Genomic DNA, 919934 nt, shown 5'->3' with positions numbered 1-919934 from the left:
CCCCCTGGGTTCTGCATTCACGGCGGTGAAAGATCAGAACATGGGGACGCCAAGTGTTGTGCTCCTTGCCCCCGTTGGCTGATTTTCATCGTCGACGAATTATCTGCCTGATTCGATGCTACACCACTCTCACAAAGGCTCTTCGGGTGAATAGTCAATGGTGAGGTCGACGTCACGCGGCGGTCTGTCGGAGTCACAGATTCCTTTCGCGCATTGATCGGAATTCGATTGGAATGATTGAAATCCATAGGGAGGCGCGGTGCGGTGCGGGGATGGCGAGGCGGTGGGGCGGCATGACGGGCAGTCATCGGAGCGATGTCACGAGATCATGCCAACATCCGTCCGATCGGGGTCAGTTGGGCGCATTGACATCCGATGTATTCAACCCTACGTTCCCGAGCGACCCGTCAACTTCAGGGAGCCGCCCCCATGCGCACACAGCTCAGCCGTACCCGGCGAAGAGTCGCCGGGATCGCCCTGCTCCTCGCCTCGGCCCTCGCCGCGACCGCCGTCCCCGCGGCCGTCGCGGCGCCTACGGAACCCCCGGCCGCCGCGGCCCCGAAGGCCGAGCGGCCCGCGCCCACCGGCCCGGGAACCGACCACGCCACCGACGACCCCTTCACCGCCGACCGCACCAACTGGTTCCGGCAGGACCGCTTCGGCATGTTCATCCACTTCGGCGCCTACTCCAACCTGGAGGGCGAGTACAAGAAGGCCGACGGCTCGCTCTGCCGTGACGCCGAGTGGATCCAGCGCCAGTGCGACATCCCGAAGGCCGAGTACGAGAAGCAGGCCGCGACGTTCAACCCGGCCGACTTCGACGCCAAGGCCGTGGTCAAGGCGGCCAAGGACGCCGGAATGCGTTACATCGTCATCACCTCGAAGCACCACGACGGATACGCGATGTGGCCCACGAAGGTCAACGACTGGAACCTGCGCGACCACTCCTCCTTCGACAAGAAGCGCGACATCCTCGCCGAGTTGAAGAAGGCATCCGACGACGCGGGCATCAAGCTCGGCTTCTACTACTCGATCTGGGACTGGCACGACCCGGACTTCCCGGACCCGGCGACCTTCCCCCAGTACGAGAAGCGGATGCGCGCCCAGCTCAAGGAGCTGGTCGACAACTACGACCCGGCGCTGCTCTGGTTCGACGGCGAGTGGGACACCGACAAGCCCAACAACCCCTGGACGGCGAAGGACGGCGAGAAGCTGGAGGCCTACCTCCGCGACCTCGACCCGGACCTGATCATCAACAACCGCGTCGGCAAGCGCCGCGTGGTCGACGGCGACTACGGCACCCCCGAGCAGGAGATCCCCGGCGCACCGGTCGACGGCCAGCTCTGGGAGTCCTGCATGACCCTCAACGGACACTGGGGCTTCGCGCGCTACGACACCGACTGGAAGTCGTCGTCCACCCTGGTCAAGAACCTCCTCTCCACGACGTCCCGCAGCGGCAACTACCTCCTGAACGTCGGCCCCGACGCCCGTGGCCGCGTCCCGCAGCCGTCCGTCGACCGTCTGAAGCAGATGGGCGACTGGCTGCGTACGTCGGGCCAGGGCGACGCGGTGTTCGGCGCCCGCTACGGCGGACTCGTCGATGAGCCGTCCTGGGGCTCGGTCAGCCGCAAGGGCGACAAGCTGTACGCGGCGGTCACCCAGTGGCCGGCGTCCGGCGCCGCCCTGCACCTGAAGGCGCGTACGGACTTCAAGGTCACCTCGGCACGCGTGCTCGGCAGCGACCAGAAGGTGACGGTCACCAAGTCGGGCGACGGATTCGACGTGAAGCCGTCCGGCGCGGCGACCAACGACACGGCCACGGTCGTCGAGCTGAAGGTGGACCCGGGCCCGACGGCCCGCCCCGGCAAGGGCAAGGGCCTGAAGCAGGAGATCTTCGACAACGCTGACCTGAGCGGCACGCCGAAGATCACCCGTACCGACGCCACCCTCAACCACGCCTGGAAGTACGAGGGTTCACCGGCGGCGAGCATCCCCTCCGACAAGTTCAGCGTCCGCTGGACCGGCACGCTTGAGCCGCGCCGCTCGGAGACGTACACGCTGACGACCGTCTCCGACGACATGGCGCGGGTGTGGATCGACGGCAAGCTGGTCATCGACTCCTGGACGCCGCACGAGCCGAAGATCGACAAGAGCCAGGTCGCCCTCACCGCGGGCAAGCGGCACTCGATCAAGGTCGAGTACGCGGAACAGACGGGCGAGGCCCACATGAAGCTGCTCTGGTCCAGCCCGGGACAGGAACAGCAGATCGTGCCTGCCGCCCAGCTGTACGCGCGCTGAGCGGTCCGCGGGTCTCCCGCTGACCGAATCGGGCCCCAAGTCCCTCGGAGTCAGGACTTGGGGCCCTCGCCGTGAGGACCAATGGCGGGCACTTTCCGTTCTCCGGAATTGGCAGTGTTGATCGACGCCCAGCAGGGCAGACGACCGAATGTCGATCTCCGGCCACCCAGGTCAGGGCATCGACGCACGCCCATCGCCGACCGAGAGAGTGACTGCCCCGTGAGCGCCCCCGAAGCACCCGAAGCCCCAGCACCCGCTCCGGAGGCGATAGCCAGGCACCGTGCGCTCTTCCGCGCGATCCACCGCCGGAAGAACCCGCGCCTGCGCCAGTCGGACATCACCGTCACCGAAGAGGCCCAGGTCAAGCGCGCGGTGAAGGCGACCGCCCTCGGCAATGCCATGGAGTGGTACGACTTCGGTGTCTACGCCTATCTCGCGGTGATCATCGGCAAGGAGTTCTTCCCCTCCGGCAACGACACCGCGCAGACGCTCTCCTCGCTCGCCACCTTCGCCGCCGCCTTCCTGGTCCGCCCCATCGGCGGCATGTTCTTCGGGCCGCTTGGTGACCGGGTCGGCCGCAAGAAGATCCTCGCGCTGACCATGATCATGATGTCGACGGCGACCCTGGCGATCGGCCTGATCCCCAGCTACGCCACCATCGGCTTCTGGGCCCCCGTCCTCCTCGTCCTCTGCCGCATGGTGCAGGGCTTCTCGACGGGCGGCGAGTACGGCGGGGCGGCGACCTTCATCGCCGAGTACGCGCCGGACAAGCGCCGCGGATTCTGGGGCTCCTTCCTGGAGTTCGGCACCCTGATCGGCTACACCGTCGCCGCGGTCCTCGTCACCTCCCTCACCCTGTGGCTCAGCGACGACGCCATGCAGTCCTGGGGCTGGCGCATCCCGTTCCTGGTGGCGGCGCCGCTCGGCCTCATCGGCCTCTACCTGCGGATGAAGCTCGACGAGTCGCCCGCCTTCCAGAAGATGGCGGAGGCGGAGAGCGGCCCGGCCGCCGAACGCCAGAAGAAGTCCTTCAAGGACTCCTTCTTCGGCCAGTGGCGCGCGATGCTGCTCTGCATCGCCCTGGTGGCCGCGTTCAACATCACCGACTACATGCTGCTGTCCTACATGCCGACGTACCTGACCCAGCTCGGCTTCGGCGAGACCGGCGGCCTGATGTCCATCGTGCTCGTCATGCTGATCCTGATGGCGCTCATCAACTCGGTCGGCCGCCTCTCCGACCGCATCGGCCGCAAGCCGGTCCTGATGGCGGGCTCGGTCGGCTTCTTCGTGCTCGCACTGCCGGCCTTCCTCCTCATCAAGCAGGGCGGCACGGTGGCGGTCTTCACCGGTCTGCTCATCCTCGGCCTCGCGCTCGTCTGCTACCTGGGCGCGATGTCCTCGTCGCTGCCGGCCCTCTTCCCCACGGACGTCCGCTACGGCTCGCTGTCCATCGGCTTCAACGTCTCGGTCTCGCTCTTCGGCGGTACGACGCCGCTGGTGGTCGCGGGTCTGATCGGCGTGACCGGCAACGACCTGATGCCCGCGTTCTACACGATGCTCGCGGGCCTGATCGGCATCATCGCGGTGGCCGCGATGAAGGAGACGGCCCGCAAGCCCCTCGAAGGCTCCCCGCCGTCGGTCGCGACGGACGAGGAGGCGCGCGAACTGGTGGCGGCGCAGCGGCTCTGACCCCTCAGTCGCGCCCGGCCTCCAGGACGCCGATGGCCTCGGTCAGCCACTTCTTCTCCTCCGTGCCGGTGGCGCGGGCGATCCGGAGCATGCCCTGCCGGAAGAGGTCGGGCGCCTCCTCCGCGCTCACCGGCTTCCCGTCGCGGTAGAAGAAGCTGGCCGGGGTGTCCAGGAAGGCCTTGCGGCGGCGCAGGACCGCGGCCTGCTCGGCCGGGTCGGGGAGGTGGCGCAGGAACGCGAGCAGGGTGAAGAAGCGCTGCCCGTCGGTGATTTCGGCATCCTTGGGCTCCCGCAGGCGGGCGAGCAGGTCGTCGCGTCCCGCCTCGGTGAGGGAGAGGATCCGGCGGGGCGCGGCGCTCTTGCCGGGCTCGGTGCGCTGCTCGACGAGGCCCGCTTTCACCAGGCGGGTGATCGCCGGGTACAGCGCGCCGTCGCTCACCGGGCGGATGTGGCCGCTGAGGCCCTGGATGCGGGTCTTGAGGTCGTAGCCGTGCAGGGGCTCCTCGCGGAGGAAGCCCAGAATCGACAGCTCCAGCATGTGAGTTGAACTCCCTCTCCGCTTCTCAGCTTCTCCGCTTCCGGGCCTTTTCCGCGCGCCCGTCATGGGCGGCGCACCCTTGTCCACCGCGTGCGGTTGATGCTATCTCTTTCCGCTGTACCTCGAATCGAGGTACAGCGGAAAGAGGGGGGCGGATGGAGAGTCCGCAGGAACACCGGCGCCGACTCGTGTCGCTCGCGTACCCGGTCTACTTCGAGCTGCTCGCCGGGGTCACGGCCGGGATCATCAACATGGTCTGGGTGGCCCGGCTCGGCGGGGACGCGGTCGCCGCGGTGGCCGTCGCCACGAATGTGGAGAACCTGCTGCTCGGCGTCATCCTCATGGCCGGGTCCGGTACGACGGTCTTGGTCGCGCGGGCCAGGGGAGCGCGGGACCGGGCGGCACTGCGATCGGCGGTGCGCGGCGGCTGGGCACTGTGGGCGCTGATCACGCCCGTCGTGGCCGTCGGCGGCTACCTGTGCCGGGAGCCGCTGGCCCGGCTGGTCCTCGGCGGCGGGGAGGGCGACGCGCTCGCGCTCACGACCGGCTACTTCGCCATCGCGCTGCCGGGAACGGCGGTCTACTTCGCCACGAACGTCGTCGACGGAATCCTCAAGGGCGCGGGCGACACCCGCACCCCGATGCGGCTCGCGCTCCTGGCCAACGGCCTGATCCTCGTCCTGGATCCGCTCTTCATCCTGGGCCTCGACCTCGGTGTACGCGGGGCGGCGATCGCCACCGTCATCGGCCGGACGGTCGCGCTGCTCTGGGGCCTCCTCGCGCTGCGCCGCAACGCGTTGCTGCGGGCCGCGCCCCGCGAGGGGAGCGGGAAGAGTCTGTGCGCCGACGCCCGCAGGACAGCGGCCACGGGGCTGCCGATGTCGGCCGACTTCGTCGTACGGATGGCGGGCGCGCTCGCGTTGGTCGCGGTCGTCGCCAGGATCGGCGTCGGCGAGGTCGCCGCGTACGGCATCGCGACCAAGGCGATGTATCTGGCGACCATGGCCTTCTACTCCGTGCGCCAGGCCGCCGCCATCCACACCGCCCATCTTCTGGGCACCGGACGCGACGAGCGGCCGGCCGTCGGGCGCCAGGCGCTGCTCATCGCCGGGGCGCTGGGTCTGGCGGCGGCGCTGCTGCTGCTCGCCGCCGGGCCGTGGATCATGCGGGGCTTCGGCGCCGAGGGCGAGGTAGCCGCGGCGGGGGCGCTCTATCTGCGGTGCCTGGGGCCCTACTTGGTACTGCTGGCCTGCTTCATCGCGCTGGGCGGGGTGTTCGAGGGCAGCGGCGGGAGCCCGGCTCTCGCCCGCATCACGGCGTGCGGGGTGGTGGTCCAACTGGGTCTCGACTACGCCCTGTTGGGGCTCGGTCTGCCGGGCATCTGCCTGGCCATGGCGGGGTCCATGGCCCTGCAGTGCGCGGCGGTCGCCCGCCTCTACCGGCGGGCGGGGCGTGTAGGGCGTGTGGGGTGCACCGGGCGTGTGGGGCGCACCGGGGTCAGTCGCAGAGATGGCGCGTGCTGAGGGAGCCGCCCGCGTTCTCGTCATCCGTACCGAGGGCCGCGAGGCCGGATCCGGGGACGCAGTGCACGGCCTCGATCTTGTGGCCCTCGAACTTCTCCAGGACCTCGGGCGACCTGTCGACGGACAGCCGGACCTTCCCCGAGGGGGCGACGGACAGCCTGCCCGCGTCGCTCACGGCGGAGTCGAACGGCCCGTCGTCCCCGGCGTCGGAGGCCGAACTGACCAGCAGGCGGCCCGACTTGGTCACCTCGATGTCCGAGGCATGGCGGACGTCCCCCCGCGGGTACGGCGCTCGCAACGTCGCCTTCTTCACCGCGCCGAACTTCGACTCACCGTAGGAGTTGATCGAGAACGGCGCCGCGTACAGCGTCGCCGGGCGGTCCGCGCCCGCGCCCCGGTCCGCCCAGACCGCGGCCGTCTTCCCGTGCCGCGAGGTGAGGGTGAAGCTCTCGAAGTCGTCGCCCGCGCCGATCTCGGGCAGCGGTGCGACGTCAAGGACCCGCACGGCCTCACCGGCGTCGATCAGCTTGAGGTGGTAGGCGAGCCCGCGGCTTGCCACGGCCACGTACTCGTCGGACGTGCCAGGCACCGCGTCGAGCGCCTCCAGGTCGATGGGTTCGGCGCCGCCCTGCCAGGTGATCGGCGTGACGGTGGCCGCCTGGCCGGGGCGGTAGACGACGTCGGCGATGCGGTTGTCGCCGGGCCGCTTGTTGTCGCGTACGACGAGGGCGTGGAGAGTGTCACCCGAACGCGAGGCGACGGCGAGACCGCTGATGCCGGACTTCACGTCGGCCCCGACCTGCTGCCATGAGCCGGCTTCCGGCTGCGCCGAGGACAGGCCGGTGCTGAGCACCACGGCAACTCCCGCGCCCAGGGCGGCAATTGCGGTCAGGACGGTCTTACGCATGGTCAGGGGCCTCTCGCTCGGTGCGTGACGCGCGTAGATTCGCGGCTGGCCGGACCGTAGTGGTCCGGCCGCCGGGAGGCAAGGGGGGTACCTGGACTGGCCTAAGGGGCGATTCGCGCCGGCTCCTGTTTCTTCTCCGGCTCCTGTTCCTGGGTGGGGGTGGCGGTGCCGGTCGTCCCGCGCTCCGGCCGGAGCAGCGTCGCCGCCAAGGCGATGCCCGCCGCCGCGACGCCCGCGGCCACCCAGAAGGCGAGGCGGTAGCCGTCGGCCGTCGCCGCCAGGGTCTCTTCGCCGTCCGCGAGCAGACCCTCCGTACGGCTCGCCGCCAGCGTGGTCAGGACAGCCAGACCCAGTGAACCGCCCACTACCTGCGTGGTGTTGAAGAGTCCGGAGGCGAGGCCCGCGTCCTCCTCGCGCGCCCCGGCCATCGCGAGCCCCGTCACGGCGGGCATCGCCGCGGCGAACCCGGCGCCGAGCAGCAGCATCGCGGGGAGCACGTCGACGGCGTACGAACCGTCGGCGGGCAGGCGGCCGAGGAGCGCGAGGCCCGCCGTGATGAGGACGAGGCCCCCGAGCACCGAACGGTACGGTCCGAAGCGCCCGATCACCCGGGCGGACAGGCCGAGCATCAGGACGCCGATGGCGACGGGGGCGGGCAGGAACGCGAACCCGGTCTTCAATTCGCCGTAGCCCAGGACCCGTTGGAAGTAGAGGGCGCCGATGTACTGGAAGCCGAACATGCCCGCGATCATCAGGATCTGCACGGCGTTGGCGCCGGTCAGCGTGCGGGAGCGGAAGACGCGCAGGCGCAGCAGGGGCCGGTCCGTGCGGGTCTGGCGGACGGCGAAGGCGGCGTACAGGGCGAGGGAGAGGGCGGCGAGCGCGAGCGTGGCGGGCGTCCCGCGCTCGCCGGAGCCGACGATCGTGTAGACGGTGAGCATCAGGGCGCCGGTGATGAGTACGGCGCCCGGGTAGTCGGCGCCCCCGGCGAGGCCCGTGCCGCGGTCGTTCGCCAGGACGCGTACCGCGGCGACGAGCGCGACGGCCCCGATCGGCAGGTTGATCAGGAAGATCCAGTGCCAGTTGAGGGTCTCGGTGAGCGCGCCGCCCAGGAACGTGCCGAGCGCACCGCCCGCTGCGCCGACCGCGCTGAACACCGCGATGGCCTTGGCCTGTTCGCGCGGTTCGGGGAAGAGGGCCACCAGCATGCCGAGTACGACCGCCGATGTCATCGCCCCGCCGACGCCCTGCACGGCGCGTGCCGCGATCAGCAGGCCCTGGTCGGTGGCGACTCCGCACAGCACGGACGCCGCGGTGAACACGGCGAGGCCCGAGACGAACATCCGCTTGCGGCCGATGAGATCGCCGAGGCGTCCGGCGAGGAGCAGCAGTCCGCCGAAGGCGATGAGGTAGGCGTTCACGACCCAGGCGAGGCCCGGCGCCGAGAAGCCGAGGTCGTTCTGGATGGCGGGCATCGCGACGGTCACGATGTTGCCGTCGATGATCGTCATCAGGAGACCCGACGACAGCACGGCGAGCGACGCCCGGCGGGAACGTGGTGAAGCGGACGGGGCCTGAGCCTTGGCATCGGACACGACGAAAACCTCCATGAACTGCATAGGTGCACGACTTGTAACGGGGCTCATCGTGCGTGACCATGGAGGCCGCGAGAAGGAGGAACTTCGATGTCCCAAGGGAACACCGGTGTTACGGCGCAGGTGGTGAACGCGCAGGCGTGCCCGCTGCGCGAAGTTCTTGACAGGGTGGTGGGGAAATGGAGCATCCCGATCCTGGTCGCGGCGGCCCACGGGCCCATCCGCTTCACCGAACTGGAGCGCAGCATCGAGGGCATCAGCCGCCGCATGCTGACCCTGACCCTGCGGAACCTGGAGCGCGACGGCCTGCTCACGCGCACGGTGTTTCCGACGGTGCCGCCGAAGGTCGAGTATGAACTGACGCCGGTCGCACAGGAACTGCACGGCACGCTGCTGACCCTGACGGGGTGGGCGGAGCGGCACCGGGTGACGATCGCGCAGTCGCGGGCGGACTACGACGAGCAGCGGGGGCTTGTGGACGCGTGAGCGCCCCGTAAGGGGCGCGGGGAGCTGCGCGACAAGCCCCCACCGGCCCGCGGATCGATCACCGGGTCTCCAGCGGAAGCCCAGCGGAAGCCCAGCGGAAGCTAGGGCTTGCGGGCCACCGCTCCGTACGCGTCGACGGGCGTCGCGTCCTCGGAATCGGGGCGCCAGCGGGTGACTTGGGCGACGCCGGGATCGACAAGATCCAGGCCGTCGAAGAAGCCGGTGATCTCCTCGACGCTGCGCACGTGGTAGGGGATCGCGCCGCTCTTGTTGTACGCGTTCGACGCCGCGATCATGCCGTCGCTGGTGGCGGTGCTGTCGCTGATCACCAGATAGCTGCCGGACGGCAGACCCGCCATGAGCCGGGACACGAGGTCGCGCCCCTGCGCGTAATCACCCACGTGGCCAAGGGTGTTGAGGATCATCAGGGCGACCGGCCGGGAGAGGTCCAGGGTCGCGCTCGCGGCCCGCAGGATCGCCTCGGGGTCGTAGAGATCGGCGTCGATGTACGCGGTCTCGCCCTCGGGCGTGCTGGTGAGCAGCGCGCGGGCGTGGGCCAGGACGAGCGGGTCGTTGTCGACGTACACGATCCGGGAGTCAGGGGCCGCGCGCTGGGCGACCTCGTGCGTGTTGTCGGCGGTCGGCAGGCCCGTGCCGATGTCCAGGAACTGGCGGATGCCCTGCTCCGTCACCAGGTGCCGGACCGCGCGGCCGAGGAAGTTGCGGCTCAGGCGCGCCACGTCGACCAGGCCGGGGTGGATCTCCTTGATGTGGTCGCCGAGTTCGCGGTCCTTCTCGTAATTGTCCTTGCCGCCCACGAAGTAGTTCCAGAAGCGCGCGGAGTGCGGCGTCGTGGTGTCGATGCGCGCGCGTATGTCCTCGGCGGCGTCGGCTTGGGGGTCACGGTCCGACACGGGGGCCTCCTGTGGGTGAGCGGTCCTGCTCCTGCTGGGTACTTGAAAGAACGATCACCCGCCAATCTAGTTCCCGATCCCCGGAAACGGGGCCCAACGGTGAGAGGTGGCTCAGAGACCGATCACCGCCGGGTCGTCGGCCAGCGCCCTGAAGTACTCGCGCGGATCCGCCACCATCTGCCGTTCGCCCAGGTCCAGAAGGCCGCCGACGGAGCGCAGCTCGGCGGCCTTGGTGCCGTCCGTCTTGGTGATCGACTGCTCGATGCGGAACGTCTTGCGCTCGCCCCACACGAAGACGCAGGTCACCTCCACCTCGTCACCGGCGCGCAGCTCGCTGAAGTAGCGGATGGTGTTCTCCAGGGCGACCGGGCCCACCCCCTTGGCGAGCAGGTCGGCCTGCTCGATGCCTGCCGCGCGCAGCACCGACCAGCGGGCGTGCTCGGCGTACTGCAGATAGACGGCCTGGTTGAGATGGCCCTGCGAGTCCGTCTCGTACCCACGGACGCTGATGCTCACGGAAAACGGGTCTGTCACGGCATTCCCTTCAACGGTTCAACTCGGTCACTTCTGCGGCGCTCAGTGTCTCTGGCCCCTCCGGGGCGAGGCGAGGAGATAGCGCGCGCCGGGGGGCCGCTCGGCGTGTTCGCTGACCTGCCAGCCCGCGGCCTCCAGCGCGCTCGCGCACGCCCGCAGCCCCTCCGGTGCCGCCACGCGCACGGCGACGGCCTCGGGCTGCGGGGTCTCGCCCACCCGATAGCCGTCGGGCCCCGGCGGGCAGCCCGCCGCCTCCAGGGCAAGCGCGGCGGCCTGCACCAGATGCGTCCGCTCCCAGGCACAGGGGCGGTCGCGCGCGCCGTCCGGATTGGTCATGCGGCGCATCTCCAGGAGCCCTTCCCAGGCGCTGCGTACGTCGCGGGCGCGGGCCGGGCCTTCGGCTCCCGACAGTGGTATCGGTTCGGTGCCGGTGCGGGCGGCGAAGAGGCCGGAGGGAGCGGGGGCCGCGGCCGGGGGAGGGCCGGGGGCCTCGGCAGCGGGTCCGCTCTCCGTGCCCTCCCGCACGCGATGGCCCGTGGGCGTCAGGAAATAGGCGTGCGGCGGACGGGGGTGCCGGAAGGCGAGGCGGTGGCGCACGAGCCCCGCCAGCTGTGCCTCGCTCCCGGTGAGACGGCCCGTCGCCGGGTCCGCGGCCTCGATGATCCGCCGCTGAGCGGCCGTCGGAGGCTTCGTCATGAGCCCACCTCTTCCCCAGGTCCTCTTCCGCCTGGTTCCGATAGTGCCTCGTGCCACTGACAACGGCCGCGGGACCTCAGCTGTCCGCCGTCTGCCGGCTCAGCGAACTGTTCCCGTGGCGAGGTCGACGACCTTCTCGGCCACGAGGTCGAGCGTGCGCCGGTCGTCGTCGGCGGAGCCGCGCTCGTCGGGCGTACCGGGGTAGGTGTCGAGCAGGACGTCCGTGGCCCCCAGCTCGGCCAGCGCCTCCAGGTCGGCGCGGAGCTGGTCGACGCTGCCGTGCCCGAGGGGACGCTCCGCGGTGTCCGGCTGCGGGGTGAGCCGGAGCTGGAGGCGGGGCACGAGGTCCGGCACGGGGCGCCCGGCGGCCTCGGCCTCGGCGGCGATCCGGGGCAGCGCCGTCCGCACGGCTTCGAGCGTCGGCATGAACGGGTGCCAGCCCTCGCCGAGGCGGGCCGCGCGGCGCTGGGCGGCGGGGGAGTTGCCGCCGACCCAGACGGGCAGGGGGGTCGCCGGGGCGGGGGCGTTGCGGATGTCTTCGTAGGAGACGTACCGGCCCTGGAAGGAGGTCGTCTCCTCGGCCCATGCGGCGCGGATCGCGGTGAGGTACTCGTCCGTGATGGCGCCGCGCTCCTCGAAGGGGACGCCGAGCGCCTCGTACTCGGCACGGGACCAGCCGACACCGGCGCCGAGGATGAAGCCGGCTTCGTTGAGCTGGTCGATGTTGGCGGCAAGCCGGGCGGTCTGGAGCGGGTGGCGGTAGGGGATCACGGTGATCGTCGTGCCGAGCCGCAGCCCCGGTACGCGGCCCGCGAGATGCGCGGCGAGCACGAACTGGTCGTAGAACGGGGCCGGATAGACCGCGTGCACGTCGGGGGTGACCGTTATGTGGTCGGAGATCATCGCAAAGCCGAACCCGATGTCGCGGGCGTCGGTCGCCTGGCGGACGAGGGAGTCGGGGGTGGTGCCGGAGCCGAAGTTGAGGAGATTCACGCCGTATCGCATGGCCGCAAGTCTTGATGATCTTCGGGGTGCGTGTCGAACCGGGCCCTGACGTCGACCGCGCAGACCCTGACATCGACCGCGCAGACCCTGACATCGACCGGGCCGGCCGGGGAGACCGGCCGGCCCGGACGTCCGCTACTTGCTCATGGCGAAGCGCATCAGGGCCTGCTCGTCGCCCTGCTTGATCTTCCCGGTCTCGTTGATGACCTCGAGCTTCCAGGTCGCACCGTCCCGGATCGCCTTGGCCACGGCGCAGCCGTTGTCGTTGGTGAGCAGGCTCGGCCAGATGTCGGCGACCTGCTGGGTGCTGCCGCCCGTGGCGTCGTACACCTTGAAGCTGATGTTGCGCGCGTTCTGGAAGGCGCTGCGCTTCTTGTACGCGGCGGCGACGAACACGATCGACGTGATGTTGTCCGGCACGCGCTCGAACTCGACGGTCACCGTCTCGTCGTCGCCGTCACCCTTGCCGGTCTGGTTGTCGCCGCTGTGCACCAGCGAGCCGTTGCCCAGCGGGTCGAGCGAGTCGAGACCGGCGAGGCGCACCGGGTCGGCCCCGGACATCGCGATGGCGATCAGGTCGAGGTCGGTGCCGGCCTTCTGGCGGAGCTTCCCCATGAGTCCACCGCTGCTGCCGACGGTGGGGTCCCAGGACACACCTATGGACAGACGGGTCACTCCGCCGAGATCAGCCGGTCCGTCTTCCTTCTTGAGCGTGATCATTCGTGATCCTTCTTGGTGGTGAGAGAGCTATATGGGACAGAGTGTGCCTGGTTTTACGGGCGAATGTTCCAGCTCGCCACCACCGGGCGCCCATGCTCCGTGCTGAGGCGGCAGACCGTCCCCGTCGCCAACTGGAACAACGCCCCGCCCGAGACCGGCAGTCCGAGGCGCCGGGCCGTGAGCACCCGCAGGAAATGGGAGTGGGCGAAGAGGACCACGCTGGCCTCGTAGTTGGCCAGAGCCGCGTCGACCTTGGCGAGCATCCGGTCGGCCCGCTCGCCGATCTGCTCCGGGGTCTCACCCGGGTGCTCGGCGGGGCCGGGAGCCACTCCGTCCGTGAACAGAAACCAGTCGGGGCGGGTGCGGTGGATCTCCACCGTCGTGACCCCTTCGTACGCCCCGTAGTCCCACTCGCTCAGATCGGGATCCACCCGGGCGTCCGGGAACCCCGCCAACGCCGCGGTGTCCCGTGCCCGCTCCCGGGGGCTCACGAACGCAGCGCCGATCCGGAACCTCCCGACCAGCGGCGCGAGCCCCCGCGCCTGCTCCCTGCCGTTGTCGGTGAGCGGGATGTCCGTCCAGCTGGTGTGCTGCCCGGACATGGACCACTCGGTCTCGCCGTGCCGGACGAGGAGCAGGTCACCCATGGTGCGCAACTTCCTGTTCTGTCTCGGTGGTGGCCGGACCGGAAGGCCCGGTCCGGCCACCACCGAGACTAGATCCCCGCTACATCCCCGCAGGTACGCGCGCCGGGCGGCCCGAGCCGCGCGTCAGGCAGTAGCCTCCGATGCCCGCGAGGGCGCCGAGTACGCCACCGGCCGCCGTCCACAGCCAGCGGGACGACCACCAGCCGGAGGCCCAGCCGTCCTCCGGCTCGCTGGACGCCGCCTCCATCTTCGTGCCGACGCCCGGCACCAAGGGCTTCGCCAGCGCGCCGTCCACCGCCTGGGCGCCGCCCGCGTCGGTCGTCGTGACCTTGGTCGAGGCCTGCATGGGCAGGCCGAGGTCGTCCGCCTTGAGGTCGGTGACCGTCAGGCGTGCGTAGTACGTGCCGGGCAGTGGGTCGTTGGACCAGGGCTCGGCCCAGCCGCGCACCGTGCGCAGCGTGCAGGACAGTTCGACCGTGGCGGCGTCCTGCGCCGCCGTCCTGGTCTGCGCGCCGAACCGGCACGCCTGGTGGCGCCGCAGTCCGTCGTACACATCGACCTGCCAGGTGGAGTCGCCGTGCCGGGCGGCGCTCTCCGGCAGCTTCACCGTCGCGTGCACCGTGGCGCGCTGTCCGACGTCCGCCGGGAACGACCAGTACAGGTAGTCGCCGGTGGATGCCTCCGCCGTCGCCTCCTGGTCCGGCTGGATCGCCGTCGCCGTGCGGAAGGACGTACCTGCCTCCGTCGGCTTGTTGTCATCGGCAGAGCTGTCGGAGCTGTCGGCGAAGGCCGCGCCCGCCGTCCCGGCCAGGGTCAGCAGTGCCGCGCCGGTCAGCACAGCGGCTCTGCTCAACACACGTGTCCTACGCATCAGTTGGTCCTCCAGACCGCGAAGCGCCAGCGCGAGACCCAGCCCCAGACCAGACCGGCCAGGAAGCCGGTGAGGATCAGCGCGCCGAGCAGCCACCAGCCGTTGCCCAGGCCGAAGGACGCCACGTCCGACGCCTCGTCGGGCGCGTCCACCAGGTCGACGGCCAGCTCGACGGGCAGGCCCGGGGTCGTCTTGACGGAGGCGGGCGCCGAGAAGGAGTTGCTGACCTGGAGACACACGGTCTCGGGGGCGGGCTCGCCCTCGTCCGTCCCCTCGTCGTCGTCACCCTCCGGCTTCGGATAGCGCAGGCCGGTCGAGATCACGTCCGTACGTCCGTCACCCGCCTCTGAGCCGCGCACGATCTCGCGGCCGTGCGTGGTCGAGGCCCGCAGAAGCACGCCGTAGTCCTGGTTCACCGCGCGGTCGGCGCCGACGCTGACGGAGGCGCGCAGCTCCTGGCCGGGCTTGACGTCGACGCGGTACCAGCGGTGCTCGCCGAACTTCTCCCGGTCGGTGTAGACGCCCGCGTTCAACTTCGGGGCGTCGGAGCACTGGGCGGCGCCCTCGGCGGCCACCGGAGTGGCGACGGGGTCCGCGGCGCGGTCGACCAACTGCTTGACGCGGCCGGAGAGTTCATCGGTGTGCCGCACCGACGTGTACGTCCCGCCGGTGGCCTCCGCGATGCAGCTCAGCTGGTCGCGGGTCTTGGCGTCCGGCACCAGGCCGAGTGTGTCGACCGTGAGGTGGATGCCCTCGGCGGCGATCTTGCGGGCCACCTCGCAGGGGTCGAGCGGCTGGCAGGTGTCCTCGCCGTCGGAGATGAGGACGATGCGGCGGCTGCGCTCGGCGTTGTCGTCCTTGAGGTCGTCGGCGGCCTTGAGGAGAGTCGGGCCGATCGGCGTCCAGCCGGTGGGCGCGAGCGTTGCCACCGCGGTCTTCGCCTCGGTGCGGCCTGCGCGGTCGAGCTCCGCGACCGGGTAGAGGAGCTCGGTGTCCTTGCAGCCCGTCTTGCGGTCGTCGCCCCGGTAGTTGGCGCCCAACGTGCGTATGCCGAGCTGGACTTCGTCCGGTGTGGCGTCGAGGACCTCGTTGAACGCCTGCTTCGCCGCCGCCATCCGGGACTTGCCGTCGATGTCGCGGGCCCGCATCGAACCGCTGACGTCGAGGACGAGCTCGACCTTGGGGGAGGGCTGTGCCGGTTCATCCGCGTCGGCGGCGGCGGAACCCGCCGTGCCGAGTCCGGCGGTCAAGGCGGCGAGCAGGGTGAAGGCCCCGGCCGCCAGCCGTTGTCTTGTGATCATCGCCGGATCTTATTGATCTTGCCGTGCATACCCAAACCGGTAGGTGGGTATCAGCCTTCACCCGCCGAGGCCGCCACTGGTCACCACTGGTCACCACTGGTCACCGATGGCCGCCGCTGGTCACCACTGGTCACCGCCTCAGCGCACGTCCCCCGAACGTCCCGCCCCCGTCAGCCTGCTTCCACCACGTCTCCAGCGCCGTCTGGTCCATCGACCGCCACGGCGGCGTCTCCTCGACGAGCGAGTGACCGAGGCGCCGCCCGAGGTCGACCATCGCGGCACCGGCGACCGTGCGGTCGGTGTCGTACGTGTCGAGGGCGTCCGGCCAGGTCGTGGCCGTGGCGAAGGCGGACTCCAGGACCGTCGCGTCCTGCAGCGCCTTGACCGCGCCCGCCCCGGTGTGCGGCCGGGCGACGGTGGCGGCGTCGCCCATCAGGAGCACCCGGCCCGTGGTGTAGCGGGGGGCCGTGTAGTCGTACATCGGCTGGAGGAAGAGTTCGTCGGGGGTGGTCGTACGGACCAGGTCGCCCCAGTAGGGCGGCAGCAACTCGTCGCACACATACGTGAGATGAGAGGAGAGGGCCTCCGTGAGACCGCCGGGCGGCAGGCTGGTGGGGGCGGTGAGCCGCAGGTCCAGGCCGAGCCCCAGGTCGAGGTCCGGCGGCGGTGCCGTGTACAGGACCCAGTTGACGCGGTGGCCGCCGACGCCGTCCGGGATGCGGTAGACGATGGCGTGGCCGCCCGGGAAGACGACGTACACGCAGTCCTCCTCCGCCCACAGCTCCGGGTCCGTGAGCCGGTCCGCGGGGAAGGCGCCGCGCCAGGCGAGATATCCGGCGTACGCGGGACGCACGCCGGCGAAGGCCGCCGCGCGGACCACCGAGCGGTAGCCGTCGGCGCCGATCACGAGGTCGACGCGCTCGGTGCCTTCGGCGGTGTCCACCTCGGCCTCCTCGCCGGCCGTGCGCACCTGCTCCACCGCCACGCCCGACCGGAAGACCACGGAATCGGGCACGCGACCGCGCAACTCACGCCACAGAGGGCCCCAGTTGTACGTACGGAAAGGGAACGCCATCGCCCCGATCTCGTGACCGAGGGGCCCGGCCGCCGACCCGTCCCGCACATACCAGCGGCGCCGCTCCAGCTGTACCCACGGCATGTCCGCGTCCAGATACCCGGCGGAGTCCAGCTCCGCGTAACGGGAGTTGTGCACCGCGAGCCCGACACCGCGGTCGGCGAGGTGGCCCGCGGCCCGTTCGTACACCGTGATCTCATCGGCGCCACCGCGGTACGCGGCGAGTGCGGCGGCGCATCCGGCGATGCTCCCACCCACGATGGCGACCCTGCCTCCACGCATCATCGCGCCATCCTGGCAGGAAGGATGACCCTCTGTCAGCGCAGGGACACTCCGCGTCCGGCGAAGAACGGTTCGAAGTCCGAAAGCGACATGTCCGCCATCCGCGTCCCCGCGTCGATCCCTGACGGGTTGTGCAGGTGCAGACCCCCGTCCGCGGAACGCCCGGTGACCAGCACCAGGTGGCCGCCCCGGCCGGGAGAGGGCCGGTTCGGACGGCGGATCTCGTAGTGCACCGAGACCATCACCGAGCGGCCCTCGTCGAGCAGCGCGGTGATCTCCGCCACCGTCAGGTGCCGGTGCACCGTGGCGTTGACGCCGTGCACGTCGCGCACGTACTCGGCGAACGGGGCGTAGACGAGTCCGTGGATCGTGCCGTCGGCGTCCTCCGTGTACGCGCCGTACTTCAGCGCGCCGTCCCGCAGCTCGAAGAGCGAGGGCGCGGACGGGCCGAGCGCCATCCGCAGGCACGTCAGGCCGCACAGGTGGCCGCACCAGCGCGCGTAGTCGTCGAGGGTGACGGCGCCCGACTCGGCCCAGGCCGGGTCGGCCGCGCGGTCGAGCTCCCCGTACACGATGCGCTCGACGAGGTCGGGCGAGGCGAACTGGGTGTGGGAGGGGACCTGGCAGGCGGAACAGAGCGACACACGGCCCCCGGCATCTCGTGCCATCACTGGCGGTATCCGCTGAGGAAGCGGCCGATGCGGCTGATCGCCGCGTCGAGGTCGTCAGCGTAAGGGAGGGTCAGGATGCGGAAGTGGTCGGGGCGCGGCCAGTTGAAGCCGGTGCCCTGGACGACCTGGATCTTCTCCTGGAGGAGCAGGTCGAGGACGAACTTCTCGTCGTCGTGGATGGGGTGGACCTTGGGGTCCAGGCGGGCGAAGGCGTAGAGGGCGCCCTTCGGCTTCACGCACGAGACGCCGGGGATCTCGTTCAGCTTCCGCCACGCCATGTCGCGCTGCTCGTGCAGCCTGCCGCCCGGAGCGGTCAGCTCACGGATGGACTGCCGGCCGCCGAGCGCGGCCTGGATGGCGTACTGGGCGGGGGCGTTCGGGCACAGGCGCATGGAGGCGAGCATGGTCAGCCCCTCCAGATAGCTCTTCGCGTGCTGCTGCGGGCCCGTGACGACCAGCCAGCCGGAGCGGAATCCCGCGACGCGGTACGTCTTCGACAGGCCGCAGAAGGTCAGGACGACGAGGTCGGGGGCGAGGGCGGCGACGCTGTGGTGCACGGCGTCGTCGTACAGGATCTGGTCGTAGATCTCGTCGGCGAAGACCATCAGGCCGTGGCGGCGCGCGAGGTCGAGGATGCCTTCGATGACCTCCTTCGGATACACGGCGCCCGTGGGGTTGTTCGGGTTGATGATCACGACGGCCTTGGTCCGGTCGGTGATCTTCGACGCCATGTCGTCCAGGTCCGGGTACCAGTCCGCGGACTCGTCGCACACGTAGTGGACGGCCTTGCCCCCGGAGAGGGTCGTCACGGCGGTCCACAGCGGGAAGTCCGGCGCGGGGATGAGGACTTCGTCGCCGTCCTCCAGGAGGGCCTGGACGGCCATGGTGACCAGCTCGGAGACGCCGTTGCCGAGGAAGACGTCGTCCACGGAGACCTCGTCGAGGCCGAGTGCCTGGTAGCGCTGGGCGACGGCGCGGCGGGCCGAGAGGATGCCGCGCGAGTCCGTGTAGCCGTGCGCCTGGGGGAGCATCCGGATCATGTCCTGGACGATCTCCTCGGGCGCCTCGAAGCCGAAGAGCGCGGGGTTGCCGGTGTTCAGGCGCAGGACGCTGTGGCCCGCCTCCTCCAGGGCGTTGGCGTGCTCGATGACCGGACCCCGGATCTCGTAACAGACCTCGCTGAGCTTGCTGGACTGCCGGAACTCCATGCGCTGTGCCTCCCGTGACGTGAGTTACTTGGTTTTACCAAGCTGGAGCTTGGAAAGTCCAACAACTTGCATAGACTGAGTCGCATGCCACCTGCACCCAGGTCCCGCCGAAGCTATGACCAGTACTGCGCCGCCGCCCGCGCCCTCGACGCCGTGGGTGACCGCTGGACCCTGCTGATCGTCCGGGAACTCCTGGTCGGCCCGCGCCGCTACACCGACCTGCACGCCGATCTGCCGGGCGTGAGCACGGACGTCCTGGCGTCCCGGCTCAAGGACATGGAGCGCGATGGCCTGACGACGCGCCGCCGGCTGCCCCCGCCGTCGGCGGTGTACGTCTATGAACTGACCGAGCGGGGACGCGAGTTGCTCCCGGTCCTCCAGGCGCTGGCCACCTGGGGCGCGCCCGCCCTCCAGGAGCGCGCGCCGACGGACGCGGTCCGCGCCCACTGGTTCGCGCTGCCGCTGCTGCGCGGCCTGGCGGGGCTCGGGGCCGAGGGTGTGCTTGAAGTGCGCCTGGACGAGGGGGAGTTCCATGTACGGGTCGGGGGCGCGGGCGAGTCCTGCGGCGACGGCCCGGCGCCCGCGGAGCCGGACGCCCGCATCGTCATGGACGCCGAGACGTGCGTGGCGGTGAGCGGGGGAGTCCTCACGGTGGGGGAAGGGGTGCGGGCGGGCCGCATCGAGCTGACGGGCGACGGAGTCCTCGCGAAGGCGCTGCGCGCGTCCTGAGCCCGCCGTGACCGGGATCACCCCCGTAACCGGGTTCCGGCCAAACGGGGTTGGCCCCGTGCGTCTCCTCCGAACGTCCTAACGCGTGTGCCGCAGTGTTCATGATCGGCCAGTCGAACATCCCGGGCGCGCAGCACTAGGGTCGTAAGGGTCCATGTCGTCTTTTGGCGTGGGCGGTGGCGTCAGCCAGGGCGCCCCAACAGGGGAACGGGGAACATGGCCAAGAACGGTAGTCAAGGAAGCAATCACGCCGTCCGGGTCTTCCGGGTCCAGAGTGCCTTCACCGAGCTCGAAGGGCAGGTGCACGGCCCCGGGGAATTGGCCGAGGCGACCGGCCTCGACGACTCGACGGTTCATCGCATTCTGCAGTCCGGTATTCGCGACGGCATCTTCGTCCGTGAGGGGCGCGGCCTGTACCGGCTCGGCCCCGGTGCCGCGCGGCTGGGTCTGAAAGCACTCACGCACGCACCCAACACCGATGTGACGCACGAGGTACTGGAGAGCCTGCGCAAGGCCACCGACGGTGGCCTCGTGTTCCTCTTCGGCCTCGCCCCGTTCGGCGGGGCCAGGAAACAGTGCCTGGACATGGCCGTCGGCGACTCCGACCTGGCGGAGCTCGGCATCAGCCGGCGTGCCCTCCTGACGGTCTTTCAGTCGTTGCGTACGGGCGCCTGCGGGCGGGCGATCCTCGCCCACCTGCCGGAGGTCATCCAGGAGGGCGTCCTTGCCGAGCCGCCTCCCGTGGAGGCGGGCCCGGGGGTGTTCCGGGACGAGGGCGCCCTGCTCGCCTCCCTCAAGGCCGTGCGAGAGCAGGGCGTGGCCACCGACTCGGAGGAGTGCGCCGCCGGCTGGAACGGACTTGCCGCGCCGGTCCGCTGGGACGGGCTCATCATGGGCTCCGTTTCGGTGCTCAAGCCCAAGGACGCCATGCCGCAGTGGCCGGTCGGCGTTCTGATGGCCATGAAGGAGGCCGCCGACGTGTTCACCGAGACAGGGGGCGGCGCCTGGTCGGCGCAGACTCCCAGCTCCTTCTGATTGCGGCGCTCCTTCTGATATCCGAAACTCCCGCGTCATCCCGCCGAAACAAATAGCCGGGCGGTTATCCCGCGGGTGGCGCGGCGTTCACGAAATATTCGTATCTCGGCACGTGAGAAACGGCCGCCGTTTCTCACGTGCCGGGATTCACCTCGCTCGCATTCTCACCCTGCGGGAGAGGGACGGCCTTTCTTGACAAACCGAGGTGCCGGTGGCCAATACTCGGGAAGTGGAAAGCCGGAGTACTCGTGTTCCGGATTCGCCGTCAGGGGGGTTGCCTTGGTCCGCGCAGTCGCTGTCCGTCCGCACGCGTCGCAAGACGGGGCGGGAGGTGCTGGTCCCGTCCGCGAGGACCGTGGTGAACAGTCATCGGGTGAACAGGCCAGGGGTGAACAGAACGTGTGGCAAGCCGAGTTGAGGCGAGTCCCGCTGCTCTCCGCGCGTGAGGCAGAAGTGTTCCAGCTGCTTGGCGAGGGCTATTCCAACCGCAGCATCGCGCGGCGACTCGACATCGCCGAGCGCACGGTCAAGTTTCATGTGGCGCAGGTGCTGAGTAAATTGGACGTTGAATCCAGATTACAAGCAGGGCTTGTAGCCTTCTCCGGTCGGCGCCTGTACCAAAGTGCAGTTCCCCGCCGAAAGAAAGCCGGATAGTTTTTCTCTGGAAGGAAAAGCGCGAGGCCATGGGCCCGGCTTTTCTCCAGACTCTCCGGAGACGCGCCCCGCGTAAACCCCGGTTTTTCGTGGAATCGCTGCTCTCCCCCCTTCGTGGTGACGGAGAAAGGACACGCCCATGCCGACCAAGACCGCCACCCTGCGCGCCATCCGCCTCGCCGCCGAAGAGGGGCCCGGCGCACACGCCACCGAGCAGCAGCACGCCCGGGGCAAACTGACCGTCCGTGAACGTCTGGAACTCCTCTTCGACGAGGGGTCGTTCACCGAGGTCGAGCAGTTGCGCCGACACCGAGCCACCGGCTTCGGTCTGGAGAACCGCAGGCCCCACACCGACGGAGTCGTCACCGGCTGGGGAACGGTCCACGGACGCACCGTCTTCGCCTACGCCCACGACTTCCGCATCTTCGGCGGCTCCCTCGGTGAGGCGCACGCCACGAAGATCCACAAGATCATGGACATGGCCGTCAAGGCGGGTGCCCCGCTGGTGTCGCTCAACGACGGCGCGGGGGCCCGTATCCAGGAGGGCGTCTCCGCGCTCGCCGGGTACGGCGGCATCTTCCGGCGCAACACCAGGGCCTCCGGTGTCATCCCGCAGATCTCGGTGATGCTCGGCCCCTGCGCGGGCGGCGCCGCCTACTCGCCGGCCCTGACCGACTTCGTCTTCATGGTCCGCGAGACCTCCCAGATGTTCATCACAGGACCCGACGTGGTCCAGGCGGTGACGGGGGAGGAGATCACACAGAACGGCCTGGGCGGCGCCGACGTCCACGGCACGGTCTCCGGCGTCGCCGCGTTCGTCTACGACGACGAGGCCGAATGCCTGGAGGAAGTGCGCTACCTGCTGTCGCTGTTGCCCTCCAACAACCGGGAGATGCCGCCTTCGCACCCGACGGACGACCCCGCCGACCGCCGGACCGAAGCGCTCGCCGACCTGGTCCCCGCCGAGGGGAACCGGCCCTACGACATGCGCGCGGTGATCCAGGAGATCGTCGACGACGGTGAACTCCTGGAGGCGCACGCGGGCTGGGCGGGCAACATCGTCTGCGCCCTCGCCCGGATGGACGGGCGGCCCGTCGGCGTGATCGCCAACCAGCCGTCGCAACTGGCGGGCGCCCTGGACATCCACGCCTCGGAGAAGGCCGCCCGGTTCATCACCACCTGCGACGCGTTCAACATTCCGCTGGTCACCCTCGTCGACGTGCCGGGGTTCCTGCCCGGCGTGGACCAGGAGCACAACGGCATCATCCGGCACGGCGCGAAGCTCCTCTACGCGTACTGCAACGCCACCGTGCCGCGCGTCTCCCTCGTGCTGCGCAAGGCCTACGGCGGGGCGTACATCGTCATGGACTCCCAGTCCATCGGCGCCGACCTGACGTACGCCTGGCCGACGAACGAGATCGCGGTGATGGGCGCCGAGGGCGCCGCGAACGTCGTCTTCCGCCGGGAGATCGCCGCCTCCGAGGACCCGGAGGCGACCCGGACCCAGCTGGTCAAGGAGTACAGGACAGAGCTGATGCACCCTTACTACGCCGCCGAACGCGGACTCGTCGACGACGTCATAGACCCCGCGCTGACCCGCTCGTCCCTCATCGGGGCGCTGCGTGTCCTGGGCGCCAAGGACGTCGACCTGCCGTCGCGCAAGCACGGCAACCCGCCCGCATGACGGGCACACGGAACACCGCACTCACGGTGGTACGAGGACGCCCCGACGACCTCGAACTCGCCGCCGTCACCGCCGTCCTGAGGGCTGTGGCCCGACAGACAGCCCACCAGGCGTACGTCCCCGCGCCGCCCGCGCCGGACCCCGCGCACGCCCGCTGGGAGGGCAGCAGCCGTACGCGTCCCGCCGGCTCCTGGCGCTCCGCCGGCAGACACCGGCCGGGCCCCGCAGGCCGCGCCCGCGCCACGGCATGAGCTTCCGAGTCACGGCGTGAGCCGCCGTACCGACGCCGATTTCCCCCACACACTCGACTGGGAGCGGATAGTGAAACATCCACTCAACCCGATCGACGAGGTCTTCCTGGACATGGACCAGGACATCGGCCTGGTCCAAGGGCAGTTCCTGCGGTTCCGTGGACAGGCCCCCTCGCTTGAGCAGCTCCACGGCCATCTGGCGGAGCGGCTGCCCGGCCTGCCCCGGCTCACCCACCGGGCGGTGACGGGCGGCCGTGGCGGGTTCCGTGCCCCCAGCTCCCGCTTCGACCTGCGTGACCACGTACAGCAGATGAGGCTCCCGGCCGGCACCCCACTGGACGAGGTGCTCACGGCCATGGTGCGTCGGCCGCTCTGCGAGAGCGGCCCCCTGTGGACGATCCACCTCGTGCACGGCTACTCCGACGACGAGTACGCCGTCTGCTACCGGGTCCACCACGGCCTCGAGGACGGGATGGGGGCGGCCCACGTCGCCGCCGTCCTGTTCGGCACCCCGCACCCGGACCGCACCCCGGGGAACGGGGAGGGGGACGGGCGCACCGGACCGCTGTTCACCGCCGGACCCCGTGAGCTGCTGCAGGGTGCGCTCAGCGTGGGCGCCGGAATGACGCGCGGTCTCGTGCCCGGCAGGCTCTGGCCCCGGGCCCAGTCACCCGCCCCGGAGCACCTGGCCATGTGCAGCACGAGCGCGACCCGGCGTGAACTGAGCGAGCTGGGCAGGGGGTTCGGCGGCACGGTCAACGACGCCTTCCTCATGGCGCTGTGGGGTGCGCTGTCCGCCTGGAGCGCGACGGGCGACGGGCACCACGACCTGCGCTCGGTGTTCCGCACGTCGCCCGTACCGGTCCGCATGCCGCTGAGCACCCGGCACGAGGGCGAGGAGGACGCCGTCGGCAACCACCTCACGACGACCGTGGTCACTCTGCCCTGCCAGAGCGTGCCGCCCGCCGAGGCGTTCGCGCAGCTCGTCGGCAGCACCCAGCGGATGCGGTCCAACGGTCTGCGTCCCGCCAGCAGGGCCCTGGTCGCCCTGCTGCCCAAGGCCCTGATCCGCTGGACGGTCAGGCGTCTGCTCAGCCCTCGCTCGTCACCGCTGTACGCCTCCAACTACGCGCTGCCCGCCTGTCTTTCCTTCCGCGACGACCCGGTCGTGGACGCCGTGCCGCTCGGTGTGCTCCTGCCGGGCAACGCCCTGTCGGTGACGCTGCTGTCCTGCGGATCCCGGGTGCAGGTGAGTTTCCTCTACGACCGCAGGCTGCCGGGCGCCCAGCGGCTGGCGGCGCTCTGGCGCGAGGCACTCGACGCGCTCGACTCGATGGACGCAGTTCCGGCCGCCTGAACGGCCGTTCCCCCACCAGCCACCCACTCTTCGGAGGGATTTGTATGTCGAGTCGGTCCAGTTCACGCGGTCATGCCGTGTGGACCCTGATCGTGACCGGCCTCGCCGTCTTCATGGCGGCGCTGGACAACCTGGTCGTCATCACCGCCCTGCCCGCCATCCAGGAGTCCCTCGACACGAGCCTCCAGGACCTGGAATGGACGGTGAACGCCTACACCCTGTCCTTCGCGGTCTTCCTGATGGCCGGTGCGGCGGCCGGTGACCGATTCGGCCGCCGCCGGATGTTCGTGGTGGGGCTCGTCATCTTCACCGCGGCGTCGGCGGGATGCGCCCTCGCCGACAGCTCCCAGCAGCTGATCATCGCCCGAGCCGTGCAGGGCCTCGGCGCCGCCATCGTCATGCCGCTGACGCTGACCCTGCTCACCGTCGCCGTGCCGCCGAAGCGGCGAGCCATCGCGCTGGGCATCTGGGGCGCCCTGAGCGGCCTCGCCGTCGCGCTCGGACCGCTCATCGGCGGCGCCGTCGTCGAGAAGATCTCCTGGGAGTGGATCTTCTGGGTCAATGTGCCGATCGGCGTGGTGGTCCTCGCCCTCAGCCTGTGGAAGCTCGCCGAGAGCAAGCACCCGCAGAGCACGCTCGACCCGGTGGGCACCGTCCTGGTGAGCCTCGGCATGTTCGGCGTGGTGTTCGCCCTCGTACGGACCACCGAGTACGGCTGGGGCGGCAGCGAGGTGCTGCCCTACCTGATCGGCGGAGTGGTGATCCTCGCGGCCTTCGTCACCTGGGAGCTGCGCACCCGCCATCCGATGCTGCCGATGCGGCTCTTCCGCAACCGTTCGTTCAGCGCCGTCAACTCCGCCAGCCTGCTGATGTTCGCCGCCATGTTCGGCCTGGTGTTCCTGCTGACCCAGTTCATGCAGAACATCCAGGGCTTCTCGCCGCTCGAAGCGGGCGTACGGATGCTGCCCTGGACCGCGATGCCGGTCCTTGTCGCCCCGCTCACCGCCCTGCTGTCCGGGCGTCTGGGCAACCGGCTCGTGGTCGCCGCGGGTCTGCTGTTCGAAGCCGTCGGTCTCGGCTGGCTCGCCATGGTGACCGAGGTGCACACCGAATACGCCGACCAGGTCCCCGGCCTCGTGCTCGGCGGCATCGGGCTCGGTCTCTTCTTCGCGCCCGTCGCCGAGATGGCCATGAACATCGTCGCCCCGCGCGACCAGGGCATCGCCTCCGGAGCCAACAACACCTTCCGGGAGCTCGGCGGTGTGCTCGGCGTGGCCGTACTGACGTCGGTGTTCACCGCGCAGGGCGGATACGCCTCGCCGCAGAACTTCGTGGACGGACTCGTCCCCGCGACCTGGATCGGCGCCGGCATCGCCGCCCTCGGCTGCGTCGCCATCCTCACCGCACCGCGCCGGTCCAAGGAGAACAACTCCGCGTGGCAGGAAGAGGAGCGCCCGGACACCGGCAGGACGGACCCGGCGGACCTCCTTGAGCCCTCGCGGCGCTGACGGCCCCGGACCCCGGCACGCAATCGCCCGCAGTCGACCAGCCAGTGGCAGGGAGTCGAGATGTACGACGCAATAGTTGTCGGCGCACGGATCAGTGGCGCCTCCACGGCCATGCTGCTCTCCCGGGCGGGCCACAAGGTCCTGCTGCTCGACCGGGCCGTGTTCCCGGGCGGCAAGGCAGCCGCGACCAACCTCGTCCACCCACCGGGCATCCTGCGCCTCAAACGCTGGGGCCTGCTCGACGAGTTGACGGCCACCGGCTGCCCGCCCATCACCGAGTACGGGCTGCGCAGCGGACCGGTGGAGCTGATGGCCCGGCTGCCCGCCGTGGACGGAGTGGGCGAGGCGTACTCGCCCGAGCGCAGCAGGCTCGACCAGATCCTCCTCGACGCCGCGGTCAAGGCCGGTGCGGAACTGCGGTCCGGCGTCTCGGTCCGGGAGCTGATCACCGACGACGCCGGAACAGTCACCGGTGTGCGGGGTGAGACGTCGGACCGTACCCCCGTCGTCGAACACGCCCGCGTCGTGGTCGGCGCCGACGGCTCCAACTCGACCGTGGCCCGACTCCTCGACGCACCGAAGTACGAGGCCCACCCGGTGCTCAACAAGAGCCACTGGTCGTACTGGGAGGGCCTGCCGCACGACGGGCGGGTCCGCACCTATCGCCACGCCGGCAAGCACGCGTTCACCTGGCCCACCCACGACGGGCTCACCATCGTCGGCGTGGCCCTGCCGGTGGCCGACTTCAAGGCCACCAGCGACGAGGACCGCGACCGTACGGTCATCTCCGCGTTCGACGAGGTGGACCCCGAGCGGGCCGAGCTGCTGCGCGCGACCAAGCGGGTCGACCGCTGGATGACCGGGTCCGTGCCCAACTTCCTGCGCCGCTCGCACGGCCCCGGCTGGGCCCTGGCCGGGGACGCCGGCTACACCCGGGACCCGATCACCGCCGCCGGGATCACCGACGGGCTCCGCGGCGCCGAACTCCTCGCCGCCGCCGTCGAGTCGGGCCTGTCCGGCCGCGAACCGCTGGAGGCCGCACTCGCCGGGTACGCCCGCGACCGCGACGCCCTGGTCACCGGCCACTACCGCTACACCCGCGACCACGCGACGATCGCGGACCACTCCCGGGAGGAACTGGCGTTCATCCAGGCCATGAACCGCAGCCCCACGCACGGCCGCGACATGGTCGGCATGTTCGCCACGATGGTTCACCCGGCGGAGTTCTACTCACCGGCCAGCATCCACGCCCTGCTCGACCACCTGGAGCCCGGCGCCGGTCCCGGCTGGAAGCTGCGCATGGTGCGCTGGCTGGCGCGCGGGGTGCCCCGGCACCTGCCCGGCGCGACCCGCACGGCCGACCGCCTCGTGGCGAAGAACCTCGGGCCCATGGGGCAGTACCTCGCCTGAGCCGGCCCCTCCCCGTATCGCGATCCCGCGCGTACCCGACCCTCTCCACCTCACCACCAGCATGGAGGCACGATCATGACCGTCCACACCTCTACGGACCTGCGCACCACCTTCCTCTTCCCCGGGCAGGGCGGCTTCGACGGCGCGGCCCTGCGTCTGGCCAAGGAGAAGTACCCGCAGGTCAGGCAGGTCTTCGAGCGTATCGATGCGGAGACCATGAACCTGTTCTCGCGCCGAATAACCGACGTGCTCTTCGGGGACCACGACACCGATCTGCGAGAACTCCTCAACGACGACGCATGGGCCTCCCAGGTGGCCATCTACGCCGCCGGCCTGGCCTCGTACGAGATCCTGGAAGCGCAGGGGGTGCGTCCGGACGTCCTCGCGGGTCACAGCCTCGGCGAGATCACCGCGCTTGTCGCCGCCGGGGCCTTCTCCGTCGAGGACGGTGTGCGGATCGTCGCCCAGCGGGTGGCGGTCATCCAGCGGCAGAACGGCATCGAGGGCCGCATGGTGGCCCTTTCGGCGGGCGCAGAGCGGGCCGGCCGCCTCCTTGACCTCCTCGACGACCCGATGCTGGCCGTCGCCACCGAGAACCACGACGAGCAGACCGTGGTGAGCGGTCCCGGCGAAGCGCTCGACCGAGTGATCGCGATCGCCGGACAGCTGGGCATCGGCGCCATCGAGATCGACACCCCCTTCCCCTTCCACACCCCGGCGCTCGCCCCTGCCGTACCCGAATTCGCCACCTACGTCGGCAAGTTGGACCAGCACCCCCTTCGGCACCTGGTGTACTCGCCGATCCTCCAGCGGTACTACGAGCCCGACGACGCGCTGGCCGACCGCCTCGCCGAGCACTTCGTCACCCCGGTGCGGTTCGCGGCGGCCGTGCGCCATCTCCAGGCCGCGGGTGTCACGACGTTCGTGGAAGCGGGCGGACGGGCCGCCCTGTCCAAGCTCGTCGTCCGGCTGACCAAGGGATCGGACGTACGCGCCCTGCCCTCGTTCTCGATCGACGCCGACGGCGGCCTCGCGCTCGACGCCACCCTGCGGATCCTGCGGGACGCGGGCCTCGCCGATGCGACCGGGGCCCCGGGCCTCGCCGAGCTGCTCGCCCCCACGGTGCCCACCGACGTGTTCGATGCGTACTGGAGCGAGCACGGCGACGAGGTGCTCCGGCGCATCGCCGACGACCTGGGCTCCTTCACCCCGCGGCCCGCGGCTGCTCCCGCCGCACCCTCGACTCCGGCTCCGTCCGCCGGGGCGCCGGACCGTGCCGAGATCCACGCCGAGCTGCGGACCCTGTACGCCGAGGCCCTCGAGTACCCCGAGGAGGTCTTCGAGGACGGCGTCCAGCTGGAGGCCGAACTGGGAGTCGACTCGGTCAAGCAGGTCGAGCTGCTCGCCCGCGCCTCCAAGCAGTACGGCCTGCCCACGCGGGAGGCCGGATTCCGCCTGGAGAACTACAACACCATGGACAAGATCGTCGACTTCGTGGTCTCGGAGCTGTCCGGCCGGGAGGCGGTCGCGGCGGGCTGACGGGTCCCGCGTCCCGCTGCTTCCGCTCGTCCTCCCGGCTCCAGAAGGGCACGTGTTCCATGAACGACCTCACAGGCAAGGTGGCCCTGGTCACCGGCGGATCGAAGGGGATAGGCAAGGCGATCGCGCGTGAACTCGCCACGCGCGGCGCCGCGATCGTCCTCAACTACTTCCACTCCCACGACCAGGCCAAGGCCACCCGCGACGAACTGACCGCGCAGGGCCACCGGGTCGACCTGATCCGCGCTTCGGTGGCCAGGCAGGAGCAGGTCGACCGGATGTTCGCGGAGATCGACCGGCTGCACGGCCGGCTCGACATCCTCGTCAACAGCGCCGCCGACGGCGCGTTGCTGCCGGCGGACTCGGTCACCGACGAGCACCTCGACAAGGCCATCGAGATCAACTACAAGGGCGGGCTGCGCTGTGCGCGCGCCGCCGCACCGCTGATGGCCAGGGGCGGTGGCGGCTCGATCGTCACGGTCTCCGCACTCGGCGGCTCCCAGATGGTGATGGCCAACTACCTTGCCTGCGCACCGGCGAAGGCCGCTGCCGAGGCCGCGTCCCGGTATCTGGCCGTGGAGCTGGCGCCGCTGGGGATCCGGGTCAACACGGCGTCCGCGGCCATGCTGAGCAGCGAGGTGGCGGACAAGTTCCCCGACGCGGCCCGGATGCAGGACGTCATCGCCCGGGCCACGCCATGGGGGCGGCTCGGCACGCCGGAGGAGTTCGCCACCGTGGTGGCCTTCCTCGCCTCCGACGACGCCCGCTGGATCACCGGCCAGGTCGTCCTCGCCGACGGCGGCCTCACGCTCGGCGCGGCCCTGCTCTCGCCTCCCACGGAGGCGCCGTCGGTCACGGCCGGTGCGCCGGAGCCGGCAGCTGAAGCACCGCTCTCGGAGGCGGAGTTCTCGGAGGCGGAGTTCGGGGACGACTCGATCGCCGTCGTCGGCATGGGTCTCGCCGTCGCCGGGGCGAACAGCCCCGAGGAGTTCTGGCAGCTCCGCATGACGGGGGACGAGCTGTTCGTCAAGGTCCCCGAGGACCGCTGGCAGCACGAGAGCTTCCACTCGGCGGACACCGACGCCGAGGACAAGGCGTACGCCGACCGCTGCGTGTTCATCACCGGCTTCGAGCCCGTCGAGGGCGCCCTCGACGGCATGGAGGGGAGCGCCGACGACCAGGAGCTCACCACCCAGTGGCTGCGCCACAGCCTGGTCCAGGCACTCGACGGGGTCCGCCGCACCGACAACGACAACTGCTCCTTCGTCGTCGGCTACACCCCGGACGGCAGCCAGCACCTGGAGGAGGCCGGGGTCCTCGACAGCGTCAGCAGGATGACGCACGACATCATCGACGACCTGGCGCTCTCCGACGAGGAGCGGCAAGAGCTGCGCGGGGGCATCGACACATCCCTCGCCGGCCGCTACCGGCGCGGCGGCCAGAACCCCTCCCGGTTCCTGCCGCACCGGGTCGGAGAGCTGGCCATGCAGGGCATCCTGCCGTCGTCCACGGAGCTCCACATGGTCGACACCGCGTGCTCCTCGTCCCTGTACGCCATCGACATCGCGGCCAAGGGCCTGCTGATGGGCAAGCAGGACATCGCGGTGTGCGGCGGGGCCTTCGCCCTGGCGCCACGCGGCACCGTGCTCTTCTCCAAGCTCCAGGGACTGTCCAAGAGCGGTGAGGTGCACGCCCTGGACGAGGCGGCCGACGGTGTGATCTTCGCCGACGGCGCCGCCCTGGTCGTACTCAAGCGGCTGAGCAAGGCCCAGCAGGACGGCGACCAAGTGCTCGGCGTACTGCGGGCGTTCGGTTCGTCGTCGGACGGCAAGGGCAAGGCGATCTACGCGCCGAACTCGGCCGGCCAGAGCCTCGCCGTGCGGCGCGCGCTGGAGAACGGCGACGTCGACGGCGACGACGTGGACTGGATCAACGCGCACGCGACCGGTACCCCCGCCGGTGACCTCGCGGAGTTCTCCACCCTGCGGGAACACTTCGGCACGGCACGGGCGACCGCGGTCACCTCCAACAAGTCCCTCATCGGGCACACCGGTTGGGCGGCCGGTGTCGTCTCGCTCATCGAGAACCTCAAGGGCCTGGAGAAGCAGACCATCCCCGGCCAGTTCCGCTTCACCAACCCCCGCGCGGACTTCCGCCTCGCCGAGACACAGCTGGACATCCCTTTCAAGGCCGAGCAGTGGTCCGGGCGCAGTGACCGGCCCCGGCTCGCCGCCGTCTCCGGGTTCGGTTTCGGCGGGACCAACGCGCACCTGATCGTCGCCGAGAACCAGCCCCGCGTAGAGGCCCCCCAGGCGGAAGCCCGTCAGGTGGATGCCCGTCAGGTGGAGGCGCCGGAGGCGCTGGAGGCTCCCGCCGGGACGATCCCCGCGACCAAGAAGCCGGATCCCGACAGCCGGGTGGTGATCGTCGGCTGGTCCTCGCACCTGCCCGGCCTGACGGACCGCGAGGAGGTGTCGGGCTGGCTGACCGGCGGGAAGCCGCCGCTCGACAGCTTCGGCGCCGCCTATCCGTCGCCGCCGTTCAACGAGGTCAGGCTGCCGCCCAAGACCATCAGGGCCCTGGACCGGTGCCAGCTGATGATCCTTCAGTGCGCCCACCGCCTCCGTGACCAGATGCCCGAGTTCTGGGGCAAGCAGGCCGACAACACCGGTGTGTTCGTCGGGCACATGGGCCCGACCCGGGCCGCCATGCTGTACGCGAACCGCTGCTACCTGGACGACATCGGGCAGGCCGTCGCCGACTCGCCGCTCGCCGGATCACCGGCCGCCGGGCAGGTCCTCGAGCAGTTGCGCGAGCAGGTCAGGGCGATGATCCCGGAGTCCAACGAGGACGCGTTCCCCGGGCAGATGCCCAACATCATCTCCGCCCGGGTGGCGAACTACTTCGACCTCCACGGCCCGAACATGACGATGGACTCGGGATTCGCCTCCGCGCTGTCGTCGATCACGTCGGCCGGACGCTATCTGCGCACCGGCGAGCTGGACTTCGCGCTGGCCGGCGGCATCAACGGCAACAGCCTGCCCGAGTACCGCTCCCTGATCGGCGGCCTGCTCCCGGAGCAGCAGCGGGAACTCGCCGAGGGCGCCTTCCTGTTCGCCCTCACCACCGAGGAGCGGGCCGAGCGCGAGGGCCTGCCGATCCTCGCGTACGTCGACGAGCCGCTCGGCAGCGCCGCCGCGCAGACCGGCACCGCGTCCGCGAGTGGCTCCGTCCGGTGCACGGAGCCCGAGCACGCGCGCTACCTGGGCGCCGCCGGGGGTCTTGCCGTACTGAAGGCCCTGCACGGGCCCGCGGGCACGGTGGAGGTCTCCTGCGACCAGACAGGCGGCGCACCGGGCGCCCGGCTGCGGCTCACCGTCCCCGGCCCCGCCGACCCCGGCCCGGAACAGGGCGAGGAACGTGGGGCAGGCGTCACCGGCACCCTGCCGACGAGCTTCGTGTCGGACACCCACACCGGGGAAGGCGCCCCTCTGCGGGTGCGCCGCCAGATTCCGGTGCTCGACGAGACACCGGCCCGGCAGGTGCGGGAGCCCATCGCGTTCCTGCCGGACGGCGCCCTCGTCGTCACCGACACACCCGGCCCGCTGGCCGAAGCGGTGGACCCCGACACGGCGCTGACCGTGCTGTCCACCACCCCGCTCGCGGCCCCCAGGCCCGGCTGGCACCACCTGCCCGAGGTCACCCCCGACGCCGTCCGTGCGGCCCTCGCGGACTCCGGGCGACCGGTCACGCACCTGCGGGTCCTGTCAGGCCTCGGCCGCTCCGCGCCCGCCGGGCAGCCGCTCACCGAGGGCTCGGCGCCCGTGCTCGCCCTGCACGACGCGACGTACCTGGCACTCCAGCAGACCCACGCCGGTCTCTCCACCGCCGAGTCCACCGTCGTCATGCTGTTCCTCGACGCGGTACCCGGCGACACCCCGCATCCCTACTCCGGCCTGTTCACCGGTCTGCTCAAGAGCGCGGGACGCGAACTGACCGACAGCACCAGCTTCGCGCTCCTCACCTCGGCCACCGAAGTGGCCGACGGGGTAAGGCTCGTGGAGGAGGAGAGCCGGGCGCACCGGGACTTCCCCGTCGTCGTCGACGCCGAGGGGGTGCGCCGCACTCCGCGGCTGCACGACGAGCCGGTCGTCCTGGACGCCTCCACCCCGGCAGCGCTCGACCGGGACTCCGTGGTCGTCGTCGCGGGCGGCGCCCGGGGCATCACCGCCGAGGTGCTCAAGGCGGTGGCCGCCGAGTTCGGCCCCCGTATCCATGTGTTCGGCAGCAACGACCTGGACAGCTACCCGCCGTCGGTCTTCGAAGGCAGCGACGAGGAGTTCGCGGCGGGCCGGGCGGCCTACATCAAGGCGGAACTCGCCAAGGCCAAGGGCAAGGGCGGGGGCAAGGGCAAGACGAAGGGCAAGGGCAGGAGCGCGGGCAGGCCCCCGTCGGTCGCGGACCTCAACAAGTCCTTCGACCGGATGCTCAACGCCAGGGACGCCCGCCACAACCTCGACGCGATGGCGGAGCACAGCGGCGCGGGCCGGGTCAGCTACGTGCAGTGCGACATGCGCGACGGAGCCCAGGTGGAGAAGGCCATCGGTGCGGTGCTCCAGGAGCACGGGCGGATCGACCTGTTGGTGAACGCCGCCGGGCTGCAGCGCTCGGCGCTCATCAAGGACAAGGACTTCGCGGAGTTCACCTCCATCCGTGACCTGAAGGTCGAGTCGTATCTCAACCTCAAGTACGCGCTGCGCGACGCCCCGCCCCGCAGCTGGTGCAACTTCGGTTCCCTGCTCGGGTACTTCGGGCAGCTCGGCGAGTCCGACTACGCGTCGGCCAACGACTTCCTGGGCAGCGCGGCCACTTATGCGGCGGGCGCGTCGGAGCTCGACGAGTTCACCATCGGCTGGACGCTGTGGGCCGGTGTCGGCATGGGCGCCAACGAACTGACCAAGGCGTACTACGAGCGGGCCGGTTCCTACAGCAGCATGGCCGTCGCCGAGGGCGTCCACCATTTCGTGCAGGAACTGCACGCGCCCGTCCGGCGGGCATCCCTCGTGCACCTGGGGGACGCCGAACGCGCGACCGTCGAGGAGTTCTACCCCGGCTACCTCACGCAGGACCCGGCCGCCGCCGATGCGGCTCCCGCCGTGCCGGAGCCCGGCTTCTTCCTGCGCCGGGTCGTCGGGTCGACGGAGACGTCCGCCGAGTTCGAGTGCCGCTTCGACCTGGACACCGACGGCTATCTCGAACACCACACGGTGCGCGGCGAGCCGACCCTGCCGGGTACGTTCGTCACGGAAATGGCCGCGGAGGCCGCCCGGTACCTGGTCCCGGACCAGCGTGTCGTCGCCTTCGAGGACCTGCGGTTCGAGCACTTCCTGCGCGTCTACCGCGATCTGCCGACGGCCCCCAAGCGGCTGTACGCGCACATCGCCGCGTCCGACGGCTCCACGACCGCCGTCGAGGTGCGGATCACCGAGGACGTGGTCTCACCGACCGGCGTCGTACTCGTCAAGGACCGGGTGCACTTCACGGCCCGGGTCCTGCTCGCCGACGCACTCCCCGCCGCCCCGCACTGGGAGGCGTGGGACACCGCGGACGACACCCCCGTACCCGATCCCTACCACCAGCCCGGCTCGCCGGTGCGGCTCACCGGGGCGTTCGTGTCGACCACGGACACCCGTATCCACCCCAAGGGCAAGCGGGGCCGCTACGCCCTGGCGCTGCCCGCCGACGACCCGACGTGGCAGCGGTTCACCGTCCCCAGCATCCTGCTGGACGGCCTGGCCCGGGTCGGGGTCCTGGACCTCGTCGACGGCCATCTGATCCCCGTCGCGGCACCGCTGTCGATCCGCCGCATCGACCTGTACGAGGACACGAACGACCTGTCCCTGTCCGGATCCGACGAGGCCATCGAGCTGTACGCCACGCCGCCGGGCTTCGACCTGTCGGCGGACCTGGTCGACAACCGGTTCGTCGCGTCCCGTCCCGACGGCCGGATGGTCCTGCAGATGAAGGACATGCAGGCGACGCTGATCGGCTATGTCGACGCCCGGACCGGCGAGGCCGTCGCGGCCGACCGTGACTGACGCGACCGGGCCACCCATGACCGACGAGACGCGGCAGTCCACGACCGACGAGGAAGGAGTCGCAACATGACGTCCCTACGCGAACATTCGCCCCCGCCGGTGTCCGCCGACGATGCGGGCAACGCCCCGGTGCAGGCGGTGAGCCGGATGGAATGGCAGCTCACCGCCCTGCCGGCGCCCACCGCCGACCCCGAGCGGCTCAGAGGGATGCGGGTCCTGCTGTTCGGTGGCGACCGGGAGACCGCCGCAGCCGTGGAGCGCGAACTGACCGGGCACGGAGCCCTGGTCCGCCGTCACCCGGCGGCCTCAGGGGGCGAGGGCGGTGCCGTCGACGCGATCGTCGACCTGACCGTGGGCTCCGCGTCCGCCTACCCCGGCGAAGCCTGGCGCGAGCCGCTCTTGGAGACGGTGGCCGCGCTGCGCGAGCACTACGAGGACTGGTCCGCCGAGACATCGGCGCGACGCCTGTACTACCTGGCCGTGACCTATCTGGGCGGCGGGATGGGCCACCACCCGCAGGACGACCTGGCGCAGCCGCTCGGTGGCATCTGGGCGGGTCTCGCGAAGACGCTGCACCGCGAACTGCCGAACTGCAACGCACGCGTCGTCGACACGAGCCTGAGCGCCGTGCGGGACCTGCCGGGCATCGTCGCCGCCGAACTGGGCAGGCCCGGCGAGCTGGAGGTCGGTCACCGCGACGGACAGCGGCTGACCCTCACCCCCGTCGCCAAGGACGCCGGGGAGCCCGCCGTCCCGCTGGGCCCCGACGACTGTGTACTGATCTCGGGCGGCGGCCGGGGCATCGGCTGGGAACTGGCCCGCTCGCTGGCCGCCACCTACGGCCTGCGGGTCGTGGTGACGGGCCGGGAGGACTTCCCCACCGGAGACGAACCGTGGTTCGGCGTCGGCGAGAGCGAACGCAAGGCGTACGAGAAGGAGTTGTGGGCCGGGCTGCGGCAGGGGGCGACACCGACCGACATCCGGCGGGACATCGCCCGGGTCCGCCGCCTGTGGGAACTCGCCACCAACATCACCGAAGCCAGGGCCGACGGGCTGCGCGTCGACTACGCCCGGTGCGACTTCACCGACCAGGAGCAGGTGCGCGCGCTCCTGGCGCGTGAGGGCCACGCGCTGACCGGGGTCGTGCACAACGCGGGCGTGGACACCGCGGCGAGGCTGCCCAAGAAGACCGACGACGAGATCCTGCGGACCGTCCGCACCAAGATCGGGGGCTTCCTCAACCTCTTCGAGGAAGTGCGGGAACTGGGCGACCACCGGCTCAAGTTCTTCTGCAGCGTCGGCTCCCTCACCGGGCGGCTCGGCGGGATGGTCGGCCAGCTCGAGTACGCGGCGGCCAACGAGGGTCTTGCCCGGCTCGGCCGGTGGGCGGGACGCCGCGCGGACTTCCCCGTGATGACGCTCGCCTGGCCGACCTGGGACCGCATCGGTCTGATCTCCAACTTCTCGGCGACGCTGCGCTACATGGCGGCCATCGACATCACCGAAGGACTCGCCAAGTGGCAGGCCGAGCTGCGGGCGGGATCCGAGGGGGAGGTCACCTTCGTGGGGCCGCTCGGCAGGGCGATGAGCCCCGGCCAGGCGACCGACTACCCCGTCGTGCCCGACCTGCCCGGCTTCACCGGCACCTATCCGCGGATCTTCCACCTAGGAGAGGTGACCACGTACGAACCGCACGTCCGCATGGTGTCGCAGGTGACGTTCGACCCCGACCGGGCGCCGGTCCTCGGCGACTTCCTGGTGGACGGCACGGCGGCCGTCCCCGTGAGCGTTCTCCTGGAGAGTGCGCTGCGCGGCGCGGAGTGGATCGTCCCCGAGGACTACCGGGTGCTGCGGGCCGGCTCCATCGAGGAGGTCGTCGTACCGCTGGACCTGCTGCGGCTCGACGCGGGACCGACCGTGTGGGAGCGGGAGGTGAGCGGCTCCTTCGAGGGGGACACCTGGGTGGTCACGGTGAGGTTCCGGCGGGCGTCGGACGCCGGGGAGGGGCCCGGGGCCGGCGAGGCGAGCCTGCGTGTCGTCCACGACTCCGCCGACACCCGCTCACCCACTCCGCCGCGGCGCGACGTGAAGCCGACGACCGTATGGCGCTCCGGCCCGCCGCTGCTGAGCTGGCGTGCGTCGGTGGTGCCCGCCGCCGTCTGGTCCGAGGGCTCGGACGGCCGCCTGACCGCCGTGGTGCGGCCATGCGTCCCCAACGATCTGTGGGCGACGCTCCACGCGCCGCGCACGGCGCTCTCCGTCTCCGCCCTGGAGAACGTGGTCCGGGCCTGCGCCAGCCAGGGCGAGGGTGTCTCGGTCGCGAAGAACCCCTTGGTCATCGGCCGTATCGCACTCCATTCCGATGAGCGCGGAGATTCCCTCATCGAAGGGGATCCGGCCCTCGGTGTGTGGCGAGTGAAGAATTCGGAATCCGGGGCTCCTGTCATGACCGTTTCCGGCCTGCGTGGGCCGGTCGGTAACGGTTGACCGCTCTTTCGGAACCGGAATGCAGCACCGATCAAAATAATGCAGGAAATTGAACCGCACGGAAATCAGGGAAGGTGCACATGTCGAATCTGCTGGAGAACAAGGCCGTACTTGAGCGCTACTACGAGGAGTGCCTCAACAAGGGCAACCTCGACGTGATCTACGAGGGCGCCGGTGACGAGCACATCAGCCATGGAACGGCTCCGAACGGCAAGGAGGGCGTCGAGCACCTCAAGGAGTGGGTGCGGCTCCAGCGCGCGTCCTTCCCCGACCTCCACGTGACGGTCGACGACTGGATCCTGGAGGACGAGAAGGTCGTCAGCCGGTTCACCGCGCGCGGCACCCACACCGGGGAGCCCTACGAGGGCGTGCCGGCCATCGGGCGGGAGTTCGCCGTCAGCGGCATCGTGATCGACGCCTTCGAGGGCGGCAAGATCGTCGAGAGCTGGTTCTCCCTCGACGGACTCGACCTCGCCAAGCAGCTGGGCGCCCTGGGGTGAAGCCACCGGCCCCGGCACCCGAGGGTGCCGGGGCCCGCGCGCGACGTCAGCCCTGGCGGACGGAGCGCGCGTACGCGTCGGTGATCGGTTCGGCGTGTGCCTCCGCGTTGCCGGAGGCGGCGATGGAGTCCAGCGCCCGCTGGAGGACGACGGTGTCCTCCAGGGTGTGGATCTCGGTGATCCTGCCCCACTTCAGATACATGAACTGGGTCATCACGTTGTCGTAGCGCGTGCCGTCGGGCAGCGGCCCGCCGATGCGTACGCGGGTCGCGACCTTGGTCTTCCAGGGGCCGCCGGAAATGATGATCTCCAGCGGCTCGAAACCGGCGTCGGGAATCAGCCTGAACACCCGCTGCCACCACAGGCTCATCGCCTCGACCGTGTGCCGCTCGCCGGAGAGAGCGTGCTCGCCGTAGAACACGTAAGTGAAATCCGGTGCCAGCGTGTCCACCATGGACTGCCAGTTCCCGGCATTGATATCGGCAAAAGCACCGCGGAGCTTGGCGGCGACGATTCGGTGATACATGAACTGCCTCCCGAACATGCGGGCCGTTTTTTCACAGCCCCTCAGAATTATTTTCCGCTGACGCTTCAATTGATACCACGGCGCCCCGTACGGAGATATACCGCGATGATCGGGGCGGAGAATAGGAGAGTGGGATGACGACACCCCTGCCCGTGCTCATCACCGGCTGTTCCTCCGGGATCGGCCGCGCCTGCGCCCTGCGGATGCACCGGTCCGGTCTGACCGTGTACGCCACGGCGCGCAGGCCGGAAACCCTTGCCCCGCTGGCGGCCGAAGGGATCCGGACACTGCGCCTTGACGTCACCGACGAAGCGAGCATGCGCGAGGTCGTCGACCTCATCGAGGCCGAACACGGCTCGGTCGGCGCCCTGGTCAACAGCGCCGGATACGCGATGTCGGGCGTCGTGGAGGAGGCCGGACTCGACGACATGCGGCGGCAGTTCGAGACCAATGTGTTCGGGCTCGCCCGCCTCAGCCAGCTCGTGCTGCCCGCGATGCGGGCCGCGCGGCGCGGAACCATCGTCAACATCTCGTCGATCTTCGGCCGTTACGCGGTCCCCGGCGGTGGCTTCTACCAGGCGTCCAAGCACGCGGTCGAGGCACTGAGCGACGCCCTGCGCCTGGAGGTGGCGGACTTCGGCGTCAAGGTCGTCCTCATCGAGCCGGGACCGGTGCGCACGACCGATTTCGGCGCCACCTACGTGGCCAACTTCAAGTCCGCGGGCAAGGACTACGACGCGTTCCGCCGGCAGACGGCCGAGTACTTCGACGCCATCTACACGGGCAGCCGCCGCAGCCTGGCAGGAACGTTCGCCATCCAGGCCGACGACGTCGCCCGGGTGGTGGAGCGGACGGTCCGCAGCGCCCGCCCGAGCGCCCGCAGGCCCGTCGGATTCCTCGCCCGCAGCACCCTCCTCCTGCGCCGCCTCGCTCCGGACGTCGTCTTCGACAACCTCTTCGTGCGGCGGGTGTTCCCGGTGCCCCGCGACGAGGCCCGCCGCGGCGCCCGTGCGGCCACCCCGATCGGCGAAGCCCGCCGGACCACGCCGCCGTCCCCGCAGCCCCGTCACGAAGGAGAACGCCGATGACCGCCACCACAGCCCCCGCCACCACGCCCCGCGACGCCGCCCGCGCTCCCGGCCCCAAGGGAGTCCCGCTGCTCGGCAGCCTCGGCTCCTGGCGCCGCAACACCGCCGAGTTCCTTCTCGGCCTGCAGCGCGACTACGGTGAGACCGTACGCATGAGGCTCGGCCCGATGACGGTCCATCAGGTCACGGGGCCCGACGCGGTGCAGCAGGTCCTGGTGAAGAACAACGGGAACTACGTGCGCGGCCCGCTGTACGAGCAGTTCAGCGTCGTCATGGGCAAGGGTCTTCTCACCTCGGACGGAGACTACTGGCGCAGCCACCGCAGGGCGGTCCAGCCCGCGTTCCAGAAGAACACCATCCTCGACATCGTCCCGAACATCGTCACCGCCACGAACGAGATGCTCGACGAGTGGGAGGCCAAGGCCGCGCGCGACGAGCCCGTCGACCTGATGACCGAGATGCTCAGGCTCACCCTGATCACGCTCAGCCGCTCGCTGTTCGCCTACGACATCAAGCCCTCGTCCAAGGTGCTCAAGCACATCGTCGACGACGTGGTCGAGGTGATGTTCCGGCGCGGTACGCCGTCCGAGATGCTGCCGTCCTGGCTGCCGACCGACCGCAAGCACAAGATCGCCCGCATCCACCGCGTCTTCGACAAGATCGTCGCCGATGTACGGGAGAACTACGGGCGCACCGGCGAGGGTTCGCTGATCTCCCTGATGGAGCAGGCCGAGGACCCCGTCACCGGTGAGCCCTGGACGGATCAGGAGCTGCGCGACGAGCTCCTGACCATCTACCTGGCGGGGCACGAGACGACCGCGGTGTCGCTGTGCTGGACCCTGCTGTCGATCGCCAACCACCCGCCCGTGCAGGAGGAGTTGGACGCGGAGATCGCTCAGGTCCTGGGCGGCGGCCTGCCGGACCGGCAGAACACGGACGCGCTGACGTACACCAGGATGGTGGTGGACGAGAGCCTGCGGATGCACCCGCCGATCTGGATCTTCCCCCGGGCCGCCGTCGAGGCGGACAGCCTGGGCGGTTACGACATCGAAGCCGGCTCGTCGATCCTCCTGTCACCGCTCGTGTCCCACCACAACCCGCTGCACTGGGACAATCCGCTGGCCTTCGACCCGAACCGCTTCACCGAGCAGGCCGTGAAGGAACGCCCGCGCATGGCCTACTTCCCGTTCGGCGCGGGGCCGCGCCAGTGCATCGGCAACACCATGGCGCTGCTCGAACTGCGGACCATCGTCACGATGATCAACCAACGGTTCAAGCTGAGCATGATCCCGGGCCACTCCCTGCAGTACGGCTCACCTGTGATCTCGCTGCGGCCTCTGCAGGACGTCATGGTGCGCCTGACGGCACGCGAAGGCAGGGGAGCGGGGAGCCGCACCGCGCCCGCGCCCGCACCCACGGTCACGGCCACGGTCGGGCACGACACCGCCGAGGCCGCGCAGAAGTGCCCGGTCACCGGCGGCTCGGGCGGCTGATGACGAGGTGGTGACGCCCTATAGCCTGGGGAAGTGCTCAGACCTGGGGAAGTGCTCAGAGAAGTCACTGCGGTCCGGTATGTGAACCCGTTGCGGACCGGGGGCTCCGTGCCCGGCGTCGTCGAGGCCGACGACCTGGGTACGTACGTCGTGAAGTTCACCGGTTCCGCGCAGGGCCGCAAGGCGCTGGTCGCCGAGATCATCGTCGGCGAACTGGCCCGCCGCCTCGGCCTGCGCTTCCCCGAGCTCGTCCTGGTCCACTTCGACCCGACGGTCGCGGCGGACGAGCCGCACCAGGAGGTCCAGGACCTGCTGCACGCCAGCGCCGGGCTCAACCTCGGCATGGACCTCCTGCCGGGTGCGGTGGACTTCACGCCCGAGGCGCTGGACGTGGACCCGCTGGAGGCGGGCAAGGTGGTGTGGCTCGACGCCCTCACCGCCAACGTCGACCGCACGGTGCACAGTTCGAACCTGATGGTCTGGCCCACGTTCGGCATTCAGCCGCCGAGGCTGTGGCTCATCGACCACGGCGCGGCTCTGGTCTTCCACCACCGCTGGGGCGCGTCCGCGCCGGACAAGGTGTACGACTTCCGCCATCACGCCCTGGGGGGCTATGGGCCGGACACGGTTGCCGCGGATGCGGAGCTGGCTCCGCTCGTCACGGAGGCCGCTCTCCGCGAGATCGTCGCCCTGGTGCCGGACGCGTGGCTGGCATCCGAGCCGGGGTTCTCGTCCCCCGCGGCGGTGCGGGAGGCGTACGTGGCCTTCTTGCTGGCCCGTGTCCGCTCCTCCGCTGCGTGGCTGCCCAGGGACTTCCCCAGCCGGGGTGAGCTTGCGGCTGCCGATGCCCGGCGTGCTGCCGTTACCGAGAAGGGGCGTCCGGCCTGGTTGAAGCGGGTGCCCGATCTGCATGGGAAGCCTGCGGCCGAACAGGACTGGTCGCGGCACATCGGCTAGCTGCGGGCCGTTTGTGGCTGGTCGCGCAGTTCCCCGCGCCCCTTCGGGGCGCGCCCATGACTGGGCCCCCGGCGCTGTGCGGTGCCGGGGGCCTCGTCATGAACTCCGCAGGGAAATCAGCGCAGCTGCTCGTACGCCGGGAGCGTCAGGAAGTCCGCGTAGTCCGCGTCCAGGGAGACCTGGAGGAGGAGGTCGTGGGCCTGCTGCCACTTGCCGGCCGCGAAGGCCTCGTCGCCGATCTCGGCGCGGATGGCGGCCAGTTCCTCGGCGGCGACCGTGCGGGCCAGGTCCGCGGTGGCGGTCTCGCCGTTCTCGAAGACGACGCCCGCGTTGATCCACTGCCAGATCTGCGAGCGCGAGATCTCGGCGGTGGCCGCGTCCTCCATGAGGTTGAAGATGGCGACGGCGCCGAGGCCGCGCAGCCAGGCCTCGATGTAGCGGATGCCGACCTGGACGGCGTTGACCAGGCCGTCGTACGTGGGCTTCGCGTCGAGGGAGTCGATGGCGATCAGGTCGCCCGCGGCCACGGAGACGTCCTCGCGCAGGCGGTCCTTCTGGTTGGGCTTCTCGCCGAGGACCGCGTCGAACGACTTCATCGCGATCGGGACCAGGTCCGGGTGCGCGACCCAGGAGCCGTCGAAGCCGTCGCCCGCCTCGCGGTCCTTGTCGTTCTTGACCTTCTCGAACGCGACCTTGTTGACCTCCGCGTCCTTGCGGGACGGGATGAACGCCGCCATGCCGCCGATCGCGTGCGCGCCGCGCTTGTGGCAGGTGCGGACGAGGAGTTCGGTGTACGCCCGCATGAAGGGGGCCGTCATCGTCACGAGGTTGCGGTCCGGCAGGACGAACTTCGAGCCGCCGTCACGGAAGTTCTTGACGATGGAGAAGAGGTAGTCCCAGCGCCCCGCGTTCAGGCCCGACGCGTGGTCGCGGAGCTCGTAGAGGATCTCCTCCATCTCGTACGCGGCCGTGATCGTCTCGATGAGGACCGTGGCGCGGACGGTGCCCTGCGGGATGCCGACGTAGTCCTGCGCGAAGACGAAGATGTCGTTCCAGAGGCGGGCCTCCAGGTACGACTCCGTCTTCGGGAGGTAGAAGTACGGGCCCTTGCCGAGCTCGATGAGGCGCTTGGCGTTGTGGAAGAAGTACAGGCCGAAGTCGACGAGCGCGCCGGGGACCGGCTGGCCCTCGAACTGGAGGTGGCGCTCGTCCAGGTGCCAGCCGCGCGGGCGCATGACGACGGTGGCGAGCTCGTCGGCGTCCTTGAGGGCGTACGACTTGCCGGTGCGGTCGTCCGTGAAGTCCACCCGGCGCTCGTAGGCGTCGGTGAGGTTCAGCTGGCCCAGGACCACGTTCTCCCAGGTGGGCGCCGATGCGTCCTCGAAGTCCGCGAGCCAGACCTTGGCGCCCGAGTTCAGGGCGTTGATGGTCATCTTGCGGTCGGTCGGCCCGGTGATCTCGACACGGCGGTCGTTCAGGGCCGCCGGGGCCGGCGCCACCTTCCAGGAGTCGTCCGCGCGGATCGCCGCGGTCTCGGGAAGGAAGTCGAGCGTGGAGGTGCTTGCGATCTCGGCGCGGCGCTCGGCGCGGCGGCTGAGGAGCTCGTCACGGCGGGGCGTGAAGAGCCGGTGCAGCTCGGCCACAAAGGCGAGGGCCGCGTCGGTGAGGACCTCCTCCTGCCGCGGCAGAGGCTCCGCGTCGACGATGGCCAGCGGGGACTGCGCTGGTGCGGACATGAGCTGTCACTTCCTTCAGCGAGCTTCACAGGTGGTGCCTTGGCGACCGCCGGGCATTCGCAGTGACACTCAGTGCCACCGGAGCCGAGATACGGCCGTGGGCCCCACTTGAGGGAACGGGTGCTTCTGAACAGTGGATACTAGTTTCCTCATAGTGGAAGTTCAATCGTCTGTTGATGTCGAGATTCTCTTCATCGACAGAACGTGTCGCTGAGTGCCATGCCGGTCACTCAAGGTGGATCAGGTCGGCGGGTGTGTCGATGTCGTACGCCTGGGCCACGTCCCCGCACTCGACCAGTGCGATGTGCGCGGCGTGTTCCTTCAGATAGGCGCGCGCCCCGCGGTCACCCACCGCGCTCGCCGCGATGCCCGCCCAGTGGTCCGAGCCGAAGAGCACGGGGTGCCCGCGCTCCCCGTCGTACGCGGCCGCCGCGAGAGTGGCGGGCGAGCGGTAGGCGGCGTGGACGCGGGCCACCGCGGCCGGGCCGATGCCCGGCTGGTCGACCAGCGAGACGAGCGCGGCGTCGGCGTCGGCGGCATCCTCGCGCAGGGATGCGAGGCCCGCCCGCAGCGACGAACCCATCCCCTCCGCCCACTCGGGGTTGTCGATCAGTACGCAGCCGGGGAGCGAGGCCTTCTCGCGTACGGCATCGGCGTCCGCGCCGAGCACCACGTGCACGCGCGTGCACCCGCCCTCGCGCAGTACGCGGACCGCGTGCTCCACGAGGGGGCGCCCCTGGTGGTCGAGGAGCGCCTTCGGGCGGCCGCCGAGGCGCCGCCCGCCGCCCGCCGCGAGGAGAAGCCCGGCGATCATCGGATTCGTCATGGCTCCTGCATACCGCACCCTGCGCGCCCCGTCGCGAAAGGCGGAGGAGCCTTCCCCGACCGGGGCGGTGTCTTCCGGTCAGAAAGTGGCGCGTCCTGCTTCCCGTGGCGTTTACTGGCCCGCGGCCCCCAGGCGTCTGACCAACGCCGTCGTGGGGTCGGCAAGATCTGCACGAGAACATGCGCACGACGTCGTGCGAGGGGGAGAGCTGTGTTGCGGAGCGTGGGGCAGAGGCAAGTGACCGGCAGTGATGAGGATCCGCGCGTCGCGGAGCTGGGCACCGCGGTGTCGCGGCTGCGCCGTGAGCTCGCCGCGCATCCGGTCGAGTTCCCGGACCGGGGCATCGCCGAGGACGAGCTCGCGGCCCTGGCCGCGATGGCGCTGAGCGGCGCCCCGGAGGTGCCGAGGCTGCGGCGGTCGCTGCTCCTTGTCGCGGGAGCGATCGGCTCCGTCAGCGCGCTGGCCACGGGCCTCGCGGCGGTGCGGTGTGCGGTGGAGCTCTTCGGGGAGCCCGGGGCCAGGTAAGAAGGCCGTCCCGTCGATGCGGGGCGCCGTGAGCCGCGCGTCAGGCGACGCGTCAGGCGACCCAGTGCCGGGGACTGCCGGTGGCTTCGTGGCCCATGTCCCCGCCGAGCGCGGCGGCAAGGCGCCGGACGGCCTCCTCGCCCGATGCCGCGGGCAGTGTGTAGGGAATCCGCAGCCGGTGCTCGTGCGTGCCGGGGTCCGCGCCGAAGCGGGCGCCGCCCTCGATGCGTACGCCGTGGGCGAGCACCGCACGGGCCAGGGCCGACGCGACCGGGCGGCCCAGGTCCACCCAGAACGACAGGCCGCCCGGCGGCGTCCGCCAGCGCCACTCGGGGAGATGGTGGGCGAGCGAGGCGCCGAGCGCGTCCCGCTGGGCGCGCAGGCGCGGCAGCCGGTCGCGCAGTACGTCGTCCATGCTGCCCATCAGATGCAGCGCGACGAGCTGCTCGATCACCGGGGTCGACATGTCGGAGGGGACGCGCGCGGTCGCCAGCTCCGTGATGAGCCGTGAGCCCGCCCGTACCCAGCCGATGCGCAGCCCGCCCCAGTGCGTCTTGCTCAACGACCCGACGGTGACGACCTGCTCGCCCACGCCGTGCGGGGCCAGCGAGGCGAAGGGCGCGGGGGCGGGCCCGTCCAGGGCGATGTCGGCGATCGTCTCGTCGATCACGAGCCAGGTGCCGGTGGCGCGGGCGGTCTCCAGGATGCGTACGCGCTGCTCCCTGGGCATCAGGCGGCCCGTCGGGTTCTGGAAGTCGGGCACCAAGTAGGCCATGCGGGGCGCGGCCTGACGGAGCGTCGACTCGACGAGGTCGGTGTCCCAGCCGGTGTCCGTGACCGGCACGGGAGTGGGGCGCAGCCCTGCGCGGCGGATCGCGTCGAGAGCGTTCGGGTACGAGGGGTTCTCGACCAGGATGCGGTCGCCGGGCCTGCCGAGCAGGGAGAGGGTGAGGGACAGCGCGTGCTGGGCGCCGGTGGTGATCAGAATCTGGTCGGGGAGAGTGGGCAGACCTCGCCGCGTGAAGCGCTCGGCGACGGCCTCTCTCAACTCCGGTAGCCCGTAAGGGTGGTAGCCCGGTGTCGAGGCGTGCCGGGGGAGTGCGGCGGCCGCGGCGGCGAGCGCGTCGGTCAGCTCCGCCTCGGGTGCGCCGGGGGCGGCCACCGCCAGGTCGAGCATCCCGTCGCCTGCCGGGAACGCGGCCACGCTGGAGGGGCGGCGCCCGTCGGGCAGCTCGGTCCAGGTGCCCGCGCCGCGCCTGCTGCGGGCGTAGCCGCCCTCGCGCAGGAGGTCGTACGCGGCGGTGACGGTGGCCCGGCTGACACCGAGTGCCGTGGCGAGCTCGCGCTCCGCGGGGAGCCGGGTGTGCAGGGGGATGCGGCCGTCCAGGAGGAGGGTGCGGATGTCGTGGGCGAGGGCGCGGTAGCCGGGGTGGTCGCCGGCGGTACCGGTCACCAGCTGGGACAGCTGCCTGCTGCCGAGCCGCCGGTCCACTTCATGGACCACGCGTACGTCTGCCATGCCACCTCCCGCTGATTGGCCCTCCTGGCCAGGCCAATCAGCGTACAGACTCCGGGGGAGCGGGCCGGATTGGCCTGGTGGAACGAGGTCCGTGAGGGCCACGAGGGAGAGGGGCCGACCGTGGGAGCGCGGGTCGTCGTGGGGGTGAGCGGGTCGCCGGCGAGTCTGGCGGCGTTGCGGGTGGGCGTGGAGGAGGCGCGGAGGGCCGGTCGTGTGCTGGTCGCGATGATCGCGTGGGAGCCGCCGGAGGGGGAGGGGCTGTACGCGCGGCGCCCGGACCGGGCGTGGGCCCGGCACTGGGAGGCGGAGGCCCGGGGGCGGCTCGACCGGGCGTTTGAGGAGGTGTTCGGCGGGGCGCCGGAGGGGGTCGTGGTGGAGCGGTGGGTGGTACGGGGCGCTGCGGGGCGGGCGGTGTGCGACTTCGCCGGGGCGGCGGAGGATCTTGTCGTCCTGGGTGCGCGAAAAGGGTGGGGGTGGGGGCGGGGAAGGGTGCGTCGATACGTGCAGGGGCGTGCGGGGTGCCGGGTCATGGTGGTGCCGGGGCCTGTTGTGCCGCGGGGCATGCGAAGGGCACTGCGAAAGGCCAGACCGGAGGATTTCTCCCCGGGCCCACCCTTTCGCGAACTCCCGGCTTCGGGGGTTTGTGGCTGGCGTTGATGATTGGCTGTGCTGGGTTTGTTCTCAGGTGCTGGGCGGGGTGAGGTATTTGCTCCGGGGGTTTGTGGTTGGCGTTGATGATTGGCTGTGCTGGGTTTGTTCTCAGGTGCTGGGCGGGGTGAGGTATTTGCTCCGGGGGTTCGTGGCTGGCGTTGACCACTGGCTGCGCCGGGTTCGTCCTGAGGTGCGGGACGGGCTGAGGTCTCTGCTCCGGGGGCCTGTGGTTGGGGTTGATGACCGGCTGCGCCGGGTTCGTCCTCAAACGCCGGACGGGCTGAAATCCCCACTCCGCCTGCACGGTCGGCGGCTGGTCGCCTGCTGCGGTGAGTTCGTTGTGGTGTGCCGGGCGGGCTGGCGTCCCTGCTCCACCTGACGGCCGGCGGCTGGTCGCCCGCTCTGCCGCGTTCGCCGTCATGCGCCCGGCGGGCTGCCCCACCGCCCCCGTCCGTCCGGTCCTCCCCGTTCGGTCCGGTCCTCCCCGTTCGGTCCCGTCCTCCCCGTCCGGTCCCGTCCTCCCCGTCCGTCCTCAACCGTCGGACGGACGGGCTAGGAGACGCTCGCGACCCCCACCCTCCCGTCCACCAACTCCACCACCCGGTCGGCGAAAGACAAGCGTTCCCGGTCGTGCGTGACCAGGACCGTTGCCGTCCCCCACTCCCGCGTGAGCCGCCCGAGGAGCTCGAGGACCGCCGCGCCCCGCTCGTGATCCAGCGCGCTGGTCGGCTCATCGACCAGGAGCACCGCCGGTTCGTTCATCAACGCCCGTGCGATGCCGACCCGTTGGCGCTGGCCGCCCGACAGCTGATGCGGGCGCCTGTGTGCGAGCCCCGCAAGGCCCACGGTGTCCAGGAGCTCCCGCGCCCGCTCCCGTACCTCGCCGGAGCGTCCGCGTCCGCGTCCCCGTCCGCGCCCGTCGATGCGCGCCATCAGTTCCACCTGTTCAAGCGCGGTCAGCGACGCCAGCAGATTCGGCTGCTGGAAGACGATCCCCATCCTCCGCCGCCGCAGCTCCGCCCGCTCGGCCGCCGACAGCGCACCCGTCTCCGTACCTCCGACCACCACCCGGCCCCGGTCCGGGGTGACCAGCGTCGCCGCCACCGCCAGCAGGCTGGACTTCCCGGAGCCGGACGGGCCGACGACCGCCGTCAGGGTCCCGGCGGGGACGTCGAGCCCGACCCCGTCGAGCGCCGTGAGCCGCCCCTCGCCGTCCGCGTACGTCAGCGTGATGTCTTCGAGGGTCAGACTCATCGGGCACTCCCCAGCGCGGTCAGCGGATCTACGGCGGTGATCCGCCGGACGGACAGGCCCGCGCCCAACGCCCCGAGGGCGATCATCACGGCGGCGGGCCACAGCACGGTCGGCGGATCGAGGACGAAGGGGACGTCGCCGCCGCTGATCGCGGAACCGACGAGCGCGGCGATCCCCGTCCCCAGGGCGGTCCCGGCGGCGAGCATCAGCACCGCCTGACCGAGTGCGTCCCTGAGCAGGTAAGGAGTGGACGCGCCCAGCGCCTTCAACACCGCGATGTCACCGGCGCGTTGAATCGTCCACACCGTGAAGAACGCTCCTATGACGAGCGCGGAGATGACGAAGAGGAAGCCGCGCATGAGCTGCAGCGAACCGTTCTCCGCCTGGTAGGAGCCGATGGCCGTCAGCGCGCCGTCGAGGGACTTCGTCTCCGTGCCCGCCGCCTCGTCCCCGGCGGCGAGATCGAACCCGCTGCCGGTCCGCAGCGCGATGACCGTGGCCTGCTCGTCCATCGACGTACCCCGGTGGCCGAGCCCCTGCCAGTCGTCGAGCGCGGTCCACACGACAGGGGTATGGCTGTACGAGGCGTCCGACGCGACCCGCGCGACCCGCTCCTCGACCCCGCTGCCGCCGAGCCGCACCGTGTCCCCGGGGCCGACGCCCAGGTCCGCAGCGGCCTTCTCGGAGAGCACGGCCTCACCCGGTGCGAGGCCTTTCGGCGCGATACCGGAGTCCGGTTCGACCCCGAAGGCGGATACCGCGGCCGAGCGGTCGCCCGCGGTGGCGTTGAGGGTGCTGATGCCGATGGGCTCGGCGGACCGTACGCCAGGCTGTCGCGTCCAGGACTCCCAGGCGCGCTGTTCCACCTGGGAGCTGGTGAAGGAGGCGGACTGGCCGGGCGGCGGCGCGGCGAAGGCGAGGTGGTCGGCGGGGAGGCCGGTGATCGCTGAGGTGTTCTCCCTCGCGAGCCCGGCCGTGAGCCCGGAAAGCAGCCCCACGAGCAGAGTGATGAGCACGACGACGGCTCCCATCAGGGCGAACCGCCCCTTGGCGAACCGAAGGTCTCTCCATGCGACGAACATGACCCCACCCTCCTTCCGGGCACGCCGCCAGGGCATCGCGCCACAGCACGCTTCACCCGAATCGAAGGGGGGAGCCCGCGATCAACCTTTCGGTTGACGGAAGGTGGGGCGGCTGCGCCTACGCTGGAGGGTCCGATGAACACCTCCACCGGTCCTCCGCCCCGCACCGGGTCGGGCTCCCGCTCCCGTACCGGGTCGGGCTCCCGTTCCCGTACCGGGTCGGGCTCCCGCTCCCGTACTGGGTTGGGCTCCGGCCTCCCGTACTGGGTTGGGCTCCGGCCTCCGTACTGGGTTGGCTCCGGCCTCCGTACCGGGTTGGGCTCCGGCTTGGCACGGGGTCGGGCTTCCGTCCACCCACCGGGTCGGGCTTCCGTCCACCCACGGGGTCGGTCCTCAGTCCCCGTGTCGGGCCGCGCTCCGACCTGTGCCGCAGGCCGAGTCCCGGCCGACGGCGCGGTCCGAGGCCCAGCCCGGGGGCGGGGTCGGGGTCGGGGTCGGCGTCGCGGTGCGGCCCCGGTCGGAGCCGCGGGACGGCCCGCGGGACGCGTCGGGCCCGCGACTCCGCTCCTGACCTCGCCCCGCCCCGCCCCCGCTCCTGACCTCGCCCAGTCCCACTCCCAGTCCCAGCCCCCGCTCCCGCCCCCGACCGAGGCCCCGATGCTCTCCGCCGACTCCCTGCCCTCCTCCATGGCCCCCTCCCGACTCCCTTCCCGGACCACCCCCGTGGCTCTGGCCCTGCGCCTCTGTCTGCACGGGCTGTTCGCCGGGCTGCTTGCGCTTGCCCTGGTGCGGGCCGTGGCCGACGGGGTGTCCCAGGGCGGCGGTGCCGTCGTGGGAGTGGTGGTTGCCATGGGAGGCGTCTACGCGGCGGGCACGCTCAGCCCGGCCGTGGCGCGGTCGCAGCGCGCGGCGGCCGGGTGGCTCGCGGCGCTCGGCGTGTGCTGGGCGGCGCTGCTCGTGCTGTCGCCGGACGGGCTGTGGACGGCCTTCCCCCTCTACTTCCTGCAGCTGCATCTGCTGCCCTTGCGCTGGGCCCTGCCCGCGGTCGGGCTGACCGCCGCTGCCGCCATCGCCAGCTTCGTGCTGCACGGCTCTCCGATGTCCCCCGGCAGCTTCATCGGGCCGCTGCTCGGCGCGGCCATGGCGATCGCCACGGTCCTCGGGTACGAGGCGCTGTACCGGGAGAGCGAGCGGCGCCGGCAGCTGATCGACGAGCTCATGGCCACCCGGGCCGAACTCGCCGCCGCCGAGCGGACCGCGGGCACCCTCGCCGAGCGCGAGCGCCTCGCCCGCGAGATCCACGACACGCTCGCGCAGGGGCTCTCCTCCATCCAGCTCCTGCTGCGCGCCGCGCAACGCGCGCTGCCCGCGGGAGCGCCCGCCGCGCCGCACATCGAGCAGGCCCGTGCCGCCGCACAGGACAACCTCGCGGAGGCACGGCGCTTCGTGCGGGCCCTCAGCCCGCCGGACCTGGAGCACGGCTCGCTGGCCGGAGCGCTGGAACGGCTCTCCGCGTCCGCGTCCGCCGCATCCGGCTCGCCCGGCTCGGACGTCCACGTCCAGTTCACGGTGAGCGGCACACCCACCGAGCTGCCGACCCCGTACGAAGTCGCGCTGCTCCGCACCGCTCAGTCCGCCCTCGCGAATACGGTCCGGCACGCGGGCGCGGGGCGCGCCGAGATCACGCTCAGCTTCATGGAGACGTCGGTGTCCCTGGACGTGGTCGACGACGGGCGGGGCTTCGATCCGGCGTCCGCGCCGCGCGGGAGCGGGGAGGGCCGCGACGACGGGGGCTTCGGGCTGCCCGCGATGCGGGCGCGGGCCCGGTCGCTCGGCGGGACGCTGAGCGTGGAGTCGGCGCCGGGGCAGGGGACGGCCGTCGCGGTCACGCTGCCGCTTCCGACCGCAGCAGTTCCGAAGGCAGGAGCTCCGAAGGCAGGAGTTCCGAGGGCAGCCGTAACGACCGCAGCCGTTGCCACGGGGACCGTTCCGGCGGGAGCCGGTCCGACGGAGGCCGTGCTGTGAGCGCCGAAGTGCCGGAGCCCATCCGGCTGCTCCTCGCCGACGACCACCCGGTCGTGCGCGCCGGGCTGCGTGCGGTGCTCGACACCGAGCCCGACTTCGCCGTGGTGGCCGAGGCGGCGACGGCGGAGGTCGCGGTGTCGCTCGCCGCGACCGGCGGCTTCGACGTCGTCCTGATGGATCTTCAGTTCGGGGCAGGGATGCACGGGGCGCAGGCCACGGCAGCGATCACCGCCGTGGCGGGGGCGCCGCGGGTGCTCGTCCTGACGACGTACGACACGGACGCCGACATCCTCGCCGCGGTCGAGGCGGGCGCGGCGGGCTATCTCCTGAAGGACGCGCCGCCGGAGGAGCTCGCCGCGGCGGTGCGGACCGCGGCCGCGGGGCAGTCCGCGCTCGCGCCGGCGATCGCGCATCGGCTGATGGACCGGATGCGGGCGCCCGGGGAGGCCTTGACCGGGCGGGAGTTGGAGGTGCTGCGGCTGGTGCGGGAGGGGCTTTCCAACCAGGAGGTCAGCAAGCGGCTCTTCCTGAGCCAGGCCACCGTGAAGTCCCATCTGGTGCACATCTACGCGAAGCTGGGGGTCGATTCGCGTACGGCGGCGGTGGCCGTGGCCACGGCGCGTGGGCTGATCCGGGGCGGCGCGCACCGTTGATCACCGGCTTCACCCGCTTCAACTGCTTCACCCGCTTCACCGGCGTCGCCGAGACCGTCCTCGAACGCCGGACGGGCTGAAGATCCACCCGACCGGGGAGATCTTCAGCCCGTCCGTGGCTGAGAGGGGGAGCCCGGGGGAGCCCCTACGCCGCAGGCCCCGAACTGGCCAGCGCGGCCGACAGCTCCACCGCCACCTCCTGCAGCACCGGCACGATCTTCTCCACCGCGGCCTCGGTCACGCGGCCCGCCGGGCCCGAGATCGAAATGGCCGCCGCCGTGGGGGAGTTCGGGACCGAGACCGCCAGGCAGCGCACCCCGATCTCCTGTTCGTTGTCGTCGACCGCGAAGCCCGCCTTGCGGACCTCCTCCAGCGCGTCGAGGAAACCCTCGGGCGTGGTGATCGTCTTCTCCGTGGCCGCGGGCATGCCGGTGCGGGCGAGCAGGGCCCGTACCTCCTCCGGCGGGGTGTGGGCGAGGAGTGCCTTGCCGACGCCCGTGGAGTGGGGCAGGACCCGGCGGCCCACCTCGGTGAACATCCGCATGGAGTGCTTGGACGGCACCTGCGCGACGTACACGATCTCGTCGCCGTCGAGCAGCGCCATGTTCGCCGTCTCGCCGGTCTCCTCGACCAGGCGCGCGAGGTAGGGGCGCGCCCAGGTGCCGAGGAGGCGCGAGGCCGATTCGCCGAGGCGGATCAGGCGCGGGCCGAGGGAGTAGCGGCGGTTGGGCTGCTGGCGTACGTAGCCGCAGGCGACCAGGGTGCGCATCAGGCGGTGGATCGTGGGGAGCGGAAGGCCGCTGCTGGCGGAGAGCTCGCTCAGGCCGACCTCGCCTCCGGCGTCCGCCATCCGTTCGAGGAGGTCGAAGGCGCGCTCAAGGGACTGGACACCACCGCTGGCAGCGGGCGGCTTGGAGGCGGCGACTTCGGTGGAGGCGTCGCTGGCGCTTGACGTCGGCACGGCGCAGTCCTTTCGGGGCTGACGGGCAAGGCAGCAGCCTACCGGGCGGTTCCTCGCAGGGGCCCTGACCGGCCCTGGCGTCTTTGCCGGTCAGGGGTGGTCGGGGACCGGTCGGGGAGCCTTTGTCCGCTTCTCCGCCGTCACGTCTGGTGATCGTTTGACGGCCCGGTTGTGCGTAGCTACGTTCTGGCCTGCGGAATTCTAATTCCACTTTGTGGAAACGTCCAGAGTGCGTCAGGTGGCCTCTTGACGGTTCGAGGTCGGCCGTGAAGACTCATTCAACAGAACGTTGAATTCCGTTTAGCGGAACCGAATGGTCTGTGTAGCGGAAAAGAACGAATCAAGAAGGCAACAGCGAAGAGAGGGCGTTGAGGACGTGGACGTAGAACTGGTGCTGCGCTCGACCCGCGTGATCACCCCGCAGGGAACCCGCGCCGCGTCGGTCACGGTCTCCGGGGGGAAGATCGCGGCCGTGCTCGCGCACGACGCCGACGTACCGGCCGGGGCCAGGATCGAGGACCTCGGCGACGACGTCCTGCTGCCCGGGATCGTCGACACGCACGTCCATGTGAACGACCCGGGCCGCACGGAGTGGGAGGGCTTCTGGACCGCCACCCGTGCCGCCGCCGCCGGTGGCATCACCACCCTCGTCGACATGCCGCTCAACTCCCTGCCGCCGACCACCACGGTCGACAACCTGCGGACGAAGCAGGACGTCGCCCGCACCAAGGCGCACATCGACGTCGGCTTCTGGGGCGGCGCCCTGCCCGACAACGTCGGCGACCTCAAGCCCCTGCACGACGCCGGCGTCTACGGCTTCAAGTGCTTCCTCTCGCCGTCGGGCGTCGACGAGTTCCCGCACCTCGACCAGGACCGGCTCGCCACCTCCATGGCGGAGATCGCGGGCTTCGGCGGACTGCTCATCGTGCACGCCGAGGACCCGCACGAGCTGGACGCCGCCCCGCACAAGAGCGGCCCCAAGTACACGGACTACCTGGACACCCGGCCGCGTGTCTCCGAGGACGTCGCGATCGAGGGCCTCATCGGGCTCGCCAAGCGGCTCGGCGCCCGTGTCCACGTACTGCACCTGTCGTCGTCGAACGCGCTGCCCCTGATCGCCGCCGCCAAGCGCGAGGGCGTCAAGCTCACCGTCGAGACCTGCCCGCACTACCTCACGCTCACCGCCGAGGAAGTCCCGGACGGCGCGAGCGAGTTCAAGTGCTGCCCGCCCATCCGCGAGGCCGCCAACCAGGACCTGCTCTGGGACGCGCTGGACGACGGCACCATCGACTGCATCGTGACGGACCACTCGCCGTCCACCGCAGACCTCAAGACCGACGACTTCGCGACCGCGTGGGGCGGCATCTCCGGGCTCCAGCTCAGCCTCCCCGCGATCTGGACCGAGGCCCGCAAGCGCGGCCACAGCCTCGAGGACGTGGTGCGCTGGATGTCGACGCGCACCTCCGAACTGGTCGGACTCGACCAGAAGGGCGCCATCGAGGCCGGCCGCGACGCCGACTTCGCGGTCCTCGCGCCCGACGAGACCTTCACCGTGGACCCCGCGGAGCTGCAGCACCGGAACCGAGTCACGGCGTACGCGGGCAAGACCCTCAGCGGCGTCGTGAAGTCCACCTGGCTGCGCGGCGAACGCATCCTGCACGGCGGCGAGTTCAGCGAACCCGCAGGCCGACTTCTGGAAAGGAAGAACTGATCACTGTGACGGCGATACCCAGCTTCACCGGCGACGCGAGCCCCTACGGCGGCGGCGACCCGTACGCGGACTACCGCACCGCCGACTTCCCCTTCACCCAGTACGCGAACCTCGCGGACCGGCAGCTCGGCGCGGGCGTGATCGCCGCCAACGACGAGTTCTTCGCTATGCGCGAGAACCTGCTCCTGGCGCACGACGCCGTCTTCGACCCGGAGCACTTCGGGCACAAGGGCAAGGTCATGGACGGCTGGGAGACCCGCCGCCGCCGTGGCGTCTCCGGTGAGCACCCGTGGCCCACCGCTGACGACCACGACTGGGCGCTCGTACGCCTCGGCGCCCCCGGCGTCGTCCGCGGCATCGTCATCGACACCGCCCACTTCCGCGGCAACTACCCGCAGGCCGTCTCGGTCCAGGGCGCCAACGTCGAGGGCTCGCCGACCCCCGATGAGCTCCTCGCGGACGACGTGAAGTGGACGACTCTCGTGCCCCGCACGGCAGTCGGCGGCCACGCGGCCAACGGCTTCGCCGTCGACGTCGAGCAGCGCTTCACGCACCTGCGCGTCAACCAGCACCCGGACGGCGGCATCGCGCGCCTGCGGGTGTACGGCGAGGTCGTCGCCGACCCCAAGTGGCTCGCCACGCTCGGCACGTTCGACGTGCTCGCCCTGGAGAACGGCGGCCAGGTCGAGGACGCGTCCGACCGCTTCTACTCCCCGGCCACCAACACCATCCAGCCGGGCCGCTCCCGCAAGATGGACGACGGCTGGGAGACCCGCCGCCGCCGCGACAACGGCAACGACTGGATCCGCTACCAGCTCGTCGCCCAGTCCGAGATCCGCGCCGTCGAGATCGACACGGCGTACCTCAAGGGCAACTCGGCGGGCTGGGCCGCCCTTTCGGTCCGTGACGGCGAGAGCGGCGAGTGGGTCGAGGCGCTGCCCCGCACCCGTCTGCAGCCCGACACCAACCACCGCTTCGTCCTTGACGCCCCGGTCGTCGGCACGCACGTGCGCATCGACATCTTCCCGGACGGCGGCATCTCCCGGCTGCACCTCTTCGGTTCGCTCACCGAGGCGGGCGCGAGCCGTCTGACGGCACGTCACCAGGAGCTCGGCGGCTGATCGAAGCCCGCTGAAGCCCGCTGAAACGTGGGGCGCACCGGGTGGAAAGCCCCGGTGCGCCCCATCACCATGCCCGCGGTGCCGCGCGACCATGCGCGCGGTGTCGCGCCCCGTAAGCGGAGCGGTCAGGCTCCGTAGCCGCCGTCCACCACCAGCTCCGCGCCCGTGATGAACGCCGCGTCGTCTCCCGCGAGATAGGCGACGAGCGAGGCCACCTCGTCCGCCGAGCCGAATCGGGCGAGCGCCGTCGCCGCCTTCTGGGGCTCGGCGTAGGGCCCGTCGGCCGGGTTCATGTCCGTGTCGATCGAGCCCGGGTGCACGACGTTCACGGTGATGCCCCGCCCCGCGAGCTCACGGGCCAGCGGCTTGGTCATGCCGACGAGCGCCGCCTTGCTCAGCGCGTACAGCGTCGCGCCAGGGCCACCCGCGAAGCGCGCGAGCCCGGATCCGGTGGAGATGATGCGGCCCCCGTCGGCCAGCCTCCCGGCCGCCGCCTGCGAGGCCAGGAAGACCGAACGTACGTTGACGGCGAGCACCCGGTCGACGTCCGAGAGCGCCAAGTCCCCTATGGGGCCGAGGACTCCGATGCCCGCGTTGTTCACCAGGATGTCGAGGCGGCCCAGGTCGTCCGCCGCGCGCTCCACCGCGCCCGCCGCGTCCCCGGGGTCGGCCGCGTCGGCCCTGATGGCGAAACCGCGGCGGCCCGCCGACTCGATCTTGGCGACGACCTCATGAGCGGCGGCCTCGCCGTTGACGTACGTGATGGCCACATCGGCGCCGTCCTGTGCGAGCCGCAGCGCGATCGCCGCGCCGATGCCGCGGCTGCCGCCGGTCACCAGAGCCGTCTTGCCGGTCAGAGAAGACATGTTCGTGAACCTCATTCGCGTGGTTATGTTCCGCAATGCGGTGAGAAGTGCTTGTGGGTTCAATGAAAGCGGGCGGCACGTGCCGTGGCTGGCGGGAAATGGACACCGAAGCCGCCACGGCCTCCGCCCGGACCGCACGCGGACAGCACGGACCGCTCAGTGAGACGGCCGCCGCCGTCCCTTCCCGGCGTGATCTCCGCCGGATACGGTGATCGACCCACGTGAGAGCCGCCGAAGTCTCCACATCGCCGCATCCGTTGGAGACCGCGCCCCGTGTCGACGCTCGCCGCCCCCGCCGCGCCCGCAGTGCGCCGCGCCTGGCTCACCGATCTGCCCGTCCTGCTCGTCGCCGTGGTCTGGGGCGCCAGTTACCTGGCGGCGAAGGGCATCACGACGACCCACACGGTCGTCGCCGTCCTGGTGCTTCGGTTCGCTGTCGTGCTGCCCGCGCTCGTGATCGCAGGATGGCGCGGCCTGCGCGCGCTGACGGCACCGCAGTGGCGCGGGGCGGGAGTGCTCGGGCTGATCCTGAGCGGGATCTTCCTCCTGGAGACGTACGGCGTCGTCCACACCTCGGCGACCAACGCGGGCCTCATCATCAGCCTCACCATGATCTTCACGCCGCTCGCCGAGGCCGCGGTGACGCGGAAGAGGCCGCCGCGCGCCTTCCTGGCGGCGGCCGGGCTCTCCGTGCTCGGCGTGGTCCTGCTGACCCAGGGCGGCGGCTTCACGCAGCCTTCGCCGGGCGACGGTCTGATCCTCCTTGCGGCGCTCGCGCGCACCGTGCACGTCCTGGCGATGTCGCGGATCAAGGCTGTCCGGGCCGCCGGGGAAGCTGACGCGCTCTCGCTCACCACCGTCCAACTGGGCTCCGCCGTCGTCGTGTTCGCGGTGCTCGCCGCCGCGGGCACGGGGGCGTCGCCCTGGTCCGTCGCCGCGGACTTCGGCGCGCGCGAGTGGGCCGGACTGCTCTTCCTCTCCGTGTTCTGCACGCTCTTCGCCTTCTTCGTGCAGATGTGGGCGGTGCGCAGGACGTCTCCCTCGCGGGTGAGCCTGCTGCTCGGCACGGAGCCGTTGTGGGCGGCCGCGGTGGGGATCGCGCTGGGCGGGGAACGGCTGGGTGTGGTGGGTCTGGTGGGAGGTGCGCTGGTTCTGGTGGGGACCAGCTGGGGGCGCAGGGTGCGGTGATAGCTTCCGTGGTCGATCAAGCAGTCTGTGGTCGATCATGCGGTCCGTGGTCGATCAAGCAGGGGGAGACCATGAACGAGTACTTCGAGCAGGAATTCGCCGCGGGCGCGCAGAAGCGCCGCGTCTGGGGCGGCGCGCTGCTCCTCGCGGCGTGCGTCATCTGGATCGCGCTCGCGTACCAGCTGATGGCACCGTTCAGCGACGGGGACGACTCGTACGCCAACAGCCGCAAGTGCCAGTCGATGCTGTTCTACGAGGGCGACGACCCGACCTGGGCCGAGGCCACGTGGGACGACTGCCGTGCGGAGCGCAGGTGGCCCGAGATGCTGGGCTGGCTGGGGCTCTCGGTGCCGCTGTCGGTGGGCGGCGCGGTGCTCTACACCAGTGGGTCCACCAGTCTGCGGATGCGCGAGTACATGGCGGAGCACCGCATCGCCGCCGCGAAGGCCGCGGCCGACAAGGACTGACGGCAGCAGACAAGGACTGACGGCGACCGACAAGGACTGACGGCGGCCAACCGGTGGCGCTTGGTTAACTCCCGGAAAATTCACTGCACTTGACGTTGACACGACAACCTCTACGCGCGTCACACTGGTCGCATGCGAATCCCCCCACGAATCGTGAGCGTCACAGCCCTCGCCGCCGCCCTGCTCATCGGCGGCCCCGTCGCCGCCTCCGCGAGCGCGTCGCCGGACAACCATTCCCCCGTGTCGACGGCGTACGCCATCACCGCCGTCGGCGACATCTGCTACTCCGCGCTGCCCTCCCAGGCGCACGACACCCTGGACCTGATCGAGGCGGGCGGCCCCTACCCGTATCCGCAGGACGACACCGTCTTCCAGAACAGGGAAGGCATCCTGCCCTCGCAGGGCTCCGGCTACTACCACGAGTACACCGTGGTGACGCCGGGCTCACCCGACCGCGGTGCGCGCCGCATCGTGACCGGTGAGAAGAACCAGGAGGACTACTACACCGCAGACCACTACGAGTCCTTCGACCTGGTCGACTACGCCTGCTGACACACGGTCCCGGCGGGCCGGCGGGCCGGCGGGCTGGCGGGCTGGCGGGCTAGCGGGTCTTCCGGCTCTTCCGGCTCTCCGCGACGGCGAACAGTGCGAGCGCGAGCACGATCAGCGTGACGCCCGCGTAGATCTCGTAGCCGTCGAGGAACCCGATCCGCTGCACGATGCCCCAGCCGCGCAGCCGGCCGGTCAGCTCGTGCACCAGGGCGGCCACGCCCTGGATCAGGAGAAGGACGCCGAAGACCTCAAGTACCTGCTTCATACCGAAGAGCCTCGCCCCGTGGACCCCCCACGCACATCGGCCACGGGGTGAGGCCTCTTCCTCCTGGCCCCCTCCGAAAGTCTGCGTGTGCGCGACTTTGGTAGACGATCACGTCCGGACGGCGCCCGATGCCCCTGACAGTGCGTAGATTTGTCGACCATGAGCGGCAGTGAGCCCCCGGCGGTCCCTTCGGCGCACTCGGCCCCCTTGGCCAGGCGTCCCTGGGCGCTGCCCTCGGCCGTCGCCGCGGAGTTCGACCCGGACCGCGCGACGACGAAGGGCAAGGGCAAGGGCAAGGGCAGGCGCAGGCCCCGGCGGACCGTGCGCGACTGGCTGGTCGACTTCGCCTGCTTCGCCGTGGCCGTCGGCATCGGCATGGTGGGCGCGGAGGCGGTCGGCAACAACCCGCACGTCTCGCCCGGTATCGCGGAGGCCGACCAGGTCATCGGCGCGCTCGCCTGCGCCGCCGTCTGGCTCCGCAGGCGTTGGCCGGTCGGTCTCGCCGTGGCCATGGTGCCGGTCAGCGTGCTCTCCGACACCGCGGGCGGCGCGGCGGCGGTGGCCCTGTTCACCCTCGCGGTGCACCGGCCCTTCCGGTACGTCGGCTGGGTCGGCGGGGTCTCGATCGCGCTGGTGCCGGTCATCTACCGGCTGCGGCCCGACGCCGACCTGCCGTACCTGGTCGCCATCCTGTTCGGAACGCTGCTCAGCGCCTCCGTCATCGGCTGGGGCATGTTCGTGCGCTCCCGCCGCCAGCTCCTGCTGAGCCTGCGCGACCGCGCGATCCGCGCCGAGAACGAGGCGGCGCTCCGTGCCGAACAGGCCCAGCGCCTGGCCCGCGAGTCCATCGCCCGCGAGATGCACGACGTGCTCGCCCACCGCCTCACCCTGCTCAGCGTGCACGCGGGCGCCCTGGAGTTCCGCCCGGACGCGCCCCGCGAGGAGGTCGTCCGCGCGGCCGGGGTCATCCGGGAGAGCGCGCACGAAGCGTTGCAGGACCTGCGCGAGGTGATCGGCGTCCTGCGCGGCAGCGGCAGCGGCAGCGGCAGCGGCAGCAGCGGCGACGGCGAGGCGTCCGGCCGCCCGCAGCCGACCCTCGCCGCCCTGGAGACCCTGGTCGCCGAGTCCCGTGACGCGGGCATGAAGGTCGCACTCGACCACCGCGTCACCGACCCCGAGGCCGTGCCCGCCGCCGTCGGCCGCACCGCCTACCGCATCGCCCAGGAGGGCCTGACCAACGCCCGCAAGCACGCCCCGGGCGCCGAGGTGACCGTCCTGGTCTCCGGGGCGCCCGGTGAAGGCCTCACCCTGTCGGTACGGAACCCGCCGCCGCCCGGCGACGTGCCGAACGTCCCCGGTTCCGGCCAGGGGCTGATCGGCCTCACGGAGCGGGCCACGCTGGCGGGCGGCCGCATCGAGCACGGGGCCGCGGGTGACGGCGGCTTCCGGGTCGACGCGTGGCTGCCGTGGGACTCGTCCGCCGGCCGTGGCGATCAGCTGTGACCGCCGGGGAACCCTTTCAGTGCGGTCGTGTGCCGGGCGAACGGGACGTCGTGGCCACGGAGTTCTCGACCGCGGGCACCCTGGCCGCACGCCGAATCGGCAGACGTGACGCGGACGTGACGCAGACACGATCGGCAGCCGATGATCTCGTTAATGTGGAGCCCATGAACCCCATCCGCGTGCTTCTCGTCGACGACGACCCGCTGGTCCGCGCAGGCCTGTCCTTCATGATGGGCGGCGCGGACGACATCGAGATCGTCGGCGAGGCTGCGGACGGCTCCCACGTCGCCCCGCTGATCGCCGAGCTGCGCCCCCACGTCGTCCTGATGGACATCCGCATGCCCACGATGGACGGCCTCGCGGCGACGGAGGCCCTGCGCAAGCGCCCGGACGCCCCCGAGGTCATCGTCCTCACCACCTTCCACGCCGACGAGCAGGTCCTGCGGGCCCTGCGGGCCGGAGCGGCCGGGTTCGTCCTCAAGGACACCCCGCCCGCCGAGATCGTCGCGGCGGTACGCGCGGTCGCCGCGGGGGAGCCGGTGCTGTCCCCCACGGTGACACAGCAGTTGATCACCCAGGTGACCGGGGTGGACCCCCAACAGGGCCGCCGCGAGCGGGCGTTGGAGCGGCTCACGCTGCTGGGGGAGCGGGAGAGGGAAGTGGCGGTCGCGGTCGGCAGGGGCGCCTCGAACGCGGACATCGCGGCGGAGCTCTACCTGAGCGTGGCCACCGTCAAGGCCCACGTCTCCCGCGTCCTGACGAAGCTGGACCTCAACAACCGCGTGCAGATCGCGTTGCTGGCACATGACGCGGGGCTGCTCGACGGCGTGGAGTAGCCCCCGGGGCAGGCCCGGGGGGGCGGGGGATCAGCGCCCGGCGATCTCCTCGAGCCGCACCAACCGCCGTTCCCGCCGCGACAGTTCGCACGCCTCCGCGATCCGCAGCGCCTGAAGCGCCTCCCGGCCGTCGCAGGGGTTCGGCCGTTCTCCCCGTACGACATCCACGAACGCCGCGAGCTCCGCCTCGTACGCGGGTGTGAACCGTTCGAGGAAGCCGGGCCACGGCTTGTCGGGCGGCGGCGGTCCCGAGGGTTCCACGGACGACAGGGGCATGCGGTCGTCGAAGCCGACCGCGATCTGGTCGTTCTCCCCTGCCAGTTCCATCCGTACGTCGTAGCCCGCGCCGTTGCGCCGCGTGGCCGTCGCCGTGGCGAGTGTGCCGTCGTCGAGGGTGAGGACCGCCGCGGCCGTGTCGACGTCGTCCGCCTCGCGGAACATCGCGGGCCCGGCGTCCGACCCGGTCGCGTACACCTCGGTCACCTCACGGCCCGTCACCCACCGCAGCATGTCGAAGTCGTGGACCAGGCAGTCGCGGTAGAGGCCGCCGGAGAGCGGGAGATAGGCGGCCGGCGGCGGCGCCGGGTCCGAGGTCATCGCGCGGACCGTGTGCAGCCGCCCGAGCCGCCCCGACCGCACGGCCTCGCGTGCCGCCTCGTACCCCGCGTCGAACCGCCGCTGGAAGCCCAGCTGGAGCACCGTGCCCGCGGACTCGACCTCCTGGAGCGCGGCGAGCGTGCCGGGCAGGTCGAGGGCGATGGGCTTCTCGCAGAAGACCGGAAGTCCGGCCCGCGCCGCCTTGCCGATCAGCTCGGCGTGCGCGGAGGTCGCCGCGGTGATCACCACCGCGTCCACGGCACCCGACCGGCCGAGCCCCGTGAAGACGTCGTCCACCGAGGCCGCGGAGGCCGCGCCGATCCGCGCCGCGAGCCCGGCCGCACGGCCGGTGTCCGCGTCGGCGACGACCAGGGCCTCCACCTCGGGATGCCGCTGAAGAGCCGCAGAGTGAAATGTGCCGATACGGCCCGTTCCGATCAGTCCGATGCGCATGGACCCACCCTCGCGATGCCCCGCGATCCTGTCAATCCTTTGTCCGGACAACAGAACTTCCGAACTTCCCGTCATCATTCCCTGCGACTACGCTCACAGCGTGTCCAAATCAGCCGCCAAACCAGCCGTGGACCCCACCGTCTCCCTCCAGCTCGGCGTCGACCGCAGCAGCCCGGTCCCGCTGTACTTCCAGCTGTCCCAGCAGCTGGAGGCGGCGATCGAGCGCGGCGCCCTGACCCCGGGCACCCTGCTCGGCAACGAGATCGAGCTGGCAGGGCGCCTCGGCCTGTCCCGGCCGACCGTCCGCCAGGCCATCCAGTCGCTCGTCGACAAGGGGCTGCTCGTGCGCCGCAGGGGTATCGGCACCCAGGTCGTGCACAGCCAGGTCAAGCGCCCCCTCGAACTCAGCAGTCTCTACGACGACCTGGAGGCGGCGGGCCAGCGCCCCGAGACCCGCGTCCTGCGCAACACCGTCGAGCCCGCGTCCGCCGAGGTGGCCGCAGCCCTCGGCGTGGCGGAGGGCGACGAGGTCCACCTGGTCGAGCGGCTCCGTCTGGCCCACGGCGAGCCCATGGCGTACCTGCGCAACCACATCCCGTCCGGGCTCCTCGACCTCGACACCCCGCGCCTGGAGGCCACCGGCCTCTACCGCCTGATGCGCGCCGCGGGCATCACCCTGCACAGCGCGCGCCAGTCCGTGGGTGCCCGCGCCGCCACCGCCGGCGAGGGCGAGCGGCTCGGCGAGCCCGCGGGGGCGCCGCTGCTCACGATGCAGCGCACGACGTTCGACGACACGGGCCGCGCGGTCGAGTTCGGCTCGCACATCTACCGGGCCTCGCGCTACTCCTTCGAGTTCCAGCTCCTCGTACGGCCGTAGGTCCCAAGTCGCTCACGGTCGTCAGAATGTTCTGACAAAGCCATTGACGCTGCCGCGCGCCCGCCGCTAGAACTCCCCCAGCCGCACTCGGGCGGCCGGGAGAAGAGGTGGTCCCCATGCGTACCCCCAGTCGTACCCCCAGGCGTAGCCCCATGCGTACGGCCCGCGCAGCCCGCACGGCAGCGGCTCTCACCGCGGTGATCGCGCTCGCGGCCGGGTGCAGCGGCTCCGGCGGCAAGGACGACGAGGACAAGTCCGGCGACGGCGGGGGAGGCGGCAAGGGCGTGAACACGCCCCGCCTCAAGATCGCGATGGTCACGCACTCCGGCGAGGGCGACACCTTCTGGGACATCGTCCAGAGCGGCGCCAAGCAGGCGGCCCGCAAGGACAACGTCGATTTCCTCTACTCCAACGACAAAGAAGCCAAGGGACAGGCCGAGCTCGTCCAGTCGGCGATCGACAAGAGGGTCGACGGCATCGTCGTGACCCTGGCCAAGCCCGAGGCGATGAAGGCGGTCCTCGGCAAGGCTCAGGCCGCGGGGATACCGGTCGTCACGATCAACTCCGGCGGCGAGTTCTCCGCCGACTTCGGCGCCCTGAGCCACATCGGCCAGGACGAGTCCGTGGCGGGCGAGGCGGTCGGCGACGAGCTCACGCAGCGCGGCAAGAAGAAGGTGCTCTGCGTCATCCACGAACAGGGCAACGTCTCCCTGGAGCAGCGCTGCGCGGGCGTCAAGAAGACCCTCAAGGGCTCGGTCGAGAACCTGAACGTCGAGGGCACCAACGCGCCGAACGCCCAGTCCTCCATCAGCGCGAAACTCCAGGCGGCCAAGGACATCGACGCGGTGGTCACCCTCGGCGCGCCCATCGCCGCCCTCTCGGTGAAGGCCAAGGAGGACTCCGGCAGCAAGGCCGAGGTCGCCACGTTCGACCTGAACGCCGAGGTCGTCAAGCGCCTCAAGGCCAAGGAGGTGGGCTTCGCCGTCGACCAGCAGCCCTACCTCCAGGGCTATCTCGCCATCGACGAACTGTGGCTCTACAAGACCAACGCGAACGTCCTGGGCGGCGGCAAGCCCGTCCTGACCGGACCCGCCATCGTCACCGAGAAGGACGTGCCGAAGCTGGAGAAGTACACCGCCCGCGGTACCCGATGAACACATGCGTGATCCGCGTGGTCGATACTTGGGCCGCTGGGGCCGGGGATCCGGACCGGCCTCACCGAGGAGCAGAGCTAGAAGGGCACGGCGTCGTGGCAAGGGTTCAGACAGGGGTACGTGCGGTGGGTGCCGTGCTGGTCGCGGTGCTCGGGGTATCCCTCGCGGGGTGCAGCAGCACCGGTGGCAAGCGCGCCGAGGACGCACGCAAGGCGGCAACGGCACAGGGCAAGGCCGCGGTGAACACGCCGAACTGGACGTTCGGCATGGTGACCCACTCGGGTGACGGCGACACGTTCTGGGACATCGTCCAGGAAGGCGCCGAGCAGGCGGCCCGCAAGGACAACATCAAGTTCCTCTACTCCCACAATGCCGAGGCCCAGCAGCAGGCCCAGCTCGTGGACTCGTACATCGACAAGAAGGTCGACGGCATCATCGTCAGTCTCGCCAAGCCCGCCGCGATGAAGGGCGCCCTGGCCCGCGCCAAGAAGGCCGGCATCCCGGTGATCACGGTGAACTCCGGCTCCGCCGAGTCCAAGGCGTTCGGCGCGCTCACCCACATCGGTCAGGACGAGACGATCGCGGGCGAGGCCGTCGGCGACGAGCTCAACAAGCGCGGCAAGAAGAAGGCGCTCTGCATCCTGCACGAGCAGGGCAACGTCGGCCACGAGCAGCGCTGCGAAGGCGCCAAGAAGACCTTCGACGGCAAGATGCAGAACCTGTACGTGACCGGCACGAACATGCCCGACGTGCAGTCCTCCATCGAGGCCAGGCTCCAGTCCGACAAGTCCATCGACTCGGTCGTCACGCTCGGCGCGCCCTTCGCGGACACCGCGGTGAAGGCCGCGGACAGCGCGGGCAGCAAGGCCGAGGTCGACACCTTCGACCTGAACGAGAAGGTCGCGGCAGGACTGAAGGACGGCACGCTCGGCTTCGCCGTCGACCAGCAGCCCTACCTCCAGGGCTACGAGGCCGTGGACCTGCTCTGGCTGTACAAGTACAACGACGACGTGCTCGGCGGCGGCAAGCCGGTGCTCACCGGACCGCAGATCATCACCAAGGACCAGGCCGCCAAGCTGGAGGAATACGCGAAGCGAGGGACGCGATGACAGCGACCGCACCCGCACCCGCACCGGCGCCTTCGCCGGACACGAAGACGGACGAGCGCCTCCTGAAGGCGTCGCCGCTGAAGAAGCTGATGGGCCGCCCCGAGCTCGGCTCCGTCGTCGGCGCCGTGGCCGTCTTCGTCTTCTTCTCGATCGCGGCGGACAGCTTCCTGCAGACCAACAGCCTGGCCACGGTGCTCTACGCGGCGTCGACGCTCGGCATCATGGCCGTGCCGGTGGCGCTGCTCATGATCGGCGGCGAGTTCGACCTGTCGGCGGGCGTCATGGTGACGACCTCCGCGCTGATCTCGTCGATGTTCAGCTACCAGATGACGGCCAACGTCTGGGTCGGCGTCCTCGTCTCGCTCGTCGCCACCCTCGGGGTCGGCGTCTTCAACGGCGTGATGCTGACGCGCACCGACCCGCCGAGCTTCATCATCACGCTCGGTACGTTCCTCATGCTGACCGGCATGAACCTCGGCTTCACCAAGCTGATCAGCGGCACGGTCTCCACGAAGTCGATCTCCGACATGGAGGGCTTCGCCTCCGCCAAGGACGTCTTCGCCTCGACGATCACCATCGGCGGCGTCGACTTCAAGATCACGATCCTGTGGTGGCTCGGCCTGATCGCGGTCGCCACCTGGATCCTGCTCCGCACCCGCGTCGGCAACTGGATCTTCGCGGTCGGCGGCGGCGAGGACGCGGCCCGCGCGGTCGGCGTCCCGGTGGCGGCGACCAAGATCGGCCTCTACATGGGCGTCGCCTTCGGCGCCTGGATCTCGGGCCAGCACCTGCTGTTCTCGTACGACGTCGTCCAGTCGGGCGAGGGCGTCGGCAACGAACTGATCTACATTATCGCGGCCGTCATCGGCGGCTGTCTGATCACCGGCGGATACGGCTCGGCGGTCGGCGCGGCCGTGGGTGCCCTCATCTTCGGCATGGTCAGCAAGGGCATCGTGTTCGCCGAGTGGAACCCGGACTGGTTCAAGTTCTTCCTCGGAGTGATGCTGCTCCTGGCGACCCTGCTCAACCACTGGGTCCGCAAGCGCGCGGAGGCGACGAAGTGACCACCGACACGACCGACGTCAACGACGCGGTGCCGGAGCCGGAGCCGGGAAGCACCCCGCTCGTCGAGCTCGACGACGTCAGTAAGTACTACGGCAACATCCGCGCCCTGGAAGGCGTCTCCCTGGAGGTCCACGCGGGCGAGATCTCCTGTGTCCTCGGCGACAACGGCGCGGGCAAGTCGACCCTCATCAAGATCATCGCGGGTCTGCACCGGCACGACGCGGGAGAGTTCCGCATCGAGGGCGAGGACGCGAAGCTCGGCTCGCCGCGCGAGGCCCTGGACCGCGGCATCGCCACGGTCTACCAGGACCTCGCGGTGGTCCCGCTGATGCCGGTCTGGCGCAACTTCTTCCTCGGCTCCGAGCCGACGAAGGGCGTCGGGCCCTTCAAGCGCCTCGACGTCGACCTCATGCGCGAGACGACCCGCGCGGAGCTGCTCCGCATGGGCATCGACCTGCGCGACGTCGACCAGCCCATCGGCACCCTGTCGGGCGGCGAACGCCAGTGCGTGGCGATCGCGCGCGCCGTCTACTTCGGCGCCAAGGTCCTGGTCCTGGACGAGCCGACGGCGGCACTCGGCGTCAAGCAGTCCGGTGTCGTCCTGAAGTACGTGGCCGCCGCGCGGGACGCGGGCCTCGGAGTGGTCTTGATCACCCACAACCCGCACCACGCGTACCTGGTCGGCAATCGCTTCGTCCTCCTGAAGCGCGGCACGATGTTCGGCAGCTACGCGCGTGACGAGATCACCCTGGACGAGCTCACTCGCCAGATGGCGGGCGGCAGCGAACTCGACGACCTGCGTCACGAGCTGGAGGACAAGGGGGCCCCGTAGCTGGGGCGGGCCCCGAAGGGGCGCGGGGAACTGCGCGCTCAGCCCAGGAAGAGCCGCAGTCGCGTCTGCTCGCTGGCCCAGCAGTCGCGACTGCGGCTTTTCCGTGGTTGCTCGCGCAGTTCCCCGCGCCCCTACGGGGCACACCCCGGGTGACGGGGCGCACCCCGGGCCCCGTCACCCCGGGGTCCGTTGTGCGCGCCCCCGCGAGTGTGAGGCAGAATCGCCGCAATGAGCACCTACCGCGACCTCGCGCACCGCGGCTCCGCCCGAGCCACCGTTCTGCGGACCGTGGGCACGCGTGAGCGCCGATCGCATCTGACGGCGCCCCGCGTCCCCACCGTCGGCATCGACATCGGCGGCACGAAGGTGATGGCGGGAGTCGTCGACGCCGACGGCAACATCCTGGAGACGCTCCGCACGGAGACCCCGGACAAGTCCAAGAGCCCCAAGGTCGTCGAGGACACCATCGTCGAGCTGGTCCTCGACCTCTCCGACCGGCACGACGTGCACGCGGTGGGCATCGGCGCCGCAGGCTGGGTCGACGCGGACCGCAACCGCGTCCTGTTCGCCCCGCACCTGTCCTGGCGCAACGAACCCCTCCGCGACCGCATCTCCGGCCGCCTCGCGGTCCCCGTGCTCGTCGACAACGACGCGAACACCGCCGCGTGGGCGGAGTGGCGCTTCGGCGCGGCCCGCGGCGAGGACCACCTGGTCATGATCACGCTCGGCACCGGCATCGGCGGTGCGATCCTGGAGGACGGCCAGGTCAAGCGCGGCAAGTTCGGCGTGGCCGGGGAGTTCGGCCACATGCAGGTGGTCCCTGGCGGCCACCGCTGCCCGTGCGGCAACCGCGGCTGCTGGGAGCAGTACAGCTCCGGCAACGCGCTTGTCAGGGAGGCCCGCGAGCTCGCCGCCGCCGACTCCCCGGTCGCGTACGGGATCATCGAGCGGGTCAAGGGAAACATCCCCGACATCACGGGCCCCCTGATCACGGAGCTGGCCCGCGACGGCGACGCGATGTGCGTCGAGCTCCTCCAGGACATCGGCCAGTGGCTGGGCGTCGGCATCGCGAACCTCGCCGCGGCCCTCGACCCGTCCTGCTTCGTGATCGGCGGCGGTGTCTCGGCCGCCGACGACCTCCTGATCGGCCCGGCCCGCGACGCCTTCCGCCGCCAGCTGACCGGCCGCGGCTACCGCCCCGAGGCCCGTATCGCCCGCGCCCAGCTCGGCCCCGAGGCGGGCATGGTGGGCGCCGCCGACCTGGCGCGCCTGGTGGCACGCCGCTTCCGCCGGGCGAACCGCCGCCGGGTGGAGCGCCACGAACGCTACGAGCGCTACGCGGAAGCGCGCCGCACCAACGACCGCACCTCTCAGGGAACCCAGTAAACAGATGACCGTGCCCCGCCAACCCTCGTCCCCGGACTCTCCGGACTCCCCGGATCCCGCCGACGGGGGAGGCGGCCCCCGCGAGGGCCGCCGCCACATGATCCGCCGCCGCTGGCTGACGGCCACGATCATCGTGCTCCTGATCGGCGTACCGGCCGGCTATCTGGTGATCTCCGCGAACCAGAGCCGCAACAGCGGCCGCGACAAGGAGGCCAAGTACTCCGCGACCGGCCTCACCGCGGGCTGGCCCTCCAAGGTGCAGCGCCGTCTCTACGACGTGCCGATCCCGCGCTACTCCAGGGAAGTCGCCTACTACGAGACGAACAACTGGCGCACCAGCCGCCTGTACGCCCAGTTCCTGACGAGCAACGAGGGCCTGGACAAGTTCCTCAAGCAGATCGGTTCGAGCACCAAGACGCTGAAGAAGAACGACATCACGATCAGCAAGCGCGACCGCAAGGTCGTCGGCTGGGAGTTCACGGACCCGGGCCCCTGGCTCGGCCTCACCCACGTGAAGAAGGACCCGGCGCCGACCCTGGACGTGGTGGTGAACCGCGGCAATCCGAAGCACCCCATGGTGTATGTAGTGTCTACGACAACTCCGTAACTGGCGTGTTTCATCAGTGAGTTGTCCGAGGGGCGGCTCATACGATGGCGCCCATGACGCCCATGATCTCCAAAGAGACGTCCGACGGGTCATCCGAAGAGGAGTACGACAGACGCCGCCGCGCCCAGTGGCTCGCGGGGGAGGCACGGGCGGACGGGGTGGCACGCAGGGACATGCTGCGGCTGCTCGCGGCGGCGGGGGTAGCGGCGGGTGCGGCGACCGCCCTGCCGATGACGCTGGCAGCCCCCCGAGCGCAGGCGGCAGCGGCCGGAACCGGCACCGCCACCCCTGGAATTGTGAAGCCGCTCCCCGAGGACCGCTTCACGATCCGCGGCACGAACGCGGAGACGAAGTTCGACGCGCTGGCGCAGACGGGCCACCTCACCCCCGCATCCCATTTCTTCGTCCGCAACCACACGGCGACGCCACGCATCGACGCGAAGACCTGGACGCTGAGGATCTGGGGCGACGGACTGCGGGGCGGGGAGCGGGAGTTCACGCTCGCGGACCTCAAACGCCTCCCGGCGACCTCACGCACCGCCTTCGTCGAATGCGCGGGCAACGGCAGAAGCTTCTTCACGACCCAGCAGGGCCAACCGGCCTCGGGCACGGCCTGGACCCTCGGAGCGATCGGCAACGCCCGCTGGCGCGGCGTACGCCTCTCCGAAGTCCTGCGCCGGGCAGGCGTGTCGCGCCACGCGGTGGACGTGATGCCGAGCGGTCTCGACGCGGACTACGTCACGGACGACGGCACGAACCTGGGCAGGGTCCGCCGCCCGCTCCCGCTCTCCAAGGCGCTGGACGACGTCATCCTCGCGTACGAGATGAACGGCGCCCCACTCCCCGCGGACCACGGCTACCCGGTGAGGGTCCTGGTCCCGGCGTGGGTGGGCATCGCGTCGATCAAATGGGTGGGTGACATCGAGGTCTCTTCGAAGCCCCTCTTCTCCCCCTGGAACACGCAGTTCTACCGCCTGTTCGGCGAGACGTACCCGCCGGAGGGCAGCGCCCCACTCACCCGCCAAACCCTGAAGTCAGCCTTCGAACTCCCCTGGAACGCAAGCGTCGACGCGGCCACGACCCACCACCTGACCGGCCGCTCATGGTCGGCGACGGGCGCGATCACCCGAGTGGACATCAGCACGGACGAGGGCGCGACATGGCACCGCGCCCGCCTCAAGGACACACCCCACCGCGCCACTTGGACCCGCTGGACCACCCCCTGGCACCCCAGAACCCCGGGCCCGACGACACTCCTGGCCCGCGCCACGGACACCACGGGCCGCACCCAGCCGGAGACGACGGTGCACAACACCCAGGGGTATCTGTTCGATGCGGTGGTGCGGCATGCGGTGACGGTGGTCTGAGGAAGGGGCGGCCTCGGGCGGGGGAGGGGCGAGGTCAGCCGAGGCCCGCCCACCGCTCGTACGCGGCCGCTCCCACGCCCAGGTCCTCCCAGGCCATCCCCGCCGACTTGAACAACCGGGGCCGGTCCTCGGTCAACTCCACCTCGCCCCGCACCAGTTCACCCAGAGTCCGCAGCAGGCCCATGTCGAAGGCCCCCGCGTCCACCGCGAGCACGATGTCCCCGCACTCCCGCAGTGCCACTTCGTGGGACTCCGCCACCACCAGACCGCGCCTCAGGAGCCCCTCGTCCACCTCGCGCGCGTCCGGTTCGTGCGAGCCCACCGCCGCCACCGTCGCGTGGGGCGGGAGCAGCGCGCTGTCGAAGAGCGGTTCGCGGGCCGTCGTGCAGCAGCAGACCACGTCGGCGGTCGCCACGTCCGCCGGGGTCGCGGGCGCCGCCGAAAGGCCCGCATCGCGGCAGCGGTCGACGAAGGCCGTCACCCGCTCGGGGTTGCGCGCCACCACGTCCACGTGTTCCAGCGCCGGGCGCACCGCGCGCACCGCCTCCACGTGGCCCCAGGCCTGCGGGCCGGAGCCGAAGACCAGGAGGCGGCGGGCCTCCGGGACCGCGAGGTGCTTGATCGCGGCTCCGGAGACCGCCGGGGTGCGCAGCGAGGTCAGGGCGATTCCGTCGAGCAGGGCGAGCGGCGTGTGCGTCTCGCCGTCCAGGAGGAGGTACACGCCCTGCACGCGGGGGAGGTCGCGGGCCGCGTTGCCGGGCGTGACCGTGGCGATCTTCACCCCGGTGTACGACGCCGTGGAGGACGGCATCAGCAGGAGCTGACCGCCCGGTACGCCCACGACCCCCCGCGGGGGCTCCGCCTCCGGGTCCAGGCCTGCCTTGAGGACGGCCTCCACCGCCTCGATCGCCGTGGCCATCGGGACGAGCCGGGCCATCGCGTCGGCGTCGATGTAGGGCGGGGCCTCGCTCATGCGGGGTTCCTTTCGTGGCTGGCTGCTCGACCTGCTGCTCGACCTGCTGCTCGGCCGGCTGTTCAGGGGCCGTCCCGCTCGCAGCACGGCCCCTTCATGATCACCCTATGGAACAGCCGGGCGGGGGCTCGTGTCACTTTCGCCAGAACAGATGGTGCGTCACCGCCCCGCCCGGACTCGGCACGACGTCGAGGTGGAACCGGTCGAGCAGTTCGTCGGGCGACTCCCACAGCCGTGACCCGGATCCGAGCTTCACCGAGGAGACCGCCACGTGCAGCGTGTCGATGAGGTCGGCGTCGAGGAACTCCCGGATGGTGGCGGCCCCGCCGCCGAGCCGGACGTCCTTGCCCTGCGCGGCCTCCCGTGCCCGCTCGAGCACCGTCGCCGGGTCGTCGTCGACGAAGTGGAACGTGGTGTCGGAGAGCGTGAACGAAGGGCGCTTGTGGTGGGTCATGACGAACACCGGCGTGCGGAACGGGGGCTCGTCGCCCCACCAGCCCTGCCACTCGTGGTCTTCCCACGGACCGCGCTGCGGACCGAACTTGTTGCGGCCCATGATCTCGGCGCCGATGTTGCGGGCGTAGTCCCGCGTGAGGTAGTCGTCGAGGCCCCGGCTGCCGCCGGGGTCGGTGCGCATGGGCCAGCTCGCCGTGGCTCCCGCCCAGGAGAACATGTCCCCGGGATCGGCGTCGCCGAACGGTCTCTCCAGGCTCTGGTTCTCACCGGCACCGAAGCCGTCCTGCGAGACGTTGAAGTTCTGCACTCTCAGCAACTGGGGCACGTGTCTTCTCCCATGTCGGAGGACCCATGTCGGAGGTCCTGTGTTGGCGGCAACGGTAGGACTGTCCGGGCCGGGAAATCTCATCGGCGCGGCCCGTTCCGCTCCCCGGCCCGCCGGCCGGACCCCGGAGATCTCCGTCGGCTCCCATGGCACTGGGATGGGCCCGCACTTTGACGACCGATGGCCACGCGACGCCGGACGCCTCAGTCATGGGCATGGACCTGATTCGCGTTGACCCCGCGACTGATGCGGTTGTACCTGGCGGTCGAGGAAGCAGGCGGCATGGTCGCGGCCGACGTACGACTGGCGGGTGCCGTGACGGCTCTGTTGGCTGCGTTGCCCTCGTGCTGCAGGTCTTCAGAATCGGAATGGGGAATCATGGGTGCGGGGGCGGACTCGAAGTCCGCCCCCGCCGCCCCCGCCGCGCCCTGCGCGGGTCGCTTAGCCAAGGCTGCGCGTTCGGTCGGCAGTGCGCTGTGCCGGGACGCTCCGCAAGCGTCGTGCCCGTGCCTTGCTCGCACTCCCCTCCTGTGGCCCCGTGGTCAGTAGCTCTTCGAGGAGCAGGCGGCCGGCCACCATGGCCTGGCGCATCTTCTCGGGTTCAGCCTCTCCGGCGGCGGCCTGTTGCGCCGCCGCATGCAGTTGGCGGATGCCATCCACACGGCGCGGGTGGTGGACGGACAGTGCTTCGACCTGCCGGGCGTGCGAATCGGCCGGGTAGCCGCGGGCGACGGCCAGTTGCCACAGCAGACGATTGGCCTTGGCGATGGCGGCTCCGGGGCAGTCGACGAACTGGCCTTGCAGGTCCACCCACTGGGCTGCGTACTCCTCCCGAGCCGAAGCTGTCAGGCTGAGGAGACGCAGGTTGCCGAACCGGCGTACCCGTGCCTTCAGTTCACGCTCCGCCGCTTTTGTATCTCCGTGGTGCCGTGCGGCGACGCGGTCAAGTTCTGGCCCGAACCGGTCTCTCAGACTACCGAAGCGGACTTGTGCCACTGGTGGGGCGAGCACGAGTGCGGTGATGATCACTACCACTACGCCGAAGACGATTCCGAGACCCACGGACATGTGTTCCGCCCTTCTCTGAGGTTCCTTCTGGCGTTTCCGCTACACAGCGTTTCCGCAAATTCGCTCCGAAAACACGGGCGGTAATCGAAGGGACACATCCGGACCGTCAAGCACTGCTCCGAGCTGGGGTTTCGCAGCCAATGCGTCCCCGAGCCTTCAGTCGCCCGAGTGGCCCAAGGGGCAGTCGAGGGCGGTCGGCGGCTCGGTCGTCGCCCCGCGACTGCCACTCCAGTTCCGTGGCTGACAAGCCCGCTTTCTAGTGAGAGAGTGTTTGGATGCCCCGAAGCCTTCCCCTCCATAGCCGCGAGACGGTGGCGCACGCCGCGTGCAGTGTGTCGGATCTGCTGGAGGTGCTGTGGGGGCGTGGCCATGAAGCCGCCCCTTCCGGGCCCCTCCCGCCTTCGCAGTTTCGGGCGCTGACGGTGATCAAAGAACAGCGGAAGGTCAACCAGCGGACCCTTGGTGAAGTGCTTGGATCGCGACCATCGGCCGTGAGCCGATTGTGCGACCGCTTGGAGGCCGCTGGTCTCATCGAGCGGCTTCCCAGCACCACCAGTCGCCGTGAGGTCCAACTGCGGCTGAGCCGACGTGGATCTTCCGTACTCGAAGAGTTCCGTACGTTGCGGGTGCGTGAGGTCGAAGCCGTACTGGAAACGATGTCACCGGCTCATTTGGCGACACTGTCCGAGGGGCTGAATCTGTTCCAAGAAGCCGCTGCGGAGCACATCGGTTTGCCGAGCGATGCGAAGTCAAATGATGGGCCGTCTGCAGTCATCGCCTAGGCGCTAGCCCGGGCCGCCGCTCAGGTCGATTCGCCGCCCTGGAGAACTCTTGCAAACCTGCCAAGAACCCACGCCTTGAGGCAGTCGGCATACGACTCAGTACGTCGCCGAGCAGCTGGGTGCGCTGGGCGAGCAAGGCATCGACAACGTCCGTTCCTTGTTGTGTCAGTGCCAGCCCGATCTCTCTCCGGCTCGCGGGTACCGGTTCGCGACACAGAAGCCCAGCGGCTTCCAGCCGGTCACACAGCCTGCTGACGGCGGGCAGTGCGGCGCCGACCTCCGCGGCCAAACCAGTGAGATTGATGCCGGGATTGCGGCGCGTGATGAGCAATGCTTGCAGTTGCAGGGCCGAAAGCCGGGGGGAGACAGTCTGGGACGCCCGCGCCCACAGAGACACCAGTGTTTCCATGGCGGTGGATGCCTCTTCGGTCAGCTCGGTCAGCTCGGTCAGCTCGGTCAGCTCGTGCAGGGGGTCGCCAAGTTCCTCGTGGTCCATGCGGCCGTCACTCTCCATGAACAGATGTGCACCCCTCGCGATCTACGGATGTCGTGCCATGCATCGTTCGGCCTCGCACCTGGTCTTCTGCCCGTTCGATTCGAAATATCCCGGGCTCGCCGGTGAATGAGGCAACAGGGGCTGGGACTGTCGGGGGACCGGGGTGAAACGGGCGCCGTTCTGGTTCCGCCGGGCGGTAGGATTAACAGTTGCCGCGTAGCAATATTCGCGGTTCTTGAAGTTCGCTCGGTCTCAGCAGACCGCGCTGTGCGGGGCACCGCGGTCAAGGTCAGGTCGGTAATGGGCGGGCATCCCAGGAGCGTTCTGGGCAGTGAGCGCCCCGTTGGCCGAGGCCCCCGGTCCCATCAGTTACTCAGCAACACCCGACCCACTGATGAAGAAGGCCTCACCGTGACGAATTTCCTGGCTGTGGAACGCGCCGTACGTACGGCGGCACCGCACAACCTCCTCGGTACGGTGCGAGCCGCTCTGGTCGAGCACTATGGGGCCACCGATGTCGAGCTGCTCATGGCCGATTACAGCCTCACAGTCCTCCAGCCTGTTACAGAGCTGCCTCATACAGCGGAGCCCCTGTCCGTGTACACCAGCCCCGAGGGCCGTGCGTTCGGTAGCCAGGAGCCCTACGGGCAGCTCGCGAGCAGTGAGGGCGTCGTCGACCTGCACCTGCCCGTCACGGTCCGTGGCGACAGGCTGGGCATCCTCTCCGTGCGGATCCCGAAGGACAGGTGCACGCCCGACGCCGTGGAGGAGCTGACCGTAGTTGCCGCGCTCCTCGGGCACGAGATCGTCGTCGCTGAGCGGGACACCGATCTGTACCTGCAGGCCCGCCGGGCCAGCCGCCTCACCTTGGCCGCCGAGATGCAGTGGCAGCTGCTGCCGGGGCGGGCCTGCACCCGCAACGAATACGCCATCGGTGCACAACTGGAGCCCGCGTACGCCATCCACGGCGACAACTTCGACTGGGCCACGACATCCGAGACGCTCACTCTCAGCGTCACCAACGGCATGGGGGAGGGGATCCAGGCTTCCCTCCTGACCAACCTTGCGGTCAACGCCCTGCGCAATGCGCGAAGAGCCGGCATCGGTATCGCGGACCAGGCGGCTCTGGCCGATCAGGCGCTGTACGCGCAGCATCGGGGGCAGGAGTACGTATCGACCTTGCTGCTCTCCTTCGAGCTGGCTACAGGGCGGGTGCAGGTGGTGGACGCCGGCTCACCCCAGCTGTGGCGTCAGCGCGACAAGACCGTGGAGCGTGTGAACTTCGAGGCGCAGTTCCCCTTGGGCATGTTCGAGGAGACCGAGTATGTCGCGCAGGGGTTCGTGGCCCTGCCGGGCGACCGGTTGATTTTCGTCAGTGATGGCGTCTACGCCGCCGCCACCGAGGTGGGGGAGGCGTATGGCGAGCGGACACTGGCGCGCGCGATCCAGGCTGCGGGCCTCCTGCCGGCTGCTGCTGTTCCCCGGGCGATCCTGCAGGAACTCGCGTCCTACCTCGACGCCGATGCTGACGACGACGCCTTGGTCGTGTGCCTCGACTGGTTCGGTCGCGATTCCCGCCCCGTGGGCGGTTCCCCGCAGCACGGTCGTGTCAGTGTCAGCCAACTGCCGCAGTAGGTGTGGAGCGGCGTATGGCAAGGGCCAGGGTGTCGTCGGGGTGAAGCATGACGGTATGCATCTCTGCGGCGATGGCGCTGGGGAGTTCGGCGAGAGCACCGCCTGCGTGTCGCCGGGCTGCTGCGATGAGCCGGAGTTCGCCCTCGCACGGGTCTCTGCGGCTTTCGGTGAGGCCGTCCGTGTAGAGGATGAGGACGTCGCCCGGGTGGATCTCGGTGTGGAGTAGTTCTTCGCTGCCGGGCAGCGGGAAGCCGATGCCCCGGCCGCGCACTTCGAGGTACTCGGCAGTGCCGTCGGCTCGGAGCATGAGAGCGGGGGGATGGCTTCCGTTGGCCAGTTGCAGTTTCCCGGTGGCAGGGTCGAGTCGTGCCAGGAGTACGGTCGCCATGAGTTCGGGTGCGAGCGGCATGAGGATTTCGTGCGTGCGCTCCAGGATCGACTGCAGAGGGTGGCCTTCGAGGGCCAGCGTACGAACGGCATGGGTCACGTTGAGGGCGCTGCGGGTGCTGCCTACTCCGTGGCCGAGTGCGTCAACGACGGTGATGTGCAGGTTGCCGTCGGGCAGGGCGAACCAGTCGTAGAGGTCGCCGCCGGTGGGGGCGTTGGCCTCTGCGGGGGCATAGTGGACCGCCAGCTCCAGGCCGTCGATCTCCATCGGCTGGGGGCGCAGCGCGTCCTCGAGGTCGCGCAGCATTTTCCCGTGCGCTTTGCGGAGCTGTTCGTCGCGCTCTTCGAGTTGGACGTAGAGGGCGAGCACGCCGCCGTTGGTCTCGGCAAGCTCGTGCTTGAGGCGGCGGTACTCGGCCGTGAGCGCATCGGTACGGGCGATGATGGCGCGCAGTTCCTCGTTGATGGCTTGAGATTCCGCCCGTGACGACCGCTCGGCGGTGGGGTCGATACCGGCGCTCGGGCTGGGCACCGACGAGCCTGCCGTCTGAGGAACGGGCACGCGCCAGACGACCGAGTCAGTGCCGTTCGTCAGAGCGGGCAGTGGCAAGTCTCCGACACGCAGCGGCCGACGGGCCTGTGGGGCGCTGAGGGCAATGGCCAGGACGGGCGAGTCGTCGTGTGAGCCGTCCTCGTGGGCCGTGCTGAGCTCGACGGGCCGACCCGAGCCGAGCTCATCGGCAGCCGCGTCGGCGACAGACAGCACCAAGCGTGCCCGGACATCTACCGGCAGCCGATGAGCGTCGGCCACGCGGCGCACGGCGTCGCGCAGCTGGGGCAGGGCGTGAAAGTAGCTTCTGTTCATGAGTGCCTTGGGTGGGGCAGGGCGGCGAGCACAGCGGCGTCGTCGCGGGTGGAGCGGTGATGGTGGGCGACCGCGCCGGCGAGCAGCGAAGGAGGCAGGCGCAACAAGAAGTGCGGGGGAACATGCGTCCATCTGCTGTCGATGCCGTCGCTGTGGAGCACGGCTGTCGTACCCGGGGCAAGGGGGAAGCGGTGGCTCTGCGGAGCGGGGATGTTCCAGCCGACGACGCCGGGTTGTCCGGTCAGCCGGTGGTGGACCTGATGGGGGGAGATCGCTACGGCGCGTACGTTCCCGATTCCGCAGTACTCGGCCTTCTCCGCCCCAAGTCGCAAGATGCCCACGGCTGCGCCGCGGGTACGGCGCAGGGACCGGTGGAGGGCTGTCAGAATATGTGTCAAGGGGCGGTCCACCACCGCGTGGAAGGACCGCAGGGCGGTCTGTGCGGCTTCGGCGGCATGCGGACCGTGACCGAGCCCGTCAATGACGATCATGGTGCGCGTCCTGTCCGCGTCGATGATCGCGCAGGCATCTCCGCAATGCTGCTCTCTGTCGGCGGGTACGCAGATGAGACCGGCTGGTTGCCGCGCTGCTTGTGGCTGCTCGGGCAGTGCGAGTCTTGCGCAAGCAAGGGTGCCCATTTCGGCATCTGTCCGGATGGTGAAGTGCGTTGCGATGCGGGTCACCGCACCAAGGCCGGCGCCCATGGTGCCGGTCGTGGTGTAGCCGTCCGTGAGGCATCGCTCGATCTCGGGCATGCCCGGGCCCCGGTCAGCTGCCAGGATCTCCAGACCACCGCCCAGCGGCAGAGGGCGGATGTAGAGCGTGCCGCCGCGCGCGTGTTTGTCGAGGTTGCTGGCCAGTTCCGAGGCGAGCACTGCCGCCTGGTCCGGCATCGCACCCGGCAGGCGGCACTGCTCGGCGAGTGAGCGGGCGGTCGAGGCGGCGACGTGGACGGCACTGTAGTGATCGATGGGCACGCATGCGGTCGCCAGCGCCGACAGGGGCGTCACTGGCGCTCCCATCGCGTGGCGACCACAGTCGTGCCTCTGTCCGGTGCGCAATGCACGTCGAAGTCGTCCATGAGACGGCGTGCCCCGCCCAGGCCGTGGCCCAGACCGGCGCCGGTGGTGAAGCCGTCGGTGAGGGCGGCGTCCAAGTCCGGGATGCCGGGGCCCTTGTCACTTATGGTCAACCGCAACCCGCGCGTGCCCCCTTGGTGGAGGTATTCGATGGCGAGAGTCCCGCCCCCGCCGTGGATGTACGCGTTGCGGGCCAGTTCGCTGGCCGCGGTCACCACTCGGGTCTGGTCGACGATGCCGAAACCGATCCTGAGCGTCGCGGCGCGCACTGCATGACGGACCGCCAGCAGATCCTCTTCGGTATGCAGTCCGATGTGTGTGGCGGACTGGATGGCAGAGGGGCCAGTGGGGGAGCCGGCCTCGACACGGCCTGCCTTGTCGGCGCTGTCAGCGAGTCGCGTCATGTCGCGCCCCTTCAGGGGGCTGCGGAACCTGGCGCCAACCGAGGGCGGTCATACCACGCTCCGCATCCAGCGCGGTCTCCACGCCGACCAGTTCGATACCCAGCTCGACCAGGGTGATGGCCACCGGAGGACGCATGCCGGCCACGATCACGCGCGCACCCAGCAGCCGTGCCATGGTCGTCAGTTCCATCAGCGTGCGTGCCACAAAGGAGTCGATGATCTCAAGACGCGACACATCGATGAGAACCCCTCGGGTGCTCTCTGCCGCAATGCGCTCGGTGAGCTCATCGGTAAAGGCAAGGGCAGCCTTGTCGTCGATCTCGTTGAGCATCCCGGTGACCAGCACGTCGCCCAGTCGCAGAATGGGAACACCGGTGCTCGGGCGGCCCTCCATCAACGTGACGCCCCAAAAGGCTCAGGCGCGGCACTGCCGGTGAGCTTGATGGCCTCGGACAGGGCGTCGGCGAGGGTGGCCCGCGTAAGGATCTTCGACAGGTCGATGCCCAGTTGGGCGATGGTCTGCGCGATCGGCGGTCGGATGCCGCTGATGACGCAGTCCGCCCCCATCAGCCGCACGGCGTTGACGGTTTGCATCAGATGCTGCGCGACTGCCGTGTCCACGGTGGGGACCCCGGTGATGTCGATGATGGCGACGAGCGCTTCGTGGTCCTGGATCGCCTGGAGCAGGTTCTCCATGACGACCTGTGTCCGGGCGGTGTCGAGCGTGCCGATCAGCGGGACGGCGAGCACCTGCTGCCACAGACGTACGACCGGTGTCGACAGTTCGAGCAACTGCCGGCTCTGCCTGCGGATGATCTCCTCCCGCCCCTCGACATACGTGTCGAAGGACAGAGCGCCCGCGGCATCGAGCAACTGGTTGATCAGCAAAGCGGCGGAGAACAGTTCATCGGCTCTGTCGGTGCTCTGCTGCACAGCCTCAAGCACCGCCTCCTTGAGGGAGAGGACCGCGAGGGAGGTGGCGGTGGGCGTCGTGCCCACGCGAGCCCGGCGCAGCGAGAACTCACTGACTGCCCGCTTCAGTTCGTCGTGGGAGTTCACGATCCTGTCGACCGGGAGCGCACTGTCCATCCCGGCGACCAGGGCGGCGACCAAGGCATCCGCCTCTTCCCGCAGCTCGCGCTCGGCGATGCCGACCCCGAGCTCCGGCTGACTCTGCTGGAGCTGCACCCAACGATCGGCAACGTCGTCGGCACGTCCGTGCAGCGCCGTCGTCACGCGCTGCCGAATGACGGCCTCACTGCTGCTCACTCGTAAATCCCCTCGACGAAGCTGTCCCTGCACGGAAGCTGTCCCTGCACGGCACATACCGCGGTGGACCACCTGCGCTGGAAGTCAGGGCACTCCTGATCATCCAACTGTTTCCATGTGGCAAATATAAGCATGCCGTCCGTGACGCGGGGAAGCCCTGGGCTTCTGGGCCGACTCCGGCGACGGCTGTCGTGCGACGCCGCGAGGCCAGCCCCGTCCTTTCTCTGTGCCGGTCGAAAATGTTGCCAGGGGGCAACTGTCTCCCTAAGGTGATGAGTGCACGGGTCCAGGCCGGCCAAGGGAGTATGCCCAACACGGTCTGTTGAGGCCCTGCGTGAACCCGAGAGTGATGTGGTGGAGGTTCCTGCTGGGCAGCGTGCGGCCATCGCGGAGATCGTGCAGGCGGTTCGCGAGGATCAGCACTGGCGGGTCGGTGTCCTACTGGATCAGTTCGTGGTGGATGCGGACTTGGCGGCGCTCTTCGCTCTGCGGGAGGCGCTGGCCGACGCAGTGTTCCGGCGGAAAGAACCCTGAAGCCCTCCGTGGCCGTGCTCGACTCCTGCGGGAGGGAGCCGAGAACGGCCCTGCCCAGATGACCGACGCAGGACGCGTGCGGTAGACGACGCAAGAGGCGTACGTCGGTCCATGCCTTCAGCGCAGCTGTTCACGGTGCCTGGCTGGTGTGTCCGCATACCCAGGCCAGGGCATCATGCACTCCTCGGCTGTAGTCTCGCGGGCCGGGTGACCTGGTGAGGTCCTCCGTCCGTACGACCGCCGCATCCGCCTCGGCGGTGAGCGCCTGCAGATCCGGGACACCACCTGCGTTGTCCGCCCCCGTGACGGGTGAACGGTCCGCGCGTCCCAGCGCCCACCGGTAGGCCGATGACGCGCCACCGGAGAACTGAGGAGACGAGCCTCGCTCCACCGGCCCGACGCCCAATTGCTTCAGTGCCAGCTCGACATCGGTGTAAGCCCTGGTACCCACCAGCGGCTCCTCGTCTTGCCCGCTTCTCTCATGAGTGGTCATACCTGCACGTCTACCCTGCGCGCCTTGCGAGATGTCGCCTGCGGATGATCCGGGTGCCGGTGTCATTGATCCGGGGATGCGTGTGGTTTTCTCCTTCACGCCTTCGGCCGTGCTCCGGCCGGGCAGGGGGTGGGCGCCGGGCCCAGTACGGAGAAGGTCAGCTCGCTGGTGAATCGTAACGGCGCAGCAGCCCAGGAAGACGACGGGATTCCCTGTCCTGTTGCTCACGTAGGGAGTTCAGCTCGTCCGCGTGCTCGGCCATGGCCGAGTGCTGGAGCTCCGACTCGACGGCGATCCGGGCCTGAGCCACCTCACTGTCCACGCCATCGCCACTCGGTGGAGATTCCCGCGGCCCGCCGACTTCACCCGCGCCTTCCGTGGCGCTATGGGGGTGCCACCCACCCACTACCGGGCGCGGTACGCGCCGCGCCCCGGCGTCGCACCCATGCGACCGCGTCCCCCGATACCGCACGGAACTCCGTGAGGTGCTCGACGACTTGTAGGCGGACTCAGGTGTTCAGCGCTGCCGCGAGGATGCGTACGCCGTGACGGATCCTGGACTCGTTGACGTTGCCGAAGCCGAGTACCAGGGCAGGGCTGAACGCGGTCGGTTTGGTCGCGCCGGCGGTGCGGTAGCGATCGAGGCCGTAGACCTGGACGCCCTGGGCGGCGATGCGGTCCACCACGTCGTTCTCGGTCAGTTTCGGGGGGAGCCGCAGGAGGGCGTGGCAGCCCGCGTCCAAGCCGTCTAGCCGGATGCCGGGGGCGTGCTCCGCGAGTTCGGTGACCAGGGTCTGGCGGCGGGCGTGGTAGATGTCCCGCACCCTGCGCAGATGCCGGTCGAAGCGTCCGGACTCGATCAGCAGCGCCAGTGCGGTCTGGTCGAGTGCGGGTACTCCGCGGCTGGTCAGGTGCTTCTCCCGCACCAACGGCTCCAGGAGTCGTGGTGGGACCAGCAGCCAGCCGATCCGGACGCCCGGAGCCAGCGTCTTGCTGACCGAACCGAGCGCGATGACCCGGTCCGGTGCGAGGCCCTGCAGCGAGCCGACCGGCTGACGGTCGTAGCGGAACTCGGCGTCGTAGTCGTCTTCGAGAACGAGTCCGTCGACCTCCTCGGCCCAGGCGATCAGGTCGCGGCGGCGCCGTGCGCTCAGGACGACTCCGGCCGGGCATTGATGAGCCGGTGTGACCAGGACGGCACGGGCTCCGGAGGCGGCCAGCGCCTCCACGTCCACGCCCTCCTCGTCGACGGGTACCGCAATCGGCGAAAGGCCGGCCCGGGCAGCGAGTTCGTCGTGCTCGCGAGGTCCAGGGTCTTCCAGCGCGACCGTGTGATGGCCGGCGCGCGCGAGCGTACCGAAGACCAGGTTGAGGCCGTGCCGGAAGCCGTTCACGATGATCGCGTCCTCGGCTTCGGCGGTACCGGCTCGGACGCGCCGGTGGTACCCCGCGAGGACACCGCGGAGCTGTCCGGAGCCCGAGTCCGTCTCGTCGCCCATGGCGGCGGATCCCGCCCCTCGTGCTGCCTGGGTGAGCGCCCACAGCCAGTCCTGCATAGGGAACGACGGGAGGTCGGGGATTCCGTACTCGAAGTCGACCTCGATCGGCGCCGGTGGCGTGCGGTCGTCCCGTTTCGGTCGCCGCGGCGCATCGCGTGCGGCCGTGCTCGGAGCGACCCGCGTACCGGATCCGATTGCGGTGATCAGGTAGCCCTCCGCGGCCAGTTGGTCGTAGGACTCCACAACCAGCCCCCGGGACACCTGAAGTTGCTCGGCGAGGGACCGGCTGGACGGCAACCGCTCGCCCGCGGAAAGCCGGCCGGCGCGGATCGCGCCGCGCAGCTCGCGCTGGAGCTGCTGCCCGATCGGTTCGAGACTCGACCGGTCCAGGCCGATGAGCAGCTCCGGTCCGACCCCGACCCAGCGCACCGCCATCAACGCCACCCCAAGTGGTCCACTCCGCAGCCTTCCAATTGGCTCTGCAGGCAAGACCAATCTTCGTCGAGGATCGAGGTACTGGCAACGACACCAGCAGGAGGACCCGATGATCACCTCGACATTCAGCGCTCACGACGGCGGTGGGCCGCGATGACCATCGGGATTCTGCTGGCGTTGCTGGCCGCTGTCGGGTACGGCACCTCCGACTTCATCGGAGGCTTCGGCTCCGGTCGGGTCTCGGCCTGGGCGGTCGCCTTCACAGGGCAGCTGGCCGGTGCGGCGGCGATCGTCGGCGTCAGCTTGGCGATGCCCGGCGCCCCGTCGCTGCGGGACTTCGGCTGGGCGGCGCTGGCCGGTGTCGGGGGTGCGATCGGGTCGGCCTTCCTCTATCGCGGTCTCGCCTCCGGCAGCATGGGGACCGCAGCACCGATCTCGGCCGTCGGCGCCGCGATCCTGCCCGTCCTGGTCGGCTCCGCCCTCGGCGAGCGGCCGACCTCGCTCGTCTGGCTCGGCGTCCTCGTCGCGTTGCCGGGGATCTGGCTGGTGGCTCGCGAGAGTGGCGCAGACCCGGCGGCCAGTCGCCGGCCGGCGATGATCGACGGCGGAATCGCGGGGCTGGGTTTCGGCTGCCTGTTCGTCGCCACTGCCCAGATTCCGTCCTCCGCCGGGGTGCTGCCACTGGCCGCGAGCCAGCTCATCGGTGCTGTCGTGATCGCCGCGATCGCCACCGCGCTCCGTCAGCCCTGGCGTTGTGGTGTCAGGCACCTGCACTGGGGCGTCGTCGCCGGCGCGCTCGGCGCCGTCGGCACCTGCCTCTATCTCGCCGCCACCCAGGCCACCGACCTCGGCGTCGCCGCGGTCCTCACCTCACTCTTCCCGGCGATCACGGTTCTGCTGGCCGTCGTGATCCTGAAGGAACGTATCCGTCCCACCCAGCGCCTCGGCCTCGCCGCCTGCGGAGCCGCCGTCGTCCTCGTCGCCATCGGATGAGAACCCACCAAGGAGAGACTGACATGACGTACGCACTGCCCGACACCGCACCGCAGACCGCCGCAGGCAAGGTCCTCTGGCACTTCACGATGTCGCTCGACGGCTTCATCGCCGGCCCGAACCACTCCATGGACTGGATGAACGGGATCGTCAACCCCCGGGCCGACATCACCCAGGAGTACATGAAGACCACCGGCGCCATCCTCGGCGGCCGGGACGGCTTCGACGCCTTCCCCGACGCCGACTCCACCTACGACGGCACGTGGCAAGCACCCGTGTTCATCCTCACCCACCACCCCGAGGACGCCCCGCCCACCCCCAACACGACGTTCCTGAACTGCGGCGTGGCCGAAGCGATCCGGATCGGCCTCGAATCCGCCGACGGCAAGAACCTGGAGATCCTCTCCGCCTCCATCGGCCGGCAGGCCCTCGAACTCGGTCTGATCGACGACATCGACCTGCACATCGCCCCCGTCCTGCTCGGTGACGGAATCCGCCTTTTCGACAACCCCGGCGGCGCCCCCGTCACGCTCCAACTGCTCAACGGCGACATCCCCACAGCCGAGATCAACGTCAGGTACCGGCCAGGCGCCAACCAGCAGCCTTAGGCACAGCCAGACCGCTCCCAACAGCCGCAGCCGCTTGCCGCAGTGGGGCCGGGACCGTCCAGCGCAACAAGGGTCGGTCCCGACCCCAGCGGGGCGCTCTGGGGAGGAACACAGGTCTGCCGCAACGCGCACGTCCCTGCGACGTCTCTCCTGCGCGCGGTTCCTCCCATCATCGACCGCCAGTCGCCACGTAGCCGCCGGCTGACGGTCGAGTTGGAACACGCGGGGCCAGGAAGTGGGAAGCCGTGAGGCGGCCGGAGACTTCTTCCACCTGGTCAAACAGCTACAGTCAGGACCCCGCTCATAGGGGCTGTGTGGAGTGCAGCGCGCGGTCGTGGTGGTCGGCCCGTACGCGGACAGTACGAGGGCCGTCCCGGCGCGGCCCCCTCGTGGCCGCGGACCGGAACGGCCCTCGGGTGGTTCGACCGGCGTGAGCGGGACTGCGCCCGTCCGGGCCCCGCTTGCGGACTGCGCGTGCTTCCGGCGGTGATGGTCACTCGCTCACCGACGTCACACCACGGACCGGTCGTCCGTCCCCCGTGGTGATCAGTCTGGATCTGGCCACGGCCGGGAAAGGCGCATCCTTACGCCGCCCTGATGCCGCGTCAGCCGGTTTTGACGGCACCTTGGCGGTACCGCGCTCAAGCCCGTATGGGATGCGCAAGTACCGGGTCTTACGGGCCTTCCCGGCTCATCTGGAGCATTAGATTCGCCTCCGGCCGCCGGAGGCTGGCGGCCGGGCACGTGGCGGCGTCTCCCCGTCGTACCGCCGCGTCCCCGGGCAGCGGCAACCCCGGCGGCCGCCGCGTCCCCTGCCGTGCCGCGGCCCTTGCCGCTCCGCCCGTCCCTATCAGAAGGTCATCCTCGATGCATCCCGCCGCTGCCCCTCAGGCGCCTCCCGTCCCCAGGACCCCGCCGCTCGGTCCCGCGCCGCCGACATCCCGGCGGCGCGGCGGCAGTGGCGGTCCTGGCGGCCGTGGCACCAAGGGCGGACTGCTGGATCCCGTACAGCTGCTGAAGTCCTTTCCCGACGCACTGCGCAAACTGCACCCGCGGGCCCTGGTCAAAAAGCCCGTGCTCTTCGTCGTCGCCGTCGGGTCGGTGCTCACCACTCTCTCCGCCCTGGCCCACCCCTCGGTCTTCGCCTGGGTGATCAGCGTCTGGCTCTGGCTGACCGTGATCTTCGCCAACCTCGCCGAGGCGGTCGCGGAGGGCCGCGGCAAGGCGCAGGCCGAGTCGCTGCGCAAGGCGCGCAAGGACACGGTGGCGCTGCGCCTGCGACACTGGCGGTACGGCACCGACCTGGACCGGGCGGAGACGGAGGCCGTCGCTGCCACCGATCTGCGGATGTTCGACTTCGTGCTCGTCGAGGCGGGTGAGCTCATCCCCGCCGACGGCGACGTCGTCGACGGCGTCGCGGCGGTCGACGAATCCGCGGTCACCGGCGAATCCGCGCCGGTCATCAGGGAGTCGGGCGGCGACAGGACCGGTGTCACCGGCGGGACCACGGTGCTCTCCGACCGGCTCGTCGTGCGGTCACCTCGCGCCCCGGGCACTCCTTCATGGACCGGATGATCGCGCTGGTCGAGGGCGCCGCACGGCACAAGACGCCCAACGAGATAGCGCTGAACATCCTGCTGGCCGCACTCACGATCGTCTTCGTGCTGGTCGTCGTCGCCGTGACACCGATGGCCGGTTACGCGGGGGCCGCTCCCTCGACGACGGTGCTCGTCGCACTCCTGGTGACGCTCATTCCGACGACCATCGGGGCGCTGCTCTCCGCGATCGGCATCGCCGGCATGGACCGGCTCGTGCAGCGCAATGTCCTCGCCATGTCGGGGCGCGCGGTGGAGGCGGCGGGCGACATCAACACCCTGCTCCTGGACAAGACCGGCACCATCACCCTCGGCAACCGCGAGGCTGTCGGCTTCGTGCCGCTGCCAGGGGTCACCGAAACATCCCTCGCGGACGCCGCCCAGTTCTCCTCACTGGCCGACGAGACGCCCGAGGGGCGCTCGGTGGTCGTGCTGGCCAAGGAGCGGTACGGGCTCCGGGAGCCCGCGGACGGGGAGTTGGGGCAGGTGCGGTTCGTGGAGTTCAGCGCGCAGACCCGGATGAGCGGCCTGGACATGCATGGGCCGCACGGAACCAACTGCTCGATCAGGAAAGGAGCGTCCGCGCAGGTCATCGAGTGGGTGCGGATGTACGGGGGTACGGTGCCCGCGGAGGCCGGGCAATGGAGCGAGGCCATCGCGGGAAGCGGGGGTACACCGCTGCTCGTCGCCGTCCACGACGCGAATGGCCCCCGGGTGCTCGGGATCATCCATCTCAAGGATGTCGTCAAGGACGGGATCCGGGAGCGGTTCGCCGAGCTGCGCCGGATGGGAATCCGTACCGTCATGATCACCGGTGACAATCCGCGGACAGCCCGCGCCATCGCCACCGAGGCGGGCGTCGACGACTATCTGGCGGAGGCCACGCCCGAGGAGAAGCTCGCCCTGATCAAGCGTGAGCAGGAGGGCGGCAAACTCGTCGCGATGACGGGTGACGGCACGAACGACGCCCCGGCGCTGGCGCAGGCGGACGTGGGCGTGGCGATGAACACCGGGACCTCGGCCGCCAAGGAGGCCGGGAACATGGTGGACCTGGACTCCAACCCCACCAAGCTCATCGAGATCGTCGAGATCGGCAAGCAACTCCTGATCACCCGAGGAGCGTTGACGACCTTCTCCATCACCAACGACGTGGCGAAATACTTCGCGATCATCCCAGCGATGTTCAGCGCGACGTACCCGGGACTCGACGCGTTGAACATCATGGAGCTGCACAGCCCCACCTCGGCGATCGCCTCAGCGATCATCTTCAACGCCCTGATCATCGTGGCCCTGATCCCGCTCGCCCTGCGCGGGGTGCACTACAAGCCGGCGTCGGCCCATGACCTGCTGCGGCGCAACCTCACGGTCTACGGCCTTGGGGGACTTGTGCTGCCCTTCATCGGGATCAAGGCCATTGACGCGCTGGTGTCGACGATCCCGGGCCTGGGCTGACCCACATCAGGGGTGTGTCAGGGAACGCCCGTTGCCCTGGCCCTCACCGCCCGGCCCGGGTTTGATGGAGAGCGTGAACAGCGAGTGGCTCCTTCTCGACCGGCCGCCTCATCAGGCGCACCGTCGTGAGCCCCGCTGTCCGGAGCCGTCCGCCCACCGCTGACGCGCACTCCGCAGCCCTGGGCGCCGCGACCTCGTCCGGCGCCCCTTTTTCCATACCTGCGCACACGCCTGCGAACGGCGTGCCCTCAACCTTGGATGGACCATGTCCGCATCCGACCTCTCCTCCCGCACCGTCCTGGTGACCGGAGCCACCTCCGGCATCGGCTACGAAACCGCCAAGCAGCTCGCCGAACGCGGCGCCACCGTCCTCGTACACGGGCGCACCCCCCAGGAGGCACAGGCCGCAACCGACGCGCTGGTCGCCATCGGGGGCCTTCCCGCCGCCCGCCTGTGCGCCTTCTCCGCCGACTTCGCCCGCTTCGAAGAAGTCGAGCAGATGGCAGCGCGGATCATCGCCGAACACCCACACCTGGACGTGCTCGTGAACAACGCGGGCATCGCGGCCCCCGAGCGGCACACCGTCACCGCCGACGGCAACGAAATCGCCTTCCAGGTCAACTTCCTCTCCCACTACCTGCTCACCCACCTGCTGGAACAGACGCTCACCAGCGAGCCCGGCGGCCGCGTGGTCAACGTGTCCTCAACCCTCCACCGAACCGCCTCCATCGCCTGGAACGACCCCAACCGCGCCCGCAGTTACTCCCGGCTCGCCGCCTACGCCCAGTCGCAGCTCGCCCTCACCGTCTTCGCCGCAGACCCCCGCGTCACCGCGGTCTCCCTCCACCCCGGCATCTGCGACACGGCTCTCCTGCCGCTGTACGCACTCGAGGGAACCACGGCCACCGAGGGCGCCACGCACGTCGTGCGTCTCTGCGACCCGGCCACGGAGATCGTCAACGGCGCCTACTACGACCGCGACCAGCGCGTCGACCCGGCACCCATCGCCACCGAGTACCGCAACGTCAAGCGCCTCAACAAGCTCGCCTCACTGCTCGTCGGCCAGCACGCCTGAAAGGGAACACCACCATGTCCAAGCGCGCCCGCAAGAAGCGAGACCGCCGCAAGAAGAAGGCCAACCACGGCAGCAAAGCCAACAGCTGATCCTTCCGGGAGCGGCGGCCCATGCCCCGGGCCGCCGCGCTCGCCCCCAACCCCAGGTGACGTCACCATGAGTCACCTCACGCAGCTCCAAGCCTCCCTCATCCCTCACCCCTCATGGCTCACGCTGATGGCCTGGGCGGCGACCTCAAGTGATCTCGGCGACTGTGTCCGGCGCGTGGTCGGAGGTGAGGATCAGGCGCGGGCGGCTGCCGGCGACGGTGACCTCCCGGATGGTGCCCTGCCAGATGTTGCGAGCGCTGCCGGTGGGCCGCTCGTGGTGGAGGGAGATGGCCTCCGGCGGTACGACGACCAGGGTCGGCGTGTCCTCGTCCAGGGGCTCGGCGGCGGTGAGATCCAGTCCGCCGGGCAGTCGGGCGCCATCGGCGGTGGCCGAGCGTCCGGGCCACCCACGGCGAGCGCGGGCGACGGGTCACCTCGGCGAGGGAGGCGTCCTGGAGGGTGCGTCCGTCGGTGAGGACGAGGACGAGGACGCGGTCGGAGAGAGACGGCTTCACCGGGGTCGTGGGTGACCAGGAGGCAGACGCTCCGCCCGGCGGCGGGTGGTGTCCGGACTGACACCCAGCAGGCGCGCAGCCTGACCGGTGGAGTAAAGCCGCACATGCAAGAGATTGAGGGCGAATTGGGTGTATCTACGCCATCGGGCGATCACCCACATAGCAGGCGCAGGTGCGGAAGGAGTGCCCGAAGGGCACGGATCGGGGTGTACGGAGGGCTTCGAAGAATGGTGCCTTTGGTCCCTGCGTGATCTGCCAGCCCAGTGCCGCGTTCCCCCTGGTGGATGCGATGGCCTCGCAACAGGATGTTTCGGGACGTATTAGCTTCAGGGCATGACAGCGCCACGGCGCTCCAGTCCTCTTCTCTTCCGACTCTGTGAGGCAGCACCCCATGAGCCTGAGCATCCGCAACCAGATCCCCGGCACCGTCGCGTCCGTCACCGCCGGCGAGGCCATGGCGACCGTGAAGGTCCGCCTCGCGGGAGGTCAGGACGTTACCGCCGCGATCACCACCGAGTCCGTCAAGGAGCTCGGTCTGGCCGAGGGCTCCGAGGTGAAGATCCTGGTGAAGTCCACCGAGGTCTCCCTCGCCACCGGCCCGGTCGCCGGCGTCTCGATCCGCAACCAGATCGCCGGCACGGTCACCGACGTGGCGACCGGCGGCGCCATGGCCTCCGTCAAGGTCGATGTCGAGGGCGGCGCGCTCACCGCCGCGATCACCAAGGACGCCGTCGCCGACCTGAACCTGGCCGCCGGCTCCGCGGTCGTCGCGCTGATCAAGTCGACCGAGGTCTCCCTGGCCACCGCCTGATCTGCGCGCACGCGCAACAGCGTGAGGGCCTCACGCTCCGGCGGTGTGAGGCCCCCGGCACGCACGCCCTATCCGTGGGCGGCCCTCCGCGTGCGCAGGGATTACTGCGTCGGGCATCGGCCGGGGCAGGTGGCCAGCCAACTCGGCGGCGGGCACCAGGTGCACGCCGAGGCTGGAGATCTCCGCCAGCCCCACCTCGGTCGTGCGGGACACGGCATCGGGGACGAGTGCGAGCGGCGAGGTCCACCCCGCTCTCCGGCAGTCGGCGGCGGGACAGTTCGGCGCGGCAGCGGGTGACGTCGTGGCACTGCTCGGGCCGAACGGAGCCGGCAAGACCACGGCCCTGCGCGCGCTGGCCGGACTCGCTCCGCTCTCCAGTGGCGGCCATCTGCACCTGGACGGAGCTTCCCTGGACCGTATGCCGCCCGAGTCCCGCCCGGTCGGCGTCGTCCAGGACTATCTGCTCTTCCCGCACCTGTCCGCCCTGGACAACGTGGCGTTCGGGCCGCGCTGCCACGGCGTGTCCAAGGCGGAGGCTCGCGCCCAGGACGCCGCGTGGCTCGACCGCATGGGTCTGGCCGAGCATGCCGGTGCGAAACCCCGCCGCCTCTCCGGGGCCAGTCCCAACGTGTCGCCCTCGCCCGTGCGCTGGCCACCCACCCGCGGCTCAGCTCCTGGACGAGCCGCTCGCCGCGCTCGACGCCCGCACGCGCCTGGGGGTACGGGCCCAACTCCGAAGGCACCTGACCGGCTTCCGTCGCCATACTGGTCACCCACGATCCGCTGGATGCCATGGTGCTCGCCGAATGCCTGGTCGTCATCGAGCACGGCCGCCTGGTCCAGGAGGGTGCGCCCTCCGACTTCGCTCGGCATCCGCGCACCGACTACATCGCCCAGCTGGTCGGCCTCAACCTCTACCGAGGCCAGGCCGACGGGCACACCGTCCGCCTCGACGCCGGTCCCGCCCTCACGAGCGGGTCCAGCGCACGCAACCTGTGGAAGTGCGAGGTGGCCGGCCTGGAGACGCACGGCGACCAGATCCGGGTGGACCTCACCTGCGAACTGCCCCTTGCCGCCGATCTGACCACCGTCGCGGCCGCGGAGCTGGAGCTCCACCCGGGAGCGCCGGTCTGGGCCACGGTCAAAGCGACGCAGAAACATGCCTACCCGGTTTGAACGGAGTATCCAGGATTCCGTCCGGCCGGACGTAGACGAGGGGGAGCACCTGTGGGAAGTGACCGTGCCGGCCCGCAAAGCTATGCGCGCGGCACTCCCCGCCCCGTGCCCCGGGGCAGCGACGCGTGCTGGGCTGGCCCGTATCGCACTACGGCCCCGTCCCCCGCTTTCGCCCCGAGCGCTGGGACCTGCGCGTCTTCGGAGCAACCGCCGACGGCGACGAACACACATGGAAATGCGACGAGTTCACCGCGCGCCCACGGATCACGGTGGTCGCCGACCTGCACTGCGCGACCGGCCCCACCTCGACGGACCACGAGTGGTTCGGAATCGCCGCCACGACGGTCCTGGAGCTGGTCCCGCCCGCACTGGGCGTCACGCACGTCATGGCCTGGGCGGAGTACGGCTACGCCGCCAACCTCCGCCTCAGTGACTTCGCCACTCCCGAAACGGTTCTGGCCACCCACCACAACGGCGAACCCCTCACGGCCGAACACGGCTTCCCGCTACGTCTCGTCGTCCCCCACCCCTACGGATACAAGAGCCCCAAGTGGCTGCGCAGCATCGAGTACCTCACCGAGGACCGGCGCGGCTTCTGGGAGGAGCGCGGTTACCACAACATCGGTGATCCCTGGACGGAGTAGCGCTACTCCCACCAGGAGTTGGAGGGCGACGGACCGCCCTTGTAGAGGCATGCCATCGTTCGGATCAGGCCCGCCCCCTTCGCGCCGCCTCCTGGTCCATCGCCAGCCAGACTCGGTCGCGGGTCACCGGCATCTCGGTGAAGCGGATCCCGGTGGCATCGCGCAGTGCGTTGGCGAAGTCGGGGGCCACCGGGTTGAAGGGGCTTTCGCTCATCGACTTGGCTCCCAGGGGGCCGATCGCGTCGGTGGTTTCCATGAAGTGGACCTCGGTGCGTGGCACGTCGGCGTACTGCGGGAGGCGGTAGCGCCGGAAGGCCGCCGTCGTCACCTCGCCCCGCTCGTCGAGGCGTACGGTCTCGAAGAGCGTGGCGCCCAGTGCCTGGGCAACTCCGCCCTCGATCTGGCCGCGGCACTGCAGAGGGTTCATGACCTTGCCCGCGTCGGCGGCGTGGACGCTGCGCAGGATCTTCATCTCGCCCGTGTCCGGGTCGACGGCGATCCTGAACCACTGGGCGTTGAAGGCCACCGAGCGCGGGGTGCCGCCCCAGTGGCCCTCCGCCGTGATCTCGTCGAGCGCCCCCTGCGCATGCGCCGCCTCGTGGATCTCCTTGAGGGTGACCGTCCGTCCTGCGCAGTCGAACCCCTCCGCGCCGAGCGTGCACAAGTGGCGCGCCACGCCCGTGTGCCGTGCCGCGAAGGTCTTCAAGCGGCCCGCCAGAGATTCCGTGGCGAGCAGGACCGCCTTGCCCGCCACGACCGTGCCGGCCGAGCCGAAGGCGCCGGTGTCGTGGCGGACGACGTCGGTGTCGGACTGACGGATGGCGATCCGGTCCATGGTGGTGTTGAGCGCTCCCGCGGTGATCTGCTTGTGGACGGTGGTGGTGCCGTTGCCGAACTCGGCCGTGCCGACCGCGATGTCGTACGTCCCGTCGGCGAGGAGGCTGACGGCCGCGTCGGCGTAGTGGCCGCCGGGCGGGCCCGTGGCGATCATCGCCATGGCCGTGCCCTGGCCGGTCAGCCAGCCCTTCGGCACGTCGTCGGCGCTCCGGTCCTCCGCGATGGCCTTGCGGACGATGCCCAGGCACTGGGCGAGGCCGTACGAGGCGATGTGCAGGTCTTCCTCCTCGCCGATCGGGCTGAGCATGTGGTCGCCGGGGCCGATGATGTTCTGCTTCCGGAAGGCGAGCGGGTCCATGTCCAGGCGGCGGGCCATCTCGTCCATGGCGGACTCGACGGCGAAGGTGACCTGGCCCAGGCCGTAGCCCCGGAAGGCGCCGGCGGGAACGCCGTTGGTGTAGACGGAATAGGCGTCCACCTTCTTGTGCGGGGCCCGGTAGACGGCGAAGGACTCGCCGACGCTGTGGAACATCACGGCCGGGCCGTGGTTGCCGTACGCGCCCGTGTTGGACACCACCCGCATCTGGATCGCGGTCAGTGTGCCGTCGGCCCGGGCGCCCAGTTTGATGCGAATGGTGAACGGGTGGCGGGTGGTGGCGCCGTAGAACTGCTCGGCGCGGGTGTACTCGAGCTTGACGGGGCGCCGCAGTTTGAGCGCGGCGAGGGTGACGATGTCCTCGGTCAGCATTTCCTGCTTGCCGCCGAAGCCGCCGCCCACCCGGCCTGCGACAACGCGGACTTCGTCCTCCGGTAGTCCGTAGAGAGCGCACAGTGCGCGGCGGGTGAGGAAGGGTGTCTGGGTGCCGGACCGCACCGTGAGCCGCTCGCCCGTGCCGTCCTCCTTCGGCTCGAAGTAGGCGACACAGCCGTGGGTTTCGAGGCTGGCGTGCTGGACCCGCTGGGTGCGGAACGTCTCCTCGTACACAACCGCGGCTTCGGCGAATCCGTCGTCGGCGGAGCCGATCTCGCCGTGCACCTCGCCGGCCACGTTGTTCTCGACGCGGGCGATCCGCACCTCCGGCCCCTTGCCGGCGTGAATGACGGGCGCGCCCTCGCGCATGGCCTCCTCGGGATCGGTGACGAACGGCAGTTCCTCGTACGTCACGTCAATCCGTCGGCAGCCCTCCTCGGCTGCCTGCTCGCTTGTCGCGACGACGGCGGCGACGCGTTGGCCGACGTAGCGGACGGTGTCGTCGAGAACGCGGGTGTCGTCCGGGTCCTCGGTGGGGTGTTCGTGCCGGGCGCTGGAGTACAGCGTGGGCGGTGCGTCCTCGTGAGTGAGGACGGCGTGGACTCCGGGGACCCGCAGGGCTGCGGAGGTGTCGATGGCGAGGATGCGGGCGTGCGGGTACGGGGAGCGCAGCAGCTTCATGTGCAGCAGCCCTGGGACCTCGACGTCGAAGGTGTAGCGGGCGGTGCCCGTCACGACCTGGGGTCCTGCCGGGGCGCCGAGACTCTTGCCCACCGCCTTGCCCGCGCAGGGGCGTTCGGTGTGCTTGACGCCGCGCACTGCGTCCTCGATGGCGCGATATCCCGTGCAGCGGCAGAGGTTGCCCTTGAAGGCCCGAGGGAGGTCGTCCATTTTTCCGTCGTCGTGGGCGCTGCCCTCCTCGTGTTCGAGGGCGGCCGTGGTCATCAAGAACCCCGCCGGGCGCCCGGAGTCCGCCCACCGCCGGACCGTCTCCGAACTCACTCCCAGCAGCCGCGCTGCCTGCCCGATGCTGTACGACGACACACGCCGCACTCTAGGGCCCCTGCCGTCCGGTCTGCTGACCTTGCCAGGCTCGTGACGCGGCGGCCCTTGCCCGTTCAGGGCGACTCTGGCTGTTTTGTCATCCGGTCCCACGGCGGGCTGATCAGCTACTACGATCCGGGCCCGGTCGCCCTCTCCGGTCGCCTCCGGGGCACTCCCACGCCCACTGCCGATCCGCACCCAGAGGCCGTACGCACATGCCCTCCGCCGCAGCCGCGTGGGCTTGCAGCACCAGGATGCCACCGAGGGTGTAGCCGATGGACTTGTAGAAGCCGTAACTGCTGAACGCACGCCCGCGCTTGGCCGCCGGGTTGAGGCGGGCCACCAGCGCGGAAGCGGACGGGGAAAGGGCGGAGGCTGCGGCGAACGAGCTCAGGCCGCCGAGCAGGACCGGCTTGCCGCCGATCCGGTTGGGGAGCGAGCCGAACGCCGGCTTCAGCAGCACTTCGGCGCCGTCGTCCAGGGCGGGCAGACCGTCCAGGACCAGCAGCGAGGCGACGGCGTCCTCGGAGAAGCCGCCGAGGTTGGCGGCGATGCCGTGCGCGCCGAAGGCGGCGGTGAACCCCGCCGCGTACAGCGGGCACATGGCCCGCATCGGGGCAGCAGGGGGCGACAGGCGGATGGCTCACAAGGCGTCCTCGTCACGCGCGTGCAGCGCGCCGAAGAGCGCTCGGCGTAGTCCTCGCAGATGGCTGTGCACTGCTTGAGGCGCGTCCCGGCCTCGGCGGCCTCCGGGGCACCGAAGACGTCACGGGCGGTCAGGTCCCGGTGCCAGCGACGCAGCCGCTCCAGGCTCTGCTTCTCTTCTTCCAGCTCGGCCAGGGTGAACTTGGCGATGCGGACCTCCTCGTCGATCTCGGCCTCGAACTTGCCGCAGTCCGCGAGGAACTCCGCCCAGTCCGCCGATCGGGCGGCGGTGAACATCTCCCGGAAGCGGGACGCGTCCTCGGGCGAGCGCCCGGATGCCCGGAGCGTCACGCCCTGCCCGCCCGCGCTGTCGATGAGGTCGAGAGCACGCTGCACGCCGTCGGCGAAGACCGGCGCCTCCGGCACGGCCCAGATGCCCTGGCCCAGCGAGAGGGCTCCGATCTTGCGCGGTTCCCGCCACACCGCCACCCGGTGCCGGGACGGATCCGCAGGCAGCTTGATCACCAGGAGCAGCCACCGTATGCGCTGTTCAGCATTCGTCACGCTCGGGAATGCAGCAGGCGTTACATTCTCATCTAGAGTCCACGGTTTCCTGGATTCAGGATTCTATGTACTGTCGTGCCGTGCTGACTGTTGCCTCCGACATCGAGGTGCTGGCCCGCTTCGGCCGCGCACTCGCCGACCCGATCCGCTGCCGCATCCTGCTCGCCCTGCGGGATGCCCCGGCCTACCCGGCCGATCTTGCCGACGCGCTCGGCGTCTCCCGTACCCGGCTGTCGAACCACCTTGCCTGCCTGCGCGACTGCGGCCTGGCCGTCACAGTGCCCGACGGACGGCGCACCCGCTACGAACTGGCCGACGAACGGCTCGGGCACGCGCTGGACGACCTGCGCACCGCCGTGGTCGCCGTAGAGACCGACCGCACCTGCGTCGATGCCGAGACGAAGGGGTGCTGCTGATGGCCTCCATATCCATCGGCCCCAGCCTTGCCCGGCAGGATGTTCTCGCGAAGCGGATACGCCTGCTGGTCGCTGCGACGATCACCTACAACGTCATCGAGGCCGTCGTCGCGATCACCGCAGGGACGATCGCCTCCTCCACCGCGCTGATCGGCTTCGGTCTGGACTCGGTCATCGAGGTCTCCTCGGCCGCCGCGGTCGCCTGGCAGTTCTCCGCCCGCGACCACGCCCTGCGCGAGGCCCGGGAGAAGACCACCCTGCGGATCATCGCGGTCTCCTTCCTCGCCCTCGCCGCCTACGTCGGCGTCGACGCCGTACGCGCCCTGACCGGCACCGGCGAGGCCGAGCGCTCCATACCCGGCATCGTCATCGCCGCCCTGTCCCTGGCGGTCATGCCGTTCCTGTCCGCCGCCCAACGCCGCGCCGGGCGCGAACTCGGCTCCGCCTCCGCCGTCGCCGACTCCAAGCAGACCCTCCTGTGCACCTACCTCTCCGCCGTCCTCCTGGTCGGCCTCGTCCTCAACGCCACCCTCGGCTGGTCCTGGGCCGACCCCATCGCCGGCCTTGTCATCGCCGCCATCGCCGTCAAGGAAGGCCGCGACGCCTGGCAGGGCAAGGGATGCTGCGCGCCCCCGGCCGCCGCTGCGGCGCCCATCGCCAACGCCGAAGAGGATGCATGTGGCTGCCACCCCGGATGCGACTGCTGCACCTGACCGCCCCAGACGCAGCAAGGCCCGTCGCGACCACCGGCTGCCCGCCGTTGAATTCCCGTGTCATCGGCTGTACCCGCCCGACGAACTCTCCGGCGCCTGTTGGCCCAGCTCGAATGCAGCGGGAGATCCCGTGGCCGTGCGGGGTGAACTGCGACCCTGGAGGCATGCGCACCTTGCGAGTCAGCGGCCCGCAGGTCTCTCACCTGTGCGGTTGCCAGGAGGTTTGGGGACGAGTGCGGGGTCGCATCGGCGTTGCGGGCACGCGTCGACGCCGCCAGCGAGGGCTTGGACGCGGGCTGCCGGAGCGGAGCTCGCACGGACAAGCCTCCGGGTGTGTGACCCGCGCGATCGCGTCGTGCGGCCGATGAGCTCTCCTGGGGCCCCGGGGCCCCAGGCCCTGGCCGGCCGGGCGGGTGCAGCGGATTAGCAGGTCCGGGGCCCGTGGACATTCGATCACCTCGTGTCGCAGCAGCGCTTGGGCCTCGTCCAGGGTGGCTCCGGCCTCCATCACGCTGCTACCTCGGTGCGAGCGGTTTCGCGATGCAGTTCGGTGAGCGTGTTGCATTCCAGCCCCACTTGGCGTGACGGGCATCACGCCTCATCGCCGGGGGTTCCGAGTCATGCGTCGACAACGGCCCCGCGGGATAGATGATCTGAGACGAGGTGGGGAGCATGTGAGTCTGAGCGCAGGGGGAGCCGTGGCTGACAAGACCGACGTACTTTTAGCGTTCTGGCAGGAACAGCGTGAATCTGACCGCCAGGTCGAGAACCAGCGGGCGACGTTGACGAACATCATCGTCGTCATCGTCTCGGCCGGACTGGGGTTTCTCGCGCAAAAGGGCCTCCACCCGCCCATGCTCACGGTGACCGTGACCATGGTGGCTCTGGGGATCTATGGAGCCATGGCGTCGCTGAAGTCCCATGAGCGATGCGCGTTTCACATGCGGCAAGCCAGATGGCTGCGTCAGAAGATCGGTGTACTTCACCCGGAACTGGAATTTGAAGATGGGCTGGCGGCCGTGCGAAGCACCCACCGCCTTCGTTTCCCGTTGCTGGTGAGGACCAGGATGTATGCCCTTTGGGTTGCACTGCACTCCGCCATCGCCTTGAGCGGGGCCATTCTTTCTGTATGGATCCTCGCCGTGTGACTAGTAGTGATCTCGGGCAAGCTCGGGTCCGACTCAACTGCACGTCCCGATCACGGTGGTTCGTGGCGCCGGGAGGCGGCTGACGCGACTTGTCCCGGCGGGTTCGCGGAGTCGGACGATCTCCTTCGTGCTGGGCGGCGAGCCGGGCCAGGGCGGCCACGGAAGTCCGCGAGCTCGTCGATCATCTGCTCCGACCTGGTCAGCCGCTCTTTGAGCTTGGTGTTCTCTGTCTTGAGCCGGGTGATCTGGGCCTCGCGAGGGTCGGTGATCTCCCCGGTGTCTTGAAGTGCCTGGAGCCGTCGTTCGAACTCGGCGCGGAGGCGAGCGTAGGGGCGGGTGCCGTAGAACGCGGTGCGGTCGACGGCGGCCTCGTTGGCGAGGGTCTTGATGTACCCGCGCACGCAGGACTATGCGGGCTAGGTAGTGCTCGGTTTGTCGCTTTCGGCTCTATGAGGGGGGAGGCAGGCGGCGGCGACACGAGTGTTACGGCCGATGGGATCACCTCGGCATCCTTGCCTCGCTGGGCCAAGCGGCAGTTGTGCGTCGAGGGCAGGGCGCTGTCCAGTCGTGCGGTGATCGACCAGGCGCGCGGCATGATCAGGGTCCCGGGGCTCGTGCTCCAGTGAACGGGCCTGGGGCCTGCCGGTGGACGAGCCGTTCCCAGAGCAGATGCAACGCGAGCTGCGCCGAGCGCTGAGGTGCTTCCGCGATGGGCGGTGACGGCGTGCGCGTGCTGCGGGCGGCACCAGGAGCTGTGTCCCCAACTCTCCGGTGCCTTCGCCCGGGTCGACCGTTGGACGCCTCGCTCGGGTAGCCCGCCGTGCGGATCCCAAACAGGGGCCCTGCGGTATCCCTGCATGCTCCGCGGGCTGCCGGATGCGGGGCTACTCGGGCCGCTGGGTCCGGGCGTTGTGAGCCAGACCGTCAGGGTGCTCTGTCGTGCGCGCTCCGAGCCGAAGGACCAGTACGCGCAGGGTTGTCGGGGCAGGTGGCTGCCGGTGGATCTGTCCGATCTCCTGCCAGCCCCAGGCTTCGAAGGCGGCGAGCGCGGGGTGATCGGCCTGGTCGGCCAGGGTGACGCCGAGGGATGCCTGGTGGTCGGCGAGCAGGCGTTCCTGCAGGCGGCGGGCGAGTCCGCGGGCGTGCTCGTGCGGATGGACGAGGGTTTCGGTGATCGCGAAGACGTGTCCGGACGCGGTGAGTTGCTCGAGGTTCTGGGGCAGAGGACCGTCAAACCCCTGCCACCAGGAGCCGTCGCGCGCCACGGGAAGTCCGTACGCGCAGCCGGTCAGTGCTTTCGCCTCGGCGACCAGCATGTCGAATCCCGGCTGTTGTACGTCGTGTGCCAGGCGATGCAGGAACTCCTGTCGGCCGTGGAACTCCTCACCGGAGTCAACCGCGGAGGATTCCACGTACAGGTCCGCGAGGTCCTCTCGCAGTTCCTCGGCCTGCCAGCGGTTCAGCCGGCGCAGACGCACGGCGTCCATGGCGGACGGCTCTGAGCTGTCGGGTTCGTGTGAGTGCTGCGGAGTGTGCATGGGGCGCCTCGGTTCAGAAGACCGGAAGACACGCGGGACGGCATCGTGCCCAATGGGCGGTGCGCGGCCGGGGTCTGGGGGCGCCTGCTTCGCAGCATAGCCCCGGGATCGGTCCGGCGTTGCTGTCCCCTGATGGCACGGAATCACTGGGGAGCAGGCAGATAGACGGTGAGGGCGTGGCCCCTCTTGTCGAGGACGAGGATGTCGGCGGCGGGGCTCACTTCACCGTCACGGCTGTAGTCGCCCCCCGTGCCCGCGCCCTCGATGTGCAGGCGGGTGGCGGTGGTCTCCTGGTAGACGCGGGAGCGGGCGAGAGTTCCGGTGAGGAAGGCCGCCACGAGGCGGGTGCGGGCGAAGGGGTGCTTCCCGTCGACGATGCGCAGGTCGAGGAGGCCGTCGTCCAGAGTGCGGCGGTAGGAGGGGGCGAAGCCAGGCGGGTCGTAGCGGCTGTTACCGGCGAAGAGCAGCCACAACCGCCGGGGCTGTCCGTCAACGGTGACGTCGATGGGGGCGCCGTCTGCGAGGACGCGGAGCAGGCCGATGGCGAGGGCGGGCCATTTGCCGAGGGCCCTCTCGCGGGCTTCGCGGGCCCGGACGAGTTCGGGGTAGACGCCGATGCTGAAGGTGTTGAGGAAGTAGGTACAGGTGCCGTTGCCGGTGATCCGGCCGAGGTCGACGGCGCCGCCGCGGCCCGCCTCTACCGCGTCGGCGGCCTCTTTCAAGGTCGGCAGTCCGAGGTCGGCGGCGAAGTGGTTGAGGGTGCCGCCGGGGAACACCGCGAGCGGCAGCCGGTTGTCGACGGCCAGCACGGCTGCCGCGTTGACCGTGCCGTCGCCCCCGACCACGCCCAGTGCGCCGCCACGCGCCTGTACCTGCGTGGCGGCCTGCCGAAGCACGGTGTGCAGGTCCTCGCCTGCTTCGCAGAGCCGCAGGTCCGCTTTCGGCAGCAGAGTGCGCAGTTCGACGTCGGCCGGGACTTCGCCACCGGCGTCGCTGTTGACGACCACGACAAGACCCTCGCCGGACGGAAGAGCGGGAACCGGGAGCTTCGGCCGGGCGCTGTCGGCGGGCTCGTCGCGGTGCAGCGGCCACCAGCGGCAGGTCGCCACGGCGATCCCCACGCCGAGCGCGGCGTCCGCGAGAACGCGGCCGGGCGTGTGTGCTCCGGAACGGAGGCGGGAGACGGCGATGCCCGCGGCTATGGGAATGAGGGCGGCCCCCAGCCGTGGCGTCTCCAGGGTGACAGCAGTTGCGAGGGCGGCGGCTCCGGCCGTGCGGTGAGAGGTCGCCACCCCGCTCGGCGGATGCCGGAGCGGTCGGAGCTGGTCGACCGCCTTGGCAGTGGCCTGGACGGCGGCGGAGACAAGGGCCAGCGAGCCGGTACCGCGCAGGGCGGCCCGGCGTGCGCTGCGGTTGCCGGCCAGGCCCTTCGTGGCCGAGGAAGCGAGGTTTGTGTGTTCGCCGGGACGCGGTTCGAGGGTTCGCATGCCGGCCGGGTACCCCGGCCGGTGGGAGACAGGCTGCTGCCTTCGCCGGTGAAGGCAGCACCGGCCCGGGAGACAGATCCATCCATGCTCGGAACCGGCAGCCAGGATCAGCCCGCCGCGGCACATTCGGGAGGGCCGGACCCAGATCCCGCGCTCCCGGCGCAAAGACCCCGCTCGCCCCCGGAGCAACCACGCTGGACGGTCTGGCCGAAGACGCGTCAACCACACCGGCCTTCCGAGGGCGCCGGCGATGTCCCGGGGGCACCACCCGTCACTTCTGGTGGCCTGGGTCAGGACACCAGATCAGCGAGGGGTTCGGTGTCGTCGATGAAGGCGCGGGCCACGTCGGAGAGACGGCGGTTGTGGGCGCGGGCATAGCTGCGCAGGGCGGTGAACGCCTGCTCCATGTCGATGCCCTGGCGTTCGGCGAGTTTCCCCTTGGCCTGTTCGATCAGTACCCGGCTGTTCAGCGCGGTCTGCAACTGTTCATTGAGGACCGTGGTGCGTTGGGCGGTGCGCTGTTGCAGGAGGCTGATGGTGGCGACGTCGGCCAGAGCCTGGGCGATGGGCGTGCCTAGCGGATCGAAGGGGCCGGGGGCGGTACGGAAGAGGTTCAGTGCGCCGACGACCTCGTCCCGCAACCGCATGGGCAGGGCCTGGACCGCGCTGAAACCGTGAAGCTGGGCCCGGGCGGCGAAGCGGGGCCAGCGGGCGGTCTCCGTACGCAGGTCCGGGACGGCTACGGGCGTTCCGGTGCGGTAGCAGTCCAGGCAGGGGCCCTCGTCGTTCTGGAGCTGGAAGAGCTCCAGCAGGCGCACCTGTTCGTCGGAGGCGGCCATCACTCGCAGTTCGCCGTCGCGGTCGGCGAGCAGGACGCCGGCGGCGCTCGCGCCGAGCATTCCCACGCAGCGGTCGGTCAGCAGGCGCAGGAAGTCGATCAGGTCGAAGTCGGCGACCAAGGTGTCCGCCAACTCGACGAAGGTCTTGGCCAGTAGTCGCTCGTCCATCATTTACACCTCTATGAAGAAGGACTGGCCCTGCCCGAATGGGGAGGGAAGCGCGGCGCATCGTGCGTTCACCGGACCGCGCGAGGGCGTCATGTGTCCTCGTCGTTCCTGGTCGGCTCCGCGTCGGGGGAGAAGCGGAGACGGCGGGCCACCACGTCGGCGGACACGACGGTGAGCCGATGCCCGTGGGCATAGGCATGGGCGCGCAGACGCACGAAGGCTTCCTCGATACCGACCCCGAGCTGGACGGTGAGCATGCCGGTGGCCTGGGAGATCTCCGCGCGGTACCCGCCCAGGTCCTCGGTATGGCCCTTCCCTGATGCGCCCGTTTCATCGATCCGGGCGTCGAGCAGGACCAGCGTCGCGAGATCGGCGAACGCCAGTGCGTCGGCCAGCTCCTCCGTGTCCAACCGGACCGGGACCTGGGCGTACAGATCCAGAACCCCCGGGCTGATCGCTCCTATCTGCAGAGGGAGCGCGAAGACCGCGCGTGCCCCGGCTTCCAGGGCCGCGTCGGAGAATACGGGCCAGCAGTCCTGTAGTTCACCGGTCCTCAGGTCGGACGTCAGGACGGCCGCACCGCGCGTGAAGGCATCCACACACGGCCCCTCGCCCAGCGTGAGCTGCAGCTCTTCCAACTGCTCACTGATGTCATCGGTGCTGCACAGGGGATGACTCGCCCCGGTCCGGAACATCGCCGACACCCCGGCCCCGCCGACCGGCAGTGAGGCCACCGCCGCGATGCAGACGTCTACCACCCCGACCCGGGCACCACGCCGGGCCGCCTGCTCGGCGACCAGCACGCGGATTCGGGACGACCGGCTGGTGGGTTTCATGCGGGCCACCGCGTCCAGGCGTGTCGGGCCAGTCCCTCCAGCCTCGCCATGGTCCGCTCTCCGAGGGGGAGGACCAGCACACGGAACACTATGGCGCCGGGCGGACTCCAGTTCTCTCCGATGTCCTGCCACCCCCAGGCCCGGAAGGCACACAGGGCCAGATGATCGGCCTGATCCACCAAGGTGGTGCCCAGTGACGCCTGGTGGTCGCCCAACAGCCGCTCCTGCAGACGGCGGGCCAGGGCCTGGTCCTGAGAGTGCGGGCGGACCAAGATGTTGGTGATCGCGAAGGCCCGGTCGGACTCGGTGAGTTGCTCAATGCTGCGCGGCAACTCACCGTCGAAGCCCGACCACCAAAAGCCGTCGCTGCGCACCGGGAAGCCGAAGGCACATCCCACCAAGCCATCAGTCTCCGCGATCACCATGGCGAACCCCGGCCGACGGATGTCACCGGCCAGACGGTTCAGGAAGTCCTGCCGACTGCGACTGCGGTACTCCTCGCGGGGCTCTGTCTCTCGGGACTCCACGTACAGATCCGCCAGATCCTCGAGCAGGTCCTCCACCAGCCAGCGGTTCACCCGGCGCAGCCGGGACCAGGCCGTCACAGCACACCGCCCGAGACAGCAGGAGCGAGCTGATGCACTGCCTCGAAACCCGCCACGGGGAGTGGAATCGGGGCAGCGGAGAGAGGGCCCTGGAGGGGCGTTGGTCTTGGAACGACAGGCAGCCCCATGAGTACGAAGCCGCAACCGGTCAGGGCGATCATCCGCGCCAGCATGGGAGGCGGGTAATGCAGTCGTAGCGTCCCCCCAGCCGCGCTGGAGTGCAGGAACGCCTCGACAAAGGTGTTGAGGCCGCTGCAGTCGCAGAAGGTGACAGGGGTGAGATCGACGTCGATGATGCGCACGCCGTCCCGGAGGCACCGCTCAAACGTCGCGCGCATCAGCGGCACCGTCTCCAGATCGATCTCACCGGCCAGGGTGATCAGCGCCCGGTTCCTTTTGCCGTGCCGGTAGATGTTCAACTGCGGTAAAGGCATGACGCCTCAGCTCCAAAGATCCGCCGGGCAGAGCCACACAGAGGAATCGGACTCCCGGTTCCTCTCGGGATGCGCCCGGCAGAGGCATACATTCGGCGGAGGCAGGCGAACAGGCGGTCCCAAAAACTGCCCACCAGGACAAGGGAACCGCTCAGTTGCCTCCAAGGGATGCACCGGGCGACCGGACGACGTGGTCCGCTCCCCGCAGCCATCTGTGTCGAGCAACAACAGGTCCGCCGGGGTCCAGGACGTCCGTACTTCAGGATAGTCCCCATCCCGCCCGAGGAGGTGGCTTCGCGTGACGGAGCCGATCAGCCAGACCCAGCACCCGGGGTAAGACGACCATCGCGGACGGGGTTGTGGAAAAGATCGCCGGAATCGCCGCACGCGACGTGCCCGGAATCCACGCACGGGGAGGCGGATTCAGCCGCGCCGTGGGTGCGATGCGCGATCGCGTGCCCGGCGGACGCTCCAGCGCGGGACGCGGCGTCAGGGCCGAGGTCGGCGAGAAGCAGACCGCCATCGACCTGGAAGTGGTCGTGGAGTAAGGAGTGAACATCACCGAGGTCGCCGCGGACGTACGCGAGAACGTGATCGGGGCGGTGGAACGAATGGCTGGTCTCGAAGTCGTCGAAGTGGATATTTCCGTAGCCGACGTGCACCTGCCCGAAGGGAACGCATCAGAGACTGTCGAGGGTCGGGTGCGGTAACACCACGCTCAAGGCGACACGTGCGGCGGCGGCCCGGAAGCACCGGGGCGCGCCGCGCGTGTGCCGGACGGCGACGTGCGTGCCACGCGTTCGACAGTCCAGTCGGAGAGCGAGAGCACTCAGCGCCGGCGACCGCGGCTGCGAGGGGACCATCCGGACCCCAGGCCGCCCGAGTGGAGGGCGAGGAGGGCGAGCCCGACGAGCATGAGGCTCGTCGGGCTGAAGACCGCCTCGGTTGACGTCTCGGTTGCGTGGATGATGAAGGCGATGACGAAGAGCACGGCCGCCGCGAATGCCAGCATCTGTCTCCTCCTGCCGATGAGCGGCGAACCACAGGCGATTCCGGTGGCTACGCCGACACACGAGTGCCCCACGCAGCTCTGATCACGCGTGCGCAGTGACCGACACAGCGTGGAAGCGGATCAAGGGCCTGCTCCCACGCCAGCCTGCACGGGGCGGCCGGTGGCACAGCCACCGCACAGTGATCGAGGCCGTAGCGCGGAAGTACCGCACCCGTGCCGACGCCCCGCATTGACTGTGCAACCTCGAAGACCGCATAGCACCCATCCCGCCAGGGTGAGTCGAGTTACCCGCTCCGGTGTAGTTGTGGCGCGGGCGTGGCCGTGTGAGGCTGCCAGCGGTCGGGCGCAGGTTTGGTGGAGGCAGGGGGTTCGATGGTCGTGCTGGTTGGCACCGTGACGCTGGAGTCGGATGCGGGCTTGGTGCTGGGGACCGTCGATGTCGGTGGCGGTGTTGCCGCGCTGCTCGTGCCTGCCCGCGGACCACGTGAGCGGTGGAGCGTGGATGTCCTGGGGGCCGGAGTCCAGTTGAAAAACGCGGCGACCGGCAGGCTGTTGGGGGTGCCGGCCGCAGAGTTCGGCGCAGTCGTGACGACGCTGTCGAGCGGTATGGGGCATACGACCTGGACCGCTGTGCCGAACGGCGATGGTGTCGCACTGCAGCTGGCGGGCCACGATCTTTGGATCGAGGCGGAGGATCCGTTGACGAACCCTCCGCAGTTCCTCATCGCGGCCGCCGGTCAGGCAGGTACCTCCTGCGGTACCTGCTGGACCGTGCGGCCGGTGGACGAAGGGCCGTGACACACGCGCAGCCCGCGCCGGGCCTGCAGGAAAAGGATTGCCACTGGCCCCGTCCTGGATCAGATGCGCAGCAGCCGCTCGGTGGTCTCTTGGTACTGGCGCAGTGCGAGGCGTAGTTCCTCGGTCTGTGTTTCGGTGCCCGGGCCCTGCCAGCTTGCGCGCAGGGTGTGGCGTCGTTCGGTGAGGACATCGGTCAGGTGGGTGGCGGCTTCCTCGAAGACGCTGTCAGCCTCTTGGACCGCCTGGTGCGGGTTCTCGACGAAAGTGCTCAGGGCCTGCTGAAGGCGCATGGTCATCTTGTCCCGGTCGCCCTGCGTGATCAGCATCTCCGTCGGGGTCTGACCAGAATTGACGGCGCTGATGCCGGACTGGTGCGGTGCGCGGGCCGGTTCGGCCCCAGGTGTCTGTGGGGCGCGCTGCTTCGCGGATTCCGCGCTCGTGGTCACAGGCTCCTGGGCGCGTTCTTGGTCGTACCTCATGATGTGCCGCTTCCCTTGGCGTGCCGCCTCCTGGGTGTCCACGACGGGTGGCCGTGGTCTTCGGCGGACTGCGTATGGTGCCGGTCGTTGTGGGCGGGTGGTGCGGTGGCCAGTGCATCGAAGAGGCCGCGGGCCTCGACCATGGCCTCTCGCATCTCCTCGGTCCCGCTCTGACCGTGAGCCGCGGTGTGCATGCTGCGATAGCCCTGCACGTAGGGGGCATGGTGGACGGAGAGGGCGGCGATCCGCTCCTCGAACTGCTCCCCGACGGGGTATCCCCGGTCGCCGGCCAGCCGCGCCAACAGCGTGTCGGCCTCAGCGACTGCCTTCTGCGGCGATGTGACGAACTGTTCCTGAACGTCGGCCCATTGGGCCACGTAGTACTCGCGCTCCTCGGGTGACAGCGGCTGCTCCTGGAGCGATCCGTGCCGCTTCACGCGTTCGCCGAGTTCCCGTTCGGCTGCTTTGACGTCACCGTCGTGGTCAGTGATCGCGCGCTGATACTCGGGTCCGAAGCGGCTCTGCAGTCCGTGCTTGCCGCCGCCGGGAGTCCGCGTGCGTTTGATGAAGAAGAGGGCGGTCGCCGCGATGACGGCCACGGCGATGATCACGATGATGAACATGGCTGCCTTCTCCGCCTCATGCTCTGTTCGGTGCTCTGCTTCATTTCCATCAACCTCTATTGAGTTGTTCTCTGTTGATGCCGGCCGGGTGGCGCCCACGTGGCGTGAGTGCCACCCGGGGCGGTTTGGGGGTCAGCGTCGGAAGGCGTTCCTTGCCTTGTCGCCGGCCTGCTTCAGGTTTCCGGACATCCGGTCGGTCCTGCCTTCGCGCTCAAGTCGCCTGTTGCGGGTGCCTCGACCGATGCGCTGAGTGATCCGGCCCTTGAGCGCCTGCACTTTGTTCCCAAACCTGCGTTCAGTACTCACAGTTGTCCTCTCTCCGACCTTGGTTGAGGGGTGGGTGCCGGGCTATCCGTGGCTGCGGCTGAACCGGCCGCGGCCACCGCCGCGGTTCCGACTGCCACCGCTGCGGCCGCGCATGACGAATCCGATGAGCCAGACGGCGAGCAGTACCGCTGCGACGTACCAGAGGACCTGCATGGTGAAGCCGAACCCGAAGATCACCAGGATCAGCAGAAGGAGGAGAATCCAGAACAGCATCGCCGGGCCTCCAGAGCACGCGGAGAGGTTCTTGACATCCGCGGGGTCCGGGCGAAGCGGGAAGGTGGAATGCCGCACCCGATGGGTCCGGAGTGGCACGGTCCTACGCCGTGCCGCCAGTCAACGCCTGCTCCTGACGCCTGTCAACGGCCGTTGAGCGGCGTGGGGTCAGGTGTGAGATGCGGGCCCACTGGGGTTGCCGGAGCCGCGCGGGAAGCGTCGGTCGGGTCGGCCTGCGCCGGGAGGATGCGGTCCTCCCACCAGGACAGGCTCATCACGGTGGCGAGCAGGATGAAGGGGACGAGAGCGACCAGCGCGTACATGAATACCGCCTGCTTGGGGGCATGTGCGGTGAGGCGGGCAGGGGCGGGGATGCCCGCGTGGAGCGCATCGAGCCGTTGCCGTGGTCGCTGTGGGGGAGGCAAGGGCGAAGGCGGCAACGTGCGTGATGCGGCGGGCCGTCTGCGGTGCGCGAGTGGCGCCTGTGAGGGGCGCGGCAACCAGTCGACGCTGCCGGGGGCCGGGGCGGCACCGCAGACGTTAATCGCCGCCTCATTTCCTGACAAGCTGTCAAGTAGCCATGTGCGTAAGGCGAAATGCGCTGGCGTCGAAACGTATCCGCGACCTCTTGACAGGGCTAGGCTGCGAAGTGAGGCCCCAGTCCCCGGCGCGATGATCTGTTCCGCCCCGGGAGGCGCGCCGTGATCGTCTTGTTCGTCATCCTTGTCGTGGCTCTGCTCGGCCTCGGATTCCTGCATGCCATGTGGTGGGTGGCCGCAGCCGTGCTGATCTTCGGTGCTTTCCACTACGGCCGGGGTGGCAGGGGCGGCCGGGATCAGAGCGGGAATTTCGAGTACCGCGACTATCGGGACCGCAGGGATCGTCAAGACCGCTGGGATCGCCGCTACCGACGCCAGCGCCAGGGGCGCTGGAACAGCCAGGACCGCCGGGACCAACAACATCACCGGTGACGGTTACCGGCCTCCGATACCCGAGCGTCTCAGGGTGAGGCAGGTTTCATGGCCAGCCAGTCCGGGCCCAGGAAAACGAGAGGACGACGTGCTCTCGGCCGACCAGGAGGCGGCGGTCTTCCAGCACTACGACCTGACCCATGAGCCGGGCACCCACGGCGAGCGACAACTCGCCTGCCGCTGATCACACCAAGGGGCCACTCGGCGGGCCGAGATGCTCACCGTCGGCCATGCTGCAAGGAGAGACATTGTGACGTCGTCCCAAGTATCCGGTCAGAAGCGGACCGGCGGTGCCGCGATCCGGCGCTCGGCGGAGAACCAGACGCTGTCCGCCGCGGGGCGGGCGGGCTTTTCCGCGCGGGGAGTCGTGTACGTCCTCATCGGCGCCCTGGCCATCCAGATGGCGCTCGGCAGCGGCGGGAAGTCGGCGGACCGGCAGGGTGCGCTGGCGAAGATCGCGGAACAGCCCTTCGGGAAGATCATGTTGTGGGTGCTGGTCGTGGGATTTGGCTGCATGGCCCTGTGGCGTTCCTCCCGTGCGGTGCTGACCCGTGGCCCCGACCGCAAGACTCCCTCCCGACTGCTCGATGGCGGCCGGGCGCTGTTCTACGGCTTCATCTGCTGGGCCACCGCCACCTACGCCGCCGGCGGCGGCCAGGGATCCAGCGGCAACGCGCAGTCCAAGGACTGGACGGCATCCGTACTGAAACTGCCCTACGGGCAAATCCTCGTGGCCGCCGGAGGATGCCTCCTGATCGGGATCGGCACGGTGCTCGCGCTCCGGGCGGCCATGCGCAAGTTCCTGCGCCAGCTGGACACCGCTGCCATGAGCCCCCGCACGAAACAGATCGTCACCGGCCTCGGCGTCAGCGGTGGCGTGGCACGCGGAATGGTGTTCGCCGCGGCCGGGATCTTCGTCCTGACAGCGGCCATCCAATTCGACGCGGACGAAGCCAAAGGCGTGGACGGCACACTCCGCAGCTTCACCGACACCCCCATGGGGCCGTGGCTGCTGGTCGCCGTCGCCATCGGGCTGATCCTCTTCGGCGTCTTCTCCTTCGCCTCCGCACGCTGGCGCCGACTGTGAACGCTGGCTGGCACCCACAACGATGGTGTTGTTGACCGTAGTCCGACGAGAGAGCACCGTCACCGCGTCGGGCGAGGTCGATCGCGAGGGTCTGCGGGGCGGGTGACTTTGGCGTTGAAGGTGTGCCGCCAGTGAACTCCGGGCCCCGCCAGCGGTCGGCATGGCGTGCGAAGGATCGACGGGCCATCCGCGAGGCCCTGCCCTGCAACCCACCGTTTCTCACGCTCGCACTCACCGGCGAGCTGGACGTCATCAACATCGGCAAGCTCAGTGACACCATCATCCGCGAGTTCGAGGCAGGCCGACGGCATCTACTGCTCGAGTTCACCGGGGTCACATGGCGCGATGCGTACCAGGGGAGAGCCGCTCAGGCGAGGTCTGGCGCGAGAAGCCACCGGACGGGCTATTTGTTGTCGAGCGCGCCGCCGGTGAACTCCGAGCCGCGCAGGTCGATGCAATAGCGGGTGAGGCTGTCACCCGCCTGTGCCCGCAGGGGAGCAGAGGGGCTGTGCCTGCCAGCGGGCGCGCACCTGCTATCGGACCACGGCGGAAGCTGAATCCTGTCTGCGGCTGCAAGGCATAGGAAGGGCCATGAACGACCCCTTCGTCCGTGAACCGCTGGATGTTCGGTGCCAGCGACGAGAACGGGGCAGTCGAGAAGCTGTGCCACACGACCGCTGATGAGGACTAGTCCGCGGATACGGAAGCAGCCGTCCACCCTGTGCTGCACAGCAGAGTGACGTGAGTCGGGCGAAGGCGCCGCGGGGCAGGGTGGCGAATGGTCAGTTGACACGATGGGAGCTGTTGCTCCCGCAGAGCATCAGGCCCGGTCGTGCTGCAACGCGAACGAGGTGTTCTGCCTGCCGAATCCGGAGAAGTTGCTCAGGGCGAGCCGATCCGGTGGGTCTGGGGATCCCCCTGGATCAGGTCCACGGGGGCCCTATGACTTTGGTCAAGGGGTGAGTGGGGTTTGCGGTTGGTAGATGTGCCGGGCGCTGGCGGTCGTCACGCGTTGGCGCTGCGGGGGTGGGTGGAGTCCGTACTCAGGGTGAATGTCTGGGGCGGCAGCGGCTCCAGCCACGGGTCGCTGGTCTTCTCCTGGATCTCCAGGCCGAAGATGAGATCGGTGAAGTCGGCATGTCCCGTGCCGTCGCTGCAGCTGAAGCGGTAGGAGGCGCCGGGGTTGAGGTCGACGAGCAGGCCGGCGTTGCCCCTCCACATCTGGGGTTCCCCGTCCCCGCCTCGCCAGCAGTTCCAGACCTGCAGCGTCGACGTGGCGGTGGGCTTGATCAGCGGCTCCAGGTATACCACCGGCGGCGCCGAGTCGGCCCACAGGCAGACGCCCGGCGACCGGGAGCCGTTGACGAGCAGATCGCCTTCCGACAGTTCCAGACACACGCCCTGGGGCGGTTTGCTTACGGAAGAGGTGAAGGCGATCGCCAGCCTGGACGTCGCCCACTTCATGGAAATACCGAAGGCAAGGTGCACTGTCTTACCCTCGAACTCCACCGGTTGACCGTCCGAAACGCGGAACGCCTGGTCGATCTTCGGCTTACGGGCATGGTCCTCAGGCATGCGAACCTCCTGTGGTTCAAGTCCCTGCTCCAACGGCGGGTGCGGCCTCTGCGCGGCGGCGTCCGTCCGGCGCAGGGGCGTGGTGTCTGGTCCGTGTCGTGCATCTTCGGCCGGGGGGCAGGAGCGCGCGGCCGGAAGGAGGAGCGGCTGACCCGCTCAGGCCGGAGCGCCGTCCTTGAGGCGCACCACCGCGCTGCCGAGCTCGCGCTGCATCTTCGCCGTGAGTGGACGGCCCTCCAAGGCGCCGACGAGGGCCCGGGCGACGTCGCGCACCGTGAGGCCGCAGTGATCGGCCAGATCAGCGAGAAAGTCCTTGGCGTGTGCGCTGGAACAGGGCACGAGGGCCATGACCACGCCCTGAGCCCGAATGGTGACCGCACGCCTGCGCAGCCGTCGGCGCAGTTCCACGTTCTCCGAGCGAAGAGTCTCGACCTCGCCGGAAGGATTGCTCTCATGCCAGACGAGCGACTCTTTTCGAGACCAGCGCTCCTCGTACGTCCTCAATGTGCGCTGCATGACACACCTTGCTCGGTCATTTTCGCGGAGCCGGGGGCTGGGGCCAGTCCTCCCACCGTAGTCCTGTCGTCACACAGCGGCTACCTTCGGGCAGAGATCCCGACCAGGGAACCACCGAACGAACCCTCAGTGCCTCCAATGAGGATCGAAGTGGGTGTGACTGGGCCACGCCAGGGCCGTAGACAGAGCGAGCTGAGCGTCAGCCAACGTATGCCTGTCGGTTCCGTACGCGCAGCGCGCGCTCTCGTTCAGCGTCCAGGGGTGAGAGCTTGATGCCGTCGACGTGAAGTGCGCGTGTGTAGCAACGACACGACTGTGCCCGTCGCCGAGTTGAGGTCGGCCGATCCCCAGTCGCCCCAGAGCTGCGGGTCGACATCTTGCCGGCCAGTGCGGGACCACCGGGCCGGGGGCTTGGGACGGGACCTTGTCGTAGACCAGGAGGCAGTCGTCCGTCGTGCGCCGAGGCGCGGGCCGGGCGGTATGCGCTGGTCATCGCCGTACTGTAACCGCGCGGGGCCGCCGTTCGTTCAGCGGATTTCGTTGACTTCAGGTGCCGTCACTTCAGTTCGATCTCGATGAAGGTCAGCGGGGCAGTGCCGGTGTTGACGACTTCGTGTTCGCCGCCGGCGGGGCGCGCGTAGGAGCGGCCGGCCCGCAGTTGCGAGGTGGTGACGGTGCCGTCGGGAGTGATGACGTCGGTTTGCCCGTCGGTGACGGGTACGACGACATAGTCGTGCTCGTGCAGGTGATGGCCGGTGCTCTCCTGGGGTTCGAAGTCCCAGCGGATGACCCGAACCCGCTCGTCTTCGTTCTGCAAAGTGGCGCGGGCGGTGGTCGGCATGGAGCGCGCTCTGGTGGCACGTGGGCTCGAGGGTCTGCGGCTGCGCGATGTCGCGGAGGAGGCGGGGGTCACGCCCGCCGCGGTGCTCTACTACGGCGACCTGGACGCGCTGGTTCACGTGACCTATCAGCAGGCCATCGAGCGCTACAGCCGGCAACGCGAAGAGGCCGCGCACCACTTCGCCGACGCCCGCGATCAACTCGGAGCCTGTATCGACAAGGGGGTCGCCAGTGGGCCCGACGACGCGCTGACGCGGCTGCTCTTCGAGTACTGGCCGCGCTGCCTGCGCGACGCCAAGGCTGCGGCCCTCGACAGTGCTCTGACGGAACGTCAGATCGCTGTCTACTCAGGGATCCTGGTGCTGGGCCAGGCTCAGGGGCACTTCGCGTTGCAGGATCCGCCGCGCCTGCTCGCCGCCAGCTTCGTCGCCATGGAGGACGGCTACCAGATGGAAGTCCTCGCGGGCCGCCGCGCCCGCGCCGAAGTGATCACCGTCCTGCACGCCTATGCCTGCGCGGTCATGGGTCACGACGTGGCGGGCCACGCCTAAGGCGCTACGTATCGCGTGATGCGGCGGGGCCCGGTGGGCCGGGCGCCGCCACGAGCATGCACCAGACGCGGCGGACCTGGTCTGCCATGTCGATGTCGGGGTCGCTCAGCCACTGGAGTTGGATGCCGTCGGACGCCGCGACGAGGGCGGAGGCGGTGAAGTCCGGGTCAAGGTCGGGGTCCCCCCGGCCCGCCCGCTGCTCGGCCGCGAGATGCTCGGCGATGGTCGCTCGAAGCAGGGCGAAGCGTTCCTTGAAGTATGCGTGCGCCGGGTGCGCCGGGTTGGTGGAGGCCGCGGCGAGGGTGATGTAGAGGCGTACGCGGGCGGAGTTGGCGGCGTTCGCCGTCAAGGCCCGGGCCAGGAACTCGCCGGGATCACGCACGGCGTCCGGGCCGTGGAAACGGGCCTCGGCCGCTCGGTCGCTGGCGCGCAGGACCTCGGTCAGCAGGTGGTCCTTGGACGCGAAGTAGTGCATGAGCCCGGTCAGGCTGATGCCGCTCTCCTTGGCGACCGTCCGCAGCGTGGTGTTCCGCTCGCCCTCGCGGCCGAAGATCTCAAGGGTGACCTTGAGGATCTCCTCGCGCTTGGCGACCCCCTTGGGGTAGGAGCTTCTGGATTTCACGCGACCACCCTATTCCGCCGACATTTCACCTGCGCAAAGCCTTGCCCGCAAAAACAGTACGCCGTACTGTTTCTCGCCAGTCGCAGGTGCGGCCCACCGAAAGAAGGTCCCGATGGCGAGACCCCCTAGGGAGCTCCGTGCTCCCTCCGTGCTGCCCGCCGATCCGGCGGGAGCGGCCCCGCTGGTCGACGGTCGGGCGCTGCGGCGCCTCATGGCATGCATCGGCCCCGCCAACCTCGGCATCGCCCTCGTGTGGGGAGCCGTCCCCGGCACCCTCCTCGCCCTCCAGATCCAGCGCACGGTCGGCGAGGAAGCGAAGGTCGGCACGCTCGCGATCGTCACCACGGTGGGCGCGCTCGCCGCGATGGTCGCCCAGCCCGTCGCGGGAGCCCTCTCGGACCGGACCCGCAGCCGCTTCGGGAGACGCGGGCCCTGGATCGTGGCCGGCACGGCCACCGGCGGCCTGGCCCTGATCGGCATGGCGTTCACACACTCCATACCGGCGACGCTGGCCCTCTGGTGCCTGGTACAGATCGGCTACAACTTCGCGATGGGCCCGCTCTCGGCCGTCATGCCCGACCGGGTGCCGCCACAGAAGCGGGGCCTGTTCTCCACCGTCTTCGGCCTCGGAGCCATGTGCGGCTCGCTGCTCGGCCAGGTCTTCGCCGCCGCCCTCGACGACCGGATCACCACGGCGTACGGAGTGCTCGCCGCGCTCGCGACGACCCTGGCGGTCGTCCTCGTGACCCTCAACCCGGACCGCCCGAGCCAGAGCGAGCCCCAAGAGCCCTTCCGGGTGCGTGAGTTCCTGGGCGGGCTGTTGCCGAACCCGCGGGGGCACCCCGACTTCTTCTGGGTGTTCATCGGCAGGCTGTGCACCAACCTGTCGTACTTCCTGGTCATCGGCTACAAGCTCTACATCCTCCAGGACTACATCGGCCTGCACGACGAGGCCATCGACCACGTCCCCGCTCTCGCGCTGAGCGCCGTGGCGGGGCTGCTTCCGGCCGCTGTCATCAGCGGACCCCTCTCGGACCGGCTCGGCCGGCGCAAGGTGTTCGTGGTGGCTTCGGCTTCCCTCATCGGATGCGCCATGCTCATCCCCTTCGCCGTCCCCACCATGACCGGAATGACCGCAATGGCCTTCCTGGTGGGCATCGGCTTCGGCTGCTTCCAGGGCGTGGACACCGCGCTCATCTCTCAAGTGCTGCCGTCCGAGCGGTCCTTCGCTCGCGACCTCGGCGTCGTGAACGTCGCGGCCACCCTGCCGCAGGTCCTTGCCCCCGCCATTGCCGGAGCAGTCGTCCTGTGGCTCGGCGGGTACCGGACGCTCTTCCCCCTGGCCATGGCCTTCGCGCTGCTCGGTGCTGTGGCGGTCTTGCGCGTGAAGAGCGTCCGATGACCGCAGCCGACCACGGCAACCTCCGCACCGCGCATCAACCCGCACCACGCTCCAAGGAGAAAGCATGAACAACCCGAATCAGCCGGCGCAGACGCCCGGCGAGACGGTCGCCCGGCTGAGCCTCGCCGAGAAGGCCGCCCTGACCACCGGCGCAGGCTGGTGGCACACCACCGCACTCCCCGACGCGGGGATCCCGGCGTTCCGCCTCTCGGACGGCCCCCACGGACTGCGGCTGCAGAACGACACCCAGGCCGACCACCTGGGCATCAACGCCAGCGCCCCGGCCACCTGCTTCCCGCCGGCCGTCACCCTGGCCTGCACCTGGGACACCGACCTCGCGGGGCGGGTCGGCGGCGCACTGGCCCGCGAGTGCCTCGCACACGGCGTGCACGTGCTGCTCGGACCGGGCGTCAACATCAAGCGCAGCCCGCTGTGCGGGCGCAATTTCGAGTACTTCTCCGAAGACCCATTGCTCAGTGGCGTGTTGGGAGCGGCGTGGGTCAACGGACTGCAGGCGCATGGTGTCGGGGCCTCGGTCAAGCATTTCGCCGCGAACAACCAGGAGACCGGCCGCATGTCGGTCAGCGCGGACATCGACGTACGGGCCCTGCGCGAGATCTATCTCCCGGCCTTCCGCCGCGTGGTGACCGAAGCCCGGCCCTGGACCGTCATGTGCGCGTACAACCGGGTCAACGGCGTGCACGCGTCACAGAATCCGTGGCTGCTGACGGACGTCCTGCGGGATGAATGGGGATTCGACGGCGTGGTCGTCTCCGACTGGGGAGCCGTCGTCGACCGGGCGCGGGCCCTCGCCGCCGGGCTCGACCTGGAGATGCCGTCCTCGTCCGGCGCCGGCCCCGCCCGCGCCGTCGCGGCCGTGGAATCCGGTGAACTCTCCGAGGAAGCACTGGACCGCAGCGCCGCCCGGATCGTGGCAGTTGCCCGCAAGGCGGCCGCGCACGCGCGCCCCGACGCCTGCTTCGACCCGGCCGCCCACCACGATCTGGCCCGCGAGGTCGCCACGCGCGGGGCGGTCCTGCTCAAGAACGATGGCGCGCTGCTCCCCCTGGACCCCGCCGCGCCACAACGCATCGCGGTCATCGGTGAGTTCGCACGCACACCGCGCTATCAGGGTGAGGGCAGCTCGCGCGTGACCCCGACCCGGCTCGACGACGCATTGACCTCGGTCCGTGAGGCCGCGCCCGCGGCGCACATCTCCTTTGCTCCCGGCTTCCCCGTCGATGCTCCGGACGCCGACGCGGCCGCGCTGCACGAGGAGGCCGTCCGCGCGGCCGAGAGCGCGGACGTGGCCGTGCTCTTCCTCGGTCTTCCGCCGAGCCTGGAGTCCGAGGGCTATGACCGCGAGCACATCGAACTCCCGGAAGAGCAAACCCGGTTGCTCGCCGCCGTCAGTGCGGTGAACCCGAACATCGTCGTGGTCCTCGCCAACGGCGGCGTGGTCCGCCTGGCCGGGTGGATCGACGACGTACCGGCTGTTCTGGAGGGCTGGCTGCTCGGTCAGGCCGGAGGATCGGCCACCGCGGATCTGCTGTTCGGTCGGGCGAACCCGTCGGGGCGTCTCGCGGAGACGATCCCGCAGCGGCTCGCCGACACCCCGGCCTACCTGGCCTGGCCTGGCGAGAACGGTCATGTCGCGTACCGCGAGGGCCTGTTCGTCGGCTATCGCCACTACGACGCTCGCGACATGGCGGTCTCCTTCCCCTTCGGGCACGGCCTCTCGTACACCACCTTCGACTACGCGGACCTGCGGGTCACCTCGGACGCAGGCGGGCTCGACGTCACGGTGGCGGTCACCAACACGGGGGAGCGGACCGGGCACGAGGTCGTCCAGGTGTACGTGGCCGCGCCGGGGGAGCGGGTCCGACGCCCAGTGAGGGAGTTGAAGGGTTTCGCCACCGTGTGGCTCACGCCTGGCGAGACCCAGAACGTCACCGTCCGCGTCGCCCGCGCCGACCTCGCCTATTTCGACACCGCAGCCGACACCTGGCTCGTCGAAAACGCCGACCACCGCATCGACGTCGGGGCCTCCAGCCGCGACATCCGGCTGAGCGCGACGGTCCCGGTCACAGGCGACGCCTACGCCGAGCAGCCGGACGCCGACTCGACCGTCGAAGTATGGCTCGCCCACCCCGCGGGCGGCCCGGCCATCGAGGCACTGCTGTGCCGCGTCCGGCAGTCCATGGGCGACACCTACCCCAAGGAGGGAAGCCCCCGCCACCGGATGGTGGCCAACATGCGCCTCAGCCAGCTCGCGGGGCTCCCGATCGTCCCCCTGAGCTTCGACGACGTACAGGAACTGGTCGAGACGGTGCGGTCAGCCGCGGTCACCGGGAGCAAGGAGTCCTCCTGACCCCCGGGGTGACCCCTCGCGCGGCGACCGTCCGGAACCCGCAGTTTCCGCTGCTGGAGGCGGGCGTGTTGGCCGAGCGGGCGGCCACGCGGTAGCGGTGGCAGTAGGTGTGATGGCACAGGTAGGAGCCGCCGCGCATGACACGGCGCTCGCCGCTCCGCGGCCCCTTGGGGTCGGCGGCGGGGGAGTGGGCGTAGTAGTCGGTGGCGAACCAGTCCGCGCACCACTCCCAGACGTTCCCGGCGACTTCGTACAGGCCGTGGCCGTTGGGCGGGTACGTGCGGACCGGTGCGGTCGCCAGCCAGCCGTCCGCACCGGTGTTGGCGTACGGGAACGCGCCCTGCCAGATGTTGCACAACCACCGCCCGTCGGGGGTGAGTTCGTCTCCCCATGCGAAGCGGCGGCCTGCGAGTCCGCCGCGGGCCGCGTACTCCCACTCGGCCTCGGTCGGCAGGCGGCGCCCCGCCCACGCGCAGTACGCCATGGCGTCGTCCCAGGCCACGTGCACCGCTGGGTGGTCCGGTTCCGCGGTGGACAGCGGGCCAAGGGGGTGGCGCCAGTCGGCTCCCCGTACGTCCAGCCACCAGGGGGCGGCCGGGCTGTTCCCGATGATGTCGGCCCGCTCGGCGGCGACGGCCAGGTGGAACACGGCGGAACTGCCCTCCCGTTCGGCGGCGGTCAGGTACGCGGTGTCGTCGACGAAGGCCCGGAACATCGCCACGGTCACCGTCGTGACGTCGATGGCGAACGGGGTGACGCGTACGGCGTGCACCGGCTGTTCACCGTCTGTCGGATAGCCCTCGCCGAAGGAGTCACCCATCAAGAACTCGCCGCCGGGGAGCCTGACTTGGGGGTGCGCGGGCGGCACGCGGGCCGGCGTGGGCAGCGGGCCGGTGGAGCAGATTCGGGTTTCCGGTACGCAACATCCCATTGACGTCTCCATGACGCGAGTATATGAATTCTCACCTAGGTGAGACTGCACATAGCAAGATCGCACACCGCTTCCGCACAAGGGAGTCCACGTCCGTGAAGTTCGAGTACGTCCTGCTCGGCCTGCTGGCCCGTCGCCCCTACAGCGGGTACGACCTGCGCAAGTGGCTCGAGGTCGAGGGGCAGTTCCTGTGGGCGCGAGCCCACCACAGCCAGATCTACCGCAAGCTCGGGCAGATGGAGGTCGACGGCTGGGTGCGCCACGAGGTCGACGCGCGCGAAGGCCGCCCGGACGCCAAGGTGTACCGGCTCACGCCCGGCGGGCGCGAGGTCCTCCTGGAATGGGTGCGCTCGCCCTACGAGCCGCCCAGCCGCTTCCAGGAGATCGACTTCCTCGCGCGGTTCAGCGTCGCGGCGCCGCTCGACAAGGACGCCGCGATCCGGATCGTCGGGACCGAGCTCGACCACCGCCGCGCGCAGATCGCCGAGAACCGGGACCGCGACCGCACCTTGATCTACGAGGACCCGGCGCCCGGCCTCGACCAGGACCTCGACCTACAGGTCCACGATGCCCTCCACGCGCTCGGCGCGGCCGCCATGGACCGCTGGGTCGCCTGGCTGGAGCGGACTTTGCGCAACCTGACAGAAGGGAAACCCGTCCGATGAGGGCGATCATGGTGATGTTCGACAGTCTCAACCGGCACATGCTGCCGCCGTACGGAGGCGACTGGACCCACGCACCGAACTTCGCCCGCCTCGCGGATCGGGCGGTCACCTTCGACAACGCGTACGCCGGATCGATGCCCTGTATGCCGGCCCGCCGCGAGATCCACACCGGGCGGCACAACTTCCTGCACCGCAGCTGGGGGCCGCTTGAGCCGTTCGACGACTCGATGCCCGAACTCCTCAAGCAGAACGGCGTCTACACCCACCTCGTCAGCGACCACCCGCACTACTGGGAGGACGGCGGCGCCACCTATCACGGCCGCTACAACACCTGGGAGTTCTTCCGCGGCCAGGAGGGCGACCCCTGGAAGGGCCAGGTGTCCGACCCGGAGATACCCGACGACCTGAAGCGGATGCGGTTCGGCTCCTACCGCCAGGACTGGGTGAACCGGCCCCACATGGCGACGGAGGACCGGCACCCGCAGACCCTCACCTTCGACGCGGGCCTGGAGTTCGTTCGGACGAACCAGGACGCCGACCGGTGGTTCGTGCAGATCGAGACCTTCGACCCGCACGAGCCGTTCTTCAGCCACCAGCCCTACAAGGACCTCTACCCCCACGACTACGACGGCCCGCACTTCGACTGGCCCGACTACAAGCGCGTGGTCGAATCCGACGGCCAGGTGGAGCACGCCCGCTTCGAGTACGGGGCGCTCCTGTCGATGTGCGACCACTCGCTCGGCCGGGTCCTGGACACCATGGACGAGCTGGACCTGTGGGACGACACTCTGCTGATCGTCAACACCGACCACGGGCTGCTGCTGGGGGAGAAGGGCTGGTGGGGCAAGAGCGTCCAGCCATGGTTCAACGAACTGGTCCACCTGCCGCTGTTCGCCTGGGACCCGCGCAACCGCGCCGCGGGCCAGCGGCGTTCGGCGCTGGTGCAGACCGTGGACGTGGCGCCGACCTTGCTGGAGTTCTTCGGCGTCGACCGGCCCACCGACATGCAGGGCGCGCCGCTCCCGGTCGCCGACGACACTCCGGTGCGGGAGGCGGGCCTGTTCGGTATCCACGGCGGACACGTCAACGTCACGGACGGCCGCCACGTCTACATGCGGGCGCCCGCCTCGCCCGACAACGCGCCCCTGTACGAACACACCCTGATGCCGACCCACATGCGGGGCCGCTTCTCACCCGCCGAACTCGTGGACCTGGAACTGGCCGAGCCGTTCGGCTTCACCAAGAACGTGCGCACCCTGCGTGTGCCGGGCCGCACCCTCGTCAACCCTTACCACCACGGCACGCTCTTGTTCGACCTGGAGACCGACCCCGACCAGAGCACTCCGCTGATCGACGACGACGCCGAACTGCGCATGGCCACCCTGCTGGTGGAGCTCATGCGGGCCAACGACGCGCCGCCCAGCCAGTACGAACGCCTCGGTCTGCCCGGCCTTGGGCCGGTCACGGAGCAGCACCTGCTGGTCCGCTCCCAGCGTGAGCAGGCGGAGCGTGCCGCGCAGCCGCTGCCGCGGGCCGAGGACTATCCACAGGGCCGCCTCTCGCTGCGCACCCCTCTCAAGGCACTGATCTCCGATCCGGTCGCCGTCGAGGTGCTGCGCACACACCTGCCCGGTGTCGCCGACTCGGAGCTGCTGCAGATGATCGGCGCGACACCGCTCATCGACGTCGCCGCCATGGCGGGTGCGCTGTTCCCGCCCCCGAGTCTCCACCGGGTCGCCGAGGAACTCGCCCAACTCTGAGACCACTGCGGCCACTTGAGCCGGTGACGGGGTTGCAGCCCCGTCACCGGCGTACGACCTCCCCTTCCCGCAGACCTCCCGCGAAGAAAGTCACAGAGAAAAGAGACGGCCCGATGCCCGAGCTTAGCCAGAGCCCCGTCATGCCCAAACCCGAGGTGCAGGTGAAAGGGCGCTGGCGGCAGTTGTCCCTGCTCGGCGGCACCATGCTGGTCGACAGCACCGAGGCGAGCCTGGTCAGCAGCCTCTTTCCGCTGATCCGGCAGTCCCTCGGGGTCTCGCTGGGCGCGCTGGGCATACTGACCGCCGCCGGGAAGATAGCGGGTGCCTTCACCGGGCCCCTGTGGGTGTGGGTGGCGGAGCGCTGGTCGCGCAAGAGCGTCCTCGTTGTGGCCACCGGGCTCTGGGGTGTGTGGGGCGTGGCCGCGGGCTTCGCACAGAACTTCACCCAACTCGTCATCCTCTACACCATCCTGGCCGCGGGCTACGCGGCCGCGCACCCCATCATCACCGAACTCATCGGCGACCTCTTCGGGGGATCGACCCGCGGCCGCGCGATCGGCGTGGTCTACGGCGCCGTCTCACTGGTGAGCGCGGTGATCGGCCCGCTCAAGGGCCAGCTGGCGGGCATCGAAGAGGGCTGGCGCTGGGGCCTGTGGGGCATCGGCACCTTCAACATCCTGCTCGGCCTCGCCATGTGGATGTGGTTCCGCGACCCGGGACGGGGTGCGTCCGAGGAACAGCTCGCCGACCTCGACCGCGCCACCCGCAACGCTCACTCGAAGCTCACCTGGACCAAGGCACTCTCGCTCCTCAAGATCCGCAGCCTGGTCGTCCTCCTGGTCTCCCGCCTCCTGTCGGGACATCTCCTGGTGGGCACCTTCGGCGTCGTATACCTGGTGGATGTGTACGGCTTCAGCACGCAGAAGGCGTCTATCGTGCTGCTTCCCTTCGGTGTCGGCTACTTCCTGGGCACACTCCTGGGCGGCTTCGGGGCGGACTGGGCCACCCGGCGCAGCCCTCGCCACGGCCTGGTCACCGTCCTTCAGACGGCCCAGTTCGCCTTTGCGGGCTTCGCCTACTTCGGGACCCAGTTCGACTACGGGAGCATTGCCCTGTTCGGTGTCTTCTTCGCCCTCATGGGCGCGGCCCAGGGCGTCAACCCGAGTGTCAATCGCCCCATGGTCATGGCCATCACCCCGCCCGAGCTGCGCGGCGCCGCCTTCGCCATCTACGTCTCCGTCTTCGAGGCGATCGCCTGGGCCTCCTTCAGCCTCGGCGCCGGCTTCCTCGGCGACGCGATCGGGCTCCGCACCGTCTTCCTGTGGGCGCTCGTCATCCTCATGCTGGTCAACGGCATCTTCCTGACGCTGCTTCACCGCTCATACGCCGAGGACGTGGCCCGAGTCCAGAGGGAACTGCACGCGCGCCGCGAACAGGCCCTCGACCCCACCACCTGACCCCTCAGGCCCACGCAGGCGCCGCCCGAAGCGGGATCGGGCCAGCCTCCAGCAGCCCACGGGAGGCGCTGCCTTCGGTATCCGCGCGTGCCTGCCGCCTGTCCCCCCCAACCGCCGGTTCTGCCGACTTGCCGCGACTGGTCACGCACGTGGCCACACACAAGAGAGAAGCAACTCATGACGCATGCACGACGTCTGCCCGATGGATTCCTGTGGGGCACCTCCACCGCCGCCCACCAGATCGAGGGCGGCAACACCAACAGCGACTGGTGGGAGTTCGAGCACGGCAACATCCCCTACGTCAAAGAGCCCAGCGGTGACGCCTGCGACAGCTACCACCGCTGGCGCGAGGACATGGACCTGCTGGCCGAACTCGGCTTCACCGACTACCGGTTCAGCATTGAATGGGCCCGCATCGAACCGGCCCCGGGTGAGTTCTCCCGCGCCGCGATCGCCCACTACCGGCGCATGGTCGAGGGCGCCCGTGAACGCGGTCTACGGCCCATGGTGACCTTGCACCACTTCACGACACCCCTGTGGTTCGCCCGGCGCGGCGGCTGGGCCGCCACCGGATCGGACGAACTGTTCGCCCGCTACCTCACCGCGGCCGCACCCATCTTCGCCACGGACGTGGCGCACGTCTGCACCATCAACGAACCCAACATCGTCGCCGTCATGGCTGCCGCACAGGCCGCGCTTGCCTCCGGACAGGCCGTGAATTTCGCCGAGGGCCCGCCGGCTCCGGACGAGGCCACCACCGACGCTCTGGTACGGGCGCACACCCGAGCCGTCGAAACGGTCAAGTCCCTTGCCCCACACGTAAGCACCGGCTGGTCCGTCGCCAACCTGGTGTGCAAGGCCCTGCCCGGATCAGAGGAGGTCGCCGCGGTATTCCGGCACCCACGTGTGGACGTGTTCCTCGAAGCTGCCCGCGGCGACGACTGGCTCGGGGTGCAGGCGTACACCCGCACGCTCATCGGCCCGAACGGCCGACTGCCCGTGCCCGAGGACGCGGAACGCACCCTCATGGGATGGGAGTACTACCCCCAGGCACTGGGCGATGCCGTGCGCCACAGCGCTTCCGTCACCGGCGGCACCCCGCTGATCGTCACCGAGAACGGCATCGCGACAGCCGACGACTCCCGCCGCATCCAGTACACCACCGGCGCCCTGGAGTCCCTTGCCGACGCCATGAACGACGGCATCGACGTCCGTGGCTACTTCCATTGGAGCGCCCTGGACAACTACGAATGGGGCCGCTACGAGCCGACCTTCGGCCTGATCGCCGTAGACCGCGAGACCTTCGTCCGTACCCCCAAGCCCTCGGCCGCCTGGCTCGGCGCCATCGGCCGGACCCACGTGCTGCCCAGCGTGGCGTGAGGGCATCGCGCAGGCGCGGCGTAATTGCGGGACGGTGTTGGCCTGCCGACTTGCCGGATCGGCCAGGTCTCCGGGCGGATCCGGGATATGGACGCTCGTCTGGCCCGGCTACGGCTAGTGGAAGCTCCTGCCCGCAGCTGCTGGCCGTGGTGGGGATGGGTCCGGACACGGCCGTCGCTCAGCGGATCACGGTGGGGACAACGCGGAACGCCTGGACAGTGAGTCGTCCTTCGCCGCCTTGCGCGGGGTCAGCCCCGTAAGACCCGCCGAGAAATCGTCCGTCGCCTTAAGCGCTATGCGGCCCGAGAGGTCTCCCACCTGGTCATACAGTTACAGCCAGTACCCCGCTCGTAGGGGCGTGGTGTGACAGCGCATGTGATTTGAGGGGATCCGTTTGATGGTGCCGACGGGGGCCTGCGTGAAAGGGGGGACCCGGCGCGCGACTGTCCAGGAGCAGTGTGCTCGACCTTTCGGGTGGCGGCTGGGCGTACCCGTGCTGGCTGCCGCATGCCCCGCCTCCTTCTGCTTCAAGTGACGCGAGGCTCAGGGGCACCACGCGAGGGCTGGAAGATCGAGCCGGACAACCTGGCCCAGGTCTCCCCAGTGATTACGGAGAACCTCAAGCGGTTCGGCGAGTACTTCACCCACGAACTCAGCATTTTGCCCGCGGCCTTGGTCCGTCCGTGTCTCGGCAGGAGTAGCTGCGCGGTGGTGAGTGCGCCAGTAGGCAAAGGGCCGACACGCCCTCAACCGGGTGATTAGTCAGTCCTTGCTCATAGCCACTCGTTCTGACGGGCAACCCTGATGTGACCAGCGTCTTGCCCAGGAGGAACGTTGAGAAGAACTATCGCCGCCGCCGCGGCTCTCGCCGCTCTCGGCTTTGCCGCTAGATCGGTGTGATCACCGCCTACTGCAGAGGGGTGCAGAAGTGCCCGTCATGGGTCAACCGCTAGCCACCGTCTCCCCAGACGTGCTGTTCCGTACGCAGTGCGCCGTCGCGGATGCGCTGTGGCACTACACCACCACCCCGGTCGCCAAGCCGTACTACGTGCGCGGGTGCATCCCAGACCTGGACGAGCCTCGGGTGACCGTTGCGCTGTGGACCGGTCCCGCGGCGCGCGAGAAGAAGAACCTCTTCCTGTCCATCCCACTGGTGTCCGACGGTGTGCCCCTCTCGGCGACGCACGTCACCTTGGGGCTGCTGCGGCTGGGCCGGGGAACCCATATGTTCGGCTTCACCGGCCACCGGTTCGACGGCAAGCGCGTCCTCAACGGCAGCGCGCTGGTCAAGGGTGTCGCGACTGCTGGACCACCTGGGGAGAGTGGTGAACTGCAGGGGCCCAGAGGCTTCTACTTCGAGCGGCCCGGACGGTTGACGAAGTACTGAGTACTGAGCTGACCCAGAGCCCGCTTTCGCCGTGCGGCGCTGCTCGGTTGTGCTCGCCACGCGAAGGACCGCCGCGTTGGAGGCCGACGCCGGCAGGGGACCGCTGGACGCTGTCGTACAACGTGAACAGTTTCGACAATAGATGGACGTCGGAAGGTGCACTATTCCGCGCCACAAGCATCTACAAACCGCGGCTCGTGTCATTCCGGCTGAACCTGTCAGCCACTCCCGGATTCACGCCCCGCAGCTGCTCGCACCGGTGAGTATCGGCCCGGACAGCGCCGTAACGCTCCTGATCACCATGGGGGACAATCCCGAGCGCGTGCACACCGAGGCATCGTTCGCCGCCCTGGGGTTCACTAGGCTGCGCCACGACCCGCGCATGCAGGCGTACTACGAACGCCGCACCTGGGAGGGCAAGACCCGTCGTGAGATCATCAGGTGCCTCAAGCGATATGCCGCCCGCGAGGTATCCAACCTGGTCAAAACGGTATCCAGCGACCCCCTGTTATAGGGGCTGTCGTGACAGATGAGAGGCTCAGGCGAGTGAGTGAGACACCGAAGAGCACCCTGCAATACCGCTTTGACGGGCCAGAAGACGCCCCTGTCCTGATCTTGGGTCCCTCACTGGGTACCACATGGCACATGTGGGACCGGCAGGTGCCCGAGCTGGTCAAGCAGTGGCGGGTGTTCCGCTTCGACATGCCCGGGCACGGCGGCGCCCCCGCACACCCCTGCGGCTCCGTCGGCGAGCTCGCCCAGCGGCTCCTCGCCACCCTCGACGAGGTCGGCGTGCAGCGCTTCGGCTACGCGGGCTGCGCGTTCGGCGGCGCGATCGGCGCCGAGCTCGCTCTGCGGCACCCGCAGCGCGTCGCGTCCCTGGCGCTGATATCCGCGTCGCCGCGCTTCGGCAGCGCGGACGAGTTCCGCCAGCGCGGCGTCATCGTGCGGAGCAACGGACTCGACCCCATCGCGCGTACGTCCCCCGAGCGCTGGTTCACGCCCGGCTTCGCCGCCGCGCAGCCCGCGATCACCGACTGGGCCGTACAGATGGTGCGTACGACCGACCCCGGCTGCTACATCGCCGCCTGCGAGGCCCTCGCCGCCTTCGACGTGCGCGCCGAGCTGAACCGGATCAGCGTGCCTGCCCTCGTCCTGGTCGGGTCGGAGGACCAGGTCACCGGGCAGGGCGAGGCCCGCACCCTCGTCGCGGGGATACCGGACGCCCGCCTGGCCGTCGTGCCGGGGGCCTCCCACCTCGCCCCCGTCGAGCAGCCCGCCGCCGTCACCGACCTTCTCGTACGCCACTTCTCCACCGCCTGGCAGCTCGCGACCGACGCCACCGGGACGCACGCGGCGATCAGCGCACCGCCCGTCAAGCCGATCCTCGCCCCGCCGCCGCCCGTCTTCCCCGTCGCCGAGATCGGGCCCATGGAGCAGCCCGAGGCCGTGGGCGGCGGACGCCCCGACCCGTACGACGCGGGGATCAAGGTCCGCCGCGAGGTGCTCGGCGACGCGCACGTCGACCGCGCGCTGGCCGCCGCCGACGACTTCTCCACGGACTTCCAGGAGCTCATCACGCGCTACGCGTGGGGCGAGGTCTGGAACAGACCCGGCCTCGACCGCCGCTCCCGCAGCTGCGTCACCCTCACCGCCCTCGTCGCGGGCGGCCACCTCGACGAGCTGGCCTTCCACACCCGCGCCGCCCTGCGCAACGGCCTCACCCCGCAGGAGATCAAGGAAGTGCTGCTCCAGGCGGCCGTCTACTGCGGCGTCCCCGCGGCGAACTCCGCCTTCAAGGTCGCCCAGGCCGTGATCCGCGAGGAAACCACGCCCCAGGAGTGACGCGTAGCAGGATGGGGGCATGACGACTGCCGCGAAGCGCATCAAGCTCACCAAGAAGACACACGCCTGTGTCCGCCTGGAGCGGGACGGACGGAGTCTCGTCATCGACCCCGGCACCTTCAGCGAACAGGACGCGGCCCTCGGCGCCGACGCGATCCTCGTGACGCACGAGCACCCGGACCACTTCGACGAGGACCGGCTGCGCGTCGGCCTGGAGGCCAACCCGGCCGCCGAGATCTGGACCCTGCGCTCCGTCGCACAGAAGATCTCGGCCGCCTTCCCCGGGCGGGTGCACACCGTCGGGCACGGCGACACCTTCACGGCCGCCGGGTTCGACGTGCAGGTGCACGGCGAGCTGCACGCCGTGATCCACCCGGACATCCCGCGGATCACCAACGTCGGCTATCTCGTGGACGGTTCGGTCTTCCACCCGGGTGACGCCCTGACCGTGCCCGAGCAGCCGGTGGACACGCTGATGCTGCCGGTCATGGCTCCCTGGAACAAGATCTCCGAGGTCATCGACTACGTCCGCGAGATCAAGCCGCAGCGCGCCTACGACATCCACGACGCGCTGCTCACGGATCTGGCCCGGCCGATCTACGACTCGCAGATCGGGTCCCTGGGCGGAGCCGAGCACCTGCGGCTCACGCCGGGGGAGTCCGCCGAGCTGTGACCGGCGGCAGGACCGACGGCCACCGGCCGACCTGAGACTGTCAGTGGCGCCCGGTAGGTTGTGAGGCATGCGCATTGCCACCTGGAACGTGAACTCGATCACCGCTCGGCTGCCGAGGCTGCTCGCCTGGCTGGAGAGCAGCGGTACGGATGTGCTGTGCATCCAGGAGACCAAGACCACCGCCGAGCAGTTCCCCGCCGACGAGCTGCGCGAGCTCGGGTACGAGTCGGCGGTGAACGCGACGGGCCGGTGGAACGGCGTGGCGCTGGTCTCCCGGGTCGGCCTGGACGACGTGACGGTCGGCCTGCCCGGCGGGCCTGACTACGAAGGGGTGCAGGAGCCGCGCGCGATCTCCGCGACCTGCGGCCCGGCGCGCGTCTGGTCGGTCTATGTGCCGAACGGCCGCGAGGTGGACCACGCGCACTACGCGTACAAGCTCCAGTGGTTCGAGGCCCTGAAGGCCTCCGTCGCCGCCGATGCGGCGGGCGCGCGGCCGTTCGCGGTCCTCGGGGACTTCAACGTGGCGCCGACCGACGCGGACGTGTGGGACCCCGCCCTGTTCGAGGGCGCCACGCACGTGACCCCCGCCGAGCGAGCGGCGCTCGCCGCGCTGCGGGAAGCGGGGCTCTCGGACGTGGTGCCGCGCCCCCTGAAGTACGACCACCCGTTCACGTACTGGGACTATCGCCAGCTCGGCTTCCCCAAGAACAGGGGCATGCGCATCGACCTGGTGTACGGGAACGAGGCGTTCTCGAAGGCCGTGACGGATTCGTACGTCGACCGCGAGGAGCGCAAGGGCAAGGGCGCGTCCGACCACGCGCCGGTCGTGGTGGACCTGGACGTCTAGGCAGGAGCAGGGGCCGGATCTTCCGGCCCCTGCGCGCGCCCGGCCCCTGCGCCGCCCGGCGGCTGCGGCTAGTCCGGGACCAGCACCCCCAGATCCACCGACTCCGCGATCGCCGCGAGCCCGGCGTCCCCCGGATGCAGATGGTCCCCGCTGTCGTACGCGGCCAGCATCCGCGCCGGATTCGCCGGATCCCGCAGCACCGCGTCGAAGTCCAGGACGGCGTCGAAGTCGCCGCCGCCCCGCAGGTAGTCGTTGACCTCTCTCCGCTCGGTGTCCGCCGCCGCCGTGCACAGCGACTCCCCCTGGCAGGGCGCGATCGTCGCCGCCACCACGCGCAGGCCGCGCGCGTGCGCCCGCTCGGAGATCTCCCGCATACCGGCGGTCACTTGATCCGCCGACGCGCCCCAGCGGACGTCGTTGATGCCTTCGAAGACGACCACCGTGCGGGCCGACGTCTGGGCGAACACATCACGGTCGAGGCGGTGCAGCGCGCTCACGCCGCCGGTGTCCGTGGAGACACCGTCGCCGGGGTAGCGGTCCGCGACCACGCGGTTCGCCGAGATCCCCTGGTTCAGGACCCCGAAACGCGGGACCTCGTCCTGCTGGAGGAGCCGCGTCGCCAGGACGTTGGGCCAGCGGTGGTTCGCGTCCTGCGTCGACTTCACGCCGTCCGTGATGGAGTCGCCCAGCAGCACCACGGACCCGGGACCACCACCCACGTCGACCCCCGTGAGCAGCGGCCACGTAGAGATCATCGACGTGTACGCCGCCGGGGAGCCGTCGGCCGCGTGGTCGCCGGGGCCGCTCACGTACGAGCGCTGGATGGCCTGGCTGTGGACGGGCGCGGTCGTCACCGTCTGAGGGAGGTGGAAGCTCACCAGGAGATTGGTGTCCTCGGGCACATCGAAGTCGAGCGGATCGCTGAACGCCTGTGCCCCCGCGGGGATTTGGGTGCCCGCCTCGCCCCGGAACGAAAGCCGCCGCGGCTCGCCCCGCGCCCCCGCGCCGGACTCCTGCACCGCCACCGTCGCGCTCCCGATCCGAACGGGCGCGGAGGCAAAGGTGTTGTCGAGCCGGATCCGCACCCGTGGCCCGCCCGTGCTCGTGTGGACGACCAGCCGCACGGTCCGGTCGGCCCACGGGCCCACCGCCGTGTACCCGGCCGTCGACGCCGACCAGCTGCCGGTCCACCCCTTCGCGGGCTGCCGCACGGAGAGCGAGAAGACGTGCAGGTCGGGGGCGCCGGGGTCCTTCGGCAGGGTCACCGAGGCGATCTCGCGCCCGCGCGCCACCGGCACGGTCACGACGTACAGCCGTGTCTTCTGGGCGAGTTGGCCGCCCGGAGTGTTCAGATGCGGCAGCGCGACCGCCTTCGTGGCGAGCGGGCCCGAGCGCCAGTCCGGCGCCGTCAGGCGGTACGTCCCCTTCGACCCGTCCCGGTAGCGCACCGTCCCCGTGCCGCTCGCCTCGCCGCCCGTGCCCGCGACCAGGAACGCGAGCGCGTCCCCGCGCCCGCGCACCCGCACGGACTGCCCGTCCGCGCGGACGTTGTCCGCCTCGCCCGCGTCGGTCCGCGGCAGGGTGAGCCGCGCCCCGTCCACGGCGATCGAGCGGCCCGGGGTCCAGCCCGCCGCCGTCAGGTCCTGGGCCGAGAACGAGCCGCCCGAGCCGTCGAAGTCCGCGTCGCCGGGCCGCGCGTCGTCACTGATGGCCCTGTTGTCGAAGAGCCGCTCCAGGGGGAGCGGCTCGGGTCTGTGCGGGGCGGCCTGCGCCGCCACGGGGGCGAGGCCGGTGGTGAGTACCGCGAGTACGGCGGCCGATCCCCAGATACGTGAGATACGCGAGGTACGCGAGCTGCGTGGGTTGCGTAGGCGCACACCAGACCCCTCCCCTTGGCTGAAGCTGACGTGACGACAGGTGCGCCATGAAGCTAAGGAGGTCAGGGAGACGCGTCAATGAGGTGCGCGTGAACACGACCCGAACTCGCCGGGATGCCGGATCAAGGGAGTGGCGCGGTGCCCGCCGCCGCGAGCCGCGCGCTACTCGTCGCCCCGTACCGGCAGTTCGCCGACGCGTCGGGGCCACTCGCATGATTCCGTGATCAACTGACGCAAGTTACATTCGTTGGACCGGGGAGCAGAGGCACCCTCACGGAGAGGCCGATCATGAACATCTCCTTCTTCGGCAAGTGGCGCAAGCAGCACGCCGCCGACCGAAGCCCAGGACTCGCCTCGGCGTTCGACGAGGACCCGGCCGGTGTGGCCGAACTCCTCTCCGAATGCGAGCTGCTGCGCTCCCAGGCGGCCACCGCGGGCCTCGAACTCGACGACTCCCCGGCCTCGTTGACCGCGCTCGACCAGCTCCTGCCGCGCTGGCGCGACGACCCCGAGCTGCTTCCATGGCTCGGCAACGACGCGGGCCTGTACCTCGGTTCGGTCATCGTCCGTACGGTGCCCGGCGCCACCTGGCACGTCTGGCCCGGCGGCGGCCCCGCCGTACGACTCGCATCGGGGCGTGAGATCCAGGTGGTCGAGGCGGGGCTCGACTGGGCGGTGCAGGGTGCTCCCGAGCTGTCCCAGGTCTACGCGGAGGCGTCGGAGGCGTAGCCGCGGGATGCGTCCGTGATGACGTAACTGCAAATACGGTTAATGCCCATAAGTGCGTGTCGTCCAGTAAGTCCCGTTTTCGCGTGGATAGTTTGCGACGACCGACACCGCTGAGAGTGGGCAGGGCAGGGCATGGCCGTCGATCCGCTGATCGAGCTGCGTGATGTGAACAAGTACTACGGGGAGCTGCATGTCCTTCAGGACATCAACCTCACCGTCGGCAAGGGGGAGGTGGTCGTGGTCATCGGCCCGTCAGGGTCGGGGAAATCAACGCTCTGCAGGACGATCAACCGTCTTGAGACGATCCAGTCGGGAGCCATCGCACTGGACGGGCAGCCACTTCCGGAGGAGGGCAAGGCACTCGCCACACTCCGTGCGGACGTGGGCATGGTGTTCCAGTCCTTCAACCTCTTCGCACACAAGACAGTGCTGCAGAACGTCGCCCTCGCGCCGGTCAAGGTGCGGGGCCGCAAGAAGGACGAGGCCACGCGGCGCTCCCGCGAGCTCCTGGAACGGGTGGGCCTCGCGACACAGGCCGACAAGTACCCGGCACAGCTCTCGGGCGGCCAGCAGCAGCGCGTGGCCATCGCACGCGCGCTCGCCATGGAGCCCAAGGTGATGCTCTTCGACGAGCCGACGTCGGCCCTCGACCCCGAGATGATCAATGAGGTGCTCGAGGTCATGCAGGGCCTCGCCCGCGACGGCATGACCATGGTCGTCGTCACCCACGAGATGGGCTTCGCCCGTTCGGCCGCCAACCGTGTCGTCTTCATGGACGCAGGACGCATCGTCGAGGACCGGGCCCCCGAGGACTTCTTCAGCAACCCGGAGAGCGACCGCGCCAAGGACTTCCTCTCCAAGATCCTCAAGCACTGACGGGGGCCAGCCATGATGCGTACGACACGTCTGCTCGCGGCGCTCGTCATCGCCGCCTGCGCCGCCAGTGCCTGCGGCAAGGAGGGCAGCCCCCCGGTGAAGGGGCCGCAGCCCGACGAACTGCCCAAGTACCAGGTGGCGAAGGGATTCACGCTGCCGGGCTCCGGCACCTGGAAGAAGGCGAAGCGGCGCGGCCACCTCGTCGTCGGGGCCAAGGAGGACCAGCCGTTCCTCGGCGAGAAGAACCCCGCCACCGGGCAGTACTCCGGCTTCGACATCGAGATCGCCAAGATGATCTCGGCCTCGCTCGGCTTCGAACCGAAGTCGATCCGGTTCAAGACGATCGCGTCGGCGAACCGCGAGACCGCCCTGCAGAACGGGCAGATCGACTACTACGTCGGCACCTACACCATCAACGACCTCCGCAAGAAGCTCGTCGGCTTCGGCGGCCCCTACTACATGGCGGGACAGGGCCTCCTCGTGCGCTCCGACGAGGACGACATCAAGGGGCCGCAGGACCTGAACGGCAAGAAGGTCTGCTCGGCGGCCGGTTCGACCCCCTACCAGCGCATCCAGAAGGACTACCCGAAGGCGACGCTCGTCGCGTACGACACGTACTCGGTCTGCGTCGACAACCTGCTGACCTATCAGGTCGACGCCGTCACCACCGACGACGCCATCCTGATCGGCTACGCGGCCAAGGTGCCCGACGAGCTCAAGGTGGTCGGCAAGCCGTTCTCCGAGGAGCCCTACGGCATCGGTGTCCCCAAGGGCGACAACACCCTGCGGTTCGCCGTCGACGACGCGCTCGCCGCCCGGGAGAAGAACGGCGACTGGAAGAAGGCCTACGACGCCACCCTCGGCCTCTCCGGGGTCCCGGCGCCCAAGCCGCCCGCCATCGACCGCTACCCGGCGAGCTGAGGAGGCGTCGTGGACGTACTGACAGACAACTTCTCCACCTTCGGCAAGGGGTTCCTCGGCACCGTCGAACTCACCGTCTACGCCTCCATCCTCGCCCTCGTGCTCGGCTTCATCATGGCGTCGTTCCGGGTGGCACCCGTCGGCTCCTTCCGGGCGTTCGGCACCGCCTGGGTGACGGTCCTGCGCAACACCCCGCTCACGCTGCTCTTCTTCGCGGTGCTGCTCGGGCTCCCGCGCTTCGGACTCGTGCTCCCCTTCAAGGTGTTCGCCGTCCTCGCGCTCGGCTGCTACACCTCCGCCTTCATCTGCGAGGCACTGCGCTCGGGCATCAACACCGTCCCCAAGGGCCAGGGCGAGGCCGCCCGCAGCCTGGGGATGACCTTCGGGCAGACGCTGTCCATGGTCGTGCTCCCGCAGGCCTTCCGGTCCGTCATCCCGCCGGTCGGCTCCACCCTCATCGCCCTCGCCAAGAACTCGGCCATCGCCGGCGCGTTCAGCGTCACCGAACTGCTCGGCACGTACAAGACGCTCAGTGAGCTCGGCTACAACATCATCTGGACGTTCGTCTGGATCGCCGTCGGCTACCTGATCATCACCCTCGCCATCAGCGCCGTCTTCAATGTCCTCGAGAAGCGCTGGGGAGTCGCCCGATGAAAGCCCTCTCCCACGAATCAACCGCCCTCTACGACGTACCTGGCCCCAAGACCGAGCGCAGACACAAGCTCTACGGGCTGCTCTCCACCCTGGTCCTGCTCGCGCTGGTCGGCTGGATCATCTATCTGCTCTTCGACACCGACCAGTTCACCGCGACGAAGTGGACGCCCTTCGAGTACAAGGGCATCCAGGAACTCCTCCTGAAGGGCCTGGGGAACACGCTCAAGGCCTTCGCCATCTCCGCGGTCCTCGCGCTCGCCCTCGGCGGCCTGCTCGCCATGGGGCGGCTCTCCGACCACCGTCCCGTGCGCTGGATCGCCACGCTCCTGGTGGAGTTCTTCCGCGCGATGCCGGTCCTGGTGATGATCTTCTTCGTCTTCGTGGCGCTGAAGGTCCAGCCGCTGCCGGCCCTGGTCGCCGGGCTCACGCTCTACAACGGCTCGGTGCTCGCCGAGGTCTTCCGCTCGGGCGTGAACTCCGTGGAGCGCGGGCAGCGGGAGGCGGCGTACGCGCTCGGGATGCGCAAGACACAGGTGATGACGCACGTCCTCGTTCCGCAGGCCGTGCGCGCCATGCTGCCCGCCATCATCAGCCAGTTGGTGGTCGCGCTCAAGGACACCTCGCTCGGCTATCTGATCACCTATGAGGAGTTCCTCCACGCCGGGAAGCTGATCGCGTCGAACCTCGACTACGATCTACCTTTCATCCCCGTGGTTCTGGTGATCTCGCCGATCTACATCGGGATGTGCATGCTGCTCTCGTGGTTCGCCCAGTGGGTGTCCAGACGACAGCGGCGCAATCCCAAGACCGAGGCCGCGGACGTGGCCCCGGCCGAACCAGGGACGCTGCTGCCGGGTGTGCAGTAGCTACAGGGGCCAGGGCCCGACCCGGCAGCAGCCGGTGATCACTTCTCGCGCAGCGGGACCGACACGTACGACGGGTCGGACGCCGGCGAGGAGAAGGTCAGCTGCGCGCCGGACGGGTTGTGCTCGATGTAGAGCGGGTCGACCGTGTCGACCACCAGGGCGAGCCTGTGGCCTGCCGGAACGTCGTAGGCCGTGGAGAACAACTCCAGGTCCACGCCGAACGGCCGGCCGGGGGTCTTGCCGTGGAAGGTGTACGGCGCGTTGCTGACCAGCTTGCCGAGGCCGAGCGGGCCCACGTCGTAGAGGTACGCGACGAGGGTGCCGCTCTCCTTGGTGCTGGTGAGCGTGGTGTGCAGCTTCGCCGTCCCGCGCACGCGCTGGTCCGTGGCGTACTTCTCGGACTGCCAGACGCCCGCGTAGCGCCGCGGGAGCAGCGGCATCGAGGCCACCGGCGGGATCTTGAGGAACTGGTCCAGGGCATTCGAGAGCAGCACGGTGCCGCCGTTGGCGCCCGAGTCGACGTTCGCGCGGATCGTGGTGGACCCGGCCAGGTCGATCTTCTTCTTCGTCGCGCCGACGGACTTCCAGTCGGGGTAGCCCTCGTAGCCGCCTGTGGAGCGGGACTTGAGCTGGACGGGCTGCTCGGTGTCGACGCCGTTCTTCTCGCCCTTGAGGTAGCGGTCGAACCAGCGCTGGGTGGAGGTCCAGGTGTCGTTGGGCAGCCCGAGCAGGCCGGTCAACTCGGATGTCGCATGGTCGCCGGGCCGGAATTCCAGCCGCTTGGGGCCCGTCAACTGCTCGTAGAACTCGGCGTATTGGTTGGGCGGGAAGATCGTGTCGCCCCAGGCGTTGCCCATCATGACGGCCGCGCCGTTCTTGTTGATCTGGTCGATGTAGGTCGCGGGGGAGCGCTTGGCGCCCCACGCGATCATCTCGTCCTCCTTGTCCAGGTTGGACCCGAGGAAGTCCTTGAGGGTCTGCTGGAGTTCGGGGCTCGGGCGGCCCGTGAGGACACCGGCGCCGCCGAGGAGTCCGGCGGCCTGCTGGTGTTGGGTGCGGCCGCTGTAGATTGAGTCGATCAGATCGCCCCAGCCGCTGAGCGCGGCGACGGCCTTGATCCGCTTGTCGTGCCCTGCGGCGAGCAGGCTGATCCCCGCGCCGTACGAGACGCCGCCCATGCCGATCCTGTCGGGGTCGGCCGCGGTGTTCTCCAGGGTCCAGTCGATGACCTTGGAGGCGTCCGCGATGTCCTCGGGGCCGCCGGTCTCGATCTCGCCGCCGGACTGCCAGAAGCCGCGCGAGTTGTAACTGACCACCACGTAGCCGGAGTTCGCGAGCTTCTGGGCCTGCGCGACGTACTCGATCTGCGGCATGGCCCAGCTGGTGGGCAGCACGATCGCCGGGTATTTGGCGCCCGCCTTCGCGCCCTTGGGGGTGAAGACGTTGGCCTTGAGGATCGTGCCGCCGTCGCCTGGGATGTCGACGAAGCGCACGTCCGAGGAGCTCGCCGCCCGTGGAGCGGCCGCCGGAGCGGCTTGGGCGGCCGGGGCGATGCCGAAGGCGGCGCCGGCGACGAGAGTCGCCGACACGGCGCCCACGGTGGTCGTACGCAGAGCCTTGCGCGGTTGTCCCACGGGTCACTCCTTACTCGTGCAAGCAAAGTGACCCGACGGTAACCTCGTGTTCTTACCGGGGGTAACCCGTCGGTAAGTTACGCCCCGGTAACGATTGTTGAGCGCTTGATCAGCTCAGTGCGCTCTTCGTCTGCCAGTCGGTCCAGGAGATGTTCCACTCGCCGTAGCCGTTGCCCGGGTCGGGGACGCCCTTCGAGCCGCTGCCGGAGACCTCGAAGGGGTCGCCGACCTGGACCTGGCCGTAGAGCCAGGACGCGTCGCCGTCGCTCATGCCGATGCAGCCCGAGCTGTGGTTGGTGTTGCCGAAGTACGAGGCGTTCCAGGGAGCCGCGTGCGCGTACATGCCCGACCAGGTCAGACGCATCGAGTTGTCGACCATCTTGTCGTAGGCGTCGCCCAGGCCGACCGTCTCGGAGCGCATGTTGATCGTGCCCTCCTTGGCCATCAGGACGGACGTGCCGCCCCAGGACGCCTTGTCGCCGCCAGGAGTGCCCGCCGACATCGGGACGGTCTTGACGCTCTGCCCGTCACGCACGAGCGTCGCCTGCTTGCTGTCGAGGTCGACCTTGACCTTCTGGCTCTTGCCGACCGTGAAGCCGGTGACGTAGTCGCGGACGAACCAGCCGCCGCCCGTGCCTGAGTCGACGCCGCCCAGCTGGGCGGCGAGCTTCACCTTCGTGCCGGACTTCCAGTAGTCCTTGGGCCGCCAGTCGATGCGGTCCTTGCCGTCGTAGTTCTTGATCCAGCCCCAGGATCCGGTGGTGTCGTTCGAGGTCGTCACCTTCAGGTGCTTCTCGATGTCGGCCTTGTTCTTCACCGGGTGGTCGAAGACGACCGACAGGGGCTGCGCGATGCCGACCGTGGTGTCCTTGCCGGGCGTCAGGCTCAGCTTGTTCACCTGCTCCGGGGCGGCCGTCCTGAAGGAGGTCCGCGCGCTGCCGCCCTCGTCCGTCGTCGCCTGGACCTTGTACGAGGTGCCGGGCACCGCCTTGCGGTCCGAGGTCCAGGTCTTGCCGTTCGCGGCGACCTTGCCGGTGAGCTTCGTGCCCTTGGAGTCGGCGACCGTGACCTGCTTCAGCTTGCCGTCGGCCAGCTTCACCTCGACCGGGGAGCCCGCCTTGGCCTGCTTGCCCTGCAGATTGACTGATATGTCCGGCTTGTTCGCGGCCGTGTCGGCGGACGCCGGGGTGCTGCCCGAACAGGCGGTCAGCGCGGCGGCCAGTGCCGCAAGGCCGGCGGCCGTGACCGCGGCCCCGGTGTGGCGGGTGCGTAGGGGGCGTCGGCGACTCGGCGAGCTCAGGGGCCTCAAGGGAACGTACCTCCGTGCGAATGTGGAACTGCACGGTGAGATGGCCAAAGGTCCCGTTGGGTTGTCTCTTGCCCCGAATTGCCGAATACGTCACAGAGGCGGGGTATCGGCCGGGTGCGGGTGCGGGTGCGGGTGCGGGTGCGGGTTCGTGGTCGGCGCTCGGTGGCCCGCCGCCTACTTGGCGCGATGGGACGTGCGCGCCGGTGCGATGGCGGGAGCCGGGGCCTGGGCGGCACGGGTGACGTCACCGACGAGTTCGACGACGTCGGGACCGTACGCCTGGGAGTTGACGACCTTCAGGAGCAGCACGAAGGTGTTCGCGCCGTGCTTGCGGGCGAGGCGCTCGTGGTGCCGGGCGAGATAGCGGGTCGCCGCCTGGTTGGTGATCGCGCGCTGGCCGCAGAAGAGGAAGACGGGTCTCGCCTCCTGGCCCTGCCCCGCGGTGAGCCGCGCGAGGATCACGTACTCCGTGATGCCGCCCTCCATGCGGTACCGCTCGCTGCCGATCTGGAAGGCCCCGCGGTCGGGACCCGGCTCCGGCTCGGTGTTGATGCGGACCCCGGGCAGCAGGGAGTGCATGTGCGCGGCCATGCGGCGGTTGGCCGTGGGGGAGCCGACGCAGAACTCGGTGCGTTCGCCGAAGCTCTGCTGGACGGCGTCGTGCGCGACGAGCTGGGCGTGCGCCCCGCAGTCCTTGATCAGCGCGGCGAGTTCGAGCAGCGCGAACACGTCGTGGCGTACGACGGTGAGCTCGGGGCCGCCCGCCTCGCGGTTCACCACGAGCAGCGACTCGGAGTTGTCGGGCAGCCCGAAGAAGGCCTGCTTGCGGCGGAGCCCCCGCCGCCAGAGGTAGGTACGGGCGAGCCAGCCCAGCACGGCACCGAGGCCGGCCGCGATCAGGCCGAGGACGATATTGCGCACGTCTTCAGTCATGGGGGCGCATGCTAGCGGGCTCTAGGACCCGTGTTCGAGGGGGTCCTGACGTGGCGGGTGTACCGAAGTTACGCTGCGCAGACGGTTGTTGACTGGAGGTACGAATGCGTCGTGCTGTCGTACGGAATCTGACGCTATTGGCGGTCGGAGGGGTGTTGGTGTCGGTCGGAGCGGCCGTGCCCCCTTCGTCTCCGCGCTCAGCTGAACCGGCCTCGCGGTCCCCGGAGAAGGCGCCGGTGGCCGTCGGCTACGGCGGCGCGGTCTCCAGCGTCGACGCGGACGCGTCGGCCGCCGGGATCGAGGTCCTGAAGAAGGGCGGCAACGCGGTGGACGCGGCGGTCGCCACCGCGGCGGCCCTCGGCGTGACCGAGCCCTACTCGGCGGGCGTCGGGGGCGGCGGCTACTTCGTCCACTACGACGCCAAGAGCCGCAAGGTGAGCACGATCGACGGCCGTGAGACGGCCCCGCGGACCGCCGACTCCGGCCTCTTCCTGGAGAACGGCAAGCCGATCCCGTTCGCGGACGCCGTCACCAGTGGCCTTGGCGTGGGCACGCCCGGCACGCCCGCGACCTGGGAGTCCGCGCTCGACCGGTGGGGGAGCAAGCGGCTCGGCACGCTCCTGAAGCCCGCCGAGCGGCTCGCGCGCGACGGGTTCACGGTGGACGGCACCTTCCGCTCGCAGACCGAGTCGAACCAGAAGCGGTTCGCCGACTTCCCGGACTCGGCCGAGCTGTTCCTGCCCGGCGGCGCGCTGCCCGTAGTCGGCTCGACCTTCAAGAACCCCGATCTCGCGCGGACCTACGAGGAGCTGGGGCGCAAGGGCGTCGGGGCGCTCTACCGCGGTGACATCGGCAAGGACGTCGTACGCACCGTGAACAAACCGCCCGTGGACCCGGCGTCCGGGCGGGTGGCCCGGCCCGGCGATCTGTCCGCGAAGGACCTCAAGGCCTACGCGGTGAAACGGCAGGCACCGACGAAGACCTCCTACCGTGGGCTCGACGTCTACTCGATGGCCCCCTCGTCGTCCGGCGGCACCACCGTCGGTGAGGCGCTCAACATCCTTGAGCGGACCGACCTTTCGAAGGCGTCGAAGAAGAAGTACCTGCACCGCTACATCGAGGCGAGCCGCGTCGCCTTCGCCGACCGCGGGCGCTGGGTGGGGGACCCCGCCTTCGAGGACGTACCGACGAAGGAGCTGCTCTCGCAGCAGTTCGCCGACTCGCGGGAGTGCCTGATCCGCGACGACGCGGTCCTCAAGAGCCCGCTCGCGCCGGGGAACCCACGGAACCCGGCCGCCTGCACGTCCGGCGACAAGGCCGCCCCGACCACGTACGAAGGGGAGAACACGACGCACCTCACGGCCGCCGACAAGTGGGGCAACGTCGTCGCCTACACCCTGACCATCGAGTCGACGGGCGGCAGCGGGATCACCGTGCCCGGACGCGGATTCCTGCTCAACAACGAACTGACCGACTTCTCCTTCGCACCGGCCGACCCGGCCGTGCACGACCCGAACCTGCCGGGTCCGGGGAAGCGGCCCCGGTCCTCGATCGCGCCGACGATCGTCCTGGAGAAGGGCAAGCCGGTGGTCGCCCTCGGCTCGCCGGGCGGCGCCACGATCATCACGACCGTCCTGCAGACCCTCACGGGATTCGTCGACCGGGGTCTTCCGCTCGTCGACGCGATCGCAGCGCCGCGCGCGAGCCAACGCAACGCCGCGCAGACCGAGTTGGAGCCGGGCCTGTGGGAGAGCCCGGTGCGGGCCGACCTGGAGGCGATCGGGCACTCGTTCAAGCAGAACCCGGAGATCGGTGCGGCGACGGGGGTGCAGCGGCTGCCGGGCGGCAAGTGGCTGGCCGCGGCGGAGAAGGTGCGGCGCGGTGGCGGGTCGGCGATGGTGGTGCGGCCCGGCTGAGGAACAGGCCGGGCGGGCCCGCGGGGGCCCGCCCGGTGGGCTCAGCGGGCCGCGTCGCAGTTCTGCTCCAGCTCGTTGGCCGTGCTGTGCCGAGTCGTGTGATGTGTCCGTCGTGAGCTCGGCCCTGCCAATTACTATACCGGTATGAGAATGGTTTTCCGCGCGCGGTGGGACTAGGATGGGCGCATGGTACGGACTCCCCTGACCCCAGAAGAGCGCGAGCGCGGTGAGCGTCTTGGCCGCCTGCTGCGGTCGGCGCGTGGCGAGCGGAGCATGGTGGAGGTCGCCGCGTGCGCCGGACTCTCCGCGGAGACGCTCCGCAAGATCGAGACGGGGCGGGCCCCGACGCCCGCCTTCTTCACCGTGTCGGCCCTTGCGCTGGCGCTCGGCCTCTCGCTGGACGAGGTGGCTCAGGCGTGCGCGCTGGTGCCGCTCGCCCCTGTGTGAGGGCCGGTGCGGGCCGCCGGGATCATGGGGTCATGGACCCGGGGTCCACTCGGCGGCGTGCTCGGCGGCGAAGTCCGCGAAGTCGCGGGCCTGCCTGCCGGTGATCCGCTCGACGGCGGGGTCCACGCGGTCCTCGGACCCGTGCGCGATGGAGTCGTCCATGGCGGCGAGTACGCGGGCGAACGCCTCGGGCATTCCGGTGGCGACGAGCCGCTCGCGGAAGCCCGCCACGGGGACGGAGCGATGGCTGATCCCGCGCCCCGTGACCTTGGAGACCGCCTCCGCGACGTCCGCGTAGCTGAGTGCCTGTGGCCCGGTGATCAGATGCGCCGCGTTGTGCGGCCGCTCGTCCGTCAGGGCCCGTACGGCGACGGCGGCGATGTCGCCCGCGTCGACGAATGCCACCCGGCCCTGCCCGGTGGCCGTCACGATCTCGTCCGCGGCGCGGATGCTCCCGACGTGGAGATGCCCCGGGCTGACGAAGTTCTGCATGAACCAGGAGGGACGCAATACCGCCCACTCCGGGGCCAGTTGGCGCAGCGCCCGGTGTACCTCCCCGGCCCCGGGGCCGCCCTCCTCGATGGCGGAGGAGCTCAGGAGCACGAAGCGGCGCACCCCCGCGGCCAGGGCCTGTTCCAGGAACGGCACCATCAGCCGGGCGGGCTCCGCGTCCCCGATGGGCGGCACCAGATAGACGCCGTCCGTGCCGCTGAGGGCGGGACCGTGGGTGGTGGGATCGGCCCAGTCGAAGCGGACCCGGCGGGTGCCCGGCGCCGGGGCGCGGCTCGCGACGCGTACGGACATGCCCTGGTCGTCCAGTGCCTTCGCCACACGGCTGCCGGTGGTGCCGGTGCCGCCGGTGATGAGGAATCGCATGGTCATCGGGCCTCTCCGGAGTGCGTGGCGCCGACGGGGATCGGGCCGTCGAAGGCGTCGGCGGCCAGCGCGCCGTTCCAGTAGTCGCGGAACCGCGTGATCCGCCCCTCGTGGACGGTGACGACCTGGATGTACGGCATGTCGAAGGGGCGCCCCGTGGCGACCGCCCGGCCGATGCCGCGCAGCTCCGCGACGATCGTCCCGGGGTCCTCGGTGCGGTGGACGGATAGGTCCTCGAAGCTCCGCAGGTCGATGTGGTCGGGGTAGTCGGCGATGTAGGCGCGCACGGCGTCGCGGCCGACGAGCCGGTGCGGGGCCCCGGGGAGTGCGAACGGGAACTCGAAGACTCCGTCGGGTGCCCAGAGGGCGACCCAGCCGTCGATGTCCTTGGCGAGGAGGAGGTCGAGGGAGCGGGAGAAGACTTCGGTGGGTGAAGCGTGCGTTGCGGGGTGTGGCGTCATGGGGGCGACGTTAACCTGACCCCGGGTCCGTTTACAAGTACCGGACCCTGGGTCGACTTATGCTGGTGGTCGTACCGCCGTTCCGTTCGCCCGCCACCGAGTCGCCCGTCACCGAGTAGCCCGCCACCAAGGAGGAATCATCACCGCCCGCAAGGAGAGAGCCGACTCCGTCCGCAACAGGGCCGCGCTGCTGGCAGCCGCCGCCCGGCTGTTCAAGGAAGCGGCCGACCCCGACACCGTCAAGATGGCCGACATCGCCCAGGCCGCCGGGGCCGGCAAAGGCACGGTCTTCCGGCACTTCTCCGACCGCATCGGCCTGGTCAGGGCGCTGGTCGTCGAGGAGACGCAGCAGCTGCGCGAGCAAGTCGTCGACGGGCCGCCGCCGTTGGGGCCCGGCGCGCCGGTCGCCGAACGGGTGCCCGCGCTCATGGCCGCGCTCCTCGACCTCAAGCTGAACCAGCGCGCGCTGATGCTGGCCCTGGACCGGGCGGGGACCGGCAGCCCTTACCTCAACCCCGCCTACGACCTGTGGCACTCCGAAGTCGCCGGGATGCTGACCGGCGTACACGGACGCGAGGACGCCGACTACCTCGCGCACGCCCTGCTCGCCGCCGTCCGCAGCGACCTCGTCGAGCATCTGACCAGCCAGGGCGCGAGCCCCGGCCAGCTGCACGCGGGGCTGCGCAGGCTGTGCGCCTCCGTGCTCGCTCACGGTGCGGACGACGGCGTGTGAGGAGCTGTGGGGCGGCCGGAAAACCACGTGTAGTCGTCCCGTAACACGACTGGTGTTATCTTCCGGACCGGAACACTCCAGGCTCCATGGGGCGGTGCTGGCTCGGATGGCAGTAGGACAACTCCCGGATCAGGTGCGGGAGTTCGCGAGGTACCTCAGAGATCTCCTGGCGCGGCTCGATCCGGGCGCCGGGTGGTGCGGCGTGTTCTGGTCCCGTGACCCCGAGGGGATGCGGGCCTGCCTGGATGGCTCGGAAGTGCCCCCCTGGGACGTGATGGAGGCCCTGCTGCACGATCTGGCCACCCGGTACGGGGCGCAGGCCGCCGAGCGGGAGACGGAGCGGGCGCGGGCGCTGCACGGTGCCTCGCTCGCCGCGTACGACGCGCGGCCCGGTGGCCGCGGGCTGCTCGGCGAGCGCCTCGACATGATGCTCACCGAGCAGCGGTTCGCCGTGGAGCGGCAGGCGGACCTGGGCCGGGCGCTCGCGGCCGCGGCCACGGCGCACGAGGTGGAGCGGCTCAACCGCGATCTGGCCTGGGTCCGCGACGACCACGAGCGGGCGACCGCGCGGTGCGCGGAGCTCCGGGAGCGCATCGAGCTGCTCGACCGGGCGGACCGCCCTCAGTGGGTCGACTTCGGGACTCCGGTGTCGGACGACTTCGCGGCCGAGGACTTCGACGCCTTTGACGGGCAGGCGCCGACGGCTCTCGGGGCTCGGAGGGTGGGCGGCTTCGGCGGTGCCGGTGATGGCCTCGACACCGGATCCTCCGAACTCGGCGGCCGGACACGGGAGTTCGGCGAGTCCCCGGGGGGTCGGGGCGCCCCGGCTCCGGATTCCCGCACCGTCTCCGTCGACGTCGATCCGGCTGACTCCGGCTCCGGCTCGGGCCCCGAGGCCTCGCCCCCCGACGCCCCCGACGTTCCCGTCGTCCCGAAGCAGGGCCGCAAGTCGCGCGACACCTCCCGCCGCCCGCGCCGCCCCCGAGGCGCCCGCTTCGCGGGGTTCACGGGCCTCGACGAGGGCGCGGACGCGGCCGATCCCGTCGGCGCACCGGAGGCGGCCGGGCAGCCGCCCGCCGTGGGCACCCCGCGCGGCGCGCGGTTCGCGCACGCCTCCGAGGGCGGCGGCGAAGAAGCCGAGGGCCGCGACACCGAGGGGCCGGACCGCGACGCCGAGCGGGTCACCGCCGAGGCGGTCGCCGCCCTCGTCCGGCTCCGGGGCGAGGGCCGCAGCGGCGAGGCGCACGGCGTCCTGGTCGAGGCGGCGGGCTGGCCCGCGGCGCGCATCCCCGTGCTCGCCGGTGAGCTGCACCGCGCGGGCCTCGGCGCCGACTGGTCGACGCTGCTCTGGGAGGCCGCATCGCTGCCGCCCGACCGGCTCGTGGCGCTTGCCGACGCCCTCGCGGGGTCAGGCCGCGCCGACGACTGCCGCAAGCTCCTTCGGCAGGGCGTCTCGCGGCCCGCCCCGGAGATCGCCGAGGCGGTGCTCGCGCTGATCGACGCGGGCCGCGAGCGCGAGGCGCGCGCCCTGCTCGACGCCTATCTCCGTGTCCGTACGCCCGAGGACGCGGCCGGCTGCGCGCACACCGATCCCTACCGGCTCATCCCGCTGCTCCTCCAGGCGGCCCAAGGGGTGTCGGACGAGCGCCACTGGGATCTCGTGCACGCGCTGCGCGTCGCCGGATTCAGCGCCTGAGGCGCCTGACGCGCCCGTTTCGGCTGCGCGTTCTCGTCCGCTTCTCGCCCGGTTGGGTGCGAAACATGATCGACTCCGCCGGTTAACGGCGATGGTCTTGCCCAGCCCGGCGACGAGGCTTACGTTTTCCTGTCTACGCACCAAGTCTACGGGCGTAGAAGCTCTCTGACGTCCCGTCGAAGGAGCAGCTCATGGCCAACGTCGTACGCGCCGCACTGGTTCAGGCAACCTGGACCGGCGACACCGAATCCATGATTGCCAAGCACGAGGAGCACGCCCGCGAGGCGGCCCGCCAGGGTGCGAAGATCATCGGCTTCCAGGAAGTGTTCAACGCCCCCTATTTCTGCCAGGTGCAGGAGGCCGAGCACTACCGCTGGGCCGAACCCGTGCCGGACGGACCCACCGTCACGCGGATGCGGGAACTCGCCCGCGAGACCGGCATGGTCGTCGTCGTCCCGGTCTTCGAGGTCGAGCAGTCCGGGTTCTACTTCAACACCGCCGCCGTGATCGACTCCGACGGTTCGTATCTCGGGAAGTACCGCAAGCACCACATCCCCCAGGTCAAGGGCTTCTGGGAGAAGTACTACTTCAAGCCGGGGAACGCGGGCTGGCCCGTCTTCGACACGGCCGTCGGCAAGGTCGGCGTCTACATCTGCTACGACCGCCACTTCCCCGAGGGCTGGCGGCAGCTCGGCCTGAACGGCGCCCAGATCGTCTACAACCCCTCAGCCACCTCGCGCGGCCTCTCCGCCTACCTCTGGCAGCTGGAACAGCCCGCTGCGGCCGTCGCCAACGAGTACTTCATCGCGGCCATCAACCGCGTGGGTGTCGAGGAGTACGGCGACAACGACTTCTACGGAACGTCGTACTTCGTCGACCCGCGCGGCCAGTTCGTCGGTGAGACCGCGAGCGACAAGGCCGAGGAACTCGTCGTCAGGGACCTGGACTTGGGGCTGATCGAGGAAGTACGCCAGCAGTGGGCGTTCTACCGGGACCGCCGACCCGACGCGTACGAAGGACTGGTACAGCCGTGAGTGATCTGCACACCCGCCACAAAGCCGTCCTGCCCGAGTGGCTCGCGCTCTACTACGCAGACCCGCTGGAGATCACCCACGGCGAGGGCCGCCACGTCTGGGACGCGGACGGCAAGCAGTACCTCGACTTCTTCGGCGGCATCCTCACCACCATGACCGCCCACGCACTGCCCGAGGTCACCAAGGCGGTCAGCGAGCAGGCCGGGCGGATCATCCACTCGTCCACGCTCTACCTCAACCGGCCGATGATCGACCTCGCCGAGCGGGTCGCGGGCCTCTCCGGCATCCCGGACGCCCGCGTCTTCTTCACCACGTCGGGCACCGAGGCCAACGACACCGCCCTGCTCCTCGCCACCGCGCACCGCCGCTCGAACCAGATCCTGGCCATGCGCAACAGCTACCACGGCCGCTCGTTCACGGCCGTCGGCATCACCGGCAACAACGCCTGGTCGCCGACCAGCCTCTCACCGCTCCAGACGCTGTACGTCCACGGGGGCGTCCGCAGCCGAGGACCGTACGCCGCGCTGAGCGACGCCGAGTTCATCGAGGCCTGCGTGGCCGATCTGAAGGACATGCTCGGTCAGGCGCGCGGGGGAGTGGCCGCGCTGATCGCCGAGCCCATCCAGGGAGTCGGCGGCTTCACCTCGCCTCCGGACGGTCTCTACGCCGCCTTCCGCGAAGTCCTGTGGGAGCACGGCGTCCTGTGGATCTCGGACGAGGTGCAGACCGGCTGGGGCCGGACCGGCGACCACTTCTGGGGCTGGCAGGCGCACGGCGCGAGCGGCCCGCCGGACATCCTCACCTTCGCCAAGGGCATCGGCAACGGCATGTCCATCGGCGGCGTCGTCGCGAGCGCCGAGGTCATGAACTCCCTCGACTCCAACTCCATCTCGACCTTCGGCGGCTCACCGGTCACCATGGCGGCCGGCCTCGCCAACCTCACGTACCTCCTGGAACACGACCTCCAGGGCAACGCGCGGCGCGTCGGCGGTCTGCTCATCGAGCGGGTGCGCGCCATCTGCGCCCAGCTGCCCGTCGTACGCGAAGTGCGCGGCAGGGGCCTGATGATCGGCATCGAACTGGTCGACCCCGGTACGGGCGAGGCCAATCCGCGGGCGGCCGCCGCCGTGCTCGAAGCGGCCCGCGAAGGCGGACTCCTGATCGGCAAGGGCGGCGGCCACGACACCAGCGTCCTGCGCATCGCCCCGCCGCTCTCGCTGACCGTCGCCGAGGCGGAAGAAGGGGCGGCGATCCTCGAACAGGCCCTGCGGAGCGTCTAGTTCACGTGCCTGCCGGTATGAACGTACGAGCATGAGAGGGAGCGCCCCATCATGAGTACCCGCACCCTGATCCGCGGTGGACTCGTCATCACCGCCGCCGAAGAGACCCACGCCGATGTGCTGATCGAGGACGGCCGGATCGCCGCGCTCGCCGCACACGGCTCGGGCGCCGCCGAGGCGTGGACGGCGGACCGCGTCATCGACGCCTCCCACAAGTACGTGATTCCGGGCGGAGTCGACGCGCACACGCACATGGACTTCCCGTTCGGCGGCACGTTCTCCTCCGACGACTTCGAGACGGGCACCCGGGCCGCGGCCTGGGGCGGCACCACCACCATCGTGGACTTCGCGGTGCAGAGCCGGGGGCACGCGCTGCGGGCCGGGCTCGACGCCTGGTACGCGAAGGCGGACGGCAAATGCGCGATCGACTACGGCTTCCACATGATCCTCTCGGACGTGAACGAGAAGTCCCTGCGGGAGATGGACCTGCTGATCGAGGAAGGAGTCACCTCGTTCAAGCTCTTCACCGCCTACCCCGGCGTCTTCTTCAGCGACGACGGCCAGATCCTGCGGGCGATGCAGAAGGCCGCGGGCAACGGCGGGCTGATCATGACGCACGCGGAGAACGGCCTGGCCATCGATGTCCTGGTGGAGCAGGCCCTCGCGCGGGGCGAGACGGATCCGCGCTACCACGGCGAGGTGCGCAAGGCGCTCCTGGAGGCGGAGGCGACGCACCGGGTGATCAAGCTCGCCCAGGTGGCGGGCGCGCCGGTGTACGTGGTGCACGTGTCGGCGCAGGAGGCGGTGGCCGAGCTGGCCAGGGCGCGCGACGAGGGCCTGCCGGTGTTCGGCGAGACCTGTCCGCAGTACCTGTTCCTGTCCACGGACAACCTCGCTGAGCCGGGCTTCGAGGGTTCCAAGTACGTCTGCTCGACCCCGCTGCGGCCGCGCGAGCACCAGGCGGCGCTGTGGCGCGGCCTGCGCACGAACGACCTCCAGGTGGTGTCGACCGACCACTGCCCCTTCTGCTTCGTCGGACAGAAGGAGCTGGGCCGCGGGGACTTCTCCAAGATCCCGAACGGCCTGCCCGGCGTGGAGAACCGCATGGACCTCCTCCACCAGGCCGTCGTGGACGGGCACATCAGCCGCCGCCGCTGGATCGAGATCGCCTGCGCCAGCCCGGCCAGGATGTTCGGCCTGTACGGCAAGAAGGGCACGATCGCGCCGGGCGCGGACGCCGACGTCGTCATCTACGACCCGGCCGCCGAGCAGGTCATGTCGGCGGACACGCACCACATGAACGTGGACTACTCCGCGTACGAGGGAAAGCACGTCACCGGCCAGGTGGAGACCGTCCTGTCCCGCGGTGAAGTGGTCATCGACCAGCGCAAGTTCACCGGCCACGCAGGACACGGCGCGTACGTGCCGCGCGGCACCACCCAGTACCTCGGCTAGGAGAGGCGACGCACCATGGACTTCGGACTCGTCCTGCAGACCGATCCGCCGGCATCCCAGGTCATCAGCCTCATGAAGCGCGCCGAACGCAACGGCTTCCGCTACGGCTGGACCTTCGACTCTGCGGTGCTCTGGCAGGAGCCCTTCGTCATCTACAGCCAGATCCTGGCCCAGACCGACCGGTTGATCGTCGGCCCGATGGTCACCAACCCGGGCACCCGCACCTGGGAGGTGACGGCCTCCACCTTCGCGACCCTGAACGACATGTACGGCAACCGCACGGTGTGCGGCATCGGCCGCGGCGACAGCGCGATGCGGGTGGCGGGCCGCGCCCCGAACACCCTCGCCCGGATCAGCGAGGCGATGAAGGTCATCCGGTCGCTGGCCTCGGGCGGGGACGCGGACCTGGGCGGCACCACGATCCGCTTCCCGTGGATCAAGCCGGACGCCCAACTCCCGGTGTGGATGGCCGCGTACGGCCCCAAGGCGCTGAAGATGGCCGGCGAGGAGGCCGACGGCTTCATCCTCCAGCTGGCCGACCCGTATCTCACGGAGTCGATGGTGAAGGCGGTCAGGGACGCGGCCACGGCGGCGGGACGCGACCCGGCGTCGGTGAAGATCTGCGTCGCCGCCCCCGCGTACCTGACGCAGGACGACTCACCGGCGGCCCTCGCGCACGCCCGTGAACAGTGCCGCTGGTTCGGCGGGATGGTCGGCAACCACGTCGCCGACCTGGTGAAGAAGTACGGCGAACACTCGGACCTGGTCCCCGAGGCCCTCACCGAGTACATCAAGGCCCGCGAGGGCTACGACTACTCCCACCACGGCCGCGCCGACAACCCCGACACGGCCTTCGTCCCCGACGACATCGTGGACCGCTTCTGCGTGATCGGGACTGCGGCCCAACACATCGCGAAACTGGGGGAGTTGAAGCAGTTGGGGGTGGATCAGTTCGCGCTGTACGCGATGTATGACGACCGTGAAGGCGTCATCGACGGGTACGGCGACACGGTCATCCCCGCCCTGTCGTGAGCAGCCCCACCCTCCAGGTCGGCGACCACACCACAAGTCCCACGCGTCGTGAAAGTGGGTGCTGCGCCCGGAGAGTGACTGCCGACCGGTCAGGGCTTGGTCCGTCCGGTGTCCGGTCAGGGCTGCCGGACCGCTCAGGGCTGCCGGACGGCGATGACGTCGAACTCCAGGGTCACCTTCGGGCTCACGAGAAGTGAGGTCGCGGTGTTCCAGTTCACGCCCCAGTCGTTGCGGTTGATCGTGACGCCGCCCTGGAGGCCGACCCGGAAGTCGCCCTGTGCGTCGCTCTCGGCGGCGGTCAGCTGGACGTCCAGGGTGACCGGATTGGTCACGCCGCGCATGGTCAGGTCGCCGGTGACTTTGTAGGTGGTCTCGCCCGTCGGCGTCACATCGGTCGAGGCGAAGGTGATGGCCGGGTGGTTGTCCGTGTCCAGGAACGTGCTGCGCAGTTGGTCGTCGCGCTGCCGGTTGTGGGTCTGGAGGCTGCTCGCCCGGATCGTGAGGCGTGCGCCGGATGTCGACGGGTGGTCGCCGTGCAGGAGTACGTCGCCTTCGTACGCCTCGAACCGGCCGCGCACCCTGGTGGACATGGTGTGCCGGGCGACGAAGCCGATCCGGCTCTGGGTGGTGTCGAGGGCGTAGGCGCCGGTCAGTTCGGCGAGATCGATCGGGGTCAATGACATGGGTGGTGCCTCCTGGAGGTTGGAGCTTGGGGGTGGGATGGGCCGGCTCCCGAGGACCGGGAGCCGGCCGCCGGTCAGCCGAACTGGCCGACCTGGTACTCGCCCGCGGGCCGCACGGTGAGGACGTTCAGACGGTTGAAGGCGTTGATGACGGCGATGATCGACACCAGGGCGGCGAGCTGGTCCTCGTCGTAGTGCTTGGCGGCGTTCGCCCACACCTCGTCGCTGACACCTCCGGCCGCGTCCGCGATGCGGGTGCCCTCCTCCGCGAGCTCCAGCGCGGCCCGCTCGGCGTCGGTGAACACCGAGGCCTCGCGCCAGGCCGCGACCAGGTGGAGGCGGACCTGGGTCTCCCCGGCGTGCGCCGCTTCCTTGGTGTGGATGTCGACGCAGAAACCGCACCCGTTGATCTGACTGGCGCGGAGCGCGACCAGCTCGTGCGTCGCGGCCGGCAGCGTCGAGTCCGCGAGTGCCTTGCCCGCGGCGGCGATGTGCTTGACGACCTTGGCCGAGACCGGATTGGTGAGGAAGTCGAGACGGGTGTCCACAGTGATCTCCTTTGCCTGCCTGACCGGCTCGCCCCCTGGGCGGAACGGCCGTTCGCGGGACCTTGGCGTCCCAGCACCACCGACGAGACAGCCCGCCGGAATGTGAGGCGAAGCCCCGGCGGCGCAGGCGGGCATCACATTCCGGGAGGCTGTCTCGTCGTACTGGTGACGGCACATGCGGCAAGGGGGAGCGGCGACACCATGAGGATCCAGTTCACGACCGGCGACGCCCGGCGCGACCCGGGCCTGGGCGCGATCATGAGCGAGCGGCGGCAGCTGATCAATCTCGCGTACCGGCTCCTCGGCTCACTTGCCGATGCCGAGGACGTCGTGCAGGAGGCCTACGTCCGCTGGTACGCCATGACCGCGCGACAGCGGGAGGCCATCGAGAACCCCGGCGGCTGGCTGACGAAGGTCGCCGGTCGCATCTGCCTCGACCAGCTCCGCTCGGCACGGGCCCGGCGCGAGAGCTACGTGGGCGCATGGATCCCGGAGCCGCTGCCCGATCGCACGGAGTGGACCGAGGGGCGGCCGGGCGGCACGGCATCCGATCCGGCCGACCGGGTCACCCTCGACGAGTCGGTCAACATGGCGTTCCTCGTCGTGCTCGAATCCATGACCCCGGCCGAGCGCGTCGCGTTCATCCTGCACGACGTCTTCCGCTACTCCTTCGCCGAAGTGGCCGAGATCGTCGGCCGCAGCCCGGCGGCCTGCCGCCAGCTGGCGTCCTCGGCCCGCCGCCGCATGCGCGCCTCGCACGCTCCCGCGGCTCCGGCGGCCCGCAGCGCCGACGTCGTCAGGGACTTCAAGCGGGCATGGGAGGCCAAGGACATCGCGGCGCTCATCGGCCTCCTCGACCCCGACGCCACGGCACTCGCCGACGGCGGCGGCCTGGTCAACGCCGCGCCCCACCCCGTCGCGGGAGCCGAGGAGATCGCGCGCTACTTGATCGCCGTCGCGGGCAGGCTGTCCGGCCAGACGATCCTGGAGCGCACGGTCAACGGCCGCCCCGGCCTGGTGGTCCAGCACGAGGGCATCACCACGTCGGTGATCGCCCTCGACGTCGCAGGCGACCGGATCACACGCTTCTGGGCCGTACGGAACCCCGAGAAGCTGCGGACCTGGACGGCCTGAGATGCCTCCCGGTCGAGCTGCCGGGCGCCGGTGTCTGTCCGCTTGGTGCCCTTGGTTTCCCATTTACGATCTTTGTCGTACGGTAAACTAACGAACTGAGCCAAGGCGCTCCATTGAGCCAGAGGTTGCTCAATATTCAAGCGGCGGCGACGATCGCCGACGGTCGGAGGGGCGGGGGCAAGAGATGGGTCCCAGAGTCGTACGCATCGACAACTCCGCCCGTGACAGCGTGCCCGATATCGACGGCGCCACGACGAGCAGCCCGCGCCGCTGATGCCTTCGGGGTTCTGACTCCGCTGTGCCCGCGCCCAGTTGCCGTCGCCCTTCTTTTCCGACGGCACGGAGCGCCGTGCGCCCGTGTCGCACCGCCGTGTCTGTCCTCTGGAGACCAGATGACCGCCCAGGAGATTCCCGAGCGGCTGCTCGACGGCTACGCCGACATCCTCACTCGGGCCGCCGCGACCGGCCGCCGCCTCACCCGTGAGGAGCTGACGTCACGCCGTGCGCTCGGTGCGCAGGCCGCCCACGCCGGATACGCGTGGCGCGTCCTGATACGCGAGCACCTCGCCGCCACCCGCGCCCACCGGCCCGCGGCCGGCGATCCCGACCATCTGCTCGCGACCGCGGAGCAGGCCATCGACGCTTTCGCCGAGGGGTACGAACACGCGCAGCGGCTCGTCGTACGCCAAGAGGAGGCCGCGCAGCGTGAGTTGATCGACGACCTGCTGTACGGCCGAGGGGACCTGGGGCGTCTCGCCGCGCGCGCCGAGCGATTCGGCCTGCGGCTCTCCCACGCGCACACCGTGGCCGTGGCCGAGGGCCCTGACGCCTATGACGAGACCGACCCCGTGTCGCGGGACGTGGAGAGCGATCTCGTCGGCCGCTTCGGCGACCGCCACATCCTGCTCACCACCAAGGACGGGCGGCTCGTGTGCATCGCCCCCGCCCATCAGGACGAGGTCCTCGACCACTTCGCCAAGCGGGCCTACGCCGCCACCGACGGCGGCCGCATCGCCATCGGCCGGCCCCAGCCCGGCGCGGCAGGCATCGCCCACAGCTACGAAGAAGCCGTCAGCACGCTGGAGCTCGCGACGCGCATGGGCTTCGACGAGCCCGTGCTGCGCGCCGCCGACCTCCTGGTCTTCCCCGTCCTCGCCCGTGATCGGCAGGCTCTGGTGGACCTGGTGCTCACCACGCTCGGACCCCTGGAAGAGGCGCGGGGCGGCGCCGTGCCGCTGCTGGAGACCCTGTTCGCCTACTTCGACACCGGGTGCGTGGCGGCCCAGGCGGCGCGGGAATTGTCGCTGAGCGTACGAGCCCTGACGTACCGCCTGGAGCGCGTCCGCACCCTCACCGGGTCCGACCCCGCCGACCCGCTGGACCGCTACACCCTCCAGACAGCGGTGATCGGCGCCCGACTGCTGGGCTGGCCGACCACCTCGCTGTGACCTGTGACTTGTGGCCTGTGAGCCGTGACCTGTGACCCGTGAGGTCAGTCGGTGACGTCGATCTTGCCGTTGAGCTTGGTGGGAGCCGCGCCCGCCAGGGGCTTGCCGCCCGTGATGCCCTTGAGGAGTTCGGCGACGTCGACTCCCGTGGTGGAGCTGAGGAGTTCGACGCCCTGGGCGACGTTGTCGGCGACCGTGCGCGACAGCTGGCTCGCACCGTCCGTGGAGATCACGGTCATCTTGTCGATCGCGCTGAGCGGCTCGGCCGCCTTGGCCACCACGCTGGGCAGCACCTCGACGAGCATCTGCAACACCGCCGCGTCGCCGTACTGAGCGAACGCGTCGGCCTTCTTGCGCATGGCCTCCGCCTCCGCGGCTCCCTTGGCGCCGATCGCGGCGGCCTCGGCCTCGCCCTCCAGGCGTACGGCATCGGCGAGCGCGGCACGCTGCGCCTTCTCGCCCTCACCGGTCAGACGGGCCCGGTCGGCGTCGGCCTCGGCCTGCTTGACCAGGGAGACACGGCGGGCCTCCGCCTCCTGCTCGGCCTGGTAGCGGGCGGCGTCCGCGGGCTTGCGGATCTTGGTGTCCAGCTCCCGGTCGGTCAGGGCGGCCTGCCGCTGGGCGACCTTCTCCTGCTCGGTGAGGACCTCCTGCTGGCGGGCGGCCTCGGCGAGCGGTCCCGCGGCCCCGGCGCGCGCGGACGCCTCGTCGGTCTCGGCCTTGATCTCCGCCTGCTTGAGGGCGAACGTCCGCTGGGCGACGGCGATCTCCTCCTCGGCCTTCAGCCTGGCCTGCTCGGCGGCGCGGCGGGCCACGGCCTCGGCGATGTCCGCCTCCTGCTTCGCTCGGGCGGCCTCGGGACGGCCGAGGTCCTCCAGGTAGGAACCCTCGGTGGTGATGTCCTGGATCTGGAAGGCGTCGAGCACCAGGCCCTGCCCGGACAGGCTGGCCTCGGCCTCCTCGGCGACCTGCCCGGCGAAGGCGGCACGGTCGCGGATGATGTCCTCCACCGACATCCGGCCCACGATGGAGCGCAGTGCGCCGGAGAGCACTTCCTGGGTGAAGCCGACGATGCCGCCCTGCTGGGCGAGGAACCGCTGGGCCGCGGCGCGTATGGAGTCCTCGGTGCCGCCGACCTTGACGATCGCGACGCCCTCCAGGTTGGCCTTCACGCCGCGCAGCGTGACCGCGCCGCGCACCGCGATCGGGATGTGCCGCGAGGAGAGGTCGAGCGTGAACTTCTGCTGGACGAACGGCACGACGAACACGCCGCCGCCCACCACGACCTTCTGGCCGCTGTTGTCGGTGAAGATCCGGCCCGTGTCGGGGTCGGTGGACTTCTTGCCGCGCCGCCCGGTCACGATGAAGGCCTCGCTGGGCCCGGCGACCTTGTAGCGGGTCACGACGACGAGGGCGAGCAGTACGAGGAGTACGACGACTCCGATGACGGCGGCCAGGACTGGACTCATGGTGAATTCCCCCCTGCCTCCCCGAGGGCGGCAGATCGGTGATGTTGTACGCAGGCGTGGTTGTACGCGGGCGTGGTTGTCGCGGGCGTGGTTGTACGTGGGCGTGAAGGAGGCCGGTGCGGTGGTCAGCGCCGCACGGGGCGGACCGCGACCGAGGTCGGCGACAGTGCCGCCTCCACCCAGATCTCCGTGCCGCGGGTGATGGCCACGGCGCTCTTGGCGGCGAACTTCACCGGCTGACCGGCCAGTTGGAGCAGCACCTCGCCGTAGCCGCCGACCGGGATCGCGGTGACCACGGCCCCCGCGGTGCCCACGAGATCGTCGCCCCGTGGCGTGGCCGCGGTCTGATCCCGCATCAGGGCGCGGCTGAACTTCCACGTCAGCCAGCCCGCTCCCGCGCCGGCGGCCGCTCCGACGGCGGTGGCGCCGCCGGCGCCGAGCCCGGTCGTGCCGAGCACGATCGCGCCGCCGAAGCCGAGCATGGACGCGAATCCGGCGACCACGGGAAGGGACAGCACCCCTTCGAAGAGCCCGTCGAACACTCCCACGCCGTCGAAGAGCCCTTCAAGCACCCCGTCGAAGACGAGGCAGAGGACCAGCAGCGCGATTCCCGCGATGCCAAGACCCAGAAAGACAGTCACCGGAGCACCTCCCCAACTTGCCGGATGTCTCGGTGCGGTGGGGATCGTCGCATGCCGGGCAGATGGGGCACATTGCCGTGATCCGGCAATCATTGGAGCTCTTTCATGCCGGTCTGCTGTTCCGCCCCTCTGTTCCTCTGTCCCTATGCCCCTCTACCTCTATGCCCCTCTGCCCTTCTGCTCTTCTGCCGGTCTACGCGTCGGCAGGGCCCGTCCGGGCCTGGGTGCGTCGGCCGAGGAGTTCCGCCAGGCCCTGGCGGGTCGCGGCCAGGACGACGCGGTCCTGGGGGCGCAGGACGTACCCCGGGTGGAGGTCCCAGACGAGGCCCGTCGGCTGGTCGCTGCCGTCGTCCGACCGGGAGGCCGTCAGATCCGGCAGCCGCTCGTCCGGCGCGGCGGAATCCAGGGCGATGACCCGCCAGACCCCGGGCCGGAACGACTCGGCGATCGTCCGCCCCTCCAGCTGGCGGTGCCCGGCGACGTCGAGGGCGGCGAACAGCAGGACCCGGCGCTCGACGGGGATCGCGCCCAGGATCTGCCGCCCCATCATGGCTCCCGCGAACGCGGGGGCGGCGAGGGTGGAGACGCTGCGGCTGCGCGTGAGGGCCTGCGGGTGGGCGGCGCGCAGGGTGCGGTAGACGGCGGTGGCGAACGTGTCGTCGTAGAGGCGGAGGGCCACGCGCACGTTGGGCTTGACCGAGCGGGCGTACAGGGCCGCTTCGAGGTTCGTGGTGTCGACGCTGGTGAGGGCGAGCAGTGCGTGCGCGCGGTGGATCTTGGCGGCTTCCAGCACGCCCTCGTCCGTGACGTCGCCGACGACCGTGGGGACGCGCAGCCGGCGGGCGAGCGGGATGCCGCGCGCCTCGGGATCCTCCTCCACGCACACGACGGGGATGCCGAGTTCGCGGAGGCGGGCCAGGACGCGGGTGCCGATCTTGCCGAGGCCGAGCAGGACCACGTGGCCGGAGAGACCGCGTGGCGGACGGCGCAGGGAGGAGGCGGTGCGGAACGTGCCCAGCGCCTCGAGGACGGCGGCGAGCAGCACCGGCAGGAGGAGCAACCCGGCGAGTCCGGACAGGAGTTGAAGGATCTGACGTGCGGTGGACTCGCCGAGCGCGGGGTCGTCGATGGCGAACAGGTCGAGCAGGGTCAGATACGCGGCGTGCAGGGGGTGGGCGTCGCTGGTCAGCCAGTTCGCCACCGCGAGGCCGAGGACACAGGCCATGAGCCCGGCCACCGACCAGCGCAGCCGGGGCGAGAAGAGTGAGCCGAGCGGAAGCCCGCGGCCGGTGAGGCGGCCGGGTGGCCGGTCGGGCCCGGCGTGCGAGACGGCTTTGAGGACCACGGTGCCCCTGCCGGTGGCGGACGTGACGGTGCGGTCGTCGGGCAGCAGCAGCGGTCCGTCCTGGCCGCCGTCGTCCGAACCCTCCGCGCCCGCGGGGTCGTTGGTGGTCGACGAGAGCAGGGCGAGCGTGCAGAGGCCGGGGTCGGCGACCTGCCCGCGGCCCGGCGGGTCCCGCTCCACGGCGCGCAGGAGGAGGCCGTCGGCCTGGACCACCTTGCTGGTACCGGCGACCGCGGTGGCGGCCAGGGCGGGAGCCGCGGTGTCGGCGTCGGACAGGACAGTGGTGGAGGCGATCACCTCCGCCGGATCAAGGCCGGGGGACGCGACCGCGGCGGCCTGGTCGAGCAGCTCCTCCAAGTGCTGGCCCAGCTTGCGGTTGTAGAGGCGGATCACGATCCGCAGGCGGGGGTTGAGACGGCGGGCGACGAGCGCCGCGTGGATGTTGGTCTCGTCGTCGTCGTACACCAGCGCAAGCGCGGCAGCCTCGTGGACGCACGCCTCGACGAGGGCCGCCTCGTCGGGCTCCGGTGCCTCCAGGACGCGAGGCACCTCGGGCCGCGGCACCCCGTCCCCGTTGCCGCCCGGCGTACCGGCCGCGCGCGCCATGACGGCCTGCATCCGGCCCAGGAAGGCGACGGCCCGCGCCCGCCGGGCCGGTCCTGACCGCGGGCCGTCGACCGGCGGCGCGGAGGGGACGACGACCGTCACTTGCTCGCGGTACACCGAGCGCAGCTCGGCGGCGAGGCGTTCGGCGAGTGCGTCGTCACCGCACACGACCATGTGGCCGCCGCCCTGCGGCGGTTGCCGCGTCTGGCGAGGAAGCGCGGCCTCGTCGTCCGTGTCCGTGTCCGTGTCCGCGGAGTGGCGGACGGGCTGCGGATTCCCGTGGCTCACGACTCGTCCTCCCCGATGCCGTCATCGGCGCCGACGCCGATGACGAGGGTGGTACCGACGGCGACTCCCGACGGCGGCGCCCAACCACGATTGATCATGAGGGACAAGGTAGTTGGGGTACGCGGCTGGCGCGATATGGCTCACCCGGAGCAGGATTGCCGTCGCCGCCGGTCGGGGAAACTGGCGGAGGACGGGCTCTGAACGACTCTCCAGCACTCGCCGGCATCAGCCCTCACACCAGCCCCCACGCCAGCCCCCACACCAGTACCTGACCTGAGTTGACCCGCGATGACCCGCGTTGACCCGAGTAAGGAGCCTGGGCATGGATTTCGGACGTGTGCCGCAGACAGATCCGACCGCCTCGTGAGCGGCACCGTCCCCACGGGGCCGGCCGCCGCGGAGCCCGGCGCGACATCCCAGACCGTCGCCGACGACGGCCGCGTCGAACTGCTCCCCGGCGCCTTTCCGGAGCACAGCCGCTTCGCCAACGACGACCTCAAGCCCATCCCCCTCGCCGAACGCCACTGGGGCACCTACAACTTCGCCGCGCTGTGGGTCGGCATGGCCCACAACATCCCGTCCTGGACGCTCGCTTCGGGCCTGGTCGCGCTCGGCATGGACTGGCGCCAGGCCGTCTTCACCATCGCGGCGGCCAACGTGATCGTGCTCCTCCCCATGCTCCTGACGGGACACGCGGGCCCGAAGTACGGCATCCCGTTCCCCGTCCTGGCCCGCGCGTCCTTCGGCCTGCGCGGCGCGAACCTGCCCGCCCTGATCCGGGCCGCCGTGGCCTGCGGCTGGTTCGGCATCCAGACCTGGATCGGCGGCCAGGGGATCTACGTCCTGCTCAATCAGGTCTTCGACGGCGCATGGAGCGACGAGTCACGCATCGGCGGCCACCCATGGCCGCTGTGGCTCTGCTTCGTGCTCTTCTGGATCCTCCAACTGGCCATCATCCACCGGGGGATGGAGGCGCTGCGCCGCTTCGAGAACTGGGCGGCGCCCTTCGTGCTCGTCGGGGCCGTCGTGCTGCTCGTGTGGATCGCCGACAAGGCGGGCGGCTTCGGCCCGCTGCTCGACCAGCCTTCCACGCTGGGCTGGGGCGCCGACTTCTGGCCGGTGTTCTTCCCCGCGCTGATGGGCATGATCGGCTTCTGGTCCACGCTGTCCCTGAACATCCCCGACTTCACCCGGTTCGGGAAGGGGCAGCGGGCGCAGGTGTGGGGGCAGACGCTCGGCCTGCCGACCACCATGACCGCGTTCGCGCTCCTGTCCGTCCTCGTGACCTCCGGCTCGCAGGCGGTGTACGGCGAGCCGATCTGGGAGCCCGTCGACCTGGCCGCCAAGGCCGACAACGTCTTCGGGCTCCTCTACGCCCTGGTGACGGTCCTGGTCGCCACGGTCTCCGTGAACATCGCGGCGAACGTCGTCTCACCCGCGTACGACCTCGCGAACCTCGCCCCGAAGTTCATCAACTTCCGTACGGGCGCGCTGATCACCGGTGTCGTGGGCGTGGTCATCTTCCCGTGGAAGCTGATCGAGACGCCCGAGCTCTACATCTTCGTCTGGCTCGGCGTCGTGGGCGGACTGCTCGGGACGGTCGCCGGAATCCTGATCGCCGACTACTGGGTGGTGCGGCGGACGGTCCTCGACCTCGCCGATCTGTACCGCCCCGAAGGACGCTATTGGTACACCGGCGGATGGAACCTGCGCGCCGTCGCGGCCTTCGCGGTCGGCGGCGTGCTCGCCGTGGGCGGTTCGCACTCGGCGCCCGGGAAGGGGCCGTTCCCCGAGGACGGCCTGATCCCGGTCCTGAAACCGCTCGCCGACTACGGATGGGCGATCGGGCTCGCATCGGCGCTGGTCGTCTACGTCGGGCTGATGGCGGTGGGCAGGCGCGCGGGCTCCGGGGGAGACCGGCCGGCGGCCTAGACTGGGCCTTCGCGACCCTTGCGTACGAGACGTTCGTGCGCGCGAGTCCGGGCGCGGAGGGCGGAGGAGGACGACCGTGGCGACAGGCGGCACCGGCTTCGACGATCCGCCGGCCGAGGTTCTCGCCGAGGCGGCCGCGGCCTTCGGCCTGCTCGCCTCCTCCGCGCGGCTGCACATCGTGTGGGCGCTCGCGCAGGGCGAGAGCGACGTGACGGGCCTCGCCGAGCGGGTCGGCGGTGCGCTGCCCGCGGTCAGCCAGCATCTGACGAAGCTGAAGCTTGCCGGACTCGTGCGGGCCCGGCGCGAGGGCCGACGCCAGGTCTACTTCGTCGACGACGCGGACGTGGTGACCGTGGTGCGGCTGATGGTCGGACAGCTGTCCGACCGAGCCGACCGCTCCGACCGAGCCGACCGTGCCGTTCGCTCCGACCGCGCTGCGGAGGCTCCCGGGCGACGGCTCCGCGGCCTCGGCGCCTGAGACCTTGGTTCCTGAGATCTCCGCGCCTGAATCCTCCGCGCCTGAATCCTTCGGTCCGGAAACCTTCGGGCCGGACCCCTTCGGGCCAGAGGCCGCAGCCAGTGGGCTCACCTCGCTCGAAGTGCTGCGCCGTGTGGACAGTGGCCCGCGCGGCCTGACGGACGAGGAGGCCGAGCGGCGCGTCGCCCGGTTCGGCGAGAACACCCTTCCCGACCGGCGTGCGGTGTCTTGGGCTCGGCTCTTCGGCCGCAGCCTGCGGGATCCGTTCACGGCGGTGCTGCTCTGCCTCGGCCTGGTGTCGGCCACCGTCGCGTCGTGGGGCACAGCCTGCGTGATCCTGTGCCTGGTCGTCGTCAGCGGGGTGCTGCGGACGTCCGGTGAGCACCGGGCCGACCGGTCCATGGCCGCGCTCCGGGCACTGGTGGCCACCACCGCGACCGTGCTGCGCCGCGCGGAACGGGACGGGGACCCCCAGGAGCGGGAGATCCCGGTCGAGGAGCTGGTGCCTGGCGACGTGGTGCGGCTCGGCCCTGGTGACCTCGTCCCCGCCGACGTACGGCTGCTGTGCGCGAGCGGACTCGGTGTGCGCCAGGCCGCACTGACGGGGGAGTCGGCGCCGGTGCCCAAGGCTGCCGCCGATGTGCCGGACCCGCGACGCCCCGAAGGCGCCTTCGAGCAGCCTCATCTCTGCTTCCAGGGCAGCAGCGTCGCCTCGGGCAGTGGCACCGCGGTGGTCGTCGCGACGGGGGAGCGGACCCGGTTCGCCGCGGCGCACGGCCTCGGCTTCGCGGAGAGGCGGGGGCTGGCGGGGCAGCGCGGGCTGGCGGGGCAGCGCGGGCTGGTGGGGAGGCGCGGGCAGTCGGAGCAGCGCGGGCCGGCGGGGCGCGGGCTGGTGGGGAGGCGCGGGCAGTCGGAGCAGCGCGGGCCGGCGGGGCAGCGCGGGCTTCCGGGGTGGCGCGGGCCGAGTGCCTTCGATCGCTCCGTGCACGGCATCTCATGGGTCCTCATCCGGTTCATGCTGCTGACCCCGCCGCTCGTCCTGATGGCCAACGCCGCCCTGCGCGGGCGCGGCCTCGAGACCCTGCCGTTCGCGGTCGCCGTGGCGGTCGGCCTGACGCCGGAGATGCTGCCGGTCATCGTCACCACCTGCCTGGCGCGCGGGGCCTCGCTCCTGGCCCGTACGCACGGGGTGATCGTCAAACGGCTGCCCGCGCTGCACGACCTAGGCGCCGTCGACGTGCTGTGCCTGGACAAGACCGGCACGCTCACCGAGGACCGGCCGGTGCTCGACCGCGCCCTGGGCGCCGACGGGGGCGCGGCGCCCGAAGCGCTGCACTGGGCCGCGGTCAACTCCTGGTGGACGCTCCAGCTCGCCGAGCTGCCCGCCCCCGACCCGCTCGACGACGCGGTCCTCGACGCCGTGGACGAGGACGAAGCCCTGCGGTACGACGGGGTGGCGGCGCTGCCCTTCGATTCCGTACGCCGCATCGCCACCGCCGTCGTACGCCGCCCCGGCAGCCTCGGCACCCACACGCTCGTGGTCAAGGGCGCCGCCGAGGACGTACTGCAACGCTGTGCGCTGGGGGACGGCGAACGCGCGAGGCTGCTGGCCGTCGCCGCCGACGAGGCGGACAGCGGCCTGCGGGTCCTCGCCGTCGCCACCGCGGAGCGGCCCGCCCGCACCCGCGCCTACACCCCGGCCGACGAACGCGGTCTGACCTTCCGCGGCTTCCTCACCCTGCGGGACGCGCTCGCCCCGACCGCGGCCACCGCCCTGCGCGACCTCGCGGCGAGCGGCATCACGGTCAAGATCCTCACCGGCGACCATCCGGGGACGGCGGCGCGGGCTTGCCGGGAGCTGGGGATCGGCTCCGGCCAGGTCCTGACCGCCAACCGCCTCGACACCCTCACCGACGCCGAACTCGCCGAGACCGCACGGCGCACCACCGTCTTCGCCCGCTGCACCCCCGAGCACAAGGCCCGCATCACCGCGGCGCTGCGGTCCTGCGGGCACACCACCGGATTTCTCGGCGACGGGGTCAACGACCTGCCCGCGCTGCGGGCCGCCGACGTGGGGATCGCCCCGCGGGCCGCCGTGGACGTCGTACGCGAGAGCGCCGACGTGGTGCTCGCCGACAAGGACCTCACCGCGATCGACCAGGCCGTCCTCGCGGGACGCCACAGCAGCGGCAACATCGCCACGTATCTGCGCGTCACACTCTCCTCGAACCTCGGCAACGTCATCGCGATGCTCTCCGCGGGGCTCCTGCTGCCGTTCCTGCCGATGCTCCCGGCGCAGGTCCTCGTGCAGAACCTGTGCTTCGACGCCGCGCAGCTCGCCTTCGCCTACGAGCGGCCGCATCCGGCGGTGCTCCGCCGCCCCACCGTGCTGCGGCCCCGCGCCTTCCTGCGTTTCATCACCGGCTTCGGCGCCCTCAACGCCCTCGCCGACCTCGCCACCTTCCTCGTCCTCGCGCTCGCCCTGCACGGCCCTGGTGCCGTGGACGACCAGGCGGTGTTCCACTCCGGGTGGTTCACCGAGAACCTGCTGACCCAGGCCCTGGTGATGCTGCTCCTGCGGACTGGCCGCCGCAGGGCCGAGGGCAGGACGCCCGGCCCGGTGGGCTGGTCGGTGGCCGCGCTGGCCGCCGTCGGACTGCTCCTTCCGTTCTCCCCGCTGGGGCCGCTCCTGGGGATGACGGCTCTGCCGGGCCTGTACTACCTGCTGCTCGCGGTGGTGCTCGGTCTCTACGCGGTGGCGCTGGGCGTGCTCCGGCGGCGGTGGGACGTTCAGCCGTAGGAGAGGTCGGAGCAGGGGTTGTCGTCGGCCGAGCGGGCGTCGTCGGCGACCTTGGGCGGGACCCTGGTGGGGACCTTGCTGGGGACGGGTTCCGGCTCGTCGGACGGCGTGGCCGAGGGGGCGTTCGCGTACGACTGGCCGAGGGTGACGGTGATGCCGGGCGTGGCCGCCGCCTTGAGTTCCGCGCCCGGGAACAGGCGGGCGAGGGACTTCGCGCGGCTCCGTTCGCCGGGGCCGTGGGCGATCACCGTGGTGGCGTGGTCCTGGGCTGCGGCGGTCGCGGTGCCGGTGACCGTGAAGTCGTGCTCGGTGAGGGTCTTCGCCGCGCGGGCGGCGAGGCCGGTGAGGGTCGTGCCGTTCTCGACGGCCACGGCGGCGCCGCCTCCGGAGACGGGCGCGGCGGACTTCGCACCGCCGGCCTCCCGCTTGCCCTTCTCACCCTCCTCACCCTTCTCTCCCTTCTCGACCCTCTCGCCGTTCTTGCCGCCGGCGTCCGCCCCGTCCAGCGTGCGGTCGTCCTTGAGCGATGCCCAGAGCGCGTCGGCGTCCGGCTGGACGACGGCGACGCGCGAACCCTCGTACCGCCAGGGGATGGTGACGAACTTGGTGTTGCTCAGGTCGATGTCCTTCAGGGACATCGCGAACGAGATCAGCTTGTCGGCGGAGCCGAGTCCTGGGTCGACGGTCATGGACTTCGTCGCGGCGTCCGCGAGCGGCAGCAACTTGGTGGGGGTCAGGCCGTCGCTCTTGACCTTCTTCAACAGGCTTGCGACGAACGCCTGTTGGCGTTTGATGCGGCCTATGTCGGAGCCGTCGCCGATGCCGTGCCGGATGCGTACGTAATCCAGGGCCTTCTGGCCCGCCACCTCCTGCTCGCCCTTGGCGAAGAGACGCGTACCCCGGGTGGTGCGGTGGGGGTTGAGGTCGCGTTGGTAGACGTCCTGCGGCAGGCACACCCGCACTCCGCCCACCACGTCCGTCAGCTCCGCGAACCCCTTGAAGTCGACGACGACGGTGTGATCGACGCGCAGGCCGGTGAGGTGCTCGACGGTGTTCTGGGTGCAGGCGGGGTTGCCCTTGGCGGTCTGGCCCACGGAGTACGCGGCGTTGAACATGGTGTGCTGCCGGGTCCTGGTCCAGCTGCCGTCCGGCAGCTTGCAGGGCGGGAGGTCCACGAGGGTGTCGCGGGGGATGGAGACGGCGACGGCGTGCCGGTGGTCGGCGTACACGTGCAGCAGGAAGGCGGTGTCGGAGCGGCCTATGTCGCTCTTGTCGCCGCCGCCGAGCGTGCTGTTCCCCGCTGTGCGTGCGTCCGAGCCGATCACCAGGACGTTCTCGCCCTTGGATGCGTCGGCGTCGGGCCGGTCTCCGGAGACGCCGTCCGCCGCGAAGGTGTCGATGTTGCCGTTCAGGCGGAAGTACGCCCACCCGGCGCTGGCCGTCACGAGGGCCAGGAGTGACAGGACGACGCCGAGCGTGAGCCGCACACGGCCGCGCTTGCGCCGACGGCCGCGTACAGCTGCACGGTGGCTGGTTGTCATGGGTGCCGCCCTATCCGTCCGAGTCGTTCCGCCTCATGGAGAGGGACCTTCCGGCCCGCCCAATGGTTGTACAGTTGCGCAATGTAGCAATCTTTTCTGAGGCAACCGACGGCTGAGTGACAGCCGAGACATCTGTGGAGAAGGGCGGGCGACGATGCTCCGAAACGGACTGGAACCCTGGCATCTGCTCATCGTGGCGATCGTGGTCATCGTGCTGTTCGGCTCGAAGAAGCTGCCGGACACGGCGCGCGCGGTGGGCAAGTCCCTGCGGATCCTGAAGAGCGAGACCAGGGCGATGCAGGAGGACGGGGAGCGGGGGAAGGGCTAGGCCGGACGCACCGCCGTCACCAGCCACACCCCCGCCCGCATCCGTATGCCGAACTCGGTCGCGTACGGACGGAAGGCCTCCTCCAGCGCTGCCCGCGTCGCGGCGGTCACCGTCCGGCCCGGTGTGCGCGACAGGATGAAGTCGACGGCGTCCGCCGAGGTCTGGCCCCATACCGTCTCCACCGGCACGGGCGTCACCGTCACGTCCTCATAGGCGGTGAGCGCCTCATGGATGCGGGCCGGTTCCGAGAACGAGGCCATTGCGGTGCGGGCGGCGGTGGCGTCGGCCGCGGCCTCGGGCGATATGTGCCCCGGGCTCTCCTCGGGGCCGTCCTCCCGCGCGAGGAGTTCGGCGAAGAGGCCGAGCGTGCGGGACTCCTCGGTGTCCTGGTCGACGGGCTGCGGACAGACGAACACCAGCCGCCCGCCGGGGCGCAGCGCACGGGCGATGTTCGTGAACGCGGCGGTGTGGTCGGCGAAGAACATCACCCCGCCACGGCTGATCGCGACGTCGTACCCAGCTGTGGGGAACGCGTGGGTCTGGGCATCCGCCTGTTCGTACGCCGCGTTCGTGATGCCCTCGGATGCCGTGCTCGCACGGGCGCGGTCGAGGAGCGGCGCCGAGATGTCGACGCCCACCGCATGGCCGTGCGCGGCGCGGCGGGCCGCGATGCGCGTGGTGATGCCCGCACCGCAGCCGATGTCCAGGACGCGGTCGCCGGCGCCGATGGCCGCGGCTTCGAAGAGGGCGTCGTTCACGCCGGACAGCATCGTGTCGTACCGGTCGTGGTGCGTGGCCCAGTGCGTGCCCACCGAGCCGTTCCACGCTTGCGCCTGGCGGGAGTTGGGGGTCGGTGTCGTCGCTGTGGTCATGACGTCTCCTTGGTGAAGCGGGCCGAGTGGTGTGCCGCGAGGGCGCTCTCGATGCGGTCGACCGCCGTGAACGCGCCGTACGCGAGCAGGTGCACGAGGCAGTGGTCGCTGAACGGGGGCTTCTTCCAGGCCGCCACGTCCTCGTCGGTGATGCGGTACGGCGCGAGCGCGGCGAGCAGCGCGAGGCGTGCTCCCGGGCGGGACGCACGGTCGGGCAGGGCGTCCCAGGACAGCGGCGGATGCGCGCCGTCCCACGCCGCCACCGCCGCCTGCACGAGGTCCTGGTCCGCTTCGTCGAGCAGGCCCGCGCCCATCGTCGCCGCGGCGCGGAGCGCAGCGTACGCGGAACCGATGGGCGTGCCTGCGGCCCAGGTGGGGCCGGGCTGAGGGTCGTCGAGCAGGGCCAGGGAGTCGCCGGGGGCGAAGGTGCGGCGCACCGTCTTCTGGAGAGTGCGGCCGCCGAGCGAGCGCACCGCCCGGAAGCGCTGCGCGTTGCACGGCAGCATGGCCTCGGTGATCAGCGACGACGCGACGCGGTTGATGAAGTGGAAGGAGAGCGCGGTGCCGATGTGGGCCGGGGCGTGCGCCTGCGGGAACGGCGGCGAGACGAGCTCAGGCGCCTGCGGCGTCCGGGTCGCCTGAGCCCAGGCGAGCAGCCGCGCCTGCGCCGGGTCCTCGGGCTGCTCGCCGCGCAGCACCCGCTCGGCGACGCGGTGGTCGCCGGTGGCGTGCAGCATGACCGTGTGCGCGCTCACGCAGAACGGGCAGCGGTTGGCGAGCGAGACGCCCAGTGCGACCAGCTCCCGGCCGGTGCGCGTGGTGCCCCCGCTGCCGAAGGCGTCGTCGCCGCCGACCAGCAGCGACTCGCGGAGCAACGCCCAGGTGGCGGTGAACAGTTCGGGCGCGGGCGAGAGCGCGACGAGCGGCGCCGGCTCCGCGATGCCGAAGTCCTCGGCCATCTGCGCGTACGCCTCGGCGGTCCTGCCGGTCGCGGATTTCGGGAGTACGGGATCGGTGTATCGAAAGGTTGCCATGCCCCGATGGTCGGGGCGCCGGGTGCCTCGGGTCGTCGTCCGGCGGAAGGCAGTTGGGGGTACATCGCCGGGGCCGGACGGGGCTGGGGCTACTACACGGGGAGTAGTGCGGGAGCGGTCTGCTGGGGTGACGCGATTGTCAGCGGCGGGCTCTATCGTTCTGAACACGGCGGGGGATGCGCCGGTGCGAGGGACACGGGGATGCGAGGACGCGGGGGCGGAGATGGCGGCGGACAGGGTGGCAGGCGCGGCGGCGCAGGTGAACGTGCGCGACCGGGTGCGGAATCAGGTGCGGCAGGCGTGGGTCGGTGACGCCGTGCTCGCGGTCGTGGTGGGGGTGATGGTCGCGGTCGCGGCGGGACTGGGGGACGGCGGCGCGGGGCTCCTCGACTACGCCCTGATCGGCATCGGTTCGCTCGCCCTCTCCGCGCATCGGGCGGCGCCGCGCGGAGTGCTCGCGCTCACCACGGCGTGTCTGCTCGGCGAGGTGTTGTACGCGGGCGCGAGCAGTGTCGCGGCGATCCCGGTGGTGGCGGCCGTGCACACGGCAGCGCGCGCGTCTCACAGAGGCCTCGCCGCCGTCGCCGCCGGGGTGTTCCTCGCGGGCTTCGCGGTCGCGGGGGAGGCGTCGGACGACGTCGTGCAGCGGACGCTGCTGCTGGCCGGCTGGTTCCTGTGCGCCCTGGTCACGGGCCTCGCCGACAAGAACTGGCAGGCGTATCTGCGTCAGACCGAGCAGCGGGCCCTGGAGGCCGAGCGGACCCGCGAGGAGGCGGCGCTGCGCAGGGCGGGCGAGGAGCGGCTGCGGATCGCGCGCGAACTGCACGACTCGCTGACGCACAGCATCTCGATCGTCAAGCTCCAGGCGGGGGTGGCCGTCCACCTCGCCCGCAAGCGGGGCGAGGACATACCGCCCGCGCTGCTCGCCATCCAGGAGGCGAGCGGTGAGGCGATGCGTGAACTGCGCTCCACGCTCACGGTGTTGCGCACGGACGAGCCGACGGGGAGCCCGGCGCTGCTCGTCGAGCGCGCGCGGGCGGCGGGGCTCGCCGTGGAGCTGACGGTGCTGGGCCGGGAGCGGACCCTGGCCGGCGACCTGGAGCGGGCCGCGTACCGGATCGTGCAGGAAGGCCTCACCAACGCGGCCCGCCATGCGGGCGGCTTGGCCAAGGTGACGGTCGGACTCGACTACGGGGAGCGGGTGCTGGGGGTGCGAGTGGAGGACGACGGGGTCGCCGACGCGGGGCGGCCACCGGTGGAGGGGACCGGGCTCACGGGGATGCGGGAGCGGGTCGCTTCCCTGGGCGGGACGTTGCGGGCGGGGCCGCGGGTCGAGGGGGGATTCCTGGTGCGGGCGGAACTGCCGCTGGGGGACGGGGTATTGGTATCCGGTGTGACCGCCGGGCGGCAGGAAGGATCGTCCGCGGAGGTCAGGGTGGCCGCCGGGCGACCGGGGGAGGGGATGTGATCCGGGTGGTGCTGATCGACGACCAGGCATTGATGCGGGCCGGGTTCCGTGCGCTGCTCGAAGCCGAGGACGGCATCGAGGTGGTGGGGGAGGCCGCCGACGGGGAGCGCGGGGTCGCTCTCGTGCGGGAGTGCCTGCCGGACGTCGCGCTCATAGACGTACAGATGCCGGTGATGACCGGGATCGAGGCGACACGTCGGATCGCCGCCGACCCCCGCCTCGGAGGCGTACGCGTCGTGATCCTCACCAATTACGGCCTCGACGAGTACGTCTTCGACGCACTGAGGGCCGGTGCCAGTGGGTTTCTGCTCAAGGACACGGAGCCCGCCGACCTGCTGCACGGCATCGAGATCGTCGCGCGCGGGGACTCCCTGCTCTCGCCCTCCGTGACCAGCAGGCTGATCGGCGAGTTCGTCTCGCGGCCACCGGACCGGGCCACCGCGCCGGGCCTGGAGACCCTCACGCGCCGGGAGCGGGAGGTCACCGCGCTGGCAGCGCGCGGGCTGACGAACGAGGAGATCGCCGAGCACATGGTGATCAGCCCGTTCACGGCGAAGACGCATGTGAGCCGGGCGATGACGAAGCTCGGTGCGCGCGACCGGGCCCAACTGGTCGTGTTCGCCTATGAGTCGGGGCTCGTCGCGGCACGGAACGCAACTCCCTAGGCGCCCATGGACTCGGGGCGTCGTCGGGGCGTCGATATGAAGGGGAAGGTAGATGGGGGGAAACTGTGGCCATGGCATGATCTCCGCGTGACCGTCATAGCGTTCAGACATGTCGCTGTCCTCTCGGCCGTGTTCCTGCTCGCCACCGGGTGCGGGCTCTCGGAGGAGTTGGAGCGGGAGGCGGATCCCGGGCGTACGGGGTCGGCTCAGGACGGTCGGACCAGCGCGGGGGACGGATTGTCGGCCTCGGCCGGTCCTGACTCGCCGACCGGGATTCCCGTCGAGACGGGGCCGCCGCAGGTGCCCGACGGGGCGTCGCCCTCCTGTCCCGCGTCCGGTGTCCGCATCGAGGCGGGCATGGTCAACCCCGCCATGGGCCTGCGCGCGATGAGCGTGACCGTGACCAACTGCGGCAAGGACACCTACCGCCTGAAGGGCTATCCGAAGCTGCGGGTCCTCGACGAGCACCGCGAGCCCCTCGACGTACAGATCCTCGAAGGTACCGACCCCATCATGACGAGGGACGACGACCCCGGCCCGGACCACCTCGTCTCGCTCAAACGGGGCGAGGAGGCCTACACCGTCCTCGTCTGGCGCAACACCGTCACCGACACGACCACGACCGCCGTCAGCGGCACCTATCTCAAGGTCACCCCGGCGCCTGGCACCCGCCCCGGGACCGTGACGCCGGAGGGCCGGATCGACCTCGGCAACACCGGCCGCATCGGCACGACCGCCTGGCAGAGGGAGCCCGCCGACGACGCGAGCCCGTCAAGGCCTACGGCACCCGTGCCGTCCACTCCGGTGAGCTGAACTTCGTCCGGGCCAGTTCCCGCGCCCTGGCCATCTCCTCGTCCGTGGCCTTGCCGACCGTCAGGCCGTACCGCCCGCGGAAGGAGTCGAGCATCCGCTCGATCACGGTCTCGCGCGGGAGGCCCGTCTGGCGGCGCAGCGGGTCCACGCGCTTCTTCGCGCTCCGCGTGCCCTTGTCCGAGAGCTTCTCGCGGCCGATGCGGAGCACCTCGACCATCTTCTCCGCGTCGATGTCGTACGACATGGTCACGTGGTGCAGTACGGCGCCGTGCCCGCCGGCGACGCGCTTCTGGGCGGCGCCCGCGACCTTGCCGGCGTCGGTGGCGATGTCGTTGAGGGGTTGGTACCACGCCTTGATGCCCATGTCGCCGAGGGCGTCGAGCACCCAGTCGTCCAGATAGGCGTAGCTGTCGGCGAAGGACAGGCCCTGCACGAGGGAGTCCGGGACCGAGAGCGAGTACGTGATGGCGTTGCCCGGCTCGCAGAACATGGCGCCGCCGCCACTGATCCGGCGCACCACCTGGACTCCGTGGCGCGCGGCGCCCTCCTGGTCCACTTCGTTGCGCAGCGACTGGAAGCTGCCGATGACGACCGCCGGGGACTCCCACTCCCACACGCGCAGCGTCGGCGGGCGGCGCCCGGCGGCGACCTCCTCGGTGAGCACCTCGTCCAGCGCCATCAGGAGGGCGGGGGACTGCGGGGCCTCGTGGATCAGCTGCCAGTCGTAGTCGGTCCAGTCCGTGGCGTGCGCGAGGGCGCGGCGCACCGCGACGCCCACGCCCTCCGACGTGAGTCCGTACATCACCGTGCCCTCGGGGAGCGCGGCGTCGACGCGGGCGGCGAGACCCGCCGTGTCGGTGTCGGCGGGTGCGCCCTCCAGCGCGCGGCTCAGGGCGTCGAACGCCTCGTCAGGTTCGAGGAAGAAGTCCCCCGCCACCCGCACCTGCCGCAGGGCGCCGTCCTCGACCTCCAGGTCCACGACGACGAGCTTGCCGCCGGGGACCTTGTACTCACCGTGCACTGTGCTTCCTCCGGGCCTGGCCGAATCGCGGACACCGGCAGCCTGCGATTTCATATCAGGACAACTCGACCCACTAGGGATAGATTCCCGCACAGGGTGGTCAGTCGTCCCCTCGGCGCCGACCCTGACGGGAGCTGACGAGGAGTCCATGAGCCACGCCGAGACCAGTGACCAAGCCGCCGCCGGTGCGTCGCCGGCCGTCAAACTGACGCTCGCCACGCTGACGATGATGGTCGTCGGCTCCATGGTCGGCGCGGGCGTGTTCTCGCTGCCGCGGCGGTTCGCCCAGGAGACCGGGGTCGCGGGCGCGTTGATCGCCTGGGCCATCGCCGGTGCGGGCATGCTGATGCTCGCCTTCGTCTTCCAGACCCTCGCCGTGCGCAGACCGGATCTGGACGCCGGTGTCTACGCCTACGCGAAGGCAGGGTTCGGCGAGTACCTCGGCTTCTTCTCCGCCTTCGGGTACTGGGCCAGCGCGTGCGTCGGCAACGTCACCTACTGGGTGCTCATCATGTCGACCATCGGCGCCATCTGGCCGAGCCTCGGCGACGGCGACACCCTGCTCGCCGTCGTCCTCTCCTCGTTCGGCCTGTGGGCGTTCTTCCTGCTCATCCGCCGAGGGGTCAAGGAAGCGGCGGCGATCAACAGGATCGTCACCGTCGCCAAGATCGTGCCCATCCTCGTCTTCGTGATCCTGGCCCTCTTCTTCTTCAAGCCGTCCGTCTTCGCGGACAACTTCGGCGGCGCGGACTACGCGGGATCGCTGTTCAACCAGGTGCGCGGCACCATGCTGGCCACCGTCTTCGTCTTCCTCGGGGTCGAGGGCGCGAGCGTCTACTCCCGGCACGCCAAGCGCCGCGAGGACGTCGGCCGGGCCACGATCCTGGGCTTCCTCAGCGTCTTCGCCGTCTTCGCCTCGGTCACCATCGTGTCGTACGGGATCATGCCGATGGCCGAGATCGCCGAGCTGCGCCAGCCCTCCATGGCGGGGGTCCTGGAGGAGGCGGTCGGCACCTGGGGCAAGGTCTTCGTCAGCGTCGGACTCATCATCTCCGTGCTCGGCGCCTACCTCGCCTGGACGCTGATGGCCGCGGAAGTGCTCTTCGTCGCCGCGAAGGACGACGACATGCCCCGCTTCCTGCGCAAGGCCACGTCGGAGGACGTGCCGGTCCCCGCGCTCCTGATGACCACCGCGCTGAGCCAGGTGGTCCTGGTCGTCACGATGTTCTCCGACGACGCGTTCAACTTCGCGCTCGACCTGACCAGCGCGCTGAGCCTCATCCCGTTCCTGCTCGCGGCCGGTTTCGCCGTCAAGATCGCCACCGGGCCCGGCCGCGAGGGCGTCGCCGGGCAGAGCACGCGCAAGGAACTCGTGATCGCGGTGATCGCCACGCTGTACATGGCGTTCCTGCTGTACGCGGCCGGGCTCAAGTTCGTCCTCGTCTCCTTCATCATCTACGCCCCCGCGACGCTCCTGTTCATCAAGGCCCGGCGGGAGCAGAACCAGCGCCTGTTCTCCCCCCGCGAGGCCGTCATCTGCGCCGTCTCGATCGCGGGCGCCGTCGTGGGCGTGATCGCGCTCGCGGCGGGCTGGATCGACCTCTGACCGGACCGGCCGGGCCCGCCCCCGAACCTGTCGCCACCGACCGAAAGGCGCACCGTGACCAGCCACGACACCCCCGCCGCACCGACGTTCGGCGTCCACTCCGAGGTCGGCAGGCTGCGCAAGGTACTGGTCTGCGCGCCGGGACTGGCACACCGCAGGCTGACCCCCACCAACGCCGACGACCTGCTCTTCGACGACGTCATGTGGGTGGAGAACGCCCAGCGCGACCACGCGGACTTCGTCATCAAGCTCCAGCAGCGCGGCGTCGAGGTCGTCGAGCTGCACGACCTCCTCGCGCAGACCATGGCGATTCCCGAGGCAAGGACCTGGCTCCTCGACCGGAAGATCACCGCGAACGAGGTCGGCCTCGGGCTCATCGACGGCACCCGTGCCTTCCTGGAGACACTGGAGCCGCGGCAGCTCGCCGAGTACCTCATCGGGGGCCTTGCCACCGCGGATCTGCCGGACGAGTTCCGCTCCGGCTATGTCGCGCTCGTGCGCGAATCCACCGGCGTACGCGAATACCTGATGCCGCCCCTGCCGAACACGCTCTACACGCGCGACACGACGTGCTGGCTGTACGGGGGCGTCACGCTCAACCCGCTGTACTGGCCGGCCCGGCACGACGAGACGCTCCTGATGAAGGCCGTCTACCGGTTCCACCCCGACTTCACCGGCGCCACGGTGTGGTGGGGCGACCCCGAACTCGACTGGGGCCAGGCGACGTTCGAGGGCGGCGACATCATGCCCGTCGGCAACGGCGTCGTCCTGATGGGCATGAGCGAGCGCACCTCGCGGCAGGCCATCACCCAGGTCGCCTCCGCGCTGTTCGAGAACGGCGCGGCCGAGCAGGTCATCGTCGCCGGCATGCCCAAGCTGCGGGCCGCCATGCACCTCGACACCGTCTTCACCTTCGCCGACCGCGACATCGTCACGCTCTACCCGAAGATCATGGACGCCGTGCACTCCTTCACGCTGCGTCCCGGTGACAAGGCGTCGGGCGTCGAGATCACGGACGAGGGCTCGCGCGCGTTCGTCGACGTGGTCGCCAAGTCGCTCCGCCTGCCCGAACTGCGCGTGATCGAGACGGGCGGGGACGTCTACGCCTCCGAGCGGCAGCAGTGGGACAGCGGCAACAACGCCGTCGCCCTGGAGCCGGGCGTGGTCTTCACCTACGACCGCAACACCCAGACCAACACGCTGCTGCGCAAGGCGGGCGTCGAGGTCATCACCATCGTCGGCGCCGAACTCGGCCGGGGCCGCGGCGGCGGACACTGCATGACGTGCCCGCTCGTCCGCGACGCCGTGGACTTCTGAAGCTCCCCAGCGGTACGGGGGCTCAGTACCGCTGGGCCTTGACCAGCTTCGCGGAGAGCTTCGGCTCCGGGGGCTCGTGGCTGATCGCGTACCGCTGGGCGCGCTTGCCCGGTTCGAGGTTCTCCGTGCCGACGTAGCGGGTCTCCGCGGTCTTGCCCGATGAGTCCACGAAGTCGACCTGCACGGCGAAGTCGGCCGTCTTGTCGGTCCTGTTGGTGAAGGTCACCACGGAGGCGAGCACACCGCCGGTCTCGGAGCGCGGCTTGCCCGTCATGGAGACGTCGGACATCGCGTTGCCCCGCCCGTCGACGTCCTTCAGGGCGTCCTTGGCGGCCTGGTTGGCCCGTTCCGTGTCGGCGGACACGGACGCCTCGAACTCGTCCGCGCGCTCCGAGGCGGAGGCCTCGGCCGCTGAGGCCGAGGCACGGGCGGACTCGGCGGCCTCCGAGGCCTGCGACTTCAACGGAGAGGCGGTCTTCTCCGAGAACGACGACGAGTCGGGCGCGGTCGGCCGTTCGCTCACCGTCCGGCTGCCCTCGGCCGACGGGGCGTCGCTGTCGGTGCTGCACGACACCAGGGCGGCGGCGGCCGTCACCGTGGCGGCGAGCGTGAGGGCGGCGGACACCGCGGGCCTGCGGCGTGCGGGGCGCCGCTTCCCGCGGGGCGGCATCGGGTTCATTCGGTGCGGTCCTTTCCCTGCTGCTGTTGCTTGTTACCTGTTACCTGTTGCTGGTCGTGAGGGGTGTCAGTAGCGCAGGGCGCAGGCGATCCGGCCCCGGTCGGCGAGCGCGCCTTCGGGTACGAAGTGGACCTGTGCGCCGGTGTCCAGGGCCCGCTCGACGATGTCGTCGACGACGTCGTCCACCGCGTCGAGGTCGTCCGCGTCGGCCGGCACCAGATGTCCGCCGTCGTCGCGCACGGTCGCCTGGTAGGTGTCCTCCACGGCGAGGAGGCGTACCCGGTCCGTCGTCACGTTCTGCCAGACCTCGTCGAGACCGGCGGCGTACTGGCGTCGGCCCTGCGCCGCGTCCAACTCATGCAGTACGGAGTCGAGTTCGCTGTTGTCCTGGGCGGCGAGGAAGGGGCGTACCGCCTGCCGCACCGCGTCCGCCGGGCCGTGCGCGAGGCCGCCGTGCGACACCCGGCCGGCCTCCTTGATGACCGTGCCCGCGCCGTCGAGGAGGGACAGCGCCGCGGCCTCCCCTGCCACGAACAGGGGGCGCGGATGGGCGCGGAGCACACTGGCCGTGGACAGGTCCGCCTCGCGCAGGAACTTGCGGGTCTGCTCGTCGCGGTAGGTGCTCGGCAGGTCGCCGATCCGCTCCTTGCGCTCGGCGTCCGGGTCCTCCAGGCTCCTGGTCAGCGGGAACCCGTCCGCCTTGTGTTCGGTGACCCGCTCGGCGGTGCCGCTCCACAGCGAGACGCGGTCGGCCGAGATGGTGAGGACCCAGTACGGGCGCTCGGCGGCCTGGGCCGCGACGACGTTGCGCGTCAGGAAGGTGTCCGAGAGCACCACGCGCGACGGCACCGTCCTGGCGAGCGACCACACCTGGTGCTCCCCGGGGGCGGCGAAGAGGGCGAGTCCGTCCTCGGCGTGCACGAGGTCGATCTCCGCCACCGCCTGGTCCAACTGCGCGGCCACCTCGATCCGCTGCTCCCTGGCCACGGCCGGGTCGGACTTCAGGCGCTCCTTGGCCTCGGCGACGAGGTTGCGCAGCCGCACGGGATCCTGCGCGTTGTCCGGCTCCCTGCGGTGGGTCGGCAGCAGGACCGTGACGGCGGGATAGGGGCGCGGCCGACGCAGCCCGGCCAGGGTGGCCGGGTTGAGGGAGGGGTGCATGGGGGTGACCCTTTCGGGGCGGGGCGGCGGATGAGGTGCCTCCGGAGGCGGATGAGGAGCCACCAGAGGCGGATGAGATGCCTCCAGAGACGGAATTACGCCATGAAATGCACCCTATGTCGGTTCCCTGGCCGTGGCATTTCACCCGGGGCGGCTCACCTCAGCAGGAAGCCGAAGACGTACCCGAGGGCATTCGTGGCCCAGTGCAGCCCCATGGGGGCGAGCAGGCTTCCGCTGCGGCGGCGCAGTTCGCAGAAGAGACAGCCCGCCAGTGCCGTGAAGAGGACCGCTCCGGCGTCGACGACGATCACACCGAGGACCGAGTGCCCGAAGGCGCCGCCGAGCGCGGGCTTGGCGTCGGCGAGCCCGAGCGACGGCAGGATGTGCCAGAGACCGAAGAGCCCCGACGAGACCAGGGTCGCGGCGAGCGGCCCGCGCGAGCGCAGGAGCAGCCCGAACAGGACGCCCCGGAAGGCCACCTCCTCCAGCAGGACCGTCCCGAACGGAACCGTCACCAGCACACGCAGCGCGACCTCGCCCCCGCTCAGACCGCTCTGCCGCTGATCCTCGAACAGGCCGCGGGTGAGCGGCAGCGCGGCGGCGACGGCGTACCCCGCGGCGACGACTCCGATCAGGGCGAGCGCCCAGCACAGACCGCGCACGAGGGTGCCGCGCGCGAGGCCCACGTCGGCCCACCGCCCGCCCGACCAGTACACGATCGCGAGCAGCACCGCCGTGGCCAGCAGGGAGAGGGGGAGGCTCAGGGACTGCGCCCACCGGTTGTTCGCGAGGTTGCTGAGCACGAGGACGGCGACGGTGGCGGCGACGGCGGTGGCCGTCGCGACCGGACGCCGCAAGAGCCGCAAGAGCCGCGGACGCCGCAAGAGCCGCAAGAGCCGCGGACGCCGCAACAGCCGCGGGTGCCGCGAGGAGGGGCGTCGGGCGTGCACGGGTCCATCGTGCGGGCGTCCCGCGCACGCGGCGACCGGAGGTCGGAGCCGCGTACCGAGTCGCCGCGTGTACGCAGGGGACTCAACCTGAAGACATGGAAGAGCGCGCGTCAGGCCAGCGGAGCCGGCGCCTGCGCCGGCTCCGGCCCGTCGCCTGGGTCGTGGCGGTGCTGTGCGTGGCGGTCCTCGCCACGACGGCCACGGCGCGCGGCACAGTCCTCAGCCCCGGCTTCCACCAAGGCGTGCTGAAGGACCAGCACGCCTACGACCGCCTCTACAACGAAGTCCTGGTCGACCCGCAGAGCCTCCCGGTCGCCCGTGACCTGCTGGGGCGGCTGCCGGTCCCGGAGGCGGCCGTGACGTCCAACCTGAAGATCGTGCTTCCCCCGGAGACCTTGCGCGCCATGGCCGACCGGCAGATCGAGGAGGTGACCGGCTATCTGCGGGGCGAGCACGACACGCTGCGCCTCACGGCGGACCTGCGGCCGGTGCTCACCAATGTCGGCGACCTGGCCCAGACGTACTTCGGCGATCTCGTCGCCTCCGTGCAGCGGCAGCCCGAGCCCGACTTCCCCGCGTTCCTGACGGACCTGAACAGCGCGGCGCGGAGCGTGACCACCGGAGAGCCGCCCACCGGCCTTCCCGCCTTGGAACTGTCCAGGGAGCAGGCCGTCACCGCGGCCCGCGCGCTGCTCCAGGTGGTGCCCGAGGATCGCCGTGACGCTCTGCGTCCCGAGGTCGAGGTGGCCATGGAGAGCGGTGACGTGGCGTCGGCGCTCGCCGCCGTAGGCCCCGAGGCCGTCTCCGACCGCACGCGCCTGGCCACCGAGCAGCTGCGGACGACCGTGGGCGGCGACACCTGGGACATCACCGCGGATCTCGACACGTCGCAGGACGCGCTCGCCCCGCTGCACCGGGCGCGCTCCGTCACGCACCTCGCCCAGGAGGTGGTCGAACCGATCGCAGCCCTGCTGGGCGTCGCCGCCCTGGCGTTCCTGTGGTTCTCCGGGCCGCGGGCCCCCGCACGGCGCCTGATGGGGCTCGGCTGGGCGCTCGCCGCGGGCGGACTCCTGACCGGCCTTGCCGCCCTGTTCGCCCGCGCGGCCACGGACGACGGGGTGATCACTGCGCCCGCGTCCTGGCCGCAGTCCCTGGCGCGGCTCGTCGACGACGTGGGGAACGCCGCCCTGGACGGCATCATCGGCACGGCCACCGCGACCGCGTACATCCTGCTCGCGGCGGGCGCCCTGCTCGTCACCGTCAGCTGGGTGTGGCAGGCGGGACCGGCCCTCACGGTCAGCCCTCGGCGGGTCCAGGTGCTCGCCGTCGGAGTGGCCGGGGCCGCGCTCGGGGGCGTCGTCCTGGCCCCGCTCGCGGTCGGCCGCTCCGAACCGCGGGCCTGTCAGGGCAGCGCCCGGCTCTGCGACCGCCCGTACGACGAGATCGCCCAGCTCACCTCGCACAACGCGATGTCCACCACGGCCGACCAGTTCATCGGGCCGCTCCAGGACCCCGGCATCACGGCCCAGCTCAACGACGGCGTACGCGCCCTGCAGATCGACACCTACACCTGGGAGGGGCCCGAGCAGATCGCCGAGCGCCTGAAGGGCTCGGACTTCTCGCCCCGCCTCCAAGGGCAGATCAAGGCCGCGATCAACAAGTTCAACCCGCCCCGTGACGGCCTGTGGCTCTGCCACTCGGTGTGCCGTGCCGGGGCGATCGGCCTCGTGCCCACGCTGCGCGAGACGGGCGACTGGCTGCGCGCCCACCCCACCGACGTGGTCACGCTGATCGTGCAGGACGCCGTCGGCGCCGACGACACCGCGGCCGCCTTCGAGGAGGCCGGGCTCACGGACCTGCTGTTCACACCCGACCCCGACCCGGACGAGCCGTGGCCCGAGCTCGGCGACATGATCGACAGCGGTCGGCGCCTCGTGGTGTTCGCCGAGCGCGAGGACGGGCCCCAGCCTTGGTACCGCAACTTCTACCGGTACGGCATGGAGACCCCGTTCGCCTTCCGCAGCCCCGCGGACATGACCTGCGCCCCGCACCGGGGCGGCGAGGACAAGCGGCTCTTCCTGCTCAACCACTTCATCACCATCGACGGCGGCAGCCGCCTCGACGCGGGCACGGTCAACCGGCGCGAGGCGGTGCTCGACCGCGTGCACGACTGCGAGCGGCAGCGCGGCAGGCCGGTGAACTTCGTCGCCGTCGACTACCTGAACATCGGCGATGCGAGGGGAGCGGTGGATGCGCTGAATGCGGAGCGGTAGTGGGGTGGATGTGTGTTTTGGGTTGAATTGCGAGGTATGGGGGGGCTGGGTGAGCATGGGGTCGCGCGCCCTTTGCCGGGGACATCCGTCACCGGACGGCCGCGCCGGACCTCGGAGCTGAGGCGGTTGACGAAGGATTCGCCCTTGGCGGACGCTCGGCGGTGGATCGTGCGGCGCGGCGGCGCCATCGTCAGGAAGCCGTACTGGGAACGGCCCGACTCCACCTACCTGGTCAGACGCTGGCCTGACCTCACGGCAGCCTGCGTCGGCACCGTCTTCTTCTGGCTCTCCCTCACGCCGTCCCTCGTGCCCCGGCCCTGGTTGCTGCAGGGCGTCGTCGGAGGGATCACGGCGGCCATCGGATACGGCCTCGGGTCGATCGTCGCCACCGTGTGCCGTGTGCTGTTCCGGTGGCGGCCGAGCGAGAAGGCGCGGGCGCGTCTCTGGCAGGCGTACTGGCTCATCGGGCTCGTCCTCACGGTGTGGCTGATCGCCGAGAGCGACCACGCGCAGCGCCGCCTGCGCGAGCTCCAGGGGCTGCCGCCGTCGATGGCCTGGCACACGCCGGTCATCATGCTGATCGCCGTCCTGCTCTGGGCCCTGTTCCTGTTCGTGGCCCGTGGCATCCGCCTCGGGGCACGCAGGCTGATCCGCGCCCTGCACCGGTTCGTGCCGCTGCCCGTCGCCATCGGCCTCGGCGTCGCGCTCAGCGCGCTGATCGTCACGATCGGGCTGCGCGACGTCGTCTTCCAGCGCGGCGTCATCGACCTCGCCGATCGCATCGCCTACGCGACGAACGGCGGCACCAAGGAGGGCATCCGCCGGCCGACCTCGCCGCTGGTCTCCGGAGGGCCCGGCTCGCTCCTGCGCTGGCAGGACCTCGGATTCCAGGGCCGCAACTTCGCGGGGTCCACACCTACGGGGGAGCAGATCACCCAGTACACGGGCAGGCCCGCGAAGGACCCCGTGCGGGTCTACGTCAGCGCGTCGGCACCGGAGGCCTTCAGCAGCCGGGACCCGTTCGAGGCCAAGGCCCGGCTCGCGGTGGAGGAGCTGGAGCGGACCGGCGCGTTCGACCGGGACGTCCTGGCCATCGCCGGGACCACGGGGACCGGCTGGGTCAACGCCGACATCAGTGAACCCCTGGAGTACATGCACGACGGCGACACGGCCATCGTCGCCGTCCAGTACTCCTACCTGCCGAGCTGGGTCTCCTTCCTCGTCGACAAGGAGCGCGCCGCGCAGGCCACGAGCCGGCTCGTCGACGCGGTCCTCGCGAAGTGGTCCGCCCTTCCGGAGGACGACCGGCCCCGGCTCGTGGTCACCGGGGAGAGCCTGGGCGGGTTCGCGATCGAGTCGTCGTTCGACGGGGTGGACGATCTGCTGGCCCGGACGGACGGGGCGCTGATCGTCGGCACGCCCAACTTCGCGCCGATGTCGCAGGAGATCCGCGACCACCGGGACGCGGGGAGTCCGGTGTGGCGACCGCTGTACGACGAGGGCAGGAACGTGCGGTTCGCGCAGTTCCCCGAGCGGGATCTGAAGCGGCCGGACGGGGCGTGGGGCCACCCGCGGGTGGTGTACCTGCAGAACGCGTCCGACCCGGTCGTCTGGTGGTCCTCCGCCCTGCTCCTGCACCGCCCGCAGTGGCTCGACGACCCGCTGGGCCCGGACATCACCCCGGCCATCAGGTGGTTCCCCGTCGTCACCTTCTGGCAGACGTCGGTGGACATGGCGGTGTCGTACGGCGTCGAGGCACCGCACGGTCACCGGTACGGGGCGGGGCCGGTGGACGGGTGGGCGGCGATTGTTCCCCGGGAGGGGTGGGGCGAGAAGGACACGGAGCGGCTACGCCGGCACATGGAAGAGCGGGAGGCGCCGTACTGAGGTGGTGCCGCGGGGGCTGCTTCGGCTGGTGAGCGCGGGGAGCCCCGCCCCCACCCATCCTGGGCACCGCGGGGCAATCGGGCGGGTGGGCGGGAAGGCTTGTTCGTCCAGGGGCGGATGCGGGGTGAACGGGCGGGTGGGTGGGAAGGGCCTGTTCGTGCAGCTAGGGACGCGGGGAACGAGGTACAGACAGGGCCCAGGGGCCAGGCCACGTGGGATTCATCTCGAATCCATGTCCCGTACCTCCGAGCCGTACGGATTGTCAGTCCGGCGTGCTCTCATGGATGCATGATCGAAGTGATCGAAGACTTTCTTGTACGTGGCGTTCCCGACGTCGAAGAAGCCCTCCGCAAGGCCGCCGCAGCCGAGGTCATGCCGAGATTCCGGCAGCTCGCCGAGGGCGAAGTCGTCCAGAAGAGCGGACCGCACGACCTCGTGACGGTGGCCGACCGGCTCGCCGAGGAGCAGCTGACGGAGGCACTCACCACCCTGCTCCCGGGCTCCCTCGTCGTGGGCGAGGAAGCCGTGCACGCGGACCCCTCGACGTACGAGGCGATAGGCACCGACGCACCGGTGTGGATCGTCGACCCGGTCGACGGCACCCGGCAGTTCGTGCACGGCGACCCCGGATTCTGCATGCTGATCGCCCTGGCGTGGCGCGGAGAGGTGCTCGCCTCCTGGACGTACGCCCCGGCGCTTGACGAGATGGCCGTCGCGGTGCGCGGCAAGGGCGCCTGGCTTGACGGGGAGCGCCTGGTGGCCGGTTCTCCGGGCGAAGTGCTCGAAGTGGCGACCTCGCACCCGGACTTCACCACCCCCGAGCAGAAGCGCGCGCTGCTCGGCCTCCGCGTGGAGGGCGTCGCGCCGCGGCCCTGCGGTTCGGCGGGGCTCGAGTATTTGGCCATAGCCAAGGGGGAGTTGGACGCGGTCGCGTTCTCCTGGGAGCTCGCCTGGGACCACGCGGCGGGGCTGCTGCTGGTCGCCGAGGCCGGGGGCGGCAATCTGACCGTCGCCGGGGAGCCCTTCCGGATCGAGGGCGGTAACGCGCTGCCGTTCACGGCCGCCCGGGACGCCGCCACGGCTGACCGGGTGGTGGAGTTGCTGTCGGCCGCAGTCTGATCTGCGGCGCACTGCGCGGCGGCTCGAGGCTGAAGCGCACGGTGGTGACCTCGAACTCGATGACGGTGCCGACGCCCGGCCAGTCCCCGGGATCGAGCGGAAGCTGCGCCACGTCCACGAAGCCGACGAGCGGCAGCCCCAGCTCGACGAAGAGCCCGACCCGCCCCGGGCCCCACGGCAGGACGTCGACCGTGCCGGTCAGGCGGGTGCCTTGGGGGAGCGGGCCGCCCGATTCCGCCGCCGTGGTGTTCCGGCTGTGGCGGGCGCGCTCCCACGCGGCTTCGAACTCCGCCTCGGAGACCGGTTCCCCACCGCTGACGGGGCCGTTCACGAGTGCGCCGTACCGAACCTCGTAGAGCTGCGCCCCCAGCGGCTCGAACTTGTCGAGCACCCAGGCCAGTTCGTCGCGCGAGGCCGCCACGGACGCCGGGCCGTGCGGGTCGGTGAAGGACGCCTGACGTACGACGATCGCGTCGTCGCCTGTCTCGAACCACTCGTCGGAGCCCACGTCAGCATGGCGGAACCAGTACGTCACCCGTCAGAGGCTACCCGCACCCACGGCGCTGTCGGTGGCCCGGCCTATCCTGGGCGGCAGAGGCCATCGGCTGACAAAGGAGTCCGAAGGTGCCGTCGATGTTTGATGCCGTCGTCGTGGGGGCGGGACCGAACGGTCTGACCGCTGCCGTCGAGCTGGCCCGCCGTGGGTTCTCGGTGGCCGTGTTCGAGGCCAAGGACACCGTCGGTGGCGGGGCGAGGACCGAGGAGCTGACGCTTCCCGGGTTCCGGCACGACCCCTGTTCCGCCGCACACCCGCTGGGCATCAACTCACCCGTGTTCCGCACCATGCCCCTCGACCGGTACGGCCTTCGGTGGCTCCAGCCGCAGCTGCCCATGGCCCACCCCTTCACGGACGGCAGCGCCGCCGTGCTGTCCCGTTCCGTCGCCGAGACCGCCGCCTCGTTCGGGCCGCGCGACGCGGGGGCGTACAGAAGGCTCATCGAGCCCTTCGTCGGCAAGTGGGACACCCTCCTGCAGGACTTCATGGCGCTGCCGTCGACGGCGCTGCCGCGTGACCCCGTGACCCTCGCCCGCTTCGGCCTCGCGGGCCTGCCGCCCTCCACCTGGCTGATGCGGCGCTTCCGCGACGAGCGGGCCCGCGCCCTGTTCTCCGGGCTCGTCGCCCATGTCATCGCGCCGCTCGGCGGAATCGCCACCGGCGCCGTCGGCATGGTCTTCGCGCTGGCCGCGCACGCCCGCGGCTGGCCGGTGGCCCGGGGCGGTTCGCAGTCGATCTCGGACGCGCTCACCGCGTATCTGAAGGATCTGGGCGGCGCGGTCCACACGGACTACGAGGTCAAGCGGCTCGACGACCTGCCGCCGGCGCGCGCGTACATCTTCGACACCTCACCCACCGCACTCGCCCGGATCGCGGGTCTGGGGCGGAGCTATGAGGGCTATCGGTACGGCGCGAGCGTCTTCAAGATCGACTACGCCCTGGACGGACCCGTCCCGTGGACGGCGAAGGAGGCCAGGGAGGCGGGCACCGTGCAGGTGGGCGGCAGCAGCGCCGAGATCGGCGCCGCGCTGCACGCCGCCTCGCGCGAGAACCGCGCGCCCGATCCGCCGTTCCTGATCACCGTGCAGCCCAGCCTCGTCGACCCGTCCCGCGCGCCCGCGGGCAAGCAGGTCTTCTGGGCGTACGGCCATGTGCCGAACGGCTGGGACGGCGATCTCACCGACGCGATCGAGCGGCAGCTGGAGCGCTTCGCCCCCGGCTTCCGTGACCGCGTCCTCGCCCGCGCCACCGCGGGCCCACCCGAGATGGCCGCGCGCAACGCCAACTACGTGGGCGGCGACATCGCCTGCGGCGCGGCCAGCGGACTCCAGCTGCTGCTGCGCCCCAAGCCCTCCCTCTTCCCGTACGGCACCGCGCACCCGGCCGTGTTCCTCTGTTCGTCCGCGACGCCGCCCGGCCCCGGCGTGCACGGCATGTCGGGACACAACGCCGCGAAGGCGGTCTGGCGCAGGCTTCGCATGGCGTAGGGGCCTCGGGACGGCCTCCGCGGTCCCGCAGCACCCCCGAACCTCCATGTCGGATTTTCGCCAGCCACCCCACCCGCCATGCCCGATCCTTGAACCATGCCCACCGCCCCGGCCACAACCACCGCCACCCCACCGCCCCCCTCCATGCACACCGACGCCGAGCGCTGCGTACGTGCCGTGCAGTCGAAGGACGCGCGTTTCGACGGATGGTTCTACACCGCCGTTCTGACCACCCGCATCTACTGCCGCCCCAGCTGCCCCGTAGTCCCCCCGAAGCCCGAGAACATGAGCTTCTACCCGAGCGCGGCAGCCTGCCAGCAGGAAGGGTTCCGGGCGTGCAAGCGGTGCCGGCCGGACAGCAGTCCTGGCTCGCCCGAGTGGAATCAGCGCGCCGACCTCGTGGCCCGCGCCATGCGTCTCATCGGGGACGGCGTGGTGGACCGCGACGGAGTCCCCGGCCTCTCCACCCGCCTCGGCTACAGCACCCGCCAGGTGGAACGCCAGCTCCTCGCGGAACTCGGCGCAGGCCCCCTCGCCCTGGCCAGGGCCCAGCGTGCCCAGACCGCACGCCTGCTCATCGAGACCACCCCGCTGCCCATGGCGGAGATCGCCTTCGCCGCCGGCTTCTCCTCGATCCGCACCTTCAACGACACCGTCCGCGAAGTCTTCGCCCTGGCCCCCAGCGAACTACGGGACCGCGCCCCGAAGGCAGCCAGGCAAGCAGCCCCGAACGCGCCCGCCCCCGGCACCCTCTCGCTCCGCCTCCCCTTCCGCGCCCCGCTCAACCCCGACAACCTCTTCGGCCACCTCATCGCCACCGCCGTACCCGGCGTCGAGGAGTGGCGCGACGGCGCCTACCGCCGCACGCTCCGCCTCCCCTACGGCCACGGCGTCGTCGCCCTCACCCCCGCCCCGGACCACATCGCCTGCCGCCTCAGCCTCACCGACATGCGCGACCTCACGATCGCCATCAGCCGCTGCCGCCGCATGCTCGACCTGGACGCGGACCCGGTCGCGGTGGACGCCCAGCTGAGCGCCGACCCGCTGCTCGCACCCCTCGTGGCCAAGGCGCCGGGCCGTCGGGTGCCGCGCACGGTCGACGAGGCGGAGTTCGCCGTACGCGCAGTGCTCGGCCAGCAGGTCTCCACGGCCGCCGCCCGCACCCACGCCGCACGCCTGGTCACCGCGCACGGCGAGCCCATCGACGACCCCGAGGGCGGCCTCACCCACCTCTTCCCCGCCCCGGAAGCCCTCGCCGCACTCGACCCGGAGGCGCTCGCCCTGCCGCGCAGCCGCCGCACCACCCTGACCACGCTCGTACGCCACCTCGCCGACGGATCGCTGAGGCTCGGCGTGGAGAGCGGCTGGGAAGAAGCCCGCGCCCGGCTCACCGAACTGCCCGGCTTCGGCCCCTGGACGGTCGAGGTCATCGCGATGCGGGCGCTCGGCGACCCCGACGCCTTCCTCCCCACCGACCTCGGGATCCGGCGCGCGGCACAGGAGCTCGGCCTCCCGCACACCCCGGCGGCCCTGACCGAACGGGCCGCGGCCTGGCGCCCCTGGCGGGCGTACGCGGTGCAGTACCTGTGGGCGATCGACGACCACCCCATTAACAGCATCCCGGCGTAGTCCACCCCACTCGCCTCGTACGACACACGACCGGCCCCGCGACAGAGGACAGACAGACCATGCATCGCCAACACGCCCTCATCGACAGCCCTTACGGCCCCCTGACCCTCGTGGCCACCGACGGCACCCTCAGCGGCCTTTACATGACAGAGCAGCGTCACCGCCCACCCGAGGAGACCTTCGGCGACCGCGACACGGAACCGTTCGGCGAGACGATCAGCCAGCTGGAGGCGTACTTCGCGGGCGAGTTGAGGGAGTTCGCCCTGCCCATGCGCCTCGACGGCACGCCGTTCCAGCGCACCGTCTGGCAGCAGCTCCAGCAGATCCCGTACGGAGAGACCCGTACGTACGGACAGCTGGCGGACTTGCTGGGCAAGCCCAATGCCTCGCGCGCCGTCGGCCTGGCCAACGGCAAGAACCCGATCGGTGTCATCGTGCCCTGCCACCGGGTGATCGGCGCGGGCGGCTCCCTGACCGGCTACGGCGGCGGACTCGACCGCAAGCAGCGGTTGCTGGCCTTCGAGGGCGCGACGCAGGGGAGCGAGGACGCCCTCTTCTGACTGCTGAGCACTGCACTCCGGGCGGCCGGGGCCGACTCAGCCGACCCGCAGCCCGTTCTCCAGCTCCACGGCCCCCGCGCCCGCCCCCGCATCAAGCACCTCAAGCCCGGCCCGCACCCGCAGCCCCAGCTCGCCCGGCAGGAACTCCGGAAGGTCCTCGCGGGCCACGAGCCGCCAGGAGAGCAACTCGTCGTCCTGAAGCTTGATCGACTTCAGCTGGTCGTCGCCGAGCACCCCGCCGTCGTACAGATAGGCCACCAGCGGCGGCCGCGCCGCACCCGGCACCCAGTCCACCGCGAGCAGCGCGCCCAGCTCGACGTCCAGGCCGATCTCCTCGGCGGTCTCACGGCGTGCCCCCTGCCGAGGTGTCTCGCCTTCGTCCGACTCGACGGTGCCGCCGGGCAGCGCCCACCCGTCCCGGTAGTTGGGCTCGACGAGCAGGATCCGTCCCTCGGAGTCCCGGAACAGAGCGGCGGCCCCGGCGATGATGCGGGGGAGGCCCGCGATGTACGTGGCGTAGTCCTGAGCGGTCATGTGGAAAGGGTAGACAATTCCACCGTCCGTGCCGCCAGCTCGCTGATCCGCGCGCCGTCGAAGCCGAACACCGCACTGCGCACCCGGTCTTCGAGCGGATCCCGCCACTGTGCGGGGATCGCCTTGGCCCCGCACAGAACGCCCGCGACGGACCCCGCAGTCGCGCCGTTCGAGTCGGTGTCGAGGCCGCCGCGCACCGTCAGGGCGATGGTGCGGGTGAAGTCGCCGTCCCCGTACAGGAGTCCGGCGGTCAGGACGGCCGAGTTCGGCACCACATGGACCCACCCGAGCCCGGAGGTCTCCGCCTCGGCGGTGGCCAGCGTCTCCTCCCAGCTGAGCCCGGCCTCGTGGAGGGTGACGACCCGGCGCACCGTACGGGCGAGCCGGCAGCTCGACGGGATGACGCCGAACGCCACGTCCAGGGCGGCGCGCGGCGTCACCGCGGTGAACGCGGCCGAGACGAGCGCTGCCGCCCACATCGCCCCGTAGACGCCGTTGCCGGTGTGCGAGAGCACCGCGTCCCGGCGGGCGAGCGAGGCGGCGCGGCGCGGTGCGCCGGGGTTCGTCCAGCCGAAGACGTCGGCACGGATGAGGGCGCCGATCCACTCCTGGCAGGAGTTCTCGTACGTCGCGGTGAGCGGCGGCTTGAGACCGTTCGCGAGATTCCGGTACGCGGCGCGCTCCGCGGTGAACGTCTGCAGATAGGGAAGGCGCAGCAGCCACAGCTCGCCGACCTGCTCGGTGCTGAACGTGAACCCGTGCGTCTCCAGGAGGTGCAGTCCGAGGATCGCGTAGTCGACGTCGTCGTCACGGCAGCTGCCGTGCACCCCGCCGCGCACGCAGCTCTGCCACTCGGGCCGGAGCTGGAACTCCTCGACCCAGGAGGGAGGTTCGGGCAGATAGTCGGTGAGCGGCAGCGCGTCGGCCTGGCGCAGATAGCGCTCGATGCGCTCGCGCGTCCAGTAGTCGCCCCGCTCGATGGGTTTGCCGAGCATGTTGCCCGCGATCCGCCCGATCCAGCCGCCGAGGACGCGGTCGGCGAGTTCCGTGTGCACTGGGGTCATGCTTCCGGTTTACCGAATTCGGGGGGCTTGTGCGCGGTCAACGCGACCGGTTCGGCGCGGAGCATGAGACGTTTGTCTGGTTTTCGATCAGATGCACATTCTTGAGAGTGCCGATGAAGCCCATGAAGCGTCGTACGATCGATCATTTCTGCGATCAGAGTGCACTGGTATAGCCCAATTTAGACTGATTTAAGGGAGCGGCCCGAAGCTCCGAAATGCGGGCGGCCATGGGCAGGCGGCCCCTCCTCCGGTTATGGTCGCAGCGGCGCGACTGCCTTGACGCGAGCAAGGCCCGGAAAGCAAGGGGATGCAAGGTGGCGGACGCTGCTGGGACGGCGGGGCATGTGCTCATCGCCGCGGACAAGTTCAAGGGCTCACTCACGGCCGTGCAGGTCGCGGAGCGGGTGACGGCCGGGCTTCGCCGCGTCGCCCCGCACGTGGAGGTCGAGGCCCTGCCGGTGGCCGACGGCGGCGACGGCACGGTGGCCGCGGCGGTCGCCGCCGGTTTCGAACGCCGTGAGGTACGGGTCACGGGACCGCTCGGCGACGAGGTCACCGCGGCGTACGCGCTGCGGGACGGGACCGCGGTGGTGGAGATGGCGGAGGCGTCGGGCCTCCAGCTGCTGCCCGAGGGAGTCTTCGCGCCGCTCACGTCCACGACGTACGGCTCCGGGGAACTGCTGCGCGCGGCGCTCGACGCGGGCGCGCGGACGATCGTCTTCGGCGTCGGAGGCAGCGCGACGACGGACGGCGGCGCCGGAATGCTGGCCGCGCTCGGTGCGGTGTTCCTGGACGCGGAGGGCGCGCCGGTGGCGCCGGGCGGCGGACCGCTGGCCTCGCTGGCCACGGCCGACCTGTCCGGCATCGACAAGCGGTTCGCCTCGGTGGACCTGGTCCTTGCCAGCGACGTGGACAACCCGCTGACCGGCCCGAAGGGCGCTCCCGCGGTGTACGGGCCGCAGAAGGGGGCGAGCCCTCAGGACGTGGCCGAGCTGGACGCGGCCCTCGCGCACTTCGCGCGGGTGCTCTCCGATGCGGTGGGCTCCTCCGCCTTGGAGTACGCACAGTCCCCGGGAGCCGGAGCGGCAGGCGGCATCGGCTACGGCGCTCTCGTCGGGCTCGACGCGAGCTTCCGGCCCGGCATCGAGGTCATGCTGGACGTCCTCGGCTTCGCGCCCGCGCTTGCGCGGGCGTCCCTTGTGATCACGGGGGAGGGCTCGCTGGACGAGCAGACCCTCCACGGCAAGGCTCCCGCGGGCGTCGCGGCGGCGGCCCGCGCGGCGGGCGTCGAGGTCGTGGCGGTCTGCGGCCGCCTGGCCCTTCCGGCGGAGGCCCTGGGCAAGGCGGGGATCCGCCGCGCGTACGCCCTCACTGACGTGGAGCCGGATGTCGCCCGGTGCATTGCCGAGGCGGGGCCCATCCTGGAAACGGTGGCTGAGGGCATCGCGAGGGACTTCCTGAGCTAGGGCGCTGAAGTGCCGTGACGGAGCTGCGGGCCGGTGGGGGCTGGTCGCGCAGTTCCCCGCGCCCCTTACGGGGCCCGGACGGGCTGGATCTCCAGCCCGTCCGGCGTCTGAGGACGAACTCGGCGGAGCCGGTGATCTACGGCGCGCAACGCCACCGGAGGCCGGATCCCCGCCTCAGCCCGGCGCCAGCCGATACGCGTCGAGAGCCAACGTCATCTCCATCAGATCCCGAGGCCGCGCAAGCGACCGCGAGGTCAGCTGCTCAAGCCGCCGCAAGCGGTTGAACACCGTGTTCCGGTGGCAGTAGAGCCGCCCCGCGGCCCGCCCAGCCGACCCCTCGCACGCGAGCCAGGCGTCCAGCGTCTCCAGGAGCACCGCCCGGTCGGCCGGCTCCAGGGCGAGGACCTCCCCGAAGACGTCCGACACCAGACGCCCCGCCAGCTCCGGCTGGCTCACCACCAGGGCCGTCGGCATCCGCTGGTCGAGCCGCACGATCCCGGTCGCGTCCGGCGGACACGTACGCAGTGCCAGCTCGGCCAGGCGCCGCGCGTGGCCCAGCTCGGAGAGCCCCGCCACCACAGGGCTGATGCCGCCGGGTCCCGGGCACCGCCCGTCGAGCGCGGCCGTCAGCTCGTCAAGGCCCTCCTCCGCCCCGAGCGCCACCACCCCCACCTCACGGTCGGTCCGCATCCGCCAGACGAAACGGAACCCGGCCCGCTGGATCTGCCGGTGGAACGCGGCACGCCCGTCACGCCGCTCGGCCCGCAGGACCACCACCGCGTACGGCCCGCGCTCCGGCAGATCGAGCCCCGCGGCCACCTGCGAGGCGAGCCCGGGGGCCGACTGGCCCTCCAGGAGCGCGTCGAGCAGCGCCTGAAGCTGCTCGTCGGTGCGGCGCCGCAGCTCCATCTCCGTCGCCCGGTACGCGTCGGACGCCGCCGCGGCCTGGGCGTCGACCGCCGACCACACCATCGTCGCCGACCGCATCAGGACCGCGAGCTTCTCCGGGTCCTGCCCCACGGTGCCTTCGAGCAGCGAGTCCCAGACCAGATAGCCCGCGTTGCGGTACGAGTGCACCACCAGGTCGAGCGGCAGACCCTGCTGGGCCCTGCGCCGTCCCGCCTCCTCCGCGTACTCCAGATCGCGGCGCGGCGACGCGCGGGGAGCCGAGATGGTCTCGATGCCGATCCGCATCGCGTCCTCCGCCTCCCGCCACTGCTGGTCGTACGGCAGCACCCGCGCGTACACCGGCGAGTGCTCGAAGAGCTGCCGCAGATGTTCGTCCACCAGCTCGGGAACGCGGGGGAGCAGCGCCACGCACGCCTCCTCGAGCACCTTCCAGTCGTGGCCCGTCCGAGGCCTGCGTCCGCTCATGGTTCTCTCCCCCGTCGCCGCCGCCCGCCGTGCCTCTCTGCTGCGGAGGATGCCACCGCCCGGCCACCCCTGGCAGGCCCCTGACACGGGGTGTTGTGCCCGTGCACAACGGGCGGCCGGTCCCGCTGGTCACCCGCAGCGATTCGGACACAGGCCGTGGACGGGCGGGCGCGGCGGTGCTGTTGTGAGCGCCACGTGAAGGGCCGTGCGGCACGGGCGGCCGAGCGCCATGGGCAGGGCAGGCGGAGGACAGGGGGTCCCAGGTGGGTGGTTCCGGACTGGTCGTACAGGACGCGTCGGTCGGATACGGACCGGTGCGCGCACTGCGCCAGGTGTCGATCGAGGTACCGGACGGCGCCGTCGTCGCGGTGCTCGGCGGCAACGGCGCGGGCAAGTCGACGCTCCTGCGCGCCATTTCACGCACCCTCGCCTTCCACCGGGGTGCGCTCACCACCGGCTCCATCCACTTCGGCGGGCGGCGCATCGACGGACTCCACGCGGACCGGGTGGTCGCCGCCGGAGTCTCCCAAGTCCCCGAAGGAAGAAGGGTGTTCGCCCGGATGACCGTCGCCGACAACCTGCGGGCGGGTGCGCTCGGCTCCGCGGGAAGCCGGGCCGCGAAGGCCAGAGCCCTGGAGCGCGTCCATGAACTCTTCCCGGTGCTCGCCGAGCGCGCGGGCCAGCGGGCCGGGCTCCTCTCGGGCGGCGAGCAGCAGATGCTCGCGGTGGCCAGGGCGCTGATGGGCTCGCCGAAGCTGCTGCTCCTGGACGAACCCTCCCTGGGACTCGCCCCGTTGATGGCGGCACGCATCGCCGACACCATCCAGGAGATCAACGCCCAGGGCACCTCGGTGCTCCTCGTCGAACAGAACGCGGCACTTGCGCTGCGCCTCGCGTCGCGTGCGTACGTCCTGGACGTGGGCGAAGTGGCACTGGCGGGACCGGCGGACGAGCTGTCCGCGTCCGACGAGGTACGCCGCCGCTACCTCGGCGTGGTCGACGAGACCGCGGCGGCCGACGCCTCGCGCGGGGTCAGCGCACTGCCGGTGCTGCGGCGATGGGCGGGACGACGATGACCGAGGACCACACGGCGGCCGATGTGCCACCGCAGGAGGAGGTCGACGTACCCGCCCTGGAGGTGCGGGAGTTGACCGTCCGCTTCGCCGGTCTCACCGCGCTCGACGCCGTCAGCTTCACCGTCGGGCCCGGCACCGTGCACGCGGTCATCGGGCCCAACGGCGCGGGGAAGTCCACCTGCTTCAACGTCCTGTCCGGCGTGTACCGCGCCACCGGCGGCAGCGTCCGCTTCGGTGAGCACGAGCTGACGGCGATGCCTCCGCACCGCATCGCCGACCTGGGCGTCGCACGGATCTTCCAGAACCTCGCCCTGCCGCCGCGCGCGACGGTCGCCGACAGCCTGATGCTCGGCCGTCACCGGTTGACCCGCACTGGATTCCTCGCCGCGGGCCTTCGCCTGCCGTCGGCCGCCCGCGAGGAGCGCGTACACCGCGAACGCGTCCGGGAGATAGCGGCGTTCGTGGGCATCGAACATCAACTGCACGCACCGGCGGGCTCCTTGCCGTACGGGCAGCAGAAACTCGCCGAACTGGCCCGCGCCTTGTGCATGGAGCCACGGCTGCTCCTGCTCGACGAGCCCGTCGCGGGCATGACCGCGGACGAGCGCCGCCGCACGGCGGCCGTCATCGCGGGCGTCCGCGACAGCCTCGGAATCTCGATCGTCCTGGTGGAACACGACATGGGGGTGGTGATGCGGCTCGCGGACGCGGTGACCGTACTGGACTTCGGCCGGCGCATAGCGGACGGCGCCCCGGCGGCCGTGCAGAACGACCCGGCGGTCGTGCGGGCCTACCTGGGAGAGGAGGCCACGTCATGACCACCTTCGTCGAGCTGCTTCTCAACGGTCTCGCGATGGGCTCCGTCTACGCCCTCATCGCTCTCGGCTTCGTCGTCATCTTCCGGGCCACCGAAGTCGTGAACTTCGCGCACGCCTCGCTGCTCCTGGCCGGCGGCTACATCACCGCGATCCTCCACGACGACATCGGCTTCTGGCCGGCGCTGCTCGTCGGCATCGCGGGCGCCGCCGTCGTCGGCGCCGCCATCGAGTTCCTCGTCATGCGGCGCTACCGGGGCTCGGACCACAGCGTCCTCGCCATCGTCACCATCGGCGTCGACATCCTGCTCACCACCGAACTCACCCGCCGCCTGGGCACCGACGTTCTCTCCCTCGGCGACCCCTGGGGCGACTCCGTGCTCACCATCGGGTCGGTCTCCATCGCCCACACGCGGATCGCCGCGTTCGTCTCCGCCGCGCTCCTGATCACCGTCTTCCTGCTCGCCTTCCGCTACACCTCCTGGGGTGTGGCGATGCGCGCCGCGGCGGAGAGCCCGGAGACGGCGGCCCTGATGGGCGTGCGCCTGGGCAGGGTCTCGCTCGGCGCCTGGGCGGTGGCGGGCGGCCTGGCCGCCGTGGCGGCGCTCTTCCTCACCGTCTTCCCGACCCCGGGGCTCGAACGGGCCACCTCGCTGGCCGCGCTGAAGGCGTTCCCCGCCGCGATCCTCGGCGGGCTCGACTCCACCACGGGCGCTCTCGTCGGCGGGCTCGTGGTCGGGGTCACCGAGTCGCTCGCCACCGGGTACCAGAGCGAACTGACCTTCCTGGGAAGGGGTCTCGGCGACCTCGCGCCCTACCTCGTGATGACCATCATTCTCCTCATCCGGCCCGCCGGACTCTTCGGCACGAAGGAGCTCACCCGTGTCTGAAGTCCTGGCCCGTGGGCGGGAGTTGCGCTCCCGAGGCCGTACGCGGCTGACGCGCCCGCGGACGTACGTCTGGATCGCGGGTGCCGTCCTCCTGCTCGCCCTGCCCTTCTACCTCGACCGGTTCTGGCTCCAGGCGGGCCTCTTCGCCATGGCGGCCGCGATCGGCGCCATCGGCCTCAACCTCCTCACCGGCGCGACCGGCCAGCTCTCCATGGGGCACGCCTTCTTCCTCGCGATCGGCGCGTACGGATACTGCGTCTTCGCGGGGGACGGGGAGGACGGCCTGACCGGACTCGGGCTCCCCACCTGGATCGCGGCCACCCTCGCCGTGATCGTCGCGGGGATCGCGGGCGGGCTCTTCAGCCCCATCGCGGGGCGTCTGCGCGGCGCGTACCTCGGCATCGCGACCCTCGCCCTGATCTTCATCGGGCAGCACGTGCTCTTCAACGCCCACGACCTGACCGGCGGCTCCAACGGACGCGACGTGCCGCCCCTGAGCCTCTTCGGCATCACCTTCGACGACAGCGAGCTCGTCGTGGCCGCCGTGCCGTTCGGGTCGTCGGAGAAGCTCTGGTACGCAGGGCTCTTCCTCCTCTTCGGCTGCGGACTCTTCGCCCGCGGCGTGCTGCGCGGGCGGCCGGGGCGCGCCATGAACGCCATCCGCGACCACCGCATCGCCGCAGGCGTCATCGGGGTGCCCGTCGCCCGCTACCGTGCGGGCGTCTTCGTCCTGTCGTCGATGTACGCGGGCCTCGCCGGGGTCCTGCTGGCCCTCGTCTTCCAGCGCACGGTGCCGGACTACTTCGGCATCACGCTGTCCCTCGAATACCTCGCCATGATCGTCATCGGCGGCCTCGGCTCGGTGGCGGGCGCGGTGGCCGGTGCGGCCGTCGTGTCCCTCCTTCCGCAGCTCCTGACCCGGTACAGCGACGCGCTGCCCCTGGTCTCGGCCCCCGGCAGTGGCGGGATCACACCGGGTGAGGCGTCCCGATATCTGTACGGTGCCGCCGTCGTGGCGGTGGTGCTGTTCCTGCCCGGCGGCCTGGCCAGCTTCGCCGCCCGGCGCTCCAGGCCGACGTCCGGCCCAACTCCAGGGGAGGAACGATGAGTTCACGCACATTGAAAAGGGCCACCGCGACGGCTACGGCACTTGCCGCGCTGCTTGCGGTGGCGGGTTGCAGCTCCAAGGCGGAGGACGACAAGGGCGACAAGAAGAGCGCGGGCGGGATCAAGACCGGCGTCGGCGTCTCGTCCGACGCGATCACGCTCGGCGTGCTCACCGACATGACCGGTGTCTACGCGACCCTCGGCAAGAGCGTCACCCAGGCCCAGCAGCTCTACGTCAAGCAGACCAACGCCGACGGCGGCATCTGCGGCCGCAAGCTGAAGCTGACCGTCCGCGACCACGGCTACGACCCCCAGAAGGCGGTCGCCGGGTACACCGAGCTGGAGCCGGACGTCCTTGGCTTCGCCCAGTTCATCGGCTCCCCGTTCGTCGCCGCGGTCAAGCAGCGGGTCGACGCGGACAAGGCGCTCGTACTGCCGCAGGCCTGGTCCGCGAACCTCCTGGGCAGCCCGTACGTCCGGGTGATCGGCTCGACGTACGACCTGGAGACGATCAACGCGATCGACTTCCTGATGAAGGAGAAGGGCCTCAAGAAGGGCGACAAGCTCGGCCATGTCTACTTCGAGGGCGACTACGGCGAGAACGCCCTGAAGGGCTCGCAGTACATGGCGAAGAAGTCGGGCCTCACCGTCGTCGAGCAGAAGATCAAGGCGACCGACAACGACATGACGGCGCAGGTCGCCGCCCTGAAGAAGGCCGGGGTGAAGGGCGTGGTGATCAGTGCGGGTCCGCGTCAGGCGGCCTCACTGGTGGGTGTCGCGGCGGCGGGCAAGTTCGACGTCCCGATCATCGGCAACAACTCGGCGTTCGCGCCCCAGCTCCTGGGCACGCAGGCGGGCCCGGCCCTCGCGAAGAACTACTACGTGGCCTCGCCGACCCTCCCGATCGGCGCGGACACCCCCGTGGCGAAGAAGCTGGTCACCGACTACAAGGCGGCGTACCCCAAGGACGCCCTGGACAACGGCGTGTCGGCCGGCTGGACCGCGGCGTCCATCTTCGGCGAGGCACTGAAGAAGGCGTGCAAGAGCAAGGACCTCACCCGTGAGGGCGTCGACAAGGCGCTCCTGACGATCAACGCCTACGACACGGGCCTCGGCGTCGACCAGAACTTCACCGACCCCAAGGCGCCCTCCTCGAAGGAGAGCGTGATCCTGCGGCCCGACAAGAACGTGACGGGCGGCATGAAGGTGGCCAGGGAGCCGGGCGCCTCGGCGGCGGCCGAGGGATATACACCGGGCGCCTGAGGTTTTCAGCCCGTCCGGCGTTTGAGGACGAGCCCGGAGGGCGACAGACGGCACGCGAAGGGGGGCCTGAACCATTCCGGTTCAGGCCCCCCTTCAAACCGCTCAAGCGCCGCTACGGCAGTTGCGCCGCCCGCGCCTCACGCCGGTTGTCCCGGAAGTTGTTCACCCGGCGGGCCGTGGCGAACAGCGGGATCACCGCGCCGAGCACCAGCTGCAGCGCGCAGCCGGTCTGGAGCAGCAGCTGGCCACCGGGAGCCTCGAAGGCCCAGGCCGCCAGCAGCCCCATGGCCGCGACGATCCACGCGAGCATCGCCACCGCGAGGGGACCCCGCGGCTTGGGGTACTCGACCCGGCTGACCATGAGCCACGCCGTACCGATGATCGCCAGGAGCGTCGCCACAAAGGGCAGCTCCAGGAGCACGATCGAGACGACCGTGAGCGCGCCGAAGGGCGAGGGCATGCCCTGGAAGGTGCCGTCCTTCACGGTCACGCAACTGAACCGCGCAAGCCGCAGCACCACCGCCAACAGCACGACGATCGCTCCGACCGCGGCCACTCTCTGGTGCGCGTCGTCGGCGACCATGCCGTAGACGAGCACGAAGTACGCGGGGGCCAGACCGAAGCTGATCAGGTCCGACAGGTTGTCGAGCTCGGCGCCCATCGGCGAGGACCGCAGCTTGCGTGCCACGAGCCCGTCGAAGAGGTCGAAGACGGCCGCGCAGAGCATCAGGATCACGGCGGTCGCGGCGGAGTGCCGCGCCATGCCGCTTTCGTTGCTGCCCTGGAGGTGCGGGATGAGGATGCCCGTGGTGGTGAAGTACACCGCCATGAAGCCGCACGTTGCGTTACCGAGCGTGAGGGTGTCCGCTATTGAGAGGCGGAGTGAGAGAGGCATCTCCTCGTCGGCCTCGTCCTCGGCCGCCTCGGGCACCCAGCCCGCTTGTGTCTCAGGATCAACCACGGTCAATTCGAGTCACCCCAGCCACGGTCTTCTGACCGACCTCGACGTCCACGTCGACACCCTCCGGGAGGTAGATGTCCACGCGGGAGCCGAAGCGGATCAGGCCGATCCGTTCGCCTTGCTCCACCTTCGTGCCCTGGGGCACGTAAGGAACGATGCGCCGCGCGACGGCGCCCGCGATCTGGATCATCTCGATGTCACCGAGCTCGGTGTCGAAGTGCCAGACAACGCGTTCGTTGTTCTCGCTCTCCTTGTTGAACGCCGGGACGAACCCGCCGGGGATGTGCTCCACGGACGTCACCGTGCCCGCGAGGGGCGCGCGGTTGACGTGGACGTTCAACGGGCTCATGAAGATCGCGACGCGGGTACGCCCGTCCTTCCACGGCATGATGCTCTGCACCACGCCGTCGGCCGGGGAGATGACCCGGCCCTGGGCGATGTCGCGCTCGGGGTCGCGGAAGAACCACAGCATGCCCGCCGCCAGAGCGGTGGCAGGCACGGCGATGGCCGCGGCAACCCCCGGCTTGGGGGCGCGACGCGCACGCACGAGGCTGAGTGCCGCGGTGGCGACAGTCGGCAGGAGCCACGGCGATGCTCCGCGCGCAAGGCGTACGCCAGCGAGGCTGTCGCGTGGTGCAGAGGTTTGGCTGTGGGGCATGGATGACCTTCGTAGCGGATGATGCCGCGCATGAACGGGGGACGGCGGCTTTTTCCGGATGGTATCGGTTGCGAGCCACAACTGGGCAAGCCAGGAAGCGGAGTCGACGGCCGAAGAGTGTTGACAGGGTGTGACCTTGTTCTCGATGAAAACACCCCAAATCGGGCATCTAGCCCTGGAATCGATACTCTTCGAGCAGTCGCCGTCCAATGATCATTTTCTGGATCTCGGCGGTACCTTCGCCGATCAGCAGCATCGGAGCCTCACGGTACAGGCGCTCGATCTCGTACTCCTTCGAGAAGCCATAACCGCCATGAATCCGGAACGCGTCCTCTACGACTTCTTTGCAGTATTCGGAGGCGAGGTACTTCGCCATCCCTGCTTCGAGGTCGTTTCGTTCCCCGGAGTCCTTTTTGCGTGCTGCATTCACCATCATCGCATGGGCGGCCTCGACCTTGGTAGCCATCTCGGCCAGCTTGAACTGGATCGCCTGGTGCTGGGCGATCGCCTTGCCGAAAGTGTGGCGTTGCTGGGCATACGAGACACCGAGCTCAAATGCACGCTGCGCGACACCGCAGCCACGCGCCGCGACATTTACCCGACCGACTTCGACGCCGTCCATCATTTGGTAAAAACCGCGTCCGGTCGTCCCGCCGAGCACGCGATTGGCCGGAATTCGCAGTCCGTCCATGATGAGTTCGGTCGTGTCGACGCCCTTGTAACCCATCTTGTCGATCTTGCCGGGGATGGTGAGGCCGGGCCGGACCTCTCCGAAGCCGGGCTCCTTCTCGACGAGGAAGGTCGTCATCGACTTGTGGGGCGCCGTGCCCTCGGGGTGTCCTTCGTCACTTCGGCACAGAACGGCCACCAGAGTCGACGTTCCGCCGTTGGTCAGCCACATCTTCTGACCGTTGAGGACGTACTCGTCGCCGTCCTTGACGCCCTTGGACGTGATCGCCGACACGTCGGAGCCGAGTGCGGGCTCCGACATGGAGAACGCGCCGCGCACCTCGCCGGCCGCCATGCGCGGCAGGAAGGTGTCCTTCTGCTCCTGCGTCCCGTGCTGCTTGAGCATGTAGGCGACGATGAAGTGGGTGTTGATGATGCCGGAGACCGACATCCAGCCACGCGCTATCTCCTCGACGCACAGGGCGTACGTGAGCAGCGACTCGCCCAGACCGCCGTACTCCTCAGGGATCATGAGCCCGAAGAGGCCCAACTCCTTGAGACCGTCCACGATCTGCTGCGGGTACTCGTCACGGTGCTCCAGCTCCGTGGCGACCGGGATGATCTCCTTGTCGACGAAGTCCCGGACCGTGGCCAGGATCTCCTGCTGGATGTCGGTGAGACCTGCGGTCTGCGCGAGTCGGCTCATGGCTACTTCTCCTGGCTCTTCTTGGGGTCGAGCAGCTCCGGGCGGCCGGGCTGCTCGCCTCCGCGCTCCTTGATGTACGTCTCGGTGGGGACCATCACCTTGCGGCGGAACACGCAGACCAGCGTGCCGTCCTGCTTGTAGCCCTTGGTCTCCACGTGGACGATCCCGCGGTCCGACTTGGACTTCGACGGAGTCTTGTCCAGGACCGTGGTCTCGCCGTAGATCGTGTCGCCGTGGAAGGTCGGCGCCACGTGCTTGAGCGACTCGACCTCCAGGTTGGCGATCGCCTTGCCCGAGACGTCCGGCACGGACATGCCCAGAAGCAGCGAGTAGATGTAGTTTCCCACGACGACGTTCTTCCCGAAGTCGGTCGTCTTCTCCGCATAGTTGCTGTCCATGTGGAGGGGGTGGTGGTTCATCGTGAGGAGGCAGAAGAGGTGGTCGTCGTACTCGGTGACCGTCTTTCCGGGCCAGTGCTTGTAGACGTCCCCGACGGTGAACTCTTCGTAGGTGCGGCCGAACTGCATGGTCAGGCCTCCGGGATCTCGAACTTGGAGGTGCGCGTCATGCCCGCGGCGCGCCCCTTGCCGGAGATGACGAGCGCCATCTTGCGGCTCGCCTCGTCGATCATCTCGTCGCCGAGCATCGCGGAGCCCTTCTTGCCGCCGGCCTCGGAGGTGCAGTAGTCGTAGGCGTCCAGGATCAGCTCGGCGTGGTCGTAGTCCTCCTGGGAGGGCGAGAAGACCTCGTTGGCCGCCTCGACCTGGCCGGGGTGCAGGACCCACTTGCCGTCGAAGCCGAGGGCCGCGGCGCGGTTCGCGACCTCGCGGTAGCCGTCGACGTTCTTGATCTGGAGGTAAGGGCCGTCGATCGCCTGGAGGTTGTTGGCGCGGGCCGCCATCAGGATCTTCATCAGGATGAAGTGGTAGGCGTCCGCGGGGTAGCCGGGCGGCTGCTCGCCGACGACCAGGGACTTCATGTTGATCGACGCCATGAAGTCGGCCGGGCCGAAGATGATCGTCTCGACGCGCGGGGACGCCTGCGCGATCGCGTTGACGTTGTTGAGGCCCTGCGCGTTCTCGATCTGCGCCTCGATGCCGATCTTGCCGACCTCGAAGCCCATCGTCTTCTCGATCTGCGTGAGCAGGAAGTCGAGCGCGACGACCTGGTCGGCGGTCTGCACCTTCGGCAGCATGATGCAGTCGAGGTTCTGGCCCGCGCCCTCGACGACCGTGACCACGTCGCGGTACGTCCACTCGGTCGTCCAGTCGTTGACGCGCACGACCCGCGTCTTGCCCGTCCAGTCGCCCTCGTTGAGGAACTTGACGATGGTGTGCCGTGCCTCCGGCTTGGCGAGCGGCGCGCAGGCGTCCTCCAGGTCCAGGAAGACCTGGTCGGCGGGGAGGCCCTGGGCCTTCTCCAGGAAGCGCGGGTTCGAACCCGGTACCGCCAGACACGAGCGGCGGGGGCGAAGGCGGTTGATGGGCGCGGTCATGCGGGGACCTCCAGAGGGTCGAGCTTGTTCGCTTTCCGGATCTCGTCGACGATACGGCCGATGATCTCGGTGATGCCGAAGTCCTTGGGGGTGAAGACGGCGGCCACACCTGCCGCCTTCAGGTCCTCGGCGTCGCTGTTGGGGATGATGCCGCCCGCGATGACGGGGATGTCGGGTGCGCCCGCCTCGCGCAGGCGCACCAGGACGTCCGGCACGAGCTGCGCGTGCGAGCCGGAGAGGATCGAGAGACCCACGGCGTGCACGTCCTCGGCGAGCGCCGCGGCGACGATCTCCTCGGGCGTGAGCCTGATGCCCTGGTAGACCACCTCGAAGCCGGCGTCACGGGCGCGCACCGCGATCTGCTCGGCCCCGTTGGAGTGCCCGTCCAGGCCCGGCTTGCCGACCAGGAAGCGGAGCTTGCCGGTGCCGAGGTCGGCGGCGGTCTTGGCGACCTTGTCGCGGACGAGGGCGAGCGGCGTGCCCGCCTCCGCGGTGACGGCCACCGGAGCGCTGGAGACGCCCGTGGGCGCCCGGAACTCCCCGAAGACCTCCCGCAGGGCGCCGGACCACTCCCCGGTCGTCACACCGGCGCGTGCGCACTCCAGGGTGGCCTCCATGAGGTTGCCCGTGCCCGCGGCGACCTCCTTGAGCTTCTCCAGGGCCTTGCAGGGGCGCGGGTGGTTGAACGGCGGCTGGTAGCGGGTGCCGCGCCAGTGCTCAAGCGCCTTCACGACGCGGTTCTCGACCGCCGGGTCGACCGTCATGATCGCCGTGTCCAGGTCCGCGGTGAGCGGGTTCGGCTCGGTCGACTCGTAGGCGTTGACGCCGACGATCTTCTCCTCGCCCGACTCGATGCGCGCCCTGCGCTCGGCGTGCGAGGAGACCAGCTGCGACTTCAGGTAGCCGGACTCGACGGCGGCCATCGCGCCGCCCATCTGCTCGATGCGGTCCATCTCGGCGAGCGACTCCTCGACGAGGGACTCCACCTTGGCCTCGATGACATGCGAGCCCTCGAAGATGTCCTCGTACTCCAGGAGATCGCTCTCCAGGGCGAGCACCTGCTGGATGCGCAGCGACCACTGCTGGTCCCACGGCCGCGGCAGGCCGAGGGCCTCGTTCCAGGCGGGCAGCTGCACGGCACGCGCGCGTGCGTCCTTGGAGAGCGTGACGGCCAGCATCTCCAGGACGATGCGCTGGACGTTGTTCTCGGGCTGGGCCTCGGTCAGGCCGAGCGAGTTGACCTGCACGCCGTAGCGGAAACGGCGCTGCTTGGGATTGGTGATGCCGTACCGCTCGCGCGTGATGCGGTCCCAGATGCGGCCGAACGCCCGCATCTTGCACATCTCCTCGACGAAGCGGACGCCCGCGTTCACGAAGAAGGAGATACGGGCGACGACGTCACCGAACTTTTCGTCCGGCACCTGCCCGGAGTCGCGTACGGCGTCGAGGACGGCGACGGCGGTGGACATCGCGTACGCGATCTCCTGCACCGGAGTGGCCCCGGCCTCCTGCAGGTGGTAGCTGCAGATGTTGATCGGGTTCCACTTGGGGATGTGCGCCACCGTGTACGTGATCATGTCGGTGGTGAGGCGGAGGGAGGGTACCGGCGGGAAGACGTGCGTCCCGCGCGAGAGGTACTCCTTGACGATGTCGTTCTGCGTCGTCCCCTGGAGCTGCGTGATGTCCACGCCCTGCTCCTCCGCGACCACCTGATAGAGCGCCAGGAGCCACATGGCCGTGGCGTTGATCGTCATCGAGGTGTTCATCTGGTCCAGGGGGATGTCCTGGAAAAGACGCCGCATGTCGCCGACGTGCGAGACGGGGACACCGACCCGGCCGACCTCACCGCGGGCGAGGATGTGGTCCGGGTCGTAGCCGGTCTGCGTGGGCAGGTCGAACGCGACCGAGAGGCCCGTCTGACCCTTGGCGAGGTTGCGCCGGTACAGCTCGTTGGACGCCTCGGCCGTGGAGTGACCGGCATAGGTCCGCATGAGCCACGGCCGGTCCTTCTGACGCTCTGTCATGTGCGAACCCTCAGCCCTCAGACGTTCCGGAAGCGGTTGATCGCGTCGATGTGCTTGGCCCGCATCTCGGGGTCGCGCACGCCGAGGCCTTCTTGGGGTGCGAGGGCGAGGACGCCGACCTTGCCCTGGTGGAGGTTGCGGTGGACGTCGTAGGCGGCCTGGCCGGTCTCTTCGAGGGAGTAGACGCGGGAGAGGGTGGGGTGGATCTTGCCCTTGGAGATGAGGCGGTTGGCTTCCCAGGCCTCGCGGTAGTTCGCGAAGTGCGAGCCGATGATCCGCTTCAGGGACATCCACAGGTAGCGGTTGTCGTACTCGTGCATGTAGCCCGAGGTGGAGGCGCAGGTGGTGATCGTGCCGCCCTTGCGGGTGACGTAGACGGAGGCGCCGAAGGTCTCGCGGCCGGGGTGTTCGAAGACGATGTCGATGTCCTCGCCGCCGGTGAGTTCGCGGATGCGCTTGCCGAAGCGCTTCCACTCCTTGGGGTCCTGGGTGCGCTCGTCCTTCCAGAACTTGTAGCCCTCGGCGTTGCGGTCGATGACCGCCTCGGCGCCCATGGCGCGGCAGATGTCGGCCTTCTCCGGGCTGGACACGACGCAGATGGGGTTGGCGCCTCCGGCGAGGGCGAACTGGGTGGCGTAGGAGCCGAGGCCGCCGCTGGCGCCCCAGATCAGGACGTTGTCGCCCTGCTTCATGCCGGCGCCGTTGCGCGAGACGAGCTGGCGGTAGGCGGTGGAGTTGACCAGGCCGGGGGATGCGGCTTCTTCCCAGCTGAGGTGGTCGGGCTTGGGCATGAGCTGGTTGGACTTGACCAGGGCGATCTCCGCCAGGCCGCCGAAGTTGGTCTCGAAGCCCCAGATGCGCTGCTCGGGGTCGAGCATCGTGTCGTTGTGCCCGTCGGAGGACTCCAGCTCGACGCTCAGACAGTGCGCGACGACCTCGTCGCCGGGGTTCCAGGCGTTCACGCCGGGTCCGGTGCGCAGCACCACGCCCGCCAGGTCGGAACCGATGACGTGGTAGGGCAGGTCATGGCGCTTGGTGAGCTCGCTCAGCCGGCCGTACCGCTCCAGGAAGCTGAAGGTGGACACGGGCTCGAAGATCGAGGTCCACACCGAGTTGTAGTTGACCGAGGAGGCCATGACGGCCACCAGGGCCTCACCCGGGCCGAGTTCGGGCACCGGAACGTTGTCCAGGTGCAGCGACTTGCGGGGGTCCTTGTCGCGGGTCTCGAGCCCGGCGAACATCTCCGCCTCGTCCTTGTGCACGGTGATCGCGCGGTACGAGTCGGGCAGGGGGAGAGCGGCGAAGTCGGCGGACGTGGTGTCCGGCGACTGGATCGCGTCCAGGATTTCCTTCACGGTGATGCCTCCGGCGAAGTGCGGCCCCCCCCTCTGAGGGGAGCACGCTCTTGAGGGTTACGTCGGGTGCTGCTGGTGCAGGTGGTGGAGGGTGTGCCGTCGGTTCGGCGAAGGGTGATGCTCGGCAGCGCTTGGTGTGGCGCGGGAGGTTGCCTGTGACGCAGGCGTCCGGGCGCACGAGCCGTGGCTTGTGGGGACAGCCGGCGTACGGATGTTCTCTGCACGCCGGCCGCCCGGACAACATCAACGTATGACACCGCGTGCCAGTGGGCAAGACACTGAGTGCCATCAATTTTTGATGGATGATCGATCAGTGCAGGTCAGAGGGTGTGGCGGCATGACAGAGGGGGCGCTACCGGTGGGTAGCGCCCCCTCGAAAGCCCAGGACGAAACGGTACGGAGTAGGACCTTACGACTCCCGCAGTGCCTTCTCGATCGTCCGCATGATCTCGTCGAGCGGTGCGTCCGTCCGTGCCACGGTGACCAGGACGTCGCCGCCGGTGCTCACCGAGGCCGCCGGAGCGGTGGTCGTGTCACGCCCCGCCCCGATGCCCGAACCGAAGGTCCTGCGGACGATGGCGAAGGCGTGGTCCAGCTGGGTCTCCACGTCGCCCTGGCCGCCCGCACGCAGCCACCGGCGCAGGACGTGGTTGTGCGCGGTCACCACCGCGGAGGCCGCGACCTCCGCGAGCAGCGGATCGTCGTTGCCGTCGTGGTGCGCCTGCTCGTCGAAGTGGCCCAGGAGATAGCGCGTGAAGAGCCGTTCGTAGCGGGCCACCGAGGCGATCTCGCGCTCGCGCAGCGTGGGGACCTCGCGCGTCAGGCGGTACCGCTCGACGGACACCGCGGGCGACGCGGCGTACATCTTCATGACTTCCTTGATGCCCCGGCACACGGTGTCCAGCGGGTGCTCGTGCGGCGGCGCCGCGTTCAGGACCGCCTCCGCCCGGATCAACGTGTCGTCGTGGTCCGGGAAGATCGCCTCTTCCTTGGAGCGGAAGTGCCGGAAGAAGGTCCGGCGCGCGACCCCGGCCTGCGCGGCGATCTCGTCGACCGTCGTCGCCTCGTACCCCTTGGACGCGAAGAGCTCCATCGCCGCGGCCGCCAGCTCCCGGCGCATCTTGAGCCGTTGGGCGGCGGCGCGGCTGCCGGCCGCGCTCTCCGGAGCGTCGGGCGTAGCGGGCGTACGTGAGGACTTGGCGGCCTTGGGCATGACCCGAACGTACTGCATATGCGCAGCCGAGTGCGCCTGTGGGACGGGGCTGAGCGGCGGCGGGACGGGGCCGCCCGACGGTTCGAGCAGCCCGCCCCAGTCCGTGCGCGGTCTGCCGTCGGGCGCGCTCCCGTCCGCTTCCGGCCTACCGTCGGGCATATTCGCGGAAGCCGCGGCCGGTCTTGCGGCCGAGGCAGCCCGCGGCCACCAGGTGTTCGAGCAGGGGAGCGGGGGCCAGGCCCGGGTCGCGGAACTCGCGGTGCAGGACCTTCTCGATGGCCAGCGAGACGTCCAGGCCGACGACGTCCAGGAGCTCGAAGGGGCCCATGGGGTAGCCGCCGCCGAGCTTCATCGCGGCGTCGATGTCGTCGAGCGTCGCGTAGTGCTCCTGGACCATCTTGATCGCGTTGTTGAGGTAGGGGAACAGGAGCGCGTTCACGATGAAGCCCGCGCGGTCGCCGCAGTCCACCGGGTGCTTCTTGATGGTCGCGCAGACCTGCCGGACCGTCGCGTGCACGTCGTCGTCCGTGAGGACCGTGCGGACCACCTCGACCAGCTTCATCGCCGGGGCCGGGTTGAAGAAGTGCATCCCGATCACGTCGCCGGGACGCGAGGTGGCGCGGGCACAGGCGACCACGGGCAGGGACGAGGTGGTGGTCGCCAGGATCGCGCCCGGCTTGCAGACCTTGTCGAGCGCCGCGAACAACTGCTGCTTGATCTCCAGGTCCTCGGCGACCGCCTCAAGGGCCAGGTCGACATCGGCGAACGCGTCGTACGTACCGGCCGGAGTGATCCGGTCCAGGGTCTTGGCCGCGGTCTCCGCCGTCATGCGGCCCTTGTCGACGGACCGCGAAAGCGACTTGCCGATACGGGACTTGGCCTTCTCGGCCTTCTCCTCGCTGCGCGCGGCGAGCACCACGTCGTAACCGGCCTTGGCGAAGACCTCGGCGATGCCGGACGCCATGGTCCCGGACCCGGCGACGCCGACCGAGCGGATGGTGCGCCCGCCGCCCTGCCTGCCGTCCTCCGGCGGGGTCAGCGCGTCGCGCACCACGACCGAACTGCCGGGTGCCTCGTACGAGTAGAAGCCACGCCCCGACTTGCGGCCGGTCAGGCCCGCCTCGCTGAGCTGCTTGAGGATCGGCGCGGGCGCGTGCAGCCGGTCGTGCGACTCGGAGTACATCGCGTCAAGGACCGTGCGGGCCGTGTCGACGCCGATCAGGTCGAGCAGCGCCAGCGGGCCCATCGGCAGGCCGCAGCCAAGCCGCATCGCGGCGTCGATGTCCTCACGGGACGCGTACTTCGCCTCGTACATCGCCGCTGCCTGGTTGAGGTAGCCGAAGAGCAGGCCGTCGGCGACGAATCCGGGCCGGTCGCCGACCGCGACGGGCTCCTTGCCGAGCGCGTACGCCAGGTCGGTGACGGAGGCGACGGCCGCGGGCGCGGTAAGCACGGACGAGACCACCTCGACCAGCTTCATCGCCGGGGCCGGGTTGAAGAAGTGCAGGCCGAGCACCCGCTCGGGGCGCGCCGATTCGGCGGCCAGGCGGGTCACGGACAGCGCGTTCGTGCCGGTCGCGATGATCGTCTCGGGGCGCACGACGCCGTCGAGTTCGCGGATGAGCTGCTGCTTGATCTCGTACGACTCCGGGGCGACCTCGATCACCAGGTCGGCTTCGGACGCGGCCTGCAGGTCGGTGAAGGTGCGGATGCGGGCGAGCGCGTCACGCCGCTCGTCCTCGGTGAGCTGCTCACGGCGCACGGCACGCGCGGTCGACGACTCGATGGCGGCGACGGCCTGGGCGCCCGCGGCCTCGCTGATGTCGATGCCGATGACCTCGCGTCCGGCGCGGGCCAGGACCTCGGCGATGCCGGTGCCCATGGTGCCGAGACCGATCACGGCGACGGTGTTCAAGGGAGTGTCCATGCGTGGACTCCAGGAAGTGAGTGACGACTGAGGGGCGCACGCGGCGCGCGGCAACGGCGGCGCGGCGTACGGAAGGTGAGCTGCTGCGTGTCGTGACCGGGCGGCGAGAACGCACACGCCCGTGAGAGTCGACCGGCTCTGTCCCGGAGCCGCGTCGTACTGGGGTGGAGCTGAGGTGCTCGAAGCACCGAACCGACAAGCACTCGCAGTGGCTGCGTCACCAGGCCGCTGCGAGGTAAGGAACTGCTGACGGGGAGTGTGCCCCGCTCACATGAGATTAACCGGCGAGTAACGAGCGCGCCAGTCCCCGGGGTTTGTGATCTACATCGCGGATAGGCTCCCCGTCATGGACGTGGAGTTGCGGACGGTGACGGAACGCTTACGGCGCGAGGCGGGAGTCTCGGAGAGTTACGAGAGGCTGGTCGCGACCGGCGATGTGGAGGAACTGGCGGAGGTGCTCGCCGCGGCGGGTCAGCCACTGTGGGCACGGGAGCTCGCGGCGGTCCGGCTCGGCGCCGCCGGGGACAGCAGGGCCTTCGAGTCCCTGGTGCTGCTCCTGAACCACCGGGACCCCTCGCGGTGCGCGGCCGCGGCGTACGCCCTGGCCCGCCTCGGCGACCCGCGTACGGCCAGGGCGGCAGCCGCCCTGGCCACCAATGAGCTCCGCGTCGCGTACGCCCTGTACCCGGTGCGTCTGCTCACCGAGCTGCGCGCGCCCGAGTCGGCGCCCGCCCTGATCACCACGCTGGGGCGCAGGCTCGCCCCGCACGATCCGTACGGGAAGATCGCGCTCGCGTGCGTGGAGGGCCTGGGGGCGCTGGGGGACCCGCGAGCCAGGCCCGTCCTGACGCAGGCGTGCGGGTTCCCGCGCCTGGCGGCCGCGGCGTCCGCGGCCCTGGCCCGATTGCCCGGCTAGCTTGGGCCGATCGGATCCGCCGACCGGTCTGCCGTGCTGGTCTACAGGACGGCGTAGGCCTCTATCTCCATCAGGAACTGCGGCGCGACCAGTGCCGAGACCTGGACCGCGGATGCGGCGGGGAGGCGCTCCGGATCCATGTACGTGTCCCGCGCCGCCCGGATGTCGGGCATGTACGCCATGTCCGTGACGTAGTACGTCAGCTTCACGACGTCCCGGAAGCTGCCGCCCGCGGCCACGAGGCAGTGCCACAGATTGTCGAACACCTGCCGGGCCTGGGCGGCCGGGTCGCCCTCGCCGACGAGCTTCCCGTCCTTGTCCAGGGCGAGTTGACCGGCGATCGCCACGAAGCGGCCCGTCCCCATGACCACGTGCGTGTACTGGGTGGCGGGGAAGACACCGCTGGGGGCGTTGATGTGGGTCAGTCGGCTCATGGGTCCATCCTGGACCACCGCTGTCCCAACGCCCCCGACGGGCCGCGTCGTTGCTCAGCCGCGGAAGCCGAGCAGTCCGTGCAGCGCGGCCCCGCGTCCCGCACCGCTCTTGGTGCTCATCGGCTTCGGGTCGGGCAGCGCCTCGCACACCGCGTCGACCTCGCCGCCGCTCCGCGGCACCTTGCCCTTCCCCAGATAGGCCGCCAAGTGCCCGTCCAGGCAGGTGCTTCCGGAGAGGGTGATGCCGTGGTTGCCGCCACCCTGTTCCACGACGAGGCTCGATCCGTGCAGCTTGCGGCGCATCGTGACGCCGCCCTCGTAGGGGGTGGCCGCGTCGTCCGTCGCCTGGAAGAGCAGCACCGGCGGCAGGTCGGAGTTGGCCACGTTCGTCGGCTCCAGGGAGCCCGTCGGCCAGTACGCGCATGGCGCGTTGTACCAGGCATTGCTCCAGGTCATGAACGGCGCCTTCTCGTGGACCTTCCCGTTGTCGTCGCGCCAGGTGCTCCAGTCGCGCGGCCAGCCCGCGTCACGGCACTGCACGGCCGTGTAGACGCTGTAGCCGTTGTCGCCCGCCGCGTCGACGGCGCCGAAGTTCTCGTACGCCTCCACGAGCGGATCCGCGTCCTTGTCGTTCACGTACGAGGCGAACGCCTCGGCGAGGAAAGGCCAGTAGCCGTTGAAGTAGCCGCCCGGCAGGTAGGTGTCCTCCAGTTCACCGGCGCCGACCTTCTTGCCCGCGGGCTTCTTGGCGACGGCCGCCCGCATCGCGTACCACTTGGCCTCGACCTTTGCCGGGTCCTTGCCGAGCCCGTACGTCTTGTGGTGTTTGGCGACCCAGGCCGCGAAGGCCTTGTGACGGGTGTCGAAGGCGTAGTCCTGCTGGAGGTTGTCGTCGTACCAGACCCCCGTGGGGTCGACGACCGAGTCGAGGACCATGCGGCGCACGCGGTCCGGGAAGAGCTTTCCGTAGACGGCGCCCAGGTACGTGCCGTACGAGTAGCCGAAGTAGTTGATCTTCTTGGCGCCGAGCGCGCCGCGGATCGCGTCCATGTCCTTGACCGCGCTCACCGTGTCGATGAACGGCAGGACGTCCGCGTACTTCTCGGCACACGCCGTCACGAAGGCCTGCGTCCGATCGAGGTTGGCCTTCTCGATCGCGGGCGTGGCGGGCACGGTGTCCGGGCGCACCGGGTCGAAGTGGCCGGGGCGGCAGTCCAGGGCAGGCTTGCTCTTGCCGACGCCGCGCGGGTCGAAGCCGATGACGTCGTACTGCGCCGACACCTTCGCGGGCAGCGTCTTCGCGACGAACCCCGCGAGGGACAGACCGCTGCCGCCGGGGCCACCGGGGTTGACCAGGAGCGGGCCCTGGGACTTCTTGGCGGTGTGCGGGACCCGGGACAGGGCGAGGGTGATCTGCCGGCCGTCCGGCAGGTCGTGGTCGAGCGGGACGTCGAGCGAGGAGCACTGAAGCGTGGGGTGGTCCTTGGTCGCGCACTTCTCCCAGGTGAGGGGGGCGGTGCGCGGGGTGCTCGCGGTGTCGGCGCTCGCGGCGGGTACCGCGGCCGTGACCATCGAGGCCACCACCGCGGCGACGCCGCACAGGGCGACGGCGCGTCTGTTCATCCGGCCTCCAAGGATGGGGAGTACGGGCCGCGGGTGCCGCGGTCCCGGCGGCATCGTCCCGGAAACTCCACCCAGAAGGTGCGTTTTTGACGATAAATGACCTGAAAGGCGCAGTATGAAGATCAGAGCAGGGTGAGCTGAGTGCCTCCGGGCCGGGGCTCGGGCTCGGTCTCTGGCTGCTCCGGTACGCGGATGCGGCGGGCGGCGCCCCCGCGCGCGGGCCCGATGCCGAATTCCTGGGCCAGCTCGTGCACGTGCCGGGTGATCCGGCGCTGGTACCACTTGGGCGCGTAGGCACCCTCCGCGTACAGCCGCTCGTAGCGCCGTACGAGGTAGGGGTGGTGCTGCTCCAGCCACGCCATGAACCACTCGCGCGCTCCGGGCCGCAGATGCAGCACGAGCGGCGTCACGGAGGTCGCCCCCGATGCGGCGATGGCCCGCACGGTCGCCCGCAGTTGCTCGGGCCGGTCCCCGAGGAAGGGGATCACGGGCGCCATGAGCACCCCGCAGCCGATCCCGTGCTCGGTCAGCGTCCGTACGACGTCGAGCCGCCGTTCCGGAGCGGGCGTCCCCGGCTCGACGGTGCGCCACAGCTCCTGGTCGACGAAGCCGACGGACACGGAGATGCCGACGTCGGTGACGGCGGCGGCCTGGCGCAGCAGTTCGAGGTCGCGCAGGATCAGCGTGCCCTTCGTGAGGATGGAGAAGGGGTTCGCGTGATCGCGCAGGGCGGCGATGATCCCGGGCATGAGCGCGTACCGCCCCTCGGCCCGCTGATAGCAGTCGACGTTCGTGCCCATGGCGATGTGCTCACCGTGCCAGCGCGGCGAGGCGAGCTGGCGGCGCAGCAGATCGGGGGCGTTGACCTTGACCACGATCTGGCTGTCGAAGCCGAGGCCCGTGTCCAGGTCCAGATAGCTGTGCGTCTTGCGTGCGAAGCAGTAGACGCACGCGTGCGAGCAGCCGCGGTACGGATTGACCGTCCACTCGAAGGGCATGCGGGATGCTCCCGGCACCCGGTTCACGATCGTTCTGGCCCGGATCTCGTGGAAGGTGATTCCAGAGAACTCGGGTGTGTTGAAGGTCCTGGTCGTGACCGCGTCCGCGCCGAACAGCGCGGCATTCGCGACACCCCGTGACGGCCCGTCGGCGAGGTTCTCCCAGCGCATGACGCCTCCTCGGTAGCACTGACCACACAATAGAACACATGTTCCCTTGATCGTGCGGGGGAGTGGGCCGGGCCCTCTCTGCGGCTAGCGTGTGGCCTTCGGCTGACCCGCCACTCGACCGGGAGGTCATGACGTGACCAGCAAGTTCACCGAGCTTTCGATCGACTGTGCCGATCCCGGCGCTCTCGCCCGGTTCTGGTGCTCGGTCCTCGCCTACGAGGTGCAGGAGGAGGACCCGGACGAGGGGGTCGTCATCATCGGCTCCCCTCTGGTGCCCGAGGGCAAGAAGCGTCCCGGGCCGGTGCCTCCGGCGCTCACCTTCGCGCGCGTGCCCGAGGGCAAGACCGTCAAGAACCGGCTCCACATCGACGTCAACCCCACCGACAGGGAGCAGGACGAGGAAGTCCGCCGCCTGCTCGGCCTGGGTGCCCGGCATGCCGACGTCGGCCAGACCGGCGACGAGGACTGGGTCACGCTCGTCGACCCGGAGGGGAACGAGTTCTGCGTCCTCGCGGGCCGTCGCCCCTGAGCGGGGCCGCACGCCGTTGCCGGGACCCCGATTTGGGACGCCGGTACGCAGGGTGGTTGGCTTTCCGCGAACCACCCCCGAGTAACAACCGAGTGCTGGAGGAAGTGCCATGGCGCAGGTCGAGGCGACCACGGAGCGGATCATCACGGCGCAGCCGGAGGACGTCTTCGACGCGCTTGCCGACTACGAAGGCACGCGCCCGAAGATCCTGTCGGAGCACTTCAGTGAGTTCGAGGTGCGTGAGGGCGGCGACGGCGAGGGAACGCTCGTCCACTGGAAGCTCCAGGCGACCAGCAAGCGGATCCGGGACTGCCTCCTCGAGGTCACCGAGCCGACCGACGGACAGCTCGTCGAGAAGGACCGCAACTCCTCCATGGTCACCACCTGGACCGTGACCCCGGCGGGGGAGGGCAAGGCGCGCGTGGTCGTCTCCACCGTGTGGAACGGCGCGGGCGGCATCGGCGGCTTCTTCGAGAAGACCTTCGCCCCCAAGGGGCTCGGGCGGATCTACGACGAGGTGCTCGGCAAGCTCGCCGCCCAGGTCGAGAAGTAGGTCGAGAAGTAGACCGACACCTGACCGGTCCTCAACTCCGGTAGCCCATAAGGGTTGTTGTCACGCTCACCGTTTCGAGTGGTTTTCAGTTCGGGCCAGTTGTACGGCGTAGGGCTCCCACCGGCGCATACGTGTGCCGGACACCATGTAGGTGCGACTCGTCGCGCTTGCTCGCAGTTGTCGCGTAATGCGAGAAATGTGCGGCGCAGGCGCGACGAGGGGAGCAGGACGTGGGCGGGACGACGCTGGTGAAGGGCGCCGAGCGGGAGGGGGCCGAGGGTGCCGTGGTGGCCCCGGCGCCCCCGGACGCCCAGGAGGCGCCACCACCCCAGGAGCACGTGTCGGCGACGGCGGGGCTCAGCCCCGCCCGCGTCCGGATGGTCTTCGTCGGGCTCATGCTCGCCCTGCTGCTCGCCGCGCTCGAGCAGATGATCGTCGCCACCGCGCTCCCGAAGATCGTCGGTGAGCTGCACGGCCTCGACAAGATGTCCTGGGCGATCACCGCCTACCTGCTGACGTCCACGATCGGGCTGCCCATCTACGGCAAGCTCGGGGATCTCTTCGGGCGCAAGGGCGTCTTCCAGTTCGCGATTCTCATCTTCATCATCGGCTCCGCGCTTGCCGGTTGGTCGCGGACGATGGATCAGCTCATCGCCTTCCGTGCCATCCAGGGCATCGGCGCGGGCGGCCTCATGATCGGCGTACAGGCGATCATCGCGGACATCGTGCCGCCCCGGGAGCGCGGGCGCTACATGGGCCTCATCGGCGCCGCGTTCGGCCTCGCATCGGTCGCAGGGCCGCTGCTCGGCGGGTTCTTCACCGACCACGTCACCTGGCGCTGGTGCTTCTACTTCAACGTGCCCTTCGGGCTCGTCACCTTCGCCGTCGTCAGCTTCGGCCTCAAGCTGCCCAAGCCCACCGCCAAGGCCCGACTCGACGTGCTGGGCGCGCTGTTGCTCGCGTCGGCCTCCACCTGCCTTGTGCTCCTGACCAGTTGGGGCGGCACCGAGCACGCGTGGGGCTCGCGCGTCATCCTGGGGCTCGGAGCAGGGGCCGTCGCCTCGGTCGTCCTCTTCGTCGTCGCCGAGCACTTCGCCGCAGAACCGATCATCCCGCTGCGCCTGTTCCGCGACTCGGTCTTCAACATCACCGGTCTCGTGGGCGTGGTCGTCGGCATCGCCCTCTTCGGAGCCGTCAGTTATCTGCCGACCTTCCTTCAGATGGTCGACGGCGCGAGCGCCACCGAGTCCGGCCTTCTCATGCTGCCGATGATGGGCGGCATCGTCGGGGCCTCGATCCTCTCCGGACAGCTCATCAGCCACACCGGGCGCTACAAGGCCTATCCGGTCGTCGGCGGCATCCTGTCCGTCATCGGCATGTGGCTGCTCTCCCGGCTCGAGGCCGACACGCCCCGGCTGCACTACAGCATCTGGATGGCCGTGCTCGGCGCGGGCGTCGGCCTCGTCATGCCCGTGCTCATCCTCGCCGTGCAGAACGTGGTACGCCCCGCCGACCTCGGCACGGCCACCAGCGCCAACAACTACTTCCGGCAGATCGGCGGCAGCGTCGGCGCCGCGATCTTCGGGACCCTCTTCGCCGACCGGCTCGCGGACTCGCTCGCCGAGCGCATCCCGGCCGGGGCCGGCCTCCCCGACCCCGAGGCCATCACCCCGCAACTCGTCCACGCGATGCCCGCCCCGCTGCGCGACGGCTACATCCAGGCCTACGCCGACGCGATGCCCCGCATCTTCCTCTACCTGGTGCCGGTGCTCGCCCTCGGCATGCTCATCACCTTCTTCCTCAAGGAGACCCCCCTGTTGTCCAGCGCCGCGTCCCAGGACGCCCCCACGGCCGCGCCCACGCCCATTCCCCAGGCCCGTACCTCGTACGCCGCCGGGGTGCCCGTCTGCGGCACCGTGCAGCACCCGGACGGCACCGTGGTGCCCCGCGCCGCCCTGACCCTCATCGACGTCGCGGGGCAGCAGATCGGCCGCGGCGCGAGCGGCGACGACGGGCGGTACGCGCTCTCCACGCCGGGCTCGGGATCGTTCGTCCTGATCGCGGCCGCGGGCGGCCACCAGCCGCAGGCGGTCACCGTCACCGTCGGGGAGCGCCCCGTGGAGCTCGACGTGGTGCTCGGCGGCGCCGGGCGCCTGGCGGGCAGCGTGGTCACCGCCGACGGGACCCCGGTCAGGGACGCCGCGGTGACCCTCACCGACGTACGCGGAGAGGTCGTCGCCACCACCCGCAGCGGGCGCGAAGGCGGCTACGTCATCACGGAGCTGGTCGCCGGCGAGTACACCCTCGCCGCCAGCGCGCCCGCCTTCCGCCCGGCCGCGCTGCCCGTCAGCGTGCAGGCATCGCGCGAGACCCGCCAGGACGTCGAGCTCGCGGGCGGCGCCGTCCTGCGCGGGACCGTGCGGGCCGGCGGCGGGCGCCCCGTCGAGGACGCGCGCGTGACGCTGCTCGACGCCGCGGGCAACGTCGTGGACACCCTCACGACCCGTCAGGACGGCACCTTCCGGTTCATCGATCTGTCGTCCGGCGAGTACACGGTCATCGCCGCGGGCTATCCGCCGGTGGCCACCGTGCTCCAGGTCGCGGGCGGCGGACGCACGGAGCGCGATCTCCAGCTGGGGCACGAGGACTAGGTCTCGTCCGCACGACCACCGGTTCTGTCCGGGCCCGTCCGACGGACCGGCGGAAAATACCCGCCGGAGGCGCCCCCGCACGTCCCAATTCCCGTATTGCACCGCACGGCAACCTGTGCCGGTCGTACGGTGGTTGGGGCGGCGCAGGCCTTCGCGGTGCCGCCGGAAGGAGCGAGGCCATGGAATACGGCACCCCGGACGGGCCGGTGGCGCAGCCTGCCATGGCCGGCCGGATCCCACTCGCCGTGGTGGTCGTCGACGGCGCGGGTCTCGTCTCGCACTGGAGCACCGGCGCACGGAGGCTGTTCGGCTACTCCAGGGAGGAAGCCGTCGGAAGCCCGGCGGTCGACCTGCTTCCGGTGGCCGGCGCGATCCCGGAGGAACGCGCGAACTACTCCGAGTACGACGGCCTGGGCCCCGACCTGGGAACCTCCCTCGACGGACGCATCTCGTACCCCGCCGCCGGGCGCGCGCGACTCTCCGTGCCCGGCGGCGAGCAGGACCGCGTGGACGTCCTGTGGTGGGCGTATCCGCTCGTCGGCCCCGGACCCGAGCGGCTCCTCGTGCTCGCCGCCGACGCCGACCGGCTCGCCGACGACGAAGGCCACGAGCCGGGGCAGGTGGAGCGGATAGCACCGGCCTTCGCCTTGCACACGGACTTCCCCGGAGGGGAGGAACTGGCGCGCGGGCTGCCCGAGATCCTGCCCAGCATGAGCGTGGGCGAGAGCTCCCGCATCGTGGCGCAGGTCCTCGAACTGGGCTATCCCGTCCTGGAGTTCAGCAAGCACGACCGGGTGCCCGTCACCCCGGACTGGGGCGTGCCGCGCCGCGCCGAGCGCAAGGCGCGCCGGCTGCGCACGCAGCGGGCCGCCGCGGAGGGCATCGCGCCGGAGCCCGGCACACCGGACGAGCCCGAGGATCTCGAGTACGTGGCGGTGCGCGAGCGCCTGGAGTTCCTGAACGAGGTCAGCGGGCGCATCGGCACCTCGCTCGACCTCTCGCGGACGATCATCGAGGTCAGCCGGGCCGTCGTGCCGCGGTTCACGGACGTCGCGGGCACGTACCTGCGCGAACAGGTCGTCGCGGGCGAGGGCTTCCCCGAGGGGCCGCCGGACGAGACGACCCTGTGGCACCGGGTCGCCGTGGAGCACACGGACGAGCCCGGCCGCTGGGACGACGTCGTGCCCGTCGGCGAGTCCATGCCGTTCCCGTCGCACACGCCGTTCTTCCAGTGCATGACCTCCGGCGATCCGGTCCTCGTGCCGCGCATCACCGAGCAGATGGGCAACGCGATCGCCTCGCAGTTCGAGAAGCGCGACATCCGGCCGCTCATCAACCACCGCTCGATGCTCGTCGTACCGCTGAAGGCCCGCAACGTGGTGCTCGGATTCATGATCCTGCTGCGCCACCGGGAGAGGCCCGTCTTCAACGACATGGACCGCGTCACCGGCGCCGAACTCGCCGCCCGCGCGGGCCTCGTGCTCGACAACGCCCGCATGTACACGTACCAGGAGAGTGTCGCCGACACCCTCCAGGACAGCATGCTGCCGCACATCGAGCCGCGCATGACGGGCTGCGACATCGCCACGCGCTATCTGCCGGGCACGCTCCTCGGCCGCGTCGGCGGCGACTGGTTCGACTCCGTGAAGCTGCCCGGATCGCGCACCGCGCTCGTCGTCGGCGACGTGATGGGGCACGGCCTCAACTCGGCGGCGATGATGGGCCAGCTGCGCACGGCCGTGCAGACCATGGCCGCTCTCGACCTGCCGCCCGCCCAGCTCCTGCGCAACCTCGACGACCTGGCACAGCGGCTCGGCGAGCACTATCTCGCGACCTGTCTGTACGCGGTCTACGACCCCATCGCGAGCGAGCTGCACCTTGCCAACGCGGGACACATCCCGCCCGTCCTGGTCCGCGCCGACGACGGCCGCAGCGAACTCCTCGACCTGCCGACGGGAGCGCCCATCGGCGTCGGAGGCGTGCCCTTCGAGGCGGTCACGGTGCGCGTGGCGCCCGGCGACCGGCTCCTGATGTGCACCGACGGCCTCGTCGAGGTGCGCGGCGAGGACATCGGTGTCGGCCTGGCCACGCTCACCGAGTCCGCGGCCCACCCCGCGGCCTCCATGGACGACGCCTGCGACACGATCATCCGGGCGCTCAACACCCGCGGCGGACGCAAGGACGACGTCGCCCTCCTGATGGCGCGCCTGAACGGCATCGCGGACGAGGACGTCGCGGCGTGGCGGCTCGCGCTCGACCCGAGCGAGGTGAGCAGGGCGCGCGAACTGGTCCGCGCCCAGCTGCGCATCTGGTCCCGTGCCGCCCTGTCCGAGACCGCCGAGCTCCTGGTCGGCGAGCTCGTCACGAACGCCGTACGCCACTCGCACGGCCGCGGCGTCGGACTCCGCCTGGTCCGCGCGGGCGCCACGCTGATCTGCGAGGTCGAGGACGACGACCACACCCTGCCCACGCTCCTGAGCGCGGGCCCCGGCGACGAGTTCGGGCGCGGACTGCGGCTCGTGAGCGTGCTCGCCAAGGAGTGGGGCACCAGCCGTACGGCCTCCGGCAAGACTGTGTGGTTCGAGCTGGTGCCGCCGCGTAGGTGAGAGCCCTCAGCGCACCCCAGGGGCGTGCGCTCGGTGAGAACACGGGGAAGGCGCGGCGAATGATTGCGCCGGTCACTTGTCCGCGCACCCCAGGCGCGGTAGACCGATCTTGCCGTCGGCTTCGGCGGTCGTCGTCGCATCCTGGGGAGCAGGGCATGAGCGTCACGAGTCGGTACAAGGAGGCCTGGGAGGGGTTCTGGCGGGATGCCCCCGAGGAACCGGGGGCCGTCTTCTGGGACGCCGAACCCGCGCTCACCGTCGGCATCCATCTCGCCCTCTTCGAACCGCACATGGCGGCCGCGGGACTGCCCGTCGTGGACCTCGGCTGCGGCAACGGCACCCAGAGCCGCTTCCTCGCCGACCGCTACCCGCGCGTCATCGGCGCCGACCTGTCCGCCGCCGCCCTCGACCACGCGCGGCGCGCCGACCCGGCGGGACAGGTCGAGTTCCGTCAGGTCGACGCCGTGGAGAAGGCCGAGGCCGAGCAGCTGCACGCGGAACTCGGCGACGTGAACGTCTATATGCGCGGGGTGCTCCACCAGTGCGAGCCCGCCGACCGCCAGCCGCTGGTCGACGGCATCGCGGCGCTGCTCGGCGAGCGCGGCAGAGCGTTCGTCGTCGAGCTCGCCGAGGCCGCGGGGACGATCCTGAAGGGCCTCGCCCAGAGCCCCGATGGCCCGCCGCCGAAGCTGGCTCCGGTGTTCTCGCACGGCATCGCGCCGGGCGAGGTCGAGGACACCGCGGTGCCGGAGTACGTCGCGGCGGCGGGCCTCACGGTGCTCGCGAAGGGTGAACTGCCGCTCACCACGACGGAGTTCACCGCGGACGGCACGCGGATCGAGCTGCCGTCGAAGTGGCTGGTGGTGGGGCGGGCGGAGTGACGTCGGCAGGCATTTGCAGGTTCGCGTCAACCGTCCATAGGTTGACCCGATGGGTCTCTTCGACAAACTGACCGGCACCAGGCACCCCACCAGCGGTGTCACCCCGCGTTCGGCCGATGAGGTCCGGGCCGCGCTGCTCGGGCTCGACGGGCCGGACGTGCCGTATCGCGTGCGGCGCGCCACCCCGGCCGAGAACGCCGACCTCGTGGCGGAGTGGCGGATCCTGGAGCCCGCCTGGCACACGTTCTTCGTCCGCACCCAGCTGGACCGGACCATCAAGACCCGGATGCGGCTGGTGCCGGACAGCCACGAGGTGCGCACCGTCGACGAGCAGTGGCAGGTCTCGTGGGTCGGGGACACTCCCCGGCTCGCGCAGTCGCGCGAGTACTCGCGCGGGCAGGTGACCATGAAGACCCGGCAGTGGACGTACGAGCGCGGGGCCGACGGCAAGCTGCACAAGAAGGAGACGTTCAGTTTTGACCCCGCGGAGATGAAGGAACCCCTGCGGGAAGCGGTCCTTGGCGCGGGGTGGGTGTGGCGGGGAGTGGTGTTCAAGCTGTGAGCGCGGCTCGCGGCGTGCGGGACGCGGCGCGCAGGACGCGGGCCCGGTGAAGGCCGCGCGTCCCGCCGAGATGTGACGGAGAGTCAGGGCCGCCTGCCTCAGGGCACCTTCGGCGGCCTGATCCGCCGCGCCGCGACCACCCCCGCGGCCGCCAGCGCGCCCGTCAGCGCGAACGTTGCCGTCAGGGCGACGGATGTCGACGCCCCGTGCACATCGGCGAGGGAGACCGCCGCGCCGCCCAGGCCGCTGAGCACCGCGACCGCCAGGGTCTGGGCCAGCTGCATCGCGCCGTGCGGGACGCGGGCCCGGTGAAGGCCGCGCGTCCCGCCGGGATGTGACGGAGAGTCAGGGTCACCTGCCTCAGGGCACCTTCGGCGGCCTGATCCGCCGCGCCGCGACCACCCCCGCGGCCGCCAGCGCGCCCGTCAGCGCGAACGTGGCCGTCAGGGCGACGGATGTCGACGCCCCGTGCACATCGGCGAGGGAGACCGCCGCGCCGCCCAGGCCGCTGAGCACCGCGACCGCCAGGGTCTGGGCCAGCTGCATCGCGCCGCTCGCCTCGCCCTGCCGGTCGGCCGGTGCCTGCTCCATGGCGTCCGTGGTCGCGGCGTTGAAGGCCACGCCCATGCCCGCGCCGCCGATCGCCCAGCCGGCCACGGCGGTCAGTGCGGGCAGGGTGTCGACGAGGATGCCGAGCGCCATCACCACGATCCCCACGAGGAGCACGGCGAAGCCCGCCGCGATCGGCACGGCACGGGAACGCCCGCCCCAGCGCGCGTCCTCCCTGCCCTGCCAGGCCGCCCCGAGCACCCAGGTGATCGCCCCCGCCGAGAGCCCGAGCCCCGCCTCCGTGGCGCTGAGGTCGCGCAGTTTCACCAGGCCGAGCGGCAGGAACGCCTCGCTGCCGAAGTAGGCCCCGCAGAGCAGGAACCGCAGCACCACGCCGGTCGGCACCCCGGGCCGCACGGTGAGCGTGCCGGGAGGTGTCACCGAGCGCAGCGCGTAGATCCCCGCGGCGGCGCCGACGAGGGCCAGGGGGACGAGCAACGCCGGTTCGTGCAGCTGGAGTCCGGCCAGGAGCACGCCGGTGCCCGCGGCGAGCAGGATGCTGCGGGCCACCGGAGTCGCCCACCACCGGCCGTCCTCGACGCGCCCCGCGCCGCCGCTGCCCAGGTGGCGCAGGCGCGGCAGGACCAGGGCTGCGGCCACGGCGATCAGCGGCAGGAGGAGCACGAACACGCCGCGCCAGGAGATCTGTTCGGCGATCACGGCGGCGACCGTCGGCCCGACGAGGGAGGGGACGGTCCAGGCACCCGAGACGAGCGCGAACATCCGCGCCCTCAACCGCTGTGGATACGCCAGGGAGATGACCATGTACGCCAGCGCCATGACGGCACCGACGCCGAGGCCCTGGAGGAAGCGCCCGGCCAGGAAGGCGGGCCAGTTCGGTGCGGACCCGGCCACCGCGCAGCCGACGGCGAAGACGGCGAGTCCGAGGGCCAACGGCCGCGCGGGGCCCCGGAGATCGGCGGCCCGCCCGGCGGCGACCGTGCCGATCAGGTTCGCCAGCATCAGCGCGGACAGGCCCCAGCCGTAGGCGCCCAGGCCGCCGAGCTTCCCCGCGATCTCCGGCAGCACGGTGGCCACGCCCATCGACTCGAAGGCCACCAGGCCGACCGAGAGGACGATGCCCCAGGTCAGCGCCGTGTAGGGCGCACGAAGCACGCTCTCGTCCCCGGCGGCACGCACGCTCTCGTCCCCGGCGGCACACACGGGCTCGGGCGTGGTGAGTGCCCGGTCGGTAGGTGATTCCTGCTCAGGCAAGGTCGCCCCCTCATTTGTATTTCGATCCGGAACGGAACGAAATCACATGCTACCTATACTGCCTCCCATGGCAACCCTCGACTCCGTCGGCCGCACCGAACGTCCCGCGGGACGGCCCCGCGACACCCGGCTCGACGGGGCCATCCTGACCGCGACGGCGGAGCTCCTGGAGGAGTCCGGCTACGCACACCTGACGATGGAGGCGGTGGCGCGCCGCGCGGGCACGACCAAACCCGCCATCCGCCGCCGCTGGGCGTCCCGGCAGCGTCTCGTCGTCGCGGCGCTCGCCGAGACCATGGGCACCGCCCCCACCCCGGACACCGGCTGCACGCACTGCGACCTGATCGAGGGCATCGAGACCATCGGCCGCGCCTTCGGCGGCAATCTCGGCCGCCGCACCCTGCCCGCCCTGGTGGCCGACCTCGCCGACGACCCGGAGCTCGACCGCACCTTCGCCGACACGATCTTCCACCCCAGAAGGGCCACCACCGAGGCGGCCCTGCGCCGCGGCATCGAACGCGGCGACATCCGCCCCGACGCGGACATCGACCTGCTCTTGGACGTGCTCGCCGCCACCACCTACCACCGGGTGCTCTTCGGCCACGCCCCCGTGAGCGACTCCCTCGCCCATGACGTCGTGATGACGGTGATGGGCGGCGCCGCGACGCCCCGCTGGCGCGGGCACTACCAGCGGCGCCACTCCGACTGACGTGCCGGGTCCTGACGGCCGTGTCAGGATCACGGGCGGGGGGCTCGTACACCTTCGTACGTCCTCGTACGCCCAGGGAGTCGCCCCGTGCCGAACGACGCAGCCGCCCGCCGGAGCCCCCGCCGGGCGGCCTCGACGGCCTTGACGGACTGGGCCGACGGTCTGCCGCCCGCGTCGGGCGCCGTGGTCATGGCCACCGCCGTGCTCTCCGTCGGGCTGTACCTGCTCGGCGTGGAGTGGGCGTCGCTGGTCCTGCTCGGCGTCGCACTGGTGGTCTGGCTCTTCCTCGCCACCGTCTTCGTCAGGCACCTGCTGACCGAACGGGACCGCTGGCGCCACGAGATCGACACCCCGCCCGCACTGACCGCCGTCGCCGCGACGGCGGTCCTGGGCACCCGCATCTCCCTGCTCGGACACCAGCCCGTGTCGGTGGCACTGCTCTGCCTCAGCGTGCTGCTCTGGCCGTTGCTGATGTCCCACGTCGTCCGCCACTGGCAGAGCAGGGTGCCGGGCGCCGCCTATCTGGTGTGCGTGGCCACCCAGGCCATCGTCGTCCTCGCCGCCACGGTGGCCACCGCCGACCGGCAGACATGGCTGATGTGGCCCGCCCTCGCCCTCTTCGCCATCGGCCTCGTCCTGTACGCCGTGGTGCTGCTCCGCTTCGACTTCCGCCAACTCGCCACCGGCCAGGGCGACCACTGGATCATCGCCGGAGCCATGGCCATCTCCGCCCTCGCCGGATCGAAGCTGGTCGCCGCAGCGGCGCCGCACGGCCCACTGCGGTGGGCGACACCGGCGCACGACGCCCTGCGGGTCGTCACCCTCGTCGCTCTTGGCCTCGCCCTCGCCTGGTACGCGGTGCTCGTCGTCTGCGAACTGCGGTGGCCGCGCCTGCACCACGACGTACGCCGCTGGGCCACCGTCTTCCCCCTCGGCATGACCGCCGTCGCCGCCCTGTCCACCTCCACGGCCGCCGACGTCCCGGCGCTGTGGACCTGCGGGAAGGTGCTGTTCTGGCCCGCGCTCGCGGTCTGGGCCGTGGTCGGGGCGGGCGCGTTCCGTGCGGCGCGCGAGGGCACCGCGCCCCGGACCCCCGCCGGACTCAGCCCGCCCGGGTGACCGCGGCCCCCGGCACCACGCTCCGGGGATCCCCCTGCGCCACGTCACGCGCCACGTCGCGGGCGGTCCGCGCGAAGGTCTCGATCGCCCCCGTGCCGTGGCCTGCCCGCCACACCAGGCCGTACCCGACCGGCTCGGCGTCGGCGAAGGGGACGTACGCGACACCCGGCCGCGTGAAGTACGTCCCGGTGTGCGCGGGAGCGAGGAACGCTCCCTTGCCGCCCGCGACCATCATCAGCGCCTCCTGCATGTTGGTCACGCCGGGACCGCGGCCGATCGGTCTGCCGGACGGGGTGCGCGAAGGGACGTGGTGCTCCAGCCAGTAGTCGGGCAGCTCGCCCTCGATCGTCAGGAGCGGCACGTCCGCCAGGTCCTCCAGCGACACCGAGTCCCGCGCGGACAGCGGATGCGCCGACGCGACCGCGAGGACCCGCTCCTCCGCGAGCAGCGCGGGCCCGCCGCCCAGGTCCTCCTCGCGCACCGGGAACCCCGTGAGCTGCACGTCGAACTCGCCCTTGCGCAGCTGCCCGTACGGATCGCCGAGCGGCACCTCGCAGATCTCCACCGCGAGCCCCGGATGGCTCACGCGCAGCGCCTCCGTCGCCCGCATCACGATCTCGCCCGCCAGCGGATTGGCGAAGCCCACGTGCAGCACGCTGTCGATGCCGCGCGCGGTGGCCGCGGCCCGCTCGACGGCGGCGTCGATGGCCCGGTGGTGCGGCTCCAGGTCGGCCTGGAGCTGACGGCCGAGCGCCGTGAGGCCGACGCGGCGGCTGGTGCGGATGAACAGCGGGGCGCCGACGCGGCGTTCGGTGCGCTGGATCAGCTGGCTCACCCGGGCGCGGGACAGCCGCATGCGCTCGGCCGTCCTGCCGAAGTGCAGCTCCTCGGCCAGGAGCAGAAAGCACTCCAGTTCATCGCGTTCCATCGACGTCCCCCCAGGCGGATCGGATCGGTAAGCCTGGTTGAACGAACGTTGCGATCTTCGCCGTTGTTCCGTCCGTACGCCCTGATCGAAGGTGAGTGAGCCGGGAAATCCCGTGCACCACCGATGAATTGGCGGAGAAACGACGTGAGTACGCAGCCAGAGTCATCAGCCGGGGCGCCGAGCGCAGCCCCGGCCGCCCCGTCCGGCTTCAAGCCCCGTGAGTGGGGCGTCCTGCTCGTCCTGTGCGGCGCGATCTTCCTCGAAGGCATCGACGTGGCCATGCTCAACGTGGCCCTGCCGTCCATCCGCGCCGACCTGGGCCTGTCCACCGGGTCCCTCCAGTGGGTCATGAGCGCCTACGTCCTCGGATACGGCGGCTTCATGCTGCTCGGCGGCCGCGCGGCCGACCTCTTCGGACGCCGCCAGATGTTCGTCTTCTGGCTCTCCGTCTTCCTGGTCTTCTCCGGCCTCGGCGGCTTCGCCACCGAGGGCTGGACGCTGATCGTCGCCCGCTTCGTCACCGGCGTCGCCGCGGCCTTCATGACCCCCGCGGGCCTCTCCATCATCACCACGGGCTTCGAGGAGGGCCCGCGGCGCAACAAGGCGCTGCTCTTCTACTCCGGCACCGCCGCGGGCGGCTTCTCGATCGGCCTGGTCGTCGGCGGTCTGCTCACCGCGATCGGCTGGCGCTGGGTCTTCTTCGTGCCCGTGGTGCTCTCCGCCCTGATCCTGGCCGCCGCGCTCGCCTTCGTCCCCAAGTCCCCGCGCCCCGACCGCACCGGGCAGAGCGTCGACCTGTTGGGCGCCTTCACGGTCACCGCCGCGATCGTGCTGCTCGTCCTGGGCGTCGAGCGCGCCTCCCACGCCAGCGCCGCCGCCACGGCCGGCACCCTCGCCGCGGGGCTCGCCCTCCTCGCCGTCTTCGTCGCCGCCGAGCGCCGCTCGGCATCGCCGCTCGTCCGCCTGGGCATCTTCCGCAGCGGCGCCCTGGTCCGCGCCAACCTCGCGGGTCTCTTCTTCGCGGGCGGCTTCTTCGGATTCCAGTTCCTCGTCGTCCTCTACCTCCAGGAGCTGCGGGACTGGTCCACGCTCCAGACCAGCTTCGCGATGATCGTCGTCGGCATCGACGCGGTCCTGTCGCCCACCGTCACGCCCAAGCTGGTCGAGCGCTTCGGCAACGCCAGGGTGATCTTCGGCGGTCTACTCCTCGCCGCGCTCTCCTATGCCCTGTTCCTGCCGGTCGGCGCCGACTGGACGTACCTGGCGATGTTCCCCAGCCTGATCATCCTCGGCCTCGGCTTCGCCCTCACCTACGGACCGCTCACCATCGTCGCCACCGAGGGCGTCAAGGAGGAGGAGCAGGGCCTGGCCGGCGGACTGCTCTACACCGCCTTCCAGTTCGGTGCCGCGCTCGGCCTCTCCACGGTCACCGCCGTCAACGTCTGGGCCACCACGTCCAGTTCACCCTCCGCGCTGCTCGACGGCTACCGCGCCGCCCTGTGGGTCCCGCTCGCCGCGGCCCTCCTCGCCGCGCTGATCAGCGCCTTCGGGCTCCGCTCGCGGCCGGGCACGGTGACGGCGTCCGGCACACCCGCGGACGAGCGCACCCCCGAGATCCCCGCGACGAACTGACCGCCCCCGAAAAAGACCCAGCAAGGAGACCCCGCCATGCCCACCACCAAAGTCAGCGACTTCTCCGACCTCCAGGACACGTTCTTCTCGTACGTACGCGACATCAAGTACGCCACGATGATCACCGTCGACCGCAGGAACCGCCCACGGGCCCGCGTCCTGCTCCCCGTCTGGGAGATCGTCGAAGGACGCCCGGTCGGCTGGCTCGCCGCCTACAAGACCCCCGTCAAGACGGCCCACCTGGCCGACAACCCGCACACCACCTACTCCTACTGGAACCCACGCCAGAACACCGTCCACGTCGACGCCCTCTCCGCCTGGGCCGACGACGAGGCCTCCAGACGCCACGCCTGGGACCTCTACACGAGAGGCGGGCCGCCGGGCGTGGGCTACGACCCCGTCCACTACTGGAGCGGCGGCCCGGAGGACCCCGAGTACCACGTGATCCGCATCGACCCCTGGCGGATCCAGCTGGTCCGCGGATCGGATCTGCGCAGCACGATCTGGCAGCCCACGCCGGTCACGGCGAATTGATCACCGAGAACGCGCGGGCACGCGACGCGGTCGCCGACGGACCTGGTCCATGAGTTGACGACCGCGTAGCGTGAGGCGGCATGAAGATCCTGATCAGCGCCGACATGGAGGGCGCCACCGGCGTGACCTGGCCGGCCGACGTGCTGCCCGGTACGCCGCAGTGGGAGCGCTGCCGTTCGATGTTCACATCGGACGTCAATGCCGCCGTGCTCGGCTTCCTCGACGGGGGCGCCGACGAGGTGCTCGTCAACGAGGCGCACTGGACCATGCGCAACCTCCTCCTGGAGAACCTCGACGAGCGGGCCCAGATGCTCACCGGGCGGCACAAGTCCCTCTCCATGGTCGAGGGCGTCCAGCACGACGACGTGGACGGCATCGCGTTCGTCGGCTATCACGCGGGCGCCGGCATGGAGGGCGTCCTCGCCCACACCTACCTCGCCAACTCGATCACCGGGGTCTGGGTCAACGGCGTACGGGCGAGCGAGGGACTGCTCAACTCCCACGTCGTCGCCGAGTACGGAGTGCCCGTCGTCCTCGTCACCGGCGACGACCTGGCCTGCGAGGACGCGCTCGGCTACGCGCCAGGGGCCCTGAAGGTCGCCGTCAAGGACCATGTCTCGCGGTACGCGGCGGTCTGCCGCACCCCGAGGCGGACCGCGTCCGACATCCGGGCCGCGGCGAAGGAGGCGGCGAGCCTCGCCGTGCGGCACGACCCGGTCCAGGGCGGCCCGTTCACCGTCGAGCTCGAATTCGACGCCGAGCACCTGTCCATGGCGTCCACCGTCGTGCCGGGCGTGCGACGCACCGGCGAGCGGAAGATCGCTTACACCAGCGAGACCATGTACGAGGGCATTCGTACGTTCAAGGCGGTCACGACGATCGCATCGGCGGCAGTGGAGGAGCAGTATGGCTGAGGAGCAGCCGGGGCATCAGGTCGCCGGACACGTCGACGGGCAGGCGCTCGACGAGGTGGTCCGGTTCACCTCGGAGCTCATCCGCATCGACACCACGAACCGGGGCGGCGGCGACTGCCGCGAGCGGCCCGCCGCCGAGTACGCCGCCGAGCGCCTCGCCGAAGCCGGGCTCCAGCCGACCCTCCTGGAGCGCACACCAGGGCGTACGAACGTCGTCGCGCGCATCGAGGGCACGGACCCCTCGGCCGACGCGCTGCTCGTGCACGGCCACTTGGACGTCGTGCCGGCCGAGGCCGCCGACTGGACCGTGGACCCGTTCTCCGGGGAGGTCCGCGACGGCGTCGTCTGGGGCCGCGGCGCCATCGACATGAAGAACATGGACGCGATGATCCTCTCCGTGGTGCGCGGCTGGGCGCGCGCGGGAGTGCGGCCCCGGCGGGACATCGTGATCGCGTTCACCGCCGACGAGGAGGCGAGCGCCGAGGACGGTTCCGGGTTCCTCGCCGATCAGCACGCGTCGCTCTTCGAGGGATGCACGGAGGGCATCAGCGAGTCCGGTGCCTTCACCTTCCACGACGGGCGCGGCAATCAGCTCTACGCCATCGCCGCGGGGGAGCGCGGCACCGGCTGGCTGAAGCTGACCGCGCGCGGCAAGGCGGGCCACGGCTCGAAGGTGAACCCCGACAACGCCGTGGGCAAGCTCGCGGCCGCCATCTCGCGCATCGGGGACCACCGCTGGCCGGTGCGGATCACGCCAACGGTGCGGGCCGCACTGACCGAACTGGCCGCGCTGTACGGGGAACAGGCCGACCTGGACGCGCCGGGGTTCGACGTGGACGCGCTCCTGGAGAAGCTCGGCCCGGCCGCCGACCTCGTGGCGCCGACCGTACGCAACAGCGCCAACCCGACGATGCTGCAGGCCGGTTACAAGGTGAACGTGATCCCCGGCGAGGCCGTCGCCTATGTGGACGGCCGCTTTCTGCCAGGCGGGGAGGAAGAGTTCGCCGTCACTCTTGACCGGCTCACCGGAGCGGACGTCGACTGGGAGTTCCACCACCGTGAGGTGGCGCTCCAGGCGCCGGTCCACTCGTCGACGTACGCGAAGATGCGCGCGGCCGTCGAGGAGTTCGCACCCGAGGGACACGTCGTGCCGTACTGCATGTCCGGCGGCACGGACGCCAAGCAGTTCTCACGACTGGGCATCACCGGCTACGGCTTCTCGCCGCTGAAGACACCGGAGGGTTTCGACTATCAGGCGCTCTTCCACGGAGTCGACGAACGCGTCCCGGTCGACGCGCTGCACTTCGGCGTCCGCGTTCTCGACCGCTATCTGAGAACGGCCTAGGGAACACAACCGATCATGGGGGAAGAAAAGGACATGATGCAGACCCAGGCTTACGGATCATGGCCGTCACCCATCGACGCGGCGCTCGCCGCGGCCCACGACGGCTCACCGGCCCATGTGGGCTTCGTCGGGGACGAGGCGTGGTGGACCGAGCCGAGGCCCGCCGAAGGCGGCAGGCGCGCCCTGATCCGGCGGCGTCCGGGCGGCGCGGAGGAGTCCGTGCTGCCCGAGCCGTGGAACGTGCGCAGCCGGGTCATGGAGTACGGGGGGCGTTCCTGGGCCGGGGCCGAGGGGCCTGAGGGTCCGCTGGTGGTGTTCGCCAATTTCGCGGACCAGCGCCTGTACGCGTACGAGCCCGACACCCCCGCAGCCGCGCCGCGCCCGCTGACTCCGCTCTCCGGCGTGGGCGGCGGACTGCGGTACGTCGACCTGTGCGTGCACCTGGACCGGGGCGAGGTCTGGTGCGTCCTGGAGGAGTTCACCGGCCAGGGGCCGACCGATGTGCGGCGGGTCGCCGTCGCCGTGCCGCTCGACGGAACGGCCGCCGACGACCGCGCGGCGGTGCGGGAACTCTCCGACGACCGGCACCGGTTCATCACGGGACCCCGCCTCTCGCCGGACGGCGCCCGAGTGGCGTGGATCGCCTGGGACCACCCCCGGATGCCGTGGGACGGGACGGAACTCCTCGTCGCCGAGATCAGGGCGGACGGCACCTTCGGTGCGCCGCGGGTGTACGCGGGCGGCCCGGAGGAGTCCATCGCGCAGGTGGAGTGGGCGCCGGACGGGCGGCTCCTGTTCGCGAGCGACCGGACCGGGTGGTGGAACCTCTACCGCACGGACCCGGTGAACGGCGGGCACGAAGCCCCGGTCTGTCCGCGCCAGGAGGAGTTCGCGGGCCCCCTGTGGCAGGTCGGCTCCGGCTGGTTCGCGCCCCTGGACAGCGGCCTGGTCGCCGTCGTGCACGGAAAGGGCGCCACCGCGCTCGGCGTGCTCGACCCGGAGACCGGCGAGGTCGTCGACGCGGCGGGCCCCTGGACGGAATGGTCGGCGACCGTCGCGGTGAACGGCACCCGGGCCGTCGGCGTCGCGGCGAGCCCCCGCAGCGCGTACGAGGTCGTGGAGCTGGACACGAGCACCGGCCGCGCCCGGGTGATCGGCGCCGCGCACGACGACCCGGTGGACACCGCGTACTACCCCGAGCCGCGCATCCGCACCTTCAGCGGCCCGGCGGGCCGCGAGATCCACGCGCACGTCTACCCTCCGCACCACCCGACCCGCGTCGCCCCCGACGACGAGCTCCCGCCGTACGTGGTGTGGGTGCACGGCGGCCCCACCGGCCGCTCCCCGCTCGTACTCGACCTGGAGATCGCCTACTTCACCTCGCGCGGCATCGGCGTCGCGGAGGTCAACTACGGCGGCTCGACCGGCTACGGACGCGCGTACCGCAACCGCCTGCGCGAGCAGTGGGGCATCGTCGACGTCGAGGACTGCGCGGCCGTCGCGCTCGCGCTCGCCGACGAGGGCACCGCCGACCGCGAACGCCTCGCGATCCGGGGCGGCAGCGCGGGCGGCTGGACCACGGCGGCCTCGCTGACCACGACGGACGTGTACGCCTGCGGCACGATCATTTACCCCGTCCTCGACCTCACGGAGTGGGCCGCGGGCGGTACCCATGACTTCGAGTCGCGGTATCTGGACTCGATGATCGGGCCGTTCGACGAGGTGCCGACGCGGTACGTGGAGCGTTCCCCCGCGGAGCACGCCGACCGGGTCAGCGTGCCCTTCCTGCTGCTCCAGGGGCTCGACGACGTGATCTGCCCGCCCGAGCAGGCGGAGAGGTTCGTCTCCGAACTGGAGGGGCGGGGCGTGCCGTACGCCTACATCGCCTTCGAGGGCGAGGGGCACGGATTCCGCCGCGCGGACACGCTGATCCGCGCCCTGGAGGCGGAACTCTCCCTCTACGCCCAGGTGTTCCGCCTGAACCTGTCCGGCGGCGCCCCCACCTTGGAGCTCGCCAAGTGAACCCCCTGACGCGTCCCGCGCGGCTGACCCCGGGCGCGCGGGTCGCCGTCGTGGCGCCCAGCGGGCCCATTCCCGATGAGCGGCTCCAGGCGGGCCTGGACATCCTGCGCGGCTGGGGCCTGGAGGCGGTCGTCGCCCCGCATGTCCGCGACCAGCACCCGCAGTTCGACTACCTCGCGGGCACGGACGCCGGTCGCGCACGCGACCTCCAGGAGGCGTGGTGCGACCCCTCCGTCGCCGCGGTGCTCTGCGCGCGCGGTGGCTACGGCGCCTTGCGCATGGTGGAGTCGATGGACTGGGCGGCGATGCGGGCCGCGGGTCCCAAGATCTTCGTCGGCTACAGCGACATCACCACGCTGCACGAGGCGTTCGCGGCGCGGATGGGCCTTGCGACACTGCACGGCCCGATGGTCGCGGCCCTCGACTTTCTCAAGAACCCCCGCGCCCAGGAGCACTTGAGGGCCACGCTCTTCGAGCCGGAGCGGGTCCAGGTGATCGCTTCGGACGGTTCGGCGCTCGTGCCGGGCCGGGCGCGGGGCGTCACGCTCGGCGGCTGCCTCTGCCTGCTCGCCTCCGACCTCGGCGCCCCCGGGGCGCGCACATCGGCGCGGGGCGGTCTGCTCTTCCTGGAGGACACCGGTGAGGAGAACTACCGCCTCGACCGCTATCTCACTCAACTCGCCCGCGCGGGCTGGCTGGAGGGGGTGAGCGGGGTCGCGCTCGGCTCGTGGGTGGACTGCGAGGCGTACGACACGGTGCGGGCGCTGCTGCTCGACCGGCTCGGTGGGCTCGGGGTGCCGATCGTGGAGGAGTTCGGGTTCGGGCACTGCGCGGGGGCGTTGACCGTGCCGTTCGGCGTGGCGGGCGAACTGGACGCCGACAGCGGGACGTTGACGTTGGACGTGCCTGCGCTGGCGTGAGGCGGGTCCCGACTGAGCGGCATCCCGTCTCGCTGAATCTCCGTCAACTCCCGGCGAGAAACTCCTGTCACGAGCGTTGACCCACGCCTGACACGTGTCACAACATGACCCCTGGCCGGTTACTTACCGGTCGGTAGTCGGCTGTCCTCAGCGTGGAGGTCTCGTGTCCCGTCGTACCGCATCCCGTCGTGCCGTCTCCCGCTCCCGCGCGCCGCTCGCCCTGGCCGTCGGCGCCGCCCTTGCCGCGCCCCTGGCGCTCGCGGCGCCCGCGCCCGCGAGCGCCACCGGCCAATTCACGGTCACCCCGCTGAAGTTCACGGTCGATGCGGGCGGCAGGAGCTGCACCGTCGACGCCGACCTCTACCGCCCCGCAGGTGTGGACGCCGCGCACCCCGCGCCGGCCGTCCTCACCACGAACGGCTTCGGCGGCAGCAAGTCGGACGGTTCGACGGCGGCCACCGGCAAGGCCTTCGCCGAGCGCGGCTATGTCGGGCTCGTCTACTCGGGGCTCGGCTTCGGCAAGTCCGGCTGCCTGATCTCCCTCGACGACCCGAAGACCGACGGCAAGGCGGCCTCCGGGCTCGTCGACTTCCTCGCCGGGAAGCGCGCGGCCGACGACGGTACGACGATCGACTACGTCACCAAGGACGGCAGGGCCGATCCCCGCGTCGGCATGATCGGCGGTTCGTACGGCGGGGCGATCCAGATGGCGACGGCCGCAGTGGACCACCGGGTCGACGCCCTCGTACCGATGATCACCTGGAACGACCTGAGCTACTCCCTGGACCCGAACAACGCCTCCGACCGAAGCGTCCCCGGCGCCTCCAAATGGCAGTGGATGAACGGCTTCTACCTCATCGGCGAGGGCCAGCCGCTCCTGGAGCCGAGCCTCGACCCGTCCCGCATCAACTCCCTGACCTGCCTGCACTTCGTCACCAAGGCCTGCGAGACGATCCGCACGCTCAACTCGGGCCGCTACCCCGCCGACAAGACCGAGGCCCTCCAGGAGTACGCGCGCAGCGTCTCGCCCGTCTCGTACCTGCCGCAGGTCAAAGCGCCCACCCTGCTGATCCAGGGCCAGGCCGACAGCCTCTTCAACCTGAACGAGGCGCAGGCGACGTACGAGACGCTCAAGGCGCAGGGCACCACGACGAAGATGATCTGGCAGTCCTGGGGCCACAGCGGAGGCCTCACCGACGCCGCGTCCGGTGAACTCAACCTCTCCGAGGGGAACTTGGAGACGAGCTACGTGGGCAAGCGCGTCCTGTCGTGGTTCGACCGCTACCTCCGGCAGGACAAGGGCGCCGACACCGGACCCGCCTTCGCCTACCACCAGGACTGGGTCCCCGCCGACAGCGGACCGAACGGCACCTACGCGACCGCGTCGAAGGTGCCCGCCCTGAACCAGAAGCTGTACCTGTCCGGCGACGGCAAGCTCGTCGACAACCGGAAGAAGGTCGCGCGCGGCAGCCGCGAGTACCGGAACTGGCTGATCCCCACCAGCCACGCCGAGAGCTCACTCGCCGGCATGATCGGCCTGCCCGACCCCGCCCCGCGCGACACCAAGGGCACCTACCTCGACTGGACGACCGAGCCGCTGACCACGGCCGTGGACGTCGTCGGCTCCGCGAAGGCCACCCTGAAGGTCGTCTCGCCCAGGACCGAGCGGGTGCAGAACTCCGGCGACGCGGCCGACAAGCTGGTCCTCTTCGCCAAGCTCTACGACATCGCGCCCGACGGCAAGAAGACCCTCGTGCACCGGCTCGTGGCGCCCGTGCGCGTGCCGGACGTGACGAAGCCGTTCACCGTGTCGCTGCCGGGGATCGTGCACCGGTACGAAGCGGGGCACAAGCTGCGGTTCGTGGTGGCGGCCAGTGACGACGCGTATGCCGGGAACAGGGGAGTGAAGCCGGTGACCGTCACCAGCGCGCCCGATGACACCGGGGTGATCCAGCTGCCCGTCGTCCGCTGAGCCTCCTGGAGCTCACCCGGGCTCACCCGGACGGCCCACACCCCCACCCCGGAGGGGCACCCACCGCGCGCGAACCCGGCCCAGCTGCCCATGCTGGTCACCGGGGGAGGCCGGTCGATTTGCTCCGACGGAAGGGTTCACGATGAGTCCAAGCACCTCCTCGGGCGGCTCCAAGGGCAGCTCGGGCGGCGGCGGTGGCGCAGTGACGCCCGGCAGGATCGTCGTCGCCCTGCTCGCCGTCCTCACCTTGGTCTTCATCTTCGAGAACACCCGCAGCACCAAGATCAGGCTGCTGATCCCCGAAGTGACCGTGCCGCTGTGGATGGCCCTGTTCGGCACGGCGGTGATCGGTGCGCTGTGCGGGGCGTACTACATGCGGAGGCGCAAGTGAGGATGCTCATCAGGCGTGCGGGAGTCGTCGCGGGCGCCACGCTCGCCGCGGGCGTCATGACCGTGACGACCGCGGCGGCGGCAGGACCGCCCATGCCGGACTTCCGGGGGCAGGGCCTCGCGCGGGTCTTCTCCGGCGTCGACTACCGCACCCGCGTCGAGGTGCGCGACGTCAGCGGCCGGCAGCGCAACGTCCTGTGGCCGCTCAGCTGGAAGGTGTGCACGCAGTCTCCGGCTCCCGGCAAGGAACTGACCGGGCAGACGGTCACCATCGGCGTCGTGAAGAAGGCCGAGCGCTGCCCCGTATAGGGAGCGGCTAGCGTGTCCGGATGTCCGACGACACCGTTCATCTCGCCGAGGGGCCCCGCGTGGGCATACGCCCCTTCACCCATGCCGACGGCCCTGAGTTCACCGCACGCGCGCGGGAGAGCCGGGAGCTGCACCGCCCCTGGCTCTTCCCGCCCGCCACGGACGAGGCCTACGCCGCGTACGCGGGCACCCTCATCGAGGGCCGGGGCAAGGTGGGGTTCCTGGTCTGCGACCGGGAGGCGGGCGGCGCCATCGCCGGGTTCATCAACATCAACAACATCGTCGCGGGTGCCTTCCGGTGCGGGGCGCTGGGGTACGGCGCCTTCGCGCACGCGGCGGGCCGCGGCCTGATGGGGGAGGGGCTCGGGCTCGTCGTGCGGTACGCCTTCACGGTGCTCGACCTGCACCGCCTGGAGATCAACGTCCAGCCCGGCAACACCGCGTCGATCGCCCTCGCCCGCCGCTGCGGCTTCCGGCTCGAGGGCTTCTCGCCGGACTTCCTCTTCGTCGACGGGGCGTGGCGCGATCACCAGCGGTGGGCGCTGACCGCCGGGACGACCCGCTAGCGGCGCGACGACTTCTGGTTGATCTTCATGGTGTCCATGTCGGTCGCCGAGCACTTCAGGTCGCGGAAGCCGAGGCCGCGCGCCTTTGCATAATCCTGACCGGGATAGCCCCTGGTCGGGACGGCGGCGACCGTGTTCCATGGTGATCGTGACGACCACCGTGCGACGTGACGTACTGACGCTGCCCGCCGCCCCGTTGGGCCCCGAGAACCCCCTGCCGCCACTGCGGCCGCTCCGTGAGGTGCACACCCTGGACGAGCGCGGCAGACAGGGCCTGCCGCGCGACATGGCGCGGCAGCTGGGGTACGAGCCGCTGCGCGGCATCCTGCCGACGCGGGTGCTCGACGGGTACGGACGCGAGCGGACCGAGACCACGCTCGACACCCTGGTCGTCGAGAACGACCGGCTGCGCGCCACCGTCCTGCCCGGTTTCGGCGGCCGTGTCCACTCCCTCTTCCACAAGCCGACCGGGCGTGAACTCCTCTACCGCAACCCGGTGTTGCAGCCCGCGGCCTTCGCGCTCAACGGCGCCTGGTTCTCCGGCGGCATCGAGTGGAACATCGGCGCCACCGGCCATACGACCCTGTCCTGCGCGCCGCTGCACGCCGCGCGCGTGACGGCGCCCGACGGCGGCGAGATGCTGCGGCTCTGGGAGTGGGAGCGGCTGCGGGACGTGCCGTTCCAGGTGGACCTGTGGCTGCCCGAGGGGTCCGACTTCCTCCATGTCGGCGTGCGCATCCGCAATCCGCACGAGAAGGCGGTGCCGGTCTACTGGTGGTCCAACATCGCGGTGCCGCAGGAGCGCCGGGTCCTCGCCCCGGCGGACGAGGCATGGCACTTCGGGTACGCGGGCGGGCTGCGCCGGGTCCCGGTGCCCGAGACCGACGGGGTCGACCGGACGTACCCGCCCCGCAGCGAGTACGCCGCCGACTACTTCTACGACGTACCGGACCGGGCGCGCCGCTGGATAGCCGCTCTCGACGACGACGGGCACGGCCTCGTCCAGACGTCGACCGACCTGCTGCGCGGCCGCAAGCTCTTCGTGTGGGGGTCCGGCACGGGCGGGCAGCGCTGGCAGGAGTGGCTGACGGAGCCGGGCACCGGCGGGTACGCGGAGATCCAGGCGGGCCTCGCGCGCACGCAGCTGGAGCACGTGCGCCTGGACGCCGAGAGCGAGTTCACGTGGCTGGAGTCGTACGGACCGCTGTCGGCGGACCCGGGCCTGGTGCACGGCGGTGACTGGCCCGCCGCGCGCGAGGAGGCGCGGGCGCGGCTCGCCGACGCGCTGCCCCGGGCCGCGGTGGAGGAGGCGTACGACGCCTGGCGGCCGTGTGCGGACACCGAGCCGGGCGAGGTGCTCGCCACCGGGTCGGGGTGGGGCGCGCTCGAAGTCCTGCGCGCGGACCACAAGTTGCCGGGCACGCCGTTCGCCGAGGACACGCTGGGCCCCGAACAGGAGCCGTGGCTGGAGTTGTTGCGCTCCGGCGCCGTCCCCGAGCCGCGCCGGGTGGCGCCGCCGGGGCCGACCCTGGTCGCCCCGCACTGGCGGGACATGCTGGAGACGGCGCCCGCGCGGCCGGTCGCCGAGTACCACCTGGGCGTGGCACAGTGGCACGCGGGCGACCGTGCGCAGGCGGTGCGCAGCTGGGAGCGGGGCCTCGAACTCGCCCCGTCGCGCTGGCCGTTGCTGCGGTGCCTCGCGGTCGCCGACCAGGATGCGGGCCACATCGAGCGCGCCGCGGACCGGTACGCGGAAGCCTTCGACGACCTGTGCCAGGAGCGGCGCGACGACGGCACCCTGTGGACGTCCGCGAGTGCGGCCCTCGGCAGGGAGGCGATAGGCGTCCTGCTCGCCGCCGGACGGCAGGCGGCGGCGCGCGGCGTATGGGAACGGCTGCCCGCGTCCACACGGGCGGAGGGCCGCTTCCGCCTCGTCGAGGTCCAACTGCTCCTGGCCGAGGGGGAGAGGGACGCGGCGCGGGCGATATTCGACGAGGGCTTCGAGGTGGCCGACCTGCGCGAGGGCGCGGAGGTCCTGGGCGAGCTGTGGCACGCGGCGACCGACGAAGAGCTGCCCGCTCGGTACGACTACCGGATGCGGGCCGCCTCGGAGGAGTGAAGGCCCTGGGAGGGGCGGGGCAGCCGCCCCTCCCAGGGAGTCGGCGGGGCGCGGGGCTTCGGGGTGGTGGATGTCCCTGGGGGGGTGTCGGCCGCCCCCCAGGGCACCGGCTACGCCAGCTCGCCGTTCCTGGCCACGATGTCGCCGTGGTGGTCACCATGCCCGGCTGCGGCGGATCGGCCCTGGCCTGTGGCGGGTTGCTCCTCGCGTATGAGGAGGAGTCGGCGGGGCGCGGGGCTTCGGGGCGGTGGGTGTCCCTGGGGGTGGGTGTCGGTCGCCCTCAGGGGGTCGGGCTACGCCAACTCGCCGTTCCTGGCCACGACCTGGCCGCCGTGGACCACCATGTCCCGCTGCGGCATGTCCACCAGGACCTGCGGCAGGCACTCGCCGCGTACGAGGATGAAGTCGGCGGGGGCGCCGGGCTTCAGGTCCGCGTGGTCCAGGCCCATCACGTCGGCGCCGCCGTGTGCGCCCACGCCGTAGCAGTCGGCGAGTTCGTCGTCGAGGCGGACGTCGGTGACCCAGCCGAGTATGTGCGCGCGGTGCAGCATGTCGGCGTTGCCGAACGGGCTCCACGAGTCGCGCACCCCGTCCGAGCCGAGCCCGACCCGCACGCCGTGCTCGCGCAGCTTCGCGATCGGCAGGACGAGCGACTCGTTCGGCGCGACCGTCGTCAGGGAGATGTCCTGCTCGCCCAGGTCGGCCGCCATCTTGTCCAGTTCGGTGTCGGACAGGTTCGGCAGGCAGAAGACGTGGCTGACCGTGACCTTGCCGCGCAGGGAGAGGGCGCGGGTGCGGTCGATGATGGCCCGCAGGACCTTGGTGCCCTTCTCGTCGCGGTCGTGCAGGTGGATGTCCACGCCGACCCCGTGCCGGTCCGCGAGGCCGAAGACCAGGTCGAGCTGCTCGTCCATCGCGTTGTCGAAGCTGATCGGGTCGATGCCGCCGACCAGATCGATCGCGCCGGAACGGGCCGCTTCCTCCAGGAGCTCAGCCGTGCCGGGAGTCCGGATCACGCCGTGCTGCGGGAAGGCCACGACCTGCACGTCCAGGGCGTGCCCGAGCCGCTTGCGGGCCGCGTTCACGCCCTCGACGCCGGCCAGGTCGTACGCGGGCGCCACGTCCACGTGGGCGCGCATCGCGCGGGTGCCCCGGGTCACGGCGTGCGCCATCAGGCCGTACGCCCGCTCGCCGACGGGCCGGGGCTGGCTCTTGAACACCTCCACGTCCTGGGCGCAGTAGTCGGCGATGCCGCTCGCCGGCTTCCGCGTGATCCAGGAGCTGCCCCACGTCGTCTTGTCCGGGTGGATGTGGGCGTCCACGAGCGAGGGCAGGGCGACCCGGCCGCCGCCGTCGATCACCTTGGCGCCCTTGGGGGCCCGGCCGTCCGTGATCCGGCCGTCGACCACCGTGAGGTCGACGGGCTTCTTCGCGCCGAAGGGGCGGACGTCGCGGAACACCACGGCCTTGGGGCGGTGGCCGTCGCCACGGGACGAGGCGGTGGCCGGGGAGCCGGCGGCCACGGCGGCTCCGGTACCGGCGAACGCGGCGGCGGCGCCGAGCACGCCGCGGCGGGAGAGAGGCGTCATAGGGGTCTCCTTCGGGGATGGGGTGCGCAGATGACTGCCGAAAAGGGGACGGTGGGGTTCAGAGAGCGATGCCCGAACGGACCACGCGCAGGGGCTTCTTGAGGACCGTCACGTCGGACAGCGGGTCGCCGTCCAGGAGGATCACGTCACCGGCGAAGCCACGCGCGAGGCTGCCCGCCGTGCGCTCGAGGCCGAGCAGCTTCGCGGCCCCGGTGGTGGCCGTGCGGATCGCGTCGAGCGCGGAGAGCCCGGCCTCGCGCATCAGCTCCACCTCGCGGCCGATGGGCTTGATCTTCCCGCCGGAGGAGTCCGTGCCCGCCGCGAGCGGTACGCCCATCTCGTGCGCGGCGAGCACGGCCCGCTTCAGGACCGGCAGGTACTGGCGGCCGCGCTCGGCGAGCACCGGGTCCGGGGAGTCGGCGAGACCGGCGATCGCGGTGAGGGTCGGCGTGAAGTACGTGCCCCTGCGCCGCATCTCGTGCAGCGTGCGCTCGCCGACGAACGCGCCGTGCTCCAGCGAGCGGATGCCCGCCATGACGGCGTCGTGGCAGCCCTTCTCGCTGTAGCTGTGGCAGAGCACGCCCTTGCCGCCGCGCCGGGCCGCCGCGACCACGGCGGACAGCTGCTCGCGGTCGTACACCTGGGCCAGCGGGTCCTGCTCGGGCAGCCCTGCCCGCTCGTTGACCCGGGTCTTGATGACGTCGGCGCCACGGGCGAGGTTGACCTCGACGACGCGGCGCAGCGCCTCGGGCGAGCGCACGCCGTCCCGCAGCCTGGCCAGCGGGGTCAGCTCCGGGTCGGCGAGGATCGTGTCGCCCAGGTCGGGCGTGACGAAGACACCGGCGGCGCGCAGCCGGGGCGCCTGCTCCGGGGCCTGGCGGGCCAGTTCCCGCACGGCGATGTCCTGGAAGAAGTTGGTCGAGCCGCTGCGGGCACTGGTCGCGCCGAGCAGCACCGCGTCGCGGGCCTCGGCGGCGGTGTTGAGGTGGATGTGCCCCTCGACGAGGCCCGGCAGGATCCACTGCCCGTGCGCGTCGATCACCTCGGCCCCGTCCGGCACCTCGGTCCGCCCGCGCCTGCCCGCCGAGCGGACGACGCCGTCCACGATGACGACCACCGCGTCCTCGGTCACCTCGCCGGTCGCGGGGTCCAGGAGGGTGCCGCCCTCGATGACCAGATCGCCGCCGGTCTGCCGCCCCTCGCGAGCGGCGGCGCCCGCCTGGGGAGCGGAGGCGGCCAGCACGGCCGTGGTCCCGGCGAGCGCCGCCGCACCCGCGAGGACGCCGCGGCGGGTGAGCCGGGAGGAGGGCGGAGGAATGGACTCGACGCACATGGGACTGCTCCAGGGCGTGTTGCGGAGGGAACGCGTCCGCAGTTTGTATACCAAGCTGGAGCCGCCCGCAAGGAAGGGCGAGGCAGGATAGGGGTCCTGTAGTCGAATGTCCTGGAATGGTGGCGAGGGATTACCTCGCTGGTATACGAAAGGTGGGGCGGGGTCTTGCCTCGGTCACGCCTCCTCGGTCACGCCTCCTCGGTCACGCCTCGAAGAGCGACCGCAGCGCCACCGCCTGGCTGTCCCGCACATGCAGCAGCGTGCTCGCCGCCGCGGTCTCCTCGTCGCCCGCCGCGATCTGCCGGTAGATCAGGCCGTGCTGGGCCCGCATGTGGTCCGGCTCCGCGCGCATGCCGAACAGGAGCTGGAGCTGCCAGCTCAGCTGCTCCATCGTGCGGGCAAGCAGAGGATTGCCGGAGAGGGTCACGATGCCCTCGTGGAACGCCGTGTGCGCGGCGACCTCACGCGGCCCGTCGTCCACGTCCGACGCCTGCTCGGCCTGGCCGAGCGTGGCCCGCAGCGCGGCGAGTCCCGGCGGCTCGTCCGGCGCGCTTTCCGCCACCCGGCGCGCGGAGAGCCGGGACGCCTGGACGGCGAGCGGCTCCCACACCTCGTACAGATGCCGCACGTCGGAACGTTCCAGGCGGCGCACCCGCACCCCGCTGTGCGGCAGGAGCTCCAGGAGGCCCTCGGCGACCAGCGCGCGCATCGCCTCCCGCACGGGGACCCGCGACATCCGCAGCTCCTCGGCGACCTCGCGCTCCACCAGGCGCGCGCCCAGCGGATAGCGGCGGTCCACGATGCGCTGCCGGACGGCCTCGCGCGCCTGGGCGCTCAACGACACCCGTTCCGTACCGCTCGCACTGCCCGCCACGTGCACCGTCCTCCGTTCGGCCTGCCTGCCGTGGAGGATACGGGGCGGCCGGGCAGGGGCGGTCAGGTCGCGGCGCGCCGGTCCACGTACTCGAAGACCGCGCCGTCCGGATGCATCGCGATGAGGTTGCGGCCCGCCGGGGTCGGGACGGGGCCCGCGATGACATGGGCGCCGGACGCGTTCAGGACGGCGTACGCCTCGTCGACGTTCTCCACCGCGATCGTCGCCGAGACCTTCCGGAGGATCTCGATCTCCTTCTCGGGACCGCTCATCAACAGAAAGCACCCGACCGCCGCGACCGACACGCCCCCACGCTCGAAACGCTGCGCGGGACCGCCCGCGAGGCGTTCGTAGAAGGCGACCGAGGACTCCAGGTCCTCGACGCAGATACGCAGCGTGGCTCCCAGGATCTCCATACGGGCGAGCCTAGTTGGCCGGGCCCGGACGCGAGATCGTTTCCGGCGACTTCCGGGACATCCACCCCGTGGCGGCCACCACATCGGCCGCGATGTCCGTGACCCGCCGCCCGTCCGTCGCCACGCGCAGCGTGCCGTCGGCCGCGTGCTCCTCCAGGTGGCGGGCCATGAACGTGCTGCGGCGCAGCTGCTGTTCGAGCTCCGAGCCCTGCTCGCGGCGCGTGAGTCGCTCCTCGACGGTGGCATCCGTCGCCGTGAGGAGCACGCGGACGATGCGCGGGCCGCGCAGCGCGCTGACGAACATCCACTCCTCGCTGCCGAGCACGCTCGCCGTGTTCGTGTAGACGAGGCGCCGGCAGCCGAGATCGCGGTAATTCCCCCACATCGCCGCGAGGTTGCGCTCGGTGATCCGCGCGCGGTGCGGGTCGCCCTCCGGTGCCGGGTGGACCGTGTCCAGGGTGTCGCCCTCGATGTACGCGTGCCCCACGTCCGCCGCCCGCAGCAGCGCCGCGACCTCCCAGCCGACCGAGGACTTGCCGACCCCGGAACGGCCTCCGACGAGCAGTGCTTCCGTCGTGTGCATGGAGGGGAGCGTGGCAGGCCGGTGCGGTCTCACGCGACCCGGTATTCCTCGACCTCCTCGGTGCGCCGCAGCTCCAGGCCGTGGCCGATGCCGCCGTCGGGCCGGACGACGCCGCCCGTCGGGTCGAGGGCGCCGTCGAAGAACATCGACTCGACCCGCACATGGTCGTGGAGCCACTCGATGTGCCGCAGATTCGGTACGCACGCGGCGACCGCGGCATGCGCGTGCGGGGCGCAGCGGGCCGAGACCTCGATGCCGTGCGCCTGCGCGAGGGCCGCGGCGCGCAGCCACTCGGTCAGACCGCCGCAGCGCGTCGCGTCCAGCTGGAGGCAGTCCACGGCGGGCACCATCCGCGCGAAGTACGAGAGGTCGTAGCCGTACGCGCCGGCCGTCACGTCGCAGACCAGCGCGTCCCGCACCAGCGCGAGCCCCCGCAGGTCGTCCGAGGGCACCGGCTCCTCGAACCAGCCCACCCCGTGCTCGGCAAGCACCCGGCCCACCCGGACCGCCTGCTTGCGGGTGTAGCCGCCGCTCGCGTCGACATACAACTCGGCCTGCGAGCCGATGACGTCGCGCGCCGTGCGTACCCGCAGCACGTCGCGGGCCGCGGCCCGCCCCCAGTCCTCGCCGACCTTTATCTTGACGCGGGGTATGCCCTGGCCGTGCACCCAGCCGTTCAGCTGGGCCGCCAGATGCGTGTCGTGGTACGTCGTGAAGCCTCCGCTGCCGTAGACGGGGACCTCGTCGCGGGCCGCGCCCAGGAGACGTACGAGCGGGATCTCCAGGAGGCGTGCCTTCAGGTCCCACAGGGCGATGTCGATCGCCGACACGGCGCACGAGGCGGCGCCCGGGCGGCCGGTGTTGCGGATCGTCTTCGTCATCGCCGCGTGCGCCGCGGGGATGTCGAGCGCGTCGAGACCCGTGACCGTGGGGACCAACTGCTCGGCGATCAGGGCCACGGTGGACGCGGGAGCGTAGGTCCAGCCCGTGCCCGTCGCGTCGCCCGCCGTGACCTCGACGAACACGATCGTCGTGCTCTCCCACGCGAAGGTGCCGTCCGCCTCGGGGGCGTCCGCGGGCACCAGGTACGCGGACATGGCGGGGCTTTCGATGGGCACTGCGTCCTTCATCGGGACCGTCCTGGATCACATGCGGGGGTGGGGGCCGTGGGGCGGCGCGGCGTCGGCTCTCGCCCGCACCTGCTGCGGCGTCCACGGACGGGTATCCCGAAGCGCGCCGGGCAAACGGCGTGCGCACCCGGAGCGGGGCCCGGAGCCCGGCGGAGTTTGGCGGCGGTCCGCCGGGGCAACCGGGAGTCCCGCGTGCCCGTGCCGTCGGGAGGTCCCGCGCGGCGGGAGCCGGCGGCCCGACGCGACCGGCGGACCGCCGCGACCGAACGCCCCCAGCCAAGGAGGACCCGCCATGACCACCAGTGAACTCGCCCCGCTCGCACGGCAGTTGCGGGTCGACTCCGTCCGGGCTGCGGATGCCGCGGGATCCGGCCACCCCACCTCGTCGATGTCCGCCGCCGACCTGATGGCGGTGCTCCTGGGGCGCCACCTGCACTACGACTTCGACCGGCCCGACCATCCGGGCAACGACCGCTTCATCCTCTCCAAAGGACATGCGTCGCCCCTCCTGTACGCGGCGTACAAAGCGGCGGGCGTGGTCACCGACAGCGAGTTGCTGACCTTCCGCACCGAGGGCAGCCGTCTGGAGGGGCATCCGACGCCGCGCCGCATCCCGTGGGTGGAGACCGCCACCGGATCCCTCGGCCAGGGGCTGCCCGTCGGCGTCGGCATGGCGCTCTCGGGCAAGCGGCTCGACCGGATCCCCTACCGGGTCTGGGTGCTGTGCGGCGACAGCGAGCTGGCGGAGGGCTCGGTGTGGGAGGCGGTCGAGCACGCCGGGTACGAGCACCTGGACAATCTGACCGCCCTCGTCGACGTCAACCGCCTGGGGCAGCGCGGCCCCACCCGCCACGCGTGGGATCTCGGCGCCTACGCCCGCCGGTTCGCCGCCTTCGGCTGGCACGTCGTCGAGGTCGACGGCCACGACCTGGACGCGGTCGACCTCGCCTTCCAGGAGGCCCGCTCCACCACCCGGCAGCCCACGGCCATCCTTGCCCGCACCGTCAAGGGCAAGGGTGTCGCCGCCGTCGAGGACCGCGAGGGCATGCACGGCAAGCCCCTGCCGGAGGCACAGGCGGCGATCGAGGAGCTGGGCGGCGCGCACGATATCCGGGTCGAGGTGCGCAAGCCCGCCGCCGCGCGGGCGCTGCACGCGACGCGCACCGGTCATCTGGAGCTGCCGCGCCACGAGGTGGGCGACTCGGTCGCCACCCGCACCGCCTTCGGCCAGGCGCTCGCCGCGCTCGGCACCGCGCGCGGCGACATCGTGGCCCTCGACGGGGAGGTCGGCGACTCCACGCGGGCGGAGTACTTCGCCAAGGAGCACCCCGACCGCTACTTCGAGTGCTACATCGCCGAGCAGCAACTCGTCGCCGCCGCCGTGGGGTTGGCGGCCCGCGGCTGGGTTCCGTACGCCTCCACGTTCGCGGCCTTCTTCACCCGGGCCCACGACTTCATCCGCATGGCGGCGATCAGCGGCTCCGGCATCAACCTCGTCGGCTCCCACGCGGGCGTCGCCATCGGCCAGGACGGTCCTTCCCAGATGGGGCTCGAAGACCTGGCGATGTTCCGCGCCGTGCACGACTCGACGGTCCTGTATCCGTGCGACGCCCACCAGACGGGGCGGCTCGTCGCGCAGATGGCGGGCCTGGACGGCGTGCGCTACCTGCGCACGTCGCGCGGGGACACGCCCGTCATCTACGGGCCCGGAGAGGAGTTCCCCGTCGGCGGCTCCAAGGTCCTGCGCTCGTCCGACGCCGACCGGCTCACACTGGTGGCGGCGGGCGTGACCGTCCACGAGGCGCTGACGGCCGCCGAGTTCCTGGACCGCGAGGGCATCCAGGTGCGCGTCATCGACCTGTACTCGGTCAAGCCCGTCGACCGCGCCACCCTGCGCGAGGCCGCCGACCGCACCGGCTGTCTGCTCACCGTCGAGGACCACCGGCCGGAGGGCGGCATCGGTGACGCCGTCTGCGAGGCCTTCGGCGACGGGAGCCCGGTGCCGCGCCTGGTGCGGCTCGCGGTGCGGACGATGCCGGGTTCGGCGTCCCCCGCCGAGCAGTTGCGCGCCGCCGGAATCGACGCCGAGTCCATCGCGGCGGCGGCGCGGCTGCTCGTGGAGCAGGCGGTGGTGCGGTGAGGCCGGTCAGTGCTGCGTGGCCCCGCCGGACCGCCAGCGCTGCGTGGGCTCGCTGGACCACTAGTGCTTCCCGCGCTCCCCGGGCTTCCCGGGCTTCCCGGTCTGCGCCCTGAACCAGGCGTTGGCCGTGGGCCCGAACATAAGGACCAGCGCCGCGAGCACCGCGCTCAGATGCAGCACGCGGCTCGCGCCGAACAGGACGTCCACCACGCCCAGGTCCCGGAAGGCGTCGCCCAGCGGATGGTCGGCCAGCCACCGGACGGGCTCGACCACCAGGGACAGCGTGCCGAGGACACCGAGCCCCACGGCGAGCGTCAGGCGGGCCCAGTTCCTGCCGCGGCGCAGTTGGACGGCGACCAGGACGGCGGCCGAGAACACGGTCATCCGCACCAGCAGGCCGCCCGCGATCTCCCCGGCGGACGTGTCGCCGTCGGAGATCAGCCGGCCGACCATGAGCACCGTCTCGAAGAATCCCGCCACGACCGCGGTGATCCAGAGCGCGAACGCGGCGCGTACGGCAGGGGGAGGGGCGGGTTCGCCGCCGCCGGACCGGGGAGTGGGGAGAGGGCGCCGGACCCCCGGCCGCGCCGAGCTCTCGGCGGGCCCGTCAGGGCGCCCCTGCCCCGGATGTCTCTGCGTTCCGTTCGCCATGGTCTGCCTCGCTCACTCCGGTCCGACCTGAACCGTCCCTCTGAATCCTTCCGGCGCACGCGGCCCGGGGCACGCCCGTCAGCCCCCGTCCTCAGGTGTCGTCAGCACCCCTACGCAGCATGAAAGGAACCCCACATGACCAGCGCACGAACCCTGCGGGCGGGAGGCCACACCATCGAGCTGCACCGGCCCGACAAGGTCCTCTTCCCGGCCGACGGCACGGCGGACCGCACGACCGACGGATCGGCGGGCTCCGCGAAAGCGGGCTACACGAAAGGGGACCTCGCCGACTACTACCGGGCCGTCGCCCCGTTCATGCTGCCCCACCTGCGCGGCCGCCCCCTGATGCTGGAGCGGCACCCGGACGGCGTCGACGGGCCCCGCTTCATGCAGAAGGACACCCCCGGCCACTACCCGGACTGGATCACCCGCGCCGAGGTCGCCAAGGAGGGCGGCACCGTCACGCACACCGTCTGCGACGACACCGCCACGCTCCTCTACCTCGCCGACCAGGCCTGCCTCACGCTGCACCGCTGGACGTCCCGCGTCGGCGGCACCGGCGGCGTCACCCATCCCGACCGGCTCGTCTTCGACCTCGACCCGGCCAAGGACGACTTCGGCCCCGTGCGCGACGCCGCGCGTCTCCTGGGCGAACTGCTCGACCACGTCGGGCTGCCCTCCGCCCTGATGACCACGGGCTCGCGCGGACTGCACGTCATCGTGCCCCTCAACGGCCGCCACGACTTCGACGACGTACGCGCCTTCGCCAAGGACGTCGCCGAGACGCTCGCCCAGGCCCACCCCGAGCAGCTCACCACGGCCGCCCGCAAGAAGGACCGCGGCGACCGTCTCTACCTGGACGTGCAGCGCAACGCGTACGCGCAGACCGTCGTCGCCCCCTTCTCGGTCCGCGCACGGCCCGGCGCGCCGGTGGCCGTGCCCGTCGCCTGGGAGGCCGTCGACGACCCCGCGCTCGGCGCCCGCAGCTGGACCATCGAAGGCGCCGTCGAGCAGGCCCGCACCGACCCCTGGGCGGGACTCCTGCGCTCGGGACGCGCCCTGGGCCCGGCCCGCCGCAAGCTGCGCGCGCTGCGCGGCTGAGGTTTGGCCATGGCGCACGGGGTCACTCGGACTCGGCGCGCGGTGTGAGAGGTGAGGAGAGGGAGCAGTGAGCACGTACATCTACGGCATCGTCGGAAGCAGGCATCCGAACCTGCCGGACGACGTGAGGGAAACGAACGCCGGGGACGCCGGGGACGCCGGGAGCGGCGCGAACCGCGCGAACCGCGCGAACCGCGCGAACGGCATGGACGGCATGAACGGCATCGGTGAACCGCCCCTCCCCGTCCGGGTCGTGCGGCGCGGCGAGCTCGCCGCGCTCGTCAGCGACGCTCCCGGAGACCTGAAGCCCAAGCAGCGGGACCTGCTCGCGCACCAGAACGTCCTGTCCGAGGCCGGCCTGTGCGGCGCCGTGCTCCCGATGCGCTTCGGCAGCCTCGCGCCCGACGACGACGCGGTCCGCACGGTCCTGGCAGAACGGGCCGAGCACTACGCGGAGCGGCTGCGCGCCCTGGACAGCAGGGTCGAGTACAACGTGAAGGCCTCCCACAACGAACGCGCCGTCCTGCACCAGGTCCTCGCGGAGAATCCGGAACTGCGGGCCATGGTCGAGGCCAACCAGCTGGCAGGGGGCGGCAGCCACGAGCAGAAGCTGCGCCTCGGCGAGAAGGTCGCCGCTACCGTGCGCGCGCGGGAGTCGAGCGACGCCGATCATGTGCGGCGCGCCCTTGAGGCGACCACCGAAGCGGTCTACGCGGGGCCCGAGGGGACGGGCTGGCTGGCCGACCTCTCCTTCCTCGTGCACCGCGACGCGGCCGTGGGCTTCCTGTCCGCGGTCGCCGAACTGCGCGCGGACCAGCCCCACTTGGACCTTCGGGTGCGCGGCCCTTTGCCGCCGTACAGCTTCGTCGAGTCCGCCGGCCCCAGCCCGGCCGAGGGCCCGACCGAGCCCGCGGGCTGAGACCCGCGGGCTCGTGGACATGCTGGACATTCGGGGTTCCGAGTACGGCTACCACCGGTGGGCGGCTACCAGCGGTACCAGCGGGAGCGCGACCCGGTGGCCGTGGTGCTGCGCATCAGGAAGCCGACCAGCCAGATGACGAGCACGGCGATGGCGACCCACCAGAGAATCTTCACGGCGAACCCCGCGCCGAAGAGAAGCAGGGCAAGCAGAAGGACGAGCAGAATAGGAACCATAGTGTCTTACCTCCTGCTGCCCCGGGTATCCCCAACGGACCGATCCACGCGCGGAATCAAGAACCCGTGTGCGACTGTGCGCCACGCCACTTCACTCCGCTCCGCACGTCACTTCCGGCAGAGCACCTCTCCGTGCAGCACGGCGAACCACCCGTCGTCCCGCGTCCCCCACTCGCGCCACGCTTCGGCGAAGGACCTCAGTTCACCGGCGTCGGCGTGCCCGCCCTCGACGGCGCGTCCCGCGTAGTCGGAGGCGACCGTGCGGTCCGCCCAGAGCCCGCTCCACCAGGCGCGCTCCTCCTCCGAGCTGTAGCACCAGGTGCTCGCGCTCGCGGTGACGTCGTCGAAACCGGCCTCCAGGGCCCAGGATTTGAGGCGGCGCCCCGCGTCCGGCTCACCGCCGTTGGCGCGGGCCACCCGCCGGTACAGGTCAAGCCAGCCGTCCATGGCGGGGGAGTTGGGGTACCAGGTCATCGCCGCGTAGTCGGCGTCGCGGGCGGCGACGATGCCGCCCGGCGCGCAGACGCGCCGCATCTCGCTCAGGGCGCGCACCGGATCGCCGACGTGCTGGAGCACCTGATGCGCGTGGACGACGCAGAAGGAGTCGTCCGGGTAGTCCAGGGCGTGCACGTCGGCGACGGCGAACTCCACGTTCTCCAGGCCCCGTTCGGCCGCCGTCGCGCGGGCGCGGTCCAGGATGCCGGGCGCGTGGTCGACGCCCGTGACATGGCCGTCGGGGACGAGCTCGGCCAGATCGGCGGTGATGGTGCCGGGGCCGCAGCCGATGTCCAGGATCCGCATGTGCGGCTTCACCGAACCGACGAGATAGGCGGCCGAGTTGGCGGCGGTCCGCCAGGTGTGGGAGCGCAGCACGGACTCGTGGTGTCCATGCGTGTAGACGGCGGTCTCCTCCGGCATGACGGGAACTCCTTCGCGTTCGCTTCCGCTCGCTGCGGTGGATCGAACGGTACGCCGCCATGTCGAATAATGAGACCCGCGTATCACTATGTGGTCACCCGGTGGAGGGCAGCGGCCGGTACACGGTCAGCGCCCCGGGCAGCTTGTCGATGAGCAACCCGTCGTGGACGACGGCCACTTCACCGTCGTACGCCACCACGGTCCCGGGCTCGAGGCCGTCCACCCACAGCCTGGGAATCCGCACGGCGGCCTGCGCCCGGCCAGTGCCGGGTCGCGACGGCGTCGAAGGTGCGGTGGTTCAGGGCGATGAGGCGGGCTCGCGGAGGCATGGGGCGCGGGTGCCCCGGCGGGCGGTTTCCTTTCCCCGGCCGCCGGGCGGGTCGGAAAACCGACCCCTGCGGCAGCCGGGGGCGGCGGGCGGGACGAAACGCATTTGCAGCAACCCGTGCCACCCACAGACAATCCCCGCATGGGACATCTGGAAGCCGCGCACATCGAGTACTACCTGCCGGACGGGCGAGCTCTGCTCGGTGATGTCTCCTTCCGTGTCGGTGAGGGCGCCATCGTCGCCCTCGTCGGGGCGAACGGCGCGGGCAAGACCACCCTGCTCCGCCTGATCTCGGGCGAGATCCAGCCGCACGGCGGCACCGTCACCGTCAGCGGCGGTCTCGGCGTCATGCCGCAGTTCGTGGGATCGGTGCGCGACGAGACGACCGTGCGCGACCTGCTCGTCTCCGTGTCGAACGCCCGCATCCGCGAGACCGCGAAGGCCGTGGACGTCGCCGAGCACCTGATCATGACCGTCGACGACGAGGCCGCCCAGCTCCAGTACGCCCAGGCCCTCTCCGACTGGGCCGAGGCCCACGGCTACGAGGCCGAGACGCTCTGGGACATGTGCACCACCGCCGCGCTCGGCATCCCGTACGACAAGGCGCAGTTCCGCGAGGTCCGCACCCTCTCCGGCGGCGAGCAGAAGCGCCTGGTGCTCGAAGCCCTGCTGCGCGGCGGCGACGAGGTGCTGCTCCTGGACGAGCCGGACAACTACCTCGACGTCCCCGGAAAGCGCTGGCTCGAGGAGAAGCTCAAGGAGACGCGCAAGACCGTCCTGTTCGTCTCGCACGACCGCGAGCTCCTGGCCCGCGCCGCCGAGAAGATCGTCAGCGTCGAGCCGGGGCCCGCGGGCGCCGACGCCTGGGTGCACGGCGGCGGCTTCTCCACCTTCCACGAGGCGCGGAAGGAGCGGTTCGCGCGCTTCGAGGAGCTGCGCAGGCGCTGGGACGAGAAGCACGCCCAGCTGAAGAAGCTCGTGCTCAGCCTGCGGCAGGCCGCCTCGATCAGCCATGAGCTCGCCTCGCGGTACGCCGCGGCGCAGACCCGCCTGCGGAAGTTCGAGGAGGCCGGGCCGCCGCCCGAGCCGCCGCGCGAGCAGGACATCACCATGCGCCTTCAGGGCGGGCGGACCGGCATCCGCGCCATCACCTGCAAGAACCTTGAGCTGACCGGCCTGATGAAGCCCTTCGACATCGAGGTCTTCTACGGCGAGCGCGTCGCCGTCCTCGGCTCGAACGGCTCCGGCAAGTCGCACTTCCTGCGCCTCCTGGCCGGCGGCGACGTCGCGCACACCGGCGACTGGAAGCTCGGCGCGCGCGTCGTGGCGGGCCACTTCGCGCAGACCCACGCCCACCCCGAGCTCTTCGGCCGCACGCTCCTGGACATCCTGTGGCGCGAGCACGCCCAGGCCAAGGGGCCCGCCATGTCGCGCCTTCGCCGCTACGAGCTCACAGGACAGGCCGAGCAGCGCTTCGAGCGGCTCTCGGGCGGCCAGCAGGCGCGCTTCCAGATCCTGCTCCTGGAGCTTGAGGGCTCCACCGCCCTGCTGCTCGACGAGCCCACCGACAACCTCGACCTGGAGTCGGCCGAGGCGCTCCAGGAGGGCCTTGAGGCGTACGAAGGGACGGTGCTCGCGGTGACGCACGACCGCTGGTTCGCCCGCTCCTTCGACCGCTATCTCGTCTTCGGCAGCGACGGCCTCGTGCGCGAGACGCCGGAGCCGGTCTGGGACGAGCGCCGGGTGGAGCGGAAGCGGTAGCGCCGCCTGCCGCCAGGAGGACAATGGCGGGCATGGCAGACACGACTGGCACAGCGGGCCCGTCCGACGGGGCGGGCGACCCGCTCCTCGCCCGGCATTCGGCCGCACTCGAACTGTTCACCGACCGGGTGCACGCGGTCGGCGCCGATCAGTGGGACGCGCCGACGCCGTGCGCGGACTGGTCCGTGCGCGACCTCGTCAACCACCTCGCCGCCGAGCAGCTCTGGGTGCCCTCGCTCGTCCGTGACGGCGCCACCATCGACTCCGTCGGCGACGCCTTCGACGGCGACGTACTCGGCCCCGACCCCGTCACCTCCTGGGACACGGCCGCGGCCGCGTCCCAGGAGGCGTTCCGCGAGCCGGGCGCCCTCGACCGCACGGTTCAGCTCTCCTTCGGTGAAACCGCGGCGGACTTCTACTGCGGGCAGATGATCAGCGACCTGGTCGTGCACGCCTGGGACCTGTCCCGGGCGATCGGAGCGGACGAAAGGCTTCCGGAGGACCTCGTCGCCTTTTCCGTACGGGAAATCAAGCCGTACGCTGCGGACCTGGCGAAGACGGGGCTCTTCGCCCCCGCGGTGGAACCGCCGCAGGACGCCGACGCGCAGACGGAGCTGCTGAGTCTGCTGGGGCGCCAGGTGTAGCCGCGGGGGAGCGCGAGTGATGGCGGGGGAGCAGGTGATCACGCGTGAGTGCTGAGACGCTGAGGACGTCCTTCAGGACCGCGGACGTGGACGAGGCACGGCAGATGATCGGTGCCACGTTCTACAGCAATTTCATGGATGTCATCGACGGGCGGCGCGCCTTCCGGGCCGAGTTCGACATCGGGCAGCTCGGTGCGCTCACCCTGGGCGAGCTCAGCTGCGGCGCCGATGTGCGCATGCGGCTCGGCGAACTGGGCGCGTACCACGTGAACATACTGCTCGGCGGGCACATGAGCTTCCGGCAGGGCGGCGGCGCGGGCACCGTCGCGACGGCCGAGCGGGCCGGGGTGTTCCAGCCCGTCGGCGACACGGTGGTGGAGCGGTGGACCGGCGACTGCCGGGTCCTGGCGGTGAAGATGGACCGCGAGGCGCTCGACCGGCGCCTCGAACAGCTCCTCGGCCGGCCCGTGCGCACCCCGCTGGCGCTGGCCCCCGAGCTCGACACCACCCGCGGCCCCGGCCGCAGTTGGGCCCGGCTCGTCACGACGGTCATCGAGGACCTGCGCGAGCAGGAGCCAGGAGCGTCGCGGGCCCCGGCCTCGCTCTACACGTCGCCGCTGGTCGCGGCGCCCCTCCAGGAGGCGATCCTGAACGGGCTGCTGCTCTGCGCGGAGCATCCCTTCCGTGACGAACTCGCCGCTCCGGTGCAGAAGTTGCGCCCGGCGCCGGTGAAGCGCGCGATGGACGCCGTCCAGGAGCGGCCCGAGCATCCCTTCACTCCGGCCGGGCTCGCCGCCGAGGCGCGGGTCGGGGTGCGCTGGCTCCAGGAGGCGTTCCGCCGCTATGTGGGGATGTCCCCCATGGCGTACGTACGCGACGTGCGGCTGACCCGGGTGCGCGACGAACTGCGGGCCGCCGAGCCCGGCTCGCTCAGCGTGAGCGAGGTGGCGCACCGGTGGGGTTTCAGCCATCTGGGCAGATTCGCCGAGCAGTACCACGCCCGGTTCGGGGAGCTGCCGTCCAAGACGCTGCGGGGCTGAAGTGCCGGTGGTGAGCGGGCAGGACCGCCCGTCGCCCGGACCGTGCGTTATCCGGACAGTGGCCGCGCTCAGCGGATCGTGACCTCGGGACGACTGATTTATCGTTTCAGCTGTCACCGGTTGGGCCGGTCGCTGCCCACGGGTCCATAACCCGCCCCAGGGGCACGGCCGTGACGGACCGCCGGGGATGATCCGGCCCGGCCCCAGGCCGGGCCGGGCCCGTGCCGCGGGTCCGGTCGCTCCCCCCGCACCACCGTGCAACCGGACCCGCTCCCTCAAGGCCGGGCCGGGCCCCCGCCCGGCCGAGGGCCGGGGCAGCGGCCCGCCCGGCTTCAGGCCGATGCGGCGAGATCCCTGAGGGTCACCATGCCCACCAACTGTCCGTTCTCGACGACGGGCAGCCTGCGCACGGCGTTCTCCAGCATCAGGCTGACCGCGGACGACACCGCGTCGTCCGGTGCGACCATCACGGGGTTCGGGGTGCAGACGGCCTGCGCGCTGACGGTGAGGGGGTCGGCGCCGTCGGCGACGGCCCGCAGCGTGATGTCCCGGTCGGTGAGCACGCCGACCACGCGACCGGCCGTGGCCACCAGGACATGGCCGATGTCCTGCGCGCGCATCAGTTGTGCCGCTTCCACCAGTGAGGCATCGGGGCCCACCGCTATGACGCCCGGAGTCATGACGTCCCGTACGACAACAGCCATGGTTGCGGCCCTTCCTGCGGGGGTGAGTGCGTCCAGCCGCAGTACCCCTGTGCGGCCGGTCCATGCGGGTTTGCCCGGAAGAAGTGGGGGGACCCGGCCGATGCCCCCGCCACGGCACACCTGTGTTTGTGCCCAGGACCTCGGGGCAGGCGAAGTAGACAGTGCTTCGGACCGGAGGCACGTCCGTGGGAGCGATCTGCGCTCGCCCCGGGTGTGCCCGCCGCGACTGTGCGCGCCTCCCACGGTGACCCCTCAACCCAAGGCACCCCACAAGGGAGTTGCGACGCATCATGCGATCCGACGCGCGACAGACGAAGCGCCATCCGCACGACGACGCCCCCGACACCGCCGCCGCCTTCCGCAGGCTCACCGAGATGCCTCAGGGTCCCGAACGCGACGCTCTGCGCCAGGAGTTGGTCAAGGCCTGGCTGCCGATGGCCGAACGGCTCGCGGGCCGGTTCCGAAACCGCGGCGAAGCCCTTGATGACCTGCGTCAGGTCGCGGCCCTCGGCCTGGTCAAGGCCGTCGACCGGTACGACCCGGAGCGGGGCAGCGCCTTCGAGAGCTATGCCGTGCCGACCGTCACCGGCGAGATCAAACGCCACTTCCGCGACCACATGTGGACCCTCCATGTGCCGCGCCGTGTACAGGACTTGCGCAACCGGGTGCGGTTCGCCCGGCAGGACCTGGCCCAGACCGTGCCCGGACGCGCGCCGACCCTCGCCGAGATCGCCGAGAAGGCGCAGCTGTCCATGGAGGACGCGGCCGCGGGCCTCGAGGCGCTCGACAGCTTCACCGCGCTCTCCCTGGACGCCGAACTGCCGGGCAGCGAGGACGGATACGCGCTGCGGGACGTCCTGGGCTCGCCCGACCCCGCGCTCGACGTCGTCATCGACCGCGAGGCCGTCAAGCCCCGCATCGCCGAACTGCCCGAGCGGGAGCGCGACATCCTCTACATGCGGTTCTTCGGCGACATGACGCAGAGCCGCATCGCCGAGCAGCTCGGCATCTCGCAGATGCACGTCTCGCGTCTGATCAGCCGCTGCTGCGACCGCCTGCGCGACCAGGTCATGCAGGACGCCGCCTAATCGCTCGCGATGGCCCGGCGGCCCGGCTGTCGGGCCATCGCCAGCGCGATGTGGCGCGCCATCACGTCGACCGCCTGCGCCTCGGCCATCGAGAAGGCGAGCCGCGCCCCGCTCCTGAACAGCGTGAGCACACCCTCCACCGGGCCGTCCTGACGTCCCCGCAGCGGCACGCACAGCAGGGACGTCACCTGCGCGCGTACGAGGACGGGGGCGCCGGACGGGTCCCGGCCGAAGGAGTCCGGGTCCTCCGGGCGGACCTGGAGCATGGGTGCCCCGCCGCGTGCCGCCTCGACGACGAGGGGGCACGCGGCGGGGTCCTGTGCCAGGACGTCGCCGACCGGCGCGTCCTTCGGCCCCAGAACGGTCGTACGCCGGGCCCGTGCGGCCCCCTCGTCGGCGATCACCCAGTCCGCGAACCGCGGGTGCAGCACGCCTGCCGCCCGTTCGAGCACGGCCGCCCGGTCCCCGGCGGGAGCGGTGAGCAGCGCGCTGGTCATGGCGTCCGCGAGGTCCATCCGGGCCGTGTGCCGGGTCGCCTCGCCGAGGTCGGGGGCGTGTGTGCGGACGTTCTCCCGCGGAGCCGCGCCCGAGCCGGTGGGCGGCGTGCCCGGCTGCAGCACCACCAGGACCGCCGTCCGCGGTTCGGCGCCGGGCCGCAGTGCGGTGAGCGTCGCGCGGACCGGCAGGTGCGGATTGCGCTGGAGGTGGACGGTGAGGCTGCGGTCGCCCTCGCCGCGTGCGACCGCCGCGGTCTGCGAGCGGAACGCGACCCGGTCCGCGTGCAGCAGGAATCCGGTCAGCGGCCTGCCGGTGGCGTAGCCCGCGCGGACGCCCGTGAAGCCGGTCGCGGCGAAGTTCATCCGCCGGACCACCGCCTCCCGGTCGACCAGGGCGACGGGCAGGGGGAGCCGCTGGAAGAGGGCCCGCAGGAGCCGCTCCTCGTCCCGGCCGGAGGCGCCGCCGCCCAAGTGCCCTTCGGCGGCGAGACGTTCGTAGAGAGGCCTCAACTGGTCGGCGACATGGTCGAGTTCGAAGATGGCCGCGTCGAGAACGGTGCCGAGGTCGTCCGTCGGCACGGAGCGCGCCGACTTCAACTCGGCGACGCGGCGCACGAAATCCGCAATCTCTTCACCGAACTCCTCCGTTTTCGCCATGTGCAGAACGTATCCGCTGCGGCTGTTTTCCGGGGGGACTCACGGGAAGGCGGAGAGAAGGCGGAGGAGGAAGACCACGATGCCATTCATACCGGAACCGGACCTGGCAGGACCGGAATCAGCTCTGCCGGGACGCAGGCTCTCGGAGCTCGCCGAACAGGCCGTGCGCTGCACCACCGCGTGCTGCGGCGCGGGCACGACCGTATCGGAAGGCGGCAGCGAACACCCCGCTTCGGTGACCCACCCCGACCTGGCCCCTCTGGTCTCCGTCCAGCTGCGCTCGGGCGACGGGCCCATCCCGGACGCGCAGGAGCGGGGCGCGCCGGTGGAGACAGGTGACCTTCTGCGGGACGAGCGCTGGCCCCAGTACCGCGCGATGGCGCTCGACTCCGGCGTACGCTCCAGCATCACGCTCCCCTTCCAGCGCGCGGGGCTCACGGTCACGCTGACCCTGTTCAGCTTCCGCCCCGGCGCCCTGGACGACGTCCCGCACGGCCCTGCTCAGGCGCTCGGCGACCTCGCCACGACGGGCCTGGTGCGCGACCGCCGCTACCGCGCGGCCCTCGCCGAGCTGGACCACCTCGGCACGGCCCTGCGCACCCGCCCCGTGGTCGACCAGGCCTGCGGCATCATCATGCACGTCCTGAGCTGCGACGTGGACAAGGCCTTCACGATGCTGCGCCGCATCTCGCAGACCACGAACCGCAAGCTCTCCGATGTCGCGTCGGGGGTGGTGGAGACGCGCGGGAAGGGCCTTGAGCGAGAGCTGGCGGGACTGGCCGCGAAGGAAGGCTGACCGCTCGCTTCCCGGGGCGGGCGCCAGGACCGGGGCGGGCCCGGGCCGGAGAAACCACTCGGCCGGAGGCCCCCGCGCGCGCGGAGCGGCCCGTCACGTTTCGATGGGTTCATGCGGACGGAACCCGAAGGCCGTGGCCCTGTCCGGTACGGACCTCCCCTGCCGGAGCCAGGCCTCCCGGTCCTGCCCGAGCTGGCCGCCGTGCTCGCCGGCGCCGCGGGCCGCGCCCACGCCGAACCGCCCGGCGGCAGCCCCGCCCTCCTGGACGCCGCGAGCGGCTACTGGGCCCGGCGTGGCCTCCCGGGGGAGCGGGACCAGGTCGCCGCCGGGCCCGGGGCCGCGCCGCTGCTGCTCGCGCTGACCGCCGCGCTCGGCGGCGGCGACGTGCTGCTCCCGCGTCCCTGCCCCGCCTGGTGGGCGCCGCAGGTGCGGCTGCTCGGCCGGTCGGTGTACCACGTGCCGACGCCCGCCGAGTGCGGCGGCGTCCCCGATCCGTACGCCCTCCTGGAGACCGTCCGCCGTATCCGCGCCGAGGGCGGCACTCCCCGCCTGCTCGTGCTCTCCGTCGCCGACGACCCGACCGCCACCGTGCCGCCGCCGGAAGTCCTGCACGAAGCCGTGGAGGCGGCGGCGGACGAGGGGCTGCACATCGTCAGTGACGAGACCTGGCGTGACACCCTGCACCGCCCGCACGACACCCTGCTCATCGGCCCCGCCGAGATGGCCCCCGACCGGGTGACGGTCCTGACCGACCTCTCCGGAGCCTTCCTGCCCCCGGGCTGGCCCGCCGCGGTCGCCCGCTTCCCGGCCGGTGCGCGCGGCGCGGCGCTGCGGGCGCGCACCCTGGACGTCCTCACCGCGCTCGGGGCGTGCGTCGCGGCGCCGGTCGGGGCGGCGGCGTCGTACGCCCTGGGAGAGCCGGACGAGGTGACCGACCGGCTCGACCGCGCGACCCGCCTGCACGCGCGGGTGGCCGCCGCCGCGCAGCGCGAGGTGCTCGCCGCGGGCGCGCTCGCCCTGCCCCCGCGGGCGGGCCGCCACTTCTACGTGGACCTCGGCCCGCTCCGCCCGGCCCTGGCCGCACGCGGCGTGGGCGACTCGCAGGACCTGGAGGACTTCCTCGGCGAACGCCTGGCGATGCCCGCACCCGGCGGCCACCGCTTCGGCGACGACCTGGGCGCGCTGCGCGTGCGCCTGTCGACGGGGCCGCTGCTCGGCTCAACCCGACAGGAGCGGATGACGTCTCTCACCGCACCGGACGCGCTGGAATTGCCGCACGTGGAACGGGCGTTGAGCATGCTTGGATCGGCCTTCGACGATCTCCGCGCAGCAGCACAGCGAATGGAGCCTCCTCGGTGAAGCAACAGACGCAGACGGACCAGACGCAACAGGACGACCACGCGATCCACCCCCGGCAAGCGGGCCGCACGGAGCAGACAGAACAGGCACAGCCGACGGCGCGGGCAGCGGATACCGGGCGCGCGGACGCGGGATCCGTGGCCGCCGGGCGGGCGGGCGTCGGACGTGAGGGCTCCCGGCATGCGGATGCCGGGTCGGTGGATGCCGGGCGGGCGGGCACATGGCCTGCGGAGGTCGAGGAGGCGGATGAGCGGCACGCGGGCGCTGTGTGCGTGGGCGCGGGGCGGGCGGGCGTCGGACGTGAGGGCTGCCGGGATGTGGATGCCGGGTCGGTGGGTGCCGGGCGGGCGGGCACATGGCCTGCGGAGGTCGAGCAGGTGGACGAGCGGCACGCGGGCGCTGTGTGCGTGGGCGCGGGGCGTGCGGGCGTCGGACGTGAGGGCTGCCGGGATGTGGATGCCGGGTCGGTGGATGCCGGGTCCGTGGGTGCCGGGCGTGCGGGCGCACGGTCTGCGGAGGTCGAGCAGGCGGACGACCGGCACGCGGGCGCCGTGCGCGTGGCCGCCGGGCGTGCGGGCGTCGGACGTGAGGGCTCCCGGCATGTGGATGCCGGGTCGGTGGATGCCGGGTCCGTGGGTGCCGGGCGTGCGGGCACACGGCCTGCGGAGGTCGAGCAGGCGGACGAGCAGCACGCGGGCGCCGTGCGCGTGGGCGTTCGGCCTGCGGACGCCACCCGCCGCGCGGATGCCCGGCCCACAGACCCCCGCCCCACAGACCCCCGCCCCGCCGACGCCAGGTCTGCCGACGCCGGGCCCGGCGCTCTCTCCACCGTTCTCCTCGACCGCCCGCCCGCAGCGCCCGCAGCGCCCGCAGCGCCCGCAGCGCCCGCAGCGCCCGCAATGCCCCCCGCGCCCCCGACACCCCTCGCCCCGCCCCGCACCCCCGGCGCTCCCCGCCTGTGGCCGAAGTCGTTCGCCGATCGGCTCACCGCGCCGTTGCCGGGGCTGCGGGCCTTTGCGCGGTTTGCTCGGGAGGGGGCTCTGCGGCCCGGTCCCGAAGGTCTTGCCGACATTCAGCGGTTGCCCTTCGAGCCGGGGCCCCTGCCGCGCGTGGATTCCCGCACCGTCGCCGTCACCTGGGTCGGGCACGCCAGTTGGGTGGTGCGGGTCGGTGGGCTCACCGTTCTCACCGATCCCGTCTGGTCGCGCAAGATCCTCGGCACCCCGGCCCGCGTCACGCCCGCGGGCGTCGCCTGGAGTGCGCTGCCGCGGGTCGACGCGGTCGTCATCAGCCACAACCACTACGACCACCTGGACGCCCCGACCCTCGCCCGACTCCCCAGACAGACACCGGTGTTCGTGCCCGCCGGGCTCGGCCGGTGGTTCACGCGCCGCCGGTTCAGCAGGGTCACCGAGCTTGACTGGTGGGAGGCCGCCGAACTGGGCGGCGTGCGCCTCGACTTCGTGCCCGCCCACCACTGGTCCAAGCGGAGTCTCATGGACACCTGCCGGACGCTGTGGGGCGGCTGGGTCCTCACCGACGGCGACGGGCAGCGCGTCTACTTCGCGGGCGACACCGGATACGGCCACTGGTTCGAGCGGATCGGCGCCCGCTACCCGGGCATCGACCTCGCACTCCTGCCGATCGGCGCCTACCACCCGAGATGGTGGCTCAGCGACGTCCACTGCGATCCGGAGGAAGCGGTACGGGCCGCGGCCGACGTCGGGGCGCGCCGCCTCGCCCCGATGCACTGGGGGACGTTCCTGCTGTCGGGCGAGCCGGTCCTGGAACCGCTGACCCGGGTGCGCAGCGCCTGGGAGGCGGCGGGGATGGCTCGGGAGGATCTGTGGGATCTGCCGGTTGGTTCGTCCCGCGTACTCGCCAGGGACCCGCACTCCTAGGCCATGATCCGTCGGGCAGGGCTTTGCTCCCTGCACGCTTCTGAACACGCTTCTGACGTGCTTGTCCGCGGGCGCGTCGTGGCTTGTCGCGCAGTTCCCCGCGCCCCTTACGGGGTCCTGCCGCGCCGCAGCGGACTTCGGCGAGGCCGCTCAGGACGCCGTACGCCTGACCCTGCGCCACACCGTCGGCGCCACGCTGATCAGCACCGTCAGACCGACCGCCACCGCCACGCCCTCCCACGGCTCCGCGAAGAGGGAGCCGCCGAGAATGCCGATCAACTGGTACGTCACGGCCCAGGCGAGGCACGCGGGCACGTCCCCGCGCGCGAACTCGCGCAGCGGCATCTTCGCCATGAGGCACGCCAGCATCACCGGAATGCGCCCGGCGGGGACGAGACGGGAGAGCACGAGGACCAGGACGCCGTGGTCAGCGAGCTTCTCCTGCGCCTGCGCGAGACGGTCCTCGGGCGCCCGGTCACGAATCGCCGCGAGCCACCGCGAACCGTTCTTCGACCGCATCCCGCGCCGCCCGAGCCAGTACAGCGCCATGTCCCCGAGGAACGCGGCGAGCGCCGAGACCCCGAACACCACGAGCAGCGCGAAGGGCGCCGACTGGTGCACCGCCACCACGGCGGCGGAACTGACCAGGGCGCCCGTGGGCACCACCGGCACCAGCGCGCCGAGCACGATGAGCAGGAAGAGCGAGGGATAGCCGACCGCCTGCTGCGTCGACTCCGGCGGCACCTGGGCCGCCGCGGCGAGGATCACTGAGGCTCTCCCTTGGTGACCTCGGGCCGCACACTCTCCCCGTGCCCCAGCCGGTGCACCGCCACCTCGGGCGCGAGCCGCGCCGCCTGACGCACGAACTCCTCGCCCGGAGTGTGGAATTCATGCGGCCGTACGGCGTCCATGCCGATCGGCCAGTACGTCCCGTAATGCACCGGAACCGCGCTGCGCGGCGCGAGCCGCGCCAGCGCCACGGCCGCGCGCGCCGCGTCGAGGTGACCATGGCCGAGATACGGCCCCCAGCCGCCGACCGGAAGCAGCGCCACGTCGACATCCCCGACCTCGTCGGCCATCGAGTCGAAGAGCCCGGTGTCCCCGGCGAAGTACGTCCGCGCCTCACCCCGCACGACGAAGCCGAGAGCGGGCGTGCCGTGCGGCCCCACGGGCAGCCGCCGCCCGTCGTGCCGCGCCGTCACCACGCGGACGACGAGGTCGCCGACCCGCACCTCGTCCCCCGGCACGACCTCGATGAGATGCAGATGGGAGAGCCTGCGCGCCAGCCCCGGCACCTGCCGGCGGGCGCCGCGCGGGAGCAGCACGCGCGTGCCGGGGACGATCCGCGCGAGGGACGGCAGATGCAGATGGTCGGCGTGCAGATGGGACAGGAGCACGGCGTCGGCGACGGCCGCCTCGGGGGGCGGGAGCGCGCCCCTGCGCCGGCGCAGATGGGCGAGGCGAGGGGCGAACAGCGGGTCGGTGAGCACCCGGAGCCCCGAGTCCTCGACCGTGCAGGTGGCGTGACCCCACCAGGTGATCTCCACCGGCACTCCGGTTCCTCCTTCGCGCGACTGTTTACGAGCCTACGGCCAGGAGTAGGGTCTTCGGCTGACGCCAGTGGTGAGGACGCCAGAGGTGAGGGGAACGCGATGGGAGATGCCGCGAGCGTGACAGTGCTGCGGGTCGCGGCGATCGCCAGCCTGACACCGCTGGAGGAGCTGGACGCCGACCCCTTCCTGGTGGACTCCCGCAGCCAGCACGAGATGTGCGCGCAGTGGGCCACCGCCCGGGGGTACGTCATCACCCGGGAGCTCGTCGTCCGGGGTCTTCCCGCCGACCACGCCGTGCTCTGGACGGACGTCGACGAAGGCCTGGTGGACCTCTTCGTCGTGCCGAGCCGCCGGGTCCTGGACCGCGCGCTGCGCTCGCCGGACGAGTTCACCGCGGAGTGCGGGCGGCGCGGTGTGCGGATCGAGACGGCGGGCCTCGCGGAACCGTCGTACGACGCGGTGATGAAGGCCCACGTCCACCGGCGGCTCTCCATGCCGACCGCGGGATACGACGGCCGCTGATCCGTCCCCGCCCACCGACCCGTTCACCCTGTGACACGCTGGTGTCCGGATCTGTCATGAAACGTGAGGCGGCGGGCGTGGGGCGAGGGCGATGGCGGGCGGTCGGCAGCGCACTGTGGCGCTCCGTCGCGGTGTGGCTGGTCAGTACGCTCACCATGCTCGCGCTCGCCGGGATCCTGCCGGACTTCCAGTTGCAGTCCGACGACGGCGACAGCGCCACCCGCATCGCCGTCACCGCCGCCCTGGGCGCAGGCGCCTTCGGCCTGCTCTCCTCGCTGGTGTGGCCCCTGCTCGTGCGGGCGCTGCTGCTCGTGCCCGCGCTCGTGCTCGGTCTTCTCGCCTTCTTCCTCAACGGGTCGCTGCTCCTGCTCGCCCTGAGGCTGATCCCCGACGGCCGCGGTGACGCCAACCCGGAGACCGCCGTCGTGGTCGCCGCCGTCATGTCCGCCGTCGCCTCCGCCACCGGCGGCGCCCTCGCCGTCCGCGACGACGACGCCTACCGCCGCCGCCTCTACCGCCTCGCCGACCGCAGGCGCCGCCGCCGTGCCGAAGGGCACGTCGGCCCCGTCCCGCCCGGCACCGTCTTCATCCAGCTCGACGGCGTCGGCCACGACGTCCTGCGCACCGCCGCGGACAAGGGCCTGATGCCGACCGTCGCGGGCTGGCTGGGACAGGACGGTGCGCCCAGCCATCGCCTCACGCCCTGGCGCACCGACTGGTCGAGCCAGACAGGGGCCAGCCAGCTCGGCATCCTGCACGGCTCGAACCACGACGTCCCCGCCTTCCGCTGGTACGAGAAGGACACCGGCGAGGTCATGGTCTCCAACCGGCCCGCGTCCGCCGTCGAACTCCAGCGCCGCGCCATCGAGCGCACCGGCGACGGCGGCCTGCTCACCTTCGACGGAGCCAGCCGCGGCAACCTCTTCAGCGGCGGCGCCGAGCAGCTCGCCCTCGTGCTCTCCATGGCCGCACGCCGCGGCAGGAAGAACCGCTCGCGCGCCGGGTACTTCGCCTACTTCTCCGACCCCGCCAACGCCGTCCGCACCGCCCTGTCCTTCGTCGCCGAAGTCGGCCGGGAGATCGGCGAGTCGACCCGCGCCCGGATCAAAAAGCGCCGCCCGCGCATCGGCCGTGGCGGGCTCTACCCCTTCATCCGCGCCTTCGCGACCGTCGTCGAACGCGATGTCGTCGTCGCCGCCGTCATAGGGGACATGCTCGCCGGGCGCAGCGCGGTCTACGCCGACCTCGTCGCGTACGACGAAGTGGCCCACCACTCGGGGCCCGTCGGCAGCGACGTGGACAAGGTGCTCCAGCGGCTCGACCGGTCCCTCGCGCTGATCGCGAAGGTCGCCGAACACGCCCCCCGCGCCTACCGCATCGTGGTCCTCTCCGACCACGGCCAGAGCCCGGGCGAGACCTTCCGCGCCCGCTACGGCCTCACCCTCGGCGACCTCGTCAGGGCCGGCTGCGGCCTTCCCGTGCCGCGCAGGGCCCAGCGCACGCACAGCGGTGCCGAGGCCCGCTCGACGGTCCGCACCGCCCTGCGCCGCCCCGTCGAGGAGGGCGCGGGAGAGCACCGCCCCGCCCGCCGCGCGGAGCCCATCGTCCTCGCGTCCGGCAACCTCGGCCTCGTCTCCTTCCCCGACGTCCCACGCCGCATGACCCGCGAGGAGATCGACCTGCGCCACCCGGCGCTCCTGCCCACCCTCGCCAACCACCCGGGCATCGGCTTCCTCCTCGTACGCAGTCAGGAGCGCGGCCCGGTCGTCCTCGGCGCACGCGGCTCCGAGGTGTATCTCGACGAGGACACGGGCGACCTCGGGCCGCTCGCCGACTTCGGGCCCGGCGCCGCCGACGCCGTGCGCCGCACCGACGGCTTCCCGCACGTCGCCGACGTCATGGTCAACTCCTGGTACGACCCCCAGGACGGCGAAGTCCTCGCCTTCGAGGAGCAGATCGGCTCGCACGGCGGACTCGGCGGCGCCCAGGCCCACCCCTTCCTCCTCTCGCCCCTCGTACTCTCCGCGCCGCTCGACGAGGGGCACGAACTCGTCGGCGCCGAGCGGGTGCACGACGTGCTCCGGCGCTGGCTCGGCGAGTACCAAGGACCCGAGATTCCGCTGGTGGGAGGGGTTGCCGGGGCTGCGGACGATTCCCGGTCGGGTGACCTCGGCGGCACAGCTTTTGCGGCCGTCGACCCTGCCGCGCAGGACAAAACGCGCTGATTTTGCGCGGTTCCCGCCGTGTCCGACCATGTCTGACGCCCCGGCGATCCCGGGCGTCCGGCACGATGAGAGGCACCACCCCATGCACGACACCGGAACCGCGATCAAGACGGCTCCGGCCCCCGACCAGGAAGAACAGCGGACAGAGCGGCCCGAGGAGCAGCCCAGCAAGCACGCTCGCCGCTTCGGACTCCCCATCGCCACCTGCCTCGTCATGGGCAACATCATCGGCGGCGGCATCTTCCTGCTCCCGGCCTCCGTCGCCCCCTTCGGGACCATCAGCCTCGTCGCGTTCGGCGTCCTGACCCTGGGCGCGATCGCCCTCGCCCTGGTCTTCGGGCGGCTCGCGCAGCGCGATCCGCGCACCGGCGGACCGTACGTCTACGCGCGCGAGGCCTTCGGTGACTTCGCGGGATTCCTCGCGGCCTGGTCCTACTGGGCCACCGCCTGGGTGTCGAACGCCGCGCTCGCCGTGGCGGCCGTCGGCTATCTCGACGTCCTGATACCGGTGGGCGACCACAAGTGGACCGCCTGCCTGGCCGCTCTCGTGCTGCAACTCCTGCCCGCGCTCGCGAACTTCGCGGGCACGCGGTACGTCGGCGCGGTCCAGGTCGTCGCCACCGTCTTGAAGTTCCTGCCGCTGATCCTCGTCGCGGTCGGCGGGCTCTTCTTCTTCGACAGCGCCAACCTCGGGCCTTTCCAGGCGAGCGACGACAGCCCGGTCGGTGCGATCTCCGCCTCCGCCGCGATCCTGCTCTTCTCCTACCTGGGAGTGGAGTCGGCCGCCGTCAGCGCCGGTGAAGTGCGCGACCCGCGGCGCAACGTCGGGCGCGCCACCATCCTCGGCACCCTCGGCGCCGCCCTCGTCTACCTGCTCGGCACCATCGCCGTCTTCGGCACCGTCGCCCACGACAAGCTCGTCGGCTCCACCGCGCCGTTCTCGGACGCCGTCAACGTCATGTTCGGCGGCTCCTGGGGCGGTACGGCGGTGGCGTGCGCCGCGGTCGTGTCGATCCTCGGCGCCCTGAACGGCTGGACCCTGCTGAGCGCCCAGACGCCGTACGCGGCCGCCAAGGACGGCCTCTTCCCGCCGGCCTTCGCGAGGAAGCGGCGCGGCGTGCCGACCATGGGCGTCCTGGTCACCGTCGTCCTCGCCTCGCTGCTCACCGTCTACAACTACACGGCCGGATCGAGCGGCGTCTTCGAGTCCCTCGTCCTGATCACCACGTTCACCGCGACCGTGCCCTACCTCCTGGCCACCGCCGCGCAGATCTACTTCCTCGTCTCCGGACAGGGCGAGCGCGTCAACCGGGCCCGCCTGGTGCGGGACGGCGTCCTCGCGGGCATCGCGTGCGGGTTCTCCATGTGGCTGGTCGCCGGGTCCGGATACGCGGCCGTCTACCAGGGCGTCCTGTTCCTCTTCGCGGGCGTGCTCGTCCACGCGTGGATGGCGGCCCGCAAGGAGCGGACCGCCACCCACTGACTGCTAGCCCACGACCACTACCTGGCGAGCGGCGCGACCACCCAGCGGCGGGTGGTGAACATGCCGTCGGGCGGGCCGATCTCGATCAGCTTGCGGGCGGCCGGGTAGGCCTCGTTGCCCTCGATCTCATAGCCGACGTCGAACGTGCCCGGCACGTCCCTGACCTGCGGCTCCTGCTGCGCCCTCGCGCCCTTGCCGCCCTGCTCGGCGTCGGCCGTGACGGTGGCGAGCTCGGCGAGCAGCTTCCGCTGCGCCGCCGCGAGCGCCTCGTGCGGGTCGCGGGCCCGCGGCGTGGCAGCCGCCGCCTTGCCGCCTGCGGGGGGCGGCGCGATGTCGGTGCTCGGCTCGCGCGTCGTGCCGGTGGTCTCGCGCGTGGAGATCTGCGCCTGGACGACGGTCCCGTCGTTGTCGAGCGCCACGCGGATGAGACCGCGGTCGGGCGTGATGACCGGTACGCCGTCGAAGACCTGCCGGAACGTCACATGCGTCTCGAGGGACACCGGCTGCCCGAGCTCGGAGCCGTCCTTCGCCCCGGAGTTCTGCATCAGGTCGTGCACGCTGTCGACGACCAGTTCGGCGCCGTCGGCGTGCTGCTCGGCGAAGGTGCGCGCCGTCTCGACGGCCTGGTCGGTGGGCAGCTGCCGCAGGTTGCGCTGGTTGGTCTCGGCGAGCTTGACCCACCGGATGGCGTGCGGAGCCGTGGAGATCGTCCGGTCGCCCGAGGTGGCGCTGAGCACGCCCTGCCGCTCGACCTGCACCTCTTGCAGCGCCGCCGACGGGAAGTCGGCGATGCGGCCCATCCTGGTGAGCTCCTCGCCCGGGTCGCGCGGCGCGAGCTGGACGATCTGCGGGCTGCTCGGCACCTGCGCCAGCGGCTGCCTGAGGCTGTCGCGCGCGTTGAACCAGCGCCACGCGTACCAGTTGTCCGGCACGTGCTCGCGGTAGAGGGTCCGCTCGCCGTTGAGGCGGGCGGTGGCGTCGGCCTGGTTGGTGCCGACCGCGCAGACCGAGGGCGCCTGACCCTTGTAGATGTCCCAGCTCGCGTTCAGCCACGCGTCGGTGAACGTCTGCCCGGCCCGCCACTTCTCCCAGAACTTCTTGCCGTAGTCCGGGCTGTCGATGCTGACGGTCTCGAACCCGAAGATCATGCGGAAGCCGATGTTGGGCCCCGCCCAGGTGCGGATCGGGGAGTGCCCGCCGAGGACCCGCAGCGAGGTGCAGGTCGACCAGAAGACGTAGTTCGCCTTCTCGTTGCCCAGTGCCATCCGGTTCGAGACCGCGTCGCTGCGGCCGTCCCAGACCGCGCCAAGCGGCGCGAAGAAGACGCCGTTGTTGTCCATGCCGCCGTGGCCCGAGTGGTAGACGGCGACCACCGAGTCCATCCCGTAGCGGTCCTGCCAGTTGTCGTACGTCTCCTCGTACGCCCAGACCTGTGCCCCGCCGTCCGCGAACCAGAAGTTGCGGTCGTAGAACTGCTGGAGGTACGCGAGCCACCCGGTGGCATCGGCGTGCGTGTGGAAGAGAGACGACTGGTTGACGAACTTCTGGATGCTGAAGGCGCCCCACCAGCCGAACGTCGAGTCGCGGGTACCTGCGGCTCCGGGCTTCGCTCCTTCGAGCGGGGACGGACCGCGGTCCGTGTAATTCATGCGCATGGCCAAACCCCCTGAGTGATCTCCTCGTGGGTGCGAGGGGGCCTCAAAGTGTCACCGCAGGCGCGCCTTGCACAGTTGCGATTTCGGCCATAGCGACCGCGCACCGGGACTGCCGTGGAGCCTCAGGAACCCCGGTTCTCCCTGCTGAGGAGCCTGCCGCGGATCTTCTGCAGCCGGGCGCGAGCCAGGAGTGGAAGAGCAGCCCCAGGACGGTGAGGGTCGGGAAGACCGAGAGCCAGCACGCGGCCGGAACCATCTCCAAACAACTGGTTGGGTATCCATGCGCCATGGCCTGGGACACCGCACGCACCCGGCAGGCGCTGCTCTACCAGTACTTCGGCAACAAGGAGAAGCTCTTCGGGCACGTCCTGGAGGCCGAGCTCGACCGCATCGCCACCACCATCCCCATCACCGTCGAACAGGCCGCCGACCTCGGCGACTACGCGGGCCGGCTGTACGACTACCACCGCTCCCGCCCCCAGTTCATCCGGCTCCTGCACTGGGAGGGCCTGCGCGACAAGGGTGCCCCCGCCCTCAAGGAGCCCGAGCGCACCGTGACCTACGGGGCCAGGGTCGAGGCCCACGCTCAGGCCCAGAGCGACGGCACCCTGGGCCCGACCCTCGATCCCCGGGCGCTGTTCTATGCCGTACTGGCCCTCGGGGCCTGGTGGTTCAGCGTTCCCCAGGCGGTTCGGATGATCTTCGGCGGGGAGCAGCGGCCGGAGACGGAACGGGACGCGCTGATCGCACTCGTGCGGCGGCTGGCCGGCCAGGGCGACCGCTGAGGCGGAACCTCCCGTCGCCCGCGCCCGCTTGGGCCGCCCGGTGGCCGCCTGCCGTTCACCGTCCGAGGGCCGGTCTTCCGCGTGCGCCGAGTCAGGGTGTGATCGGATGGGTGCACGGACGTTCCGGAACGCATCTCGGAACCGCACTGAAGGGATCAACATCGTGGCTACCACGCGCTCCGCGCACACGGTCTGGGAAGGCAACCTGACGGAGGGCTCGGGCACCGTCACCTTCGACTCCTCCGGGATCGGGGAGCAGGCCGTGTCCTGGCCGTCCCGCGCCGAGCAGGCCAACGGCAAGACCAGCCCGGAAGAGCTGATCGCCGCCGCGCACTCCAGCTGCTTCTCCATGGCCTTCTCGAACGGTCTGAACAGCGCGGGCACCCCGCCCACCCGCCTGGTCACGTCGGCCGACGTGACGTTCCAGCCGGGCACCGGCATCACCGGCATCCACCTCACCGTCGAGGGCACGGTGCCGGGCATCGAAGAGGCCGCGTTCGTCGCCGCCGCCGAGGACGCCAAGAAGAACTGCCCCGTGAGCCAGGCGCTGACGGGCACGACCATCACGCTGACGGCCAAGCTCGCCTGACGCACGGCTTTCCGCCATTCTCCGACGGTGCCGCCGTCCCTCAGGGGCGGCGGCACCGTCATAGGCGGCATTGACAACGGGCCGCTCAAGTTTTGTGATGGAGGTCGAAGTACGCCGGGAAACGGGCTCGCGGTGGAAGGGGACTGGACATGGCACGTGCAGTCGGGATCGACCTCGGTACGACGAACTCGGTGGTGGCCGTCCTGGAGGGCGGTGATCCCACGGTCGTCGCCAACGCGGAGGGAGCGCGCACCACACCCTCGGTCATCGCCTTCGCGAAGAACGGCGACGTACTCGTCGGAGAAGTGGCCAAGCGGCAGGCCGTGACGAATGTGGAGCGCACCGCACGCTCCGTCAAACGCCATATGGGTGACGGGAGTTGGCGCTTCCCGGAGGACGGCTCCGTGGACGGCACGCGGTTCACCGCGCAGGAGCTCTCCGCCCGTGTCCTGCAGAAGCTCAAGCGTGACGCCGAGTCCTATCTGGGCGAGGACGTCACGGACGCGGTCGTCACCGTCCCCGCGTACTTCGACGACACGCAGCGCCAGGCCACCAAGGAGGCCGGCGAGATCGCGGGCCTGAAGGTGCTCCGCATCATCAACGAACCGACGGCCGCGGCGCTCGCGTACGGCCTCGACAAGGGCGACGACCAGACCGTCCTCGTCTTCGACCTCGGCGGCGGCACCTTCGACGTCTCGCTCCTGGAGATGGGCGACGGCGTCATCGAGGTGAAAGCCACCAACGGCGACACCCAACTGGGCGGCGACGACTGGGACCAGCGCATCGTCGAGTACCTGGTGCGGCAGTTCAAGAACGCGCACGGAGTGGACCTCGGCAAGGACAAGATGGCGCTGCAACGGCTGCGGGAGGGCGCCGAGAAGGCGAAGATCGAGCTGTCCTCGTCGAGCGAGACGGACATCAACCTTCCGTACGTCACGGCGTCGGCGGACGGCCCCCTGCACCTGGCGGAGAAGCTGACCCGCGCTCAGTTCCAGGAGCTGACGGCGGACTTGCTTGAGCGCTGCCGCACGCCCTTCCACCAGGCGGTGAAGGACGCGGGCGTGCAGCTGTCGGCCGTCGACCACGTGATTCTGGTGGGCGGCTCGACGCGGATGCCCGCGGTGACGGAACTGGTCAAGGAACTCACCGGGAGCGAGCCGCACAAGGGCGTCAACCCGGACGAGGTGGTCGCGCTCGGCGCGGCGCTCCAGGCCGGTGTGATCAGGGGTGACGTGAAGGACGTCCTGCTCCTCGACGTGACGCCGCTGTCCCTCGGGATCGAGACCAAGGGCGGCATCATGACCAAGCTCATCGAACGCAACACGACCATTCCCACCCGGCGTTCGGAGACCTTCTCGACCGCCGAGGACAACCAGCCGTCGGTCGGCATCCAGGTCTTCCAGGGGGAGCGGGAGATCGCCGCGTACAACAAGAAGCTGGGCGTATTCGACCTGACGGGACTGCCCCCGGCGCCGCGCGGCGTGCCCAAGATCGAGGTCACCTTCGACATCGACGCCAACGGAATCATGCACGTCTCCGCCAAGGACGAGGCGACGGGGCGCGAGCAGCGCATGACGGTCACGGGCGGCTCCGCACTGCCCAAGGACGACATCAACCGCATGGTGCGCGAGGCGGAGGAGCACGCGGCGGAGGACCGCAAGCGGCGCGACGCGGCGGAGACCCGCAACCAGGCGGAGCAGCTCGTCTACCAGACGGAGCGGTTCCTGCGCGAGAACGAGGAGAAGATCCCCGCCGCCACCAGGACCGAGGTCGAGGCCGCCGCCACGGAGTTGAAGGGCCTCCTGAAGGACAGGCCCGACGACACGGCGGCGCTGCGCACCGGCGCCGAGAAGCTGGCCTCCGTCAGTCAGCGGATGGGTCAGGCCATGTACGAGTCCGCCGGCGAGGCCGCCCAGGAGCAGACGCCCCCGGAGCCCTCCGGTGCCGAGGAGGGCGTGGTCGACGCGGAGATCGTGGACGACGAGAAGCCGGAGAAGAAGGCGGGGGAGTAGCCCGCCCCGGCCCCGGCAGCGGCGGGGAGGGGAGGGGATCAGGAAGGGATCAGGACCCCGTCTTCTCCCACCCCCGCCGCTCCGGACGCGGCCCCACCCTGCGCGGGTCCTTGCTCCGGTACACGACGTACGGCCGGAACAGGTACTGCACCGGCGCGCTGAACATGTGCACCAGCCGTGTGAACGGAATCAGCGCGAACAGCGCGAGGCCGACCAGCGCATGGATCTGGTACAGGACGGGAACCCCCGCCATCAGCTCCGTGTCGGGCCGCAGGGTGAACAGGCTCCGCGCCCAAGGGGCAATGGATTCGCGGTAGTTGTAGCCGTCGCCCGACGCGTGCGTCAGCTTGGCGACCATGCCGAGCACGATCGCCGCGAAGAGCACGAGATACATCAGCTTGTCGTTGGCGGTCGTCGCCCGGAACACCGGCGCGTTCGTGCGCCGCCGGTAGAGCAGCAGCAGGATGCCGAGCACCAGCAGGATGCCCGCCGCGGTGCCGCCGTACAGCGAGAACAGGTGGTACGTGTGCTCCTTCACGCCCACCTTCTCCGTCCACGACTCCGGGACGAAGAGCCCCACCAGATGCCCGACGAGGACGAAGAGGATGCCGTAGTGGAACATCGGCGACGCGATGTTCAGGAGCTTCGACTCGTACACCTGGGAGGAGCGCGTCGTCCAGCCGAACTTGTCGTAGCGGTAGCGCCACAGGAGGCCCGCCACCAGGAGGACCACGGCCACGTACGGGATGACACCCCACAGCAGTGTTCTCATCAGTGCTCCCCGATCAGTGCGAAGGGTTCAAGGCCGACGTCCTCCCGCGGGGGCCCCGACCGGGCGAGCGCCTGCGCCTCGGCCCGGTCCTTCGGCGAAGGTCCCGGCAGCGTCGCGCACACCGCGTCGAGGACGGGCGCGTACGGGGTGCCGAAATCAGTGAGGGCGAGGCGCAGCAGCTCCAGGCCCGGCCTGTGCTCCTCCAGGAGGACGGGGCCCGCGTGCGCGGAGAACTCCAGGACCGCGGGCAGGAAGTCCGGCAGTTCCTCGCCGGTGAACTCCATGCCGTGCTCGCGGTAGACCTCCTTGAACCGGACCAGGGCCATTCCGCGCCGCCGTGTGTCGCCGTCGCGCCACCAGCTCAGGTAGAGGCTGTGGCGGTTCTTGAAGTCGAAGACCTGGACGTAGTGCGCGGCGAGTTCGGACGGGTCCGCCGCGGCGGCGTGCGCCAGGAAGCTCTCCAACTGGGGTGCGGCAGCTGTCAGTTGGGGCAGCAGCTCGCGGAACTCCGCGTCCGGGTAGGACAGGCAGTGCGCGGCTGCCTGATAGAGCACGGCATGGTCGCTCACAGTGTGTCCTTCTCGGTGGCGGACGGCTGCTCGTCGGCGGTCTGCCGGTCCCGCAGGGCGTGGAAGTTCTCGATGGTCACCAGCGGGAGCTGCTTGCGGCCCGAGTCCTGCCCGAAGGGACCGTCGCCGCCCATCCCCGGACCGTCCTCGTAGTCGAGGCTGCACGAGTCCGGCAGCGCGGACTCCTCAAGGCGCTGCGCGTCACCGACCGCGGCGGTCGGGATGACGTAGCGGTCCTCGTACTTGGCGATGGCGAGCAGCCGGTACATCTCCTCGATCTCCTGCCCCGACATGCCCACGGCGTCGGCGACCGAACGGTCGGGCCGGTCACCGAGGTTGATGGCCCGCATGTGCGCCCGCATCGCCGCCAGCTTCTCCAGGGAGGCCCGCACCGGGCCCACGTCACCGGCCGTGAAGATCTCCGCCAGGTATTCGAGCGGGATGCGCAGGGTGTCGATCGCCCCGAAGAGGTTGTCCAGGTCCTCGCCGTCGTGCCCGGTCTCGCTGAGCGCGTCCACGACCGGGGAGAGCGGCGGGATGTACCAGACCATCGGCATCGTCCGGTACTCCGGATGCAGCGGAAGAGCCACCTGGTACTTGCTGATCAGCGCGTGCACGGGGGAGCGGCGTGCCGCCTCCACCCAGTCGTGGCCGATCCCGGCCTTCTCGGCCTCGCGCCGCACCTCGGGGTCGTCCGGGTCGAGGAAGACCCCCAACTGCGCCTCGTACAACGCCTTGTCGTCCTTGACCGACGCGGCCTCGGTCACCTTGTCGGCGTCGTAGAGGATCACCCCGAGGTAGCGGAGGCGGCCCACGCAGGTCTCCGAGCAGACGGTGGGCAGACCCACCTCCAGGCGCGGGTAGCACATCGTGCACTTCTCGGCCTTGCCGGTGCGGTGGTTGAAGTACACCTTCTTGTACGGGCAGCCCGTCACGCACTTGCGCCAGCCCCGGCAGCTGTCCTGGTCGACGAGGACGATGCCGTCCTCCTCGCGCTTGTACATCGCGCCGGACGGGCAGGACGCCACGCACGCCGGGTTCAGGCAGTGCTCGCAGATCCGCGGCAGATAGAACATGAAGGTCTGCTCGAAGGCGAACTTCACCTTCTCCGCGGCCTTTTCGCGGGTCTTGGCCACCATCGGGTCGAGGTCGCCGTACTCGGTGGCGCCGCCCAGGTTGTCGTCCCAGTTCGAGGACCACTCGATCTTCATGGGCTTGCCGCTGATCAGTGAGCGCGGTTCGGCGACGGGGTAGTCGTCGCCGAGGGGGGCGTCGGTGAGGTTCTTGTACTCGTACGTCCAGGGCTCGTAGTAGTCCTTGATCTCCGGCAGCTTCGGGTTGGAGAAGATCTCCAGGAGGGCCTTGATCCGCCCGCCGTTCTTGAGCTTCAGGGCGCCCCGTTTGTTCAGCTCCCAGCCGCCGCGCCACTTCTCCTGGTCCTCGTAGCGGCGCGGGTAGCCCTGGCCGGGGCGGGTCTCGACGTTGTTGAACCAGACGTACTCCATGCCGTCGCGATTGGTCCACGCCTGCTTGCAGGTGACGGAGCAGGTGTGGCAGCCGATGCACTTGTCGAGGTTCATGACCATCGCGATCTGTGCCATCACTCGTCTATTGGTGACTGCGTCACGGGGCATCAGTACTGAACCTCCTGGCTGCGGCGGCGGATGACCGTCACCTCGTCGCGCTGGTTGCCCGTCGGACCCAGGTAGTTGAAGGCCCACGACAACTGGGCGTAGCCGCCGATGAGATGGGACGGCTTGAGGATCAGACGGGTCAGGGAGTTGTGGATGCCGCCGCGCTTGCCGGTGGTCTCCGCCTTGGGGACGTTCACCGTGCGCTCCTGCGCGTGGTGCATGTAGACCGTGCCGGCCGGCATCCGGTGCGAGACCACCGCGCGCGCGACCACCACGCCGTTGCGGTTGACCGCCTCGATCCAGTCGTTGTCCTTCACGCCGATCGCGTCCGCGTCCTGCGGTGCCATCCAGATGCACTGGCCGCCCCGCGAGAGGGACAGCATGAAGAGGTTGTCCTGGTACTCGGAGTGGATGGACCACTTGTTGTGCGGGGTGAGATAACGGACCGTCACCTCCTTCTCGCCGTCCGGGCCAAGGCGTGGCTCCCCGAAGAGACGGTTCATGTCCAGGGGCGGCCGGTAGACCGGCATCGCCTCGCCCAGCTCGTGGATCCAGTCGTGGTCGAGGAAGAAGTGCTGGCGTCCGGTGAGCGTGTGCCAGGGCTTGAGGTGCTCGGTGTTGAGCGTGAACGCCGTGTAGCGCCGCCCGCCCGACTCGCTGCCGGACCACTCGGGTGAGGTGATCACGGGGACGGGGGCCGCCTGCGTGTCGGCGTACGTGATGCGCTTGCCCTCGTGCTCGGCGGCCAGGTGCGCCATCTCCTGGCCGGTGCGCGCCTCCAGGGTGTGGAAGCCCTGCGTGGCGAGGCGGCCGTTGGTCGTGCCGGACAGGGCGAGGATGGTGTTCGCCGCCTTCACCGCCGTGTCCAGGGCGGGGCGTCCGTCGGCGGGGCCGCCGCGTACGACGCCGTTGCGCTCGCGCAGTTCGTCGACCTCCTGGTCGGGCCGCAGGGCGATGCCCTTCGCGGGCAGGCCGAGCTTCTCCGCCAGCGGGCCGAGCGCCGCGAACTTCGCGCCGATCGCCGTGTAGTCCCGCTCGACGACCGTCAGGCCCGGCATGGTCTTGCCCGGGATCGCCTCGCACTCGCCCTTGCGCCAGTCCAGGACGACACCGCCGGGCTGCGCCGTCTCGCCGGGGGTGTCGTGCTGGAGCGCGGTGGCGACGACGTCCTTGCGCGTGCCGAGATGGTCCACGGACAGCTCGCTGAGCCGGTCCGCGATCGCCTTGAACGTGTCGAAGTCGGTGCGGGCCTGCCAGGGCGGGTCGACGGCCGGGGTGAAGGAGTGGACGTAGGGGTGCATGTCCGTCGAGGACAGGTCGTGCTTCTCGTACCAGGTCGCCGCGGGAAGCACCACGTCCGAGAGGAGCGTCGACGACGTCTGCCGGAAGTCCAGCGAGACGAGCAGGTCGAGCTTGCCCTCGGGGGCCTCCTCACGCCACTTCACCGTCGAGGGCCGCTCGTCTGGCGCCGCCTCCTCGGCCCGCAGCGAGGAGTGCGTGCCGAGCAGATGCTTGGTGAAGTACTCCGCGCCCTTGGCCGACGAGCCGAGCAGATTGGCGCGCCACAGGGTCAGGACGCGCGGCCAGTTCTCCGGGGCGTCCGGGTCCTCGCAGGCGAAGTTGAGGGTGCCCGCCTTGAGTTCGTCGACGACATTGGCGACGGGATCACCCGAAGCCCCCGAAGTCTCGCCCAGATCAAGGGAGTTGCGGTCGAAGGTCGGGTACGAGGGCATCCAGCCGGTGCGCGCCGAGAGCGCGAGGCAGTCCGCGCCCGTCATCCCCGCGAACCGGCCCTCGCCCAGCGGCGAGGCGAGCACGTCCGCCGCGAACTTGTCGTAGCGCCACTGGTCGGTGTTGAGGAACCAGTACGCGGCGCCGATCATCTGCCGCGGCGGCCTGCTCCAGTCGTTGGCGCTCGCCAGTGTCGCCCAGCCGGTCGCGGGGCGGCACTTCTCCTGACCCACGTAGTGCGCCCAGCCGCCGCCGTTGCGGCCCTGGCAGCCGGTCAGCTGGAGCAGCGCGAGGAAGGCGCGGTAGATCGTCTCGGAGTGGAACCAGTGGTTGGTCCCCGCCCCCATGAGGATCATGCAGCGGCCGCGCGACTGCTCGGCGGTCTTCGCGAACTCCCGCGCGATCTTCACGGCCTTCGCGGCCGGGACCGAGGTGTGCGCCTCCTGCCAGGCCGGGGTGCCGGGTGCGTCGGCGTCCTCGTACGAAGCGGGCCACTCGCCCGGCAGCCCCTCGCGCCCGACACCGTACTGCGCGAGCAGCAGGTCGAAGACCGTCGTGACAAGCGGCCCGTCCTGCCCGCCGAGCCGCGTGGCGGGCACCCCGCGGCGCACGATCTCACCGCGGCCCTGGCCGTGCGTGCCGCCCTCGGTGTCGAAGCGGGGGAGGAGCACCTCGACGCCCGTGGAGATGTCGGAGTCGTGCAGGGTGAGCTGCGGCTTGATGTTGCCGAGCTCCAGATTCCACTTGCCCTTGCCGGAGTCGGTCCAGCGGAAGCCAAGGGAGCCGTTCGGGACGGCGGGATGCCCGGTGTTCTCGTCCAGGACGGCCGTCTTCCATTCGCCGCCCTCGCCGCTCTGACCCAGGTCGGTGGCGCGCAGGAACTTCGAAGGGACGAACGCGCCGTCGCGCTCGGTCAGCGTCACCAGGAAGGGCAGGTCGGTGAACTTGCGGACGTAGTCGGTGAAGAAGTCCGTCTGCCGGTCGACGAAGAACTCCTTGAGGATGACGTGGCCCATCGCGATGGCGAGGGCGCCGTCCGTGCCGGGGTGCGGGTGCAGCCACTCGTCGGCGAACTTGGCGTTGTCGGCGTAGTCGGGCGCGACGACCACGACCTTCTGGCCGCGGTAGCGCGCCTCCGCCATCCAGTGTGCGTCCGGCGTCCGCGTCACCGGGACGTTCGAGCCCCACATCATCAGATACGCGGCGTCCCACCAGTCACCCGACTCCGGTACGTCGGTCTGGTCGCCGAACACCTGCGGGGACGCGACCGGCAGGTCCGCGTACCAGTCGTAGAAGGAGAGCATCGGGGCGCCGATCAGCGACATGAAGCGGGCGCCCGCCGCGTGCGACACCATCGACATCGCGGGGATGGGGGAGAAGCCCGCGACCCGGTCGGGGCCGTGCGTCTTGATCGTGTGGACGTGCGCCGCCGCGATGATCTCGACGGCCTCGTCCCAGGTCGCCCGTACCAACCCGCCCTTGCCGCGCGCCTGTTGGTATGTCCTGCGCCGCTCCGGGTCGCCCTGGATGTCCGCCCAGGCAAGGACCGGGTCCTTCAGGCGGGACTTCGCCTCGCGGTACATCTCCAGGAGCACGCCGCGCAGGTACGGATAGCGCACGCGGGTCGGCGAGTACGTGTACCAGGAGAACGCGGCGCCGCGCGGGCAGCCGCGCGGCTCGTACTCGGGGCGGTCGGGGCCGACGGAGGGATAGTCGGTCTGCTGGGTCTCCCAGGTGATGATGCCGTCCTTGACGTACACCTTCCAGCGGCAGGAGCCCGTGCAGTTCACGCCGTGCGTCGAGTTCACGACCTTGTCGTGGCTCCACCGGTCGCGGTAGAAGGCGTCCGCGTCCCGGCCGCCGACGAGTCCGATGCTGTGCAGGTCGGGGGCGGCGGTGCCGCGGCGGAAGAACTTGCCCGCACGCAGCAGTGCGGCGCCGGGCTCGGTCGTCTCTGTCACCCTTGAGCTCCCTAAGTCTGCCTTTCAACGAACCTAGGTGCGGGGCGGCAGGGGCACACGGCGGCGACCGCCGTACGGGTTGCGGGCGCGCTCGTGGCGTCGGCGCTTACCCCTGAGGTAATCGACCCCCGCGCGGGGGCCCGGCAGGGTGGTCGTACCGGATCCGGTCCGGCGCACTCCGGCCCGGATCCGCCCCCTCTCCCTATTCACTGCTTGGAGGCTGGTTCCGCATGTCCACGCCCACGTACTCTGCGCACCCGCTCACCGTGCTGGCCCGCACGAGCGACCCCAGGACGATGCTGCGCCGCTTCCTCGCCCTTGACGCGGTCGTGACCGCCGGGAACGGGCTTGCGTACGCCGCCGCCCCCGGCCCGCTCGGGCGCTTCCTCGGCGTCGACTCGGGGCTCCTGCTCGGCCTCGGCGTCTTCCTCGTGCTCTACGGCGCGGGAGTCGGCTACCTCGCCTCACGCAAGAGCCCGCCCGCACTCGCCGTCCGGGGGGTGATCGAGGCGAACGCGGTCTGGGCCGTGCTCAGCGTCGTCGCCCTGGTCGCCTGGCTCTCGCCCAGCACGGCGGGCGTGGTGTGGATCCCGCTCCAGGCCGTGACCGTCGGCGGCTTCGCGGCCGTGCAGTACGCGGCGCTGCGGGCCCTTCGGGACCAGGGCCCCGCGCGCGGCTAGGACCGCGCGTCGAAGCGGCTGCGGGCGGCCTCGATCTCGGCGAGGTACCGGTGCGTCCAGGCGCACATGCCGTCGACCGTGGCGAGCAGCCCCTCGCCCGCCTCGGTCAGGCGGTACTCGACGCGTGGCGGCACGGTGGCGTACACCGTGCGGTGCACGACGCCGTCGCGCTCCAGGCCGCGCAGGGTCTGGGTGAGCATCTTGTGGCTGATGCCGTCCACCGCGGCCCGCACCTCGGTGAAGCGCAGCGTCCGGTCGGCCAGGGCGTTGATGATCAGGAGCGCCCACTTGTTGGCCACACCCGAGAAGATCTCGCGGGCCAGGGAGTCGGCGCGCGTGAGGTCCGCTTCGTCGGGATGGCCGCTGAACTGCTTGGTCCCCATGGGGTCCCCTTTCACGAGATGTCACCAGATTCCACGAGAGGCGGTCAGGACACCGAGGACTGGAGGTACTTGACCGTCGCCGGGTCGGCCGGGAGGAGCGTCTCGATGGCCAGCTCGGCGACCGTCACGTCCATGGGGGTGTTGAAGGTCGAGATCGACGAGACGAAGGAGAGCAGGTGCCCGTCGTGCTCGATGCGCAGCGGCAGCGCGAAGTACGGCATGGCGCTTCGCGGTCCGTCCTCCTCGAAGACGTCGACCCCGGGATCCACCACCGGGTACGCCGCCACCTCCTCGTACACCGCGCGCAGCGCGTCGGACCGCTGCAGCGCGATCTGCCGCTCCATCTGGTGCAGCAGGTGCCCCCGCCACTCGCGCAGGTTGCGGATCTTGGGGGCGAGCCCCTCCGGGTGGAGCGTGAGCCGCATGGCGTTCAGGGGTGGCCGCAGAAGGTGCTCGGGGACGCCGTCCAGGATCATCGCGATGCCTCGGTTCGCGGCGACCACGTCGTACGTCGCGTCGACGACCAGGGCGGGATAGGGCTCGTAGCCGCGCAGGAGCTGCTCGATGCCCTCGCGCAGGGCGCCCATCGAGGGGTCGTCCAGCGGGGTCTCGCGGAACCGGGGGGCGTAACCGGCCGCCAGGAGCAGCGAGTTGCGCTCCCGCACGGGTACGTCGAGGTGCTCGGCGAGGCGTAGGACGATCTCCTCGCTCGGGCGTGACCTGCCGGTCTCGATGAAGCTGATGTGGCGTGCCGAGGAGTCCGCGCGCAGGGCCAGGTCGAGCTGGCTCACCTTGCGCCGCTCGCGCCAGCCGCGCAGGAGCGGGCCGACACCGGTGCTTTCCTTGGCGGACGCGGCAGTTGTCATACCCAGACAGTAATCGAAGGCGTTCGCGGTCCGCCGGGGTCCGCGGCTCGCGCTTCCCCGGCGGGTGGCCTGATCAGGGCCTCGCGGGAGGCGATGTGGCAGGCTGAGAGATATACGTACACGCGTACGCCATGCGCACGTCATACGCACGGAAAGGGGCGCGGCCATGTCAGTCGAACCGCTGTCACAGAAGGACGTCGAGGAGCGCCTGGCGGAGCTGCCCGGCTGGTCGCTCGAAGGCGACAGGATCACCCGCTCCTTCCAGCTCGCCTCGCACTTCGCGGCGACCGCGATGGTCGTCCACATCGCGCAGATCCAGGAAGAGCTCGGCCACCACTCCGACCTGAAGCTCGGCTACAACACCGTCGCGCTGTCCGTGAACACGCACAGCGCCGGCGGCGCGCTCACCGCCCTCGACTTCGAACTCGCGGGCAGGGTCGAGGAGTTGGCGGTCGGGCACGGGGCGGTCTGAGCGCCGATGCTGGACTACGGCAAGGAAGCCGACCGCTATGACGCCTCGCGCGGCGGCGAGCCGCGCGCCGACGCCGCTGCCGCCGCGGTCCTCGGCCTGCTGGCGCCGGGCACCGGCACCCTCCTGGACGTGGCCTGCGGCACGGGCCTGGTCACCCGGCGCCTCGCCGGGGCGGGCCTGCGGGTGACCGGGGTCGACGCGGCGTACAACATGGCGCGCATGGCGTCGGGGCGGCTGCCGGGCGCCATTGTCCTGGGCGACAGCCGCCGGCTTCCCTTCCCCGACGCCTCGTTCGACGCGGTGTCCGCGGTGTGGCTGCTGCATCTGCTCTCCGGCCCCGACGAGGCGGCGGCGGTCGCCGCCGAGTGCGCCCGGGTGCTGCGGCCCGGCGGCGTGTTCGTCACGACCGTCGACAAGGCCGCCGCGCACGACGTGGGCAGCGACATCGACGCCGTGCTCGCCCCGCGCCCGGTCCGCAAGGCGGTCGACCGCGCCCAGGCGGTCGAGGCGTACGCGACCGCGCAGGGTCTGACACCGGCGGGCGGAGCCCGGTTCCGCGGCCACGGCCAGGGCCGCACGCCCCGCTCCACGGTCGACGACATCCACCGGGGGTGGTTCACCCAGATCCCGCCCGACGGCCCGCAGGCCGCACGGCTCGCGGCGGGGCTCGCGGCCCTGCCCGACCAGGAGGTGCCGCGCCCCGACCCGCGGTTCACGCTGAGGTCGTTCCGGAGGCCGCCCGCCGGGTGAACCGTGCTCGAACCCCCTTGACTCCGGGCGGAGTTGGCCTCCACGGCGGCCGAGACGCATGCCAGGCATCGCAGCACGAACCCTCGATTTGCCGAAACCGCAAGTCGGCTGGCCAAGGCAAGGGCGGCGGCGCAAGCTGGGAACCGGTCCGAGGGCCCGCTCGGCGGCCCACCCACCAGCGCACCGAAGGCGGCGGCAGAGACGATGGCTCACGACCACGACCACGACCACGACCACGACCACGACCACGAGCACGAGCACGGTCACACCCACGGCCACCAGCACGGCCATCACCACGACGACATCGACTGGGCCACCATGGGCCCGATGCTGGAGCGCCAAGCGGAGCTCGCCGCCCCGCAGAACCGCGAGATCGCCGCGTGGCTGCGTACCTGGCAGCCGGAGCCGGCCCTGATCGCCGACGTGGGCGGCGGCTCGGGCAGCATCTCCTTCCTCCTCGCCGAGATCTTCCCCAAGGCCGAGGTGATCGCGGTGGACCCGGCGGAGCCGCTCCTGGAGCGCGCACGGGCGAGGGCCACCCGGGAGGGCCTGACGGACCGGGTCAGCACGCTGCACGCACAACTCCCCGAGGGAATCGGTGAGTTGCCGCACGCCGACCTCCTCTGGATCGGCAGGGCCCTGCACCACGTGGGCGACCAGGAGGCCGCGCTCGCCGCGCTCGCCGACCGCCTGGCGCCGGGCGGTGCGATCGCGCTCCTGGAGGGCGGCCTGAACTCCCGCAGCCTGCCCCGCGACATCGGCTTCGGCCGCCCTGGCCTCCAGACGCGCTTCGACCTGGCGGACGACAAGTGGTTCACGCAGATGCGCGCGGAGCTGCCGGGCGCGAAGTCGGTCACGGAGGACTGGCCCGGACTCGTCGCCGCGGCGGGCCTGCGCCACGCGGGCACCCGCTCGTTCCTCCTCGACCTGCCGGCGCCCCTGTCCGACTCGGCCCGCGCCCACCTCGTCACGGAGCTCTCCCGCCGCCGCGAGATGCACGCGGACACTCTCGACGCCGACGACCTGACCACCGTCGACCGCCTCCTGGACGCGAACGACGAGCAGAGCCTGCACCACCGGTCCGATGTGTTCCTGCTGTCGGTGCAGACGGTGCACGTGGGGGTCAAGGGCTAGGCGGGCAGTGGCCGGGGCGGGCGTACAGGGTGAGGTGTGCCCTTCGGCGGCCTGCGGGCCGGGCAGCTCGGAGCGGCTCTGCGGTGACCGCAGCCGCGCGGCTGCGGGGATCAGCGTGCGCGCGTGCCCGAGGCGGTCTCGCCAGGTCACAGTGGCATACGTATCTGCCAACTACCCGGTAAGGGAAGTTCTGTTGGCGATACGTTTGACGCATCGACCGAAGGAGCGAGTCACCCCGTGAACGAACTGATGCGCTGGGAGTCCAACGAGGGGCCAGTCGTCGTCGAGGTGGATTCCAAGGATCCCGGCTTCAGGTCGGTGGCGCGCGGGGACCGCGGGGAAGTCATCGACGTCCAGGGCCGGTTGGAGTCGGCGCTGGACAATGTGCGCGGCGCGGCGATGTCCGCCCTGCACACGTTCCGCTCCACTGCCCTCGACCCCGACCAGATCGAGCTGGAGTTCGGCGTCAAGCTCAGTGCCGTCGCGGGTGCCGTCATCGCCAAGACCGCGGCCGAGGGACACCTGACCGTCAAACTGACCTGGTCCCGCGGGGACGCACGGAACGGATAGGCGTGGGCATGCACTGGCGTGCCCGCATCGGCACCGCCGAAGGATCCCCGCGAGGGGCGGGCGTACTGGTCGACAGCACCCGGCTGATCACTTGTGCCCACGTGGTCCACGGTCTGGCCGAGGTCTCGGTCACCCTGCCCGGCGTCACCGGCGCACTGCCCGCGACCGTGGCGTGGTCCGGCGACTGGAAGCGGCTGGGTGACCTCGGTGATGTGGCGGTCGTCGAGCTCCAGGAGCCGCTGCCCGTCCCCGCGTGCGCCTTCGCGCCGTTCGACACGCTGCTGCCGCGCATGGGGAAGGCCGCACACGAACTGCGCGCCCTGGGATTCCCGCGGGGGCACGAGGAGGACGGCATCCATGTCACGCTGCGCACCAGCGCGGACCGGCTGCTGCGCCAGGAGTGGCTGGAGATCGACGTCGAGCAGGCCCATCTGGCCCGCCTGGACGAGGGGTTCAGCGGTTCCGCGGTGTACGACCCGGCGACCGGGATGGTCGTCGGCATGGTCACCGACGCCGTGCTCGACGGCGACCACGAGGGCTACCTCGGACGGATGCTGCCGCTCGACACGATCCGCCGCTACTGGGAAGGCCTCGACGACCTGCTGCCGCTGGACTGGCTGCCGGACGAACCGCGCCGCGAACTGCGCGAGCTCCTTGAGGGGGTCAGGCCGGGCGTGGCACCGGAGCTGATCGTCCAGCGGGCCTTCCCCACCTTCCGGCGCCCCCTTCCGGCCTTCACGTCGCTGTGGTCGGCGGTGCGTTACGTCGGCGAGGACATGGCGGGCGGGGACCGGCTGCTCCGGCTCCTGACCGAGCTCATGACGCACGTACCGGGCGCGGACCGGCACCGCATCGACGCCTGGATGCGGCGCAGGCTGCCGCAGTACGCGGCGCGGGCGGCACACGCACCGCCCGCCGCCCCGGCGCCGGTGGGCTCGGTCATGGTCAGGCTCGAACCGCTCACGCGCGGTGCGAGCCTCGAGATGAGCGTGAGCACGGTGATCGACGGAGTGCAGGTCGCCCGTGCGGGGCCCGTCCGGGTCCGCCGCGACCAGGTGCGGGCCAAGGTCGAGGGCTGTCTCGCCGAACAGGTCGCCAGGGTCCACGACTTCGACTGGATGCTGGAGTTCGTGGTGCCGGAAGGGCTCATGAGCGAGCCCTTCGAGGAGTGGGACATCCGCGAGCCCGGCGCCCCGCGCCCCCGCCCCATGCGCACCGTGCCCGTGGTGGTCAGGCACATGGACCGCCTCAAGCCACTGACCGTCTCACGGCTGACCCGCAATCGCTGGCAGACCGTGCGGGCCCGGGGCGAGACCCGTCCCGAGCCCGTCGAATGCGCACTGCCGTACGGCTACGAGGAGTTCCGCGACTGGCTCGACGCGGACGACGAGGTGTGCGCGCTGGCCTACGCCGCAACTCCCGTGCCGGACTGGCTCTCCGCGGCCCTCGACACCGGCGTACCGATCATGCTGTGGCGGCGGCACGAATGCGGCGGCGGGCACGCGACGTGCGCGCCCGAGAAATTCCTGGCCCAGCTGGCTGAGGCGGTCGGCGCCCTGGATCCGGACCGGCTGCCGTTCGAGGTCATGAAGCTGCGCAAGGAAGCACGTTCCCCGAACAAGGGGGGCGCCGATCACTGCGGACATCGGCTGACGCTGTTCTGGGACGACCCGGAACGCAGGCCCGATCCTCCGCTTGCCATGGGGAGTGCGTGAGATGTCCGAAGCCCACCACCCGGCCGGATCGCCGAACTGGCAGATCTACCAAGGGATTCGACGACCGCACGACGGCGTCGGACGCCTGCCCGAGCCGCCGCCGTGGCGCACCTTCACCGGCGGTCCGCCCTTGCGCACCCCGCCCGGCGACTCCGGCAACCCGCACGCGGCGGCCAGCTATCGCCCCGGTGCGGAGGCGATCCGTCAGGTCAACGCGGCCCTCTATCTGCGCAGGCCGCTGCTGGTCACCGGCGCCCCCGGCACCGGGAAGTCGTCCCTCGCCTACGCCGTCGCCCACGAACTGGGTCTCGGCAAGGTCCTGCACTGGCCGATCACCAGCCGGGTGGCCTTGCGGGACGGGCTGTACGAGTACGACCCCCTGACCCGCCTGTACGGGGCCGAACGGGCGCGGGACGGCGGCAAACCGAGTACGGACGACATCGGCGACTACCTCCGTCTCGGCCCCCTCGGCACCGCGCTGCTGCCCTTCGAAAAGCCACGGGTCCTCCTTGTCGACGAGATCGACAAGAGCGACTTCGACCTGCCCAACGACCTCCTGACCATCTTCGAGAAGGGCTCGTACGAACTCGTCGAGCTGGCCCGGCGCGCGGCACCCACCGCCAGGGTGATGACGGCCGACAGCACCACCGACCGCGTGGAGATCCGCGAGGGCACGGTCACCTGCCGGGCCTTCCCGCTGGTCGTCATGACGAGCAACGGCGAACGCGAGTTCCCGCCCGCCTTCCTGCGCCGGTGCGTCACGGTCAACCTGAAGCAGCCCGCGACCGTCGAGGAGCTGACCGCGATTGTCAGGGAACACCTGGTCGGCGTGGTCGGCCAGGACGGCGAACTCCCGGACGGTGCGCGGAAGATCATCCAGCGCTTCTTCGAGCGTCGCAGCAGCGGCCTGCTCGCCAACGACCAACTCCTGAACGCGATCTACATGTGCCATCACGCTTCGTTCAGCGAGCAGCCGGAGAGCGTCCTCGAACTGGCGGACCAGGTGATGCCGTTCCTCAGCGGTGACGTGCCGCAGAACCATGACGATTGACCGCCTGCGGGACGCGCTGGAGGCGCTGGGGCCGCCGGTCACCCCGCTGCAGCTCGCGGAGATGGTGTGGCTCGCGGAGCGGCTGCCTCCGGAAGCGGGGGAGGGCGCGAACGCCGGGGCCGGGCTCGTCGGCGCCGGGACCCACTCCGGCGGCGGCCTCCCGGCGGGGCGGCCCGCCGCCGGCATCACGGGTGCGACGGAAGGCGCGGCTCGCGCGCAGGCCCCGGGCCCGGCCGAGCCCGGAGCGGACGCAGAGGTGGCCGTCGACGGGGAACACCGGGCGGCCCTGCACCTCGCACGGGGCCTCGCCGAGCGCGGCACGGACGCGGACGAGGTGCTCGTCCCCGCACCACAGGCCCTGCGTCACGAACTGGCGATCCAGCGCGCCCTGCGCCCGCTCAAGCAGTCCGTCCCCGACCGGCGCCACCCCGCCCTGGACGAGGAGGCCACCGCCGCCCGCGCGGCACGCCGCCCGGACGTGCGCCCCTGGGCGCCCGTCATGGTCCCCGGCACCGACCGCCTCCTGAGCCTCGCGCTTGTCGTCGACACGGGTCCCTCGATGACGGTCTGGCGGCCGCTGGTGCGCGAGCTGCGCGAGGCGATGCAGCGGACGGGTGCGTTCAGAGACGTACGCCTGTGGCATCTGAAGGACCTGGGCACGCGCCTGGGAATTCAGCCGGCGCCGGACGGCCCGGCCGTCGACCCGGCGGCGCTGATCGACCCGACGGGCCGTCAGGTCGTCCTCGTGCTCAGCGACTGCTCCGGTCCGCACTGGTGGGAAGGGCGCGCCGGACCGGCGATCCACCGGTGGGCGAGGCGTGGACCCACCGCCATCCTGCAGCCGCTCCCGGAGCGGCTGTGGCGGCGCACGGCGGCCCCCGCCGTCCCCGGCAGGGCGATCGCGTCCCGCGCGAGCGCCCCGAACACGGGGCTGCGCTTCACCCCGCACGACGGCCGCACCAGACGCCCCGCCGGCGCGGTCCCCGTCCCGGTCCTCGAGCTGGCCCCCGACTGGCTCGCCGACTGGGCCGGGCTCCTGACGGCCTCGGGCGACCGGCACCGGGACACGGCCGTCACCTACGTGAGCGCGCGCCCGGCCGCGCACCCCGAACCCCGCTCGAGCGAGGGGGACTTGACCATCGCCGAGCGCATCATGCGCTTCCAGTCGGCGGCCTCGCCCACGGCAGCCGATCTCGCGGCGCACATCGCGCTGTCCGTGCCCGCGCTGCCGGTGATGCGGCTGATCCAGCAGCGCGTCACACCGGGGTCGCGCCCGAGCGACCTGGCGGAGGTGCTCCTGAGCGGCCTGCTGGAGCCGGTCGACGCGGGAGCGGGCCTGTACGACTTCGTGCCGGGTGCGCGCGGTGCGCTGATCGAGACCCTGCCGCGCCCGGAGTCGCTCGCCGTCGCCGAGCTGCTGGAGCGGCTCGGCGAGGAGATCGAGGTCAGGGCGGGCTCGGCGCCGCGGGCCTTCCGCGCGCTCGTGGCGGTGGCGGAGGGGGCGGGCAGCCGGAGGCTCGGGGACGCGGGGCAGCCCTTCGCGCTGGTGAGCGAGGAGGCGTTGGGGCTGTTGCGGAGTACGGCGATCCCGGTGGTGGAGACGTCCATGACGGTCGACATCACGCTGCCGCCCGACTTCGGACAGGAACTGCGCCGAGCCCGCACCGCGGCCGGCCTCTCCCTCACGGAGCTGGCCGACATGGTCCACTACAGCAAGAGTCACCTCAGCAAGATCGAGAGAGGCATCAAGCGGCCTACGCAGGAGCTGGCCGGGATGTGCGAGCTGGTGCTGGGGTCCGAGGTGGCGCTGATGTCCCTCGTACCGCCTAATTCGCCGACGCGAGGCGAGGAGCTCACCGACGGGTCGGCAGCACTGACGGGACCGGCCGCCTCGGTGCCGTGTCCGCGACGGCTCACGAACCTTCCGGCCAGGGAGCCCTTCGTCGGCAGGCAGGACGAGATCGCTCAACTGGACGCGCGATTCCGCAGGTTCCTCTCGCCCCCCGAGAACTTCACCACCGTCCTGCACGGCATGGGAGGGGTGGGGAAGACCGCGCTGGCCTGGGAGTGGGCGAGACGGGGACTCGAGGATGACGCGTTCACGATGGTGTGGTGGATCAACGCGGAATCGCAGGTCCGCATCGACGAAGGTCTGGCGGATCTCACGGCTGCCCTGGCGCCGTCGCTCGGCGGTCTGCTGGAACGGGAGCGGCAGAAGGAATGGGCCCTGCAGTGGTTGAGCGCCCATGAGGACTGGCTGCTCGTGCTGGACGGCGCGGTGGACCCGGCAGATGTGGGGTCGTTCGTGTGGCGTACGGGTCCGGGTGGCCGCTTTCTGATCACCAGCCGGGATGCCGAGGGCTGGCACGCGCTTCCGGCCGCGATGTTGCCTCTCGACGTGCTGGAACTCCCGGAAGCGGTCGAGCTGTTGACGAGGTATCTGGATGGCGGGGCCGCTGGGCCTGCCGAGCGCCTCTGTGAGGAGCTCGGCAGGCTCCCCCTCGCGCTGGTCCAGGCGGGGGCGTGGCTGGCCGAGACCCGGATGCCCGTCGACGAGTACCTGAGGCTCTTCGAGACGCAGAGGCAGGAGTTGCTCGAGGCGCCCGTCCCCGGCTCGGCGACCGGCATCGCCGAGGCATGGAAGGTGAGCCTGCGTGCCGTCGAGGATCCCCTGGCGGTGCGGATCATGACGACGTTGTCCTGGTACGCACCCGAGCCCGTGCCCACGGAGATCCTGCCGGGCCTGGCAATCCCCGAGCCTCAACTCGCCCGTGCGTTGGGCCTCTTGGACAGTCTCAGCCTGATCAGGCTCGACCCCGATTCGATCACCGTGCACCGGCTCATCAGGGCCGCGGTGCGGATACCGGACGAGCAGGCCCCGTACCGCACCGCTGAGGCCCTCGAAGGAGCCCGCGCCACGGCAGTGAGCCTTCTCGCGAGCTCGGTTCCTGACCGCACGGAGGATCCCGTGACCTGGCCCCGATGGCGGGAGCTGCTTCCGCACATTGAGGCTCTCGCGGAGCGCTCCCGGCCGGATGACGCCGGGCTTCTGCCCGCACTCGAAGGGCTCGCGGACTTCTGCATCGGCCAGGGGCAGCCGGACAAGGCCGTCGCCGCACTGCACCACGTGGTCGAGACCTCGCAAAGGGTTTTCGGTCCTGCGGCTGCGGCGACCCACTCGGCCCGAGCGAGGCTCGCAGGGGCATACCGGGCGGCGGGGGCCTCGGAGCGGGCCGTCGCGCTCTACGAAGAGTCCATCGCCGCGCTGGTCGGGGCACTGGGGGAAGGCCACCCCGATGTGCAGCCTTTCCGGGCCGAACTCGCGGACCTGTATCAGGAGTCGGGAAACGTGGAACGGGCCATCACACTGTATGACGATGCCGAGGCGCACACGGCTGCGGTCTGGGGGTACGAGCACCACCGCACCTTGTGGGTGCGGGCGAGACGCGCCGGGGCGTACGCGGGTTCCGTGGACGCCTCCAGGATCGCGGAGGCAATGGCGCTGTGCGAGGGGGCGCTCGTCGCGTGCGTCCGGGTGCTGGGAGACGACCACCCGGACACCATCGCCGTACGGAGCAAGCTGTCGACCATTTGCCGCGTTGCGGGATACGTGGGCCGGGCGAGGCGCGAGGCCGTGCAGGTGCTGCTCGACTGCCGCCGGGTCCTGGGCGCGGACCATCCGCGTACTCTCGCGGCACAAGTCGACCTGGCCCATGCGCACGAGCACGCGGGCGAGATGCCGGAAGCGCTCCGGGTGTACGAGGACGCGCTGGTCGCCGGCCTCCGTGTCCGCGGGGCCTCTCACCCGGACACGATGCGTCTGTGCGAACACCTCGCGGAGGTGTGTGCGGCACAGGGCAAGCAGGGCAGGGCGATCCAACTGTACGAGAGGGCACTGACGGAGCGCATCGCGTCGCGGGGGACGGACCACCCCGGCACTCTCCTGGTCGCCCAGCATCTTGCCGACGCCTACCGGCTGGACGGGGCCTTGGAGAAGGCGACGTCTCTGCACGAACGCACGCTGGAAGCCCGGATCAGAGTCCTGGGTGAGGGCCATCCCGACACCCGGTGGTCCTACGAGAGTCTCATCGGGGCCCTGCGCGAGGCCGGCTACGCCGAGCGCGCCGACGCCGTGGAACGACAGAGGGACGCCCCCACCCGGCCCAAGCCGGACGGGGACGCCCCGGACTGATCTCAGGCCACGTCGAACGAAGCCGGGTCAGGACCCAGTCGCCGGTCCTCGTTCAGTGCGCTGATCGCCGCCATGTCCTCGGGGTCCAGCTCGAAGCCGAAGACGTCGATGTTCTCCTTGATCCGCGACGGCGTCACGGACTTGGGGATCACCACGTTGCCCAGCTGGATGTGCCAGCGCAGGACGACCTGGGCCGGCGTGCGGCCGTGCTTCTGGGCGATCGCCACGATCGCCGGGACCTCCAGGAGGCCCTTGCCCTGGCCGAGCGGGGACCAGGCCTCCGTGGCGATGCCCTGCTCCGCGTGGATCTCGCGGGACGCGCGCTGCTGGAGGTGCGGGTGGAGTTCGATCTGGTTGACGGCGGGGATGACCGACGTCTCGGAGATCAGCTTCTCCAGGTGCTCGGGCAGGAAGTTCGAGACGCCGATGGACTTCGCGCGGCCGTCGGCCTGGATCTTCTCGAAGGCCTTGTACGTCTCCACGGCCAGGCCCTTGGAGGGCAGCGGCCAGTGGATCAGGTACAGGTCCACATGGTCGAGGCCGAGCTTCTCCAGGGACGTGTCGAAGGCGCGGAGCGTCGAGTCGTAGCCCTGGTCGGTGTTCCAGAGCTTCGTCGTGACGAAGAGCTCCTCGCGGGCGATGCCGGAAGCGGCGATGGCCTTGCCGGTGCCCTCTTCGTTGCCGTAAACGGCAGCGGTGTCGATGCTGCGGTACCCGGCCTCCAGCGCCGTCGCGACGGCGGACTCGGCCTCGTCGTCCGGTACCTGCCAGACGCCGAAGCCGAGCTGCGGCATCTCGACGCCATTGTTCAGGATGATCGGGGGGACCTTGCTCACGAGCTCTCGATCCTTAAGTCGTCGGTTGGTACTCCCATGGTCAACGATCAGATGCGGTGCTGCATTCCTTGACCACTCCCGGGTGAAGTCCGGGCGTTTTTTGGTCCGCACCATTGACCGCGTTCCGTCATGCCGCGACTCTATTGCACGTCGCTGAACGCAGGACACTCATGTGAACGGTGAACGGCGACTCCTGAACCCCCACTCTTCAGGAAGGCAGCCCCACACCCATGAACGAAGACCAGAACCCCACCACGCCGGAAGTGACGGAAGCCGTCACCGCATGGCAGACCCCCGAGTACGAGGTCGTGGAGACCGCGCTCGAAGTGACCGCGTACCGCAGCGCCGACCGGTAGCCCCGCCGCCATGCTGCTGCAGGTGCTCGGCACCGCGGCGGGCGGCGGTCTTCCCCAGTGGAACTGCGCGTGTCCCGGGTGCACCGGGGCACGCGCCCACCCGGAGCGCCGCCGCCGGCACGCCTCGCTCGCCGTTCGCGTGGCGGACGGACGCTGGTACGTCGTCAACGCCACCCCCGACATCGGTGAACAGATCGAGGCGACCCCGGAACTCCACCCCGGGCCCGGAGCCCGGCAGACCCCCCTCGCCGGCGTCGTCCTGACCGACGCCGAACTCGACCACACCCTCGGCATCGCCCGCCTCCGCGAGGCCCACGAAGGCGTCGACGTGCTGGCCACCCCGCCCGTCCTCGACGCCGTGCGGGAGGGGCTGCGGCTCGATGCCGTCCTCGGTCCGTACACGCCGGTACGGTGGCGCGAGCTGTCCGGTGGCGTCGGGTCCCCGCTGGACGGACGGTCCAGCGGCGCCGCGGGTGTCAGCGTCAGCGCCGTCCCCCTTGCGGCCAAGAAGCCTCGGTATGCCGCCAACCACGAGGATTCCAGCGACAGTTGGTCCATCGCCCTGCGCCTGCACGAACCCGCCACCGGTCGCACCCTCCTCTACGCCCCCGCCCTCGCCGTCTGGTCCGACGCCTTCGACGAAGCAGCGCGCGACGCCGACTGCGTCTTCGTCGACGGCACCTTCTGGGACGACGAGGAACCCCTGCGCTCCGGCTTCTCCACCCGCACCGCCACCGGCATGGGGCATCTGCCGGTCAACGGCCCCGGCGGCACCGCGCGGCGGCTCGCGCGGCTGCCGGGGCGCTGCCTCTACACCCACCTCAACAACACCAACCCGCTCGGGAACCCGCACGCCGAACAGCACAAGCTCCTCGCGGAGTGGGGAATCGAAGTCGCGGCGGAACGGATGGTGATCGAGCTGTGACGGCTCCCTGGACACCCGGCGAGTTCACCGAGCGGCTGCGCGCCGTCTCGGCCGAGCGCTATCACGACCGGCATCCCTTCAACGTACGCATGCATGAAGGCACCCTCACCCGCGAGGAGTTGCGCCGCTGGATCGCGAACCGGTTCCACTACCAGCGCCACATCCCCGTCAAGGACGCGCTGATCCTCGCCAAGTTCGACGACCCGTCGCTGCGCCGCGGCTGGGTGCGCAGGATCCAGGACCACGACGGGGAGAAGGACGGGGACGGCGGCATCGAGCGGTGGCTGCGCCTCGGCGAGGCCGCCGGGATCGAGCGCGGCGAACTCCTCGACGCCTCGCGGGTGCTGCCCGGTGTGCGGCTCGCGGTCGAGGGATACGTCAACTTCTGCCGCCTGCGGCCCGCGCTCGACGCCGTCGCCGCCTCGCTCACCGAGCTGTCGGCGCCGGATCTCATGCGGACCAGGATCGACGCGTTCGAGCGGCACTATCCGTGGATCGACGGGGAGGGCCTCGCGTACTTCCGCACCCGTGTGGAGCAGGGCAGCCGCGACGGGCAGGAAGCGCTCGGACTCGTCCTGGAGTGGGCGCGCACCCGGGAGGCGCAGGAGCGGGCCGTCGCGGCGCTCGGCTTCAAGTGCGACGTGCTGTGGACGCTGCTCGACGCGGTCGACCGGGGGCCGGTGTGCGGCTGATGACCGATGCCGTACGCGCGACGGAAGACGAAGGCGTACGTCCCGACTGGCGGCCCGCGTTGGCGCGCCCGGTGATCCTGCGGCACGACCGGGTACGCGGCGTCGACCTGCTGGTGCTCCCCGAGCGCGTGGTCGTGCTGCGCGGATCCGCTGGGAGCATCGTGGAGCTGTGCGACGGTGAGCGTGAAGTCGCCGAAATCGTCCGTGAGTTGGAGAGGCGGCATCCCGGTGCATCCGTGGCCGATGACGTGCTGCGGTTCCTCGCCGACCTGCGGGGGCAGGGGTGGCTTCGGTGACGGAGTCCCCTCGCAGGGTCGAGCCGCCCTGGGCTCTGCTCGCCGAGCTCACGCACGGGTGCCCGCTGCGGTGCGCCTACTGCTCCAACCCCGTTGAACTCAGCTCCCGGACAGGTGAGTTGACCACCGCGCAGTGGAGCGATGTCATGCGCCAGGCCGCCGAGATCGGCGTCGTGCAGACGCATCTCTCCGGCGGTGAGCCCCTCCTGCGCCGCGACCTCGCAGAGATCGTCACGGCCGCCGACTCCGCCGGGATCCACACGCAGCTCGTGACCAGCGGAGTCGGCCTGCACGAAGCGCGTCTCGCCGCCCTCGTCGGCGCGGGCCTGCGGAGCGTCCAGCTGTCCGTGCAGCACGCCGATCCCGAGCAGGCCCAACTCATCGCGGGGGCACGGGCGTTCAGGGCCAAGGAGCGAGCTGCCGGGCTCGTGCGGGCGGCGGACCTTCCGCTCGGACTCAACGCCGTGCTGCACCGCGCCAATCTCGACGCCCTCGACGGGATCGTGGAGCTGGGGCTCGCGTGGGGCGCGGACCGGATCGAGCTGGCCAACACGCAGTTCTACGGCTGGGCGCTGCGCAACCGGGACGCGCTGCTGCCGGACCGCGCCCAGGTCGCGCGGGCCCGCGAGCGCGTCGAGCGGTGGCGGGAGCGGCTCGCGGGGCGCATGGAGCTGGTGTGGGTCGCGCCCGACTACGTGGACGGCATCGCGAAGCCCTGCATGGGCGGCTGGGGCGCGCTCTCGCTGACCGTCGCCCCGGACGGCACGGTGCTGCCGTGCCCGGCCGCCGGTGAACTCGTCGGCTCCGACGCGCCGAACGTCAAGGACCGCCAACTGGGCTGGATCTGGCGGGAGTCGGCGGCCTTCAACCGCTACCGCGGCGAGAGCTGGATGCGCGAGCCCTGCCGCAGCTGCGACCTGCGGACCGTGGACTTCGGCGGCTGCCGCTGCCAGGCGTACGCCCTGACCGGTGACGCCGCCCGCACGGACCCCGCCTGCCACCGCTCCCCGGACCACGGGGCGGTCCGCGCCCTCGTCGACGGAGTGGGAGGCGGCACGGGAAGCGGCGCAGGAAGCGGCGCAGGACGCGGGGCGGGCGACTTCGCCTACCGGGCCTCCCAGAAGACGTAAGGACTGCCCTTGACGCGGGACATCACCGCACTCCCGCGCCCTCAGATCGTTAGGAACCCTTCCTGACAGCTCCTCACCCCGCAACAACCATACGAAGGAGAACACACCCCCCATGTCTCACACCCCCCGCAGAACGGCCACCGCGCTCGCCGCGGCCGGCGTCCTCGCGACGACGGCGTCCCTCACCCTGGCCGCACAGTCCTCGGCCGCACCCCCGGAGGACAGCGCCAAGGACGTGACGGCCAAGGCGGCCGGCACCATCCACGCCGCCCCGTACGAGTACCTCGGCTGGGGCAGCCCGCAGAAGCCCACCGACGTGATGGCCGCGACCGGCGTCAAGTGGTTCACGCTCGCCTTCATCCTGTCCGACGGCGGCTGCAACCCTGCCTGGGACGGCAGCCGCCCACTGAAGGGCGGCTCCGACGAGTCCGCCATCAAGTCCATACGCGGCGCCGGCGGAGACATCGTCGTCTCCGTCGGCGGCTGGAGCGGCGCCAAGCTCGGCGAGAAGTGCACCAGTGCCACCGCGCTCGCCGGGGCGTACCAGAAGGTCATCGACGCCTACAGGCTCAAGGCGTTCGACATCGACATCGAGGACACCGAGTTCAGCAACGCGACCGTGCGCCAGCGCGTCGTCGACGCCTTGAAGATCGTGAAGCAGAAGAACCCGGGGATCGTCACCTACATCACCATGGGGACGACCCCGAGCGGTCCCGACGCCACCGGCAAGGACCTCATCAAGCGCGGCGCCGCCGCCGGTCTCGACAACGACGCCTGGGTGATCATGCCGTTCGACTTCGGCAGCCACAGCGGCTCCATGGGTGATGCCTCGGTCAGCGCGCTCGAAGGCCTGAAGAGCGCGGTCAAGAGCGCCTACGGCTACAGCGACGCCGACGCGTACAAGCGCATCGGCGTCTCCTCGATGAACGGCAAGACGGACGTGGCGGGCGAGACCGTCACGACGAACGACTTCAAGAAGATCCTCGCCTACGCGCAGCAGCACCACATCGCGCGGTTCTCCTTCTGGGCCGTCAACCGCGACCGCGACTGCTCGTCCGGCGGGAGCGCCGGGGACTCGTGCAGCGGCGTGTCGCAGGCTCCGTACGACTTCACCAAAATCGTCGCGCAGTACGGGGGTTGAGACATGGACAGCAGCAAGAAGAGGGCGGCCGTGCTCGGCGCAGCGGCCCTGGTCGTCGGGCTCACCCAGTACGTCACGTCGGCGTCCGCGGCTCCGGACCGGCCGGGAGCGGCGGACCTGCCGGGAGCCGCGGACCGGCCGAGGGCGGCGGTCGGCGAACCGACCGACATTGCGACGATATCCACCGGCTGGACGATCCCCTGGGGCACGTCCTGGACGCCCGACGGCAAGTCCGCCCTGGTCACCGAGCGCGACGACTTCCGCGTCCGGCTGGTCTCGGCGGACGGCAAGGACAAGAAGCAGATCGGCACGGTGCCCGAGTCGCAGACCACCGGCGGAGAAGGCGGCCTGATGGGGGTGGCCGTCGACCCGGACTGGGCCACGAACCACCACGTGTACGTCATGCACACCTCGTCCGAGGGCAATCGCATCGCGCGCATGACGTACGACGGGACGGAGCTGACCGACTACAAGGTGCTGCTCAAGGGGATCAAGAAGAACAAGTACCACAACGGGGGCCGCCTGGCCTTCGGCCCCGACGGCTACCTCTACGCCACCACCGGCGACGCCCAGGACGGCGCGCTCGCGCAGGACAAGAACTCCCTGAACGGCAAGATCCTGCGCCTCACCAAGGACGGTGGAGCGGCACCCGGCAACCCCTTCGGCAACTACGCCTACAGCATGGGGCACCGCAACCCGCAGGGCATCGCCTTCGATACCCAAGGAAGGCTGTGGGAAGCGGAGTTGGGCCAGAGCGCGAAGGACGAGCTGAACCTCATCAAACCCGGGAAGAACTACGGCTGGCCCACCTGCGAAGGCACCTGTGACGTCTCCGGCATGACCAACCCCAAGAAGACCTGGGGCGTCGCCGAGGCCTCGCCGAGCGGCGTCGCCGTCGTCGACGGCGCCGTCTACATGGCGGCGTTGAAGGGCGAGCGGCTCTGGCGCATACCGATCAACGCCGACAACGAGGACGTCGGGACGGCGAAGGCGTACTTCGTCGGCGAGTACGGGCGGCTGCGCGCGGTCACGGCCGTGCCGGGCGCCGACCAGCTGTGGCTCTCGACCACCAACGCCGACAACAACGGCGGGCAGCCCGACGGTTCGGACCAGATATTCCGCGTGACGATCAGCTAGCGACGCGGTCCTAGGCCGCGGTGGTCCCGAGGTACGCGTCCCGCACCTTCGGGTCCGCCCGTACCTCGGCCGCCGTGCCCTCGGCCAGGACATGGCCGAGGTCGAGGACCACCACGCGGGCGCAGAGCTCCATCACGAAGGCGACGTTGTGCTCCACGAGGAGCACGGCGCAGTCCTCCTCGTCCGCGAGGTGCCGGACGACGGCCGACAGCTGGCCTCGCTCGTCGGCCGTCATCCCGGAGGCGGGCTCGTCCAGGAGCAGCACCCTGGGCGGGTCCGCCACCGCGCGTGCCAGTTCCACCATGCGGGCCCGGCCGATAGGCAGCGCGCCCGCGTAGTCGTCGGCGAGTTCCTCAAGTCCGCACTCCCGCAAGACGGTTGACGCGCGGGACCTTCTGTCCCGTTCGTGCGTACGCCGGGTGGGCGAGGCGAGCAGATCGGCGCCGAACCCGCCACCGCCGCCACGCCACTCCTGCGCGACGAGCAGATTGTCGGTCACCGTGAGCTGCCCGAAGAGCTGCTGGCGCTGGAAGGTGCGGCGCATGCCGTGGCGGGCGCGCCAGACGGGGGAGCGGCGTGTGACGTCGACGCCGTCGAGCAGGACGCGGCCCTGGTCGGGGCGGCGGATGCCGGAGACGACGTCGAACAGGGTTGTCTTTCCTGCCCCGTTGGGGCCGATGAGGCCGCAGACCTCGCCGGGGCGCAGGCTCAGGTCCACGTCCGTGAGGGCGTGAATGCCGCCGAAGCGGACGCCGATGCCGGAGGCGTCGAGGATGCGCTCGCTCATGGCCGTGCCACTCCTTCGGTGTGCCCCTGCGCGGCTATGCCCAGATAGGCCTCGGTCAGCTGGTCCGCCCGGACCTCGGAGCGCGGGCCGCACCAGGAGATCCGGCCCTGGGCGAGGTAGGCGACGGTGTCGGCGATGCCCAGGATCTCGGCGGCCTTCTCCTCCACCAGGAGCAACCCCGTTCCGGCGTCGCGCAGTTCGGCGAGGAGACGGAACACCTCCTCGACCACGCGCGGTGCGAGACCGAGGGACGGCTCGTCCGCGATCAGCACCTTCGGCGGGCGCTGGAGGAGGGGCGCGAGGGCGAGCATCTGCTGTTCCCCTCCGGAGAGGGAGCCGGCGGTGACCTTGCGCCGTGCTGCGAGGCCGGGGAAGCGTTCGTAGACGGCGTCGCGGGCGTCCCCCTCCGGGAGGTGCAGGGTGAGGTTCTCCTCGATGGTGAGGGAGGGGAAGATTCCGCGGCCCTCGGGGGCGAGGACGATGCCCGCTCGGGAGCGGTGGACGGGGCCGCGGTGTGTGGCGTCGGCCCCCGCGACGTGGATCCGCCCCCGGGTGGGGGCGAGGAGCCCGGCCGCGGCCTTGCAGGTCGTGGACTTGCCCGCGCCGTTCGGTCCGAGCAGGGCGACTATCTCGCCGGGGTGGACGGTGAGGGTCACTCCGTGGAGGACGGGGGCGCCGTCGTACCCGGCGTGGACGTCACGCAGGGCGAGGGAGGGCGGGTTCTCTTCCCCAAGCCCGCCCCTTCCCGAAAACCCGCTCGGCGCGGGGGCCTTGGATGCCGTCATCACCGGCTTCGCCGAGTTCGTCCTCAAACGCCGGACGGGCTGAGTAGCCCCCGCCCGCCTGCGATGCATCCGCACCGAAACCGCCGCACAGTACCCGTCCGGATCATTGGCCAGCGCAAGCCCCGCCAACCCGAACAGGATCACCGGCAGCTGCACGGACTCCGTCACGTAGTCGGCGACCAGGTGCGGCACGATGGCGAAGACCAGCCCCGCCACCACCGCGAACTGCGGCCTGCGCACCCCCGCGGCCACCACGACCGCCAGCCACACGAGCCCCGTCATCGCGGTGAAGTCCGTGGCGGTGATCCGCGTGTTGAACGACGCGTACATCACGCCGCCGAACCCCGCGAGCCCCGCCGACAACGTGAAAAGCAGCAGCTTCGTCCGCACCACCGACACCCCGGAGGCCATCGCCGCCGCAGGAGCGGACCGCACCGCCAGCATCGCCCGCCCCGTCGCCGACCCCCGCAGCGCGCTGAGCGCGGCCACGGCCACCGTCACCAGGACGACCATCGCCACACCCATCGCGCGGTCGTCGCTCAGATCGACGGGGCCGAAGACGGCGCGCGGGATCTCCCACCCGGTGTCGCCGTTCCTCAACCACCCCATCTGGAAGAGGACTTGATCGGCGAGGAAGGCCAGGGCGAGCGTGGCGAGGGCCAGTGACCGGCCGCCGAGACGCAGCGCAGGCAGCGCGACGAGGGCGCCGAGCACCGCGGCCCCGCAGGTCCCGACCAGGGCCGCCGCGATGAACGGCCACCCGTGGCTCATCAGCAGGCCCGCCACGAGCGCCGCGCCCGTCACGAACGTGGCCTGCGCCAAGGACACCATCGCGCCGAGGCCCGTCACCACGGTGAAGGAGATGAAGACCAGCGAGATCGCGAGGCCCTGCGCGAGGATCCCGCTCCAGAAGGGCGTGGTGACCGTGTAGAAGGACAGCGCGAGCAGGACGCCCCCCGAGGCCCACGGCCCCCACCTGCGCATCCACGACTTCCCCGCGAGATAGTCGATCGGCGGCGCGTCCACCGCCGCCGTGCCCGCCGTCCGCTGCCGCCGCGTCATGAGGAGCAGCCCGGCGAAGAGGATCAGGAACGGAACCGCCGTACGGAACCCGGTGATCTTCTCCGCGAAATCGGCGTACCCGGCGACCAGGTTCTGCAGCACGCCGAGACCGAGCCCGCCCGCGAACGCCAGCGGAATGGACATGAAGCGTCCGAGCACCGCGGCCGTGGCCGACACGAACAGGAACAGCGTGAAGTCGTGCGAGGACAGGCCCAGCAAGGGAGTCGCCAGCACACCGGCCAACCCCGCGAGGCCCGACGACAGCATCCACGCCACCGACGAGAGCCGGTCCGCGCTCATGCCCCGCAGCTCCACCAGCGAGCGGTTGTCCACCGCGGCCCGCAGCCGCAGCCCCAGCGGCGTGTGCCGCATCAGGATCCACAGGCCGACGGCGACCACGGCTGTCGCGACCCATGTGATCAGCTGGTCGGAGTCGATGCCGACGCCGTCCATCAGCTGCCAGGACGTCGCCGGGCTCGGCCCGACGCCCGGCAGTCCGAACTGGTTCTCGGCCGGTTTGACGGACGCTCCCGCGTCCGCCAAGAGCTCCACCACCCACAGACCCAGCGCGGGCAGCGCGACGAGCAGCCCGATCGTCGCCACGATCTGCGCGGTCTCGCCCACCCTCGCCAGCTTGCGGAACATCAGCCGGTCAAGGCCCCAGCCGAGCGCGGGCGCCACGACACAGACGAGAAGGAGGGCCGTCGGCACGGCGGGCCAGCCGAAGCCGGAGTGGAGTTCGTAGAAGGCGAGCGCGCAGAGGTAGGCGGTCGCGCCGTGCGCGAAGTTGAAGAGACCGGAGGCGGAGTAGGACAGGACGAGGCCCGTCGCGAGCAGCGCGTACAGGGCGCCGGAGACGAGACCGCTCAGCACGAATCCCAGCAGGTCGGACATGGATGCCCCGCCCTTCTACTTGAAGGGGATGGGGTCGTAGCAGGTGAAGGGCGAGGACACCGAGTACTTTCCGTCCTTCAGCTGCACCAGCGCGCCGCAGCCGAACGACTCCTTCTGCCCCTTGGGCAGGCTGCGGTCGCCGACCATCGTGTCCTTGTCGGAGAAGCCGTTCGCCGCCTGCTGGAAGGAGTCGACGGTCAAGTTCTTGCCCGCCTTGTCGGCGATCGAGAGGAAGAGGTCGGCCGACATGTAGCCGGTCATCATGTGCATGTTGAGCGGGACGTCCTTGCCCGCCGCCTTCCTGATGTCCGCCTTGAACTGCTTCATCGCCGCGGTGTTCTGCTCGAACGGCTGGAAGGCGAGCAGGATGTGCACGCCGTCGAGCGCCTTCTTCGTCGCGCTCTTGGCGAGGAGACCCGGGTCGTAGTCGGTCGGGTCCGTGATCACGCCCTTGAAGCCGGAGCGCTTGACGGCCGTGAACAGGCCGATGTTGTACGGGGTCTGCATCACGGAGACGACCACGTCCGGCGCCTTGCCGCCGTCCGAGCGCAGGATCTCCTTGGTGTACGCCGACCAGTCGCTCGGCACGGAGGTCGCGGGCACGGTCGACTTGGCGTACGTCACCTTGTAACCGGCCGCCGCGAAGCTCTGCTTGTAGGTGCGGATGGCGAAGGTGCCCGCGTCGTTGTCGTTGGCGAGGATGGCCACGGACTTGCCCTTCGAGCCGCCCGTCACCTTCTTCAGGCCCTCTGGCCAGCTCTGCGTGATGGTGCCGCCCGGCATCGGGACCATGCAGCCGCCGTAGCCGTACATGTAACTCGGGCCGCAGAAGGGCGGGATGGTGCCCCAGCCGAAGGTCGGGACCTTCTGCTTCTGCAGGAAGTCGGCGCCGGAGAAGGTGACCGAGCTCATCGGCGAGATGGCGAACACCTTGTCCTGCTGGACGAGTTTGCGCGCCGCGGCGAGGTTCTTGCCCGGGTCCTGGCCGTCGTCCTCCGCGCCCAGGTAGTCGATCTTCCGTCCGTGTACGCCGCCTTCGGCGTTCACGCGGTCGAAGCGGGCCTTGGCGCCGAGGTCGGTGTCCTTCTTGCTGTAGCCGCTCGCGGTCGTCATGGAGACGATGCCGCCGACCTTGATGGAGTCGGCGCTCACGCCGCGTACGGAGCCGCCTGCCTTGTCGTCGCCGCCGCTCGAACCACTGCTGTTGGAGGCGGAGTTGCAGGCGGTGGCGAGCAGCAGTGCGGCCACGGTGACGGTGATGGTGCGGATCGATCGCGACACGGGTCGAGCCCCCTGAAGTCGAAGTGGGGCTGATTCTGTGCGTGACCTGATGAACCGTCAAGAACTGACGCATCGGGAATTGATGAACCGTCAGAAACTCTGGAGGGTCCGTTACGCCCGGTAAAGGGCCTCCACCTCGGCCGAGTAGGCCGTCTCGATCGCCTTGCGCTTGAGTTTCAGCGAGGGAGTCAGGAGCCCGTGCTCCTCGGAGAACTGGTGAGCCAGTATCCGGAACGTACGGATCGACTCGGCCTGCGAGACAAGGGTGTTGGCGGCCACCACGGCCCGCCGCACCTCGGTCTCCAGATCAGGGTCGCGCACCAGGTCGGTGGGGGACATCGGAGGCTTGCGGCGCATGTTCAGCCAGTGCTCGACGGCCTCGCCGTCCAGCGTGACGAGCGCCGCGATGTAGGGCCGGTCGTTGCCCACGACGATGCACTGCGCGACCAGCGGATGGTCGCGCACCCGCTCCTCCAGTTGCCCCGGCGAGACGCTCTTGCCGCCGGACGTCACCAGGATCTCCTTCTTGCGCCCGGTGATCGTGAGGTAGCCGTCCTCGTCGAGCGCCCCCAGGTCGCCGGTGGCGAGCCAGCCCTCGTGCAGGGTCGCGTCGGTGGCCTTGGGGTCGTTGAGGTAGCCCTGGAAGACGTTGCCACCGTTCAGCCACACCTCGCCGTCCTCCGCGATGTACACGGTGGTGCCGGGGATGGCCTGGCCGACCGTGCCGTAGCGGGTGCGCTCGGGCGGGTTGGCGGTGGCGGCCGCGGTCGACTCCGTCAGGCCGTACCCCTCGTAGATCTCGACGCCCGCGCCCGAGAAGAACAGGCCGAGGCGCCGGTCCATCCCGGAGCCGCCGGACATCGCGTGCCGGACACGGCCGCCCATCGCGTCGCGCACCTTGGCGTAGACGAGCTTCTCGAAGAGCGAGTGCTGCATGCGCAGGGCCGCCGAAGGTCCGGGTCCGGTGCCGAAGGCCTTGGCCTCCATCGCGTCGGCGTACCGCACGGCGCACTCCACGGCCTTGTCGAACGGACCGGTCTTGCCGTCCTTCTCGGCCTTGCGCCGCGCGGCGTTGAAGACCTTCTCGAAGATGTACGGCACGGCCAGGATGAAGGAGGGCCGGAACGCCGCGAGGTCCGGGATGAGCGCCGCCGCGTTCAGGCTCGGCTGGTGGCCCAGCTTGACCCGGCCACGGACCGCGGCGACCTGCACCATCCGCCCGAAGACGTGCGCGAGGGGCAGGAAGAGCAAGGTGGTCGCCTCGTCGCCGCGCCGTGAGTGGAACACCGGCTCCCAGCGCCGGATGACCGTCTCCGCCTCGAACATGAAGTTCGCGTGGGAGATCAGGCAGCCCTTGGGGCGTCCTGTGGTGCCCGAGGTGTAGATGATCGTGGCGATCGAGTCCGGGGTGACGGCGCGGCGGTGGCGGTTGACCACCTCGTCGTCGACGTCCTGGCCCGCGCGGTTCAGCTCGTCCACGGCGTCGGCGTCCAGCTGCCACAGCCTGCGCAGCTGTGGCAGCCGGTCGATCACCGAGCCGATCGTCATCGCGTGGTCCTCGTGCTCGACCATGGCGGCCGACACCTGCGCGTCGTGCAGCATCCAGAAGACCTGCTCGGCCGACGACGTGGGGTAGACGGGCACCACCTGGGCGCCGACCGTCCAGAGCGCGTAGTCGAAGAGCGTCCACTCGTAGCGCGTGCGGCACATGATGGCGACGCGGTCGCCGAAGCGGACACCCTGCGCGAGCAACCCCTTGGCGAGCGACATCACCTGGTCGCGGAACTCCGCCGATGTGACGTCGCGCCACACGTCATCGGTCTTGCGCCCGAAGGCGATGTGGAGCGGATCCTCAAGGGCATGGTCGAACACGACGTCGGCAAGGCCGCCCACCAGCGGCGCCGACGCCATCGGAGGGTTCGTGAACTCGCGCAATGATGCTCCTTGTGGCGCTCCGCACAGCGCCGGTGACGGTACCCCACCGCAGTGCCCTGCGGGAGAGGGGTGACCGACCCCTCGGTACGTACCGTCCACGCTGGTCAGCCGGTTAAATCCGGCCACAAGGGGAGGGGTGGGACAGATTACTTACGGTTGAGTAAGTTTCGGTGGCGTAATCTCCACCGAATCTGTACGCAGCGGTTACGGCTGTGACTGTCCTTCGAGGACGCGTTCGGCGGGTGCCGGAACCTTCGCTTCCGGTGCCGTGCGGGCGGACCGGACCATGGCGAGAACCGCCACTCCCGCCACCAGACCCACCACGCCCGCGACGACCGCCGCCGCGTTCAGGCCGGAGGCGAACGCCGTCCGCACAGCATGATCGGAAAGCGTGCCACGCAGGGCCGCCGCACCGCCGCCCGCGACGGTGTGAGCCGCGTCATGGCCGAGCGTGTCCTGCATGCGCGAGGTCAGCACCGTGCCGAAGACGGCGACCCCGAGCGCGTACCCGAGCTGCCGGAACGTGTTGACCGCGCCGCCCGCCATCCCCGAGTTCGCCGGCGGCACCGCCGCGAGGGCCGCGCCCCCCAGGGCCGGCGAGACCAGCCCCGTGCCGATGCCCGCGAGCGTGAGCCCGGGGACGAGCGCACCCCAGGACGACCCGGCGTCGAGCACGGTGAGCGCGATCCCGCCGCCACCGATCAGGAGCAGACCCACGCCGATGGTCAGCCGCGCGGGCACCCCGTGCAGCAGCCGCCCGCCGATCGCGGCCACGACGAACGAGGTCGCCGCGAGCGGCAGCATGACGAGGCTGCCGGTCACCGGGCTCATGCCGAGCACGGTCTGCAGCCAGATCGAGAGGTAGGGCATCAGGCCGAACGCGGCCGCGTTGTAGCCGATCGCGCCGACCAGTACGCCCGTGAAGGCGGGCATGCGCAGGAGCCTCAGGTCCAGGAGCGGGTGGGCGACGCGGCGTTCGACGGCCACGAAGGCGGCGAGCGAGAGCGCCGCGACCGTAAGGGTCACCACGGTGGGCGCCGACGCCCAGCCCTCCGAACCCGCCCGCACCACTCCGTAGGTCAGCGCGCCCGCGAAGAGCGCGAACGTCACCGTGCCCGCCCAGTCGACCCGCCGGCCCGCCTGGCCCTTCGACTCCGGCACCACGCGCAGCGTCAGCCACATCGACGCGACGCTCACCGGAAGGTTCACGAAGAAGATCCACCGCCAGCCGGGCCCTTCGGTGAGCAGCCCGCCGACGATCGGTCCCATCGCCGCGGCGGCCCCGCTGACCGCGCCCCAGACGCCGAGCGCCACCGACCGGTCCCGCCCCTGGTAGGCGGCGCCGAGCAGCGGCAGGGTTGTCGCGAACATCGCGGCGGCGCCGAGCCCTTGCAGGGCGCGGGCGGCCACCAGGACCTCCGCGTTCGTGGCGAGCCCGCAGCCCAGCGAGGCGAGCGCGAAGAGCGCGGTGCCCGCCACGTTGAGCCGCCGCCGGCCGAGCACGTCCGCCGCGGCCCCGACCCCGAGCAGCAGCGCGGCCAGCGCGAGCGCGTAGCCGTCGATCACCCATTGCAGATCGCTCAGCGAGGCGTCCAGCGCCGTCGCCATGTCGGGCAGTGCCACGACCACGATGGTCACGTCCAGCAGCAGCATGAACGTCCCCAGGCATACCGCTGTGAGCGGCCCCCATGTACGCATTGTCAACTCTCCTCGTGCGATGTGTACGACGTGTACGCCGTGTGTGCGTGCCTCGTACGATGGAGTCCGCCCGGACGATCCAGGTCACCAGTCACGAAAGATCGAAGGAATCCGACAGCAATGGGCAGTGCGGCAACGGAATCCCCCACCACGGCCATGCAGAACTCGCTCGACGTCCAGCTCCTCCAGGCCCTGGAGATCGACGGGCGTGCGCCCTTCAGCAAGATCGCCGCCGTCCTCGGCGTCTCCGACCAGACCGTCGCCCGCCGCTACCGCAGGCTGGTCGCCGACGGCAGCCTGCGGATCGTCGCCGTCCGGGACCACGAGAAGCTCGGCCAGGACCAGTGGATGCTGCGGCTTCGCTGCGCCCCCGAAGGCGCCGACGCCATCGCCACCGCCCTGGCGCGCCGCCCCGACACCTCGTGGATCGGCCTCACGTCCGGCGGCACCGAAGTCGTCTGCTGCACCCGGCCGCGCACCCGCACCGACCAGGACGAGCTGCTGCTCGCCAAGCTCCCGCGCACCCCGCACATCGTCGACATCCGCGCCCAGCAGATGCTGCACCGCTTCTTCGGCGGCCCGGACGGCTGGCTGATGAAGCACGGGCCGCTCGACGACGAGCAGATCGCGGCCCTGCGCCCCGCACGGCCCGCGCCCGCCGTCCGCACCGACGTGCCCCAGCGCATCGAGCCGGAGGACGAGCCGCTCGTCGCCGCCCTCGAACAGGACGGCCGCGCGACCTACCCCGAGCTCCAGCAGGCCACCGGGCGTTCGGAGTCGGCCGTCAAGCGCCGCTTCGGCGCGCTGCTCGCCTCCGGGGCCATCTACATCGACATCGAGTACGCCAACGCCCTCATCGACATGCACGTGGGCGCGATGCTCTGGATCACCACCGCTCCCTGGGCCATGGAGTCGGTGGGCAACGCGCTCGCGTCGCATGCCGAGATCGCCCACGCCACCGCCGTGGCGGGCCCCTCCAACATCATGGCGACGGCCGTGGCCCGCGACATTCCGGCGCTCTACGCCTACCTCAGCGGAAAGCTGGGTCAGCTCGACGGCGTCCAGCACGTCGAGACCGCGCCGTTCATGCGCCGCGTCAAGCAGCTCACGTACCGGCCCTATCCCCGCTGACCGGACCTATCCCCTCTGACGCCGCCGGTGCAGGCGGTCGCCGCCCGCCAGGATCGAGGCGGCGAGCGCGTCTGCCGCGCCCTGCGCCGAGGCCCGCCGCTCGCCGTGCAGGAGCACGAAGTCGACCGCGCCGAGCTCCGGAAGGCCCGCACGCTCCGGGACGCGGACCAGGCCCGGCGGGATCAGGCCGTGGGAGTGCGCCATCACGCCGAGTCCCGCGCGGGCGGCGGCGACCAGGCCGTTCAGGCTGCCGCTCGTGCAGGCGATCCGCCAGGCGCGGCCGCGCCGCTCCAGGGCCTCAAGGGCCAGCGCGCGGCTGATGCCCGGCGGCGGGAACACGACCAGCGGCACCGGCTCATCGGGGTCGAGCCGCAGCCGCTCGGCGCCGATCCAGACCAGCTCGTCGTGCCAGACCAGCTCGCCGCGCGGGTCCTCGGGGCGCCGCTTGGCCAGGACCAGATCGAGCTTGCCCGCGTCCAGGCTCTCGTGCAGCGTGCCGGACAGCTCGACCGTCAGCTCCAGGTCGACGTCCGGGTGGTCGTGCCGGAACGACTCGAGGATGTCGGTGAGCCGGGTCAGGACGAAGTCCTCCGAGGCCCCGAACCGCAGCCGCCCGCCGAGCCGCGTCCCGGTGAAGAACGCTGACGCCTGCTCGTGCACCTCCAGGATCCGCCGCGCGAAGCCGAGCATTGCCTCGCCGTTCTCCGTCAGCTCCACGGAGTGCGTGTCGCGCGCGAAGAGCTGGCGTCCGGTGGCGTCCTCCAGGCGGCGCACGTGCTGGCTCACCGTGGACTGGCGAAGACCCAGGCGCCGGGCGGCCTGCGTGAAGCTCAACGTCTGGGCCACCGCGAGGAACGTACGGAGCTGGGCGGGGTCGTACATGGACACCACGTTATCGCGAAACGTGATGACAGTCAGAGCGGTATCCGGGATTCCCGATCGCGGTGATCAGGAGGATCATCAAGAGGGCACGATGCGAACCGAAACCGATGGAGCGAAGTGAAACGCCCGAGCTGGCCCACCTGGATGCCGATCGACCCCTACATCCTGGCGTTGCTCGGCACGGTGGGCCTCGCCGCGCTGCTGCCCGCGCGCGGCGTCGGCGCCGACATCGCGGGCGGGGCCTCCACCGGGGCCGTCGCATTCCTCTTCTTCCTCTACGGGGCGCGGCTCTCCACCCGGGAGGCGCTCGACGGGCTCAAGCACTGGCGGCTCCATCTCACCGTCCTCGCCTGTACGTTCCTCGTCTTCCCGCTGCTCGGGCTCGCGGCCAAGGGACTCGTCCCGTACGTCCTGACGCCCGCCCTCTACAGCGGGTTCCTCTTCCTGACGCTCGTGCCCTCCACGATCCAGTCGTCGATCGCCTTCACCTCCATGGCGCGCGGCAACGTCCCCGCGGCGATCTGCGCGGGCTCCTTCTCCTCGCTCGCCGGCATCGTCCTGACGCCGCTCCTCGCGGCCGCCCTGCTCGGCAACAGCGGGGGCGGCTTCTCCGCGGACTCGGTCATGAAGATCGTGCTGCAGCTTCTCGTGCCGTTCCTGGCCGGACAGTTCCTGCGCCGCTGGATCGGCGGCTTCATCGCACGGAACAAGAAGGTGCTCGGCTTCGTCGACCGCGGCTCGATCCTGCTCGTCGTCTACACCGCGTTCAGCGAGGGCATGGTGCAGGGCATCTGGCACCAGGTGACGCCGCTGCGCCTCGGCGCGCTGCTCGGTGTGGAGGCGGTGCTCCTTGCCGCGATGCTCGCCTTGACCTGGTACGGGGCCAAGAAGATGGGCTTCGACCGCGGGGACCGCATCGCCATCCAGTTCGCCGGGTCGAAGAAGTCCCTCGCGGCCGGACTGCCCATGGCGAGCGTCCTGTTCGGGGCCCAGGCCTCGCTCGCCGTCCTGCCGCTGATGCTCTTCCACCAGATGCAGCTGATGGTCTGTGCGGTGATCGCGAAGCGCCGCTCCCGCGACGTCGAGGACTTCGTCAGCGAGCCGTCGCGATCCGAAGAGACACGAACCGCGGTCGGTACAGGGACACGTTCCGGCTGACGTTCGCCTGCGCGCTCGCGGGCGCCGCGTCCAGCCAGTTGACGTCGTAGCTGAGCAGCAGCCGTCCGTTCCCGCTGAGCGCGGGATGGGCCTGGGGGTTGTACGCGGCCATGTCCTGCTCGGCCGAGCCGTCCTTCGGCAGCGGCGGCGCGAAGCCCTTGGCGGGGCCGTGCCAGGGGCCGGTGGGCGAGCACGCCCAGTAGGAGGTCACGGTGGTCAGGCCCTCGGTGCCCGCGGCCATCGTGAACAGGACGTACGTCCCCTTCACGCGCACCACCGTGAACGCGCTGCCCACCCCCTTGCGTTCGCCGTCGCCGAGGACGGCCCGCGGCTTGCCGGACTCCGTCCAGTCCTCGCCGTCCCAGTACCGCCACGCGCCGGACTCGGCGAGCCTGCCCTTGGGGACGCGTGCCACGTAGGCGTGCGAGGCGGGGCGGGCGGCGGCCTGCGCGTCGTTGCCGCCGAAGACGTACGTCCAGTCGCCGTCGTCGACCGTCGTCGTGCCGTACAGGACACGCTTCTCGGGGTCCGGCACACCGCTCTGGTCGGAGACCTTGACGATGCTTTCGACGCGCAGATCGGGCAGGGAGAGCGTGGCGACCTCGGTGGCGTTCGGGACGCCGTAGATCCAGGGGCCCGTCCCGGTGGCGCGGGACCACAGCAGGACGCGTACGACTTTGTCGGACGAGCCGGGGGAGCGCGGCTCCACCTTCGCCGCGACCGGCCAGCGCCACTGCTGGGCCGCCGGGTCGGGGAAGAGCGGGGCGGGCAGGGTGCGCTGCAAGGTGCCCGAACGCGACATCACCACACCCGAGTTGCGGACCATGGGCGCGGTCGCGTCCCGCCAGGTGTGGGGCTGGCCTGCCGGGTTGGGCGGCGCGTGCACCTGGCCGAGGAACGTGTCGGAGAACAGCCAGAGGAGCCGCCCGTCCGGGAGGCGCACCGAATGCGTGCCGTCCCCGCCGGTCCAGTCGTCGGCCCGCGCGGTGTCGTCGCCGTAGCGGGCGAACGCGCCGGTGACCTTGTCGTCGGCGGCCCAGGACGAGACGGTGCGCGCCTCGCATGCGTCACCGCCCTCCCGGTCCTCCGGGAGGGCGATGAGCAGCACGGCCGCGCAGGCCAGGGCGAGCAGCAGGACGATCCAGGTCCTGCGCGCGCTCCGTCCCCCGCGTGGACCTTGGTCGGCGGGCACGTGCGGGACGTTAGTTGCTCGCGCGGATGTGGTCCATGGGGAGCCACGCGACGGTGTCCCGCGTCACAGGCGCCTCGGCTCCGCCGTCCCGTCCGAGCTCGGTCAGCTCGGCGTCGCTCAAGGCGCGGTCGTAGACGCGCACTTCGTCGATGGACCCCGTGAAGTGGGCGCGGCTGTCGACCCGTTGGCCGACGTGGAAGCCGTACCCCGAGGTGCGGGTGACGGTGCCAGGGACGTCGGCGGTGGTGATCCGGGTGCCGTCGACGGAGAGGGTGAGCTGTCCTTGGCCCCTGCGCAGCGCGATGTGGTGCCACTGGCCGTCGTTGTAGGCGCCGGTGGTGCGCACGGAAGCGGACTTCGGGGCGCTGGAGCCGTCGCGAGTGGTGATCAGGCCTGTGACGCGGTTGCTCGCCGGCTCGCCGCGCAGCCACACCTGCGGCTGGTTGGTGCCGATGCCGCCCATCCACAGGAGGGGCTGTTCACCGCTGGTCGCGGAGTAGCGGAACCACAGGGATGCCGTGAAGTCCTTTCTTCCTAGCGGGAGTTGACTGCGGTACGGCAGCCGTACGGCGTCGTCCGTGCCGTCGAAGGCGATGGCCCTGCCGAAGCGCCCCTCGGTCGTGGACGCCCCGCCGAGCACGGCCGCCGCCTTGGCCCGCGGCGCGCGGTCGCCGGTCGTCGGGTCCGGGCCGCGGCGCGGCTTCAGCCAGTCCTCGGTGAAGCGCGCGAAGCGGATCTCGTCGCGGGCGTCGACCGCCCCGCCCTCGTACATCAGGCCCACGTGCTCGCCGTCGGCCCGCACCATGTCCGAGTAGCCGGACCAGTCCGTGGTCACCGTCGTGCCGCGGTCCACGCTGTCCCAGGTGCGCCCGCCGTCGTAGGAGGAGCGGATCTGCATCGTGCGGCGGCGGTCGGGGTCACCGGGGCAGGCGAGCAGCATCCGCTTGCCGAACTGGAGCGTGGATCCCTGCACTTGGGGCGTGTAGAGATCGGGAATGGCCTTGAACGGCGCGACGAAGGAATCACCCCCGTCGCGGCTGACCGTGTGGGTGCGGTGCCCCAGGTCGGTGCCGTCCTGCTCGCGCCCGCTGACGTAGAGGGCGCCGTCCGGGCGCTCCGTGATGGTCATCTCCGACGGCTTCTGCCGGAACGTGCCGTCGTCCGCTATCGGGTACGAGTCCTTGGCGCCGATCCTCCAGTTGTCGCCGCCGTCGTCGCTGACGATCAGCGCCGCGTGGTTCGCGGTGACCCGACTGCCGTTCCAGGTCTCGGTGTTGACGGTGAAGACGAGCCGCCCCGCGTGCCGGCCGCGGGTCAGCTGGAGGCCGTGCACGGGTCCTGTCGCGTACCAGGAGTTCCAGTCGTCCGGCAGGATCTGGTCGCTCAGGTCGCGCGGCGCCGACCAACTGCGGCCGTCGTCGTCGCTGTACTGGAGGTGCGGGGTGCGGTCGCAGGGGACGGCGCAGTTCCCGCCGTCCGTGCGGCCCGTGTTGTACGTCTCCGCGAGGAGGATGCGGCCCGTCCTGCGGTCCACGATCGGGGCGGGATTGCCGTGCGTGTCGCCCGCGCCTTCGTTGACGACCTGGAGCGGACTCCAGGTGCGCCCGCCGTCGTGCGAGCGCTTGACCACGATGTCTATGTCGCCCGCGTCGCTGCAGTCGTTCACGCGTCCCTCGGCGAAGGCGAGGAGCGTGCCCTTGACCGTCTTCACCACGGCGGGGATGCGGTAGCAGGCGTACCCGGGATCCTGCGAGGCCTTGAAGAGCACCTGCTGCTCGAACCCCGTCGCGCGCGTGTCCGGCGCCGCCTGGGCCGTGGGCCCGGGGAGCAGCGCCCCGACGGCTACGACGGTCAGTGCGGCCGTGGCGGTGCGCAGCGATCTGAGGCGTACACGGAGAGCTGATGGCATGGCGCGGCCCACCCTTCCAGGTGACTGGACATCCTGACATCCCACGTCCAACGTTCGCGCCACAGACGCTACTTGGGCGGCGCGACACCCCACAAGAAGCGTGCGTGCCACGAATGGACGCGCCCTGGTCAGGGGACCGGACCCGGCGGCGGACCCGGCGGGCCGTGCGGTCAGGGCATCAGGACGACCTTCCCGAGGCTGCTCCGCTCCTCGATCACCGCATGCGCCTTCGCCGCGTCCTTCAGCGCGAACTCCGCGTGCACGGCGGGGCGCAGCGCGCCCGCCGCGAAGAGCCGCCACAGCTCGCGCCGCCACGTCTCGTACACCTCGGGCCTTTCGCGTGCGACGAGCCCCATCTGGAAGCCGATGACCGACTTGGCGCCCACCAGCAGGTCGTACGCCTGGACGGTGCCGCCGCCCGAGCTGTACGCGACGAGCCGCCCGTGCGGCGCCAGTGCCCGCACGGCGGGCGTGAGCAGCTCGCCGCCGACCGCGTCGAGGGCGTAGTCGACGGGCTCGCCCCACGTCTCTTCGTCGTACGTGACGACCTCGTCGGCGCCGAGCGAGCGCAGGAACTCCGCCTTGGTGGACCCTGCCCGGTTTCCCGACACGGCCCCCACGACCCGCGACGCACCCCTCAACTTGGCCAGTTGCAGGGCGAGATGTCCGACTCCACTGGCCGCCGCGGTGACCAGCGCCGCCTCGCCCTGCGCGGGCCGGGCGGCATCGAGCGCGCCGTACGCGACGAGTCCGCTGCGGACGAGGGCGACCGCGTCGACGGCGCTCGCCCCGTCCGGGACGGGTGAGGCCAGCCGCCGAGCGGCGGCAGTTCCTGGACCTGCTCACCCGGATCTCGGGCACCGAGGCATAGCGCGAGCGGCGGGTGGGACCCCGCCGGCGCAGGGGGCGCTCCCCGCCGGCCGGGGTCCCGCCGCCGTGCAGCGGGGAGCGGCCGGTCAGCCCTGGGAGGCCGTGGCCCGCATGGCGACCCGGTGCTCGCCCGCGTACACGTTCATGGAGGAGCCGCGCAGGAAGCCGACCAGGGTCAGGCCCGTCTCGGCGGCCAGATCGACGGCGAGGGACGACGGCGCGGAGACGGCCGCGAGCACCGGAATGCCCGCCATCACCGCCTTCTGCGCCAGCTCGAAGGAGGCACGCCCCGACACGAGAAGGACGGCACGTGACAGCGGCAGACGGCCGTCCTGGAGCGCACGCCCGACGAGCTTGTCGACCGCGTTGTGCCGGCCCACGTCCTCCCTTATGTCGAGGAGTTCGCCGTCCTCCGAGAAGAGCGCGGCCCCGTGCAGGCCCCCGGTCCGGTCGAAGACCCGCTGCGCCGCACGCAGCCGGTCGGGAAGGCACGCGAGCAGCTCGGTCCCGAGCCGGACCGGGGGAGTACTGCCGCCGTCCGTGTCGTCGATCGCCCAGCGGGCCGTCGTACGGACGGCGTCCAGGCTCGCCTTGCCGCACAGGCCGCAGGACGAGGTGGTGTAGACGTTGCGTTCGAGATTGATGTCGGGCAGGACGAGCCCAGGGGCGGTCTTCACGTCGACCACGTTGTACGTGTTCGAGCCGTCCGCCGTGGCCCCTGCGCAGTAGACGATGGACTGGAGCTCGTCCGCCGAGCCGAGCACCCCCTCGCTCACGAGGAACCCCGCGGCGAGCGCGAAGTCGTCGCCCGGCGTGCGCATGGTGATCGCGAGCGGCTTTCCGTTGAGCCGGATCTCCAGCGGCTCCTCCGCGACCAGCGTGTCCGGCCGCTCGGTGACGGCCCCGTCCCTGATGCGGATGACGCGGCGGCGCTCCGTGACTCGTCCCATGTCGATCAGTCCCGGTTCTGTACGTGCTGGTAGCCGAAGCGGCCCTTGATGCAGAGGTTGCCGTGGGTCACCGGATTGTCGTGCGGTGAGGTGACCTTCACGATGTCATTGTCCTGCACGTGCAGGGTCAGATTGCAGCCGACTCCGCAGTACGCGCACACCGTCGTCGTCTCGGTCTGCCGCTCCTCGTCCCAGGTTCCCGCGGCCCGCATGTCGAACTCGGACTTGAAGCTGAGGGCCCCGGTCGGGCAGACCTCGATGCAGTTCCCGCAGTACACGCACGCGGAGTCGGTCAGCGGCCCGTCGTGCTCGACGGCGATCCGGGCGTCGAAGCCGCGGCCCACCACGGAGATGGCGAACGTGTTCTGCCACTGGTCACCGCAGGCGTCGACGCACTTGTAGCAGAGGATGCACTTGTCGTAGTCGCGCACGTAGAGGTCGTTGTCGACCCTGGGCTCCTCGTTCAGGCGGGCGGCATCCGGGCCGAACCGGTCGGGCTTGGCGTCGTACTCCTTGAGCCAGCCCGCGACCTTCGGCGTGGTCGACATGTCGACGGACGAGGCGAGCAGTTCGAGCACCACCTTCCGGCTGTGCCGGGTGCGCTCGGTGTCGGTGAGGACGGTCATGCCCGGCTCGGCCCTGCGCGAGCAGGCGGGGGCGAGGGTCCGGGCGCCCTCGACCTCGACGACACACACCCGGCAGGCGTTCTTGGGGGTGAGCGTGTCGCCCTCGCAGAGGGTCGGTACGTCCTTGCCCGCGGCCCGGCAGGCGTCCAGGATGGTCGACCCTTCGGGCACTCTGGCGTCCTGCCCGTCCAGGGTGAACTCGACGAGACGGCGCGGGATTCCCAGCGGTACGGCGGTCACTTGTACGCCCCCAGGCGGTCGATGGCGGATTCCACGGCGTTCCACGCGGTCTGGCCGAGCCCGCAGATGGAGGCGTCCCGCATGGTCCGCCCCACCTCGCGCAGGAGGTCGATGTCTGCGGCGGCATCCGCCCCCGTCCGCTCGACGATGCGGTGCAGGGCCTCCTCCTGCCGGACGGTGCCGACCCGGCAGGGCACGCACTGCCCGCAGGACTCGTCGCGGAAGAACTCGGCGATACGGAGCAGGACGCGGGGGAGTGGCACGGTGTCGTCCAGGGCTAGGACCACCCCGGAGCCGAGGGTGGTGCCCGCGTCCCTCGTCCCCTCGAAGGTGAGCGGGATGTCGAGCTCGTCGGGCCGTACGAAGCCTCCGGCGGCGCCGCCCAGGAGGACCGCGCGGAGGTTGTCCGGCATCCCGGAGAGGGTGAGGAGCTCGCCGAGGGTGGCGCCGAAGGGGAGCTCGTAGATGCCGGGGCGCTCGACGCTGCCGGAGACGCAGAAGAGCTTGGGCCCAGTGGATTTGTCGGTCCCGATGGCGGCGTACGCCTCCGCGCCCATGGTGAGGATGGGCAGCACATTGACGAGGGTCTCGACGTTGTTCTCGGCCGTGGGCTTCCCGAAGAGCCCCTTCTCGACCGGGAAGGGCGGCTTGGAGCGCGGCTCTCCTCGATACCCCTCGATGGAATTGAAGAGGGCGGTCTCCTCTCCGCAGATGTAGGCGCCCGCGCCGCGCCGGATCTCGATGTCGAAGGCGTACCCCTGCCCGAGGACGTCGTCCCCGAGGAGTCCACGCGCGCGTGCCTGGGCGATGGCGTGGTCCAGGCGCTCCAGGGCTCGGGGGTACTCGCCGCGGAGATAGAGGTAGCCGAGGTGGGCGCCGGTCGCGTACCCCGCGATGGTCATCGACTCGATGAGCGAGTACGGGTCGCCCTCCATGATCACCCGGTCCTTGAAGGTGCCGGGCTCGGACTCGTCGGCGTTGCAGACGAGGTAGTGGGGGTGGTCCGGCTGCGAGGCGGTGGCCTGCCACTTCCTTCCCGTGGGGAAGGCGGCGCCTCCTCGGCCGAGGAGGCCGGAGTCGGTGACTTCGCGGATGACGGCGGCGGGGCCGATGTCGAAGGCGGTGCGGAGGGCGGTGTAGCCGCCGTGCGCGCGGTAGTCGTCCAGGGAGGAGGGGTCCACCTTGCCGATCCTGCTGAGCAGCAGGAGGCCTTCTTGGCCTGCTTGGGGGACGGCGAGTTCCGCCGGGGGCTCGGCGGGGGCGGTCTCCGGGGCGAGGGCGGCTTGGGTGAGGGTGTCCGGTGCGGCGGGGGCGAGGGTTGCGGTGACGTAGGTTTTCTCCCCGCTCCCGCCCCTACCCGAATCCCCCGGCTCTGCCGCCTGGGGTTGCCGTCGATCACCGGCTCCGCCGAGTTCGTCCTCAAACGCCGGACGGGCTGAAACCCCCTCGCCCGGCCGTGATCTTTCAGCCTGTCCGGCGTTTGAGGACGAGCCGTCAAGGCGATGGGCGGTAACACCAGGCCCCCGCGCCAGCGGGTTTTCGGGAAGGGGCGGGGTTGGGGAAAGAAGCGCCGCAGGCGCACCGGCCCGGACCACCAGCGCAGCCGGAGCGCGCTCGCACAAGCCCAGGCATGGGCTGGCCTCGACAGCAACACCCGACTCCGGACCCAGCCGTGCCCCCACGGCCCCGCACAGCTCCGCCCCACCCCCACACGCAAGGTCCGTGCAGACCCGCACCACCGTCGCCGGCCGCGGCCGCACCGAGAACATCGAGTAGAACGTGGCCACCCCGTACCCCTCCGCCGGCGGCACCATCAGCCGCCGGCAGAGGTAGTCCAGACCCCCCTCGCTCACCCACCCCACGCGGTCGTTGAGCGCGTGCAACCCCGGCAACAGCTCATCCCGCCGCTCCCGCGCCGCACGGCCTCCCCTGGCCCACCGCAGATCCGCGTCGCTGCGGTCGTCGGCCCCCTCCCAGGCGGACTCCGGCGGTCCGAGCACCGCGTCGACGGCCGCCCGCTCCTCGTCCGTCGGCTTGCTGTCACCGAAGTGCAGATCCATACGTCACCTCACGTCGCCGACATGGTCAGCTTGTCGATTCGTACAGCCGATGCCTTGAACTCCGCCGTGCCCGCGATCGGGCAATTGGCCTCGATCGTGAGCTGGTTGGTGTCGACCTCGTCGGGAAAGTGCATGGTCATGAAGGCCAGACCGGGGCGGAGTCCGGGGTCCACCCAGACAGGGGCCGTCACCGTCCCGCGCCGCGACGACACACGGACCTCCTCGCCCACCACGACCCCGTACCGCTCGGCGTCCTCCGGGCACAGCTCGACGTACTCACCGCGCCGCAGCGGCGAGGCGAAGCTCCCGCTCTGCACACCGGTGTTGTAGGAGTCGAGCCGCCGCCCCGTCGTCAGCCGGATCGGATAGGAGTCGTCCGTGAGGTCGACCGGCGGGTCGTGCGCCACGAGCCCGAAGGGCGCGAGCGTGCCGCGCCGCGCGGGGTCCGCGTCCCACAACCTGCCGTGCAGGTACGTCGGTTCGACCCGGTCCTCCGAAGGGCAGGGCCACTGGATGCCCTGCAAGGACTCAAGACGGTCGTACGTCATGCCCCAGTGGTCCGGTGACACCGAGCGCAACTCGTCCCAGACGGCCTGCGCATCCGCGTACTTCCAGTCGTGGCCCATCCGTTCGGCCAGATCGCAGAGGATGTCGATGTCCTCGCGCGCCTCGCCGGGCGGCCGCAGCGCCTTGCGCACCCGCTGCACGCGCCGCTCGCTGTTGGTCGTCGTGCCGTCGGTCTCCGCCCAGGCGGCGGTCGCCGGGAGCACCACATCGGCCAGCTCGGCGGTCTTCGTGAGGAAGATGTCCTGGACGACGAAGAAGTCCAGGGCCCGCATCCGCCGCATCGCCTGCTCGCTGTCCGCCTCCGACTGCGCGGGGTTCTCGCCGATGCAGTAGACGGCCTTGAGCTCGCCCTCCTCCATCGCCTCGAACATCTCCGTCAGATTCAGCCCGTAGCGCGGCTCGATGACTGTGTCCCACGCCGTCTCGAACTTCAGCCGCGACTGCGGATCGAGGATGTCCTGGAAGCCGGGCAGGCGGTTGGGGATCGCGCCCATGTCGCCGCCGCCCTGCACGTTGTTCTGGCCGCGCAGCGGCTGGAGGCCCGAGCCGTAGCGCCCCACGTGCCCGGTCAGGAGCGAGAGGTTGATCAGCGCGCGGACGTTGTCCGTACCGTTGTGGTGCTCGGTGATGCCGAGCGTCCAGCACAGCTGGGCCCGTTCGGCCCGGGCGTAGGCGTGCGCCAACTCCTTGATGGCGGCGGCCGGTACGCCCGTCACCTTCTCGGCGAGCGAGAGCGTCCAGGGCTCGACCAGGGCCGCGTACTCCGCGAAGCCTGACGTGGCCCGCTCGATGAACGCGCGGTTGGCCAGGCCCGCGTGGATGATCTCGCGGCCGATCGCGTGCGCCATCGGGATGTCCGTGCCGACGTTCAGGCCGAGCCAGCTCTCCGCCCATTCGGCGGTCTTGGTGCGGCGCGGGTCGACCGCGTACATGCGGGCGCCGTTCCTGATCCCCTTCAGGACGTGCTGGAAGAAGATCGGGTGCGCGAAGCGGGCGTTGGAGCCCCACATCACGATCAGGTCGGTGTGCTCGACCTCCTCGTAGGACGAGGTGCCGCCGCCCGAGCCGAAGGCGGCGGAGAGGCCCGCGACGCTCGGGGCGTGGCAGGTGCGGTTGCAGGAGTCGACGTTGTTCGTGCCCATCACCACGCGGGCGAACTTCTGCGCCACGTAGTTCATTTCGTTGGTCGCGCGGGCGCAGGAGAACATCCCGAACGCGCCGCGTGCGGCTTGGAGGCCCGCCGCCGTCCGGGTCAGGGCTTCCTCCCAGGTGGCCCGGCGCAGCGGCTCGTCGCGCGAGTCGCGAACGAGGGGGTGGGTGAGCCGGGCGTACGTCTTGGGCACCCGGTCCCGTTTCCTGCTCATGCCGCGCTCCTCATGTTCTCGTTCATGCCGCGCTCCTCATGCGGTCGGCCAGCAGATCCGAGATGGCGTGGACCGTACGGAGCGTCGGCACCGGGACCCCGGTGATCTCCGCGAGTTCCACGACGGCCGCGAGCAGCACGTCGAGTTCCAGCGGTTTGCCGCGCTCCAGGTCCTGGAGTGTGGAGGTGCGGTGGTCGCCCACCCGCTCGGCGCCCGCGAGGCGTCGCTCGACGGAGATGTCGGGGCGGCAGCCGAGGGCCGCGGCGACGGCGAGCGTCTCGGTCATCATGATCTCGATGACGCGGCGCGTGCCGCCGTGCAGGCACATCTCGCGCATCGTGGCGCGGGCGAGCGCGCTGATCGGGTTGAAGGAGATGTTGCCGAGCAGCTTGATCCAGATGTCGCCGCGCAGTTCGGGCTCGACCGGGCACTTCAGGCCGCCCGCCTGCATCGCCTCACTGAAGGCGAGACAGCGCTCGGAGCGCGAGCGGTCGGGCTCCCCGATGGAGAACCGGGTGCCTTCCAGGTGCCGGACGACTCCCGGCCCCTCCAGTTCGGTTGCCGCGTAGACGACGCAGCCGATGGCCCGTACGGGCGCGATCACCGCACTGACCGCGCCTTCGGGGTCCACGCTCGTGACGCGGTGGCCGTCGTGCGGGCCGCCGTGCCGGTGGAAGTACCACCAGGGGATGCCGTTCTGGGCGGCGACCACCGCTGTCTTGTCATGCAGGAGCGGCTCGATCAGCGGCCCGCACGCCGCGTACGAGTTGGCCTTCAGGCCCAGGAAGACGAAGTCGACGGGGCCGATGTCGGCCGGGTCGTCGGTGGCGTGGGCCCGTGCGGTGAAGTCGCCGCGTGGGCTGAGGACACGTACTCCGTGCTGCCTCATGGCCGCCAAATGCGGTCCACGGGCTACGAGATGGACGTCGGCACCGGCGCGGTGCAGCGCGGCTCCGACGTAGGCGCCGATCGCACCGGCGCCGAGGACTGCGACTTTCACGGTGGCGCGCTCCGTTCGGTTGAGGGATCCGAAGAAGGCTCAGGGTCGACGTCGCATGCCGTGACCGTGGCCATCGCATGCCATGACTGTCGATGGAATATTGTCTACAGTATGGAAGTTGGCCCAGCAAGGGGTTGCGCGGCAGATTGCATACCGTCGACGGAATCGCGTCCGCCTCTTCCCAACTCCCCTCCTGTCTTCCTACTGTTCGGGATCATGAGGCCCCCCGTCGCACCTCCGGGATGGAGCCGCTGGCTCGTACCGCCCGCCGCCCTGTCCGTCCACCTCTCCATCGGCCAGGCCTACGCCTGGAGCGTCTTCAAGCCCCCGCTGGAATCAGCGCTCCACCTCAGCGGCACGCAGAGCGCGCTCCCCTTCCAGCTCGGCATCGTGATGCTCGGCCTCTCGGCGGCCTTCGGCGGCACGCTCGTGGAGCGCAACGGACCGCGCTGGGCGATGACGGTCGCGCTCGTCTGCTTCTCGTCCGGCTTCCTGATCGCGGCACTCGGCGCCGCGATCAGCCAGTACTGGCTGATCGTCTTCGGGTACGGCTTCGTCGGCGGCATAGGCCTCGGCATCGGCTACATCTCGCCCGTGTCGACACTGATCAAGTGGTTCCCCGACCGGCCCGGCATGGCGACCGGCATCGCGATCATGGGATTCGGCGGCGGCGCGCTCATCGCGTCGCCCTGGTCGGCGCAGATGCTGGACTCCTTCGGCTCGGACTCCGACGGCATCGCGCTCGCCTTCCTCGTGCACGGCCTCACGTACGCCGTCTTCATGGCGCTCGGCGTGCTGCTCGTGCGGGTGCCGCGTACGGAAGGGGCGCGGGCGCCCGGTGCTCCCGGTGTGCTCGACGGGCCGCAGGTGTCCGCGCGGGCCGCCGTGCGCACGCCCCAGTTCTGGTTCCTGTGGATCGTGCTCTGCATGAACGTGACCGCGGGCATCGGGATCCTGGAGAAGGCGGCGCCGATGATCACCGACTTCTTCTCGGACACCTCGACGCCGGTCTCGGCGGCCGCCGCCGCGGGCTTCGTGGCCCTGCTCTCCGCCGCGAACATGGCCGGACGCATCGGCTGGTCGTCGACGTCCGACCTGATCGGCCGCAAGAACGTCTACCGCGTCTACCTGGGCGTCGGCGCGCTGATGTATCTGCTGATCGTCCTGTTCGGAGACAGCTCGAAACCGCTCTTCATCGTCTGCGCCCTGGTGATCCTCTCCTTCTACGGAGGCGGCTTCGCGACGATCCCCGCGTACCTGAAGGATCTCTTCGGCACCTACCAGGTCGGAGCGATCCACGGCCGGCTCCTCACCGCCTGGTCCACGGCCGGTGTCCTCGGGCCGCTGATCGTGAACTGGGTCGCCGACCGCCAGGAAGAGGCGGGCAAGCACGGGGCGGGGCTCTACGGCCTCTCCCTCACGATCATGATCGGACTCCTGGTCGTCGGCTTCGTGGCGAACGAATTCGTCCGGCCCGTCCACGCCCGCCACCACATCCCCGCCCCGAGGGAGGCCGCCCATGACGGCACCGACCAGCACGCCGCCAAGTAGCCCGCCGCGCCGTCGCGCCCTGATCGTCGGCGCGTGGCTCTGGGTGGGGCTTCCGCTCGCATATGGGCTGTATGAACTCGTACACAAGGCCACTCAGCTCTTCACCGGGTGACCCGATGATGAGAAGTGTCCAAAGCCCACGCCCGATTCCTGTCGCTTTACGCGTCCTGTTACTGGTGAGTCGCTGACCAGACTGGACGGTCCCGCATCTCCGGCAACAAGGGGGACCCGTTCATGCACGGCTCACGCATCGCCGCCGTCGGCCACTACCAGCCCGCCAAGATCCTCACCAACGAGGATCTGGCGGGCATGGTCGACACCAGCGACGAGTGGATCCGCTCCCGCGTGGGCATCCGCACCCGCCACATCGCGGGACCCGAGGAGCCGGTCGACGAGCTCGCCGCGCACGCCGGGGCCAAGGCCGTCGCCGCCGCGGGCCTCGCGCCCGACGCCATCGACCTGGTCCTGGTCGCCACCTCCACCGCGATCGACCGCTCGCCGAACATGGCGGCACGGGTGGCGGCGCGCCTCGGCATCCCCTCCCCGGCCGCCATGGACGTGAACGTGGTCTGCGCGGGCTTCACGCACGCACTCGCCACCGCCGACCACGCCGTGCGGGCCGGAGCCGCCACGCGTGCGCTCGTGATCGGCGCGGACAAGATGTCCGAGGTGGCCGACTGGACGGACCGCACCACGTGCGTCCTGGTCGGGGACGGCGCGGGTGCTGCCGTCGTCGAGGCGTGCGCTCCCGGCGACGAGCCCGGCATCGGTCCCGTGCTCTGGGGCTCGGTGCCCGAGATGGGCAACGCCGTCCGGATCGAGGGCACGCCTCCGCGGTTCGCGCAGGAGGGCCAGAGCGTCTACCGCTGGGCGACGACGCAGCTGCCGCCGCTCGCCCGCAAGGCCTGCGAGAAGGTCGGTCTCACGCCGGCGGATCTGGCGGCGGTCGTCCTGCACCAGGCCAACCTGCGCATCATCGAGCCCCTCGCGGAGCGGATCGGCGCGGTCAACGCGGTCGTCGCGCGCGATGTCGTGAACTCGGGCAACACCTCGGCGGGCAGCATCCCGCTCGCCCTGTCCAAGCTGGTGGAGCGCGGCGAGATCGTCCACGGCGATCCGGTGCTGCTCTTCGGCTTCGGTGGGAACCTGTCGTACGCGGGCCAGGTCATCCGCTGCCCCTAGCGCGACGGATCGCCGCTGTCGAGCCGTGTGACCGGGTCAACTCCCCCTGGTGCTGGTCATTGTGCTCAGTAGACTGTAGACAAAAGGCAATCGTCGAGGAGGGGACCGCGATGTTGTCCACAGGACTGCCGCAGGGGGCGGTGCCCAAGCTGGAACGCCCCGGTCCGCTCCGGGAGCGGGTCTACGAGGCACTGCTCGAACTCATCACGACCCGTGCGCTCCAGCCGGGCCAGCACCTGGTGGAGAGCGAACTGGCCGGGCATCTGGGGGTGTCACGACAGCCGGTGCGCGAGGCGCTCCAGCGGCTCAACACCGAAGGGTGGGTCGATCTGCGTCCCGCGCAGGGCGCGTTCGTGCACGAGCCCACCGAGGAGGAGGCGGACCAGCTGCTCACGGTCCGTACGCTCCTGGAGGCGGAGGCCGCCCGGCTCGCCGCGGCCAACACGGGCACGGCGGGGATCACCGCCCTGGAAGAGCTGTGCGCCAAGGGGGAGCAGGCCGTCGCGGACGGCGAGGTGGATCTGGTGGTGGCCACGAACGCGGCCTTCCACGCCAAGGTGATGGAGCTGGCGGGCAATGTCGTCCTCGCCGAACTCGCCGGGCAGGTCGACCGCCGGGTGCGCTGGTACTACACGCCGGTGGCCCGCCAGCGCGGCAAGCAGTCCTGGATCGAGCACCGCCGGCTGATCGCGGCGATCGCCGAGCGCGACGAGCGCGGGGCGACGGAGATCATGCGCGCGCACACGGAGCACACGCGGGAGACGTACCACCGCCGAGAGCGCGACGCCTGACGCGTCTGCCCCTCTCCGGTCGAGGACCGCCCACGGCTGCGTGATCCGCGCGTGGGCGGTTCGACCACTTCTCAGGTCATGCGTGGGACACGTCTGTCCGCCTCTTTGTCCTGTGACTGGAGAAAGTCATGGGTAATTCGTGCGCAACTTCTTCCCACTCCCGGCAGGCGCTGCTACGTTCCCCTCGAAAGCCCGACGCGACGGCGAAAATCCGCCGCGGCGGACCGAGTTGGACGACATGAGTTGCCCACTGAGGCGGGGAGGGGCGCGTGAGACGTATGACGGCTCGACCCGCCAATGCGCACCAGGCGCGACTGCTGCGGCTGCTGCGAGACGGAGGGCCCAACTCCCGTGCCCAGCTGGGCGATCAGGTCGACCTCTCGCGGTCGAAGCTGGCCGTCGAGGTGGACCGGCTCCTGGAGACCGGACTCGTGGTCGCCGACGGACTCGCCGCCTCGCGCGGCGGCCGCCGCTCCCACAACATCCGCCTGGCCCCCGCCCTCCGCTTCCTCGGTGTGGACATCGGCGCGACCTCGGTCGACGTAGCGGTGACCAATGCCGAGCTGGAGGTCCTCGGCCACATCAACCAGCCCATGGACGTACGCGAAGGCCCCGTCGCGGTCTTCGAGCAAGTCCTCGCCATGGCAGCCAAGTTGAAGGCCTCCGGACTCGCGGAAGGGTTCGACGGCGCCGGGATCGGCGTCCCGGGCCCCGTCCGCTTCCCCGAAGGCGTCCCGGTCGCCCCGCCGATCATGCCGGGGTGGGACGGCTTCCCCGTGCGGGAGGCCATCAGCCAGGATCTGGGCTGCCCCGTCATGGTCGACAACGACGTGAACCTGATGGCGATGGGGGAGCAGCACGCGGGCGTCGCACGCTCCGTGGGCGACTTCCTCTGCGTCAAGATCGGTACGGGCATCGGCTGCGGGATCGTCGTCGGCGGTGAGGTCTACCGAGGGGTGACCGGCAGCGCGGGCGACATCGGCCACATTCAGGTCGAACCGGACGGACGGCCCTGCGCCTGCGGCAACAAGGGCTGCCTGGAGGCGTACTTCAGCGGCGCGGCACTGGCCCGCGACGCGGAGGACGCCGTCGGTCAGGGGCTCTCCCAGGAGCTCGCGACCCGTCTGGAAGCCGCCGGGAAGCTCAGCGCCGTCGATGTCTCCGCGGCAGCCGCCGCCGGTGACGCCACCGCACTCGACCTCATCCGCGCGGGCGGCAACCGCACAGGACAGGTCATCGCGGGCCTCGTCAGCTTCTTCAATCCGGGCCTCGTGGTGATCGGCGGCGGTGTGACGGGCCTCGGCCACACGCTGCTCGCCGCCATCCGCACCCAGGTCTACCGCCAGTCGCTGCCCCTGGCGACGGGCAACCTCCCCATCGTCCTGGGCGAGTTGGGGCCCACCGCCGGAGTCATCGGCGGCGCCCGGCTCATCAGCGACCACCTGTTCTCACCGGCCTGATCCGTACGCACCACCCGTACCACCTGTACGACCCGTACGACGCCCGGCACCACACCTCACCCAGTACAGCGCGCTGCCTCGCCCTGCTCCGAAACAGGCTTCGCCCCCACGAAGGGGCCACCGCCCTACCCCGCCCTGCCCTGTAACCGGCCGCACCCGCCCGAGGGACCCGCCATGGCACCAGAACCACCCCTGCTCACCATGTCCGGCATCACCAAGTCGTTCCCCGGCGTCCGCGCCCTCGACGGCGTCGACCTCCAGGTCCAGGCCGGCGAAGTGCACTGCCTCCTCGGCCAGAACGGCGCCGGGAAGTCCACGCTCATCAAGGTCCTCGCCGGGGCGCACCAGCCCGACGGCGGCGAGATCACCTGGCGCGGCGAGCGCACCACGCTCAAGTCGCCCATCGCCGCCATGCGCCTCGGCATCGCCACCATCTACCAGGAGCTCGACCTGGTGGAGGGCCTGTCCGTGGCCGAGAACGTCCACCTCGGACATGAGCCGACCGCGGCCGGTTTCGTCGTGAAGGGCCGCGAGGCGAAGGTCTCGACCTCCGCACTCCTCAAGCGACTTGGGCACGCCGAGATCGACCCAGGAACGCTCGTGGGTGACCTCTCCGCCGCCCATCAGCAGATCGTGTCGATGGCCCGCGCGCTCTCCCACGAAGTGCGCCTCATCGTCATGGACGAGCCGTCGGCCGCCCTCGACCCGGACGAGGTCGACAACCTCTTCCGCATCGTCGGCGATCTCACGGCGGACGGCGTCGCCGTCGTCTACATCTCCCACCGCCTCGAAGAGATCCGCCGCATCGGCGACCGCGTCACCGTCCTCAAGGACGGCCGGGCGGTCGCGGGCGGACTCCCCGCGAAGGAGACCCCGACCCGCGAGGTCGTCGCCCTGATGACGGGCCGCAACGTCGAGTACGTCTTCCCGGACCGACCCGTCGAACCACCCACCGCTGAACCGGTGTTGAAGGTGGCGGGCCTCTCCCGCGCCGGTGAGTTCGAACCCCTCGACCTCGAACTGCGCCCCGGCGAGATCGTCGGCCTTGCCGGACTCGTCGGCTCCGGGCGCTCCGAGATCCTGGAGACCATCTACGGCGCACGCAAGGCGACCACCGGCCACGTCACCCTCGGCGGCCAGGTGTTGAAGCCCGGCAGCGTGCGGGCCGCCGTGCGCGCCGGAGTCGGTCTGGCCCCCGAGGAGCGCAAGGCGCAGGCCCTGCTGATGCTGGAGTCCGTCACCAACAACGTGTCGGTCTCCTCCATGTCCCGCTTCTCGCGCGGCGGTTGGCTCGACCGGGGCGCCGAGCGGAAGGCCGCGCAGACCGCGACCCGCGAGCTCTCCCTGCGCCCCGACAATCCCTCGGCGCCCGTGCGCACGCTCTCCGGCGGCAATCAGCAAAAGGCCGTCCTGGCCCGCTGGCTGCTCCGCGGCTGCCGCGTCCTGCTGCTCGACGAGCCGACCCGCGGCGTGGACGTCGGCGCCCGCGCCGAGCTGTACGCCGTGATCCGCCGGCTCGCCGACGACGGCCTCGCCGTCCTCCTCGTCTCCAGTGAAGTGCCCGAAGTCCTCGGCCTCGCCGACCGTGTCCTGGTCCTGCGCGAGGGGCGCGTCGTCCATACGGCGCCCGCCCGTGACCTCGACGAACACCGCGTACTCGACCTCGTACTCGAAGGGAGCCCGGCGTCATGACGCAGCCCGCATCGCCGCCACGGCCCGCCACATCGAAGAGTGGCCCCGCGGACGGCGCAAGCCCGTTGCGGACGCTCTCCGCACGTGCCGACCTGCGGACGCTGTCCCTGCTCGGTGTGCTCGCCGTCCTGGTCCTGATCGGCGGCATCACCCAGCCCGACTCGTTCCTCGACACCGACAACGTCCAGCTGATCCTGACCCAGGCGTCCGTCATCGGCGTCGTCACGGTCGGCATGACCTTCGTGATCATCTCCGGCGGCATCGACCTGTCCGTCGGCGCCATCGTCGCGCTCGCCTCGGTGTGGGCGACGACGGTCGCCACCCAGGAGTACGGCGTCGCGGGCATCCTGTTCACCGCGGTGATCGTCGGCATGGCCTGCGGCCTCGTCAACGGAATGCTCATCGCGTACGGCGGGATGGTGCCGTTCATCGCGACGCTCGCGATGCTCGCATCGGGCCGGGGTCTCGCACTTGAGATCACCGACGGCAAGACGCAAATGGTCACCGTGGACGGGGTGTTGAAGCTCGGCGAGCGCGACTCCTACATCCTCGGCATCCCGCCGCTCGTGCTCGTCTTCGCGGCCGTCACCGCCGTCGGCTGGCTGCTCCTGAACCGCACCACCTTCGGGCGGCGCTCGGTCGCGGTCGGCGGCAACGCGGAAGCGGCACGGCTCGCCGGCATCGACGTACGCAGGCAGCGGCTCTACCTCTACCTGCTCTCCGGGCTCTGCTGCGGCATCGCGGCCTTCATGCTGATCGTCCTGTCCGGGTCGGGCCAGAACACCAACGGCAACCTCTACGAGCTGGACGCCATCGCCGCCGCGATCATCGGCGGCACCCTGCTCAGCGGCGGCCGGGGCACCATCACCGGCTCCGTGCTCGGCGTACTGATCTTCATCACGATCCAGAACATCTTCGCGCTCAACAACCTGGAGACCGCCGTCCAGCAGATCGCCAAGGGGGCGATCATCGTCGCCGCGGTGCTCGTCCAGCGACGTACGTCCTCCCATACATGACCCGCAGACCCGAAGGGTTCACCGCCATGCCAGAGACATCCCCATTCGCGAGCCGCAGAGGACTGCTCTTCGGAGCCGCCGCCCTGTCGACCGGTGCCCTCATCACGGGGTGCACCAGCAACGAGCCCAAAGACTCCGACGGTGCTGCCTCGGACGACAAGAGCCAGCAGGTCGCCGACGACAAGCCCGGCAAGCAGGTCACCATCGGCTTCGCGGGTCCGCAGGCCGACCACGGCTGGCTCAACGCGATCAACGACAACGCCAAGGAGCGGGCGAAGAAGTACTCGGACGTCACGCTGGAGTCCACCGAGGGCTCGAACGACACCGCCGCCCAGATCGGCCAGGTCGAGACGCTGATCAACAAGAAGGTCGACGTCCTGGTGATCCTGCCGGCCGACGGCAAGGCGCTCACCCAGGTCGGCCTGAAGGCCATGAAGGCGGGCATCCCCGTCGTCAACCTCGACCGGGTCTTCGCGTCGCCGCAGGCCTACCGCTGCTGGATCGGCGGTGACAACTACGGCATGGGCCTGAGCGCCGGCCACTACATCGGCGAGAAGCTCAAGGGCAAGAAGAACGCCAAGGTCGTGGAGTTGGCGGGCCTGGACAACCTGGAGCTCACCAAGCAGCGCTCGAAGGGCTTCGACGACGCCCTGAAGAACTACTCGAACATCGAGAAGGTCGCCCGGCAGGCCGCCGAGTTCACCGTCGAGTCGGGACAGCAGAAGATGTCCCAGCTCCTCCAGGCGCAGAAGAACTTCGACGCGCTGTGGAATCACGACGACGACCAGGGCGTGGGCGCCCTGCGCGCCATCAAGCAGGCGGGCCGCGACGACTTCCTGATGGTCGGCGGCGCGGGCGCGCTCTCCGCCATGCAGGCCATCGAGTCCGACGACAGCGTGCTCAAGGCCACCGTGCTCTACCCGCCGTCGATGGCCGCCTCGGCGATCGACCTGGCCCGTGCGCTCGGCCAGAGCAAGGGTGTCAGCGGCATGGCCGAGTTCGAGATCCCGGCCTTCATCACGCTCTACTCGGCCGTGGTCGACAAGGAAAACATCAGCAAGTACATGTCCACCGGCTTCAAGTGATGCGCGCGTCCGCACCCCCCACCGAGCGTTTACGAGGAGGAGTACCGCATGCGTGAGACGGAACACGAGGCTGAGACCGGTAAGCGGCCGTTGGGGGTGGGCATGGTCGGATACTCCTTCATGGGCGCCGCCCACTCCCAGGGCTGGCGCACCGTCGGACGCGTCTTCGATCTGCCGCTGCGGCCGGTCCTCTCGGCGGTCTGCGGACGCGACGGCGCCGCCGTGCGCGCCGCGGCGGACCGCCTTGGATGGGCCGCGGCGGAGACCGACTGGCGTGCACTCGTGGCCCGTGACGACGTCGACATCATCGACATCTGCACCCCCGGTGACAGCCACGCGGAGATCGCGATCGCCGCGCTCGACGCGGGCAAGCACGTGCTGTGCGAGAAGCCGCTCGCCAACACCGTCGAGGAGGCCGAGGCGATGGCCGAGGCAGCCGAACGGGCACGGGCGCGGGGGCAGGTGGCGATGGTCGGCTTCAACTACCGCCGCGTTCCCGCTCTCGCGCTCGCCCGGCAGATGATCGCCGACGGCCGGCTCGGCACGCTGCGGCACGTCCGCCTCACCTACCTCCAGGACTGGCTGGTCGACCCCGGCTTCCCGCTGACGTGGCGGCTGCGCAAGGACCGTGCGGGTTCGGGCGCGCTCGGCGACCTGGGGGCGCACATCGTGGACCTCGCGCAGTTCCTTGCGGGGGAGCCGGTGGCGGGCGTCTCGGCGCTGACCGAGACGTTCGTGCGGGAGCGGCCGCTGCTCGACGGGGTGTCGAGCGGGCTCACGGGGGAGGGGAGCACCGCGACCGGCCAGGTGACGGTGGACGACGCCGCGGTCTTCACCGGCCGCTTCCCGTCGGGCGCCCTCGCCTCGTTCGAGGCGACCCGTTTCGCCGCGGGCCGCAAGAACGCCCTGCGGCTCGAACTCAACGGCTCGAACGGCTCGTTGGCCTTCGACCTGGAGCGCCTGAACGAGCTCTCCTTCCACGACCACACGGAGCCCGCCACGTCATCGGGCTTCCGCCGCATCCTGGTGACCGAGCCGGGCCATCCGTATCTGGAGGCCTGGTGGCCGCCGGGTCACGGCCTCGGCTACGAGCACACGTTCGTGCACCAGGCCCACGACCTGCTGCACGCCATCGCCACCGGCGAGCAGCCCGAACCGTCCTTCGCCGCGGGCCTCTCGGTGCAGCGGGTGCTCGCCGCGGTGGAGGAGAGCGCGGCGAAGAACTCGGTCTACACCCTCGTAGCTGCCACCCCCGTCACGGTCTGAGGAGGACTGTTCATGCCCCGCGACTTCACGCTCTTCACCGGCCAGTGGGCCGACCTGCCGCTTGAGGAGGTCTGCCGCCTCGCCCGCGACTTCGGCTACGACGGTCTCGAACTCGCCTGCTGGGGCGACCACTTCGAGGTCGACAAGGCGCTGAACGACCGTTCCTACCTGGACTCGCGCCGCCAGCTCCTCGACAAGTACGGCCTCAAGTGCTGGGCCATCTCCAACCACCTGGTCGGACAGGCCGTCTGTGACGCGATCATCGACGAGCGGCATCAGGCGATTCTGCCCGCCCGCATCTGGGGCGACGGCGACGCGGAGGGCGTACGGCAGCGGGCCGCCCGCGAGATCGAGGACACGGCACGCGCGGCGGCGGCCTTCGGTGTCGACACGGTCGTCGGCTTCACGGGCTCGGCGATCTGGCATCTGGTGGCGATGTTCCCGCCCGTGCCGGAGTCGATGATCGAGCGCGGCTACGACGACTTCGCCGAGCGCTGGAACCCGATCCTTGACGTCTTCGACGTACAGGGCGTGCGCTTCGCGCACGAGGTGCACCCCTCCGAGATCGCGTACGACTACTGGACGACGCACCGCGCCCTTGAGGCGGTCGGCCACCGCCCGGCCTTCGGCCTGAACTTCGACCCCTCGCACTTCGTGTGGCAGGACCTGGACCCGGTCGGCTTCCTCTACGACTTCCGGGACCGGATCTACCACGTCGACTGCAAGGAGGCCAGGCGCCGCCTCGACGGCCGCAACGGCCGCCTCGGCTCGCATCTCCCGTGGGGCGATCCGCGCCGCGGCTGGGACTTCGTGTCGGCGGGTCACGGCGACGTCCCCTGGGAGGACGTGTTCCGGATGCTGAGCTCGATCTCGTATGCGGGGCCGATCTCGGTGGAGTGGGAGGACGCGGGGATGGACCGCCTCCAGGGGGCTCCTGAGGCGCTCAAGCGCCTGAAGGCGTTCGACTTCGAGCCGCCGACGGCGTCGTTCGACGCGGCGTTCGGCGGGAACTGACCTCTGTCCACGGGTCCTTGGCCGGGAGGCCCTTGCCCGGAGTCACTTTGTCCTGCCCAAGGAAAAAGCTGAACTCTGTTGCTGTGCAAGGGCTTTCCGTCCAAGACAAACGTGGCTACCGTCCCTGATGTGTACAGGACATGAATCTCCCCGGGGTGACGGCGCACCCCGGCGCCCGGCGCCACCGCACCACACCCGCGTACGACCGTCCCCCTTCCGGAGGAACCCCCGTGCACAGGAAACGCCTCAGACTCCGTAAGACCCGCAGACTCCGCAAGACCCTCGCGCTCTTCACCGGCACCCTGCTGGCCGGTGCCACGCTCACCCTCGCCGTCCCCGCCGCGAACGCCGCCGACCCGGAGGCCGTCCGAGCCGCCCAGGCTCAGGCGGACGAGGCGGCAGGCGGCAAGGCCGCCGCGGCCGAGGACTTCCAGCAAGTGACGCTCGCCAAGGGCGAGACCGAGACGGGCGAGCCGATGACACTCGCCGTCCTGCCCGACCGCTCGGTCCTGCACACCTCCCGCGACGGCACGCTCCGGCTCACGGACGCCGCGGGCAACACCAAGATCGCGGGCAAGATACCGGTCTACACGCACGACGAAGAGGGCCTCCAAGGCGTCGGCCTCGACCCCAAGTTCAGCGAGAACCGCGCGATCTACCTCTACTACGCGCCCCCGCTCGACACCCCCGCGGGCGACGCCCCGGAGACCGGCACGGCCGACGACTTCAAGAAGTTCGACGGCGTCAACCGCCTCTCCCGCTTCGTCCTGAAGACCGACGGCACCCTCGACAACGCCAGCGAGAAGAAGGTCCTCGACGTCCCCGCGACCCGCGGCATCTGCTGCCACGTAGGCGGCGACATCGACTTCGACAAGGACGGCAACCTCTACCTCTCGACGGGCGACGACTCCAACCCCTTCGCCTCGGACGGCTTCTCGCCGCTCGACGAGCGCGCGGACCGCAACCCCGCCTTCGACGCCCGCCGCAGCGCCGGCAACAGCAACGACCTGCGCGGCAAGATCCTGCGCATCAAGGTCGCCGACGACGGCACGTACACCGTCCCGGACGGCAACCTCTTCGCGCCGGGCACCGAGAAGACCAAGCCCGAGATCTACGCGATGGGCTTCCGCAACCCCTTCCGCATGAGCGTCGACAAGCCCACCGGCACGGTGTACGTCGGCGACTACGGACCCGACGCGGGCGCGGCCGACCCCAAGCGCGGCCCCGCAGGACAGGTCGAGTTCGCCCGCGTGACCAAGCCGGGCAACTTCGGCTGGCCGTACTGCACCGGCAAGAACGACGCCTACATCGACTACGACTTCGCGACCCAGACCTCCGGCGCCGCCTTCGACTGCGCCGCACCGAAGAACGATTCCGTGCACAACACCGGCCTGACCGATCTGCCGGCCGCACAGGAAGCCTGGATTCCCTACGACGGCGGATCCGTCCCCGAGTTCGGCTCGGGCTCGGAGTCCCCGATGGGCGGCCCCGTCTACCGCTATGACGCGGCCAACACCTCCCCGGTGAAGTTCCCGGAGGCGTACGACGGCGACTTCTTCGCGGGTGAGTTCGGACGGCGCTGGATCAAGCGCATCGAGCAGAGCGCGGACGGCACGGTCTCCAAGATCAACCCGTTCCCCTGGACGGGCACGCAGATCATGGACATGGAGTTCGGCCCCGACGGCGCGCTGTACGTCCTGGACTACGGCACCGCCTGGTTCGGCGGCGACGAGAACTCCGGTCTCTTCCGCATCGAGAACGCCACCGACGGCCACTCCCCGGTCGTCGAGGCGAGCGCCTCCGTGACCAGCGGCCAGGCCCCGCTCAGGACCAACTTCACCGCGAAGGCCACGGACGCCGACGGCGGCACGCTGACCTACGCGTGGGACTTCGGCGACGGCGGCAAGTCGACCCAGCAGAACCCCTCGTACACGTATAAGAAGAACGGCGTGTACACCGCGACCGTGACCGTCAAGGACTCCACCGGGCGCACCGGATCGGCCAGCGCGCACGTCACCGTCGGCAACACCGCGCCCAAGGTCACGCTGGATCTCCCGGGCGACGGGCAGCTGTTCACCTTCGGCGACAAGGTGCCCTTCAAGGTGAAGGTGACCGACAGGGAAGACGGCCCGATCGACTGCACCAAGGTCAAGGTCACCCACATCCTCGGCCATGACAGCCACGGCCACCCGGTGACCACGGCCAACGGCTGCGAGGGAACCCTCCAGACGTCGGCGGACGGCGAGCATGACCCGAACGCCAACATCTTCGGGGTCTTCGACGCCGAGTACACCGACAAGGGTGCCAATGGCCAGCCCGCGCTGACCACGCACGACCAGAACGTCGTCCAGCCCAAGCACCGCCAGGCCGAGCACTACGACGGCTCCAAGGGCGTCTCCATCACCAACCACACCCCGGCGCACGGCGGCAAGACGGTCGGCGACATCAACAACGGCGACTGGATCTCCTTCAAGCCCTACATCCTCGGCAACGCCACCAAGCTGACCGCGCGCGTCGCGTCGGCCGGAGCGGGCGGCACGCTCGAGGTCCGCAGCGGCTCGGCCACCGGCAGGCTCCTGGGCAAGGCCAAGGTCGCACCGACCGGTGGGTGGGAGACCTACACCGACGTGAGCACCGCCATCAGCAAGGCACCGAGGTCGACGACGACGCTCTTCCTGGTCTTCAAGGGCACGGGCACCGGAGCCCTGTACGACGTCGACGACCTCACCTTCACCACGAGCTGAGGAAGGGGTCACCATGCGCGCATCCGCACGGATCGCCACCGCGAGCGCCGCCGCCGCTCTGCTCATCGGCTGTGTGTCGGGCCCCGCGGCATCGAAGCCGGAGGGCAAGCAGGAGGGTGAGAAGGTCCTGGTCTTCTCGAAGACCGCGGGCTTCCGCCACGACTCCATCCCTGAGGGCATCGCGGCCATCAAGGAGCTCGGCACGGCGAACGGCTTCGCCGTCGACGCGACCGAGGACGCCGGGGCCTTCACGGCCAAGAACCTCGCGCGCTACGACGCCGTGGTCTGGCTCTCGACGACGGGCGACGTCCTCAACGCCGCCCAGCAGAGGGCCTTCGAGGGCTACATCAAGAAGGGCGGCGGGTACGTGGGCGTGCACGCCGCCGCCGACACCGAGTACGACTGGCCCTTCTACGGCGGGCTCGCGGGCGCGTACTTCCAGTCGCACCCCGCGATCCAGCCCGCGAAGGTGCGGGTCGAGGACCACGGGCACCCGTCCACGGCGCATCTGCCGGGGATCTGGGACCGGACCGACGAGTGGTACAACTACCGCTCCAATCCCCGGGACCGCGCCCATGTCCTGGCCTCGCTCGACGAGTCGTCCTACTCGGGCGGCTCGATGTCCGGCGACCATCCCATCGCCTGGTGCCAGGACTATCAGGGCGGCCGCTCCTTCTACACGGGCAGCGGCCACACCAAGGAGTCGTTCGCCGATGCCGCGTACCGCACGCATCTGCTCGGCGGGATCCGCTGGGCGACGGGCGCGGCGCAAGCCGACTGCCGTCCGGAGAAGGGGTACACCCCCGTCTTCGACGGCACGACCAAGTCGCTTGAGGCCTGGAAGCAGGCGGGCCCCGGTTCGTTCGAACTGAACGAGCAGGACGGGACCCTGAAGACCGTCGGCGGCATGGGCATGCTCTGGTACGGGGCGAAGGAGCTCGGCTCCTACTCCCTCAAGCTGGACTGGCGCATGGACGGCGACGACAACTCGGGGATCTTCGTGGGCTTCCCGGCCTCCGACGACCCCTGGTCGGCTGTGAACAACGGCTATGAGATCCAGATCGACGCCACGGACGTTCCGGAGAAGACCACCGGTTCCGTCTACGGCTTCAAGTCCGCCGACCTGAAGCAGCGCGACAAGGCGCTGAATCCGCCGGGGGAGTGGAACACCTACGAGCTCCGGGTCGAGGGCGAACGCCTTCGGATCTTTCTCAACGGAGTGAAGATCAACGACTTCACCAACACGGATCCCGCGAGGAGCCTGAAGGACGGTCACATCGGCATCCAGAACCACGGTGCCGACGACCAGGTCTCCTTCCGTGACATCCGGGTGAAGGACCTGCCGGCCGACGCCGCGTCCGGCGTGGGCCGCTAGACGGCGGCGGGCGGAGGACGCCGGACCTCCGCCCGCCGTCTTTACTTCCGTCAGCCGTCTCTCTTCCCCGTCCTTCCCCGTCTTTCTTCCCCAGCGCGATCGCCGCGTGTACGACAGGAGGCAGCCGTGTCCCATTCCCCTTCTTCTGGTTCTTCTGGCTCATCTGGTTCTTCGGGTGGCGGGCCGACCGGGGTGTGGTTGATCGGAGCGCGTGGTTCGGTCGCCACGACGGCGGTCGCGGGGTGCGCGGCCGTGACGGCCGGCCTGCACCCGCCGACCGGCATGGTCACGGAGACCGGGCCGTTCGCCGACAGCGGTCTGCCAACGTTGTCTTCGCTGGTCTTCGGCGGCCACGACGTGATGGAGTGCCCGCTGCCCAAGCGGGCGGAGCAGCTGGCCGCCGGGGGTGTGCTCCCGCACGGCGTGCCGTCCGCGGTGGCCGCCGAACTGGCCGCCGCGGACGCGGAGATCCGCGCGGGCGGGCCGCGCCGCGGGGACTCCGACGGCAGGACGGACGAGGAACTGATCGCGTCCTTCGCCGCAGACCTCCGCGATTTCGTACGTCGCCGGGGACTTGCCCGTGCGGTGGTCGTGAACGTGGCGTCGACGGAACCGCTGCCGGAGGAGGGCGCGGGGAGGCTGCCCGCAAGCTCGCTCTACGCGGCAGCGGCGCTGCGGGCGGGCTGCCCGTACGTGAACTTCACCCCGTCGACGGGCCTGCACCACCCGGACCTTGCCTCGGCGGCCGCCTCATCCGGGCTTCCCTACGCGGGCCGGGACGGCAAGACGGGCCAGACGCTCCTGCGGTCGGTCATCGGCCCGATGTTCGCCCAGCGCGCGCTCGCGGTCCGCGCCTGGTCGGGCACGAACCTCCTGGGCGGCGGAGACGGCGCGGCCCTCGCGGACCCGGCCGCGGCGGCGGCGAAGAACGCCGGCAAGGAGCGGGTCCTCGCGGACACGCTGGGCTCCGCCCCCGAGGGCGAGGTCCACATCGACGACGTCCCCTCGCTCGGCGACTGGAAGACCGCCTGGGACCACATCGCGTTCGACGGCTTCCTCGGCGCGCGGATGGTCCTGCAGACGACCTGGCAGGGCTGCGACTCGGCCCTCGCGGCACCGCTGATCCTGGACCTGGCCCGCTTGCTGGCCCGCGCCCACGAGAGGGGTCTTTCCGGGCCCTTGGGGGAGCTGGGCTTCTACTTCAAGGACCCGGACGACGGCTCGTCGTCGGCCCTCGCCGAGCAGTACGAGGCGCTCGTCGGGTTCGCTTCTCGGCTGCGGGGGGTGGGTGCGTGAGGGGCGGGAGCGCGAGTGCTTCGGCTGAGGGCTCGGATTCCCGTGAGGGCTCAGGTTCCGTTTCCGAACCGGGGAGCCGGGGAGGTGTCCCTCTGGGCACCGGCCGTGACTGGGCCGAACTGCTGCGTGTCTCCGCCCTGTTCACCGTCCCCGGCGACGCTCTTGCCGGGGCGGCGGCGACGGGGCTGCGACCCAACCGCCGCACTCTCCTCGCCGTCGCCGCCTCTCTCTCCCTCTACGAGGCGGGCATGGCCCTCAACGACTGGGCGGACCGGGCGGAGGACGCGATCGAGCGCCCGCACCGCCCGTTGCCGTCCGGCCGCATAGCCCCGGCTGCCGCACTGGGCGCGGCGGCGGCTCTGACGGCAGGAGGCCTTGCCCTGGCCGCGGGCGCGGGACGCCCCGCTCTGACGGTGGCGAGCGGCTTGGCGGCCACGGTGTGGGCGTACGACCTGGGCCTGAAGCACACTCCGGCGGGCCCGGCCGCGATGGCGGCGGCCCGTGCGCTCGACCTGCTCCTGGGGGCGGCGGCCACGTCGGCACCGACCTCGGCGGGCGTGCGGGCGGTGAGTCCGGGGGCGGGCCGGAGGGTGGGCCGGAGGGGGAGCGCGAAGCTCTCGGGAAGGCCCGCACTCGCTCGTCCCGTCGCCGGGGGAGGCCTCCGCGCGGCGGTTCCCACGGCCCTCGTCCTGGGCGCCCACACCCTCGCGGTGACGGCGGTCTCGCGCCGCGAAGCCCAGGGCGGCTCCACGGCGGCACCCTTGTGCGCGCTCGCGGCGACGGCGGCGCTTGCACAACTGCTGGCCCGGAGCGGCAGGGGCGGCAGGGGCGGTGCCTGTCGCGGGGCGGGTGCCGACGCCGGAACAGGCACTGGTGCCGGGGCTTCGGTCAGCCCCGGCTTCGGCGACAGCTTGAGCAGTGAAGCCGGCGCCGGGGCAGGCTCCGGTTCTGGCACTGGCACCGGCACCGGCACCGGCACCGGCTTCGGGGCAGGTACCGGTTCCGGCTTCGGGGCAGTCGCTGGTTCCGGTTCTGGAACAGGCTCCGGCGCAGCAGGCGGTGGCCTCGGTACCGGCTACGACACCGGCAGCGCAGTCCGCCCCGGCGCCCCTCAACTCCCGGTAGGCCGCGGCGCAGCAGCCACCCGCGGCCTACCGGGCTCCACCAGTGGGCAGCCATCGCCGGGCGCCCCGGCCGCCGCCTCCGAGGTTGCCTCGGTGCTGGCCGCCGCGGGCCGATGGGCGGGTCGTCCAGCGAGCCGGGCGTGGCCCCCCGGCGGCGTGCCGGGCTTGGCCACGGGGCGTCCCGTGGGCTCGGGCGGCCCCGGCAGCGACTGGCGGACCGGCGCTCGCGGTGCCGTCCAGGCCGCGCTCGCCGCCACCTACGCGGTCACCGCCGCCCGGCCCCTCTTCCACGCCGCGCTCAACCCGTCCCCGCAGCTCACCCAGCGGGCCGTGGGCGGCGGCATCCGAGCCATGATCCCGCTCCAGGCCGCACTCTCCGCCCGGACGGGCGCCCTGGGCTCCGCGCTGCTGACCGCCGCGCTGGCCCCGGCTGCCCGCAAGTTCGGCCGGAAGGTGAGCGTCACATGACGGGTACTGCTCACGCGACGGGGGCCCCGCCCCCCTTCCGCTTCGGCTACGGCACCAACGGGCTGACCGACCTCCGCCTCGACGACGCCCTCGGCCTCCTCGCCGACCTCGGCTACGCGGGCGTCGGCCTCACCCTCGACCACATGCACCTCGACCCCCTCGCCCCCGACCTCGCCGCCCGCACCCGCCACGTGGCCCGCAGCCTGGAGCGGCTCGGTCTGACGGCGACGATCGAGACCGGCGCCCGCTACGTGCTCGACCCGCGCCGCAAGCACGGCCCCTCGCTCCTGGACCCCGACCCGGACGCGCGCGCCGCCCGTGTCCGCCTGCTGATCCGTGCCGTCCAGGTCGCCGCCGACCTCGGTGCCCACGCCGTGCACTGCTTCAGCGGCATCACCCCCGAAGGCACCTGTGAGGACACCGCCTGGCAGCGGCTCGCCGAAGCCATCGGTCCCGTCCTTGACGCCGCGTCCGGCGCCGGTGTGCCCCTGGCCATCGAACCCGAACCCGGCCACCTCCTCTCCACGCTCGCCGACTTCCACCGGCTCCGTCACGAACTGGGAGATCCCCAGCTCCTCGGCCTCACCCTCGACATCGGCCACTGCCAGTGCCTGGAACCGCAGTCGCCCGCCGACTGCGTGCGCGCCGCCGCCCCTTGGCTCCGGCACGTCCAGATCGAGGACATGCGCCGGGGCGTCCACGAACACCTCCCGTTCGGGGACGGAGAGATCGACTTCCCGCCCGTCCTCGAAGCCCTCGCTGCCACCGGCTACCAGGGCCTCACCGTCGTCGAACTGCCCCGCCACTCCCACGCGGGCCCCCAACTCGCCTCCCGGTCGATCGAGTTCCTGAACAAGGCGGCCACCGAAGCGATGAGTACGGCCCCGGCCAGAGGAAGAACCCCGTGACCGAGACCGCCGTCATCGACGACCTCCGTACCCGCCTCGAAGCCGCCCTCGACGGGGCAGCCCGCGCCTGGCTCGACCAGGCCACGGCGGAGGCCGCCGCCCACCGCGGACGGCCGGAGCAACGCCCGGCCCCCCTCTGGGAGCTGCGCTTCGCCGAGGCCGGGCGGCGCTGCGGCCAGGACCACGCCGACGCCGCCCGCGTGCTGCTCCTGCACACGGCCGAAGCGGACCCGGCCACCCTCACCCGCGTCTACGAACAAGGCACCGCGGCCGAGCGTCGAGCCGTCCTGCTCGCCCTGCCCCACCTGGTCGAGGGGCCTGGGACGCTGCCCCTGGTCGAGGACGCCCTGCGCACCAACGACACCCGGCTCGTCGCCGCCGCCGTCGGTCCGTACGCAGCCCGGCACCTCGCCCCGCACGACTGGCGCCACGCGGTGCTCAAGTGCCTGTTCACCGGTGTCCCCGTGGCAGCCGTCGCCGACCTCGACCGCCGCGCCCGCGCCGACGCCGAGCTCGCCCGCATGCTCGGCGACTACGCAGGCGAACGCACCGCTGCCGGTCGCACCGTCCCCGGCGATCTGCACCGCGTCCTGGCCCTGGCCGCCCCTACGGCCCCCTCGGCCGCAGCGGCGCCATCGGCCCCCGCGACCCCTTCCACCGGCGAGGATCAGGAGTCCTGATGCGCATCTTCGACCCCCACATCCACATGACGTCCCGCACCACCGACGACTACCAGGCCATGTACGCCGCAGGCGTCCGCGCCGTCGTCGAGCCCGCGTTCTGGCTGGGCCAGCCCCGCACCTCCCCGGCCTCCTTCTTCGACTACTTCGACTCCCTGCTCGGCTGGGAGCCCTTCCGCGCGGCCCAGTACGGCATCGCCCACCACTGCACCATCGCCCTCAACCCCAAAGAGGCGAACGACCCCCGCTGCACCCCGGTCATCGACGAGCTGCCCCGCTATCTCGTCAAGGACAACGTCGTGGCCGTCGGCGAGATCGGCTACGACTCCATGACCCCCGCCGAGGACGCCGCCTTCGCCGCCCAGCTCCAGCTCGCCGCCGACCACGAGCTGCCGGCCCTCGTCCACACCCCGCACCGCGACAAGCTCGCGGGCATGCGCCGCACCCTCGACGTCGTCCGGGAGTCCGCGCTGCCCCTGGAGCGGGTCCTCGTCGACCATCTCAACGAGACCACGGTCAAGGAGGCCAAGGACAGCGGATGCTGGCTCGGCTTCTCCGTCTATCCCGAGACCAAGATGGACGAGGACCGGATGGTCGCCATCCTGCGCGACCACGGCACCGAGCGGGTCCTGGTCAACTCGGCGGCCGACTGGGGCAAGAGCGACCCGCTCAAGACCCGCAAGGTCGCCGACGCCATGCTGGAGTCCGGGTTCACCGAGGACGACGTCGACCTGGTGCTGTGGCGCAACCCGGTCTCCTTCTACGGACTCAGCGGCCGCCTCGCGCTCGATGTGACGGACACCGAAGCCACCCACGAGGGCAACTCCATCCTCCGCGGCGGGGCGTGAGCCATGCGCTTCCGGCACCCCGACGGCAGCGTCGTCCACCTCGCGTACTGCACCAACGTCCACCCCGCCGAGACCCTCGACGGCGTCCTCGCTCAACTCCGCGACCACTGCGAACCCGTGCGCAAACGGCTCGGCAGGGACCGTCTCGGCATCGGCCTGTGGCTCGCCAAGGACGCCGCGCACGCCCTGGTCACCGACCCGGCGGCCCTGCGCGGCCTGCGCACCGAACTCGACCGGCGGGGCCTGGAGGTCGTCACCCTCAACGGCTTCCCGTACGAGGGCTTCGGCGCCGAAGAGGTCAAGTACCGCGTCTACAAGCCGGACTGGACCGACCCCGAGCGCCTCTCCCACACGACCGACCTGGCCCGCCTGCTCGCCGCGCTCCTGCCGGACGACGCCACCGAAGGCACCATCTCCACCCTTCCTCTCGCCTGGCGCACCCCCTTCGACACCACCCACGCCGAAGCCGCCCGCGCCGCCCTCACCGCGCTCGCCCAACGCCTGGACGCGCTCGCGGAGCTGACCGGCAAATCGATCCGCATCGGCCTCGAACCGGAACCGGGCTGCACCGTGGAGACCACGGGCGACGCGATCGCCCCGCTCACCGCGATCGGCCACGACCGCATCGGTGTCTGCGTCGACACCTGTCACCTCGCCACCTCCTTCGAGGACCCGCGGACCGCGCTCGACGCGCTCGCGGTCGCGGGCATCCCCGTCGTCAAGTCCCAGCTCTCCGCCGCCCTGCACGCCGAACACCCCCATCTCCCTTCTGTCCGTGAGGCCCTCGCCGCCTTCGACGAGCCCCGCTTCCTGCACCAGACCCGCACCCGCACCGCGGCCGGACTGCGCGGCACCGACGACCTCGGCGAATCCCTCGCCGGTGACGCCCTGCCCGAGACGGCGCCCTGGCGCGCCCACTTCCACGTCCCCCTGCACGCGCCTCCCGCGCCGCCCCTCACCTCCACGCTCCCCGTACTCAAGGACACCCTCGCCCACCTGGTCGGCGGTCCCGAGCCCCGCACCCGTCACCTCGAGGTCGAGACCTACACCTGGCAGGCGCTGCCGCCCGAACTGCGCCCCCGCTCCCGCCCCCAGCTCGCCGACGGGATCGCCGCCGAGCTCACCCTCGCCCGCGATCTCCTGACGGACCTCGGCCTGAAGGAACTCCCATGAGCCCAACCCCTCTCCTCGTCCTTGACGTCGTCGGCCTCACCCCCCGTCTCCTCGACCACATGCCGCACCTCAAGTCCCTTGGCCAGTCCGGCTCCCAGGCCCCGCTGGGCACGGTCCTGCCCGCCGTCACCTGCGCCGCCCAGTCCACCTTCCTCACCGGCACCACACCCGCCGAGCACGGCATCGTCGGCAACGGCTGGTACTTCCGTGAGCTCGGCGACGTACTCCTGTGGCGGCAGCACAACGGCCTCGTCTCGGGCGACAAACTGTGGGACGCCGCCCGACGCGCGCATCCCGGCTACACCGTCGCCAACATCTGCTGGTGGTACGCCATGGGCGCCGACACCGACATCACCATCACCCCCCGTCCCGTCTACTACGCCGACGGCCGCAAGGAACCCGACTGCTACACCCGGCCCCCGGCCCTGCACGACGAACTCACCGAGAAAATCGGCACGTTCCCCCTCTTCCACTTCTGGGGCCCCGGCGCCGACATCGTCTCCAGCCGCTGGATCACGGACGCCACGCGCCACATCATCGGCACCCGCCACCCCGACCTGGCCCTGTGCTACCTCCCTCACCTCGACTACGACCTCCAGCGCTTCGGCCCCGACGACCCGCGCTCCCACCGGGCCGCCGCCGAACTCGACGCGACCATCGCCCCCCTCCTCGACGAGGCGAAGGCCGAGGGCCGCACCGTCGTCGCCCTGTCCGAGTACGGCATCACCCGCGTGGACCGCCCCGTCGACATCAACCGCGCCCTGCGCCGCGCAGGACTGCTCGAAGTGCACACCCAGGACGGCATGGAGTACCTCGACCCCATGACGTCCCGCGCCTTCGCCGTCGCGGACCACCAGATCGCCCACATCTACGTGCGCAGGCCCGAGGACATGGAAGCCACCCGTCAGGCACTGGCCGACCTGCCCGGCATCGAGCAACTCCTCGACGACGAGGGCAAGAAGGCCCACGGCCTGGACCACCCGCGCTCCGGCGAGCTCGTCGCCGTCGCCGAGCCGGACGCCTGGTTCACGTACTACTACTGGCTCGACGACGCCCGCGCGCCCGACTTCGCGCAGCTCGTCGAGATCCACCGCAAACCCGGCTACGACCCCGTCGAGCTCTTCATGGACCCCCTCGACCCCTATGTGAAGGTCAAGGCCGCGGGCGCGCTGGCCCGCAAGAAGCTCGGCATGCGCTACCGCATGGCGGTCGTGCCCCTCGACCCCTCACCTATTCGCGGCAGCCACGGCCGCCTTCCCACGAGCGACGACGACGGTCCGCTCATCATCAGCTCCACCCCCCATGCGCTTCCCGACAGGATCGCGGCCACCGCCGTGAAATCCCTCCTCCTCGACCTGGCCGGCCTGGGCTGAGACATACCTCGCCCCATCCCCCGCCCGACCAGGAGCAGTTACAGAAAGTGAAGCACGCGTCACTGACAACGCACCAGTGGCGTCCGCCCGCACGTCCAAGAGCCAGGAGAGGCACCCGTGACCGACTTCCACGACACTCCCGCCGACGAGGCCCTCAGACAGCGCCTCGGCATCAACCGCCGCCGCTTCCTCAGCACGTGCACCGCCGTCGGCGCGGGCGCGATCGCCGCGCCCGTGTTCGGCGCGGCACCGTCCTTCGCCCAGTCGCGGACACAGGGCCACGGCCATCACCACGGTCACGGCCGCGAGCTGGTGCCCGCGAACAAGCGCGGCATCATCCTCTACACGGTGCGTGACGCGACCGGCCGCGACCCGCTCACCTCCGACCTGCCCTCCGGCTTCCGCGAGGTGTTCAAGGAGCTGGCCCGCTACGGCTACAAGCAGGTCGAGTTCGCGGGCTACGGCCAGCACGCCAACGCCCCCGGCGGCGCCAGCCTGGAGTCCGTGGCGGGCGCCAAGCTGCTGCGCTCCTGGCTCGACGAGTACGGCCTGCGCGCCCAGGGAAACCACGGCTTCATACCGGGGTCATGGCCGCTCTCGCAGCCCGACCTCGACACGTTCAAGAAGCACCTGGAGATCGCCAACATCCTGGGCATGGACCACATGGGCACCGGCGGCGACCCCACCAACAGCTCGTACAAGGCCGATTGGGATGTCGCCGCCGACAAGTGGAACGCCATGGGCACCATCGCGCGCAAGGCCGGCATCAAGCTCTACACGCACAACCACGACGCGGCGTACGGCTTCCTGCTCGACGGCGGCCCGCTCGACGCACAGGGCCGCCCGACCCGCAGCTCCGGCATCCGCAGGCTGGAGTACTTCCTCAAGGCCACCGACCCGCGGACGGTCTGGCTGGAGATGGACATCTACTGGGCGCACGTCGCGCAGTACAAGTTCCACACGTACACCGCGCACGACGGCTCCCAGCGCAAGAAGGTCTTCGACCCGGCGGCGCTCGTCAGCCGCAACAACAAGCGCTACCCGCTGTTCCACGCCAAGGACGGCACCCGCAACGACACCAGCGGCCAGGGCTACGACATGGTGGCCTTCGGCGAGGGCGTCATCGACTACCGCACCTTCTTCAGCCGTGTCGGCGAGAAGAACTACCACAACCCCATGGTCGAGCAGGACAACGCGCCGAGCGGCACCGATCCGGGCCAGTCCCTGAAGCTTGCGAAGATCGGCTACGACAACCTGGCGGCTCTCCGCAAGAAGCGCTGAGCGCCTGACGGCACGTACGAACAGCTCTCGCCGCGCGGCTTCCGCGCGGCGAGAGCTGTTTCTGTGCGTCTCGTGGATCAGGCGTGCACCGGCGCCCTCTCCCGCCCCGGCTGGCGCAGCAGCAGCGCGACGGCCGCCGCCAGCATGGAGATGCCGCCCGCGAGGGCGTACGCGCCGTTGTAGCCCCACGCGGCCACCACCATCGAGCCCATCCCGCCGCCGAACAGGCCGCTGATCAGCTTGCCGCTGTAGACGAGCCCGTAGTTGGTGGCGTTGTAGTTCTCCCCGAAGTAGTCCGGGGTCAGCGCCGCGAACATCGGGTAGAACGCACCGCCACCGAATCCCGAGAGGAACGCGAAGACCAGGAAGAGCCACTCGCTGTGGATGTCGCCCGCCCAGATCACCCCGAACTGCGAGAGCCCGAGGACCAGGATCACGAACACCAGGGTCGCCTTGCGGCCCCAGATGTCGGAGAGCCAGCCGACCACTCCGCGTCCGATGCCGTTGATGACGGCCATGAGCCCCATCGAGGTCGCGGCGACCAGGGGGCCGAAGCCCACCTCCTTGGCGAAGTCCACCTGGAAGGAGATCCCGAAGATGGACACACCCGCGGTCATGACGAGGGTGAACCACATGAGGGGCAGCATGCCCGTCCTGATGGCTTCCTTCGGTGTGAACTGACGTACCGCGGGCGGGTTCTTGGCGAGGCTCGCGGCGTCCTTCGAGGCGCCCGACTTCTCCAGCGGGTCCACGTCGGAGGGCCACCAGTTCTTCGGCGGGTCCTTGAAGAAGAAGGCACAGGCCAGGACGACGACGAGGATGTACGCGCCGATCAGGTCGAGCACCCGGTGGTAATTGCCGGTGTCGAAGGCGTAGTTGAATATGAAGATGAACGGCAGGGACCCGTAGGCGAATCCTCCGTTGACGAACCCCGTCTTCGCGCCACGGCGTTCGGGAAACCACTTGGCAACCATGTTGATGCAGGTCGCGTAGACGAAGCCGGAGCCCACGCCGCCGATGACGCCGAACCCGATGATCGCGAGCCATACGTTGTTCAGGTGTGACAGGGCGAGGAATCCGATCAGGCACATGAACGACCCGGTGTACATGGCGTTCCGCGCCGTCAGGATGCCCTTCTCGCGCATCCATCCCGCCGGGAACGCGATGCCTGCCTGGAAGAAGACCCAGACACTCAGAATCCAGAAGGTGTTGGACTGCGTCCAGCCGTGGGCGTGGGACAGGGTGTCCTCCGCCGAGCCGAACGCATACTCGAAGACACTGATGGCCATCATCGCGATCCACGGCAGGTACACCATGATCTTGCGGGAATGGCCGAGGATGTCCCGGTCCGTCTCGCCCACGCGATAGACGCGGCCGTGCTCGTCGGTGATCTCGCGATACGGGGTGCCGCTTCCAGGCGCCTTGTTTCCTGTGGCGATGGGCTCCGCCGTCATATCAGGCCATCTCCTCACCGAGGGGTTGCGGATTGGGTTTGATGCCTTTGTCCTTGGGCCTTCCCGGCTGGGAAAGGAAGAGCGCGATGAATCCGGCGAACAGGGAAATGGAGCCGGCCAGGGTGAAGGCCCCCGTGTGGCCCCAGTTGCTCACCACGACGGCTCCCATTCCGGAGCCGAGCAGCCCGGAGACCAGCTTGGAGCTGTAGACCAGGCCGTAGTTGGACGCGTTGTTGTTCTCGCCGAAGTAGTCCGCCGTCATCGCCGCGAACATCGGGAAGATGGCGCCGCCCCCGAACCCGGAGATGCTGGAGAAGACCAGGAACAGGGGGAGGTTCTTGATCTCCGCGGACCACAGGATTCCGTACTGCGAGAGGCCGAGGACGATGCAGACGAATATCAGGCAGCGCTTGCGTCCGTAGAGATCCGAGAGCCAGCCGATGACGCCTCGGCCGGTGCCGTTGACGATCGCCTTCAAGGACATGGCCGTGGCGACGATCCCGCCGGCGAATCCTGCCTCGTCCCCGATGTCCACCTGGAAGGCGATGCCGAAGATGTTCACGCCGGACGTGCACAGCAGGCAGAACCACATCAGTGCGACCCGGCCGGTCTGCCACGCCTCCTTGGGCGTGTACTGCCGGACGGCGGGCGGGTTCATCGCCATCGCGCGCCTGGCCCGCGGGTCGTCCGGCGGACGCAGCGGGTCCACGTCGGCAGGCCACCAGTTCTTCGGCGGGTCCTGGAAGAAGTAACCGGCCACGGCGACCATCGCCGCCAGGAAGAGGCCGACGCTCACGAGCACCCAGCGGAAGTTCGTCAGGTCCATGAAGCCGGTGAAGATGAAAACGAACGGCACCGAACCGTAGGCGAATCCGCCGTTGACGAATCCGGTCTTTCCTCCCTTTCGTTCGGGATACCACTTGCCGACCATGTTCACGCAGGTCGCGTAGACCATGCCGGCGCCCATACCGCTGAACATGCCGAAGCCGACATAGGCGACGACGACGTGCGGCGCGAACGCCAGGGACAGATAGCCCAGCAGTGTTCCGACGGCGCCGCACATCATCGCCCAGCGCGCCGGAAGCCTTCCGCTCTCGCGCAGCTTGCCCGCCGGGAAGGCCACCGCGGCCTGGAAGAAGACCCAGACCCCCAGCATCCAGAAGATGTGGGTGTCGCCCCAGGAATGCGCGGTGTGCAGGGTGTCCTCGGCCGACGCGAACGCGTACTCGGCCGAGCTGATGCCCATCATGCCGATCCACGGCAGGATGACCATCCATTTGCGCCTGCGGCCCATGATGTCGATGTCGGTCTCACCGACCCGGTACATCCGGCCGTTGGCGTCCGTCACCTCCCGGTACGGGACGGCTGTGGGTATGTCGGTAGTCGTCATGTTGATTCAGCACCCCTTGCGTCGAAAAGATCCTGGCCAGCGCCCCCTGTCCAATTCCTTTCGTGTGCGCACGGGTCCCGGGGCCGACCGACGCGCACCGCCGGCCGGCCCCAACACCGGTCACCTCATCGACCGCCCCCCAACAGACCGGCCGCCCGGGCCCACCGGTACTTCGCGCCGAGCGCTTCGACCGGCTTCTCCGTCGTGTACGGGTACGCCACGACGCCCCGCTCGAAGAGGTACTGGCAGGCCTCCTCCACCTCGACGTCGCCCGCCAGGGATGCCACGACGGGCTTCTCGATGCCGCGCTCGCGGAACTCCGCGACCACCCGTGCCGTCAGCTCGGCGAAGACCATGGGAGGGGTGACGATGGTGTGCCAGTAGCCCAGGACGAGCGCGTGGATGCGCGGGTCCTCCATGCCGAGCCTGATCGTCGCCTCGTACGTCGACGGGGGCTCGCCCCCGGTGATGTCGACCGGGTTGCCCGCCGCCCCGAAGGGCGGGATGAACGCCTTGAAGGACGCGTCCAGGTCGTCGGGGATCTCCATCAGGCGCAGTCCGTTGTCGGTCACCGCGTCGGACAGCAGGACGCCCGAGCCGCCCGCACCCGTGATGATCACGATGTTGTCGCCCTGCGGGGTGGGAAGCACCGGCAACGCGCGCGCGTACTCCAGCATTTCGTTGAGCCCCGGCGCCCTGATGACGCCGGCCTGCCGGAGGATGTCGTCGTACACGGCGTCATCGCCCGCAAGGGCGCCCGTGTGCGATCCCGCGGCCTTCGCCCCCGCTGCCGTACGTCCGGCCTTCAGGACCACGACCGGCTTCTTCGGGACGGTCGCCCGCGCGGCCTCCACGAAGGCGCGGCCGTCCTTGAGGTCCTCCAGGTGCATCGCGATGCACTGGGTGTTGGGGTCCTCGCCGAACCACGTCAGGAGGTCGTCCTCGTCCAGGTCGGACTTGTTGCCGAGCCCGACGATCGCCGAAACGCCCGTCTTCGTAGTGCGCGCGAAGCCGAGGATGGCCATCCCGATGCCACCGGACTGGCTCGTCAGGGCGACCCCGCCCTTGACGTCGTACGGCGTGCAGAACGTGGCACACAGGTCCTGCCACGTCGAGTAGTAGCCGTAGATGTTCGGGCCGAGCAGCCGCACTCCGAGCCGCTCGCCGATCTCCACGATCTCGTCCTGGAGGGCCTGTTCACCGGTCTCGGCGAACCCGGAGGGGATCAGGACCGCATTGGGGATGCCCTTGCGACCCACCTCCTCCAAGGCTGACGCCACGAACTTGGCGGGGATCGCGAAGACCGCCACATCCACCTCACCGGGAACGTCCGTGACACTCTTGTACGCCTTGCGGCCCAGGATGTCATCGGCCTTGGGGTTCACCGGATGGATCTCGCCGGAGAAGCCGCCGTCGATGAGATTGCGCATCACCGAATTGCCGATCTTGCCCTGCTCGTTGGAGGCTCCGATCACGGCGACCGAGCGGGGCTCCATCAGCCGCCGCATCGACGTGAGCATCTCCTCGCGCGTGTAGGTACGGCGCTTCTTCGGAGCCCCTTCCGCGAGGATGACGCGGATGTCCGCCGCGATCGCGCCCTCCGGAGTGGCGATCACCGGGTTGAGGTCCACCTCGGCGATCTCCGGGACGTCGGTGACCAGTTGGGACACCCGGCGTATCTGCTCGGCGACGGCCCACCGGTCCACCGCCGGAGCGCCGCGCACCCCGCGCAGGATCTCGGCCGCGCGGATCGAGTCGAGCATCGATGCGGCCTCGTCGGCGTCGACCGGCGCGAGGCGGAAGGTGACGTCCTTGAGGACCTCGACCAGTACGCCGCCGAGCCCGAAGGCGACGACCTTCCCGAACGTCGGATCGGTCACCGCCCCGACGATCACCTCCTGGCCGGAGGGCAGCAGCTCCTGCACCTGCACGCCCTCGATGCGTGCCCCAGGCGCGTACTCCCGTGCGTTCTTGACGATCTCGCAGAAGGCGGCCCGTACGTCGGTGGCGCCCTCCACCCCGACGATGACGCCACCCGCGTCGGTCTTGTGCAGGATGTCGGGGGAGACGATCTTCATGACGACGGGCCCTTCGAAGCGGGCCGCGTGCGCCACCGCCTCGTCCACGTCCGTCGCAAGCTCCTCGCCCGGCACGGCGATCCCGTACGCGTCCGCGAGGATCTTGCCCTCGGGCGCGGTCAGGGAGGTCCGCCCCTCGGCGCGCACCGAGTCGAGGAGCGCCCGCACCGTCAGTGCGCGGTCTTCGGCCATCACTCAGATCACTCCGTTCGACTTGAGCAGGCGCAGTTCCTCGTCGCCGAGGCCGAGCTCACCGACGAAGACCTCCGCGTTGTGCTCGCCGAGGAGCGGCGAACTGACCACGTTCACGGGGGAGTCCGACAGCTTCAGCGGGGAGCCGACCGTGGTGAAGGAGCCGCGCTGCGGGTGCGCGACCTCGACGACCATCTCGTTGGCGGCCAGCGAGGCGTCCTCGATGATCTCCTTGGTGGAGAGGATCGGGCCGCACGGGATGTTGTGGGCGTTGAGCCGCTCCAGGACCTCCCACTTGGGGAGCGTGGAGGACCACTCCTCGATCAGCTGGAACATCTTGCCGAGCTTGGGGAGCCGCGACTCCGGAGAGGCCCACTCGGGGTCCTGCGCGAGTTCGGGACGCCCGATCAGCTCGGTGAGCGGCTGCCAGCCCACGGGCTGCACGATGACGTACACGTAGTCGTTCGGTCCGCCCGGCGCGCACTTGACCGCCCAGCCGGGCTGACCGCCGCCGGACGCGTTGCCCGAGCGCGGCACCTCGTCCCCGAAGTCCTCGTTCGGGTACTCGGCGAGCGGCCCGTGCGCCAGGCGCTGCTGGTCGCGCAGTTTGACCCGGCACAGGTTGAGCACGGCGTGCTGCATGGCCACGTTCACGCGCTGCCCGCGACCGGTGTTCTCCCTCTGGAAGAGGGCGGCGAGAATCCCGGCCACGGCGTGGATGCCGGTCCCGGAGTCACCGATCTGGGCGCCCGTGGCGAGCGGCGGACCGTCCTCGAAGCCCGTGGTCGACATGGAGCCGCCCATGGCCTGCGCCACCACTTCGTAGGCCTTGAAGTTGGTGTAGGGGCCGTCTCCGAAGCCCTTGATCGAGGCGTAGACGATCCGCGGGTTGATCTCCTGGATGCGCTCCCAGGTGAAGCCCATCCGGTCCACGGCGCCGGGGCCGAAGTTCTCGACCATCACGTCGGAGCGGCGGATCAGCTCGGTGAGGAGCTCCTTGCCGCGCTCGGTCTTGGTGTTGAGGGTGATGCTCCGCTTGTTGCAGTTGAGCATCGTGAAGTAGAGCGAGTCGACGTCCGGGAGATCACGCAACTGCTTGCGCGTGATGTCCCCGGAGGGCGCCTCCAGCTTCACCACGTCCGCACCGAGCCAGGCGAGCAGCTGGGTGGCGGAGGGCCCGGACTGGACGTGTGTCATGTCGAGGACGCGTACGCCCTCAAGAGCCTTGGTCGTCATCGCGCGGGCTCCTCACTTGTACATGGTCTGGTTCATGGTTCCGGGGGCGTACGCGTCCGGATCGACCCATACGTTGATGAGCGAGGGCTTGCCGGACTCGCGGGCCCGCTGGAGCGCGGGGCCGATGTCGGCGGGGTCGCGGACCTCTTCGCCATAACCGCCCAGCATCTGGGCGAACTTGTCGTAGTGGACGTCACCGAGGGTGTTGCCGATCCGCTGGCGCTCCTCGCCGTACTTGGCCTTCTGGCCGTAACGGATCTGGTTCATCGAGGAGTTGTTGCCGACGATCCCGACGAAGGGCAGGTTGTAGCGGACGAGCGTCTCGAAGTCCCACCCGGTCAGCGAGAAGGCGCCGTCTCCGAAGAGGGCCACCACCTCCTTGTCGGGCCGCGCCTGCTTGGCGGCGAGCACGAAGGGGATGCCGACGCCGAGCGTGCCGAGCGGGCCCGGGTCCATCCAGTGGCCGGGCGACTTGGGCTGTACGACCTGACCGGAGAAGGTGACGATGTCGCCGCCGTCGCCGATGTAGATCGAGTCTTCGGTAAGGAAGTCGTTGATTTCGCTGACGAGGCGGTACGGGTGGATGGGCGAGGCGTCGGACTTGAGGTTCGGCAGCCGCTTCTCGATGGCCGTCTGCTCGGCGGCGCGCAGCTCGTCGATCCACTCCTTGCGCTTGGACGCGCCTCCGTTGAGCCGTCCTGACGCCGCCTCGGTGACCGACTTCAGGATCAGTCCCGCGTCACCGACGATGCCCAGGTCGATGTCCCTGTTCTTGCCGACGGTGCGGTAGTCGAGGTCGATCTGTACGACGGTGGCGTCCGGGGAGAGCCGCTTGCCGTAGCCCATGCGGAAGTCGAAGGGCGTCCCCACGATGACGATGAGGTCGGCGTTGGAGAAGGCGTACCGCCGTGAGAGCTGGAAGTGGTGCGGGTCCCCGGGCGGCAGGGTGCCGCGGCCCGCGCCGTTCATGTAGGCGGGCACGTTCAGGGTCCGCACGAGCTCGATGGCGGACGCGGTGCCGCGCGTCGTCCACACCTGGCTGCCGAGCAGGATCGCGGGCTTCTCCGCGTGCACGAGCAGGTCGGCGAGCTTCTCGATGGCTTCTGGATCGCCGGCCGAGCGCGTGGAGGCGCGATACTGCCCTGCCTGCGGCACCCGGGCCTTGTCCACCGGCACCTTGGCGTCGAGCACATCGCGCGGTATCTCCAGGAAGGAGGGTCCTGGAGCGCCGTGGTAGCACTCGCGGAACGCCATCGACACCATGTCCGCGGCGCGCGCCGTGTCCGGCACGGTCGCGGCGAACTTGGTGATCGGCGTCATCATGTCGACGTGCGGAAGGTCTTGAAGTGACCCCATCTTGTGCTGGGTGTGGGCTCCCTGGCCGCCGATCAGCAGCATGGGGGACTCCGCGCGGAAGGCGTTCGCGACGCCCGTGACGGCGTCGGTGGTTCCCGGCCCCGCCGTCACCACGGCGCATCCCGGCTTTCCGGTGAGGCGCGCGTAGCCGTCGGCCGCGTGGGCGGCGACCTGCTCGTGGCGTACGTCGACGACATCGATCCCCTCGTCGACGCAGCCGTCGTAGATGTCGATGATGTGGCCGCCGCACAGGGTGTAGATGACCTCCACACCCTCTGCTTTGAGTGCCTTGGCGACCAGGTGCCCACCGGAGATGTGGGTCTGGTTCGTGTCGCTGCTGCCGTCGGGCATGGCGAAGTCCTGTCCCTTCGTAGGGGAGTTGGAGCGCTCACACACGCTCACACGCTGCTCGGAGGTGCTCTCGCGGTAGATTGCATACAGTCGACGAATACTGTATGAAGCTTGTTATCCCGCATCCGGTGGGTGGTGTCCAGGGGGCGTGCGGCACTTTTCGGGGGTCCGGGGGTCGCTCCCCGGATCGACACAGCGGTCAGGAGCCGGAATGGACCTGTTCGAGCACCAGGCAAGGGAACTCTTCGAGGAATACGGCATCTTGGTGCCGCAAGCAGAGGTCGCCGACACGGCGAAGGAGGCACGCGCGGGCGCCGGACGCCTGGGCGGCCGCGTCGTCGTCAAGGCCCAGGTGAAGACCGGCGGACGCGGCAAGGCGGGCGGCGTCAAGGTCGCCGCCGACCCGGCCGCCGCCGAGATCACGGCACGCCAGATCCTCGGCATGGACATCAAGGGCCACACCGTGCACAAGGTGATGCTGGCCCAACCCGTCGAGATCGACAGCGAGTTCTACGTCTCGTACGTACTGGACCGCGCGGCGGGCCGCTTCCTCGCCATCGCGTCGGCCGAGGGCGGTATGGAGATCGAGGAGGTGGCGGCGAGACGCCCGGAGGCCGTCGCGCGCGTGGAGATCGACCCGGCGGCAGGAGTGGACCAGACGAAGGCGGCCGAGATCGCCGCAGCGGCGGGACTTCCCGAAGCGACCGCGGACGTCCTGGTCAAGCTGTGGCAGGTGCTGATCCGCGAGGACGCGCTCCTCGTCGAGGTGAACCCCCTCGTCCGTACCGCCCAGGGAGAGATCCTCGCCCTCGACGGCAAGGTCACCCTGGACGACAACGCCCGATTCCGCCAGGCGCGCTGGGGCGCCGACGACTCCGCGCACGACGACCCGCTGGAGTCGGCGGCCGCGTCCAAGGGCCTCAACTACGTGAAGCTCGACGGCGAGGTCGGCATCATCGGCAACGGCGCGGGCCTCGTCATGTCCACCCTCGACGTGGTCGCGGGCTGCGGCGCGCGCCCCGCGAACTTCCTCGACATCGGAGGCGGCGCCTCCGCCCAGATCATGGCCGACGGCCTCTCCGTCATCCTCTCCGACCCCGCCGTCACATCCGTCTTCGTCAACGTCTTCGGCGGCATCACGGCATGCGACGCCGTCGCCGACGGCATCGTCCAGGCCCTGGAATCGGTCCAGTTGACCAAGCCGCTCGTCGTCCGACTCGACGGCAACAACGCCGTCCGCGGCCGCGCCATCCTCGACGAGCGCGCCCACCCCCTCGTCCAGCAGGCCACCACCATGGACGGCGCCGCGCGCCGCGCCGCCGAACTCGCCGGTCACACCAACGCAGCCTAAGGAGCCGGGACATGGCGATCTATCTCACCAAGGAGAGCAAGGTCCTCGTCCAGGGCATGACCGGGGCCGAGGGCATGAAGCACACCCGCCGCATGCTCGCGGCGGGCACGGACGTCGTGGGCGGCGTCAACCCCCGCAAGGCCGGCCGCATCGTCGACTTCGACGACCGCGCCGTCCCCGTCTTCGGGTCCGTACGCGACGGGATCAAGGCCACGGGTGCCGACGTCACCGTGGTCTTCGTGCCACCCGCCTTCTGCAAGGCGGCGGTCACCGAGGCCGCCGACGCCGGGATCGGCCTCGCGGTGGTCATCACGGAGGGCATCCCCGTGCACGACTCCGTCGCCTTCCACGCGTACGCCAAGGAGCGCGGCACCCGCGTCATCGGCCCCAACTGCCCCGGCCTCATCACCCCGGGACAGGCCAACGCGGGCATCATCCCCGCCGACATCACCAAGTCCGGGCGCATCGGCCTGGTCTCGAAGTCCGGCACCCTCACCTACCAACTCATGTACGAGCTGCGCGACATCGGCTTCTCCACCTGCGTCGGCATCGGCGGCGACCCCGTCGTCGGCACCACGCACATCGACTGCCTCGCCGCCTTCGAGGACGACCCCGACACCGAACTGATCGTCCTCATCGGTGAGATCGGCGGCGACGCGGAGGAACGCGCGGCCGCCTACATCCAACGGTCCGTCACCAAACCCGTCGTCGCCTACATCGCCGGCTTCACCGCCCCCGAAGGCAAGACCATGGGGCACGCGGGAGCCATCGTCTCGGGCTCCTCCGGCACCGCGCGCGCCAAGCAGGAGGCGCTGGAGGCCGCGGGGGTGCGAGTCGGCGCCACCCCGACGGAGACGGCCCGCCTCGTTCTGAACCGGATGGGGGAGTGATGTCACTCATAGGTGACGGGCCCTGACTGCACTAGCGTCCCCCAGCACACACGCGGACCGCGAACCGAGCGGCGCCGCGCGAGCCATGCACCCCCGCCCCGACTGTGCACCGTGAGCGGAGACACCGAATGGCACCCACCCTCACCAACCCCCTTGTCCTCAAAGCCGGTACGGCCTGGGCCGACGCCTGGCGGCGCTGCCTCGCCGTCGCGCCCGAGGCCTTCCGCGACGACCGCGTCCTCAACCTCTGGAACGGGACCTGGCAGGCGGACGGCCGGACCCTGCCCGCCACGTCCCCCGTCGACGGCAGCCCCATCGCGGGCCCGCCGCGCCTCGACGCCGCCACCGCCCACCAGGCCGTACGCGCCTCGCTCGACCAGCACCGGGCCTGGCGCCACGTCGCGCTGGAGGAGCGGCGCGCACGCGTCGCCGCCACCCTCGACGCCCTCACCGAACACCGCGAACTGCTCGCCCTGCTCCTGGTCTGGGAGATCGGCAAGCCCTGGCGGCTCGCCCAGGCCGATGTCGACCGGGCCATCGACGGCGTGCGCTGGTACGTGGAGGGCATCGAGCCGATGGTGGAGGGCCGGACCCCGCTGGACGGTCCGGTGTCCAACATCGCCAGCTGGAACTACCCGATGAGCGTGCTCGTTCACGCGGTGTTGGTACAGGCACTCGCGGGCAACGCGGTCATCGCCAAGACCCCGACCGACGGCGGCGTCGCCTGTCTGACCCTGGCGTGCGCCCTGGCCGCCCGCGAAGGGATCCCCGTCACCCTCGTGAGCGGCAGCGGGGGAGAGCTGTCCGAAGCGCTGGTCCGCGCACCGGAGATCGGCTGCGTCTCCTTCGTCGGCGGACGTGACACGGGCGCGGCCGTCGCCACCGCCGTCGCCGACCTCGGCAAGCGGCACATCCTGGAACAGGAAGGACTCAACACCTGGGGCATCTGGAACTACAGCGACTGGGACGCGCTCAGCGCCGTCATCCCCAAGCTCTTCGACTACGGCAAGCAGCGCTGCACGGCGTACCCGCGCTTCGTCGTCCAGCGGGGCCTCTTCGACGAGTTCCTCGCCGCCTACCTCCCCGCCGTGCGCACCCTCCGTGTCGGCCACCCCCTGGCGGTCGAGCACGCCGAAGACCCGTTCCCGCAACTGGACTTCGGGCCACTGATCAACGCGGCCAAGGCCAAGGAGCTCGGCGACCAGGTGACGGAGGCGATCGACCGCGGCGCCGTGCCGCTTTACCGCGGCGCTCCCGCGGCGGACCGCTTCCTGCCGGGCCAGGACACGGACGCGTACGTCCACCCCGTGACGCTCCTCAATCCGCCCCCGTCGTCGCCGCTGCACCACGCGGAGCCGTTCGGCCCGGTCGACACCATCGTCCTGGTCGACACGGAGGCAGAGCTGCTCGCCGCCATGAACGCGTCGAACGGAGCACTGGTCGCCACGCTGTCGACCGACGACACCGCGACGTACGACCGACTCGCCCCGCAGATCCGCGCCTTCAAGGTGGGCCACGGGAAACCGCGCTCGCGCGGTGACAGGGACGAGCTGTTCGGCGGCTTCGGCGCGTCCTGGCGCGGCGCGTTCGTCGGCGGTGAACTGCTGGTGCGGGCGGTCACGCACGGCCCGGCGATGGAGCGGCCGCCGGGGAACTTCCCGAGCTATCACCTGATGGCGTGAGCCCGGTTGCGGCAGGGGATCGGGTGCCTAGCCGATGCCCTGCCGGTCGGGCAGCAGCGCGAAGGCACGGTCCGCGGCCTCCGGAACCGTACGCTCCACCGCCTGCGCGAGCAGCTCGCGGTGGCGCAGGAGCGGCTCCCTGCGCTTCTCGGGCGCGAGCCGTAGCAGATCGTCGAGGCCGGCCAGCATGCGCCGGATGACCTGCGGATTGCCGACCGCGCACCCCCGGATCTCGGCGAACCCGAGATCCACCAGGGCCGTCCAGTCCGGCACGGGCTGCACCATCCGCACCACCCCGCGCCGGTCGCGGTGGCGCAGGGCGCCCAGTGGATACCCGGCCACCGACGCCAGGATCTGGATGATGCGGTCCAGGGCCTGCACGGCGGTGGTCGGGTCGTTCACCGCGGGGGACAGGGCCCGCAGGGCGATGTCGGCGAGCTGGCGAAGACCGAAGCCGAGGTCTTGGTGGAAGGTGCGCTCCACACCCACGGAGAACGTGTACCGCAGCGCGCTCCGTGACGGCGCCGCCCCGCCGTGCACGGTGAACACCGGGGTCCCCGGCACCACGAAGTCCCCGATGCGCGGCAGCAGCCGCAGCACCACGCCGTGCCGCCTCGCGGCCCGCACCACCCGGGCGATGTGCACGTCCCGCAGCACTCCGGCGCGTCCCTGGTGGGTGATCCGTGCGGTCGCGGGTCCGAGGCGCTCGTCGTCCACCGCGCCTTCGGGCGGGTGCTTCACGGCCACGCGGAACGACTCCCGGGCGATCCGGTCGATGACGAAGCTGATCCGCATCATGCGCAGGGTGCCGTTCACGTACGCGACGAACAGGAGCAGGCTCAGGAAGACCATCGCCATGGCCAGGATCGACTCGATCAGCGGCACATTCGTCAGCAGGCGCGGATCGCTCTCGCTGTCGAACGACGTCAGCGTCATCAGGGAGAAGAGGAACGTCGCGAGGAACACGGTGAGCGTGATCTTGGTGATCCGCGATCGGACGTACAGCCGCACCACCCGCGGGCTGAACTGCCCGCTGGCCATCTGCACGGCCACCAGCGAGATGCTGAAGACGACGCCGATGAAGGTCATCATCGCCGAGCCGATGGTGCTGATCACCACCTTGGTGTCCTCGGCGATCTGCATCAGGCTCTTGATGGTGTCGTAGTCCCCGTCCTCCTGCGCCGCCGCCACGATCTGGCTGTCCAGCTCCGCAGCGGCCACCCACAACACCATGGCCCCCACGAGCCCCGCGGTCGGCGCGAACCACATGGTGTCCCGCAGATGCTCGCGCAACGGGGACAGCAGCCGAGGCCGCCGCACCTTCGCGTCACCGAGCACTCCAGTAATCAGCCCGTCACTCATGGTGAGACTGTAGATGCGGCGGTGCGGGCCGCCGGGCATCGCCCCGGCGGCGTGCGGATATGCAGGTGAAAGGCACTCCGAAAGCTTGGTATTGTTGTCCATGTCGCCGCGGGGAACACCCCGCGAACGGCAGACACCTAGTCCGGGTGGCGGAATGGCAGACGCGCTAGCTTGAGGTGCTAGTGCCCTTTATCGGGCGTGGGGGTTCAAGTCCCCCCTCGGACACAAGATGAAGTACGTGGACGGTGCTGACCGAGTCTCGGTCAGCACCGTCCACGTTTTCGTGGTCGCTCTTCAGCCCCACGCGGCCAGGAGGCGTCAGGCCGGCTGTGCGGAGGCGTGCGACGCCGGGATCTCGGCGGTGTGGGGGTAGGCGGCCGCCCGGTGCTGGAACGAGAGGATCTTCGGGTTCAGGATCACGCCGTCCTGGATCTCGATGGCGTTCTTGATCGTGGCGTCGGTCTCCCACGACGCGGGGCCGGCCATGACCTTGCGCAGGTAGGGGAGGAGCGCGTCGCTGTTCTCCCACGTGGCGGAGTTCCACAGATGCGACGGGCTGTGATCCACCCCGTAGTAGTGGCAGCCCGGTCCCACCAGGTGCATCGGCTCGCCGAAGGTCGTCGGACGGGCCCATTCGAAGCCCATGCCCTCGTCGCAGGAGACGTCGATGAAGAAGGTCCCCGGCCGGAACAGGGCGAGTTCCTGGTCGGTGACGAACATCAGCGGCGCGTCGGTGTCCTGCCGTATGCAGTTGACGATGATGTCGAACCCGGCGAGGTACTCCGCGAGCGGCATGGCACGGGGTTCGGTGAGGGCCTGGAGGCGGGAAGGATCGCCCTCCTGCTCCGCGAAATGGCCCATCACGACCGACGGCATCGGTGAGGCCACCGCCGCGGCGGCGCGCTGGGTGAGCACCGTGACGTCGGAGACCCCCATCGCGCCCAGGCCGGTGACCGCTCCGCGCGCCGTGGCGCCGAAGCTGATGACCACCGCACGCAGGCGTCGCCCGTAGCTTCCCGTCAGGCCCCCGAGCTGCAGGGCGTGCAACACCGAGCAGTAGCCGGCGAGTTCGTTGTTCTTGTGGAACACGTGGACGCTGAAGGCGCCCGTGGACGTCCAGTGATTCATGGCCTCCCAGGCGATGAGGGTCAGCCGTCGGTCGATGGCGATCTGCGTCATCTTCTCGTCCTGGACGCAGTGCGGCCATCCCCACAGGACCTGTCCCTCGCGCAGCCCGGCGACGTCCTCGTGCATCGGCTTGGGCAGCGTCACGATGTCGCACTCGGCGAGAAGCCGCTCGCGGGGGTGCAGCCCGGCGACAAGAGGGCGCAGCGCCTCGTCGTCGATGCCGAACCGCCTGCCGTAGCCCTCTTCGAGGAAGATCTTCTCGCGTACGTCCGAGGGGATCCGGTGGAGGTGGCCGGGGTGCAGCGGCAGCCGGAACTCGTTCTCCTTGTGCGAGGAGGCGAGCACTCCCAGACTCTTCAGGCCCATGAACTTCCTGTCATTGAGTTGTTGTTGTTCGTGTTGTTCTAGTTGTTCTTGTTGTCGCCGCCGCGTCCTACGGGGGCGGGGGCACGTGCCTGCGCATGCGCTCGGCCAGGGGAAGGGGAGGCTCGTCCAGGCCGGTGACCGACCCGGTGGCCATCCGTGCGCACGTCCCGTGGCAGGCGAGCAGTTGCTTGTCGTCGCGGTGGGAGACCACCGCCTCCTCACCGTCGTGCGCCTGGCGGAAGTCGGCGCCGCACACGGAGCAGGCAAGGCCGGAGAGCATCTCGGCGGTCGGTTCGGAGCGACCGCGTCGGCGCCCGGAGATCGAGTCCTGTGAATACATGCGTCCCGCATCCTCTTGATCGGTCGAGGGCGTGTGAGGTGCCGGAGTTCCTCGAGAAGCCCCGGGAACGAGGAGTGCGGCTACTGCGGGGCGCGCGACGGAATACGTACGGTGGCGCGACAGTTCGAGCAGGGCAGCATGGGGCGGCTCATTTCTGGCCGGACAAGAGTGCTCCGGCATTGCCGTTCCCCGAGGGCGACGCCGAAACGGATGACGGCGTGCGAGGTGCGCTCGGTGCTGTAACCGTACCCCGCCCGGGCCCGCCCAAGAGCCGCCCAAGAGGTGAGGGCACGCGCCCCTGTCTGTCGGCAGGCGCGTGCCCGTGGTGGGTCAGGCCGTGGCCTCGGACGCCGGGCGCGGTTCGATGTCCGTCTCGGGGTCCGTCTCGGGCGCTTGGGAACCGGCCTCCGCCTCCCGTACGGGAATGAACGCCGCGACCACCGCCGCCGCGAGGCCCACCCCGCAGCCCATCAGCATGGCGGCCCGGAAGCCGTTCTCCGACGGCAGGAAGTGGCCGCCGAAGTCCGTCGTCATCTGGGCCAGGACCACGCCGATCACGGCCGCCGCCGCGGAGCTGCCGATCGAGCGCATCAGGGTGTTGAAGCTGTTGGCCGACGCGGTCGCCGACTGCGGCACCGCGCCCATGATCAGGGCGGGCATGGCTCCGTACGCGAGGCCGACGCCCGTGTTGCAGATGAGCGTCACGACCAGCAGGCCCCAGGTCGAACCCATCAGGAGCAGGGAGGAGCCGTAGCCGAGAGAGATGACCAGGGCTCCGACCGACAGCGTCACCTTGGGGCCGCGGGCCGCCGAGAGCTTGGCGCCGAGCGGTGCGAGGGCCATCATCATCAGGCCCGCGGGTGCCATCCACAGGCCCATGGCCATCATCGACTGGCCCAGGCCGTAGCCGGTGGCCTCGGGCAGCTGGAGCAGCTGCGGGACGACCAGCGACTGGGCGTACATCGCGAAGCCGACGAGCACCGAGGCCGCGTTGGTCATCAGGACCTGCGGGCGGGCGGTGACGCGCAGGTCGACCAGCGGCTCGCTGCTGCGCAGCTCCCACCGGCCCCAGGCCAGCAGGACGACGACGGCGGCGGCGAAAAGGCCGAGCGTGGTGCCGCTCGTCCAGCCCCAGTCGGAGCCCTTGGACACGGCGAGCAGCAGGCAGATGAGACCGCTGCCCAGGCCGATCGCGCCCAGTACGTCGAAGCGGACCGAGCCGGTGCCTACCCGTCCCGCGGGCACGAACAGCCAGGCGAGGAGGGCGACCAGGAGGCTCAGGGCGGCGGCGACCCAGAACAGCACGCGCCAGCTCGCGTTCTCGGCGACGGCCGCGGAGAAGGGCAGGCCGAGCGCGCCGCCCACACCCATGGACGCGCTCATCAGGGCGATGGAGGAGCCGAGCTTCTCCGGCGGCAGCACGTCGCGCAGGAGGCTGACGCCGAGCGGCACCACGCCCATGCCCAGGCCCTGGAGGCCGCGGCCGACGATCATCGGCACCACGGATGAGGCAAGCGCGCAGACCACCGAACCCGCGACGAGCGGGAGCACGGAGACGAGCAGCATGCGCCGCTTGCCGTACATGTCGCCGAGCCGCCCGGCCACGGGCGTCGCCACCGCCGCCGAGAGCAGCGTGGCCGTGACCACCCAGGAGGCGTTCGACGGGCTGGTGTCGAGCATGACGGGCAGGTCGCCGATTAGGGGCACCACCAGCGTCTGCATGATCGCGGCCACGATGCCCGCGAGAGCGAGTACCCCGACGACGCGCCCAGGGCGTACATCGGGCTTCGAGCTGACCACTGGCTTCTCCCTTGGTTCTGCCGGACGGCCCCCGGACGACTTCCGGGCGGCTGCCGGATGATCGCGTGACCTGACGGCCATCGCGATTTGCACTATACATAGAGCATGCATGATGCACATGCCTAGTACGATGGCTCCATGGACACATCCGGTCGTCGCATCGACAAGCCTGTTGGAAGCAAGGACAAGCCCGTCGGGCAGGTCGAGTTCGAGACGATGCTGCTAGGACGTCACTCGCACCTGTTCAACCCCCGCACACGCTCCTCCGGCGGGCGCCTCGACCGCAGCGCGTACATCCTGCTCAGCCGCATCCAGATGGACGGCCCGATGTCCATCGGCCAGCTCACCGACGCCTTCGGCCTCGACGCCTCCACCCTCAACCGGCAGACCGCGGCGATGCTGCGCGGCGGGCTCGTCGAGCGCATCCCCGACCCCGACGGCGGCATGGCCCGCAAGTTCCGCATCTCCGCCGAGGGGGCGCGGCAACTCGACGCCGACCGCTCCGAGTACACCCAGGGCCTGGAGAAGGTACTGGACAGCTGGTCGGCGCAGGACGTGGCGACGTTCGCCGGCTTCCTGCAGCGCTTCAACAGCGACATCGAGCGCCTGGAAGGACACCCCTGGCCGCGCCCCTGAACCGCTCCGGTGCGCGCCGTTCCGATCCACGCCGCTCCGGTCCGCGCCGCTCCGGTCCGTAGGGGCGGACGTACTCCCCGCGGATGAGGTCGCGAGGGCGTGTACTGCCAGGTCAGTACGCCGGATTGTCATCAGGCGCACGACGACCGGACCCCCGTTTCCCGAGAGCCTGTGGAGGTACCCGAGACCAGATCTGGAGACCTCTGCCCGTGGCTACTCTTCTCTATCGCCTTGGCCGTCTGGCCTTCCGGCGGCGTTGGTACGTCGCCCTGCTGTGGGCGGCGGTCCTCGGTGCCGTCGGCCTCGGCGCTGTCACGGCGCCCGCCGCCCCCGACGAGGGCAACTCCATGCCGGGCATAGAGTCCCAGGAGGCGTTCGACCTGATGGAACAGCGCTTCCCCGGGGCCGCGGCCGACGGTGCGAGCGCGCGGATCGTCTTCACCGCCCCGGACGGACAGAAGGTCACGGCGACCGAGAACCGCGCGGCCGTCGAGAAGTTCGTGGACGAGGCGGCCGACGGTCCCCAAGTCGCCCGCGCCGCCGACCCGTTCACGTCGCGTGCGGTGAGCAAGGACGCCTCGACGGCGTACGCGACGATCACGTACGGAGTGAAGGCCGACGACCTCACGGACCAGAGCAAGACGACGCTCGGGAACGCCATGGACGAGGCCCGGGACGCGGGCCTGACCGTCGAGGCGGGCGGAAACGCCCTCGCGAGTCAGCCCGCGGCGGGCGGTGCCGCCGAGGGCATCGGTGTCGCCATCGCGGCCGTCGTCCTGCTGATCACCTTCGGCTCGCTGGCCGCGGCCGGGCTTCCGCTGCTCACCGCGATCATCGGCGTCGGCGTCAGCATGGCCTCGATCCTGGCCCTGGGCAGCGCCCTCGGTCTCTCCGCGACGACCGGCACCCTCGCCACGATGCTCGGCCTCGCGTGCGGCATCGACTACGCCCTGTTCATCGTCTCCCGCTACCGGGAGGAGCGGGCCAAGGGGCACGCGCCCCAGGAGGCGGCGGGCCTGGCCGCGGGCACGGCCGGTTCCGCCGTCGTCTTCGCGGGGCTCACGGTCGTCATCGCGCTGGCGGGCCTCTCGGTGGTCGGCATCCCGATGCTGACCAAGATGGGACTTGCCGCAGCCGGGGCGGTCGTCATCTCCGTCGTCATCGCGCTCACCCTCGTCCCCGCCCTGCTCGGCCTCTGGCCGAACGCCGTCCTCTCCCGCTCCATCCGCAGGCGCGGCAGGGAGAAGGGGAACGGCGAGCGCAACGGCGGCAGCCGCTGGGCCCGGTTCGTCCTGCGCCGCCCCGTCCCCGTGCTCCTCGCCTCGGTCGCGGGCCTGGGCGCGCTCGCCCTGCCCGTGCTCGACCTCCAGCTCGGCATGCCGGGAGACGAGGCCAAACCCACCTCGACCACGGAACGCCGCGCCTATGACGCGCTGGCCGACGGCTTCGGCCCCGGCTTCAACGGACCGCTGACCATCGTCGTCGACGCCGAGCGCGCGGCCGATCCGAAGGCGGCGGTGGCCAAGGTCGAGCAGCGGATCGGTGCCACGAAGGGGGTCGTCTCGGTGTCGGCGGCGCAGTTCAACCCCGCCGGAGACACCGCGATGTTCACCGCCGTCCCGGCCGACGCCCCCACCGACCAGAAGACCAAGGACCTCGTCCACACCATCCGCGACGACCGCCCCGCGGTCGAATCCACCACCCAGGGAGCCACCTTCGAGGTCACCGGCTCCACCGCCATGAACATCGACATGGCGCAGAAGGTCCAGGACGCCCTCCTCCCGTACCTCGCCGTCGTGGTGGGCCTTGCCGTGCTGCTCCTGATGGTGGTCTTCCGCTCCGTCCTCGTGCCCGTCAAGGCGGCACTCGGCTTCCTTCTGTCGGTCGGCGCCGCCCTCGGCTCGGTCGTCGCGGTCTTCCAGTGGGGCTGGGGCGCCGAACTCCTCGGCGTCGAGCAGACCGGGCCGATCATGAGCATGATGCCGATCTTCCTGGTGGGCATCGTCTTCGGACTCGCCATGGACTACGAGGTGTTCCTCGTCGCGCGGATGCGCGAGGCGTACGTCCATGGCGACCGGCCGGGTCAGGCCGTCGTCAGCGGCTTCAGGTACAGCGCCCGCGTCGTGGTGGCCGCCGCGCTGATCATGATGGCCGTGTTCTCCGGGTTCATCGGTGCCGGTGAATCAATGATCAAGACGATCGGCTTCGGCCTCGCGGTGGCCGTCCTGTTCGACGCGTTCGTCGTCCGCATGGCGCTCGTCCCCGCCGTCCTCGCCCTGCTCGGCAAGGCGGCGTGGTGGCTGCCGCGCCCACTGGACCGGCTGCTGCCCCGCGTCGACGTGGAGGGCGAGGCGCTCGGCCGGCGGGCCGCGGGCCTTCCTGTCCAGGACGACACGGCCGACCGCGAGTCGATACGCGTCTGACAGGCGGTCGCGTCGCGGACCATGGCTCAAGCACCCTGATCGGAGAACTCGATGCTCACCAGATGGCAGCGCCACGCGGAGGCCCACCCCCGCGCCGCCGACGCGGCCGTGGCGCTGCTGCTGTTCGGCGTCTCGTTCTCCGGCAGCATGCTCAGCACCACCGAGCCGTCCGACCGGCCCACGTGGTGGACCGGCGTGCTGATCTCGGCCGTCTCCTGCACATCCCTGCTGTGGCAGCGCGGTCGCCCCCGCACCGTCGTCGCGGTGACCACGGTCTGCGCCATGGGCACGAGCGCGATGGGTTTCCTGCTCACGCCCCTGCTCCTCGGCCCGGTCATGTCGGCGCTCTACTGGCTGGCCGCCGGCGCCGACCGGAAGACCACCCGCCGGTACACGCTCGGCGTCGCCGTACTGGTGGGGGCCACTGCTCTGTTCGCGGACCCCGTCAACCACTCGCTCCTCCTGAAGACGCTCAACCCCATCGCCTGGGTCCTCCTGTCGGCCATGTTCGGCAGCGGAGTCCAGCTGCGCCGCGCCTATCTGGAGGCCCTGCAGGCCCGTGCCGCGCACGCCGAACGCCTGCGCATCGCCCGCGAGTTGCACGACGTCGTCGCCCACCACCTGACCCTGGCCAACGCCCAGGCCGGAACGGCGGCGCACCTCGCGCGCACCCACCCCGACCAGGCGCAGCGGATCCTCACCGACCTCACGGGCACCACCGCGTCGGCGCTGCGCGAACTGAAGGCCACGGTCGGCCTGCTGCGCCAGGCGAACGACACCGAAACGCCCCTGGAACCCTCACCCGGACTCGCGCGGCTCGACGACCTCACCGCCTCCTTCGCGTCCACCGGGCTCACGGTCACCGTCACCACGCAGGGCGAGCCGCGGGAGCTCTCGGCGGCCGTCGACCTGACAGCATTCCGGATCGTGCAGGAAGCACTCACCAACGTCAGCAAACACGCCGCCACGAAGACGGCGTACGTCCATCTCGCCCACGCCCCCGACGGACTGACCCTCAAGATCACCGACGACGGACGCCCCACGGCGCCCACCGTGCCCGCCGCCGGTCACGGCTTCGGCCTCATCGGCATGCGGGAACGGGCGCACTCCGTCGGCGGTCACCTGCACGCGGGCCACCGTCCCGAAGGCGGCTTCGAAGTCGTCGCCGAACTGCCGTCGCATCCCCGGAACCCGGAAGAGAACAGCGCCCCATGACCATCCGCGTCCTCCTCGCCGACGACCAGGCCCTCCTCCGGGCCACCTTCCGCATCCTGATCGACTCCTGCGACGACATGGAGGTGGTCGCCGAGGCCACCGACGGAGAGGAAGCCGTCGAACTGACCCGGACCCACCGCCCCGACCTCGTCCTCATGGACATCCGCATGCCCGGCACGGACGGCCTCGCCGCGACCGCCAGGCTCTGCGCCGACCCGGACCTGGCCGCCACCCGCGTCCTCATCCTCACGACCTTCGAGACCGACGAGTACGTCGCCCAGGCCCTGCGCGCCGGAGCGAGCGGATTCCTCGGCAAGGACGTGGGCGTCGACGAACTCCTCGGCGGGATCCGCACCGTGGTCGCGGGCGAGTCCCTGCTCTCCCCGTCGGCCACCCGCGCCCTCATCACCCGCTTCCTCGCCGCCCCCGACCCCGGCGGCCACCTGGCGCCGCCCGAACGCCTCGCCGCGCTCACCGCCCGCGAGCGGGAGGTGATGGCCCTGGCCGCCGAGGGGATGTCCAACGCCGAGATTGCCGACGTCCTCTTCGTCAGCCCGCTGACCGTGCGCACCCACGTCCAGCGCGCCATGACCAAGCTCGACGCCCGCGACCGCGCCCAACTGGTCGTCATCGCCTACCAGTCGGGCCTCGTCCGCCCCGCTCCACCCACCCGCTGAGTCAGGACCCCTCGACGGGCCCCTCGACGGGCCCCTCGACCCCGTCCCTCACTTCTTGAGCCCGTCCATCGCCGCGCGGGTGTCGGACGTGAGCATCTCCTCGACCTCCGAGGCGGTCGGCGGCTCGGACTTGTCGTCCGTGCCCGCGTACGAGCTCCAGTGCATCTGGTACGTGAACCAGCCCTCGCGCACGGCGAGCGTCATGCCGTTGAGGTCGTCGTCGCCCGTGCCGCTCGTCTCGGTCACCAGGAACGCCTCGTCCCCGATGCCGCTCACGGCCTTGGTCTTGTAGCTGTACGTCTTCTGCGACTGGTCCTCGTACGCCTTCTGCTCCGAGGCGAAGTCGCCCGCCGGGTCGGTCTTCTTGTGCCACCGGGCGGTGGAGTAGACGAAGATGCTCGAATAGGAATCCGCGGACGCGTCCGGGTCCTTGAGCTTGCGGCTGCAGTAGCTCTGGTCGAATGCCTTCTGCCGTGAGGTGTAGTCCGTGAGCGTCGCGGCGTCCGGGTCGATCTCGTACTTCTTCTTGAAGGCGTCCAGCGGGGAGACGTCGCAGAGATCCTTCGTGTACTGGTAGCCGGCGAGGTCCGCATCGGCGTCGCCGCCACCGCCCCCGCTGTCGGAGCCGAGGTTGCCGGTGGCGAAGAGCGCCCCCGCCCACAGGGCCGACGCGACCACGACGCCGCCGATTCCCCACACCCAGCCCGGCGTGGGCTTGCGCGGTCCCGCCGGGGGCGCGGGCGGGGCGGGCGGCTGGCCGTAGGGGCCGGGCTGCTGTCCGTACGGGCCCGGCGGCTGACCGTACGCCTGTGGGGGCACGGCGCCCGGAGGCTGCTGATAGGGATTCGGGGGCTGCTGGTACGGATTGGGCTGATTCGGCTGGTTGGGCTGGGGGTTCGGTATCGACATAAGCGGCAATGTACCGGTGGCCCCGGCACGGGCGGGCGCGGCCCGGCCCTGGTCGACGCGGGGGTGACCAGCTCAAGTAAGGTCACCCTTAGCTATGCGTTCGCAGTGACCCCCAGGAGGCCTCCCCATGCCGCTCACCGCTCCTCCCGTCGGGGCGACCCGTCGGCCGCCCCGCATCCCGCGGCCGCTGCCCGTCGAGCGCGCGGACAGTACGTGGGTGGCGCGGGCCGTGGAGCGGGGCGACTTCTGGGGTGACGTGCGGGCGTGTGGCGGCACGCCCGTCGTCGAACCCGATCCGCTGGGGGACGAGGGCCGTCGCGTGGTCACCTTCCTGTGGCGCGGCACGGACGCGACCCGCGCCGTCCTCGTGCTGCCGAACAAGATCGTCGACCCCCGTGATCTGTCCGGCAACCTGATGGAGCGGGTGCCGGGCACGGACATCTGGCACTGGTCGGTCCGGATGCGCGCGGACTGGCGCGCGACCTACAGCCTCTGCGTGGACGAGGGGGACGGCCCGCAGGCGGACGGCGCGTACTGGCCCTGGCTGCGGCGGCAGCAGCGGACCGACCCGCTCAACTCGCGTGTCCTTGCCCGGCGTTGGGGCGGCGATCCGGTCTCGTACGTCGAGCTGCCGCAGGCGCCTGCCGGTGACGACTGGCAGCGTCGCGAGGGCGTCGCGCGCGGCACCGTCAGCACGCACACGGTCCGCAGCGAACTGCTCGGCAACGAACGGCCGGTCCATGTGTACGAGCCGCCCGGCGGCGGGCGCGACCTGCCCGTCCTGGTGCTCATGGACGGCGAGATGTGGCAGCCCGGCCTGGACGTCGCGGCCCTGCTCGACAATCTCATCGCCGACGGCCGCATCCCGCCCCTGGCAGCCCTGCTGCCCGAATCCCTCAGCGCCGACCAGCGCTGGGCCGAACTCGCCTGCAACGAACGGTTCGTCGGATTCCTGGAGACCGAGCTGCTGCCCTGGGCGGGCGAGCGGCTCTCCCTGACCGGCGATCCGGCGCGGACCGTCGTCGCGGGCCAGAGCCTCGGTGGCCTCACCGCCGCGTACGCAGGTGTCCTCGCGCCGGGGCGGTTCGGCCGCGTCCTCGCGCAGTCGGGTTCCTTCTGGTGGCCCGACGGGCCCGACCTGGAACGCTCCGAGTGGCTGACCGGCCGCATCGCCGCGAGCGAGAGGCTGCCGGTGCGGTTCTGGCTCTCGGCCGGTGAGCAGGAGTGGGTCGCGCTGCCCGCCATGCGCAGGCTGCGCGCCACCTTGCGGGAGAAGGGGTACGAGGACGCCGTGTACCGCGAGTTCAACGGCGGCCACGACTACCTGTGCTGGCGCACCGAACTCGCGGACGGACTCGTCGGGCTGCTCGGCGCCCGGTCCGCGACGGCCACCGCCGCCGCGTAACCCTCGGGGACGGCCACGTCCCGCACCGTCCAGCCCTGGACGGCGAGAGGCGCGGCGCCCGTCCCCACGAGCAGCGACGCCATCCCGCCACCGGCCAGCCCCTCGCCCGTCCCCTTGAGGCACGCCTCCTTGCGCGTCCAGCAGCGGGCGAAGGCCAACGGGCCCTCGGAGGCCGGGAGTTCTGCCAGTTCGGCCTGCTCCCTGGGGTGCAGGGACGCCGCCACGTCGGCCAGCACACCCGCGGACGGCAGTTTCTCGACGTCGGCGCCGACCGGGCGGTCCGCGAAGGCCAGCAGGGCGAGACCGTCCGTGTGCGAGAGCGAGAAGTGCGGGCCCGCCCCGCCCGCCACGGCAGGACGTCCGTGCGGGCCGCCGCACAGCGGGCACGGCAGCCGCACCAGCTCCACCGCCGCCGGGTCGACGCGGAGGTACGCGCCGAGCCGCCGACGCAGCGCCGAGTGCGCCGCCGCGTACAGCTCCTGGTCCGCAGGGCGCCGCAACGCCGCCGCCCGGCGCCGCTCATCGGCGTCGAGGAGCGACACGTCGAGCGGGGCCGGGCGGACGAGCTGGATCTCCGTCACGCGGGCGGATCCTGGAGGCGGGCCACGCAACGGCCGTACGTCTCCGGGCCGTACACCGCGGTCCAGCCCTCCGGCGCGGCGCGGAAGACCGGCCACAGGGAGTGCTCGCCGAGCGCGTTCTCCAGGACGAGATGAGTCGGCTCGGTGTCGGTGTCGGTGACGGTGCCGGTTCCGGTGTCGGCGTCGACCGGGTCGAAGGGGCCGGGTGTGGTCGTCATGCGTGGTCCAGCTCCTTGAGGCGGGTGGCGAGGACGGCGCACACCTCGTCGAGGCGGCGCGGCTGGGTCAGCTCCGGATGCAGGCAGTCCACGTCGTGGTTGCTGATCGTGCCGCTGACGTACGGCGCCCAGGCCTCCCTCGTCAGCCAGTCCTCGGCGCGCGGCGCGGCGGCCGTGAAGAACAGGGCGTTGCCGTCGAAGGCGCGGTGCTCGTGCTCGCGCATCAGGCGGGCGTTGTTGACCACGATGTCGAGCACCGCGGACAGCGTCCGGTCGGGCAGCCCGGCAAGGGCGCTGCCCTCGCGTTGCAGCGTGGCCAGGACGTCCTCGCGGGTCAGCTCGTCCGTCAGGTCGTAACCGGCCATCCGCAGGAGCGCCTTGAGGGCGTCCGCCTCCGCGGGGACCGCGGAGTCCCGCCACTGGTCGGACGGATAGGCGTCGAGCAGGGCGAGCAACTCGACCTCTTCGCCCGCCTCTTGGAGCAGTACGCCGACCGTGTGGGCGAGGACGCCGCCCACCGACCAGCCGAGCAGCCGGTAGGGGCCGTGCGACCGCACCGCGCGCAGGGCGTCGACGTACTCGGCCGCCATCTCCTCCATGGTGGAAGGGAGTTCACCCTCGCCGTGCAGTCCGCGCGCCTGGAGGCCGTACACCGGCTGCCCGGGGTCCAGCCGCGAGAGCAGCCCCGAGTAGCACCAGCTCATGCCGCCCGCCGGGTGGAACGCGAACAGCGGGGTGCGGTCGCCGCCGGCGCGCAGCGGAAGCAGCACGTCCAGGGCGTGGTCGGCCTCGCTGTGGTCCGCGTCCAGGTGGGCGGCGAGCGCCGCCGGGGTCTGCGCCTGGAAGAGCGTGCCGATGGTGAGCTTGGCGCCCAGCGTGTCGCGGACCCGGGAGACCAGGCGGGCCGCCAGGAGCGAGGTGCCGCCGAGGTCGAAGAAGGCGTCGTCCACGCCGAGTTGGGGCACGCCCAGGATCTCCGCGAAGAGCCGGGTGAGGGTCTCCTCACGGTGGCCGCTGGGCACCCGGCCGCCGTCGGCCGACCCCTCGAAGGCGGGGGCGGGCAGGGCACGTCGGTCCAGCTTGCCGTTCGGGCTGAGCGGGAAGTCGTCCAGGACGAGGATCGCGCCCGGCACCATGTAGTCGGGCAGCGTGCGGGCGAGCCGGGCGCGCAGCTCATCGGGGTCGGCGACGGCTCCTGTGTCGGAGGGCGTCACGTACCCCACCAGGCGCTGGTCGCCAGGGCGGTCCTCGCGGACCAGGACGCTGGCCGCGCCCACCGCCGGATCGGCGGCCAACTCGGCCTCGATCTCGCCCAGTTCGATGCGCAGGCCGCGCAGCTTCACCTGGTGGTCGGTGCGGCCCAGGTACTCGATCTCGCCGTGCTCGGTCCAGCGCGCCAGGTCGCCCGTGCGGTACATGCGGGTGCCGGGAGCGCCGTAGGGGTCGGCGACGAAGCGGGAAGCGGTCAGTTCGGGCCGCCCCAGGTACTCGGCCGCCAGCTGCGCCCCCGCCAGGTACAGCTCGCCCTGGATGCCGGGCGGGCACGGCTGGAGCGCCGCGTCGAGGACGTACAGACGGGTGTTCCAGACGGGCTTGCCGATCGGTACCGGGCCCGCGGCGTCGGTCGCGCACGGGTGGTAGGTGACATCGACGGCGGCCTCGGTCGGGCCGTACAGATTGTGCAGCGGCACGCCGTCAAGGACGCGCCCGAACTCCCGGACCGTCTCGCGCGGCAGCGCCTCGCCGCTGCAGAAGACGTGCCGCAGGCCACCGCAGTCCGCCGCGGCCGGCTCGGACAGGAACACCTGGAGCATCGACGGCACGAAGTGGCAGACGGTGATGCCCTGTTCGCGGATCACACGTGCCAGGTACGCCGGGTCCTTGTGGCCGCCGGGCTCCGCGACGACCAGCGTCGCACCCACGCGCAGCGCCCAGAAGAACTCCCACACCGACACGTCGAACCCGGACGGGGTCTTCTGCAACACCCGGTCGCCCGGGGCGAGTTCGTACTGGCCCTGCATCCAGCGCAGCCGGTTGTCGATCGCGGAGTGCGGCACGACGACGCCCTTGGGGCGGCCGGTCGAACCGGACGTGTAGATGACGTAGGCGGGGTGGTGCGGGGTGAGCGCGCGCGGCGGGTCGTACGAGCCGTACGGCGTCGTGTCCAGGCGGTCCAGGGCGACGAGCGGTACGCCCGAGGCGGGCACCCGGTCGGCGCGGTCCGCGATCACGCAGGCCGGGCGCGCGTCGTCCAGCATGTACGCGAGGCGGTCCGCCGGATAGTCCGGATCCAGGGGGAGATAGGCGCCGCCCGCCTTGAGCACGGCCAGGAGCGTGATCACCAGGTCCAGGGAGCGGGGCACGGCGACCGCAGCGAGCGCTCCCGGACGTACGCCGACCTCGATGAGGTGGTGGGCGAGCCGGTTGGCGCGGGCGTTCAGCTCGGCGTAGGTCAGCTCCTGGTCGCCGAAGACCAGAGCAGTGGCGTCCGGGGTGCGGACCGCCTGGCCCTCGATCGGGCCGATCAGCGTGGTGGGCGGCACCGGGTGCGCGGTGGCATTGAACTCGTCGACGACCAGGGTGAGTTCGGCGCGGCGGGCGATCGTGTGCTCGGCCAGCGGAGTGTGCGGCCCTGCCTCCGCGATGCGCTCCAGGAGCTCCATGAACCGAGCCTGGTGGGCGCCGAGTTCCTCCGGCTCGTAGAGGGCGGGGTTGCCGTCGTAGTCGATGCGCAGGCCGCTGCCGTCGGCGCGGTCGTAGACGTTGACCGTGAGGTCCTCGACCGGGCCCGCCGACAGGTTGTGGGCGTCCGTGCGCGCGCCCGCGAAGGTCAGGCCGTAGTCGAACGGCATGACGTTCACCAGCGGGCCGACCAGGGAGCGGCCCTCGCCGAGCAGGCCCAGGTCCCGGCGGATGTCCTCGTAGCGGTAGCGCTGGTGGCGGCGTGCGGCGCGGATGCCGAGCACCACCTGCCGGGTCAGCTCGGCGAAGGTGGCCTGCGGGGTCACGGTGAGCCTCAGCGGCAGCACGTTCATCACCATGCCGGGCACGCGAAGGGCCACCGAACCCATGCGGCCCATCATGGGCAGGCCGAGCACCACCTCGGCGGAGCCGGTGGCCCGCGACACGTACAGCGCCTGCGCGGCGACGAGCACCTCCGGCCAGGTCGCCCGCATCGAGGACGCCGACTCGCGCAGCCGCGCGGTCGCCTCGGGGGAGAGGTGGGCGCTGCGGCGGTGGAAGGTGCGGGACGGCAGTGCGGTGCGCCCCGCCAGGCTGGGAGCGTCGGGCCGGTCGGCGAAGGCGCCGTCCCAGTACCGGCGGTCGGTCTCGAACGTCTCCGACGCGCGGTACGCGGTGTCCTCGGCGACCAGGTCGTCGAGCCGCCCGAAGGGGCTCTGGGCCGGGGTCTCGCCCGCGGCGAGCGCGGTGTAGATCTCGGCGGTGCGCCGCGCGAGCAGCGAGTAGCCGAAGCCGTCCATCACGATGTGGTGCACCCGCTGGTACCAGAGCCACCGCTCGTCGTCGACGCGGAACAGCGCGTGCGCGAACAGCGGTCCTGCCGCCAGGTCGAACGGCGTGGCCAGGTCCTCGCGCATCCACGCCCGCGCGTCGGCGTCCGGGTCGGCCGCGGCGCGCAGATCGCGCACCTTCAGCGGAAGCGTCGGGTCGACGACCTCCAACTGGCTCGGCCCGTCGGCCCCTTCGATGATCCGTACGCGCAGGGCATCGGCCTCCGACACCACCTGGCGCAGGGTCCGCGCGAACAGGGACGGGTCGATGGGACCGTGGATCTCCAGGCACTCGGCCGTGTTCTGGGCCGGGCTGCCGGGGTCGAGCGCCTGCGCGAACCACATGCCCGACTGGGCAGCGGTGAGCCTCATGCGGAGGCTCCCAGAATCGGTGCCCAGGCCTCGATGGCGGGCTGCTCGGCCAGGTCCACGAAGGTGGCGGTGATGCCGTGGTCGCGGCGCCAGCGCTCGATGAGCGACATGATGCGCACCGAGTCGAGGCCGTAGTCGACGAGGTTCTCGTCGACGGGGATGTCGGCCGGGTCCTCGCCCAGGACATCGGCGACGTCGGCCCGGATGAGTTCCACGCTGAGTGCCATGTCAGATCCCCTTCAGAACCGTGTCGGTGGTGGTGACGACCGCGCACCGGCCTGCCGCGTAGCGCAGCGCCATGTCGTGGTCCTCGCGGGAGAAGTCGGCCACGGCGTCGGCGACGACGAAGGCCTGCACGTCACGCATCCACGCGTCGGCGGCCGTCATCAGGACGCCGATGTGGGCGTACACCCCCACGATGACGATCTGGTCCCGGCCCGCCTCGCGCATGCGCTCCTCGAGGTCGGTGCGGACGTACGCGCTGTACTTCCACTTCGTGAGCACGGTGTCGCCGGGCTCCGGTGCCACCGGGCCCGCGATGGCCTTGGCGTGCTCGTCGTCGGGTAGCCCGGGACCCCAGAAGTCCTGCTGGAGACCGCGCTCGGCCGGCGACTGGCCGCCCGGCTGCGCGGAGTACAGGACGGGAATCCCGGACGCGCGGGCCGCCTTCGCCAACTCGCCGACATTGGCGAGCAGTTCGGTGGTCGGCGAGGTGTCGGGGGTGTAGGCGGTCAGGAAGTGGTTCTGCAGGTCATGGACGAGCAGCACCGCCCGCTGCGGGTCGATGGTCCACGCAACCCGGTTGTCGGGCAGCTCGTCGGACGAGGGCATCGGGTACGGCGTGACGGCGGGGAGCGCCATGTCTGGAGGCCTTTCGGGAACTCAGGAAAGCTGGGTGCATCGGGGGGCTGCCGGGCAGTGGTCGGCTGCCCGGAGCGGGCAGAGGTCAGGCGCCCGGAGCAGCGGCGGTCGTCCGCTGGTCCTTCTTGCTGATCTTGCCGATGCCGGTCTGCGGGAAGGCGGTCACGAACTCGACCCGGTCAGGCACCTTGTACGCGGCGAGCCCGCGCTCCCGTACGAACTTCTTGATGACGACGGGCTTCAGCGGTTCGGCGTCCGCGCGCAGGATCACGTACGCGAGGGTCCGCTCGCCGAGGTACTCGTCGGGGACGGCGACGACCGACACGTCGTGCACGTGGGGGTGGGCGAGGATGATGTTCTCGACCTCCTCCGGTGCGATCTTCTCGCCGCCGCGGTTGATCTGGTCCTTCGCCCGGCCCTCCACCACCAGATGCCCGGTGGGGGTGCGGCGCACGATGTCGCCGGTGCGGTAGAAGCCGTCGGCGGTGAAGGAGCGCGCGTTGTGCTCGGGGGCGCGCCAGTAGCCGCGGATGGTGTACGGGCCGCGGGTCAGCAGGTGGCCCGCCTCGCCGTCCGGCACGTCCTGGTCGAGGTCGTCGACGATGCGGATCTCGTCGTCCGGGGAGATCGGACGGCCCTGCGTGGTGACGATGGTCTCCGCCGGGTCGTCCAGGCGCGTGTAGTTGACCAGGCCCTCGGCCATCCCGAAGACCTGCTGAAGGGTGCAGCCGAGCGCGGGTGCGACGCGGCGCGCCGCCGACTCGCTGAACTTCGCGCCGCCCACGAGGAGTACGTCGAGGCTGGAGATGTCGTACGGAGTGGTGCGTCCCGCGTCCGTCCAGACCAGGGCGAGCGGCGGGACGAGACCGGTGATCGTCACGCGTTCGCGCTCGATGAGCGGGAACGCGGTGTCCGGGTCGGGCTGCGGGCACATCACGACACGGCCGCCCGCGTAGAAGAGCCCCAGTGAACCGGGCGACGACAGCGGGAAGTTGTGGGCCGCGGGCAGTGCCACGAGGAAGACCGAGTCCTCCGTCACGCCACAGATCTGGTTCGAGCCCCACAGCGAGTACATGTAGTCGTCGTGGGTGCGGGGGATCAGCTTGGGCACGCCGGTGCTGCCGCCCGAGAGCTGGAGGAACGCGAGGTCGGACGGCGCGGGTCCGTCGATCTCGACCGGCTCGCTCGGCAAGTCCGCCAGCGCCGTGTGCTCGCCGGGGTCGCCGCCCACCACGAACACGTCGCGCAGCGTGGGCACTTCGGCGCGAATCTTCGATGCGAGGTCGCGGTGGTCGAAGCCGCCGACCCGGTCCGGGATGACGTAGGCGACGGCCTCGGTGAACTCGCAGAAGTAGTGGATCTCCGTCTCGCGGTGCGCGGGCAGCGCGAAGACCGGCAGGGCGCCGATCCGGAAGAGCGCGAAGATCACCTCGAAGAACTCGGCGACGTTCGGCAGCTGGACGACGACCCGGTCACCCTTGGTGATGCCGCGGGCGATGAAACCGGCGGCCAACTGGTCCGCGCGTACGTCGAGTTCGCCGTACGTCCAGTTCCGGTCCCCGTCGGTGATCGCGACCCGGGCGGGGTGCGCGTCGGCCCGCTCGCGGAGCATGCCGCCGAATGTCTCACCGCGCCAGTAGCCCGCAGCGCGGTAGCGCTCGGCGAAGACCTCCGGGATGGGCGGCGCGTCCCTGCGGCTGTCCGCCCCAAAGCTGTCCGCCCTCAGGCTGTCCGTCTTCGTCATCGGTCGACCCCCACCGCATCCAGGAACGTACGGAACTTGGCGCCCGTCTCGGCCCGCTCGGCCTCGGGCGAGGAGTCGGCCACGACGCCCGCGCCCGCGAAGAGCCGCAGCTGTCCGCCGCCGCCCTGTGTCTCCTCGGCCTCCGCGCAGCGGATGGTGACGACCCACTCGCCGTCGCCGCGCGCGTCACTCCATCCCACCATGCCGGTGTAGTGCCCGCGGTCGAAGGGCTCCAGCTCGCCGATCACGTCACGGGCGTGCCCGGTAGGGGTACCGCAGACCGCCGGAGTCGGGTGCAGGGCGGTCGCCAACTCCAGTGCGGAGGTGGTCGGTTCGGCAAGGTCGCCGGTGACGGTCGTCGACAGGTGCCACATGGTGGCGGTGCGGACAAGGGTGGGCCGCTCCGGCACGTCGAGGTCGGTGCAGAACGGGGCGAGTGCCTTGTGCACGGCGTCCACGACGACGGCGTGCTCGTGCAGGTCCTTCGCCGATTCGAGCAGCGCGGCGGCCCGGCGCACGTCCTCGGCGAGGTCCGCCGAGCGGGGCGTCGAACCGGCCAGCGGGTTGGCGGTCAGGCGGTTGCCGTGCCGGGAGACGAGCAGCTCCGGGCTCGCGCCGAGCAGGGTGCGGCCCGCGCCCGTGGGCACGGCGAAGGAGTAACCGCGCGGGTCGCGCCGTGCCAGGCGCTGGAGCATCGCGGGCAGGTCCAGGGGGCCGTCCGTGGACAGCTCCAGGGTGCGGGCGAGGACGACCTTGTCGAACTCCCCGCTCTTCATGCGCGCCACGGCGGCCTCGACCGAAGCGGCGTACTCGGCGCCCGACGGGACCTCGCGCAGCTGCCAGCCGCCGGCCGTGGCGGGCGGGGGAGTGGGCAGCGCGACGAGCGGGTCGGTGCGCAGCGCGGGCGCCCAGCGGGCCGCTTCGGGCACGGCGAGCACGGCGGGCGCGGTGGGGTCGAAGGGGATGGAGCCCACCACGATCGGGGCGTGGTTGCCCGCGCGTCGCTGCGCTTCGAGCGTGGCGGTGACCCGCTCCGTCAACGGCCGCTCGTCGTGCGGTACTTCGGCGGCCGTGCCGTGGGCGAGGAGGGTGCGGGTGGGCGACGCGAAGAACCGGGTGTCGCCGGGTCGGTAGGCGTCGAGCAGCGCGGTCGCCGCGCCGACGGCCCCGGGGGTGGTGGGGGCGGCGACTGCGACCACGTCGTTGGGGGGTGTCACGGATGACTCCTCGTCAAGTAGGGGAGGGCGGCGCGGCTTTCAGGCGCGCAGGGTGGCGCCGCCGTCCACGTACAGGTCGTGCAGGGTGATGTGCCGGGCCCGGTCGGAGACCAGGAAGGTGACCGCGTCGGCGATGTCGGCGGGATCGGCGATCCGGCCGAGCGGGATGCCGACCCGGTACGAGGACGGGTCGCCGTCGATGACCCGGGCGGCGGCCTGCTCGTGGTCGTCCGTCCACAGCTGCCGCTGCATGTCGGTGTGCGTGGAGCCCGGCGAGACGACGTTGCAGCGCACGCCGTCGCGGGCGACCTCGAGGCCGAGACATTTGGTGAACATCGTGGCGGCGGCCTTGGACGCGGCGTACGCGGCCATCTGGGTACGGGGCACCCCGGCGGCGTTCGAACCGACCGTCACGATGGACCCCTTGCCCCGCGCCGTCATGCGGCGGGCCGCGGCGCGCGAGGTGTGGAAGACGCCGTTCGTGTTGACGGCGAAGGTGTCCGCCCAGTCGGTGTCGGTGAGTTCGACGACCGGGGCGGGCCTGAGGATGCCCGCCACATTGACCAGAATCTCCAACGGCCCCACGGTGCGCTCGACTTCGTCGAACGCCGCGTCCACGGCGGCCGCGTCGGTGACGTCGAGGACCATGCCGGTGATGCGGCCGCCCTCCGTCTCCTGCGTCTGCTCCTTGACGTCGGGCGACCGGTCGGCGGCCACGACCCGCGCGCCGCGCTCGGCGAGCGCGCGGGCCACTGCCTGTCCGATGCCCCGGTTCGCGCCGGTGACCAGGGCCACCCGCCCCGCGAGCTCCAGGTCGGCTATGCCGGAGGTCACTTGCCCATCGCCTTCTCGACGTCCTCAAGGACGGAGACGGCGGCCTGCGCGCCGCCCAGGCTGGTCCACTTCGAGCCGTCGATCTCGGTGGTGTGGTCCTTCTTGACCGCGTCGAGCTGCTTGTACGCGGCCTTGCCCTTCAGCTCCTTGAAGAGGTCGGCGTCCGGGCCCGCGGAGGCGAGCGTGCCGATGAACAGCCAGTCGGCGTCGATCTGCTTCAGGTCCTCGTCGCTGAGCGGCGTCGAGTGGCCCTCGCCCTTCTTGTTCTGGATGCCGGGGCGCTTGAAGCCGAGGTCCTTGAGGACGTCGGAGATGAACACGCCCTGCTGCATGACGGCGGTGCCCTTGGCGGAGTAGCGCGCCACGGAGACGCTCGCGCCCGCGTTGTCGCCGAGGCTCTTCTTCACGGCGGCGGCCTTGGTGTCGTAGTCCTTGAGGAACGCGCTCGCCTCGTTGGACTTGCCGAGCACCTCGCCGGTGATCTCCAGGGACTTCTTCCAGTCCTTGGTTCTGTCGATCGTGACGACCGTCGGGGCTATCGCCTTGAGCTGCTTGAGCACCTGCTGGTCGGCGAGCTGGCCCGCGAGGATGACGTCCGGCTTGGCCTGCAGGACCTTCTCGATGTCGGGTCCGGTGACCGCGCCCACGACGGGGATGTCCTTGGCCTGGTCGGCCAGGTACTCGGGAGCGCCCTTCTGGCCGCGGCCCGCGGAGAGGCCGACGGGCTTGACCTTCAGGGCGAGGGCGGAGTCCAGGTCCATCTCGCTCAGGGCGATGACCTTCTTGGGATTGGCCGGAACCTTTACCTCCGCACCGGAGGCGTCGGTGACGGTGACGTCCTTCGCGGCGTTTTTGCCCTTGGTGCTGGAGCCGGAGTCGTCGGACGAGTCCGAACCGCAGGCGGAAAGGGCGAGCGCGGAGGCCAGAGTGAGGGCCGCAACCGCGGTCAGCCGGGTGCGCGGGGAGTGGTTCGAGGACATGTCCGTGATCTCCATGCTTCTGTAGTCCGGGGGTCAGGCCGGACATAAGGGTCATCCCTGGCCGTGTCGGGGCATGACGAATTGGCCCTGAGGAATCAGGGAGTTCGGCCACACCCCGAACCGGGGCTCCAGGTCAAGGTTAGGTTAGGCTAACTTCATGTTGGTTGCGCAAGAGGGGCGGGTCCCAACGTCCGGATCCAGACCTCCGATACCGGGCTTGGCGAAGATGCATCGCCCCACGCTGTGGGCGGCTGCCGCCCTCGTTGTCCTGCTTCTGCTGCTCGGCCTCCTTTCGCTCCTGGTCGGGTCGGGGTCGACGCCGATGGGCCGCGCCTGGGACTTCCTCACCGGGGATCCTTCGGCACGGGCCGACGCCCAGATCCGGCTCGCCGTGATGGACGTACGCCTTCCGCGTACGCTCGCCGGCGCCCTGGTCGGCGTCGCCCTCGGCGCGGCGGGCTGCCTCCTGCAGGCCGTCACCCGCAACCCGCTCGCCGAGACGGGCCTCCTCGGGGTCAACTCGGGCGCCGCCCTTGGTGTCGTGATCGGCCTCACCTACTTCGAAGTCACCTCGGCGTACGGCGTGTTGGTGTGGGCCCTGGTCGGCGGCATGGCCGCGAGCGCCGTGGTCCTGCTGCTCGCCGCGTCCGGGCGGGCCGCGGGCTCGCCGCTGCGGCTCGTCCTCGCCGGGTCGGCGCTCGGCGCGACCTTCCACGGCATGACGTCGTACGTCCTGCTGGGGGAGCAGGCCACCTTCGACACCTACCGCTACTGGACCATCGGTTCACTGGCCGGCATCAAGACCTCCGAGACGTACCCCTTGATCCCGCTGATCGCGGTCGGACTCCTCATCGCCTTCTGCTGCGTACGCCCGCTGTCCGCACTCGCACTCGGCGACGACAGCGCACGCTCGCTCGGCCACCACCCGGGCCGGATACGCCTGATCGTCGCGGCGGCCGTGACGCTCCTCGCGGGCTCGGCGGTCGCACTCGCGGGACCCATCGCCTTCCTCGGCCTGCTCGCTCCGTACGCCGCGCGCGCGGTCACCGGCCCCCGGATGGCGGGCCAGTTGGTGCTCTCCGCGCTGGTCGCGGCGAACGTGATGATCGCCGCCGACCTGCTCGCCAGGGTCGTGATCCGCCCCTGGGAGACTCCCGTGAGCGTGCTTCTCGCCTTCATCGGCGGCCCGTTGCTGATCTGGATCGCACGGTCGCAGCGGATGTCGACGGCGGGGGTGGGCGCATGAGTGCCGAGCGCCTTCCGGAGGGGGCGGCGGGCTCGGCGCCCGACGACGTGTCGGATTCCGCGCCGGGTTCCGCGCCGGACCGTGCTGCGGACGCCACGCCAGGGCGCGTGTCGTACCGCGCGTCGGGCGCGGCGTCGGGCGGTACGCAGGGCTCCGCACCCGGTGCCGAAACCGGCGGCCCGGATTCCGTTCACGGCCGTGCGCAGCACCCCGCCGACATCACCCCGCCCGACTCCACCGCCGTACGCGTCGGCGCCTTCTCCTGGCTCTTCCCCTACCGCAGCGCCCTCGCCGCCGTCGGACTCACGCTGGTCATCGCGGCCGTCGTCTCGCTCGCCACCTTCGCGAGCTCCACCGGAATGAGCTTCTCCGACAGCCTCTCCGGGCTGCTCGGAACCGGCGACTCCGCCACCGTCATGCTCGTGCAGGACTTCCGCCTTCCGCGCATCGCCGTGGGGCTCATGGTCGGCGCGGCGCTCGGCATCGCCGGGTGCCTGACCCAGACGCTCGCCGGGAACCGCCTCGCCACCCCCGACATCATCGGCGTCAACGAAGGCGCCACCGCGGCCGTCGTCGCCTCCGTCGTCGGCTCGTCCACCGGGATGATCGGCGACTGGTGGCTCGGGCCGCTCGGCGCCGCCGCCGCGGCCATGGTGGTCGTCGCCTGCGCGGGCGGCGCGGGCAGCGGGGGATACCGGATCCTCGTCGTCGGCATCGGCGTCTCCACCGTCATCGGCGCCGTCACCGACCTCGTCATGTCCCGCGAGAACGACAACACCGCGGGCGGTGTCTTCCTCTGGACCGTCGGCTCGCTCAGCGGCCGGGACTGGAGCGTCGGCACGCCCCTGTCGCTCGTCCTGCTCGTCCTGGTCCCGCTCTCCCTCGTGGCGGGCAGCCGCCTCCAACTCCTGCGCTTCGACGACGACATGGCGGCCACCCTCGGCGTCAACGTCCGCCGCGTCCGCGCCGTGACCCTCGCGCTCGCCGTCGCCCTGTCCGGCGTGGCCGTCGGCATCGGAGGACCGATCGCCTTCGTCGCGCTCGCCGCGCCCGTCGTGGCCTCCCGGCTCAGCGGACCGACCCGTGTCCCCGTCATCGGCTCGGCCCTGGTCGGCGCGGCCCTCGTGGGCGCCGCCGACGCGCTCGGCCGCGTCGTCGCCCCCGTGGAGATCCCCGTCGGCGTCATCACCAGCGTCCTTGGCGGACCCTTCCTCCTGTGGGTCCTCTTCGGCAAGAACTCCGAGCAGACCGGAAAGGCCTGACCCCGTGCAACTGACCGTCGAGGCGCTCACCTCCGGCTACCCCGGCCACCCGGCCGCCGTGGACGGCGTCGACCTGACCATCCCCAGCGGACAGGTCGCCGCCATCGTCGGCCCCAACGGCTGCGGCAAGTCGACGCTGCTGCGTTCCATCTCCCGCCTCCACAAGCCGAGTTCGGGCACGGTGCACGCCGGGGACGAGGACGTGTGGCGGCTCACCCAGCGCCGCGCGGCCCACCGCATCGCGCTGCTCGCCCAGTCGCCGCAGGCCCCCGAGGCCGTCACCGTCGCCGGACTCGTCCGCTACGGCCGCCACCCCCACCAGGGGCTGTTCCGCCAGTGGTCGCGCGAGGACGAGGCCGCCGTGCGCGAGGCGCTCGAAGCCACCGGCACCACGGAGCTCGCCACGCGCCGCCTGGACCACCTCTCCGGAGGTCAGCGCCAGCGGTGCTGGCTGGCGATGGTCCTCGCCCAGCAGACGCCGATCGTGCTCCTCGACGAGCCGACCAGCGCTCTGGACCTCGGGCACGCCGTCGAAGTCCTCTCCCTGGTACGGGAGGTGGCCGCGGCGGGCCGCACCGTCGTCATGGTCCTGCACGACCTGGCGAGCGCGGCCCGATACGCCGACACCATCATCGCCATGAACGCGGGCAAGATCGTCGCGAACGGCCCGGCGCGCGAGGTGGTGACCGCCGAGCTGGTCAAGGAGCTGTACGGGATCGACGCGGACATCCTTCAGGCACCGGGTGACGGCTCCCCGGTGGTCGTACCGACGATGACGGCGATGACGGCGAAGGCGCCCGGAAGGGTGCCGGAGAAAGTGGACGAGAAGTCGCTCGGGGCGCCTGCGGACGCCGCCACAATTCCCGAGCAGGCACCCGAAGCGGCCTCCACCAAGGCCCCCGCGAAGGCCCCCGCGAAGGCGCGGGAGCCGGGCTGACAGACGTCCGTGCAGGGGCTCGGGGAGGGGCCTGTGCGGCGTGGGCGGGGAGGCCCGGGCAGGTTGCGCGGAAAGGGCGCCGCGACGTCGCCCCCGCCCGGGTCCGCGGCTACGCCCGGCCGACCGCGAAATCAGCCGCCGTCCACGCGAGTCCCACCGCCCCGTCGATCATGGCCTGTTCGGCGGCCGGCGTGGCGGCCGCGGCGGCGAACTCCGGCTGGTGCGGGCCACAGCCGCCCCCGCTGATGTCGAGCACGGGGTGGATCGAGGGCACGACATGCGAGACGTTGCCCATGTCCGTGGACGCGAAGGGCCCGCGCCGCTGCGGCTCGGGCCGCCCCAGGGCGCGCGCGTTCGCCTCCCACAGCGCGACGAGACCGGCGTCGGACCGGAAGTCGAGATAGTCGGGCGCGGGCTGCTCCAGCTCCACCGTGCACCCGGCCGCCAGCGCCCCCGCCCGGAAGCAGTCCGCCACCCGCTCCCGCAGCTCACGCAGCTCTTCGACGGACGGCGTCCGCAACGCGTAGGCGGCACTGGCCCGTTCGGGAATGGCGTTGAGCGCGGTCCCGGCCTCGGTGGTGATCCCGTGCACCTTCCACTCCCCGGGCAGCTGCTGCCGCAGCAGCCCGATCGCCACCTGCGCCACGGTCAGCGCGTCGGCCGCGTTCCGCCCGTCCTGCGGGTTGAGCGTGGCGTGCGCGGACTTGCCCGTGTACGTCGCCGACAGCGCCCCCATCGCGTACGAATGGAAGTCGGCCACCTCGAACGGGCACGGATGCACCATCATCGCCGCGTCGACCCCCTCGAAGGCCCCGGCATCGAGCAGCAGCGCCTTCCCGGCGCCGCTCTCCTCGGCAGGAGTCCCCAACACGCGTACAGTGAGCCCGAGTTGATCGACGACGGGAGCAAGACCAAGAGCGGCCCCCACGCCCGCCGCCGCGATCAGATTGTGCCCGCAGGCATGCCCCATGCCGGGCAGCGCGTCGTACTCGCAGGCAAGCGCGACGGTCACGGGCCCGGACCCGATGGTCGCCTCGAAGGCGGTCTCGAGCCCATAGGCAGGCGCGGTCACCGAGAATCCGTGCGCGCGCAGCACATCGGCACACCACCCGGCGGCCTGCCGCTCCTCGAACGCGATCTCCGGATGGGCGTGGATCAGCCGACTGAGCCCGACGAGCTCGCCCCGTACCTCGCCGATCCGAGCCCGGATCTCCTCCTTGAGCCCGTCGCCTGCCACGCGTCCTCCTCGCCCCTGCCGCCGACATCCTGTCCGGACAGCCTACGGTCGGCAGCCCACCCGCTCAGACCGGCAGCAGCCGCCCGATCAGCGCGCTGAGCTGCCGCGCGTTGCGGCACTCGTGCATCTCCACGTACTCGGCGTAGGTGGAGGCCGCCGAGTCGCCCGTCTGCCACTGGGCCCGGCGCTCGGGGTTGAGCCAGTACACCTTGCGGGCGCGCGAGGCGATGGTGCGCAGGGCGGGGACGTTCGGGTCGCTCATGTTCGTGCGGGCGTCGCCGAGGACGAAGACCGTGGAGCGCGCGGTGACCGCCTCGGCGTAGCGCTCGGCGAACTCGCCCAGGGACGAGCCGTAGTCGCTGCTGCCGTGGTAGCCGGTGACCGCCGCTCCCGAGATGATCCGGCTGCCCAGGCCCTCGGGGTCGGCCGTGCCCCGCGCGATGAGGTCGGTCACCTCGTCGACGCGGTTGACGAAGGCGAAGACGCGCACCTTGCTGAACTGGTCGTGCAGCGCCTGGACAAGCAGCATCGTGAAGTTGGCGAAGCCCGCCACCGAGCCGGACACGTCGCACAGGAGGACCAGTTCGGGCCGCGCGGGGCGGCGGCGCCGCAGAACCGGCCGCATGGGGATGCCGCCCGTGGACAGCGAGCCGCGCAGCGTCCTGCGCAGGTCGATCCGCCCGCGGGCCGCACGGCGCCGGCGCGCGGCGAGGCGCGTCGCGAGTTTGCGGGCCAGTGGCTGGACCGTTCTGCGCAGTTCGTCGAGCTGGGCGCGGCCCGCGATCAGGAAATCGACCCGGTCGGCGGTCGGGGCGACGGCCCGCCGCGCGATCACCTCCGCGCCGCGCCGCTCGGCGACCCGGCGGCGCGCCTCGTCGCGTACCGCGTCGCGGAAGGTCTCGATGCGGCGGCGGATCTCGTCGGCGGTGAGGCGGTCGGTGAAATCGCCTTCCGCGGTGCCTTGGCGGATACCGGCCAGGACGCGGGCCAGCAGGGTCTCGGGACGGAGCCGGGACAGCGTCTGGTGCGACGACCACCCGTCCGAACCGCCCGAGCCGCCACCTTCACCTCCCGCCCCGGGCCGCGTCCCGTATCCGCCCATGCCGTCCACCGCCTCGGCCGCCAATTGGACGAGCAGCGCCTGGTCGTTGGCGGCGAGCGCGGCGGCCAAGCGGTCGCGCAGGTCGTCCCGGTCGATGTCCTTGCCGGAGCCGCCAAGGACCTCCGGAGCGCCGACCCCGCGCGGAAAGTACAGGTCGAAGACCGGATCGAACACCGGCCGCTGTCCCTCGCTGTGCAGCAGCGCGGAGGCGAGGCCCTCCCGAAGCCGCTCCCGGTCGGCCAGGCCGAGGGCCTCCACCGCCGCCCCGGCGTCCACCGTCTCGCCCGTGCCGATCCGGATGCCGTGCGAGCGCAGGGCCTGCACCAGCGCGGTGAGCCGCTCTGTGATCCCGGCCGAGACCGCGGTCACACCGCGTCCAGATCCAGCTTGGCCGCCGCCTTCAGCACGTCGTCCTGGTGCTTGAGCACGACGCCGAGACTGCTCCGTACGACGTCCTCGTCGAGACAGTCGGCGCCGAGGGCGAGCAGCGTACGGGCCCAGTCGATGGTCTCGGCGACCGACGGCACCTTGCGCAGGTCCATCGCGCGCAGCGCGCCGACCACGCGGACGACGGACCGGGCGAGCGCCTCGTCGAGTCCCGGCACCTTCAGTCGCACGATCCGGCGCTCCAACTCCTCGTCGGGGAAGCCGATGTGGAGGAAGAGGCAGCGGCGGCGCAGCGCCTCGGAGAGCTCACGGCTCGCGTTCGACGTGAGCACGGTGAAGGGGCGGCGCGTGGCGGTGATCGTGCCCAGCTCGGGGACCGTGACCTGGAAGTCGCTCAGGACCTCCAGGAGCAGCCCTTCCACCTCGACGTCCGCCTTGTCGGTCTCGTCGATCAGGAGCACCTTCGGCTCGCTGCCGCGGATCGCGGTGAGCAGCGGGCGCGGCAGCAGGAACTCCTCGCTGAAGATGTCCGTGCGCGTCTCGTCCCACGACTCGTCGCGGCCCGCGGTGATGCGCAGGAGCTGCTTGGCGTGGTTCCACTCGTACAGCGCGCGGGACTCGTCCACGCCCTCGTAGCACTGGAGACGGACCAGGCGCGCGTCCGCGACCTCGGCGACGGCCTTGGCCAGCTCGGTCTTGCCGACGCCCGCCGGGCCCTCCACGAGCAGCGGCTTGCCCAGGCGGTCGGCGAGGAAGACGGTGGTGGCCACGGCCGTCGAGGCCAGATAGCCCGTTTCGGCGAGCCGCGTGGCGACATCGTCCACGGATGTGAAGAGCAACGGAGCCTCCGGGCTGATACGGAACGACGTGACGGCTCCCGCCACTTGATCAGCAGCACGGACCGTTCCACAACGGCGGCGCCGCGTTTGCGTCGAACGTCACGTGAGCACGCCCGCACCCACCCCGGTCTGCTGAGTCCAGTCCCGAGACCCACCGGGATCCATGGCCCCTTCTCGTATCCTTGCGGCATGAGGCGGACCTCCTTTGCCAACTGGCCCTGCTCCATCGCCCGCACCATGGACCTGCTGGGCGACTGGTGGACCCCGCTCGTGCTGCGTGAGGCGTTCTACGGGATCAAGCGGTTCGACGCCTTCCAGCAGGAGCTGGGCATCGCGCGCAACACCCTGACCGACCGGCTGCGCCGCCTGGTCGACGAGGGCCTGCTGGAGAAGCGCGCCTACCAGAGCGAACCGGTCCGCTACGACTACGTGCTCACGGAGAAGGGCCGCGACTTCTTCGGCGTGCTCGCCGTGATGAACAGCTGGGGCAACCGCTGGCTGAGCGGTGACGAGGGGGCGCCGGTCGTCTTCGAGCACGACCGCTGCGGGCACGAGGCCCGGGCCGAGGTGGTCTGCGGCCACTGCAAGGAGCCGATGTCGGCCGCGGACACGCACCCGCGCCTGGGCCCCGGCTACCCGGCGCGCCTGGCCGAACGGCCGGACATCCGGGACCGTTTCAACCGCTGAACTCCCCGGCTCCTCGCGTCCGGCCGTCCACCTCCGCACTCTTGACGAGTGAGTCTATCTACGCAACTCTCGTGGTCAGCGACTACAGAGAGGCGACCCACGATGGAGTGGACAGGCGCGCGCTACGCGGACACGCCGACGACCGAGGTGCGCACACGGATCGCCGCGTCACCGGAGCACGTGTGGGAACTGGTCTCCGACATCGGCCTGATGCCCACCCTGAGCACCGAGCTGCGGTCGGTCGAGTGGCTGGACGGGACGACCTGGCCCGTGCTCGGCGCCCGCTTCATCGGCCGCAGCGAGCACGCGTCGTTCGGCGCGTGGGAGACCACGTCGTACGTCGTGGAGTGCGAGGCCCCGCGCGTGTTCGCCTGGGCGGTCGAGGATCCCGAACAGCCCAGCGCCGTCTGGCGGTTCAGCCTCCGGGCGGCGGACGACGGCGGCACCGAGCTGACCCAGTGGATGCAGATGGGTCCCGGCCGCTCGGGCCTGTCGTACGCGATCGACCGGATGCCGGAGAAGGAGCAGAAGATCGTGTACGTACGGATGCGGGAGTTCGAGCAGAACATGGCGGCCACGCTGGACGCGATCAAGAAACTGGCCGAGGGCGCCGCCTCCGGAGAGGCGGACGCGTGATGCGCACGTCGACGACCATCGAGGCGTCCGGGGCGAACTGGCGGGAGACCGTCGACTTCGTCACCGAGGCCGAGAAGCTGGGGATGGACATCTGCTGGGTCGCCGAGGCATGGGGCTCCGAAGCGCCGTCCCCGCTCGGCTACTTGGCCGCGCGCACGGAACGGATGCTGCTCGGCTCCGGCATCATCCAGCTCGCGACGCGGACACCGGCGGCCATCGCCCGAGCGGCGATCACCCTGTCGAACATCTCCGACGGGCGCTTCGTCCTCGGGCTCGGCCCGTCGGGGCCGCAGGTGATCGAGGGCCTGCACGGAGTGCCGTTCGCCCGGCCGCTCACCCGGATGCGGGAGACCGTGGAGATCGTCCGCCAGGCGGCCGCGGGGGAGAAGATCTCGTACGCGGGACGGGAGTTCACCATCCCGCTGCCCGGCGGCGAGGCCAGGCCCATGCGCCTTTCGATGCGCGCCGAGCACGAACTGCCCATCTACCTGGCCACCCTCTCGCCCAAGATGCTGCGCCTGACCGGCGAGGTCGCCGACGGCTGGCTCGGCACCAGCTTCGTCCCCGAGGGCGCCAAGGAGGCCTACTTCGACCACCTCGACGCCGGTCTCGCCGCCTCCGGCCGCACCCGCGGCGACCTGAACATCTGCCAGGGCGCCGAAGTGGCCTTCGCCGACGACGAGGACGCGCTGCGCACGATGGTCGCGAGCCGCAAGGCGGAACTCGCCTTCAGCCTGGGCGGCATGGGCTCGGCCACCACCAACTACTACAACAACGCCTACAGCAGGCAGGGTTGGGCCGACATCGCGGCACAGGTCCGCACCCGCTGGCAGTCCGGCGACCGCGCCGGTGCCGCGGCCCTGATCACCGACGACATGGTCCTCGCCACCACCCTCATCGGCACCGAGGACATGGTCCGCGAGCGGCTGAGGGTGTGGCGCGACGCGGGCGTGGACACGGTCCGCTTCTACCCTGCGGGCGAGAGCCTGGAGTCGCGGCTCACGACCCTGGGCCGGGCGATCGACCTGGTCCGTGAGGTGGACGGGCAGGGGAGTGCTCCGGCCGCTGGGCCGTCAGGCGCCACAGCGACGTGACCTCGGCGGCGCGTGCCGCGTGCAGGGGGTCCGCGGGGTCGGATGCCCGGGGGTGGCGTGGCCGGGTGTCGAGGCGGTCGGCGACCCGCAGGCCCGCGTCGGCGATGGCCGAAGGGAGTTCGCCGGGTGCGCGCAGGCCCAGGTGCTCGGCCAGGTCCGACATGATCAGCCAGCCTTCGCCGCCGGGCAGCAGATGAGCGGCCAGGCCCGTCAGGAAGGCGTGGAGCATGGCGCCCTTGGGGTCGTAGACGCCTTGCTCCAAGGCCGAGTTGGGCTTCGCGGGGAGCCAGGGCGGGTTGCACACGACGACGGCGGCGCGGCCGGGCGGGAAGAGTGCCCCGCCACCTGCGATCTCCACCTGGCCGGTCAGGCCGAGGCGGCTCATGTTGGCGCGGGCGCAGGCCAGCGCGCGGGGGCTGTTGTCGGTGGCCACGACGCGCCGCACGCCCCGGTGGGCGAGGACCGCGGCCAGGACGCCGGTGCCCGTGCCGAGGTCGAAGGCCGGTGCTCCGAGTGAGGCGGCGCGCGGCAGCGGCGCCTGCGCCACCAGGTCGACGTACTCGCCCCTGACCGGCGAGAACACCCCGTAGTGCGGATGGATCCGGGCGCCGATCGCGGGAACGTCCACCCCCTTGGCCCGCCACTGGTGCGCGCCGAGCACACCGAGCAGCTCCCGCAGCGAGACCACCGACGGGGTCGGCAGGGGCGGGCCGTACGCCTCCTCGCAGGCGGCCCGGACATCCGGGGCCCTGCGCAGGGCGAGCGTGTGGTCCGCGCCGAGCGGCACGACGAGCCTGCCGAGCACACGGGCCCGGTGGCCACTGGCGCGGCGCTGGAGGTGGAAGGCCGCCTGCGCGGAGGCGGCCACGGGGGCCTTGCGGTCGATCCGGCGGCCCATCGCGCGCAGCAACTGGCGCGCCTGGTGGTAGTCCCCCTGCCAGAGCAGGGCGGTGCCCTCGCAGGCGAGGCGGTGGGCGGTGGACGCGTTCATGCGGTCGTCGGCCGGGACGACATGGCGGGGCGCGGGCATTCCGGTCTCGGAGTGCCAGCGGGCGGTGTGCTCGGTGTCGCCGTCGATCCAGTGGATCTCGGACACAGATACTCCTCGGAGAGTGAACGTGCGGGGGCACGAACAGCACTCGACAAGGAGCGGGAGCGGTCGGCTCAGGAAAGGCGGTGCGGCTCCCGCGTCGAAGTGCGGGGGGCGTCGCCGAGCACCAGGCCGGGCACCGTGCCGAGCGTCATGACGGGCTCCTTGAGGAGATGGCCGCGGAGATGGCCGCGGAGATGGCCGCGGAGACGGCCGTGGAGATGGCCGCGGAGACGGCTGTGGGGTGGCCGTGGAGACGGGCCGTGAGGAGGAGCGAATGTCTCACACGGGACGGCGGCCGGGCAATCGACTTCTCGGTCCCTTGGATCCGGCGACCCTGCCGGGCCTGACCAGTGCGTCCGATGATCCTCAACTACCGGTCGGGCAGGGCCTGTTGGCGCGGGGAACCCCTTGATCTAGCCTGGTAGCCGCCGGAGGGGGAGACGAATGAGCGGAAGCGTCGAGCACACCCGGGACAGCAAACGTCCGGCTCCGGCCGGCAAAGGGGAGCGGGTCGCCGACTGGGCGGACGGCCGCCTCGGCACCAACACCCTGGCCAAGAGCCAGATGCGCAAGATCTTCCCCGACCACTGGTCCTTCATGTTCGGGGAGATCTGCCTCTACAGCTTCCTGATCCTGATCCTCACCGGCATCTACCTGACGCTGTTCTTCGAGCCGAGCGGATCCGAGGTCATCTACGACGGCGTCTACACGCCGCTCAAGGGCATCCAGATGACCCGGGCGTTCGAGTCCACGGTCGAGATCAGCATGGAAGTGCGCGGCGGGCTGCTGATTCGGCAGATCCACCACTGGGCCGCCATCGTCTTCGTCGCCGCCATGCTCGTGCACATGATGCGGGTGTTCTTCACCGGCGCCTTCCGCAAGCCGCGTGAGGTCAACTGGCTGTTCGGCTGGACGCTGCTGTTCCTCGGGATCATCACCGGCCTCACCGGCTACTCGCTCCCGGACGACCTGCTCTCGGGCACCGGCATCCGCTTCGCACAGGGGGCGATCCTGTCCGTCCCGGTCGTGGGGACGTACCTCTCCTTCTTCCTCTTCGGCGGAGAGTTCCCGGGCGACGCCATCATTCCGCGGCTCTTCAGCGTCCATGTCCTGCTGCTGCCGGGGATCATGCTGGGGCTCGTCGTCGCCCACCTGATCCTGGTCTTCTACCACAAGCACACCCAGTTCGCCGGGCCGGGCAAGACCGAGAAGAACGTGGTCGGGGCGCCCTTCCTGCCCATCTACATCGCCAAGGCGGGCGGCTTCTTCTTCCTGGTCTTCGGCATCCTGGCGATCATGGGTGCGGTCGCCACCATCAACCCCGTGTGGGTGATCGGGCCCTACCGCCCGGACCTGGTCTCCACGGGCGCTCAACCCGACTGGTATCTGGGCTTCTCCGAAGGTCTGATCCGGGTGATGCCCAGCTGGGAGATCAACGCCTGGGGGCACACGCTCGAACTGGGTGTCTTCATCCCGTTCTCGCTCTTCCCGCTGATCCTGATGGCCATCGCCGTCTATCCGTTCATCGAGGCCTGGGTCACCGGCGACAAGCGTGAGCACCACATAGCGGACCGGCCGCGCAACGCCCCGGTGCGTACCGGGCTCGGCGTGGCGTGGCTGACGCTGTTCGCCGTACTGATGGTCGGCGGCGGCAACGACATCTGGGCCACGCATTTCCATCTCTCCATCAACGGGATCACGTGGTTCGTGCGGATCGCGTGCTTCGTCGGTCCGGTGCTCGCCTTCTTCGTGACCCATCGATGGTGCATGGGGCTGCAGCTCCGCGACCGCGAGAAGGCGCTGCACGGCCGGGAGAGCGGCACGATCAAGCGCCTGCCCCATGGTGAGTACGTGGAGGTGCATGTCCCGCTCTCGCAGGGCGAGCTGTACACCCTGACCGCGCACGAGCAGCCCAAGCCGTACGAGATCGGCCCCGAGGTCGACGCGCAGGGCGTGGCGCGCAAGGTCACCCGGGGCGAACGGATGCGGGCGCGCCTCGGGCGGGCCATGTACGGACCGTCGGCGCAGGTGCCCAAGGCGACCCCCGAGGAGTATCTGGAGATCCAGCAGGGCGGCGGGGACGGGCACCACTGACGGGCACCACTGACGGGTGCCAGTGGCGGGGTGGCGAGGCGTCACCCCGTCACTTCGTCAGGAGCCACCACACCCGGTCGTAGGCGAGGACGTGGTAGACGACGAGGGCGATGAGGAACCAGCGGGCGACCCGGCGGATCTCCAGCTGGTAGAGGGCCGCTACCGCCCCGAAGAACACGGCGAGTTCGAGGAGCAGGCGGATCGGACCCGGGGTCTCGTAGTCGGTCTCGCCCGAGCGTGACTCGTCGCCGGAGACGGCGAAGGCGCCCCAGGCCCAGCCGACGAGGACGGGTAACGCGACGACGGTGAGCCAGCGCCACGGCGACGGTGTCCTGCGCCAGGCCCACAGACCGAGACAGCCCAGCGCGAAGAGTTCGAAGAGGAAGCGGATCAGCAGCATGGCCGGGTTGTAGGCCAGGGCGACGGTGGTCAACGTGCCTCCAAAGTAGGCGACTTGGGTGCATCATAATTACGCTACGGCAGTTTCGTAAGTAAGGGGCCGGTTAAACTCACGGCCATGACCACCACCGCCCGACGCGGCCGCCCCCGGGGTGAAGGAACCGACGCCCGCATCCTTGAGGCGGCGCACGAACTGCTCCTGGAGCGCGGGTACGACGGCTACTCGATCGACGAGGTCGCCCAGCGGGCCGGGGTCGCCAAGACCACGCTCTACCGGCGCTGGCCCACCAAGGACCACCTCATCGTCGCCGTCGTCGCCAAGATCCAGGACGACGTCCCGGTGACGGACACCGGAAACATCCGGCACGACCTGGTGACGTACCTCGAAGCCATCGTGGCGGGCCTTGACCGCATGCGCCGGGTCGGCAGGGGCAGGGAGCCGGGCGACCGCTCGGCCGGCCTGGTCGCGGAGATCGTCGCGGCCGCCGCCCGCCATCCGGACGTGGGCCAGGCGGTACGGGCGGTCTTCGCCCGCCGCAACGCCCTGCCGCTCGCGCTCCTGGAGAGCGCACGGGCACGCGGTGACCTGAACCCCGACGCCCGGCCGGACGTGATCTTCGACGAGCTGGCGGGCGCGGTCTACTACCGACTGCTGATCACCGGCGAGCCCTTCGGCGGCGACTACGCCTCCCGCCTCGTCGACCAGGTCCTGGCCGGAGCCCGTACCCCGTCCCCGCGCGCCGAACGAAGCTGATCGAGCCACGCCGCGTCAGCACTGCGGTTAGCCTCACAGAGTGACACAAGTACCTGAGAAGACGCCGAAGTTATACGCCATCAGCGATCTGCACGTCGCGTACGACGACAACCGGAAGTTCCTCGATTCCCTGCGCCCGGAGACCGACGAGGACTGGCTGATCGTCGCAGGGGACACCGCCGAGCGCATGGCCGACGTCGAATGGGCGATGCGCACCCTCACCGACCGCTTCGCCAAAGTGGTGTGGACCCCGGGCAACCACGAACTGTGGACGCCCCACGACGACCCGAACCAGTTGCGCGGCGAGGCCCGCTACCGCCACCTCGTGGACCTGTGCCGCTCCTTGGGTGCCGCGACCCCGGAGGACCCCTACCCGGTATGGCGCGGCGCGGGCGGCCCGGTCACCGTGGCCCCGCTGTTCCTGCTCTACGACTACACGTTCCGCCCCGAAGGCACGTACGCGAAGCGGGACGCGCTGGAGGCCGCGCACGAGGCGGGCGTCGTCTGCACCGACGAGATGCTGCTGCACCCCGACCCCTACCCAAGCCGTGACGACTGGTGCCGCGCCCGCGTGGCGTTCACCGAGAAGATGCTCGCCCGGCGGACGCCCGGCCTGCCCACGGTGCTCATCAACCACTGGCCACTGGTGCGCGACCCCACGCGGATCCTGCACTACCCGGAGTTCGCCCTGTGGTGCGGCACCGAGCTCACCGCCGACTGGCACGTGAAGTACGAGGCGGCGGCCGTCGTCTACGGCCATCTGCACATCCCCCGCACCACCTGGCACGACGGAGTCCGCTTCCAGGAGGTCTCGGTCGGCTACCCGCGCGAGTGGCGCCGCGACTTTCACCCCGACCCGCGGCTACGCCAGATCCTGCCGGAGCCGCGCGAGGGCGGATAGTCAGCCGGTCCGGGCCGTCCGGGGCGCGTCGAGGCGGTGGGCGAGATCGACCAGGTCGGCGAGGCGCAGCGTCCGGCCCGGCCTGGCGGAGCCCGGGAGCGGGACGTGCAGGGGAGCCGTCCAGCGGGCGGGGATCGCGGCGAGGCCGTAACGGGCACCGGCAAGGGCGCCGGTGACCGCGGCCACCGTGTCCGTGTCGCCGCCGAGATCGACCGCCGCGCGGACCGCGTCCTCGTACGTGGACGTGGCGCGCAGCGCCCAGACCGCCGAGCCCAGACAGGGCCAGACGGCGCCGTTGAACTCGGTGGCGTCGTCCGGGTGCCAGTAGGGGGCCAGCGCGAGCGCGTACCGGTCGCGGTGGTCCGGGTGGACCAGGGCCAGCGTCTGCGGAAGGCGGTCCAGGGGATCGGCGCCCTCCAGCGTCAGGCGCAGCAGCTCGTGGAAGATCGCCGTGCCTTCCCAGGCCGCACGGTCGCCGTGCGTGAGGGCGGCGATGCTGCGGGCCGCGTCCATCGTGGCCTCGCGTCCGTCCAGGGCGAAGTAGAGGGCCGCCGTCGTGGCGCGCATCAGCGAACCGTTGCCCGCGGCCCGCGTGTTGACCTGGAAGTGGACCTGGGCGGCGAGGTCCCACGGCAGTCCGTTCGTCAGGACGTCCTCCGTCTGGAGGCCGATGTCCTTGGGCTCGGCCGCCGCCCACCGCTGGAACCGGCCGAAGATGTCCGGCAGATCGAGCCCCGCGTGCGCGAGCAGCGAGTCGGCGACGTGCACCGCCATCTGCGTGTCGTCCGTCGCCTCCCCGGCGTCCCAGCCGCCGCCACCGCACATCTCCCCGCCCCGGCCGGGCCCGGGGAAACGCGCGGAGAAGTCACCCGCGAGCCCGAACTCGAAGGGCGCCCCCAGCGCGTCGCCCACGGCGGATCCGACGAGGGCGCCCGCGGCGCGCTGGGCGCGGTCAGGGAGGAGACTCATGAGGGCAGGCTACTCATCAGGGCAGGCTGACCGTCCCTTCCATCTGACGGTCGACGGCGAGACCGAACTCCCGCAGCCAGTCCGGACGTACGGCCGCCATGCCGAACCCCGACGGCGTCCGCAGCGGGCCGTGCGACAGATCCTCCTCGCGGTAGCGGCGGCAGTCGCGGTGCCAGGTGTAGATGCCCGCCATCCAGTTCTCGAGATCGCGCACATAGCCGTCGAGGATGTCCCGCGTCTCCTGCGGCAGGTCGAAGTCGTCGTACAGGACGGGCAGTTCGTGGGCCGCGACGTGCTGGAACTGGCTCAGCCGCGACCTCATCAGGTCGTCGATGATGCCGAGCGCCGCCGGATAGTCGCAGCCGAAGAAGTTCTGGACGACGAGGATGCCGTTGTGGACCTCGCCCTCGTACTCGATCTCCTTCTGGTACGAGAAGACGTCGTTCATCAGGGCCGAGTAGTCGCTCGCCGCGTTCTCCAGGGCCTGCATCGGGCCCGTGCGGTAGATCTCCTGGGGGACCTGCGGGCCGTTGCCGAGGCGGCACAGGCTCATCGTGAGCGGGGCGCCGAAGGTGAGGCGGCGCATTTCGATGTAGTCGACGGGGTCGGGGATACGGTTCTGCGCCTGGTTGTCCAGCTCCCAGAGCCAGCTGGCCGTCATGACCTCGATGGCGGTCCGCAGCGTGCGGCGCGCCTCCTCGTCCATCGGGGCCGCGGTGCGCACCCACAGGTCGGCAAGGCCCCGCTCCAGCGCGCTCGTCGGCGCCGGCATGCCGGTGAGGTCCAGCGGCATGAAGAGCGAGAGCCGGTCGTTGCAGAGCTTGGCTCCCGCGAGGTCGCGGGGCCTGCCGAAGACCACGGGGAAGTAGTCGTCCCCGTACGTTCCCCAGGTCAGCCAGTGCGCGCTCAGGTCGAGGGCGTCGAGTGTCGCGTCCGGGTCGAGGCCCGCCGAGCAGAGCGGGAAGTCGTAGCCCTCCAGCTTGCGTGCGTCCCAGATGTCCGAACTCGGCACCCCTGCCTGCGGTTCGAGCATGCCCATCCGCTCCGCCCACTGCACGGTGCGCGGACGCGAAGCCTCCAGGTGCGGCGAGAGCCGGGTCTCGAACGGCAGGTCGAAGTCGGGGAGCCGGGACGGCCCGACCCGCTGGAAGGGGACATGGGTGTAGCCGCGCAGCCGCTCCGCACCCGTGGTCGCGATGAGCGCCTTGATCCCGGCGGCTGACGTGCCGGGGCCCGTGGGCCCCGCGAGCGGCGAAGGTGCGGCGCCGCCCTTGTTCATGTAGCGGCTGGACACCATGTGCCACTCGTGCCCGCCGGACTGCCAGTCCTGAAGACCCTTGGTGTACGCGAGCACGTCCGCGCACTGCTTCGCGGGCAGCCCGGTCTGGGCGAAGAGCGGGGCGAGTTCGGTCAGCGCCGTGTGCTCGAACTGCTGCATCCGCGAGGTCAGGAGGTCGTTGACGGCCTCGGCCGCCTCCTGTGTGGTGCAGTCGAGGAACTTCTCAAGGACCAGGACGCCGTTGGAGAGTTCGCCCTCGTCCTCGATCTCCCGCTGGTACGAGAAGAGGTCGTTGCGCAGGTGCACGGCGTCGGAGAACGTCTCCTTGAGCACGCGCAGCGGCCTGGAACCGGCGACGGCCGGGGGGACCTCGGCGCCCGTCGCGTACTCGACGAGCCCCGCCGACCAGGGCGCGCCGCCCACCTTGCGGCGCATCTCGATGTACTCGACGGGGTTGGCGACCCGGCCCTCGTTGATGTTCGAGAGCTCCCACAGGGATTCGTTGAGCAGATTCTCCGTGCTCTCCGCGAACCGCGCCCGCCAGTCCTTGGACATGAACGGCACCGTGCGCGCCCACAGGTCCGCGAGACCCGCCTCCACGGGATTCGTAGGCTCCGGCACGGGCGCGGTCATGTCCATCGGCATGAAGGCGGGCAGCCGGTCGAGATAGGCCTTGCCGCCCTCGCGGTCCTGGGTCCGCTTGAACAGTTCGAGGAAGTGGTCGTCGAAGAAGAACACCCACACATACCAGTCGGTGATCAGGGACAGGGCGGGACTGCCGCAGTCGGGGTGGGTGTACGCGCACAGCAGCGCGTAGTCGTGGGCGTCCAGATCGCTCTGCTCCCAGACGCCCGACCCCTCCAGCATCCCCATGTCGCGCGCCCACTTCCTGGAGTGCTCCCTGGCCTCTTCCACATGGGGGTTGAGTCCGGCGGGATGCGCCATGTAGAAGCTGGGCAGTTCGAAGGGCTGCGACATTCGGCGTTCTCCTCGCGCGGTGGCTTACGGGCAGCGGAGCACTACCCGCGAGGGGGTGACCGATGCGGTGATCGCACGAGCGTCACACCAACGCGTGACGCACGGAGTTCAAACACATGGCCCGTGCGTGGAGTTCGGCCGGGCGCGAGGGTGAAGCAGAAACAAGGCCTCGTCAATACCCGTCACCTCATGGGAATGTGACGGCCCACGCCCCCTTGTACACGGCATCTTTCTCGATCTAGCCTGCTGGCGCTCAAGCGCTTCAGCTCAGCGGTCACCAGCAGTTCGACAACCCTCCTCGCCCGTGGACAACGTTGCCAACGGGACGTGCCCCACCGCACCCGCACCCCCATCCCGAAGCCCGGAGGTTCCATGACACGCCCCACCCGCGCGCTCAGACCGCGTACGGCGCTCCTCGCGCTGGCCGTCCTCGCCGTTCCGCTGGCGCCGGCGGCGTTCGCCGCACCCGCGTCGGCCCAAGGGGATACCGCGCAGGGGGAATCCGCGGCCCACCGGCTCCCCGTCGTCTCCCCGACCCCGCAGCACATGGCCCGCGCCGGCGACGACGTGCCGCTCGCGCGGCGCGCCGAACTCGTCGTCGGTGACGAAACGGACGAGGCGGCGCGGAGCCGCGTCACCCAGACGCTGCGTGCCCACGGGGTGCGCGACATCGACGTACGCGCGAAGGCGTCGGGCCGTGCCCCGCTGACCGTCCTGCTCGGCACGGCGGCCCGGCCCGACATCGCGAAGGCGCTCGGCGCGACGAAGGTGCCGGAACAGGCCGAGGGATACGCGCTGCGGGCGAAGCACCGCACCGTCGCACTCGGCGGCAAGGACGCGACGGGCCAGTTCTACGCGGCGCAGACCCTCGGCCAGCTGATCTCCAAGGGGCGGATAGCGGGGGCGGAGATCTCCGACTTCCCCGCCATGCCGCTGCGCGGCAGCATCGAGGGGTTCTACGGACCGCCCTGGACCGAGGCCGAACGCCTCGACCAGATGGACTTCCTGGGCGACACCAAGGCCAATACGTACGTCTACGCGCCCAAGGACGACCCCTACCACCGCGAGAAGTGGCGCGACCCCTACCCCGCGGACAAGCTCACCGAGCTGGGCAAGCTGATCGACCGCGCGACCGCCAACCACGTGCGCTTCACCTTCGCGGTCTCCCCGGGCGGCTCCATCTGCTACTCGGACCCGGCGGACGTCAAGGCGCTGACGGCGAAGCTCCAGGCGATGTACGACCTGGGGGTGCGGTCCTTCTCCGTTCCGCTGGACGACATCAGCTACACCAAGTGGAACTGCGACGCCGACAAGGCGAAGTTCGGCGAGCCCGGCCGTGGCCCCGCGGCCAAGGCGCAGGTGGGGCTCCTCAACACCATCCAGCGGGACTTCATCGCGCAGCACGAGGGGGCCAATCCGCTGCAGATGGTGCCCACGGAGTACGGCGACCTCACGGACACCGCGTACAAGCAGACGATGCGGGCCGAGCTCGACGGCGCCGTGGAGGTGATGTGGACCGGCACGGACGTGGTGCCGCCGGAGATCACCAACTCCCAGGCGGAGAAGGCCGCCGAGCTGTTCGGGCGGAAGGTGTTCGTCTGGGACAACTACCCGGTGAACGACTTCGCGCGCACGGCGGGGCGGCTGCTGCTCGCGCCCTACGACAAGCGTGAGCCCGGCCTGTCCGGTCACCTGAGCGGCATCGTGTCCAACCCGATGAACCAGGAAGGAGCCAGCAAGCTCGCCGTCTTCACCATGAACGACTTCTCGTGGAACGACCGCGGGTACGAGCGGGAGCGGTCGGGGCGGCAGGCCGCGCTGTATCTCGCCGGGGGCGACAAGCGGGTCGCCGACGCGGTGCGGACGTTCGTGGACCTCAACCACGCGGCGCCCACGTTCGGCGAGTCGAACTGGCAGCCGCAGTCGCCCGTGCTCGGGCCGAAGCTGGATGCCTTCTGGAAGCGGTACGAGAGTGATCCCGCCGGGGCCCTGCGGGCGTTGCGGCCCACCGCTCGGGAGATCGAGAAGGTCCCCGCGGTGCTGCGCTCCGGGGTGCCGGACGCGCAGTTCCTCCATGACGCGAAGCAGTGGCTGGACGCGACGGAGCTGTGGGGTGCCGCGCTGGGGCATGGGCTCGCGGCGCTGTCCGCTGCCGAGGAGGGGGACGGTGCGGAGGTCGCGCGGGAGCGTGCGGCGATGGAGTCCCTCGCGGGACAGGCGCGTGCGATATCCGTGGACCCGGCGGAGCATCACCAACTGGGCGCGGTGAAGATCGCTGACCCGTTCCTGGATCAGTTCGTCCAGGGGGTCCAGGACAGGACCTAGCCCCTGGGCTTCTTGGCGGATTTCTCTCCCACCCGCCCACCCGTTTACCCCGCAGTGCAGGGGGGAGCGGGTGGGTGGCGTCTATGGTCCCGTCGCCCTCGTTGTGCCCCCTGGGCAGAGGCACCCCGATTGCGATGACTGAGGCGTCAGTCAGCATCGCAATCTGCTGGTTCAGCTGCCAAAAGGAGCACCCTGCGGATTGCGATCAGCGCAACGTCCAGGTAGCGTGACCGCCCATGCAGCAAGACCCCGAGGTCGCGGACCGAGTCCGCAAGGTCATCGCCGACGCCGGCGCGACCCAGCGCGAATTCGCCCGCCGCATCGTGATGGACCCCTCCAAGCTCTCCCGCTCCCTCGGCGGCACCCGCCGCTTCACCGCGGCGGAGCTGGCCCGCATCGCGGACACCGGCGGCGTGGACGCGGGCTGGCTCCTGGGCACCCAGCACGTGGCACCCCCGGCCCGCCGGGAACGCACCGCCGCCGCCCCGGAAGGCGGCCGCCCCCTCCAGATCGTCCGCGAAACCGTGCGCCTCGTGGCCGAGCGCGGCTTCCACGCCGTACGCGTCGCGGACATCGCCGAAGCCTGCGCCACCAGCACCGCCGCCATCCATTACCACTTCCCGGGGCGCGACGACCTCCTGGAGGCCGCCGTCCGCTGGTGCATGGACGAGGACACCGCACGCCGCGCTGCCCGCATCGCCGACGCGGCCGACGCCGCCGACGAGCTGCGTCAGCTGATCGAGCTCCAGACGCCGCGCAGCCCGCAGCAGCGCTGGCAGTGGAGCGTCTGGCTCGACCTGTGGGCGGAGGCCGCCCGCTCCACCGCCGTCGGACGGCTGCACGCCGACTACTACCGCCAGTGGCGCGCGACCGTCGCCGACGTCATCCGGCGCGGTGTCGACCAGGGCGTGTTCCGCCTCGTCGATCCGCAGTCCGCCGCGCTCCGGCTCACCGCGCTGATCGACGGCCTCGCCACCCAGGTGCTCGCCTCCACGCCAGGCACCGACGGCACGACCCCCGACGACATGCACGAGGCGCTGCTCGTGTACGTGGACGCGACGCTCGCCGCGCCGCGCGGCGCGTAGCCGCCCCGCGACGCCTCTCACACCCCGGCACCCCAACACCCCACCTCTGAGGGAGAGTTCACCATGCCCGTGAATCAAGACGTCATCATCACCGCCGCCCTCACCGGCGCGGGCGACACCGTACGCAAGAGTCCCCACGTCCCGGTCACCCCCGAGCAGATAGCCACCTCCGCCGTGGAGGCCGCCGAGGCCGGCGCCGCCGTCGTGCACATCCACGTGCGCGACCCCGAGACCGGCGACCCCTCGCGCGACCCGCGCCTCTACCGCGAGGTCGTCGAGCGCATCAAGGAGACCGGCACCGACGTCGTCATCAATCTCACCGCGGGCATGGGCGGCGACCTCGTCATCGACCCCGTCCAGCCGCTGAAGGGCCTCGGTGAGCTGCCCGGCACCGACCTCGTGGGCGGCCTGGAGCGCCTCCCGCACGTCGAGGACCTGCTGCCCGACATCTGCACCCTGGACTGCGGCTCGCTCAACTTCGGCGACAACCTCTACATCTCCACCCCCGACATGCTCCGTCAGGGCGCCAAGCGCATCCAGGAGCTCGGCGTACGGCCCGAGTTGGAGATCTTCGACACCGGTCAGCTCTGGTTCGCCAAGCAGCTCCTCGCGGAAGGGCTGCTCGACAACCCCACCGTCTTCCAGCTCTGCATGGGCATCCCGTGGGGCGCCCCCGCCGACCCGGGTGTCCTCCAGGCCATGGTCAACATGCTCCCCGAAGGGGCCCAGTGGGCCAGCTTCGCGCTCGGCCGTATGCAGATGCCGTGGGTCGCCCAGTCCATCCTGCTCGGCGGCCAGGTCCGCGTCGGCCTTGAGGACAACCTCTACCTCGGCAAGGGCAACAAGGTCTCCAACGCCCAACTCGTCGAGCGTGCCGTGCAGATCACCGAGAACCTCGGCTCGCGCGTCGCGACGCCGGACGAGGCCCGCCAGAAGCTCGGCCTCAAGTCCCGCGCCTGACCTCCCCCACGACGAGTAGGACCCTCTCCATGAACGACATCACCACGCCTCCCGCCCCCTGCGCCCCCGAAGACGTACGCCGTATCGCCTGCGTAGGCGCCGGAGTGATCGGCGGCGGCTGGGTCGCCCACTACCTCGCCCGTGGCTACGACGTCACCGCCTGGGACCCGGCCCCCGACGCCGAGCACAAGCTCCGCCGCCTGGTCGACGCCGCCTGGCCCGCGCTGACGCAGCTCGGCCTCGCCGAAGGGGCCTCCCCGGACCGGCTCACCGTCACCGCCACCCTCCAAGAGGCCGTCGCCGACGCCCAGTTCGTGCAGGAGAGCGCCCCCGAGAAGCTGGAGCTCAAGCGGGATCTGCTGGCACAGCTCGACGCCGCCGCGCCCGCCGGAGTCGTCATCGCCTCCTCCACCTCCGGCTACCCGATGACCGACATGCAGACCGAGGCCACCGACCCCGGCCGCCTCGTCGTCGGACACCCCTTCAACCCGCCCTACCTGATCCCGCTCGTCGAGGTGGTGGGCGGCGACAGGACGGCACCGCACGCGGTCACTTGGACCTCCCGCTTCTACGAGGTCGCGGGCAAGTCCGTGATCACCATGGCGAGCGAGGTGCCCGGCTTCATAGCCAACCGCCTCCAGGAGGCGCTCTGGCGCGAGGCGCTGCACATGGTCGCCAACGGCGAGGCCACGGTGAAGGAGATCGACGACTCCATCACCGAGGGCCCCGGTCTGCGCTGGGCGTTCATGGGCCCCATGCTCACCTTCGCGCTCGCGGGCGGCGAGGGCGGCATGGCCCACATGCTCGACCACTTCGGCCCGTCCCTGAAGTCGCCGTGGACGCGCCTCGAAGCACCCGAGCTGGACAAGGAGTTGTACGACGCCGTGGTCGCCGGATGTGACGACGCGGCGGACGGCAGGACCATCGCCGACCTGGTCGCCGAGCGTGACCAGGGAGTCATCGACGTACTGCGGGCGACGGGACGCCTGCCCCAGCAGCGCACGGCACAGGAGGACACCAAGTGAGCGAGTCCACGCCCCACGAGCCGCTGCCCCTCCTCCACCGGACCGTACGGCCCGAGTGGATCGACTACAACGGCCACATGAGCGAGGCGTTCTACGTCCTCGTCTTCGGCTACGCCACCGACGCCATGATGATCGAGACCGGCCTGCACGCGGGATATCGCGAGTCCACCGGCTGTTCCCTCTACACGGTCGAGGCGCACATCCGCTACCTCGACGACGTCGCGGAGGGCGCCCACCTCGCGGTCCGCACCCGCATCCTGGGCGCGGACGCCAAGAAGGCACGCTTCACCCACGAGCTGTACGTCGTGGAGGAAGCCGACGCGGAGATACCCCCGGACGCGGCTCCGGCGGCGACCACCGAAATCCTGGCCCTCCACGTCGACCAGAACGCGGGCCGGACGACCCCGTTCCCGGACACGATCCGCGACCACCTGACGACCCTCGCGGAACCGGCCCCGGAGTGGGCGGGCCGCTCCATCGGGGCAGTTCCCAAGGCCCCGTAAGGGGCGCGGGGAACTGCGCGACCGGCCACATCCGGGCCGCAGTTCAAAAGAATCCTCACCGTTCGAGCTCTTTGTGCGCCGTTTCCGGCAGGCGCACGTAAACGGCCGACGACGCCAGGCACAGCACGGCCACGTACCAGGGGAAGAGCCCGGGAGAGCCGATCTCCTTGAACAGGGTTCCCATGTACGGGGCCGTGCCGCCGAACAGTGCCACGGTGAGTGAGTACGGAAACCCGATCCCGGCCGCCCGAACCCTCGCGGGGAAGATCTCCGCGTTCACGGCGGCCGAGATCGACGTGAATCCGGTGAGCAGCACCATGCCCGCGCACTGCACCATGAGCAGCGAACCGAACGAGCCGTTCAGGGACCGGAGCAGCGGCACGCTCAGGACGGCGAAGCCGAGCCCGAAGAAGAGCAGGAGCGGCCTGCGGCCGACGCGGTCGGAGAGCAGTCCGCCGACCGGCTGGAGCAGCGCGAAGAACGCGAGCGAGAGCGTGCCGGACAGGAGTGCCTGGCTCTTGCTGATGCCGGTGTTGAGCTCGGCGTACGTCGGCAGGTACGACGTCCAGGTGTAGTACGCGATCGTGCCACCGGCGGTGATGCCGCAGATGAGCAGGGACTGGCGTGGGTGCTTGCGCAACGCGTCGAACAGGCCGGGGCGTTCCGAAGCGTCCTGGGGTGCCTGGTGGGTCTCGTACGCGCCCTGCCTGATCCAGAAGCCGACCAGACTGAGCACGGCCCCGATCACGAACGGCAGCCGCCAGCCCCAGCCGTCCATCTGCCCGTCGGAGAGCGTGCTGACGAGCAGGGCCGCGACGCCGGACGCGGCGAGCTGACCCGCGCTCGTCGACACGTACTGGAAGCTGGAGAAGAGCCCGCGCCGTCCGGGCCCCGCGGACTCGACGAGGAAGGTCGTCGACGCCGCGAACTCACCGCCCACGGACAGGCCTTGGAGCAGTCGCGCCAGGACGAGGACCACCGGCGCGAGCACCCCCACGGACGCGTACGTCGGCGTCAGGCCGACCAGCAGGCTGCTGCCGCCCATCAGCAGGATCGTGACGGTCAGCGCGGCGCGCCTGCCGCGCCGGTCGGCGACCGCGCCCATGAGCAGGCCGCCGACCGGCCGCATGAAGAAGCCGACCGCGAAGACGGCGAACGTGGAGAGCAGCGGTACGAGGGAGTTCCCCGAGCTCTTGGGGAAGACCTGGTCCGCGATGTACGTCGCGAGGAACGTGTACGCGTACCAGTCGTACCACTCGACGGCGTTGCCCACCGACGCGGCGAGCAGCTGCCGTATCGGGCGGCGGGGCGTGGCGGGGAGTGTGTCGGTCACGGGTTCGTGCCGGTGTTGCTGTGTCATGATCGCGACCATCCCCCGCCGGTCCCGTCGGCACACGTCAGGTGTGTTCAGAGTGTGTGCGGGTCAGCTCGTGCGGGTGGTCGGCGGTCAGCCCGTGGTCGGCTTGTACGAGTAGACCGACGTCGTCACCAGGCACGGCGCGGGCGGCACGACCTCGGCGCGCAGAGTGCGCCGTTCGGAGTCGTAGTCGACGCCCTCCGTCTCGAACGTGCCGCTGCAGAGGCTCCGTTGCGGGGCGGCGAACAGGCTGGAGACCTTCCCCGTGACGGGCTTCCCGTCGAGTGCGTGCTCCAGGTCCACCTGGAGGACGGGACGGTCCTCGGGCCACAGCTCCTTCGACGCGTCGTTGGACGCGCAGACGAGGCGGGTGGCGGAGACGAAGTCGCAGCCCTGGATGTCGCGCACCGGCTTGTCGAGCGTGATCTGCCCGGCCTGCGGGAGCGCGCCGCCGGTGGGCGGGGTCGAGGAGTTGAGGAGCGGGGCGGGGAAGACCTGGAGGCGGTTCTGGTCGCCCCATTCGCCCGACACCAGCCACTGGTTGCCGGGCGAGAGTGCCGCGAAGGAGTTGTTGAGTTTCTCTCCGGCGTCGAGCTGGTGCTCGTAGAGGTAGCGCTTCCCGCCGGGTGTCGTGACGGCGAACATCTTCGACTTCGCGTCGTCGCCGCCCTGGTAGGCGTCGACGGTGTGGCCGGCGGCTATGTCCGGGTCGCCGACATGGCTCCAGCCCTTGATCCGCAGGTCGAGCGGGATCGAGGCGAGGCCACGGTAGAGGAGGCTGCCGTCTGCGCGGCTCGCGAGACCTTGGCTGCCGGTGAGGGAGTTGACGGACGAGACGCCGGACTCCTGCCAGCCGCCGGGGGATCTCGGGGCGGTGTCGGCGGAAGCGGAAGCGGAGGCGCTGGTGCCGGTTGCCAGGGCCAGGGTGAGGGCGCCCAGTAGTGCGGCGGATGCCTTCGCGGACGTCTTGAGGGGTGTCATCGGTGCGCTACCTCCGTGGGGGGTCGATCGCTGCCGGGCAATCGTACGTAACGTGACCTCTGTCGACGGTTGGGTTCTGACAGGTCGACAGATCGACAGATGTGCGTGAGCTGTACCGACAGAAGGTGGTCGAGACGTGAAGCTGGTCATTCTCGGTGGCGGCGGATTCCGCGTTCCGCTCGTGTACGGCGCGCTGCTCGGTGACCATGCCGAAGGCCGGGTCACGGAGGTCGTGCTGCACGACCTGGACGCGGGCCGGCTCGGCGCGGTCGCCCGGGTCCTCGCCGAACAGGCGGCCGGGGTGCCGGACGCGCCCGCCGTCACGGCCACCACCGACCTCGACGCGGCCTTGCGCGGGGCGGACTTCGTCTTCTCCGCGATCCGGGTGGGGGGTCTTGAGGGGCGTGCGGCCGACGAGCGGGTCGCTCTCGCGGAGGGGGTCCTCGGCCAGGAGACCGTGGGGGCGGGCGGTATCGCGTACGGCCTGCGGACCGTGCCCGTGGCCGTCGACATCGCGCGCCGCGTGCGGCGGCTCGCCCCGGACGCGTGGGTCATCAACTTCACCAACCCCGCGGGCCTGGTCACCGAAGCGATGTCCCGGCACATCGGCGACCGCGTCATCGGCATCTGCGACTCGCCGGTGGGCCTGGGGCGCCGCGTGGCACGCATGCTGGGCGGCAACCCCGACGAGGCGTTCATCGACTACGTCGGACTCAACCACCTCGGCTGGCTGCGGGGCCTGCGGATCGCGGGACGCGACGAGCTGCCGCGGTTGTTGGGTGACGCGGAGATGCTGGGCTCGTTCGAGGAGGGGCGGCTCTTCGGCGCGGAGTGGCTCCAGTCCCTGGGGGCCATCCCCAACGAGTACTTGCACTACTACTACTTCAACCGCGAGGCGGTCCGCGCCTATCAGGAGGCCGAGCAGACGCGGGGGGCGTTCCTGCGGGATCAACAGGCGCGGTTCTACGAGACGTTGGGGCGGGCTGAGTCCTCCACCTCGGCACTCAAGGCCTGGGACACGACGCGTGCGGAGCGTGAGGCCACGTACATGGCCGAGAACCGGGAGGCCGCGGGGGTGGGGGAGCGTGCGGCGGAGGATCTTGAATCCGGGGGGTACGAGAAGGTCGCCCTCGCCCTGATGCGGGCGATCGCGCGGGACGAGCGGACGACGCTGATCCTCAACGTCCGCAACCGCACGACGCTTTCGGCGCTGGACGCCGACGCGGTGATCGAGGTGCCGTGCTCCGTCGACGCCAACGGCGCGCATCCCATGGCGGTCGATCCGCTGCCGGGGCATGCGACGGGGCTCGTGTGCGCGGTGAAGGCGGTGGAGCGGGAGGTGCTCTCCGCTGCGGAGAGCGGCTCTCGCGCCACGGCCGTGAAGGCGTTCGCGCTGCATCCGCTGGTGGATTCCGTGGCGGTGGCGCGGCGGTTGGTGGAGGGGTATCGGGCGGTACATCCGGGGTTGGGGTACTTGGGGTGATCCTGGCTCGGGGGCGGGCTCGGGCTCGGGCTCGGGCGCCTTGGGCGGGGCGGTGCGGGTGCGTTTTGGGGGCGGGGCCGCGCCGGTATGTCCGTCCTCGCTATCGTCCGGTGGCCGCGGGGCTACTTCGGCGGGGGAGTCCTGCGAACCGTGCTCCGGGCGGACATACCGGCACGTCCCCTCGCGTGCGTCGCCGACCGCGCGTGCTTGTGGGCTGGTCTCCGCCCAGGTGCCTCCCCCGGCGGAAAAGGGGAGGACGGCTCGGCGGTTGCGTTGATAAATTCCGGATCATGGAACCTATCGGCGAGAAAGAGATTCGCGCGGCCTTCGTCAACTGCTCCAAGGGCGAAGCCCGCAGACTCACTCTCCCTGCGGGCTTCCCGGAGACTCCCTGGTCCGACCTGGATTTCCTCGGGTGGCGTGACCCCAAGGCCCCGGACCGCGGATACATCGTGACGGAGCGGGACGGCGAGTACGTGGGCATCGCGCTGCGCGCCTCGACCGGCGCACGCAGGAGCCTGCTCAAGTCCAGCATCTGCTCGGTCTGCGTGACCCCGCAGTCCGGCTCGGGCATCACCCTGCTCGTGGCGCCCCTGTCCGGCCCCGCGGGCCGGCAGGGCAACTCGGTCGGCATCTACATCTGCGCGGACCTGGCCTGCTCCCTCTACGTACGAGGCAAGAAGACGACGGCTCTGGCCCGCCGCTTCGAGGAGAGCCTCACGCTGGAGGAGCAGAACGCGCGCACCGTGGCGAACCTGCACGGCTTCGTCGACAAGGTTCTGGAAGGCTCGAAAACGGCGACGGCCTGAACCTCAGGCCTTCCGGGGATCGACCACCTGCAGCGTGAGCGCTGCCGACGGTGCCGCGATCCCCGGGCCGCCGGCCTCGGCCCACGCGACTATCTCGTCGATCGACTCGTCGTCCATGGCGAAGCCGATCCAGACGGCTCGGCCGCCTCTGCGACGCCCTTCTCGTGAGGGCTGTACGACGATGATGTTCGCCTGCCCGCAGGGCCCGAGGCACTCACTCGTACGCACCGCGAACCGCCCCGCCGACTCCGCGGCGGCGGCCCGCATCCGCGCCAGATGCCAGTCGTGGTCCGTGCCGGGGTGCTTGCGTGCGTCGCCGCAGCAGCAGCCCCGGCACACGACGAGTGTGCAGGGGCGGGCGGCGGCGGATCCGATGGAGATGACGGGGCTCATCCGGTGATCATCTCAGCCCTGTTGTCCGTACCTCCCGGCACGCCCGGTCCGAACCATGAGAGACCAGCCCCGCACGCACTCGCAGGCGGCGACGCTCGCGAGGGGACGTGCCGGTATGTCCGCCCGGAGCACGGTTCGCGGCACTCCGGTGCCGAAGTACCAGGCGGCCACCGGACGATAGCGAGGACGGACATACCGGTGCGGCCCCGCACCCACAGACGGACAAGCACCGTCCCTCAGCCCCCACCCCCCACCGGCACCCGAGCCGTAAGAAACCGCGTCCTGCGCCGCAGCCGGAAGCCCAGTGACTCGTACAGGCGGATGGCCTCGGTGTTCCGAGCCGACGTATGCAGGAACGGCGTCTCCCCGCGTGAGCGGATGCCATCGGCCACCGCCAGGACCAGCCGCGACGCGAGCCCCTCTCCCCGGTGGCCCGGATCCGTGCAGACCGCGCTGATCTCCGTCCACCCCGGCGGCCGCAACCGCTCCCCGGCCATCGCGACGAGCGCACCCCCGCGGCGAATGCCCAGATACGTGCCGAGCTCGACCGTGCGCGGCAGGAAGGGGCCGGGCTGCGTGCGCTGGACCAGGTCAAGCATCTCCGGCACGTCGTCCGCCCCGAGCCGCACAGCCTCCGGATCGGGCGCGGCAGCCACGCCGTCGTCCACCAACTGCACGCCCTCCATGTCGAACGTCACCTCCCACCCCTCCGGCAGCGCCACCCGCACCCCCGGCAGCGGCACTTCCGCGCCGGGTCCCGCGAGCGCGGCGAGATCCGCCCAGTCGGCCGCCTCCGGAGCATCGGGCAGACCGAGCCACGGCGACACGTCCAGCTGATACCGCACCACGCGCCCCCGCCGCTCGGCGAACCGTGCGTGGGGCCCGTTCAAGGCGGCGTAGGCGGGGTTGTCCAAGGGGTGCGACCCCTGCTGAAGGGGAACCGCACGGCTCGGGGCATCGAGGCCCGTCCCGCTCACCGCACTCACACCCCCACCTCGATCACAACCTTGCCGCGCGCATGCCCGTCCTCCACCGCTCGGAGCGCCTCACCGGCCCGCTCCAGCGGATACGTCGCCGTCACCTGAGGCCGCAGCACCCCGTCCTCGGCAAGCCGCGCCACCGCTTCCAGGACCTCACTGGTCCGCGCCCGCGCGACCGCGGCCCCGCCAAGGTCGGCGACCGTCTCCTTGGCCGCGGCCGTGGTCAGCTTCCCCGGGCGTTCCGCGTCGGGGAGCAGGGACGCCACCGCCACGAGATCCTCGCCGCCCACCAGGTCGAAGACCGCGTCGACGCGGCCGCCCGGCGCGGCCGCCCGCACCCGGTCCGCCAGGTCCGGCCCCGGCGGCACATGCACCGCACCCAGGGACTCGACGAAGCCCTTCTTGCCCGCGCTCGCCGTGCCCACGACACGGATGCCGAAGTGCCGCGCCAACTGCGCCGCGGCCACGCCCACCCCACCGCCGACCCCGGTGATCAGCAGCGTCGCCCCGGCGGGCAGATCCAGCTGACGCACCCCGTCGTACGCCGTGGCCACCGCGACCGGCAGCGCGGCGGCCTCCGGGAAGGTCAGCCCCGCCGGCTTGTGCGCGGCAAGAGAGGCGGGAAGGAGGGTGTGCTCGGCGTAACCGCCGGTGACCGGGTTGCCGAACACCGCGTCGCCCACCGCGAAGCCCTCGACGCCCGCGCCGACCGCCTCGACCACACCGGCGACCTCACTGCCCAGCACCTCGGGGAACTCGGCGGGCGGCGACCCCGGCCTCCGCTTGCCGGCCCGCAGCTTCCAGTCGACCGGGTTGACCCCGGCCGCACGCACCGCGACCAGGAGCTGCCCCGGACCGGGCTCCGGTGGCTGCTGGTCGACGAAGGCCTCCACTTCAGGGCCACCGAACCGGGTGAATATGTACGCCTTGGACATGTGCTCCCTCGCTTCGAACCGTGATCCGCATCCGTATCCGCGTCACTCTGAACGACCGCCATGATCGCCCCGCTATTCCCCGTGCGGCACAGCGTTCACGAGGTCGCAATGACTCGCACCGACGCGGCTGCCCGCCCCTGATCTCCACCCGTCACCGCAAAACTGAACGACCCACAAAGTTTTGCTGGCACGAGCCTTGACCTTCACCGTTCAACCAATCAAGACTCAGGCCCCGTAACACCGCACTGGCGCGGATGACGCATTCAGCTCTTGGCGTCGTCGACCCAGTTCGGCATGCCCAGAGCCGCGTTCGGAGGCCATTTCGCCATGCCTGCCACCACACGTCGTGAACTTATGAAGCAACTGGGCGGCACCGCAGCCGCCTTCGCCTTCGTGGCCGCCGCCGGCCCGATCGCCGCGGCCACGCCCGCCGCGGCAGCCACCGGAGCCGCCGGAGGCGCAGTCACCGGCGGGACCGGAGGCGCCGCCTCCCCGGGCGCGGCCGCCGCCACGCGCCGCGTCCGGGGGCTCATCGCCCGCCTCACCCTCGACGAGAAGATCAGCCTCGTCCACGGCGCCACCGACCCGCGAAGACTCGGACAGGCCGGGTACCTGCCGGGCGTCAAGCGCCTCGGCATACCGGAGCTGCGCCTGAGTGACGGCCCCGCTGGCGTGAACGTCACCAAGTCGGCGACCGGCCTCCCGCCGGTCGCGACGCTCGGCTCCTCCTTCAACCTCGAACTCGCCCGCGAGTACGGCGAGGTGATGGGCCGCGAGGGCCGCACCCTCGACATGGACGTGCTGCTCGCCCCGCAGATCGAGCTCTCCCGCACGCCCTTCTTCAGCCGCAACAAGGACCAGTCCGGCGAGGACCCCTACCTCAACGGTCTGATCGGCGCCGCCCAGGTCGAGGGCGTCCAGGCGCAGGGCATGCTCGCCCAGGCCAAGCACTTCCTCGCCAACAACCAGCGCCTGCACGAGTTCGACCGCGAGAAGCCGGAGAACTCCTACGACTTCGTGGTCGACGACCGCACCCTGCACGAGCTGTACCTGCCGGCCTTCGAGGCCGTGGTCCGCGCCGGCGTCGCCTCCGTCATGTCGGCGTACAACCACCTCAACGGCGTGTGGAACTCCGAGCAGAGCACGACCCTCACCGGCATCCTCCGCGGCGAACTCGGCTTCAAGGGCTTCGTCACGTCCGACTGGGGCGCCACCCACTCCACGGCCGCGCTCGAAGCGGGCCAGGACATGCAGATGTGGGACGGCTCGTTCTACGGGGAGCCGCTGAAGAAAGCCATCCAGGACGGCTCGATCCCCGAGGCCGCCCTGGACACCGCGGTCTCCCGCATCCTCGGCCGGTACGACGCCTTCGGCATGCTCGACGGCAGCCGCGTCCCCGCCCGCAAGAGGATCGACGTCAGGGCCGGAGCCCGCGTCGCCCGCGAAGTCGCCACGCAGGGCGCGGTGTTGCTCGCCAACGACGGCGGCCTGCCGCTGTCGCACGCCGCACTGCGTGACCTCGCGCTCATCGGCCCGACCGCGGGCCAGGTCGCCACATCGGTCTCGGGCGAGCGGGCGTACGGCTTCGAGGAGCGCCTGGTCAGCCCGCTCGACGCGCTGCGCCGCTCCACCAAGCGGAAGATCGCGTACGAGGTCGGCGTCGACCTCACGGGCACGGCCGTCCCCGCCTCCGCGTTCCCCAAGGGCCTGACGCGCAAGGGCGCCGGAACGGACAGGAACGTCGACTTCGTCGGCGACGAGGCGCTCCCCGTCGGTACGACGGCCGAGTGGACCGGCACCTTCGTGCCGCCCACCACGGGCGAGTACGCGCTCAAGATTCAGGGCTGGGGCGCGGCGGTCTCGCTGAGTCTGGACGGCAAGGAGCTGACGACCGCGGCGGGCGCCCGTGACAGCTTCGCGCGCAAATGGTCCTCCATCGTCCCGACCACCGACGGCCTCGACAACGGCCAGGCCGAACCCGTCGAGCTCACCGGCGGCACGTCCTACCAGGTCGTCGTCAAGGCCACCGGCTGGGCCGCGACCATCGCCGAACGCGGCCCGGTCCAGGTGCGGTTCGCCTGGGTGACCCCCGAGCGGCGCACCGCCTCCATCGCCGCCGCCGCGAAGCTGGCCCGGCGCGTCCACACCCCGGTCGTCTTCGCCTTCAACGGCTCGGGCGGCTCGGTGGGCGGTGGCGGCGACTTCACCACGCTGACGCTCCCCGCCCACCAGGACGAGCTGATCGCGGCGGTCGCGAAGGCCAACCCGCGTACGGTCGTCGTCCTCACCACCGGCTGCCCGGCGACGATGCCCTGGCGCCGCGACGTCGGCACGATCCTGCACACCGGCTACGTCGGCCAGGAGGGCGGCTGGTCCACCGCCGACCTCCTCACCGGCCGCGCGAACCCGGGCGGCAAGGCCACGGTGACCTGGCCGAAGAAGGACACGGACCACCCCACGCTGGACCCGGCCCACCCCGAGCGCTACTACGGCGTCGACGGAGTGGTCACGTACAGCGAGGGCATCTTCACCGGCTACCGAGGCTTCGACAAGGCGGACATCGAGCCCCTCTTCCCCTTCGGACACGGCCTGTCCTACACGGAGTTCGGCTACCGCGACCTGTCCGTGCGCCGGGAGGGCACGGGCTACGAGGTGTCGTTCACGGTGACCAACCGGGGGCGGCGCACGGGCACGGAAGTCCCGCAGGTGTACGTGGGCGCGCCGCGCGGCGCCGATGTCGAGATGGCCGTGAAGACGCTGGCCGCCTTCGAGCGCGTCGAACTGCGCGCGGGGCAGTCGCGCCGGGTCACGGTGCGCGTCGCCGAGCGGCAGCTGTCGTACTGGGACACGGACCGCGGTCGCTGGGTGCGCCCCGAGGGGCGGCGCGCGGTGTACGTCGGGTCGTCGTCGCGCGACATCCGGCTGACGGGGGTGGCGCGTTGAGCGGCAGGGACCCAGATCGCCGCCAGTACCACTGAGGTGACGGCCTAGGGGAGCCGCTCCGCCCCGGTCGGCTCGCCCAGGCCCTGCCCGTCCAGGGTGAGGGCCTGGGCGAGCCGGTCCAGGTGGGCGCGGTACAACCCGACGAAGTCCAGGCGCCCTTCGGCGACGGCCCACTGCACCTGGAGCCCGTCGGAGACCGCGAGGATCTCGCGGGCGATGCTCTCCGGGTCGGTCTCCGGCCTCAACTGCCCTGCCTCGACCGAGCGTTGCAGCGCGGCGGCGAGGGAGTGCGCGACGCGCTCGTACCGCTCGGCGAAGTAGCCGTGTGCCGGGTGCGAGGGGTCTCCTGCCTCCGCCGAAAGCCTGGTGTAGAGCTGGATGAGCCCCGGCTGGGTGAGGTTGTACGCGGCAAGCGCGAGCACCTCCCTGAACAGCGCCCGCACGTCGTCGCCGCCGGAGCCGGGGCCCAGCCGCCCGAACGTACGCACCGTGCGCTCCTCGCGGGCTTCGAGGACCGCCATCAGAAGGCGCTGCTTCGACCCGAAGTGGTGGGTGATGACCGTGGCGGAGGTGCCCGCCTCCGCGGCGATCTTCGCCAGGGACGAGTTCAGATAGCCCGCCTTGGCGAAGAGCGCGAGAGCCGCGTCGATGATGGCCGCTCTGCGGGGGTCGGCGGCGGCGTACTGCCCTGTCGGGCGGTGGCGGGGGGTGTGCTGCTCCATGGGGGCAGATTACGTTCCCCGAGCCCCTCACCTCAGGCTTCGGTACAGCGCCCCCACCAGATGCACGCTCCGCAGATCCTCCCCCGAGGTGCCGCCGCCCATCCGGTTCATCACGTACGCGTACGAGACCCGGTTCTCGGGATCGGCGAACGCGTAGGACCCGCCCGCGCCGCCGTGCCCGAAGGCCCGCGGATTGGGCCCGGCCTGCCCGTACAGGTTCAGCATGTAGCCGAGACCCCAGTCCCACTTCTCGCCCCACGCCGTGCCCGCCGCGAGCACCAGGTCCGGCTCGTCGGGCTCCCCCTGTCGCGTCCTGAGCCGCTCAAGCGATGCCGGACTCACCAGCTCCCCGCCGCCCAGGGCCGCGTACACCGTCGCGAGACCCCGCGCGGACGCGTGCCCGTTGGCCGCGGGGATCTCTGCGGACCGATACGCCGCACTGTTCACGTTGCCGACCGGCAAATACTGCAGGGCGAGCGTGACGACGGCCATCGGGTGGTCGTCGATCGAGCGCACCGGCGGGGCAGGCGGGGGAGCGGAGCCGAGCGCGCTGCGCGGGCCGTCCGAAGCGAGCGGCTTCGCCATGTTCGCGCACCGGCCGTGCTCGCTCCGAGGCGTGCCCACGAAGACATCGGCTCCCAGCGGCCCGGTGACCTCGCTGCGCAGGAACGTACCGAGCGAGACGCCCGTGATCCGCCGGACGACCTCGCCGACCAGATAGCCGTAGCTCAGTGCGTGATACCCCTGCGCCGAACCCGGCTTCCACCACGGCGGCGTCGCGGCAAGCGCCGCGCAGACCTTCTCCCAGTCGTAGAGGTCGTCCGACGTCATGGGCTCGCGCGGCGCGATCACCCCGGAGCGATGGCTCAGGAGCCAGCGCACGGGGATGTCCGCCTTGCCCTCCTGGGCGAACTCGGGCCAGTAGCGTGCGACCGGCGCGTCCAGGTCGAGCTCGCCCCGGTCCACGAGCAGATGCGCGCACAGCGCGGTCATCCCCTTGGTCGTGGAGTACACGTTCACCAGCGAATCGCGCTCCCACGCGCGCGTGCCCGTCTTGTCGGCGTCACCGCCCCACAGATCGACGACGAATTGGCCGTCCACGGTGGCCGCGACGGCCGCACCGAGGTCGCCGCGCTCGGTGAAGTTCCGCTCGAACTCCTCGCGTACGCCCTCGAATCCGGGGGCACAGGTGCCATGGATGCGTGCGGTCATGACTCTCCTCGATCGCTGGAAGCGCCGGCCCGCCACATCCTCGCGCATGGTTGCCCACGGCACCTAGAGTGCGGCGGCAGGAGAGAAAAAGGCGGCGGGCAGGAGAGAAAAAAGAAAGGCAAGGAGGTGTTCCCACTCCTTGCCACTCTTAATTTATAGCGCAGTGGGGGGCTTGCGGCAAGGCCCCGGTGATGCCGCACAATCGCAGGCCAAAGCCAGGACCTGCGGAAACGGGAGATTCACTAAGTGCCTGCCTTGCTGTCTGCGTTCGACCTTCCTGCCCATCTCGCCCCCAAGGCCGACCCCACGCTGATCGCCGGCGACGAGAAGCACTTCGCTGCCCTCGCGCAGAGCCTCGAGCAGACCATCGCCGACGTGTCCGCCCGCCTCGACGTCCAGCGCAAGGCGCCCGGCGGCATCGGCCGGGAAGCGATGGACCGGGACCTGGAGATCCACCGGCTGACCGCCCGCCTGCGCACCCTGAGCCGCTTCGGGCTCGACCTGTGCCTCGGGCACATCGTCGGCGCGGACGACTCCGAGCCCGTGTACATCGGGCGGCTCGGCCTCACCGACAGCGAGGGCCGTCGGCTGCTGCTCGACTGGCGCGCCCCCGCGGCCGAGCCGTTCTTCGCGGCCACGCACGCCGACCCGATGGGTCTGGCCAGCCGCCGCAGGTACCGCTGGACCGACGGCCGGATCAGCGACTACTGGGACGAGGTGTTCACCGCCGACGGCCTTGAGGGCCACGCGGCGCTCGACGACCAGTCCGCCTTCATCGCCAGCCTGGGCAGCAACCGGTCGGCGCGGATGCGGGACGTGCTCTCCACCATCCAGTCCGACCAGGACGCCATCATCCGCGCGGGCTCCCGCGGCGCCCTCGTCGTCGACGGCGGCCCCGGCACGGGCAAGACCGTCGTCGCCCTGCACCGCTCCGCCTATCTCCTCTACTCCGACCCCCGCCTCGGCCACAACCGGGGCGGCGTGCTGTTCGTCGGCCCGCACCGGCCCTACCTGAACTACGTCTCCGACGTCCTGCCCAGCCTCGGCGAGGAGGGCGTGCAGACCTGCATCCTGGAGGACCTCGTCGCCGAGGGTGCCGGGGCGGCGGTCGAGGCCGACCCGGAGGTGGCTCGCCTGAAGTCGTCCGCGGACATGGTGAAGGCGATCGAGAAGGCCGTCAGGTTCTACGAGGAGCCGCCCACCAAGGGGATGACGGTCTCGACCGACTGGGCCGACGTCCGGCTGAGCGCCGACGACTGGGCCGAGGCCTTCGACGCGGCGAGAGGCGGCACTCCGCACAACGAGGCGCGCGAGCAGGTGTGGGAGGAACTCGTCGCGATCCTGCTCGACAAACTCGACGGCGACGTTCCCGGTGAGCTCTTCGAGCGGTCGCTGCGGCACGACGAGGAACTGGTCACGACCCTGCACCGCGCATGGCCGCTGCTCGAAGCGGCGGACCTCGTCGCAGACCTGTGGTCGAACTCCGCCTATCTGCGGATGTGCGCGCCCTGGCTCGACCGGAACGAGGTGCGCACCCTGCTCCGCAAGGAGGCGCCCCAGGCCTGGACGGTGTCCGATCTGCCGCTCCTGGACGCGGCACGCCAGCGGCTCGGCGACCCGGCAGCGGCCCGGCACAGGCGCAGGCAGGAGGCCGTCCTCGCCGCGCAGCGCGAGCAGATGGCCCAGGTCGTCGACAACCTGATCGACGCGGCGGCCGCCTCCGGCGCCGACGGTGACGACGGCGAAGGCCTGGTGACGATGTTGCGCGGCCAGGACGCCCAGGTCAGCCTCGTCGACGAGTCCGAGCTGCCGCCCGCCGCCCCGGACCGGCTCGCGGGACCGTTCGCCCACATCGTCGTGGACGAGGCCCAGGAGCTGACCGACGCCCAGTGGCAGATGCTGCTGCTCCGCTGCCCGTCCCGGAGCTTCACCATCGTCGGTGACCGGGCGCAGGCCAGGCACGGCTTCACGGAGTCGTGGCAGGAACGCCTGGAGCGGATCGGGCTCGACCGCGTCAATGTGGAGTCCCTGAGCGTCAACTACCGGACGCCGGAAGAGGTCATGACTCAGGCCGAGCCGGTCATCCGGGCCGCGCTCCCGGACGCCAACGTGCCGACCTCCGTCCGCAGCAGCGGTGTCCCCGTCGCCCACGGATCCGTCGCGGACCTGGAATCGGTCCTCGACACCTGGCTCGCCGCCCACGCCGACGGGATCGCCTGTGTGATCGGCGATCCCGCCTTCGGGGAGATGTCCCGCGTCCAGTCACTGACCCCGGAGCTCGCGAAGGGGCTCGAGTTCGACCTGGTCGTCCTCATCGACCCCGAGAACTTCGGTGAGGGGATCGAAGGAGCGGTCGACCGCTATGTGGCGATGACCCGGGCGACCCAGCAACTCGTCGTCCTCACGAGCTGACGGCGTCATGCACGGCAGCCTCAGAGCCAGCTGCCGTAGCGCCGGATGTACCAGACCTTCACCACCTGGGTGAGCGCGCAGTAGGCGAGCAGCGTCCCGATCAGCCACGGGAAGTAGCTCATCGGCAGCGGCTCCATCGACAGGGCCGACGCCAGCGGCGAGAACGGCAGCCAGAGGCCGAAGGCCATCACCGCGCCCGTCATCAGGAGCACCGGCAGTGACGCGCGGGACTGGATGAACGGGATCCTGCGGGTACGGATCATGTGCACGATCAGCGTCTGCGACAGCAGACCCTCCACGAACCAGCCCGTCTGGAAGAGGGTCTGCTGCGCGGGCGAGTTCGCCTGGAAGACGTACCACATCACCAGGAACGTGGTGATGTCGAAGACCGAGCTGATCGGACCGATCCGGATCATGAACCGGCCGATGCCCTTCGCGTCCCACGCGCGCGGCTTGCGCAGGTACTCCTTGTCCATCCGGTCCCAGGGGATCGACAGCTGGCTGATGTCGTAGCAGAGGTTCTGCACCAGGAGGTGGATGGCGAGCATCGGCTGGAAGGGGAGGAACGCCGATGCCACCAGGACCGAGAAGACGTTCCCGAAGTTCGACGACGCCGTCATCTTGATGTACTTGATGGTGTTGCCGAAGGTCTGACGGCCCATCAACACGCCCTGTTCCAGGACCATCAGGTCCTTCTCCAGGAGGATGATGTCGGCGGACTCCTTGGCGATGTCGACGGCCGTGTCCACGGAGACGCCCACATCGGCCTCGCGCAGCGCCGCGGCGTCGTTGATGCCGTCCCCGAGGAACCCGACGGTGTGTCCGTCGGCCTTGAGGGCCCGTACGATCCGTGCCTTCTGGACCGGGTTGACCTTCGCGAACACCGTGGTCGTACGGGCGAGTTCGATCAGCTCCGCGTCGTCGACCAGGTCGATCGTGGCGCCCGTGATCAGCTCGCTGACGTCGAGGCCGACGTCCGCGCAGACGCGCGCGGCGACCAGTTCGTTGTCGCCGGTGACGACCTTGACCGCGATGCCGTTCTCGGCGAGCGCGCGCAGCGCGTCCGCGGCGTCCTGCTTCGGCGGGTCGAGGAAGGCCAGGAACCCGACGAGGGTCAGGTCCGACTCGTCCGCCGCCGTGTAGGTGTCGCGGTCGGCGGGCACGCTGCGCGTCGCGACGGCGAGGACCCGCAGGCCCTCGCGGTTGTGGCGCTCACTGATGTGCGTGACGTGGGCGCGCAGTTGACCGGTGAGTTCGACGCGCTCGCCGCGGTCCATGACGTGGCCGCACCGCTCGATGACCTCCTCCACCGCTCCTTTCGTGACGATCGTGTGCTCGGCGGCGGGCCCGGACAGTTCCTCGCGGCGCAGCACGACGGACATCCGCCGCCGGGCGAAGTCGAAGGGGATCTCGTCGACCATCGTGAAGAGCCGGTCGACGACAACCTCCTCGGCCTCGTCGATGCGGTCGATGACCGCCTGGTCCATCAGATTGCGCAGGCCCGTCTGGAAGTGCGCGTTGAGGTAGGCGTATTCGAGCACCTCGCGGTCCTCGTGGCCGTGCGCGTCGAGGTAGCGGTCGAGGACGATGCGGTCCTCGGTGAGAGTCCCCGTCTTGTCGGTGCACAGCACGTCCATCGCGCCCAGGTTCTGGATCGCGTTGAGCTGCTTGACGACGACCTTGTGCTTGGACATGGCGACCGCGCCGCGCGCCAGGTTCGCCGAGACCACCATCGGCAGCATCTCGGGGGTGAGCCCGACCGCCACGGAGATGGAGAACAGCAGCGCCTGGTCCCAGTCGCCCTTGGTGAAGCCGTTGATCGCGAAGACGATCGGGACCATCACCAGCATGAACCGGATGAGCAGGAAGCTGACCCGCCGCACGCCGAGGTCGAAGGCGGTCTGCGGGCGGTCGCCGACCAGGGCGCCCGCCATCGAGCCGAAGTAGGTGTCCGAGCCGGTGGCGACGACCACACCGGTCGCCGTGCCCGAGGTCACCGACGTACCCATCAGGCAGAGGTTGTCGGCCTCGACGGGGTCGGCGGTCGCGCTCTGGCCGAGGTCGGGAGCGCGCGTGTCCGCCTTGGCGGCCGGCAGCGACTCGCCCGACAGGGCGGCCTGGCTGACCATCAGGTCCTTGGCGGTGAGCAGCCGCAGATCGGCCGGGACCATGTCGCCCGCGGCGAGCTTCACGAGGTCGCCGGGGACGACCTGCTCCATGGGGATCTCTTCGGTGCCGGGGCGCTCGCTCCACCGGCGCTGGACCGCGCAGGAGGTGGTGACCAGGGCTTTCAGCGCCTCGGCCGACCTGGTCGAGCGGAACTCCTGCCAGAACCGCAGCAGTCCGCTGATTAGCACCATCGAGGTGAGGATCCAGACGCCGGGGTCGGCCGGGTCCTGCCAGTACATGACCGCGGCGAGCACGATGAGGACGCCGATGAAGGGGTTGCAAAAGGACTTGGCGAGCTGCGTCGTCCAGTGCGGCGCGCGCTCCTGGGCGACGACGTTCTCGCCGTGCCGCTCCAGGCGCTCCAGGACCTGGTCCTGGCGCAGTCCGCGGGTGTCCGTGCCGAGGTCCCGCAGGACGTCGCGGGCGGGCTTCGCGCTCAACTCGGCCAGACGGGCGCCGACTTCGCGGGTGCGGGCGTCCAGCTCGGCGGCCTTGCGCTCGCGCTTGTTCACGGGGTTCTCGCCCGGCGTCGCCGGGCGTACCTGGGGAATCAGCTTGTTCATGGCAGACCTCCCTCCGTGCGGGGGCATGGCGAAGCACGCCCGTGCACAGGGACGTAGAAGTGATGGGTGGCCGCCTGCGGGCATGACGGACTACCGCGCAGGCATGACTGCGCGAGCATTCACCGCAGGACGGAAAAGAGGGGCGAGGCAGGGTGGCGCCTCAGCCGGGGAAGCGGAGCCGCTTCAGTGAGACGTGACGCTGACGCAAGGACTTCCTTCGGGACTCATCCCGAACACCTCCTTGCGATCGCGGGACACGGAAGAACGCACCATCGAGCGGTGCAGGGCCAAGTCAGGCATGTCAGTTCGTATATGTCAAATACGGGACTTTGGGCCTCATGAAGTCGGGACTTGTGTCCCCACCACCAAGGGTTGGACTTCTCTTCACATCCAGGTCACGGCCCCTTCCCTGATCCTTGCTCCCCTTGAAACACTTCACCCGCTCACGTCCCCCACACCCCACAACACGAGGTCGAATCCACTCATGCCAGAACTCAATCGGCGCCGGTTCATGCAACTCGCCGGCGGCACCGCAGCATTCGCGACGCTCTCGCAGAGCATCGCCCGCGCAGCCGCCCTGCCCGCCCAGCGCCGCTCCGGCTCCATCGAGGACGTCGAGCACGTCGTCGTCCTGATGCAGGAGAACCGTTCCTTCGACCACTATTTCGGCACGATGAAGGGCGTACGCGGCTTCGGCGACCCGCGCCCGGTGACCCTGCCCAGCGGGAAACCCGTCTGGAACCAGTCGGGCGGCGGCAAAGAGGTGCTGCCCTTCCACCCGGACGCCGAGGACCTCGGCATGCAGTTCATCGCGGGTCTCGACCACGACTGGGCGGGCGGCCACAGCGCCTTCGCCAACGGCAAGTACGACAACTGGATCGCCGCCAAGTCCGAGCGGACGATGGCGTACCTGACGCGCGACGACATTCCGTTCCACTACGCCCTCGCCGACGCGTTCACCGTCTGCGACGACTACCACTGTTCGTTCATGGGGGCCACCGACCCCAACCGCTACTACATGCTCACCGGCCACGTCGGCAACGACGGCAAGGGCGGCGGCCCGGTCCTCGGCAACCAGGAGGCGGGCTACGACTGGACGACGTACGCCGAGCGCCTGGAGCAGGCCGGGGTCTCCTGGAAGGTCTACCAGGACATCGGCGACGGCCTCGACGCCGCAGGGCACTGGGGCTGGATCGACGACGCCTACCGCGGGAACTACGGCGACAACTCGCTGCTCTACTTCAACAAGTACCGCAACGCCAAGCCCGGCGACCCCCTCTACGACAAGGCGCGCACCGGCACCAACGCGAAGGCGGGCGACGGCTACTTCGACCTCCTGACGGCCGACGTCAAGGCCGACAAGCTCCCGCAGGTCTCCTACATCGCCGCGCCCGAGGCCTTCTGCGAGCACCCGAACTGGCCCGTGAACTACGGCGCCTGGTACATCGCGCAGGTCCTGGACGCGCTCACCTCCAACCCCGACGTGTGGGCCAAGACGGCGCTGTTCATCACGTACGACGAGAACGACGGCTACTTCGACCACGTCGTCCCGCCGTACACCCCGAAGGACGCGAACCAGGGCAAGTCGACCGTCGACACGACGCTCGACTACTTCCCGGGCAACGCGCAGTACGCCGCCGGACACTACGGCCTGGGCCAGCGCGTCCCGATGGTCGTCGTCTCGCCGTGGAGCACCGGCGGATACGTGAACTCCGAGGTCTTCGACCACACGTCGATCATCCGGTTCATGGAGACGCGCTTCGGCGTCAAGGAGCCGAACATCTCGCCGTGGCGGCGCGCCATCTGCGGTGACCTCACCTCCGCCTTCGACTTCGGCGGCAAGGACACCGACCCCGCGCAGCTGCCCGACACCGGCGCCTACGAGCCGCCGGACAACGAGCGCCACCCCGACTACGTGCCCAAGGCGCCCGCGAAGGCGAACCTGCCCAAGCAGGAGTCCGGCTCCCGGCCCGCGCGCCCGCTGCCGTACGCCCCGCTGGTGGACGGTGCGGCAGCGCCCGCCGACGGCAAGTTCACGCTGACCTTCAGCGGCGGCGACACGGCGGGTGTCTGCTTCCACGTTCGCTCCGGCAACCGCACGGACGGCCCCTGGACCTACACCACGGAGGCCGGCAAGACGATCTCCGACACCTGGAACTCGGCGTACTCGAAGGACGCGTACGACCTGTCGGTGTTCGGCCCGAACGGCTTCCTGCGCGTCTTCAAGGGACCCGGCAAGACCGCGGGCCCCGAGGTCACCGCCCGCCACGACAAGGCGACCGGCAACCTCAAGCTCACCCTGAAGAACGCGGGCGGCGCCGACGTGAACCTCAGCGTCTCCAACGCCTACGGCGGCGCGGCCCAGACGTTCAAGGTGAAGGCGGGAGGCACCGTCGAGCACACCGTCGACCTGCGGTCGAGCAAGCGCTGGTACGACGTGACGGTGAAGTCCGACGCGGACGGCACCTTCCTGCGGCGCCTGGCAGGGCACGTGGAGAACGGCCAGGCCGGGGTCAGCGACCCGGCGATCATTTCCGCCTGACTCCCCGAAGGGGCCGCCGCCGGACCACAGTTCCGGCGGCGGCCCTTTCGCGCCCCTGCCGTCGAAAACAGGAGGCCGTCAGATCCTGCCCGCGCCTAGCATGCGGATGCATGACCTTCCCCCATCGCACGAGCGCGGACGGCGTCCCCGACAAGCCTGTTCTCGACGGGCTCGAAGAGAAATGGTCGCGGCGATGGGACGAGACGGGCGTATACGCCTTCGACCGCTCCAGGACGCGTGAGGAGATCTTCTCCGTCGACACCCCGCCGCCCACGGTCAGCGGCTCCTTGCACGTCGGACACGTCTTCTCGTACACGCACACCGACACCGTCGCCCGCTATCAGCGCATGCGCGGCAAGGAAGTCTTCTATCCGATGGGCTGGGACGACAACGGCCTGCCGACCGAACGCCGCGTCCAGATGCACTTCGGGGTGCGGTGCGATCCGGCGCTGCCGTACGACCCGTCGTTCGAGCCGCCCGCGAAGCCGGGTAAGCAGCAACTCCCCGTCTCCCGGCGGAACTTCATCGAGCTGTGCGAGCGCCTCACCGTCGAGGACGAGAAGGCCTTCGAGGAACTGTGGCGGCTGCTCGGTCTCTCCGTCGACTGGTCGCGTACGTACCGCACGATCGGCACCGAGGCGCGCGCCACCGCGCAGCTCGCGTTCCTCAACAACCTGGCGCGCGGCGAGGCCTACATCGCCGAGGCGCCCACCCTGTGGGACATCACCTACCGCACGGCCGTCGCACAGGCCGAACTGGAGGACAGGGAGCGCCCCGGCGCCTACCACCGGCTGACCTTCCACGGCCCGGAAGGGCGGCCGGTCGCGATCGACACGACCCGGCCCGAACTGCTCCCGGCCTGCGTCGCCCTGGTCGTGCACCCCGACGACGAGCGCCATCGGCACCTGGTCGGAGCGACGGTCCGCACCCCGCTCTTCGGCGTCGACGTGCCCGTCGTGGCACACCGCGCCGCGGTCCCGGAGAAGGGCACGGGCATCGCGATGATCTGCACGTTCGGCGACACGGCCGACGTCACCTGGTGGCGCGAGCTGCGGCTCGCCACGCGCCCGGTGATCGGCTGGGACGGCCGCTTCCTCGCGCAGCCGCCGAGCGGTGTCGCATCGGCGGCGGCCGTCGCGGCGTACGCGAAGCTGGCGGGTGCCACGGCGCACACCGCGCGGGAGCGGGTCGTGGAGCTGCTGCGGGCGAGCGGTGAACTTCAGGGCGAGCCACGGTCCCTCACGCACGCCGTGAAGTTCTACGAGAAGGGCGACCGGCCCCTGGAGATCGTCACCACCCGGCAGTGGTACCTGCGCAACGGCGGCCGTGACGAGCCCCTGCGGGACGAACTCATGGCGCGTGGCGGTGAGTTGACGTGGCATCCGCCGCACATGCGGGTGCGCTACGAGAACTGGGTCGGCGGTCTCAACGGCGACTGGCTGGTCAGCCGCCAGCGCTTCTTCGGCGTGCCGATCCCGGTCTGGTACCCGCTGGACGGCCACGGCGAGCCCGACCACGGCCACCCGATCGTCCCGGACGCGGCCGCCCTGCCCGTCGACCCGAGCGCGGAGGCGCCGCCCGGATACGAGGAGGCCCTGCGCGGCGCGCCGCACGGTTTCACCGGCGACCCGGACGTCATGGACACCTGGGCCACCTCCTCGCTCACCCCGCAGATCGCGGGCGGGTGGCGCTCGGACCCCGATCTGTTCGCGCGGGTCTTCCCGATGGACGTCCGGCCGCAGGCGCACGAGATCATCCGTACCTGGCTGTTCTCGACGGTGGTGCGCGCGCACGCCGAGCAGGGGGAACTGCCGTGGCGTCATGCCGCGATCTCCGGCTGGATCCTCGACCCCGACCGCAAGAAGATGTCGAAGACCAAGTCGAACACGGTCACGCCCGGGGACCTGCTCGTGAAGCACGGCTCGGACGCGGTCCGCTACTGGGCGGCGAGCGGGCGGCCCGGCACGGACACGGCGTTCGACGTCGGCCAGATGAAGGTCGGCCGCCGCCTCGCGACGAAGATCCTGAACGTCGGCAAGTTCGTGCTGAGCCTCGGTGCGGCGGACGGATCGGACCTGGCTCCGGTCACCGAGCCGCTGGACCGCGCGCTGCTCGCCGAACTCGCCGCGACGGTCGAGGAGGCCACCGCGGCCTTCGACGACTTCGACTACGCGCGGGCGTTGGAGCGTACGGAGCGGTTCTTCTGGCGGTTCTGCGACGACTACGTGGAGCTGGTCAAGGCACGGGCGTACGGCGACCAGGGGGAAGGTGCCGGGACGGAGTCGGCGCGGGTGACGCTGCGGGCCGCCCTTGACGCGCTGCTGAGGCTCTTCGCGCCGGTCCTTCCCTTCGTGACGGAGGAGGTGTGGTCCTGGTGCGCCACCGGCTCGGTCCACCGCGCGGCGTGGCCCACCCCAAAGGTCCCTGCCGGAGCGGACGCCTCGGTCCTGTCGACCGCATCGGAGGTCATCGCGGCGATCCGCAGGGCGAAGTCGGAGGCGCGGCTCTCCATGCGGGCGGAGGTCACGGGAGTGGTGGTTTTTGGCCCGCGGGCGAGCCTGGACCGCTTCGCGCTCGCGCAGGCGGACGTCCGGGCCGCGGGGCGGGCCGGGGCGGTTGAACTGCGGGAGGACGAGGCGCCGCTGAGGGTCGAGGTCGACGTCGAGAACGCGCCACGGTGAGGCCGACGTCACAGGGGCCGCGCAGGGCTGGCGGACCGCCCCTGCCTGCGGGGTAGTGTGCCCGGGTGACGACGCATTCGAACACTCCTGCAGGCTGGTATTCGGACCCCCAGGGCGCGGCCCAGCTGCTGCGCTGGTGGGACGGTTCCCAGTGGACCCAGCACACCAGCCCCAACCAGCAGGCCGGCGGTCAGCCCGCGCAGGCGCAGCAGGTGCCGCAGCAGGCCCAGCAGCAGCCGGCTCAGCAGCAGGCGCAGGCCGTGCACGGCCAGCAGCAGGCTCAATACGGCCAGCAGCAAGGGCAGTTCGGCGGTCAGCAGGCGCATCAGCAGCCTCCGCAGCAGGCCCAGTACGGTCACCCCCAGCAGGCGGTCCCGCAGGCCGACCCCGCCAAGGTGCAGCGTCAGGTGCAGCAGCAGGCGGGCGTCGCGCCCTCGTCGCAGGGCGGCGGCACGCTCTTCACCGAGCCGGTCCTCGTGGTGAACCAGAAGGCCAAGCTCATCGAGCTGACGAACGAGTACAGCGTCATGGACCAGTCGGGCAACGTGCTCGGCTCGGTCGTCCAGGTCGGTCAGAGCACGCTGAAGAAGGTCGCGCGCTTTGTCTCCAGCATCGACCAGTTCATGACCCACAAGCTCGAGATCCGTGACGCGTACGGCCAGCCGGTGATGCAGCTGACGCGGCCCCGCAAGTTCATGAAGTCGCGGGTCGTCGTCGAGCGCGCCGACGGCCAGCCGATCGGCGAGATCGTCCAGCAGAACATGATCGGGAAGATCAACTTCGCGATCATGGTCAACGGCCAGCAGGCCGGTGCGATCAAGGCCGAGAACTGGCGCGCCTGGAACTTCTCGATCGTCGACCACGCGGACAACGAGGTCGCCCGGATCACGAAGACCTGGGAAGGACTCGCCAAGACGATGTTCACGACCGCGGACAACTACGTCCTGCAGATCCACTACCAGCTGCCCGAGCCGCTCCTGAGCCTCGTCGTGGCGACGGCCCTGACGGTCGACACGGCCCTGAAGCAGGACTCGCGCGGCTTCGGGTGAGGTTGTTCCTCTCGGAAACGGTATCGGCGGCGCCCTGGATCCGGGGCGCCGCCGATGCCGTTTCTTTCTGTGAGTCCGCGGGTGCGTCGTGGCTTGTCGCGCAGTTCCCCGCGCCCCTTACGGGGCGCCCCCGTTCAGGGGCTCGAGAGGTGTAGGGCGGCGGGTTCCGGTTGGCCGGGGATGGCGGGCATGAAGTCCTCCGAAGACAGCTCCGAAGACAGCTCCGAAGGTGCCTTCGCGTGCACCTCGTCCCGCGGTGACCGTGTCAGTACGACCACGCCGTACGCCGCGATCGCCGCACCCCCGGCCGCCAGGAAAAGACCGGCCACGCCGCCCTGGAGCCGCTCCCCGAGCAGCAGCAGGCCGATGGCGGCGGCGGCCACGGGATTGGCCAGGGTGACGACGGCGAGCGGTGCCCCGAGGCCCCCGCGGTAGGCGGTCTGGGACAGGAAGAGGCCGCCCACGGCGAACGCGGCGACGAGCAGCGCCACGACGATCACCTGCGGACTCAGGAGCGGACCCGAGCGGTCCGTCGCGGCGACCGTCACGGTCTGGGTGAGCGCGGACGCGACGCCCGAAGCGAACCCGGAAGCCGTCGCGTGACGCAGCCCCGGCCGCGCACCCGGACGGGAGAGGACGCCGATCACGGCCATCGTGAGGCCCGCGACGGCCAGCGCCTCCGTCAGGGTCAGCGTGTCGTCGGGCGCGGGCCCCGATGCGGTCAGGAGCAGGGCGCCGAGGCCGATCAGCGTGAGCCCCGTGCCACGCCACTCCAGCGGGGTGACCCGCCGGCCCGCGATCCGCGCGCCCAGCGGCACGGCGACGACCAGCGTGAGCGCGCCCAGCGGCTGGACCAGGGTGAGCGGACCGTACTTCAGGGCCGCCACGTGCAGCAGCGCCGCGCACGCGTTGAGCCCGACGGACGACCACCAGGCCCCGCTGCCGAGCAGCCGCAGGAAGCCGTCGCCGGTGCCCGTGATGCGGGCGGCGAGGCGTTCCTGGGCCACGGCGGCACTGGCGTACGCGGCGGCCGACACGAGCGAGAGCGCGACGGCGAGGAGGGTGGCGTTCACCGTCGGACCCCCGGGGCCGCGAGCTCGGGCGCGGGCGTGTGCCGCCGCACGACGCGCGAGCGCGCGGGATCCGGCAGCTTGATCACGGCGAGCGCGATGCCGAGCAGCGCGGTCACCACGATGGCGTCGAGCCAGTAGTGATTGGCGGTCCCGACCACCACGAGCAGGGTGATCAGCGGATGCAGCAGCCACAGCCAGCGCCAGCGCGAAGAGGTCGCTGCGATGAGCCCGACGGCGAGCATCAGCGCCCACCCGAAGTGCAGGGACGGCATCGCGGCGAACTGGTTGGCCATCGAGTCCGTCTGCGGGGACGCGCCGTAGACCGTCGGCCCGTACACCTGCCCGGTGTCCACGAGCCCCGCCGCCTCCAGCATCCGGGGCGGCGCCAGCGGGAACGTCAGGTGCAGCACGAGGGCCGCGGCGGTGAGCACGGCGAGCACCCGGCGGCTCCATACGTAGTGCCGGGGCCGGCGCAGATAGAGCCAGATCAGGAACAGCGCGGTGGCCGGGAAGTGCACGGTCGCGTAGTAGGTGTTCGCGATGTGCACCAGGGTGTCGCTGCTGAGCAGCGCGTCCTGCACGGCGCCCTCGCCCGGAAGGCGCAGGGTGCGTTCGGCGTCCCACACGTGGTGGGCGTTGCGGAAGGCCTCACCGGTGTGGCCGTTGGCCAGCTGCCTGCCGAATTTGTAGACGAGAAAGAGTCCTACGACGAGGAGGAGCTCGCGGACGAGGGGCGGTCGGGCAGATGTGTCCGGCTCCCGGACGGATATGTCCGGTTCCCTTTCGGCAGGCTCGGTTCGGGATTCCATCCCCCGGCCCCTTTACGTGATGACTGGGTGGTGCGGGTAGTGAGTGGGGGGTGCCCGCTCATCGATACGTCAGTGTACCGATACGCCAGTGTACCGATACGGAGGCGTACCGGTACACTGACGTATCGATAGGGTCGGTCGAAGCCGCCGCATCGAGGAGAAGAGACATGACGTCGCCGGATCAGGCAGCAGACGCAGGCGCAGTGGACCCCGTGGGCTCGTCGCGCCGCTCCAAGATCACGCCCGAGCGTGAGCAGGAGTTCTACGACGCCGTCCTCGACCAGCTCCGCGAGTGCGGGTACGACGCCGTGACCATGGAGGGCGTGGCCTCGACCACCCGGTGCAGCAAGTCCACGCTCTACCGCCAGTGGAAGACGAAGCCCCAGTTCGTCGCCGCCGCGCTGCGCGCCAACCGCTGCGTGCGTTTCGCGGGCATCGACACCGGCACGCTCGCCGGGGATCTGCGCGAGGCGGCGCGGGCCGCGGGGGAGTGGTCGACCCAGGACAGCATGCTGGTCCAGGCGCTCAGTCACGCGGTCCTACAGGACGAGGATCTGCGCAGCGCGCTGCGCGAGGCGCTGGTGGAGCCGGAGACCCGGGCGCTCGACGAGCTGGTCGCGCGGGGGGTGGCACGGGGTGAGATCGCCGCGGACCATCCGGCGACGAGGTTCATCACGGCTCAGCTCATGGGCGTGGTCCGGGCCCGCCCGGTCCTGGAGGGCAAGCACGCGGACGAGGAGTATCTGTCCGCCTTCGTGGAGGCGTGCCTGCTGCCCGCACTGGGTCTGACCAGACCCACCTGATCGTGGACCGGGGCCCGATGGATGACGGGCCCCGATCTGCCTGAGCCGCGCCGCACCGTGGGGACGGGGGTGGCGTGGCCGCCCTTGGCCGGGCGGGCCGGAACCCCCGTGGTTCCGGCCCGCCCGGCTCTGACGTTCCCGGGGCCCGTCCGTTCCTGGCCCCGTCAGACTTCCTGGCCGTTCCCGCCCCCGCCGCCCGCCGCGGCCTTGATCCCCTTGGTGATCTCGTCCATGACGGACAGCTTCGGGGACTTGTCGTTGACGTCGATGCCGAAGCGGACGATGACGAGCTCGGACTTCACGGTGGGAGAGGGGAAGGCGAGCGACTGGACATAGCCGTCGTCGCTCTTCTCCGTGACGGCCTTCCAGCGCACGAGGTAGCCCTTCTGGCCCGCGACGGTGACCGCCTTGGACTCCAGCTCCTTGTGCGAGGTGATCTTGCCGTAGGTCTTGCCGCCGTAGGACTCCTTGGCGTTGACGGCGATGTCGGCCTTGGCGGCCGCCTCCGCCGTCTTGGCGTCGACCTCGAATCGTTCGGCGGGCCCCGAGTACACGCCGCCGCGGGAGCATGTCTTGGATGCTTCCCTGGGGCAGGGGTAGGGCCCGGTCGTCACCGAGGCACCGCCGCCGGCGGCCTGGCCGGTCCAGCCGTCGGGCACGGGGAGACTGATCCCGCTGAAGATGTCGGTGGCGTAACCCTCCTCGCTGGGCGGGGCGGAGGGGGCGCCGGGAGGCTGGGACTGCTCGGGGTCCTGCGGGTTCTGCGGGTCCTGAGGGTTCTGGGGCGCGCCGGGCTTCGACGGGGCGGAGGACGAGGGGGCTTTGGCGGCGCTGTCGCCGTCCCCGTCGTCGTCGGCGGTCAGGAAGTAGACGCCGCCGCCTATCCCGGCGAGCACCACGAGGGCCACGCCCACGGCTATGCCCGTGCGCAGGCCGCGCCGCGGGGCGGTGGGCTGTCCCGGGTAGGAGGGATAGGCCGGGTACGCGCCCGGTGCGGAGACGGTCGGGGCGCCTGCCGGGGGCGCGGGCGGATGGGCCGGGGGAGCCGCAGGGGCGGAACCACCCCACCCGGCGGCGGAACCCACCGCGCGGACCTGGTCCGTCCATACGTTCCCGTCCCACCAGCGCTCGGTGCGGGGACCGTCAGTTGTCTGGCCGGGGTCGGGATACCAGCCGGGAGGGGTTACCTGGGTCATGGCGTCAGCGTATGAGCATTCGGTGAAAACGGGATGAGAGGGGGGCCGGTACGGAGGTCACCGTTCGGCAGCTCTCTTCGCCCCGGGGAGAGGCGAGTTCGCCCTTCCGGCCGGGGGCGAGGGTTCGTCTCTCCGGCCTGGGGTGTGTGCGTTGGCTTCTCCTGCCCGGAGGATGCGAGCTCGTCTTTCCGGCTTGGGGGGTGTGAGCTCGGCTCTCCGGTTCGCGGAGGTGGGTTCGCGTTTCCGGTCCGGGGGTGCGAGCTTGTTCTCCGGCTCGGGATGTGTGTTTTCGTCTTTCTGGCTTGGGGGTGTGAGCTCGGCTCTTCGGTTCGTGGGGGTGGGTTCGTCTTTGCGGTCGGGGGGTGCGAGTTTGTTCTCCGGCTTGGGGTGTGTGTTTTCGTCTTTCTGGCTGCGGGGGTGTGTGCTCGTCTTTGCGGCTTGGGGGGGGTGAGCTCGGCTCTTCGGTTCGTGGGGGTGGGTTCGTCTTTGCGGTCGGGGTGCGAGTTCGTTTTCCGGCTTGGGGTGTGTGTTTTCGTCTCTCCGGCCGCGGGGGTGCGTGCTCGGCCTTCCGGCCTGGGGGTGTGCGTTTGCTTCTCCGGCCTGGGGGCTTGCCTTTGCGGCCCTGGGTGCGAGCTCGCCCCTCCCGCCCGGGGAGATGTGTTCGACCCTCCCGCCCAGGGGACGCGAGCTCACCTCTCCCGTCCGTCCACCACAAGCCTCACCGGTCCGCCGCCCTCCGGCGCCGGCACCCGCACCCCGGCCCGCCCCGGAGTGATCGACCCCAGCACGCTCGCATGCCGCGCCCCCGTGCTCTCCGGCACCGTCCCCGGCAGCCCGTGTGCCGTCAGGAAGCCGAGCACCGCGAAGGCGTACGCCTCCTTCGCGGCGGACGGCAGGCCGAGCTCGTCGGAGGTGCGCACCGGGACCTTGCCGCCCAACTCAGCCCGCAGGAACGCCATCAGCGTCGGATTGCGCGTGCCGCCGCCCGAGGCGATGACCTCGGAGGCGTGGACCGACCTGACGGCGTCGGCGACCGTGCGTGCGGTCAACCGGGTGAGGGTGGCCACGACGTCCTGCGGGGCCAGGTCCTCGTACCCGGTGAGGGCCGCCCGCAGATAGGGCAGGTGGAAGAGCTCCTTGCCGGTGGTCTTCGGCGCGGGCCGCGCGTAGTACGGCTCGCCGAGCAGGACGGCGAGCAGCCCCTCGTCGACCGTGCCGCGCGCGGCCATCTCGCCGTCGATGTCGTACGTGAGCCGCTCCCGCGTCAGTTCGCGCACGGCGGCGTCGACGAGGGCGTTGGCGGGGCCCGTGTCGAAGGCGGTGCCGTCCGGGGCGGTGATGTTGGCGATCCCGCCGAGGTTCAGCGCGGCGGGGGCGCCGGGCCTGCCGCGCAGCCACATCCGGTCGACGATGCTGACCAGGGGCGCGCCCTGGCCACCCGCGGCGATGTCACGGGGGCGGAAGTCGGCGACCACCGGAAGCCCCGTCCGCTCGGCGATCCACGCGGGCTGCCCGATCTGCAGCGTGCCGTGCACCTGACCGTCCGCCACCCAGTGGTAGACGGTCTGCCCGTGCGAGGCGACCAACTCCGCGCGCCCGTCGCACAGTTCACGGTCCGCCTCGGCCGCCGCCGCGGCGAAGGCCTGGCCGATGCGGGTGTCGAGGCGGCAGACCTCCGCAAGGGTGGTGGCGGCGGGCGGCAGCGCGGCGCCCAGTGCCGTCCGCAGCGCCTCGTCGTACCCGCGGGTGATGAGACCCAGCGGCGAGAGCAGCAGACGGTCGCCGTCGATCGTCAGGTCGGCCGCCGCGGCGTCGATGGCGTCGTACGAAGTCCCCGACATCAGCCCGATTACGCGCACGTGCTGCCCCTCTCGCTCTCCTCACCTGGTGTTTGATCATCGCAGCGATGACGGCGCGCGCGCACTCGCACGTACGATCCAGTTCAAGTCGTCGACGCAAGGGGAGGGGGCGACTTGACCATGTCCGCCACGGGGTTCACCACGGGACCACTCGCTCCACGCGCCGAGACGCGGCGCACGAACCTCACCCGAACCGACGGAACCTGGAGCGGCCTGCTCCTGGAGGTGCGCGCACGGCCACGGCCCGGACTGTGCCTGCGGACCGCCGAGAACCGCCTGCTCCTGGCGCAGGGAGCGGCCGCCGACCCGCTGCTGCTGGCCCTGGTGGACCCGCGCCACGGCGGGGTCGACTTCTGCCGGACCGGCCGCCACCGCTCCCTCGTCCCACCCTTGCGCGCACACATGGCCCGCGCCCACGGAGGTTCCCCACAGCGCTGGGCGCACCACTTCGCGACCCTGCTCGCCGCGTCACCCGACAGCCCTCTTCACGACGGGCGTTGGGTGCTGAACCCGGACCCGCCGCTGCGCCGGTGGAAGCCTGTGGGCGAGCGAGCCGGGGAGTACTGGCGCTCGCTGCTCATCGAGGGCGATCCCGACGGTACATCGACTGGTGGGTCCACAACGGCTCGTGGGAGATCTTTCCGCTGCGGGCGATGCCGGACGCCGACGACCCCCGCGTCAAGGCGTACCGCAAGCAGGCGAGGGACGGCACGCTGCCGCCCGTCCTGCTCTGGTGGGTGAGCGGACTCGACAGCCATCTCGTCCTGGACGGCCATGCCCGCCTCGCCGCGGCGATCGCCGAGTCCGTGGAACCGGCCGTCCTGGAACTCCAGCGGACCGCTTCCCAGGACGAGGTGGACACCGGCACGGAGCGTGCCGTGGCGACGTACGAGGCGGAGCTGGCGCGGTTCACCGAGCTGCGCGCCGCGCAGGGCGAGCGCGTGCCCGACGGCGCCGAGTTCGCGGGCCCGGTCCTTGCCCGCCGCCTCGGCGAGCTGCGCACCGGACACCGCCCCACGTGGGCCTGGCCGCTCCCGGGCGGTGTCCAGGAGTGGCACCGGATCGCCCGCGAGCAGGTGGGCGAGGGGGGATGGGAGTACGCATGAGGCAGGCGGCGCATGAAAGGAACCAAAGGAACCAAGAAAATCAAGGCAACCAGGGGGCCTTCGCTTGCGCCCCGCGTCAGCCGACCCCGCGCCCTCCGGACAGCACCAGCCGCCGGCACTCCCCGGGGCTGCCCCACGCACTGCGCAGCGCTCGCGCCTTGGTCAGCCACAGCGAAAGGTCGTACTCCGCGGTGTAGCCGATCGCCCCGTGGAGTTGCAGTGCCGCCCGCGCGGCGCCGTACGCCGCTTCGCCCGCCGCCGCTTTCGCCGCGGCCACATCTGGCGTCTTCAGGGTCAGTGCTGCTCCGTAGAGCAGGGGCCGGGCGAATTCGAGGCCTATCAGGACGTCCGCAAGCCGGTGCTTGACCGCCTGGAAGCCGCCGATCGGCGTGCCGAACTGGGTGCGCTGCTTCACGTACGCGACCGTCCTGTCCAGGAGGGCGAGTCCGACCCCCAGCGCCTGCGCCGCCGTCGCGAGCGAGGCCCAGTCCGCCGCGTACCGGGAAGCCTCCGTCACCGAGGGGCCCGAGGCGAGGAGTTCGCCGTCCGGCCGCAGGCGCGCCAGGCGCCGTACGGGGTCCAGGGACCGCTCTACGCGCGCGTGCCCGGAGGCCAGGCGCAGCTCACCGCCCGTGGCGGTCAGCCGCAGGGTCGCCGCGTCCGCGTCCAGCGCGAACGGACCCCCCTCGGGAAGAGCGAGCGTCGTGACGGCGTCCCCGGAGGCCAGGGACGGAAGAAGCCGCTTGGCCGGGGCCGCGTCGCCCAGCCCGGCGAGCCGGGAGAGCAGCGCGCCCGCCGCCACCGTCTCGACCACCGGTCCCGGCACCGCATGTCGCCCCAACTCGACAAAGGCGACGGCTGTTTCGACCGGGAGCAGCCCCATCCCCTCGTGCTCCTCCGGGACGGCGAGGGCGAACACGCCGGCATCAGCGAGGCGCCCCCACACGGCACGCCCCGGCGCGAAGTCCCCGGCGGCCCAGGCCCTCGCGGCCGCCGGGGTGTCGGCTGCCGTCAGCATCGCGTCGAGCGAGCGCGCGAACTCCCGCTGCTCGTCGTCGAGGAGGAACCTCATCAGCGGCGTCCTTTCGGCAGTCCGAGCAGCCGCTCGGCGATGATGTCGCGCTGGATTTCGTTGGTGCCCGCGTAGATCGGCCCGGCGAGCGAGAAGACGTACCCCTCCGCCCAGTCGCCGCCGTCCGCCAACTCGCCCTCCGCGCCCAGGAGATCGAGCGCGGTCTCGTGCAGCGCGATGTCGTACTCGGACCAGAAGACCTTGTTCAGGCTCGACTCCGCGCCGATCGTCTCGCCCGCCGCGAAGCGCGAGGCGTTGGCCCAGGTGAACAGTTGATAGGCGCGGGCCCCGATCACGGCGTCGGCCACCCGGTCGCGCAGCGCGGTGTCCCCGGGGCCGCCGTGCGCGCGCCACTGCCGCACCAGGCGGTCGGCCGTGGCGACGAAGCGGCCGGGGGAGCGCAGCGTCAGACCGCGTTCGTTGCCCGTCGTCGACATGGCGATCCGCCAGCCCTGGCCCGGCTCGCCGATCACGTCGTCGTCCGGCACGAAGACGTCGTCGAGGAAGAGTTCGGCGAACGCGGGCTTGCCGTCCAGACGCCCGATGGGGCGGACGGTCACGCCGTCCGCGTCGAGCGGGAACATCAGGTACGTCAGGCCCCGGTGCGGCTTGGCGGCGTCGACGGCGGGGTCGCTGCGGAACAGGCCGAACGCGCGGTCGGCGAACGCGGCCCGCGACGACCAGGTCTTCTGCCCGCTGATCAGCCAACCGCCCTCCGTGCGGCGGGCGGTGGAGCGCAGCGACGCCAGGTCCGAGCCGGACTCAGGCTCGGACCAGGCCTGCGCCCAGATCACCTCGCCGCTCGCCATCGGGGGCAGGATCCGCGCGCGCTGCTCGTCGGTGCCGAAGTCGAAGAGGGTCGGCGCGAGGAGGTTGATGCCGTTCTGCGAGACGCGGCCGGGGCCGCCCGCCGCGAAGTACTCCTCCTCGAACACCAGCCACTTGACGATGTCGACGCCCTGCCCGCCGTACTCCTCGGGCCAGGACACCACCGACCAGCGGTCGGCCGCGAGCTCGCCCTCCCAGGCGCGGTGGGCCGCGAATCCCTCCCGGGTCTCCAGCGACGGCAGTGGCTGGCCCGGCACGTGCCCGGCCAGCCATGCGCGCGCCCGCTGCCTGAACTCCCCTTCCCCGGCGGTGAAGTCGAGGTCCATCAGTAGCCCACCTCTTCGGTCGGTGCTTCTCCAGCGGTCTGCTGCCGTCTGCTGCGGTCTGCTACGGTCTGCTACGGTCTTCCCTAACAAGTGTTTGGTAGATTACCCTGAGGTCGAGTCAGTCGTCGAGAGCGAGTCGACAGTCAAGGGGGTCGATCGAGCATGGACGCACCCACGTACGTGCCGGGGCACGGTCTGCTCGCGGGCCGCACCGCCGTCATCACCGCGGCGGCCGGAGCGGGCATCGGCGGCGCCACGGCCCGCCGCTTCCTGGAGGAGGGCGCCCGCATCGTCATCGGCGACGCCCACCCGCGCCGCACGAAGGAGACGGTGGAGGCGCTGGCGGGGGAGTTCGGCGCCGACCGGGTCGACGGGACGTCGTGCGACGTCACGGACGAAGCCCAGGTGCAGGCTCTGTACGACCTGGCGGAGCAGCGCCACGGCGGCCTGGACGTCGTCGTGAACAACGCGGGACTCGGCGGCACCGCCGAGCTCACCGAGATGACCGACGAGCAGTGGGACAGAGTCATCGACGTGACACTGAACGGCACGTTCCGCTCCACCAGGGCCGCCCTGCGCCGCATGCGGGCCGCCGACCGGGGCGGCGTGATCGTGAACAACGCCTCGGTGCTCGGTTGGCGCGCCCAGGCAGGCCAGGCGCACTACGCCGCGGCGAAGGCCGGCGTCATGGCCCTCACGCGCTGCGCCGCCCTCGAAGCCGCGCCCCACGGCATACGGATCAACGCGGTGTCGCCCAGCCTCGCCATGCACCCGCACCTCGCGAAGGTCACATCGCCCGAGCTGCTCGAGGAGCTCACCGCCCGAGAGGCGTTCGGGCGGCACGCCGAGCCCTGGGAGATAGCCAACGTCATCGTCTTCCTGGCCAGCGAGTACTCCTCGTACATGACAGGGGAGACGGTCTCGGTCAGCAACCAGCACGCCTAGGCGGAGAATGACCGTGTGTCGAAACCGAAGCAGAGCAGCACCACAAAGAAGAAGCCCGCGGTGAGTCCCTCGCCCGAGCGCCGCAGCGAACTCCTCGCCATCGCGGCCGACGTCTTCGCCGAACAGGGGTACAACGCGACCACGGTCCGCAAGATCGCGGACGCCGCCGGCATGCTCGCCGGCAGCCTCTACTACCACTTCGACTCCAAGGAGTCGATGCTCGAAGAGATCCTCTCCACCTTCCTCACCGAGCTGTGGGACGGGTACGACACCGTGCTCCAGTCGCAGCTCGGCCCCCGCGAGACCCTCGAGGCGCTCGTCACCGAGTCCTTCCGGGAGATCGACCGGCACCGCTCCGCCGTCGCCATCTACCAGAAGGAGTCAAGGCACCTGGTCGCGCAGGCCCGCTTCCAGTACCTGACCGACTCGCAGCAGCGCTTCGAGAAGACCTGGCTGACGACGCTGGAGCGCGGAGTCGAGGAGCGCGTCTTCCGCGACGACCTGGACATCCGGCTCGCCTACCGCTTCGTGCGCGACACCGTCTGGGTCGCCGCGTCCTGGTACCGCCCCGGGGGAGGCCACAGCCCCGAGGAGATCGCCCGCCAGTACCTCTCGATGGTCCTGGACGGCATCGCCGTACGCACGTAGAGAGCGCGTCGTCACCCCGGCGACCGCGCACCGCCCGAGGAGCACGAGGAGTACGCAGTCATGGCCGAGGCCTACATCGTCGAAGCGGTCCGCACCCCCGTCGGCAGGCGCAAGGGCGGCCTCTCGGCCGTCCACCCCGCCGACCTGGGAGCCCATGTCCTGAAGGCGCTCGTCGAGCGCACCGGCATCGACCCCTCCGCCGTCGAGGACGTCGTCTTCGGCTGCCTGGACACGGTCGGCCCACAGGCCGGGGACATCGCCCGCACCTCCTGGCTGGCGGCTGGGCTGCCCGAAGAGGTGCCCGGCGTGACGATCGACCGGCAGTGCGGATCCTCGCAGCAGGCCGTGCACTTCGCGGCCCAGGGCGTCCTGTCCGGCACCCAGGACCTCGTCGTCGCGGGCGGCACACAGAACATGTCGATGATCCCCATCGCCTTCGCCTCCCGGCAGGCCGCCGAACCGCTCGGCCTCACCGAAGGCCCGTACGCGGGCAGCGAGGGCTGGCGCGCCCGCTATGGGGACCGGCCCGTCAACCAGTTCCACGGCGCACAGCTGATCGCCGAGAAGTGGGGCATCACCCGCCGTGACATGGAGGAGTTCGCGCTCCGCTCGCACCAGCGGGCCGTCCGCGCGATCGACGAGGGCCGCTTCGACCGCGAACTCACCGCGTACGCGGACGTGACCACCGACGAGGGCCCGCGCCGCGACACGACCCTGGAGAAGATGGCGGGCCTGGGGCCCGTCCTGGACGAGGGCACCATCACCGCCGCGTGCTCGTCGCAGGTCTCGGACGGCGCCGCCGCGCTGCTCGTCGCGAGCGAACGGGCCGTGCGGGAGCACGGGTTGACGCCCCGCGCCCGCATCCACCACCTCTCGGTGCGCGGCGAGGACCCGATCCGGATGCTGTCCGCGCCGATCCCCGCCACCGCGTACGCCCTCAAGAAGACCGGAATGAGCATCGGAGACATCGACCTCGTCGAGATCAACGAAGCCTTCGCGCCGGTCGTCCTCGCCTGGTTGAAGGAGACCGGTGCGGACCCGGAGAAGGTCAATGTCAACGGCGGTGCGATAGCCCTCGGCCATCCCCTCGGCGCGACCGGCGTCAAGCTGATGACGACGCTCCTGCACGAACTGGAGCGCACAGGCGGCCGGTTCGGCCTCCAGACCATGTGCGAAGGTGGCGGTCAGGCGAACGTGACCATCATCGAGCGCCTCTGAACGCGTCCAGTTCCCGGCGCCTGCCTCACTCCTTGCGGGAGTTGCTGGCCGGACCCCGCACCGCGAGGCCCTCTCCCCAGCTAGTCTCGATGTCTGTACGTCGATTGAGCGACCTCGGGAGGTAGCGCGATGACGCAGGGACGGCCCGGAGGTGCCATCTGGGCCCCGCTGTGGGAGCGCGATGCGGAACTCGCCGCGGCCGCGCGGGCCGTTGACGAGCTGTGCTCCGACTCGACGACGGCGGGCGGGCTGCTCGTCTTCCAGGGCGAGGCGGGGATCGGCAAGACGGCGCTGCTGTCGGAGGTGCGCCGCATCGCACAAGGGCGGGCCATGGTGTGGTCCGCGCGAGGCGGCGAGACCGTCACCTCCGTCCCCTTCAACGTCGTACGCCAGCTGCTGCAGCCGGCTCTCGTCGCGCTCTCTCCCGAGGAGGCACGGGAGTATCTCGGCGACTGGTACGAGATCGCGGGCCCCGCGCTCGGCATAGCCGAGCCCACGGGAGTCCAGGCCGACCCCCAGGGCGTGTGCGACGGTCTGGTCGAGGCGGTGGCGCGGCTTTCGGGGCTGCACTGGCCGCTCGTCCTTCTCATCGACGACGCGCACTGGGCCGACCAGGAGACCCTGCACTGGCTCGCCGCGTTCGCCCAGCGCCTCGACGAACTGCCCGTCCTCGTGGTGGTAGCCCACCGGCCGGACGACGCCGTCGGCGAGAGCGCGCGCCACCTCGCGGCCGTCGGAGCGGCGGCCCGCCCCACGCCCCCGCTGCGCGCGCTCACCCCGGACGCGGCGGCCGGACTCACCCGCGCCACGCTCGGCGAGCACGCGGACGCCCCGTTCTGCCGCGAGGTGTGGGCGGTCACCGGCGGCAATCCGTACGAATCCGTGGAACTGCTCGCCAAGGTGCAGGACAGCGAGCTCGATCCGGTGGAGAGTTCCGCCGCCGAACTGCGCGCCCTGAACCGCTCGGCGCGCGGCCGCGGTCTCGTCGCCCGTCTCGAAGGGCTCGGCACGGACGTCACGCGGTTCGCGTGGGCGGCGGCGATCCTGGGCACCTCCATTCCGCTCGACCTCGCCGCCTCGCTCGCCGGGATGACCCGTGAGGCGGCCGAGCGGTGCGCGGAGCGGCTGCGCACCGCGCGCATCCTGCTCGGCGCCGACCAGGGCCTGGAATTCGTCCATCCACTGATCGCCAGCACCGTCTACCGCTCGATCCCGCCCGCCACCCGCACCGCGATGCATGGCCAGGCCGCGTGGGCAGTCACGTTGTCGGGCCGTGGTGCGGCAGCCGCGTCGCGGCATCTCCTCGAGGTCCATCCGGACGACGACCCCGAGCTGGTCAAGCAGTTGCGCGAGGCGGCGGCCGAGCATCTTGCGGTCGGTGCGCCGGACGCGGCCCGCCGCTGCCTCGAACGTGCCCTGCGGGAACCACCGCTGCCCGAGACCCACGCGCGCGTGCTCTACGAACTGGGCTGCGCCACGCTCCTCACCTCGCCCGCCACGACCATCGGCCACCTGCGCGAGGCGCTCCACACGCCGGGGCTCGACCGCGGGCTGCGCGTGGACGCCGTCTGCCGACTCTCCCAAGCCCTGGTGCACAACGACCAGTTGGAGGAGGCCCTGCGTGTCGTGGACGCGGAGGCCGACCGTCTCGAGAGCGGACCCGACCGGATGCGGTTGGAGGGGGTCCACTACATGTGGGAGGGCATCCACGCGCGCGAGGACGACGCGACGGGACGTTCGCGCCGCCTTGCCGCGCTCGCCGGACCACTGCCGGGACGCGACAACTCCGAGCGCGCCCTGCTGATCCTGCGCGCCTTCGACGCCATGACCCGCGGGGAGAACGCGGAGGAGATCGTCGAGCTCTGCGACCGCACCCTCGTCAACGGCCGTCTCGCGCCGGGCCTCGGCTGGACCGACACGGAGTGGGGCTTCGAGCTCCTGACGATGCTGGGCGGCGCCTACATCTTCACCGACCGCCTCGACCGTGCCGAGAGCGTCTTCGCCGAGGGGGTCCGTGCCTACGAGGCCGCGGGCTGGAGCGGCGGCCATCTGGCCGTGGCCAAGGCCTGGTTGGGTCTGGTGTACCGCAGGCGCGGACGTCTCGCCGAGGCGTAGGCCTCGCTGCGGGAGAGCCTGCGTCTCACCGACCGCGTCGGCAGCGGCCTCCCGATGCACTGGGACGCCGCGTGCAAGCTCATCGACACGCTGCTCGCCCGCGGGAAGATCGACGAGGCCCAGGAGGCCGCCGAGCGCTACGGCATCGCGCCGCCCTTCCCCTCCACGATTCTCCTGCCCGACATCCACTCCGTGCGGGGCCGCCTGCTGATCACCACGGGACAACGGCCTGAGGGCATCAGCGAACTGGAGGTGGCGGCGAAGACGGCGAACGAACGCGGCTGCTACAACCCGGTGGTCAACCCCTGGGCGTACGACCTCGCCCGCGCAATCGCCGTGGACGACCCAGGGCGCGCCGCCCAGCTGGTCGCGGACGCACGGGTCCAGGCGGAGCTCTTCGGCACGGACACGGCGATCGGCGAGGCGCTGCGGTGCGCGGCGTCCCTGGAGAGCGGGCAGCGCGCGGTCGCGCTGTACGCACGGGCGGTGGCCTGCCTGGAGGCGTCGCCGTGCGCCTATGAACACGCGGTCGCACGAGTCGAGTACGGCATCGCGGCAGGCTCCGCGAGCGAACTGGCACGGGGCCTGGCCCTGGCCGAATCCTGCGGAGCAGACGGGATGGCCGCACGGGCGCGGGCGTCTTTGGAGGTGGCGGGGGTCTGAGACAGGGGGCTGGGCAGGATCCCGGCCCCCCGTCCGACCTGAAGCGAACTTGGCGGACGTGCGTGGCTCGGTGGGCAAGGCGGAGCCGTGGCAGAGGGCGCGCAAGAGCCTGACCGGCGGAGCGGGCTTCCGGTACGGGGCGGGCCTCCAGTACGGGGCGGCGCGGCGGGACAGCGCAGCGGCCGCAGGTGGCCCCGGGGCCCGCCGGAGGCCGCCGCCCAGCTCTGCCGCCCCCGCCCACCAGTTCAGCGGCCGCCCTGCCATCTCAGCCGCCTACATCCCTCGGAGCCGAGCCGCATCAGGGCGCGGGGCGGGACGGAGGAGAGCCCACCGGAGGCCTCCGCTCAGGTCAGCCGTAGGCGTCCCACCACCTCAGTCGCCCCCGTCCCTCGGAGCCGATCTGTATCCCGCCGCAGGGGGGGCGGAGTCGGGGCGAGCCCGGCCGGAGGCCTTCGTTCAGGTCAGTCGTAGGCGTCCCACCGCCTCAGTCGCCCTCATCTCTCGGGGCCGATCTGTATCCGGCCGCAGGGGGCGGGGCGGAGTCGGGGTGAACCCGGCCGGAGGCCTTCGTTCAGGTCAGTCGTAGGCGTCCCACCGCCTCAGTCGCCCCCATCCCTCGGAGCCGATCTGTATCCCGCCGCAGGGGGCGGGGCGGAGTCGAGGTGAACCCGGCCGGAGGCCTTCGTTCAGGTCAGTCGTAGGCGTCCCACCACCTCAGTCGCCTCCAGCATCACCCGCGTGATCAGCTCCTCGCACGAGGGCAGGTCCTCTATTACTCCCGCTACCTGACCGGAAGCCATGACCCCCGCTTCCGGTACCCCGTCCACCATCGCCGACTTCAGCATCATGGGCGTATTCGCGGCCAGCAGGACCTGGCTCCACGTCATCCCCTTTCCGTGCCGCATCGCGAGTCCGTCCCGGATCATTTCGCCCCAAGCCATCCCGGACATCTTCCGGAACGCCGCCGCGTGCCGCACGGCCCGTGCGAGGGACGTCGCTCGTCCTGACTTCTCCAGCGAGGCGACGAGATCCGTCCGCAGCATCCGGTGGGGGAGACCATCCACCCGGGTGGTCACCGTGACGTCCTTGACCGACGCGGACAGATAGCGGGCCTTGACCGCGTCCGGCACCGTCGAGTCCGACGTCAGCAGGAAGCGTGTGCCCATCGCGACCCCCGCCGCGCCATAGGCGAGCGCGGCGACGAGCCCCCGGCCGTCGAAGAAGCCGCCCGCCGCGATCACCGGGATGTCCACCGCGTCCACGACCTGCGGCAACAGCACGGTCGTCGCGACCTCGCCGGTGTGTCCGCCGCCCTCGCCGCCCTGCACGACGACCGCGTCCGCGCCCCACGCCGCGACCTTCTCGGCATGCCGTCGCGCCCCGATGGACGGGATGACGACCACCCCGGCGCCCTTCAGCTCCGCGATCAGCTCCTTCGAGGGGGCGAGCGCGAAGGACGCGACCCGCACTCCCTCGTCGACGATGACCCGCACCCGGTCCCGCGCGTCACCCGCGTCGGCGCGCAGGTTGACCCCGAAGGGCTCGTCCGTACGGGACTTGACCTCCCGGACGGCCGAGCGCAGCTGGTCGACGGTCATCGTCGCGGAGGCGAGGATGCCGAGGGCGCCCGCGTTCGCCGTCGCGGAGACCAGCCGGGGGCCCGCCACCCAGCCCATGCCGGTCTGCACGACGGGGTACCGCACACCGACCAGTTTGGTCAGCGCCGTCTCCATGCCCGGCGGAGCCGACGTCACGGGCGCACCTCGCGCTCGCGCAGACCGCGCGGGTCCACCACGTCCCGGATCAGCCGCAGTTCCTCCGCGGTCGGCTCGCGGGTGCACGGAACCTCATCCGCCTCCGCGAGCCTGAAGCCGGTCGACTCACGCACCTGCTCGACCGTCACGCCCGGATGCAGGGACACCAGGCGCATCGCGTGGTCCGCCGCCCCGAAGTCGAAGACGCCGAGGTCCGACACGACCCGGCGCAGGTCGTGGAAGCGGGTGGCGGAAGGACCGGCGGCCGCCGCGCTGTCGTAACCGACGCCGCTGATCATGTCGACCTTCTCGACGAAGACGCGCTTCGAGTGCCGGGGGATCCAGTAACTCACGGGGTTGTTGAGGGTGTTGACCGGAGCACCGCGCACCCCGAGCAGCTGGCGCCTGGGCCGCTCCCAGTCGCCGATGCAGGAGATGTTCTGGTTTCCGAAACGGTCGATCTGGCTCGCGCCCATCATCACGTGGCGCCTGCCGCCCATGGCCATCGTCAGATGCCTGCGGTACGGCAGCCAGCCCTCCGTCACCGCCGACGGCGCCCCCACGGCGGGCACATCGCCGATCAGCAGCGCCTCCCCGTCCGTGAGCAGCAGGTCCGGCGAGAACGTCAGCTTGGCCAGGCGTGCGGCGATCGCCGGGACCGTGCCCATCGGCGATGCGAGGATCTCCCCTGCGCCCCGCCAGGCCTCCGCGCAGGCGATCACGCAGTACTCGGCGCGGGTGACCGAGGAAGCGGCCGCCTCAGGTGCGCCGGCCGCCGCGGTCGGGTCGGTCTGCGTCATCGCTGCTCCTTGTGCCAGGCCTGGACGGCCGCTTGGTAGTCCTGCTCGGTGCCGGTCAGGAAGCGGTCCTCGAATTCCTTCCAGGCGTCCGGGTCACCCGCGGCGGTCGCGTACGCCTTCTGGAAGGGCTCGTCCCGGCCGTAGTCCGGCACGCACGACGTGAAGTGCGCGCCCCCGGGTGTCTCCGTCACGCCCGTCACCGCGTGCCGGGAGATCAGCATCGTCTGCGGTGCCGCCTGCTCGGTGAGCTCGCTCGATGCGACGATCCGCTCGCACGACACGTACGCCGTGTCGGACGCCTCGCAGAACAGGTCGTCGAAGTACGGATCCGGGCCCAGATACTGGGCGTTGCCCAGGCGGTCGGCGCGGTTGAGATGGACCAGCGCGGCGTCCATCCGCAGGGCGGGCACGGCGACCAGCTCCTCCCCGTCCTCGTACGGCGAAGTGACCGTACGCAGCTGGGGGTTGACCCGCAGGACGTCCGAACCGAGGCCCGCGCGGATCGGCAGGAACGGCAGCCGCTGGGCGCCGGCCGTCAGGCCCTGCATGAACATCGCCTCGTCCAGCTCGACCAGTTCGAAGGCGCCGCGCTCGCGCGCCGCGCGGAAGTGCGGCTCCAGGGGGATCGAGTCGAGGGTAGTGAACGCAGTGACCAGCTTGCGGATCTTCCCCGCCGCGGCGAGCAGGCCGATGTCCGGGCCGCCGTACGCCACGACGGTGAGGTCCGTGATCCCGGACCGCAGCAGGGCCCGCACCAGCGCCATGGGCTTGCGGCGCGAACCCCAGCCGCCGATGCCGAGCGTCATCCCGCTCCGCAGCCGCCCCACGATCGCGTCGGGCGTCATGGTCTTGTCCGTCATGCCCTGCCCTCCTCCTTCTTCCTTCCGGAGCCTGTGCCGAAGTCCTCGCGGACGCGGTCCGCCAGGCCGCTCAAGTTCGCCTCGAAGGTGAAGCCCTGCTCGAAGCGGTAGCTGCGGTGCACGTCGACGGGGTCGATGCCGTTGATCGCGGCCTTGGCGAACCGCAGCAGCGTGCCGTCCTTCTGCGCGATCTCGCGCGCCAACTCCAGTGCCGCATCGCGCAGTTCATCGCGCGGCACGACCCGCCACACGGAGCCGTGCGCGTGCAGTTCGGCCGCGGTGGCCGTGCGCGAGGTGTAGTAAAGGGCGCGCATCAGGTGCTGCGGGACCAGGCGGGCGAGATGCGTCGCGGCGCCGAGCGCGCCCCGGTCCAGCTCGGGCAGGCCGAACGTCGCGTCCTCGCTCGCCACGATCGCGTCCGCGTTGCCCACGAGGCCGATGCCGCCGCCCAGACAGAAGCCGTTCACCGCGGCCACGACCGGCACCTCGCATTCATAGACCGCCGAAAACGCTTCATAGCAACCGCGGTTGGCGCCTATCAGTGCGCTGTGGCCGCTGTCGCGCTGCATCTCCTTGATGTCCACGCCCGCGTTGAAACCGCGGCCCTCGGCGGCGAGGACGACGCAGCGCGTCCCGGGATCGCGACCGGCCGCGCGCACCGCGGACGCCAGGTCGAACCACCCCTGCACGGGCAGGGCGTTGACGGGAGGGAAGTCGACCGTGACGACGGCGACGCCCTTGTCCGGGGTGGAGGTGGAGACAGACATCAGAGGATCCGCTACCTTTCATCCAGGCCCTTCAACCAAACATTTGTTAGTTAGGAAGGTAGCAGCGATGACTGACACCCGACAGGTGGTGGTCGTCACCGGCGGCACCCGAGGCGTCGGCGCCGGTATCGCCCGCAGCTTCCTCGCCGCCGGTGCGCGGGTCGTCGTCTGCGCCCGCAGACCGCCGGAGCGCCCGGTCGAAGCGGCGGGCTCCGCGGCCGAGTTCAGGCCGCTCGACCTGCGCGACGCGGGGGCGGCACACACGTTCTTCGCCGATGTGGCCGCCGATCACGGCCGGTTGGACGCCCTGGTGAACAACGCGGGCGGCACACCCTTCGGGCTGCTCGCCGAGTCGGCCCCCGTCCGCCAGGCCAAGATCGTCGAACTCAACCTGCTGGCCCCGCTGTACGCGTCCCTGGCGGCGTACGAGGTGATGCGCGGCCAGGAGCCCGGCGGGGGCAGCATCACGATGATCGGGAGTGTCAGCGGCTCCCGTCCCTCACCCGGCAGCGGCGCCTATGGCGCGGCCAAGGCGGGCCTGGAGAACCTCGCGCGCACGATGGCCGTCGAGTGGGCCCCGAAGGTGCGCGTGAACACCGTCGTGCTCGGCCTCGCCCGCACCGAGAGCGCCCATCTGCACTACGGCGACGAGGAAGGCATCGCGCAGGTCGCCCGCACCGTCCCGCTCGGGCGGCTCGCCGATCCGTCGGACGTCGGGGACGCGTGCGTCTTCCTCGCCTCCGACAGCGCGTGCTACATCAGCGGCGCCGCACTGCACCTGCACGGCGGCGGCGAACGCCCCGCGTTCCTGGACGCCGCGTCCGTCAATCACTGAACGTACGTCAACCACCGAACGTATCCGAGGAGTTCCGCATGACCGAGGAGTTCCCCATGACCGCAGCCGACGAGCCGGGCCCCGGCATCTGCGCGGGCCGCGTCGTGATCGTCACCGGCGCGGGCCGCGGCCTCGGCAGAGCGCACGCGCGCGCGTACGCCGCCGAGGGCGCCAAGGTCGTCGTGAACGACCTGGGTGTGGGGCCCGACGGCTCCGGGGCGTCCGGCGGGCCCGCGCACGACGTCGTCGCGGAGATCCGCGCGGCGGGCGGCGACGCCGTCGCACACGGCGGTGACATCGCCACGTCCGAGGGCGCAGCGTCCCTGGTGCGAGCGGCACTCGACACGTACGGACAGCTCGACACCCTCGTCAACAACGCGGGTTTCCTGCGGGACCGGATGCTGGTCAACCTCGACGAGGACGACTGGGACGCGGTGATGCGGGTGCATCTGAAGGGGCACTTCCTGCCGCTCAAGCACGCGGCCGCGTACTGGCGCGGCGAGGCGAAGGCGGGGCGCGCGCGGCACGCGTGCGTGGTCAACACCAGCTCGGGGGCCGGGCTGTTGGGGAGCGTCGGGCAGGGCAACTACAGCGCGGCCAAGGCCGGGATCCTCGGGCTCACGATGGTCGCATCGGCCGAATTCGCCTCCTACGGAGTGCGGGTCAACGCGATCGCGCCCGCCGCGCGGACGCGGATGACGGAGCAGACCTTCGCACAGACCATGGCCGCACCCGAAGGAGATGGCTTCGACGCGATGGCTCCGGAGAACGTGTCGCCCGTCGTGGTGTGGCTCGGCTCGGAGGCGTCCGCCCCAGTCACCGGCCGCGTCTTCGAGGCCGAGGCGGGGCGCATCACCGTCATGGAGGGCTGGCGGCCGGGACCGACGGCCGACAAGGGGGCCCGTTGGACCCCGGCGGAGGCGGGCGACGCGACGCTGAAGCTGCTCGCCGGGGCACAGGCGCCCCAACCGGTGTACGGGGCGAGGTGAGCAGGGCGGAATGCCGCCGGACGGGCTCTGCCCGAGCCCGTCCGGCGCAGGATGGTGACACCCTCAGGCCCCGGACGCCACCCGCACCGGATCAGTCCCCTCCGCACTGTGCCGCTCCGCCCAGCTCTCCAGCGACGTACGGCACGCGTGGTCCAGATGCCGCAGGTCCGAGAGGTCGAGATCGATCGGGCGGTCCTGGGGCAGCGCCTCCAGCGCGTCGAGGAGCTTGGGGAGGCGCAGGAACGTGGCATTGCCCGTCAGGTGGACGCGGATCGGTCCCGCGCCCTTGTCGACGACCTCCACGTGCACGTGCGACGTCTCCCACGCGGTCTTCATGACGGCGAGGGCGAGACCGATGAGGACGCCCTCGAACATGTTCACCGTGACGATCGCCGCGGCCGTCACGGCCAGGACGACCGCCTCACCGCGGTGTTCGCGCCACAGCTCCGCCAACTGCCGTACGGGGATCAGCTTGCAGCCCGCGTGCACGAGGACGCCCGCGAGCGCCGCGACCGGGATGAGGGCGAGCGCGGCGGGCAGCAGCGCCGCGAACAGGAGCAGCCAGACGCCGTGCAGGACGCGGGACGCCTTCGTCCGCGCGCCCGCCCGCACGTTGGCCGAGCTGCGGACGATGACGGCGGTCATCGGCAGTGCGCCGAGCAGCCCGCACACGGTGTTGCCCGCGCCCTGCGCGATCAGTTCCTTGTCGTACGACGTACGCGGGCCGTCGTGCAGACGGTCCACCGCGGCCGCGCTGAACAGACTCTCGGCCGACGCGATCAGGGCGAACGCGAGGACGGTGCCGATGGCGCCGAGACTCAGCAGACCCCCGAAGGCGGCGGCGTCCGGCATCCGCACCGCCTCGACGAGCCCCTGCACCTCGACCGTGGCCACCGGCAGGGAGAAGAGCAGCGTGGCACCCGTGGCGAGCGCCACGGCGGCGAGCTGTGCGGGCACCACGCGGAGCTTCGCGGGGAGCCGGTGCCAGGACACGAGCACCGCGATGGTGCCGAGGCCGAGTCCGAAGGCGGTCAGGGCGCGCTCCGAGCCGATGATCCCGGTGAGCATCCCCGGCAGCCCGGTGATCTTGTCGAGGCCGCTCGCGGGAGCCTCGCGGTCGGCCATGGCGTACAACTGCCCGGCGATCAGAACGAGTCCGATGCCGGCGAGCATGCCCTCGACGACGGCCACGGAGATGGCGCGGAAGAAGCGGCCGAGCCGGAGGGCGCCCATGGCCAGCTGGAGGATCCCGGCGACGAGCACGAGGGCGCCGAGCGCCGCGAGACCGTACTCCCGCACGGCCTCGTAGACGAGGACGGTGAGTCCCGCGGCGGGACCGCTGACCTGGAGGCTGCTGCCGGGCAGTAGGCCGGTGACCAGACCGCCGACGATGCCGGTGATCAGGCCGAGTTCGGCGGGTGCTCCGGAGGCGACGGCCACGCCCACGCACAGGGGCAGGGCGACGAGGAAGACGACCACGGAGGCGGCGACGTCGTGCCGTGCGCTGTCGGGTGCCCTGAGCAGGGAGCGGGCGCGGTCGAGTACGGAGGCGGGGGAAGGCTGCATGTCGGTTGACTCCTGAGCGCCGTGGGGGGCGCATCGGTGTGACGTGGACCGGTGTTCGGGTCCGGCCGGCGGACGCGTCGGACGCGTGTGCCTGGCGGCACGGCCGTGCCGGAGGAACCGATCAGCAGCGGAAGACCTGGAGCAGGGCCGGGAGCTCGCGGCCCGCTGGTCTCGTCTCGTGGTGGGCGGCGGCCACGGGGCGCCGCGCGGGCGTGCCGTCGTCCGCGGGAGTGACCGCGTGGGCCTGGAGATGCGGGGTCGTGTCGGGGGTGAGGTCGCGGCAGAGAGGCCGGCCGCGCGCCCGGAAGCGCTCGGAGGTCTCCTCCGGGTGCGTGTCGTCGCCGCAGTGCGCGTACGGTGCCGTGGCCGGTGGGATGCGGGATTCCGCGCCGTGCGTGGGTTCGTTGACCCCGTGCGCGAAGAACTGGACGGTCACCAGGAGCACGGCGAGCAGCACCGCGGGCAGCACCCGCCTGCGCACTCCGGCTCCCGTCACAGTGGCAAATCCCTCACGTGGCCGCGTAACTCGCATGGTCACCAAGTAACTTAACCCGTCAGATGTGTCACCTGGGTGACCGGCGGTGACATGGCGCGACAGCCACCCTTCGATCAGGCGTACGTGACGTGTTTGCGCGGGCAGAGCGTGCGGGCACTGGGGTGCTACGCCGCCACGTGGCTTCCGCGGACGGATCGGCGCCCCTATTGCGCCACCCGAAACCCCGCCGAAACCACCCCAACGCACCGCACACCTACACTCCGGCCCATGGCGCGGATCCTGCCCTTCCAGCCCAGGCGGCTTCCCACCGGCGACGAGAGCGGGGCCCTGCTGCAGTTCCGAACCGTGCACGGCTACCGGCGCGCGTACCGCGTCGCCGGTGAGGGACCGGCGATTCTGCTGATCCACGGCATCGGCGACTCATCGGCGACGTGGTCCCCGCTGATCCCCCAACTGGCCCGCAGTCACACGGTCATCGCCCCCGATCTGCTCGGCCACGGCGCCTCCGAGAAGCCACGGGCCGACTACTCGGTGGCCGCGTACGCCAACGGAGTGCGGGACCTGCTCGGCGTGCTCGGTGTCGAGCGGGTCACCCTCGTCGGGCACTCGTTCGGCGGCGGTGTCGCGATGCAGTTCGCCTACCAGTTCCCCGAGCGCGTGGACCGGCTCGTCCTGGTGAGCACGGGAGGCGTCGGCCCGCAGGTCACCCCCGTGCTGCGGGGCGTCTCGCTGCCGGGCGCCGCGCTGCTGCTCTCCCTGCTCGGCCTGCCCGGCGCCGATGTGCCGGTGCGGGCGGTGGTGGCGCTGCTCCGGCTGCTCGACACCGGTCTCGGGCGGGACGCCCCCGAGCTGATGGGCCTGGTCGACGCGCTGCCGGACGTGTGGGCGCGGGCCGCGTTCATCCGCACCCTGCGGTCCGTCGTCGACTGGCGCGGCCAGGTGGTCACCATGCTGGACCGCTGCTACCTCGCCCAGGGCATGCCCACGCTCCTCGTCTGGGGCGACCGGGACGGCGTCCTGCCGGTCGACCACGCGTTCACCGCGCACGAGGCGATGCCCGGCAGCCGCCTCGAAATCTTCCCGGACGCCGGGCACTTCCCCTTTCACGCCGACCCCGCGCGCTTCCTCTCGCTCGTCGAGGAGTTCATCGGGGCGACGGAACCGGCCAATTGGAGCATCGATCAGTGGTGGCGCCTGCTGCGGGCGGGGCGGCCGGGCGACGACACGTACATCGACGAGATGGAGCGGCGCTACCGCGAGGCGAGCGAGCGGAGCGCCACCTAGCCGCTCCCGTCGGTCCTACGAAGCCCGATCCCGCCAGACCGTCATGTCCGCGCTCAAGAAGCTGAACCCGCCGTTCGGCAGCGCGGTCGACTTCACCTGGACCACGAGCAGGGCGATGTCTCCGGCAGGGTTCCTCACGCAGATCTCGCTGCCGGCCGCCACCGCGGCCAGCGGGAGGTCGTGGCTGTCGGCGCCCGTGAGAGCGGTACGGCACGAGTCGAGGGTGGCCCCCGGCTTGCTGTACAGCAAGGTGATCACGCTCTTGTCGCTCTCCAGCGCGCAGCTGTTCTCCCCGCAGACGAAGCGGATGTCGCCCTTGCGGTCCTTGCGGTCCACCGGCTCCCTGAGGCTCACGGAGTTCTTCTCGTCGAACCACTCCTGGGGGTACGCGACGGCTTGCGGAGGAGTGTTCGCGGTCGACGAAGAGCCTGAGGAGGGGCGCGAGGCGCCTGCCGCTCCGTCGCTCTTGTCGCCGGTGCCCGAGTCCTCGCCGGTCGCTGCCCTCTCGCCGTCTCCCGAAGACCCACCGGCTGCCGACCCGGACGCCGCGCCGGATCCCGACGACCGCTCGGACGCCGACGAACCGGACTTCGCGGAGGTGTCCCGGTGGCGCAGCAGATCCGTCGCGTCCATCACCATCCACGTCAGGCCGAGCACCAGCAGCGCGCTGCCCGTCACGATGCCCGTGATGAGCGCGTTGCGTCTTCGGCGGGCCCGCCGCTCGTCCTGCCCCGTGGGCACGGTCGGCCGCGGCGGCGCGAACAACGGCTGCGTGTGCATCCGCGTGGGGTGCGGGACCGGCGCCGGGACCGACACCTCAGGACCGGTGACCTCCCGCCAGACGGCAGGCCCCGCGCCCGCGTCGGCACCCGGGCCGAGCCGCTGCCTGCACCAGTCGACGATCTCCGCCAGGGTGGCCCGCTCCGCCGGATCGGCGGCCAGGCACCGGGCGAACAGCGGACGCAGCTGCGCGGGCAGCAGGGAGAGATCGGGCTCCGAGTGCACGATCCGGTACAGCACGCTGACCGAGGGCCCGTCCCCGTACAGCGGCTCGCCCAGTGCCGCGAAGGCCGCTGTCTGGCCGAGCGCGAAGACGTCGGTGGCGGCGGTGACCTCGCCCACGGACGCCTGCTCGGGAGCCATGAACTGGGGCGTGCCGACGACGCTGCCCGTGGCGGTGTGCGGGGATGTGGCGCCGGAGGCCAGCGAGATGCCGAAGTCGATCACGCGCGGCCCGTCGGCGGCGAGGAGCACGTTCGAGGGCTTCAGGTCCCGGTGCACGATCCCCGCGCCGTGGATGGCCTGCAGCGCCTCGGCGACCCCCGCCATCAGCCACAGCACCGCGGGCACCGGCAGCGGTCCGCTCCGGGCGACCGCATCCGACAGCGAGGGACCCGGCACGTACAGCGTGGCCAGCCAGGGCGGCACGCCGTCCGCGTCGGCGTCGATCAACTCGGCCGTGTAGGCGCCCCGGACCCGCTGGGCCGCCTTGATCTCCCGGCTGAACCGCCGCCGGAAGGCCGGGTCGTCGGCCAGCTCGGGCCGTACCACCTTGATCGCCAGCGGTCGGCCGCCCTGCGTGTGCGACAGGTAGACCCGGCCCATGCCGCCCGCGCCGATCCGGGCGGCGAGACGGTAGCCGGCCACCACGGGCGGATCGTCCGCCTGCAACGGCTGGAACACCTCAGTCGCATCGTTCATCGCCACGTGCCCCCCTGCTCTCCCCTGACCCCCTGATCAGCAGCAGCCTAAAGGGTGCCCATGACCGCTACTCCTCCGCCAGCACCCGCTGCGCCACCGCGAACGCCGAATTGGCCGCGGGGACGCCGCAGTAGACGGCCGTCTGCAGCAGTACCGCTCCGATCTCCTCGGGGGTGAGCCCATTGCGGCGGGCCGCACGGACATGCATGGCCAGCTCGTCGTAGTGCCCGTGCGCGACCAGGGCGGTCATGGTGATCATGCTGCGCTCGCGGTGCGCGAGGGTGGGGTCGGTCCAGATCTCGCCCCAGGCGTAGCGCGAGATGAAGTCCTGGAAGCGGGCCGTGAAGGGCGTGGTGTTCCCCTGCGCGCGGTCCACGTGCGCGTCACCCAGGACCGCTCGCCGCACGGCCGTCCCGCTCGCGGCCGCTCCCGTCAAGTGCGTGCGCAGCGCGGCGACCACGGCCTCCGGCCGCTCGGCCGGCGCCAGATGCGAGGCGCCCGCAAGCTCGGTGAGGGAGGCGCCCGGCACCGCGTCGGCGATCTCGCGCGCGTGGGCGGGCGGCGTCGCCGGGTCCTCGCGGCCCGCGATGACGAGTGTGGGCGCGGTGATCGCCGCCAGCGACTCCCTGATGTCGTACGCCGCCAGGGCGTCGCAGCACGCGGCGTACGCGTCGGGGTCGGTGCCGCGGTGGTCGTCCACCAGGCGGGGGACCGTGAACCCGGGCGTGAACCAGCGGTCCGGCGCGCTCCGGGCGAGGTCGGCGAGGCCTTCGCGGCGTACAAGTGCCGCGCGCTCCTCCCAGCGGGCGCTGCCGCCGAAGTGCGCCGAGGAGCAGATGACGGCGAGGCTCTCCACCCGCTCCGGATGGTGCGCGGCCAGGTGCAGGCCGACGGCGCCGCCGAGGGAGACGCCCGCGTACGCGAAGCGGTCGATGCCGAGGGAGTCGGCGAGCGCGAGGACGAGTGCGGCCAGGTCGGCGACGGTGGCTCCCGGGCCGATCAGGTCGGCGGGGGACTTGCCGTGGCCGGGCAGGTCCCAGCGTACGACCCGGTGGGTGGTGGAGAGTTCGGGTGCCACGGCGTCCCACAGGGCGGTGGACGTGCCGACGGAGGAGCCGAGGAGGAGAGGGGGCGCGGCAGGGGCGCCCTCGATGGTGTGGTGCGGCAGCTTCGCGGGGGTCATCGTCGCTCCAGGGCTCGGTCCGTGAGGGCTCCGGCGGAGCCGGTGTAACGGGTGGGGTCGGTGAGTTCGGTGAGGTCGACGGCCGAGAGAGCGGGCTCTTCGGCGAGGACGTCCGCGAGGGACCTGCCCTCGTCCCGGGTGCGGCGGGCCGCCGACGTGAGGAGCTCCTTCGCGCGGGCCCTGCCCAGGAGCGGGGTCAGCTCCGCCGTGAGGCGTTCGGAGACGATCAACCCGTGGGTGAGGCCGAGGTGTTCGCGCATCGCGTCCGGGTGGACCCGGAGGTTCTCGGTGAGCTCCGCCGCGTGGCGGCTCGCGCCGCCGACCGTGCGCAGGAGGTCGCGCAGGGGTTCCCACTCCGCGTGCCAGGCGCCCGCCGGGCGTTCGTCCTCGGCGGCCATCGACGCGTGGAGCGCCGCCGCCAGGCCGGGGGAGCGTTGGGCGGCGGCCGCTATGAGGGTGGAACGGACGGGGTTCGCCTTGTGCGGCATGGCGGATGAACCACCCCCCGCCCCCTCGGAGAGCTCGGCGAGCTCCGTGCGGCTGAGGGTGAGGATGTCCGTGGCCGCCTTGCCCAGGGCTCCGGCGGTGAAGGCGAGAGCCGCGCCGAGATCGGCGACCGGGGTGCGGAGCGTGTGCCAGGGAAGGGTGGGTTCGGCCAGCGGGAGATGGCGGGCATAGGCCGCGACAAGGCTCTCCCCGAGCCCGCCCGTGTTCGGGGTCGTCTCCGATGGTGAGTGGCCTGTGTTCGGGGTCGTCTCCGATGGTGAGTGGCCTGTGTTCGGGGTCGTCTCCGATGGTGAGTGGCCTGTGTTCGGGGTCGTCTCCGATGGTGAGTGGCCTGTGTTCGGGGTCGTCTCCGATGGTGAGTGGCCCGTGTCCGGGATCGCTTCCGATGGTGAGTGGCCCGTGTCCGGGATCGCTTCCGATGGTGAGTGGCCCGTGTCCGGGATCGCTTCCGATGGTGAGTGGCCCGCGTTCGGGAACGCCTCCGATGGTGAGTGGCCCGCGTTCGGGAACGCCTCCGATGGTGAGTGGCCCGCGTCCGGGAACGCTTCCGATGGTGAGTCGCCCGCACTCGGGAACGCCCCCGGTCGCGAGTCGCCCGCGTACGCCCCGAAGGCGGCCAACGTGCCTGCCGCACCGCCCAGTTGAGCCGGAAGGGCGTCGCGCACCGACCGTGCCCTGTCCCGTGCGTCGAGCACCAGCGCGCGCCAGCCCGCGGCCTTGAGGCCGAACGTCGTAGGGACCGCGTGCTGCGTCAGGGTGCGGCCTGCCATCACCGTGTCCCGGTGCTCCGCGGCGAGGAGGGCGAGGGCTGCCTCCGTGCGGGTCAGGTCCGCCAGGATCAGGTCCAGCGTGCGCCGCGCGACCAGCATCATCGCCGTGTCCATGATGTCCTGGCTGGTCGCACCCCGGTGGACGTACGGCGCCGCATCCGAGGGCACCGCCGCCGTCAGGTCCGCGACCAGCGGGATCACGGGATTGCCGCCGTCCCGCGCGCGCAGCGCGATGTCGCGTACGTCGAAGCGGTCGGCGCGGGCGGCTTCGGCGACGGCCGTGGCCGCCTGTGCCGGGGCCAGGCCCACCGTAGCCTGGGCCCGCGTCAGCGCGGCCTCCGCGTCCAGCATCGCCTGTAGAAAGGCGGTGTCGCCCGTCGCCGCCTCGGCCGGGGAGCCCGCTCGCCCGGGGGCGAGCAGGCCGACATCGGTACCTTCAAGACTCACTGGAACTCCAGGAACACCGTTTCGCCCTCGCCCTGAAGGCGGATGTCGAAACGGTACGTGTGGCTCGCCTCGGGGCGGGCGATCAGCGTTGTGCGCCGCGCCGGGTCGAGGGAGCCGAGGAGCGTGTCGCCCGGCTCGTCGACCAGGTAGGCGCGCGTGTACAGGTGGTGGAGCAGACCGCGTGCGAAGACCGCGACCGCGATGTACGAGACGCCGCCCGGCGGGAGCGTACGGACCGTGAAGTGGCCGTCCGCGTCGGTCGGGACGCGGCCGAACCCGGTGAACGCGAGCCCGTCACGGCCGATGACCTCGCCCGTGACCGGGTCGTGCCGCAGCGATCCCGGCGCGCCCGTGCGGGAGCCGTCGGGCGCGGGCTGCCAGGTCTCGACGAGGGCGTCGGGCACGGGGTTTCCCGCGCCGTCGTACACGTACCCGTGCAGGGTGATCGTGTCCGGGTGGCCGGTCGGCGCGACCTCGCCGCCCCGCGGGAAGGGCAGCGCGTAGCCGTAGAAGGGGCCGACCGTCTGGGAGGGAGTCGGAGCGTACGACATCAGTGGTGGTCGCCTTCCTCGAAGAGCGTCGCGGAGGGGCCGTCGAGGACGATGTCCCAGCGGTAGCCGAGCGACCACTCGGGGGTGGACAGGTCGTGGTCGTAGGCGGAGACGAGGCGCGCTCGCGCCGACTCGTCGGTGACCGAGCGCAGGACCGGGTCGTAGGCGAACAGCGGGTCGCCGGGGAAGTACATCTGCGTCACCAGGCGCTGCGTGAACGCCGTGCCGAAGAGCGAGAAGTGGATGTGCGCGGGGCGCCACGCGTTGACGTGGTTGCGCCACGGGTAGGCGCCCGGCTTGATCGTCGTGAAGGAGTACGTTCCTTCGTCGTCGGTCAGGCAGCGGCCGAAGCCCGTGAAGTTCGGGTCGAGCGGCGCCGGGTGCTGGTCGAGCTGGTGGGCGTAGCGGCCGGACGCGTTGGCCTGCCACAGCTCGACCAACTGGCCGCGCACCGGCCGTCCTTGGCAGTCAAGGACGCGGCCGGACACGGTGATCCGCTCGCCGAGCGGTTCGCCCAGGTGCTGGCGGGTCAGGTCACGGTCGAGCGCCGTGATGTCCGTGGCGCCGAAAGCGGGGCCGCTCAGTTCCACCGCCTCCGGGTCGCGCAGCGGGATCAGCGGCTGCTTGGGGTGGCGGAAGTGGCTGCTGCGGTACGGGGGATAGTCGCGCGGCGGGTGATCGGCGGGCGCAGCGGCGGCTTGCGCCTTGGCGACCTCCGTGTCTATCTCCTGCTGGCTGAGCCCGTCGGGCAGGGGTTCGGTGAGGGTCATGTCTCTCGGCTCCGTGAGGTACGGCGTGGTGGCGACGGTGGGAGTGGGCGACGGCTCAGCGTTCGAGGACCAGGGCAAGGCCCTGGCCGACGCCGATGCAGAGGGTGGCGACACCCGTGCCCGCGCCGCGCCGGGCGAGCTGATGGGCGACGGTTCCGGCCAGCCGCGCGCCGGACGCGCCGAGCGGGTGGCCGAGCGCGATGGCGCCGCCCTGCGGGTTCAGGACGTCCGGGTCGAGGTCGGGCCACTCGGCCACGCACCCCAACACCTGTGCCGCGAACGCTTCGTTGAGCTCCAGCCTGCTCAGATCCCCGAAGGACCTGCCCGCCTTCGCCAGGGCCCGGTTGACGGCCTCTACGGGCGCGAGCCCGAAATAATGCGGCTCGATCGCGGAGACGGCGGACGCCGATACACGGGCCAGCGGCTCGCGGCCCGTCGCCTTGAGACCCTCCTCGTCGACCAGGAGCAGCGCGGCGGCGCCGTCGTTGAGCGGCGACGCGTTGCCGGGCGTGACCGTGCCGTCGGGGGTGCGGAAGGACGGCTTGAGCCGGGCCATCGCCTCCAGGGACGCGTCGGCGCGTACGCACTCGTCGCGCTCGAAGAGGACGGGATCGCCCTTGCGCTGCGGCAGGGCGACCGGTGCGATCTCGGCGTCGAACAGGCCGTCCTTCTGAGCCTGGGCCGCCTTGCGGTGCGAGGCGAGTGCGTACGCGTCCTGCTGTTCGCGGGTGATCCGGTGCTTGTCCGCGACGAGTTCGGCGCTCTCGCCCAGCGGGACCGTCCACTGCGGCTCCATCCTCGGGTTGACCATGCGCCAGCCCAGCGTGGTGGAGTACAGCTCCGTGTGCCCGGCGGGGAACGGCCGGTCGTTCTTCGGCAGGACGTAGGGCGCGCGGGTCATCGACTCGACCCCGCCGGCCAGGGCGATGGAGATGTCGCCGAGCGCGATGGCCCGCGCGGCCTGGATGACGGCTTCGAGCCCGGAGGCGCAGAGCCGGTTGACGGTCACGCCGGGCACCGTCACGGGCAGGCCCGCGAGCAGGGCGGCCATGCGGCCGACGTTGCGGTTCTCCTCGCCCGCGCCGTTGGCGTTGCCGAAGTAGACGTCGCCGATCCGGGCGGGGTCCAAGTCCGGTGTGCGGGCGAGGAGTTCGCGGATGGCGTGGGCGCCGAGGTCGTCGGGGCGGACGCCCGCCAGCGCGCCGTTGTACTTGCCGACGGGGGTGCGTACGGCGTCGACGATGTAGACGTCACGCAGGCTCATGACGGGGTTCCTTCGGGGACGGCGGCAGAGGCGGCTTCGGGGACGTGGACCTTGGCTGCGGTCTTGGCGATGACCTCGTCCGTGGTGACTCCAGGGGCCAACTCGACGAGTTCCAGGCCGGTTTCGGTGATGTCGAGGACGCCGAGGTCGGTGATGATCCGGTTCACGCAGGCCCGGCCGGTCAGCGGCAGCGCGCACTCCTGAAGGATCTTGGGCGAGCCGTCCTTGGCGGTGTGCGTCATCGCCACGATCACCGTGCGCGCCCCGTGCACCAGGTCCATCGCCCCGCCGATCCCCGTGATCATCTTGCCGGGGATCGCCCAGTTGGCCAGGTCCCCGCGCGCGGAGACCTGCATGGCTCCGAGCACGGCGACGTCGATGTGGCCGCCGCGGATCATCCCGAAGGACAGCGCGGAGTCGAAGTAGGAGGCTCCGGGCCGGACGGTGACCGTCTCCTTGCCCGCGTTGATCAGGTCCGGGTCGACCTCGGCGTCCGTGGGGTAGGGGCCCACGCCGAGGATGCCGTTCTCGGACTCCAGGACCACCTCGACGCCCTCGGGGAGATAGTTGGGGATCAGGGTGGGCAGTCCGATGCCCAGGTTCACGTACTGACCGTCGCGCAGCTCGCGTGCGGCGCGTGCGGCCATCTGCTCACGGGTCCAGGCCATCAGTTGCCCACCGTCCCTCGTGCCTCGGGCGCGGAGACCGTGCGCCGCTCGATGCCCTTGTCCGCTGCCTGCTCCGGGGTCAGCTCGACGACCCGCTGTACGTAGATCCCCGGCAGGTGCACCGCGTCGGGGTCGATCTCGCCCGGGTCCACCAGCTCCTCGACCTCGGCGATCGTGACCCGCCCGGCCATCGCGGCGAGGGGGTTGAAGTTGCGGGTGGACTTGTTGAACACGAGGTTCCCGTGCCGGTCGCCCCTGGCGGCCCGCACCAGCGCGAAGTCGGTCCTGATGCCGCGCTCCAGGACGTACTCCTGGCCGTCGAACTCCCGCACCTCCTTGGCCGGAGAGGCGAGCGCCACCCCGCCCGAGCCGTCGTAGCGCCACGGCAGCCCGCCGTCGGCGACCTGCGTGCCCACCCCGGCCGGCGTGAAGAACGCGGGGATCCCGCACCCTCCGGCGCGAAGCCGCTCGGCGAGCGTGCCCTGCGGGATCATCTCGACCTCCAGCTCACCGCCCAGGTACTGGCGGGCGAACTCCTTGTTGGCGCCGATGTACGACCCGGTCACCCGCGCGATCCGGCCCGCCGAGAGCAGCACAGCGAGCCCCGACTCCATCGCCCCGCAGTTGTTGGACACCACCCGCAGGCCCGAAACCCCGGCCTCGTACAGCGCCCCGATCAGTACGCCCGGCACACCGCTGAGACCGAATCCGCCCACCGCGAGCGACGCGCCGTCCGGCACGTCCGCCACCGCGTCGGCGGCGGAGGCCACCACCTTGTCCATCCGTCGAGCCCCATCTCTTCCAGGCCTTCGATGCCCATCCATGCCTCGCACATTAATCAGGGCACTGACTATTTCGGCGAGGTTGAACTTACGCTGCCACTCGTTCCCTAGGTCGTCAAGGGCGAGTACTGTTCAGTGCACCTACGGAAAATCCCGTGCACAAGGCAGTGGAGGAACTCATGGCCGCGGTGGACCTGACCACCCACCCCGGGCACCTGGCCCGGCGTCTCCAGCAGGCGCACTATCTCCTGTGGAACACGATGGTCTCCGAGGAGATCACCTCGCCGCAGTTCGCCGTCCTGAACGCGCTCGTCGCCGAGCCGGGCCTCGATCAGCGCACCGTCGGCGAGCGGGTCGGCCTCGACCGGTCCACGATCGCGGAGGTCATCAGCCGCCTGATGCGCCGCGAGCTGCTCGACAAGGTGCGCGACCCGCAGGACGGCCGCCGCTATCTGCTGCACCTCACGGACGAGGGCAAGCGCACGCACCGCAAGCTGACCGTGCGCACGGCCCGGATGAACCAGGTCTTCCTCGGGCCGCTCTCCGCGGACGAGCAGACCCTGTTCTTCGACCTGATCCAGCGGGTCTCGGACGCGGCGGAGAACCTGCGCAACCCCGCGGAGCCCCTCACCGCGGGCAGCACCTGAGTCACGCCTTCGCGTACACCACCCACACCTTGCCCCTCGCGAACGGCAGGTCCTCGCCGCCGTCCGCCGTCGTGAACTCCGTGCCGTCCTGCGGGGACGGCCGCTCCCAGCGCGCTTCGTAGGCGCGGCCGTCCCGCAGGACCCGTGCCTTGCCCGAGCCGACGGTCTCGGTGAACGGCGTGTTGTTGCCGGAGCGGTCGTGGAAACGGGACTCGCGCACGTTCACGTACTGCACGACGACCGTCGACGCGTCCAGGGGCTTTCCGTCGACCGTGCGGGCCTGCGCGCCGTCCATGGAGACCAGCCAGTGCTCCTGCCCGGCCGACCAGGTGAAGGTGAACCGCGCCGCCGGGAAGCGGACCGTGTGCTCGTGTTCCGGGGTGCCGCCCTCGGGACGCGGGCCGAACAGGAAGCCCGTGCTCTCCAGGCCTCCCTCGCCCAGGTCGGCGTCGAGCCTTTCCGGGCGTACGAAGAGGTTGTGCGGGGCCGGCTTGGCACCGCTCCGGTAGTAGGCGTCCTCCGGTGCCTTGCCGGGAGACAGTGGTCGCAGGGAAGCCTCCGAGATCAGCGGCAGGAGCTTCGACTGCGCCCCCGAGAACGCGAGAGCCGGATCGTCGAACTGCCGCAGCAGCTCCAGATCCGTCTCCCGTGCGCTGCGCACCGGCCCGATGATGGACGGCAGCCGGCCCGTGGCGTACACCGCCATCAGGCGGCTGAGACCCGCCTCGACCTGTTCCGCGTACACGACGTCGGCGGCCTCCAGGCCCGTCTGCGGGCGTGCCGGGCCCACGTTGTCGATCTTCACGGCGAGTACGCGCCCGCCGTCGGCGGACTTGCCGTCGCGTCCGTCGGTGTCGGTCGGGGTGCAGCCGGGCGCTAGGCCCAAGGCGGCGACGGCCGCCACCGCCGCCACCGTCATGCGTCGTTTCCGCGTTCCCGCTCCCGTTCCCATACTGGCTTCTTACCCCGTTCGCCCCTGCTCTCCCGTTCCTGGGCCCCTCAGCCCAGATCGAGGGCGTTGCGCAGGCCGAGCCGGTAGCGGGTGCGGTCATGGCGCTTGAGGAGCTCGATCGCGGGGGCGCGGAACAAGGAGGCGACCGTGCACGGTGCGGCATCCGAGCCGACCCTCTCCAGGAGAGCGTTCACCGCCTGGCGTGCCGACGTGTTGGCGCCCTCCATGGTCGCGAGGTCGATCGGCACGGCCACGTAGTCGCCCGCCAGGTAGAGGTTGGGGATCTTCGTGGCGGCCGACGGGCGGTTGTGGAGCGTGCCGACCGGGTGGATGAGCAGCTCGTCCTCGTTGGTCGGGTTCGGCGTCCCGATGCCGTCGACGCCCGGGTCCAGGAACCACGAGTGCAGCTTGCCGTCGCTCAGGACCACCTTGCCGGTGTCGTTGAGCGCGGCCTTGAGCTGCGCCCACACCTCCTTGGCGACCTCGTCGCGCGTGCACTGCTTGGCCGTCTTGCCGTAGAGGATCCCCGGCTTGTCCCACTCGGAGATGTCCACGGAGAGGCACTCGACCGCGACACCGTCCCCGTACTCCGCGGGGAAGTCACGGTCCGGCCAGTGCCCCGCCTGCGCGATGCCGGTGAGCGACCAGGGGGAGTCGATGCAGTTGAAGTGGCCCTTCACCACGGGCGGGCGCTCCGTCAGATAGAACTGGATGCCCGTCATCCAGTCCGTCTCCAGTTTGTCGCAGCGCGCCAACTGCGGGTCGGACGCCTTCAGTTCCGCGCTCCACGTCCTGCGCGCGTGCTCCACCGGCATGGCCTGGATGTAGTGGTCGGCGGTGACGTCGCGGCGTACGCCGTCGGGATCCTCGACGACGGCCTTCGTGATCCGGCCACCGGCGAAGCCCAGCTGCCGCACGTTCCAGCCCATGCGGAACTCCACGCCGAGCGACTTCAGATGGGTCACCCAGGGATCGATCCACGCCTCGTTCGTCGGCGCGTTCAGTACGCGGTCCGGCGGGCCGTCCGCGCCCTGGCCGAGCGCGTTGAAGACGAAGGCCTCGCCGAGCGTGCCGACGGTGCGGGTGCTCGCCTCCTCGGCCTTGGTGGCGACGATGTTGCGGGTGACGCCGATCGCGAGGATGCGCTGGTAGTCCTTCGACATCTTCGCGGCGCGCACGAACTCCCACCAGGGCATCGCCTCCCAGGTGTCGTCGCGGCGCTCGTCACAGCTGGTGAGGAAGATCAGGGCGCGGTTCACGAAGTACGCGACCTCGTGCGCGGGGAGGTTGAAGGCGGTGTCCAGGAGCGCGGTGAGCGCCCGCGCGAGGTCGTCGAGGGTGAGCTTCTCCGGCTCGCTGCCCGGCCACGGGATCGGCATCCGGATGTCCTCGCGCCCGGTGCGCGCGAACGACATCTCGCGCGGCGCCACGAGGTTGTCCCAGACGCCGTTCGCGTTCCCCGGGAAGGGGATGCGGCGCATCGTGTCCGGGAGGTTGTGGTAGATCCCCGGGATGAAGCGGAACCCGTGCTCACCGGGCAGCGGCCTGCGGTTGCCCTTCGCGCTGTTCGGTACGTCCATGCTGCGGGCCTTGCCGCCGAGCGCCCTGCGCTCGTAGACCGTGACGGCGAAGCCGCGCTCGGCCAGTTCATGGGCCGCGGTGAGACCGGCGACGCCGCCGCCGAGCACGGCCACGGACTGCTGCGCCTGATCCGCCCGCGGGGCGCGGTCGTCGGCCCCCGCCGGCAGCGCCCCCACTCCGAGGGCCGCCACGCCGCCCGCCGCGGCCGCCCCCGCGACGAACGTCCGCCTCGTACTGCCCGCAGCTCCCGAGTACCCCATGAACCGGCCCCCTTACCGTTAGTAACTCCCGTATCAGGCGAGGGAGCTTACGGTCGGCGCCCGTGACGGGGAAGCGGCGCGAGGTCGCGGGGCCGAACATTGGCGTGAATGCGTTCCCGGCAGCGGTGCCGGGCGGTGGTGTGACGTGCGTATGGCCGGAGTACGAAGGCTGCGTTTCCGGAAAGCCGGGGCGCGTGAGATGACTTGACCCTCTCTTGGCGCCGTGGCTAGTTTCGACGCCATGCGAATATCCCGGCGGTTCAAGCAGCGGCGCGCTGTTGATCTGATGCGCGTCGCCACCGCTCTGTGTAGCTGACGCTCGGAACGTTTCTCGTAGGAAGCCTCGGGAATTCCAGGCTTCTCCCTCTTCCGTGCACGTCCGCACTCCCGGGAAAGAGCCCATGCCCACACATGCACGGGCGGCGCTCGGCGCTGCCCTCGTCGCCCCGCTGCTCCTTGCGGGATGCGCCGACACCACCTCGTCGACCACGACGGTCGACGCCAAGCAGGTCTCCGCCAAGATCCCGGAGAAAGTGGATCCGGGCACCACCATCACCGTCGGCGCGCCGGACGCCCAGGTCGCCCTGAAACTCTCAGGACAGCTCGACAAGCTGCCCTTCAAGGTGAAATGGGCCAACATCAGCGGTGGCCCCCAGTGCTCCGAGGCATTCAGGGCGCATTCTCTCGACGTGTGCTCGGCCGCTGAAATTCCGTCCATTCACGCGCATTGGACGGGACTCGACACAAAACTGGTGGCCGCCAAATTCCGCAAGGACCCGCTGAAGCACCCCACGTACGAAATCGGTATCGCGCCCGGCGCCGACATCGACACCCTGAAGGACCTGCGCGGCAAGAAGATCGCCTACAGCCCGGGGCAGGCGCAGGGCGCACTCGTCCTGCGGATCCTCGCCAAGGCAGGACTCGCCAAGGGCGACGTGGAACTCGTAGAACTGCCGAGCACCGGCGACGTGTACCCGTCCGCGCTCGGCAACGGCCAGGTCGACGCGGCGCCGCTCGGCGGGGTCAACATCAAGCGCTATCCCGCGAAGTACGGCAAGGACGGCGCGAAGACGATCCAGCACGGCCTCCGGGACGACCCGGGCCACCTGTGGGTGCCGACCGAGTCGGTGGAGGATCCCCAGAAGGCGGCAGCCATCAGGGAGTTCGTGAAGTACTGGGCGCGGGCCGCCGAATGGGCCGATCAGCACCCCGACGAGTGGATCGACGGGTACTACGTCAAGGACCAGGGCCTGACCCGCGCGGACGGCGAGTACCTCGTCAAGGGAGTAGGCCACCCCGACATACCCGCCGACTGGACCGCCGCCATCGCGCGGCAGCAGAAGACCGTCGATCTGCTGGCGAAGGAGACCGGCAAGGAGTCCTTCGACGCGGAGGTTCTCTTCGACCGGCGGTACGAGTCGGTCGCCGCGGATGCCGTCAACTCCGGTGAGGGGGAGGGCACATGAGCGCCGAAGCTCCCGCTCTGACCAAGGCCGTCACCCGGACCGAGCCCGAGGTCCAGGCGCGCCGCCGGCCCCGGCCCCGGCCCGGGCGCCGCAGGCTCGGCCCCGGCCGCCCCGTCCCGTACGGCTGGGCGATCGGCCCCCTGCTGCTCCTCGCGTTCTGGTCGGCGGGGTCGGCCGCCGGGTTCATCGACGCCCGCAATCTCTCCGCGCCCTGGACCGTGGTGAGCACCGCGGGCGACCTGATCGCGGAAGGGCGACTCCAGTCCAACCTCGCCACCTCCGCCGAACGCGCCCTGCTCGGGCTGCTCTTCGGCACCGCGGCAGGGCTCGCCCTCGCGATCGCCGCGGGGCTGAGCAGGATCGGTGAGGGCATCATCGACGGACCCGTGCAGATCAAGCGGGCCATCCCGTCGCTCGCGCTGATCCCGCTGCTCATCCTCTGGTTCGGCATCGGCGAGTCGATGAAGGTCATCACCATCGCGCTCGGCGTCTGCGTGCCCGTCTACATCCACACCCACAACGGCCTTCGGACCATCGACGGCCGATACGCCGAACTCGCCGAAACCGTAGGGCTTTCGCGCACCGGGTTCGTGCTGCACGTCGTCCTGCCGGGGGCGCTGCCGGGCTTCCTGCTCGGCATGCGGTTCGCGGTCACCGCGGCGTGGCTCTCGCTCGTCGTGGTCGAGCAGGTCAACGCCACGAGTGGCATCGGCTACATGATGGAGCTCGCCCGCACCTACGGGCAGACCGACATCATCATCGTCGGCCTCGTGGTGTACGGCCTCCTCGGTCTCATCTCGGACGCACTCGTCCGGCTCGTGGAGAGGAAGGCGCTGTCATGGCGACGCACGCTGGCGGGCTGAGGGAGGCGGGCGCGGCCGTCCGCGCCGGCGCAGCCGTCCACATCGAGGGGCTTATCCGCTCCTTCGGCGACCGGAAGATCCTGGACGGTCTCGAACTCTCCATCGGGGAAGGCGAGTTCGTGGCCCTCCTGGGCCGAAGTGGCTCGGGGAAGTCCACGCTCCTGCGGGCCCTGGCGGGGCTCGACCACGAGGTCGAGGGCAGCGGCGAGCTGTCCGCGCCCGGCGATGTCTCGGTGGTCTTCCAGGACGCGAGGCTGCTGCCCTGGAAGCGGGTCCTGGACAACGTCGTCCTCGGCCTGACGGGCACCGGGGCCCGTGAGCGCGGCCACGCGGCGCTCGCCGAGGTGGGCCTCGCGGGCCGCGAGGACGCCTGGCCCGCGGACCTGTCCGGCGGTGAACAGCAGCGGGTCTCGCTCGCCCGCTCCCTGGTCCGCGAGCCTCAACTCCTGCTCGCGGACGAGCCGTTCGGCGCGCTTGACGCGCTCACGCGCATCCGCATGCACGCCCTGCTGCGACGCCTCTGCGAGGCGCACCGCCCCGCCGTGCTCCTGGTCACCCATGACGTCGACGAGGCGATCGCACTCGCCGACCGGGTGGTCGTCCTGGACGCGGGGCGGATCGCGGCCGACGTACGGGTGGAGCTTCCCGCTCCACGAGGCCAGGGGAGCCCCGCGTACGCGGCGCTGCGGGGGAGGCTGCTGCGGCAGCTGGGGGTGGAGCTGGACGGCATCGAGTCGGACGGTATCGAGCCGGTCGGGCGTGGCGCTGCCCATGCGCAGGGTCACGGCCCGGCGGAAGATGCCGCCGTTGGAGCGGGGGCAGCCCCGAATGCGGTGGGCGGCCCGAAAGGCGCGGTGGCCGTCGATCCGGCGGGTGAGGGTGCTGCCGCGGTCGGTCTTGCGGGCGGCGGTTCTGAGGGTGGCGGTTCTGAGGGCGCCGCCCGTGCGTCCACCGTCCCGGCGGACGGCGCACCCGCCGGTGCTGCCTCTGCCGGTGCCGGTGCTGGTGCTGCCTCTGCCGGTGCTGGTGCTGCTGCCGCTGGTGCTGTCTCTGTCGGTGACGCTGCCGCTGGTGTTGCCTCTGCTGGTGACGCTGCCGCTGGTGTTGCCTCTGCTGGTGCTGCCGCCGCTGGTGACGCTGCCGCCGGTGTTGCCTCTGCCGGTGCTGGTGCTGCCTCTGTCGGTGTTGCCTCTGCCGGTGACGCTGCCGCCGGTGTTGCCTCTGTCGGTGACGCCGCCGCTGGCGTTGCCTCTGCTGGTGCTGCTGCCGCCGGTGTTGCCTCTGCCGGTGACGCCGCCGCTGGTGCTGCCTCTGTCGGTGACGCCCCCGCCGGTTACGCCCCCGCCGGTGCTGCCGCCGCCGGTGCTGCCCCCGCCGGTGACGCCCCCGCCGGTGACGCCCCCGCCGGTGACGCCCCGGCCATCGGCGTGCGAGCCGCGGAGGTGAGCCGCGCGTGAGCCGCCGCGAGCTGCACCTCAATCTCTTCGTCTACCCCGGCGGGCACCACGAGGCCGCCTGGCGCCACCACGGCTCCGATCCCGCGCGGATCCTGGACGTCGAGTTCTACCAGGACCTCGCACGGCGCGCGGAGGCCGCCACCTTCGACGGGATCTTCTTCGCCGACGGCCCGGCCCTCGCCGACAACGTCCGCTACGCCAGCCGCTTCCGCCTGGAGCCCTTCACCTGGCTCTCGGCCATCGCCGCCGTCACGCGGCGCATCGGCCTCATCGCGACCGCGTCCACCACCTACAGCGAGCCCTACAACCTGGCCCGCCTCTTCGCCTCGCTCGACCACCTCAGCCGCGGCCGTGCGGGCTGGAACATCGTCACCACCGGAGCACCGCAGGCCGCCCTGAACTTCGGCCTCGACGCGCACCCCGTGCACGCCGAACGGTACGACCGGGCACGGGAGTTCCTCGACGTCGTCACCAAGCTCTGGGACAGCTGGGAGGACGATGCGCTCGTCGCCGACCAGGAGACCGGGCTCTTCGCCGACACCGACCGCATCCACGCCATCGACCACGAAGGGCCGCACCTGAAGGTGCGCGGCCCGCTCAACACCCCGCGCACACCGCAGGGCCGCCCCGTCTACGTACAGGCGGGCTCGTCGGAGGACGGCCGTGCCTTCGCCGCGCGGTACGCGGAGGCGGTGTTCACCGCGCACCAGACGCTCGGCAACGGCCAGGACTTCTACGCCGACCTCAAGAAGCGGGCCGCGGGGCTCGGGCGTGACCCCGAGAAGGTGCTCGTCCTGCCCGGCATCAGCCCCTTCATCGGCTCCACGGAGGCCGAGGTGCGCGCCCTGCACGACGAGTACAACGAACTCACCCAGCCCGAGTACTCCTTGCAGCTCCTGCACCGCATGCTCGGCCTGCGTCTCACCGCCGAGCAGCTGGACGGTCCCGTGCCCCGCGAGCTCATCGAGACCGGTGGCGAGCGCGGCAACGGCAGCCGTTTCCAGGTGATCCTCGACATCATCGACCGCGAACAGCCCACCGTGCGCGGCCTGTTGCACCGTCTGGCCGGGGCGCGCGGGCACCGGGTCATCGCGGGCACGCCCGAACAGGTCGCCGACCAGATCCAGGAGTGGTTCGAGCAGGGGGCCGCCGACGGATTCAACGTCATGCCGCCGGGACTGCCCGGGGGCTTCGACCTCTTCGCCGACCAGGTCGTGCCGATCCTGCGCGCCCGCGGCCTGTTCCGCACCGCGTACACGGGCACGACCCTGCGCGACCACTACGGTCTCGCACGCCCGGACAGCCAGTACGCCGCGTGACCCGCTGACGCCCGCTAGCGCAGCACATCCGCCAGGTCGTACCGGACCGGCTCCTCCAGCTGGGCGAACGTACAGCTGTCAGGAGTGCGGTCCGGTCGCCAGGTGCGGAACCGCGCCGTGTGCCGGAAGCGCTGCCCGTTCTCCATGTGGTCGTACGCCACCTCGCACACGCGATCGGGGCGCAGCGGCACCCAGGACAGGTCCTTCTTGCCCGACCAGCGGCTCGGCGCACCCGGCATCCGGGATGTCTCGTGCGCCGACTCGTCCGCCCAGGCCGCCCAGGGGTGGCCATCGGCCGACTCCATGCGCAGTGGCTCGAGCTCTTCCACCAGCTCAGCGCGCCGCTGCATGGAGAAGGCGGCGCAGACGCCGACGTGCTGCAGGGTGCCCCCGACGTCGTACAGGCCGAGGAGGAGCGAGCCGACGATGGGGCCGCTCTTGTGGAAGCGGTAGCCCGCGACCACGCAGTCCGCCGTGCGCTCGTGCTTGATCTTGAACATGAGGCGTTCGTTCTGGCGGTAGCGCAGATCGAGCGGTTTGGCGATGACGCCGTCCAGGCCCGCGCCCTCGAACTGCTCGAACCACGTCCGGGCCACCTCCGGGTCCATGGTGGCGGGCGCGAGATGCACGGGGGCGCTCACGCCCTCCAGGGCCTCGGTCAGCCGTGCGCGCCGGTCGGTGAGGGGCGTGTCGACGAGGGCCTCGTCGTCCAGGGCGAGCAGGTCGAAGGCCACGAACGACGCCGGGGTCCGCTCGGCGAGCGTCCGCACCCGGGACGCGGCGGGGTGGATGCGCTCCGTGAGCGCGTCGAAGTCGAGCCGCCCGTCCCTGGCGATCACGATCTCGCCGTCCAGGACGCAGCGGGCGGGAAGACGCTCCAGCAGCGCCTCCGCCAGCTCGGGGAAGTACCGGGTCAGCGGCTTGCCCGTACGGCTGCCGATCTCCAGATCGGCGCCGTCCCGGAAGACGATCGCACGGAAGCCGTCCCACTTGGCCTCGTACTGCATGCCCGGCGGGATCTTCGCCACGGGCTTGGCGAGCATGGGCTTGACGGGGGGCATGACCGGCAGATCCATGGCTCAAATCTATGGGGCGTCCAGGTAGTCCGCCTGTTCAGCCAGCGTCCATAAAGACCAGGTCAGCCGCACTGCGGCCACCGTCTCACACCAGATCTGTGAAAAATGTGTGAGACGGGCGGGCCGCACAGCGCAGGTTGCGAGGCGACGCCGAGTGGCTGCGTAGGAGACCGAAGAGGACCATGGAATGTGTACTCGGGGAGCAAGTCCGAGGTGCGCCATGGATAGCAGTCTTGCAATCACGGCTCTGGCGATCTCTGTAGTCGCACTGCTCGCGCCCCTCGTCCACGGCGGGCTCGAAGGCAGGCGCCAGCACATCCGCGAGATCGAGCAGTTCTACCTCACCCGGTACTGGGAGCTGCAAGATCAGGCTCCGGTGGAGGCGCTGCGTGGAACGGACCCGGCGAACCCAGCGAGTCATCCGCAGATCGACACACATCCCGTACAGATCGTCGACGACCAGCAAGGCGGCGAAATCAACGTCAGTCGGCTGGCACTGCTATACCAGCGCATGTGCGACGACGAGGTGCGCACCCGCCACCGGGGCATGATCTCTGATGCGACGTGGCAGGAATGGCTAGCAGCCATGCAGACTCAGACAGCCCGTTGGCCTGTCGCTGACGAGTGGGAAGCCATCAACGCCCGCAGCTCAGAAGAAGGCTTTGCCTACCTGCGCCGAGCTCTGCAAAGGAACGGGTCCGCCTACGAGCAGACGGACCTGTGCAAGCTGAGCGGCTGGGTGCGTTACTGGCGAGGTCTCAGGCTCAACCCGTCGCGCGCCCCATTCGATGCACCCCCGGCGTACAAAGCCGGGCAGTGGCCGGACGACTAGCTGCCGTACTGCCAGCTGCTCCCGGTCCCGCGGTACTCCGAGACCGGGATCGGCTCGATGCCCGCCCGCATCCGGGCTCGGTACAGCTGGCCGTGGTATCGGTACTGCTCGCGAGGTGCTCGGCACTGCTCGACCGCAGGTCACAGCCGCTCAAGCTGCTGCTCAAGCAGGTGCTCGCGGAACTTTGAGCGGCGACTTGAGCAGTTGGCCAGACGTGGCTGACCTGCGGTCGAGCACCCTTGAGCAGTTGCTGAGCACCTTACTGAGCACCCGACTGGCCCTGCTTGCGCCCCCTTCTCCTGATGGTTCGTCAGGGTGGGGGTTTGGAACGACTGACACCTTGCTGACACCCATCTGACCTGCGGTGCCACCCACTGACTAGGCGCTGACAGCTGATCAAGGTGTCAGCGAGGGTGTCAGAACCGCTGACACCCCTTCCCGCCTTAGGTCAATGCGCGTGCGCGCGCGAGCTGACACCTTGATCCACTGCCAGCGCATTAAGTGGCTACAGGCGTTGCTCGGCGCCGTGGCGCAGAGCGTCCGGCTCTAGTGAGAAGAACAGGACAAAGGCCTCTTGGGCGTTTGCCTGTCGCACGGTTCGGTCGTATAGGAAATCGAACATCTCCTGACGGGTCTTGCCCGGCAGCGGGGCAACGGTCCCCGTGGCGGTCACCGTCTCCACGTCACGGACACCCCAGGTGATGGTGATGATCCAGTGCCAGCGCGGGCGGTCGCTGCTGGAGGGCTTAGAGGTACGAGGCACTCCGTGAGTCTTTCCGGAGCGCTGCGCTCCAAGACCACCCCATGGAGGGGTTACGGCGAGGGTGGGCGTCGGGCGGAACCGCGGGGCAGCGGCGGCCGCCGTGGCTCCGGCGGCCGCATTTCCGGGTTCGGCTCCGGACTCCTCGCTGCTTGATACAACGCCTCGATGTAGGCGTCGAGGTCCGCGACGCGATAGGTCGCCCTGCGGCCGACGGTGAACGACATCGTCCCTTTCCCTGTCTGCCGGCATTTGTAGAGCGTGGTCTTGGTGAGGCCGACGCGATCAGCCGCTTCATCGATCCACACGCATCCAGGTGGGGGCGGCGGAATCTTCTGTGGGTGCCTAGGCACGAGGCTGCTTTCTCACCTTCTACTCAGTTCTTGCGGAACGGCTCGACGGCGCTACGCAGGATGTTCTCCGCGGTGAGCGTGCTTTTCCGCCCTTGTTTTCACTCGTGTCCCCTCTGCCACCGTCCGTGCCAGCGACTCGGACGGTGGCAGTACGCTCCAGCTATGAATAGTGCAAACCAGGGTGATTCACCCGAAGTTCAGGCAAGGCCAGCTATACCCTGCCGCGCGTGCGGTACTCCGAGGAATCAGATCAAGGTCGTGGCGCCGCCAACTGCGGGCCCCGGCCGTAGCGTGGCCTGGGACGTTGAACCGTGCTGCAAGAGGGGATGCAGGCTGGAAGGTAAGTAAGCGCCCGCAGTGAAAGCCCCCGTCCGGAGATCGGGCGGGGACCTCGGCGTTCAGGGCTTGAGCTGTAGATTCATCGCGTCGTAAAGCGGCGAGTCGGCGAACGGCAGCACCTCGCCAAACCACTCGTACCCCCACGCCTCGTACAGGTCGCGCACCTTGGGGTGCTCCCGCTCGACGAGGAGCGTCACCCGCTGCTCGGGTCGGCCGCGGAGCAGCTCGTCATGAATCGCTTTCGCCGCCGCGGTACCGCGGACCTTGCCGACGACCATCAACTCGGACAGGGCGAACGTGCGGCCCCCGTCCTCGACGATTGCGCCGTCCGGCACCGGAGTTCGTAGCCCGTTCCACCACCGTGTGCCAGCCTGCAGCGCGCACCCGTAGGCGTAACCGACCGGCTGCCCGTCGAGGTAGCCCACGACCGCGGCGAAGCCGGGCACTTCGGTGTTCCACTCGAGCCGCTCGTCGAAGCGTTCGACGCTGTGGAACTCTTCGCCGAGCCGGTCGGCGAAGATCTCCGCGTACACGTCGAGGAGTCGGGGACGGATCTCGCTGAGCCCTGCCGCGTCCCGTCGTTCCAGCCGCATGCCGTCCACGCTCACGCCCCCGTCCGTCGTGTCTGCTCGAGGAAGTCCGCCGCCGCGGGCACGTGGGCGTGGCGGCGCATCTGCTGGCGTAGCCCGTCGAGCTTGCCCTGCACCCGCTCGCTCTGCACACGCTCACCTATGGCCGTAGCACGCCCGGCCTCGGCTACGGCCTGCTCGACCTCCCCGCCGTCGAGAAGGGCCTGTGCGCTCTGCACGGTGTAGTAGACCCGGTTGCGTTCGAAGCGCGGCTCGAGCATGTCCAGCGCGGAAGCGGTGAGTTCCTGCGCCTGCCCGTACCGGCCGAGGGCCTGATGCGTGGCCCCGGCGAGCCCGGTGAGCTCCGCGGGGGTGAGGAACGAAAGCCAGGCCGCAGGCTCGCCGTTCGTGCGGTCGTAGGCACTCTCAGCCCGTGCGAGGGATCGCTCGGCGCGGGCGCGCTCACCGACGCGGGCGTGACCTACGGCCTGGCGGCAGTGCAGCAGCGACATCAGCCACGGATCCGCCTTTGCCTGACGCGTCTCGACCGCGGCCCGGCCGATCCGCAGCGCCTCCTGATCGCGGTCCAACAGGCGGGCCTGCATGGCGAGGTTGGACCAGACACGGGCCTGTAACATGCCGTCCCCGGCGAGCATGCCCGCCTGCAACGCCTCGCTGTACAGGCTCGTCGCGTCCTCCTGCAGCCCGGCGTCGTAGGCGAACCAGCCGGCCGACGCCGCCAGGTCCCCGGTCGCGGCGTACAGGGCGCGCTCGACGCGAGAGCCGTAGGTGCAGTGGTTGAGCGCGTAGTGGACGAACCGCAGCGCCTGCTCGGCGACCGTATGCAGGGCGCCCCCGCCGAGCGCGTGGTCGTGGTTGTACAGGGCCGGGACGATCGCCCGGATCCGCTCGACGTCCGCGGTCCCGAGGCGGCCCGCGGAGGGGATGGCGTCGAGGCCGAGGGCGGCAGCCAGGCCGGCCGCGATGAACTCCCGGCGTCTCACGGGGCGTTCCTCCTTCACGGGCGCCGACCGCCGTGGCGGGGCCGGTACGCGTGAGGAGTTGCGCGGGATGAAGCCCATGGCCTCCGGGCTGCGGCCGAAGATCTGTTGCAGGGGCAGAAGGTAGCGGGACCATGGCCACTGCACGTTGCCCGCGATCCAGCGGCGTACATGACGGTCGGTGCACTGCGTAGGCTTGCCGAACACGTCCTGCGCGGTCTGGTTCACCTCGTCGGCCAGCTGCTGATGGGTGTAGCCGAACTCCACAAGCAGGGCCTCAAGCTTGGTGTTCCGCTGCTTGGGCATGACCGTCCCCCACCGTGCGCCCGCGTCTCTCGACGGTAGACCTACCGTCGTCCGCCGCTGGTTAAAACTGTCCGGTCGGCTGCGAGTAACTGCCCCGGATCCGTCCTGATGCGGAACAGGACACTTCGGACAACCTTGACGTCATGAGCAGAGACGTGGGCCCACCGGGCAATGGCACCGTTGAACGGGCAGTTCTGTCGGTACCGCCCGTCGAGAGGCTGTCCGTGGCGCAGACGTGCGGCCGTGCGTGCGTGTGGTGTGCGGTCGTCCTCACCACCGAGACGGCCGTCGAGCTCGGCGTCCGGTCTGAAGGTGGCTTCACCTGGTTCCCCCGCGGCTGTCGGCTCTGTGCGTCCCGGCCTGCGTACCTGGCGCTCCTCGCCCACATACAGAGCTGTGAGCAGTGCGCCGACGACCCGGCCCGCTGCGCGGTAGGCCACGCGTTGCGGCAGACGCTGAAGGAGGCGCGGCGATGAGCGAAGGCGCCCGGTTCTGTGGACGCTGCGATCAGCCAATCGCCCAGGGGCAGCCCGCTGTGACCTTCCTGAAGGTGTCCATCTCGGCCGGCGGCGCCACCATCACCTGGCACGAGACGTGCGCGAAACGGGCGGGGTACGTGCGCCGCACGCAGTCCTGAGGCCCCCGCGCCGTGGCTACGTCGAACAGCCCGCGGCACGGGAAGGGGCGGCCCGCCCGTTTGTGAGCCTCGTGGCAGGCGGGCCGCTCATCACGCTCCGTCCGCCTCATGCACTGCGGGGGGCTGCAGGGCGTCCGGGCGATGGGACCCTGACAGCGACCGAAAGGAGGCGCCATGGGGTGAGTCGACCGCAAGCACCTTCCTGCCCTCGAAGGCGACTGGCGGTACGCGCTCACCAACCTGACCCGGCGGCTCCTTGAGGCCAAGTTGCCAGCCTGCGGGAAACTACGTCGGCGGGACGGGGGGCGGGACGCTGCAGGACAACGAGGACGACGGTAAGGCAAGCGGGTGGTGGAGCCGAGCGGCTCCCTCCGGAAACGGACGAGCGCAGGCGCTACGCCGAGGTCAATGAGACGCAGCCCGTTTTCATTGCGAACGCCCCCTTGCCGCCGTCACCTGCCGCTTGCACTCTTTGAAACGGGGACATTGCGATCCGTGACCGGGGGAGGGGCGGATGACGGAACAGCCCGGCGACCACTTACGCCGAACACAGCCCGCATGGCAACTACTTCAAGACGCGATCCTCGTACACACCAGGGCCAGCAGCAGAGACGGCACGAACCACGTGCGCGCCACCAGTGAACACGACGGGATCATCCTCTGCGGCACCGACGCCATACCGACCGTCGGCACCGGACACCGTCATGGAAACAGCCATCGGCTCCAACTCGTCGACCCCGACAGCTACGACGACTACGCCACTGCAGACGAGCCCTTCCAACTGCCCTACCGCAGCCGCAGCGACCAGCCGTCACTCTTCGACGAGACCGAAGCAGACGAACTCCGCAACGACCAGCAAGGGCAGCTCCACAACGGCACCACGGCCGGCCTCACGCCTACCCGATACATCAAGGGCGGCGACCGCCAGGCTGTCGCCGCTGCCGTCCAGGCCGTCCGTGACCTCGACCCGCAGCAGACCATCCTCACCCTGCCACTCGACCAACAGTGGCTGCGCGAACCTGACGACCGCGACTACCTCGTCACCCAGCTCGCCGACCTTCCCCACATCAAGGCCCTCGCCCTCGGCGCCGCCAGGAACCCGCTCGCCGCCAAAGGCGCAGTCGCCGGTCTGCGCCAACTGGTCGGCAGTCTTCAGCGGGTCGCCGTCATCCGCACCGACCTCGCCGGGCTCGACGCCTACGCCTATGGCGCCCTGTTCACCGCGCTCGGCATGCAGACCGCGATGCGGCACGTCCGAAAGCCAGGCAGCGGAGGACCAACGGGCCCAAGGAGATACAGGTATACGACGATGGTGCTGCACCCGCAGCTCATGGACTACTTTCGGGCCGACACGCTGCGAGAGCTCTACGGCAAGCTGCCGGAACCGCTCTGTCACTGCACGGTCTGCGCGGGCCGCAGTCTGATCCGCTTCGACCACAACCTTCGAGATCAAGAGGAGGCCAACCGGCATAACATCGCAACCTGGCTGCCCTGGGCCGAAGACCTGCAACAGACCGCTGCGGGTTCCGACCGGCGCTCCGTGTGGCAGCAGCTCTGCCACGACGCCCGCAACGCCCACCAGGACCTCCGCGAAGAGATCTCGAATCCGGGGGCCCTGGAAACGCCGCGCTGGCTCAGGGTGTGGGCAGGAGATCCTGACTAGCGCCGAGTAGCTGCTCGTACACCTGCTCGTGGAATAGCCAGCCCGCAGCTGTATGCCCGAACCGCAACGACGACCGAGGCGCCACCAGCAGCTCCGGCGACTCCCCGTCGACAGTACGCACCACCCCGAGACCATAGACACCAGCCTCAATCACCATCAGCTCCGAACCGGCAGCCGGACCGTCTAGCCACACCGTCGACGCCGCATACGCACCGAAACGCCCCGCCCGCATCAATGCAGTCCGGCCCGCCCGCCGTGTCCGAGTCGCCGCCACATCGACCTCTAGCGGCGACACCAGACGGCGTACCAGCTGCCCGTCGCCCTGCTCGATGGCACCATGCGGGCAACGGCGCAGCCGCAGCCGCTCCCGAGGCGTCAACGACAACTCCGGCACCGGAAGACCAGCCGGTAACTGCAACAACGCATCTAGCGCCGACATGTCCAGCAGCGGCGCCACACCCTCCGCGGCCCTGCGCTCCACCTCCCCGGCGTTCATTCGAACCGCCAGCACCGCCGAAACACCCCGCACCTCGACCTCGACCACTGTCGAACCCGGCAGCAGGGCACCACCGGCCGCCACCTCGCACACGCGACGGGCAGCATCCAGACACAACCCAGCAGACATCACACACGTCCCTCAAGAACGAAAGCCACACGGCACGCAATCACAGGAGCGCCCGGCTGCCAACGAGAATCGGCGAACAACCCACCCAAGCAACGGAAATGGTGCACGGCACGGGGGCTCCAGGACGGCGGACGTCCCGCACGGACCGGGCAGGGCGTCAGTGGGCTACAGCTCAGTCAGGCGGTACGGCTCCGGAAACGGCGGCATCGGCACCCGCAGCGCATCACCGAGCGCCAGCGGGTCAGCGTGCAGGAGCGCCTCGAGCCCGACGTCGACGGCTTCGGCGAGTGCGTCCGCCAGGTCGACGGGCACGGGCACACGGCCCTGTTCAGTGCGGTAGATCGTCCACTGGGGCCGGCCGACAGCTGCGGCGAGTTCGGGGACGGTGAGGCCCGCGGAACGGCGGGCGGTACGCAGGGCGGGACAGGAGAAGGTGCGCGGCACGATCATCCCAAGACGTGGGCAGTGAGCGGGGGGCGAGGGCTCCGTCTGGCTTCGCATCACGCTTCGGCTACGGCATCATGCCGCTTGGCCTACCGGCGCCGACTGGCCTCCGTCCCCGCGGAGCATCACGCTCGAGTCCGTCTCACGGCAGCTGGGACCTTGGCTGTACGGCTAACGCATCCTCACTGGCAGGGGATACGCCAACGATCACGCCTGCACCATAGATTCAAAGGTAGATCATGAGTTACACCTTAGAGCTTGAGGTGGTGGCTATGGAGATACGGCAGCGACGTACCCCTCCAGCCGATCTCGGGCCCATGCTGCGCGCTGCGCGCGCGAGCGGGCCAGCCTCGGGCAGCGGGAGGCCGCATGGCTAGTCGGCGTGAGCCAGGGATATCTGTGGCTGCTCGAAGCTGGGCAGCGGGCCCCGTCTGTGTGCGTCGCCGAGGATCTCGCCGCCGCCCTGACCTTCAGGTCAGAGGATTACGCGCGGCTGAGTGCGGCTGCTGTCGTCGACCCTGGGCGCAGCGATCCTGCCGCACGACTGCGTGACCTCCGGCCAGGCCTCGCCAGCACGCCTCAAGCGCAGGACACTGCAGACTATGGGGGGGCGAGACGCTGTGGGTTGCAGTCCTGACCGCCAGTACGGCAATCCTGGCTAGCTGGGTAGCGAGCCGAGGGCAGATGCGGGCAGCCCGTGAGTTAGCTGAACTCACGGCTGCTGCTCAACGCCGTGACCGACTACGCGATATCAGGCGTACTGCCTACTTGGAGCTCATCCAGCACGCGCAATCGTTGGGGCCAATGCAATTGAAGGTCTCTGATTTGCTTCGGCTAGTGCAGCCGGACCAGCGCATCGCTGCGCAGCGGGACCTATTGGAAATGGTCCGATTTGGGCAGGATCGGTACCTGCGCCTCCTGCGGGTAGTTGCAGTCGAAGGGCCGCCAAACGTTTTCGCGGGCGCGGAGTTGGTCGGGGAGTCCATCGCCGCAATTCGCAGAGACATTGAGAAGATCGTCGAGGGGCACCTTGAGGCGGCGGAACAGTTTGAGGTTCACTTCGACGAGGGAGCGACCAGGCTCCTGGACTTGATTGACGAAGTGCGTACTGCCCTCGATGGCATGTAGGCAGCGTGGCTCAGAGCTTCACCCGCGGTCGCCGTCCATGTCGCCGAGGCGCTCCGCAAGGCGGGCGGCGATGCCGTAGCCGGGGCTGCTGTCGAGGCGGCCCTTCTTCTGGTCGTACAACCGTGTCGTGCGCGGGTCCCTGTGGTCGGCGAAGTCCTGCACCTGGTGCAGCTTGACGTCCGGCGCGGCGAGCGCGTGTGTCACCGCGTCGTGCTTGAGGGCGTGCGGATGGAAGGTGGCTGCGTTCTTGATGCCCGCCTTGTCGGCGAGCCGACGGACCAGGGTCCACGCGTACTTGGGGTCGAGCGGCCGGCCGGTGCTGGTCTGGAAGAGCGGGCCCTCGGTGCGGCCGTCGAGGTACAGGTCGATGGCGTGCCCGGTAGCGGGCGGAACGGCCTTGCGCTTGCGCCTGCCGCCCTTGAGGCGGACGTTCAGCGTGCGGTGCCCCTCGTCGCATCCGAGGTCTTCCACGCGGGCGCTCAGCGCCGAGTCGAGGCGCAGAGCCATCGAGTACATCGCAAGCAGCAGGGCGTACGCCCGCGATGAGTCGGCCCGCGCAGCAGCGAGCAGCAGCGCCGACTCCTCCTCGGTGGATCCGCGGGTGGTCGAGTCCGCCTGCTCGAGGTCGGGGCGATGCACCAGCTCGAACGGATCGGAACCCTTTCGGCGGGCCCGCACCGCGTAGGCGTGGAAGGACGAGCAGGCCGACAACAGGGTCGCGCGGGCCCGGTCGGAGTGGGGCGGCCCGACCGGCTCCTTCTGTCCGCGCTTGCCGCCCTTGACCGACTTCATGGTCGGCGCCGCCTCGAGGTAGCGGGAGAAGGCCTCGGCGAGCGGAAAGTCCGCCTCGAGCGGGTGGGCACCCCGACTGCGCGCGTACTGCTCCCAGACGCGGAACTGACGGATGTAGGTGCTGCGAGTGTTGGGAGTCTTCTGCCGGGCGATCCAGGCGCCGGCGAGCGCGGGCAGCGGGTCGCCCTGCGGGTAGTGCGCGGCGAGCTCGCTGGCGAAGTCGAGGGCTTCACGGGGCCAGTCGTCGGCCGCGCTGCGGACCGCGGTGTCGAGAGCGGCGTCGGGGCGGATGGCTATCTCGCTCATGGTCAACTCCCGGTGGCGGAGGGAGTATTGAACCCCGCCATTCATAAATACCACATAACAGTGATTATGTGGTGGCGAGTTGACTGCCAAGGAGGTCGTCACGGAGGCGTCGTTGTCGGTGGTGCGGCGTAGCGTTGAGCCGTCAACTATTCGTGCCTCATGGCTGCCTGCGCGGATACACCGATGCCCCGCCCGATGGACAGCGCCAAGGGCGGGGCATCGCGTTGCCGGGTGTGCCCGAGCGGGCTTCAGCTGAACTGGATGTCGCCATCCGTGCTGTGCAGAGCGATCTGTCGCGTTCTGGCGGCGTTCTGCTCCTCGAAAGGCAGCGTTTCCCACCATGTGCGAGCGCCGGCCAGTACGTCCTGCGCGAACGTGTCGACCATGAGATTGAGCGCCCTGTCGGACTTGTTCATGTGGACGCTGATACCTCGCTCGCCGGGAGTGCAGAAGTGAAAGCCGTCGAGCGCTTCGCGCACCTCGTGGGCGGTGGTGTTGTCGCTGCCTTCATGCAGCAACGCGCAGCGTAGGGCGTAGCAGTCTTTGCCGGAGAGGAACTTGACCTCTTCCCCGTCCGATGGCGTCCCCACATAGAGGGTGTACGCCGGTGCGACGTACTCCTCGAACCATGCGGCGTATCGGGACCTTGAAGTCTTGCGGTCCGGGTCGCTTGCCTTCACGCAGATATCCGGCAGCGTCAGCGCCAACACCAGCGCCGCATGCCAGTTCCGTTCCCGCACAGCCTGATCCAGCCCATCGAAGAAACCTTCCATGCGCACCTCTCCTTGACGGCCTTGATCGCACGAAGGGTACGCAAGGCGTCTGGCCAGCGGAGGTGTATTTACAGCTCCCCGAGGACTTCCTTGCGGGCAGCCTCGGCCTTGCGGTTAAGAGCGTTCGTCATCCGCACCGCGGCGATTGTGGCCAGGATCCCGAGAAAGACGAGCAGCACCTGCGTGACGACGCTGACGATCGCGATGTCCTGCGTGGCGACAGCGATCACCAGCATGATGGCACTCCCCGACACCCACGCGAACCAGATCCTGAACTTCTCGACCCTCACGGCCTTCTGAACATCGCTGTAGCTGCTCGCCACGGCTGCCCCCTGGGGTGGTTTGTGAAGGGCATCATGCGCCGAACGTGGCCCCTGCGGGAACGGGACAGCCGTTGTTGTGACTGCGCACCCGACGACGCCCCGGCAGCCCTGTGCCCGGCCGCCGTGGAGTACGGCTGGGTACTTGCGCGATTCGAGCCGACCTCAGCAAGGGCGGCAAAAGTGTTCGGAGCGGGTCTCGGCTCGCTTTGCAGCGATTGCGGTAGAGCGCGAGCGCGCATCTGATGGCGCCTGCAAGATCGCTCAGCGACACCGTTGAGCACGCCGGCGACAATCTCACGGGCGAAAGAGCACTTCGACGAGGAGATGGGCGGAGCTGCGCGGGTGCGACGGTTCTTCTACAACAAAGGGCTGACCAGGTCGTACAGGTCCTGCCGGTTGGGAAGCGGTGCCGGGCGCCCGGCTAGGCATGCAGGGCACGCGGTTGCGCGGGCAGGGGTACGCGGCGGGAAACTGCCCAATCTCTCTAGACTTCGGGGCCAACGATTCGTAAAGACCAGATGCTACGGATGGCCTCAATGAGGATGTGTATCGGTGCTTCTGAAAACCTTCGGCCGGTCGTTCCGTACCGCGCCGGAGGTCGGTCTGAGCGAGACGTCGACATGAGGAAGGCCACCCGCTGCGCCTAGGTAACGACGCGGATGACCTTCCTGCCCGCCGACCCTCGGTAAGGAAGGGAGCTCGCACCAGTATGCTCAAGTCCTCAGAGGCGCCCCAAGGCATCACCGGGATCAGCGCGCTTATGTACTGCGCTGCGCTCTTCGCCGGCGTCGCCCTCGTCATCAGCGGCCACTCGACCCCCGTCGAAGCGTCAGGCTTCGTCTCCCCGTTCCTCGTCATCTTCGAGGGGGTGAAGGCCCGCCGCTAGCGGCACAACAGTGCCCCCGTTCATGCCGAGCGGGGGCACTGTCGTCGCTCACGCGGCTGGCGGCGGCTGGTCGCCTTCCATCTGCCGCCATCCTTCGCGGGCGCGCAGCCGATCGTGGTGCTGCTCGGCCGCGGTACGCGTCGGCAGCTCGATCACATCGGGCTCCGGCTGCCCAAGGGCGCGGGCGGCGAGGCGCTTCGCGGTCGTCGCCTTCCTGGTCCTCTTCCTGGTCCGCTTCTCAGGCATCGTCGTCTCCTTCACCTTGCATCCACTCGGCGAGCGTGGCGACGGTGAGCGGCACCCGCACCGTGCCGACGACGACGTCCGCGCTGTCGACTTTCCAGGGCGGCGGCTGGGTGCCCTTGCCCGCCCACACGGCCAGCGACCGCTGAGCCGTCAGCGCGTCGGCTATCAGCCGGTGCGCCTCAGCCTGCACAGCTTCCGGCTCCATGCCGGTCGCCGGGTCCTCGAGTGCCTGCCAGGCCCGGCTGAGCTCGGCGCCACTTTCGCCTCGATCGCTGCGAGGACGGCCTCCGGTTGCAGCAGCTGACCGAGGACGATGTCGTGAACTTCGTTCAGTGGCTGCTCACCGAGGGGCGGCAACGGCCCACCTACGTCCTCACTGGAAACCCGACCAGCCGGTCGTGCAACAGGCGGGGCTACGGCCCTCGAGCGCCGACACCGTCATCGCCCGACTGAAAGACATGATCGGCAGGGCGTTCGTCAGGAAGATGATCCGGGCGAACGTTGCCGAGTACGTCCACGTACCTCGCCAGGCGAGGAAGCAGGACAGACGGAGCAGCCCAAAGGTTAAGCCGTGAAACACCGCGGAGGTGCAGACGTTCGTCGCCGGCATCCGTGACGAGCGGCTGTGCGCACCGCTGATGGAGTCCCTCATGGGCCTGCGCCCGGCGGAAGTTGCCGGGCAGCGGTGGGCGGAAGACGTCGACCTCGAGGCCGGGACGCTCGCGATCCTCAACACCAGGACCATGGTCCGCAACCACTACACCGTGGAGAAGGACACCAAGACCACCAGCGGCGAACGCACCCTGCCGCTCCCTGCCCTGGTCTGGGACGCGCTCAGGAGGTTCAAGGCGACACAGGCCCGCGAGCGGCTTGCCGCAGGTGAGGCGTACACCAACTCCGGCTACGTGTTCGTGGACGAGCTCGGGTGCCGCTGACGACGCGCGATCTGCGGCAGCACGCCTACCGGTTGATGGAGCAGCTGGGGCTGCGGCGGGTGCGTCTAGGCGGGTGCGTCTATACGACGCGCGGCATGCGGTGCTGAAGTACCTGGCGGTCAACGGGGTGTCGGACGTGATCCTTGCGGTGGGCGGGTCACACGAACGCGGCTTTCACGAAGGCCAGGTATGTCGCCCCGGATGCGGAGAATCTCCGCTCGGCCGCAGATGCGCTTGACGGTCTCCATGGTGCGTGTGAAAAATTGTGAGAGATGATCTCTTAATCGACTGCCTGTAAGGCATCTGACCTGGGTGTTTCTCTAGGGTTTGCAGATCCATGCCTGATTCTGTGCCCATGCGTCACTTTGTGCCCGGTATGCGACTCTCGTCCGTTGGGCCTAGCGTGGCCGCATGGGTGGAAAAGCGGTCGAGCTCGACGCGGGTGGGCGGACGGTGCGGCTCTCCAGTCCGGACAAGGTCGTCTTTCCGGAGCCGGGCTTCACCAAGCTGGACGTCGCCCGCTACTTCCTCGCCGTCGGCGACGGGATCGTCCGCGCCCTGCGCGACCGCCCCACGACGCTCCAGCGCTTCCCGGACGGGGTCACCGGCGACTTTTTCTACCAGAAGCGCATCCCCAAGACCCACCCCGACTGGATCCCCACGGCCACCATCGCCTTCCCCAGCGGCCGCACGGCCGAGGAGATGTGCCCCACGGAGGTCGCGGCGGTCATCTGGGCCGCGCAGTTCAACACCCTCACCTTCCACCCCTGGCCGGTACGGCGCGAGGACACCGACCACCCCGACGAGCTCCGCATCGACCTGGACCCGCAGCCCGGCACGGACTACGGCGACGCGGTGCGCGCCGCGCACGAACTCCGCGCGGTCCTTGACGAGTTCGGCCTCCAGGGCTGGCCCAAGACGTCCGGCGGACGCGGCATCCACGTCTTCGTGCCGATCGAACCGCGCTGGGACTTCACCGGAGTACGACGGGCCGCGATCGCCTGCGGACGAGAGCTGGAGCGCCGCATGCCGGACGCCGTCACGACCGCGTGGTGGAAGGAGGAACGCGGCGAGCGGATCTTCGTCGACTACAACCAGACCGCCCGCGATCGCACCATCGCCTCCGCCTACTCGGTACGGCCCCGCCCGAACGCCCCGGTCTCCGCGCCCTTGCGCTGGGACGAGGTCGACGACGCGGTGCCCGAGGATTTCGACATCGGCACCATGCCGGAGCGGTTCGCCCAGGTCGGTGACGTACACGCGGACATGGAGCAGCACGCCTTCTCCCTGGAGGGGCTCCTCGATCTCGCCGCCCGCGACGAACGGGACCACGACCTCGGCGACCTGCCCTACCCGCCCGAGTACCCGAAGATGCCGGGCGAGCCGAAGCGGGTGCAGCCGAGCCGGGCCAAACACGAGGAGTGAAGGGCCGGGGGAGACGCCGCGGGACATCCGGTGACCGCACCGGCTCGTAGGCTCCCGGTGTGAGCGATGACCAGGCGGCCCTGCCCGACCCCGCGGAGCTGAAGAGTCTTGCCGCATCCCGTCCGGATCAACTGCGCGGAATCGCCGCTGCGTTGGCCAAGGGGCGGCGGCTCCCGGAGCTCGAGCCGCTCTTCGCCGAGCCGCCTCGGAGTGTCGATGACCCGGAGGCCGAGCTGCGGGCCTGCGTGCTGGGCGAACTGGCGCTGATGGGAGTCTCCTGGCGCGGGCGGCCGGGGCCGGAGGCGTACGCGGAGCGGCTGCGGGAGCTGGGGCACCCGCTGTCCTGGCGGCCGGCGGCGCGGCTCGACCTGGAGCACCGCCTCGGGGTGCGGGTCCGGGGCGCAGGGCCGGTGAAGTCGGCCGGGCAGTTGCGGGCGCGTTTCCCCGAGATCCCGGCCACGGAGGGCGGCGCGGCAGCCGGGCGCACGGCGCGGGAGGTGCGGGACGCGGAGCGTGCCCGGGAGGCCGCGGGAGCGTTCACCGCAGGGGGCTGGGCACGCGAACCCGAAGCGCGGTTCTTCACGCTGCCCGAGCCGCTGGGCGACGACGACTTTGGCATGGCCTTTCTCCAGGGGCTGCCGCTGGACTGCCTGGCCGGGGAGATGGGGCCGGGCGGGGCCCTGGCCTGTCTGACGGCGGCCGATGACGTGGCGAACGAGTTGTACTCGGCTTCGTTCAACGGAGGCGTCGACGGGCGCCCCCAATACGGGGCCTACGCACGGCTCCACGCCTGGCGAGGGCTGTACGCGCTGCTCGGCCTGCCCGCGGGTACGCCGTTCCTCGACGCCGTGCGGTACGCGGCCGACTGCCGGTGGCTGCGCTTCATGGCGTTCACGCGGTGGTTCCACCACGACACGGCCGACGTGGGCTTCGCGGTGCTCGATCCGTCCCGCACGCGGGTGGCGGTGCTCGCGGCCACCGATACCGCCGGCTGAACCGTCTCCCTCGCCACGGACAACGGCCCCCGCTCCCCAGAACGGGGTGCGGGGGCCGAAGAAGGGCCGATCGAAGAAGGACCGGTCAGGGGGTGACTACAGCTCCTTGACCCTGATGTCCCGGTACGAGATCACGTCCGTGACCCCGTGCACCTGGAGCCCGACATAGCCGGACGAGTACCGCCGTCCGTCCGTGCCCGGGTCGTCGCCACGCGGCGGCGTGAACACCTGGCCGCCCGTGTTGTCGAACTCGTTGATCAGGACGCCGTTGCGGTAGATCGAGTAGTGCTGGTCCACCACCTTGATCTCGTAGTCGTTCCACGTGCCCTTCGGGGTGACCCCGGCGCCGCCGAGACCCACCCGGTCGAAGCCGTAGATCGACCCCGTCTTGTACATGTCGCCGTCAGGACGGTCCAGCATCTGCACCTCGTGCCCGTACTTGATGGCGACCCACTCCGGACGAGGCTCCTCCGGGTGGTCGTGGACCTGCGGGAAGCGCACGAAGGCGCCTCCGTTGGCGTTGCCGTTGCCCGGTGCGTCGTCCCGCCACTGGAGCTTCAACGAGAAGTCGCCGTACTTGCGCTGCGGGAACCACAGCATGCCCATGCCTTCGACGGTGGTGCTGCTGGTGATCGAACCGTCCGCGTTCAGGCCGAACTTGCCGCCGCCCACCTGCTCCCACTTGTTCAGCGAGTCCTGGGTGCCGTCGAAGATCTTGCGGTAGCCCTCCGTCTGGCCGGGCTTGCCGATGCCGGACTGCTTGGCGGCCTTGTTGATCTTGTTGTACTCGCGCTGGTCGATCTCACCGGCCTTCAGGAGCTTGTCCGTCACGCTCTTGACGTGCTTCAGGAAGAGCGCGTGCGAGGTCCACTCCTTCTCGTCCTCGATCATCTCGTTGATGCGGCACCGGTTGTTGGTGACGCGGTTCGGGATGCCCGTGTCGATCGTGCCGACGATGACCGTCAACCGCTCGTCGAACTCCGGGCAGTTGGGGGCCGGGACCCCGCCGCCCTCCGCGATCGTGAACGAGACGTCCTTGGCCGCCGAGGTGTTGCCCGCCTTGTCGCTCGCGCGGTACGCCACCGTGTGCCGGCCCACGCGGTCGACGACGACCGGGGTGGAGTACGTGAGGTACGGGCCGCCGTCCAGGGAGTACTCGACCTTGTCGACACCGGAGTCGGCGTCGGTCGCGGTGACGCTCACCTTCGCCTTGCCGACGTACGCGCCGTCCGAGTTCTTGTCGCCCTCGACCTTCGCGGTGGTCTCCGGCGGCGTCTTGTCCTCGACCGGCGGCGTGACCACGGTGAACTCGACGGCCTTCTCCGCAGCCTGGTTCCCCGCCTTGTCGGACGCGCGGTAGCGGATCTTGTGCGCGCCCGCAGCGTGGACCATGACCGGCGCGGTGTACGCCGTCCATGCGCCGCCGTCACCGACCGCGTACTCGATCTTGTTGACACCGGAACCGGTGTCGGACGCCGTCACGGTGACGGTCGCCATCCCGATGTACTCGCCCTTGTCGTTCTTCTCGCCGGTCACCGTGGCCGAGGTCTCCGGGGGCGTCTTGTCGTCGGTGTCCGGCGCGACCACCGTGAAGTCGACGGCCTTCTCCGCCGCCACGTTGCCCGCCTTGTCGCTCGCGCGATAGCGGATCTTGTGGGTGCCGACCTGGTCGACGACCACGGGCGCGGTGTACGGCTGCCAGGCGCCGTCCGCCCCGACCGCGTACTCCGTCTTGTCGACGCCCGAACCCGCGTCGGTCGCCGTCACCGAGACGGTGGCGGAACCGACGTACGCGCCATCGGAGTTGGTCTGTCCCTCGACCTTCGCGGCGGTCTCGGGAGCGGTGGTGTCCTCGCCGCCGCCCTCGGTCACCACGAGGATGCCCTGCATCGAGCCGTGGCCGGGGATCGTGCAGTGGTAGCGGTAACGGCCCGGCGAGAGGGTGACCTCCGCCGTGTGCTTGCCGCCCTGGTCGTCGTTCGGGTTGGCCAGGATGTTCAGCGGTACGTCGTTGTTGTACTCGGGGTCGGAGACGTCGAACGTCAGCGTGTGCGGCATGCCGGTGTCGTTGCCGGTGGCCTCACTGTTCTCGAAGACGATCGTCGTGGCGCCCGCGACCGCCGTGGCGGGCGCGGATGCGTACTTGTCGATCGCGTTGTTCGCCGTCCAGGTCAGCGTCTGGGCCGCCGCCCGGCCCGGGTTGTCGGGCTGGCTCGCCGCCGTCGACGTCAGGCCGAGCACCATCAGGAGCGACGCGAAGAGCGCCGTCCAGAGTCTTCGCTTGCGCACCGCGGGTATCGTCATCCCGCCCTCCTTGCCAGGTCCTTGGCGGCCGGTGTGGCCTCGCCGCCGGAGTAAGTGACGCGCCACAGCGCCGACTTGGAGTCCGAGGTGAAGAACCCGCGGCCGTAGTCGAGCACGTACAGCGAGCCGTCGGGGGCGAACTTCCAGTCCATGAGGTTCTTGATGCCGTCGTTGCCGATCGGGATGATCTTCTTCAGGGACTCGGCGTGCGTGGGCAGACCGCCGCTGCCGACCGTCTTCGGGTCCATGATCACCGCGTGCCGCGGCTGGTCGGCGTCGTAGAAGTCACCGACGAACCACTTGCCGTCCCAGTACGAAGGCCACTTGTCCGCGCTGGTGTTGGCCGCGTCGAAGCGGTAGACCGGGCCGTTCATCGTGGCCTGGCCGCCGCCCTTGAGCCACGGCAGGAGCGTCTTCTGCTCAGCCGTCTTGTAGCTCGGGACGCCGTTCGCGTCGCGCGGGTAGTCGACGCCGCCGCCCTGCGGCGAGTACCAGATGTTGTTCGGCTCGGCCGGCGGGATGTTCACCAGGCCGTCGTTGTTGGGCGACTCGTTCTTGAGGTTCTTGCAGTCGTACCAGCCCAGCGGCTTCGTCGGGTCCGGCAGATTGCGGTCGCGGTAGGGCTGGTTGTTGCCCATGCAGTACGGCCAGCCGCGGTTGGAGGCGTGGGTGATCGCGGCGAACGTGTCGTACTTCGCCGGGCCCCACGTCGTCGACGGCTCACCGGCGTCCGGGCCGACCCAGCCCGCGTAGAGGGTGTCGGTCTTCTTGTCGACGGAGATGCGCGCAGGGTTCCTGACGCCCATCACATAGATCTCACCGCGCGTCTTGCCGCCGCCCTCGTCCGGCTCCTTGCCGGTGAAGAGGTTGCCATCGGGGAGCGTGTACGTCCCGTCGGCCTCCGGGTGGATGCGCAGGATCTTGCCGTTGAGGTTGTTGGTGTTGCCCGCGGTGCGGCGCGCGTCCGCGAAGGAGACGCCCTTGAAGTTGGGCTGCGGGTTGTTGCCCGAGTAACCGTTGCTGAAGCCCGAGGAGTTGTTGTCACCGGTCGCGATGTAGAGATTGCCCCTGGAGTCCCAGGCCATCCCGCCGCCCGCGTGGCAGCAACTGTGGATCTGGACAGGCCACTTGAGCAGGACCTTCTCGCTCGCGAGGTCCAGCTTGTTCGTGGTCTGGTCGAGCGTGAAGCGCGAGACGTAGCGCTCGGCCATGTGTGTCTCGCGGTTGATCTTCGAGTGGGGTGTGTAGTGCAGGTACACCCACCCGTTCTCCTCGAACTTCGGGTCGAGCTCGATGCCGAGCAGCCCCTCTTCGACCTTGATCAGCTCATCGCCGCCACCCTTGTTGCCGAAGATGGTGAGCGCTCCGGCGAGCGTCGACTTCTTCGTCTTGGGGTCGTAGACGTGGATCTCGCCCTTGCCCTTGCCGATGTCCGGGTTGTTCCAGTCGGTGATGACCGGCTGCGAGGAGTCGGCGCCGCCGCGGCCGATGTAGAAGATCCGTCCGTCGGGCGCGGTGACCAGGCCGTGCGGCTCGCCGATCTGGTCGTTCTGGCCCGGCTGGTTGGCCTGGGTCAGGCGCTGCGCCTTGTAGTTGGCGGTGATCGTCGACTTGCAGTCGGCGCGCGAGATGCGGGTCGTCCAGTTCAGGGCGCCGCGCAGGTGCTGGCGGAAGTCGGTCTCGTCGTACGAGGCCGCCGTGCCGCCCATCCCGGTGTAGAAGGCGCGTCCGCCGTCGTAGTCACGGCACCACGAGATCGGGTGGTCCGCGCCGTTCTTGCTCTCGCCCGGCTGGTACGTCGACTCGCGCACGCGGGCCACGGTGTGGACCTCGCCGGACGGGTTCTTGGTCCAGTTCAGCCACTGGTCGGGGCGCTTCCACTGGAGGGGAAGGTCCTTGGTGGCCGGATTCTCCCGGTCGCCGACCTCGACGGTGGCGCGCTGCACGTTCGTCGGGCTTGAGTCGGCGGGGCGAGCGCCGATCAGACCGGTGAACCAGGTCGAGTACGGCTCGGCGCGGGCCGCGTCATGGATGCCGAGGAAGCCGCCGCCCGCCTCCATGTAGGCCTCCAGGCCCGCTTCCTGCTCGGGGTCGAGGACGTCGCCGCCGCCGGTCAGGAAGGCCACGGCGTTGAACTTGCCGAGCTTGGCCTCGTTCGTGAAGACCGCGGGGTCGTCGGTCGCCTCGATCCTGAACCGCTGGGCGGCCGGTCCTGATTGGCCGATCTTCTCGATGGCCTCGATGCCGGCGTTCACGACCGGTGACTCGTCACCGCCCGCGGCCGACCCATGGAAGACAAGGACGCGCACGTTCGCCTGGCCGGGCGGCGACGGCAGGGACATCGTTGTCAACGGTGGCGTGGGATAGGGCCGCGCGGTGGCGGCCTGTGTGGAGAGCGCGCCGGTCACCATGGCTCCGGAGAGCAGGGCGGCGGCCCAGGCGCGGCGCGAGCCGACCCGGTTGCGGTTCCGGTTCTGGTTCTTGTCCTGGCGGTTCGGTCTGCGTCTGACTCTGCTCAACCCTCGTACAGCCAAGGGCTCTTGATGCGGTGTGAGCCGCATGAGTACACCCACCCCTCGTCGGTCACAGCAACAGGCGCGGATGAAGCTAGACCTCTTTTCGCCACTCGCCAATAGGTAACACCGGAATACCGCGAACTTTGTCCTGCGTGTGGATAAACGAAGATCCCCCCAGTACCGTGTGGCCGTCTCGGGGGCCACCTGTGCCCCGTCAGTCTCCGTACCGCAGTGGGGAGTTCGGCATGGACCGACGCAGCTTCAACCGGCGGATGCTCGTGGGCGGGGCCGTCGCGACGGCCGGGGTGACATCGTTGTCGCTAGCCGCCGCGCCCGAGGCGAGCACGGCCGAAGGGCCGAAGACAGCGCCGGCCGGCGGCGAGGTGCGCCGCATCAAGATGTACGCCGAGAAGCTGGCGGACGGGCAGATGGGCTACGGCCTGGAGAAGGGCAAGGCGTCCATCCCCGGCCCGCTCATCGAGCTGAACGAGGGCGACACCCTGCACATCGAGTTCGAGAACACCATGGACGTCGACGCCAGCCTGCACGTCCACGGCATGGACTACGAGATATCCAGCGACGGCACCCGACACACCAAGAGCCACGTCGAGCCGGGCGGCAAGCGGACCTACACCTGGCGCACGCACGCGCCGGGCCGCCGCAAGGACGGCACCTGGCGGCCGGGCACGGCGGGCTACTGGCACTACCACGACCACGTCGTCGGCACCGATCACGGGACGGGCGGCGTGCGCAAGGGGCTCTACGGCGCGCTGATCGTGCGCCGCAAGGGCGATCTGCTGCCGGACAAGACCTTCACGATCGTCTTCAACGACATGACGATCAACAACAAGGCGGGTCACGACAGCCCCAACTTCGAGGCCACGGTGGGTGATCGGGTCGAGTTCGTCTCGATCACGCACGGCGAGTACTACCACACGTTCCACGTCCACGGTCACCGCTGGGCGGACAACCGCACGGGCCTCCTGACCGGCCCCGAGGACCCGAGCCAGATCCTCGACGACAAGATCACCGGACCCGGCGACTCGTTCGGCTTCCAGGTCATCGCGGGGGAGGGGGTGGGCGCGGGCGCCTGGATGTACCACTGCCATGTGCAGAGCCACTCCGACATGGGGATGGCGGGGTACTTCCTGGTGAAGAAGGCGGACGGGACGATCCCGGACTACGAGCCGCATCATGCTTCCGGTGCCGCGAAGAAGTCCGCGGACTCAGGTGCGTCGAAGGAGTCCAAGGAGTCGGGAGCCGACGGGGAGTCCGAGGCGTCCGGTCACGAGGGCCACGAGGGGCACGGCTAGAGGTCGTTCAGGGTCTCCAGGAGGGCGGCGAGCAGCTCCGCCCGGTCGTCCGCATTCGGGAACTCGACGGCCACGTCCCGCTCGGCCCAGCCCGTGGCGCGCAGTGCTTCGAGGCGTTCGATGAGCGCCTTGCGCACGGAGCGTGAGGGCAGGACGAATCCGGAGCCGAGGGGGACGTTCAGGAGACCCGACAGCAACTGCCAGTGTGCGTCCGGGGATTCGAGCGCGGACAGCAGCCGGTCGTACGCGTCCGGGGCGCCCCGTCGAAGGGCGTCGGCGATGCTGTGCGCGCGGATCTCCGGGTCGGGCGAGTCCGCCTGGCGGGCCAGCGCGTCGGCGGCGATGCCCGCGTGGTGTTCCTCGCCGCACTTGAGCCACCTCAGCGCGATGGCGGCGTGCCGGCGGACGTCGGTCTCGGGGTCGTGCTCGAGGAGGCCGACGAGACCTTCGACGGCACGGCCCTCCACGGGGGAGCCCGTCACGATCGGGTCGAGACTCTCGGCGGCACCGGCGCGGACCATGGGGTCGGGGTGACGCAGCCCGTCCAGGAAGAGGCCGAGCGGCGGGTCGTCCAGGGGGAACGGCACGTGAAGGTGGCTGTAGCAGGCCAGGATCTGACTCAGGAGGAAGGAGTCCTGGGTGCCGTGTGGCCCGTGCTCCCCCTGCTCTCCTTGTTCCTCCTGCTCGCCCTGGGCGACGAGGCGGTCGAGTGTCTCGCGCACCCGGTCACGCCGGACGACCTCGCGGAAGAGGATCTTGGCCAGGGTCTCCGTGCCCAGCGTCGCCAGGTCACGCTCCCCGCTCGTGCACAGGGCCAGTGCCTCGTCGGCGCGCAGGCCCGCACGTGCGCGGTCCGTCCATTCCTCCACCGCCGGTATCCGCGTCAACGGGACCAGGATCTCGGTCCGTTCGTCGCTTCCCGGGGCGTGGGGCAGGGCCTTCTTGAGCGCCGCGCGCATCTCGGCGCGGACCTGGTCCGCCTCGTCGTCCGGTACCGGTGTGTTCCTGCGCATCGCGAGGGAGGTCACGATGACCGCGACGTCGAAGGCCAGCTCGCGCGCGAAGCTGTCCGGCCGGCCGACGCCGGCGATTCCCTCCGCCGTCCAGCCCCTGTCGCGCAGGTCGGGGAGGCGCGCTCGCAACTCGTCGCGCAGGTCGCCGTCGACGTCCCGCACGGCAGGGCCGCCGCCGAGCTCCTCCGTCAGCTCGGTCCAGGCGCGCACGAGGCCTTCGGGGTCGTCCAGGTGCAGCGCGAAGACGCGCTCCGTGCGCTCGCGCACCGTCGGGTCGCGGCGGAGCACGGCGGCGAGGCTCTCCGCCACGGTCGAGGAGAACTCCTCGGTCCACGGCTCGCGCTCCACGGCCCGCGTCAGCTCGCGCAGCGCCCAGTCGAGGTCGCCGGTCGTGGCGGCGGAGACCGCCGCCTTCCGCCGGACCTCCGCGTCGGGATCCCGCAGCTCGGCGGCCAGCTTCTCCTGAAGTTCCGCCTGCTTGCGCGCTCTCCGCTTCTCGAACATCCCGACAGCCTAGGTGCCGTGCTCCGAGGGCCGGATGCGGGTCGGGCCACCAGGGATGACCTGGGGCTTCCCCGCCGTCGCGTCGCACATCGCGTCACACGCCGGGCACGCTGATGTCCAGGACCGTCCAGGCGGTGTACGGCTCCTCCTGTACGTAGATGCGCGGGCCGCGGCTGACCGTCCTGCGGGCCCGAAGCGGACCGCCGTCGGCCCCGACGAGCCGTCCGGAGGCGTAGGGCCGGACGTCCTGGTGCCCGACCTCGGCGTCCACGAGCCGGTCACGGTCGTCTCCGTACCCGCCGAGGAAGGTGACCCGCCCCTCGTGCACGGCAAGGGCCGTCGCTCCCTCCAGGTCGTTGGCGCGCCGGCGCACCGCCCGGCCGGGGCGGACCTCCAGGAGGGTGAAGTCGCTGTAGGCGCAGACCCAGACGGATTCGTCGGTCACGTTGAGCGCGTAGCAGTCGTAGATCTGACTCGCGCCCTCCTCCGCCTCGTACGTCCACAGCGGATCACCCTCGGCGCTCCAGCACCGCAGGCCCGGATGGCTGAGCTCGTCGTCGCCGAAGACCCCTTCGTCGAAGTGGCCGACCCACAACCGGCCCGCCTGATCGGCCAGAAGGTCCTCTATGGCGTCCCCGACACGGAAGGACCACGACTCGCGCCCGAGCGCGTCGAAGACCTGCACATGCTGCTCGGACCTGCGGCTGCGGGCGTCCGCCACGACGAAGCCCCCGTCGGGCAGCGCGTCGATCCGTGGATACCGTGCCCGCACGGCGTTCAGCTCCGTCGCATGGTCCCTGCCGTCGGCGTCGACGGTGACGACCACCGCGTCGTACGGCTTCATCGCGCCACGTCCGGGGAGCGGCTCGCGCGCGGCGAGAAGCCAGTGGGCCTGTCCGAAGGCGTCGACGGTGCTGTGCGCGATGTGGCGGTCGTGGTGGCGGCGCGGCAGACGTGCGTACGGGGTGAGCGGTGTGTTCCGCGTCCCCGGTTGCGTGTGGGGCGGCGCGGTCGGCTGCGTTCCGTGCTCGGCATCGGCCTTTCTGGTCGTCATGTGGAGATCTTGTAGGACACGCCGTTCCAGGCGCCATCCCTTTACCCAGAGGTCCACGTTGGGTGTACTCCTTGTACGGATCATCCATGCGTTTCATCCGCGCGCCACACCCGTACGTCCCCTGTGAGCACCTCCGCGAACTGCCATTCAAGGGAGCAGAGTTGAGCAAGGACAGCGTGTACGACTACGTCATCGTCGGTGCCGGTTCCGCGGGATGCGTCCTCGCCGCCCGGCTCTCCGAGGATCCCGCGACACGGGTGGCGCTCGTCGAGTCGGGGCCACGCGACCGGAAGCCCGAGATCCGCATCCCGGCGGCCTTCCCGAAGCTGTTCAAGACGCCTTACGACTGGAACTACTCCACCGTGAAGCAGGCCGCGCTCGACGGCCGCGAACTGTACTGGCCGCGCGGTCACACGCTGGGCGGATCGTCCTCGATCAACGCCATGATGTGGGTGCGCGGCCACCGCGACGACTACGACGCCTGGGGCGAGGCCGCGGGGCCCGAGTGGTCCTACGACGCCTTCGAGCGCTACTTCCGGCGCGCGGAGCGGTGGACGGGCGGTGCGGCCGGGGCGGGCGCGGCAGGCACGGACAGCGTCTACGGCAGCGACGGGCCGCTCTGGATCTCCCCGCCCCGCGCCCTCAACCCGACCACCACCGCGTTCCTCGACGCCTGCCGCGACGCGGGCCTGCGCGAGCTGACCGAACTGAACGAGCCCGACCACGGCGGCTTCGCGCTCACCCCGGTCAACCAGCGCCGCGGCCGCCGCTGGAGCGCCGCGGACGGCTATCTGAAACCCGCGAGGCGCCGCCGCAACCTGCACGTCCTCACCGAAGCCCGCGTCCGCAGGCTGGAGTTCGACGGGACGCGCGTGGCGGGCGTCATCGCCGACGGCGTGCCCGGGAAGCTGATAGCCCGCCGCGAGGTGATCCTCAGCGCGGGTGCCATCGGCTCCCCGCAGCTCCTTCAGGCCTCCGGCGTCGGCGACCCGGACGACCTGTCGAAGGCGGGCATCGAGACACGCGTCGAGTCGCCGGGCGTGGGCCGCCACCTCCAGGACCATCTCGCCTACGCGATCACCATGACCTGCCCGCGGCCCATCACGCTGACCGGCGCGGACTCCCTCGCCAACATCGGCCGCTTCCTGCTCGGCGGGCGCGGACCGCTCACGTCGAACGTCGCCGAGGCCGTCGCCTTCATCAAGACCCGGCCCGAACTCACCGCTCCCGACATCGAGTTGATCTACGCACCTGTCCCCTTCGTCAACCACGGCCTCACCCCGCCCACCGAACACGGCATCACCATCGGCGTGGTGCTGCTCCAGCCGGAGAGCGAGGGCCGGATCACGCCGAGGGGCCCGGGGGTGGGCTCCGCGCCCCTCATCGACCCCGGCTATCTGACGGCGGAGGCCGACATCCGCACCCTGGTCGCCGGGGTGCGCCGTGCCGAGGAACTCCTGGCTGGCCCCGCTCTCGCCCCGTACGCGGCGGACCCGCTGGCGCCGCATCCGGGCACGGTCGACGACGCGAGCCTGGCCCGGACGGTCCGCGGGGCGTCCGAGACGCTCTACCACCCGGTCGGCACCTGCCGGATGGGCAGCGACGAGGCCTCGGTCACCGATCCGGCGCTGCGGGTGCGCGGCGTGACCGCGCTGCGGGTCGTGGACGCCTCGGTCATGCCGCGGATCACGCGGGGCCACACGCACGCGCCCACGGTGGCCCTCGCGGAGAAGGCGGCCGAGCTGATCAGGGCGGACGCGCGCAGGTGAAGCGGGCGGGGAATCTCCCCGCCCTGCCCGCCGGTCGTATCCTGACCGGCGCACACTCGCAAGCTGCCCCGAGGAGCCCCACGTGACCGAGCCGCCGAGCGCCGCCCCACGCCCCACCCTGGAGGCCGTGGCCGCGCGGGCCGGAGTCTCCCGGGCCACGGTCTCCCGCGTCGTCAACGGCGACGCGGGCGTACGCGAGGTGCTCGCCGAGAAGGTCAGGCAGGCGGTCGACGAGCTCGGCTACGTGCCGAACCGCGCCGCCCGCAGTCTGGTGACCCGCCGCCACGACGCGGTCGCCGTGGTGATCGCCGAACCGGAGACGCGGGTGTTCGCCGACCCGTTCTTCGCCCGGCAACTCCGGGGCATCAGCAAGGAGTTGACGTCGCGTGACGTTCAGCTGGTGCTGCTCCTGACGGAGGGGCGTGACGACCACGAGCGGGTCGGCCGCTATCTGGCGGGTGGCCATGTGGACGGCGCCCTCGTCTTCTCGCTGCACCTGGACGATCCGCTGCCCGGCATCATTCAGGGCGCGGGCGTGCCGACGGTGTTCGGCGGCCGCCCTGGGTGGCCGGAGGGGACGGTGACGTCTCCGTACGTCGACTGCGACAACCGCGGCGGTGCGCGGGACGCGGTGCGCCACCTGGTCTCGCTGGGCCGCACCCGCATCGCGCACATCACCGGCGCGCTCGACCAGACGTCGGCGGTGGACCGCCTCGACGGCTTCCGCGACGTCCTGCCGGAGGCGGGGGAGAGGTTCGTCGCGCAGGGCGACTTCACCCCGGCGGGCGGCGAGCGCGCGATGCGCGAGCTCCTGGACCGCGTCCCTGAGGTGGACGCGGTCTTCGCCGGCAACGACCTGTCGGCGCTGGGGGCCCTCCGGGTGCTCCGCGAGCGGGGGAAGCGGGTGCCGGACGACGTCGCGGTGGTGGGCTTCGACGACATGCTGCCGGTCGCCGAGCAGGTGGACCCGCCACTGACGACGGTGCGTCAGGACATCGAGGAGATGGGCCGGCTGATGGCGAGGATGCTGCTGGCGCGGGGCGAGCTGCCGACACAGAGCGTGGTCCTGCCGACGGAGCTGGTGCGGAGGGAGTCGGCGTAGGGGGCCGTGCCTTCCCGGTCCCGATCCCTGCCCGGCGGCCACGAGGCCACGAGGCCACGAGGCCAGGGACGCGGGGCTCCAGGGGGCTCCAGAGGGCCGACATCCCACGAACGGGTGCCCTCGTTACCCCGCACGGTCCACCGGCGTTTTTGCCGCGTCGCGCCCGGGTGAGGCTCGCTTCAGCACTTCCCCTCATCCGGAGGTAACACCATGCGCAAGTGCGCGATCCTGGCAGCAGCGGCCTTCGCCGCGGTCACCGTCATCGGCGGGGCCGGTTCCGCCGTCGCCGACCCCGGCCCCGGCGCCTACGCCGAGGGCACGGCCCAGAACTCGCCGGGCGTCCTCAGCGGCAACCTCCTGCAGGTTCCCGTCGACGTTCCCATCAACGCCTGCGGCAACAGCCTGAACGTCGTCGGCCTCCTCAACCCGGCCGCGGGCAACAACTGCCAGTAGGCACGCCACAACGCCACAACGCCACAACGCCACACCGCCCCGTCGCGACCAGCGCGCGACGGGGCGGTATGCGTGGTGGAAACGTGCGGGAGGCCCCCGCCGGGGCCGCTAGGCCCCGACACTCACCGTGAACCGCCGCGGATTCCCGTCGTGCGCGGCCCCGGACACATCGGGCTCACCGTCCGGCCGGACGTCGTCGTACGGGAAGGCGTATCCGATGGGCGAGTTCGCGTGCACGACCCGGGCCCAGTGGTTGGTCACGTCACCCTTGTAGTAGTCACCGGCACCCGCCCCGTTCGGCTGCTCCGCGTGCGTCAGCATGATGCTCCGGTTGAAGCCCGCCGCGAGCCGCGCCAGCAGGCCCTTCTTGTCGTCGGCGTCGCCGGGGTTGTTCGTGAAGGGGCCGTGGTTGCAGGTGAAGATGTCCTTCGAGGTCGGTTTCGAGAACGTGTGCCCGCCGTTGAACGTCAGCGTGTCGCCGCTGACCCGGCCCGTGAACACGCCACGGCCGCCCTGCAGGTCGATCTTCAGGTCGGTGCTCCGGTACTTCTCCCACGCCTGGTCGATGTAGCTGTTCCACACGTCCCGGAACGGCATCTCGTTCGGGCGGTCGAAGTACGGGGCCATGAGGTTCTGCGGCGAGATGACGCGGAGTACGTCGCCGCCGTCGCCGCGGATCACCAGATCACCCCAGGGCTGCCCGTCCTTCTCCCCCTGGGCTGCGAGGTCGGAGGCGATCTTGTCGACGGCGCCGTCCGGCAGCGGTGCCACCGTGTGCGTGGCGTCCCCCTCCAGGGTCAGGCCGATGGGGAGGGCCGTGACGAGGTCCACGTAGCTGATGTTGGCGTACAACTGCGAGCTGTTGAAGGTGAATTCGCAGAACGACCACGTGCGCCCGTAGTTGGCGTCCTCCTTGGTCGCGAACGCGGGCTCGACCAGCGACGGGCCCGGGTTGAGGAAGAAGTCCAGCTTGTCGTCCCGTACGAAGTAGACGCGTGCGCCGAACATTTGAGGGAGCGTCAGTACTTTCGGTGCGGAGCCCGCCGCGCCGAGCGGGATCGCGCAGTCGACGGGCAGCGGGGTCTGCGGGGCCGACGGCGAATCGGGGCGGTAGACGCCGCCGTCCGGCTTCAGCAGGACCCAGCGGTCGGTGCCCTGCTCGTGTCCGGTGACGTAGGCGTGCACCTGGCCGGGCAACGACTTGTTCTGGAGGGCGAGTTCACAGGTCGCGGGTGCTGCCTTGGCGCCGGGGCTGAGGGCGCTTCCCCAGACGGGGTAGGTGAGGGCTCCGGCGGCTCCGGCGGCAGTGGACAGGAACACTCGACGCGATATCACGGAAGGTCTCCCGGGATGTGTGTGGGGGGATGTCGTGCGGCCGTGGGTGGCTGTGGGGGTGGCCGGCCTTGTGGTGCGACCACTGTCGCTTCGGCCCATTCGACCGTCAAGAGTTGTGACTGAGAGCGCTCTCAGAATCTTGTTTCCTTCACAAGGTGGCAGCATGCGCGCACTGTCAGTGCCGGGTGTCAGACTCGGAGAAAGGGAAGAGAGATGCGACAAAGGAGTCGATCATGCTCAAAACCCGTTATGCCGTGGGTGCCCCGACGTGGGTGGACCTCGGCACTCCGGATCTTGAAGGCGCCCATGCCTTCTACGGCGATCTCTTCGGGTGGCGGTTCCTGCCGGGTGGCGCGGAATTCGGTGGCTATGGCATGTATCAGGCGGACGGCAAGACCGTGGCGGGAGCGATGACGGTCACCGCCGATCAGTCCCCTCCGTCCTGGACGCTCTACTTCAAGACACCGGACGCCGACGCGACGGCCAAGGCGGTCGAGCAGGCCGGCGGCAGCACGGTGTACGAGGCCATGGACGTCGGTGACCTCGGTCGCATGGCGGTCTTCAATGATGCCCAGGGGGTCGGCTTCGCCGTCTGGCAGCCGGGCACGAACAAGGGCCTCGACCTGGTCGACGCCCCGAACAGCATGTGCTGGACCGAGCTCTACACCCCGGACATCAAGGCGGCCCAGGAGTTCTATGGAGCGGTGTTCGACTGGGGGACCTCCACCCAGGCCTTCGAGGGCGGTTCCTACACGATGGTGCACCCCGCGGGCGGCACCGAGGACGACATGTTCGGCGGCCTGTGGCCGCTGTCCGACGCCCAGGAGGAAGCCAAGGCCGGGCCGTACTGGACTCCGTACTTCCAGGTGACGGACATGGACGCCGTGCTCGCCAAGGTCGAGCCTGCCGGGGGCACGGTCCGGGTGCCGCGCATGGACCTCGCGGGCGTCGGCAGCTTCGCCAAGCTCGCCGATCCCTCCGGGGCGCGGTTCGCGCTCATGCAGCCGGAGGCACCGGGCGGAAGCTGAGGGCGGAAGGTGCCGGACGGGACGGAGGCGCGCGTCCCGTTCGGCACGGGAACCCGCCCGTGAGCGTTTCGCCGCGTTCCCCCGCGGGCAAGCAGGAGGAGGCCGAAACAGGAGGCGAAACAGCCCATGTCATGGCGTTGATCGTTCGTTGATCCCTTGTTTCGCACCCCCTGCCAGCATCGACGGCATGCAGATCCACATGACAGCCGAGCCGGAAGTCGCCTGGGAGCAGGCCCTGTGCGCCCAGACGGGATCCGAGTTCTTCTTCCCCGAACCGGGCAGCTCGGTGCGCGAGGCCAAGTACATCTGCCAGCTCTGCGAGATGCGCCCGGCGTGCCTCGAGTACGCCCTGGCCCATGACGAGCGGTTCGGCGTCTGGGGCGGGCTCTCGGAGAAGGAACGGCTCAGCCTCAGGCGTACGTGACCGTGAACCTCCTCGTCCCCGCCGGTATGTGCACGTCGTCCCCCGTCACCGTCAGATCGCGGCCGTCCGCCATGACCGCGCGCACCGGGCCGAACCGGCACGGATAGACGTACCGCACGCGCTCCGGCGCCCGCGTGATGTCCACGGTGACCTTCCGCCGGCCCGCGTCATGGGTGAGGCGGTAGCCGAAGGGCGCCCCGAACAGGTTCGGTGCGTCGTCCACGGCCACCGACGCACCGTCCGGCACCCAGTGGGGGCGTATGCCCGGAGCGATGTAGAGGTGCGGGTCCCTGTCCTCGTCCGCCTCGAAGAAGAGGATGTCGCGGATCAGGAGCAGATACTCGGCCGCCGCCCAGCCGTGCGGGATGTCCCCCATGTACCAGTGGCGGGAGGGGACTTCGCGGTAGTCGGACGCGATGGGGAAGGCGTGCTGCTCGTTCCACGCGCCGAGCGCCACCGCCCGCTCCTCGGTCCGGGGCATCGACGCGCCCACGATCCAGCCGAGCAGCGTGTCCATCCGTGCGGCGTCGCCCGCCAGGAGATACGCGTGCGCCAACTGCGTCGTGAGGTAGGGGCCGTAGGTGTTCCAGGCCGCCTCGTGCCGGTAGCCGCCGGTCACGAAGTGCGCGTACATCGTGTCGAGCGTCCAGCGGGCCGCCCGGTCGATGTCCTCGCCCAGCTTGCTGCCCATGTGCAGCCGCAGCGGGTGGAAGAACGCCGCCGTGCCGATCATCGTCGAGTCGAGCCGGCCGACGTCACCGGGCCCGGTCGGGATGTACGTCTCCCAGGCGCCGCGCCTCTGCTGCTCCGCAAGGACCCAGCGCACCGATGCCGCCGTGGCCCGCTTCAAGTCGTCGAAGGAGCCCCAGAGTTCGGGCACGTCGGGGGAGCCGATCCGCTCCGCGAGCCGCGCGGCCTCGTACAGACCGGCCAGGCCCCACAGGTCGTCCCAGTAGTGCGGCTTGTCGCGCTCGCCGAGGTGCTCGGCGCTCCAGCCGCTGTGCAGCAGGCCGTACTGGTCGCGGTTGTCGCGCAGCCACCGGGCGCCGTCGATGACGTACGGCGTGTAGAGCTTGGCCCCGAACGCGGTGGACCGGCCGTGTGTCCGGTCGAAGCGGCCGATCGCCCACAGCGCCTGGCCGTTGCTGTCCCACTCGCGGTCGTTTTTCTCGTGCGGCCCGCCGTAGAAGCCGTACTCGGCACACGGCCCGATCCGGCCCGAGCCGCGGTTGAACTTCAGCGGATAGTGCGTGCCCAACTGCCGTTCGGCCAGGGCCGCGTCGCCGACCAGCGAGCACGCCGTGGCCTCGACGGACGAGTCACGGATCCAGAAGGAGTCGTACACCGTCGGGCCCGGATGGATCTCGCCGTGGTCGGAGAGGATCAGGAGCTGCGAGCGGCACTGCCGGAACCGGTCCGCCAAGTGCGCCACGGGCTGCGGCAGTTCGGGCTGCACGCCCTGCGCGATCAGCTTGCCCGTCCAGAACAGGCGGTTGGCCTCCTCCAGAGCCGCGGCCGGAGTGGCCTTGATCTCCGCGAGGTCGGCGGCGCCGCTGTAGAGGTCGACCGGCAGGCGGACGTCGAGCTCGAACAGCTCGTCGTCCGCGACCCGGTAGGGCCAGGCGAACGCCGCGCTGCACAGACCCGCGATCTGGTCCTGGGCCTGCGTCGCGCCGTTCAGCTTGCCGCCCATGACCAGGTCGTGGAACGGGTTGCGGCTCAGATAGGAATCCGGTTCGTCACTGAAGTCCGGGTTGCCGTACACGCCGTACTGCTCGGGAGGCGTGTCGAACACCGGCCCCCACCCGCTGTTGGTCTCCACCCGGCCCTCGTCGGGCAGATGGCGCAGGAACGTCAGGCGCCGGTCCGTGATCTGGCGGCCGTTGCGGTCGTGCCGCTGGAAGCCGCTCGGCCCCGCGGGCATGACGGCCGCGCACAGCCAGCCCTCGCGCGGCTGCCCGGTCGCGCTGCCCACCGTCAGACGGGTCAGGACGAGGTCCCGCTGCCGGGGGCCGACGGCCGTACCGAAGGTCCGCTGCACGAACTCGGTGCCGTCAGCGGTGCGGAACGTCGTCAGGACCACCGGCAGATGGGGCGCCTCCATGCGCTGGCCGAGGGTCCCGGCGTCCGTCAGCTGCGGCAGCCGCAGGGCGCCGGTCGACGGTGAGTAGAGGAAGAAGGACAGGCAGTACTTGTCGTAGACGGGCTCGATCTCGCCCGCCTGCCCGATCAGGGACTCCTGCCGGTGGTCCTTGACGCCCACCATGTGCCAGTAGCGGTACAGGGCGTTGGAGGCGAAGGCGGCCTCCTTGGATTCGTACGTTCCCGAGTCGAAGTCGTCGCTCCAGCGCCGGAAGGCGGCCTGCGCCCACCACGGAACGGGATAGGGCACGCGGGCCCGCCCCGCCCAGCCGCGCCACATGACCTCGTAGAACATCCATTCATGGGTCTGTGCCATGGGTTCCACCCCCGCTGCCCACCGTTGCACCGGGGCGGGCGGTCGTAAATCGATTCGGCACGGCGGCAGTGGCGCGGCTACGATCCGGGGGCGCGCGCGGACCGAACACTCCTGGTCGGCGCGGGTGCGGGGTCCTGTAGAGCAGAGGCAGACTCGCCGCCATGACATGGCGGATACGCCGGTTCGAATCCGGCCGGGACCACGAGCGGACGGCACGGGCGGGGCGGGACGGATGAGTGAGAGCGGCGGGATCAGCGAGGCGGACCTCGCGGCCTTCCACGACGTGATCGGCAGGCTCCGCGAGCTGCCGGTCGACGACCCGGTGCGGCTCCGTGCCGAGCAGGTCGCCGCTTCCTTCGCCCGGGACGGACGGCTGCGCAGACGCAAGGCGCGCGGGGCCGAACTCTCCGCCGCCGACGCCGCCGTGATGGCCGCCACCGCCACCGGGGCCGGCGACCGCCGTGAGGACGCGCCGCTGGTCGCCGACGGGGCTGGTGCAGCCGGTAGCGCCGGGGTCTTCCGGCGGGCCAGGCCCTGCTATGTCTGCAAGGCGTCGTATCGACAGGTCGACTCCTTCTACCACCGGCTCTGTCCCGGCTGCGCAGCCGACAACCGCACCCGGCGCGAGCTGGGGACCGATCTGAGCGGGCGCCGTGCGCTGCTCACCGGGGGCCGCGTGAAGATCGGCTTCCAGCTGGCCCTGATGATGCTGCGCGACGGCGCCGAACTCCTGGTCACCAGCCGCTTCCCGCACGACACGGAGCGGCGCTTCCGTGCGGTGCGGGGCAGCGAGAAGTGGCTCGACCGGCTCACGGTGCTCGCTGTCGACCTGCGTGACCCGCGCCAAGTGCTAGGCCTGTGCGAGGAGTTGCGCCGGGAGGCCGAGCCGCTGGACATCCTGGTCAACAACGCGGCGCAGACGGTCCGCAGGCCGCCCGAGTCGTACGCGGCTCTCGCGGCGGGGGAGCGGGCGGAACTGCCCGCCGGGGCCCGCGGCGCGCCCGGCTTCCGGCCGATGCGGACGCCGGACGGCTCCACGGTGACGCGGGGCGCGCTCGCCATGGTCCTGCCCGACATCGATGCCGATGCCGATATCGATACCGAGCCCGATGCCCTGCCCACGGCCGATGAGGCGGGCCTGCTGCGCGACGCGTCGCCGGAGAACTCCTGGTCCGCCCGGCTCGGCGGCCTCGACCCGGCCGAGGTCCTGGAGACCCAGCTGGTCAACTCGCTGGCACCGGCCCTGCTCTGCGACCGGCTGCTGCCGCTGCTGCTCGCCTCGCCTCGCCCCCGCACGTACATCGTGAACGTCACGGCGGTCGAAGGCCGGTTCGCCGTGCGCAACAAGACGGCCGGGCATCCGCACACGAACATGGCCAAGGCCGCCCTGAACATGCTCACGCGCACGAGCGCGGCCGAACTCGCCGAGCAGGGCGTGCACATGTGCGCCGTCGACACCGGCTGGATCACCGACGAGAACCCCGCCCCCAAGAAGGACCGCATCGCGGGCGCGGGCTTCCGCACGCCCCTCGACGTGGTGGACGGCGCGGCCCGGATCTACGACCCGATCGTGCGGGGCGAGGCGGGCGCGCCGGTCTCGGGGGTCTTCCTCAAGGACTACCGGGAGGCGGAGTGGTGAACGGCCCTGCGGACGGCGGGCCGTTCCAGGGCGTGCCCCGGGGGCGTGCCGTGCCCCGCTGCCGGGGCGGTGTGGCCCCGGGGACGTGAGCGACCGCGGGCGCCGGTGGGGGCGGGTCGCGCAGTTCACCGCGCCCCTTGCGCGGCGTGGTGCCCATCCGGGCCGCCCGTGGCTCCCGGCCCGAAGCCGGAGGATAGGATCCGGCCCAAGGGCGGGGTCGTAGCGCAGAGGCTGTCGCGTCGGTCTCCAAAACCGGAACACGCTGGTTCGAATCCAGCCGCCCCGCCCCCTCGGTGATCCTCTTCTCGGCAGCTCGGTAATCCGCTGTCCCCGAGCCGGTACCGCCGGGCAGAATCCGCGCATGGCTCTGCCCGAGAAGACCGCCGCCCGCTATCTGCTCTCCGATCTCGACCCCCTGCCGTATCCCCGGCGGATGCGGGAGATCGCCGAGAGTGCCCGGGACTTCGCGGGGCGCGGCGCGCTGCGCACCGTCCTGGAGGAGCTGGAGAGCGGCGGCCCGTACGAGCGCGGGGTGGCCGTCGTGCTGGCCTGCGCCGGCGGGGACACCGAGTGGACCGCGGCCCGGCTCGCCGACCCCGACCCCTTCGTGCGCGGCCACGCCCTGCGGGCCGCGCGGAGCCACGGGGTGCCGGACGCCGCGTTCGAGGCCGCGCTCCACGACGCTCCCGAGGCGGTGCGGCGGCAGTTGCTGCGTGCGATCGTCGCCGGGCGCCGCACCGCACTCGCCGACCGCGTCATCGGCCCGCTGCGGCGCGAGTGGGGCGACGTGGAGGCGGCCAGGCTGCTGCCTGGCTGCTCCGAGCCGGTCGTGCGGCGGCTGCTGCCGGAGCTCTTCCATTCCGTGCGCGGGTGGCGGCCGTTGGCGAGGCGGCACGCGGACGCGCTGCTCGACGTGGCGGCGCGCGAGCTCGGCGCGCTGCCCGATGCGCTGCGGGACGGGTGGTGGCAGCGGTACGCGGCGGGCGTCGCGGCGGCCACGGAGTCGGAGCCGGTCCGGGTGCTCGACCTGCTCGACCGGTTCGCGCCCAGCGTGTTTCCCCATCAACTCCGTTTTCGTCTAGGTGTGTTGGCCGACGCGGCACCGGGGCGGGTCCTGACGATCCTGTGCGGGACCTGGGGGTGGCCGCTGCGGCGCAGCGGTGCGCTCACCCCGTCCGTGCTGTACAAGCTCGCCCGCTCGGGCGCTCCCGAACTCCCGTCGCCGACGACTCCGCCGAACTCGCCCGGCTGATGCTCGCGCACGCGCCCGCTGAGCGTGCCGCCGTGCACGCGCGGGCCGTCGAGGGGCGCGGCGCGGGGTTCGGCACCGTCGACGGGGCCGTCCTGGACGCGCTGCCCCGCAGCGCCGTGGCCGACGAGGCGCGGCGGACGGCCGAGCGGGTCAAGGAGCGTGGCGGGCAGTGGAGTTCCGTGCTGCTCGCCGAGTCCTTCCTGCCGTGCGCGCAGGTGCGCGACCGTCTGGTGGCGGCGACCCGGCGGCCCGCCGCCGACGACCGCGCCGAGGCGTGGCCGCTGCTCGTCCGCAACGCCGCACGCTCCGGCGAACCGGCCCAAGTCACCGCTGTCCTCGAAGAGATGACCCGGCTCGCGAACGAGCAGGACCCGGTGCGGGCCGCCGCCCTGTCCGCGCTCGCCGAGACCCGGCCCGCCCTCTTCGGTGCCGACGCCGAACCGTTCCTGGACCGGATCTCGGTGGACGCCGTCGCGGCCCGCGACTCCTCGCACGGCACCCGCGGCAGCCTCAGCCGCCTGGCCGTCGCCGTACTGCGCGAGCACGCGGCAGGCGGACAGCGGGAGTTGGTGAACTGGGCGCTGCGCACGCTCGTCCGGATCTCCGGCAACACCGGCGGCGCCGACCTCGGGCGCCTGGACCACACCCTGCGCCGCGGCCAGGAACACGACGTGTTCGACGCGCTGCGCCCCTGGATCGAGGCGGGAGCCGAGAAGTCCGACTACAGCCTCGCCTTCGCGCTGGCCCGCGCGGTCGGCCGCCGGGCCGCCGGCATGGCGGAGCTGCAGGAACTCCTGTGGCAGGCCATCCGGTTCGGCAGCAACGCGACCGTGTCCAGGGCGATCGACCTGTGGCTCGAGCCGCCCGCGACCCGCGACGAACGCGTCGCCCGTGTCCTGGCACAGGAGCCGTCGGCGGGCGCGCTCGTCCCGGTCCGCTCCCTGCTGTGCGCACGCCGCACGGACCTGCTCGATCAACTCCTGTCCGGCACACCTCCGTACGGGCGGTTCCTGACCAAGGGCGCGCCGTGGACGGTGGACGCCTACGCCTGGCAGATCAGCCGCTGGCTTCCTCGCCAACAGGAGGCACTGGCACGGCAGTTGGAGCAGGCCGCCGGTGACGCGGGTCTTCCGCTGTGGAACCGCGCCGCGGCGATCGCGCGCGGTGCGGCCGTGCCCGGCGCGGGGGAGGAGCTCGTCCGCCGCTGGACCGGATCGCCCGACACCGTGCTCGCCGAGGCGGCCCTCGGCGCGCTCGCCCACATCGCGCGGCCCGGGGACGCGCTGCCCGAGCTGCTCGCGCACGCGGGAGGCGAGCGGGCGCGGGTCGCGGTGTACGCGGCGACGCAGGCGTCACGGCATGTCCCGCCGTCCCGGCTCGCGGTGCTGCTGCGGGAGGTCCTGTGCGGCCCCGGCAAGAAGGTGACGAGCCGCAAGGAGGCCGCGCGGCTCGCAGCTGTGCGGCTGCCCGCGTCCGAGGCGGCGGCGCTGCTCGGCGACGCCTACGAGTCGCCGGACGCCCACCGCGACGTACGGGCGGCGTGTGTCGCCTTCGCGGGCGGGCTGCTCGGCGAGGAGCGGGTGTGGGGGCTGCTGCGGGACGCGGCCGGGGGCGATGCGGTGCTGCGGACGGCTGTGCTGCGGGTGCGGCCGCTGGATCTGGCGCAGGGGCATCGGGAGCGGTACGCGCGTCTCGTGCGCGAGGCGGTGGGCACGGAGGACGACGAGGCCGCGGCCCTCGCGCTCGCCGCCCTCGCGCGGTGGGCCCCTTGGTCGCCGGACGCGGCCTCGGTGCTCGCGGACGCGGTGGCGGATCTCGTCCGCCGGTCGACGTGGCAGGTGGCGGCGCGGGGGCTCGTGACGGCCGCGGCGAACGCGCCGCGCGGGGACGAGGCGTTGTGCGGGGCCCTCGCGGCGCTTGCGGGGGCCGATGGGGTCACGTCACCGGACCGGGATCTGCCCGCGCGGCGGCGGATCGAGTATCTGGCGCAGACGCTGGCCGATGCGGGCGAGGTGTACCGGGGCGCTGCCCTGCGGGCAGGCGGGCTGCTCGCCGGGTACGGGGATTTCGTGCCGCAGGCCGCCGAGGTGCTGGCCGGGGCGGTGGCGCTGGACGCCGGGCCCGCCGCGGTGGGGGAGGCGCTGTTGCGGCTCGCCGGGCTGCACGAGGGGCGCCCCGCGCTCGCGGTGCGGACCGCGGCGACGCTGGGGGCGCGCCTGGCTGACGCGGAGGGGGAGACGGCCCCGCTGCTGCCGGTGGCGCGCCGCCTCGCCGAGGAGGGCGGCCACGCGTCCGGTCTCTTCGCCGTGGCGGCGGTGGAATCCCTCGGGGAGCGGATGGACTGGCCGGCTCCGTGGCGGGACCTGCTGGCCCGCCTACGGGCCCACCGCGTCCCGGACGTCCGGGACGCGGCGCTGGGTGTGTGCACGTCGTACGAGTAGTGCTCCGCCGCTTCGCGGCGGATGCTTCCCACCCGCCCGACTACCTCGGAGGGGCTACTTGCCCCGAGCCGCCATCCGCGCCTTGCGAGCGGCCAGCTTCTCGTCGAACTTGCTGGCCTCGCTGTCGAGTCCGTTCATGTACAGACCGAGCTCTTCCTGGGCCTTCAGACCCTCGGGGCCGAGCCCACCGATCTCCATGACCTTGAGGTAGCGAAGGACGGGCTGGATCACGTCGTCGTGGTGGATGCGCATGTTGTAGATCTCGCCGATCGCCATCTGCGCGGCGGCCCGCTCGAAGCCGGGCATGCCGTGTCCGGGCATCCGGAAGTTGACGACGACATCGCGCACGGACTGCATCGTGAGGTCCGGGGCGAGTTCGAAGGCCGCGCCCAGGAGGTTGCGGTAGAAGACCATGTGCAGGTTCTCGTCGGTCGCGATGCGCGCCAGCATGCGGTCGCAGACGGGGTCGCCCGACTGGTGGCCGGTGTTGCGGTGCGAGACGCGGGTCGCGAGCTCCTGGAAGGCCACGTACGCGACCGAGTGCAGCATCGAGTGCCGGTTGTCCGACTCGAAGCCCTCGGCCATGTGCGCCATGCGGAACTGCTCGAGCTTGTCCGGGTCCACGGCGCGCGAGGCCAGGAGGTAGTCGCGCATCACGATGCCGTGGCGGCCCTCCTCGGCGGTCCAGCGGTGCACCCAGGTGCCCCAGGCGCCGTCGCGGCCGAAGAGGGACGCGATCTCGTGGTGGTAGCTGGGGAGGTTGTCCTCGGTCAGCAGGTTGACGACAAGGGCGATCTTGCCGATGTCGGTGACCTTGGACTGCTCGGGCTGCCAGGCCTCGCCGTCCTCGAAGTAGCCGGGGAAGTTCCGGGCGTCGGAGAACGGGACGTACTCGTGCGGCATCCAGTCCTTGGCCACCTTCAGATGGCGGTTGAGCTCCTTCTCGACCACTTCTTCCAGGGCGAACAGCAACCGGGCATCGGTCCAGTCGTCCGTGCTGCCGAGATGAGGAGAGGTGATCGTCACGGGGGCTCCAGGGGGACGGGAGTTTTTTTACGGACTACGTGCGTAGGGGTTACGTGGTAGCACGAGCGGGTGCTACCTACCTACGGTGTCGTAGGTTACGTTGCCGTAGGTTAAGCCCTCCGTAAAGTGCTTGCGGCGGCGGGGCTCATGTGCCCCTCGCGCCCCACCCGCTCCAGGACTGGTCACGCGTACAGCTCCCTCAGCCGCACTGAGAGGCATGTCACACAGCCTTCGAGCTTCTCGAACTCGCTGATGTCCACCATCACGGGGTCGAAACCGAGGTCCGCGAGCAGCTCCGCGCTCTTCGGCGCGCTCGCCGCCATCAGCAGCTTCGCGCCGCCGAGCAGCACCACGTGGGCCCCGGACTCCTCGGGCACCGGCAGGAAGCGCGGGAAGAGCGAGGGCGTGTCCACCAGCGGCGGGTAGCCGATGACCGTGCCGTCCGGCAGCGCCGTCACCGCCGACTTCAGATGCAGGACCTTGGCCACGGGTACGGCCACGACCCGCGCCCCGAGCGGTTCGAAGGCGGCCCGCAGCTGTCGTACCCCGGCGGCGTTCGTTCGCCCGCCCCGGCCCACGTAGATCGTGTCACCGACCTTGAGGATGTCGCCGCCGTCCAGCGTCCCCGGCTCCCACACCCAGTTCACGGAGGCGCCGAGCCGCGCCACCGCCTCCTCCACGCCCTCCGTCTCCGGCCGCCGGGACTCGGCGCCGGGACGGGCGATCAGTGCCACATTGCGGAAGACGACGACCGCGTCCTCGACGAAGACCGCGTCCGGGCAGTCGTCGGCGGGTTCCACCTCGACCGTCTCCCAGCCGTGCGCCCGCAGCGCGTCGGCGTACGCCTCCCACTGCTCAAGAGCGAGCCCCGCGTCGACCGGGGTCCGCTCGACGTGCGTGACCAGGCCTTCGGCGAGGCGCGGTCCTGGACGGCGGATCAGCGCTTTCTTGCTGGGCACGGGATGCTCTCCGTAGGGGTGGAGCGGCGGGGGCGCCCCCGCCCGGCGGGCGCCGGGCCGGGGTGTTGCCGCACATCATGCAGCGTGGGAGGGGTCCAGGCCCAGGTCTCGTCGCAGATGAGCGGCGGTGAACGAGCCGTCCGCGTCGAGCAGCTGCCCCGGCGTGCCCTCGAAGACGATCCGGCCGCCGTGCTTGCCGCCGTCGGGGCCGAGGTCGATCACCCAGTCCGCGTGCTTGACGACCTCCAGGTTGTGCTCGACGACGATCACGGTGTTCCCCGCGTCGACGAGCCGGTCCAGGAGGGCGAGCAGGCCGTCCACGTCCGCCATGTGCAGGCCGGTCGTCGGCTCGTCCAGGACGTACGTGGTGCCCGTCCGGTGCAGCTGCGTGGCGAGCTTGATGCGCTGGCGCTCGCCGCCCGACAGGGTGCTCAGCGGCTGCCCGAGCGTCAGGTAGGTGAGCCCCACGTCGTGCAGGGCCCGCAGCCTGCGGCGTACCGCCGTGTCGTCGACGGTGGCCAGGAAGTCCAGGGCGCGCTCGGCCGTCATGTCGAGCACGTCGGCGATGGAGCTGGAGCCGACGGTGAGCCGGAGCACCTCCTCCTTGAAGCGGCGCCCCTCGCACGCCTCGCAGGTCGTGGTCACCGGATCCATGAACGCCAGGTCGCTGTAGATGATCCCGCGGCCCTGGCAACTCTCGCACGCGCCACTGGAGTTGAAGCTGAACAGGCCCGCGTCCTGGCCGGTCTCCCGCGCGAAGAGCTTGCGCAGCGAGTCCATGATCCCGAGGTACGTCGCCGGGGTCGAACGGCCCGAGACGCCGATGCCCGACTGGTCGACGACCACGGCGTTCGGATGCTCGGCGACGAACGCCCCCGACACCAGCGTGCTCTTGCCCGAGCCCGCGACGCCCGTCACGGCGGTGAGCACCCCGGTCGGCACGCGCACGCTCACGTCCTTGAGGTTGTGCAGATCGGCGCCCTTGACCCAGCGCCCGCCGATGGCCTCACGCGGGCTCTCCTTGACGCCGGTGGAGCGGCGCAGGTGCCGGCCCGTGAGCGTGTCCGCGCGGCGCAGCTCGTCCGGTGTCCCCTCGAAGACGACCAGACCGCCGCCCGTGCCCGCCGTCGGACCCATGTCGACGACATGGTCCGCGACGGCGATCACGTCCGGGTCGTGCTCGACGACCAGGACGGTGTTGCCCTTGTCGCGCAGGCGCAGCAGCAGGTCGTTGAGCCGGCTCACGTCGCGCGGGTGCAGGCCGACGCTCGGCTCGTCGAAGATGTACGTCATGCCGGTCAGGCTGGAGCCGAGGTGCCGCACCGTCTTCAGGCGCTGGCCCTCGCCGCCGGAGAGCGTGGACGTCTCGCGGCCGAGGCTGAGGTAGCCGAGTCCGATCGCCTCGATCCGCTCCAGGGCGGCCACGGCAGCCGCCGCGATCGGGCCCGCCACCGGGTCGTCGATCCGCTCCAGGGCGGCGATGAGGTCGGTGACCTCCATGCGCGAGCAGTCGGCGATGTTCAGCCCGTCGATACGGGTGGCGAGCGCCGCCTCGTTGAGCCGCGCCCCGTCGCAGGCGTCGCACTCGCCCTCGACGAGGAAGCGCTGCACCAGGTCGCGCGTCTTCTGGGAGAGCGCGGAGAGGTCGCGGTTGAGGTAGAGCCGCTCGAAGCGGTCGGCGAGCCCTTCGTAGTCGATGTCCCGCGCGCCGCCGGTGTTGTCGACGTTGACCTTGCCGCCGCTCTTCCCGCCGCGCATGAGGAACTCCCGTTCCTCCTCGGTGAATTGCCCCACCGGCTTGTGCGTGTCCAGGTCGGGCGTGTTGGTGTACGTCTGGCCCTGCCAGGTCCCCACGGCGAACGGCGGGAAGAGGATCGCGCCGTCCGCCAGGGACTTGGCGGGGTCCAGGATGCGGTCGTAGTCGGGCCGTACCGTCTTGCCCAGGCCGTGGCACCGGGGGCACATGCCCGACGGGTCGTTGAACGAGTACGCGGTCGCGGGACCGGCACTCGGTGTGCCGTGCCGCGAGAACAGCACGCGCATCACCGAGTAGATGTCCGTCATCGTGCCCACCGTGGACCGGGAGTGGCCGCCGATCGGCCGCTGGTCGACGACGATCGCGGGCGAGAGCTCCTCGATGGTGTCCGCGTGCGGCCGCTCGTACTTCGGCAGCCGGTTGCGGACGAACCACGTGAAGGTCTCGTTCAGCTGGCGCTGCGACTCGACCGCGATCGTGTCGAACACGACCGACGACTTCCCCGACCCCGAGACGCCGGTGAAGACCGTGAGCCGGTCCTTCGGAATGCGCAGGTTCACCTCCTTGAGGTTGTTCTCACGGGCTCCGGTGATCGTGATGTATTGGTGCATACACCCGAAGCTAGCCAAAATACCCGACAGCTTCTGTCGTGATTTCTTTCATTTCTCCATCGAGAAGCAGCCAGCGTGTGATGCCGATCGACTCCAGGAACGGCACGTCGTGACTGGCCACGATCAGCGCTCCCTCGTACGACTCCAGGGCCGTGGCCAGCTGTTTCACGCTCGCCATGTCGAGGTTGTTCGTCGGCTCGTCGAGCATCAGGAGCTGCGGCGCGGGCTCCGCGAGCAGCAGCGCGGCCAGCGCCGCCCGGAACCGTTCGCCGCCCGACAGGGTCGCCGCGGGCTGGTCGGCCCGTGCCCCCTTGAACAGGAAGCGGGCCAGGCGGGCCCGGATCCGGTTGTTGGTGGCGTCGGGCGCGAAGCGCGCCACGTTCTCGGCGACGGTCAGCGCCTCGTCGAGCACGTCGAGGCGCTGTGGCAGGAAACGCAGCGGGACGTGTGCGAGCGCCTCTCCCTCCACGGCCGCCAGCTCTCCGGCGATCGTCCGCAGGAGCGTGGTCTTGCCCGCGCCGTTGCGGCCGACCAGCGCGACCCGCTCGGGCCCGCGCAGCTCGAACTCGCCCTGCACGCGCGCGCCGTAGTGCAGCGTGAGCTCGCGCAGGGTGAGCACGGTGCGGCCCGGCGGGACCGCGGTGAACGGCAGGTCGACGCGGATCTCGTCGTCGTCCCGCACCGCCTCTACGGCGTCGTCGAGGCGCTCCTTCGCCTCGCTGAGTTTCTCCTCGTGCATGATGCGGTGCTTGCCGGCGGACACCTGGGCCTGGCGCTTGCGCTCGCCCATGACGACCTTCGGCTCGCGCTTGGTGTCCCACATCTTCTGGCCGTAGCGCTTGCGCCGGGCCAACTTGACGTGCGCATCGGACAGTTCGCGCTTCTGCTTCTTCAGATCGGACTCGGCGACGCGCACCATGCGCTCCGCCGCCTCCTGTTCGGCGGCCAGCGCCTCCTCGTACGCGGTGAAGTTGCCTCCGTACCACGTGACCTCTCCGTCCCGCAGATCGGCGATCTGGTCGACCAGGTCGAGGAGTTCACGGTCGTGGCTGACCACGACCAGGACTCCGGACCAGGCGTCGACGGCCGCGTACAGGCGCCGACGGGCGTACAGGTCGAGGTTGTTGGTGGGTTCGTCGAGCAGGAGCACGTCGGGCCGGCGAAGGAGCAGCGCGGCGAGGCGCAGCAGCACGGACTCGCCGCCCGAGACCTCCCCGGTCGTCCGGTCGAGGCCGATGTGGCCGAGGCCGAGCTGGTCGAGGGTCGCCACGGCGCGCTCCTCGACGTCCCAGTCGTCGCCGACCGTCGTGAAGTGCTCCTCGGCCACGTCGCCCGCCTCGATGGCGTGCAGGGCGGCGCGAGCCGGCGCGATACCGAGGACCTCGTCGACGCGCAGACGCGTGTCGAGGGTGACGTTCTGCGGCAGGTACCCGATGTCCCCTGCGACGCGGACGCTGCCCTCGCTCGGCGTGAGCTCACCGGCGACGAGCTTCAACAGGGTTGACTTCCCTGATCCGTTGACGCCGATGAGCCCGGTCCTGCCGGGACCGAAGGCCACCTGGAGCCCGTCGAAGACATGGGTGCCGTCCGGCCAGTCGAAGCCGAGCGACGCGCAGGTGATGGAGGTGGGGGAAGTAGACATGGGGTCCTCGCGGTTGCGTGAGATGAAGCGCGGTCAGGGGCAACGCGTTTCGGGACACCGCGGGGTGCGACAAGAGGACGGGAGCAGCGTCGTCAAGGGAGGCGAGGGCAGAAAAATGGGCCCTGCGTCAGGCAGACGGCTCGTACGCCGAGGTCGCACGCTACGCACACGGACGAGCCGTGTGACGCGGTGACTCCAGACCTCAGACGAGCAACGTCCTACTCCTATCGGCGACAACAGAACCGCTATACACCGTAGGTTGCGACCTGAACGCTGTCAACGACTTATCGTGACCGCGAACAAGGAGGCCCCATGCCTTATGGCTCGCTCTCACTGCCGACCCGGATCTTCCTGCTCGCCTGGGACACCGGTCGGGACAGGATCACCGGCGCCCCCGACCTGCACTTCGCCGTGCGGGCCTGCGCGCTCGCGGAGCTGGCCCAGCGCGGACTCCTCTCGGACGTGGACGGCATCGCCACCCCGGTCTTCGGCGCACGCACCGGCGACCTGTCGCTCGACGGCGTCCTGGAGCTCATCGAGGAGTCACGGCCCCGCAGATGGCGCGGCTGGATCACGCACAAGGCCCGCGCCACGCAGGACGGCGTGCGCGACCAGCTGGTCTCCGAGGGCTATCTGCGGACGGAGCGCACCCGGGTCCTCGGGATCTTCCCCTCCCGGCGCTACGAGCTGGAGCGTGCCGGATACGTCGAGGTCCTGCACGCCGAGGCGCTCGCGGTCCTGCGCGGTCCGGTGCCGGTGTCCGAGGTTCCCGCGGGCGACGCGGCCCTGGTGGTGTGCGCGGCGACGGGCAAGCTGCGCGGCGTCATCTCGGGCAAGGAACGCAGGCAGTACAAGGAGCGGCTCGATGCGCTCACCGACCGCAGCGGGGCCCCGGCTCCCGAGCTGCCCGAGCTGATGCGGGGGCTGCGCAAGGCGCTGGCCTCGGCGGTGTCGTCGGCGGAGGCGGCAAGGGCGTCGTCCGGCGGCGGGGGCGGGGGCGGCTGACCCCATCACCGGATCCCGGCACCAGATCCCGGCCGGATCCCGGCACCGGGCTTCGGCTCAGCTCAGCAGGCGTCCCGCATCAGGTCGGCGAGGTCCTGGTCCAGGTCGACGTGCAGGTGCTCGTCGCCGACGGGCACCAGGGTCAGGGAACGGTGCAGGAAGCGGCGCAGTTCGCCGGTGCGGATGTGGACGATCGCCGTGCCCTCGGGCGCGTGGAACTCCACGACCGTGCGGTCGAAGCCGTACGGCCGGACGCGTACGTCGCCGTCGCCCACCGCCTGCTCCATGCCTTGGGCGAGCAGCTCGCGGGCGAAGGTCCAGTAGACCTCGATGCCCTCCAGGGTGGCGGGGGCGGGAAAACTCATCCGGACGGCGAACGGATCGCCCCGGTCGTAGTGCAGCGTCGCGGGGATGGACTGCATCCGCGGCGCGGCGGCGACGAGGCGGGCCTCTACGGCTTGCTCGATGCTGTTGGACAACGCCTGCTCCCTCACTACAGCTGGACGACTCGGGTCGGCACTTGGATAGACGTCGGAATGACGGAATCCGTGCACGCGAACACCGAGTGACCTCGGTCACCGCGCGCTCTTCACCGTCTTCACAGAATTCCCGGAAGGAATCCTGCGTTCCGGTGGTAACTTCGCCCGCCATGAAGTCCTTGGGGAAGACGAGAGGGGCGCGGTCCGTGGGCCGTGCGGTGTCGGTGGGGCTGTGCGGGGTGGCTCTCGCCGCGACGGCGCTCACCGCGCCAGGGCTCGCCCAGGAGGCCTCAGCGGCCCCGGAGGGGCAGTCGCGGCACGGCGGTGGCTGGGATCTCAAGGACAGCGGCACCGACGCGCGCTTCCGCGGTCTCGCCGCCGTCAGCCGGAGCACCGCCTGGGTGGCCGGCGCGAAAGGCACCGTGCTGCGCACCTCGGACGGCGGGCGCAAGTGGCGCGAGGTCTCACCGCCCGGTGCCGAAGGGCTGGAGTTCCGTGACATCGAGGCCTTCGACGGCCGTCGCGCTGTGGTCCTCGCCATCGGTGAGGGCGAGGCGTCACGGGTCTTTCGCACGGCGGACGGCGGGGCGACCTGGACGGAGTCCTTCCGGAACACCGATCCCAAGGCCTTCTACGACTGCATGACCTTCTTCGACCGGAGCCACGGCCTGGCGATGAGCGACCCCGTGGACGGCAAGTACCGCATCCTGTCCACCGCCGACGGCGGCCGCTCCTGGAAGGTCCTGCCCAGCGACGGCATGCCCGCCGCCCAGGAGGGCGAGGCGGGCTTCGCCGCGAGCGGCCAGTGCCTGGTGAGCTCCGGCCCCCGCGACGTGTGGCTGGCCACGGGCGGAGCGGCACGCGCGCGTGTCCTGCACTCCGCCGACCGAGGCCGCACCTGGACGGCCACCGACGCGCCGATCCCGGCGGGCGCCCCGGCCCGCGGCGTCTTCGGCCTCGCCTTCCGTGACCGTACGCACGGCATCGCGGTCGGCGGCGACTACACCCCCGACCAGCCCTCCCCGAAGGCCGCGGCCACCACGGGCGACGGCGGCCGCACCTGGACCACGGCCGCCGAACCCCCGCCCGCCTACCGCTCCGGGGTGGCCTGGCTGCCCGGGAGCCGCCGGGGCGCGCTCGCGGTCGGGCCGACCGGCACGGACGTCACGTCGGACGGCGGGCGCACCTGGCGGACGGTCGACCCGGGGTCGTACGACACCGTGGACTGCACGCGGGACCGGGCCTGTTGGGCGTCCGGTGAGAAGGGCCGGATCGCGCGCTGGGAGGGGAAGTAGGGCCCGTCGCCGTCGGCGGGCTAGGGCAGCTGCTGCCGGTAAGGGGCGAGTTCGGGGGCCGTCTTCGTGGCGATGAACTCGGTGATGCGGTACTCGCAGACCTCCGCGCGTACGAACGGATCGCTCGCCGCGATCTCCTCGATCGCCGCACGGTCGTCGGCCACGGCGAGGATCACGCCGCCGTCGCGCGGGTTCTTGCGCCCGGAGGCGATGAAGACGCCCTGCGCGTACAACTGGTCGAGCCAGGCCACATGGGCCTCAAGCTCCTTGTCGACGGCGGACACGGGCGCGGTGTAGGTCAACTCGAGAACGAACATGATCGCGAGGCTACCGCCGGGCGTCGCCGGGCGTGGCCCGGGGCCGGGGCGTTCGCGCGGAGGAGACGAAGCCGGGCCGGAGGTCCGGGCGAGTGCGAGTGCGAGTCCGCGGCGGCCGGGCCGCTCACCGCCCACCGCCCACCGGAGCGGCCTGTCCGCTCCTGTCCGCTTTCGCGGGCGCACTCCGTGCCGGGACGGCGCAAGGCCTAGGCTTGCCCGCACGATGACGACGCACACCGCAACCCCCTCCCACGTCCCCGCCGACTGGCCCACGGACGAGCCGTCCGCCCGCGCCGTCCAGGACGGACTCCGCGCCCGGGTCGTGCTCGACGAAGAGGGGCCGCGGCCGGGGACGGGGCACGTCACGGGGGTCGACGTCGCCTACGACGACGAGCGCGACATCGTCGCCGCCGCGGTCGTCGTCCTGGACGCCGCCACACTCGGCGTCGTCGAGGAGGCGACCGCGGTGGGCCGCGTGGCCTTCCAGTACGTGCCGGGCCTGCTCGCCTTCCGCGAGATCCCCACCGTCCTCGCCGCCCTGGGGGCGCTCGAAGCCGATCCGGGCCTCGTCGTCTGCGACGGCTACGGCATCGCGCACCCCCGCCGGTTCGGCCTCGCGAGCCACCTCGGCGTCCTCACGGGACTCCCCACGATCGGCGTGGCCAAGAACCCCTTCACGTTCACGTACGAGGCGCCCGGCGCACCGCGGGGCAGCGCGGCCCCCCTGCTCGACGGAGCGGAGGAGATCGGCCGGGCCCTGCGCACCCGCGAGGACGTCAAGCCGGTCTTCGTCTCCGTCGGGCACCGCGTGAGCCTGGACAACGCCTGCGCCCACACGCTCCGCCTGACGCCGCGCTACCGCCTTCCGGAGTCGACGCGCCGCGCGGACGCCCTGTGCCGCGCGGCCCTGCGCGAGGCGACCGGCGCGGCACCTGGCCCAGCGGCGGCTACCGCGTCGCCGCCACCCGGAACCTGAGCCCCGCCGCCGTCAGCCGCGCGGTGAGCGCGTCGCCCATCGCCACGGCGGTGGTCAGCTGCCCGGCCACGTCCGGCAGGTCGTCGTCGACGGCCAGGCACAGCGCCGCCTCGGCCAGCATCTTCGCCGTCTCGTCGTACCCCGGGTCACCGCCCGAGACCTCGGTGAACACCCGCTTGCCGCCGCCCTCGCCGACGAACCGCACGGAGAACCAGCTCTCCGCACGCCGCTGCTCGCTCGGGCCCTCGCCGGGCTTCAGGCGCGACGACAACCACCGCCGTGCGGGCGGCAGTTGGGCCGCGGCCACCAGGCCGGTGACAGCCGCCGCGCCGCCGAGGGCGAACGGCAGGGTCTTGACCGCCGCGTAGTGCCGGTAGCGGAAATCGGGCCCGTAGCGCTCAAGGGCCCGCGCCGAGCGCTGCACCACCTGCGGGTCGATCGTCGGCAGGGGCAGGGCCCAGGCGCCGACCTCGCCCGCGTACCGGGGCGCGCTAGGCGGCGCGTACGCCTTGCGGTCCACCAGGCGCGGCTCGTGCCGCCGCCGGTCCCGCGCGGCGGACAGCATCTGCGGGCCGCGTGCGAACTGGGCGAGCGCGGAGGCGAACGTGCCCCCGGAGAAGGTCGCGTTGCTGCGCACGAACCCGTCGACGCGCAGCGGTACGCCCTCGGGGAGCTGTCGCACCGTGAAGTACGCGCCCAGGTCGTGCGGGACGGAGTCGAAGCCGCAGGAGTGCACGAGGCGTGCGCCCGTCTCCCGCGCGCGGGCGTCGTGCCGCACGTACACGAGGTCGACGAACTCCGGCTCACCGGTGAGGTCCACGTAGTCCGTGCCCGCGTCCGCGCACGCGGCGACGAGATCCTGGCCGTACGCGAGATAGGGGCCCACGGTCGTGGCCACCACGCGCGCGTGGCCGGCCATCTCCCGCAGGGACGCCACGTCCGCCACGTCCGCGCGGACGAGGGGGAGTTCCGCGCAGGCCGGATGGGCCTTCGCGAGCTTGTCCCGCAGCCGCTCCAGCTTCCCGGTGTCGCGCCCCGCGATCGCCCAGCGCAGCCCTTCGGGCGCGTGCGCGGCGAGGTACTCCGCGGTGAGCACACCGACGAAACCGGTCGCTCCGAAAAGGACGATGTCGTACGTGCGGTCCTCCGCACGCTCCTTGCCGTTGCCGTTGCCGTTCTGACTGGTCATGGCACCTCTCTGCCGTGCACCCCGCGCCGATGTCGGTGGCCGAGGCTAGCGTGAGGAGTCGGCGTTGTTACCAGGAGGTACCCCATGACTGTCTCGAAGAGTGCCCTGCGGACGTGGGAACGGGTGCGCGACTTCGCGCTCGGCATGCCGGGCGCCGCCGAGGAGTTCCCGTGGGGCGAGAGCGTCGCCAAGGTCAACAAGAAGGTGTTCGTCTTCCTCGGAATGGACGACGGCAGCTATCCCCTGGGCATCACCGTCAAGCTCACCGACGAGGCGGCGCACGCCCACGCCCTGACGGCGCCGGGCGCGGAACCCGCGGGGTACGGCCTGGGCAAGGCGGGCTGGGTGCGCGTCCCCCTGGAGGAGAAGGGCGCACCGGCCGCCGATCTGCTCTGCGACTGGGTCGAGGAGAGCTACCGCACGATCGCCACGAAGAAGCGCGTCGCGGAACTGGACGCCCGCGCCTCGTGATCCGTACGGAGCCGCCCGGCCTCACACCCCCGGCGCCGCCCGCGCGCTGATCCCGTTCCGCTGGAACAGTGCTGCGGTCACTCCGTCGCCCGCCACCACGAATGCGGCCGTCACATCCTGTCCCGTGTCGTCGACGACACGGGCCGTCCCGTCGAGCACGTCGTGTTCGGGTGACTCGTTGTCGCGGCCGTCGAACCGGCAGGGCACCCCGCGTAGACACGCGCTGACCAGTACGGAATCCATGACCGCAGGCTGGTCCCCGCACCGCCTGTCCCCGGATTTGTCTAAGCGCTTGCTTGCTAGGGTCTTGTGTTGAGTGGAACACGTTCTTAGCATCACTGGTGTTACATCAGTTGTGTCATAGCGCTGGGGGCTCAATGGCAGTGCCGGACAAGGGCGTTCGCGGACCGCTCGCCGGGGTGCGCGTGGTCGAGCTGGCGGGCATCGGGCCCGGCCCGTTCGCGGCCATGCTCCTCGCCGACCTCGGCGCCGACGTCGTGCGCGTCGACCGACCGGGCGGCGGCGGTCTCGCGATCAATCCCGAGTACGACGTCACCAACCGCAACAAACGCTCCGTGATCGTCGACCTCAAGGCGGCGGACGGCGCGGACCGCGTCCTCGACCTGGTCGCCCGCGCCGACGTCCTCATCGAGGGCTACCGCCCCGGCGTCGCCGAGCGCCTCGGCGTCGGGCCCGCGGACTGTCACGCCCGCAACCCGAGGCTCGTCTACGGACGGATGACCGGCTGGGGCCAGGAGGGCCCGCTCGCCCAGCGCGCCGGGCACGACATCGCGTACATCGCGATCACCGGCACCCTCGGCATGATCGGCAACCCCGGCGAGCCGCCCACCGTCCCCGCCAACCTCGTCGGCGACTACGCGGGCGGCTCCCTCTACCTCGTCGTCGGCATCCTCGCGGCCCTGCACCACGCGCGCGAGCACGGCAGCGGCCAGGTCGTGGACGCCGCGATCGTCGACGGCACCGCCCACCTCACGTCGATGATCCACGGCATGCTCGCGGCCGGCGGCTGGCAGGACCGGCGCGGCGCCAACCTCCTGGACGGCGGCTGCCCGTTCTACGGCAACTACGAAACGGCCGACGGCGGTTACATGGCCGTCGGCGCCCTTGAGCAGCAGTTCTACGACGAGTTCAGCGAACTGCTCGGCCTGACAGGACAGGCACCCGAGCGCAAGGACCTCGCCCGCTGGGGCGAGCTGCGCGAGGCGGTCGCCGCCCGCTTCAAGGCGCGGACGCGCGAGGAGTGGACGGCCGTCTTCGAAGGCTCCGACGCGTGCGTCGCGCCCGTGCTCTCGCTGTCCGAGGCCCCCGGCCACCCGCATCTCGCCGCCCGCGGCACCTTCGTCGACCACGGCGGCATCACCCAGCCCGCCCCCGCGCCCCGCTTCTCCGCGACCCCGACGGACGTCCGCAGCGGCCCCGCACAGCCCGGCGCGGACACCGAGGACGTGGCCCGCGACTGGGACGTACCGGCCCTGATGAGCATCCCCACGAAGGAAGACGACTGATGCAACTCTCCGCACCTCTCGCCTACGCGGGCGACCCGCGACAGGCCGCCGACGACGTGGCGGCCCTGGAGTCCGCCGGTCTGGACGCCGTCTGGGTGGCGGAGGCCTACGGCTTCGACTCGCCCACCATCATGGGCTACCTGGCCGCGCGCACCGAGCGTATGAAGATCGGCGCCGCGATCCTCAACGTCTACTCGCGCACCCCCGCCCTCATCGCCCAGACCGCCGCCGGACTCGACGCGATCTCCGGCGGCCGGGCGATCATCGGACTCGGCGCATCGGGCCCGCAGGTCGTCGAGGGCTGGCACGGAAAGCCGTACGACAAGCCCCTGGCCCGCACCCGCGAGGCGATCGAGCTGACCCGCCGCATCCTGCGCCGCGAGGTCATCGACCACCATGGCATCACGGACATGCCGCTGCCCGAGGAGAAGGGCGGCAAGCTGGGCAAGCCGCTGAAGATCCTCACCAAGCCGGTGCGTTCCGAAGTGCCGCTGTACGTCGCCTCCCTGGGCCCGGCCAACGTCCGCATGACCGCCGAGATCGCCGACGGCTGGCTGCCCACCCTGTTCATCCCGGAGAAGGCCCACCAGGTGTGGGGCGCTCCGCTCGCCGAGGGCAAGGAGAAGCGCGATCCGGCGCTCGGACCGTTGCAGACGGTCGCGGGCGGACTGCTCGCCATCGGTGACGACGCGGCGGCCGTACGGGATTTCGCCCGGCCCCAGATCGCCCTCTACGTAGGCGGCATGGGAGCGGTGGGGAAGAACTTCTACAACGACCTCGCGGTCGCGTACGGCTACGAGAAGGAAGCCAAGCTCATCCAGGAGCTGTATCTCTCGGGCAAGAAGAAGGAGGCCGAGGCCGCCGTCCCGGCCGAGTTCTGCGAGCTCATGTCGCTGTGCGGCCCGGAGAGCTACGTCCGCGAGCGCGTCGAGGCCTTCCGCGAGGCGGGCGTCGACATGCTCAACGTCATTCCCGTCGGCCCCGAGCCGGCCAAGTCGATCGAAACCGTCAAGGGCTGGCTCTAGGGCTCCAGGAGGCCGTACGTGAAGCGACAGATCTTTACCGCCGAACACGAGGCGTTCCGCGAGACCGTCCGCACCTTCCTGGCCAAGGAGGTGCTGCCCCACTACGAACAGTGGGAGAAGGACGGGATCGTCAGCCGTGACGCCTGGCGCGCCGCGGGCAAGCAGGGGCTGCTCGGGCTCGCCGTGCCCGAGGAGTACGGAGGCGGCGGGAACGACGACTTCCGCTACAGCGCCGTCCTCGCCGAGGAGTTCACGCGCGCGGGAGCCTCCGGGCTCGCACTCGGCCTGCACAACGACATCATCGGCCCGTACCTGACCTCCCTGGCCACCGAGGAGCAGAAGCGGCGCTGGCTGCCCGGCTTCTGCTCCGGCGAGACCATCACGGCCATCGCGATGACCGAGCCGGGCGCGGGCTCCGACCTCCAGGGCATCCGCACCACCGCCACGGACCAGGGCGATCACTGGCTGCTCAACGGCTCCAAGACGTTCATCTCGAACGGCATCCTGGCCGACCTCGTGGTCGTCGTCGCCAAGACATCCCCGGAGGGCGGCGCCAAGGGCCTGTCCCTCCTGGTCGTCGAGCGCGGCACGGACGGCTTCGAGCGGGGCCGCAACCTCGACAAGATCGGCCAGAAGGCCCAGGACACCGCCGAGCTGTTCTTCAACGACGTACGCGTCCCCAAGGAGAACCTCCTCGGCGACCTCGACGGCGCCTTCATCCACCTGATGACGAACCTCGCGCAGGAGCGCATGGGCATCGCCGTCGCGGGGATCGCCGCCGCCGAGCACCTCCTGGAGATCACCACGACGTACGTCAAGGAGCGCGAGGCCTTCGGGCGTCCGCTCTCCAAGCTCCAGCACATCCGCTTCGAGATCGCCGAGATGGCGACCGAGTGCGCGGTCACCCGTACGTTCCTCGACCGCTGCATCGTGGATCACTCGAACGGGGAACTCGACGCCGTGCACGCGTCGATGGCCAAGTGGTGGGCGACCGAGCTGCAAAAACGTGTCGCCGACCGCTGCCTGCAACTGCACGGAGGCTACGGCTACATGACCGAGTACCGCGTCGCCAAGGCCTTCACCGACGGCCGCATCCAGACGATCTACGGAGGTACGACCGAGATCATGAAGGAGATCATCGGCCGCTCCCTGCTCGCCTGAGCCCGCCCCCACCCTCCCCTTCACAGTTCTTTGCGAAAGGCTGCTGTCTTGACCACCGAAGCGTACGTATACGACGCGATCCGCACCCCGCGCGGACGCGGCAAGGCCAATGGCGCCCTGCACGGCACCAAGCCGATCGACCTGGTCGTCGGCCTGATCCACGAGATCCGGGCGCGCTTCCCCGACCTGGACCCGGCGGCCGTCGACGACATCGTCCTCGGCGTCGTGGGCCCCGTCGGCGACCAGGGCTCCGACATCGCGCGCATCGCGGCCATCGCCGCAGGGCTTCCGGACACCGTCGCGGGCGTCCAGGAGAACCGCTTCTGCGCCTCGGGTCTCGAAGCGGTCAACATGGCTGCGATGAAGGTGCGTTCGGGCTGGGAGGACCTGGTCCTGGCGGGCGGCGTCGAGTCGATGTCGCGCGTCCCGATGGCCTCGGACGGCGGCGCCTGGTTCGCGGACCCGATGACCAACTACGAGACGGGCTTCGTGCCGCAGGGCATCGGCGCCGACCTGATCGCCACCGTCGAGGGCTACTCGCGGCGCGACGTCGACGAGTACGCGGCCCTGTCCCAGGAGCGCGCCGCGGCCGCCTGGAAGGACAACCGCTTCGAGAAGTCCGTCGTGCCGGTGAAGGACCGCAGCGGTCTGGTCGTCCTGGACCACGACGAGTACATGCGCCCCGGCACCACCGCCGACTCGCTCGCCAAGCTGAAGCCGTCCTTCAAGGACATCGGCGACCTCGGCGGCTTCGACGCGGTGGCGCTCCAGAAGTACCACTGGGTCGAGAAGATCGACCACGTCCACCACGCGGGCAACTCCTCCGGCATCGTGGACGGCGCCGCGCTCGTGGCCATCGGCACCAAGGAGGTCGGCGAGCGGTACGGCCTCGCGCCGCGTGCCCGGATCGTCTCCGCGGCGGTCTCCGGCTCCGAGCCGACCATCATGCTCACCGGGCCCGCGCCTGCCGCGCGCAAGGCGCTCGCCAAGGCGGGTCTGACCATCGACGACATCGACCTCGTCGAGATCAACGAAGCGTTCGCGGCCGTGGTGCTGCGCTTCGTCAAGGACATGGGCCTGTCCTTGGACAAGGTCAACGTCAACGGCGGCGCGATTGCGTTGGGGCATCCCTTGGGCGCGACCGGGGCGATGATCCTGGGCACGCTGGTGGACGAGCTGGAGCGGCGTGACCTGCGGTACGGGCTCGCCACGTTGTGCGTCGGCGGAGGCATGGGTATCGCCACGATCGTGGAGCGGGTCTCCGGCTGAGCGCCGTAGGGGCTGTTGCCGTCGCCGACTGCGGGTGCCTCGTGGCTGGTCGCGCAGTTCCCCGCGCCCCTGAAGGCGTGCGGCTTCGCCGCTGCCTTCCCCGGTGCGCGCCCCTGAGATGGCGCACGCAGTGCGCATCTCAGGGGCGCGGGGAACTGCGCGATCAGCCCCCACCAGCGGTCAGCCGGTCACATCCCCTCAGCCACCCTCCCCGGATCCCGCCCCGCCCCCGCCCACAACAGACTTCACGGAGAACGTCATGACGCAAGAAAGCACCACCATCCGCTGGGAAATGGACGCCACCGGCATCCTCACCCTCGTCCTCGACGACCCCAACCAGTCCGCGAACACCATGAACCAGGGGTTCAAGGACTCCATCGCGGCGATCGCCGAGCGCGCGGAGGCCGAGAAGGACTCCATCCGCGGCATCATCTACACCTCCGCCAAGAAGACCTTCTTCGCGGGCGGTGACCTCAAGGACATGATGCAGGCGGGCCCCGAGAACGCGCAGGACGCGTTCGAGGCGGGCGTCGCCATCAAGGCCTCCCTGCGCCGCATCGAGACCCTGGGCAAGCCGGTCGTCGCCGCGATCAACGGCGCGGCCCTCGGCGGCGGTTACGAGATCGCCCTGGCCAGCCACCACCGCGTCGCGCTCGACGCGCCCGGATCCAAGATCGGCCTGCCCGAGGTCACCCTCGGCCTGCTCCCGGCGGGCGGCGGCGTGACCCGCACGGTGCGCCTCATGGGCATCGCGGACGCGCTCCTCAAGGTGCTCCTCCAGGGCACCCAGTACTCCCCGAAGCGCGCCCTGGAGAACGGCCTGATCCACGAAGTGGCCGCCACCCGCGAGGAGATGATCGAGAAGGCCCGCGCCTTCATCGACGCCAACCCCGAGTCGGCGCAGCCCTGGGACAAGCCCGGCTACCGCATCCCCGGCGGCACCCCGGCCAACCCGAAGTTCGCGGCGAACCTGCCCGCCTTCCCGGCCAACCTCAAGAAGCAGATCAACGGCGCCCCCTACCCGGCCCCGCGCAACATCCTCGCGGCCGCCGTCGAGGGCTCGCAGGTCGACTTCGAGACCGCGCTGACCATCGAGGCCCGGTACTTCACCGAGCTGGTCACCGGGCAGACCGCGAAGAACATGATCCAGGCGTTCTTCTTCGACCTCCAGGCCGTCAACTCCGGCGCCAACCGGCCCAAGGGCATCGAGCCGCGCCCGGTCCGCAAGGCCGCCGTGCTCGGCGCCGGGATGATGGGCGCGGGCATCGCCTACTCGTGCGCCCGCGCGGGCATCGAGGTCGTCCTGAAGGACGTCTCCGCCGAGGCCGCCGCCAAGGGCAAGGCCTACTCCGAGAAGCTGTGCGCCAAGGCGGTTCAGCGGGGGCGTACGACCCAGGAGAAGGCCGACGCGCTGCTCGCCCGCATCACGCCGACCGCCGACCCGCAGGACCTCGCGGGCTGCGACGCCGTGATCGAGGCCGTCTTCGAGGACACCTCGCTCAAGCACAAGGTGTTCCAGGAGATCCAGGACGTCATCGAGCCCGACGCGCTGCTGTGCTCCAACACCTCGACGCTGCCGATCACCCAGCTCGCCGAGGGCGTCACGCGGCCGGTCGACTTCATCGGCCTGCACTTCTTCTCGCCCGTCGACAAGATGCCGCTCGTCGAGATCATCAAGGGCGAGCGGACCGGGGACGAGGCCCTTGCGCGCGCCTTCGACCTCGTACGCCAGATCAGCAAGACGCCGATCGTCGTCAACGACTCGCGCGGCTTCTTCACCTCGCGCGTGATCGGGCACTTCATCAACGAAGGCGTCGCGATGGTCGGCGAGGGCATCGAGCCCGCGTCGATCGAGCAGGCGGCGGCCCAGGCGGGCTACCCGGCGAAGGTCCTCTCCCTGATGGACGAGCTGACCCTCACCCTGCCGCGCAAGATCCGCAACGAGACCAAGCGCGCCGTCGAGGAGGCAGGCGGCACCTGGGCCGGGCACCCCTCGGACTCCGTCATCGACCGCATGGTGGACGAGTTCGAGCGTCCCGGCAGGAGCGGGGGAGCGGGCTTCTACGACTACGTGGACGGCAAGCGCGCCGGCCTGTGGCCGGGCCTGCGCGAGCACTTCACCAAGGCGGGCACGGAGATCCCGTTCGAGGACATGCAGGAGCGCATGCTCTTCTCGGAGGCGCTCGACACCGTGCGCCTGGTGGAGGAGGGCGTCCTCACGTCCGTCGCGGACGCCAACATCGGTTCCATCTTCGGCATCGGCTTCCCCGGCTGGACCGGCGGCGTGCTCCAGTACATCAACGGCTACGAAGGCGGCCTGCCCGGGTTCGTGGCTCGCGCGCGCGAGCTGGCCGACCGCTACGGCGAGCGGTTCACGCCGCCCGCGCTGCTGGTCGAAAAGGCCGACAGGGGCGAGAAGTTCAGCGACAACTGACCTGAACTGACGTGCTCACCTGCGGTTCCGCCCTTGAGGGGGCGGAACCGGGGGCCTTCCTGCCGCGTCGTCGTATCCTGCCGTAGAGCATGATCACGACAAACGGAGGATGACCGCTGTGCGGTTGACAACTGGGGGAACGACGCGAGCAGTGGGCGTCGGGGTGCTGGTGCTCTCGCTGGCCCTGACGGGCTGCGGGGGAAAGAAGAAGAACAAGAAGCACAAGTCGGGTTCGGGCTCGTCGCACAGCCGCACCATCGGCGGCGCCACCGGCGGCGGCTCCGCCGCGAAGGGCGGCGGCTCGCTGAGCGGCGCCCAGGACGCCAAGGCGGTCCTGCCGCCCACCGACACCATGCCCGCCGCCCTGCGCAACGTCGGCACGGAGCTGCACAGCCGCGCCAAGGCGCCGTCCGTGTGCAAGGCCCCCGGCGGCAAGTGCAAGAACGCCGTCGCCAACGGCCAGGTCGGCTACCACAGCAACGACAAGGGCGAGGGCGCGAGTTACGACGTGATCGTGTACCGCGACGACAGGGCCGCCCAGCGCGCCTTCGCGGCCTGGGACAGCTACGTGCGCGACAACAAGCACGAGCTCAAGGTCGTCGACGGGCCGAAGCAGGGCGCCGACAGCGTCGCCTTCGGGTTCACGAGGCCCGCCGAGAAGAACACCCTGGAGATCGTCATCCTCCAGGGCAAGTACGTCGGCACGCTCAAGCTCCGGGACAACTCCGGTCCCGCGGAAGCCAGGCAGGACCTGGGTGTCCTCGCCGAGGTCTACGCCACGCGGCTGCTCCAGGCCACGCGGGACGAGGCGCCGAGCGCCACCGCGGCCAACGTCAAGGTGTAGCAAGGGTGTTGGGGGGGGGAGTGGCTCAGCTCTCCGTGAGCCACTCCCGCAGCTCTTCCTTCAAGGACCGCTGGAACGCCGTCACCAGGGCCTGCACCACCATCGGCTGCATATGGGCCGACAGGGACCGCATCGCCGCCACGTGCTCCGGGTCCGACTCCCGCTCGCGGTAAGGGCCCCACACCTCGTCGCGGAAGAGCCGGGACAGCTCGACGGCCGCCGAGCGGGTGTGCTCCATCAGGACCGTGCGCGCCGCCAGGATCGTCTCGTGCGCGATGGGTACGTCGAGCAGCTCCACCCCCAGGCGCAGCAGCCCCGGGTCGACGCGGTACGCCCCCGGGAGCTCCGTCGGCGCGACGACCCCCATCGCCGAGAGCCGGTCAAGATCCGCGTCGGTCAGCGAACGGCCCGCCCTGCGCTCCAGCTCCCCGCGGTCGGTGTCCTCGGCCGAGTCGGGGGCCCAGGAGGCCACCACCGCACGGTGGATGGCGAGGTCGTGGGCGCTCAGATCGGGCGGCAGCTGTTCCAGGTACCGCTCGATCGCCGCCAGCGTCATGCCCTGGTGCTGCAACTCCTCGATGAGACCGAGCCGGGACAGATGCTCCTGGCCGTAGTGACCGACCCGGCGCGGGCCGATCACGGGCGGCGGAAGCAGGCCCTTGGTGCTGTAGAAGCGGATGGTGCGGACGGTGACGCCCGCGCGTGCGGCCAGTTCGTCGACCGTGAGCGTCGGCTCGTCGGTGTCCGACGTCGTCGTCATCGTCATGGCAGCGCTTCGCCTCCCCAGTTGTGCACCGACAGTTGTGCACCGATCAGGTGCAACAGTATTGCTGTCTCACCACTGTTGTGAAAGCGTCCGGCCCAGTCACTTGCTTCGTCGATGACGCCAGGAGGCGGTCATGACCACGATCCTGCGACTCCCCGGGGAACCCGCCGACATCACGCTGCCGGCCCTGCTGCTCCGCAACGCCGAGGACCACGGCGACCGCCCCGCACTCTCCTGGCGTGCCACCCCCGAAGGGGAGTGGACGACGCTGACCTGGCGCGAGGCGCGCCGCAAGGTCGCCGTCCTGGCCGCCGGATACGCGGCGCTCGGCGTGCGGCGCGGCGAGCACGTCCTGATGATGATGGGCAACCGCCCCGAACACTGGCTGAGCGATCTCGCCCTCGTGCACCTCGGCGCGGTCCCCGTCACCGTGTACAACACATCGGCCCCCGAACAGATCGCGCACATCGCCCGGCACAGCCGCGCCCGCTTCGCGATCGTCGAGGGCGCCCACGAGCTGGCCCGGTGGGAGCCCCTCCTGACGGACGACACGGCTCCGCTGGAGCGCCTGGTGGTCGTCGAGGCGGCCGAGGCGGGCCAGCACCGCACGTACGGCTCCCTGTACGCCACGGGAGGCCGACTGTTCGACCCGGACGCCTTCGAGAAGGGCTGGCACGAGTCGCGGGCCGACGATCCGCTGACCGTCGTCTACACCTCGGGCACCACCGGCGACCCCAAGGGCGTCCGCATCACGCACCGCAACGTCGTCCTCAACGCTGTCGCCCTGGACGCCGTCGTCGAGCTGCCCGACTTCGTCGAGCACATCAGCTACCTCCCCTTCGCTCATGTCGCGGAGCGCATGCTCGGCATCTACCTGCCGGTGTTCCGCGTCTCGCACGTGCACCTGTGCGTGGATCCGAACGCCGTCGCCGCGACCGCGCGCGAGCTGCACCCCGCGCAGTTCTTCGGGGTCCCGCGCGTGTGGGAGAAGCTGGCCGCGTCCGTACGGGCCGCTCTCTCGGGGCTGCCCCAGGAGCAGCAGGAGTCGATCGAGAGGGCGAACGAGGCGGTACGCGCGCGCGTGGCGTACGTAGAACGCGGTGAGGAAGCCCCGGCCGACATCGAGACGGCGTACCGCGAGGCCAAGCAGAACGTCCTCGATCCGCTGCTCTCCCTGGCCGGGTTCGACCGCCTGGTGTGGACGGCGAGCGCGGCGGCGTCGATGCCGATGGACATCGTGCGCTTCTGGTCGGGCTTCGGCCTCGTGATCATGGACGCGTGGGGCCTGACGGAGACGACCGGGGTCGTCACCATCAACACCCCGGCAGGCTTCCGCCTCGGCTCGGTGGGCAAGCCCCTGGAGGGCCTGGAGATCCGCACCGACGCCGACGGCGAGATCCTGGTGCGCGGCGCGACCGTCTTCGACGGCTATCTGCTCCCCGACGGCGGTGTCGCGTCAGCCTGCGACGCGGACGGCTGGTTCCCCACCGGCGACGTCGGGCGCATCGACGAGGACGGCTACCTCTGGCTCACCGACCGCAAGAAGGAACTGATCGTGACCTCGACGGGCAAGAACGTCTCGCCCGCACTCGTCGAGAACACCCTCAAGGAGCACCCCCTCATAGGCCAGGCCCTCGTCCACGGCGACGGCCGCTCCTACCTGGTGGCGCTGCTCGTCCTGGACGCCGAGATGGCCCCCGCGTGGGCCGCGGCGCGCGGGATCACGGGTGACCTGATGGAGAGCGAGGCCGTGCGGGAAGAGGTCGCGCGGGCCGTCGAGGCGGCCAACGCGCGCCTCAACCGCACCGAGCAGATCAAGCGGTACCGGCTCCTGGGCGAGGAGTGGGGCCCCGAGACAGGGGAGCTGACACCGTCCCTGAAGCTGCGCCGCCGGGTCATCAGGGAGAAGTACGAGGACGCCATCAGCGCGCTCTACGCACCCTGACCCACGGGTCGTGCACCCGCTGATCCATACGCTGTACACCCGGCGATCAGTGGGTGTACACCCCCTGCCCACCATGTGAGAAGTGCCGCTATGTGACGTGCGCCACCGCATGCCGGGCGATCCCTGGGGGAAGGTGTCGCGTCGGTCCACGCACGTCAGGGGTGTCGTGGACCGGAGCACATCCGGACACCGGAGTTTTCCGGGCACCAGAGAGTAGACCCCCCACGTGAGCAAGGAAGCCGTAGACACGGCCGCTGCGGACGCATCCCGCACAGATGCGTCCCAAGCCCCCGCGGACGCGGGCGACGCCGGTTACAGCAAGGACCTCAAGGCCCGTCACGTCAACATGATCGCCATCGGTGGCGCGATCGGAACTGGACTCTTTCTCGGTGCGGGCGGCCGCCTGCACTCCGCGGGCCCCGCGCTCGCCGTCGCGTACCTCGTGTGCGGCATCTTCGCCTTCTTCGTCGTCCGCGCCCTCGGTGAGATGGTCATCTACCGTCCCTCGTCGGGTTCGTTCGTCAGTTACGCGCGTGAGTTCCTCGGCGAGAAGGGCGCCTACGTCGCCGGCTGGATGTACTTCGTCAACTGGTCGACCACCGGCATCGCCGACATCACGGCCATCGCGCTCTACACGCACTACTGGAGCTTCTTCACCGACATCCCCCAGTGGGTGCTCGCGCTGATCGCCCTCGCCGTCGTCCTCGTGATCAACCTGATCTCGGTGAAGTACTTCGGCGAGATGGAGTTCTGGTTCGCGATCGTCAAGGTCGCGGCCCTGATCGCCTTCATGCTGATCGGCATCTTCCTGCTGGTCACCCAGCACGACGTCGGCGGCCAGACGCCGGGCCTGAGCGTGATCACCGACAACGGCGGCTTCCTGCCGCACGGCATCATGCCGGTCGTGATCGTCATGCAGGGCGTCGTCTTCGCGTACGCCTCGCTGGAGCTGGTCGGCGTCGCGGCGGGCGAGACCGCCGACCCGCAGAAGGTCGTCCCGCGCGCGGTGAACTCCATCATGTGGCGCGTGGGCCTCTTCTACGTCGGCTCGGTCATCCTGCTCGCGCTGCTCCTGCCCGGGTCGGTGTACTCGGCCGACCAGAGCCCGTTCGTGACGGTCCTGTCCAAGATCGGCGTCCCGGCGGCCGGTGACGTGATGAACCTGGTGGTCCTCACGGCGGCGCTGTCGTCGCTCAACTCGGGCCTGTACTCCACGGGCCGCATCCTGCGCTCGATGGCGATGGCCGGTTCGGCGCCGAAGTTCACCGCCAGGATGAACAAGAGCCAGGTCCCCTACGGCGGCATCCTGCTCACCTCCGCGGTGTGCGTGCTCGGCGTCGGTCTGAACTTCCTCATGCCGAGCCAGGCCTTCGAGATCGTCCTGAACGTGGCGTCCCTCGGCATCATCAGCACCTGGGTGATCATCATGATCTGTCACCTGGCGTTCGTCCGGCGTGCCAAGGAGGGCCTGATCAGCAGGCCCAGCTTCCGGCTCCCCGGCAGCCCGGTCACGGAGATCGTCACGATCGCCTTCCTGCTGGCCGTGCTCGGCCTGATGTGGAAGGACCCCGAGATCGGCCGCAAGACGCTCTACCTCATCCCGATCATCGGGGCTGCGCTGGTCGCCGGCTGGTACGGGATCCGCCGCAGGGTGGACCGCGAGGCCGCGAGCCTCATGAAGTAGCCGAAGCAGTACTTGGAGCGACGGCCCGAAAACGGTGGCGTCACCCCGGAGACCACGTGTCGCCGGGGTGGCGCCACCGCTTCGTTCGGCACAAGCGTGGCAGGAACGTGGCGGGCATCACTCAACTGCCTTGCAGATGCGCGTTGTTGGGCACTGATGAGCGGGTAGGTCGACGGCATGCAGCTCATTCCCATGCCGCTGGGGCCGATCAACCCGGAAGTCGAGCACCTCGCCGTCGGAGCCGTGCTGTTCGGCTCCCTCTACCTCTTCATCAGGCGCATGATCCTGCGCGTCAACCGTGTGCTCGAAGTGCGCGCCACGATCCTCGAAGGGGTCACCGGGGGACCGGCGGCGGAACTGCGGCGCGAGGCCGAGCGCATAGCGGCCTACCGGGAGACGGTGCTGGCCGAGGCGCGTCACGAGGCCGCACTGGTGCGGCAGCGGGCCCGGGAGGAAGGCGCGGCCCTGATCGCCGCCGCCCGTGCGGACGGCGCCCGCGAACGCGACGAGGTGCTGACGGGCGGCAAGGCCGCGATCGAGGCCGAGCGTGCGGCGGCGGATGCCGAGCTGCGGGGCCATGTCTCGGAGCTCGCCTCCGGCCTCGCGAGCAGGATCGTGGGGGAGCCGGTCGCGGCGGGGACGGGTTTTGGCCGCTAGAGGGACGTATTCGGGTCCCACCGGGAGCCGTGCGACCCACCGGTCTGGCGCCCGGGGCGGCGTCGCGGCAGGCTCGCACCATGGAACTCATGGTGCCGGTCAAGGACGGCGAGCTCTGGGCGCACGACTCGGGAGAGCCGGGAGGCGCGAGCGGATCGGGCGCTGACGCGCCGCCGCTGGTGCTGCTGCACCCGGGGGTCGCGGACTCCCGCGTCTGGGACGGGATCCTGCCGCGCCTCGCCCAGGAGCGCCGGGTCATCCGCTACGACGCGCGGGGGTACGGCAGGTCTCCCGCCCCCACCGCGGCGTTCTCGCTCGTCGAGGACCTGACCGCGGTCCTCGACCACTTCGACGTCGCGCGGGCGCTCCTCGTCGGATCGAGCATGGGCGGCACCACGGCCATCGGCCTCGCGCTCGCCGACCCCGGCCGGGTGGCCGGGCTCGCCCTGCTGGTCCCCGGGATCACCGGCAACCCGGACTTCCTCATGGAGGAGTTCACGGCGGAGGTGGGCCGGCTCGCTCGGGCGGGCGACATGGACGGCATCGCGGCCCTGGTGAAGCGCACGTCGGCCGCCGCGGGGACCGGGGACGACGCCGAGGTGCAGTCGCTCATCGAGGCGGTGATCCCGTCCTGGTTCGCCGTCCACCCCCACCAGGTGCCCGACCCGCCCGCCTTCGGCCGGCTCGGCGAGCTCGACGTGCCGTGCGTCCTCGCCCTGGGGGAGCAGGACGACCCCGAGGTGGTCCGCTGCAACGAGGAGATGGCGGCACGCATCCCGGGCTGCCGCCTAGTGCGGTTGCGGGACAGCGACCACTTCCCGACCCTGCGCGAGCCGGACGCGGTCGTCGACATCATCCGGGAGGCGTACGCGGCCGCGCGCTAGGTGACGTCCGTCATGCCGCCGCCCGACCCGCTGGACTCCTCGGGCAGACACACACCCAGCCAGCCCAATTCGGCCGGCTTCGCATAGAGGTTCGCGTAGAGGGCGGGGGAGTGCGGGCCGCCGGACGCGGCGGTCAGGGCGTCGCGCTGCTCACGCGTGCCGCACTCGCGCTGCGCGAAATCGCGGATCGCCGCGGCGAAGTCGAGCTGCTCGGGCGACGAGCTGGCGCGCCCGCAGAAGCCGCCGGTGCGGTGGATCCCGTCCCTGCTCTGGCGGCCCTTCGCGGCGCTGTCGGCGCACTACGCGCTGCTCGTGAACGTGGGCACGCTGCCGCCGGTGCTCCGCGAGCGGCTCGGCCTGACCTGGCCCCCCCGGGGCAGGCCGCGTCGCACGGCTCGTACGGATCGCGGTGGCGCTGGTGCCGCGGCCCCTGCGGATCGCGGTGACCGCCGCCGGTGCGGTGGATCCCGTCCCTGCTCTGGCGGCCCTTCGCGGCGCTGTCGGCGCACTACGCGCTGCTCGTGAACGTGGGCACGCCGCCGCCGGTGCTCCGCGAGCGGCTCGGCCTGACCTGGCCCCCCCCGGGCAGGAGCGCGCACTGCGCCGCGTCGCACGGGTCGCGGTGGCGCTGGTGCCGCGGCCCCTGCGGATCGCGGTGACCATGGCCGTCGCATACTGGAACACACACAAACCGGGCACCGACCGGCGGGCCCGCCGACCCCTGGGAGCCGTGATGCCAAGCCGCAGCCAGGCTCCCGAGCCGCCGCCGCCCGGCGGGATCCTGTGGGACATCGCGGGCGACGTCCGCGCCCTGCTCGCCCTGCCCGCCGCCCTGACGATGCAGGTCGCGCACCCCGCGGTGGGCGCCGGCGTCGACACGTACTCCGTCTTCCGCACCGACCCGTGGGGGCGCGGCGAGCGGTCGCTGCGGTCGCTGCAGACCTGGGTGTACGGCGGCGAGAGCGCGGCCGAGGAGGGCCGCAGGCTGCGCGCCCTGCACCAGCACATCCGGGGCACGGACGCGCACGGCCGCGGCTATCACGCGCTGACGCCCGCCTACTACGCGTGGGTCCACGCCACCGGGTTCCCCGTCTACCACCACGCCCAGAAGTACCTGGGCCGCCCCTTCACCGAGGCGCAGGAGCGGCAGCTGTACGCGGAGTGGCTCCAGGTCGGCCGGATCCTCGGCATCCATGACCGGGACATGCCGCAGACGGTCGAGGAGTTCTGGCCGTACTACGCGAAGGTCCTGGCCGACGAGCTGGAGCAGACGGAGGTCGTCCGCGACCTGGTCGCCACGGACCGCCCGGTCCCGCCACCGGACCGCGGCCCCTACCTGCTCCGGGTGACCCTGCGCACCCTGTGGCCCCTGCTCCTGCCGCCCCTGGCCCGATTCCGCCGCTTCATCACGATCGGCCTGATGCCCCCGGACGCGAGGTCGGCCATAGGCCTGCCCTGGACGGACGTCCAGGAACGGAGGCTGCGCCGCTTCGGCAAGGTCGTGCGCACGGTGGTCCCACGCCTGCCGGAACGCCTCCGCTACCTGCCGCTGGCCCGCAAGGCTCGGGCGCACCGGAGAATCACCGGCTCCGCCGAGTTCGTCCTCAAACGCCGGACGGGCTGACTCCCCACCCACCCGCCCTACCCAGCAGGTCGCTGCCGGGAATTCGGGTGGGTGGGCGGGAAACATCCGCCGCGAAGCGGCGGCTCAGTATCAGTGACCGTGGTCGTGCACACCATTCGTCGCAGCGATGGACTTCCACGACTTCGGCGCGGCAGCCGAACCCGAAGCGGAGGACCGAGCAATCCCCGCCCCCCGCGCGGCAGGAGCGTCCGGCCGGGAGGGCTGGAACAACCAGGCGTCGAACAGCGACGCCAACGGCTTCCCGGACACCTTCTCCGCGTACTTCACGAAGTCACTCACCTTCGCGTTCCCATACGCATGCTCCTTCGGCCACCCCTTCAAGATCGCCGAGAAGGACTTCTCGCCGATCTCGTTCCGCAGCGCCTGCAGGGCCAGCGCCCCGCGGTCGTACACAGCGATGTCGAACTGGTTCTCCGGGCCCGGGTCGCCCGGCTTGACCTTCCAGAACGGGTCGTCGGCCGGGTGCTGGGCGTACACGTAGTCCGCGAGCTCCTGTGCCGTCCCCTCGCCCTCCTTCTCCGACCACAGCCACTGGCTGTACCGCGCGAAGCCCTCGTTGATCCAGATGTCCTTCCAGCCGTCGACGGACACGCTGTCGCCGTACCACTGGTGGGCCAGCTCGTGCACCACGACGGACACGTTGGACCCGTTCGCGAACTGCCTCGGGCTGTAGAACGGCCGGGTCTGCGTCTCCAGGGCGAAGCCGCTCGTCACGTTCGGGACGTACCCGCCGAGCGCGTTGAAGGGGTACTTGCCGAAGACCCCCTCCAGCCACTCCGCGACCTCCGTCGACCGCTCGATGCTCGCCCGCGCGGCCCCCGCGTTGTCGCCGAGGTCCTTGCTGTAGGCGTTCAGGACGGGCAGTCCGTCCGCGGTCTTGTCGGTCGTGATGTCGAACTTGCCGACGGCGAGCGTCGTCAGATAGCTGGCCTGCGGCTTGTTCGAGCGCCAGTTGAAGCGCGTCCAGCCGAGCTTCGAACTCTGCGACTGGAGCACGCCGTTGGAGATGGCCTGCGAGCCGTCCGGCACGGAGACCGAGACGTCGTACGTCGCCTTGTCGAGCGGGTGGTCGTTGGACGGGTACCACCAGGCGGCCGACTCCGGCTCCTGCGCCGCCACACCGCCGTCCGGCGTACGGGCCCACGCGGTGAAGCCGTTGATCTTCACCTCGGACGGCTTGCCCGCGTACCGCACGACGACGGTGATCGGCGTGCCCTTGGGCAGCCCGGCCGCCGGAGTGATCTCCAGCTCCTGCTCGCCGGACTTCTTGAAGGCCGCCTTCTTGCCGTTGACGCGCACCTCGCTGACCTTCAGGCCGAGGTCGAGGTTGAAGCGGGAGAGGGCCTGCGTCGTGGTGGCGTTGATGGTCGCCGTGCCTTCGAGCAGGTCGGTCTTCGGCTGGTACTTCAGCCGCAGGTCGTAGTGCGAGACGTCGTAGCCGCCGTTGCCGCTCGCCGGGTAATAGGGATCGCCGATTCCCGGCGCCCCGGGCGTGAAGTCAGCGGCCGATGCCGGGATCGCCAGCAGCAGAGAGGCCGCGAGCGCGCCAGGGGCGATGAGTCTGCGGTGCACAAGAGCTCCAAGTCGTAGGGGCACTTCGGTAGATGGCTCGACCATATTGAGCCCCGGGGCCACGCGTCATGTCCATGGTCGCTGCTGTCACACGATCGCCATTCGGCCGACATGTGCCAAAACGCCCCATGAGCCTGTCGTCCGCACGTACGGCCCTCTGTCGCGCGGGAGTTGACCGGTGTACCTTCCGCGCCATGCCGATACGTGCGCGACGCACACGCTTGATCATCAGACCACTGGTGACGGCGGCCCTTGCCGCCCTCCTGGCCACCCTCGTGACCCCGGGAGCAGCCCAGGGGGCGCCGAGCGCCCCACGTGAGAGCAAGCCCGTCTACTCGTACGAGAGCGCGATCCGCGAGTCCGTCTGGGTCGACACGAAGATCGACGGTGACGGCGACGGAAAGTCCGACCGCGTCGCCGTCGACATCGTCCGGCCCCGCGAACCGGGCAAGGAGGGCCGGAAGATACCCGTGATCATGGACGCAAGCCCGTACTACTCCTGCTGCGGGCGCGGCAACGAGAGCCAGAAGAAGACGTACGACGCGGACGGCAACCCCGTCCAGTTCCCGCTCTACTACGACAACTACTTCGTGCCCCGCGGCTATGGATTCGTCGCCGTCGACCTCGCGGGCACGAACCGCTCCGACGGCTGCGTGGACGTCGGCGGCCGCTCCGACGTCCAGTCCGCCAAGGCCGTCGTCGACTGGCTGAACGGCCGGGCCCGCGGCTACACCACCCGCACCGGTGGCAAGGGCACCAAGGCGTCCTGGACGAACGGCGCCACCGGCATGATCGGAAAGAGCTACGACGGCACCATCGCTAACGGCGTGGCCGCCACCGGCGTCAAGGGCCTGAAGACGATCGTCCCGATCGGTGCGATCTCCTCCTGGTACGACTACTACTTCGCCAAGGGCGCCCCGCTCTACGACAGCGGCCCCGAGTGGCTCTCGGACTACGTGGAGAGCCCCGAGGCGCGGGCCCGCTGCGGCGCCGTACAGCAACGGCTCGTGGACGGAGCGCCCCGCACGGGCGACTGGACCCGGGTGTGGAGCGAGCGCGACCACACCCCGGACGCGGACAAGGTGCGCGCCAGCGTCTTCGCCGTGCACGGCATGCAGGACCTGAACGTCCGGATGAAGCACTTCGGCCAGTGGTGGGACGCGCTCGCCGACGAGGGCGTCGACCGCAAGGTGTGGCTGAGCCAGACCGGCCACGTCGACCCGTTCGACTTCCGCCGCGGTGACTGGGTGCGCACCCTGCACCGCTGGTTCGACCACGAGCTCCTCGGCTACGACAACGGCATCGACCGCGAGCCGATGGCCGACATCGAGCGCGCCCCCGGGCAGTGGAGCACCGATCGCGTCTGGCCCCCGCGCACCACGGACACGGTGAAGCTGCGCCCCGGCAAGGGCACTTCACCCGGCGTCGGCACCCTGGGTACGCGCCCCGGCACCGGCAGCGAGACCTTCACCGACGACCCGAAGCTGAGCGAGACCGACTGGGCCGCGCAGATCGACACCTCCACCCCCTCGAAGGCCGGGTTCATCAGCAAGCCCCTGGGTCGTGACCTGCGCCTCTCCGGATCCTCCGAGGTGACCGTCACCGCGACCCCGACGACCCGCACCGCCCACCTCTCCGCGGTCCTCGTCGACCTCGGCCCCGCCACCATCCGTGACTACGCGAGCGCGGGCGAGGGCATCACCACGCTCCCCGAACGCACCTGCTGGGGTCCGAGCACCGCCGGCGACAGCTCCTGCTTCAAGGAGACGAAGGCCAAGACCGCCGACGTCGACTACACCGTCTTCAGCCGCGGCTGGGCCGACCTCGGCAACTGGGCCGACGACCACCAGGGCCGCCCCCTCACGCCGGGCAAGCCGCACACCATCACCCTCGACCTCGCCGCGAGCGACCACGTCGTACCGAAGGGGCACCGCCTCGCGCTGATCGTCGCGGGCACGGACAAGGACCTGATCGATCCCCCCGCCGACACCCCGACCCTCGCCATCGACCTGTCCCGCACATCGGCGAAGGTCCCGCTGGTCGGCGGCGCCGGCGCGTTCCGCACCTCCGAGACCGCCGTCCCCCGCGAATCCCGTCTCGACGGCGTGGCCCCGCCGCGTCCGTTCCGCCCCGTACCGGGAGGCAGCACCTCATGAGACCCCGCACCGGCCTCACACCCCGAGTCCGCACCCTGGCGCTCGCCTGCACCGCCGCCGCGCTCGCCGCACCGCTCCTGACCGTGCCCGCGCAGGCGACGCCGACCCCGCCCCGCACGGGATTCGAGGAGACCAACGGCGCACGCTGGACCAGTCAGCCCGAGGAGCAGAAGTTCCTCGCCGCGATCGACAAGTCGACCGACCGGGTCTCGGTCGCCCGCATCGGCACCACCAAGCAGGACCGGCCCCTCCAGCTGGTCCGCATCGGTGAACGCCCCACGAAGAACACCGTGTTGCTGATCTGCAGCCAGCACGGCGACGAGCCGTCGGGCCGCGACGCGTGTCTGTCGACGATCCGCGACCTGGCGTACGCGAAGGACAAGGAGACCCGGAAGTTCCTCTCGCGCACCACGCTCCTCGTCGTCTCCACCGCCAACCCGGACGGCCGCGCGGCCGACACGCGCGGCAACTCCGACGGCGTCGACATCAACCGCGACCACATCTCGCTGCAGACAGCGGAGGCGCGCGCCATGGCCGCCGTCATCCGCGACCGGCAGCCGGACTCCATCTACGACCTGCACGAGTACGGGGCCACCCCCAAGTACTACGAGAAGGACCTGTTCGACCTGTGGCCGCGCAACCTCAACACCGACGAGGCGGTGCACGGCGAGGCGAAGACCCTCTCGGAGGCGTATGTCAGGCCCGCCGCCAACAAGTCCGGATACACGACGGGAACGTACGGAATCTGGACCGATCCCGTGACCGGTGACCCGATCAAGCAGACCGCGGGCGACGGCCAGGAGCGCATCCTGCGCAACGTCTCCGGCATCAAGCACGCCGCGGGCCTGCTCATCGAGAGCCGCGTCGACCCGCTCACCGACGCGGAGAAGAAGGACGAGGCGCTGAACAACCGGCGCCGCGTGGAGTCCCAACTCTCCGCACTCGGCGGCCTGTTCGCCTACGCCGACGAGCGGCGCGGCCAACTGGAGGCGGCCACCGGCGCGGCCCGCCTCGAAGGCTTCCGCGACCGCGGGCCCATCTATCTCGGCGGCGCGGACAACGACCCCGCCGAGCCGTCCGAAGTGATCCAGGATCCGCCCTGCGGCTACCGGCTCGACGCGGCCCAGTACGGCGACATCAAGGATGAACTCGCCCTGCACGGAGTGAAGATCAAGAAGGAGGGAAAGGGCGCCTACGTACCGATGAGGCAATCCGCTCGTTCGCTCGTACCGTTGCTTCTCGACGAGCGCGCTCCCTATCACCTGGTCACAGGTTCGCCCGACACCGACTGTTGAGTGGTTGATAGGTGCGTCACATGTGGTACTGGGTAGCGGACCACAGAGTTTGTACCAATGCGAAACCGTGAGAGGTGTGCTTGTGACGCAAGACCAACAGAAAGCGGGCGACGGGGGAGGGGACGGACACCTCATGCATGCCGCGCATGGCGGCAGCCATCCCCAGACCGACCGCATCGTCTTCGGTGTGACCGCCGTGCTCACCCTGGCCTTCGTGGTCTGGGGCGCCGTCGCCACGGACTCGCTGGAGAGCACTTCCACGAAGATGCTCAACGGCCTGATCCACAACGGCGGCTGGGCCTTCATGCTGGCGGCGAGCGGATTCGTGGTCTTCGCGCTCTGGCTCGCCATCAGCCGATACGGGAAGATCACCCTGGGTGAGGAGGGCGAGGAGCCGGAGTTCCGCACCATCTCCTGGGTCGCGATGATGTTCAGCGCCGGTATGGGCATCGGTCTGATGTTCTACGGCGTGAGCGAACCGCTCGCCCACTTCACCACGCCCCCGCCGGGCACCGATCCCGCCGACTCGGCGGCGAAGATGGAAACGGCGATGGCCACGACCCTCTTCCACTGGACGCTCCACCCCTGGGCGATCTACGCCGTCGTGGGTCTCGCCATCGCGTACAGCACCTTCCGGCGCAAGCGCAGGCAGACCATCAGCGCCGTCTTCACGCCGCTCATCGGCGAGAAGCGCGCGAACGGCGCCTGGGGCAGGGTCATCGACATCATCGCCATCTTCGCGACGCTGTTCGGCTCCGCGGCGTCCCTTGGCCTCGGCGCCCTGCAGATCGGCAGTGGCTTCGAGGTCCTCGACTGGATGGACAACGCGAGCACGGGCCTGCTCGTCGCCATCATCGCCGTGCTCACGGTGGCCTTCGTGGCCTCCGCCATCTCCGGCGTGGAGAAGGGCGTGCAGTGGCTCTCGAACATCAACATGGTGCTCGCGCTGCTGCTCGTCGTGTTCGTCTTCATCGCGGGCCCGACCGTCATCGTCCTCGACCTGCTGCCGACCTCGCTGGGTGCCTACCTCGGCGATCTGCCCCAGCTGGTCGGACGCACCGAGGCGTCCAGCGGCAAGGGCGTGTCGGACTGGCTGGGCAGCTGGACCGTCTTCTACTGGGCCTGGTGGATCTCCTGGACGCCCTTCGTGGGCATGTTCATCGCACGGATCAGCCGGGGACGCACGATCCGGCAGTTCGTCGGCGGCGTCATCCTGGTGCCCAGCACCGTCAGCCTCATCTGGTTCGCCGTCTTCGGCGGATCGGCGATGAAGGTGAAGGAGAGCGGTGGTCTCAGCGGCGAGTCGACCCCCGAGGGCCAGCTCTTCGGTCTGCTGCACGAGTATCCGATCGCCACGGTGACCAGCCTCCTCGTGATGATCCTGGTGGGCATCTTCTTCGTCTCGGGTGCCGACGCGGCGTCGATCGTCATGGGCACGCTCTCGCAGAAGGGCGCGCTCGAACCGGGCAAGCTCGTGGTCGTGTTCTGGGGTGTCGTGACCGGAGCCGTGGCGGCGATCATGCTGCTCATCGGCGACGGGTCGGGCAATGCCCTCACGGGCCTGCAGAATCTGACGATTCTGGTCGCCGCTCCCTTCACCCTGGTGATGATCGGGATGTGTGTGGCCATGATGCGCGACCTGCGCCACGACCCGCTGATCGTCCGGGGCGAGCACGGCACGGACGCCGTCGAGAAGGCCGTGATCGCGGGCCACGAGCAGTACGACGGCGACTTCGAGCTCCGCATCGGCCCGAGCGACACCAGCGACAACGGCGACGAGGAGGCGAGCCCCGCCAAGTCGTCCTGAGTCCGCAGCGTTTCAGGAGGCGGCCGCTTCGTCCGCGAGGCGCGCCGCCTCCTGCGCGCATCCCCAGGCCACGGTGACCCCGGCCCCGCCGTGGCCGTAGTTGTGCACCAACACCCCGCCCCCGGCGCGGTGTTCGCGCTCGATCCGCACCGCGGGGCGGACGGGCCGCAACCCCACCTGATGGTCGAGCACCCGCGCCTTCGCGATCTCGGGCCGCACGGCGGCGCACCGCTCCACGATCGCCGCGGCCACCGCCGGATCGGGGTCGAGCGACCAGTCGTCCTCCTGCGCCGTGCCGCCGAGGACCAGCCGGTCCGGCTGCGGGAAGAAATAGGTGGAGTTCTGCCCGGTGTCGTCCGCGGACGCGAACCAGGTCCGCACGCCCGGGTTCTCCACGATCACCAGCTGACCCCGCACCGGCCGCACCGAAGGATCGGGTACGAGGCCGCGCGCCCCGATCCCCGAGCAGTTGACCACGCAAGGAGCCTCGGCCAGCGGCTCGTCGAGGCTCCCCGCGGTGCGCGCCTCCACCGTCCCGCCCGCACGCGCCAGGCGCTCGCGCAGCCACCTCAGATGCACCGGCATGTCGATCAGCGGCACCCGCGCCCGCACGCCGGGACCGGCGTACTCGTCCGGGGTCGTGGGCCGCAACCCCGGCACCCGGGCGGCCCACGGGCCGAGGTCGTCCAGCCGGGTCTCGCCCTGTACGCCATCGACCATGCGTACGCCGGTCTGTGCCGCACGCTCTGCCAACTCCGCGTACACGAGCAGGGATCGGAGTGACCAGTCACCGACCAGGGATGCCGGTTCGATGCGATAGGGCCACCACAGCGCACCCGCGACGGCCGAGGTCGTCCGCTCGGCGGGCTCCCGCGCCCACACCTGCACCCGGCGCCCGCGCTCGGCAAGGAGCACCGCGGTCGTCAGGCCGATGACACCACTGCCCACCACGATCACATCGCCGTCCTGCGTCCCGTCCATCCCAGGAACGTAGCGGAATGCGTCATGCCGTGCTCACATCACCTCCCAGATGGGGATACTCACACCATGTCTGCCGAGTACGCGACCTTCGGTCTGGCACCGGCCATGCGCGCCGGTGGAGTCCTCGCCAACGGCGAGTATCAAGTCCACCGCGATTTCGTCGACTTCATCGTGAACGGGCGCCCGCTGCTGTTCCAGCTCTCCGACCTCGACGCCGTCTCCCCACTGGCCTCCGACGTACCACCCGCGATCTTCACCCACCACGTACGCGGACTCCTCCTGGAGGCGGAGGCGCCCCTGCGCGACGACCGCCACGTCATCTACGGCTGTCCCGAGTGCGAAGGCCTGGAGTGCGGGGCGGTCACGGCGGTCATCGAGCGGGCCTCGGACGGCACCGACGCCTACGTCTGGCGGGACTTCGCCTGGCAGACGGCCGAGCGTGCCGACCTGAAACTCAACGGCTACCACGGCATAGGGCCCTTCCGCTTCGACGGCGCCGAATACCGCGACGCGCTGGGCAAGTTGCTCGCCCGCGGCGAGCCTGCGGCGCGGCGCAGGGTGCTCCTGATCGGCGCCCGTGTCGCCGTGCTCGCCAAGCTCGCGGCGGCGCTGCGCACGATCGGTGTCGGCGCCGAGATCGCGGCGGACGCGGCGGGCGTGCCGCCGGACGAGCTGCGGACCTACGGGGCGGTGGCCTTCGGGCGGTCCGTCCCCGCGGCGACGCGCGACGCGGTGCGCGCGGCGTTCGAGGGCGCGGGGGTCCAGGTGGCGTACGTCGACGGCCTGGCCTCGATCATCCCGCTCCTGGTCGCGCAGATAGAACACGCCCTGGACCGCAGCCCCTTGGCGCAGCGCCGCCTGACGCGGCTCGCGGCGGCTGACGGCTCGGCGGACGTCGAGATCACCTCGACCTGCCGGATCCAGCTCATCGCGTACCGCCTCGACCGGCTCTCCCGCACCCAGGTCCACCAGGTCTTCGACGGTGTCCTGGAGCCCGGGGAGCACCGTGTCGCGCTGGACGCGAAGGCGACCAAGGGGGAGTCGTTCGTGGTGGCACGGACGACGGACAGCGTCCTGGTGGCGCCGATAGTGAGGTAGCCCGCCACGCGTCGCTGTGCCACTGCGTGACTCCGCCGCACCGGCTGCTCCCACGTGGAGATCGCCGGGACGGTGGAGCCCCCCGAGGCCACGGTCCGGCAGACCGCCCGCCGGTCCCGCGCCCCCGTCCAGGCGCGCCGCCCTCGCTTCGACACCGACACCGACACCGACGCCGTCACCGACGCCGACCAGCGAGAGGGCTCGGGCCTGGCCTAAACTCGACCCCCTGATGACCGCAACCCTCGTCGCCAAGAATCTCGCCGCCGGCCACGGCGACCGCTCCCTCTTCTCCGCCCTGGAGCTGGTCGTCGCCCCCGGCGACGTCATCGGCCTGGTCGGCGCCAACGGCGCCGGCAAGTCGACCCTGCTCCGCCTCCTCGCGGGCCTGGACACCCCGGAGACCGGCGAACTGCGCCTCTCCCCGCCCAGCGCGTCCGTCGGCCACCTCCCGCAGGAGCCCGAGCGCCGCCCCGGCGAGTCCATCCGCAGCTTCCTGGCCCGCCGCACCGGCGTCGACGAGGCCCAGCGGACCATGGACGAGGCCACCCAGGGCCTGGTCGACGGAACCCCCGGCGCGGACGACGCGTACGCGCTGAGCCTGGAGCGCTGGCTCGCCCTGGGCGGCGCCGACCTGGACGAGCGGGCCGAGGAGGTCGCCGCCTCCCTCGGCCTCTACGTCAGCCTCGACCAGCCCATGACCTCCCTCTCCGGCGGCCAGGCAGCCCGAGCGGGCCTCGCCTCGCTCCTCCTCTCCCGCTACGACGTCTTCCTCCTGGACGAGCCGACCAACGACCTCGACCTGGCGGGCCTCGACCGCCTGGAGAGCTTCGTACGAGGACTGCGCGCGGGAACGGTGGTCGTCAGCCACGACCGCGAGTTCCTCACCCGCACGGTCACCAAGGTCCTCGAACTCGACCTCGCCCAGCAGCAGATCAACCTCTACGGCGGCGGCTACGAGGCCTATCTGGAGGAGCGCGAGGTCGCGCGCCGCCACGCCCGCGACGATTTCGAGGAGTACGCCGACAAGAAGTCCGCCCTGGAGAGCCGCTCCCAGATGCAGCGGTCCTGGATGGACAAGGGCGTCAAGAACGCCCGGCGCAAGGCGGGCGACAACGACAAGATCGGCCGGAACTTCCGCAGCGACGCCAGCGAGAAGCAGGCGTCGAAGGCGCGCCAGACACAGCGCATGATCGAGCGGCTCGACGTCGTCGAGGAGCCCCGCAAGGAGTGGGAGCTGCAGATGGAGATCGCGTCGGCGCCGCGCTCCGGCAGCGTCGTCGCCACCCTGCGCGACGCCGAGGTGCACCGCGGCCACTTCACGCTGGGCCCGGTGACACTGCAGATCGACTGGGCGGACCGCGTGGCGATCACCGGCGCGAACGGCGCGGGAAAGTCGACGCTGCTCGGTGCCCTGCTGACCCGCATCCCCACCGACGCGGGCCACGCGGCGCTCGGCTCGGGGGTGCTCGTCGGCGAGGTGGACCAGGCCCGCGCGCTCTTCCACGGCCCGGAGTCGCTCCTGGACGCGTTCTGCGCGGCCGTGCCCGACACCGAACCGGCCGAGGTGCGCACCCTGCTCGCCAAGTTCGGCCTGAAGGCCGCCCACGTCCTGCGCCCCGCGGCGACCCTCTCGCCGGGAGAGCGCACCCGGGCGGGGCTCGCGCTCCTTCAGGGCCGGGGCGTCAACCTCCTGGTCCTCGACGAGCCGACGAACCACCTCGACCTACCGGCGATCGAGCAGCTGGAGTCGGCGCTCGAGGCGTACGAGGGCACGCTGCTCCTGGTGACGCACGACCGCAGGATGCTGGACGCGGTCCGCGTGACGAGGCGTCTGGAAGTGGCTGACGGGAAGGTGCTGGAACTTCCGTCACCTTGACGCTGCGGGGTAATCGGGCGGGTGGGTGGGAAGCGCCGGCCGCCAGGCCGGCGAACCACCCACCCGCCCGCAGGGAAGTACGTCAGCGCTGCTTCGGATCCAGAAGCCCGGCTCGGCGCAGCGCATCCGCCATCGCGTCATTGGCCGGCGGCGGCCCCTGCCGCTTCTGCTGTCGCTGACCCTGGCCGCCTTGCTGGCGAGGGGGCCGCTGCCCCCTCTGCTGCGGCGGGCGCCCGCCGCGCTTGGGCTGCTCGCCACCGGCGGGCTCAGCCTCATCGTCCAGGCGCAGCGTCAGCGAGATCCGCTTGCGCGGGATGTCGACGTCCATCACCTTCACCTTGACGATGTCGCCCGGCTTCACCACGTCCCGAGGGTCCTTGACGAACGTCCTGGACATCGCGGAGACATGGACGAGCCCGTCCTGGTGGACGCCGATGTCCACGAAGGCGCCGAACGCCGCCACGTTCGTGACGACCCCTTCGAGGACCATCCCGGACGCGAGGTCGGAGAGCTTCTCGACGCCGTCCTTGAAGGTCGCCGTCTTGAAGGCGGGACGCGGGTCGCGCCCCGGCTTCTCCAGCTCCTTCAGGATGTCGCTCACGGTGGGCAGACCGAAGGACTCGTCCACGAACTCGTCGGCCCGCAGGGAGCGCAGCGTGGCCGTGTCGCCGATGAGCGAGGCGACCTCGCCGCCTGTCTTCTTCGCCATCTTGCGCACCACCGGATACGCCTCGGGGTGCACGCTGGAGGCGTCCAGCGGGTCGTCGCCGCCCCGGATGCGCAGGAAGCCCGCGCACTGCTCGTACGCCTTGGGGCCCAGGCGCGCCACGTCCTTGAGGCCCTTGCGGGAGGAGAAGGGGCCGTTCGTGTCGCGGTGCGCCACGATGTTCTCGGCGAGTCCTGCCCCGATGCCGGAGACCCGGGAGAGCAGTGGCGCGGAGGCCGTGTTCACGTCCACGCCGACGCCGTTCACACAGTCCTCGACGACCGCGTCGAGCGAGCGCGAGAGCTTCACCTCGGAGAGGTCGTGCTGGTACTGGCCGACGCCGATGGACTTGGGGTCGATCTTCACCAGCTCGGCGAGCGGGTCCTGCAGGCGCCGGGCGATGGACACGGCGCCGCGCAGCGACACGTCCATGTCGGGCAGCTCCTGCGAGGCGAAGGCCGACGCGGAGTACACCGAGGCGCCCGCCTCGGAGACCATCACCTTCGTGAGGTTCAACTCCGGGTGCTTCGTGATGAGTTCACCGGCGAGCTTGTCCGTCTCGCGCGACGCCGTGCCGTTCCCGATCGCGATCAGGTCGACCGCGTGCTCCTTGGCGAGCTTCGCGAGGGTGGCAAGGGACTGGTCCCACTTGTTCGCCGGGACATGGGGGTTGATGACGTCGGTGGCCACGACCTTGCCGGTCGCGTCGACCACGGCGACCTTCACGCCCGTACGGAAACCGGGGTCGAGCCCCAGCGTCGCGCGCGTGCCCGCCGGTGCGGCGAGGAGCAGGTCGCGCAGGTTCGACGCGAAGACCCGCACGGCCTCGTCCTCGGCACTCGTGCGCAGCCGAAGGCGCAGGTCGATCCCCAGGTGCACCAGGATGCGGGTCCGCCAGGACCAACGCACCGTGTCCTGGAGCCACTTGTCTCCGGGACGGCCGCGGTCGACGACCCCGAAGCGGTGGGCGACCATCCCCTCGTACGAGGACGGTCCCTCCGTGGCCTCCTCCGGTTCGAGGACGAGGTCGAGGACGTCCTCCTTCTCGCCGCGCAGCATCGCGAGGATGCGGTGCGAGGGCAGCTCCTTGAAGGGCTCGGCGAAGTCGAAGTAGTCGGCGAACTTGGCGCCCGCCTCCTCCTTGCCGTCGCGGACCTTCGCGGCCAGCCGGCCCCGCACCCACATGCGTTCGCGCAGCTCGCCGATCAGGTCGGCGTCCTCGGAGAACCGCTCGGCGAGGATGGCGCGGGCGCCGTCGAGCGCGGCCTGCGGGTCGGCCACGCCCTTGTCGGCGTCCACGAAGGCCGCGGCCGCGGCGAGCGGCTCCACCGAGGGGTCACCGAGCAGGCCGTCGGCCAGCGGTTCGAGGCCTGCCTCGCGGGCGATCTGCGCCTTCGTGCGCCGCTTCGGCTTGAACGGCAGGTAGATGTCCTCAAGCCGTGCCTTGGTGTCGGCGGCGCGGATCTGCGCCTCCAGCTCGTCGGTCAGCTTGCCCTGCTCCCGCACCGATTCGAGGATCGCGGCGCGCCGCTCCTCGAGCTCCCGCAGATAGCGCAGCCGCTCCTCGAGCGTGCGCAGCTGCGCGTCGTCGAGCATCTCGGTCGCTTCCTTGCGGTAGCGAGCGATGAAGGGCACCGTCGAGCCGCCGTCGAGCAGGTCGACGGCGGCCTTCACCTGCCGCTCCCGTACGCCGAGTTCTTCGGCGATCCTGCCTTCGATCGATGCTGGAGTGGACGTCTGCAGAGGTGCCACGTTTCCCGCCTTCTCACTGGGGTTGCGGGGCAATTGTGGCAGGTGGCGCCGACAGCGGGGGGATCAGACCCGGCGTGCCCGCCCCGACCGGCGCCCCGGCCGTCCTGACGACCGGCGCCCCGATCGCCGCGTGGCACTGGAGGCACCGCCGAAGAGCCGGGCAACGGCGCGGAACGGCAGCGTCACCACGGTGGCGAGCGCCGCGCCGATCTGACGCAGGACATCTGCGATCGCTCGGAACACGGGATTTCCCCTTTCGTCGCCCGCCCCGGCACGGACGTGCGCGGAGCCGGAGACGGACGAGTACCTCGGACGGCGCCGTCCATGCGCCCGCAGCGGCCCGGACCGGCCGGTCCCCGCGTCTACTCCTTGCCGAGCAGGTCCGCCGGGAACGCCCCCGCCTTCAGGGCCGCGCCCGCGAACACCGTCCCCAGCTCCGTCAGACGCTCGACCGCCGCGGCGCCCAGGTGCTCGTACGGTGCCCGGTCGAGGCGGTCCGTGGCCTCCTCGACGTCCCGGCGCAGCTCGACGCCCGCCTCCGTCAACTCGGTCACCCCGTCGTGCAGTCCGCGGGCGTGGAGCCGCTGCACGGCGGCGTCCCAGTCCTCCTGGTTCCAGCCGCGCGTGGTGAAGTTCCACTTCGGCGTCATGCCCTTGCCGGTCGCAGTGTGGCTCACCAGGGCCTCCAGGCCGTCGAGTTCGGCGTACTGGAGGGCCGTGAGGTGACCGTCGCCGCGGTGCTCGCGCAGCAGCGTCGCGGCGTGCCAGAGCGCGAGGTGCGGCTGCTCGGGGACGGGCAGGTCCGCGTGGGCGGAGTACAGCGGGCGTGCGGAACGGGAGCAGGCCTCGGTGGCGCGCAGCGCGAGCTCGGCGGCCTCCGCCATCTCCGGGGATGCGACGGCCTCCTCGCCGAGCAGGCGCCGCAGGGTCGTGTCGACGGCCCGCAGACGTGCCGCGAGGACGTCCTCGGGGGACGCGGTGCGCCAGATGGCGGGCACGTGCCGGGCGACGAGTTCGTGCTTGTAGTTGTAGAAGGCCGCCGTGACCGCTCCGGCGCCGACCGGGCCCATGGCCGCCGTGCGCACGGCGAAGTTGACGGCCCTGGGGCTGGTGATGCCGAGCTCGGCCAGCTCGCGCCCCGCGTCGGGCGAGAAGTAGTGCGTCGAGTGCAGCGAATTGAGCACGTTGTGACATCGGCGTCCCGCGCGCGGGTGCAGTGCGGAGGCCGGGGCGGGGGGCGTGAGAGAAGTCATGGACGCACGTTACCGACTGGTTGGTATGAGGAGAAGCCCGGGGCGCTCACGCGGGCGGTCCGCCCCGGTGCCGTGTCCACCGATGGCAGAAAGGGTGGGCCATTCGTCATTGCAGCCATCGCGCGCGGGGCCAAGAATCAGGGCATGGAGCAGCGAACTGTCCTGGTCGTCCTCTTCGACGGGGTCCAGAGTCTCGACGTCACGGGCCCGGTGGAGGTCTTCGCGGGCGCCGCGGCCGTCCGCGGCGGACGCGAACCGGCCTACCGCATCCACACCGCCTCCCTGGACGGGGCCCCCATACGCACCTCCAGCGGGCTCATGCTCGTACCGGACTCCTCCCTCGCCGACGCCCCCGCGCCGCACACCCTGCTCGCTCCGGGCGGCCTCGGCACCCGCGAGGCCGACCCCCGTCTGATCGACTGGCTCCGCACGAACGCCCCGCGGGCGCAGCGCCTGGTCTCGGTCTGCACCGGCGCCATCCTGTTCGCCGAGGCCGGGCTCCTGGACGGCCGCCGGGCGACGACCCACTGGGCGTACTGCGACAAACTCGCCCGCGACCACCCCGCCATCGAGGTCGAACCCGACCCGATCTTCGTCCGCGACGGCCATGTCGCGACCTCCGCGGGCGTGACCGCCGGCATCGACCTCGCCCTGGCCCTTGTCGAGGAGGATCTGGGCCGGGACGAGGCGCTCATGGTCGCGCGGTATCTCGTCGTCTTCCTGCGGCGCCCGGGGAACCAGGCGCAGTTCAGCGCCCAGCTCGCCGCGCAGACCGCTCAGCGCGAGCCCCTGCGCGAGGTCCAGCAGTGGATCACCGAGCACCCGCACGAGAACCTCTGCGTGGACTCGCTCGCGGCCCGCGCCCGGCTCTCGCCCCGGCACTTCGCCCGCGCGTTCCAGACGGAGACGGGGATGACGCCGGGCAAGTACGTCGAGCGCGTGCGCGTCGAGCACGCGCGCCGCCTCCTGGAGGACACGTCCGACGGAGTCGAGGAGGTCTCGCGCGCCTGCGGCTACGGCACTCCGGAAGCCATGCGCCGGGCCTTCGTCAAGATCCTCGGCGCGGCTCCCGCCGAGTACCGGCGGCGCTTCCACGCCCCTTTCGCCGCCCAGCAGGCACCCGCCCTCAACGGATAGGCAGCACCCCATGCAGATCGCCATCGCCCTGTTCGAACGCTTCACCTCGCTGGACGCGGTCGGGCCCTACGAGACCCTCAGCCGTCTGCCCGGCGCCGAGACGGTCTTCGTGGCCGAGCGCCCCGGGCCGGTCCGCAACGACAACGGCTCCCTCGCGCTGGTGGCCGACCGCGCCTTCGCCGACGTGCCCGCTCCCGACGTCCTGGTCGTCCCCGGCGGCCCTGGCCAGAGCGACCACATGACGGACGAGACGCTCCTGGCCTGGCTGCGCTCCGCCGACGCCACCAGCACCTGGACGACGTCGGTGTGCACCGGCTCCCTCCTTCTCGCCGCCGCGGGGCTGCTCAAGGGCCGCCGCGCCACCTCGCACTGGCTCGCGCTCGCGGAGCTGGGGCGGTTCGGCGTGGAGTCGACGGGGGAGCGGGTGGTGTTCGACGGCAAGTACGTCACGGCGGCCGGAGTCTCCTCCGGGATCGACATGGGGCTCGCCCTCATCGGCCGGATCGCGGGCGAGGAGCAGGCCCAGACCGTGCAGCTCCTGACCGAGTACGACCCCCAGCCGCCCTACGACGCCGGGTCCCCGCAGAAGGCGCCCGCGCACCTGGTCGAGAAGTTCCGCGCGGGCAGCCGCTTCGGCCAGTAGCGGGGAGCGATTTCAGCCGGTGGCCGTGTCGCCGGGCGTCCATGTGAAGCGCGGCTCGCGACGCTCCAGGAAGGCGGCGACCCCTTCGGCGGTGTCGCCGCCGGCGCGCGCCTGCCCGGTCCAGTACGCGTCCCGATCGGTGTGTCCCGCCGCGAACTCCTTGGCCGCCGCCTGCGTCAGCTGTGAGCGCGCGGCGAGGATCCTGGTGAACTCCGCGACCCGCTTGTCCAGTTCACCCGCGGGCAGCACCTCGTCCACGAGACCGGTGCGCAGTGCGCGCTCGGCGTCGATCAACTCCCCCGAGAACAAGAGGTACTTGGCGGTGGCGGGCCCCACGAGCGACACCAGCCGCCGGGTGGACGAGGACGGGTAGACGATCCCCAGCTTCGCCGGAGTGATCCCGAACAGGGCGCCCTCGTCCGCGAACCGCAGATCGCAGGCCGCCGCGAGCTGGCTCCCCCCGCCCACGCAGTAGCCGCGCACCGCGGCCAGCGTCGGCTTCGGGAAGGCGGCGAGCGCCTCCTCGGCCCGCACCGCGAGCTCCTGCGCCTCGCCGGGCGACCGGCGCAGCGAGGAGATGTCGGCACCCGCGCAGAAGGTCGCGCCCTCGCCGGTGAGCACGACCGTCCGTACGGCCGGGTCGGCCGCGAGCCCGGCGAGCAGTGGCGGCACCTGCCGCCACATGTCCGCCGTCATGGCGTTGCGCTTGGCCGGATGGTCGATGACGACGGTGGCGACGCCGTGGGTGACGGCCTGCCTCAGCTGCGGCTCCATGCGCAGGATGCTATCCGTACTACTCGAACGTACGATCAAGAAGGGGCGGACCCGAGAACTCCCTGCGGACCTGAGAACTCTCTGCAGTGGGGGAAGCAGGACGGAGACGCTGATGGCCCGATCCAAGAGCGCCAAGGCCGCCGCACCGGAGGCCCAGGGCGCCAAGCAGCTCAACCGCAGCCTCGGCTGGCTGGCCCTGATGGGCGCGATCCTCGCGGTGGCGGGGCTCGTGGGCCTCGTCTACACGGGCGTCGCCACCCTGACCTCCATGCTCCTCTTCGGCTGGCTGCTCCTGATCGGCGGCTGCGTCGGCCTGCTGCACGCGGTGCAGTCGCGCGGCACGAACTTCTTCTGGCTCGGCGTGGTCGTGGCCGCCCTGAACCTCGCCGCCGGTGTCGTGATCATCCGTCGGCCGGATGTGGCGGCGGAGGCGTTGACCATGTTCGCGGCGCTGCTGTTCCTGACCGGCGGTGTGTTCCGTCTCGTCGGCAGCCTGGTGGTGCGCGGCCCGCAGTTCGGCTGGACGCTCGTGCAGGGCGCCTTCGGACTGCTCCTGGGCATCCTCGTGCTCGCCAACTGGCCCAGCAGCAGCCAGTACGTGATCGGCTGCTTCTTCTCGCTCGCGCTGCTCTTCGACGGCCTCGGCCTGCTCGCCACGGGCCTGGGCGGGCGCCGGATCGTGAGCATGGTGGCCGAACCCGTACAACCCGAAGAAAGCTTGAAAGCGAAACCAGAGGGACAGGAACAGTCGCACAACTGACGCGACCGGGCGTCAGCGATCAAATGTCGTCGATAGTCGCTGACTTCTGGTCAGTTATGCGGTCCGGACCAGGGCATTCCCAACACTCGATGTGTGGTGACAATCGAGCGCAAGGGCGGCGACCCGACGATGGACGGCGACGGGAGGGGGCCCGGCCCACTCCCTCGGGAGACCGGAAAGGTGCCGTACGAAGGCGTGTGGCGGTTCACCGCCGCCGCCGTCGACGCCTCGGTGCCCCAGGCGCGGCACGCGGTACGCGACCTGCTCGCCCGGCAGGGCGTGCCCGCGGCGGACGACCTCGTGCAGGGCCTGCTCCTGATCGTCTCCGAACTGGTCACCAACGCGGTGCGGCACGCGGCGCTGCTCTCGCCGATGCTCGCGGTGGAGGTGGCGGTGGGCGCCGAGTGGGTGCGGGTCTCCGTGGAGGACGACCACCCCTACCGCCCGACCGCCCTGGTGGCCGACCACGGCCAGACCGGCGGCCGTGGCCTCCTCCTCGTCCGCGAGATCACCCAGGAGGCGGGCGGTGCCTGCGACGTCGAACACACCGCGAGCGGGGGCAAGGTCATCTGGGCGGCCCTGCCCCTGAAGCCCAACGGCTCTTCCTAGCAGCTCAACTGCTCGTCCTGGAAGCTCAACGGCTCTTCCTGGATGAGGAGTTGACTCACCAGCCCGCGGAAGGCCCCGTGAGCTCGCGGATCGCGGGGCGCGCCGCGTCCAGGACGGTCATGAACCACGCGGAGAACGGCCCCTTCGCGTGCCGCTCCGCAAGCTCATCGGCTGTCACGAACACGGTCTCGCCGACCTCGGTCGGGTCGGGCCGCAGCGGCGACTGGACCATCCCCACGAAGAGATGGTTGAACTCCTGCTCCACCAGGCCCGAGTCGGGGTCCGGGTGGTTGTAGCGCACGGTGCCCGCCTCGGCGAGCAGTGAGGGCGAGACACCCAGCTCCTCGTGGGTCCGGCGCGCGGCGGCCGCGAACGGAGCCTCGCCCGGGTACGGGTGGCCGCAGCAGGTGTTCGACCAGACGCCGGGGGAGTGGTACTTGCCCAGGGCGCGCTGCTGCAGCAACAGCCGCCCCTGCTCGTCGAAGAGGAAAACGGAGAACGCCCGGTGCAGCTGCCCGGGCGCCTGATGAGCGGAGAGTTTCTCCGCTGTGCCGATCGTCCTGCCGTCCTCGTCCACGAGTTCCAGCAAGATCGCTTCTCCGGTGCCGTTCGACGAACTGTTCGCCGCGGTGGCAGGTGTGGTCGGCATACCCATCCTTCGCTTCGGTCTTCGAGCCTCAAGTCTGCCGCACAAGACCGGTGCTGCTCGCAAGGAACCACCGGAAGCCACCCTCAGGGGCGTCAGTGGCAGAGCTTCGCCTCGTGCTCCGCGTGGCCGACCGGCTCCAGCTGGAAGGTGCAGTGCTCCACGTCGAAGTGGTCGCCCAGGCACCCCTGAAGCTCGTGCAGCATCTTCTCGTGGCCGATCGCGTTCAGTGTCTCCGTACTGACGACCACGTGTGCGGAGAGGACCGGCATCCCCGAGGTGATGGTCCAGGCGTGCAGGTCGTGGACGTCCTCGACGCCCGGCAGATCCAGTATGTGCGAGCGGACCTCGACCATGTCGACGCCCTTCGGGGCGGACTCCAGGAGCACGTTCAGGGTCTCCCGGAGCAGCTTCACCGTACGCGGGACGATCATGAGGCCGATGACGAGCGAGGCGATCGGGTCCGCCGCCTGCCAGCCGGTCGTCAGGATGAGCACCGCGGCGACGATCACGGCCAGGGAGCCCAGCGCGTCGGCCATGACCTCCAGGAAGGCGCCGCGCACGTTCAGGCTGTCCTTCTGGCCGCGCATCAGGAGCGACAGCGAGATCATGTTCGCCACCAGGCCGATGACGCCGAAGACGATGGTCAGTCCGCCCTCGGTCTCGGCGGGCGTGATGAACCGCTGGATCGCCTCGTACAGGACGTAGCCGCCGACGCCGAGCAGCAGGAGGCAGTTGGCGAGCGCGGCGAGGATCTCGGCGCGGGCGTAACCGAAGGTGCGGTTCTCCGTCGCAGGGCGATTGGCGAACTGGATCGCGAGCAGCGCCATGCCCAGGCCGAGGGCGTCCGTCGCCATGTGCGTCGCGTCCGCGATGAGCGCGAGCGAATCCGCCATGATGCCGCCGACGATCTCGACCACCATGACGGTGACCGTGATCGAGAGCGCGATGCGCAGCCGCCCCCGGTACGCGGCCGTCGCGGTCCCCCCGTGTGAGTGTCCGTGGTCGTGCCCAGCCCCCATGGAAGCCGCCTCCGTGTGATCGGTATCGGTCTTCTGTTCCCCGGTCGTGCGTCTGTCGCGATCACAGTGAACTACGGGTGGGGGGTATCCGGCAACACGGCACTGAACACCGTTGTCATATGCTCTGACCTGCGGAAATGACCGCAGGTCAGAGCGTTGACCGGTGTCGGGGGCCTCAGGCGCGGCGCGCCTCGGGGTGGTGGAGGCACCAGCCCTCCCACGCGGATTCGACCATCTCGCGTACCCCGCGCCTGGCCGTGAAGCCCAGCTCCTTCGCGGCAAGGCCGGCGTCCGCGACGGCGCGGGGGGCGTCGCCCTCGCGCCGCGGCTCGACGAGCGCCGGGCGGTGGTCGCCGGAGACCTCGCCGATGAGTGTGACGAGTTCGCGCACGGAAACACCGTCGCCGCGGCCGATGTTCACCGTCAGGTCGCCCTCGGGGTGCGCCTGGACGCGGCGGGCCGCCGCGAGGTGCGCGTCGGCGAGATCGGCGACATGGATGTAGTCACGGACGCACGTGCCGTCCGGGGTCGGGTGGTCGTCGCCGAAGATGCGCGGCGCCTCGTCGCGGGTGAGCCGGTCGAAGACCATCGGGATCACGTTGTAGACCCCGGTGTCCGCGAGCTCGGGCGACGCGCTGCCCGCCACGTTGAAGTAGCGCAAGCACACGGTCGCGATGCCGTGCGCCCGCCCGGCGGCCCGCACCAGCCACTCCCCGGCGAGCTTCGTCTCGCCGTAGGGGTTGATCGGCACGCAGGGGGTGTCCTCCGACACCAGGTCCACGTCGGGCGGGTTCCCGTACACCGCGGCCGACGAGGAGAAGACGAACCGCTTGATCCCGGCGTCGGCCACCGCTTCGAGCAGCGTCACCAGGCCGCCGACGTTCTCCCGGTAGTAGCGCAGCGGCTGCTCCACGGACTCGCCGACCTGCTTGCGCGCCGCGAGATGCACCACACCCGTCACGCCGTGCTCGGCGAAGAGCCGCCGCAGCAGCTCACCGTCGAGCGATGAGCCCCTAATGAGAGGGATGTCCGCGGGGAGCCGTGCGGGCACCCCGGCCGAGATGTCATCGAGGACGACGACCCGCTCCCCGGCGCCGGCCATGGCCCGCGCCACATGTGCCCCGATATATCCCGCTCCACCTGTGATCATCCATGTCATGGGCGTCGACTTTATGTCGTTTGTGCCGGTCGAATGAAGTGCGGTTTGTGGCTGCCGCCTTCGATCGACCATGATGATCGAGTTGGCGCGGGCTCTCGCAGGCCGTGCTTATCGGGCCGTAAACGGGCGGTGAACGCCTGCTTCCCATCATCCGATAGCCTCTGCCGACGTGCCGCCCGGCCGCTGCCGGCCTGGGGCGCCCCTCATCACGCACGTGCCCGGCGCGAGCCGCGCCGGCAATCAAGGAGTGAGTTCGTCTGTCGACCGCCATCCTGACCGGTCAGCCGGTCCCCGGGTCGCCGCTCGAAGGCGATCTGCGGTCCCTGGGGTTTGACGTCCGGGTCGCCTCCGACGCGGCGGACACCGAGACGCTGCTGCGCGCCGTCCCCGAAGGCCAGCGGGTCGCGATCGTCGACGCACGCTTCGTCGGCCACGTCCACGCGCTCCGCCTCGGTCTGACGGACCCGCGCTTCGCCGCGTCCGCAGTCCCCGGCGCCGTCACCGCGCAGCCCGAGGCCCGACCGGACCTGACGCGCGCGCTGCGCGCCACCACCGGCTCCGGCAACGGCGGCGGCTCCGCCCTGACGGTCGAGGCGATCGCCGACCACGTGGCCGAGGAGATCGAGGCCGAGGGCCGCGCGCTGCACCGCCCCGACCTCGGCACCCTCGTCGCCACCGTGCCCAGCGACCCGCAGACCCGGAACGAGGCACGCCAGGCCGTCGCCGCCGTGGACGACGAAGCCGTACGCCTGCGGACGGCCGTCAAGTCGCGGGACGGCTTCTTCACGACGTACTGCATCTCCCCTTACTCGCGCTACATCGCCCGCTGGTGCGCGCGCCGCGGCCTCACCCCGAACCAGGTCACCACCGCCTCGCTGCTCGTCGCCCTGATCGCGGCGGGCTGCGCGGCCACCGGCACCCGCGCCGGCTTCGTCGCGGCAGGCCTCCTTCTGCTCTTCTCCTTCGTCCTGGACTGCACGGACGGGCAGCTCGCCCGCTACTCCCTGCAGTACTCGACGCTCGGCGCCTGGCTGGACGCGACGTTCGACCGCGCCAAGGAGTACGCCTATTACGCGGGCCTCGCGCTCGGCGCGGCCCGTGGCGGCGACGACGTATGGGCGCTCGCGCTCGGCGCGATGGTCCTGCAGACCTGTCGGCACGTCGTGGACTTCTCCTTCAACGAGGCGAACCACGACGCGACCGCCAACACCAGCCCCACCGCGGCCCTCTCGGACAAGCTCGACAGCGTCGGCTGGACGGTCTGGCTGCGCCGGATGATCGTCCTTCCGATCGGTGAGCGCTGGGCGCTGATCGCCGTGCTCACCGCGGTCACCACGCCGCGCATCACCCTGGTCGTCCTGCTCATCGGCTGCGCGCTCGCCGCCTGCTACACCACGGCGGGGCGCGTCCTGCGCTCGCTGACCCGCAGGGCGACCCGCACCGACCGCGCCGCACAGGCACTCGCGGACCTCGCCGACACCGGACCGCTCGCGTCCGCCTTCGCGGCGCTCAAGCTCGGCGGCCTGTCCCTGCCCGCGCCGGTCCTCGCCTTCGCCGGCGGGGCAGTGGTCGCCTGCGTGGCGGGATTCACGTCGTACGGCAGCCCGTGGGTGATCGTCGCCGCGGTGATCTACGTCGTCACCTCGGGTCTCGCCGTCGCCCGCCCCCTCAAGGGCGCCCTCGACTGGCTCGTCCCGCCGTTCTTCCGCGCGGCCGAGTACGGCACCATCCTGCTGCTCGCCGCCAAGGCGGACGTGAACGGCGCCTTGCCCGCGGCTTTCGGACTGGTGTCCGCTGTCGCCTACCATCACTACGACACGGTGTACCGCATTCGCGGCGACGCAGGCGCGCCGCCGCACTGGCTGGTGCGGGCGATCGGCGGGCATGAGGGCAGGACGCTGGCGGTCGCTCTCGCCGCCGTTCTGCTCACCGACACAGATTTCACCGTCGCGCTCACGGTTCTCGCCGTGGCCGTGGCACTCGTGGTGCTCGTCGAGAGCATCCGCTACTGGGTGACCGCTCACAAACGTGGAGCACCCGCCGTACACGATGAAGGAGAACCCGCATGATCGGCCTTGTGCTGGCGGCCGGCGCCGGACGGCGTCTTCGCCCCTACACCGACACGCTTCCCAAGGCCCTGGTGCCGGTCGACGGTGACACCACCATCCTCGACCTGACCCTCGGCAACTTTGCGGAGATCGGTCTGACCGAGGTCGCGATCATCGTCGGTTACAAGAAGGAGGCGGTCTACGACCGCAAGGCGGCGCTCGAGGAGAAGTACGGCCTCAAGCTCACGCTGATCGACAACGACAAGGCCGAGGAGTGGAACAACGCCTACTCCCTCTGGTGCGGTCGTGACGCGATCAAGCACACGGTGATCCTCGCCAACGGCGACACCGTGCACCCCGTCTCCGTCGAGAAGACGCTGCTCGCCGCCCGCGGCGAGGGCAAGAAGATCATCCTCGCCCTCGACACGGTGAAGAACCTCGCCGACGAGGAGATGAAGGTCATCGTGGACCCCGAGAAGGGCGTCCAGAAGATCACCAAGCTGATGGACCCGGCGACCGCCACCGGTGAGTACATCGGTGTCACGCTCATCGAGGGCGACGCCGCCGACCAGCTGGCCGACGCCCTGAAGACCACCTTCGAGCGCGACCCCGACCTCTACTACGAGGACGGCTACCAGGAGCTCGTCAACCGCGGCTTCAAGATCGACGTGGAGCCGATCGGCGACGTCAAGTGGGTCGAGATCGACAACCACGACGACCTCGCCAAGGGCCGGGAGATCGCGTGCCAGTACTGACGAGGCTCATCCCCTCGCCGGTCGTCGTGGACATCCGGCCGGGGGCGCTCAACGACCTGGCCGGTGTCCTGGCCGACCAGCGGATCTGCTCGTCAACCGGCAAGCTCGCCATCGCCATCAGCGGCGGCTCCGGCGCGGTCCTTCGCCAGCGGCTCGAACCGTCGCTGCCCACCGCCGAGTGGTTCGAGGTGGGCGGCGGCACGCTCGACGACGCCATCAAGCTCGCCGACGCCATCAAGAAGGGCCGCTACGACGCGGTCGTGGGCCTCGGCGGCGGCAAGATCATCGACTGTGCCAAGTTCGCCGCCGCGCGGGTCGGCGCGCCGCTGGTCGCCGTCGCGACGAACCTGTCGCACGACGGCCTGTGCTCGCCGGTCGCCACGCTCGACAACGACGCGGGCCGCGGCTCGTACGGAGTGCCGAACCCCATCGCGGTCGTCATCGACCTCGATGTGATCCGTGAGGCCCCCGTGCGCTTCGTGCGCTCCGGCATCGGCGACGCCCTGTCCAACATCTCCGCGATCGCGGACTGGGAGCTGGCCGCACGCGAGCGCGGCGAGGACATCGACGGACTCGCGGCCGCCATGGCGCGCCAGGCCGGCGAAGCCGTCCTGCGCCACCCCGGCGGTGTCGGCGACGACGCCTTCCTGCAGGTCCTCGCCGAGGGGCTGGTGCTCACCGGCATCGCGATGTCCGTGTCGGGCGACTCCCGCCCGGCGTCCGGCGCCTGCCACGAGATCAACCACGCCTTCGACCTCCTCTTCCCCAAGCGCGCGGCCAGCCACGGCGAGCAGTGCGGCCTGGGCGCGGCCTTCGCGATGTTCCTGCGTGGAGCGCGCGAGGAGTCGCTGTACATGGTGGAGGTGCTGCGCAGGCACGGCCTCCCCGTGACGCCGGAGGAGATCGGCTTCACCGTGGACGAGTTCGTCCAGGTCGTGGAGTACGCCCCGCAGACGCGCCCCGGGCGCTACACGATCCTCGAGCACCTCAATCTGAATTCCGACCAGATCAAGGACGCATACGCCGACTATGCCAAGGCCATCGGTAGCTGAACTCCGCCCCGTCGTTCACCCCGCAGGGGTGAAGGACCGGCGCAGCGGTGAGCACTGGGCGGGACGCCTGTACATGCGAGAGATCTCGCTGCGCTGCGACCGCTACCTGGTGAACACCAGGATCACGCCCAACCAGCTCACGTACCTGATGACCGTGGCCGGCGCCCTCGCCGCCCCGGCCCTTCTGGTGCCGGGGATCACGGGCGCCGTACTCGGCGTGATCATGGTCCAGCTGTATCTCCTGCTCGACTGCGTCGACGGCGAGATCGCACGCTGGCGCAAGCAGTACTCCATGGCCGGGGTCTACCTGGACCGGGTCGCCGCCTACCTGTGCGACGCCGCGGTCCTGGTCGGCTTCGGCCTGCGCGCCGCCGACCTGTGGGGCTCGGGCCGCATCGACTGGCTGTGGGCCTTCCTCGGGACGCTCGCCGCGCTCGGCGCCATCCTGATCAAGGCGGAGACCGACCTCGTCGGCGTCGCCCGTCACCAGCAGGGCCTGGCGCCGGTCAAGGAGTCGGCCTCCGAGCCGCGCTCCTCCGGCATGGCCCTGGCGCGCAGGGCCGCGGGCGCCCTGAAGTTCCACCGGCTCGTGCTCGGCATCGAGGCGTCCCTGCTCATCCTGGTCCTCGCGATCGTGGACTCGGTCCGCGGCGACCTGCTCTTCTCGCGGATCGGTGTCGCCGTACTCGCCGGCATCGCGATGCTCCAGACCCTGCTGCACCTCGTGTCCATCCTCGCCTCCAGCAGGCTGAAGTGAGTGCGGCGGGGAGCCGGCCCCTGAAGGTCGGCGCGGTCATCATCACCATGGGCAACCGGCCGCAGGAGCTGCGCGCCCTTCTCGACTCGGTCGCCAAGCAGGACGGCGACCCGGTCGAGGTGGTGGTCGTCGGCAACGGCGCTCCCGTGCCCGACGTCCCCGAGGGCGTGCGCACCGTCGAGCTGCCCGAGAACCTCGGCATCCCGGGCGGCCGCAACGTCGGCATCGAGGCCTTCGGCCCCGGCGGCACCGACGTCGACATCCTTCTCTTCCTCGACGACGACGGCCTCCTGGCCAACACGGACACGGCCCAGCTGTGCCGCGAGGCCTTCGCCGCCGACCCGAAGCTCGGCATCATCAGCTTCCGCATCGCCGACCCGGACACGGGCGAGACCCAGCGCCGCCACGTCCCGCGCCTGCGCGCGGCCGACCCGATGCGCTCCTCGCGCGTGACGACCTTCCTCGGCGGCGCCAACGCCGTCCGTACGCAGGTCATGGCCGAGGTCGGCGGGCTGCCCGACGAGTTCTTCTACGCCCACGAGGAGACCGACCTCGCCTGGCGTGCGCTGAACGCGGGCTGGATGATCGACTACCGCGCCGACATGGTGCTCTTCCACCCGACGACCGCCCCCTCACGGCACGCGGTCTACCACCGGATGGTCGCGCGCAACCGCGTCTGGCTCGCCCGTCGCAACCTGCCCGCGCTCCTGGTGCCGGTCTACCTTGGTGTGTGGATGCTCCTGACCTTGGCCAGGAAGCCTTCGGGCCCCGCGCTCAAGGCCTGGTTCGGCGGGTTCAAGGAGGGCTGGACGACGCCCTGCGGACCTCGCCGGCCGATGAGGTGGCGTACGGTGTGGCGCCTGACCCGACTGGGCCGACCTCCTGTCATCTGACAAGCTCGGGTCTGAGAACATCTGGGCCATACCCCGGTCCCTGGCCCACGCCTACGCCCGACCGGCTGCGCATCTGAAGACGAAAGTTTCCACTCGTGAGTGAGACAACGCATGACGGCGGAGTCGCGGTGACAGCATCCCCGTCGACGCCGCCGCCCGATGACGGGCTCTCCCGGGCCGATCTCGCCGCCAAGTACGGTCTGACCGTCAGCGGCGCACGGCCCGGACTTTTCGAGTACGTCCACCAGCTCTGGGGACGGCGCCACTTCATCCTCGCCTTCTCGCAGGCGAAGCTGACCGCCCAGTACAGCCAGGCCAAGCTCGGCCAGCTGTGGCAGGTGGCGACGCCGCTCCTGAACGCGCTCGTCTACTTCCTGATCTTCGGCCTGATCCTGGGCGCCGACCGGGGCATGCCCCGCGAGGTCTATGTCCCGTTCCTGGTCACGGGCGTCTTCGTCTTCACCTTCACGCAGTCCTCGGTGATGGCGGGTGTCCGTGCGATCGCGGGCAACCTGGGCCTGGTGCGCGCGCTGCACTTCCCGCGGGCCTCGCTGCCGATCTCGTTCTCGCTGCAGCAGCTCCAGCAGCTGCTCTTCTCGATGATCGTGCTGTTCATCATCATGATCGGCTTCGGCAGCTACCCCAAGCTGTCGTGGCTGCTGATCTTCCCGGTCCTGGCCCTGCAGTTCCTGTTCAACACAGGCCTCGCGATGATCATGGCAAGGCTGGGCAGCAAGACCCCGGACCTCGCGCAGCTGATGCCGTTCGTGATGCGTACGTGGATGTACGCGTCCGGCGTGATGTTCTCCATCCCGGTGATGCTCGAAGGAAAGCCCGCGTGGATCGCGGACATCCTGCAGTGGAACCCGGCCGCCATCTACATGGACCTGATGCGCTTCGCGCTGATCGACGGCTACGGCTCGGAGAACCTGCCGCCGCACGTCTGGGCGGTCGCGGCAGGCTGGGCCGTGCTGGTCGCCGTCGGCGGCTTCGTGTACTTCTGGAAGGCTGAGGAGCGATACGGCCGTGGCTGAAGACGTCAACGTCGACAAGACGCACATCCCCACCGTCATCGCCGACGAGCTGCACATCGTCTACCGCGTCAACGGCGCGAAGACGGGCAAGGGCAGCGCCACGTCCGCGCTGAGCCGCATCATCAGGCGCGGCGAGGAGCGCGGCGTACGCAAGGTGCACGCCGTGCGCGGCGTCAGCTTCACCTCCTACCGCGGCGAGGCCATCGGCCTGATCGGCTCGAACGGCTCCGGCAAGTCGACCCTGCTCCGCGCCATCGCGGGCCTGCTGCCCGCCGAGAAGGGCAAGGTCTACACCGACGGCCAGCCCTCGCTGCTCGGCGTGAACGCGGCCCTGATGAACGACCTGACGGGCGAGCGCAACGTCATACTCGGCGGGCTCGCGATGGGCATGACGCGCGAGCAGATCAGGGAGCGCTACCAGGACATCGTCGACTTCTCGGGGATCAACGAGAAGGGCGACTTCATCACGCTCCCCATGCGGACGTACTCCTCCGGCATGGCCGCCCGCCTGCGCTTCTCCATCGCGGCCGCCAAGGATCACGACGTACTGATGATCGACGAGGCGCTCGCGACCGGCGACCGGAAGTTCCAGAAGCGCTCCGAGGCCCGCATCCGCGAGCTGCGCAAGGAGGCCGGCACGGTCTTCCTGGTCAGTCACAACAACAAGTCCATCCGTGACACCTGTGACCGCGTGCTGTGGCTCGAACGCGGTGAGCTGCGCATGGACGGGCCGACCGACGAGGTCATCAAGGAGTACGAGAAGTTCACGGGCAAGTAGTCCGCCCGTACGTCCGAATGCGTCAGGGCCCCACCGGAGTCAACCCGGTGGGGCCCTGACGCGTCCTGAGTCTTCGACTGCCCCGGTGTTCCCTCAAGTCCCTCTGGCCCAGGGAAGATTGACGCCAATCGGTGTGTTGTTGTGATGCGCGGAACACCCCGACGATGCAGGCTGCGTTGTACAACGTAAGCTGTACCGGTGCTGATTCGCGGCAAGTGGGGCGAAATCGCGCGGCGCCCCGGCTCATGACTCGGTCCGCCTCGCGGAGTGCCGGGCGGCGTGTCCGAAATAGGATGTATTGGGTCGGCAGTGTAGAACGGGAGATGTGACGGCAATGGCTACGGATGATCTCCAGCTACGCGACGCATCCGCCGTCCTCGCGAAGGCCGCGGACGAGAACTTCCCGGTGGCGCCCTTCTTCCTGCCCCGCGCCTGGCGCGACGACCTCATGGCCGTGTACGGCTACGCCCGCCTGGTGGACGACATCGGCGACGGCGACCTGGCCCCCGGCGGCGCCGACGCCCGGTACCTCGGCGTGGACCCCGAGGCCGCCGACGACCGCAGCGCCCTGCTCGACGCCTTCGAGGCCGACCTGCACCGGGTCTTCGACGCCACGCCGCGGCACCCCCTGATGCGGGCGCTCCAGCCCACCGTGCGCCGTTGCGGCCTCACGCCCGAGCCCTTCCTCGGCCTGATCGCGGCCAACCGCCAGGACCAGCTCGTCGCGCGCTACGAGACGTACGACGACCTCCTCGCCTACTGCGAGCTGTCCGCGAACCCCGTGGGCCGGCTCGTCCTCGGCATCACCGGCACCGCGACCCCGGAGCGGATCCGCCGCTCGGACGCGGTGTGCACCGCCCTCCAGATCGTCGAGCACCTGCAGGACGTCGCCGAGGACCTGGGGCGGGACCGCATCTACCTGCCGGCCGAGGACATGAAGCGGTTTCATGTCCAGGAGCGGGACCTGGCCGCACCGACAGCAGGCGCGTCGGTGCGCGCACTGGTTGCATATGAAGCAGAACGCGCCCGCTGCCTCCTGAATGAAGGCACCCCCCTGGTGGGTAGCGTCCACGGCAGGCTGAAGGTGCTGCTTGCGGGCTTCGTGGCTGGGGGGAGGGCGGCGGTCCATGGGATCGCCGCTGCCGGATACGACGTACTTCCTGGACCGCCGAAACCCACCAAGACGCGATTGCTGCGCGAGGTGGGGGCGGTTCTGCGAGGAGAGGGGTGAGCCGGACCGTGGAGTCAGGCCCGAACGTGTCCGCGCCGGTACTCGCCGCATACAGCTACTGCGAGGCCGTGACCGGACAGCAGGCACGCAATTTCGCGTACGGCATCAGGCTGCTGCCGCTGCCCAAGCGCCGCGCGATGTCGGCGCTCTACGCCCTCTCCAGGCGCGTGGACGACATCGGCGACGGCGCGCTCGCGCCGGACGTCAAGGCCGAGCGCCTCGACGAGACCCGGGCGCTGCTCGCCCGGATCCGCAAGGGCGAGGTGGACGAGGACGACACCGACCCGGTGGCGGTCGCGCTCGCGCACGCCGCGACGCACTTCCCCATCCCGCTCGGCGGGCTCGACGAGCTGATCGACGGTGTCCTGATGGACGTCCGCGGTGAGACGTACGAGACGTGGGAGGACCTCAAGGTCTACTGCCGGTGCGTGGCGGGGGCCATCGGGCGGCTCTCCCTCGGCGTGTTCGGCACGGAGCGGGGGGCGCTGAACGTCGAGCGCGCGCCGGAGTATGCCGACACGCTCGGTCTCGCGCTCCAACTCACCAACATCCTGCGCGACGTTCGCGAGGACGCGGAGGGCGGGCGCACCTACCTGCCCGCCGACGACCTCGCCAAATTCGGCTGCTCCGCCGGGTTCTCGGGCCCGCAGCCACCCGCCGGTTCCGACTTCGCCGGGCTCGTGCACTTCGAGGTGCGCAGGGCGCGGGCGCTGTTCGCCGAGGGGTACCGCCTGCTGCCGATGCTCGACCGGCGCAGCGGGGCCTGTGTGGCCGCCATGGCGGGCATCTACCGACGGCTTCTCGACCGCATCGAGCGGGATCCGGAGGCGGTCCTGCGCGGTCGTGTCTCGCTGCCGGGCCGTGAAAAGGCGTATGTCGCCGTGCGCGGTCTCTCCGGTCTCGACGCACGCACCATCTCCCGGCAGACCGTCAGGAGGCGTACGTGATGGGCATCCGCGGCGAATGCGCCGAACGTAGGGCAACCTCCTCCAACCGGTGGGCAACCCTCCGCTCCGCCCCGGCGTCCCAGACTGCAACAGCCGAGGGGGAGAGAGCGTGAGCGACGACGACATGCGATCGGCTGACGAGTCCGACGGCCATACGGGCCGGGGGGCCGCCGTGGTGGTCGGCGGGGGTCTCGCCGGCATCACCGCGGCGCTGTCCCTCGCCGACGCGGGGCTGCGCGTGACGCTGCTCGAAGGACGGCCGCGCCTGGGCGGGCTCGCCTTCTCCTTCAAGCGCGGCGAGCTGACCGTGGACAACGGCCAGCACGTCTATCTGCGCTGCTGCACCGCCTACCGCTGGTTCCTCGACCGCGTCGACGGCGCCGCCCTCGCGCCCCTGCAGGAACGTCTCGACGTGCCGGTGCTCGACGCCGACCGCAACAGGCTCGGCCGCCTGCGCCGCACCGCGCTGCCCGTGCCGCTGCACCTGGCGGCGAGCCTCGCCACGTATCCGCACCTGTCGCTCGCGGAGCGCGCCAACGTGGGGCGTGCCGCGCTCGCCCTCAAGGGGCTCGACCCGGCCGACCCTAAGCTGGACGGCCAGGACTTCGGCAGCTGGCTCGCCGCGCACGGTCAGTCGGCGCGCGCGATCGAGGCCCTGTGGGACCTGGTCGGCGTGGCCACGCTGAACGCCGTCGCGGGGGATTCGTCGCTGGGGCTGGCCGCGATGGTGTTCAAGACCGGGCTGCTCTCCGAGCCGGGCGCCGCCGACATCGGCTGGGCCCGCGTGCCCCTCGGTGATCTCCATGACACGCTCGCCCGCAAGGCGCTCGACTCCGCGGGCGTGCGAACCGAACTGAGGACACGAGTCACCTCCATCTCCCGTACGGAGAACGGGGGTTGGAGGGTCGAAGTTCCCGGCGAGGAATTCGACGCCGACACCGTCGTGCTCGCGGTGCCGCAGCACGAGACCCACGATCTGCTCCCGGACGGTGTCCTCGACGAGCCCGACCGGCTGCTCGACATCGACACCGCGCCGATCCTCAACATCCACGTCGTGTACGACCGCAAGGTGCTCAAGCGGCCCTTCTTCGCGGCCATCGGCTCGCCGGTGCAGTGGGTCTTCGACCGCACCGACGCCTCCGGGCTCACCGACGGGCAGTACCTCGCGCTGTCCCAGTCCGCCGCCCAGGACGAGATCGACGCGCCCGTCGCCGCGCTGCGCGAGCGCTATCTGCCGGAGCTGGAGCGGCTGCTGCCCGCGGCGCACGGCGCCGAAGTGAGGGACTTCTTCGTGACTCGGGAGCGCACGGCCACGTTCGCGCCGACTCCCGGTGTGGGCCGGCTGCGGCCCGGTGCTCGCACCAAGGCTCCCGGCCTGTACCTGGCCGGGGCGTGGACCGCCACCGGGTGGCCCGCGACCATGGAGAGCGCCGTCCGCAGCGGCATCAGTGCCGCCGACGCGGCTCTCCGTGCACTCGACCGCCCCCGTGACCACCTCTTCGACGTCGAGGAGGCCGCGTGATGCTCGACCTTCTGGGGTCAGGTCCCCAGAAATCCAGCACCGGAACAAGAGGAGAGACTGTGCCGACTGTGCCCTCGGCCGAATCGGCTGCCGACACGGTGGACGTGACCTCACTGCTCGAGCGCGGAAGGACGCTGGCCACCCCGGTGCTGCGGTCCGCCGTGGACCGCCTCGCGCCGCCCATGGACACCGTCGCCGCCTACCACTTCGGCTGGATCGACGCCGAGGGCAACCCGTCGGACGGCGACGGCGGCAAGGCCGTGCGCCCCGCGCTCGCCCTGCTCTCCGCGGAGGCCGCGGGCGCCGCTCCGGAGGTCGGCGTTCCGGGAGCTGTCGCCGTCGAACTGGTGCACAACTTCTCGTTGCTGCACGACGACCTGATGGACGGCGACGAACAGCGCCGCCACCGCGACACGGTGTGGAAGGTGCACGGCCCGGCCCAGGCCATCCTCGTCGGCGACGCGCTCTTCGCGCTCGCCAACGAGATCCTCCTGGAGATCGGCACCGTCGAGGCGGGCCGCGCCACGCGCCGCCTGACCACCGCGACCCGCGCCCTGATCGACGGCCAGGCGCAGGACATCTCCTACGAGCACCGCGAGCGGGTCACCGTCGAGGAGTGCCTGGAGATGGAGGGCAACAAGACCGGCGCCCTGCTCGCCTGCGCGGTCTCCATCGGCGCGGTCCTCGGCGGCGCGGACGACCGCACCGCCGACACCCTGGAGAAGTACGGCTACCACCTCGGCCTCGCCTTCCAGGCCGTGGACGATCTGCTCGGCATCTGGGGCGACCCGGAGGCCACCGGAAAGCAGACCTGGAGCGACCTTCGCCAGCGCAAGAAGTCACTGCCGGTCGTGGCCGCCCTCGCCGCGGGCGGGCCCGCGTCCGAGCAGCTCGGCGAGCTGCTCGCGGCCGACGCCAAGAGCAACGACTTCGACAGCTTCTCCGAGGAGGAGTTCGCCGCACGCGCCGCCCTGATCGAGCAGGCAGGTGGCCGTGAGTGGACCGCCGAGGAGGCCCGGCGCCAGCACACCATCGCCATCGAGGCGCTCGACACCGTCCAGATGCCGGACCGGGTGCGGGCACAGCTCGTCGCGCTCGCCGACTTCGTCGTCGTACGAAAGAGATGATCACTATCGAGCGCATATGACTCGCAGTCGCCGGCCGGCGCCCAGCGCGTCGGCCGACGGCGGACCCACAGCAGAGAAGACGACTGCACGAAGGGGAAGCCATGACAGCGACGACCGACGGAAGCACCGGAGCGGTGACGCCCCGCGCAGCCTCGGCCAGCCAGCCACTCGACCAGGCCGCCGCGACGGCACCAGGGCCGCTCGACGCCGCCACGCGCGCCATACAACGCTCCACCGCATTCCTGCTCGCACAGCAGGACGCCCAGGGCTGGTGGAAAGGTGACCTCGACACGAACGTGACGATGGACGCCGAAGACCTGCTGCTCCGTCAGTTCCTGGGAATCCGGGACGAGAAGACCACGCGCGCCGCCGCGCTCTTCATCCGCGGCGAGCAGCGCGAGGACGGGACCTGGGCCACCTTCTACGGCGGCCCCGGCGAACTCTCCACCACCATCGAGGCGTACGTGGCGCTGCGCCTTGCGGGCGACGCGCCGGACGACCCGCACATGGCGAAGGCCTCCGCCTGGATCCGCGACCAGGGCGGCATCGCCGAGAGCCGGGTCTTCACCCGCATCTGGCTCGCCCTGTTCGGCTGGTGGAAGTGGGACGACCTTCCCGAACTCCCGCCGGAGCTCATCTACTTCCCCAAGTGGCTTCCTCTCAACATCTACGACTTCGGGTGCTGGGCCCGGCAGACGATCGTGCCGCTCACGGTCGTCTCCGCCAAGCGCCCGGTACGGCCCGCGCCCTTCCCGCTCGACGAGCTGCACTGCGACGCGCGCGTACCGAATCCCGGCAAACCCCTTGCGCCCATGGGGAGTTGGGACGGCGTCTTCCAACGGCTCGACAAGGCACTGCACCTCTACCACAAGGTCGCCCCGCGCAAAGTACGCAAGGCGGCGATGAACAGCGCCGCTCGCTGGATCATCGAACGCCAGGAGAACGACGGCTGCTGGGGCGGCATCCAGCCGCCCGCCGTCTACTCCGTGATCGCGCTGCACCTGCTCGGCTACGACCTGGAGCACCCGGTCCTCAAGGCGGGCCTCGCATCGCTCGACCGGTTCGCGGTCTGGCGCGAGGACGGCGCCCGGGTGATCGAGGCGTGTCAGTCGCCGGTCTGGGACACCTGTCTGGCGACCATCGCGCTCGCCGACGCGGGCGTGCCCGCCGACCATCCGCAGCTCGTCAAGGCCGCCGACTGGATGCTCGGCGAGGAGATCGCGCGCCCCGGTGACTGGTCCGTACGCAGGCCACAACTCGCGCCGGGCGGCTGGGCGTTCGAGTTCCACAACGACAACTACCCCGACATCGACGACACCGCCGAGGTCATCCTGGCCCTGCGCCGCGTCGACCACCCGGACCGCCCGCGCATGGAGAACGCGATCGCCCGCGGCGTGCGCTGGAACCTGGGCATGCAGTCCAAGAACGGCGCCTGGGCCGCCTTCGACGCTGACAACACGAGCCCGTTCCCCAACCGGCTGCCGTTCTGCGACTTCGGCGAGGTCATCGACCCGCCGTCGGCCGACGTCACCGGGCACGTCGTCGAGATGCTCGCCATCGAGGGCAAGGCACACGACCCGCGCACCCGGCGCGGCATCGAGTGGCTGCTCGCCGAACAGGAGCCGGACGGCTCGTGGTTCGGCCGCTGGGGCGTCAACTACGTATACGGAACAGGGTCCGTGGTGCCCGCGCTCACCGCGGCAGGACTGCCGGGCTCGCACCCCGCGCTGCGCCGCGCCGTCGACTGGCTGGAGTCGGTACAGAACGACGACGGCGGCTGGGGCGAGGACCTGCGCTCCTACCGCTACGAGGAGTGGCGGGGCCACGGCGTCTCCACCGCGTCGCAGACCGCCTGGGCGCTGCTGGCGCTGCTCGCGGCAGGTGAGCGGGACTCCAAGGCCGTGGAGCGGGGCGCGCTCTGGCTCGCCGAGACGCAGCGGGACGACGGCTCCTGGGACGAGCCGTACTTCACCGGCACCGGCTTCCCCTGGGACTTCTCCATCAACTACCACCTCTACCGGCAGGTGTTCCCGCTCACCGCCCTTGGCCGGTACGTCAACGGGGAGCCGTTCGCGGGCCTCTCCGCCAAGGGGGGTTGATGGAACGGACCCCGGCCGTGCCGGACCCCGCACCGCTGCTGATCGCCTGCGCGCTCGGCATCGAGCGCCTCGCCCTGCGCACGGGCGACCGCACGGGCGCGCACGGGCGGGTCACCGTGCTCCGTACGGGCATGGGCCCCAAGAACGCCGAGCGCGCCGTCACCGGCGCGCTCGGCAAGGAACCGCTGCGCCACGCCGCCGTCGTGGCCACCGGCTTCTGTGCCGGGCTCGCCCCCGGCATGCACCCCGGCGACCTCGTCGTCGCCGAGCAGACCCGCGACGCGCACGGCCACACGACCTGCGTCGGCACCGATCTGCTGGTCAAGGAACTGGTGCGCGCCGTGCCCGGCCGCACCGTGCACACCGGCCCGCTCATCGGCTCCGACCACGTCGTCCGCGGACACGAACGCACCGACCTGCTCGCCACGGGAGCGATCGCGGTGGACATGGAGTCCGCCGCGACGCTGCACAGCGCGATGCGGGCGGGAGACCGGCCGGTTGCCGCCGTCCGGGTGGTCGTGGACGCCCCACAGCACGAACTCGTCCGCATCGGCACGGTGCGCGGTGGAATATCGGCTTTCCGCGTCCTTCGTGCCGTGCTTCCCGCATTTTTCGAATGGCACCGTTCTTCTTTGCTCCCTCGGAGGTGAGCCAGATGGCCATGCCGCTGCGCCAGACCATCAAGGTCGCGACGTATCTCTTTGAACAGAAGCTCCGCAAGCGGGAGAAGTTTCCGCTGATCGTCGAGTTGGAGCCGCTCTTCGCGTGCAATCTCGCGTGCGAGGGATGCGGAAAGATCCAGCATCCGGCCGGAGTGCTCAAGCAGCGCATGCCGGTGGCCCAGGCCGTGGGCGCCGTGCTCGAATCCGGTGCGCCGATGGTGTCCATCGCCGGTGGCGAACCGCTGATGCACCCTCACATCGACGAGATCGTGCGCCAGTTGGTGGCGAAGAGGAAGTACGTCTTCCTCTGCACCAACGCCATGCTGCTGCGCAAGAAGCTGGAGAAGTTCACGCCTTCCCCGTACTTCGCGTTCGCCGTGCACATCGACGGAATGCGCGAGCGGCACGACGAATCCGTCGCGAAGGAGGGTGTGTTCGACGAGGCGGTGGAGGCCATCAAGGAAGCCAAGAAGCGCGGTTTCCGGGTGACCACCAACTCCACCTTCTTCAGCAACGACACGCCGCAGAACATCATCGAGGTCCTCAACTTCCTCAACGACGAGCTGGAAGTCGACGAGATGATGCTGTCGCCCGCCTACGCGTATGAGAAGGCGCCGGACCAGGAGCACTTCCTGGGCGTCGAGCAGACCCGCGAGCTCTTCAAGAAGGCCTTCGCGGGCGGCAACAGGCGGCGCTGGCGCCTGAACCACTCGCCGCTGTTCCTCGACTTCCTTGAGGGCAAGGCGGACTTCCCGTGCACCGCGTGGGCGATCCCGAACTACTCGCTCTTCGGCTGGCAGCGCCCCTGCTACCTGATGAGCGACGGGTACGTCCCCACGTACAAGGAGCTCATCGAGGAGACCGACTGGAGCAAGTACGGCCGCGGCAAGGACCCGCGGTGCGCCAACTGCATGGCGCACTGCGGCTACGAGCCGACCGCCGTCCTCGCCACCATGGGCTCCCTGAAGGAGTCCATCCGCGCCGCCCGTGAAACGGTCTCCGGAAACCGCGGGTGACGTCATGACCCCTGGAGCGCCTGTCGCACTGGGCCTTCCTGAGCTGCCGGTCCGGCCGATCTCGGAGCGTCGCGTCTCGCGGCGCATCGAGGTCGGACCGGTGGCCGTGGGGGGTGGTGCGCCCGTCTCGGTGCAGTCGATGACGACGACGCGTACGTCCGACATCGGGGCGACGCTGCAGCAGATCGCGGAGCTGACCGCGTCCGGCTGCCAGATCGTGCGGGTGGCGTGCCCGACGCAGGACGACGCGGATGCGCTGTCCACGATCGCGCGGAAGTCGCAGATCCCGGTGATCGCGGACATCCACTTCCAGCCGAAGTACGTCTTCGCGGCGATCGACGCCGGATGCGCGGCGGTGCGCGTGAATCCCGGCAACATCAAGCAGTTCGACGACAAGGTGCGCGAGATCGCGCGCGCCGCGAACGACGCCGGTACGCCGATCCGCATCGGCGTGAACGCGGGCTCCCTGGACGCGCGCCTCCTCAAGAAGTACGGGAAGGCCACCCCGGAGGCCCTGGTCGAGTCGGCCCTGTGGGAGGCGTCGCTCTTCGAGGAGCACGGCTTCCGGGACATCAAGATCTCGGTCAAGCACAACGACCCGGTGGTCATGGTCAACGCCTACCGGCAACTGGCCGCCCAGAGCGACTACCCCCTGCACCTCGGCGTGACGGAGGCGGGCCCGGCCTTCCAGGGCACGATCAAGTCAGCGGTCGCCTTCGGGGCGCTGCTGAGCGAGGGCATCGGCGACACCATCCGGGTCTCGCTGTCCGCTCCGCCCGCCGAGGAGGTCAAGGTCGGCATCCAGATCCTGGAGTCCCTGGGTCTCCGCCAGCGGCGCCTGGAGATCGTCTCCTGCCCGTCCTGCGGGCGGGCCCAGGTCGACGTGTACAAGCTGGCCGACGAGGTCACGGCGGGCCTGGACGGCATGGAGGTGCCGCTGCGGGTCGCCGTCATGGGGTGCGTCGTGAACGGTCCTGGGGAGGCCCGTGAGGCGGATCTCGGTGTCGCGTCCGGCAATGGCAAGGGGCAGATCTTCGTCAAGGGCGAGGTCATCAAGACCGTCCCCGAGTCGAAGATCGTGGAGACCCTCATCGAAGAGGCGATGAAGATCGCCGAGCAGATGGAGGACGAGGGCGTCACCTCAGGGGTGCCCGACGTCACCGTGAGCTGAGAAGAACCGAAGAACCAGAGAGGGGGCCCGAGCATGACCATTCTGGAAACCATTCGGGGGCCGCGCGACCTGAAGGCGCTGACCGAGGCCGAGCTCGACGAACTGGCCGAGGAGGTCCGGGAGTTCCTGGTGCACGCGGTCGCGAGGACCGGAGGTCACCTCGGGCCCAACCTGGGGGTGGTGGAACTCTCCATCGCCCTCCACCGGGTCTTCGAGTCGCCGCTCGACCGCATCGTGTGGGACACCGGCCACCAGAGCTACGTGCACAAACTCCTGACCGGCCGGCAGGACTTCTCCAAGCTGCGCGGCAAGGGCGGCCTTTCGGGCTACCCCTCGCGCGCGGAGTCCGAGCACGACATCGTCGAGAACAGCCACGCGTCGACGGCGCTCGGCTGGGCGGACGGCCTGGCCAAGGCGCGGCAGGTCCTGGGGGAGCGGGGCCATGTCGTCGCCGTCATCGGGGACGGCGCGCTCACCGGCGGCATGGCGTGGGAGGCGCTCAACAACATCGCGGCCGCGAAGGACCGGCCGCTGATCATCGTCGTCAACGACAACGAGCGTTCGTACGCCCCCACCATCGGCGGCCTCGCCAACCACCTCGCCACGCTGCGCACCACCGACAGCTACGAACGGGTCCTGGCCTGGGGCAAGGACATACTCCAGCGCACGCCCGTCGTCGGTCACACGCTGTACGAGTCGCTGCACGGCGCCAAGAAGGGGTTCAAGGACGCCTTCGCGCCGCAGGGCATGTTCGAGGACCTGGGGCTCAAGTACGTCGGGCCGATCGACGGCCACGACACCGGCGCCGTCGAGTCGGCACTGCGACGTGCGAAACGCTTCCACGGGCCGGTCCTCATCCACTGCCTCACGGAGAAGGGGCGCGGCTATGAGCCCGCGCTCGCGGACGAGGCCGACCGTTTTCATACGGTCGGCGTGATGGACCCGCTGACCTGCGAGCCCCTCGCACCCTCCAACGGGCCTTCCTGGACCTCGGTGTTCGGCGACGAGATCGTGCGCATCGGGGCCGAGCGGGACGACGTGGTCGCGATCACCGCGGCGATGCTCGGCCCGGTCGGCCTGACGAAGTTCGCGCAGGCCTACCCCGACCGGGTGTGGGACGTCGGCATCGCGGAGCAGCACGCCACGGTGTCGGCGGCCGGGCTCGCCACCGGGGGCCTGCACCCCGTCGTCGCCGTCTACGCCACCTTCCTCAACCGGGCCTTCGACCAGCTCCTGATGGACGTCGCGCTGCACGAGTGCGGCGTCACCTTCGTCCTGGACCGGGCCGGGGTCACGGGCGTCGACGGAGCGTCGCACAACGGCATGTGGGACATGTCGATCCTCCAGGTCGTGCCGGGCCTTCGGATCGCCGCGCCGCGCGACGCCGACCAACTGCGGGCGCAACTGCGGGAGGCGGTCGCCGTGGACGACGCACCGACGCTGCTTCGCTTCCCCAAGGAGTCGGTGGGGCCCGCCATTCCCGCCGTCGACCGGATCGGCGGCATGGACGTGCTGTGCCAGGACCCGGACCCGCAGGTCCTGCTGGTGGCGGTCGGCGTGATGGCGCCCGTCTGCCTCCAGGCCGCCGAGCTGCTGCGGGAGCGGGGGCTCGGCTGCACCGTGGTCGACCCGCGCTGGGTCAAGCCGGTCGACGCCGAGCTGCCCGCGCTCGCCGCGCGCCACCGTGTCGTGGGCGTCGTCGAGGACAACAGCCGGGCGGCCGGGGTCGGATCGGCCGTCGCCCTCGCGCTCGGCGAGGCCGAAGTCGACGTACCCGTAAGGCGGTTCGGCATCCCCGAGCAGTTCCTCGCGCACGCCAAGCGGGGCGAGGTGCTCGCGGACCTCGGGCTCACCCCGGTCGAGATCGCGGGACGGATCAGCGCCACCCTGGCAGCCAAGGAGCACGGAGCATGACCAAGGAGTTCGACCTCGGCAGACTCCTCGCCGAGCGGGGAGCCGAGCGCTACGAACTGCACGCGCGGCACCTGAACCATCAACTGCCGCGTATGCTGCACACCATCGGCTTCGACAAGGTCTACGAACGGGCCGAGGGCGCGTACTTCTGGGACGCGGACGGCAACGACTACCTCGACATGCTCGCGGGCTTCGGGGTGATGGGTCTCGGCCGGCACCACCCCGTCGTACGCAAGGCGCTGCACGACGTCCTGGACGCCTCGCTCGCCGATCTGACGCGCTTCGACTGCCAGCCGCTGCCCGGCCTCCTCGCCGAGCAGCTGCTCACCCACAGTCCGCACCTGGACCGGGTGTTCTTCGGCAACAGCGGCACGGAGGCCGTCGAGACCGCGCTGAAGTTCGCGCGGTACGCGACGGGCAGGCCGAGGGTGCTGTACTGCACGCACGCCTTCCACGGCCTGACGACCGGGTCTCTCTCGGTCAACGGCGAGTCCGGCTTCCGGGACGGGTTCGCGCCGCTGCTCCCCGACACCGCAGTCCCGCTCGGTGATCTGGAAGCCCTGCGCAAGGAGTTGGCGAAGGGCGACGTGGCCGGGCTCATCCTGGAGCCCATCCAGGGCAAGGGCGTGCACGCGACGCCCCCCGGCTATCTGCTCGCCGCCCAGGAGCTCCTTCACCGGCACAAGGCGCTGCTGATCGCCGACGAGGTGCAGACGGGCCTCGGCAGGACCGGCGACTTCTACGCCTACCAGCACGAGGAAGGCGTGGAGCCGGACCTGGTGTGCGTCGCGAAGGCCCTGTCGGGCGGCTATGTGCCGGTGGGCGCGACGCTCGGCAAGGACTGGATCTTCAAGAAGGTCTACTCGTCCATGGACCGGGTGCTCGTGCATTCGGCGAGCTTCGGGTCCAACGCGCAGGCCATGGCGGCCGGGCTCGCGGTCCTGTCCGTCATGGAGGACGAGGAGATCGTCGCGAACGCGCGCGTGACCGGCGAACTCCTGAAGTCGCGGCTCGGCGCGCTCGTCGACCGCTATGAGCTCCTGAGCGAGGTGCGCGGCCGGGGCCTGATGGTCGGCATCGAGTTCGGGCGCCCCAAGTCGCTGAAGCTGCGCAGCCGTTGGACGATGCTCCAGGCGGCGCGCAAGGGGCTCTTCGCGCAGATGGTGGTCGTGCCGCTGTTGCAGAAGCACCGCATCCTCACCCAGGTCTCCGGCGACCATCTGGAGGTCATCAAGCTGATCCCGCCGCTGACCATCGGGGAGCGGGAGGTCGACCGGTTCGTGGAGGCCTTCACCGAGGTGATGGACGAGGCGCACAGCGGCGGCACGCTGATGTGGGACTTCGGGAAGACGCTGGTGAAGCAGGCGGTCGCGAACCGCTGAGGTGGTCGCGTACCGGGACCGTGGCCTTTGCCTCTGAGGCAAAAATGTTGCCTCAGAGGCAAGCGCCTGGCTCAATCGAGGCATGAGTACCGCTGAGCCCGTCGAGCCGCCACAGGCGGCAGAAGCGCTGCCGGCCGTCGCGCCCCAGCTGCGCGAGCTGCGCCGCCGGGCGTCCCTCACCCTGGAGGCCGCGGCCCGCAACGCCGGGCTCTCGCCCGCCCATCTCTCGCGCCTGGAGACCGGGCAGCGCCAGCCGTCCCTGCCTCTGCTGCTCGCACTGGCCCGCACCTACGGTACGACGGTCTCGGAGCTCCTCGGCGAGACGCCCGCCGACCGGGACGCGATCGTCCGCGCCGCGGACATGGAGCCGACGCGGGCGGGCGGCTGGACCTACTGGCAGGCGGGCGCGCAGGCCCGTGGCATGCAGGCCCTGCGGGTGCACGTGCCGCACGGGGCGCAGGGCGACATCGTGCGCGTCCACCCGGGCGAGGAATGGCTGTACGTCCTGAAGGGGCGCCTTCGGCTGCGGCTCGGCGACACCACGTACGCGCTCGGGCCCGGGGACAGCGCGCACTTCGACTCGCTGACCCCGCACCGGATCGCCGCCGCGGACCAGCTCGGCACCGACCTGCTCTTCGTCCACACCCTGCTGCAGAGTCCCGCCACCGCGCTGTGCATCGGCGGGACCCCGCACAGCCCCACCATGGGAGACCCGCGATGACGGAACCTGAAGCGCAGCAGCCGGACCGGACGGATTCGGTGCCCGTTCCCGGTCCCGCGCCCGTGCCCGCCAAGAAGGCGATGTCCATGGAGGAGAAGCTGCCCCGCGGGCTCTGGATCCGGCTGATCATCTACGTGGCCGTCGGCCACCTCTTCGCGGCCTTCATCTACCTGCTGTTCTCGCTGGGCGCGCAGAACCAGTAGCCGTGGGCACGGCCGCTCAGTCCAGGAGGTGCTCGCGCAGCCGCTCGCGGATCTCCGGGGTCACCTTGAGGCCCTCGGCGAGGTAGGTCTCCGTGTCGCCCCAGATCTGCTCGATCGTCTCGAAGGCCGCGGCCAGGTACTCGGCGCGGGCCTCGAAGAGCGGGCTGAGCAGCTGCATGACCTCGGGGGACATCGCGCTCGGGGAGTCGTCGCCGCGGCGGACCTTGTAGCGGCGGTGGGTGGCGTTCGACTCCAGGTAGTCCGCCTCGATGGCGTCGCGCTCGACGCCGACGGCAAGGAGCGTGACGGCTATGGAGAGGCCCGCGCGGTCCTTGCCCGCGGCGCAGTGCATCAGGGCGGGCACGCTGTCGGCGGCAAGGTCGTGCAGCACGCGGCTGTGCTCGGCGGTGCGGTCCCTGATGATCTCGCGGTACGTGTCGGAGAGGCGCCCCGCGGCCTGCCCGTCGGAGAGCGCCGCCCGCAGCTCGTCCAGGTCGCCGTCGCGCACCATCGTCCAGAACTCGGCGCCGTGGGCCGGGTCGGTCAGCGGAAGGTTCACGTTGCGTACGCCGGGCAGCTCGACGTCCGGGCCCTCGAGCCGCTGGTCGGCCGCGTTGCGGAAGTCGTAGATCGTGTGCAGACCGAGGGTGGAGAGGAACGCGGCGTCGGACGCCGTTGCGTGCGCGAGGTGTCCGCTGCGGAAGAGCCGGCCGTGGCGGACCCGGCGGCCGTCCACGGTCGGAAGTCCGCCCACGTCACGGAAGTTGCGGACTCCGGCCAGTTCGGGCTCGGTCAGCTTCGTCGGCGGGACTTCCTGCGTCACGGGGGCTCCTCCCGTCCGGCCGCCGGCGCGACTCGCCGGTGGGGGTGCGACTTCGACCATACGACATGGGTTCCTGAGGCAATCACTGCTGGTGCAGATGCGTTGCCTCACAGGTGGTGTGCCTCGATGATGTGCGCAGGCGTGCGTGCCTGTTCGTTTCGTGTCGGATCCGTGTCCGTGTCTGTGGGGGATTGATGATCGAGGTCGGCGAAGACGGGCGTACGTGGCTGCTCTCCGGGCCCACCAGCAGTTATGCGCTGCGGCTCACGGACGACGACGAGCTGCTGCATCTGCACTGGGGGCCGCGCATCGGGCTCGCCGACGCCGAGGCGCTCGCGGCGGAGCCGCTGCCCGCCGAGCGGTCCTTCGAGTCGCGGCTCGACGGGCGCGAGGAGTATCCCGTCGAGGGCGGGCGGCGCTTCGTGCGTCCCGCGCTCTGCGTACGGGGCGCCGGGGTGCGCGGCAGCGAGTGGCGGTTCTCGGGATCCGTGGCCGAACGCGACGAACTGCGGGTCCAATTCACCGACCCCGTACACCAGTTGGGCGTCACGCTCGTCTACCGGACGCGTGGGGACGTCATCGAGCGGTTCGCCGTCCTGCGTCACGAAGGGCCCGCGGACGCACCCGTACTCGAACTGCTCCGCGCCGACTCCGCCACCTGGACGCTGCCCTCGCGCGAGCGGTGGCGGCTCTCGCAGCTGCACGGGCGCTGGGCGGCCGAGTCGCGGCTCGTGCGCTCGGAGATCACGTACGGCGAGAAGGTCATCGGCAGCCGCCGCGGGCACACCGGGCATCAGCACCTGCCCTGGGTGGCGCTCGACGCGGAGGGGGCGACCGAGGAGCACGGCGAGGTCCACAGCTGCGCGCTCGCCTGGTCGGGGTCCTGGCGGATCGCGGTGGGTCAACTCCCGGACGGCGCGGTGCAGATCACGGGCGGCCGGGGGCACGACGACTCCGGACAGGAGCTGCTCGCGCCCGGCGCCGAGACGGTGACGCCGGTCTTCGCCGGGCTGTGGAGCGACGGCGGCTTCGGCGGGGCGAGCCGGGCCTGGCACGCCTATCAGCGCGCGCACGTGATCCCGGACGCCGACGTGCCGCGGCCCGTGCTCTACAACTCCTGGGAGGCCACCCGGTTCGACATCTCCGAGGACCAGCAGCGGGCGCTCGCCGGGCGGGCCGCTGCGATGGGGGTCGAGCTGTTCGTGGTGGACGACGCGTGGTTCGGGCAGCGCGTCAGCGACCGGGCCGGGCTCGGTGACTGGACGCCCAACCCGGACCGCTTCCCCGGCGGCCTCAAGCCGCTCGCCGACGACGTGCACGCGCTCGGCATGCGGTTCGGGATCTGGGTGGAACCGGAGATGGTCAACCCCGACAGTGATCTCTACCGGGCGCACCCCGACTGGGTGCAGCACCAACCCGGCCGTACGCGCACGGAGTTCCGCAACCAGCTGGTGCTCAACCTCGCCCGCGCGGACGTCCAGGAGCATCTGTGGCAGCAGCTCGACGCGCTCCTCTCCAGTGCGCCGATCGACTACGTGAAGTGGGACTTCAACCGCAGCTTCACCGACCCGGGCTGGCCGGGCGAACGCTATCCGCAAGGGATCTGGAACGCCCATGTGCACGCTCTCTACGGTCTGTTGGACCGCCTGCGGGCCGCGCATCCCTCCGTCGCCTTCGAGTCCTGCTCGGGCGGTGGTGGCCGGATCGACCTGGGGATCCTCTCCCGCACCGACCAGGTGTGGACCTCCGACAACACCGACCCTCTGGACCGGCTCGCCATCCAGGACGGCTTCAGCCAGGTGCACCCGGCGCGGGTCATGGCCGCCTGGGTGACGGACAGCCCGAACACCCAGCTCAACGACCGGGGCAGCACGTTGCGCTTCCGCTTCGTGAGCGCGCTGGCGGGGGTGCTCGGCATCGGCGGCGACCTCATGGAGTGGAGTGCGGACGAGCTCGCCGAAGCGGCCGACTGGGTCAGGCTCTACAAGGAGATCAGGCCCGTGGTGCAGCTCGGGGACCTCCACCGGCTGCGCCCGCCGTCGGAGCCGCTGAGCGCGGTGCAGTACGTCCACGGCGACGAGGTCGTGGTCCTCGCGTGGCTGCGGGCCCAGGCCCACGGGGAGGAGCCGCCCCGGGTGCGGCTGCGGGGGCTCGACTCCACGGCGACGTACGTCTGTCAGGAGACGGGGCAGGTCCACCGGGGCGCGGTGCTCCTGCACCACGGCCTGCGGACCGGGCTGCGCGGGGACCTGGACGCGGCGGTGTTCCGCTTCCGCCGTGTATGAGTGGCGCGGAACCCGCTGTGTATTCCTGGCTTGGACGAATCTTGACCGGTGGCTTATCTCACCCCCCGTCAACCCCTCCCTACGGTGGCGTAGGTCACTTAGGGAGGTGAAAGATATGACGACGTGAGAGCAGAGTCGACATCCTTCATCCCTGACACATTCACCTCCTACGCAGCGGTCGGCGACAGCTTCACCGAAGGCGTGGGGGACCCCGGCCCGGACGGAACGTTCGTCGGCTGGGCCGACCGTCTTGCCGTACTGCTCGACGACCGGATGCCGGAGCACACCTTCCGGTACGCCAACCTCGCCGTGCGCGGCAAGCTGCTCGACCAGGTCGTCGCGGACCAGGTGCCCCTGGCCAAGAAGATGGGCCCGGACTTCCTGTCGTTCTGCGCGGGCGGCAACGACATCATCCGTCCCGGCACCGACCCGGACGAGGTCGCCGAACGCTTCGAGCGGGCCGTCGTCGACCTCACGTCGGCGGTCGGCACCGTCATGGTGACCACGGGCTTCGACACCCGCGGGGTGCCGGTCCTCAAGCACCTGCGCGGCAAGATCGCCACGTACAACGGCCATGTGCGGGCGATCGCCGACCGCTACGGCTGCCCGGTCCTCGACCTGTGGTCCCTCAAGACCATCCAGGACCGCCGCGCCTGGGACGGCGACCGGCTGCACCTCTCGGCCGAGGGGCACACGCGCGTGGCACTGCGCGCCGCCCAGGTCCTCGGCCTCGAGGTCCCCGCGGACCCGGACCAGCCGTGGCCCCCGGAGCCGCCGCGCGGCACGCTCGAGGTGCGGCGCGACGACATCAACTGGGCGCGCGAGTACCTGGTGCCGTGGTTCGGGCGACGGCTGCGGGGGGAGTCGTCGGGCGACCATGTGGAGGCGAAGGGCAGCGTGGACCCGTACACCGTCAGGATGCACATCGAGTCGGCGTCCTGAGGGAAAACCTGATGCCTCCGTGGGCGGAGATCGCTACGGTGAAGGCGTCCAGGTGCGAAGGCGCGGGTTACTTCCTTTGATGAGGCGGTCGCGGGTTCGAGTCCCGTCGTCGACTTCGGGTCGGCGTAGCTCAGTTGGCAGAGCACCTTTTGTTCACCCGCACCGACTTCGATCTCTGGACACCTCGCGCGAGCCGTCTGCCCTCGGGGGAAACCGGGCAGGCGGCTTCGTTGCGTCCGGTCAGCCTGCCGGCGGGCCGGCCGCGGGCAGACTGAGCTCCCGTGTCAGGGCCTCGTCCACCCAGGCCAGCATCCGGGACCGGGACAGCGTGCCCTCGTACGCCGTCATCTGGACCGCAAGGCCGTCCAGGAGTGCCGTGAGGCGCAGAGCCGTGTTCCGGGGGTCGGGGCAGGAGAACTCGCCCGCGGCGACGCCTTCTCCGATGACCTCGGTCAGTGCGGCCTTCCACTGCTGGTCCAGCTCGCGCGTCACCGTACGCAGAGTGGGTTCGCGCAGGGCGGCGGACCAGCCCTCGATCCAGAGGCGCCAGCCCTTGGCCTGGCCCGTGGGGGCGTACCAGCGGACGGCGGCGCGCAGGCGGCGCAGGGCCGTCGTGCGGCGGCTCAGGAGGGCGCGGAGATGGGCGAGGTCGCCCTCCGCCGCGTGTGTGAAGGCGGCTGCCACCAGCTTCTCCTTCGTGGAGAAGTGGTACAGGACCAGCGCGTTGCTCACCCCGAGCGCCGCGGCCACGTCCGCGATGCGCACGGCCGCCACGCCACGCACCTCGATCTGCTCGACGGTGGCGGCAAGGAGCTCCGCCCGCCGTTCCGCCACGCTCAACCGCACTCTCGCCACGCCGGGCAGCCTACCGACCTCCCGGCTGCGGGCCGTACCAGCCGAATCGCTCTCCGATCAACGGCAGACGGTCGGCCACCAGCGCGTGGGCCGCGGCGCGCGGCGTCGTGCCGTCCGCCTCCGCGCGGCGCAGCACCACGTCGACCAGGGCCCGCATCGAGCGGCGCGTGTGCGCGAAGGCCTCGTCCGCGTCGGCCCCGATGTCGCCGAAGAGCGTCCACCACCACCAGGCGTTGGTACCGGAGTTCACCACGACGTCCGGCAGGACGGTGACGCCGCGCTCCGCGAGGAGCCGCTCCGCCTGAGGCAGGACCGGCATGTTGGCCGCCTCCGCTATCCAACGGGCCGTGATCCGCGCCTGGTTCACCTGGTTGATCGTGTACGACACCGCGGCGGGGACCAGGATCTCCGCCTCCGTGGACAGCCAGGCCTCGCCCGGCAGCTCGCGGTCGCCGGGGCGCAGGACCGAGCGGTCCACCGTGCCGTGCGCGTCGCGGGCGGCGAGCAGCGCCTCCACGTCGAGTCCCGCCGGGTTGGCGATCGTGCCCTGGACATCGGCGACGGCCACCACGCTCAGCCCCGCGCGCGTGAGGAAACGGGCGGTCGCGCCGCCCATGGTGCCCAGGCCCTGCACGGCCACGCGCGCGCCCGCGCGCGCGTGACCCGCGCGGTCCAGCGCCGCGAGGACCGCTTCGGCGACTCCGTGGCCGCCGACCAGCTCGTCCAGGCCGATCCCGTCGACCTCCACGGCGAACGCGTCCGCCAGGCGCCGACGGGCCGCCGCCTCGTCGTCCAGGAGCGGGTAGACGGCCTGGACACAGGAGATCAGGCCTGCTTCCGCTGCCGCCCTGTCGACCAGGTCCTGCGTCAGGCCCAGATCCTCGCCCGTCGTCCAGGAGCTCTCGACGTATGGGCGCATCGCCCTCAGGTAGCGCACCAGGACGTCGTACGCCTCCGGGGCGCGCGGATCGCAGTCGATGCCGCCCTTGGCGCCGCCGAGCGGGATGTAGCGGGCGCTCGGGTCGTAGTGCAGGGCCTCCTTCATCGTCATCCCGCGGGCCAGACCCGTGACCTCGTCGAGGGTGCAGCCGGGGCGCATCCGCAGGCCGCCGCTGCAGACACCGCGGACGAGACGGTCGATGACCAGAAAACCCCTGTGGCCGGTGATGTGGTCGGTCCAGGTGAGGGAGAGCAGGGGGGTGGGGGGAACGGCGACGGGCGCGACGGGAACCGCCGGCACGGTTGGCACTGCTGGCATGGAGCGCACTCCTACTGAATGGGGGATCAGTAGGAGTACATCACGCACCGGCGCGTGCGTGGCCGATGCGGACCCCTCCGGACGGCCGCTGTCGGAGGCGGTGCACATAATGGAGATCTGACCCACCCATTCCAGGAGGTGCCGTGTCCCGTTCGCTGAGCTCCGGGCTCCGCTCGCTCAGGACCGCCCCCTTCGGCGCGGATCCGGCCGGCGAGCGGCTCGCGAGGATCCACAGATCGCCGAACTTCGCCGACGGGTCCTTCCAGAACCCCGAGGGAGCGCGCACCCGGCCCACCGGGTCGACGCTCGAGTTCGCGAAGATCTATTTCCGCAAGGAGGAGCGGATCCGGCGCGGCCCCACGGGCACCATCCCCGTCCATGCCACGACCCTCGCCGACCTCGCCGAGCCCCCGGCGAGCGGACTGCGGATCACCTGGATGGGGCACTCCAGCGTGCTCGCCGAGATCGACGGGCAGCGGGTGCTCTTCGACCCGGTCTGGGGCGAGCGCTGCTCTCCCTTCTCCTGGGTCGGACCCAAGCGTCTGCACCCCGTGCCGGTGCCGCTCGCGGCGCTCGGCCCGGTGGACGTCGTGGTGATCTCGCACGATCACTACGACCACCTCGACATGCCCACCATCAGGGCCCTGGCCGGCACGGACACGGTCTTCGCGGTGCCGCTGGGCGTCGGCGCCCACCTGGAGCGCTGGGGCGTCCCCGCCGACCGGCTGCGCGAGCTCGACTGGAACGAATCCACGAAGGTGGCGGGCCTGACCCTGACAGCGACGCCCGCGCGCCACTTCTGCGGCCGCGGCCTGCGCAACCAGCAGCACACGCTCTGGGCGTCCTGGGCCGTCGCAGGGCCCGAGCACCGCATCTATCACAGCGGGGACACCGGCTATTTCGGCGGCTTCCGCGACATCGGCGCCGAGCACGGACCGTTCGACATCACGATGATCCAGATCGGTGCCTACAGCGAGTTCTGGCCTGACATCCACATGACGCCCGAGGAAGGGGTGCGCGCGCACCTGGACCTCCAGGGCGGGCGGCCCGACGGCGTGATGCTGCCGATTCACTGGGGCACGTTCAACCTCGCGCCCCACCCGTGGTCCGCTCCGGGCGAGGGCACGGTCGCCGCGGCGGGCCGCGTGGGGGCGAAGGTCGCGCTGCCCGTCCCGGGAGAGCCCTTCGAGCCCGCGTCGGACTCCGCTCCGGCCGAGCCGTGGTGGCGCGGCGTCGCGATCGAACCGGAGGGCGGGTGGACCCGTCCGCAGGACAGCACGGCAGGCGTCGAGCACGCTGGGCCCTCCGGACGGCCCGAGCACACGGAGGGCACCGGAGAGCCGGAGGCGGCGCGGGTCGGCTGACGGAAAGCGGGCCGGAAGCCGACGGAAAGCGGGCCGGGGGACAGGCAGGGTGCAGGCCGGGAGGTACCGCGGGTGCTCGCGGTACCTCCCGGGAGGCGGGGCGGTCGCGTACGAGACGGACGCGCCGCCCCGAAGCCGTGCCGGCAGGGCGTGGACTTCAGGGCCGCGCGGTCGGCTCCCTATCGCCGTCCGCCGAACTCCCAGTCGTGGACCTCGATCCCGGCGTACCGGTCAGGGGCCAGGACGGCGCGTGCCGTGTCCTGGTCCGGGGCCAGGACCAGTGCGGCCGTGCCCACCCAGGTGGTGTCGTCGTCGGACAGGAGCGGCCCGTACGCGATCAGTTCGTCGTCACGGTCGGGTGGCGTGTCGAGGGCGGCGTCCAGGCCCGCGCCGAGGCCGATGACCAGATAGCGGTTGCCGCCGGTGGCGCCACCGGGGAAGTCCCACATGGTGCGGCCCAGCGTGTTGCGCCACCGGCGCAGGAGCACGTCGCGGTACGCGCCCGCCTGGTAGTTGGGCTCGTCGAAGGCGAACGCGCGGGCGGCGGCGGGATCCGGCAGGTCGACGATGTGCACGCTGCCGGTGGGCGTCTCGCCGTCGGCGGCGAACGTCGGGCCGCGCGCGATCAGCTCGCGCGCGTACCCGTCCATGTAGGACCAGTGGTCCTCCAGCAGCTTCTCGCGCAACGTGGTGGAGCCGGGCCGGTCGCGGTGGTAGCAGAAGAACTCCATGAGCACAGACTCTCCCGACATGGGTCAGCAGCTCAACGGGCTTTCGTGACAGCGGGACGCGTGCATGCCTGGAACTGACGTCCGAAGGCGCATTCGGACGGCCGTACGACGCGTCATACCAGAGCGGGACGCTGGGTGCCGGACTTTGTCAACTGCCTCCCGCACATGAAGCGTTGGTGACTACCGTGAGTGTCCGCCGGTCGACGCAGGGATCATGGCAGGGGTCACGCCTGCGCCCTCCCGACCGGCACGGCGATGCCGCGAAGCCACGCGTCGCGCGCCCGTCGGAGCCCGCACCCTGAACGAGGACGCTCATGTCTCACCTTCGTGCACCGGCCGCCCGCGCAGACCGCCGCGAGGGCGGGAGGCACGGCAGGCCCGGGAGCCGAACCGCGCCGCTGCCCGAGGCCCGGATACGGCCCCAGCTCCTGCGCATCGCCGTACTGCCCGTCGTCGCGGTGCTGCTCTGCGCCGCCGGTGCCGTGCTGTTCATCGTCCGCTCGGCCCCCGGCCCGCTCGCCCCCCGGCTGCTCCTCGTCCTCGCCGCCGCCGGAGCCATCAGCCTGGCCAGCGTCGTGATCGCCGCCGTCGCCGCCGACCGCACCGCGACCTCCGTACGCGACCGGGTCGGAGCCCTGCGCCGTACCACCGCACGCGGCCAGGCCGAGCTGCGCGACGTGGTCGAGAAGCTGCGCCGCGGCGACGGGCCGCCCCCGCGCAGGGCGCCGGCCAGATCCGCCCCGGACAGCGACGACTTCGGGCTGCTCGCCGATGAGCTGGCCCGGGCCCAGGACGTCGCCGTCACCGCCGTCGTACAAGCCTCGCAGCTCTCCAGCCACGCGGGCAGCGAACAGAAGGTCGAGGTCTTCGGCAATCTGGCCCGGCGGCTTCAGTCCCTCGTGCACCGCGAGATCTCGATCCTCGACGACCTGGAGAACGAGGTCGAGGACCCGGAGCTGCTCAAGGGCCTCTTCCACGTCGACCACCTGGCCACCCGCATCCGCAGGCACGCCGAGAACCTCGCCGTGCTCGGCGGCGCCATCTCGCGCCGCCAGTGGAGCAACCCGGTCTCCATGACGGAGGTGCTCCGCTCGGCCATCGCGGAGGTCGAGCAGTACTCCCGGGTCAAGCTGGTGCCGCCGATCGCCGGCACCCTGCGCGGCCACGCCGTCGCCGACGTCATCCACCTGCTCGCCGAACTCGTCGAGAACGCCACGGTGTTCTCCGCCCCGCACACCCAGGTCCTGCTGCGCGCCAACCTGGTGACGGCCGGGCTCGCCGTCGAGGTCGAGGACCGCGGGCTCGGCATGCCGCTGACCGAGCAGAACAAGATGAACCACCTGCTCGCCGACCCGGACCAGGTCAACGTCGCGAGCCTCCTCCAGGACGGCCGCATCGGCCTCTACGTGGTCTCCGCGCTCGCCCGCAGGCACGGCATCGCGGTCCGCCTCCAGACCAACATCTACGGAGGCGTGCAGGCCGTACTGATCCTTCCGCAGGGCCTGTTGGGCACCGAGCCGCAGAACGAGCCCGTCGCCGCCGGACGCCCGCAGCCGCCCCCGGAAGCCGCACCCCCGGCCGCCCCCGGCGGCGTACGGCACCCGGCTCCGGCACCCGCCCCGGCGCCCCACCCGGCCCCCCACCCGGAACCGGTGGCCGTGCCGCGACAGCCGCAGCCGCAGCCGGACGTGCCGCCGAGCACGGCACACACCCCCGTGGCCAACGGCTCCGGCCCCGCCCCGCTGCCCGTACGGGGCAGGGAGGGGCGGCCGACCCCGGCCGATGCCGTGCCGGGGATCAGGCCGGAGGACCGGCAGGCCGCGGCCGAGCACGCCGGGACACCGCCGACGCCCCTCAACGGCGCCGTGCGCGGCCGGGTGGGAAAGCCGCAACTGCCCAAGCGGCGCGCCCAGGAACACATCGCGCCCCAACTGCGCGACGCGCCGGCGCCCCGCCCGGAGAGCGAACACCACATCGGCCACGACCCCGGCCTGATGGCCGCCTTCCAGCGCGGCATCGGACTCGCCGCCGCACAGGAGATGCGCGACCCGGCGCCCGAACCCGATCTCCACGGCCCCCGGGACGGGGGCGACCAGGGTGGCTGAACCGCACCACCCCGCAAGCACCACGTCTGCCCCGGCAGACCCTCGTACCCCAAGGAGTCGATCCACCATGGCGAGCGATGCGCCGACCGGGCAGGTATCCGACCTCGACTGGCTGATGAGCGGACTCGTGCAGCGCGTGCCGCACACCCACAGCGCGGTCCTGCTCTCCTCCGACGGACTCGTGAAGTCGGTCCATGGCCTCGACCCGGACAGCGCCGACCACATGGCGGCCCTCGCCTCCGGGCTCTACTCACTGGGGCGCAGCGCGGGCATCCGGTTCGGCGACGGCGGCGACGTGCGCCAGGTCGTCGTGGAACTCGACTCCACCCTCCTGTTCGTCTCCACGGCGGGCTCCGGCACCTGTCTGGCGGTGCTCGCCGGGCGCGACGCGGACGCGGCGGTGCTCGGCTACGAAATGACGATGCTGGTCAAGAGCGTGCGCCCCTACCTGATGACCGCGCCCCGGCAGCCCGCCGGTGAACCCGCCCCGATGAGGCATTGAGCGTGGCGGCCCCGCACGACGGGCCATGGCTCGACGAATCCGCCGGGCGGCTCGTGCGCCCCTACACGGTCAGCGACGGGCGGACCAGGCCCACCGCCCAGCTGGACCTCCTGACCCAGGTGATGGCCACCGGAAGGCCGGTCATCGGCTACCTCGGGCCCGAGCACACGCAGGCGCTCGGGCTCTGTGCGGCACCGACGTCGGTCGCCGAGATCGCGGCGCAGCTGAAGCTGCCCGCGGTCGTGACCAAGGTGCTGCTCTCCGATCTCGTCGACTGCGGGGCGCTCACCCTGAGAGCCCCGGACTTCTACCACAACCCCACTGACCGGTCCCTGTTGGAGGCAGTGCTCGATGGACTACGACGACAGCTCTGACCCCTTCCCCACCGCGTTGAAGATCCTGATCGCGGGCGGCTTCGGGGTCGGCAAGACGACCTTCACGGGCGCGGTGAGCGAGATCGCGCCGCTCAGCACGGAAGAGCTCCTCACCACGGTCAGCGAGGGCACCGACGATCTGTCGGGCGTCGAGAACAAGACCACGACGACCGTGGCCATGGACTTCGGGCGCATCACCCTCGACCCGGAGCACGTGCTCTATCTCTTCGGGACGCCCGGCCAGGAACGCTTCTGGTTCATGTGGGACGAACTCTCCGAGGGCGCGCTCGGCGCGGTGGTCCTGGCCGACACCCGCCGCCTGGAGGACTGCTTCGCGGCGGTGGACTTCTTCGAGCAGCGCGGCATGGGATTCATCGTCGCCATCAACGAATTCGACGGCGCCCACCGCTATGAACCCGAAGAGGTGCGTTCCGCCATCGACCTGGATCCGCAGGTGCCCGTCGTGCGGTGCGACGCACGGATCTCGAGCTCGGGCATCGCCACCCTGCTCACCCTCGTCAAGCACCTCCTCGCCCACGCCCCGGCCGCCCCGAGCTACGGAGCCCACACCTGATGTACGACGCGACCGCGAACCTGCTGCTCACTCCCGTCGACAAGGAGGCGCCGAACCGGGTGCGGCGGCTGCGCAGGCTCGGCATAGGACTCCAACCGGACCTCGCCTTCGACGCCTTCGCCGACCGGCTCGCCGAGGTCACGGGCGCCCCGTACTCCATGGTCAACTTCATCGACGAGAACCGGCAGTTCTTCGCGGGCCTGCACACCCCGGACGACATGGGCGCCGGCTCCGAACTGACCTCGACCGCGGCCATGGAGAGCACGGCGCACCGCTATATGGCGCGCGACCACGGCTACTGCCCGCATGTGATCGTGCGGCGCAAGGCCCTCGTCCTGGAGGACGTCAGCGACTATCCGCGGTTCGCGGGGAACCCCGTGGTCGACGAGATCGGGATCCGCTCCTATCTGGGCGCCCCGCTCATCGACCGCACGGGCATCGCGCTCGGCACGGTCTGCGTGGTGGACGTCGAGCCCCGGCCCTGGGGCAGGGCGGGCCTGGAGACCATCAAGGCGATGGCGGCGGAGCTGATCGAGCAGATTCACCGCCGCGAGGACGGCGGGATCTGATTCACACCTCCAGCACATCGCCGTCGGGAAAGCGGACGCGCACGGCGCCGCCGTCCACCTCGCAGGAGATGGCCTGCCGCAGCGCCACGGGCCGGACGGTGTCCTGGGAGAGCGCGATGAGCGTGACGTGGACGCTCGTCCCGCCCGCGTGCCCGGCGCACGTCAGGTACGGCGTCGCCGAGTGCGGTCCGTACGCGTTGGCCGCCACCTCACGGGCGATGCCCGCCCCCTCGTCCCAGCCGTGCAGCGCGACCACGGCGCTGGTGAGACCCGATTCCGTCCGGGTGAGCGCCCAGCCGGGGCCCTGCTCGGCGTACGGCTGTGTCGCGTCGGCCACCGCGTAGCCGCCCTCGCGGACCGTCACGCCCGCCGGGGCCTGGACCCGATGGACGCGTATCTCCCACGGGCCGTGCAGCGCACTGGTCGTCTCGACGGGGAACTCGCCTTCAAAGCCCGGCAGTTGAGCGTCGTGCCGGGAGGCGGCCACGCGTCCCTCGCAGCGCACCGGGTGGATCCTGCGGCGGCGTGAGGGGGTGCCGTCCGGTGCGATGAGCGCGAGGTGGCTGTCCACGGTGCGCTCCCACGCGCTCGGGGCGGTCTCGGGGGCGGTCGCCGTGGAGTAGCCGAACTTGGCGTAGTGCGGGTCGTCGGCCGCGGGGCCTTCGAGCGGGTTGTGGTCGCTGCCGTGGTTGATCAGACGGACGATGCCGTCGTGCCGCGTGCCGTGCAGGAGCCAGCCGGGCTCGGGGAGCGCCGTGTACTGGTCGGACTCCTCGACGGGGAGCGGGAGTTCGGTATCCGTCCACACCGGGTGATCGGCGGGCAGCAGCAGGCCGAGGAAGCCCTTGCTGGCCCAGTACGGGGACGCGGGGCCCGAGTAGGCCTGCGTGGACGGCAGGAACGTCCCGTACCAGCCGAGCGGAAGCAGCCCGCGCTCGTCGGGGACGCCGCGCTCCACGAAGTGCCGTGCGGTGCCGGACGCGAGGCGCCGGGTGAGGCCGGGGGCCAGAGGCGTGCAGTCGGCGAGGGCGCCCATCCAGAGAGGGGCGGTCGCCGCGAAGCGGTACGTCAGGGAGCGGCCCTGGTGGACGGGTGCGCCGTCGGCACCGAAGAAGTGCGGGTACGTGGTGAGGAATTGGGTCAGCCGCTCGCGGTACACCGTGGCGCGGCCCCCGTCGTCCGGGCCTGCCATGCGGGCCCAGAGCAGCGGGTACAGGTGCATCGCCCAGCCGATGTAGTAGTCGAAGTTGCGCCCGTCGCCGTCGCTGTACCAGCCGTCGCCCCGGTACCAGTCCTCGATCCGGTCCAGGCCTCCGTCGATGTCCGCCTTGCTGTACGGCGCGCCGACGGAGGCCAGGAACTGTTCGGACACCACCTGGAAAAGACGCCAGTTGTTGTCCCACGTCCTGCCGCCGACGAAGCCGGAGAACCAGTCGACGACCCGCTCCTGGACCCGGGTGTCGAGCTTGTCCCAGATCCAGGGGCGCGTCTCGTGCAGAGCGATCGCGATCGACGCCGCCTCCACCATCTGCTGCGAGCAGTCGGTGAGTCGGGGCCAGGCCTCACCGCCCGGGCCGTCCCGGTCCGTGCCCGCTGTCAGACCCTGCGCGTAGCGTTCGACGAGGTGGGGGTCCACCTCACCGCCCGCTCCCGCGATCCGGAAGGAGGCGAGGAGGAATGACCGTGCGTACCCCTCCAGACCGTCCGACACCACCCCTGACCAACTGCCGCGCCCCGGCAGCCGGTACTGCGCGAAGCGGGGCGTCGCGTACGGGACGAGCGCCTCCAGCTGCCGGTCGGCGAGCGCCTCCCAGTGCGCGCGGGTCCAGCCCGTGCGCGGGGACAGGATCCGGTCGGTGGGCGGCAGGGCCAGGTGCGGTGCGGGCATGGTGGATCCGTGCTTCCTATTCGCGGTAGGTGCTTGCGTCGACGGAGGGCTTGTTCAGGCCGAGCGCGGTGATGCGCGCCTTGCCCGACGCGGTGAGGGGGAAGCGCCACTTGGTGACGAAGAACTCCGAGAGGTCGCGCCCCGCGGCCCGGCTCGCGTACACGGCGAGGTTGTCGTAGCGGTCGGCGTCCGCCGCCGACGCGGGGTTGTCGGTGCGGATCAGCCGGTGCAGCTCGGGCCAGACGCCCGTGCCGAAGGCGAGCCGCAACTGCCACAGCGGCACGAGCTTCTGCCAGACGTCGAGCGCGGTGTACTCCGTGCCGGAGTCGCGCGCCGTGAAGGCGAGGTCGTAGACGTCCTTGCCGCCGGAGTCCTTGGTCAGCAGCCGTGAGGTCTGGCCGAGCGTGCGCTGCGCGGCGAGCGAGTAGAGGTTGCAGGTGACCTCGGTGAGCGCGCCCGGCTTGTACGCGAACTGCTGGTGCTGGTGGCCCAGTTCGTGGTACATCCCCCAGCCGCCGGTGCGCAGACCGTTCACGCCCGCGATGTACGCCATCGCGCCGCTCGGGTAGCCCGTGTATCCGTGCGTCGCGTACGCACCCACGCCGGACGCCACCTTCGTGACGTTCACGAAGTGGTACGGCAGCGGATTGCGGGCGTGGGTGCCGGTGCTGCCGCTCAGTCCGCTGAACGTCGCGTGCGAGGTGAGGAGTTGCTCGTAGGTGTCGAGCAGGGCCGCGTGGTCCTCGGTGCGGTACTGCAAGGCGGTGGCGCGGGCCAGGGTGACGATGGCGTGGGCAGACCGGAGCTGGACGTATCCGGAGGCCGTCGCCGAGTCCAGCTGGGCCTGGAAGGCGGACTCCGACGTCGACCCGTGGACGAAGGTGGGCATCGGCACGGAGCCGGTGCCGATGGTGACCGTCGCGCGCTCACCGCTGCCGGTCAGGGTGAGGTGGATCGGGCCGCCGTGCGGGTCCGTGACGGTGTTCGCGCCGGACGTGAGGGCGTACGCACGCGGCGCGTTGGGGGTGGCGTAGTAGTCGGGGATGCCGACGTACAGCGTGGGCAGGACGCCGTCCGGGGCGGAGACGGTGACCGTCACGGGGGTGTTGGCCGGGGCGTGGGCCGCCGTGGTGAAGAAGTCGCTCGCTCGCTGGGCCGCGCCGAGACGGATGCGCTGGGACTCGGCGGAGGCCCGCGCGGTGAGGGTGATCGCGGCGGCCGCCCGGGGGCGGGCCCGGCCGGCCGCTCGGGCGGGGGAGGGGAGCAGGGCCGCGCCCGCGAGGGCGGACAGGCCGGTGAGGACGGTGCGGCGGGGCGGAGTGGATCTCATGGTGCACTCCTTCGGGTGGGGAACGTGATGGACGGGACCTATGGGTGGGGCGGGACGCCGGTCACCGCAGGTGCGCGGTGTGCGTGTGGCCTCGTGAGCCATCGACGCGGACGGTGACGACCGGGCGGCGGCCCGGAGTGACGGTGACCGTGTCGTCGGCGCGGACCACCTTCCGTACGGCGAAGGGCAGTTCCACGGTGACGCTCGTGCCCGTGCGGCCCGGGTCGGCCACGGCCAGCGACACGCCGTCACTGCCGCGTCGCACGAGCACGGTGCAGGGGCCGGATGCAGTGAGCCCGGCCGCGTTGCCCGGCTGCCAGAAGTGCGCGGCGACGAGGCCGTGGCGGCGGGCCTCGACGGCCTGGGCGGTGGCGGTGTTGGCCAGGACGCGGACCGGACGTGAGTGGGACCAGACGGCGGTCGCGGCGGCGCTCGCGCCGGGCAGCAGGACGTAGGCGTACGAGGACGCGGCGGGGGAGACGCCGTGGTCGAGCCACAGGGTCAGGTAGCGGCGGGTGACCAAAGTGGTGCTGCCGCCGGTGTCCGCGCCGGTGTTGATGTCCTGCCAGGCGCCGGTCCGCTCATCGCGCAGGGCGTGGAGGCGGGCGCCGCCCCGGCCGGAAGAGGACTGCGCGGGGTCGTCGGGGAAGACGTAGCCGCCGGTGCCGTCCAGGTGGGCCCAGCGGGCGCCGGGCAGGGGCGCCGACCAGCCTGTGCGTGTGGGCTGGCGGCGGCCGTCGACCGTGAGCCGGGGCGCCCCGTCCTCGTACAGGTTCCGGTTCTCGACGACCGTCTCGATGCTCCGGCCGTCGCTCGCGGTGATGTCCGCGCCCAGGGCGAGCACCGCGTTGTCGAGGAAGAACCACGCTTTCTTGGCCCGCAGCGTGCTGCCGTCGGCGAGGAGCTCCATCGCGGCGGCGCCGAACCGGTCGTCGAGCGCCGCGCCGCCCGCGACGGCGTTCTTCGGCCGGTAGGTCCCCGTCCCGCCGCCCGAGCCGATGTCGGCCCGCGTCCGGGTGTCCACGGTGGTGCCCGGCAGGCGGTACGGATCGACCGTCGCCCAGAAGCCGTCCCCGAACTGCCCCAGGTCGTCGCCGTCGTACAGATAGGCCATGCCGTCGCCGGTGTACCAGCCGTGCAGGTTCTCGCCGTTGCCCGCCTCGTACGCGGCGATGCGCTTGGAGGAGAGCGAGAGCGTGAGTGCCCAGCCGGGGCGCCGGTGCACCACCCGGTCCATGTCCGCGAACGCGAAGTGCCCGGTGAGCCGGTCGGTGGCCGGTACGGCGTCGTCGTCGAGGACGGCCTTGGCGCGGGCGAGGGCGGGGACGCCCACAAGGCCCAGGTAGGGGTGGGACGTGTTGCGGCGGATCCAGCCCTTGGCCAGGGCGCGCCAGCGTTCGGCGTACGCGGCCGGGGCCCCGTCCGCCAGCTGGAGGATGTTGGTGAGGGTGACCGCGCCGTCCTTGTGGTCCGGAGCCTTCTCGCGGGAGATCGCACGGCCGCGCAGCGCGTCCATCATCAGGCCGTCGAAGACCACCGGCGAGAACGTCCGGTCCACCGCCTCGTACAGCACGGACGTCTTCGGATCGGTGACGGCCCACTCGGAGTCCGCGAGCAGCGCGATCAGCTGGCCCGCGCTGCCGAGCAGGACACTGCCGTACGTCCCCGTGTACGCGACGGAGCCGTGCTGCACGAACGACCCGTCCTCGTAGAACCCGTCGCCCGAAGTGACGTACGTGAACAGGCTGTTCCTGCCCTTGTCCCGGACGTCGGACAGGCCGTCGCGGGCCAGGGCCAGGGTGGCCGCGTCCCGTGCGAGGAGTCCGCGCAGCGCCACGATGACGGCCTTGTCCGCGCGGTTGGCGCCGGTCTCGGACAGGGTCGGAGCATTGGTGCGGCGGTCCGGGTCCGGGCAGAACTTCGCCACCGCGGAGACGTACTTCGCCAGGTCGGCCGCGGCGATCTTCTCCCGCAGCAGCACGCACGTGTCCATCAGGGCGCGGGGCGCGCCGATCTCCCAGAACCACCAGTTGCCGGATTCGGGGCGGCTCGGGTTGTAGGCGTCGGCGTGCAGGAACCGCAGGGCGTCGAGCAGGGCGTCCGCCGCTTCGGCGCTGCCGCTGAGGGAGGTGCCGGGCGTGGCCCAGGCCGTCGCTATCGTGCGCAGGCGGGTGTAGCTCTGGCCGAAGTTGCCCGGGTCCTTCGCGGGGGAGAGGTCGGCCCACAGGGCGGTGCGCCCCGCCGACCGGTCCAAGTCCTTCCACCAGCCGGACGCCTGGGTGTCCAGGACCTTCAGTGCCGCCGCGAAGTCCGGGTCGGCCGCGTCGCACGCGCCGCCGGTGAGTTGCGCTGCCGCGCGGGCGAGCAAGGTGTCGTACGGGTCCGCGTCCGGCGCCGCGCCCCAGGCCGTACCGCCCGCCGCCAGCGGCACGAGGGCGGATGCGGCGGCACTCGCGGCGAGGATCGTGCGGCGTCGCGGCCCGGTGGAGCCGGAGTGGGGCATGCGCATAGGGAACTCCCATGAGGCGTCAGGGCATCGGAGGGCGTCGGTCGCCGGGCGGGGAACGAGAGGCGTGAGCGATTCCGCGACAGCATGTAAGCGGTTGCTATGCGGGGGCAAGAGGGCCCGGCATCTTTCTATGTTCTTTCTGCCCTTGCGGGGTTCCGAGGGGATCCCACGCGCCTTAACCGGTTACATCGGTCGATGCCGCACGGGACTTGGTGTGTCCGTCTGCGTCTGCGTCTGCGTCTGCGGGCGCGTCGTGCCTGGGCGCGCGGTTCCCCGCGCCCCTTCGGGGCCCGGCCGCCGCGCCGCCACCGAATCCCGCACCACGATGTGCGTGCCCAGCGTCAGCCCGCCCCCGGCCGGCTGCTGCCACGCGTCGGCCTCCGCGTCCGTGCCCGGGACCGCCAGCCGAACCGCGTGGCGGCCCATCTCCTCCAGCGGAACGTGCACGGTCGTCAGGCGCGGGCGCATGACCTGGGCCGTGGGCACGTCGTCGTAGCCGACCAGGGAGACGTCCTGAGGGACCCGCAGGCCCGCCTCCTCCAGGGCCTGGAGCGCCCCGATCGCCACCATGTCGTTGGCCGCGAACACCGCGCTGAACGTGAGCCCGGACGCCAGGAGTTCGGTCAGCCGGCGGTGCCCGAAGACGGGGCTGAACGCGCCGGTGTGCACCAGCTCCGGCGCGCAGGGGACGCCGCGCAGCTCCAGGGCCCTGCGGTGTCCCGCGATGCGGTCGCGGGTGGTGGAGAGGTCGGGCGGCCCTCCCAGGTAGAGGATCCGGTCGTGGCCCTGCGTGAGGAGGTGGTCGGTGAGGGCGAAGGCGCCCCCTTCGTTGTCGTACTCCACGGAGAGGGTCGGCACGTCGCGGCCCACCGACGGCCTCCCGCACAGCACCAGGCGTGCCCCGCCCGCGTGCAGATCCCGTGCCCTGCGGGCGACTTCACGGGCGTACGCGCGATCCGAGTGAGCGCCGCCGACCAGGACCACCGCGTCCGCGCGCTGTTCGTGCAGCAGGTCGACGAAGGCCAGCTCGCGCCGCGGGTCGCCGTGGGTGCAGCAGACCATGCAGAGCCGTCCGGCCTCCGATGCCGCGCGTTCGACGCCGCGCGCGATGTGGGCGAAGAACGGGTCGACGACGTCCTGCACGATGATGCCGACCGTCCGGCTGGAGGTCCCGGCGAGTGCCCGCGCGTGGGCGTTGGCGACGTACCCGAGCTCCCGGACGGCGTCCTCGACGCGCTCGCGGGTGGCCCGCGCCACCGGGTAGTTGCCGTTCAGGACGCGGGAGACGGTGGCCGACGAGACCTCGGCGCGTGCCGCGACGTCGATGACCGTCGCCCGTCGCCGCTCCGGGCCACGTGCTGCCGCAGCCGCTGCCGCCTTTGCCATGTGCTCGCCCCTCTTTTCTTCGTACGGATCGTCGTGGCTTGTCGCGCAGTTCCCCGCGCCCCTTACGGGGCACGCCCCACCCGGCAACGATGGTAAGCGTGTACTGAACTTGGCCCAGGGCGCCAGAGAGGGGGTGGAAAAGTCCAAGAGCGGAGGGGCTCCTGGGTGTTGACGGCAACAGTAAGCGATTACTACGTTGCGGCCCCATGGCTGAGAACAGGACCCGAACCGTACGCGCTCGCAGTACCCGGACCACCGTCCGCGCCGCGACGGCGACCGCAGCCGCGGCCGCCACCCTCGCGCTCGCCCTCCCCGCCCACGCGGCGCCCTTCGACCCGGCCCCGGGTGCGGACGGCGTCGGCGACCCGCTGTTCCCGACGCTCGGCAACGGCGGCTACGACGTGCGCCACTACGACCTCTCCTTCGACTTCACACCGGTGACGTACGACTTCACCGGCACCATGAAGATCAAGGCGAGAGCCACCCAGGACCTGTCGTCCTTCAACCTCGACGTCGACTCGCTGGCCATCGACGCCATCAAGGTCAACGGCAAGAAGGCCACGTGGGCGATCGGTCCCGGCCAGAGCGGCCAGGAGCTCACCGTCACCCCGGCGGGCGGCCTGCGCGACCACCGGGCCTTCGACGTCGAACTGACCTACCACGGCAACGGAAAGACCAAGCCGGTCAGCCAACCGGGCTGGCGCTACATGTCCGACGGCGGCTTCGCCTCCGCCGCCCAGGCCTCCCGCGCCGACACCTTCGCGCCGGTCAACGACCACCCCTCCGACAAGGCCACCTGGTCCTTCCACCTCACGGCCCCGGACGGCTGGACGCCCGGCGCCAACGGCAACCTCACCGGCACCCGAGACGCCGCCGATGCCAAGAAGACCTGGGACTTCTCCCTCAAGTCACCCATGGCGCCCGAGCTGTTGGGGATCTCCGTCAACAAGCAGACCTACCTCTACGGGCGCGGCCCGCACGGAGTGAAGCTGCGCCACCTCGTCCCCGAGGACCAGCAGGCCAAGTACAAGCCCATCGCCGAGGAGACCGGCGGGCAGCTGGCGTGGCTGGAGAAGACCCTCGGCGTGCGCTACCCGTTCGACACGTACGGCGTACAGATCGTGCGCGACGGCTACAGCGACGCGCTGGAGAACCAGACCCTGTCGCTGTTCGGCCCCTCGTGGTTCGACAAGCCCACCTACTCGACCACCATGGTCCACGAGCTGACCCACCAGTGGTTCGGCGACTCCGTCACCCCCGCCACCTGGCAGGACGCGTGGATGAACGAAGGACCCGCCGTCTACTACGCGGCCGTGTGGGCGGACCAGAAGGGGTTCCAGCCCATCGAGGAGAAGATGAAGACCGCGTACGCCAAGCTCGACGCGGTCCGCAAGACCGACGGCCCGCCCGGAAAGCCCACCGGGCTCGGCGGCTTCAACATCTACGACGGCGCGGCGGTCTCGCTCTACGCCCTCAACCAGCAGATCGGGCAGGAGCAGTTCGAGGCCGTCATGAAGTCGTGGCTGGGTAAGCACCGGCACGGTAACGCCACCACCCAGGACTTCATCGCCAACGCCGTCGAGGTCACCGGCGACGCCTCGGTCGGCACGTTCCTGAACCACTGGCTGTTCGACCTCGACAACCCGCCCATGCCGGGCCACCCGGACTGGGGTGTCGCGAAGTGAGGCGGCGACAGGGCGCGGGCAAGCGTCCACGTATCGCCGCGGGGGTCATCGCCGTCGCGGCCGTCGGAGCGGTCATCGCCCCGCAGAGCACCGCCCAGGCTGCCCAGGCCGCCCGAGCAGTCCAGGCCGCCCCGGGCCCCAAGATCCTCCACGTCGCCCCGAACGCCTCGGGGGAGTCCTGCACCACCGCCCGCCCGTGCTCCCCGCAGGCCGCCCGTGACGCGGCCCGCACCATCAGCGGGCGTGACGTACGCGTCGAACTCGCGGGCGGTACCTATGAGTTGAGAGAGCCGCTGAAACTGGGCGCGGCCGACTCAGGGCGTGACGGGCACACCGTCACCTGGACCGCCGCGCGCGGTGCCCGCCCCGTCCTGTCCGGTGGCCGGGCGCTGACCGGGTGGGGGAAGGCCGCCGACGGCACCTGGACGGCGGACGTCCCCGAAGGGGTCACCCCGCGCCAGCTGTTCGTGAACGGCGACCGGGCCCGGCGCGCGCGGGGCGCGGCCTGCGCGGCGAGCATCTGTGACGCGACGAAGACCGGCATGACGGGCGCCACCGCCACCGGCATCGCCACGTGGCAGCGGCCCACCGACGCGGAAGCCGTCATCAAGGTCCGCTGGCGCGACTACCACTGCCGGATCGCGGGCGTGGCAGGGGACAACCTCACCTTCGCGCAGCCCTGTTGGACCAACTCGGCCAGCGGCACGAACCGTACGGGCCCCGCCTGGGACTCCACCACCGTCGACTCGGCGCGCTACTCCCAGGTCGCCTTCTTCGAGAACGCCCGTGAACTCCTGGACAAGCCGGGCGAGTTCGTCTGGGACTCCGAGGAGCGCACCGTCACCTACCTCCCGCGCAAGGGCGAGGACATGGGCCGCGCGCGCGTGCTCACCCCGGTGACCGAGCGGCTCATGGTCGTCGACGGCGCCCACGACCTGCGCGTGCAGGGCATCGGCTTCGCGTACGCCGCGTACGGCCAGCCCTCCACCGACGAGGGATACGCGGGCACCCAGGCCGGTCTCACCCTCACCGGGACGAGTGGCCCGGTCGATCACGCGGGCCGTCACTACACGAAGCCGAGCGCGGCGCTGACCGTGCGCGGCAGTCGCCATGTGGCCGTCTCCGGAGCCGAGTTCACGCGTCTGGGCGGCGCCGGAGTCGTCCTCGAAGCCGGCACCAAGGACACGTCGGTCACCCGCTCCCGCTTCACGGACCTGTCGTCCGGAGCCGTGTACGTCGGCGACACCGAGCCGAAGCCGGAGACGGAACTCGCCGGTGAGCGCAACACCGTCGCGTACAACACGATCCGCCGCACCGGCGTCGAGTACACCGACGCGGTCGGCATCTGGGCCGGATACGAGGCCGAGCTGACCGTCGACCACAACACCCTCGACGACCTGCCCTACTCGGGGATCTCCGTCGGCTGGGGCTGGAACCAGCCGGAGGCGCAGAAGTCGGTCCTGAGGGACAACCGGGTCACGAACAACCGGATCACGAACGTGATGCGCGTCGAGTACGCCCAGCACGACGGGGGCGCCATCTACACCCAGGGCGCCCAGCCCGGCACGGTCGTCTCCGGCAACTACATCAACCGCTCCGCCTACGGGAACACCGAGCGCGACGGCAACGGCATCTACCTCGACGAGCAGTCCTCGTACATCCGCGTCGAAGGCAACGTCATCACCCGCATCGGCTACAAGTGGGTCTCGAACTGGGCTGATTACGGCATCCAGAACCACGCCACCGGCAACTGGACCGACACCGACGCACCGGCCCTCACCGGCACCGGATCGACGATGGAGGGCAACCACACCGAGCTCGACCGGCTCCCCGCCGTAGCGCTCGCCGTGGCGGCACGCGCGGGCGCGCACGGGGCCCCGGCCGAGCAGCTCCGCCCGGACCTCGCCCGCGAAGGCACCGCGTCCCAGTCCTCCACGGACGGCGCGGCCGACGCTTCGTACGCGACCGACGGGGACACCTCCACCGACACCCGCACGCTGTCCGAACCGGGCGCCTGGTGGCAGGTCGACCTCGGTGACGCGCGGCGCGTGGGACAGGTCGAGGTCTGGAACAACACCTCCATGACCACGGCGGACTTCGACGTGCAGCTCGCCAGGACCGCGGACTTCGCCGACGCCACGACCCTGCACGTCACTGGACGATCCCTTCGGCCCACACTCCTCGACACGGACGCGGAAGCCAGATACATAAGGATCAAGCTCACCGGCACGGGACGCGTGGCGCTCGCCCACGTACTCGTGCACCCTGCACGTACATAGGCAACACCCGCACTCGCACAGGTATTTGTACGGAAAGGCACACCATGACCGACCTCCGTCTCGGCGTCCTCGGCTACGGCCTGCGCGGTTCGCTCGCCCGAACCGCCCACCGGCCCGGCGCGGGCTCCCGCGTCACCGCGCTCGCCGACCACGACGTGACCGCCCGGACGGAGGCGGCCGTGGCCTTCCCCGGCGCCCTGATATCCACCGACCACCGCAAGGTCGTCGAGGACCCGGACGTCGACGCCGTCGTGATCCTCACCCCCGACCACACCCACGCGCAGCTCGCCTGCGAGGCGCTGCGCGAGAACAAGCCCGTCTTCGTCGAGAAGCCGCTGGAGATCGGCATCGAGGCCTGCGACGAGATCCTGCGGACCGCGTACGAGACGGGAACGCGGCTCTACGTAGGCCACAACATGCGCCACATGCCCGTGGTCAGGCTGATGCGCGACATCATCGGGCGCGGCGACATCGGCGAGGTCAAGACGGTCTGGGTACGCCACTTCGTCGCCTACGGAGGCGACTGGTACTTCAAGGACTGGCACGCCGAACGGCAGCACACCACCGGCCTGTTGCTCCAGAAGGCCGCCCACGACATCGACGTCCTGCACTGGCTCGCCGACGGCTACACCCGCCAGGTGCAGGCCCTCGGCGACCTCATGGTCTACGGGGACAACCCGCACCGCCGCGAGCCTGGCGAGCCGAAGACGGACGACTGGTACAGCAAGGACGGCCACTGGCCGCCGCACACCCAGCGCGACCTCAACCCCGTCATCGACGTGGAGGACGTCTCCCTGGTCAACATGCGCCTCGACAACGGGGTGTTGGCCTCCTACCAGCAGTGCCACTTCACGCCCGACTACTGGCGCAACTACACCGTCATCGGGGACGCGGGCCGCCTGGAGAACTTCGGCGACGGCCCCGGGGGAGTGGTGAAGGTCTGGAACCAGCGGCGCTCGTCCTACCGCCCCGAGGCCGACGCCGAGTACCCGGTGCCCGACGCCCAGGACGAGGGCGGGCACGGCGGCTCTGACCCGCTGCTCATCGACGAGTTCGTACGGTTCGTGCGCGAGGGAGGGCGCACCGACACCTCGCCCGTCGCGGCCCGGATGGCGGTGGCGGCGGGCGTGCGCGCGACGCAGTCGCTGCGGGACGGGGGCGTTCCGCGGGAGGTTCCGGACCTTGATCCTCAGCTCGTCGCGTACTTCGAGCGGGGTCAGACCCGCTAGCGGGCAGGGCTCTGGGCGGGGCCTGAAGGAAAGCTGCGGCGGCGCTTAAGAAATCCTCGATGGACCAGGGCGCCGCCGTAAGGAAGATTCCTGTGTCGTCGGGGGAAGAAGCGACGTACGACAGGAGCCGCTGCGGTGAAGGCGCTGGTCAAGGAGAAGGCGGAGCCAGGGCTCCGGCTGATGGACGTACCGGAGCCGGTGATCGGCCACTCAGACGTCCTGATCAAGGTGCTCCGCACCGGGATCTGCGGCACCGATCTGCACATCCGGGCCTGGGACGGCTGGGCGCAGCAGGCGATCGAGGCCCCGCTGGTCGTCGGGCACGAGTTCGTCGGCGAGGTCGTCGAGACCGGGCGTGACGTCGCGGACATCAAGATCGGCGACCGGGTCAGCGGCGAGGGCCACCTCGTCTGCGGCAAGTGCCGCAACTGCCAGGCGGGCCGCCGACACCTGTGCCGCGCCACGGTCGGGCTCGGCGTCGGCAGGGACGGGGCGTTCGCGGAGTTCGTCGCGCTGCCCGCCGCGAACGTCTGGGTGCACCGCGTCCCCGTGGACCTCGACGTGGCCGCGATCTTCGATCCGTTCGGCAACGCCGTGCACACCGCGCTCTCCTTCCCGCTGGTCGGCGAGGACGTCCTGATCACCGGAGCGGGACCGATCGGCCTGATGGCCGCGGCCGTTGCCCGGCACGCGGGTGCCCGCAACGTCGTCATCACGGACGTCAGCGAGGAGCGCCTGGAGCTCGCCCGCAAGGTCGGCGCGAGCCTGGCCCTGAACGTCGCGGAGACCTCGATCGCCGAAGGCCAGCGCGGACTGGGCCTGCGCGAGGGCTTCGACGTCGGCCTGGAGATGTCGGGCAACCCCGTCGCGATGCGCGACATGCTCGCCAACATGACGCACGGCGGCAAGATCGCCATGCTCGGTCTGCCGGCCGAGGAATTCGCCGTCGACTGGTCCCGGATCGTCACCTCCATGATCACGATCAAGGGCATCTACGGCCGCGAGATGTTCGAGACGTGGTACTCCATGTCCGTGCTGCTCGAAGGCGGCCTCGACCTCGCCCCCGTGATCACCGGCCGGTACGGCCACCGTGACTTCGAGGCGGCCTTCGACGACGCGGCGAGCGGCCGCGGCGGCAAGGTCATCCTCGACTGGACCTCCTGAACCCCGACCGTCCCGACCGCCTCAGCTGCTGAAGGAATCAAGCATGTTCGACTCCGTACGCGACGACCTGCGCACCACCCTCGACGAGATCCGCGCCGCAGGCCTGCACAAGCCCGAGCGCGTCATCGGCACCCCGCAGTCCGCCACGGTCGCCGTCACCGCGGGAGGCCGCCCCGGCGACGTACTGAACTTCTGCGCGAACAACTACCTCGGTCTCGCCGACCACCCCGAGGTGGTCGCCGCCGCCCACGAGGCCCTGGACCGCTGGGGCTACGGCATGGCGTCCGTGCGCTTCATCTGCGGTACGCAGGAGGTGCACAAGGAGCTGGAGGGGCGCCTGTCCGCGTTCCTCGGCCAGGAGGACACGATCCTCTACTCGTCCTGCTTCGACGCCAACGGCGGAGTCTTCGAGACGCTGCTCGGCGCCGAGGACGCCGTCATCTCCGACGCCCTCAACCACGCCTCGATCATCGACGGCATCCGGCTGAGCAAGGCCCGCCGCTTCCGCTACGCCAACCGCGACATGGCGGACCTGGAGCAGCAGCTGAAGGAGGCCTCCGAGGGCGGCGCGCGCCGCAAGCTCGTCGTCACCGACGGCGTCTTCTCCATGGACGGGTACGTGGCCCCGCTGCGGGAGATCTGCGACCTCGCCGACCGCTACGACGCGATGGTGATGGTCGACGACTCGCACGCCGTCGGCTTCGTCGGCCCCGGCGGCCGCGGCACGCCCGAGCTGCACGGCGTCATGGACCGCGTCGACATCATCACGGGCACGCTCGGCAAGGCGCTCGGCGGCGCCTCCGGCGGTTACGTCGCCGCTCGCGCGGAGATCGTCGCGCTGCTTCGCCAGCGCTCGCGCCCGTACCTCTTCTCGAACACGCTCGCCCCGGTGATCGCGGCGGCCTCCCTGAAGGTCCTCGACCTCCTGGAGTCGGCGGGCGATCTGCGGGAACAGCTCGCTGCGAACACGGCGCTCTTCCGCTCGCGGATGACCGAGGAGGGCTTCGACATCCTGCCGGGCGACCACGCGATCGCCCCCGTGATGATCGGCGACGCCTCGGTCGCGGGACGCATGGCCGAGCTGCTCCTGGAGCGCGGCGTGTACGTGATCGGCTTCTCGTACCCGGTGGTGCCGCAGGGCGCGGCCCGTATCCGCGTCCAGCTGTCGGCCGCGCACTCCACGGACGACGTGAACCGCGCGGTGGACGCCTTCGTGGCGGCGCGGGCGGAGCTGGACGCCTCGGGCACCTGAGCCTCCGGCTGAGGCCGCTGGTACGGGTGCGTCCGGTGGTTTGGGAGAATCGGCCTCATGATTGAAGCGCGGCGGCTGCACATCCTCCGTGCGGTGGCCGACCACCGCACGGTCACGGCCGCTGCCGCCGCGCTCTACCTCACGCCGTCCGCGGTGTCCCAGCAGCTGACGGCCCTGGAGCAGGAGACGGGCCACCGCCTGGTCGAGCGGGGTGCCCGCGGGGTCCGTCTCACCCCGGCGGGCGAGATCCTGCTCTCCCACACGAACGCGGTCCTCGCCCAGCTGGAACGGGCCGAGGCGGAGCTCGCCGCGTACAGCTCGGGCGCGGCCGGGACGGTGACCGTGGCGTCCTTCGCCACGGGGATCGCCCTGGTGGTCGGTCCCGCCCTGGCCCGTCTCTCGTCCGCGGCGCCCGGGATCCGGGTGCGGGTCCAGGACGCGGAGGGCGACGCGAGCCTGCCGATGGTGCTCGACCGGCAGGTGGACGTCGCCGTGGCGGTGGAGTACCGAGGCGCTCCCGGCGCGGACGATCCGCGCCTCACGCGGGTCCCGCTGTACGCGGAGCCGTTCGACGCGGTGCTCCCCGAGACGCATCGCCTCGCGGCGGCGGAGCGCGTGCCGCTCGCGGAGCTCGCCAAGGACGCGTGGATCGGTCCCTTCGCGGGCAACCCCTGCCATGACGTGGTGATACTCGCCTGCGAGGCCGCGGGCTTCCAGCCCCTGCTCGAACACTGGTCGGACGACTTCCGGGCGGTGGTCGCCCTGGCATCGGCGGGGGCGGGCGTGGCCCTGGTGCCGCGGTCGGCGCTGCGGGGCATGGACGTCTCGGGGGTGGTGATCCGCCCCGTGGAGGGCGTGGCTCCCACCCGCCGGGTGTTCGCGGCGGTGCGCTGCGGGGCGGAGGAGCACCCGCTGATCCGTCCGGTGCTCGATGCCCTGGGCGAAGCCGCGGGATAGCGGCCGTGCCAGGCTGCGGCCCGGCCCCGTCGGCGGTGCGCCCGACGGGACCGGACCTGACCGGGTGCGGACGCCGGCGACGGCGCCGTTGGCTACATCCAGAGGCCGTCGAGGAACGGGTAGGCCTCGGTGAGCCTGGCCGGGCCCTGGATGAGCTTGTCCTCGGAGACGACGACGAACTCGTCGCCCTTGGTGAGGAAATAGTGCGCCGTGGATTCGCTGACGGCCGTGGTCGCCGCGTCCGGCCCGAACCCGAAGGCATCGGGTGCGGCCGTCAGCTGGAACCGCTGGTGGGACGGCCCACGCACCGGGCCGACCCCCGCGGTGCAGGTGTCCCTGCGGCCGAAGACCAGCAGCCTTCCTCCGTCGGCACCGAAGCCGGTGACGTCGCACAGCTCGCCGACCTGTTCGAGCAGGGCGTGGTGCAGGAAGTGCTCCGCGTCCTGGACGGGGCCGTGGCCCTTGTCGGAGAACTCGACGGCCTGGCCCCCGGTGAAGCCCAGATACGTGTGACCGCCGCGCTTGGCAGCGGGACCGACGGCGTCGAAGCCGTCGCTGAAGGGCTTGGGCAGGTGCGGGAACTGGTCGGCGAGCTTCCGCGGTCCTGCCTCGATGCCGCGCCGCTTGGAGAAGCGGATGAACTCGTCGCCGCGGAAGCCCTCGAAGCGTACGTAGGGCGTGCCGCTGTCCGGGATCGCCTTGGCCGCCGACTCGAAGATCCCGCCGCCCGCGTCGAGCGCCTGCTTGGCCGCGCCGCTCAGGGAACCGAGGACCGAGCCGAGGATGCCGCCCCCGGCGGAGACCACGGTGGCCGTCAGCGCGTCGAACGCCTTGACCTCGCCGCGACTCGGCACCCGCTCGAAGCGCCACTCCTGTGCGGGGCGGGGCCCCATGGTGGGCTTGCCGGCCTGCTCCAGGGCCGCGTCGGGCGCGCTGCTGTCGTCGTGGACGGACAGCAGGTGGCCGCTGTTCACGTTGGCCAGCGTGTACCGGTCGTCGCCGACCGCCACCGGCCGCCACAGCTGGGACGCCAGCAGGTCCTGCCGGGTCTCCGGTGGGCACTGCTGCACCGGCGAGCCCACGCGGCCGCGGCCGGTCATGAGGTCCATGCGCAAGGTGCTGTGCACGTTCTGCAGCGTCCAGGCACCCTCCTCGGCGGCGTCGGGCCGCAGATGCCACAACTGACTGTGCCGGGCGGCTCCTTGCGGGTTCAGCTCCTGCTGCACGACCGGGACGCTCTGTGCGGTCCTGGCTCCCTGCACTCCCGCGTACAGCCCGCTCGCCTCGTTCTTGAGCAGGTAGATCCCCTCGGACAACGCAGACATTGCCAACCTCCGTGGAAGACGGACAGTGATCCCCCGCGTGTGCGCCTCACAGAGTAGGAGCTGCGCCCGTTTGCTGATACAGGTGGATTTCGGCGGCTATTAACCCCTCAATTACCGGTGCGCGTGGCGGTCATCCGCGCAGGCGTCGACGCAGGTGGCGTCAACTCTCCCCGTCGGCGCATCCGTTGGCGGGGCGCGCGGCGGGGCGGGACGCGCCCGGAATGGACGGGGCCGGTTCTCACCCATGACATGGCGCGGGCTTCAACTGCCTTCCAGCGGGCTCCACTTGTTGCTCTGTGTTGCCAGGCCACCGGAGACGGGTGCGGGGCCGAGGTCGGCGTCCCCGTCCTCGTGGCGCAGGACCCAGTCGTCGAGGTCGCGTGCGGCTTCGAGTGGGTTGCCGAGGGTGTAGGCCCGCCACCACGGGCCTGCCTCGCTGAGTTCGTGGTCGCGGTCGCGGTCGGGGCGGTGCTCGTGGTCGCGGTCGAAGTCGCTGTCGGGGGAGATCTCCTCCCGGAAGCAGGACTCGGCCGCGGCGAAGCGTGCTCGCGCCGTGCGTGCGTCCACGCCCAGGACGTCGCCGATGACCTGCCAGCTCGCACCACCGAGGCGCTCGGTCACGGCGGCGGCCTCGAAGAACCGGTGCGCGGCCCTGAGTACCAGCGCCGCGTCGGCCAGTACGGATCCGGGGGAGCCTGCGGTGCCGTCGGGAAGCAGCTCATGCTCGCCGACCGGTACGGCGGCACGCGCGAGGTCGGCAAGGTCGCACGCCTCGTGGGCCATCGCGAGACGTGCGCGCGCCGCGTCGGTGTACGGCGATTCGGTGCAAGCCGCGTACGGCGACACGGCGGTAGCGAAGTCCTCGTCGTCCATGTCGATCGGCCTCAACCGCGCACGAAGTAGAGGACGGTCATCGTCACGGCGGTGGTCAGGATGATGCTCCGCAGCAGCCGGTCGGAGAGGCGGCGTGCGAAGTGGGCGCCGGCGAAGCCGCCCGCCAGTGCGCCGACGAACATGGGGGCCAGGACGAGCGGGGCGCTCAGTGCGTCCGATGCGACGAGGAGCAGCGCGGTCGCGCTGAGGTTGATGGCCGCGATCTGGGTGACCCGCATCGGATTGCTGACCGCGGTGTCGAGGCCGAGGCCGATGCCCCACAGGGCGAACATCATGATGCCTACGGCGCCGCCGAAGTATCCCCCGTACAGAGCGAAGAAGAACTGCCCGATCAGTACGGCCCGGGAGCTGATGCCGATCTCGCGGCCGAGCGCACTGCTCACCGCGCGGGAGAGGCGGCGGCCGAAGGCGAGAACCACCGTGGCGAAGGCGAGCAGCCAGGGCACGGCGGCGTCGAACGACGCCGCGGGGAGCGTGAGGAGCAGGGCGGCGCCGAGTCCGCCTCCGATCACACTGATGACCGTCAGCGCTGTGGTGGACGTCGCCCCGACCGGGGTGAGTTCGCGTCGGTAGACCCATCCGCTGGCCACGGCACCCGGCACGAGGGCGATGGTCGACGACGCGTTCGCCGTCACCGGGGACAGGCCGACCGCGACCAGCGCGGGCAGCGCCACGAACGTGCCTCCGCCGCCGACGGAGTTCAGCGCTCCGGCGGCGATGCCTGCCAGCAGGACGAGCAGAATTTCGGGCACCCGCCGAGCATCGCCCTGTGACGGGCGGGCCCACAATGCGTTATCGGTGTACCCAGCCTAAGGCTGTGCCTTAGGCTCACGAGCGTGCGCTACGACCTGGACGATCTACGGCTCTTCCTCGACATCGTGACGGAGGGGTCGATCACGGCGGGTGCCCGCCGGATGCACCTGAGTCTGCCGTCGGCCAGCGCGCGGGTCCGCTCCCTTGAGCAGCAGGCAGGAGTGGCGCTGCTGATCCGCGGCCGCAGGGGAGTGCGCCCCACCCCGGCGGGGTCCACGCTGGCCCGGCACGCGCGCGAGGTCCTCGCCCAGACCGTGCGGCTGGAGAGCGCGGTCGCGAGCTATACGAGATCCCCGACCGCGCCGCTGACCCTCCTCGGCGGAGGCTCGGCGGTGCACCGACTCGTGCCGCAGGCCCTGGTCTCGTTCCTCCGGGCGCACCCGGACACCGACGTACGCGTCTCCGAGAAGCGCACGCCGCAGATCGTGCGGATGCTGGCCGACGGCGAGGCGGACCTGGGCATCGTCCTGGACGACGAGGCCCGCGACTGCGGTCTGGCGATGGAACCCCTCGGCGACGACTCCCTCGTGGTGGTCGGCCAGCCCGGCGGGATCCTCGCGGGGCGTACGTCGTTGACCTACAGCGAGGCCGCCGAGCACCCCCTCGTCGGTCTCGACGCCGGCGCCTCGCTGCGCCGCTGGATCGAGAGGCATGTCGGCCCCCACGCACCGGTGGTACGCCACCGCACCACGGTCGCCAACCTCAACGTCCTGGTGGCCTTGGCCGCAGCGGGCGTGGGCCTCGCGATCGTCCCGCGCCGAGTGATCGACCCCACCCAGCCCCTGGACGTATGCGAACTCCAGGACCCCTGGGCCCGCCGCCACCACCTCCTGGCATGGGGCGCCAAAACGGGCCCGGCATCCCCGGCAACGAAGTCACTGGCCGACCACCTACGCAAGGCGTCGACTTCGGAACCTGTACTGCCGGGGCGTCGGGGGACTGGGTGGGAGTGAGTTGTGCCGGGGGATCTCCTGGCGGCGGCGCCCCAGGGCGCGGTGAACCGCCAGCGGTGGGTGCCGCAGCGCAGGGCGGGTGCCAGTCGCACTCTGTGGTGCGGGAGTTCAGGGTGGATGTCGGCCGCGGCCTGTTCTGCGGGAGTCCCGGGGCAGTGGTCAGTTGCAGCCTGTGGTGCGGGAGTTCAGGGCGGATACCAGCCCGCGGCCTGCGGTGTGGGAGCCCACGGCCGGGGCAGCCGCAGCCCGGGGTGCCGGATCCCAGGCCGTGGCCAGGATGCGCAGCCCGCGCCGGAGCCCGCAGCGCTCGCGGCCCGCGGCCCGGCGCCGTGGCATGGCCGCTCGCCGCCCGTGACCGGCGGCCCGGCTCCGTGGCGTAGTCGTTCGCCGCCCGTCACCAGCGGCCCGGCTCCACGGCGTAGCCGCCCTCCGCCCTGAACCCTCAGGCCGCAGGCCGCCCCGTGCTCGCCCGCAGCACCACCTCGCCCCGCACCCGTTCCACACGCGACCGCACGCCCCGCTCGCGAAGGGCGAGGGCCAGCACGTCCCGGCCCATCCGCGTCAGCGGCAGCGCAACGGTGGTCAGCGGTGGTGTGAGTTCCCCGACCAGGGGGATGTCGTCGAAGCCCGCGAGCGACACGTCGTCCGGCACCCGGAGCCCCCGTTCCCGCAGCGCACCCAGCGCCCCCACGGCCATCACGTCCGTCACCGCGAAGACGCACGTCGGCCGCTGCCCCCGGCGCAGCAGTTCGACCGCCGCCGCATGGCCCCCGTCACGGGTGAAGGCGCCCTCCACGATCCGCTCCGGGGGAAGGGCGACCCCCGCGTCGGTCAGCGCCGCGCGGAACCCGGCCAGGCGGTCCGCGACCGTGGTGAGCCGTTCGGGGCCGGTGAGTACGGCGAACTCCCGGTGGCCCAGGGACAGCAGCGCCCGCGCCAGCGCACCCGCCCCCGCCCGGTTCTCCGGCTGCACCGTGTCCACGCGCAGGCTGCGGTGCCGGCTGACCACGGCGACGCGGCCCCCGTCACGTATGTAGGGAGCGAGCTCCGACTCCAACGCCCGCTCCCACGCGGGGTCCTGGAAGCCCGAGCCGATGAGCAGGATCGCGCGGGCCCGCTGCGCCCGCAGCATCGAGACGTACGCGATCTCCCGCGCCGGCGCGCGGAAGGTACTGGCCAGCATCACGAGGAGGTCCTGCTCGGCCGCCGCCGCCATCACCCCGCTCGCGATCGCCGCGAAGTAGGGGTCGCCGACGTCGTGGCAGATCACGCCGACGGTGTTGTTCGACGAGCTGGCGAGCGCCTGGGCATGGGCGTTGGGGATGTACCCCAGCTGGTCCGCCGCTTCGAGCACCCGGCGCCGCAGGTCCTCGCGGACGCGCGTCGTGCCGTTCAGGGCACGCGACGCGGTGGCGGGGGAGACCCCGGCGGCGCGGGCCACCGCGTGCAGAGTGACGTGCGGCCCGTGCTCGCGCCCTCGTCCGACCGCGGGGCCAAGACCAGGGCCGGGTCCTTGCTCACCTCCGCGTCCGGGCGCGAGCCCTTGACCGCCGCTCCGTCCGGGTGCGGGGCCTTGCTCGCCGCTCCGTCCGGGCGCGAGTCCTCGACCGTCTCCGCCTCCGCCTCCCCGTCCGGGCGCGAGCCCTTCCCCGCCTCCCCGTCCGGGTGCGGGGCCTTGCTCGCCGCTCCGTCCGGGCGCGAGTCCTCGACCGTCTCCGCCTCCGCCTCCCCGTCCGGGCGCGAGCCCTTCCCCGCCTCCCCGTCCGCGCGCGGCCTCTCGCCCGCGCGCCCGCCCGGCCCCGGGCTGCTCCCCAGCGCCCTGCCCCGCCCCCGCTCCGTGTCCCTGCGCCCGCCCGGCCCCGGGTTTCTCCCCAGCGCCCCGCCCGGCCCCGGGCTGCTCCCCAGCGCCCTGCCCCGCCCCCGCTCCGTGTCCCTGCGCCCGCCCCGCCCCGGGTTCCTGCTCGCGCCCTAGCGCCCGCACCGCGCCCCCTTCGTCCCGCGCCGCGAAACTTCGAGCCGACCTATTGACCCTGCGGTCAGCCAGTCACTAGCGTGGCGGACACCTTATCAGAAAGCGCTTTCTGAAAGCGGTTTCCGCACCATCGATGCTCCGCAACTGCCTCCGAAGTTCGCTGAATGCCAGGGGAGTTCACCGTGAGCCAGAGCGCACTGCAGGCAACTCCCGTCAAAACGGCAGGCGTTGTCGACCGTAGCCGCCCTACCTTGCGACAACGTACCGCCGAGGCGGCCGAGAAGAGCTGGCGTCCGCTGGTCCTGCTGCTCGTCTGCTTCGGGGCCTGGTGGCTGATCGCCGCCACCGAGATGGTCGAGGCGTACCTCGTGCCCTCGCCCGGCGCGACCCTCGACGTGATCCTCGACAAGCCCGACTACCTGTGGCAGCACACATGGGTCACCACCTACGAGACCCTGCTCGGCTTCCTCATCGCCGTGGGCGTCGGCATCCTCTCCGCGGTCGTCATGGTCTACTCGACGACCGTCGAGAAGACGCTCTATCCGATCCTCCTCTTCGCCCAGGTCGTGCCGAAGATCGCGATCGCCCCGCTGTTCGTCGTCTGGCTCGGCTTCGGCATCGCCCCCAAGATCCTCATCGCCGTCCTGATCGCCTTCTTCCCCGTCGTCATCTCGATGGTGACCGGGCTCAAGGCCGTCGACCCGGAGATGCTCCAGCTCTCCGCCACCATGGGCGCGCGGCCCTGGCAGACCTTCCTCAAGATCCGCTTCCCCGCATCGCTCCCGCACCTGTTCTCCGGTCTGAAGGTGGCCGTCACGCTCGCCGTCACCGGCGCCGTCGTGGGTGAGTTCGTCGGCGCGAACGAAGGCCTCGGCTATGTGATCCTCCAGGCCAACGGAAATCTCGACACCCCGATGCTCTTCGCGGGGCTGCTCGTCATGTCGCTGATCGGCGTCGTCCTCTTCGTGCTCGTCGAGATCGCCGAGAAGCTGCTCCTGCCGTGGCACGCGAGCCGCAGGGACGTGGCCGCCACCACTGCCTACTGACACCCACCACGCGGTGCCGGCGCACCCACCCCGCCATGTCCGATGTTCGACGTACGCGAGAAGGGCCGTCCCATGCACGCGCGCAGACTGCTCACCGGAATCGTCCCCCTGGCCCTCGTCGCGGTGACCGCGACGGCCTGCGGCGGTGACGACGACAGGACGAGCACCAGTGACTCCGGCAAGAAGCTCGACAAGGTGACGCTGACGCTCAATTGGTATCCCTACGGCGAACACGCGCCGTTCTACTACGGCAAGCAGGAGAAGATCTTCGAGAAGCACGGCATCGACCTGGACATCAGGGCGGGCCAGGGCTCGCAGAAGACCGTGCAGGCGACCGGCGCCGGGCAGACCGACTTCGGCTGGGCGGACACACCGGCGGTGCTCGCGGGCGTCGACCAGGGCGTCAAGGTGAAGAGCCTGGGGGTCTTCCTCCAGACGACACCCGCCTCCGTGCAGTTCTTCGACGCGCAGGGCATCAAGGCGCCCGCGGACCTCAAGGGCAAGATGATCGCGGGCACGGCGGGCGACGCGCTCACCAAGACGTTCCCGATCTTCCTGGAGAAGAACGGCATGGACCTCTCCGACGTCAAGGTCCAGAACACCGACCCGGCGGGCAAGATCGCCGCGGTGATCTCCGGCAAGACGGACGCGCTGCTCGGGTACGCGAGCGACCAGGGCCCCACCATGCAGAACAAGGCCAAGAAGGACGTCTCGTATCTGCGCTTCTCCGAGAACGGCCTCAACTTCTACTCCAACGGCCTCATCGCCGGGCCCAAGACCCTTCAGGGCAGAGGCGATCTGGCCAAGCGCATGACCACCGCCGTGAGCGAGTCATGGGCGGCCGCCGAGAAGAGCCCGGAGCCCGCCGTCGCCTCCATGGACGGCGCGTCCGAGCAGCTGCCGCCCAAGGAAGTGCTGTCCGAGCAGTTCAAGACCACGCTGACGCTGCTGCACACCGACGCCACGAAGGGGAAGGCGCCGGGCGCCAACACGGAGGCGGACTGGCAGCAGACCATCGACGTCTTCTCCGAGGCGGGCCTGGTCAAGAAGGCCAAGCCCGTCGCGGAGTACTGGGACGCGGCCAAGGGGATCAAGGGCTGAGGGGCGGCAGAGGAATGACGAAGGACGCGACGCTCAGGATGAGCGACGATTCACGTGCCACGGCGGGGGACGCGAGGCCGTCCGCGGTGCGCATCGACGACGTCGCCGTCCGCTTCCGTACGAAGAAGAAGGACGTCACCGCGTTGCAGGACGTCTCGCTGAACGTCGGCGCGGGCGAGTTCGTGGCGATCGTCGGGCCGTCGGGCTGCGGCAAGTCCACCCTCCTGAAGCTCGTCGCCGGGCTGCTCGCACCCTCCTCGGGCGACGTGCTCCTCGGCGGCGAACAGGTGCGCGGGCCACGGCGCGACATCGGCTACGTCTTCCAGCGCGCCGCGCTCCTGGACTGGCGCACCGCACGCCGCAACATCCTGCTCCAGGCGGAGATGCGCGGGATCCCCGGTGCCGAGGCACGCGCGCGTACCGACGACCTGATCCGCATGACCGGACTCGGCGGCTTCGAGGACGCCTATCCGCACGAGCTGTCCGGCGGCATGCAGCAGCGCGTCGCACTCTGCCGCGCGCTCCTGCACGAGCCGCCGGTGCTGCTCATGGACGAGCCCTTCGGCGCGCTCGACGCGCTCACGCGCGAGCAGATGAACGTCGAGCTGAACCGGATCTGGCGCGAGACCGGAACGACGGTCCTCCTGGTGACCCACTCGATCCCGGAGGCCGTCTATCTCGCGGACCGCGTCGTCGTGATGAGCCCTCGCCCCGGGACGGTCGAGGAGATCATCGACGTCGGCCTGCCCGCGGAGCGTTCGTACGCGACGACGCTGGCGACGGCCGAGTTCCGCGAGGCCACCGGGCGGATTCGCGAGCTCCTCGGGGCGGTGTCCGCGCACGAGTGAGGTGTGAGCCACAGGGGTCGGCGCTAGGCACCCGTCCCACATTCGGGATAGCGTGCCAGATATGGAACACGATGGCGTCGACGACCGGCTCGCCGCCCGCCTCGCCGAGCTGCGCGCGGAACGCGGCTGGTCCCTGGGCGAGTTGGCGGACCTCAGTGGCGTGAGCCGCTCCACCCTGTCACGGGCCGAACGCGCGGAGATCAGCCCCACCGCGTCCCTCCTGAACCGGCTCTGCGCCGTCTACGAACGCACCATGTCGCAGCTCCTGAGCGAGGTGGAGGCCGAGCCCGCGCAGCTGGTGCGCGCGGCCGAGCAGGGCGTGTGGACCGACAGCGCGTCCGGCTTCGTGCGGCGGTCGGTGTCGCCGCCCCACGCGGGGCTGCGCGGCGAACTCGTCGAGGGCCGCTTGGAACCGGGCGCGGACGTCGCGTACGACCGGCCTCCCGTGCCCGGCATCGAGCAGCACATCTGGGTGCTCGACGGGGCGCTGGAGGTCACCGTCCAGGGCGACCCGCACGCCCTGGACGCCGGGGACTGCCTGCGCTTCCGGCTGTGGGGGCCTACACGGTTCCGGTGCGTGGGGCAGCGGACCGTGCGGTACGCCCTGGTGGTGGTCGCGCGATGAGGGATGACCGAACGCCGATACGCCTCTGTGCGGAACAACTCATCGCGGCAGCGGACGACTTGGGTGCCCTGCTCGCCGACGTCGTGGACGGCGGATCGTCCCTCGGCTTCCTCAAGCCCCTCGCCCCGACGGCCGCAGCCGACTGGTGGCGGGGCCTGGCCCCGGCGGTGGCGGAAGGACGCCTCGCCGTCTGGGCCGTGCGCGACGCCGAGCGGGTCACCGGGACCGTCAGCGTCGGCTTCGTGGACAAGCCCAACGGCAGGCACCGCGCCGAGATCCTCAAGCTGATGGTCCACGGCTCCGCGCGCGGGCAGGGCCTCGCCCGCACCCTCCTGGCCACGGCGGAACAGGCGGCGGCCGAAGCGGGCGTGACCCTGCTGGTCCTGGACACGGAGACGGGCAGCCCCGCCGAGTCCCTCTACCGGACCGGAGGTTGGACGGCGGCCGGGGTCATTCCCGACTACGCGGCCGACCCGGCCGGGGCGCTCCACCCGACGACCCTCTTCTTTAAGAAGGTGGTCGGTTCGGGCGCACCCCGGCCGGACGACCCGGCACGTCAGTACCGCAGCGCCGCCAGATAGGCGTAGCTGTTGCGTGCCGTGGCGAACGGATCGCTGGGGGTGTCGTGCTCCACCAGCCACTGCTTGACGCCGCCCACGCGCGCGTGGTCGAACATCGCGGCGAAGTCCAGTGTCCCCGAGCCGACATCGGCGAAGCCGCCGTCCGGCGCCATGTCCTTCACATGGAGCGCGGGGAAGCGCCGCCGGTGCCGTACGAAGTACGTCGCCGGATCCGCGCCGCCCTTCGCCGCCCAGTAGACGTCCAGTTCGAAGCCGACCAGATGCGGGTCGGTCTCGGTGACGAGGATGTCGTACAGGCTCGTGCCGCCCACCACCACATGGTCCGTGCCGTGGTTGTGGAACAGGACAGGGCCGAGGCCCGCGTCGCGCGACGCCTGTCCGATGCGGTTGAACTGCCGTGCCGCTTCCCGGAATCCGTCCGGCGTGTGCAGCGCGCCGGGCAGGCTCGGCACCACCGGCCACTTCGCGCCAAGGGTGTGCAGATCATCGAGGGCCTGGGGCAGGCCGCTGCCCTTGAGCGTGTCGTACGCGACGTGTTCGAGGACCGCCTTCAGGTCCACCGCGTCGAGCATCCGTCGGATGTCGGCCGCGCTGTTCCCGTGCCGGCCGCTCACCCCCACGGTCGCGTAGCCGATGTCGGCGAGCTGCTCCAGCGTGCCCGCGAAGTCCTGTGCGAGGACGTCGCGCATCGTGTAGAGGTGCATGCCGATGCCGCCGCGCGGGATGCGCCGGCACCGCGACGCCTCACCCGCGCGCGCGGGCAGTGCGGTACCGACGGCTGCCGCGAGCCCCATCGACGTACCGAGAAAGGCACGTCTGGTCCCGTTCAGTCCTGATCTCTTCATGGCTGACATGGATGCCCTCACTTCGCCGTGATCCGGACAGCGCCGGTCGTCGTGTCGCCCTTGTCGTCGGTGACGGTCAGATGCGCCGTGTACGTGCCCTTGCGCGCGTACGTGTGCTCGGCGCTGCCGCTCTCCGTGCCGGTGGGCTTGGCGTTGTCGCCGAAGTCCCAGTGGTACGAGGCCGCGGTGCGGCCCTCCGGGAGCTGCACCGTGCTCGTGAGCTTGACGGCGAGGGGAGCGCTGCCGCTGCCCGGTGCCGCCTTGGCCGTCACCTTCGCGCCTGCCTTCTTCTCGACTCCGGGGCCGTTGAAGTGCAGCCAGTCGACCGTCAGGAGGTCTTCCTTGTCGGACGACCACTCGGGGTTGGTGAAGACGGCGTACAGCTTCGTCGTGCCCTCGTGGTCGGCCAGTTCGGTGGTCGGCGAGATGAAGTTGCCCCAACCGCCCGTGTTCGGCACGCTCACCTTGCCGAGCAGCTTGCCCGTGGGAGAACCGGCGCGGAACTCGATGTCGCCCCCGAGGCCGCCCGAAGCGGCGCCCACCGTCAGGGAGTCGACGCCCTTGAGGTTCACCGGGTCGAACGACACCCAGTCGCCGTCCTCGATCTCGATGAGCCGTTTGCCGCCGGAGGCGTCCGCGCGGTCACCGATGACCGCACCCTCGTGCGCGCCGCCGGTGGCGGTGCGGTGCTCGCCCTCGCGGAAGGAGGTCCGCAGGGTCAGCGAGGAGGAACCCGTCAGAGCGGGCACACCGGACGCGCCCTTGTCCTCGTACTGGGCCGTGATCCCGTAGTAGAGATTCTGGCCGGCGCCATGACTGTCGCCCGCGTCCGTGACGATCTCGCCCGCGCAGCCGGTGTAGTTGTCCAGCGGGTGCAGATGGGTGTCGTGCCCGAGCTGGGACTGGACGACGACCCGCTTGCAGTCGATCGGCCCGTCCTCCTTGTCCGTCACCTTGACCTTGAACGGAATCGTGTCCCCGAAGCTGAACGTGCCGCCGTTCGGCGGCTGTTGGATCGTCACCACGGGCCGGGTGTTCCCGACGGTGATCTCCTGCACGGCCAGACCGCTCAGCCCGTCCGGCCCCGTCACCTTCAGACGCGCGCTGAACTGCCCCTTCTCGGTGTAGGTGTACGTCGGGTTCGCCTCGGTCGAGTCGGTCGTGCCGTTCCCGTCGAAGTCCCACGCGTACGTGACCGGCTTGTCGCCCGGCAGCCCCGAACCCGCGCTGGAGAAGGTGACCTTGAGCGGGGTGCTGCCGTTGTCGGGAGTGGCCGTGACACGGGCGTCGGGCAGCCGTCCGTCCGCCACGTAGTCGATGCGGTAGATGCCCGCGCCTTCGTTGCTGCCGCCGCGGCCCGTGCCGCTGCCGAGCCCGAAGTCGATGACGTACATCGCGCCGTCAGGACCGAAGTCGGCGTCGAAGGGCTGGTTCCATTTCAGATCGGGGAAGATCGAGTTGATCGAGTTCAGATCGCCCGACTTGGCGGGATCGAAGCGCGGATCGGTGAACGTCTGGTCCTTCTCCTGCATGGAGAAGACCTTGAACCACTGCCGCGTCAGCTCGTAGTTGAACCACTTCCCCTCGAAGTACTCGGGGAATTTGGTCTTGTACGGGTTGTCCGCGTCGTAGTCGTAGACGGGACCGCTCATCGGTCCGCCGCCACCCGTGCCGAGTTCGGGGAACTTCTCGGAGGCGGAGTAGGCGTACCAGACGGTCGCGGGCTGCGCAGGCGGCAGTTCACGCAGTCCTGTGTTGTTCGGCGAATCGTTCACGATCTTCGCGCAGTCGAATTTCGCGCCCGACTTCTTCGTCGCGAAGTCGTAGTCGTTGAACGGGGTGTTGTCGCCGACGCAGTAGGGCCAGCCGTAATTGCCCGCCTTGGTGATGCGGTTGTACTCGACCGTCCCCTCGGGACCGCGGTCGGGGGCTGCGTTCTTCGAGTCGGGCCCGTAGTCGGCCATGAGGAGGGCGCCGCTCACCGGGTCCGTGGTGATGCGGAAGGGATTGCGCATGCCCATCGCGTAGATCTCGGACCGGGTCTTGTCCGTCCCCGGCGCGAAGAGATTCCCCTCGGGCACGGCATAGGTCCCGTCGTCCTTCGGCGTGACGCGCAGGACCTTGCCGCGCAGGTCGTTCGTATTGCCCGATGTGCCTTGCGCGTCCCAGGCGCGGCGGCCCTCGCGCTCGTCGATCGGGCTGAATCCGTCCGAGGCGAAGGGGTCGGTGTTGTCACCCGTAGCGATGTACAGGTCGCCCCTCTTGTCGAAGGCGATCGAGCCCGCCATGTGCGAGTTCGCCCGGCCTTCACCACGCCACGTGGGAATGGTCAACAGCCGCTTCTCCGACGCCGGATCGACCTTTCCGCCCGCCTCGGTGAAGCGGGAGAGATTGATGCGTTTCTCGGTCTTGTCGGAGTTCAGGAGATACACCCAGTGGTTGTCCTGGAACTTCGGGTCGAGCGCGAGGCCGAGCAGTCCGTCCGACTGGCTCGTCATCTCGGGCGTGTAGTCGAAGTCGAGCGCCGTGGAGACCTTCAGCGTCTCCTGGTCGATGATCTTCAGCTTCCCGGTGCGCTGGATGAAGAACACCCGGCGGTCGGGCGCGACGGCCAGTTCGAAGGGGTCGGCCAGGTCGTTCGTGGCGAGCGGTGTGCGCTGGAAGGCGCCGGTCTTGGTGGCGGTGCAGTCGCCGGGCTTGCTGCCCGCGGCCCACTCGATGCCGCCGAGGATGTGCTTGAGGAAGCCCTCCTCCTGGAAGGCCGAGGCGGCGTGCCCGCCCGCCGTGTACCAGGAGCGGCCGCCGTCGTAGTTCTGGCACCAGGACCAGGGCTGGTCGACGCCCTCGTCGAGGCCGGTCACGCTGTCGCGCACCTTGACCTGCGCGAGCGTGTGCACCTTGCCCGTCGGATTGGTGCGCCAGTTGTACCACTCCTCCGTGCGCTCCCAGAGCTCCGGAAGCCCCTTGGTGGAGGGGTGCGCGTGGTCGAGCACCTTCACCCGCCCGGTCTGCACCTCGGGGTGCTTGTCGAAGATCGCGCCGACCAGACCCTCGTACCAGGTCCAGTCCCGCTCGCTGGCCGATGCTGCGTGCAGGCCGACGTAGCCGCCGCCCGCGCGGACGTACTTCTGGAAGGCCGCGCGCTGCTCGGTGTCGAGCAGATCACCCTTCTCCGGGGTGGAGTTGGTGTTGTTGAAGACGATGGCCTGGAAGCGGGCGAGATTGGCGTCGGTGAAGGCGGTGGCGTCGTCCGTGGCCTCCACTTCGAAGCCGTTCTCGGCGCCGAGCTTCTTGATGGCCTCGACGCCCGCGGGGATCGAGTCGTGGGGGAAGTTCGTGACCTTGGAGAAGACCAGGACGCGGAAGGGCGCCGCTGCGGGCTTCGGATCCGCTTGTGCGGTCGCACGGTGCGGTGCGGTGAGGCCGAGGCCGATGACGAGGGCCAGCAGGGCGATGAGCGCGAGCCAGGGGCTCGGCGTGGCGGGGCCTGGTCTCGGCCGGACGGGGCCGCGTCTGGGCGCGGTGGGACTCGTGGAACTCATGGCGCTCCCTGGGCTGGGCGGGTGGACGGCTGCCGGTAGCCGGGTGTGCGGTGAGTGTGGTGAGTGCGAGTTGCGCGGGGGTGCGGTGCGCGGGGTGCTTGACCTGGGCCTCGGGGTGCGGGGTCCAGAAAGTCTGCCTAGAAAGCGCTTTCTCCTGCGCGTTGTTCAGCGTAGGTTCCGCTCTGACGGGGGGTCAATGGGTCGGAAGGGCCTGGCGTCGTCTGGCGTCGTCTGGCGTGAGAAGGGAGTCACCGCGCGGCGGTGGTATGAGGTCGCGTGTGCGGGGGAGGGTTTCAGGGCCAGGAACCGCAGCCGTACGGGAGCTGTGTGCGGGGCCGGAGCTGTGCAGAGGCTGTGTGCGGGGCCGAAACCGTGCAGAGGCTGTGTGCGGGGCCGGAGTCGTGCAGAGGTTGTGCACAGGACCGGAGTCGTGCTGAGGCTGTGCACGGGACCGAAGCCGTGCTGAGGCTGTGCACGGGACCGAAGCCGTGCAGAGGCTGTGCGCAGGAACCGAAACCGCACAGCTGCCGTACGGAAGCCATAAAGAAGCCGCACAAGGGGAGCCTTCCGCAATGCCTGACCAAGCTTCGACACCCGCCCCCGCCGCGTACACCGCCGGACTCGTGAACGCGGCGGACGGCGTGCCCGTCGCCACGTACACCTGGCTGCCCGACGGCGGCCGACCGCGCGCCTTCGTGCAGATCGCGCACGGCGCGGGCGAACACGGCCTGCGCTACGACCGGTTCGCGCGCCATCTGACGGCGCACGGCTATGGGGTGATCGCCTCCGACCACCGGGGCCATGGCGCGACGGCGCAGGCGACCGGTGGGTACGGGGTGACGGGTTCGTCGGCCGAAGTGCCGTCGGGCGAAGCGCCGTCGGGCGAGCCGTCCGGCCCCGCGTCCGACTCGGCGTCCGACCCGGCGTCCGAGGCCCCGTCTGCATCGCCGTCCGGTGCGGCAGCCTCCGACAGCTGGCGCGCCATCGTCGACGACCTCAAGGCGATCGGCGACCAGGTGCGCACGCTGCACCCGGGAACCCCGCTCTTCCTGCTAGGCCACAGCATGGGCTCGCACCTGGCCAGGGACTACGCCCAGGAGTACCCGGACGACCTCGCGGGCCTGATCCTCTCCGGGACCTTCCGCTCCCTGCCGGGGGTCGGGATCGAGGAGTCGATCACCCGCCTGGAGCGCGAGATCTCCGAGGACGGCCGCGAGGCACTCTCGTCCTACCTCCCCGAACTCTTCGCCGCCTTCAACGACCCGTACCCCCACCGCACCGGCTTCGAATGGCTCTCCCGCGACGAGGCCGAGGTCGACGCGTACGTGGCCGACGAGCGCTGCGGGTTCCCCTTCTCCGCCGGGCTCTGCCTGGACTGGGTGCGTGCCGTGCGCAAGATGAACGACCCACGGAACCTGGCCCGCGTTCCGGCGGACCTGCCCGTCCACATCGCCGTCGGCACCGAGGACCCCTGCAACCAGGGCATGACGCTGGTCCACGAACTCGTGGAGGACTTCCGGTACGTGGGCCTGGACGACCTCACCTGGAGGGGGTACGAGGGGGCGCGCCATGAGATCCTCAACGAGACCAACAGGGACGAGGTGCAGGAGGACCTGCGGAACTGGCTGGACAAGCACGTGCTGTGAGGACGTGCGGCTCGTCGCGATGGGTGGCACCTACGGGGTACGGGGTGGACCGGCCTGTCGCAGGGCCGGAGCAGTGCGCTTCGGCATCCGGCATCCGGCACCCGCATCCGGCCATGCACAGGGCCTGATCCGGCCTCAGTTGCTCCTGCTCGGAGCGAGCTGCTTCCCATCAACACCCCCCGTCCCTATGGTGATACGGATTCGACAGCATGCCTGGGGGGTGAGACCGATGTCCTTTACCGAGATTGCCGTAGCCGTGATCACGGCCGGGCCTGCCTACATTGCGGTCTGGTTGACCGCCCGCAAGGCCCAGGGCGAGCCGGCACGACCACAGGCTTGTGCACAGCACGCGGTCTGTGATCAGTGCGAGGGCCGAACCCCGCCGGGCGGCATGCCGGGTGACGTCACGGTTTGGGCTCTGACGGCCTGATCCCCTTCTCTTCGCGGTGCTGCGGCGCCCGCCACCTCCAGGGTGGCGGGCGCTGTCAGTGGTGTTGGCTACCGTTCGTGGCATGTCTCGAGCTCATGCCAAAGCCCACGTCACGGGTGACGATGTACGCCGTATCGCACTGGCCCTGCCGGATACGACAGAGAAGATCGCCTGGAGCATGCCCACCTTCCGGGTGGCCGGAAAGATGTTCGCCACACTCCCCGAGGACGAGACGTCCATCGCCGTGCGGTGCCCGAAGGAGGAGCGAGACGAGTTGGTCCTCGCGGAGCCGGACAAGTTCTGGATCGCCGACCACGAGGCGATGTTCGCCTGGGTGCGCGCACGGCTTTCGGCTCTGGACACCGCTGAGCTGAAGGACATCCTCGCCGACTCCTGGCGCCAGGCCGCTCCCACCCGACTCCTGGACTCCTACCCGGAGTTGGGGCTCCCGCCGACGAGCTAGCAGGCCAACAGCGGCCGGTCCACAAGCGATCGGCCGTTGTCAGTGCCCCGTGGCATGATCCAGGCAGGGGTGGCGGATGGGGCGCGCGGGACGACGGGCCGGGCACAGTCACCAGGGGAGGGGCAGGGGTGCGGGTGCCGTCAGGGGACGGGTTTGTCGAGGGTGGGCGGTCTGACGAGGCCGGACGGTTCGTCGAGGGCGGGCGTGAGAGGGACCCGGTGGAGGGCGGCACGGCGCGCGACCCCGCCCCTGACCCTGACCCCGAGGCCGTGGCGACCGGGCGCAAGCCCGAGCCTAGTGACCCCGAGGCCGAGCCTCGTGACCCCGAGGCCATGGCGACCGGGCGCAAGGCCGTTGCGGCCGGCCGGAAGGTCGTGCCTCGTGGCCGCAAGGTCATGCCGCCGACCGGCGGCGCGGTCTTGTCGATCACCGCTGAGCGCGAGCGTCAGGGCATCTGGTCGCGGGACTTCGGGTTCTTCTTCGGCGCGCGGACCGTGGCCAAGCTGGGCGACACCATGCTGCCCGTCGCGCTCGCCGCGGGACTGCTCCAGCACGGGCACGGAGCGGGCGCCGTCGGTCTCGCGATGGCCGCCACGACCGTCTGCTTCGCGGGCCTGGTGATCTTCGGCGGGGTCTTCGCCGACCGGTTCAGCACCCGCCTGCTGATGATCGGCGCGGACGTGGTCCGGCTCGGCACACAATCGGTCGCGGCGGTCCTCTTCTTCACCGATCACGTCGTCCTCTGGCAGATCTGTGTGATCGGCGCGGTGAACGGCGCGGCGGGCGCGCTCTTCCAGCCCGGCGTCGCCAGCACGGTCCCGCGCCTGGCCGCCGACGTCCAGAAGGCCAACGGCGCGATACGTGTCGCGGAGTCGGCCGCGGCCCTGGCGGGACCGGCCGTCGCGGGCGTCCTCGTGGCCTTCGCCTCGCCGGGCGCGGTCTTCGCCGCGCACGCGGGAACGTACGGACTGAGCGCACTGTGCCTGGTGCTGCTCCGGCTGCCGCCCGCGCTGCCCGGCTCGCTCCCGCACAGCAACGGCTTCCGGGCGGATCTGGTGCAGGGCTGGCGGGAGTTCAGGTCCCGCACCTGGCTCTGGGGCGTCATCGCCATCTTCTGCGTCCTGATGATCACGACCACGGGCCCGCTGACGCCACTCGTCGCCACGCTCGTCGTCCAGGAGCACGGCTCGGGGGCGTACGGCCTGGTGAACTCCGCCCTGGGTGCGGGCACCGTGCTCGGCGGCCTGGTCGCCCTGCGCCTGCGCCCCCGCCGCATGCTCCGCGCGGGCTCCCTCGCCCTGACCGGCTACTGCGCGTTCCCGGCCGCCGTCGGCGCCCAGCTCGGAGTCCCGCTGATGGCGCTGGGCGCCGCGATCGCGGGCGCCGGGCTCTCCTTCTGGGGCGTCATGTGGGCGACGAGCGTCCAGACGCAGGTGCCGCCCGACGTCCTCAACCGCATCCACGCCTACGACGTCGCGGGATCGATCGCCCTGCTCCCGGTCGGCCAGGCACTCGCGGGTCCCGCCGCGAGTGCCTTCGGCGCGGAGCAGGTGCTGATCACGGGCGCCGTGACGACGGTCGTCGTCTGCCTGGCCCTGCTCTCGGTGCCCGCGATACGCGGGTTGGTGCGGGTGGACGGGAGAGCACCTGTGTCGGCCGGGGGAGCGGATCCCGGACGGCCGGATCGAAGGACGGCTGATCGAAAGGCGGCTATACGAGAGCCCGCGCCCCCAAGAAGCCGGTGATGCGCTCCCGCAGTGAGCGGACGTCGAGACCGTGCGCGGCCACGTGCTCGTCGATCTGACCGTAGCGGCGCAGCTCGGCACGGCCGACGCCGAGCCCGAGGACCCGGTGCGGGACATCGGCGAGGGCATCGTTCGCGGCGGCGGTGGAGGTCCCGGCGAGGTAGGGCTCGACCACGACGACATCGGCGACGGCCCCCGTGTCCGCCGCCGTGTCCGACCCCGTCGCGCGGCGCAGCGCTTCCTCGTCGAAGGGCCGCACGGTGGTCGCGTACAGCACGGTGAGATCGAGGCCCTCGGTCGCGGCGAGCACGTTGTCGAGCATCGGCCCGACGGCGATCACGACCCCGCCGCGCCCTTCGCGCACAGTGCGGAAGCGCGCTCCGTCGACGGGCAGCCCCCGGGCGTTCGACTGCACCGAGAGCCGGACGTACACCTTGTCGTCGCCCGCGGCGACAGCGTGCCGCAACAGCGTCTCGGCCTCGTCCGGGTGCCCCGGCACGTGCACGGTCCAGCCGTCCAGGGTGTCGAGCAGGGCCACGTCGCCCGGCGACATGTGCGTGAAGCCGCCGGCGGGCCAGTCGAAGGAGGCGGCGGCGCTGACGAGCACCCCGCCCACGCCTTGATGCCCGAAGTCCAGCTTCACCTGTTCGAACGGCCGCTCCACGAGAAAGCTCGCAAAGGTGTGCACGACGGGCCGCAGCCCGGCGAGGGCGAGCCCGGCGCCGGTCCCGACGAGCAGCTGCTCCCGGATCCCGACATTGATCACCCGGTCAGGGTGCTTGCGCTGCGCCTCCGTGAACGCGTCCGCGCCGATCTCGGCGAGGACGACGGCGACGCGGGGATCCTCGTCGAGCAGCCGGGAGAGGACGGGGCCGAAGCGATCACGCATGGTGTCCATGACAGAGAAACCTCCACTGGAAGACTGAAGAATCAGCGCACAGGCGGGCGCATAGTTGGGGGGAAAGCTCAGGCGACCTTGGGCTCGCCCACGGCGCCCTTCGGCTCGACCCGGGCCACGACCACCCGCGGCCGCCCGGGATGCGGCGCGGTGAACGCCGCGTACAACGCGTCGTGATCACGCCCGTCGACGGTCTCGGCGGACCACCCCGCGGCCTCGAAGCGCGCGGCGATGCCGCCGGGCCTGGCATGGCGGGCGGACGCGTTGTCGATCACGACGGTGTGCAGGCGCTCGAGCCCGGACGGCCCGGCGAAGGCGATGGCCTCGTGATTGCTGCCCTCGTCCAGCTCTGCGTCCCCCACGAGCACCCACACCCGTGCGTCGGCGCCGCCCCGGGCCCTGAGCCCCAGCGCCGTCCCGACCGCGATCGGCAGCCCGTGCCCGAGGGACCCGCTCCCGATCTCGACCCCCGGCACGAGTACCCGGTCCGGGTGGTGCCCCAGCGGGGAGTCGTAGCCCCCGAACCCCTCCAGCCAGTCGACGGGAATGAATCCCTTGGCGGCGAGGACGGCGTAGTACGCCATGGGCCCGTGCCCCTTGGAGAGCAGGAACCGGTCGCGCCCCGGATCGTCCACCCGCTCGGGTGTGACCCTGAGCACCCGGTCGTACAGAACCCAGAGCGCGTCGAGGGTGGACGTCGCGGCGGGCCCGTGCTTCTCGTCCCCCGTCATCCGCCCCATGAGGCGGGACAGGTCTGCGTATTCATGTCCGTATCCGCGTTCCGCTGTCGTCGTCATGACACCGAGCGTGCAACCTCAAGCGGGCTTGAGGTCAACAGGGCGCGAAAGGCGTGAGCGATCACGGCTTGGAGTGCGGTATTGTTTCGGTGCGCGTTCGGCCAGGGGAAACCCCAGGTCACACGGGCACCGGGACGTGGCGCAGCTTGGTAGCGCACTTGACTGGGGGTCAAGGGGTCGCAGGTTCAAATCCTGTCGTCCCGACGGAAACGTCGCAGGTAGGGGTCACCTTCGGGTGGCCCCTACTTCGTGTTCGGGACCAAATCTGGGAGCGGGGAGCGGCTCTGCGCCTGCCGAAAACTCCATCCGCGCAGCTCAGGCGGCATGCTGGTACTCGTGGAGGACTCCGCCGAGGCGGTCTCTCCGGCACACTTTCAGTTGGGTGATTTGTGCGTGGGTGAGTGGTTCGGGTAATACGCGCAGGGGTGCTGCCTGGTCTATCGCCTGGTGGGGCCGGTGGGTGTTGTAGTGCAGTTCGAACTGGTGGAGCGCGTGGCGTAGATGGCGCTCGTTCCAGATGAGGGTGCGGTCCAGGAGTTCGTGGCGGCAGGTTTGGACCCAGCGTTCCATGATGGCGTTCATGCGCGGTATCTGGACGCCGGTGCGCACGACTTGGATGCCTGCGTTGCACAGGATTTCATCGGAGAGGGCGGGGTACTTCGCGTCCCGGTCCCGGACCAAGTACGCGTGGGTGGCTTGGGCGTCCGTCAGGTCCATGGCCAGATTGCGGGCGGCTTGACAGACCCAGGCCGCGGTGGGGTGGGCTGTGGTGCCGAGGATCCGGATGCGCCGGGTGACGTGTTCGATGACGGCGAGGATGTACTGACGCTGACCGGTCAAAGTCACCGTCTCGATGAAGTCGCAGGCCATCAGGGCGTCGGCCTGCGAGCGCAGGAAATCGGCCCAGGTGGTGGCGGCCCGGTCGGGCGCCGGATCTATGCCCTCGGAGGCGAGGATCTCCCAGACGGTGGAGGCGGCGACCTTGATGCCGAGCGTGGTGAGTTCGCCGTGCACCCTGCGATAGCCCCACGAGGGATTCTCACGGACCAGACGCAGGACCAGTCTGCGGATCGATTGGACCGTGGGCGGTCGTCCGGGCTTCTTCGGCCGACAGGGGCGGGCGTGGCGCCGTTTGATCAGGTCGCGATGCCAGCGCAGCACGGTGTCAGGCCGAACCAGTAAACGTAACCGCCGCAGGACTTGACGGGGCAGAGGCGCCAGCAGAGCGGCAAGGAATGCTCGGTCTTCCGGAGCGAGCTTCGCCCGCTCTGCTCCGACCTGCCGTTCGAGGACAGTGAGTTGGTGGCGCAGGGCGAGGATCTCCGCGTCCTTGTCGCGGTCGCTCATCGACAGCAGTCGCAGTGCGGCGAACGTGTTGGTGATGGTCAGGTAGGCGAGACGAAGCAGTACAAATACTCATCCTGCCGCACCACTGACCAGGCTTCTGGGCTGCATGGATGACATTTTCGGCAGGCGCACAGATGGAAGCAGCGCTGCCAGGTCAGAGGCCATTTTTGAACTCCTGTTGATCTCGCACACGCGCCACGGTGGAGAGCTCCGTACGCAGAGGGCCCTCCGTAACCAGCGGTGACACGGTCGGGAACGTCACCGTTTCGGCGGTCTCGGCGGCCGGGTACTTGCGCGATCCGCCCGTCGATTGCCGCTGGGACACGCGCTCCACCACCGGAGCCGCCTTCATCCGTGTGGTCAACCAGGCCGACGGCCAGGAGTTCGCTCGCTACGACCTGAGCGAGGACGCGTCGACCAAGACCGCGATGGGCTTCGGCGAGCTGTCGGCGGAGTGGAAGTTCCGCGCCATCGGCCAGGGCTACGCCTCGGGCCTGCGCGGCATCGCGCAGGACTTCGGCGTCAACGTCTGAGCGAACCGCTCTCCCGCGTCCGGCGCCGGACGCGCGCTCCACCACCGGAGCCGACCTCGACCTCGACGCCAGCTCCCTCTGTGCGCGAGCGGCGGGTGCTCGGCGACGAGTACTGCGTCTTCTACAACAACCTCAAGAGCCCAGAGGGCTGGGTTGAGCACACCGGCGACAACCTCACCGGTGAGGGCGAGGGCGACGAGGAGTCGCTCATCGTCGCCCTGACAAAGGTGCCCGTCACCTGCGACAAGATCGTCTTCCCGGTCTCGATCCATGACGCGGACGTACGGTGCCAGGCGTTCGGCCAGGTCAGCAACGCCTTCATCCGTGTGGTCAACCAGGCCGACGGCCAGGAGCTCGCCCGCTACGACCTGAGCGAGGACGCCTCGACGGAGACCGAGATGATCTTCGGCGAGCTGTACCGCAACGGGGGCGAATGGAAGTTCCGGGCGGTCGGCCAGGGGTACGCATCGGGGCTGCGAGGTATCGCCCTAGAGTTTCGCATCAACCGGACCAACTACCTTTTGAGGAAAGGCGGTTCGTGCGAACGGGCCCTCTCGGCCCAGCCGGCAAGCATTCGGCCGAGAGAGCCCGACTGGAACCACCCGTATCCATCAAGTCGGACAGAAGGGTTCCCATGAGTGAGTCTAGGGAAGGCAGCGAGCCAGTACTCCACCAGACCCCTAGGAAGTGGTTGCACGTCTTGGCCAGCGGTGCCCGCGAACTTGGCGACGGCGCTCTGCGCGGGATCGGATATGCCGCCGGGACTACAGCCTTTGGCCTGGTGGTCGTCTGGTGGCAAAGCCACCACTGATCACCGATCTTGGAGAGTGACCGCCGAACCGGATCACGGAGCCAGGTCTCATCACGAGTCCTGGCCCGCCGGCTGCTGAGATAGCGTCATTCGCCCCTGACTCGCATGACCAGCAACCATGTCATGGAGCCCAGCTCGGGTCAGGGGCGAGCTCTGGGGGACGAAGCCCACGGCCGGAGAAAAAGGGGAATAGTGCACGGTCGGAATAACCTGTGGGGCTCGAAAAGTCGTCGCTGCAGTTCAAGCGGCATGTCGGTACTCGTTGATTGCTCCGCTGAGGATCCGGGTGCGCAAGAGCTTGCGGGGCTCGAAACCATCCAGGACTGCTGGCTGTTCCTGGGCCTCGGGCGGTCGTTGATTGCGGGATCGGTGCGGCCGATGTCTGTTGTAGTGGTCCTGGTACTCGGCTAGGACCTGCCGGGCGTGGGCCTCGTTCAGGAGCAGAACGTGGTCGAGTGCCTCGCGGCGGATCGTGCCGATCACTCGCTCGCAGTGAGCGTTCATGCGTGGTGCCTGGGGTGCGCTGAGTAGCACGTCCATGCCTTCGGCATCGAAGACGGCGTCGAAGGAGCCGGTGTACTTGCTGTCGCGGTCGCGGAGGACGAAGCGCAGCGACTCGACGCGGCTGCCCAGGTCATCGGCGAGATTGCGCGCCTGCTGGGTCGCCCATTGTGCGGTGGGGTGGGCGGTGACGGCGGTGATGTGGAGTCTGCGGGTGCCGTGTTCGAGGAATGCCAGCGCGTACAGCCGGCTGCCGGTGATCGTGTCGACGTGGAAGAAGTCCGCCGCGATGATCCCCTCGGCCTGCGCGGTGAGGATCTCGCGCCAGCTCGGGCCGGTGCGGCGAGGGGCGGGGTCGATGCCGGCCTTGTGCAGGATGTCCCAGACGGTGGACGGCGCGATTGGGTGCCCCAGTCGGGCCAGTTCGCCCTGGATCCGCCGGTGGCCCCACCGCGGATTCTCCTGCGCCAGGCGCAACACCGGCTTCTTGAGCGGGGCCGCCGTGGGTGGACGCCCGGTGCGTCGGCGTCGGTCGGAGTAGTCCCACTCCTTGGCGATCAGCCTGCGGTGCCAGGCCAGTAGCGTCCCCGGTGTGACCGCGAAGACGCTGCTCCAGCAGCGGCGCGGTATCAGCGACGACAGCGCGGCCAGCCAGAACCGGTCCGCGGGCTCGTAGCGGACCGGACCGCTGAGTTGTCGTCGCAACACCGAGTTTTCGTGCTGCAGCACCAGTAGTTCGGCCTCCTTGGCCGTGTCCCGGCGCAGCAGGACCGCGGGGATGGACAGCAGCGCCCGGGTGGCCCGGTACAGCATCGAGATGATCACACGCGCAGCATCCCAGCTATCGCGGAGAGCCTGGCACGTAGGCTCCCACCTGCAGCGATGACTTTACGCGCCCCACAGGACCCGGCGTTGGTCGTCGGGGTGATCAGCGACCAGAAGACCGTGCACAGCATTTCGCACCGTACCTCCTGTCGGGCCCTAGGCGTGTCGGAGGCGTGGTTCTACAAGTGGCGCCGCAGGCCGTCCGAGCCGACAAGACGCGAGATCAGACGCGCAGAGCTGGCCGAGCGGATCCGCTGCTTCTTCGATCGCTCCGGCCGGACGACGGCTCGCCGAGGATCACGCTGGATTTATGGGAGGAGGGCTGGCAGATGTCGCATAACACCGTCGCCGAGATCATGGCGGAACTCGGCCTGCAGGGCCGCAAGCCGCCTCGCCGACGCCGCTCGCTCACCCGCCCCGGCAAGCGGACGACTGCTACTGACCTGGTGCGGCGCAAGTTCGACGCCATCGCGCCCAACGTCTTGTGGTGGGGCGATATGACGGAGATCGAGACCGGCGAGGGCAAGCTATACCTCGCATCCGTGCACGACGCGTTCTCCCGCCGCGCTCTTGGCTACGCGATGGGCGCGCGGCACGATGCCGCGCTGGTCGGCGCCGCCCTGCAGATGGCGATCGCGACCCGAGGCGGCCAGGTCGGCGGCGTCATCTTCCACACGGACCGCGGCAGCGGATACACGTCCGAGGCGTTCCAGCAGCTGTGTGGCCGCTGGGGCGTGGTGCAGTCGGTGGGGCGCGTCGGGTCGGCGCTGGACAACGCCGCCGCGGAGTCGTTCCACTCGGTCCTCAAGGTCGAGTACATCCACCGGCATACCTTCGCCACCTGCACCGAGGCCCGGCTGAAGACCGCCACATGGATCGCGGACTTCTACAACACGAAACGCCGTCACAGCGTGGCCGCCGGGAAGCCACCGTCGAGTTCGAACGGATCATCCAGGAAGCGCGAGCGCGGACCGACCAGGAAGGCCGGGCCGCATAACCAACGTCTCTACGGAACCAGGGGATTGACAACCATGGTGAGGTACTACTCCGCCTCACCACACAGGACAAAGTCTTAGTAACACGCCCTTCACCGTCCAAGCCACGGATGGCCCCCAGGGCTTCCCTCGCTGATGGCGCGCAGTAGCGTGCGAACATCTCGTACGACCCAGGCTGGCGTGACCGCTAGCCTGGGCGCTCCGAACATCACAAGGAAAGGCGAACTCACGTGGTGGACATGCAAGCGGCCGCACGCAAGGTCTTCGACCGGTACGACCTCGACGGCGACGGCCAGATCACGGCCAAGGAGTACCGGCAGGTCGTCGCAGAGTTGAACGGCGAGCACCTCACCGACGAGCAGGCGCAGCGGTTCATCGACGTGCTGGACACGGACGGCGACGGCACCATGTCCTTCGAAGAGTTCTGGGCACCGATGCAGGACGCCTGACAGCACTCGGCTGAGGTCAAGTGGGCGCAGAGATGAGAGGCCGTTTGCGAACGGCCTCTTTCCGTTCTCCGGGCGCTCTCGAGTGGCAGTGCGAAGCGGGAGCACTGCCCCTGCCGAGAAAACCATCCGCGCAGTTCAAGCGGCATGCTGCGGACTTGCCGCTTCAGGTGTCTCAGCGTCGCCGTAGTTCCGCGTACGGCGTCGTACGACCGTCAATGGCGCTTCAGAACTCCGAACCGGAATCGCGCGCCTGACTGGGGGTCAAGGGTCGCAGGTTCAAATCCTGTCGTCCCGACGGAAACGTCGCAGGTAGGGGTCACCTTCGGGTGGCCCCTACTTCGTTGTGGGGGCTTTTCGGGAGCGGAGAGCCGCTTCCCGTGCTCCCATGGGGCTCGGCCGGTTGTCACGGCCGGTCTTTGCTCGCCGTCCAGGTCGCGGTGTACTCCGCCAGCATCGACTCCAGGTGCCCCACCATGAAGCGGTAGTAGTCGTGCATGTCGCGCAGCCGCCCACGCTGTTCCTCGGACATGTTGGCGGACCTGTCGGCGCCGCGGTCCTGTGCGTGCGCGGCGAGTTCGCGCAGTTCGGTGGTTGCGGCCACGATGTGGCGCAGGCAGCCGACCCAGGCGTCGTCGCGCCACCGGTAGACGAAGTGCCGCGCTCCTGCCTCCTTGTAGCGCTCCACGGTGCCGTTGGCGATGAGCAGTCGCGTCATCTCCGAGGCCGATCCCTTGCTGGCGTCCAGGGCTTCCTGGAGTTGGGCGAGGGTCAGTGGCTTGTCGCTCAGCATCAGCAGGCCTGCGGCGCGGCCTGCCATGCGCGGCCAGCCCATGGCTCTGCCGACGTGGGTGCCGAACTCCTCGACCAGTGCATCGGTCGCGTTGTGTGAGTCGTGTGAGTCCTGCGAGTTGTCTGTGCCGTGCTCGGTCGCCTGGCCGCCCTGATCGGACACGGAACTCCTGGAAGTCAGTAGAAGATGAACATTCAGTCTTGACTGAACTCACTGCAAGGTCGATATTACAAGCTCTCCGGCCCGATACCTAGGCCACGTCAGATCGCCCTGAGTTCGCCCTACGGCGGGAGAAGCAGCATGACGAGCACGAGCTGGGACGTCATTGTGGTGGGTGCGGGATCCGCGGGTGCCGCGCTCGCGGCGCGCTCGGCGGAGAAGGGCAAGCGAGTCCTCCTCGTGGAGGCCGGCCCCGACTACCGTTCGGCGCAGATGCACGAGGCGTGGCGCTCACCCAATCCGGCGGTCGCGCTGATGAACCCCACCGCGGCCGAGGGGCTGCTGTGGACGGGCCTGAATTCCTCGCGCACCGAATCGCAGACGCAAGCGCCGTACTGGCGCGGCAGGGGTGTCGGCGGCAGTTCGTCGATCAACGGGCAGATCGCGATCCGGCCCCCCATGGCTGACTTCGAGGACTGGAGCGGGCTCGGGTGTACGGGCTGGTCCCCGGCGGATGTCCTGCCGTACTTCGCGAAGCTGGAGGACGACGAGCAGTTCGGTGACGAGCCGTATCACGGCCGCGGTGGACCGACACCGATCCACCGGACGCCGCAGGACGAGTGGGGTGGGGTCGACACCGCGCTGTCCCGCTCCGCCCTCGCGGCGGGGTTCGGCTGGGCCGCGGATGTCAACGCCCCTTCCTCGCGCGGGGTTTCGCCCTATCCGATCAACTCGCGGGGCGGGTGCCGGGTGTCGGTCAACGACGCGTACCTGGAACAGGCCCGGGAGTTGGGCACGCTGACCGTCCTGGGCGACGCCCTGGTGGAGAAGGTGGTGTTCGCCGGGAACCGGGCGGTGGGGGTCCGGCTGCTCGTCGACGGAGAGGCGACGACGACCGAGTACGCCGACACGGTCGTGCTCAGCGCCGGCGTCATCCACTCACCCGGCATCCTCATGCGCTCGGGCATCGGACCCGCGTCGCACCTGCGCGCGCTCGGCATCGACGTGCGCCACGACCTGCCGGTGGGCCACGGCATGCAGGACCACCCGATGGCGCTGGTGTCGATCCCGCTGCGCGAGTCGGCGGCGGTCAAGACGCCGCACGACCGGCACACCAACGTCTGCGTCCGGTGGACCAGCGGCGACGACGCCCCCGACAACGACCTGATGTTCGTCTCGCTCAACCAGAACGTGCTGGCGATGGCCGCCGCCACAACCACCACCGCTTCCGGGGCGTTCGGAGTGTGGATGAACCAGAACCACTCCCGGGGCGTCCTGACGTTGGCGTCCACCGACCCCTACGACCAGCCGCTGGTGCGGCAGCGGATGCTGTCCGACGAACGGGACCTCCGCCGCATGCGCCACGGCCTACGGGCGCTCGTCGACCTGGCGCGCCGACCCGAGACGGCAGCCATCACGGAAGGATCGCTGGAGAAGGAGAACGCGGCACTGTTCTCCGTCCTGGACAGCGACAGCGGCCTCGACGACTACCTGCTGACGACGGCCATGGACGCCCAACACGGCACCAGCACCTGCCGCATGGGCCCGACCGACGACCCCGCCACCGTCGTGGACAGCGAGTGCCGCGTCCTCGGCGTCGAGGGCCTGTACGTGGTCGACGCCTCGGTCTTCCCGTCCGTGCCCCGGGCCAACACGAACCTGGCCACGATCATGGCGGGCGAACTCATGGCCGACCGCATCGCCTGACTCGGCACGCTCGTGACACGGCACGCTCGTGACTCGACACGCTCGTGACACGGCACCGCTTGCTCGACCGAGGTGGGCGCGCCGCCGCGTCTTCACATGAAGGAGATTCCGATGAAGACCTTGCAGAACCTGACCGGCGGCGTCTGGGGGGATTCCTTCGAGGACACGCTGCTCGACGTCGTCAACCCCGCGACCGAGGACGTCATCGCCCGCCTGCCCGGCGGCTGTCGGGCCGACGTGGACCGGGCCGTGGCCGCCGCGGTGAAGGCGCAGCCCGCGTGGGCTGCCCTGCCCGTGACCGAACGCGTCGCACACATCTCGGCGTGGGCCGACACCGTCGCCGAGTACGCGGACGAACTCGCCGACCTGGAGTGCCGGGAGATGGGCAAGCCGGTCGGCGTCGGCCGTACATTCATCGACGGGGCGGTTGTCGGCCTCAAAGCGTCCGCGGCCCAGGCGCTGTCGTACGGCTTCGAGGAGAACATCAGCCATCCCGACGGCAGCGCCACGAAGCTCCTGCGCCATCCGCTGGGGGCCACCGCGGTGATCACGCCGTGGAACTTCCCCGTCGCCATGGTGCTCGGTGCGCTCGGCCCGATGCTGGCCGCCGGCAACACCGTCGTCGTCAAACCCTCCGAACGATCGCCGTTGTCGGCCGTGCGGCTCTTCGAACTGCTCGACCTGCCGCCCGGCGTGGTCAACCTCGTGCTCGGCGACGCGTGTGCCGGAGCGCCGCTGGCCGAGCACGCGGACATCCAACTCGTGCACTTCACCGGATCCGTCGGGGCCGGCCGGAAGGTCGGCGCGGGAACCGGCAAGCTGCTGCACCGCGCCGTCCTCGAACTCGGCGGCAAGGACCCCGTCGTCGTCGACGCCGGCGTCGACCCCGGCGCGACAGCGAAAGCAGTGGCGTTCGGTGCCTTCATCAACACCGGGCAGATCTGTACGTCCATGGAGCGCATATACGTGCACCAGGACATCGCCGCGGAGTTCGTCGAAGCCCTGGTGGAGGCGGCGGGGACGTACACCGTCGGCGACGGTCACGACGAGGGCGTCATGATGGGACCCCTGGTCGACGAGCGGCAGCGCGACACGGTCCGCAGGCATGTCGCCGAGGCCGTCGAGCGCGGTGCGACGGTCCGTGCGGGGGGAGTCGAACCGGACAGCAAGGGCTTCTTCTACCCGGCCACGGTGCTGACCGGCGTCGACGACTCGATGCTGGTGATGACCGAGGAGACCTTCGGACCGCTCGCCCCTGTCGTGGTCGTCTCCTCCTTCGAGGAAGGGCTGGAGCGTGCAGCCCGGTCCCGCTTCGGCCTCGCGGCCACCGTCTACACCCGCGACCCCGACCATGTGGCCGCAGCCACCCGGATCCCCGCGGGCGTCGTCTGGATCAATCAGTGGCAGGGCGGCGGCCCCGAACGCCTCTACGAACCGGCCGGCGACAGCGGCATGGGCGCCACCGGTGCGAGAGCGGCCTACGACGCCGCCACCCGCCCGGCCTCCGTCCACATCGCCGCCAGGACCGCGTCGTGAAAGCCGCGCCGATGGACCCCAAGCCCCTCATTCGGAAGCGGATCCGGGCTGCGGAGCGCGACCTGGTGGACCTCTCCCATCGCATCCACGCCCATCCGGAACTGGCCTTCGAAGAGGTCCGTGCCAGCGCCTGGGTCGCCCAGCACCTGAGCGCGGCCGGCTTCGACGTCGAGCACGGCTGCTACGGCATGCCCACCGCGGTCCGCGCCACTGTGGGATCCGGGCGCCTGCACCTCGCCATCTGCGCGGAGTACGACGCGCTGCCGGAGATCGGCCATGCCTGCGGGCACAACATCATCGCCGCGGCCGCGGTGGGCGCCGGACTGGGTCTTGCCGGAATCGCCGAGGACCTCGGACTGACGGTCACCGTGCTCGGGACACCGGCCGAGGAAGGTGGCGGCGGCAAGATCCTGATGCTCGAACGCGGAGCCTTCGACGGACTGGATGCCGCCATGATGGTGCACCCCGCAGCCGCCGAGATGGATGCCATGCCCGGCACCGCGGTCTCCCAGTTCGACATTCGCTATCGCGGCACGCCCGCGCACGCGGGCGCCTACCCCGAGCGCGGAGTCAACGCCGCCGACGCCATGACCGTCGCCCAGGTGGCCATCGGACTGCTGCGTCAGCAGACCACGGGCGCGGACCGCATCCAAGGCATCGTCACCGAAGCAGGCAGCGCGGCGAACGTCATCCCTGATACCAGCCGCGGCCGCTGGATCGTCCGCTCGGACACCCTGGCGGCGCTCGCCCCCCTCAAAGCCCGTGTGGCGCGCTGTTTCGAGGCCGGTGCGCTGGCCACGGGGTGCGAACTGACCGTGAGCCCCGTCGGCCCCGACTACGCCGACCTGCGCCCCGACCCCGCGATGCTGGCTCTGTACCGGGCCAACGCCGAGGCCCTGGGCCGCACTTTCCTGGACCTGCCCGGTGGCGCCGTCGTCGGAGCCGCCACCGACATGGGCAACGTCTCCCACGCCGTACGCACGATCCATCCCATGCTCGGCCTCGACTGCGTGCCCGCGGTCAACCACCAGCGCGAGTTCACGGCCGCGTGCATCACACCGGCCGCCGACCGCGCAGTCCTCGACGGCGCCATCGCGATGGCTTGGACCGCGGCCGACCTCGCCGCAATGTCCGACCGCGCGTCGTGACCACCCACCCGATCATTTCTAGTCGGGCGTCTCGTCGCGCGCACTTCTCTGGGCGAGGCGCTGGAATTGCCCTTCGTGTATGTCGTTCACCCACTCCCAGCCGGGCTTGACCGATGGGCCGATCCGTGGGTCGTTCGGAACATGGGCGTCACGCAGGGCGTCCACGTACGCGCGATCCTGCTTGATCCTTGCGCGTACCTGATCAGCTATACCGACGGACCCGTGACCGGGAATGAGGACATCGACGTCGTCCGCCACGGCCTCGAGCAGACGCAGTCCGACGAGGTAGTCCTCCATCGGGTCGGCAGTGTCGTCGAGCATCGGAATGAAGAGATCGGAGAGCATGTCGCCGGCGACGAGAACCCTGCGTTCTTCGATCAAAAGCGCCGCGTGGCCCGGGGCATGCGCCGGATGCTCAATAATCCGGACCTTGGGGCCATCCCATGGAATATGCGCAGTTTCAGCTGGCAGACCCGTAATGAGGCCGAACAGGTCCAGCGGTGTTTCCTCGGCGATTTCCGGCGGTAATCCATCGGTGACGCGGGCCCTCCAGTCCGCGTTCGACAGCAGATCCTGCATGTAGGACGCGCAGCGCGCTGTACCGTAACGAGGGGCTTTGCCAAGGTCGGCATGCCAGAGGACGTGATCCCAATCAGGATGCGTCGAGAATCCTGCGATGACGGGCTGGCTCAACTCACGAAGGTCGTTCGCCAGGCAGGACATTTCATCGCCTGTTATCCCGGCGTCTATGAGTAACACGCCGCCCCTGCCCTGCACGACAACAGTGTTGTTCTGGAGTAACTCGCTCTGGTGGATCAGTACACCTTCCGCGACCTGCTTCAGCATGGGGCTCCTCCGTTTGTGCTCTGCAGCCGCGCCTCGACCGGCGCCGGGTCGCCTCTCCTGCTCAAGATCGAACCCCCAGCCACGGTTTACCGCGAAATACCTGCCAGAAAGTCTGACGCACGCCACTCTCGACGGCAATGGCGAACCGGACGCCGGCCACGCAGGGTCGCGAAGCCTGCCGCCGCGCGTTGATGTGCTTCGGCTCGTTCCTTGAGTCCGAGTTGCGAAAGGAATCGCCACCTGCGGTGCGGCAGCTGATGTTCTCGTGCTCTCTCGCCGCATCCCCAACGTGCGCGGCACACTTACGAGTGGCTGCGGGCCGTGGACAAGGACGGCCGCGTCGCGGCCGTCCTTGCGGGGCTTCATGTCGAGGCCGCTGTGGGTGTGAGGCTTACCGGTTGTCTGTCTCGTCGTCCCAAGGGCGCCAGTGGCCGGTGTCGTCGACGGTGCCGAGTTGCTGGTCGGCGAAGTGCACGCCGAAGCCGAAGACGTCGCTCTTGGCCAGGAATTCCACGAGTCGGCGACGTGAGTGCTCGGCCTGGGCGCGGTCGTGGTCGAGGACGACTTCCCAGTCGGGATGCTCGATCTGGACGGGAGAGTGCATGGCGTCGCCGAAGGCCACGATCCGGCGGCCGTCACCGGTGTCAAGGATCCAGGCTGTGTGCCCGGTGGTGTGACCGGGCAGCGCCCAGGCACGTACTCCCTCCGCGATCTCTGTACCGTCGGCGACAGCTGTGGTCCGTTCGCTCTGTCCGGCGAGCCGTGGGCCGGAGGCGGGGTTCAGTCCCTGCAGTTCTCCTTCCCCGACGACCCAGCGCGCGTTGGGGAACAGGCTGCGCGGGTCGTCGACGGCGTCCGGCCGGGCCCATCCCGTGTGGTCGTCGTGCAGGTGGGTGAAGGCGACCGTCTCCAGAGCGGCCGGATCGACGCCCAGGCGTTGAAGGTGATCGGGCAGGGTCTGTACGTGGTCGAAGCCGTGTTGGAAGTGTTCGGGGTCCTCACCCGAGATGCGGCCGTGGCCGGCGTCCAGGAGCAGGCGCTTCCCGCGACGCTCGACGAGCAGCGCGCCGCATCCCATGGCCAGGTGGCCCGCGTCCGTCATGTGGGGACCGTGGTCCGTCCAGTCCTCGTCGGCGGAGGCGGGATAGACCCGGGTGGGGATCATGTGGACGCCGGCGTCGGGGACGTAGGTGAGGGTGAGGTCGCCCAGGGTCCGTGTCCACAGGCGGGGCAGGCGGCCCCCCGAATCGTCGGTGGGAGCGTGCTGCGGGTGGGCGGTGGTGGTCTGCTCGCCGGTGGGCGTGGTGGGCGTGGTGGGCATGGTGGGTTCCTTTCCTTGTTCGTGTGTGGGGGTGGTGGTGCGTGGTCCGCTCATGGCGTGAGCAGGCGGACCGGTTCGTCTGCGGCGTAGGCGAGGATGTCGCCGAGTGCGTCGCGGTAGAAGATCTCGTAGGCGTCGGCGGTGACGTAGCCCAGGTGTGGGGTGAGGACGGTCCGTGGAGCGCCGCGCCATGGTGAATCGGTGGGCAGTGGCTCGGTGAAGTGGACGTCCAGGGCAGCGCCGCCCACCGTTCCGGCGTGCAGCGCTGCCAGCAGTGCCTGCTCGTCGACGACGGGTGCCCGGGAGGTGTTGATCAGCAGCGCGTCCGGCCGCATGAGGGCGAGTTCGTCGATACCGATGAGGCCGACGGTGCGTGGGGAGAGTCGGACGTGGAGCGTCACCACGTCCGAGGTGGTCAGCAGTTCCCGTTTGCTGACGGGGGTGACGTCCAGTGCTTTCGCGTGCTCGGGATCGAGGTGCGTGCTCCAGGCGACGACGTCCATGCCGAAGGCGACCCCGACCTGGGCCACGCGACTGCCCACGCCGCCAAGGCCGATGACGCCCAGGCGGGCGCCGTGCAGGTCGCGACCCACGGTCTGCTGCCAAGCGCCCTCGCGCAAGTTGCGGTCCTCGGCGGGGAGTGAGCGGGTCAGGGCGTGCAGGAGTCCCCATGTCAGCTCGGCCGTCGAGGTCAGGCCCGCGGCGCGGGTACCGGACACCACGATTCCGCGCCGCGCGGCCGCGGCCGTGTCGATGGCCGCGTTGGCGGGGCCGGTCGTCACCAGCAGGCGCAGGTTGGGCAGCCTGTCGAGCACTTCGGCGGGGAAGGGAGTCCGCTCGCGCATGGCCACGACCACGTCGAATGGCTGCAGCGCGGCTGTCACCTCCTCGGGGCCGTCCAAGTGCGCGGAGAAGTAGGTGAGTTGGGTGCCTTCGGGCAGGGAGTCCCAGGCGGCGTAGCGGTGTGCCGTGCGCTGGTAGTCGTCCAGGATCGCCACTCGGCGGATCTCAGGCATGAGCGGTCTCCTCGGCGTCTGCGTCGGCGTCGGCGAGTGCGTGGGTGCGGTTCGCCCTCGCGCCAGATGCGCGGGTGCGGTTCGCGCTCGCGCCAGAGGTGCGGGGCGTGTGGACGTTTTCGTCCGCCGGCGGGCCGGCGACCGGGTCCGCGGGGCTCGGGCGGAGCAGTTCCAGGGACCAGATCGCGAGGCCGATCAGTGCGATCACCGCTCCGAGCGCGGAGACCCCTGCCCAGCCAACGAGCGGATACAGCGCGGCTGTCAGGGCGGAAGCGACGGTGCTGCCGGCGAAGGCGGAGACCATGAGCGCTGTGGTGACCCGGCTGCGTGCGTGCGGGATGCGGCGGTACAGGACGCTCTGGTGGCTGATCAGCAGTGCCTGCTGTGCCAGGTTGAGTGCCACGATGCCGGCCATCAGCGCGCTCAGACCGAGCGGGCCTCCTCGATCGGCGAAGACGAGCACGCCCCAGCTGCCCGTCAGTACGATCAGCCCGCCTGTTGTCACCTGGCGGGCGCGACCGCGGTCCGCAAGGCGGCCGGCCACCGACGCGGCCGCGGCCCCGACGACGCCGACCAGGCCGAACAGGCCGATGACCGCCGGTCCGTACCCGTAGGCGGGGCCGGCCAGGAGGAACGACGAGGCGGTCCACAGGACCGTGAAGCCGCCCATGCCGACCGCGGCCAGAGCCATGCGCCTGCGCAGCAGCGACTCGGTGCGCACCAGAGTCACCACCGAGTGCAGCAGCCGGGGGTAGGGCGTCTTCGCGGCCGGCGGTACGAGAGGCAGGACCAGGCGCAGGGTGATCGCAAGGACCACCATGACGCCCGCCGCGAAGACGAACACCAGCCGCCAGTCCCCGAATTCGGCCAGCACCCCGGCAACCGTTCGCGCGAGCATGATGCCGATGAGCAGGCCGCTCATGACCGTTCCCACCACTGCGCCGCGTTCGTGGTCGGCGGCCAGAGAGGCGGCCATCGGCACCACGATCTGCGCCACGGCGGAGGCCACCCCGACCAGCGCGACCGAGGCGTACAGCGCCCCCAGCGAGGGGGAGGCCGCCGCACCGAGGAGAGCGACAGCGCTCAGGGCGAGCAGCCCGCTCACAAGACGGCGCCGCTCCAGTACGTCACCCAGGGGCACCAGAAGTGCCAGCGAGAGCGCGTAGCCGATCTGCGAAGAGGTGACGATCAGGCCTCCGGCCCCTTCGGAGACCCCCAGCGCCTTGGAGACGACGGGCAGCAACGGCTGGGCGTAATAGATGTTCGCGACCGCCGCGCCACACGTCACCGCCAGCAACAGGACCATCGCGCGGCTCAGCGGGGAGCGGGCGTCTGCGACGTCCTTTCTGAATTCTGGATCGTTCATGCCGGAATGTTCGCCCTGGGGGGACGTGCTGGTCAAGGAGTTTTAGATCGATTGATCCAAAAGTGATCAGAGTCACTGCGGGCCTGTCGCTGCGGGCCGTCGCCGCTCGGAAACTCCGACACTTGGCGTTTTGTGGAGCGGTTGGTCCAATATGGGAGGCAGCGGAGCGCTCCCCATGCCGGAGCCGCTCGTCTCGTGACGCAGGAGGTCCCTATGCCGTCAGCCGGCCGTCCCCGCGCCTTCGACATGGAGGCCGTACTGGAGGCCGCGATGCTGCTGTTCTGGGAGCAGGGCTACGAAGCGACATCGCTGGCACAGCTGCGAGCTGCCACCGGGCTGTCCTCCGCGAGCCTGTACGGCGCCTTCGGATCGAAGGAAGGGCTGTTCAAGCAGGTCGTCGAGCACTACATGGAGGGGCCGGGCGGTGCTGTCGACGTCATCGAGGACGAGACGATCAGCCCGCGAGAGGCCGTGGCCGGCCTGCTGCACCGCTCGATCGACATGCAGGCCGACGCGTCCCACCCCACCGGCTGTCTCATCGCCCTGTCCGGCACGATGCGGGCGCCGGGAGAGGAGTACGCCGGAGTGCGCGCGGCCGTCGCGGCACGGCGTGAAGCCGACCGGGTGCGCATCAGGGCCTGCGTGGAGCGAGGCGTCGCCGCGGGCGAACTCGATGCCGACGTCGACGTCGACGGGGTGACCGCCATGATTCACAGCTTTCTCCTCGGCCTCTCCACGCAGCTGCGCGACGGAGTGGCCGCAGCCACTCTGCACACGGCGGTCGAGGCCCTGCTGCTCAACTGGCGCCGCGCATAGGGAACTACTGGCGCCGCGCAGAGAGAACTAGTGGGAGAAGTAGGCGGCCTGCGGCTCCCCTCGGTCGCGGTCGGCCGCACGCCACGGGCCCCCGGACGCCTGAAGACGGGACTCCGGCACCCACGCATGCGTGTTCCGGAGGGCCCCTACCAAAACGACGCCGGGTGCGGATGGGAGCGGAGACATCCACCGGCGACAGCGGAGCCGCCAGGTCAGCAGACGCTGTCCGTCGGCTTCGGGTTGCCCAGGCCGAACAGCGGGCGCAGGCGCAGGCCCGCCCAGGTGCCGAGGATGGCCACGGCTGCCCAGATCCAGCCGTGGAGGGAACCGGAGGCGATGCCGGCCAGGTAGGCGCCGATGTTGCAGCCGCCGGCGAGGCGGGCGCCGACGCCCATCAGGATGCCGCCGATGACGGCGGCGAGCGCTGTGCGGGCGGGGATGTTGCGGTGCAGCTGCCACACGCCGCCGGCGGCCGCCGCGACGGCCGCGCCGACCATGATGCCGATGTCGGTGAGGCTGTTCTTGTCGGCAAGCACCGGCCCCGACAACTGGGCCGCGCTGCCGGGCTGTTGCCAGAACGCCCAGGTCTCCGGCGTGCCGCCGAGTGCGTCCACGACCTTCGAGCCCCACAGGGCGAACGCGCTGGTGACGCCCCAGGCGCCGCCCGAGACGAGCAGTACGCCGGCGCCGAGCACCGCCAGCGCCACGGCCCCCGCTGCCAGCGGCCACGAGCCCCTGACCGCACGGCGGAGGGCGCCGCGCGCCGACGGCGGGGTGCCGATCGGAGGGGGGTTGCGGCGGGCCTGTACGGTGCGGGCGATGAACCAGATCGCGGCGAGCGCCGCGATCGTCACTGCCCAGGAGCCGAACCAGCCGACGTGGTCGGACAGTACGTACGGGTCGAGCGCCGGCAGGTCGTTCCAGAGGCCGAACTGCCAGGCGGCGAGGGTGGAGCCGGTGATGAAGCCCAGGAGGGTGAGCACGATGGTGCCCTGGCCGGAGCCGACGGCAAAGAGGGTCCCGGAGGCGCAGGCGCCGCCGAGCTGCATGCCGATGGCGAAGAGGAAGGCGCCGATGAGCAGCGCCACCCCGATCGGCCCGGCGCTGGGGGCGGGCACGGAACCGAACAGGCCGCTGCCGGTGCCGATGATCAGGGCGAAGAGCGTCGCGGTGGTGCCGAGCAGCAGGGTGTGGGCACGCAGCCCGGTGCCGTTGCCGACTGCCACCAGCTGCCGCCAGGCGGAGGTGAACCCGAACCGGGAGTGGAACAGGGCGAACCCGAGTCCGATGCCGAGCAGCAGCAGGACGCCAGGCTTGGCCCCGTGCTCCGCGAAGACGTAGCCGGCGAGCGCGACACCGATGGCGCCGGCGACCGCAAGCGGCACCCGCCGGACCGGCGGCGAGGCCTCGGCCGGAGGGGCGGAGGCGGAGGTGGGGGCAGGGGAGAGCAGGGCGGCCCGGGGCGGCGCCCCGGCATCGGGAGCGGTGGTCAAGAGGGTCTCCGGGAACGGGAGGGGTGGGCCGGACAGGCGGTGGTCGCGTGAGCGCCGAGAGGTGACAGCTGGGCGCTGGGCGCTGAGAGCGGAGAGCTGGGCGCTGAGCGAGGCGTCAGCGGCGACAGAGCGCGTCGTCGACGCTCCACGGCGTGGCCGCGAAGAGCGCGAGAGCGAGCTGACGAGCGGGTCCGAACATGCGCTCCACCTTAGGCATCCCGCAAAGATCCCGGAACGCCGTCTCACATAGAGAGAGCTGCCATGCCGGGCGAACTGCGGGGAATCAATGTGGACGACGAAGGCCAGCTCGCTCGGCGACGCCACCGGCCGCTGGGCCCTGCGGCCCGGTGGCCCTGCGGCACGGACCTCCGCCACCCGTGCCGAGCGCCGCCGCACCGGATCCTCCCGACCAGCCTCCCCCCCCCGGCCCCCGCGAGCCACAATCACGTCACTACCGCCGCGACTTGACTGCGGCCTCAGAACGCGGAGTTGGCGAACCAGTGTGTCAGGAGGCCCTCGTCCCCCTCGTGCGAGAGGACCGCATCGTCGTGGTGCAGGCGGCCGTAGACCAGTAGCAGCAGGTCGCGGGCGGCTCCCCGGACCGTCGCGTCAGCGGTAGCTGCCTCCGCGTCGGCCGTGGCGAGCGCGAAGCCGTCGGAGCGCAGGTGGACCAGCCAGTCGCCGTCGCCGTTGCCGTTGCCGTCGCCGTCGCCATCGGTGGCGCGGAAGCGGATGGTCCTGTCGGGGGCGCGCAGGTTGACGACATGGGGGGCGAAGAAGGCGGCGAAGGGCAGGTTGACGAGGAATTCGTCGATGCCGTCGACCGCGACCGCTCGGTCGATCGCGGGCCGCAGGCCGAGCGCCAGTTCGGCGTCGGCCCGGTGCAGCAAGGTCTCGAAGAGCATCCGGCGCGCCCAGAACCGGGCGTGCTGGTCGGCTCCCCACGCCCACATCGGCAGGTTGGGGCCGGTGGCCGCGAAGGCGTCCGCGGCCACCGTCGCGCTCTCGGCCAGCCAGTCGGCGTATCCGTCCTCCTGGTCCGGAAGGTGCAGGTCCACCTCGCGGCTCCGCGGGGGTTCCTGGATGCGCGCCCGGAGCAGAGCGGCGAACCAGCGCTGGACGCTGCCGGTGTGCTTGATCAGGTCGGCCAGTGTCCAGCCGGGGCAGCCGGGCACGGGGGTCGCCAGGTCGGCGTCCCTGACCACCGTGACGAAGCGCGCCGTCTCCGCCGCGACCGTCGCGCGGTGGTCGACGACCGTCGCTCGACGGTCGACGCGTGCCGGGGTGTGGTCGACGTTGTCCGAAGTCTTCATCGAGGTATGCCTTTCCGAGGGGTGGCGGTTCCGCCGAGCGCGGCGGGCACTCCAGCAGCCGGTCCGATCAGACGAGTTCGGCGGCAGGCTGCGATCCCGCGGGCTCCGCGGGCTCCGCCGACTCCGCTGCCGCGACCTTGCGCACCGCGGATGCGCGGGGCGCGTGTGCCGCCTTGAGCCCGATGAGGGCGACGACCACGACCAGGGCGAAGGCCGCTCCGGCGATGGCGAAGCTCAGCGTGAACTGGCTCTCCTGGGGCAGCGCGGGCATGCCGTCGGGCAGCTCGATGGTCTTCGACGCGAGAAGCGTGGTGATCATGGCGCTCGCGACGGCGCTGCCCACCGAGCGGGAGATGGAGTTGATTCCGTTGGCGATTCCGGTCTGGTGGGCCGGGACGGAGGCGACGATCAGCGCCGGCATGGAGGCGTAGCCGAAGCTGATCGCGAGGCCGATGATCATGCCCGCGCCGATCACCGAGGCGCTGGTGCCGTGCGCGGCGGTCAGCCAGGCGAAGCCGAGCACACCGAAGGCGGCGCCGATGGCCAGCGTGGAGCGGGCGCCGATCCGGCGCACGAGCAGCCCTCCGACCTGGGCACCCACGAGGGAGACGAGCGTGGTCGGCAGCAGGTAGACGACGGCGGCGGCGAGCACCGAGGCACCGAATCCGTACCCCGCGACACTCTCGGGCATCTGCACGAGGTACGAGACGCCGATGAACTGGGCGAACATCGCGAACCCGAGGAGCAGCCCGGCCAGGTTGGTGAAGAGGACGGGCCGGTGGGCGAACATCCGCATGTCCACCATCGGCTCCTTGACCCGGCGCTCGACCGCGACCCACACGCCCGCCATGACGATCGCTCCGGCGAAGGCGCCGATCGTCCGGCCTGACGTCCAGCCCCACTCGTGGCCCTGCGAGATGGGCAGCAGGAGCAGCACGAGCAGCATCGCGAGGGACAGGGCGCCCAGCCAGTCGGTCCGCCCTCCGGTTTTCGCCCGGGAGGCGGGCACGGCGAACAGCACTCCGGCAAGGGCCACGACGGCGAGTACCACCGCGAGCCAGAAGACCCGGTGGTAGTCCGGGGCGGCGCCCTGGGTGAGGAGTCCGGCACCGACCAGCGCGAGCCCGCTGCCGAAGGCGAGCGTGCCGCTGACCAGGGCCATGGCTCCGGGCAGCTTGGCCGGCTTGATCTCCTCCCGCAGGACGGAGAGGGCGAGCGGGAAGATCGCGGTCGCGGCGCCCTGCATGATGCGGCCGATGATCAGCCACGTCAGTGAGCTGGTGGTGGCGGCGAGCACCGAGCCCGCGATCATCACGAGCAGGACGCCGACGAGGGTGGGCTTCTTGCCGTGCTGGTCGCCGAAGCGGCCGAGCAGCGGGGTGAAGACGGCGGCCGACAACAGAGTGGCGGTGGTCACCCAACTGACGTTCGCGGTGGTGGCGTTCAGGTCGTCCTGGATGATGCCCAGCACCGGGACGACCAGGGTCTGCATCATCGAGACGACCATGGCGGCCAGACCGAGCGCCAGGACGAGCAGGGTCTGCCCGGAGGCCCGGGTGGGCGCGGCGCGGTGTGCGTGGGACACGGTGTTTCTCTCTCAGTTAACAGTTACTTGACAACCTTGATGCTTGAGATCCTCAAGCAATGAGTCGAAGGTAAACATCGATATTTGAGGTAGTCAACTTTCAGGGGGTAAAGTGACTCTCATGACAGGCACTCCCCGCACCGACACGGGCCGGCTCATGGAGCTGCTCTCGGTGTCGCTCGGCGCTTACTACGGCGACTTCACGCTCGCGGCGGCGAGCGAGAACCTCACGGCGAGCCAGGGCAAGGCACTGACCGTGCTGCGCCGTGGCCCCGCGGCGATGCGCTCCCTGGCCGACACCTTGACCTGCGACGCGTCGAACATGACCGGGATCATCGACCGGCTGGAGAAGCGCGGCCTGGTGCGCCGCGAACCCAGCCCCTCCGACCGACGCGTCAAGAACGTCGTTCTCACGGCCGAGGGCGAGCGCGTTACCGACGCGATCCGCGCCAGGATGAGCGCCACGCGGGAGGGCCTGGAGCGCCTCAGCGCCCAGGACCGGGACACGCTGCACAGCCTGCTGGAACGCGTCTTCGTCTCCCAGTGACGGAAACGTCGCAGGTAGGAGGCGCTCACGGACGGCCGTCGCGGGCGGCCGTCGCGCGGCCCTACTGCCTCGTATCCGGGAGCGGCCGGCACAGGACCGGGACGCGCTGCACGAGGTTGTTTCCGAAGCCCCCTCGGTTCCAGGGCTGCTCGAGGGGCTGGGCATGGCCGTCGGCGTCGGTCGCCCGGACGCTCAGGGTGTGGCGGCCGGCAGCCGCGGTCCAGGTGGTGTGCCAGGCCTGCCACCCCCAGCGGTGCGGGCCGCGGGGAGAGACCTCGGCGTCGGTCCACGTGCGGCCGTCATCGGCGCTGACCTCGACCCGGGTGACCGGCCCGTACCCGGACCAGGCGCGCCCCTCCAGCTCCACGGGCCCAGGGTGCACGACCCGTACGCGTGACATGAAGTCCGGGAAGCCGGGCGGGATCAGCAGGGCGCGCGGGGCGATCCGGGTGACGGGCTCGCCGGGGTCGTCGGGGGACTGCCGGAACCGGTACGCCACGGCCTGCTGGAAGCCGGTGAACGGCGTGTCGACCAGCTCGATGGCGCGGAGCCATTTGACGTGCGCCATGCCGTACCAGCCGGGGACCACGAGCCGCAGCGGGTAACCGTGTTGGGGCGGCAGCGGCCCGCCGTTCATCGCGTACGCGAGCAGCACGTCCGCGTCCACGGGGAGTGGCAGGCTGCGCCGGTAGTCCTGCTCGACGCCGCGCTCGACTCCGTGGTCCGCGCCCGTGAACACGGCTTCGACGGCGCCGTCGTCGACCCCCGCTCGGGCGAGCACCGTCCGCAGCGGCACGCCCGTCCAGTCGGCCGTACCCACCGCCTCCACCAGCCAGGGCTGGCTGACCGGGCGCGGGCTCAGCCGGGCGCGGCCGTTGCCCGCGCACTCCATCGTGACCCGGTGAGTGACGGCCGGCAGCGCCTGAAGTTCGGCGAGGCCCAGTTCCAGGGGGGTACGGACCCGCCCGCCCACGGTGAGCCGCCACGTGTCCGCGTCGACCGCGGGGATGTCGTAATGGGTCAGCAGATAGTGGAGGCCGGGCGGGGTGACGTCATGGCGCAGGGCCTCCAGCGGCAGGCCGTGATTGCGTGCCGCGAGCGCCAGCTCCTCCTCGCTGATGCCTTCACCGGCGGCGGCGACGCGTCCCGGCGTGCTGACCTCGCCGAGGGGGGTGCCGGATCCGTGCCTCCGTTCCATGCCTTCATGGTCGCCCGTGCGGGCCGGGCCCGCAGGGCAACCGGCTTTTTGCGGCGTTCAGGCTCCGGGAATCCAGTAGTTGTGCACGGAGAACGCTTCGGGCTGTCCTCCGGGACCGGACAGGCCGGCCGACTCGGCGATCGGCATCATCTTCTCGCCGAACGCCTGCATGTGCTGCTCGGACTCCCAGATGTCATAGATGTCCAGGCCGTCGCTGCTCGGGACACAGACGTGGGCGATGCAGCCGTCGAAGATCTCGGGCGTCTGCTGGAGCTTGGCGTTGAGGGAGTCGTACTGGTCAGTGGTGACACCCGGGAGGCAAGCGTGCATGAAGATCGCCATGGCGGCTGCTCCTTGTGTGAGGAGGGGAGTGCGATGAGGGTGTGCGGAGGGTCTGGAGAAGGGGTCGCTGCTCGGCGGCCGCTGTCCCATGGCCAGGACAGCACGCCCGTCCACCGATGGCACCCGCAAGCATTACGGCGAGCACGGCGGGCACGGCGGGCACGGCGGGCACGGCGGGCATGGCGGGCACGGGGATCCGGCCCTCGCCGATCAGCCGACGCCATTGCCATTGCCATTGCCATTGCCGTCGACGGAGGCGGCGAAGGCGGCGATGTCCCTCACCACGCGTTCCGGCCTGTCCCAGTGCACGACGTGACCCGCTCCCTCGTAGACGATCAGCCGGGAGCCGATGACGGTGTCGAGGATCGTCTGTTGTTCCTCGCGCGTCAGGATCGGGTCGCGGTCGCCCCAGACCGCCAGCGTGGGTACGAGGATCCCGGACAGCGTCGCCCGCAGATCGGTTTCGAGGAGGCCGCGCAGCGCCTCGCGCCACACGCGGGCGGGTGCCTTCAGATTCTCCTCGACGACGGTCTCCAGGAAGCCGCGAGCGAGGGGCTCGGCCGTCATGCCGAGCGCGAACCGTTCCACGAGGTCACGGTCCACCGGACCCTCCAACTCCCGTACGACATCCCATAGTTCGGCGGCACCCGGCTTGTCGGCGAGGGTGACCGGAACGCCCAGGAGCACGAGCCCGGCGACCCTGTCGGGATCGCGGCCCGCGACGATGCGCGCCTGCACCCCACCGCTCGAAGCCCCGACGAGCACGGCGCGCTCGATTCCCACGGTGTCCATGAAGGCGACGAGGTCGGCCGCGAAGTCCTCGGGGAGATAGCCGTCCGTGGGCTTGTCGGCGTCTCCGTGGCCTCGTTGCGTGGGCGCGTAGCCGTGCAGGGAGGAGGGCATGCGCCGCAGCAGCGGCTCGAACGCCCACCAGGAGTCGACGTAGCCGTGGACCAGGACGACCGGCGTTCCTGCGGGGTCGCCCACCTCGGCGTACGGCAGGACGAGCCCCGCGCGCAGCGTTGCCTCGTGCACGGCGACGGCGGACATGACGGCCCTCCTCACCTCTGCGTCCAGCGTAAGGAGAGGCGGGGCGTGGGGCAGGTCGAGGCTGCCGTGGCGGGAGGGGTGAGAGGGGCGGGAGACGCGTGGGACACGTGTGATGTGGGCATGTCACTTCTGGTCGCGGCCCCACACCGCGACGGATCAGGAGGACATGGTGAAGAAGGCCTCACGCATCCGCAGAGCGTCGTTCGTCGTCGGCAGCGCCTTCGCGTTGGTCGTCGCTCTTCCGGGCAGTGCGCTCGCGGATCCGCCCACGTCGTTGCCCGCCAGTGCGGACGGGCTTGAGCAGACGTTCCAGCCTGCCTACGACTACGACACCGACGGTTGTTATCCGACGCCCGCCATCGGGCCCGACGGCAGCGTCAATGGAGGCCTCAATCCGTCGGGGGCCGTCAACGGTCAGTGCCGTGACTCCTGGGACCTCGACAACACCAATGGGTACGCCCGGTCCAAGTGCAACAACGGCTGGTGCGCCATCATGTACGGCCTGTACTTCGAGAAGGATCAGGCCGTGGCGGGCAGCGGCCTCGGTGGGCACCGGCACGACTGGGAGCACGTGGTGGTGTGGGTGCAGAACAACGAAGCCCGCTACGTCTCCACGTCGGCCCACGGCAACTTCGATGTCTACGGCCGCGACCAGATCCGCTGGGACGGCACGCACCCCAAGGTCGTCTACCACAAGGACGGTGTGAGCACGCACTGCTTCCGGCCCGCCGCCTCCAACGACGAGCCGCCGGAGAACCACGAGCAGGCTTGGCAGTTCCCCGGGCTCGTCGGCTGGAACGGCTTTCCCGCGGGCGTGCGGGAGAAACTGATTCAGGCCGACTTCGGCAGTGCCGTCTTCGGGCTCAAGGACGGCAATTTCAACTACCACCTAGAGAAGGCCAAACCTGCCGGGATTCCGTTCGACCCCAACGCCTGAAGCGCGTCCGGGAGTTCTAGGGACCCGCGTGGACCTGGCACGCCCACAGGCTCGGGGTCTGGGGATACGAGTCGCGCAGCGCACGCACCGTGGAGTGCAGGGCCTCGGCCGTACGGTCGACGTCCAGCGCCCCACCCCCCTTGCTCAAGGCCTCGTAGACGTCCTGGGCGACACGGGCGCCGATCGTGTCGTCGACGTGCCACAGCGAGCCGACGACATGAGGGAAGCCCGCGATCTGGAAGGCGCTGACGATGTGGACGGCCTCGTCGGCGAGTTCGGGGCTGGTCCGCAGGGTGTCGCAGGCCGAGAGGTAGACGAGCCGCACCGACGGAAGCCTGAGCCGGGCGAGGTCGCGGACGGTCAGCGGGCGTTCCGCGTGGTCGTGCAGGACGAGGCGGCTGCCGGACGGGCGCTCCAGATCGCCCACCGCGTGGCACGCGAAGTGCGCGTACGCGTGCCGGTGCAGGGCGGAGACCACCGCGGAGTGGGTGGCGGACGCGCCGGTGAGCACCTCGGGGCCCGGCAGCAGCCCGGCGAGGTGTTCGGCCTCACGGTGCGCGGCGGGCAGGGGAGCGAAGCCGGTCGCCTCGCCGACGGCGACCACGAGCGCACCGGTGCCCGCCGGGCGCGCGGCCCGCTGCCTGGCGTGGTGCAGCGCGCGCAGCGTCGGCGTGTACGAGGAGATCGCCCGGTCCAGCGCACCGGACGCGCCGTCGGCAGGAGTCGCCGCGTGCAGCGGCATCGCCCCCAGGGCTCCGGCGGGCGACCACCACACGCGGGCCAGGGCTCCGGTGGGCGTGGCCCGGACCGCCAGGTGGTCGAGCACGGGGCCGGTGACCACCTGCCACAGCCAGGCGAGCGTGTCCCGCACGACGTGCTGGGCGCGCAGCGACTGCTTTCGGGAGGTCCCGGGCGCCTCTATGCGTTCCAACGCGTCCTGAAAGGCCTTCCTGCGTACGGTCGTTGCCTCGGGGGTGAGCCCCGGGAGCGGCACGGTGTCGATGGAGTGCTCGCCGACGACCAGTGCGTCGCTGCCGTACGGGGACACGTTGACCAGGACCACCGGACCCGCCGCCGCTGTCGCGCGCAGTTCATGCTCGTGCCACTCCCGCACCGGACGCAGCAGGCCGAGCTCCGGGTGCGCGGCACGGATCCGGTCGGTCAGCTCCCGCCATTCGGCCGCCAGTTGCTGACGCCGGTCGGCTTGAGCGTCGGGTGTCCGCGATGTGTGCAAGGGGCCTTCGCCCAGGAACTCCGCGCCGAGCGGGCCCCGGCCGTCGGTCGCCGAGTCGAGAGCCTCGCGGAGTTCCTCGAAGCGGCCGGCGAGGTCCGGGGCGGTCTCCCGGAGCCGGGTCAGATCGCTGTCGGCGTCGAAGGCGTGGGACAGCAGCACGCCTCTGGCCTGTTCGAGGAGCCCCACCGCCAGCTGGGGCCGTCCGCAGCGCACGGCGCACGCCGCCGCCGCGGCACCCAGACCGACGGTCCGGCCGAGCAGCAACTCCTGGTCGTCGCGCACCAGATGGCGGGGCGCGACGGAATGCAGCAGGTCGACCGCCACCACGTAGCCGTCAAGGGCGCGGTCCCAGACTCCGAGTTCCGCCCAGGTGTCGCCCCAGGACCGGGCGGCGTCCAGGCGCTCGGAGGGCGCGCACTGGGGCTCCAGGGCCGCCGTCCGGAACACCTCGGCCGCCTCGGCCAGCGCGGTCCGGCGGCCGCGGCCGGTCGACAGGACCCGCAGGATCTTGCCGAGGTTCGTCAGGCGCAGCGTGCGCTGCGCATGGCCGGGCGGGGTGCCCTCGGCCGCCCGGCGGAACAGCGCGATCGCCTCGCCCCGGACCGTCGACGACAACAGGGCGCCAAGGCCCGACAGGCGGGCGCCGGCGGCCGCCGTCAGGGCACCGGGCAGCTCGGGGGAGTCCGCGGGCAGTGCGGCGATCACCGAGTCGGCGAGAGCGCGTGCCTCCCGCGCGTCGTCGGTCCTTCGCGCCGCCTGGCTGCGGTTGATCAGAGCTAGGGACAGGTTGTGGCGCCGACGCGGCAACTTGGGGTCGACGGCCGAGGTGAGGGCGAGTGCCTCTCTGAACAGGCTGATCGCTTCGTCGAGTTGGGCTGCCGGGTCGGCGGCACGTTCGAGTCCGCTCATCCGGCTGATCGCCGTGGAGCCGAGCAGGGTCGCACGGTGGGCGTCGCCGAGATGAGGCAGCTCGGAGGCCCGGCTCCGGCACGCCTGGGCCTCCCGCAGGTCCGCGCTGTCCTCGGTCAGGCGGTGGCGCAGGCCCAGGGCCATGCCGAGGTTGAGCAGCCGTACGCTGAGAATCTCGTGCCCTTCGGAGGTGAGTTCCACCGCCTCCCTGAGAGCCAGGATCGCCTCGTTCAACTCCTCTGGATGTCCGGTGCGTTGGTGGCTGGTACTCAGCACCATCCCGAGGTCGCTGAGCGTCACGGGCCGCTCCGGGTGGTTCGGTGGCAGGAGCGGCTCGGCCTGGCGCAGCAGCCGCAGGGCCTCGACGAGGTCCGCGCTGTTGCCTTCCGGGTCGAGGCCGTACCGCGCGTGCAGGGCCATCGCGGGGGCGATCAGCTGCGATGCGGTGCGGGACGTCGGCTCCCCGGCCCCGATGACCGCGGCGGACAGATGCGTGATCGCCGCGTCCAGATCGGCCGGATCGCCGGTCAGTGCGAAGCGTGCGCGCAGCGCGTTGCCGAGGGTGCTGCGGACGGAGATGCGCCGGGCCGGGTCCTCCCCTGCCGCCTCCAGTGCTGCGGTCAGCACGTCGACCGTCTCGTGCAAGTCGTTTGGGCGGCCAGCGCGTTGGTACCGCAGAGTGAGCGCGATGCCCAGGTTGAGGCCTGCCACGGCCGGGCCTTTCGGGTCGTCGGGAGCGGCACGGCGGAGCAGGTCCACCACCTCGTCGTGCTCCTCGGGCGTGCCGCCCTCCCGCTGCCGCAGCATCAGCAGAGTGCCGCCCAGGGTGCTGAGGCAGTGGGCCAGATGCGGGCTCCGTGCGGGCAGTTGGGCCAGCACGTCACGGGCCATGCCGACCGCCTCGTACAGGTCGTCCGTGTCGTACGACTCCCTGTATCTGTCCAGGAACTGGATGCCCAGGTTGCTGAGCGTGAGCAACCGGTCGGGTGAGTCGGCCGGAAGGCCTTTGAGGGTGCGGTGGGTGAGACGCAGCGCCGTGTCGGAGCCCCGTCGCCGATCTGACCTACGCGCTGCCCGGCGAGGGACAGTACGTAGGTCAGATCGGCGACACGGGTCGCGTACGTGGGGTCGTGCTCCGGCGTCGCGAGGACGGCGAGGCTGCCCATCCCGACCGCCAGGCCCAGGAGCACCTCACGCGACGGCGTCGAGGTGCCGACCCGCACCGCGAGGTCGTACAGCCGCAGGTCGTCCTCGGTGGCGTCCGGCGGCGGTCGGTGCTGCCTGCCCTCGGCCGCGATCACGGCCGCGGCACACTCCACCGACCACTCGGCGGGACCGTCCGCGTGCGCCGGGTCGGGGCGGTCCGCGGGGTCGGTGGCTTCGTAGCCTGCGGCCAACTGCGGCGGCACGAGCGCCGGGTCGGCCATCCACACCGGGAACAGCAGCGTTCCGGCCATGCCTCCGTGGACGCTGCCCCGCGCGTCGTCGGAGGCCGCCGCGCGAGCCAAGCAGAGCCAGCCGGCCACATGCCGGGCCTCCAGGTCGGCGCCGGTGTCGGCGCCGCACAGCAGTGCCCGGAGTTCGGCGTCCGCCTCGGGGTCGAACACCACGTCCGCGCGCACCACCCCCTCGGAGGCCCCGGCCCGCGCCAAGCGCGCACGGATCGCTTGCACATGCCGGTCCCGGTCGTCCCTCACCCTGCAGCTCCCCCTCTTGCCGACTCCGGTGGCGTTCGCCGACTCCCGTAGCGCGCCGACTCATGCTCAACTGCGTCTGCTTTCCGGCACACTTGGACCATGACCGTATCGCCCGACCGTCCCGAACTCGCCCGCGGCACAGCGGCGTTGTGCTCCCTGCTCGGCTCGTCCGACGACCTGCGGCAGCCCGGGGTCCGGCAGGCCGCGGAGCGGGCCAGGGACCTGCTGCGGTCCGGTGCGGGCGCCGACACGATCGCGGAGTGCTACGAATCCCTCGATGACGCGATGCGCAGGGCCGGGGACGCGGGCGGGCTGATCAACGGCTCCCGGGGAGCCATGACCCCCGGCCTCGCGTCGCACATCAGGGTGGCCGTGTGCCCGGGACCGGCCCACTGCAGCAGGCTCGAACGCGCCCGCGACCTGCTGCCCGCCCCCCACTGCGCGGTCAACGGAGCACGCATGCGCAAGGGCCGACTGGACCCCGGGCAGTGACCGGCTCCGGTCCGGCGGCCTCATGAACCCGCTCCTCGCCACGCTGGGCGGCAAGCTCACCGAACGCTGGCTGAACCTCCTGGTGCTGCCCGGCGCCCTCTTCCTCGCCGCCACAGCCGTCGGCACCACCCTGGGGCACCGCCACTGGCACGACGTCGACCGGCTGCGCGCCACGCTGGACGACCTCGCCGCCCGCCCCGCACTCGACCGGACCGGCACCGCCGCGCTCCTGGTGGCTCTCGTCCTGCTCACCGCGGCCGCGGCCTCACTTGCCTCGCAGTTCCTCGGCGGCGCGATCGAGAAGTACTGGCTGCGTTTCGGCCGGGACCCGCTCTCGCGCGCCCTCACCGCGCGGCGCGAACGGCAGTGGCTGGCATGGGACGCGCAGCTCGATGACGCCGTCGCGCGTGCCACCCCGACCATTTCGGCGGCAGACGGTGCGGTGAGGGTCGACAGGAGCGTGGGTGCGCGGATCCAGGCCATCGGCGAGGCCCGCGACCGTATCTCGCTGTGCGCACCGAAACGCCCCACCTGGTACGGCGACCGCATGCAGGCGACGGCGGACCGCGTCGAGGCCGCCTACGGAGTGGACCTCGCCGCCCTGTGGCCGCGTCTGTGGCTGATCCTCCCCGAACCCGCCGTGCGGCAGATCGAGGCGGCCCGTGACTCCTTCAGCGCGGCGGCCCGCCTCGCCGCCTGGGCCGTGGGTTATGCCCTGCTCGCCTGCTGGTGGTGGCCCGCCGCGCTGGTCGCCGTCGGGTGCGGGGCCGTGGCCCGTTCCCGTGCACGGGCCGCGCTCGACGCGCTCGCGGGCCTCACCGAGGCGGCCGTCGACGTCCACGGCAGGGAACTGGCCACGCGCGTCGGGCTGCTCGGGCCGGACACGACGGGGCTGCTGGCCCATGACACGGGGGACGGGATGTCGGAGGTGTTCCGGAAGGCAGACTGACGTCGCCCCGCACCAATTCCCCAGACCAGTTCCAGTTCTCCCTCACCACCCCGTGAACAGCAAGTGATTGACGGCGAGCGCGAGTACGGCCTGTGCGGTGAGCCAGTGGCGGCGGCCCGCCGCCGGCAGGAGCGCCGTGGCCGCGAGCAGGAACGTCGCGAAGGGCAGCCAGATGCGTTCCGTCTCCGCCTTGCTCATGCCGGAGAGGTCGGCGGCCAGCAGGGCGAGGAGAGCGGCCAGGACGAGCGCGGTCAGCCGGTCGGCGGGTGTCGTCCGGCCGGTCCGCAGACGGCCGATCGCACCGGGCGCGGACGCCACCGCCCTGCGCAGGCCCGCCACCGTCGCGAGGCCGATGACCAGCACCGTGCAGGCGAGGTTGGCCCAGACGAAGTAGCCGTACGGCCGGATGCCACCCGCTCCTTGGTAGTAGCGCTCGACGAGGAGGTGGTACGCCTCCCACCAGTTGAAGCCCGCGAGGGTGAAGGCGAGCGGGGCGACGGCTGCTCCCGCAAGGATCAGCGGGAGCGGGCGCGGGGTCCGGGCGATCAGCAGCACGGCGGCGGCGACGACGGCGAACAGGGTCAGGCCGTACGAGAGGTAGCAGGTGAGGCCGAACAGCAGGCCCGCGCCGAGGGCCGCGGTCGCGGGGGAGCGGACCTTGCGCGTCGCCGCGAGCGCGAGCAGGGCGATCATCCAGGCCGTGACGGCGGCGAAGTACCCGTCGGCGGAGGCGCCGACCCAGATCGCGGCCGGGGCCAGGACGAGGAAGGGAGCCGCCCGGCGGGCCGTCGCCTCGTCCGCAAGGGCGCGCAGCGTGATCAGGACGGCCACCACGGCGGTACTGCCCGCGGTGATGCAGAAGGCACCGGCCCAGGCGCCGCCGCCCAGGCCGACGCGGTCGAGGAGGACGAAGGTGAGGGTGGCGCCCGGCGGATGGCCCGCGGTGTGGGCGGGCCAGTGGCCGGGGGAGTCGATCAGGATGTGCCGTGTGAAGTCCCGCAGGGTGGCCGGGATGTCCTCGAAGCGGTCGATGACCTGGAGGTATTCGTACTTGGTGGTGAGCCGCCGCGCCACGCCCCGGTGCCAGCCGTCGATCAGCGCGAGCGACCAGATCCAGGCCAGGGAGGCGGCCCAGGCGGTGAGGAGAAGGGGCCGCCAGGGGAGCCGCGCGGCGAGAGCGGGGGCGTACGCGATCACGGCGAGGGCGACCGCGAGCGCGGCGGGCGTGCCGGGGCCGATGTGCGGATCCCACTGGGCGTACAGGGGCGGCCAGTTGAGGTGCAGGGTGCCGTCCGTGTCCTCGATGGATGCGCCGACGGCGACGGCCGCGACGACGAGGAGCGCCGCGACGGCGGCCGCGGCCAGGTCACGGCGGTGGCCGGTGCTCTCTGTGGTGCTCACGTCTGCACCGTAGGCGCAGGTGGAGTGAGTGCCGGGACTCCGAGGGATGACGTCAGCGTTTCGTCATGAGTCGTGGGCCCATCCAGGGGCAGGGCCCGGCATACGGTCGATTCATGCCCCCCGTCCCCCATATGACCTCCCCTGCCGACCCCGGTTTCTGGCGCAGCCCGCTGCGCGGACCCTGGCTCACTTCGGTCCTTGGCGTCGTCCTGCTGCTCGGCATCACGGTGCTGTTCGTGACCGGCCTGCTGTCGTACGCCGCGTACAACCCGAATCTCTCACCCGTCAACGACAAGACACCGGACAAGGGCCTCCTCGGCTTCTACCTCTTCGACTGGCCGACCGACCCGCACTGGCTGTACCGCCTCAACCAGGGCCTGCACGTCACGGTCGGCATCACGCTGATCCCGGTGCTGCTCGCGAAGCTGTGGTCGGTGATCCCCAAGCTCTTCGCGCTGCCTCCGGCGCGGTCGGTCGGCCACGCCCTGGAGCGGGTGTCGCTGCTCCTGCTGGTCGGCGGCGCGCTGTTCGAGTTCGTCACCGGTGTCCTCAACGTCCAGCTGGAGTACCTCTTTCCCGGCTCGTTCTATCCGCTGCACTTCTACGGGGCCTGGGTGTTCTTCGGCGCGTTCGCGGCCCATGTCGTGCTGCGCCTGCCCCAGGTCGTACGCGTGCTGCGCGAGGAGGGATGGCGCGAACGCCTGCGGGATCCGCGTCCCGAGCCGGCCGACGAGGGAGGTCTGGTGGCGCCCGGGGCCGCCGAGCCGACCGTGTCGCGGCGCGGCGCGCTCGGCATGGTCGGTGCGGGATCGGCCCTGCTGCTGGTCACGACGGTGGGGCAGAACTTCGACGGGCCTCTGCGCCGCACTGCCCTGTTCGCCCCGCACGGGGGCGGTGATCCGGGGAGCGGGCCGAACGGCTTTCAGATCAACAAGACGGCCGCGAAGGTGGGCATCGAGCGGCAGGACACGGGTGAGCTGTGGCGGCTGGTCGTCAGCGGACCACGGGGCGGCGAAGACGTCAGGCTTTCCCGGGAGGATCTGCTTCAACTCTCCCTCCACAGTGCCGCGTTGCCCATCGCGTGCGTGGAGGGCTGGTCGACGTCGGACCAGTGGTGGCGCGGGGTGCGGCTGCGGGATCTCGCGGCACTCGCCGGGTTCGACGAGGACCCTCCGGGCGTTCTCGTGGAGTCCTTGCAGCGGCGCGGGGCCTTCCGCAAGGCCGCCCTGCGCGACAACCAGGTACGCGACCCGCGTTCCCTGCTCGCGCTGCAGGTCAATGGGGAGGACCTGTCGCCGGACCACGGCTACCCGGCGCGGATCATCGTCCCGGCCGCGCCCGGCGTGCTCAACACCAAGTGGGTGTCCCGTCTGACCTTCGGGGAGCTGTGATGACCGGTTTCACGCACCGATTCCGCCGGTGGTACGGCGAGGGGCCGCTGCAACTCCTGGTGCTGCTCGGCTCTTTCGCGCTCGCCGGGTATGCGGGAGTGCGTCTCCTGGACGGTGACTGGCTGCTGATCGCCGTCTGGTTCGTCGGTGCGGCGCTGGTGCACGATCTGCTGTTCGTGCCCGCGTACGCACTGGCCGACCGGGCGCTGCGGGCCGCCGCCGGTGGGCGGCGCAACCGCAGGGAGTGGATCAACTTCGTGCGCGTCCCCGCTTTCCTTTCCGGGTTGCTGCTGCTCGTCTGGTTCCCGCTCATCGCCGGACAGGTGGAGCGCTATGAGTCCTCCACCGGGCTCCCGGCCGGTGACTTCCTCGTCCGGTGGCTGATCGTCACGGCCCTGCTGTTCGCGGGGTCCGCGCTGTGCCGGGTCCTTCAGACGCGGCGCAGGGCCAGGAACGAACGGCCGCCGGTGGTCCACTGATCGGCCGGTTGCCAGCCGAGCGGGCGGGCGTGCCGCAGCAGGGCGGGCGTGCCGAGGCGGGCCCAGGGGAACAGCTCGCCCAGCGCGCCGTGCCCGTCGTCGACGTGCACCTCCACCCGCTCGTCGACATCCATCTGTACGGTCTCGGCGATCAACAGGCCGCCGGGTGAAAGGAGTTGGGCGACGCGCTTGAGGAGTGCGGCCGGATCGCCGCCGATCCCCACATTGCCGTCGATGAGCAGCGCGGTGCCCCAGCGGCCCTCGCCCGGCAGCGCGTCGAAGACGGAGCGGAGCAGCGCGGCGGCGCCGAGCCGGAGCGTGTGGTCGACGGCCGCCTGGCTGACGTCGACCCCCAGGGCGCGATGGCCACGGGCGGCGGCTCCGGCCACCAGGCGGCCGGGCCCGCAGCCGATGTCGAGCACGCTGCCCTCGCAGCGACGCAGCGCGGACAGGTCGGCCGCGTCGGCGTCGGCGCACCAGCGCTCGACATCGAGGGGCAGCAGCCAGCCGTCGCTGCGGCGCAGGAACAGCGGGCCGTGGCCGTTGCGCAGGGCGTTGGTGTACGGATCCGCGCGCCAGGGGGTGGCCGCGGGGCCGGTCCTGCGGAGGGTGGCGTCCGGCAGTGCGGTGCTCATCGGCCGTCACCCCGTCCCGCGTGTCCGGCTGCCGTGCCGAGGCGGGCGAGGGTGGTGGCGAACCGGCTGCCCGGCGCCGCGTCGGCGACCTTCCCGGCGTCGTCGGCCGTGTCCACGTCGCGCAGCAGGGGCAGGTCGCGCACCCGCAGCCCGGCGCCGGTGAGCCGGGCCCGTTGCAGGGCGCCGGTATCGGGCCTGGACATGGGGACGCCGCGCAGCAGCTCCGGATCGGGCTCGGCCAGGCCGAGCGCCCAGAATCCGCCGTCGACGGCGGGGCCGAACCAGGCGTCGCACTCCCGCCAGGCGTCGGGGCCGAGCGCGGGGGCGAGGAGGCCGGGCGTGATCTGGGGGGTGTCCATGCCGACCAGGAGGGCCGGGCCCGAGCAGCCCGCGAACGCCGCGGCGAGCCGTTCGTCCAGGCCGCCCGCGCACTGGGGAACCACCTCGATGCCGGCGGGCACCCAGGGCCCCGGCTGCCCGGCGAGCACCAGGACGCGGCGGTGGGCGGGCGCCGCGAGTACGGCGTGGAGGGTGTCGGCGAGCGAGGCCGCGGCGAGCTCGGCGGCCTCCTCGGGCGTGTAGGGCGGGGTGAGGCGGGTCTTCACGCGCCCCGGCAGCGGCTCCTTGGCGATGACGAGCAGAGTCGTCCCGTACGCGGTCACAGGGCACCGCCCGCCGCGCGCCGCGCACCGGTGCCGGAGGCCGTCCGCGGTTCCTCCGCGAGCACGGCCCGCATGTCACGCACCGCGTGCCACGTCCCCCGCCACGTTCCGGTGACCTTCGACTTCCCGGAGCGCGGCAGGTACGGCACGTCCCGCTCCTCGATCCGCCAGCCCGCGTCGGCCGCCCGTACGACCATCTGGAGCGGGTATCCGCTGCGCCGGTCGGTCAGGCCGAGCCCGAGCAGGTCCTCGCGCCGCGCCGCCCGCATCGGTCCCAGGTCGTGCAGGCGTACGCCGGTGCGCCGCCGCAGCATCCGCGCGAGCGCCACATTGCCCGCGCGTGCGTGCGGCGGCCAGGCACCGCGCCCCTGGGGGCGCCGCCGTCCGACGACCAGATCGGCCTCTCCGTCCGTCACTCTGCGTACGAAGGGCCGCAGTAGCCCCGGATCGAGGGAGGCGTCGCAGTCGCAGAAGCACACGATGTCCGCGTCGGAGGCTGTGAGGCCCGCGTGGCAGGCGGCCCCGAAGCCGCGCTGCCGCTCGTGGACGACGGTGGCGCCCAGGGCGCGGGCGATGTCCGCCGAGCCGTCGGTGGAGCCGTTGTCGACGACGACGGCGCGCCAGTCGTCGGGGACGCGTTCCAGGACCCAGGGCAGGGCGGCGGCCTCGTCGAGGCAGGGCAGGACGACGTCGACCCGGACGGCGCGCGCGTCGGGTGTGCCGGGCACGTCGGGCTCTACGGAGGGGGAGGGGGTCATGTGACTCACCCTATGAATCCGAACGGGACATATCGGACTTGAGGTTCTTACGAAACAGGGACGTCGGCAACCGGTGGCGCTCCTGACCGGCGGATCCGCGCGCGGCAGGTGCGAGGCTTGCCGTATGCAGCCGCCACCGCCACCGCCACCGCAAGGCCGCCCGCACGCCGGGGACGGCGCGCCCGACGTGCCCCGGGTCCTCGTCGTGGACGACGATCCGACCGTCGCCGAGGTCGTCGCGGGCTACCTGGAGCGCGGCGGCTACACGGTCGAACGCGCCGAGGACGGCCTCGGGGCACTTGAGCGCGCCGGGGCGTTCCGGCCCGACCTGGTCGTCCTCGATCTGATGCTGCCCGGCATGGACGGTCTGGAGGTGTGCCGCAGGCTGCGCGCCAAGGGTCCGGTGCCCGTCATCATGCTCACCGCCCGTGGCGACGAGGACGACCGGATCCTGGGCCTGGAGATAGGGGCCGACGACTACGTCACCAAGCCGTTCAGCCCGCGCGAGCTGGTCCTGCGGGTGGGGTCGGTGCTGCGGCGCAGCCGCGCGGCCCGCGCTCCCGAGACCGTCGCCACGCTGCGGGCCGCGGGCCTGTGGGTGGACCCGGTGGCGCGTCGCGCGACCAAGAGCGGGGTCGAACTCGCCCTCACCCTGCGGGAGTTCGACCTCCTCGCCTTCCTTCTGCGCCACCCCGGGCAGGCGTTCGGGCGCGAGGAGCTGATGCGGGAAGTCTGGGGCTGGGAGTTCGGCGACCTGTCCACGGTCACGGTCCACATCCGCAGGCTGCGCGGCAAGGTCGAGGACGACCCGGCGCGGCCCTGCCTGATCCAGACGGTGTGGGGGCTCGGATACCGCCTCGACGTACCCGACGTACTCGATGCAGCTGACGTACTCAATGCACCCGATGTATCCGACGTACCCGACACCCACGCCGCTCATGGCGCCCAGCACGACCGCGTACCGCCCCGAGCCGAAGGCTGACCCGCATGCAGGACATCCTCCTCATCGCCCTCTTCGCCTTCCTGGGGGCCGCGAGCGCCGGACTCCTGGGCGCCCTGACGCTGCGCCTGCTGCGGCATCGCTCCCTCGCGGTCGCGATGACCGTCGTGGCGGCCGTCGCGGTGCTCGCGATGCTGGCCGGGACGCTCGCGGTGGCCTGGGAGATGTTCCTGTCGCCGCACGACCTGAAGGTGGTCACCGTCGTCGTGGCGATGGCCGCGATGGTCTCGCTCGCCACCGCGCTGCTGCTCGGCCGCTGGGTGGTAGCCCGCAGCAAGGCCCTGACGCTGGCGGCCCGTTCCTTCGGCGACGGCGGCAGCTTCGCGGCCCCGCCCGAACCCGTCAGCGCGGAACTGGCCGCCCTGACCCGGGAGTTGGAGTCGACCAGCGCCAAGCTCGCCGAGTCACGGGAGCGCGAGCGCGCCCTGGAACGCTCCCGGCGCGAACTGGTCGCCTGGATCTCGCACGACCTGCGCACCCCGCTGGCCGGTCTTCGCGCCATGTCCGAAGCACTGGAGGACGGCGTCGCGGCCGAACCGGACCGCTATCTGCGCCAGATCCGCACCGAGGTCGAACGCCTCAACTCCATGGTCGGCGACCTCTTCGAGCTCTCCCGCATCCACGCGGGCGCGCTGGCCCTTTCGACCTCGCGCATCTCGGTCTACGACCTGGTGGGCGACGCGCTCGCGGGCGTCGACCCGCTCGCCCGCGAGCACCGGGTGCATCTCGTGGGCGACAGCGTCGAAGCCGTCCCGGTGGAGGTCGACAGCAAGGAGATGAGCCGCGTCCTGGGCAATCTCCTGATCAACGCGATCCGCCGCACCCCGGCCGACGGGACCGTCGCGGTGGCCGCCGAGCGTTCCGCGGACGGCGTGGTCCTGTCCGTGACCGACGGCTGCGGCGGCATCCCCGAGGAGGACCTGTCCCGCGTCTTCGACACCGGCTGGCGCGGCAGCCAGTCCCGCACACCCCCGGCGGGCGCGGGCCTCGGCCTGGCGATCGTGCGCGGCATCGTCGAGGCCCACCAGGGCCGGGCGGCCGTCCGGAACGTGGCGGGCGGCTGCTGCTTCGAGGTCACCCTGCCCACGGCAGGCGCGTAAGCGCTGAGCCCCCGACCGTCCCGGCCACCCCCGGGGCGGCGCAGCCCAGAGTCCGCATTCGACATGCCGTACGTCGCCGAGCTCGGCGACCGTTCCCTGCGGAGCTATCCCCGCAGCGGCGCCTTCGCGAAGGAGGCCATCCCCTCGGCGAAGCCCACGTCGGCCCGCCACCCCAGCTCCGCCCGCAGCCGCGCCGAGTCCGCCGTGACATGCCGTACGTCGCCGAGCCGGTACTCACCCGTCACCACCGCGTCCGGGCCCCCGAACGCCCGCGCGAGCTCCCCGGCCATCTCGCCGACGGTGTGCGGCTCCCCGCTGCCGGTGTTGTACGCCGTGAACGCCCCGGCATCCCGCTCGCGCACCGCCTCCAGCGCCAGCGCATTGGCCGCCGCCACATCCCGTACGTGCACGAAGTCCCGCCGCTGGCGGCCGTCCTCGAAGACCTGGGGCGCCTCGCCCCGCTCGAGCGAGGAACGGAAGAACGAGGCCACACCGGCGTACGGGGTGTCGCGGGGCATGCCGGGGCCGTACACGTTGTGGTAGCGCAACGACACCGCACGGCCGCCGCTCGCCCGCGCCCACGCGGCGGCCAGATGCTCCTGCGCCAGCTTGGTCGACGCGTACACATTGCGCGGATCGGCGGGCGCTTCCTCGCTCACCAGGCCTGGCCGCAGCTCGGCCCCGCAGTCGGGGCACAGCGGCTCGAAGCGCCCGGCGTCCAGATCCGCCGCCGCGCGCGGGCCCGGCCGGACGACGCCGTGCCGGGCGCACTCGTAGCGCCCTTCCCCGTACACGACCATCGACCCGGCGAGCACCAGATCCCGTACACCGGCCTTGGCCATCGCGGCGAGCAGGACGGCCGTGCCCAGGTCGTTGCAGGCGACGTACTCGGGGGCGTCCGTGAAGTCCTTGCCGAGTCCCACCATCGCCGCCTGATGACAGACGGCGTCCACCCCGCGCAGCGCGTCCCGTACCGCGGCCCGGTCCCGGACGTCGCCGACGGTCCACCGCCGGCCGGCGGGCGGCCCCGGCTGTCCGGCATGGGCGGAAGGCAGCAGAGCGTCGAACACCACCGCTTCGTGCCCCCGTTCCGTGAGGGCTTCGACCACGTGCGATCCGATGAACCCGGCGCCGCCGGTGACAAGTACGCGCATGCGGCCCACGCTAGGCGCGCCGAGCGGGCCTTGCGATCACCGACGGGGCTCCGTCACCGGTCCGTAAGGACTGCCCGACAGGGCTTCGGGCTTGCGCTTTCCGTTACGGCAACTTCTACGGTCAGGTGTGTGGCCGGAGAGACCGGCCCGGCGAAGGAGGCACCGGCCATGGCCTGGTCGATCGCGGAGGTGGCGCGGATGTCCAAGGTGACATCGCGGACGCTGCGGCACTACGACGAGATCGGCCTGTTGCCGCCCGCGTGGATCGGGAGCAACGGGCACCGCTACTACGAGGAGGCCGATCTGCTGCGGTTGCAGCAGATCCTGCTGATGCGGGAGCTGGGCCTGGGGCTGCGCGAGATCCAGGCGGTCCTGGACAGCAGGCTCGACCAGGTGGCTGTGCTCCGTGAGCACCACCAACGGCTGCTCGCGGAACGGGACCGTCTTGAGACGCTGGCCCGTACGGTCGGCCGCACCATCGCCGAACTGGAAGAAGGCAAGGACAAGGGCGAAATGACGAAGATCAACAAGCCGGAGAACCTGTTCGACGGGTTCCAGCCCCCCTCCGAGGCCGAGGCCGAGGTACGGGAGCGATGGCCGCAGGCATGGGAACAGTCCCGGCAGGCCGTCGACGCGATGACCGCCGAGGACACGGAGAGCTGGCAGCGCGAGGTGACGGCGCAGATGATCCGCATGGCGGAGTTCATGGTGGCCGGCACGCCGGTGTCCGACCCGGCGGTCCAGGCCGAGGTGGACGCCAACTACCAGGGCATCTGCCGGTTCTGGACCCCGAGCGCGGCCGCGTACAGGGGAGTGGGCCAGACGTATGTCGACGACCCGCGGATGCGGGCCAACTTCGACAAGATCGCCGACGGTCTCGCCGTCTATCAGCGCGACGCGATGACCGTCTACGCCGATGCCCGGCTGAGCTGACCGCCCTAGGGGTGTTGGCCCGGCACGATGCCCCGGGCCACGCCGAGCTCGACCAGATCCTGTGGGCGCAGGCGCAGTTGCTCCGCCGTCGCCCGGGTCTCCTCGGGCCCCCGTTTGAGGATCGCGGTGGCCAGTTCCGGGGCGATGACCGAGAAGTAGCTGTCCGGCGTCGCCCAGAGGTTGTCCGGTGCCGCGAGGGCGAGGGCGCCGCCCGAGCCGCCCTCGCCGATGACCAGCGAGGTGACCGGCACCGGTGAGGTGGCGACGGCGGCGAACAGATCGGCGATCGCCGCGCCCGCGCCCGCGCGTTCGGCCTCCGCCCCGTTCGCGGCACCCGGCGTGTCGACGAGCGTGAGCACGGGAATGCCGAGCCGCCCCGCGAGCCGCACGAGACGGGCCGCGGTGCGATACCCGGCGGGCGTCGTCGCCGTCCCGCACTGCGCCGCGTAGGCGACCGTCCGTCCCTCGCGCAGCCCGAACCCGCAGAGCATCCCCGGGTCGGTGCCCCCGCACCGGTCGCCGCGCAGCGGTGCGCGGTCGGTGCAATAGGCGTCCAAGTAGGCGTCGGCGTGCGGGCGTTCGGGGGAGCGCGCACGGCTGACGGCTTCCCAGCCGGTGGCGGGCAGGTCGGTGCGGCCCAGGGCGGCGGGGGGCTCGGCGGGTTCGGTGCGGGGGCGGGCGTCCCCGTCCGGGGAGGCCAGCAGCCTCAGGCGCAGCGCCAGCGCCTCGCGCAGTTCGTCGGGGCGTACGACCTCGTCGATCGCGCCCGCCGCCAGCTGGGCCTGCGCGGTGTACGCCGCCGGATCCGTGTCCGGCGGGCGTACGCGAGACCCGGCGAAGCCGACCTGACTGCCGGGCAGTGCCAGGATCAGGTCGGCGCCCGCGCCCAGGGTGGCCCAGCCGCCGCCCGTGGTCGGATCACGCAGGACCGCGATCCGGGCCAGACCCGCCGCGCCGGTGAGCTCGGACTGCCGTGCCACGCGCTGAAGTTGGACGAGCGCGCGCATGCCCTCCTGCATACGGCTGCCGCCCGTCGCGATCAGCGACACGACGGGCAGCCGGTGGTCCCGGGCGTGGCGGTGCGCGGCCTCCAGGCGGTCCCCGGTGCGCTCGCCCAGGGATCCGCCCAGGAAGCCGAACTCGAAGGAGACCACCATCGCCCGCGTGCCGCCGATGGTGGCGGCGCCGCAGACCACCGACTCCCGCTCGCCGGTGCGCTCCTCGGCCCGTGCGCGCGATTCGGCATAGCCCTGCCAGACCAGCGGCCCGTCCTGTCGGCCCTCCTCGGTGAACTCCCGTGCCGGGTGCGCGAGTTCGTGGAAGCTGTCCTGGTCGGCCACGGCGGCGATGGCCGCGCGGGCGGTCAGGCGCAGGGCCGGACCGCCCGGCGTGGACTCAGGCATGGAGCGACCGCTTCATGATCTTCCCCATGTCGTTGCGGGGCAGCTCCGACAGATAGCGCACGGTCCGCGGGCGCTTGTGCGGGGCGAGCTGCGCGGCCACATGATCCGCCAAGTCCCTTTGCAGCGGCGGCTGTTCCGGGTCGGTCGGGACGATCCAGGCGACGATGCGCTCGCCCAGGTCGTCGTCGGGCTCGCCCGTCACGGCGGCCTCCCGCACGCCGGGGTATTCGAGCAGGGCGTTCTCGATCTCGCCCGCGCCGATCTTGTAGCCGCCGCTCTTGATGAGGTCGGTGGCCTTGCGGCCGACGATGCGTACGTAGCCGTCCTCGTCGCGCACCGCCATGTCGCCGGTGCGGAAGAAGCCGTCGGCGGTGAACGCCGCGGCGGTGGCGTCGGGCCGGTTCAGGTACTCGGTGAACAGATTCGGGCCGCGCACCTCGATCTCGCCGACCTCCTGCCGGTCCGACGTCTCGGCGCCCGCCTCGTCCACGAGCCGCAACTCCACACCGCCCAGCGGCACTCCGACGGTTCCGGCGCGCGGTTCGCCGTCGGCCCGCACGCTCGTGTTCATCAGGGTCTCCGTCATGCCGTACCGCTCGATCACGCGGCGTCCCGTCGCCGCCGCGATGCGCTCGTGGTCGTGCACGGGCAGCGCGGCGGACCCGGAGACCAGGAGCCGGGCCCCGGACAGGGCCTTGGCCAGACCCGGGTCGGTGGGCAGCGCCTCCGCGATGCGGTGATACATCGTGGGCACGCCGAACAGCATCGTGGCCCCGTCGGACAGTTCCTGCCGCACCCCCTCGACGGAGAACCGGCCCAGATGCCGCACCGAACCGCCCCGGCGCAGCGGCCCGAGGATGCCGAGGATCAGACCGTGCACGTGGAAGAGCGGAAGGCCGTGCACCAGCACGTCGTCGGACGTCCACTGCCAGGCGTCCTCAAGGGCGTCCAGGGTGGTGGACAGAGCCCGGCGGGGCAGCACCGCGCCCTTGGGCGGTCCCGTGGTGCCCGAGGTGTAGACGATCAGTGCGGGGCACTCGGGGCCGGGTTCGCCGGGCAGGGCGGGGACGGCCGGTTCCGCTGCCGTCGAGTTGCCGGCGAACGTGATGTCCGTACGCTTCAACGCCCGCAGCGGCGCGGGGAGTTCGTCGCCCGGCGCCACGAGCACCGCCGTCGGGGCGCTGTCCGCCACGATGTGCCCCAGCTCGCCCTCGCCGATCTTCGGGTTGAGCGGCACGACGGGCACACCGGCGAGGAGCGCGGCCACGACGCCGACGGCGGTCTCCAGGGTCGGAGTCGCCCACAGGGCGACCCGGCGTTCCGAGCCGATGGACCCGGCGAGGGAACCGGCCGCGGCCGCGAGTCCGGCGTACGTCAGCGAGCGCTCGCCGAAGCGCAGGGCGGGCAGGTCCTGGCCCGTGGCGAGGGAGGGGAAGAGGGGCGGGTGGGGAGAACTCACGCTGCGTATCTCCTTGGTCGTCTTGGTCGTCGTGGAGGTGCCTTCGAGCCGCCGTCGGTCCGGGGCGCCGGACCGGTCGGCGGTTCGTCCTACCCGAATCCTGGCACCACGAAGGCGAGCCACACCGCAGCCGGTACCACGGCCACCACGATCCCGCCATAGATCATCAGCTGCCGGAAGAAGCGTTCCCGGTCCACGTCAGGGGCGGCGGCGAGCACCAGGGCGCCGTTGGTCGAGAAGGGGCTGACGTCCACGACGGTGGCGGAGACGGCGAGCGCCGCGATCATGCCGACCGCGCCGATCTCGCCCTGGGCCAGGAACGGCACGGCGAGCGGGATCAGCGCGCCCATGATGCCGACGGAGGAGGCGAACGCGGAGACGAGCGCCCCGATGTAGCAGAGCAGCAGGGCGGCGAGGAGCGGGACGCCGATGTCGGACACGCCCTCACCGGCCCAGTCGATGGTGCCCATCTCTTCGAGCACACCGACGTAGGTGAGCACACCGCAGATCAGCAGCACGGTGGGCCAGGCGATCTCGCCGACGGCCTTGCGGCTGGAGTCCGGCCAGAACGCGCTCAGGATCACGGCCAGGGTGATGGCGCTCAGACCGGCGTCGAGGTCGAAGCCGAGCACGGCGACGACGAGGGCGACCAGGGCGGCGAGAGTGGCGATCTTGGCCGGATCGAGCCGCGAACCCGCCTCGTTCTCGGCCGACTTGGCCTGTTCCGGACCGGCGTTCATGGCCCGGCTCTCCGCTCGGCTCTCCGTCCGGTCCGCCGTCCCGGCCTTCGCCTCGACGCTTCCGAGACGGCCCAGTTTCAGCCCGCCGAAGAGGACGAACACGATCCCGGCGATGAGGAGATTGACGACGAGCGAGGCGAGGAAGAGCGCGACCTCGTTCCCGGGCAGCTTCTCGCGCTCCACGATGCCGTTGACGATCGAGCCGTAGATGCTGATGGGGGAGAAGCCGCCGCCCTGGGCCCCGTGCACCACCATGGCGCCCATCAGGAGCGGGCTGATTCCGTACTGGGCGGCGAAGCTCAGGGCGATCGGCGCGACGATCGCCACGGCGGCCGGACTGACGGCGCCGATCGCGGTGAGCGCCCCGGTGATCACGAACATCACCCAGGGGATCAGCACGATCCGCCCGCGCACCAGGCGTATGGACGCGTGCACCAGCCAGTCCGTGGTGCCGTTGGCGCGGGCGATGGCGAACAGATAGGTGACACCGACCAGGACGACGAAGAGATCGCCGGGGAACCCGGCGAAGATGCCGTCCGCGTCGAGGTCGGCGACCAGTTCGCCGACCACGAACGCGGCGGCGAAGGCGAGCGCGCCCATGTTGATGGAGCGGGTGGTGGCGATCACGAAGACCACCACGAGTACGAGGATGGAGATCAGTTCGGCGGACATCATGGGCTCCCGTCCCTGGGGCCGTCCTGGGGAGGCGTGGTTCGGCCACGAGCGGCCGAGCGGGTGGCTGAGCGGTGGGTGCACGATTGGCCAAGTGGCTGAGCCAATCCGGCTGTTGGCGGAACTCAGCGTCGGGGTATCGGTTTCGGCCGTCAAGAGGTCGGACGTAATTGGCTGAGCCACTTGTCCACTCGTCCATCGGCAGGTCCGCGCTGTTAGGCTGCGGATCCATCGGCACGGGGACCGACATGGGGGGTTGGGATGTCTGACGCGCTGCGCCCCATGGGCAGGACGAAGCTGTACGAGCAGGTGCTCGACCGGCTGCGTGCCTACGTCGGTGAAGGAGGCCTGCGCGCCGGTGACCGGCTGCCGCCCGAACGCGAACTGGCCCAGCGCCTCGGCGTGTCCCGCGCCTCCGTCAAGCAGGCCATCGTCGTACTCGAAGTGCAGGGCCTGGTCGAGGTGCGGCACGGCGGCGGCACCTATCTGGTCAAGAACAGCCTGGACGCCGAGCCCGTGGAGCGGCTCGTGGAGCGCAAGCGGCGGCTGCCCGACGTCCTTGAGGCGCGCGAGGCCCTGGAGACCAAACTCGCCGAACTGGCCGCCGAGCGGCGCACGGACGAGGACCTGCGGGCGATGCGGGACGCCCTCGACACGATGGCGCGGGAGATCGAGGCGGGCGAGCGCGGCGTCGAGGGCGACCGGCTCTTCCACGCCGCCGTGACCGCGGCCGCCCACAGCGCGCTGCTCGCCGAGTTCATGCGCTCCATCGCCGAGCAGATCACCGAGAGCCGCAACGAGTCGCTGCGGCAGGTGCGCCGCCCCGCCCGCTCCCTCGCCCAGCATCACGAGATCCTCGACGCGATCGAGGCGGGCCGGGGCCGGGCGGCGGCGGCCGCGATGCGCCGTCATGTGCGGACGGTCGCGAAGGTGCGGCTCCTCGACTGGAACCCGGAGGGCGAGGCGAGCGCTCCGGATCAGGCCGAGGCGTGACGTACGACGGAACTCCGCCGTACCCGCGGTAACTTCCCTGCCGCACAGGGCTGTTCATTCGCCGCCGCAGACCTCACCATTCTCGGCACTACTCACGCGTAACGAGGCCTGGACCCCGTGAGCGTGTGACGTCCGCCGGCCCGAGGGGGAAACCTGTGCTGCGCCGAATCTCCGTCCCGCTGACCATCGCGGCCGCCGCCGCCCTGCTGATGCCGCTGACCACGGCCAGGGCGGACGAGGCCCCGAAGGCCGCCCGCACTCCGGTGATCTTCGTCCACGGCTACAACGCCGATCCGGGCGTGTGGGGCTCCCTGCGCGAGGACTTCAAGGCGTCCGGATACACGGACGCCGAGCTGTTCTCCTGGGGGTACGACACCAGCCGGTCGGTGAACGAGGTGCTCTCCGGGAGGTTCGCCGCGTACGTCGAGGAGGTGCGGGCACGGTCCGGCGCCGCCAAGGTGGACATCGTCGCCCACTCCTTCGGCAGCCTCGTCACCCGCTGGTACGTCAAGCACGGCGGCGGCACCGGGACGGTCGCCCACTGGGCCTCCCTCGCGGGCCCCAACCACGGCACCTCCACGGCCTGGGCCTGCGCCGCGTGGTCCCAGGCCTGCCGTGACATGACACCGGGTTCGTACGTACAGGACGGGCTCGCCGAGGGCGACGAGACACCGGGGGACGTCGCCTACGCGACCTGGTGGTCCAACTGCGACGAGGTCATCAACCCGGACGCCAGTGTGCGGATCGACGGCGCTACGAACAACGCGGCGGGGTGCCTGAAACACAACGACCTGCTGGGCGACGACGGGGTGTCACAGGGAGTGCGGGCCTTCGTGGGCGGCTAGACCCCGACTTTCGGCGACGACCGGTCCCGGCTTCCGGCGACGACCGGTCCCGGCTTCCGGCGCGCGGAGACAGCGTACGGAGACAGGCCCCATTCGCCTGGTCCTTCGCTCCTGGACGTGTTGCTCGCTCCGGGCGCCGCGAGCGGCACCGAAGGTGGGCACCATGGACGACGACAACGCTCCCCGTCACTCCGGCACCGAGGCCCGCGCCTCCGCGCTCCTGCGCCGCCCCAAGCTGTGGCTGGTGCCCGCGGTCCTGACCGGGCTGCTCGCCCTGCTCCTCTCGCTGCTCTACATGGGCGGCATCATCAGCCCCAACCGCGACCTGCGCGACCTGCCCGTCGCGATCGTCAACGCCGACCAGGGCAAGCCCCCGGCCGGGCAGCGGCAGAACCTGGGAACCCAGGTCGCCGAGACCGTCCTCGCCGACACGTCGAGCGACAAGGCCGACTGGCGCGGGCTCACGCGGGCCCAGGCCCAGGACGAGCTGGACTCGGGCAAGATCTACGGCGCCCTGGTCATCCCCGCGAACTTCAGCGACTCCGTCGCCGCGCTCACCACCCCGCGCGCGACGGAGCGGCCGACGATGACGGTGCTCACCAACCCCGGCATGGGCAGCCTCGGTTCCTCCCTGGCGAGCAGGATCGCCACGACGGCCGCGCAGCAGTCCTCCCAGGCCATCGGCAAGCAGCTGAAGGCGGCGGGCGCCGACAAGGAAGCGGGCTCCACCGCGGGCCTGCTCCTGACCGACCCGGTCGGCATCACCACCCAGGTCGGCCACCCCATCGGCGACAACAGCGGCCTGGGCCTGAGCGCGTTCTACTACACCCTGCTGCTCGTCCTGGCCGGGTTCCTCGGCGCCAACATGATCAGCATGGGCGTCGACACCGCTCTCGGCTACGCCGACAGTGAGATCGGCCCCTGGCACACCCGCCGCCCGACCGTGCCGATCAGCCGCACGCAGACCCTGCTCCTGAAGATGGCCATGACCGCGGGCATCACGGTCCTGACCACCACCCTGATCATGCTGGCCACGATCGCGATCCTCGGCATGGACGCCACCCACCTGCCGCTGCTGTGGGTCTTCTCCTACTGCGCGAGCCTCGCGGTGGGCCTGGGGGTCCAGGCCATCAACGCGGCCTTCGGCGGGATCGGCCAGCTGGTGTCCATGTTCGTGTTCATCGTCCTGGGCCTCCCCTCCTCCGGGGCCACCATCCCGCTGGAGGCGGTCCCCGGCTTCTACCGCTTCCTCGGCATCTTCGAGCCCATGCGCCAGCTCAGCGGCGGCGTCCGCGCCATCCTCTTCTTCGACGCCCGCGCCGACGCCGGCCTCGCCCGCGCATGGATCATGATCGCGATCGGGAGCGTCATCGCCGCGGCCTTCGGGTTCGCGATGACCCGTTACTACGACCGCAAGGGACTGCACCGGATGACTCCGCAGCCCTCGCCCTGAACGCTCCCGAAGCCTCTCAGCGGTGCAGGTGGACGCGGGTCAGCAGGTCCTCGCCCGCGGGACCCGAGCCCGACTTGTCGGTCACGTACGCGTGGCCGTCGGCCACATGGACGTGGTTGGGGTTCACGCCGGTGCCCACGGACTTCACGACCTCGCCCTTGTGCGGGTCGACGACCGTGACGGTGGCGGTCGTGCGGTTGACGGCAAGGACGTGGCCCGAGCGGTGGTCGACGGCCACGGACTTGGTGCCGCCGCCGGTGGGCACGGACCGGGTGACGGCGCCCTTGCGCAGGTCGACGACCGTGACCGTGCCGGAGGTCTGGTCGGCGGTGTAGGCGGTGCGGCCGTTCTTGGAGAGGGCGATCGAGAGCGGTCCCTTGCCGGCCGGGATGAGCCGCGGGCTCTCGGCGCGGCGGGAGATCTCGATGATCCGGGCGCCGTGGTAGTCGGCGGCGTACACCGAACCGGTCCGCTCGTTCACGGTGATGCCCGTCGGTCCCGTGCCGGGGACGGTGACGCGCTTCTTCTCCTTGAAGGTGGCGGAGTCGAACGCGACGAGGCTGCCGTCGGCGAAGGAGCTCGCCCACACGGTGTCGCGCCGCTCGTCCACGACGATCTCGCGGGCGTGGTTCACGTTCGGCAGCGTGGCGAGGCGCTTGCCGGTGCGCTGGCTGTAGACGGCGACGGAGTTGTCGCGGGTGTTGGTAGTCCAGACGGTGTTGTGCTCGTCGTCGACGGCGACGCCGTAGACCGACTCGACCGCGCCGGTGGCCGCGTCGGTGACCGGCGGCGTGTAGGCCTTCTCGACCTTCAGCGTGTCCGGGTCGACTCTCAGCAGACGCGAGTCGGTGACCGTGGCGGGCGGCATGCCCACGGAAGAGGTCATCCAGAGCGCGTCGTTCCGCTCCGAGTACGCGGACTGGTAGAGGCCTTGCCTGATCGGCGCCGTTTCGGTGGGCGAGCCGGTCCTCGCGGTGTCGGCGTCCGCGGTGCCTGCCGAGACGAGGGCACCTCCCGCGGCGAGCGACACGGTGATCGCGGTGGTACGGCGGGCCCGGCGGATGGTTGAGCTCATGCTGCGTCGATCTCCTTGGCAGATGTGCCTCCGGAGGAAGGCACTCGCCGATCAACTTAGCCGAGCCTTACCTAATCCGTCAGGCCCCTCCCGCTCCCGTCAGCTCTTCTCGGATCCCGGGACCCTTCAGGACAGGCAACCGGCGTGCGCCAGGGCCTGCTTGAGCAGGACGCCGTGACCGCCCGGCATCTCGTTCTGGACCACCACCGACAAGGCCTCCTGCGGGCTGAACCACGCCAGGTCGAGAGCGTCCTGCCGGGGGCGGCAGTCGCCGGCGACCGGGACGATGTAGGCGAGGGACACCGCGTGCTGGCGGGGGTCGTGGAACGGCGTGATGCCCTGCGTCGGGAAGTACTCGGCGACGGTGAAGGGCTGGAGGGAGGCCGGGACGCGGGGGAGCGCCGCAGGGCCGAGATCCTTCTCCAGGTGGCGCAGCAGGGCGTCACGGACCCGCTCGTGGTGCAGGACCCGGCCGGAGACGAGGGAGCGGCTGACCGACCCGTCCCGCCCCATCCCCAACAGCAGTCCGATGCTGGTGACTTCGCCGTTGTCGTCGACGCGCACCGGCACGGCCTCGACGTACAGGATCGGCATGCGGTTACGGGCCTGCTCGAGCTCGTCGGAGGTCAGCCAGCCGGGCGTGGTTTCGGTCGTGTCAGACATCGGCTGATCATACGTTCACTGGCTCCCGGCGTGCTGCTTCACCTTGGTCGCGGTGTCACCGTCGACGGCCGAAGCCAGCTGCGGGACCAGGCGTTCCAGCATGTACGGCAGGCTCAGGACCGACACGAAGGAGACGGAGTTTCCGTAGTCGCTCGCCTCCGCGACATAGACCTCACGGTCCTCCTCGGCCACGTCCAGATCGGCGTAGAGCGGGTTCTTGCCGAGCTCGGCCTCGTCCTTCGCCGGGTCGGACGCGATCCACACGATCGCGTCGGTGTCCAGCAGGTCGGTGCGTTCCTTGCTGATGTTGGCGCCGAACTCGTCGCCGATGACCTTGTCCAGGTCGCCCGGCAGGGTGAAGCCGAGGCCGGTCAGGACCCGGGAGCGTGGGTCCTGGCTGCCGAAGGCGAAGATTCCCTCGTACGGAGTGGCCATCACGGCACTGGACTTGGCGAACGCCGGATTCTCCTTGGTCGCGGCCTTGAAGTCGGCCTCGACGCCCGTCACCAGCTTCTTGGCCTTGTCCTTCTGGCCGAGCGCCTTGCCGATGGTCTCGGTCTGCTGCTGCCACGGGACCCCGAAGTCGTTGTACTCCTTCGGCTGCGCCACCACCGGGGCGAACTTCGACAGGGTCGTGTACTGCTCCTTGGTCAGGCCTCCGTAGACGGCGAGGATCAGGTCCGGGTGGAGGGACGCGATCTTCTCCGTCCGCGGCCCCGTGCCGGTGTCCTTCAGGACGGTCGGCGCCTTGGCGCCGCCGAGCTCGTCGGCGGCCCAGGGGCCGATGGCGCCCTTGTAGCCGCCGAGCCACTCGGTGGTGCCGACGGGCACCTTGCCCAGGGCGAGCACGGCGTCCTGGTCGGTGAGGCCGACGGTGACGATGCGTTTGGGCTCGGACTTGACGGTGGTGCTGCCGTACTTGTGCGCGATGCTCACCGGGAAGGCGCCGTCCGCGGACGCGGCGTTGTCCGAGCCCGTGCCGGAGTCGTCTCCGGAGCCGCAGGCCGTGGCGGCGGCGAGCAGGAGGAGCGCGGAGGCGAGCGCTGTGGTGATGCGTGCCGTGCGTCTTGGAGAGCCGAGCATCAGTCGTCGTCCTTCACGGTGGTGGTGTCGGGACCTGCGCGGTGCGTGGGGGACTTGTCGGTCGCGGTACGGGTGCCGGACCACGCCTGCCACAAGGAGGCGTAGGGGCCGGAGCCTTCGCGCAGTTCGTCGTGGGTGCCGCTCTCCACGATCCGGCCGTCCTCCATGACGACGATCCGGTCCGCCGTCGCGGCCTGGGTCAGTCGGTGGGCGACGACGAGCGCCGTGCGTCCCTCGACCGCCCGGTCCGTGGCCTTCTCCAGGAGACGCGCGCCGGTGCTTCCGGCCTCGGCCGTCGCCTCGTCGAGCACGGCCACCGGCGGATCGGCGAGGATCAGCCGGGCCAGGGCGAGTTGCTGGACCTGGGCGGAGGTGAGGCGGTGGCCTCCGTCGCCCACGACCGTGTCCAGGCCGTCGGGCAGCGCTTCGGCCCACTCCAGCGCGTCGACGTCGGTCAGCGCCGTGCGCAGTTCGTCGTCGGTGGCGTCGGGGTGGGCAAGACGCAGGTCGTCCGCCAGCGGCCCGGCGAAGACATGCGTCTCCTGGGTGACCAGGGCCACCGGAAGGCCGTTGCCCCGGCCCGGGGTTCCGGCCAGGCGCACCGATCCCGAGGTCGCCCGGTGCACCCCCGCTATCAGCTTGGCGAGCGTGGTCTTGCCCGCGCCGCTCGGGCCGACAAGAGCCACCCGCTCCCCGGCCCGCAGCGTGAGGTCCACGTGTCGCAGGACGGGACGGCCGGGTACGTACGCGTGGTCGATGCCGGTCACGGTGACGGTGCCGTCCGGCGCCGCACCGGGCTGCGACGGCTCGGCCGTCCCCTCGGCCCGCGTGGGCTCAGGCGTCGGCTCGTCCGCGACCCCGACGAGGCGGGCGAGCGACGCGGTCGCCGACTGCGCGTCGTCGAGGAGCACGAGTGCGGAGTTGACCGGCGTGAACAGGCTGTGGAAGTACAGCGCGGCGGCGGTCGCGGTGCCGATGGACACGGAGTCCGAGCGGACGAGCAGGAAACCGGTGACGAGGACCGCGGCGAGCCCGGTGTACTCGGCGACGTGCAGGCGGTTGTAGAAGTCGAGGACCAGCCGGATGCCGCGCATCTTCAGCGCGACCGCGGTCGACGAACGCCGGGTCACCCGTGCGGTGTGCTCCTCCTCGATGCGAAAGCCCCGCACCGTGCCCGCCCCTGCGATGGTGTCGAGGAGCTGCTGCTGCTGGGCGCCGGTGGCGATGCGCTGCTGGGCGTAGAGCGGCACGGCATGGCGGACGTACCAGCGGGCGGTGGTCGCCTGGACGGGCACCGCGAGCAGGGCCGCGACCAGGAAACGCCAGTCGAGCGCCGCCATCGCGGCCAGCGTCAGGAAGATGGCGAGCAGGGAACGGGCCAGTTCGGGCAGGGCGCTGCGCACCGCCTCGCCCACCACCGAGACGTCCCGGGTCACCCGCGCGGTGAGGTCTCCGGCACCGGCCTTCTCCACCTGTTCGAGGGGCAGTCGCAGGGCCTTCTCCACGAACCGCTCGCGCAGCTGCGCGAGCACGGTCTCGCCGAGCCGGGAGACGAGCGACAGGCCGAGCGAGGTGGTGCCGCCGTGCGCGAGGGCGACGAGGACCAGCAGGACGACCGGCAGCGTGAGGTCTCCCGCAGGGCGCTGGTCGGCCACCAGGTCCACGATGCGGCCGAGGATCGGCTGGACGAGGAGTCCCACCGCCGTCGCCGCGATCATCACCGCGAAGCCGCCGACCGCCAGGCCGCGGTGCGGGCGCACCAGCTCGCGGACCGCGGCCCGGGTGCGGGTCGCGGTGGCGGTGGGGAGCAGCTCGCGGGTGTCCGACTGCTGCTCGTTCGAGGTCTCGTTCATGCCAACACCGCCGTGCGATAAGCCTCATGACGCTGGATCAGTTCGGCGTGCGGGGCCGTGTCGGTGACCCGGCCTTCGTCCAGGAGCACCACGCGGTCGGTGACCGAGAGCAGCGCGGGGCTCGTGGTCACCAGGATCGTGGTGCGGCCCTTGCGGATCTCGCGCAGACCGGCGGCGATGCGGGCCTCGGTCACGGCGTCGACCGCGGTGGTCGGATCGTGGACCACGAGGACGGGCCGTTCGGCCGCGAGGGCACGGGCCAGGGCGACGCGTTGGCGCTGCCCGCCCGAGAGCGAGTGGCCGCGCTCCCCGACCGGCGTGTGCTCGCCGTCCGGCAGGGTCTGGGCGACCTGGGTCACTCCGGCGGCCGCCATCGCCTGTTCCGGGTCGGCGCCGTCGGGTGCGGCGGCCGTGACGTTCTCGCGGACGGTGCCCGCGAAGAGGTCCGCGTCGTGATCGGCGACGAGCATCGCCGTGCGCAGCTCGGCCGGGTCGAGATCCCGCAGGGACATGCCGTCCAGTGCGACGGTCCCGGTGTCGGGGTCGGTCCGCCGGGCCAGGCAGCGCAGCAGGTCGCCCGCGTGCGCGGGGTCGGTCGCGACCACGCCGAGCAGTTCGCCGGGCGCGACGTCCAGGTCCACTCCGCGCAGACCGCCGTGCCGGACGCCGTCGAGCCGGACGGCGCCGCGCACCGGCTGGGACAGGCTCCGCTCCCCGGCGGTGATCGTGGCCGGGGTGGCGACGACCTCCGCGATCCGGGTGGCCGACGCCCTGCCCTGGGCGAGTTCGGCGTTGACCCAGGAGAGCGTCTCCAGGGGGCCGAGCAGGAAGAGCGCGAGGCCGACCGCCGACACGAGCTCGCCGAGGCTGATGCTGCCCTGGGCGGCGAGCCTGCCGCCGACCAGCGCGACGGCGGCGATCAGGAACCCCGTCAGCGCGAGGACCACACCGCTCTGGAAGGCCTGTGCGCGTGCGGCCTTCAGGGTGGCCCCGAGGGAGTCGCGGCTTGTGGTGCGGTAGCGGGCGATGGCCGCCGACTCGCCGCCGATGCCCTTGAGTATCCGCAGGCCCGTCACCAGGTCGGCGGCGACGGCCGACGCGTGCGCGGCGCGCTCCTGCTCGGCCTCGCTGCGGTGCTCGAGCGGCTTGCTCAGCAGATGTCCGAGCCAGAGCAGCACCGGCGTGCCGAGCAGCACGACGAGGCCGAGCGTCAGCGACATGCGCAGCAGGACGACGGCGCAGGTGAGGATGCCTGTCAGCGCCGAGATCCCGGCCATCAGGGCCATGTTGACGGCGCCGACGCGCTTGGCGTCCTCGGTCGCGATGTTGGCCAGGGCCCCGGGCAGCCGGCCTTCCTCGGCGCCGCCGCCCGGGTCGAGTATGCGGCGTACGAGAGAGATGCGAAGGGTGTGCTCGGCGCGGGCCGCGGCCCGCTCACCGGCCATGGCGCCGAAGCGGAAGCTCAGCGCGAGTGCCACATAGCCGACGGCCAGGACGCCGAGGCAGACGAGCAGGGCGCCGGTGTCGGAGTCGGTGACGGCCTGGTCGATCGCGACACCGATCAGGACGGGGACCAGCGCCTCGCCTATCTGGTGGCCGGAACCCAGCAGCGCGCCGACGCCGACATCGCGCCGCTGCCCCCGTATGGACTCTCTCAGGACGTCCCGCCCCGACGGACTTGATGTACTCACCCGCCACCTCTCCAGGACCGGACCATGCAGATGCAAGAAATCCAGGTGAGGCTACCCTAAGTCGATTCGCCGTGGTGACGGCCGATGGGAATGACCAGCGGCGTACCGCTGACCGGGTCCGGGGTGATGCGGCACTTCAGCTCGAAGACGTCCCGCACGGTGTCGACGGTGATCACCTCGGCCGGGGTGCCTTCGGCCGCGATCCGGCCCGACTTCATGGCGACGACGTGATCGGCGTAGCGGCAGGCCTGATTGAGGTCGTGCAGCACCATCACGACGGTGCGGTTCTCGCGCCGGTTGAGGTCGGTGATCAGGTCGAGTACGTCGATCTGGTGCGCGAGGTCGAGATAGGTCGTCGGCTCGTCGAGGAGCAGTACGGGGGTGCCCTGGGCGACCGCCATGGCGATCCAGGCGCGTTGGCGCTGTCCGCCGGAGAGTTCGTCGACGGGACGGTCCGCGAGATCGGTCATGCCGGTCGCGGCAAGCGCCTGGTGGACGGCGTCCTCGTCGGACTTCGACCACTGCCGCCACCAGGTCTGGTGCGGTGACCGGCCGCGGTTGACCAGGTCGATGACGGTCAGACCCTCGGGCGCGACCGGGCTCTGCGGCAGGATGCCAAGGCGCTGGGCCAGCTCGCGGCTCGGTATGGAGTGTAGCGCGCGGCCGTCCAGGTGGACGGCGCCGCCGCGGGGTGCGAGCAGCCGGGCCAGGGCGCGCAGGAGGGTGGACTTGCCGCAGGCGTTGGCGCCCACGACGGCCGTGATGCGGCCCGGCGGCACGGCCAGGTCGAGGCCGTCCACCACCAGGCGGTTGCCGTAGGCCAGGCTCAGGTCGCGGGCCCGCAGGTCCACGTCGGTGGCCGGCGCCGGGCCTGCCGGAGCCGGGTCGGTCGACAGGGAGTCAGCCGACATGGGATCAACCTCCTGAACCCGCGCGGTTGGCGCGGACGAGCAGCCAGAGCAGGATCGGCGCGCCGAGCACGCCGGTGACGATGCCGACCGGCAGTTCCGTGCCGGAGACGAGTGTGCGGGCGATGAGGTCACTGCCGAGGACCACCACGGCCCCGGTGAGCCCCGAGGCGAGGGTGGGCGGCCACGCCGTGCGGGCGAGGCGCTGGGTGATCTGTGGCGCGGCGAGGGCCACGAAGGCCACGGGTCCCGCGGACGCGGTGGCGAAGGCGACGAGCCCGACCCCGCAGAGCAGGACTGCGAGGCGCACCGGCTGCACCCGGGTGCCGAGCCCGGTGGCCACGTCGTCCCCCAGTTGCAGGGTGCGCAGCAGCCGCCCGAGCAGCAGCGCCGCGGGCAGCAGCACCGCGAGGGCGATCGCGAGCGGCCCGACCTGGCCCCACGTACGGCCGTTGAGGTTGCCGACCAGCCAGCCGAGCGCTGCCTGCGCCTGGAACCGGCCGCCCCTGGCCAGGAGATGGTCGGTGGCGCTGGTGCAGATCCAGGCCACTCCGACGCCGACCAGGATGATGCGGTAGCCGGTGGCGCCGCGGCGCCAGGCCAGGGCGTAGACGACGAGCGCCGTGGCCAGGGCGCCGAAGAGCCCGAGCGCCTGGGTGCCGAGGCCGCCGTCCCAGCCGAGGACGATCCCCGCGACGACGGCGGTGCCCGCGCCCTGGGTCAGGCCGATCATGTCGGGGCTCGCCAGCGGGTTGCGGGTCATGGTCTGGAACAGCGCGCCGGACACGCCGAAGGCGACCCCGGCGAGCAGTCCGACCAGGGCGCGGGGCAGCCGCAGTTCCTCGACCACGAGGACGGTGCCCGGGTCGCCGGAGCCCGCGAGGGCGCGTACGACATCGGCGAAGGCGATCGGGTAGTCGCCGATCGTCAGGCCCCAGCAGAACAGCAGGAAGCCGCCGACGGCGAGCACCGCGCCCAGCGCCACGAGCCGGGGGCGCAGGATTCCGGAGACGGGCGGCACGGTCAGCCGGAACGTACGGACGGAGGACCCGTGGGTGCGGACGGCTGACCCGTGGGTACGGACGACGGACGAGCCGCGCGCGGTCTTCGAGCCGCTCATCCTCATACCTCCGACAGGTGGCGTCGGCGGACCATGGCGATGAAGAACGGGCCGCCGATGAAGGCGACGACGACACCCGCCTGGATCTCGGTGGGCCGTGCGACGACCCGTCCGACGATGTCGGCGGCGAGCAGCAGGCACGGGGCGAGCAGCGCCGAGAGCGGAAGCAGCCAGCGGTGGTCCGGGCCGATCCCCGCCAACTGGGCCAGCACGCGGGCGACATGCGGAACGATCAGCCCGATGAAGACGACCGGGCCGATCACCGCGACCGCCGCGCCGGTCAGGAGCGTGACCGCGGCGACCCCCTGGAGCCGGACCAGACCGAGCCGCCGCCCGAGCGATGCCGCCACGTCGTCACCGAGGGCCAGGCTGTTGAGGGCCGGTGCGCACGCCAGGGCGAGGGCCGTGCCCACCGCGATGAAGGGCAGGATCCGCAGGACCGTGGCGCCGTCCTGGTCGGCCATCGAACCGGCGGAGAAGAAACGGAAGCGGTCGAGCGCGTCGGGGTCGGTCAGCGCGATCGCGCTGGTGAGGGAGGAGAGCAGCGAGGTCACCGCGACACCGGCGAGGGCCAGTTTGACCGGCGTCAGGCCGGATCGGCCCAGCCTGCCGAGCAGGTAGACCAGGACGCTCGCCACGAGAGCGCCCGCGAAGGCGAACCAGACGTACCCGTGGAACGAGCCGACGCCGATCACCCCGACGGCGAGCACGATGGCGAAGGAGGCACCGGCGCTGACGCCGAGAATGCCCGGGTCCGCGAGCGGATTGCGGGTCAGGGCCTGCATGAGCGCGCCGGAGAGACCGAGGGCCGCGCCCGCCGCGATGCCGAGCGTGGTGCGGGGCACGCGTGCCGACCAGACGATGTTCTCCACGAGCCTGCTCGGAGCGTGGCCGAACAGCGCCCGCACGACCTGGTCCGGCGGAATGCTGGCCGCGCCCAGGGCGATCGACAGCACGCAGAGCACGGCCAGGACGGCGCCGAGCAGAGCCACGAGAAGGGTCGGACGGACCCTTCTGCTCCGCGTCACCTTGCAGTCTCCAACAGCCAACTCCCTTAGGGGTGGCGGGACTTGGGCGTGGTGCGGGACGCGAAATCCGCCGAAGCCGGGCCGGTCGATTAGGTTACCCTAAGTTTTCGGCCACCGCCGGTGAGGGCTCCCGCCGCTGCCGCCGCCTTCCGGCCTCCGCCCCCGCGGGCCCCTAGGCTTCCTCCAGGCATCGGCCCCTACCCCTGGAGCGCACACCGTGTTCGACCCCGCACCGGAGCACCCGTACCCCGACGGTCACCGACCGGACGAGGCTCCGGCACCGCATCCGCTGCTCGCGCCCGTGCTCGGTCTCCTGGGGACCTGGCACGGCCGGGGCCAGGGCGAGTACCCGACCCTCGACGCGGACTTCACGTACGCCCAGGAGGTCACCTTCAGCCACGACGGGCGCCCCTTCCTGCGCTACGAGGCCAGGGCCTGGCTGCTCGACGCCGACGAGGCGCCGCTGCGTCCTTCCGCCCGGGAGAGCGGCTGGTGGCGGATGCAGCCCGAAGGGCGGGTGGAGGCGCTGATCACCCAGCCCACCGGCATCGCCGAGATCGCGGTGGGCCAGGCCGCCGGCGGCTCGATCGACCTCTCCACCAGCGAGGTGGCGCGCACCCCTACGGCCAAGGAGGTCAAGGCCACCCGCCGCCGCTACACGTTCACCGACGACGGCCAACTCACCTTCGTCCACGACCTGGAGGCGGTCGGCCAGCCGCTGCAGCACCACCTCTCGGCACTGCTGAGGCGCACGGCGTAGGCCACGCGGCGCCCGCCGTCCGTACGTGGCCCATACGTGGCCCATACGTGGCCCGTACGTGGCCCGAAACCGGCCTTGACCGAGCCTCGCCAAAGTCTATGGTCTGGACTAATCGGCCATCGCGAACATCTGGCCCCACCTCTTCTCGTACCCCCCCACCCAAGTACGTCGCGCAACCTGCAGAAGCACTTCACGCACACCCCCACTCCACAGCGCCGTGAAGGAGTTACGCATGCACAGGAAGCGGAAGTTGGCCGCGATGATAGGTGCGGGCCTGGCACCGGTCCTCGCCCTCACGCTGCCGACCGGTTCGGCCAGCGCGCACGGATACGTCAACGCACCGGCCAGCCGGCAGGCGCAGTGCGCCGCCGGCACGGTCGCGTGCGGAGAGATCAAGTGGGAACCCCAGAGCGTCGAGGGGCCCAAGGGTCTGCGCAGCTGTAGCGGCGGCAACGCGCGGTTCGCGGAGCTGAACGACGACAGCAAGGGCTGGAAGGTCAGCGACGTGAGCAGGACGCAGACCTTCACCTGGACCTTCACCGCACGCCACCGCACCGCGAACTACGAGTACTTCGTCGACGGCACGAAGGTCGCGACGATCGACGGCGGCAACCAGCAGCCGCCCGCCACCGTCTCGCACCAGGTCAACCTCGGCAGCGCCACCGGCAGGCACAAGGTGCTCGCGGTCTGGAACATCGGCGACACGTCGAACGCCTTCTACGCGTGCATCGACGTGAACATCCGTTAAGGCAGGTCTCCGGGGCAGGTCGGCCGGGGCAGGTGTCCAGGGCAGGCGTCCTTGACGCACATCTCTCCGGTCATGGCTCTATGAACTGATACGTCCTCTGGTTACCCTCCGCCGCATGATTTCCACGGTTGTCTGGGGTACCGGAAATGTCGGCCGCGCGGCCATCCGTGCCGTCGAGGCCCACCCGGCGCTGAAGCTCACGGCCGTGCTCGTCCACAGTCCCGACAAGGTCGGCCGCGACGCGGCCGACCTCGCCGGGCTCGACGGGCGGTCGGGCGTCGCCGCGACCGACGACATCGAGGCGGTCCTCGCGGCCTCGCCCCAGGCCGTCGTCTACGCGGCCTCCGGCGACATCCGCCCCGACGAGGCCCTCGACGACGTCGGCCGGGTGATCCGGGCCGGAGCCGTCGTCGTCACCCCCGCGCTCTACGCGCTCTACGACCAGCGCAACGCCCCGCCCGAGCTGCGGGATCCGGTCGTCGCCGCCATTGCCGAAGGAGGCGGCTCCCTCTTCGTGTCCGGCGTCGACCCCGGCTGGGGCAACGACGTACTGCCGCTGTTGATCAGCGGACTCGGCAGCACCGTCGACGCGATCCGCTGCCAGGAGATCTTCGACTACTCCACGTACGACCAGGAGGATTCCGTACGCCACCTGATCGGCATGGGGCATCCGATGGACTACGAGCCCCTGATGCTCGCCGAGACCGTCCCGACCATGGTGTGGGGCGGCCAGATACGGCTGATGGCCAGGGCGCTCGGTGTCGAACTCGACGACATCCGCGAGACGTTGGAGCGCCGCGCGCTCGCCACCTCGGTGACCACGCGCACGATGGGCGACTTCGAGAAGGGCACCCAGGGTGCCGTGCGGTTCGAGGTGCAGGGGATCGTCGCAGGAGAGCCCCGCATCGTCATCGAGCACGTCACCCGCATCCACCCGTCGTGCGCACCGGACTGGCCGACGCCGCCGGACGGCGCGGGCGCGCACCGGGTGATCATCGAGGGCCGCCCGCGCATCGAGGTGACGGTCGAGGCCACCGACGAGGGCGAGAACCGGTCAGCGGGCGGCAACGCCACCGCGGTCGGCCGTCTGGTCGGCGCCATCGACTGGCTCGTGGCCGCGGAGCCCGGACTCTACGACGCGCTGGACATCCCGCTGCGCCCCGCGACAGGCAAGCTCGGAAGGAGCCAGAAATGAAGATTGACATTCCCGAGGGGCAGGAGCCGATCGGGTACGTGTGGGGTGACATGGTCCCCGGGATCGGCATGGCCGCCGCGAACTTCTCGCTGGCGGTGTACGAGCACACGACCCTGGGGCTGCGGGAGTTCGAGGCCGCACGGCTGCGCGTCGCGCAGATCAACGGGTGCCTGTTCTGCCTCGACTGGCGGACCGAACGCGAGGGGCAGAAGGTCGAGGAGGAGTTCGCCGAAGCGGTGACCCAGTGGCGCACCACCGACGCCTTCGACGACCGGACACGCCTTGCCGCCGAGTACGCCGAGCGGTACGCCCTGGATCACCATGGCCTCGACGAGGAGTTCTGGACGCGGATGACCGCGCACTACAGCCAGCACGAGATCGTGGAGCTGAGCATGAGCATCGGCTCCTGGCTGGCGTTCGGCCGACTCAACCATGTGCTCGGCCTCGACGCGGTGTGCGTCCTGCCGGGGCACTGACGCTTCCTGCCCCGGCACCGGGAGGACACGGCTACAGATCGGTCGCGATGATCTTCTCGATGTTCCGTTCCGCGAGCGCCGTGATGGTGACGAACGGGTTGACGCTCGTGTTGCCGGGGATCAGCGAGCCGTCGATGACGTACAGGCCCGGATGGCCGTGCAGACGGCCGTAGTTGTCGGTGGCCTTGTTCAGGACGGCGCCGCCGAGCGGGTGGTAGGTGAGGTGGTCGCCCCAGATCTTGTACGTGCCGAACAGATCGGTGCGGTAGATCGTCCCCTCCTTTGAGTTGATCTTGTCGAAGATGGTCTTGGCGGCGTCGATGGACGGCTGCTTCCATGCCGTCTGCCAGTTCAGCTCCGCCTTGCCCGCGGCGGCGTTCCAGGAGAAGGACGCACGGTTCGGGTTCTTGGTGATCGACAGGTAGAACGAGGCGTACGTCTCGATCCCGGTGGGCAATGGCGCCACCTCGGCGAACGCGCCACCGGCCGCCCAGTTGTCGATGCCGCCCGTGGGGATGGCCGACTGGACCTTGCCGGTCGCGTCCCACATGTGGTTGGCGCGGCCGCACATGACGTTGCCGTTGTCGCCCCAGCCCTTGCCGATCTCCCCGTTCAGCTGGGGCAGCGCGCCGGTGGCTTTCAGTTTGACGAGGAGTTTGCTGGTGCCGACGCTGCCGGCCGCGAAGAACACCCGGTCCGCGGTCACGGACTTGGTGGCGGTGGTCGTGCCGCTGGTGTTGAGCTGCTCGATGACGACGGTGTAGCCGCCGCCGGACGCGGGGGAGACCGTGGTGACCTTGTGCAGCGGGGAGATGGTGACCTTGCCGGTCGCCTTCGCCTTGGCGATGTAGGTCTTCTGGAGCGACTTCTTGCCGTAGTTGTTGCCGTAGAGGATCTCGCCGGCGACCGCCGACTTGGGGACCGTTCCGGCGGCCTCCTGCTTCATGTAGTCCCAGTCGTAGACACCCGGCACGAAGACGAACGGGAAGCCGGAGCGCTGGGCGTGCTTACGGCCGACGCGGGAGTACTGGTAGCAGTCGACGCTGTCGAACCAGGCCGGGTCGATGGTGCTGACGCCGAGACCGGCGTTGGCGCGCGGGTAGTACGTGGAGTACATCTCGTCGGCGTTGACCGACGGGAGGATGGCGCCGAAGTTCTCGCGCTTGGGCGTGACCGCCATGCCGCCGTTGACCAGTGAGCCGCCGCCGACGCCGCGGCCCTGGTAGACGATGATCCCGCCCATCTCCTCGGCGTCGAGGATCCCGGTGTAGCGGGGGATGTCCTTGTCGATCGGGAAGCCGAGGAAGTTGCTCAGGGGCTGTTTGGTCCTGGTGCGCAGCCAGTAGGAACGGCCGTCGGGCGAGGTCGTGTGGGCGAAGATCTTGCCGTCGGAGCCGGGGGTGTCCCAGGCCATGCCCATCTCGATCATGTGGACGTCGACGCCTGCCTGGGCGAGACGCAGGGCGGCGACGGAGCCGCCGTACCCGGTGCCGATCACCAGGACGGGGACGCGGGCTCCGTCGCCGATGGGTCCGGCCGCCGCCTGGGAGTCTGCCTGGGCGGCGGCGGGGATGGCCTGAGCGGAGAGGGTGACTGCGCCGAGAATAGAACCAGTTCCTGCTAAGAATCTTCGCCGTGTGACGCCCTCTGGATCGGTAATGCGCGTGGTAGTGCCACTCATGTGACGTTCCTCACTCTCGTAGGAATGGGAACGAGTTCTACTGCTACTGGCGCATTAAGTCACTGCATACCTAGAGGTAACTTCTGTCCGATCTTGTACCTATGCGCCACCGTCGCCCAGGAGCTGCTTCCGTGCCAGGTCGACATCGAAGTCCCCTCGCGGGTACTGCGGATCCAGCTCGTCCAGGTGCTCCAGGAGCAGGCTGCTGATCGCCCAGTTGCGGTACCACTTGCGGTCCGCCGGGATGAGGTACCACGGGGCATGCGCCGTCGAGCAGCGTTCGAGCGCGATCTCGTACGCCTCCTGGTAGGCGGGCCACAGGGCGCGCTCCGCGATGTCGCCCGGGTTGAACTTCCAGTGCTTGTCCGGGTTGTCGAGGCGTTCGAGCAGGCGGCGCCGCTGTTGTTCGTAACTGATGTGCAGGAAGCACTTGATGACGGTGACGCCGTCGTCGGTGAGGCTCTGCTCGAAGCGGTTGATCTGGCCGTAGCGGCGGCCGAGCTGTCGGCGGGGGGCCAGTTCGTGGACGCGGGCGATGAGGACGTCCTCGTAGTGCGAGCGGTCGAAGATGCCGATCTCGCCGGGTAGCGGCAGGGCCCGCATGATGCGCCAGAGGAAGGGATGGCTCCGCTCCTCGGGCGTCGGCGTCTTGAAGGCCTTGATGCGGCAGCCGGAGGGGTTGAACGGGCCGATGACGTGCTTGACCGTGCCTCCCTTGCCGCTGGTGTCCATGCCCTGGAGCACGAGGAGGACGCGACGGCGGTCGCCCGCGGTGCTCGCCGCGTAGAGCCGCTCCTGGAGGTCGGCCAGGCGTTCGCCCATCCGTGCGGTGGCCAGGACCCCGGTGGCCTTGTCCGGCGGTCCCGCCGGGGTCGCGTCGGCGGCGTACTGGGAGAGGTCGACGCGCTCGCCCTCGGGGATCCGCAGCAGCTCGCGGAGCGGGGCGGGGGCCTTGCCGGATTTCTTGCTGCCCTTTTCCTTCTTCTTGTCCTTGTTCTTGTCCTTGGCCATCGAGCGAACCCTTCCTCCGGTTTCCCTCGATGGTCGCCGCGTGGACGGGGGGCCGCCACTCAGTTCGGGCCTGAAGGGGAGCCTTGTAAAGGAATCTTTCTAAAGATATCTTTACATCATGTCGGAGACCTCTGAAACCGCCTCCCCGGACGGCACGCCGCCCCGCAGCATCCGCCTCACCGACCCCCGCGCCCTGCGCGCCTACGCCCACCCCACGCGCATGGCCCTGGTCGGCCTGCTGCGGAGGAGCGGGCCATTCACGGCCACACGTGCGGCCGAGCTGACCGGCGAGTCCGTGGCCAGCTGCTCGTACCACCTGCGGATGCTCGCGAAGTACGGGCTCGTCGAGGAGGCGCCAGGCGGCCGGGGGCGCGAGAAGCCGTGGCGGGCGACCGCCCAGTTCACCGACTGGCCCGGCTACAGCGAGGACCCGTCCGTCGCCGAGGCGTCGGACGCGCTGAACACCGCCGTCGCCGAGCGGTACTTCGAGCGTGTCGTCCGGGCCAAGGAGAAGCGGCACCTCCTGCCGCGCGCCTGGCAGGAGGCGGAGCAGTTCGGCGACACGTTCATCCACCTCACCCCGGAGGAGCTGGCCGGCATCGGCGAGCGGATGAACGACCTGCTGCGTCCCTACGAGGACCGCAACATCGACCCGTCCCTGCGCCCCGAAGGAGCGCGGCGTGTCAGCGTGCTGCGCATCGCCTTCGTGGACCAGGAGATTCCTGACGAAGTCCCCGACGGCGACGCGGACGCCGACCGGTGAAGCTCGCGGAGCGCATACCCGGCCTCCTGCGTGAGCGGACCTTCCGGAGCTACTGGACCGGGCAGACCGTCTCCCTCGTCGGCAGCGAGATCTCGCTGATCGCCATCCCGCTCGCCGCCGTGCTCGTCCTGGGCGCCGACGCCGCCGAGATGGGCTGGCTCAAGGCGGCCGAGCTGCTGCCCACGCTGCTCCTCAATCTCCCGCTGGGCGCGTGGGCCGACCGGCAGGCCCGGCGGCGGCGCGCCATGATCGCCGCCGATCTCGCCCGCGCGGCGCTGCTCGTGACCCTTCCGGTCGCATACCTGCTCGACGTCCTCACGCTCGGGCAGCTCTACGCGACGGCGTTCGCGATCGGTGCGCTGACCGTGCTCTTCGACGTCTGCAACAACACCTTGTTCGTGGCGCTGGTGCCCCCCGAACGCTATGTGCAGGCCAACTCGCTGGTCAGCGGCAGCCGTTCGATGTCCTGGCTCGCGGGCCCCGGGGCCGGCGGGCTCCTCGTGCAGATCCTCACCGCCCCCTTCGCCCTGCTCGCCGACGCCTTCACCTATCTCGTCTCGGCCCACTTCCTCGCGCGGATCGAACCGGTCGAGCCCGTGCCCGAACCCGTGGGCAAGGGGCACTTCACGGCAGGCCTGCGGTGGGTGGTCAAGGAGCCGTCGATGCGGGCGCTGTTCGCGTGGTCCGGGACGATCCAGTTCTTCAACTACATGTTCCACACGCTCTTCGTGCTGTACGTGACGGTCGAACTCGGCCTGGGCGCGGGCGTTCTCGGTGCGATCCTGAGCGCCGGCGCCGTCGGCGGTCTGATCGGCGCGGCGTGCAGCGGAAGGATCGTGCGCCGCTTCGGCATCGGACCCTCGATCCTCTGCGGTTCCGTGGGATTCACCCTGCCCCTGGTGCTCGTGCCGCTCGCCGACGGTCCGCTGCCGCTGATCGTCGCCACGCTCTTCGTCGCCGAATTCCTCAGCTGCGTCGGGGTGATGGTCATCGACATCGCCTCCGCGTCGCTCCAGATGGTGCTGATCCCGCAGGCCATCCGCTCGCGGGTGATGGGCGCCTTCCGCACCCTGAACCACGGCTTCCGCCCCCTGGGCGCCCTGCTCGGGGGCTTTCTCGGCTCGGCCATCGGGCTGCGCCCGACGCTCTGGATCGGCACGGCCGGAGCGGTCCTCGCGGTGCTGTGGCTGCTCCCTTCGCCTGTGCCGGGCACCCGGGAGCTGCCGGAGCCCGCCGCTCAGGACTCCGTGCCCGTCTAGAGGGCCGACGGGTGGCTCAACCGGCGTCCAGGATCGGCATGTTGGGGGCGAATGCCTGGACGGCGGTCCGCAGGGCCTGCGGGTCGAGGCGCCAGAGGTTGACCGCGCGGCTCGCCAGGAAGAGTTCGTGGTCGACCTGCGGGGCAAGACCGGCCGTCTTCTCCGGGGTGAGCGCCGAATTGGGGCCGGGCAGGAGCGGCGCTCCGGGGCGGCGCCGGACGCCGATGTAGTTCATCGCCGAGCCCGTCATCTGCTGCCGCCACGTCACGAGCGCCGTGATGTCCTGCCACGGCACCAGGGCGGTCTGCGTGTGGTAGCGGGCCGGAGCGCCTCCGAGCAGCACGCCGGTCCCGTCGACCCGGAACGCGGTCAGCCGCTTCCAGCCCGCGCCACCGAAGAGCTGGGCGGGGCTGCGGGTGAAGTGCGCCTCGTAGGCGGCGGAGTTCGTGTCGGCCATGGTCAGAGGCTATCGAGGCCTTCGCGGGGCGGCGTCGGCGGACCGGTGGGTCAGGCCCGGGGCGTCGTGCGCGCTGCGCGAACCATTGACATCCCATCCCGGCGTAGAGAAGCTCCATCACGCCCGTGTTAACGCTAACACCGGGCCGACACACACCTGGGGGAGCCACCCATGTCAGGTAGTCGTCACCGCCTTCATCCCGCCCCGGGCACCCCGCTGGACCGCCGCACCCTCCTCGCCGCGGCCGCCGCGGGAGCGTTCGCCACGGCCTGCGGAACCGCGAGCGGCCAGCCTCCCGGCAGGGTCGGCGTGCTCGGTGACAGTGCCGCCTGGGAGAAGCCGATGGCCGCAGCGGGGGCGGCGATGAAGTCCGTGGCGGGCCTGCGGCTCGTACCGGAGGTCAATCCGTCCCTGGAGTCGTTCGAGCAGGTCGTCAAGTCCTCGCTGCGCACCAGCAAGACACCGGACATGCTCAAGTACTGGTCGGGCTACCGGCTCCAGGACCTCGCCCGCACCGGCGGCATCGTCGACCTCACCCGGCAGTGGGACAGCGCCGTCGCGAAGGGATGGGTCGACGCCTCGTTGCGGGACGCGTTCACCTACCGGGGCCGGGTCCACGCCCTGCCGATGAACCTCGCGTACTGGGTGTTCTTCTACAACATCGAGGTGTTCGAGGAGCACCGCCTCCAAGTCCCCGAGACCTGGGCCGACTTCCTCGCCGTCAGTGCGCGGCTCAAGGAGAGCGGGATCACCCCGCTGCACGGCTCGGCGGCCGATCGCTGGCCCGCGTTCATCTGGTTCCAGGAGGTCCTCAGCCGCCAGGACCCCCAGTTCTACGAGGACTTGATGAACGGCCGGGAGCGATACACCGACCCGCGCGCCGAACGTGCCCTGCGCACCCTGGAGTCCTTCTTCGACAAGGACTGGTTCACCTCCATGGACATGAGCCACGCCGACGCCGCCGCTGCCCTCGTCCACGGCAAGGTCGGGATGGTCCCCTGCGGCACCTGGCTCGGCTCGACCCTGGTCGGCGCGGGCGGAAAGCCCGGCAAGAACCTCGGTGCCTTCGTGCTGCCCATGGCGGACCCGAAGGCCCGCCCCTGCGTCATCTTCGAGTCCAGCGCCCTCGTCTCCACCGTCAAAGGGCCCGACCGGGCAGAGGCGTTGGAGGCGGCGGGCCACTGGCTGGAGCCCGCCGTGATGAAGGCCTTCTCGCACAGCCTCCAGGACGGCTGCCCCAACCCGAAGGTCGAGCCCCCGAACCCGATGATCGCCGGGCTCGCGAAGAAGGTCCGCGGCGAGCGGCTCTGGCTGCTCAACCGCTTCTGGGAGCAGGGGCCGCCCGAACTGGTCGAGGCGACCGTCGACGATCTCGCCGGGTTCCTGCTGGACCCGTCGTCGGCCCGCGGGACGCTGCGGACCATGCAGGACCGCGCGGACGAGGCGTGGCAGGTATGGCGGGAGGCGGAGGAGACATGACGCAGGTATGGCGGGAGGCGGAGGAGACATGACCGAGATCGTCACCCCCGCCCAGCGGGCCGCGAAGCCCGTGCGCGTGCGCCGCCGGGTCCCGACCCGCACCCCGCACCAGGCCGCCCGCGCCGCCCGCGGCAACGGCAGGCTCGGCGGACCGCTCGCCGCCCTGCCCTGGGCGCTGCCCGCCTTCGCGTTCGTCGGCGTACTCCTCGTCTATCCGTTCTTCCGCAGCGTCTACGACAGCTTCTTCGAGGACAACGGCTTCACCAGCACCTTCACCGGCTTCGACAACTACGCGCGCCTCGCCGACGACCCGATCTTCGGCCGGTCGCTGCTCAACACCCTGATGTGGGTGGCGGGGACCCTGCTCCTGCCCGTACTCGCCGGTCTTCTCATCGCCGTCGCCACGCACCGGACGCGGTTCGGCGGCATCGCCCAGCTGGTGATCGTGCTGCCGTACGCGATCTCCGCCGCGGCCACCGCCGTCCTGTGGAACTTCATGCTGACCTCCGACGGCGCGGTCAATCAGGTGCTCCGCGGGGTCGGCCTCGACTCGTGGGCGCAGACCTGGCTCCTGGAGTGGCCGCAGAACACGCTCTCGATGATCGTCGCCAGTACCTGGCAGGCCACCGGGCTCAATGTCGTCCTCTTCGCGATCGGACTTCGCGCCATCCCTCAAGACACCGTCGAAGCAGCCCAGTTGGACGGCGCGAGCGGCTGGCGGATGTTCCGGTACATCACGCTGCCCCAGCTGCGGGCCGTGACCGTCGTCGTGGTCGGGATGGCCATCGTGAACAGCCTCAAGGCGTTCGACATGATCTGGATCCTCACCAAGGGAGGCCCCTCCCGCTCCTCCGAGACCCTTGCCCTGAGCATGTACCGCGAGGCGTTCCGGCTCTTCCACATCGGCTACGGCTCGGCGATCGCGCTCGTCCTCTCGGTGATCGTCGTCGCCTCCTCCTGGATGTACCTGCGCCGCCAGATGCCCGAGGCCGACGCCCGCACCGCCAACGCCAAGGCCTGAGGAGGCACCTCATGGGTCGCACCGTGCGCCATCTCTTCATCGCCGGATGCGTGCTGCTCTGGCTGATCCCGCTCTACCTCCTCGTGGTCAACGCGCTGACGCCCGCCGCCGAGTACACCGGCAAGCCCGAATGGACCGTCCAGGGCTTCGACCTCGTCGAGAACCTCAGGACCGCCTGGAACGTGGCGGGCATCGGCGACAGCTTCCAGGCCTCGCTGCTCTACGCCGTGGTGTGCGGACTCGCCGCGGTGCTCATCGCGGCCATGGCGGCCTTCGCCGTCGTGGTCCTGCCGATCCCCAGGCCCGCCTTCTGGTTCTGGCTGATCTACTCCGGCACGCTCTTCCCGCTCCAGATGTTCCTCGCGCCGCTCTTCGGCCTGTACGCGGACGCCAACCTCTACGACACGCGGCTCGGGCTCATGCTGATCTACGCGGCGTGGGCGGTGCCGTTCGCGTTCTTCCTGATCCGCAATCAGATGACCACCATGCCACCCGAGTTGACCGAGGCGGCGCTCATCGACGGCGCGTCCTTCCGGCGGATCTTCTGGCGCATCCACGTCCCGCTGATGAAGGCGGGGCTCGCCGCGGCCTTCATCTTCCAGTTCACGGCCGTCTGGAACGACCTGCTCCTGGGCATCACGCTCAGCCGCAGCCCCGACGTCCAGCCGGTGATGGCCGCCCTGACCACCCTCAACAACGCCTACTCCTCGACGGGACCGCCCGTCATCCTGGCCGGCGCGCTGATCGTCTCCGCGCCCACGCTCCTCCTCTTCCTGGTGTTCCGCGGCCTGTTCCTGCGCGGCGTCACCGCATCCGCCCGCTGAGACCGCCGACCCGACCACCCTCCGGGAGAGAACCGCATGACGACACGGGCCCTCGTCCGCACCACCGACTGGGACAACGACCGGATACGCGACAGCCTGCGCTCCTCTGTCATCACCGCGGAGGGAAGCCTCGGCGGCAGCGCCCTGCGGCTCACGGAGGAACCGCTCCTGCGCAGGGCCGCGGGCGGCGACGGTCTCACGCAGTCGCTGCGGATCGAGGCGGTCAACGGGTCCGTCCTGCCTGCCGAGTTCACCGTCCGTACCGAGTCAGGGACCGCGCTGCCCGTCGAGCGGCTCCCCGGCCCCGGCGGCTCCGTACGCCTCATGGTGCCCGCCGTCGACACCGAGACCCGTCTCACCGTCTGCCTGCCGGACACCGCTGACGGCATCGACATCCGGCTCACCCCGCAGCGCCGGTGGACCCTCCACCTGGTCCACCACTCCCACCTCGACATCGGCTACACCGACCCCCAGGGCCACGTCCTGGCCGAACACCTCTCCTTCCTCGACTCCTGTCTGGAGCTGACCCGGGCCACCGACGACTGGCCTGCCGAGTCCCAATTCCGTTGGTGCGTCGAGTCGTTGTGGTCGTTCCAGCAGTGGGCGGACGCCCGGCCCGCCGAGCAGGTCGAGGAGTTCGTACGCCGCGTGCGCGAGGGACGCATCGAACTGACCGCCCTGCCGTTCAACCTGCACACCGAGACCTGCTCCACGGACGAACTGCACGAACTGCTCCGCCTCGCCCACGACGTGCGCGACCGGCACGGCGTCACGTTCACCTCCGCCATGCAGACCGACGTGCCGGGCGCGGTCGTCGGCCTGGTCGACGCCTTGTCCGCCGCCGGGGTCAAGTACCTCTCCGTCGCGCACAATTGGGCCGGACGCTCCGTGCCCCATCTGGTCGGCGGCGAGAAGCTGCCCCGCCTCTTCCGCTGGCGCGCCCCCAGCGGCAACAGCGTCCTCGTCTGGGTCACCGACACCCCGCACGGCCTCGCCTACATGGAAGGCCCGCTGCTCGGCTTCGACACCAACTACGCGGACGTCGACGACCTGCTGCCCGCCTATCTGACCTCCCTGGCCACGAACCCCTACCCCTACCGCGGCGGCATCTTCGGCTGGGCCATGGACCAGGCCGAGATCAAGCGCGAGCCCTACCCCTGGGACGTCCTCCACCTGCGCGTGCAGGGCAAGTTCGGTGACAACGCGCCGCCCCGCCGCATCATCGCCGACACCGTACGCCGCTGGAACGAGACCTGGGCCCACCCCCAGCTGCGGCTCTCGCGCAACGAGGACTTCTTCACCGACGCCGAGGCCAGGATCGGCGACGCGATACAGACCTTCGAGGGCGACTGGACCGACTGGTGGGTCGACGGAGTCGGTTCCGGTGCGCGGCCGCTCTCCCTGGCCCGCACCGCCCAGTCCGTGGTCGCCGACGCCCAGACCATCGGCACGTTCGCAGGCATCCTCGGCGCCACGGGGGCCGAGGACGACAGTGCGGACGCCGCCGGGGTCTACGAGGCGGTGTCGCTCTTCGACGAGCACACCTGGGGCGCCGGCGACCCGTGGACCCACGGCGACGAGGGCGGCCACTCCGGAGAACACCAGTGGCACTGGAAGTACGGGCAGGCGATGCGCGCGTACGACGACGGGAACGCGCTCCTGGGCAGGGCGAGCGCCCGGCTCGGGCAGCGGCTCGCGGCGACGCCGGGCGCCGCGGCGACGTACCACGTGCTCAACACCTGCTCCTGGCCGCGCACGGACGTCGTACGCGTCTTCCTGCCGGAGAGCAGCGTGCCGCTGGAACAGCCGGTGGCCGTGCACGATGCCCGCGACGGACGGCGGCTCGCCCACGAGGAGCAGCCGCAGACCAACGACGACCACCGGGACGCCGGACGGTTCCTGGCGGTGCGCGTGGCCGAGGTGCCGCCCGCTGGTTCGGTGCGCCTGGACATCACCGCAGACGCCGCGCGGACCGCCGACTGTTCGGCGGCCCCGGTCGTGAAGGCCGCCACCGGCTGGAACCCCACCGGGGGCACCGAACGCGATGACCCGGCGCGGACCGCCGCCGCGGCGCTCGCACGCCCTGAACCGACGCTCCTGGAGAACGAGCACCTCGCCGTACGCGTGGACCTTGCGCACGCGTGCATCGCCTCCGTCATCGACAAGGCGACAGGGCGCGAACTCGTCCGCCCCGACGCGACCGTCGGCTTCAACGGCTACATCCACGACAGCTACACCACCGCGGGAGCCTTCAACCACAACTCCAGCCGCACGACGGCCTCCGACCGTCTCGAACACCTCGGGAGCCGCGCCGTCGCCCCGCCCGCCGCGCTCATCGCCCGCACCTCCACCGCGACGGCCGAATCGATCACGTACGAGACCCGCCCGGCCGGGGCCAACCGGCTGCGCACCACCCTCACCCTGCCCGTGGGCGTGCCCCGCCTCGACATCGAGAACCGCATCGACAAGGACGCGACGCCGCGCAAGGAGAGCGCCTACTTCGCGTTCCCCTTCGCCTTCGACGAGCCGGTCGTCCGGATGGAGGCATCCGGCGGCGTGACCGGCACCTCCCTGCCCGTGGTGCCGGGTTCGGCGCTGCACATGCGGGCCGTACGCCGCTGGGTGACCCTCGCCGACGCGTCACTCGCGGTGGCCTGGTCCACGCAGGACGCGCCCCTGGTGCAGTTCGGCAACATCGCGCTGCCGTACGCGCCGTTCCCCAGGACGATGGGACACGACGAGCCCGCCACCGTCTTCTCCTGGATCCACAACAACCTGTGGGACACCAACTTCCCGAGCCAGCAGGGCTTCGAGTTCACCTACCGCTACAGCCTGGCCTGCGGCCCCACCGCCGACGGGCTCGGCCCCCGGACGGCCGCGGCCTGGAGCCGCCCGCTGCGGGCCGTGCGGGCCAGGGGAGCGGAGGGCGGCGGGCGGACGTCGTACTCCTTCGCCGACCTCGGGGACGAGCGGATCCGCCTGGTCGGTGTCACGGCGCCGGGGCCGGGCGATGTCCTGCTCCGGCTCCAGTCCTTCGCCCAGGAGCCCGTGGCCTGCCCGGTGCGGGTCCACTTCCCGGTCGCGGCAGCCCACAGCGCGGACTACCTGGGGTCGACCGGCGGTGAACTGCCCCTGTCCGACGGCCTGGTGACCGTCGACATCCCCGCCCTCGGCACGACCGCGGTGCTGTTCGTACGTCGTCTCTGAATCCCCCCGTGAAGAACCACCGCACGAAGGAGCACGCGTGTACCGGCTCGACCCGCGTTACCCCCCGGCACCGGGGACCGTACTGGCCGACGGCTGGGAGGCCGTCGCCGCCCAACTGCCGTCCGAGCCCGCAGTCGTGGCGATCGAAGGGCCACCGGCCGCCGACTGGCAGACCACCGCCGCCCGGCTCACCGCCGCCTGCTCCCTGCCCGTACGCGCCCTCGACATCCGTACGCGCTACGCGTCCCCCGCCGTGGTGCGGCGCCGCACCATGAGCGCCCCGGACGCCGACGATCCCTACTACTGCAAGCTCGCCGAGAACCCCCTGTCCGACCTGTTCGACGAACTCCCGCGGGACGACGGCGACCTGGAGGGTCTGCTGCTCGTCTACGGCCCCGGCGCCTCGCTGGTCCTGCACGACGTGCTCTGGTACGCCGATCTGCCCAAGCGGTACGCGGAGTCCGCCGTGACGGCCGGTGAGGCGGAGAACCTCGGACTGCCCGGTGAGCGGGCCGAGTTGAAGCGGCTCTTCTACGTGGACTGGCCGATGCTCGACCGCCACCGTGACGCGGTCGTCGGCCAACTGGACGGCTGGGTGGACGTGCAGGACCCCGGGCGGCCCGTCTTCCTGGACGGCGACGGACTGCGGGCGAGCTACGCCGCTCTCGCGCGGCGCCCCGTCCGCACCCGGCCCTTCTTCAACTCCACGCCCTGGGGCGGGCATTGGGGTCAGCGAGTGCTCGGCTTCGGCCCCGGCGCACGCAACACCGCCCTCGGCTACGAACTCATCGCCCCCGAAGCGGGCATCCTCATCGGACACGGCCCCGATGCCCAGGCGGAGGTGCCCTTCCAGCTCCTGTGCGTCCTGCACCCCGACGAGGTGCTCGGACCGGAGTCGCACGCCCGCTTCGGCACGTCCTTCCCGATCCGCTTCGACTATCTGGACACCGTGGGCGGCGGCAATCTGTCGGTGCACTGCCACCCCAAGGAGCCGTACATGCGGGAGCGGTTCGGCTGGCACTACACGCAGCACGAGACGTACTACATGACCCTCGGCAGCGCGGACACGCGCGTCTACCTCGGCCTGCGCGAGGACGCCGACCTCGCTCTCTTCCGCAAGGAGGTCGAGGAAGCGGCGCACGACGGGGTACCGATGGAGCCCGCGGACCACGTCATGACGTTCCCGGCCGAACAGGGCAGGCTCTTCATGATCCCGGCGGGCACCCCGCACGCGAGCGGCGCAGGCAACCTCGTACTGGAGATCAGCGCGACCCCGTACCTCTACAGCCTGCGCTTCTACGACTGGCTGCGGCCTGACGCCGACGGCAACCCGCGCCCCCTGCCCTACGAACACGGCCTCGCCAACCTGGACACGGAGCGGCGCGGCGAGGCGGTGGCCCGCGATCTGGTCCAGGAGCCGTACGTCCTGCGGCGCGGCGACGGCTGGTGCGAGGAACTGCTCGGGGCGCTCGACGAGATGTTCTACGAGGTGCGGCGCTACGCGCTCGACGCGGGCGCGGTCGCCGCCGACGACACGGCGGGACGGTTCCACGTCCTGAACGTGGTGGAGGGCGAAGGGGTCACCGTGCTGACCGCGGCGGGCGAGCGGCACGCGCTGTCGTACGCGGAGACGCTCACGGTGCCCGCGGCGGTCGGCGGATACCGCCTGGAGTCGCGGGGAGGCCCGGCCAAGGTGGTGAAGGCGCTCGTGCGCGACCGCCGTGCCACGGGCGCGAGCCCCTCGTGAGAGCCGTCCTGGAGATCGGCGGCACCCATGTCACCGCCGCTCTGGTGGACCCGCTGCGCACACGCGTGAGGCGGCGGATCCGGCGGCCGCTCGACGCGCGGGGCAAGGCCGAGCACATACTCGGCACGGTCGTGCGCTGCGCCGGGGAGCTCCGGGCGCCCGCGGGGCAGGTGTGGGCCGCTGCCGTGCCGGGACCCTTCGACCACGAGAAGGGGATCGCCCGCTTCGAGGGGGTGGGGAAGTTCGACGACCTGTACGGCATCGATGTGCGCTCGGTGCTCATCGACGGCGTGTGGCCGAGACCCACGGACGTGGTGTTCCTCAACGACGCGCACGCGTTCGCGCTCGGGGAGTGGCGCGCGGGAGCCGCGGCCGGTCATCGGCGCTGTGTCGGGATCACCCTGGGGACGGGGGTGGGATCGGCTTTCCTCACGGACGGCGCCGTGCGCCGCGAAGGCCCCGGCGTGCCGCCTGAGGGCCGCGTCGACCTGCTGACCTGGGCAGGCGCCCCGCTGGAGCACTCCGTCTCCCGGCGCGCGATCCTCGCCCGCTACGGCGGCCATGACGTGGATGTGCGGGACATCGCCGTGCGGGCGCGGGAGGGCGAGCGGTGGGCGGGGCAGGTCCTCGCCGAGGCCCTCGCGGCCCTCGGCGCCGTCATCGCCCCGTGCGTACGCGACTTCGACGCGTCGGCGCTCGTCGTCGGCGGCGCCATGGCGCTCTCCTGGGACCTGGTCGGCCCGGCCATCGGCACCGGCCTCGGGGATACTCCGGTGAGAGCGCGCCCCGGCACGCTGGGCGCGGACGCGGCGCTGATCGGGGCGGCGGAGTTCGTGGGGGCCGCCCGGCGGTGAGGCGGCCCCCAGGGAAAGGACAGACGTGACGATGCCCGAACCGCGTCCCCCCGCGGACGGCCCGCCCACCCTGCGGGACGTCGCCGAGCGGGTGGGAGTCAGCGCGATGACCGCGTCCAGGGCCCTGCGCGACGACTCGCGCGTGCTCCCCGCCACCCGGGAGCGCATCCGCGCCGCCGCCGCGGAGCTCGGCTACCGGCCCAACGAAGTGGCCCGCAGCCTGCGCCTCGGCCGCGGCACGGGCCTGGTCGGACTCGTCGTCACGAACCTGGCCAACCCCTTCTACTCACGCCTTGCCCTCGGCGTGGACTCCGTCATCGTGGACGACGGCTTCAAGACCGTCATCGGCAACACCGGCCAGGACCTGGACAGCGAGCGTGAACTCGTCGCCGACCTGGTGGCCCGCCGCGTCGACGGCATCATCGCCGTCCCCGCATCGGCCGATCAGCGCCATCTGGCCGCCGCCGCGGCCGACGGCGTCCCCGTGGTGCTCGCCAGCAGGCCGCCCGAGGGGTTCGACGCCGACTGCGTCCTGGTCGACGACTTCGGCGGGGCTCTGGCCGCCACCGCCCGGCTGATCACCCGCGGCCACCGCCGCATCGGCTTCCTCGGCTCACCGCCCGCCGTCTACACCGGCACCGAGCGCCTGCGCGGGTACGCCGCGGCCCTCGCCGCCCACGGCCTGCCCTACGACGAACGCTACGTACGGCAAGGGCAGACCGAACCGCGCGAGGCACGCCGCGCGGCGGCCGAACTCCTCGCGCTGCCCGAGCCGCCCAGCGCGCTGTTCTGCTCCAACAACCGCAACACGATCGGGGCGTTCCGCGCCCTGCGCGCGTCCGGCACCGACACCGCGCTCGCGGGCTTCGACGACTTCGAACTGGCCGACGCGCTCGGCCTGCCGATCACCCTCGTCGCGTACGACAGCGACGAGCTGGGCCGGGTGGCGGGACGCCTCCTCGCCGACCGGATGCGGGGGAGGGGTTCCGACTCCGGGAAGAAGCCCGAACCCGGCCCCGCGCGACGCATCGTGACACGCACCAGCCTGGTGGAGTACGGGAGTTGAGTGGTGTGCGGTGGCCGGTCTCAGGCGACCGGAGCGGGAGGCGTGGCCGAGGGCCGGGCGCCTGCCGAGCGGCGGCCGAGGACGGGTTCGGCCACCCAGCGCGCGGGACCGCAGAGGGTCTGGCCGTGCCGGGCGAAGAGGTCGTCGCGTGAGTCGAAGTGCCCCAGGTCCGCCAGGACATGGGCCGAGAGGTCGCAGGATGGCGTGTCGGCCGCGCAGGCCGTCGCTCCGTCCCGGGCCGTCGCTCCGTCCCAGTCGACCGCCGTCCGGGACAGCGCCTCGAAGAGCGTCTCCGCCCCTTCGTTCGTGAAGCCGCCGGCGCGGCGCTCGCTCAACTCGTCAAGGCCGCCGAAGAGTTCGGACACCGGGAGCCACGGGACCGTGGCCGCCCGGCCGTGCGACGGCTCGTCGAGGCGGAACTCCGGCCACGCCAGCAGGACCTGCTCGGGGACGAGCCGTCGAAGGTGCGGGAAGCGCGCGTGCCAGAACGCGCCGTCCACGCGCAGGCCGCGCACCCGGGTGGCGACGCCGGACGCCCGCGCCACGGACTCCAGGATCGCGAGCCGCTGACTGCACGAGCCCCGGCCGCGCCGCAGCACCTCCGACACCGGCCGTTGGTCGTGCACCGAGTACACCGGCCGTACGGTCGCGGCGATCCGTCCGTGCGCCCGGCGCAGGGTGGCCAACTGGTCGGAGGGGCGCGATGAGCCGGGCAACGCGGGGGATCCGGGCGCGGCGGCCCCGACGCTCCGGATGAGTTTGGCGACGCGCGGGTGGCGCCAGTCGAGTATCCGCGTCGGCGCCGTGCTCCCCGCCGCATCGGCCCGTGGGCGCGGTGGCATCACGCCTGACCGTCCGGTGTCGCTGTTGGTGCCGGTGCCGGTGCCGGTGCCGGTGCCGGTGCCGGTGCCGGTGTCGCTGTTGGTGCAGGTTCTGCTTCGGCGCCCGCGCGGCGGCGTTGGCGCGACGCCCGCAGGTTCGCGGCGTTTCCGCAGCCGCGGGTGGAGTGCCACACGCCGCTGTTGTTGCGGGAGCGGTCGTAGAACGCCGTGGCGCAGCGTTCGTTGCGGCAGATCTTCAGGCGCCGCCACTCTCCGGTCGTCTGGGCGAGCAGTGCCTCGCACAGCACGGCGGACGTCAGCCAGCGCCAGCCCTCACCCTCGGGCTCGGTGGTCAGGGCCGCGTCGCCATGCAGGTTGACCTGGAGGGCGCACGAGGTGAAGCGCGCGGTCTCGCCGCTCGTCGTGCCGCACCGCGAGAGCAGGGCCCGGCGCAGCTGTTCGCGCAGCTGCCGCAGCTTGGGAAGGTCCTCTTCGGTGAGCGTGAGCCGCACCGCCGTGCGGCCCGTCGCCTCGGCCCAGGCGGGAAGCGCCACGGAGACCCAGCCCTGCGCTGCGGCCACGTCCCCGAGGAGGTCGGCATCGGGTCCGCCGCCGGAGGGCGCGGTGTTCAGGATGTCCTGCACGAGCCCCAGGCCGCCGGGGACGGCGGTGGGGAAATAGCGCTCGGTGGCAGGCCAGGTCATGCGCATATCGTACGCGACCGCGGGCGACAGCAGCGTATGGGCTTAGCTGCCGTCGCCGCGCATACGGTGTCAGGTCGCGCCGCGAGGGCGGTCCCGGCAGGTGCCGAGGCCGCCCTCGGGTGGCTGTCGCTCAGGCCAGGCTCTTGAGCAGCGACTTGTCGAAGGGCAGCGCGTCACCGAGGCGGTTCTCCAGGGCCTTGGCCGCCCACTCCGGGTCGGCGATGAGGGCGCGGCCCACCGCCACCAGGTCGAACTCGTCCCGCTCCATGCGGTCGATGAGCGGCTCGATGCCGGTGGACGCGGACGGCGCGGCCCAGCCCTTCGGACCGATGAACTCCTGGTCGAGGCCGACCGAGCCCACGGTGATCACCGGCTTGCCGGACACCTTCTTGACCCAGCCCGCGAGGTTGAGGTCGCTGCCCTCGAACTCCGGGAGCCAGTAGCGGCGGGTGGAGGCGTGCAGCACGTCGACGCCCGCGTTCACCAGCGGCGTGAGCAGGCGCTCCAGCTCCTCGGGGGACTCGGCGAGCTGCGCGTCGTAGCTGCCGGCCTTCCACTGCGAGAGCCGGAAGACGATGGGGAAGTCGGGCGAGACGGCGGCGCGCACGGCCGCGACGATCTCGGCGGCGAAGCGGGTGCGGGACTCGATGTCGCCGCCGTAGCCGTCCGTACGCCGGTTGGTGCGCTCCCAGAGGAACTGGTCGATCAAATAGCCGTGCGCACCGTGCAGTTCGACGCCGTCGAAGCCGATGCGCTCGGCGGCGGCCGCGGCGTCGGCGAACGCCCGGATCACGTCGTCGAGGTCGTCGGCCGTCAGCGCGCTGCCCTTGGGCTGCCCGTCGAGGCCGATCGCGGAGGGGCCCGCCGGGGGAGCGGAGGGCACCGGGCCCGTGCCCTCGTCGCGCGTGATGCCGACGTGCCAAAGCTGCGGAATGATCTTCCCGCCCGCCGCGTGCACGGCGTCGGCCACCTTGCGCCAGCCTTCGAGGGCGTCGTCACCGTAGAAGCGCGGGACCCGGTCGCTCGTACCGGCCGACGCGTGATCGACGTACGTCCCCTCGGTGATGATCAGGCCGACGCCGGCGGCGGCCCGGCGGGCGTAGTACTCCGCCACGTCCGCCCCCGGCACGCCGCCCGGCGAGAACTCCCTGGTCATCGGTGCCATCACGATGCGGTTGGGCAGGTTGAGGCTGCCGACGCCGAAGGGGCGGTCGAGGGTCTGGGGGGTGCGTGCGGTCTGCGACGCCGAGGTCATGCGTCCTCCTGGCAGGGAACGAGGGGTGCGATCATCCTGCGATCGATGACGTAAGCGTACGCGCTTTACTCATGTCGCTTTCCGGAGGGCCCCGCAGCAGGACCGAACCGCCGGACGGCGGCTTCGGCCGCCCCCGGTCGCGGCCTTCGCGCCCCGTACGAGGCCGGGGGCCCGGAACGAGGCGAGAATGGAGGGATCGGCACAGGCCGTCAGGCCGTCAGGCCGTCACTGTCCACGATCGGAGTCGGTGTTGCTGTTCCAGCGCGACGTGCTCAACGGCATCGCGGCCGGTGAGATCGATCTGGCCTTCCGGCGCTGGCGCAGGCCCGCGGTGCGCCCCGGTACCGAGCTGCGGACCGCGGTCGGCGTCCTGGTGGTCGGCGCGGTGGAGAGCGTGCCGGAGTCGGCGGTCACCGACCGCGACGCACGCCGGGCGGGGTTCGCCGACCGGGACCGGCTGCTCGCCGACCAGCGGCCGGGCGCGGACCGGCGGCTCTACCGGATCGGGGTCCGCATCGCCGGTGACGACCCGCGGATCCGGCTGCGCCAGGACACGGACGCGCCCACCGCTGAACTCGACGAGATCGTCGCGGAGCTCGCCCGTATGGACGCCCGGAGCCGACGGGAGCCGTGGACCGCGCGGATCCTTGAGCTGATCGACGATCAACCAGGCGTACGCGCGGCCGAGTTGGCCGCTGAGCTGGGCAGAAAGACGCAGCCCTTCAAGGCGGACGTACGCAAGCTCAAGGAGCGCGGTCTCACCGAGTCCCTGGAGACGGGGTACCGGCTCTCGCCCCGAGGGCGGCTGGTGCTCGGTCATCTGCGGGCCTGAGGCAGGCCGACGCTGACCGAACCTCCGTGCGGGCGACGGAAATACGCGGTCGCGTGGGAGAATTCGCCGCGTGGACGGGGGGATCCTCGAGCGGGATCTTGAGCTGGCTCGACTGACCGCCGCCGCACGGGAAGCGGCCGACGGAGCGGGTTCGGTGGCGCTCGTCTTCGGTGAGGCGGGGATCGGCAAGTCGAGCCTCGTGAACGCCCTGCCGGGTGCGCTGTCCGCGCAGGCCAGAGTGCTTGTCGGGCAGTGCGACGACCTCGCGACACGGCGCCCGCTCGGCCCCTTCCGCGACCTGGTCGGCAGTGTGCGCACCGAGCTGGCGCAGGCGGTGACAGAGGGCGGCGACCGGCATCGGGTGTACGACGCGCTGCGGGCCGAGCTGGGCGATCCGCCGCACCCGACGGTCCTCGTCGTAGAGGACGTGCACTGGGCTGACGAGGCCTCCCTCGACGCGCTGCGGTTCCTCGTACGCCGTGTGGACCGGATGCCCGCGGTCCTTGTGCTGACCTACCGTGACGACGAGTTGAGCCGCGAGCACCCCCTGCGGCACCTCCTGGGCCAGGTGTCGCGGGCGGCGCGCGTGCACCGCGTCCCCCTGCCGCGCCTTTCGCGGAGCGCCGTGCGCACGCTGAGCGCGGCCAGCCGCCTCGATCCCGCGCAGGTGTACGCCGTGACGTCCGGCAACCCCTTCTACGTCGCCGAGGTCGTCGCGGCGGGCGGCACCGGGGACGTGCCGCCGACCGTGGTCGACGCCGTCCTCGCCCGGCTGCGCGGCCTCGACGACACCGCGCGTGACGCGCTCGAACAGCTCGCCGTGCTGCCGTCGGCGGTCGAGCGCCCCCTGACCGACGCCCTTCTGGCGGACGGTGTCTGCCAGTTGACCGCGGCAGAACGGCGCGGGCTGCTCGTCGTGACCCCCGAGCGCGTGGTGTTCCGGCACGAGATCATCCGGCGCGCCATCGCCGACTCGCTGCCCGCCGCGCGGCGGATCGAGCTCAACCGCAAGGTGCTCACCGTCCTGGTCGCGCAGCCCGGCGCCGACTCCTCGCGCATCGTCCACCACGCCGCCCAGGCGGGCGACCAGGACGCCATCGCGCGCTACGGACCCGACGCCGCCAGGGACGCGGCCCGCACCGGCGCCCACCGGGAGGCCGCCGCCCAGCTGCGCCTCGTCCTGCGGCAGCGCAGACGCTACGGCCCGGCCGAACTCGCCGACCTCCTGGAGCGGTTCGCCGTGGAGAGTTACACCATCGCCGACTCCCCGGCCGCCGTCAGCGCCCAGCGCGAAGCCGTCGCCCTGCGCCGCTCGCTGGGCGACCTGCGGGCGCTCGGCGCCGATCTGCGCTGGCTGTCCCGGATCCACTGGTGGGCGGGCGACGCGGACGCGGCGCAGGAGGCCGCGAGGGAAGCCATCGACGTACTCGAACAGGCCGGGGACGAGCGGCTGTTGGCGCTCGCGCTCAGCAACACCTCGCAGCTGCGCATGCTCTCCGACCGGTACGCCGAGGCCATCGGCTACGGCGAGCGCGCGATCACCCTGGCCCGGCGCACCGGCGACGCGGCGATCCTCTCCCACGCCCTGAACAACGTGGGCACCGCACGCTGGCGCGGCGGCGACCCGCTGGGGCGCCCGCAGCTGGAGGAGAGCCTGGCGGTCGCGCTGAAGGCGGACGAGGCCGAGCACGCCTGCCGCGCCTACGCCAACGTCATCTGGACGCTCCTGGAGAACCTCCGGTTCACGGAGGCGGACCACTTCCTGGCGCCCGCCATGGAGTTCGCGGACCGCACGGAGCATCTGGGGTTCCTGCGCTACCTCCAAGTGGAGCTGGCCCTGCGGCAGTTCGCTGCGGGCAAGTGGGACGAGGCCGAGAAGCACGCCGAGTCCGGCGACGCCCAGGAGTTCCCGCCCGCCCGCTGCCCCGCCCTGACCGTCCTCGCCCGCGTGCGGATCCGGCGCGGCGCCGAGGGCGGCGACGAACTGCTCGCGCAGGCCTGGGAGGTGGCCGCGCGGACCCGGGAGCTCCAGCGCACGGCCCCGGTCGCGGCGGCACGGGCGGAGGCGGCGTGGCTGCGCGGCGACCACGCGGCCGTGATCGACGCCGTCGGCCCCCTGTATGTACAGGCGCGCGGCCTGGCGGCGACACCGTACCGCGCGGAGCTCGGCCACTGGCTGACCATGGCCGGGCACCCCGTCCCCGCCGACGACGCGGACCACCCGTACGCCTTGCAGGCCGCCGGGCAGTGGCGCCTGGCCGCCGAGGCCTGGTGGGCGGCGGGCTGCCCCTACGAACACGCCGCCGCCCTGGCGCAGAGCCCCGACCCGGCGGACAAGCTCACCGCGCTCGCAGGACTCGACGCCCTTGGCGCCGAACCCCTGTCCCGGATCGTCCGCGCCGACCTGCGCGCCCTCGGCGTCGCCCGGATCCCGCGCGGCCCGCACGCGGCTACCCGCCGCAACCCCGCGGGCCTCACCGGCCGCCAGCTCCAGGTCGGACGGCTCCTGGCACAGGGCCTGACCAACATCGAGATCGCCGGGCGGCTCTTCCTGTCCGTGCGCACGGTCGACAACCACGTCCGTGCGGTCCTGGAGAAGCTCGGCGCCCGCACCCGGCGCGACGTCGCCGCCCGCGCCGCGCAGCTGGGGGTCGAAATCGGCCGCGAAAAGTAGGCAATCGCCGGACCCGAGCTGGGTGGCGGGCACGGATACCGGTGCGCGTCGGGCGGCACTAGAACGGGCTGATCGGATGCACCGATCCAACGGGGGAGCACATGTCCATCACGCCCGCACAGGCAGCACGCAGCGAACTGGCAGGATTCAAGGGTGAGTTGACGGGCCCGGACGACGCCGGGTACGACGAGGCGCGCGCCGTCTACAACGCGATGGCCGACAAGCGCCCCGCGCTCGTCGCCCGCTGCACCGACGCCGACGACGTGTCCCGCGTCATCGGCTTCGCCCGCGCCCACGGCCTGCCGCTCGCGGTCCGCGGCGGCGGCCACCACGGAGCGGGCCTCGGCACCGTCGACGGCGGCGTGGTCGCCGACCTGTCACCGCTCAAGTCGATCGAGGTCGACGCACCGGCCCGCACGGTACGCGTCGGCGGCGGCTGCGTCTGGAGCGAGGTGGACCGCGCCACGCACGAGCACGGCCTGGCCACGCCGAGCGGCATCATCTCCTCGACCGGCGTCGGCGGGCTCACCCTCGGCGGCGGTCTCGGCCACCTCACCCGCAGGTTCGGGCTGAGCATCGACAACGTCCTGGAGGCCGACCTCGTCCTGTCCGACGGCCGCCAGGTGCGGGCGAGCGCCGACGAGAACGCCGACCTCTACTGGGCGATCCGGGGCGGCGGCGGCAACTTCGGCGTCGTCACCTCCTTCCTCTTCCGGCTCCACGAGCTGAGCACGGTCGTCGCGGGCCCCACCTTCTGGCCCGCCGAGCAGGGTGCCGAAGTCCTCGCCGCCTACCGCGACTTCCTGCCGGACGCGCCGCGCGAGGTGAACGGCTTCTTCATGTACGGCACCGTGCTGCCTGCTCCGCCCTTCCCCGAGCACCTCCACCTGCGCAAGGTCTGCGGCGTCGTGTGGTGTCACACCGTCGCGGACCCCGATGCGGCGGCGCACGCGATGGCGCCCCTGCTCGACGCGCTGCCCGAACCGCTGCTGCACGCCGTGGGCGAGATGCCGCACCCCGTGCTCCAGTCCATGTTCGACGGGCTCTACCCGCCCGGCGACCAGTGGTACTGGCGCGCGGACTTCGTCGACACGATCCCGGATGACGCCGTCGCCCTGCACGCCAAGTTCGGCCCCGAGGTGCCGACCATGAAGTCGACGATGCACCTGTACCCCATCGACGGCGCCGCGCACGACCCCAGCTCCACGGACACCGCCTGGAGCTACCGCGGCGCTCGCTGGGCCTGCGTCTACGCGGGAGTGGACGCAGACCCGGCAGGCGCCGACCTCATCAAGCGCTGGACCGTCGACTACTTCGACGCACTGCACCCGTACTCGGCGGGCGGCGCCTACGTGAACATGATGATGGACGAGGGGCAGGAGCGCGTACGGGCCAGCTACCGCGACAACTACGCGCGCCTGGCCCGCGTCAAGGCCGCGTACGACCCGGACAACGTCTTCCGCCTGAACCAGAACATCGAACCCGACCCGCGCGGGCCCGCGTAACCCCGGCGGCCCGCCCGGCGCGCCGCCGGGCGGCGGGGACCGTAGCGTGATCGTCATGTGCTGGAGCGCGACGGCCGATCTCGTGGCGGGCGCGGGCATCGCCGCCGTCGGGGTCGCGTGTGTCACCCGGGCGGCTCGCGGTGCCCGCCCGGGTGACCTGCCGCTCGCGGCGCTCCCGCTGCTGCTCGGAGCGCACCAGATCATCGAGGCCCAGGTGTGGCGGGACGAGGGCGGCACGGGCCCCGCCACCGTCGCCTGGGCCGTGATCGCCATGCCGCTGCTCGCGCTGTGGATGCCCGTGGCGGTGCTGGGCGCGGCACCGCGTAGCGCACGCCGCCGCCTGCTGATCCCGCTCGCGGCGGGCATCGCGACGGCGGCGGCGCTCTCCTACAGCCTGGCGACCCGCACCGTGACGGCCGAGATCCGCGGCCACACGGTCGGGTACTCGCTCGGCCTTCCCCAGCCCGAGCTGATCGTCGCCGGATACCTCGTCGCCACCATCGGCTCCCTGCTCCTCTCCGGCGACCGGGGCCTCGTCCTTTTCGGCGTCCTGGTCGCCGTCGGGGCGGCGGTGTGCGTGGCGCTGTGGCAGCGGGAGTACATCTCCACGTGGTGCGCGTTCGCGGCGGTCTGCTCGGTGGTCCTGTACTTCTGGGTCAGAAGGCGTTCTCGTCCAGCTCGACGGCGGTCCGGTCCAGGCTCTCCAGGAGCGTGAACTGGGCCTCGGTCTTGGGCAGTTCATGGCGGAAGAAGTAGCGGCAGGCGCCGCGCTTGCCCGCGTGGACGTCCTCGGTGCCCGCTTCGGCCGCGAGCAGCTGCTCCAGCCACATCCAGGCGACGACCACGTGCCCGACCGCCTCCAGGTAGACGGACGCGTTGGCCAGGGCCGTCCGCGGGTCACCGGTCGACCAGAGCTTCCCGGTCGCGGAAGCCACCCGGCGTACGGACGCGTCGAGCGCCGCCGCGTACTCGGCGGCGTCACCGCCGGCCTCCGTGGCGCGGGCGGTGGTCTCCGCGATGCGCGCGCCGAGCAGCGCGAGACCCGCGCCGCCCTTCATGACGACCTTGCGGCCGAGCAGATCGAGGCCGTGGATGCCGTGCGTGCCCTCGTGGATGGGGTTGAGGCGGTTGTCGCGGTAGAACTGCTCGACGTTGTACTCGCGCGTGTAGCCGTACCCGCCGTGCACCTGGATCGCCAGGTCGTTGGCCTCCAGGCACCACTGCGACGGCCAGGTCTTGGCGATGGGCGTGAGCACGTCGAGCAGCAGCTCGGCCTCCTCGCGCGCCTGCTGCGAGGCGCCGGTGTGCTGCTCGTCCAGCAGCCGCCCGCAGTACAGGTTGAGCGCCAACGCGCCCTCCACGTACGCCTTCTGGGCGAGGAGCATCCGGCGGACGTCGGCGTGCTCGATGATCGGGACCTGCGGCGACGCGGGGTTCTTGGCGGCCGGCGGACGGCCCTGCGGGCGGCTGCGCGCGTAGTCCAGGGCGTGCAGATAGCCGGTGTAGCCGAGCGCGGTGGCACCGAGGCCCACGCCGATCCGGGCCTCGTTCATCATGTGGAACATGTACGCGAGGCCGTGGTTCGCCTCCCCGATGAGGTGGCCGACCGCGCCGGGCTCACCGCCGGGCCGGTGGGCGCCCTCGCCGAAGTTCAGGAGGGTGTTCGTGGTCCCTCGGTAGCCCATCTTGTGGTTGAGGCCCGCGAGCACGACGTCATTGCGCTCGCCCAGGGCACCGTCGTCGCCGACCAGGACCTTGGGCACGATGAACAGCGAGAGGCCTTTCACGCCGGGCGGGCCGCCGGGGATGCGGGCGAGCACCAGATGCACGATGTTCTCCGAGAGCTCGTGCTCACCGCCGGAGATCCACATCTTGTTCCCGAAGAGGCGGTACGTCCCGTCCTCCTGCTCCTGGGCCCGCGTCGCCACATCGGCGAGCGACGATCCGGCCTGCGGCTCCGACAGACACATCGTCCCCAGGAAGCGGCCCTCGACCATCGGGCGTACGAAGGTCTCGATCTGCTCCTTCGACGCGTGCGCGAGGAGGAGATTGGCGTTGCCCATGGTCAGGAAGGGGTAAGCGGCCGTGCCGACGTTCGCCGCCTGGAACCACGCGAAACAGGCCTGCGCCACCACGGCGGGCAGCTGCCCGCCGCCGATCTCGTGGTCCATGGCACTGGCCAGGAGCCCCGAGTCCCCGAAGACCCGCAGGGCCTCCTTGACCTCGGGGATGATGTGCACCCGCTCACCGTCGAAGGTGGGCTCCTGGGCGTCGTTCTTCTTGTTGTGCGGGGCGAAGTGCCGCGTGGCGATCTGCTCGCTCAGCTCCAGTGCGGCGTCGAACGTCTCGCGGGAGTGGTCCGCGTAGCGCTCCCGGGCGGTGAGCGCGGGCACGTCGAGCCACTCGTACAGCAGGAACTCGAGATCGCGGCGGGAAAGGAGCAGGGATGCCATGCGGATTCTCCATGCGGTGACGGCGGTACCGATCCCGGGGCAGGGAGCCCCGCACACCCGATACTAAGCGGTCGCTTATGGGGTTTGTCGAGTGTGGCCCCGAGCGGGACTCCCCGGCGGGTGGATCAGTCCTGCGCGGCGCCCTCGAACGTCGCCGCGTGGACCGCCTCGAACAGCGCCCTCACGTCCTGCCCGGTCAGCCCCGCCGACCGCGCCTCGTGCATCCACTCCGTCAGCGCGGTCTGCAGGGGAGAGTCCGGTCCCGCCTGGGGGCGGGCGAGGGAGCGGGTGATGAACGTGCCCGCTCCCTGGCGGACCTCGGCGAGGCCGGCGCGCTCCAGCTCGCGGTACGCCTTGAGCGTCGTGTTCGGGTTGACCTTGGTGGCCGCCGCGACCTGGGCCGCGGTCGGCAGCCGGTCGCCCTCCACCAGCGCGCCCATGCGCAGGGCCTGTTCGACCTGCCGCACGATCTGGAGGTACGTGGCCACACCGCTGCGCCGGTCGATGCGGAATTCGACCACTGTCCCCACTCTCTGCTCGTTTGCGGACACTTTACGTACCTGCGGTCCCCGGTCGCCCTAGAGGGGCCGCCGCGTCGACCACCACAGGACGAAGACCGCCACGGCGGCGGTGGCACCGAGCAGCACCGCGGCGCCGGTCCACTGCATGCCCGGCATCTGGTCGTAGCCGAAGTACTCGACCACGTTGTTGACGATGCCGTGTTCCTTGACGCAGGCGTTGGAGGCCTTCTCGGTCGGTTCGGCGCAGGTGCCCCACCCGAAGAGCTGCCCGTCGGCGGTGCCGATCCAGCGGTCCGCCTCCACGACGCTGCTGCTGTTGACTAGGTCAGGCGTATCGGCGTTCAGCGGCCATGTGATGACGCGCGGGGTGGCGAGGCGGTCACGGAACTCGCCCCAGGCCACCTGGACGACCAGGGCGAAGAAGAAGGTGGCCAGCATGGCGGGCAGCACCCTGCGCAGCAGCATGCCGATCGCGATGCCGCTGACGGTGAGGAAGAGGGAGAGCGCCGTCAGCATGGGGCCCGTGTTGTCGAACACCGAACCCGAGAGCCACTCCGAGAGGAGAAGATCGCGGTAGGGCTCCCACCACCAGAAGAACAGCGTGGCGAGCACGAGGGTGGACACCAGGACGAGCGAGAGGCACCAGCCCAGCTTGGCCGCGAGCCAGCGGCGGCGCGGCACCGACTGCGTGGTGACCAGCTGCGCGGTGCCGTGCTCCTGGTCGCTCGCGATCAGCGGGGCGCCGAGGAAGACGCCGAGGACGACGGGCAGGGCGCCAAGGGCCTCGGCGATGTACTCGTAACTCTGCGGCGCCGATTCCAGGCTGACGTCCTTGTCCGGCCAGCCCATGCCGGCGAGCATGTCGGCCATCGCGCCGCGTTCGTAGACGATCGTGGCCGCGCCCAGTACGACCAGGGCGACGACGAGCCACGTCGTGGTGCGGTGCTGGCGCAGGACGAGCCAGGTGAGCCCGTGCACCAGGCCCGGCTTCTTGGCGGACTGCCCGGTGCGCGGCTGCTCGGTCAGGGTGGTGCTCATGCGGCGGCGATCCCCTCGGTCCGGATGCGTGCGTCCTCGACGCGTGCGTCGTGCGTGAACAGCGGCTCCGCGTCGGGTGAGCGGAGGTAGGCGAGCAGGACTTCCTCCAGGCTCGGCTCGGAGACCTCCCAGTCCGGGGCCAGCGGGCCGCCAGGACGCAGGAGGGCGCGGAACTGGCGCCCCTGGAGCCGGAATTCGACCACCGAGTGGGGGGTGAGGTCCGCGGGAGGGGTGCCGTCGGGGGCGAGTCCGGTCACCAGGGTGTGGGCCGGGACCAGTTCGTCGGTGTCGCCCGCCATCCGGAGGCGGCCGTCCGCGATGACCAGGAGGAAGTCGCACATGTCCTCCAGCTCGGCCAGCATGTGGGAGGACATCACCACCGTCGTGCCGCGCTCGACGGCCTCGGACATCAGCAGGGAGCCCATCTCGTCCCGGGCCAGCGGGTCGAGGTCGGCCATCGGCTCGTCGAGCAGCAGCAGATCGGGCCGCTTGCCGAAGGCGAGCGCGAAGGCGACGCGGGTGCGCTGACCGCCGGAGAGCGTGCCGACCTTGGCCTCAAGGGGAACGTTGCCGGAGCGCACGATCCGCTCGGCGGCGGCCATGTCCCAGCCGGGGTTGAGCTCTTGGCCCATGCGCAGCGTGTCGGCCACGCTGAACCGCTTGAACAGCGGCTTGTCCTGCGAGAGGAACGCGAAGCGAGGCATCGCGGAGGGATCGTCCACCGGCACACCGAAGACGCGCAGGTCACCCTCTGTCGGGGTCACCAGGCGGGTCGCGAGCCCCAACAGGGTGCTCTTTCCGGCGCCGTTGGGGCCGACGAGACCGCAGATCCGTCCGGCGGGCAGCCGGAAGGAGCAGTCGCGCAGCGCCCATCCGCGGCGATAGCGCTTGCCCAGGCCGCGGGCCTCGAGCGCGGTCGCGCCCAAGGATCCGGTGGCCTCGGTGGGGTCGGCAAGGGTCATGTCCACGCGCACCTCTCTCGATTCCATTAAACAATTAATGGAATCATGATCTGCGCGGCGCGGACCTGTCAAACCACCAGGTCGTCCCTCCATCTGCTCGTGGGGCCGGGAACGACGACGGCCCCTGCTTGCGCAGGGGCCGTGCGAAGTGGGGGAGCGGTCGGGGTCAGTCGTTGTTCGCGCCGTTGCCCGACACCGCGGGGATGTCGCTGAGGAGGTGCGACAGCGGCTCGTCCTGCTTGGCCTGCGTGGAGTTCTCGGCGCACTGCTGGTTCTGCGGCGCCGAGAGGACCGGGATGTCCTGGACCGCGACCGGCACGAGGATGCCGACGAGGGAGCCCACGTTCGCCTTGACGGGAACACCGGCGCAGAGCTTGTTCAGGGAGCTGTCGACCAGACGCCCCTGTGCACTCAGGTCCCCCTCGGTGGTGCTGTTGCCGAACGCCTGCTCGGCGCCGTTGCCGCTGAGCGAGGTCGTGCCGGTGTCGTCGCCGACCGCGGCCGCGCTCCCGGCGCCGCCGGCCAGGGCGACAGCGGCGAGGCTCAGGGCGAGGGGGAGGTTACGGGTACTCATGTCACTCCAGAACGGAAGTCAGTTGCCTTGCCAGAGGGGCCAGTACATCCAGCAATGCCCCGCTCCCTGGTCAATTCGCCCGTTCGCGGAGTGTCGGCGGAGCGAAGCTGACCACGGCCTACGGCTGCGGCACCGCCTTCGTCGGCATCGTGGACTCACGCTGGTGCGGGATCAGGAGCGAGGGAAGCTCTCCCTGCTGCACGTGCACGGTCCTGACCGGGGACGGCACCCGGATGCCCTCGGCGCGGTAGCGCTGGTGGAGCTGCTTGATGAACTCGTGCTTGATGCGGTACTGATCGCTGAACTCGCCGACGCCCAGGATCACCGTGAAGCTGATCCGCGAGTCACCGAAGGTGTGGAAGCGCACGGCCGGTTCGTGGTCGGGAAGGGCGCCGTCGACGTCCTTCATGACGTTCTCCACGACCTCGGTCGTGACGCGCTCGACCTGCTCCAGGTCGCTGTCGTAGCTGACGCCGACCTGGACCATGATCGACAGGTCCTGCTCGGGGCGGCTGAAGTTGGTCATGTTCGTGCCCGCGAGCTGGGCGTTGGGGATGATGACGAGGTTGTTCGACAGCTGACGCACCACCGTGTTGCGCCAGTTGATGTCGACGACGTAGCCCTCCTCGCCGCTGCTGAGCTTGATGTAGTCGCCCGGCTGCACCGTCTTCGCGGCGAGGATGTGCACGCCCGCGAAGAGGTTGGCCAGGGTGTCCTGGAGGGCGAGGGCCACCGCGAGGCCGCCGACGCCGAGCGCCGTGAGCAGCGGGGCGATGGAGACGCCGAGCGTCTGCAGGACGACGAGGAAGCCCATCGCGAGCACGACGACGCGGGTGATGTTGACGAAGATCGTCGCTGATCCCGCGACGCCCGACCGCGACTGCGCGACGGACTTCACCAGGCGCGTGACCACGCGGGCCGCCGTCAGGGTCGCGGCGAGGACGAGCAGGGCGGTCAGCGTCATCGAGACGTTGCGGCCGGTCCTGGGGGTGAGCGGGAGGGCCGCGGCGGCGACGGCCGCGCCCGCGGTTATCGCCGCGCAGGGGACCAGCGTGCGCACGGCGTCGACGATGACGTCATCGCCGCTCCACCGGGTCCTGCTGGCCCGTTCGCCCAGCCACCGCAGGATCATGCGCAGCAGCAGACCCGCCGCGATGCCAACGGCCACCGCGATACCGGCGGTGATCAGGTCGTGCCATGTGAGGGCTCGCTCCATCAGTTCATTCTCCAGGTTGTGCGGGCGCACCGGACGTATGTTCGTGGTCCGGCGCGAGCGTCATCCTGCCCCATGGGTGCGGCGCCGTTGCCGGGGGCCCGCACCAGCCTGCCCTCAACTCGCCGGGCGCAGGGCGAAATCAGACATCCCGCGCCGAACCGGCTGACTCCAGGTCAGCTCCCAGCTCCCCGGCGCCGCTCGCCGCTCCCCACGCCCTGTCACCGGCTACGGCTTGCGCGCCACGCCCGCGTACATCGACACCGATGTCCCGTTCCTGACCTCGTCGACACCGAGCTCCGGATGCCAGTCCGGCAGCCAGCCGATGCCCGGGTCCAGCAGCTCCAGGCCGTCGAAGAACCGCTCCACCTCGGCCCGTGAGCGCGGCACGAGCGTGACGCCGCCGGCCTTGTACATCTCCACGGCCTGCCGCGTCCGCTCCGGATCGAAGTCACCGGCCACCTGGGACAGGACCAGGTGGCTGCCCGGTGCGAGGGCGGCCACGAGCCGCGCCACGACGTCGTACGCACCGTCGTCGTCGCTGATGAAGTGCAGCAGCGCGTTCAGCGACAGGGCGATCGGCCGGGTGAAGTCCAGTACGCCCTCGGCCTGTTCGAGGATCTTGTCAGGCTCGCGCGCGTCCACCTGGAGGAACTCCGTCGCCCCCTCGGGCGTACCCCGCAGCAGCGTCTCCGCGTGCGCGAGCACGGTCGGATCGTTGTCCACATACACGACACGTGCCTCGGGGGCGGCCGACTGGGCGATGCGGTGCAGGTTCGGCTCGGTGGGGATCCCTGCGCCGATGTCCAGGAACTGGCGTATCCCGGGCCCTCCCACGAGGTGGCGCGTGGCGCGCTGCATGAACCAACGGTTGTGCTGCGCGTAGTACTTGGCCTGCGGTTCGAGCGAAACGATCTGGAGCCCGAGCTCCTCGTCCACCGGGTAGTTGTCCTTGCCGCCCAGGTACCAGTCGTAGACCCGGGCGGGGTGTGCCTTGCTGGTGTCGATCGGGTGGGTGGCGGGCGGCGGGATCGCGGTCATGCGTCAACTCCCAGTGAGCGGGCGGGCGTTCAGCCGGACTTCGCGTGCGTCCGGTCATCGTGCCCGCTCGGCCCACCAGGCTCAAGCGCCTCCCGACTCAGGCACCACTGGGGTCCCGCAGCAGACTGCCCGCCCCCGGCACGTGCGGAGGCAGGCCCAGCTCGGTCAGGATCCGGTACGCCGTCGCGGTGGCCGCCGACAGGACGGGCAGGCCCGCCGCGTCCTCCACCGCCTGGATCGACGCCAGCGAAGGCATCTGCACACACGCCGAGAGGACGAGCGCGTCGGCGCGGCCGAGGTCCACGCGGCGCCAGTGGTCGCGCAGGTCGGCGGGGTCGAGCCGGGCGACCGCGAGGTTGTCCGGCACCTCCAGGCTGAGTGCGTCCACGACCTCGATCCCGGTGTCCTCGATGTAGTCGGCGACCAGACGCGTGAGCGGCTTCATGTACGGGGTGATGATCGCGACCCGCGACGCCCCGAGCGCCTTGACGCCGTCGAGCAGGGCGCCCGCGCTGGAGATCACCGGAGCCTGCGCGCCCTCGGAGCGCAGGGCGGCGGTGATCTCGTCCTCCGCTGTGCAGTGGTGTCCGGGACCCTGCGCCATGATCGCGACGAGGCATGCCGTGGCGACCACGTCGGGCCGCGCGTCGGCGAGTTCGAGCGCGGCGCGCTCGGTCTGCGCATTCATGGCCTTGAGCTGCTCCGGCGTCACGTGCTTCATGCGCATCCGGCTGCTGTGGAAGACGAACCGGTCCTGCGGGGCCACGGACTCGCGGTCGCGCAGCATGCGCGGCAGCTCCGTCTCCATCGTCAGGTTCGAGCTGGGCACGATCATGCCGATGTGGTGGTCGGTCGCGGTCGTAGCTGTCGTCGCGGTCACTGCCACGGGATCCTCCGGATGTTCTCGTACGACTGCGCGTACGGCTATGAGTCCTCGGTGAGTCCCTCCCAGTGATCGGCGAGGGACGTGAGGAGGTGCATGACTTCTTCGCGCCGCTCGCCCCCGAACGGCTCAAGGAGCCGCTCGTCGAGCTCACGGGCGCGACGGTTGGAGTCGTGGAGGGTGCGCTCACCCTCCTCGGTCAGATAGAGCAGCTTGCGGCGGCCGTCGTCGGCGGCCGTCCTGCGCAGGAGCAGCCCCCGGTTCTCCAGGCGCCGTGCCACGTCCGCCATCGTCGACGTGTCCAGGGCGACCGCCGACGCCATCGACCGCTGGTCGCGGCCCGGCGATGCGTCCACGGCCTGCAGCACGGCGAACTGCGGTCCGGTGAGCGTGGGGTCCACCGCGCGGATCCAGACCGCGAGGTACGCCTGGTACAGGCGCCGTACCTGATATCCGGGCGCTGCCGTGAGGGCGGCGGGCGGACCGGGCCGCCCGTCCTGCGCAGACGTCGTGGTGGAGGTTTCGTCAGCCATGGAGCCCACTTAAGCACGGTGGTTGATCGGTTCGGGCGGTCAGGTCAGCATCGGGCGCAGCGCCTCGCGCAGGGCGGAAAGGGCGGCGCGGGTGCTGTCCCAGAACAGCATGTGACCCGCGTCCGGGATGCTGCCGATGGCGGCCGACGGGTGCAGCCGCGCGGCCTCGGCGGCGCCCGCCGCGGTGACGACGGGGCTGTCCGCGCCGTACAGGAGCGCCGTGGGTCCCGGCACGGAGGGCCACCAGGAGAAGAAGTCCTCGGTCTCGAAGCCGCGGTGCGTGGCGGCGATCGCCTCCGCGTCGCAGCTCGCGAGCCAGCGGGCCCGCAGCTCCTGCTCCCGGCGCGGCCAGCGCGGCCAGGACAGGGCCACCTCGTCCGCGTCGGTGCCGCGCCGGGCCTGTGCCAGCTGGTCGAGGAAGGCCTCCAGGGGTGTCGGATAGGGCCCGCGTCCGGGGCCGCTCATCGGCGGGTCCCCGAGGACCGTGCCGCGCAGCGCCACCTTGCCGCGGACCGCGGTCACCGCGGCGATGCGCGCGCCCATGGAGTGCCCGAACAGGACAGGACGGTCGAGGCCGAGCCCGGTGACGACGGCTTCGACGTCCTCGGCGTACTCATCGAGGGAGTAGGCGCCGCCGCTGTCGGAGAGCCCGCGTCCCCGGACGTCGAGCACCAACGGGCGTACGTCATCCGTGAGTTCGCGCGCCACGAAGTCCATCGTGACGGCGGGGCTGGTGATGCCGGGCAGGACGAGCAGCGGGATGCCGGGGCCGCCGTAGTCGAGGACGTGCAGTCGCGCGCCGCCCGAGCGGACCCAGCGGCCGGTCGCGGGGACGTCGGCCAGGTCGGCGAGGGCGGACTGCGGCAGGCAGCGGTGGGGCGCGGTCATGCGTTCCTCCCGGGGAGGGCTTCGAGGTAGTCGGTCGCTTCCTTGAGGTCGATGACGTCGCCGTACTTGGCCTGGATGTCGAAGAGGCTCGCCTCGTGCGGTCCCGCGGCACGGTCGCCGACGCAGGCGCGCGGCACGAGCACCGAGAACCCGCTCTGCACGGCGTCGACCGCGCTCGCCCGTACGCAGCCGCTGGTCGTAGCCCCGCACACCAGGACGGTGTCGCGGCCCAGACCGGTGAGCAGGGCGGCGAGCGAGGTCCCGAAGAAGGCCGAGGCGCCCTTCTTCACCACCATCAAGTCCTGCGGCTCACGCGGCAGTCGGGGGTCGAGTGCCACCTCCTCGCTGCCCTCGACCAGGGACCGCATGCCCTGGGCCTTGTGCAGCCAGGTGACGGCGTCACCCGTGGCCTCGGCGGGCGTGTAGGCGATCGCGGTGAAGATGACGGGCACGTCGGCGGGACGCCCACGCTCGATCAACTCTCCTACCGAGCCCACCACTTCACTGAGGTCCGCGCCCGAGGCGAATCCCTCCTCGGTGAAGCCGCGCGTGAGGTCGACGACCAGGATCGCGGGGCGGGTGCCCCGGCGCACGGGAGCGCCGAATCCGGCTCGTTCGTAGGTACGTTCCGTCTCCTGGCCGTAGTTCACGAGGCCCTCCCCGGCGCGCGCAGGGCCCGCAGAGTCCGCAGCTCCCGCGCCTGTGCGCCGAGCCGGCCCAGCAGCCAGCCCTCGAAGAGACCGAGGGCGAAGGCACCCGCGACGACGCCGTACTTGGCGGCGGCCGGTCCCAGAAGCATGGAGAGACCGTCGAGTTCGGCCTCCGCCACGGGCACGGGGCGGGCCGCTTCCCGCACCACTCCGGGCGCCACGGACGGAAGACCCGAAGGAGCCGGTGCCCGGTCCTGGTCGAGCAGGCTCCCCAGGTTCTGCGCGAACTGCTGCAGGATCCGGTCGGACACCGTCGCGATGGCCCCCTTCCCGAACTGCGCGATCTTGCCCCGGATCACCAGATCCGTGGAGATCTTGAGCAGCGTGCCATCGGCCGCCGGAAGCACGTCGAGCGCGACCTCGGCCTCCGCGTCGCCGCTGCCGTGGGTGTCGGCGCCGCGCGCCTGGACCCGCAGCCGCCGCCCCTGCGGATCGACCTCCAGGAAGCGGACCGTACCGGCGTACGCGGCGCTGATCGGACCGACCTTGATCTTCACGGAGCCCTGCCAGGCGTCTTGGTCACGCCCGTCGAGTGCGGCGCCCGGCATGCACGAGGCGACCCGCTCGACGTCGTTCATCAGGGCGAAGACCTCGTCCGGCGAGGCCTTGACCGGGACCGAGTTGGTGAGCTGCATCAGAACTCCTTGGGACAGCGCCGGGCGACGGCGCACCCGTCGATCGCCTCGACGATGGTCTGGTAGCCGGTGCACCGGCAGAGGTTGGAGGCGACGACCTCGCGGATCTCGTCCTTGGTCGCCTCGGGCCGCTCGGCGAGGAACCCCTCGGCGAGCATCAGGAAGCCGGGGGTGCAGAAGCCGCACTGCAGGCCGTGGTGCTCGCTGAACGCCCTTTGCAGATCGCTCAGTTCGGCCCCGTCCGACAGTGACTCGACCGTGCGGATCCGAGCACCCTCGGCCTGCGCCGCGAACATCAGGCACGCCCGTACGGGCCGGTCGTCGACCAGGACCGTGCACGCACCGCAGATGCCGTGCTCGCAGCCGACGTGCGTGCCGGTCAGGCGCAGATCGTGCCGGAGCACGTCGACGAGGGTGCGCCGGGGCTCGGTGATCACTTCGTGCCGCTCGCCGTTCACGTCGAGCGTGAGCAGCAGCACATCGGCGGTACTGCCGGTGTCGGTCAGGTGGCCGGTGTCGGTCATGAGGAGAGCTCCAGGTTCAGGGCGCGGTGCACCGTCTCCGGGGTGATGGGGGTGTGGTCGAGCTCGACGCCCGTGGGGAGCAGGGCGTCGTTGACGGCGTTGAGCACGGCGGCCGGCGCCCCGATGGTGCCGCCCTCGCCCGCGCCCTTCGCGCCCGTCTCGGTGAACGCGCACGGAGTCTCCAGGTGGTGGATGAGCACGTCGGGGATCTCGTGGGCGGTGGGCACCTTGTAGTCCATGAAGCTGGTCGCCGACGGCTCGCCCTGGGCGTCGTACGTCACCTGCTCGAAGAGCGCGCCCGCGATGCCCTGCGCGATGCCGCCCCGGCACTGGCCCTCCACGACCTGCGGGTTGATCGCCACACCGCAGTCCTCGACGCAGACGTACCGCAGGATCTCCACCTGCCCGGTGCCTTCGTGGAGTTCGACGACCACGCCGTGCGTGGCGTTCGAGAAGGTACCGTCGTTGAAGACGTCGAACGTGGCGGTGGCGCTCAGGCCCGGCTCGATGTCCTTGGGCAGCAAGTGCGCCTGGAGGTAGGCGATGTCGGCCAGCTCCTCGTACGTCAGGGTGGTGCCGTCACGGAGTCGTGCGGCGCCATCCGCGAGCTCCACGTCCTGCGGCCCGACCTCCCAGCGCGCCGCCGCGATCCGGCACAGCTTCTCGCCGAGCTTCGCCGCCGCGAGCCGCACCGCGCTGCCGCCCACCGTGATCGAGCGGCTCGCGAAGGTCCCCCAGCCGTAGGTGATGCGCTCGGTGTCCCCCTGATGCAGCTTCACCTTGCCGATGTCCAGGCCCAGTTCGTCGGCGACGATCTGCGCCATCGTCGTCTCGTGGCTCTGCCCGTGGCTCATCGTGCCGGTGGTGACGGTCACCGCGCCGCTGGTGTCCATCCGGACCTCGGAGATGTCGAAGCCGGGGACGACCCGCATCTTGCGCTGCGCGAAGGCCGCGGAGCCGTATCCGGTGCGCTCGCTGAAGCAGGAGTAGCCGATGCCGATGTGCCGCCCCTGCGCTGCCGCCGCCGAGCGCTTCTCGTACCAGCCCTCGTCCTTGACGATCCGCTCGCACAGGTTCAGGGACTCCAGATAGGAGCCCGGGTCGTACGTGATGTTGTTGACGCCCGTGTAGGGGAACTCCGTGATGACGTTGCGGCGGCGGATCTCGACCGCGTCCAGGCCCAGTTCACGCGCGGCCCGCTCGAAGAGCCGCTCCACCACCATCACGTACTGCGGACGGCTCACTCCCCGATAGGGCGCGGTGGGCGCCTTGTTGGTGGTGACCGCCCGGCCGCGCACCCGGTAGGCGGGCACCTTGTAGACACCCGGCATCTCCGCCGACGCCATCAGCGGCTCGATGCCCGCCGTGAACGGATAGCAGGAGTAGGCGCCCATGTCGCACACCACATCGGCGTCGAGGCCGAGGATCCTGCCCTCCTCGTCGAAGGCCGCCCGCACGTCGTAGTGCTGCTCGCGCGCCAGGAAAGAGGCGGACAGGGCGTCCTTGCGGTCCTCGATCCACTTCACCGGCCTGCGCAGCCGCAGCGCCGCGGCTGCCGCGGCGATCTCCTCGCGCCCGACCACACACTTCTGTCCGAAGCCGCCGCCCATGTCGGGCACCACGACACGCACCGCCCTCTCGTCCAGGCGCAGACAGCGGGACGCCACCGTCCGTACCTGGTGCGGGACTTGCGTGCAGGTCTGCAGGACGAGCTGCTCCTCGCGGTCGTCCCAGTGGGCGACGACACCGCGCGTCTCCAGGGGCAGGGCGTTCTGCCGGCCGGTCCGTGACGCGACGTGCACGACGCAGGCGGCGGCGTCGAAGATCTCGTCGATGCCGTCCGTGGCGAAGAGCGAGACGTCCACGAGGGTGTTGCGCGCCGCCTCCTCGTGGAGCAGGGGCGCCCCGGGTGCGAGGGCGGCCTCCTCGGAGGTGACCGGCTCAAGGGGCGCGTAGCTGACCTTGGCCGCTTCCAGGCCGTCCTCGACGGCGTACGCGTTCCTCGCGACGACGATCGCGACGGGCTCCCCGACGTAGCGGACCCGGTCGCGGGCCAGGACGGGCATCGCCGTCGGCACGAACTCCGAGAGCGGGCGGCCGAGTTGGGCCGTGATGTCGGTGAGCTCCAGGTCGTCGGCGGTGAACGCCGCGACGACGCCCGGCACGTCGCGCACCGCCGTCAGGTCGATCGAGGTGATGTCGCCGTGCGCGACCGTGCTGCGCACGAACTGGGCGTGCAGCATGCCCGGCAGCGCGATGTCGTCGACGAACCGGCCACGGCCGGTGAGGAGCCGTGGATCCTCGCGCCGGGCCACGGACCGCCCGACCAACTGTCCTTCCTTCACTGGCTCGTTCATCGGGCCATCGCCTCCTCACAGGCACGCAGGACCAGCGTGCGGACGAGCTGCTTGCGGTAGTGCGTGCTGCCGGACGCGTCGGCCGGCGGTTCGACGGCATCCGCCGCCGCGGCCGCGCACTCGGCGAAGGAGCCGCCGCCCGCGAGGACGGCCTCCGCCTGCGGCACCCGGGTCACGGCGGCAGCGACCCCGCCGAGCGCGACGCGCCCGCCGTGTACCGCGCCGCCCTCGACGTCGAGGTCCACGGCGGCCGAGACGAGCGCGAAGTCCCCCTGCCGCTCGGCGAATTCGGTGAGCGCGGCGTGCGGTGCCGGGCGCGGGAAGACGATCTCGACGAGGATCTCGTCGAAGTCGAGGGCGGTGGTGTAGTAGCCGAGGAAGAAGTCCCCGGCAGCGATCCTGCGCTCGCCGCGCGGCCCGCGGGCCACGAACTCGGCGTCGAGCGCCAGGGCGAGCAGACACCACTCGGCGGTGGCATCGGCGTGCGCGATGCTGCCGCCGACCGTGCCGCGGGTGCGGATCGGCAGATGCCCGATCCACGGCATGGCCCGGCGCAGTACGGCGAAGTCCGCACCCAGCCGCCCCGCCGGGTCGCACTCCACCGTGTGATGCGTGGTGAGCGCCCCTATGCGAAGGCCGCCCGCCGCATCCGTGCGCAGCCGGTCGAGCTCCCGCAGGCCGCCTATGTCGACCAGGTGCCGTGGCCGGGCAAGACGGAAGTTCATCATCGCGACCAGGCTCTGGCCGCCTGCGACGACCTTGGCGTCGTCACCGAGCTCGGCGAGCAGCCGCGTGGCGCCGTCGAGGTCGCGGGCCCGGTGATAGGCGAAGGGGGCGGGCTTCATGGTCCTCCTGTCGTACGTTCGGTGCGTTCGTCCGCGTCAGAGCGCCGCTTGCTCGGTGACCGGCAGGGGTGACGCCGACGCGGACGCCGGGGGCTCCTCGTCCCCGTCCAGGGCGCGCCCCTTGGTCTCCGGTGCCGCCACCGCCATCCACACGACGGCGACCAGGACCGTCCCGCCGAGCACGGCGAACGTCAGCGGAAGTCCGAGCACCGGCCACATCACGGAACCGAAGAGCAGCGGCGCGAACCCGGTGAGCGCCCGGCTGACCGAGGAGGCCCAGCCGAAGCCGCTGGCCCGCAGGGGAGTGGGGTAGAGCTCGGAGACGTACGCGTACAGGGCGGGGATGGCCAGCTGGGCCAGGAAGCCGAAGACGCCGATGGCCACGACCGAGCCGGTCGGCAGGTCCCGCACCAGGGCGAACACCACCAGGGCCAGCGAGGCGACCGGGGCCGAGACGCCGATCAGCCACTTGCGGCCGACGAGGTCGACCAGGGCGGTGGAGACCAGGACGCCGACGATGCCGACGCCGCTCATCAGGGTGGTGCTCATGAACGCGGCCGTGTCGCCCTGGCCCTCCTCCTTGAGGATCGAGGGCATCCAGCTCAGCGCCGCGTAGTAGACGAGCATGATCGTGGAGAAGAGCAGCCAGGCCGCGGAGGTGATGCGCGGGCTGAAGGCCCAGATGCGGCGCAGCTGGTCGACGGCGGCGGCCACACCGCGCGGCCCGTCGTCCGGCACGGGATCGGGGATGACGTAGGGCTCCACGGGCGCGCCCGTCCGCGCCACCAGGTCGTCGATGACCTTGCGCGCCTCGACCTCGCGGCCCTTCTTCGTCAGATAGATCGGGGACTCGGGGATGCCGCGCCGGGCCCAGAAGAGCAGGAGCGCGGGCAGCACCATCGTCGCCAGCATCCACCGCCAGTTGCCGTCGAGGGTCAGCATCGCCGTCGAGACGAGCCCGCACAGGGTCACGCCCACCGGCCACCACGCGTCGAGCGCGGTCAGGATCCTGCCCCGGTACTTGCGCGGCGAGAACTCGCCCACCAGGGCGTAGTCCACGGGGATGCAGCCGCCGAGCCCCACACCCGCGAGGAACCGCAGCGCGAGGAAGACCGGATACGTCGGCGCGAGCGCACCGAGCACCGAGAACATGGCGAAGATCAGCAGCGTGACGCTGAAGGCCTTCTTGCGGCCGATCCGGTCGGCGACCGCGCCCCAGGCGACGGCGCCCACGGCCATCCCCACCAGGTTCGCGGTGGCCACGAGGCCGCGCTCGCTGAGCGAGAGGTCGAAGTGCTTGCCGAGGAGCGGCATGAGGAAGCCGTTCAAGGCGATGTCGTACGCGTCGAAGAGGTAGCCGAGGCCACCGATGATGAAGATCTTGCCCTGGACCGACCATCTCCAGGGGAGTTCCTGAACGATCTGATCGCCTGTTTTCACGTTCGCTCCAAGGGGGATCAGCGAGGGGGATCAGCGGGTGAACTGGTAGGAGAACGCGCCGAGATCGGGGTCGTTCAGCGGGCTGCCGCCCCAGAGCCAGTCGTACGAGAGATCGGACTCGCCGTCGAAGTCCCGCCGGAGCTTCTCGTCCCTGGCCCGCTGCTCGGGGCCGTCGGGGAAGTGGTAGAAGGTCTTGTTCTGCAGTGAGGCGTCCTGGACCATCCCGGCGTGCTTGGCGCGCCGGTCGACATAGCGGCGCAGCGCCGCCTCGATGCCGTCCGTCGTGACCGCGCCCAGTTCCTCGGCGAGCACGGCGGCGTCCTCCATGGCCTGGGATGCGCCCTGTGCCTGGTAGGGGAGCATCGCGTGGCACGCGTCGCCGAGCAGGGCGACCCGGCCGTCCTGCCACACCGGGTCGCGGCGCCGGTGGTAGAGCGCGAAGCAGGAGACGTCCTCCTTCGCCTTGGAGAGCATCGCGGGGACGCGGTCGTCCCAGCCGGGGAAGGCGTCGACGAGGTCCTGCGCGGTGGCGGCCACGGACCACTTCTCGGCGACCTCGTCCGTGCAGGGCACGCAGGCCACGATGTTGAGGAACTCGCCGCCGCGGATCATGTAGTGCACGAGGTGCCGGTCGGGTCCGTACCAGATCGTGGACTGGTAGCGGTCCACCAGCCAGCGCGTCGCCGGGTCGGCCGCGATCAACTCGCCCGGTATGAGCGCCCGGTAGGCCATCTCCCCGGAGAACAGCAGGGTGTCGGGGGCGCCCATCAGGTCGCGTACCTGGGAGCGGATGCCGTCGGCGCCGATGACGACGTCGGAGGTGTACCGCCGGCCGTCGTCCGTGACCGCCACCGGACGCGCGGGGTCCGTGCGGTCGAGTTCGACGACCTTGCTCGCGGTGTGCAGCGCGACGACGGGGCCGGGGCCCGCCGGGTCGACGCAGGCGTCCATGAGGACGCGGTGCAGATCGGCCCGGTGGTAGTGCCAGTACGGCGCGTTGAACTGCTCCTTGCAGCGCCGTCCGAGCGAGGTCAGGCCGACGACGCTGCCGTCCTTCCAGCGCCGGCGCACCTGGTCGAGCGGCTCGGTGTGAATGGCCTCCAGCTGACGGCGGAGCCCCAGGCCGAGCAGGACGCGGCTGGCGTTCGGCGCCGTCTGGATGCCCGCGCCGACCTCGCCGAGCTGCGGCGCCTGTTCGAGCACGGTGACCCGCAGACCGCGGTGCCGCAGCGCGAGGGCGGCGGTCAGGCCACCGAGACCGCCTCCGACGACGGTGACTTCGTACGACTGGCTGGACGCCACGCTTCCTCCATCTTCCTGGTACGTAGGGGCAGTTGGTGCGCGGTCAGCGCTCGGTGAGACGGCCGCCCGTCACGACCTCGGTGTCGTCGACCCGGACCGTGCAGCCCCGCATGGCGATGTCGAGATGGGCGTACGACTCGCGCCCGAGGACGGGGTGCGGTCCGGTGGACCACAGGAAGTTCCCTGCGAAGGCGCGGGCGTCCATGCCCATCAGGTCGTCCTTGCCGTACATCGCGGTGGCGAACCAGTCGGCCGTACGCATCAGGCCCCAGCCCATGTGGGAGAGGCTGCGCGCCCACTGGTCGTCGGCGTCCTCGAAGAACGTGTTCAGGAGCTCGGCCTCGGCGCCGCCCGACACCTTCTCGATCTGCCCGCCCGCGATCTGCAGGGTCACCGGCTGGCGCACGTACTCCTTGAAGGGCAGCAGGATGTCGCCCTCGGCGAGCACGATCTGGCCATCGGAGATCTCGGGCCAGGCGAGCACCATGGTGCTCGGCCAGTGGTCCCAGCGGCCCGGGTCGTCGGCGAAGCCGCACTGGAACTCGGGCTTGGAACCGGCGAGTTGCACGGTCAGGTCCGTGCCCGCGTCCGAGGTGACCTTCATGACGGACGACTGCTTGAGCAGCTGGACGCCTTCGAGCACCTCGTCCTTGTCGGCCTCCTTGGGCAGATTGCGGATGAGGACGTCGGGTGCGTCACAGACGAAGATGATGCGGGTGCCGGCGCGCAGGATCTCCTGCTGCACCGGCGCGTGGATGAAGCCCTCGCGGGTGAGGTCGACGACCAGATCGGCGGACTTCAGCAGGTCCTGCGCGGTGGAGTCGTTGAGCACGGACACGAGGCCGGGGCCCGCGCCGGTGTGGGTGCTCGGCATCGGCGCGGGGCTGCCGCCGGGGACGGTCGCGGCGATGACATGGGCGCCGCAGGTCTTCGCGGCGCCGAACGCCGCCGCCACGTAGTCGCCGCGGCTGCCGGGCTCGGAGAGGACGACGACGTGCTCGCCCTCGCGCAGCTTGCACAGCCGCAGCTCGCGGGTGAACGCGTCGAGCAGATCGACGGACGAAAGATCGAACACGGGGGATCCCTTCTTTCGGGCTGCCGCGGACATGCGGGCAGCACGACTCCGGACACATCGTGCGAGGGGAGTTGTGGGGGAGCTATGAGGTGCTCAGGCAGGCCTGACCGGCCCGCCGTACAGGGTCTGAACTGCGGTTACGAGGCGGTGGGTGACCGCCCGACTGAGATAATCCGAACACGTACTATCTCCCTTGGCAAGGGGTCGCGCACGGAGTTAACCCGGGTGTTTCCTGACGGGTCATCAGGACAAAGGGGCGGTGCGAAGGGGGTTCCCCGTCGCACTTGGATATGCAAGTCTCCTCCTAAATCTCCGGGAGCAGTCGTTGACCCACTGGTCAACAGGGCTGCCCTGGCCTCGACATGGGGTGAAGAAGTGTTGCGGAACGGGACACGGGGGCACGATCTCGCCTCGCTGCGCCGGCTGAACACCACCGTCGTGCTGCGCGCCCTGCACCACCGCAGCCCGCAGACCCTCGCGGAGCTCGCCGCGGGCACCGGACTCTCCCGGCCCACCGTGGAAGCCGCCGTCGAGGAGCTGACCGCGCACGGCTGGGCGGGGGAGGCCGAGCGTGACGACGGAGAGCGCGCGCCGGGGCGCCCGGCGAGGCGGTTCCGCTTCCGCGTGGAGGCGGGCCGTGTCGTGGGCGCCGACATCGGCCTGCACAAGATGGTGCTGCTGCTCGCCGATCTCGGCGGGACGGTGCTCGCCGTGCGGCGCGAGGACATCGACCCGGAGCTGGGCGGAGCTGGGCGGCTCGGCCTTCTCCGCAAAGGGCTCGAAGCGTTTCTGGACGCGCACTCCGTGCGGCGCGACGACATCCTCGCCCGCTGCGTCGGCGTACCCGGCGTCGTGGACGCGGGCGGCACCATCACCTCCCACGTGATCCCCGAGTGGTCCGGCGTCGACCTCGGGCGGCTCCTCGCCGACGGGGAGCCGGGCCACACCCTCGTCGAGAACGACGTGAACCTCGCCGTGCTCGCCGAGCGCTGGCAGGGCGCCGCCACCCTCGCCGGTGACGTCGTCTGCGTCCTGACCGGCCACCGCGTGGCGTGCAGCCTCACCATCGGCGGGCGGCTGCACCGGGGCAGGCGCGGCGGAGCGGGCGAGCTGGGACTGCTTCCGCTGCTCGGCATGAACACCGCGCAGGACGCGCTCAGTTGGAAGGGCGCCCGGCGCACCGGCGAGTCCGAGGTGGCGGCCCTCGCGCGCGCCGCGGACACCGGCGACCCGCGTGCCCTCGCGGCCGTCGCCGACTTCGCCGACCGCATCTCGCCGGGCATCGCCGCCCTCGCCCTGGCCGTCGACCCGGAGCTCGTGGTGCTCACCGGCGGCGCGACCCCGCTCGGCGGCCATCTCGTGCCGCTGATCGAGGACAGGCTGCGACCGCTGACCCTGCACGTCCCGCGCATCGCGCTGAGCACGCTCGGCGAACAGGGCGTCGCGATCGGCGCCGTACGCAAGGCACTTGACCAGGTTGAATCCGATCTCCTGACGGATTCGGCGTCGTAGGAAAGCTCCAGGGCGGCTCCGGGAAACACCGGGGCGCCCGTGGAAGAGCCGGAAGCGGAGGCGCACATGCGCAGGAGGACTCTGCTGTACGGAGCGATGGCGGCGCCGCTGCTCGCCGCCTGCTCCGGCCAGAGCGAAGGCAAGGAGAGCGGTGGCAGGACCACCCTCTCGTACGGGGTGTGGGACGTGGCCCAAGTGCCGGGCCTGCAGAAGGTGATCGACGCCTTCGAGAAGGAGAACCCCGGCATATCCGTGCGCATGGAGCTCACGCCGTGGTCGAGCTACTGGACCACCCTGAAGACCGCGATGCGCGGCGGCACGGCCCCCGACGTGTTCTGGATGAACGCCGTCAATCTGCAGCTCTACGCCTCGAACGGCGTCCTCGAACCCCTGAGCGGACACATCAAGAGCGACGCGACCCCCGTGGACCGCCATCCCGACGCGCTCGTGAAGATCTACGCCTATCAGGGCACGCAGTACGGCATTCCCAAGGACTTCGACACCATCGGCCTCTGGTACAACAAGGCGCTCTTCGACAAGGCGGGCATCAAGTACCCCGACGCGACGTGGACGTGGGACGACGTGCGCGACGCCGCCGCCGAACTCACCGATCCGCGTCGGCGGGTGCACGGCATGGCCGCCGAGATGGACCGCCAGGCCCAGCTCTACCCGGCCATCCACGGAGCGGGCGGCTATGTCCTTGAGGACGGGAAGTCCGGCTTCGGTGACGAGCGCTCCATCGAGGGCCTGCGCTACTGGACCGACATGATCGACCGCGGCTGGTCGCCGCCGCAGAGCGCGATGGTCGAGTCCAAGGCACGCAACCGCTTCTGGTCGGAGAAGGCCGCCATGGTCTACGAGATATCCGCGTTCTCAGGGCAATATCATGCCGTTCCCGCGATCAAGGACCACGGCGGAGTCACCGTCCTGCCCAAGGGTCGGGAGCGCGCCACCATCATCCACGGCCTCGCCAACGTCATCTCCGCCAAGAGCCGCAAGAAAGAGGCCGCCTGGAAATTCGTCCACTTCATGGCGGGCCGCAAGGCCGCCGAGATCCAGGCGTCGGCGGGCATCACCATCTCCTCGTACGAGGGGACGCAGGACGCCTGGTTCAAGTCGATGCCCCAGTTCGACCTGAAGTGCTTCGTCGAGATGCTGGAGTACGCCGTGCCGTACCCGAGCTCGAAGAACACCGCGGTCTGGGAAAACCTCCAATACCCGCTCCTGGGCGCCGCGTTCAGCGGCAAGGGCGGCATCGAGAGCGCCGCCCGCACGCTGGGCGAGCAGATGGACCGAGCCCTGAAGGGGGAGCGCGCATGATGAGTGTCTTTCCCTCCACGGCAGCGGCGAAGAAGGCGGGCCGCAGCAAACCGGCGGCGTCCTGCTCGCCCAAGTCCCGCAACCAGAAAGCCGCTTACCTCTTCGTCGCGCCGCTCGGCATCGGCTTCGCCGTCTTCTACTTCTGGCCGCTCCTGCAGACCTTCTTCTACAGCTTCACCGAGTTCGGGGCGTTCGGCGGCAACACCTGGGTCGGCACCGACAATTACGTGCGCGTCCTGAAGGACGTCACCGTCTGGCAGGCGCTCGGCAACACGCTGATCTACTGCGTCATCGGGCTGCTCGCCCTGCCGCTCGCTATCGGCGTCGCGGCGCTGCTCAACCGGCGCGGACTGCGCGGTGTCGCGGTCTACCGCGCCCTGTACTTCATCCCGTTCGTGACGCTGCCCGTCGCCGTCGGCCTGGTCTGGAACTGGCTCTACAACGGCGACTACGGACTGATCAACGAAGTCTTCGAGTGGTTCGGCGCCGACCGCCGCTACTGGATCTCCGACCCCTCGACCGCCGTGTACGCGATCGGCACCGTCATGGTCTGGTCGACCACCGGCTACTACTTGATCATCTTCATGGCGGGCATCAAGGGCATCCCGCAGGACTACTACGAAGCCGCCGAGCTGGACGGCGCCGGGCCGCTGCGCCGCTTCTTCACGATCACGCTGCCGCTGCTCAGCCCGACGATCTTCTTCGCGTCCATCATCTGCATGATCAACTCGCTGCAGACCTTCGACCTGATCTACATCATGATGGCCGAGAAGAACCCGGCCATCGGCGACACCCAGTCGGTGGTGAGCCTCTTCTACAAATGGGCTTTCATCGAGAACGCCCAGGGCGCCGCCGCCGCGCTCGCCTTCCTGCTCATGCTGATCATCGCGGCGCTGACGCTGGTGCAGTTCAGGCTGCAGAAGAGGTGGGTGCACTATGCGTGAGTCCTCCGTACGCCCCGCGAGCCGGCGCCGATTCAACGCCGGTTCGGTCGCCACCCACGCGGCGCTCTCGCTCGGCGCCCTGGTGATGGTCTTCCCCTTCCTGTGGCAACTGCTCACCGCCGCCAAGTCCCTTGCCGAGACGGCGAAAGTGCCACCGACCTTCCTGCCCGACACCTGGAACTGGTCGAGCTTCGAAGAGGTCTTCACCGCCTTGCCGTTCCGGGAGATGCTGTTCAACAGCGTCTTCAACACCGTGGGGCGCACGGTCGGGCAGCTGGTGTTCTGCTCGCTCGCCGCCTACGCCTTCGCGCGCATGCAATTCCGGGGCCGAAACGCCCTGTTCGCGCTCTTCCTCTCCGTCCTGATGGTGCCGAGCTCGCTGCTCGTCCTGCCGCAGTACGACATCATCCAGCGGCTCGGCCTGCTCAACTCGGCACCGGCACTGTTCCTGCCGGGCATGTTCAGCGCGTTCGGGACCTTCATGCTGCGGCAGTTCTTCCTCACGCTCCCCAAGGAGCTCGAGGAGGCCGCGCGGATCGACGGCGCGGGTCCGTTCCGGATCTTCTGGTCGATCATGCTGCCGCTCGTGCGGCCGGCGCTCGCCGCGCTCGCGGTCATCACCGCGATGTGGTCGTGGAACGACCTCCTGTGGCCGCTCATCGTCAACACCGATCCCCAGAAGATGCCGATCAGCGCGGGACTGACCTCGCTGGAGGGGCAGTTCGAGACCAACTACCCGGTGATGATGGCCGGTTCGCTCATCGCGAGCCTGCCCATGCTCATCGTCTACGTCTTCCTGCAGCGGCACTTCGTGCAGAGCGTCGCGCTCTCCGGCTCTAAGAGCTGATCCCCTTTCAGGAACCAGGAAAGGTAACTCCCTTCATGCGACCGCTTCACATCGGCCTGATCGGCGCGGGCGGCATCGCCCGCGCCCATCTCCCCGGCTGGCTCGAACTGGGTGCGCGCGTCAGCGTGTACACCGTGGACGGCTCTGCGGAGAAGCTCGCCGCCGAGTACGCGGGGCACGAGGTCGCCGCGTCGGCGAGCCTCGACGCACTGCTCGCCGACTGCACGTCCGTCGACATATGCACGCCCACCCCCACCCACAAGGAGCTCGCCCTGGCGGCCGTCGCCGCGGGCCGGCACGTCATCTGCGAGAAGCCCCTCGCGCTCAACACCTCCGACGCCGAGGAGATCGCGGCAGCCGCCGAAGCGGCGGGCGTCCGGCTGCACCCCGCCCACGTCGTGCGGTACTTCCCGGCGTACGCGGCGATGCAACAGGCCGTCGAACGGGGCGAGTTGGGTGACCTCGCGGTGCTGCGGTTCACGCGCGGCGGCGCGCGCCCGCGGTGGGCGCCCTGGTTCGGTGACCCCGCCAAGTCCGGCGGCGTCATCATGGACCTGATGGTGCACGACATCGACATCGCCCGCTGGATCGCCGGCGACGTGGTCCGCGTGCACGCGCAGACGCGCGGCGTCGAGCACGCCACGGGCGGCCCGGAGGCCGAGGTCGTCTCGGCGACCGCCGTCCTCACCCACGCCTCCGGCGCGATCAGCCACGTCACCGGCCTCTGGGGCCTGCCGGACCAGCGGTTCCGTACGACGTTCCGGATCGCGGGCGGTGACGGGCTGCTGCGGCACGACTCCACGTCCGTGCCGGGCTACCGGATCACCGCGCAAGGGGTGCGCGCGGCCAACGAAGGCATCCCGTCGAGCCCGATGTCGGAGAGCCCCTACCTGGCCGAGCTGCGGGAGTTCGCGGCTTCGTGGGAGGAGGGCGGCCGTGAGCCGCGGGTGAGCGCGCGGGACGGGATCGAGGCGGTACGGATCGCCGAGGCGGCGGTGGAGTCGAGCCGCACGGGCCGGGCGATCGAGCTCGGGGCAGGCCGGGCGATCGAGATCGGGACGGATGCCAGGATCACCAAGGAGGTCACGCGATGAAGGTCGCCGTGCTGTCGTTCGCCCATGTCCACGCGGCCGGATATCTGCGGCTCCTCTCCCGTATGCCGGGTGTCGAGGTCATCGGCAGCGATCCGGACACCGGGTCGGCCGCGCCCGGCGAGGTGCGGGGACGCGCCTTCGCCGAGGAGAGGGGGGTCGCGTACGCGGATTCGTACGAGGAGGTCTTCGCCTGGGGCCCGGACGCGGTGATCGTCTGCTCCGAGAACGCGCGCCACCGCCCGCTGGTGGAGCTCGCCGCGTCCCGTGGCGTGGACGTCCTGTGCGAGAAGCCGCTGGCCACGACGGTCGCGGACGGCGAGGCGATGCTCGCGGCCTGCCGGGCGGCCGGGGTGCGGCTCGCGGTCGCCTTCCCGGTCCGCTTCAGCCCCGCGTACGCGGCGGTCAAGGCGGCCGTCGCATCGGGCGATGCGGGCCGGGTCCTGACCGTGTCCGGCGCGAACAACGGCTCCATGCCCGCCTCGCGGCGCTGGTTCGCCGATCCCGAACTCGCGGGCGGCGGCGCCCTGATGGACCACACGGTGCACATCGCCGACCTCCTGGACGACCTCTTCGGCGATGCCCGCCCCGTCGACGTGTACGCGCAGACGAACAACCGCATGTACGAGGGCGAGGTCGACGCCGAGACGAGCGGCCTGGTCACCGTCACCTACGACAACGGCTCGGTGGCCACGATCGACTGCAGCTGGTCGCACCCGCGCTCGCACCACTCCTGGGGCGGGCTCGAACTGACGGTGGTCGGCGAGCGGGCGACCCTGGAGATGGACGCCTTCGACCAGTCGGTCCACGGCTACAGCGAACGCCACCGGCAGGGGCTCGAACTGCCCTTCGGTGCCGATCTGGACGAGCGGATGCTGCGGGCGTTCCTCCACGGGCCCGAGGAGGGCGGCATGGACGTGGCGGACGGCGAGGGCGGGCTGCGGACGCTGAAGATCGTGGCGGCGGGCTATGCGTCGGCCCGGAGCGGGGAGCCGGTGGCGGTGGGCTGAGGCACCGGGGCCGCGGCGCGGGCGCCGCGGCGTTCAGCCGCCGAAGAGCTGCGTCCAGTACGTCCCCGCCGAGCCGCCGCCCGCGAAGCCGACGCCGAGGTGGGTGAAGGAGGGCCCCAGGATGTTGGCCCGGTGGCCGGGGCTGTTCATCCAGCCGTCCACCACCTCGGCGGGCGTGCGCTGCCCGCAGGCGATGTTCTCGCCGATCGCGCGGTGCGTGCTGCCCGCGGCGGACGCGCGGTGCCAGGGTTCGCCGCCGTCGGGCGAGGTGTGGGCGTAGAAGGCGCGGGCGATCATGTCCGCGCTGTGGCCCTGCGCCGCCACGGTCAGGAGCGGATCGGGGGAGAGGGGGCGAAGACCGGCCGCCGTCCGCTCGGCGTTGGTGAGACGGAGCACGGCGGACCCCCACTCCGCGAGCCCCTGCGGGCTGAACGGGGTGGCCCACAAGGCCGTCCAGTAGACGTCGCCGGAGCGCGCGTCGGCGGTGTGGGCCACGCCGACCTGTGTGTACGCGCGGCTGAGCACCGTACGCCGTGACTGCTCGCCGGAGAGGCAGTACTCCACGAAGTCGGCGGGTGTGCGCGGCCCGGAGACCAGATGCTCGCCGGCGGCCAGGTACGCGTACCCGCCCGCGACGACGCGCTGGTAGAGCGAGGTGCCGTCCGCGTGCTCCGAGCTGAGCACGGCCCGCGCCGCCATCCCAGCGGCGTGCGCGCTCGCGGCGGCCGTCAGCCGGGCGTCGAGGGTGACGGGAGGCGCGCCCACCGACGCCCGCGCGGCGTTGACCAGCGGGAGGAAGCCGTCGGGGCCGGTCGCGGGCGAGCCGGTCGGCGCGGTCGTCGGAGCTGTCATCGGCGCCCCCAGGGGCGGCCCGGCAGCGGTCGGCGGCTGCGTGGCCTCGTCCTCCGCCACATCCACCCCGAAGTCCCTCGCCACCCCCGCGAGCCCGTCCGCGTACCCCTGACCGAGTGCCCGCAGCTTCCACCCCGGACCCCGGCGGTAGATCTCCGCGAGCAGCAGCACCGTCTCGCGGTCGGGGCGCGGCGGTGTGAAGTGGGCCACTGGCAGGCCGCCGGGCCCGTGCACCTGGAGCCCGATGACGGGCAGCCGACCCAGGGGAGTGCCCGGCTCGGCGGGGCTGACGGCTACGGTGACGCGGCTCGCACCGGCGCGCAGGCGCCGCCCGTCGACCGTGACCGTGTCGCCCTGGAGCCGCGCCCCGGCGGTGGCGGGCTGGTTGTAGAAGACGAAGTCGCCGTCGCCCGCGACCTTCCCGCTGTCGTCCGTGACGATCACGGACAGGTCGAAGGGGCCGGGCACCCGGAGGGTGACGGCCCCGTCCGGCAGCGGCACATTCCCCCCGGCAACCAGCTCGTTCATGCAAGGACAACGCGAGGCCGGCCCCGCGAGGTTCCCACCCCACAGTCCGCGGCGCGCAGAGCCGCCTCAAGGCTGAGGGCGGCTGAGACCGGAGGCGGATCCGCGCCGCGAAAGGCGCGTATTAGCGTAGGGGCCACGGGAAAGCACAATTCACCGACAGGATCCGAGGTGCCCGGCAGATGGCAAGCCGCAGCGAGAGCCGTACCCAGCTCGTCGAGGGACTCATGGAGCGGTTCCCGCAGGTGCCGCGAGAGGCGGTGATCAAGGAGGACCTGCTCAGGGGAGGGATGGCGTTCGACGAGTCCGCGCTCAGTGACAACGAGGGTGGCGAGGTCAAGCCGAAGTCGTACTTCATCTTCTCCTTCGACCACAGCACCCTGCCCGAGCTCGGCGCCGCCGCCCTGCGCCGCCCGCCCGAGGAGATCGTCCTCACCGGCGGCCCGTACGACCTGCGGCGCACGGTCGTGTCGGTCCGCGTGAACCCCTCGTCGCCCTACCGCGTGGCCGCCGACGACCACGGCGTCCTCGGTCTCTATCTGGACGGCGTCCGCATCTCCGACGTGGGCCTGCCGCCGATGCCGGACTACTACCGGCACACGCTGGAGAACGGCAAGTCCGTGATGGAGGTGGCGCCCACCATCCAGTGGGGCTACCTCATCTATCTGACGGTCTTCCGGGTCTGCCAGTACTTCGGCGCCAAGGAGGAGTGCCAGTACTGCGACATCAACCACAACTGGCGCCAGCAGAAGGCGGCGGGCCGCCCCTACACGGGTGTGAAGCCGATGGACGAGGTCCTCGAGGCCCTCGCCATCATCGACAAGTACGACACCGCGAAGTCCTCCACCGCGTACACGCTCACCGGTGGCGCCATCACCTCGACGATCGGCGGCAAGGACGAGGCCGACTTCTACGGCCAGTACGCGAAGGCCATCGAGGAGCGCTTCCCCGGCCGCTGGATCGGCAAGGTCGTCGCGCAGGCGCTGCCCAAGGCGGACGTGCAGCGCTTCCACGACTACGGCGTGCGGATCTACCACCCCAACTACGAGGTGTGGGACCCGTACCTCTTCGAGCGGTACTGCCCCGGCAAGGAGCGCTACGTGGGCCGGGACGAGTGGCACCGCCGCATCCTGGACTCCGCGGAGGTCTTCGGGCCGCGCAACGTCATCCCGAACTTCGTGGCGGGCGTGGAGATGGCGGAGCCCTTCGGGTTCAAGACGGTCGGCGAGGCCATCGACTCCACCGTCGAGGGGCTGCAGTACTTCATGTCGCGCGGCATCACGCCCCGCTTCACCACGTGGTGCCCGGAGCCCACGACACCGCTGGGCAAGGCGAACCCGCAGGGCGCCCCGCTGGAGTACCACGTCCGTCTTCTGGAGGCGTACCGCGCGACGATGGAGGCCAACGGCCTGACGTCGCCGCCCGGTTACGGACCCGCGGGGCCGGGGCGCGCGGTGTTCTCCGTCTCCTCCTTCATGGACAGCCTGGCTCCCGAGCAGTCGGCCGAGGAAGTCGGGGAGACGGTCTAGGGGAGTGGCCCAGGGGAACGGTCCAGGGGGCGCCCGGCCAGCGCCGACAGGAGCCGTTCGGCCTCCGCCGTCACCGAGGTGAGGGCGGAGGCGGGGTCGGGCGAGCGGGCCAGGAGCATGCCCGCCTCGCACAGCGCGCCGAACATCATCTGGCAGCGCACGTCCAGATCCCCCTCGCCGATGTGTCCTGCGGCCGCAGCCGCACGCATGCCGCCGGTCAACACCCGCAGCGTATGGGCGTATTCGATCTCGCGGACGGTCTCCCAGCCCAGGACCGCGGGCGCGTCGAGCAGCACGATCCGCCGGAATCCGGGGTCGAGGCAGTGCTCCAGGAAGCGGCGGCAGCCGCGCCGCAGCGCGGACCAGGCATCGGGTTCCTCGGCCGCCGCGCGCTCCAACTCCGCCGCGATCTCCTCCTGTTCACGGACGAACACCGCGTGGAAGAGGGCGGCCTTGCCCTCGAAGTGGTGGTAGGCCGCACCCTTGGTGACCCCGGCGTCGGCCGCCACGGCGACGATCGAGGTCGTCGCGTACCCGTCCCTGCCGAAGAGCCGCTGCGCCGCGGTGATCAGCTGCGCGGTGGTCGCGTCGGAGCGTTCCGCCTGTGTACGGCGGGCAGTTGGGCGCGCGGGCGGGATCACGGGTCGGCTCCTCTTGACGGACATACTCAGGGTACGTAGGTTCCGCACCAGTTGCATACCTTCGGTATGGAAGCGAGTTGAGCATGACAAAACCGCTCTTCGCCATCTACGGAGCCTATGGCCACACCGGACGGCTCGTAGCCTCCGAACTACTCGCCAGAGATGAGGAGTTGCTCCTGGTGGGCCGCGACGCCGCTGCGTTGCGGGCGCTGGCCGACGAACTCGACGCGGGGGATCGAGTTCGGACCCGTACCGCCCCCGTGGACGACGTCGCGGCCCTGCGCGAGGTGATGGCGGCGGCCGACGTCCTCATCCAGTGCGCGGGCCCCTTCGCCGTCACCGGAGCACCCGTCGCCACCGCCGCGGCGGAAGCCGGCTGCCACTACGTCGACCACGCCCTCGAACCCCACCACGTGAAAGCGGTCTTCGACACCGCGCAGGCCACGGCGCAGCGCACCGGCGCCGTCATGGTCCCCGGCGTCAGCTTCTACGGAGGCCTCGGCGACCTCCTCGCGGGCGCGGTGTCGGACGGCATCGCGGGCATCGACCGGATCGTCGTCGCCTACGCCGTGAACGGCTGGCGCCTGACCACCGGAGCCAAGAACACCGCGACCCGCCTCCTGGCCGAGACCGAACGCCTCACCTTCAGCGACGGCGCCCTGCACGCGGGCTACGTCGAGCCGCGTAACGCCGTCTTCCCCTTCCCGCCGCCACTCGGTCCGCGCACGATGATCGCGCCGTTCCCGTCCTTCGAGACGGTGACCCTGCCGCGCCATGTCCCCGTCCGCAACATCGACTTGATGCTCAGCACGAGCGCCTTCGAGGCGACGGACGCCTTCGCCAGCGAGCACATCGGCGCCGCCGAACGGGCGGGCACCGACTTCACCGTCGCCGTCCAGGCGATGTGGGAAGGGGGAGCGGCGGCAGGGCAGTTGACCGGCCACGACCTGTGGCGGGCCGGAGCGCTGGCCTCGGTGGAGGCGGCGGTGCGGATCGCGGAGGGCAGGGGGCCGACGAAGACGGGGGTCCTCGCGCCCGGTGAGGCCTTCGCCGCGGAGGAGTTCCTGAGGGAGCTGGAGCGGCAGGGCGCGTTCACGCTCACGCTGCGGCGCGGAGAAGACGGAGGGGGTGAACGGCGGTGAGCGCGATGCAGTCGAACGAACCGGTCCTCGTCACCGGAGCGGCGGGGGGACAGCAGGGTTCCACCGGCCGTCATGTGGTGCGGCGGCTCCTGGAGCGGGGCGAGGCGGTACGCGCGTTCGTGCGCACCGACGACGAACGCGCCGCCGCGCTGCGGAAGGCGGGCGCGGAGGTGGTCGTCGGCGACCTCCGCGAGGTCACGGACGTGCTCGCGGCCGTGCGGGGTGTGCGGCGCGCCTTCTTCACGTACCCGGTGACCGACGGCCTGCTGGAGGCAACCGGCGCCTTCGCGGCGGCGGCCCGGCGCGAGGGCCTCGAACGCGTCGTCGAGGTCTCCCAGCTGGCGGCGTCGCCGGACGCGGGCACACCTCGGATGCGGCAGCACTGGGTCGCCGAGGAGGTCTTCGACTGGGCGGGGATCGGGGCGGTGCATCTGCGGGCCGGGGTCTTCTTCGAGAACCTGGACTTCCTGGTCCGGGCGGGCGGCGGCCGCGAACTGGTGATGCCGCTCGGCTCCCTGGACACGGTGCTTCCGCTGATCGCGGGGGAGGACGTGGCGCGGGTGGCAGCGGGCCTGCTGGCGGCCCCGATGCCGGAGTGCCCCGATCCCGTGGTGCTCCTGACGGGACAGGTGCTGACGGTCGGCGAGGTGGTGGAGACGTTCGGCGGCGGCCTGAAGTACGTGGACGCGTCGCCGGAGGAATGGCGGGAGCGGGCGACGTCCCTGTACGGGGACGCGCACGTGGTGGCCCACCTGGACAAACTGTGGGAACTGTTCCGCCTGATCGGCGCGCACCACGAGCTGTATCAGGTGACGGAGACGATCGAGCGGTTCGGGGGGAGGGAACCGGGGACGCTGGCGGAGTTCGTACGGGGGCGTCGGGGCTGAGGTCCGGGCCGCATCTTTCAGCCCGTCCGGCGTTTGAGGACGAACTCGGCGGAGCCGGTGATGTCGGCAACCAAGGCTCCCGCGCCGGAGCGGCCCGCGGCGGAGCCGCGAATGTCACAGCCGGGAAGGGGCGGGGTTGGGGAATGATCGATCAAACAGCAACCCCGTTCACCCCGCACCTCCGGAGGATCACGTGCAGCACCACCCCGTCACGGTAGTGACCGGCGGCAGCCGCGGCATAGGCGCGGCCATCGCCACCCGCCTCGCCGCAGACGGCCACCACATCGCCCTCGGGTACCACGCCGACGCCGACGCCGCCGAAAAGACGGCTGCTGAAGTCCGCGCGACCGGCGCAAGCTGCGTCACCGTCCGCATGGACACCGCGGACGAGGCCGACGTCGACCGCCTCTTCGAGACCGCCGCCGCGGAGCTGGGCCCGGTCACGGGACTGGTGAACAACGCCGGGATCGGCGCCCCGGTGGGCCCCCTCGCCCAGGCCGACGCCGCCGCCATGCGCCGCGCGCTCGACGTGAACGTACTGGGCTATCTCCTCTGCGCCCGCCGCGCGATCCGCGACATGACGCGGACCGGCGCGGGCGGCGCCGGCGGCGGCATCGTGAACATCTCCTCCGCGGCGGCGACCCTCGGCGCCCCGGGCGAGTATGTCCACTACGCCGCCGCCAAGGGAGCCGTCGACACGATGACGGTCGGTCTGTCGAAGGAGGTCGCGCCGGACGGCATCCGCGTCAACGCCGTCGCTCCGGGCGTGATCTGGACCGAGTTCCACGCCGACCCCGAGCGCCCGGCGAAGCTCGCCGCGGGGATCCCGCTGGGACGCGCGGGCCAGCCGGAGGAGATCGCGGCGGCCGTCGCCTGGCTGCTCTCGGACGAGGCGTCCTACGCGAGCGGAACGATCCTGCGGGTGGCGGGCGGAAGGTGAACCAACCGGCGCGCGCATCTGCCGCAGTGCCTACGCTTGGCGCATGATCACCGAATCCGCCCGCATCACCCCGGACGTCGTCATGCGCCCCGTCACGCTGGAGGACGCGGACGGTCTCGCCCGCGCCCGCCTGCGCAGCCGCGCCCACCTGGAGCCGTGGGAACCCACCCGGCCCGAGGACTACTTCACCTCGCAGGCACAGGCCGCCCGGCTCCGTGCCCAGCTGGAGGAGTGCCGGGCGGGGCGGGCGGCTCCCTGGGTGCTCGACCGCGAGGGGGACATCGTCGGCTCGGTCACCCTGTCCGGCATCGTGCTTGGCCCCTTGCGCAGCGGAAACCTCGGCTACTGGATCGACGTGGACCACATCGGCGGCGGCCTCGCCACCGCCGCCGTCATGTACGCCTGCGCGTCCGCGGACGCCGAGCTCGGCCTGCACCGCGTCGAGGCGGGCACCCTCCTCGACAACGTGCCCTCGCAGCGGGTCCTCGCCAAGTGCGGCTTCGAGGAGTTCGGTGTCGCGCCGGAGTTCCTGCACATCAACGGCGCCTGGCGCGACCACCGGCTCTTCCAGCGGATCCTCAACGACCGCACCCCATGAGGAGGTTGGGGCGCGGCCGTCCGGCAGGTGCCTGCTAGATGATGTCCTCCGCGATCTCCGCCTGCTCCCGCTCCGACCCGTACGCCGACGGAGTGCTGTAGGAGCGCCGCGCCACGAACCACCACACCGTGGCGAGGGTCAGCACCACGGCGAGCGCGATCGACGCGTAGTTCATCGTGTCGACCGTCACCGGCGAAGCCTGCGGCAGGCAGAACAGGACCGTCACGAACGCCACCCAGATCACGGCCACCCAGCCGATCGGCTTGCTCCAGCGGCCCAGGTTCCACGGGCCCGGCTGGAAGCGGTCGCCCGCCCGCAGCCTCAGGAAGATCGGGATGGCGTACGCGGGCGTGATCCCGATGACGTTGATGGCGGTCACGGCCGTGTACGCGGTCGCCGAGTACAGGGACGGCAGGGCGATGACGGCGGCCAGGCCCACCGAGAGCCACACCGCGGGCACCGGGACCTGGGTGCGGGAGCTGACCTTGCGCCAGATCTTCGAGCCGGGCAGCGCGTTGTCGCGGCTGAACGCGAAGACCATGCGGCTCGCGGCGGCCGTCTCGGCGTTGCCGCAGAACAACTGCGCCACGATCACGATGAGCAGCAGCGCCGTCGCCCCGGACTCACCGATCGCGTCGATCATGATCTGCGCGGGCGGCACACCGGTGTCGGTGCCGACCGTGCCCGCGTAGTCCTGGATCGCGAACGTCAGCCCGGCCAAGAGAATGAACCCGGCGATCCACGACGCCCAGATGGCACGCACGATGCCGCGCGCCGCCGACACCGAGGCGTTGGAGGTCTCCTCCGACAGGTGCGCGGACGCGTCGTACCCGCAGAAGGTGTACTGGGCGAGGAGCAGACCGATCGCCGTGACGTAGAGCGGGTTGTCCCAGCCGGTGTTGTTAACGAACTCGCCGAAGACGAACCCCGGCGACTGGTGGTGGTCGGGCACGATCGCGAGGACGCCCACGATCACGGCGACGCCCGCCACGTGCCACCACACGCTGATCGAGTTGAGCAGGCTCACCAGGCGTACGTTGAAGAGGTTCAGGACGGCGTGAAGCAGCAGGATGCAGAGGAAGATCAGGAAGGTCTTCTCCGGCGTCGGCGTGAAGCCGAACTTCAGGTTCAGGAACGCGCCGGTGAAGAGCGCGGCGCCGTAGTCGATGCCCGCTATCGCGCCGAGGAGACCGAGCAGGTTCAACCAGCCCGTGTACCAGCCCCAGCGACGCCCGCCGAGCCGGTCGGCCATGTAGTAGAGCGCCCCCGACGTCGGGTACGCGCTGGTGACCTCGGCGAGCGCCAGGCCGACGAAGAGCACGAAGAGGCCGACACCCGCCCAGCCCCAGAGCATCACGGCGGGGCCGCCCGTGCCGAGCCCGAAGCCGTACAGGGTCATGCAGCCGGAGAGGATCGAGATGACCGAGAAGCTGATGGCGAAGTTGCCGAAGCCGCCCATCCGGCGTGCCAGGACCGGCTGATAGCCGAGCTCCCTGAGCCTCTGTTCCTCGTCGGGCAGTGGCGCGTCGGTCGATGATGGGCTCGACCAGGTGGTGCGGGACACGGATGTACCTCCGTCGGGGAGCGGTGGGTCGGGGAGCGGGTGGTGCTGACTAAGAAGGCCCGGGGGGTGGGGGCCCTCAGCCCGGATCTCGTGCGGCGCTCAGACAGCGCGTACGTGCCTGCATGAAGGCCTCGGCCGCCGCGTCCGCGTCACCGGGTGAGCGTGTGCGGTACGTCCAGGGCGCCACGGTGTAGAAGGGGTCGAGGGCCTCGAACACCCTGGTCGCGTCCTGGAATTGGTGCGCTCCCCACAGCGCGTGGGCCAGATGGCTGAGGTCGAGGAGCGAGGTCGCCGCGGGCAGCGCGTGCTCGAACCACAGGTGCAGGGCGCGCAGGGCGGAGCGGGTCGCGTCCTCCCCTATCCAGTGCAGATCCAGGGCGTGCTCGGCGCCGCCGTCCTTGCGGTAACGCTCGACGCGCACATACAGGGGCAGTACGTGGAGCGCCGATCCCGCATAGGCCGAACCGGACGCCCAGTGGGCGAAGTTGACCGCTTCGGTGAGCGGGCCTCCGGGGCGGCGGGTGTACGCGAACTGGAGCATCCGGTGGTAGGCCTCGCGGTTGCCCGGGTCGCGCTTGTCGGCCTCGGCGAGGAGGTGCCAGGGGCCGGGGAACAGCATCGGCTCGGGGGCCGGCACCCGGTGCTCGTCCCACCGCTGCCCCTTGTCGAGCTGGGCGAGGGCGAGCAGGCAGACCCACGGCACGGGATCCTCGGGGAAGGCGTCGATCGCGGATCCGCACGCTGCTGCTGCCTCGCGCCACAGCTCGTTGGTGTGGCGGTGTCCGGCGCGGTGGGCGCGCAGGGTCCGCTCGACCAGGACCCGGGTGTGCAGGACAGAGGCGGCGGCACTGTGCGGCTCCTCGGCCTGCCAGGCCTTGATCACGTCGGAGCCGGCGACGGCGGCGGCCAGGATCTGCGTGCGTTGCGTCCACAGTCCCCAGTCGGGTGTCGAGTCGAGCAGGTTGCGCGTCGACACCCAGCGACCCGCCTTGAGGTCCTGGAGCACGGCGCGCAACTGTTCGTCGTGGCCCGCCGGGTGGTAAACGGGGCGGCCTGACGGATTGGGCATGAATCCTCTGTGGGGGAGGAGGGCGGACGGCGTGAACTGGCCTATGAGTAGGTGATGTTGTTCGGCGGTCAGTGTAGATCCGTAACTTCCGTTCTCAGGGCGATTCGTGGATCTTTTGGGGTCGACTTATGTTCAACTCGGCGCGCCGGTTGGCAATTTGAGAAATGGACGGGGCGGGATCGGGCCGCGAGGGGGGCTCTTGACGCCTTCCGGGCCCCTGTTGCAGGCTTCCGCGGTGATCACGAATGGCAGAGGACCGCGCGGCGAGGCTGTCCTCGCCATCGACCAGGGCACGTCCGGCACGAAGGCTCTCGTCCTCTGTCCGGAACGCGGCGTGATCGGCTCCGGCGCCGCTCCCGTACGCCCGCGCCATCTCCCCGGCGGCCGGGTCGAGGTGGATCCGGCGGCGCTCCTCGCCTCGGTCGTCGACGCGGGACGCCGCGCCCTGGCCGACGCGGGGGAGCCGGTGGCCGCGGTCGGCCTCGCCAACCAGGGCGAGACGGTGCTCGCCTGGGACCCCGATTCCGGCCGCCCGCTGACCGAGGCCATCGTCTGGCAGGACCGGCGTGCGGAGCCGCTGTGCGCGGAACTCGCCCCGTACGCGGATGAGTTGACCCACCTGACGGGGCTCCCCCTCGACCCCTACTTCGCAGCGCCCAAGATGGCGTGGATACGCCGCCACCTCACCCGGGAGGGCGTCGTCACCACCAGCGACGCCTGGCTGATCCATCAACTCACCGGAGAGTTCGTCACGGACGCGGCGACCGCCGGCCGCACCCAGCTCCTCGACCTGGACGACGTCGCGTGGTCGCCGCGCGCCCTGGACGTCTTCGGTCTCGCCGACGAGCGGCTGCCGCGCGTCGTCGACGCGGCGGGCCCGGTGGGCACGACCAAGGCCTTCGGCCCCGAACTCCCGCTGACCGGACTCCTCGTGGACCAGCAGGCCGCGCTGCTCGCCCAGGACGTGACCGAACCGGGAACCGCCAAGTGCACGTACGGCACCGGGGCGTTCCTGCTCGCCCAGACCGGCTCCCGGCCACGCAGGGGCGGCTCCGGCCTGGTCAGCTGTGTCGCCTGGCGACTCGCGGGCGAGAGCAGCTACTGCCTCGACGGACAGGTCTACACGGCCGCGTCCGCCGTCCGCTGGCTCACGGACCTCGGGGTGATCGAAGGGGCCGCCGACCTCGACCTCGTGGGCTCGTCGGTGCCCGACACGGCCGGTGTCACCTTCGTGCCCGCGCTCGCCGGGCTCGCGGCGCCCTGGTGGCGCGGCGACCTGCGCGGCTCGATCACCGGCCTCGGCCTCGACACCGCTCCCGGTCATCTGGTGCGCGCCCTGTGCGAGGGCATCGCGGCCCAGGTCGCATCGCTCGCCGACGCCGTGACCGCCGACCTGGGCGAGCCCCTGACGAGCCTGCGCGTCGACGGCGGCCTGACCCGCTCGGCCCTCCTGATGCAGACCCAGGCCGACCTGCTCCAACTCCCGGTCGAGGTATCGGCGTTGCCCGATGTGACCGCCCTGGGCGTGGGTGCGGTAGCACGCATGGGCATCGATCCGAAGCTCACGGTGCGGGACGCGGTCTCCCGGTGGCGGCCCGCCACCGTGTACGAGCCGAAGATCGACGCCACGCAGGCCGCCGAGCGCCTCGGCGGCTTCCGCTCGGCGGTCGCGTCGCTCCTGGACCGCGCGCCCGCGCCGTCGTCATGACCGTCACCACCAAGGGGCCGCTGCCGTCCGAGCCCTATGACGTGACCGTCGTCGGCGCCGGGGTGGTCGGCTCCGCCATCGCTCGCGAACTGGCAGGACACCACCGCCTCCGTGTCGCCCTGGTCGAAGCCTCCGGCGACGTGGGCGACGGCACGTCCAAGGCCAACACCGCGATCCTGCACACCGGTTTCGACGCGGTACCGGGCTCCCTGGAGTCCCGCCTCGTACGCGAGGGGCAGCGCCTGCTCGCCGCGTACGCCGCCGAGTCCGGCATCCCCGTCGAACCGGTCGGCGCGCTGCTCGTCGCCTGGGACGAGGAACAACTGGCAGCACTTCCAGGCCTGTTGGAGAAGGCGGAGGCCAACGGATACAACGGCGCCCGGATCATCGACGCGGACGAGGTCCGCTCCCGCGAGCCCCACCTGGGTGAGGGCGCGCTGGGCGCGCTCGACGTCCCCGGCGAGTCGATCATCTGCCCCTGGACGACGACGCTGGCGTACGCCACCCAGGCCGTGCGGGGAGGAGTGGACCTGCACCTCAACTGCGAGGTGGAGAGGGTCGGTTCATGGGAGTCGCCACCGGCACCGGCACCGGCACCGCCACCGGACTCGGACTCGGATTCGGACTCGGCATCGTCGGGAGGCTCCGTCTGCCATGAACTGACCACGTCCCGTGGTGCCGTACGCACCCGCTACCTCATCAACGCCGCGGGTCTGCACGCCGACGTACTCGACCGGCGGCTGCTCGGGCGTGGCGAGTTCACGGTGACCCCGCGCCGCGGCCAGCTCATCGTCTTCGACAAGCTCGCCCGTGACCTGGTCCGCCACATCCTCCTGCCGGTGCCGACGGCGCTCGGCAAGGGTGTGCTGGTCGCGCCGACCGTGTACGGGAACGTCCTTCTGGGCCCCACCGCCGAGGAGTTGGACGACAAGAGGGCGACGGGAACGACGGAGGACGGCCTCGCAGGACTGCGCGCCAAGGGCCGACGCATCCTGCCCGCGTTGCTCGACGAGGAGGTCACCGCGGTCTACGCGGGGCTGCGGGCGGCCACCGAGCACGACGACTACCAGATCCACAGTTCCCCCGAGGCGCGGTACATCACCGTCGGCGGCATCCGGTCCACGGGGCTCACCGCGTCGATGGCGATCGCGGAGTACGTCGTCGGCCTGCTCGCCGACGCCGCGGGCCCCGACCTCGACCTGACGGTGGCCGGAGACCTGGACCCCGTCGGCATGCCGAACCTCGGGGAGGCGTTCCCCCGGCCCTACCAGCGCGCCGACCTCATCGCGACCGACTCCGCGTACGGCAGCATCATCTGCCACTGCGAGCGCGTGACCCGAGGCGAGATCAGGGACGCCCTCATCAGCACCGTGCCGCCCGGTTCGCTGGAAGGCCTGCGGCGCCGGACACGGGCGCGGGGCGGGCGCTGCCAGGGGTTCTACTGCGGGGCCGCGGTGCGTGAACTGTTCGACGGCTGGGGCGAGTCGGGGGCGGCGTGTTGAGACGGCAGCGGAGTGTGGACGTCCTCGTCGTCGGCGCGGGCCCCGCGGGGCTCGCGGCAGCCGCGCGCCTCGCCGCCTCGGGTGCGGGCACGGTGGAGGTCCTGGAGCGCGACGCGCGGGCCGGCGGGGTGCCGCGCCACTGCCACCACGGAGGGTTCGGGCGGTGGGGGGTGACGGGGCCGCAGTACGCGGAGAGCCTCGTCGAGGCCGCGCTCGGCGGTGGAGCGGCGGTGCGGACCGGGGTGAGTGCCACCGGGTGGGCGGGTCCGCTCTGCCTGGAAACGACGGGTCCGCACGGCCTGGAGCGGATCACCGCGCGCGCCGTGGTCCTGGCCACGGGCGCACGGGAGCGGCCACGGTCGGCGCGGCTCGTGCCGGGGACACGCCCGGCGGGGGTGCTGACCACGGGGGAGTTGCAGCAGGCGGTCCACGTCTACGGGCAGGAGATCGGGACCAGGGCGGTCGTCGTGGGGGCGGAGCCGGTGAGCTACGCGGCGCTGTCCGCCCTGCGGCGCGCGGGGGTGGAGGTCGCCGCGCTCGTCACGGAGGAGACGCGGGCGCAGGTGGGCAGGGCGAGGGCCGCGTCGACCCGGCTCGGGGTCGCCTGGGTCCCGTTGCTCACCGGGGCGGTGGTGACCGAACTCCTGGGGCGTGGGCGGCTGTCGGGGGTCCGGCTGCGGCGGCGGGACGGGCGGGAGAGTGTGCTCGCCTGCGACACGGTGGTGTTCACCGGGGACTTCGTCCCCGACCACGAGCTGGCCCGGCGCGGAGGCGTGCTCCTGGACCCCGGCACACGGGGCCCCGCGGTGGACGGTTCGTTCCGCACGGCTTCGCCGGGTGTCTTCGCGGTGGGCAACGGGGTCCACGCGGTGGAGCCGGCGCGGGTGGCCGCGGGGGAGGGGGCGCGGGTCGCGGAGGCGGTGCGGGGGCATCTCGGGGGTGCGGGGTGGCCTTCCGGCGGGGTCCCGGTGGTGGCGGAGACCCCCCTCCGGTGGGTGGCACCGAACCGGCTCGTGCCCGGTGCCGCTGGGGGCCGCTTTATCCTGCGGACGGCGGAGGCGTTGGGGTGTCCTGTTCTGGTGGTGCTCCAGGACGGGCGGTGTCTGCACCGGCAGCGGGTGCGGCGGAGGGTTCTGCCCAACCAGGGGCTGTATCTCTCGGGGGGCTGGGTCGGGAAGGTCGATGCGGGTGGAGGGCCTGTGCGGGTCGTGGTCGGCTAGGACTTTTCCCTTCCCCGACCCCGCCCCTGCCCGAAAACCCGCTCTGGCGCGGGAGCCTTGGTTGCCGCTGATCACCGGCTTCGCCGAGTTCGTCCTCAAACGCCGGACGGGCTGGAATCTTCCAGCCCGGATGGGGGTCCCCCCTGCTCCTTAAGAGCTTGGGGGAGTTTGAGGCCATCTTGTACGGGGTCTGGGGCGGAGCCCCAGTCAGGCCCTCGCGCCCGCGAGTTTTCGGGAAGGGGCGGGGTTGGGGAAAAGGCCACTCTTCCCCCAGCAGCAACCTCCCCGTACACTGCAAAAACTAGCAGTGCTAATTAACGTCAAGCGATCACCCGCAGACGACGACCGCAGACGATGACCGCAAACGATCCGGAGCCGTATCGTGCGCCCAGTCCACTTCGCCGCAGCCCGCCGCACCCCCATCGGCAAGCTCCGCGGAACCCTCTCCTCCGTCCGCCCGGACGACCTCGCCGCCGGCGTTGTACGCGGCCTCCTCGCAGGGACACCCGAGCTGGACCCCGCCAGGATCGACGACATCTACTGGGGCGCCGCCAACCAGGCGGGCGAGGACAACCGCAACGTGGCCCGCATGGCCGCCCTCCTCGCAGGCCTCCCGGAATCCGTGCCCGGCGCCACCGTGAACCGCCTCTGCGCCTCCGGCATGGAGGCCGTCACCGCCGCCGCCCGCACCATCGCCTCCGGCGAAGCCGACATCGTCCTCGCGGGCGGCTCCGAGTCGATGAGCCGCGCCCCCTTCGTCATGGCCCGCCCCGACGAAGCGCTGCCGCACAAGATGGAGACCGTCGACACCCGCCTCGGGTGGCGCCTGGTGAACCCCGCCATGAAGGACCTGCACGGCGTACTCGCCATGGGCGAGACCGCCGAGGAAGTCGCCGAGCGCCACGGCGTCTCCCGCGAGCGCCAGGACACCTTCGCCCTGCGCAGCCACCAACGCGCCACCGAGGCCCGCAAGAACGGCCACTTCGACGACGAGATCCTCCCTGTCACCCGACCCGACGGCACGGTCGTCGACCTCGACGAATGCGTCCGTGAGGACACCTCGTACGAGAGGCTCAGCAGCCTGCGCCCCGTCTTCCGCAAGGGCGGCACGGTCACCGCTGGCAACGCGTCGCCGATGAACGACGGTGCGGCCGGGCTCCTTCTCGTCAGCGAGGAAGCCCTGAACGAGCTCGGGCTCGAATCCCTCGGGCGGTACGTCGCAGGCGCCTCCGCCGGTGTGCACCCCGACGTCATGGGCGTCGGGCCCGTCCCCGCCACCCAGAAGGCGCTCGCCCGCGTCGGCTGGAGCATCGGCGACCTCCAGGAGGCCGAGTTCAACGAAGCCTTCGCGGCCCAGGCACTCGCCTGCGTCGACGCCCTCGGCATCGATCCGGAGCTGGTGAACCCAACCGGCGGCGCCATCGCCCTCGGCCACCCCCTCGGCTGTTCGGGCGCCCGCATCCTCACCACGCTGCTGCACCGCATGCGCCGCACCGGCGCCTCCCGCGGCCTCGCCACGATGTGCGTGGGCGTCGGACAGGGCAGCGCGCTGCTGGTCGAGCGCGGCTGAACCCCCTCCCTCACCAACGGAAACAACGCACGGAACGCACGGAACGCACGGAACGCACGGAACACACGTCCGCACGGAACGCACGACCGCACGGAACGCAAGGAAACGGAGCCCCACCCATGGCCACGCTGTCCCTCGCCGCGATCCTCGCCGAGCCCGCACGTCGCCAACCGGACCGCACCGCCCTCGTCGAGGGTGAACTGCGGCTTTCCTTCGGCGAGTTGTGGGAGCAGGCCCGCGCGCAGGCGGCGGCCCTGGTGGGGCTCGGGGTCGCGCCGGGCGACCGGGTGGCCCTGATGGCGCCCAACACCGCCGAGTTCCCGCGCGCCTATTACGCGATCCTCGCCGCGGGCGGCGTCGTGGTCCCCGTACACCTCCTGCTCTCCGCAGAGGAGGTCGAGCACGTCCTGCGGGACAGCGGCGCCACCCTGCTGCTCTGCCACCCCGCGCAGGCCGAGACGGGCAAAGCCGCTGCCGCCGCCACCGGCGTACGGATGCTGACTCTCGGCGGGGGCGGCGAGTTCGAGACCCTGGCGGGCGCGGCCGAACCGCTCCCCGGTTACGTCACGCGTGCGGCCGACGACCCCGCCGTCGTCTTCTACACCAGCGGCACCACGGGCGTCCCCAAGGGCGCCGTGCTCAGCCACCTCAACCTGGTCATGAACGCGACCGTCTGCGCCTTCGACGCCCACGACGTGCGCCGCGACGACGTCGCGCTCGGCGCGCTCCCGCTCTTCCACGCGTTCGGCCAGACCGTCTCCATGAACGCCACCTGGCGCGCGGGCGCGACGCTCGTCCTGCTGCCGCGCTTCGACGCCGCGCGGGCCATCGCGCTGATGGCGGCGGAGGGCGTCAACACCTTCCACGGGGTGCCGACGATGTACGTGAACCTCGTCGCCGCGGCGGCCGAGATCACGGCCGCCGAGCTGCCCACGCTGCGGCTCTGCGTCTCCGGCGGCGCCTCGCTGCCCGTGGCCGTACTCGAACGCTTCGAGGAGGCCTTCGGCGTACCGGTCTACGAGGGGTACGGCCTCTCCGAGACCTCGCCCACCGCCTCCGTGAACCAGCCCGTGTTCGGCACCAAGGCGGGCAGCATCGGCCACCCGCTGTGGGGCGTGGACGTGGAGATCGCCCGCGCCGACGTCGAGGGGCGGATCGAGCTGCTGCCCACCGGTGAGCTCGGGGAGGTCGTGGTCCGCGGCCACAACGTCTTCTCCGGCTACCTGGGGCGCCCGGAGGCGACCGCGGAGGCCGTCGTCGACGGCTGGTTCCGCACCGGTGACCTCGGCACCAAGGACGCCGACGGGTTCCTGGCCATCGTCGACCGCAAGAAGGACGTCATCATCCGCGGCGGCTTCAACGTCTACCCGCGCGAGGTCGAGGAGGTGCTCATGCGCCACCCGGACGTCGCGCACGTCGCCGTGATCGGTCTGCCCGACGAGGTGCACGGCGAGGAGATCTGCGCCGTCGTGGTCGCCGCGCCCGGCTCCGCGCCCGATGCCGCGCAGATCACCGAGTGGTCCAAGGAGCACCTGGGCCGCCACAAGTACCCGCGCCGCGTGGAGTTCACCGGCGAGCTGCCGCTCGGCCCCAGCATGAAGGTCCTCAAGCGCGAGCTGCGCGTCACCTACAGCGGGGCCTAGGCCTTGTCGGCCCGGACGTCCAGGATGTGGCCGCCTCTGACGGCGCGGAGATAGTTGGGCCTAGCATCTGTCCCCGGCATGGACATATCTCTGAACATATCTCTGTGGGAATTCGCCGCACTCGCCGCGGCCGCGGTGCTCGTCGGCTTCTCGAAGACCGCCGTCAGCGGGGCCAACACGGTCAGCCTCGCCGTCTTCGCCGCGGTCCTGCCGGCCCGCGAGTCGACCGGCGTCCTGCTGCCCATCCTCATCGCGGGCGACGTACTTGCGGTCCTGACCTACCGCAGACATGCCCACTGGCCCACCCTGTGGCGGCTGCTCCCCGCCGTCGCGGGCGGTGTGGTGGTGGGCACGGTCTTCCTGCTGTGGGCCGACGACGCCATCGTCCGTACGTCGATCGGGGCGATCCTGCTCCTGATGGCGGCGGTCACGCTGTGGCGCCGCAGGACCCCGGCGGATGCGGCGGACGAGACGGATGCGGCGGACAAGACGGGCGAGGCTGGTGAGTCGAGTGCGGCTGGTGAGCCGAGTGCGGCGGAGGCTTCGCTCGGCGCCCGGCTCAAGGCCCCCTCCTACGGCGTGCTCGGCGGCTTCACCACCATGGTCGCCAACGCGGGCGGCCCGGTGATGTCGATGTATCTGCTCTCGGCGGGCTTCCGGAAGCTGAGCTTCCTGGGGACGTCGGCGTGGTTCTTCCTCATCGTCAACACCTCCAAGGTGCCGTTCAGCGCGGGCCTCGGCCTGATCGACGCGCACTCGCTGCTGCTGGACGCGGCACTCGTGCTCTTCGTCCTGCCGGGCGCACTCATCGGCAAGGCGGCCGTGCACCGGATCAATCAGCGGCTCTTCGAGCAACTGGTGATCGGGGCCACGGTCCTCGGGGGCCTCCAGCTGCTGCTGCGCTGACGGAGCAGTGGCCGCAGGCGGCCTAGGCCTTGCCCATGGGGACCGCCTGCCTCGCCTCGGGGGCGAGACCGTGCTCAAGGTCCTCCACCAGCAGCCGCTTCGCGATCGCGTCGACCGCCTTGACGAGGTCCTGGTCCGCGGGACGGCCGCTGTCCTTCTCCACCTGCTCGCCCAGCCACCTGGCCCACGCCTTGCCGATCACGTCGGCCTCGCGTTCGCCCGCGGGGGTGTGCGAGAAGAGCATGCCGGAGCGGGTGAGGAAGCCCTCCTCGACCATGCGGTTGAAGACCGGCACCAGGACTTCGGACGGCAGCTGACGCCGGGCGGCGATCAGGCTGAGGCTCGCGTGCCCGACCATCCGGTCGAAGAGCGACACCTGCATCACGGCCCACGCGCCCGCGATGTCGAGCCGGGTGTCGGAGTCGCGGATGACACGGCGTGCGGTGTCCATACCGGTACTGCGGATGATGTTCCCGACCGCCAGTTCGAGCACCCGGTCCGAGCTGCCGCTCGACGTCGGCGACGCGAAGCCCTCGCCCATGTCCGAGGAACTCATCCGCGCGCTGTCCCGCAGCTGCACCTGCTTGAGGAAGAGGGCCACCACGAACCCGAGCAGCGCCACGGGCACCGTCCACAGGAACACGGTGTGCAGCGTGTCGGCGTACGCCTTGATGATGGGCGCGGCCGCTTCCGCCGGAAGGCCGTGCAGCCCCTGCGGACTCTGCGCGGCCTTGGCCACCACGGCGGGATCCGTGGCCCCGGCCTCGGCCGCGGCGGCGACGCCGTCCTCCAGGTTCGGCTTCAGCGTGTTGGCGTAGATGGTGCCGAACACAGCGGTGCCGAAGGAGCTGCCGAGCGTACGGAAGAAGGTGACTCCGGAGGTCGCCGTGCCCAGATCCGAGTAGACGACGGTGTTCTGCACGGCGATGGTGAGGACCTGCATGCAGAGCCCGATGCCGGTGCCGAGGACGAACATGTAGAGCGACTCGAGCCAGGTACTGGTCTCACTCCCCATGAGCGAGAGCAGATAGAGCCCGAGCGCCATGACCAGGGCACCCACGATGGGAAAGATCCGATACTTCCCGGTCTTGCTGACCACATTGCCGCTGAAGATCGAGGCGATGAGCAGCCCGATCACCATGGGCAGCGTCCGCACGCCCGAGATGGTGGCGGAGTCCCCGTCGACGTACTGCAGATAGGTCGGCAGGAACGTCATCGCGCCCAGCATCGCGAACCCGACGATGAAGCTGAGGATCGAGCAGACGGTGAAGACGGGATTGGCGAAGAGCCGCATCGGCAGCATCGGTTCGGCGGCCCGCGTCTCGACCACACAGAACAGCGCGAGCGCGACCGCGCCGCCCACGAACAGCGCGATGATGGTGCCCGAACCCCACGCGTACTGGTTGCCGCCCCAACTGGTCGCCAGAATCAGCGCGCTGGCGCCGATCGCGACGAATGCGATGCCGAGATAATCGATGACCGGACGCACCGCGGACCGCACGACGGGGATCGTGCGAGCGGCTGCGATCACCACGACGATCGCGATCGGTACGTTGACGTAGAAGGCCCAGCGCCAGGTCAGATGGTCGGTGAAGAGCCCGCCGAGCAGCGGCCCGATGACGGTGGCGACGCCGAAGACGGCACCGATCGCACCCTGGTACTTGCCGCGCTCGCGCAGCGGGATGACGTCGGCGATCAACGCCATCGAGGTCACCATGAGACCGCCCGCGCCGATGCCTTGCAGGGCGCGCCAGGCGATGAGCAGCGTCATGTTCGTCGACAGGCCGCACAGGAACGAGCCGGTGATGAAGACGATGGCCGAGACCTGAAAGACGATCTTCCGCCCGAAGAGATCGCCGAACTTCCCGACGAGCACCGTGGCAACGGTCTCCGCGAGCAGATACGACGTCACGACCCACGACATGTGCTCGGCGCCGCCCAGATCCGCCACGATCGTGGGCAGCGCGGTGCCCACGATGGTCTGGTCGAGTGCGGCGAGCAGCATCCCCAGCATGATCGTCACGAAGACGATGTTGCGGCGGCGCTTGTCCAGGACGGGCGGCCCCTGGTCGGGGGCGTCGGCGGCAGGCTCGACGGTGGTGGTCACACGGTCACCCTCACACCGCGCCTGGGCGTGTGCATGCGGGGCCGGTCCGGTCCGGTGACGGCTGCCGGTGGTTAAGGGGGGTGGGGGCGGTCAGTCCAGGTTGCGGCGGAGCAGATAGGTGTCCATGATCCACCCCTTGCGCTCGCGCGCCTCGGCCCGGAGTGCCTCGATGCGGGGAGCGGCTTCGTCGAGGGGCCCGGAAACGAGGATCTCGTCGGCGGTCCCGACATAGGCCCCCCAATAGACATACATGCCACCCATGTCACCCACACCACCCACACCACCCACACCACCCACACCACTCACACCACCCACGCCACCGTCTGTACTGCTCTGGTACTGCAGGAAGGCCTGATGGGCATCGAGCATGACCACGACATCGTCGACGCCCTCGGGAAACCCGCGGTCGGCGAGGCGACGCCCGGTGGTGATCTGCACGGGGCGCCCGACACGGTTCAGGCCGGTGCGGTGCCTCGCGGCGAGCGAGGAGACACTGCTGATCCCGGGCACGACGTCGTACGAGAAGGCCACCGCACCCCGGTCGAGGACTTCCTCCAGAACCCCGAGGGTGCCGTCGTAAAGGGAGGGGTCCCCCCACACGAGGAAGGCCCCGCACTCGTCCTCACCCAGCTCATCGGCGACGAGCCGCTCATAGATCTCGGCACGGCGGCTGCGCCAGCCCACGACGGCGGGGGAGTAGTCCGCGCCGCCCGCCTTCCTGTCGCGCGCGGGGTCCCGCGCCTCGACCACGCGGAAGGTGCCGTCGGCACAGTGCGCGTCGAGGAGCTCACGCCGCAGCCGCACGAGGTCGTCCTTCTCCTCGCCCTTGTCGAGGATGAAGAACACGTCGGTGCTCTTCATGGCCTTGACGGCTTGCAGGGTCAACTGGTCGGGGTCGCCCGCGCCGATACCGATGACATGGATCTTTCGCACCCTGAGAGTCTGCCGTACGGGGTTGCCGGGCTTGTCCCCCGGGCGGGGCGCATCCGCGTGACCGGCGGGTGGCTACGCACTCCCACGCAGCCGAGGCGCGTGCTCGGCAGCGTCCACCGTCGACCGGCCCCCATCTAGAGCCTGAGCCAACTGCCGCGCCCACACGACGAGTCCGTCCACATCGATCCCGTGGGGCCGCTGTCCCCACTTCCCCGTGCCGATGGCGCTCGCCCCCCTGAGCAGCAGCCGCGCCCCGCCCGTGAGGTTGCCGCGGGCCGAGTGGGTCAGCCCAACGGCCAGCTGCGCGAGCCCCTTCCACAGGTCACGCTCGTCCTCGGGCCCCGACTTCCAGGCGTCCTCGAAGACCTCGTGCGCGTGAAAGGGCCGCCCCGCGTCGAGCAGGGCCTGCGCCTGAGCGACCGTCTCCTCGGGCGTACGCGTGACGCCTTCGGGCTGCCGCTCCACACCTTCGGTGCCGTACGGCAACGGCCGCCCGAGCCCATCACGCGGCCGCGCATTGCGGGCCCGCCCTTCGGCGTCACGGTCACGGCCACGGTCATCGGGTCGAGGTGCGGTGCTCATACGGCGATTGTCCCTCGCCGGGTGTCCGGAGGGGGGAGCGGACCACCCCCGAACGTGGGGTAAAGTTCTGTTTGCGCGATCACGCAGAACACCGCGAGACACGCGCATCGGGACGTGGCGCAGCTTGGTAGCGCACTTGACTGGGGGTCAAGGGGTCGCAGGTTCAAATCCTGTCGTCCCGACGGAAACGTCGCAGGTAGGGGTCACCTTCGGGTGGCCCCTACTTCGTGTTTGGGAGCAATTCTGGGAGCGGGGAGCGGCTCCCTGCGCTCCCAGGGAGCGGGAGTCTGGGAGCGACGTCAACCGGGGGTCGACGGCTGGCCACCCGATCCGGTCGCTCCCAGGGAGCGTCTCCGCTGCCCGGTCTGGTGGACGAGGCAAGGGGTCGCGCTGTTCGCCCCCTTGTCCGAATTCTCGTCATGGGGCCGTGCTCCCACTGGACCCCTTGACGGCTTGTACCGACCCCATGTCTGCGGGGGCTCTGCGCCTGCCGAAAACTCCATCCGCGCAGCTCAGGCGGCATGCTGGTACTCGTGGAGGACTCCGCCGAGGCGGTCTCTCCGGCGCACTGTCAGTTGGGTGATTTGTGCGTGGGGGAGTGGTGCGGGAACGGCGCGCAGGGGTGCTGCCTGGTCTATCGCCTGGTGGGGCCGGTGGGTGTTGTAGTGCAGTTCGAACTGGTGGAGCGCGTGGCGTAGATGGCGCTCGTTCCAGATGAGGGTGCGGTCCAGGAGTTCGTGGCGGCAGGTTTGGACCCAGCGTTCCATGATGGCGTTCATGCGCGGTATCCGGACGCCGGTGCGCACGACTTGGATGCCTGCGTTGCACAGGATTTCATCGGAGAGGGCGGGGTACTTCGCGTCCCGGTCCCGGACCAAGTACGCGTGGGTGGCTTGGGCGTCCGTCAGGTCCATGGCCAGATTGCGGGCGGCTTGACAGACCCAGGCCGCGGTGGGGTGGGCTGTGGTGCCGAGGATCCGGATGCGCCGGGTGACGTGTTCGATGACGGCGAGGATGTACTGACGCTGACCGGTCAAAGTCACCGTCTCGATGAAGTCGCAGGCCATCAGGGCGTCGGCCTGCGAGCGTAGGAAATCGGCCCAGGTGGTGGCGGCCCGGTCGGGCGCCGGATCTATGCCCTCGGAGGTGAGGATCTCCCAGACGGTGGAGGCGGCGACCTTGATGCCGAGCGTGGTGAGTTCGCCGTGCACCCTGCGATAGCCCCACGATGGATTCTCACGGACCAGACGCAGGACCAGTCTGCGGATCGAGTGGACCGTGGGCGGTCGTCCGGGCTTCTTCGGCCGACAGGGGCGGGCGTGGTGCCGTTTGATCAGGTCGCGATGCCAGCGCAGCACGGTGTCAGGCCGAACCAGTAAACGTAACCGCCGCAGGACTGGACGGGGCAGAGGCGCCAGCAGAGCGGCAAGGAACGCTCGGTCTTCCGGAGCGAGCTTCGCCCGCTCTGCTCCGACCTGCCGTTCGAGGACAGTGAGTTGGTGGCGCAGGGCGAGGATCTCCGCGTCCTTGTCGCGGTCGCTCATCGACAGCAGTCGCAGTGCGGCGAACGTGTTGGTGATGGTCAGGTAGGCGAGACGAAGCAGTACAAATACTCATCCTGCCGCACCACTGACCAGGCTTCCGGGCTGCATGGATGACATTTTCGGCAGGCGCAGGCACCAAAGCGGCAAGAAGCACCCGGTCTTCCGGAGCAAGCGCTTAACCTGGTCCGCGCCGAGTTGTCGCTCAAGGACGGTGAGCTGGTGGCGCAGGGCGAGGATCTCCGTGACCTTGTCGCGGTCGCTCACCGGCAGCAACCGCAGCGCGCCGAACAGGTTGGTGACGGTCAAGCAGACTAGACGCAGCAGCACAACTGCTCATTCTGCCGCACCGTCGCAGACGCTTCTGAGCTGCGTAGATGGCATTCTCAGCAGACGCAGTGTCGAGGGCGGCACTTCGAATATCCTGGATCCTCAGTGATGTTGCGCCAACCTGCGCCTCCCTGGGAGCTTCATTACGATCGTGGCCTACGACTGAGCCGGTAGATGCCGTAGGTAACGCCGAGGATGATGTCCACGGCCGCCCAGAGGCCGATGATGAGGCCGACGCCGATCGTGGTTCCGACATCCCCCGCGTCCTGACAGAGCTTGAGTGCGTCGCCAGCAAGGCCTTCGCAGGAGGGGTCGTCGCTGGCGCTGTTCACGCCTGTGATGATCCAGATCAGGAACAACGCCTGCACTGCGAGGAAGATCCACAGGAAGACCCGGTGGGGCTTTTTGTTCTTGACGACATCCGGAGCGGGGTGCAGGGGGTCGCCCTCAGGGCGTGGTCCCCATTGCGGGGAGGGTGTATCTGTCATGAGCCTGACCTCCTAGATGAGGCGAGGCAGTCTCCACTGTCGATACATGGTTAACATTACACGCAATGGAGGTGTATAGCGCGTTACTGCAGTCGACACAGCTGCCGTCGACGCCGACGACAGCCGGGCAGGGCTTAGCAACCTGCCCATACGCGAGAACGCCAAGGTAGGCGACGTCCGTCGCCCCACAAGTCCCGCGATCGAGCGCATGGTTACGCACGACTTCGACGCACAGCCAGGAGCGCACGGCTCGTCAAGGTTGAGTGGTCACGAGCACTCGATGTCTCCGCCCGCGCGGATGTGGTGTCAGGGGACCACACTGGTAAGTGGAGGGGCACCTATGACGCCTGTTTCCATGCAGTAGCGCGAAAGCCCGTGATCAGCGTGTCCCGTGCGTGTGAAGAGCGGCAGCATCGACAGCGTGGTGTTGTAGCCCACTGGGGCAGGGGCCGCCGCGTGGCTGCTGCGATAGCGGGCGTCGCCGCTGCGGGTGTTCTGGGCTTGGCCGGCTGTGGATCAGAGGAAGCCGGGTCCTCGCCGCCGCCCACCACGTCTCAGGAAGAGACCACGCCGGAGACCACCTCACCGGCGGAGGAGAACGCCGCCTGGTTCACCAGCGTGGGGCCCGAGTTCCAGTCGCTCCAAGACCACCTGGACAGTGTCTCCACGGCCGCTGGCGCTAGCGACGTAATGGAGCTGACCGCCCAGTGCCGCGGCGGGCTGGACGACGTCACCAAGTTGCAGAGCGCCGATCCGCTGCCGTCGAACGCAGAACTTTGGGACGCCGCGCTCGACGACTTTCAACTGGCGTTCTCCTACTGCGTTGCGGGGGACTATACGAGTGCTACGGCCTACCTGACGGCAGGCGGCGCCAAGCTCGACCGGATATCCGACGAACTCCCGTGACGCTGCTTAGCAGGTGCGGCTCCTGCCGAGCCCGGCCCGCCGCCGCGGCGTGGTTCTGCGCGTAATCCCGGAATCCGCCTGGCGTTCGACGGTCTCGGCGTTCCTGGCGACGATGCAGGAGAACCTCTAGTCCCGCTCGACTCTAGATTGGCGGGTGTGAGACGGAGAGGTTCGAGTCTCGCCCCGCTCCACTCCATGAGGCCTCTGACTTGCCGCGAAGCTCGGCAGGGCAGGGGAGCCGTCGGTAGGGGCCCAGCGATGCTGTACTTCCGCGTATGGCGTCGTACGGGTGCCAACTGAGCTTCAGAACTCCGAAGCAGAATCGTGCACATGACTGGGGGGCAAGGGGTCGCAGGTTCAAATCCTGTCGTCCCGACGGAAACGTCGCAGGTAGGGGCCATCTTCGGGTGGCCCCTGCTTCGTGTTGGGGAGCGGGTTCGGGAGCAGGGGGTCGTTCCCACGGGGCGTCACTGTCGCCGGGTCTGGTGTGTGAGGCATGGGGTCGCCATGTTCGCCCCCCCGTTCAGCTCGGGCTGTCTTCGGCTCGCACCAGGCGGGTCACCAAGGCGGCGACCAGGGCATCTCGTGGGATGAGCGCTTTGAATTTGCCTGCCTTGGTGACGGCGAAGAAGCGGCGCGGGCTGGCGGTGAGGACGACCTCGGCCCAAGCGTCGTCCGGGGTCTGGGCGTCGATGCTGTCTGTCACCAGAAAGACCTCGTACAGCTCACGCAGGCGCTGGATGGTCACGAGGCGGCCTGATTCCGGTGACGGTCTGTCCAGGTTCTGCTGCAGGTACAACTCGAAGGCGAACGCCGGGTCCGGTGTCTGGTTCTCCACCGGCGGCAGGCTCTGGTTGGTGCCCCAGGGGAGCATCACGGAGGGGGTAACGGATGCATGGGGGTTCGGTAGGGGCTGGCCGAGCTGCCAGGCGGCGGTCTTTGCGCGAGCCCGCTCATGGGCCGCGCTCAGCAGAGGATCGGACCTGAGATGTGCGGCCAGCAGCCGGGACGGCGGCGCCCAGCCCAGGAAGGTGCCCGGCGTTCCGTTGCGTTCGCCCACGAAGGCGATGGCCTGCGTCCGGTCCCGCCGCGCGGCCCCGGCGATGAGGATGAACAGCCGGGTCTCCCACCAGGTTTGGCCCTGCCGCAGATCGACCACCGTGACTTCGCTGTCATGGGCTCGTCGCAGCGCCCGGAGGATGCTCCGCAGCGAGGTCCGCTCGAGCGGCATGTCCTCGGGAGTGTCGAGGTTCTCGGTGAGTGTCGCGGTGCGCACTGCTTCTGCCGCGGACTCCGAAGCCGCGGCGAAGGAGAGTGACACCCCGGCCACCTCGATGCTGCCGGCGTTCAGTGTCTGCAAGAACAGCCGTATGACCGGCAGCAGGCTGAGCGTGACCATGCCCAGCAGCACCCATCCGTCGTAGCCCTGCTCCGGCCAATCCGCCACACCCCTTGACAGCGTCAGTGCCGGCACCAGCGCTACGAGGATCAACGGTGCCGATAGCAGCTCCGTTGCGCAGACCACGGCCGCAACCGCCGACTGGTACTTCAGCCGGGAGCTACCGGTGCACGGCCGGGCGCGGGCTCTGACGGGAGCCGTCGGGCGAGGCCGCGCCCGGAGGGTGCGTGAGGCGTGCGTGAGACGATCGGGAAACAGCCCGTAAGGGGAGGGGCTCCATGGGGGGCAAGGGTCGGCTGCATGTCAGTGCGGAACTGGCGGGGGTGCTGGAGCGGATCGACGCGCTCGGCGGGATGCTCGATGAACGGGCCTATGCCGCCGAGGAGTTGGGCAGGCTGCCACAGGACACGGCGCGGGCACTGCTCGACACGGGGATCGTGCGGGCCGAGCTGCCGTTGAGCCTGGGCGGGTACGAGTTCGCGCCACGGCAGCTGATCGAGACGGTGGAGCGGGTGAGCTACCACGACGCCTCGGCCGGGTGGACCATGTTCGCGTTGCAGCTGATGACCGGGACCACGGCGGCGTACCTCGCCGGGGATGCGGCGGCCGAGCTGTTCGCCGACGTGCCGAACGGGAAGTACGCGCTGCTCTCCGGGCACGGCACGCGCCCCGGCCGGGCCGTCCCCGTGGAGGGCGGCTACCGGGTCAGCGGCGCATGGCAGTTCGCCTCCGGGATGGCGCACGCCACCCACATCCACAGCGCGATCCAGGTCGAGGACACCGGTGAGCTGCGGGTCCTTGCGATGCCGAAGGCGCAGGTGACCCTGGACGGCAACTGGGACGTGCTCGGGCTGCGTGCGACACACAGCATCGACTACCACTGCACCGATGTGTACGTACCGCACGAGTACACCTACGTCGCGACCACGGACACCCCGGTCAACGGCGGAGCCGTCTACCGCCTCGGCCTGGTCAACATGTCGGCGATCGGACACACGGGCTGGGCCCTCGGCGTCGGCCGGCGGCTCCTGGACGAGCTGAAGCGGGTCGCCGCGGCGCGGACCGGTTCGCGGGCCGCCGCGGTCGACACCTCCCAGTTCCACGCCGAGTACGCGACGGCGGAGGCCAGGCTCCGGGCGGCCCGGGCCTGGGTGAACGACGTCTGGCGGGACGTCGAACAGGCCTTGGACCAGGGCGAGTTGACGAACACGGAGCAGGACACCCTGATCCGTCTCGTGCTCAGTCACACGACCTCGACCGTGTACGAGGTGGGCCGCACCGTGCACCGCTGGGCCGGCTCGGCGGCGATCCGCCGCGGCCCGGTGGACCGCTTCCTGCGCGACCTCGGCACGGGCACGCAGCACATCACGTCGAGCCCGGTCGTGCTCCAGAACTGCGGCAAGTGGCTCAGCGGCGCCGAGCCGGACGCCCGGTGGAGCTTCCTCGACCTGACCTGACCTGCCCTGACCTGTCCTGCCCATCCGGGGGCCGGTTCTCCTTCCCGCCTGCCGGGAGCGATGCGGGGAGCAGTCGGCGACAACCTGACTTACTGCGGGCGTCGAAGCGACCGGCCGGGCGGGGAGATGACGAAGTAACGGGTCGGCCGTGCCGCTCGGAGGGGGCGCGCTCCTAGGTTTCCGGCCATGGATACAGACAGTGTTCTGGCCCTGGGACTTCGTACAGCCGGGGGCCTCCAGCCGGCCGTGTTCCATGGTCCGGATGCGGCGGCCGACGGCCGCACGGGGCCGCCCGCCACCGGCGCCTGGCTGCCGGGCATGCCGGTCGGGCGCCGCAAGTGGGCCGACCTTCCCGCGCCGCTGGAGCTCGAGGGCGGTGGCGTACTGCCTGATGTGCGCCTCGCCTACGAGACGTGGGGCACCCTTGCCCCTGACGCGTCGAATGCCGTGCTCGTCCTGCACGGGCTTACGGGCGACAGCCATGCGGGCGGTCCGGCGATGGCCGGGCACCCCACCGCCGGGTGGTGGGAAGCCCTCATCGGTCCTGGTCGGCCGTTGGACACGGACCGTTGGTTCGTGGTGGCCCCCAACGTTCTCGGTGGCTGCCAGGGTTCCACCGGGCCCGCCACCACGGCGTGGCACGGTCGCCCCTGGGGGTCGCGCTTTCCGGACGTGACGATCCGCGATCAGGTGGCCGCCGAAGCGGCTCTCGCCGATGTCCTCGGAATCGGCACCTGGGCGGCCGTCGTCGGCGGGTCGATGGGCGGCATGCGGGCCCTGGAATGGGCCGTGAGCCGACCGGACCGGCTGCGCACCCTGGGCCTGCTGGCCTGCCCCGTGGCCGCCACGGCGGACCAGATCGCCTGGTCCGTTCCCCAGCTGCACGCCATCCGCAGCGACCCGAACTGGCGCGGTGGTGACTACCACGGGGCCCCGGTCGGCGGCGGCCCGCACCGTGGCCTCGGCAACGCCCGCAGGATCGCGCACATCACCTACCGCGGTGGCGCGGAGCTGGAGGAGCGCTTCGGCAGGCGTCTAGAGCGGAGCGCTCCGGCCCGCGGCCGACCGACCGCCGCCGCCACCGCCACCGCCACCGCCCTGACCACCACCGCAGGGCACGCAGGGGACGCCCGCTACGCCGTCGAGTCGTATCTCGACCACCACGCCGAGAAATTGGTGCACCGCTTCGACGCAGGCAGCTACGTCGCGCTGACCGAGGCGATGAACCGGCATGACATCGGCCGCGGCCGCGGCGGCGTCGAGGCGGCGCTGCGGCGGGTGCGGGCGGACGGGGCCGTCATCGCGATCAGCAGTGACCGGCTGTTCCCCGCGCACGAGCAGCGCAGGATCGCCCGCGGCCTTCCGCACTGCGCGCACTTCTCCGTCATCGACTCGCCCGCCGGACACGACGGGTTCCTCATCGAACACGAGCAGGTCGGTGCCGTCCTCCGCCAAGCACTGCGGTGACAGCACTGCGGTGACAGGCACCGCGGCGACAGGCACCGCGTGGCAGGCACGGCAGTGAACGACAACAGGCAAGCAAGAAAGATCAAGAGATCGAGGAATGACGCGATGACGGAAGCGACGGCGCAGAGCGACTGGGCCTTCGAGACCCGGCAGATCCACGCCGGAACGGCGCCCGACCCGACGACGATGGCCCGGGCGGTGCCGATCTACCAGACGGGAGCCTTCGCGTTCCAGGACACCGATCATGCGGCTCGCCTGTTCACCCTTGAGGAGAAGGGGAACATCTACTCGCGCATCCAGAATCCGACCCACGAGGCGCTGGAGCGGCGGATCGCCTCTCTGGAGGGGGCCGTCGAAGCCGTCGCGGTGGCCTCCGGGCACGCGGCCGTGGCCCTGGCCATCCTGAACCTGGCCGGTGCCGGTGATCATGTGGTCTCCAGCGCGACCCTGTACGGCGGAACGTACAACTTGCTCCGTCACCTGCTGCCCGAGTACGGGATCGAGACGACGTTCGTCGACGACCCCGACGACCCGGACTCCTGGCGGCGGGCCCTGCGGCCCACCACCAAAGTGGTGTTCGGCGAGACGGTGGGAAACCCCCGTAACAACCTCCTCGATGTGAGGGCGGTGGCCGATGTCGCGCACGCGGCCGGTGTGCCGTTCGTGCTCGACAACACGGGTCTCACGCCGTACCTGTTGAGGCCCGTCGAGCACGGCGTCGATGTGGTGGTGCACTCCACGTCGAAGTATCTCTCCGGGCACGGCACGGTGATCGGCGGTGTCGTCGTCGACAACGGCACCTTCGACTTCGGCGCGCACGCCGAACGCTTCCCGAAGTACAGCGAGCCCGATCCGAGCTTCCACGGCATGCGGTTCTGGGACGAGTGCGGCCCCGGTGCGTACGCCCGCAGGCTGCGGCTGCGGCTGCTGCGCGATCTCGGCCCGGCGACCACTCCGTTCACCAGCTTCCTGGTGCTCCAGGGCCTGGAGACGCTCTCGCTGCGCATGGAACGGCACGCGAGCAACGCGCTCGAGCTCGCCCACTGGCTGGAAGACCGCCCCGAGGTCTCGGCGGTCCACTACCCCGGGCTGCCGTCAAGCCCCTGGCACGGCCTGGCACAGAAGTATCTGCCGGGCGGTGCGGGCGGAGTGGTCTCCTTCGAGCTGGCCGCCGGGCGGGAAGCCGGTGCGCGCTTCATCGACGGCCTCGAACTCGTCAGCCATCTCGCGAACATCGGCGACGTACGCAGCCTCGCCATCCACCCGGCCAGTACGACGCACTACCAGCTGACCCCCGAACAGCAACGGGCGGCGGGCGTCGCGCCCGGCCTCATCCGGTTCTCGACCGGCATCGAAGGCATCGACGACATCACATCCGACCTGGCCACCGCACTGGCGGCAGCCGCCTCGGCACCCGGCCGAGCAACGAAGCAGTGAGGGCAGCCTTGAAGCATCTGGTCTTTGTCGATTCGAGCGTCCTGGGCCTGCGGGCCATGGAATACGCGAAGGAAAGGGGGGATGCCGTCACCCTGCTGTGGTCGCCGCACTACGACTTCATGCACTCACCCGCGAGCCGTGAGCGGGCCCGCGCGGTGGCCGACCGGGCCATCGAGGTCGAGGACCTGCGCGATCCCCGGGCCGCGCTGCGGGCGCTGTGTGCCGAGGGCATCGACCCGGACGGGATCGACGGGGTCCTCGCCACCTTGCACATGCTGGCCGAACCAGCCGCACGCCTGGCCGAGTTGGTGGGAGCCCGCGGGCCTTCTCCGAAGGCCATCGCCGCCGCCCGGGACAAGGCGGCCTGCCGCCGCACGCTCGACGAGCACGGCCTGCCCAACCTGAGGTTCGCCGAAGTCACCGAGGCAGGGGCGGCGCTCGCAGCGGCCGCGGACATCGGCTATCCGGTGGTGGTCAAGCCGGTCTTCGGCGTGGGCAAGAACGTGACGACCTTCGCCCACTCCGCCCAGGACATCGAGCTCCACTTCGCGCAGACGCAGGCCAGGCTCGCCGAACTGGAGCACGGGTTCACCGTGGAACTCGACGACCGTTACGTGGTCGAGGAGGTGGCGGTCGGGCCGCTCTACTCGGTCGAGGTGGCCACGGACGGCACCACGTACACGGCGCTCACCAGCGTGCGCCGCAAGGTCGGTCTGGACAATCCGGTGCTCGAACTCGGCTCCACCGTTCCTTGCGGCCTGCCGCCGGCCGCCGAGCGTGCACTCGGTGACTACGCGGTCGACGTGTGCCGGGCCCTCGGCCTCGACCTGGGCCTCTTCCACGTCGAGGTGATCGGCACCGCGGACGGCTTCCGCCTGGTGGAGGTCAATCCGCGGATCGCGGGCGGCACCGTGCCCGAAGTCATCCGCGCGGCGACCGGCCGCAGCCTCTTCGAGGTCCTCGTCGACCTGTACGAGGGCGAGCCGCTGTCGCCCGAACCGTTCCCCGTGGTCACCGCCGCGAGCCACACCTTCCTGGCGGCCGCGGAGGACTGCGTGGTCCGCGCCGACCTTCCCGCCGACTGGTTCGAGGCGTTCCGGCCCCGACTGCACTCCGGGTCCAGCTCCATCGGCCCCGGCTCCCGGCTGCTCGGCATGGAGGGCAACACCACCACGTACGGCGTCGTCCGTGTGGTCGCCGAGGACACCGCACGCGCCGAGGCGGCCTGCACCGAGCTGCGCGAGGAGATCGCGGATCGCCTCGGCTTCCCGATGGTGCCGGTGGCCCCCGCCCTCCCCGTGGCCCCCGCCCTCCCGGCGGCTTCCACCCACCCGGCGGCACCCGCCCTCCCGGAAGCGCGCTCATGAGCGCGCGGCCCACCGCGGGCACGACGGGCACGACGGACGAGGCGGACGAGGCGTCACCGAGCGCCGCGGAGGTGCGGCGTGCGCTGTTCACCTCCCCCCGCTTCCTGGTGCTGTGGGCGGCCATGCTCATCAGCTCCACCGGCACCTTCTTCCTGCTGCTCACCGCTTCCTCATGGCTGCTGACCGAGAGAGGCTCGGGTCTGAGCGCCGCCGCGGTCTTCGGCTTCCAGTGGATCCTGCCGGTGCTGCTCGTCGGCGTCATCCGGAAGGTGTGCGAAGGACAGCACCTGCGCCGCACGGTCATCTACGCCGAACTGGGCGGTGGAGCCGTCTCGTTGGCCATCGGCATCTTCCTCGGCACGGGCCTGCTCGGCGCGGTGCTCGGCTGCTTCCTGGTCCGTGGGCTCCTGGAGGGCATCACCAAGACGGCCCGCGTGGTGTACGCCCGTCAGCTCTTCGAGGGCCCGGGCCTCAAGCTCGCCTCGTACACGTTCAACAACTCCTACTACCTGGGCAGCGCGGCCGGCGGCGTCCTCGGCAGTGTGCTGGCCGGCGAGGTCTCGGTCGTCACCGCCGGCGCCATCGACGCGGTCACCTTCGCGCTTTCCGCCTGCTGCTACCGCTGGCTGCCCGCCGTCAGCGCGCCCCGCGCCGAAGGCACGACACGCCGCGGGCTCTCCGCACAGGTCCGGGCGACCCTCAGCGGCCGGCGCGGGCTGACCCGCGCGGTGGTGTATCTCGTCCTCGCGGTCGGGGTGTTCCAGGGCTTCCACAGTGCGGCCCGCACGGTGGTGCCGGTACGGGTGCTCGGGCAGGGGGAGAGCGGTGTGATGAACCTGCAGATCGTCGCGGGCTTCGCGCTCGTCCTCGGCGCGGTCACCGTCCCGGTCGTGCTGCGACGCGTGAAGGCCCGTGTGCTCCAGGGCTTCGCGCTCAACGCCGTGACCGCCGCCGTGATGTTCCTGGTCTGTCTCACCGCACAGCCATGGAGCCTCTACGTCGCCTACTTCGGCTTCCTGTTCCTCTTCGAGTTCGCCTTCACGGCGGCACAGGGCGAGGTCGTCCAGAAGTCTCCGGCCACCGACCTGGTGGCCCTGACCAGCTTCGTCGGCGCCGCGGGCACCGGAATGCTGATCGTCTCCACCCTGCTCGCCGGTGTGCTCTTCGACTCCCTGGCCCTGTCCACCGTCGGACTGCTGTACGCGGCCGTCGTGCTCACCGTGGGAATCGCCCTGGAGGTCTTCCTGAAGGTACGCCCGGCGCCCACGCCCACGCCCACGCCCACGACGACGGCGACGGCGACGGCGGCGACGACGACGAAGGCGCAGGCGCAGGCGCAGGCCAGGGGCGAGGAGAGTGCCGTATGACGGCCATGACGCAACCGATGCTCACCCCCTTCGGCCGCAGGCCGGGGCCACTGAACACCGTGGTGTTCCACCCTGCGGGCGGCGGACTCGGCCAGTACGTGTCGCTCCTGTCCCGGCTGTCCCGGCGCGGCCCTGTCCACGGGGTGCGGGCCATGGGACTCGTGCCGGGGGAGGAGCCCGACCGCACCGTCGAGGCCATGGCCGAGCGCTGTCTCGGGCTCATCCGTGAGCTGCCGGTCCGCCCCGACCTCCTGGTGGGCTGGTCGCTCGGCGGGCTGCTCGCCTGGGAAACCGGCGCCCGGCTCGCCGAGGACGGCCCTGCCCCCGCCGTCGTCATGATCGACAGCTTTGCCGAACCCTGGTCCGCGTACGGCAGTTCACGTGAGCGGCTCCTCGATGACATCCTGCGCGGCGCACTGGTGCCACTGGGCCCCGAGGCCGCCGAGGCCGCGGTCCGCACAGCGGGAGCCCACCTCGACGCCTGCGCCGTACACCATGTGACGACCCGTCACCAAGGCCCCGCCCTGCTGATGCCGTGCGCGGGCCCGGAGCGCGGGCGACAGGTCGCCGACTGGCGGCGCAGGGCGCCCCAGCTGGCGGTGGCCCCGCTGGACTGCGGCCACTTCGACGTCTTCGGAACGGGCCACACGGGCACGGTCCTCGGCCACCTCGACGCCTTCCTCGACGCATCCGTGCCGGTGTCCGGCGCCCACCATCCCGACCCAGAAGGAACATGATGAGTGCACTACTCGCGCGCGACACCGTCGCCGCATCCGTGAAGCGGCTCCTGTCCGCCCAAGCCGTGACCGCCGTCGACGACATCCGTGAGGACGAGCCGCTGGTCGGCGAGCGGCTCCAGGTCAACTCCCTTGCGGTGCTGAGCGTTCTGGTCGAGCTCGAGGACGAGCTGGCCACGCAGTTCCCCGACGATCTCTTCGCCGGGCGCTCGTTCGAGACCGTGCGGGACCTCATCGACATCGTGCTGACCGGGGCCGGCGATGGACGCTGAGCTCTTCGACTGCCTACAGGTGAACCTGGCGGAGTACGCCGACCATCTGCACGGCACTGACACCCATCTGCTGCTCGGCGCCACCCTGCGATTCCAGCCGGTGCCGGTGCCGGGGCGGGGGCCGGGGATCGGCGAGCTGCCGACGGTCGAGCGCACCGCGCGGGAGCAGCTCACCGAGGCCGCCCGACGCCTGGGCCTTGTGGTGGGCGAGCCGTACCCGGTCGCGGGCGCCGCGGACATCACACCGGCGAGCGGCTGCTACGTCGTCGCCGACGCCTTCCATCTGCCCTGGGTGCCGTACTACCGGCAGCGCCACATGGAGCACAGCTTCCTGGTGGAGAAGGGCGGCACCGGCACGGACGGCGTGCTCGTTCGCGACAGCTACCACAACGAGACGCCCTGGGGTGTCGCCAGACCGGGCCAATGGAAGCTGAGCCGACAGGAGTTCGCCGCGGCGGTCCCCGGACCCGCACTTGTCGCCGACCTGGGCGCCGCGCCCGGCGGATGCGTCGAGCTGGCGCCCGAGGTGGACTTCGCGGCGCCGGATGCGGTGGACGCATACGCCGACGCCTACCGCCAACATCCGGACCGGGCAGGCGCGTTGGAGCGGCTCACCCTGGAGACCTGGCTGCTCGCCAGGAGTCGTAAGCTGCACGCCGCGTTCCTGCGCCACACCGGGAAGCTTCCGGCCGACGAAGCGCTTCAGGAACATCTCGCGGCCTGGGACAAGCTGACCGAGCAGGTCTACCTCGCACACCGCCGGGTGGAGCGTGGGCGCCCCGAACCCCAGGGGCTCGCCGACCGGGTCGCGGCACTGCTCCGCGCGGACCTGCGGGCCTTCGGGTACGGCGGGGCCTCTGGGCGCGGTGCCTCTGGGTGCGGCGGCGCACCCGTACCGGACCTGGCCGCTGTCCCGTCCTCGACGTCTGAACTGCCCTCCGTACCAGTGGAGTTGCGTCGGTCGGTGGCCGCCGCGGCTGCCCAGGTGCTCGGCGTCGACCCGGCCGCTCTGCTCGCCGGAGCCGTGTTCGACTCCCTGCCGTCCTTCAGCTCCTTCCGGGTGGTGGAGATCGTCGAGCTCCTGGAACGCGAATTGGGCATCGAGTTCGCCGCCGACGACCTGGCGCCCGAGAACCTGCACCACGTCGACGCGGTCTGCCGCGTCATCCAGCGATCGAACGATGGCGGCGCGCCCCGTGCGCTCGCCCTGAACGGAGAGGGCCGATGACCGCCCCGACGTCCACCGCGCAGGCCGTCCTGCCGAGCGCCACGACCATGCACGAACTCCTAGACACCGCCGCCCGGTTGTACCCAAAGGCCCCCGCCGTCACCAGCGGCGAGCACACCCTCAGCTACGCCGAGCTGGACGCGGCCACCCGACGACTCGCCCGCTGGATGGGCGAGTTGGGGCTCCGGCGCGGCGAGCGACTGCTCATCAGCAGCGCCACCGGGGTTCTGCAGGCTGTCCTGGTGTACGCCGCGTCCCGGGCGGGCGTCGCCTTCTCGCTGCTGCACGAGCAGGTGCGGGGCGCCGCCCTCGACCACGTCCTCGGTGACTGCGAGCCCGCGCTCCTGGTGAGTGACCACGACCCGTCGCTGGCCGCCGCGGCGCTCCGGGGCGTGCGGGCTCACCACGTCGACGACGTCACCCGCCGGGCCTTCGACCCGCAGGCGCCGCTCGGTCCGCTGCCGGGCCCGCCGCTGCCCGTCGACCCGTTCTGCCTGATCTACACCTCCGGCACCACGGCGCTGCCCAAGGCCGTCGTCAGCACGCACCAGCAGGCGGTGTTCGCCGTACAGGCCATCCAGCAGGTGCTGGGCTACCGGCCCGACGACGTGATCTACAGTCCGCTGCCGCAGTCCTTCGACTACGGCCTCTACCAGCTCTTCCTCGCCACGAGCAGCGGGGCGCATCTCTGGCTCGGCCGGCCGGCCGAGGTCGGACCGCGGCTCCTGACGAATCTGCTGCGCGCGGGAGCGACCGTCCTGCCCGCCGTTCCCGCGGTGGCCGACGCGCTGGCCCGGCTGCTGCGCCGGGCGGGTGCCGAGCGCACCCCGCGACTGCGGATGCTGACGAACACCGGTGCCGCGATGCCGCAGCAGGCCGTCGCCGCACTGCGCGAGGCCATGCCCGGGCTGCGGGTGCATCTGATGTTCGGCCTGACCGAGTGCAAGCGCGCCACCATCATGCCCGCGGACGAGGACCTGGCGCGGCCCGGTGCGAGCGGGCGGGCGCTGCCGGGTACCGAGGTGTTCGTCGTCGGCGACGACGGCCGTCGCCTGCCGCCCGGCGAGATCGGTGAGATCGCCGTACGGGGGGCCAACGTGATGTCGGGGTACTGGCGCCGCCCGGAACTGACCGCTCAGCGCTTCCACCGCGCGGAAGGGCTCTTCCCCGAGCTGCGTACGGGCGACTACGGCTGGCTCGACGAGGACGGCTTCCTGTACTTCAGCGGCCGCCGGGACGACATCTACAAGACGAACGGGTTCCGGGTGAGCGCCACCGAGGTGGAGGCCGCCGTACGCCGGGTGCCCGGGGTGGAGGCCGCGGCCGTGCTCGCCCCGGAAGGCGACCGGCAAGCCAGGCTCTTCGTCCAGGTCACCGGCGGGCTCACCGGCGCCGATGTGCTGCTGCGCCTGCGAGAGCAGATCGAGGAGTTCAAGATTCCGCGCACCTGCCTGGTCGTCGACGCCCTGCCGCTGACCGGCAACGGCAAGACCGACCGCAAGGCGCTCGCGGCCCTTGAGGAAAGGGCGGGCCATGTCCGCACCCGCTGAGGCCGAGCCCCGTTCCGCCACCCGGGCAGGCGAGACGGTGCTGCCCGTCCCCCTGGAGGAGCTCGCGGGCGTGCCGACCCCCGCGTACGTCTACGACGTCGCCGAAGTCCGCCGTAGCCAGGCCCAGTTGAGGGCATCCCTGCCCGAGCGTACCGGCCTGTACTACTCGCTGAAGGCCAACCCGCACCCCGCGCTGCTGCGCACGCTGCGGGCGGGCGGCGCCAGGCCCGAGGTGTGCTCCACCGGGGAACTGGCCGCCGCGCTCGAGGCGGGCTGGGCCGCCGGTGAGGTGCTGTACACCGGCCCCGGAAAGCGCGACGAGGAGATCGCCGACGCGCTGGTCCGTGGCGTGCGGTTCTTCTCCGTCGACTCGCCGCACGCCATCGAGCAGCTGAGCCGTATCGCGGGGGAGCGCGGGGCCGTCGCCCGCTGTCTGCTGCGGATCAACGACGACGAGCCGGTGCCGGGGCAGGGCCTCGCGATGACGGGCGTGGCCTCGCAGTTCGGCGCAGACACCAGCTGGGTCCTCGCCGAGCCCGCCCGGTTCGCGAACCGGCCCCACGCACGCGTCGTCGGACTGCACCTGTACATGGGCAGCAACCTCTGCGAAGTCGACGATCTGGTAGGGCAGTTCACCCGGTCCTTGCGCACCGCCCGGTCCCTCGGCGATGTCCTGGCCGCGCACGGGGTGCGGATCGAGGTGCTCGACCTCGGCGGCGGCTTCGGGGCGCCCTTCGCCAAGGCCGGGAAGGTCCCCGACCTGAGGGCCCTGCGGCCGGCGCTCGAGACGCTGTTCGACGAGCAGATACCCGGCTGGCGTGACGGCGGTCCTGAGGTGGTCTTCGAGTCCGGGCGCCATCTCGTCGGGACCGCGGGCACCCTGCTCACGGCCGTGCTCGACGTCAAGCGCTCGCACGGCAAGGACATCGTGGTCCTTGAGTCCGGCATCAATCACCTGGGCGGCATGGCGGGTATGCGCCGTCTTCCTCCGCTCAACCCGGCCCTGGTCGCGGCACAGGAGCCGTTGCTGGAAGGGGAGTTGACCGCACTGGTCGCGGGGCCCCTGTGCACCCCTCTCGACACCTGGGCGCGCGGCGCACGGCTGCCCGCGCTGCGTCCGGGTGACCTGGTCGCCGTGCCGAACGTCGGCGCCTACGGCCTGTCGGCGAGCCTCGTCGCCTTCCTCGGACATCCGCTGCCCGCGGAGGCCGTGGTGGACAGCGACCGGCCGGGAACACCACCCGAAATTTCCCGTACCACCCTGATCCGGCAAGGAGTCATTGACTAATGGATGCCCGTTTCACCGAACTGCTCACCCCCTTCCTCAAGTTCCTGGGCGACCGCGAGATCGAGGCGGACTCCTCTCTGCGCGATCTGGGCCTCGACTCGATGCAGGCCATCGAGCTTCTCTTCGCGATCGAGGACACCTTCGACGTGACGCTCCCGGACGACGACATGAACGACGCGACGTTCGCCACGGCGGGCAGCCTGTGGCAGGCGGTCGAAGCGGCGCTGACGGCACAGGGTGTGGCGGCGTGACGCTCACCAGCCAGGAAGTGGCTTCACCGGAAACGCAGTTGACCGACCTGCCTGACCTGCCTGGCCAGCCCGACCTGCTCGACCTGCCGGGCCGGGTCGCCGCCGTGGCGGCCGTCGCCGCCGAGCACGCGGCCCGTACGGACCAGGAGGCGTCCTTCCCTCTCGAAGCGCTCACCGAGCTGCGCCGCACCCGGCTGCTCGGCCTGCTGGTGCCCCGGGAGTACGGGGGGCTCGGCGGAACCGTCGCGGACCTCGTCGAGGCGAGCATCGCGCTCGGCCGGGCCGACACCTCGGTGGCGATGATCTTCGCGATGCACTGCCAGCAGACCGAGGCCGTGGTCCGCCACGGCAGCGCACGGCTGCGCGCCGAACTGCTTCCACGCATCGCCGCCGGCCAGGTGTATCTCGCCTCGGTGACCACCGAGGCGGGCAAGGGCGGCCACCTGCTCACCTCGCAGGCGTCCCTCGCCACCGCGGGCGACGACCTCGTCATGGACCGCTTCGCGCCCATCGTCACCGGCGGCGGCCACGCCGACGGTTTCCTGGTCACCATGCGCGCTCCCGGCGCCACCAGCCCCAGCCAGGTCTCCCTCGTCTACGCCGACCGGGCGCAGCTCGACATCCAGCCGTCCGGGGTCTGGCAGCCGCTGGGCATGCGGGCCAGCCACAGCGGAGCCCTGCGGCTGACCGGCACGGTGCCTGCCCATCACGTCATAGGCGAGCACGGCCAGTTCCACACCATCGCGAGCACCGTTTTCGGTCCGCTCGCCCACCTGGGATGGTCCGCGTGCTGGCTCGGCACGGCGGCCGGGGCGCTCTCGCGGGTCCTCGGGCTGCTGCGCTCCCCGCAGGGCCGGGGGAGCACGGACCTCACATCCGAGCTGCTGCTCACCCGGCTCTCCAAGGTCCGTCAGCGCCTGGACATCGTGCACGCGCTGCTCGCCCGGACCCAGCAGACGGTCCTCGACAGCACGGACCTGAGCGTGCCCCGCGTTCAGCTCCAGCTCAACGCACTCAAGATCACCGCGGCCGAGCTGTGCCACAGCGCGGTCGACGAGCTGGTGACGGCGGTCGGCATGCGGCACGGATATCTCAAGGGTTCTCCGACCCGGCTGGAACAGGCGCTGCGCGATCTGCGCTCGGCCGCGCTGAACTACAGCAACGACCGCCTGCACCTGGCCGACGGCAGGCTCGCCCTGCTCGATCCGGAGGTGCGGTTTGTCTGACCAGGGAGCACACATACCGCGCGAGGAAGCACACGCACCGCGCGAGGAAGCACACGCACCGCGCGACGAAGCGGACGTCCCGCCCTCCGAGAGTTTCCGAGCGCAGGTCGAGCGGGCCCTGGATCCGCTGCCCGAAGGCGCTTCGCTCCCTCACGTGTGGGGCGCGCTCGGCGCCGCCGGAGCCCTCGCGGGGATCTACCACCGCACCGGACGCGACGGCCCCGTCGTCGACCCGCGACGGCTCGGCGCGCTGCTCGCCGCCACGGACGCCCGGGGCGACAACGGCGTCACGCTCGGCGTCCTGGTGCAGACGGCGAGCGCCGTGCCACTGCTGGGTTCCGCGCCCGCGGGCTCGCCCGCGGCACGGGTGTACGCACAGGCGCTGCGAGGCGCGACGACCGTGGCCCTCGCCGCGACGGATGCCGCCGCTCCCGGGTCCGATCTGGCCGGGCTCGGCACCGAAGTGACCGTCAAGGGCGATGAGTTGACGCTCTCGGGCGGAAAGCGATGGGCCACGGGCGCGTGTCTGGCCGGTCATCTCCTCGTCCTCGCCAGGCACCGGCCGGGCCGCCACTTCACCAGCTTCACCTGGGTGCTCGTGCCCGCCGACGCTCCCGGCGTCACGGTCGAGAACGCGGGGACGGACCTGCTGCCCGGATCGGCCACCGGACACGTCGAGTTCGACTCCGTCCGGCTGCCCGCCGACCACATCATCGGCAGACCGGGCCGCGGCATGGCCTCCTTCGCCCGCCACATGGGCACCGAGCGGCTGGCCGGCGCGCAGTGGGCCGTGGCGCTCACCAGCAGGGTGCTCGACGAGACACGTGCCGTGCTCCAGGGGCGCCGCGTGGACGGCGTACCCCTGTGGCACAACGACGTGGTGCGCAGGGACTTCGCGGTCTGCCTGGTCAAGGTCGCCGGGCTGCGTGCCCTGTACGAGACGCATGCGCGAGGCATCGTCGAGGAGCAGGACCTGGCGGCCGCCACGCTCCTGAAGTCCGCCGTCGGTCTCGCCGCCGACGAGGTGCTCTCCTGCTGCGCTCAGCTCCAGGGCGCGGACGGTTTCCTGCCCGGCCGTGCCCAGCAGATCCGGGCGGAGGCAGCCGTCCTCGGCATCGGGGGCGGCGCCACCGGTCTGCTGCTCGCCGGCGTCGCCGACGGTGCGCAGCCACTCCTGGAGAGGCTGCGCGCATGAACGTCGCCGCCTGGCGGACCGAGGAGGTCGCCCACCGGACCTGGGTGCTCAGCGGCCCACAGGACGAGCTCCCCGCCCGGGCCGCGCCGAACGAGGACGATCTGCGGCAGGCCAGGGGGCTGCCCCGCTGGCGGGCCGATGAGTTCACCGCGAGCCGGGCGGTCCTGCGCCATCTCCTGCGCCACAGGTGCGCCGACCTCGTCGACGTGGCGGTGCGCAAGGACGAGCGCGGCCGGCCGATGCTCGACGGGCATCCCGGCGTCGGGATCAGCGTCTCCCACGACGGCGGCACCATCGCCGCCGCCGTGGGGCCGGGGCGCCGGGTCGGCGTCGATGTGCAAGTGCCGCCCGAGCGGCTGACGGACGCTCTCGTACGCCGCTGTCTGCGGGGGCGCGCGCCCCTGGTCTGCGCGCTGCCGGAACCCGAGAGGTCCGCCGAGTTCGCCCGTGTCTGGACCGTGCAGGAGGCCTGTGTGAAGGCGGAGGGCACCGGGCTCGCCGGCAGCCCCTGGACGATCGACGTGGAACCCGGCCGGGACCGGGGCAATTGGGGCCCCTACCGCTGGGTGAGTCTGCGCCGCTCTCCCGTCCCGCTCAGCTGCGCCTTCACCGAGCCGGAGTGCCCATGACGTCGACGACCCTCGTGGCCTCAGCACCCCAACTGAGTTGCTACACCACGAATCTGGCCGCCTACCTTTCCCCCGACCTGCCCGATGTCCGGCGGCGTTTCGCCGAGTCCGTCCGACTCGCCGTGCGCACCGGGCTGCCACCGGGCGAACTCGCCTTCTCCCACCACACGCGGGTGGACACGGCGCCGGGCCTCGCCCCGCTCACCTACCGAGGGGCCGCCGACTGGCGGCGGACGCGGGCCGGTCTCAAGTCCGAACTCGCCCTGCACGGGCGGGTTCTCGCGGTCGGGAACGTACGGCACCTGCCCTGGTCCGCGGGGTACGGCCGGGCCGACGCGCCGCACTGGCTGCTCGTGCACGACCACCGCGACGCGTGCTGGCTGGTGGCCGATCACTTCACCGCCCTCACCCCGCACGGCCCTCAAGAGCCCCATCTGGGCTGGCTGGACGACGACGAACTGGCCCTGGCGCTCACTCCGGTGCCCGGACCGGCACCGGAGGTCGCGCTGCGTGACCGACTCGCCCTGGGCGGCGCCGCCGAGGTGCCCGCTCCCGGTAGCTTCCGCTGGCTGGAGCGGGAGGCGGCGTCCGGTGACCGCCGCTCCGGGCACGGCGGAGCGCATGCCGTGCCCGACGAGGGGACGTGGCTGTTCCACCTGCCCGATGTCCTGTCGTACGTACGCGATGTGCTCGTCGCCGATCCGACAGCACCCGGCCGGTACGCCGACGACCTCTGGGCCGCCGGCTGCCACTACACCCACCGCCTGACCGTGCTCGGCGAGTCCGGTGCCATGAGCCGGGAGGACGCCGCCACGCTGATCGCCGCCTGGGCCGAACTGCCGAGGGCCCTCCGGTTCGCGGACCGGTCCGCCGGGCGCGGACGCCCCCGCGCCGGTCTGATCGGCGCGGCCTTCGACCGGCTGCTCGACGCGACCCAGCGGCTCCCGCAGACCCTGCACACACCGGCATCCCCCGTCACACCGGCATCCCCCATCACCCCGCACCCCCTGGAAGGACACCAGTGAAGGAGACCCTGTACGAGTGGTTCGCGGCTTCGGCGGCCGCGTATCCGCACGAGCCCGCCCTGGAGGTGGGCACGGACCGCCTGACCTACGAGCAGCTGGACGCACAGGCCCAGCACCTCGCCGCCGAGTTGGTCGTGGCGCACGGCGGTGTGCCGAGCCGAGTCGGACTGCTCGCCGAGCGCAGCGTCCTGGCCTACGCCGGGTACCTGGCGGTGCAGCGCATCGGCGCCACCGTCGTGCCCCTCAACCCCGCGTTCCCCGCGGCGCGCACCGAAGCCGTGGTGAGGGCGGGGCGCCTGGACCTCGTACTGGCCCAGGAACAAGAGGCCGCGGCGCACCTCTCCGTACCCGTCCTCGCCCCTGACCACTCGGACCTGCGGGGCGCCGCTCTGCCGGAGCTGCCGCCCTGGCGCGCCGAGCCGGACGGCATCGCCTATGTGCTGTTCACCTCCGGCTCGACGGGCACACCGAAGGGCGTGCCGGTCCGGCACAGCAATGTGTGCGCGTATCTCGCACACGTCGTGGAGCGGTACGAGGTGCGGCCGGGCAGCCGGGTCTCCCAGACCTTCGACCTGACCTTCGACCTCTCGGTCTTCGACATGTTCACCGCATGGGGCGGTGGCGGCACCCTGGTGGTCCCCGACCGCAAGGACCTGATGGCGCCGGTGCGCTGGGTGGCCGACCAGAGGCTGACGCACTGGTTCTCGGTGCCGTCGATGGTCTCGTACGCGAGCCGTATGCGTTCCCTGGGGCCCGGCCGGATGCCCTCGTTGCGCTGGAGCCTGTTCTGCGGTGAGCCGCTGACCGTGCAGCAGGCCCGGGCATGGTCCGGGGCGGCGCCGGACAGCACCCTGGAGAACCTGTACGGGCCGACCGAACTGACCATCAGCTGCGCCCAGTTCAGACTGCCGGACGACCCCGGCGCATGGCCGGTCACCGGCAACGGGACCGTCCCTGTCGGTGAGCTCTACCCGGGACTTGAGCAGCTGATCCTGGACGAGGGCGGCCATCCCGCCGAGCAGGGGGAGCTGGTCGTACGCGGGGCCCAGCGGTTTCCCGGCTATCTCGATCCGGCCGACAACGTGGGCCGGTTCATGTGCGACGGCCCGGCCGGTCCTTCGGGCAGGCGGATCTACGAGGGCCACGGACCGCTCACCGATCAGCACTGGTACCGCACCGGGGACCGGGTCCTTCGCGACGGATCCGCGTGCGGACTCGTTCACCTCGGCCGCCTGGACCAGCAGGTCAAGGTGCGCGGATACCGGGTGGAACTCGGCGAGATCGAGGCCGTGCTGCGCGGCCGGCCCGGCGTGGTCGACGCGGTCGTCGTCGCAGTCGAGGGGCCCGCGGGCGAGACCGTCCTGGAGGCGGTCTGCACCGGCAGCGGTCTGGAGGCCGCTGACCTGGCAGGCGCGCTGCGTGCGCGGCTGCCCGCGTACATGGTGCCGCGTGGCATCGCGGTCTTCGCCGAGCTTCCGCTCAATGCCAACGGCAAGATCGACCGCAAGGCCGTGAGCGCGACCCTGGCGGGCCGTCATGTCTGAGCCCTCGACGTTGACCGGCAACCGCCTGCCGCCAGGGCTCCTGGACGACTCCGTGCCGACGGTCACCGCGGGCGCCTACCGGAGTGCCGTCGCGCGGCTGCCCACCGGCGTCACCGTCATCACCGCGCGCGGGCCCAACGGCCCGGTGGGCTGCACCGCCAACGCGGTCATGTCGCTCTCCCTGGAGCCGCCGAGCCTCCTTGTCTCCCTGGGCAGCCGGAGCGGCACCCTCGCGCGGATCCTCGACTCGGGCTCCTTCGCCGTGAACGTGCTGAGCTGGTCCGACCGCGCGCTCACCCGCAAGTTCGCCACCGGCACGGCCGAGGAGCGGTTCGCCGGGGTCGGGTGGGACCTCATGCACCAGGTCCCGGTCCTCAGCCGCTCCGCCGCGGCGTTGGTGTGCCAGGTGCACGAAACGGTGCCGCTGTTCGACCATACCCTCGTGGTCGGCACGGTCTCCTGGGCGCAGGCGGGCGAGGCGCACCCGGCCGTGTACTACGGCAACGAGCTGCGCGCCCTGGAGGGTTGACCCTCGCCCGCGCCGAAGGGCCGCCGGGCCGCCGGGCCGCAGAGCCGCCGAGCCGCCGCCGGTCCGCGATGCCGCGCCGCCGCTCGCGCTGTGCGGCTGACCGACCTGACTAAGTGACAGGGCGCGGCTTCTGCCGCTGCCCGCCGGAACCTAGCGTCACGATCATGACAACAGAGACCCCGCCCGTAACCGAGTCGCAGGACGCCGTCGCGGCCGCGCGAGCAGACCGTCCGCTGATCAAGAGCCTGACCAGCAAGGCGCCACCGAGAGCGGCGTGGAAGGCGATGATCCCCGCCACGGTCTGCGCCGTGGCCGCCCTGCTGGCCCTGGTGGGTCTGGGCGCCCTGATGCATCAGATGCTTCTGGTGCCGCCGCTGGCCGCGAGTGCCGCGCTGATCTTCGGCGCTCCGGCGCTTCCGCTGTCCCAGCCGCGCAGTGTCGTCGGCGGGCAACTGCTCTCCGCCGCCACCGGGTTCGTCGTGCTGGCCGTGGCCGGCAGCTCGACCGTCGCCGCCGCGGTGGCCGGGGGACTCGCACTCGGCGTGATGATGGTGGCGCGTACCCCGCATTCACCGGCCGCGGCCACCGCGGTGATCGTCGTTCTGACCGAGCCGGCGGCGTCGGCCTTCCTGCCGCTGCTTGCCCTGGCCGCCGTCATTCTTGTCGTGGTCGGCATGGTGGCCGGCCTGAACAAGGTCACCCCGTCCTACCCGTCCTATTGGTGGTAGTCCCAGGCCCGAGCGCCGGGCCACATGCCGAATCCCGCACCGCGTCGCTCGCGGTGCGGGATTCGGCATGTGGCCCGGCGATCGCTCAGGTAGGGGTGACGGCAGGCGAGTAGATGCGCCGTGCCAGCTCAAGCGTGGCCGCGAGCACCGGCGGCAGCCAGGTCTGCTCGTTCCAGATCATCCGCACGGCATGACGTTCGCCGGGCACACCCCCCAGCACGCCCACTTCTCCGGTTTCGATCTCCCGGTGAGCCGACTCACGCGGCAGCACCGCGATGCACGGGCCGTTGCGGAGGAGTTCGATCGCGCCCTGCACGGAAGCCATCGACATGAACTCCGTACGCAGCTTGTAAGTACCCTCGATGGATTCCCGGAATCTTTCGAGAGCGCTGACATCGGAATCCACGTACAACAGGCGCGTGGTGATGTGGCGGATCCTTCTGTGCTGCTCTTTGGCTGATCCATCGAGCAAACCGAGGAGTTCACGTCCGGCCACCGCCACCAGATCGACGGAGCGCAGATCCTCGATGTGCAGACCGGCCGGTACATCCGTCCTGCGGTCCGGCGGCGAAAGGATGATTCCCATGTCGAGACGTCCGGCGGACACCTCTTCGGTGATGCGATAGGAGTCCATTCCTGCCGGAGCGAGTTCCAGCTTGGGATAGCGGTATCCGGACTCCCAGACGAGTCGGGTCAGTTCCTGGTCCACGGAGAGAGGCGAAGCCCCCACGGACACCCGTCCGCTGATCTCGCGACCGTTGGCCAGGGAAGTGGACAACTCGTCCACCAGGCCGAGCAGTCGCACGGCGTAACCGTGGAAGGTCTCGCCGTCCGGCGTGGGCCGAACTCCGTGGTAGAGACGCTGGAACAGCGAGGTGCCGACCTGCGATTCCAGCGCGCGTATATGGGCTGCCGCGGTCGACTGCGAGTATCCCAGATTGCGTCCGGCCTGCGTGATGCTGCCGGTGCGCACCACTTCCAAGAAGGTTCTCACCTGGTACAGCGCAATATCCATCATCACCCTCCAGGTATTGATGCATCGACCCATGCTGCCGGGTCCCGTGTGCCTCCGTGATGCGACGCGAATGACTTAGTCAACTTCACGGCGTCTGCGGCTGATTTGATGAAGTTCTGAGGTTTCGTCGGCGTCCATATTTTGGCAATCGGTTCTTCCGTTGCCCCCCATCGGATTCTGCCCCGTTGTGTCGCGGCCGGACCTGGATAGATTTCTTTTCGGCAGGCGGCGGTACGCAATCGGTGTACCGCATCGGAGTTCCACTCCCCGTAAGTCCGAAGAAGAAATGGGATTCACATGTCCGAGATCGAGTACATCCAGAACGTCTTTCGCAGCGGGTTCGAGCTGACCGACATCGAGTGGACGTCCTGGCAGGAGCCGGGCCGGGCCGGCGTCGAGCATCACGTGCTGTGGGCGCCGGACGCCGAGAAGGGCGAGGACTCGGTCGGCCTGCTCCTTCGCTTCCCGCCGACGGCCCACGGCGACTTCCACGAGCACCTCGGCCACGAGCTGATGCTCGTGCTCGACGGGCGGCTCGACCACAGCGACGGCACCTCGTACGTCAAGGGTGACCTGGTCGTCGAGGGCCCGGGCACTCAGCACCAGATGTCCAGCGCCTCCGGGTGCACCGTGCTCGCCATCCGCACGCGCCCGGTCGAGGCGCGGGTGCCGCAGGGCCCGATCCGTGAGGTCGCCGCCGTCTGAGCGGCCGGTCCCACCAGGCAGGCGCCGAGCCGTGGCGCCGGCACCGCACAACGCCCCGTCGAATGAGAGAGGTTCATGTACTCGCCCGCGCCGACCGGTGATGCCCCGCCCGATGTCCGATGCGGCGGCCAGCGTGTCCTGGTCTCCAGTGTCTCCTCGGACTCCCACACCTGGAATCTGGTCTTCCTGCAGCTCATGCTGGAAGAGCTGGGACACGAAGTGATCAACATCGGCTCCTGTGTTCCCGATGACCTGCTGATCGAGGAATGCCGCCGTACCAACCCCGACATGGTGGTGATCAGCAGCGTCAACGGCCATGGCCATCTGGACGGCCGCCGGCTCATCGGCCGGCTGCGCGCCGAGCCGGACCTGAGCGGGCTGCCCGTCGTCATCGGCGGAAAGCTCGGCACCCGTGGTGCGGAGAACCGCATGTACGGGCCGGAGTTGCTCGCCGCGGGCTTCGACGCGGTCTTCGAGGACACCGCGGGTGTCGCCCCCTTCCGCAGGTATCTGGCGCAGGCAGGGCGGCCCGCACTGGACCGCGCACCGCGCGGCACGCCCGCCCTCGTCGCCTCGGGGGAGATCGCATGAGCGTGAGTACGTCGCTTGCGACCGGATCCCCGGGCGCCGTGCGGCGGCGTTCCACCACGCCCTTCGGGGCGGCGGTGGCCGCCGCCGCGGCGGCCGGCCGGCTCGTGGTCCAGCCCCGCATGGGCTTTCCCGACGTCCCCAGCATGCTCACCGGTCTGCGGGCGGTCACCGCGGCCGACGCCACCACCGTCGGTACCGTGACGCTCGACAGCTACACCCGGGTCGGCGACCACGCATCGGCGCGCGAGGCCCTCGACGCGGGGAGCGATCTCAACGGCTTCCCGATCGTGGCGCACGGGCCCGATGTCACCCGCCGCATGATCGCCCAAGTGGGCGGCGGCGCCGACTTCGCCATCCAGATCCGGCACGGCTCACCACTGCCCCTGGGCATCGTCCAGGCCCTGCTCGACGCGGGGCTCGACGCGACCGAGGGCGGACCGGTCTCGTACTGCCTGCCCTACAGCCGCACCCCGCTCGCCGAAGCCGTGACCGCCTGGGCGGACAGCTGTGAACTGCTCGCGAACCAGGTCGAAGGAGCCCACCTGGAGAGCTTCGGCGGCTGCATGCTCGGCCAGTTGTGCCCGCCGGGCCTGCTCGTGGCGATCTCCGTGCTCGAAGGCATCTTCTTCAAGCAACACGGCCTGCGCAGCGTGTCGTTGAGCTACGCCCAGGGCACCAGCTTCGCCCAGGACGTCGACGCGATCGGGGCCATGCGCCGCCTCGCGGGCGAGTTCCTCGGCGATCTCCAGTGGCACGTCGTGCTCTACACCTACATGGGCGTGTTCCCCCGCACCCCCGGCGGAGCGCTCTCCCTGCTGCGGGACAGCGCCGTGCTCGCCGCGGTGACCGGCACCGAGCGGATGATCGTCAAGACGCCCGCGGAGGCCCACCGCATCCCCACCGTGGCCGACAACATCCAGGCTCTCCAGGAAGCGGCACGCGCGGCCGAGTCGGCGGCCTGGCTGCCGCCGGACACCTCGGGTGCCGAAGCCGCCGACCCGGCGGGGGACAACCCGGTGTACGCGGAGGCCCGGGCCCTGGTCCACGCCGTACTGAACCTGGACACGGACATCGGGGCGGCGCTGCTCAAGGCCTTCGCCAAGGGCTACTTGGACGTGCCCTACTGCCTGCACGCCGACAACGCCCAGCGCTCCCGTAGCTACATCGCCCCCGACGGCACCCTTCAGTGGCTCTCCGTGGGCTCGATGCCGATCGCCGCGGCCACCTCGACCAGGCCGCACCAACTGCGTGCCGACGACTTCCTGGACATGCTCGGCTTCGTCCAACGCCGTTATGACGACGCCACGTTGGAGCAGCTGCCGACGGCCGGGCCCTTCACTCCCCTCTCCACCGCCCTCGCGAAGGACTGAACCGAACGTGCTCGCAGACAGCAGTAACCGCCCGACACTCACCATCGCGGTCGTCGGCTCCGGCCCGCGCGGCATCTCCGTGCTCGAGCGGCTTGCCGTCCGCCTCGCGGACGGTGAACTCGCCGATCACAGCGTACGTATCCATGTCATCGACGCGACCGAGCCGGGCGCCGGGCGCATCTGGCGCACCGACCAGGACGAGTGGTTCACCATGAACACCGTCGTCGGCCAGATCACCATGTACTCCGGTGTCCCCGACGAGGGCCCGGCCCGGCCCGGCGCGGGTCCGTCCCTCGGGGAGTGGATCGCGCAGCGCGCCACCACCCACGGCGAACCCCTGCTCGGCGCCGACGACTACGCCTCGCGGCGCCGCTACGGCCAGTATCTGCGCTCCGTCCACCGGACGATCACCGATCATCTGCCGGCGAACGTGGAACTGAGCGAGATCCGCGGCTCCGTCACCTCGGTCGTGGCGGGCTCGCACGGCGGCTACGCACTCGAACTCGACCGTTCGCCCTATCTGATAGACGCCGACAAGGTGCTCATCGCCACCGGTCACCCACAGAACGCGCCGGACCCGCAGGAGGCGGAGCTCCTCGACTTCGCGGAACGCCACCCGGGCACGACCTACCTGTGCGGTGACTCGGCTGCGGACATGCCGCTCGCCGTCGAGGACATCGCGCCGGGCAGCACCGTCGGCATCCGCGGCATGGGCCTGTCCTTCTACGACGTGATGCTCTCGCTCACCGTGGGCCGTGGCGGCGGCTTCTCGCGGACCCGGGACGGCCGGCTCCGGTATGTGCCAAGCGGCCTCGAACCCAAGATCGTCACCGGTTCGCGCAGCGGGCTCCCGATCCCGGCCCGCGGCAGGAACCAGAAGCTGCCCGACCACACCTTCACGCCGCGCCACCTCACCAAGGAGGCGGTCGCCGCGGCGCGCGAACGGCGGTACGCGGCCACCGGAACCGACAGGCTGCGCTTCAACGAGGACGTACTGCCCCTGCTCCTGAAGGATCTCGACGATGTGTACCGTGCCGCACACACAGCCTCGGGCAGCACGGAACCGCTGCCGCCGCTCGACCTCTGGGCGCTGGCCCGCCCCTTCAGGGACGCCCGGTTCGACTCCCCGGCGGCCTTCCGGGACCGGCTCCTGGACGTCATCCGCGAGGACCTGGCGCAGGCCGCGCTGGGCAACGTAGAGGGTCCGCTCAAAGCAGCGCTCGACGTACTGCGCGACATCCGCAACGTCGTCAGGGAAGCCGTGGACTTCGGCGGACTGCACCCGGACTCGCACACGGACGAGTTCCAGCGGGACTTCGTGCCGGTCAACGCGCTGCTCTCGGCCGGCCCGCCCATCGAGCGGGTGGAGCAGCTGGTCGCCCTCATCGAGAGCGGTGTGGTCGAAGTCGCCGGGCCCGCCACGCGGTTCACGGCGGACGAGGCCGGTGGGCGGTTCCGGATCGGCTCGCCGCAGGTGGCCGGGTCCGAGCACAGCGCCGAGACGCTCATCGACGCCCGGATCCCCACCCCGAACCTGCACCGGGACGTCTCACCACTGACCCGGTCCCTGATCGCCGAGGGCCTGGTCAGCGAGTTCGTCCACGAGGACCCGCTGTCCGGCCGCAGCCGCGCCACCGGCGGTCTCAACGTGACCATGGCGCCCTTCCACGCCATCTCGGCCGAGGGGACGGTGCGCTACGGCCTTTACGCCCTGGGCATTCCGACCGAGCACGCCCGCTGGTTCACCCAGGTGGGCAGCGGCAAGCCGGGGCTGAACACACTGTTCCGCCAGGATGCCGACGCCATCGCCCTCGACATGCTGCGCTCGGCACGCGGCGCGTCCCGGACCGAGCTGGCCACGCTCAGCGCGGGGCGTGCGTCATGAGCGTGCACCACCCCGAGGCGAGCCTGGCCTTCCGCGCCGCCCGCGACGTACTGCTCGATCATCACGGCGACCCCGACGGCGCGCGGGAGGCCTTCTCCTGGCCCCGACTCACCCATTTCAACTGGGCGTTCGACTGGTTCGACGTCATCGCCGAGGGGAATACGAGGACAGCGCTGCACCTCGTCGCACCCAGGACCGCCGACGACGAGCGCATCTCCTACGACGAGTTGTTCCTCCGCTCCGACCAAGTCGCGCACTGGCTCCGCGACATCGGAGTACGCCGCGGTGACCGTCTCCTGATCGCTCTGCACAATGGCCGGGCGCTGTGGGAGACCATGCTGGCGGCGATCAAGCTGGGCGCGGTGGTGGTCCCCACCTATGCCACCGCGACACCGGCGGACCTCGCCGACCGCCTGCTGCGGGCGAAGGTGAAGCACGTACTCACCGACGCCTCGCTGACCGACCGGTTCGCCGACGTGCCGGGGAAGTGGACTCGCCTCGCCACCGGTGCGCCGGTGCCGGGCTGGCTGTCGTACGCGGACTCATGGGCCGCGTCCGGTGAGCAATTCCTGCCGGACGTCCTCACCCCCGCCGACGATCCGCTGTTCCTCTACTTCACCTCGGGCACCACCTCGCGGCCGAAGATGGTGGCGCACACCCACAGCAGCTATCCGGTGGGCCATCTGTCCGGGATGTTCTGGAACGGGCTCCGGCCCGGTGACGCCCATCTGAACATCTCCGCGCCGGGCTGGGCCAAGCACGCCTGGAGTTCGTTCTTCGTGCCGTGGAACGCGGAGGCCACGGTGGTCGCGCTCACGGATCCGCGGCCCGCCGCCGGGGACATCCTCGACGCGGTGCGCACCCGGGACATCCACAGTTTCTGCGCCCCGCCCACCATTTGGCGCGGCCTGATGGCCGAGGGCCTCGGAGCGGCTCCGCCCCTGCTGCGTGAGGCCACCTGCGCGGGGGAGCCGCTCGACGCCTCCCTCATCGCCAGGGTCGCCGGGGCCTGGGGTGTCCAGGTGCGGGACGGCTACGGCCAGACCGAGACCACGGCGCAGCTCGGCCACGTCCCCGGCACACCCCCCGTGCCCGGCACGATGGGCAGCGCGCTGCCGGGGTACGACGTGGTCGTCGTCGATCCGGCCTCGGGTCTGCCCACCGCGCCCGGCGCCACCGGCGAACTGTGCCTGGAGCTGACGAACAGGCCCATGGGCCTGATGACGGGCTATCTCGACGACGAGGAGAAGACCGCGAGGGCGTTCGCGGGAGGCCGCTATCACACGGGGGACCTCGTCACCCTCGGCATGGACGGGGCGCTGCGCTACGCGGGCCGGGACGACGACATGTTCAAGTCGTTCGACCACCGCATCTCCCCGCTGGAGCTGGAACGGGTGCTGCTGCGGCACCCGGCGGTGGCCCAGGCCGCCGTGGTCCCCGTGCCGGACCCGGTGGGCCAGTGGGTGCCCAAGGCGTTCGTCGTCCTCACCCCCGACTGGATCGACCGGGACGGGGTGGGCAGGGCGCTGCTCGACTTCGCGGCCACCGAACTGCCGCCGGAGAAGGCCGTCCGGGTTCTCGAGACCGCCGCACGGCTGCCGATGACGGTGTCGGGCAAGGTGCGGCGCGCCGAACTGCGGGCGTCCGGGACGCTCGGGAGCCAGGAGGTCCGCGCCGAGCTGGTCTGACGCGGGGCCCGGCGCGGGGCCGAGGGGCGCTGCGCCGGGCCATGGTGGGTCGCCCACCCCCTGTTCCGCGTACGGAGCCGGATCCGCCCCGCGGCGACGGGCCCCCTGGTGTGGCAGCCACCGGTCGTCGCCCCAACCGGGTGCCGGCGCCACATCGTCCGCGCCCTGTTCGACGGCCACTGTTGTGCCCAGTCGAATGCAGTACGCCGAGACAGCAGGGGGATGTCGTGGTTTCCACCGGACACATGAGGCAGACGGACGGCCACGGGGGGAGGGTGCCTTCCTTGGCCACGAAAATGATGGAGCACGTTCTGCCGCACTCCCTGCACCGCAGGGACCAGCTCAGCAAGGGCGAGCAGTACGTGGGCGGGCTGCTCGCGGCGGAGGGGCGCAAGACCATGCGGAACATCGCCGCCCTGGTCGGTGGCAGCGCCGCGGAGCAGAGCATGCACCACTTCATCAGCGCATCGACCTGGGACTGGCGGCCCGCCAGGGAGGCGCTCGCCCACTACCTTCAGCGAAGCGCATCGCCCCGGGCCTGGGTGGTCCGGCCGTACGCCATCCCCAAGGTGGGGGACTGGTCGGTGGGTGTCGACTCCTGGGGCGGCAGACAGGCGGGCGCGCCTTCCACCGGCCAGTACGCCTACGGCCTTTGGTCCGCGTCGGACGAGCTGAGCGTCCCGGTGAACTGGCGCCTGTTCCTGTCGGACCGGTGGACGGAGGACCAGGCCCGCAGGCGCCGAGCCGGCATCCCCACGGAAGTGATCAGTGCGACCCCCGAGGAGTGTGCCGCCGCGTCCGTCCTCGAACCCCTGCGCAGCTGGCAGATGCCGTCCCGGCCCGTGGTCTTCGACGTACCGGGGGCCGACGCGCGCCGCCTGGTCACCGGATTCGACGCGATCTCGGTCCCGCTGATCGCCAGGGCCGGCTCGCTGACCGGCTGCGAAGTGGCCGCACCGGCCATGCCCGGATTCGGATCGGGGCCGCTCACCGCCCGGCAGATCCTGGAGTCGGTCAAGGGACTGCGGCGGGAGGCGGAGTGGACCGACCACGCCTCGGGGCGCCGGCACACCTCCCTGGCCATGGCGATCCCCGTGACCCTGCCCGGCCGCGTGCGCGGCACGGCGCGCCAAGGGTTCCAGGACCAGCCGCGCCTGCTCCTCGTCGGCGAGTGGGAGGACCCGCTGCTGCCGCCGACCCACATCTGGCTCACTGACCTGACCCGGACCCCGGTGCCCGAACTGCTGCGCCTGACCAAGCTGAGCGGCCGGGTCGCGCACGAAGCCGAGAGCGTGGGAGCGGAGGTCGGCCTGCGGGACTTCGAAGGCCGGTCCTTCGGCGGCTGGCACCGCCACATGACGCTGGCCTCCGTCGCGCACGCCGTGGCCGCGCTGTCGGAGGTGACCCGGCCAAGGGCCAGGATCTCCACGTCCGTCGTCCTGGGACGACGGGTCAGCGCCGCGCCGGCAGGCCGCCGCCCCGTGCGCGCACAGTGTGCCGGATCCGGTTCAGCCGCAGCGCAATCTGCACTTCGAGACGTTGCGTCGAGTCCTGCCAGCGCTCGCCGAGCAGTTCGGTGATCCGCTCCAGCCTGCGCGCCACCGTGTTGGGATGGACGTGCAGGGCGTCGGCCGTGCGGGTGGCGCTGCCCCCGAGCGAGAAGTAGGTCTCCAGGGTCCGGGTGAGTTCGGTGCCCTGCTGGGCGTCGTACTCGAGGACCGGACCGACGGTGTCCGAGACGAAACCGCCCGCGTTGGGCTCGTCGGACAACAGCAGCCCCAGGAAGCCCAGTTCACGCGAGGAAGCGGCGCCGCCCGTCGAGCCGAGCGCGGTCAGCGCGTCCAGGCACCGCTGCGCCTCCTGAAAGGCCTCCGAGAGCGCCTTGGCAGAGGTGACGGGTCCCGCGGAGCCCACCGTCACCGGATGCCCGAGCGCCGCGGTGAACTCCGTCGCCACGGTGCGGCCGGTGGCCCCGGCGTCGGCACCGGGCAGCAGCAGCACGATCCCGTCCGACTCCACGCTCTTCAGGCCGGAGCGCTGATGAGCGTAGGAGGAGGCCCAGAAAGCGCCCCTGCCCTGGGGATCGCTCTCAGGGCGGGCCACCACGAGGACATGCGGCACGCTGAGATCGACCGCGAGTCTGCGGGCGCGGTCGTCCAGCTGCCTGGCGGACAACTGCTCGCCGTGGATGAGGTCCTGGAACACCTCGCTGCGCACCTGGAGCTCGGCAAGGCTGGTGCTCTGCTGCAAGAGCAGGGACACTGCGGCGACTTGCGCCGTCAGGGCGATGATCTGGGTCTGCTGCTCGTCGAGCGGCCCGTCAGTGGCGAGGATCAGCGTGCCGAGCAGTTCCTCGCCCGCCGAGATCGGGCACACCCAGGTGCCGCTGGGCGTCATCACCGGCTTGCGCCCCGGGCGGGTCCCCATGGCGGCCTTGCGGAGCTCGGCCTCATCGAGATCCGGGATGTGCGTGGCCGTCAGATTCGTCCCGCTCGGGTCGCGGACCAGGAGCGTGCCCTTGAGCAGCTCGCCGGCCTCGTTCATCAGTGCGTGGAGATCGCCGCCGCACAGGACCAGGTCGATGAGCCTGGTGGAGATGAGGTTCAGCTGCTGCGCCGAGGTGAAGGAGTCCTCGGCCCGGGACGCGTCGAGCCGGAGCTCGCTCACCTCCTCCTGTGCCTGGCCGAGCCGTTGGGCCTTCTCGATCGCTACCGCGGCCAGGTCGCCGAGGGACGACATGAGGGTGATCTCGTCCGCTGTGAACGGGCGCACTTGGCGGTGCCCGACGTAGAGCACACCCAGGATGGTGGCGTCCCGGCGCAGGGGCACACCGAGGACGGCCCGCAGCCCCTCCGCCCGTACCGCGCCGTGGGTGGTGTCGGTGCGGGGGATCTCGTCCTCGTTGAGGTAGTCGCTGGTCCACACGGGGGCGGCCCGCTCGGTCACCAGATTGCCGAGCCCGCCCGAAGTGGGCACCCTCATCCCCACGCTGACCATGCTGACGTGGCCGTCGGCCGCATGCACCACCGACTCACCGCCCGTAGGGGCGTGGATCGACAGCCAGGCCATGTCGAGACCGAGCAGAAAGCGGGCTCGGCGCGCGATGACATTGAGCAGGCTGCCCAGGTCGTAGGGGCGGGTCAGCTCGCGCGCCGTGTCGATGAGCGCGGCGAGACCGGTCTGCCGGCTGTGCTGCCGGGACATCAGTTCCTGCACGCGCAGCGCAAGGGTCCTGGCCCGCTCCACCTGCGCCAGACGCTCGGCGTCCGCGCCCTGCTCGCGTGCCCGGTCCAACGGTTCCCCGAGCTGTTCAGGCGTTGCTCCTGAGGCCAACAGACCGAGTATTTCCACGACTTCATCGGTTGCATTGCCTCTGTTCATTGTTCCTCCCCCGTTGCGGCTTCCCGGCCCGACTCGTGTCGGGCCTTCACCCACAACCGCAGAACCCTAAAGAAAGGTCAACTTGAGGTCAACAGATTGTTGAAGTGGAAGTCGCAGGTCAGGGCTGGGGTTCGGTGGCTGACTCACCGCTCGTGGCGGCTTGGCCTGTCGCGGAGGCACCTTCCCGCGGCAACTCACGGGCGGCAGGGTAATGCCTACACCTGGTGCTCACGCTATGTCGGAGAGTCACCTCAGTTCCCTTTGGAGGCGTTCAACGATGCTGCATGTCCAGAATTACCAGCGCTCCCTCGAACGCAGTCGCATGTCCCTGACCCGGAAGGACAGACCGAGCACCTTTCGTCTGTGCGATCGTGAGTGGGACCTTCTGGACGAGGTCTTCGCCCCTGTCTACTCTCCCTCCACCGGCGTCGGCCTTGACCTCCTCGGCCTCGCCGGAAGCGCCCCGGTGGCCACGGCGCGGTCGTTCCTCGACGTGGGGACCGGCACGGGAGTCATCGCGATCCAGGCGGCGCTGGCCGGAGCCGAGCGCGTCGTCGCCCTGGACATCAACGCCAAGGCCGTGCACAACGCGGACCTGAACGCCCGTCGGCACGGCGTGGCGGACCGGGTGCGGTCGGTGCGCAGCGACATGTTCGACGGACTCGCCCCCGGCGAGCGCTTCGACACGGTCTTCTGGAGCTCCAACTATGTCCTTGCACCCGAGAGTTACGAGTACCGCTCGGTCCATGAGTGCGCCTACGTCGACGCCGGCTACCGCGCCCACCGCCGCTTTCTGTCCGAGGTTCCCGAGCGCCTGACGGAGCACGGCAGCGCCCTGCTCCACTTCAGCAGCCGGGGGGATCTCGCCGCACTGCACAGGATCGCCGCCGAGTGCGGCAGGGAGCTGCACACCGTGGCCACCGTCGATGTGCTCGAAGGCGTGTACGGCAGCGACCGGGTCGAGCACATGCTCCTCGAAGTCGTCCCCGCCGCCCCTGCCGTCCGCTGACTCCTGGAACAGATCTCCTGTGCGTACCCTGCTCGTCGACAACTACGACTCCTTCACGTACAACCTCTTTCACCACGTCACCGAAGCGACGGGCAGCGAGCCCGTCGTGGTACGCAACGACGACCCCGCCTGGCGCACCGGGATGCTGTCCGGCTTCGACGGCGTCATCATCTCGCCCGGCCCCGGAAACCCCGGCCGCCAAGGCGACTTCGGGATCTGCCGGGAGATCGTCGAGCGGGCCGAACTGCCCCTGCTCGGCATCTGCCTCGGCCACCAGGGCATCGGTCTCGCCCACGGCGCGCGCGTGGGACGGGCGCGGGAGCCACGCCACGGGCGGATCTCCCCCGTCCTGCACGACGGGGAAGAACTGTTCCGAGGGCTGCCCTCGCCGCTCCAGGTGGTCCGCTACCACTCCCTGGCGGTGACCGATCTGCCGGCGGAACTCGCCGCCACCGCCTGGACGCCCGACGGAGTCCTGATGGGGCTGCGCCACCGGACCCGGCCGATGTGGGGGGTGCAGTTCCATCCGGAGTCCATCTGTACGGAGTACGGCCTCCAACTCATCCGCAACTTCGCGGAGTTGACGCGTGAGCGCGGGTCGAGGCGGCTCGCGTCCGCGGTCGCCGGGCCAGTGGCCACCGCATCTTCGCCCACGGCGCCGGACGCGCCGGCCCCGCGCAGGCTGCGGGTGCTGACCCGGCAGGTGCCGACCCGCTGGGGCGAGGAGGAGACGTACGACCGTCTCTTCCGCCCGAACACGCATGCCTTCTGGCTCGACAGCAGCAGTTACGACCCGGACCGCGGCCGGTTCTCGGTGATGGGGGACGCCTCGGGGCCGCTGGCCCGGGTGGCCACGGCCGATGTGTGGAGCGGCACGGTCGCCGTGACCTCGCGCACGGGGACGGAGGTGGCCGGCGGCCCCTTCCTCGACTGGCTCGACCAGGACCTCCGCGGCATGCACGTCCAACTGCCCGATCTGCCGGGTGACTTCGCGCTCGGCTGGGTGGGATATCTCGGCTATGAACTCAAGGCGGAGTGCGGCGGTGAGGCAGTGCACCGCTCCCCGCAGCCGGACGCCGTCATGGTCTTCGCCGACCGTGCCCTGGTGCTCGACCAGCTGACGGGCCTCACCCATCTGCTCGCGCTGGTCGACGAGGACGGGCCGGCCGAGCAGACGGCATCGACCGTCGACTGGCTCGCGGCCACCGAGGCCCTGCTCGGGGGAGCTCCCGGCCCGCCGCTCGCCGCACCCGCGACGCCCGCCGCGGCGCGTGACCTCCAGCTCCGCCACGCCCGCGACACCTACCTGGACCTGATCGACGCCTGCCAGGAGGAACTGGCCGCAGGGGAGACGTACGAGGTGTGTCTCACCAACCGCGCGCAGGTGCGGGGAGCCTTCGACCCGTGGGAGGGGTACCGGCTGCTGCGCCGCACCGACCCCACGCCGTTCGGGGCCCTGCTCCAGTTCGACGGGGTCTCGGTTCTGAGCACATCGCCCGAGCGCTTCCTCACGGTCTCGGGCAGCGGTCTCATCGAGTCCAAACCCATCAAGGGGACCAGGCCACGCGGCGAGAACGCCGATCAGGACGCCGCGCTCGTCGCGGAGTTGCTGGGCAGCGAGAAGGACCGCGCCGAGAACCTGATGATCGTCGATCTGGTGCGCAACGACATCGGGCGCTGTGCGCAACCCGGCAGCGTGCGCGTCACGGGACTCTTCGAGGTGGAGACGTACGCCACCGTGCACCAGCTCGTGAGCACCGTGCAGGGGCAGATCGCCCCGGGCCGCTCCGCCGTGGAGTGTGTGCGGGCGGCCTTTCCTGCCGGGTCCATGACCGGGGCTCCGAAGGTACGCACGATGCGCATCCTCGACGGGCTCGAGGGCGGAGCGCGCGGTGTCTACTCCGGCGCGCTCGGCTACTTCTCACTGTCGGGAGCGGCCGACCTGAGCGTCGTCATCCGCACCGCCGTGGTCACCTCCGACCTGGTCACGTATGGCGTCGGCGGTGCGATCGTCACGCTGTCCGACCCGGGCGAGGAGTTCGAGGAGACGATGGTGAAGGCCGCACCGCTGCGGACCTTGACCGGCGCGGCGCGCACCGCGCCGGTGCACAGCCGACGAGCGGGCAGCTGAAAGCCCCGCCGCCCACTGGATGTTGCCGCCCACCGGCCGTTGCCACTGGCGTGCTGTCGCTGCCCACTGCCCCTCACCGGTCAGTGGGCAGCGGAGTGCCAGGCGTTCCGGCACCGAGTCAGCTCCGACGTGAGCAGATACGAGGCTGCGCCGGGGGCCGCTCTGCCCGCGTCGAACCGGAGTGACTCTGCTCCTTCTCGCAGTCCCGGCATCACGTCGCCCGCCAACTCCGCTTCCGTCGCCGCCGCTTCCAGATCCGGCGCGGTGAAGGCGACACCTGTGTTCCAGCCGATCAGGCGGGCCAGGTGATGCGGCCGAAGTGAGGCCCACAGCAGGGTCGGCGGCGTGGCGTTGCCTGCCCGCAGCACCCGCCACCAGGTGTTCCTCAGGCGTCGTTCACGGAGCGCGTACAGCAGGCGGGCCGTTGCCACGCCGGAGGTCGGAACGCCGGCGGTCGGCACGCCGACGCTGTCCAAGAGGCCCACGGGGCAGGTCAGGAACACCCTGATCCCGGACGAGGCGGAGCCCGCGGCCAGGGCGCGTTCCAGGCCGCCGAGCAGCGCGTCGAAGACCCGGTCGGCCTGCTCGACCGTGCAGACCAACGTGGCGTTCACACTCATGCCCAGGGCGAGGCACTCGCTCATCGCCTCAAGGCCCGCCTCGGTCGCGGGAATCTGGACCAGCAGATTCGGCCGGTCCACGTTCACCCAGAGCGACCACGAGGCGCGTACGAGGGACGGAGCATCATCGGCGAAGGCGGGGTCGACCGGAGCCGACACCAGCCCGGACCCACCGCCCGGGGACATGGATGCCTCCCGCGCTCGCTCGCACAGGCGCCGCACCTCGCGCGGATCCGGTGGCACATGGGCGGGAAGCAACACACCGGCAGGAGCCCGGCCCGTACGCGCGAGCCGGCCCGGTGCGGCGACGGGCGGTGCGCCCTCCACCGCCAGCCACGACTGGACTCCCTCAGCAGCGAGTTGTTCCACGAGGCCGACAGCCTTTTGGCTCATCATGCTGCGGACCTTAGGAAGGGCCGCCCCGCAGGGACAGCAGGTGGCGCAGGCTCTGTCAGGTCTCCGGGGCAGCAGGGCAGAACCTCGCGGATTCGGCGGCTAGTTGACTAAGTCGACGGTCACGGCCTGTGCCGCTCCTGAAGGGTGCCTACTGTCTTGCCTGTTGCCGACGAGAGTGCGGCGCCGAACGCAAGTGCACGTCCCATCGCGGCAGTTCCGCACGGAGGCTGCGATCCGTCGCCGTCCCGCCCGGACGGCCCGTTCGCCGTCCCCGGACCGCGAACGCCCCCGCGGGCACTCCGCCCCGGTCTCCCTTCCCCTTCCGCTGAAATTCCGCTGAAACCTGCCCTCAGGAGCATGCGTGACCATCGCCGACATCAAGGTGCCCGACAGCGTCCTGGCCAAGGAGGCCACGCAGCTGGTCCGTGACACGGCCAACGAACTGATTTTCCATCACTCCCGCCGCGTGTACCTCTTCGGCGCCCTGCAGGGCGACCGCCGCGGCCTGTCGTACGACCCCGAACTGCTTTACGTGGGCGCGATGTTCCACGACCTGGGGCTCGCCGAGAAGCACCGCTCCTCCACCCGGCGCTTCGAGATCGACGGTGCCGAGGACGCCAAGGAGTTCCTCCTCTCGCACGGCGTCGCCGAGGACTCGGCCCGCGTGGTGTGGGAGGCCATCGCCCTGCACACCACCCCCGAGATCCCCACCTACATGGCCCCGGAGATCGCCCTGGTCACGGCCGGCGTCGAACTCGACGTCCTGGGCATCGGCTACGACGACATCACCGATGAGCAGCGCGCCGCCGTGATCGCGGCCCACCCGCGCCCCGACTTCAAGCGCCAGATTCTTCAGGCCTTCAACGACGGCATCGCGCACCGTCCCGACACGACCTTCGGCAACATCAAGGCCGACGTCCTCGCGCGCTACAGCGACGGCTATGTGCGGCCGAACTTCGTCGACATCATCACCGGCTCGCGCTGGCCCGAGTGACCCACTGCCCACGGCCCGCCGGCTGTCCGATCACCCACTGATTCACCCACTGATCACTCACTGATCACCCACTGAGAAAGGCTCCGTGACACCGTCATGACGTCCATCCGCCCTCAGATGAACCCGCTCAAGCGCTGGGCAGTCTTCGGCTCCCTCACCGCCATGACCCTGGCCACCGCGGTCACCGCCCCGGCGTCCGCGGCGCCGAGCGAGGCCACGGCGAACCCGGCCACGGCGCAAGCCCCCGCCGACGGCGAGAACGTCGTCCTGCAGTGGAACAAGCTGATCAGCAAGGCCATGGAGGTGAACAATCAGGGCTCCATGCACCCCACTCCGCCGCCGGTCGGCGGTCGCACGCTCGCGGTCGTGCACAACGCGATGTACGACGCATGGGCCGCGTACGACGCGAAGGCCGTGGGCACCCAGCTCGGCGGCGAGCTGCGCCGCCCCGCATCGGAGCGCACCGAGGCCAACAAGCGCAAGGCGGTCAGCTTCGCGGCGCACCGTGCGCTGAGCGACCTGTTCCCCAAGCAGCAGGCGACGTTCGACGCCAAGCTGGCGGAGCTCGGCTACGACGCGGCCGAGGCGGACGGGGCCGCAGCGGGTACGCCGGCCGCCGTGGCGGTCAAGGCGACCGACACGCTGCTCGAAGTCCGCCACCAGGACGGCTCCAACCAGCTGGGCGACCCGGCGTATTCCTCGCCGGAGGGCTACTACAAGCCGGTCAACCCGGCGCAGGACGTGGCCAAGTTCGACAAGAGCAAGATCGTCGACCCGAACCGCTGGGTGCCGCTGACGCTGAACGGCATGACGCACAACTTCCTCACCCCGCACTTCGCCGATGCCAAGCCGTTCGTCATCGACGACGTCGACAGCTACCTGCCGCCGGCGCCGCCGAAGTACGGCAGCGCGGCCTCCAAGCGAGCCATCGCCCAGCAGATGAGGACCAACGCGAGGCTGACGGAGCGGCAGAAGGCGATTGCCGAGCACTGGCAGTACCGGGACACCTCGTCCTCGTCCATTCCGCAGGAGTGGGCGGCCTTCGTCTCCAAGCGTGACCGCCACGACCTCGACGATGACGTGAAGCTGTTCTTCGCCCTGAACATCGCCGAGGGCGACGAGGCGGTCGTCGACTGGAAGACCAAGGTCCACTTCGACTATGGCCGCCCGATCAGCATGATCCGGTACGCGAACGACGGCAAGAAGATCCTTGGCTACGCCGGACCCGACCAGGGCACCAAGGTGATCGACGGCGCCAAGTGGCAGCCGTACCTGAAGACGCCCGCGTTCGCGGCCTACGGCTCGGGGCACACCGGGTTCACCGCGGCCGGGGCGGAGATCATCAAGCAGTTCACCGGGTCCGACGCGTACGGCGGGACGGGCATCGTCAAGGCGGGCAGCTCGACCATCGAGACCAACATGCCCTCGAAGGACGTCAAGCTGAAGTGGGGCACGTTCTCCGACGCGGCCCAGGAGGTGGGCGAGTCGCGCCTGTGGGGCGGTGTGCACTGGGAGTTCGACCACACGGAGGCCGACACCCAGGGCCGTGAGCTCGCCCGCGACGTCTGGGCCGAGTCCGAGCAGTACTTCGACGGCTCCCACCCGGACGCCTGATCCCGTGAGTACGGCTGCCCGCCCGAAGACCTCGGGCGGGCAGCCGCGTTCAGGACGCGCAGGGGGCTGTTCGCTCCTCACCCCGCCGCGACCTGACATTTCTCACCACTGGAAGGAGGAATACATGATCCCTGCCGTACGAATCCGAAGACGGCACAAGGCCCGCCTTGCCGCGTGGGCAGCCGCGTACCAACGCCACAGCCTGACCTTCCTGCGGGCCAGCGTCGGCCTCCTGTACCTGTGGTTCGGGGTACTGAAGTTCATCGCGAGCATGAGCCCGGCTCAGGACATCGCCACACATGCCATGTCGGTCATGACGTTCGGCGCCGTGCCCGGCCAGGTGTCGGGCCCATTGCTGGCCTTGATGGAGGTGCTGATCGGCGTCGGCCTGGTCACGGGCAGGCTGCCCCGCCTGGCCATGGGGGTGTTCTTCGTCCATATGGCAGGCGTGTTCGCCACGTTGCTGATCATGCCCGGTGAGGTGTGGCTGCACGCCCCGCTCGTGCCGACGATGGAGGGCCAGTACATCCTGAAGAACATCGTTCTGGTGGTGGCCTGCATGGCTGTGGCCACGCGGAAGCTAGCCCGTCGCTAGAAGGTGTAGCGCGTGTGGCTGAACACCTGGCCGTCGTGCCCGAAGCCGTACGCCGTGCCCGGTGCCACCGCGAAGAGCAGGTCGGTGCCCTTGCGGATGCTGTCGCCGAAGCCGTGGAACGGGCCCTCCGGCGAGGTGATGTGGTCCCCGTACTGCGCCTCGAACGCGGCGATGACCTCGTTCTGCCGTGCCGGATCCGTCACCCGCTCCGCCGTGCCCTCGACCACGATGTCGAGGCCTTCGGAGAGTGAGTTGTGCCCCGTGGTGAGTGCGCAGTGGGCATTGCCGGCCAGGTTCTTCGCCTTCTGCTCGCCCTGACCGGTGCTGAAGTGCAGTGCCCCGTCGTGCCAGGCGGCGAGCAGCGGCGTGACGTGCAGTCGGCCGTCCGGCCGGACCGTGGTGATCCAGAAGACCTCCGCGGCCCGCAGCTCGCGCTGGGCCTCGGCCCAGTCGGTGGCGGTGACGTTCTCCGCTCCCGGGCGCGGGTTGAGCGCGGCGCTGTAGCGGGCGTCGAGCTCGGTCTGGGGCTGCTTCGGCGTCATGGGGGACTCCCTTCCCTCTTCCTGTGACGAAGGCTACGCAGCCCGGCGCCCGGCCCGAGCACTGAAGCGGCAGGGGGAAAGGGCGTGTCGGCCAGGACGTCGTGCCAGGGGCGGGCGTCGGACGCCGGACCCCGGACGCCCGACCCAGGACGCCCGGCACCGGACGCTTGTGCCGCCCTGTCGGTGGCTTCAGGATGCAGGCATGTCTGAGTCAACGTCAGCAGCGGAAGCCGAAGCCGAAGTCGAAGCCGAAACCGCAGCCGCAGCCGCGTCCGGTTCCTCCTCGCCCTCCGTTCTCGCCGCCCTGGTGGCGGGGTTGCGTGGTGGCGCGATCGAAGTCGTCGATCTCACCGCGCCGTTGTCGTCCACCACGCCGGTCCTTGAACTGCCGCCCGAGTTCGGCCAGACCAAGGTGTTCGAGCTGGAGGAGATCAGCCGGTACGACGAACGGGGGCCCGCCTGGTACTGGAACAACTTCCGCACCGGCGAGCACACCGGCACCCACTTCGACGCACCCAACCACTGGGTCACCGGCAAGGACCTCGCCGACGTCGCCTCGGTGCCCGCCCACCAGCTGGTGGCTCCCGCGGTGGTGCTCGACTTCACCGACGAGGTCTCCAAGGACCCCGATTTCCTCATCGAGGTGGAGCACATACAGGCGTGGAAGAACCGGTACGGGGCGCTGCCCGACGGCGGATGGCTCCTGGTGCGGACCGGGTGGAGCAGCAGGTCGTACGCGCAGGAGCCGTTCCTCAACGCGGACGAGAACGGGCCTCATACGCCGGGCCTGTCCGCCGCGTGCGCCCGCTGGGTGGCCGAGCAGTCGCCGGTGGTCGGGCTCGGCGTGGAGACGGTGGGCACCGACGCGGGCCGGGCGCACGCGTTCGAGCCCGCGTTCCCCTGTCACTCGTACCTCATGGGCAGCGGCAAGTACGGCCTGACGCAGCTGCAGAACCTCGCGAAGCTGCCACCGACCGGGGCCGTCGTCGTCGCGGGGCCGCTGCCCATCGTCTCCGGCTCCGGGGCGCCCGCGCGGGTCCTCGCCCTCGTCGAACGCGCGGGGCGGCCGTCGTGAAGGTCGCCGAAGCGGTCGGACGAGCCCTGGTCGCGGCGGGGGTCGGTCAGGTCTTCGGCGTGGTGGGCTCCGGCAATTTCCACGTCACGAACGCGATGGTGGCGGCGGGCGCGAAGTACGTCGCGGCGCGCCACGAGGGCGGCGCCGCCACCATGGCCGACGCGTACGCCCGCGTGCGGGGGGCCGTGACGGTGGTCAGCGTGCACCAGGGGTGCGGGTTCACCAACGCCCTCACCGGGATCGGCGAGGCCGCCAAGAGCCGTACGCCCCTCGTGGTGCTGGCGGCGGAGGCGTCCAACCCGAGCTCCAACTTCCATGTCGATCAAGGGGCGTTGGCGGAGGCGGTCGGCGCGCGGAGTGCTCGCGTGACGTCGGCGGCCGACGCCGTCGCGCAGTCGTACGCCGCCGTGCGCCTCGCCGTCGATGACCGGTGCACGGTCGTGCTCAATCTTCCGCTCGACGTACAGGCGCTGGAGGTTCCGGATGCGGACCTGGCCCTGGCCGCCGTGGTGCCGCCGCCCCCGCGCCCCGCCGTCGTACCCGCCGACGACGGCATCGCGGCCCTCGCCGAGATCCTCGCGCACGCCGAGCGCCCGGTGCTCGTCGCCGGACGCGGCGCGCGCGGCCCCGGCTGCCGCCAGGCCCTTGAGGCGCTCGCCGAGCGCTGCGGTGCGCTGCTCGCGACGTCGGCGGTGGCCCGCGGCCTCTTCCAGGGCAACCCGTGGTCGCTCGATGTCGCGGGCGGGTTCTCGTCGCCGCTCGCCGCCGAGTTGATCCAGGGCGCCGACGTGATCGTGGCCCTGGGCTGTTCCCTCACCATGTGGACGACGCGGCACGGCAGGCTCATCGGCCCGGAGACGACCCTGGTCCAGGTCGACGACGACCCCGCGGCGCTCGGCGCGCACCGCCCCGTCCATCTCGGGGTCACCGGCGACGTGCTCCTGACGGCGGAGAAGACGCACACCGTGCTGGGGGACAGGGGCGGCCCTGGCTACCGCACCTCCGCAACCGCCGACGCGCTCGCCGCGCGGCTGAGCTGGCGCGACGCCCCCTACGAGGACACCGGCACCCGGGACCGCATCGACCCGCGCACGCTGTGCATCGCCCTCGACGACATCCTCCCCGCGCAGCGCGTGATCGGCGTCGACTCGGGCAACTTCATGGGCTACCCGACGATGTACCTGTCCGTCCCCGACGAACACGGCCTGTGCTTCACCCAGGCCTTCCAGTCCATCGGCCTCGGCCTGGCCACCACGATCGGCGCGGCGCTGGCCCGCCCGGACCGCCTCGCGGTGGCCGCGCTCGGCGACGGAGGGGCGCTGATGAGCGCCGTCGAACTCGACACGGTGCGCAGGCTCAGGCTGCCCATGGTGATCGTCGTCCACAACGATGACGCGTACGGAGCGGAGGTGCACCACTTCGGCCCACACGGACTCCCGCTCGGCACGGTCGAGTTCCCGCCCACCGACATCGCCGCCGTGGCCCGCGGCTACGGCTTCGACGCGGTGACCGTGCGCACACCGGCCGACCTGAAGGGCGTACAGGACTGGGTCGCGGGCCCGCGGGCCGCACCGCTGCTCGTCGACGCCAAGGTGGTGCGGGAGCAAGGGGCTTGGTGGCTCGAAGAGGCGTTCCGCGGACACTGAGCGCGCGGATTGGCCTCCCTGGTACGGAAGTTGTTGGTGGGGCGGTTGAGACGAACGGGATTGGTGCGCGTACGTGACGGCACACGGAAACCCATCCGGCGGTGGTGTGCACCGTCGGGGACAGGAGTCGCACGTGTCGCGCAGGAAGACTCTCAGCCGCAAGAAGAAGGTCGCCCTCATGGTGGGCGCCGCCGCGCTGGTGGCGGGAACCGCGGTGGTGATGACCGGCACGAGCCAGGCCTCGGTGGCGTGTGACGGACTGGCCACCGCGCTGAGCAACAACGAGGAGTTCATCGCGGGCCAGCGAGCGAAACCGGACGCGCAGTCCGCGGCTCGGATCGCCAATCGGGAAGCGGTGATCGAGGAGATCAAACGAAAGCAGGCGGCGTCGGACTGTGCTGCGGGTGAGGACGCGGATGCGGGGGCGGGAGAGGGGGCGGAGGCCGGGGCCGGTGAGGGCGCCGGTGGGGACGCCGCCCAGCCGCCGACGGAGGAGCCGGGTGGCGATGCCACGGCCACGGTCACGGCCCCGCCCGGGGACGGCGGAGACGCGGGGGCGGAAGGTGAGGTCGTCTGCGCAGGCTCCACCGTCACGCTGTCCGGCGAGGGCGGTGCGCCGGCCGCGTCCAGCAACGAGTTTCCCGTCGGTACGCAGCTGAAGGTGACGAACCTGGACAACTCCAAGTCCACCACGGTGGAGGTCACTTCGACGTCGGGCAGCTGCGTGCTGCTGAACAACGCGGCGTTCGAGGATGTGCGCGAGGCCGGTAAGTTCCTGATCCGCAAGGCGCGGATCGAACGCGTGGGGTAGGACTTGAGACGGTCGCAACTGCCCGGGTCCTTCGGGGCGCAGGGCCTCATCGCTCGGGGGAGACGTCGTTGTTCCGTGCCTGTCTGTACGCGGAGAACCCGGCGCCCGGGGTGCTCCCCCCGGCGCTGCGCGCGTGGCTGGGGCTGACCTCGGTCCTCGGCACGCTGGTGGTCGCCGTGCTCGGGGTCCTTTACGCCGGTCACGGCGAGCCCGGCAGGGTGGACAGGTGGTTCGTCGACCCGACGGCGGACAGCGTACGGCCGCCGTGGCGGAACGTCGCTCTGGCCACGGACTTCCTGGGGGAGCCGGCCGGAGCGGCGGCGCTCGTCGTGGCCGCCGTGACGGTCTGCCTGCTGCTTCGGTGGCCACGTGCGGCGGTGCTCGTCGTTGCCGGCGCAGGACTGACCGTGGGGACGGCGACGCTGATCAAGCAGGTGGTGGGCCGCACCATCCACGGCGCAGGGAACCTGTCCTACCCGAGCGGGCACGCCGCCTTCGTCACCGCGCTCGCCCTCGTGGTGGCGCTGCTCGCGACCGGCCGGCTCGGCCTCGGCAGGTCGGCCGGTACGTCGCTCGTGCTCGCCGCGGCGCTGGTCTTCGGCGCCGCCATGGGCTGGGCGCAGGTCGCCCTGGGCGCGCACTACCCGACCGACGTCCTCGGCGGCTGGTGCACCGCGCTGGCGGTGGTACCGGCGACGGCGTGGCTGGTCGACCGTACGGCCGACCGGCTGGCCGACCGAACGGCCGACGCCGATCGGCGAGAACGTCGCTGACGTGCCGTCATGTGATGTCAGCGGACGTCACGCCGAGCGGCGCCACGTCACCTCACGCAAGGCGCCGGAACACGGGCTTCACCGGCCGCCCGCCCAGCCAGGGCGTGGGGTCGGCGGCGTCAAGTGCCTTGCGGTACACCGCACATGCCTGGGCCACCACGTCGACGGTGTGGTCGATGTCCGCGTCGTCGAGCGCGCTGCTCACCACGAACGACGGGGCAAGGACCCCGCCCGCGAGGAGCCGGCGCAGGAACAGCGTGCGGTACTCCTGCGACGGCTGCCGGTTCTCGTCGAGGGTGGCGAACACCAGGTTGCTGGCCCGGCCCCGGACGACGATGTGGTCCCCGACGCCCATGGAGGCCGCGGCGTCGCGGACCCCGGCGGCCAGCCGCTCGCCGATGGCGTGCAGTCGCGCGGTGACGCCCTCCTCGACGTAGGTGGTCTGCACGGCCATCGCGGCGGCCAGCGAGTGCGTTTCCGCGCCGTGCGTGGTGGACAGCAGGAACACCCGGTCGCCGGAGTGGCGAAGGCCGCCCCGCTCCATCAGCGCGCGGCGCCCGGCGAGCGCCGAGACGGCGAAGCCGTTGCCCAGCGCCTTGCCGAACGTCGAGAGGTCGGGGACGACGCCGTACAGCCCCTGGGCGCCCGCCTCGGACCAGCGGAAGCCGGTGATCATCTCGTCGAAGATCAGTACGCAGCCGTGCCGGTCGGCAAGCTCGCGCAGGCCTGCGAGGTATCCCGGCGGCGGCTCGCTGTGCCCGGCCGGTTCGAGGATCAGGCAGGCGACCTCGTCCTGGTACCTGGTCAGGAGCTCCTCCGTGGCGGCCAGGTCCCCGTAAGGGAACGCCACGGTGAGCTCGGTGGTCGCCGCCGGGATCCCGGCCGACATCGGCGTGGTGCCGATGAACCAGTCGTCGACGGAGAAGAACGGATGGTCGCCGCAGATGGCCACCCGCGGGCGTCCCGTGACGGCGCGGGCGAGGCGCACCGCGGCGGTGGTGGCGTCGGAGCCGTTCTTCGTGAACTTCACCATCTCGGCGGTCGGCACCGTGGCCAGGAAGCGCTCCGCGGCCTCGACCTCCACGATGGACGGCCGGACGAAGTTGCTGCCGCGGTCGAGTTCACGCCGTACCGCCTCGAGCACGCGTGGGTGGGCGTGGCCGAGGCTGACCGACCGAAGGCCGGAGCCGTACTCGATGTAGCGGTTGCCGTCGACGTCCCACACGTGGGCACCGCGGCCGTGGCTGATGACCGGGGCGAGGTTCTCGGGGTACTGGTCGTCGCCCTTGGCGTAGGTGTGCGCGCCCCCGGGGACCATGGCGTGCAGCCGCTCGTTCGCCTGCCGCGACCGGGGCAGCAGGAACTCTTCGGTGTCCACGCTGACTTCAGCTCTCTTTCCGCTTCAGAACATGCTCCAGGGCCTCGGCGAGGCCCGGTGCCTTCCGGTCCCGCTCGGACATCGATGTGACCGGCAGCGGCCAGTCGATGGCGAGCTCAGGGTCGTCGAAGGCGATCGTCACGTCCTCGGCCGGATCGTGCGGGCGGTCGATCCGGTACGAGGTGTCGGCGGTCTCGGTCAGCGCCTGGAAGCCGTGCGCGCACCCCGCCGGGATGTACAGGGTCGCCTGCGTCTCGTCGGACAGCTCGAAGGAGGCCCGGTTGCGGTAGGTCGGCGAGTCCGGCCGCAGGTCCACGACGACGTCGAAGATCCTGCCGTACGAGCACCGCACCAGCTTGGCCTCGCCCGCTCCGGAGCGCAGGTGCAGGCCGCGCAGCACGCCTCGCGCCGAGCGGGACAGGCTGTCCTGGATGAAGGCGCCCGGGTCGAGGCCCACCGAGCGGACCACGTCGGCGTCGAAGGTGCGGCAGAAGAAGCCGCGTTCGTCGGTGTAGGGCGTCGGCTCGAACAGGTACGCGCCGGCGATCGCCGGGACTTCGGTCGCCTTCATGAGGCCTCCCGCAAGGCGTGGGGGTGGTCGGTTGCCGGGAACAAGGCCTTGGTCAAGGCGGTGAATTGGTGTTCGAGCTGCCGGGCGACGACCAGGTTCCGCTCGGCGAGGGTCCGGCGCAGCTCCGCCGATCGCTCCTCAAGGGCCCGGAACTGCTTGAGCAGCGAGTCGGCGTCGACCTCGCGGGCCGGGTGGCAGTACGCCTCAAGACCCATCCGCTCCATGAGCGCGTCGCTCTTCGCCGCGTAGCTGACCGCGAGCGTCGGCGTGCCGGCCTTCAGCGCGCAGATCAGGTTGTGGTACCGGGTCGCCACCACGGTGTCGACGGCCGCCATCTCCTTCATGAGGTCGGCGAGCGAGGCTGCCTCGGAGGCGGTGACCAGCGGCGAGTTCACCGCGTCGAGGATCGCGGCGACCACCGGCGCGTCGCACGCGTCGCCGGTGACCAGCCGGACCGGCCTGCCGTCCTCGACCAGCGTACGGACGAACCGAGTTGTCCCTTCGAGGTAGCGACGGTGGATCTCCTCGGCCCGCGCGCGGTCGTCGTCGCCGCCGTGGAAGGCCATGACGCCGACGCAGACCGGACCAGGCTGACCCGATGGCGTGCCCGCCGGTGGTGCCGGCAGGGCGAAGGCGAGGTCCGGGTAGACCTCGTCGCGCGCGGTGTCCACGCCCATCGCCCGCATCGCGTCGCGGGACAGGGCGTCGCGGTACGACCGGTAGGTGGCGAGCCGCGCCGACCAGCGCACCAGGGCCCGGGTCGACCGGTTGCCGATCGCGGCGGCGCCGACGCCGACCAGCGCGACCCGGGTGCCGACCAGCCGGCCGCTCGCGCAGAGCAGGAACAGTGAGTACGGGAAGCCCCACGGCCGCAGCGGCAGCGTGGCCTCCAGGACGCCCATGCCCGGCACGATCACCACGTCGTGCTGGCGTACCCAGGCAGCGGTGCGGACGACGTCGACGAGCTTGCCAAGACCCTTGCCCGCGATCGCGCCCGCACGCGACGCGGTCCGGTACTCGCCTCGGTACCAGTGCAGCCGCGTCGCGGGGATCCGGTACCGGGCCGCGACGACCTCGGGTCCGCCGCACAGCGCGTCCACGACCGCCTCCGGGTGCTCGGCGCGGAGGTACCCGAGCACGGCCTCGAGCGACCCGTCGTTGCCGAGGTTGCCGGAGCCGAGCAGGCCGAACACCCCTACGCGCACCGGGGTTTCGGAGGCGACGATCATGCCTGCCGCCCCTCAAGACCTTCACGGCCTTCACGGCCCGCGACGAGGGCGTCGACGGAGACCGTGAGCTCGGCCGGGTCGACCGGGGCGCGGTCCTCGACGCGCTCGCCCGCGCCCGGCCGGGCCCGGCTGGTCATCCACGTGGCCAGGTGGCGGTAGCACGCACGGCGGTCGGCGGAGGACAGAGGCGCCCGCCGGATCGCCGAGGCGAAGCCCCAGACGTACTCGGCGAGCAGCCGGGGCGTCGGGTGCAGCGGGCCCGCTCGGCGCGGGTCCAGGTTGACGCACCGGGAGCGCTTGGAAGGGTTCGCGCGCTCGGCGCGGGTGGGGTGGTCGCGGCGGAAGTACAGCAGCTCGGGCACCTGGTGGAAGGGCCCGTGCAGGACGATCTCGGCGACGAACGTGCGGTCCGCGTGGTGGTAGCTGTCGTGCGGCTTCACGCGGCGCAGCACGTCGGCCCGCATCACCCCGTAGAAGTCGTCGCCCCCGGGCTCGAAGAGGAAACTGCGGAAGCGCTCCGGCGCGCTCGGCAGGTCGGTGGCGATCCCGTACTCGTAGGGGACCTTCACCTGTCCCTCCTCGTCGATGACCGCCTGGCCGGAGTGCGCGAGGACCACGTCGGGCCGCTCGTCGAGAGCCTCCACGCAGCGCCGCAGCAGGTCCCTGGCGTACAGGTCGTCGTGCGAGGCCCACTTGAACAACTCGCCGCGGCACTGGGTGAACACGTAGTTGTGGTTCGGCGCGGCGCCGATGTTCCGGAGCAGCCGGATGTACCGGATGCGCGAGTCCTGCGCGGCGTACTTGCCGCAGATGTCCTGGGTTCCGTCGGTCGACGCGTTGTCGGTGATGACCAGCTCGAAGTCCTCGTAGGTCTGGCCGAGCAGGGCGTCGAGCGCCTCGGCGAGATACTCCTCGCCGTTGTAGACGGGCAGGCCGATGCTCAGCCTGGGTTGCGCGGTCATGAGGTCCTCACTTCGGGAATGGGGTTCTGGTGGCGCTCACGCAGAGCGGACCGCAGCTGCAGCCACCACACGGCCGAGCTGCAGACGGTCGCGGCGGCGACGCCCCAGGCCGAGCCGACCGTGCCGGCCACGGCCGCCCCGCCGAGCCCGCCGCCGACATAACAGGTGGAGGCGATCAGTTGGCTGCGCAGGCTGCGCCGGGCCGCGCCGAGTGCGCGCAGCCCCGCCGCCGCGCCGGTGCCGAGGCCGGCGCCCGCGACGCCGAGTGCGGCAGGCACGATGAGCTGCGCCGCGGAGCTCCAGACGTCGCCGAGCACGGCCTCACCGAGCCGGTCCGGCATCAGGACCAGCGCCGTGCCCCACAGCAGCGCGGCGACGGCCTGCCCGGCGCCGAGCAGGAGGCAGAACCTGGCAAGGCGGTGCGGGGCCCGCCGCAGCACCCGTGCCGCCTCCGCGACGGTGACCAGGGACAGCCCCATCAGCACGGCGAGGAACGGGCCGAGCAGCAGCTCCGCGCCCCGGACCGCACCCACCGCGCCGACCCCGACGATCGCGCCGAGCCCGTACGCCCGCAGCTGGCTCGCGCCGCTGACGCCGACGTTCTCGACCAGATACCGGTAGCTGAGATCGCGCTGCTCGCGCAGCCACGCGCGCGCCCCGGTCATCCGGGGCCGGATGCCGGACTGGAGGCAGCCGTACACCGCGGCCACCGAGGCGGCCGCGCCCCAGGCGAGCACGAAGGCGGCCACGGTGCCCACGCGGGCCGCCACCACCAGGGCCGGGACGAGCGCGACGCCCCACACGAGGTCGTTGACGAAGGCCTTGCGCCCGGTGCCCGCGGCGAAGAACGAGTACCGCCAGGCGTCCTGAAGGAGCAGCCCCGGCAGCATGACGCCGAGGCAGGCGAACGCGGGCCCCACGCTGCCGCCGAGAGCGAGGCCGACACCCAGGGACACCGCGCCGATGGCCGCACCGACGCCGAGCGCGGTACCCGACGACCGGGCCACCGCCCCGCGCCAGGACGCTTCCGGCACACCGCTGAAGCGCACCACGAGCGGGTCGGTGGCAAGACCGCGGGAGACGCTGAGCACCACGCCGTAGGTCACCCAGGCCAGGCTGAACACGCCGAACGCGGTCACGCCCAGCGAGCGTGCCACGTAGATCCCCACCGCGAAGTTGGTCATGCTGGAGGCCGCCTGGTCGGCAAGCCCCCAGGACAGCCTGCCGACCATGGCCCGCTTGGCGGTCACCACGGTCGGCCTCGTCTTCTCCCCCTCGGTGGTCATCCGTGTCACGCCTTGATCAGCCCGGCGCCGTGCAGGGCATCGGCCGCGGCGGCGACCGTGTCGAACGGAAGGCCCGCCCGCTCGGCGACGTCAAGGAGACTGTGCCCGCCGTCGGAGAGGCTCAGCACCCAGAGCATGGCCATCTGGGCCTGCTTCGCGTCGCTGCGGCCGCCGAGCGATTCGTACAACCCCCGTCGGCCGAGCTGTGGTTCGCCGTAGGGGCTGAGATTGACGTACCGCCGGTTCCGGTCGAGCACGGCGAACGCCTCACGGCAGAGGGCGAGCGTGTCCTCCATCGCGTCCGGGGAGACGAAGTCCGGGTTGTCCGCCGAGGTGTGGTACTCGGGGTAGCCCGCGTACGGGGTCCGGCTGAGCGAGCCCACGCCGAGATCGAACCCGGGGGAGCAGTACTGCCGCTCGTCATAGCCGTACGGAGTGAACTCGGCGACGCGGTGCGGGCGTTCGGACGCGGCCAGCATGTGCCGCATCACCTGGTCGATCTCCGCGTCGCCGCGCCTGCTCTGCTTGTACGTCAGTTGGCCCCGGTCGCCCGCGCAGGCCAGCACGAGACCGTGCTTGACCCGCTCGATGCGCTCCGCGTTGCGCGCCAGCCAGGTGATGGCCCCGATGGTGCCGGGCGCGAAGATGAACCGGTAGGTGTAGTACGGCGTCTGCTCCGCAAGCGCCCGCGCCAGGAACGTCGCCACCGCGATGCCCGCCAGGTTGTCGTTGGCAAGGGACGGGTGGCAGACGTGGCAGGAGACGATCACCTCGTCGGAGACCTGCCCGGGGATCACGTGCTCGGCGTAGGTGAGGTGGCCGTCGGCGAGCGTGGAGTCGACGCACACCTCGTAGTCGCCGTCCGGGAGCGCGTCCAAGGTCTCCTGCGCCAGGCAGAATCCCCATTCCGGCTTGTAGTAGCTGGTGCGGTACGGCACCCAGCTCGGGTGGTCCGGCAGGGTGTGCAGGTGTTCACGCAGCTCGGCGAGCGGCATGGTCCGCGCCACCGGCACGCTGTAGCCGAGCACGTGCAGGCTGGACGCGGCGAAGTCGACGACGCGGTGGCCCGCGGTGTCGGCGACGTACGCGTCCCGGATGTTCCACTCCTGCGGCACCGTCCAGTCGAGCACCTGCGTCCCGGTCGGCACCTCGTGCACCTTCAGCGGGACGTACTCGCCGACGATGTCCAGGGTGGCGCGCACGCCGTCGCCGGTGATGCTCCGGCACAGCGGGTACAACCGCTCCACCAGCGCGTGCATTTCCTCACCGGCGGCTGTCATCCGCGCCGCCGCAGGGTGTCGTCGACGGTGCCGGCCTCGGACGCCGCGCGCAGCACGGCCAGGCGGGTGAAGCGCTGCTCGAAGTCCTCGCGGGTGAGCCCGAACTTGCGGTAGGCGTCGGCGAGTTCGGTCGCTCCCTGCTTCACCGTCCACTCGCAGTCGAAGCCGGGTATCGCGGCGCGGAACCGGGAGAAGTCCACGCGGTACGACCGCGGATCGGCACCGGTCTCCCCGGTGATCACCACCTTCGAGCCGGACACCGCGTCGGCGACCTGCTCGGCGATCTCGGCGACCGTGACGTTGTTGATCTCGCTGCCGATGTTGAACGCCCGGTCGTGCACCGCTTCGCGCGGCGCGGTGAGCGCGGCCGCGAAGGCCCGCGCGATGTCGGCGGCGTGCACCAGCGGGCGCCAGGGGGTGCCGTCGGAGAGCACAAGGACCTCGCCGGACAGGAGCGCGTGGCCCACCAGGTTGTTCAGGACGATGTCGGCGCGCAGCCGGGGCGAGTAGCCGAAGGCCGTGGCGTTGCGCATGAACACCGGGCTGAAGTCGCCGTCGGCCAGGGCGTGCAGGTCGTCCTCCACCCGCACCTTGGACTCCGCGTACGGCGTCACGGGGCGCAGCGGGGCGTCCTCGGTCACCAGGTCGCTGCCCCCTGCGGCGCCGTAGACCGAGCAGGTGGACGCGTACAGGAAGCGCCGCACGCCGGCGTCGTGGGCGAGCCGGGCCAGGCGTACGGACGCGTGGTGGTTGATGTCGTAGGTCAGGTCGGGCGCCAGTGAGCCCAGCGGGTCGTTGGACAGCGCGGCCAGGTGGATCACGGCGTCCACCCCGGCCAGGTGTTCGGCCGTGACGTCACGCAGGTCCACCCGGTGCCCCGGCGGGTCCGCGGGCGGCGGACCGAGGACGCAGTCGGCGAACAGGCCGGAGTCGAGCCCGACGACCTCGTGTCCGGCGGCCGCGAGGACCGGGGTCATCACGGTTCCCAGGTAGCCCTGATGTCCGGTGAGCAGTACGCGCAAGGTTCATTCCCCCAGGTTGAGAGTGAGTTTGGTGACGGCGAACGCCTCGGCGTAACGCGCGTTGCATTCGATGCCGCGGATCCGTGCGAGGCCGAGGAAGGCCTCCCGGTCGTACCAGGCCCGGCGGTGCTGCGAGGGGTAGTGCTCCTCCAGCAGCCGCACCTTCTGTTCGGCGATCTCCGGCGACAGCGGCTGGTAGGCCGCCATACGGCCGAGATCGCCGTCCCACTTGACGATCTCGTAGCCGAGCACGAGGTGGTCGCGGAACGCGGTGGGCACCAGCTGCGCAAGGCCGCGGTGATCCTGGTGCGCGTCGTCGGTACGCGGCGCGAGCACCAGATCCGGATCGCTCCGCGCCCGCAGCTCCTCGATCGCGGCCTTGGCCTCGTCCCAGTGCACGGGCATCCGGCCGTCCGGCAACTTCAGTACGGTGAGGTGCAGTTCGGCCCCCGGACAGAACGCGGCGAGCGCGGCCCGCTCCTCCTGCTCGCGCTCGGTGCCGCCGCCGGAGAGCACCAGTGCGTCGATGCGGATGCCTGGCCGCGCGAGGCACATGGCGAGGAGCGTGCCACCGGCACCGATGGCGATGTCGTCGCAGTGCGCGCCCACCGCGACGACCCGGTCAAGGCCGCGGGTCCCGAGCCGGATCACGCCCTCGCCCCCGCGCCGTCCCGTTCCCACACGGCCCAGGGGCGCTCGCCCCTGGCGTAGCCCGCGTCGAGCGAGGCCCGCTCCTTCACGGTGTCGGTCGGCTTCCAGAAGCCGCGGTGCTGGTGCGCCACCAGGCGTCCCTGCTTGGCCAGTTGGGCGCAGCCGTCGGCGACCAGGTCCCCGTTCTCCGGTATGTGGTCGAAGACCTCCTGGCGGAGCACGAAGTAGCCGCCGTTCTCCCACATCGGCAGTTCGCTCACCGGGGTGATGCCCCCCACGAGGCCGTCCTCGCCCAGCTCCACACAGTGGAAGGAGGACTGCGGAGGCACCACCATCATCGACGCCCCGGCATCACGCAGGGCGAACTTCTCGATCATCTCCGGCAGCGGGGCGTCGGTCAGTACGTCGGCGTAGTTGGCGAGGAACATCTCGTCGCCGTCCAGGTGGTGGCGCACCCGGCGCAGCCGCTCCCCGATAGGCGACTCGATGCCGGTCTGCGCGAACGTGATCGTCCAGTCCGAGATGTCGGTGGAGAGCAGCTCGGTCCGCCCGCCCCGCAGGATGAAGTCGTTGGACGTCGTCTCCTCGTAGTTGAGGAAGAAGTTCTTGATGTGGTGGGCCCCGTATCCGAGGCACAGGATGAACTCCGTGTGCCCGAAGTGCGCGTAGTAGCGCATGACATGCCAGATCAGCGGTCGAGGGCCGACCATCGCCATCGGCTTGGGCACGTCGTCGGCGGCGCCGCTGCGCATCCGCATTCCGTAACCGCCGCAGAAGAGTACGACCTTCATGATGTCCCCTCGACAATGCTCAGTTCCGGGATGGGAAAGACGAGGCGGCCGCCCCAGTCGTGTACGAAGGACAGCTGCTCGACCAGCTCGGCCCGCAGGTTCCACGGCAGGACGAGTACGTAGTCCGGCCGGTCGGCGGCTATCTGCTCGGGCGCCAGGATCGGGATGCGGGTGCCGGGGGTGAACCTGCCGTGCTTGTAGGGGTTGCGGTCGACCGTGTACGGGAGCAGGTCGGGCCGGATGCCGCAGTGGTTGAGCAGGGTGTTGCCCTTGCCCGGTGCGCCGTAGCCGACGACCGTCTCGCCGCGCTCGGCGGCGTCGATGAGGAACCGCAGGAGGTCGCGGCGCACCTTGGCCACCCGGGCGGCGAACTCGGCGTACCCGGACAGCTCCTGAAGCCCGGCCGCCTTCTCCCGGTCAAGGACCTCGGACACTCGCTGGGTCGGCTCGCCTGCCACCTCGGCGGGCCTGGCCCACAGCCGGATGGAGCCGCCGTGCGTGGGCAGCAACTCGACGTCCACGAGGGCGAGTCCACCGCTGGCGAGGGCGCGGATCGCGGACGCGACCGTGTAGTACTGGAAGTGCTCGTGGTAGATCGTGTCGTACTGGTTGTCCTCGATCAGGGTCAGCAGGTGCTGCACCTCGATGGAGACCCAGCCGTCGTCGGCGACCAGGCCGCGCAGACCCTTGGTGAACCCGACCACGTCGGGGATGTGCGCGTACACGTTGTTGGCCACGACCAGGTTCGCCGGGCCGTGCTCGGCGCGGACGGCCGCGCCGGTGGCCGGGTCGAGGAACGCCGTGAGCGTGGGCACACCCGCCTCGCGCGCCGCGGCGCCGACGTTCACCGACGGCTCGACGCCCAGGCAGCGGATCCCCCGGTCCACCACGTGCTTCAGCAAGTAACCGTCGTTGCTGGCGACTTCCACCACGAAGGCGTCGGGGCGAAGGCCCACGCGCGCCGCGGCGTCGTCGACGAACGTGCGCGCGTGCTCCACCCAGGAGGTCGAGAAGGAGGAGAAGTACGCGTAGTGCGTGAACGTGTCCTCCGGCGTGATCAGCGGCGGTATCTGCGCGAGCCAGCAGTCGGTGCAGACCCGCAGATGCAGCGGGTACGCAGGCTCCGGCTCGTCCAGTTGCTCCGCGGCGAGAAAGCTCTCGCACGGCGGGGTCGCCCCCAGATCGACGACGCTTGCCAGCGTCGCCGAGCCGCAGAGTCGGCATCGTGTCATGTGCTGTCCCCATCCCCCCTGCTCGCGCGGGTACCCCGTCGCGAGCCGGTGTTTCCGTCCCCCAACGGCGGCGGGCTGTCCCCGCCGCCGGACCGACCCGCGATCGCGGTGCGGTACTCATCCACCAGGCGCTCAAGGCCGACGGCCGGGCTGAAGCCCTGCTCGTATCGGCGCCTGGCCGCCTGGCCCATCTCCCGGTTGCGGCCCTGTTCGGCCGCGACCCGGCGTATGCAGGACGCCAGCGATGCGGCGTCGCCCGGCCGGTGCAGCAGCCCGGTCACCCCGTCGTCGACGAGTTCGACGAAGGCGCCGTGACCGGCGGCGACGGCCGGAACCCCCGCCGCCATCGCCTCCACGACCACCAGGCCGAACGCCTCGAGCCACGTCGAGGGGGCCACCACGGCGACCGACCGCGCGACGGCCTTGCGGCACTCCGCAGGGTCGTACAGGCCGACGTACCGCACGTCGGGCCGGCCCGCAGCCCAGTCGGTCACCTCGCGTTCCAGCGGCCCCGCGCCGGCGATCACCAGGGGCACGCCCACACCGCCGCTGGCTGCGATCTCGTCCCACGCGGCCATGAGCAGCCGCACGCCCTTGGCCTCCGCGAGGCGGCCGAGATAGAGCAGATGCTCGCCTTCGCCGACTCGGCGGGCGTCCGGCTCCGGCACGAAGTTGTGCTTCACCGCGAGGCGTTCGGATGGCATGCCGGACCGCACCAGGACGTCGCGCTGCGCCGCGGAGATGCACAGGAACCTCTCCACGCCGGACCACCAGCGCCGCCGGTTGGCCGACAGGCTGACGGCGAGCGGCACCGTCGCGAGGCGGGAGCCGCGGTAGCAGCCGTGCCGGACGGCGGGCAGCGGAGACCCGCCGACGCACTCGGTGCACGGCCTGCCGTCCCGCTGGAGCGTGCCGGGCGGGCAGACCTGGGTGTAGTTGTGCAGCGTGGCAACGGCTGGCACGCCCGCGTCGGCGCAGGCGGCGATGACCGCGGGCGACAGGAGCGGGAAGACGTTGTGGACGTGCACCACGTCAGGGCGTTCGGCGCGCAGTCGGGCGGCGAGCTCCTTGCGGACCGCCGGGTTCCACGGCACGAGCAGCGGCACCGCGGCCTTGGCGAGCAGGGACAGCGCGGCGATGTCGTCGCTGCGCCGCTCGAACACCTCGACCCGGTGGCCGGCCGCGCGCAGCAGCGCCGTCTCCTGGTCGACGACCGTGTTCTCGCCGCTCGGCTGCGCCGAGTTGTAGCGGTTGTGCACCACGAGGATGTGCATGCTCAGCTCACCTCCGATCTGCGGGCCCAGCGCGGGACGCGTCGTCGCGGGACTGCGGGCGTCGGCAGGTGCGCGGCCGCGGCGGGCGCCGCGAGCAGCGAGGCGGCCAGGGCCAGATGCAGCAGATACGGCGAGGCGTCCCCGAGACCGGCCTCGGTGTACGACGCGATCGCGCAGTAAGTGATCAGGAAGATCGCGCAGGCCCTGGACAGCGACGGCGGCCGCAGCAACGCGACACCGGCGAGGACGACGATGATCGCCACCACGATGGCGGCGCCGGTCAGACCCTGTTCGTGGTAGACGGCCAGCCAGCTGTTGTCGATCGGCAGCCCGCCGAACGACTTGTCGCCGAGGCCCACGCCGAACACCTGCTCCGAGGTCGTCCGCGGCGCTGCCAGCAGGGCGTCCCAGACCTTGGCCCGGCCGTTGAGGCTCGAGAAGTACTCCTGGGTCTGTCCGCGCATGTACCACGCCTGCATCGCGGAGCTGAACCCCGCCACGGCCACGACGGCGCACAGCACCGCCCAGGTGAAGAAGCGGCGGGCGGCGGCGCTGGTCAGGATGAGCGAGCCGATCGCCACCGCGAGGCCGATGAGCATGCCGAGCGTGGCCGTTCTGGTATGGGTCAGCGCGAGCAGGACGAGTGAGGGCACGATGACCACCGCCGCGCTGGTCCTGTCGGTCCGGCGGCCCAGCACGAGCAGCACGGTGAGCCCGATGATCACCGCGGCGTACTGTCCGATCTGCGGCGGGGTGAGCGGCCACAGCGCGCCGACGAGACGGCCGCCGTAGATCTCGGGCAGGGCCGCGCCCGGTGAGATGACCGCGCCCACGGCCACCGACCCGAGCACCGCGAAGTACATCCGGATGTGGTGCCTGACGAACGTCAGGCCGCCGTCCCACCAGCGGCTGAGCAGCCACAGCGTGCCGACGAAGAGAGCGAACCGGCCGCAGCGGAACAGCGCGCCGAACCCGGACTCCAGGTGCGCGCTGGAGATCAGGCTCGGCACGAGCAGCAGGGTCAGCAGGAACAAGAAGGCGCTGGCCCGGAAGCGCAGCCGGAGGTTGACCGTGAGCGCGAGCGCGAACGCGGCGACCAGCGCCCCCATGGTGACCATCTGGATGAGGGAGCGGGGCAGCGGAATGATGGTCTCCGCCCCGGCGGAGCCGAGCGTGTTGAGGATCAGCAGTCCCCACACGATCCCGACGATCCTCGGTGTGCCGGCAGGGCGCGGTTCGACACCGGGCCGGGTGTCCGCCGTGTCGACTCCGCCCGGCAGCCCGTCGTGCCTCAGGTACCCGCCCACCTCAACCACCGGCCCGTGGGCCGAAGGTGCTGCCCTTGTCCTGCTCGTACGGCGTGCCCTGCCACTCCCCGGAGTCGAGCACCCGGCTCGGTTCGTGGGCGACGAACCGCCACGGTCCGAGGTAGACGTTGTCGTACCAGCGGTTGTGCTGCTTGCGGGTGATCGCCTCGGCCACCCGCTCGCCCTTGTACGGCGACCAGTCCGGATAGGTGCCGTAGTTGGCGAGGACCGCCATGCGGTCGCACTTGTCCGTGCACTTGACGACGGACTTGTCGAGGACGAAGCGGTTGTCGTGGATGTCCACCCGCTGTGTCTTCCACCGGCAGTCGGCGTACAGCGGTGCGGTGGCGATCTTCGGCCGCGCACAGCTGTCGGTGTCCTTCACCAGCAACGTGCAGTCGCCGGACGAGGTGTTGGCCGGGCTGTTGCAGAACCGGTCGGCGTTCTCCCACAGGGTGATCCCCGACCAGTTGTTCTCCAGCACGTTCCGGTAGATCTCGATCTTGTCCGTGCGCGCCCGGACCCGTGGTTCGCCGCCGGACTCGGACACGTAGATGGTCGCGAACGGGAAGTTGTCGCCGCGGGCGTTCTTGCGGCCCTCGACCCAGTTGTTCCGCCGGACCGTGTTCTTGCGGATGACCGCGTTGTAGCTGGTCTCGTAGATCAGCGCGGCCCCGTCGTTGGCCTCAAGGACGTTGTCCTCGATGCGGAAGTCGTTGTTGTTGGTGTCCGCCCACAACCCGGTCCCGCGGTTGTCGTGCACCCAGTTCCCGCGCACGTCGGCGCCGTTGACGGCCCAGAACTTGATGCCTCCGGTGCAGCCGCAGCCCTTGCGCCGCCGCTCCCAGTCGCCGGTGTTGTTGCCCACGATCTCGTTGCCCTCGACCACCAGACCACTGATGCGGCCGCCTGCCTTGTACGCGTTCATGCCGTACTGGCCGTTGTCGCGCAGGCAGTTGGCGCGCACCCGCTGGCGGGCACCGGCCATCAGCCCGGCACCGGAGTTGTTCTGGATCTTGGAGTGCTCGATCAGCCACCCGTCGGCCGAGTCGTGGTTGACCACGCCCTCGTCCGGCGGCGCCACGAACCGCTGCACGGTCAGGTGGCGGACGGAGACGTCGCGGGCGGTGCCGCCGAACGCGTACTGGTTGGTCTTGCCGCCGTCGAACACCGCGCCCGGTGCGCCGACATAGCGGTTCCCCTTCTTGGGGATGACCTGGGCGAAGCGGTCCGGATCGAGCTTGTGCTTGCCGGGCCGAAGCCAGAACGTGGTGTTCGGCGGGTTGCTCTTGGTCTTCGCGGCCAGATCACCGGTCACCCCGGGATCTACCGTCACCGCGCCCGCCGGCGCCTTCGCGGGACCGGCCGCGGGCTTGGCGCACACCCGGGCCACCGACTTGGACGACGCACCGGACGTGGTCGGCGAACGGGTCGGCTCCGCCCCGGCGTCCGGCGTGCTCGTACAGCCGGTCGCGAGCAGGGCCAGCGCCAGCGGTGCCGCCGGCAGCGCCCAGTGCCGCCACTTGATCCCCACGCGTCCTCCTTAGTCGCTGAACCTGAGTACGGTGGTGAACCCCTCGGCGCTGTCGGCGAAGCCGGTGCCGATCAGCGTGGTGGAGGGTTCCTTGCGCCCGAAGCCGGCGGAGTACCAGCCGAGCGGCGGGTCGCTCTCGCCGCGATGCGCCTGCCAGGACAGCTGCCCGGGCAGGTCGAGCACCGCGGAGCGGTCCTCGCCGTCCCGTGTCCAGGTGAGCACCGCCCAGTTCGCCACCAGGTCCGCGGCGATCGCCGGGCCGAGGTGGAACGCCAGGCGCACGGCCGGGCGGCGCGGACCGCGCACCTGGTCGACCACCCGCAACTCCTTGGCCGCTGCGTTCAGTTCCACCCGGCGGTGGTGCACGGAGCGCTGGTAGCCGTCGTGCTCGGCGCACCAACGGGCCGTCCCGCCCTCGGAGGCGCCGGATGTGTCCGCGACCAGGACGCGGCTGCGGGCATGCCGGGTCCACAGGAACGGGCCGCCGGACACGGACTGGTCACCGCCGTCCAGCTGGAGGGTGTTGTGGCCGAGGGTCGAGCGGAAGTACTGCCGCCACTCGGGCTGCCCGTGGTAGCAGAACGTCCCCGGGTCGGCGAGCACGTCGACCCCGTCGTGCCTGACCTCCACGGACAGCGCGTCCGCGTGGGCGTGCGCGGCGATGGACAGGAATCCGTGCGGACCGCCGTCGCAGCGGCACCAGATTTCCTCCGGGCCGCGCAGGATGGTCATGCCCGCGTCGGCGAAGTGAGCCGGCCGAACTGCCGGGCGGGTCACCGCCGGTGCGGTTGCCTTCTCCGCGTACGGGCGGATGAGCGCGGCAAGGAGCGGGGTGCGCACATCGGTGCCGGTCACCTCCGGCCACCAGGCGAGCCGGCCGAACACGGCGTCCCCGGTGGCGAGGAGCGAGGCCCAGCGGTCGGTGCCCGCGCCGTCCACGACCAGACCGTGCCCGTCGTCCGCGTCCCCCTGACGCGGCGGCCGCAGCCGGCCGTCCACGACGGCCGCGAGCGCGTCGGTCATCCGCAGCAGCACGAGGCGGATCGACGCGGGGACCGGCACGTCGGCGGCGTCCGCCTCGGCCAGCGCGGCCAGGCCGAGTTCAAGGACGAGTCCGTGGTACTCGGTCGCCGACTCGCGGTTGAGGCCGGAGCCGAAGGTGTTGCTCCGCAGATGCCGCTCGAGGGACCGCAGCGCGCCGGCCCGCCAGCGCGGCGACGAGGGGAACCACCCGAACGCGCACGCCGCCGCGAACTGCCCCGCGGTCTCGGCGATGACGTGGTTGTTCGCCGAGGAACCCCGGCTGGGGAAGGCGGCCAGCCAGCGCTGGTGGTGCCAGATCTGGTTCAGCGCCACCGGGTTGTCCTCGAAGAGACCGGCCGCGCCCGGCCAGCCGTCGAGCAGCCTGCGGATCCACACCCAGGACAGGAGCCTGATGCCCAGCTCGATGCCGCTGATCCAGTGCACACCGCGCAGCGGCGGGTTGGCCGTCCACCACGACCGTAGGTGCTCGGCCACCCGCTCGGCGTACCGCTCGTTCCCGGTGATCGCGTAGGCGGCGGCGAGCACGGTGAGGTACTGGTGCCGGGACAGCTCCCAGATCTGCTTGATGTCCCCGACCGCGTCCTCGTTCCGGTACGGCACGTCGAAGGCGTAGCCCCAGGGAGCCCGGCGCCCGGTCTTCGGGTCGCACCACCAGTCCGGGTCGGTCAGGTCGTCGCGGACCACCCCGAAGTACTCGGCGTGCCCGTACATCAGCCGGTCCGCCTCGGCGACGAGACGTTTCGCGGCGTCCGGGGGTATCGCGGCGATCGTCCCCGCGGGCAGTACCGCGGTGAACCGGGCGCCGGTCACGCTCGGGCAGTCCGGCCGCGCGGAGCGCCACCGCCGCCTGCGCACCGCGTCGCCCGCCCGGCCGCCGACCTCCCGCGGTCCCATCCGGGACAGGCGCCGTAAGTACCAGCCCGCGCTCATGGTCATCGCGGCCTCGCCAACGTCACCGGCGCACCGCCGACAAGGCCTGCCTGCACGGCGAGGGTGGCCGCCGTGGTGGCGACGAGCGACTCCAGCGGCACCGGCATCGGCCCGCCGGTCCGCACGGCCTTGACGAACGCGGCCAGTTCGGCGTTCTGGCCCTTGTCCCGGGCCTTGGGCAGCCGCGAACTGACCCACCGCTTGCGGCCGACCGCGCCGTCAGCGAACACCGAGGCACGGACGAAGTCGTCGAGCCGCAGCACACGGCCGTCCGCGAGAAGGTCGAGCGTCTCCTTGGGGAAGCCTGCCGCCCCCGTGGTGACGTAGCTGATGGTGGCGGTGGACCCGTCCGGGTAGCGAAGCACGACCTGGAGGTCCTCGTTGCCGGACGTGGCGACCGCGTACACCGACACCGGATCGGCATCGAGCAGCCAGCTCGCCGTGTCGATGAAGTGTCCGCCCTCGCCGGCGAACCGCGAGCCCTCGCTGCCCTGTTGGAGGTACCAGCTGCCGTGCTGGAGCCGGCCCGCGTTGACCAGGTAGCGCAGGCTCGCCGGGCCGGTCCGGGCGCCGAACCGCTTCCTGGCCTCCTGGAGGAGCGGTGCGAACCGGCGGTTGAAGCCCACTTGCAGCCGGTCGTTGCCGGACTCCTCCACCGCGGCGAGGACCCCGGCCAGCTCGTCCTCGGTGAGCGCCAGCGGCTTCTCCACGAACACGCTCTTGCCGGCGAGCAGCGCCCTTCGGGTCAACTCGGCGTGCGAGCTGTGCCGCGTGACCACGAACACCGCGTCGATGGACTTGTCACCGAGCACGGCGTCGAGATCGGTGGTCGCCTCGTCGAAGCCGAACTTCCGCTGCGCGTTGGCCGCGGACAGCGCGGTCGTGGTGACCACGGTCGACAGCTTGACGCCCTCGCGCTGTGCGAGGTGCGGCAGCAGCATCGACGTCGCGTAGTTTCCCGCGCCGACGAACGCGAGGCGCACCGGCGCCTTGGCGGACCGGGCAGGGACGGAGGATCCGCCGCCGCGTCGCACCGCGGGGACCGCCACCTCCGGGGCTTGCGCTTGTCCCGCTTCCCCCGCGTCCCCTGCGAGTTCGGGGTACCGGAACAGCACGGCCACGGCCTTCAGGTCACCGTCCTTCAGGCGCTGGTACGTCTCGACGGCGTCATCGAAGTCGGCGGTGTGCGAGACCAGAGGCTCCACGTCGACGCGGCCGCGGGCGACGAGATCGAGGAAGCACGCCAGGTTGCGGCGCTCGGTCCAGCGCACGTAGCCGATCGGGTAGTCGCGCCCCTCCAGCTCGTACTCCGGGTCGTAGCGCCCGGGGCCGTAACTGCGGGAGAACCGGACGTCGAGCTCCTTCTCGTAGTACGCGTTCCACGGCAGGTCAAGGCGGCACTTGCCGATGTCGACGACCCGGCCGCGGTCCCGGCAGAGCCGGGCGGCCAGCTCGACGGGCTGGTTGCTGCCACCGCCCGCGGCCAGATACACCTGGTCCACGCCGTGACCGTCGGTGAGTTCGGCGACGGCGGCCTCCACGGCCGCGGACGCGGGATCGCCGCAGGCCGCGGCGCCAAGGCGCTCGGCGAGCTCGCAGCGCGCCGGGTCGGGGTCGACCCCGACGACGCGGACCCCCGACGCGGTGAGGAGCTGCACCACCAGCTGCCCGATCAGACCGAGGCCGATCACCAGCGCCACGTCGCCGAGCTGCGACTCGCCGCGGCGGACGCCCTGCATCGCGATCGACCCGACGGTGCCGAAGGCCGCGTGCCGCGGCGCGAGGCCCTGAGGCACCGGGGCGTAGAGGTTCTTCGGCACCCAGTTCAGCTCGGCGTGCAGCGCGTGCTCGTTGCCGGCGCAGGCCACGAGGTCGCCGACCTTCACGTCGTCGATCCCGGGGCCGACCTGCTCGACCACCCCGCACAGCGAGTAGCCGAGCGGCGTGTAGGAGTCCAGCTTGCCCATCACCTTGCGGTACGTGGCGGGCACCCCGTTGGTGGCCACGCTCTGCACGACCTTGGCCACCTGGTCAGGACGGGAGCGGGCCTTGCCCAGCATCGACATGCCGGCCTCGGACACCTTCATGAGTTCGGTCCCGGTGGATATCAGCGAGTAGGCGCTGCGGACCAGCACACCGCCCGGCTTGCATCCCGGCACCGGTACGTCGAGTACCGCCAGCTCGCCACTCTTGTAGTTCTGTACAACCTGTTTCACCGAAGTCCCCTTGTTTCTACGCCGTCTAGCGAGCGTTCTGGCCGGACCCGGAGGTCGCGCCGCGGTACCAGTACTCGAGGGTCAGCACATGCCAGAGATGCTTGGAGAAGTCCCGCTGCCCGGCGGCGTCCTCGGCCACCATCCGTGCCAGCGCGTCGCGGCGCAGGATCCCGGAGTTGACGAGCACGCCGTCGTTGACCACCTCGCGCACCAGCGGTGCCAGATCCCGGCTCATCCAGGCGCGCAGCGGGGCGCTGAACAGGCCCTTGGGCCGGTACACGATCTCCCGGGGCAGGACCGAGGCGGCCGCCTCCTTGAGGACGGCCTTGCCCTGCCGTCCGACGATCTTGCGATCACCGGGCACGGAGAAGGCCGCCTTGACCACATCGACGTCCACGTACGGCACGCGCACCTCGGTCGACGCGGCCATGCTGGAGCGGTCCGTGTACGCGAGGTTCAGGCCCGGCAGGAACATCCGGGCGTCGCCCAGGCACATGCGGTTGACGAAGTCGTCGAGGTCGTTGTCCTGGTAGACGTCCGCGTGCTCGGTCAGCACGTCGTCGACCGTCCCGGCCAGGTCGGGATTGACCAGGGCGAGCAGTTCGTCCTGGTCGTACATGGTGTAGCTGCGCCGGAACGCGGTCTCCTCCGGCAGATCGGCGAAGGAGAGGAACCGCTTCGCGAACCGCACCGACCGGTACCCCCGGCGGGCCGTGGCGACCGGCAGCCGGTCCACGGCCCTGGACAGGCCGCGCCGCAGCGGCCGCGGGACGCGCTGGTAGCGCAGCGCGAGCAGGTTGGCCAGGTGCTTGCGGTACCCGGCGAACAGTTCGTCGGCACCCATCCCCGAGAGCATCACCTTGACCCCGGCCTCCCGGGCGGCCTCGCAGATCAGGAAGGTGTTGATCGCGGCGGGGTCGCCGATCGGTTCGTCCAGGGTGTAGGTCATCTGCGGCAGCAGATCGAGCACGTTCGGGGCGATCTCGATCTCGTGCAGGTCGACGCCGAACTGCTCGGCCACCTGCCGGGCATAGCGCAGGTCGTCCGGCATCGCCTCGAACTTGGCGTCCTCGGCGCGGAACCCGATCGTGTAGGCGGAGATCCCGGGTCGGTCGCGGGCCGCGAGCGCGGTCAGGTAGCTGGAGTCGAGACCGCCGGAGAGGAAGGTCGCCACGGGGACGTCGGAGAGCAGATGGCGCCGCGTCGACTCCTCGACGACGGCGGCGATGTCCGGCAACTCGCCGCTCCGGGCCCGCTCCTGGCCCTCGGCGGCGACGTCCCTCAGGCTCCAGAACTGGCCGCGGTCCACCCGGCCGTCGGGGCGGCACCGGAGCCAGCTGCCCGGCGGCAGCTTCTCCGCCTCGCGGAACGCGCACCGTGAATCCGGCACCCAGTAGTACAGCAGTGAGGCCACCAGCGCCGCCTCGTCCACCTCAAGCGACCCGCCGGTGGCGGCGGCCAGCGCCTTGAGCTCGGAGGCGAACACCAGGCCCCCACCGCGCCGGAGCAGGAACAGCGGCTTGATGCCGAGCTGGTCGCGGGCGAGCACCAGGTCACCGGTTCGCTCGTCGAAGATCCCGAACGCGAACATGCCGCGCAGCCGGGGCAGGCAGTCGGTGCCCCAGCGCCGCCAGGCCTCGAGAAGCACCTCGGTGTCGGAGGTACCGCGGAAGCGCACCCCGGCCGCCGCCAGTTCGGCACGCAGCTCGGGCGCGTTGTACAGCTCGCCGTTGTACGTCAGGGCGAGGCCGTCCGAGACCATCGGCTGGGCGCCGGTCTCGGACAGGTCGATGATGGCCAACCGCCGGTGCCCGAGCTGCACTTCGCCGTCACCGACGGGATGGCCGTACCGGCCCGCCCCGTCCGGACCGCGGTGGGCGAGGGTATCGGTGAGCCGGTCGGTCACTGCCTTCCCGTCCGGCCATCGGTAGGTGCCTGCTATGCCACACATGTCCTACCGCGCTTCCTGGTCGATGTCCGGGACTCGTGCCCATGACGGCCGTTCCGTCGGCAACTGGCCCGTCCCGTTCTGCCGGCCGCGCAGCGCGGTGTGCAGCCCGTCCCACAGGGTGCCGTCGGTCCGGTCCCGCGGGTCGGGGTCGATCAGCACCACACCGATCACCGGAATGAGCAGGTCCGCGAGCTGCCGCGCCACGGTGTGCAGCCATGCGGCGCTGCCGTGCCCGGCGCGTACGACGAGCACGGTCTGGTTGCCGAGGTCCTGGAGGCCGGTCCACGCCGTGCCGGGCGCGAGCGAGCCGACGCCGATCCTGCGCACGTGATGCGGCACGTCCGTGGCACGCTCGCCGCTGACCACGGCCGGCTCTCCGGGCTCCTGGCCGCGGCCCGCGAGCGGCAGGCGTGGCAGACCGTCGACGATGACCACCGGCCCGTCCGCCGCCAGCGCGTTGGCCAGGTCCAGGGCGATCACGCTCGTGGTGTGCGCACAGCCCAGTTCGAGCAGCGACACCGGTTCCCCGGAGCCACGCACGGCGCGGGCCAGGGTCGCGGTGAGCCGTTCGCGTTCCGCCCGGGTCCGCCGGCGCTGCCACAGTTTGACCGGCCTGCGGGGCGCGCGGCGCAGCTCCGCGATGACCGAGGCGCCCAGGTTCGCCGCGATGTCCCGGCGCAGCACGGGGCGGTCCGCCACCACCGAGCCGACCGCGGCCACCGCGAGCCCGAGGACGAGCCCGAGGACGAGCCCGATCGCGCCGTTGGTGAGCGCGGACTTGGGCAGGGAGTGCTGCACCGCGCGCGGGGCGTCCACGATCTGCGTGCCGGCGACGAGATGGGGCGTGCCCATGCGCGCCTCCTCGGCGCGCAGGTCGAAGTCGGCGATCCGCGAGGTGAGTTCGGCCCGGCGGGCGAAGAGCGACTCGATGCTCGCCGACGCGCTCGGGTCGCTCTCCGGCGACCTGTCCCCGATCGCCTCGTTGACCTGGGCGAGTTCGACCCGCATGCGGTCACGCTGGTCGCGCAGGGCCTTGGCCTCGGCCTTCGCGGCCTGCTGCATCCGCCGCACGTGGTCCGCGATAAACGCGTCCGCCAACGCCTTGGCGCGCGCCACGGCCTGCGCGTCGCTCTCGGCCGTCACATCGATCTGCAGCACGTTGTTGGTCAGGCCGGTTCCCCGGTAGTCCTGCATGAAGTCTTCCGGGAGCTGGGGGGACTTGAGGGACTCCAGGGCCTTGTCGGCGATCCGCGTGGTCCGCAGCAGCTCCACGTCGGTGCGGATCAGCGTCCCGGTGTCGTTCGCCTGGTCCTCCTTGTGCGCGACGAGGACCTTGGTCACCGCGGTCGGCGGCGGCGGCCGCAGGACCGCCACCGCCGCGCCGATCAGCAGCCCCACCAGAGCCAGGGAGCACCAGAGGCGGCGGCGTCTGCGCACCGCCACCACCAGCGCCTGAAGGTTCAGCAGCGGAGCGGCTGCCGACGACTCCGAAGTCGTGCTCGTCGTCACACTGAACCTCCCGTCCCGTGGCCGCGAGCCGCGAGCGCCGGAGTGGCGTTGTCCGGATGATGGGCGGCGGATCGCGCAGGACGGGCCCGGACGGCGCCGGCGACGACGACGCCGACGACCTCGTGCCTGCCGTCCGCACACGCCTCGGCGATGCCTGCGAGCTCCCCCGCGGTCCAGCTGCCCGCGCTGAGCACGACCAGGGCGCCGGACTCGGTGTCGCGGTCCGGCACCATCGGCTGGGACACCGAGACCTCCACCACCCGCAGCAGCGGATCGCTCTTGGCCTCGGCGACGAGCTGCCCGGCGGCCCGCAGGGCGATCTCGTCGCCCTCCGGTACGACGGCCAGCAGCCGCCGGGCGCCCGGCAGTTGGACCCGCAGGCGCGTGCACACCCGCCGGTAGCGGATCCGTCTGCCGGCCTCGTCGCCGGACGTCCGGGGGGTCGGTACGTCCCACCGGGTGTCGATGCCGAGGAGCCGGCGGATCCAGGTCCGCGGGCCACCGCCCCCTGGCCGCTGCGCGGACCGTTCACCGGGCACCTCGACGGTGCCGATGAGCGCCGAGCCGAGCGCCGCGGCGATCTCCGGTTCGGTGCGCAGCCGACGATTCATCCGCGCGGCGGTGAGATGGCCGATGACCGCGAGCAGGAGGAACAGCAGCGCCCCGCCGACGACGAGTTGCGTCCTCGTCGGCGGTGCCTCGCCGGTCGGCCGGGCCGCGGGACCCATGACGACCATGCCGGCCTTGTTGGTCGCGGGGTCGGCCTGGTCGAGCTTCTTCATGGCCTCCTCCAGCGAGGTGCGCAGCTTCTCGAGCGCGGTGCGGGCCTGCACGCCTTCCACGGTCTGCCCCGGATCGGCGGCTTTGGCCAGGTCGGTGATGCGGCGGTTGGTCTCCTCCACCTGCTTGCGCAGCGCCTCGGGCCCCGAATCCGCTGCGGGTTCGGAGCTGCCGCCCGCGAGCCGCGCGGCGAAGGTGACGAACCGCTTGGCCACTTGGTCGGAGAGCCGCTGTGCGCGCTCCGGGGTCTCGGCCGTACCCGAGATCTTGATGATGTTCCCGTCGGCGGCCTTGGCACTGACCTGGTCCCGCAGCTCGCTGCCGCTGACGCCGCTCCAGCCGAGCGTGCCTGCCGCGCGGTCGACGACCGCCGAACTGGCGGCGATCTCCGCCTGGGTGAGCAGCTCGCGCTCCTCCCACTGCCCCGCGAGGACTACTGATGCCGACGTCGTGTAGCGCGGCGGGAACAGCACCGAGGTGCCGTAGCCCACGAGGGCGCCCACCACGGCGAGGGCGGCGAGGAGCCGCCAGCGCCGACGGAGAATCCGCCCGATCGTGACCAGGCGTATCGTGTCTTCGCTCACCGGCGGGGCCTCCTCCCTGCACGGACCGGGGCCGCCGACACCGGAGCGTCACGGCAGGCAGCGTCGTAGGCCGCGAGCAGCGAGGCCTGCGAGTTCCGCCAGGAGAGCTGCCCGCTGATCCGCTCCTGGCCGATCTTGCCCATGTGGGCCCGCTTCTCCGGATCGTCGAGCAACAGCGCGATGAGTTCGGCGAATTCGGTCTCGTCGTTGGCGGGCGCGTACACGGCGGCGTCACCGGCGGAGACGCGTGCCTCCCGGAGGTCGAACGAGACGATCGGCCGGCCCATCGCCATGTACTCCAGGACCTTGTTCATGGTCGACACGTCGTTGAGCGGATTGCGCGGGTCGGGGGAGAGGCACACGTCCGCGGTGGACAGGTAGCGCACCAGGTCGGCGTCCGGTATGCGCCCGGTGAACTGCACCTGCTCACTCAGCCCGAGCCGCCGGGACAGCTCCACCATCGCGTCGAAGGCGTCGCCGGAGCCGACGAACACCGCGTGCCAGTCGCTCCGCCCGAGCTCGTCGCGCAGCTTCGCCAGGGCCCGCAAGGCGTAGTCGACGCCGTCCTGGGGGCCCATGACACCGAGGTAGCACAGCAGATGAGGCTTGCCGCGCTTCAACTCCGGCTCGGGCGGCACCGGTTGGAAGCGGTCGACCGCGGGCGCGCTGCGCACCACGAAGACATCCTCCGGCCGCCGGCCGCCGCGGCGCACCGCGACGTCCCGGTAGCTCTCGTTCGTGGCGAGCACGACGTCCGCGGCCCGGTAGGTCCGCCGTTCCAGCGCGCACACGGCGCGGTAGAGCAGGTCTTCGCCCCGGTCGAACCGGGAGAGGTACAGCTCGGGCACCAGGTCGTGCTGGTCGAAGACGAACCGCGCGCCGCGCCGTCTGAGCCACCGTGCCGCCAGGAAGAGCAGGTCGGGCGGGTTACAGGCGTGGACCACGTGGACCGGGCCGACCTTGCGGACGAGCCGGGCCGTGTGCCACAACGCCGATCCGTACTCCTGCAGATAGCCGGCGGGACCTCCGGTGGCCGCGCGCAACGGGTAGCGGTGGATCCGCACCCCGTCGATCACCGCTTCCGGTTCCGTGTCCCGCTTGCTCCCTCGGGGGCAGATGACGTGCACTTCCCAGCCCGCGTCGCGCAGTGTCGTGCATTCCTGCCACACCCGCCGGTCGAACGGCACCGACAGGTTCTCCACGAGGATCAGCGCGCGCCGCTTCGGCCGGCCGCCGCCGGTTGTGTCATCGAACGATGTGTTACCAAGCAAGGCCCATGTACCCCGGTTCGGTTCGGCGCGCATCTGCGTCGGGAAGGTGGATGAGATCGATCAGCGCGGGTCCCTCGCCATGGGGCAGCGCCGCAAGGACGGCCGGGTCCCTGGTCCCGACCAGGCACACCTCGGCGTGTTCGAGCACCTCGTCGACGGAGTCCGCGAGCAGGTGCGCGAGGTGCGGGAGCCGGGTCTCGATGTACTCGCGGTTCGCGCCCATCAGCCGGGAGAGGCTCACGTTGGCGTCGTGGATCCGCAAGTCGTACCCCTTGCCGAAGAGTCTCTCCGCCAGCTCGACGAGCGGACTCTCGCGGAGGTCGTCGGTGCCGGGTTTGAAGGACAGCCCGAACAGGCCGACGCGGCGCTTGCCGGTGCGCTCGACCAGCTCCACCGCGCGTTGCAGATGCGCGGAGTTGGAGGGCAGCACGTGGGCGAGGATGGGCACCGAGACGTCGGCCCGCTGCGCCGCGTGGACCAGGCTGCGCAGGTCCTTGGGCAGGCAGGAGCCGCCGAAGGCGAAGCCGGGCCGCAGGTAGGCGGGGCTGATGTTGAGCTTGCGGTCGGCGAGGAACACGTCCATCACCTGGTGCGAGTCCACCCCGAGCGCCTGGCACACCGAGCCCAGCTCGTTCGCGAAGCCGATCTTGAGGCCGTGGAACGCGTTGTCCGCGTACTTGATCGCCTCGGCCGTCGGGACGGGCACCCGGAACACCTCGCCGGGCAGGCCGCCGTACAGCGCAGCGACCACGTCGCCGCTCGCCGGGTCGAGCTCGCCGATGACGGTCTTGGGCGGGTCGAAGAAGTCCTGCACGCTCGTGCCCTCGCGCAGGAACTCCGGGTTGACCGCGACCCCGAAGTCCACCCCCGCCGTGCCGCCGACGTACTTCTCCAGGATCGGCACGAGGAGGTTCAGGCAGGTGCCCGGAAGCATCGTGCTGCGGAACACCACGGTCTGCCGCCCGCCCCGCTCGGCCACCGCGGCACCGATCTGCTCGGTGACCCGCTCCAAGTACGTGGTGCACAGGCTGCCGTTGGGCTCCGACGGCGTGCCCACGCAGATCAGCGACACCTCGCTGCCCATGATCGCCTCGTGGACGTCGGCGGTGGCGCGTAACGCCCCGGCCCGCACCACCTCGGCGGTGAGCTCGCCGATCCGCTCCTCGACCACCGGGGCCAAGCCGTCGTTGACCAGGTCGACCTTCACCTGGTTCACGTCCACGCCGATGACCTCGTGCCCCATGCTGGCCAGGCACGCGGCCGACACGCAGCCCACGTAACCGAGCCCGAAAACGCTGACCCTCATGACCTGTCCATCCCCCCAGGCAGGCCCTGAGGGCCTGCGTTCCGCGCGCCGTCCGGACGACGAACCCCGCGCATCAGTAGGCCCCTTGCCCATACAGCACCGCGCGCAGCGTCTTCCACAAGATCACTGTGTCCAGGGCGAGCGACCAGTCCTCCACGTACCGCAGGTCGAGGCGGACCGCCTCTTCCCACGGCAGGTCGCTGCGCCCGCTGATCTGCCACAGGCCGGTGAGCCCGGGTTTGACGAGGAGCCGCCGCCGGATGTCCGGGCCGTACGCGGCGGACTCCTCCGGCAGCGGAGGCCGCGGCCCGACGAGCGACATCGAGCCGGTGAGTACGTTGAAGAGCTGCGGGAGTTCGTCGAGCGAGTACCGGCGCAGGACCGCTCCCACCCGGGTCACCCGCGGATCCCGGCGGAGCTTGAACAACAGCCCCGCGCCTTCGTTGAGGTCGGCCAGCTCGGCACGTGCCCCGTCCGCCCCGGTGACCATGGTGCGGAACTTGAAAATGGTGAACTCGCGGCCGTCCTTGCCGACTCTGCGCTGGCGGTACAGCGCCCCACCCCGGCTGTCCGCGAGCACGAGCAGCCCGACGAGCACCATCAGCGGCGCCAACAGCAGCAGCAGGATCGCCGCGCCCATCCGGTCGACGACCCCTTTGACCGCCCTGCGGCCCCCGGTGAAGGTCGGCATGCTGACCCGCAGGAGCGGGATCCCGAGCACCGCGTCGACGTGCAGCCGCGGTCCCGCGACCTCCATCAGGACGGGGGCCACGATCATGTCGGCGTCGCTGCCCTCGAGGTTCCAGGCAAGGCGCTGCAAGCGGTCAGGTGACCAGTGCGGGTCCGGCAGGACCGCGACGACGCGGTAGCCGTCGCGGCGGACGTGGTTGGCCACGTCCTCAAGCCGGCCGACGACCGGAACTCCGTCCACGTGGTCGCTGTCGAGCCCGAGCCCGTCCGTCGTGCACACCGCTTCGACCCGCCAGCCGAGGTGCGGCAATTTGCGGGCCCGCGTGATCAGGTCGAGCACGGTGGCCAGGCTCCCGGCAGCGAGCACCGGTCGCAGGCACCGTCCTTCCTTACGCTGTTTGTGCAGCCAGAGGCGCAGCAGATAGCGCGCGGTCATGGTGACCAGCGCGATCGCCGGGATCGCGACGAAGATCCATAACTTGATGTTGCGCGAGGTGAGTGCGATGCCGCCGAGCGCCAGTACGACGGCTGCCGTGAACAGTGAGCGTCCGAGCCGGCGGAATTCCTCGGCGCCCTGGCCGAGCACGGCCGGTGCCCATGCCCGGCTCATCGCGAGCGCACCCAGCACCAACAGCTCGGTGCCGAAGGCGAGGATGACCCACTTCTCGTGCCAGTTGGCAGCGTCCCGGGCCCCGAAGAAGTTGCCGATCGCCGCCACCACGAAGGCGGTGGCCAGAGTATCGCTGGTGATCACGGTACGGCGGTACCGCTGCTCCCAGTCGATCGCGGGCCTGTTGATTGCCCCGTTCGCCAGACGCCCGCGCGCCGACGGAAACGGGCTGACTAATCCCCCCTGCCGCACAGAACCCCCCACAGGTCACCAGCGGTTCGACGTGTTCGCCCAACACACTGTTCCTCCCCCCGGGAGGCCCCCGCCTCCCGCGCCGCACTGTTCCTTGCCGCAGGAGACCCCCGCCTCCCACGCATGACGTGCCTGTTGTGTCAGCGCCAGTTGAACAGCCAGTTGAACAACCCACCCGAACCCGTCGAAACCCCGGATGCTCCCCGCACCCAAGGCCCCCTTTCGGCGGGCTCCAAGAAATTGATCATCCCCGCGTTCGGTGCAGGGGACGAGGCTGGTGGCTTTCCGTAGCGCCGGATCCAAAGATCATTAATTGGTCGCCTCGTGACGAACAGCTGAAGCACGGTCAATCTAGACCATCGGGACCGGGTTGGAGAGGGGGATGTGTGCAATTTGTGCTCAAGCTTTGAAACTGGCTCCATCTGTCGGTCACGACCTTTGGGTGCGGTGACGAAGAGGGTGCGCCTCGACCTGTGGCAACGGGGTCCCTGAACTGCCCGCGCCCGCAAGGCCCGCGCGGCTCCAGGCGCTCGCCCGGCCCGGACAGGCTTCTACGCGGCAGCGATCGGCGCGCCGCGACGGACCCGCCGGCGGACTCGGCATTGGCGGGATTTCGCCTCTGTGTTGTAGCGGGTTACCCGGGTCGCGTTCTGCGCGCTCGTGGAACACCATCCAGAATTCCGGGAACTTGCTGCGAATCCGCCAAAGGCCGGGAGAATTCGGCCCCGGGGATCCCGCGCGTCGCGATGAGTCCCGTGGTGTCCGGCGGTCGTACTGTCGAACCCCGTCACCGAGGAGGACTTCTGATGCGCAGCGTGACCTATTCGATGAACGTCTCACTCGACGGCTACATCGTCGGACCGGACGGCGGCTTCGACTGGACGGGGCCCGACCCGGAGGTCTTTCGCTTCTGGATCGACGACATCCGAGAGGTCGGCGTCCACCTGCTCGGACGACGGCTGTACGAGACGATGCTGTACTGGGAGACCGCCGAGCAGGATTCCTCGCTCGACGCGGCGACGCTCGAGTGGATCGCCCTGTGGAACCCGCTCCCGAAGGTCGTGTTCTCCAGGACGCTGTCGGAGGTGCAGGGCCACGCCCGCCTGGCCTCCGGCGGTCTGGCGGAGGAGATCGAGCGGTTGCGGTCCGAGCCGGGGGAGGGCGAGATCGCGATCGGCGGCGCGACCCTCGCCGCCGAGGCGGCCGCGGCGGGACTGATCGACGAGTACCGGACCATGGTCTACCCGGTGATGGTCGGAGGTGGCATTCCGTTCTTTCCCCGGAACGAGCGCCGGGTGGACCTCGAACTCGTCGAGACCCGCACCTTCGGCTCGAACGTCGTCTATCTCCGCCACCGCGTGGCGCGTTAGCCGGCTCGCCCGCCGAACCATGGAGGACGGCGGGCTCAGCCCGACAGGACGGCGGGCTCACCACAGCACGTGGAGCCGTTCCGGCACCCGTTTGATGTTCCCCGTCCGCCACACCAACTGGTCCACGGGCAGGGCCAACCGCAGCTCCGGCAGGCGCTCGAGCAGCACGCCGAGCGCCACGGCCGCGTGGACCCGGGAGATCGCCGACGCCGGGCAGAAGTGACGGCCGGCCCCGAAGGCCAGGTGCGGGTTGGACGCACGGTCGATGTCGAACCGCTCGGGGTCGTCGAAGTGCTCCGGGTCGAAGTTGGCGCCCTCGACGCAGACCAGGACCAGCTCCCCGGCACGGACCGTCACGTCCCCGACCCGCACGTCGTCGAGGGCGATCCGGGGCAGCCCGTCACCGATCGACAGCGTGCAGCGCATCAGCTCCTCCACCGCGCCCGGCATGAGCTCCGGCTGCTCCCGCAGCCGCCGCATCGCCTCCGGGTGCCGCACAAGGGTCAGCACGGCGTGCAGGAGGAACACGTACGTGCTCATGACGCCGGCCCCGAACAGGGAGGTCACCACGGCCGCCAGCATCTCGTCGGTCAGGGCCCCGCCGTCGCGCGCCGGATCGTCCCGCAGCTCGCACAGCCTGCGGATCAGCCCCGACCGGGAATCCCGGTCGGCCCGCACGTGCGCGAGCACATAGGCGAAGTCCTTGTCCCAGTTGGCGGTGCATCCGTCGAACACGGCGGGACTGGTGACGAAGCCGAGGTCCAGGCCCGATGTGAGCCGCCGCCAGTCCTTCCCCGGCAGGCCGAGCACTTCACAGACCATCGCGGCGGAGTACGGCTCCGCGAACCGCCCGCGCAGATCGACCGGTGGCCCTTCCTCGACCATGGCGTCGATCAACTCGTGCGCCCGCTCGCGCAGCCAATCGGCCGATGCGGGGCCGGACTTGGGACCGAAGGCACGCAGTACCTCCTGGTGGAGTCCGGCGCTGTTGATGTTCCCCATCGTGTTGACGACCTCGGGCGGGATCGTCAACGCGTACTGGCGGGGCACTCCGGGAGCGGCCGTCTCGCGCAGGCTGAAGCGTTCGTCCTCCAGGACCTGCCGGGCGAGCGCGTAGTTGGTGATCAGCCACGCGTCGTCGCCCGTGAGCGTGCGCACCCGGGCGATCGGGCTTTCCGCACGCAGCCGTGTGCACTCGGCGGGCACGACATCGCCTCGCCGGGACAGCGGCCACTCCACCGAGGCGTAGTCGGTGGCGTTCTTGGAGGATCCGGTGGCATGGGTCGACATGGGAGCTGCTCTCTTCTCGAAGTGGTGCCGTGTGCCATGAGTGACGCGGGTGATCAGTCCCGGCAGGCGACGACGACGGCGTAGCCCTGGTTGTCGTTCGGTCGCAGTCCCGCCTCACGGCCGCCGAACAACAGGCGTCCCAGGGCCAGGACGGAGTGATAGCAGTGGACGGAGGAGTCGACGCCCAGGATGCTCGGGCTGTCCACGAAGAAGGGCAGTTCGGCGTTGACGTAGTCCAGCGCCGTCTGCATCTGCGCGGCGGTGGGGGACGCTCCGGGGGTTAGCCGCTTGGAAAGGAACTGGTAGGCCATCCCGTCCCGGGCCGCGCGTAACTCCATGTCGACGCGGAGCGCGTCCCGCGTCCGCATGCGGACCTCCTGGTACGCGGGCTCCTCCACGAACGCGGACAGCGGCCTGGACCGCACCCGCTCCGCCGCGTGCCCGACGTCCTCCAGCGCACCCTGAATCCGCCGCCGGACGCCTCGGAGCTGCTTGGTCGCGCTCCTTCGCGCATCGGCGTGCTCGTATCCGAGGGCTTGGTACATCCCTTCCACGTGCAGATCCGCGTGGATGACGTCGACCTCGGCGAAGCGCTCCACCGCCCAGGAGATCGCGTGGGCCAGGCGTCGACGGCTGAAGTAGCTGTTGCCCGTGCTGATTCCGAAGAGGGCGTGGTCCCCCTGCCCCAAGATCGCCGCGCTCCGCGATCCGAACGGTACGGCTTCCACGGCGATGGCCGCTGCACTCATGTGATGTCTCTCTGTCGGTCCTTCGGCTACCGGGACCGTTTCCATGCGGAGCTACAGAAATGTGGCCCTGACCTTGGGAAACAGGGCGCGTAGGGATCAGTTCGGCGCGTGCGGGGGCGCAGTTCGATCTTAGGGACGAGCAGGAACGATGCCTCATCGCGGCCGTCGAACACCGCTGCGGTGCGAGGTAGTCACGGCGGAAGGGAGCCTCTTAGGAATCTCTTAAAAGCCCCTCGGATACTCGCGATCATGGAACAGGCCAAGAACGCCCCGCAGGGGGAGAGCGACGGATCTCCGGACCGCGTACGACACCGAGACGCCGCGGGAGTCGCGCGCAAGCGGCGCAACCGCGGTCTCGGGGTGGCCCTCGCGCTGGTCGTCACCGGGACCACCGCATCGGCGGGCTACGCCGTCGTCGTGGACGCCGATGCCAAGTCCTCGCAGGCCGCGCCCCCCAAGGTGCACGGCAGTTCCGTCGACTTCGCGGTGGCAGGCGGCAGCACCACGGTCGACACCTCCACGCTGCGGATCACGGGACGCACGGAAGGCGGGGGAGCAGTCCCCGTCTCCGCTGCCGCGGCCGACGACCTGGGCAGGCCGAGCCGGGTCGAGGTGGACGGTTCCCGTGCCCGGTGGTCGTATGCCGCCAAGGGCCTGCGGGTCACCGCCGCCAGTGAGGCGGGGCGGCTGCGGATGACGGTCCGGGCCGAGAAGGACGGCACCCTCGCTTGGCCCGTCTCCGGCAAGGGACCGGGCACCGACACCGCGAACGCCTCGCTGCAGGTGCCACGGGGCGAGGGTCTCTCCGTCCCGACCGCGGACCGGTTCTGGAACACGAAGGCAGCGGGTCTGGCCGGCACCGAGGCGGAACTGGCCACCGGCTCCCTGACCCTGCCGCTGTGGGGATACAGCTCGGGCGGACACGGCGTCAGCTACCTCGTGCCGGAGAGCATCGGCACGTCGCTGGCCTTCGCCTCGACGGGCGGGCGACTGAACGCGACGGCGAAGCATGAGTTCTCCCGGCGGGAAAAGACCCTCGGCTACACCGTCACCTTCGCTCTCACCTCTGGTTCCCCCGTCGCGCCGGGCGGCGACTACCGCCGATGGCTGCGTCAGCACGGCGAACTGCGCACCCTCAAGCAGAAGATCGCGAAGAACCCCGAGACCAGGAAACTGCTCGGGGCCGAGCACGCGTATCTGTGGGGCGGCGCGCGCGAGGCCAAGGCCGTCGAGAAGCTGCGCGAGCAGGGCAACACCCGGCTGTGGCTCGGCTATGACGCCGATGGCAGCCCCATGAGCAAGGAAGCGGTGGCGACCGCCAAGAAGCAGGGCTATCTCGTCGGCCCGTACGACACCTACGCCAACGGCCAGGACCCGGAATCCGCCGACACACCTGTGGCGAAGTGGCCGGACAAGGTCTACCCCGACTTCTGCGTGCGGGACTGGAAGGGCCGGATCAAGACGGGATTCGGGGACCGCGGCTGCTATCTCAGCTCGGAGGCGTTCGCCGAGTCCGAACCCGCCAAGCGCTATCTTGCCCGGCACGTGAAGGAAATGACCAAGAACGGCGTCAACAGCGTCTTTCTCGACGTCGACGCGGCGGGAGAGCTCTTCGCGGACTTCTCCGAGAACCACCCGATGACCAAGAAGCAGGACCGGGCCAACCGCATGGAACGCATGCGCACGCTCGCGGACCGGGACGGCTTCGTCCTGGGATCGGAGTCCGCCGTCTCCTGGTCGGCTCCGGCGCTCGCGTTCAACCACGGGTCCCAGACGCCGGTGAACGACGGCCTGTGGCCGTTCCAGAAGGACAAGGAATGGGGTGCCTACTATCCCGACGACGCTCCCGGATTCTTCTTCAGGCCCACGACACTTCCCCACGCGCTGGCCAAGTCGATGTACGACCCCGCCTACCGCGTGCCCCTCTACCAGACCGCGCTGCACGACTCCCTCATCAGCACCGACCGCTGGGAAATGCCCTACGACAAGTTCCCCGCGCAGAAGCGGGACCGCGCACTGATGTCCGTGCTCTACAACACTCCGCTCAACTTCGTTCTCGGCGAGGAGAATCTGGACACCACGGGAAGGGAGATGGCCGGACTCCAGCGGTACTTCGCCCCGCTGCACAAGGCGGCCGGCACGGAACGGATGACCGACTTCCGTCGGCTGACCAAGGACCACACGGTCCAGCGTTCGGTCTTCGGCGACGGCACCCTGACGGTGACGGCCAACTTCGGAACGAAGGCGTACGACGGCCTGCCGGCCGGATGCGTGGATGCCGAGCTGAAGACGGATCCCCGGCCGCGCCGCCTCTGCCCGGCCGACGGCTGACGGCTGACGGCACGGTGGATCGGACCTGTTCGCGCACGCCAAGAGTTCGCCCACGCTAAGAGGCTGAGGCAGGCGCAGCCGCCCGGGCGGCGTAGGCGCGGACGTCCGCGTCCGGGTCCAGGACCGCCGACGCGAGCGCCGTGCGGGCGGCCTCGTGCGGCGCGTGCCGGAGGAGGGCGAGGACCGCGGCCTTGCGGACGTCGGCGTTGGGGTCGGCGAGTGCCGTGGACAGGGCGGGTACGGCGCTTCGGGGGTCGGCCGCGCCCAGTGCCGCCGCCGCGCCCGTGCGGACCTGCCAGGACGGGGCGGCCAGTGCGTCCACCGCCCTGACGTCGTACGGAGTGGGGCAGCCCACGGATGCCAGGGCGGTGAAGGCTGCCGCGCGGACCAGGATGTCCACGTCGCCGAGCAGCGGAGCCAGTGCCTCCGGGGTGTCGAGGCCGCGTGCCACCGTGACGCGCACCTCGCGGGCCGGGTCGACGGCGGCGCGGGCGACCGTGTCGAGGGCGCCGACCGAGACCAGGGCGCGCACCGACGCGATGCGGACCTCGATGTCCGGATCGGCGAGCGCGGGGGCGTACGCGGTGGCCTCACCGAGGCGTAGGGCGCGCAAGACGTCCAGCGCCGTCGCCCGGACCACGGCGTCCCCATGGCCGAGGGCGCTGAGCAGGCCCCGGGACAAGTCCTCCTCCGGGGGCAGGACTTCGACCAGTTCGCGCAGGGACGCGGCAGCGGCGCCGCGCACCCCCGCATCCGTGTCCGACAGTGTCTCGGCGAGCGCCGGGCCCGTCCCCGTGGGGACGGTCTCGGTGAGCGCGGCCACGGCCGCCCGGCGCACGGCCGGGTCCGGGTCGGTCAAGAAAGGTCGCAGTAGGGGGAGTTCGGGCTCGGTGTCGCTGAGAGCCAGCAGTTCCAGGATGCGTGGGGAGTGAGAGGCGGCGGTCTCCCGTGCGGGTGCGCCGCTGCTGCGGGTGCCCGATCCGACCGGGGCGACGTCGCGCTGCCCCGCGGTGGCCACCTGCTCCGGGTGCACCTCGCCCAGATGGCGTGAGGCTCCGCCGCCCGGCGTGAACTCGGCGACCGGGACCAGGTAGGGCTCCACCGGCCGTGCCGTGAACTCCATGGCCCCGGAAGGGGACTTGCGCAGGTCCAGATGGTGCAGCCAGCCGTCGTCGTCGCGCTTCGGATGATCCGTGCGTTCGTGGTAGAGCCCCCAGCGCGACTCCGTGCGGGCCAGTGACGACCGGGCCGCCATCTCGGCGCAGTCCCGGATGAAGTGCACCTCGGCGCAGCGCATCAGCTCGTGCGGGGTCTGCGCGCCCATCTCGTCGATCTCGCCGCGCATCCGCTCGAAGTGGTCCACGGCCAGGGAGAGCCGGGCGCCCGACTTGGGCGGGGCGACGTAGTCGTTCACGAAGCGGCGCAGTTTGTACTCGACCTGCGGTTGCGGCGGTCCGTCCGGGTTGCGCAGCGGACGGTAGATCAGTTCGTGGGCGTCCACCACTTGTTGCTGCGGCAACTCGCCCTCGTACGCGGTGAATTGAGCGGCGTCCGCGCCCGCCAGGTCGCCGAAGACGAATGCGCCGATCATGTAGTTGTGGGGTACGCAGGCCAGGTCCCCGGCGGCGTACAGACCGGGCACGGTCGTGCGGGCGTGGTCGTCCACGCGGACGCCCGATGCCGAGTGGCCGCCGCACAGGCCGATCTCGGAGATGTGCATCTCGATGTCGTGGGTGCGGTAGTCGTGGCCGCGGTTCGCGTGGAAGGTCCCCCGCGTCGGGCGCTCGGTGGAGTGCAGGATGTTCTCGAGCGAGCTGATGGACTCTTCCGGGAGATGGCTGAGCTTGAGATACACCGGCCCGCGGTCGGAGGCGAGTTCGGCGGCGAACTCCGCCATCATCTGCCCCGACCAGTAGTCGGAGTCGACGAAGCGCTCGCCGTGCCGGTTGACCTGGTAGCCGCCGAAGGGGTTGGCGACATAGGCGCAGGCCGGGCCGTTGTAGTCCTTCATCAGCGGGTTGATCTGGAAGCACTCGATGCCGGTGAGCTCGGCGCCCGCGTGGTAGGCCATCGCGTAGCCGTCGCCCGCGTTGGTGGGGTTCTCGTACGTGCCGTAGAGGTAGCCGCTCGCCGGGAGGCCGAGGCGGCCGCACGCGCCCGTCGCGAGGATCACCGCTCCGGCGCGAACGGTCACGAACTCGCCCGTACGCGTGTTGAATCCGGCGGCGCCGACGGCCCTGCCGTCCGCCGTGAGCACCCGGACCGGCATCACGCGGTTCTCGATGCGGATGCGCTCGCGCATCTCGCGGCGGCGCAGCTGCCGGTAGAGGACCTTCTTCACGTCCTTGCCCTCGGGCATGGGCAGGACGTACGAACCGGAGCGGTGCACCTGGCGCACCGCGTACTCACCGTGCTCGTCCTTCTCGAACTTCACGCCGTACGACTCCAGGCGCTGCACCATCGAGAAGCCGCGGGTCGCCGTCTGGCGGACGGTGGACTGGTCGACGATGCCGTCGTTGGCGCGGGTGATCTCGGCGACGTAGTCGTCGGGTTCGGCGCGGCCGGGGATCACGGCGTTGTTGACGCCGTCCATGCCCATGGCGAGGGCGCCGGAGTGGCGGACGTGCGCCTTCTCCAGGAGCAGGACGTCCCGGCCCTGCTCGGCCGCGGTGAGCGCCGCCATCGTGCCGGCCGTTCCGCCGCCGATGACGAGGACGTCGCAGGAGAGCTCCTGGGCGTCGGTGACTGCGGGGATCTGCATGGAAGGGCCTCTCAGGCGCAGAGGGATCAGGCGCCGATGGGATCAGGCGCCGAGGGACGTCAGTACGGTGCGGCGCAGCTCGACGGTGGCGGGGTCGCCGTGGGACGTGCGATCACGCGGGCGCGGTACGTCGAGGACGCGGCCGGTGCCGGTGCCGGTGCCGGTCCCGGTGCCGAGCAGGGCGACGCGGTCGCCGAGGAAGAGCGCCTCGTCCACGTCGTGGGTGACGAAGACGACGGTCGCGCCCGTGCCGCGCAGCACATCGGCAAGCAACTGCTGCATCCCGGCCCTGGTCTGCGCGTCAAGGGCGCCGAACGGCTCGTCCATGAGCACGGCACGTGGCTCGCCCGCGAGGGCACGGGCGAGCTGCACACGCTGCCGCTGCCCACCCGAAACGCGGTGCGGCAGCTTGGCGCCGTGCCCGCCGAGGCCGACACGCTCCAGCCAGCCTTCGGCCTGCGCGCGACGCTCCCTTCGCCTCAACCCCTGGATGGCCAGAGGCAGTTCGACATTGGCCCGCAGCGTCCGCCAGGGCAGCAGCGCGTCGTCCTGGAAGATCAGCGCGCGTTCGGCGTGCGGCGCGGTGATGGGCCTCCCGTCCTGCTCGACCTCCCCGCCCAGCGGGGGCAGCAGCCCGGCGAGGGTGCGAAGCAGGGTGGACTTCCCGCACCCGGAAGGGCCGACGACGGTGAGGATCTCGCCCGGCGCGACGTCCAGTTCGAGCCCGTCGAGGACGACGGCGCCCTGCCGCCCGATCGACGCGTCGCGCAGCGTGAGCCGGGTGCCGCGCGGCGGGGTGAGGACGGGGGCGGGGCCGACGGTGGTCTCGGGGGGTGTGGTCATGGGGTCACGCCTCCTTGTGGACGCGGTCCGGCGTGCGTGACGCGGACACTCGGGGCACGGCCTCGTCGGCCTTCGACGTGGGAGAGCCGGGGTGCGGAGCCGCCCGCTGGTACCGGCGCGACGGCACCGGAGCCTCGCTGCGGAACTCCGTCCGCGGCAGCCACCGCGTGACACGGCGGCCGAGCACCTCCACCGCCGTCGACGTCAGCCACCCGAGTGCGCCGATCGTCACCATGCCGACGAAGACGCCGGGGTAGTCGACCACCGTGTAGTCCTGCCAGGTGCGGTAGCCCACCCCGTACTCGCCGGAGATCATCTCCGCCGAGATCACACAGATCCACGAGACGCCGATGCCCACGGAGAGCCCGCCGAGGATGCCGGGCAGCGCCCCCGGCAGGACCACCGAGCCGAGCACACGCCACCGGCCGCCGCCCAGCGTGAGGACGGCCTCCTCCCAGACCGGGGTCAGGGCGCGCACCGCGTGCCGGGTGGAGACCATGACGGGGAAGAACGCCGCGGTGAAGGTGATGAAGACGATGCCCTGCTCGTTGCTGGGGAAGAGCAGGATCGCCACCGGCACCAGGGCGATCGCCGGTATGGGCCGCAGCACTTCGAGGACGGGCCCGAGCAGGTCGGCGGCCAGGCGCGAGCGGGCGATCGCCGTGCCGACGGCCACCCCCGCGGCCGCCGCGAGCGCGAAGCCGGTGACGATGCGGCTGAGACTGTCGGTGAGGTCCTGCCAGTACGCCTCGCTGCCGATGCGCCGCCCGAACTCCCGCGTCACGTCGACGACCGTCGGGAACTGCTCGAAGCGCAGCCACAGATTGACGTCGAGCGCGGTGAGGAGCTGCCACAGGCCGAGCGCTCCGGCCAGTGACAGGAGGCGCAGTAGGTGACGCACCGTCATGATGCCTGCTTCAGGGCCTGGTTGTACGAGATGGTGCGAGCGCCCGGATGCGCGGCGGTGTAGGAGGCGGCGGTGGCGGGAGTGACGAAGGGCAGCAGTTTCGCGCCGTCGGCCACCCACACGGCCTTGTCGGCGAACCAGGGCGTCCCGGTGGTGGTGTCGGGGACGTACGCGGCACGCACCCTGCCCTCCCGGGTGGCTGCCTGGCGCAACAGCTCGGCCGGCGTGGCGAACGACCGGGTCCGGTCCTCGCCCTTCAGCCAGAGTTCGCTGCGCGGCGGCTTGGGGGTGGCGGCCCGCGCGGTCGCGTATCCGTCGCCGTACGCCTTCTTCACGTACCGCTCGTCGACGAAACCGTCCACGTCCACGTCGCCCACCAGCTTCGCCGACTTCAGCACGGGCACGTCCTTCTTCAACGCGGCCACCAGCGCGGGTTTGACCGTGGTGTCGAACGTGGCGATGCCGTGCGCGCCGTTGTAGAGGTAGACGACCTCGGGCGGAAGACCGGTGGCCTTCGCCACCGACTCGGCGGCGGCGACAGGACGCTTGTTGAGATGGTCGGTCGCCTTGGCCTGGGCGCGCAGGAAGTCCTCCAGGACCCCTGGCCTCTTCTGCGCGAAGTCCTCGCGTGCGGTGACCCCGTGGAAGGTCGGCAGATTCAGCTCCGCGCCGTCGTACAGCGCCCGGGCCCGGCCTTGGAAGGCGAGCAGACCGGGCCACGCGACGAACTGCGACAGCGCGTCCGCGCTGCCCGCCTGGAGCGCCGAAGCACCCACCGCGGGCTGCTGGTTGAGCTTGCGGATGTCGTCCTCGGGGTCGATGCCCGCCTGTCGCAGCGCCCGTACGAGAGTGCCGTCGGCGGCCGATCCGACGCTCGTCGAGACCTTCTTGCCGCGCAGGTCCTTGATCGACGAAAGCTTCGAACCGGTGCCGGTGACCACGGTGTTGAGGCCGCCCCGGAGGTTGTAGCCGGTGACGGAGACCAGTTTCGTGGGCCGGTTCAGCTGTGCGCCGCGGGCGGCGTTGATCAGGAGGGGGAAGTCGCCCATCGAACCGATGTCGATCTTCCCTGCGGTCATCTGCGCGGTGATCGGCGCACCGGTGGCGTAGTCCTGCCACTTCACCTTGTAGGTGACGCCCTCACGCTTGCCGCGCTCGGCGAGCTCGCGCTCGAAGTAGCCGAGCGACCGCAACAGCGTGCCCGCGGTGACGGTGTTGATGGTCTTGGACTGGTAGCCGATGGTGACGGTGACCGTGCCGGAGTCGTCCGCGCTCGCCCCGCCGCAGCCCGCCAGGGGGAAGGCAAGGAGGGCGGCCAGGGCGGCGCCGAGTGCCGTGCGTTTCATGGGAGTGGGAACCTCTCGACCTTCGCCGACTTTGCCGGCTTCACCGGAGCAGATAGGGCATGTTGACCGTGACCGCACCCGTGGGACAGCGGGCCGCGCACGGGCCGCAGTACCAGCACTCGTCGACGTGCATGAAGGCCTTGCCGCTCTCCGGGTTGATCGCGAGCGAGTCGAGCGGACACATGTCGACGCAGAGGGTGCAGCCGTCGATGCACTTCGACTCGTCGATGGTCACGGGCACGTCGGCGCGCTGGGGGGCCAGAGGCATGGCTGTCTCCCGGGAAGAGGTGGCGGGTGAGGAATCAGAGGGCGCGGTGGAGCAGCCCGCTCATGGAGATGCGGTCACCGCGGAAGCGGATGAACTCCAGGTCCACGGGGCGCCCGTCGGACAACGAGGTGAGGCGTTCGAGCATGAGGACGGCGACACCGCGCGGGGCCTCGAGAACGGCGGCGGAGTGCACGTCGGCGTTGACGGCCTCCAGGGTGATCTCGGCCGTGCCGAGCGGCTGCCCGGTCAGGGTCTCCAGGAGCCGGAACACATCGGTGTTCTCCAGGTCGCAGCCGATGAGACCGGCGCCGATGTCCATCGGGATGTAGGTGAGGTCGAGGGAGAGCGGCAGGCCGCCCAGCCGGCGCAGCCGCTCGATGTAGAGCACGTCGGTGTGCTCCACCAGGCCGAGACGCCGGGCCACGGGTGCGGGCGCCGGGACGGGACCGACCGTACGGACTTCGTTGGTGACGTCGCCGTGTTCGTGCAGGGTCTCGGCCAGGCCCTGGAGCCGGTCGAGGCCGTGCGGATACTTCTCGGACACCACGACCGTGCCGACGCCGGGCTGCCGTTCGAGCAGCCCTTCCGTACGGAGGAGGTCCAGCGCCTGCCGGACGGTGTTCCGGGAGACGTGGTAGTCGCTGCCGATCGCGCCCTCGAGCGGAAGGACGCCGCTGGGGAAGCCCCCGGTGCGCACCTGGTGGCGCAGCAGGTCGGCGAGCTGCCGCGCCTGGTCCGCGCGCAGCCGGCGCCGTCGTGCGGCGGCGACCGGCACGGTGTGCTCGCGGATACGTTCGGCTGGCATGCGAGGGACCATACCGACGTGTTCACGGCCGTGGTGTTGCCGGAGTATTGCGCCACTCAACGCACCACGCGCACCGCCTCTGACCTGCGTGTTCGCGAGGCTTTCGGGGAGATCTGCCAGGGGGAGCCCTGGATTGTGCACCGTCGAGCGGCAGCTGCTGATGCCCGGCGCCCGCCGCGGTGCGGGAGAGCTCAGCGTTCGGGGGCGAGCAGGGTGTGTGCGACGGCGCCGTCCAGGACCTGGCGGGCCACATCGGAGAGCTTGAGCTGCCGGTTGCGGGCATACGTCCGCATGCGGATCAAGGCCTGATCCGCGGTGCAGCCGCGGGAGTTGGAGAGGAATCCCTTGGCCTGCTCTATGACGATCTGGGATTCCAGGGAGTCCTGGAGCCGCGCGATCTGCGTCTTCTGTCCTTGCAGCACCTGCTGCTGGATCACGCACATGGCGGCGGTGTCCGCCAGCGCCTTGGCCAGCCGCAGCTGGACGTCGTCCAGCGGTCTCGGCCGGTCGTGGAGGAGGCTCAGGGCGCCGACCACCGTGTCCTGGCAGCGCAGCGGTACCGTCGCGACCGAGGTGAAGCCGAGGAGCAGGGCGCGTGGTGTGAAGCGCGGCCACCGTGGACAGGCGTCGTCGGCGTCCAGCCGGGTCTCCGAGACGTGCGCCGGGGAGCGGCGGCAGTCCAGGCTCGGGCCCTCGTCCCATTCGATGCCGAACAGCTCCAGTGCGCGGGTGTACTCGTCGGAGGCCACGACGTCCACACCCGGGCCGTGCGGAACGTCAAGGAGGACCCCGGCCGCCGAGACGTCGAGGAGGTCCACGCAGTGCTGGGACAGGGTGTGCAGGACGTCGGTCACGTTCACGTCCCGTACCAGCGGGCCGGTGAGATCCGTGAAGGCGGACGCGAGCCGCTTCTCGTGCTGCCTCTCGTGCTGCCTCTCGGACATGGCGGTCATGCCGCTTCTCCCTTCGCCCGATGCAGGCAACAGAGCTGAGTTCATGCTCCAGTTGAGGAATTCACGGAATCCACTCCACGCTACCGCGATCGGTCGTCGCATGTCGGACACGGCACGATCCAATGTGGTCGTTTTATGGCAAGGATCGCAATTGGCCGACACCCGCTCTTCCCCTCGGTTGAAAGCAGGATTGAAATCCTGTCAACTCCCGCTCCTCGCCGCGGCCCCTTTCTTTACGGTGCCCGTGGTGGCCTCGGAAAGAATCCGCTGGTGCGCTTCCGGTAGGCGGCGTAACCGGGCCGGTCGGCCATGTGCCGTTCGAGGAGCGCCTTGCCGCTGCCCCGCGTCAGCAGGTACGTCATCGCCAGCGGGCCGATGATCGTGGCGGCGGCCGCCGCGGGTGCCTCGCAGGTGAGGAGGAAGAGGCCCCACCAGACACAGAAGTCACCGAAATAGTTCGGATGGCGCGTCCAGGACCACAGGCCGCGGTCCATGAGACGGCCCTTGTTGGCCGGGTCCGCCTTGAACCGGGCGAGTTGGAAGTCCCCGACCGACTCGAAGACCAGACCGACCAGCCACAGGAGTACTCCGGCGGCGGCGAGCACACCCACCGGTCCGGAGATGTAGGCGGCGGCCTGCACGGGCAGGGACACCAGCCAGACCAGACCGCCCTGCAACAGATAGACCATGCGCAGGGCGTACGCGTCCTTGCTGCCCGGAGCCTTGGACAGCAGCCGCTCGTAACGCGGATCCTCGCCGTGGCCCCGGGCGCGCCAGGCGATGTGCCCCGCGAGCCGCAGGCCCCACACCACCGTCAGGGCCGTCACGAGGAGCCGTCGCCCCTCGTCGCCGTGCCCGGACGAGAGGGCGTACGTCATGAGAGCGACGGCCGCGAAGGCGATCCCCCAGGCGATGTCCACCACGCGGTGCAGCCCACGGCGCAGCGCGAGCGCGAAGGTGGCAAGGAGCACGGCGAGGGCGGTGAGCGCGGCGAAGGCGAGATTGACGCCGAACGCGCCCCACGCGAAGCCGTTCACGACACGCCCTCCCCGCGGTACAGGGCGGCCGTCGTGACCGGCATACCCGACCAGCCCAGGTCACTGGTGCGTACGGCGAGAATCTGGTCGACGCCCATCCGCCGCTCCTCGAACGCGAGCGACCCGCCCACCAGGTACAGCCGCCAGGTCCTGGCCGCCTCCACGCCGACAAGACCGACGAACTCCTCCCAGCGCTCCTCCAGCGTGGCACGCCAGGCGGAGACGGTGCGCACGTAGTGCTCGCGCATCGACTCGGCCGAACGCACCTCGAAGCCCGCCCCCTCCCACAGGCCGATCGTCTCGCCGAGGGGACGCATGTGCATGTCCGGCGCGATGTACGACTCGATGAAGGCGCCCCCGCCGGGTGCCGTGGACCCGCGGGACATCTGCTGGACGAGTATCCGGCCCTGCGGCCGCAGCAGGCCGTGCAGTTGGGCCGCGAACCCCGGATACTCCGCGTCCCCGACGTGCTCGCCCATCTCGATCACGCTGATCGCCTCGTACTGTCCGCTCTCGATGGTGCGGTAGTGCCGAAGCTGTACGTCGACCTGGTCGCCGAGGCCGAGCTCGCGCACCCGCGCCCGGACGACGTCCCGCTGCTCGCGCGACAGCGTCACGGCCGTGACCTGCGCCTTGTGCTCCTGTGCCGCGTACAGGGCGAGCGCTCCCCAGCCGCAGCCGACGTCGAGCAGCCGGGAGCCGGGGGCGAGGCCCAGCTTCCGGCAGACCAGTTCCAGCTTGGCGCGCTGGGCCCGCGCGAGGCCGTGGCGCGGCTCCTCGCTCTCCCAGTAGGCGCAGGAGTACGCCATCGAGGGGTCGAGCAGCAGCTCGTAGAAGCGGTGGGAGACGTCGTAGTGGTGGCTGATGGCCGCACGGTCCCGGGCGGTGCTGTGCCGCACGCCCCGCAGCCGGGCCCGGCCCGCGGGCGCCTTCGGGGGCGGCCCCACGGCGCCGAGCCGGACCGCGGCCGCAAGGGCGGACGCCAGCTGCCCCGCGCCGGGCCGTGCGGGTGCGAGCCGCTGCTCCCGGGCTCCGGCCCACATGGCCCGCAGCCCGTCGGCGAGGTCGCCCTCGATGTCGAGGTCACCGGTGATGTACGCCTCGGCCAGGCCGAGTTCGCCCGGCTGCCACAGCAGACGGCGCAGCGCCCGGCGGGAGCGGACGATCACGACCGGGGCGTCCGGCGGTCCGCACTCGCTGCCGTCCCAGGCGCGCAGCCGGAGCGGCACGGGTCCGCCCAGCGCGTCGCAGAGAAGTCCGTTGAGTCGTTCGGCGGTCGAGGTCACTGTCCTGCTCCCTGTCCGGTCAGCTGGATCTGGTGCACGTCGAGGTAGCCGGAGCGGAAGCCCGCCTCGGAGTAGGCGAGGTAGAAGTCCCACATGCGACGGAAGGTGGCATCGAAGCCCAAGTCGCCCACGGCGTCGTCCTGTTGGGCGAAGCGCTCGCGCCACAGCGCCAGCGTCTGCGCGTAGTGCGCGCCGAATCCGTCGCACGCGGTGACCCGCAGCCCGGTGTGGGCGCGTGCGGTCTCCTCGACGGCGCGGACGGAGGGCAGTTGACCGCCGGGGAAGATGTACTTCTGCACCCAGGTGTAGGTGCTCCGGCTCGCGAGCATCCGGTCGTGCGGCATGGTGATCGCCTGGAGCGCCACCGAGCCGCCCGGCGCCAGCAAGGAGTCCAGGGTGCGGAAGAACGTGGGCCAGTACTCCGCCCCGACCGCCTCGATCATCTCCACGCTCGCGATCGCGTCGTATCTGCCGCGCACCTGGCGGTAGTCGCACAGCTCGATGCGGACCCGGTCCTCGTGGCCCGCCGCACGCACCCGTTCCCGGGCCAGGTCGCGCTGCTGGGCCGAGAGGGTGACCGAGTGGACGCTCGCTCCCCGCGCCGCCGCGCGGATGGCCAGGGCGCCCCAGCCCGTGCCGATCTCAAGCAGCCGCGTACCGGGTCCCGCACCGCACAGGTCGAGCATGCGGTCGATCTTGCGGTGCTGGCCTGTCTCCAGATCGGACCAGGCCGCGGGCAAGCCGTCGAAGAGAGCGGAGGAGTAACTCAGGGAGTCGTCGAGGAACAGGGCGAACAGGTCGTTCGACAGGTCGTAGTGGTGCCGGATGTTGGCCTGCGCGCCACTGGGGGTGTTGCGCTGCTCGGCCGGCTGCCTGGGGGCCCAGAGGGTGCGCAGCCGCTGCAGCGAGGGCGGTACCAGCGTGGCCGTGTGCTCGGCGAGCACGGTGAGCACCGCGACCAGCTCCCGCGCGTCCCACTCGTGCGCCATGTACGACTCGCCGAAGCCGACGAGCCCGTGCGTCGCGACGCGCCGCAGGAAGCTGTCGGGATCGCGCACCTCCAGCAACGGGCCGCCCCTGCCCAGGAGTTCAGCGCCGCCCATCGCCACCTGGAGCGGCAGCCCGTTCAGCGCACGGCGCACGACGGTCCGGGCCAGTGCCTGCCGCGCCGCGGAACACCGCGGAACGGCCACGACATCGGGCCACCGCTCGGCGTCGACCGCGACCCGCGCACGGGCGTCGCCGGACACACCGGACGGGCCGGACGCACTGGATACACCGGTTGTGGACGTACTCACTTCAGGCCCTCCTGGGGACGATGTCGGGGTCGCTTCTGCACGGGCAGACCGCGCAGCCACAGCGCGATGCCGTGGCGCCGGATGGCCGCCGAGACGGCGACCGTGGACCAGGGGTGGCGGACGGCCGCCCGCAGCAGCACACCGGTGGTCGCGGGGCGGCGCTCGCCGCGCACGGTCGCCGTGAACTTCCGGTGGCCGCCCTGGTCGAAGTGCAAGGTGACGGCGAGGCGTTCGCCCGGCGTGGGAAGCCGCATCCGGTACGCGCCGTCGACCGGGAAGAACGGCGAGACGTAGAACTCCTTGGCCACCTCGAACTCCTGGGGCGCGTCCGCGCTCTGCGCGGCGTCGGGCCCCAGGAGGTAGCAGTGCCGCTCGCCGTAGGTGTTGTGCACCTCGGCCACGACGCAGCGCAGCTCACCGCCGGGTCCGTGACACCAGTACAGGGACAGCGGATTGAAGACGTGTCCGAGGACCCGGGCATGGGCGAGCATCAGCACGCGCCCGCCGTCCAGCGTGATCCCGCGCGTGGCGAGAAAGGCATCGAGCCCCGCCCTGATGCCGGTGGCCGAGCCGCCGAAGTGGTCGCGTCCGTCGAAACGGGCCAACGGGCGCAGCAGGAAGGGAAGTCGGGGAGGTGCGGCCAGGTCGATCAGCCACAGGTACGTGCGGTGCGTGAGCCGGTAGTGACGCGGGCTTGTGCGGACGTGGGTGATGACGCTCGGATACAGCGCGGGCACCTGGCCGGGGGAGGCGTTCACCAGCGCACCCCCATCGCCAGGGCCGCCTCGACCCCCGAGCGGCAGCCGTCCTCGTGGAAACCCCAGCCGTGATAGGCGCCCGCGAAGGCGGTGACGGGGCCGTTCAGGGAGGAGAGCCTGCGCTGTGCGGCGAGCGACTGAGGGGTGTAGACGGGGTGTTCGTACGCCATCTCGGCCAGCACCCGGTCGGGGCTTACCTCGTCCTCGCCGCCCAGGGTCACCACGTACGTCTCGGGGGCGTCGAGCCGCTGCAGACGGGTCATGTCGTAGCTGACCCGCACGTGGTCGGTGGTGGCGCCGCATGAGGGGAGCAGATAGTTCCACGAGGCGCGCGCGGCGCGGCTGCGCGGCAGCACCGTGGTGTCGGTGTGCAGCAGGGCCGGGTTGCGGGAGTACCGGAAGGCCCCCAGGATCTCGCGTTCCTCGGTGGACGCGTCCGCCAGCAGACGCAGCGCCTGGTCCGGATGGACCGCGACGACCACGGAGTCGTACGTATCGGTCGTGCCGTCCACGGTGGTGAGGGTCACGCGGCCGTCACCACGGCGCACGGACCGCACCGGCATGGATGTGTGAACGGCCTGGAGCTGCTTGCCGATCCGCTCCACGTACTCCCTTGAGCCGCCCGCCACCGTGCGCCAGGCGGGAGACCCGGTCACCGTGAGCATCCCGTGGTGGTCCAGGAACCGGAACAGATAACGGGCCGGATAGCGCAGGGCCGTGCCCGGCGGGCAGGACCACACCGCCGACACGAGAGGCACCGCGAAGTGGCGCACGAAGTAGGGGGAGAAGCGGTGGCGCGTGAGGAACGCGCCGAACGTGGCGTCGCGTCCGGTGCCGTCCCCGTCGTCCCCGTCGTCCCCGTCGTCCGCGTCGTCCGGGTTCCGTGTCAGGGACTCCGATGCCCTGCGGTGGAAGCGAGGTATCTCGGAGAGCATCCGCAGGTACGGGCCGCGCAGCGCGTTGCGCGGCTGCGCGAACAGGCCGCGCGGGCCCCGCGCGCCCGCGTATTCGAGACCGCACCCCTCGCACCGCACGGACATGCTCATCTCCGTCGGCTGCGAGGTGACGGCCAGTTCCCGGAACAGGCGGAGCAGGTTCGGATAGGTGCGGGCGTTGTGCACGATGAAGCCGGAGTCCACGGCGCGTGTCCGGCCGTCCGACCCCGGGACGTCGTGGGTGTGCGCATGACCGCCGAGGCGGTCGTCCGCCTCGTAGAGGGTCACATCGTGTGCGGATCGCAGGATGTACGCGGCGGTGAGCCCCGCCACCCCGGATCCCACCACCGCCGTACGCCGTCGCTGTTCTCTCATGCCGTCCCATCTCCTCGTCCGGTGCCGCCGGACGTGCTCTGGAGATGATTCGGAGCGGGACGTGCCGCGGCTTGGTCAGGAGCGCGACGATCTCCGGCACCCGCGTCACAGCGTCACAGCGTCACCGTGACGTACTGGCTGTCATCGCGACGTGCGGGGCGTCACCGCGACGTGCTGGTGGGAGGAAACTGTTCGGCGATCACCGCGGGGAGCTCGGCGAGGCCCAGGAACCCGGCCACGGCCCTGCCGGTCAGGTCGTGCCACGCGGTGGCCCGTCTCAGCATGGCGTGGCCGCTGCCGCACATCAGCACGGTGGCCGCGTCGGCGCCCGCGGCGCCCGCCCGCGCCGCGAAGTCCAGGGACGACCTGGGATCGGTCGTACGGTCCTTGTCGCCGTGCAGCAGCACCACGCGCCGCCCGCGCAGGTGCGCCACGGGCTCCCCGGCGGGGCACCAGGGTGCGAGGCCGACCACCCCTCGGACCAGCGGGTCCCCGGCGGCCGCGAGCGCGGCGCGGGCCCCCATCGAATGGCCGACCAGGACGGTCGGCACCTCACCCGCGAGCAGTTCCAGCTCACGCAGGGCGCGGCGGGCGTCCTGCGCCGCGTCCTGGCGCTCTCCGTTCCAGCCCCGGAAGCGATAGCGCACCCGCCCGAGGAGTACGGCGTCCTGCGACGTGGACCGCCGGATCGCGCCCCGGATCGCGCCCTCGAAGAGACGCAGGCGCACATCCGGCAGATTCCACGGCGGCGGCGCGGCGGTCCCGTGCTCACGGCCGCCGTGCAGCAGGAGCACGGCGGCACGCGGCTTCTCGACCGGCCCGCTCAGTTCAAGGGCCGGGCGGTGGCCGTCGCGGATGGGCACGGGGACTCCTCGACATGTCGGTGACCGGCCGAAGCCGGTGGCCGGCCGAACGTGGCGGACACCCGTGATTCGGAGCCGCGCCGGTGCCGGATGGGTCGTACGGCACGGCTGCCTCCGCCGCGGCCGCTCGTCGGCTCCGTGCGGTCCGCCTAGCGCGCGGGGCGCGAGCCGACCTCGTCCAGGGTCTCACCGTCGGTCAGGCGTGCCCGCACACTCACGCCGGGGTCCTTGGGAGCCTTGACGGCCAGTGTGCGCCCTCGCTCGGTCTCCTCGACCTCACCGGTCACCTCGATGTCGGTGACCTCGCGACTGCCCGCGGCGAGGAGGTAGTGGCGCCCGGAGCCCGCCGTCCAGGGGGTACTGGCCACGATGTGCTGGCCGAACCGGCTGCAGGCAGCGGTCGAGCGTGCCTGCCCGACGACCTTCGCCGGGGCGGTGGCGGACGCCGTGGACGTGCGGAACTGCACAAGGACGTCGCCGGGGCCGCGCCAGGTGGAGGCACGGGTGCAGGACCACACCGCTCGGCCGCCCTGCTCGGGAAGGTCCTGCTCGGCGAAGTCCCACTGGTTGACGGACCGCACGCCGCCGCCCCGCATCTCGGGGAGCTGGCACGCGGTGCGGGCCCAACTCCGCAGTGCCGTGCTGCTGGTGGCCTCGCGGGGCTGCCGGGGCGGGGCTCCGGTGCCGGGCAGGGGCGTGTAGCTGAGATGCGTGGGAGTCAGGTCGCCGAGGTCCGTGACGAGGAAGGCGTGCTTCTCCACGATCTTGCTGGAGGAGCGCAGCTGCATGACCGGCAGGCTGTCGCACGCTCCCTTGCCCGGCGGCTGGCCGACGGCATCGGTGACGCCCTCGTCCGACACGTCGAGCGGACGGCCGGGGGAGTTGGGGGTCAGCAGGTCGCGCGTCTGCGCCTCGGCGATCCAAGGGGCGGTCAGATAGCGGATCTTGCCCGCCTCGCGGCTGAGGACGAGCGCGGCCGCCGTGGTCACGTCGGCCTCGTCGGAGCGGGAGATGTCCAGGGACGCGGCTGCCGCGCCCCGCGACGAGAGCGGTTCGCCGTAGCGGACGACGCGCCGGCCGTCGTGGAACAGCACGACCGCCTCCCGGCCGACGGCACCCGCGTACAGCAACTGGGTGGTCCTGGGCGGCGGTTCGGCGGTGGTGGCCTTCGCGACGCCGACCCTGGTGCCGCGTGGCGGGTCGGTCCACGTGGCGAGCGCTCGGTTGATCAGCTCGTCGTCGCCGGTACGTGCGCCGCGTGCGGGCCAGGCGGTGAAGTCCACGCGTGAGGTGTCGGCCCAGGTGTCGCCCGGGGTGCGGAGCAACTGGGCGGGGCTGATCGCGGGGCGGATGCCGGCAGTGCGGGAGGGCTCGGCCGGGGGCGTGGCCCAGATGCCGGTCAGCAGCACCGCACCAGCGAGGGCGACGATGCCCGCGGTGACCCAGGCGAGCTGGTACCGGCGTCTGCGGCGCAGCAGATCGGTCGGACGGGTCTGTACGGAACAGGCGTCGAACTCCCGCGAACGCAGGAGCGTTTGTGTCGCCTCGCCCGCGATCGCCCCGCCCGCCGCCGCCTCCACGTCGCAGGCGGTGCGCAGCGCGTGCTCCGGCTCGGGCACATCGGCGGCGGTGAGCAGCTCGACGACCTCGGAGCGGGACAGGCCTTCCAGCTGGAGCAGCACGAAGGCCGCACGGGCGGGTGCGGGGACCTCGGAGAGGACCTGCCCAAGGGCGATCTCCTCGCCGCCACCGGCGCGCGGGAAGAGACGCAGCCCCCAGACCACCGGGAGCGTGGGGCGCAGCGTGCGGGGAGGCGGCAGGAGACCCGGCCAGCCGCGCGGGCGGCGGTCGTGGGCCAGCGCCGAGCGAACGACGCGCGCTCGCACGCTCGCCACCGCGGGGTCGGGCCTGCCCCGCTGCGCGGGCACCCGGGGTGTGGCCCGTCCTATGCGGAAGCCGGGCAGGGCGCGCTGTACCAGCGAATGGGCGACGAGAACCCGCTGGTGCCTGCTGAGGGTGTGGGGGAGCGTGAGGTAGGCGAGGCGTACGAGGCGGGTGTACTGGTCGACGATGACGGCTTCGGCCTGGTCAAGGGCCACCCGCCCGGACTCCGTGGCCGACCGCCGTTGCGATGTGCTCATCGATCAAGAAGCCTTCCAAAGGCTGACGACGTTGCGTCCTGACCAGGTTCAAACGAGTGAATCGTGCGATGGTCACAGCGAGGGGCGAGGGGCGAGGGGCGAGGGGCGAGGGGCGAGGGCGAAGGGCGAGGGGCGAAGGCGAAGGGCGAAGGCGAGGGGCGAAGGCGAAGGGCGAGGGGCGAGGGCGAGGGCGAAGGGCGAGGGCGAAGGCGGAGGGCGAAGGCGGAGGTGGCGACGGCGGAGTCCGGGCGGAGGAGGCTCAGGCCTCGACACTCCGCCGGGACAACGTGCGCCCGTCACCACCTCCGTGCGTCCGGAAGGTCCCTCACAGCCCCGTCGGACATAAGTGATTCGTCGGCGACCGCATGATGGATTGGCCTCGGCGGCGACGAAGGGGGTACCGGGGGCCATGAATGCAAGAGCGCCCCCCTGCACGCCCCCCATCGTGCCCTGAATTGCGCCCCCCGATGTTCATGGAACGCGCTTGCTGTGCAGGTCAGAACGCGCTTTCCAGGAGAAGGCGCCGCAGCGCGCGTCTCTCTCGCTTGGCTGATTACGCGCGGTTCCGCGCGCCCCCAATTTCGATCTCCGCCGAGCGGGCGGAGGGTCGACGCGTGTAACCGGCACCTACAGGCGGCCAGGGGAGCGGCAACCCCTCTGATCGGCCACGGCGTCCCGGAACACCCCATTCCGGGGAGCCATCTCCCGCCCCGTGCCTGCCATTTCGTACCGCTAAGGGTTCGCCAGCATTTTTCCGCCAGGTTTCACAGAATCCGCACAGACCCCACAGGTGGGACGCACTATGTGACGCGTCAGAGTGACACGGACACACACTGCGATGGGTGTCCTTGTCGTTGGGGGGCGGGCCACGGGGTGGAGACATCCCCTGTGCCCGACCGCGGAGGGGACCACACACCGCATGAATCACACCGCGCGAGCGGCGGCTCTCGGCGCCGGCGCTCTGCTTCTCGCGCTCTCGCTGCCCGGCACTCCGGCTTCGGCCGCCGAGCTGCCACGCATCGACCTGCGCGTCCTGGTGGTGACCGACGGAGGCCCTGCCACCGCCGCGCTCACCGCCGAACTCGACGGCCAGGGAACGCCGTACACCACCGTCGACCTGCGGCAGAGCGGACGTCCTGTGATCGACGCCGCGTTCCTCGCGGACAGCGTGGACGGCAGGGCCCGCGCCAAGTTCCAGGCCGTCGTGCTGCCCAACGACAATCCGTTCGGCGCCGGATCCGCCGAGATGGCCGCCCTGGCCGCCTACGAGCAGACCTACGCCATCCCGCAAGTGGACGCCTACACCTACGCCAGGCCCGAAGCAGGCCTGCAGACACCGGAGTTCAGCGGATCGCTCGACGGGGTGCGGGCCCAGGTGACCGCGTCGGGCAAGAGCGGTCCCTTCGGCTACCTCGCGGGGCAGGTGCCCTTCGAGGACAACTCGCCCGCGGCGAGCGAGAGCTACGGCTTCCTGTCCAAGCCGGCGCCGGGCGCCGACTTCACGAGCTACGTGGACGCGCCGATCCCCGGCGCCTCCGGCCGCGGCTCGCTCGTGGGCGAGTACCGCCACGACGGGCGCCGCGAGCTGGTGGTGACCTTCGTCTACAACCAGCATCAGCAGCAGTTCCGGCTGCTCGCCCGCGGCATCGTCGACTGGATGACCCAGGGCGTCCAACTCGGCTCCTCCCGCAACTACTTCGCCGTGCACGTCGACGACGTCTTCGGCGCCGACGACCGCTGGGACAGCGAACTCAACTGCACACCGGGCGACGTGGACTGCCCGCCGGGCCAGGGCACTCCCGACCCGATCCGGATGACGCCGGACGACGCGGCCTACGCGGCCCAGTGGTCCAAGGGGCGCAAGTTCCCGCTCGACATGGCCTTCAACGGCGGTGGCAGCGAGCTCTTCCGCGAGGAGAACGGCGGCGCGGACCCGCTGGCGGACCGGCTGATCGCCGACCGGAGCGAGCACCGCTGGATCAACCACACCTACAACCACCCCTTCCTCGGCTGCGTCCAGGACGTCAGCACCGTGCCGTGGACCTGCGCGAAGAACGCGGACGGCAGCACCCGCTACGTCTCCCGTACCGAGATCTCCCAGCAGATCTCCGACAACCGCAACTGGGGCCAGCGCGCCGGACTCCCGCTCGTGAACGGCGAGTTGGTCACCGGCGAGCACTCCGGGCTCAAGGTGCTTCCCCAGCAGCCCGACGACAACCCGAACCTGAGCACGGCTCTGCGGGACAACGGCGTGAGCTGGCTCGGCTCGGACAACTCCCGGGACAGAGGGCAGCGCCAGGTGGGCGCCGCCCTGACCGTGCCCCGCTACCCGATGAACGTCTTCTACAACGCGGGCCGCGCCAGCGAGCAGGTAGACGAGTACAACTGGATCTACACCCGCAAGGCGGACGGCGGCAGCGGCGTCTGCGAGAACTCCTCCGTGGCCACCTGCTTGGAGAGCCCTCTCGACACCACCACCGGCTACCAGGACCACATCGTGCCGGTCGAGTCGACGATCGCGCTCGGGCACGCCCTGGCGAACGACCCCCGGCCGCACTTCATCCACCAGTCGAACCTCGCCGAGGACCGCATCGCGTACCCCGTGCTCGGCTCCGTCCTGGACGCGTACGGCGCGCTGTTCGCGGACAACGCCCCCGTGGTCAACCTGCGGATGGCCGACATCGGCGGCGAGCTGCGCTCCCGCGCGGCCTGGGACACGGCCGTCAAGGCGGGCCGCGTCACCGCCTACCGGATCGGCGGCACGGTGACGGTCCAGGCCCCGTCAGGTGTGGCCGCCCGTGCCACCATGCCCACCGGTACCGTGCAGCAACTCCTCCTGGGAACCGACCCGTTCGGATCGGCTTACGCCGGAAGAACCTCCGGCTGGGCATCCCCGTCGCTCCTCCAGAGCCGGGTCACGCTCAAGCTGCCGACCGCCCTCACGGCGGGCAAGGCGGCGGCCGAGCAGGCCGACGTCCCGAAGGCGGCCAAGGAATTGCCCGTCCCGTCCGGGGTCACCCGATACGTAAAGCCAGGCACCGACGGCCACACGCCACGCGCGCTGCCCACCCGGCGCTGACCTTCCGGTCGCACCCGGAGGCCGGCCGGCCCCTCCCGGCCGGCCTCCGGGACCACGCCTCGCGCGGCACGCCCCTGCCGCCGCACACAGCCCCCGTCGCCCAGGGGCCCACACCGCACGACCATCCCCCCGCGCCAGTACGTCCCGCACCCCGCCGTTCACGGAACTCGCCGCACCCCGGTCCACGCCGGGGCGGGGCGCTGCCGTCGGCTCCCTCGCGTTCGTATCTCACCCGCGGAGCCCCACCATGTCCACCTCGCCCTCGCCCGTGCCGATACCGGCACCCTTCCCCATGCCGTCGCCCCGCCCCGCAAGGACCCGCGTCACCCTGCTGACCGAAGGCACCTACCCGCACAGCCACGGTGGTGTCAGCGTCTGGTGCGACCAACTCGTGCGCGGCATGCCCGACATCGACTTCGGCGTCCTCGCCGTCACCGGCACCGGCAGCGAGAGCCTCGCCTGGGACCTCCCGCCGCACGTCGACGAGCCCGTCTGCCTGCCCATGTGGGGACCGACCCCCGCCGGGCACGCCCCGCGCGGCCGACGTCGGCGTCAACTCCTCGGCTCCTACGAACAGTTCCTCACCGCACTGCTCGACCCGGCCGCCGAGGACGGCTTCGCCCCCGCGCTCCACGACCTCGCCCGGCACGCCCGCGACGGCGCCCTGTCACCGGCGCTGCGCACCGACCGCGCGGTGCACGTCCTGACCTCCGTATGGAATGTCCCCGGGCGCGCGACCGCCGAGGCGCGGCCGACGCTGCACGACGCGGTCACCGCCACCGGCCTGCTCGAACACGCGCTGCGGCCGCTCGCCGCCCGGCCGCCCGAGCACGGCGTCGCACACGCGGTCAGCGGCGGCATCGCGGCCCTGCCCGGTCTGATAGGACGTCAACTCCATGGCGTCCCACTGCTGTTGACCGAGCACGGCGTGTATCTGCGTGAGCGCTACCTCGGCTACCGCACGGGCCCGTACAGCTGGCCCGTGAAGGCCCTGCTGCTCGGCTTCTTCCGGTTGCTCGCCGAGGAGACGTACCGCCAGGCCTCCCTGATCACCCCGGGCAACCGCTACAACCGCCTCTGGGAGGAGCGCGGCGGCGCGCGGCCGTCCCTCATCCGCACCGTCTACAACGGCGTGGACCCCGAGGCCTTCCCGCCCGCGGGCCCCGAGCCGCAGAGCCCCACCCTGAGCTGGGCGGGCCGCGTCGACCCGATCAAGGACCTGGAGACCCTGATCCGCTGCTTCGCCCTGGTCAGGCAGGAGATACCGGACGCCAGGCTCCGGCTGTTCGGCGGCACCCCGCGCGGTGGCGAGGCCTACCGCGAGCGCTGCGAGGCGCTGGCCGCCGAGCTCGGTCACGGTGACGCGGTGGTCTTTGAGGGCCGCGTCGAGCACATCAAGGACGCCTACTCCGCGGGCAACGTGGTGATGCTGTCCAGCATCAGCGAGGGCTTCCCGTTCACCCTGATCGAGGCGATGTCCTGCGGTCGCGCCACGGTCTCCACCGACGTCGGCGGGGTGCGGGAGGCCGTGGGCCCCACCGGCCTCGTGGTGCCGCCGCGCGCCCCGGAGGCCATGGCGCGGTCCGTCGTCGAACTGCTCCGCGACCCCCGGCGCCGCGCCGCGATGGGCGAGGCGGCCCGCCTTCGGGTGATCGAGCAGTTCACGCTCCGGCAGACGGTGGACGCGTTCCGCTCGATCTACGAGGAGTTGGCCACACGCGGTCAACAGGCGCCAGCCGAGGCTGAGTTGATGAGTCAGCACCTCTCGGACGAGGTGGCGGGATGAGCGGACCGCTCCCTCTCAGGCCGCGCGGCGGGAACCCCCGCGGCACGGAGAACGGCGACGCCTTCGGCGCGGACGACACCCTCGCCCTGCGTCTGGCACGGCCGCCCCGCGCCGCCTCCGACGACGGCCGTCCCCGCATCCGCACGGGCGTCGCGCTGCGCCCCGCCCGCGCCGACGACCCCGTCGACCGCCTTGCCGCCGAACTCGCCGACGACGCGGGCGCGGCCGTCCACCCCTACGAAGTCGCCGCGCTCCTGGAGTCGCAGGGCCTGACCGGCGACCGGATCCAGGAGACGTATGGGCACCCCGATCTGTTCTCGCTGGCCGACGCCGTCTTCCGGAGGGTGCCGCGCAGCCATCCGAAGCCGCCTGTGCCGCCCGACCCCTGGCGGCCCGACCATCTGCGCTGCGCCCTGCGCGGGCTGCTCTTCGCGCTTCCGGGTACGGCCTATGTACTGGCGCAGGGCGCGTGGGGCTCCTCGGCCTCGGGGCTGTACGGGCTGATCGCCGCAGCCCTGGTGTCCTGGGCCTGGTCCCAGGCGCTGAGCCACCGGGCGTACAGCCGCCTCGCGGCCGGGCGGCACGAGGCCGGGCGCACCCTGCTGCGCGGTGCGCCGCTGGGCGTCGTGGCCGCGTCGGTCACCGGCCTGCTGGTCGCGGGGCCGGGAGCCGCCGCCCTGTTCGCCGTCGGGCAGTCCTGCTATCTCGCAGCGGCCGGGCTGCTGCTCGTGCTCGGCCGCGAGAAGATCCTCGCGGCGGCGCTCCTCCCGGTCGTGCTGGCCGCGGCCGCCGAGCCGTGGTGGCAGCCGCCGCAGCTCCTGCGGACCGGACTGCCGCTGCTCACCGTGCTGCTGGCGACGGCGGCCGCCGCCCACGCACTGCGCTCGGCGCTTCGGGCGACCCCCGCGCCGGGACCCGTACCGCCCCTGGTGGGCTCGCTTCCGTACGGCCTGTTCGGTCTCGCGGCCGGGACGCTGACCGCGGTGGCGGGACAGCAGGAGCCGTACGCCGTCATCGTGCTGACCCTGAGCATGGGCCCCGCCGAGTGGCTTCTCTACCGCTACCGCGGTCTCGCCGTGGCCGCACTGCACGCCTCGACCACTCCCCGGGGCTTCCGGTTGCGCGCCGCGCGTGCGCTCGCCGTGTGCGGCGCGGCCTATCTCCTGCCGCTCGCCCTGGGCGCCGTACTCGTCGGTGCGAGCGCGGCCCGGCTCCTGCTTCTCGGCGCCGTGCTGTGGATCGCCCTGCTCCTCCAGGCGTTCGGCGCGGCCTGGCCGTCCGCCGCGCCCTGCCTTGCCGCCGCGGCCACCGCCACGGCGCTCCCGCTCACCGGCACCGTCTCGGTGCCCACCGCGCAACTCATCGGCTGTACCGCCGCCGTCCTGGCGCTCCTCGCCGTCGCCGTCCACCGCTTGGGTCGGCCAACGGCGCACGCCTGAGCGGGCCCGCGCCACACCACTCGGGCCAGGCCGCGCAGCGCACCACCTCCACCTACACCTCCATCACCATCACCGTCACGTGATCAGTCATCAGGAGCACTCATGGCATCCGCACCACTCGTCGCCGTCACCGGAGCCGAAGGCTTCATCGGCTCGCACCTCACCGAGGCGCTCGTCGCGTCGGGCCACCGGGTCCGCGCGATGGCGCAGTACAACTCCTTCTCCTCCTACGGCTGGCTGGAGACGCTCGCGCCCGAGGTGCTCGCCGAGGTCGAGATCGTCCTGGGCGACGTACGCGACCCGGGCTCGGTCCGCGGCCTGGTCACCGGCGCCGAGACGGTCTACCACCTGGCCGCACTCATCGCGATCCCGTACTCCTACCAGGCCCCGCACAGCTACGTGGACACGAACGTGACCGGCACGCTCAATGTCCTGGAAGCCGTACGCCACTTGGAGATCCCGCGCCTGGTGCACACCTCCACCAGCGAGACGTACGGCACCGCGCAGACCGTCCCGATCACCGAGGACCACCCCATCAACACCCAGTCCCCGTACGCCGCTTCGAAGGCGGGCGGCGACCGGCTCGCCGACAGCTACCACGCGAGTTTCGAGACGCCCGTGGTCACCCTGCGCCCCTTCAACACCTTCGGTCCGCGTCAGTCGATGCGGGCCGTCATCCCGACCGTCATCGGTCAAGTGGCCTCGGGGTCACGGGAGATCACTCTCGGCGACCTGCGGCCCACCCGCGACTTCACCTTCGTCGCGGACACCGCGCAGGCCTTCATCGCCGTCGGCACCGCACCCGCCGACGCCGTCGTGGGCCGCACCTTCAACGCGGGCACCGGCGGCGAGATCTCCGTCGGTGACCTGGTGCGGCTCATAGGCAAGGTGATGGAGGCCGACCTCGACGTGAGCGAGGACGAGCAGCGCATCCGCCCCGCGGCTTCCGAGGTGATGCGCCTGGTCGCCGACGCGAGCCGGCTGCGCGCGGCCACCGGCTGGGCACCGGGACACGACCTGGAGCAGGGCCTCGCGCGCACCGTCGAGTTCTTCCGCGACCCGGCCAACCTGGCCCGCTACAAGACGGACATCTACAACATCTGAGCCATCCCTGACCGAACGCCGAACGCCGACCGCCCGACCGCCGAACGCCCGACCGTCAACCGATCTGCGCATCAGGCCACTTGACCACTTCGGGTCACTCACAGGGGAGACGAACCATGCACGCAGTCATTCTTGCCGGAGGCAAGGGTGTCCGGCTCCGGCCGTACACCACCGCGCTGCCCAAGCCGCTGGTTCCCATCGGCGACCAGCACGCGATCCTGGAGATCGTGCTGCGCCAGCTGGCGACCGCCGGCTTCACCAGCTGCACCATCGCGATCGGCCACCTCGGCCACATCATCCGTGCCTACGTCGGCAACGGCGCACGCTGGGGCCTGCGCGTGGGCTACTCCACGGAGGAGAGCCCGCTGGGCACCATGGGCCCGCTCCTGACGATGATGGACCGGCTGCCCGAGCACTTCCTCGTGATGAACGGCGACATCCTCACCGACCTCGACTACGCGGACGTCCTGAACAGCCACAGCACGTCCGGGGCGCCGCTGACCATCGCGACGTACGCACGTGAGGTGCGCATCGACTTCGGGGTGCTCACCACCGAGTCGGACCGCGTGGTCGCCTTCACGGAGAAGCCGAGCGTGGACTACCGCGTCTCCATGGGGGTGTACGGGCTCTCGCGCGACACGCTCGCCTCCTACACCCCGGGCCTGCCGCTCGGTTTCGACGAGCTCGTGCTCGACCTCCTGAAGTCCGAGACCCCGCCGCACGCCTACGCGTTCGACGGCTACTGGCTCGACATCGGACGCCCGGACGACTACGACCGCGCGAACGCGGAGTTCACCACGCACCGCTCCCTTCTCCTCAAGGGAGCGTGACAAGGCCGTGCGCATTCTCGTCCTGGGCTCCACCGGATACCTGGGCGGGCACATCGCCGAGCGGCTGCACGCCCTGCCGGGCGTGCGGCTGCTCCGCGGCGGCCGCGCCCACGAGGACGACCTCCGGGTCGACCTCGCCGCCATGACGCCCGCCGCACTGGCCGAGCAGCTGGGCAGGGCCGAGCCCGACGCCGTGGTCAACTGCGTGGGCGCGGTCGGCGGCAGCGCGCTGACCCTCGCCGAGGTCAACTCCCGTGGCCCCGCTGCTCTTTGCGAGGCCCTGCGGGTGGCGGCGCCCGCGGCACGTCTGGTGCACCTCGGCTCGGCGGCCGAGTACGGGCCGACCGGCATGGGCGAGCGGACGGCGGAGGACGCCCCCGCCCGCCCGGTCGCCCCGTACGGAGCCACGAAGCTGGCCGGCACCCTCACCGTGCTCGACACGGAGCTCGACGCGCTCGTGCTGCGGGTCACGAACCCGGTGGGCCCCAGGGCTCCCCGGGCCGGACTGCCCGGCCGGCTCACCGCCGAGCTCGGCCGTGCGGTGACCCGGATGCCGCACGGCAGGGTCCAGGTCGGTGACCTGTCCGCCTACCGGGACTTCGTCGACGTACGCGATGTCGCGCACGCCGTCGCGCTCGCGCTCGCCCTGCCTGGGCGGCTGCCGCGCCTGCTCAACATCGGCAGCGGCAGTGCCGTGCCGGTGCGCGACCTGGTGCACGGCCTGGTCGGCGCGGCGGGCTTCACCGGGCACGTGGAGGAAACGCTCGGCAAGGTGGGCCGATCCGTGGCCGTGCCCTGGCAGTGCGCCGACATCGGCGCCGCGGAAAGGGAGTTGGGCTGGACGCCGACGCACTCCCTGCGGGACTCCGTGACCGCGCTGTGGCGCGCCGACGGCGCGCCACGGACGCGGCAGGCAGGCGCGGGCGACAGCTCGCCGCGCCTCACGCCCACCGCGGGGGACCCGCGATGACCCTGCTGGTGCCGTTGTACGTCCACCCGGCGGCGGATCCCGCGGCCTGGGAGGCGCTCGTGGCGGCCGCGCCCCAGCTGTACGGCATCGTCCTGAACGCCGCCGACGGTCCGGGCACGGCCCCCGACCCGGCGTTCACCGCCGCCTCGCGGACCCTGCGCGATGCGGGGGTGCGGGTGCTGGGATACGTCGACACGGCGTACGGGGAGCGGCCGCTCGGCGCCGTCACCGACGACCTGGCCCGGCACCGCGACTGGTACGGCGTGGACGGCTGCTTCTTCGACCGGGTCGCGCCAGGACGCCGCGAGCTGCGGCACTGCAGGCGTCTGGTCCGCTCGGCGCGGGAGAGGGGCGCCGACACGGTGGTCCTCAACCCGGGCGTGCATCCGGCGCCCGGGTACGCCCGCGCCGCCGACCTGCTCGTCACGTTCGAGGGGCACTGGACGACGTATCTGCGCTCGTTCACCGCCCCGTCCTGGACGGCCAGGCATCCCCCCGAGCACTTCTGCCATCTCGTCTACGGAGTCCCGCCCGCGCTGACCCGCCTCGCGGGGCGCACCGCCGTGCGGCGGGGCGCGGGGGTGCACTGCGCGGTGCCCGGCGCGGGGCCCAACCCCTGGACGCAACCGCCGCCCCTGGCCACGGCCGGAGGCACGCCGTGAGGCACCGCGGCCGCCTCGGCCTGTTCCTTGCCACCGTCCTGCTGCTCGCCGGCTGCTCGTCGGCGGAGCGGCAGGACGGCAGTTCGGACCGGTGGCGGCCCCGTCCCGGCACCACGTGGCAGTGGCAGCTCGACGGCCGCGTCGACCCGGGCGTGAACGTCCCCGTCTACGACATCGACGGCTTCGAGAACCGCGCGTCCGACGTGGCCCGCCTGCACCGCGACGGGCGCCGCGTCATCTGCTACATCAACGCCGGTGCCTGGGAGTCCTTCCGCCCGGACAGCGACGACTACCCCGCATCCGTCCTCGGCCGCCCCAACGGCTGGAAGGGGGAGCGCTGGCTCGACATCCGGCGCCTCGACGTGCTGCGCCCGCTGCTCGCCGAGCGCTTCGACATGTGCCGCCGCAAGGGGTTCGACGCGGTCGAGCCCGACCTTCTCGACAGCTACCTCGACCGCACCGGGTTCCCCCTGAAGGCACACCACCAACTGGCCTTCAACCGCATGGTCGCCCGCCTCGCGCACGACCGCGGAATGTCCGTCGGCCTGAAGAACGACCTGCCGCAGATCCCGCAGCTCGTGAAGGACTTCGACTTCGCCGTCAACGAGGAGTGCGCCCAGTACGACGAGTGCGCGTCGCTGACCCCCTTCATCAAGGCGGGCAAGGCGGTGCTGCACGTCGAGTACGCCGTGCCCAACTCGGAGTTCTGTGCCCAGGCGCGCCGCCTCGGCCTGTCCTCGATGCGCAAGAAGCTGGACCTGGACACGTGGCGCAGGCCGTGCTGAGGCGATCGGGGGAAGTCGCGTAACTGATGATCTTGTCCTCGCGTTGGTGTGCCGCAAGTACCGGCAGAACCCGCGCCTGGACGCGCGGGGCGATGAAGAAGGCTTGAGGGTCACTCATCATGCTCGACATCACCAGGAAGACCGTCGCGGGGATCGCCACCTTGGCCGCGGCGCTCGGCTGCGTCATCGTCACCGGGCCGTCGGCGGCCGCCGACGGCGAGTGGTGCAACCACTCGGTCTGCATCAGGACCTACGACAGCGGCACGTATCTCGGCCGGGTCGAGGTGTCGGTCACCAACACCAACCAGCCGAACCGCATCAGCGCGCGCGTGTGGACCACCAACGGCTGGAGCGCCAACACCAAGGTGGAGGACGTCGACAAGTTCAGGACCTACCGGGACCAGGCCTACCCGCAGCGGCACTTCCCCGCGGGCACCCGCCTCTGCGCGGAGGGCTTCCGTGGCGGGGCCAGCGTGGGCCTTCCCTGCGTCACCATCACCGACTGACCCCGCGGCGACGAGGCCGAGGGCGGCCCGTGATTCGGTGGACACCTGCGATGCGGTGGTGCCGGGGTCGGCGCCGAGCTGCAGGGACAGGCCCTCGGTCAGGCAGTGGAGTTCGAGTGCGGCGAGGTCCGGGCCGGTGTCGGCCGGGACCTCGCCGCACTCCTTTCCGTTGTGGACCGGGTCGGTCGCCGCGGTGCGCGCGTCGTTCTCGGACCTGATGTCCTCGTCCCGGCGCAGGTCGGCCTGCGTGAGATGTGACGACCTGCCGTGGCGTACGGGTGGGTGTGTGGGCCCGGGTCGCTGAGGCCCGGGGCGTGTGCCGCATCGGCGCGGCCGGGAGTTGCTGCTCCCGGCCGCGCCCGGCGCCGGCGACCGGCGCTATTCGATCTCGCGCATCATCTTCTCCATGGAACCGACGGAGTGCCGCGTCTGAGCCAGCTCCTCCCGGGTCTGCTTCATCTCCTCGCCCACGGGTCGCTCCCGTCCGCCAGTGTCACCAGTTGTCCGTTCACTTCGCTTCCTCTTTCGCCGCTTCCGCGGTCTCTTTGGGGCAGGTCTCGGAGAGGGTCGAGACCACCCTGGCTAACAGCTGTGGCGTCAACTCGTAGAGAAGCGGCGCCACTTCGAAGTACTTCATGGACTTGCCGCCCTCGGCGACCTCCAGCGACCCGATGACGAGACCCGCGGCCTCGAGCAGTTTCAGGTGCATGTGCAGCAGTGGACGGCCCATGCCGATCTCGCGGGCGAGCGCGCTGACGTAATTGCGGCGCCCGGTGAGCGCGGATTCCTGACACATCTCAGGGTTGGAATCAGGGTTATATGGGGGATCCGCTGAGGGGAGCCTCGGGGTACTCCCGAGCTCGGGGTACTCCCGCTGTCGTACGCGCCCTTCGTGCGCGGCTCCTATCGTGAGTTCCGTGACCCCCACCTCCCGCTCCTGGCAGCGGCGCCTCACGTGGCCCTTGCCCTCGCAGCTCACGGACCTGGCCGTGGCCGCGGTCGTCGCGCTCCTCACGGGCCTGGACGCGGCGGTCAACGACTCCGGTCACCGGCAGGCCGACCGGCTGACGTGGCTCCTGTACGCCGTGTCGATCGGCGCGCTCCTGGTGCGGAGCCGGTGGCCGGTCGCCGTCACCGTCGTCACCGGGGCCGCCTGCGCGGGCTGGGCGCTCTACGGGCACATCGGGGAGCTGCTCAATCTGCCGGTGATGGTCGCGCTGTACGCCCTCGCGGCGCAGGGCGACCGGCGCCGCACGCTGCGCACCGCCGTGGTCGCCGCCCTCGTCTCGGGGGTGGTGTCGGTCATCGCGGGCAAGGATGTGGCGCAGCCCCAGGGTGCCCCGCTCCTGGAGATGCTGTGGCCCCTTGTACCGCTGCTCCTGGGTGAAGTGGTGCGCGGACGGCGGGAGTTGATGAAGGAGTACGCCGACCGGGCCGAGCGTGCCGAGGCCGACCGGGAGCGGGAGGCGCGGCGCAAGGTCGACCAGGAGAGGGTACGCATCGCGCGCGAACTGCACGACGTGGTGGCCCACACCGTGTCGGCGATGACCGTGCAGGCGGGCCTCGCCCTGGACGCGCTCGACAGCAGGCCGGAGGTGGCGCGCACGGCGATGCGGCAGGTGCGTACCTCGGGCAAGGAGGCGGTGCGCGAGCTGCGGGCCACGGTGGGCGTGCTGCGCGAGGGGCGCAGGGTGGCCTCCGTCGACCCGGCGCCCCGCCTGGCCCAGCTCGACGACTTGGTGGAGGGGGTACGCGGCACGGGCCTACAGGTGTCCCTGCACACCGACACCGACACCGACACGGCCACCGGTGGCCGTGAGCTGCCGCAGCTGGTGGAGTTGGCGGCGTACCGCATCGTCCAGGAGGCGCTGACCAACGTGATCAAGCATGCGGACGCCCGACACGTGGCGGTGTCGGTGGCCACGGCGGGCGGCCGCCTCGCGGTGGAGATCACCGACGACGGACCGCCGCGCACCGCGGCTGCGGCCTCGGGAGAGGGGTACGGCCTGATCGGCATGCGGGAGCGGGCCACAGCGGTGGACGGCACCCTCGAAGCGGGCCCGCTGTCCGGCGGCGGGTGGCGGGTGCGTGCTGTGATCCCTGTCGAGGAGGGGGTGGCGTGAGTGGCTGGGGCGGGAAGTGGCGGCACGGGCGCGGGCCGAGGGGGATCGGCGCGAGCGGGTGGGGCAAGGAGAGGCTGACATGAGGCGGGTGGTCTGAGGAGCGGACGGCATGCGTGGGCAAGCCGAGGAGCGAACGGTAGGGCGAGCGGGTCGAGAGGGGACGCGCGTGGGCGGTTCGGATCCAGAGCGGGAATGGTGTGAGCGGGCGGGGCGAGGAGCGGGTGGCATGAGTGGCCGGAGTGAGGAGTGGATGGCAGGGGTGGGCAGGCCGAGGAGGGACAGGCGGCGTGAGCGGCGGGATCCAGGGGAGATCGGCATGGGTGGCCGGGTGAGGGGAGGCCGGCATGGGCGAGCGGGGCGAGGGGCGGGTGGCATGAGTGGCCGGAGTGAGGAGTGGATGGCAGGGGTGGGCAGGCCGAGGAGGGACAGGCGGCGTGAGCGGCGGGATCCAGGGGAGATCGGCATGGGTGGCCGGGTGAGGAGCGGCCGGCATGGGCGAGCGGGGCGAGAGGGGACGCGCGTGGGCCGGCGGGGCGTGGAGTGGCCGGCATGGGCGGGCGGGGCGAGGGGCGGGCGGCATGAGTGGCCGGAGTGAGGAGTGGGCGGCGTGAGTGGCCGGAGTGAGGGGAGAGTCGCGTGAGCGGGCGGATCAGGGTGCTTCTTGCCGACGATCAGACCGTCGTCCGCGCGGGCTTCCGTGCCCTGCTCGACCTCACCGACGACCTGGCGGTGGTAGGCGAGGCGGCGGACGGCGTCGCGGCGGTGGAGCTGACCCGCACCACACGCCCCGACGTCGTCCTGATGGACATCCGCATGCCGCGTGCCGACGGCCTCGAAGCCACCCGCCGCATCGTCGCCGACCGCACGCTCGATGCCGTACGCGTCCTGGTCCTGACGACCTTCGAGGCCGACGAGTACGTCTTCGAGGCGCTGCGCTCCGGGGCCGCGGGCTTCCTGCTGAAGGACATCGAACCGGACGACCTGCGCACCGCGATCCGCACCGTCGCCGCCGGGCAGAGCCTCCTGTCGCCCGGTGTCACCCGGCGGGTGATCGAGGAGTTCGCCCGGCTCAAGGCGCCCGAGGCCGAGGCGATGAGGCTCCTCGATCCGCTGACCGACCGCGAGCGCGAGGTGCTCGCACTGGTCGGCCACGGCCTGGCGAACGACGAGATCGGCGCGCGCCTGCTCATGTCGCCGCTCACCGCGAAGACGCACGTCAGCCGGGCGATGACGAAGCTCGGGGCGCGGGACAGGGCACAGTTGGTGGTGCTCGCCTACGAGACCGGCCTGGTGCGCGCGGGCGAGGGCTGACCCGGCGGGTGGCTACTCCCCAGGGAGTAGCGGCCGACTCCCGTCGGCAGATGTCCGGTGGCGGTCGCCCTCCGTAGCGTCGACGGCATGATCGAAGCACGGGAACTCACCAAGCGGTACGGCGGCAAGGCTGCCGTCGACCGGCTCAGCTTCACCGTCAGGCCCGGCCACGTGACGGGCTTCCTCGGCCCGAACGGCGCCGGCAAGTCGACCACCATGCGCATGATCCTCGGCCTCGACGCGCCGAGCGGCGGCGCGGTCACGGTCAACGGGCGACGCTACTACCGCAGCGCCGCGCCCCTGCGCGAGGTCGGCTCGCTCCTGGACGCCACATCGGTGCACGGCGGGCGCACCGCGCGACAGCACCTCCTCGGCCTGGCCCGCAGCAACGGAATCGGCGGAAGCCGGGTCGACGAGGTCCTCGAAGCGGTGGGTCTCACGCGTGTGGCGGGCAAGCGGGCCAAAGGGCTCTCCCTGGGCATGGGCCAGCGCCTGGGCATCGCGGCGGCGCTGCTCGGCGACCCCGGCGTACTCATCCTCGACGAGCCGGTCAACGGCCTGGACACCGAGGGCATCCGCTGGATCCGCGACCTGCTCAAGTCCCTTGCCGCGGACGGCAGAACGGTGTTCCTCTCCAGTCACCTCATGAGCGAGATGGAGCTGACCGCAGACCACCTGATCGTGATCGGACGCGGCCGGCTGCTCGCGGACACGGACATGAGGGACTTCATCGAGACCAACTCCCAGGGAGCCACCCTCCTGCGTACACCCGGCGCCGAGGCGCAGCGGATGCGGGCCCTGCTGGAGACGGCGGGGGCGTCCGTGCGCCTGGACGCGCGCGGCGGCTGGCGGGTCGGCGGTCTGACGCCCGCCGAGATCGGCGAGCTCGCGCGCACGCAAGACCTGGCGATTCATGAACTCACCCCGGTCTTCTCCTCCTTGGAGGAGGTCTACACCGACATGACGCGGGCCTCGGTGGAGTACCGGGGCACGGCTGGGACGTACGAAGCCGAGAACGCCGAGGACGCCGAGAACGCCGAGAACAAGGAGCCGGTCCGATGACGACGACGACAGCGACAACTACAACGAGAGCGACAGCAGCCTCCGCCGCTCCCGGCTTCCGTACGGCCCTCGCCTTCGAGTGGACCAAGTTCGCAAGCCTGCGCTCCACCCGCTGGACACTCCTGGTCACCGGCGTACTGACCGTGGTCGGCGCGGTGTTCGTAGGCCTGAGTGGCAGCCTGCAGCCCGACGACACGGTGCTGGGCGGCAGCCTCACCCTCGGTGTCATCTCGCTGATGGTCGCGGGCGCGGTGGGCGCGCTCACCGTGTGCGGCGAGTACGCGAGCGGCACCATCACCGCCACCCTCACCGCTGTACCGCGCCGCGGCCGTGTGCTCGCCGCGAAGGCGGCCCTGCTGGCCTGCCTCCTGTACGTCACCGGGCTCGTCTGCTGCACGGCGGCGTATCTCGTCGGCGGCGCGGTCCTGGAGGACGGCAAGTACGCCCGAGGGGAGCCGCTGCCCGCGCTGTTCGGCATCGCCGGTCTCTTCGCGCTCGTCGGACTCGTCGGCCTCGCGGTCGGCACCCTCCTGAAGCACTCGGCGGGGGCCGTCGTCACGGTGGTCGGCGTCCTGATGCTGCCGTCCCTGTTCGGCCCGCTGCTCGGTGATCTCCAGCGCTGGGTCGCAGGGGCGACGCCGACGGCCGCCCTGGAGAAGCTCACGCAGACCTCTGACGCGAGCCCGGAGACGGTCGGCAGCCTCGGCGCCTGGCCCTCGCTCGCCCTGGTCGCCGGGTACACCCTGCTGCTCCTCGGCGTGGCCGCGTGGCGGCTGCGCCGACGCGACGCGTGACGTCCCGGTCGCGGGGTGCGTCCTGATGTCCGGCCTCATACCGGCCTGAGCAGGCACTTTGCGATTCTTTTACAGTGGGTGTAGAAGTTAGACGTACTTCTGCACCCACTGTCGTCGTGCGGGCTGGGTGCTTCGCCTGACATGGCGAGATGCCGCGGCCGCACCGAGAATGACCGGCACGCCCCTCATCGGAACGGAGCCACCGTTGCTGTCCGCCGTACTCGGTCTGCTCGCCGTCCTCGTCCTGACCGCGGGCACCGGCTACTTCGTCGCACAGGAGTTCGCGTACGTGGCCGCGGACCGCCTCGCGCTCGCCCGTGAGGCGGAAGCGGGCGACCGGCGGGCGGCCCGCGCCGTGCAGGTCCTCGGGCGGCTCTCGTTCATGCTTTCGGGCGCCCAGCTGGGCATCACCGTCACCGGTCTGGTCGTCGGCTTCCTCGCCGAGCCCTCCGTGTCCGGGCTCCTGAAGCCCGCCCTGGACGGCACAGGACTCTCCGACGGCGCCGTTTCCGCCCTCTCCGTGGTCCTCGGCTTCGTCGTCGCCACCGTGCTCCAGATGGTCCTCGGGGAGCTCGCCCCCAAGAACCTCGCGCTGGCCGTCCCCGAGCGGCTCGCGAAGACCCTTGCCGCCTCCACGCTGGCGTACCTGAAGGTCGTCGGCCCCGTGGTCCGCGTCTTCGACAGCGCGGCCAACCGGCTGCTGCGCCGGATCGGCATCGAGCCCGTCGAGGAACTGCACCACGGCGCCACACTCGAAGAGCTCAGCCATCTCATCGGCGAGTCCCACGAGCACGGCAGGCTGCCGCGGGAGAGCGCCGAACTCCTCGACCACGCCCTGGAGTTCTCCGAGCGCACGCTCGACGAGGTGATGGTGCCCCGGGCGGACGTCACCTTCGTACGCAAGGACGCCACGGCGGACGAGGCCGTGCGGCTCATCGCCGAACACGGACACTCGAACTACCCCGTCATGGGCGACCATCCGGACGACGTCGCGGGCGTCCTCGGGGTACGCGAACTGATGCGGCTGCCCGCAGGACGCTTCGGCCGCACCACGGCGGGCGAGCAGGCCCGGCGCCCCCTGCTGCTGCCCGACACCCTGCCGCTGCCGGGCGCGGTGGCGCAGATGCGCGAGCGGGACGACGAGTTCGCGGTCGTCCTCGACGAGCACGGGGGAGTGGCGGGCATCGTGACGTACGAGGACATCGCAGAGGAACTCGTCGGGGACATCGCCGACGAGTCCGACACCGTCGTCGAGCTCGCTGTCGCGGACGGCGGCGGCTGGTTCGTCGACGCGGGCCGCCGCCTGGACGAGGTGGCCGACGCGACCGGCATCGACCTGCCCGAGGAGGACGACTACGACACCGTGGCCGGACTGATCGTCGACCGGCTCGGCCGCTTCCCGGCCATCGGCGACCGCCTGACCGTGAGGCTGTCCGACGGCAGCCGCGTCGCCCTCGCCGTACTCGGCCTCGACCGCCACGTGCCCGAGCGCGTACGGATCGAGCGCCTGCCGGCGGCGGACGTGCCGAGCGCCGAGGAGAGCACCGCATGAGCTTCCCCCTGGCCCTCTTCGTCACCGTCCTGCTGCTGATCGCCAGCGGCTTCTTCGTGGCCGCCGAGTTCGCGCTGGTCGCCGCCAAGCGCCACCGCATGGAGCGCGCTGTCGCCGCCGGACAGCGCGGCGCCAAGTCCGCGCTCGCGGGCATGCGGGAGCTGTCCCTGATGCTCGCCGGGGCCCAACTCGGCATCACTGTATGTACCTTGGGCCTCGGGTCCGTCTCCAAGCCCGCCATCTCCCATGAACTCGACCCGCTCCTGGAGAAGCTGGGCCTGCCCGCCGGGCTCAGCTACGGCATCGCCTTCGCGCTCGCCATGGTCGTCGTGGTGTTCCTGCACATGGTCGTCGGCGAGATGGCACCCAAGTCCTGGGCCATCGCCCACCCCGAGCGCTCGGCGATGCTGCTCACCCCGCCCTTCCGGGCCGTGGTCAAGGTCGTACGCCCCCTGCTCACCCTCCTCAACAAGGTCAGCAACGCCCTCGTCCGCCTGTGCAAGGTCACACCGCGCGACGAGCTCACCTCGGTCCACAACCGCGAGCAACTCGGGCACCTGGTCGAGGAGTCGTGGCGCCTCGGCCTGATCAGCGAGGTCGACTCGGGCCTCATCACCACCTCGCTCACCGCACCCCTGACCGCGGTCGGCGACCTCCGGACGGCCGCCGCGCAGATCACGTCCGTCCCGGCCGGTGCGAGCGTCGACGAGGTCATCGAGGTGGCCGCGGCGAGCGACCGCACCCGGCTGCTCGTCAGGGACGGCGCCACCGTCCTCGGCTCGGTCCACGCCCGTGACGCCCTGGTGGCCCGCGCCCGGAGCCGCGCCCTGACCGCACGCGAACTGGCGCGCCCCGTACCGGAATTCGCCGCCGACGACACCCTCGCCCACGCCGTCGAGGAACTGCGCAGGCGCCGCGCCTCGCTCGCCGTGCTCTGCGACGAATCGGGCCGCCTCACCGGCCTTGTCAGCCTGGACGACCTGCTGGCCCGCCTGATGGAACCGCGGCAGCCGGTGTGACGGCCCTGATGGCCGCTCTCCGGGGCTTCCGGGCGCGAAATGCCACCCCGTACGGGGATATACGGGTGTCGCGTCCTGTGGCTACTGTGCTCGCAATGTCCCGTGCCGACGACGTCACGCATCGCCACCCGGCTGCCCGCGTGAGGGCGGCACCGCGGTGAAGCTCCGCAGACCGCCTCCCCCCTGCCCGCAGGCGGTCACCTACCGGTTCGCTCCGGCAGCGGTGGCGGCGGGCCGCCAGGTCATCACGCTCCTGGACAGTAAGGGCCGCGACATCGGGCACCTCGACTATCAGGTGTGCCATCCCTGCGGCGCCGCTCACATCAACACGATCGCGATCGCCGGGCCCTGGCAGGGCATGGGCCTGGGCCGCGAGGTGCTCCACCGCGCCACGGACTCCTGGTCCGCGTACGCGTGGACCACCTCCCGGCAGTCCGCCGACGGCCGGAAGTTCTTCGCCACGATGGCCGAGGAGACCGGCGTGGAGTTCGTGCCGGGCGCCGGGGTATGCCCTCACATCACCGCATCTCCACGGGTATCCCGGTCCGGCGGGGCGTTGCTCTGAGGCGGCTGCCGCCCGGCGCCCGATGCGTGCCGTCGGCCGCCTGTCGCCCGGCGATCCGCGCGCGATAGCGTCACCGCCGTGACGATCAACGCTCGTGGGACCACCACCGACCCGGCCGGAACCGCGGAGGTCTCCGCAGGAGCAGGACAAGGACGAACGGCGCGTCGCGTCGCCGACATCGTCGTGTTCCTGACGCCGCCCCTTCTCCTCGTCGTGCCGGCGCTGCTGATCCGCGCCCGGCTGATCGACGACGGGTTCCTCTTCCTCAACCTGGTCTCGCTCTTCATCAGCGGCCTGGTGGCGGCCTACGCCCACATGGGCTGGCGCGCCCGCCCGCACGACGGCGACCTGCTGTCCGCCCAGACCCTGACCGGGCGGCACACCGTCGATCTCGCCCGGCTCACCAAGGTCGGCCGCCTGGAGGTGCCGGGGCAGTCCCGGAACGACGACCGGCTGATCCTCACCGACGAGCACGGGGTGCGGCTCATCCTCGACAAGCTCGCGGGCGGCGACGAGAAGGTCGACACCCTGGTGCGCAGGGCCCTTCTGCGCAGGCCGCAGGGCGCGGGAGTGGTCGTGTCGGACCGCGCGGCCGAACGCCTCGACCTGCGGACGGAAGTGAGCCGCCCGCATGGCCGCCTCAAGGCGGGCCGGACCGTCCGCGAGGGACTCATCGGATGGGTTCCCCTGCTGTCGGTCTTCGTGGTCGCGCCGGTGGGCTTCGGCCTGTTGATCGCCGGTTTCCTTCTCTCGGGCGTCACCTGAGGTTCCCGGCGGCGGCAAGGGCCGCCAGGCATGGTCTGCCGCTGACCGGGGCACTCGGGGACCGGGCGCGTACCGCGCGCCCACGTTTCTGGGGAGGACACGATGACGCCGTCACTGGCGCACACACTCGGCCGGACCAAGAAGGCCGCGGGCCGCCGCTCGGCGGAGAACGAATCGCTGACGGCGGCGGGCAGGGCGGGCTTCGTCGCCCGTGGCGTCGTATACGTCCTCATAGGTGTGCTCGCCCTTCGGATAGCCCTCGGCAGCGGAGGCAAAGAGGCCGACCGCCAGGGCGCGTTGGCCGAGGTCGCCGAGCAGCCCTTCGGCGAGGTGATGCTGTGGGCACTGGTCGTCGGGTTCGGCTGCATGGCGCTGTGGCGGGGCTCCCGCGCGGCGGGCAGGCGGGGGCCGCGCCGCAAGGCCGCATCGCGTGCACTCGACGGCGGCAGGGCGGCCTTCTACGCCTTTGTCTGCTGGGCGACCGCCACGTACGCGGCCGGGGGGAGCCAGGGGTCGAGCGGCGACGCCAAATCGCAGGACTACACGAAGACCACGCTGGAACTTCCCTACGGCCGCTACCTGGTGGGTGCCGCGGGCTGCGTCCTGATCGGCGTCGGGGTCGTGCTCGCCGTACGGGCCATGATGCGCCGCTTCTTGAAGCAGCTGGACCTCGGCTCCCTCAAGGGCCGCACACGCAAGGTCGTCACCGTCCTTGGCGTGACCGGCGGTACCGCACGCGGCGCCGTCTTCGCCGCCGCGGGCGTCTTCATCGTGACGGCGGCCGTCCAGTTCGACCCCGACGAGGCCAAGGGCGTGGACGCGACGCTCCGCAGCTTCGCGCACACCCCCGCGGGACCCTGGCTCCTGGCCGCCGTCGCGGCCGGGCTCATCCTCTTCGGGGTCTTCTCCTTCGCCTCCGCGCGCTGGCGGAAGCTGTGAGCTCGCCGCGTACCGGGAGCCGGCGGCCCGGCGCCTAGAGCGGCGCCGATGCATCGGCCTTGAACGCGCCGCCGTGGCCCGGCACGATCACATCCGCGGCGGCGAGCACCCGCTGCCGTGACGTCCGAAGCACCGTGTGGTCCGGGGCGACCGGGTCCTCCACCGGGCCGTTCGGCCGCCACCACAGGTCGCCCACGAAGGCCACCGTGCCCTCGGCCGTCCCCGCGAGCAGGGTGATGTCCTCGCGGCTGTGTCCCGGAGTGCGGATCAGCCGCAGCGACGGGGCGAGTTCATGGCCCTCGGCGTCCCGGTCGGTCCACTGGTCGTTCTCGTAGATCGCCTTGTGGTCGTGGACCCGGGCCCGGCCGAACAGGCCCACGTTCATGGTGTTGTCCGGGTGGTGGTGGCTGAGCACCACGTCGGTGATGTCGTCCGGGCCGAGGCCGAGCTCCGCGAGCGGGTCCAGGATCCGGCTGCGGCTCGCCACCATGCCCGGGTCGACGATCACGTGCCGGTCACCGTCGCGGACGTAGGAGACGGTGGCGGCGACTCCGGGGCCGGTGGAGCCCGTGTAGCCGGTGGTCAGGATCGTGTACACGGCGCTGCGGCCGAGCGGGGCGTCTGCCGGAGCGTGGACCTGCGCGTCTGCCTGCGTGTCGAGCTGTGCGTCTGCCTGGGCGATTGCCTGTGTGTTCGTCATGCCGATGAGTCTTCCGGGCGGGGCGCCGGGCAACGAGTGGCCCTTCTGCCACTGATCGCAGGAAACGTGCCACACTCCCGTATGCCGCCTTTCGTGACCATCGCCGCCTACGCCCCGACGGGCGTCGGCATCCTCGGCGCCGGCATCGTCTCCGAGGTGTTCGACGAGCGGGGCCCCGGACTGCCCCGCTTCGACTTCGCCCTGTGCACCGACCGGCCGGGGCAGGTCCGCACCGACGCCGGGCTGCCCATCACCGTGGAGCACGGCGTGGAGCGGCTCGCCGCCGCCGACCTCGTGATCGCCCTGCCCTGGGCCGACTTCCGTACGCCGCCTGCGCCCGCTGTGCTCGACGCGTTCACCGCGGCGCACGAGCGGGGCGCGCTGGTCGCGGGGCACTGCGTCGGCGCGTTCGCCCTGGCCGCAGCGGGACTCCTTGACGGGCGGCGCGCCACCACCCACTGGCGGTTCGCCGAGCTCCTCGCCCGGCGCCACCCGGACGTCACCGTCGAGGCCGAGGCCCTGTACATCGACGAAGGGCAGATCGTCACCGGCGCGGGAGCGGCAGCGGGCTTCGACCTCAGCCTGCATCTGCTCAGACGCGAGTACGGCGCGGCCACCGCCAACACCATCGCGCGGGACCTGGTCCTGCCCTCACACCGTGACGGCGGCCAGGCCCAGTACCTCGCCGCTCCCGTACCGGAGGACTGCCAGGACGACCGCCTGGCCGACGTGCTCGCCTGGGCCCGCGAGCATCTGCACGAGCCGCTGCCGGTCGCGGAGCTGGCCCGCCGCGCCCTGATGAGCAGGCGCTCCTTCGCCCGCCGCTTCACCGCGGCGACCGGCACCACCCCGCACGCCTGGCTGGTCAACCTGCGGCTGAGCAGCGCCGAGGAGCTCCTGGAGACCACGGACCTGCCGGTGGAGGAGATCGCCCACCGGGTCGGGTACGGCAGCGCGGCCGTCCTGCGCGAGCAGTTCGTACGCCGTCGGGGAGTGCCCCCGCGGTCCTACCGCCGCGCGTTCACCCGGGCGCCCTAGGAGAACGAGGGCATCTCGCCCTCCGTGGTCGTCAGGTCGATGATGCTGAAGGTGGCACCCTGCTGGTCGGCGACCGTGGCGAAGCGGCCGAAGGGGCTGTCCATCGGGCCGAAGAGCAGGTGGCCGCCGAGCTTGGCGACGGTGACGATCGCGGCGTCACAGTTGTCCACGGCGAAGTGCACGTTGAGGAACGGCGGCACGTCGGGCGGGAAGTCCTCGGTCATCTTGAGCCGGCCGAGCACCGGCTGCCCACCGACTTCGAAGACACTGAAGTCGACGTCGTCGACGTCCATCTTCTTCACCTCGAAGGGGAAGACGGAAGGCAGGAACGCGTCCGCCGCGGCGGGATCCCGTGTGGTGAGCTCCGCCCAGCAGTACGCGCCGGCCTCGCCGGTCTTCTCGAAGCCCTCGTGGCTGCCCGGCTGCCAGACGCTGAAGTACGCGCCGCTGGGCTCCTGGGCCGTGACCATGGTGCCGAAGTCGCCGACCTGCACCGGCTCCATGGCGAGCGTTCCGCCGTTGTCACGGATCTTCGCGGCCGTCGCGGCGGCGTCGGGCGAGGCGAAGTAGAGGTTCCAGGCAGCGGGGCCGTCCGCGCCTCCCATCTGCGGGACGACCGCGGCCACGGCCTTGCCGTCCGAGCGGGCCTGGGTGTAGCCGCCGAACTCTTCCGAGCCGCTGTCGAACGTCCAGCCGAGCACCTCGCCGTAGAAGCTCTTCGCGGCCTCCACGTCGGGGAACATCGCATCCGCCCAGCAGGGCGTGCCTTCCGGGTACGCGGACATCGCGAGGGCCTCCTTACGGGGGAATCCTGTCGATTTCACGCTATTCGAACGCGGGCCCCCGCGCCCCTCGGACGACGAAGAGACCGAGGCACGGCCGCTCACCGCTCACCGCTCGTTGCTCACCTCGCGCCGAAGTTCTGCGTCCACCAGGGGCCGCCGCTGCCCTGCCGGTAGCCGATGCCGATCTCCTTGAAGGAACAGTTGAGGATGTTGGCGCGGTGGCCGGAGCTGTTCATCCAGGAGTCCATCACCGCGGCCGGGGTGCGCTGGCCCGCGGCGATGTTCTCGCCGTAGGTGCTCCACTGGTAGCCCGCCGCCGTGACCCGGTCGCCGGGGTCCTTGCCGTCGGGGTTCGTGTGGTCGAAGAAGTCGCGCTCCGCCATGTCGTCGGAGTGGCCCTGCGCCGCGTTGCCCAGCTTGCTGTTGAGGGACAGCGGGCCGCAGCCGCTCTTGGCGCGCTCGGCATTGGCGAGCCGGGTGACCTCCTGGCTGTATGAGGAGCTGCCTGCCGGGGCCTGCGGCGCCTGGGGAGCGCTGGTGGAGCGGGTGGGCTTCGGGGTGGTCGCCTTCGGCTTCGGCGTCTTCGTCTTCGACGGCGTGGCCTTGGGGGACGGCTTCTTGGTCCGGCTCGGGGAGGCGGAGGGGGATGTGCTGCGCTTGGGGGCCGTGGTGGAGGGGGCCGCGGACGAGGGCGGCTGCGAGGCGGTGAGCGGCTGCGCCTCGGTCTGTTCGTCGTCCGAGGGGCGCGTGGCCGAGTAGATGACCCCGGTCGCGATGACGAGCACGGCGACGCCCGCTGCCACGGTGCGGCCCTTGCGCGGCATCCGGTGGCTGCGCTGAGCGGCATGTCTCGCCGGGGCGCTGCGGGAGCCGGATATCTCGTACGTGTTCGGGGCCGTGGTGTGCGCGTCGTTCGGTATGTGCGGTGAGCCGGCCGTCAGGTGGTGCGCGTCGGCCGCGCTCACCGCCCGTATCGCGCCGGGGGCGGCAAGGGCTGCGGTCGGCGGCACCAGGGCGACGCCCACAAGGAGACGCTCGGCGAGCACGAGGCCCGCGCCGTGGCCCGAGCACATCGCGCAGTCACGCACATGCCGGGCCAGGCGCTTGCGCCAGAGGCCGGAGGGAGCGCCGTCCCACGGGGCCACCACGTCGCTCAGGTACGGGCACCGGGGCTCCGCGGCCAGCGCCCGGACCACGATCCGGGCCGTCTCCAGCTGGGTCTTCATCCGCTGCACACGGACCGTGGCGTGCTGCGTCGGCAGCTCCATGGCGGAGGCGACCTCCGCCCGGGTGAGCTCGCCGGAGACCTCAAGCCACCACAGCGAAAGGAGCGCACGGTCGTCGGTGTCCAGCCAGCGGGTGGCCTCGGCCACCTCACGGCGCTGCCCCACCAGGCCGAGCCGGATGATGGTCAGGTCGACGAAGTCCGCGCCCGGGTCCACGACGTCGTGCGCCTCGTGGAGCGGGCTCGGGCTCTTCTGCCCGGACGCGCGCTGCTGCCAGTGCCTGCGGATCTCGTTCATGGCGATGGCGACGAGCCAGGACCGGAAGCTCGCCGGGTCGCGCAGCGAGGCCAGGCCCGCGAGCGCCCGCAGCATGGTCTCCTGCACCACGTCGTCGACGTCGGCATGCCCGTCGAGCGCCCGCCCGACGATGTTGTAGACCAGCGGCAGATATCCGGCGACCAGCTCGTCCTGCGCCTGCTGGTCCCCGGTCTGCGCCGCCGTCACCAGAGGATCGTGTTCACCGATCATGGACTGCCTCACTCGCTTTCTTCGTCGGCACGTGTGGCCGTTGTGGCCTTACACCTGGGAGATCGCGTGAGCGTTCGGAGATAACAGAAATCAGCGAACAGAAATCCGGGCCGAGTCGGTGAGCATACGCACCTGGGTATCCGGGGGCGCGATTCAGTAGGGCGTGTGGCCATTTGTCCGGCTTACCGGATGTCGACCGACTCCGCACCGCCATTGAGTCGAACGACAGTACGAGATCACGCCCCCTGCAAACACTCCTTGACCGCCCCGATGAGCCGTGCGGACCGCGCGTCGCCATGGCCGATCATCCGGTTCGCCGTACAGGCGAAGCCCACGCCGAACCCGTCGTCGCCGAAAGCGAATTGACCGCCCGCGCCGTCGTTGCCGAAGCTGCGCGCGCCCAGCATCGGCCGGAACCGCGGGGCCCGGCCTGGATGGTCTTCTGAGGATTAGCGGGTCGGCGACAAGGACTCGGCGATATGGTTATCGCGATGCTGGCCCGGTTTGTGATGGGCGCGGCAGAGCAGTTCGTGTTTCGCGAACAGGCAGCTTGTGGGGAGACAACGTGGCAGCGGAATCCGGCCCGGAAGCTCTCTGGATCGCAAAGGGACTCTCCTACTTGTGCGGTCACCTCGGTGAAGTGCGTGAGCTGCTCAACGACGACGGCGCTCTTCCCGGGACTCCGCTAGGCCGGCTGCTGAGCGTGCTGAGGGAGGGGGGAACCGGGGCCGAAGTCAGCGGGCTGCTTGACATGGTGGACGAGGCCGCGCGTCGGGCAGGCGACCAGCACGGGGTGTACGGGCCTGACAACACCCGGCGTGGGGAGCCGAGCGGGATGGAAGCGCTGCAGATCGTGTTCCGTTGCCCGCTGCGTCTGTGTACGGGGCGTAGTGCTCGCGAGGTCGGGAGATCGGTGCCCGTCTGTCCGGTGAGCCCGCAGCGGCTCCCGCTTGAACGCGAGAGGCTCTAGGGTGTCCGAACTGTGGACCGAGCTGAGCAAGCAGCTCGCCGACCGCTGGCTCTCCCTGCTTGTGCTGCCGGGCCTGCTCTTCCTGGGCGTGGCGGCGGCCGCGCACACGCTCGGCAACCAGCACCCGTTCGACGCGGAACTGCTCGTCCGCACGATCACGGCGGAGGCGAAGAACCCGGTTGTCACCGGCACCAGTGGGCAGATCCTGCTGCTGGTCGCGGTGCTGCTCGCGGCCGCGGCAGCAGGGGTGGTTGCCCAGGCCATCGGGGTCTTCGTGGAACGGGTGGTGCTGGCCTCGGGGTGGACGGCGTGGCCGGTCCCCGCAGCATGGTTGGTCCGCAGGTGGGTGTGCCTGCGGCGGCTGCGATGGGACCATGCCGACCGGCTCTACGACGGCGAACTGCAACGGGCGCTGCTGCCCGATCCGGCGGACCGGCCGGATCCAGCGGTCCGCCAGGCCGCCGCAGGCCGCAGGGCGCGCATCGCGCCCGAGCGGCCCGAGCGGCCGACCTGGACCGGCGACCGCATCCAGGCGGCAGTGCTGCGACTGGACCGTGACCACCATGTTGACCTGGCGGTGGTGTGGCCCGCCCTTGAGCGCGTTCTCCCAGACGGGCTGTGCGGTGACATCGCGAACGCCCGGGCAGCAATGGCGCGAGCGGTCACGCTGGCCGGATGGGCGGTCCTGTACGCGTTCCTCACCTGGTGGTGGTGGCCGGGCGCGCTGATCGCGGTGGTGCTCGCTTCGGCTGCCCGGTTACGGATGCGGGCAGGCGCGGACCAGTACGCCCGGCTGCTGGAAACCGCAGGCCGACTGTATGTCCCGACGCTGGCGAGCACACTGGGCATCGACCACACCGGCCCGCTGGACCGCGAACTGGGCACGGCAGTGACGGAGCAGCTGCGGACCGAGAGTCCCCGGCCCGGACCGGCCGACGAACCGGCCAGGCGTTGGTGGATGTGGTGGTACCGGGGGGTGTCCTAGATGGAGAACGGCGAGGAGCACGATCCGGCCGACGAGACCGGAGCGACCATCAAGCGGCTGACGATGGTCGGCAGACTTGCCCTGTTACAGCAGGACATCGGCCGGGCAGAGCAGTCGTTTACCGAGGCCTTGCAGGCTGTCGACGACGATCACCTGGAACTGGCGGTCGATCTTTACCGGCGCCTTGGCCAAGTCTGCAAGCAAAACGGACGTTTCCAGCAGGCGCAGGACCTGGAGCGTGCCGCTGAGGCACTGACCGAGCACCTCGAGCCGCCGCTCGACCTGTCGGTCGCAGGGCTGAGCCGGCTTGTCGCGGCGCTGCGAACCGCCCCCCAGGAGCGGGTGATGCTCGGGTCCATCCTGTCGCGGCTCGCCATGCTCGAACGGCTTGAGGCGGGCGGCGCGGCAATGGCGCGCGCACACATGGAAGAAGCTGTCGCGATCGCGCTCGAACTGGAGCCGGACAGTTCGGAGACCCTTGTGCGCCAGAGCAACCTCGCGGGCATGCGCGGGCTGGACGGCGACCTGCCCGGGGCGATCGAGCTGGCGGACAGCATCAAGGACCAGGTGCGCGCCGAGGACCCGCGCGGCGCCTCGATCTTGCTGCGCAGTATCGCGCAACTCCGTGCCAGGGCCGGCGAGGTGGACGGCGGAGCTGCCGACGCCGCCGAGGCGGTAGAGCTGGCGACCGCCGCGGGAGCGGCCGCCGAGCGGGCCGCCGCGCTGAGCGCCCTCGGCATGATTCGGTCGATGCAGGGAGACCTTGCCGGCGAGGCGGCGACGTACCGCGAGGCGCTTGCCGTGTTGAGGGCCGAGGCCGGGGAATCGGCCGACGGGGCGATGGCCAGCGCGGTGAACCTTTGGCGGCTCGCGAAGGCCGAGCGGTCCCAAGGCGATCTCGGGCAGGCCATTGAACACCTCACCCAGGGCGTGGCGATGCTCCGCGAGCACACGCCGCGCGGCGACCAACTGGTGGAGATGCTCTACAGCTTGGGCGAAGCCCAGGCCGAGGCGGGGGAGATCGGCGCTGCCGCCGCCGCACTGCGCGAGACGGCGCGGATCACCCTCAGCCCCACCATGCGGGTCAGCTGCGAGATCAGGCTCGGAGACATCACAAAGGAGCTCGGGCACTACGAGGAAGCACAGCGCATGCTGGCGGAAGCCCTGGCCGACGCGGAGGCGTTGGGCAACGAAGGGCTCATCGCCGGTGCCTCGATGGCGCTGGCCGGCGTGTACCGGTGGAGCGGTGACCTTGACCGTGCACAGCGTCTCTACGAGACGGTGGTGGAGCGGACCGCAGACGATTCCCCCCAACACGCCATGGCGCTGTCCAACCTGGCGGGCGTCCACTACGCGCGCGGCGACTTCGACGCTGCCGCCCTGCGATATCGGAAGGCACTCGAACTGGCCTCCGACCTGCGCTCAGTTCTGAACATCACTTACAACCTGGCTACCGCCCTGCACGGTAGCGGGGATCTGGCCGAGGCGGACGCCTATTACGCCGCGGTCGTCGACGGGATCACGAGCGCCAACCGGGCACGCGCGGAAGCGATCTCCGGTCGAGGGCAGATCGCGGCGGCGCAGGGACGCACCGAAGACGCGCTGGGCTACTTCAGGGAGACGGTCGCGACCGCCGAGCAGATGTGGGCAGCGACCAGAGGGGACGCCAACCGAAGCGCGCTGTTCGCCCGGTCGGAGTACTACTACAGCCAACTGCTCGAGACCCTCCAGCGGCTCGGCGCGCCGGGGAACGCGGCGGAGGCCCTCACGCTGGCAGAACTGACCCGGGCCCGGACGCTGCAGGCACGGCTGGGCGAGCCGGCCGCCACGGCACCGAAGGCGTCGCGACTGGAGGCGTCACGGCTGCGCCAGAAACTGGCGGCGGTCTCGCGACGCCTGCTGCACGCGAGGACCGATCCCGAGTCCGGCGAGGCCACGCTCGCCGGACTCCACCGCCAGGAACGCGAGTTGTCCGCAGCACTTGAGGACCTCGTGAGCCCGGCCCACCCGGTCGCGAGCGCGGGCATGCTCACCAGCGCGCAGATACAGGCCGCGCTGCATCAGGGCACCGTGCTGCTCGAGTTCCAGGTTGTGAATTCCAGGGTGTTCGCCTGGACGGTGACCACGTACGCCATCGACTTGCGAGTCCTGCCGACTGACGTGAGCGAGCTGACCGACCTGGTCCTGCGGGTGGTCGGCCCCTACCACGCCGGGCTACCGCCGGAAGACGCAGCGGGCGTCTGGGACGAGCTGCGCGAGGCGGTCCTCGGCCCGCTCGGGCCACTGCCCCCGGAGACGGGGATGCTGCTGGTGAGCCCGGCTGGCCCGCTGAACGTCATGCCGTTCGAACCGCTCCTCGATGGGCCGACCGTGGTGTACGTCCCGTCCGCGACCGTCGGCCTGCGGCCCCGTGCCCCACGGCCGAACCGGGTCGCCGAAGCCGAATTCGTCGGCTTCGGCAACCCGGCGTTCGACCGGACGCTGCCTGAGTTCGCAGACCTGCCGTCCCTTCCCGGCGCCGAGGTCGAGGTCGAGGAGATCGCCGGGCTGTTCGGTTCCCGGGGGATCGCGTTCTGCGGCGACCGGGCCACCGAGGACGAGCTGCGCTCCTGGGCCCGGCGCTGCCGATACCTGCACGTGGCGGCACACGGCCTCGTCGATCTGGACAACCCCATGCGCAGCGGAATCGTGCTCAGCTCATCTCGCATGATGCGGTTACTCCGCGAGCCGGGCCACGACGATGTCCTGCACGGCTACGAGATGATCGACCTTGACATCGCGGCTGAGCTCGTCGTCGTCGCGGCCTGCCGCACCGGCTTCGGTAGCGAGTGGCACGGCGAGGGGCTGGCCACTGTGGGCAGTGCGCTCCTGCAAGGCGGTGCACGCTGGGTGCTGGTGGCGCTCTGGCCGGTCGGCGACCTCGTGTCGGTGGCGTTCATGCGGGTCTTGTACGAGGCGCTGCTCGACGGTGTGGCCATCCCCGAGGCTGTCAAGGCGGCCCGTGCCGAGATCAGGGCGGACCACGACGATCCCTACTGGTGGGCTGGGTTCGCGCTGTTCGGGCTGCACGCATGATCGCCCCCCGCCAACTGGAACGGACCAGGGCGGCCCTGCGCATCCTGAGCCGGCTTGAGTTCGACGCGGACCGGTGGGCGGCGGTCGCAACGCTCGTCCGCGAGATGCTGCTGGCGGTGTACGCCCGGCACGAGCCGAGGCTCAGGGCAGCCTTGGCCGCGCTGGAACAAGTCGGCGACGTTCGCGCCGGCGGGCTGACGTCAGAGGGCCGCGAGTTCCCCACCCGCCTCGGATCCGGTCCCGTGGCCGGACCACCCCCATCCGCCTTGCTGCCCCACCTTGACGAGCTGGCCGCGGAGCTGGCGGCGGCGGGCGCCGAGATCCGCCGGAACCCGCACATCGACATCGAGGCGACGCTGCCGCTGCGGCCCGGTACCCGGTTCACCGCCGATGTCGTACTGGACACCACGATGTCGCAGGCCGGAGAACAGGCCACGGCCTTCGTGCTCCGCAACCCGCCCGCCGACCTGCGGAAGCTGTCCGTCGAGGTGTGGCTGACCGTGACTCCGCACTTTGTCATCGATGGTCCGGCCACCGCCACGATCGAAGTGGACCCGGCCGAGGCCCGGTCCACCGAGGCACGGTTCACCCTCGCCGTGCGCGACCCGGTGCCCCAGGACGCGGGACCGCCTGCCTTGCGTGCGACCTTCGACCACCAGCTGCGGGCGAGCGGATCGGTCCAGCGCCACGTTCCGGTCGCGGGCTTCGATGGCGAGCGGCCGCGGGCAGCCGGCGGGACGCGGTCCTCCCTGGCTGCCCGGCCCCAGGGCGACGGCCATGGGGCGGCTGAGCAGGGCGGCGTGCTGCTGAACGGCCGGGCCGAGGCACCCGACCTCTATGTCGTGATCGAGCGTGACGCGGGCCGGCGGCACCACTACTTGGTGCGGCTACAGACCGGCCTGCTCGGCGGCCTCGTCATGACGGGCACCTGGGCGCTCAGCGAATCGGCCCAAGACGTCACCCGGCGCATCATGGCCGATTTCGCCGACCCGGCAGCCACGCCGGCCGGTCGGCAGCGGTCGCTCACGGGCGCCGGGCTGGACTTCTTCGATGTCGCCCCGGAGTGCTTCAAGCAGCTGTACTGGCGGCTGGTCGACGCAGGGACGCCACCGCGAAACATGTACCTGGTCTCCGAGGAGCCGGCCATCCCCTGGGAGCTGATGATCCCGCACCGCCGCGAGCATGGTCAGCCGAGGCAGACCATGCCGGCGCTCGGGGTGAGCTGCGGGATCGGCCGCTGGCACCAATCCGGGCACTTCTCGCCCAGCCAGCGCCTGAGGCTCACCGACAGCCTGGTGCTCGCCCCCGACTACCCCGGCGAGCGAAAGCTGCCGAACGCGAGTGCCGAACGCGACCTTGTGCTCGCGCACTACCCGGGCCGTGAAGTCCCCGGCACGTTCGACGAGCTCGACGCGTTCTACGCCGCCACCAACGCGAGCCTCCTGCACTTCGTCTGCCACGGCCAGGACGCCACACTGCAGGCGATCCAGTTGCTCAACCACCAAACCCTGTCGACGCGCCAGATGCGCGGTGGCGGGCTCGGCCTGGCCTGCGAGCAGCGCCGTCCGCTGATCTTCCTCAACGCGTGTGAACTGGGCCGGCCGGGCCTCGGGCTCGCCAGCGTCGAGGGCTTCCCGGCCGCGTTCATCGCCTGCGACGCGGCCGCCGTCATCGCCCCACTGTGGGCGGTGGACGACGGCCCGGCCCATCAGGTCGCCATCGACTTCTACCAGGCACTCCAAGAGGACCCCAGCCGCCCGTTCGCCGACGTACTGTGCTCGGTCCGGGCGCGCGCCTACCACGAGGGCGGTGCCGACAGCTTCGCGGCGTACTGCTTTTACGGCGACCCCCTGGCGGCGACGGGACGGCCATGAACAAGGATCTGCGGCGTCTGACGGATGGCCTCATCGCCGGCGGCGACCACGAAGGGCTGTTGAATCTGGCCAAGGAGCTGTTCTTCGCGGCGAATGATCTGCCGGCCGCCGAGGAAGTGGCCAGAGCGGCCCGTGACGCGGGCTCGTCCCGGGCACTTCCGCTGCTTGCCATCGCGCTCGACAAGCAGGGGCGCTTTGCCGAGGCGGAGAGTGCCTACCGCGAGGCGATCGCCGCCGGCCACGACGAGTCCCTCCTTCAACTCGCAGACATGCTGTTCTCGGACCAGCCTCGCCTGGACGAGGCCGAGGAGCTGGCGCGTCGCGGCGCCGAGCTCGGCGCGATCAGCTCGAACTTCGTCCTCGGCAAGATCCTGGCCCGCCAGCCAGGCCGGGAAGCCGAGGCCGAGGCCTCCCTCGCCGCCGAAGTCCATCCCGACATCAGGCCGGCGGCACAGTTCCATCTGGGTCAGCTGCTCATGGGAATCCCCGGACGCGAGGCAGATGCCGAGCGGGCCCTGCGCGACTCCGGCATAGCCGAAGCGCAGTCCCTGCTGTCCGCCCTGCTGCACCGGATACCGGGTCGCGAAGAGGATCGCATCGAAGCGCTCCGACGAGCTGCCGAAGGCGGAGCGCAGGGTGCGTGGAACAGCCTGACCATCGCGCTCAAGGAACTCGGGCGGCTGGACAGCGCGGAGGCCGCCTTCCGGGACGGCATCACCCGGGGCGCTACCGAACTCCTCCCGTACTACGGCGACCTGTTGCGGTGCCAGGGCCGCCCGGCAGAGGCGGAGGAGGTACTGCGAGCAGGGCTGCCGACGGACCCCAAGTGCGCTTGGGTCCTGGGCGTCATGCTCCTCGAAGCGCCCGGGCGGGTGGACGAGGGCCGCGAACTGCTCATCCAAGCAGCCGGGGCAGGCGTGGTCCGAGCCGCTATCGTGCTGGCCCAGCCGAGATAGCGGCGAACCCTCGCGATCCGGGAAACGGTCCGCGATCACGGCCGCGGTGTGTCGCTCGGTGGCGGTGGCGGAGGCGGAGGCGGTGGCGGACCGGCTCAGCCAAGTCCCTGCCTCGCTCGCCGGCTCGTTGGTGCGCCCGTGGTCGTCGGCGCCTGTGACGTGGCGAGGCCTTCGCCGCCGCTGCGTGCGGTGGCGAAGGCCTCGTACTGCCGGAACCTCGTACTGCCTTGGGAGGGTCAGCCCTTGCGGGTGTTGACCTCTTCGGTGAGCTGGGGGACGACGTCGAAGAGGTCGCCGACCACTCCGTAGTCGACGAGGTCGAAGATCGGGGCCTCGGCGTCCTTGTTGATCGCCACGATCGTCTTGGAGGTCTGCATGCCCGCCCGGTGCTGGATGGCACCGGAGATGCCCGAGGCGATGTACAGCTGCGGCGAGACACTCTTGCCGGTCTGGCCGACCTGGTTGGAGTGCGGGTACCAGCCCGCGTCCACCGCGGCACGCGAGGCACCCACGGCCGCACCCAGCGAGTCGGCCAGCGACTCGATGAGGTGGAAGTTGTCCGCGCCGTTCACCCCGCGCCCGCCGGAGACCACGATCGCGGCCTCGGTCAGCTCCGGACGCCCGGTCGACTCCCGCGGCGTACGCCCGGTGACCTTCGTCCCGGTGGCCTGCTCCGAGAAGGAAACAGTGAGAGCCTCCACGGCGCCCGCGGCCGGAGCGGCCTCCACGGCGGCGCTGTTGGGCTTCACGGTGATGACCGGGGTGCCGGTCGTGATGCGCGACTTGGTGGAGTACGAGGCGGCGAACGCGGACTGCGTGGCCACCACAGCCTCACCGTCGGCCTCCAGGTCGACGGCGTCGGTGATGATGCCGCCCTTGACCCGCAGCGCCAGACGGGCAGCGATCTCCTTGCCCTCGGCGGAGGAGGGCACCAGCACCGCGGCCGGCGACACCGCCTCGTAGGCGGCCTGCAGCGCGTCCACCTTCGGTACCACCAGGTAGTCGGCGAACTCGGCGGCGTCACTGGTGAGGACCTTGACCGCGCCGTGCTCGGCCAGCACGGCCACCGTGTCAGCGGCACCGTTGCCCAGCGCCACGGCGACCGGGTCACCGATACGGCGGGCCAGCGTCAACAGCTCCAGGGTGGGCTTGCGGACGGCACCGTCCACGTGGTCGACATAGACGAGAACTTCAGCCATGGGACTTCAATCTCCTGCGGTTACAAGAAAGTGCGGCGGATGATGAGGGGCGGCCGAAGCTCAGATGAACTTCTGGCCCGCGAGGAACTCAGCGAGCTGCTTGCCGCCCTCGCCCTCGTCCTTGACGATCGTGCCCGCGGTGCGCGCGGGACGCTCGGTGGCGGAATCGACCTTCGTCCAGGCACCCTCCAGGCCGACCTCGTCCGCCTCCAGGTCCAGATCCGACAGGTCCCACGCCTGCACCGGCTTCTTCTTGGCGGCCATGATCCCCTTGAAGGAGGGGTAACGCGCCTCGCCCGACTGGTCGGTCACCGACACCACCGCAGGCAGCGAGGCCTCCAGCTGCTCGGACGCGGCATCCCCGTCACGGCGGCCCTTGACCACACCGCCCTCGACGGACACCTCGGACAGCAGCGTCACCTGCGGCACACCCAGACGCTCCGCAAGCAGCGCCGGGACCACACCCGCGGTGCCGTCGGTGGACGCCATCCCCGAGATCACCAGGTCGTAGCCGGCCTTCTCGATCGCCTTCGCAAGGACCAGCGACGTACCGATGATGTCGGTGCCGTGCAGGTCCTCGTCCTCGACATGGATCGCCTTGTCCGCGCCCATCGACAGCGCCTTGCGCAGCGCGTCCTTGGCATCCTCCGGACCCACCGTCAACACGGTGATCTCCGCTGGATTGTCGGAGTCTGCCTCGTCCGCGATCTGCAAAGCCTGCTCGACCGCATACTCGTCCAGCTCCGACAGCAGGCCATCGACGTCATCCCGGTCGACGGTCAGGTCATCGGCGAAGTGCCGGTCGCCGGTGGCGTCAGGCACGTACTTCACGGTGACAACGATCCTCAAGCTCACGCCGGCTCTCCTACCTGGTGCGATTCGTTATGACGACGGTATGGCACTCAGTACCCCCTGTAAAGGTACGTAGTGCCAGATAGGCCTTCACGATGCTACGTTCCCCGCATGACTGAGGCGCGCGGAGCAGCGAAGAAGGCCCCCATGCGGGAGGTGCTCGCCAAGGCGGCGTTCCAGCTGTTCCTGGAGCGCGGCTTCGAGCAGACCACGGTGGACGACATCGTGGCGCGGGCCGGGGTGGGGCGCCGCTCCTTCTTCCGGTACTTCCCGTCGAAAGAGGACGCGGTCTTCCCCGACCACGAGAGCTGCCTGGCCGACATGACGGCGTTCCTGGACGCGGCCGACGGCGCTGATCCCGTGGACGCCGTGTGCGACGCGGCCCGGATCGTGCTCCGGATGTACGCCACGAACCCCGAGTTCTCCGTGCAGCGCTACCGCCTCACGCAGGAGGTCCCCGGTCTGCGTACGTACGAACTCTCCGTGGTGCGCCGCTACGAACGCACCATGGCCGGTTACCTCCGCGGTCGCTACGCCGACGCCGAGGACGGCTCGCTGCGTGCCGAGGTGATCGCCGCCGCCGTGGTCGCCGCGCACAACAACGCCCTGCGCTCCTGGCTGCGTTCGGGCGGTGACGGCGACGCCGAGGCCGCGGTGGACCACGCGCTCGGGCTCGTGCGGGACGGGTGGGGGAGCGCCGCCACCGGCGGGGGAGCGGCCGCCGACGCCGCTGACGAGGTCGTCGTCATGGTGGTCTCGAAGCGTGCCCCCATGTGGCGCGTGGTGCAGCGCGTCGAGTCGGCCCTCGGCCAGGACTGAGCAAAGTAGCACTCAGTACCTTTACCTTCTGGCACTCAGTGCCATATGGTGCGGATGCGTCGACGCCGAGCGCGGCGCATCCGAGCCGAGTGCAGGTCAATGCAGGGGGTCGAGTCGTGTCCCAGCAGGAATTGAGCATCGCGCCGACAGAGCACGAGCGAACCGGCATGATCTACCAGCGCTGCCGATGGTGCGGCACCGCGTCCTTCCGGCGCATGCTGTGTCCGGTGTGCGCGTCCAGTGATCTGGCGTCCGAGCGGAGCGACGGCGAAGGCGTCGTCGTCCAGTCCAGCGTGGTCAACCGCTACACGGGGACCGCACGCAACGAGTCCCTCGTCCGCTTCCCCGAAGGGTTCGTGTTCCGCTGCCGTGTCGTGGGCGCCTCACCGCATCTGGTGTGGGTCGGCGCGCGTGTGCGGCCCGTGGCCGGGTCCGATCCGGAGACCGGGGAGGCCGTCTTCGAGCTCTGCGAGACGCACACGAGCGTCGACTGGTAGCGCTTTTGGCAGGTGATGCCGCCGATCAGTTGACGCCGCGTTCGCGCCCTTCCCAGTAAGGTCCGCGCAGCTTGTACTTCTGGAGTTTCCCTGTGGCCGTGCGGGCCAGTTCCGCGCGGAACTCCACCGAGGTCGGCGCCTTGAAGCCGGCGAGATGATCCTTGCAGTGCCGGATGAGCTCCTCCTCCGTGGCGTGCGCGCCGGAGGCGAGGACGACCAGGGCCTTGATGGTCTCGCCCCACTTCTCGTCCGGCACCCCGATGACCGCGACCTCGGCGACCGCGGGGTGGCTGAACAGCACGTCCTCCACCTCGATCGAGGACACGTTCTCACCGCCGGTGATGATGACGTCCTTCTTGCGGTCACTGATCGTCAGATGTCCGTCCGCGCCGATCGACCCGCCGTCGCCCGTGTGGAACCAGCCGTCCTCCAGGGCCTTCGCGCTCTCCTCGGGCTGCTCCCAGTACCCCTCCAGGATCACGTTCGAGCGGGCGAGCACCTCTCCCTCGTCCGACGTGCGCAGCGTCACGCCCAGGGCCGGGGCACCGGCCTGGACCAGTTTCTCCGCGCGCTGCTGCGAGGTGAGGCCGTCCCACTCGGCGCGGGTGCGGTTGATGGTGAGCAGGGGAGAGGTCTCCGTGAGGCCGTAGATCTGGATGAACTCCCAGCCGAGCTCGGACTCGACCTGTTCGACCGTCTTGGTGGGCGGCGGAGCTCCCGCGACGATGATGCGCACCCGGTCCCGGCCCGGGATCTCCCCGTCCCAAGAACGCGCGGCGGCGAGCACCGCGTTGACCACCGCGGGCGCCGCGCACATCACCGTGACCCCGTGCTCGGCCACGCGGCGCAGGATCTCCGTGCCGTCCACCTTGCGCAGCACGATCTGGCGCGCGCCCATGCCGGACATCGCGAACGGCATGCCCCAGCCGTTCGCGTGGAACATCGGCAGGGTGTGCAGATAGACGTCCCGGTCCGTGACCCCGGCGTGCAGCGCGAACGTCAGGGCGTTCACCCAGATGTTGCGGTGCGTGATCTGTACGCCCTTGGGGCGCGCGGTCGTACCGCTGGTGAAGTTGATGGTCGCGGTGGCGTTCTCGTCGTGCTCCCAGGGCTCGGGCTCGGTGTCGAACCGGTACAGCTCCGCGTCGGCCTGTGCCCCGAGCGTGAAGCGGTGCTTGCAGGCCACCTCGGAGAGGCGGTCCTCCAGCTCGGGGTCGACCAGGAGCACGCTCGCCCCCGACTGGGCGACGATGTAGCTCACCTCGTCGGGCGAGAGGCGGAAGTTGACCGGCACGAGGACCCGGCCGTGGCCGCTGACGCCGAAGAACGACGTCAGCAGCCGCGCGCTGTTGTGCGAGACCACGGCCACCCGGGCGCCGTGCGGCACCCCGAGCGCATCGAGACCGGCGGCCTGTGCCCGCGCCAGCTCACCCACGCGCCGATAGGTGAGCCCCTGCCAGGGCTCGGCAGGCTGATCGGGCTCGTCGACGATGCCGACCCGGTCGCCGTACACCGCCGTGGCGCGGTCCAGAAAATCAAGGGCCCCGAACGGGACGAACATCCTGCCTCCCGAAGCTCAGTCGATGTACGTCGCCTATCCGACCATGCCGCGCCGGAAACGGGACCCCTTGACGTCCGTCGACTAGATCCGCCCCGGTTGCTCGGCCTCCGGCGCCTCCTGGAGCCGCCGCAAGGACGCCACCAGCTGATCCACCTCCTCCGACGTGTTGTAGAGCGCGAGTGACGCGCGGGCGGCCGACTCCAGGCCGTAGTGCGCCAGCGCGGGCTGGGCGCAGTGGTGGCCCGCGCGGATGGCGATGCCGTCGCGGTCGAGCCAGTCCGCGATGCCGGCCGGGTCGTGGCCCGCGAGCGTGAACGTGAGGACCGCGATCCGCTCGGGCGCCGAACCCAGGACCTCAAGGCCCGGCACCGTGGCCAGCGCCTGTTGCGCGTACGTCATGAGCGCGGTCTCGTACGCGGCGACGGCGTCCCGGTCGAAGGACGTGAACCAGTTCAGCGCGGCAAGCAGGCCGACCACGCCCGAGATGTGGCCCGTCCCCGCTTCGAGGCGGTGCGGGACCGGTGCGAACGTGGTCCGCGTGAAGTCGACCGACTCGATCATGTTGCCGCCGCCCTGCCAGGGCCGCATGGCCTGGAGGATCTCCGGCTTGGCGTAGAGCGCTCCGATGCCGGTCGGGGCGAAGAGCTTGTGCCCCGAGAAGGCGTAGAAATCTGCGTCCAGATCCCGCACGTCGACCGGGAAGTGCGCGACGGCCTGCGCCCCGTCCACCAGGACCTTGGCGCCGTACCGGTGGGCGAGGGCCGTCATCTCCTTCACCGGCGGGACGGTGCCGAGGACGTTCGACGCGTGGCTGACGGCGACGAGCTGGGTGCGGGACGAGAGGAGATCGGCGTAGGCGTCCTGGTCGATCGCTCCCTCGGGCGTGAGGGGGATCGGGACGACCCGGGCGCGGGTCTCCTTCGCGATCAACTGCCAGGGGACGATGTCGGAGTGGTGTTCGAGGGTGGCCACCAGAATGTCGTCCCCGGGACCGAGGTTGGCCCGCCCCCAGCTCTGGGCGACCAGGTTGATGGCCTCGGTCGTGCCGCGTACGAAGACGATGTCGTCCGGCGAACCGGCCCCCAGGAACTGGGCGACCGCCGACCGTCCCGCCTCGTACATCTCCGTCGCCTCGCGCGCCATGGTGTGCGCGCCCCGGTGGATGTTGGAGTTCGCGGCGCCGTAGAAGGCGCCGAGCGCCTCGATGACCTGGCGGGGCTTCTGCGTGGTGGCGCCGTTGTCGAGCCAGACGAGGGGGTGGCCGTTGACGGTGCGGTGCAGGATCGGGATGTCCTGGCGCGCCGACTCGGGCGAGAACCCCGGGGGTTGGAGCTGCGGGAGCGCGCCCGGCCCGGGGGCCGCGGCCGGGGAAGCGGGTTCCGCGGGGGCCGTCGGCAGCACCGCCGTCGACCCCGTCGGTCCTGTCGACCCCGTCGGTCCTGTCGGACCCGCACCCGTGCCGGGCAGCCCCGGCACCCCCGTCACACCCGAGAGCCCCGGAACGCCGAGCCCGCGCGCCGTGACGTCAGGAGTAGTCATGGTAGTTCGACACCTCGACGTTCTGCAGGACGGCGATGGCGTCCTCGACCAGGACCGCCGTGTTGAAGTACGCCGTCATCAGGTACGACGTGATGCCCTTCTGGTCGACGCCCATGTTCCGCATGGACAGGCCCGGCTCGACCTCGTCCGCGACGCCCGCGGGACGCAGCCCCACGACACCCTGCTCGGCCTCGCCCGTCCGCATCAGCAGGATCTCCGTGGTGCCGACGCCGGCACCCATGCCGTTCGAGAACCGCACCTTGTCCGACGGGATCAGCGGAACGCCGCGCCAGGTCAGGAGCGGGCTGCCGAAGCGGTTGTCCGTCACCGGGGGTACGCCCCGCCGCGTACATTCACGGCCGAAGGCGGCGATCGCCCTGGGGTGGGCCAGGAAGAAGCCGGGCTGCTTCCAGACCCGGGTCAGGAGCTCGTCCATGTCGTCGGGGGTGGGGGCGCCGGTGCGCGCCTGGACCCGCTGCCCGGCGGAGACGTTGTGGAACAGGCCGTACTCGGGGTGGTTGAGGAGCGAGGACTCCTGCCGCTCCCGCAGCGCCGCGATGGTGAGGTTGGACTGCGCGCGCGTCTGGTCGATGGGCCCGTTGTAGAGGTCGGCGACCCGGGTGTGCACGCGGAGCACCGTCTGCGCGAGCGTCATGTGGTACTCACGCGGCGCGTCCTCGTAGTCGACGAACGTCCCGGGCAGATCGGGCTCACCGACGTGCCCGGCGCTCAGGTCCACCGGCACCTCGGCACCGGGCGTCATGGCGTCCCCGTCGCAGTACGCGGTGATCGCACCCCCCAGCGCCTCGTCCCGGTCGGCGAGCCCCGCGAGCGCGCTGCGGTCGGCGCAGAGCGCCACACCCGGGGTGAGTGCCTTGACGCGGTACGGCATCGCCGCGGTCCGCGTCCACGCGCCGAGGTCGAAGAACTGGCCGTCGCCGACGACTTCGAGCAGCGCGTCCTCGCCGTACCGCCCGGTCACCCGCTTCTCGGCCTTGCCCTGCACGATCACCCACAGCCGGTCGGCGGGGTCGCCCTCCTGGGCGAGGACCTGCCCGGCCTCGAAGGTGACCTCGGTGAAGGCACCGGCCAACTCCGCGAGCAGTGCGTCGTCGGCGTCGCGGAGGTAGGGCACCTCGCGTAAGTCGCCCGGCACGACACGCTGCGAGCCGCTCTCCTCGTACGTGGTGATGCGGTCGTCGCCGAGCACGAACGTCCGGCGGCGGTTCACCCGGTAGGTGCCCGACTCGACGTCCACCCAGGGCAGGGCGCGCAGCAGATAGCGCGGCGTGATGCCGCGCATCTGCGGAGTGGTCTTGGTGGTCGTCGCCAGTTGCCGTGCGGCATCCGGGCCGAGTGCGAGCCGGTCGTTCACTGGAACCTCCTGGAAGAACGGTCTTTCGTGGCTGCCGCTATGGCATTCGGCGCCGATCGTCTTCGCGTTGTTCCATGACCGCAAGTGGTCTTTTTTCAAAGGTAGTTGGGAAAAGGCCGGAAATGAACTGACAGTGGGCCTCGCGCCCCAGGGCCACCCTTCCAGGGCCCTTGCGAAAATTCACTCCACAGCAGATATCAGGCTCAAATCATCCCAATACCGGAGCCAAGCACCCCTGAAAGGAGCGCTTATGTCTCGGGTAGCGGGGACAGGAGTCGGGAAGGATGGTTCCGGCGCGAGGGACGGTCCCCTCCGGCGTACGAAGGGTGCAGCGATGACAGATTCGGTCCCTGGGGAGCTCACCGTCTCGCGGGCGACGCCCGACGACTGGCGGGTCGTCAGCGGATGGGCGGCGGACGAGGGCTGGAACCCGGGTCTGCGGGACGGCGCTTCCTTCTTCGCGCAGGACCCCGAAGGATTCTTCATGGGCCGCATCGAGGGGGAGCCGGTCTCCGCGATCTCCGTCGTGAACTACGACGAGGTGTACGCCTTCCTCGGCTTCTATCTCGTCCGCCCCGACCTGCGCGGCCACGGCCACGGCCTCGCCACCTGGCGGACCGCGCTCGCCCACGCGGGCAACCGCACCGTCGGCCTCGACGGCGTGGTCGCCCAGCAGGACAACTACCGCCGCTCGGGCTTCGAGTTCGCCCACCGCACCATCCGCTACTCGGGCACCGTGCCCGGAGGTGCCGCACGACCCGCGCGGATCCTGCCGGTCGAGGCCGCGGGCCTGCGGGCGATCACCGCGTACGACGCCGCGAGCTACCCCGCCGACCGCCCGCGCTTCCTGGAGTCCTGGCTCACCGCTCCCGGGCACCGCGCCCTCGCCCGCATCGTCGACGGCCGCATCACCGGTTACGGCGTGCTGCGCCCGGCCCACGGCGCCCTGCGCATCGGGCCCCTGTTCGCCGATACGCGCGCCGACGCGGAGGAGCTCTTCGACGCGCTGACGGCGGAGACGGACGGCGTGCCCGTCGTCATCGACGTCCCCGAGTCGCAGCCGCACGCCGTCGCCCTGGCCGAGACGCGCGGCATGAAGCCCACGTTCGAGACCGCCCGTATGTACACCGGTCCGGTGCGGGAGCGGGCCGAGGAGCGGGTCTTCGGCGTGACCACGCTCGAACTGGGCTGAGGGAGACGAGGGCCGGGCCCCACCGGGACCCGGCCCTCCCGCTCACCTGCCTCCGGTCGTCACGTGATCGTCAGCCTCTTCTTGGCCTTGGCCTCGGAGCTGTTGCCCACGTAGATGTCCACGGCCCCCTCCTCGACCCGGAACTCGCCGCTCTCCGCGTTCGTCCAGAACCCGAAGTCGTCGGCCCCGAGCCGGAAGCGGACGGTTCGCGACTTGCCGGGCTCAAGCGTCACCCGGCGGAACCCGCGCAGCTTGCGCACCGGCTGGGCGATGCTCGCCGCGATGTCGTGGACGTACAGCTGGACGACCTCGTCGCCCGTGCGCTCGCCCGTGTTGCGGACGGTGACCGAGACCTCCAGGGTGTCGCCCTTGCGCAGCGCCCGCGCCGACACGTGGTCGCGGCTCAGCTTCGGCTCGCCGATCTCGAACTCCGTGTAGGAGAGTCCGTGGCCGAAGGCGAACTGGGGGTCCTGGGGCAGGTCGAGGTACTTGGACGTGTACTTGTTGTCCGCGTTGTAAGGGCGGCCCGTCGACTCGTGGTTGTAGTGGACCGGGATCTGGCCGACCGTGCGCGGGAACGAGACGGGCAGCTTGCCGCCCGGATTGACCTTGCCGAACAGCACGTCGGCGATCGCGTTGCCCGCTTCCAGGCCCGGGTGCCAGGCCTCGAGGACGGCGGGCGCCGACTTCAGCCAGCCGCCGACGGTCAGCGGGCGCCCGTTGACCAGGACCACCACGAACGGCTTGCCCGTCGCGGCGATCGCCTCGATCAGCTTCTCCTGCCCGCCCGGCAGGCCGATGTCGCTGCGCGCCGCCGCCTCGCCGCTCATCGCCGGGGGCTCGCCGACCACGACGACGGTGACGTCCGCCGCCTTGGCCGCGGCGACCGCCGCCGGGATGCCACCGGTGTCCGTGCCCTCGGGGTCGACGCCCTTCGCGTACGTCACCTTCGCCCGCGGAGCCGCGGCCTTCACCGCGGCGAGGACCTTGCCCGAGGGGAAGCTCTTCGCCGCGCCGGGGAACGTCCAGGTGCCGAGGAGGTCGTCGGAGTCGCCGAACGGGCCGACCACCGCGATCGATCCGGCCGACTTCTTGAGCGGAAGCGCCTTGTCGTCGTTCTTCAGGAGCACCATCGAGCGGGCGGCGGTCTCGCGTGCGGCCCTGCGGGCCTCTGCGGACGGCTTGTCGATGGCGGTGTCCTCGTCGGCGTACGGATGCTCGAAGAGGCCGAGCTCGAACTTCAGGCGCAGGATCCGCGCGACGGCCTCGTCCAGGCGCTTCTCGCTGATCCTGCCGCTGCTCAGGAGCTTCTTGCCGTGCTTGGCCAGGTCCGTGCTCGCCATCTCCATGTCGACGCCGGCGTTCAGCGCGAGGCGGGCCGCGTCGGCGCCGTCCTCGGCGAAGCCGTGCGCGATCAGCTCGTCGACGCCGTTCCAGTCGCTGACGACGAAGCCGTCGAAGCCCCACTCCTTGGAGAGGATGCCGGTCAGCGTGTGGGAGTTGCCGTGGGCCGGGACGCCGCTGATGGTGTTGAAGGAGGCCATCACCGTGGCCACGCCCGCGTCCAGCGCGGCCTTGAACGGCGGCAGATAGTGGTTGCGCAGGCGCGACTCCGACACGTCGACCGTGTTGTAGTCCCGGCCGCCCTCGGCCCCGCCGTACGCGACGAAGTGCTTGGCGCAGGCGGCGATGCGGTCCTCGGCGTCGAGGCCCGAACCCTTCTCGCCCTGATAACCCTCGACCTTGGCCACGGCGAACGCCGTCGTGAGGTACGGGTCCTCGCCGCAGCCCTCGGCGATACGGCCCCAGCGCGGCTCGTGCGTGACGTCCATCATCGGCGAGAACGTCCAGTGCACGCCGTTCGAGCGGGACTCCTTCGCCGACACCTCGGCGTCCCGCCGTGTGACCTCCGGGTCGAAGCTGGATGCCTGGGCGAGGGGGATCGGGAAGGTCGTCCACAGGCCATGGATGACATCGAGCCCGAAGAGCAGCGGGATGCCGAGCCGGGACTCCTCCACGGCCATGCGCTGCAGGGCGTTGCTGCTCTTGGCGCCGAAGATGTTCAGGACCGAACCGAGCCGTCCGGCGCGCGCCGCGTCCTCGACGTCCTTCGTCTCGCTGCCGCCGGGACCCGTGCTGACGGCCCAGGGGAGCTGCTGCAACTGACCCAGCTTCTCTTCGACAGTCATACGGTCGAGCAGCTTCTTGATCTTCGGGTCAAGAGGGCTCGGGGGGCTCGGGGCGCTCGGGCGCTGCGGCGCGGCCTGGGCGATTCCGGTTCCGACGGCGGTGAAGCCGCCTCCCGCGACGGCAGTGCCGCCGATCGCGGACAGCAGAGTACGCCTTCGTAGCTCTCGCATGTGTTCGCCTTCTCGCGTCAGGAAGTCGACAACCTCTGTGATGGCCACAAGAGTTGAAGCGAAAGTACGTTCCTGTTACATGCGGGTCAAGGGATGCGGCAGGGACGCGCGGGGGCCTTGTTCCGGTGCCTTGCTCTCCGAAGCTTGACCTCAAGGAAGCTTGAGGTTCTACGTTCTTCTCATGAGCATGGAAACGACAGCCTGGACCCAGCTGCAGAGCGTCATGAACGCCGAGCAGGACCGCCGTCCCTTCGCCCGCGCCACCTTGCGCCGCATCGGGACCTTCGCCCGCCCGCACAAACGTCGCATCGTCTACTTCGTGCTCCTGAGCATCGTCACCGCGATGCTCGCCGTGGCGACGCCCCTTCTGGCGGGCAGCGTCGTGGACACGATCGTCTCGGACGGGGATTCCTCGCTCGTCGTCCGGTACGCCCTGCTCATCGCCGCCATCGCCGTCGCCGAGGCCGGCTTCGGCCTGCTCAGCCGCTGGCTGTCGGCGAACCTGGGGGAGGGGCTCATCCTCGACCTGCGCACGGCCGTCTTCGACCACGTCCAGCGCATGCCCGTCGCCTTCTTCACCCGCACCCGGACCGGCGCCCTCGTCAGCCGCCTCAACAACGACGTGATCGGCGCCCAGCGCGCGTTCAGCAACACGCTCTCCGGTGTCGTCGGCAACGTGGTCATGCTGCTCCTGACGCTGGCCATGATGCTGAGGCTCTCCTGGGAGATCACGCTCCTCGCCCTTGTCCTGCTCCCCGTCTTCATCGTGCCCGCGCGCCGCATGGGCTCCCGGATGGCGAAGCTCCAGCGCGAGGCCGCGCACCACAATGCCGCGATGGGCACGCGCATGACCGAGCGCTTCTCCGCTCCTGGCGCCACCCTCATCAAGCTCTTCGGGCGCCCCGGCGCCGAGTCGGAGGAGTTCGCCACGCGGGCCCGCCGGGTGCGGGACATCGGTGTCCGCACGGCCATGGCGCAGTCCACCTTCATCACCGCGCTCACGCTGGTCTCGGCGCTCGCCCTGGCCCTCGTCTACGGCCTCGGCGGCTACTTCGCCCTGAGCGGCACCCTGGAAACCGGCGCGGTCGTGTCCCTCGCCATGCTCCTGACCCGCCTCTACGCGCCGCTGACGTCCCTGGCGGGAGCCCGGGTCGAGGTCATGAGCGCGCTCGTCAGCTTCGAGCGGGTCTTCGAGGTCCTCGACCTGAAGCCGCTGATCGACGAGAAGCCGGACGCGACGAAGGTCCCCGATGGCCCGGTGGCGGTGGAGTTCGACGACGTCCGCTTCGGCTACCCCTCCGCCGACAAGGTCTCCCTGGCCTCCCTCGAAGAGGTCGCCTCCCTCGACACCCGAGGCGGCGACGAAGTCCTGCACGGCCTCTCCTTCCGCGCCGAGCCCGGCCAGACCGTGGCGCTCGTCGGATCGTCGGGCGCGGGCAAGTCGACGATCGCGCAACTGCTTCCCCGGCTGTACGACACGGACGGCGGGGCCGTACGCATCGGGGGAGTCGACGTCCGCGACCTCTCGGCGGCATCCATGCGCCGGACGCTCGGCATGGTCACCCAGGACGGCCACCTCTTCCACGAGTCGGTCCGCGCCAACCTGCTGCTCGCCCGCCCCGAGGCCACCGAGGACAACCTGTGGGACGTCCTGCGCAGGGCCCGCCTCGAAGACCTCGTACGCTCCCTGCCCGACGGCCTCGACACCGTGGTCGGCGAGCGCGGCTACCGCCTCTCCGGCGGCGAGCGCCAGCGCATGACCATCGCCCGGCTGCTGCTCGCCCAGCAGCGGGTGGTCATCCTCGACGAGGCCACGGCGCACCTGGACAACACGTCGGAGGCGGCGGTGCAGGAGGCTCTGGCCGAGGCGCTGGAGGGCCGCACCGCGATCGTCATCGCGCACCGGCTCTCGACGGTGCGGTCGGCCGACCAGATCCTCGTCGTCGAGGCCGGACGGATCGTGGAGCGCGGGACGCACGAGGAACTGCTCGCGGTGGAGGGCCGGTACGCGGAGCTGTACCGGACGCAGTTCGCGGGGAAGGCGGGGAAGGGGGAGGAGACGGTGGACGTGGAGAAGGCGGAGAAGGCGGAGACGGCGGGGGTGGCGGCGTAGGCGCGCGGCTCATCTCCGGCTCCTCCGGTCCCGCCCCGTCGATCCACGACGGGGCGGGACTGTTTCCCCACATTCAGGTGACGCTCCATCAAGTAGCCTTGAAGTAGCGCGAGTTAAGGATTCGGTGCCCTTGCGTTGAAGGGGCACGATGCCCACACTGGCCGACGTGACTTCGTCGCGCAGGCCCCCGGACGTCGTCGTCATCGTCCTCGACGACCTGGGGTTCGCCCAACTCGGCTGCTACGGCTCCGACATGGCCACCCCGCACATGGACCGCCTCGCCACCGACGGGCTGCGCTTCAACCGCTTCCACGTCACCGCCATGTGCTCACCGACCCGCGCCAGTGTCCTGACGGGCCGCAACCACCACGCCGTCGGCATGGGCTTCCTCGTCGACCTGCCGATCGCGCATCCCGGCTACACCGCGCGCCTGCCGAAGTCCGCCGCGCCGCTGCCGCGACTGCTGCGCGACGCCGGCTACTCCACGCTCGCCGTCGGCAAATGGCACCTCACGCCGCGCTGGGAACGCACGGCATCGGGCCCCTTCGACCGCTGGCCGCTCGGCTACGGCTTCGAGCGCTTCTACGGATTCCTGCAGGGCGACACCAACCACTACGCCCCGCAGCTCGTGCGCGACAACCACTACACCGAGCCCCCGGCGGGCCCCGACGACGGCTACCACCTCAGCGAGGACCTGGCCGACTCGGCGATCCGCATGATCCTCGACCAGAAGCAGGCCACCCCCGACAAGCCGTACTTCCTCTACTTCCCGCTCGGCGCGACACACGCACCGCACCACGTGCCCCGCGCCTGGAGCGAGAGCTACCGGGGCCGGTACGACCAGGGCTGGGAGCGCTGGCGCGAGGAGACGTTCGCCCGGCAGACCGCGCTCGGCGTCGTACCGGAAGGCACCGCGCTCTCGCCCCGCCCGCCCTGGATCCAGGACTGGCGGAGCCTCGACGGGGACGAGCGACGGGTCTTCGCGCGCATGCAGGAGGTGTTCGCCGGGTTCCTCACCCACACCGACGCCCAGATAGGGCGTCTGGCCGACTTCCTGCGCCGCACAGGACGCCTCGACAACACCCTCGTCCTCGTCCTCTCCGACAACGGGGCCAGCGCGGAGGGCGGCAGCCTCGGCACCCTCAACGAACACCGCTTCACGGCTCGTTCGGGCGACAGCGCCGCCCGCAACCTCGCCGCGCTCGACGACTGGGGAGGCCCCGCGACCTACCCGCATTACGCCTGGGGCTGGGCCTGGGCGGGCAACACTCCGCTGCGGCTGTGGAAGCGCTACACCTGGCTCGGCGGCACCCGGGCCCCGCTCATCGCCCACTGGCCGCGCCGTGTCCGGGACGCGGGAGCCGTCCGCTCCGGGTTCGCGCACGCGGTCGACCTCATGCCGACGATCCTCGACGCGTGCGGGGTCCGGGCGCCCACGGAGGTCGACGGAGTGCCCCAGCAGCCGGTCGACGGCCGCAGCCTGCTGCCCGTCATCGACGACGCCCGCCATCAACTGCCCAGCCCCACCCAGTACTTCGAGATGTTGGGCTCCCGCTCACTCGTGCACGGCGAGTGGAAGGCGACCACCGACCACGTCTCCCGCGGAGTCGCGGACGAGGAACGCCTCCTGCCCGGCAGCCGCGACTTCGCGGCGGACCGCTGGTCGCTCTTCCGCCTCGCCGACGACTTCGCCGAGGCGCGCGACGTGGCGGACCAGCACCCCGACGTCGTACGGAAGCTGGCCGCGCTGTGGGACGAGGAGGCCGTGCGCAACGGCGTGCTGCCCCTGGACGACCGCATGCAGGAACGCCTCACCGCGATGGTCCCGCCCGCCTGGCCGCCGCCCGCCCGCGCGGCCTACGTGCCGGGCGGCACCCCCGTCCACGACGAGGCGCTGCCGCTGCTCTTCGGCGGATTCACGCTGACGGCCGACGCCGAGGTGCCGGACGGCACGGCGGCATCCGGGGTGCTGTGCGCGCTCGGCGACCTCAACGGCGGGTTCGTCCTGTACGCGCGGGAGGGCCGCCTCGCCTTCGCCTGTTCACGGGCAGGGGACCTGGACCGCGTGGTGGCGGGCGAACCGCTCGCTGCGGGCCGTCACCAGGTGGGCGTGCGGTTCGACGCGGAGCATCGAGAAGGAGGCAGCGGGGCTTTCACCCTCCGGGTGGACGGCGAGGACGTGGCGACCGTCCCGCTCGGCGGCCCGTTCCCGTACACCTTCCAGCACGGCGGCACGGGGCTGTGTGTCGGCCACGACCGGGGGCTGCCGGTCGACGCGGGGCACTACCGGCCCCCGTTCCCCTGGCGGGGGACCTTGCACGAGGTGGTCGTCGACACCACCGCCGCACGGGTGGAGGGCAAGGCGGCGAAGCGGTCCGCCGAGGACGAGGTGCGGGCGGCGCTGCACAGCGATTGACCGTGCGGCGAACAGCACGAAGGGGGTGGGTGCCGCGGGGGATCCGTGGCTACCGGTCCGCTTCGTCCCGGAGCGAGGCCAGGGCGCTCTCGATGCGTCGCGCTCGCGTCTCGGGCTTCTTCGCGCCGTCGACGGCGAGCACGTGCTGCCGCTTCCGGCCCTGGGGCAGGCGGTCGTAGGCGGCGCGGGCGGCCGGGTCGGCGTCCAGCGCGCGGCTGAAGTCCTCGGGTTCGGTGACGACGCGGGGCTCGGTGTCCAGCTCTAGGTCGACCTCGACCTCCTCGCCGGGTCCGACGCCCGCCGCAAGACGGTTGGCCTTGCTGAGGCCGAGCAGGCAGCGGCCGCGCATGACGGCGACCCTGCTCCTCCACGTGTGCCCGTTGACCGTGATGATCACCGGCGGCCGCTTCCCGCCACCGAGCGCCTCCACGACCTCGGGCGGCACCTCCAGGCCCTTCATGGGCTCGGGGGGCTCGACGTACGTCCGGAACTTCATGCCGCGGGCTCCCATGTGAATCCGTCCGGGTCGGTGAAGGTCTCGGCGCCGCCGCAGATCGTGAGCCGGTGCGAGCCGCTGCCCTCCGGCGAAGCACCGGCGACCTTGGCCAGTCCTCGACGCCCGTACAGCGACAGCTTCACGCGACTCGACGAACCGTCGAACTCGACGTACTTGCTGCCGAAGCTCTTCGCGACGGTCAGGCCGCGGTCGACGTAGAACCGCTTGGTCGCGGCCATGTCCGAGACGCCGAGCAGAAGCACGACCTCGTCGATCTGCCGGCTGTCAGGCCCGGTGTCCTTCTTCGACGAGCTCGCGAGCTGCCAGATCGTCCCGTCAGGGGCCTGTACGACGCCGCCGTAGCCCCACATGGACTTCTTGGCGGGCTTCAGCTCCGTGGCCCCGGCGACCAGAGCGGCTCCGAACAAGCCGTTGACGATCGAGGGCTGGGAGACCACGAGCGAGACGGTGAACCCGCGGAAGCCGGACGTCTGCGCCTCGGAGGCCCGCAGCCGCACCTGCTTGTCGAGCCCGAAGGCGTCCGTGTAGAAGCGCTCGGCAGCCGTGGGGTCGGCCACTTCGAGGGTGATGCAATCGATGGAGGTCATGTCGTCGACGCTAGCCGCGGTCCGGTGACCGGCGCTTCTTGAATCCTGATCGCTTTCACGCATTCCCCGGCCACTGCCCATGGGCCGCACGCCGAAAGGCGCTTCCTCAGGTCGACGCGTCGAAGCCGCTGGCCCAGTACCGGCCGTGCAGGCCCAGGTCGAGCAGCATGCGTACGACGTCCTCGACCGGCATCGGCGGTGCCTCCTGCTCCGCCCACCAGCGCAGGACGGCGATCTGCTCGCCCACCCAGATGCGGGCGAGGAGACCGGGGTCGATTCTCGGTTCGACCGCGTTGCGTTCGGCGCGGTCCCGGAACTCCTCGGCGGTCGCGTGCGCGAGGGTGTCCATGAACATCTGGAGCGGCTTGCCGTCACCCTCGCCGCGCAGAACGATCCGGTAGACGTCGCGTTCGTCCCGGGCGTGCCGCAGCATCTCCAGCACCGGCTTGCCGGTGAAGCCGACCGGGCTGTCTGCCATCGCGGGGCGCAGCCGCTCGGCGAGCTCGTCCAGGAGGTTGCCGGTCACCCGTGCGAAGAGATCCTCCTTGTCCCGGAAGTGGCTGTAGAACGTGGCCCGGCCGACGTCGGCGCGTTCGGTGATGTCCTCCACCGTGAGTGTGCTGAAACCGCGCTCCAGCACCAACTCCACCAGGGCCGCACTCAGGGCCCTGCGGGTGCGCCGTGTGCGCCTGTCCTCGGCCATTGGCCCCCTCTTCGCTCTTGCGCCGTTGATCGCGGATGAGTCTAGGCGACTCTTGACACCTCACACGTTACCGAACAACCTGTTCGGAAACATTCAGCATGTCTCCAACTGGTTGGGGTGTGCTGTTCCCGGCTCAGGAGTACGTCCATGAACCTCGGTACCTATCTCTCCCGCAGCGCCCGCTACTGGCCCGTCGAGACCGCGCTCGTCTGCGGAGACCGCGCCTGGACCTTCGACCGGCTCGACCACGCCGCCAATCAGCTGGCGTCGGCGCTGATCTCCCGTGGCTTGCGCCCCGGTGACGCGGTCGCATCCCTCGCGTGGAACCGGGGTGAGCTGGTGGAGGTCGAGTTCGCCCTCTACAAGGCGGGTCTGATGCGAGCACCGATCAACGCGCGGCTCGGCAGGGGGGAGATCGCCCACATCCTGCGCTACGCCCCGGTGCGGATGCTGATCTTCGATGCCGCCCACCGTGAGGACGCGCTGGCCGCGATCGCTGAGGCGCGGACGGACTGCGTACCGGTACTGATCGATGCCGGTCCGGCCGGCGGCCAGGACGCTCTCACCTACGCTGATCTGCTGGCCGAGGGCGCCCCTGCTCCGATCGCCGTCGAGGTCGCCGAGGACGCACCTGCGGTCCTGAACTTCACCTCCGGTTCGACCGGCGCCCTCAAGGCGGCCGTGCAGACCGTCGGAAACCGGCTCGCGAACATGCGCAAGCTGCTGATGAGCGACGAGTCCCGGCCAGGCCCCAGCACCCGGTTTCTCGCCTGCGGCCCCATCACCCACGCCACCGGAATGGGGCTGCTTGCCGGCGTCTTCGGAGGCTCGACCACCTACGTCCTGCCGGCCTGGAGCGCGGAGGCGTTCCTGGACGCGGTCGAGAAGGACCGCATCACCACCACCTTCCTGGTCCCGGCCATGCTCAACATGGTGCTGGCCCACCCCGGCGTGGCCGATCGCGACCTGTCGAGCCTGACCAGCGTCCGCATCGGCGGCGCCCCCGTATCGCCCCAGCGACTGCGGGACGCCGTCGCGCTGTTCGGCCCGATCGTCGCCCAGGGGTACGGCCTGGGGGAGACCACGAGCGTCGTCGCGGGTCTGACCGGCGCCGAGATCGCCCACGCCGTCACCGACGACCCCGAACTGCTCCAGTCCTGCGGCCGGGCCACGTACGACACCGAGATACGCGTCGTCGACGAGACCGGCCAGGAGCTCGCGCCGCGCACCGTCGGCGAAGTGATCGTCCGTGGACCCGACTGCGTCCGCGAGTACTGGCGCGAGCCGGAGCTGTCGGCCGAGACCTTCCGGGGCGGTTGGGTCCACACCGGCGACCTGGCCTGGATGCGCGAGGACGGCTTCCTCTTCCTCGTCGACCGCAAGAAAGACATGATCATTTCGGGTGGCTTCAACATCTACTGCACCGAGGTGGAGGGCGCCCTGTACGAACACCCCGCCGTGCAAGAGGCGTGCGTCGTCGGCGTACCCGATGAGAAGTGGGGCGAGGCAGTGAAGGCCGTCGTCGTTGCCCACCCCGGCCACGCGGTGACCGAGCAGGAGCTGACCGACTTCTGCGCGCAGCGCCTCGACCGGCTCAAGAAGCCCCGGTCCGTGGACTTCGTGGCCGAACTGCCCCACAACCGCAACGGAAAGCTCGACCGCAAAGCCGTCCGCGAACCGTTCTGGGCCGGCGCCGCCCGCCGCGTGAACTGATCCACCGCCCCGAAACGAGGAGAGACCCATGACGTTTTCCCTGCGCCCCGCCTACGACGCCCCGCCCCTGGCCGCCCTCGTCGACCGCCTCCGCGACTACCTGGAGGGAGAGCTCGCCGACTACGAGCGCGAGCGGGGCATCACTCCCGCCACCAGGCTGACCCGCGCCGACCTCGAACCCGTCTGGCAGCGCAGCCGCGAGCTCGGCTTCTACGGCATCCACCTTCCCGAGGAACACGGCGGGCAGAACCTCACCTACACCCAGCTCGCCGTCCTCAAGGAGGAAGTCGCGGCGAGCGGCCGAGTCCTGGGGCACAGTGTGCTCGGCGACATGGGCGGGCCCCTGCGCGCCGGAGACATCCTGCGGCACGCCACCGAGGGGCAGTTGAAGACGTACTTCCTGCCGGTGGTCCGCGGCGAACGGGCCTGCTGCTTCTCGCTCACCGAGACCGACGCCGGCTCCGACGTCCGGTCCATGCGCACCACCGCCGAGAAGGACGGCGACAGTTACGTCCTCAACGGGCACAAGGTCTTCTCCTCCGCAGGACCCTTCGCCGACTTCGCCATCGTCGTCGCCCGTATGGCAGGCAGCGGTGAGACCGAGGGCGACAAGCCGCGCTTCTCGGCCTTCCTCGTCGACCTGGACAGCCCCGGCTGCCGGGTCGAGGACGGTGCCACGCCGATGTCGGGCGAGCACATCGAAAGCGACATCGTCCTGGACAACTGCCGGGTCCCTGCGGAGAACCTGCTGGGGGAGGAGGGCAAGGGCATGCGGATCGCCCTCGGCAGGGTCACCGTCAACCGCCTCCTGCACTGCCCCACCGCCCTCGGCGCGACCCGGCGGGCCCTGGACCTCACCCTCGATCGCACCCGCAACCGCAAGGTCGCCGGTCAGCCCCTACTGATGCTCCAGGCCATCCAGCACAAGGTCGCCGACATGGCCACCGAGCTCTACGCCGCCCGCTCCATGACCTACGCCGCGCTCGCGGCCCTCGACCGGGGCGAGGACGTCCGTACCGAAGCCTTCATGTGCAAGTTGTACGTCGCCGAGTCCGCCTTCCGCATCCTCGACGAGGCCGTGCAGATCCACGGCAAGGAAGGGCTGACCCAGGGCAACGAGATCGAGTACCTCTTCCGCAAGATCCGGATGTTCCGCATCCTGACCGGCACTTCGGAGATCCAGCGCAACGGCATCGCGCACGGTCTCGCCTTCCTCGCCTGACACGTTCGGAAAGCCGGAAAGGACGTTCCGCCATGCCCACCGGGTGGAAGAGGATCGGCATCGTAGGCGGCCTCGGCCCCCTGGCCTGCGCGTATTTCTACGCCCGCCTCGTCGAACTGACCCAGGCCGACAGCGACAGCGGGCACCCGGAAGTGATGCTCCTGTCGAGCCCGGACGTTCCCAGCCGACTGGCTCACCTGTTGGAGGGCGGACCCAGCCCCGTCCCGGAACTTCAGCGCGTCGCCCGGCGGCTCGAACGGGCCGGGGCCGAGGTGATCGCCGTTCCGTCCCTCACGACCCAGGCATTCCTCGACGAGATGGCGGCAGCGGTCGCCATCCCGGTGATCGGCATGCTGACGGCGGTAGCTGGGCAATTGCGCACCGCCGGCGTACGTCGGCCCGCTCTGGCCGTCACCGGCGGCACTCGCAGAGCCGGCCGGCTCCACCAGGCGCTGACTGCTGCCGGCCTGGACCCCGTCTACCCCGACGAGCAGGGTCAGGCGCGGATCCAGGAATGCGTACGGCTGGTCAAGGCGGGCCGATCCGGCACGGTGCGGGCGCAGTTCCGTTCCCTCGTGTCCGCTTCCTGGACTGCTTCCGGGGACGCCTTCGTCATCGGTTGCACGGACCTGTCTCCGCTGCTGTCCGACCTTCCGCCAGGCGGTCATGACGTCGGTGACCTCTACGCCCGCGCCGTCCTCGCCGAGGCCGCCACCCCTTGAAACACGGTTCGTGAAACCTCCCCTGCCCACCCTCACCAGCTCGGTGGCCCGACGACGGCCGCACTCATCGAGAGGGATCCCATGACCACGGACACAGTTGCCGCGTCCGCCCCACTGAGCCGGGCCAAGCGCAGGAAGAACCTCACGCTGTTGACCGCGTCCACGGCGATGGACAACGCCGAGAGCAGCGTGGTGACCGTCCTGTTCCCCCTCATGCGCGAGGCGATGGGGCTCACCTCGTCCGCCCTGGGCACCATCGTCGCCGTGGGCAAGGTGGTCGGGATGGTCTCCGGCATCCCCTGGGTCTTTCTGGCACGCCGCTACCCGCGCAAGGTGGTCCTGGCCACCTGCTCCGGCTTCTGGGGAATCTGGGTCATCGCTGCCGGCTTCTCCACCTCCTTCACCCAGTTCGTCATCCTCTACGCCATCGCGGCAGCGGGCTTCGCAGGCGCAGGACCCATCGCGCTGGAGATCCTCGGAGACCTGTACGGCGACAGCCGTCGGGGCGGCGCGACCGGACTCCTGTACGGCGGCGTCGCCCTCATCGCGGGCGTGAGCGCACCGCTCTTCGGTCTGCTCTCCCACAGCGCCGACGGATGGCGCTACGGATACCTCGCCTCCGGCACGATATGCCTGCTGGTCGGCCTGCTGATCCTGATACTCCTGGACGACCCGGCCCCGGCCCCGGACGAGACCCGCCCCGCTCTCGACGCGGTCGAACTCAAGGCGCGATCCGTACGCATCGGTCTGCGCGAGCTGCTCGCCATCAGCACCTTCCGTCTCATCCTCGTGCAGCGGCTGTGCTCCGGCCAGAACGTCATGATGAGCTTCGGCGTGGTCTTCCTCGTCGAGGAACGCGGCTTCTCCACGGCGACCGCCTCGATCGCCGCCCTTCCTTTCGCCGTCGGCTACCTCACCGGAACGGTCCTGGGCGGCCGGGCCAACGACCACGTGCACCGCCTCCGGCCCCGCAGCGGCCGGATCATCATGCTGCAGGCCAGCCAACTCGCCTTCGCAGCGGTCGCGTTCGTCACCACACAGGTGGGCTGGAGCGGCATCGCGGTCTACGCCGTCCTCTTCGCGCTGCTCGGCCTCCTCCAGGGCCAGGTCCCCGTCGTCAACCGTCCCCTCATCATGGCGGTCGTCCGCCCCGAGCTGCGCGCCCTAGCCTTCGCGGTCTCCGTCACCACCGTCGAAGCCCTCGCCTACGCCGGATACGCGCTGCTCGTCGGCCGACTCGGCGACACCATCGGACTGCAGAAGGCCCTACTGATCATCACCGTGCTGCTCACCGCCGCCAATGGGCTGGCCTCCGCAGCCCTGTACCGGCCCTACGCGCGGGACAGCGCCGCCGTCGCCGAACCGCGAACCGGCAGTCCGAAGTCCTGAATGCCCCGCTCGTGAGCACAAAGCTCTCGACGGCTCGTCCGTCCCCAGGCACAGCGCAACGAAGAACGAAGGAAGCAGCAATCCCGATGAACGACAAGAACGCGCACGACCTCGTCATCCGCAGCGGCCGGCTCATCGACGGGACCGGCGCCGAGCCCGTGCCCGACGCCACCGTTCACGTCGCCGACGGCCGCATCTCCTGGGCAGGCCCCGAGGCCGAAGCACCCCGGCCCTCAGCGGGAGCGGCCGTGATCGACGCCCAGGGCGCCACGATCCTGCCCGGCTTCATCGACTGCCACGTCCATCTCGCCGCGCCCGGCGGTGAGATGAGCCGCGCGGCCCTTGCCGCCATGCCGGCCTCCCTGCGCACCTTTCTGACGGCCCCGAGGCTTCTGGCCACACTGATGTCGGGCGTGACGACGGCCCGCGACCTGGCGGGGCTCGACGCGGGCTTCAAGACGGCGGTCGACCGCGGCCTTGTCGCGGGACCGCGTCTGCACGTGGCCGTGGCCATGATGTCGACCACCGGCGGCCACGGCGACTTCCGCATGCCCACGGACAACGGTCCGGTGGAAGCCTCCGTCAGCCGCATAGCCGACGGCGTGGCGGAGTGCCGCCGCGAGGCACGGAATCTCCTGCGGCAAGGCGCCGACCTCATCAAGATCGCGGCGACCGGAGGAGTCGGCAGCCCCACCGACCAGCCGGACGACGAGGGCTTCACCGAAGAGGAGATCCGGGCCGTCGTCGGGGTGGCCCGTGCCCACCGCGGCAAGCGGGTCGCCGCCCACGCGCAGGGCCGCGGTGGAATCCTCAACGCCCTGCGCGCAGGCGTCGACAGCATCGAGCACGGCTATCAGCTCGACGACGAGATCATCGACCTCATGCTCGCCCAGGGGACCTACCTCGTACCCACCCTCTCCACCGCCACCCACACCTTCGACCCGGCCACCACACCGCCGTGGACACTGGCGAAGAAGAAGCAGTGGCAGGGACACGCCCTCGCCTCGGTTCCACGGGCCATCGAGCGCGGCGTGAAGATCGCCATGGGCACGGACTGCGGCATCGCCGCGCACGGAAACAACCTCCGAGAGCTCGGCCATCTTGTGGACCACGGCATGGCCCCCATGGACGCGATCCTCGCGGGTACATCGGTCGCCGCCGAACTCCTCGGCCTCTCGCACGAGATCGGAACCCTTGAAGTCGGCAAACGGGCCGACCTCGTCATCGCCCCCTGCGACCCGCTCTCCGACATCCACGCGCTGGGTGACGCCACGAACATCGCCGTGGTCGTCAAGGACGGCGAAGTCTTCAAGAACACCCTCGACCGCTGACCATGCGCAGCACGCTGGAGAACGCGCCCATGTCCCTCGCCCGGACCGCCCTTGAACTAGCGGCGGCGTACGACTCCGTCGCTGTCCACCGCCTCTACCGGGAACTGCACGCCCATCCGGAACTTTCGGGAGCAGAGCACCGAACCGCCGCCCGGGTCGCCACGATGCTCCGTGCCGAAGGCATCGAGTGCACGGAGGGCGTCGGCGGCACCGGAGTCGTCGGTGTGCTGTCGAACGGCCCGGGACGCACCGTGCTCATCCGTGCCGACATGGACGCACTGCCCGTCACCGAGAACTCGGACCTCCCGTACGCGTCCACCGCGGACGGGGTCATGCATGCCTGCGGCCACGACGCGCACAGCGCCATGCTGGTGGGTACCGCCCAGGCCCTTGCGCGCGGACGACAGCACTGGAGCGGAACCGTCGTCTTCGTCGCCCAACCCGCGGAGGAAACGGGCCAAGGAGCGCTGGCCATGCGCGACGACGGACTCCACGAGCGATTTCCCCTCCCAGACGTCCTGCTCGCCCAGCACATCAGCGCCGGCCCGATCGGGCTCGTCGCCCACGTGGAGGGGCCGGTCCTCGCGGCGTCGGCCTCCGTCGACCTCGTCGTACACGGACGGGGCGGTCATGGCTCGCGCCCCGACACCACGACAGATCCCATCGTCATCGGCGCCGCGATCGTCGGTCGGCTGCAGTCGATCGTCTCCCGCGAGATCGCGCCCCGCGAGACGGCCGTCGTCACGGTCGGCCGCTTCCACGCCGGCACCGCCGACAACGTCATCCCCGCCACGGCCGAACTCGGGCTCACCGTACGGTCGACCTCCCGCGAGGTGCAGGAGCAGATCCTCGCCGCGGTACGACGCATCGTGCGCGCCGAATGCGACGCGGCGGGTGTGACCACGGGACCTGACATACGCATCGTGAAGTCGATGCCCGCGACCGTCAACGACGCCCGGGTGGCTCGGAGCGTGGCGGACATCCACACACGCATGTTCGGAAGAGGCCAGATCATCGACCCGGGCCCGGCGATGGGAAGCGAGGACTTCTCCGAGCTCGCACTCGACCCCGACGGGCGGGCCATTCCTTACCACTACTGGTTCTTGCCCTCCACGCCCATCGCTGTCTGGGACGCCGCTCCCGGGCAGTCCCCCAGGGCGAAGTTCGGCAACGTGCCCAGCGCCCACAGCCCGGACTTCGCGCCCGATCCGGCGGTCCTGGACCACGGAGTCGCCGCGATGACGGGAGCCGTCCTGGCCGAGCTGCACAAGACGGCGAACGATGTTCTTGGAGACCCTCTCGGAAGCTGACGCAGAGCAAGTAACTGCTCACATAGGGGAGTTGATGCAGTGGAGATCGAGTGTGTTATCCATACGCAATCCCGAGGGCGGGACAAGAGCCCTGGCCGGTGGCAGGATGCACCGCAGCTTGCGCAGCACACAGCGCTGTTGATCTCGCTCGCGCCCTGGTTCGAGCCTGCCCTGGAGGTCCTGTGTCCGCTCGTCCCCCGAAGTCCGTTCGTTCCCCGGTGGCTGCCATAGCCCTGACCGCAGCCGCCGGCCTGCTGATGACAGGCTGCACCAGCACCAAGTCCGACAGCGACGGCGACAAGGGCGCCTCGGGGATCAAGCTCGTCTCGTCCGGCAAGATCAAGACCTGCACGCATCTGCCCTATCCGCCGTTCCAGTCGAAGAAGGACGGCAAGATCGTCGGCTTCGACGTGGATCTGGTCGACCTGGTCGCCAAGGAACTGGGGGTCGAGCAGGAGATCGTCAACACCCCCTTCGAGGGCATCGAAACCGGCCAGGACTTCAACATCCGCAAGTGCGACCTGGCCGCCGCAGGCATGACGATCACCGACGAGCGCGACAAGGTCATGGACTTCTCGGACCCCTACTTCAATGCCACCCAGGCGCTGATCACCAAGAAGGGGCAGCCCTACAAGACCTTCGAGGATCTCAAGGGAAAGAAGCTCGGCTACCAGAAGGCCACCACCGGCGGCATCTACGCCAAGAAGGAGAGCAAGGGCCTCGACATGGAGCTCGTGGAGTACGAGGACGTCGGCTTGCTGCTCACGGCGGTCAAGGCCGGCAAAGTCGACGCGGGCATCAACGACAACGGCGTGCTCTTCGAATACATCAAGGACAACCCGGACACCGAGGTGACCGCCGAGTTCGACACCGGTGAGAAGTACGGAATCGGCTTCCGCACGGGCAACGACTCACTGCGCAAGAAGGTCAACGCGGTGCTCAAGGACGCCCGGTCCGACGGCAGTTACGACAAGATCTACAAGAAGTGGTTCGGCACCACTCCGCAGAGCTGACCTCAAGCATTCAAACGGCTGACCAGAGGAGTTCTGCACGTATGTCCATGTCCCGACGGCGGCGGGCACGGCTGTTCCGCGGCGTCCAGTACGCCGTGCTGCTCATCGCCATAGCCGTGTTCGCGCTGGTGGCCGACTGGGGGACACTGCGCCAGGCGTTCTTCGACGTGGAGATCGCCAAGGCGCTGTTCCCCGAGGTGATCACCACCGCGCTGGTCAACACCGCCTACTACACGCTGCTCGGCTTCGGCTTCGGCCTGGGGCTCGGCATCGTCCTCGCGCTGATGCGGCTGTCCACGGTGCCTCCGTACCGCTGGATCGCGATCGCCTATATCGAGTTCTTCCGCGGCATTCCCTCCCTCCTTGTGTTCATCGCGCTCGGCTTCGGTGTGCCGCTGGCCTTCGAGGTCGCGCTCGACATGGACATCACGGTGATGCTGTCCCTGGGTCTGGTGGGCGCCGCCTATATGGCCGAGACGATCCGCGCGGGCATCCTGGCGGTGCCCAAGGGGCAGTCGGAGGCGGCCCGTTCGCTGGGCATGTCACCGGGGCGTGCGATGGTGTCGATCGTGATGCCGCAGGCGTTCCGGATCGTGCTGCCGCCGCTGACCAACGAGCTAATCCTGCTCACCAAGGACTCCTCACTGGTGTATCTGCTCGGCCTCTCGCTCGGCCAGTTCGAGCTGGCCAACTTCGGCCGGGACGCACTGAACGAGCACAAGAGCCTGACCCCGATCCTGATCGCCGGACTGCTGTATCTCGTCATCACCCTCCCGCTCGGCCATCTGGTGCGGCGGCTCGAGGCCCGTACGGCGAAAGCCAGGTGAGCACCATGAAGTTCGACAAGGCACCCGACGCGCCCGCACCTTCGGGCCAGGCGATCGAGGTGCGCGAGCTGCGCAAGTCGTTCGGCGATCTGGAGGTGCTCAAGGGCATCGACCTGACGGTCGGGCGCGGTGACGTGGTCTGTGTCATCGGCCCTTCGGGCTCCGGCAAGTCGACCCTGCTGCGCTGCGTCAATCTTCTGGAAGAGCCCACGTCGGGCACGGTGACGGTGGCCGGCACGGAGGTCACCGACCCCGATGTGGACATCGATCGCGTACGCCGTCGGATCGGCATGGTCTTCCAGTCCTTCAACCTCTTCCCGCACCTCACGGCGCTGGAGAACCTGACCATCGCGCAGCGCCGTGTGCTGCGGCGCGGCAAGGAGGAGGCGGAGCGCATCGCGCGGGCCAACCTCGCGCGGGTGGGCCTCGTCGACAAGGAGCAGTCCTATCCGGCGCAGCTCTCCGGCGGCCAGCAGCAGCGGGTCGCGATCGCTCGGGCGCTGTCCATGGACCCCGAGTTGATGCTCTTCGACGAGCCGACCTCCGCGCTCGACCCCGAACTGGTCGGGGACGTACTCGCGGTGATGCGCTCGCTCGCCCAGGAGGGGATGACGATGCTGGTCGTCACCCATGAGATGAGCTTCGCGCGCGAGGTCGCCGACCGGGTGGTCTTCATGGACGACGGAGTGATCGTCGAGGAGGGCACGCCCGAACGCGTGGTGGGCGACCCGCAGCACGAGCGGACCCGGACGTTCCTGGCGCGCGTGCTCGATCCTGCGGCGGCGGAGGTGGGCGAGGTCCCGGACACAGGACCGCACGAGAAGCGCGTGGACCGCTGAGTGCGCCTCGGGGCCGGATATCCCGGCGTACGGGCGTGCGGGAGGGGTGCCCAGCAGGGCCGCTGACCTGCACGGATAAGTGGATCGGCGGAGCTGTCAGACACATTTTCCCCGCGTTCTCGGGAAGCGGGGCCTTGGGCGTCGGGGAAAGCCTTCGGGTCGAAGGCGTGCCGATGTAGCCCGAGTTATCACTCGCAAATCCAGTCGGAAAGTCGCCAACGTCCTTGCGGGCGGTGACGCGGCTCGGGTGGCGGTCTGCCAAGTGGACGGCGGCCGGTGGGCGACCCTCGAAGGCGTGGCGGAGGTTTACATGGACGCCGCGGCCGTCGAGGACTCCGTTGTTCGCTACGGAGAGCGATATGGGCGTATGCCAGCACCTGACCCCGAGCGGGTGGTCATCCAGATTTCGATCGAAAGGGCGATCGGGCAGACTCTCGCTCCGATTGCACGGGCGGCCTCAAGTGCTGCGGCGTAGAGGACTCACATAGGGATAGAAGGGCCAGCCGCCCGACCCGTGGGCGATGTCAGGGAGGGCCGTAGAAGGGCTGTGTCCTGTCCGCTGTGGGTGAGAATCCGCTGCTGGGGCCGTCATTCACGTCGTGGCGCTGGGGCCATCCCCGCACCCGTGGGGAGCACCCCGGGACGGAAACCGGGTACTGGGCAAAGCTCGGGACCACCCCCGCAGGTGCGGGGAGCACGGGGTGAATCGCAACTCCGGGTCGGCAACGACGGGACCATCCCCGCAGGTGCAGGGAGCACTTGTTGAGACCGCGCTTGGCCAGGGTCTTGATGGGGCCATCCCCGCGGGTGTGGGGAGCACGACATGCGCGCCTAGACGCAGCGCCTGTTCTGGGGACCATCCCCGTGGGTGCGGGGAGCACGTACCGGGCGACGCGCTCGGGGGTGCCGGTGAGGGACCATCCCCGCGGGTGCGGGGAGCGCGTCTGCGAGGAGGAGCCGCTCGGCAAGGGCCGGGGACCATCCCCGCGGGTGCGGGGAGCACGGCCCGGCGGCGGGCGTCATCGGCGAGGCCGAGGGGCCATCCCCGCGGGTGCGGGGAGCACAGGAGGAAGACGATGCGGGCCATGGGATCGCCGGGACCATCCCCGCGGGTGCGGGGAGCACCTTGGCTCCGGCTTCCAGCGTGTCGCAGACGAGGGACCATCCCCGCGGGTGCGGGGAGCACCGCTGGTGAGTGACCGGTGAGCAGCTATCAAGGGGACCATCCCCGCGGGTGCGGGGAGCACATGATCCCGGCGGCTTCGGCGGACGGGATGATGGGACCATCCCCGCGGGTGCGGGGAGCACACTCCGCGACCTGCGGATCTACCGTTGCCGGGGGCTGGTTTCGAGCAGCTTCGCTGATTCGGGCATAAGGGGCATGGAGGTTGGTAGATTCCCTGGTGTTGGTGGGGAGTTGGGCGTCGAATGTGTGCGACGCCGGATGGTACGACGTGCTGTGAGCTGTTGTCCGGATTCTCCATGATCTGTTCGTACAGGGGTGCGCATTTTCTGTATCGCTGCCGTGGCCTCGGGTTTGCGTGTATGCCTGTGGCATGACGGCTGACGGGGAGTTACATGCGGGGCTGGGGGGTCGGCTTGCGGGGCCGGTGCGTTCGGTGTGGGCCAAGCACGACCGGGATACCGAGGGATGGCTGCCGCTGTGGCGGCACATGGATGACAGTGCGGCGGTGGCCGGGTTGTTGTGGGACGAGTGGCTGCCCGCGAACGTTCGGGCGCTGACGGCTGAGGCACTGCCGGACGGGGCTGAGGACGGCCGGTCGCTGGTGGTGTGGCTGGCGGCGGTGCATGACATCGGGAAGGCCACGCCGGCCTTCGCGTGTCAGGTCGATCAGCTTGCCGACGAGATGCGGCGGCAGGGCCTGGAGATGAAGACCCGGGGGCAGTTCGGGGCCGATCGCGGGATGGCTCCGCATGCGCTGGCAGGGCAGGTGCTGCTGGCCGAGTGGCTGGAGGAGCGGCAGGGCTGGTCGGCCCGGCAGAGCGGGCAGTTCGCGGTCGTTGCGGGCGGCCACCATGGGGTGCCGCCGGAGCACGGACAGCTCAATGATCTGTATGACCGGCCGCATCTGCTGCGGACGCCGGGGGCCAGCGAAAAGCTGTGGCGGCGGGTGCAGGAGGAGTTGCTGGAGGCGTGTGCCGAGGCGTACGGCGTGCGCGAGCGGCTCGGCGCCTGGCGGACGGTCAAGCTGTCGCAGCCCGTGCAGGTGCTGCTCAGTGCCGTAGTGATCGTCGCCGACTGGATCGCCAGCAATCCGGACCTGTTCCCGTATTTCCCGCAGGAGACCCGTGCCGGTGAGGAGCGGGTCGCCGCGGCCTGGCGTGGGCTGCGGTTGCCTGCTCCGTGGCGGGCCGATGAGCCGGCCGGGGATGCGCAGGAGGTGTTCGCGTCGCGTTTCGATCTGCCGCCGGGGGCGAAGGTCAGGCCGGTGCAGGAGGCCGCGGTCCGGCTGGCGCGTGAGATGCCCGCGCCTGGCCTGATGATCGTTGAGGCGCCGATGGGGGAGGGGAAGACGGAGGCCGCGCTCGCGGTCGCTGAGATCTTCGCGGCCCGTTCAGGCGCGGGCGGGGTGTTCTTCGCCCTGCCCACGATGGCGACCGGGAACGCGATGTTCCCGCGGCTGCTGGAGTGGCTCGACCGGCTGCCCGCGCAGGAGGGCGACAGGCGGTCTGTGCTGCTCGCGCATTCCAAGGCCGCTCTCAACGACAAGTACGCCGAGTTGATGCGCGGTGGTCGGCAGAAGATCGCTGCCGTCGACGTGGACGGCGAGGTGGGGCGGTGGCGGCCCTCGGACGAGATGCGGTTGGCTCCGGCCGAGTTGGTTGCTCATGCGTGGCTGCGTGGGCGGAAGAAGGCGATGCTGGCGTCGTTCGTCGCCGGGACGGTGGACCAGGTGCTGTTCGCCGGACTCAAGAGCCGGCACTTGGCGCTGCGTCATCTCGCGATCGCGGGCAAGGTCGTGGTGATCGACGAGGCGCATGCCTACGACACGTATATGAGTGTCTATCTGGACCGGGTGCTGTCGTGGCTGGGTGCCTACCGGGTGCCGGTGGTGGTGCTGTCCGCGACGCTGCCCTCGGCCCGTCGCCGTCAGCTCGCCGAAGCCTACGCCGGAGCCGGTGGTGAAACCGATGGGGCGGCGGGCGGTTTCGAGGAGGTGGCTGGGGCCACCTCCTATCCGCTGCTGACCGCTGTGACGCCCGGTCAGGATCCGGTTGCCGAAGGGACCGCGGCCTCGTCCCGGGGTGGCGATGTCCATCTGGAACGGCTCGACGACGACCAGACGGTGCTGGCCCAGCGGCTGGCGGCCGAACTGGAGGGCGGCGGCTGTGTCTTGATCGTACGCAACACGGTCCGGCGGGTTCTGGAGACCGCCCGGGTGCTGCGTGAGCGCTTCGGGGATCAGGCCGTGACTGTCGCCCACTCGTGTTTCGTCGATGTGGACCGGGCGGCGAAGGATGCCGATCTCCTGGCCCGGTTCGGGCCGCCGGACAGAGCGGGCGGGCGGCGCCCGGCCGGGCCCCACATCGTGGTCGCCAGCCAGGTCGCCGAGCAGTCGCTCGACGTCGACTTCGACCTGCTCGTCACCGACTTGTGCCCGGTCGACCTGATGCTCCAGAGGATGGGGCGCTTGCACCGCCATCGGCGTGGCGACGGACAGGCGGAGCGGCCCGAGCGGCTGCGTATGGCCCGGTGTCTGGTCACCGGTGTCGACTGGAGCGGCGAGGTGCCCGTGCCGGTGCGGGGGTCGGTCGCCGTGTACGGGGCGTACGCGCTGCTGCGCTCCGCCGCCGTCCTGATGCCCCACTTGGAGGGAGCGCGGCGCCCCGTGCGGTTGCCCGGGGATATCAGCCTCCTGGTCCAGGGCGCGTACGCCGATGGTCCTGCCGGCCCCGCAGCGTGGGCCGATGCGATGGCAGCGGCGTGGGAGCGGCATGCGAAGCACCGGGTAGAGCAGGCCGGGCGGGCGGAGGTGTTCCGGCTGGATGGGGTGGGGCGGCCGGGCCGGCCGCTCATCGGGTGGATCGCCGCGGGCGTGGGCGACGCGGACGACACCCGGGCCGGACGGGCCCAGGTCCGCGACAGCAAGGAAAGCCTGGAGGTGGTGGTCGTGCAGCGGCGTGCTGATGGGGCGCTGGCCACACTGCCCTGGCTCGCGAAGGGCCAAGGCGGGCTGGAACTGCCCACCGACCGGCCTCCGGCGGCGGCCGCGGCGCGGGCCGCGGCCAGTTGCGGACTGCGCTTGCCCATCCAGTTCTCGCACGCCGAGGTCATGGACCGTGCGATCGCCGAACTGGAGGAACTCTACGTACCGGCCTGGCAGAGCAAGGACAGCCATTGGCTGGCCGGTCAGCTGATTCTGGTGCTCGACGCCGATTGTCAGACCTCTCTGGCAGGCTTCTCACTCCGCTACAGCCAGAGCGACGGCCTCGAGGTGAGCAGTGACTGAATCCGATGGACCAGGCGCGTTAGACGGAGCGTTGTCGTTCGACCTGACCAGTCGGCCCTGGATCCCGGTGCTGGACGAGAACGGTGTTCAGGACGAACTGTCGCTCCGTGACGTCTTTGCCCGCGCGGGACAACTCCGTGGCGTGGTAGGGGATTTGCCCACGCAGGAGTTCGCCTTGATGCGTCTCCTGCTTGCGCTGGCCCACGACGCGCTGGGCGGCCCGCGCGACACTGAGCACTGGGCAAGCCTGTGGGCCGACGAGGACTGCTTCGCGCTGGTGACGGCCTATCTCGATGACCACCGCGAGCGGTTCGACCTGCTGCACCCGCATACGCCGTTCTTCCAGGTCGCACAGTTGCGCACCGTGCGCGACGAAGTCTTCTCACTCAACCGGATCGTCGCGGATGTGCCCAACGGGGAGCCGTTCTTCAGCTCCCGGATGCCGGCCGTCGAGCGGCTCGGCTTCGCCGAGGCGGCCCGCTGGGTCGTGCACGCGCACGCCTATGACACCTCCGGCATCAAGACTGGGATCGAGGGCGATGACCGGGTCAAGGGCGGCAAGGTGTATCCGCTGGGGGTCGGTTGGGCGGGCACGCTGGGCGGGGTTTTCGCCGAGGGGCAGACGCTGCGCCAGACCCTGCTCCTGAATCTGGTTGCCGCCGACACCAGCGGCGTGCGGTTTTCCCCCGACGATTCTCCGGCCTGGCGGCGCGAGCAGTGCGGCCCCGGTCCGACGGGCCGCACGCGTCCGGCGGGCGTGCGCGACTTGTACACCTGGCAGACGCGTCGGCTGCGCCTGCGTTTCGACGCGGACGGCGCCTATGGCGTCGTCCTGGGCTACGGCGATCCGCTCGCCGCGCACAACATGCATACCGACGAGCCGATGACCGCCTGGCGCAGGAGCCCGGCGCAGGAGAAGAAGCGCGGCGAGCCGCTGGTGTACCTGCCCCGGGAGCATGATCCGGCCCGGTCGGCCTGGCGGGGTATCGAAGCCCTGGTGGCAGGTCGGGCCGAGGCGGCACAGGGCGGCGAGGCCGCCAGAGTGCTGCGGCCGGGAATCCTGGAATGGATCGCCCGGCTGGTCACGGAGGGCGAGCTGCCCCGCGGCTTTTTGATTCGGGTGCGCGTGGTGGGGGCGGTCTACGGAACCCAGCAGTCGGTGATCGACGAGATCGTCGACGATCGGCTGGCCATGGCCGTGGTGCTGCTGCATCAACAGGACCGCGTGTATGCCCGTCAGGCCATCGACGCGGTCAGTGAGGCGGAGCGGGCGGTCACCGCTCTCGGCGATCTCGCCACGTATCTCGCCCGCGCGGCGGGCAGTGAGAGTGAAGGACCCCGCGCGGCCGCCCGCAGCCTGGGCTTTTCCGCCCTGGACGGCCCCTACCGCCTCTGGCTACGCGACCTGGCCGCAGCCGAGGACCCCGACGCCCACCGCACCCGCTGGCAGCAGGAAGCCCACCGGCACCTGCGGCGCCTGGGCGAACAGCTCATGAGCCAGGCGGGCGACGCCGCGTGGGAAGGCCGGGTGGTGGCGACGAACAAGGGCTCCGAGTGGCTCAACTCGGCGTCCGCCGACAAGTGGTTCCACATCCGCCTCGGCAAAGCGCTCAGCGATCCCTACCCCTTTGACCGGCCGCTGGACGACGGCTCCGCGCAAGGACCCAACTCCTCACCCAAGGTGCCCGCATGACCACCCTCACCGCAACGACCACCCCTGCGCAGCGTGTCAGCACGCTCACCAGCGACATCGTCGTCCCGCTGCAACGGGGGTATCTGGGCGACCAGTCCCACGCGGTAGGGGCGCTGGCCCGGCTGCGCCGGGGCGCGGGCAAGGAGTTCTCCCAGGTGCCGGATCTGTGGGGGCTGGCCGACACCGGAGCTCTCCACGACCGGCCCGCCGACGGAGGGCGGCCGTTGCGCGAGGACGAACTGACCCGGGCCGAGGACGCGGTGCACGTGGCGCTCACCTTGTGGGCGCTGCACCAGCAGTCCCGCGGCACGGCCATGCACCGGCCCGGCTCCCGCACCGCGCCCCGGGGACTCGGTGGCGCGGTGCGCCAGTTGATGCCGCCGGGCGAGATCGCCGAGCCCATCCGCAAGCGTTTCGTCCGTGCCGGTATGGCACCCGGCCTGCCCGCTCTGGCCCAGCGTCTGCGCGAGCTCGTCCTGCTGCTGCGGGGTGCGGACCTCCCCCTGGACTACGCCCTCCTTGCGGGGCAGCTCTATGCCTGGCAGGAGCCCACCGGCCGCGAGGCCGTACGCCGGGCCTGGGGGCGGTCCTTCCACTCCTACCGGGCTCCCCAGCAGAAGAAGGCAAACGCCGCGGCTGTTCCAGACGGCATCGACGACTTCACTGACCTCATGGACAAGGACGCCTCGTGAACCGCATCTTCCTAGACGTGCACGCGCTGCAGACGGTGCCGCCCAGCAACCTCAACCGGGACGACACCGGCGCTCCGAAGTCAGCCGTCTACGGCGGGGTGCCCCGCGCACGCGTGTCCAGCCAAGCCTGGAAGCGCGCCACCCGCACTTACTTCGGGCAGGAGCACCTCCTTGACCCGAGTGAACTGGGTGTACGGACGAAGAAGGTCGCCGAGGTCCTCGCCGCCCGCATCACCGCCCTCGATCCCGCCATCGATGGCACCGAGGCCCTCCAGCTCGCCGCCGAAGTGATCCAGGGGGCCACCGGTTCCAAGATCGAGGCACCCAAGCGGAAGGCCGACGCCGCCAAGGACGGCGGCCAGGAGGCGGCACCGGAGTCGAAGTACCTGATGTTCCTCAGCGCACGCCAGCTGGATGGTCTGGCCGCGCTGGCCGTAGAGGGCGCGGCCGACATCAAGACCTATCTCAAGGACAAGGACAACAAGGCGCGCGCCCGGGAGATCGCCGATACCCGGCACTCCGTCGACATCGCGCTGTTCGGCCGCATGGTCGCCGACTCCGCCGACTTCAACGTCGATGCCGCGGTCCAGGTCGCCCACGCCATCAGCGTGCACCGCGTGGACAACGAATCCGACTACTACACGGCCGTGGACGATCAGAACACCGACGCGGAATCCGGAGCCGGAATGATCGGCACCGTCGACTTCAACTCCTCCACCCTCTACCGCTACGCGGCGCTCAGCGTCCACCAGCTCGCCAAGAACCTCGGCGAGGGCCTGCGCGAGGAGGAACCGCGCACCGCGCCCGTGCGGCGCGCGGTCGAGGCGTTCGTACAGAGCTTCCTCGAGTCCCTGCCGACCGGAAAGATCAACACGTTCGGGAACCACACCCTCCCCGACGCCGTGATCGTCAAACTGCGCACCACCCGGCCCATCAGCTATGTCGCCGCGTTCGAGGAACCCGTCACCGGGGAGAACGGGCACCTGCGCGGAGCCGTGGACCGCCTCGCGCAGTACGTCCCGGACGTGGAACGCACCTACGGGGACGAGGAGTCCACCCTCTCCTGGGTCCTGCGGGTCGGCCCCAACACCGAACAGCTCGCTGGCCTCGGCACGCAGGCCCACCGGCTGAGCGACCTGGTCGAGGCGGTCGGCCAGGCCGTCGCTGAACGCCTGGACAAGCCCGTATGAGCGTCCTGGTCCTTAGGCTGGCTGCCCCCCTGCAAGCCTGGGGGGCATCGGCCCGCTTCGTCCGCCGCACCACCGAGTCCGCCCCCACCAAGAGCGGTGTCATCGGCATGCTCGCCGCCGCCCAGGGACTCGACCGCGACGACGACGCCGGCCTTTCCCGCCTGGCCGCCCTGCGCTTCGGCGTCCGCATCGACCAACCAGGCACCCGGGTACGGGACTTCCAGACCGCCCATCACGCGGTCACCGGCAAATCCATGCCGCTGTCCGAGCGCTTCTACCTCGCTGACGCCGTATTCGTTGCCGCCCTCGAAGGAGAGGGCGCCTTCCTGGACGAACTCCACACCGCCCTGCGTGCGCCCGTCCACCCGCTCTTCCTCGGTCGGCGTTCCTGCCCACCAGCCCTCCCGGTGGAGCTCGCCACCCGCGACAGCTCCCTCCTCCAAGCCCTGCGCGACGAGCCCTGGCAGGCCTCCGGCTGGTATCAGCGCCTGCGCGGCAAGGAGCACACGGTGTCCCTGTCCGTGCTGCGCGAGCCCGTGCAGGGCGAAGAACACGGGGACATCCTGCGCGATCAGCCCCTCAGCTTCGCTGCCGCGCACCGGCGACACGCACTGCGCTCCGTGGTCAGCACCACCGTGGAGGTGCCCAACCCGCGCGCCGTGGCTCCCCGCGTACCAGCTGCTGCCCACCCGGTGCCGCGCCATGAACCGTTCGACGCCGTGGAGGAAGAGACCCTCTGATGTATCTGACCCGCTTCCGCGTGAACACCGCACGACCCGGTGCTCGCCGCCTGCTCTCGTCCCCGCAGTCGCTGCACGCGGCCGTCATGGCCTCCTTCCCCGGCCTGCTGCCCACCACCAGCACGGGCGGCGCTGAAGGACCCAGGGTGCTGTGGCGCCTGGACCACAACGCCAGGGCCGAGGTCTTCCTCTACGTCGTGAGCCCCGGCCGACCCGACCTGACCCACCTCGTGGAGCAGGCCGGCTGGCCGGCCGCTGCCCTCGACCCGGACACCCCCGGCTGGCAGAGCCGCCCGTACACCCCCTTCCTCGACCGCCTCGCCGCGGGTGACGTCTGGGAGTTCCGGCTCACCGCCAACCCGGTGCACCAGATCCGGC

At 70.9% G+C, this 919934-nt stretch carries 782 protein-coding genes, 5 tRNA genes and 20 pseudogenes (1 of these 807 cut by a window edge); 449 read left to right on the top strand and 358 right to left on the bottom strand.

Annotation, left to right across the window (positions count from 1 at the left end; genetic code table 11):
* The first annotated feature begins 429 nt into the window (after positions 1-429).
* Positions 430-2298, top strand: coding sequence for an alpha-L-fucosidase (locus tag M4V62_RS10105; RefSeq protein WP_249586907.1), 1869 nt, complete (start codon positions 430-432; stop codon positions 2296-2298).
* Positions 2299-2517: 219 nt separating this feature from the next.
* A complete protein-coding gene (gene proP / locus M4V62_RS10100) occupies positions 2518-3987 on the top strand; it encodes a glycine betaine/L-proline transporter ProP (RefSeq protein ID WP_249586906.1) in 1470 nt (489 codons plus the stop codon).
* Between the two features lie 4 nt (positions 3988-3991).
* Here the strand turns inward: proP and M4V62_RS10095 are convergent, their stop codons facing one another.
* Positions 3992-4525: a PadR family transcriptional regulator gene (locus M4V62_RS10095; protein WP_249586905.1), complete on the bottom strand. Its 534-nt coding sequence runs from the start codon at positions 4523-4525 to the stop codon at positions 3992-3994.
* A gap of 155 nt (positions 4526-4680) precedes the next feature.
* Here M4V62_RS10095 and M4V62_RS10090 point away from each other — a divergent pair, with 155 nt between their 5' ends.
* On the top strand, positions 4681-6048 hold the full coding sequence (locus M4V62_RS10090) for an MATE family efflux transporter (RefSeq protein WP_249586904.1): 1368 nt from the start codon (positions 4681-4683) through the stop codon (positions 6046-6048).
* On the opposite strand, the gene M4V62_RS10085 is transcribed toward M4V62_RS10090, so the two are convergent.
* The gene (locus M4V62_RS10085) at positions 6023-6955 is read right to left on the bottom strand and encodes a hypothetical protein (RefSeq protein ID WP_249586903.1); all 933 of its coding nucleotides are present in this window, start codon (positions 6953-6955) and stop codon (positions 6023-6025) included. The genes M4V62_RS10090 and M4V62_RS10085 overlap by 26 nt on opposite strands.
* Before the next feature lie 101 nt (positions 6956-7056).
* Entirely contained in the window at positions 7057-8565 is a 1509-nt protein-coding gene (locus tag M4V62_RS10080; RefSeq protein WP_425575013.1) for an MFS transporter, read from the bottom strand.
* A gap of 75 nt (positions 8566-8640) precedes the next feature.
* On the opposite strand from M4V62_RS10080, the gene M4V62_RS10075 reads away from it, so the two are divergent.
* Positions 8641-9036 (top strand): winged helix-turn-helix transcriptional regulator, encoded by a 396-nt coding sequence (locus M4V62_RS10075; RefSeq protein WP_249586902.1) that lies wholly within the window; start codon positions 8641-8643, stop codon positions 9034-9036.
* Positions 9037-9137: 101 nt separating this feature from the next.
* Here the strand turns inward: M4V62_RS10075 and M4V62_RS10070 are convergent, their stop codons facing one another.
* The 11 genes from M4V62_RS10070 to M4V62_RS10020 form a co-directional block, all read right to left on the bottom strand.
* Positions 9138-9950 carry an SAM-dependent methyltransferase gene (locus M4V62_RS10070; protein WP_249586901.1) on the bottom strand — a complete coding sequence of 271 codons (813 nt, stop codon included), beginning with the start codon at positions 9948-9950 and terminating at the stop codon, positions 9138-9140.
* Between the two features lie 111 nt (positions 9951-10061).
* Positions 10062-10484: an acyl-CoA thioesterase gene (locus tag M4V62_RS10065; RefSeq protein WP_249586900.1), complete on the bottom strand. Its 423-nt coding sequence runs from the start codon at positions 10482-10484 to the stop codon at positions 10062-10064.
* 42 nt (positions 10485-10526) lie between these two features.
* Complete coding sequence (locus tag M4V62_RS10060; RefSeq protein WP_249586899.1) at positions 10527-11180, bottom strand: hypothetical protein; 654 nt, start codon at positions 11178-11180, stop codon at positions 10527-10529.
* 99 nt (positions 11181-11279) lie between these two features.
* Positions 11280-12185, bottom strand: coding sequence for a TIGR03619 family F420-dependent LLM class oxidoreductase (locus tag M4V62_RS10055; RefSeq protein ID WP_249586898.1), 906 nt, complete (start codon positions 12183-12185; stop codon positions 11280-11282).
* A gap of 135 nt (positions 12186-12320) precedes the next feature.
* Positions 12321-12905 carry a TerD family protein gene (locus tag M4V62_RS10050; RefSeq protein WP_249586897.1) on the bottom strand — a complete coding sequence of 195 codons (585 nt, stop codon included), beginning with the start codon at positions 12903-12905 and terminating at the stop codon, positions 12321-12323.
* Positions 12906-12958: 53 nt separating this feature from the next.
* Entirely contained in the window at positions 12959-13552 is a 594-nt protein-coding gene (locus M4V62_RS10045; RefSeq protein WP_249586896.1) for a histidine phosphatase family protein, read from the bottom strand.
* Between the two features lie 79 nt (positions 13553-13631).
* The gene (locus M4V62_RS10040; protein WP_249586895.1) at positions 13632-14423 is read right to left on the bottom strand and encodes a hypothetical protein; all 792 of its coding nucleotides are present in this window, start codon (positions 14421-14423) and stop codon (positions 13632-13634) included.
* The gene (locus M4V62_RS10035) at positions 14423-15724 is read right to left on the bottom strand and encodes a VWA domain-containing protein (RefSeq protein ID WP_249586894.1); all 1302 of its coding nucleotides are present in this window, start codon (positions 15722-15724) and stop codon (positions 14423-14425) included. The genes M4V62_RS10040 and M4V62_RS10035 overlap by 1 nt, the downstream gene beginning before the upstream one ends.
* A gap of 130 nt (positions 15725-15854) precedes the next feature.
* Positions 15855-17081: an FAD-dependent monooxygenase gene (locus tag M4V62_RS10030; RefSeq protein ID WP_249586893.1), complete on the bottom strand. Its 1227-nt coding sequence runs from the start codon at positions 17079-17081 to the stop codon at positions 15855-15857.
* Between the two features lie 35 nt (positions 17082-17116).
* Complete coding sequence (locus M4V62_RS10025) at positions 17117-17749, bottom strand: cysteine peptidase family C39 domain-containing protein (protein WP_249586892.1); 633 nt, start codon at positions 17747-17749, stop codon at positions 17117-17119.
* Positions 17749-18960: a pyridoxal phosphate-dependent aminotransferase gene (locus tag M4V62_RS10020; RefSeq protein WP_249586891.1), complete on the bottom strand. Its 1212-nt coding sequence runs from the start codon at positions 18958-18960 to the stop codon at positions 17749-17751. The genes M4V62_RS10025 and M4V62_RS10020 overlap by 1 nt, the downstream gene beginning before the upstream one ends.
* Before the next feature lie 84 nt (positions 18961-19044).
* Here M4V62_RS10020 and M4V62_RS10015 point away from each other — a divergent pair, with 84 nt between their 5' ends.
* The 12 genes from M4V62_RS10015 (at position 19045) to M4V62_RS09960 (ending at position 38212) form a co-directional block, all read left to right on the top strand.
* The gene (locus tag M4V62_RS10015) at positions 19045-19689 is read left to right on the top strand and encodes a winged helix-turn-helix transcriptional regulator (protein ID WP_249586890.1); all 645 of its coding nucleotides are present in this window, start codon (positions 19045-19047) and stop codon (positions 19687-19689) included.
* Positions 19690-19905: 216 nt separating this feature from the next.
* Positions 19906-20724 carry an IclR family transcriptional regulator gene (locus M4V62_RS10010; protein WP_249586889.1) on the top strand — a complete coding sequence of 273 codons (819 nt, stop codon included), beginning with the start codon at positions 19906-19908 and terminating at the stop codon, positions 20722-20724.
* A gap of 399 nt (positions 20725-21123) precedes the next feature.
* Positions 21124-21378, top strand: coding sequence for a response regulator transcription factor (locus M4V62_RS10005; RefSeq protein WP_249586888.1), 255 nt, complete (start codon positions 21124-21126; stop codon positions 21376-21378).
* A gap of 139 nt (positions 21379-21517) precedes the next feature.
* On the top strand, positions 21518-23062 hold the full coding sequence (locus tag M4V62_RS10000) for an acyl-CoA carboxylase subunit beta (protein WP_425575014.1): 1545 nt from the start codon (positions 21518-21520) through the stop codon (positions 23060-23062).
* A complete protein-coding gene (locus M4V62_RS09995; protein WP_249586887.1) occupies positions 23059-23313 on the top strand; it encodes an acyl-CoA carboxylase subunit epsilon in 255 nt (84 codons plus the stop codon). The genes M4V62_RS10000 and M4V62_RS09995 overlap by 4 nt, the downstream gene beginning before the upstream one ends.
* A gap of 70 nt (positions 23314-23383) precedes the next feature.
* Positions 23384-24670 (top strand): wax ester/triacylglycerol synthase domain-containing protein, encoded by a 1287-nt coding sequence (locus tag M4V62_RS09990; protein WP_249586886.1) that lies wholly within the window; start codon positions 23384-23386, stop codon positions 24668-24670.
* 44 nt (positions 24671-24714) lie between these two features.
* The gene (locus M4V62_RS09985) at positions 24715-26178 is read left to right on the top strand and encodes an MFS transporter (protein ID WP_249586885.1); all 1464 of its coding nucleotides are present in this window, start codon (positions 24715-24717) and stop codon (positions 26176-26178) included.
* Between the two features lie 60 nt (positions 26179-26238).
* Complete coding sequence (locus M4V62_RS09980; RefSeq protein WP_249586884.1) at positions 26239-27588, top strand: NAD(P)/FAD-dependent oxidoreductase; 1350 nt, start codon at positions 26239-26241, stop codon at positions 27586-27588.
* Between the two features lie 75 nt (positions 27589-27663).
* Positions 27664-29127, top strand: a complete 1464-nt coding sequence (locus tag M4V62_RS09975) for an acyltransferase domain-containing protein (RefSeq protein ID WP_249586883.1) — start codon at positions 27664-27666, stop codon at positions 29125-29127.
* A 59-nt stretch (positions 29128-29186) separates the two neighbouring features.
* Positions 29187-35225, top strand: coding sequence for an SDR family oxidoreductase (locus tag M4V62_RS09970; RefSeq protein ID WP_249586882.1), 6039 nt, complete (start codon positions 29187-29189; stop codon positions 35223-35225).
* A 66-nt stretch (positions 35226-35291) separates the two neighbouring features.
* Complete coding sequence (locus tag M4V62_RS09965; RefSeq protein WP_249586881.1) at positions 35292-37712, top strand: KR domain-containing protein; 2421 nt, start codon at positions 35292-35294, stop codon at positions 37710-37712.
* Positions 37713-37792: 80 nt separating this feature from the next.
* On the top strand, positions 37793-38212 hold the full coding sequence (locus M4V62_RS09960; RefSeq protein WP_249586880.1) for an ester cyclase: 420 nt from the start codon (positions 37793-37795) through the stop codon (positions 38210-38212).
* Positions 38213-38258: 46 nt separating this feature from the next.
* Here the strand turns inward: M4V62_RS09960 and M4V62_RS09955 are convergent, their stop codons facing one another.
* The gene (locus M4V62_RS09955) at positions 38259-38738 is read right to left on the bottom strand and encodes a nuclear transport factor 2 family protein (RefSeq protein ID WP_249586879.1); all 480 of its coding nucleotides are present in this window, start codon (positions 38736-38738) and stop codon (positions 38259-38261) included.
* Positions 38739-38872: 134 nt separating this feature from the next.
* Between M4V62_RS09955 and M4V62_RS09950 the strand changes: the two genes are divergently transcribed.
* From M4V62_RS09950 to M4V62_RS09940, 3 genes are read left to right on the top strand one after another with little or no spacing between them, the layout of a single operon-like run.
* Positions 38873-39826: an SDR family NAD(P)-dependent oxidoreductase gene (locus M4V62_RS09950; RefSeq protein ID WP_249586878.1), complete on the top strand. Its 954-nt coding sequence runs from the start codon at positions 38873-38875 to the stop codon at positions 39824-39826.
* Complete coding sequence (locus tag M4V62_RS09945) at positions 39823-41319, top strand: cytochrome P450 (RefSeq protein ID WP_249586877.1); 1497 nt, start codon at positions 39823-39825, stop codon at positions 41317-41319. The genes M4V62_RS09950 and M4V62_RS09945 overlap by 4 nt, the downstream gene beginning before the upstream one ends.
* A 51-nt stretch (positions 41320-41370) precedes the next feature.
* Positions 41371-42276, top strand: a complete 906-nt coding sequence (locus tag M4V62_RS09940) for a HipA family kinase (protein ID WP_249592767.1) — start codon at positions 41371-41373, stop codon at positions 42274-42276.
* A 116-nt stretch (positions 42277-42392) separates the two neighbouring features.
* Here the strand turns inward: M4V62_RS09940 and aceB are convergent, their stop codons facing one another.
* Positions 42393-44012 carry a malate synthase A gene (gene aceB, locus M4V62_RS09935; protein ID WP_249586876.1) on the bottom strand — a complete coding sequence of 540 codons (1620 nt, stop codon included), beginning with the start codon at positions 44010-44012 and terminating at the stop codon, positions 42393-42395.
* 226 nt (positions 44013-44238) lie between these two features.
* The gene (locus tag M4V62_RS09930) at positions 44239-44838 is read right to left on the bottom strand and encodes a nucleotidyltransferase family protein (protein WP_249586875.1); all 600 of its coding nucleotides are present in this window, start codon (positions 44836-44838) and stop codon (positions 44239-44241) included.
* Between the two features lie 210 nt (positions 44839-45048).
* Between M4V62_RS09930 and M4V62_RS09925 the strand changes: the two genes are divergently transcribed.
* Positions 45049-45363: a DUF5955 family protein gene (locus M4V62_RS09925; protein WP_249586874.1), complete on the top strand. Its 315-nt coding sequence runs from the start codon at positions 45049-45051 to the stop codon at positions 45361-45363.
* Positions 45364-45415: 52 nt separating this feature from the next.
* Here the strand turns inward: M4V62_RS09925 and yczR are convergent, their stop codons facing one another.
* Positions 45416-46882: a MocR-like transcription factor YczR gene (gene yczR, locus M4V62_RS09920; protein WP_249586873.1), complete on the bottom strand. Its 1467-nt coding sequence runs from the start codon at positions 46880-46882 to the stop codon at positions 45416-45418.
* Positions 46883-47002: 120 nt separating this feature from the next.
* On the opposite strand from yczR, the gene M4V62_RS09915 reads away from it, so the two are divergent.
* Positions 47003-47539, top strand: a complete 537-nt coding sequence (locus tag M4V62_RS09915; RefSeq protein ID WP_347277110.1) for a universal stress protein — start codon at positions 47003-47005, stop codon at positions 47537-47539.
* Positions 47540-48085: 546 nt separating this feature from the next.
* Here M4V62_RS09915 and M4V62_RS09910 read toward each other — a convergent pair.
* Together M4V62_RS09910 and M4V62_RS09905 are read right to left on the bottom strand one after the other, a co-directional pair.
* A complete protein-coding gene (locus tag M4V62_RS09910) occupies positions 48086-48787 on the bottom strand; it encodes an ABC transporter ATP-binding protein (protein WP_249586872.1) in 702 nt (233 codons plus the stop codon).
* Complete coding sequence (locus tag M4V62_RS09905; RefSeq protein ID WP_249586871.1) at positions 48784-49869, bottom strand: ABC transporter permease; 1086 nt, start codon at positions 49867-49869, stop codon at positions 48784-48786. Before M4V62_RS09905 ends, M4V62_RS09910 begins: the two co-directional genes overlap by 4 nt.
* Positions 49870-50556: 687 nt before the next feature.
* Between M4V62_RS09905 and M4V62_RS09900 the strand changes: the two genes are divergently transcribed.
* Together M4V62_RS09900 and M4V62_RS09895 are read left to right on the top strand one after the other, a co-directional pair.
* The gene (locus M4V62_RS09900; RefSeq protein ID WP_249592765.1) at positions 50557-51894 is read left to right on the top strand and encodes a sensor histidine kinase; all 1338 of its coding nucleotides are present in this window, start codon (positions 50557-50559) and stop codon (positions 51892-51894) included.
* Between the two features lie 8 nt (positions 51895-51902).
* Positions 51903-52547 carry a response regulator gene (locus M4V62_RS09895; protein ID WP_249592764.1) on the top strand — a complete coding sequence of 215 codons (645 nt, stop codon included), beginning with the start codon at positions 51903-51905 and terminating at the stop codon, positions 52545-52547.
* Between the two features lie 145 nt (positions 52548-52692).
* Here the strand turns inward: M4V62_RS09895 and M4V62_RS09890 are convergent, their stop codons facing one another.
* Entirely contained in the window at positions 52693-53508 is an 816-nt protein-coding gene (locus M4V62_RS09890) for an IclR family transcriptional regulator (RefSeq protein ID WP_249586870.1), read from the bottom strand.
* A gap of 376 nt (positions 53509-53884) precedes the next feature.
* On the opposite strand from M4V62_RS09890, the gene allB reads away from it, so the two are divergent.
* Positions 53885-55219, top strand: coding sequence for an allantoinase AllB (allB, locus tag M4V62_RS09885; RefSeq protein WP_249586869.1), 1335 nt, complete (start codon positions 53885-53887; stop codon positions 55217-55219).
* Between the two features lie 5 nt (positions 55220-55224).
* Positions 55225-56340, top strand: a complete 1116-nt coding sequence (gene alc, locus M4V62_RS09880; RefSeq protein ID WP_249586868.1) for an allantoicase — start codon at positions 55225-55227, stop codon at positions 56338-56340.
* Positions 56341-56465: 125 nt separating this feature from the next.
* Here the strand turns inward: alc and M4V62_RS09875 are convergent, their stop codons facing one another.
* Complete coding sequence (locus M4V62_RS09875; RefSeq protein ID WP_249586867.1) at positions 56466-57206, bottom strand: SDR family NAD(P)-dependent oxidoreductase; 741 nt, start codon at positions 57204-57206, stop codon at positions 56466-56468.
* A 273-nt stretch (positions 57207-57479) separates the two neighbouring features.
* Here M4V62_RS09875 and M4V62_RS09870 point away from each other — a divergent pair, with 273 nt between their 5' ends.
* From M4V62_RS09870 to M4V62_RS09860, 3 genes are all read left to right on the top strand, one after another.
* A complete protein-coding gene (locus tag M4V62_RS09870) occupies positions 57480-58394 on the top strand; it encodes a DMT family transporter (protein WP_249586866.1) in 915 nt (304 codons plus the stop codon).
* A gap of 71 nt (positions 58395-58465) precedes the next feature.
* Positions 58466-58861: a hypothetical protein gene (locus M4V62_RS09865; RefSeq protein WP_249586865.1), complete on the top strand. Its 396-nt coding sequence runs from the start codon at positions 58466-58468 to the stop codon at positions 58859-58861.
* A 132-nt stretch (positions 58862-58993) separates the two neighbouring features.
* Positions 58994-59413 carry a guanyl-specific ribonuclease gene (locus M4V62_RS09860; RefSeq protein ID WP_249586864.1) on the top strand — a complete coding sequence of 140 codons (420 nt, stop codon included), beginning with the start codon at positions 58994-58996 and terminating at the stop codon, positions 59411-59413.
* Between the two features lie 49 nt (positions 59414-59462).
* Here M4V62_RS09860 and M4V62_RS09855 read toward each other — a convergent pair whose 3' ends face one another.
* Positions 59463-59678, bottom strand: coding sequence for a hypothetical protein (locus M4V62_RS09855; RefSeq protein WP_249586863.1), 216 nt, complete (start codon positions 59676-59678; stop codon positions 59463-59465).
* A 159-nt stretch (positions 59679-59837) separates the two neighbouring features.
* Here M4V62_RS09855 and M4V62_RS09850 point away from each other — a divergent pair, with 159 nt between their 5' ends.
* A complete protein-coding gene (locus M4V62_RS09850; protein WP_249586862.1) occupies positions 59838-61181 on the top strand; it encodes a sensor histidine kinase in 1344 nt (447 codons plus the stop codon).
* Between the two features lie 164 nt (positions 61182-61345).
* Entirely contained in the window at positions 61346-62017 is a 672-nt protein-coding gene (locus M4V62_RS09845; protein WP_249586861.1) for a response regulator, read from the top strand.
* Between the two features lie 30 nt (positions 62018-62047).
* On the opposite strand, the gene M4V62_RS09840 is transcribed toward M4V62_RS09845, so the two are convergent.
* On the bottom strand, positions 62048-63067 hold the full coding sequence (locus tag M4V62_RS09840; RefSeq protein WP_249586860.1) for a Gfo/Idh/MocA family protein: 1020 nt from the start codon (positions 63065-63067) through the stop codon (positions 62048-62050).
* 127 nt (positions 63068-63194) lie between these two features.
* On the opposite strand from M4V62_RS09840, the gene M4V62_RS09835 reads away from it, so the two are divergent.
* From M4V62_RS09835 to M4V62_RS09800, 8 genes are all read left to right on the top strand, one after another.
* A complete protein-coding gene (locus tag M4V62_RS09835; RefSeq protein ID WP_249592763.1) occupies positions 63195-63944 on the top strand; it encodes a GntR family transcriptional regulator in 750 nt (249 codons plus the stop codon).
* Positions 63945-64096: 152 nt separating this feature from the next.
* Positions 64097-65098: a sugar ABC transporter substrate-binding protein gene (locus tag M4V62_RS09830; protein ID WP_249586859.1), complete on the top strand. Its 1002-nt coding sequence runs from the start codon at positions 64097-64099 to the stop codon at positions 65096-65098.
* A 95-nt stretch (positions 65099-65193) separates the two neighbouring features.
* Positions 65194-66207: a sugar ABC transporter substrate-binding protein gene (locus M4V62_RS09825; RefSeq protein WP_361044481.1), complete on the top strand. Its 1014-nt coding sequence runs from the start codon at positions 65194-65196 to the stop codon at positions 66205-66207.
* On the top strand, positions 66204-67271 hold the full coding sequence (locus M4V62_RS09820) for an ABC transporter permease (protein WP_249586857.1): 1068 nt from the start codon (positions 66204-66206) through the stop codon (positions 67269-67271). Before M4V62_RS09825 ends, M4V62_RS09820 begins: the two co-directional genes overlap by 4 nt.
* Entirely contained in the window at positions 67268-68104 is an 837-nt protein-coding gene (locus tag M4V62_RS09815; protein WP_425575015.1) for an ATP-binding cassette domain-containing protein, read from the top strand. The genes M4V62_RS09820 and M4V62_RS09815 overlap by 4 nt, the downstream gene beginning before the upstream one ends.
* 228 nt (positions 68105-68332) lie before the next feature.
* The gene (locus M4V62_RS09810; RefSeq protein WP_249586856.1) at positions 68333-69490 is read left to right on the top strand and encodes an ROK family glucokinase; all 1158 of its coding nucleotides are present in this window, start codon (positions 68333-68335) and stop codon (positions 69488-69490) included.
* Positions 69491-69494: 4 nt separating this feature from the next.
* The gene (locus tag M4V62_RS09805; RefSeq protein ID WP_249586855.1) at positions 69495-70097 is read left to right on the top strand and encodes a sugar kinase; all 603 of its coding nucleotides are present in this window, start codon (positions 69495-69497) and stop codon (positions 70095-70097) included.
* Between the two features lie 53 nt (positions 70098-70150).
* Entirely contained in the window at positions 70151-71464 is a 1314-nt protein-coding gene (locus tag M4V62_RS09800; protein ID WP_425575016.1) for a sulfite oxidase, read from the top strand.
* 34 nt (positions 71465-71498) lie between these two features.
* Here the strand turns inward: M4V62_RS09800 and M4V62_RS09795 are convergent, their stop codons facing one another.
* The 3 genes from M4V62_RS09795 to M4V62_RS09785 all read right to left on the bottom strand — a co-directional run bounded on the left by M4V62_RS09795 (position 71499) and on the right by M4V62_RS09785 (position 74286).
* A complete protein-coding gene (locus M4V62_RS09795) occupies positions 71499-72437 on the bottom strand; it encodes an ornithine cyclodeaminase family protein (protein WP_249586854.1) in 939 nt (312 codons plus the stop codon).
* Positions 72438-72570: 133 nt separating this feature from the next.
* Entirely contained in the window at positions 72571-73218 is a 648-nt protein-coding gene (locus tag M4V62_RS09790; protein ID WP_249586853.1) for a dihydrofolate reductase family protein, read from the bottom strand.
* Positions 73219-73659: 441 nt separating this feature from the next.
* The gene (locus M4V62_RS09785) at positions 73660-74286 is read right to left on the bottom strand and encodes a hypothetical protein (protein ID WP_249586852.1); all 627 of its coding nucleotides are present in this window, start codon (positions 74284-74286) and stop codon (positions 73660-73662) included.
* 275 nt (positions 74287-74561) lie between these two features.
* Between M4V62_RS09785 and M4V62_RS09780 the strand changes: the two genes are divergently transcribed.
* Positions 74562-75068 carry a MarR family winged helix-turn-helix transcriptional regulator gene (locus M4V62_RS09780; protein WP_249586851.1) on the top strand — a complete coding sequence of 169 codons (507 nt, stop codon included), beginning with the start codon at positions 74562-74564 and terminating at the stop codon, positions 75066-75068.
* Here the strand turns inward: M4V62_RS09780 and M4V62_RS09775 are convergent.
* Positions 75058-75564, bottom strand: a complete 507-nt coding sequence (locus M4V62_RS09775; protein WP_249586850.1) for a MarR family winged helix-turn-helix transcriptional regulator — start codon at positions 75562-75564, stop codon at positions 75058-75060. The two genes, M4V62_RS09780 and M4V62_RS09775, sit on opposite strands and share 11 nt — an antisense overlap.
* A gap of 411 nt (positions 75565-75975) precedes the next feature.
* Here M4V62_RS09775 and M4V62_RS09770 point away from each other — a divergent pair, with 411 nt between their 5' ends.
* Positions 75976-77199: a PP2C family protein-serine/threonine phosphatase gene (locus M4V62_RS09770; RefSeq protein WP_249586849.1), complete on the top strand. Its 1224-nt coding sequence runs from the start codon at positions 75976-75978 to the stop codon at positions 77197-77199.
* Here the strand turns inward: M4V62_RS09770 and M4V62_RS09765 are convergent.
* From M4V62_RS09765 to M4V62_RS09745, 5 genes are read right to left on the bottom strand one after another with little or no spacing between them, the layout of a single operon-like run.
* Positions 77180-78451, bottom strand: a complete 1272-nt coding sequence (locus M4V62_RS09765; protein ID WP_249586848.1) for a PP2C family protein-serine/threonine phosphatase — start codon at positions 78449-78451, stop codon at positions 77180-77182. The genes M4V62_RS09770 and M4V62_RS09765 overlap by 20 nt on opposite strands.
* A complete protein-coding gene (locus tag M4V62_RS09760) occupies positions 78448-79461 on the bottom strand; it encodes a SpoIIE family protein phosphatase (protein ID WP_249586847.1) in 1014 nt (337 codons plus the stop codon). The genes M4V62_RS09765 and M4V62_RS09760 overlap by 4 nt, the downstream gene beginning before the upstream one ends.
* Complete coding sequence (locus tag M4V62_RS09755; protein ID WP_249586846.1) at positions 79458-79934, bottom strand: anti-sigma regulatory factor; 477 nt, start codon at positions 79932-79934, stop codon at positions 79458-79460. Before M4V62_RS09755 ends, M4V62_RS09760 begins: the two co-directional genes overlap by 4 nt.
* Positions 79918-80328, bottom strand: a complete 411-nt coding sequence (locus M4V62_RS09750) for an STAS domain-containing protein (protein WP_249586845.1) — start codon at positions 80326-80328, stop codon at positions 79918-79920. Before M4V62_RS09750 ends, M4V62_RS09755 begins: the two co-directional genes overlap by 17 nt.
* Positions 80328-81203 (bottom strand): STAS domain-containing protein, encoded by an 876-nt coding sequence (locus tag M4V62_RS09745; protein ID WP_249586844.1) that lies wholly within the window; start codon positions 81201-81203, stop codon positions 80328-80330. Before M4V62_RS09745 ends, M4V62_RS09750 begins: the two co-directional genes overlap by 1 nt.
* A 354-nt stretch (positions 81204-81557) precedes the next feature.
* On the opposite strand from M4V62_RS09745, the gene M4V62_RS09740 reads away from it, so the two are divergent.
* The gene (locus tag M4V62_RS09740) at positions 81558-81737 is read left to right on the top strand and encodes a hypothetical protein (RefSeq protein WP_249586843.1); all 180 of its coding nucleotides are present in this window, start codon (positions 81558-81560) and stop codon (positions 81735-81737) included.
* Positions 81738-82739: 1002 nt separating this feature from the next.
* Here M4V62_RS09740 and pdxR read toward each other — a convergent pair.
* The gene (gene pdxR, locus M4V62_RS09735) at positions 82740-84164 is read right to left on the bottom strand and encodes a MocR-like pyridoxine biosynthesis transcription factor PdxR (protein ID WP_249586842.1); all 1425 of its coding nucleotides are present in this window, start codon (positions 84162-84164) and stop codon (positions 82740-82742) included.
* Positions 84165-84317: 153 nt separating this feature from the next.
* Here pdxR and M4V62_RS09730 point away from each other — a divergent pair, with 153 nt between their 5' ends.
* The 5 genes and pseudogenes from M4V62_RS09730 to M4V62_RS43870 all read left to right on the top strand — a co-directional run bounded on the left by M4V62_RS09730 (position 84318) and on the right by M4V62_RS43870 (position 89976).
* Complete coding sequence (locus M4V62_RS09730; protein WP_249586841.1) at positions 84318-85157, top strand: DMT family transporter; 840 nt, start codon at positions 84318-84320, stop codon at positions 85155-85157.
* A gap of 23 nt (positions 85158-85180) precedes the next feature.
* Positions 85181-85765: a dihydrofolate reductase family protein gene (locus tag M4V62_RS09725; protein WP_249586840.1), complete on the top strand. Its 585-nt coding sequence runs from the start codon at positions 85181-85183 to the stop codon at positions 85763-85765.
* Positions 85766-86632: 867 nt separating this feature from the next.
* Positions 86633-88812, top strand: a pseudogene (gene kdpB / locus M4V62_RS09720) (potassium-transporting ATPase subunit KdpB).
* Between the two features lie 265 nt (positions 88813-89077).
* Positions 89078-89887 (top strand): SDR family NAD(P)-dependent oxidoreductase, encoded by an 810-nt coding sequence (locus M4V62_RS09715; protein WP_249586839.1) that lies wholly within the window; start codon positions 89078-89080, stop codon positions 89885-89887.
* Positions 89888-89901: 14 nt separating this feature from the next.
* Positions 89902-89976, top strand: coding sequence for a 50S ribosomal protein bL37 (locus M4V62_RS43870; protein ID WP_397717501.1), 75 nt, complete (start codon positions 89902-89904; stop codon positions 89974-89976).
* Positions 89977-90124: 148 nt separating this feature from the next.
* Here the strand turns inward: M4V62_RS43870 and M4V62_RS09710 are convergent.
* A pseudogene (locus M4V62_RS09710) lies at positions 90125-90519 on the bottom strand (ABC transporter permease); the annotation flags it as partial.
* A gap of 363 nt (positions 90520-90882) precedes the next feature.
* Here M4V62_RS09710 and M4V62_RS09705 point away from each other — a divergent pair.
* The 3 genes and pseudogenes from M4V62_RS09705 to M4V62_RS09695 all read left to right on the top strand — a co-directional run bounded on the left by M4V62_RS09705 (position 90883) and on the right by M4V62_RS09695 (position 93122).
* Positions 90883-91302 (top strand): TOBE domain-containing protein, encoded by a 420-nt coding sequence (locus M4V62_RS09705; protein ID WP_249586838.1) that lies wholly within the window; start codon positions 90883-90885, stop codon positions 91300-91302.
* A 202-nt stretch (positions 91303-91504) separates the two neighbouring features.
* Positions 91505-92478, top strand: a pseudogene (locus tag M4V62_RS09700) (ABC transporter ATP-binding protein).
* A gap of 125 nt (positions 92479-92603) precedes the next feature.
* Complete coding sequence (locus M4V62_RS09695) at positions 92604-93122, top strand: molybdopterin-dependent oxidoreductase (protein ID WP_249586837.1); 519 nt, start codon at positions 92604-92606, stop codon at positions 93120-93122.
* A 64-nt stretch (positions 93123-93186) separates the two neighbouring features.
* On the opposite strand, the gene M4V62_RS09690 is transcribed toward M4V62_RS09695, so the two are convergent.
* From M4V62_RS09690 to M4V62_RS09680, 3 genes and pseudogenes are all read right to left on the bottom strand, one after another.
* Positions 93187-95712, bottom strand: a complete 2526-nt coding sequence (locus M4V62_RS09690; protein WP_249592760.1) for a molybdopterin cofactor-binding domain-containing protein — start codon at positions 95710-95712, stop codon at positions 93187-93189.
* A gap of 292 nt (positions 95713-96004) precedes the next feature.
* A pseudogene (locus tag M4V62_RS43715) lies at positions 96005-96307 on the bottom strand (MFS transporter); the annotation flags it as partial.
* The gene (locus M4V62_RS09680) at positions 96208-96963 is read right to left on the bottom strand and encodes a Chromate resistance protein ChrB (RefSeq protein ID WP_249586835.1); all 756 of its coding nucleotides are present in this window, start codon (positions 96961-96963) and stop codon (positions 96208-96210) included. The pseudogene M4V62_RS43715 and the gene M4V62_RS09680, both read right to left, overlap by 100 nt.
* 80 nt (positions 96964-97043) lie before the next feature.
* Here M4V62_RS09680 and M4V62_RS09675 point away from each other — a divergent pair, with 80 nt between their 5' ends.
* The 3 genes from M4V62_RS09675 (at position 97044) to M4V62_RS09665 (ending at position 99240) form a co-directional block, all read left to right on the top strand.
* Positions 97044-97379, top strand: coding sequence for an ArsR/SmtB family transcription factor (locus M4V62_RS09675; protein WP_249586834.1), 336 nt, complete (start codon positions 97044-97046; stop codon positions 97377-97379).
* Complete coding sequence (locus M4V62_RS09670; protein ID WP_249586833.1) at positions 97379-98092, top strand: cation efflux transmembrane domain-containing protein; 714 nt, start codon at positions 97379-97381, stop codon at positions 98090-98092. Before M4V62_RS09675 ends, M4V62_RS09670 begins: the two co-directional genes overlap by 1 nt.
* Positions 98093-98790: 698 nt before the next feature.
* Complete coding sequence (locus tag M4V62_RS09665) at positions 98791-99240, top strand: hypothetical protein (protein ID WP_249586832.1); 450 nt, start codon at positions 98791-98793, stop codon at positions 99238-99240.
* A 50-nt stretch (positions 99241-99290) separates the two neighbouring features.
* Here the strand turns inward: M4V62_RS09665 and M4V62_RS09660 are convergent, their stop codons facing one another.
* The 7 genes from M4V62_RS09660 to M4V62_RS09630 form a co-directional block, all read right to left on the bottom strand.
* On the bottom strand, positions 99291-99641 hold the full coding sequence (locus M4V62_RS09660; protein ID WP_249586831.1) for a hypothetical protein: 351 nt from the start codon (positions 99639-99641) through the stop codon (positions 99291-99293).
* A 483-nt stretch (positions 99642-100124) separates the two neighbouring features.
* A complete protein-coding gene (locus M4V62_RS09655) occupies positions 100125-100727 on the bottom strand; it encodes a hypothetical protein (protein ID WP_249586830.1) in 603 nt (200 codons plus the stop codon).
* 194 nt (positions 100728-100921) lie between these two features.
* Positions 100922-102265: a bifunctional phosphatase PAP2/diacylglycerol kinase family protein gene (locus M4V62_RS09650; RefSeq protein WP_249586829.1), complete on the bottom strand. Its 1344-nt coding sequence runs from the start codon at positions 102263-102265 to the stop codon at positions 100922-100924.
* A 290-nt stretch (positions 102266-102555) separates the two neighbouring features.
* Entirely contained in the window at positions 102556-103272 is a 717-nt protein-coding gene (locus M4V62_RS09645; RefSeq protein ID WP_249586828.1) for a GAF and ANTAR domain-containing protein, read from the bottom strand.
* An 89-nt stretch (positions 103273-103361) separates the two neighbouring features.
* A complete protein-coding gene (locus M4V62_RS09640) occupies positions 103362-104108 on the bottom strand; it encodes an ANTAR domain-containing protein (RefSeq protein ID WP_249586827.1) in 747 nt (248 codons plus the stop codon).
* Positions 104105-104713 carry a hypothetical protein gene (locus M4V62_RS09635; protein WP_249586826.1) on the bottom strand — a complete coding sequence of 203 codons (609 nt, stop codon included), beginning with the start codon at positions 104711-104713 and terminating at the stop codon, positions 104105-104107. Before M4V62_RS09635 ends, M4V62_RS09640 begins: the two co-directional genes overlap by 4 nt.
* Positions 104710-105147, bottom strand: coding sequence for an STAS domain-containing protein (locus M4V62_RS09630; RefSeq protein WP_249586825.1), 438 nt, complete (start codon positions 105145-105147; stop codon positions 104710-104712). The genes M4V62_RS09635 and M4V62_RS09630 overlap by 4 nt, the downstream gene beginning before the upstream one ends.
* A gap of 320 nt (positions 105148-105467) precedes the next feature.
* Between M4V62_RS09630 and M4V62_RS09625 the strand changes: the two are divergent.
* Positions 105468-105857: pseudogene (locus M4V62_RS09625) on the top strand (Asp23/Gls24 family envelope stress response protein); the annotation flags it as partial.
* 119 nt (positions 105858-105976) lie between these two features.
* Here the strand turns inward: M4V62_RS09625 and M4V62_RS09620 are convergent.
* On the bottom strand, positions 105977-106159 hold the full coding sequence (locus M4V62_RS09620) for a hypothetical protein (RefSeq protein WP_249586824.1): 183 nt from the start codon (positions 106157-106159) through the stop codon (positions 105977-105979).
* Positions 106160-106531: 372 nt separating this feature from the next.
* On the opposite strand from M4V62_RS09620, the gene M4V62_RS09615 reads away from it, so the two are divergent.
* Positions 106532-106957, top strand: coding sequence for an RICIN domain-containing protein (locus tag M4V62_RS09615; protein ID WP_249586823.1), 426 nt, complete (start codon positions 106532-106534; stop codon positions 106955-106957).
* Between the two features lie 59 nt (positions 106958-107016).
* Here M4V62_RS09615 and M4V62_RS09610 read toward each other — a convergent pair whose 3' ends face one another.
* From M4V62_RS09610 to M4V62_RS09595, 4 genes are all read right to left on the bottom strand, one after another.
* Positions 107017-107436 (bottom strand): hypothetical protein, encoded by a 420-nt coding sequence (locus tag M4V62_RS09610; protein ID WP_249586822.1) that lies wholly within the window; start codon positions 107434-107436, stop codon positions 107017-107019.
* The gene (locus M4V62_RS09605) at positions 107433-108059 is read right to left on the bottom strand and encodes a hypothetical protein (protein ID WP_249586821.1); all 627 of its coding nucleotides are present in this window, start codon (positions 108057-108059) and stop codon (positions 107433-107435) included. The genes M4V62_RS09610 and M4V62_RS09605 overlap by 4 nt, the downstream gene beginning before the upstream one ends.
* A gap of 348 nt (positions 108060-108407) precedes the next feature.
* Positions 108408-108599 carry a hydrophobic protein gene (locus M4V62_RS09600; RefSeq protein WP_249586820.1) on the bottom strand — a complete coding sequence of 64 codons (192 nt, stop codon included), beginning with the start codon at positions 108597-108599 and terminating at the stop codon, positions 108408-108410.
* Positions 108600-108742: 143 nt separating this feature from the next.
* The gene (locus M4V62_RS09595) at positions 108743-108922 is read right to left on the bottom strand and encodes a hypothetical protein (RefSeq protein WP_249586819.1); all 180 of its coding nucleotides are present in this window, start codon (positions 108920-108922) and stop codon (positions 108743-108745) included.
* Between the two features lie 378 nt (positions 108923-109300).
* On the opposite strand from M4V62_RS09595, the gene M4V62_RS09590 reads away from it, so the two are divergent.
* The 3 genes from M4V62_RS09590 to M4V62_RS09575 all read left to right on the top strand — a co-directional run bounded on the left by M4V62_RS09590 (position 109301) and on the right by M4V62_RS09575 (position 111118).
* Entirely contained in the window at positions 109301-109570 is a 270-nt protein-coding gene (locus M4V62_RS09590) for a hypothetical protein (protein ID WP_249586818.1), read from the top strand.
* Positions 109571-109817: 247 nt separating this feature from the next.
* Positions 109818-110657, top strand: a complete 840-nt coding sequence (locus M4V62_RS09580) for a DUF1206 domain-containing protein (RefSeq protein WP_425575045.1) — start codon at positions 109818-109820, stop codon at positions 110655-110657.
* 131 nt (positions 110658-110788) lie between these two features.
* A complete protein-coding gene (locus M4V62_RS09575; protein ID WP_249586816.1) occupies positions 110789-111118 on the top strand; it encodes an STAS domain-containing protein in 330 nt (109 codons plus the stop codon).
* 544 nt (positions 111119-111662) lie between these two features.
* Here the strand turns inward: M4V62_RS09575 and M4V62_RS09570 are convergent.
* The 3 genes from M4V62_RS09570 to M4V62_RS09560 form a co-directional block, all read right to left on the bottom strand.
* Entirely contained in the window at positions 111663-112232 is a 570-nt protein-coding gene (locus tag M4V62_RS09570; RefSeq protein WP_249586815.1) for a hypothetical protein, read from the bottom strand.
* 156 nt (positions 112233-112388) lie between these two features.
* Complete coding sequence (locus M4V62_RS09565; protein WP_249586814.1) at positions 112389-112748, bottom strand: ANTAR domain-containing protein; 360 nt, start codon at positions 112746-112748, stop codon at positions 112389-112391.
* Between the two features lie 556 nt (positions 112749-113304).
* Entirely contained in the window at positions 113305-113589 is a 285-nt protein-coding gene (locus M4V62_RS09560; RefSeq protein ID WP_249586813.1) for a cupin domain-containing protein, read from the bottom strand.
* A gap of 13 nt (positions 113590-113602) precedes the next feature.
* Between M4V62_RS09560 and M4V62_RS09555 the strand changes: the two genes are divergently transcribed.
* A complete protein-coding gene (locus M4V62_RS09555; RefSeq protein WP_249586812.1) occupies positions 113603-114139 on the top strand; it encodes a TetR/AcrR family transcriptional regulator in 537 nt (178 codons plus the stop codon).
* A 4-nt stretch (positions 114140-114143) separates the two neighbouring features.
* On the opposite strand, the gene M4V62_RS09550 is transcribed toward M4V62_RS09555, so the two are convergent.
* Positions 114144-114761, bottom strand: coding sequence for a TetR/AcrR family transcriptional regulator (locus M4V62_RS09550; protein WP_249586811.1), 618 nt, complete (start codon positions 114759-114761; stop codon positions 114144-114146).
* Positions 114762-114873: 112 nt separating this feature from the next.
* Between M4V62_RS09550 and M4V62_RS09545 the strand changes: the two genes are divergently transcribed.
* Together M4V62_RS09545 and M4V62_RS09540 are read left to right on the top strand one after the other, a co-directional pair.
* Positions 114874-116163: an MFS transporter gene (locus tag M4V62_RS09545; RefSeq protein WP_249586810.1), complete on the top strand. Its 1290-nt coding sequence runs from the start codon at positions 114874-114876 to the stop codon at positions 116161-116163.
* 64 nt (positions 116164-116227) lie between these two features.
* Positions 116228-118534, top strand: a complete 2307-nt coding sequence (locus M4V62_RS09540; protein WP_249586809.1) for a glycoside hydrolase family 3 C-terminal domain-containing protein — start codon at positions 116228-116230, stop codon at positions 118532-118534.
* Here the strand turns inward: M4V62_RS09540 and M4V62_RS09535 are convergent.
* Entirely contained in the window at positions 118509-119477 is a 969-nt protein-coding gene (locus M4V62_RS09535; RefSeq protein WP_486388573.1) for a formylglycine-generating enzyme family protein, read from the bottom strand. The two genes, M4V62_RS09540 and M4V62_RS09535, sit on opposite strands and share 26 nt — an antisense overlap.
* Before the next feature lie 83 nt (positions 119478-119560).
* Between M4V62_RS09535 and M4V62_RS09530 the strand changes: the two genes are divergently transcribed.
* The 9 genes and pseudogenes from M4V62_RS09530 to M4V62_RS09490 all read left to right on the top strand — a co-directional run bounded on the left by M4V62_RS09530 (position 119561) and on the right by M4V62_RS09490 (position 129479).
* Positions 119561-120130, top strand: coding sequence for a PadR family transcriptional regulator (locus tag M4V62_RS09530; protein ID WP_249586808.1), 570 nt, complete (start codon positions 119561-119563; stop codon positions 120128-120130).
* On the top strand, positions 120127-121890 hold the full coding sequence (locus M4V62_RS09525; protein WP_249586807.1) for a sulfatase: 1764 nt from the start codon (positions 120127-120129) through the stop codon (positions 121888-121890). The genes M4V62_RS09530 and M4V62_RS09525 overlap by 4 nt, the downstream gene beginning before the upstream one ends.
* 113 nt (positions 121891-122003) lie before the next feature.
* Positions 122004-123347, top strand: a complete 1344-nt coding sequence (locus tag M4V62_RS09520) for an MFS transporter (RefSeq protein ID WP_249586806.1) — start codon at positions 122004-122006, stop codon at positions 123345-123347.
* Positions 123348-123524: 177 nt separating this feature from the next.
* A complete protein-coding gene (locus M4V62_RS09515) occupies positions 123525-124727 on the top strand; it encodes a glycoside hydrolase family 1 protein (RefSeq protein WP_249586805.1) in 1203 nt (400 codons plus the stop codon).
* 937 nt (positions 124728-125664) lie between these two features.
* Positions 125665-126114: a hypothetical protein gene (locus M4V62_RS09510; RefSeq protein WP_249586804.1), complete on the top strand. Its 450-nt coding sequence runs from the start codon at positions 125665-125667 to the stop codon at positions 126112-126114.
* Between the two features lie 235 nt (positions 126115-126349).
* Positions 126350-126628, top strand: a pseudogene (locus M4V62_RS09505) (IS110 family transposase); the annotation flags it as partial.
* A gap of 32 nt (positions 126629-126660) precedes the next feature.
* A complete protein-coding gene (gene pcaDC / locus M4V62_RS09500; RefSeq protein ID WP_249586802.1) occupies positions 126661-127959 on the top strand; it encodes a bifunctional 3-oxoadipate enol-lactonase/4-carboxymuconolactone decarboxylase PcaDC in 1299 nt (432 codons plus the stop codon).
* Between the two features lie 40 nt (positions 127960-127999).
* Positions 128000-128632, top strand: coding sequence for an MBL fold metallo-hydrolase (locus M4V62_RS09495; protein WP_249592758.1), 633 nt, complete (start codon positions 128000-128002; stop codon positions 128630-128632).
* A 67-nt stretch (positions 128633-128699) separates the two neighbouring features.
* A complete protein-coding gene (locus M4V62_RS09490; protein ID WP_249586801.1) occupies positions 128700-129479 on the top strand; it encodes an exodeoxyribonuclease III in 780 nt (259 codons plus the stop codon).
* A 68-nt stretch (positions 129480-129547) separates the two neighbouring features.
* On the opposite strand, the gene M4V62_RS09485 is transcribed toward M4V62_RS09490, so the two are convergent.
* The gene (locus tag M4V62_RS09485) at positions 129548-131356 is read right to left on the bottom strand and encodes an SGNH/GDSL hydrolase family protein (protein ID WP_249586800.1); all 1809 of its coding nucleotides are present in this window, start codon (positions 131354-131356) and stop codon (positions 129548-129550) included.
* Between the two features lie 288 nt (positions 131357-131644).
* Between M4V62_RS09485 and M4V62_RS09480 the strand changes: the two genes are divergently transcribed.
* The 5 genes from M4V62_RS09480 to M4V62_RS09460 all read left to right on the top strand — a co-directional run bounded on the left by M4V62_RS09480 (position 131645) and on the right by M4V62_RS09460 (position 135402).
* Positions 131645-132085 (top strand): DUF6278 family protein, encoded by a 441-nt coding sequence (locus M4V62_RS09480; protein WP_249586799.1) that lies wholly within the window; start codon positions 131645-131647, stop codon positions 132083-132085.
* Positions 132086-132217: 132 nt separating this feature from the next.
* Positions 132218-132961, top strand: a complete 744-nt coding sequence (locus tag M4V62_RS09475; protein ID WP_249586798.1) for an amino acid ABC transporter ATP-binding protein — start codon at positions 132218-132220, stop codon at positions 132959-132961.
* A 15-nt stretch (positions 132962-132976) separates the two neighbouring features.
* Positions 132977-133882, top strand: a complete 906-nt coding sequence (locus tag M4V62_RS09470; protein ID WP_249592757.1) for a glutamate ABC transporter substrate-binding protein — start codon at positions 132977-132979, stop codon at positions 133880-133882.
* 9 nt (positions 133883-133891) lie between these two features.
* Positions 133892-134536, top strand: coding sequence for an amino acid ABC transporter permease (locus tag M4V62_RS09465; protein WP_249586797.1), 645 nt, complete (start codon positions 133892-133894; stop codon positions 134534-134536).
* Positions 134533-135402 carry an amino acid ABC transporter permease gene (locus M4V62_RS09460; RefSeq protein WP_249586796.1) on the top strand — a complete coding sequence of 290 codons (870 nt, stop codon included), beginning with the start codon at positions 134533-134535 and terminating at the stop codon, positions 135400-135402. The genes M4V62_RS09465 and M4V62_RS09460 overlap by 4 nt, the downstream gene beginning before the upstream one ends.
* A 38-nt stretch (positions 135403-135440) precedes the next feature.
* On the opposite strand, the gene M4V62_RS09455 is transcribed toward M4V62_RS09460, so the two are convergent.
* From M4V62_RS09455 to M4V62_RS09445, 3 genes are all read right to left on the bottom strand, one after another.
* A complete protein-coding gene (locus tag M4V62_RS09455) occupies positions 135441-137036 on the bottom strand; it encodes an alpha/beta fold hydrolase (RefSeq protein ID WP_249586795.1) in 1596 nt (531 codons plus the stop codon).
* 109 nt (positions 137037-137145) lie between these two features.
* Positions 137146-138345, bottom strand: coding sequence for a L,D-transpeptidase (locus tag M4V62_RS09450; RefSeq protein ID WP_425575021.1), 1200 nt, complete (start codon positions 138343-138345; stop codon positions 137146-137148).
* A 174-nt stretch (positions 138346-138519) separates the two neighbouring features.
* Complete coding sequence (locus tag M4V62_RS09445; RefSeq protein ID WP_249586794.1) at positions 138520-139278, bottom strand: hypothetical protein; 759 nt, start codon at positions 139276-139278, stop codon at positions 138520-138522.
* A 104-nt stretch (positions 139279-139382) separates the two neighbouring features.
* On the opposite strand from M4V62_RS09445, the gene ggt reads away from it, so the two are divergent.
* Together ggt and M4V62_RS09435 are read left to right on the top strand one after the other, a co-directional pair.
* Positions 139383-141194 carry a gamma-glutamyltransferase gene (ggt, locus tag M4V62_RS09440; protein WP_249586793.1) on the top strand — a complete coding sequence of 604 codons (1812 nt, stop codon included), beginning with the start codon at positions 139383-139385 and terminating at the stop codon, positions 141192-141194.
* A gap of 186 nt (positions 141195-141380) precedes the next feature.
* A complete protein-coding gene (locus tag M4V62_RS09435) occupies positions 141381-141641 on the top strand; it encodes a helix-turn-helix domain-containing protein (RefSeq protein WP_249586792.1) in 261 nt (86 codons plus the stop codon).
* A 30-nt stretch (positions 141642-141671) separates the two neighbouring features.
* Here M4V62_RS09435 and M4V62_RS09430 read toward each other — a convergent pair whose 3' ends face one another.
* Entirely contained in the window at positions 141672-142523 is an 852-nt protein-coding gene (locus M4V62_RS09430; RefSeq protein WP_249586791.1) for an NmrA family NAD(P)-binding protein, read from the bottom strand.
* On the bottom strand, positions 142520-142978 hold the full coding sequence (locus M4V62_RS09425; protein WP_249586790.1) for a nuclear transport factor 2 family protein: 459 nt from the start codon (positions 142976-142978) through the stop codon (positions 142520-142522). Before M4V62_RS09425 ends, M4V62_RS09430 begins: the two co-directional genes overlap by 4 nt.
* A 136-nt stretch (positions 142979-143114) precedes the next feature.
* On the opposite strand from M4V62_RS09425, the gene M4V62_RS09420 reads away from it, so the two are divergent.
* From M4V62_RS09420 to M4V62_RS09395, 6 genes are all read left to right on the top strand, one after another.
* Complete coding sequence (locus M4V62_RS09420; RefSeq protein ID WP_347277109.1) at positions 143115-143711, top strand: TetR/AcrR family transcriptional regulator; 597 nt, start codon at positions 143115-143117, stop codon at positions 143709-143711.
* Positions 143712-143817: 106 nt separating this feature from the next.
* A complete protein-coding gene (locus M4V62_RS09415) occupies positions 143818-145407 on the top strand; it encodes a hypothetical protein (RefSeq protein ID WP_249586788.1) in 1590 nt (529 codons plus the stop codon).
* A 191-nt stretch (positions 145408-145598) separates the two neighbouring features.
* Positions 145599-146441 (top strand): nitrilase-related carbon-nitrogen hydrolase, encoded by an 843-nt coding sequence (locus tag M4V62_RS09410; RefSeq protein ID WP_249586787.1) that lies wholly within the window; start codon positions 145599-145601, stop codon positions 146439-146441.
* Positions 146438-147721 carry an aspartate aminotransferase family protein gene (locus tag M4V62_RS09405; protein WP_249586786.1) on the top strand — a complete coding sequence of 428 codons (1284 nt, stop codon included), beginning with the start codon at positions 146438-146440 and terminating at the stop codon, positions 147719-147721. Before M4V62_RS09410 ends, M4V62_RS09405 begins: the two co-directional genes overlap by 4 nt.
* 51 nt (positions 147722-147772) lie before the next feature.
* A complete protein-coding gene (gene hydA / locus M4V62_RS09400) occupies positions 147773-149176 on the top strand; it encodes a dihydropyrimidinase (protein WP_249586785.1) in 1404 nt (467 codons plus the stop codon).
* Positions 149177-149191: 15 nt separating this feature from the next.
* Complete coding sequence (locus M4V62_RS09395) at positions 149192-150208, top strand: TIGR03842 family LLM class F420-dependent oxidoreductase (protein WP_249586784.1); 1017 nt, start codon at positions 149192-149194, stop codon at positions 150206-150208.
* A gap of 134 nt (positions 150209-150342) precedes the next feature.
* Here the strand turns inward: M4V62_RS09395 and M4V62_RS09390 are convergent, their stop codons facing one another.
* On the bottom strand, positions 150343-150891 hold the full coding sequence (locus tag M4V62_RS09390; RefSeq protein WP_249586783.1) for a YceI family protein: 549 nt from the start codon (positions 150889-150891) through the stop codon (positions 150343-150345).
* A gap of 74 nt (positions 150892-150965) precedes the next feature.
* Positions 150966-151439 (bottom strand): carboxymuconolactone decarboxylase family protein, encoded by a 474-nt coding sequence (locus M4V62_RS09385; protein WP_249586782.1) that lies wholly within the window; start codon positions 151437-151439, stop codon positions 150966-150968.
* 201 nt (positions 151440-151640) lie between these two features.
* Between M4V62_RS09385 and sigJ the strand changes: the two genes are divergently transcribed.
* On the top strand, positions 151641-152573 hold the full coding sequence (sigJ, locus tag M4V62_RS09380; protein ID WP_249586781.1) for an RNA polymerase sigma factor SigJ: 933 nt from the start codon (positions 151641-151643) through the stop codon (positions 152571-152573).
* 392 nt (positions 152574-152965) lie between these two features.
* Positions 152966-154021, top strand: coding sequence for a PucR family transcriptional regulator (locus tag M4V62_RS09375; protein WP_249586780.1), 1056 nt, complete (start codon positions 152966-152968; stop codon positions 154019-154021).
* Positions 154022-154065: 44 nt separating this feature from the next.
* Here the strand turns inward: M4V62_RS09375 and M4V62_RS09370 are convergent, their stop codons facing one another.
* The 3 genes from M4V62_RS09370 to M4V62_RS09360 form a co-directional block, all read right to left on the bottom strand.
* Positions 154066-155490, bottom strand: a complete 1425-nt coding sequence (locus tag M4V62_RS09370; protein ID WP_249586779.1) for a flotillin family protein — start codon at positions 155488-155490, stop codon at positions 154066-154068.
* 125 nt (positions 155491-155615) lie between these two features.
* A complete protein-coding gene (locus M4V62_RS09365) occupies positions 155616-156131 on the bottom strand; it encodes a hypothetical protein (RefSeq protein ID WP_249586778.1) in 516 nt (171 codons plus the stop codon).
* A 193-nt stretch (positions 156132-156324) separates the two neighbouring features.
* Positions 156325-158256: an NAD-binding protein gene (locus tag M4V62_RS09360; protein ID WP_249592755.1), complete on the bottom strand. Its 1932-nt coding sequence runs from the start codon at positions 158254-158256 to the stop codon at positions 156325-156327.
* Positions 158257-158733: 477 nt separating this feature from the next.
* Between M4V62_RS09360 and M4V62_RS09355 the strand changes: the two genes are divergently transcribed.
* The 3 genes from M4V62_RS09355 to M4V62_RS09345 all read left to right on the top strand — a co-directional run bounded on the left by M4V62_RS09355 (position 158734) and on the right by M4V62_RS09345 (position 163580).
* On the top strand, positions 158734-160302 hold the full coding sequence (locus M4V62_RS09355) for an NCS1 family nucleobase:cation symporter-1 (protein WP_249586777.1): 1569 nt from the start codon (positions 158734-158736) through the stop codon (positions 160300-160302).
* A gap of 76 nt (positions 160303-160378) precedes the next feature.
* The gene (locus tag M4V62_RS09350) at positions 160379-160780 is read left to right on the top strand and encodes an ArsR/SmtB family transcription factor (protein ID WP_249586776.1); all 402 of its coding nucleotides are present in this window, start codon (positions 160379-160381) and stop codon (positions 160778-160780) included.
* 133 nt (positions 160781-160913) lie between these two features.
* A complete protein-coding gene (locus tag M4V62_RS09345) occupies positions 160914-163580 on the top strand; it encodes an HAD-IC family P-type ATPase (RefSeq protein WP_249586775.1) in 2667 nt (888 codons plus the stop codon).
* Here M4V62_RS09345 and M4V62_RS09340 read toward each other — a convergent pair.
* Entirely contained in the window at positions 163571-165121 is a 1551-nt protein-coding gene (locus M4V62_RS09340) for an LCP family protein (RefSeq protein WP_249586774.1), read from the bottom strand. The genes M4V62_RS09345 and M4V62_RS09340 overlap by 10 nt on opposite strands.
* A gap of 154 nt (positions 165122-165275) precedes the next feature.
* Here M4V62_RS09340 and tatA point away from each other — a divergent pair, with 154 nt between their 5' ends.
* Positions 165276-165449: a Sec-independent protein translocase subunit TatA gene (gene tatA / locus M4V62_RS09335; RefSeq protein ID WP_249586773.1), complete on the top strand. Its 174-nt coding sequence runs from the start codon at positions 165276-165278 to the stop codon at positions 165447-165449.
* Here the strand turns inward: tatA and M4V62_RS09330 are convergent.
* Positions 165446-166321, bottom strand: coding sequence for a class I SAM-dependent methyltransferase (locus M4V62_RS09330; protein WP_249586772.1), 876 nt, complete (start codon positions 166319-166321; stop codon positions 165446-165448). The genes tatA and M4V62_RS09330 overlap by 4 nt on opposite strands.
* The gene (locus tag M4V62_RS09325) at positions 166318-167355 is read right to left on the bottom strand and encodes a carboxymuconolactone decarboxylase family protein (RefSeq protein WP_249586771.1); all 1038 of its coding nucleotides are present in this window, start codon (positions 167353-167355) and stop codon (positions 166318-166320) included. The genes M4V62_RS09330 and M4V62_RS09325 overlap by 4 nt, the downstream gene beginning before the upstream one ends.
* 340 nt (positions 167356-167695) lie before the next feature.
* On the opposite strand from M4V62_RS09325, the gene M4V62_RS09320 reads away from it, so the two are divergent.
* The 3 genes from M4V62_RS09320 (at position 167696) to M4V62_RS09310 (ending at position 170301) form a co-directional block, all read left to right on the top strand.
* Positions 167696-168823, top strand: a complete 1128-nt coding sequence (locus M4V62_RS09320; RefSeq protein ID WP_249592754.1) for a sensor histidine kinase — start codon at positions 167696-167698, stop codon at positions 168821-168823.
* Positions 168820-169488 carry a response regulator gene (locus M4V62_RS09315; protein WP_249586770.1) on the top strand — a complete coding sequence of 223 codons (669 nt, stop codon included), beginning with the start codon at positions 168820-168822 and terminating at the stop codon, positions 169486-169488. Before M4V62_RS09320 ends, M4V62_RS09315 begins: the two co-directional genes overlap by 4 nt.
* An 87-nt stretch (positions 169489-169575) precedes the next feature.
* Entirely contained in the window at positions 169576-170301 is a 726-nt protein-coding gene (locus tag M4V62_RS09310; RefSeq protein ID WP_249586769.1) for a DUF4232 domain-containing protein, read from the top strand.
* On the opposite strand, the gene lplAB is transcribed toward M4V62_RS09310, so the two are convergent.
* On the bottom strand, positions 170267-171322 hold the full coding sequence (gene lplAB, locus M4V62_RS09305) for a lipoate-protein ligase LplAB (protein ID WP_249586768.1): 1056 nt from the start codon (positions 171320-171322) through the stop codon (positions 170267-170269). The genes M4V62_RS09310 and lplAB overlap by 35 nt on opposite strands.
* Before the next feature lie 148 nt (positions 171323-171470).
* On the opposite strand from lplAB, the gene M4V62_RS09300 reads away from it, so the two are divergent.
* Positions 171471-172928 carry a basic amino acid/polyamine antiporter gene (locus M4V62_RS09300; protein WP_249586767.1) on the top strand — a complete coding sequence of 486 codons (1458 nt, stop codon included), beginning with the start codon at positions 171471-171473 and terminating at the stop codon, positions 172926-172928.
* Between the two features lie 54 nt (positions 172929-172982).
* Positions 172983-174245: an arginine deiminase gene (locus M4V62_RS09295; RefSeq protein WP_249586766.1), complete on the top strand. Its 1263-nt coding sequence runs from the start codon at positions 172983-172985 to the stop codon at positions 174243-174245.
* 22 nt (positions 174246-174267) lie between these two features.
* Here the strand turns inward: M4V62_RS09295 and M4V62_RS09290 are convergent, their stop codons facing one another.
* From M4V62_RS09290 to M4V62_RS09280, 3 genes are all read right to left on the bottom strand, one after another.
* Positions 174268-174924 carry a hypothetical protein gene (locus M4V62_RS09290; RefSeq protein ID WP_249586765.1) on the bottom strand — a complete coding sequence of 219 codons (657 nt, stop codon included), beginning with the start codon at positions 174922-174924 and terminating at the stop codon, positions 174268-174270.
* A 66-nt stretch (positions 174925-174990) separates the two neighbouring features.
* On the bottom strand, positions 174991-176085 hold the full coding sequence (locus M4V62_RS09285; RefSeq protein WP_249586764.1) for a baeRF3 domain-containing protein: 1095 nt from the start codon (positions 176083-176085) through the stop codon (positions 174991-174993).
* 155 nt (positions 176086-176240) lie between these two features.
* Positions 176241-176942: a CPBP family intramembrane glutamic endopeptidase gene (locus M4V62_RS09280; protein ID WP_249586763.1), complete on the bottom strand. Its 702-nt coding sequence runs from the start codon at positions 176940-176942 to the stop codon at positions 176241-176243.
* A 188-nt stretch (positions 176943-177130) separates the two neighbouring features.
* Here M4V62_RS09280 and M4V62_RS09275 point away from each other — a divergent pair, with 188 nt between their 5' ends.
* From M4V62_RS09275 to M4V62_RS09265, 3 genes are all read left to right on the top strand, one after another.
* Positions 177131-179308: a phosphoinositide-specific phospholipase C-related protein gene (locus tag M4V62_RS09275; RefSeq protein ID WP_249586762.1), complete on the top strand. Its 2178-nt coding sequence runs from the start codon at positions 177131-177133 to the stop codon at positions 179306-179308.
* Positions 179309-179344: 36 nt separating this feature from the next.
* On the top strand, positions 179345-181195 hold the full coding sequence (locus M4V62_RS09270; RefSeq protein WP_425575022.1) for an alpha/beta hydrolase: 1851 nt from the start codon (positions 179345-179347) through the stop codon (positions 181193-181195).
* Between the two features lie 288 nt (positions 181196-181483).
* On the top strand, positions 181484-182314 hold the full coding sequence (locus tag M4V62_RS09265; RefSeq protein WP_249586760.1) for an inositol monophosphatase family protein: 831 nt from the start codon (positions 181484-181486) through the stop codon (positions 182312-182314).
* On the opposite strand, the gene M4V62_RS09260 is transcribed toward M4V62_RS09265, so the two are convergent.
* Complete coding sequence (locus tag M4V62_RS09260; protein WP_249586759.1) at positions 182250-182849, bottom strand: S1 domain-containing protein; 600 nt, start codon at positions 182847-182849, stop codon at positions 182250-182252. The genes M4V62_RS09265 and M4V62_RS09260 overlap by 65 nt on opposite strands.
* A 98-nt stretch (positions 182850-182947) precedes the next feature.
* On the opposite strand from M4V62_RS09260, the gene M4V62_RS09255 reads away from it, so the two are divergent.
* From M4V62_RS09255 to M4V62_RS09245, 3 genes are all read left to right on the top strand, one after another.
* Entirely contained in the window at positions 182948-184357 is a 1410-nt protein-coding gene (locus M4V62_RS09255; RefSeq protein WP_249592753.1) for a phytoene desaturase family protein, read from the top strand.
* Positions 184358-184501: 144 nt separating this feature from the next.
* Positions 184502-185986: a DNA-3-methyladenine glycosylase 2 gene (locus tag M4V62_RS09250; protein ID WP_249592752.1), complete on the top strand. Its 1485-nt coding sequence runs from the start codon at positions 184502-184504 to the stop codon at positions 185984-185986.
* 59 nt (positions 185987-186045) lie between these two features.
* Positions 186046-186546 (top strand): methylated-DNA--[protein]-cysteine S-methyltransferase, encoded by a 501-nt coding sequence (locus tag M4V62_RS09245; RefSeq protein WP_249586758.1) that lies wholly within the window; start codon positions 186046-186048, stop codon positions 186544-186546.
* A gap of 36 nt (positions 186547-186582) precedes the next feature.
* Here the strand turns inward: M4V62_RS09245 and M4V62_RS09240 are convergent, their stop codons facing one another.
* Entirely contained in the window at positions 186583-187080 is a 498-nt protein-coding gene (locus M4V62_RS09240) for an NUDIX domain-containing protein (protein WP_249586757.1), read from the bottom strand.
* Entirely contained in the window at positions 187077-188144 is a 1068-nt protein-coding gene (locus tag M4V62_RS09235) for an ADP-ribosylglycohydrolase family protein (protein ID WP_249586756.1), read from the bottom strand. The genes M4V62_RS09240 and M4V62_RS09235 overlap by 4 nt, the downstream gene beginning before the upstream one ends.
* 314 nt (positions 188145-188458) lie before the next feature.
* Between M4V62_RS09235 and M4V62_RS09230 the strand changes: the two genes are divergently transcribed.
* A complete protein-coding gene (locus M4V62_RS09230; protein WP_249586755.1) occupies positions 188459-189610 on the top strand; it encodes a glycerate kinase in 1152 nt (383 codons plus the stop codon).
* A gap of 174 nt (positions 189611-189784) precedes the next feature.
* On the opposite strand, the gene M4V62_RS09225 is transcribed toward M4V62_RS09230, so the two are convergent.
* Positions 189785-190984, bottom strand: a complete 1200-nt coding sequence (locus M4V62_RS09225) for a PucR family transcriptional regulator (RefSeq protein WP_249586754.1) — start codon at positions 190982-190984, stop codon at positions 189785-189787.
* A 263-nt stretch (positions 190985-191247) separates the two neighbouring features.
* Between M4V62_RS09225 and M4V62_RS09220 the strand changes: the two genes are divergently transcribed.
* From M4V62_RS09220 to M4V62_RS09200, 6 genes and pseudogenes are all read left to right on the top strand, one after another.
* A complete protein-coding gene (locus M4V62_RS09220) occupies positions 191248-192060 on the top strand; it encodes an ABC transporter ATP-binding protein (protein ID WP_249586753.1) in 813 nt (270 codons plus the stop codon).
* A gap of 62 nt (positions 192061-192122) precedes the next feature.
* Positions 192123-192635, top strand: a pseudogene (locus tag M4V62_RS43865) (ABC transporter ATP-binding protein); the annotation flags it as partial.
* Positions 192609-192878 (top strand): ABC transporter ATP-binding protein C-terminal domain-containing protein, encoded by a 270-nt coding sequence (locus M4V62_RS43860; RefSeq protein WP_430626888.1) that lies wholly within the window; start codon positions 192609-192611, stop codon positions 192876-192878. The pseudogene M4V62_RS43865 and the gene M4V62_RS43860, both read left to right, overlap by 27 nt.
* Entirely contained in the window at positions 192875-193765 is an 891-nt protein-coding gene (locus M4V62_RS09210; RefSeq protein WP_249586751.1) for a branched-chain amino acid ABC transporter permease, read from the top strand. Before M4V62_RS43860 ends, M4V62_RS09210 begins: the two co-directional genes overlap by 4 nt.
* On the top strand, positions 193758-194873 hold the full coding sequence (locus M4V62_RS09205) for a branched-chain amino acid ABC transporter permease (protein WP_425575023.1): 1116 nt from the start codon (positions 193758-193760) through the stop codon (positions 194871-194873). Before M4V62_RS09210 ends, M4V62_RS09205 begins: the two co-directional genes overlap by 8 nt.
* Positions 194870-196135, top strand: a complete 1266-nt coding sequence (locus M4V62_RS09200) for an ABC transporter substrate-binding protein (protein WP_249586750.1) — start codon at positions 194870-194872, stop codon at positions 196133-196135. Before M4V62_RS09205 ends, M4V62_RS09200 begins: the two co-directional genes overlap by 4 nt.
* 112 nt (positions 196136-196247) lie before the next feature.
* Here the strand turns inward: M4V62_RS09200 and pssA are convergent, their stop codons facing one another.
* The 9 genes from pssA to M4V62_RS09155 all read right to left on the bottom strand — a co-directional run bounded on the left by pssA (position 196248) and on the right by M4V62_RS09155 (position 207143).
* Positions 196248-197102: a CDP-diacylglycerol--serine O-phosphatidyltransferase gene (gene pssA, locus M4V62_RS09195; protein ID WP_249586749.1), complete on the bottom strand. Its 855-nt coding sequence runs from the start codon at positions 197100-197102 to the stop codon at positions 196248-196250.
* Positions 197089-197754 carry a phosphatidylserine decarboxylase gene (locus M4V62_RS09190; RefSeq protein ID WP_249586748.1) on the bottom strand — a complete coding sequence of 222 codons (666 nt, stop codon included), beginning with the start codon at positions 197752-197754 and terminating at the stop codon, positions 197089-197091. The genes pssA and M4V62_RS09190 overlap by 14 nt, the downstream gene beginning before the upstream one ends.
* Positions 197755-197923: 169 nt before the next feature.
* Positions 197924-199129, bottom strand: coding sequence for an acyl-CoA dehydrogenase family protein (locus tag M4V62_RS09185; RefSeq protein WP_249586747.1), 1206 nt, complete (start codon positions 199127-199129; stop codon positions 197924-197926).
* A gap of 2 nt (positions 199130-199131) precedes the next feature.
* Positions 199132-199656, bottom strand: a complete 525-nt coding sequence (locus M4V62_RS09180) for a MaoC family dehydratase (RefSeq protein WP_249586746.1) — start codon at positions 199654-199656, stop codon at positions 199132-199134.
* Positions 199657-199658: 2 nt separating this feature from the next.
* Entirely contained in the window at positions 199659-200624 is a 966-nt protein-coding gene (locus M4V62_RS09175; RefSeq protein ID WP_249586745.1) for an HpcH/HpaI aldolase/citrate lyase family protein, read from the bottom strand.
* Entirely contained in the window at positions 200621-202648 is a 2028-nt protein-coding gene (locus M4V62_RS09170; RefSeq protein WP_249586744.1) for a protein meaA, read from the bottom strand. The genes M4V62_RS09175 and M4V62_RS09170 overlap by 4 nt, the downstream gene beginning before the upstream one ends.
* Positions 202649-202665: 17 nt before the next feature.
* A complete protein-coding gene (gene ccrA, locus M4V62_RS09165; protein ID WP_249586743.1) occupies positions 202666-204003 on the bottom strand; it encodes a crotonyl-CoA carboxylase/reductase in 1338 nt (445 codons plus the stop codon).
* A gap of 409 nt (positions 204004-204412) precedes the next feature.
* Positions 204413-205216 carry a TetR family transcriptional regulator gene (locus M4V62_RS09160; protein WP_237330317.1) on the bottom strand — a complete coding sequence of 268 codons (804 nt, stop codon included), beginning with the start codon at positions 205214-205216 and terminating at the stop codon, positions 204413-204415.
* A gap of 145 nt (positions 205217-205361) precedes the next feature.
* Positions 205362-207143, bottom strand: coding sequence for a 3-hydroxyacyl-CoA dehydrogenase family protein (locus M4V62_RS09155; RefSeq protein WP_249586742.1), 1782 nt, complete (start codon positions 207141-207143; stop codon positions 205362-205364).
* Positions 207144-207489: 346 nt separating this feature from the next.
* Between M4V62_RS09155 and M4V62_RS09150 the strand changes: the two genes are divergently transcribed.
* Positions 207490-208059, top strand: a complete 570-nt coding sequence (locus tag M4V62_RS09150; protein ID WP_249586741.1) for an adenylosuccinate lyase — start codon at positions 207490-207492, stop codon at positions 208057-208059.
* Between the two features lie 41 nt (positions 208060-208100).
* On the opposite strand, the gene M4V62_RS09145 is transcribed toward M4V62_RS09150, so the two are convergent.
* From M4V62_RS09145 to M4V62_RS09135, 3 genes are all read right to left on the bottom strand, one after another.
* Positions 208101-208493: a RidA family protein gene (locus M4V62_RS09145; RefSeq protein ID WP_249586740.1), complete on the bottom strand. Its 393-nt coding sequence runs from the start codon at positions 208491-208493 to the stop codon at positions 208101-208103.
* Positions 208494-208547: 54 nt separating this feature from the next.
* A complete protein-coding gene (locus M4V62_RS09140) occupies positions 208548-210116 on the bottom strand; it encodes an alpha/beta hydrolase (protein ID WP_249586739.1) in 1569 nt (522 codons plus the stop codon).
* Positions 210117-210238: 122 nt separating this feature from the next.
* Positions 210239-211285: an Rv2578c family radical SAM protein gene (locus tag M4V62_RS09135; protein WP_249586738.1), complete on the bottom strand. Its 1047-nt coding sequence runs from the start codon at positions 211283-211285 to the stop codon at positions 210239-210241.
* Between the two features lie 133 nt (positions 211286-211418).
* Here M4V62_RS09135 and M4V62_RS09130 point away from each other — a divergent pair, with 133 nt between their 5' ends.
* From M4V62_RS09130 to M4V62_RS09105, 6 genes are all read left to right on the top strand, one after another.
* Positions 211419-211814, top strand: a complete 396-nt coding sequence (locus tag M4V62_RS09130; RefSeq protein ID WP_249586737.1) for a VOC family protein — start codon at positions 211419-211421, stop codon at positions 211812-211814.
* Between the two features lie 109 nt (positions 211815-211923).
* Entirely contained in the window at positions 211924-212367 is a 444-nt protein-coding gene (locus M4V62_RS09125) for an SRPBCC family protein (protein ID WP_249586736.1), read from the top strand.
* Positions 212368-212597: 230 nt separating this feature from the next.
* Positions 212598-215018 (top strand): MFS transporter, encoded by a 2421-nt coding sequence (locus M4V62_RS09120; protein ID WP_249586735.1) that lies wholly within the window; start codon positions 212598-212600, stop codon positions 215016-215018.
* Positions 215019-215197: 179 nt separating this feature from the next.
* The gene (locus M4V62_RS09115; RefSeq protein ID WP_249586734.1) at positions 215198-217624 is read left to right on the top strand and encodes a SpoIIE family protein phosphatase; all 2427 of its coding nucleotides are present in this window, start codon (positions 215198-215200) and stop codon (positions 217622-217624) included.
* A 155-nt stretch (positions 217625-217779) separates the two neighbouring features.
* Positions 217780-218505 (top strand): class I SAM-dependent methyltransferase, encoded by a 726-nt coding sequence (locus M4V62_RS09110; RefSeq protein WP_249586733.1) that lies wholly within the window; start codon positions 217780-217782, stop codon positions 218503-218505.
* A 49-nt stretch (positions 218506-218554) separates the two neighbouring features.
* Positions 218555-219067, top strand: a complete 513-nt coding sequence (locus M4V62_RS09105) for a hypothetical protein (protein WP_249586732.1) — start codon at positions 218555-218557, stop codon at positions 219065-219067.
* Positions 219068-219165: 98 nt separating this feature from the next.
* Here the strand turns inward: M4V62_RS09105 and M4V62_RS09100 are convergent, their stop codons facing one another.
* On the bottom strand, positions 219166-219351 hold the full coding sequence (locus tag M4V62_RS09100; RefSeq protein WP_249586731.1) for a hypothetical protein: 186 nt from the start codon (positions 219349-219351) through the stop codon (positions 219166-219168).
* A gap of 76 nt (positions 219352-219427) precedes the next feature.
* Entirely contained in the window at positions 219428-220891 is a 1464-nt protein-coding gene (locus tag M4V62_RS09095; protein WP_249586730.1) for an MFS transporter, read from the bottom strand.
* Between the two features lie 67 nt (positions 220892-220958).
* Here M4V62_RS09095 and M4V62_RS09090 point away from each other — a divergent pair, with 67 nt between their 5' ends.
* Both M4V62_RS09090 and M4V62_RS09085 read left to right on the top strand, forming a co-directional pair.
* Positions 220959-221600, top strand: a complete 642-nt coding sequence (locus M4V62_RS09090) for a TetR/AcrR family transcriptional regulator (protein ID WP_249586729.1) — start codon at positions 220959-220961, stop codon at positions 221598-221600.
* A gap of 87 nt (positions 221601-221687) precedes the next feature.
* Entirely contained in the window at positions 221688-222719 is a 1032-nt protein-coding gene (locus M4V62_RS09085) for a tellurite resistance/C4-dicarboxylate transporter family protein (RefSeq protein WP_249586728.1), read from the top strand.
* Here M4V62_RS09085 and M4V62_RS09080 read toward each other — a convergent pair.
* Positions 222703-223647, bottom strand: a complete 945-nt coding sequence (locus M4V62_RS09080; RefSeq protein WP_249586727.1) for a LysR family transcriptional regulator — start codon at positions 223645-223647, stop codon at positions 222703-222705. The genes M4V62_RS09085 and M4V62_RS09080 overlap by 17 nt on opposite strands.
* 144 nt (positions 223648-223791) lie before the next feature.
* On the opposite strand from M4V62_RS09080, the gene M4V62_RS09075 reads away from it, so the two are divergent.
* The 11 genes from M4V62_RS09075 to M4V62_RS09025 all read left to right on the top strand — a co-directional run bounded on the left by M4V62_RS09075 (position 223792) and on the right by M4V62_RS09025 (position 236370).
* Positions 223792-225279 (top strand): MFS transporter, encoded by a 1488-nt coding sequence (locus tag M4V62_RS09075; protein ID WP_425575025.1) that lies wholly within the window; start codon positions 223792-223794, stop codon positions 225277-225279.
* A 36-nt stretch (positions 225280-225315) separates the two neighbouring features.
* Entirely contained in the window at positions 225316-225813 is a 498-nt protein-coding gene (locus M4V62_RS09070; protein ID WP_249586726.1) for a pyridoxamine 5'-phosphate oxidase family protein, read from the top strand.
* A gap of 80 nt (positions 225814-225893) precedes the next feature.
* Entirely contained in the window at positions 225894-226727 is an 834-nt protein-coding gene (locus M4V62_RS09065) for a M55 family metallopeptidase (protein WP_249586725.1), read from the top strand.
* Entirely contained in the window at positions 226720-228072 is a 1353-nt protein-coding gene (locus tag M4V62_RS09060; protein ID WP_249586724.1) for a M20/M25/M40 family metallo-hydrolase, read from the top strand. The genes M4V62_RS09065 and M4V62_RS09060 overlap by 8 nt, the downstream gene beginning before the upstream one ends.
* Before the next feature lie 36 nt (positions 228073-228108).
* Positions 228109-230094 carry a dipeptidyl-peptidase 5 gene (locus M4V62_RS09055; protein WP_425575048.1) on the top strand — a complete coding sequence of 662 codons (1986 nt, stop codon included), beginning with the start codon at positions 228109-228111 and terminating at the stop codon, positions 230092-230094.
* Entirely contained in the window at positions 230091-231014 is a 924-nt protein-coding gene (locus tag M4V62_RS09050; protein ID WP_249586722.1) for a S66 peptidase family protein, read from the top strand. Before M4V62_RS09055 ends, M4V62_RS09050 begins: the two co-directional genes overlap by 4 nt.
* Positions 231015-231177: 163 nt before the next feature.
* Positions 231178-232986, top strand: a complete 1809-nt coding sequence (locus M4V62_RS09045) for a CocE/NonD family hydrolase (RefSeq protein WP_425575026.1) — start codon at positions 231178-231180, stop codon at positions 232984-232986.
* Between the two features lie 142 nt (positions 232987-233128).
* Positions 233129-233377 (top strand): LapA family protein, encoded by a 249-nt coding sequence (locus M4V62_RS09040; protein ID WP_249586721.1) that lies wholly within the window; start codon positions 233129-233131, stop codon positions 233375-233377.
* Positions 233374-233685, top strand: a complete 312-nt coding sequence (locus M4V62_RS09035; RefSeq protein ID WP_425575027.1) for a hypothetical protein — start codon at positions 233374-233376, stop codon at positions 233683-233685. The genes M4V62_RS09040 and M4V62_RS09035 overlap by 4 nt, the downstream gene beginning before the upstream one ends.
* Positions 233686-233705: 20 nt before the next feature.
* Positions 233706-234251: a GNAT family N-acetyltransferase gene (locus M4V62_RS09030; protein ID WP_249586720.1), complete on the top strand. Its 546-nt coding sequence runs from the start codon at positions 233706-233708 to the stop codon at positions 234249-234251.
* Positions 234252-234390: 139 nt separating this feature from the next.
* Positions 234391-236370 (top strand): DUF5107 domain-containing protein, encoded by a 1980-nt coding sequence (locus M4V62_RS09025; RefSeq protein ID WP_249586719.1) that lies wholly within the window; start codon positions 234391-234393, stop codon positions 236368-236370.
* 293 nt (positions 236371-236663) lie between these two features.
* On the opposite strand, the gene M4V62_RS09020 is transcribed toward M4V62_RS09025, so the two are convergent.
* From M4V62_RS09020 to M4V62_RS08995, 6 genes are all read right to left on the bottom strand, one after another.
* On the bottom strand, positions 236664-237959 hold the full coding sequence (locus tag M4V62_RS09020; RefSeq protein ID WP_249586718.1) for an amidohydrolase family protein: 1296 nt from the start codon (positions 237957-237959) through the stop codon (positions 236664-236666).
* A gap of 58 nt (positions 237960-238017) precedes the next feature.
* On the bottom strand, positions 238018-239292 hold the full coding sequence (locus M4V62_RS09015) for an amidohydrolase family protein (protein ID WP_249586717.1): 1275 nt from the start codon (positions 239290-239292) through the stop codon (positions 238018-238020).
* A 202-nt stretch (positions 239293-239494) separates the two neighbouring features.
* The gene (locus M4V62_RS09010) at positions 239495-240172 is read right to left on the bottom strand and encodes a GntR family transcriptional regulator (protein WP_425575028.1); all 678 of its coding nucleotides are present in this window, start codon (positions 240170-240172) and stop codon (positions 239495-239497) included.
* A 56-nt stretch (positions 240173-240228) separates the two neighbouring features.
* Complete coding sequence (locus M4V62_RS09005; RefSeq protein WP_249586715.1) at positions 240229-240582, bottom strand: VOC family protein; 354 nt, start codon at positions 240580-240582, stop codon at positions 240229-240231.
* 10 nt (positions 240583-240592) lie between these two features.
* Positions 240593-241165, bottom strand: coding sequence for a nucleoside/nucleotide kinase family protein (locus tag M4V62_RS09000; protein ID WP_249586714.1), 573 nt, complete (start codon positions 241163-241165; stop codon positions 240593-240595).
* A gap of 29 nt (positions 241166-241194) precedes the next feature.
* Entirely contained in the window at positions 241195-242295 is a 1101-nt protein-coding gene (locus M4V62_RS08995) for an enolase C-terminal domain-like protein (protein WP_249586713.1), read from the bottom strand.
* 292 nt (positions 242296-242587) lie between these two features.
* Here M4V62_RS08995 and M4V62_RS08990 point away from each other — a divergent pair, with 292 nt between their 5' ends.
* Positions 242588-244435, top strand: a complete 1848-nt coding sequence (locus M4V62_RS08990; RefSeq protein ID WP_249586712.1) for a transketolase — start codon at positions 242588-242590, stop codon at positions 244433-244435.
* 60 nt (positions 244436-244495) lie between these two features.
* Here the strand turns inward: M4V62_RS08990 and M4V62_RS08985 are convergent, their stop codons facing one another.
* Positions 244496-245086, bottom strand: a complete 591-nt coding sequence (locus tag M4V62_RS08985) for a hypothetical protein (RefSeq protein ID WP_249586711.1) — start codon at positions 245084-245086, stop codon at positions 244496-244498.
* A 135-nt stretch (positions 245087-245221) separates the two neighbouring features.
* On the opposite strand from M4V62_RS08985, the gene ligD (M4V62_RS08980) reads away from it, so the two are divergent.
* On the top strand, positions 245222-246187 hold the full coding sequence (gene ligD / locus M4V62_RS08980; RefSeq protein WP_249586710.1) for a non-homologous end-joining DNA ligase: 966 nt from the start codon (positions 245222-245224) through the stop codon (positions 246185-246187).
* A 67-nt stretch (positions 246188-246254) separates the two neighbouring features.
* Positions 246255-247106, top strand: a complete 852-nt coding sequence (locus tag M4V62_RS08975; protein ID WP_249586709.1) for a GvpL/GvpF family gas vesicle protein — start codon at positions 246255-246257, stop codon at positions 247104-247106.
* Between the two features lie 65 nt (positions 247107-247171).
* Here the strand turns inward: M4V62_RS08975 and M4V62_RS08970 are convergent, their stop codons facing one another.
* The 3 genes from M4V62_RS08970 to M4V62_RS08960 all read right to left on the bottom strand — a co-directional run bounded on the left by M4V62_RS08970 (position 247172) and on the right by M4V62_RS08960 (position 248504).
* Entirely contained in the window at positions 247172-247342 is a 171-nt protein-coding gene (locus tag M4V62_RS08970) for a hydrophobic protein (RefSeq protein WP_249586708.1), read from the bottom strand.
* Between the two features lie 108 nt (positions 247343-247450).
* Positions 247451-248260, bottom strand: a complete 810-nt coding sequence (locus M4V62_RS08965; protein ID WP_249586707.1) for a class I SAM-dependent methyltransferase — start codon at positions 248258-248260, stop codon at positions 247451-247453.
* A 94-nt stretch (positions 248261-248354) separates the two neighbouring features.
* Positions 248355-248504, bottom strand: coding sequence for a hypothetical protein (locus M4V62_RS08960; protein WP_249586706.1), 150 nt, complete (start codon positions 248502-248504; stop codon positions 248355-248357).
* 225 nt (positions 248505-248729) lie between these two features.
* On the opposite strand from M4V62_RS08960, the gene M4V62_RS08955 reads away from it, so the two are divergent.
* From M4V62_RS08955 to M4V62_RS08945, 3 genes are read left to right on the top strand one after another with little or no spacing between them, the layout of a single operon-like run.
* The gene (locus M4V62_RS08955) at positions 248730-250349 is read left to right on the top strand and encodes an ABC-F family ATP-binding cassette domain-containing protein (RefSeq protein WP_249586705.1); all 1620 of its coding nucleotides are present in this window, start codon (positions 248730-248732) and stop codon (positions 250347-250349) included.
* A 32-nt stretch (positions 250350-250381) separates the two neighbouring features.
* Positions 250382-250993 carry a TIGR03086 family metal-binding protein gene (locus M4V62_RS08950; protein ID WP_249586704.1) on the top strand — a complete coding sequence of 204 codons (612 nt, stop codon included), beginning with the start codon at positions 250382-250384 and terminating at the stop codon, positions 250991-250993.
* A gap of 44 nt (positions 250994-251037) precedes the next feature.
* Complete coding sequence (locus M4V62_RS08945) at positions 251038-252033, top strand: AraC family transcriptional regulator (RefSeq protein ID WP_249586703.1); 996 nt, start codon at positions 251038-251040, stop codon at positions 252031-252033.
* 332 nt (positions 252034-252365) lie between these two features.
* Here M4V62_RS08945 and M4V62_RS08940 read toward each other — a convergent pair whose 3' ends face one another.
* The gene (locus M4V62_RS08940; RefSeq protein WP_249586702.1) at positions 252366-252737 is read right to left on the bottom strand and encodes a CBS domain-containing protein; all 372 of its coding nucleotides are present in this window, start codon (positions 252735-252737) and stop codon (positions 252366-252368) included.
* Positions 252738-253027: 290 nt separating this feature from the next.
* On the opposite strand from M4V62_RS08940, the gene M4V62_RS08935 reads away from it, so the two are divergent.
* Positions 253028-253825, top strand: coding sequence for an RNA polymerase sigma factor SigF (locus M4V62_RS08935; protein WP_249586701.1), 798 nt, complete (start codon positions 253028-253030; stop codon positions 253823-253825).
* On the opposite strand, the gene M4V62_RS08930 is transcribed toward M4V62_RS08935, so the two are convergent.
* A complete protein-coding gene (locus M4V62_RS08930) occupies positions 253822-254979 on the bottom strand; it encodes a GAF domain-containing protein (protein WP_249586700.1) in 1158 nt (385 codons plus the stop codon). The genes M4V62_RS08935 and M4V62_RS08930 overlap by 4 nt on opposite strands.
* A 79-nt stretch (positions 254980-255058) precedes the next feature.
* On the opposite strand from M4V62_RS08930, the gene M4V62_RS08925 reads away from it, so the two are divergent.
* The 3 genes from M4V62_RS08925 to M4V62_RS08915 all read left to right on the top strand — a co-directional run bounded on the left by M4V62_RS08925 (position 255059) and on the right by M4V62_RS08915 (position 259035).
* On the top strand, positions 255059-255775 hold the full coding sequence (locus tag M4V62_RS08925) for an ANTAR domain-containing response regulator (protein ID WP_249586699.1): 717 nt from the start codon (positions 255059-255061) through the stop codon (positions 255773-255775).
* A gap of 111 nt (positions 255776-255886) precedes the next feature.
* Positions 255887-257134 (top strand): aminotransferase class I/II-fold pyridoxal phosphate-dependent enzyme, encoded by a 1248-nt coding sequence (locus tag M4V62_RS08920; protein WP_249586698.1) that lies wholly within the window; start codon positions 255887-255889, stop codon positions 257132-257134.
* 899 nt (positions 257135-258033) lie between these two features.
* Positions 258034-259035: an MBL fold metallo-hydrolase gene (locus M4V62_RS08915; RefSeq protein WP_249592747.1), complete on the top strand. Its 1002-nt coding sequence runs from the start codon at positions 258034-258036 to the stop codon at positions 259033-259035.
* 150 nt (positions 259036-259185) lie between these two features.
* On the opposite strand, the gene M4V62_RS08910 is transcribed toward M4V62_RS08915, so the two are convergent.
* Positions 259186-259800, bottom strand: a complete 615-nt coding sequence (locus tag M4V62_RS08910; RefSeq protein ID WP_249592746.1) for a DedA family protein — start codon at positions 259798-259800, stop codon at positions 259186-259188.
* On the bottom strand, positions 259800-260588 hold the full coding sequence (locus M4V62_RS08905; RefSeq protein ID WP_249586697.1) for an MBL fold metallo-hydrolase: 789 nt from the start codon (positions 260586-260588) through the stop codon (positions 259800-259802). The genes M4V62_RS08910 and M4V62_RS08905 overlap by 1 nt, the downstream gene beginning before the upstream one ends.
* Before the next feature lie 99 nt (positions 260589-260687).
* On the opposite strand from M4V62_RS08905, the gene M4V62_RS08900 reads away from it, so the two are divergent.
* The 3 genes from M4V62_RS08900 (at position 260688) to M4V62_RS08890 (ending at position 264818) form a co-directional block, all read left to right on the top strand.
* The gene (locus tag M4V62_RS08900) at positions 260688-261110 is read left to right on the top strand and encodes a hypothetical protein (RefSeq protein ID WP_425575029.1); all 423 of its coding nucleotides are present in this window, start codon (positions 260688-260690) and stop codon (positions 261108-261110) included.
* Between the two features lie 56 nt (positions 261111-261166).
* Complete coding sequence (locus M4V62_RS08895) at positions 261167-263335, top strand: phage holin family protein (protein WP_249586696.1); 2169 nt, start codon at positions 261167-261169, stop codon at positions 263333-263335.
* 82 nt (positions 263336-263417) lie between these two features.
* Positions 263418-264818: an amino acid permease gene (locus M4V62_RS08890; protein WP_249586695.1), complete on the top strand. Its 1401-nt coding sequence runs from the start codon at positions 263418-263420 to the stop codon at positions 264816-264818.
* A 17-nt stretch (positions 264819-264835) separates the two neighbouring features.
* Here the strand turns inward: M4V62_RS08890 and M4V62_RS08885 are convergent, their stop codons facing one another.
* Complete coding sequence (locus M4V62_RS08885) at positions 264836-266473, bottom strand: DUF6345 domain-containing protein (RefSeq protein WP_249586694.1); 1638 nt, start codon at positions 266471-266473, stop codon at positions 264836-264838.
* A 287-nt stretch (positions 266474-266760) separates the two neighbouring features.
* Here M4V62_RS08885 and M4V62_RS08880 point away from each other — a divergent pair, with 287 nt between their 5' ends.
* The 3 genes from M4V62_RS08880 to dnaK all read left to right on the top strand — a co-directional run bounded on the left by M4V62_RS08880 (position 266761) and on the right by dnaK (position 269859).
* Positions 266761-267258 carry a hypothetical protein gene (locus tag M4V62_RS08880; protein ID WP_249586693.1) on the top strand — a complete coding sequence of 166 codons (498 nt, stop codon included), beginning with the start codon at positions 266761-266763 and terminating at the stop codon, positions 267256-267258.
* A gap of 163 nt (positions 267259-267421) precedes the next feature.
* Entirely contained in the window at positions 267422-267847 is a 426-nt protein-coding gene (locus M4V62_RS08875) for an OsmC family peroxiredoxin (RefSeq protein ID WP_249586692.1), read from the top strand.
* Positions 267848-267996: 149 nt separating this feature from the next.
* Positions 267997-269859, top strand: a complete 1863-nt coding sequence (gene dnaK, locus M4V62_RS08870) for a molecular chaperone DnaK (RefSeq protein WP_249586691.1) — start codon at positions 267997-267999, stop codon at positions 269857-269859.
* 49 nt (positions 269860-269908) lie between these two features.
* Here the strand turns inward: dnaK and narI are convergent, their stop codons facing one another.
* Genes narI through M4V62_RS08850 form a run of 4 tightly spaced genes read right to left on the bottom strand, consistent with a single transcriptional unit; the run spans position 269909 to position 276526 of the window.
* Positions 269909-270631: a respiratory nitrate reductase subunit gamma gene (narI, locus tag M4V62_RS08865; RefSeq protein ID WP_249586690.1), complete on the bottom strand. Its 723-nt coding sequence runs from the start codon at positions 270629-270631 to the stop codon at positions 269909-269911.
* Positions 270631-271200, bottom strand: a complete 570-nt coding sequence (gene narJ, locus M4V62_RS08860; protein ID WP_249586689.1) for a nitrate reductase molybdenum cofactor assembly chaperone — start codon at positions 271198-271200, stop codon at positions 270631-270633. The genes narI and narJ overlap by 1 nt, the downstream gene beginning before the upstream one ends.
* Positions 271197-272801 carry a nitrate reductase subunit beta gene (gene narH, locus M4V62_RS08855; protein WP_249586688.1) on the bottom strand — a complete coding sequence of 535 codons (1605 nt, stop codon included), beginning with the start codon at positions 272799-272801 and terminating at the stop codon, positions 271197-271199. Before narH ends, narJ begins: the two co-directional genes overlap by 4 nt.
* Before the next feature lie 32 nt (positions 272802-272833).
* Positions 272834-276526 carry a nitrate reductase subunit alpha gene (locus tag M4V62_RS08850; protein WP_249586687.1) on the bottom strand — a complete coding sequence of 1231 codons (3693 nt, stop codon included), beginning with the start codon at positions 276524-276526 and terminating at the stop codon, positions 272834-272836.
* A 230-nt stretch (positions 276527-276756) separates the two neighbouring features.
* Here M4V62_RS08850 and M4V62_RS08845 point away from each other — a divergent pair, with 230 nt between their 5' ends.
* Complete coding sequence (locus tag M4V62_RS08845) at positions 276757-277206, top strand: hypothetical protein (protein WP_249586686.1); 450 nt, start codon at positions 276757-276759, stop codon at positions 277204-277206.
* On the opposite strand, the gene M4V62_RS08840 is transcribed toward M4V62_RS08845, so the two are convergent.
* Positions 277203-277589: a winged helix-turn-helix transcriptional regulator gene (locus tag M4V62_RS08840; RefSeq protein ID WP_249586685.1), complete on the bottom strand. Its 387-nt coding sequence runs from the start codon at positions 277587-277589 to the stop codon at positions 277203-277205. The genes M4V62_RS08845 and M4V62_RS08840 overlap by 4 nt on opposite strands.
* Positions 277590-277633: 44 nt before the next feature.
* Positions 277634-278455 (bottom strand): helix-turn-helix domain-containing protein, encoded by an 822-nt coding sequence (locus M4V62_RS08835; protein WP_249586684.1) that lies wholly within the window; start codon positions 278453-278455, stop codon positions 277634-277636.
* Positions 278456-278621: 166 nt separating this feature from the next.
* Here M4V62_RS08835 and M4V62_RS08830 point away from each other — a divergent pair, with 166 nt between their 5' ends.
* From M4V62_RS08830 to M4V62_RS08800, 7 genes are all read left to right on the top strand, one after another.
* Positions 278622-278927, top strand: coding sequence for a 4a-hydroxytetrahydrobiopterin dehydratase (locus M4V62_RS08830; protein WP_249586683.1), 306 nt, complete (start codon positions 278622-278624; stop codon positions 278925-278927).
* 6 nt (positions 278928-278933) lie between these two features.
* A complete protein-coding gene (locus M4V62_RS08825; RefSeq protein WP_249586682.1) occupies positions 278934-279677 on the top strand; it encodes a class I SAM-dependent methyltransferase in 744 nt (247 codons plus the stop codon).
* Between the two features lie 204 nt (positions 279678-279881).
* Positions 279882-280811, top strand: a complete 930-nt coding sequence (locus M4V62_RS08820; protein WP_249586681.1) for a class I SAM-dependent methyltransferase — start codon at positions 279882-279884, stop codon at positions 280809-280811.
* 237 nt (positions 280812-281048) lie between these two features.
* The gene (locus M4V62_RS08815) at positions 281049-281381 is read left to right on the top strand and encodes a CU044_2847 family protein (RefSeq protein ID WP_249586680.1); all 333 of its coding nucleotides are present in this window, start codon (positions 281049-281051) and stop codon (positions 281379-281381) included.
* A gap of 8 nt (positions 281382-281389) precedes the next feature.
* Positions 281390-283096: a VMAP-C domain-containing protein gene (locus M4V62_RS08810; RefSeq protein WP_249586679.1), complete on the top strand. Its 1707-nt coding sequence runs from the start codon at positions 281390-281392 to the stop codon at positions 283094-283096.
* A 1-nt stretch (position 283097) separates the two neighbouring features.
* Positions 283098-284147, top strand: a complete 1050-nt coding sequence (locus M4V62_RS08805) for an AAA family ATPase (protein ID WP_249586678.1) — start codon at positions 283098-283100, stop codon at positions 284145-284147.
* A complete protein-coding gene (locus M4V62_RS08800) occupies positions 284137-288339 on the top strand; it encodes an SAV_2336 N-terminal domain-related protein (RefSeq protein ID WP_249586677.1) in 4203 nt (1400 codons plus the stop codon). The genes M4V62_RS08805 and M4V62_RS08800 overlap by 11 nt, the downstream gene beginning before the upstream one ends.
* Before the next feature lie 2 nt (positions 288340-288341).
* Here M4V62_RS08800 and M4V62_RS08795 read toward each other — a convergent pair whose 3' ends face one another.
* Entirely contained in the window at positions 288342-289133 is a 792-nt protein-coding gene (locus tag M4V62_RS08795; protein ID WP_249592744.1) for an aldo/keto reductase, read from the bottom strand.
* 272 nt (positions 289134-289405) lie between these two features.
* Between M4V62_RS08795 and pqqA the strand changes: the two genes are divergently transcribed.
* The 7 genes from pqqA (at position 289406) to M4V62_RS08760 (ending at position 294852) form a co-directional block, all read left to right on the top strand.
* On the top strand, positions 289406-289531 hold the full coding sequence (pqqA, locus tag M4V62_RS08790; RefSeq protein ID WP_160508371.1) for a pyrroloquinoline quinone precursor peptide PqqA: 126 nt from the start codon (positions 289406-289408) through the stop codon (positions 289529-289531).
* Between the two features lie 10 nt (positions 289532-289541).
* The gene (gene pqqB / locus M4V62_RS08785; RefSeq protein WP_249586676.1) at positions 289542-290456 is read left to right on the top strand and encodes a pyrroloquinoline quinone biosynthesis protein PqqB; all 915 of its coding nucleotides are present in this window, start codon (positions 289542-289544) and stop codon (positions 290454-290456) included.
* On the top strand, positions 290453-291148 hold the full coding sequence (gene pqqC, locus M4V62_RS08780; RefSeq protein ID WP_249586675.1) for a pyrroloquinoline-quinone synthase PqqC: 696 nt from the start codon (positions 290453-290455) through the stop codon (positions 291146-291148). The genes pqqB and pqqC overlap by 4 nt, the downstream gene beginning before the upstream one ends.
* Positions 291148-291444: a pyrroloquinoline quinone biosynthesis peptide chaperone PqqD gene (gene pqqD / locus M4V62_RS08775; RefSeq protein ID WP_249586674.1), complete on the top strand. Its 297-nt coding sequence runs from the start codon at positions 291148-291150 to the stop codon at positions 291442-291444. The genes pqqC and pqqD overlap by 1 nt, the downstream gene beginning before the upstream one ends.
* On the top strand, positions 291441-292574 hold the full coding sequence (pqqE, locus tag M4V62_RS08770; protein ID WP_249586673.1) for a pyrroloquinoline quinone biosynthesis protein PqqE: 1134 nt from the start codon (positions 291441-291443) through the stop codon (positions 292572-292574). Before pqqD ends, pqqE begins: the two co-directional genes overlap by 4 nt.
* A 112-nt stretch (positions 292575-292686) precedes the next feature.
* The gene (locus tag M4V62_RS08765) at positions 292687-293715 is read left to right on the top strand and encodes a chitinase (RefSeq protein ID WP_249586672.1); all 1029 of its coding nucleotides are present in this window, start codon (positions 292687-292689) and stop codon (positions 293713-293715) included.
* Positions 293716-293718: 3 nt separating this feature from the next.
* Positions 293719-294852, top strand: coding sequence for a PQQ-dependent sugar dehydrogenase (locus M4V62_RS08760; RefSeq protein WP_249586671.1), 1134 nt, complete (start codon positions 293719-293721; stop codon positions 294850-294852).
* Positions 294853-294862: 10 nt separating this feature from the next.
* Here the strand turns inward: M4V62_RS08760 and M4V62_RS08755 are convergent, their stop codons facing one another.
* From M4V62_RS08755 to M4V62_RS08735, 5 genes are all read right to left on the bottom strand, one after another.
* Positions 294863-295639: an ABC transporter ATP-binding protein gene (locus tag M4V62_RS08755; protein WP_249586670.1), complete on the bottom strand. Its 777-nt coding sequence runs from the start codon at positions 295637-295639 to the stop codon at positions 294863-294865.
* Positions 295636-298380: an ABC transporter permease subunit gene (locus M4V62_RS08750; RefSeq protein ID WP_249586669.1), complete on the bottom strand. Its 2745-nt coding sequence runs from the start codon at positions 298378-298380 to the stop codon at positions 295636-295638. The genes M4V62_RS08755 and M4V62_RS08750 overlap by 4 nt, the downstream gene beginning before the upstream one ends.
* A gap of 15 nt (positions 298381-298395) precedes the next feature.
* Complete coding sequence (locus tag M4V62_RS08745; protein ID WP_249586668.1) at positions 298396-299661, bottom strand: ABC transporter substrate-binding protein; 1266 nt, start codon at positions 299659-299661, stop codon at positions 298396-298398.
* Positions 299662-299772: 111 nt separating this feature from the next.
* Positions 299773-301596: an AMP-dependent synthetase/ligase gene (locus M4V62_RS08740; RefSeq protein WP_249586667.1), complete on the bottom strand. Its 1824-nt coding sequence runs from the start codon at positions 301594-301596 to the stop codon at positions 299773-299775.
* Positions 301597-301800: 204 nt separating this feature from the next.
* Positions 301801-303294: an MFS transporter gene (locus M4V62_RS08735; RefSeq protein ID WP_249586666.1), complete on the bottom strand. Its 1494-nt coding sequence runs from the start codon at positions 303292-303294 to the stop codon at positions 301801-301803.
* A 120-nt stretch (positions 303295-303414) separates the two neighbouring features.
* Between M4V62_RS08735 and M4V62_RS08730 the strand changes: the two genes are divergently transcribed.
* Positions 303415-304425: an Lrp/AsnC family transcriptional regulator gene (locus M4V62_RS08730; protein ID WP_249586665.1), complete on the top strand. Its 1011-nt coding sequence runs from the start codon at positions 303415-303417 to the stop codon at positions 304423-304425.
* 6 nt (positions 304426-304431) lie between these two features.
* Here M4V62_RS08730 and M4V62_RS08725 read toward each other — a convergent pair whose 3' ends face one another.
* Entirely contained in the window at positions 304432-305307 is an 876-nt protein-coding gene (locus M4V62_RS08725) for a LysR substrate-binding domain-containing protein (RefSeq protein WP_249586664.1), read from the bottom strand.
* A 144-nt stretch (positions 305308-305451) separates the two neighbouring features.
* Between M4V62_RS08725 and M4V62_RS08720 the strand changes: the two genes are divergently transcribed.
* Complete coding sequence (locus tag M4V62_RS08720) at positions 305452-306465, top strand: bile acid:sodium symporter family protein (RefSeq protein ID WP_249592743.1); 1014 nt, start codon at positions 305452-305454, stop codon at positions 306463-306465.
* On the opposite strand, the gene M4V62_RS08715 is transcribed toward M4V62_RS08720, so the two are convergent.
* From M4V62_RS08715 to M4V62_RS08680, 8 genes and pseudogenes are all read right to left on the bottom strand, one after another.
* Positions 306401-307657 (bottom strand): DUF5005 domain-containing protein, encoded by a 1257-nt coding sequence (locus M4V62_RS08715; protein ID WP_249586663.1) that lies wholly within the window; start codon positions 307655-307657, stop codon positions 306401-306403. The two genes, M4V62_RS08720 and M4V62_RS08715, sit on opposite strands and share 65 nt — an antisense overlap.
* 10 nt (positions 307658-307667) lie before the next feature.
* Positions 307668-309566 carry a sialidase family protein gene (locus M4V62_RS08710; RefSeq protein ID WP_249586662.1) on the bottom strand — a complete coding sequence of 633 codons (1899 nt, stop codon included), beginning with the start codon at positions 309564-309566 and terminating at the stop codon, positions 307668-307670.
* Positions 309567-309736: 170 nt separating this feature from the next.
* Positions 309737-310378: pseudogene (locus M4V62_RS08705) on the bottom strand (quinone oxidoreductase family protein); the annotation flags it as partial.
* A gap of 144 nt (positions 310379-310522) precedes the next feature.
* Positions 310523-311386 (bottom strand): formate dehydrogenase accessory sulfurtransferase FdhD, encoded by an 864-nt coding sequence (gene fdhD, locus M4V62_RS08700; RefSeq protein WP_249586661.1) that lies wholly within the window; start codon positions 311384-311386, stop codon positions 310523-310525.
* Positions 311387-311391: 5 nt separating this feature from the next.
* A complete protein-coding gene (locus M4V62_RS08695; protein WP_249586660.1) occupies positions 311392-312252 on the bottom strand; it encodes a 2Fe-2S iron-sulfur cluster-binding protein in 861 nt (286 codons plus the stop codon).
* Positions 312249-314312, bottom strand: a complete 2064-nt coding sequence (locus tag M4V62_RS08690) for an NADH-ubiquinone oxidoreductase-F iron-sulfur binding region domain-containing protein (protein ID WP_249586659.1) — start codon at positions 314310-314312, stop codon at positions 312249-312251. Before M4V62_RS08690 ends, M4V62_RS08695 begins: the two co-directional genes overlap by 4 nt.
* 8 nt (positions 314313-314320) lie before the next feature.
* Positions 314321-316243, bottom strand: a complete 1923-nt coding sequence (locus M4V62_RS08685) for a molybdopterin oxidoreductase family protein (protein WP_249586658.1) — start codon at positions 316241-316243, stop codon at positions 314321-314323.
* A gap of 22 nt (positions 316244-316265) precedes the next feature.
* Positions 316266-317243 (bottom strand): 2-dehydropantoate 2-reductase, encoded by a 978-nt coding sequence (locus tag M4V62_RS08680; RefSeq protein WP_249586657.1) that lies wholly within the window; start codon positions 317241-317243, stop codon positions 316266-316268.
* A 216-nt stretch (positions 317244-317459) separates the two neighbouring features.
* Between M4V62_RS08680 and M4V62_RS08675 the strand changes: the two genes are divergently transcribed.
* The 20 genes and pseudogenes from M4V62_RS08675 to M4V62_RS08585 all read left to right on the top strand — a co-directional run bounded on the left by M4V62_RS08675 (position 317460) and on the right by M4V62_RS08585 (position 341570).
* Positions 317460-318794, top strand: a complete 1335-nt coding sequence (locus M4V62_RS08675) for an OFA family MFS transporter (protein WP_249586656.1) — start codon at positions 317460-317462, stop codon at positions 318792-318794.
* A complete protein-coding gene (locus tag M4V62_RS43855) occupies positions 318763-318906 on the top strand; it encodes an MFS transporter small subunit (protein WP_425575030.1) in 144 nt (47 codons plus the stop codon). The genes M4V62_RS08675 and M4V62_RS43855 overlap by 32 nt, the downstream gene beginning before the upstream one ends.
* Positions 318907-319028: 122 nt before the next feature.
* The gene (locus M4V62_RS08670; protein ID WP_249586655.1) at positions 319029-319976 is read left to right on the top strand and encodes a beta-ketoacyl-ACP synthase III; all 948 of its coding nucleotides are present in this window, start codon (positions 319029-319031) and stop codon (positions 319974-319976) included.
* A 110-nt stretch (positions 319977-320086) separates the two neighbouring features.
* Positions 320087-320767: a GntR family transcriptional regulator gene (locus tag M4V62_RS08665; RefSeq protein WP_249586654.1), complete on the top strand. Its 681-nt coding sequence runs from the start codon at positions 320087-320089 to the stop codon at positions 320765-320767.
* Between the two features lie 278 nt (positions 320768-321045).
* Positions 321046-322227 carry an ROK family transcriptional regulator gene (locus M4V62_RS08660; protein WP_249586653.1) on the top strand — a complete coding sequence of 394 codons (1182 nt, stop codon included), beginning with the start codon at positions 321046-321048 and terminating at the stop codon, positions 322225-322227.
* Positions 322228-322401: 174 nt separating this feature from the next.
* Positions 322402-323919 carry a sugar ABC transporter ATP-binding protein gene (locus M4V62_RS08655; protein ID WP_249586652.1) on the top strand — a complete coding sequence of 506 codons (1518 nt, stop codon included), beginning with the start codon at positions 322402-322404 and terminating at the stop codon, positions 323917-323919.
* Complete coding sequence (locus M4V62_RS08650; RefSeq protein WP_249586651.1) at positions 323916-324935, top strand: ABC transporter permease; 1020 nt, start codon at positions 323916-323918, stop codon at positions 324933-324935. Before M4V62_RS08655 ends, M4V62_RS08650 begins: the two co-directional genes overlap by 4 nt.
* A gap of 26 nt (positions 324936-324961) precedes the next feature.
* Positions 324962-326020 carry a substrate-binding domain-containing protein gene (locus tag M4V62_RS08645; RefSeq protein WP_249586650.1) on the top strand — a complete coding sequence of 353 codons (1059 nt, stop codon included), beginning with the start codon at positions 324962-324964 and terminating at the stop codon, positions 326018-326020.
* A gap of 48 nt (positions 326021-326068) precedes the next feature.
* Positions 326069-327286 (top strand): Gfo/Idh/MocA family protein, encoded by a 1218-nt coding sequence (locus M4V62_RS08640; protein ID WP_249586649.1) that lies wholly within the window; start codon positions 326069-326071, stop codon positions 327284-327286.
* A 12-nt stretch (positions 327287-327298) separates the two neighbouring features.
* Entirely contained in the window at positions 327299-328300 is a 1002-nt protein-coding gene (locus M4V62_RS08635; RefSeq protein ID WP_249586648.1) for a sugar phosphate isomerase/epimerase family protein, read from the top strand.
* Positions 328301-328530: 230 nt separating this feature from the next.
* Positions 328531-331044, top strand: a complete 2514-nt coding sequence (locus M4V62_RS08630) for a PQQ-dependent sugar dehydrogenase (protein ID WP_249586647.1) — start codon at positions 328531-328533, stop codon at positions 331042-331044.
* A gap of 13 nt (positions 331045-331057) precedes the next feature.
* Complete coding sequence (locus tag M4V62_RS08625; RefSeq protein WP_249586646.1) at positions 331058-332419, top strand: ThuA domain-containing protein; 1362 nt, start codon at positions 331058-331060, stop codon at positions 332417-332419.
* Between the two features lie 126 nt (positions 332420-332545).
* Positions 332546-333715 (top strand): inositol-3-phosphate synthase, encoded by a 1170-nt coding sequence (locus tag M4V62_RS08620; RefSeq protein WP_249586645.1) that lies wholly within the window; start codon positions 332546-332548, stop codon positions 333713-333715.
* 92 nt (positions 333716-333807) lie between these two features.
* A pseudogene (locus M4V62_RS08615) lies at positions 333808-334479 on the top strand (SCO3242 family prenyltransferase); the annotation flags it as partial.
* An 824-nt stretch (positions 334480-335303) separates the two neighbouring features.
* Positions 335304-336215 (top strand): sugar phosphate isomerase/epimerase family protein, encoded by a 912-nt coding sequence (locus M4V62_RS08610; protein ID WP_249586644.1) that lies wholly within the window; start codon positions 335304-335306, stop codon positions 336213-336215.
* Entirely contained in the window at positions 336212-336895 is a 684-nt protein-coding gene (locus tag M4V62_RS08605; RefSeq protein ID WP_249586643.1) for an EboA domain-containing protein, read from the top strand. The genes M4V62_RS08610 and M4V62_RS08605 overlap by 4 nt, the downstream gene beginning before the upstream one ends.
* Positions 336895-337743, top strand: coding sequence for a TatD family hydrolase (locus M4V62_RS08600; protein WP_249586642.1), 849 nt, complete (start codon positions 336895-336897; stop codon positions 337741-337743). The genes M4V62_RS08605 and M4V62_RS08600 overlap by 1 nt, the downstream gene beginning before the upstream one ends.
* A gap of 3 nt (positions 337744-337746) precedes the next feature.
* Entirely contained in the window at positions 337747-338916 is a 1170-nt protein-coding gene (gene eboE / locus M4V62_RS08595; protein ID WP_249586641.1) for a metabolite traffic protein EboE, read from the top strand.
* Positions 338913-340289 (top strand): alkaline phosphatase family protein, encoded by a 1377-nt coding sequence (locus M4V62_RS08590; protein WP_249586640.1) that lies wholly within the window; start codon positions 338913-338915, stop codon positions 340287-340289. Before eboE ends, M4V62_RS08590 begins: the two co-directional genes overlap by 4 nt.
* A 117-nt stretch (positions 340290-340406) precedes the next feature.
* Positions 340407-341570 carry a sugar phosphate isomerase/epimerase family protein gene (locus tag M4V62_RS08585; protein WP_249586639.1) on the top strand — a complete coding sequence of 388 codons (1164 nt, stop codon included), beginning with the start codon at positions 340407-340409 and terminating at the stop codon, positions 341568-341570.
* Positions 341571-341647: 77 nt separating this feature from the next.
* On the opposite strand, the gene M4V62_RS08580 is transcribed toward M4V62_RS08585, so the two are convergent.
* The 5 genes from M4V62_RS08580 to M4V62_RS08560 form a co-directional block, all read right to left on the bottom strand.
* Entirely contained in the window at positions 341648-343024 is a 1377-nt protein-coding gene (locus tag M4V62_RS08580; RefSeq protein WP_249586638.1) for an OFA family MFS transporter, read from the bottom strand.
* Position 343025: 1 nt separating this feature from the next.
* Positions 343026-344414 (bottom strand): OFA family MFS transporter, encoded by a 1389-nt coding sequence (locus tag M4V62_RS08575; RefSeq protein WP_249586637.1) that lies wholly within the window; start codon positions 344412-344414, stop codon positions 343026-343028.
* 125 nt (positions 344415-344539) lie between these two features.
* Positions 344540-346684, bottom strand: a complete 2145-nt coding sequence (locus M4V62_RS08570; RefSeq protein ID WP_249586636.1) for an acetate--CoA ligase family protein — start codon at positions 346682-346684, stop codon at positions 344540-344542.
* Positions 346685-346687: 3 nt separating this feature from the next.
* On the bottom strand, positions 346688-347920 hold the full coding sequence (gene frc / locus M4V62_RS08565) for a formyl-CoA transferase (protein WP_249586635.1): 1233 nt from the start codon (positions 347918-347920) through the stop codon (positions 346688-346690).
* A 12-nt stretch (positions 347921-347932) separates the two neighbouring features.
* Positions 347933-349627: a thiamine pyrophosphate-binding protein gene (locus M4V62_RS08560; protein WP_249586634.1), complete on the bottom strand. Its 1695-nt coding sequence runs from the start codon at positions 349625-349627 to the stop codon at positions 347933-347935.
* 211 nt (positions 349628-349838) lie between these two features.
* Here M4V62_RS08560 and sucC point away from each other — a divergent pair, with 211 nt between their 5' ends.
* From sucC to M4V62_RS08545, 3 genes are all read left to right on the top strand, one after another.
* The gene (gene sucC / locus M4V62_RS08555) at positions 349839-350978 is read left to right on the top strand and encodes an ADP-forming succinate--CoA ligase subunit beta (RefSeq protein WP_249586633.1); all 1140 of its coding nucleotides are present in this window, start codon (positions 349839-349841) and stop codon (positions 350976-350978) included.
* Between the two features lie 11 nt (positions 350979-350989).
* Positions 350990-351868, top strand: coding sequence for a succinate--CoA ligase subunit alpha (gene sucD / locus M4V62_RS08550; RefSeq protein WP_249586632.1), 879 nt, complete (start codon positions 350990-350992; stop codon positions 351866-351868).
* 128 nt (positions 351869-351996) lie between these two features.
* On the top strand, positions 351997-353550 hold the full coding sequence (locus M4V62_RS08545) for an aldehyde dehydrogenase family protein (RefSeq protein WP_249586631.1): 1554 nt from the start codon (positions 351997-351999) through the stop codon (positions 353548-353550).
* Positions 353551-353577: 27 nt separating this feature from the next.
* On the opposite strand, the gene M4V62_RS08540 is transcribed toward M4V62_RS08545, so the two are convergent.
* Positions 353578-354912 (bottom strand): DUF2254 domain-containing protein, encoded by a 1335-nt coding sequence (locus tag M4V62_RS08540; RefSeq protein WP_249586630.1) that lies wholly within the window; start codon positions 354910-354912, stop codon positions 353578-353580.
* 140 nt (positions 354913-355052) lie between these two features.
* Between M4V62_RS08540 and M4V62_RS08535 the strand changes: the two genes are divergently transcribed.
* Positions 355053-355137 (top strand) — tRNA-Leu (locus M4V62_RS08535).
* 93 nt (positions 355138-355230) lie between these two features.
* On the opposite strand, the gene M4V62_RS08530 is transcribed toward M4V62_RS08535, so the two are convergent.
* From M4V62_RS08530 to M4V62_RS08520, 3 genes are all read right to left on the bottom strand, one after another.
* Positions 355231-356406 (bottom strand): N(5)-(carboxyethyl)ornithine synthase, encoded by a 1176-nt coding sequence (locus M4V62_RS08530; RefSeq protein ID WP_249586629.1) that lies wholly within the window; start codon positions 356404-356406, stop codon positions 355231-355233.
* 67 nt (positions 356407-356473) lie between these two features.
* Complete coding sequence (locus tag M4V62_RS08525) at positions 356474-356746, bottom strand: hypothetical protein (protein ID WP_249586628.1); 273 nt, start codon at positions 356744-356746, stop codon at positions 356474-356476.
* Positions 356747-357076: 330 nt separating this feature from the next.
* Positions 357077-358666, bottom strand: a complete 1590-nt coding sequence (locus M4V62_RS08520) for an MFS transporter (RefSeq protein WP_425575033.1) — start codon at positions 358664-358666, stop codon at positions 357077-357079.
* Between the two features lie 18 nt (positions 358667-358684).
* Here M4V62_RS08520 and M4V62_RS08515 point away from each other — a divergent pair, with 18 nt between their 5' ends.
* The 4 genes from M4V62_RS08515 to M4V62_RS08500 all read left to right on the top strand — a co-directional run bounded on the left by M4V62_RS08515 (position 358685) and on the right by M4V62_RS08500 (position 363497).
* On the top strand, positions 358685-359182 hold the full coding sequence (locus M4V62_RS08515; RefSeq protein ID WP_249586626.1) for a MarR family winged helix-turn-helix transcriptional regulator: 498 nt from the start codon (positions 358685-358687) through the stop codon (positions 359180-359182).
* A gap of 209 nt (positions 359183-359391) precedes the next feature.
* Entirely contained in the window at positions 359392-361605 is a 2214-nt protein-coding gene (locus M4V62_RS08510) for an MMPL family transporter (protein WP_249586625.1), read from the top strand.
* Positions 361606-361656: 51 nt separating this feature from the next.
* Entirely contained in the window at positions 361657-362820 is a 1164-nt protein-coding gene (locus M4V62_RS08505) for a sensor histidine kinase (protein WP_249586624.1), read from the top strand.
* Positions 362817-363497, top strand: a complete 681-nt coding sequence (locus M4V62_RS08500) for a response regulator transcription factor (protein ID WP_249586623.1) — start codon at positions 362817-362819, stop codon at positions 363495-363497. The genes M4V62_RS08505 and M4V62_RS08500 overlap by 4 nt, the downstream gene beginning before the upstream one ends.
* A 48-nt stretch (positions 363498-363545) precedes the next feature.
* Here M4V62_RS08500 and M4V62_RS08495 read toward each other — a convergent pair whose 3' ends face one another.
* Positions 363546-364406 (bottom strand): hypothetical protein, encoded by an 861-nt coding sequence (locus M4V62_RS08495; protein WP_249586622.1) that lies wholly within the window; start codon positions 364404-364406, stop codon positions 363546-363548.
* Between the two features lie 127 nt (positions 364407-364533).
* On the opposite strand from M4V62_RS08495, the gene fes reads away from it, so the two are divergent.
* A complete protein-coding gene (fes, locus tag M4V62_RS08490; RefSeq protein ID WP_249586621.1) occupies positions 364534-365811 on the top strand; it encodes an enterochelin esterase in 1278 nt (425 codons plus the stop codon).
* Here the strand turns inward: fes and M4V62_RS08485 are convergent.
* The 9 genes from M4V62_RS08485 to M4V62_RS08445 all read right to left on the bottom strand — a co-directional run bounded on the left by M4V62_RS08485 (position 365727) and on the right by M4V62_RS08445 (position 376130).
* Positions 365727-366392, bottom strand: a complete 666-nt coding sequence (locus tag M4V62_RS08485) for a 4'-phosphopantetheinyl transferase family protein (RefSeq protein ID WP_249586620.1) — start codon at positions 366390-366392, stop codon at positions 365727-365729. The two genes, fes and M4V62_RS08485, sit on opposite strands and share 85 nt — an antisense overlap.
* Positions 366389-366610: an MbtH family NRPS accessory protein gene (locus M4V62_RS08480; protein ID WP_249586619.1), complete on the bottom strand. Its 222-nt coding sequence runs from the start codon at positions 366608-366610 to the stop codon at positions 366389-366391. The genes M4V62_RS08485 and M4V62_RS08480 overlap by 4 nt, the downstream gene beginning before the upstream one ends.
* A complete protein-coding gene (locus tag M4V62_RS08475; protein WP_249586618.1) occupies positions 366607-370494 on the bottom strand; it encodes an amino acid adenylation domain-containing protein in 3888 nt (1295 codons plus the stop codon). Before M4V62_RS08475 ends, M4V62_RS08480 begins: the two co-directional genes overlap by 4 nt.
* Positions 370491-370721, bottom strand: a complete 231-nt coding sequence (locus M4V62_RS08470) for a phosphopantetheine-binding protein (RefSeq protein WP_249586617.1) — start codon at positions 370719-370721, stop codon at positions 370491-370493. Before M4V62_RS08470 ends, M4V62_RS08475 begins: the two co-directional genes overlap by 4 nt.
* A 1-nt stretch (position 370722) precedes the next feature.
* Entirely contained in the window at positions 370723-371355 is a 633-nt protein-coding gene (locus tag M4V62_RS08465) for an isochorismatase family protein (protein ID WP_249586616.1), read from the bottom strand.
* Between the two features lie 85 nt (positions 371356-371440).
* Positions 371441-373099 (bottom strand): (2,3-dihydroxybenzoyl)adenylate synthase, encoded by a 1659-nt coding sequence (locus M4V62_RS08460; RefSeq protein WP_249586615.1) that lies wholly within the window; start codon positions 373097-373099, stop codon positions 371441-371443.
* A complete protein-coding gene (gene dhbC, locus M4V62_RS08455; protein WP_249586614.1) occupies positions 373096-374316 on the bottom strand; it encodes an isochorismate synthase DhbC in 1221 nt (406 codons plus the stop codon). The genes M4V62_RS08460 and dhbC overlap by 4 nt, the downstream gene beginning before the upstream one ends.
* A gap of 39 nt (positions 374317-374355) precedes the next feature.
* Complete coding sequence (locus M4V62_RS08450; RefSeq protein WP_249586613.1) at positions 374356-375150, bottom strand: 2,3-dihydro-2,3-dihydroxybenzoate dehydrogenase; 795 nt, start codon at positions 375148-375150, stop codon at positions 374356-374358.
* Positions 375147-376130, bottom strand: coding sequence for an ABC transporter substrate-binding protein (locus tag M4V62_RS08445; RefSeq protein ID WP_249586612.1), 984 nt, complete (start codon positions 376128-376130; stop codon positions 375147-375149). Before M4V62_RS08445 ends, M4V62_RS08450 begins: the two co-directional genes overlap by 4 nt.
* Before the next feature lie 226 nt (positions 376131-376356).
* Between M4V62_RS08445 and M4V62_RS08440 the strand changes: the two genes are divergently transcribed.
* The 3 genes and pseudogenes from M4V62_RS08440 to M4V62_RS08430 all read left to right on the top strand — a co-directional run.
* On the top strand, positions 376357-377376 hold the full coding sequence (locus M4V62_RS08440) for a FecCD family ABC transporter permease (protein ID WP_249592742.1): 1020 nt from the start codon (positions 376357-376359) through the stop codon (positions 377374-377376).
* On the top strand, positions 377373-378638 hold the full coding sequence (locus M4V62_RS08435; RefSeq protein WP_249586611.1) for a FecCD family ABC transporter permease: 1266 nt from the start codon (positions 377373-377375) through the stop codon (positions 378636-378638). Before M4V62_RS08440 ends, M4V62_RS08435 begins: the two co-directional genes overlap by 4 nt.
* A gap of 4 nt (positions 378639-378642) precedes the next feature.
* Positions 378643-379419, top strand: a pseudogene (locus M4V62_RS08430) (ABC transporter ATP-binding protein); the annotation flags it as partial.
* Between the two features lie 265 nt (positions 379420-379684).
* Here M4V62_RS08430 and M4V62_RS08425 read toward each other — a convergent pair.
* The 3 genes from M4V62_RS08425 to M4V62_RS08415 form a co-directional block, all read right to left on the bottom strand.
* Positions 379685-380812, bottom strand: coding sequence for a M20 family metallopeptidase (locus M4V62_RS08425; protein WP_249586610.1), 1128 nt, complete (start codon positions 380810-380812; stop codon positions 379685-379687).
* A 64-nt stretch (positions 380813-380876) separates the two neighbouring features.
* On the bottom strand, positions 380877-382283 hold the full coding sequence (locus tag M4V62_RS08420; RefSeq protein WP_249586609.1) for a vWA domain-containing protein: 1407 nt from the start codon (positions 382281-382283) through the stop codon (positions 380877-380879).
* Complete coding sequence (locus M4V62_RS08415; RefSeq protein ID WP_249586608.1) at positions 382280-383140, bottom strand: AAA family ATPase; 861 nt, start codon at positions 383138-383140, stop codon at positions 382280-382282. Before M4V62_RS08415 ends, M4V62_RS08420 begins: the two co-directional genes overlap by 4 nt.
* Before the next feature lie 189 nt (positions 383141-383329).
* Between M4V62_RS08415 and M4V62_RS08410 the strand changes: the two genes are divergently transcribed.
* The 3 genes from M4V62_RS08410 to M4V62_RS08400 all read left to right on the top strand — a co-directional run bounded on the left by M4V62_RS08410 (position 383330) and on the right by M4V62_RS08400 (position 385557).
* Complete coding sequence (locus tag M4V62_RS08410) at positions 383330-383827, top strand: winged helix-turn-helix transcriptional regulator (RefSeq protein WP_249586607.1); 498 nt, start codon at positions 383330-383332, stop codon at positions 383825-383827.
* Between the two features lie 102 nt (positions 383828-383929).
* Entirely contained in the window at positions 383930-384463 is a 534-nt protein-coding gene (locus tag M4V62_RS08405) for an SRPBCC family protein (protein ID WP_249586606.1), read from the top strand.
* A complete protein-coding gene (locus M4V62_RS08400) occupies positions 384463-385557 on the top strand; it encodes an LLM class flavin-dependent oxidoreductase (RefSeq protein ID WP_249586605.1) in 1095 nt (364 codons plus the stop codon). Before M4V62_RS08405 ends, M4V62_RS08400 begins: the two co-directional genes overlap by 1 nt.
* On the opposite strand, the gene M4V62_RS08395 is transcribed toward M4V62_RS08400, so the two are convergent.
* A complete protein-coding gene (locus tag M4V62_RS08395) occupies positions 385463-386653 on the bottom strand; it encodes a methyltransferase (protein ID WP_249586604.1) in 1191 nt (396 codons plus the stop codon). The genes M4V62_RS08400 and M4V62_RS08395 overlap by 95 nt on opposite strands.
* A 441-nt stretch (positions 386654-387094) precedes the next feature.
* On the opposite strand from M4V62_RS08395, the gene qcrB reads away from it, so the two are divergent.
* The gene (gene qcrB / locus M4V62_RS08390; RefSeq protein ID WP_249586603.1) at positions 387095-388744 is read left to right on the top strand and encodes a cytochrome bc1 complex cytochrome b subunit; all 1650 of its coding nucleotides are present in this window, start codon (positions 387095-387097) and stop codon (positions 388742-388744) included.
* Positions 388745-388793: 49 nt separating this feature from the next.
* On the opposite strand, the gene M4V62_RS08385 is transcribed toward qcrB, so the two are convergent.
* Positions 388794-389177, bottom strand: coding sequence for a YrdB family protein (locus M4V62_RS08385; protein ID WP_249586602.1), 384 nt, complete (start codon positions 389175-389177; stop codon positions 388794-388796).
* 84 nt (positions 389178-389261) lie between these two features.
* On the opposite strand from M4V62_RS08385, the gene M4V62_RS08380 reads away from it, so the two are divergent.
* Entirely contained in the window at positions 389262-389897 is a 636-nt protein-coding gene (locus tag M4V62_RS08380; RefSeq protein ID WP_249586601.1) for a TetR/AcrR family transcriptional regulator, read from the top strand.
* Between the two features lie 40 nt (positions 389898-389937).
* Positions 389938-390798, top strand: a complete 861-nt coding sequence (locus tag M4V62_RS08375; RefSeq protein WP_249586600.1) for a metallophosphoesterase family protein — start codon at positions 389938-389940, stop codon at positions 390796-390798.
* Here the strand turns inward: M4V62_RS08375 and M4V62_RS08370 are convergent, their stop codons facing one another.
* Positions 390799-391767 (bottom strand): ADP-ribosylglycohydrolase family protein, encoded by a 969-nt coding sequence (locus M4V62_RS08370; protein WP_249586599.1) that lies wholly within the window; start codon positions 391765-391767, stop codon positions 390799-390801. It lies immediately after the preceding gene.
* 16 nt (positions 391768-391783) lie between these two features.
* Entirely contained in the window at positions 391784-394024 is a 2241-nt protein-coding gene (locus M4V62_RS08365; RefSeq protein WP_249586598.1) for a terpene synthase family protein, read from the bottom strand.
* A 372-nt stretch (positions 394025-394396) separates the two neighbouring features.
* Here M4V62_RS08365 and M4V62_RS08360 point away from each other — a divergent pair, with 372 nt between their 5' ends.
* The 5 genes from M4V62_RS08360 (at position 394397) to M4V62_RS08340 (ending at position 399922) form a co-directional block, all read left to right on the top strand.
* Positions 394397-396349 (top strand): glycoside hydrolase family 84 protein, encoded by a 1953-nt coding sequence (locus M4V62_RS08360; protein WP_249586597.1) that lies wholly within the window; start codon positions 394397-394399, stop codon positions 396347-396349.
* A 236-nt stretch (positions 396350-396585) separates the two neighbouring features.
* Positions 396586-397434, top strand: coding sequence for a TetR/AcrR family transcriptional regulator (locus M4V62_RS08355; RefSeq protein WP_249586596.1), 849 nt, complete (start codon positions 396586-396588; stop codon positions 397432-397434).
* 63 nt (positions 397435-397497) lie between these two features.
* Positions 397498-398394 carry a beta-keto acid cleavage family enzyme gene (locus tag M4V62_RS08350; protein WP_249586595.1) on the top strand — a complete coding sequence of 299 codons (897 nt, stop codon included), beginning with the start codon at positions 397498-397500 and terminating at the stop codon, positions 398392-398394.
* A 29-nt stretch (positions 398395-398423) separates the two neighbouring features.
* Complete coding sequence (locus tag M4V62_RS08345; protein ID WP_249586594.1) at positions 398424-399419, top strand: 3-hydroxyacyl-CoA dehydrogenase NAD-binding domain-containing protein; 996 nt, start codon at positions 398424-398426, stop codon at positions 399417-399419.
* A complete protein-coding gene (locus M4V62_RS08340; protein WP_249586593.1) occupies positions 399416-399922 on the top strand; it encodes a thioesterase family protein in 507 nt (168 codons plus the stop codon). Before M4V62_RS08345 ends, M4V62_RS08340 begins: the two co-directional genes overlap by 4 nt.
* A 55-nt stretch (positions 399923-399977) precedes the next feature.
* Here M4V62_RS08340 and M4V62_RS08335 read toward each other — a convergent pair whose 3' ends face one another.
* Positions 399978-401282, bottom strand: coding sequence for an MFS transporter (locus tag M4V62_RS08335; RefSeq protein ID WP_249586592.1), 1305 nt, complete (start codon positions 401280-401282; stop codon positions 399978-399980).
* Positions 401283-401369: 87 nt separating this feature from the next.
* Positions 401370-402260 carry a hypothetical protein gene (locus M4V62_RS08330; protein ID WP_249586591.1) on the bottom strand — a complete coding sequence of 297 codons (891 nt, stop codon included), beginning with the start codon at positions 402258-402260 and terminating at the stop codon, positions 401370-401372.
* Positions 402261-402396: 136 nt separating this feature from the next.
* Between M4V62_RS08330 and M4V62_RS08325 the strand changes: the two genes are divergently transcribed.
* Together M4V62_RS08325 and M4V62_RS08320 are read left to right on the top strand one after the other, a co-directional pair.
* Positions 402397-403743 (top strand): 6-phospho-beta-glucosidase, encoded by a 1347-nt coding sequence (locus M4V62_RS08325; protein WP_249586590.1) that lies wholly within the window; start codon positions 402397-402399, stop codon positions 403741-403743.
* 290 nt (positions 403744-404033) lie between these two features.
* Positions 404034-404552, top strand: a complete 519-nt coding sequence (locus tag M4V62_RS08320; RefSeq protein ID WP_249586589.1) for an FBP domain-containing protein — start codon at positions 404034-404036, stop codon at positions 404550-404552.
* Between the two features lie 3 nt (positions 404553-404555).
* On the opposite strand, the gene M4V62_RS08315 is transcribed toward M4V62_RS08320, so the two are convergent.
* From M4V62_RS08315 to M4V62_RS08305, 3 genes are all read right to left on the bottom strand, one after another.
* Entirely contained in the window at positions 404556-404945 is a 390-nt protein-coding gene (locus M4V62_RS08315) for a (2Fe-2S) ferredoxin domain-containing protein (protein WP_249586588.1), read from the bottom strand.
* A gap of 236 nt (positions 404946-405181) precedes the next feature.
* Positions 405182-405922, bottom strand: a complete 741-nt coding sequence (locus M4V62_RS08310; protein WP_249592741.1) for a GNAT family N-acetyltransferase — start codon at positions 405920-405922, stop codon at positions 405182-405184.
* 5 nt (positions 405923-405927) lie between these two features.
* The gene (locus tag M4V62_RS08305; RefSeq protein ID WP_249586587.1) at positions 405928-406860 is read right to left on the bottom strand and encodes an NADP-dependent oxidoreductase; all 933 of its coding nucleotides are present in this window, start codon (positions 406858-406860) and stop codon (positions 405928-405930) included.
* Positions 406861-407214: 354 nt separating this feature from the next.
* On the opposite strand from M4V62_RS08305, the gene M4V62_RS08300 reads away from it, so the two are divergent.
* On the top strand, positions 407215-409803 hold the full coding sequence (locus tag M4V62_RS08300; RefSeq protein ID WP_249586586.1) for a beta-glucosidase family protein: 2589 nt from the start codon (positions 407215-407217) through the stop codon (positions 409801-409803).
* Between the two features lie 44 nt (positions 409804-409847).
* Here M4V62_RS08300 and M4V62_RS08295 read toward each other — a convergent pair whose 3' ends face one another.
* A complete protein-coding gene (locus M4V62_RS08295; RefSeq protein ID WP_249586585.1) occupies positions 409848-410525 on the bottom strand; it encodes a TetR/AcrR family transcriptional regulator in 678 nt (225 codons plus the stop codon).
* 27 nt (positions 410526-410552) lie between these two features.
* The gene (locus tag M4V62_RS08290; protein WP_249586584.1) at positions 410553-411737 is read right to left on the bottom strand and encodes a serine hydrolase domain-containing protein; all 1185 of its coding nucleotides are present in this window, start codon (positions 411735-411737) and stop codon (positions 410553-410555) included.
* Between the two features lie 246 nt (positions 411738-411983).
* Here M4V62_RS08290 and helR point away from each other — a divergent pair, with 246 nt between their 5' ends.
* Complete coding sequence (helR, locus tag M4V62_RS08285; protein ID WP_249586583.1) at positions 411984-414149, top strand: RNA polymerase recycling motor ATPase HelR; 2166 nt, start codon at positions 411984-411986, stop codon at positions 414147-414149.
* 20 nt (positions 414150-414169) lie between these two features.
* Here helR and mgtA read toward each other — a convergent pair whose 3' ends face one another.
* Positions 414170-416881, bottom strand: a complete 2712-nt coding sequence (gene mgtA / locus M4V62_RS08280; RefSeq protein WP_249586582.1) for a magnesium-translocating P-type ATPase — start codon at positions 416879-416881, stop codon at positions 414170-414172.
* A gap of 484 nt (positions 416882-417365) precedes the next feature.
* Here mgtA and M4V62_RS08275 point away from each other — a divergent pair, with 484 nt between their 5' ends.
* The 3 genes from M4V62_RS08275 (at position 417366) to M4V62_RS08265 (ending at position 423153) form a co-directional block, all read left to right on the top strand.
* Complete coding sequence (locus tag M4V62_RS08275) at positions 417366-419423, top strand: phosphocholine-specific phospholipase C (protein WP_249586581.1); 2058 nt, start codon at positions 417366-417368, stop codon at positions 419421-419423.
* Positions 419424-419533: 110 nt separating this feature from the next.
* Positions 419534-422104 carry a valine--tRNA ligase gene (valS, locus tag M4V62_RS08270; protein ID WP_249586580.1) on the top strand — a complete coding sequence of 857 codons (2571 nt, stop codon included), beginning with the start codon at positions 419534-419536 and terminating at the stop codon, positions 422102-422104.
* A 65-nt stretch (positions 422105-422169) separates the two neighbouring features.
* A complete protein-coding gene (locus M4V62_RS08265) occupies positions 422170-423153 on the top strand; it encodes an LURP-one-related family protein (RefSeq protein ID WP_249586579.1) in 984 nt (327 codons plus the stop codon).
* Between the two features lie 134 nt (positions 423154-423287).
* Here M4V62_RS08265 and M4V62_RS08260 read toward each other — a convergent pair whose 3' ends face one another.
* Both M4V62_RS08260 and M4V62_RS08255 read right to left on the bottom strand, forming a co-directional pair.
* A complete protein-coding gene (locus M4V62_RS08260) occupies positions 423288-424226 on the bottom strand; it encodes a DMT family transporter (RefSeq protein ID WP_249586578.1) in 939 nt (312 codons plus the stop codon).
* The gene (locus M4V62_RS08255; RefSeq protein WP_249586577.1) at positions 424223-425035 is read right to left on the bottom strand and encodes a phosphatase PAP2 family protein; all 813 of its coding nucleotides are present in this window, start codon (positions 425033-425035) and stop codon (positions 424223-424225) included. Before M4V62_RS08255 ends, M4V62_RS08260 begins: the two co-directional genes overlap by 4 nt.
* 167 nt (positions 425036-425202) lie before the next feature.
* On the opposite strand from M4V62_RS08255, the gene M4V62_RS08250 reads away from it, so the two are divergent.
* The gene (locus M4V62_RS08250) at positions 425203-425838 is read left to right on the top strand and encodes a TetR/AcrR family transcriptional regulator (RefSeq protein ID WP_249586576.1); all 636 of its coding nucleotides are present in this window, start codon (positions 425203-425205) and stop codon (positions 425836-425838) included.
* 164 nt (positions 425839-426002) lie between these two features.
* Here M4V62_RS08250 and M4V62_RS08245 read toward each other — a convergent pair whose 3' ends face one another.
* Positions 426003-427034 (bottom strand): DUF2510 domain-containing protein, encoded by a 1032-nt coding sequence (locus M4V62_RS08245; protein ID WP_249586575.1) that lies wholly within the window; start codon positions 427032-427034, stop codon positions 426003-426005.
* 689 nt (positions 427035-427723) lie between these two features.
* Entirely contained in the window at positions 427724-428893 is a 1170-nt protein-coding gene (locus tag M4V62_RS08240) for an anhydro-N-acetylmuramic acid kinase (protein ID WP_249586574.1), read from the bottom strand.
* Positions 428894-429546: 653 nt separating this feature from the next.
* Between M4V62_RS08240 and M4V62_RS08235 the strand changes: the two genes are divergently transcribed.
* Positions 429547-429999 (top strand): hypothetical protein, encoded by a 453-nt coding sequence (locus M4V62_RS08235; RefSeq protein ID WP_249586573.1) that lies wholly within the window; start codon positions 429547-429549, stop codon positions 429997-429999.
* Between the two features lie 76 nt (positions 430000-430075).
* Here M4V62_RS08235 and M4V62_RS08230 read toward each other — a convergent pair whose 3' ends face one another.
* Together M4V62_RS08230 and M4V62_RS08225 are read right to left on the bottom strand one after the other, a co-directional pair.
* Positions 430076-431071 (bottom strand): acyl-CoA dehydrogenase family protein, encoded by a 996-nt coding sequence (locus tag M4V62_RS08230; RefSeq protein WP_249586572.1) that lies wholly within the window; start codon positions 431069-431071, stop codon positions 430076-430078.
* Positions 431071-432225, bottom strand: a complete 1155-nt coding sequence (locus tag M4V62_RS08225; RefSeq protein WP_249586571.1) for an acyl-CoA dehydrogenase family protein — start codon at positions 432223-432225, stop codon at positions 431071-431073. The genes M4V62_RS08230 and M4V62_RS08225 overlap by 1 nt, the downstream gene beginning before the upstream one ends.
* 162 nt (positions 432226-432387) lie before the next feature.
* On the opposite strand from M4V62_RS08225, the gene M4V62_RS08220 reads away from it, so the two are divergent.
* The 4 genes and pseudogenes from M4V62_RS08220 (at position 432388) to M4V62_RS08205 (ending at position 437927) form a co-directional block, all read left to right on the top strand.
* The gene (locus M4V62_RS08220; protein WP_249586570.1) at positions 432388-433170 is read left to right on the top strand and encodes an SDR family oxidoreductase; all 783 of its coding nucleotides are present in this window, start codon (positions 432388-432390) and stop codon (positions 433168-433170) included.
* Between the two features lie 15 nt (positions 433171-433185).
* Positions 433186-433818: a TetR/AcrR family transcriptional regulator gene (locus M4V62_RS08215; RefSeq protein ID WP_249586569.1), complete on the top strand. Its 633-nt coding sequence runs from the start codon at positions 433186-433188 to the stop codon at positions 433816-433818.
* 60 nt (positions 433819-433878) lie between these two features.
* Positions 433879-435036 carry an acetyl-CoA C-acetyltransferase gene (locus M4V62_RS08210; RefSeq protein WP_249586568.1) on the top strand — a complete coding sequence of 386 codons (1158 nt, stop codon included), beginning with the start codon at positions 433879-433881 and terminating at the stop codon, positions 435034-435036.
* Positions 435037-435165: 129 nt separating this feature from the next.
* Positions 435166-437927 (top strand): annotated as a pseudogene (locus M4V62_RS08205) (ATP-binding protein).
* A 573-nt stretch (positions 437928-438500) separates the two neighbouring features.
* Here the strand turns inward: M4V62_RS08205 and M4V62_RS08200 are convergent.
* Genes M4V62_RS08200 through M4V62_RS08185 form a run of 4 tightly spaced genes read right to left on the bottom strand, consistent with a single transcriptional unit; the run spans position 438501 to position 441995 of the window.
* Positions 438501-439547 (bottom strand): NAD(P)H-dependent flavin oxidoreductase, encoded by a 1047-nt coding sequence (locus M4V62_RS08200; protein ID WP_249592740.1) that lies wholly within the window; start codon positions 439545-439547, stop codon positions 438501-438503.
* Positions 439548-439564: 17 nt separating this feature from the next.
* On the bottom strand, positions 439565-440368 hold the full coding sequence (locus tag M4V62_RS08195) for a CoA-transferase subunit beta (protein ID WP_249586567.1): 804 nt from the start codon (positions 440366-440368) through the stop codon (positions 439565-439567).
* Entirely contained in the window at positions 440365-441228 is an 864-nt protein-coding gene (locus M4V62_RS08190; RefSeq protein WP_249586566.1) for a CoA transferase subunit A, read from the bottom strand. The genes M4V62_RS08195 and M4V62_RS08190 overlap by 4 nt, the downstream gene beginning before the upstream one ends.
* Positions 441225-441995, bottom strand: coding sequence for an enoyl-CoA hydratase family protein (locus M4V62_RS08185; protein ID WP_249586565.1), 771 nt, complete (start codon positions 441993-441995; stop codon positions 441225-441227). The genes M4V62_RS08190 and M4V62_RS08185 overlap by 4 nt, the downstream gene beginning before the upstream one ends.
* 67 nt (positions 441996-442062) lie before the next feature.
* Here M4V62_RS08185 and M4V62_RS08180 point away from each other — a divergent pair, with 67 nt between their 5' ends.
* Together M4V62_RS08180 and M4V62_RS08175 are read left to right on the top strand one after the other, a co-directional pair.
* On the top strand, positions 442063-442830 hold the full coding sequence (locus M4V62_RS08180) for an SDR family oxidoreductase (RefSeq protein WP_249586564.1): 768 nt from the start codon (positions 442063-442065) through the stop codon (positions 442828-442830).
* Between the two features lie 38 nt (positions 442831-442868).
* Complete coding sequence (locus M4V62_RS08175) at positions 442869-443819, top strand: SDR family oxidoreductase (protein ID WP_249586563.1); 951 nt, start codon at positions 442869-442871, stop codon at positions 443817-443819.
* Between the two features lie 63 nt (positions 443820-443882).
* On the opposite strand, the gene M4V62_RS08170 is transcribed toward M4V62_RS08175, so the two are convergent.
* Both M4V62_RS08170 and M4V62_RS08165 read right to left on the bottom strand, forming a co-directional pair.
* A complete protein-coding gene (locus M4V62_RS08170; RefSeq protein WP_249586562.1) occupies positions 443883-445385 on the bottom strand; it encodes a SulP family inorganic anion transporter in 1503 nt (500 codons plus the stop codon).
* 121 nt (positions 445386-445506) lie between these two features.
* Complete coding sequence (locus M4V62_RS08165) at positions 445507-445881, bottom strand: hypothetical protein (RefSeq protein WP_249586561.1); 375 nt, start codon at positions 445879-445881, stop codon at positions 445507-445509.
* A 267-nt stretch (positions 445882-446148) separates the two neighbouring features.
* Here M4V62_RS08165 and M4V62_RS08160 point away from each other — a divergent pair, with 267 nt between their 5' ends.
* Positions 446149-447165: an alpha/beta fold hydrolase gene (locus M4V62_RS08160; RefSeq protein ID WP_249586560.1), complete on the top strand. Its 1017-nt coding sequence runs from the start codon at positions 446149-446151 to the stop codon at positions 447163-447165.
* A 15-nt stretch (positions 447166-447180) separates the two neighbouring features.
* On the opposite strand, the gene M4V62_RS08155 is transcribed toward M4V62_RS08160, so the two are convergent.
* The 8 genes from M4V62_RS08155 to M4V62_RS08120 all read right to left on the bottom strand — a co-directional run bounded on the left by M4V62_RS08155 (position 447181) and on the right by M4V62_RS08120 (position 455808).
* Positions 447181-448866 (bottom strand): serine/threonine-protein kinase, encoded by a 1686-nt coding sequence (locus M4V62_RS08155; RefSeq protein WP_249586559.1) that lies wholly within the window; start codon positions 448864-448866, stop codon positions 447181-447183.
* A gap of 67 nt (positions 448867-448933) precedes the next feature.
* Positions 448934-450049, bottom strand: a complete 1116-nt coding sequence (pcaDC, locus tag M4V62_RS08150; protein ID WP_249586558.1) for a bifunctional 3-oxoadipate enol-lactonase/4-carboxymuconolactone decarboxylase PcaDC — start codon at positions 450047-450049, stop codon at positions 448934-448936.
* Positions 450046-451773, bottom strand: coding sequence for a lyase family protein (locus tag M4V62_RS08145; protein ID WP_283779074.1), 1728 nt, complete (start codon positions 451771-451773; stop codon positions 450046-450048). Before M4V62_RS08145 ends, pcaDC (M4V62_RS08150) begins: the two co-directional genes overlap by 4 nt.
* A complete protein-coding gene (gene pcaG / locus M4V62_RS08140; protein ID WP_249586557.1) occupies positions 451770-452324 on the bottom strand; it encodes a protocatechuate 3,4-dioxygenase subunit alpha in 555 nt (184 codons plus the stop codon). The genes M4V62_RS08145 and pcaG overlap by 4 nt, the downstream gene beginning before the upstream one ends.
* Positions 452324-453094 carry a protocatechuate 3,4-dioxygenase subunit beta gene (gene pcaH / locus M4V62_RS08135; protein WP_249586556.1) on the bottom strand — a complete coding sequence of 257 codons (771 nt, stop codon included), beginning with the start codon at positions 453092-453094 and terminating at the stop codon, positions 452324-452326. The genes pcaG and pcaH overlap by 1 nt, the downstream gene beginning before the upstream one ends.
* 55 nt (positions 453095-453149) lie before the next feature.
* Positions 453150-454352 (bottom strand): thiolase family protein, encoded by a 1203-nt coding sequence (locus M4V62_RS08130; protein WP_249592738.1) that lies wholly within the window; start codon positions 454350-454352, stop codon positions 453150-453152.
* A 2-nt stretch (positions 454353-454354) separates the two neighbouring features.
* A complete protein-coding gene (locus M4V62_RS08125) occupies positions 454355-455026 on the bottom strand; it encodes a CoA transferase subunit B (RefSeq protein ID WP_249586555.1) in 672 nt (223 codons plus the stop codon).
* Complete coding sequence (locus M4V62_RS08120) at positions 455026-455808, bottom strand: CoA transferase subunit A (protein WP_249586554.1); 783 nt, start codon at positions 455806-455808, stop codon at positions 455026-455028. The genes M4V62_RS08125 and M4V62_RS08120 overlap by 1 nt, the downstream gene beginning before the upstream one ends.
* A 179-nt stretch (positions 455809-455987) precedes the next feature.
* On the opposite strand from M4V62_RS08120, the gene M4V62_RS08115 reads away from it, so the two are divergent.
* Positions 455988-456455, top strand: a complete 468-nt coding sequence (locus tag M4V62_RS08115) for a MarR family winged helix-turn-helix transcriptional regulator (protein ID WP_249592737.1) — start codon at positions 455988-455990, stop codon at positions 456453-456455.
* Between the two features lies 1 nt (position 456456).
* Here M4V62_RS08115 and M4V62_RS08110 read toward each other — a convergent pair whose 3' ends face one another.
* Both M4V62_RS08110 and M4V62_RS08105 read right to left on the bottom strand, forming a co-directional pair.
* A complete protein-coding gene (locus tag M4V62_RS08110; RefSeq protein WP_249586553.1) occupies positions 456457-457374 on the bottom strand; it encodes a DUF3048 domain-containing protein in 918 nt (305 codons plus the stop codon).
* Positions 457375-457454: 80 nt separating this feature from the next.
* Entirely contained in the window at positions 457455-459248 is a 1794-nt protein-coding gene (locus M4V62_RS08105) for a hydroxysqualene dehydroxylase (protein ID WP_249586552.1), read from the bottom strand.
* Positions 459249-459649: 401 nt separating this feature from the next.
* Here M4V62_RS08105 and M4V62_RS08100 point away from each other — a divergent pair, with 401 nt between their 5' ends.
* From M4V62_RS08100 to M4V62_RS08085, 4 genes and pseudogenes are all read left to right on the top strand, one after another.
* Entirely contained in the window at positions 459650-460714 is a 1065-nt protein-coding gene (locus M4V62_RS08100; RefSeq protein WP_249586551.1) for an ABC transporter substrate-binding protein, read from the top strand.
* The gene (locus M4V62_RS08095; protein WP_249586550.1) at positions 460711-461577 is read left to right on the top strand and encodes an ABC transporter permease; all 867 of its coding nucleotides are present in this window, start codon (positions 460711-460713) and stop codon (positions 461575-461577) included. Before M4V62_RS08100 ends, M4V62_RS08095 begins: the two co-directional genes overlap by 4 nt.
* A pseudogene (locus tag M4V62_RS08090) lies at positions 461553-462299 on the top strand (ABC transporter ATP-binding protein); the annotation flags it as partial. The gene M4V62_RS08095 and the pseudogene M4V62_RS08090, both read left to right, overlap by 25 nt.
* A gap of 731 nt (positions 462300-463030) precedes the next feature.
* On the top strand, positions 463031-464353 hold the full coding sequence (locus M4V62_RS08085; protein WP_249586549.1) for an LLM class flavin-dependent oxidoreductase: 1323 nt from the start codon (positions 463031-463033) through the stop codon (positions 464351-464353).
* Between the two features lie 14 nt (positions 464354-464367).
* Here M4V62_RS08085 and M4V62_RS08080 read toward each other — a convergent pair whose 3' ends face one another.
* Complete coding sequence (locus tag M4V62_RS08080; protein WP_249586548.1) at positions 464368-465429, bottom strand: ATP-dependent DNA ligase; 1062 nt, start codon at positions 465427-465429, stop codon at positions 464368-464370.
* A 220-nt stretch (positions 465430-465649) separates the two neighbouring features.
* Between M4V62_RS08080 and M4V62_RS08075 the strand changes: the two genes are divergently transcribed.
* On the top strand, positions 465650-466261 hold the full coding sequence (locus M4V62_RS08075; RefSeq protein ID WP_249586547.1) for a hypothetical protein: 612 nt from the start codon (positions 465650-465652) through the stop codon (positions 466259-466261).
* Between the two features lie 505 nt (positions 466262-466766).
* On the opposite strand, the gene M4V62_RS08070 is transcribed toward M4V62_RS08075, so the two are convergent.
* From M4V62_RS08070 to M4V62_RS08060, 4 genes are all read right to left on the bottom strand, one after another.
* Complete coding sequence (locus M4V62_RS08070; RefSeq protein ID WP_249586546.1) at positions 466767-467024, bottom strand: hypothetical protein; 258 nt, start codon at positions 467022-467024, stop codon at positions 466767-466769.
* Between the two features lie 50 nt (positions 467025-467074).
* Positions 467075-467329: a helix-turn-helix transcriptional regulator gene (locus M4V62_RS43850; RefSeq protein ID WP_430626877.1), complete on the bottom strand. Its 255-nt coding sequence runs from the start codon at positions 467327-467329 to the stop codon at positions 467075-467077.
* A gap of 443 nt (positions 467330-467772) precedes the next feature.
* Entirely contained in the window at positions 467773-468306 is a 534-nt protein-coding gene (locus M4V62_RS08065; protein WP_249586545.1) for an N-acetyltransferase, read from the bottom strand.
* Positions 468307-468317: 11 nt separating this feature from the next.
* Positions 468318-469589 carry an NsdA family TPR-like regulatory protein gene (locus M4V62_RS08060; RefSeq protein ID WP_249586544.1) on the bottom strand — a complete coding sequence of 424 codons (1272 nt, stop codon included), beginning with the start codon at positions 469587-469589 and terminating at the stop codon, positions 468318-468320.
* Positions 469590-469732: 143 nt separating this feature from the next.
* On the opposite strand from M4V62_RS08060, the gene M4V62_RS08055 reads away from it, so the two are divergent.
* The 3 genes from M4V62_RS08055 to M4V62_RS08045 all read left to right on the top strand — a co-directional run bounded on the left by M4V62_RS08055 (position 469733) and on the right by M4V62_RS08045 (position 471889).
* Positions 469733-470065: a hypothetical protein gene (locus M4V62_RS08055; RefSeq protein WP_249586543.1), complete on the top strand. Its 333-nt coding sequence runs from the start codon at positions 469733-469735 to the stop codon at positions 470063-470065.
* Positions 470062-470226 (top strand): cupin domain-containing protein, encoded by a 165-nt coding sequence (locus tag M4V62_RS08050; RefSeq protein WP_249586542.1) that lies wholly within the window; start codon positions 470062-470064, stop codon positions 470224-470226. The genes M4V62_RS08055 and M4V62_RS08050 overlap by 4 nt, the downstream gene beginning before the upstream one ends.
* 625 nt (positions 470227-470851) lie before the next feature.
* A complete protein-coding gene (locus M4V62_RS08045; protein ID WP_249586541.1) occupies positions 470852-471889 on the top strand; it encodes a hypothetical protein in 1038 nt (345 codons plus the stop codon).
* On the opposite strand, the gene M4V62_RS08040 is transcribed toward M4V62_RS08045, so the two are convergent.
* Both M4V62_RS08040 and M4V62_RS08035 read right to left on the bottom strand, forming a co-directional pair.
* Positions 471861-472514, bottom strand: a complete 654-nt coding sequence (locus tag M4V62_RS08040) for a hypothetical protein (protein WP_249586540.1) — start codon at positions 472512-472514, stop codon at positions 471861-471863. The two genes, M4V62_RS08045 and M4V62_RS08040, sit on opposite strands and share 29 nt — an antisense overlap.
* 165 nt (positions 472515-472679) lie before the next feature.
* Positions 472680-472964 carry a helix-turn-helix transcriptional regulator gene (locus M4V62_RS08035; RefSeq protein WP_249586539.1) on the bottom strand — a complete coding sequence of 95 codons (285 nt, stop codon included), beginning with the start codon at positions 472962-472964 and terminating at the stop codon, positions 472680-472682.
* Positions 472965-473295: 331 nt separating this feature from the next.
* Between M4V62_RS08035 and M4V62_RS08030 the strand changes: the two are divergent.
* Positions 473296-473595: pseudogene (locus M4V62_RS08030) on the top strand (helix-turn-helix domain-containing protein); the annotation flags it as partial.
* A gap of 131 nt (positions 473596-473726) precedes the next feature.
* Positions 473727-474086, top strand: a complete 360-nt coding sequence (locus M4V62_RS08025; protein ID WP_249586537.1) for a hypothetical protein — start codon at positions 473727-473729, stop codon at positions 474084-474086.
* An 18-nt stretch (positions 474087-474104) separates the two neighbouring features.
* Here M4V62_RS08025 and M4V62_RS08020 read toward each other — a convergent pair whose 3' ends face one another.
* The 3 genes from M4V62_RS08020 to M4V62_RS08010 form a co-directional block, all read right to left on the bottom strand.
* On the bottom strand, positions 474105-475184 hold the full coding sequence (locus tag M4V62_RS08020; protein ID WP_249586536.1) for a tyrosine-type recombinase/integrase: 1080 nt from the start codon (positions 475182-475184) through the stop codon (positions 474105-474107).
* A 248-nt stretch (positions 475185-475432) separates the two neighbouring features.
* Positions 475433-475957 (bottom strand): hypothetical protein, encoded by a 525-nt coding sequence (locus M4V62_RS08015; protein WP_249586535.1) that lies wholly within the window; start codon positions 475955-475957, stop codon positions 475433-475435.
* A gap of 68 nt (positions 475958-476025) precedes the next feature.
* Positions 476026-476280 carry a hypothetical protein gene (locus tag M4V62_RS08010; RefSeq protein WP_249586534.1) on the bottom strand — a complete coding sequence of 85 codons (255 nt, stop codon included), beginning with the start codon at positions 476278-476280 and terminating at the stop codon, positions 476026-476028.
* Positions 476281-476989: 709 nt separating this feature from the next.
* Here M4V62_RS08010 and M4V62_RS08005 point away from each other — a divergent pair.
* Positions 476990-477166, top strand: a complete 177-nt coding sequence (locus M4V62_RS08005; protein WP_249586533.1) for a hypothetical protein — start codon at positions 476990-476992, stop codon at positions 477164-477166.
* A gap of 48 nt (positions 477167-477214) precedes the next feature.
* Here M4V62_RS08005 and M4V62_RS08000 read toward each other — a convergent pair whose 3' ends face one another.
* On the bottom strand, positions 477215-477412 hold the full coding sequence (locus M4V62_RS08000) for a hypothetical protein (protein ID WP_249586532.1): 198 nt from the start codon (positions 477410-477412) through the stop codon (positions 477215-477217).
* The gene (locus M4V62_RS07995; RefSeq protein WP_249586531.1) at positions 477405-477617 is read right to left on the bottom strand and encodes a hypothetical protein; all 213 of its coding nucleotides are present in this window, start codon (positions 477615-477617) and stop codon (positions 477405-477407) included. Before M4V62_RS07995 ends, M4V62_RS08000 begins: the two co-directional genes overlap by 8 nt.
* Before the next feature lie 382 nt (positions 477618-477999).
* Between M4V62_RS07995 and M4V62_RS07990 the strand changes: the two genes are divergently transcribed.
* From M4V62_RS07990 to M4V62_RS07980, 3 genes are all read left to right on the top strand, one after another.
* The gene (locus M4V62_RS07990; protein WP_249586530.1) at positions 478000-478347 is read left to right on the top strand and encodes a site-specific integrase; all 348 of its coding nucleotides are present in this window, start codon (positions 478000-478002) and stop codon (positions 478345-478347) included.
* Positions 478348-478758: 411 nt separating this feature from the next.
* Positions 478759-479772, top strand: a complete 1014-nt coding sequence (ligD, locus tag M4V62_RS07985; RefSeq protein ID WP_249586529.1) for a non-homologous end-joining DNA ligase — start codon at positions 478759-478761, stop codon at positions 479770-479772.
* 59 nt (positions 479773-479831) lie between these two features.
* Positions 479832-480767, top strand: coding sequence for a DUF6183 family protein (locus M4V62_RS07980; protein ID WP_249586528.1), 936 nt, complete (start codon positions 479832-479834; stop codon positions 480765-480767).
* A gap of 96 nt (positions 480768-480863) precedes the next feature.
* Here M4V62_RS07980 and M4V62_RS07975 read toward each other — a convergent pair whose 3' ends face one another.
* Positions 480864-483071, bottom strand: coding sequence for an OmpL47-type beta-barrel domain-containing protein (locus M4V62_RS07975; RefSeq protein ID WP_249586527.1), 2208 nt, complete (start codon positions 483069-483071; stop codon positions 480864-480866).
* A complete protein-coding gene (locus M4V62_RS07970; protein ID WP_249592736.1) occupies positions 483068-485482 on the bottom strand; it encodes a ThuA domain-containing protein in 2415 nt (804 codons plus the stop codon). The genes M4V62_RS07975 and M4V62_RS07970 overlap by 4 nt, the downstream gene beginning before the upstream one ends.
* A gap of 350 nt (positions 485483-485832) precedes the next feature.
* Between M4V62_RS07970 and M4V62_RS07965 the strand changes: the two genes are divergently transcribed.
* Complete coding sequence (locus tag M4V62_RS07965; RefSeq protein WP_249586526.1) at positions 485833-486900, top strand: multicopper oxidase domain-containing protein; 1068 nt, start codon at positions 485833-485835, stop codon at positions 486898-486900.
* Here the strand turns inward: M4V62_RS07965 and M4V62_RS07960 are convergent.
* Together M4V62_RS07960 and M4V62_RS07955 are read right to left on the bottom strand one after the other, a co-directional pair.
* A complete protein-coding gene (locus M4V62_RS07960) occupies positions 486897-488417 on the bottom strand; it encodes a HEAT repeat domain-containing protein (RefSeq protein ID WP_249586525.1) in 1521 nt (506 codons plus the stop codon). The genes M4V62_RS07965 and M4V62_RS07960 overlap by 4 nt on opposite strands.
* A gap of 94 nt (positions 488418-488511) precedes the next feature.
* Entirely contained in the window at positions 488512-489471 is a 960-nt protein-coding gene (locus M4V62_RS07955; protein ID WP_249586524.1) for a hypothetical protein, read from the bottom strand.
* A 161-nt stretch (positions 489472-489632) separates the two neighbouring features.
* On the opposite strand from M4V62_RS07955, the gene M4V62_RS07950 reads away from it, so the two are divergent.
* The 3 genes from M4V62_RS07950 to M4V62_RS07940 all read left to right on the top strand — a co-directional run bounded on the left by M4V62_RS07950 (position 489633) and on the right by M4V62_RS07940 (position 492795).
* Positions 489633-491240, top strand: coding sequence for a GMC family oxidoreductase (locus tag M4V62_RS07950; protein ID WP_249586523.1), 1608 nt, complete (start codon positions 489633-489635; stop codon positions 491238-491240).
* A gap of 82 nt (positions 491241-491322) precedes the next feature.
* Positions 491323-492342, top strand: coding sequence for a LacI family DNA-binding transcriptional regulator (locus tag M4V62_RS07945; RefSeq protein ID WP_249586522.1), 1020 nt, complete (start codon positions 491323-491325; stop codon positions 492340-492342).
* Positions 492343-492552: 210 nt separating this feature from the next.
* A complete protein-coding gene (locus M4V62_RS07940; RefSeq protein WP_249586521.1) occupies positions 492553-492795 on the top strand; it encodes a chaplin in 243 nt (80 codons plus the stop codon).
* 108 nt (positions 492796-492903) lie between these two features.
* Here the strand turns inward: M4V62_RS07940 and M4V62_RS07935 are convergent, their stop codons facing one another.
* Complete coding sequence (locus M4V62_RS07935; protein ID WP_249586520.1) at positions 492904-494130, bottom strand: glycoside hydrolase family 64 protein; 1227 nt, start codon at positions 494128-494130, stop codon at positions 492904-492906.
* A 233-nt stretch (positions 494131-494363) separates the two neighbouring features.
* On the opposite strand from M4V62_RS07935, the gene M4V62_RS07930 reads away from it, so the two are divergent.
* The gene (locus M4V62_RS07930) at positions 494364-495158 is read left to right on the top strand and encodes a VOC family protein (RefSeq protein ID WP_249586519.1); all 795 of its coding nucleotides are present in this window, start codon (positions 494364-494366) and stop codon (positions 495156-495158) included.
* Between the two features lie 187 nt (positions 495159-495345).
* Positions 495346-495582: a WhiB family transcriptional regulator gene (locus M4V62_RS07925; RefSeq protein WP_249586518.1), complete on the top strand. Its 237-nt coding sequence runs from the start codon at positions 495346-495348 to the stop codon at positions 495580-495582.
* Here the strand turns inward: M4V62_RS07925 and M4V62_RS07920 are convergent.
* A complete protein-coding gene (locus tag M4V62_RS07920; protein WP_249586517.1) occupies positions 495569-498040 on the bottom strand; it encodes a hypothetical protein in 2472 nt (823 codons plus the stop codon). The two genes, M4V62_RS07925 and M4V62_RS07920, sit on opposite strands and share 14 nt — an antisense overlap.
* 130 nt (positions 498041-498170) lie before the next feature.
* On the opposite strand from M4V62_RS07920, the gene M4V62_RS07915 reads away from it, so the two are divergent.
* The 5 genes from M4V62_RS07915 (at position 498171) to M4V62_RS07895 (ending at position 503372) form a co-directional block, all read left to right on the top strand.
* Positions 498171-498242: transfer RNA gene (locus tag M4V62_RS07915), tRNA-Val, on the top strand.
* A 30-nt stretch (positions 498243-498272) separates the two neighbouring features.
* Complete coding sequence (locus M4V62_RS07910) at positions 498273-499679, top strand: SDR family NAD(P)-dependent oxidoreductase (protein WP_249586516.1); 1407 nt, start codon at positions 498273-498275, stop codon at positions 499677-499679.
* 211 nt (positions 499680-499890) lie between these two features.
* Positions 499891-499966 (top strand) — tRNA-Trp (locus M4V62_RS07905).
* A 74-nt stretch (positions 499967-500040) separates the two neighbouring features.
* Positions 500041-500931 (top strand): hypothetical protein, encoded by an 891-nt coding sequence (locus M4V62_RS07900; RefSeq protein ID WP_249586515.1) that lies wholly within the window; start codon positions 500041-500043, stop codon positions 500929-500931.
* Entirely contained in the window at positions 500931-503372 is a 2442-nt protein-coding gene (locus M4V62_RS07895) for a hypothetical protein (RefSeq protein WP_249586514.1), read from the top strand. The genes M4V62_RS07900 and M4V62_RS07895 overlap by 1 nt, the downstream gene beginning before the upstream one ends.
* Positions 503373-503426: 54 nt before the next feature.
* On the opposite strand, the gene M4V62_RS07890 is transcribed toward M4V62_RS07895, so the two are convergent.
* The 4 genes from M4V62_RS07890 to M4V62_RS07875 all read right to left on the bottom strand — a co-directional run bounded on the left by M4V62_RS07890 (position 503427) and on the right by M4V62_RS07875 (position 509366).
* Positions 503427-504398, bottom strand: coding sequence for an acyl-ACP desaturase (locus M4V62_RS07890; protein WP_249586513.1), 972 nt, complete (start codon positions 504396-504398; stop codon positions 503427-503429).
* 182 nt (positions 504399-504580) lie between these two features.
* A complete protein-coding gene (ddaH, locus tag M4V62_RS07885; protein ID WP_249586512.1) occupies positions 504581-505357 on the bottom strand; it encodes a dimethylargininase in 777 nt (258 codons plus the stop codon).
* 75 nt (positions 505358-505432) lie between these two features.
* Positions 505433-507724, bottom strand: a complete 2292-nt coding sequence (locus M4V62_RS07880; RefSeq protein ID WP_249586511.1) for an ATP-binding cassette domain-containing protein — start codon at positions 507722-507724, stop codon at positions 505433-505435.
* A gap of 10 nt (positions 507725-507734) precedes the next feature.
* Positions 507735-509366, bottom strand: coding sequence for an ABC-F family ATP-binding cassette domain-containing protein (locus M4V62_RS07875; RefSeq protein WP_249586510.1), 1632 nt, complete (start codon positions 509364-509366; stop codon positions 507735-507737).
* Between the two features lie 312 nt (positions 509367-509678).
* On the opposite strand from M4V62_RS07875, the gene M4V62_RS07870 reads away from it, so the two are divergent.
* Complete coding sequence (locus M4V62_RS07870; RefSeq protein WP_249586509.1) at positions 509679-510371, top strand: GOLPH3/VPS74 family protein; 693 nt, start codon at positions 509679-509681, stop codon at positions 510369-510371.
* A gap of 62 nt (positions 510372-510433) precedes the next feature.
* On the opposite strand, the gene ssgD is transcribed toward M4V62_RS07870, so the two are convergent.
* The gene (ssgD, locus tag M4V62_RS07865) at positions 510434-510850 is read right to left on the bottom strand and encodes a spore wall synthesis regulator SsgD (RefSeq protein WP_249586508.1); all 417 of its coding nucleotides are present in this window, start codon (positions 510848-510850) and stop codon (positions 510434-510436) included.
* Between the two features lie 170 nt (positions 510851-511020).
* Here ssgD and M4V62_RS07860 point away from each other — a divergent pair, with 170 nt between their 5' ends.
* Positions 511021-512145 carry a WD40/YVTN/BNR-like repeat-containing protein gene (locus tag M4V62_RS07860; RefSeq protein ID WP_249586507.1) on the top strand — a complete coding sequence of 375 codons (1125 nt, stop codon included), beginning with the start codon at positions 511021-511023 and terminating at the stop codon, positions 512143-512145.
* A gap of 20 nt (positions 512146-512165) precedes the next feature.
* On the opposite strand, the gene M4V62_RS07855 is transcribed toward M4V62_RS07860, so the two are convergent.
* Positions 512166-512462, bottom strand: a complete 297-nt coding sequence (locus tag M4V62_RS07855) for a YciI family protein (RefSeq protein WP_249586506.1) — start codon at positions 512460-512462, stop codon at positions 512166-512168.
* A gap of 223 nt (positions 512463-512685) precedes the next feature.
* On the opposite strand from M4V62_RS07855, the gene M4V62_RS07850 reads away from it, so the two are divergent.
* Entirely contained in the window at positions 512686-513438 is a 753-nt protein-coding gene (locus M4V62_RS07850) for an endonuclease V (protein ID WP_249586505.1), read from the top strand.
* Here M4V62_RS07850 and M4V62_RS07845 read toward each other — a convergent pair.
* Positions 513410-514627, bottom strand: a complete 1218-nt coding sequence (locus M4V62_RS07845) for a saccharopine dehydrogenase family protein (RefSeq protein WP_249586504.1) — start codon at positions 514625-514627, stop codon at positions 513410-513412. The two genes, M4V62_RS07850 and M4V62_RS07845, sit on opposite strands and share 29 nt — an antisense overlap.
* Before the next feature lie 84 nt (positions 514628-514711).
* On the opposite strand from M4V62_RS07845, the gene M4V62_RS07840 reads away from it, so the two are divergent.
* Positions 514712-515098 (top strand): MmcQ/YjbR family DNA-binding protein, encoded by a 387-nt coding sequence (locus M4V62_RS07840; RefSeq protein ID WP_249586503.1) that lies wholly within the window; start codon positions 514712-514714, stop codon positions 515096-515098.
* A gap of 21 nt (positions 515099-515119) precedes the next feature.
* Here the strand turns inward: M4V62_RS07840 and M4V62_RS07835 are convergent, their stop codons facing one another.
* The gene (locus tag M4V62_RS07835) at positions 515120-515341 is read right to left on the bottom strand and encodes a 2-thiouracil desulfurase family protein (protein WP_249586502.1); all 222 of its coding nucleotides are present in this window, start codon (positions 515339-515341) and stop codon (positions 515120-515122) included.
* 134 nt (positions 515342-515475) lie between these two features.
* Here M4V62_RS07835 and M4V62_RS07830 point away from each other — a divergent pair, with 134 nt between their 5' ends.
* From M4V62_RS07830 to M4V62_RS07805, 6 genes are all read left to right on the top strand, one after another.
* Positions 515476-516624 (top strand): CaiB/BaiF CoA transferase family protein, encoded by a 1149-nt coding sequence (locus M4V62_RS07830; protein ID WP_249586501.1) that lies wholly within the window; start codon positions 515476-515478, stop codon positions 516622-516624.
* On the top strand, positions 516624-517649 hold the full coding sequence (locus tag M4V62_RS07825) for an LLM class F420-dependent oxidoreductase (RefSeq protein WP_249586500.1): 1026 nt from the start codon (positions 516624-516626) through the stop codon (positions 517647-517649). The genes M4V62_RS07830 and M4V62_RS07825 overlap by 1 nt, the downstream gene beginning before the upstream one ends.
* Before the next feature lie 18 nt (positions 517650-517667).
* A complete protein-coding gene (locus tag M4V62_RS07820; protein ID WP_249586499.1) occupies positions 517668-518810 on the top strand; it encodes an acyl-CoA dehydrogenase family protein in 1143 nt (380 codons plus the stop codon).
* 48 nt (positions 518811-518858) lie between these two features.
* Entirely contained in the window at positions 518859-520079 is a 1221-nt protein-coding gene (locus M4V62_RS07815) for an acetyl-CoA C-acetyltransferase (protein WP_249586498.1), read from the top strand.
* Positions 520080-520338: 259 nt separating this feature from the next.
* Complete coding sequence (locus M4V62_RS07810; protein ID WP_249586497.1) at positions 520339-522513, top strand: 3-hydroxyacyl-CoA dehydrogenase NAD-binding domain-containing protein; 2175 nt, start codon at positions 520339-520341, stop codon at positions 522511-522513.
* Positions 522514-522664: 151 nt separating this feature from the next.
* Positions 522665-523357, top strand: coding sequence for a hypothetical protein (locus M4V62_RS07805; RefSeq protein WP_249586496.1), 693 nt, complete (start codon positions 522665-522667; stop codon positions 523355-523357).
* A 25-nt stretch (positions 523358-523382) separates the two neighbouring features.
* Here the strand turns inward: M4V62_RS07805 and M4V62_RS07800 are convergent, their stop codons facing one another.
* Complete coding sequence (locus tag M4V62_RS07800; protein ID WP_249592735.1) at positions 523383-524117, bottom strand: MerR family transcriptional regulator; 735 nt, start codon at positions 524115-524117, stop codon at positions 523383-523385.
* A 139-nt stretch (positions 524118-524256) separates the two neighbouring features.
* On the opposite strand from M4V62_RS07800, the gene M4V62_RS07795 reads away from it, so the two are divergent.
* The 4 genes from M4V62_RS07795 to M4V62_RS07780 all read left to right on the top strand — a co-directional run bounded on the left by M4V62_RS07795 (position 524257) and on the right by M4V62_RS07780 (position 529293).
* Complete coding sequence (locus tag M4V62_RS07795) at positions 524257-526068, top strand: AMP-dependent synthetase/ligase (protein WP_249586495.1); 1812 nt, start codon at positions 524257-524259, stop codon at positions 526066-526068.
* Between the two features lie 226 nt (positions 526069-526294).
* On the top strand, positions 526295-527752 hold the full coding sequence (locus M4V62_RS07790) for an amino acid permease (protein ID WP_249586494.1): 1458 nt from the start codon (positions 526295-526297) through the stop codon (positions 527750-527752).
* 177 nt (positions 527753-527929) lie between these two features.
* Entirely contained in the window at positions 527930-528409 is a 480-nt protein-coding gene (locus M4V62_RS07785; protein ID WP_249586493.1) for a F0F1 ATP synthase subunit B family protein, read from the top strand.
* Between the two features lie 80 nt (positions 528410-528489).
* Positions 528490-529293, top strand: a complete 804-nt coding sequence (locus M4V62_RS07780; protein WP_249586492.1) for an alpha/beta fold hydrolase — start codon at positions 528490-528492, stop codon at positions 529291-529293.
* 5 nt (positions 529294-529298) lie between these two features.
* Here M4V62_RS07780 and M4V62_RS07775 read toward each other — a convergent pair.
* A pseudogene (locus tag M4V62_RS07775) lies at positions 529299-529550 on the bottom strand (acyl-CoA dehydrogenase family protein); the annotation flags it as partial.
* Here M4V62_RS07775 and M4V62_RS43710 point away from each other — a divergent pair.
* Together M4V62_RS43710 and M4V62_RS07770 are read left to right on the top strand one after the other, a co-directional pair.
* Positions 529450-529818 carry an oxygenase MpaB family protein gene (locus M4V62_RS43710; protein WP_347277030.1) on the top strand — a complete coding sequence of 123 codons (369 nt, stop codon included), beginning with the start codon at positions 529450-529452 and terminating at the stop codon, positions 529816-529818. The pseudogene M4V62_RS07775 and the gene M4V62_RS43710 sit on opposite strands and share 101 nt — an antisense overlap.
* Positions 529819-530026: 208 nt before the next feature.
* Positions 530027-530917, top strand: coding sequence for an oxygenase MpaB family protein (locus tag M4V62_RS07770; RefSeq protein WP_249586491.1), 891 nt, complete (start codon positions 530027-530029; stop codon positions 530915-530917).
* Between the two features lie 90 nt (positions 530918-531007).
* Here the strand turns inward: M4V62_RS07770 and M4V62_RS07765 are convergent, their stop codons facing one another.
* A complete protein-coding gene (locus M4V62_RS07765; protein WP_249586490.1) occupies positions 531008-532510 on the bottom strand; it encodes a M1 family metallopeptidase in 1503 nt (500 codons plus the stop codon).
* A 194-nt stretch (positions 532511-532704) separates the two neighbouring features.
* Here M4V62_RS07765 and M4V62_RS07760 point away from each other — a divergent pair, with 194 nt between their 5' ends.
* The 3 genes from M4V62_RS07760 to M4V62_RS07750 all read left to right on the top strand — a co-directional run bounded on the left by M4V62_RS07760 (position 532705) and on the right by M4V62_RS07750 (position 537768).
* The gene (locus tag M4V62_RS07760) at positions 532705-534666 is read left to right on the top strand and encodes a Xaa-Pro dipeptidyl-peptidase (protein ID WP_249586489.1); all 1962 of its coding nucleotides are present in this window, start codon (positions 532705-532707) and stop codon (positions 534664-534666) included.
* Positions 534663-535961, top strand: coding sequence for a M14 family metallopeptidase (locus M4V62_RS07755; protein ID WP_249586488.1), 1299 nt, complete (start codon positions 534663-534665; stop codon positions 535959-535961). The genes M4V62_RS07760 and M4V62_RS07755 overlap by 4 nt, the downstream gene beginning before the upstream one ends.
* Before the next feature lie 133 nt (positions 535962-536094).
* Complete coding sequence (locus M4V62_RS07750) at positions 536095-537768, top strand: BCCT family transporter (protein WP_249586487.1); 1674 nt, start codon at positions 536095-536097, stop codon at positions 537766-537768.
* A gap of 12 nt (positions 537769-537780) precedes the next feature.
* Here M4V62_RS07750 and M4V62_RS07745 read toward each other — a convergent pair whose 3' ends face one another.
* Positions 537781-538749: an FAD-dependent oxidoreductase gene (locus M4V62_RS07745; protein ID WP_249586486.1), complete on the bottom strand. Its 969-nt coding sequence runs from the start codon at positions 538747-538749 to the stop codon at positions 537781-537783.
* Between the two features lie 66 nt (positions 538750-538815).
* Between M4V62_RS07745 and M4V62_RS07740 the strand changes: the two genes are divergently transcribed.
* From M4V62_RS07740 to M4V62_RS07730, 3 genes are all read left to right on the top strand, one after another.
* On the top strand, positions 538816-539847 hold the full coding sequence (locus M4V62_RS07740; protein ID WP_249586485.1) for an oxidoreductase: 1032 nt from the start codon (positions 538816-538818) through the stop codon (positions 539845-539847).
* A gap of 72 nt (positions 539848-539919) precedes the next feature.
* Positions 539920-540063, top strand: coding sequence for a hypothetical protein (locus tag M4V62_RS43570; protein WP_283779073.1), 144 nt, complete (start codon positions 539920-539922; stop codon positions 540061-540063).
* 13 nt (positions 540064-540076) lie between these two features.
* Entirely contained in the window at positions 540077-541723 is a 1647-nt protein-coding gene (locus tag M4V62_RS07730; protein ID WP_249586484.1) for an ABC-F family ATP-binding cassette domain-containing protein, read from the top strand.
* An 82-nt stretch (positions 541724-541805) separates the two neighbouring features.
* Here M4V62_RS07730 and M4V62_RS07725 read toward each other — a convergent pair whose 3' ends face one another.
* The 3 genes and pseudogenes from M4V62_RS07725 to M4V62_RS07715 all read right to left on the bottom strand — a co-directional run bounded on the left by M4V62_RS07725 (position 541806) and on the right by M4V62_RS07715 (position 545434).
* On the bottom strand, positions 541806-544181 hold the full coding sequence (locus tag M4V62_RS07725) for a Tex family protein (RefSeq protein ID WP_249586483.1): 2376 nt from the start codon (positions 544179-544181) through the stop codon (positions 541806-541808).
* 111 nt (positions 544182-544292) lie between these two features.
* Positions 544293-544424 (bottom strand): annotated as a pseudogene (locus M4V62_RS07720) (LPFR motif small protein); the annotation flags it as partial.
* A gap of 119 nt (positions 544425-544543) precedes the next feature.
* Positions 544544-545434 carry an SCO6745 family protein gene (locus M4V62_RS07715; protein WP_249586481.1) on the bottom strand — a complete coding sequence of 297 codons (891 nt, stop codon included), beginning with the start codon at positions 545432-545434 and terminating at the stop codon, positions 544544-544546.
* 144 nt (positions 545435-545578) lie between these two features.
* Between M4V62_RS07715 and M4V62_RS07710 the strand changes: the two genes are divergently transcribed.
* Positions 545579-546571, top strand: coding sequence for a GlxA family transcriptional regulator (locus tag M4V62_RS07710; protein WP_249586480.1), 993 nt, complete (start codon positions 545579-545581; stop codon positions 546569-546571).
* 10 nt (positions 546572-546581) lie between these two features.
* Positions 546582-547214, top strand: coding sequence for a DJ-1/PfpI family protein (locus M4V62_RS07705; RefSeq protein WP_249586479.1), 633 nt, complete (start codon positions 546582-546584; stop codon positions 547212-547214).
* Between the two features lie 12 nt (positions 547215-547226).
* Here the strand turns inward: M4V62_RS07705 and M4V62_RS07700 are convergent, their stop codons facing one another.
* Positions 547227-547988, bottom strand: coding sequence for an enoyl-CoA hydratase/isomerase family protein (locus tag M4V62_RS07700; RefSeq protein WP_249586478.1), 762 nt, complete (start codon positions 547986-547988; stop codon positions 547227-547229).
* A gap of 112 nt (positions 547989-548100) precedes the next feature.
* Between M4V62_RS07700 and M4V62_RS07695 the strand changes: the two genes are divergently transcribed.
* Positions 548101-548748 carry an HdeD family acid-resistance protein gene (locus M4V62_RS07695; RefSeq protein WP_249586477.1) on the top strand — a complete coding sequence of 216 codons (648 nt, stop codon included), beginning with the start codon at positions 548101-548103 and terminating at the stop codon, positions 548746-548748.
* 129 nt (positions 548749-548877) lie between these two features.
* Positions 548878-549357 carry an ATP-binding protein gene (locus M4V62_RS07690; protein WP_249592734.1) on the top strand — a complete coding sequence of 160 codons (480 nt, stop codon included), beginning with the start codon at positions 548878-548880 and terminating at the stop codon, positions 549355-549357.
* Between the two features lie 55 nt (positions 549358-549412).
* Here M4V62_RS07690 and idi read toward each other — a convergent pair whose 3' ends face one another.
* The 3 genes from idi to galE form a co-directional block, all read right to left on the bottom strand.
* Positions 549413-550006: an isopentenyl-diphosphate Delta-isomerase gene (gene idi / locus M4V62_RS07685; protein WP_249586476.1), complete on the bottom strand. Its 594-nt coding sequence runs from the start codon at positions 550004-550006 to the stop codon at positions 549413-549415.
* A 92-nt stretch (positions 550007-550098) separates the two neighbouring features.
* Positions 550099-551025 carry a cation diffusion facilitator family transporter gene (locus M4V62_RS07680; RefSeq protein ID WP_249586475.1) on the bottom strand — a complete coding sequence of 309 codons (927 nt, stop codon included), beginning with the start codon at positions 551023-551025 and terminating at the stop codon, positions 550099-550101.
* A 175-nt stretch (positions 551026-551200) separates the two neighbouring features.
* Complete coding sequence (gene galE, locus M4V62_RS07675; RefSeq protein ID WP_249586474.1) at positions 551201-552184, bottom strand: UDP-glucose 4-epimerase GalE; 984 nt, start codon at positions 552182-552184, stop codon at positions 551201-551203.
* Positions 552185-552441: 257 nt separating this feature from the next.
* On the opposite strand from galE, the gene M4V62_RS07665 reads away from it, so the two are divergent.
* The 19 genes from M4V62_RS07665 to M4V62_RS07575 all read left to right on the top strand — a co-directional run bounded on the left by M4V62_RS07665 (position 552442) and on the right by M4V62_RS07575 (position 573496).
* Positions 552442-554253 (top strand): DUF5941 domain-containing protein, encoded by a 1812-nt coding sequence (locus tag M4V62_RS07665; protein WP_425575050.1) that lies wholly within the window; start codon positions 552442-552444, stop codon positions 554251-554253.
* Positions 554250-554987 (top strand): phosphocholine cytidylyltransferase family protein, encoded by a 738-nt coding sequence (locus M4V62_RS07660; protein ID WP_249586471.1) that lies wholly within the window; start codon positions 554250-554252, stop codon positions 554985-554987. The genes M4V62_RS07665 and M4V62_RS07660 overlap by 4 nt, the downstream gene beginning before the upstream one ends.
* Positions 554975-556039 (top strand): iron-containing alcohol dehydrogenase family protein, encoded by a 1065-nt coding sequence (locus tag M4V62_RS07655; protein WP_249586470.1) that lies wholly within the window; start codon positions 554975-554977, stop codon positions 556037-556039. Before M4V62_RS07660 ends, M4V62_RS07655 begins: the two co-directional genes overlap by 13 nt.
* Positions 556017-556796 (top strand): CDP-alcohol phosphatidyltransferase family protein, encoded by a 780-nt coding sequence (locus M4V62_RS07650; RefSeq protein ID WP_249586469.1) that lies wholly within the window; start codon positions 556017-556019, stop codon positions 556794-556796. Before M4V62_RS07655 ends, M4V62_RS07650 begins: the two co-directional genes overlap by 23 nt.
* Positions 556797-556816: 20 nt before the next feature.
* Positions 556817-557689: a glycosyltransferase family 2 protein gene (locus M4V62_RS07645; RefSeq protein WP_249592733.1), complete on the top strand. Its 873-nt coding sequence runs from the start codon at positions 556817-556819 to the stop codon at positions 557687-557689.
* Positions 557690-557784: 95 nt separating this feature from the next.
* A complete protein-coding gene (locus M4V62_RS07640) occupies positions 557785-558723 on the top strand; it encodes an ABC transporter permease (RefSeq protein WP_249586468.1) in 939 nt (312 codons plus the stop codon).
* Positions 558716-559501 (top strand): ABC transporter ATP-binding protein, encoded by a 786-nt coding sequence (locus M4V62_RS07635; protein ID WP_249586467.1) that lies wholly within the window; start codon positions 558716-558718, stop codon positions 559499-559501. Before M4V62_RS07640 ends, M4V62_RS07635 begins: the two co-directional genes overlap by 8 nt.
* Positions 559502-559835: 334 nt before the next feature.
* On the top strand, positions 559836-560732 hold the full coding sequence (gene hpnC, locus M4V62_RS07630) for a squalene synthase HpnC (protein ID WP_249586466.1): 897 nt from the start codon (positions 559836-559838) through the stop codon (positions 560730-560732).
* Positions 560729-561679 (top strand): presqualene diphosphate synthase HpnD, encoded by a 951-nt coding sequence (hpnD, locus tag M4V62_RS07625; RefSeq protein ID WP_249586465.1) that lies wholly within the window; start codon positions 560729-560731, stop codon positions 561677-561679. Before hpnC ends, hpnD begins: the two co-directional genes overlap by 4 nt.
* A gap of 124 nt (positions 561680-561803) precedes the next feature.
* Positions 561804-563201, top strand: coding sequence for a hydroxysqualene dehydroxylase HpnE (hpnE, locus tag M4V62_RS07620; RefSeq protein WP_249592732.1), 1398 nt, complete (start codon positions 561804-561806; stop codon positions 563199-563201).
* On the top strand, positions 563201-564328 hold the full coding sequence (locus tag M4V62_RS07615) for a polyprenyl synthetase family protein (RefSeq protein ID WP_249586464.1): 1128 nt from the start codon (positions 563201-563203) through the stop codon (positions 564326-564328). Before hpnE ends, M4V62_RS07615 begins: the two co-directional genes overlap by 1 nt.
* Before the next feature lie 101 nt (positions 564329-564429).
* On the top strand, positions 564430-566427 hold the full coding sequence (shc, locus tag M4V62_RS07610) for a squalene--hopene cyclase (protein ID WP_249586463.1): 1998 nt from the start codon (positions 564430-564432) through the stop codon (positions 566425-566427).
* A complete protein-coding gene (locus M4V62_RS07605; RefSeq protein WP_249586462.1) occupies positions 566427-567077 on the top strand; it encodes a phosphorylase family protein in 651 nt (216 codons plus the stop codon). The genes shc and M4V62_RS07605 overlap by 1 nt, the downstream gene beginning before the upstream one ends.
* A 5-nt stretch (positions 567078-567082) precedes the next feature.
* The gene (hpnH, locus tag M4V62_RS07600; RefSeq protein WP_249586461.1) at positions 567083-568105 is read left to right on the top strand and encodes an adenosyl-hopene transferase HpnH; all 1023 of its coding nucleotides are present in this window, start codon (positions 567083-567085) and stop codon (positions 568103-568105) included.
* Between the two features lie 4 nt (positions 568106-568109).
* Positions 568110-569276, top strand: a complete 1167-nt coding sequence (ispG, locus tag M4V62_RS07595) for a flavodoxin-dependent (E)-4-hydroxy-3-methylbut-2-enyl-diphosphate synthase (RefSeq protein ID WP_249586460.1) — start codon at positions 568110-568112, stop codon at positions 569274-569276.
* Between the two features lie 33 nt (positions 569277-569309).
* On the top strand, positions 569310-571190 hold the full coding sequence (gene dxs / locus M4V62_RS07590) for a 1-deoxy-D-xylulose-5-phosphate synthase (RefSeq protein WP_249586459.1): 1881 nt from the start codon (positions 569310-569312) through the stop codon (positions 571188-571190).
* Positions 571187-572572, top strand: a complete 1386-nt coding sequence (locus M4V62_RS07585; RefSeq protein ID WP_249586458.1) for an aspartate aminotransferase family protein — start codon at positions 571187-571189, stop codon at positions 572570-572572. The genes dxs and M4V62_RS07585 overlap by 4 nt, the downstream gene beginning before the upstream one ends.
* A gap of 82 nt (positions 572573-572654) precedes the next feature.
* Complete coding sequence (locus tag M4V62_RS07580) at positions 572655-573293, top strand: helix-turn-helix domain-containing protein (protein ID WP_249586457.1); 639 nt, start codon at positions 572655-572657, stop codon at positions 573291-573293.
* Positions 573290-573496, top strand: coding sequence for a DUF6126 family protein (locus tag M4V62_RS07575; RefSeq protein ID WP_249586456.1), 207 nt, complete (start codon positions 573290-573292; stop codon positions 573494-573496). The genes M4V62_RS07580 and M4V62_RS07575 overlap by 4 nt, the downstream gene beginning before the upstream one ends.
* A gap of 16 nt (positions 573497-573512) precedes the next feature.
* On the opposite strand, the gene M4V62_RS07570 is transcribed toward M4V62_RS07575, so the two are convergent.
* Entirely contained in the window at positions 573513-574319 is an 807-nt protein-coding gene (locus M4V62_RS07570) for a tyrosine-protein phosphatase (RefSeq protein WP_249586455.1), read from the bottom strand.
* Positions 574320-574513: 194 nt separating this feature from the next.
* Between M4V62_RS07570 and M4V62_RS07565 the strand changes: the two genes are divergently transcribed.
* Entirely contained in the window at positions 574514-576604 is a 2091-nt protein-coding gene (locus M4V62_RS07565; RefSeq protein ID WP_249586454.1) for an alpha-galactosidase, read from the top strand.
* 123 nt (positions 576605-576727) lie between these two features.
* The gene (locus tag M4V62_RS07560; protein ID WP_249586453.1) at positions 576728-577546 is read left to right on the top strand and encodes an SGNH/GDSL hydrolase family protein; all 819 of its coding nucleotides are present in this window, start codon (positions 576728-576730) and stop codon (positions 577544-577546) included.
* Between the two features lie 240 nt (positions 577547-577786).
* Here the strand turns inward: M4V62_RS07560 and M4V62_RS07555 are convergent, their stop codons facing one another.
* Positions 577787-578401 carry a TetR/AcrR family transcriptional regulator gene (locus tag M4V62_RS07555; protein WP_249586452.1) on the bottom strand — a complete coding sequence of 205 codons (615 nt, stop codon included), beginning with the start codon at positions 578399-578401 and terminating at the stop codon, positions 577787-577789.
* Positions 578402-578411: 10 nt separating this feature from the next.
* Positions 578412-579659 (bottom strand): glutamate dehydrogenase, encoded by a 1248-nt coding sequence (locus tag M4V62_RS07550; RefSeq protein WP_249586451.1) that lies wholly within the window; start codon positions 579657-579659, stop codon positions 578412-578414.
* Positions 579660-579802: 143 nt separating this feature from the next.
* Between M4V62_RS07550 and M4V62_RS07545 the strand changes: the two genes are divergently transcribed.
* Positions 579803-581023: an MBL fold metallo-hydrolase gene (locus M4V62_RS07545; RefSeq protein WP_249586450.1), complete on the top strand. Its 1221-nt coding sequence runs from the start codon at positions 579803-579805 to the stop codon at positions 581021-581023.
* Between the two features lie 179 nt (positions 581024-581202).
* Here the strand turns inward: M4V62_RS07545 and M4V62_RS07540 are convergent, their stop codons facing one another.
* Positions 581203-581754, bottom strand: a complete 552-nt coding sequence (locus tag M4V62_RS07540; RefSeq protein ID WP_249592731.1) for a YciI family protein — start codon at positions 581752-581754, stop codon at positions 581203-581205.
* A gap of 314 nt (positions 581755-582068) precedes the next feature.
* Between M4V62_RS07540 and M4V62_RS07535 the strand changes: the two genes are divergently transcribed.
* From M4V62_RS07535 to M4V62_RS07515, 5 genes are all read left to right on the top strand, one after another.
* On the top strand, positions 582069-583859 hold the full coding sequence (locus M4V62_RS07535) for a sensor histidine kinase (protein ID WP_249586449.1): 1791 nt from the start codon (positions 582069-582071) through the stop codon (positions 583857-583859).
* A 67-nt stretch (positions 583860-583926) separates the two neighbouring features.
* Entirely contained in the window at positions 583927-584361 is a 435-nt protein-coding gene (locus M4V62_RS07530; RefSeq protein ID WP_249586448.1) for a roadblock/LC7 domain-containing protein, read from the top strand.
* A 2-nt stretch (positions 584362-584363) separates the two neighbouring features.
* Positions 584364-584735, top strand: coding sequence for a DUF742 domain-containing protein (locus M4V62_RS07525; RefSeq protein ID WP_249586447.1), 372 nt, complete (start codon positions 584364-584366; stop codon positions 584733-584735).
* Complete coding sequence (locus M4V62_RS07520; RefSeq protein WP_249586446.1) at positions 584713-585309, top strand: GTP-binding protein; 597 nt, start codon at positions 584713-584715, stop codon at positions 585307-585309. Before M4V62_RS07525 ends, M4V62_RS07520 begins: the two co-directional genes overlap by 23 nt.
* On the top strand, positions 585306-585878 hold the full coding sequence (locus tag M4V62_RS07515) for a GAF domain-containing protein (protein WP_249592730.1): 573 nt from the start codon (positions 585306-585308) through the stop codon (positions 585876-585878). The genes M4V62_RS07520 and M4V62_RS07515 overlap by 4 nt, the downstream gene beginning before the upstream one ends.
* Position 585879: 1 nt before the next feature.
* Here M4V62_RS07515 and M4V62_RS07510 read toward each other — a convergent pair whose 3' ends face one another.
* From M4V62_RS07510 to M4V62_RS07495, 4 genes are all read right to left on the bottom strand, one after another.
* Positions 585880-587766 (bottom strand): DUF2264 domain-containing protein, encoded by a 1887-nt coding sequence (locus M4V62_RS07510; protein ID WP_249586445.1) that lies wholly within the window; start codon positions 587764-587766, stop codon positions 585880-585882.
* Between the two features lie 16 nt (positions 587767-587782).
* Positions 587783-589096: a M60 family metallopeptidase gene (locus M4V62_RS07505; RefSeq protein ID WP_249586444.1), complete on the bottom strand. Its 1314-nt coding sequence runs from the start codon at positions 589094-589096 to the stop codon at positions 587783-587785.
* A 61-nt stretch (positions 589097-589157) separates the two neighbouring features.
* On the bottom strand, positions 589158-591605 hold the full coding sequence (locus M4V62_RS07500) for a polysaccharide lyase 8 family protein (protein ID WP_249586443.1): 2448 nt from the start codon (positions 591603-591605) through the stop codon (positions 589158-589160).
* A gap of 183 nt (positions 591606-591788) precedes the next feature.
* Complete coding sequence (locus M4V62_RS07495) at positions 591789-592991, bottom strand: LacI family DNA-binding transcriptional regulator (protein ID WP_249586442.1); 1203 nt, start codon at positions 592989-592991, stop codon at positions 591789-591791.
* A gap of 206 nt (positions 592992-593197) precedes the next feature.
* On the opposite strand from M4V62_RS07495, the gene M4V62_RS07490 reads away from it, so the two are divergent.
* The 6 genes from M4V62_RS07490 to M4V62_RS07465 all read left to right on the top strand — a co-directional run bounded on the left by M4V62_RS07490 (position 593198) and on the right by M4V62_RS07465 (position 601557).
* Positions 593198-594676 (top strand): M1 family metallopeptidase, encoded by a 1479-nt coding sequence (locus M4V62_RS07490; RefSeq protein WP_249586441.1) that lies wholly within the window; start codon positions 593198-593200, stop codon positions 594674-594676.
* Between the two features lie 74 nt (positions 594677-594750).
* Complete coding sequence (locus M4V62_RS07485; RefSeq protein ID WP_249592729.1) at positions 594751-596955, top strand: galactose-binding domain-containing protein; 2205 nt, start codon at positions 594751-594753, stop codon at positions 596953-596955.
* A gap of 44 nt (positions 596956-596999) precedes the next feature.
* Positions 597000-598184: a Gfo/Idh/MocA family protein gene (locus M4V62_RS07480; protein ID WP_249586440.1), complete on the top strand. Its 1185-nt coding sequence runs from the start codon at positions 597000-597002 to the stop codon at positions 598182-598184.
* Between the two features lie 135 nt (positions 598185-598319).
* Complete coding sequence (gene tdh / locus M4V62_RS07475; RefSeq protein ID WP_249586439.1) at positions 598320-599348, top strand: L-threonine 3-dehydrogenase; 1029 nt, start codon at positions 598320-598322, stop codon at positions 599346-599348.
* Between the two features lie 43 nt (positions 599349-599391).
* Entirely contained in the window at positions 599392-600600 is a 1209-nt protein-coding gene (locus M4V62_RS07470; protein ID WP_249586438.1) for a glycine C-acetyltransferase, read from the top strand.
* Between the two features lie 57 nt (positions 600601-600657).
* Complete coding sequence (locus M4V62_RS07465; protein ID WP_249586437.1) at positions 600658-601557, top strand: LysR family transcriptional regulator; 900 nt, start codon at positions 600658-600660, stop codon at positions 601555-601557.
* Positions 601558-601649: 92 nt separating this feature from the next.
* Here the strand turns inward: M4V62_RS07465 and M4V62_RS07460 are convergent, their stop codons facing one another.
* From M4V62_RS07460 to M4V62_RS07450, 3 genes are all read right to left on the bottom strand, one after another.
* On the bottom strand, positions 601650-602882 hold the full coding sequence (locus M4V62_RS07460; RefSeq protein WP_249586436.1) for an RICIN domain-containing protein: 1233 nt from the start codon (positions 602880-602882) through the stop codon (positions 601650-601652).
* A 261-nt stretch (positions 602883-603143) separates the two neighbouring features.
* Positions 603144-603755: a hypothetical protein gene (locus M4V62_RS07455; protein WP_249586435.1), complete on the bottom strand. Its 612-nt coding sequence runs from the start codon at positions 603753-603755 to the stop codon at positions 603144-603146.
* Positions 603756-603766: 11 nt separating this feature from the next.
* Positions 603767-604528 (bottom strand): sulfite exporter TauE/SafE family protein, encoded by a 762-nt coding sequence (locus M4V62_RS07450; protein WP_249586434.1) that lies wholly within the window; start codon positions 604526-604528, stop codon positions 603767-603769.
* Positions 604529-604612: 84 nt separating this feature from the next.
* Between M4V62_RS07450 and M4V62_RS07445 the strand changes: the two genes are divergently transcribed.
* Positions 604613-605542 (top strand): LysR family transcriptional regulator, encoded by a 930-nt coding sequence (locus M4V62_RS07445; RefSeq protein ID WP_249586433.1) that lies wholly within the window; start codon positions 604613-604615, stop codon positions 605540-605542.
* Between the two features lie 442 nt (positions 605543-605984).
* Here the strand turns inward: M4V62_RS07445 and M4V62_RS07440 are convergent, their stop codons facing one another.
* Positions 605985-606983, bottom strand: a complete 999-nt coding sequence (locus M4V62_RS07440; protein ID WP_249586432.1) for a LacI family DNA-binding transcriptional regulator — start codon at positions 606981-606983, stop codon at positions 605985-605987.
* Positions 606984-606986: 3 nt separating this feature from the next.
* On the opposite strand from M4V62_RS07440, the gene M4V62_RS07435 reads away from it, so the two are divergent.
* The 6 genes from M4V62_RS07435 (at position 606987) to M4V62_RS07410 (ending at position 611715) form a co-directional block, all read left to right on the top strand.
* Positions 606987-607514, top strand: a complete 528-nt coding sequence (locus tag M4V62_RS07435) for a hypothetical protein (RefSeq protein WP_249586431.1) — start codon at positions 606987-606989, stop codon at positions 607512-607514.
* A gap of 164 nt (positions 607515-607678) precedes the next feature.
* Complete coding sequence (locus M4V62_RS07430) at positions 607679-608560, top strand: ABC transporter permease (RefSeq protein ID WP_425575041.1); 882 nt, start codon at positions 607679-607681, stop codon at positions 608558-608560.
* Between the two features lie 72 nt (positions 608561-608632).
* Positions 608633-609661 (top strand): ABC transporter substrate-binding protein, encoded by a 1029-nt coding sequence (locus tag M4V62_RS07425; protein WP_249586429.1) that lies wholly within the window; start codon positions 608633-608635, stop codon positions 609659-609661.
* Between the two features lie 38 nt (positions 609662-609699).
* Complete coding sequence (locus tag M4V62_RS07420) at positions 609700-610509, top strand: ABC transporter ATP-binding protein (RefSeq protein ID WP_249586428.1); 810 nt, start codon at positions 609700-609702, stop codon at positions 610507-610509.
* A 61-nt stretch (positions 610510-610570) separates the two neighbouring features.
* Entirely contained in the window at positions 610571-611134 is a 564-nt protein-coding gene (locus M4V62_RS07415) for a helix-turn-helix domain-containing protein (RefSeq protein WP_249586427.1), read from the top strand.
* Positions 611131-611715, top strand: a complete 585-nt coding sequence (locus tag M4V62_RS07410) for a GNAT family N-acetyltransferase (RefSeq protein ID WP_249586426.1) — start codon at positions 611131-611133, stop codon at positions 611713-611715. The genes M4V62_RS07415 and M4V62_RS07410 overlap by 4 nt, the downstream gene beginning before the upstream one ends.
* Here M4V62_RS07410 and M4V62_RS07405 read toward each other — a convergent pair.
* Together M4V62_RS07405 and M4V62_RS07400 are read right to left on the bottom strand one after the other, a co-directional pair.
* Entirely contained in the window at positions 611691-612560 is an 870-nt protein-coding gene (locus M4V62_RS07405) for a sugar phosphate isomerase/epimerase family protein (RefSeq protein ID WP_425575042.1), read from the bottom strand. The two genes, M4V62_RS07410 and M4V62_RS07405, sit on opposite strands and share 25 nt — an antisense overlap.
* Before the next feature lie 17 nt (positions 612561-612577).
* Positions 612578-616102, bottom strand: a complete 3525-nt coding sequence (locus M4V62_RS07400; protein WP_249586425.1) for a ThuA domain-containing protein — start codon at positions 616100-616102, stop codon at positions 612578-612580.
* Positions 616103-616674: 572 nt separating this feature from the next.
* Here M4V62_RS07400 and M4V62_RS07395 point away from each other — a divergent pair.
* From M4V62_RS07395 to M4V62_RS07385, 3 genes are all read left to right on the top strand, one after another.
* On the top strand, positions 616675-617748 hold the full coding sequence (locus M4V62_RS07395) for an alpha/beta fold hydrolase (protein WP_249586424.1): 1074 nt from the start codon (positions 616675-616677) through the stop codon (positions 617746-617748).
* A 512-nt stretch (positions 617749-618260) separates the two neighbouring features.
* Complete coding sequence (locus M4V62_RS07390) at positions 618261-618641, top strand: MmcQ/YjbR family DNA-binding protein (RefSeq protein ID WP_249586423.1); 381 nt, start codon at positions 618261-618263, stop codon at positions 618639-618641.
* Positions 618642-619036: 395 nt separating this feature from the next.
* Positions 619037-620386 (top strand): MFS transporter, encoded by a 1350-nt coding sequence (locus M4V62_RS07385; RefSeq protein ID WP_249592727.1) that lies wholly within the window; start codon positions 619037-619039, stop codon positions 620384-620386.
* Here the strand turns inward: M4V62_RS07385 and M4V62_RS07380 are convergent.
* On the bottom strand, positions 620352-621284 hold the full coding sequence (locus M4V62_RS07380) for a transketolase family protein (RefSeq protein ID WP_249586422.1): 933 nt from the start codon (positions 621282-621284) through the stop codon (positions 620352-620354). The genes M4V62_RS07385 and M4V62_RS07380 overlap by 35 nt on opposite strands.
* Before the next feature lie 68 nt (positions 621285-621352).
* Positions 621353-622081, bottom strand: a complete 729-nt coding sequence (locus M4V62_RS07375) for a thiamine pyrophosphate-dependent enzyme (protein ID WP_249586421.1) — start codon at positions 622079-622081, stop codon at positions 621353-621355.
* A gap of 130 nt (positions 622082-622211) precedes the next feature.
* Between M4V62_RS07375 and M4V62_RS07370 the strand changes: the two genes are divergently transcribed.
* Positions 622212-622285 (top strand) — tRNA-Pro (locus M4V62_RS07370).
* A gap of 111 nt (positions 622286-622396) precedes the next feature.
* On the opposite strand, the gene M4V62_RS07365 is transcribed toward M4V62_RS07370, so the two are convergent.
* The gene (locus tag M4V62_RS07365) at positions 622397-623428 is read right to left on the bottom strand and encodes an integrase core domain-containing protein (protein WP_249586420.1); all 1032 of its coding nucleotides are present in this window, start codon (positions 623426-623428) and stop codon (positions 622397-622399) included.
* A gap of 344 nt (positions 623429-623772) precedes the next feature.
* On the opposite strand from M4V62_RS07365, the pseudogene M4V62_RS07360 reads away from it, so the two are divergent.
* Both M4V62_RS07360 and M4V62_RS07355 read left to right on the top strand, forming a co-directional pair.
* Positions 623773-623961: pseudogene (locus M4V62_RS07360) on the top strand (TerD family protein); the annotation flags it as partial.
* Between the two features lie 28 nt (positions 623962-623989).
* Positions 623990-624467 (top strand): annotated as a pseudogene (locus M4V62_RS07355) (TerD family protein); the annotation flags it as partial.
* 545 nt (positions 624468-625012) lie between these two features.
* Here the strand turns inward: M4V62_RS07355 and M4V62_RS07350 are convergent.
* Positions 625013-626098 carry an integrase core domain-containing protein gene (locus M4V62_RS07350; RefSeq protein WP_249586419.1) on the bottom strand — a complete coding sequence of 362 codons (1086 nt, stop codon included), beginning with the start codon at positions 626096-626098 and terminating at the stop codon, positions 625013-625015.
* A gap of 173 nt (positions 626099-626271) precedes the next feature.
* On the opposite strand from M4V62_RS07350, the gene M4V62_RS07345 reads away from it, so the two are divergent.
* Positions 626272-627174, top strand: coding sequence for an IS3 family transposase (locus M4V62_RS07345; RefSeq protein WP_347277025.1), 903 nt, complete (start codon positions 626272-626274; stop codon positions 627172-627174).
* A gap of 158 nt (positions 627175-627332) precedes the next feature.
* Positions 627333-627542, top strand: a complete 210-nt coding sequence (locus M4V62_RS07340; RefSeq protein WP_383823626.1) for an EF-hand domain-containing protein — start codon at positions 627333-627335, stop codon at positions 627540-627542.
* 403 nt (positions 627543-627945) lie between these two features.
* On the opposite strand, the gene M4V62_RS07335 is transcribed toward M4V62_RS07340, so the two are convergent.
* Positions 627946-628494 carry a GbsR/MarR family transcriptional regulator gene (locus tag M4V62_RS07335; protein WP_249586416.1) on the bottom strand — a complete coding sequence of 183 codons (549 nt, stop codon included), beginning with the start codon at positions 628492-628494 and terminating at the stop codon, positions 627946-627948.
* 138 nt (positions 628495-628632) lie between these two features.
* On the opposite strand from M4V62_RS07335, the gene M4V62_RS07330 reads away from it, so the two are divergent.
* From M4V62_RS07330 to M4V62_RS07320, 3 genes are all read left to right on the top strand, one after another.
* Positions 628633-630198: a GMC family oxidoreductase gene (locus tag M4V62_RS07330; protein ID WP_249586415.1), complete on the top strand. Its 1566-nt coding sequence runs from the start codon at positions 628633-628635 to the stop codon at positions 630196-630198.
* A 111-nt stretch (positions 630199-630309) separates the two neighbouring features.
* The gene (locus M4V62_RS07325; RefSeq protein WP_249586414.1) at positions 630310-631734 is read left to right on the top strand and encodes an aldehyde dehydrogenase family protein; all 1425 of its coding nucleotides are present in this window, start codon (positions 630310-630312) and stop codon (positions 631732-631734) included.
* On the top strand, positions 631731-632882 hold the full coding sequence (locus M4V62_RS07320; RefSeq protein WP_249586413.1) for a M20 family metallopeptidase: 1152 nt from the start codon (positions 631731-631733) through the stop codon (positions 632880-632882). The genes M4V62_RS07325 and M4V62_RS07320 overlap by 4 nt, the downstream gene beginning before the upstream one ends.
* 18 nt (positions 632883-632900) lie before the next feature.
* Here the strand turns inward: M4V62_RS07320 and M4V62_RS07315 are convergent, their stop codons facing one another.
* From M4V62_RS07315 to M4V62_RS07300, 4 genes are all read right to left on the bottom strand, one after another.
* Positions 632901-633728, bottom strand: coding sequence for an MBL fold metallo-hydrolase (locus M4V62_RS07315; RefSeq protein ID WP_249586412.1), 828 nt, complete (start codon positions 633726-633728; stop codon positions 632901-632903).
* A gap of 391 nt (positions 633729-634119) precedes the next feature.
* Positions 634120-635049 carry an MBL fold metallo-hydrolase gene (locus tag M4V62_RS07310; RefSeq protein WP_249586411.1) on the bottom strand — a complete coding sequence of 310 codons (930 nt, stop codon included), beginning with the start codon at positions 635047-635049 and terminating at the stop codon, positions 634120-634122.
* Between the two features lie 50 nt (positions 635050-635099).
* Positions 635100-636065, bottom strand: coding sequence for a D-2-hydroxyacid dehydrogenase family protein (locus M4V62_RS07305; protein WP_249586410.1), 966 nt, complete (start codon positions 636063-636065; stop codon positions 635100-635102).
* On the bottom strand, positions 636058-637431 hold the full coding sequence (locus M4V62_RS07300; protein ID WP_249586409.1) for an MFS transporter: 1374 nt from the start codon (positions 637429-637431) through the stop codon (positions 636058-636060). The genes M4V62_RS07305 and M4V62_RS07300 overlap by 8 nt, the downstream gene beginning before the upstream one ends.
* A gap of 213 nt (positions 637432-637644) precedes the next feature.
* On the opposite strand from M4V62_RS07300, the gene M4V62_RS07295 reads away from it, so the two are divergent.
* Complete coding sequence (locus M4V62_RS07295) at positions 637645-638247, top strand: TetR/AcrR family transcriptional regulator (protein ID WP_249586408.1); 603 nt, start codon at positions 637645-637647, stop codon at positions 638245-638247.
* 212 nt (positions 638248-638459) lie between these two features.
* Here the strand turns inward: M4V62_RS07295 and M4V62_RS07290 are convergent, their stop codons facing one another.
* The 3 genes from M4V62_RS07290 to M4V62_RS07280 form a co-directional block, all read right to left on the bottom strand.
* Complete coding sequence (locus M4V62_RS07290; protein ID WP_249586407.1) at positions 638460-639740, bottom strand: YeeE/YedE family protein; 1281 nt, start codon at positions 639738-639740, stop codon at positions 638460-638462.
* Between the two features lie 476 nt (positions 639741-640216).
* Positions 640217-641053 (bottom strand): maleylpyruvate isomerase family mycothiol-dependent enzyme, encoded by an 837-nt coding sequence (locus M4V62_RS07285; protein WP_249586406.1) that lies wholly within the window; start codon positions 641051-641053, stop codon positions 640217-640219.
* Between the two features lie 67 nt (positions 641054-641120).
* Positions 641121-642638 (bottom strand): MFS transporter, encoded by a 1518-nt coding sequence (locus M4V62_RS07280; protein WP_249586405.1) that lies wholly within the window; start codon positions 642636-642638, stop codon positions 641121-641123.
* Between the two features lie 121 nt (positions 642639-642759).
* On the opposite strand from M4V62_RS07280, the gene M4V62_RS07275 reads away from it, so the two are divergent.
* On the top strand, positions 642760-643185 hold the full coding sequence (locus tag M4V62_RS07275; RefSeq protein WP_249586404.1) for a MarR family winged helix-turn-helix transcriptional regulator: 426 nt from the start codon (positions 642760-642762) through the stop codon (positions 643183-643185).
* 61 nt (positions 643186-643246) lie between these two features.
* Here the strand turns inward: M4V62_RS07275 and M4V62_RS07270 are convergent, their stop codons facing one another.
* From M4V62_RS07270 to M4V62_RS07260, 3 genes are all read right to left on the bottom strand, one after another.
* Positions 643247-644383: a sulfite oxidase gene (locus M4V62_RS07270; RefSeq protein WP_249586403.1), complete on the bottom strand. Its 1137-nt coding sequence runs from the start codon at positions 644381-644383 to the stop codon at positions 643247-643249.
* 57 nt (positions 644384-644440) lie between these two features.
* Positions 644441-644725, bottom strand: a complete 285-nt coding sequence (locus M4V62_RS07265; protein WP_249586402.1) for a hypothetical protein — start codon at positions 644723-644725, stop codon at positions 644441-644443.
* A 210-nt stretch (positions 644726-644935) separates the two neighbouring features.
* The gene (locus M4V62_RS07260; RefSeq protein ID WP_249586401.1) at positions 644936-645775 is read right to left on the bottom strand and encodes an alpha/beta fold hydrolase; all 840 of its coding nucleotides are present in this window, start codon (positions 645773-645775) and stop codon (positions 644936-644938) included.
* A gap of 169 nt (positions 645776-645944) precedes the next feature.
* Here M4V62_RS07260 and M4V62_RS07255 point away from each other — a divergent pair, with 169 nt between their 5' ends.
* A complete protein-coding gene (locus tag M4V62_RS07255) occupies positions 645945-646712 on the top strand; it encodes an NPP1 family protein (protein ID WP_249586400.1) in 768 nt (255 codons plus the stop codon).
* 16 nt (positions 646713-646728) lie between these two features.
* On the opposite strand, the gene M4V62_RS07250 is transcribed toward M4V62_RS07255, so the two are convergent.
* Together M4V62_RS07250 and M4V62_RS07245 are read right to left on the bottom strand one after the other, a co-directional pair.
* Positions 646729-648855, bottom strand: a complete 2127-nt coding sequence (locus M4V62_RS07250) for a CHAT domain-containing protein (protein ID WP_249592726.1) — start codon at positions 648853-648855, stop codon at positions 646729-646731.
* Between the two features lie 806 nt (positions 648856-649661).
* The gene (locus M4V62_RS07245) at positions 649662-650552 is read right to left on the bottom strand and encodes a hypothetical protein (RefSeq protein WP_249586399.1); all 891 of its coding nucleotides are present in this window, start codon (positions 650550-650552) and stop codon (positions 649662-649664) included.
* Positions 650553-650651: 99 nt separating this feature from the next.
* Here M4V62_RS07245 and M4V62_RS07240 point away from each other — a divergent pair, with 99 nt between their 5' ends.
* Both M4V62_RS07240 and M4V62_RS07235 read left to right on the top strand, forming a co-directional pair.
* On the top strand, positions 650652-651044 hold the full coding sequence (locus tag M4V62_RS07240) for a hypothetical protein (RefSeq protein ID WP_249586398.1): 393 nt from the start codon (positions 650652-650654) through the stop codon (positions 651042-651044).
* A gap of 22 nt (positions 651045-651066) precedes the next feature.
* Positions 651067-651993, top strand: a complete 927-nt coding sequence (locus tag M4V62_RS07235; protein ID WP_249586397.1) for a hypothetical protein — start codon at positions 651067-651069, stop codon at positions 651991-651993.
* A 42-nt stretch (positions 651994-652035) separates the two neighbouring features.
* Here M4V62_RS07235 and M4V62_RS07230 read toward each other — a convergent pair whose 3' ends face one another.
* Positions 652036-653394, bottom strand: coding sequence for a hypothetical protein (locus M4V62_RS07230; protein ID WP_249586396.1), 1359 nt, complete (start codon positions 653392-653394; stop codon positions 652036-652038).
* A gap of 113 nt (positions 653395-653507) precedes the next feature.
* Here M4V62_RS07230 and M4V62_RS07225 point away from each other — a divergent pair, with 113 nt between their 5' ends.
* A complete protein-coding gene (locus M4V62_RS07225) occupies positions 653508-654785 on the top strand; it encodes a molybdopterin-dependent oxidoreductase (protein ID WP_249586395.1) in 1278 nt (425 codons plus the stop codon).
* The gene (locus M4V62_RS07220) at positions 654785-655264 is read left to right on the top strand and encodes a hypothetical protein (protein WP_249586394.1); all 480 of its coding nucleotides are present in this window, start codon (positions 654785-654787) and stop codon (positions 655262-655264) included. The genes M4V62_RS07225 and M4V62_RS07220 overlap by 1 nt, the downstream gene beginning before the upstream one ends.
* On the opposite strand, the gene M4V62_RS07215 is transcribed toward M4V62_RS07220, so the two are convergent.
* From M4V62_RS07215 to M4V62_RS07205, 3 genes are read right to left on the bottom strand one after another with little or no spacing between them, the layout of a single operon-like run.
* The gene (locus M4V62_RS07215) at positions 655216-655899 is read right to left on the bottom strand and encodes a class I SAM-dependent methyltransferase (protein ID WP_249586393.1); all 684 of its coding nucleotides are present in this window, start codon (positions 655897-655899) and stop codon (positions 655216-655218) included. The two genes, M4V62_RS07220 and M4V62_RS07215, sit on opposite strands and share 49 nt — an antisense overlap.
* Complete coding sequence (locus tag M4V62_RS07210) at positions 655896-656561, bottom strand: TIGR04282 family arsenosugar biosynthesis glycosyltransferase (RefSeq protein ID WP_249586392.1); 666 nt, start codon at positions 656559-656561, stop codon at positions 655896-655898. Before M4V62_RS07210 ends, M4V62_RS07215 begins: the two co-directional genes overlap by 4 nt.
* Positions 656558-657319 carry a glycosyltransferase family 2 protein gene (locus tag M4V62_RS07205; RefSeq protein ID WP_249586391.1) on the bottom strand — a complete coding sequence of 254 codons (762 nt, stop codon included), beginning with the start codon at positions 657317-657319 and terminating at the stop codon, positions 656558-656560. Before M4V62_RS07205 ends, M4V62_RS07210 begins: the two co-directional genes overlap by 4 nt.
* A 124-nt stretch (positions 657320-657443) precedes the next feature.
* On the opposite strand from M4V62_RS07205, the gene M4V62_RS07200 reads away from it, so the two are divergent.
* Both M4V62_RS07200 and M4V62_RS07195 read left to right on the top strand, forming a co-directional pair.
* On the top strand, positions 657444-658301 hold the full coding sequence (locus M4V62_RS07200; RefSeq protein ID WP_249586390.1) for a response regulator transcription factor: 858 nt from the start codon (positions 657444-657446) through the stop codon (positions 658299-658301).
* Positions 658302-658306: 5 nt separating this feature from the next.
* Positions 658307-659419 carry a sensor histidine kinase gene (locus tag M4V62_RS07195; protein ID WP_249586389.1) on the top strand — a complete coding sequence of 371 codons (1113 nt, stop codon included), beginning with the start codon at positions 658307-658309 and terminating at the stop codon, positions 659417-659419.
* Between the two features lie 104 nt (positions 659420-659523).
* Here M4V62_RS07195 and M4V62_RS07190 read toward each other — a convergent pair whose 3' ends face one another.
* On the bottom strand, positions 659524-660573 hold the full coding sequence (locus M4V62_RS07190; RefSeq protein ID WP_249586388.1) for an NAD-dependent epimerase/dehydratase family protein: 1050 nt from the start codon (positions 660571-660573) through the stop codon (positions 659524-659526).
* A 168-nt stretch (positions 660574-660741) separates the two neighbouring features.
* Here M4V62_RS07190 and M4V62_RS07185 point away from each other — a divergent pair, with 168 nt between their 5' ends.
* Positions 660742-661506, top strand: coding sequence for a MerR family transcriptional regulator (locus M4V62_RS07185; RefSeq protein ID WP_249592725.1), 765 nt, complete (start codon positions 660742-660744; stop codon positions 661504-661506).
* Positions 661507-661511: 5 nt separating this feature from the next.
* Here M4V62_RS07185 and M4V62_RS07180 read toward each other — a convergent pair whose 3' ends face one another.
* The 3 genes from M4V62_RS07180 to M4V62_RS07170 all read right to left on the bottom strand — a co-directional run bounded on the left by M4V62_RS07180 (position 661512) and on the right by M4V62_RS07170 (position 665780).
* Positions 661512-662909, bottom strand: a complete 1398-nt coding sequence (locus M4V62_RS07180) for a carboxyl transferase domain-containing protein (protein WP_249586387.1) — start codon at positions 662907-662909, stop codon at positions 661512-661514.
* Complete coding sequence (locus M4V62_RS07175; RefSeq protein WP_249586386.1) at positions 662902-664368, bottom strand: acyl-CoA synthetase; 1467 nt, start codon at positions 664366-664368, stop codon at positions 662902-662904. Before M4V62_RS07175 ends, M4V62_RS07180 begins: the two co-directional genes overlap by 8 nt.
* Before the next feature lie 89 nt (positions 664369-664457).
* Positions 664458-665780 carry an SLC13 family permease gene (locus tag M4V62_RS07170; protein WP_249592724.1) on the bottom strand — a complete coding sequence of 441 codons (1323 nt, stop codon included), beginning with the start codon at positions 665778-665780 and terminating at the stop codon, positions 664458-664460.
* A 261-nt stretch (positions 665781-666041) separates the two neighbouring features.
* On the opposite strand from M4V62_RS07170, the gene M4V62_RS07165 reads away from it, so the two are divergent.
* The 3 genes from M4V62_RS07165 (at position 666042) to M4V62_RS07155 (ending at position 669071) form a co-directional block, all read left to right on the top strand.
* Positions 666042-666773, top strand: coding sequence for a FadR/GntR family transcriptional regulator (locus M4V62_RS07165; RefSeq protein WP_249586385.1), 732 nt, complete (start codon positions 666042-666044; stop codon positions 666771-666773).
* A gap of 158 nt (positions 666774-666931) precedes the next feature.
* The gene (locus M4V62_RS07160; RefSeq protein ID WP_425575053.1) at positions 666932-667618 is read left to right on the top strand and encodes an esterase/lipase family protein; all 687 of its coding nucleotides are present in this window, start codon (positions 666932-666934) and stop codon (positions 667616-667618) included.
* Between the two features lie 163 nt (positions 667619-667781).
* The gene (locus tag M4V62_RS07155; protein ID WP_249586383.1) at positions 667782-669071 is read left to right on the top strand and encodes a YhgE/Pip domain-containing protein; all 1290 of its coding nucleotides are present in this window, start codon (positions 667782-667784) and stop codon (positions 669069-669071) included.
* Positions 669072-669087: 16 nt separating this feature from the next.
* On the opposite strand, the gene M4V62_RS07150 is transcribed toward M4V62_RS07155, so the two are convergent.
* From M4V62_RS07150 to M4V62_RS07115, 8 genes are all read right to left on the bottom strand, one after another.
* On the bottom strand, positions 669088-670146 hold the full coding sequence (locus tag M4V62_RS07150; protein ID WP_249586382.1) for a YncE family protein: 1059 nt from the start codon (positions 670144-670146) through the stop codon (positions 669088-669090).
* Positions 670147-670272: 126 nt separating this feature from the next.
* Positions 670273-670809 carry an NUDIX hydrolase family protein gene (locus M4V62_RS07145; RefSeq protein WP_249586381.1) on the bottom strand — a complete coding sequence of 179 codons (537 nt, stop codon included), beginning with the start codon at positions 670807-670809 and terminating at the stop codon, positions 670273-670275.
* Positions 670810-670824: 15 nt separating this feature from the next.
* The gene (locus tag M4V62_RS07140) at positions 670825-671892 is read right to left on the bottom strand and encodes an iron-siderophore ABC transporter substrate-binding protein (RefSeq protein WP_249586380.1); all 1068 of its coding nucleotides are present in this window, start codon (positions 671890-671892) and stop codon (positions 670825-670827) included.
* On the bottom strand, positions 671892-673745 hold the full coding sequence (locus M4V62_RS07135; protein ID WP_249586379.1) for an ABC transporter ATP-binding protein: 1854 nt from the start codon (positions 673743-673745) through the stop codon (positions 671892-671894). The genes M4V62_RS07140 and M4V62_RS07135 overlap by 1 nt, the downstream gene beginning before the upstream one ends.
* Entirely contained in the window at positions 673742-675436 is a 1695-nt protein-coding gene (locus tag M4V62_RS07130) for an ABC transporter ATP-binding protein (protein ID WP_249586378.1), read from the bottom strand. The genes M4V62_RS07135 and M4V62_RS07130 overlap by 4 nt, the downstream gene beginning before the upstream one ends.
* 56 nt (positions 675437-675492) lie before the next feature.
* Positions 675493-676347: an ABC transporter ATP-binding protein gene (locus M4V62_RS07125; RefSeq protein WP_249586377.1), complete on the bottom strand. Its 855-nt coding sequence runs from the start codon at positions 676345-676347 to the stop codon at positions 675493-675495.
* A gap of 4 nt (positions 676348-676351) precedes the next feature.
* The gene (locus M4V62_RS07120; RefSeq protein ID WP_249586376.1) at positions 676352-677464 is read right to left on the bottom strand and encodes a FecCD family ABC transporter permease; all 1113 of its coding nucleotides are present in this window, start codon (positions 677462-677464) and stop codon (positions 676352-676354) included.
* A 2-nt stretch (positions 677465-677466) separates the two neighbouring features.
* Entirely contained in the window at positions 677467-678492 is a 1026-nt protein-coding gene (locus M4V62_RS07115) for a FecCD family ABC transporter permease (protein WP_249586375.1), read from the bottom strand.
* Between the two features lie 217 nt (positions 678493-678709).
* On the opposite strand from M4V62_RS07115, the gene M4V62_RS07110 reads away from it, so the two are divergent.
* The 4 genes from M4V62_RS07110 to M4V62_RS07095 all read left to right on the top strand — a co-directional run bounded on the left by M4V62_RS07110 (position 678710) and on the right by M4V62_RS07095 (position 681671).
* Positions 678710-679252 carry a heme-binding beta-barrel domain-containing protein gene (locus tag M4V62_RS07110; protein ID WP_249586374.1) on the top strand — a complete coding sequence of 181 codons (543 nt, stop codon included), beginning with the start codon at positions 678710-678712 and terminating at the stop codon, positions 679250-679252.
* A 232-nt stretch (positions 679253-679484) separates the two neighbouring features.
* A complete protein-coding gene (locus tag M4V62_RS07105; RefSeq protein WP_249586373.1) occupies positions 679485-680000 on the top strand; it encodes a lytic polysaccharide monooxygenase auxiliary activity family 9 protein in 516 nt (171 codons plus the stop codon).
* 115 nt (positions 680001-680115) lie between these two features.
* A complete protein-coding gene (locus tag M4V62_RS07100) occupies positions 680116-681195 on the top strand; it encodes an NAD(P)H-dependent amine dehydrogenase family protein (RefSeq protein ID WP_249586372.1) in 1080 nt (359 codons plus the stop codon).
* Positions 681192-681671, top strand: coding sequence for a carboxymuconolactone decarboxylase family protein (locus M4V62_RS07095; RefSeq protein WP_249586371.1), 480 nt, complete (start codon positions 681192-681194; stop codon positions 681669-681671). The genes M4V62_RS07100 and M4V62_RS07095 overlap by 4 nt, the downstream gene beginning before the upstream one ends.
* Before the next feature lie 31 nt (positions 681672-681702).
* Here M4V62_RS07095 and M4V62_RS07090 read toward each other — a convergent pair whose 3' ends face one another.
* Positions 681703-683352, bottom strand: a complete 1650-nt coding sequence (locus M4V62_RS07090; RefSeq protein WP_249586370.1) for a GMC oxidoreductase — start codon at positions 683350-683352, stop codon at positions 681703-681705.
* Between the two features lie 99 nt (positions 683353-683451).
* On the bottom strand, positions 683452-684363 hold the full coding sequence (locus tag M4V62_RS07085; RefSeq protein ID WP_249586369.1) for a PPK2 family polyphosphate kinase: 912 nt from the start codon (positions 684361-684363) through the stop codon (positions 683452-683454).
* A gap of 118 nt (positions 684364-684481) precedes the next feature.
* On the opposite strand from M4V62_RS07085, the gene M4V62_RS07080 reads away from it, so the two are divergent.
* Both M4V62_RS07080 and M4V62_RS07075 read left to right on the top strand, forming a co-directional pair.
* Positions 684482-685126, top strand: coding sequence for a winged helix-turn-helix domain-containing protein (locus tag M4V62_RS07080; RefSeq protein WP_249586368.1), 645 nt, complete (start codon positions 684482-684484; stop codon positions 685124-685126).
* Positions 685123-686385 carry an MFS transporter gene (locus M4V62_RS07075; RefSeq protein ID WP_249586367.1) on the top strand — a complete coding sequence of 421 codons (1263 nt, stop codon included), beginning with the start codon at positions 685123-685125 and terminating at the stop codon, positions 686383-686385. Before M4V62_RS07080 ends, M4V62_RS07075 begins: the two co-directional genes overlap by 4 nt.
* 16 nt (positions 686386-686401) lie before the next feature.
* Here the strand turns inward: M4V62_RS07075 and M4V62_RS07070 are convergent, their stop codons facing one another.
* Positions 686402-686842 (bottom strand): hypothetical protein, encoded by a 441-nt coding sequence (locus M4V62_RS07070; RefSeq protein WP_249586366.1) that lies wholly within the window; start codon positions 686840-686842, stop codon positions 686402-686404.
* 171 nt (positions 686843-687013) lie between these two features.
* Between M4V62_RS07070 and M4V62_RS07065 the strand changes: the two genes are divergently transcribed.
* Genes M4V62_RS07065 through M4V62_RS07035 form a run of 7 tightly spaced genes read left to right on the top strand, consistent with a single transcriptional unit; the run spans position 687014 to position 697040 of the window.
* A complete protein-coding gene (locus tag M4V62_RS07065; protein WP_249586365.1) occupies positions 687014-688321 on the top strand; it encodes an ABC transporter substrate-binding protein in 1308 nt (435 codons plus the stop codon).
* 28 nt (positions 688322-688349) lie between these two features.
* Positions 688350-689342: a carbohydrate ABC transporter permease gene (locus M4V62_RS07060; RefSeq protein WP_249586364.1), complete on the top strand. Its 993-nt coding sequence runs from the start codon at positions 688350-688352 to the stop codon at positions 689340-689342.
* An 11-nt stretch (positions 689343-689353) separates the two neighbouring features.
* On the top strand, positions 689354-690166 hold the full coding sequence (locus M4V62_RS07055) for a carbohydrate ABC transporter permease (RefSeq protein WP_249586363.1): 813 nt from the start codon (positions 689354-689356) through the stop codon (positions 690164-690166).
* 36 nt (positions 690167-690202) lie between these two features.
* Positions 690203-693373: a glycoside hydrolase family 38 N-terminal domain-containing protein gene (locus tag M4V62_RS07050; protein WP_249586362.1), complete on the top strand. Its 3171-nt coding sequence runs from the start codon at positions 690203-690205 to the stop codon at positions 693371-693373.
* A 37-nt stretch (positions 693374-693410) separates the two neighbouring features.
* A complete protein-coding gene (locus tag M4V62_RS07045; protein ID WP_249586361.1) occupies positions 693411-695120 on the top strand; it encodes a class I mannose-6-phosphate isomerase in 1710 nt (569 codons plus the stop codon).
* Complete coding sequence (locus M4V62_RS07040; RefSeq protein ID WP_249586360.1) at positions 695117-695974, top strand: ROK family protein; 858 nt, start codon at positions 695117-695119, stop codon at positions 695972-695974. The genes M4V62_RS07045 and M4V62_RS07040 overlap by 4 nt, the downstream gene beginning before the upstream one ends.
* Positions 695975-696005: 31 nt before the next feature.
* Positions 696006-697040, top strand: a complete 1035-nt coding sequence (locus M4V62_RS07035) for a LacI family DNA-binding transcriptional regulator (protein ID WP_249586359.1) — start codon at positions 696006-696008, stop codon at positions 697038-697040.
* Between the two features lie 20 nt (positions 697041-697060).
* Here the strand turns inward: M4V62_RS07035 and M4V62_RS07030 are convergent, their stop codons facing one another.
* From M4V62_RS07030 to M4V62_RS07020, 3 genes are all read right to left on the bottom strand, one after another.
* Positions 697061-697882, bottom strand: a complete 822-nt coding sequence (locus M4V62_RS07030) for a transglutaminase domain-containing protein (RefSeq protein WP_249586358.1) — start codon at positions 697880-697882, stop codon at positions 697061-697063.
* On the bottom strand, positions 697882-698565 hold the full coding sequence (locus M4V62_RS07025) for a CGNR zinc finger domain-containing protein (protein WP_249586357.1): 684 nt from the start codon (positions 698563-698565) through the stop codon (positions 697882-697884). The genes M4V62_RS07030 and M4V62_RS07025 overlap by 1 nt, the downstream gene beginning before the upstream one ends.
* 130 nt (positions 698566-698695) lie before the next feature.
* Entirely contained in the window at positions 698696-699820 is a 1125-nt protein-coding gene (locus M4V62_RS07020) for an NADH:flavin oxidoreductase (RefSeq protein WP_249586356.1), read from the bottom strand.
* A gap of 247 nt (positions 699821-700067) precedes the next feature.
* Between M4V62_RS07020 and M4V62_RS07015 the strand changes: the two genes are divergently transcribed.
* From M4V62_RS07015 to M4V62_RS07000, 4 genes are all read left to right on the top strand, one after another.
* A complete protein-coding gene (locus M4V62_RS07015; protein WP_249586355.1) occupies positions 700068-700652 on the top strand; it encodes a hypothetical protein in 585 nt (194 codons plus the stop codon).
* Between the two features lie 70 nt (positions 700653-700722).
* On the top strand, positions 700723-703326 hold the full coding sequence (locus M4V62_RS07010) for an ATP-binding protein (RefSeq protein ID WP_249586354.1): 2604 nt from the start codon (positions 700723-700725) through the stop codon (positions 703324-703326).
* A 101-nt stretch (positions 703327-703427) separates the two neighbouring features.
* Entirely contained in the window at positions 703428-704831 is a 1404-nt protein-coding gene (locus M4V62_RS07005; RefSeq protein WP_249586353.1) for an FAD-binding oxidoreductase, read from the top strand.
* Between the two features lie 55 nt (positions 704832-704886).
* The gene (locus M4V62_RS07000; protein WP_249586352.1) at positions 704887-705546 is read left to right on the top strand and encodes a DUF6629 family protein; all 660 of its coding nucleotides are present in this window, start codon (positions 704887-704889) and stop codon (positions 705544-705546) included.
* On the opposite strand, the gene M4V62_RS06995 is transcribed toward M4V62_RS07000, so the two are convergent.
* The 18 genes from M4V62_RS06995 to M4V62_RS06910 all read right to left on the bottom strand — a co-directional run bounded on the left by M4V62_RS06995 (position 705488) and on the right by M4V62_RS06910 (position 723825).
* Positions 705488-707284, bottom strand: coding sequence for an acyl-CoA dehydrogenase (locus M4V62_RS06995; RefSeq protein WP_249586351.1), 1797 nt, complete (start codon positions 707282-707284; stop codon positions 705488-705490). The genes M4V62_RS07000 and M4V62_RS06995 overlap by 59 nt on opposite strands.
* Before the next feature lie 125 nt (positions 707285-707409).
* Positions 707410-707814: a GntR family transcriptional regulator gene (locus M4V62_RS06990; RefSeq protein ID WP_249586350.1), complete on the bottom strand. Its 405-nt coding sequence runs from the start codon at positions 707812-707814 to the stop codon at positions 707410-707412.
* Positions 707815-707862: 48 nt separating this feature from the next.
* Positions 707863-708843, bottom strand: coding sequence for an ABC transporter permease (locus tag M4V62_RS06985; protein ID WP_249586349.1), 981 nt, complete (start codon positions 708841-708843; stop codon positions 707863-707865).
* Positions 708840-709805 carry an ABC transporter ATP-binding protein gene (locus tag M4V62_RS06980; protein WP_249586348.1) on the bottom strand — a complete coding sequence of 322 codons (966 nt, stop codon included), beginning with the start codon at positions 709803-709805 and terminating at the stop codon, positions 708840-708842. The genes M4V62_RS06985 and M4V62_RS06980 overlap by 4 nt, the downstream gene beginning before the upstream one ends.
* Before the next feature lie 166 nt (positions 709806-709971).
* Complete coding sequence (locus tag M4V62_RS06975; RefSeq protein WP_249586347.1) at positions 709972-710379, bottom strand: rodlin; 408 nt, start codon at positions 710377-710379, stop codon at positions 709972-709974.
* Positions 710380-710497: 118 nt separating this feature from the next.
* Positions 710498-711595, bottom strand: coding sequence for a mechanosensitive ion channel family protein (locus tag M4V62_RS06970; RefSeq protein ID WP_249586346.1), 1098 nt, complete (start codon positions 711593-711595; stop codon positions 710498-710500).
* Between the two features lie 225 nt (positions 711596-711820).
* On the bottom strand, positions 711821-712633 hold the full coding sequence (locus tag M4V62_RS06965; protein WP_249586345.1) for an SAM-dependent methyltransferase: 813 nt from the start codon (positions 712631-712633) through the stop codon (positions 711821-711823).
* 97 nt (positions 712634-712730) lie between these two features.
* Positions 712731-713468 (bottom strand): maleate cis-trans isomerase family protein, encoded by a 738-nt coding sequence (locus M4V62_RS06960; protein WP_283779149.1) that lies wholly within the window; start codon positions 713466-713468, stop codon positions 712731-712733.
* Positions 713469-713557: 89 nt separating this feature from the next.
* A complete protein-coding gene (locus M4V62_RS06955) occupies positions 713558-714049 on the bottom strand; it encodes a MarR family winged helix-turn-helix transcriptional regulator (RefSeq protein WP_249586344.1) in 492 nt (163 codons plus the stop codon).
* Between the two features lie 39 nt (positions 714050-714088).
* Positions 714089-714937, bottom strand: a complete 849-nt coding sequence (locus M4V62_RS06950; RefSeq protein WP_249586343.1) for an alpha/beta fold hydrolase — start codon at positions 714935-714937, stop codon at positions 714089-714091.
* Positions 714934-715587 (bottom strand): isochorismatase family protein, encoded by a 654-nt coding sequence (locus M4V62_RS06945; RefSeq protein WP_249586342.1) that lies wholly within the window; start codon positions 715585-715587, stop codon positions 714934-714936. Before M4V62_RS06945 ends, M4V62_RS06950 begins: the two co-directional genes overlap by 4 nt.
* Positions 715584-716282, bottom strand: coding sequence for an SRPBCC family protein (locus M4V62_RS06940; RefSeq protein WP_249586341.1), 699 nt, complete (start codon positions 716280-716282; stop codon positions 715584-715586). Before M4V62_RS06940 ends, M4V62_RS06945 begins: the two co-directional genes overlap by 4 nt.
* Entirely contained in the window at positions 716282-716806 is a 525-nt protein-coding gene (locus tag M4V62_RS06935) for a (2Fe-2S)-binding protein (RefSeq protein WP_249586340.1), read from the bottom strand. The genes M4V62_RS06940 and M4V62_RS06935 overlap by 1 nt, the downstream gene beginning before the upstream one ends.
* A complete protein-coding gene (locus M4V62_RS06930; RefSeq protein WP_249586339.1) occupies positions 716803-719163 on the bottom strand; it encodes a xanthine dehydrogenase family protein molybdopterin-binding subunit in 2361 nt (786 codons plus the stop codon). The genes M4V62_RS06935 and M4V62_RS06930 overlap by 4 nt, the downstream gene beginning before the upstream one ends.
* Complete coding sequence (locus tag M4V62_RS06925) at positions 719160-720008, bottom strand: FAD binding domain-containing protein (RefSeq protein ID WP_249586338.1); 849 nt, start codon at positions 720006-720008, stop codon at positions 719160-719162. The genes M4V62_RS06930 and M4V62_RS06925 overlap by 4 nt, the downstream gene beginning before the upstream one ends.
* A 36-nt stretch (positions 720009-720044) precedes the next feature.
* The gene (locus M4V62_RS06920; RefSeq protein WP_249586337.1) at positions 720045-721448 is read right to left on the bottom strand and encodes an MFS transporter; all 1404 of its coding nucleotides are present in this window, start codon (positions 721446-721448) and stop codon (positions 720045-720047) included.
* Between the two features lie 30 nt (positions 721449-721478).
* Entirely contained in the window at positions 721479-722750 is a 1272-nt protein-coding gene (locus M4V62_RS06915) for an FAD-dependent monooxygenase (RefSeq protein WP_249586336.1), read from the bottom strand.
* 43 nt (positions 722751-722793) lie between these two features.
* Positions 722794-723825 carry a 2,5-dihydroxypyridine 5,6-dioxygenase NicX family protein gene (locus M4V62_RS06910; protein ID WP_249586335.1) on the bottom strand — a complete coding sequence of 344 codons (1032 nt, stop codon included), beginning with the start codon at positions 723823-723825 and terminating at the stop codon, positions 722794-722796.
* Positions 723826-724203: 378 nt separating this feature from the next.
* On the opposite strand from M4V62_RS06910, the gene M4V62_RS06905 reads away from it, so the two are divergent.
* The 6 genes from M4V62_RS06905 to M4V62_RS06880 all read left to right on the top strand — a co-directional run bounded on the left by M4V62_RS06905 (position 724204) and on the right by M4V62_RS06880 (position 730549).
* The gene (locus M4V62_RS06905) at positions 724204-725337 is read left to right on the top strand and encodes an ROK family protein (protein WP_249586334.1); all 1134 of its coding nucleotides are present in this window, start codon (positions 724204-724206) and stop codon (positions 725335-725337) included.
* 66 nt (positions 725338-725403) lie between these two features.
* A complete protein-coding gene (locus M4V62_RS06900) occupies positions 725404-726657 on the top strand; it encodes an ABC transporter substrate-binding protein (RefSeq protein ID WP_249586333.1) in 1254 nt (417 codons plus the stop codon).
* Positions 726657-727601, top strand: coding sequence for a carbohydrate ABC transporter permease (locus M4V62_RS06895; protein WP_249586332.1), 945 nt, complete (start codon positions 726657-726659; stop codon positions 727599-727601). Before M4V62_RS06900 ends, M4V62_RS06895 begins: the two co-directional genes overlap by 1 nt.
* Entirely contained in the window at positions 727594-728448 is an 855-nt protein-coding gene (locus tag M4V62_RS06890; protein WP_249586331.1) for a carbohydrate ABC transporter permease, read from the top strand. Before M4V62_RS06895 ends, M4V62_RS06890 begins: the two co-directional genes overlap by 8 nt.
* A gap of 35 nt (positions 728449-728483) precedes the next feature.
* Positions 728484-729542 (top strand): Gfo/Idh/MocA family protein, encoded by a 1059-nt coding sequence (locus M4V62_RS06885; protein WP_249586330.1) that lies wholly within the window; start codon positions 728484-728486, stop codon positions 729540-729542.
* Positions 729539-730549 (top strand): Gfo/Idh/MocA family protein, encoded by a 1011-nt coding sequence (locus M4V62_RS06880; protein WP_249586329.1) that lies wholly within the window; start codon positions 729539-729541, stop codon positions 730547-730549. The genes M4V62_RS06885 and M4V62_RS06880 overlap by 4 nt, the downstream gene beginning before the upstream one ends.
* Positions 730550-730582: 33 nt before the next feature.
* On the opposite strand, the gene M4V62_RS06875 is transcribed toward M4V62_RS06880, so the two are convergent.
* A complete protein-coding gene (locus tag M4V62_RS06875; RefSeq protein WP_249586328.1) occupies positions 730583-731929 on the bottom strand; it encodes a CAP domain-containing protein in 1347 nt (448 codons plus the stop codon).
* Positions 731930-732108: 179 nt separating this feature from the next.
* Between M4V62_RS06875 and M4V62_RS06870 the strand changes: the two genes are divergently transcribed.
* Positions 732109-733455 carry a radical SAM protein gene (locus M4V62_RS06870; protein ID WP_249586327.1) on the top strand — a complete coding sequence of 449 codons (1347 nt, stop codon included), beginning with the start codon at positions 732109-732111 and terminating at the stop codon, positions 733453-733455.
* Here the strand turns inward: M4V62_RS06870 and M4V62_RS06865 are convergent.
* The gene (locus M4V62_RS06865) at positions 733452-734096 is read right to left on the bottom strand and encodes a TetR/AcrR family transcriptional regulator (protein WP_249586326.1); all 645 of its coding nucleotides are present in this window, start codon (positions 734094-734096) and stop codon (positions 733452-733454) included. The genes M4V62_RS06870 and M4V62_RS06865 overlap by 4 nt on opposite strands.
* 83 nt (positions 734097-734179) lie before the next feature.
* On the opposite strand from M4V62_RS06865, the gene M4V62_RS06860 reads away from it, so the two are divergent.
* The 4 genes from M4V62_RS06860 (at position 734180) to M4V62_RS06845 (ending at position 737663) form a co-directional block, all read left to right on the top strand.
* On the top strand, positions 734180-735238 hold the full coding sequence (locus M4V62_RS06860) for a saccharopine dehydrogenase NADP-binding domain-containing protein (RefSeq protein WP_249586325.1): 1059 nt from the start codon (positions 734180-734182) through the stop codon (positions 735236-735238).
* Between the two features lie 5 nt (positions 735239-735243).
* Positions 735244-736125, top strand: a complete 882-nt coding sequence (locus tag M4V62_RS06855; RefSeq protein WP_249592722.1) for an NAD(P)H-binding protein — start codon at positions 735244-735246, stop codon at positions 736123-736125.
* Between the two features lie 193 nt (positions 736126-736318).
* The gene (locus M4V62_RS06850; protein ID WP_249586324.1) at positions 736319-737065 is read left to right on the top strand and encodes an SDR family oxidoreductase; all 747 of its coding nucleotides are present in this window, start codon (positions 736319-736321) and stop codon (positions 737063-737065) included.
* Positions 737066-737108: 43 nt separating this feature from the next.
* Positions 737109-737663 carry a GNAT family N-acetyltransferase gene (locus M4V62_RS06845; protein WP_249586323.1) on the top strand — a complete coding sequence of 185 codons (555 nt, stop codon included), beginning with the start codon at positions 737109-737111 and terminating at the stop codon, positions 737661-737663.
* Positions 737664-737697: 34 nt separating this feature from the next.
* Here M4V62_RS06845 and M4V62_RS06840 read toward each other — a convergent pair whose 3' ends face one another.
* Positions 737698-739227 carry an amino acid permease gene (locus M4V62_RS06840; protein WP_249586322.1) on the bottom strand — a complete coding sequence of 510 codons (1530 nt, stop codon included), beginning with the start codon at positions 739225-739227 and terminating at the stop codon, positions 737698-737700.
* A 76-nt stretch (positions 739228-739303) separates the two neighbouring features.
* Positions 739304-740296, bottom strand: a complete 993-nt coding sequence (locus M4V62_RS06835) for a hypothetical protein (RefSeq protein ID WP_249586321.1) — start codon at positions 740294-740296, stop codon at positions 739304-739306.
* A 235-nt stretch (positions 740297-740531) separates the two neighbouring features.
* Between M4V62_RS06835 and M4V62_RS06830 the strand changes: the two genes are divergently transcribed.
* From M4V62_RS06830 to M4V62_RS06805, 6 genes are all read left to right on the top strand, one after another.
* Entirely contained in the window at positions 740532-742004 is a 1473-nt protein-coding gene (locus tag M4V62_RS06830) for an FGGY family carbohydrate kinase (protein ID WP_249586320.1), read from the top strand.
* The gene (locus M4V62_RS06825; RefSeq protein WP_249586319.1) at positions 742001-743506 is read left to right on the top strand and encodes an FAD-dependent oxidoreductase; all 1506 of its coding nucleotides are present in this window, start codon (positions 742001-742003) and stop codon (positions 743504-743506) included. The genes M4V62_RS06830 and M4V62_RS06825 overlap by 4 nt, the downstream gene beginning before the upstream one ends.
* Positions 743503-744726 carry an FAD-dependent oxidoreductase gene (locus M4V62_RS06820; RefSeq protein WP_425575052.1) on the top strand — a complete coding sequence of 408 codons (1224 nt, stop codon included), beginning with the start codon at positions 743503-743505 and terminating at the stop codon, positions 744724-744726. The genes M4V62_RS06825 and M4V62_RS06820 overlap by 4 nt, the downstream gene beginning before the upstream one ends.
* 382 nt (positions 744727-745108) lie before the next feature.
* A complete protein-coding gene (locus M4V62_RS06815; RefSeq protein WP_249586317.1) occupies positions 745109-746296 on the top strand; it encodes a thiolase family protein in 1188 nt (395 codons plus the stop codon).
* 119 nt (positions 746297-746415) lie between these two features.
* The gene (locus tag M4V62_RS06810) at positions 746416-747939 is read left to right on the top strand and encodes a long-chain-fatty-acid--CoA ligase (RefSeq protein WP_249586316.1); all 1524 of its coding nucleotides are present in this window, start codon (positions 746416-746418) and stop codon (positions 747937-747939) included.
* Positions 747940-748017: 78 nt separating this feature from the next.
* On the top strand, positions 748018-748845 hold the full coding sequence (locus M4V62_RS06805; RefSeq protein WP_249586315.1) for a sulfite exporter TauE/SafE family protein: 828 nt from the start codon (positions 748018-748020) through the stop codon (positions 748843-748845).
* Between the two features lie 22 nt (positions 748846-748867).
* On the opposite strand, the gene M4V62_RS06800 is transcribed toward M4V62_RS06805, so the two are convergent.
* The 3 genes from M4V62_RS06800 to M4V62_RS06790 all read right to left on the bottom strand — a co-directional run bounded on the left by M4V62_RS06800 (position 748868) and on the right by M4V62_RS06790 (position 752467).
* Positions 748868-750952, bottom strand: coding sequence for an MDR family MFS transporter (locus M4V62_RS06800; RefSeq protein ID WP_283779072.1), 2085 nt, complete (start codon positions 750950-750952; stop codon positions 748868-748870).
* Between the two features lie 90 nt (positions 750953-751042).
* On the bottom strand, positions 751043-751885 hold the full coding sequence (gene cobF, locus M4V62_RS06795; protein WP_249586314.1) for a precorrin-6A synthase (deacetylating): 843 nt from the start codon (positions 751883-751885) through the stop codon (positions 751043-751045).
* Positions 751886-751957: 72 nt separating this feature from the next.
* Positions 751958-752467, bottom strand: coding sequence for a DUF309 domain-containing protein (locus M4V62_RS06790; protein ID WP_249586313.1), 510 nt, complete (start codon positions 752465-752467; stop codon positions 751958-751960).
* Positions 752468-752575: 108 nt separating this feature from the next.
* Between M4V62_RS06790 and M4V62_RS06785 the strand changes: the two genes are divergently transcribed.
* A tRNA-Pro gene (locus M4V62_RS06785) sits at positions 752576-752649 on the top strand.
* A gap of 330 nt (positions 752650-752979) precedes the next feature.
* Here M4V62_RS06785 and M4V62_RS06780 read toward each other — a convergent pair.
* The 3 genes from M4V62_RS06780 to M4V62_RS06770 form a co-directional block, all read right to left on the bottom strand.
* Positions 752980-754011, bottom strand: coding sequence for an integrase core domain-containing protein (locus M4V62_RS06780; protein WP_249586312.1), 1032 nt, complete (start codon positions 754009-754011; stop codon positions 752980-752982).
* A 69-nt stretch (positions 754012-754080) separates the two neighbouring features.
* Positions 754081-754317, bottom strand: a complete 237-nt coding sequence (locus M4V62_RS06775; protein WP_249586311.1) for a hypothetical protein — start codon at positions 754315-754317, stop codon at positions 754081-754083.
* Between the two features lie 164 nt (positions 754318-754481).
* The gene (locus M4V62_RS06770) at positions 754482-754826 is read right to left on the bottom strand and encodes a hypothetical protein (RefSeq protein ID WP_249586310.1); all 345 of its coding nucleotides are present in this window, start codon (positions 754824-754826) and stop codon (positions 754482-754484) included.
* Between the two features lie 456 nt (positions 754827-755282).
* Here M4V62_RS06770 and M4V62_RS06765 point away from each other — a divergent pair, with 456 nt between their 5' ends.
* A complete protein-coding gene (locus tag M4V62_RS06765) occupies positions 755283-755732 on the top strand; it encodes a hypothetical protein (protein ID WP_249586309.1) in 450 nt (149 codons plus the stop codon).
* Positions 755733-756255: 523 nt separating this feature from the next.
* Here M4V62_RS06765 and M4V62_RS06760 read toward each other — a convergent pair.
* The gene (locus tag M4V62_RS06760; protein WP_249586308.1) at positions 756256-757206 is read right to left on the bottom strand and encodes a hypothetical protein; all 951 of its coding nucleotides are present in this window, start codon (positions 757204-757206) and stop codon (positions 756256-756258) included.
* Between the two features lie 203 nt (positions 757207-757409).
* On the opposite strand from M4V62_RS06760, the gene M4V62_RS06755 reads away from it, so the two are divergent.
* The 18 genes from M4V62_RS06755 (at position 757410) to M4V62_RS06670 (ending at position 776428) form a co-directional block, all read left to right on the top strand.
* Positions 757410-758588, top strand: coding sequence for an acyl-CoA dehydrogenase family protein (locus tag M4V62_RS06755; protein ID WP_249586307.1), 1179 nt, complete (start codon positions 757410-757412; stop codon positions 758586-758588).
* 318 nt (positions 758589-758906) lie between these two features.
* Positions 758907-760055 carry a homoserine O-acetyltransferase MetX gene (metX, locus tag M4V62_RS06750; protein ID WP_249592720.1) on the top strand — a complete coding sequence of 383 codons (1149 nt, stop codon included), beginning with the start codon at positions 758907-758909 and terminating at the stop codon, positions 760053-760055.
* Positions 760056-760160: 105 nt separating this feature from the next.
* Positions 760161-761492, top strand: a complete 1332-nt coding sequence (locus M4V62_RS06745) for an O-acetylhomoserine aminocarboxypropyltransferase/cysteine synthase family protein (protein ID WP_249586306.1) — start codon at positions 760161-760163, stop codon at positions 761490-761492.
* Positions 761493-761500: 8 nt separating this feature from the next.
* Complete coding sequence (locus M4V62_RS06740; protein WP_249586305.1) at positions 761501-762859, top strand: ATP-grasp domain-containing protein; 1359 nt, start codon at positions 761501-761503, stop codon at positions 762857-762859.
* The gene (locus M4V62_RS06735; RefSeq protein WP_249586304.1) at positions 762856-764226 is read left to right on the top strand and encodes an MFS transporter; all 1371 of its coding nucleotides are present in this window, start codon (positions 762856-762858) and stop codon (positions 764224-764226) included. Before M4V62_RS06740 ends, M4V62_RS06735 begins: the two co-directional genes overlap by 4 nt.
* A complete protein-coding gene (locus tag M4V62_RS06730; protein WP_249586303.1) occupies positions 764223-764963 on the top strand; it encodes a thioesterase domain-containing protein in 741 nt (246 codons plus the stop codon). Before M4V62_RS06735 ends, M4V62_RS06730 begins: the two co-directional genes overlap by 4 nt.
* Positions 764963-765235, top strand: a complete 273-nt coding sequence (locus tag M4V62_RS06725; protein WP_249586302.1) for an acyl carrier protein — start codon at positions 764963-764965, stop codon at positions 765233-765235. The genes M4V62_RS06730 and M4V62_RS06725 overlap by 1 nt, the downstream gene beginning before the upstream one ends.
* Positions 765225-766463 carry an acyl carrier protein gene (locus M4V62_RS06720; protein ID WP_249586301.1) on the top strand — a complete coding sequence of 413 codons (1239 nt, stop codon included), beginning with the start codon at positions 765225-765227 and terminating at the stop codon, positions 766461-766463. The genes M4V62_RS06725 and M4V62_RS06720 overlap by 11 nt, the downstream gene beginning before the upstream one ends.
* The gene (locus M4V62_RS06715; RefSeq protein ID WP_249586300.1) at positions 766460-768013 is read left to right on the top strand and encodes a class I adenylate-forming enzyme family protein; all 1554 of its coding nucleotides are present in this window, start codon (positions 766460-766462) and stop codon (positions 768011-768013) included. Before M4V62_RS06720 ends, M4V62_RS06715 begins: the two co-directional genes overlap by 4 nt.
* Complete coding sequence (locus tag M4V62_RS06710) at positions 767997-769301, top strand: type III PLP-dependent enzyme domain-containing protein (RefSeq protein WP_249586299.1); 1305 nt, start codon at positions 767997-767999, stop codon at positions 769299-769301. Before M4V62_RS06715 ends, M4V62_RS06710 begins: the two co-directional genes overlap by 17 nt.
* On the top strand, positions 769301-769552 hold the full coding sequence (locus tag M4V62_RS06705; RefSeq protein WP_249586298.1) for an acyl carrier protein: 252 nt from the start codon (positions 769301-769303) through the stop codon (positions 769550-769552). The genes M4V62_RS06710 and M4V62_RS06705 overlap by 1 nt, the downstream gene beginning before the upstream one ends.
* Positions 769549-770778: an acyl-CoA dehydrogenase family protein gene (locus tag M4V62_RS06700; RefSeq protein ID WP_344646452.1), complete on the top strand. Its 1230-nt coding sequence runs from the start codon at positions 769549-769551 to the stop codon at positions 770776-770778. The genes M4V62_RS06705 and M4V62_RS06700 overlap by 4 nt, the downstream gene beginning before the upstream one ends.
* Positions 770771-771973: an acyl-CoA dehydrogenase family protein gene (locus tag M4V62_RS06695; protein WP_249586297.1), complete on the top strand. Its 1203-nt coding sequence runs from the start codon at positions 770771-770773 to the stop codon at positions 771971-771973. The genes M4V62_RS06700 and M4V62_RS06695 overlap by 8 nt, the downstream gene beginning before the upstream one ends.
* Complete coding sequence (locus tag M4V62_RS06690; RefSeq protein ID WP_249586296.1) at positions 771970-772602, top strand: 4'-phosphopantetheinyl transferase family protein; 633 nt, start codon at positions 771970-771972, stop codon at positions 772600-772602. The genes M4V62_RS06695 and M4V62_RS06690 overlap by 4 nt, the downstream gene beginning before the upstream one ends.
* Positions 772599-773627, top strand: a complete 1029-nt coding sequence (locus M4V62_RS06685) for a hypothetical protein (RefSeq protein ID WP_249586295.1) — start codon at positions 772599-772601, stop codon at positions 773625-773627. Before M4V62_RS06690 ends, M4V62_RS06685 begins: the two co-directional genes overlap by 4 nt.
* Positions 773624-775171, top strand: a complete 1548-nt coding sequence (locus tag M4V62_RS06680; RefSeq protein WP_249586294.1) for an amino acid adenylation domain-containing protein — start codon at positions 773624-773626, stop codon at positions 775169-775171. The genes M4V62_RS06685 and M4V62_RS06680 overlap by 4 nt, the downstream gene beginning before the upstream one ends.
* Entirely contained in the window at positions 775164-775700 is a 537-nt protein-coding gene (locus M4V62_RS06675) for a flavin reductase family protein (RefSeq protein ID WP_249586293.1), read from the top strand. Before M4V62_RS06680 ends, M4V62_RS06675 begins: the two co-directional genes overlap by 8 nt.
* 164 nt (positions 775701-775864) lie before the next feature.
* Positions 775865-776428 carry an HPP family protein gene (locus tag M4V62_RS06670; RefSeq protein ID WP_425575325.1) on the top strand — a complete coding sequence of 188 codons (564 nt, stop codon included), beginning with the start codon at positions 775865-775867 and terminating at the stop codon, positions 776426-776428.
* An 85-nt stretch (positions 776429-776513) separates the two neighbouring features.
* On the opposite strand, the gene M4V62_RS06665 is transcribed toward M4V62_RS06670, so the two are convergent.
* Positions 776514-777443 carry a LysR family transcriptional regulator gene (locus tag M4V62_RS06665; protein WP_249586292.1) on the bottom strand — a complete coding sequence of 310 codons (930 nt, stop codon included), beginning with the start codon at positions 777441-777443 and terminating at the stop codon, positions 776514-776516.
* A 297-nt stretch (positions 777444-777740) separates the two neighbouring features.
* Here M4V62_RS06665 and M4V62_RS06660 point away from each other — a divergent pair, with 297 nt between their 5' ends.
* The 6 genes from M4V62_RS06660 (at position 777741) to M4V62_RS43845 (ending at position 785262) form a co-directional block, all read left to right on the top strand.
* Positions 777741-778148, top strand: a complete 408-nt coding sequence (locus M4V62_RS06660) for a cupin domain-containing protein (protein ID WP_249586291.1) — start codon at positions 777741-777743, stop codon at positions 778146-778148.
* A gap of 75 nt (positions 778149-778223) precedes the next feature.
* Positions 778224-778739: a cobalamin B12-binding domain-containing protein gene (locus tag M4V62_RS06655; RefSeq protein ID WP_249586290.1), complete on the top strand. Its 516-nt coding sequence runs from the start codon at positions 778224-778226 to the stop codon at positions 778737-778739.
* Positions 778736-780109: a methylaspartate mutase gene (locus M4V62_RS06650; RefSeq protein WP_249586289.1), complete on the top strand. Its 1374-nt coding sequence runs from the start codon at positions 778736-778738 to the stop codon at positions 780107-780109. Before M4V62_RS06655 ends, M4V62_RS06650 begins: the two co-directional genes overlap by 4 nt.
* Before the next feature lie 7 nt (positions 780110-780116).
* Positions 780117-781994, top strand: a complete 1878-nt coding sequence (locus M4V62_RS06645) for an FAD/NAD(P)-binding protein (RefSeq protein WP_249586288.1) — start codon at positions 780117-780119, stop codon at positions 781992-781994.
* Positions 781991-783682 (top strand): AMP-binding protein, encoded by a 1692-nt coding sequence (locus M4V62_RS06640; RefSeq protein WP_249586287.1) that lies wholly within the window; start codon positions 781991-781993, stop codon positions 783680-783682. Before M4V62_RS06645 ends, M4V62_RS06640 begins: the two co-directional genes overlap by 4 nt.
* A gap of 275 nt (positions 783683-783957) precedes the next feature.
* Entirely contained in the window at positions 783958-785262 is a 1305-nt protein-coding gene (locus M4V62_RS43845; protein ID WP_425575324.1) for an IS701 family transposase, read from the top strand.
* Here M4V62_RS43845 and M4V62_RS06630 read toward each other — a convergent pair.
* Positions 785252-786886, bottom strand: a pseudogene (locus tag M4V62_RS06630) (helix-turn-helix domain-containing protein); the annotation flags it as partial. The gene M4V62_RS43845 and the pseudogene M4V62_RS06630 overlap by 11 nt on opposite strands.
* Before the next feature lie 454 nt (positions 786887-787340).
* Here M4V62_RS06630 and M4V62_RS06625 point away from each other — a divergent pair.
* Positions 787341-788072: a 50S ribosomal protein L11 methyltransferase gene (locus tag M4V62_RS06625; protein ID WP_249586285.1), complete on the top strand. Its 732-nt coding sequence runs from the start codon at positions 787341-787343 to the stop codon at positions 788070-788072.
* Between the two features lie 19 nt (positions 788073-788091).
* Entirely contained in the window at positions 788092-790203 is a 2112-nt protein-coding gene (gene pabB / locus M4V62_RS06620) for an aminodeoxychorismate synthase component I (RefSeq protein ID WP_249586284.1), read from the top strand.
* 80 nt (positions 790204-790283) lie between these two features.
* Here pabB and M4V62_RS06615 read toward each other — a convergent pair whose 3' ends face one another.
* On the bottom strand, positions 790284-791219 hold the full coding sequence (locus tag M4V62_RS06615) for a transaldolase family protein (protein WP_249586283.1): 936 nt from the start codon (positions 791217-791219) through the stop codon (positions 790284-790286).
* 361 nt (positions 791220-791580) lie between these two features.
* Here M4V62_RS06615 and M4V62_RS06610 point away from each other — a divergent pair, with 361 nt between their 5' ends.
* From M4V62_RS06610 to M4V62_RS06600, 3 genes are all read left to right on the top strand, one after another.
* On the top strand, positions 791581-792213 hold the full coding sequence (locus M4V62_RS06610; RefSeq protein ID WP_249586282.1) for an HD domain-containing protein: 633 nt from the start codon (positions 791581-791583) through the stop codon (positions 792211-792213).
* Between the two features lie 96 nt (positions 792214-792309).
* Positions 792310-793827 carry a vanadium-dependent haloperoxidase gene (locus M4V62_RS06605; RefSeq protein WP_249586281.1) on the top strand — a complete coding sequence of 506 codons (1518 nt, stop codon included), beginning with the start codon at positions 792310-792312 and terminating at the stop codon, positions 793825-793827.
* A 124-nt stretch (positions 793828-793951) separates the two neighbouring features.
* Positions 793952-794422, top strand: coding sequence for a DoxX family membrane protein (locus M4V62_RS06600; RefSeq protein WP_249586280.1), 471 nt, complete (start codon positions 793952-793954; stop codon positions 794420-794422).
* On the opposite strand, the gene M4V62_RS06595 is transcribed toward M4V62_RS06600, so the two are convergent.
* Positions 794419-794964 (bottom strand): pyridoxamine 5'-phosphate oxidase family protein, encoded by a 546-nt coding sequence (locus M4V62_RS06595; protein ID WP_249586279.1) that lies wholly within the window; start codon positions 794962-794964, stop codon positions 794419-794421. The genes M4V62_RS06600 and M4V62_RS06595 overlap by 4 nt on opposite strands.
* Before the next feature lie 316 nt (positions 794965-795280).
* Here M4V62_RS06595 and M4V62_RS06590 point away from each other — a divergent pair, with 316 nt between their 5' ends.
* The 4 genes from M4V62_RS06590 (at position 795281) to M4V62_RS06575 (ending at position 799269) form a co-directional block, all read left to right on the top strand.
* A complete protein-coding gene (locus tag M4V62_RS06590) occupies positions 795281-796039 on the top strand; it encodes a cyclase family protein (RefSeq protein ID WP_249592717.1) in 759 nt (252 codons plus the stop codon).
* Positions 796036-797685, top strand: coding sequence for a thiamine pyrophosphate-binding protein (locus tag M4V62_RS06585; protein ID WP_249586278.1), 1650 nt, complete (start codon positions 796036-796038; stop codon positions 797683-797685). The genes M4V62_RS06590 and M4V62_RS06585 overlap by 4 nt, the downstream gene beginning before the upstream one ends.
* A 133-nt stretch (positions 797686-797818) precedes the next feature.
* Positions 797819-798496, top strand: coding sequence for a septal ring lytic transglycosylase RlpA family protein (locus M4V62_RS06580; RefSeq protein ID WP_249586277.1), 678 nt, complete (start codon positions 797819-797821; stop codon positions 798494-798496).
* 68 nt (positions 798497-798564) lie between these two features.
* The gene (locus M4V62_RS06575) at positions 798565-799269 is read left to right on the top strand and encodes a phosphatase PAP2 family protein (RefSeq protein ID WP_249586276.1); all 705 of its coding nucleotides are present in this window, start codon (positions 798565-798567) and stop codon (positions 799267-799269) included.
* Between the two features lie 52 nt (positions 799270-799321).
* Here M4V62_RS06575 and M4V62_RS06570 read toward each other — a convergent pair whose 3' ends face one another.
* From M4V62_RS06570 to M4V62_RS06470, 21 genes are all read right to left on the bottom strand, one after another.
* Complete coding sequence (locus tag M4V62_RS06570) at positions 799322-800647, bottom strand: glutamate-1-semialdehyde 2,1-aminomutase (protein WP_249586275.1); 1326 nt, start codon at positions 800645-800647, stop codon at positions 799322-799324.
* Between the two features lie 7 nt (positions 800648-800654).
* Positions 800655-801218 (bottom strand): dTDP-4-dehydrorhamnose 3,5-epimerase, encoded by a 564-nt coding sequence (rfbC, locus tag M4V62_RS06565; RefSeq protein WP_249586274.1) that lies wholly within the window; start codon positions 801216-801218, stop codon positions 800655-800657.
* Positions 801215-802447 (bottom strand): polysaccharide pyruvyl transferase family protein, encoded by a 1233-nt coding sequence (locus M4V62_RS06560; RefSeq protein WP_249586273.1) that lies wholly within the window; start codon positions 802445-802447, stop codon positions 801215-801217. Before M4V62_RS06560 ends, rfbC begins: the two co-directional genes overlap by 4 nt.
* Complete coding sequence (locus M4V62_RS06555) at positions 802444-803409, bottom strand: glycosyltransferase family 2 protein (RefSeq protein WP_249586272.1); 966 nt, start codon at positions 803407-803409, stop codon at positions 802444-802446. The genes M4V62_RS06560 and M4V62_RS06555 overlap by 4 nt, the downstream gene beginning before the upstream one ends.
* Positions 803406-804695 carry an MATE family efflux transporter gene (locus M4V62_RS06550; protein ID WP_249586271.1) on the bottom strand — a complete coding sequence of 430 codons (1290 nt, stop codon included), beginning with the start codon at positions 804693-804695 and terminating at the stop codon, positions 803406-803408. The genes M4V62_RS06555 and M4V62_RS06550 overlap by 4 nt, the downstream gene beginning before the upstream one ends.
* A 5-nt stretch (positions 804696-804700) precedes the next feature.
* Entirely contained in the window at positions 804701-805975 is a 1275-nt protein-coding gene (locus tag M4V62_RS06545; protein WP_249586270.1) for a DUF4910 domain-containing protein, read from the bottom strand.
* Positions 805972-806997, bottom strand: coding sequence for an NAD-dependent epimerase/dehydratase family protein (locus M4V62_RS06540; protein WP_249586269.1), 1026 nt, complete (start codon positions 806995-806997; stop codon positions 805972-805974). Before M4V62_RS06540 ends, M4V62_RS06545 begins: the two co-directional genes overlap by 4 nt.
* A 3-nt stretch (positions 806998-807000) precedes the next feature.
* A complete protein-coding gene (locus tag M4V62_RS06535) occupies positions 807001-807648 on the bottom strand; it encodes a PIG-L deacetylase family protein (RefSeq protein WP_249586268.1) in 648 nt (215 codons plus the stop codon).
* Positions 807645-808439, bottom strand: a complete 795-nt coding sequence (locus M4V62_RS06530; protein ID WP_249586267.1) for a sugar phosphate nucleotidyltransferase — start codon at positions 808437-808439, stop codon at positions 807645-807647. Before M4V62_RS06530 ends, M4V62_RS06535 begins: the two co-directional genes overlap by 4 nt.
* A complete protein-coding gene (locus M4V62_RS06525) occupies positions 808436-809671 on the bottom strand; it encodes a class I SAM-dependent methyltransferase (protein ID WP_249586266.1) in 1236 nt (411 codons plus the stop codon). The genes M4V62_RS06530 and M4V62_RS06525 overlap by 4 nt, the downstream gene beginning before the upstream one ends.
* On the bottom strand, positions 809668-810945 hold the full coding sequence (locus M4V62_RS06520; RefSeq protein ID WP_249586265.1) for a glycosyltransferase: 1278 nt from the start codon (positions 810943-810945) through the stop codon (positions 809668-809670). The genes M4V62_RS06525 and M4V62_RS06520 overlap by 4 nt, the downstream gene beginning before the upstream one ends.
* Before the next feature lie 2 nt (positions 810946-810947).
* Positions 810948-812252 carry an O-antigen ligase domain-containing protein gene (locus M4V62_RS06515; protein ID WP_249586264.1) on the bottom strand — a complete coding sequence of 435 codons (1305 nt, stop codon included), beginning with the start codon at positions 812250-812252 and terminating at the stop codon, positions 810948-810950.
* 1 nt (position 812253) lies between these two features.
* Entirely contained in the window at positions 812254-813786 is a 1533-nt protein-coding gene (locus M4V62_RS06510; protein ID WP_249586263.1) for a right-handed parallel beta-helix repeat-containing protein, read from the bottom strand.
* Between the two features lie 9 nt (positions 813787-813795).
* Complete coding sequence (locus M4V62_RS06505) at positions 813796-815766, bottom strand: alginate lyase family protein (protein ID WP_249586262.1); 1971 nt, start codon at positions 815764-815766, stop codon at positions 813796-813798.
* Positions 815763-817976: a bi-domain-containing oxidoreductase gene (locus M4V62_RS06500; RefSeq protein ID WP_249586261.1), complete on the bottom strand. Its 2214-nt coding sequence runs from the start codon at positions 817974-817976 to the stop codon at positions 815763-815765. The genes M4V62_RS06505 and M4V62_RS06500 overlap by 4 nt, the downstream gene beginning before the upstream one ends.
* 25 nt (positions 817977-818001) lie before the next feature.
* Positions 818002-819927, bottom strand: a complete 1926-nt coding sequence (gene asnB, locus M4V62_RS06495; RefSeq protein ID WP_249586260.1) for an asparagine synthase (glutamine-hydrolyzing) — start codon at positions 819925-819927, stop codon at positions 818002-818004.
* Positions 819928-819930: 3 nt separating this feature from the next.
* Positions 819931-821436: a Wzz/FepE/Etk N-terminal domain-containing protein gene (locus M4V62_RS06490; protein ID WP_249586259.1), complete on the bottom strand. Its 1506-nt coding sequence runs from the start codon at positions 821434-821436 to the stop codon at positions 819931-819933.
* Positions 821433-822800 carry a Wzz/FepE/Etk N-terminal domain-containing protein gene (locus tag M4V62_RS06485; protein WP_249586258.1) on the bottom strand — a complete coding sequence of 456 codons (1368 nt, stop codon included), beginning with the start codon at positions 822798-822800 and terminating at the stop codon, positions 821433-821435. Before M4V62_RS06485 ends, M4V62_RS06490 begins: the two co-directional genes overlap by 4 nt.
* Complete coding sequence (locus tag M4V62_RS06480) at positions 822797-824071, bottom strand: glycosyltransferase family 4 protein (protein WP_249586257.1); 1275 nt, start codon at positions 824069-824071, stop codon at positions 822797-822799. The genes M4V62_RS06485 and M4V62_RS06480 overlap by 4 nt, the downstream gene beginning before the upstream one ends.
* Positions 824061-825377 carry a nucleotide sugar dehydrogenase gene (locus M4V62_RS06475; RefSeq protein WP_249586256.1) on the bottom strand — a complete coding sequence of 439 codons (1317 nt, stop codon included), beginning with the start codon at positions 825375-825377 and terminating at the stop codon, positions 824061-824063. Before M4V62_RS06475 ends, M4V62_RS06480 begins: the two co-directional genes overlap by 11 nt.
* 73 nt (positions 825378-825450) lie before the next feature.
* Positions 825451-826929: a sugar transferase gene (locus tag M4V62_RS06470; protein WP_249586255.1), complete on the bottom strand. Its 1479-nt coding sequence runs from the start codon at positions 826927-826929 to the stop codon at positions 825451-825453.
* Positions 826930-827735: 806 nt separating this feature from the next.
* On the opposite strand from M4V62_RS06470, the gene M4V62_RS06465 reads away from it, so the two are divergent.
* Positions 827736-828299 (top strand): dihydrofolate reductase family protein, encoded by a 564-nt coding sequence (locus M4V62_RS06465; RefSeq protein ID WP_249586254.1) that lies wholly within the window; start codon positions 827736-827738, stop codon positions 828297-828299.
* 57 nt (positions 828300-828356) lie between these two features.
* Here the strand turns inward: M4V62_RS06465 and M4V62_RS06460 are convergent, their stop codons facing one another.
* Together M4V62_RS06460 and M4V62_RS06455 are read right to left on the bottom strand one after the other, a co-directional pair.
* Positions 828357-829589 carry a cytochrome P450 gene (locus M4V62_RS06460; protein ID WP_249586253.1) on the bottom strand — a complete coding sequence of 411 codons (1233 nt, stop codon included), beginning with the start codon at positions 829587-829589 and terminating at the stop codon, positions 828357-828359.
* 53 nt (positions 829590-829642) lie between these two features.
* Complete coding sequence (locus tag M4V62_RS06455; RefSeq protein ID WP_249586252.1) at positions 829643-830338, bottom strand: tRNA-dependent cyclodipeptide synthase; 696 nt, start codon at positions 830336-830338, stop codon at positions 829643-829645.
* 249 nt (positions 830339-830587) lie between these two features.
* Between M4V62_RS06455 and M4V62_RS06450 the strand changes: the two genes are divergently transcribed.
* Positions 830588-832669 (top strand): glycoside hydrolase, encoded by a 2082-nt coding sequence (locus M4V62_RS06450; protein WP_249586251.1) that lies wholly within the window; start codon positions 830588-830590, stop codon positions 832667-832669.
* 55 nt (positions 832670-832724) lie between these two features.
* Here M4V62_RS06450 and M4V62_RS06445 read toward each other — a convergent pair whose 3' ends face one another.
* The 14 genes from M4V62_RS06445 to M4V62_RS06380 form a co-directional block, all read right to left on the bottom strand.
* Entirely contained in the window at positions 832725-835430 is a 2706-nt protein-coding gene (locus M4V62_RS06445; protein WP_249586250.1) for a fumarate reductase/succinate dehydrogenase flavoprotein subunit, read from the bottom strand.
* Between the two features lie 42 nt (positions 835431-835472).
* Entirely contained in the window at positions 835473-836273 is an 801-nt protein-coding gene (locus tag M4V62_RS06440; protein ID WP_249586249.1) for an ABC transporter ATP-binding protein, read from the bottom strand.
* A gap of 4 nt (positions 836274-836277) precedes the next feature.
* Positions 836278-837180 carry an ABC transporter permease gene (locus M4V62_RS06435; protein ID WP_249586248.1) on the bottom strand — a complete coding sequence of 301 codons (903 nt, stop codon included), beginning with the start codon at positions 837178-837180 and terminating at the stop codon, positions 836278-836280.
* A complete protein-coding gene (locus M4V62_RS06430; RefSeq protein WP_249586247.1) occupies positions 837177-838526 on the bottom strand; it encodes an ABC transporter substrate-binding protein in 1350 nt (449 codons plus the stop codon). The genes M4V62_RS06435 and M4V62_RS06430 overlap by 4 nt, the downstream gene beginning before the upstream one ends.
* A 40-nt stretch (positions 838527-838566) precedes the next feature.
* Complete coding sequence (locus M4V62_RS06425) at positions 838567-838794, bottom strand: 4Fe-4S dicluster domain-containing protein (protein ID WP_249586246.1); 228 nt, start codon at positions 838792-838794, stop codon at positions 838567-838569.
* Positions 838795-838828: 34 nt separating this feature from the next.
* Positions 838829-839599, bottom strand: coding sequence for a GntR family transcriptional regulator (locus tag M4V62_RS06420; RefSeq protein WP_249586245.1), 771 nt, complete (start codon positions 839597-839599; stop codon positions 838829-838831).
* 191 nt (positions 839600-839790) lie between these two features.
* Positions 839791-840552 (bottom strand): GAF and ANTAR domain-containing protein, encoded by a 762-nt coding sequence (locus M4V62_RS06415; protein WP_249586244.1) that lies wholly within the window; start codon positions 840550-840552, stop codon positions 839791-839793.
* Positions 840553-840785: 233 nt separating this feature from the next.
* A complete protein-coding gene (locus M4V62_RS06410; RefSeq protein ID WP_249586243.1) occupies positions 840786-841589 on the bottom strand; it encodes a DUF1295 domain-containing protein in 804 nt (267 codons plus the stop codon).
* Positions 841586-842875 carry an SAM-dependent methyltransferase gene (locus M4V62_RS06405; RefSeq protein WP_249586242.1) on the bottom strand — a complete coding sequence of 430 codons (1290 nt, stop codon included), beginning with the start codon at positions 842873-842875 and terminating at the stop codon, positions 841586-841588. The genes M4V62_RS06410 and M4V62_RS06405 overlap by 4 nt, the downstream gene beginning before the upstream one ends.
* Complete coding sequence (locus M4V62_RS06400) at positions 842872-844173, bottom strand: class I SAM-dependent methyltransferase (RefSeq protein WP_425575323.1); 1302 nt, start codon at positions 844171-844173, stop codon at positions 842872-842874. The genes M4V62_RS06405 and M4V62_RS06400 overlap by 4 nt, the downstream gene beginning before the upstream one ends.
* Entirely contained in the window at positions 844170-844931 is a 762-nt protein-coding gene (locus M4V62_RS06395) for a DUF1365 domain-containing protein (RefSeq protein WP_249586241.1), read from the bottom strand. Before M4V62_RS06395 ends, M4V62_RS06400 begins: the two co-directional genes overlap by 4 nt.
* Positions 844928-846241: an NAD(P)/FAD-dependent oxidoreductase gene (locus tag M4V62_RS06390; RefSeq protein WP_249586240.1), complete on the bottom strand. Its 1314-nt coding sequence runs from the start codon at positions 846239-846241 to the stop codon at positions 844928-844930. Before M4V62_RS06390 ends, M4V62_RS06395 begins: the two co-directional genes overlap by 4 nt.
* Before the next feature lie 161 nt (positions 846242-846402).
* Positions 846403-847104 carry an alpha/beta fold hydrolase gene (locus tag M4V62_RS06385; RefSeq protein WP_249586239.1) on the bottom strand — a complete coding sequence of 234 codons (702 nt, stop codon included), beginning with the start codon at positions 847102-847104 and terminating at the stop codon, positions 846403-846405.
* A gap of 149 nt (positions 847105-847253) precedes the next feature.
* Positions 847254-849245, bottom strand: a complete 1992-nt coding sequence (locus M4V62_RS06380; protein ID WP_249586238.1) for a hypothetical protein — start codon at positions 849243-849245, stop codon at positions 847254-847256.
* Between the two features lie 919 nt (positions 849246-850164).
* Here M4V62_RS06380 and M4V62_RS06375 point away from each other — a divergent pair.
* The 9 genes from M4V62_RS06375 (at position 850165) to M4V62_RS06335 (ending at position 860406) form a co-directional block, all read left to right on the top strand.
* Positions 850165-852324 carry a hypothetical protein gene (locus tag M4V62_RS06375; RefSeq protein WP_249586237.1) on the top strand — a complete coding sequence of 720 codons (2160 nt, stop codon included), beginning with the start codon at positions 850165-850167 and terminating at the stop codon, positions 852322-852324.
* A 292-nt stretch (positions 852325-852616) separates the two neighbouring features.
* The gene (pelF, locus tag M4V62_RS06370) at positions 852617-854110 is read left to right on the top strand and encodes a GT4 family glycosyltransferase PelF (RefSeq protein ID WP_249592715.1); all 1494 of its coding nucleotides are present in this window, start codon (positions 852617-852619) and stop codon (positions 854108-854110) included.
* Positions 854107-855549, top strand: a complete 1443-nt coding sequence (locus M4V62_RS06365; RefSeq protein ID WP_249586236.1) for a hypothetical protein — start codon at positions 854107-854109, stop codon at positions 855547-855549. Before pelF ends, M4V62_RS06365 begins: the two co-directional genes overlap by 4 nt.
* Positions 855550-855651: 102 nt before the next feature.
* Positions 855652-856653 (top strand): GDP-mannose 4,6-dehydratase, encoded by a 1002-nt coding sequence (locus M4V62_RS06360; protein WP_249586235.1) that lies wholly within the window; start codon positions 855652-855654, stop codon positions 856651-856653.
* A 116-nt stretch (positions 856654-856769) separates the two neighbouring features.
* Entirely contained in the window at positions 856770-857483 is a 714-nt protein-coding gene (locus M4V62_RS06355) for a nucleotidyltransferase family protein (protein WP_249586234.1), read from the top strand.
* 7 nt (positions 857484-857490) lie between these two features.
* Positions 857491-858453, top strand: a complete 963-nt coding sequence (locus tag M4V62_RS06350) for an NAD-dependent epimerase/dehydratase family protein (RefSeq protein WP_249586233.1) — start codon at positions 857491-857493, stop codon at positions 858451-858453.
* Positions 858450-859115: a spherulation-specific family 4 protein gene (locus M4V62_RS06345; RefSeq protein WP_249586232.1), complete on the top strand. Its 666-nt coding sequence runs from the start codon at positions 858450-858452 to the stop codon at positions 859113-859115. Before M4V62_RS06350 ends, M4V62_RS06345 begins: the two co-directional genes overlap by 4 nt.
* On the top strand, positions 859112-859900 hold the full coding sequence (locus tag M4V62_RS06340) for an endo alpha-1,4 polygalactosaminidase (protein ID WP_425575322.1): 789 nt from the start codon (positions 859112-859114) through the stop codon (positions 859898-859900). Before M4V62_RS06345 ends, M4V62_RS06340 begins: the two co-directional genes overlap by 4 nt.
* Positions 859901-860019: 119 nt before the next feature.
* Entirely contained in the window at positions 860020-860406 is a 387-nt protein-coding gene (locus M4V62_RS06335; RefSeq protein ID WP_249586231.1) for a hypothetical protein, read from the top strand.
* A 508-nt stretch (positions 860407-860914) separates the two neighbouring features.
* On the opposite strand, the gene M4V62_RS06330 is transcribed toward M4V62_RS06335, so the two are convergent.
* Positions 860915-861202 (bottom strand): ArsR/SmtB family transcription factor, encoded by a 288-nt coding sequence (locus tag M4V62_RS06330; RefSeq protein ID WP_249586230.1) that lies wholly within the window; start codon positions 861200-861202, stop codon positions 860915-860917.
* Between the two features lie 121 nt (positions 861203-861323).
* Here M4V62_RS06330 and M4V62_RS06325 point away from each other — a divergent pair, with 121 nt between their 5' ends.
* The 9 genes from M4V62_RS06325 (at position 861324) to M4V62_RS06285 (ending at position 870536) form a co-directional block, all read left to right on the top strand.
* The gene (locus M4V62_RS06325) at positions 861324-862529 is read left to right on the top strand and encodes a sensor histidine kinase (RefSeq protein ID WP_249586229.1); all 1206 of its coding nucleotides are present in this window, start codon (positions 861324-861326) and stop codon (positions 862527-862529) included.
* 636 nt (positions 862530-863165) lie between these two features.
* Positions 863166-863840, top strand: a complete 675-nt coding sequence (locus tag M4V62_RS06320) for a response regulator transcription factor (RefSeq protein ID WP_249586228.1) — start codon at positions 863166-863168, stop codon at positions 863838-863840.
* An 87-nt stretch (positions 863841-863927) separates the two neighbouring features.
* Complete coding sequence (locus M4V62_RS06315; protein ID WP_249586227.1) at positions 863928-864902, top strand: ABC transporter ATP-binding protein; 975 nt, start codon at positions 863928-863930, stop codon at positions 864900-864902.
* Positions 864899-865696: an ABC transporter permease subunit gene (locus M4V62_RS06310; RefSeq protein WP_249586226.1), complete on the top strand. Its 798-nt coding sequence runs from the start codon at positions 864899-864901 to the stop codon at positions 865694-865696. Before M4V62_RS06315 ends, M4V62_RS06310 begins: the two co-directional genes overlap by 4 nt.
* A 208-nt stretch (positions 865697-865904) precedes the next feature.
* The gene (locus M4V62_RS06305; RefSeq protein ID WP_249592713.1) at positions 865905-867248 is read left to right on the top strand and encodes a hemolysin family protein; all 1344 of its coding nucleotides are present in this window, start codon (positions 865905-865907) and stop codon (positions 867246-867248) included.
* Positions 867245-868267, top strand: coding sequence for a hemolysin family protein (locus M4V62_RS06300; RefSeq protein WP_249586225.1), 1023 nt, complete (start codon positions 867245-867247; stop codon positions 868265-868267). The genes M4V62_RS06305 and M4V62_RS06300 overlap by 4 nt, the downstream gene beginning before the upstream one ends.
* A 157-nt stretch (positions 868268-868424) precedes the next feature.
* Positions 868425-868832, top strand: coding sequence for a GNAT family protein (locus M4V62_RS06295; protein ID WP_249586224.1), 408 nt, complete (start codon positions 868425-868427; stop codon positions 868830-868832).
* 78 nt (positions 868833-868910) lie between these two features.
* Positions 868911-869597, top strand: coding sequence for a hypothetical protein (locus M4V62_RS06290; RefSeq protein WP_249586223.1), 687 nt, complete (start codon positions 868911-868913; stop codon positions 869595-869597).
* A gap of 102 nt (positions 869598-869699) precedes the next feature.
* Positions 869700-870536, top strand: a complete 837-nt coding sequence (locus tag M4V62_RS06285; RefSeq protein WP_249586222.1) for a DUF1206 domain-containing protein — start codon at positions 869700-869702, stop codon at positions 870534-870536.
* Positions 870537-870570: 34 nt separating this feature from the next.
* Here M4V62_RS06285 and M4V62_RS06280 read toward each other — a convergent pair whose 3' ends face one another.
* The gene (locus M4V62_RS06280; RefSeq protein ID WP_249586221.1) at positions 870571-871236 is read right to left on the bottom strand and encodes an MBL fold metallo-hydrolase; all 666 of its coding nucleotides are present in this window, start codon (positions 871234-871236) and stop codon (positions 870571-870573) included.
* 81 nt (positions 871237-871317) lie between these two features.
* Here M4V62_RS06280 and M4V62_RS06275 point away from each other — a divergent pair, with 81 nt between their 5' ends.
* On the top strand, positions 871318-872274 hold the full coding sequence (locus tag M4V62_RS06275) for a GlxA family transcriptional regulator (RefSeq protein WP_249586220.1): 957 nt from the start codon (positions 871318-871320) through the stop codon (positions 872272-872274).
* On the opposite strand, the gene M4V62_RS06270 is transcribed toward M4V62_RS06275, so the two are convergent.
* The 3 genes and pseudogenes from M4V62_RS06270 to M4V62_RS06260 all read right to left on the bottom strand — a co-directional run.
* Positions 872271-873059, bottom strand: coding sequence for a VOC family protein (locus M4V62_RS06270; protein WP_249586219.1), 789 nt, complete (start codon positions 873057-873059; stop codon positions 872271-872273). The two genes, M4V62_RS06275 and M4V62_RS06270, sit on opposite strands and share 4 nt — an antisense overlap.
* Positions 873060-873178: 119 nt before the next feature.
* Positions 873179-874813, bottom strand: coding sequence for a sigma-70 family RNA polymerase sigma factor (locus tag M4V62_RS06265; protein ID WP_249586218.1), 1635 nt, complete (start codon positions 874811-874813; stop codon positions 873179-873181).
* Positions 874814-875049: 236 nt separating this feature from the next.
* Positions 875050-875232: pseudogene (locus tag M4V62_RS06260) on the bottom strand (carboxylesterase); the annotation flags it as partial.
* Positions 875233-875784: 552 nt separating this feature from the next.
* On the opposite strand from M4V62_RS06260, the gene M4V62_RS06255 reads away from it, so the two are divergent.
* From M4V62_RS06255 to M4V62_RS06240, 4 genes are read left to right on the top strand one after another with little or no spacing between them, the layout of a single operon-like run.
* The gene (locus M4V62_RS06255; protein WP_249586217.1) at positions 875785-876768 is read left to right on the top strand and encodes a hypothetical protein; all 984 of its coding nucleotides are present in this window, start codon (positions 875785-875787) and stop codon (positions 876766-876768) included.
* Entirely contained in the window at positions 876769-879843 is a 3075-nt protein-coding gene (locus tag M4V62_RS06250) for a CHAT domain-containing tetratricopeptide repeat protein (RefSeq protein WP_249586216.1), read from the top strand.
* On the top strand, positions 879840-881717 hold the full coding sequence (locus M4V62_RS06245; protein WP_249586215.1) for a CATRA system-associated protein: 1878 nt from the start codon (positions 879840-879842) through the stop codon (positions 881715-881717). The genes M4V62_RS06250 and M4V62_RS06245 overlap by 4 nt, the downstream gene beginning before the upstream one ends.
* Positions 881714-882673 (top strand): tetratricopeptide repeat protein, encoded by a 960-nt coding sequence (locus M4V62_RS06240; protein WP_249586214.1) that lies wholly within the window; start codon positions 881714-881716, stop codon positions 882671-882673. The genes M4V62_RS06245 and M4V62_RS06240 overlap by 4 nt, the downstream gene beginning before the upstream one ends.
* Positions 882674-882909: 236 nt before the next feature.
* Here M4V62_RS06240 and M4V62_RS06235 read toward each other — a convergent pair whose 3' ends face one another.
* Both M4V62_RS06235 and M4V62_RS06230 read right to left on the bottom strand, forming a co-directional pair.
* A complete protein-coding gene (locus M4V62_RS06235) occupies positions 882910-883872 on the bottom strand; it encodes an electron transfer flavoprotein subunit alpha/FixB family protein (RefSeq protein WP_249586213.1) in 963 nt (320 codons plus the stop codon).
* A gap of 60 nt (positions 883873-883932) precedes the next feature.
* Positions 883933-884727, bottom strand: coding sequence for an electron transfer flavoprotein subunit beta/FixA family protein (locus M4V62_RS06230; protein WP_249586212.1), 795 nt, complete (start codon positions 884725-884727; stop codon positions 883933-883935).
* Between the two features lie 108 nt (positions 884728-884835).
* Between M4V62_RS06230 and M4V62_RS06225 the strand changes: the two genes are divergently transcribed.
* Positions 884836-885543 (top strand): TetR family transcriptional regulator, encoded by a 708-nt coding sequence (locus M4V62_RS06225; RefSeq protein ID WP_249586211.1) that lies wholly within the window; start codon positions 884836-884838, stop codon positions 885541-885543.
* A gap of 167 nt (positions 885544-885710) precedes the next feature.
* A complete protein-coding gene (locus M4V62_RS06220) occupies positions 885711-886040 on the top strand; it encodes a Zn-ribbon domain-containing OB-fold protein (protein ID WP_249592712.1) in 330 nt (109 codons plus the stop codon).
* Between the two features lie 25 nt (positions 886041-886065).
* Here M4V62_RS06220 and M4V62_RS06215 read toward each other — a convergent pair whose 3' ends face one another.
* The 3 genes from M4V62_RS06215 to M4V62_RS06205 form a co-directional block, all read right to left on the bottom strand.
* Positions 886066-887601, bottom strand: a complete 1536-nt coding sequence (locus tag M4V62_RS06215) for an AMP-binding protein (RefSeq protein ID WP_249586210.1) — start codon at positions 887599-887601, stop codon at positions 886066-886068.
* An 81-nt stretch (positions 887602-887682) separates the two neighbouring features.
* Positions 887683-889140: a cysteine desulfurase gene (locus M4V62_RS06210; protein WP_249586209.1), complete on the bottom strand. Its 1458-nt coding sequence runs from the start codon at positions 889138-889140 to the stop codon at positions 887683-887685.
* Positions 889127-890515 carry a family 2B encapsulin nanocompartment shell protein gene (locus M4V62_RS06205; protein WP_249586208.1) on the bottom strand — a complete coding sequence of 463 codons (1389 nt, stop codon included), beginning with the start codon at positions 890513-890515 and terminating at the stop codon, positions 889127-889129. Before M4V62_RS06205 ends, M4V62_RS06210 begins: the two co-directional genes overlap by 14 nt.
* Positions 890516-890849: 334 nt before the next feature.
* On the opposite strand from M4V62_RS06205, the gene M4V62_RS06200 reads away from it, so the two are divergent.
* The gene (locus M4V62_RS06200; RefSeq protein WP_249586207.1) at positions 890850-891707 is read left to right on the top strand and encodes a GNAT family N-acetyltransferase; all 858 of its coding nucleotides are present in this window, start codon (positions 890850-890852) and stop codon (positions 891705-891707) included.
* A gap of 59 nt (positions 891708-891766) precedes the next feature.
* Here the strand turns inward: M4V62_RS06200 and M4V62_RS06195 are convergent, their stop codons facing one another.
* The gene (locus tag M4V62_RS06195) at positions 891767-894067 is read right to left on the bottom strand and encodes a glycoside hydrolase family 3 N-terminal domain-containing protein (RefSeq protein ID WP_249586206.1); all 2301 of its coding nucleotides are present in this window, start codon (positions 894065-894067) and stop codon (positions 891767-891769) included.
* Positions 894068-894254: 187 nt separating this feature from the next.
* Between M4V62_RS06195 and M4V62_RS06190 the strand changes: the two genes are divergently transcribed.
* Both M4V62_RS06190 and M4V62_RS06185 read left to right on the top strand, forming a co-directional pair.
* Positions 894255-896180 (top strand): ABC transporter ATP-binding protein, encoded by a 1926-nt coding sequence (locus tag M4V62_RS06190; protein WP_249592711.1) that lies wholly within the window; start codon positions 894255-894257, stop codon positions 896178-896180.
* Positions 896181-896346: 166 nt separating this feature from the next.
* The gene (locus tag M4V62_RS06185; RefSeq protein WP_249586205.1) at positions 896347-898596 is read left to right on the top strand and encodes an arylsulfatase; all 2250 of its coding nucleotides are present in this window, start codon (positions 896347-896349) and stop codon (positions 898594-898596) included.
* A gap of 49 nt (positions 898597-898645) precedes the next feature.
* Here M4V62_RS06185 and M4V62_RS06180 read toward each other — a convergent pair whose 3' ends face one another.
* From M4V62_RS06180 to M4V62_RS06170, 3 genes are all read right to left on the bottom strand, one after another.
* Entirely contained in the window at positions 898646-899092 is a 447-nt protein-coding gene (locus tag M4V62_RS06180; protein WP_249586204.1) for a YdeI/OmpD-associated family protein, read from the bottom strand.
* The gene (locus tag M4V62_RS06175; RefSeq protein WP_249586203.1) at positions 899089-899700 is read right to left on the bottom strand and encodes a VOC family protein; all 612 of its coding nucleotides are present in this window, start codon (positions 899698-899700) and stop codon (positions 899089-899091) included. The genes M4V62_RS06180 and M4V62_RS06175 overlap by 4 nt, the downstream gene beginning before the upstream one ends.
* Before the next feature lie 106 nt (positions 899701-899806).
* Positions 899807-900403: a TetR/AcrR family transcriptional regulator gene (locus M4V62_RS06170; RefSeq protein ID WP_249586202.1), complete on the bottom strand. Its 597-nt coding sequence runs from the start codon at positions 900401-900403 to the stop codon at positions 899807-899809.
* Positions 900404-900550: 147 nt separating this feature from the next.
* On the opposite strand from M4V62_RS06170, the gene M4V62_RS06165 reads away from it, so the two are divergent.
* The 16 genes and pseudogenes from M4V62_RS06165 to cas6e form a co-directional block, all read left to right on the top strand.
* Positions 900551-902116 (top strand): class I adenylate-forming enzyme family protein, encoded by a 1566-nt coding sequence (locus M4V62_RS06165; protein WP_249586201.1) that lies wholly within the window; start codon positions 900551-900553, stop codon positions 902114-902116.
* A gap of 28 nt (positions 902117-902144) precedes the next feature.
* The gene (locus M4V62_RS06160; RefSeq protein WP_249586200.1) at positions 902145-903338 is read left to right on the top strand and encodes an acyl-CoA dehydrogenase family protein; all 1194 of its coding nucleotides are present in this window, start codon (positions 902145-902147) and stop codon (positions 903336-903338) included.
* Between the two features lie 32 nt (positions 903339-903370).
* Positions 903371-904060, top strand: a complete 690-nt coding sequence (locus M4V62_RS06155; RefSeq protein WP_249586199.1) for an aspartate/glutamate racemase family protein — start codon at positions 903371-903373, stop codon at positions 904058-904060.
* An 81-nt stretch (positions 904061-904141) separates the two neighbouring features.
* Positions 904142-905449, top strand: a complete 1308-nt coding sequence (locus M4V62_RS06150) for an MFS transporter (RefSeq protein ID WP_249586198.1) — start codon at positions 904142-904144, stop codon at positions 905447-905449.
* Positions 905450-905535: 86 nt separating this feature from the next.
* Complete coding sequence (locus M4V62_RS06145; protein WP_249586197.1) at positions 905536-906780, top strand: metal-dependent hydrolase family protein; 1245 nt, start codon at positions 905536-905538, stop codon at positions 906778-906780.
* A gap of 2 nt (positions 906781-906782) precedes the next feature.
* Positions 906783-908090: an amidohydrolase gene (locus M4V62_RS06140; RefSeq protein ID WP_249586196.1), complete on the top strand. Its 1308-nt coding sequence runs from the start codon at positions 906783-906785 to the stop codon at positions 908088-908090.
* Between the two features lie 257 nt (positions 908091-908347).
* Positions 908348-909103, top strand: coding sequence for an ABC transporter substrate-binding protein (locus M4V62_RS06135; protein WP_249592710.1), 756 nt, complete (start codon positions 908348-908350; stop codon positions 909101-909103).
* Positions 909104-909144: 41 nt separating this feature from the next.
* Positions 909145-909930, top strand: a complete 786-nt coding sequence (locus M4V62_RS06130) for an amino acid ABC transporter permease (RefSeq protein ID WP_249586195.1) — start codon at positions 909145-909147, stop codon at positions 909928-909930.
* A 5-nt stretch (positions 909931-909935) separates the two neighbouring features.
* On the top strand, positions 909936-910769 hold the full coding sequence (locus M4V62_RS06125; RefSeq protein ID WP_249586194.1) for an amino acid ABC transporter ATP-binding protein: 834 nt from the start codon (positions 909936-909938) through the stop codon (positions 910767-910769).
* A 175-nt stretch (positions 910770-910944) separates the two neighbouring features.
* Positions 910945-911244 (top strand): annotated as a pseudogene (locus tag M4V62_RS06120) (pyridoxamine 5'-phosphate oxidase family protein); the annotation flags it as partial.
* Positions 911245-912325: 1081 nt separating this feature from the next.
* Complete coding sequence (cas3, locus tag M4V62_RS06115; RefSeq protein WP_249586193.1) at positions 912326-915241, top strand: CRISPR-associated helicase Cas3'; 2916 nt, start codon at positions 912326-912328, stop codon at positions 915239-915241.
* Between the two features lie 31 nt (positions 915242-915272).
* On the top strand, positions 915273-916934 hold the full coding sequence (gene casA, locus M4V62_RS06110) for a type I-E CRISPR-associated protein Cse1/CasA (RefSeq protein WP_249586192.1): 1662 nt from the start codon (positions 915273-915275) through the stop codon (positions 916932-916934).
* Positions 916931-917626, top strand: coding sequence for a type I-E CRISPR-associated protein Cse2/CasB (gene casB / locus M4V62_RS06105; RefSeq protein WP_249586191.1), 696 nt, complete (start codon positions 916931-916933; stop codon positions 917624-917626). The genes casA and casB overlap by 4 nt, the downstream gene beginning before the upstream one ends.
* Positions 917623-918816: a type I-E CRISPR-associated protein Cas7/Cse4/CasC gene (gene cas7e, locus M4V62_RS06100; protein WP_249586190.1), complete on the top strand. Its 1194-nt coding sequence runs from the start codon at positions 917623-917625 to the stop codon at positions 918814-918816. The genes casB and cas7e overlap by 4 nt, the downstream gene beginning before the upstream one ends.
* Positions 918813-919556, top strand: coding sequence for a type I-E CRISPR-associated protein Cas5/CasD (gene cas5e, locus M4V62_RS06095; RefSeq protein ID WP_249586189.1), 744 nt, complete (start codon positions 918813-918815; stop codon positions 919554-919556). Before cas7e ends, cas5e begins: the two co-directional genes overlap by 4 nt.
* Positions 919556-919934 carry the beginning of a type I-E CRISPR-associated protein Cas6/Cse3/CasE gene (gene cas6e / locus M4V62_RS06090; protein ID WP_249586188.1) on the top strand. It continues 413 nt past the right edge of the window, so only the first 379 of its 792 coding nucleotides appear in the window; it begins with the start codon at positions 919556-919558; the stop codon falls past the right edge of the window. The genes cas5e and cas6e overlap by 1 nt, the downstream gene beginning before the upstream one ends.

It is taken from the genome of Streptomyces durmitorensis (assembly GCF_023498005.1).
Classification (GTDB): Bacteria; Actinomycetota; Actinomycetes; order Streptomycetales; family Streptomycetaceae; genus Streptomyces; species Streptomyces durmitorensis.
The sequence above is the reverse complement of the archived record's forward strand: the minus strand, read 5'-3'. Positions and strand labels throughout refer to the sequence as shown.

What these genes read in the sequence shown, in the direction of transcription:
- M4V62_RS10105 (WP_249586907.1), top strand. Translation starts at nt 430, where the DNA reads ATGCGCACACAGCTCAGCCGTACCCGGCGAAGAGTCGCCGGGATCGCC.
- M4V62_RS10095 (WP_249586905.1), bottom strand. Translation starts at nt 4,525, where the DNA reads ATGCTGGAGCTGTCGATTCTGGGCTTCCTCCGCGAGGAGCCCCTGCAC.
- M4V62_RS10090 (WP_249586904.1), top strand. Translation starts at nt 4,681, where the DNA reads ATGGAGAGTCCGCAGGAACACCGGCGCCGACTCGTGTCGCTCGCGTAC.
- M4V62_RS10085 (WP_249586903.1), bottom strand. Translation starts at nt 6,955, where the DNA reads ATGCGTAAGACCGTCCTGACCGCAATTGCCGCCCTGGGCGCGGGAGTT.
- M4V62_RS10080 (WP_425575013.1), bottom strand. Translation starts at nt 8,565, where the DNA reads ATGGAGGTTTTCGTCGTGTCCGATGCCAAGGCTCAGGCCCCGTCCGCT.
- M4V62_RS10075 (WP_249586902.1), top strand. Translation starts at nt 8,641, where the DNA reads ATGTCCCAAGGGAACACCGGTGTTACGGCGCAGGTGGTGAACGCGCAG.
- M4V62_RS10060 (WP_249586899.1), bottom strand. Translation starts at nt 11,180, where the DNA reads ATGACGAAGCCTCCGACGGCCGCTCAGCGGCGGATCATCGAGGCCGCG.
- M4V62_RS10055 (WP_249586898.1), bottom strand. Translation starts at nt 12,185, where the DNA reads ATGCGATACGGCGTGAATCTCCTCAACTTCGGCTCCGGCACCACCCCC.
- M4V62_RS10050 (WP_249586897.1), bottom strand. Translation starts at nt 12,905, where the DNA reads ATGATCACGCTCAAGAAGGAAGACGGACCGGCTGATCTCGGCGGAGTG.
- M4V62_RS10045 (WP_249586896.1), bottom strand. Translation starts at nt 13,552, where the DNA reads ATGGGTGACCTGCTCCTCGTCCGGCACGGCGAGACCGAGTGGTCCATG.
- M4V62_RS10040 (WP_249586895.1), bottom strand. Translation starts at nt 14,423, where the DNA reads ATGCGTAGGACACGTGTGTTGAGCAGAGCCGCTGTGCTGACCGGCGCG.
- M4V62_RS10035 (WP_249586894.1), bottom strand. Translation starts at nt 15,724, where the DNA reads ATGATCACAAGACAACGGCTGGCGGCCGGGGCCTTCACCCTGCTCGCC.
- M4V62_RS10030 (WP_249586893.1), bottom strand. Translation starts at nt 17,081, where the DNA reads ATGCGTGGAGGCAGGGTCGCCATCGTGGGTGGGAGCATCGCCGGATGC.
- M4V62_RS10025 (WP_249586892.1), bottom strand. Translation starts at nt 17,749, where the DNA reads ATGGCACGAGATGCCGGGGGCCGTGTGTCGCTCTGTTCCGCCTGCCAG.
- M4V62_RS10020 (WP_249586891.1), bottom strand. Translation starts at nt 18,960, where the DNA reads ATGGAGTTCCGGCAGTCCAGCAAGCTCAGCGAGGTCTGTTACGAGATC.
- M4V62_RS10015 (WP_249586890.1), top strand. Translation starts at nt 19,045, where the DNA reads ATGCCACCTGCACCCAGGTCCCGCCGAAGCTATGACCAGTACTGCGCC.
- M4V62_RS10010 (WP_249586889.1), top strand. Translation starts at nt 19,906, where the DNA reads ATGGCCAAGAACGGTAGTCAAGGAAGCAATCACGCCGTCCGGGTCTTC.
- M4V62_RS10000 (WP_425575014.1), top strand. Translation starts at nt 21,518, where the DNA reads ATGCCGACCAAGACCGCCACCCTGCGCGCCATCCGCCTCGCCGCCGAA.
- M4V62_RS09995 (WP_249586887.1), top strand. Translation starts at nt 23,059, where the DNA reads ATGACGGGCACACGGAACACCGCACTCACGGTGGTACGAGGACGCCCC.
- M4V62_RS09985 (WP_249586885.1), top strand. Translation starts at nt 24,715, where the DNA reads ATGTCGAGTCGGTCCAGTTCACGCGGTCATGCCGTGTGGACCCTGATC.
- M4V62_RS09980 (WP_249586884.1), top strand. Translation starts at nt 26,239, where the DNA reads ATGTACGACGCAATAGTTGTCGGCGCACGGATCAGTGGCGCCTCCACG.
- M4V62_RS09975 (WP_249586883.1), top strand. Translation starts at nt 27,664, where the DNA reads ATGACCGTCCACACCTCTACGGACCTGCGCACCACCTTCCTCTTCCCC.
- M4V62_RS09970 (WP_249586882.1), top strand. Translation starts at nt 29,187, where the DNA reads ATGAACGACCTCACAGGCAAGGTGGCCCTGGTCACCGGCGGATCGAAG.
- M4V62_RS09965 (WP_249586881.1), top strand. Translation starts at nt 35,292, where the DNA reads ATGACGTCCCTACGCGAACATTCGCCCCCGCCGGTGTCCGCCGACGAT.
- M4V62_RS09960 (WP_249586880.1), top strand. Translation starts at nt 37,793, where the DNA reads ATGTCGAATCTGCTGGAGAACAAGGCCGTACTTGAGCGCTACTACGAG.
- M4V62_RS09955 (WP_249586879.1), bottom strand. Translation starts at nt 38,738, where the DNA reads ATGTATCACCGAATCGTCGCCGCCAAGCTCCGCGGTGCTTTTGCCGAT.
- M4V62_RS09950 (WP_249586878.1), top strand. Translation starts at nt 38,873, where the DNA reads ATGACGACACCCCTGCCCGTGCTCATCACCGGCTGTTCCTCCGGGATC.
- M4V62_RS09945 (WP_249586877.1), top strand. Translation starts at nt 39,823, where the DNA reads ATGACCGCCACCACAGCCCCCGCCACCACGCCCCGCGACGCCGCCCGC.
- aceB (WP_249586876.1), bottom strand. Translation starts at nt 44,012, where the DNA reads ATGTCCGCACCAGCGCAGTCCCCGCTGGCCATCGTCGACGCGGAGCCT.
- M4V62_RS09930 (WP_249586875.1), bottom strand. Translation starts at nt 44,838, where the DNA reads ATGACGAATCCGATGATCGCCGGGCTTCTCCTCGCGGCGGGCGGCGGG.
- yczR (WP_249586873.1), bottom strand. Translation starts at nt 46,882, where the DNA reads ATGGCAGACGTACGCGTGGTCCATGAAGTGGACCGGCGGCTCGGCAGC.
- M4V62_RS09910 (WP_249586872.1), bottom strand. Translation starts at nt 48,787, where the DNA reads ATGAGTCTGACCCTCGAAGACATCACGCTGACGTACGCGGACGGCGAG.
- M4V62_RS09905 (WP_249586871.1), bottom strand. Translation starts at nt 49,869, where the DNA reads ATGTTCGTCGCATGGAGAGACCTTCGGTTCGCCAAGGGGCGGTTCGCC.
- M4V62_RS09900 (WP_249592765.1), top strand. Translation starts at nt 50,557, where the DNA reads ATGGCCCCCTCCCGACTCCCTTCCCGGACCACCCCCGTGGCTCTGGCC.
- M4V62_RS09875 (WP_249586867.1), bottom strand. Translation starts at nt 57,206, where the DNA reads ATGTCTTCTCTGACCGGCAAGACGGCTCTGGTGACCGGCGGCAGCCGC.
- M4V62_RS09865 (WP_249586865.1), top strand. Translation starts at nt 58,466, where the DNA reads ATGAACGAGTACTTCGAGCAGGAATTCGCCGCGGGCGCGCAGAAGCGC.
- M4V62_RS09860 (WP_249586864.1), top strand. Translation starts at nt 58,994, where the DNA reads ATGCGAATCCCCCCACGAATCGTGAGCGTCACAGCCCTCGCCGCCGCC.
- M4V62_RS09855 (WP_249586863.1), bottom strand. Translation starts at nt 59,678, where the DNA reads ATGAAGCAGGTACTTGAGGTCTTCGGCGTCCTTCTCCTGATCCAGGGC.
- M4V62_RS09850 (WP_249586862.1), top strand. Translation starts at nt 59,838, where the DNA reads ATGAGCGGCAGTGAGCCCCCGGCGGTCCCTTCGGCGCACTCGGCCCCC.
- M4V62_RS09845 (WP_249586861.1), top strand. Translation starts at nt 61,346, where the DNA reads ATGAACCCCATCCGCGTGCTTCTCGTCGACGACGACCCGCTGGTCCGC.
- M4V62_RS09840 (WP_249586860.1), bottom strand. Translation starts at nt 63,067, where the DNA reads ATGCGCATCGGACTGATCGGAACGGGCCGTATCGGCACATTTCACTCT.
- M4V62_RS09830 (WP_249586859.1), top strand. Translation starts at nt 64,097, where the DNA reads ATGCGTACGGCCCGCGCAGCCCGCACGGCAGCGGCTCTCACCGCGGTG.
- M4V62_RS09820 (WP_249586857.1), top strand. Translation starts at nt 66,204, where the DNA reads ATGACAGCGACCGCACCCGCACCCGCACCGGCGCCTTCGCCGGACACG.
- M4V62_RS09810 (WP_249586856.1), top strand. Translation starts at nt 68,333, where the DNA reads ATGAGCACCTACCGCGACCTCGCGCACCGCGGCTCCGCCCGAGCCACC.
- M4V62_RS09805 (WP_249586855.1), top strand. Translation starts at nt 69,495, where the DNA reads ATGACCGTGCCCCGCCAACCCTCGTCCCCGGACTCTCCGGACTCCCCG.
- M4V62_RS09800 (WP_425575016.1), top strand. Translation starts at nt 70,151, where the DNA reads ATGACGCCCATGATCTCCAAAGAGACGTCCGACGGGTCATCCGAAGAG.
- M4V62_RS09795 (WP_249586854.1), bottom strand. Translation starts at nt 72,437, where the DNA reads ATGAGCGAGGCCCCGCCCTACATCGACGCCGACGCGATGGCCCGGCTC.
- M4V62_RS09785 (WP_249586852.1), bottom strand. Translation starts at nt 74,286, where the DNA reads ATGTCCGTGGGTCTCGGAATCGTCTTCGGCGTAGTGGTAGTGATCATC.
- M4V62_RS09780 (WP_249586851.1), top strand. Translation starts at nt 74,562, where the DNA reads ATGCCCCGAAGCCTTCCCCTCCATAGCCGCGAGACGGTGGCGCACGCC.
- M4V62_RS09775 (WP_249586850.1), bottom strand. Translation starts at nt 75,564, where the DNA reads ATGGACCACGAGGAACTTGGCGACCCCCTGCACGAGCTGACCGAGCTG.
- M4V62_RS09765 (WP_249586848.1), bottom strand. Translation starts at nt 78,451, where the DNA reads ATGAACAGAAGCTACTTTCACGCCCTGCCCCAGCTGCGCGACGCCGTG.
- M4V62_RS09755 (WP_249586846.1), bottom strand. Translation starts at nt 79,934, where the DNA reads ATGACGCGACTCGCTGACAGCGCCGACAAGGCAGGCCGTGTCGAGGCC.
- M4V62_RS09750 (WP_249586845.1), bottom strand. Translation starts at nt 80,328, where the DNA reads ATGGAGGGCCGCCCGAGCACCGGTGTTCCCATTCTGCGACTGGGCGAC.
- pdxR (WP_249586842.1), bottom strand. Translation starts at nt 84,164, where the DNA reads ATGGCGGTGCGCTGGGTCGGGGTCGGACCGGAGCTGCTCATCGGCCTG.
- M4V62_RS09730 (WP_249586841.1), top strand. Translation starts at nt 84,318, where the DNA reads ATGACCATCGGGATTCTGCTGGCGTTGCTGGCCGCTGTCGGGTACGGC.
- M4V62_RS09725 (WP_249586840.1), top strand. Translation starts at nt 85,181, where the DNA reads ATGACGTACGCACTGCCCGACACCGCACCGCAGACCGCCGCAGGCAAG.
- M4V62_RS09715 (WP_249586839.1), top strand. Translation starts at nt 89,078, where the DNA reads ATGTCCGCATCCGACCTCTCCTCCCGCACCGTCCTGGTGACCGGAGCC.
- M4V62_RS09705 (WP_249586838.1), top strand. Translation starts at nt 90,883, where the DNA reads ATGAGCCTGAGCATCCGCAACCAGATCCCCGGCACCGTCGCGTCCGTC.
- M4V62_RS09670 (WP_249586833.1), top strand. Translation starts at nt 97,379, where the DNA reads ATGGCCTCCATATCCATCGGCCCCAGCCTTGCCCGGCAGGATGTTCTC.
- M4V62_RS09655 (WP_249586830.1), bottom strand. Translation starts at nt 100,727, where the DNA reads ATGGACGCCGTGCGTCTGCGCCGGCTGAACCGCTGGCAGGCCGAGGAA.
- M4V62_RS09650 (WP_249586829.1), bottom strand. Translation starts at nt 102,265, where the DNA reads ATGCGAACCCTCGAACCGCGTCCCGGCGAACACACAAACCTCGCTTCC.
- M4V62_RS09645 (WP_249586828.1), bottom strand. Translation starts at nt 103,272, where the DNA reads ATGGACGAGCGACTACTGGCCAAGACCTTCGTCGAGTTGGCGGACACC.
- M4V62_RS09640 (WP_249586827.1), bottom strand. Translation starts at nt 104,108, where the DNA reads ATGAAACCCACCAGCCGGTCGTCCCGAATCCGCGTGCTGGTCGCCGAG.
- M4V62_RS09630 (WP_249586825.1), bottom strand. Translation starts at nt 105,147, where the DNA reads ATGCCTTTACCGCAGTTGAACATCTACCGGCACGGCAAAAGGAACCGG.
- M4V62_RS09620 (WP_249586824.1), bottom strand. Translation starts at nt 106,159, where the DNA reads ATGCTGGCATTCGCGGCGGCCGTGCTCTTCGTCATCGCCTTCATCATC.
- M4V62_RS09615 (WP_249586823.1), top strand. Translation starts at nt 106,532, where the DNA reads ATGGTCGTGCTGGTTGGCACCGTGACGCTGGAGTCGGATGCGGGCTTG.
- M4V62_RS09610 (WP_249586822.1), bottom strand. Translation starts at nt 107,436, where the DNA reads ATGAGGTACGACCAAGAACGCGCCCAGGAGCCTGTGACCACGAGCGCG.
- M4V62_RS09605 (WP_249586821.1), bottom strand. Translation starts at nt 108,059, where the DNA reads ATGTTCATCATCGTGATCATCGCCGTGGCCGTCATCGCGGCGACCGCC.
- M4V62_RS09600 (WP_249586820.1), bottom strand. Translation starts at nt 108,599, where the DNA reads ATGCTGTTCTGGATTCTCCTCCTTCTGCTGATCCTGGTGATCTTCGGG.
- M4V62_RS09595 (WP_249586819.1), bottom strand. Translation starts at nt 108,922, where the DNA reads ATGTACGCGCTGGTCGCTCTCGTCCCCTTCATCCTGCTCGCCACCGTG.
- M4V62_RS09570 (WP_249586815.1), bottom strand. Translation starts at nt 112,232, where the DNA reads ATGCCTGAGGACCATGCCCGTAAGCCGAAGATCGACCAGGCGTTCCGC.
- M4V62_RS09565 (WP_249586814.1), bottom strand. Translation starts at nt 112,748, where the DNA reads ATGCAGCGCACATTGAGGACGTACGAGGAGCGCTGGTCTCGAAAAGAG.
- M4V62_RS09560 (WP_249586813.1), bottom strand. Translation starts at nt 113,589, where the DNA reads ATGCCGACCACCGCCCGCGCCACTTTGCAGAACGAAGACGAGCGGGTT.
- M4V62_RS09545 (WP_249586810.1), top strand. Translation starts at nt 114,874, where the DNA reads ATGGCGAGACCCCCTAGGGAGCTCCGTGCTCCCTCCGTGCTGCCCGCC.
- M4V62_RS09540 (WP_249586809.1), top strand. Translation starts at nt 116,228, where the DNA reads ATGAACAACCCGAATCAGCCGGCGCAGACGCCCGGCGAGACGGTCGCC.
- M4V62_RS09535 (WP_486388573.1), bottom strand. Translation starts at nt 119,477, where the DNA reads ATGGAGACGTCAATGGGATGTTGCGTACCGGAAACCCGAATCTGCTCC.
- M4V62_RS09525 (WP_249586807.1), top strand. Translation starts at nt 120,127, where the DNA reads ATGAGGGCGATCATGGTGATGTTCGACAGTCTCAACCGGCACATGCTG.
- M4V62_RS09520 (WP_249586806.1), top strand. Translation starts at nt 122,004, where the DNA reads ATGCCCGAGCTTAGCCAGAGCCCCGTCATGCCCAAACCCGAGGTGCAG.
- M4V62_RS09515 (WP_249586805.1), top strand. Translation starts at nt 123,525, where the DNA reads ATGACGCATGCACGACGTCTGCCCGATGGATTCCTGTGGGGCACCTCC.
- M4V62_RS09510 (WP_249586804.1), top strand. Translation starts at nt 125,665, where the DNA reads ATGGGTCAACCGCTAGCCACCGTCTCCCCAGACGTGCTGTTCCGTACG.
- M4V62_RS09490 (WP_249586801.1), top strand. Translation starts at nt 128,700, where the DNA reads ATGCGCATTGCCACCTGGAACGTGAACTCGATCACCGCTCGGCTGCCG.
- M4V62_RS09480 (WP_249586799.1), top strand. Translation starts at nt 131,645, where the DNA reads ATGAACATCTCCTTCTTCGGCAAGTGGCGCAAGCAGCACGCCGCCGAC.
- M4V62_RS09475 (WP_249586798.1), top strand. Translation starts at nt 132,218, where the DNA reads ATGGCCGTCGATCCGCTGATCGAGCTGCGTGATGTGAACAAGTACTAC.
- M4V62_RS09470 (WP_249592757.1), top strand. Translation starts at nt 132,977, where the DNA reads ATGCGTACGACACGTCTGCTCGCGGCGCTCGTCATCGCCGCCTGCGCC.
- M4V62_RS09460 (WP_249586796.1), top strand. Translation starts at nt 134,533, where the DNA reads ATGAAAGCCCTCTCCCACGAATCAACCGCCCTCTACGACGTACCTGGC.
- M4V62_RS09445 (WP_249586794.1), bottom strand. Translation starts at nt 139,278, where the DNA reads ATGACTGAAGACGTGCGCAATATCGTCCTCGGCCTGATCGCGGCCGGC.
- ggt (WP_249586793.1), top strand. Translation starts at nt 139,383, where the DNA reads ATGCGTCGTGCTGTCGTACGGAATCTGACGCTATTGGCGGTCGGAGGG.
- M4V62_RS09435 (WP_249586792.1), top strand. Translation starts at nt 141,381, where the DNA reads ATGGTACGGACTCCCCTGACCCCAGAAGAGCGCGAGCGCGGTGAGCGT.
- M4V62_RS09430 (WP_249586791.1), bottom strand. Translation starts at nt 142,523, where the DNA reads ATGACCATGCGATTCCTCATCACCGGCGGCACCGGCACCACCGGCAGC.
- M4V62_RS09425 (WP_249586790.1), bottom strand. Translation starts at nt 142,978, where the DNA reads ATGACGCCACACCCCGCAACGCACGCTTCACCCACCGAAGTCTTCTCC.
- M4V62_RS09415 (WP_249586788.1), top strand. Translation starts at nt 143,818, where the DNA reads ATGGCAGTAGGACAACTCCCGGATCAGGTGCGGGAGTTCGCGAGGTAC.
- M4V62_RS09410 (WP_249586787.1), top strand. Translation starts at nt 145,599, where the DNA reads ATGGCCAACGTCGTACGCGCCGCACTGGTTCAGGCAACCTGGACCGGC.
- hydA (WP_249586785.1), top strand. Translation starts at nt 147,773, where the DNA reads ATGAGTACCCGCACCCTGATCCGCGGTGGACTCGTCATCACCGCCGCC.
- M4V62_RS09395 (WP_249586784.1), top strand. Translation starts at nt 149,192, where the DNA reads ATGGACTTCGGACTCGTCCTGCAGACCGATCCGCCGGCATCCCAGGTC.
- M4V62_RS09390 (WP_249586783.1), bottom strand. Translation starts at nt 150,891, where the DNA reads ATGTCATTGACCCCGATCGATCTCGCCGAACTGACCGGCGCCTACGCC.
- sigJ (WP_249586781.1), top strand. Translation starts at nt 151,641, where the DNA reads ATGAGGATCCAGTTCACGACCGGCGACGCCCGGCGCGACCCGGGCCTG.
- M4V62_RS09375 (WP_249586780.1), top strand. Translation starts at nt 152,966, where the DNA reads ATGACCGCCCAGGAGATTCCCGAGCGGCTGCTCGACGGCTACGCCGAC.
- M4V62_RS09370 (WP_249586779.1), bottom strand. Translation starts at nt 155,490, where the DNA reads ATGAGTCCAGTCCTGGCCGCCGTCATCGGAGTCGTCGTACTCCTCGTA.
- M4V62_RS09360 (WP_249592755.1), bottom strand. Translation starts at nt 158,256, where the DNA reads ATGGTCGTGTGCGGTGACGACGCACTCGCCGAACGCCTCGCCGCCGAG.
- M4V62_RS09340 (WP_249586774.1), bottom strand. Translation starts at nt 165,121, where the DNA reads ATGACAACCAGCCACCGTGCAGCTGTACGCGGCCGTCGGCGCAAGCGC.
- tatA (WP_249586773.1), top strand. Translation starts at nt 165,276, where the DNA reads ATGCTCCGAAACGGACTGGAACCCTGGCATCTGCTCATCGTGGCGATC.
- M4V62_RS09330 (WP_249586772.1), bottom strand. Translation starts at nt 166,321, where the DNA reads ATGACCACAGCGACGACACCGACCCCCAACTCCCGCCAGGCGCAAGCG.
- M4V62_RS09325 (WP_249586771.1), bottom strand. Translation starts at nt 167,355, where the DNA reads ATGGCAACCTTTCGATACACCGATCCCGTACTCCCGAAATCCGCGACC.
- M4V62_RS09320 (WP_249592754.1), top strand. Translation starts at nt 167,696, where the DNA reads ATGGTCGCGGTCGCGGCGGGACTGGGGGACGGCGGCGCGGGGCTCCTC.
- M4V62_RS09300 (WP_249586767.1), top strand. Translation starts at nt 171,471, where the DNA reads ATGAGCCACGCCGAGACCAGTGACCAAGCCGCCGCCGGTGCGTCGCCG.
- M4V62_RS09290 (WP_249586765.1), bottom strand. Translation starts at nt 174,924, where the DNA reads ATGAACCCGATGCCGCCCCGCGGGAAGCGGCGCCCCGCACGCCGCAGG.
- M4V62_RS09285 (WP_249586764.1), bottom strand. Translation starts at nt 176,085, where the DNA reads ATGCACCCCTCCCTCAACCCGGCCACCCTGGCCGGGCTGCGTCGGCCG.
- M4V62_RS09275 (WP_249586762.1), top strand. Translation starts at nt 177,131, where the DNA reads ATGGAAGAGCGCGCGTCAGGCCAGCGGAGCCGGCGCCTGCGCCGGCTC.
- M4V62_RS09270 (WP_425575022.1), top strand. Translation starts at nt 179,345, where the DNA reads ATGGGGGGGCTGGGTGAGCATGGGGTCGCGCGCCCTTTGCCGGGGACA.
- M4V62_RS09265 (WP_249586760.1), top strand. Translation starts at nt 181,484, where the DNA reads ATGATCGAAGTGATCGAAGACTTTCTTGTACGTGGCGTTCCCGACGTC.
- M4V62_RS09255 (WP_249592753.1), top strand. Translation starts at nt 182,948, where the DNA reads ATGTTTGATGCCGTCGTCGTGGGGGCGGGACCGAACGGTCTGACCGCT.
- M4V62_RS09250 (WP_249592752.1), top strand. Translation starts at nt 184,502, where the DNA reads ATGCACACCGACGCCGAGCGCTGCGTACGTGCCGTGCAGTCGAAGGAC.
- M4V62_RS09245 (WP_249586758.1), top strand. Translation starts at nt 186,046, where the DNA reads ATGCATCGCCAACACGCCCTCATCGACAGCCCTTACGGCCCCCTGACC.
- M4V62_RS09240 (WP_249586757.1), bottom strand. Translation starts at nt 187,080, where the DNA reads ATGACCGCTCAGGACTACGCCACGTACATCGCGGGCCTCCCCCGCATC.
- M4V62_RS09235 (WP_249586756.1), bottom strand. Translation starts at nt 188,144, where the DNA reads ATGACCCCAGTGCACACGGAACTCGCCGACCGCGTCCTCGGCGGCTGG.
- M4V62_RS09225 (WP_249586754.1), bottom strand. Translation starts at nt 190,984, where the DNA reads ATGAGCGGACGCAGGCCTCGGACGGGCCACGACTGGAAGGTGCTCGAG.
- M4V62_RS43860 (WP_430626888.1), top strand. Translation starts at nt 192,609, where the DNA reads ATGGAGCCACGGCTGCTCCTGCTCGACGAGCCCGTCGCGGGCATGACC.
- M4V62_RS09210 (WP_249586751.1), top strand. Translation starts at nt 192,875, where the DNA reads ATGACCACCTTCGTCGAGCTGCTTCTCAACGGTCTCGCGATGGGCTCC.
- M4V62_RS09200 (WP_249586750.1), top strand. Translation starts at nt 194,870, where the DNA reads ATGAGTTCACGCACATTGAAAAGGGCCACCGCGACGGCTACGGCACTT.
- M4V62_RS09190 (WP_249586748.1), bottom strand. Translation starts at nt 197,754, where the DNA reads ATGCCCCACAGCCAAACCTCTGCACCACGCGACAGCCTCGCTGGCGTA.
- M4V62_RS09185 (WP_249586747.1), bottom strand. Translation starts at nt 199,129, where the DNA reads ATGAGCCGACTCGCGCAGACCGCAGGTCTCACCGACATCCAGCAGGAG.
- M4V62_RS09180 (WP_249586746.1), bottom strand. Translation starts at nt 199,656, where the DNA reads ATGCAGTTCGGCCGCACCTACGAAGAGTTCACCGTCGGGGACGTCTAC.
- M4V62_RS09175 (WP_249586745.1), bottom strand. Translation starts at nt 200,624, where the DNA reads ATGACCGCGCCCATCAACCGCCTTCGCCCCCGCCGCTCGTGTCTGGCG.
- M4V62_RS09170 (WP_249586744.1), bottom strand. Translation starts at nt 202,648, where the DNA reads ATGACAGAGCGTCAGAAGGACCGGCCGTGGCTCATGCGGACCTATGCC.
- M4V62_RS09160 (WP_237330317.1), bottom strand. Translation starts at nt 205,216, where the DNA reads ATGCCCAAGGCCGCCAAGTCCTCACGTACGCCCGCTACGCCCGACGCT.
- M4V62_RS09155 (WP_249586742.1), bottom strand. Translation starts at nt 207,143, where the DNA reads ATGGACACTCCCTTGAACACCGTCGCCGTGATCGGTCTCGGCACCATG.
- M4V62_RS09150 (WP_249586741.1), top strand. Translation starts at nt 207,490, where the DNA reads ATGGACGTGGAGTTGCGGACGGTGACGGAACGCTTACGGCGCGAGGCG.
- M4V62_RS09145 (WP_249586740.1), bottom strand. Translation starts at nt 208,493, where the DNA reads ATGAGCCGACTGACCCACATCAACGCCCCCAGCGGTGTCTTCCCCGCC.
- M4V62_RS09140 (WP_249586739.1), bottom strand. Translation starts at nt 210,116, where the DNA reads ATGAACAGACGCGCCGTCGCCCTGTGCGGCGTCGCCGCGGTGGTGGCC.
- M4V62_RS09135 (WP_249586738.1), bottom strand. Translation starts at nt 211,285, where the DNA reads ATGCGCTGGGAGAACCTCGCCGACGGGCCGTCACGGGGTGTCGCGAAT.
- M4V62_RS09125 (WP_249586736.1), top strand. Translation starts at nt 211,924, where the DNA reads ATGGCGCAGGTCGAGGCGACCACGGAGCGGATCATCACGGCGCAGCCG.
- M4V62_RS09115 (WP_249586734.1), top strand. Translation starts at nt 215,198, where the DNA reads ATGGAATACGGCACCCCGGACGGGCCGGTGGCGCAGCCTGCCATGGCC.
- M4V62_RS09110 (WP_249586733.1), top strand. Translation starts at nt 217,780, where the DNA reads ATGAGCGTCACGAGTCGGTACAAGGAGGCCTGGGAGGGGTTCTGGCGG.
- M4V62_RS09105 (WP_249586732.1), top strand. Translation starts at nt 218,555, where the DNA reads ATGGGTCTCTTCGACAAACTGACCGGCACCAGGCACCCCACCAGCGGT.
- M4V62_RS09100 (WP_249586731.1), bottom strand. Translation starts at nt 219,351, where the DNA reads ATGCAGCTGGCCCAGACCCTGGCGGTCGCGGTGCTCAGCGGCCTGGGC.
- M4V62_RS09090 (WP_249586729.1), top strand. Translation starts at nt 220,959, where the DNA reads ATGGCAACCCTCGACTCCGTCGGCCGCACCGAACGTCCCGCGGGACGG.
- M4V62_RS09080 (WP_249586727.1), bottom strand. Translation starts at nt 223,647, where the DNA reads ATGGAACGCGATGAACTGGAGTGCTTTCTGCTCCTGGCCGAGGAGCTG.
- M4V62_RS09070 (WP_249586726.1), top strand. Translation starts at nt 225,316, where the DNA reads ATGCCCACCACCAAAGTCAGCGACTTCTCCGACCTCCAGGACACGTTC.
- M4V62_RS09065 (WP_249586725.1), top strand. Translation starts at nt 225,894, where the DNA reads ATGAAGATCCTGATCAGCGCCGACATGGAGGGCGCCACCGGCGTGACC.
- M4V62_RS09060 (WP_249586724.1), top strand. Translation starts at nt 226,720, where the DNA reads ATGGCTGAGGAGCAGCCGGGGCATCAGGTCGCCGGACACGTCGACGGG.
- M4V62_RS09055 (WP_425575048.1), top strand. Translation starts at nt 228,109, where the DNA reads ATGCAGACCCAGGCTTACGGATCATGGCCGTCACCCATCGACGCGGCG.
- M4V62_RS09040 (WP_249586721.1), top strand. Translation starts at nt 233,129, where the DNA reads ATGAGTCCAAGCACCTCCTCGGGCGGCTCCAAGGGCAGCTCGGGCGGC.
- M4V62_RS09030 (WP_249586720.1), top strand. Translation starts at nt 233,706, where the DNA reads ATGTCCGACGACACCGTTCATCTCGCCGAGGGGCCCCGCGTGGGCATA.
- M4V62_RS09025 (WP_249586719.1), top strand. Translation starts at nt 234,391, where the DNA reads ATGGTGATCGTGACGACCACCGTGCGACGTGACGTACTGACGCTGCCC.
- M4V62_RS09020 (WP_249586718.1), bottom strand. Translation starts at nt 237,959, where the DNA reads ATGACGCCTCTCTCCCGCCGCGGCGTGCTCGGCGCCGCCGCCGCGTTC.
- M4V62_RS09015 (WP_249586717.1), bottom strand. Translation starts at nt 239,292, where the DNA reads ATGTGCGTCGAGTCCATTCCTCCGCCCTCCTCCCGGCTCACCCGCCGC.
- M4V62_RS09005 (WP_249586715.1), bottom strand. Translation starts at nt 240,582, where the DNA reads ATGGAGATCCTGGGAGCCACGCTGCGTATCTGCGTCGAGGACCTGGAG.
- M4V62_RS09000 (WP_249586714.1), bottom strand. Translation starts at nt 241,165, where the DNA reads ATGCACACGACGGAAGCACTGCTCGTCGGAGGCCGTTCCGGGGTCGGC.
- M4V62_RS08995 (WP_249586713.1), bottom strand. Translation starts at nt 242,295, where the DNA reads ATGAAGGACGCAGTGCCCATCGAAAGCCCCGCCATGTCCGCGTACCTG.
- M4V62_RS08990 (WP_249586712.1), top strand. Translation starts at nt 242,588, where the DNA reads ATGACCACCAGTGAACTCGCCCCGCTCGCACGGCAGTTGCGGGTCGAC.
- M4V62_RS08985 (WP_249586711.1), bottom strand. Translation starts at nt 245,086, where the DNA reads ATGGCGAACGGAACGCAGAGACATCCGGGGCAGGGGCGCCCTGACGGG.
- ligD (WP_249586710.1), top strand. Translation starts at nt 245,222, where the DNA reads ATGACCAGCGCACGAACCCTGCGGGCGGGAGGCCACACCATCGAGCTG.
- M4V62_RS08970 (WP_249586708.1), bottom strand. Translation starts at nt 247,342, where the DNA reads ATGGTTCCTATTCTGCTCGTCCTTCTGCTTGCCCTGCTTCTCTTCGGC.
- M4V62_RS08965 (WP_249586707.1), bottom strand. Translation starts at nt 248,260, where the DNA reads ATGCCGGAGGAGACCGCCGTCTACACGCATGGACACCACGAGTCCGTG.
- M4V62_RS08955 (WP_249586705.1), top strand. Translation starts at nt 248,730, where the DNA reads ATGGGACATCTGGAAGCCGCGCACATCGAGTACTACCTGCCGGACGGG.
- M4V62_RS08950 (WP_249586704.1), top strand. Translation starts at nt 250,382, where the DNA reads ATGGCAGACACGACTGGCACAGCGGGCCCGTCCGACGGGGCGGGCGAC.
- M4V62_RS08940 (WP_249586702.1), bottom strand. Translation starts at nt 252,737, where the DNA reads ATGGCTGTTGTCGTACGGGACGTCATGACTCCGGGCGTCATAGCGGTG.
- M4V62_RS08935 (WP_249586701.1), top strand. Translation starts at nt 253,028, where the DNA reads ATGCGATCCGACGCGCGACAGACGAAGCGCCATCCGCACGACGACGCC.
- M4V62_RS08930 (WP_249586700.1), bottom strand. Translation starts at nt 254,979, where the DNA reads ATGGCGAAAACGGAGGAGTTCGGTGAAGAGATTGCGGATTTCGTGCGC.
- M4V62_RS08925 (WP_249586699.1), top strand. Translation starts at nt 255,059, where the DNA reads ATGCCATTCATACCGGAACCGGACCTGGCAGGACCGGAATCAGCTCTG.
- M4V62_RS08920 (WP_249586698.1), top strand. Translation starts at nt 255,887, where the DNA reads ATGCGGACGGAACCCGAAGGCCGTGGCCCTGTCCGGTACGGACCTCCC.
- M4V62_RS08915 (WP_249592747.1), top strand. Translation starts at nt 258,034, where the DNA reads ATGCCCCCCGCGCCCCCGACACCCCTCGCCCCGCCCCGCACCCCCGGC.
- M4V62_RS08900 (WP_425575029.1), top strand. Translation starts at nt 260,688, where the DNA reads ATGGGAGATGCCGCGAGCGTGACAGTGCTGCGGGTCGCGGCGATCGCC.
- M4V62_RS08895 (WP_249586696.1), top strand. Translation starts at nt 261,167, where the DNA reads ATGAAACGTGAGGCGGCGGGCGTGGGGCGAGGGCGATGGCGGGCGGTC.
- M4V62_RS08890 (WP_249586695.1), top strand. Translation starts at nt 263,418, where the DNA reads ATGCACGACACCGGAACCGCGATCAAGACGGCTCCGGCCCCCGACCAG.
- M4V62_RS08885 (WP_249586694.1), bottom strand. Translation starts at nt 266,473, where the DNA reads ATGCGCATGAATTACACGGACCGCGGTCCGTCCCCGCTCGAAGGAGCG.
- M4V62_RS08880 (WP_249586693.1), top strand. Translation starts at nt 266,761, where the DNA reads ATGGCCTGGGACACCGCACGCACCCGGCAGGCGCTGCTCTACCAGTAC.
- dnaK (WP_249586691.1), top strand. Translation starts at nt 267,997, where the DNA reads ATGGCACGTGCAGTCGGGATCGACCTCGGTACGACGAACTCGGTGGTG.
- narI (WP_249586690.1), bottom strand. Translation starts at nt 270,631, where the DNA reads ATGAGAACACTGCTGTGGGGTGTCATCCCGTACGTGGCCGTGGTCCTC.
- narH (WP_249586688.1), bottom strand. Translation starts at nt 272,801, where the DNA reads ATGGCACAGATCGCGATGGTCATGAACCTCGACAAGTGCATCGGCTGC.
- M4V62_RS08845 (WP_249586686.1), top strand. Translation starts at nt 276,757, where the DNA reads ATGTCCACGCCCACGTACTCTGCGCACCCGCTCACCGTGCTGGCCCGC.
- M4V62_RS08840 (WP_249586685.1), bottom strand. Translation starts at nt 277,589, where the DNA reads ATGGGGACCAAGCAGTTCAGCGGCCATCCCGACGAAGCGGACCTCACG.
- M4V62_RS08835 (WP_249586684.1), bottom strand. Translation starts at nt 278,455, where the DNA reads ATGACAACTGCCGCGTCCGCCAAGGAAAGCACCGGTGTCGGCCCGCTC.
- M4V62_RS08830 (WP_249586683.1), top strand. Translation starts at nt 278,622, where the DNA reads ATGTCAGTCGAACCGCTGTCACAGAAGGACGTCGAGGAGCGCCTGGCG.
- M4V62_RS08825 (WP_249586682.1), top strand. Translation starts at nt 278,934, where the DNA reads ATGCTGGACTACGGCAAGGAAGCCGACCGCTATGACGCCTCGCGCGGC.
- M4V62_RS08820 (WP_249586681.1), top strand. Translation starts at nt 279,882, where the DNA reads ATGGCTCACGACCACGACCACGACCACGACCACGACCACGACCACGAG.
- M4V62_RS08810 (WP_249586679.1), top strand. Translation starts at nt 281,390, where the DNA reads ATGCACTGGCGTGCCCGCATCGGCACCGCCGAAGGATCCCCGCGAGGG.
- M4V62_RS08805 (WP_249586678.1), top strand. Translation starts at nt 283,098, where the DNA reads ATGTCCGAAGCCCACCACCCGGCCGGATCGCCGAACTGGCAGATCTAC.
- M4V62_RS08800 (WP_249586677.1), top strand. Translation starts at nt 284,137, where the DNA reads ATGACGATTGACCGCCTGCGGGACGCGCTGGAGGCGCTGGGGCCGCCG.
- M4V62_RS08795 (WP_249592744.1), bottom strand. Translation starts at nt 289,133, where the DNA reads ATGCCGCAGCTCGGCTTCGGCGTCTGGCAGGTACCGGACGACGAGGCC.
- pqqA (WP_160508371.1), top strand. Translation starts at nt 289,406, where the DNA reads ATGAACGAAGACCAGAACCCCACCACGCCGGAAGTGACGGAAGCCGTC.
- pqqB (WP_249586676.1), top strand. Translation starts at nt 289,542, where the DNA reads ATGCTGCTGCAGGTGCTCGGCACCGCGGCGGGCGGCGGTCTTCCCCAG.
- pqqD (WP_249586674.1), top strand. Translation starts at nt 291,148, where the DNA reads ATGACCGATGCCGTACGCGCGACGGAAGACGAAGGCGTACGTCCCGAC.
- M4V62_RS08765 (WP_249586672.1), top strand. Translation starts at nt 292,687, where the DNA reads ATGTCTCACACCCCCCGCAGAACGGCCACCGCGCTCGCCGCGGCCGGC.
- M4V62_RS08760 (WP_249586671.1), top strand. Translation starts at nt 293,719, where the DNA reads ATGGACAGCAGCAAGAAGAGGGCGGCCGTGCTCGGCGCAGCGGCCCTG.
- M4V62_RS08755 (WP_249586670.1), bottom strand. Translation starts at nt 295,639, where the DNA reads ATGAGCGAGCGCATCCTCGACGCCTCCGGCATCGGCGTCCGCTTCGGC.
- M4V62_RS08750 (WP_249586669.1), bottom strand. Translation starts at nt 298,380, where the DNA reads ATGTCCGACCTGCTGGGATTCGTGCTGAGCGGTCTCGTCTCCGGCGCC.
- M4V62_RS08735 (WP_249586666.1), bottom strand. Translation starts at nt 303,294, where the DNA reads ATGCGTACATGGGGGCCGCTCACAGCGGTATGCCTGGGGACGTTCATG.
- M4V62_RS08730 (WP_249586665.1), top strand. Translation starts at nt 303,415, where the DNA reads ATGGGCAGTGCGGCAACGGAATCCCCCACCACGGCCATGCAGAACTCG.
- M4V62_RS08725 (WP_249586664.1), bottom strand. Translation starts at nt 305,307, where the DNA reads ATGTACGACCCCGCCCAGCTCCGTACGTTCCTCGCGGTGGCCCAGACG.
- M4V62_RS08720 (WP_249592743.1), top strand. Translation starts at nt 305,452, where the DNA reads ATGCCGATCGACCCCTACATCCTGGCGTTGCTCGGCACGGTGGGCCTC.
- M4V62_RS08710 (WP_249586662.1), bottom strand. Translation starts at nt 309,566, where the DNA reads ATGCCATCAGCTCTCCGTGTACGCCTCAGATCGCTGCGCACCGCCACG.
- fdhD (WP_249586661.1), bottom strand. Translation starts at nt 311,386, where the DNA reads ATGGGACGAGTCACGGAGCGCCGCCGCGTCATCCGCATCAGGGACGGG.
- M4V62_RS08690 (WP_249586659.1), bottom strand. Translation starts at nt 314,312, where the DNA reads ATGGATCTGCACTTCGGTGACAGCAAGCCGACGGACGAGGAGCGGGCG.
- M4V62_RS08685 (WP_249586658.1), bottom strand. Translation starts at nt 316,243, where the DNA reads ATGAGCAGGAAACGGGACCGGGTGCCCAAGACGTACGCCCGGCTCACC.
- M4V62_RS08675 (WP_249586656.1), top strand. Translation starts at nt 317,460, where the DNA reads ATGAGGCCCCCCGTCGCACCTCCGGGATGGAGCCGCTGGCTCGTACCG.
- M4V62_RS43855 (WP_425575030.1), top strand. Translation starts at nt 318,763, where the DNA reads ATGACGGCACCGACCAGCACGCCGCCAAGTAGCCCGCCGCGCCGTCGC.
- M4V62_RS08670 (WP_249586655.1), top strand. Translation starts at nt 319,029, where the DNA reads ATGCACGGCTCACGCATCGCCGCCGTCGGCCACTACCAGCCCGCCAAG.
- M4V62_RS08665 (WP_249586654.1), top strand. Translation starts at nt 320,087, where the DNA reads ATGTTGTCCACAGGACTGCCGCAGGGGGCGGTGCCCAAGCTGGAACGC.
- M4V62_RS08660 (WP_249586653.1), top strand. Translation starts at nt 321,046, where the DNA reads ATGACGGCTCGACCCGCCAATGCGCACCAGGCGCGACTGCTGCGGCTG.
- M4V62_RS08655 (WP_249586652.1), top strand. Translation starts at nt 322,402, where the DNA reads ATGGCACCAGAACCACCCCTGCTCACCATGTCCGGCATCACCAAGTCG.
- M4V62_RS08650 (WP_249586651.1), top strand. Translation starts at nt 323,916, where the DNA reads ATGACGCAGCCCGCATCGCCGCCACGGCCCGCCACATCGAAGAGTGGC.
- M4V62_RS08645 (WP_249586650.1), top strand. Translation starts at nt 324,962, where the DNA reads ATGCCAGAGACATCCCCATTCGCGAGCCGCAGAGGACTGCTCTTCGGA.
- M4V62_RS08640 (WP_249586649.1), top strand. Translation starts at nt 326,069, where the DNA reads ATGCGTGAGACGGAACACGAGGCTGAGACCGGTAAGCGGCCGTTGGGG.
- M4V62_RS08635 (WP_249586648.1), top strand. Translation starts at nt 327,299, where the DNA reads ATGCCCCGCGACTTCACGCTCTTCACCGGCCAGTGGGCCGACCTGCCG.
- M4V62_RS08625 (WP_249586646.1), top strand. Translation starts at nt 331,058, where the DNA reads ATGCGCGCATCCGCACGGATCGCCACCGCGAGCGCCGCCGCCGCTCTG.
- M4V62_RS08610 (WP_249586644.1), top strand. Translation starts at nt 335,304, where the DNA reads ATGACGGGTACTGCTCACGCGACGGGGGCCCCGCCCCCCTTCCGCTTC.
- M4V62_RS08600 (WP_249586642.1), top strand. Translation starts at nt 336,895, where the DNA reads ATGCGCATCTTCGACCCCCACATCCACATGACGTCCCGCACCACCGAC.
- eboE (WP_249586641.1), top strand. Translation starts at nt 337,747, where the DNA reads ATGCGCTTCCGGCACCCCGACGGCAGCGTCGTCCACCTCGCGTACTGC.
- M4V62_RS08590 (WP_249586640.1), top strand. Translation starts at nt 338,913, where the DNA reads ATGAGCCCAACCCCTCTCCTCGTCCTTGACGTCGTCGGCCTCACCCCC.
- M4V62_RS08580 (WP_249586638.1), bottom strand. Translation starts at nt 343,024, where the DNA reads ATGACGGCGGAGCCCATCGCCACAGGAAACAAGGCGCCTGGAAGCGGC.
- M4V62_RS08575 (WP_249586637.1), bottom strand. Translation starts at nt 344,414, where the DNA reads ATGACGACTACCGACATACCCACAGCCGTCCCGTACCGGGAGGTGACG.
- M4V62_RS08570 (WP_249586636.1), bottom strand. Translation starts at nt 346,684, where the DNA reads ATGGCCGAAGACCGCGCACTGACGGTGCGGGCGCTCCTCGACTCGGTG.
- frc (WP_249586635.1), bottom strand. Translation starts at nt 347,920, where the DNA reads ATGACGACCAAGGCTCTTGAGGGCGTACGCGTCCTCGACATGACACAC.
- M4V62_RS08560 (WP_249586634.1), bottom strand. Translation starts at nt 349,627, where the DNA reads ATGCCCGACGGCAGCAGCGACACGAACCAGACCCACATCTCCGGTGGG.
- sucC (WP_249586633.1), top strand. Translation starts at nt 349,839, where the DNA reads ATGGACCTGTTCGAGCACCAGGCAAGGGAACTCTTCGAGGAATACGGC.
- sucD (WP_249586632.1), top strand. Translation starts at nt 350,990, where the DNA reads ATGGCGATCTATCTCACCAAGGAGAGCAAGGTCCTCGTCCAGGGCATG.
- M4V62_RS08545 (WP_249586631.1), top strand. Translation starts at nt 351,997, where the DNA reads ATGGCACCCACCCTCACCAACCCCCTTGTCCTCAAAGCCGGTACGGCC.
- M4V62_RS08540 (WP_249586630.1), bottom strand. Translation starts at nt 354,912, where the DNA reads ATGAGTGACGGGCTGATTACTGGAGTGCTCGGTGACGCGAAGGTGCGG.
- M4V62_RS08530 (WP_249586629.1), bottom strand. Translation starts at nt 356,406, where the DNA reads ATGGGCCTGAAGAGTCTGGGAGTGCTCGCCTCCTCGCACAAGGAGAAC.
- M4V62_RS08525 (WP_249586628.1), bottom strand. Translation starts at nt 356,746, where the DNA reads ATGTATTCACAGGACTCGATCTCCGGGCGCCGACGCGGTCGCTCCGAA.
- M4V62_RS08520 (WP_425575033.1), bottom strand. Translation starts at nt 358,666, where the DNA reads ATGTGCATCATGCATGCTCTATGTATAGTGCAAATCGCGATGGCCGTC.
- M4V62_RS08515 (WP_249586626.1), top strand. Translation starts at nt 358,685, where the DNA reads ATGGACACATCCGGTCGTCGCATCGACAAGCCTGTTGGAAGCAAGGAC.
- M4V62_RS08505 (WP_249586624.1), top strand. Translation starts at nt 361,657, where the DNA reads ATGCTCACCAGATGGCAGCGCCACGCGGAGGCCCACCCCCGCGCCGCC.
- M4V62_RS08500 (WP_249586623.1), top strand. Translation starts at nt 362,817, where the DNA reads ATGACCATCCGCGTCCTCCTCGCCGACGACCAGGCCCTCCTCCGGGCC.
- M4V62_RS08495 (WP_249586622.1), bottom strand. Translation starts at nt 364,406, where the DNA reads ATGTCGATACCGAACCCCCAGCCCAACCAGCCGAATCAGCCCAATCCG.
- fes (WP_249586621.1), top strand. Translation starts at nt 364,534, where the DNA reads ATGCCGCTCACCGCTCCTCCCGTCGGGGCGACCCGTCGGCCGCCCCGC.
- M4V62_RS08480 (WP_249586619.1), bottom strand. Translation starts at nt 366,610, where the DNA reads ATGACGACCACACCCGGCCCCTTCGACCCGGTCGACGCCGACACCGGA.
- M4V62_RS08475 (WP_249586618.1), bottom strand. Translation starts at nt 370,494, where the DNA reads ATGAGGCTCACCGCTGCCCAGTCGGGCATGTGGTTCGCGCAGGCGCTC.
- M4V62_RS08470 (WP_249586617.1), bottom strand. Translation starts at nt 370,721, where the DNA reads ATGGCACTCAGCGTGGAACTCATCCGGGCCGACGTCGCCGATGTCCTG.
- M4V62_RS08465 (WP_249586616.1), bottom strand. Translation starts at nt 371,355, where the DNA reads ATGGCGCTCCCCGCCGTCACGCCGTACCCGATGCCCTCGTCCGACGAG.
- M4V62_RS08460 (WP_249586615.1), bottom strand. Translation starts at nt 373,099, where the DNA reads ATGACGAAGACGGACAGCCTGAGGGCGGACAGCTTTGGGGCGGACAGC.
- M4V62_RS08445 (WP_249586612.1), bottom strand. Translation starts at nt 376,130, where the DNA reads ATGTCCTCGAACCACTCCCCGCGCACCCGGCTGACCGCGGTTGCGGCC.
- M4V62_RS08440 (WP_249592742.1), top strand. Translation starts at nt 376,357, where the DNA reads ATGCATCGCCCCACGCTGTGGGCGGCTGCCGCCCTCGTTGTCCTGCTT.
- M4V62_RS08435 (WP_249586611.1), top strand. Translation starts at nt 377,373, where the DNA reads ATGAGTGCCGAGCGCCTTCCGGAGGGGGCGGCGGGCTCGGCGCCCGAC.
- M4V62_RS08410 (WP_249586607.1), top strand. Translation starts at nt 383,330, where the DNA reads ATGAGGCGGACCTCCTTTGCCAACTGGCCCTGCTCCATCGCCCGCACC.
- M4V62_RS08405 (WP_249586606.1), top strand. Translation starts at nt 383,930, where the DNA reads ATGGAGTGGACAGGCGCGCGCTACGCGGACACGCCGACGACCGAGGTG.
- M4V62_RS08400 (WP_249586605.1), top strand. Translation starts at nt 384,463, where the DNA reads ATGCGCACGTCGACGACCATCGAGGCGTCCGGGGCGAACTGGCGGGAG.
- qcrB (WP_249586603.1), top strand. Translation starts at nt 387,095, where the DNA reads ATGAGCGGAAGCGTCGAGCACACCCGGGACAGCAAACGTCCGGCTCCG.
- M4V62_RS08380 (WP_249586601.1), top strand. Translation starts at nt 389,262, where the DNA reads ATGACCACCACCGCCCGACGCGGCCGCCCCCGGGGTGAAGGAACCGAC.
- M4V62_RS08370 (WP_249586599.1), bottom strand. Translation starts at nt 391,767, where the DNA reads ATGAGTCTCCTCCCTGACCGCGCCCAGCGCGCCGCGGGCGCCCTCGTC.
- M4V62_RS08365 (WP_249586598.1), bottom strand. Translation starts at nt 394,024, where the DNA reads ATGTCGCAGCCCTTCGAACTGCCCAGCTTCTACATGGCGCATCCCGCC.
- M4V62_RS08360 (WP_249586597.1), top strand. Translation starts at nt 394,397, where the DNA reads ATGACACGCCCCACCCGCGCGCTCAGACCGCGTACGGCGCTCCTCGCG.
- M4V62_RS08355 (WP_249586596.1), top strand. Translation starts at nt 396,586, where the DNA reads ATGCAGCAAGACCCCGAGGTCGCGGACCGAGTCCGCAAGGTCATCGCC.
- M4V62_RS08350 (WP_249586595.1), top strand. Translation starts at nt 397,498, where the DNA reads ATGCCCGTGAATCAAGACGTCATCATCACCGCCGCCCTCACCGGCGCG.
- M4V62_RS08345 (WP_249586594.1), top strand. Translation starts at nt 398,424, where the DNA reads ATGAACGACATCACCACGCCTCCCGCCCCCTGCGCCCCCGAAGACGTA.
- M4V62_RS08335 (WP_249586592.1), bottom strand. Translation starts at nt 401,282, where the DNA reads ATGACACAGCAACACCGGCACGAACCCGTGACCGACACACTCCCCGCC.
- M4V62_RS08330 (WP_249586591.1), bottom strand. Translation starts at nt 402,260, where the DNA reads ATGACACCCCTCAAGACGTCCGCGAAGGCATCCGCCGCACTACTGGGC.
- M4V62_RS08320 (WP_249586589.1), top strand. Translation starts at nt 404,034, where the DNA reads ATGGAACCTATCGGCGAGAAAGAGATTCGCGCGGCCTTCGTCAACTGC.
- M4V62_RS08315 (WP_249586588.1), bottom strand. Translation starts at nt 404,945, where the DNA reads ATGAGCCCCGTCATCTCCATCGGATCCGCCGCCGCCCGCCCCTGCACA.
- M4V62_RS08305 (WP_249586587.1), bottom strand. Translation starts at nt 406,860, where the DNA reads ATGTCCAAGGCGTACATATTCACCCGGTTCGGTGGCCCTGAAGTGGAG.
- M4V62_RS08300 (WP_249586586.1), top strand. Translation starts at nt 407,215, where the DNA reads ATGAAGCAACTGGGCGGCACCGCAGCCGCCTTCGCCTTCGTGGCCGCC.
- M4V62_RS08295 (WP_249586585.1), bottom strand. Translation starts at nt 410,525, where the DNA reads ATGGAGCAGCACACCCCCCGCCACCGCCCGACAGGGCAGTACGCCGCC.
- M4V62_RS08290 (WP_249586584.1), bottom strand. Translation starts at nt 411,737, where the DNA reads ATGACCGCACGCATCCATGGCACCTGTGCCCCCGGATTCGAGGGCGTA.
- mgtA (WP_249586582.1), bottom strand. Translation starts at nt 416,881, where the DNA reads ATGAACAAGCTGATTCCCCAGGTACGCCCGGCGACGCCGGGCGAGAAC.
- M4V62_RS08275 (WP_249586581.1), top strand. Translation starts at nt 417,366, where the DNA reads ATGCCAGAACTCAATCGGCGCCGGTTCATGCAACTCGCCGGCGGCACC.
- valS (WP_249586580.1), top strand. Translation starts at nt 419,534, where the DNA reads ATGACCTTCCCCCATCGCACGAGCGCGGACGGCGTCCCCGACAAGCCT.
- M4V62_RS08255 (WP_249586577.1), bottom strand. Translation starts at nt 425,035, where the DNA reads ATGGAATCCCGAACCGAGCCTGCCGAAAGGGAACCGGACATATCCGTC.
- M4V62_RS08250 (WP_249586576.1), top strand. Translation starts at nt 425,203, where the DNA reads ATGACGTCGCCGGATCAGGCAGCAGACGCAGGCGCAGTGGACCCCGTG.
- M4V62_RS08245 (WP_249586575.1), bottom strand. Translation starts at nt 427,034, where the DNA reads ATGACCCAGGTAACCCCTCCCGGCTGGTATCCCGACCCCGGCCAGACA.
- M4V62_RS08235 (WP_249586573.1), top strand. Translation starts at nt 429,547, where the DNA reads ATGCCGGACGCCGACGACCCCCGCGTCAAGGCGTACCGCAAGCAGGCG.
- M4V62_RS08230 (WP_249586572.1), bottom strand. Translation starts at nt 431,071, where the DNA reads ATGAGGTTCCTCCTCGACGACGAGCAGCGGGAGTTCGCGCGCTCGCTC.
- M4V62_RS08225 (WP_249586571.1), bottom strand. Translation starts at nt 432,225, where the DNA reads ATGGACCTCGACTTCACCGCCGGGGAAGGGGAGTTCAGGCAGCGGGCG.
- M4V62_RS08220 (WP_249586570.1), top strand. Translation starts at nt 432,388, where the DNA reads ATGGACGCACCCACGTACGTGCCGGGGCACGGTCTGCTCGCGGGCCGC.
- M4V62_RS08210 (WP_249586568.1), top strand. Translation starts at nt 433,879, where the DNA reads ATGGCCGAGGCCTACATCGTCGAAGCGGTCCGCACCCCCGTCGGCAGG.
- M4V62_RS08200 (WP_249592740.1), bottom strand. Translation starts at nt 439,547, where the DNA reads ATGGAGACGGCGCTGACCAAACTGGTCGGTGTGCGGTACCCCGTCGTG.
- M4V62_RS08195 (WP_249586567.1), bottom strand. Translation starts at nt 440,368, where the DNA reads ATGACGCAGACCGACCCGACCGCGGCGGCCGGCGCACCTGAGGCGGCC.
- M4V62_RS08190 (WP_249586566.1), bottom strand. Translation starts at nt 441,228, where the DNA reads ATGACGGACAAGACCATGACGCCCGACGCGATCGTGGGGCGGCTGCGG.
- M4V62_RS08185 (WP_249586565.1), bottom strand. Translation starts at nt 441,995, where the DNA reads ATGTCTGTCTCCACCTCCACCCCGGACAAGGGCGTCGCCGTCGTCACG.
- M4V62_RS08180 (WP_249586564.1), top strand. Translation starts at nt 442,063, where the DNA reads ATGACTGACACCCGACAGGTGGTGGTCGTCACCGGCGGCACCCGAGGC.
- M4V62_RS08175 (WP_249586563.1), top strand. Translation starts at nt 442,869, where the DNA reads ATGACCGAGGAGTTCCCCATGACCGCAGCCGACGAGCCGGGCCCCGGC.
- M4V62_RS08170 (WP_249586562.1), bottom strand. Translation starts at nt 445,385, where the DNA reads ATGCAGCCTTCCCCCGCCTCCGTACTCGACCGCGCCCGCTCCCTGCTC.
- M4V62_RS08160 (WP_249586560.1), top strand. Translation starts at nt 446,149, where the DNA reads ATGGCGCGGATCCTGCCCTTCCAGCCCAGGCGGCTTCCCACCGGCGAC.
- M4V62_RS08155 (WP_249586559.1), bottom strand. Translation starts at nt 448,866, where the DNA reads ATGAACGATGCGACTGAGGTGTTCCAGCCGTTGCAGGCGGACGATCCG.
- pcaDC (WP_249586558.1), bottom strand. Translation starts at nt 450,049, where the DNA reads ATGACCCCCGCGAAGCTGCCGCACCACACCATCGAGGGCGCCCCTGCC.
- pcaG (WP_249586557.1), bottom strand. Translation starts at nt 452,324, where the DNA reads ATGTCGTACGCTCCGACTCCCTCCCAGACGGTCGGCCCCTTCTACGGC.
- pcaH (WP_249586556.1), bottom strand. Translation starts at nt 453,094, where the DNA reads ATGACCCTCACCGAACCCCTGCCCGACGGGCTCAGCCAGCAGGAGATA.
- M4V62_RS08125 (WP_249586555.1), bottom strand. Translation starts at nt 455,026, where the DNA reads ATGGCCTGGACCCGTGAGCAGATGGCCGCACGCGCCGCACGCGAGCTG.
- M4V62_RS08120 (WP_249586554.1), bottom strand. Translation starts at nt 455,808, where the DNA reads ATGGACAAGGTGGTGGCCTCCGCCGCCGACGCGGTGGCGGACGTGCCG.
- M4V62_RS08115 (WP_249592737.1), top strand. Translation starts at nt 455,988, where the DNA reads ATGGCCGCGGTGGACCTGACCACCCACCCCGGGCACCTGGCCCGGCGT.
- M4V62_RS08110 (WP_249586553.1), bottom strand. Translation starts at nt 457,374, where the DNA reads ATGACGGTGGCGGCGGTGGCGGCCGTCGCCGCCTTGGGCCTAGCGCCC.
- M4V62_RS08105 (WP_249586552.1), bottom strand. Translation starts at nt 459,248, where the DNA reads ATGGGGTACTCGGGAGCTGCGGGCAGTACGAGGCGGACGTTCGTCGCG.
- M4V62_RS08100 (WP_249586551.1), top strand. Translation starts at nt 459,650, where the DNA reads ATGCCCACACATGCACGGGCGGCGCTCGGCGCTGCCCTCGTCGCCCCG.
- M4V62_RS08095 (WP_249586550.1), top strand. Translation starts at nt 460,711, where the DNA reads ATGAGCGCCGAAGCTCCCGCTCTGACCAAGGCCGTCACCCGGACCGAG.
- M4V62_RS08080 (WP_249586548.1), bottom strand. Translation starts at nt 465,429, where the DNA reads ATGGATCTGCCGGTCATGCCCCCCGTCAAGCCCATGCTCGCCAAGCCC.
- M4V62_RS08075 (WP_249586547.1), top strand. Translation starts at nt 465,650, where the DNA reads ATGGATAGCAGTCTTGCAATCACGGCTCTGGCGATCTCTGTAGTCGCA.
- M4V62_RS08065 (WP_249586545.1), bottom strand. Translation starts at nt 468,306, where the DNA reads ATGCGGCTGGAACGACGGGACGCGGCAGGGCTCAGCGAGATCCGTCCC.
- M4V62_RS08060 (WP_249586544.1), bottom strand. Translation starts at nt 469,589, where the DNA reads ATGCCCAAGCAGCGGAACACCAAGCTTGAGGCCCTGCTTGTGGAGTTC.
- M4V62_RS08055 (WP_249586543.1), top strand. Translation starts at nt 469,733, where the DNA reads ATGAGCAGAGACGTGGGCCCACCGGGCAATGGCACCGTTGAACGGGCA.
- M4V62_RS08050 (WP_249586542.1), top strand. Translation starts at nt 470,062, where the DNA reads ATGAGCGAAGGCGCCCGGTTCTGTGGACGCTGCGATCAGCCAATCGCC.
- M4V62_RS08040 (WP_249586540.1), bottom strand. Translation starts at nt 472,514, where the DNA reads ATGTCTGCTGGGTTGTGTCTGGATGCTGCCCGTCGCGTGTGCGAGGTG.
- M4V62_RS08035 (WP_249586539.1), bottom strand. Translation starts at nt 472,964, where the DNA reads ATGATCGTGCCGCGCACCTTCTCCTGTCCCGCCCTGCGTACCGCCCGC.
- M4V62_RS08020 (WP_249586536.1), bottom strand. Translation starts at nt 475,184, where the DNA reads ATGAGCGAGATAGCCATCCGCCCCGACGCCGCTCTCGACACCGCGGTC.
- M4V62_RS08015 (WP_249586535.1), bottom strand. Translation starts at nt 475,957, where the DNA reads ATGGAAGGTTTCTTCGATGGGCTGGATCAGGCTGTGCGGGAACGGAAC.
- M4V62_RS08005 (WP_249586533.1), top strand. Translation starts at nt 476,990, where the DNA reads ATGCTCAAGTCCTCAGAGGCGCCCCAAGGCATCACCGGGATCAGCGCG.
- M4V62_RS08000 (WP_249586532.1), bottom strand. Translation starts at nt 477,412, where the DNA reads ATGCCTGAGAAGCGGACCAGGAAGAGGACCAGGAAGGCGACGACCGCG.
- M4V62_RS07995 (WP_249586531.1), bottom strand. Translation starts at nt 477,617, where the DNA reads ATGGAGCCGGAAGCTGTGCAGGCTGAGGCGCACCGGCTGATAGCCGAC.
- ligD (WP_249586529.1), top strand. Translation starts at nt 478,759, where the DNA reads ATGGGTGGAAAAGCGGTCGAGCTCGACGCGGGTGGGCGGACGGTGCGG.
- M4V62_RS07975 (WP_249586527.1), bottom strand. Translation starts at nt 483,071, where the DNA reads ATGACGATACCCGCGGTGCGCAAGCGAAGACTCTGGACGGCGCTCTTC.
- M4V62_RS07970 (WP_249592736.1), bottom strand. Translation starts at nt 485,482, where the DNA reads ATGGTGACCGGCGCGCTCTCCACACAGGCCGCCACCGCGCGGCCCTAT.
- M4V62_RS07965 (WP_249586526.1), top strand. Translation starts at nt 485,833, where the DNA reads ATGGACCGACGCAGCTTCAACCGGCGGATGCTCGTGGGCGGGGCCGTC.
- M4V62_RS07960 (WP_249586525.1), bottom strand. Translation starts at nt 488,417, where the DNA reads ATGTTCGAGAAGCGGAGAGCGCGCAAGCAGGCGGAACTTCAGGAGAAG.
- M4V62_RS07955 (WP_249586524.1), bottom strand. Translation starts at nt 489,471, where the DNA reads ATGACGACCAGAAAGGCCGATGCCGAGCACGGAACGCAGCCGACCGCG.
- M4V62_RS07940 (WP_249586521.1), top strand. Translation starts at nt 492,553, where the DNA reads ATGCGCAAGTGCGCGATCCTGGCAGCAGCGGCCTTCGCCGCGGTCACC.
- M4V62_RS07930 (WP_249586519.1), top strand. Translation starts at nt 494,364, where the DNA reads ATGCTCAAAACCCGTTATGCCGTGGGTGCCCCGACGTGGGTGGACCTC.
- M4V62_RS07925 (WP_249586518.1), top strand. Translation starts at nt 495,346, where the DNA reads ATGCAGATCCACATGACAGCCGAGCCGGAAGTCGCCTGGGAGCAGGCC.
- M4V62_RS07920 (WP_249586517.1), bottom strand. Translation starts at nt 498,040, where the DNA reads ATGGCACAGACCCATGAATGGATGTTCTACGAGGTCATGTGGCGCGGC.
- M4V62_RS07910 (WP_249586516.1), top strand. Translation starts at nt 498,273, where the DNA reads ATGAGTGAGAGCGGCGGGATCAGCGAGGCGGACCTCGCGGCCTTCCAC.
- M4V62_RS07900 (WP_249586515.1), top strand. Translation starts at nt 500,041, where the DNA reads ATGGCTCTGCCCGAGAAGACCGCCGCCCGCTATCTGCTCTCCGATCTC.
- M4V62_RS07895 (WP_249586514.1), top strand. Translation starts at nt 500,931, where the DNA reads ATGCTCGCGCACGCGCCCGCTGAGCGTGCCGCCGTGCACGCGCGGGCC.
- M4V62_RS07880 (WP_249586511.1), bottom strand. Translation starts at nt 507,724, where the DNA reads ATGCACCAATACATCACGATCACCGGAGCCCGTGAGAACAACCTCAAG.
- M4V62_RS07875 (WP_249586510.1), bottom strand. Translation starts at nt 509,366, where the DNA reads ATGTCTACTTCCCCCACCTCCATCACCTGCGCGTCGCTCGGCTTCGAC.
- M4V62_RS07870 (WP_249586509.1), top strand. Translation starts at nt 509,679, where the DNA reads ATGCCTTATGGCTCGCTCTCACTGCCGACCCGGATCTTCCTGCTCGCC.
- M4V62_RS07860 (WP_249586507.1), top strand. Translation starts at nt 511,021, where the DNA reads ATGAAGTCCTTGGGGAAGACGAGAGGGGCGCGGTCCGTGGGCCGTGCG.
- M4V62_RS07855 (WP_249586506.1), bottom strand. Translation starts at nt 512,462, where the DNA reads ATGTTCGTTCTCGAGTTGACCTACACCGCGCCCGTGTCCGCCGTCGAC.
- M4V62_RS07850 (WP_249586505.1), top strand. Translation starts at nt 512,686, where the DNA reads ATGACGACGCACACCGCAACCCCCTCCCACGTCCCCGCCGACTGGCCC.
- M4V62_RS07845 (WP_249586504.1), bottom strand. Translation starts at nt 514,627, where the DNA reads ATGACCAGTCAGAACGGCAACGGCAACGGCAAGGAGCGTGCGGAGGAC.
- M4V62_RS07840 (WP_249586503.1), top strand. Translation starts at nt 514,712, where the DNA reads ATGACTGTCTCGAAGAGTGCCCTGCGGACGTGGGAACGGGTGCGCGAC.
- M4V62_RS07835 (WP_249586502.1), bottom strand. Translation starts at nt 515,341, where the DNA reads ATGGATTCCGTACTGGTCAGCGCGTGTCTACGCGGGGTGCCCTGCCGG.
- M4V62_RS07830 (WP_249586501.1), top strand. Translation starts at nt 515,476, where the DNA reads ATGGCAGTGCCGGACAAGGGCGTTCGCGGACCGCTCGCCGGGGTGCGC.
- M4V62_RS07825 (WP_249586500.1), top strand. Translation starts at nt 516,624, where the DNA reads ATGCAACTCTCCGCACCTCTCGCCTACGCGGGCGACCCGCGACAGGCC.
- M4V62_RS07810 (WP_249586497.1), top strand. Translation starts at nt 520,339, where the DNA reads ATGACGCAAGAAAGCACCACCATCCGCTGGGAAATGGACGCCACCGGC.
- M4V62_RS07800 (WP_249592735.1), bottom strand. Translation starts at nt 524,117, where the DNA reads ATGACGACGACGTCGGACACCGACGAGCCGACGCTCACGGTCGACGAA.
- M4V62_RS07795 (WP_249586495.1), top strand. Translation starts at nt 524,257, where the DNA reads ATGACCACGATCCTGCGACTCCCCGGGGAACCCGCCGACATCACGCTG.
- M4V62_RS07785 (WP_249586493.1), top strand. Translation starts at nt 527,930, where the DNA reads ATGCAGCTCATTCCCATGCCGCTGGGGCCGATCAACCCGGAAGTCGAG.
- M4V62_RS07780 (WP_249586492.1), top strand. Translation starts at nt 528,490, where the DNA reads ATGGAACTCATGGTGCCGGTCAAGGACGGCGAGCTCTGGGCGCACGAC.
- M4V62_RS07770 (WP_249586491.1), top strand. Translation starts at nt 530,027, where the DNA reads ATGCCAAGCCGCAGCCAGGCTCCCGAGCCGCCGCCGCCCGGCGGGATC.
- M4V62_RS07760 (WP_249586489.1), top strand. Translation starts at nt 532,705, where the DNA reads ATGCCGATACGTGCGCGACGCACACGCTTGATCATCAGACCACTGGTG.
- M4V62_RS07755 (WP_249586488.1), top strand. Translation starts at nt 534,663, where the DNA reads ATGAGACCCCGCACCGGCCTCACACCCCGAGTCCGCACCCTGGCGCTC.
- M4V62_RS07750 (WP_249586487.1), top strand. Translation starts at nt 536,095, where the DNA reads ATGCATGCCGCGCATGGCGGCAGCCATCCCCAGACCGACCGCATCGTC.
- M4V62_RS07745 (WP_249586486.1), bottom strand. Translation starts at nt 538,749, where the DNA reads ATGGACGGGACGCAGGACGGCGATGTGATCGTGGTGGGCAGTGGTGTC.
- M4V62_RS07740 (WP_249586485.1), top strand. Translation starts at nt 538,816, where the DNA reads ATGTCTGCCGAGTACGCGACCTTCGGTCTGGCACCGGCCATGCGCGCC.
- M4V62_RS07730 (WP_249586484.1), top strand. Translation starts at nt 540,077, where the DNA reads ATGACCGCAACCCTCGTCGCCAAGAATCTCGCCGCCGGCCACGGCGAC.
- M4V62_RS07715 (WP_249586481.1), bottom strand. Translation starts at nt 545,434, where the DNA reads ATGACTTCTCTCACGCCCCCCGCCCCGGCCTCCGCACTGCACCCGCGC.
- M4V62_RS07710 (WP_249586480.1), top strand. Translation starts at nt 545,579, where the DNA reads ATGGAGCAGCGAACTGTCCTGGTCGTCCTCTTCGACGGGGTCCAGAGT.
- M4V62_RS07705 (WP_249586479.1), top strand. Translation starts at nt 546,582, where the DNA reads ATGCAGATCGCCATCGCCCTGTTCGAACGCTTCACCTCGCTGGACGCG.
- M4V62_RS07700 (WP_249586478.1), bottom strand. Translation starts at nt 547,988, where the DNA reads ATGGAGCCGCAGCTGAGGCAGGCCGTCACCCACGGCGTCGCCACCGTC.
- M4V62_RS07695 (WP_249586477.1), top strand. Translation starts at nt 548,101, where the DNA reads ATGGCCCGATCCAAGAGCGCCAAGGCCGCCGCACCGGAGGCCCAGGGC.
- M4V62_RS07690 (WP_249592734.1), top strand. Translation starts at nt 548,878, where the DNA reads ATGGACGGCGACGGGAGGGGGCCCGGCCCACTCCCTCGGGAGACCGGA.
- idi (WP_249586476.1), bottom strand. Translation starts at nt 550,006, where the DNA reads ATGCCGACCACACCTGCCACCGCGGCGAACAGTTCGTCGAACGGCACC.
- M4V62_RS07680 (WP_249586475.1), bottom strand. Translation starts at nt 551,025, where the DNA reads ATGGGGGCTGGGCACGACCACGGACACTCACACGGGGGGACCGCGACG.
- galE (WP_249586474.1), bottom strand. Translation starts at nt 552,184, where the DNA reads ATGACATGGATGATCACAGGTGGAGCGGGATATATCGGGGCACATGTG.
- M4V62_RS07660 (WP_249586471.1), top strand. Translation starts at nt 554,250, where the DNA reads ATGATCGGCCTTGTGCTGGCGGCCGGCGCCGGACGGCGTCTTCGCCCC.
- M4V62_RS07650 (WP_249586469.1), top strand. Translation starts at nt 556,017, where the DNA reads ATGCCAAGGCCATCGGTAGCTGAACTCCGCCCCGTCGTTCACCCCGCA.
- hpnC (WP_249586466.1), top strand. Translation starts at nt 559,836, where the DNA reads ATGGCTACGGATGATCTCCAGCTACGCGACGCATCCGCCGTCCTCGCG.
- hpnE (WP_249592732.1), top strand. Translation starts at nt 561,804, where the DNA reads ATGCGATCGGCTGACGAGTCCGACGGCCATACGGGCCGGGGGGCCGCC.
- M4V62_RS07615 (WP_249586464.1), top strand. Translation starts at nt 563,201, where the DNA reads ATGCTCGACCTTCTGGGGTCAGGTCCCCAGAAATCCAGCACCGGAACA.
- shc (WP_249586463.1), top strand. Translation starts at nt 564,430, where the DNA reads ATGACAGCGACGACCGACGGAAGCACCGGAGCGGTGACGCCCCGCGCA.
- M4V62_RS07605 (WP_249586462.1), top strand. Translation starts at nt 566,427, where the DNA reads ATGGAACGGACCCCGGCCGTGCCGGACCCCGCACCGCTGCTGATCGCC.
- hpnH (WP_249586461.1), top strand. Translation starts at nt 567,083, where the DNA reads ATGGCCATGCCGCTGCGCCAGACCATCAAGGTCGCGACGTATCTCTTT.
- ispG (WP_249586460.1), top strand. Translation starts at nt 568,110, where the DNA reads ATGACCCCTGGAGCGCCTGTCGCACTGGGCCTTCCTGAGCTGCCGGTC.
- dxs (WP_249586459.1), top strand. Translation starts at nt 569,310, where the DNA reads ATGACCATTCTGGAAACCATTCGGGGGCCGCGCGACCTGAAGGCGCTG.
- M4V62_RS07585 (WP_249586458.1), top strand. Translation starts at nt 571,187, where the DNA reads ATGACCAAGGAGTTCGACCTCGGCAGACTCCTCGCCGAGCGGGGAGCC.
- M4V62_RS07580 (WP_249586457.1), top strand. Translation starts at nt 572,655, where the DNA reads ATGAGTACCGCTGAGCCCGTCGAGCCGCCACAGGCGGCAGAAGCGCTG.
- M4V62_RS07575 (WP_249586456.1), top strand. Translation starts at nt 573,290, where the DNA reads ATGACGGAACCTGAAGCGCAGCAGCCGGACCGGACGGATTCGGTGCCC.
- M4V62_RS07565 (WP_249586454.1), top strand. Translation starts at nt 574,514, where the DNA reads ATGATCGAGGTCGGCGAAGACGGGCGTACGTGGCTGCTCTCCGGGCCC.
- M4V62_RS07550 (WP_249586451.1), bottom strand. Translation starts at nt 579,659, where the DNA reads ATGCCAGCAGTGCCAACCGTGCCGGCGGTTCCCGTCGCGCCCGTCGCC.
- M4V62_RS07540 (WP_249592731.1), bottom strand. Translation starts at nt 581,754, where the DNA reads ATGGAGTTCTTCTGCTACCACCGCGACCGGCCCGGCTCCACCACGTTG.
- M4V62_RS07535 (WP_249586449.1), top strand. Translation starts at nt 582,069, where the DNA reads ATGTCTCACCTTCGTGCACCGGCCGCCCGCGCAGACCGCCGCGAGGGC.
- M4V62_RS07530 (WP_249586448.1), top strand. Translation starts at nt 583,927, where the DNA reads ATGGCGAGCGATGCGCCGACCGGGCAGGTATCCGACCTCGACTGGCTG.
- M4V62_RS07520 (WP_249586446.1), top strand. Translation starts at nt 584,713, where the DNA reads ATGGACTACGACGACAGCTCTGACCCCTTCCCCACCGCGTTGAAGATC.
- M4V62_RS07510 (WP_249586445.1), bottom strand. Translation starts at nt 587,766, where the DNA reads ATGCCCGCACCGCACCTGGCCCTGCCGCCCACCGACCGGATCCTGTCC.
- M4V62_RS07505 (WP_249586444.1), bottom strand. Translation starts at nt 589,096, where the DNA reads ATGAGATCCACTCCGCCCCGCCGCACCGTCCTCACCGGCCTGTCCGCC.
- M4V62_RS07500 (WP_249586443.1), bottom strand. Translation starts at nt 591,605, where the DNA reads ATGCGCATGCCCCACTCCGGCTCCACCGGGCCGCGACGCCGCACGATC.
- M4V62_RS07495 (WP_249586442.1), bottom strand. Translation starts at nt 592,991, where the DNA reads ATGGCAAAGGCGGCAGCGGCTGCGGCAGCACGTGGCCCGGAGCGGCGA.
- M4V62_RS07490 (WP_249586441.1), top strand. Translation starts at nt 593,198, where the DNA reads ATGGCTGAGAACAGGACCCGAACCGTACGCGCTCGCAGTACCCGGACC.
- M4V62_RS07480 (WP_249586440.1), top strand. Translation starts at nt 597,000, where the DNA reads ATGACCGACCTCCGTCTCGGCGTCCTCGGCTACGGCCTGCGCGGTTCG.
- M4V62_RS07470 (WP_249586438.1), top strand. Translation starts at nt 599,392, where the DNA reads ATGTTCGACTCCGTACGCGACGACCTGCGCACCACCCTCGACGAGATC.
- M4V62_RS07465 (WP_249586437.1), top strand. Translation starts at nt 600,658, where the DNA reads ATGATTGAAGCGCGGCGGCTGCACATCCTCCGTGCGGTGGCCGACCAC.
- M4V62_RS07460 (WP_249586436.1), bottom strand. Translation starts at nt 602,882, where the DNA reads ATGTCTGCGTTGTCCGAGGGGATCTACCTGCTCAAGAACGAGGCGAGC.
- M4V62_RS07455 (WP_249586435.1), bottom strand. Translation starts at nt 603,755, where the DNA reads ATGGACGACGAGGACTTCGCTACCGCCGTGTCGCCGTACGCGGCTTGC.
- M4V62_RS07430 (WP_425575041.1), top strand. Translation starts at nt 607,679, where the DNA reads ATGCCAGGGGAGTTCACCGTGAGCCAGAGCGCACTGCAGGCAACTCCC.
- M4V62_RS07425 (WP_249586429.1), top strand. Translation starts at nt 608,633, where the DNA reads ATGCACGCGCGCAGACTGCTCACCGGAATCGTCCCCCTGGCCCTCGTC.
- M4V62_RS07420 (WP_249586428.1), top strand. Translation starts at nt 609,700, where the DNA reads ATGAGCGACGATTCACGTGCCACGGCGGGGGACGCGAGGCCGTCCGCG.
- M4V62_RS07415 (WP_249586427.1), top strand. Translation starts at nt 610,571, where the DNA reads ATGGAACACGATGGCGTCGACGACCGGCTCGCCGCCCGCCTCGCCGAG.
- M4V62_RS07410 (WP_249586426.1), top strand. Translation starts at nt 611,131, where the DNA reads ATGAGGGATGACCGAACGCCGATACGCCTCTGTGCGGAACAACTCATC.
- M4V62_RS07405 (WP_425575042.1), bottom strand. Translation starts at nt 612,560, where the DNA reads ATGAAGAGATCAGGACTGAACGGGACCAGACGTGCCTTTCTCGGTACG.
- M4V62_RS07400 (WP_249586425.1), bottom strand. Translation starts at nt 616,102, where the DNA reads ATGAGTTCCACGAGTCCCACCGCGCCCAGACGCGGCCCCGTCCGGCCG.
- M4V62_RS07395 (WP_249586424.1), top strand. Translation starts at nt 616,675, where the DNA reads ATGCCTGACCAAGCTTCGACACCCGCCCCCGCCGCGTACACCGCCGGA.
- M4V62_RS07390 (WP_249586423.1), top strand. Translation starts at nt 618,261, where the DNA reads ATGTCTCGAGCTCATGCCAAAGCCCACGTCACGGGTGACGATGTACGC.
- M4V62_RS07385 (WP_249592727.1), top strand. Translation starts at nt 619,037, where the DNA reads ATGCCGCCGACCGGCGGCGCGGTCTTGTCGATCACCGCTGAGCGCGAG.
- M4V62_RS07380 (WP_249586422.1), bottom strand. Translation starts at nt 621,284, where the DNA reads ATGGACACCATGCGTGATCGCTTCGGCCCCGTCCTCTCCCGGCTGCTC.
- M4V62_RS07375 (WP_249586421.1), bottom strand. Translation starts at nt 622,081, where the DNA reads ATGACGACGACAGCGGAACGCGGATACGGACATGAATACGCAGACCTG.
- M4V62_RS07365 (WP_249586420.1), bottom strand. Translation starts at nt 623,428, where the DNA reads ATGAGCGACCGCGACAAGGACGCGGAGATCCTCGCCCTGCGCCACCAA.
- M4V62_RS07340 (WP_383823626.1), top strand. Translation starts at nt 627,333, where the DNA reads ATGCAAGCGGCCGCACGCAAGGTCTTCGACCGGTACGACCTCGACGGC.
- M4V62_RS07330 (WP_249586415.1), top strand. Translation starts at nt 628,633, where the DNA reads ATGACGAGCACGAGCTGGGACGTCATTGTGGTGGGTGCGGGATCCGCG.
- M4V62_RS07325 (WP_249586414.1), top strand. Translation starts at nt 630,310, where the DNA reads ATGAAGACCTTGCAGAACCTGACCGGCGGCGTCTGGGGGGATTCCTTC.
- M4V62_RS07315 (WP_249586412.1), bottom strand. Translation starts at nt 633,728, where the DNA reads ATGCTGAAGCAGGTCGCGGAAGGTGTACTGATCCACCAGAGCGAGTTA.
- M4V62_RS07310 (WP_249586411.1), bottom strand. Translation starts at nt 635,049, where the DNA reads ATGCCCACCACGCCCACCACGCCCACCGGCGAGCAGACCACCACCGCC.
- M4V62_RS07305 (WP_249586410.1), bottom strand. Translation starts at nt 636,065, where the DNA reads ATGCCTGAGATCCGCCGAGTGGCGATCCTGGACGACTACCAGCGCACG.
- M4V62_RS07300 (WP_249586409.1), bottom strand. Translation starts at nt 637,431, where the DNA reads ATGAACGATCCAGAATTCAGAAAGGACGTCGCAGACGCCCGCTCCCCG.
- M4V62_RS07295 (WP_249586408.1), top strand. Translation starts at nt 637,645, where the DNA reads ATGCCGTCAGCCGGCCGTCCCCGCGCCTTCGACATGGAGGCCGTACTG.
- M4V62_RS07285 (WP_249586406.1), bottom strand. Translation starts at nt 641,053, where the DNA reads ATGAAGACTTCGGACAACGTCGACCACACCCCGGCACGCGTCGACCGT.
- M4V62_RS07275 (WP_249586404.1), top strand. Translation starts at nt 642,760, where the DNA reads ATGACAGGCACTCCCCGCACCGACACGGGCCGGCTCATGGAGCTGCTC.
- M4V62_RS07270 (WP_249586403.1), bottom strand. Translation starts at nt 644,383, where the DNA reads ATGGAACGGAGGCACGGATCCGGCACCCCCCTCGGCGAGGTCAGCACG.
- M4V62_RS07265 (WP_249586402.1), bottom strand. Translation starts at nt 644,725, where the DNA reads ATGGCGATCTTCATGCACGCTTGCCTCCCGGGTGTCACCACTGACCAG.
- M4V62_RS07260 (WP_249586401.1), bottom strand. Translation starts at nt 645,775, where the DNA reads ATGTCCGCCGTCGCCGTGCACGAGGCAACGCTGCGCGCGGGGCTCGTC.
- M4V62_RS07250 (WP_249592726.1), bottom strand. Translation starts at nt 648,855, where the DNA reads ATGAGCGGACTCGAACGTGCCGCCGACCCGGCAGCCCAACTCGACGAA.
- M4V62_RS07240 (WP_249586398.1), top strand. Translation starts at nt 650,652, where the DNA reads ATGACCGTATCGCCCGACCGTCCCGAACTCGCCCGCGGCACAGCGGCG.
- M4V62_RS07235 (WP_249586397.1), top strand. Translation starts at nt 651,067, where the DNA reads ATGAACCCGCTCCTCGCCACGCTGGGCGGCAAGCTCACCGAACGCTGG.
- M4V62_RS07225 (WP_249586395.1), top strand. Translation starts at nt 653,508, where the DNA reads ATGCCCCCCGTCCCCCATATGACCTCCCCTGCCGACCCCGGTTTCTGG.
- M4V62_RS07220 (WP_249586394.1), top strand. Translation starts at nt 654,785, where the DNA reads ATGACCGGTTTCACGCACCGATTCCGCCGGTGGTACGGCGAGGGGCCG.
- M4V62_RS07215 (WP_249586393.1), bottom strand. Translation starts at nt 655,899, where the DNA reads ATGAGCACCGCACTGCCGGACGCCACCCTCCGCAGGACCGGCCCCGCG.
- M4V62_RS07205 (WP_249586391.1), bottom strand. Translation starts at nt 657,319, where the DNA reads ATGACCCCCTCCCCCTCCGTAGAGCCCGACGTGCCCGGCACACCCGAC.
- M4V62_RS07200 (WP_249586390.1), top strand. Translation starts at nt 657,444, where the DNA reads ATGCAGCCGCCACCGCCACCGCCACCGCAAGGCCGCCCGCACGCCGGG.
- M4V62_RS07195 (WP_249586389.1), top strand. Translation starts at nt 658,307, where the DNA reads ATGCAGGACATCCTCCTCATCGCCCTCTTCGCCTTCCTGGGGGCCGCG.
- M4V62_RS07190 (WP_249586388.1), bottom strand. Translation starts at nt 660,573, where the DNA reads ATGCGCGTACTTGTCACCGGCGGCGCCGGGTTCATCGGATCGCACGTG.
- M4V62_RS07185 (WP_249592725.1), top strand. Translation starts at nt 660,742, where the DNA reads ATGGCCTGGTCGATCGCGGAGGTGGCGCGGATGTCCAAGGTGACATCG.
- M4V62_RS07180 (WP_249586387.1), bottom strand. Translation starts at nt 662,909, where the DNA reads ATGCCTGAGTCCACGCCGGGCGGTCCGGCCCTGCGCCTGACCGCCCGC.
- M4V62_RS07170 (WP_249592724.1), bottom strand. Translation starts at nt 665,780, where the DNA reads ATGTCCGCCGAACTGATCTCCATCCTCGTACTCGTGGTGGTCTTCGTG.
- M4V62_RS07165 (WP_249586385.1), top strand. Translation starts at nt 666,042, where the DNA reads ATGTCTGACGCGCTGCGCCCCATGGGCAGGACGAAGCTGTACGAGCAG.
- M4V62_RS07155 (WP_249586383.1), top strand. Translation starts at nt 667,782, where the DNA reads ATGGACGACGACAACGCTCCCCGTCACTCCGGCACCGAGGCCCGCGCC.
- M4V62_RS07150 (WP_249586382.1), bottom strand. Translation starts at nt 670,146, where the DNA reads ATGAGCTCAACCATCCGCCGGGCCCGCCGTACCACCGCGATCACCGTG.
- M4V62_RS07145 (WP_249586381.1), bottom strand. Translation starts at nt 670,809, where the DNA reads ATGTCTGACACGACCGAAACCACGCCCGGCTGGCTGACCTCCGACGAG.
- M4V62_RS07140 (WP_249586380.1), bottom strand. Translation starts at nt 671,892, where the DNA reads ATGCTCGGCTCTCCAAGACGCACGGCACGCATCACCACAGCGCTCGCC.
- M4V62_RS07135 (WP_249586379.1), bottom strand. Translation starts at nt 673,745, where the DNA reads ATGAACGAGACCTCGAACGAGCAGCAGTCGGACACCCGCGAGCTGCTC.
- M4V62_RS07125 (WP_249586377.1), bottom strand. Translation starts at nt 676,347, where the DNA reads ATGTCGGCTGACTCCCTGTCGACCGACCCGGCTCCGGCAGGCCCGGCG.
- M4V62_RS07120 (WP_249586376.1), bottom strand. Translation starts at nt 677,464, where the DNA reads ATGAGCGGCTCGAAGACCGCGCGCGGCTCGTCCGTCGTCCGTACCCAC.
- M4V62_RS07105 (WP_249586373.1), top strand. Translation starts at nt 679,485, where the DNA reads ATGCACAGGAAGCGGAAGTTGGCCGCGATGATAGGTGCGGGCCTGGCA.
- M4V62_RS07100 (WP_249586372.1), top strand. Translation starts at nt 680,116, where the DNA reads ATGATTTCCACGGTTGTCTGGGGTACCGGAAATGTCGGCCGCGCGGCC.
- M4V62_RS07095 (WP_249586371.1), top strand. Translation starts at nt 681,192, where the DNA reads ATGAAGATTGACATTCCCGAGGGGCAGGAGCCGATCGGGTACGTGTGG.
- M4V62_RS07090 (WP_249586370.1), bottom strand. Translation starts at nt 683,352, where the DNA reads ATGAGTGGCACTACCACGCGCATTACCGATCCAGAGGGCGTCACACGG.
- M4V62_RS07085 (WP_249586369.1), bottom strand. Translation starts at nt 684,363, where the DNA reads ATGGCCAAGGACAAGAACAAGGACAAGAAGAAGGAAAAGGGCAGCAAG.
- M4V62_RS07080 (WP_249586368.1), top strand. Translation starts at nt 684,482, where the DNA reads ATGTCGGAGACCTCTGAAACCGCCTCCCCGGACGGCACGCCGCCCCGC.
- M4V62_RS07070 (WP_249586366.1), bottom strand. Translation starts at nt 686,842, where the DNA reads ATGGCCGACACGAACTCCGCCGCCTACGAGGCGCACTTCACCCGCAGC.
- M4V62_RS07065 (WP_249586365.1), top strand. Translation starts at nt 687,014, where the DNA reads ATGTCAGGTAGTCGTCACCGCCTTCATCCCGCCCCGGGCACCCCGCTG.
- M4V62_RS07060 (WP_249586364.1), top strand. Translation starts at nt 688,350, where the DNA reads ATGACCGAGATCGTCACCCCCGCCCAGCGGGCCGCGAAGCCCGTGCGC.
- M4V62_RS07055 (WP_249586363.1), top strand. Translation starts at nt 689,354, where the DNA reads ATGGGTCGCACCGTGCGCCATCTCTTCATCGCCGGATGCGTGCTGCTC.
- M4V62_RS07050 (WP_249586362.1), top strand. Translation starts at nt 690,203, where the DNA reads ATGACGACACGGGCCCTCGTCCGCACCACCGACTGGGACAACGACCGG.
- M4V62_RS07035 (WP_249586359.1), top strand. Translation starts at nt 696,006, where the DNA reads ATGCCCGAACCGCGTCCCCCCGCGGACGGCCCGCCCACCCTGCGGGAC.
- M4V62_RS07030 (WP_249586358.1), bottom strand. Translation starts at nt 697,882, where the DNA reads ATGCCACCGCGCCCACGGGCCGATGCGGCGGGGAGCACGGCGCCGACG.
- M4V62_RS07025 (WP_249586357.1), bottom strand. Translation starts at nt 698,565, where the DNA reads ATGACCTGGCCTGCCACCGAGCGCTATTTCCCCACCGCCGTCCCCGGC.
- M4V62_RS07020 (WP_249586356.1), bottom strand. Translation starts at nt 699,820, where the DNA reads ATGACCTCGGCGTCGCAGACCGCACGCACCCCCCAGACCCTCGACCGC.
- M4V62_RS07005 (WP_249586353.1), top strand. Translation starts at nt 703,428, where the DNA reads ATGTCCATCACGCCCGCACAGGCAGCACGCAGCGAACTGGCAGGATTC.
- M4V62_RS07000 (WP_249586352.1), top strand. Translation starts at nt 704,887, where the DNA reads ATGTGCTGGAGCGCGACGGCCGATCTCGTGGCGGGCGCGGGCATCGCC.
- M4V62_RS06995 (WP_249586351.1), bottom strand. Translation starts at nt 707,284, where the DNA reads ATGGCATCCCTGCTCCTTTCCCGCCGCGATCTCGAGTTCCTGCTGTAC.
- M4V62_RS06985 (WP_249586349.1), bottom strand. Translation starts at nt 708,843, where the DNA reads ATGAGCACCACCCTGACCGAGCAGCCGCGCACCGGGCAGTCCGCCAAG.
- M4V62_RS06980 (WP_249586348.1), bottom strand. Translation starts at nt 709,805, where the DNA reads ATGACCCTTGCCGACCCCACCGAGGCCACCGGATCCTTGGGCGCGACC.
- M4V62_RS06975 (WP_249586347.1), bottom strand. Translation starts at nt 710,379, where the DNA reads ATGAGTACCCGTAACCTCCCCCTCGCCCTGAGCCTCGCCGCTGTCGCC.
- M4V62_RS06970 (WP_249586346.1), bottom strand. Translation starts at nt 711,595, where the DNA reads ATGGAGCGAGCCCTCACATGGCACGACCTGATCACCGCCGGTATCGCG.
- M4V62_RS06965 (WP_249586345.1), bottom strand. Translation starts at nt 712,633, where the DNA reads ATGACCGCGATCCCGCCGCCCGCCACCCACCCGATCGACACCAGCAAG.
- M4V62_RS06960 (WP_283779149.1), bottom strand. Translation starts at nt 713,468, where the DNA reads ATGATCGTGCCCAGCTCGAACCTGACGATGGAGACGGAGCTGCCGCGC.
- M4V62_RS06955 (WP_249586344.1), bottom strand. Translation starts at nt 714,049, where the DNA reads ATGGCTGACGAAACCTCCACCACGACGTCTGCGCAGGACGGGCGGCCC.
- M4V62_RS06950 (WP_249586343.1), bottom strand. Translation starts at nt 714,937, where the DNA reads ATGACCGCGCCCCACCGCTGCCTGCCGCAGTCCGCCCTCGCCGACCTG.
- M4V62_RS06940 (WP_249586341.1), bottom strand. Translation starts at nt 716,282, where the DNA reads ATGCAGCTCACCAACTCGGTCCCGGTCAAGGCCTCGCCGGACGAGGTC.
- M4V62_RS06935 (WP_249586340.1), bottom strand. Translation starts at nt 716,806, where the DNA reads ATGACCGACACCGGCCACCTGACCGACACCGGCAGTACCGCCGATGTG.
- M4V62_RS06930 (WP_249586339.1), bottom strand. Translation starts at nt 719,163, where the DNA reads ATGAACGAGCCAGTGAAGGAAGGACAGTTGGTCGGGCGGTCCGTGGCC.
- M4V62_RS06925 (WP_249586338.1), bottom strand. Translation starts at nt 720,008, where the DNA reads ATGAAGCCCGCCCCCTTCGCCTATCACCGGGCCCGCGACCTCGACGGC.
- M4V62_RS06900 (WP_249586333.1), top strand. Translation starts at nt 725,404, where the DNA reads ATGCGCAGGAGGACTCTGCTGTACGGAGCGATGGCGGCGCCGCTGCTC.
- M4V62_RS06895 (WP_249586332.1), top strand. Translation starts at nt 726,657, where the DNA reads ATGAGTGTCTTTCCCTCCACGGCAGCGGCGAAGAAGGCGGGCCGCAGC.
- M4V62_RS06890 (WP_249586331.1), top strand. Translation starts at nt 727,594, where the DNA reads ATGCGTGAGTCCTCCGTACGCCCCGCGAGCCGGCGCCGATTCAACGCC.
- M4V62_RS06885 (WP_249586330.1), top strand. Translation starts at nt 728,484, where the DNA reads ATGCGACCGCTTCACATCGGCCTGATCGGCGCGGGCGGCATCGCCCGC.
- M4V62_RS06880 (WP_249586329.1), top strand. Translation starts at nt 729,539, where the DNA reads ATGAAGGTCGCCGTGCTGTCGTTCGCCCATGTCCACGCGGCCGGATAT.
- M4V62_RS06875 (WP_249586328.1), bottom strand. Translation starts at nt 731,929, where the DNA reads ATGAACGAGCTGGTTGCCGGGGGGAATGTGCCGCTGCCGGACGGGGCC.
- M4V62_RS06870 (WP_249586327.1), top strand. Translation starts at nt 732,109, where the DNA reads ATGGCAAGCCGCAGCGAGAGCCGTACCCAGCTCGTCGAGGGACTCATG.
- M4V62_RS06860 (WP_249586325.1), top strand. Translation starts at nt 734,180, where the DNA reads ATGACAAAACCGCTCTTCGCCATCTACGGAGCCTATGGCCACACCGGA.
- M4V62_RS06855 (WP_249592722.1), top strand. Translation starts at nt 735,244, where the DNA reads ATGCAGTCGAACGAACCGGTCCTCGTCACCGGAGCGGCGGGGGGACAG.
- M4V62_RS06845 (WP_249586323.1), top strand. Translation starts at nt 737,109, where the DNA reads ATGATCACCGAATCCGCCCGCATCACCCCGGACGTCGTCATGCGCCCC.
- M4V62_RS06835 (WP_249586321.1), bottom strand. Translation starts at nt 740,296, where the DNA reads ATGCCCAATCCGTCAGGCCGCCCCGTTTACCACCCGGCGGGCCACGAC.
- M4V62_RS06825 (WP_249586319.1), top strand. Translation starts at nt 742,001, where the DNA reads ATGACCGTCACCACCAAGGGGCCGCTGCCGTCCGAGCCCTATGACGTG.
- M4V62_RS06810 (WP_249586316.1), top strand. Translation starts at nt 746,416, where the DNA reads ATGGCCACGCTGTCCCTCGCCGCGATCCTCGCCGAGCCCGCACGTCGC.
- M4V62_RS06805 (WP_249586315.1), top strand. Translation starts at nt 748,018, where the DNA reads ATGGACATATCTCTGAACATATCTCTGTGGGAATTCGCCGCACTCGCC.
- M4V62_RS06790 (WP_249586313.1), bottom strand. Translation starts at nt 752,467, where the DNA reads ATGAGCACCGCACCTCGACCCGATGACCGTGGCCGTGACCGTGACGCC.
- M4V62_RS06780 (WP_249586312.1), bottom strand. Translation starts at nt 754,011, where the DNA reads ATGAGCGACCGCGACAAGGACGCGGAGATCCTCGCCCTGCGCCACCAA.
- M4V62_RS06770 (WP_249586310.1), bottom strand. Translation starts at nt 754,826, where the DNA reads ATGACAGATACACCCTCCCCGCAATGGGGACCACGCCCTGAGGGCGAC.
- M4V62_RS06755 (WP_249586307.1), top strand. Translation starts at nt 757,410, where the DNA reads ATGGGGGGCAAGGGTCGGCTGCATGTCAGTGCGGAACTGGCGGGGGTG.
- metX (WP_249592720.1), top strand. Translation starts at nt 758,907, where the DNA reads ATGCCGGTCGGGCGCCGCAAGTGGGCCGACCTTCCCGCGCCGCTGGAG.
- M4V62_RS06745 (WP_249586306.1), top strand. Translation starts at nt 760,161, where the DNA reads ATGACGGAAGCGACGGCGCAGAGCGACTGGGCCTTCGAGACCCGGCAG.
- M4V62_RS06735 (WP_249586304.1), top strand. Translation starts at nt 762,856, where the DNA reads ATGAGCGCGCGGCCCACCGCGGGCACGACGGGCACGACGGACGAGGCG.
- M4V62_RS06730 (WP_249586303.1), top strand. Translation starts at nt 764,223, where the DNA reads ATGACGGCCATGACGCAACCGATGCTCACCCCCTTCGGCCGCAGGCCG.
- M4V62_RS06725 (WP_249586302.1), top strand. Translation starts at nt 764,963, where the DNA reads ATGAGTGCACTACTCGCGCGCGACACCGTCGCCGCATCCGTGAAGCGG.
- M4V62_RS06720 (WP_249586301.1), top strand. Translation starts at nt 765,225, where the DNA reads ATGGACGCTGAGCTCTTCGACTGCCTACAGGTGAACCTGGCGGAGTAC.
- M4V62_RS06715 (WP_249586300.1), top strand. Translation starts at nt 766,460, where the DNA reads ATGACCGCCCCGACGTCCACCGCGCAGGCCGTCCTGCCGAGCGCCACG.
- M4V62_RS06710 (WP_249586299.1), top strand. Translation starts at nt 767,997, where the DNA reads ATGTCCGCACCCGCTGAGGCCGAGCCCCGTTCCGCCACCCGGGCAGGC.
- M4V62_RS06705 (WP_249586298.1), top strand. Translation starts at nt 769,301, where the DNA reads ATGGATGCCCGTTTCACCGAACTGCTCACCCCCTTCCTCAAGTTCCTG.
- M4V62_RS06690 (WP_249586296.1), top strand. Translation starts at nt 771,970, where the DNA reads ATGAACGTCGCCGCCTGGCGGACCGAGGAGGTCGCCCACCGGACCTGG.
- M4V62_RS06685 (WP_249586295.1), top strand. Translation starts at nt 772,599, where the DNA reads ATGACGTCGACGACCCTCGTGGCCTCAGCACCCCAACTGAGTTGCTAC.
- M4V62_RS06675 (WP_249586293.1), top strand. Translation starts at nt 775,164, where the DNA reads ATGTCTGAGCCCTCGACGTTGACCGGCAACCGCCTGCCGCCAGGGCTC.
- M4V62_RS06670 (WP_425575325.1), top strand. Translation starts at nt 775,865, where the DNA reads ATGACAACAGAGACCCCGCCCGTAACCGAGTCGCAGGACGCCGTCGCG.
- M4V62_RS06665 (WP_249586292.1), bottom strand. Translation starts at nt 777,443, where the DNA reads ATGGATATTGCGCTGTACCAGGTGAGAACCTTCTTGGAAGTGGTGCGC.
- M4V62_RS06660 (WP_249586291.1), top strand. Translation starts at nt 777,741, where the DNA reads ATGTCCGAGATCGAGTACATCCAGAACGTCTTTCGCAGCGGGTTCGAG.
- M4V62_RS06655 (WP_249586290.1), top strand. Translation starts at nt 778,224, where the DNA reads ATGTACTCGCCCGCGCCGACCGGTGATGCCCCGCCCGATGTCCGATGC.
- M4V62_RS06650 (WP_249586289.1), top strand. Translation starts at nt 778,736, where the DNA reads ATGAGCGTGAGTACGTCGCTTGCGACCGGATCCCCGGGCGCCGTGCGG.
- M4V62_RS06640 (WP_249586287.1), top strand. Translation starts at nt 781,991, where the DNA reads ATGAGCGTGCACCACCCCGAGGCGAGCCTGGCCTTCCGCGCCGCCCGC.
- M4V62_RS06625 (WP_249586285.1), top strand. Translation starts at nt 787,341, where the DNA reads ATGCTGCATGTCCAGAATTACCAGCGCTCCCTCGAACGCAGTCGCATG.
- M4V62_RS06615 (WP_249586283.1), bottom strand. Translation starts at nt 791,219, where the DNA reads ATGATGAGCCAAAAGGCTGTCGGCCTCGTGGAACAACTCGCTGCTGAG.
- M4V62_RS06605 (WP_249586281.1), top strand. Translation starts at nt 792,310, where the DNA reads ATGACGTCCATCCGCCCTCAGATGAACCCGCTCAAGCGCTGGGCAGTC.
- M4V62_RS06600 (WP_249586280.1), top strand. Translation starts at nt 793,952, where the DNA reads ATGATCCCTGCCGTACGAATCCGAAGACGGCACAAGGCCCGCCTTGCC.
- M4V62_RS06595 (WP_249586279.1), bottom strand. Translation starts at nt 794,964, where the DNA reads ATGACGCCGAAGCAGCCCCAGACCGAGCTCGACGCCCGCTACAGCGCC.
- rfbC (WP_249586274.1), bottom strand. Translation starts at nt 801,218, where the DNA reads ATGAAGGCGACCGAAGTCCCGGCGATCGCCGGCGCGTACCTGTTCGAG.
- M4V62_RS06560 (WP_249586273.1), bottom strand. Translation starts at nt 802,447, where the DNA reads ATGATCGTCGCCTCCGAAACCCCGGTGCGCGTAGGGGTGTTCGGCCTG.
- M4V62_RS06555 (WP_249586272.1), bottom strand. Translation starts at nt 803,409, where the DNA reads ATGACCGCGCAACCCAGGCTGAGCATCGGCCTGCCCGTCTACAACGGC.
- M4V62_RS06550 (WP_249586271.1), bottom strand. Translation starts at nt 804,695, where the DNA reads ATGACCACCGAGGGGGAGAAGACGAGGCCGACCGTGGTGACCGCCAAG.
- M4V62_RS06545 (WP_249586270.1), bottom strand. Translation starts at nt 805,975, where the DNA reads ATGACAGCCGCCGGTGAGGAAATGCACGCGCTGGTGGAGCGGTTGTAC.
- M4V62_RS06530 (WP_249586267.1), bottom strand. Translation starts at nt 808,439, where the DNA reads ATGAAGGTCGTACTCTTCTGCGGCGGTTACGGAATGCGGATGCGCAGC.
- M4V62_RS06525 (WP_249586266.1), bottom strand. Translation starts at nt 809,671, where the DNA reads ATGACACGATGCCGACTCTGCGGCTCGGCGACGCTGGCAAGCGTCGTC.
- M4V62_RS06520 (WP_249586265.1), bottom strand. Translation starts at nt 810,945, where the DNA reads ATGCACATCCTCGTGGTGCACAACCGCTACAACTCGGCGCAGCCGAGC.
- M4V62_RS06505 (WP_249586262.1), bottom strand. Translation starts at nt 815,766, where the DNA reads ATGACCATGAGCGCGGGCTGGTACTTACGGCGCCTGTCCCGGATGGGA.
- asnB (WP_249586260.1), bottom strand. Translation starts at nt 819,927, where the DNA reads ATGTGTGGCATAGCAGGCACCTACCGATGGCCGGACGGGAAGGCAGTG.
- M4V62_RS06475 (WP_249586256.1), bottom strand. Translation starts at nt 825,377, where the DNA reads ATGAGGGTCAGCGTTTTCGGGCTCGGTTACGTGGGCTGCGTGTCGGCC.
- M4V62_RS06465 (WP_249586254.1), top strand. Translation starts at nt 827,736, where the DNA reads ATGCGCAGCGTGACCTATTCGATGAACGTCTCACTCGACGGCTACATC.
- M4V62_RS06460 (WP_249586253.1), bottom strand. Translation starts at nt 829,589, where the DNA reads ATGTCGACCCATGCCACCGGATCCTCCAAGAACGCCACCGACTACGCC.
- M4V62_RS06455 (WP_249586252.1), bottom strand. Translation starts at nt 830,338, where the DNA reads ATGAGTGCAGCGGCCATCGCCGTGGAAGCCGTACCGTTCGGATCGCGG.
- M4V62_RS06450 (WP_249586251.1), top strand. Translation starts at nt 830,588, where the DNA reads ATGGAACAGGCCAAGAACGCCCCGCAGGGGGAGAGCGACGGATCTCCG.
- M4V62_RS06445 (WP_249586250.1), bottom strand. Translation starts at nt 835,430, where the DNA reads ATGCAGATCCCCGCAGTCACCGACGCCCAGGAGCTCTCCTGCGACGTC.
- M4V62_RS06440 (WP_249586249.1), bottom strand. Translation starts at nt 836,273, where the DNA reads ATGACCACACCCCCCGAGACCACCGTCGGCCCCGCCCCCGTCCTCACC.
- M4V62_RS06435 (WP_249586248.1), bottom strand. Translation starts at nt 837,180, where the DNA reads ATGACGGTGCGTCACCTACTGCGCCTCCTGTCACTGGCCGGAGCGCTC.
- M4V62_RS06430 (WP_249586247.1), bottom strand. Translation starts at nt 838,526, where the DNA reads ATGAAACGCACGGCACTCGGCGCCGCCCTGGCCGCCCTCCTTGCCTTC.
- M4V62_RS06425 (WP_249586246.1), bottom strand. Translation starts at nt 838,794, where the DNA reads ATGCCTCTGGCCCCCCAGCGCGCCGACGTGCCCGTGACCATCGACGAG.
- M4V62_RS06420 (WP_249586245.1), bottom strand. Translation starts at nt 839,599, where the DNA reads ATGCCAGCCGAACGTATCCGCGAGCACACCGTGCCGGTCGCCGCCGCA.
- M4V62_RS06415 (WP_249586244.1), bottom strand. Translation starts at nt 840,552, where the DNA reads ATGACCGCCATGTCCGAGAGGCAGCACGAGAGGCAGCACGAGAAGCGG.
- M4V62_RS06390 (WP_249586240.1), bottom strand. Translation starts at nt 846,241, where the DNA reads ATGAGAGAACAGCGACGGCGTACGGCGGTGGTGGGATCCGGGGTGGCG.
- M4V62_RS06380 (WP_249586238.1), bottom strand. Translation starts at nt 849,245, where the DNA reads ATGAGCACATCGCAACGGCGGTCGGCCACGGAGTCCGGGCGGGTGGCC.
- M4V62_RS06375 (WP_249586237.1), top strand. Translation starts at nt 850,165, where the DNA reads ATGAATCACACCGCGCGAGCGGCGGCTCTCGGCGCCGGCGCTCTGCTT.
- pelF (WP_249592715.1), top strand. Translation starts at nt 852,617, where the DNA reads ATGCCGTCGCCCCGCCCCGCAAGGACCCGCGTCACCCTGCTGACCGAA.
- M4V62_RS06365 (WP_249586236.1), top strand. Translation starts at nt 854,107, where the DNA reads ATGAGCGGACCGCTCCCTCTCAGGCCGCGCGGCGGGAACCCCCGCGGC.
- M4V62_RS06360 (WP_249586235.1), top strand. Translation starts at nt 855,652, where the DNA reads ATGGCATCCGCACCACTCGTCGCCGTCACCGGAGCCGAAGGCTTCATC.
- M4V62_RS06355 (WP_249586234.1), top strand. Translation starts at nt 856,770, where the DNA reads ATGCACGCAGTCATTCTTGCCGGAGGCAAGGGTGTCCGGCTCCGGCCG.
- M4V62_RS06345 (WP_249586232.1), top strand. Translation starts at nt 858,450, where the DNA reads ATGACCCTGCTGGTGCCGTTGTACGTCCACCCGGCGGCGGATCCCGCG.
- M4V62_RS06335 (WP_249586231.1), top strand. Translation starts at nt 860,020, where the DNA reads ATGCTCGACATCACCAGGAAGACCGTCGCGGGGATCGCCACCTTGGCC.
- M4V62_RS06330 (WP_249586230.1), bottom strand. Translation starts at nt 861,202, where the DNA reads ATGTGTCAGGAATCCGCGCTCACCGGGCGCCGCAATTACGTCAGCGCG.
- M4V62_RS06315 (WP_249586227.1), top strand. Translation starts at nt 863,928, where the DNA reads ATGATCGAAGCACGGGAACTCACCAAGCGGTACGGCGGCAAGGCTGCC.
- M4V62_RS06310 (WP_249586226.1), top strand. Translation starts at nt 864,899, where the DNA reads ATGACGACGACGACAGCGACAACTACAACGAGAGCGACAGCAGCCTCC.
- M4V62_RS06300 (WP_249586225.1), top strand. Translation starts at nt 867,245, where the DNA reads ATGAGCTTCCCCCTGGCCCTCTTCGTCACCGTCCTGCTGCTGATCGCC.
- M4V62_RS06285 (WP_249586222.1), top strand. Translation starts at nt 869,700, where the DNA reads ATGACGCCGTCACTGGCGCACACACTCGGCCGGACCAAGAAGGCCGCG.
- M4V62_RS06280 (WP_249586221.1), bottom strand. Translation starts at nt 871,236, where the DNA reads ATGACGAACACACAGGCAATCGCCCAGGCAGACGCACAGCTCGACACG.
- M4V62_RS06275 (WP_249586220.1), top strand. Translation starts at nt 871,318, where the DNA reads ATGCCGCCTTTCGTGACCATCGCCGCCTACGCCCCGACGGGCGTCGGC.
- M4V62_RS06270 (WP_249586219.1), bottom strand. Translation starts at nt 873,059, where the DNA reads ATGTCCGCGTACCCGGAAGGCACGCCCTGCTGGGCGGATGCGATGTTC.
- M4V62_RS06265 (WP_249586218.1), bottom strand. Translation starts at nt 874,813, where the DNA reads ATGATCGGTGAACACGATCCTCTGGTGACGGCGGCGCAGACCGGGGAC.
- M4V62_RS06250 (WP_249586216.1), top strand. Translation starts at nt 876,769, where the DNA reads ATGGAGAACGGCGAGGAGCACGATCCGGCCGACGAGACCGGAGCGACC.
- M4V62_RS06245 (WP_249586215.1), top strand. Translation starts at nt 879,840, where the DNA reads ATGATCGCCCCCCGCCAACTGGAACGGACCAGGGCGGCCCTGCGCATC.
- M4V62_RS06240 (WP_249586214.1), top strand. Translation starts at nt 881,714, where the DNA reads ATGAACAAGGATCTGCGGCGTCTGACGGATGGCCTCATCGCCGGCGGC.
- M4V62_RS06235 (WP_249586213.1), bottom strand. Translation starts at nt 883,872, where the DNA reads ATGGCTGAAGTTCTCGTCTATGTCGACCACGTGGACGGTGCCGTCCGC.
- M4V62_RS06225 (WP_249586211.1), top strand. Translation starts at nt 884,836, where the DNA reads ATGACTGAGGCGCGCGGAGCAGCGAAGAAGGCCCCCATGCGGGAGGTG.
- M4V62_RS06220 (WP_249592712.1), top strand. Translation starts at nt 885,711, where the DNA reads ATGATCTACCAGCGCTGCCGATGGTGCGGCACCGCGTCCTTCCGGCGC.
- M4V62_RS06215 (WP_249586210.1), bottom strand. Translation starts at nt 887,601, where the DNA reads ATGTTCGTCCCGTTCGGGGCCCTTGATTTTCTGGACCGCGCCACGGCG.
- M4V62_RS06210 (WP_249586209.1), bottom strand. Translation starts at nt 889,140, where the DNA reads ATGACTACTCCTGACGTCACGGCGCGCGGGCTCGGCGTTCCGGGGCTC.
- M4V62_RS06200 (WP_249586207.1), top strand. Translation starts at nt 890,850, where the DNA reads ATGACAGATTCGGTCCCTGGGGAGCTCACCGTCTCGCGGGCGACGCCC.
- M4V62_RS06195 (WP_249586206.1), bottom strand. Translation starts at nt 894,067, where the DNA reads ATGCGAGAGCTACGAAGGCGTACTCTGCTGTCCGCGATCGGCGGCACT.
- M4V62_RS06190 (WP_249592711.1), top strand. Translation starts at nt 894,255, where the DNA reads ATGGAAACGACAGCCTGGACCCAGCTGCAGAGCGTCATGAACGCCGAG.
- M4V62_RS06180 (WP_249586204.1), bottom strand. Translation starts at nt 899,092, where the DNA reads ATGAAGTTCCGGACGTACGTCGAGCCCCCCGAGCCCATGAAGGGCCTG.
- M4V62_RS06175 (WP_249586203.1), bottom strand. Translation starts at nt 899,700, where the DNA reads ATGACCTCCATCGATTGCATCACCCTCGAAGTGGCCGACCCCACGGCT.
- M4V62_RS06170 (WP_249586202.1), bottom strand. Translation starts at nt 900,403, where the DNA reads ATGGCCGAGGACAGGCGCACACGGCGCACCCGCAGGGCCCTGAGTGCG.
- M4V62_RS06165 (WP_249586201.1), top strand. Translation starts at nt 900,551, where the DNA reads ATGAACCTCGGTACCTATCTCTCCCGCAGCGCCCGCTACTGGCCCGTC.
- M4V62_RS06160 (WP_249586200.1), top strand. Translation starts at nt 902,145, where the DNA reads ATGACGTTTTCCCTGCGCCCCGCCTACGACGCCCCGCCCCTGGCCGCC.
- M4V62_RS06155 (WP_249586199.1), top strand. Translation starts at nt 903,371, where the DNA reads ATGCCCACCGGGTGGAAGAGGATCGGCATCGTAGGCGGCCTCGGCCCC.
- M4V62_RS06150 (WP_249586198.1), top strand. Translation starts at nt 904,142, where the DNA reads ATGACCACGGACACAGTTGCCGCGTCCGCCCCACTGAGCCGGGCCAAG.
- M4V62_RS06145 (WP_249586197.1), top strand. Translation starts at nt 905,536, where the DNA reads ATGAACGACAAGAACGCGCACGACCTCGTCATCCGCAGCGGCCGGCTC.
- M4V62_RS06140 (WP_249586196.1), top strand. Translation starts at nt 906,783, where the DNA reads ATGCGCAGCACGCTGGAGAACGCGCCCATGTCCCTCGCCCGGACCGCC.
- M4V62_RS06135 (WP_249592710.1), top strand. Translation starts at nt 908,348, where the DNA reads ATGACAGGCTGCACCAGCACCAAGTCCGACAGCGACGGCGACAAGGGC.
- M4V62_RS06130 (WP_249586195.1), top strand. Translation starts at nt 909,145, where the DNA reads ATGTCCATGTCCCGACGGCGGCGGGCACGGCTGTTCCGCGGCGTCCAG.
- M4V62_RS06125 (WP_249586194.1), top strand. Translation starts at nt 909,936, where the DNA reads ATGAAGTTCGACAAGGCACCCGACGCGCCCGCACCTTCGGGCCAGGCG.
- cas3 (WP_249586193.1), top strand. Translation starts at nt 912,326, where the DNA reads ATGACGGCTGACGGGGAGTTACATGCGGGGCTGGGGGGTCGGCTTGCG.
- casB (WP_249586191.1), top strand. Translation starts at nt 916,931, where the DNA reads ATGACCACCCTCACCGCAACGACCACCCCTGCGCAGCGTGTCAGCACG.
- cas5e (WP_249586189.1), top strand. Translation starts at nt 918,813, where the DNA reads ATGAGCGTCCTGGTCCTTAGGCTGGCTGCCCCCCTGCAAGCCTGGGGG.